At 73.0% G+C, this 910,451-nt stretch carries 821 protein-coding genes, 5 tRNA genes, 7 pseudogenes and 3 riboswitches (2 of these 836 running past the window's edge); of the genes and pseudogenes, 442 read left to right on the top strand and 391 right to left on the bottom strand.

Annotated elements, in window-relative coordinates:
• From ACQEVZ_RS14095 to ACQEVZ_RS14075, 5 genes are all read left to right on the top strand, one after another.
• A protein-coding gene (locus tag ACQEVZ_RS14095) for a DUF5682 family protein (RefSeq protein ID WP_433366281.1) crosses the window boundary here: on the top strand, positions 1–1,900 show its 3' portion. Its footprint begins 635 nt before the window's first position; 1,900 of the gene's 2,535 nt are visible here — the last part of the coding sequence; its start codon lies off the left edge, out of view; it ends in the stop codon at positions 1,898–1,900.
• A gap of 176 nt (positions 1,901–2,076) precedes the next feature.
• Positions 2,077–3,204, top strand: a complete 1,128-nt coding sequence (locus tag ACQEVZ_RS14090; RefSeq protein WP_354893513.1) for a VWA domain-containing protein — start codon at positions 2,077–2,079, stop codon at positions 3,202–3,204.
• Complete coding sequence (locus ACQEVZ_RS14085; RefSeq protein ID WP_433366278.1) at positions 3,201–5,207, top strand: hypothetical protein; 2,007 nt, start codon at positions 3,201–3,203, stop codon at positions 5,205–5,207. The genes ACQEVZ_RS14090 and ACQEVZ_RS14085 overlap by 4 nt, the downstream gene beginning before the upstream one ends.
• A 163-nt stretch (positions 5,208–5,370) precedes the next feature.
• On the top strand, positions 5,371–8,904 hold the full coding sequence (gene dnaE / locus ACQEVZ_RS14080; RefSeq protein WP_433366275.1) for a DNA polymerase III subunit alpha: 3,534 nt from the start codon (positions 5,371–5,373) through the stop codon (positions 8,902–8,904).
• A 23-nt stretch (positions 8,905–8,927) separates the two neighbouring features.
• Positions 8,928–10,283, top strand: a complete 1,356-nt coding sequence (locus ACQEVZ_RS14075) for a hypothetical protein (RefSeq protein WP_433366272.1) — start codon at positions 8,928–8,930, stop codon at positions 10,281–10,283.
• Here ACQEVZ_RS14075 and ACQEVZ_RS14070 read toward each other — a convergent pair.
• Positions 10,252–10,518 (bottom strand): CBU_0592 family membrane protein, encoded by a 267-nt coding sequence (locus ACQEVZ_RS14070; RefSeq protein WP_344502540.1) that lies wholly within the window; start codon positions 10,516–10,518, stop codon positions 10,252–10,254. The two genes, ACQEVZ_RS14075 and ACQEVZ_RS14070, sit on opposite strands and share 32 nt — an antisense overlap.
• Positions 10,515–11,186: a cyclase family protein gene (locus ACQEVZ_RS14065; protein WP_433366268.1), complete on the bottom strand. Its 672-nt coding sequence runs from the start codon at positions 11,184–11,186 to the stop codon at positions 10,515–10,517. Before ACQEVZ_RS14065 ends, ACQEVZ_RS14070 begins: the two co-directional genes overlap by 4 nt.
• 73 nt (positions 11,187–11,259) lie before the next feature.
• Here ACQEVZ_RS14065 and ACQEVZ_RS14060 point away from each other — a divergent pair, with 73 nt between their 5' ends.
• Complete coding sequence (locus ACQEVZ_RS14060) at positions 11,260–12,138, top strand: LysR family transcriptional regulator (protein ID WP_433366265.1); 879 nt, start codon at positions 11,260–11,262, stop codon at positions 12,136–12,138.
• Here the strand turns inward: ACQEVZ_RS14060 and ACQEVZ_RS14055 are convergent.
• Entirely contained in the window at positions 12,127–13,143 is a 1,017-nt protein-coding gene (locus ACQEVZ_RS14055) for a coiled-coil domain-containing protein (RefSeq protein ID WP_433366262.1), read from the bottom strand. The two genes, ACQEVZ_RS14060 and ACQEVZ_RS14055, sit on opposite strands and share 12 nt — an antisense overlap.
• Before the next feature lie 164 nt (positions 13,144–13,307).
• Between ACQEVZ_RS14055 and ACQEVZ_RS14050 the strand changes: the two genes are divergently transcribed.
• A complete protein-coding gene (locus ACQEVZ_RS14050; RefSeq protein WP_433366259.1) occupies positions 13,308–13,715 on the top strand; it encodes an HPF/RaiA family ribosome-associated protein in 408 nt (135 codons plus the stop codon).
• A 100-nt stretch (positions 13,716–13,815) separates the two neighbouring features.
• On the opposite strand, the gene ACQEVZ_RS14045 is transcribed toward ACQEVZ_RS14050, so the two are convergent.
• Positions 13,816–15,207, bottom strand: a complete 1,392-nt coding sequence (locus tag ACQEVZ_RS14045; RefSeq protein ID WP_433366256.1) for a condensation domain-containing protein — start codon at positions 15,205–15,207, stop codon at positions 13,816–13,818.
• A 139-nt stretch (positions 15,208–15,346) separates the two neighbouring features.
• Here ACQEVZ_RS14045 and ACQEVZ_RS14040 point away from each other — a divergent pair, with 139 nt between their 5' ends.
• From ACQEVZ_RS14040 to ACQEVZ_RS14030, 3 genes are all read left to right on the top strand, one after another.
• Positions 15,347–15,565 (top strand): ferredoxin, encoded by a 219-nt coding sequence (locus tag ACQEVZ_RS14040; protein WP_354893347.1) that lies wholly within the window; start codon positions 15,347–15,349, stop codon positions 15,563–15,565.
• A 48-nt stretch (positions 15,566–15,613) separates the two neighbouring features.
• Positions 15,614–18,397, top strand: coding sequence for an ATP-binding protein (locus ACQEVZ_RS14035; protein WP_433366253.1), 2,784 nt, complete (start codon positions 15,614–15,616; stop codon positions 18,395–18,397).
• Between the two features lie 61 nt (positions 18,398–18,458).
• Entirely contained in the window at positions 18,459–19,250 is a 792-nt protein-coding gene (locus ACQEVZ_RS14030) for an alpha/beta hydrolase (protein WP_433366250.1), read from the top strand.
• A 151-nt stretch (positions 19,251–19,401) separates the two neighbouring features.
• On the opposite strand, the gene meaB is transcribed toward ACQEVZ_RS14030, so the two are convergent.
• The 7 genes and pseudogenes from meaB to ACQEVZ_RS13995 all read right to left on the bottom strand — a co-directional run bounded on the left by meaB (position 19,402) and on the right by ACQEVZ_RS13995 (position 26,956).
• Positions 19,402–20,376 (bottom strand): methylmalonyl Co-A mutase-associated GTPase MeaB, encoded by a 975-nt coding sequence (meaB, locus tag ACQEVZ_RS14025; RefSeq protein WP_433366247.1) that lies wholly within the window; start codon positions 20,374–20,376, stop codon positions 19,402–19,404.
• Positions 20,373–22,454, bottom strand: a pseudogene (scpA, locus tag ACQEVZ_RS14020) (methylmalonyl-CoA mutase); the annotation flags it as partial. The gene meaB and the pseudogene scpA, both read right to left, overlap by 4 nt.
• 62 nt (positions 22,455–22,516) lie before the next feature.
• Positions 22,517–24,298: a methylmalonyl-CoA mutase subunit beta gene (locus ACQEVZ_RS14015; RefSeq protein WP_433366244.1), complete on the bottom strand. Its 1,782-nt coding sequence runs from the start codon at positions 24,296–24,298 to the stop codon at positions 22,517–22,519.
• Positions 24,299–24,504: 206 nt separating this feature from the next.
• Positions 24,505–25,791 carry an SLC13 family permease gene (locus ACQEVZ_RS14010; RefSeq protein WP_433366241.1) on the bottom strand — a complete coding sequence of 429 codons (1,287 nt, stop codon included), beginning with the start codon at positions 25,789–25,791 and terminating at the stop codon, positions 24,505–24,507.
• Between the two features lie 138 nt (positions 25,792–25,929).
• Positions 25,930–26,274 carry a hypothetical protein gene (locus tag ACQEVZ_RS14005; protein ID WP_433366238.1) on the bottom strand — a complete coding sequence of 115 codons (345 nt, stop codon included), beginning with the start codon at positions 26,272–26,274 and terminating at the stop codon, positions 25,930–25,932.
• A 56-nt stretch (positions 26,275–26,330) separates the two neighbouring features.
• The gene (locus tag ACQEVZ_RS14000; RefSeq protein WP_433366235.1) at positions 26,331–26,612 is read right to left on the bottom strand and encodes a hypothetical protein; all 282 of its coding nucleotides are present in this window, start codon (positions 26,610–26,612) and stop codon (positions 26,331–26,333) included.
• Entirely contained in the window at positions 26,609–26,956 is a 348-nt protein-coding gene (locus ACQEVZ_RS13995; RefSeq protein ID WP_433366232.1) for an MmcQ/YjbR family DNA-binding protein, read from the bottom strand. The genes ACQEVZ_RS14000 and ACQEVZ_RS13995 overlap by 4 nt, the downstream gene beginning before the upstream one ends.
• Positions 26,957–27,235: 279 nt before the next feature.
• On the opposite strand from ACQEVZ_RS13995, the gene ACQEVZ_RS13990 reads away from it, so the two are divergent.
• Positions 27,236–29,788 carry a putative bifunctional diguanylate cyclase/phosphodiesterase gene (locus ACQEVZ_RS13990; protein WP_433366229.1) on the top strand — a complete coding sequence of 851 codons (2,553 nt, stop codon included), beginning with the start codon at positions 27,236–27,238 and terminating at the stop codon, positions 29,786–29,788.
• Between the two features lie 9 nt (positions 29,789–29,797).
• On the opposite strand, the gene ACQEVZ_RS13985 is transcribed toward ACQEVZ_RS13990, so the two are convergent.
• Positions 29,798–30,298, bottom strand: coding sequence for a chemotaxis protein CheX (locus ACQEVZ_RS13985; RefSeq protein ID WP_344502523.1), 501 nt, complete (start codon positions 30,296–30,298; stop codon positions 29,798–29,800).
• A 137-nt stretch (positions 30,299–30,435) separates the two neighbouring features.
• Between ACQEVZ_RS13985 and ACQEVZ_RS13980 the strand changes: the two genes are divergently transcribed.
• From ACQEVZ_RS13980 to ACQEVZ_RS13970, 3 genes are read left to right on the top strand one after another with little or no spacing between them, the layout of a single operon-like run.
• The gene (locus ACQEVZ_RS13980; RefSeq protein WP_433366226.1) at positions 30,436–31,275 is read left to right on the top strand and encodes a tetratricopeptide repeat protein; all 840 of its coding nucleotides are present in this window, start codon (positions 30,436–30,438) and stop codon (positions 31,273–31,275) included.
• Position 31,276: 1 nt separating this feature from the next.
• A complete protein-coding gene (locus ACQEVZ_RS13975) occupies positions 31,277–32,074 on the top strand; it encodes a hypothetical protein (protein ID WP_433366223.1) in 798 nt (265 codons plus the stop codon).
• Positions 32,075–32,083: 9 nt separating this feature from the next.
• On the top strand, positions 32,084–32,680 hold the full coding sequence (locus tag ACQEVZ_RS13970) for an ATP-dependent Clp protease proteolytic subunit (protein WP_344502520.1): 597 nt from the start codon (positions 32,084–32,086) through the stop codon (positions 32,678–32,680).
• A gap of 172 nt (positions 32,681–32,852) precedes the next feature.
• On the opposite strand, the gene ACQEVZ_RS13965 is transcribed toward ACQEVZ_RS13970, so the two are convergent.
• Both ACQEVZ_RS13965 and ACQEVZ_RS13960 read right to left on the bottom strand, forming a co-directional pair.
• The gene (locus ACQEVZ_RS13965; RefSeq protein ID WP_344502519.1) at positions 32,853–33,509 is read right to left on the bottom strand and encodes a response regulator transcription factor; all 657 of its coding nucleotides are present in this window, start codon (positions 33,507–33,509) and stop codon (positions 32,853–32,855) included.
• The gene (locus tag ACQEVZ_RS13960) at positions 33,499–35,553 is read right to left on the bottom strand and encodes a sensor histidine kinase (protein ID WP_433366219.1); all 2,055 of its coding nucleotides are present in this window, start codon (positions 35,551–35,553) and stop codon (positions 33,499–33,501) included. Before ACQEVZ_RS13960 ends, ACQEVZ_RS13965 begins: the two co-directional genes overlap by 11 nt.
• A 176-nt stretch (positions 35,554–35,729) precedes the next feature.
• Here ACQEVZ_RS13960 and ACQEVZ_RS13955 point away from each other — a divergent pair, with 176 nt between their 5' ends.
• Entirely contained in the window at positions 35,730–36,365 is a 636-nt protein-coding gene (locus tag ACQEVZ_RS13955; protein ID WP_433366216.1) for a hypothetical protein, read from the top strand.
• A 47-nt stretch (positions 36,366–36,412) separates the two neighbouring features.
• Here ACQEVZ_RS13955 and ACQEVZ_RS13950 read toward each other — a convergent pair whose 3' ends face one another.
• Complete coding sequence (locus ACQEVZ_RS13950) at positions 36,413–36,994, bottom strand: TetR/AcrR family transcriptional regulator (RefSeq protein ID WP_433366213.1); 582 nt, start codon at positions 36,992–36,994, stop codon at positions 36,413–36,415.
• 93 nt (positions 36,995–37,087) lie between these two features.
• Here ACQEVZ_RS13950 and ACQEVZ_RS13945 point away from each other — a divergent pair, with 93 nt between their 5' ends.
• On the top strand, positions 37,088–37,507 hold the full coding sequence (locus ACQEVZ_RS13945) for a MarR family winged helix-turn-helix transcriptional regulator (RefSeq protein ID WP_433366210.1): 420 nt from the start codon (positions 37,088–37,090) through the stop codon (positions 37,505–37,507).
• Between the two features lie 14 nt (positions 37,508–37,521).
• Positions 37,522–39,081: an MDR family MFS transporter gene (locus tag ACQEVZ_RS13940; RefSeq protein WP_433366207.1), complete on the top strand. Its 1,560-nt coding sequence runs from the start codon at positions 37,522–37,524 to the stop codon at positions 39,079–39,081.
• Between the two features lie 60 nt (positions 39,082–39,141).
• Here the strand turns inward: ACQEVZ_RS13940 and ACQEVZ_RS13935 are convergent, their stop codons facing one another.
• Positions 39,142–39,882 (bottom strand): glyoxalase, encoded by a 741-nt coding sequence (locus ACQEVZ_RS13935; protein WP_433366204.1) that lies wholly within the window; start codon positions 39,880–39,882, stop codon positions 39,142–39,144.
• 307 nt (positions 39,883–40,189) lie between these two features.
• On the opposite strand from ACQEVZ_RS13935, the gene ACQEVZ_RS13930 reads away from it, so the two are divergent.
• Positions 40,190–40,600 (top strand): hypothetical protein, encoded by a 411-nt coding sequence (locus tag ACQEVZ_RS13930; RefSeq protein WP_344502512.1) that lies wholly within the window; start codon positions 40,190–40,192, stop codon positions 40,598–40,600.
• A gap of 100 nt (positions 40,601–40,700) precedes the next feature.
• Here ACQEVZ_RS13930 and ACQEVZ_RS13925 read toward each other — a convergent pair whose 3' ends face one another.
• Complete coding sequence (locus tag ACQEVZ_RS13925) at positions 40,701–41,486, bottom strand: hypothetical protein (protein ID WP_433366201.1); 786 nt, start codon at positions 41,484–41,486, stop codon at positions 40,701–40,703.
• 88 nt (positions 41,487–41,574) lie between these two features.
• Here ACQEVZ_RS13925 and ACQEVZ_RS13920 point away from each other — a divergent pair, with 88 nt between their 5' ends.
• A complete protein-coding gene (locus tag ACQEVZ_RS13920) occupies positions 41,575–42,822 on the top strand; it encodes an MFS transporter (RefSeq protein ID WP_433366198.1) in 1,248 nt (415 codons plus the stop codon).
• A gap of 263 nt (positions 42,823–43,085) precedes the next feature.
• Here the strand turns inward: ACQEVZ_RS13920 and ACQEVZ_RS13915 are convergent, their stop codons facing one another.
• Together ACQEVZ_RS13915 and ACQEVZ_RS13910 are read right to left on the bottom strand one after the other, a co-directional pair.
• Positions 43,086–44,333, bottom strand: a complete 1,248-nt coding sequence (locus tag ACQEVZ_RS13915; protein ID WP_433366195.1) for a hypothetical protein — start codon at positions 44,331–44,333, stop codon at positions 43,086–43,088.
• Positions 44,330–44,779 (bottom strand): hypothetical protein, encoded by a 450-nt coding sequence (locus ACQEVZ_RS13910; RefSeq protein ID WP_344502508.1) that lies wholly within the window; start codon positions 44,777–44,779, stop codon positions 44,330–44,332. The genes ACQEVZ_RS13915 and ACQEVZ_RS13910 overlap by 4 nt, the downstream gene beginning before the upstream one ends.
• Positions 44,780–44,866: 87 nt before the next feature.
• On the opposite strand from ACQEVZ_RS13910, the gene ACQEVZ_RS13905 reads away from it, so the two are divergent.
• Positions 44,867–45,613, top strand: a complete 747-nt coding sequence (locus tag ACQEVZ_RS13905) for a copper resistance CopC family protein (protein ID WP_344502507.1) — start codon at positions 44,867–44,869, stop codon at positions 45,611–45,613.
• A 24-nt stretch (positions 45,614–45,637) separates the two neighbouring features.
• Here ACQEVZ_RS13905 and ACQEVZ_RS13900 read toward each other — a convergent pair whose 3' ends face one another.
• The 3 genes from ACQEVZ_RS13900 to ACQEVZ_RS13890 all read right to left on the bottom strand — a co-directional run bounded on the left by ACQEVZ_RS13900 (position 45,638) and on the right by ACQEVZ_RS13890 (position 47,745).
• A complete protein-coding gene (locus ACQEVZ_RS13900; RefSeq protein ID WP_344502505.1) occupies positions 45,638–46,018 on the bottom strand; it encodes a hypothetical protein in 381 nt (126 codons plus the stop codon).
• A gap of 13 nt (positions 46,019–46,031) precedes the next feature.
• The gene (locus tag ACQEVZ_RS13895; RefSeq protein ID WP_344502504.1) at positions 46,032–46,817 is read right to left on the bottom strand and encodes a hypothetical protein; all 786 of its coding nucleotides are present in this window, start codon (positions 46,815–46,817) and stop codon (positions 46,032–46,034) included.
• A 76-nt stretch (positions 46,818–46,893) separates the two neighbouring features.
• Positions 46,894–47,745, bottom strand: coding sequence for a hypothetical protein (locus ACQEVZ_RS13890; RefSeq protein ID WP_433366190.1), 852 nt, complete (start codon positions 47,743–47,745; stop codon positions 46,894–46,896).
• A 70-nt stretch (positions 47,746–47,815) separates the two neighbouring features.
• Positions 47,816–47,988: riboswitch (cobalamin riboswitch) on the top strand.
• Positions 47,989–48,023: 35 nt separating this feature from the next.
• Here ACQEVZ_RS13890 and ACQEVZ_RS13885 point away from each other — a divergent pair.
• The 7 genes from ACQEVZ_RS13885 to ACQEVZ_RS13855 all read left to right on the top strand — a co-directional run bounded on the left by ACQEVZ_RS13885 (position 48,024) and on the right by ACQEVZ_RS13855 (position 55,380).
• Entirely contained in the window at positions 48,024–50,129 is a 2,106-nt protein-coding gene (locus ACQEVZ_RS13885; protein ID WP_433366187.1) for a VWA domain-containing protein, read from the top strand.
• Positions 50,130–50,131: 2 nt separating this feature from the next.
• Positions 50,132–50,734, top strand: coding sequence for a cob(I)yrinic acid a,c-diamide adenosyltransferase (gene cobO, locus ACQEVZ_RS13880; protein WP_344502501.1), 603 nt, complete (start codon positions 50,132–50,134; stop codon positions 50,732–50,734).
• On the top strand, positions 50,728–52,068 hold the full coding sequence (locus ACQEVZ_RS13875) for a cobyrinate a,c-diamide synthase (RefSeq protein WP_433366183.1): 1,341 nt from the start codon (positions 50,728–50,730) through the stop codon (positions 52,066–52,068). The genes cobO and ACQEVZ_RS13875 overlap by 7 nt, the downstream gene beginning before the upstream one ends.
• Positions 52,059–53,786: a precorrin-6y C5,15-methyltransferase (decarboxylating) subunit CbiE gene (gene cbiE / locus ACQEVZ_RS13870; RefSeq protein WP_433366180.1), complete on the top strand. Its 1,728-nt coding sequence runs from the start codon at positions 52,059–52,061 to the stop codon at positions 53,784–53,786. The genes ACQEVZ_RS13875 and cbiE overlap by 10 nt, the downstream gene beginning before the upstream one ends.
• Positions 53,783–54,526, top strand: coding sequence for a precorrin-4 C(11)-methyltransferase (gene cobM / locus ACQEVZ_RS13865; protein ID WP_344502499.1), 744 nt, complete (start codon positions 53,783–53,785; stop codon positions 54,524–54,526). The genes cbiE and cobM overlap by 4 nt, the downstream gene beginning before the upstream one ends.
• Positions 54,523–55,101: a transglutaminase-like domain-containing protein gene (locus ACQEVZ_RS13860; RefSeq protein WP_433366176.1), complete on the top strand. Its 579-nt coding sequence runs from the start codon at positions 54,523–54,525 to the stop codon at positions 55,099–55,101. Before cobM ends, ACQEVZ_RS13860 begins: the two co-directional genes overlap by 4 nt.
• An 84-nt stretch (positions 55,102–55,185) precedes the next feature.
• Entirely contained in the window at positions 55,186–55,380 is a 195-nt protein-coding gene (locus ACQEVZ_RS13855; RefSeq protein ID WP_344502497.1) for a hypothetical protein, read from the top strand.
• A 7-nt stretch (positions 55,381–55,387) separates the two neighbouring features.
• Here the strand turns inward: ACQEVZ_RS13855 and ACQEVZ_RS13850 are convergent, their stop codons facing one another.
• On the bottom strand, positions 55,388–56,584 hold the full coding sequence (locus tag ACQEVZ_RS13850; RefSeq protein WP_433366173.1) for an MFS transporter: 1,197 nt from the start codon (positions 56,582–56,584) through the stop codon (positions 55,388–55,390).
• 54 nt (positions 56,585–56,638) lie between these two features.
• Between ACQEVZ_RS13850 and ACQEVZ_RS13845 the strand changes: the two genes are divergently transcribed.
• Positions 56,639–57,394 carry an AraC family transcriptional regulator gene (locus ACQEVZ_RS13845; protein WP_354893428.1) on the top strand — a complete coding sequence of 252 codons (756 nt, stop codon included), beginning with the start codon at positions 56,639–56,641 and terminating at the stop codon, positions 57,392–57,394.
• Between the two features lie 40 nt (positions 57,395–57,434).
• On the opposite strand, the gene ACQEVZ_RS13840 is transcribed toward ACQEVZ_RS13845, so the two are convergent.
• The 3 genes from ACQEVZ_RS13840 to ACQEVZ_RS13830 form a co-directional block, all read right to left on the bottom strand.
• Positions 57,435–57,896 carry a hypothetical protein gene (locus ACQEVZ_RS13840; protein WP_344502493.1) on the bottom strand — a complete coding sequence of 154 codons (462 nt, stop codon included), beginning with the start codon at positions 57,894–57,896 and terminating at the stop codon, positions 57,435–57,437.
• Between the two features lie 78 nt (positions 57,897–57,974).
• Positions 57,975–58,760 carry an SMI1/KNR4 family protein gene (locus ACQEVZ_RS13835; RefSeq protein WP_433366168.1) on the bottom strand — a complete coding sequence of 262 codons (786 nt, stop codon included), beginning with the start codon at positions 58,758–58,760 and terminating at the stop codon, positions 57,975–57,977.
• Between the two features lie 65 nt (positions 58,761–58,825).
• Positions 58,826–59,386, bottom strand: a complete 561-nt coding sequence (locus tag ACQEVZ_RS13830; protein WP_360561841.1) for a TetR/AcrR family transcriptional regulator — start codon at positions 59,384–59,386, stop codon at positions 58,826–58,828.
• A gap of 112 nt (positions 59,387–59,498) precedes the next feature.
• Here ACQEVZ_RS13830 and ACQEVZ_RS13825 point away from each other — a divergent pair, with 112 nt between their 5' ends.
• Complete coding sequence (locus ACQEVZ_RS13825; protein ID WP_433366164.1) at positions 59,499–60,926, top strand: MFS transporter; 1,428 nt, start codon at positions 59,499–59,501, stop codon at positions 60,924–60,926.
• A gap of 16 nt (positions 60,927–60,942) precedes the next feature.
• Here the strand turns inward: ACQEVZ_RS13825 and ACQEVZ_RS13820 are convergent, their stop codons facing one another.
• A complete protein-coding gene (locus ACQEVZ_RS13820) occupies positions 60,943–61,764 on the bottom strand; it encodes a LamG-like jellyroll fold domain-containing protein (RefSeq protein ID WP_433366161.1) in 822 nt (273 codons plus the stop codon).
• A 167-nt stretch (positions 61,765–61,931) separates the two neighbouring features.
• On the opposite strand from ACQEVZ_RS13820, the gene ACQEVZ_RS13815 reads away from it, so the two are divergent.
• The 6 genes from ACQEVZ_RS13815 to ACQEVZ_RS13790 all read left to right on the top strand — a co-directional run bounded on the left by ACQEVZ_RS13815 (position 61,932) and on the right by ACQEVZ_RS13790 (position 67,647).
• On the top strand, positions 61,932–62,975 hold the full coding sequence (locus tag ACQEVZ_RS13815) for a hypothetical protein (protein WP_433366158.1): 1,044 nt from the start codon (positions 61,932–61,934) through the stop codon (positions 62,973–62,975).
• A gap of 31 nt (positions 62,976–63,006) precedes the next feature.
• Positions 63,007–64,251: an ROK family protein gene (locus ACQEVZ_RS13810; RefSeq protein ID WP_344502487.1), complete on the top strand. Its 1,245-nt coding sequence runs from the start codon at positions 63,007–63,009 to the stop codon at positions 64,249–64,251.
• A gap of 98 nt (positions 64,252–64,349) precedes the next feature.
• Positions 64,350–65,099, top strand: a complete 750-nt coding sequence (locus ACQEVZ_RS13805; RefSeq protein ID WP_433366155.1) for a hypothetical protein — start codon at positions 64,350–64,352, stop codon at positions 65,097–65,099.
• Between the two features lie 290 nt (positions 65,100–65,389).
• Positions 65,390–66,214, top strand: a complete 825-nt coding sequence (locus ACQEVZ_RS13800; protein WP_433366152.1) for a hypothetical protein — start codon at positions 65,390–65,392, stop codon at positions 66,212–66,214.
• A gap of 339 nt (positions 66,215–66,553) precedes the next feature.
• Positions 66,554–67,030, top strand: a complete 477-nt coding sequence (locus tag ACQEVZ_RS13795) for a hypothetical protein (RefSeq protein ID WP_433366149.1) — start codon at positions 66,554–66,556, stop codon at positions 67,028–67,030.
• A gap of 29 nt (positions 67,031–67,059) precedes the next feature.
• Positions 67,060–67,647 carry a hypothetical protein gene (locus ACQEVZ_RS13790; RefSeq protein WP_433366146.1) on the top strand — a complete coding sequence of 196 codons (588 nt, stop codon included), beginning with the start codon at positions 67,060–67,062 and terminating at the stop codon, positions 67,645–67,647.
• A 9-nt stretch (positions 67,648–67,656) separates the two neighbouring features.
• Here the strand turns inward: ACQEVZ_RS13790 and ACQEVZ_RS13785 are convergent, their stop codons facing one another.
• From ACQEVZ_RS13785 to ACQEVZ_RS13750, 8 genes are all read right to left on the bottom strand, one after another.
• Complete coding sequence (locus tag ACQEVZ_RS13785; RefSeq protein ID WP_344502482.1) at positions 67,657–68,133, bottom strand: hypothetical protein; 477 nt, start codon at positions 68,131–68,133, stop codon at positions 67,657–67,659.
• 9 nt (positions 68,134–68,142) lie between these two features.
• On the bottom strand, positions 68,143–68,961 hold the full coding sequence (locus ACQEVZ_RS13780; protein ID WP_433366143.1) for a PHP domain-containing protein: 819 nt from the start codon (positions 68,959–68,961) through the stop codon (positions 68,143–68,145).
• Between the two features lie 13 nt (positions 68,962–68,974).
• Positions 68,975–69,706 carry a cobalt-precorrin-6A reductase gene (locus ACQEVZ_RS13775; protein WP_354893468.1) on the bottom strand — a complete coding sequence of 244 codons (732 nt, stop codon included), beginning with the start codon at positions 69,704–69,706 and terminating at the stop codon, positions 68,975–68,977.
• 13 nt (positions 69,707–69,719) lie between these two features.
• On the bottom strand, positions 69,720–70,400 hold the full coding sequence (locus tag ACQEVZ_RS13770; protein ID WP_433366139.1) for a diguanylate cyclase domain-containing protein: 681 nt from the start codon (positions 70,398–70,400) through the stop codon (positions 69,720–69,722).
• 107 nt (positions 70,401–70,507) lie between these two features.
• Positions 70,508–72,682 carry a ricin-type beta-trefoil lectin domain protein gene (locus tag ACQEVZ_RS13765; protein WP_433366136.1) on the bottom strand — a complete coding sequence of 725 codons (2,175 nt, stop codon included), beginning with the start codon at positions 72,680–72,682 and terminating at the stop codon, positions 70,508–70,510.
• A gap of 203 nt (positions 72,683–72,885) precedes the next feature.
• Positions 72,886–73,473 (bottom strand): hypothetical protein, encoded by a 588-nt coding sequence (locus ACQEVZ_RS13760; RefSeq protein WP_344502477.1) that lies wholly within the window; start codon positions 73,471–73,473, stop codon positions 72,886–72,888.
• Positions 73,474–74,045: 572 nt separating this feature from the next.
• A complete protein-coding gene (locus tag ACQEVZ_RS13755) occupies positions 74,046–75,407 on the bottom strand; it encodes a pyridoxal phosphate-dependent decarboxylase family protein (protein WP_433366133.1) in 1,362 nt (453 codons plus the stop codon).
• A gap of 122 nt (positions 75,408–75,529) precedes the next feature.
• Positions 75,530–76,465 (bottom strand): AraC family transcriptional regulator, encoded by a 936-nt coding sequence (locus ACQEVZ_RS13750; protein WP_433366130.1) that lies wholly within the window; start codon positions 76,463–76,465, stop codon positions 75,530–75,532.
• A gap of 99 nt (positions 76,466–76,564) precedes the next feature.
• On the opposite strand from ACQEVZ_RS13750, the gene ACQEVZ_RS13745 reads away from it, so the two are divergent.
• A complete protein-coding gene (locus tag ACQEVZ_RS13745; RefSeq protein WP_433366127.1) occupies positions 76,565–77,482 on the top strand; it encodes an NADP-dependent oxidoreductase in 918 nt (305 codons plus the stop codon).
• A 252-nt stretch (positions 77,483–77,734) separates the two neighbouring features.
• On the opposite strand, the gene cobN is transcribed toward ACQEVZ_RS13745, so the two are convergent.
• Positions 77,735–81,286, bottom strand: coding sequence for a cobaltochelatase subunit CobN (gene cobN, locus ACQEVZ_RS13740; RefSeq protein WP_433366124.1), 3,552 nt, complete (start codon positions 81,284–81,286; stop codon positions 77,735–77,737).
• A gap of 40 nt (positions 81,287–81,326) precedes the next feature.
• Positions 81,327–81,548: riboswitch (cobalamin riboswitch) on the bottom strand.
• A 114-nt stretch (positions 81,549–81,662) separates the two neighbouring features.
• Here cobN and ACQEVZ_RS13735 point away from each other — a divergent pair.
• From ACQEVZ_RS13735 to ACQEVZ_RS13725, 3 genes are read left to right on the top strand one after another with little or no spacing between them, the layout of a single operon-like run.
• On the top strand, positions 81,663–82,802 hold the full coding sequence (locus ACQEVZ_RS13735) for a precorrin-3B synthase (RefSeq protein WP_433366121.1): 1,140 nt from the start codon (positions 81,663–81,665) through the stop codon (positions 82,800–82,802).
• Complete coding sequence (locus ACQEVZ_RS13730; RefSeq protein ID WP_344502470.1) at positions 82,799–83,473, top strand: precorrin-8X methylmutase; 675 nt, start codon at positions 82,799–82,801, stop codon at positions 83,471–83,473. Before ACQEVZ_RS13735 ends, ACQEVZ_RS13730 begins: the two co-directional genes overlap by 4 nt.
• Positions 83,470–84,978 (top strand): precorrin-2 C(20)-methyltransferase, encoded by a 1,509-nt coding sequence (locus ACQEVZ_RS13725; protein WP_433366118.1) that lies wholly within the window; start codon positions 83,470–83,472, stop codon positions 84,976–84,978. The genes ACQEVZ_RS13730 and ACQEVZ_RS13725 overlap by 4 nt, the downstream gene beginning before the upstream one ends.
• Here the strand turns inward: ACQEVZ_RS13725 and ACQEVZ_RS13720 are convergent.
• Both ACQEVZ_RS13720 and ACQEVZ_RS13715 read right to left on the bottom strand, forming a co-directional pair.
• Positions 84,969–85,319, bottom strand: coding sequence for a hypothetical protein (locus tag ACQEVZ_RS13720; RefSeq protein WP_433366115.1), 351 nt, complete (start codon positions 85,317–85,319; stop codon positions 84,969–84,971). The genes ACQEVZ_RS13725 and ACQEVZ_RS13720 overlap by 10 nt on opposite strands.
• A gap of 9 nt (positions 85,320–85,328) precedes the next feature.
• The gene (locus tag ACQEVZ_RS13715) at positions 85,329–86,114 is read right to left on the bottom strand and encodes a class I SAM-dependent methyltransferase (protein ID WP_344502467.1); all 786 of its coding nucleotides are present in this window, start codon (positions 86,112–86,114) and stop codon (positions 85,329–85,331) included.
• 75 nt (positions 86,115–86,189) lie between these two features.
• Here ACQEVZ_RS13715 and ACQEVZ_RS13710 point away from each other — a divergent pair, with 75 nt between their 5' ends.
• Genes ACQEVZ_RS13710 through ACQEVZ_RS13700 form a run of 3 tightly spaced genes read left to right on the top strand, consistent with a single transcriptional unit; the run spans position 86,190 to position 88,914 of the window.
• Complete coding sequence (locus tag ACQEVZ_RS13710) at positions 86,190–87,443, top strand: MFS transporter (protein ID WP_344502465.1); 1,254 nt, start codon at positions 86,190–86,192, stop codon at positions 87,441–87,443.
• On the top strand, positions 87,440–88,012 hold the full coding sequence (locus ACQEVZ_RS13705) for an isochorismatase family protein (RefSeq protein WP_344502464.1): 573 nt from the start codon (positions 87,440–87,442) through the stop codon (positions 88,010–88,012). The genes ACQEVZ_RS13710 and ACQEVZ_RS13705 overlap by 4 nt, the downstream gene beginning before the upstream one ends.
• A complete protein-coding gene (locus ACQEVZ_RS13700; RefSeq protein ID WP_433366110.1) occupies positions 88,012–88,914 on the top strand; it encodes a GlxA family transcriptional regulator in 903 nt (300 codons plus the stop codon). Before ACQEVZ_RS13705 ends, ACQEVZ_RS13700 begins: the two co-directional genes overlap by 1 nt.
• 675 nt (positions 88,915–89,589) lie before the next feature.
• On the opposite strand, the gene ACQEVZ_RS13695 is transcribed toward ACQEVZ_RS13700, so the two are convergent.
• The 5 genes from ACQEVZ_RS13695 to ACQEVZ_RS13675 form a co-directional block, all read right to left on the bottom strand.
• A complete protein-coding gene (locus ACQEVZ_RS13695; RefSeq protein ID WP_433366107.1) occupies positions 89,590–91,083 on the bottom strand; it encodes a dolichyl-phosphate-mannose--protein mannosyltransferase in 1,494 nt (497 codons plus the stop codon).
• A 49-nt stretch (positions 91,084–91,132) separates the two neighbouring features.
• A complete protein-coding gene (locus tag ACQEVZ_RS13690; RefSeq protein ID WP_344502461.1) occupies positions 91,133–91,975 on the bottom strand; it encodes a carbohydrate ABC transporter permease in 843 nt (280 codons plus the stop codon).
• Positions 91,972–92,880 carry a carbohydrate ABC transporter permease gene (locus ACQEVZ_RS13685; RefSeq protein ID WP_433366103.1) on the bottom strand — a complete coding sequence of 303 codons (909 nt, stop codon included), beginning with the start codon at positions 92,878–92,880 and terminating at the stop codon, positions 91,972–91,974. Before ACQEVZ_RS13685 ends, ACQEVZ_RS13690 begins: the two co-directional genes overlap by 4 nt.
• A gap of 3 nt (positions 92,881–92,883) precedes the next feature.
• Positions 92,884–94,296 carry an N-acetylglucosamine/diacetylchitobiose ABC transporter substrate-binding protein gene (gene ngcE / locus ACQEVZ_RS13680; protein ID WP_344502459.1) on the bottom strand — a complete coding sequence of 471 codons (1,413 nt, stop codon included), beginning with the start codon at positions 94,294–94,296 and terminating at the stop codon, positions 92,884–92,886.
• A 105-nt stretch (positions 94,297–94,401) separates the two neighbouring features.
• Positions 94,402–95,397 (bottom strand): N-acetylglucosamine kinase, encoded by a 996-nt coding sequence (locus tag ACQEVZ_RS13675; protein WP_433366099.1) that lies wholly within the window; start codon positions 95,395–95,397, stop codon positions 94,402–94,404.
• 53 nt (positions 95,398–95,450) lie between these two features.
• Here ACQEVZ_RS13675 and ACQEVZ_RS13670 point away from each other — a divergent pair, with 53 nt between their 5' ends.
• The 7 genes from ACQEVZ_RS13670 (at position 95,451) to ACQEVZ_RS13640 (ending at position 98,077) form a co-directional block, all read left to right on the top strand.
• Positions 95,451–96,365 carry a MurR/RpiR family transcriptional regulator gene (locus ACQEVZ_RS13670; protein ID WP_344502457.1) on the top strand — a complete coding sequence of 305 codons (915 nt, stop codon included), beginning with the start codon at positions 95,451–95,453 and terminating at the stop codon, positions 96,363–96,365.
• Positions 96,362–97,261, top strand: a complete 900-nt coding sequence (gene murQ, locus ACQEVZ_RS13665; RefSeq protein ID WP_433366096.1) for an N-acetylmuramic acid 6-phosphate etherase — start codon at positions 96,362–96,364, stop codon at positions 97,259–97,261. Before ACQEVZ_RS13670 ends, murQ begins: the two co-directional genes overlap by 4 nt.
• Positions 97,262–97,517: 256 nt before the next feature.
• Positions 97,518–97,590, top strand: a tRNA-Trp gene (locus tag ACQEVZ_RS13660).
• 40 nt (positions 97,591–97,630) lie between these two features.
• Positions 97,631–97,703, top strand: a tRNA-Pro gene (locus ACQEVZ_RS13655).
• Positions 97,704–97,714: 11 nt separating this feature from the next.
• Positions 97,715–97,785 (top strand) — tRNA-Gln (locus ACQEVZ_RS13650).
• A 57-nt stretch (positions 97,786–97,842) separates the two neighbouring features.
• Positions 97,843–97,917, top strand: a tRNA-Asp gene (locus tag ACQEVZ_RS13645).
• Positions 97,918–98,005: 88 nt separating this feature from the next.
• Positions 98,006–98,077 (top strand) — tRNA-Val (locus ACQEVZ_RS13640).
• Between the two features lie 446 nt (positions 98,078–98,523).
• Here ACQEVZ_RS13640 and ACQEVZ_RS13635 read toward each other — a convergent pair.
• The gene (locus tag ACQEVZ_RS13635; protein WP_344502455.1) at positions 98,524–98,889 is read right to left on the bottom strand and encodes an STAS domain-containing protein; all 366 of its coding nucleotides are present in this window, start codon (positions 98,887–98,889) and stop codon (positions 98,524–98,526) included.
• A 97-nt stretch (positions 98,890–98,986) separates the two neighbouring features.
• Positions 98,987–99,613, bottom strand: a complete 627-nt coding sequence (locus tag ACQEVZ_RS13630; protein WP_344502800.1) for an alpha-ketoglutarate-dependent dioxygenase AlkB — start codon at positions 99,611–99,613, stop codon at positions 98,987–98,989.
• An 82-nt stretch (positions 99,614–99,695) separates the two neighbouring features.
• On the opposite strand from ACQEVZ_RS13630, the gene ACQEVZ_RS13625 reads away from it, so the two are divergent.
• The gene (locus ACQEVZ_RS13625; RefSeq protein WP_433366092.1) at positions 99,696–100,775 is read left to right on the top strand and encodes a cytochrome P450; all 1,080 of its coding nucleotides are present in this window, start codon (positions 99,696–99,698) and stop codon (positions 100,773–100,775) included.
• Here the strand turns inward: ACQEVZ_RS13625 and ACQEVZ_RS13620 are convergent.
• Entirely contained in the window at positions 100,753–102,030 is a 1,278-nt protein-coding gene (locus tag ACQEVZ_RS13620) for an ROK family protein (protein WP_433366089.1), read from the bottom strand. The genes ACQEVZ_RS13625 and ACQEVZ_RS13620 overlap by 23 nt on opposite strands.
• 504 nt (positions 102,031–102,534) lie before the next feature.
• On the opposite strand from ACQEVZ_RS13620, the gene ACQEVZ_RS13615 reads away from it, so the two are divergent.
• Positions 102,535–106,815 carry a discoidin domain-containing protein gene (locus tag ACQEVZ_RS13615; protein WP_433366086.1) on the top strand — a complete coding sequence of 1,427 codons (4,281 nt, stop codon included), beginning with the start codon at positions 102,535–102,537 and terminating at the stop codon, positions 106,813–106,815.
• 25 nt (positions 106,816–106,840) lie between these two features.
• On the opposite strand, the gene ACQEVZ_RS13610 is transcribed toward ACQEVZ_RS13615, so the two are convergent.
• Entirely contained in the window at positions 106,841–108,229 is a 1,389-nt protein-coding gene (locus ACQEVZ_RS13610) for a PLP-dependent aminotransferase family protein (protein ID WP_433366083.1), read from the bottom strand.
• On the opposite strand from ACQEVZ_RS13610, the gene ACQEVZ_RS13605 reads away from it, so the two are divergent.
• From ACQEVZ_RS13605 to ACQEVZ_RS13590, 4 genes are all read left to right on the top strand, one after another.
• Positions 108,228–109,172: a DMT family transporter gene (locus ACQEVZ_RS13605; RefSeq protein ID WP_433366080.1), complete on the top strand. Its 945-nt coding sequence runs from the start codon at positions 108,228–108,230 to the stop codon at positions 109,170–109,172. The genes ACQEVZ_RS13610 and ACQEVZ_RS13605 overlap by 2 nt on opposite strands.
• Before the next feature lie 21 nt (positions 109,173–109,193).
• Complete coding sequence (locus ACQEVZ_RS13600; protein WP_433366077.1) at positions 109,194–109,784, top strand: hypothetical protein; 591 nt, start codon at positions 109,194–109,196, stop codon at positions 109,782–109,784.
• A 17-nt stretch (positions 109,785–109,801) separates the two neighbouring features.
• Positions 109,802–110,212, top strand: a complete 411-nt coding sequence (locus ACQEVZ_RS13595) for an RpiB/LacA/LacB family sugar-phosphate isomerase (protein ID WP_344502448.1) — start codon at positions 109,802–109,804, stop codon at positions 110,210–110,212.
• 281 nt (positions 110,213–110,493) lie between these two features.
• Entirely contained in the window at positions 110,494–112,263 is a 1,770-nt protein-coding gene (locus ACQEVZ_RS13590) for an ABC transporter substrate-binding protein (protein ID WP_433366074.1), read from the top strand.
• Positions 112,264–112,614: 351 nt separating this feature from the next.
• Here the strand turns inward: ACQEVZ_RS13590 and ACQEVZ_RS13585 are convergent, their stop codons facing one another.
• On the bottom strand, positions 112,615–113,232 hold the full coding sequence (locus ACQEVZ_RS13585; protein ID WP_433366071.1) for an NAD(P)-dependent oxidoreductase: 618 nt from the start codon (positions 113,230–113,232) through the stop codon (positions 112,615–112,617).
• Positions 113,233–113,312: 80 nt separating this feature from the next.
• Between ACQEVZ_RS13585 and ACQEVZ_RS13580 the strand changes: the two genes are divergently transcribed.
• Entirely contained in the window at positions 113,313–113,879 is a 567-nt protein-coding gene (locus tag ACQEVZ_RS13580; RefSeq protein ID WP_344502445.1) for a TetR/AcrR family transcriptional regulator, read from the top strand.
• 16 nt (positions 113,880–113,895) lie between these two features.
• Here the strand turns inward: ACQEVZ_RS13580 and ACQEVZ_RS13575 are convergent, their stop codons facing one another.
• Complete coding sequence (locus ACQEVZ_RS13575) at positions 113,896–114,984, bottom strand: hypothetical protein (RefSeq protein WP_344502444.1); 1,089 nt, start codon at positions 114,982–114,984, stop codon at positions 113,896–113,898.
• Positions 114,985–115,156: 172 nt separating this feature from the next.
• On the opposite strand from ACQEVZ_RS13575, the gene ACQEVZ_RS13570 reads away from it, so the two are divergent.
• Positions 115,157–115,858, top strand: coding sequence for an SRPBCC family protein (locus tag ACQEVZ_RS13570; RefSeq protein WP_433366067.1), 702 nt, complete (start codon positions 115,157–115,159; stop codon positions 115,856–115,858).
• Here ACQEVZ_RS13570 and ACQEVZ_RS13565 read toward each other — a convergent pair.
• Positions 115,845–116,516, bottom strand: a complete 672-nt coding sequence (locus ACQEVZ_RS13565; protein WP_354904055.1) for a class I SAM-dependent methyltransferase family protein — start codon at positions 116,514–116,516, stop codon at positions 115,845–115,847. The two genes, ACQEVZ_RS13570 and ACQEVZ_RS13565, sit on opposite strands and share 14 nt — an antisense overlap.
• Positions 116,517–116,528: 12 nt before the next feature.
• On the bottom strand, positions 116,529–117,794 hold the full coding sequence (locus ACQEVZ_RS13560; RefSeq protein ID WP_433366063.1) for an aldo/keto reductase: 1,266 nt from the start codon (positions 117,792–117,794) through the stop codon (positions 116,529–116,531).
• 82 nt (positions 117,795–117,876) lie between these two features.
• Between ACQEVZ_RS13560 and ACQEVZ_RS13555 the strand changes: the two genes are divergently transcribed.
• The 6 genes from ACQEVZ_RS13555 to ACQEVZ_RS13530 all read left to right on the top strand — a co-directional run bounded on the left by ACQEVZ_RS13555 (position 117,877) and on the right by ACQEVZ_RS13530 (position 124,228).
• Entirely contained in the window at positions 117,877–118,431 is a 555-nt protein-coding gene (locus ACQEVZ_RS13555) for a TetR/AcrR family transcriptional regulator (protein ID WP_433366060.1), read from the top strand.
• Positions 118,432–118,485: 54 nt separating this feature from the next.
• A complete protein-coding gene (locus ACQEVZ_RS13550; RefSeq protein ID WP_433366057.1) occupies positions 118,486–119,826 on the top strand; it encodes a condensation domain-containing protein in 1,341 nt (446 codons plus the stop codon).
• 160 nt (positions 119,827–119,986) lie between these two features.
• Complete coding sequence (locus tag ACQEVZ_RS13545) at positions 119,987–121,354, top strand: FAD-binding oxidoreductase (RefSeq protein ID WP_433376745.1); 1,368 nt, start codon at positions 119,987–119,989, stop codon at positions 121,352–121,354.
• A 44-nt stretch (positions 121,355–121,398) separates the two neighbouring features.
• Positions 121,399–122,670, top strand: a complete 1,272-nt coding sequence (locus tag ACQEVZ_RS13540) for a class I SAM-dependent methyltransferase (RefSeq protein ID WP_433366054.1) — start codon at positions 121,399–121,401, stop codon at positions 122,668–122,670.
• A gap of 113 nt (positions 122,671–122,783) precedes the next feature.
• On the top strand, positions 122,784–123,320 hold the full coding sequence (locus ACQEVZ_RS13535; protein ID WP_344502437.1) for a PadR family transcriptional regulator: 537 nt from the start codon (positions 122,784–122,786) through the stop codon (positions 123,318–123,320).
• Between the two features lie 11 nt (positions 123,321–123,331).
• Positions 123,332–124,228 carry a lysostaphin resistance A-like protein gene (locus ACQEVZ_RS13530; protein WP_433366050.1) on the top strand — a complete coding sequence of 299 codons (897 nt, stop codon included), beginning with the start codon at positions 123,332–123,334 and terminating at the stop codon, positions 124,226–124,228.
• Between the two features lie 67 nt (positions 124,229–124,295).
• Here the strand turns inward: ACQEVZ_RS13530 and tsaA are convergent, their stop codons facing one another.
• Positions 124,296–124,706 carry a tRNA (N6-threonylcarbamoyladenosine(37)-N6)-methyltransferase TrmO gene (tsaA, locus tag ACQEVZ_RS13525; RefSeq protein WP_433366047.1) on the bottom strand — a complete coding sequence of 137 codons (411 nt, stop codon included), beginning with the start codon at positions 124,704–124,706 and terminating at the stop codon, positions 124,296–124,298.
• A gap of 92 nt (positions 124,707–124,798) precedes the next feature.
• Between tsaA and ACQEVZ_RS13520 the strand changes: the two genes are divergently transcribed.
• Complete coding sequence (locus tag ACQEVZ_RS13520; RefSeq protein ID WP_433366044.1) at positions 124,799–126,499, top strand: trypsin-like peptidase domain-containing protein; 1,701 nt, start codon at positions 124,799–124,801, stop codon at positions 126,497–126,499.
• Here the strand turns inward: ACQEVZ_RS13520 and ACQEVZ_RS13515 are convergent.
• Entirely contained in the window at positions 126,477–127,433 is a 957-nt protein-coding gene (locus ACQEVZ_RS13515) for a hypothetical protein (RefSeq protein WP_433366041.1), read from the bottom strand. The two genes, ACQEVZ_RS13520 and ACQEVZ_RS13515, sit on opposite strands and share 23 nt — an antisense overlap.
• Before the next feature lie 63 nt (positions 127,434–127,496).
• Between ACQEVZ_RS13515 and ACQEVZ_RS13510 the strand changes: the two genes are divergently transcribed.
• The gene (locus ACQEVZ_RS13510) at positions 127,497–128,087 is read left to right on the top strand and encodes a TetR/AcrR family transcriptional regulator (protein WP_433366038.1); all 591 of its coding nucleotides are present in this window, start codon (positions 127,497–127,499) and stop codon (positions 128,085–128,087) included.
• Positions 128,088–128,105: 18 nt separating this feature from the next.
• Here ACQEVZ_RS13510 and ACQEVZ_RS13505 read toward each other — a convergent pair whose 3' ends face one another.
• The gene (locus ACQEVZ_RS13505) at positions 128,106–129,065 is read right to left on the bottom strand and encodes an RNA polymerase subunit sigma-70 (RefSeq protein WP_433366035.1); all 960 of its coding nucleotides are present in this window, start codon (positions 129,063–129,065) and stop codon (positions 128,106–128,108) included.
• On the bottom strand, positions 129,062–129,844 hold the full coding sequence (locus ACQEVZ_RS13500; RefSeq protein ID WP_344502429.1) for an SAM-dependent methyltransferase: 783 nt from the start codon (positions 129,842–129,844) through the stop codon (positions 129,062–129,064). Before ACQEVZ_RS13500 ends, ACQEVZ_RS13505 begins: the two co-directional genes overlap by 4 nt.
• An 82-nt stretch (positions 129,845–129,926) precedes the next feature.
• Between ACQEVZ_RS13500 and ACQEVZ_RS13495 the strand changes: the two genes are divergently transcribed.
• Both ACQEVZ_RS13495 and ACQEVZ_RS13490 read left to right on the top strand, forming a co-directional pair.
• On the top strand, positions 129,927–132,143 hold the full coding sequence (locus ACQEVZ_RS13495) for a PAS domain S-box protein (RefSeq protein ID WP_433366031.1): 2,217 nt from the start codon (positions 129,927–129,929) through the stop codon (positions 132,141–132,143).
• An 89-nt stretch (positions 132,144–132,232) separates the two neighbouring features.
• Positions 132,233–132,646 (top strand): DUF6069 family protein, encoded by a 414-nt coding sequence (locus ACQEVZ_RS13490; protein ID WP_433366028.1) that lies wholly within the window; start codon positions 132,233–132,235, stop codon positions 132,644–132,646.
• Between the two features lie 43 nt (positions 132,647–132,689).
• On the opposite strand, the gene ACQEVZ_RS13485 is transcribed toward ACQEVZ_RS13490, so the two are convergent.
• Together ACQEVZ_RS13485 and ACQEVZ_RS13480 are read right to left on the bottom strand one after the other, a co-directional pair.
• Positions 132,690–133,181, bottom strand: a complete 492-nt coding sequence (locus tag ACQEVZ_RS13485; protein WP_433366025.1) for a hypothetical protein — start codon at positions 133,179–133,181, stop codon at positions 132,690–132,692.
• 84 nt (positions 133,182–133,265) lie between these two features.
• The gene (locus tag ACQEVZ_RS13480) at positions 133,266–134,507 is read right to left on the bottom strand and encodes an MFS transporter (RefSeq protein ID WP_433366022.1); all 1,242 of its coding nucleotides are present in this window, start codon (positions 134,505–134,507) and stop codon (positions 133,266–133,268) included.
• 41 nt (positions 134,508–134,548) lie between these two features.
• On the opposite strand from ACQEVZ_RS13480, the gene ACQEVZ_RS13475 reads away from it, so the two are divergent.
• From ACQEVZ_RS13475 to ACQEVZ_RS13460, 4 genes are read left to right on the top strand one after another with little or no spacing between them, the layout of a single operon-like run.
• On the top strand, positions 134,549–135,637 hold the full coding sequence (locus ACQEVZ_RS13475; RefSeq protein WP_354904074.1) for an ROK family transcriptional regulator: 1,089 nt from the start codon (positions 134,549–134,551) through the stop codon (positions 135,635–135,637).
• A 4-nt stretch (positions 135,638–135,641) separates the two neighbouring features.
• On the top strand, positions 135,642–136,511 hold the full coding sequence (locus ACQEVZ_RS13470; RefSeq protein ID WP_433366018.1) for a class I SAM-dependent methyltransferase: 870 nt from the start codon (positions 135,642–135,644) through the stop codon (positions 136,509–136,511).
• Complete coding sequence (locus tag ACQEVZ_RS13465) at positions 136,511–137,107, top strand: TetR/AcrR family transcriptional regulator (RefSeq protein ID WP_433366015.1); 597 nt, start codon at positions 136,511–136,513, stop codon at positions 137,105–137,107. Before ACQEVZ_RS13470 ends, ACQEVZ_RS13465 begins: the two co-directional genes overlap by 1 nt.
• The gene (locus ACQEVZ_RS13460) at positions 137,104–137,790 is read left to right on the top strand and encodes a TVP38/TMEM64 family protein (protein ID WP_433366012.1); all 687 of its coding nucleotides are present in this window, start codon (positions 137,104–137,106) and stop codon (positions 137,788–137,790) included. Before ACQEVZ_RS13465 ends, ACQEVZ_RS13460 begins: the two co-directional genes overlap by 4 nt.
• 184 nt (positions 137,791–137,974) lie before the next feature.
• Here ACQEVZ_RS13460 and ACQEVZ_RS13455 read toward each other — a convergent pair whose 3' ends face one another.
• Together ACQEVZ_RS13455 and ACQEVZ_RS13450 are read right to left on the bottom strand one after the other, a co-directional pair.
• A complete protein-coding gene (locus tag ACQEVZ_RS13455; RefSeq protein WP_433366009.1) occupies positions 137,975–138,568 on the bottom strand; it encodes a hypothetical protein in 594 nt (197 codons plus the stop codon).
• 46 nt (positions 138,569–138,614) lie between these two features.
• Entirely contained in the window at positions 138,615–139,610 is a 996-nt protein-coding gene (locus ACQEVZ_RS13450; RefSeq protein WP_360561302.1) for an EamA family transporter, read from the bottom strand.
• A 47-nt stretch (positions 139,611–139,657) separates the two neighbouring features.
• Between ACQEVZ_RS13450 and ACQEVZ_RS13445 the strand changes: the two genes are divergently transcribed.
• From ACQEVZ_RS13445 to ACQEVZ_RS13430, 4 genes are all read left to right on the top strand, one after another.
• The gene (locus ACQEVZ_RS13445) at positions 139,658–140,158 is read left to right on the top strand and encodes a MarR family winged helix-turn-helix transcriptional regulator (RefSeq protein ID WP_433366006.1); all 501 of its coding nucleotides are present in this window, start codon (positions 139,658–139,660) and stop codon (positions 140,156–140,158) included.
• Between the two features lie 310 nt (positions 140,159–140,468).
• Positions 140,469–143,408, top strand: coding sequence for an FtsX-like permease family protein (locus ACQEVZ_RS13440; protein WP_433366003.1), 2,940 nt, complete (start codon positions 140,469–140,471; stop codon positions 143,406–143,408).
• Between the two features lie 577 nt (positions 143,409–143,985).
• The gene (locus ACQEVZ_RS13435) at positions 143,986–147,021 is read left to right on the top strand and encodes an FtsX-like permease family protein (protein ID WP_433366000.1); all 3,036 of its coding nucleotides are present in this window, start codon (positions 143,986–143,988) and stop codon (positions 147,019–147,021) included.
• Positions 147,022–147,665: 644 nt separating this feature from the next.
• A complete protein-coding gene (locus ACQEVZ_RS13430; RefSeq protein ID WP_433365997.1) occupies positions 147,666–149,969 on the top strand; it encodes an ATP-binding protein in 2,304 nt (767 codons plus the stop codon).
• A 102-nt stretch (positions 149,970–150,071) separates the two neighbouring features.
• On the opposite strand, the gene ACQEVZ_RS13425 is transcribed toward ACQEVZ_RS13430, so the two are convergent.
• The 3 genes from ACQEVZ_RS13425 to ACQEVZ_RS13415 are packed head-to-tail and all read right to left on the bottom strand — an operon-like array spanning position 150,072 to position 153,122.
• Positions 150,072–150,722 carry a 4'-phosphopantetheinyl transferase family protein gene (locus ACQEVZ_RS13425; protein ID WP_344502413.1) on the bottom strand — a complete coding sequence of 217 codons (651 nt, stop codon included), beginning with the start codon at positions 150,720–150,722 and terminating at the stop codon, positions 150,072–150,074.
• A gap of 12 nt (positions 150,723–150,734) precedes the next feature.
• Entirely contained in the window at positions 150,735–152,009 is a 1,275-nt protein-coding gene (locus ACQEVZ_RS13420; RefSeq protein WP_433365993.1) for a PLP-dependent aminotransferase family protein, read from the bottom strand.
• Complete coding sequence (locus ACQEVZ_RS13415) at positions 152,010–153,122, bottom strand: alpha-hydroxy acid oxidase (protein WP_433365990.1); 1,113 nt, start codon at positions 153,120–153,122, stop codon at positions 152,010–152,012.
• 64 nt (positions 153,123–153,186) lie between these two features.
• Between ACQEVZ_RS13415 and ACQEVZ_RS13410 the strand changes: the two genes are divergently transcribed.
• The 3 genes from ACQEVZ_RS13410 to ACQEVZ_RS13400 all read left to right on the top strand — a co-directional run bounded on the left by ACQEVZ_RS13410 (position 153,187) and on the right by ACQEVZ_RS13400 (position 155,684).
• The gene (locus ACQEVZ_RS13410; protein WP_433365987.1) at positions 153,187–153,885 is read left to right on the top strand and encodes an SGNH/GDSL hydrolase family protein; all 699 of its coding nucleotides are present in this window, start codon (positions 153,187–153,189) and stop codon (positions 153,883–153,885) included.
• Between the two features lie 2 nt (positions 153,886–153,887).
• Entirely contained in the window at positions 153,888–154,823 is a 936-nt protein-coding gene (locus ACQEVZ_RS13405) for an alpha/beta hydrolase (RefSeq protein WP_360561320.1), read from the top strand.
• 297 nt (positions 154,824–155,120) lie between these two features.
• Positions 155,121–155,684, top strand: a complete 564-nt coding sequence (locus ACQEVZ_RS13400) for an aminoglycoside phosphotransferase family protein (RefSeq protein ID WP_433365983.1) — start codon at positions 155,121–155,123, stop codon at positions 155,682–155,684.
• Positions 155,685–156,854: 1,170 nt separating this feature from the next.
• Here the strand turns inward: ACQEVZ_RS13400 and ACQEVZ_RS13395 are convergent.
• The 16 genes from ACQEVZ_RS13395 to ACQEVZ_RS13320 all read right to left on the bottom strand — a co-directional run bounded on the left by ACQEVZ_RS13395 (position 156,855) and on the right by ACQEVZ_RS13320 (position 171,881).
• Positions 156,855–157,643, bottom strand: coding sequence for a 2-hydroxy-acid oxidase (locus ACQEVZ_RS13395; protein WP_433365980.1), 789 nt, complete (start codon positions 157,641–157,643; stop codon positions 156,855–156,857).
• Between the two features lie 2 nt (positions 157,644–157,645).
• A complete protein-coding gene (locus tag ACQEVZ_RS13390; protein ID WP_344502406.1) occupies positions 157,646–157,930 on the bottom strand; it encodes an acyl carrier protein in 285 nt (94 codons plus the stop codon).
• A gap of 27 nt (positions 157,931–157,957) precedes the next feature.
• The gene (locus ACQEVZ_RS13385; RefSeq protein ID WP_354902048.1) at positions 157,958–158,884 is read right to left on the bottom strand and encodes a 3-oxoacyl-[acyl-carrier-protein] synthase III C-terminal domain-containing protein; all 927 of its coding nucleotides are present in this window, start codon (positions 158,882–158,884) and stop codon (positions 157,958–157,960) included.
• Entirely contained in the window at positions 158,881–160,263 is a 1,383-nt protein-coding gene (locus ACQEVZ_RS13380; protein ID WP_433365976.1) for a condensation domain-containing protein, read from the bottom strand. Before ACQEVZ_RS13380 ends, ACQEVZ_RS13385 begins: the two co-directional genes overlap by 4 nt.
• On the bottom strand, positions 160,256–161,896 hold the full coding sequence (locus ACQEVZ_RS13375) for an AMP-binding protein (protein ID WP_433365973.1): 1,641 nt from the start codon (positions 161,894–161,896) through the stop codon (positions 160,256–160,258). The genes ACQEVZ_RS13380 and ACQEVZ_RS13375 overlap by 8 nt, the downstream gene beginning before the upstream one ends.
• A 4-nt stretch (positions 161,897–161,900) precedes the next feature.
• The gene (locus ACQEVZ_RS13370; RefSeq protein ID WP_344502402.1) at positions 161,901–162,893 is read right to left on the bottom strand and encodes an alpha-ketoacid dehydrogenase subunit beta; all 993 of its coding nucleotides are present in this window, start codon (positions 162,891–162,893) and stop codon (positions 161,901–161,903) included.
• A complete protein-coding gene (locus tag ACQEVZ_RS13365; RefSeq protein ID WP_344502401.1) occupies positions 162,893–163,858 on the bottom strand; it encodes a thiamine pyrophosphate-dependent dehydrogenase E1 component subunit alpha in 966 nt (321 codons plus the stop codon). The genes ACQEVZ_RS13370 and ACQEVZ_RS13365 overlap by 1 nt, the downstream gene beginning before the upstream one ends.
• A gap of 31 nt (positions 163,859–163,889) precedes the next feature.
• Entirely contained in the window at positions 163,890–164,690 is an 801-nt protein-coding gene (locus ACQEVZ_RS13360; protein WP_344502399.1) for a DUF3050 domain-containing protein, read from the bottom strand.
• Between the two features lie 20 nt (positions 164,691–164,710).
• Positions 164,711–165,622 (bottom strand): phytanoyl-CoA dioxygenase family protein, encoded by a 912-nt coding sequence (locus tag ACQEVZ_RS13355; RefSeq protein ID WP_425552212.1) that lies wholly within the window; start codon positions 165,620–165,622, stop codon positions 164,711–164,713.
• Between the two features lie 43 nt (positions 165,623–165,665).
• Positions 165,666–166,760, bottom strand: a complete 1,095-nt coding sequence (gene hppD, locus ACQEVZ_RS13350) for a 4-hydroxyphenylpyruvate dioxygenase (RefSeq protein WP_433365968.1) — start codon at positions 166,758–166,760, stop codon at positions 165,666–165,668.
• A gap of 59 nt (positions 166,761–166,819) precedes the next feature.
• Positions 166,820–168,070 carry a beta-ketoacyl-[acyl-carrier-protein] synthase family protein gene (locus tag ACQEVZ_RS13345; protein ID WP_344502396.1) on the bottom strand — a complete coding sequence of 417 codons (1,251 nt, stop codon included), beginning with the start codon at positions 168,068–168,070 and terminating at the stop codon, positions 166,820–166,822.
• A complete protein-coding gene (locus ACQEVZ_RS13340; RefSeq protein WP_344502798.1) occupies positions 168,067–168,579 on the bottom strand; it encodes a beta-ketoacyl synthase N-terminal-like domain-containing protein in 513 nt (170 codons plus the stop codon). Before ACQEVZ_RS13340 ends, ACQEVZ_RS13345 begins: the two co-directional genes overlap by 4 nt.
• 86 nt (positions 168,580–168,665) lie before the next feature.
• Positions 168,666–169,826 (bottom strand): beta-ketoacyl synthase N-terminal-like domain-containing protein, encoded by a 1,161-nt coding sequence (locus ACQEVZ_RS13335; RefSeq protein ID WP_354902062.1) that lies wholly within the window; start codon positions 169,824–169,826, stop codon positions 168,666–168,668.
• A gap of 8 nt (positions 169,827–169,834) precedes the next feature.
• On the bottom strand, positions 169,835–170,038 hold the full coding sequence (locus ACQEVZ_RS13330) for a phosphopantetheine-binding protein (RefSeq protein WP_344502797.1): 204 nt from the start codon (positions 170,036–170,038) through the stop codon (positions 169,835–169,837).
• 38 nt (positions 170,039–170,076) lie between these two features.
• A complete protein-coding gene (locus ACQEVZ_RS13325) occupies positions 170,077–170,355 on the bottom strand; it encodes an acyl carrier protein (protein ID WP_344502394.1) in 279 nt (92 codons plus the stop codon).
• On the bottom strand, positions 170,352–171,881 hold the full coding sequence (locus ACQEVZ_RS13320) for a class I adenylate-forming enzyme family protein (RefSeq protein ID WP_344502392.1): 1,530 nt from the start codon (positions 171,879–171,881) through the stop codon (positions 170,352–170,354). Before ACQEVZ_RS13320 ends, ACQEVZ_RS13325 begins: the two co-directional genes overlap by 4 nt.
• Positions 171,882–172,584: 703 nt before the next feature.
• On the opposite strand from ACQEVZ_RS13320, the gene ACQEVZ_RS13315 reads away from it, so the two are divergent.
• From ACQEVZ_RS13315 to ACQEVZ_RS13295, 5 genes are read left to right on the top strand one after another with little or no spacing between them, the layout of a single operon-like run.
• Positions 172,585–173,493: a methyltransferase domain-containing protein gene (locus tag ACQEVZ_RS13315; RefSeq protein WP_433365963.1), complete on the top strand. Its 909-nt coding sequence runs from the start codon at positions 172,585–172,587 to the stop codon at positions 173,491–173,493.
• 5 nt (positions 173,494–173,498) lie between these two features.
• The gene (locus ACQEVZ_RS13310; protein WP_433365960.1) at positions 173,499–173,753 is read left to right on the top strand and encodes an acyl carrier protein; all 255 of its coding nucleotides are present in this window, start codon (positions 173,499–173,501) and stop codon (positions 173,751–173,753) included.
• Positions 173,750–174,943 carry a glycosyltransferase gene (locus ACQEVZ_RS13305; protein WP_433365957.1) on the top strand — a complete coding sequence of 398 codons (1,194 nt, stop codon included), beginning with the start codon at positions 173,750–173,752 and terminating at the stop codon, positions 174,941–174,943. The genes ACQEVZ_RS13310 and ACQEVZ_RS13305 overlap by 4 nt, the downstream gene beginning before the upstream one ends.
• 14 nt (positions 174,944–174,957) lie before the next feature.
• Positions 174,958–175,722 carry an ABC transporter permease gene (locus ACQEVZ_RS13300; RefSeq protein ID WP_344502388.1) on the top strand — a complete coding sequence of 255 codons (765 nt, stop codon included), beginning with the start codon at positions 174,958–174,960 and terminating at the stop codon, positions 175,720–175,722.
• Between the two features lie 12 nt (positions 175,723–175,734).
• Positions 175,735–176,688, top strand: coding sequence for an ATP-binding cassette domain-containing protein (locus tag ACQEVZ_RS13295; RefSeq protein WP_433365953.1), 954 nt, complete (start codon positions 175,735–175,737; stop codon positions 176,686–176,688).
• A 56-nt stretch (positions 176,689–176,744) separates the two neighbouring features.
• On the opposite strand, the gene ACQEVZ_RS13290 is transcribed toward ACQEVZ_RS13295, so the two are convergent.
• Positions 176,745–178,001: a condensation domain-containing protein gene (locus ACQEVZ_RS13290; RefSeq protein ID WP_433365950.1), complete on the bottom strand. Its 1,257-nt coding sequence runs from the start codon at positions 177,999–178,001 to the stop codon at positions 176,745–176,747.
• Positions 178,002–178,906: 905 nt separating this feature from the next.
• On the opposite strand from ACQEVZ_RS13290, the gene ACQEVZ_RS13285 reads away from it, so the two are divergent.
• Positions 178,907–180,313, top strand: coding sequence for a condensation domain-containing protein (locus tag ACQEVZ_RS13285; protein ID WP_433365947.1), 1,407 nt, complete (start codon positions 178,907–178,909; stop codon positions 180,311–180,313).
• A 3-nt stretch (positions 180,314–180,316) separates the two neighbouring features.
• Entirely contained in the window at positions 180,317–181,660 is a 1,344-nt protein-coding gene (locus ACQEVZ_RS13280) for a condensation domain-containing protein (RefSeq protein ID WP_433365944.1), read from the top strand.
• Here the strand turns inward: ACQEVZ_RS13280 and ACQEVZ_RS13275 are convergent.
• The 3 genes from ACQEVZ_RS13275 to ACQEVZ_RS13265 all read right to left on the bottom strand — a co-directional run bounded on the left by ACQEVZ_RS13275 (position 181,647) and on the right by ACQEVZ_RS13265 (position 185,539).
• Positions 181,647–183,047, bottom strand: a complete 1,401-nt coding sequence (locus ACQEVZ_RS13275; RefSeq protein ID WP_433365941.1) for an FAD-binding oxidoreductase — start codon at positions 183,045–183,047, stop codon at positions 181,647–181,649. The two genes, ACQEVZ_RS13280 and ACQEVZ_RS13275, sit on opposite strands and share 14 nt — an antisense overlap.
• A gap of 12 nt (positions 183,048–183,059) precedes the next feature.
• The gene (locus ACQEVZ_RS13270; protein WP_433365938.1) at positions 183,060–183,881 is read right to left on the bottom strand and encodes a DNA topoisomerase IB; all 822 of its coding nucleotides are present in this window, start codon (positions 183,879–183,881) and stop codon (positions 183,060–183,062) included.
• Positions 183,882–183,994: 113 nt separating this feature from the next.
• Positions 183,995–185,539 carry a CHAD domain-containing protein gene (locus tag ACQEVZ_RS13265; protein WP_433365935.1) on the bottom strand — a complete coding sequence of 515 codons (1,545 nt, stop codon included), beginning with the start codon at positions 185,537–185,539 and terminating at the stop codon, positions 183,995–183,997.
• 440 nt (positions 185,540–185,979) lie between these two features.
• On the opposite strand from ACQEVZ_RS13265, the gene ACQEVZ_RS13260 reads away from it, so the two are divergent.
• Positions 185,980–188,181 carry an alkaline phosphatase family protein gene (locus tag ACQEVZ_RS13260; protein ID WP_433365932.1) on the top strand — a complete coding sequence of 734 codons (2,202 nt, stop codon included), beginning with the start codon at positions 185,980–185,982 and terminating at the stop codon, positions 188,179–188,181.
• 342 nt (positions 188,182–188,523) lie between these two features.
• On the opposite strand, the gene ACQEVZ_RS13255 is transcribed toward ACQEVZ_RS13260, so the two are convergent.
• Complete coding sequence (locus ACQEVZ_RS13255) at positions 188,524–189,114, bottom strand: DedA family protein (protein WP_433365929.1); 591 nt, start codon at positions 189,112–189,114, stop codon at positions 188,524–188,526.
• The gene (locus ACQEVZ_RS13250) at positions 189,111–189,857 is read right to left on the bottom strand and encodes an MBL fold metallo-hydrolase (protein WP_433365926.1); all 747 of its coding nucleotides are present in this window, start codon (positions 189,855–189,857) and stop codon (positions 189,111–189,113) included. Before ACQEVZ_RS13250 ends, ACQEVZ_RS13255 begins: the two co-directional genes overlap by 4 nt.
• Positions 189,858–189,958: 101 nt before the next feature.
• Between ACQEVZ_RS13250 and ACQEVZ_RS13245 the strand changes: the two genes are divergently transcribed.
• On the top strand, positions 189,959–190,738 hold the full coding sequence (locus tag ACQEVZ_RS13245) for a class I SAM-dependent methyltransferase (protein WP_433365923.1): 780 nt from the start codon (positions 189,959–189,961) through the stop codon (positions 190,736–190,738).
• Here the strand turns inward: ACQEVZ_RS13245 and ACQEVZ_RS13240 are convergent.
• From ACQEVZ_RS13240 to ACQEVZ_RS13230, 3 genes are read right to left on the bottom strand one after another with little or no spacing between them, the layout of a single operon-like run.
• The gene (locus tag ACQEVZ_RS13240) at positions 190,717–192,129 is read right to left on the bottom strand and encodes a condensation domain-containing protein (RefSeq protein WP_433365920.1); all 1,413 of its coding nucleotides are present in this window, start codon (positions 192,127–192,129) and stop codon (positions 190,717–190,719) included. The two genes, ACQEVZ_RS13245 and ACQEVZ_RS13240, sit on opposite strands and share 22 nt — an antisense overlap.
• A 28-nt stretch (positions 192,130–192,157) precedes the next feature.
• Positions 192,158–193,993: a putative bifunctional diguanylate cyclase/phosphodiesterase gene (locus tag ACQEVZ_RS13235; protein WP_433365918.1), complete on the bottom strand. Its 1,836-nt coding sequence runs from the start codon at positions 193,991–193,993 to the stop codon at positions 192,158–192,160.
• Positions 193,936–194,463, bottom strand: a complete 528-nt coding sequence (locus tag ACQEVZ_RS13230) for a hypothetical protein (protein WP_433365915.1) — start codon at positions 194,461–194,463, stop codon at positions 193,936–193,938. Before ACQEVZ_RS13230 ends, ACQEVZ_RS13235 begins: the two co-directional genes overlap by 58 nt.
• Positions 194,464–194,548: 85 nt before the next feature.
• On the opposite strand from ACQEVZ_RS13230, the gene ileS reads away from it, so the two are divergent.
• From ileS to ACQEVZ_RS13185, 9 genes are all read left to right on the top strand, one after another.
• Positions 194,549–197,671: an isoleucine--tRNA ligase gene (gene ileS / locus ACQEVZ_RS13225; RefSeq protein ID WP_433365912.1), complete on the top strand. Its 3,123-nt coding sequence runs from the start codon at positions 194,549–194,551 to the stop codon at positions 197,669–197,671.
• Positions 197,672–197,859: 188 nt separating this feature from the next.
• The gene (locus tag ACQEVZ_RS13220; protein ID WP_344502370.1) at positions 197,860–198,096 is read left to right on the top strand and encodes a hypothetical protein; all 237 of its coding nucleotides are present in this window, start codon (positions 197,860–197,862) and stop codon (positions 198,094–198,096) included.
• Between the two features lie 11 nt (positions 198,097–198,107).
• Complete coding sequence (locus ACQEVZ_RS13215; RefSeq protein WP_344502369.1) at positions 198,108–199,247, top strand: flotillin family protein; 1,140 nt, start codon at positions 198,108–198,110, stop codon at positions 199,245–199,247.
• Between the two features lie 62 nt (positions 199,248–199,309).
• Positions 199,310–199,966: a response regulator transcription factor gene (locus ACQEVZ_RS13210; protein WP_425552195.1), complete on the top strand. Its 657-nt coding sequence runs from the start codon at positions 199,310–199,312 to the stop codon at positions 199,964–199,966.
• Positions 199,966–201,306 (top strand): sensor histidine kinase, encoded by a 1,341-nt coding sequence (locus tag ACQEVZ_RS13205; RefSeq protein ID WP_433365907.1) that lies wholly within the window; start codon positions 199,966–199,968, stop codon positions 201,304–201,306. Before ACQEVZ_RS13210 ends, ACQEVZ_RS13205 begins: the two co-directional genes overlap by 1 nt.
• 45 nt (positions 201,307–201,351) lie before the next feature.
• Positions 201,352–201,696, top strand: coding sequence for a hypothetical protein (locus ACQEVZ_RS13200; protein ID WP_360561379.1), 345 nt, complete (start codon positions 201,352–201,354; stop codon positions 201,694–201,696).
• Positions 201,689–202,699 (top strand): hypothetical protein, encoded by a 1,011-nt coding sequence (locus tag ACQEVZ_RS13195; protein ID WP_433365904.1) that lies wholly within the window; start codon positions 201,689–201,691, stop codon positions 202,697–202,699. The genes ACQEVZ_RS13200 and ACQEVZ_RS13195 overlap by 8 nt, the downstream gene beginning before the upstream one ends.
• Before the next feature lie 27 nt (positions 202,700–202,726).
• Positions 202,727–203,143 carry a MarR family winged helix-turn-helix transcriptional regulator gene (locus ACQEVZ_RS13190; protein WP_433365901.1) on the top strand — a complete coding sequence of 139 codons (417 nt, stop codon included), beginning with the start codon at positions 202,727–202,729 and terminating at the stop codon, positions 203,141–203,143.
• A complete protein-coding gene (locus tag ACQEVZ_RS13185) occupies positions 203,140–203,562 on the top strand; it encodes a hypothetical protein (RefSeq protein WP_433365898.1) in 423 nt (140 codons plus the stop codon). The genes ACQEVZ_RS13190 and ACQEVZ_RS13185 overlap by 4 nt, the downstream gene beginning before the upstream one ends.
• Positions 203,563–203,719: 157 nt before the next feature.
• Here ACQEVZ_RS13185 and ACQEVZ_RS13180 read toward each other — a convergent pair whose 3' ends face one another.
• Positions 203,720–205,159, bottom strand: coding sequence for an MFS transporter (locus ACQEVZ_RS13180; protein ID WP_433365895.1), 1,440 nt, complete (start codon positions 205,157–205,159; stop codon positions 203,720–203,722).
• Between the two features lie 85 nt (positions 205,160–205,244).
• Here ACQEVZ_RS13180 and ACQEVZ_RS13175 point away from each other — a divergent pair, with 85 nt between their 5' ends.
• Positions 205,245–206,192: an Lrp/AsnC family transcriptional regulator gene (locus ACQEVZ_RS13175; RefSeq protein WP_433365892.1), complete on the top strand. Its 948-nt coding sequence runs from the start codon at positions 205,245–205,247 to the stop codon at positions 206,190–206,192.
• A gap of 26 nt (positions 206,193–206,218) precedes the next feature.
• Here ACQEVZ_RS13175 and ACQEVZ_RS13170 read toward each other — a convergent pair whose 3' ends face one another.
• The 4 genes from ACQEVZ_RS13170 to ACQEVZ_RS13155 form a co-directional block, all read right to left on the bottom strand.
• Positions 206,219–208,552 (bottom strand): Hsp70 family protein, encoded by a 2,334-nt coding sequence (locus ACQEVZ_RS13170; RefSeq protein WP_433365889.1) that lies wholly within the window; start codon positions 208,550–208,552, stop codon positions 206,219–206,221.
• On the bottom strand, positions 208,549–209,661 hold the full coding sequence (locus ACQEVZ_RS13165; protein ID WP_433365886.1) for a glycoside hydrolase family 26 protein: 1,113 nt from the start codon (positions 209,659–209,661) through the stop codon (positions 208,549–208,551). The genes ACQEVZ_RS13170 and ACQEVZ_RS13165 overlap by 4 nt, the downstream gene beginning before the upstream one ends.
• Positions 209,658–211,565 carry a glycosyltransferase family 2 protein gene (locus ACQEVZ_RS13160; RefSeq protein WP_433365883.1) on the bottom strand — a complete coding sequence of 636 codons (1,908 nt, stop codon included), beginning with the start codon at positions 211,563–211,565 and terminating at the stop codon, positions 209,658–209,660. Before ACQEVZ_RS13160 ends, ACQEVZ_RS13165 begins: the two co-directional genes overlap by 4 nt.
• Before the next feature lie 216 nt (positions 211,566–211,781).
• Positions 211,782–213,020 carry an MFS transporter gene (locus ACQEVZ_RS13155; RefSeq protein WP_433365880.1) on the bottom strand — a complete coding sequence of 413 codons (1,239 nt, stop codon included), beginning with the start codon at positions 213,018–213,020 and terminating at the stop codon, positions 211,782–211,784.
• Positions 213,021–213,054: 34 nt separating this feature from the next.
• On the opposite strand from ACQEVZ_RS13155, the gene ACQEVZ_RS13150 reads away from it, so the two are divergent.
• The 5 genes from ACQEVZ_RS13150 (at position 213,055) to ACQEVZ_RS13130 (ending at position 218,109) form a co-directional block, all read left to right on the top strand.
• Positions 213,055–213,822: an alpha/beta hydrolase gene (locus ACQEVZ_RS13150; protein WP_344502356.1), complete on the top strand. Its 768-nt coding sequence runs from the start codon at positions 213,055–213,057 to the stop codon at positions 213,820–213,822.
• 175 nt (positions 213,823–213,997) lie between these two features.
• The gene (locus ACQEVZ_RS13145; protein ID WP_433365876.1) at positions 213,998–214,981 is read left to right on the top strand and encodes an amino acid ABC transporter permease; all 984 of its coding nucleotides are present in this window, start codon (positions 213,998–214,000) and stop codon (positions 214,979–214,981) included.
• Positions 214,982–215,761, top strand: coding sequence for an amino acid ABC transporter ATP-binding protein (locus ACQEVZ_RS13140; protein WP_344502354.1), 780 nt, complete (start codon positions 214,982–214,984; stop codon positions 215,759–215,761). It begins immediately after the preceding gene.
• Between the two features lie 20 nt (positions 215,762–215,781).
• Complete coding sequence (locus tag ACQEVZ_RS13135) at positions 215,782–216,798, top strand: ABC transporter substrate-binding protein (RefSeq protein WP_433365871.1); 1,017 nt, start codon at positions 215,782–215,784, stop codon at positions 216,796–216,798.
• A gap of 144 nt (positions 216,799–216,942) precedes the next feature.
• The gene (locus tag ACQEVZ_RS13130; RefSeq protein ID WP_433365868.1) at positions 216,943–218,109 is read left to right on the top strand and encodes a GH12 family glycosyl hydrolase domain-containing protein; all 1,167 of its coding nucleotides are present in this window, start codon (positions 216,943–216,945) and stop codon (positions 218,107–218,109) included.
• Between the two features lie 40 nt (positions 218,110–218,149).
• On the opposite strand, the gene ACQEVZ_RS13125 is transcribed toward ACQEVZ_RS13130, so the two are convergent.
• The 3 genes from ACQEVZ_RS13125 to ACQEVZ_RS13115 are packed head-to-tail and all read right to left on the bottom strand — an operon-like array spanning position 218,150 to position 220,453.
• The gene (locus ACQEVZ_RS13125) at positions 218,150–218,635 is read right to left on the bottom strand and encodes a hypothetical protein (RefSeq protein ID WP_433365865.1); all 486 of its coding nucleotides are present in this window, start codon (positions 218,633–218,635) and stop codon (positions 218,150–218,152) included.
• Complete coding sequence (locus ACQEVZ_RS13120; protein ID WP_433365863.1) at positions 218,613–219,272, bottom strand: RNA polymerase sigma factor; 660 nt, start codon at positions 219,270–219,272, stop codon at positions 218,613–218,615. The genes ACQEVZ_RS13125 and ACQEVZ_RS13120 overlap by 23 nt, the downstream gene beginning before the upstream one ends.
• Entirely contained in the window at positions 219,269–220,453 is a 1,185-nt protein-coding gene (locus tag ACQEVZ_RS13115; protein ID WP_433365860.1) for a S8 family peptidase, read from the bottom strand. The genes ACQEVZ_RS13120 and ACQEVZ_RS13115 overlap by 4 nt, the downstream gene beginning before the upstream one ends.
• Before the next feature lie 128 nt (positions 220,454–220,581).
• Between ACQEVZ_RS13115 and ACQEVZ_RS13110 the strand changes: the two genes are divergently transcribed.
• A complete protein-coding gene (locus ACQEVZ_RS13110; protein WP_433365857.1) occupies positions 220,582–223,182 on the top strand; it encodes a CHAT domain-containing protein in 2,601 nt (866 codons plus the stop codon).
• 758 nt (positions 223,183–223,940) lie between these two features.
• Here ACQEVZ_RS13110 and ACQEVZ_RS13105 read toward each other — a convergent pair.
• Genes ACQEVZ_RS13105 through ACQEVZ_RS13045 form a run of 13 tightly spaced genes read right to left on the bottom strand, consistent with a single transcriptional unit; the run spans position 223,941 to position 235,727 of the window.
• Positions 223,941–224,720: a hypothetical protein gene (locus ACQEVZ_RS13105; RefSeq protein ID WP_433365854.1), complete on the bottom strand. Its 780-nt coding sequence runs from the start codon at positions 224,718–224,720 to the stop codon at positions 223,941–223,943.
• Between the two features lie 3 nt (positions 224,721–224,723).
• Positions 224,724–225,167, bottom strand: coding sequence for a hypothetical protein (locus ACQEVZ_RS13100; protein ID WP_344504044.1), 444 nt, complete (start codon positions 225,165–225,167; stop codon positions 224,724–224,726).
• Positions 225,167–226,225, bottom strand: coding sequence for a PASTA domain-containing protein (locus ACQEVZ_RS13095; protein WP_433365851.1), 1,059 nt, complete (start codon positions 226,223–226,225; stop codon positions 225,167–225,169). Before ACQEVZ_RS13095 ends, ACQEVZ_RS13100 begins: the two co-directional genes overlap by 1 nt.
• 12 nt (positions 226,226–226,237) lie before the next feature.
• Entirely contained in the window at positions 226,238–226,705 is a 468-nt protein-coding gene (locus tag ACQEVZ_RS13090; protein ID WP_433365848.1) for a phage tail protein, read from the bottom strand.
• Positions 226,695–229,262 (bottom strand): putative baseplate assembly protein, encoded by a 2,568-nt coding sequence (locus ACQEVZ_RS13085; protein WP_433365845.1) that lies wholly within the window; start codon positions 229,260–229,262, stop codon positions 226,695–226,697. Before ACQEVZ_RS13085 ends, ACQEVZ_RS13090 begins: the two co-directional genes overlap by 11 nt.
• Positions 229,259–229,651 (bottom strand): GPW/gp25 family protein, encoded by a 393-nt coding sequence (locus tag ACQEVZ_RS13080; RefSeq protein ID WP_344504048.1) that lies wholly within the window; start codon positions 229,649–229,651, stop codon positions 229,259–229,261. The genes ACQEVZ_RS13085 and ACQEVZ_RS13080 overlap by 4 nt, the downstream gene beginning before the upstream one ends.
• A complete protein-coding gene (locus ACQEVZ_RS13075) occupies positions 229,648–229,986 on the bottom strand; it encodes a hypothetical protein (protein WP_433365842.1) in 339 nt (112 codons plus the stop codon). Before ACQEVZ_RS13075 ends, ACQEVZ_RS13080 begins: the two co-directional genes overlap by 4 nt.
• Positions 229,983–231,467, bottom strand: coding sequence for a phage baseplate assembly protein V (locus tag ACQEVZ_RS13070; RefSeq protein ID WP_433365839.1), 1,485 nt, complete (start codon positions 231,465–231,467; stop codon positions 229,983–229,985). The genes ACQEVZ_RS13075 and ACQEVZ_RS13070 overlap by 4 nt, the downstream gene beginning before the upstream one ends.
• 8 nt (positions 231,468–231,475) lie before the next feature.
• The gene (locus ACQEVZ_RS13065; RefSeq protein ID WP_433365836.1) at positions 231,476–232,201 is read right to left on the bottom strand and encodes a hypothetical protein; all 726 of its coding nucleotides are present in this window, start codon (positions 232,199–232,201) and stop codon (positions 231,476–231,478) included.
• Positions 232,189–233,325, bottom strand: coding sequence for a hypothetical protein (locus ACQEVZ_RS13060; protein ID WP_433365833.1), 1,137 nt, complete (start codon positions 233,323–233,325; stop codon positions 232,189–232,191). The genes ACQEVZ_RS13065 and ACQEVZ_RS13060 overlap by 13 nt, the downstream gene beginning before the upstream one ends.
• Positions 233,306–233,794: a phage tail protein gene (locus ACQEVZ_RS13055; RefSeq protein ID WP_344504053.1), complete on the bottom strand. Its 489-nt coding sequence runs from the start codon at positions 233,792–233,794 to the stop codon at positions 233,306–233,308. Before ACQEVZ_RS13055 ends, ACQEVZ_RS13060 begins: the two co-directional genes overlap by 20 nt.
• 12 nt (positions 233,795–233,806) lie before the next feature.
• Positions 233,807–235,030: a phage tail sheath family protein gene (locus ACQEVZ_RS13050; RefSeq protein WP_354902144.1), complete on the bottom strand. Its 1,224-nt coding sequence runs from the start codon at positions 235,028–235,030 to the stop codon at positions 233,807–233,809.
• Between the two features lies 1 nt (position 235,031).
• Positions 235,032–235,727, bottom strand: a complete 696-nt coding sequence (locus ACQEVZ_RS13045; protein WP_433365830.1) for a carboxypeptidase-like regulatory domain-containing protein — start codon at positions 235,725–235,727, stop codon at positions 235,032–235,034.
• Between the two features lie 216 nt (positions 235,728–235,943).
• Between ACQEVZ_RS13045 and ACQEVZ_RS13040 the strand changes: the two genes are divergently transcribed.
• A complete protein-coding gene (locus tag ACQEVZ_RS13040) occupies positions 235,944–236,321 on the top strand; it encodes a YybH family protein (RefSeq protein WP_433365827.1) in 378 nt (125 codons plus the stop codon).
• Between the two features lie 208 nt (positions 236,322–236,529).
• On the opposite strand, the gene ACQEVZ_RS13035 is transcribed toward ACQEVZ_RS13040, so the two are convergent.
• From ACQEVZ_RS13035 to ACQEVZ_RS13010, 6 genes are all read right to left on the bottom strand, one after another.
• The gene (locus tag ACQEVZ_RS13035) at positions 236,530–236,892 is read right to left on the bottom strand and encodes a VOC family protein (RefSeq protein ID WP_433365824.1); all 363 of its coding nucleotides are present in this window, start codon (positions 236,890–236,892) and stop codon (positions 236,530–236,532) included.
• Positions 236,893–236,923: 31 nt separating this feature from the next.
• The gene (locus ACQEVZ_RS13030) at positions 236,924–237,445 is read right to left on the bottom strand and encodes an adenylyl-sulfate kinase (RefSeq protein ID WP_433365821.1); all 522 of its coding nucleotides are present in this window, start codon (positions 237,443–237,445) and stop codon (positions 236,924–236,926) included.
• Complete coding sequence (locus tag ACQEVZ_RS13025; protein ID WP_344504059.1) at positions 237,445–237,723, bottom strand: hypothetical protein; 279 nt, start codon at positions 237,721–237,723, stop codon at positions 237,445–237,447. Before ACQEVZ_RS13025 ends, ACQEVZ_RS13030 begins: the two co-directional genes overlap by 1 nt.
• 53 nt (positions 237,724–237,776) lie before the next feature.
• On the bottom strand, positions 237,777–240,587 hold the full coding sequence (locus ACQEVZ_RS13020) for a glycoside hydrolase family 9 protein (RefSeq protein WP_433365818.1): 2,811 nt from the start codon (positions 240,585–240,587) through the stop codon (positions 237,777–237,779).
• A 66-nt stretch (positions 240,588–240,653) separates the two neighbouring features.
• The gene (locus ACQEVZ_RS13015) at positions 240,654–241,061 is read right to left on the bottom strand and encodes a DUF2809 domain-containing protein (RefSeq protein WP_344504061.1); all 408 of its coding nucleotides are present in this window, start codon (positions 241,059–241,061) and stop codon (positions 240,654–240,656) included.
• Entirely contained in the window at positions 241,054–241,626 is a 573-nt protein-coding gene (locus ACQEVZ_RS13010; protein WP_433365814.1) for a hypothetical protein, read from the bottom strand. Before ACQEVZ_RS13010 ends, ACQEVZ_RS13015 begins: the two co-directional genes overlap by 8 nt.
• 58 nt (positions 241,627–241,684) lie before the next feature.
• On the opposite strand from ACQEVZ_RS13010, the gene ACQEVZ_RS13005 reads away from it, so the two are divergent.
• Entirely contained in the window at positions 241,685–242,563 is an 879-nt protein-coding gene (locus tag ACQEVZ_RS13005; RefSeq protein ID WP_433365811.1) for a bifunctional helix-turn-helix transcriptional regulator/GNAT family N-acetyltransferase, read from the top strand.
• On the opposite strand, the gene ACQEVZ_RS13000 is transcribed toward ACQEVZ_RS13005, so the two are convergent.
• Entirely contained in the window at positions 242,564–242,872 is a 309-nt protein-coding gene (locus ACQEVZ_RS13000) for a barstar family protein (protein WP_433365808.1), read from the bottom strand.
• Between the two features lie 38 nt (positions 242,873–242,910).
• Between ACQEVZ_RS13000 and ACQEVZ_RS12995 the strand changes: the two genes are divergently transcribed.
• Entirely contained in the window at positions 242,911–243,663 is a 753-nt protein-coding gene (locus ACQEVZ_RS12995; RefSeq protein WP_433365805.1) for a tRNA(His) guanylyltransferase Thg1 family protein, read from the top strand.
• 52 nt (positions 243,664–243,715) lie between these two features.
• Positions 243,716–244,018, top strand: coding sequence for a hypothetical protein (locus ACQEVZ_RS12990; RefSeq protein ID WP_433365802.1), 303 nt, complete (start codon positions 243,716–243,718; stop codon positions 244,016–244,018).
• Between the two features lie 60 nt (positions 244,019–244,078).
• Here ACQEVZ_RS12990 and ACQEVZ_RS12985 read toward each other — a convergent pair whose 3' ends face one another.
• Entirely contained in the window at positions 244,079–244,705 is a 627-nt protein-coding gene (locus ACQEVZ_RS12985; RefSeq protein ID WP_344504066.1) for an FMN-dependent NADH-azoreductase, read from the bottom strand.
• 94 nt (positions 244,706–244,799) lie between these two features.
• On the opposite strand from ACQEVZ_RS12985, the gene ACQEVZ_RS12980 reads away from it, so the two are divergent.
• Both ACQEVZ_RS12980 and ACQEVZ_RS12975 read left to right on the top strand, forming a co-directional pair.
• Positions 244,800–245,222, top strand: coding sequence for a MarR family winged helix-turn-helix transcriptional regulator (locus tag ACQEVZ_RS12980; RefSeq protein ID WP_344504067.1), 423 nt, complete (start codon positions 244,800–244,802; stop codon positions 245,220–245,222).
• A 13-nt stretch (positions 245,223–245,235) separates the two neighbouring features.
• Positions 245,236–246,159, top strand: a complete 924-nt coding sequence (locus tag ACQEVZ_RS12975; RefSeq protein ID WP_344504068.1) for a hypothetical protein — start codon at positions 245,236–245,238, stop codon at positions 246,157–246,159.
• A 69-nt stretch (positions 246,160–246,228) separates the two neighbouring features.
• Here the strand turns inward: ACQEVZ_RS12975 and ACQEVZ_RS12970 are convergent, their stop codons facing one another.
• The gene (locus ACQEVZ_RS12970) at positions 246,229–248,160 is read right to left on the bottom strand and encodes a S8 family serine peptidase (protein ID WP_433365797.1); all 1,932 of its coding nucleotides are present in this window, start codon (positions 248,158–248,160) and stop codon (positions 246,229–246,231) included.
• Between the two features lie 340 nt (positions 248,161–248,500).
• Here ACQEVZ_RS12970 and ACQEVZ_RS12965 point away from each other — a divergent pair, with 340 nt between their 5' ends.
• A complete protein-coding gene (locus ACQEVZ_RS12965) occupies positions 248,501–248,839 on the top strand; it encodes a hypothetical protein (RefSeq protein WP_344504439.1) in 339 nt (112 codons plus the stop codon).
• Entirely contained in the window at positions 248,836–249,342 is a 507-nt protein-coding gene (locus ACQEVZ_RS12960) for a roadblock/LC7 domain-containing protein (RefSeq protein WP_433365794.1), read from the top strand. The genes ACQEVZ_RS12965 and ACQEVZ_RS12960 overlap by 4 nt, the downstream gene beginning before the upstream one ends.
• 55 nt (positions 249,343–249,397) lie before the next feature.
• On the opposite strand, the gene bluB is transcribed toward ACQEVZ_RS12960, so the two are convergent.
• From bluB to ACQEVZ_RS12945, 3 genes are all read right to left on the bottom strand, one after another.
• Positions 249,398–250,018 (bottom strand): 5,6-dimethylbenzimidazole synthase, encoded by a 621-nt coding sequence (gene bluB / locus ACQEVZ_RS12955; RefSeq protein WP_344504071.1) that lies wholly within the window; start codon positions 250,016–250,018, stop codon positions 249,398–249,400.
• A 38-nt stretch (positions 250,019–250,056) separates the two neighbouring features.
• Positions 250,057–250,259, bottom strand: a riboswitch (cobalamin riboswitch).
• 88 nt (positions 250,260–250,347) lie between these two features.
• Positions 250,348–251,034 (bottom strand): metallophosphoesterase, encoded by a 687-nt coding sequence (locus tag ACQEVZ_RS12950; RefSeq protein WP_344504072.1) that lies wholly within the window; start codon positions 251,032–251,034, stop codon positions 250,348–250,350.
• Positions 251,035–251,122: 88 nt separating this feature from the next.
• Complete coding sequence (locus ACQEVZ_RS12945; RefSeq protein ID WP_433365791.1) at positions 251,123–251,863, bottom strand: MBL fold metallo-hydrolase; 741 nt, start codon at positions 251,861–251,863, stop codon at positions 251,123–251,125.
• Positions 251,864–251,934: 71 nt separating this feature from the next.
• Between ACQEVZ_RS12945 and ACQEVZ_RS12940 the strand changes: the two genes are divergently transcribed.
• Complete coding sequence (locus ACQEVZ_RS12940) at positions 251,935–252,291, top strand: DJ-1/PfpI family protein (protein WP_433365788.1); 357 nt, start codon at positions 251,935–251,937, stop codon at positions 252,289–252,291.
• Between the two features lie 66 nt (positions 252,292–252,357).
• Here the strand turns inward: ACQEVZ_RS12940 and ACQEVZ_RS12935 are convergent, their stop codons facing one another.
• On the bottom strand, positions 252,358–253,050 hold the full coding sequence (locus ACQEVZ_RS12935; RefSeq protein ID WP_433365785.1) for an HAD family hydrolase: 693 nt from the start codon (positions 253,048–253,050) through the stop codon (positions 252,358–252,360).
• Positions 253,051–253,119: 69 nt separating this feature from the next.
• Between ACQEVZ_RS12935 and ACQEVZ_RS12930 the strand changes: the two genes are divergently transcribed.
• Genes ACQEVZ_RS12930 through ACQEVZ_RS12920 form a run of 3 tightly spaced genes read left to right on the top strand, consistent with a single transcriptional unit; the run spans position 253,120 to position 256,284 of the window.
• Positions 253,120–254,553 carry an MFS transporter gene (locus tag ACQEVZ_RS12930; protein WP_433365782.1) on the top strand — a complete coding sequence of 478 codons (1,434 nt, stop codon included), beginning with the start codon at positions 253,120–253,122 and terminating at the stop codon, positions 254,551–254,553.
• Between the two features lie 41 nt (positions 254,554–254,594).
• On the top strand, positions 254,595–255,281 hold the full coding sequence (locus ACQEVZ_RS12925) for a dienelactone hydrolase family protein (RefSeq protein ID WP_433365779.1): 687 nt from the start codon (positions 254,595–254,597) through the stop codon (positions 255,279–255,281).
• A gap of 10 nt (positions 255,282–255,291) precedes the next feature.
• Entirely contained in the window at positions 255,292–256,284 is a 993-nt protein-coding gene (locus ACQEVZ_RS12920) for a quinone oxidoreductase family protein (protein WP_433365776.1), read from the top strand.
• Positions 256,285–256,368: 84 nt separating this feature from the next.
• Here ACQEVZ_RS12920 and ACQEVZ_RS12915 read toward each other — a convergent pair whose 3' ends face one another.
• Positions 256,369–257,181: an alpha/beta hydrolase family protein gene (locus ACQEVZ_RS12915; RefSeq protein WP_433365773.1), complete on the bottom strand. Its 813-nt coding sequence runs from the start codon at positions 257,179–257,181 to the stop codon at positions 256,369–256,371.
• 98 nt (positions 257,182–257,279) lie between these two features.
• Here ACQEVZ_RS12915 and ACQEVZ_RS12910 point away from each other — a divergent pair, with 98 nt between their 5' ends.
• Both ACQEVZ_RS12910 and ACQEVZ_RS12905 read left to right on the top strand, forming a co-directional pair.
• On the top strand, positions 257,280–257,681 hold the full coding sequence (locus ACQEVZ_RS12910; protein ID WP_344504080.1) for a hypothetical protein: 402 nt from the start codon (positions 257,280–257,282) through the stop codon (positions 257,679–257,681).
• Between the two features lie 345 nt (positions 257,682–258,026).
• Positions 258,027–258,527 (top strand): hypothetical protein, encoded by a 501-nt coding sequence (locus ACQEVZ_RS12905; RefSeq protein ID WP_433365770.1) that lies wholly within the window; start codon positions 258,027–258,029, stop codon positions 258,525–258,527.
• A 261-nt stretch (positions 258,528–258,788) separates the two neighbouring features.
• Here the strand turns inward: ACQEVZ_RS12905 and ACQEVZ_RS12900 are convergent, their stop codons facing one another.
• On the bottom strand, positions 258,789–259,736 hold the full coding sequence (locus tag ACQEVZ_RS12900) for an NADP-dependent oxidoreductase (protein WP_433365767.1): 948 nt from the start codon (positions 259,734–259,736) through the stop codon (positions 258,789–258,791).
• A gap of 89 nt (positions 259,737–259,825) precedes the next feature.
• Here ACQEVZ_RS12900 and ACQEVZ_RS12895 point away from each other — a divergent pair, with 89 nt between their 5' ends.
• Positions 259,826–260,791 (top strand): GlxA family transcriptional regulator, encoded by a 966-nt coding sequence (locus tag ACQEVZ_RS12895; protein WP_433365764.1) that lies wholly within the window; start codon positions 259,826–259,828, stop codon positions 260,789–260,791.
• Here the strand turns inward: ACQEVZ_RS12895 and ACQEVZ_RS12890 are convergent.
• Both ACQEVZ_RS12890 and ACQEVZ_RS12885 read right to left on the bottom strand, forming a co-directional pair.
• Positions 260,755–262,140, bottom strand: a complete 1,386-nt coding sequence (locus ACQEVZ_RS12890; RefSeq protein WP_433365761.1) for a hypothetical protein — start codon at positions 262,138–262,140, stop codon at positions 260,755–260,757. The genes ACQEVZ_RS12895 and ACQEVZ_RS12890 overlap by 37 nt on opposite strands.
• Positions 262,141–262,142: 2 nt before the next feature.
• Entirely contained in the window at positions 262,143–263,549 is a 1,407-nt protein-coding gene (locus ACQEVZ_RS12885) for an ROK family transcriptional regulator (RefSeq protein WP_433365758.1), read from the bottom strand.
• 297 nt (positions 263,550–263,846) lie between these two features.
• On the opposite strand from ACQEVZ_RS12885, the gene mmsA (ACQEVZ_RS12880) reads away from it, so the two are divergent.
• From mmsA (ACQEVZ_RS12880) to ACQEVZ_RS12865, 4 genes are all read left to right on the top strand, one after another.
• Positions 263,847–265,415 carry a multiple monosaccharide ABC transporter ATP-binding protein gene (gene mmsA, locus ACQEVZ_RS12880; protein WP_344504087.1) on the top strand — a complete coding sequence of 523 codons (1,569 nt, stop codon included), beginning with the start codon at positions 263,847–263,849 and terminating at the stop codon, positions 265,413–265,415.
• Entirely contained in the window at positions 265,412–266,710 is a 1,299-nt protein-coding gene (mmsB, locus tag ACQEVZ_RS12875) for a multiple monosaccharide ABC transporter permease (protein WP_344504088.1), read from the top strand. Before mmsA (ACQEVZ_RS12880) ends, mmsB (ACQEVZ_RS12875) begins: the two co-directional genes overlap by 4 nt.
• A gap of 56 nt (positions 266,711–266,766) precedes the next feature.
• Positions 266,767–267,879 carry a sugar-binding protein gene (locus ACQEVZ_RS12870; protein ID WP_344504089.1) on the top strand — a complete coding sequence of 371 codons (1,113 nt, stop codon included), beginning with the start codon at positions 266,767–266,769 and terminating at the stop codon, positions 267,877–267,879.
• A 114-nt stretch (positions 267,880–267,993) separates the two neighbouring features.
• Complete coding sequence (locus ACQEVZ_RS12865; protein ID WP_433365753.1) at positions 267,994–269,175, top strand: ROK family protein; 1,182 nt, start codon at positions 267,994–267,996, stop codon at positions 269,173–269,175.
• Between the two features lie 824 nt (positions 269,176–269,999).
• On the opposite strand, the gene ACQEVZ_RS12860 is transcribed toward ACQEVZ_RS12865, so the two are convergent.
• Both ACQEVZ_RS12860 and ACQEVZ_RS12855 read right to left on the bottom strand, forming a co-directional pair.
• The gene (locus ACQEVZ_RS12860) at positions 270,000–270,884 is read right to left on the bottom strand and encodes a hypothetical protein (RefSeq protein ID WP_433365750.1); all 885 of its coding nucleotides are present in this window, start codon (positions 270,882–270,884) and stop codon (positions 270,000–270,002) included.
• Entirely contained in the window at positions 270,881–271,273 is a 393-nt protein-coding gene (locus ACQEVZ_RS12855; RefSeq protein WP_433365748.1) for a hypothetical protein, read from the bottom strand. Before ACQEVZ_RS12855 ends, ACQEVZ_RS12860 begins: the two co-directional genes overlap by 4 nt.
• 158 nt (positions 271,274–271,431) lie before the next feature.
• Here ACQEVZ_RS12855 and ACQEVZ_RS12850 point away from each other — a divergent pair, with 158 nt between their 5' ends.
• Together ACQEVZ_RS12850 and ACQEVZ_RS12845 are read left to right on the top strand one after the other, a co-directional pair.
• Complete coding sequence (locus ACQEVZ_RS12850; RefSeq protein ID WP_433365745.1) at positions 271,432–271,788, top strand: YciI family protein; 357 nt, start codon at positions 271,432–271,434, stop codon at positions 271,786–271,788.
• Complete coding sequence (locus ACQEVZ_RS12845) at positions 271,785–272,999, top strand: RNA polymerase sigma factor (RefSeq protein WP_433365742.1); 1,215 nt, start codon at positions 271,785–271,787, stop codon at positions 272,997–272,999. The genes ACQEVZ_RS12850 and ACQEVZ_RS12845 overlap by 4 nt, the downstream gene beginning before the upstream one ends.
• Here the strand turns inward: ACQEVZ_RS12845 and ACQEVZ_RS12840 are convergent.
• The 9 genes from ACQEVZ_RS12840 to ACQEVZ_RS12800 form a co-directional block, all read right to left on the bottom strand.
• Complete coding sequence (locus tag ACQEVZ_RS12840; protein ID WP_433365739.1) at positions 272,989–275,424, bottom strand: glycoside hydrolase family 2 protein; 2,436 nt, start codon at positions 275,422–275,424, stop codon at positions 272,989–272,991. The two genes, ACQEVZ_RS12845 and ACQEVZ_RS12840, sit on opposite strands and share 11 nt — an antisense overlap.
• 114 nt (positions 275,425–275,538) lie before the next feature.
• Positions 275,539–276,615 carry a LacI family DNA-binding transcriptional regulator gene (locus ACQEVZ_RS12835; protein WP_344504098.1) on the bottom strand — a complete coding sequence of 359 codons (1,077 nt, stop codon included), beginning with the start codon at positions 276,613–276,615 and terminating at the stop codon, positions 275,539–275,541.
• An 84-nt stretch (positions 276,616–276,699) separates the two neighbouring features.
• The gene (locus ACQEVZ_RS12830; RefSeq protein ID WP_433365735.1) at positions 276,700–277,998 is read right to left on the bottom strand and encodes an LLM class flavin-dependent oxidoreductase; all 1,299 of its coding nucleotides are present in this window, start codon (positions 277,996–277,998) and stop codon (positions 276,700–276,702) included.
• The gene (locus ACQEVZ_RS12825; protein ID WP_433365732.1) at positions 277,995–278,816 is read right to left on the bottom strand and encodes an LLM class flavin-dependent oxidoreductase; all 822 of its coding nucleotides are present in this window, start codon (positions 278,814–278,816) and stop codon (positions 277,995–277,997) included. Before ACQEVZ_RS12825 ends, ACQEVZ_RS12830 begins: the two co-directional genes overlap by 4 nt.
• Positions 278,816–279,508, bottom strand: a complete 693-nt coding sequence (locus tag ACQEVZ_RS12820; RefSeq protein WP_344504101.1) for a GNAT family N-acetyltransferase — start codon at positions 279,506–279,508, stop codon at positions 278,816–278,818. Before ACQEVZ_RS12820 ends, ACQEVZ_RS12825 begins: the two co-directional genes overlap by 1 nt.
• A gap of 22 nt (positions 279,509–279,530) precedes the next feature.
• Complete coding sequence (locus ACQEVZ_RS12815) at positions 279,531–281,135, bottom strand: dipeptide ABC transporter ATP-binding protein (protein WP_433365729.1); 1,605 nt, start codon at positions 281,133–281,135, stop codon at positions 279,531–279,533.
• A gap of 1 nt (position 281,136) precedes the next feature.
• Complete coding sequence (locus ACQEVZ_RS12810; RefSeq protein WP_433365727.1) at positions 281,137–281,994, bottom strand: ABC transporter permease; 858 nt, start codon at positions 281,992–281,994, stop codon at positions 281,137–281,139.
• 5 nt (positions 281,995–281,999) lie between these two features.
• Complete coding sequence (locus ACQEVZ_RS12805; protein WP_433365725.1) at positions 282,000–282,920, bottom strand: ABC transporter permease; 921 nt, start codon at positions 282,918–282,920, stop codon at positions 282,000–282,002.
• Positions 282,921–282,931: 11 nt separating this feature from the next.
• Entirely contained in the window at positions 282,932–284,554 is a 1,623-nt protein-coding gene (locus ACQEVZ_RS12800) for an ABC transporter substrate-binding protein (RefSeq protein ID WP_433365722.1), read from the bottom strand.
• Between the two features lie 231 nt (positions 284,555–284,785).
• Between ACQEVZ_RS12800 and ACQEVZ_RS12795 the strand changes: the two genes are divergently transcribed.
• From ACQEVZ_RS12795 to ACQEVZ_RS12770, 6 genes are read left to right on the top strand one after another with little or no spacing between them, the layout of a single operon-like run.
• Positions 284,786–285,628, top strand: coding sequence for a glutathione S-transferase C-terminal domain-containing protein (locus ACQEVZ_RS12795; RefSeq protein WP_433365719.1), 843 nt, complete (start codon positions 284,786–284,788; stop codon positions 285,626–285,628).
• Entirely contained in the window at positions 285,625–286,773 is a 1,149-nt protein-coding gene (locus tag ACQEVZ_RS12790; RefSeq protein ID WP_433365716.1) for an LLM class flavin-dependent oxidoreductase, read from the top strand. The genes ACQEVZ_RS12795 and ACQEVZ_RS12790 overlap by 4 nt, the downstream gene beginning before the upstream one ends.
• Entirely contained in the window at positions 286,770–288,095 is a 1,326-nt protein-coding gene (locus ACQEVZ_RS12785; RefSeq protein WP_433365713.1) for an NtaA/DmoA family FMN-dependent monooxygenase, read from the top strand. The genes ACQEVZ_RS12790 and ACQEVZ_RS12785 overlap by 4 nt, the downstream gene beginning before the upstream one ends.
• On the top strand, positions 288,088–289,206 hold the full coding sequence (locus ACQEVZ_RS12780) for an LLM class flavin-dependent oxidoreductase (RefSeq protein WP_433365710.1): 1,119 nt from the start codon (positions 288,088–288,090) through the stop codon (positions 289,204–289,206). Before ACQEVZ_RS12785 ends, ACQEVZ_RS12780 begins: the two co-directional genes overlap by 8 nt.
• On the top strand, positions 289,203–290,243 hold the full coding sequence (locus tag ACQEVZ_RS12775) for an LLM class flavin-dependent oxidoreductase (RefSeq protein ID WP_433365707.1): 1,041 nt from the start codon (positions 289,203–289,205) through the stop codon (positions 290,241–290,243). The genes ACQEVZ_RS12780 and ACQEVZ_RS12775 overlap by 4 nt, the downstream gene beginning before the upstream one ends.
• Complete coding sequence (locus tag ACQEVZ_RS12770) at positions 290,240–291,364, top strand: LLM class flavin-dependent oxidoreductase (protein WP_433365704.1); 1,125 nt, start codon at positions 290,240–290,242, stop codon at positions 291,362–291,364. Before ACQEVZ_RS12775 ends, ACQEVZ_RS12770 begins: the two co-directional genes overlap by 4 nt.
• Before the next feature lie 127 nt (positions 291,365–291,491).
• On the opposite strand, the gene ACQEVZ_RS12765 is transcribed toward ACQEVZ_RS12770, so the two are convergent.
• Positions 291,492–292,241: a sulfite exporter TauE/SafE family protein gene (locus ACQEVZ_RS12765; protein ID WP_433365701.1), complete on the bottom strand. Its 750-nt coding sequence runs from the start codon at positions 292,239–292,241 to the stop codon at positions 291,492–291,494.
• Positions 292,242–292,271: 30 nt separating this feature from the next.
• Here ACQEVZ_RS12765 and ACQEVZ_RS12760 point away from each other — a divergent pair, with 30 nt between their 5' ends.
• Positions 292,272–292,595 (top strand): PadR family transcriptional regulator, encoded by a 324-nt coding sequence (locus tag ACQEVZ_RS12760; protein ID WP_344504114.1) that lies wholly within the window; start codon positions 292,272–292,274, stop codon positions 292,593–292,595.
• Positions 292,596–292,604: 9 nt separating this feature from the next.
• Positions 292,605–293,309 (top strand): hypothetical protein, encoded by a 705-nt coding sequence (locus ACQEVZ_RS12755; protein WP_433365697.1) that lies wholly within the window; start codon positions 292,605–292,607, stop codon positions 293,307–293,309.
• Positions 293,310–293,332: 23 nt separating this feature from the next.
• On the opposite strand, the gene ACQEVZ_RS12750 is transcribed toward ACQEVZ_RS12755, so the two are convergent.
• From ACQEVZ_RS12750 to ACQEVZ_RS12710, 9 genes are all read right to left on the bottom strand, one after another.
• The gene (locus ACQEVZ_RS12750) at positions 293,333–294,091 is read right to left on the bottom strand and encodes an SDR family NAD(P)-dependent oxidoreductase (protein WP_433365694.1); all 759 of its coding nucleotides are present in this window, start codon (positions 294,089–294,091) and stop codon (positions 293,333–293,335) included.
• Positions 294,092–294,166: 75 nt separating this feature from the next.
• On the bottom strand, positions 294,167–295,018 hold the full coding sequence (locus ACQEVZ_RS12745) for an RNA polymerase subunit sigma-70 (RefSeq protein ID WP_433365691.1): 852 nt from the start codon (positions 295,016–295,018) through the stop codon (positions 294,167–294,169).
• A gap of 11 nt (positions 295,019–295,029) precedes the next feature.
• Positions 295,030–295,452, bottom strand: coding sequence for a glutaredoxin domain-containing protein (locus ACQEVZ_RS12740; RefSeq protein WP_344504118.1), 423 nt, complete (start codon positions 295,450–295,452; stop codon positions 295,030–295,032).
• 18 nt (positions 295,453–295,470) lie between these two features.
• Positions 295,471–295,740, bottom strand: coding sequence for an SCO0607 family lipoprotein (locus tag ACQEVZ_RS12735; RefSeq protein WP_354897553.1), 270 nt, complete (start codon positions 295,738–295,740; stop codon positions 295,471–295,473).
• A gap of 4 nt (positions 295,741–295,744) precedes the next feature.
• On the bottom strand, positions 295,745–296,581 hold the full coding sequence (locus tag ACQEVZ_RS12730) for a TauD/TfdA dioxygenase family protein (RefSeq protein ID WP_344504120.1): 837 nt from the start codon (positions 296,579–296,581) through the stop codon (positions 295,745–295,747).
• The gene (locus ACQEVZ_RS12725; protein WP_433365686.1) at positions 296,578–297,384 is read right to left on the bottom strand and encodes an ABC transporter ATP-binding protein; all 807 of its coding nucleotides are present in this window, start codon (positions 297,382–297,384) and stop codon (positions 296,578–296,580) included. The genes ACQEVZ_RS12730 and ACQEVZ_RS12725 overlap by 4 nt, the downstream gene beginning before the upstream one ends.
• A complete protein-coding gene (locus ACQEVZ_RS12720; RefSeq protein ID WP_433365683.1) occupies positions 297,371–298,399 on the bottom strand; it encodes a taurine ABC transporter substrate-binding protein in 1,029 nt (342 codons plus the stop codon). Before ACQEVZ_RS12720 ends, ACQEVZ_RS12725 begins: the two co-directional genes overlap by 14 nt.
• 89 nt (positions 298,400–298,488) lie before the next feature.
• Positions 298,489–299,253, bottom strand: coding sequence for an ABC transporter permease (locus ACQEVZ_RS12715; RefSeq protein ID WP_344504123.1), 765 nt, complete (start codon positions 299,251–299,253; stop codon positions 298,489–298,491).
• 2,504 nt (positions 299,254–301,757) lie between these two features.
• Complete coding sequence (locus tag ACQEVZ_RS12710; protein WP_433365679.1) at positions 301,758–304,364, bottom strand: Hsp70 family protein; 2,607 nt, start codon at positions 304,362–304,364, stop codon at positions 301,758–301,760.
• 95 nt (positions 304,365–304,459) lie between these two features.
• Here ACQEVZ_RS12710 and ACQEVZ_RS12705 point away from each other — a divergent pair, with 95 nt between their 5' ends.
• The 4 genes from ACQEVZ_RS12705 (at position 304,460) to ACQEVZ_RS12690 (ending at position 307,592) form a co-directional block, all read left to right on the top strand.
• A complete protein-coding gene (locus tag ACQEVZ_RS12705; protein ID WP_344504126.1) occupies positions 304,460–304,990 on the top strand; it encodes a flavoprotein in 531 nt (176 codons plus the stop codon).
• On the top strand, positions 304,987–305,589 hold the full coding sequence (locus ACQEVZ_RS12700) for an adenylate kinase family protein (protein ID WP_433365676.1): 603 nt from the start codon (positions 304,987–304,989) through the stop codon (positions 305,587–305,589). The genes ACQEVZ_RS12705 and ACQEVZ_RS12700 overlap by 4 nt, the downstream gene beginning before the upstream one ends.
• Complete coding sequence (locus tag ACQEVZ_RS12695) at positions 305,583–306,362, top strand: alpha/beta fold hydrolase (protein ID WP_433365673.1); 780 nt, start codon at positions 305,583–305,585, stop codon at positions 306,360–306,362. The genes ACQEVZ_RS12700 and ACQEVZ_RS12695 overlap by 7 nt, the downstream gene beginning before the upstream one ends.
• A gap of 78 nt (positions 306,363–306,440) precedes the next feature.
• Complete coding sequence (locus ACQEVZ_RS12690) at positions 306,441–307,592, top strand: serine hydrolase domain-containing protein (protein WP_433365670.1); 1,152 nt, start codon at positions 306,441–306,443, stop codon at positions 307,590–307,592.
• A 401-nt stretch (positions 307,593–307,993) separates the two neighbouring features.
• On the opposite strand, the gene ACQEVZ_RS12685 is transcribed toward ACQEVZ_RS12690, so the two are convergent.
• The 4 genes from ACQEVZ_RS12685 to ACQEVZ_RS12670 all read right to left on the bottom strand — a co-directional run bounded on the left by ACQEVZ_RS12685 (position 307,994) and on the right by ACQEVZ_RS12670 (position 315,722).
• Entirely contained in the window at positions 307,994–308,761 is a 768-nt protein-coding gene (locus tag ACQEVZ_RS12685; protein ID WP_433365667.1) for a class I SAM-dependent methyltransferase, read from the bottom strand.
• A gap of 150 nt (positions 308,762–308,911) precedes the next feature.
• Positions 308,912–313,384, bottom strand: a complete 4,473-nt coding sequence (locus ACQEVZ_RS12680) for a hypothetical protein (protein WP_433365664.1) — start codon at positions 313,382–313,384, stop codon at positions 308,912–308,914.
• Positions 313,385–313,410: 26 nt separating this feature from the next.
• Positions 313,411–314,193: a hypothetical protein gene (locus ACQEVZ_RS12675; protein WP_433365661.1), complete on the bottom strand. Its 783-nt coding sequence runs from the start codon at positions 314,191–314,193 to the stop codon at positions 313,411–313,413.
• Positions 314,190–315,722, bottom strand: a complete 1,533-nt coding sequence (locus tag ACQEVZ_RS12670) for a hypothetical protein (RefSeq protein WP_433365658.1) — start codon at positions 315,720–315,722, stop codon at positions 314,190–314,192. The genes ACQEVZ_RS12675 and ACQEVZ_RS12670 overlap by 4 nt, the downstream gene beginning before the upstream one ends.
• 122 nt (positions 315,723–315,844) lie before the next feature.
• Between ACQEVZ_RS12670 and ACQEVZ_RS12665 the strand changes: the two genes are divergently transcribed.
• Positions 315,845–316,141 carry a hypothetical protein gene (locus ACQEVZ_RS12665; RefSeq protein WP_344504134.1) on the top strand — a complete coding sequence of 99 codons (297 nt, stop codon included), beginning with the start codon at positions 315,845–315,847 and terminating at the stop codon, positions 316,139–316,141.
• On the opposite strand, the gene ACQEVZ_RS12660 is transcribed toward ACQEVZ_RS12665, so the two are convergent.
• The 3 genes from ACQEVZ_RS12660 to ACQEVZ_RS12650 all read right to left on the bottom strand — a co-directional run bounded on the left by ACQEVZ_RS12660 (position 316,138) and on the right by ACQEVZ_RS12650 (position 318,663).
• Positions 316,138–317,190, bottom strand: a complete 1,053-nt coding sequence (locus tag ACQEVZ_RS12660; protein ID WP_433365655.1) for a hypothetical protein — start codon at positions 317,188–317,190, stop codon at positions 316,138–316,140. The genes ACQEVZ_RS12665 and ACQEVZ_RS12660 overlap by 4 nt on opposite strands.
• Positions 317,190–317,702 carry a SigE family RNA polymerase sigma factor gene (locus tag ACQEVZ_RS12655; protein ID WP_344504137.1) on the bottom strand — a complete coding sequence of 171 codons (513 nt, stop codon included), beginning with the start codon at positions 317,700–317,702 and terminating at the stop codon, positions 317,190–317,192. Before ACQEVZ_RS12655 ends, ACQEVZ_RS12660 begins: the two co-directional genes overlap by 1 nt.
• Before the next feature lie 61 nt (positions 317,703–317,763).
• Positions 317,764–318,663, bottom strand: a complete 900-nt coding sequence (locus ACQEVZ_RS12650; protein WP_433365651.1) for an ADP-ribosylglycohydrolase family protein — start codon at positions 318,661–318,663, stop codon at positions 317,764–317,766.
• 115 nt (positions 318,664–318,778) lie between these two features.
• On the opposite strand from ACQEVZ_RS12650, the gene ACQEVZ_RS12645 reads away from it, so the two are divergent.
• Positions 318,779–319,444 carry a class I SAM-dependent methyltransferase gene (locus ACQEVZ_RS12645; protein WP_433365648.1) on the top strand — a complete coding sequence of 222 codons (666 nt, stop codon included), beginning with the start codon at positions 318,779–318,781 and terminating at the stop codon, positions 319,442–319,444.
• A gap of 545 nt (positions 319,445–319,989) precedes the next feature.
• Here ACQEVZ_RS12645 and ACQEVZ_RS12640 read toward each other — a convergent pair.
• Together ACQEVZ_RS12640 and ACQEVZ_RS12635 are read right to left on the bottom strand one after the other, a co-directional pair.
• Positions 319,990–323,295, bottom strand: coding sequence for a family 16 glycoside hydrolase (locus ACQEVZ_RS12640; protein ID WP_433365645.1), 3,306 nt, complete (start codon positions 323,293–323,295; stop codon positions 319,990–319,992).
• A gap of 194 nt (positions 323,296–323,489) precedes the next feature.
• Positions 323,490–325,544, bottom strand: a complete 2,055-nt coding sequence (locus ACQEVZ_RS12635; RefSeq protein ID WP_433365643.1) for a carbohydrate-binding module family 20 domain-containing protein — start codon at positions 325,542–325,544, stop codon at positions 323,490–323,492.
• Positions 325,545–325,830: 286 nt separating this feature from the next.
• Here ACQEVZ_RS12635 and ACQEVZ_RS12630 point away from each other — a divergent pair, with 286 nt between their 5' ends.
• Positions 325,831–328,773, top strand: coding sequence for a carbohydrate binding domain-containing protein (locus ACQEVZ_RS12630; protein WP_433365641.1), 2,943 nt, complete (start codon positions 325,831–325,833; stop codon positions 328,771–328,773).
• Between the two features lie 17 nt (positions 328,774–328,790).
• The gene (locus tag ACQEVZ_RS12625) at positions 328,791–330,890 is read left to right on the top strand and encodes a carbohydrate-binding module family 20 domain-containing protein (RefSeq protein WP_433365638.1); all 2,100 of its coding nucleotides are present in this window, start codon (positions 328,791–328,793) and stop codon (positions 330,888–330,890) included.
• Between the two features lie 57 nt (positions 330,891–330,947).
• On the opposite strand, the gene ACQEVZ_RS12620 is transcribed toward ACQEVZ_RS12625, so the two are convergent.
• The 4 genes from ACQEVZ_RS12620 to ACQEVZ_RS12605 are packed head-to-tail and all read right to left on the bottom strand — an operon-like array spanning position 330,948 to position 336,178.
• Positions 330,948–332,558: a M16 family metallopeptidase gene (locus ACQEVZ_RS12620; protein WP_433365635.1), complete on the bottom strand. Its 1,611-nt coding sequence runs from the start codon at positions 332,556–332,558 to the stop codon at positions 330,948–330,950.
• Between the two features lie 4 nt (positions 332,559–332,562).
• Positions 332,563–333,504, bottom strand: coding sequence for a hypothetical protein (locus ACQEVZ_RS12615; protein ID WP_433365632.1), 942 nt, complete (start codon positions 333,502–333,504; stop codon positions 332,563–332,565).
• 54 nt (positions 333,505–333,558) lie between these two features.
• Positions 333,559–335,097, bottom strand: a complete 1,539-nt coding sequence (locus ACQEVZ_RS12610; RefSeq protein WP_433365629.1) for a glycoside hydrolase family 13 protein — start codon at positions 335,095–335,097, stop codon at positions 333,559–333,561.
• Between the two features lie 49 nt (positions 335,098–335,146).
• Complete coding sequence (locus tag ACQEVZ_RS12605; protein ID WP_425552276.1) at positions 335,147–336,178, bottom strand: LacI family DNA-binding transcriptional regulator; 1,032 nt, start codon at positions 336,176–336,178, stop codon at positions 335,147–335,149.
• 212 nt (positions 336,179–336,390) lie between these two features.
• Here ACQEVZ_RS12605 and ACQEVZ_RS12600 point away from each other — a divergent pair, with 212 nt between their 5' ends.
• The 6 genes from ACQEVZ_RS12600 to ACQEVZ_RS12575 all read left to right on the top strand — a co-directional run bounded on the left by ACQEVZ_RS12600 (position 336,391) and on the right by ACQEVZ_RS12575 (position 344,698).
• Complete coding sequence (locus ACQEVZ_RS12600; protein WP_354897632.1) at positions 336,391–337,644, top strand: sugar ABC transporter substrate-binding protein; 1,254 nt, start codon at positions 336,391–336,393, stop codon at positions 337,642–337,644.
• Between the two features lie 2 nt (positions 337,645–337,646).
• On the top strand, positions 337,647–339,176 hold the full coding sequence (locus ACQEVZ_RS12595; RefSeq protein ID WP_354897635.1) for an ABC transporter permease subunit: 1,530 nt from the start codon (positions 337,647–337,649) through the stop codon (positions 339,174–339,176).
• Entirely contained in the window at positions 339,173–340,018 is an 846-nt protein-coding gene (locus ACQEVZ_RS12590) for a sugar ABC transporter permease (RefSeq protein WP_354897637.1), read from the top strand. Before ACQEVZ_RS12595 ends, ACQEVZ_RS12590 begins: the two co-directional genes overlap by 4 nt.
• On the top strand, positions 340,015–341,748 hold the full coding sequence (locus ACQEVZ_RS12585; RefSeq protein ID WP_433365623.1) for a glycoside hydrolase family 13 protein: 1,734 nt from the start codon (positions 340,015–340,017) through the stop codon (positions 341,746–341,748). Before ACQEVZ_RS12590 ends, ACQEVZ_RS12585 begins: the two co-directional genes overlap by 4 nt.
• 22 nt (positions 341,749–341,770) lie before the next feature.
• Positions 341,771–342,718, top strand: a complete 948-nt coding sequence (locus tag ACQEVZ_RS12580; protein WP_344504154.1) for a hypothetical protein — start codon at positions 341,771–341,773, stop codon at positions 342,716–342,718.
• 93 nt (positions 342,719–342,811) lie between these two features.
• Positions 342,812–344,698, top strand: coding sequence for a ricin-type beta-trefoil lectin domain protein (locus tag ACQEVZ_RS12575; protein ID WP_433365620.1), 1,887 nt, complete (start codon positions 342,812–342,814; stop codon positions 344,696–344,698).
• A 25-nt stretch (positions 344,699–344,723) separates the two neighbouring features.
• Here ACQEVZ_RS12575 and ACQEVZ_RS12570 read toward each other — a convergent pair whose 3' ends face one another.
• From ACQEVZ_RS12570 to ACQEVZ_RS12560, 3 genes are all read right to left on the bottom strand, one after another.
• Complete coding sequence (locus ACQEVZ_RS12570; protein ID WP_344504156.1) at positions 344,724–345,029, bottom strand: DUF3817 domain-containing protein; 306 nt, start codon at positions 345,027–345,029, stop codon at positions 344,724–344,726.
• Between the two features lie 104 nt (positions 345,030–345,133).
• Positions 345,134–345,658 carry a DUF6886 family protein gene (locus ACQEVZ_RS12565; RefSeq protein WP_433365617.1) on the bottom strand — a complete coding sequence of 175 codons (525 nt, stop codon included), beginning with the start codon at positions 345,656–345,658 and terminating at the stop codon, positions 345,134–345,136.
• A complete protein-coding gene (locus tag ACQEVZ_RS12560) occupies positions 345,658–346,281 on the bottom strand; it encodes a CGNR zinc finger domain-containing protein (RefSeq protein WP_433365614.1) in 624 nt (207 codons plus the stop codon). Before ACQEVZ_RS12560 ends, ACQEVZ_RS12565 begins: the two co-directional genes overlap by 1 nt.
• Positions 346,282–346,366: 85 nt before the next feature.
• Between ACQEVZ_RS12560 and ACQEVZ_RS12555 the strand changes: the two genes are divergently transcribed.
• Together ACQEVZ_RS12555 and ACQEVZ_RS12550 are read left to right on the top strand one after the other, a co-directional pair.
• Entirely contained in the window at positions 346,367–346,549 is a 183-nt protein-coding gene (locus ACQEVZ_RS12555; protein ID WP_433365611.1) for a hypothetical protein, read from the top strand.
• Positions 346,480–347,292, top strand: coding sequence for a pyridoxamine 5'-phosphate oxidase family protein (locus ACQEVZ_RS12550; protein ID WP_433376741.1), 813 nt, complete (start codon positions 346,480–346,482; stop codon positions 347,290–347,292). Before ACQEVZ_RS12555 ends, ACQEVZ_RS12550 begins: the two co-directional genes overlap by 70 nt.
• On the opposite strand, the gene ACQEVZ_RS12545 is transcribed toward ACQEVZ_RS12550, so the two are convergent.
• Complete coding sequence (locus ACQEVZ_RS12545; RefSeq protein ID WP_344504161.1) at positions 347,282–347,428, bottom strand: hypothetical protein; 147 nt, start codon at positions 347,426–347,428, stop codon at positions 347,282–347,284. The two genes, ACQEVZ_RS12550 and ACQEVZ_RS12545, sit on opposite strands and share 11 nt — an antisense overlap.
• Positions 347,429–347,588: 160 nt before the next feature.
• Between ACQEVZ_RS12545 and ACQEVZ_RS12540 the strand changes: the two genes are divergently transcribed.
• Complete coding sequence (locus ACQEVZ_RS12540; protein WP_344504162.1) at positions 347,589–348,026, top strand: hypothetical protein; 438 nt, start codon at positions 347,589–347,591, stop codon at positions 348,024–348,026.
• A gap of 58 nt (positions 348,027–348,084) precedes the next feature.
• On the opposite strand, the gene ACQEVZ_RS12535 is transcribed toward ACQEVZ_RS12540, so the two are convergent.
• The 3 genes from ACQEVZ_RS12535 to ACQEVZ_RS12525 are packed head-to-tail and all read right to left on the bottom strand — an operon-like array spanning position 348,085 to position 351,172.
• Positions 348,085–349,323 (bottom strand): cysteine desulfurase-like protein, encoded by a 1,239-nt coding sequence (locus ACQEVZ_RS12535; protein ID WP_433365607.1) that lies wholly within the window; start codon positions 349,321–349,323, stop codon positions 348,085–348,087.
• Positions 349,308–350,294, bottom strand: coding sequence for an RNA ligase family protein (locus ACQEVZ_RS12530; RefSeq protein WP_433365605.1), 987 nt, complete (start codon positions 350,292–350,294; stop codon positions 349,308–349,310). The genes ACQEVZ_RS12535 and ACQEVZ_RS12530 overlap by 16 nt, the downstream gene beginning before the upstream one ends.
• Positions 350,295–350,335: 41 nt before the next feature.
• Complete coding sequence (locus ACQEVZ_RS12525) at positions 350,336–351,172, bottom strand: undecaprenyl-diphosphate phosphatase (RefSeq protein WP_344504165.1); 837 nt, start codon at positions 351,170–351,172, stop codon at positions 350,336–350,338.
• A 195-nt stretch (positions 351,173–351,367) separates the two neighbouring features.
• Here ACQEVZ_RS12525 and ACQEVZ_RS12520 point away from each other — a divergent pair, with 195 nt between their 5' ends.
• Positions 351,368–352,918: a diguanylate cyclase gene (locus tag ACQEVZ_RS12520; protein ID WP_433365601.1), complete on the top strand. Its 1,551-nt coding sequence runs from the start codon at positions 351,368–351,370 to the stop codon at positions 352,916–352,918.
• Between the two features lie 47 nt (positions 352,919–352,965).
• Here ACQEVZ_RS12520 and ACQEVZ_RS12515 read toward each other — a convergent pair whose 3' ends face one another.
• The 3 genes from ACQEVZ_RS12515 to ACQEVZ_RS12505 are packed head-to-tail and all read right to left on the bottom strand — an operon-like array spanning position 352,966 to position 356,323.
• The gene (locus ACQEVZ_RS12515) at positions 352,966–353,712 is read right to left on the bottom strand and encodes a succinate dehydrogenase/fumarate reductase iron-sulfur subunit (RefSeq protein ID WP_354897666.1); all 747 of its coding nucleotides are present in this window, start codon (positions 353,710–353,712) and stop codon (positions 352,966–352,968) included.
• Positions 353,712–355,649, bottom strand: coding sequence for a fumarate reductase/succinate dehydrogenase flavoprotein subunit (locus ACQEVZ_RS12510; RefSeq protein WP_433365599.1), 1,938 nt, complete (start codon positions 355,647–355,649; stop codon positions 353,712–353,714). The genes ACQEVZ_RS12515 and ACQEVZ_RS12510 overlap by 1 nt, the downstream gene beginning before the upstream one ends.
• A complete protein-coding gene (locus tag ACQEVZ_RS12505; protein WP_344504441.1) occupies positions 355,646–356,323 on the bottom strand; it encodes a succinate dehydrogenase cytochrome b subunit in 678 nt (225 codons plus the stop codon). The genes ACQEVZ_RS12510 and ACQEVZ_RS12505 overlap by 4 nt, the downstream gene beginning before the upstream one ends.
• 111 nt (positions 356,324–356,434) lie before the next feature.
• Between ACQEVZ_RS12505 and ACQEVZ_RS12500 the strand changes: the two genes are divergently transcribed.
• Genes ACQEVZ_RS12500 through ACQEVZ_RS12490 form a run of 3 tightly spaced genes read left to right on the top strand, consistent with a single transcriptional unit; the run spans position 356,435 to position 358,697 of the window.
• Entirely contained in the window at positions 356,435–357,379 is a 945-nt protein-coding gene (locus ACQEVZ_RS12500) for a LysR substrate-binding domain-containing protein (RefSeq protein ID WP_354897672.1), read from the top strand.
• Positions 357,376–358,464 carry a type VII secretion target gene (locus tag ACQEVZ_RS12495; protein WP_433365595.1) on the top strand — a complete coding sequence of 363 codons (1,089 nt, stop codon included), beginning with the start codon at positions 357,376–357,378 and terminating at the stop codon, positions 358,462–358,464. The genes ACQEVZ_RS12500 and ACQEVZ_RS12495 overlap by 4 nt, the downstream gene beginning before the upstream one ends.
• Positions 358,461–358,697 carry a hypothetical protein gene (locus ACQEVZ_RS12490; protein ID WP_433365592.1) on the top strand — a complete coding sequence of 79 codons (237 nt, stop codon included), beginning with the start codon at positions 358,461–358,463 and terminating at the stop codon, positions 358,695–358,697. Before ACQEVZ_RS12495 ends, ACQEVZ_RS12490 begins: the two co-directional genes overlap by 4 nt.
• 49 nt (positions 358,698–358,746) lie before the next feature.
• On the opposite strand, the gene ACQEVZ_RS12485 is transcribed toward ACQEVZ_RS12490, so the two are convergent.
• From ACQEVZ_RS12485 to eccB, 4 genes are all read right to left on the bottom strand, one after another.
• Positions 358,747–359,415: a hypothetical protein gene (locus tag ACQEVZ_RS12485; protein WP_433365589.1), complete on the bottom strand. Its 669-nt coding sequence runs from the start codon at positions 359,413–359,415 to the stop codon at positions 358,747–358,749.
• A 529-nt stretch (positions 359,416–359,944) separates the two neighbouring features.
• On the bottom strand, positions 359,945–361,180 hold the full coding sequence (locus ACQEVZ_RS12480) for a hypothetical protein (protein WP_433365586.1): 1,236 nt from the start codon (positions 361,178–361,180) through the stop codon (positions 359,945–359,947).
• A complete protein-coding gene (locus ACQEVZ_RS12475) occupies positions 361,170–361,529 on the bottom strand; it encodes a hypothetical protein (protein ID WP_354897684.1) in 360 nt (119 codons plus the stop codon). Before ACQEVZ_RS12475 ends, ACQEVZ_RS12480 begins: the two co-directional genes overlap by 11 nt.
• 45 nt (positions 361,530–361,574) lie before the next feature.
• Positions 361,575–363,170, bottom strand: a complete 1,596-nt coding sequence (gene eccB / locus ACQEVZ_RS12470; RefSeq protein ID WP_433365582.1) for a type VII secretion protein EccB — start codon at positions 363,168–363,170, stop codon at positions 361,575–361,577.
• 425 nt (positions 363,171–363,595) lie between these two features.
• Here eccB and ACQEVZ_RS12465 point away from each other — a divergent pair, with 425 nt between their 5' ends.
• Genes ACQEVZ_RS12465 through ACQEVZ_RS12455 form a run of 3 tightly spaced genes read left to right on the top strand, consistent with a single transcriptional unit; the run spans position 363,596 to position 366,620 of the window.
• The gene (locus tag ACQEVZ_RS12465; protein ID WP_433365579.1) at positions 363,596–364,834 is read left to right on the top strand and encodes a type VII secretion protein EccE; all 1,239 of its coding nucleotides are present in this window, start codon (positions 363,596–363,598) and stop codon (positions 364,832–364,834) included.
• On the top strand, positions 364,831–365,502 hold the full coding sequence (locus ACQEVZ_RS12460; RefSeq protein ID WP_344504178.1) for a hypothetical protein: 672 nt from the start codon (positions 364,831–364,833) through the stop codon (positions 365,500–365,502). The genes ACQEVZ_RS12465 and ACQEVZ_RS12460 overlap by 4 nt, the downstream gene beginning before the upstream one ends.
• A complete protein-coding gene (locus tag ACQEVZ_RS12455) occupies positions 365,499–366,620 on the top strand; it encodes a S8 family serine peptidase (RefSeq protein ID WP_433365576.1) in 1,122 nt (373 codons plus the stop codon). Before ACQEVZ_RS12460 ends, ACQEVZ_RS12455 begins: the two co-directional genes overlap by 4 nt.
• A 64-nt stretch (positions 366,621–366,684) precedes the next feature.
• Here the strand turns inward: ACQEVZ_RS12455 and eccD are convergent, their stop codons facing one another.
• Entirely contained in the window at positions 366,685–368,082 is a 1,398-nt protein-coding gene (gene eccD / locus ACQEVZ_RS12450; protein WP_344504180.1) for a type VII secretion integral membrane protein EccD, read from the bottom strand.
• Between the two features lie 156 nt (positions 368,083–368,238).
• On the opposite strand from eccD, the gene eccCa reads away from it, so the two are divergent.
• The 7 genes from eccCa (at position 368,239) to ACQEVZ_RS12415 (ending at position 377,505) form a co-directional block, all read left to right on the top strand.
• Entirely contained in the window at positions 368,239–372,204 is a 3,966-nt protein-coding gene (eccCa, locus tag ACQEVZ_RS12445; protein ID WP_433365572.1) for a type VII secretion protein EccCa, read from the top strand.
• Positions 372,205–372,348: 144 nt separating this feature from the next.
• Positions 372,349–372,663, top strand: coding sequence for a WXG100 family type VII secretion target (locus ACQEVZ_RS12440; protein WP_344504182.1), 315 nt, complete (start codon positions 372,349–372,351; stop codon positions 372,661–372,663).
• 24 nt (positions 372,664–372,687) lie between these two features.
• On the top strand, positions 372,688–372,966 hold the full coding sequence (locus tag ACQEVZ_RS12435) for a WXG100 family type VII secretion target (protein ID WP_344504183.1): 279 nt from the start codon (positions 372,688–372,690) through the stop codon (positions 372,964–372,966).
• 118 nt (positions 372,967–373,084) lie between these two features.
• Positions 373,085–373,645: a hypothetical protein gene (locus ACQEVZ_RS12430; protein WP_433365567.1), complete on the top strand. Its 561-nt coding sequence runs from the start codon at positions 373,085–373,087 to the stop codon at positions 373,643–373,645.
• Between the two features lie 5 nt (positions 373,646–373,650).
• The gene (locus tag ACQEVZ_RS12425; protein WP_433365564.1) at positions 373,651–375,000 is read left to right on the top strand and encodes a hypothetical protein; all 1,350 of its coding nucleotides are present in this window, start codon (positions 373,651–373,653) and stop codon (positions 374,998–375,000) included.
• Positions 375,001–375,005: 5 nt separating this feature from the next.
• Entirely contained in the window at positions 375,006–376,661 is a 1,656-nt protein-coding gene (locus ACQEVZ_RS12420) for a S8 family serine peptidase (protein WP_433365561.1), read from the top strand.
• An 82-nt stretch (positions 376,662–376,743) separates the two neighbouring features.
• The gene (locus ACQEVZ_RS12415) at positions 376,744–377,505 is read left to right on the top strand and encodes a hypothetical protein (protein ID WP_433365558.1); all 762 of its coding nucleotides are present in this window, start codon (positions 376,744–376,746) and stop codon (positions 377,503–377,505) included.
• A gap of 385 nt (positions 377,506–377,890) precedes the next feature.
• On the opposite strand, the gene mycP is transcribed toward ACQEVZ_RS12415, so the two are convergent.
• Entirely contained in the window at positions 377,891–379,258 is a 1,368-nt protein-coding gene (gene mycP, locus ACQEVZ_RS12410) for a type VII secretion-associated serine protease mycosin (RefSeq protein WP_433365555.1), read from the bottom strand.
• A gap of 85 nt (positions 379,259–379,343) precedes the next feature.
• Positions 379,344–380,366: a zinc-dependent alcohol dehydrogenase gene (locus tag ACQEVZ_RS12405; protein WP_433365552.1), complete on the bottom strand. Its 1,023-nt coding sequence runs from the start codon at positions 380,364–380,366 to the stop codon at positions 379,344–379,346.
• A 20-nt stretch (positions 380,367–380,386) separates the two neighbouring features.
• Here ACQEVZ_RS12405 and ACQEVZ_RS12400 point away from each other — a divergent pair, with 20 nt between their 5' ends.
• The gene (locus ACQEVZ_RS12400) at positions 380,387–382,105 is read left to right on the top strand and encodes a dihydroxy-acid dehydratase (protein ID WP_433365549.1); all 1,719 of its coding nucleotides are present in this window, start codon (positions 380,387–380,389) and stop codon (positions 382,103–382,105) included.
• Positions 382,106–382,222: 117 nt separating this feature from the next.
• On the top strand, positions 382,223–382,603 hold the full coding sequence (locus tag ACQEVZ_RS12395; RefSeq protein ID WP_433365546.1) for a hypothetical protein: 381 nt from the start codon (positions 382,223–382,225) through the stop codon (positions 382,601–382,603).
• 912 nt (positions 382,604–383,515) lie between these two features.
• Here the strand turns inward: ACQEVZ_RS12395 and ACQEVZ_RS12390 are convergent.
• Positions 383,516–384,229: a hypothetical protein gene (locus ACQEVZ_RS12390; RefSeq protein ID WP_433365543.1), complete on the bottom strand. Its 714-nt coding sequence runs from the start codon at positions 384,227–384,229 to the stop codon at positions 383,516–383,518.
• A 61-nt stretch (positions 384,230–384,290) separates the two neighbouring features.
• Between ACQEVZ_RS12390 and ACQEVZ_RS12385 the strand changes: the two genes are divergently transcribed.
• From ACQEVZ_RS12385 to ACQEVZ_RS12355, 7 genes are all read left to right on the top strand, one after another.
• On the top strand, positions 384,291–384,776 hold the full coding sequence (locus tag ACQEVZ_RS12385; RefSeq protein WP_354897730.1) for a MarR family winged helix-turn-helix transcriptional regulator: 486 nt from the start codon (positions 384,291–384,293) through the stop codon (positions 384,774–384,776).
• A gap of 33 nt (positions 384,777–384,809) precedes the next feature.
• The gene (locus tag ACQEVZ_RS12380) at positions 384,810–385,343 is read left to right on the top strand and encodes a hypothetical protein (RefSeq protein ID WP_433365540.1); all 534 of its coding nucleotides are present in this window, start codon (positions 384,810–384,812) and stop codon (positions 385,341–385,343) included.
• A gap of 149 nt (positions 385,344–385,492) precedes the next feature.
• The gene (locus ACQEVZ_RS12375; protein ID WP_433365537.1) at positions 385,493–385,633 is read left to right on the top strand and encodes a hypothetical protein; all 141 of its coding nucleotides are present in this window, start codon (positions 385,493–385,495) and stop codon (positions 385,631–385,633) included.
• Positions 385,634–386,768: 1,135 nt separating this feature from the next.
• Entirely contained in the window at positions 386,769–387,026 is a 258-nt protein-coding gene (locus ACQEVZ_RS12370; RefSeq protein WP_344504197.1) for a hypothetical protein, read from the top strand.
• Between the two features lie 51 nt (positions 387,027–387,077).
• Entirely contained in the window at positions 387,078–388,943 is a 1,866-nt protein-coding gene (locus ACQEVZ_RS12365) for a hypothetical protein (protein ID WP_433365534.1), read from the top strand.
• Between the two features lie 196 nt (positions 388,944–389,139).
• On the top strand, positions 389,140–391,572 hold the full coding sequence (locus ACQEVZ_RS12360) for a DUF2334 domain-containing protein (protein WP_433365531.1): 2,433 nt from the start codon (positions 389,140–389,142) through the stop codon (positions 391,570–391,572).
• 138 nt (positions 391,573–391,710) lie between these two features.
• On the top strand, positions 391,711–392,232 hold the full coding sequence (locus tag ACQEVZ_RS12355) for a hypothetical protein (protein ID WP_354897745.1): 522 nt from the start codon (positions 391,711–391,713) through the stop codon (positions 392,230–392,232).
• Here ACQEVZ_RS12355 and ACQEVZ_RS12350 read toward each other — a convergent pair.
• The 3 genes from ACQEVZ_RS12350 to ACQEVZ_RS12340 form a co-directional block, all read right to left on the bottom strand.
• Positions 392,210–393,415, bottom strand: coding sequence for an FAD-dependent oxidoreductase (locus ACQEVZ_RS12350; protein ID WP_433365528.1), 1,206 nt, complete (start codon positions 393,413–393,415; stop codon positions 392,210–392,212). The two genes, ACQEVZ_RS12355 and ACQEVZ_RS12350, sit on opposite strands and share 23 nt — an antisense overlap.
• 63 nt (positions 393,416–393,478) lie before the next feature.
• The gene (locus ACQEVZ_RS12345) at positions 393,479–394,060 is read right to left on the bottom strand and encodes a PadR family transcriptional regulator (RefSeq protein WP_433365525.1); all 582 of its coding nucleotides are present in this window, start codon (positions 394,058–394,060) and stop codon (positions 393,479–393,481) included.
• A complete protein-coding gene (locus tag ACQEVZ_RS12340) occupies positions 394,057–394,890 on the bottom strand; it encodes an oxidoreductase (protein WP_433365522.1) in 834 nt (277 codons plus the stop codon). Before ACQEVZ_RS12340 ends, ACQEVZ_RS12345 begins: the two co-directional genes overlap by 4 nt.
• Before the next feature lie 86 nt (positions 394,891–394,976).
• Here ACQEVZ_RS12340 and ACQEVZ_RS12335 point away from each other — a divergent pair, with 86 nt between their 5' ends.
• The 4 genes from ACQEVZ_RS12335 (at position 394,977) to ACQEVZ_RS12320 (ending at position 400,125) form a co-directional block, all read left to right on the top strand.
• On the top strand, positions 394,977–396,491 hold the full coding sequence (locus ACQEVZ_RS12335; protein ID WP_433365519.1) for a B12-binding domain-containing radical SAM protein: 1,515 nt from the start codon (positions 394,977–394,979) through the stop codon (positions 396,489–396,491).
• Positions 396,391–397,242 carry an NAD(P)-dependent oxidoreductase gene (locus ACQEVZ_RS12330; protein ID WP_433365516.1) on the top strand — a complete coding sequence of 284 codons (852 nt, stop codon included), beginning with the start codon at positions 396,391–396,393 and terminating at the stop codon, positions 397,240–397,242. Before ACQEVZ_RS12335 ends, ACQEVZ_RS12330 begins: the two co-directional genes overlap by 101 nt.
• Before the next feature lie 101 nt (positions 397,243–397,343).
• On the top strand, positions 397,344–398,423 hold the full coding sequence (locus ACQEVZ_RS12325; protein ID WP_433365513.1) for a serine hydrolase domain-containing protein: 1,080 nt from the start codon (positions 397,344–397,346) through the stop codon (positions 398,421–398,423).
• Positions 398,424–398,556: 133 nt separating this feature from the next.
• Positions 398,557–400,125, top strand: a complete 1,569-nt coding sequence (locus ACQEVZ_RS12320) for an ABC-F family ATP-binding cassette domain-containing protein (RefSeq protein WP_433365510.1) — start codon at positions 398,557–398,559, stop codon at positions 400,123–400,125.
• A 52-nt stretch (positions 400,126–400,177) separates the two neighbouring features.
• Here the strand turns inward: ACQEVZ_RS12320 and ACQEVZ_RS12315 are convergent, their stop codons facing one another.
• From ACQEVZ_RS12315 to ACQEVZ_RS12300, 4 genes are all read right to left on the bottom strand, one after another.
• Positions 400,178–400,426: a hypothetical protein gene (locus tag ACQEVZ_RS12315; RefSeq protein WP_433365507.1), complete on the bottom strand. Its 249-nt coding sequence runs from the start codon at positions 400,424–400,426 to the stop codon at positions 400,178–400,180.
• Between the two features lie 55 nt (positions 400,427–400,481).
• Positions 400,482–401,528, bottom strand: coding sequence for a 3-deoxy-7-phosphoheptulonate synthase (locus ACQEVZ_RS12310; RefSeq protein ID WP_433365504.1), 1,047 nt, complete (start codon positions 401,526–401,528; stop codon positions 400,482–400,484).
• A gap of 211 nt (positions 401,529–401,739) precedes the next feature.
• Complete coding sequence (locus ACQEVZ_RS12305) at positions 401,740–402,903, bottom strand: metallophosphoesterase (protein ID WP_433365501.1); 1,164 nt, start codon at positions 402,901–402,903, stop codon at positions 401,740–401,742.
• Positions 402,904–402,931: 28 nt separating this feature from the next.
• Positions 402,932–403,189 (bottom strand): DUF3303 domain-containing protein, encoded by a 258-nt coding sequence (locus ACQEVZ_RS12300; RefSeq protein ID WP_363415563.1) that lies wholly within the window; start codon positions 403,187–403,189, stop codon positions 402,932–402,934.
• Between the two features lie 247 nt (positions 403,190–403,436).
• Between ACQEVZ_RS12300 and ACQEVZ_RS12295 the strand changes: the two genes are divergently transcribed.
• Complete coding sequence (locus ACQEVZ_RS12295) at positions 403,437–404,417, top strand: LacI family DNA-binding transcriptional regulator (RefSeq protein ID WP_433365498.1); 981 nt, start codon at positions 403,437–403,439, stop codon at positions 404,415–404,417.
• A gap of 11 nt (positions 404,418–404,428) precedes the next feature.
• Positions 404,429–405,286, top strand: a complete 858-nt coding sequence (locus tag ACQEVZ_RS12290) for an AAA family ATPase (protein WP_433365495.1) — start codon at positions 404,429–404,431, stop codon at positions 405,284–405,286.
• A 108-nt stretch (positions 405,287–405,394) separates the two neighbouring features.
• On the opposite strand, the gene ACQEVZ_RS12285 is transcribed toward ACQEVZ_RS12290, so the two are convergent.
• Entirely contained in the window at positions 405,395–405,964 is a 570-nt protein-coding gene (locus ACQEVZ_RS12285) for a hypothetical protein (protein ID WP_433365492.1), read from the bottom strand.
• A gap of 78 nt (positions 405,965–406,042) precedes the next feature.
• On the opposite strand from ACQEVZ_RS12285, the gene ACQEVZ_RS12280 reads away from it, so the two are divergent.
• The 6 genes from ACQEVZ_RS12280 to ACQEVZ_RS12255 all read left to right on the top strand — a co-directional run bounded on the left by ACQEVZ_RS12280 (position 406,043) and on the right by ACQEVZ_RS12255 (position 420,479).
• Positions 406,043–407,365 (top strand): ATP-dependent 6-phosphofructokinase, encoded by a 1,323-nt coding sequence (locus tag ACQEVZ_RS12280; RefSeq protein WP_433365489.1) that lies wholly within the window; start codon positions 406,043–406,045, stop codon positions 407,363–407,365.
• A 179-nt stretch (positions 407,366–407,544) separates the two neighbouring features.
• Positions 407,545–411,423 (top strand): DUF4132 domain-containing protein, encoded by a 3,879-nt coding sequence (locus ACQEVZ_RS12275; protein ID WP_433365486.1) that lies wholly within the window; start codon positions 407,545–407,547, stop codon positions 411,421–411,423.
• A 119-nt stretch (positions 411,424–411,542) separates the two neighbouring features.
• The gene (locus ACQEVZ_RS12270) at positions 411,543–412,100 is read left to right on the top strand and encodes a DUF4291 domain-containing protein (RefSeq protein WP_433365483.1); all 558 of its coding nucleotides are present in this window, start codon (positions 411,543–411,545) and stop codon (positions 412,098–412,100) included.
• 137 nt (positions 412,101–412,237) lie between these two features.
• Complete coding sequence (locus ACQEVZ_RS12265; RefSeq protein ID WP_433365480.1) at positions 412,238–414,541, top strand: putative bifunctional diguanylate cyclase/phosphodiesterase; 2,304 nt, start codon at positions 412,238–412,240, stop codon at positions 414,539–414,541.
• Positions 414,542–414,556: 15 nt separating this feature from the next.
• Positions 414,557–417,436, top strand: a complete 2,880-nt coding sequence (locus ACQEVZ_RS12260) for a hypothetical protein (RefSeq protein WP_433365477.1) — start codon at positions 414,557–414,559, stop codon at positions 417,434–417,436.
• A 148-nt stretch (positions 417,437–417,584) separates the two neighbouring features.
• The gene (locus ACQEVZ_RS12255; RefSeq protein ID WP_433365474.1) at positions 417,585–420,479 is read left to right on the top strand and encodes a hypothetical protein; all 2,895 of its coding nucleotides are present in this window, start codon (positions 417,585–417,587) and stop codon (positions 420,477–420,479) included.
• 44 nt (positions 420,480–420,523) lie between these two features.
• On the opposite strand, the gene ACQEVZ_RS12250 is transcribed toward ACQEVZ_RS12255, so the two are convergent.
• Complete coding sequence (locus ACQEVZ_RS12250; RefSeq protein WP_433365471.1) at positions 420,524–421,435, bottom strand: carbohydrate kinase family protein; 912 nt, start codon at positions 421,433–421,435, stop codon at positions 420,524–420,526.
• Positions 421,436–421,547: 112 nt separating this feature from the next.
• Between ACQEVZ_RS12250 and ACQEVZ_RS12245 the strand changes: the two genes are divergently transcribed.
• The 4 genes from ACQEVZ_RS12245 (at position 421,548) to ACQEVZ_RS12230 (ending at position 425,250) form a co-directional block, all read left to right on the top strand.
• Positions 421,548–422,105, top strand: a complete 558-nt coding sequence (locus tag ACQEVZ_RS12245) for a carboxymuconolactone decarboxylase family protein (protein WP_433365468.1) — start codon at positions 421,548–421,550, stop codon at positions 422,103–422,105.
• Between the two features lie 47 nt (positions 422,106–422,152).
• Positions 422,153–423,316, top strand: coding sequence for a M20/M25/M40 family metallo-hydrolase (locus ACQEVZ_RS12240; RefSeq protein ID WP_354897794.1), 1,164 nt, complete (start codon positions 422,153–422,155; stop codon positions 423,314–423,316).
• A gap of 11 nt (positions 423,317–423,327) precedes the next feature.
• Positions 423,328–424,503, top strand: a complete 1,176-nt coding sequence (locus tag ACQEVZ_RS12235; RefSeq protein ID WP_433365464.1) for a carboxylate-amine ligase — start codon at positions 423,328–423,330, stop codon at positions 424,501–424,503.
• A 147-nt stretch (positions 424,504–424,650) separates the two neighbouring features.
• Complete coding sequence (locus ACQEVZ_RS12230; protein ID WP_344504443.1) at positions 424,651–425,250, top strand: nitroreductase family protein; 600 nt, start codon at positions 424,651–424,653, stop codon at positions 425,248–425,250.
• On the opposite strand, the gene ACQEVZ_RS12225 is transcribed toward ACQEVZ_RS12230, so the two are convergent.
• From ACQEVZ_RS12225 to ACQEVZ_RS12215, 3 genes are all read right to left on the bottom strand, one after another.
• Positions 425,234–426,778 carry an NAD(P)-binding domain-containing protein gene (locus tag ACQEVZ_RS12225; protein WP_433365461.1) on the bottom strand — a complete coding sequence of 515 codons (1,545 nt, stop codon included), beginning with the start codon at positions 426,776–426,778 and terminating at the stop codon, positions 425,234–425,236. The two genes, ACQEVZ_RS12230 and ACQEVZ_RS12225, sit on opposite strands and share 17 nt — an antisense overlap.
• Before the next feature lie 73 nt (positions 426,779–426,851).
• The gene (locus tag ACQEVZ_RS12220; protein ID WP_433365458.1) at positions 426,852–427,781 is read right to left on the bottom strand and encodes a hypothetical protein; all 930 of its coding nucleotides are present in this window, start codon (positions 427,779–427,781) and stop codon (positions 426,852–426,854) included.
• Between the two features lie 200 nt (positions 427,782–427,981).
• Positions 427,982–429,799 carry a discoidin domain-containing protein gene (locus ACQEVZ_RS12215; protein WP_433365455.1) on the bottom strand — a complete coding sequence of 606 codons (1,818 nt, stop codon included), beginning with the start codon at positions 429,797–429,799 and terminating at the stop codon, positions 427,982–427,984.
• A 236-nt stretch (positions 429,800–430,035) separates the two neighbouring features.
• On the opposite strand from ACQEVZ_RS12215, the gene ACQEVZ_RS12210 reads away from it, so the two are divergent.
• On the top strand, positions 430,036–433,170 hold the full coding sequence (locus ACQEVZ_RS12210; RefSeq protein WP_433365452.1) for a BTAD domain-containing putative transcriptional regulator: 3,135 nt from the start codon (positions 430,036–430,038) through the stop codon (positions 433,168–433,170).
• Between the two features lie 69 nt (positions 433,171–433,239).
• Positions 433,240–436,698, top strand: a complete 3,459-nt coding sequence (locus ACQEVZ_RS12205) for an ATP-binding cassette domain-containing protein (RefSeq protein WP_433365449.1) — start codon at positions 433,240–433,242, stop codon at positions 436,696–436,698.
• 66 nt (positions 436,699–436,764) lie between these two features.
• On the opposite strand, the gene ACQEVZ_RS12200 is transcribed toward ACQEVZ_RS12205, so the two are convergent.
• On the bottom strand, positions 436,765–437,703 hold the full coding sequence (locus ACQEVZ_RS12200) for a hypothetical protein (RefSeq protein ID WP_433365446.1): 939 nt from the start codon (positions 437,701–437,703) through the stop codon (positions 436,765–436,767).
• A 111-nt stretch (positions 437,704–437,814) separates the two neighbouring features.
• On the opposite strand from ACQEVZ_RS12200, the gene ACQEVZ_RS12195 reads away from it, so the two are divergent.
• The 3 genes and pseudogenes from ACQEVZ_RS12195 to ACQEVZ_RS12185 form a co-directional block, all read left to right on the top strand.
• On the top strand, positions 437,815–438,153 hold the full coding sequence (locus tag ACQEVZ_RS12195; RefSeq protein ID WP_344504232.1) for a MerR family transcriptional regulator: 339 nt from the start codon (positions 437,815–437,817) through the stop codon (positions 438,151–438,153).
• A 3-nt stretch (positions 438,154–438,156) separates the two neighbouring features.
• Positions 438,157–438,471, top strand: coding sequence for a thioredoxin (gene trxA / locus ACQEVZ_RS12190; protein ID WP_354904753.1), 315 nt, complete (start codon positions 438,157–438,159; stop codon positions 438,469–438,471).
• A 59-nt stretch (positions 438,472–438,530) separates the two neighbouring features.
• Positions 438,531–440,627: pseudogene (locus ACQEVZ_RS12185) on the top strand (putative bifunctional diguanylate cyclase/phosphodiesterase); the annotation flags it as partial.
• A 105-nt stretch (positions 440,628–440,732) separates the two neighbouring features.
• On the opposite strand, the gene ACQEVZ_RS12180 reads toward ACQEVZ_RS12185, so the two are convergent.
• A complete protein-coding gene (locus tag ACQEVZ_RS12180) occupies positions 440,733–441,611 on the bottom strand; it encodes an NADP-dependent oxidoreductase (protein ID WP_433365441.1) in 879 nt (292 codons plus the stop codon).
• A gap of 106 nt (positions 441,612–441,717) precedes the next feature.
• Between ACQEVZ_RS12180 and ACQEVZ_RS12175 the strand changes: the two genes are divergently transcribed.
• From ACQEVZ_RS12175 to ACQEVZ_RS12165, 3 genes are all read left to right on the top strand, one after another.
• Positions 441,718–442,110 (top strand): winged helix-turn-helix transcriptional regulator, encoded by a 393-nt coding sequence (locus tag ACQEVZ_RS12175; protein ID WP_433365438.1) that lies wholly within the window; start codon positions 441,718–441,720, stop codon positions 442,108–442,110.
• Positions 442,111–442,166: 56 nt separating this feature from the next.
• Positions 442,167–443,792, top strand: coding sequence for a diguanylate cyclase (locus ACQEVZ_RS12170; RefSeq protein ID WP_433365435.1), 1,626 nt, complete (start codon positions 442,167–442,169; stop codon positions 443,790–443,792).
• Between the two features lie 63 nt (positions 443,793–443,855).
• Positions 443,856–444,953 (top strand): hypothetical protein, encoded by a 1,098-nt coding sequence (locus ACQEVZ_RS12165; RefSeq protein WP_433365432.1) that lies wholly within the window; start codon positions 443,856–443,858, stop codon positions 444,951–444,953.
• Here ACQEVZ_RS12165 and ACQEVZ_RS12160 read toward each other — a convergent pair.
• The 5 genes from ACQEVZ_RS12160 to ACQEVZ_RS12140 form a co-directional block, all read right to left on the bottom strand.
• Positions 444,950–445,597 (bottom strand): class I SAM-dependent methyltransferase, encoded by a 648-nt coding sequence (locus tag ACQEVZ_RS12160; RefSeq protein ID WP_433365429.1) that lies wholly within the window; start codon positions 445,595–445,597, stop codon positions 444,950–444,952. The two genes, ACQEVZ_RS12165 and ACQEVZ_RS12160, sit on opposite strands and share 4 nt — an antisense overlap.
• 45 nt (positions 445,598–445,642) lie before the next feature.
• The gene (locus tag ACQEVZ_RS12155; RefSeq protein WP_344504242.1) at positions 445,643–445,909 is read right to left on the bottom strand and encodes an acylphosphatase; all 267 of its coding nucleotides are present in this window, start codon (positions 445,907–445,909) and stop codon (positions 445,643–445,645) included.
• Positions 445,910–445,923: 14 nt separating this feature from the next.
• Entirely contained in the window at positions 445,924–447,564 is a 1,641-nt protein-coding gene (locus tag ACQEVZ_RS12150; RefSeq protein WP_433365426.1) for a cation:proton antiporter, read from the bottom strand.
• Between the two features lie 17 nt (positions 447,565–447,581).
• Positions 447,582–448,772: an LCP family protein gene (locus tag ACQEVZ_RS12145; protein ID WP_433365423.1), complete on the bottom strand. Its 1,191-nt coding sequence runs from the start codon at positions 448,770–448,772 to the stop codon at positions 447,582–447,584.
• A gap of 160 nt (positions 448,773–448,932) precedes the next feature.
• On the bottom strand, positions 448,933–449,949 hold the full coding sequence (locus ACQEVZ_RS12140; RefSeq protein ID WP_433365420.1) for an Acg family FMN-binding oxidoreductase: 1,017 nt from the start codon (positions 449,947–449,949) through the stop codon (positions 448,933–448,935).
• Between the two features lie 168 nt (positions 449,950–450,117).
• Here ACQEVZ_RS12140 and ACQEVZ_RS12135 point away from each other — a divergent pair, with 168 nt between their 5' ends.
• Positions 450,118–450,351, top strand: coding sequence for a hypothetical protein (locus ACQEVZ_RS12135; RefSeq protein WP_433365417.1), 234 nt, complete (start codon positions 450,118–450,120; stop codon positions 450,349–450,351).
• A 46-nt stretch (positions 450,352–450,397) separates the two neighbouring features.
• On the opposite strand, the gene ACQEVZ_RS12130 is transcribed toward ACQEVZ_RS12135, so the two are convergent.
• A complete protein-coding gene (locus ACQEVZ_RS12130) occupies positions 450,398–451,399 on the bottom strand; it encodes a hypothetical protein (protein ID WP_433365414.1) in 1,002 nt (333 codons plus the stop codon).
• Positions 451,400–451,556: 157 nt separating this feature from the next.
• Positions 451,557–452,216 carry a hypothetical protein gene (locus ACQEVZ_RS12125; RefSeq protein WP_433365411.1) on the bottom strand — a complete coding sequence of 220 codons (660 nt, stop codon included), beginning with the start codon at positions 452,214–452,216 and terminating at the stop codon, positions 451,557–451,559.
• A 26-nt stretch (positions 452,217–452,242) separates the two neighbouring features.
• Between ACQEVZ_RS12125 and ACQEVZ_RS12120 the strand changes: the two genes are divergently transcribed.
• Positions 452,243–453,055 (top strand): SDR family NAD(P)-dependent oxidoreductase, encoded by an 813-nt coding sequence (locus ACQEVZ_RS12120; RefSeq protein ID WP_433365408.1) that lies wholly within the window; start codon positions 452,243–452,245, stop codon positions 453,053–453,055.
• A gap of 25 nt (positions 453,056–453,080) precedes the next feature.
• Here ACQEVZ_RS12120 and ACQEVZ_RS12115 read toward each other — a convergent pair whose 3' ends face one another.
• From ACQEVZ_RS12115 to ACQEVZ_RS12105, 3 genes are all read right to left on the bottom strand, one after another.
• Positions 453,081–453,578 carry a SigE family RNA polymerase sigma factor gene (locus tag ACQEVZ_RS12115; RefSeq protein WP_433365405.1) on the bottom strand — a complete coding sequence of 166 codons (498 nt, stop codon included), beginning with the start codon at positions 453,576–453,578 and terminating at the stop codon, positions 453,081–453,083.
• A gap of 263 nt (positions 453,579–453,841) precedes the next feature.
• Positions 453,842–454,588, bottom strand: a complete 747-nt coding sequence (locus ACQEVZ_RS12110; RefSeq protein WP_433365402.1) for a hypothetical protein — start codon at positions 454,586–454,588, stop codon at positions 453,842–453,844.
• A 92-nt stretch (positions 454,589–454,680) separates the two neighbouring features.
• The gene (locus ACQEVZ_RS12105) at positions 454,681–455,703 is read right to left on the bottom strand and encodes a PucR family transcriptional regulator (protein ID WP_433365399.1); all 1,023 of its coding nucleotides are present in this window, start codon (positions 455,701–455,703) and stop codon (positions 454,681–454,683) included.
• A gap of 184 nt (positions 455,704–455,887) precedes the next feature.
• On the opposite strand from ACQEVZ_RS12105, the gene ACQEVZ_RS12100 reads away from it, so the two are divergent.
• A complete protein-coding gene (locus tag ACQEVZ_RS12100) occupies positions 455,888–457,528 on the top strand; it encodes an FAD-binding dehydrogenase (RefSeq protein WP_433365396.1) in 1,641 nt (546 codons plus the stop codon).
• A 155-nt stretch (positions 457,529–457,683) separates the two neighbouring features.
• Here ACQEVZ_RS12100 and ACQEVZ_RS12095 read toward each other — a convergent pair whose 3' ends face one another.
• On the bottom strand, positions 457,684–459,024 hold the full coding sequence (locus ACQEVZ_RS12095; RefSeq protein WP_433365393.1) for a DNA polymerase ligase N-terminal domain-containing protein: 1,341 nt from the start codon (positions 459,022–459,024) through the stop codon (positions 457,684–457,686).
• A gap of 221 nt (positions 459,025–459,245) precedes the next feature.
• Here ACQEVZ_RS12095 and ACQEVZ_RS12090 point away from each other — a divergent pair, with 221 nt between their 5' ends.
• Complete coding sequence (locus ACQEVZ_RS12090; RefSeq protein WP_433365390.1) at positions 459,246–460,361, top strand: DUF4872 domain-containing protein; 1,116 nt, start codon at positions 459,246–459,248, stop codon at positions 460,359–460,361.
• A gap of 1,250 nt (positions 460,362–461,611) precedes the next feature.
• Here ACQEVZ_RS12090 and ACQEVZ_RS12085 read toward each other — a convergent pair.
• Both ACQEVZ_RS12085 and ACQEVZ_RS12080 read right to left on the bottom strand, forming a co-directional pair.
• Positions 461,612–463,813, bottom strand: a complete 2,202-nt coding sequence (locus tag ACQEVZ_RS12085) for a hypothetical protein (RefSeq protein WP_433365387.1) — start codon at positions 463,811–463,813, stop codon at positions 461,612–461,614.
• Entirely contained in the window at positions 463,810–464,139 is a 330-nt protein-coding gene (locus ACQEVZ_RS12080; RefSeq protein ID WP_433365384.1) for a PadR family transcriptional regulator, read from the bottom strand. The genes ACQEVZ_RS12085 and ACQEVZ_RS12080 overlap by 4 nt, the downstream gene beginning before the upstream one ends.
• Before the next feature lie 108 nt (positions 464,140–464,247).
• Between ACQEVZ_RS12080 and ACQEVZ_RS12075 the strand changes: the two genes are divergently transcribed.
• Entirely contained in the window at positions 464,248–465,012 is a 765-nt protein-coding gene (locus ACQEVZ_RS12075) for a hypothetical protein (RefSeq protein WP_433365381.1), read from the top strand.
• Between the two features lie 32 nt (positions 465,013–465,044).
• On the opposite strand, the gene ACQEVZ_RS12070 is transcribed toward ACQEVZ_RS12075, so the two are convergent.
• The 3 genes from ACQEVZ_RS12070 to ACQEVZ_RS12060 all read right to left on the bottom strand — a co-directional run bounded on the left by ACQEVZ_RS12070 (position 465,045) and on the right by ACQEVZ_RS12060 (position 467,068).
• Positions 465,045–465,953 (bottom strand): sugar phosphate isomerase/epimerase family protein, encoded by a 909-nt coding sequence (locus ACQEVZ_RS12070; RefSeq protein ID WP_433365378.1) that lies wholly within the window; start codon positions 465,951–465,953, stop codon positions 465,045–465,047.
• A gap of 78 nt (positions 465,954–466,031) precedes the next feature.
• The gene (locus ACQEVZ_RS12065) at positions 466,032–466,715 is read right to left on the bottom strand and encodes an STAS domain-containing protein (protein WP_433365375.1); all 684 of its coding nucleotides are present in this window, start codon (positions 466,713–466,715) and stop codon (positions 466,032–466,034) included.
• A 14-nt stretch (positions 466,716–466,729) separates the two neighbouring features.
• Positions 466,730–467,068: an STAS domain-containing protein gene (locus tag ACQEVZ_RS12060; protein WP_344504260.1), complete on the bottom strand. Its 339-nt coding sequence runs from the start codon at positions 467,066–467,068 to the stop codon at positions 466,730–466,732.
• Between the two features lie 88 nt (positions 467,069–467,156).
• On the opposite strand from ACQEVZ_RS12060, the gene ACQEVZ_RS12055 reads away from it, so the two are divergent.
• Genes ACQEVZ_RS12055 through ACQEVZ_RS12045 form a run of 3 tightly spaced genes read left to right on the top strand, consistent with a single transcriptional unit; the run spans position 467,157 to position 469,755 of the window.
• A complete protein-coding gene (locus ACQEVZ_RS12055) occupies positions 467,157–467,831 on the top strand; it encodes a response regulator transcription factor (RefSeq protein ID WP_344504261.1) in 675 nt (224 codons plus the stop codon).
• Entirely contained in the window at positions 467,828–469,186 is a 1,359-nt protein-coding gene (locus tag ACQEVZ_RS12050) for an ATP-binding protein (protein WP_433365371.1), read from the top strand. The genes ACQEVZ_RS12055 and ACQEVZ_RS12050 overlap by 4 nt, the downstream gene beginning before the upstream one ends.
• Positions 469,183–469,755, top strand: coding sequence for a GerMN domain-containing protein (locus ACQEVZ_RS12045; RefSeq protein ID WP_433365368.1), 573 nt, complete (start codon positions 469,183–469,185; stop codon positions 469,753–469,755). Before ACQEVZ_RS12050 ends, ACQEVZ_RS12045 begins: the two co-directional genes overlap by 4 nt.
• Here ACQEVZ_RS12045 and ACQEVZ_RS12040 read toward each other — a convergent pair.
• Positions 469,742–470,188 carry a response regulator gene (locus ACQEVZ_RS12040; RefSeq protein WP_344504264.1) on the bottom strand — a complete coding sequence of 149 codons (447 nt, stop codon included), beginning with the start codon at positions 470,186–470,188 and terminating at the stop codon, positions 469,742–469,744. The two genes, ACQEVZ_RS12045 and ACQEVZ_RS12040, sit on opposite strands and share 14 nt — an antisense overlap.
• Before the next feature lie 184 nt (positions 470,189–470,372).
• Between ACQEVZ_RS12040 and ACQEVZ_RS12035 the strand changes: the two genes are divergently transcribed.
• Together ACQEVZ_RS12035 and ACQEVZ_RS12030 are read left to right on the top strand one after the other, a co-directional pair.
• Positions 470,373–470,786, top strand: coding sequence for a MarR family winged helix-turn-helix transcriptional regulator (locus ACQEVZ_RS12035; RefSeq protein WP_433365364.1), 414 nt, complete (start codon positions 470,373–470,375; stop codon positions 470,784–470,786).
• Complete coding sequence (locus tag ACQEVZ_RS12030; RefSeq protein WP_344504267.1) at positions 470,783–471,361, top strand: GNAT family N-acetyltransferase; 579 nt, start codon at positions 470,783–470,785, stop codon at positions 471,359–471,361. Before ACQEVZ_RS12035 ends, ACQEVZ_RS12030 begins: the two co-directional genes overlap by 4 nt.
• A gap of 237 nt (positions 471,362–471,598) precedes the next feature.
• On the opposite strand, the gene ACQEVZ_RS12025 is transcribed toward ACQEVZ_RS12030, so the two are convergent.
• Both ACQEVZ_RS12025 and ACQEVZ_RS12020 read right to left on the bottom strand, forming a co-directional pair.
• Positions 471,599–472,426 carry an aminoglycoside phosphotransferase family protein gene (locus ACQEVZ_RS12025; RefSeq protein WP_433365361.1) on the bottom strand — a complete coding sequence of 276 codons (828 nt, stop codon included), beginning with the start codon at positions 472,424–472,426 and terminating at the stop codon, positions 471,599–471,601.
• A gap of 17 nt (positions 472,427–472,443) precedes the next feature.
• The gene (locus tag ACQEVZ_RS12020; protein ID WP_354904812.1) at positions 472,444–472,986 is read right to left on the bottom strand and encodes an AAA family ATPase; all 543 of its coding nucleotides are present in this window, start codon (positions 472,984–472,986) and stop codon (positions 472,444–472,446) included.
• Positions 472,987–473,032: 46 nt separating this feature from the next.
• On the opposite strand from ACQEVZ_RS12020, the gene ACQEVZ_RS12015 reads away from it, so the two are divergent.
• Complete coding sequence (locus ACQEVZ_RS12015; RefSeq protein ID WP_433365357.1) at positions 473,033–473,794, top strand: D-Ala-D-Ala carboxypeptidase family metallohydrolase; 762 nt, start codon at positions 473,033–473,035, stop codon at positions 473,792–473,794.
• A gap of 176 nt (positions 473,795–473,970) precedes the next feature.
• On the top strand, positions 473,971–474,366 hold the full coding sequence (locus ACQEVZ_RS12010) for a CBS domain-containing protein (RefSeq protein WP_344504271.1): 396 nt from the start codon (positions 473,971–473,973) through the stop codon (positions 474,364–474,366).
• Between the two features lie 1,580 nt (positions 474,367–475,946).
• Here the strand turns inward: ACQEVZ_RS12010 and ACQEVZ_RS12005 are convergent.
• Positions 475,947–477,095, bottom strand: a complete 1,149-nt coding sequence (locus ACQEVZ_RS12005; RefSeq protein WP_433365353.1) for a DNA polymerase III subunit beta — start codon at positions 477,093–477,095, stop codon at positions 475,947–475,949.
• Positions 477,096–477,208: 113 nt separating this feature from the next.
• Between ACQEVZ_RS12005 and ACQEVZ_RS12000 the strand changes: the two genes are divergently transcribed.
• The 10 genes from ACQEVZ_RS12000 to ACQEVZ_RS11955 are packed head-to-tail and all read left to right on the top strand — an operon-like array spanning position 477,209 to position 488,250.
• Positions 477,209–477,814, top strand: coding sequence for a chemotaxis protein CheW (locus tag ACQEVZ_RS12000; RefSeq protein ID WP_433376736.1), 606 nt, complete (start codon positions 477,209–477,211; stop codon positions 477,812–477,814).
• Positions 477,804–479,150, top strand: coding sequence for a CheR family methyltransferase (locus tag ACQEVZ_RS11995; RefSeq protein ID WP_433365350.1), 1,347 nt, complete (start codon positions 477,804–477,806; stop codon positions 479,148–479,150). Before ACQEVZ_RS12000 ends, ACQEVZ_RS11995 begins: the two co-directional genes overlap by 11 nt.
• Positions 479,151–479,208: 58 nt before the next feature.
• Complete coding sequence (locus ACQEVZ_RS11990; RefSeq protein ID WP_433365347.1) at positions 479,209–479,766, top strand: chemotaxis protein CheW; 558 nt, start codon at positions 479,209–479,211, stop codon at positions 479,764–479,766.
• A complete protein-coding gene (locus ACQEVZ_RS11985; RefSeq protein ID WP_433365344.1) occupies positions 479,763–481,238 on the top strand; it encodes a methyl-accepting chemotaxis protein in 1,476 nt (491 codons plus the stop codon). The genes ACQEVZ_RS11990 and ACQEVZ_RS11985 overlap by 4 nt, the downstream gene beginning before the upstream one ends.
• Before the next feature lie 35 nt (positions 481,239–481,273).
• Complete coding sequence (locus ACQEVZ_RS11980; RefSeq protein ID WP_433365341.1) at positions 481,274–483,358, top strand: hybrid sensor histidine kinase/response regulator; 2,085 nt, start codon at positions 481,274–481,276, stop codon at positions 483,356–483,358.
• The gene (gene cheB, locus ACQEVZ_RS11975) at positions 483,355–484,398 is read left to right on the top strand and encodes a chemotaxis-specific protein-glutamate methyltransferase CheB (RefSeq protein WP_433365338.1); all 1,044 of its coding nucleotides are present in this window, start codon (positions 483,355–483,357) and stop codon (positions 484,396–484,398) included. Before ACQEVZ_RS11980 ends, cheB begins: the two co-directional genes overlap by 4 nt.
• Positions 484,380–486,311, top strand: a complete 1,932-nt coding sequence (locus ACQEVZ_RS11970; protein ID WP_433365335.1) for a response regulator — start codon at positions 484,380–484,382, stop codon at positions 486,309–486,311. The genes cheB and ACQEVZ_RS11970 overlap by 19 nt, the downstream gene beginning before the upstream one ends.
• Before the next feature lie 52 nt (positions 486,312–486,363).
• The gene (locus ACQEVZ_RS11965) at positions 486,364–486,885 is read left to right on the top strand and encodes a SigE family RNA polymerase sigma factor (RefSeq protein WP_433365332.1); all 522 of its coding nucleotides are present in this window, start codon (positions 486,364–486,366) and stop codon (positions 486,883–486,885) included.
• On the top strand, positions 486,885–488,087 hold the full coding sequence (locus ACQEVZ_RS11960) for a hypothetical protein (protein WP_433365329.1): 1,203 nt from the start codon (positions 486,885–486,887) through the stop codon (positions 488,085–488,087). The genes ACQEVZ_RS11965 and ACQEVZ_RS11960 overlap by 1 nt, the downstream gene beginning before the upstream one ends.
• Before the next feature lie 31 nt (positions 488,088–488,118).
• A complete protein-coding gene (locus ACQEVZ_RS11955; protein ID WP_433365326.1) occupies positions 488,119–488,250 on the top strand; it encodes a hypothetical protein in 132 nt (43 codons plus the stop codon).
• A 113-nt stretch (positions 488,251–488,363) separates the two neighbouring features.
• On the opposite strand, the gene ACQEVZ_RS11950 is transcribed toward ACQEVZ_RS11955, so the two are convergent.
• The gene (locus ACQEVZ_RS11950) at positions 488,364–488,855 is read right to left on the bottom strand and encodes an FBP domain-containing protein (RefSeq protein WP_344504285.1); all 492 of its coding nucleotides are present in this window, start codon (positions 488,853–488,855) and stop codon (positions 488,364–488,366) included.
• A gap of 55 nt (positions 488,856–488,910) precedes the next feature.
• On the opposite strand from ACQEVZ_RS11950, the gene ACQEVZ_RS11945 reads away from it, so the two are divergent.
• Complete coding sequence (locus ACQEVZ_RS11945) at positions 488,911–489,483, top strand: TetR/AcrR family transcriptional regulator (RefSeq protein ID WP_433365323.1); 573 nt, start codon at positions 488,911–488,913, stop codon at positions 489,481–489,483.
• Between the two features lie 125 nt (positions 489,484–489,608).
• Positions 489,609–492,539, top strand: a complete 2,931-nt coding sequence (locus ACQEVZ_RS11940) for a glycosyl hydrolase (RefSeq protein ID WP_433365320.1) — start codon at positions 489,609–489,611, stop codon at positions 492,537–492,539.
• Positions 492,540–492,668: 129 nt separating this feature from the next.
• Here ACQEVZ_RS11940 and ACQEVZ_RS11935 read toward each other — a convergent pair whose 3' ends face one another.
• The gene (locus ACQEVZ_RS11935) at positions 492,669–495,434 is read right to left on the bottom strand and encodes a hypothetical protein (protein WP_433365318.1); all 2,766 of its coding nucleotides are present in this window, start codon (positions 495,432–495,434) and stop codon (positions 492,669–492,671) included.
• Between the two features lie 190 nt (positions 495,435–495,624).
• On the opposite strand from ACQEVZ_RS11935, the pseudogene ACQEVZ_RS11930 reads away from it, so the two are divergent.
• Both ACQEVZ_RS11930 and ACQEVZ_RS11925 read left to right on the top strand, forming a co-directional pair.
• Positions 495,625–496,713, top strand: a pseudogene (locus tag ACQEVZ_RS11930) (lytic polysaccharide monooxygenase auxiliary activity family 9 protein); the annotation flags it as partial.
• A gap of 138 nt (positions 496,714–496,851) precedes the next feature.
• Positions 496,852–497,490, top strand: coding sequence for a hypothetical protein (locus ACQEVZ_RS11925; protein WP_360562243.1), 639 nt, complete (start codon positions 496,852–496,854; stop codon positions 497,488–497,490).
• Here the strand turns inward: ACQEVZ_RS11925 and ACQEVZ_RS11920 are convergent.
• Positions 497,412–498,659 (bottom strand): sensor domain-containing phosphodiesterase, encoded by a 1,248-nt coding sequence (locus tag ACQEVZ_RS11920; RefSeq protein ID WP_433365315.1) that lies wholly within the window; start codon positions 498,657–498,659, stop codon positions 497,412–497,414. The two genes, ACQEVZ_RS11925 and ACQEVZ_RS11920, sit on opposite strands and share 79 nt — an antisense overlap.
• A gap of 153 nt (positions 498,660–498,812) precedes the next feature.
• On the opposite strand from ACQEVZ_RS11920, the gene ACQEVZ_RS11915 reads away from it, so the two are divergent.
• On the top strand, positions 498,813–499,229 hold the full coding sequence (locus tag ACQEVZ_RS11915) for a hypothetical protein (RefSeq protein ID WP_354898506.1): 417 nt from the start codon (positions 498,813–498,815) through the stop codon (positions 499,227–499,229).
• Between the two features lie 5 nt (positions 499,230–499,234).
• A complete protein-coding gene (locus tag ACQEVZ_RS11910; RefSeq protein ID WP_433365311.1) occupies positions 499,235–499,636 on the top strand; it encodes a hypothetical protein in 402 nt (133 codons plus the stop codon).
• Between the two features lie 702 nt (positions 499,637–500,338).
• Here the strand turns inward: ACQEVZ_RS11910 and ACQEVZ_RS11905 are convergent.
• A pseudogene (locus ACQEVZ_RS11905) lies at positions 500,339–501,700 on the bottom strand (DEAD/DEAH box helicase); the annotation flags it as partial.
• Positions 501,701–501,923: 223 nt separating this feature from the next.
• Here ACQEVZ_RS11905 and ACQEVZ_RS11900 point away from each other — a divergent pair.
• Positions 501,924–502,345 (top strand): annotated as a pseudogene (locus ACQEVZ_RS11900) (DUF1360 domain-containing protein).
• A gap of 7 nt (positions 502,346–502,352) precedes the next feature.
• Here the strand turns inward: ACQEVZ_RS11900 and ACQEVZ_RS11895 are convergent.
• Together ACQEVZ_RS11895 and ACQEVZ_RS11890 are read right to left on the bottom strand one after the other, a co-directional pair.
• On the bottom strand, positions 502,353–502,538 hold the full coding sequence (locus ACQEVZ_RS11895) for an antitoxin (protein WP_344504295.1): 186 nt from the start codon (positions 502,536–502,538) through the stop codon (positions 502,353–502,355).
• Between the two features lie 414 nt (positions 502,539–502,952).
• Positions 502,953–503,561, bottom strand: coding sequence for a TetR/AcrR family transcriptional regulator (locus ACQEVZ_RS11890; protein WP_433365307.1), 609 nt, complete (start codon positions 503,559–503,561; stop codon positions 502,953–502,955).
• Positions 503,562–503,635: 74 nt separating this feature from the next.
• On the opposite strand from ACQEVZ_RS11890, the gene ACQEVZ_RS11885 reads away from it, so the two are divergent.
• Positions 503,636–504,757, top strand: coding sequence for an FAD-dependent monooxygenase (locus ACQEVZ_RS11885; RefSeq protein WP_433365304.1), 1,122 nt, complete (start codon positions 503,636–503,638; stop codon positions 504,755–504,757).
• Positions 504,758–504,830: 73 nt separating this feature from the next.
• Here ACQEVZ_RS11885 and ACQEVZ_RS11880 read toward each other — a convergent pair whose 3' ends face one another.
• The 4 genes from ACQEVZ_RS11880 to ACQEVZ_RS11865 form a co-directional block, all read right to left on the bottom strand.
• Complete coding sequence (locus ACQEVZ_RS11880) at positions 504,831–505,766, bottom strand: aminoglycoside phosphotransferase family protein (protein ID WP_433365301.1); 936 nt, start codon at positions 505,764–505,766, stop codon at positions 504,831–504,833.
• Between the two features lie 274 nt (positions 505,767–506,040).
• Positions 506,041–507,222, bottom strand: coding sequence for a sensor histidine kinase (locus ACQEVZ_RS11875; protein ID WP_433365298.1), 1,182 nt, complete (start codon positions 507,220–507,222; stop codon positions 506,041–506,043).
• A 21-nt stretch (positions 507,223–507,243) separates the two neighbouring features.
• On the bottom strand, positions 507,244–507,966 hold the full coding sequence (locus ACQEVZ_RS11870; RefSeq protein ID WP_433365295.1) for an ABC transporter permease: 723 nt from the start codon (positions 507,964–507,966) through the stop codon (positions 507,244–507,246).
• Entirely contained in the window at positions 507,963–508,856 is an 894-nt protein-coding gene (locus tag ACQEVZ_RS11865; protein WP_344504301.1) for an ABC transporter ATP-binding protein, read from the bottom strand. Before ACQEVZ_RS11865 ends, ACQEVZ_RS11870 begins: the two co-directional genes overlap by 4 nt.
• Before the next feature lie 306 nt (positions 508,857–509,162).
• Between ACQEVZ_RS11865 and ACQEVZ_RS11860 the strand changes: the two genes are divergently transcribed.
• The 3 genes from ACQEVZ_RS11860 to ACQEVZ_RS11850 all read left to right on the top strand — a co-directional run bounded on the left by ACQEVZ_RS11860 (position 509,163) and on the right by ACQEVZ_RS11850 (position 510,585).
• On the top strand, positions 509,163–509,564 hold the full coding sequence (locus ACQEVZ_RS11860; protein ID WP_433365291.1) for a DUF2752 domain-containing protein: 402 nt from the start codon (positions 509,163–509,165) through the stop codon (positions 509,562–509,564).
• A 47-nt stretch (positions 509,565–509,611) separates the two neighbouring features.
• Complete coding sequence (locus ACQEVZ_RS11855; RefSeq protein ID WP_363416734.1) at positions 509,612–510,010, top strand: RDD family protein; 399 nt, start codon at positions 509,612–509,614, stop codon at positions 510,008–510,010.
• A gap of 65 nt (positions 510,011–510,075) precedes the next feature.
• Positions 510,076–510,585, top strand: a complete 510-nt coding sequence (locus tag ACQEVZ_RS11850) for a metallophosphoesterase family protein (protein ID WP_344504304.1) — start codon at positions 510,076–510,078, stop codon at positions 510,583–510,585.
• Here the strand turns inward: ACQEVZ_RS11850 and ACQEVZ_RS11845 are convergent.
• Positions 510,566–511,450 carry a polysaccharide deacetylase family protein gene (locus ACQEVZ_RS11845; RefSeq protein ID WP_344504305.1) on the bottom strand — a complete coding sequence of 295 codons (885 nt, stop codon included), beginning with the start codon at positions 511,448–511,450 and terminating at the stop codon, positions 510,566–510,568. The two genes, ACQEVZ_RS11850 and ACQEVZ_RS11845, sit on opposite strands and share 20 nt — an antisense overlap.
• Positions 511,451–511,595: 145 nt before the next feature.
• On the opposite strand from ACQEVZ_RS11845, the gene ACQEVZ_RS11840 reads away from it, so the two are divergent.
• From ACQEVZ_RS11840 to ACQEVZ_RS11830, 3 genes and pseudogenes are all read left to right on the top strand, one after another.
• On the top strand, positions 511,596–512,030 hold the full coding sequence (locus tag ACQEVZ_RS11840) for a helix-turn-helix domain-containing protein (RefSeq protein ID WP_433365286.1): 435 nt from the start codon (positions 511,596–511,598) through the stop codon (positions 512,028–512,030).
• A gap of 20 nt (positions 512,031–512,050) precedes the next feature.
• Entirely contained in the window at positions 512,051–512,479 is a 429-nt protein-coding gene (locus ACQEVZ_RS11835; protein ID WP_344504307.1) for a VOC family protein, read from the top strand.
• A gap of 113 nt (positions 512,480–512,592) precedes the next feature.
• Positions 512,593–512,733, top strand: a pseudogene (locus tag ACQEVZ_RS11830) (ATP-dependent DNA ligase); the annotation flags it as partial.
• A 160-nt stretch (positions 512,734–512,893) separates the two neighbouring features.
• Here ACQEVZ_RS11830 and ACQEVZ_RS11825 read toward each other — a convergent pair.
• The 5 genes from ACQEVZ_RS11825 to ACQEVZ_RS11805 form a co-directional block, all read right to left on the bottom strand.
• On the bottom strand, positions 512,894–513,463 hold the full coding sequence (locus ACQEVZ_RS11825; protein ID WP_433365282.1) for a GrpB family protein: 570 nt from the start codon (positions 513,461–513,463) through the stop codon (positions 512,894–512,896).
• Entirely contained in the window at positions 513,463–514,431 is a 969-nt protein-coding gene (locus ACQEVZ_RS11820) for a DNA polymerase domain-containing protein (protein WP_433365279.1), read from the bottom strand. The genes ACQEVZ_RS11825 and ACQEVZ_RS11820 overlap by 1 nt, the downstream gene beginning before the upstream one ends.
• A 117-nt stretch (positions 514,432–514,548) precedes the next feature.
• Positions 514,549–515,460 (bottom strand): NAD(P)/FAD-dependent oxidoreductase, encoded by a 912-nt coding sequence (locus ACQEVZ_RS11815; protein WP_433365276.1) that lies wholly within the window; start codon positions 515,458–515,460, stop codon positions 514,549–514,551.
• 121 nt (positions 515,461–515,581) lie between these two features.
• Positions 515,582–516,241 (bottom strand): response regulator, encoded by a 660-nt coding sequence (locus ACQEVZ_RS11810; RefSeq protein WP_433365273.1) that lies wholly within the window; start codon positions 516,239–516,241, stop codon positions 515,582–515,584.
• Positions 516,238–517,485 (bottom strand): sensor histidine kinase, encoded by a 1,248-nt coding sequence (locus tag ACQEVZ_RS11805; protein ID WP_433365270.1) that lies wholly within the window; start codon positions 517,483–517,485, stop codon positions 516,238–516,240. Before ACQEVZ_RS11805 ends, ACQEVZ_RS11810 begins: the two co-directional genes overlap by 4 nt.
• A 144-nt stretch (positions 517,486–517,629) precedes the next feature.
• Here ACQEVZ_RS11805 and ACQEVZ_RS11800 point away from each other — a divergent pair, with 144 nt between their 5' ends.
• The 6 genes from ACQEVZ_RS11800 to erm all read left to right on the top strand — a co-directional run bounded on the left by ACQEVZ_RS11800 (position 517,630) and on the right by erm (position 523,543).
• A complete protein-coding gene (locus tag ACQEVZ_RS11800) occupies positions 517,630–518,307 on the top strand; it encodes a hypothetical protein (RefSeq protein ID WP_433365267.1) in 678 nt (225 codons plus the stop codon).
• Positions 518,308–518,382: 75 nt separating this feature from the next.
• Positions 518,383–519,894 carry an MDR family MFS transporter gene (locus ACQEVZ_RS11795; RefSeq protein WP_344504318.1) on the top strand — a complete coding sequence of 504 codons (1,512 nt, stop codon included), beginning with the start codon at positions 518,383–518,385 and terminating at the stop codon, positions 519,892–519,894.
• A 53-nt stretch (positions 519,895–519,947) separates the two neighbouring features.
• A complete protein-coding gene (locus tag ACQEVZ_RS11790; protein WP_433365263.1) occupies positions 519,948–520,829 on the top strand; it encodes an ABC transporter substrate-binding protein in 882 nt (293 codons plus the stop codon).
• Positions 520,829–521,674, top strand: a complete 846-nt coding sequence (locus ACQEVZ_RS11785) for an amino acid ABC transporter permease (protein ID WP_344504320.1) — start codon at positions 520,829–520,831, stop codon at positions 521,672–521,674. The genes ACQEVZ_RS11790 and ACQEVZ_RS11785 overlap by 1 nt, the downstream gene beginning before the upstream one ends.
• Complete coding sequence (locus ACQEVZ_RS11780) at positions 521,671–522,414, top strand: amino acid ABC transporter ATP-binding protein (protein ID WP_433365259.1); 744 nt, start codon at positions 521,671–521,673, stop codon at positions 522,412–522,414. Before ACQEVZ_RS11785 ends, ACQEVZ_RS11780 begins: the two co-directional genes overlap by 4 nt.
• 337 nt (positions 522,415–522,751) lie before the next feature.
• A complete protein-coding gene (gene erm / locus ACQEVZ_RS11775) occupies positions 522,752–523,543 on the top strand; it encodes an ErmE/ErmH/ErmO/ErmR family 23S rRNA (adenine(2058)-N(6))-methyltransferase (RefSeq protein ID WP_433365256.1) in 792 nt (263 codons plus the stop codon).
• Positions 523,544–523,570: 27 nt separating this feature from the next.
• On the opposite strand, the gene crcB is transcribed toward erm, so the two are convergent.
• The 7 genes from crcB to ACQEVZ_RS11740 all read right to left on the bottom strand — a co-directional run bounded on the left by crcB (position 523,571) and on the right by ACQEVZ_RS11740 (position 528,555).
• Positions 523,571–523,924 carry a fluoride efflux transporter CrcB gene (gene crcB, locus ACQEVZ_RS11770; protein WP_344504322.1) on the bottom strand — a complete coding sequence of 118 codons (354 nt, stop codon included), beginning with the start codon at positions 523,922–523,924 and terminating at the stop codon, positions 523,571–523,573.
• Positions 523,921–524,316, bottom strand: a complete 396-nt coding sequence (locus ACQEVZ_RS11765; protein ID WP_433365252.1) for a fluoride efflux transporter FluC — start codon at positions 524,314–524,316, stop codon at positions 523,921–523,923. Before ACQEVZ_RS11765 ends, crcB begins: the two co-directional genes overlap by 4 nt.
• Before the next feature lie 153 nt (positions 524,317–524,469).
• Positions 524,470–526,149 carry a hypothetical protein gene (locus ACQEVZ_RS11760; RefSeq protein WP_433365249.1) on the bottom strand — a complete coding sequence of 560 codons (1,680 nt, stop codon included), beginning with the start codon at positions 526,147–526,149 and terminating at the stop codon, positions 524,470–524,472.
• Positions 526,150–526,185: 36 nt separating this feature from the next.
• Complete coding sequence (locus tag ACQEVZ_RS11755; protein WP_433365246.1) at positions 526,186–526,512, bottom strand: putative quinol monooxygenase; 327 nt, start codon at positions 526,510–526,512, stop codon at positions 526,186–526,188.
• Between the two features lie 108 nt (positions 526,513–526,620).
• Complete coding sequence (locus ACQEVZ_RS11750; RefSeq protein ID WP_354898569.1) at positions 526,621–527,232, bottom strand: hypothetical protein; 612 nt, start codon at positions 527,230–527,232, stop codon at positions 526,621–526,623.
• 49 nt (positions 527,233–527,281) lie between these two features.
• Positions 527,282–528,028, bottom strand: coding sequence for a class I SAM-dependent DNA methyltransferase (locus tag ACQEVZ_RS11745; protein WP_344504327.1), 747 nt, complete (start codon positions 528,026–528,028; stop codon positions 527,282–527,284).
• Between the two features lie 107 nt (positions 528,029–528,135).
• Entirely contained in the window at positions 528,136–528,555 is a 420-nt protein-coding gene (locus tag ACQEVZ_RS11740; protein WP_433365241.1) for a YciI family protein, read from the bottom strand.
• Positions 528,556–528,786: 231 nt separating this feature from the next.
• Here ACQEVZ_RS11740 and ACQEVZ_RS11735 point away from each other — a divergent pair, with 231 nt between their 5' ends.
• A complete protein-coding gene (locus ACQEVZ_RS11735; protein WP_433365238.1) occupies positions 528,787–529,506 on the top strand; it encodes a VOC family protein in 720 nt (239 codons plus the stop codon).
• A gap of 1,152 nt (positions 529,507–530,658) precedes the next feature.
• On the opposite strand, the gene ACQEVZ_RS11730 is transcribed toward ACQEVZ_RS11735, so the two are convergent.
• The 3 genes from ACQEVZ_RS11730 to ACQEVZ_RS11720 form a co-directional block, all read right to left on the bottom strand.
• A complete protein-coding gene (locus tag ACQEVZ_RS11730) occupies positions 530,659–532,644 on the bottom strand; it encodes an ABC transporter ATP-binding protein (protein WP_433365235.1) in 1,986 nt (661 codons plus the stop codon).
• A 168-nt stretch (positions 532,645–532,812) separates the two neighbouring features.
• Complete coding sequence (locus ACQEVZ_RS11725) at positions 532,813–534,549, bottom strand: ABC transporter ATP-binding protein (protein WP_433365232.1); 1,737 nt, start codon at positions 534,547–534,549, stop codon at positions 532,813–532,815.
• Between the two features lie 2 nt (positions 534,550–534,551).
• On the bottom strand, positions 534,552–535,181 hold the full coding sequence (locus ACQEVZ_RS11720; protein ID WP_344504333.1) for a TetR/AcrR family transcriptional regulator: 630 nt from the start codon (positions 535,179–535,181) through the stop codon (positions 534,552–534,554).
• Positions 535,182–535,397: 216 nt separating this feature from the next.
• Here ACQEVZ_RS11720 and ACQEVZ_RS11715 point away from each other — a divergent pair, with 216 nt between their 5' ends.
• The 6 genes from ACQEVZ_RS11715 (at position 535,398) to ACQEVZ_RS11690 (ending at position 541,479) form a co-directional block, all read left to right on the top strand.
• Positions 535,398–536,591, top strand: a complete 1,194-nt coding sequence (locus tag ACQEVZ_RS11715; protein WP_433365227.1) for a GAF domain-containing sensor histidine kinase — start codon at positions 535,398–535,400, stop codon at positions 536,589–536,591.
• A gap of 127 nt (positions 536,592–536,718) precedes the next feature.
• Positions 536,719–537,837: a lytic polysaccharide monooxygenase gene (locus ACQEVZ_RS11710; RefSeq protein ID WP_354898584.1), complete on the top strand. Its 1,119-nt coding sequence runs from the start codon at positions 536,719–536,721 to the stop codon at positions 537,835–537,837.
• Positions 537,834–538,568, top strand: coding sequence for a hypothetical protein (locus ACQEVZ_RS11705; protein WP_344504336.1), 735 nt, complete (start codon positions 537,834–537,836; stop codon positions 538,566–538,568). The genes ACQEVZ_RS11710 and ACQEVZ_RS11705 overlap by 4 nt, the downstream gene beginning before the upstream one ends.
• A 242-nt stretch (positions 538,569–538,810) precedes the next feature.
• A complete protein-coding gene (locus tag ACQEVZ_RS11700; protein WP_433365222.1) occupies positions 538,811–539,230 on the top strand; it encodes a YciI family protein in 420 nt (139 codons plus the stop codon).
• Between the two features lie 5 nt (positions 539,231–539,235).
• Positions 539,236–540,534 carry an RNA polymerase sigma factor gene (locus ACQEVZ_RS11695; RefSeq protein ID WP_433365219.1) on the top strand — a complete coding sequence of 433 codons (1,299 nt, stop codon included), beginning with the start codon at positions 539,236–539,238 and terminating at the stop codon, positions 540,532–540,534.
• A gap of 111 nt (positions 540,535–540,645) precedes the next feature.
• The gene (locus ACQEVZ_RS11690; protein ID WP_344504339.1) at positions 540,646–541,479 is read left to right on the top strand and encodes an NAD-dependent epimerase/dehydratase family protein; all 834 of its coding nucleotides are present in this window, start codon (positions 540,646–540,648) and stop codon (positions 541,477–541,479) included.
• On the opposite strand, the gene ACQEVZ_RS11685 is transcribed toward ACQEVZ_RS11690, so the two are convergent.
• Genes ACQEVZ_RS11685 through ACQEVZ_RS11670 form a run of 4 tightly spaced genes read right to left on the bottom strand, consistent with a single transcriptional unit; the run spans position 541,476 to position 545,052 of the window.
• Positions 541,476–541,829 (bottom strand): VOC family protein, encoded by a 354-nt coding sequence (locus tag ACQEVZ_RS11685; RefSeq protein WP_433365215.1) that lies wholly within the window; start codon positions 541,827–541,829, stop codon positions 541,476–541,478. The genes ACQEVZ_RS11690 and ACQEVZ_RS11685 overlap by 4 nt on opposite strands.
• 27 nt (positions 541,830–541,856) lie before the next feature.
• The gene (locus ACQEVZ_RS11680) at positions 541,857–542,390 is read right to left on the bottom strand and encodes a hypothetical protein (protein ID WP_433365212.1); all 534 of its coding nucleotides are present in this window, start codon (positions 542,388–542,390) and stop codon (positions 541,857–541,859) included.
• 30 nt (positions 542,391–542,420) lie between these two features.
• Positions 542,421–544,061 carry a glucose-6-phosphate isomerase gene (pgi, locus tag ACQEVZ_RS11675; protein WP_433365209.1) on the bottom strand — a complete coding sequence of 547 codons (1,641 nt, stop codon included), beginning with the start codon at positions 544,059–544,061 and terminating at the stop codon, positions 542,421–542,423.
• Positions 544,062–544,089: 28 nt separating this feature from the next.
• Positions 544,090–545,052: a sulfite exporter TauE/SafE family protein gene (locus ACQEVZ_RS11670; protein ID WP_433365206.1), complete on the bottom strand. Its 963-nt coding sequence runs from the start codon at positions 545,050–545,052 to the stop codon at positions 544,090–544,092.
• A gap of 84 nt (positions 545,053–545,136) precedes the next feature.
• Here ACQEVZ_RS11670 and ACQEVZ_RS11665 point away from each other — a divergent pair, with 84 nt between their 5' ends.
• From ACQEVZ_RS11665 to ACQEVZ_RS11650, 4 genes are all read left to right on the top strand, one after another.
• A complete protein-coding gene (locus ACQEVZ_RS11665; protein ID WP_433365203.1) occupies positions 545,137–545,685 on the top strand; it encodes a hypothetical protein in 549 nt (182 codons plus the stop codon).
• Positions 545,682–546,170, top strand: coding sequence for a hypothetical protein (locus tag ACQEVZ_RS11660; RefSeq protein ID WP_354898610.1), 489 nt, complete (start codon positions 545,682–545,684; stop codon positions 546,168–546,170). The genes ACQEVZ_RS11665 and ACQEVZ_RS11660 overlap by 4 nt, the downstream gene beginning before the upstream one ends.
• 252 nt (positions 546,171–546,422) lie before the next feature.
• Positions 546,423–548,543, top strand: a complete 2,121-nt coding sequence (locus ACQEVZ_RS11655; RefSeq protein ID WP_433365199.1) for a DNA gyrase/topoisomerase IV subunit B — start codon at positions 546,423–546,425, stop codon at positions 548,541–548,543.
• 23 nt (positions 548,544–548,566) lie between these two features.
• Complete coding sequence (locus ACQEVZ_RS11650; protein WP_433365196.1) at positions 548,567–551,053, top strand: DNA gyrase/topoisomerase IV subunit A; 2,487 nt, start codon at positions 548,567–548,569, stop codon at positions 551,051–551,053.
• A 661-nt stretch (positions 551,054–551,714) separates the two neighbouring features.
• Here the strand turns inward: ACQEVZ_RS11650 and ACQEVZ_RS11645 are convergent.
• The 4 genes from ACQEVZ_RS11645 to ACQEVZ_RS11630 all read right to left on the bottom strand — a co-directional run bounded on the left by ACQEVZ_RS11645 (position 551,715) and on the right by ACQEVZ_RS11630 (position 554,527).
• A complete protein-coding gene (locus ACQEVZ_RS11645; RefSeq protein WP_433365193.1) occupies positions 551,715–552,107 on the bottom strand; it encodes a hypothetical protein in 393 nt (130 codons plus the stop codon).
• A gap of 206 nt (positions 552,108–552,313) precedes the next feature.
• Positions 552,314–552,865 carry a hypothetical protein gene (locus tag ACQEVZ_RS11640; RefSeq protein WP_433365190.1) on the bottom strand — a complete coding sequence of 184 codons (552 nt, stop codon included), beginning with the start codon at positions 552,863–552,865 and terminating at the stop codon, positions 552,314–552,316.
• Positions 552,866–552,909: 44 nt separating this feature from the next.
• A complete protein-coding gene (locus ACQEVZ_RS11635; protein ID WP_433365187.1) occupies positions 552,910–553,965 on the bottom strand; it encodes a magnesium and cobalt transport protein CorA in 1,056 nt (351 codons plus the stop codon).
• Between the two features lie 112 nt (positions 553,966–554,077).
• Positions 554,078–554,527: a hypothetical protein gene (locus ACQEVZ_RS11630; RefSeq protein ID WP_433365184.1), complete on the bottom strand. Its 450-nt coding sequence runs from the start codon at positions 554,525–554,527 to the stop codon at positions 554,078–554,080.
• Between the two features lie 68 nt (positions 554,528–554,595).
• On the opposite strand from ACQEVZ_RS11630, the gene ACQEVZ_RS11625 reads away from it, so the two are divergent.
• The 3 genes from ACQEVZ_RS11625 to ACQEVZ_RS11615 all read left to right on the top strand — a co-directional run bounded on the left by ACQEVZ_RS11625 (position 554,596) and on the right by ACQEVZ_RS11615 (position 558,185).
• On the top strand, positions 554,596–555,303 hold the full coding sequence (locus ACQEVZ_RS11625) for an HAD family hydrolase (RefSeq protein WP_433365181.1): 708 nt from the start codon (positions 554,596–554,598) through the stop codon (positions 555,301–555,303).
• 138 nt (positions 555,304–555,441) lie between these two features.
• Positions 555,442–557,664 (top strand): M4 family metallopeptidase, encoded by a 2,223-nt coding sequence (locus ACQEVZ_RS11620; protein ID WP_433365178.1) that lies wholly within the window; start codon positions 555,442–555,444, stop codon positions 557,662–557,664.
• A gap of 188 nt (positions 557,665–557,852) precedes the next feature.
• The gene (locus ACQEVZ_RS11615; RefSeq protein ID WP_433365175.1) at positions 557,853–558,185 is read left to right on the top strand and encodes an LppU/SCO3897 family protein; all 333 of its coding nucleotides are present in this window, start codon (positions 557,853–557,855) and stop codon (positions 558,183–558,185) included.
• Between the two features lie 150 nt (positions 558,186–558,335).
• Here ACQEVZ_RS11615 and ACQEVZ_RS11610 read toward each other — a convergent pair whose 3' ends face one another.
• Entirely contained in the window at positions 558,336–559,127 is a 792-nt protein-coding gene (locus ACQEVZ_RS11610) for a maleylpyruvate isomerase family mycothiol-dependent enzyme (protein WP_433365172.1), read from the bottom strand.
• A gap of 128 nt (positions 559,128–559,255) precedes the next feature.
• Here ACQEVZ_RS11610 and ACQEVZ_RS11605 point away from each other — a divergent pair, with 128 nt between their 5' ends.
• Together ACQEVZ_RS11605 and ACQEVZ_RS11600 are read left to right on the top strand one after the other, a co-directional pair.
• Positions 559,256–560,176 (top strand): phosphatase PAP2 family protein, encoded by a 921-nt coding sequence (locus tag ACQEVZ_RS11605; RefSeq protein WP_433365169.1) that lies wholly within the window; start codon positions 559,256–559,258, stop codon positions 560,174–560,176.
• A gap of 38 nt (positions 560,177–560,214) precedes the next feature.
• Positions 560,215–561,069, top strand: coding sequence for a DUF2127 domain-containing protein (locus ACQEVZ_RS11600; RefSeq protein ID WP_433365166.1), 855 nt, complete (start codon positions 560,215–560,217; stop codon positions 561,067–561,069).
• Between the two features lie 42 nt (positions 561,070–561,111).
• On the opposite strand, the gene ACQEVZ_RS11595 is transcribed toward ACQEVZ_RS11600, so the two are convergent.
• Positions 561,112–561,807 carry a GntR family transcriptional regulator gene (locus ACQEVZ_RS11595; protein WP_433365163.1) on the bottom strand — a complete coding sequence of 232 codons (696 nt, stop codon included), beginning with the start codon at positions 561,805–561,807 and terminating at the stop codon, positions 561,112–561,114.
• Between the two features lie 194 nt (positions 561,808–562,001).
• On the opposite strand from ACQEVZ_RS11595, the gene ACQEVZ_RS11590 reads away from it, so the two are divergent.
• Positions 562,002–565,793 carry a SpoIIE family protein phosphatase gene (locus tag ACQEVZ_RS11590; protein ID WP_433365160.1) on the top strand — a complete coding sequence of 1,264 codons (3,792 nt, stop codon included), beginning with the start codon at positions 562,002–562,004 and terminating at the stop codon, positions 565,791–565,793.
• A gap of 84 nt (positions 565,794–565,877) precedes the next feature.
• Here the strand turns inward: ACQEVZ_RS11590 and ACQEVZ_RS11585 are convergent, their stop codons facing one another.
• Positions 565,878–566,261, bottom strand: coding sequence for a hypothetical protein (locus ACQEVZ_RS11585; protein WP_433365157.1), 384 nt, complete (start codon positions 566,259–566,261; stop codon positions 565,878–565,880).
• The gene (locus ACQEVZ_RS11580; protein ID WP_344504361.1) at positions 566,262–566,525 is read right to left on the bottom strand and encodes a hypothetical protein; all 264 of its coding nucleotides are present in this window, start codon (positions 566,523–566,525) and stop codon (positions 566,262–566,264) included.
• A gap of 32 nt (positions 566,526–566,557) precedes the next feature.
• Between ACQEVZ_RS11580 and ACQEVZ_RS11575 the strand changes: the two genes are divergently transcribed.
• On the top strand, positions 566,558–567,007 hold the full coding sequence (locus tag ACQEVZ_RS11575) for a DUF309 domain-containing protein (protein WP_344504362.1): 450 nt from the start codon (positions 566,558–566,560) through the stop codon (positions 567,005–567,007).
• Positions 567,008–567,045: 38 nt separating this feature from the next.
• On the opposite strand, the gene ACQEVZ_RS11570 is transcribed toward ACQEVZ_RS11575, so the two are convergent.
• The 4 genes from ACQEVZ_RS11570 to ACQEVZ_RS11555 form a co-directional block, all read right to left on the bottom strand.
• Positions 567,046–567,609 carry a DUF4865 family protein gene (locus ACQEVZ_RS11570; RefSeq protein WP_433365153.1) on the bottom strand — a complete coding sequence of 188 codons (564 nt, stop codon included), beginning with the start codon at positions 567,607–567,609 and terminating at the stop codon, positions 567,046–567,048.
• Between the two features lie 189 nt (positions 567,610–567,798).
• Entirely contained in the window at positions 567,799–568,044 is a 246-nt protein-coding gene (locus ACQEVZ_RS11565; protein WP_344504365.1) for a hypothetical protein, read from the bottom strand.
• 151 nt (positions 568,045–568,195) lie between these two features.
• Positions 568,196–569,050: a zf-HC2 domain-containing protein gene (locus ACQEVZ_RS11560; RefSeq protein WP_433365150.1), complete on the bottom strand. Its 855-nt coding sequence runs from the start codon at positions 569,048–569,050 to the stop codon at positions 568,196–568,198.
• A 34-nt stretch (positions 569,051–569,084) separates the two neighbouring features.
• Positions 569,085–569,423 (bottom strand): STAS domain-containing protein, encoded by a 339-nt coding sequence (locus tag ACQEVZ_RS11555; protein ID WP_433365147.1) that lies wholly within the window; start codon positions 569,421–569,423, stop codon positions 569,085–569,087.
• A 94-nt stretch (positions 569,424–569,517) separates the two neighbouring features.
• Here ACQEVZ_RS11555 and ACQEVZ_RS11550 point away from each other — a divergent pair, with 94 nt between their 5' ends.
• Entirely contained in the window at positions 569,518–569,964 is a 447-nt protein-coding gene (locus ACQEVZ_RS11550) for a response regulator (protein ID WP_433365144.1), read from the top strand.
• Between the two features lie 51 nt (positions 569,965–570,015).
• On the opposite strand, the gene ACQEVZ_RS11545 is transcribed toward ACQEVZ_RS11550, so the two are convergent.
• The gene (locus ACQEVZ_RS11545) at positions 570,016–571,419 is read right to left on the bottom strand and encodes a GH1 family beta-glucosidase (protein ID WP_433365141.1); all 1,404 of its coding nucleotides are present in this window, start codon (positions 571,417–571,419) and stop codon (positions 570,016–570,018) included.
• 255 nt (positions 571,420–571,674) lie between these two features.
• Here ACQEVZ_RS11545 and ACQEVZ_RS11540 point away from each other — a divergent pair, with 255 nt between their 5' ends.
• The 4 genes from ACQEVZ_RS11540 (at position 571,675) to ACQEVZ_RS11525 (ending at position 578,406) form a co-directional block, all read left to right on the top strand.
• Positions 571,675–575,142, top strand: coding sequence for a discoidin domain-containing protein (locus tag ACQEVZ_RS11540; RefSeq protein WP_433365138.1), 3,468 nt, complete (start codon positions 571,675–571,677; stop codon positions 575,140–575,142).
• 115 nt (positions 575,143–575,257) lie between these two features.
• On the top strand, positions 575,258–576,301 hold the full coding sequence (locus ACQEVZ_RS11535) for a LacI family DNA-binding transcriptional regulator (RefSeq protein WP_344504372.1): 1,044 nt from the start codon (positions 575,258–575,260) through the stop codon (positions 576,299–576,301).
• A complete protein-coding gene (locus ACQEVZ_RS11530) occupies positions 576,298–577,200 on the top strand; it encodes an aminoglycoside phosphotransferase family protein (protein WP_433365135.1) in 903 nt (300 codons plus the stop codon). The genes ACQEVZ_RS11535 and ACQEVZ_RS11530 overlap by 4 nt, the downstream gene beginning before the upstream one ends.
• A gap of 615 nt (positions 577,201–577,815) precedes the next feature.
• Positions 577,816–578,406: a DUF305 domain-containing protein gene (locus ACQEVZ_RS11525; protein WP_433365132.1), complete on the top strand. Its 591-nt coding sequence runs from the start codon at positions 577,816–577,818 to the stop codon at positions 578,404–578,406.
• 136 nt (positions 578,407–578,542) lie between these two features.
• Here the strand turns inward: ACQEVZ_RS11525 and ACQEVZ_RS11520 are convergent, their stop codons facing one another.
• Positions 578,543–579,751 carry an MFS transporter gene (locus ACQEVZ_RS11520; RefSeq protein WP_433365129.1) on the bottom strand — a complete coding sequence of 403 codons (1,209 nt, stop codon included), beginning with the start codon at positions 579,749–579,751 and terminating at the stop codon, positions 578,543–578,545.
• 71 nt (positions 579,752–579,822) lie between these two features.
• Here ACQEVZ_RS11520 and ACQEVZ_RS11515 point away from each other — a divergent pair, with 71 nt between their 5' ends.
• The 6 genes from ACQEVZ_RS11515 to ACQEVZ_RS11490 all read left to right on the top strand — a co-directional run bounded on the left by ACQEVZ_RS11515 (position 579,823) and on the right by ACQEVZ_RS11490 (position 587,458).
• Positions 579,823–580,785 carry a LysR family transcriptional regulator gene (locus ACQEVZ_RS11515; protein ID WP_433365126.1) on the top strand — a complete coding sequence of 321 codons (963 nt, stop codon included), beginning with the start codon at positions 579,823–579,825 and terminating at the stop codon, positions 580,783–580,785.
• A gap of 65 nt (positions 580,786–580,850) precedes the next feature.
• A complete protein-coding gene (locus ACQEVZ_RS11510; RefSeq protein WP_433365123.1) occupies positions 580,851–582,476 on the top strand; it encodes a methyl-accepting chemotaxis protein in 1,626 nt (541 codons plus the stop codon).
• Positions 582,477–582,555: 79 nt separating this feature from the next.
• Positions 582,556–583,137 (top strand): ATP-binding cassette domain-containing protein, encoded by a 582-nt coding sequence (locus tag ACQEVZ_RS11505; protein ID WP_433365120.1) that lies wholly within the window; start codon positions 582,556–582,558, stop codon positions 583,135–583,137.
• On the top strand, positions 583,134–585,281 hold the full coding sequence (locus tag ACQEVZ_RS11500) for a YhgE/Pip family protein (RefSeq protein ID WP_433365117.1): 2,148 nt from the start codon (positions 583,134–583,136) through the stop codon (positions 585,279–585,281). The genes ACQEVZ_RS11505 and ACQEVZ_RS11500 overlap by 4 nt, the downstream gene beginning before the upstream one ends.
• Before the next feature lie 12 nt (positions 585,282–585,293).
• On the top strand, positions 585,294–585,890 hold the full coding sequence (locus ACQEVZ_RS11495) for a TetR/AcrR family transcriptional regulator (protein ID WP_433365114.1): 597 nt from the start codon (positions 585,294–585,296) through the stop codon (positions 585,888–585,890).
• 89 nt (positions 585,891–585,979) lie between these two features.
• Positions 585,980–587,458: a protein kinase domain-containing protein gene (locus ACQEVZ_RS11490; protein WP_433365111.1), complete on the top strand. Its 1,479-nt coding sequence runs from the start codon at positions 585,980–585,982 to the stop codon at positions 587,456–587,458.
• 34 nt (positions 587,459–587,492) lie between these two features.
• Here ACQEVZ_RS11490 and ACQEVZ_RS11485 read toward each other — a convergent pair whose 3' ends face one another.
• Both ACQEVZ_RS11485 and ACQEVZ_RS11480 read right to left on the bottom strand, forming a co-directional pair.
• Positions 587,493–588,812 (bottom strand): HAMP domain-containing protein, encoded by a 1,320-nt coding sequence (locus ACQEVZ_RS11485; protein ID WP_433365108.1) that lies wholly within the window; start codon positions 588,810–588,812, stop codon positions 587,493–587,495.
• A complete protein-coding gene (locus tag ACQEVZ_RS11480) occupies positions 588,809–589,522 on the bottom strand; it encodes a response regulator transcription factor (RefSeq protein WP_360560893.1) in 714 nt (237 codons plus the stop codon). Before ACQEVZ_RS11480 ends, ACQEVZ_RS11485 begins: the two co-directional genes overlap by 4 nt.
• Positions 589,523–589,581: 59 nt before the next feature.
• Here ACQEVZ_RS11480 and ACQEVZ_RS11475 point away from each other — a divergent pair, with 59 nt between their 5' ends.
• The 5 genes from ACQEVZ_RS11475 to ACQEVZ_RS11455 all read left to right on the top strand — a co-directional run bounded on the left by ACQEVZ_RS11475 (position 589,582) and on the right by ACQEVZ_RS11455 (position 593,286).
• A complete protein-coding gene (locus tag ACQEVZ_RS11475; protein WP_433365104.1) occupies positions 589,582–590,175 on the top strand; it encodes a DNA mismatch repair protein MutL in 594 nt (197 codons plus the stop codon).
• Positions 590,176–590,234: 59 nt separating this feature from the next.
• Entirely contained in the window at positions 590,235–590,489 is a 255-nt protein-coding gene (locus ACQEVZ_RS11470; protein ID WP_433365101.1) for an RIP homotypic interaction motif-containing protein, read from the top strand.
• A 108-nt stretch (positions 590,490–590,597) separates the two neighbouring features.
• Complete coding sequence (locus ACQEVZ_RS11465; protein WP_344504385.1) at positions 590,598–590,759, top strand: hypothetical protein; 162 nt, start codon at positions 590,598–590,600, stop codon at positions 590,757–590,759.
• Positions 590,759–591,532 carry a DUF305 domain-containing protein gene (locus ACQEVZ_RS11460; protein WP_433365098.1) on the top strand — a complete coding sequence of 258 codons (774 nt, stop codon included), beginning with the start codon at positions 590,759–590,761 and terminating at the stop codon, positions 591,530–591,532. Before ACQEVZ_RS11465 ends, ACQEVZ_RS11460 begins: the two co-directional genes overlap by 1 nt.
• A 140-nt stretch (positions 591,533–591,672) precedes the next feature.
• A complete protein-coding gene (locus ACQEVZ_RS11455) occupies positions 591,673–593,286 on the top strand; it encodes a cellulase family glycosylhydrolase (RefSeq protein WP_433365095.1) in 1,614 nt (537 codons plus the stop codon).
• 52 nt (positions 593,287–593,338) lie between these two features.
• Here ACQEVZ_RS11455 and ACQEVZ_RS11450 read toward each other — a convergent pair whose 3' ends face one another.
• The 5 genes from ACQEVZ_RS11450 to ACQEVZ_RS11430 form a co-directional block, all read right to left on the bottom strand.
• The gene (locus tag ACQEVZ_RS11450) at positions 593,339–593,878 is read right to left on the bottom strand and encodes a hypothetical protein (protein WP_433365092.1); all 540 of its coding nucleotides are present in this window, start codon (positions 593,876–593,878) and stop codon (positions 593,339–593,341) included.
• Positions 593,879–593,899: 21 nt separating this feature from the next.
• The gene (locus tag ACQEVZ_RS11445; RefSeq protein ID WP_433365089.1) at positions 593,900–594,319 is read right to left on the bottom strand and encodes a hypothetical protein; all 420 of its coding nucleotides are present in this window, start codon (positions 594,317–594,319) and stop codon (positions 593,900–593,902) included.
• An 83-nt stretch (positions 594,320–594,402) separates the two neighbouring features.
• A complete protein-coding gene (locus tag ACQEVZ_RS11440) occupies positions 594,403–595,389 on the bottom strand; it encodes an SDR family oxidoreductase (RefSeq protein ID WP_433365086.1) in 987 nt (328 codons plus the stop codon).
• A 2-nt stretch (positions 595,390–595,391) separates the two neighbouring features.
• The gene (locus ACQEVZ_RS11435; protein ID WP_344504391.1) at positions 595,392–595,829 is read right to left on the bottom strand and encodes a cold shock domain-containing protein; all 438 of its coding nucleotides are present in this window, start codon (positions 595,827–595,829) and stop codon (positions 595,392–595,394) included.
• 48 nt (positions 595,830–595,877) lie between these two features.
• Positions 595,878–597,218, bottom strand: a complete 1,341-nt coding sequence (locus ACQEVZ_RS11430; RefSeq protein ID WP_344504392.1) for an AMP-binding protein — start codon at positions 597,216–597,218, stop codon at positions 595,878–595,880.
• 224 nt (positions 597,219–597,442) lie between these two features.
• Between ACQEVZ_RS11430 and chvE the strand changes: the two genes are divergently transcribed.
• Genes chvE through mmsB (ACQEVZ_RS11415) form a run of 3 tightly spaced genes read left to right on the top strand, consistent with a single transcriptional unit; the run spans position 597,443 to position 601,364 of the window.
• Positions 597,443–598,573, top strand: a complete 1,131-nt coding sequence (chvE, locus tag ACQEVZ_RS11425; protein ID WP_344504393.1) for a multiple monosaccharide ABC transporter substrate-binding protein — start codon at positions 597,443–597,445, stop codon at positions 598,571–598,573.
• Between the two features lie 35 nt (positions 598,574–598,608).
• Positions 598,609–600,150 (top strand): multiple monosaccharide ABC transporter ATP-binding protein, encoded by a 1,542-nt coding sequence (gene mmsA, locus ACQEVZ_RS11420; RefSeq protein ID WP_433365081.1) that lies wholly within the window; start codon positions 598,609–598,611, stop codon positions 600,148–600,150.
• Positions 600,147–601,364 (top strand): multiple monosaccharide ABC transporter permease, encoded by a 1,218-nt coding sequence (gene mmsB, locus ACQEVZ_RS11415; protein ID WP_354898693.1) that lies wholly within the window; start codon positions 600,147–600,149, stop codon positions 601,362–601,364. The genes mmsA (ACQEVZ_RS11420) and mmsB (ACQEVZ_RS11415) overlap by 4 nt, the downstream gene beginning before the upstream one ends.
• A gap of 186 nt (positions 601,365–601,550) precedes the next feature.
• Here the strand turns inward: mmsB (ACQEVZ_RS11415) and ACQEVZ_RS11410 are convergent, their stop codons facing one another.
• The 4 genes from ACQEVZ_RS11410 to ACQEVZ_RS11395 are packed head-to-tail and all read right to left on the bottom strand — an operon-like array spanning position 601,551 to position 602,848.
• On the bottom strand, positions 601,551–601,988 hold the full coding sequence (locus ACQEVZ_RS11410) for a DUF5990 family protein (RefSeq protein WP_433365077.1): 438 nt from the start codon (positions 601,986–601,988) through the stop codon (positions 601,551–601,553).
• Positions 601,989–602,013: 25 nt separating this feature from the next.
• On the bottom strand, positions 602,014–602,331 hold the full coding sequence (locus ACQEVZ_RS11405; protein ID WP_433376733.1) for a hypothetical protein: 318 nt from the start codon (positions 602,329–602,331) through the stop codon (positions 602,014–602,016).
• Positions 602,332–602,345: 14 nt separating this feature from the next.
• The gene (locus ACQEVZ_RS11400) at positions 602,346–602,636 is read right to left on the bottom strand and encodes a maleylpyruvate isomerase N-terminal domain-containing protein (protein ID WP_433376730.1); all 291 of its coding nucleotides are present in this window, start codon (positions 602,634–602,636) and stop codon (positions 602,346–602,348) included.
• The gene (locus tag ACQEVZ_RS11395) at positions 602,636–602,848 is read right to left on the bottom strand and encodes a hypothetical protein (protein ID WP_433365075.1); all 213 of its coding nucleotides are present in this window, start codon (positions 602,846–602,848) and stop codon (positions 602,636–602,638) included. The genes ACQEVZ_RS11400 and ACQEVZ_RS11395 overlap by 1 nt, the downstream gene beginning before the upstream one ends.
• A 74-nt stretch (positions 602,849–602,922) precedes the next feature.
• Here ACQEVZ_RS11395 and ACQEVZ_RS11390 point away from each other — a divergent pair, with 74 nt between their 5' ends.
• The 3 genes from ACQEVZ_RS11390 to ACQEVZ_RS11380 all read left to right on the top strand — a co-directional run bounded on the left by ACQEVZ_RS11390 (position 602,923) and on the right by ACQEVZ_RS11380 (position 604,177).
• Positions 602,923–603,216, top strand: coding sequence for a DUF2316 family protein (locus ACQEVZ_RS11390; protein WP_433365072.1), 294 nt, complete (start codon positions 602,923–602,925; stop codon positions 603,214–603,216).
• A gap of 74 nt (positions 603,217–603,290) precedes the next feature.
• Positions 603,291–603,686 carry a DUF6915 family protein gene (locus tag ACQEVZ_RS11385; RefSeq protein ID WP_433365069.1) on the top strand — a complete coding sequence of 132 codons (396 nt, stop codon included), beginning with the start codon at positions 603,291–603,293 and terminating at the stop codon, positions 603,684–603,686.
• Positions 603,683–604,177, top strand: a complete 495-nt coding sequence (locus ACQEVZ_RS11380; RefSeq protein WP_344504401.1) for a hypothetical protein — start codon at positions 603,683–603,685, stop codon at positions 604,175–604,177. The genes ACQEVZ_RS11385 and ACQEVZ_RS11380 overlap by 4 nt, the downstream gene beginning before the upstream one ends.
• Before the next feature lie 641 nt (positions 604,178–604,818).
• Here ACQEVZ_RS11380 and ACQEVZ_RS11375 read toward each other — a convergent pair.
• The 3 genes from ACQEVZ_RS11375 to ACQEVZ_RS11365 form a co-directional block, all read right to left on the bottom strand.
• Positions 604,819–606,894 carry a discoidin domain-containing protein gene (locus ACQEVZ_RS11375; RefSeq protein ID WP_433365065.1) on the bottom strand — a complete coding sequence of 692 codons (2,076 nt, stop codon included), beginning with the start codon at positions 606,892–606,894 and terminating at the stop codon, positions 604,819–604,821.
• Between the two features lie 34 nt (positions 606,895–606,928).
• Positions 606,929–609,154: a cellulose binding domain-containing protein gene (locus ACQEVZ_RS11370; RefSeq protein ID WP_433365062.1), complete on the bottom strand. Its 2,226-nt coding sequence runs from the start codon at positions 609,152–609,154 to the stop codon at positions 606,929–606,931.
• A gap of 137 nt (positions 609,155–609,291) precedes the next feature.
• Entirely contained in the window at positions 609,292–610,590 is a 1,299-nt protein-coding gene (locus tag ACQEVZ_RS11365) for a ThuA domain-containing protein (protein WP_344504404.1), read from the bottom strand.
• Between the two features lie 169 nt (positions 610,591–610,759).
• On the opposite strand from ACQEVZ_RS11365, the gene ACQEVZ_RS11360 reads away from it, so the two are divergent.
• Positions 610,760–611,173: a hypothetical protein gene (locus ACQEVZ_RS11360; protein WP_433365058.1), complete on the top strand. Its 414-nt coding sequence runs from the start codon at positions 610,760–610,762 to the stop codon at positions 611,171–611,173.
• Positions 611,174–611,232: 59 nt separating this feature from the next.
• Here the strand turns inward: ACQEVZ_RS11360 and ACQEVZ_RS11355 are convergent, their stop codons facing one another.
• Positions 611,233–611,616, bottom strand: coding sequence for a winged helix-turn-helix transcriptional regulator (locus ACQEVZ_RS11355; RefSeq protein WP_433365055.1), 384 nt, complete (start codon positions 611,614–611,616; stop codon positions 611,233–611,235).
• Between the two features lie 77 nt (positions 611,617–611,693).
• Here ACQEVZ_RS11355 and ACQEVZ_RS11350 point away from each other — a divergent pair, with 77 nt between their 5' ends.
• The gene (locus tag ACQEVZ_RS11350) at positions 611,694–612,509 is read left to right on the top strand and encodes an SDR family NAD(P)-dependent oxidoreductase (RefSeq protein ID WP_344504408.1); all 816 of its coding nucleotides are present in this window, start codon (positions 611,694–611,696) and stop codon (positions 612,507–612,509) included.
• Here ACQEVZ_RS11350 and ACQEVZ_RS11345 read toward each other — a convergent pair.
• The gene (locus tag ACQEVZ_RS11345) at positions 612,497–613,039 is read right to left on the bottom strand and encodes a hypothetical protein (RefSeq protein ID WP_433365051.1); all 543 of its coding nucleotides are present in this window, start codon (positions 613,037–613,039) and stop codon (positions 612,497–612,499) included. The genes ACQEVZ_RS11350 and ACQEVZ_RS11345 overlap by 13 nt on opposite strands.
• A 436-nt stretch (positions 613,040–613,475) precedes the next feature.
• Here ACQEVZ_RS11345 and ACQEVZ_RS11340 point away from each other — a divergent pair, with 436 nt between their 5' ends.
• Genes ACQEVZ_RS11340 through ACQEVZ_RS11315 form a run of 6 tightly spaced genes read left to right on the top strand, consistent with a single transcriptional unit; the run spans position 613,476 to position 619,571 of the window.
• A complete protein-coding gene (locus ACQEVZ_RS11340) occupies positions 613,476–614,441 on the top strand; it encodes an NAD-dependent epimerase/dehydratase family protein (protein WP_433365048.1) in 966 nt (321 codons plus the stop codon).
• Positions 614,442–614,454: 13 nt separating this feature from the next.
• Positions 614,455–615,429 (top strand): glycosyltransferase family 2 protein, encoded by a 975-nt coding sequence (locus tag ACQEVZ_RS11335; RefSeq protein WP_433365045.1) that lies wholly within the window; start codon positions 614,455–614,457, stop codon positions 615,427–615,429.
• On the top strand, positions 615,426–616,610 hold the full coding sequence (locus ACQEVZ_RS11330; protein ID WP_433365042.1) for an ATP-grasp domain-containing protein: 1,185 nt from the start codon (positions 615,426–615,428) through the stop codon (positions 616,608–616,610). Before ACQEVZ_RS11335 ends, ACQEVZ_RS11330 begins: the two co-directional genes overlap by 4 nt.
• Positions 616,607–617,272, top strand: a complete 666-nt coding sequence (locus ACQEVZ_RS11325) for a hypothetical protein (protein WP_433365039.1) — start codon at positions 616,607–616,609, stop codon at positions 617,270–617,272. Before ACQEVZ_RS11330 ends, ACQEVZ_RS11325 begins: the two co-directional genes overlap by 4 nt.
• A complete protein-coding gene (locus ACQEVZ_RS11320; protein WP_433365036.1) occupies positions 617,269–618,534 on the top strand; it encodes a hypothetical protein in 1,266 nt (421 codons plus the stop codon). Before ACQEVZ_RS11325 ends, ACQEVZ_RS11320 begins: the two co-directional genes overlap by 4 nt.
• 8 nt (positions 618,535–618,542) lie before the next feature.
• The gene (locus ACQEVZ_RS11315; RefSeq protein ID WP_433365033.1) at positions 618,543–619,571 is read left to right on the top strand and encodes a hypothetical protein; all 1,029 of its coding nucleotides are present in this window, start codon (positions 618,543–618,545) and stop codon (positions 619,569–619,571) included.
• Positions 619,572–619,638: 67 nt separating this feature from the next.
• On the opposite strand, the gene ACQEVZ_RS11310 is transcribed toward ACQEVZ_RS11315, so the two are convergent.
• Genes ACQEVZ_RS11310 through ACQEVZ_RS11300 form a run of 3 tightly spaced genes read right to left on the bottom strand, consistent with a single transcriptional unit; the run spans position 619,639 to position 622,106 of the window.
• Entirely contained in the window at positions 619,639–620,184 is a 546-nt protein-coding gene (locus ACQEVZ_RS11310; protein WP_433365030.1) for a GNAT family N-acetyltransferase, read from the bottom strand.
• Complete coding sequence (locus ACQEVZ_RS11305) at positions 620,181–621,461, bottom strand: phenylacetate--CoA ligase family protein (RefSeq protein ID WP_433365027.1); 1,281 nt, start codon at positions 621,459–621,461, stop codon at positions 620,181–620,183. The genes ACQEVZ_RS11310 and ACQEVZ_RS11305 overlap by 4 nt, the downstream gene beginning before the upstream one ends.
• 36 nt (positions 621,462–621,497) lie before the next feature.
• Entirely contained in the window at positions 621,498–622,106 is a 609-nt protein-coding gene (locus ACQEVZ_RS11300; protein ID WP_433365024.1) for a DinB family protein, read from the bottom strand.
• 193 nt (positions 622,107–622,299) lie between these two features.
• Between ACQEVZ_RS11300 and ACQEVZ_RS11295 the strand changes: the two genes are divergently transcribed.
• Positions 622,300–622,653 carry a histone-like nucleoid-structuring protein Lsr2 gene (locus ACQEVZ_RS11295; protein WP_344504420.1) on the top strand — a complete coding sequence of 118 codons (354 nt, stop codon included), beginning with the start codon at positions 622,300–622,302 and terminating at the stop codon, positions 622,651–622,653.
• 97 nt (positions 622,654–622,750) lie between these two features.
• On the opposite strand, the gene ACQEVZ_RS11290 is transcribed toward ACQEVZ_RS11295, so the two are convergent.
• Entirely contained in the window at positions 622,751–623,995 is a 1,245-nt protein-coding gene (locus tag ACQEVZ_RS11290) for a multidrug effflux MFS transporter (RefSeq protein ID WP_433365020.1), read from the bottom strand.
• A gap of 2 nt (positions 623,996–623,997) precedes the next feature.
• A complete protein-coding gene (locus ACQEVZ_RS11285) occupies positions 623,998–625,911 on the bottom strand; it encodes an ABC transporter ATP-binding protein (protein WP_433365017.1) in 1,914 nt (637 codons plus the stop codon).
• A gap of 79 nt (positions 625,912–625,990) precedes the next feature.
• On the opposite strand from ACQEVZ_RS11285, the gene ACQEVZ_RS11280 reads away from it, so the two are divergent.
• The 5 genes from ACQEVZ_RS11280 to ACQEVZ_RS11260 are packed head-to-tail and all read left to right on the top strand — an operon-like array spanning position 625,991 to position 629,661.
• Complete coding sequence (locus tag ACQEVZ_RS11280) at positions 625,991–627,091, top strand: glycosyltransferase (RefSeq protein WP_344504423.1); 1,101 nt, start codon at positions 625,991–625,993, stop codon at positions 627,089–627,091.
• A 43-nt stretch (positions 627,092–627,134) separates the two neighbouring features.
• Positions 627,135–628,073, top strand: coding sequence for a TIGR03557 family F420-dependent LLM class oxidoreductase (locus ACQEVZ_RS11275; protein WP_433365012.1), 939 nt, complete (start codon positions 627,135–627,137; stop codon positions 628,071–628,073).
• A gap of 13 nt (positions 628,074–628,086) precedes the next feature.
• Positions 628,087–628,413: a plasmid stabilization protein gene (locus ACQEVZ_RS11270; RefSeq protein ID WP_433365009.1), complete on the top strand. Its 327-nt coding sequence runs from the start codon at positions 628,087–628,089 to the stop codon at positions 628,411–628,413.
• A gap of 4 nt (positions 628,414–628,417) precedes the next feature.
• Positions 628,418–629,263, top strand: coding sequence for a helix-turn-helix domain-containing protein (locus ACQEVZ_RS11265; protein WP_433365006.1), 846 nt, complete (start codon positions 628,418–628,420; stop codon positions 629,261–629,263).
• Complete coding sequence (locus tag ACQEVZ_RS11260; protein ID WP_433365003.1) at positions 629,260–629,661, top strand: VOC family protein; 402 nt, start codon at positions 629,260–629,262, stop codon at positions 629,659–629,661. Before ACQEVZ_RS11265 ends, ACQEVZ_RS11260 begins: the two co-directional genes overlap by 4 nt.
• Positions 629,662–629,702: 41 nt before the next feature.
• On the opposite strand, the gene ACQEVZ_RS11255 is transcribed toward ACQEVZ_RS11260, so the two are convergent.
• Positions 629,703–630,131, bottom strand: coding sequence for an STAS domain-containing protein (locus tag ACQEVZ_RS11255; RefSeq protein WP_433365000.1), 429 nt, complete (start codon positions 630,129–630,131; stop codon positions 629,703–629,705).
• 215 nt (positions 630,132–630,346) lie between these two features.
• Here ACQEVZ_RS11255 and corA point away from each other — a divergent pair, with 215 nt between their 5' ends.
• Positions 630,347–631,363: a magnesium/cobalt transporter CorA gene (gene corA / locus ACQEVZ_RS11250; protein ID WP_344504429.1), complete on the top strand. Its 1,017-nt coding sequence runs from the start codon at positions 630,347–630,349 to the stop codon at positions 631,361–631,363.
• Positions 631,364–631,422: 59 nt separating this feature from the next.
• On the opposite strand, the gene ACQEVZ_RS11245 is transcribed toward corA, so the two are convergent.
• The 6 genes from ACQEVZ_RS11245 to ACQEVZ_RS11220 form a co-directional block, all read right to left on the bottom strand.
• Positions 631,423–631,713 (bottom strand): peptidoglycan-binding protein, encoded by a 291-nt coding sequence (locus ACQEVZ_RS11245; RefSeq protein WP_433364996.1) that lies wholly within the window; start codon positions 631,711–631,713, stop codon positions 631,423–631,425.
• Positions 631,714–631,794: 81 nt separating this feature from the next.
• Complete coding sequence (locus ACQEVZ_RS11240) at positions 631,795–632,538, bottom strand: DUF5995 family protein (RefSeq protein WP_433364993.1); 744 nt, start codon at positions 632,536–632,538, stop codon at positions 631,795–631,797.
• A 2-nt stretch (positions 632,539–632,540) separates the two neighbouring features.
• Positions 632,541–633,221: a hypothetical protein gene (locus ACQEVZ_RS11235; RefSeq protein WP_433364990.1), complete on the bottom strand. Its 681-nt coding sequence runs from the start codon at positions 633,219–633,221 to the stop codon at positions 632,541–632,543.
• Positions 633,222–633,264: 43 nt separating this feature from the next.
• Entirely contained in the window at positions 633,265–633,954 is a 690-nt protein-coding gene (locus ACQEVZ_RS11230) for a hypothetical protein (RefSeq protein ID WP_433364987.1), read from the bottom strand.
• A 43-nt stretch (positions 633,955–633,997) separates the two neighbouring features.
• Positions 633,998–634,768, bottom strand: a complete 771-nt coding sequence (locus ACQEVZ_RS11225) for a hypothetical protein (RefSeq protein ID WP_433364984.1) — start codon at positions 634,766–634,768, stop codon at positions 633,998–634,000.
• A 43-nt stretch (positions 634,769–634,811) separates the two neighbouring features.
• Positions 634,812–635,582, bottom strand: a complete 771-nt coding sequence (locus ACQEVZ_RS11220) for a hypothetical protein (protein WP_433364981.1) — start codon at positions 635,580–635,582, stop codon at positions 634,812–634,814.
• A 120-nt stretch (positions 635,583–635,702) separates the two neighbouring features.
• On the opposite strand from ACQEVZ_RS11220, the gene ACQEVZ_RS11215 reads away from it, so the two are divergent.
• Positions 635,703–636,665 carry an aliphatic sulfonate ABC transporter substrate-binding protein gene (locus tag ACQEVZ_RS11215; RefSeq protein WP_433364978.1) on the top strand — a complete coding sequence of 321 codons (963 nt, stop codon included), beginning with the start codon at positions 635,703–635,705 and terminating at the stop codon, positions 636,663–636,665.
• 14 nt (positions 636,666–636,679) lie between these two features.
• Here the strand turns inward: ACQEVZ_RS11215 and ACQEVZ_RS11210 are convergent, their stop codons facing one another.
• On the bottom strand, positions 636,680–637,474 hold the full coding sequence (locus ACQEVZ_RS11210; protein ID WP_433364975.1) for an RNA-guided endonuclease InsQ/TnpB family protein: 795 nt from the start codon (positions 637,472–637,474) through the stop codon (positions 636,680–636,682).
• A gap of 73 nt (positions 637,475–637,547) precedes the next feature.
• Here ACQEVZ_RS11210 and ACQEVZ_RS11205 point away from each other — a divergent pair, with 73 nt between their 5' ends.
• Together ACQEVZ_RS11205 and ACQEVZ_RS11200 are read left to right on the top strand one after the other, a co-directional pair.
• On the top strand, positions 637,548–638,363 hold the full coding sequence (locus ACQEVZ_RS11205; RefSeq protein WP_344515265.1) for an ABC transporter permease: 816 nt from the start codon (positions 637,548–637,550) through the stop codon (positions 638,361–638,363).
• A complete protein-coding gene (locus ACQEVZ_RS11200) occupies positions 638,336–639,046 on the top strand; it encodes an ABC transporter ATP-binding protein (protein ID WP_433364971.1) in 711 nt (236 codons plus the stop codon). The genes ACQEVZ_RS11205 and ACQEVZ_RS11200 overlap by 28 nt, the downstream gene beginning before the upstream one ends.
• On the opposite strand, the gene ACQEVZ_RS11195 is transcribed toward ACQEVZ_RS11200, so the two are convergent.
• Positions 639,027–639,614, bottom strand: a complete 588-nt coding sequence (locus tag ACQEVZ_RS11195; RefSeq protein ID WP_344515268.1) for a dihydrofolate reductase family protein — start codon at positions 639,612–639,614, stop codon at positions 639,027–639,029. The two genes, ACQEVZ_RS11200 and ACQEVZ_RS11195, sit on opposite strands and share 20 nt — an antisense overlap.
• Before the next feature lie 81 nt (positions 639,615–639,695).
• On the opposite strand from ACQEVZ_RS11195, the gene ACQEVZ_RS11190 reads away from it, so the two are divergent.
• Complete coding sequence (locus tag ACQEVZ_RS11190) at positions 639,696–640,250, top strand: dihydrofolate reductase family protein (protein ID WP_354905115.1); 555 nt, start codon at positions 639,696–639,698, stop codon at positions 640,248–640,250.
• Positions 640,251–640,269: 19 nt separating this feature from the next.
• On the opposite strand, the gene ACQEVZ_RS11185 is transcribed toward ACQEVZ_RS11190, so the two are convergent.
• A complete protein-coding gene (locus ACQEVZ_RS11185) occupies positions 640,270–641,082 on the bottom strand; it encodes a helix-turn-helix transcriptional regulator (protein ID WP_433364966.1) in 813 nt (270 codons plus the stop codon).
• Positions 641,083–641,184: 102 nt separating this feature from the next.
• Between ACQEVZ_RS11185 and ACQEVZ_RS11180 the strand changes: the two genes are divergently transcribed.
• Entirely contained in the window at positions 641,185–641,895 is a 711-nt protein-coding gene (locus tag ACQEVZ_RS11180; RefSeq protein ID WP_433364963.1) for an SDR family oxidoreductase, read from the top strand.
• A gap of 729 nt (positions 641,896–642,624) precedes the next feature.
• On the opposite strand, the gene ACQEVZ_RS11175 is transcribed toward ACQEVZ_RS11180, so the two are convergent.
• The 3 genes from ACQEVZ_RS11175 to ACQEVZ_RS11165 form a co-directional block, all read right to left on the bottom strand.
• On the bottom strand, positions 642,625–642,759 hold the full coding sequence (locus ACQEVZ_RS11175) for a hypothetical protein (RefSeq protein ID WP_433364960.1): 135 nt from the start codon (positions 642,757–642,759) through the stop codon (positions 642,625–642,627).
• 575 nt (positions 642,760–643,334) lie between these two features.
• Positions 643,335–643,700 carry a VOC family protein gene (locus ACQEVZ_RS11170; protein ID WP_433364957.1) on the bottom strand — a complete coding sequence of 122 codons (366 nt, stop codon included), beginning with the start codon at positions 643,698–643,700 and terminating at the stop codon, positions 643,335–643,337.
• A gap of 55 nt (positions 643,701–643,755) precedes the next feature.
• Positions 643,756–644,250: a DinB family protein gene (locus ACQEVZ_RS11165; protein WP_344515276.1), complete on the bottom strand. Its 495-nt coding sequence runs from the start codon at positions 644,248–644,250 to the stop codon at positions 643,756–643,758.
• A 22-nt stretch (positions 644,251–644,272) separates the two neighbouring features.
• On the opposite strand from ACQEVZ_RS11165, the gene ACQEVZ_RS11160 reads away from it, so the two are divergent.
• Complete coding sequence (locus ACQEVZ_RS11160; protein ID WP_433364953.1) at positions 644,273–645,094, top strand: hypothetical protein; 822 nt, start codon at positions 644,273–644,275, stop codon at positions 645,092–645,094.
• Here the strand turns inward: ACQEVZ_RS11160 and ACQEVZ_RS11155 are convergent.
• Positions 645,091–645,594 (bottom strand): MarR family winged helix-turn-helix transcriptional regulator, encoded by a 504-nt coding sequence (locus ACQEVZ_RS11155; protein WP_354905130.1) that lies wholly within the window; start codon positions 645,592–645,594, stop codon positions 645,091–645,093. The genes ACQEVZ_RS11160 and ACQEVZ_RS11155 overlap by 4 nt on opposite strands.
• A 65-nt stretch (positions 645,595–645,659) precedes the next feature.
• On the opposite strand from ACQEVZ_RS11155, the gene ACQEVZ_RS11150 reads away from it, so the two are divergent.
• Positions 645,660–646,613, top strand: a complete 954-nt coding sequence (locus ACQEVZ_RS11150; protein WP_433364949.1) for a hypothetical protein — start codon at positions 645,660–645,662, stop codon at positions 646,611–646,613.
• A 123-nt stretch (positions 646,614–646,736) separates the two neighbouring features.
• Here the strand turns inward: ACQEVZ_RS11150 and ACQEVZ_RS11145 are convergent, their stop codons facing one another.
• Positions 646,737–647,210 carry a macro domain-containing protein gene (locus ACQEVZ_RS11145; RefSeq protein ID WP_433364946.1) on the bottom strand — a complete coding sequence of 158 codons (474 nt, stop codon included), beginning with the start codon at positions 647,208–647,210 and terminating at the stop codon, positions 646,737–646,739.
• A gap of 79 nt (positions 647,211–647,289) precedes the next feature.
• On the opposite strand from ACQEVZ_RS11145, the gene rnhA reads away from it, so the two are divergent.
• Complete coding sequence (rnhA, locus tag ACQEVZ_RS11140) at positions 647,290–648,006, top strand: ribonuclease HI (RefSeq protein ID WP_433364943.1); 717 nt, start codon at positions 647,290–647,292, stop codon at positions 648,004–648,006.
• A 93-nt stretch (positions 648,007–648,099) separates the two neighbouring features.
• Here the strand turns inward: rnhA and ACQEVZ_RS11135 are convergent, their stop codons facing one another.
• Entirely contained in the window at positions 648,100–648,729 is a 630-nt protein-coding gene (locus ACQEVZ_RS11135; RefSeq protein WP_433364940.1) for a LysR substrate-binding domain-containing protein, read from the bottom strand.
• On the opposite strand from ACQEVZ_RS11135, the gene ACQEVZ_RS11130 reads away from it, so the two are divergent.
• From ACQEVZ_RS11130 to ACQEVZ_RS11120, 3 genes are all read left to right on the top strand, one after another.
• Positions 648,713–648,958: a hypothetical protein gene (locus ACQEVZ_RS11130; RefSeq protein WP_433364937.1), complete on the top strand. Its 246-nt coding sequence runs from the start codon at positions 648,713–648,715 to the stop codon at positions 648,956–648,958. The genes ACQEVZ_RS11135 and ACQEVZ_RS11130 overlap by 17 nt on opposite strands.
• An 18-nt stretch (positions 648,959–648,976) precedes the next feature.
• Positions 648,977–649,219: a hypothetical protein gene (locus ACQEVZ_RS11125; RefSeq protein WP_433364934.1), complete on the top strand. Its 243-nt coding sequence runs from the start codon at positions 648,977–648,979 to the stop codon at positions 649,217–649,219.
• Positions 649,220–649,281: 62 nt separating this feature from the next.
• On the top strand, positions 649,282–650,508 hold the full coding sequence (locus ACQEVZ_RS11120; protein ID WP_433364931.1) for a HEAT repeat domain-containing protein: 1,227 nt from the start codon (positions 649,282–649,284) through the stop codon (positions 650,506–650,508).
• 9 nt (positions 650,509–650,517) lie between these two features.
• Here the strand turns inward: ACQEVZ_RS11120 and ACQEVZ_RS11115 are convergent, their stop codons facing one another.
• Complete coding sequence (locus tag ACQEVZ_RS11115; RefSeq protein ID WP_433364928.1) at positions 650,518–651,111, bottom strand: hypothetical protein; 594 nt, start codon at positions 651,109–651,111, stop codon at positions 650,518–650,520.
• 214 nt (positions 651,112–651,325) lie between these two features.
• On the opposite strand from ACQEVZ_RS11115, the gene ACQEVZ_RS11110 reads away from it, so the two are divergent.
• Complete coding sequence (locus tag ACQEVZ_RS11110) at positions 651,326–652,183, top strand: polysaccharide deacetylase family protein (protein WP_433364925.1); 858 nt, start codon at positions 651,326–651,328, stop codon at positions 652,181–652,183.
• Between the two features lie 96 nt (positions 652,184–652,279).
• Here ACQEVZ_RS11110 and ACQEVZ_RS11105 read toward each other — a convergent pair whose 3' ends face one another.
• Positions 652,280–653,404 carry a hypothetical protein gene (locus ACQEVZ_RS11105; protein ID WP_433364922.1) on the bottom strand — a complete coding sequence of 375 codons (1,125 nt, stop codon included), beginning with the start codon at positions 653,402–653,404 and terminating at the stop codon, positions 652,280–652,282.
• A gap of 785 nt (positions 653,405–654,189) precedes the next feature.
• Positions 654,190–654,729 carry a TetR/AcrR family transcriptional regulator gene (locus ACQEVZ_RS11100; protein WP_344515311.1) on the bottom strand — a complete coding sequence of 180 codons (540 nt, stop codon included), beginning with the start codon at positions 654,727–654,729 and terminating at the stop codon, positions 654,190–654,192.
• 177 nt (positions 654,730–654,906) lie between these two features.
• Here ACQEVZ_RS11100 and ACQEVZ_RS11095 point away from each other — a divergent pair, with 177 nt between their 5' ends.
• Positions 654,907–655,338, top strand: coding sequence for a hypothetical protein (locus tag ACQEVZ_RS11095; protein ID WP_354905172.1), 432 nt, complete (start codon positions 654,907–654,909; stop codon positions 655,336–655,338).
• A 45-nt stretch (positions 655,339–655,383) separates the two neighbouring features.
• Here ACQEVZ_RS11095 and ACQEVZ_RS11090 read toward each other — a convergent pair whose 3' ends face one another.
• The 3 genes from ACQEVZ_RS11090 to ACQEVZ_RS11080 form a co-directional block, all read right to left on the bottom strand.
• Positions 655,384–655,605, bottom strand: a complete 222-nt coding sequence (locus ACQEVZ_RS11090; RefSeq protein ID WP_433364917.1) for a hypothetical protein — start codon at positions 655,603–655,605, stop codon at positions 655,384–655,386.
• 117 nt (positions 655,606–655,722) lie between these two features.
• Complete coding sequence (locus tag ACQEVZ_RS11085; protein ID WP_433376727.1) at positions 655,723–655,869, bottom strand: diguanylate cyclase domain-containing protein; 147 nt, start codon at positions 655,867–655,869, stop codon at positions 655,723–655,725.
• Entirely contained in the window at positions 655,845–656,474 is a 630-nt protein-coding gene (locus tag ACQEVZ_RS11080; RefSeq protein WP_433364914.1) for a chondroitinase family protein, read from the bottom strand. The genes ACQEVZ_RS11085 and ACQEVZ_RS11080 overlap by 25 nt, the downstream gene beginning before the upstream one ends.
• Before the next feature lie 104 nt (positions 656,475–656,578).
• On the opposite strand from ACQEVZ_RS11080, the pseudogene ACQEVZ_RS11075 reads away from it, so the two are divergent.
• Positions 656,579–656,842, top strand: a pseudogene (locus ACQEVZ_RS11075) (winged helix-turn-helix domain-containing protein); the annotation flags it as partial.
• Positions 656,843–657,047: 205 nt separating this feature from the next.
• On the opposite strand, the gene ACQEVZ_RS11070 reads toward ACQEVZ_RS11075, so the two are convergent.
• The gene (locus ACQEVZ_RS11070; protein ID WP_433377289.1) at positions 657,048–657,353 is read right to left on the bottom strand and encodes a hypothetical protein; all 306 of its coding nucleotides are present in this window, start codon (positions 657,351–657,353) and stop codon (positions 657,048–657,050) included.
• A 146-nt stretch (positions 657,354–657,499) separates the two neighbouring features.
• Positions 657,500–658,303, bottom strand: coding sequence for an SGNH/GDSL hydrolase family protein (locus ACQEVZ_RS11065; RefSeq protein ID WP_433364911.1), 804 nt, complete (start codon positions 658,301–658,303; stop codon positions 657,500–657,502).
• Between the two features lie 431 nt (positions 658,304–658,734).
• On the opposite strand from ACQEVZ_RS11065, the gene ACQEVZ_RS11060 reads away from it, so the two are divergent.
• Entirely contained in the window at positions 658,735–659,829 is a 1,095-nt protein-coding gene (locus ACQEVZ_RS11060) for a DUF3103 family protein (RefSeq protein WP_433364908.1), read from the top strand.
• 531 nt (positions 659,830–660,360) lie between these two features.
• Here the strand turns inward: ACQEVZ_RS11060 and ACQEVZ_RS11055 are convergent.
• On the bottom strand, positions 660,361–660,996 hold the full coding sequence (locus ACQEVZ_RS11055) for a response regulator (RefSeq protein ID WP_433364905.1): 636 nt from the start codon (positions 660,994–660,996) through the stop codon (positions 660,361–660,363).
• Positions 660,993–662,195 carry a sensor histidine kinase gene (locus ACQEVZ_RS11050; RefSeq protein ID WP_433364902.1) on the bottom strand — a complete coding sequence of 401 codons (1,203 nt, stop codon included), beginning with the start codon at positions 662,193–662,195 and terminating at the stop codon, positions 660,993–660,995. Before ACQEVZ_RS11050 ends, ACQEVZ_RS11055 begins: the two co-directional genes overlap by 4 nt.
• 148 nt (positions 662,196–662,343) lie before the next feature.
• Between ACQEVZ_RS11050 and ACQEVZ_RS11045 the strand changes: the two genes are divergently transcribed.
• From ACQEVZ_RS11045 to ACQEVZ_RS11035, 3 genes are all read left to right on the top strand, one after another.
• The gene (locus ACQEVZ_RS11045) at positions 662,344–663,432 is read left to right on the top strand and encodes an ABC transporter permease (RefSeq protein ID WP_433364899.1); all 1,089 of its coding nucleotides are present in this window, start codon (positions 662,344–662,346) and stop codon (positions 663,430–663,432) included.
• Positions 663,429–664,112, top strand: a complete 684-nt coding sequence (locus ACQEVZ_RS11040; protein ID WP_433364896.1) for an ABC transporter ATP-binding protein — start codon at positions 663,429–663,431, stop codon at positions 664,110–664,112. The genes ACQEVZ_RS11045 and ACQEVZ_RS11040 overlap by 4 nt, the downstream gene beginning before the upstream one ends.
• Before the next feature lie 204 nt (positions 664,113–664,316).
• On the top strand, positions 664,317–665,012 hold the full coding sequence (locus ACQEVZ_RS11035; RefSeq protein ID WP_433364893.1) for an amidohydrolase family protein: 696 nt from the start codon (positions 664,317–664,319) through the stop codon (positions 665,010–665,012).
• A 3-nt stretch (positions 665,013–665,015) separates the two neighbouring features.
• Here the strand turns inward: ACQEVZ_RS11035 and ACQEVZ_RS11030 are convergent, their stop codons facing one another.
• Genes ACQEVZ_RS11030 through ACQEVZ_RS11020 form a run of 3 tightly spaced genes read right to left on the bottom strand, consistent with a single transcriptional unit; the run spans position 665,016 to position 671,181 of the window.
• On the bottom strand, positions 665,016–668,117 hold the full coding sequence (locus ACQEVZ_RS11030) for an AAA family ATPase (RefSeq protein ID WP_433364890.1): 3,102 nt from the start codon (positions 668,115–668,117) through the stop codon (positions 665,016–665,018).
• Complete coding sequence (locus ACQEVZ_RS11025) at positions 668,114–670,012, bottom strand: trypsin-like serine peptidase (RefSeq protein ID WP_433364887.1); 1,899 nt, start codon at positions 670,010–670,012, stop codon at positions 668,114–668,116. Before ACQEVZ_RS11025 ends, ACQEVZ_RS11030 begins: the two co-directional genes overlap by 4 nt.
• Positions 670,009–671,181 carry a trypsin-like serine peptidase gene (locus ACQEVZ_RS11020; protein WP_433364884.1) on the bottom strand — a complete coding sequence of 391 codons (1,173 nt, stop codon included), beginning with the start codon at positions 671,179–671,181 and terminating at the stop codon, positions 670,009–670,011. The genes ACQEVZ_RS11025 and ACQEVZ_RS11020 overlap by 4 nt, the downstream gene beginning before the upstream one ends.
• Positions 671,182–671,282: 101 nt before the next feature.
• Here ACQEVZ_RS11020 and ACQEVZ_RS11015 point away from each other — a divergent pair, with 101 nt between their 5' ends.
• Both ACQEVZ_RS11015 and ACQEVZ_RS11010 read left to right on the top strand, forming a co-directional pair.
• A complete protein-coding gene (locus tag ACQEVZ_RS11015; RefSeq protein ID WP_433364881.1) occupies positions 671,283–671,741 on the top strand; it encodes a hypothetical protein in 459 nt (152 codons plus the stop codon).
• A gap of 58 nt (positions 671,742–671,799) precedes the next feature.
• Positions 671,800–672,579: a hypothetical protein gene (locus tag ACQEVZ_RS11010; protein ID WP_433364878.1), complete on the top strand. Its 780-nt coding sequence runs from the start codon at positions 671,800–671,802 to the stop codon at positions 672,577–672,579.
• Positions 672,580–672,779: 200 nt separating this feature from the next.
• Here the strand turns inward: ACQEVZ_RS11010 and ACQEVZ_RS11005 are convergent, their stop codons facing one another.
• Positions 672,780–673,148 carry a hypothetical protein gene (locus ACQEVZ_RS11005; protein ID WP_433364876.1) on the bottom strand — a complete coding sequence of 123 codons (369 nt, stop codon included), beginning with the start codon at positions 673,146–673,148 and terminating at the stop codon, positions 672,780–672,782.
• A gap of 189 nt (positions 673,149–673,337) precedes the next feature.
• On the opposite strand from ACQEVZ_RS11005, the gene ACQEVZ_RS11000 reads away from it, so the two are divergent.
• The 3 genes from ACQEVZ_RS11000 to ACQEVZ_RS10990 all read left to right on the top strand — a co-directional run bounded on the left by ACQEVZ_RS11000 (position 673,338) and on the right by ACQEVZ_RS10990 (position 675,387).
• Positions 673,338–673,523: a hypothetical protein gene (locus ACQEVZ_RS11000; protein ID WP_433364873.1), complete on the top strand. Its 186-nt coding sequence runs from the start codon at positions 673,338–673,340 to the stop codon at positions 673,521–673,523.
• Positions 673,524–674,078: 555 nt separating this feature from the next.
• The gene (locus ACQEVZ_RS10995; RefSeq protein ID WP_433364870.1) at positions 674,079–674,642 is read left to right on the top strand and encodes a DUF4303 domain-containing protein; all 564 of its coding nucleotides are present in this window, start codon (positions 674,079–674,081) and stop codon (positions 674,640–674,642) included.
• 40 nt (positions 674,643–674,682) lie between these two features.
• Complete coding sequence (locus ACQEVZ_RS10990) at positions 674,683–675,387, top strand: hypothetical protein (protein ID WP_433364867.1); 705 nt, start codon at positions 674,683–674,685, stop codon at positions 675,385–675,387.
• A gap of 46 nt (positions 675,388–675,433) precedes the next feature.
• On the opposite strand, the gene ACQEVZ_RS10985 is transcribed toward ACQEVZ_RS10990, so the two are convergent.
• The 4 genes from ACQEVZ_RS10985 to ACQEVZ_RS10970 form a co-directional block, all read right to left on the bottom strand.
• Positions 675,434–675,898, bottom strand: a complete 465-nt coding sequence (locus tag ACQEVZ_RS10985) for a hypothetical protein (RefSeq protein WP_433364864.1) — start codon at positions 675,896–675,898, stop codon at positions 675,434–675,436.
• Positions 675,895–676,326, bottom strand: coding sequence for a hypothetical protein (locus ACQEVZ_RS10980; protein ID WP_433364861.1), 432 nt, complete (start codon positions 676,324–676,326; stop codon positions 675,895–675,897). The genes ACQEVZ_RS10985 and ACQEVZ_RS10980 overlap by 4 nt, the downstream gene beginning before the upstream one ends.
• A gap of 153 nt (positions 676,327–676,479) precedes the next feature.
• On the bottom strand, positions 676,480–677,481 hold the full coding sequence (locus tag ACQEVZ_RS10975; RefSeq protein ID WP_433364858.1) for a glycerophosphodiester phosphodiesterase family protein: 1,002 nt from the start codon (positions 677,479–677,481) through the stop codon (positions 676,480–676,482).
• A 68-nt stretch (positions 677,482–677,549) separates the two neighbouring features.
• Positions 677,550–678,182, bottom strand: coding sequence for a response regulator (locus tag ACQEVZ_RS10970; RefSeq protein ID WP_433364855.1), 633 nt, complete (start codon positions 678,180–678,182; stop codon positions 677,550–677,552).
• Between the two features lie 41 nt (positions 678,183–678,223).
• Between ACQEVZ_RS10970 and ACQEVZ_RS10965 the strand changes: the two genes are divergently transcribed.
• The 4 genes from ACQEVZ_RS10965 to ACQEVZ_RS10950 all read left to right on the top strand — a co-directional run bounded on the left by ACQEVZ_RS10965 (position 678,224) and on the right by ACQEVZ_RS10950 (position 681,668).
• Entirely contained in the window at positions 678,224–679,315 is a 1,092-nt protein-coding gene (locus ACQEVZ_RS10965) for a sensor histidine kinase (protein WP_433364852.1), read from the top strand.
• Between the two features lie 22 nt (positions 679,316–679,337).
• Positions 679,338–679,661, top strand: coding sequence for a hypothetical protein (locus ACQEVZ_RS10960; protein WP_363394925.1), 324 nt, complete (start codon positions 679,338–679,340; stop codon positions 679,659–679,661).
• A gap of 81 nt (positions 679,662–679,742) precedes the next feature.
• Positions 679,743–680,375, top strand: coding sequence for an acVLRF1 family peptidyl-tRNA hydrolase (locus tag ACQEVZ_RS10955; RefSeq protein ID WP_344509386.1), 633 nt, complete (start codon positions 679,743–679,745; stop codon positions 680,373–680,375).
• 54 nt (positions 680,376–680,429) lie between these two features.
• A complete protein-coding gene (locus ACQEVZ_RS10950) occupies positions 680,430–681,668 on the top strand; it encodes a condensation domain-containing protein (RefSeq protein WP_433364847.1) in 1,239 nt (412 codons plus the stop codon).
• On the opposite strand, the gene ACQEVZ_RS10945 is transcribed toward ACQEVZ_RS10950, so the two are convergent.
• Both ACQEVZ_RS10945 and ACQEVZ_RS10940 read right to left on the bottom strand, forming a co-directional pair.
• Positions 681,669–682,031: a hypothetical protein gene (locus ACQEVZ_RS10945; RefSeq protein WP_354904654.1), complete on the bottom strand. Its 363-nt coding sequence runs from the start codon at positions 682,029–682,031 to the stop codon at positions 681,669–681,671.
• The gene (locus tag ACQEVZ_RS10940; protein WP_344509391.1) at positions 682,028–682,549 is read right to left on the bottom strand and encodes a MarR family winged helix-turn-helix transcriptional regulator; all 522 of its coding nucleotides are present in this window, start codon (positions 682,547–682,549) and stop codon (positions 682,028–682,030) included. Before ACQEVZ_RS10940 ends, ACQEVZ_RS10945 begins: the two co-directional genes overlap by 4 nt.
• 141 nt (positions 682,550–682,690) lie before the next feature.
• On the opposite strand from ACQEVZ_RS10940, the gene ACQEVZ_RS10935 reads away from it, so the two are divergent.
• Together ACQEVZ_RS10935 and ACQEVZ_RS10930 are read left to right on the top strand one after the other, a co-directional pair.
• Positions 682,691–683,836, top strand: a complete 1,146-nt coding sequence (locus ACQEVZ_RS10935; protein ID WP_433364842.1) for a sensor histidine kinase — start codon at positions 682,691–682,693, stop codon at positions 683,834–683,836.
• A 79-nt stretch (positions 683,837–683,915) separates the two neighbouring features.
• Complete coding sequence (locus tag ACQEVZ_RS10930; RefSeq protein WP_433364839.1) at positions 683,916–684,581, top strand: response regulator transcription factor; 666 nt, start codon at positions 683,916–683,918, stop codon at positions 684,579–684,581.
• Positions 684,582–684,586: 5 nt separating this feature from the next.
• Here the strand turns inward: ACQEVZ_RS10930 and ACQEVZ_RS10925 are convergent, their stop codons facing one another.
• Both ACQEVZ_RS10925 and ACQEVZ_RS10920 read right to left on the bottom strand, forming a co-directional pair.
• A complete protein-coding gene (locus ACQEVZ_RS10925) occupies positions 684,587–685,309 on the bottom strand; it encodes an ABC transporter permease (RefSeq protein ID WP_433364836.1) in 723 nt (240 codons plus the stop codon).
• Positions 685,306–686,034, bottom strand: coding sequence for an ABC transporter ATP-binding protein (locus tag ACQEVZ_RS10920; protein ID WP_433364828.1), 729 nt, complete (start codon positions 686,032–686,034; stop codon positions 685,306–685,308). The genes ACQEVZ_RS10925 and ACQEVZ_RS10920 overlap by 4 nt, the downstream gene beginning before the upstream one ends.
• 202 nt (positions 686,035–686,236) lie before the next feature.
• Here ACQEVZ_RS10920 and ACQEVZ_RS10915 point away from each other — a divergent pair, with 202 nt between their 5' ends.
• Positions 686,237–686,833, top strand: a complete 597-nt coding sequence (locus ACQEVZ_RS10915; RefSeq protein WP_433364825.1) for a hypothetical protein — start codon at positions 686,237–686,239, stop codon at positions 686,831–686,833.
• Positions 686,834–687,009: 176 nt separating this feature from the next.
• Positions 687,010–687,372: a hypothetical protein gene (locus ACQEVZ_RS10910; protein WP_433364822.1), complete on the top strand. Its 363-nt coding sequence runs from the start codon at positions 687,010–687,012 to the stop codon at positions 687,370–687,372.
• 55 nt (positions 687,373–687,427) lie between these two features.
• Here the strand turns inward: ACQEVZ_RS10910 and ACQEVZ_RS10905 are convergent, their stop codons facing one another.
• A complete protein-coding gene (locus ACQEVZ_RS10905; protein ID WP_433364819.1) occupies positions 687,428–688,498 on the bottom strand; it encodes a hypothetical protein in 1,071 nt (356 codons plus the stop codon).
• The gene (locus ACQEVZ_RS10900) at positions 688,495–689,019 is read right to left on the bottom strand and encodes a SigE family RNA polymerase sigma factor (protein WP_433364816.1); all 525 of its coding nucleotides are present in this window, start codon (positions 689,017–689,019) and stop codon (positions 688,495–688,497) included. Before ACQEVZ_RS10900 ends, ACQEVZ_RS10905 begins: the two co-directional genes overlap by 4 nt.
• Positions 689,020–689,183: 164 nt before the next feature.
• On the opposite strand from ACQEVZ_RS10900, the gene ACQEVZ_RS10895 reads away from it, so the two are divergent.
• A complete protein-coding gene (locus tag ACQEVZ_RS10895; protein WP_433376724.1) occupies positions 689,184–689,825 on the top strand; it encodes an RNA-guided endonuclease InsQ/TnpB family protein in 642 nt (213 codons plus the stop codon).
• 83 nt (positions 689,826–689,908) lie between these two features.
• Here the strand turns inward: ACQEVZ_RS10895 and ACQEVZ_RS10890 are convergent, their stop codons facing one another.
• Positions 689,909–691,090, bottom strand: a complete 1,182-nt coding sequence (locus tag ACQEVZ_RS10890) for an MFS transporter (protein WP_433364813.1) — start codon at positions 691,088–691,090, stop codon at positions 689,909–689,911.
• A gap of 48 nt (positions 691,091–691,138) precedes the next feature.
• On the opposite strand from ACQEVZ_RS10890, the gene ACQEVZ_RS10885 reads away from it, so the two are divergent.
• Positions 691,139–691,582 (top strand): N-acetyltransferase family protein, encoded by a 444-nt coding sequence (locus ACQEVZ_RS10885; protein ID WP_433364810.1) that lies wholly within the window; start codon positions 691,139–691,141, stop codon positions 691,580–691,582.
• A gap of 57 nt (positions 691,583–691,639) precedes the next feature.
• Here ACQEVZ_RS10885 and ACQEVZ_RS10880 read toward each other — a convergent pair whose 3' ends face one another.
• Positions 691,640–692,071, bottom strand: a complete 432-nt coding sequence (locus tag ACQEVZ_RS10880) for a Rieske (2Fe-2S) protein (protein ID WP_344509748.1) — start codon at positions 692,069–692,071, stop codon at positions 691,640–691,642.
• A 153-nt stretch (positions 692,072–692,224) separates the two neighbouring features.
• Positions 692,225–695,770: a ThuA domain-containing protein gene (locus tag ACQEVZ_RS10875; RefSeq protein WP_433364807.1), complete on the bottom strand. Its 3,546-nt coding sequence runs from the start codon at positions 695,768–695,770 to the stop codon at positions 692,225–692,227.
• A 612-nt stretch (positions 695,771–696,382) separates the two neighbouring features.
• Between ACQEVZ_RS10875 and ACQEVZ_RS10870 the strand changes: the two genes are divergently transcribed.
• Positions 696,383–697,579, top strand: a complete 1,197-nt coding sequence (locus ACQEVZ_RS10870) for an ABC transporter substrate-binding protein (RefSeq protein WP_433364804.1) — start codon at positions 696,383–696,385, stop codon at positions 697,577–697,579.
• 19 nt (positions 697,580–697,598) lie between these two features.
• Here the strand turns inward: ACQEVZ_RS10870 and ACQEVZ_RS10865 are convergent, their stop codons facing one another.
• Positions 697,599–699,296: a sigma-70 family RNA polymerase sigma factor gene (locus tag ACQEVZ_RS10865; RefSeq protein ID WP_433364801.1), complete on the bottom strand. Its 1,698-nt coding sequence runs from the start codon at positions 699,294–699,296 to the stop codon at positions 697,599–697,601.
• A gap of 679 nt (positions 699,297–699,975) precedes the next feature.
• On the opposite strand from ACQEVZ_RS10865, the gene ACQEVZ_RS10860 reads away from it, so the two are divergent.
• The 7 genes from ACQEVZ_RS10860 to ACQEVZ_RS10830 all read left to right on the top strand — a co-directional run bounded on the left by ACQEVZ_RS10860 (position 699,976) and on the right by ACQEVZ_RS10830 (position 706,973).
• Positions 699,976–701,487, top strand: coding sequence for a sugar ABC transporter ATP-binding protein (locus ACQEVZ_RS10860; RefSeq protein WP_344509417.1), 1,512 nt, complete (start codon positions 699,976–699,978; stop codon positions 701,485–701,487).
• Positions 701,484–702,509 carry an ABC transporter permease gene (locus ACQEVZ_RS10855; protein WP_344509419.1) on the top strand — a complete coding sequence of 342 codons (1,026 nt, stop codon included), beginning with the start codon at positions 701,484–701,486 and terminating at the stop codon, positions 702,507–702,509. The genes ACQEVZ_RS10860 and ACQEVZ_RS10855 overlap by 4 nt, the downstream gene beginning before the upstream one ends.
• A complete protein-coding gene (locus ACQEVZ_RS10850) occupies positions 702,506–703,477 on the top strand; it encodes an ABC transporter permease (RefSeq protein WP_354905647.1) in 972 nt (323 codons plus the stop codon). Before ACQEVZ_RS10855 ends, ACQEVZ_RS10850 begins: the two co-directional genes overlap by 4 nt.
• Before the next feature lie 68 nt (positions 703,478–703,545).
• A complete protein-coding gene (locus ACQEVZ_RS10845) occupies positions 703,546–704,742 on the top strand; it encodes an ABC transporter substrate-binding protein (protein ID WP_433364796.1) in 1,197 nt (398 codons plus the stop codon).
• Positions 704,743–704,754: 12 nt separating this feature from the next.
• The gene (locus ACQEVZ_RS10840) at positions 704,755–705,612 is read left to right on the top strand and encodes a sugar phosphate isomerase/epimerase family protein (RefSeq protein ID WP_433364793.1); all 858 of its coding nucleotides are present in this window, start codon (positions 704,755–704,757) and stop codon (positions 705,610–705,612) included.
• On the top strand, positions 705,609–705,980 hold the full coding sequence (locus tag ACQEVZ_RS10835) for a MerR family transcriptional regulator (protein WP_433364790.1): 372 nt from the start codon (positions 705,609–705,611) through the stop codon (positions 705,978–705,980). The genes ACQEVZ_RS10840 and ACQEVZ_RS10835 overlap by 4 nt, the downstream gene beginning before the upstream one ends.
• An 18-nt stretch (positions 705,981–705,998) precedes the next feature.
• The gene (locus ACQEVZ_RS10830) at positions 705,999–706,973 is read left to right on the top strand and encodes a zinc-binding dehydrogenase (protein ID WP_433364787.1); all 975 of its coding nucleotides are present in this window, start codon (positions 705,999–706,001) and stop codon (positions 706,971–706,973) included.
• A 4-nt stretch (positions 706,974–706,977) separates the two neighbouring features.
• Here ACQEVZ_RS10830 and ACQEVZ_RS10825 read toward each other — a convergent pair whose 3' ends face one another.
• Positions 706,978–707,541, bottom strand: coding sequence for a hypothetical protein (locus ACQEVZ_RS10825; RefSeq protein ID WP_433364784.1), 564 nt, complete (start codon positions 707,539–707,541; stop codon positions 706,978–706,980).
• A 12-nt stretch (positions 707,542–707,553) separates the two neighbouring features.
• Positions 707,554–708,819, bottom strand: coding sequence for a hypothetical protein (locus ACQEVZ_RS10820; protein WP_433364781.1), 1,266 nt, complete (start codon positions 708,817–708,819; stop codon positions 707,554–707,556).
• 135 nt (positions 708,820–708,954) lie between these two features.
• Here ACQEVZ_RS10820 and ACQEVZ_RS10815 point away from each other — a divergent pair, with 135 nt between their 5' ends.
• Positions 708,955–709,416, top strand: coding sequence for a peroxiredoxin (locus ACQEVZ_RS10815; RefSeq protein ID WP_344509434.1), 462 nt, complete (start codon positions 708,955–708,957; stop codon positions 709,414–709,416).
• A 9-nt stretch (positions 709,417–709,425) separates the two neighbouring features.
• Here the strand turns inward: ACQEVZ_RS10815 and ACQEVZ_RS10810 are convergent, their stop codons facing one another.
• From ACQEVZ_RS10810 to ACQEVZ_RS10795, 4 genes are all read right to left on the bottom strand, one after another.
• On the bottom strand, positions 709,426–710,415 hold the full coding sequence (locus tag ACQEVZ_RS10810) for a hypothetical protein (RefSeq protein ID WP_433364778.1): 990 nt from the start codon (positions 710,413–710,415) through the stop codon (positions 709,426–709,428).
• Between the two features lie 53 nt (positions 710,416–710,468).
• Entirely contained in the window at positions 710,469–711,395 is a 927-nt protein-coding gene (locus tag ACQEVZ_RS10805) for a DUF3488 domain-containing protein (protein ID WP_433364775.1), read from the bottom strand.
• Positions 711,392–714,205, bottom strand: a complete 2,814-nt coding sequence (locus ACQEVZ_RS10800; RefSeq protein ID WP_433364772.1) for a BTAD domain-containing putative transcriptional regulator — start codon at positions 714,203–714,205, stop codon at positions 711,392–711,394. Before ACQEVZ_RS10800 ends, ACQEVZ_RS10805 begins: the two co-directional genes overlap by 4 nt.
• Positions 714,206–714,509: 304 nt before the next feature.
• Positions 714,510–716,321, bottom strand: coding sequence for a BTAD domain-containing putative transcriptional regulator (locus ACQEVZ_RS10795; RefSeq protein ID WP_433364769.1), 1,812 nt, complete (start codon positions 716,319–716,321; stop codon positions 714,510–714,512).
• A 242-nt stretch (positions 716,322–716,563) separates the two neighbouring features.
• Here ACQEVZ_RS10795 and chrA point away from each other — a divergent pair, with 242 nt between their 5' ends.
• From chrA to ACQEVZ_RS10780, 3 genes are read left to right on the top strand one after another with little or no spacing between them, the layout of a single operon-like run.
• Positions 716,564–717,691 carry a chromate efflux transporter gene (chrA, locus tag ACQEVZ_RS10790; RefSeq protein WP_344509445.1) on the top strand — a complete coding sequence of 376 codons (1,128 nt, stop codon included), beginning with the start codon at positions 716,564–716,566 and terminating at the stop codon, positions 717,689–717,691.
• Positions 717,692–717,705: 14 nt separating this feature from the next.
• Complete coding sequence (locus ACQEVZ_RS10785; RefSeq protein WP_433364765.1) at positions 717,706–718,449, top strand: ArsR family transcriptional regulator; 744 nt, start codon at positions 717,706–717,708, stop codon at positions 718,447–718,449.
• Positions 718,449–718,838, top strand: coding sequence for a VOC family protein (locus ACQEVZ_RS10780; RefSeq protein ID WP_433364762.1), 390 nt, complete (start codon positions 718,449–718,451; stop codon positions 718,836–718,838). Before ACQEVZ_RS10785 ends, ACQEVZ_RS10780 begins: the two co-directional genes overlap by 1 nt.
• Before the next feature lie 128 nt (positions 718,839–718,966).
• Here ACQEVZ_RS10780 and ACQEVZ_RS10775 read toward each other — a convergent pair whose 3' ends face one another.
• Positions 718,967–719,284, bottom strand: coding sequence for a hypothetical protein (locus ACQEVZ_RS10775; protein WP_344509451.1), 318 nt, complete (start codon positions 719,282–719,284; stop codon positions 718,967–718,969).
• 354 nt (positions 719,285–719,638) lie between these two features.
• On the opposite strand from ACQEVZ_RS10775, the gene rox reads away from it, so the two are divergent.
• Entirely contained in the window at positions 719,639–721,105 is a 1,467-nt protein-coding gene (gene rox / locus ACQEVZ_RS10770) for a rifampin monooxygenase (protein ID WP_433364757.1), read from the top strand.
• A gap of 86 nt (positions 721,106–721,191) precedes the next feature.
• Here the strand turns inward: rox and ACQEVZ_RS10765 are convergent, their stop codons facing one another.
• From ACQEVZ_RS10765 to ACQEVZ_RS10755, 3 genes are read right to left on the bottom strand one after another with little or no spacing between them, the layout of a single operon-like run.
• The gene (locus tag ACQEVZ_RS10765; protein ID WP_433364754.1) at positions 721,192–722,034 is read right to left on the bottom strand and encodes an isocitrate lyase/PEP mutase family protein; all 843 of its coding nucleotides are present in this window, start codon (positions 722,032–722,034) and stop codon (positions 721,192–721,194) included.
• 20 nt (positions 722,035–722,054) lie between these two features.
• Positions 722,055–722,408: a VOC family protein gene (locus tag ACQEVZ_RS10760; RefSeq protein ID WP_433364751.1), complete on the bottom strand. Its 354-nt coding sequence runs from the start codon at positions 722,406–722,408 to the stop codon at positions 722,055–722,057.
• Positions 722,409–722,435: 27 nt separating this feature from the next.
• Positions 722,436–723,254 carry a MerR family transcriptional regulator gene (locus ACQEVZ_RS10755; RefSeq protein ID WP_433364748.1) on the bottom strand — a complete coding sequence of 273 codons (819 nt, stop codon included), beginning with the start codon at positions 723,252–723,254 and terminating at the stop codon, positions 722,436–722,438.
• An 84-nt stretch (positions 723,255–723,338) separates the two neighbouring features.
• Between ACQEVZ_RS10755 and ACQEVZ_RS10750 the strand changes: the two genes are divergently transcribed.
• From ACQEVZ_RS10750 to ACQEVZ_RS10715, 8 genes are all read left to right on the top strand, one after another.
• Positions 723,339–725,870 carry an AAA family ATPase gene (locus ACQEVZ_RS10750; RefSeq protein WP_433364745.1) on the top strand — a complete coding sequence of 844 codons (2,532 nt, stop codon included), beginning with the start codon at positions 723,339–723,341 and terminating at the stop codon, positions 725,868–725,870.
• A 74-nt stretch (positions 725,871–725,944) separates the two neighbouring features.
• A complete protein-coding gene (locus tag ACQEVZ_RS10745; protein WP_433376720.1) occupies positions 725,945–727,795 on the top strand; it encodes an ABC transporter ATP-binding protein in 1,851 nt (616 codons plus the stop codon).
• Positions 727,796–728,690: 895 nt separating this feature from the next.
• On the top strand, positions 728,691–729,668 hold the full coding sequence (locus ACQEVZ_RS10740; protein ID WP_433364742.1) for a glycoside hydrolase family 5 protein: 978 nt from the start codon (positions 728,691–728,693) through the stop codon (positions 729,666–729,668).
• Between the two features lie 64 nt (positions 729,669–729,732).
• The gene (locus ACQEVZ_RS10735) at positions 729,733–731,013 is read left to right on the top strand and encodes an ABC transporter substrate-binding protein (RefSeq protein WP_433376717.1); all 1,281 of its coding nucleotides are present in this window, start codon (positions 729,733–729,735) and stop codon (positions 731,011–731,013) included.
• Positions 731,014–731,075: 62 nt separating this feature from the next.
• Positions 731,076–731,939, top strand: a complete 864-nt coding sequence (locus tag ACQEVZ_RS10730) for a carbohydrate ABC transporter permease (RefSeq protein WP_433364739.1) — start codon at positions 731,076–731,078, stop codon at positions 731,937–731,939.
• Positions 731,936–732,751 (top strand): carbohydrate ABC transporter permease, encoded by an 816-nt coding sequence (locus ACQEVZ_RS10725; protein ID WP_354891510.1) that lies wholly within the window; start codon positions 731,936–731,938, stop codon positions 732,749–732,751. The genes ACQEVZ_RS10730 and ACQEVZ_RS10725 overlap by 4 nt, the downstream gene beginning before the upstream one ends.
• Complete coding sequence (locus ACQEVZ_RS10720) at positions 732,748–733,632, top strand: ROK family protein (RefSeq protein ID WP_433364735.1); 885 nt, start codon at positions 732,748–732,750, stop codon at positions 733,630–733,632. The genes ACQEVZ_RS10725 and ACQEVZ_RS10720 overlap by 4 nt, the downstream gene beginning before the upstream one ends.
• A 114-nt stretch (positions 733,633–733,746) precedes the next feature.
• On the top strand, positions 733,747–734,418 hold the full coding sequence (locus tag ACQEVZ_RS10715) for a cellulase family glycosylhydrolase (RefSeq protein WP_433364732.1): 672 nt from the start codon (positions 733,747–733,749) through the stop codon (positions 734,416–734,418).
• A gap of 26 nt (positions 734,419–734,444) precedes the next feature.
• On the opposite strand, the gene ACQEVZ_RS10710 is transcribed toward ACQEVZ_RS10715, so the two are convergent.
• The gene (locus ACQEVZ_RS10710; protein ID WP_433364729.1) at positions 734,445–736,412 is read right to left on the bottom strand and encodes a cellulase family glycosylhydrolase; all 1,968 of its coding nucleotides are present in this window, start codon (positions 736,410–736,412) and stop codon (positions 734,445–734,447) included.
• A gap of 110 nt (positions 736,413–736,522) precedes the next feature.
• On the opposite strand from ACQEVZ_RS10710, the gene ACQEVZ_RS10705 reads away from it, so the two are divergent.
• The 6 genes from ACQEVZ_RS10705 to ACQEVZ_RS10680 all read left to right on the top strand — a co-directional run bounded on the left by ACQEVZ_RS10705 (position 736,523) and on the right by ACQEVZ_RS10680 (position 743,183).
• Positions 736,523–737,557: a LacI family DNA-binding transcriptional regulator gene (locus ACQEVZ_RS10705; RefSeq protein WP_433364726.1), complete on the top strand. Its 1,035-nt coding sequence runs from the start codon at positions 736,523–736,525 to the stop codon at positions 737,555–737,557.
• A 58-nt stretch (positions 737,558–737,615) separates the two neighbouring features.
• Positions 737,616–738,569 (top strand): NAD-dependent epimerase/dehydratase family protein, encoded by a 954-nt coding sequence (locus tag ACQEVZ_RS10700; RefSeq protein WP_433364723.1) that lies wholly within the window; start codon positions 737,616–737,618, stop codon positions 738,567–738,569.
• A gap of 201 nt (positions 738,570–738,770) precedes the next feature.
• Complete coding sequence (locus tag ACQEVZ_RS10695; protein WP_433364720.1) at positions 738,771–739,937, top strand: sensor histidine kinase; 1,167 nt, start codon at positions 738,771–738,773, stop codon at positions 739,935–739,937.
• Positions 739,938–741,001: 1,064 nt separating this feature from the next.
• Positions 741,002–741,259: a hypothetical protein gene (locus ACQEVZ_RS10690; RefSeq protein ID WP_433364717.1), complete on the top strand. Its 258-nt coding sequence runs from the start codon at positions 741,002–741,004 to the stop codon at positions 741,257–741,259.
• Between the two features lie 617 nt (positions 741,260–741,876).
• A complete protein-coding gene (locus tag ACQEVZ_RS10685; protein WP_344509481.1) occupies positions 741,877–742,548 on the top strand; it encodes a response regulator transcription factor in 672 nt (223 codons plus the stop codon).
• The gene (locus tag ACQEVZ_RS10680; protein WP_433364714.1) at positions 742,545–743,183 is read left to right on the top strand and encodes a hypothetical protein; all 639 of its coding nucleotides are present in this window, start codon (positions 742,545–742,547) and stop codon (positions 743,181–743,183) included. The genes ACQEVZ_RS10685 and ACQEVZ_RS10680 overlap by 4 nt, the downstream gene beginning before the upstream one ends.
• Here ACQEVZ_RS10680 and ACQEVZ_RS10675 read toward each other — a convergent pair.
• Positions 743,163–744,638 (bottom strand): DUF4419 domain-containing protein, encoded by a 1,476-nt coding sequence (locus ACQEVZ_RS10675; RefSeq protein ID WP_433364711.1) that lies wholly within the window; start codon positions 744,636–744,638, stop codon positions 743,163–743,165. The two genes, ACQEVZ_RS10680 and ACQEVZ_RS10675, sit on opposite strands and share 21 nt — an antisense overlap.
• A 45-nt stretch (positions 744,639–744,683) precedes the next feature.
• The gene (locus ACQEVZ_RS10670; protein WP_344509486.1) at positions 744,684–745,049 is read right to left on the bottom strand and encodes a nuclear transport factor 2 family protein; all 366 of its coding nucleotides are present in this window, start codon (positions 745,047–745,049) and stop codon (positions 744,684–744,686) included.
• Between the two features lie 57 nt (positions 745,050–745,106).
• Between ACQEVZ_RS10670 and ACQEVZ_RS10665 the strand changes: the two genes are divergently transcribed.
• Positions 745,107–745,733, top strand: coding sequence for a CGNR zinc finger domain-containing protein (locus tag ACQEVZ_RS10665; protein ID WP_433364707.1), 627 nt, complete (start codon positions 745,107–745,109; stop codon positions 745,731–745,733).
• A 51-nt stretch (positions 745,734–745,784) separates the two neighbouring features.
• On the opposite strand, the gene ACQEVZ_RS10660 is transcribed toward ACQEVZ_RS10665, so the two are convergent.
• The 9 genes from ACQEVZ_RS10660 to ACQEVZ_RS10620 all read right to left on the bottom strand — a co-directional run bounded on the left by ACQEVZ_RS10660 (position 745,785) and on the right by ACQEVZ_RS10620 (position 760,685).
• Positions 745,785–746,330, bottom strand: coding sequence for a CGNR zinc finger domain-containing protein (locus ACQEVZ_RS10660; protein WP_433364704.1), 546 nt, complete (start codon positions 746,328–746,330; stop codon positions 745,785–745,787).
• Positions 746,331–746,463: 133 nt separating this feature from the next.
• Positions 746,464–750,003, bottom strand: a complete 3,540-nt coding sequence (locus tag ACQEVZ_RS10655) for an SDR family NAD(P)-dependent oxidoreductase (protein WP_433364701.1) — start codon at positions 750,001–750,003, stop codon at positions 746,464–746,466.
• Entirely contained in the window at positions 750,000–750,770 is a 771-nt protein-coding gene (locus ACQEVZ_RS10650) for a thioesterase II family protein (protein ID WP_433364698.1), read from the bottom strand. Before ACQEVZ_RS10650 ends, ACQEVZ_RS10655 begins: the two co-directional genes overlap by 4 nt.
• Positions 750,767–754,075, bottom strand: a complete 3,309-nt coding sequence (locus ACQEVZ_RS10645; protein WP_433364695.1) for a non-ribosomal peptide synthetase — start codon at positions 754,073–754,075, stop codon at positions 750,767–750,769. The genes ACQEVZ_RS10650 and ACQEVZ_RS10645 overlap by 4 nt, the downstream gene beginning before the upstream one ends.
• A 134-nt stretch (positions 754,076–754,209) precedes the next feature.
• Entirely contained in the window at positions 754,210–754,947 is a 738-nt protein-coding gene (locus tag ACQEVZ_RS10640; protein ID WP_344509497.1) for a thioesterase II family protein, read from the bottom strand.
• Positions 754,947–755,966: a methyltransferase gene (locus ACQEVZ_RS10635; protein ID WP_344509499.1), complete on the bottom strand. Its 1,020-nt coding sequence runs from the start codon at positions 755,964–755,966 to the stop codon at positions 754,947–754,949. The genes ACQEVZ_RS10640 and ACQEVZ_RS10635 overlap by 1 nt, the downstream gene beginning before the upstream one ends.
• Before the next feature lies 1 nt (position 755,967).
• Entirely contained in the window at positions 755,968–757,185 is a 1,218-nt protein-coding gene (locus ACQEVZ_RS10630; RefSeq protein WP_433364691.1) for a cytochrome P450, read from the bottom strand.
• A gap of 117 nt (positions 757,186–757,302) precedes the next feature.
• Complete coding sequence (locus ACQEVZ_RS10625; protein ID WP_354891551.1) at positions 757,303–759,228, bottom strand: non-ribosomal peptide synthetase; 1,926 nt, start codon at positions 759,226–759,228, stop codon at positions 757,303–757,305.
• A 41-nt stretch (positions 759,229–759,269) separates the two neighbouring features.
• On the bottom strand, positions 759,270–760,685 hold the full coding sequence (locus tag ACQEVZ_RS10620; protein ID WP_433364687.1) for an MFS transporter: 1,416 nt from the start codon (positions 760,683–760,685) through the stop codon (positions 759,270–759,272).
• Positions 760,686–760,899: 214 nt separating this feature from the next.
• Here ACQEVZ_RS10620 and ACQEVZ_RS10615 point away from each other — a divergent pair, with 214 nt between their 5' ends.
• The 4 genes from ACQEVZ_RS10615 (at position 760,900) to ACQEVZ_RS10600 (ending at position 765,988) form a co-directional block, all read left to right on the top strand.
• Positions 760,900–764,178: a condensation domain-containing protein gene (locus tag ACQEVZ_RS10615; protein ID WP_433364684.1), complete on the top strand. Its 3,279-nt coding sequence runs from the start codon at positions 760,900–760,902 to the stop codon at positions 764,176–764,178.
• A gap of 289 nt (positions 764,179–764,467) precedes the next feature.
• A complete protein-coding gene (locus tag ACQEVZ_RS10610) occupies positions 764,468–764,890 on the top strand; it encodes a hypothetical protein (RefSeq protein WP_344509509.1) in 423 nt (140 codons plus the stop codon).
• Positions 764,891–764,934: 44 nt separating this feature from the next.
• Positions 764,935–765,339, top strand: a complete 405-nt coding sequence (locus tag ACQEVZ_RS10605; RefSeq protein ID WP_344509510.1) for a PaaI family thioesterase — start codon at positions 764,935–764,937, stop codon at positions 765,337–765,339.
• A gap of 121 nt (positions 765,340–765,460) precedes the next feature.
• The gene (locus ACQEVZ_RS10600) at positions 765,461–765,988 is read left to right on the top strand and encodes a DinB family protein (RefSeq protein WP_433364679.1); all 528 of its coding nucleotides are present in this window, start codon (positions 765,461–765,463) and stop codon (positions 765,986–765,988) included.
• A gap of 479 nt (positions 765,989–766,467) precedes the next feature.
• On the opposite strand, the gene ACQEVZ_RS10595 is transcribed toward ACQEVZ_RS10600, so the two are convergent.
• The 6 genes from ACQEVZ_RS10595 to ACQEVZ_RS10570 form a co-directional block, all read right to left on the bottom strand.
• The gene (locus tag ACQEVZ_RS10595) at positions 766,468–767,583 is read right to left on the bottom strand and encodes a winged helix DNA-binding domain-containing protein (RefSeq protein ID WP_433364676.1); all 1,116 of its coding nucleotides are present in this window, start codon (positions 767,581–767,583) and stop codon (positions 766,468–766,470) included.
• Positions 767,584–767,689: 106 nt separating this feature from the next.
• Positions 767,690–768,958: an acyltransferase family protein gene (locus ACQEVZ_RS10590; RefSeq protein ID WP_433364673.1), complete on the bottom strand. Its 1,269-nt coding sequence runs from the start codon at positions 768,956–768,958 to the stop codon at positions 767,690–767,692.
• Positions 768,955–769,227: an acyl carrier protein gene (locus ACQEVZ_RS10585; RefSeq protein ID WP_344509517.1), complete on the bottom strand. Its 273-nt coding sequence runs from the start codon at positions 769,225–769,227 to the stop codon at positions 768,955–768,957. The genes ACQEVZ_RS10590 and ACQEVZ_RS10585 overlap by 4 nt, the downstream gene beginning before the upstream one ends.
• Before the next feature lie 5 nt (positions 769,228–769,232).
• Complete coding sequence (locus tag ACQEVZ_RS10580; protein WP_433364670.1) at positions 769,233–770,225, bottom strand: transketolase family protein; 993 nt, start codon at positions 770,223–770,225, stop codon at positions 769,233–769,235.
• Positions 770,222–771,121, bottom strand: coding sequence for a transketolase (locus tag ACQEVZ_RS10575; RefSeq protein WP_433364667.1), 900 nt, complete (start codon positions 771,119–771,121; stop codon positions 770,222–770,224). The genes ACQEVZ_RS10580 and ACQEVZ_RS10575 overlap by 4 nt, the downstream gene beginning before the upstream one ends.
• A gap of 38 nt (positions 771,122–771,159) precedes the next feature.
• A complete protein-coding gene (locus ACQEVZ_RS10570; RefSeq protein ID WP_433364664.1) occupies positions 771,160–772,500 on the bottom strand; it encodes a DegT/DnrJ/EryC1/StrS family aminotransferase in 1,341 nt (446 codons plus the stop codon).
• Between the two features lie 372 nt (positions 772,501–772,872).
• Here ACQEVZ_RS10570 and lysW point away from each other — a divergent pair, with 372 nt between their 5' ends.
• The 24 genes from lysW (at position 772,873) to ACQEVZ_RS10450 (ending at position 805,200) form a co-directional block, all read left to right on the top strand.
• Positions 772,873–773,052, top strand: coding sequence for a lysine biosynthesis protein LysW (gene lysW, locus ACQEVZ_RS10565; RefSeq protein ID WP_344509524.1), 180 nt, complete (start codon positions 772,873–772,875; stop codon positions 773,050–773,052).
• A gap of 98 nt (positions 773,053–773,150) precedes the next feature.
• The gene (argC, locus tag ACQEVZ_RS10560) at positions 773,151–774,131 is read left to right on the top strand and encodes an N-acetyl-gamma-glutamyl-phosphate reductase (RefSeq protein WP_344509526.1); all 981 of its coding nucleotides are present in this window, start codon (positions 773,151–773,153) and stop codon (positions 774,129–774,131) included.
• 62 nt (positions 774,132–774,193) lie between these two features.
• The gene (argB, locus tag ACQEVZ_RS10555) at positions 774,194–775,057 is read left to right on the top strand and encodes an acetylglutamate kinase (protein WP_433364659.1); all 864 of its coding nucleotides are present in this window, start codon (positions 774,194–774,196) and stop codon (positions 775,055–775,057) included.
• On the top strand, positions 775,054–776,169 hold the full coding sequence (locus tag ACQEVZ_RS10550) for a M20/M25/M40 family metallo-hydrolase (RefSeq protein WP_433364656.1): 1,116 nt from the start codon (positions 775,054–775,056) through the stop codon (positions 776,167–776,169). The genes argB and ACQEVZ_RS10550 overlap by 4 nt, the downstream gene beginning before the upstream one ends.
• Positions 776,166–776,990 (top strand): SDR family oxidoreductase, encoded by an 825-nt coding sequence (locus ACQEVZ_RS10545; RefSeq protein ID WP_433364654.1) that lies wholly within the window; start codon positions 776,166–776,168, stop codon positions 776,988–776,990. Before ACQEVZ_RS10550 ends, ACQEVZ_RS10545 begins: the two co-directional genes overlap by 4 nt.
• 47 nt (positions 776,991–777,037) lie before the next feature.
• Positions 777,038–781,570, top strand: coding sequence for an amino acid adenylation domain-containing protein (locus tag ACQEVZ_RS10540; protein WP_433364651.1), 4,533 nt, complete (start codon positions 777,038–777,040; stop codon positions 781,568–781,570).
• A gap of 104 nt (positions 781,571–781,674) precedes the next feature.
• Positions 781,675–781,899 (top strand): MbtH family protein, encoded by a 225-nt coding sequence (locus ACQEVZ_RS10535; RefSeq protein ID WP_344509536.1) that lies wholly within the window; start codon positions 781,675–781,677, stop codon positions 781,897–781,899.
• A gap of 1 nt (position 781,900) precedes the next feature.
• Positions 781,901–787,336, top strand: a complete 5,436-nt coding sequence (locus ACQEVZ_RS10530; RefSeq protein ID WP_433376713.1) for a type I polyketide synthase — start codon at positions 781,901–781,903, stop codon at positions 787,334–787,336.
• A 209-nt stretch (positions 787,337–787,545) separates the two neighbouring features.
• Positions 787,546–788,304 (top strand): 2OG-Fe dioxygenase family protein, encoded by a 759-nt coding sequence (locus ACQEVZ_RS10525; protein ID WP_433364648.1) that lies wholly within the window; start codon positions 787,546–787,548, stop codon positions 788,302–788,304.
• A gap of 12 nt (positions 788,305–788,316) precedes the next feature.
• Positions 788,317–788,964, top strand: coding sequence for a hypothetical protein (locus ACQEVZ_RS10520; RefSeq protein WP_433364645.1), 648 nt, complete (start codon positions 788,317–788,319; stop codon positions 788,962–788,964).
• Positions 788,961–789,983, top strand: coding sequence for a BtrH N-terminal domain-containing protein (locus tag ACQEVZ_RS10515; RefSeq protein WP_433364642.1), 1,023 nt, complete (start codon positions 788,961–788,963; stop codon positions 789,981–789,983). Before ACQEVZ_RS10520 ends, ACQEVZ_RS10515 begins: the two co-directional genes overlap by 4 nt.
• A 39-nt stretch (positions 789,984–790,022) precedes the next feature.
• A complete protein-coding gene (gene lysX, locus ACQEVZ_RS10510; RefSeq protein WP_433364639.1) occupies positions 790,023–790,895 on the top strand; it encodes a lysine biosynthesis protein LysX in 873 nt (290 codons plus the stop codon).
• On the top strand, positions 790,892–791,608 hold the full coding sequence (locus ACQEVZ_RS10505) for a hypothetical protein (protein WP_433364636.1): 717 nt from the start codon (positions 790,892–790,894) through the stop codon (positions 791,606–791,608). The genes lysX and ACQEVZ_RS10505 overlap by 4 nt, the downstream gene beginning before the upstream one ends.
• An 89-nt stretch (positions 791,609–791,697) precedes the next feature.
• Complete coding sequence (locus tag ACQEVZ_RS10500; protein ID WP_433364633.1) at positions 791,698–792,960, top strand: cytochrome P450; 1,263 nt, start codon at positions 791,698–791,700, stop codon at positions 792,958–792,960.
• A complete protein-coding gene (locus ACQEVZ_RS10495) occupies positions 792,957–793,706 on the top strand; it encodes a thioesterase II family protein (RefSeq protein WP_344509551.1) in 750 nt (249 codons plus the stop codon). Before ACQEVZ_RS10500 ends, ACQEVZ_RS10495 begins: the two co-directional genes overlap by 4 nt.
• Positions 793,707–793,737: 31 nt before the next feature.
• Positions 793,738–795,885 (top strand): acyl-CoA dehydrogenase family protein, encoded by a 2,148-nt coding sequence (locus ACQEVZ_RS10490; RefSeq protein ID WP_433364629.1) that lies wholly within the window; start codon positions 793,738–793,740, stop codon positions 795,883–795,885.
• A gap of 44 nt (positions 795,886–795,929) precedes the next feature.
• On the top strand, positions 795,930–796,511 hold the full coding sequence (locus tag ACQEVZ_RS10485) for a TetR/AcrR family transcriptional regulator (RefSeq protein WP_344509555.1): 582 nt from the start codon (positions 795,930–795,932) through the stop codon (positions 796,509–796,511).
• Between the two features lie 18 nt (positions 796,512–796,529).
• Complete coding sequence (locus ACQEVZ_RS10480; protein WP_433364626.1) at positions 796,530–797,420, top strand: alpha/beta fold hydrolase; 891 nt, start codon at positions 796,530–796,532, stop codon at positions 797,418–797,420.
• A gap of 68 nt (positions 797,421–797,488) precedes the next feature.
• Entirely contained in the window at positions 797,489–798,772 is a 1,284-nt protein-coding gene (locus tag ACQEVZ_RS10475; protein WP_433364623.1) for a YqgE/AlgH family protein, read from the top strand.
• A gap of 4 nt (positions 798,773–798,776) precedes the next feature.
• Complete coding sequence (locus ACQEVZ_RS10470) at positions 798,777–800,798, top strand: hypothetical protein (protein ID WP_433364620.1); 2,022 nt, start codon at positions 798,777–798,779, stop codon at positions 800,796–800,798.
• An 81-nt stretch (positions 800,799–800,879) separates the two neighbouring features.
• A complete protein-coding gene (locus ACQEVZ_RS10465; RefSeq protein WP_344509561.1) occupies positions 800,880–801,227 on the top strand; it encodes a hypothetical protein in 348 nt (115 codons plus the stop codon).
• A 46-nt stretch (positions 801,228–801,273) separates the two neighbouring features.
• Complete coding sequence (locus ACQEVZ_RS10460; RefSeq protein WP_433364617.1) at positions 801,274–802,344, top strand: radical SAM protein; 1,071 nt, start codon at positions 801,274–801,276, stop codon at positions 802,342–802,344.
• A 274-nt stretch (positions 802,345–802,618) separates the two neighbouring features.
• Positions 802,619–804,307 carry an Hsp70 family protein gene (locus ACQEVZ_RS10455; RefSeq protein WP_433364614.1) on the top strand — a complete coding sequence of 563 codons (1,689 nt, stop codon included), beginning with the start codon at positions 802,619–802,621 and terminating at the stop codon, positions 804,305–804,307.
• Positions 804,308–804,336: 29 nt separating this feature from the next.
• Positions 804,337–805,200 carry a hypothetical protein gene (locus tag ACQEVZ_RS10450; RefSeq protein WP_433364611.1) on the top strand — a complete coding sequence of 288 codons (864 nt, stop codon included), beginning with the start codon at positions 804,337–804,339 and terminating at the stop codon, positions 805,198–805,200.
• Here the strand turns inward: ACQEVZ_RS10450 and ACQEVZ_RS10445 are convergent.
• Entirely contained in the window at positions 805,090–805,374 is a 285-nt protein-coding gene (locus ACQEVZ_RS10445; protein ID WP_433364608.1) for a VOC family protein, read from the bottom strand. The two genes, ACQEVZ_RS10450 and ACQEVZ_RS10445, sit on opposite strands and share 111 nt — an antisense overlap.
• 55 nt (positions 805,375–805,429) lie before the next feature.
• Here ACQEVZ_RS10445 and ACQEVZ_RS10440 point away from each other — a divergent pair, with 55 nt between their 5' ends.
• A complete protein-coding gene (locus ACQEVZ_RS10440) occupies positions 805,430–806,365 on the top strand; it encodes a GNAT family N-acetyltransferase (protein ID WP_433364605.1) in 936 nt (311 codons plus the stop codon).
• Here ACQEVZ_RS10440 and ACQEVZ_RS10435 read toward each other — a convergent pair.
• The gene (locus ACQEVZ_RS10435) at positions 806,362–807,558 is read right to left on the bottom strand and encodes an FAD-dependent monooxygenase (protein WP_433364602.1); all 1,197 of its coding nucleotides are present in this window, start codon (positions 807,556–807,558) and stop codon (positions 806,362–806,364) included. The genes ACQEVZ_RS10440 and ACQEVZ_RS10435 overlap by 4 nt on opposite strands.
• Before the next feature lie 128 nt (positions 807,559–807,686).
• Between ACQEVZ_RS10435 and ACQEVZ_RS10430 the strand changes: the two genes are divergently transcribed.
• Positions 807,687–808,622: a TetR/AcrR family transcriptional regulator C-terminal domain-containing protein gene (locus ACQEVZ_RS10430; protein ID WP_344509573.1), complete on the top strand. Its 936-nt coding sequence runs from the start codon at positions 807,687–807,689 to the stop codon at positions 808,620–808,622.
• A gap of 25 nt (positions 808,623–808,647) precedes the next feature.
• Here ACQEVZ_RS10430 and ACQEVZ_RS10425 read toward each other — a convergent pair whose 3' ends face one another.
• Positions 808,648–810,318 (bottom strand): insulinase family protein, encoded by a 1,671-nt coding sequence (locus ACQEVZ_RS10425; protein WP_433364598.1) that lies wholly within the window; start codon positions 810,316–810,318, stop codon positions 808,648–808,650.
• A complete protein-coding gene (locus tag ACQEVZ_RS10420; protein ID WP_433364595.1) occupies positions 810,315–811,265 on the bottom strand; it encodes a hypothetical protein in 951 nt (316 codons plus the stop codon). Before ACQEVZ_RS10420 ends, ACQEVZ_RS10425 begins: the two co-directional genes overlap by 4 nt.
• Positions 811,266–811,480: 215 nt before the next feature.
• Here ACQEVZ_RS10420 and ACQEVZ_RS10415 point away from each other — a divergent pair, with 215 nt between their 5' ends.
• The 3 genes from ACQEVZ_RS10415 to ACQEVZ_RS10405 all read left to right on the top strand — a co-directional run bounded on the left by ACQEVZ_RS10415 (position 811,481) and on the right by ACQEVZ_RS10405 (position 814,785).
• On the top strand, positions 811,481–813,871 hold the full coding sequence (locus ACQEVZ_RS10415; RefSeq protein WP_433364592.1) for an Hsp70 family protein: 2,391 nt from the start codon (positions 811,481–811,483) through the stop codon (positions 813,869–813,871).
• Entirely contained in the window at positions 813,868–814,293 is a 426-nt protein-coding gene (locus ACQEVZ_RS10410; protein ID WP_433364590.1) for a hypothetical protein, read from the top strand. The genes ACQEVZ_RS10415 and ACQEVZ_RS10410 overlap by 4 nt, the downstream gene beginning before the upstream one ends.
• Before the next feature lie 234 nt (positions 814,294–814,527).
• Positions 814,528–814,785 carry a hypothetical protein gene (locus tag ACQEVZ_RS10405; protein ID WP_344509583.1) on the top strand — a complete coding sequence of 86 codons (258 nt, stop codon included), beginning with the start codon at positions 814,528–814,530 and terminating at the stop codon, positions 814,783–814,785.
• A gap of 49 nt (positions 814,786–814,834) precedes the next feature.
• Here the strand turns inward: ACQEVZ_RS10405 and ACQEVZ_RS10400 are convergent, their stop codons facing one another.
• The 3 genes from ACQEVZ_RS10400 to ACQEVZ_RS10390 form a co-directional block, all read right to left on the bottom strand.
• The gene (locus tag ACQEVZ_RS10400) at positions 814,835–816,004 is read right to left on the bottom strand and encodes a rhomboid family intramembrane serine protease (RefSeq protein WP_433364587.1); all 1,170 of its coding nucleotides are present in this window, start codon (positions 816,002–816,004) and stop codon (positions 814,835–814,837) included.
• 135 nt (positions 816,005–816,139) lie between these two features.
• Positions 816,140–816,868, bottom strand: coding sequence for a hypothetical protein (locus ACQEVZ_RS10395; RefSeq protein ID WP_433364584.1), 729 nt, complete (start codon positions 816,866–816,868; stop codon positions 816,140–816,142).
• A gap of 65 nt (positions 816,869–816,933) precedes the next feature.
• Entirely contained in the window at positions 816,934–817,221 is a 288-nt protein-coding gene (locus tag ACQEVZ_RS10390; RefSeq protein ID WP_433364581.1) for a hypothetical protein, read from the bottom strand.
• Positions 817,222–817,333: 112 nt separating this feature from the next.
• Here ACQEVZ_RS10390 and ACQEVZ_RS10385 point away from each other — a divergent pair, with 112 nt between their 5' ends.
• The 4 genes from ACQEVZ_RS10385 to ACQEVZ_RS10370 all read left to right on the top strand — a co-directional run bounded on the left by ACQEVZ_RS10385 (position 817,334) and on the right by ACQEVZ_RS10370 (position 822,345).
• A complete protein-coding gene (locus ACQEVZ_RS10385) occupies positions 817,334–817,879 on the top strand; it encodes a class IV adenylate cyclase (protein WP_433364578.1) in 546 nt (181 codons plus the stop codon).
• A gap of 82 nt (positions 817,880–817,961) precedes the next feature.
• Entirely contained in the window at positions 817,962–820,973 is a 3,012-nt protein-coding gene (eccCb, locus tag ACQEVZ_RS10380) for a type VII secretion protein EccCb (RefSeq protein WP_433364575.1), read from the top strand.
• A gap of 59 nt (positions 820,974–821,032) precedes the next feature.
• Entirely contained in the window at positions 821,033–821,560 is a 528-nt protein-coding gene (locus tag ACQEVZ_RS10375) for a sigma-70 family RNA polymerase sigma factor (protein WP_433364572.1), read from the top strand.
• Positions 821,560–822,345, top strand: coding sequence for a hypothetical protein (locus tag ACQEVZ_RS10370; protein WP_433364569.1), 786 nt, complete (start codon positions 821,560–821,562; stop codon positions 822,343–822,345). Before ACQEVZ_RS10375 ends, ACQEVZ_RS10370 begins: the two co-directional genes overlap by 1 nt.
• Before the next feature lie 18 nt (positions 822,346–822,363).
• Here ACQEVZ_RS10370 and ACQEVZ_RS10365 read toward each other — a convergent pair whose 3' ends face one another.
• Entirely contained in the window at positions 822,364–823,458 is a 1,095-nt protein-coding gene (locus ACQEVZ_RS10365; RefSeq protein ID WP_433364566.1) for a tetratricopeptide repeat protein, read from the bottom strand.
• A 28-nt stretch (positions 823,459–823,486) separates the two neighbouring features.
• Positions 823,487–823,648 (bottom strand): hypothetical protein, encoded by a 162-nt coding sequence (locus ACQEVZ_RS10360; protein WP_433364563.1) that lies wholly within the window; start codon positions 823,646–823,648, stop codon positions 823,487–823,489.
• A 184-nt stretch (positions 823,649–823,832) separates the two neighbouring features.
• Here ACQEVZ_RS10360 and ACQEVZ_RS10355 point away from each other — a divergent pair, with 184 nt between their 5' ends.
• Positions 823,833–824,996, top strand: coding sequence for an MFS transporter (locus tag ACQEVZ_RS10355; protein WP_433364560.1), 1,164 nt, complete (start codon positions 823,833–823,835; stop codon positions 824,994–824,996).
• Between the two features lie 43 nt (positions 824,997–825,039).
• On the opposite strand, the gene ACQEVZ_RS10350 is transcribed toward ACQEVZ_RS10355, so the two are convergent.
• Positions 825,040–825,651, bottom strand: a complete 612-nt coding sequence (locus ACQEVZ_RS10350; RefSeq protein ID WP_433364557.1) for an HAD-IA family hydrolase — start codon at positions 825,649–825,651, stop codon at positions 825,040–825,042.
• A 79-nt stretch (positions 825,652–825,730) separates the two neighbouring features.
• Positions 825,731–826,615: a GNAT family N-acetyltransferase gene (locus tag ACQEVZ_RS10345; RefSeq protein ID WP_433364554.1), complete on the bottom strand. Its 885-nt coding sequence runs from the start codon at positions 826,613–826,615 to the stop codon at positions 825,731–825,733.
• A 193-nt stretch (positions 826,616–826,808) separates the two neighbouring features.
• Here ACQEVZ_RS10345 and ACQEVZ_RS10340 point away from each other — a divergent pair, with 193 nt between their 5' ends.
• The 7 genes from ACQEVZ_RS10340 (at position 826,809) to ACQEVZ_RS10310 (ending at position 834,796) form a co-directional block, all read left to right on the top strand.
• Positions 826,809–828,209, top strand: coding sequence for a hypothetical protein (locus ACQEVZ_RS10340; RefSeq protein WP_433364551.1), 1,401 nt, complete (start codon positions 826,809–826,811; stop codon positions 828,207–828,209).
• 99 nt (positions 828,210–828,308) lie between these two features.
• On the top strand, positions 828,309–829,517 hold the full coding sequence (locus tag ACQEVZ_RS10335; RefSeq protein ID WP_433364548.1) for an AAA family ATPase: 1,209 nt from the start codon (positions 828,309–828,311) through the stop codon (positions 829,515–829,517).
• Positions 829,517–830,773, top strand: coding sequence for a vWA domain-containing protein (locus ACQEVZ_RS10330; protein ID WP_433364545.1), 1,257 nt, complete (start codon positions 829,517–829,519; stop codon positions 830,771–830,773). The genes ACQEVZ_RS10335 and ACQEVZ_RS10330 overlap by 1 nt, the downstream gene beginning before the upstream one ends.
• Before the next feature lie 98 nt (positions 830,774–830,871).
• Positions 830,872–831,975 carry a GntR family transcriptional regulator gene (locus ACQEVZ_RS10325; protein ID WP_433364542.1) on the top strand — a complete coding sequence of 368 codons (1,104 nt, stop codon included), beginning with the start codon at positions 830,872–830,874 and terminating at the stop codon, positions 831,973–831,975.
• Positions 831,975–832,964, top strand: a complete 990-nt coding sequence (locus tag ACQEVZ_RS10320; protein WP_433364539.1) for a Gfo/Idh/MocA family protein — start codon at positions 831,975–831,977, stop codon at positions 832,962–832,964. The genes ACQEVZ_RS10325 and ACQEVZ_RS10320 overlap by 1 nt, the downstream gene beginning before the upstream one ends.
• A complete protein-coding gene (locus tag ACQEVZ_RS10315; RefSeq protein ID WP_433364536.1) occupies positions 832,961–833,518 on the top strand; it encodes a GNAT family N-acetyltransferase in 558 nt (185 codons plus the stop codon). Before ACQEVZ_RS10320 ends, ACQEVZ_RS10315 begins: the two co-directional genes overlap by 4 nt.
• Positions 833,519–833,533: 15 nt before the next feature.
• Positions 833,534–834,796, top strand: coding sequence for a carbohydrate-binding protein (locus ACQEVZ_RS10310; protein WP_433364533.1), 1,263 nt, complete (start codon positions 833,534–833,536; stop codon positions 834,794–834,796).
• A gap of 561 nt (positions 834,797–835,357) precedes the next feature.
• Here ACQEVZ_RS10310 and ACQEVZ_RS10305 read toward each other — a convergent pair.
• Positions 835,358–836,914: a hypothetical protein gene (locus ACQEVZ_RS10305; RefSeq protein WP_433364530.1), complete on the bottom strand. Its 1,557-nt coding sequence runs from the start codon at positions 836,912–836,914 to the stop codon at positions 835,358–835,360.
• Between the two features lie 169 nt (positions 836,915–837,083).
• Between ACQEVZ_RS10305 and ACQEVZ_RS10300 the strand changes: the two genes are divergently transcribed.
• The 11 genes from ACQEVZ_RS10300 to ACQEVZ_RS10250 all read left to right on the top strand — a co-directional run bounded on the left by ACQEVZ_RS10300 (position 837,084) and on the right by ACQEVZ_RS10250 (position 843,946).
• The gene (locus ACQEVZ_RS10300) at positions 837,084–838,202 is read left to right on the top strand and encodes an RICIN domain-containing protein (RefSeq protein ID WP_433364527.1); all 1,119 of its coding nucleotides are present in this window, start codon (positions 837,084–837,086) and stop codon (positions 838,200–838,202) included.
• A 224-nt stretch (positions 838,203–838,426) separates the two neighbouring features.
• Positions 838,427–838,978 (top strand): hypothetical protein, encoded by a 552-nt coding sequence (locus ACQEVZ_RS10295; RefSeq protein ID WP_344509635.1) that lies wholly within the window; start codon positions 838,427–838,429, stop codon positions 838,976–838,978.
• Positions 838,975–840,204 (top strand): SRPBCC family protein, encoded by a 1,230-nt coding sequence (locus tag ACQEVZ_RS10290; protein ID WP_433364523.1) that lies wholly within the window; start codon positions 838,975–838,977, stop codon positions 840,202–840,204. The genes ACQEVZ_RS10295 and ACQEVZ_RS10290 overlap by 4 nt, the downstream gene beginning before the upstream one ends.
• 6 nt (positions 840,205–840,210) lie before the next feature.
• Positions 840,211–840,612, top strand: coding sequence for a gas vesicle protein GvpJ (gvpJ, locus tag ACQEVZ_RS10285; protein ID WP_433364520.1), 402 nt, complete (start codon positions 840,211–840,213; stop codon positions 840,610–840,612).
• Between the two features lies 1 nt (position 840,613).
• On the top strand, positions 840,614–841,390 hold the full coding sequence (locus ACQEVZ_RS10280; protein WP_433364517.1) for a GvpL/GvpF family gas vesicle protein: 777 nt from the start codon (positions 840,614–840,616) through the stop codon (positions 841,388–841,390).
• 3 nt (positions 841,391–841,393) lie between these two features.
• On the top strand, positions 841,394–841,627 hold the full coding sequence (locus tag ACQEVZ_RS10275; RefSeq protein ID WP_344509641.1) for a gas vesicle protein GvpG: 234 nt from the start codon (positions 841,394–841,396) through the stop codon (positions 841,625–841,627).
• Positions 841,628–841,646: 19 nt separating this feature from the next.
• Positions 841,647–841,967 carry a gas vesicle protein GvpO gene (gene gvpO, locus ACQEVZ_RS10270; protein ID WP_433364513.1) on the top strand — a complete coding sequence of 107 codons (321 nt, stop codon included), beginning with the start codon at positions 841,647–841,649 and terminating at the stop codon, positions 841,965–841,967.
• A 1-nt stretch (position 841,968) separates the two neighbouring features.
• Positions 841,969–842,454: a gas vesicle protein gene (locus ACQEVZ_RS10265; RefSeq protein ID WP_433364510.1), complete on the top strand. Its 486-nt coding sequence runs from the start codon at positions 841,969–841,971 to the stop codon at positions 842,452–842,454.
• Positions 842,455–842,523: 69 nt separating this feature from the next.
• A complete protein-coding gene (locus ACQEVZ_RS10260) occupies positions 842,524–843,342 on the top strand; it encodes a GvpL/GvpF family gas vesicle protein (RefSeq protein WP_433364507.1) in 819 nt (272 codons plus the stop codon).
• On the top strand, positions 843,339–843,659 hold the full coding sequence (locus ACQEVZ_RS10255; protein WP_433364504.1) for a gas vesicle protein: 321 nt from the start codon (positions 843,339–843,341) through the stop codon (positions 843,657–843,659). Before ACQEVZ_RS10260 ends, ACQEVZ_RS10255 begins: the two co-directional genes overlap by 4 nt.
• A complete protein-coding gene (locus ACQEVZ_RS10250) occupies positions 843,656–843,946 on the top strand; it encodes a gas vesicle protein K (protein WP_344509651.1) in 291 nt (96 codons plus the stop codon). The genes ACQEVZ_RS10255 and ACQEVZ_RS10250 overlap by 4 nt, the downstream gene beginning before the upstream one ends.
• Positions 843,947–843,958: 12 nt before the next feature.
• Here the strand turns inward: ACQEVZ_RS10250 and ACQEVZ_RS10245 are convergent, their stop codons facing one another.
• A complete protein-coding gene (locus tag ACQEVZ_RS10245) occupies positions 843,959–844,582 on the bottom strand; it encodes a TetR/AcrR family transcriptional regulator (protein WP_433376710.1) in 624 nt (207 codons plus the stop codon).
• Between the two features lie 92 nt (positions 844,583–844,674).
• On the opposite strand from ACQEVZ_RS10245, the gene ACQEVZ_RS10240 reads away from it, so the two are divergent.
• Entirely contained in the window at positions 844,675–845,733 is a 1,059-nt protein-coding gene (locus ACQEVZ_RS10240) for an NAD-dependent epimerase/dehydratase family protein (RefSeq protein ID WP_433364501.1), read from the top strand.
• Here ACQEVZ_RS10240 and ACQEVZ_RS10235 read toward each other — a convergent pair.
• The gene (locus ACQEVZ_RS10235; protein ID WP_433364499.1) at positions 845,726–850,009 is read right to left on the bottom strand and encodes a fibronectin type III domain-containing protein; all 4,284 of its coding nucleotides are present in this window, start codon (positions 850,007–850,009) and stop codon (positions 845,726–845,728) included. The genes ACQEVZ_RS10240 and ACQEVZ_RS10235 overlap by 8 nt on opposite strands.
• Before the next feature lie 69 nt (positions 850,010–850,078).
• Positions 850,079–850,597: an O-acetyl-ADP-ribose deacetylase gene (locus ACQEVZ_RS10230; protein WP_433364496.1), complete on the bottom strand. Its 519-nt coding sequence runs from the start codon at positions 850,595–850,597 to the stop codon at positions 850,079–850,081.
• 28 nt (positions 850,598–850,625) lie between these two features.
• Here ACQEVZ_RS10230 and ACQEVZ_RS10225 point away from each other — a divergent pair, with 28 nt between their 5' ends.
• A complete protein-coding gene (locus ACQEVZ_RS10225) occupies positions 850,626–851,060 on the top strand; it encodes an HIT family protein (protein WP_433364493.1) in 435 nt (144 codons plus the stop codon).
• On the opposite strand, the gene ACQEVZ_RS10220 is transcribed toward ACQEVZ_RS10225, so the two are convergent.
• Positions 851,057–852,970: an Hsp70 family protein gene (locus tag ACQEVZ_RS10220; RefSeq protein ID WP_433364490.1), complete on the bottom strand. Its 1,914-nt coding sequence runs from the start codon at positions 852,968–852,970 to the stop codon at positions 851,057–851,059. The genes ACQEVZ_RS10225 and ACQEVZ_RS10220 overlap by 4 nt on opposite strands.
• A gap of 165 nt (positions 852,971–853,135) precedes the next feature.
• On the opposite strand from ACQEVZ_RS10220, the gene ACQEVZ_RS10215 reads away from it, so the two are divergent.
• The 3 genes from ACQEVZ_RS10215 (at position 853,136) to ACQEVZ_RS10205 (ending at position 856,276) form a co-directional block, all read left to right on the top strand.
• Entirely contained in the window at positions 853,136–853,867 is a 732-nt protein-coding gene (locus ACQEVZ_RS10215; protein ID WP_433364487.1) for an SAM-dependent methyltransferase, read from the top strand.
• 476 nt (positions 853,868–854,343) lie between these two features.
• The gene (locus tag ACQEVZ_RS10210) at positions 854,344–855,636 is read left to right on the top strand and encodes a condensation domain-containing protein (protein WP_433364484.1); all 1,293 of its coding nucleotides are present in this window, start codon (positions 854,344–854,346) and stop codon (positions 855,634–855,636) included.
• 85 nt (positions 855,637–855,721) lie between these two features.
• Positions 855,722–856,276, top strand: coding sequence for a hypothetical protein (locus tag ACQEVZ_RS10205; protein WP_433364481.1), 555 nt, complete (start codon positions 855,722–855,724; stop codon positions 856,274–856,276).
• 185 nt (positions 856,277–856,461) lie between these two features.
• Here ACQEVZ_RS10205 and ACQEVZ_RS10200 read toward each other — a convergent pair whose 3' ends face one another.
• Together ACQEVZ_RS10200 and ACQEVZ_RS10195 are read right to left on the bottom strand one after the other, a co-directional pair.
• Complete coding sequence (locus tag ACQEVZ_RS10200; protein WP_433364474.1) at positions 856,462–857,832, bottom strand: FAD-dependent oxidoreductase; 1,371 nt, start codon at positions 857,830–857,832, stop codon at positions 856,462–856,464.
• A gap of 61 nt (positions 857,833–857,893) precedes the next feature.
• Positions 857,894–858,808 carry a GH25 family lysozyme gene (locus tag ACQEVZ_RS10195; RefSeq protein WP_433364471.1) on the bottom strand — a complete coding sequence of 305 codons (915 nt, stop codon included), beginning with the start codon at positions 858,806–858,808 and terminating at the stop codon, positions 857,894–857,896.
• A 111-nt stretch (positions 858,809–858,919) separates the two neighbouring features.
• Between ACQEVZ_RS10195 and ACQEVZ_RS10190 the strand changes: the two genes are divergently transcribed.
• Complete coding sequence (locus tag ACQEVZ_RS10190; RefSeq protein WP_433364468.1) at positions 858,920–859,111, top strand: hypothetical protein; 192 nt, start codon at positions 858,920–858,922, stop codon at positions 859,109–859,111.
• 281 nt (positions 859,112–859,392) lie between these two features.
• On the opposite strand, the gene ACQEVZ_RS10185 is transcribed toward ACQEVZ_RS10190, so the two are convergent.
• Positions 859,393–860,208 (bottom strand): OmpA family protein, encoded by an 816-nt coding sequence (locus ACQEVZ_RS10185; protein ID WP_433364465.1) that lies wholly within the window; start codon positions 860,206–860,208, stop codon positions 859,393–859,395.
• A 69-nt stretch (positions 860,209–860,277) separates the two neighbouring features.
• A complete protein-coding gene (locus tag ACQEVZ_RS10180) occupies positions 860,278–860,544 on the bottom strand; it encodes a hypothetical protein (RefSeq protein ID WP_433364462.1) in 267 nt (88 codons plus the stop codon).
• 231 nt (positions 860,545–860,775) lie between these two features.
• On the opposite strand from ACQEVZ_RS10180, the gene ACQEVZ_RS10175 reads away from it, so the two are divergent.
• Complete coding sequence (locus tag ACQEVZ_RS10175) at positions 860,776–861,663, top strand: polyphosphate kinase 2 family protein (RefSeq protein ID WP_433364459.1); 888 nt, start codon at positions 860,776–860,778, stop codon at positions 861,661–861,663.
• 2 nt (positions 861,664–861,665) lie between these two features.
• Here the strand turns inward: ACQEVZ_RS10175 and ACQEVZ_RS10170 are convergent, their stop codons facing one another.
• Together ACQEVZ_RS10170 and ACQEVZ_RS10165 are read right to left on the bottom strand one after the other, a co-directional pair.
• Positions 861,666–862,100 carry a PLDc N-terminal domain-containing protein gene (locus ACQEVZ_RS10170; RefSeq protein WP_433364456.1) on the bottom strand — a complete coding sequence of 145 codons (435 nt, stop codon included), beginning with the start codon at positions 862,098–862,100 and terminating at the stop codon, positions 861,666–861,668.
• Positions 862,101–862,228: 128 nt separating this feature from the next.
• Complete coding sequence (locus ACQEVZ_RS10165; protein WP_433364453.1) at positions 862,229–865,012, bottom strand: ricin-type beta-trefoil lectin domain protein; 2,784 nt, start codon at positions 865,010–865,012, stop codon at positions 862,229–862,231.
• Between the two features lie 261 nt (positions 865,013–865,273).
• Between ACQEVZ_RS10165 and ACQEVZ_RS10160 the strand changes: the two genes are divergently transcribed.
• A complete protein-coding gene (locus ACQEVZ_RS10160) occupies positions 865,274–866,089 on the top strand; it encodes a DUF4142 domain-containing protein (protein ID WP_433364450.1) in 816 nt (271 codons plus the stop codon).
• Positions 866,090–866,199: 110 nt separating this feature from the next.
• Positions 866,200–867,912 (top strand): MOSC domain-containing protein, encoded by a 1,713-nt coding sequence (locus ACQEVZ_RS10155; RefSeq protein ID WP_433364447.1) that lies wholly within the window; start codon positions 866,200–866,202, stop codon positions 867,910–867,912.
• Positions 867,913–867,920: 8 nt separating this feature from the next.
• Here the strand turns inward: ACQEVZ_RS10155 and ACQEVZ_RS10150 are convergent, their stop codons facing one another.
• Positions 867,921–868,451 (bottom strand): N-acetyltransferase family protein, encoded by a 531-nt coding sequence (locus tag ACQEVZ_RS10150; protein ID WP_433364444.1) that lies wholly within the window; start codon positions 868,449–868,451, stop codon positions 867,921–867,923.
• A 157-nt stretch (positions 868,452–868,608) separates the two neighbouring features.
• Entirely contained in the window at positions 868,609–869,556 is a 948-nt protein-coding gene (locus ACQEVZ_RS10145) for an NADP-dependent oxidoreductase (protein WP_433364441.1), read from the bottom strand.
• A gap of 50 nt (positions 869,557–869,606) precedes the next feature.
• On the opposite strand from ACQEVZ_RS10145, the gene ACQEVZ_RS10140 reads away from it, so the two are divergent.
• Together ACQEVZ_RS10140 and ACQEVZ_RS10135 are read left to right on the top strand one after the other, a co-directional pair.
• Positions 869,607–870,227: a TetR/AcrR family transcriptional regulator gene (locus ACQEVZ_RS10140; protein WP_344509695.1), complete on the top strand. Its 621-nt coding sequence runs from the start codon at positions 869,607–869,609 to the stop codon at positions 870,225–870,227.
• Between the two features lie 7 nt (positions 870,228–870,234).
• Positions 870,235–870,894 (top strand): DUF6518 family protein, encoded by a 660-nt coding sequence (locus ACQEVZ_RS10135; RefSeq protein ID WP_433364438.1) that lies wholly within the window; start codon positions 870,235–870,237, stop codon positions 870,892–870,894.
• 80 nt (positions 870,895–870,974) lie between these two features.
• Here the strand turns inward: ACQEVZ_RS10135 and ACQEVZ_RS10130 are convergent, their stop codons facing one another.
• Complete coding sequence (locus tag ACQEVZ_RS10130) at positions 870,975–873,230, bottom strand: glycoside hydrolase family 3 N-terminal domain-containing protein (protein ID WP_433364435.1); 2,256 nt, start codon at positions 873,228–873,230, stop codon at positions 870,975–870,977.
• 135 nt (positions 873,231–873,365) lie between these two features.
• Between ACQEVZ_RS10130 and ACQEVZ_RS10125 the strand changes: the two genes are divergently transcribed.
• Together ACQEVZ_RS10125 and ACQEVZ_RS10120 are read left to right on the top strand one after the other, a co-directional pair.
• The gene (locus ACQEVZ_RS10125) at positions 873,366–875,462 is read left to right on the top strand and encodes an MMPL family transporter (protein ID WP_433364432.1); all 2,097 of its coding nucleotides are present in this window, start codon (positions 873,366–873,368) and stop codon (positions 875,460–875,462) included.
• 492 nt (positions 875,463–875,954) lie between these two features.
• Entirely contained in the window at positions 875,955–876,323 is a 369-nt protein-coding gene (locus ACQEVZ_RS10120) for a hypothetical protein (RefSeq protein WP_433364429.1), read from the top strand.
• A 269-nt stretch (positions 876,324–876,592) separates the two neighbouring features.
• Here ACQEVZ_RS10120 and ACQEVZ_RS10115 read toward each other — a convergent pair whose 3' ends face one another.
• Positions 876,593–877,180, bottom strand: coding sequence for a dihydrofolate reductase family protein (locus ACQEVZ_RS10115; RefSeq protein WP_344509705.1), 588 nt, complete (start codon positions 877,178–877,180; stop codon positions 876,593–876,595).
• Positions 877,177–878,001 carry a metalloregulator ArsR/SmtB family transcription factor gene (locus tag ACQEVZ_RS10110; protein WP_433364425.1) on the bottom strand — a complete coding sequence of 275 codons (825 nt, stop codon included), beginning with the start codon at positions 877,999–878,001 and terminating at the stop codon, positions 877,177–877,179. The genes ACQEVZ_RS10115 and ACQEVZ_RS10110 overlap by 4 nt, the downstream gene beginning before the upstream one ends.
• 67 nt (positions 878,002–878,068) lie before the next feature.
• Between ACQEVZ_RS10110 and ACQEVZ_RS10105 the strand changes: the two genes are divergently transcribed.
• Positions 878,069–878,410 (top strand): DUF1905 domain-containing protein, encoded by a 342-nt coding sequence (locus ACQEVZ_RS10105; protein ID WP_433364422.1) that lies wholly within the window; start codon positions 878,069–878,071, stop codon positions 878,408–878,410.
• 561 nt (positions 878,411–878,971) lie between these two features.
• Here ACQEVZ_RS10105 and ACQEVZ_RS10100 read toward each other — a convergent pair.
• Positions 878,972–879,535, bottom strand: a complete 564-nt coding sequence (locus ACQEVZ_RS10100) for a dihydrofolate reductase family protein (protein WP_433364419.1) — start codon at positions 879,533–879,535, stop codon at positions 878,972–878,974.
• Between ACQEVZ_RS10100 and ACQEVZ_RS10095 the strand changes: the two genes are divergently transcribed.
• Positions 879,522–880,175 (top strand): AAA family ATPase, encoded by a 654-nt coding sequence (locus tag ACQEVZ_RS10095; protein ID WP_433364416.1) that lies wholly within the window; start codon positions 879,522–879,524, stop codon positions 880,173–880,175. The genes ACQEVZ_RS10100 and ACQEVZ_RS10095 overlap by 14 nt on opposite strands.
• Here the strand turns inward: ACQEVZ_RS10095 and ACQEVZ_RS10090 are convergent.
• Positions 880,162–880,971 (bottom strand): polysaccharide deacetylase family protein, encoded by an 810-nt coding sequence (locus ACQEVZ_RS10090; protein ID WP_433364413.1) that lies wholly within the window; start codon positions 880,969–880,971, stop codon positions 880,162–880,164. The two genes, ACQEVZ_RS10095 and ACQEVZ_RS10090, sit on opposite strands and share 14 nt — an antisense overlap.
• A gap of 95 nt (positions 880,972–881,066) precedes the next feature.
• Positions 881,067–882,359 carry an MFS transporter gene (locus ACQEVZ_RS10085; RefSeq protein ID WP_433364410.1) on the bottom strand — a complete coding sequence of 431 codons (1,293 nt, stop codon included), beginning with the start codon at positions 882,357–882,359 and terminating at the stop codon, positions 881,067–881,069.
• A gap of 45 nt (positions 882,360–882,404) precedes the next feature.
• Here ACQEVZ_RS10085 and ACQEVZ_RS10080 point away from each other — a divergent pair, with 45 nt between their 5' ends.
• From ACQEVZ_RS10080 to ACQEVZ_RS10065, 4 genes are read left to right on the top strand one after another with little or no spacing between them, the layout of a single operon-like run.
• Positions 882,405–883,028, top strand: a complete 624-nt coding sequence (locus tag ACQEVZ_RS10080) for a TetR/AcrR family transcriptional regulator (protein ID WP_344509720.1) — start codon at positions 882,405–882,407, stop codon at positions 883,026–883,028.
• A gap of 33 nt (positions 883,029–883,061) precedes the next feature.
• Entirely contained in the window at positions 883,062–884,489 is a 1,428-nt protein-coding gene (locus tag ACQEVZ_RS10075; RefSeq protein ID WP_433364405.1) for a flavin-containing monooxygenase, read from the top strand.
• Positions 884,486–885,298 carry an SDR family NAD(P)-dependent oxidoreductase gene (locus tag ACQEVZ_RS10070; protein WP_433364402.1) on the top strand — a complete coding sequence of 271 codons (813 nt, stop codon included), beginning with the start codon at positions 884,486–884,488 and terminating at the stop codon, positions 885,296–885,298. The genes ACQEVZ_RS10075 and ACQEVZ_RS10070 overlap by 4 nt, the downstream gene beginning before the upstream one ends.
• Positions 885,299–885,347: 49 nt before the next feature.
• The gene (locus ACQEVZ_RS10065) at positions 885,348–885,983 is read left to right on the top strand and encodes a hypothetical protein (RefSeq protein ID WP_433364399.1); all 636 of its coding nucleotides are present in this window, start codon (positions 885,348–885,350) and stop codon (positions 885,981–885,983) included.
• A 119-nt stretch (positions 885,984–886,102) separates the two neighbouring features.
• Here ACQEVZ_RS10065 and ACQEVZ_RS10060 read toward each other — a convergent pair whose 3' ends face one another.
• Both ACQEVZ_RS10060 and ACQEVZ_RS10055 read right to left on the bottom strand, forming a co-directional pair.
• On the bottom strand, positions 886,103–886,573 hold the full coding sequence (locus ACQEVZ_RS10060) for a hypothetical protein (RefSeq protein WP_433376707.1): 471 nt from the start codon (positions 886,571–886,573) through the stop codon (positions 886,103–886,105).
• Positions 886,573–887,214, bottom strand: a complete 642-nt coding sequence (locus ACQEVZ_RS10055; protein ID WP_433364396.1) for a hypothetical protein — start codon at positions 887,212–887,214, stop codon at positions 886,573–886,575. Before ACQEVZ_RS10055 ends, ACQEVZ_RS10060 begins: the two co-directional genes overlap by 1 nt.
• Positions 887,215–887,232: 18 nt before the next feature.
• Here ACQEVZ_RS10055 and ACQEVZ_RS10050 point away from each other — a divergent pair, with 18 nt between their 5' ends.
• Positions 887,233–887,616: a hypothetical protein gene (locus ACQEVZ_RS10050; RefSeq protein ID WP_433364393.1), complete on the top strand. Its 384-nt coding sequence runs from the start codon at positions 887,233–887,235 to the stop codon at positions 887,614–887,616.
• On the opposite strand, the gene ACQEVZ_RS10045 is transcribed toward ACQEVZ_RS10050, so the two are convergent.
• The 3 genes from ACQEVZ_RS10045 to ACQEVZ_RS10035 are packed head-to-tail and all read right to left on the bottom strand — an operon-like array spanning position 887,607 to position 888,988.
• A complete protein-coding gene (locus tag ACQEVZ_RS10045) occupies positions 887,607–887,870 on the bottom strand; it encodes a hypothetical protein (RefSeq protein ID WP_433364390.1) in 264 nt (87 codons plus the stop codon). The genes ACQEVZ_RS10050 and ACQEVZ_RS10045 overlap by 10 nt on opposite strands.
• 39 nt (positions 887,871–887,909) lie before the next feature.
• Entirely contained in the window at positions 887,910–888,134 is a 225-nt protein-coding gene (locus ACQEVZ_RS10040; RefSeq protein ID WP_433364387.1) for a Rid family hydrolase, read from the bottom strand.
• An 11-nt stretch (positions 888,135–888,145) separates the two neighbouring features.
• Positions 888,146–888,988 carry a helix-turn-helix transcriptional regulator gene (locus tag ACQEVZ_RS10035; protein WP_344509734.1) on the bottom strand — a complete coding sequence of 281 codons (843 nt, stop codon included), beginning with the start codon at positions 888,986–888,988 and terminating at the stop codon, positions 888,146–888,148.
• 100 nt (positions 888,989–889,088) lie between these two features.
• On the opposite strand from ACQEVZ_RS10035, the gene ACQEVZ_RS10030 reads away from it, so the two are divergent.
• The 4 genes from ACQEVZ_RS10030 to ACQEVZ_RS10015 all read left to right on the top strand — a co-directional run bounded on the left by ACQEVZ_RS10030 (position 889,089) and on the right by ACQEVZ_RS10015 (position 892,660).
• A complete protein-coding gene (locus ACQEVZ_RS10030; RefSeq protein WP_433364382.1) occupies positions 889,089–889,832 on the top strand; it encodes an SDR family oxidoreductase in 744 nt (247 codons plus the stop codon).
• A gap of 68 nt (positions 889,833–889,900) precedes the next feature.
• On the top strand, positions 889,901–891,286 hold the full coding sequence (locus ACQEVZ_RS10025) for a serine hydrolase domain-containing protein (RefSeq protein WP_433364379.1): 1,386 nt from the start codon (positions 889,901–889,903) through the stop codon (positions 891,284–891,286).
• Positions 891,287–891,405: 119 nt separating this feature from the next.
• Complete coding sequence (locus ACQEVZ_RS10020) at positions 891,406–892,143, top strand: MerR family transcriptional regulator (protein WP_433364376.1); 738 nt, start codon at positions 891,406–891,408, stop codon at positions 892,141–892,143.
• Between the two features lie 31 nt (positions 892,144–892,174).
• Positions 892,175–892,660 carry a TIGR00725 family protein gene (locus tag ACQEVZ_RS10015; protein ID WP_433364373.1) on the top strand — a complete coding sequence of 162 codons (486 nt, stop codon included), beginning with the start codon at positions 892,175–892,177 and terminating at the stop codon, positions 892,658–892,660.
• Between the two features lie 310 nt (positions 892,661–892,970).
• Here the strand turns inward: ACQEVZ_RS10015 and ACQEVZ_RS10010 are convergent, their stop codons facing one another.
• The 4 genes from ACQEVZ_RS10010 to ACQEVZ_RS09995 are packed head-to-tail and all read right to left on the bottom strand — an operon-like array spanning position 892,971 to position 896,060.
• Entirely contained in the window at positions 892,971–893,435 is a 465-nt protein-coding gene (locus tag ACQEVZ_RS10010; RefSeq protein ID WP_433364370.1) for a DIP1984 family protein, read from the bottom strand.
• 24 nt (positions 893,436–893,459) lie between these two features.
• The gene (gene wrbA / locus ACQEVZ_RS10005; RefSeq protein WP_354891811.1) at positions 893,460–894,086 is read right to left on the bottom strand and encodes an NAD(P)H:quinone oxidoreductase; all 627 of its coding nucleotides are present in this window, start codon (positions 894,084–894,086) and stop codon (positions 893,460–893,462) included.
• A 19-nt stretch (positions 894,087–894,105) separates the two neighbouring features.
• Positions 894,106–895,485, bottom strand: coding sequence for an IS607 family element RNA-guided endonuclease TnpB (gene tnpB, locus ACQEVZ_RS10000; RefSeq protein ID WP_433363918.1), 1,380 nt, complete (start codon positions 895,483–895,485; stop codon positions 894,106–894,108).
• Entirely contained in the window at positions 895,482–896,060 is a 579-nt protein-coding gene (locus tag ACQEVZ_RS09995; RefSeq protein WP_433363915.1) for an IS607 family transposase, read from the bottom strand. The genes tnpB and ACQEVZ_RS09995 overlap by 4 nt, the downstream gene beginning before the upstream one ends.
• A 179-nt stretch (positions 896,061–896,239) precedes the next feature.
• Here ACQEVZ_RS09995 and sigJ point away from each other — a divergent pair, with 179 nt between their 5' ends.
• The 3 genes from sigJ (at position 896,240) to ACQEVZ_RS09980 (ending at position 900,808) form a co-directional block, all read left to right on the top strand.
• Positions 896,240–897,112, top strand: a complete 873-nt coding sequence (sigJ, locus tag ACQEVZ_RS09990; protein ID WP_344510789.1) for an RNA polymerase sigma factor SigJ — start codon at positions 896,240–896,242, stop codon at positions 897,110–897,112.
• A gap of 79 nt (positions 897,113–897,191) precedes the next feature.
• Entirely contained in the window at positions 897,192–899,201 is a 2,010-nt protein-coding gene (locus ACQEVZ_RS09985) for a glycerophosphodiester phosphodiesterase family protein (protein WP_433364366.1), read from the top strand.
• A 233-nt stretch (positions 899,202–899,434) separates the two neighbouring features.
• Positions 899,435–900,808 (top strand): ricin-type beta-trefoil lectin domain protein, encoded by a 1,374-nt coding sequence (locus tag ACQEVZ_RS09980; protein WP_433364363.1) that lies wholly within the window; start codon positions 899,435–899,437, stop codon positions 900,806–900,808.
• 84 nt (positions 900,809–900,892) lie between these two features.
• Here ACQEVZ_RS09980 and ACQEVZ_RS09975 read toward each other — a convergent pair whose 3' ends face one another.
• The 3 genes from ACQEVZ_RS09975 to ACQEVZ_RS09965 all read right to left on the bottom strand — a co-directional run bounded on the left by ACQEVZ_RS09975 (position 900,893) and on the right by ACQEVZ_RS09965 (position 903,292).
• On the bottom strand, positions 900,893–901,117 hold the full coding sequence (locus ACQEVZ_RS09975; RefSeq protein ID WP_433364360.1) for a hypothetical protein: 225 nt from the start codon (positions 901,115–901,117) through the stop codon (positions 900,893–900,895).
• A 442-nt stretch (positions 901,118–901,559) separates the two neighbouring features.
• The gene (locus ACQEVZ_RS09970) at positions 901,560–902,633 is read right to left on the bottom strand and encodes a sensor histidine kinase (protein ID WP_433364357.1); all 1,074 of its coding nucleotides are present in this window, start codon (positions 902,631–902,633) and stop codon (positions 901,560–901,562) included.
• Positions 902,630–903,292, bottom strand: a complete 663-nt coding sequence (locus ACQEVZ_RS09965) for a response regulator transcription factor (protein ID WP_433364354.1) — start codon at positions 903,290–903,292, stop codon at positions 902,630–902,632. The genes ACQEVZ_RS09970 and ACQEVZ_RS09965 overlap by 4 nt, the downstream gene beginning before the upstream one ends.
• A gap of 115 nt (positions 903,293–903,407) precedes the next feature.
• Between ACQEVZ_RS09965 and ACQEVZ_RS09960 the strand changes: the two genes are divergently transcribed.
• Positions 903,408–904,838, top strand: a complete 1,431-nt coding sequence (locus ACQEVZ_RS09960; protein WP_433364351.1) for an ABC transporter permease subunit — start codon at positions 903,408–903,410, stop codon at positions 904,836–904,838.
• A 93-nt stretch (positions 904,839–904,931) separates the two neighbouring features.
• On the opposite strand, the gene ACQEVZ_RS09955 is transcribed toward ACQEVZ_RS09960, so the two are convergent.
• A complete protein-coding gene (locus ACQEVZ_RS09955; RefSeq protein WP_433364348.1) occupies positions 904,932–906,125 on the bottom strand; it encodes a CaiB/BaiF CoA transferase family protein in 1,194 nt (397 codons plus the stop codon).
• Between the two features lie 225 nt (positions 906,126–906,350).
• Between ACQEVZ_RS09955 and ACQEVZ_RS09950 the strand changes: the two genes are divergently transcribed.
• The 4 genes in view from ACQEVZ_RS09950 to ACQEVZ_RS09935 are tightly spaced (at most 43 nt apart) and all read left to right on the top strand, a layout consistent with a single transcriptional unit that may run on beyond the window.
• Positions 906,351–907,226 (top strand): cyclase family protein, encoded by an 876-nt coding sequence (locus tag ACQEVZ_RS09950; protein ID WP_433364345.1) that lies wholly within the window; start codon positions 906,351–906,353, stop codon positions 907,224–907,226.
• Positions 907,219–908,679 (top strand): MmgE/PrpD family protein, encoded by a 1,461-nt coding sequence (locus ACQEVZ_RS09945; protein ID WP_433364342.1) that lies wholly within the window; start codon positions 907,219–907,221, stop codon positions 908,677–908,679. The genes ACQEVZ_RS09950 and ACQEVZ_RS09945 overlap by 8 nt, the downstream gene beginning before the upstream one ends.
• Positions 908,676–910,142, top strand: a complete 1,467-nt coding sequence (locus ACQEVZ_RS09940) for a dihydroorotase (RefSeq protein ID WP_433364339.1) — start codon at positions 908,676–908,678, stop codon at positions 910,140–910,142. The genes ACQEVZ_RS09945 and ACQEVZ_RS09940 overlap by 4 nt, the downstream gene beginning before the upstream one ends.
• A gap of 43 nt (positions 910,143–910,185) precedes the next feature.
• Positions 910,186–910,451 carry the 5' portion of an HpcH/HpaI aldolase/citrate lyase family protein gene (locus tag ACQEVZ_RS09935; protein WP_433364336.1) on the top strand. Its footprint extends 640 nt past the window's final position, so 266 of the gene's 906 nt are visible here — the first part of the coding sequence; the start codon lies at positions 910,186–910,188; the stop codon falls past the right edge of the window.

The following is a 910,451-nucleotide window of genomic DNA, read 5'->3' as shown; positions in this document are numbered from 1 at the left end:
CGGGGGCGTCACACCGGTGCCACCGCTAGACGCGGACGAGGGTGGCGCGTCCCCCGGAGTGTCGGTGGGTGCCGGGGACGGGAACGCTGGGCGGTCCGTTGTGCCGGCGCCGCGAGCAGGTGCGGACGAGAGTGGGGCGTCGCCTGAGGAGCCGGTGGGTGCTGAGGGCGCGGATGCGGACAAGGGCGCCACGCGGTTCGGCGTGCCAGTGCCGCGTGAAGGTGCCGACGGGGGTGGCGCGTCGGTGGGGGGCGTGGGCGGGGACACGGGGTGGCCTGAGGTGCCGGTGTTGCCTGAGGGGGCGGTCGGGGGCAGTTTTCTGGTGCCGTACTCGTTCCGGCGGTTGGACTCGTTCGACGGGTACCAGTCGGGGATGCCGTCGCCGGAGTACTACCAGCAGCTGTGGGACGGGGGGCCGCGGCAGGCCGCCGATCACCTGGCCGGGGCTGTCGTCGGGCGGCTGCGGGAGCGCAAGCAGCGGGCGTCGACGGCGGACCTGATCGCGGCGCGGGCGTCCGCAGCGGGGCTGGCGCTCGTGCGGGGACATCAGTACCCGGGCAGGACCGACATCCTCGACGGGCTTGCCGGGGCGCTCGTGCACGACGCGCTCGACGAGCCGTTGCCGTGGGCGACCCGTGGGCGGCTGCGGGCCGGCACCCACCCGGTCGTCGTCGAGATGGTCGCGGCGCTCAGCGGCACCCGCGTCGGCCGGCTGCATCCATCGACGCCGCTGCCGCCGCTCGTGCACCACGCGGATGTCGAGCTGGAACGGGAAGGGTTCGGCGTCGACGGTACGGTCACCGTCGCGCTCACCGAGGACGACGGCCTGCGGCGCAGCCGGCTGCTGCACCGGCTGCGGGTGCTGCGGATCCCGGGGTTCGAGCGGCGGCGGGGGCCGCGGACCGGGGTTGATCCGGTGCTGGAGGAGCAGTGGGACGTCACCGTCCATGAGCATCGGCTGGTCGCGTTGATCGAGGCCGGGGCGTACGGGGCGACCCTCGACGAAGCCGCCGCGGCCGTCCTCGCCGAACGGATCCGCGGGGCGGACGTCGCCGGTCTCGCCGACGCGTTGTTCGACGCGGCGCTGTGCGGCACGGTCCGCCTGTCGGACCAGGTGCTGCACGACCTGGGCGCGGCCGTCGGCACCGCCGGGGACCTCGGCGACCTCGGCCGGCTCCTCGCGGTCGTGCTGACCCTGTGGCGGCACGACCGGCTCCTCGGCACCGCCGGCAGCGTCCCCCTCGGCACGGTGATCGCCGCCGCCCACCAGCGGGCGTTGTGGCTCGCGGAAGGTGTACGGGGCAGCGCCTCCCCGGCCGACCCCGCCCGCATCGCGGCGGTCGTCGCGGTCCGGGACACCACGGTGCACGCCGGGCCGCGCCTCGCCCTCGACCGCGACGCCGCACTCGCCGTGATGCGCCGGGTCGCCGAGGACCGGGAGTCCCCGCCCGACCTCCGCGGCGCCGCGTTCGGCTTCTGCTGGTCCGTGGACACCACCGACCCGGAGGAACAGGGCAGCGGCTGGGAGGACCCGGTGCGGGCGGTGCGCGGCGCGGCGGCCCCGGGCACGGCCGGCGACTGGCTGGCAGGGCTGTTCGCGGTGGCGCGCGAAGAGGTGCTGCACGCGCCGCGGGTGCTCGACGTGCTCGACGACCTGATCAGCGGGATGGGCGAGGCGGAGTTCCTGATCGCGCTGCCGGCGTTGCGGCAGGCGTTCACGTACTTCCCGCCCCGGGAACGGGAGACCGTCGCCGGGCACCTGCTCGCGAGGCGCGGGCTCGGCGGGAGCCCCCGGTCGCTGCTGCGCAGGCGGAGCACCGACCCGGCGTTCGTCGCCGCCGCCCTGGAGCTCGAGGCCCGGGTCGACGCGGCACTCACCCGTGAAGGACTCCTGACATGAGCCCGCCCGACCACGACAGCCCCGGCCCGGACAGCGCTGCGCAGGTCAGCGCCGACCAGGACAGCGCTGCGCAGGTCAGCGCCGACCAGGACCGTGCCGTGCCGGACAGCGTGGCGCAGGACAGCGCCGCTCAGGTCAGCGCAGAGCGGGACAGTGTCGACCAGGAGCGTGCCGCGATGGAGCTGGAGCGGTGGCGGCTGGTGCTCGGCGAGGCCGGCCAGTCGGTGCTGGACGGCGGGCAGCTCAGCGAAGACGGGCTGGGGCGCGACGCGGCCCTCGACTGGCTGTACGGACGCGACGACGACCTCGAACGGCGAGGCATCCGGCGCCCGCAGACACGGCACGGCGGCGACGGCGAGTCGGTGGTCACCACGGTCGACTGGCTCGACGACATCACGACGCTGTTCCCGAAGGAGACGATCGAGCGGCTGCAGCGCGACGCCGTGGAGCGGTACGAGATCCACGACGTCGTCACCGACCCCGCGGTCCTCGCCCGGGTCGAGCCCAACCCGACGCTGCTGAGAGCCGTCCTGCGCACCAAGCACCTGATGAACCCCGACGTGCTGGTGCTGGCGCGCAGGATCGTCGACAAGGTCGTGCGGCAGCTGGTGGAGAAGCTCGCGACGGAGGTGCGGCACGCGTTCTCCGGTGCACGGTCCCGCAGCGCGAGCCGGTTCAAGGTCGCCAGGAACTTCGACGTGAAGCGCACCCTGAGGGCGAACCTCGGGCGGTACCGGCCGCAGGAGCGGAAGGTGTACGTCGAGTCCGCGTACTTCATCGCGCGGACGCGCCGGCACCTGGACCGGTGGCAGGTGATCCTGCTGGTCGACCAGTCGGGGTCGATGACGGGCAGCGTCATCCACTCGGCCGTCACCGCGGCGTGCCTGTGGGGGCTGCCGGGCGTGAAGACGCACCTCGTCGCGTTCGACACGGCGGTGGTGGACCTGACCGCGGACGTCGACGACCCGGTGGAGCTGCTGATGAAGGTCCAGCTCGGCGGCGGTACTGACATCGCGCGGGCGGTCGACTACGGCGCCGGGCTGATCGAGCAGCCGCGCCGGGCGATCCTGGTCGTGATCAGCGACCTGTACGAGGGGCCCACCGGCGGCGAGCGGCTCGTCCGTCTCGTCAGGGACGTCACGGCCCAGGGGACGAAGGTGCTGTGCCTGGCGGCGCTGGACGAGGACGCCGACCCGGCGTTCGACCGGGACATGGGCGCCCGCCTCGCCGACGCCGGCGCGTCCGTCGGTGCCATGACCCCCGGCGAGCTGGCGGCGTACGTCGCGGAGCAGGTGGCCCGATGAGAGCGGACCTGCTCGCGCTGACCCAGGAGTCGCTCGCCGCGCTCACCAACCGGGGACTGGTCAAGCGCGCGACGAGGGAGGTCGAGCAGGCGCCCCCGGCGATCAGTGAGGACCCCGATGGCACGGTCCGCGGCACCTACCCGGACGGCCCCGAGACCGCGCTCCCGCAGGGCGGTCTCGAGAAGGGCAGCTGCACCTGCGGCGCGACCGGGATCTGCCGGCACATCGTGGGCCTCGTCATCGCGTACCAGAGCGGCAACGAGACAACCGAAGACGTCACGCGATGGTCGCCGGGGGTGTTCACCGACGAGCAGCTCGAGGCGCGGATCGGGGCGCGGCAGCTCAACGCCGCGCGGCGGGCGCACCGGGCCGGGTACGTCGCCCGCGTCCACCGGCCCTCCGCGGCGGACCCGGCGCCGCGGGTGGAGCTCGGCTCGGCGACGGTCCGGTTCCTGGTCCCCGGCGATCTCGGGTTCGTGCACACGGACGCGGTCGCCGGGGTCCGCGACGACGTCATCGCGCTCGCCGTATGGGCGTTCCAAGCCGCCGACGCGAAAGCCGCCGACGCGAAAGCCGCCGATACAGAAGACGCGAAAGTCGCCGCAGAAGCAGCTGACACAGAAGCCGCGAAAGGTGCGAACGCCGACGGGCAGGACGTGCAGGTCGACGTCGGAGGGCCCGCCACCGCCGACACCGGGACCGACGCGTCCCTCGACGCCGCGGTACACCTCGCCGGCGAGATCCTGCTCACCGGCGCGACCCACGTCGGCCCCGGGCTGGCGGCCACGGTCGCCGAGGTGCGGCAGCGCCTGGACCGGGCCGGGCTGCGCTGGCCGCTGCTCGCCGTCGGCGACCTCGAGGAGCAGCTCGCGGCGTACGGGCAGCGCGCCACCTCCTACAGCCACGAACGGCTCGCCGGGCTGGTCGCCGAGCTGCACGCCAGGCACCGCGCGGTCACCAACCGGTGTCACGCCCTTCCGGCAGCTCCCGGCGCCGGCCTGCGGGCCAGGATCCTCGGCACGCGGGAGGCCGCGGAGACCCCGATGCGCCGCGCCCGGCTCGACGGGCTCGGCTGCCGGCTCAGGACCGTCGGCGACGAGACGCAGGTCGAGATCTACTTCGCCCACGCGGACAGCGCCACCGTGCTGGTGCTGCGCCGGCCGTACCGGGAAGGCGGCCGGGTCGCCGGAGCCACCGCCGCCCAGCTCGCCGGCGGCACCGTCGTGACCGAGTCGGCGGTCCGCAGCGCCAGCCGCACCGTGCGCCTCGCCACCAGCCGCGTCGCGAAGACCACCGTCACCCCGTCGCAGGGCGTGTGGACGGCCCTGCCGGACGCGCTCGTCGTGCGGGACCTGCGGGAGCTCGCCGCGCACCTCGACGGGCTCCCGCCGCGGGTCGTGCGGCCCAGGGTCGAGGCGGAGCTGGTGCGCGTCGTGGAGGTCGCGGAGGTCCGGTCCGTGCATTACTCCCCGGGCGCCCAGCGGCTCGACGCCGTCGTCGCGGCTCCGGCCGGCGGGGTGGCGACGATCACCGCGACCCACACCGCGGCCGCGCCCGGCGCCCTCGACGCGATCGCCGCGGCGCTGCGGGGTCCGGTCCGGGCCGTCGCCGGCATCGTCGGCAGGACCCGCGGCGTGATCACCGTCGAGCCGCTCGGGTTCGCGGTCGGCGACGACGCCGTCGTGGTCCCCGACCTGGCGCCGGCGGGCGGGTTCCGGGTCGACGGCGGGCCGGTGCTCGACGAGGACCCGCTCCGGCACGCGGTCGGCGCGGCCTCGGCGCTGCTCGCCGAGGTGCCCCACCGGGGCCTGCGGATGCTGCCGCCGACGTTCGCCGGCCGGCTGCGCGACGCGGAGCAGACGTTGCTGCGGGTCGGGCTGCGCCGCGCGGCAGCCTCGGTCGGCGCCCTGCGGGAAGGGCTGGGACCCGACCCGGACGACGCGACCGTGCGCCTCTGGGTCGACGCGTACGTACGGCTGCTGGTCACCGCCGAGCTACAGTGACCCGGCCGTGACGGACCGTCGAGGCGGCGGCGGTTTTGTCCGGTCTGCGTGTGCCGATTCCGGGCCGCAAGAGGGATCACATCCGCCCGACGGCGTGTCGATCATGAACCGTGGCTAGGCTGACGCGCCGGAAGTGAAGGACAGCTGAACAGGGGGGCGCAGCATGGCCGACTCGTTCGTGCATCTCCATGTGCACACCGAGTACTCCATGCTCGACGGAGCGGCGCGACTGAAGGACATGTTCAAGGAGGCGAACCGTCTCGGCATGCCCGCCGTCGCGATCACCGACCACGGCAACATGCACGGCGCGTACGACTTCTACAAGCAGGCGACCGCCGCCGGCGTCACCCCGATCCTCGGCGTCGAGGCCTACGTCGCGCCCGAGTCGCGGCTGCACAAGCAGCGCGTCAAGTGGGGCCGCCCCGACCAGAAGGACGACGACGTGTCCGGCTCCGGCGGGTACACGCACAAGACCATCTGGGCGAAGAACAGGACCGGCCTGCACAACCTGTTCCGGCTCAACTCGCGGGCGTCGATCGAGGGGCACTTCGTGAAGTGGCCCCGGATGGACATGGAGATCATCGCCGAGCACGCCGAGGGCCTGATGGCCACGACCGGCTGCCCGTCCGGCGAGGTCCAGACGCGGCTGCGGCTCGACCAGTTCGACGAGGCGCTGAAGGCCGCCGCCAAGTACCAGGAGATCTTCGGCAAGGACAACTACTTCCTCGAGGTCATGGACCACGGCCTCGACATCGAGCGGCGCGTCCGCGAGGGCCTGACCGAGATCAGCAAGCGGCTCAACATCCCGCCGGTCGTCACCAACGACTCGCACTACACGCACCAGGCCCAGGCCGAGGCGCACGACGTGCTGCTGTGCGTGCAGACGGCGGCCAACATCAACGACCCGAACCGGTTCCGGTTCGGCGGGTCGGGCTACTACCTGAAGTCCGCCGACGAGATGCGCGCCGTCGACGGCTCCGACCTGTGGCAGCAGGGCTGCCGCAACACGCTGCTGGTGGCCGAGAAGGTCGACACCGACGGCATGTTCAAGGAGCGCAACCTGATGCCGCGCTTCCCGGTGCCGGAGGGGGAGACCGAGGAGTCGTTCTTCCGGGCCGAGGTCGCCCGCGGGATGGCGCGCCGGTTCCCCGAGGGCATCGACGAGGAGCACCAGCGGCAGGCCGACTACGAGACCGACATGATCGTGAAGATGGGCTTCCCGGCCTACTTCCTCGTCGTGTCCGACTTCATCCTGTGGGCGAAGAACCAGGGCATCGCCGTCGGCCCGGGGCGTGGCTCGGCCGCCGGCAGCCTGGTGGCGTACGCGATGGGCATCACCGACCTCGACCCGCTGCCGCACGGCCTGATCTTCGAACGGTTCCTGAACCCCGACCGTATCTCGATGCCCGACATCGACATCGACTTCGACGAGCGCCGGCGCGGCGACGTCATCCGGTACGTGACGGACAAGTGGGGCGAGGACCGGGTCGCGCAGATCGCCACCTTCGGCACGATCAAGGCCAAGGCCGCCATCAAGGACTCGGCGCGGGTCCTGGGCTACCCGTTCGCGGTCGGCGACCGGATCACCAAGGCGATGCCGCCCGCGGTGATGGGCAAGGACATCCCGCTCACCGGCATCTTCGACCCGAACCACCCGCGCTACTCCGAGGCGGTCGAGTTCCGCGCGCTGTACGAGAGCGACCCCGACGTCAAGAAGGTCGTCGACACGGCGAAGGGCATCGAGGGGCTGATCCGCCAGACGGGTGTCCACGCCGCCGGCGTCATCATGTCCGCCGAGCCGCTGATCGAGCACGTGCCGCTGATGCGCCGCGACGCCGACGGCGCGATCATCACGCAGTTCGACTACCCGACGTGCGAGACGCTCGGGCTGCTGAAGATGGACTTCCTCGGCCTGCGCAACCTGACGATCATCGACGACGCGGTCAAGAACATCGAGCGCAACCACGGCATCAAGCTCGACCTGCTCAGCCTGTCGCTGGACGACAAGGCCGCCTACGAGCTGCTCGCCCGCGGCGACACCCTCGGCGTGTTCCAGCTCGACGGCGGGCCGATGCGCTCGCTGCTGCGGCTGATGAAGCCCGACAACTTCGAGGACATCTCCGCGGTCCTGGCGCTGTACCGGCCGGGCCCGATGGGTGCGAACTCGCACACCAACTACGCGCTGCGCAAGAACGGGCAGCAGGAGATGACGCCGATCCACCCGGAGCTGGAGGAGCCGCTCCAGGAGATCCTGGGCCCCACGTACGGGCTGATCGTCTACCAGGAGCAGGTGCAGCGCGCCGCGCAGAAGCTCGCCGGCTACACCCTCGGCCAGGCCGACCTGCTGCGCCGGGCCATGGGCAAGAAGAAGAAAGAGGTCCTGGAGAAGGAGTTCGTGCCGTTCAGCGACGGCATGAAGGCCAACGGCTACAGCGCCGACGCGATCAAGAAGCTGTGGGACGTGCTCGTCCCGTTCGCCGACTACGCGTTCAACAAGGCGCACACGGCCGGCTACGGGCTCGTCTCGTACTGGACGGCGTACCTCAAGGCGAACTACCCGGCGGAGTACATGGCCGGGCTGCTGACCAGCGTCGGCGACGACAAGGACAAGATGGCCCTGTACCTGTCGGAGTGCCGGCGGATGGGCATCGACGTGCTGCCGCCGGACGTCAACACGTCCGCGGGGCCGTTCACGCCGGTCGGCAAGGACATCCGCTTCGGCCTCGCCGCCGTGCGCAACGTCGGCCACAACGTCGTCGACGCGATCGTGCGCTGCCGGCAGGCCGCGCCGTACAAGGACTTCCACGACTTCCTGTCGAAGGTCGACGCCGTCGCCTGCAACAAGAAGACGATCGAGTCGCTGATCAAGGCCGGCGCGTTCGACTCGATGGACCACCCGCGCCGCGGACTCCTGGCGATCCACGCCGACGCGATCGACGCGTACGCCGACATCAAGAAGAACGAGGCGATCGGCCAGTTCGACCTCTTCGGCGACGCGTTCGGCAGCGACGACACCGGCGGCGGCGCCCCCGCCATGACCGCCGCGATCCCGCAGATCGAGTGGGACAAGCGGGAGCTGCTCACGTTCGAGCGGGAGATGCTCGGCCTGTACGTGTCCGACCACCCCCTGTTCGGCCTCGAGTCGGTGCTCGCCAAGGCCGCGGACACGGCGATCAGCAGCCTGTCGGAGGAGGGCTCGGTGCCGGACGGCGCCGTCATCACCCTCGCCGGGATGCTGACCGGCGTGCAGCGGCGCATCACCAAGCAGGGCAAGCCGTGGGCGTCGGCGAGCCTGGAGGACCTCGGCGGCGCCGTCGAGGCGTTGTTCTTCCCCAACACGTACGAGCTCGTCGGCCAGTACATCGCCGAGGACGCGATCGTCGTGGTCAAGGGCCGCGTCGACCGGCGGGACGAGACGCCGCGGCTCATGGCGATGGACCTGTCGATGCCCGACGTCACCACCGCGGACGAGAACCGGCCGGTGGTGCTGTCGCTGCCGGCGAACCGGTGCACGCCGCCGCTGGTCGACCGGCTCAAGGAGATCCTGCTCAACCACCCCGGCAAGGCCGAGGTGCACGTGAAGCTCAGCCACGGCTCGCGGATCACCCTGCTGCGCCTCGGCCCGTACCGGGTCGAGCCGACCACCGCTCTGAAGGGCGACCTGAAAGCGCTGCTCGGCCCCAACAGCTTCTCGTAGAACGGTCGCGATAAGGTCGGCGGGTGCAGACGTCGCGTCGGTCGCTGTGGCTCTCGCGGCGCGCCCGCTGGTCCGCCGCGGTCGTCGCGGTCCTCGTCGCCGCCGTGCTCGCCGGCGCGTTCGTCTACCGGCTCAACCAGCGGCCGTATGCGTTCGACCGGCTGACCCGCACCGGCGAGGCCGCCTTCCCGGGCGCCGTCGAGGGGCCCGGCCTGCGCGCGTTCCTGGACAGCGGCCGGGCGTTCGTCGGCTACCAGGCCGGTCCGGGAGCCACTGGGCGCTTCCACCTGCGCGCGGTCGACGTCGACAAGCCCGGCGAGCCCCCGATCTGGACCAACTCGGCCCTCACCGCAGTCGAGTCGTTCAGCTTCGCCCGCGGCTCCGTGATCGTCACCGGCGCTCCGGACACCGCCGGACACCGCACGATCACCCTGCTCAACGCGAACAACGGGGTGCCGTTCATCAGGTTCGACGTCGTCGCCGGGGACCGCTGGGAGCTCGTCGGCAAGTACTTCGTGCGGTACCGCGGCGCCGACCACAAGCTCGTCGTCACCGACGTCGGCACGCAGAAGGAGATCGCGACCCTCGACCAGCCGGGTGGCGCCGGCAGCTTCTGGCTGACCGACAACTGGAGCCACCAGCAGGTCCCGACGTCGCCGGACGGCGCCGCCCTCGACGAGCCGCTGACCGTCGACCCGCACCTGGTCCGCGCCGTCGCCGGCGGTGGCATCGAGGTGATCAGCCTGTCCAGCGGCAAGCCGGACGACGCCGCGCCGGCCGTCGCCGCGCCCGAGGACCTCGTGTACCCGTACGAGGAGCAGGTCTTCGTCGCCGGATCCGGCCCCGGGTACCGGATCCAGGCCCGCGACCGGTTGAAGCTCGACAAGGTGCAGTGGACGTGGACGTCACCGGACCCGCAGGTGCGGGTGCGGTCGCTCGCCGCCTGCGGGGAGCGGCGGGTCTGCGCGGTCGAGGGGCACCGGGTGACCGCGCTGGACATCCGCACCGGCGAGGTCGCGTTCCGCGTCGACGTCGACGCGCCCCGCACCCTGCTGCCCGTCGGCGAGCGGCTGATGCTCCGCGACGCCGATGGCGCGGTGCTGCTCGACGACGCGGGGCAGGTCGTGCGGCGCTGGCCCGGCCGGCGCGCCGCCCGCCTCGACGACGGCAGCTACCTGCTGCTGCCGGTCGACGTGCCGGCCGGCCCGTACACCTGGCTCGGCGTGCAGGCAGACAACGGCGCGACCCGCGACCTCGGCGCCCTGGACGTGCCGGTCGACACGTGCACGTGGAGCCACACGTACCTGGCCTGCGCGGCGGCGCCCGGACGGTTCGTCTTCTACCGGGTCAGGACGCCCTGGTACTCGGGGCGGCTCTGACGGCCCGGCGCCGCGCCAGCCGGAAGATCGCGACCGCGCCGATCGCCACCCACACGACGTTGAGCACCGCGGACGGCCACGCGCCGTTGACGGCCGAGTTGAGCGCGAGGGCCGCGCCGCCGGTGATGTTGAGGCCCTGGAACACGGCACCGTCGCCGGTGATCCGTTTCGTGGAGACGAGGGCGTACGCGGCGAGCAGCCCGGCCGCGCCCGCCCAGCCGATCAGGGCGATCACGACAGAACCGCGTAGGCGCGGACGGTGAACGTGCCCATGCCGGCGATCCGCGGCGGCACCGCCGTGAACCGGAACCCGTCGACCGGCAACCGGTCCAGGTCGTTGAGGTGCTCCACGACGTAGATGCCGGCGTCGAGCAGGCCGGTGTGCGCGGGGCGGGTCAGGTCGGCGACGTCGTCGATGTTGACCGAGTCGATGCCGACCAGCGCCGGGCCGCTGCGCACCAGCCACTCGACGGCGTCGCGGGTCAGGAACGGCGCGTCCGGGTCGCCGTAGGCGGGCTTCCCGAAGTGCTTCGACCAGCCGGTGCACACGAGGACGGCGCAGTCCGTGACGCCGCCGTACGTGCCGGCCTGCCGCTCCAGCAGCGCCGCGTCGACCGCGCGGACACCGGTCGCGTCGACGAGGACGCCGGGCAGGTCCGCGACCCGTTCGAGGGGGACGTCGGTGAGGTCGCCGCGGCCCTCGAAGCGGTGCGCGGGCGTGTCCAGGTAGGTGCCGGTGTTGGCGATCAGGTCGATGCGGCCGATCTGGAAGTCGGTCCCGGGCGCGTACCTGCCGCGGGCGTCCTCGCGGGACAGGTAGTCGCTGATCACGGGCCCGGGCATGCCCGGATAGGTGACCAGGCCGGCGTGGACGGGGTGGCTCAGTTCGATGAAGCGTCGCACACCTGCGATCGTGGCAGACAGCGCAGCTAACGTGTGAGCGAGAATTCCTACAGTTGCACTGAAGCAGGACTGCATGAACCTGGACCCGCGCCGCCTCGCGGTGCTCGCCGCGATCGCCCGCCGCGGCACCCTCGCCGGCGCCGCCACGGCGCTGCACGTCACCCCGTCGGCGGTGTCGCAGCAGCTCGCGCAGCTGGAGCACACCGTCGGCCGGCCGCTGGTGGACCGGTCCGGGCGGCGCGCCGTGCTCACCGCCGCCGGCCGGGTCCTCGCCGTCCGCGCCGAGGCGATCGAGCGGGAGCTGGCCGAGGCGGAGCGGGAGCTGGTCGCCATGTCGGGCCGCGCCGCCGGGCTCGTGCGCGTCGGCGCGTTCGCGACCGTGATCCGGCACCTGCTGATCCCCGCGATGGCCCGCCTCGCCCGCGACCACCCCGACGTGACCTGCTCGATCACCGAGCTCGACGGCCCGCCCGCGCTGCGCGAGCTGCGCCTCGGCGGCCTCGACGTGACCATCACCGAGCGCGACGCCTCGCTGGGCCTGGAGTCGCGGCGGCAGGTGAGCGTGGTGCCGCTCGGCGAGGACCCGTACCGGGTCGTGGTGCCCGCGGGCTGGCCGCCCGTGCTCTCCTACGGCGACCTCGCCGACTGCCCGTGGATCGCCGGGCCGCCGACGTCGACGACCGGGCAGGTCCTGGACCGGCTCGGCCGCGAGCGCGGCTTCACCCCGCGGCGGGTGCACGCGTGCGTCGACTACCCGGTCGTGCTCGCGCTCGTCGCCGCGGGGCACGGCGCCACCATCGTGCCGGACCTGGCGCTCCGTGACGCGTTGGCGGCGGGTGTACGGGTGACCGACCTGCCCGTCGCGGGCGCCCGGCGGCTGGACGCGCTGGTCACGGCGGGCAGAGCGGCGCTGCCGGCGGTGACGGCGCTGCTGTCGGTGCTAGTAGATTGACATGTGCACGTGGTTGGTGTGGTCGCTGCTCGGGTCGCCCTGGCCGCTGTTGTAGGCGTGCCAGCCGCCCGCCGGCGTCCAGATCTGCTTGAACCAGATCACGTACATCACGCCCAGTGCCTGCGCGTTCTTGATCAGCCACGCGGCGAGCTGGGTGCCGTACTCCTTCGACGCGCCCGCCGCCACCCCGCCGAAGCCCTTCACGTCGGAGGCGAAGTCGCAGGCCCGGCCCTTCGGGTGCTCGTAGGGCTCGCCCGGTGCCCGCCAGCACGACACGAAGTGCAGGAACCCGGCCCTGCGCACCTCCTGCAGCGCGTGCAGGGTCCGCGGCGTGAGGCAGCCGCCGGTCGTCGGGTCGTCGGTGCCGCACGACTCCGCCGCCCAGGAGCCGTCGGCCAGGCGCGGCGCGGGCTCGGCCACCTTGGTCGTGGTCCTGCCGCTCCACGTGGTGGACACGTCGACGGCGGCCATCGACTGGGCGAGCGCCTCCTCCAGGTCGGCCTTCTGCTTCGCCATCACCGCCATGCTCGCCTGCTGCGTGCCGACCTCGGCGTCGATCGTCGCCTTCGTCCTGATCAGCTCGGTCCGCATCGCCGTCAGCCGGGTGAGCCGGGCGGCGTTGCGCCGGGCGATGACCTCCAGGGTGCTCACCCGGTCGGCGAAGACCCCCGGCGTCCGGCTGTCCAGCAGCGTCGCCGCGCTGCGCAGCCCGCCGCCGTTCTGGTACGCGGCGACCGTCATCGTCTGGGTCTCGTCGCGCAGTTTCGCGTACTCCGGCTCCAGCTTCTGCTGCTGCTCCTCAAGGGCTTTCTGCCGTTGCAGGGACGCCGTCAGGGCGTTCTGCGCGTCGATGTACGCGCGGTTCGCCTCGTCGAGCTTCCGCATCAGGGCAGGGTCGCCCCCCTCGCCGGCGTTCGCGGGCGAGGCCGTGCCGAGCACCACGGTCGGGGTGAGCAGGATCGCGAGCGCTGTCACGACGGCGACGATCCACGGAGGTCTGGACATACTGTCCCCTCCATCGGCCGCAGACCGGGCGAGCTGACGGATTCGGGCCGGAATCATCGTCCAGGGTGGTGGACTAGCCTCCTAGGAAGGATTGGGGGACATGAACCGGGTCATTGAGGGGTAAGCGGTCAAAGTCAAGGCAAGCAACGGAAGGGGTCTCGGACATGTCGAGAAGTGCTACGAGCACACCGGCCACCGTCGAGGACTGCCTGCGCGTCGGCGCCGGCTTCTCCCAGGGCGACAGGGTCTGGATCGTCGAGCAGTTCGCCACGCTCGACACCCATCTGGCCGCGTTCCCGGTCGACGCGACGGAGATCGAGGTGTCGGTGAAGGACCGCAACGCCCGCGGCCAGAAGGTCACCCTCGAGTGCTGGACCCCCGGCCACCCGAAGGCGGTGACCACATCGACGGAGGAGGACCTGCACGCCGCCATCCTGGAGGTCCGCGACGACCTGCGCCGGCGCCTGGCCGAAGCCAAGACCCGGCAGGTGCCGCGCCACAACCGTCACCTCCGCGAGAGCACGATCGCTGACGTCATCTCCCCCGAGCTGATCCCGCGCCCCAGCACCTGAGCGCGCGGTGTCTCGCGGCCCGGCCACCGGCCTTTCCGGTGACCGGGCCGCCGCCGTCATCGTCGCGTCACGGGCCTTTGAGCATGGTGGTGCGGGGCCGTCACGGGCAGGCGGCGTCGCGGTACAGCGCGCCGGTCGTGACGTGCTCGTCGAGCGCGGCCTTCACGACGAGGCGCTCCAGGCCGTCGAGGAAGCCGAGGGGGCCGCGCTCGCCGAGGAACCCGTGCTCGGCGCACAGCATCAGCTCGGCGGTGTCGCTCAGGTCGGTGAGGAACATGAAGAAGTTGGCGCCCTTGGGCAGGCGGTCGATGACGGGGGCGCGCAGCTTCGTCGCCGGCAGCGCCGCGTGGATCGCGTCGGCGAGGTCGGCCGGCGGCGCCGGCGGTGGCTGGTCCTGCGCGACGAAGCGGGTGTCGTTGAAGAAGCAGTAGCCGTCGGGTGTGATCCCACTGTGGGCGGCGATCTCGGCGAACAGCGACTCGAGCCGGCGTGGGTCGTACTCGCAGTGGGCGTACGCCAGCAGCGCGGCGTCCGAGGCGCGGTGCAGCAGGTCGCCGACGGTCTCGGCGGGCCGGCCGGTGAAGTCGAGCCGGAAGAGCGCGTTCTGGTTGAAGGCGCCGACCAGCGCGCGGCTCGCCGGCCGGAAGCGGGTCGCCACGATCATGCGGAGCAGGGCCTCGGTCTCGCCGGTGTACGCCGCGAGCTGCAGCGCCGTCCCGGCCAGGAGCACCGTCGCCGGTGGGACGCCGGCCCGGGCGGCGAGCCCGTTCGCGGCGAGCGCCAGAGCGGGGGACTGGATCAGCCCCCAGTCGAGGTTGGGCGGCCGGCCGTCGCGGACGCTCTCGATCATGCGGGTGGGGACGCCGGTGAGGTGTTTCGCCCAGTAGGCGAGCGCCTTCGCCTCCCTGCGCAGGCCGACGGCGGACGTCTCGTACTCGACGCGCTGCAACGGCTGCTGGCCCGGCTCGACCGCGACCGGCGGGTCCCGCAGCAGGTTGAGCAGGTCGCCGCGCACGATCGCGAAGCTCCCGCCGTCGACGGCCATGTGGCTGGCGGCGAGCAGGACGGTGACCGGGGCGTCGTCGCGGACCAGGATCGCGACCCGGAGCGGCAGGTCGGCGCCGATGTCGAACCACGGGGCGCGCAGCGCCTCCCCGAGCTCCGCGGCGGCCTCGTCGGTGCCGCGGTCGCCGATGTCGTGGACCCGCAGCGGGATGTCGCCCTCGCCGACGACCCGCTGCCGGGGGCCTTCGGGAGTGTCGGCGTACAGGGTGTGCAGCGAGTCGTGCCGCTCGACGAGCCGCCGGAGGGCCGCGAGCACGCCGCCGAGGTCGTTGTGCGGCGGGACGGGGCACCGGGTGAGCAGGTTGAGGGTCGAGTCGCGCGGTGGCAGCCAGCGCAGCACGTCCCAGATCGCTGTCTGCGCCCAGATGAGCGGTCCTTCGGCGGTGCGTCCGGAGCTGAAGTGCACGCTGGCGGGGTATGCAGACATGGAGCCACCTTCCGACCGGGTCAGGGGGTGAGCGCCTCAAAAGCTACGACCGGTGTTGAACTTTTTCAATCGTCCGTACGAATCTTGCCAACCTGGCTCGGGTCGGCAAACAATGGCGCAGTTCGATAGGTTGGTGTGTATGTGGCGGATCACCGTGGACCACACGTGCATCGGCTCGGGCAGCTGTCAGGGCATCGCCCCGGACCGCTTCGAGCTGGACGACGTCGAGGGCCGGGCCCACCCGGTCGACCAGGACGTGGCCCCCGACGACGAGGCCGTCCTCGACGCGATGGCCTCCTGCCCCATGGAGGCGATCAGCGTCGTTGACCTCACCACCGGGAAACCCGTCGACATCTGAGTGTCGGCGAGGGCCGGCCCGGTTGGACACGGGGGCGGCGGAGGTTGAATGCTCGTCGGTGTGAGCAGGTCGACCGGTCAGCGTCTTCTCGGGCGTGACGATGAGGTGCGCACACTGTCCGGGCATCTGGACGCGGTCGACGTCCGGGGGTGTGCGGTCGGGTTGCTCGGCGAGCCCGGAGTGGGCAAGAGCGCGCTGCAGGCGGAGGTCGTGGGGCACGCGCGGACCCGTGGGTTCACGGTGCTGGCGGCGCGGGGGAGCCAGTCGGAGACGCATCTGCCGTTCGCGAGCCTGCACCAGGTGCTGCGGCCGCTGCTGCCGCGGGCCGAGCGGCTGCCGGCCATGCAGCGCGACGCCCTGCTCGCCTGCTTCGCCATGGGCGACTCGGCCGAGGTGAACCCGTTCTTCGCGTTCCTGGCCGTGCTGGAGCTGCTCGTCGACCTGGCGCGGCGGACGCCGGTGCTGGTGTGCCTGGACGACCTGCACTGGATGGACCGGCCGTCGATCGACGCGCTCGCCTTCGTCGCCCGCCGGATCGACAGTGAGCGGGTGGTCGTGCTGTGCACGTCGCGGACCGGGCCGCTGCCGTTCGCCGACCCCGGCACGGTCGAGTGGATGGAGCTCGGCGGCATCGACGAGGCCGCCGCGGCGGCGTTGCTGGAGGCGCGGGCGCCGCGGCTCGCCCCGGCGGTGCGTGACCGGGTGCTGCGGCAGGCCGGCGGCAACCCGCTCGCCCTGATCGAGTTCGCGACCACGCTGGAGTCGGGGGAGCACGCGTGGACCGAGCTCGACGACGACCTGCCCATGACCACCCGCCTGGAGCGGGCCTTCGCCGCGCGGGCCGAGCACCTGGGCCCGGCCGTGCGCGCGGTGCTGACCGTGGCCGCGGTCGACGACGGTGACGACGTCAGCGACGTGCTCGCGGCGGCGCGGATCCTCCACGGTGCGCCGGTCGACCGGGTCGCGGCGCAGCCGGCGTTCGAGCACGGGCTGCTGACGGTGGCCGGGGACCGGTACCGCATCACCCACCCTCTGGTCGGCTCGGCGCTGCGGCAGGCCATGTCGCCGGCGACGCGCCAGCAGGCGCACGAGGCGCTCGCCCGGGTGCTGGCCGCGCAGCCGGACCGGGCGGTGTGGCACCGGGCCGCCGCGGTCTCCGGGCGCGACGAACGGATCGCGGCCGAGCTGGAGCAGGCGGCCGGGAACGCCCAGCGCCGCGGCGCGATCGCGTCCGCGGCGGCGTGGCTGGAGCGGGCGGCGGCGCTGAGCCCGGACCCGCAGGCGCAGGCCGCGCGCCTGCTCAGCGCCGCGGAGCTCGGCTACCAGCTGGGCCGCTTCGACCAGGTCGAGCAGATCAAGGCGCAGGTCGCGGGGGTGACGCTGCGGCCCCGGGACCGGTCGCGGCTGATCTGGCTCGAGGGCGTCTTCCACGACGGGTCCACGGGCGAGCCGGCGGAGGTGCGGCACCTCGTCGACGAGGCCCGGCACGCCACCGCCGGCGGGGACGTCGAGCTCGCCATGCAGCTGCTGGTCGGCGCGGCCCGCCGGGTCTGGTGGCGCGACCCGGGGGAGCGGCTCCGGCACGCGATCGTCGAGGCCGCCGGGGAGGCGGACGTGCCGGCCGGCGACCCGCGGCTGCTGGCCATCCACGCGCTGTCGGAGTCGCACGAGCAGGGACCGGCGGTCATCGAGCAGCTCGCGCGGTGGCCTGCGGACGCCGGCGGCCGCCCCGACCTGGCGGGCCTGCTGGGCATCGCGGCGTTCTGCACCGGTGACTTCCCCCGGGCCGTGACGTTCCTGTCCACCCCCGTGCACGAGCTGCGCGCGCAGGGCCGCATGAGCCTGCTCGCCGAGGCGCTCGCGATCCGGGCGTGGGCCGAGATCTACCTGGGCACGTTCGACGCGGCGAGCTCGGCGGACGAGGCGATGCGGCTCGCGGACGAGACGGGCCAGTCGCTGTGGGCCGCGACCGCCCGCATCGCCGTGGCCCTGATCGACGGCGTGGGCCGCGGCTGGGACACGCACCACGTCCTGCTCGCGGAGGCCGAGCACACGGCGCTGCGGACCCCGAACGCGGCGTCGTCGCTGCTCGCCGGCGCGCAGCTGGCCCGCGGGATCGCCGAGCTGGGCGCGAACCGGCCCGAGCCGGCGTACCGCGAGCTGCTCCGCGTGTTCGAGCCCGCGGATCAGGCCTTCCAGCGGGTGCAGCAGGTGTGGACGCTGGGCTATCTGGCCGACGCGGCCGTCCACACCGGCCGGCACGCCGAGGCGAGGTCGGCGCTGGCCGCGATGGAGCGGATCGCGGGGTCGTCGCCGGCGACCGGATCGACGATCGCCCTGGAGTACGCCAGGGCGGTGCTGGCGGATCACGGGTCGGCCGAGACGCTGTTCCAGCTCGCCGTGGACGGTGCGAGCCGCCGGCTGCCCTGGCACCGGGCCCGCGCCGAGCTGGCCTACGGCTCGTGGCTGCGCCGGCAGCGGCGGGTCGTCGAGTCCCGCGAGCCGCTGCGCGCGGCGCGGGCTGCCTTCGAGGCCGTCGGCGCCCGCGCGTGGGCGCAGCGGGCCGACCAGGAGCTGCGGGCGACCGGCGAGCGCGGGTGGCAGCCGACCCCGCACCCGCGGGACCGGCTGTCGCCGCAGGAGACCCAGATCGCCGAGCTGGCCGCGCAGGGCCTGTCGAACCGCGAGATCGGCCAGCGGCTGTTCCTGTCGCACCGCACGGTCAGCTCACACCTGTACCGCATCTTCCCGAAGCTCGGCGTCGGCTCCCGCGGCCAGCTCGCCGCCGCGCTGTCCCACCAGGTTCAGTCGCTTGACGCTAGCCGGGACTGAAGCCCGCCGGCGTACCGTGCTCACGACCGCTGCACCTGCCCGCGTCGAGTGGAGACGAACCGTGACCACGCCCGTGCTCTTCATCCATGGCCTCTGGCTGCACGCCTCGTCGTGGGACCCGTGGATCCAGCTGTTCCGGGACGCCGGCTACGACCCGCACGCCCCCGGCTGGCCCGGTGACGGCGCCACGGTCGAGGCGTCGCGGCAGCACCCCGACGCGATCGGCGACCACGGCATCGACGACGTCGTCGAGCACTTCGCCGGCGTCATCGAGCGGCTGCCCTCGCCGCCGATCCTGATCGGGCACTCGTTCGGCGGGATGATCGCCCAGAAGCTGCTGGGCCAGGACCGTGCCCTCGCCGCCATCGCGATCGACGCCGCCCAGATCAAGGGTGTGCTGCCGGTGCCGCTGTCGGCGCTGCGGGCCACGCTGCCGGTCTTCAGGAACCCGGCGAACCTGCACCGGGCCGTCTCCCTGACCGCGGAGCAGTTCCGGTTCGCCTTCGCCAACACCGTCTCCGAGCAGGAGTCCGACGAGCTCCACGAGCGCTGGACGATCCCCGCGCCGGGCAAGCCGCTGTTCGAGGCGGCCACCGCGAACTTCGACCCGCACTCCCCGGCGAAGGTCGCCACCGACAACCAGACCCGCGGCCCGCTGCTGCTGATCGCCAGCGGCAAGGACCACACCGTCCCCGAGTCGGTGACCCGGGCGACCCTCAAGCAGTACCGCCACTCCGAGGCCGTCACCGACCTTGTCACGTTCCCGGACCGGGCGCACTCGCTGACCATCGACTCCGGCTGGCGCGAGGTGGCGGACACCTGCCTGACCTGGCTGAAGCAGCAGTCCCTGTGAACCTCGGCCGCACCGACCGGCGAGCCGTCGTGACCGGCGCGAGCAAGGGCATCGGCCTGGCGGTCGCCCGGGCGCCCGGGTCGCCGCCGGCGCCCGCCACGGCTCCGCCGAGCTGAGCGCGCTTCCCGACCAGGGCGCCGCCTGAGGTTCGCTACGCCGAGCGGTGGAAGGCGGCGAGGATGGCGTCGGCGGCCTGGCCGGGGGTCATGGTGCCGGCGCGGACCTGGGCCTCCAGGTCGGGGGCGAGGGCCCGCACGTCGGTGTCGGCGCGCAGCCGGTCCAGGAGGGTCGCGCGGGCGGTCTCCCAGATCCACGCGACCCGCTGGGCCTCGCGGTGGCGGTCGAGGGCGCCCGACGACGACAGGTGGTCGTGGTGGGCCTCGAGGCGGGACCAGAGGTCGGGCAGGCCGGCGCCGGTGAGGCCGCTGCAGGTGACGACCGGCACCTGCCAGTCTCGGGCGCCGGACGTGTGCAGCAGGCGCAGCGCGCCGGCCAGCTCGCGGGCGGCCTTGCGGGCGTCGGGCTCGTGCGGGCCGTCGGCCTTGTTGACGGCGATGACGTCGGCGAGCTCCAGGACGCCCTTCTTGATGCCCTGCAGTTGGTCGCCGGTGCGGGCGAGCGCCAGCAACAGGAACGTGTCGACCATCCCGGCCACGGCGGTCTCGGACTGGCCGACGCCGACGGTCTCGACGAGGACGACGTCGTAGCCCGCCGCCTCGACGACGGTCATCGCCTCGCGGGTCGCGCGGGCCACGCCGCCGAGGGTGCCCGACGTGGGCGACGGCCGTACAAAGGCGGCGTCGTCGACGGCGAGGCGGGCCATCCTGGTCTTGTCGCCGAGGATGCTGCCGCCGGTGCGGGTCGAGGACGGGTCGACGGCGAGGACCGCGACCCGGTGCCCGGCGCCGGTGAGGAACGTGCCGAGCGTGTCGATGAACGTGGACTTGCCGACGCCGGGGACGCCCGTGACGCCGACGCGGCGGGCCCGGCCCGCGTGCGGGGTCAGCGCGACGAGCAGCTCCTGCGCCTGGGTGCGGTGGTCGGGACGGGTCGACTCCACGAGGGTGATCGCCCGCCCGATCGACGCGCGGTGCCCGGCGAGCACCCCCTCCAGGAGAGCGGTCACCGGCGCAGCCGGGAGCTGCCGGGAGGGCGTGACAGTTGCGCGAGCAGGTCCAGGGCCGCGGAGGCGATCACCGTGCCCGGCGGGAAGATCGCGGCGGCGCCGGCGGCGCGCAGCTCGTCGAAGTCCTGCTGGGGGATGACGCCGCCGACGATGACGAGGATGTCGTCGCGGCCGAGGGCGGCGAGGGCGTCGCGCAGCGCGGGGACGAGGGTGAGGTGCCCGGCGGCGAGGGAGTTGACGCCGACGATGTGCACGTCGGCCTCGACCGCCTGGCGGGCCACCTCGTCCGGCGTCTGGAAGAGCGGGCCGACGTCGACGTCGAAGCCGAGGTCGGCGAACGCGGTCGCGACGACCTTCTGGCCGCGGTCGTGGCCGTCCTGGCCCATCTTCGCGACGAGGATGCGGGGGCGGCGCCCCTCCTCCTCGGCGAACTCGGCGGTGGCGGCGCGGACCCGGTCGATGAGCTCGTCGTTGCCGGCTTCGTCGCGGTACACCCCGGAGATGGTACGGATCTGCGCCGTGTGCCGCCCGAACACCTTCTCCAGGGCGTCGGAGATCTCCCCGACGGTGGCGTGCGCGCGGGCCGCCGCGACCGACAGCTCCAGGAGGTTGCCGTCCGACGCGGCGCCGGCCGACAACGCGTCCAGGGCGGCCTGCGTCGCGGCGGAGTCGCGGGAGGCGCGCAGGCGCGCGAGCTTCGCCAGCTGCTGGGCGCGGACGGAGGAGTTGTCGACCTTCAGGACCTCGATCGGCTCGTCGGCGTCGGGCCGGTACTTGTTGACCCCGATCACCGGCTGCCGGCCGGAGTCGATGCGGGCCTGGGTGCGGGCCGCCGCCTCCTCGATGCGCAGCTTCGGGATGCCCTCGTCGATGGCGCGGGCCATGCCGCCGGCCGCCTCGACCTCCTGGATGTGCTGCCAGGCGCGGGCCGCGAGGTCGTGGGTGAGGCGCTCCACGTATGCGCTGCCGCCCCACGGGTCGATGACCCGGTTCGTGCCGGACTCCTGCTGCAGCAGCAGCTGCGTGTTGCGGGCGATGCGGGCGGAGAAGTCGGTCGGCAGCGCCAGGGCCTCGTCGAGGGCGTTGGTGTGCAGCGACTGGGTGTGGCCCTGGGTGGCGGCCATCGCCTCGACGCAGGTGCGGACCACGTTGTTGAACACGTCCTGCGCGGTCAGCGACCAGCCGGACGTCTGGCAGTGCGTGCGCAGGCTCAGCGACTTGGGGTTCTTCGCGCCGAACTCGCGCACGAGCTTCGCCCACAGCAGCCGGCCGGCGCGCAGCTTCGCGACCTCCATGAAGAAGTTCATGCCGATGGCCCAGAAGAACGACAGCCGCGGCGCGAACACGTCGACGTCGAGGCCGGCGTCGCGGCCGGCCCGCAGGTATTCGACGCCGTCGGCCAGGGTGTAGGCGAGCTCCAGGTCGGCGGTCGCGCCGGCCTCCTGGATGTGGTAGCCGGAGATGGAGATCGAGTTGAACTTCGGCATCTTCTCCGAGGTGTACCGGAAGATGTCGCTGATGATCCGCATCGACGGCGCGGGCGGGTAGATGTAGGTGTTGCGGACCATGAACTCTTTGAGGATGTCGTTCTGGATCGTGCCGGACAGCTGCTCCGGCGCGACGCCCTGCTCCTCGGCGGCGACGATGTAGAGGGCGAGCACGGGGAGCACCGCCCCGTTCATCGTCATCGACACGCTCATCTTGTCCAGCGGGATGCCGTCGAAGAGCTGCCGCATGTCGAGGATGGAGTCGATCGCGACGCCGGCCATGCCGACGTCGCCGGCGACCCGCGGGTGGTCGGAGTCGTAGCCGCGGTGGGTGGCGAGGTCGAAGGCGACGGACAGGCCCTTCTGCCCGCCGGCGAGGTTGCGGCGGTAGAAGGCGTTGGACTCCTCGGCGGTGGAGAACCCGGCGTACTGGCGGACCGTCCACGGCTGCGTGGTGTACATCGTCGGGTAGGGCCCGCGCAGGAACGGGGCGATCCCCGGGTACGTGTCGAGGAAGTCGAGCCCGTCGAGGTCGGGTGCGCCGTGCACGCCGGCGACGTCGATGCCCTCCGGGGTCGGCCACGCCTCGGCGGGCTCCGGCGGGGTGGCGTCGACGCGGGGGGTGCCGAGGGCGACCTCGGTGAAGTCGGGGATCACGGCGCCACCAGTCCCAGGTCCAGATGTGTGCGGCGGAGCACGGCGAGTGCGTCGCAGCCGGTGTACAGGTAGTCGTCGACGTGCTCGTAGCCGGCGGGTTTCCCCGCCAGCCAGACGGTCTTGACGCCCTCGGCCTTCAACCGGCGGGCGGTGTCCTCGGCCTCCTCGGCGTAGGAACGGTCGGAGCCGCAGATGCACGCCACGGTCGGGGACGGTCCATTGTGGACGGCTCCGCCGCGGCCCGAGTCAACGACTGTGGTCCGGATGCCGCCGGCGGCGAACAGGTTGGCCGCGAACGACGCCCGCGCGGTGTGCGCCGCGACCGGGCCGAGCGTGACCAGGCTGACGACCTGGTCCGAGCCGTCGGCGGCGTCGCGCAGGGATTCGAACGCCTCGGCGTACCGGTGCCGCGGCAACCCACCCGAAGGTGCCTGCGGGGCGGGGGAGCGGACCGGCCGCCGCTCCTCCAGGGACGCGAACTCGCTGACGCCGGTGATCGGGTCGAGGCGGTGCGCGATCCGGTCGGCGCGGCGCTGCCAGGTCGCGGCGACCCGGTCGGCGACGAGCCCGCCGCCGAGCGCGGCGCCCATCCCGCCGGCCCGCTCCACCTCGACGAACACGTCCCAGGCGGCGTGCGCGAGCGCGTCGGTCAGCGACTCCACGAACCATGAGCCGCCGGCCGGGTCGAGGACCCGCGCCACGTGCGCCTCCTCGACCAGCAGCGTCGAGGTGTTGCGCGCGATCCGCCGGGCGAAGCCGTCGGGCAGCCCGAGCCGCGCGTCGAACGGCAGCACCGTCACCGCGTCGGCGCCGCCGACCCCGGCGGCGAAGCAGGCGACGGTGGTGCGCAGCAGGTTCACCCACGGGTCGCGGGCCGTCATCATCGCCGCGCTCGTCACCGCGTGCTGCACCTGCGCGCCGAGGTGCGGCACGTCGCAGACCGTCGCGATCCTCGACCAGATCCGCCGCGCCGCCCGCAGCTTCGCGATCGTCGCGAACTGGTCCTGGCCGGCCGCGTAGCGGAACTCCAGCTGGCGCAGCGCCATGCCGGCGCTCATCCCCGCGTCGACGAACGCCCGCAGGTACGCGACCCCGGTCGCGGCGGCGAAGCCGAGCTCCTCGGCGTCGCTGCCGCCGGCCTCGTGGTAGGGCGTCGCGTCGACCGTCGCCACCGGCACGTGCCGCGGGGCCTGCTTCGCGAGCCGGCCCAGCATGCCGAGGTCGGCGGGCTCCCCGGTCTTCGCCTGCCACCCGAGCGGGTCGGCGCCGAGGTTGCCGCGCTTGTCGTCACCCGGCAGCCCGAGGAACACGCGCGCGGCGTCCTCCGTCGCGGCGCCGCAGTCGAGCACGACGGGGGCGAGGTCGAGGTACACGCCGTCGAGGACGTCTGGGATGCTGCTGGGCGCGATCCCGTCGAGCCAGATCGAGGTCGCCCCGTTCTCCAGGTCGGCGAGGATCGCCTCGCGGGTCGCCTTCGCGTCGGGGTCCGAGTGCCGTTGCCGCACGTCCCACGGCCGCGGCTGCGCGCTGCCGCCGCGGATGAACGGCGCCTGACCCGGCCACCCGGCCGCCGGCAACCCGGCCGCGTCGGCGGCGGTGTACAGCGGCGCGACCGCGATCCCGTCATAGGTGGCGCTGCCCAGCAGCTCCGCGACCGCCTCCGGCGGCGTGCCGTCGTCGGCGGCACCGGTCTTGCGCAGCACCGCCAGGGCCAGCCGCTGCCACTGCTCCAGGTCACCGTCGGCGAAGTCGGCGCCGAGGCGCACAGCCTCACTCATGACCGGATGTTAAGGGCCCGCGACGGCGACCCCGCAGCCGTTGTGAAATGGTCCACCCGTCGAATATCTCATCGTTTCGTCCGCTTCGCCGCTCCGACAAACCCCAGAAATGTGAAGCGTGGTGAACCGGACCAGGCCTGGTCGCGCCGCGGGTGACCGCCCCGGTGGCTGGGGCGGTCACCCTGTGTGGGCCGGTGGGGCGTGGGTCAGGAGAAGTAGCGCAACCAGACGTAACCCCAGGCGATGACGGTGGTCATCACGGTGGTGACGATGCCGTAGCGGGTGAACTGCCAGAAGCTGATCGGCTCGCCGGAGCGGGCGGCGATGCCCAGCACGACGACGTTGGCGCTGGCGGCGACGGCGGTGCCGTTGCCGCCGAAGTCGGCGCCGAGGGCGAACGCCCACCACAGCGACTGGCCGGTGGCCGGGTCGGGGGTGGTCGCCACGATGTCCTCCACGATCGGGGCCATCGTCGCCACGTACGGGATGTTGTCGAAGAACGCGCCGAGCACGGCGGATCCGAACAGCAGCCCGGTCGCGGCGAGGAACCAGTCGTCGCCGACCTGGCCGGTCGCCCAGGTGCCGATGCGGTGGATGACGCCGGTCTCGACGAGGCCGCCGACCATCACGAACAGGCCCATGAAGAACACCAGCGTCGACCACTCCACCTCCTCCAGGTAGGCGGCGGTGGGGACCTGGGACACGAGCACCATCAGCCCGGCGCCGAGCAGCGCGATGATGGCCGGCTCGACGTGGATGACGGCGTGCAGCGCGAAGCCGGTGACGACCAGCCCGAGGACCGCCAGGCACCGGATCAGCAGCCGCCGGTCGGTGATCGACGCGCGCTCGTCCATGGCCATGACCTCGGCGACGCGCTCCGGGTGGTACTCGAAGCGCTTGCGGAACATGACCCACGCCAGCAGCACGAACAGCACGAACAGGACGACGACGATCGGTGCCATGTGCACGACGAAGTCGTTGAACGTCAGGCCGGCGCGGCTGCCGATGATGATGTTCGGCGGGTCGCCGATGAGCGTGGCGGCGCCGCCGATGTTGGAGGCGAGGGCCTCCGCGATCAGGTACGGCGCGGCCGGGATGCCCAGCTTGCGGCACACCAGCACGGTCACCGGCGCGACCAGCATGATCGTGGTGACGTTGTCGAGGAACGGCGACGCGACCGCGGTGATGACCATGAGCATCACGAGGAGTTTGTACGGCCGGCCGCCGGAGCGCTTCGCCGCCCAGATGGCGAGGAACTCGAAGACGCCGGTCTGCTTGATGACCCCGACGATGATCATCATGCCGAGCAGCAGGAAGATGACGTTCCAGTCGATGCCGGCGTGCTCGGAGAAGAACACGTCCTTGCCGGGCACCAGGCCCAGCAGGGCCATCATGCCGGCGGCGAACAGGGCGACGGCGACCCGGTGGACCTTCTCGGTGGCGATGAGGGCGAACGCGACCGTGAAGATGACGATCGCGGCGACGGCGCTCACCGGCGGCCCGGCGGGCCGTGCGGCGTGACGAGCTGACGCGGGCGTTGCGGTATGCGGTACATGACGGAAACCTCCTGAAGGACAACGCGACGAAACCGTCGACCCCGGTGGGGTCACGGCTGTGGAAGACGTCGAACCTCAGGAAGTGGGCGGGCCCCGGCACCCCGGGGTGGCACCGCATCGTCCACTGTGGACGTGGGATGGGCCGGCCGCCGCGGACCAGCGGGCCGCCGGCGGCGTGACGTCGACGGTGGCGGGCAGCACCACGAGCCAGTGCGCCCCGTCGGTGCCGGTGTCGCCGGTGCGGGGGAGCTTGCGCCCCTGGGGCGCCTCCGCGCCCGGTGCCGCCGACGCGACGCTCGCCGTCCGCGCGACCTGGAACGTGTCGCCGGGCAGCGCGTGGTGGGCCTGGGTCAGGCCGAGCAGCATGGCGCAGATGCTCAGCGCGAGGCTGACCGCGGTCGTGCGCAGTGCGGTCCTCACGCCTCACCTCCACCCCGCTCGCCGAATCCGCAAGGCTACCAGCTGTCCGGCACCCGTCAGTGTGGAAAAGGCCGCGCGGGCCGCGGCGTGATGCCGGCGCGGAACTGCCCGATGCGGGCCACCACCTGCTCCATGCTGACCGTGTCCTCGAGCGCGGTGAACGACAGGTTCGCCAGGTGCACGACCTTCCCCTGGGCGCGCAGCGCGAGCGCCAGCGGCAGCCCGGCGTACACGTCGAAGCCGCCACCCGCCCCGGCGACCAGGACGCTGCGCGCGCCGGCGAGCGCCGCGAACAACGGCGGCACGGCCAGGCTCATGACCGGCTCTGGTGCGCTCAAGACAGGCTCTGGTGCCAGGCGGCGTAGACGCGCTTCGGGACCACCATCCGCCACGCGTCGACGATCAGGTCGCGCAGCTCCTCGCCGCCGAGCTCGGCGAGGTGGCCGCAGGCCCAGTTGAACCGCAGGTCCGACAGCTGCGGCAGGAAGAACCGGCCGGGGTCGGTCGCCACGAGGGCGTCGCGCTCCTCCTTCGGGAACGCGAACCCCAGCGTCGTCTCGTCCTGCGACAGCGCCAGATAGACGATGCTGCCCACCCGGAACTTGACCCGGTCGCGGATCAGGTGCTCCGTCGTCCGCGGCAGGCTCAGCGCCACCGCGCGTACCTCGTCGACGCTCCCCATCGGCTCATCCTGGCATGCCGGACCCGCCCCGCAGGGCCCCTGCGAGCGGCGGGCAAACCCGCCCTGTTACCCGTCCTGGCGCGCCGCTCACATCGCCCCCGAGGCGTATGCCATCAAAGCACCGCAAAACGGGCGAAGTTTCGTCCGATCGGGTGACCTTGACGTCACCCCGGGCCGTGCTCGTCGTTGCTGGGGGCAACTAGGACCCCCTGCCGAGCGAGCGAACGGACCGACGCGATGAAACCGGGTATCGGTGGCGCGCACAGATCACGAGGCCGGATGCTCATGGCCTCGGCACCGCTCACGCTGACCGTCGCGGCGGCCGTCCTCGTCGGCGGGCCGCCGCTCGGGCTGCCGGCCGAGGTCGCAGTCCTCGTCGCCGCCGCGGCCGCGGTGACCCTGCACGCCGCCTGGCTGCTGCGCCTCGCGATCGGTGCCGGCCGGCAGCACCCGCACGCGGACGAGGCCGTCGCCGCCGCGCCGAAGGCGCTGCCGCGCGGCACCGTGTTCAGTCTCGTGGCGCTCGCTCTGGGAGTCTTCGGCGCCGGGGTCTCCGCCGTGGCCACGCCCGTCGCCGGGTACGTCGCGCCGGTCGCGGGGGCGGCGCTCGTGGCCGGCCTGCTGAAGCTGCCCGGGGTCACCGTCGACACGCCCGGCGCGTTCCGGCGGGCGCTCGACGGGATCTGCGTCGCACTGTGGAAGTTCCTGACCCTGCTCGTCCTCGTGCTCGAACAGCACGGCGACCCCAGCCCCACCGTCTTCACCACCTGCCTGCTCGCGATCGTCGGCATCACGGTCGCGGTCGTCAGCGGCGTACGGGCGCCGTTCCCGCGCTGGGCCGCCGTCACCGCCGCCGGGGGCGTCGCGCTCCTGGTCCTCGGCCTGGCGGTGCTGCCGCTGCGGCCCGCCGGCGGCGGCACCTGGCTGCTCGTCGCGGGCGGCCTGCTCGTCCTCGGGTCGGTGCTGGTCTGGGCCGGGGCGTGCCGGTCGGTGTACGTCGACCGCCAGCCCGTCCGGCCCGCCACCGACGGCACGCTGATCGGCGACCCGCTGCTCGTCGCGCCCGTCCTCGCCGGCGCCGCCGCGGTGCTGTACGCGCTCGTCAGCCGCGGGCAGCTCGGCACGCCCGCGATGGTCATCGGCACGCTCGCCGTGCTGGCCGTCGCGGTACGCGAGCTGCTCGAGGCGGTCGCGCTACGCCGGTACAGCGGCCAGCTCGACGCGCAGGAGGCGACCTTCCGCACGCTGGTCGCCGGATCCTCCGACGTCATCGTGGTGCTGGACCGGGACCTGTCGGTGCGGTGGCAGTCGGCGGCCGCGGCGCGCCGGTTCGGGCTGTCGGACCAGGACGTGGTCGGCCGGCCGTTCCTGCAGCTGGTACATCCCGACGACGCCGATGAGCTGGCCCTGGACCGGACGTCGCCGCAGCCGGTGCGGGCCAGGATCCAGGACGGGTTCGGGGCGTGGCGGCCGGTCGAGGTCAGCGTCACCGACGAACGCGGCAACCCCGAGGTCGACGGCGTCGTCGTGCACCTGCGCGACGTCACCGCCGAACAGGACCTGGAGCGCAGCCTGCAGCGCACGCAGCGGACCGACCCGCTGACCGGGCTGGCCAACCGCGGGACGCTGCTGGCCCACCTCGAAGACAAGACCGGCCACCTGATGATGATCGGCCTGGACGGCTTCGCGGGCGTCAACGACCTGCACGGCTCCGACGTCGGCGACGCGATGCTGGTCGAGGCCGCCGCCCGCATCCGCGCCGCGATCGGCAAGGGCGACGTCGCGGCGCGGCTCAACGGCGACGAGTTCGCGGTGTACACCGGGGTCGACAAGGTCCACGCGTTCACGCTCGCGACGCGGCTGCTCGGCGACCTCGGCGAGCCGTACCCGCTGCCCGGCGCCGACCTGCAGCTGTCCGCCGGGATCGGGCTCGCCCCGGCTGGCGGCGGCGCCGAGGAGTCGCTGCGCCGGGCCGGGCTGGCGCTGCGCCGGGCGAAACGCGGCGGGCGCGGCAAGGTCGAGTGGCACGACGCCGCCGTCGAGGACGCCTTCGTGCGGCGGGCCACGCTCGAGCAGCACCTGCCGCAGGCGGCCGAGCGCGGCGAGCTCGACCTCGCGTACCACCCGGTCTACGACCTCGTCGAAGGCCACCCGATCGGCGTGGAGGCGCTGCTGCGCTGGCGGCACCCCACCCTCGGCACGGTCCCGCCGCGGGAGACCCTGGAGGTGGCGCGGGAGCTCGGGATCACCGGCGAGATCCACGACTGGGTGCTCAACCAGGCGTGCCGGCAGCTGTCGTCGTGGCAGCACGAGGGGTACCAGCTGTGGATGTCGGTCAACGTGGCGATCGACGACCTCGTCGCCGAAGGGTTCGCCGGCCGGCTCAGCCTCGCCCTCGACAGCCACCAGATCGACCCGCCGGACCTGGTCGTGGAGCTGTCGGAGCGGGAGCTCGGGGTGGACCTCGACCGGGCCGTCGAGCCCCTGGCCACGGTGCGGGCCATCGGGGTGCGGACCGCGCTGGACGGCTTCGGCGCGGGCGCCACGTCACTGGCGCACCTGCGGCGGCTGCCGACGGACGTGCTGAAGGTCGACGGCGCCCTCTTCGCGGCGCAGCCGGCCGGCGGCGGGGCCGCGCCGCCGATCATCGACGTCGTCGTGAGCCTCGCGCAGCGGCTCAACGTGACGGTCGTCGCCCACGGTCTGGAGGCGGAGCGGCACCTGCAGGTCGTGCGGACCGCGGGTTGCCGCTACGGCCAGGGCCACTACTACGGCCCGCCGGCACCGGCGGAACGCATCGAGGCCGCGCTGGTGCGGCAGCGAACCTGGTGACCGCCACAGTCACGCCATGCGGCTGGTGACCGGCCGGTCCCGGTGCACGTGCAGCACGCTGAACGTGATCGGCTCGTCCGGCTTGCCCTGCCAGCCGACGGCGAGCCGGTGCGTCTCGCGGGTCGACGGGAACAGCATCTTGCCGGTCGCGACGACGGGCAGCCCCAGCTTCGCCGGCTGCGCGCCGCGGTTCTTCAGGTTGCCGCCGACGACGTTGATCAGCTCACCCATCGCGTCGGTGACGTCCTGGTCCGTGACCTCGTCGGGCTCCATGGCGAGCATCAGGCCGGTGATGTCGTTCGCCGCCGCCGCCGGTACGAGCACCCGCACGTGACCCTCCCAGGCACCGGTGATCGAGACGGCGGCGGTGATCGGACGCATGTCCAGCACCGGCTCGTGATCGGTCGCCTGGGCGTCCGGCTGCTGCAGGTACGCGTCCCAGACCTCGTTGACGATCTCGACGAGGTCTGTGTCGGCGAGGCCGGACTCGTTGAGCGAGGCGTCCACCATGCGCACTCCAGAGGTCATCGGAAGCTGTACCCGTTACCCGCATGGTGACAGCCGGAAGTAGCAGCCCCGGGGAAACGGGAAAATCACTCTGGGACGATCGCGGACGGTCACGGGCCGGCGGCTGCTAGGTTGCGCGGGTGGAGTTCGACGAGTCACGCTGCATCGACCTCGCGGGCCGTATCAACCGCGGCGACATGATGATCGGGATCCTGCCGCTCACGGCGGCCGAGGAGGTCGTCGCGGGGCTCAGCGCCGCCGGCCGGTCGGGCAGCGCCCGCGCCTGGACCGAGCTCGGCCACTGCTACCTCGGCGTGAGCGGTGCCGTGCTCGCCCCCGCCTTCCCCTCCGGCGGGACCACGCTGGACCAGGCCCGGCAGTGCTTCGCCGAGGCCGCCGCGCTCGGCGACCGCGACGGGGCGCTGCTCTTCGCCCGTTCGTGCGCCGACGGCCCGGCCGACGCGCAGCGGGCGGCCCGCGAGCACCTGCGCCCGCACGCCGCCACCGACCCCGCCGCCCGCTACCGGCTGGGCCTGCTGGAGCAGTGGCTCGGCGACCCGGCCGCCGCCGTGCCGCACCACGAGTGGGCCGCCGCGCAGGGCGACGCCGACGCCGCCTTCGAGCTGTACGTGCTGCACGCGACCGGCGAAGGCGTCCCCCGCGACGAGGACCTCGGCTGCCGCTGGCTGCTGCGCGCCGCCGACCTCGGCCAGCCACGGGCGCTGTACAACCTCGGCGCCGCCCACGCCACCGGCGACGGCTTCCCCGCCGACCTGACCCTCGCCGCCGCCTACTACCGCCGCGCCGCCGACGCCGGCAACCCGCGCGCCGCCGCCATGCTCGGCTACATGCACCTGACCGGCGAGGGCGTCCCCGAGGACGCCGCCACCGCCGCCCACTGGTTCGACACCGCCGAGGACCTCGGCCACCCCGTCGACGACTGGCTCGACCACCTCGGCCTCGACCGCCCCCACTCGTGACATGACCGACCCTGCGCACCCGGCTCCGACCTCGGTTGCGGCTTTGGTTTCGGCGCGGCGGCCGGCGGACGTCGTCACCGCGGCGGGCCACCATCTGGGTGACCTGCTGACCGGCACCGGTTTCGCATGGTCGACCCGCCGGCGCAACCTCACCCGTACCGTCGAAAGCGTCACGCACGAGGTCTCCCTCCAGCCGTCGTCGATGAACCGCGCGGCCGGCACCATCACCGTGCAGACGGTCCTGATCCTGCACGACGCGGCCCTGACCACCTGGCGGCGGGCCAACCCCGGCCGCTGCCTGGTGCCGGACCAGGGCAGCTGGGCGATCGGTCACCCGCTCGGGTACGCGGCCGGTCGCGCCAACGGCTACGTGTACGGCGACTTCCCCGACGGCGAGATCGACCTGACCGACCCCGCCCGCCGCCCCGCGGCACTCGCCACCTTCGCGGCCGTGGTGCACGACGCGGTGCTGCCGTGGTTCGACGAGGCGGGCGACCCGGACCGGGCCGTGGTCACGGTGCCCGGCGACCGCACCAACTCGCCGTCGTCGCTGGTCGAGTGGCTGGCCGCCCGCGACCGGCCCGACCTCGTCGAGCCGTACCTGGAGCGCTGTCTGCGGAGAAACCCCACCTGGGGCGACCGCCTCCGCCTGGGCCACGAGCTCGCCGCCGCGGACCGGCACCCGTTCCCCACCCACGGCGGGGATCTCGCGGTCTGCCTGGGCTGGTCGGCGAGCCCGGCTTCCGCCCGCAGCGGAATGGGGACACGGGGTGCGGCGGGTGGGGGCGAGGTCGCCTAGGGTCGGCGTATGGAGCACAGTTTGCGGTTCCGGCCCGAGTGGCGGCCCGACGAAGACCCGCAGCCGCCGCAGGCGCAGCACGCGCCGTGGCTCGACGAGCAGCTGTTCGGTCGGCGCATGGTGTTTCTGCGCGGGGTGATCGAGCCCGAGATGGCGGGCAGGGCGGCGGCGACGCTCCTCGCACTCGACGCGATCGGCGCCGATCCGATCACGCTGCACCTGTCGGCGGAGGAGGGACAGCTGGCGGCGGTGTTCACGCTCGTCGACGCGCTCGACGCCGTGCACGCCCCGGTCCACGCGACCGCCGTCGGCCAGGTCGGCGGCGCCGCCCTCGGGGTGTTCTGCGCCGCGGCGACCCGCACGGCGTTCGCGCACGCCAGGTTCCGCCTGTCGGAGCCGAAGGTGACCAGCCCGGGCGGCACCGCCGACCAGGTCGTCGCCGAGGCCGGGCGCTACCTGCGCGACCTGGAGGACCTGGTCCTGCGCATCGCCGCCGCGACCGGCCAGCCCCGCTCCCGCATCGAGGACGACCTGTCCACCGGCCGCGTCCTGTCCGCCGAGGACGCCGTCGAGTACGGCCTGATCTCCTCCATCACCTCCCGCTGACCCACCCGTCCCGCCCGAGGCGTGCTCGCCTCAGACGCTCCATCGCGAAGTGCTCCCGGGTGGCGCTGGTCCCCGGGTCTTCCGTGGCTGCTCCCGCATGGCTGCTCCCGCGCGGCCCGGGACAGGCGTTGGTCAATGCTCGGCTTGCGGCATTCGTGCTGATGGAGTGTGGCTACTGGGGCCGGCCGAGGCCGGCCTCGCGGGCGCGGACGATGGCCTCGGAACGGTCGGCGACCTGGAGCTTGGCGAAGACGTTGGAGACGTTGTTGCGGACCGTCTTCTGGGACAGGTAGAGGGTCTGGGCGATCTGGGCGTTGGAGCGGCCCGCGGCGAGGAGCTCGAGGATCTCGCGCTCGCGGGCGGTGAGCTCGGGGAAGGCCGTCGTCGCGGTCGGGGGGCCGGCGGCGAAGAACTCGGCGATGCGGCGGGCGAGGGTGGCGCCGAAGACCGCGCCGCCGGAGGCGACCGTGTTGATGGCGCGGACGATCTCCTCCTGTTCGGCGCCCTTCACGAGGTACCCGCGGGCGCCGGCCCGGACGGCGCTGAAGACCGTGCCGTCGTCCTCGGACATGGTGAGCACGACGACGCCGACGGACGGGGCCTCGGCGGAGAGGCGGCGGGTGGCCTCGATGCCGTTCAGGTCGGGCATCTGCACGTCCATGACGACCACGTCGGGGAGCAGGTCGACGGCGAGGGCGACGGCCTCCGCGCCGGTGGCGGCGGTGCCGACGACGTCGATGCCGTCGACGGAGCCGAGGAGGACGGCGAGGCCGTCGCGGAAGATCGGGTGGTCGTCGGCGACCAGGACCCGGACCGGTTCATCGGCCATCGGCCACCTCCTGACGTGAAGATCCTAGAGGCAGTGTGGCGCGCACGGTCGTGCCGCCGTCCGGCGGGCACTCGATCTCGCAGTTGCCGCCGAGCTCCGAGGCGCGTTCCCGCAGTGAGATGAGCCCGACCCCGGACGGCGTGCCGGCGGCGATCCCGGCGCCGTCGTCGGTCACCGTCACCACCAACCTGTCCGAAACAACGGAGAAATCAGCGGAAACCGACGACGCCCGCGCGTGCTTCGACACGTTCGTCAAGGCCTCCGAGGCGATCCGGTAAGCGGCCACCTCCACCGCCGCGGGCAGCCCCGAGGGCAGGGCGCCCTCGACGCGGATCGCGAGGGCGGGCGTGCGGAGGCGGTCGGCGATCTGGTCGACGGCGCCGATCAGGCCCACGTCGTCGAGGGCCGGTGGGCGCAGGTCGTGCACGAGGCGTCGTACGTCGGCGAGCGCGGTCGACACGTCCTCCCGGGCCTGCCGCAGGATGTCGTCGGCCCTGGACGGCGAGGACTTGAGCAGGTTGCGGGCGGTGTCGATGCGCAGCGCCACCCCGCCGAGCGCCGGGCCGAGCCCGTCGTGCAGGTCGCGGCGCACCCGGCGGCGCTCCTCCTCGCGGGCCCCGACCAGGCGTTCCCGGCTCAGCTGCAGCTCGGCGGCGAGGTGGCTGGAGCGCGCCGCGGCCGCCGCCTGCCGGACCACGTCGGCGAGGAGCCGCTCGTCGCGCGGGGAGAGGTCGGTGCGGGGTCCGCCGGCGGGCAGGATCAGCCTGCCGACGGTTTCGCCACGGTACGTGATGGGCAGCGTAGAACAGTCCGGGACCGGCTGCCCGTGCTCGGCGAGCAGGGTCGAGTCGCCGCCGCGGTGGACCTCGACGGCGACGTAGGGGGCGTTGAACGCCTCGGCGACGCTGCGCGCGACGGCGAGCAGCTGGTCCTCGGGGCTGTCGGTGCGTTCGAGCTGTTCGGCGAGGCCGGAGACGACACGGTACGGGTCGTGCCGCCGCCCGAGCACCACGCGCTGGACCAGCTGCCAGAGGCGGTGCCGCAGCGGGCCGTACACGAGCATCACGACGAGCAGGCCGGCGAGGGCGGCACCCTGCTCGCCGAGGAGGGTCGTCGCCGCGGCGAGCAGGATCGCGTCGACGGCGACGACGAGCGTGGCCAGGGCGCCGTAGAGCACGGTGCCGCCGAGGAGCCGGTCGATGTCCACGAGACGCGGGCGCAGGATGCCGACCGCGATCGCGCCGCCGGTGACGACGATCGCCACGAACAGGCCGAGCGACAGCGCCGACTGGGGCAGCAGCAGCGCGGAGAGCATGACCAGCACGTCGACGACGCCGGCCCAGACCAGCCAGCGCATGCGGGTCTTGGCGAGGCCCTCCGCCTGCCGGTACCGGCGGAACACCACCGCGAAGGGCACCAGCAGGCTCAACGGCAGCGCCGCATAGCCGAGGCGGAGCAGGACGACCCAGACGCCGTCGGGCAGCGGGAGCGTGAGCAGGTCGATCGAGAGCTTCAGCGCCGACGAGGGGTCGCCGCCGCCCTGCGCCTCGGCGATGCGGGTCGGGACGAACAGCAGCGTGACCGGCAGGACCGCGGTGAACCCGAGGCTGACGAACGAGGCCCAGCGCCAGCGCCCCTCCGGCGGACGGCCGTCCGGATAGAAGATCAGCAGCAGCGGCAGCGAGAACAGCAGCGCCGCGCCGAGCCGCTGGTAGAGCCACCAGGAGATGGTGACGCCGGGCAGCCAGGGGTCGTGGGCGGTGGCGTACGCGACCCACGACGCGAACGTGCCGTCGCTGGACCAGTGCAGGCCGGTGACGCACAGGATCCAGGCGACCGCGTTGCGCGGGACCTTACGGGCCAGCAGCGCGCCCGGCACGGCGAGGGCCAGGCCGGCGAGGCCGGAGATCCAGCCCGCCTCGATGCCGTCGGTGGCGCGGCGCTCGGCGCCGATCGCGGTCTCCAGGACGATCGAGATGACCGTCGAGGCGAGTGCCAGCAGGACGAAGAGCCCGCCGGCGATGGTGGGGAGCCGCGTGCGCATGCGGCCATCGTGTCAGCCTGGCAGTCCCGCGGTCCCGGGGACCGGAGTCCCGTCCGGGCCGGGACACGGGAAGGGACGCCATCGGGGGCGCGCGGCCCTGCCGCCCGGGTCGCGGTGGGACGCAGGATTCTCGGCATACCCGGCGAGCCCCGCCGCCTCACATAAAGGAACCTGCCATGACGATCCGCACCGAGCCCGTCCCCGCCCGCACCGACGTCCTCACCGGCCAGCAGCCCGTCGCCGCCATCACCGTGGGTGGCGTCCGCAAGCTGGGCCTGGCCCTGACCGCCGGCACGGCGGCGTGGGCGGCCAGCATGTTCACCGTCGGCAACAACCCGACCGACTCCCTCGGCCTGACCATCACCGACGCCACCGGCGGACTGTTCCAGCTGGGGCTGTTCGCGCTGCTCGCCGTCCAGGTCCGGACCCGCGCGACGGGCCTCACGAAGGTGGCCCGCGGCATGCTCGTGGTCGAGCACGTGCTGCTGGCGATCGCCACGCTGTGGAGCGTCCTGCACGCCGTCCCGGCGCTGCGCGACGCGGCGTGGCTCGTCCCGATGGACATCTTCTGGCCGCTGTCGATGCTCGGTATGGCCGTCATCGGCGTGAAGCTGGCGATCACCGGCCGGTGGAAGGGCGTCGTGCGGATCTGGCCGGTGGTCGCGGAGAGCTGGGCCGTCGTCACCGTCCCGGTCTTCGCCATCTTCGGCTCGCCGCTCGCGGACTACGTCGGCGGCGGCCACCTGCTCATCGGCTACATGACGCTCGGCGTCCTGCTGATGCTCCGCCCGCAGCTGACCGGCGCCCGCTGACCCCCGCCACCCAGCTGCCGCATCGGAGCCGCTGACCCCGATTCCCCCTACCCGCGGAAGCCCTCGCCCGTCACGGCGAGGGCTTCTCGCATGACGTCGATCAGTGCGGCGCCCTCGGTGCGGTCCGGGTAGGCCTGGATCGCGACCCGCACCGACGCCATGAACGCCGCGGCCATCAGACGGGCGCGGATCAGCCCTTCGACCCCGCGCGCGACCAGCTCGGCGGTGAGGCCGTCCTCCATCGAGGTGTACGTGGTGACCTGCTGCGCCGCGAGCGCCGGGTGCCGGCGGACGAGCCGCACCTGGGCGATCCAGCGCGGGTCCCGGGCGCCGAGCACCTGGAACACCTCGACGGCGGCGGCGGTCAGCACCTGCCACGGCGCCTCGCCGGCGGGCCGGGCCCGCACCGCGTCGATGAGCACGCACATGCGGGCGTGGTCGCCGTAGAGGAACGCCTCCTCCTTGCTGGCGAAGTAGTTGGAGAACGTCCGCCTGGACACGTCCGCCGCGTCGGCGATCGCCTCGACGGTGACCCGGTCGAGGCCGTGCTCGATCGCCAGCCGGACGGCGGCCTCGTGCAGGGCCTGCCGGGTGGCGGATTTCTTGCGTTCCCGCAGCCCGGTGCTCACGTTCCGAATGTTACCCACTTCTCACTGAGAAAACTTGCGCACTGGGCAACTTTTTCTGATGCTTGTAGAAGGCAAGTAATTGGGGAGGTGTCCATGCTGCGCGACGATCTGTACGAGCTGATGAAGGTCCTTCGCGTGCTCAAGCACCGCCGCCGGCATCCGGTCCTGCCGTCGGGCACGGTCGGGCTGCTGCAGGCGATCGACCGCTCGGACGGCGGCCGGCACCTGAAGGAGGTCGCCGCGCGGTGCGCCCTCGACCAGTCCACGACCAGCCGGGCGGTCAGTGCCGTCTCGCAGGCCGGCCTCGTCCGGCGCGTCCCCGACCCGCACGACGGGCGGGCCACCCTCCTCGAGCTCACGCCCGCCGGCCGGCAGACCCTCGCCGACGCGGTCGCCTGGTACGACGACCTGCTCGCCGACGCGCTGCGCGACTGGAGCCCAGAAGACCTCGAGCACTTCAGCGGCTACCTGTGCCGCTTCGCGAACGACCTGCACCTGGAGGCAACACGATGAGTCACGCCAAGCCGATGTCGCATCGGCAGATTCTCGAAGCGTTGAGCGGGCTGCTGCTCGTGCTGTTCGTGGCGCTGGTGAGCTCCACCATCGTCTCCACCGCCCTGCCGAAGATCATCGGGGCGCTCAACGGCACCCAGGGCCAGTACACGTGGGTCGTCACCGCCACCCTGCTCACCGCGACCGCCTCCACCCCGATCTGGGGCAAGCTGTCCGACCTGTACAGCAAGAAGCTGCTCGTCCAGATCTCCATCGTCATCTTCGTCGTGGGCTCGATCCTGTCCGGCCTGTCGCAGAACGCCGGTGAGCTGATCGCCGCGCGCGCCTTCCAGGGCATCGGCGTGGGCGGCCTGCAGGCGCTCGTCCAGGTCGTCATCGCGGCGATGATCCCGCCGCGGGAGCGCGGACGGTACAACGGCTACCTCGGCGGCGTGATGGCCGTCGCGACCGTCGGCGGCCCCCTCCTCGGCGGCGTCATCGTGGACACGTCGTGGCTCGGCTGGCGCTGGTGCTTCTTCGTCGGCGTGCCGATCGCCGTGATCGCGCTGTTCGTGCTGCAGAAGACCCTGCACCTGGTCACGGTCAAGCGCTCTGTCAAGATCGACTACCTGGGCGCCTCGCTCATCGCCGCGGGCGTCAGCGTCCTGCTCATCTGGGTCTCGTTCGTCGACGGCTCGTTCGCGTGGCTGTCGTGGCAGACCTTCGCGATGGTCGGCGCCGGACTCGTCCTTCTCGCCGCCGCGGTACTGGTGGAGGCCCGCGCGGCCGAGCCGGTCGTGCCGCTGCAGATCGTCCGGCAGCGCACCACCGCCCTGTCGATCGTCGCGAGCCTCTCCGTCGGCATGGCCATGTTCGGCGGCGCCGTCTTCCTCGGCCAGTACTTCCAGATCGGCCGGGGCTACACCCCGACCGAGGCCGGCCTGCTCACCATCCCGATGATGGCCGGCGTCCTGGGCGCCTCGATCATCGTCGGCCGGCTGATCACCCGCTCGGGCAACATCAAGCCGTACATCGTGGCCGGCACCGTCATCCTCGTGCTCGGGTTCGCAGCCCTGGCCACCATCGACCACGAGACGTCGCTCGTCTTCGTCGGCGCGGCCATGCTGCTGGTCGGCGTCGGCGTCGGCTCCTCCATGCAGAACCTCGTCCTCGCCGTGCAGAACACCGTGCCCCTGAAGGACATCGGTGCGGCGAGCTCGACGATCGCCTTCTTTCGCTCGCTCGGCGGCACCATCGGCGTCTCCGTCCTCGGCGCCGTCCTCGCCCGCCGTGTCACCGACAACATCACGCACTCCCTGGCCGCGGCGGGTGTCCCCGCCGGCTCCGGCGGCGGCACCAGCAACCTCAACCTCGGCGCCCTCCCGCCCGCCCTGCAGCACATCGTCCGGGCCGCTTACGGCGACGCGACCGGCCACATCTTCCTCATCTCGGCCGGCATCGCGCTCGTCGGCGTGGCCGCCGCGGCCCTGATGCGCCCGACCGCGCTGCGCACCACCCTGGACCTGGACACTCCCGCCCCCGAGACTTCGCCTTCGACGCAGCCTTCGGGGAAGGTGACCGCCCCGACGCACTGACCCGTCCGCTCGACAACCCGGTGGATCCGTCGATCCACCGGGTTGTCCGCGCTTCACGCGTCAGTCCGCGGGCAGCCAGGGCTCGAGCACGGCGGGGGCGGCGACGGCGGCCCGCACCGTGGCGCGTTCCTCGGCGGTGAGCGGGAGGCTGTGCAGCTGGGCACCCCACTCCGGGACGCGGCCGGGGTCGTCGAGGGCCACCGCCAGCTCGATGAGCGAGGCCAGGGCCACCGCGCGTTCGAGGGTGGTGGCGCCGTCGGCGTGGCGGCGGAGGCCGGAGTTCAGGGCGCGGAACGCGGCCAGGTCGTCGTGCTTGAACTCGCGCAGGATGCGGGCGTTGTCGAGGACCTTGGCCAGGCCCTGCAGGCGCTTGGAGCCGCCGTACTCCACCTCGGCCGGCTCGTCGCGCTGGATGAAGATGATCGAGTTGCCGGACGGGTCCACGACCGTGAAGCGCGACGCGCCGGGCCGGAAGCGGGTGATCCGGGGCAGACCCTTCGCGAGGATCTTGCCGTACGAGCGCCGCATCGCTTCCGTGAACGCCGCGTGATACGGCGCGACCAGGTCGACCATCACCAGGCAGCCGCCGATGTCCTCCCGTGCCGCGTCGATGCCGCCCGGCGGCTGCTTGTAGTGCAGCCCGACCCCGCGCCACTGGAAGGCCAGGTACAGGTAGGGCCGGCGCTGCTCGTACGTGACCGCGAACCCCAGCGAACGCCAGAACGCCACGGTCTCCTCGGGGGCCACGCACGGCAGCAGCGGCACGGTGGTCTCGTTCGGCTGCACCAGTTCCTCCAGCATGGTGCGGCAGTGTGCCAGAACCCGGACGAACTCGCACATGCAAGAAATAATTGGTGAAATGCAAGAAAGTGACACCGGCAGGTTGATGCCGTGGAGCCGGTGGACATCGACACCCCCCCGCGGCGCCCCCGAGGTGTTCGCGAAGCTGACCCTGGAGCGCCACCTCCACGCGACGTCGTCTGAAGAACGGGCCGATCCGGGGATGTGCGGGTGGCACGTTTCCGGGATTTTGGGTCTGGCGGACGCCCGTACCGTTAGGTCCAACAGCGCAACACCGAGATGACGCATCCGAGAGGACCACCCCCCCATGAGCGAGTACGGCGAGATCGAGACCAGCGAAGGCCACAGCGGCCTCGCGGAGGCGCACGAGGCGAGTGTCGGCGAGCAGGACTACAACTCGCAGTACGGCATCCTCGAGACCGACCACCAGAGCATCGAGCACACCGAGTACGAGAACGTCAAGCACATCGAGTACACGGACGCCGCGGGCAACCACTACGAGGTGACCGAGTACACGCGGTACGAGCACACCGAGATCGAGCAGGAGCACACCTTCGCCGCGTACGGCCAGGAGGGCTCCGCCGGGTTCGGTGCGGCCGAGATCGAGGGTGCCGAGGCGTCGGACGCGCACGTCATGTCGCTCACGGAGCGCTTCGAGAGCTTCCTCGGGAACGTCATGGACGGCCCGAACTACGAGATCTCCGACAGCAGCGCCTGACCACCCGCCGGGTGCGTCTCGACTGCGCTAGGAACGCCGGTCGGCCTTCGGGCCGGCCGGCGTTCCGCGGTTCCGGGAGCCCACAGGGCAGGACCGGGCGTCAGGAGTACGTGGCGATGGCCGGCAGCATCTCCGCCATCCGGTCCCACGCCACCGGCGCCGGCACCCGCACGAACACGAACTCGACCACCACGCCGTCGGACGCCCACGCGCACCAGGCCTCGGGCGTGGGGAGCCCGACGGAGTCCCGGCACAGCGCGACGCCGCCGATCGAGAGCGGGCCGCGCCGCACCATCTCCTCGGCCCACAGCGTGGTCTGCGCGCGGGCCGGGTCCTGCGCGGCGAGCCACGCGTCGACCGCCGCCTGCGGGCCGTCCTGTGTGAAGCGCGCGCCGACCTGCCCGGTCAGCATCACCATGTACTGAGGGTCGAGCGGATCCTCGTAGGTCGCCGAGTACGGATCCGGGACCGGTGGGGGATCGTCCGACCGCCGCATCGTGCCCGCCTTCGCCGGTGCCTTGAGCGCCCACACCCGCGGCGGACCCGCCGGAGCGCCGCTGGGCGGCCGCGACGACAGCGACGGGGCGGCCGGCGCGGCGGGCCGGGAATAGGTGGGCGCGGTGGACCGGGGCAGCTCCGGCTTGTCGTTCAGGTAGGCGGACACACAGACGCACGCGACCAGGCTGACCACGCCGGCGAGGACGAGGGCAATGACGGCGGGCCGCCGGGCCCCCTGGGCGAAGGACGGCGCGGGTGCCGGCTGCGGCGGTGGCCCGTACACCGGCGGCGTCGGGAACCCGTCGCCCGGCGTGCCCCGCTCGTCCGGGTCGCCCGGCGGCGGCCCGTCGGGCAGGTGCCAGCCGTGCCCGGACTCCGGTACCACCACAGCGACCCCCCGTCACCACCCTTGAACCCGCGAAGGATACGGGATCAGGGGCCGTCCCGTCGGATGCGGCGGCGGTACGGTGGCGGACATGGCGACCATGAGGACCGTCGATGCGGGGCGCGGGCGTGCGGACCTCGGGATCCTCACGGCCGGGCTCGCCGTGTCGGTCGCCGGCGACGCCGCCGCGTTCATCGCGCTGCTGCTGCGCCTCCAGCCGCACGGCAGCGGGTGGGTCGCCGCGCTCCTCGCCGCGGAGCTGGTGCCGGTCGTGGTGCTGGCCCCGGTGGTGGGCCGCGTCGTCGACCGGCTCGAGACGCGTGGCGTGCTGATCGTCGCGCTGCTCGGCCAGGCGGTGGTCGCGGTGCCGCTCGCGCTGCTGGACGGCCCGCTGCCGACGGTGCTGCTGTTCGCGGCGCTCGCGGCGCTGGCGGCGTTCGTCCGGCCGGCGACGAGCTCGCTGGTGCCGGCCATCACCGGGCCCAGTGGGCGGGAGCGCGGCTACGCCCGGCTGTCGCTGGGCTTCGGCCTCGGCTGGATCTTCGGCCCCGCCGTCGGCGGGCTGTTCACCGGCTGGTTCGGCGTGCGGGCCGCGGTGCTCGCCGACGCGGCCACGTTCGCGCTGCTCGCCGGCGCGTGCGCGCTGCTCACCGTCCGCCGCCGCCCCGACCCCTCGGCCGCGGCCGACGACCGGTCCGGCGGGCTGCGGCTGCTGCTCGCCGACCGGGTCCTGACCGTCGCGGTCCTCGGCGTCGCGATCAGCGTCGGCGCCGCCATCGTCGACAACGTCGCGGCGCCGTTCCGGTTCGTCGACCAGCTCGGCGCCTCCTCCGCGCAGTACGGCCTCTACCTCACCGTCTGGGGCGCCGGCGTCCTCGTGGGCTCGCAGCTGCTGCCCCTGCTGCACCTCAGCCACCGGGTCGCGGTCGCCGTCGCGTGCCTCGCCATGGGCGCCGGCATCGCGGGCATCGGCCTCGCCCCCGGCCTGCTGCTCGCCTACGCCGCCGCGGCCCTCGGCGGCGCCGGCAACGGCATCCTCAACGTCGCCCAGAACGCCCTGATCACCGCCCGCACCCCACCCGAACGCCACGGCCGCCTCTTCGCCACCGTCAGCGCCGTCAACCAGACCGCGATCGGCGGCGGCACCGCGGCCGCGGCCCCGCTGGTCGCCTGGCTCGGCGGCGGCGGCGCCCTCATCACCGCCGGCCTGACCACGATGGCCGCCGCCGCGGCCCTCCTCCTCGTCACCGCCGGCGCCACCAAGTCCACCGAGCCCATCGAGCCCGGTGATCCCGCCGTCGGCGCCAAGGAGCCCACCAGCGAGCAGGCCCCCGCCTGAACACCTCCGCGGAGGGGTGGATCAAGGTGGGAGATACCGGGCAACGGTGTCGGGTGGGTGACAGGTCAGCGCAAGTGTTCGCCAAGTCCGCGCCAAGTGGCGACCTGCATGCTCTTCTCAGCGGCAACCGAAAGGGTCTCAACCCCCCCCGGGACCCTCGCACGGACTAGCTCGAAGGCCCCCCTTCGATACACATATATCGCTGGACCGGTAGAGCGGCGCTCCTCCCTCGCGCCGCTCTACCAAGCATTCCGGCGCGGGGTTCAGCCGGTGAAGAGCAGCAGCAGGCCCGCGACGGTGTAGGCGACCATCAATCCCAGCAGCGGCACCTGGCCGGTCATGGCCTGGGCGCGGGGGAAGACCTTCAGGGCCCGGTCGTGGGCGAGGACGGTGCCGACGAGGTGGCCGAGGATGATCGCGGTGATCTGGACGTTGGCGACGCCCGTCGGGGTGATCACGCCGGTCCACGGGTCGAAGTCCGGCCGGTCGAACAGGAGCGCGACGGTGCGCTGGCCCTCCAGGACGAACAGCGAGTAGTAGTGCGCCACGACGTAGCCGACGACGATCGGCACGATCGAGTGGGCCAGCTCGCCCGGCATGCGCTCCGCCGACGTGTGGCCGCGCCGGCCCGAGGTGCGGGTCGCCACGGTGTACGCGAGCGCCACCGCACCGATGACCGCCAGCAGGCCGAGGGTGCCGGTGACGGGGGCGGGCAGCCCGTTCTCCTGGGTGAACCGCAGCCAGAAGAGCGCGCCGGACATCGCGTCGTAGAAGGTGGCGCCGAGCAGCACGACGGCGACGGCGACGAGCCCGGGCGCGGGGCGCAGGCCGGCGATGCCGTCGAGGGGGTTGCGCCAGGCGAGCGTGCCGTCGGGGCGGCGGCCGATGACGGCGAGCCGGCCGGCGAGGTCGCTGAGCACCTCGAACGCGTCGCCGCGGGTGTGCCAGTCGGGGCCGTAGACGAAGGCGCCGGCGAGCATGGCCACGGCGTACACGGCCAGCCAGGTGCCGATGACGGGCAGGGTCGCCCGGTCGGGGGCGACGAGCTCCAGCCACGCGAACGCGAAGAGCCCCGCGGCGGCGGGCCAGTAGCCGAGGCCCTCGGGCAGCGCCCGGCGGGGCTTGAAGCCCAGCGACAGCGTGCGCAGCGGGTTCAGGGCCCGCCAGACGGGGCCGAGCAGGAGCGACAGCGGCACCAGCCCGACCCAGAACAGCACGTACACGATGCCGGCCGCCGGGTTGTCGGCCGTGTCGGGCAGCGTGAACGTCCACGCCAGGACGGCCAGCAGCAGGATGCCCACGAGCCGGGGGATGACGGCGGGCACCGGGATGGTCCGCACGGGGCGGCCGGCGGCGGGGTCGAGCCGCGGGGCGCGCCACGCGACGCCGAGCACCACGAACGACACGATCAACGCGGCGGCGGCGCCGACCAGCAGCTGGCCCAGCGTGAGCGGCAGGTCCTGGCGGCCGCCGACACCGTGGGCCAGGACCGGCGCGAGGTCGGTGTTCAACGGACCACGAGCTGGAAGAGCACCAGGTGCGACGCGTGCGTCTCCACCTCGAACAGCCCGGTCCGGTCGACCCGCAGCTCGAGCGACGCGGGCGCCCCGGCCGGCAGCGCCAGGCTCTTGTCGTAGCCGTGGACGTGCAGCTCGTCGGCGACGTCGGAGGTGACGGTGATCCGCACCAGGTTGCCCTTGGCGACCTCGACCCGGCCGGTCGGCGGCGTCACCTTCTTCTTCGCGACGGTGACGACGATCTCCTTGTCGAAGGTCGCGACCGGCGACGGCGGTGCCGAGGAGGTTCCCGCCGTTGGTGACGGCGCGTCGGTACCGGCGGCGGCGGCCGTCGCGGTCGTGGTGGACGGCGCCGGCGCAGGTGTTGCAGGGTCGGCGGAGCACCCCGTGAGGGCCAGGACGAGCGCGGCGGCGAGGACGGTGGCACGAGCTGCAGGCACGGAAAGGCTCCCGAGGCGACGGGGGGTTTGTCAGGGCTGTGAATTTAGCGTCTTGTCGCTCATGGGGGAACCCGGCATCATGTGCCGATGCGATCGGTCCGTGTCGGTGCGTCGAAGATCGCGGTGCTGGCGCTCGTCGCCGTGCTCGGCGTCGTGCTGCCCGCACATCCTGCCTCGGCCCACGGCCAGCTGGCCATGTCCGACCCGGTGCAGGACAGCACCGTCGACAAGCCGCGCGCCGAGGTGGCGCTGTACTTCACCGAGCAGCCCGCCTCGTTCGCCTGGTTCACGGTCACCGCGCCGTCCGGGCTGCGGGTCGAGGGCGGCTGGCGGACCGGGGAGCCGAAGCGGCTCGACAAGCCCGTCCAGGAGTACTTCATGGTCGACGGGAAGTTCGAGCCCAGGTCGTACAACACCGGTTTCCCGGCGCTCGTCCCGGTGTCGCACTGGCCTGAGCAGGGCCTTTACACGGCCGCCTACCAGACGGTCGCCTCCGACGGGGAGGCCGTGAAGGGGCAGCTGCGGTTCACCTACAGCGGCCCGGTGACGCCGGCGCCGGCGGGCTGGACCGCGCCGACCGCCGGCCCGTCCGAGGCGCTGACCCGCGCGCTCAACAAGGAGGGCACCCCGCCGGCGGCGGTCGGGCCGACCCAGGGCCCGCAGCAGGCGCAGCCGCCGGTGTCGGCGCCGGCGCCGGTGAAGACGCCGTTCGTGCTCACCGACTGGCTGATCCCGGCGCTGCTCATCGTGGGTGTCGGCCTCATGATCGGGCTCGCGGCCCGGCGTGCGCCGGTGCAGCCGGAGAAGAAACGCCGCAAGGCCGCCCTCCGCTGAGGAGGACGGCCGCGACGGCACCGGTCAGCCGGTGGTGGTGCCGCAGGTCGCCTGGATCTGCGCGGTGAGCCGCTCGGCGAAGGCCGGGTCGGCGATGACCCGCTGCTGGTACTGCTCGACCTGCGCGTCGGCCAGCCCCGTGTACAGGGGTTTGCTGGCGTACGCGTCGGCCATCGCCGCCGGGTCGGTGTAGACCCGCGACTGGACCGAGCACAGGTGCGCCGCGGTCGTGTCCAGGAAGATCGTCTCCATCCGTTCGGGTGTCAACGACGCACTGGCGGACGGTCCGGCCGTCGACGGTGCGGAGATCTTCGCCGGGGTCTTCGAGCCCTCGTCGCCGCAGCCCGCCAGGCCGGCGGTGACCGCGAGGGCGGCGATGGTGAGCAGCACACGCGAGCGGATCATGTCAGCGTCCTCCTTAGACGACGACCAGCGTGAGGTCGTTGGTGTCGGTGATGCCGCCGTACGTCTGCTTGACCGTCAGCTTGTAGGTGCCCACCGCCACGTTCGTGGCGTCGAACTTCACGGCGGCGAAGTCGTCGGTGCCGACGGCCAGCGCCGCGGCCTGGTTGGGCTGGGTGTACGCGCGCTCCTGCGGGTAGCTGACGACCAGGCCGGTCGGGCCGCCGGAGACGGTGATGCGCAGGTCGTCGACGCCGCCCTTGCGCGCCTGGAACACCAGCTGCGACCAGACCGGGGTCTTCTTCGGCACCGTCACCGTCGAGGTCTTCTGGGTGACGGCGTCCCCGGTGACCGACACGACCGGCAGGGTCGCGACCTGCGAGCCGGTGCGCTTCGTGCCGGTGCAGGTGGTCGCGCCGTCGGCCTTCTCGGTGTACGAGTAGTTCAGCGTCACCGGGTTCAGCGACACGAGCTTGTTCGTGGCGACGCTGATGTTGAACGCGATGTAGTCCACGCGCCCGGCGGCGAGCGAGTCACCCTTCGACAGCGACGAGTAGCTCTGCGTGTTCGACGGGTACGTGATGGTGAGGCCCGCCCCGGAGGCGGTGACCCGCACGTCGCAGACGTCGTCGGCCGCACCCCACAGTGTGCCCACCCAGCCCGACTGCCCCGGCAGCATCGGCGCGAGCAGCGGCACCACCAGGCCCAGGTCCGGGGTCGCGGCGCTGGCCGGCGCCGCGGCGGGAACGATGGCGGCCGCGCCCGCGGCGCAGGCGAGGGCGATCGAGGCTGAACGGCGCATCGGTAGAGGTCCTTCTCTGTTGATGATGGCTGCCTGATGACGAATTCCAGATCGGCCGGGCCGGCGGCCGGTTGAGCTAGCCGGTGAGCGCTATCCAGGTGTCGTACTGGTGCACCGCGATTCCCTCGAACGCGGCGTAGCGCTGCGCGGCCCGGTCGACGTCGCTGAGCGTGGCTCGCATGGCGCTGTCCGTGCCGCCGTGGAACGTGCAGTACGCGCAGTCACCGAGCGCCTGCGTCTCCGCGCCCAGCCGGGCCGGTTTCGCCGCCTTCCCGGCCCGCCGCAGCAGGTCGTCGGCGACGCCGAGCATCGAGTTGCCGCCGGTCGCGGTGTTGCGGTAGCTCATCACCGTGACGCCGTCGACCCGGGCGAGCACGGCGTCAGCCAGGTTCTCCCCGCCGACCTGGACCGTCGGCAGCCAGAAGGGCACGTCGAGCTCGACCGGCGGGCCGATCAGCACCAGCTCGTCCAGCAGCCGCAGCAGCTGCGGTACGAGCGCCGCCTGCCGCTCCTCCCAGGCCGGCAGCAGGTAGGGCTCGACGTCGACGTGCAGCCCCCGGAACAGGCCGGACGCCGCGGCGGCCCGCGCCCAGGCGAGCGCGGTCGCGTGGTCGGTCGTCCAGGCCGGTTCGCCGCCGAGCGCGTCGAGGGCGATCCCGGCGTCGTCACACAGCGCACGCAACCGGGTCAGCTCCGTCACGTCGGCGCGCGGGTCGTAGTACGCGAAGATCGTCGTCACCGAGCGTGCCTGCGCCCAGTCGACGACGGCCTCCGGCCGCTCCCGCTCCCACAGCCACATGGCCCGGGTGCCCGGCGGCGCCACGCTCGTCTCGGGCGCCAGGGGCGGCAGGCGCGGCCGTACCGACGCGACGAGCAGACCCATGGTCAACACGACGCACAGGACGGCGTGCGCGACGCTCCTCCACATGTCATCTGTTCGGCCGGTCGTGCCCGGCCCGAAGGATTTGGGTCACGTTGACGTCACTGGGAGCCGTGGGACACGATGAACCCCGAGCGGTCAAGGGAGGAACCCAGTGCGAATCTGGGACGGTCCCGCCACTGTGACCGGGGAGCCACCCTCCAGCGCAAGGGCCACGGCCGAAAGCCGGAAGGTCGGGGGATGGCGGCGATCCGGGAGTCAGGAGACTCCAGCCGCTCGTGCTCCATGACCCAGCGGGCGCGGACCCGCTCGAGGAGGATGTGCCCGTGACGTCGCCGTATCCGTTCTCGGCCGTGGTCGGCCTGCCCGACCTGCGCCTGGCCCTGCTGCTCACCGCCGTGTCACCGGCGATCGGTGGGGTCCTCGTCCGGGGTGAGAAGGGCACCGCCAAGTCGACCGTCGTGCGTGGCCTCGCCGCGCTCCTGCCGGAGGTCGACGTCGTCGCCGGCTGCCGCTTCGCCTGCGACCCTCTGGCTGCCGACCCTTCGTGCCCCGACGGCCCGCACACCGCCGGCACGCCCGCCGCCCGGCGCCGCTCCGCGCTGGTCGAGCTGCCCGTCGGCGCCACCGAGGACCGGGTCGTCGGCACCCTCGACCTGCAGCGGGCCCTCGGCGAGGGCGTGAAGGCCTATGAGCCCGGCCTGCTCGCCGCCGCGCACCGGGGCGTCCTCTACGTCGACGAGGTCAACCTGCTGCCCGACCACCTCGTCGACCTGCTCCTCGACGCCGCCGCGATGGGCCGCGCCCACGTCGAGCGCGACGGGGTCTCCGTCAAGCACGCCGCCCGCTTCCTGCTCGTCGGCACCATGAACCCGGAGGAGGGCGAGCCGCGGCCGCAGCTCGTCGACCGGTTCGGCCTGGTCGTCGGCGTGGCCGCGCCCGCCACGGTCGAGCCGCGGGCCGAGGTGGTGCGGCGGCGGCTGCAGTACGAGAACGACCCGGCCGGGTTCGCCGCCCGCTACGTCGAGCAGGACGCGGCCCTGGCGGGCAGGATCGCCGCCGCCAGGCAGATCCTGCCCCGGGTCACGCTGCCGGACGCGCAGCTGGACCGGATCGCGCGGATCTGCATCGCGTACCGGGTGGACGGCCTGCGCGCCGACATCGTCGTGGCCCGCACGGCGGTCGCCGTCGCCGCCTGGCACGGCCGGACCGTCGTGACGAAGGACGACCTGCGGGACGCGGCCCGGCTCGCGCTGCCGCACCGGCGCCGCCGCGACCCTCTGGACCCGCCGGGCGCGGACCAGGAGCGCCTGGAGGAGATCCTCGACCAGGAGCTCAACGGCCCCGACGACGCTTCCGACGACGGCGGCTCCGACACCGACGGCCCTGACGACGGCCCTGACGACGGCCCTGACGACGGCCCTGACGACGGCCCTGACGACGGCCCTGACACCGACGGCCCCGATGGCGGCGGCCCGGACAGCGGCGGTCCTGACGGCGGCGGTCCCGACGGCGGTGGCCCGCCTCCGCCGAGCGCTTCTACCGGCTCGTCCGACAATTCCGGCTCGTCGGGTCCGGTCGACGATCCGGGTGGCCGCCCGACCCCCGAACAAACGATGGTCAATACGTCGGACGTCGATGGGGGCACCGGTCCCGCCACGGGCCCGGCCGGGGACCTCGCGTTCGCGCAGGCCCCGTACAAGACGCGGCTCTTGAAGATCGGTGGGAGGGCCAACCGGCAGCAGGGCTCCCACGCCGGGCGGCGCTCACCCGCGCACGGCCGGCACGGCCGCGTCGTGCGGTCCCGGCAGCCCAGCGGCAAGCTCGTCAGCCTGCACCTGCCCGACACCGTGCGCGCCGCCGCGCTGCGCGGGTCCCGCCGCGTCCACGCCCGCGACCTGCGCGAGGCGGTCAAGGTGGGCCGGGAGGCCAACCTCGTGCTGTTCGTCGTCGACGCGTCCGGGTCGATGGCGGCCCGGCAGCGGATGACCGTCGTGAAGACGGCCGTGCTGTCGCTGCTGCGCGACGCGTACCAGCGCCGGGACAAGGTCGGCATGATCACCTTCCGCGGCGCGGAGGCCACCACGGTCCTCGAGCCGACCGCCAGCCACGAGGTCGGCGTGCTGCGCCTCGCCGAGCTGCGCACCGGCGGCCGGACCCCCCTCGCCGCGGGACTGCGCCAGGCCGCCCGCACGCTGCACGGCGAGAAGCGCCGCGACGCCCGCCGCCGCCCGCTGCTCGTCGTCGTCACCGACGGCCGCGCGACCAGCGGGCCCGACCCGATGACCGTCGTGCCCGCGCTCGCCGGCATCCCCGCGGTCGTCGTCGACTGCGAGTCCGGCCCCGTGCGGCTCGGCCTCGCCGGCCGCCTCGCCCGGGCCCTGTCCGCCGACTGCCTGCCGCTGTCGGCACTGTCCACCGTGGGGAGCTGAACATGCCGCAGGGCAAGGTCGAGAGCGTGCCGGACGACGGGCTCACCACCCGCCAGCGCCGCCGGCAGCACATCCTGGCCGTCCACACCGGACAGGGCAAGGGCAAGTCGACGGCCGCGTTCGGGATGGCGCTGCGCGCCTGGAGCGCCGGCTGGCCGATCGCCGTCTACCAGTTCGTGAAGAGCCCCAAGTGGCGCGTCGGCGAGGAGACCGCCCTCAAGGCCCTCGGTGAGACCGGCAAGGGCGGCCCCGTCGTGTGGCAGAAGATGGGCGAGGGCTGGTCCTGGATCCAGCGCCCCGGCACCGAACGCGACCACGCCGCCGAGGCCGCCGAAGGCTGGGAGCAGATCAAGCGCGACCTGGCCGCGGAGGCGCACCGGTTCTACGTGCTCGACGAGTTCACGTACCCGATGAAGTGGGGCTGGGTCGACGTCGCCGACGTCGTCGCCACCCTGCGGGACCGGCCCGGCAACCAGCACGTCGTCATCACCGGGCGCGACGCGCACCCCGACCTCGTCGCGATCGCCGACCTCGTCACCGACATGACGAAGGTCAAGCACCCCATGGACGCGGGGCGTAAAGGCCAGCAGGGCATCGAGTGGTAGCCCGCATCGTCGTCGCGGCGCCGGCCTCCGGCCACGGCAAGACGACCGTGGCGACCGGGCTCCTCGCCGCGTTCGCGGCCCGCGGCCTGCGCGTGGCGCCGTTCAAGGTCGGCCCGGACTACATCGACCCCGGCTACCACGCGCTCGCCGCCGGCCGCCCCGGCCGCAACCTCGACCCGGTCCTCGTCGGCGAGGAACGGATCGGTCCGCTGTTCGCGCACGGCTCATCCGGCGCCGACGTCGCGGTCGTCGAGGGGGTCATGGGCCTGTTCGACGGGCGCACCGGCGCGGGCGAGCTCGGCTCCACCGCGCACGTCGCGAAGCTGCTCGACGCGCCCGTCGTCCTCGTGGTCGACGCGACCGCGCAGGCCCGGTCGATCGCCGCGGTCGTGCACGGGTTCCGGTCGTTCGGGTCCGGCGTGCGCATCGCCGGGGTGGTGCTCAACCGGGTCGGCTCCGACCGGCACGAGCAGATCCTCCGCGACGCGTGCGCCGAGGTCGGCACGCCCGTCCTCGGGGTGCTGCGCCGCCATGACGCGGTCGCCGCCCCGTCCCGGCACCTCGGCCTCGTCCCCGTCGTCGAACGCCACGCCGAGGCTCTCGAGTCCGTGCGGGCCCTCGCCGCCGTGGTCGCCTCCGGCGTGGACCTGGACGCGGTCCTCGCCGTCGCCCGCTCGGCGCCCTCGTTCGCCGCTGCGCCGTGGACGCCGTCGGTGGGTGAGCCCGTCGCCGGGCGGCCCGTGGTCGCGGTCGCCGGCGGGCCCGCGTTCTCCTTCAGCTACGCCGAGACGGTCGAGCTGCTCACCGCCGCCGGCGCCGAGGTGTCCACCGTGGACCCGTTGCGGGACGAGGCGCTGCCGCCCGGCACGCGCGGGCTCGTCGTCGGTGGCGGTTTCCCCGAGGTGTACGCCCAGCAGCTGTCCGACAACACGCCGCTCCGCGAGGCGGTCGCCGCGCTGGCCGCCCGCGGCGCCCCGATCGCGGCCGAGTGCGCCGGGCTGCTGTGGCTGGCGCGGACCCTGGACGGCCGGCCGATGTGCGGGGTGCTGCCCGTCGACGCCGCCATGACCCCGAAGCTGACCCTCGGCTACCGCGACGCCGTCGCCGTCGCGGACAGCGTCCTCGCCGCCGCCGGCACCCGGGTCAGCGGCCACGAGTTCCACCGCACCGCCGTCAGCCCGTCCTCCGGCGCCACGCCCGCGTGGGCCTGGCACGGCGAGCGCGGGGCGGTCCGCGAGGGGTTCGCGGCTGGGTCGGTGCACGCGTCGTACCTGCACCTGCACTGGGCCGGCGCCCCGCACCTCGCGCACAGGCTGGTCTCGGCATGCGCGTAGTGCTCGGGTTCGGCGCCCGCTCCACCGCCACCGCCGCCGACGTCGAGGCCCTCCTGCCCGCCTTCACCGGCGACGTGGTGGTCGCCCTGTCCACTGTGGACACCCGGGCGGGCCTGGCGGAGGAGCTGGCGTCCCGGCACGGCTGGGAGGTCGTCACCCACCCGGCGTCCGCGCTCGCCGCCGTCGAGGTGCCGAACCCGTCGCCGCGGGTCGCCGCCCACACCGGCACCCCGAGCGTCGCCGAGGCCGCCGCACTGCTCACCGCCCGCACCGCCGCGTCCAAGCCCCTCCCCGGCCGGTCCACCGCGCCGCCGCCGGCTGGGTCCGCCGCACTGTCTTCGGCTGGGTCTGCCGCGTCGCCCTCGGCTGGGTCTGCCGCGCCGTCTTCGGCGGGGTCGGCTGCGACGGTCCCCGGCCGGCCTGACGTGCCACCCCCCGCACAGACGTTGGTCACTACGACCTCGCTCGATGGACCGGCGGTGCTCGTCGTCGCCAGGCGGTCGTCCGCGGTCGCGACCCTCGCCGTCGCGGCGGTCGCGCCCGAGGTGACCGTCGTCGGGATCGGCGCCGACGGCCTGGAGTCCGTGTCGCCGGCCGGGCGTGCCGCGATCGCCGAGGCCACCGTCGTGTTCGGCAGCGGCCGGCAGCTCGACCTCGCCGCCGTCACCGCGAAGCGGGTCGAGTGGCCGTCGCCGCTCGTACCCGCCCTGCCGCGGCTGCTCGCCGAGCACCACGCCGACCGGGTCGTGGTCCTCGCCAGCGGCGACCCCACGTACTACGGCATCGGCAGCACCCTCGTCAGGCTGCTCGGCGCGGCGCACGTGCACGTGGTGCCGCACCCGTCGTCGGTGTCCCTCGCGTGCGCGCGGCTCGGCTGGGCCCAGGACGACGTCGAGGTCGTCAGCGCCGTCGGCCGGTCCGTCGACGCGCTGCGCCGCGTCCTCCACAATGGACGCCGGGTGCTCGTCCTCAGCTCCGGCACCGCCACCCCGCCGTCGGTGGCCGCGATCCTCGCCGAGACCGGGTTCGGCGACAGCACCGTCACCGTCCTGGAGTCGCTCGGCGGCCCGGACGAGCGGATCCACCACGACGTCACGGCCGCCGGCCCGCTGAACGTCGTCGCCGTCGACTGCCGCGGCAGCGGTGCCGCCCTGACGCCGGGACTCGCAGACGACACGTACAGCAGCGACGGCCAGCTCACCAAGCGCGAGATCCGCGCCGTCACCCTCGCCGCCCTCGGCCCCCGCCCCGGCGAGCTGCTGTGGGACGTCGGCGCCGGCTCGGGCAGCATCGCGATCGAGTGGCTGCGCGCGCACCGCTCATGCCGCGCCGTCGCCGTCGAACGCGACCCCGTCCGGGCCGAGCGGGTCACCGCCAACGCCCGTGCCCTCGGCGTCCCGCACCTGTCCACAGTGGTCGGTGCCGCGCCCGGCGCGCTCGACGGCCTCGCCCCGTCCGAAGCGGCACCGGACGCCGTCTTCATCGGCGGCGGCTTCACCGCGGCAGGGGTGTTCGAGCGCTGCTGGTCGGCGCTGCGCCCCGGCGGCCGGCTCGTCGTCAACGCGGTCACCGTCGCCTCGGAGCGGCTCGTCGCCGAGCTCCACGAGACGCACGGCGGCTCCCTGACCCGGATCGCGGTCCAGCGTGCCGCACCCGTCGGCGGGTTCCTCGCCTGGCGGCCGATGATGCCGGTGACGCAATGGGTGGTGTGGAAATGACGGTGTACTTCATCGGTGCCGGACCGGGCGCCGCGGACCTCATCACGGTCCGCGGCCGCGACGTCCTCGCCCGGACCCCGGTCTGCCTGTACGCGGGCAGCCTCGTGCCGGTCGAGCTCCTCGACGTGTGCCCGCCCGGCGCCCGGCTCGTCGACACCGCGAACCTCGACCTCGACCAGATCCTCGCCGAGCTGACCACCGCGCACGCCGCCGGCCTCGACGTCGCCCGGCTGCACTCCGGCGACCCGTCGGTCTTCAGCGCGATGGCCGAGCAGCTGCGCCGCCTCGACGCCGCGGGCGTGCCCTACGAGATCGTGCCGGGCGTCCCCGCGTTCGCCGCCGCGGCCGCGTCCCTGGGCCGCGAGCTGACCGTGCCGGGCGTCGCGCAGACCCTCATCCTCACCCGCACCGCCGCCCGCGCCACCCCGATGCCCCCGGGCGAGGAACTGTCCACACTGGCCGCCAGCCGCGCCACGATCGTGCTCCACCTGGCCGTGCAGCGCATCGCCGTCCTCGTCGAGGAGCTGGTCCCCTGGTACGGCGAGGACTGCCCCGCCGCCGTCGTCGCCCGCGCCAGCCGCCCCGACGAGGTCATCCTCCGCGGCACCCTCGCCGACATCGCCCAGCAGGTCCAGGAGGCGGGCATCCTGCGCACCGCCGTCATCGTCGTCGGCCGCGTCCTCACCGCCGAGGAGTTCCCCGACAGCCACCTGTACTCCACCACCCGCCACCGCTCATGAGCCTCGACCCGTACCTCGCCGGCGACGAGGTCGTGCAGGCGGACCACCCGGCCGTCCGTGCGGCCGCGACGGCGCTGCGGGAAGGGCGCGACGACACCGGCTTCGCGCGGTCGGCGTTCGAGTTCGTACGGGACGAGGTGCGGCACCCGGTCGATGCCGGGGATCCGCGGGTGACAATCACCGCGGCGGAGGTGCTCGAGCAGCGCGTCGGGCTGTGCTACGCCAAGTCGCACCTGCTCGCCGCCCTGCTGCGGGCCGAGGGCGTGCCGGCCGGCCTCTGCTACCAGCGCCTCGCGACCGGCGACGGCGGCTTCGTGCTGCACGGCCTCGTCGCCGTGCACCTCGACGGCCGGTGGCACCGGCAGGACCCGCGCGGCAACAAGCCGGGCGTCGACGCGCAGTTCTCGCTCGCCGGCCCGCGGCTGGCCTTCACCGTCGACCCGTCGGCGGGGGAGTGCGACTACGAGCCCGTGTTCGCGACCCCCGACCCGGGCGTCCTGGCCGCCCTGCGCTCCACCACCGACGTCCTCGCCCTGTGCGCCGTGGGCCTGCCCGCCTCCCTGAGCGGCCACTGACCTACGGCACCTCGATGGCGCGGACCACCGCCATTCTCCCGGCTTCCGCCGCGGGGTGGCCGGGCGCTCGACGGCACCGGTGCCGTGGTCGGCTTCGACTTCGGCAACGGCAACGGGTTCGTGGTGACGGCACCGGAGGCCGCGGCGATCGCCGACGGGCTGGCGGAGGAAGGCTGGTGGAGGCCGGGCCAGGCGGTCACGCTCGTCTCCCACGCGATCGCCGCGTTCTACCGCGCCGCCGCCGACGAGGGTCGCACCGTCATCGGCGGCGTCGCCTGACGGGCCGTCAGACGCGCGGCTCCTGCAAGACCGCCGCCGGGCGCGGTTCCGGCGCGGGAACGGGTTCGCGCAGGGCGGCGGACAGGGCGGCCGCCAGCACGGGCACGACGGCGAGGGCGATGAAGGCGCCGCGGGGCCCGTGGTGGTCGGCGATGAGGCCGAGCAGCGGCATCGCCAGGCCGCCGGCGCTGACGGCCAGGCCCAGGGTGACGCCGGCCGCGGTGCCGGGGCGGGTCGGCAGGTAGTCCTGGCCCAGCTTGACCAGCACGGCGAACGGGATGTTCGTGACCAGGCCGACCAGCAGCACCAGCGGCAGCGCCAGGTAGGGCGACGGGCACAGGAGCATGACGGCGATCGCCGGGCCGAGCAGCAGGTTCCCCAGGCGAACGGTGCGCACGAGGCCGATCCGGTCGGCGATCCGGCCGCCGGCGAGGGTGCCCAGGACGCCGCCGCCGAGCTGCAGGGCGAGGGCGGCGCCGCCGAGGGTGGGCGAGGCGCCGAGGGTGTCGATCCAGTAGAGGGCGACGAACGTGTTGACGCCGAACGACACCGCCGAGCGGACGATCTCCACCGACGCGAGGACGGCGAACTGCGCGGGCCGGTCCCGCCCCTCGGCGGCGGCCCGCGCGGCGACGGCGCCCGTGGTGCGGCGCTGGTGGCGGAGCAGGACGAAGCCCATGAGCACGGCCGGCGGGATGAACAGGGCGGTGGCGCCCACGCCCCACGCGTCCAGCGCCGGGGTCGCCAGGGCGGGGGCGACGAAGAAGCCGACGCTGCCGCCCGCGGCGAAGTAGCTCATCGCGGTCGCGCTCGACCCCGCCGCGAGCCGCGCGTCGCGCCCCGCCGCCGGGTGGAACATCGCCACGCCGAGGCCGGACAGCAGCAGGAGGGTCCAGACCATGGGGTACGACGGCGCCACCCCGGCGAGGCCCGCGCCGGTGCCGGCCAGGGCCACCCCCACCGGCGACATCCACGGCAGGCGGCGCCGGTCGGCGAGCACGCCGAAGACGAGCTGCGGCAGGGAGCTGCCGAGCGCGGCGGCCATGGCGAGCCCCGCGGCGGCGACGTAGCCGTAGTGGCGGTCGAGGACGAAGTACGGCACCGCGGCGGGCACGAGCCCCTGGTAGAAGTCGTCGACGGCGTGCGCCGCCGCCCACACCCGCATGCGCCGCCACGGGGAGGCGATCGCAGTTGCAACAGTCACCCGTTCAAGATCGCAGCGGGTGTACGGTGCGGGCTTCCGGTATTCTGCCGATCGATGTCGAACATCCGCCACATGCCGGTCGCTCCGACGAAAGCCACCGAGCACGGCTCCGGCTTCCACATCGACCGGCACCGCCACGACCAGCATCAGCTGGTGTACGTGAGCCGCGGGGTCATCGCCGTGCAGACGGAGGCCGGCGGGTGGGTCGCGGCGGCGGACCGGGCCGTGTGGATTCCCGCCGGCTGCTGGCACGAGCACCGGTTCCACGGCGCGAGCGCGTTCCACACCGTCGGGTTCGCCGACGAGGACGACCCGCCGCTGCCGGCCGGCGCGCCGACCGTCGTCGCGGTCGGCCCGCTCCTTCGAGAACTGCTCGTCGCCTGTACCGACGCGGACCTGCCGGCCGATGAGGAGACGCGGCTGAGGGCGGTGATCCGGGACCGGCTGCACCGCGCGCCGCAGGAGCCGGTCGCGCTGCCCACCGCCCGCGACGGGAGGCTCGCCGCCGCGTGCGCGGCCGCCGCGGACCGCCTCGACGAGCCGCGGACCCTCGCCTCGCTGGCCCGGGAGGCCGGCGCGAGCGAGCGGACCCTGGCAAGGCTGTTCCGCGCCGAGTTCGGGATGACGTATCCGCAGTGGCGCACCAACGTCCGCGTGTACCGCGCGATGATCCTCCTCGCGGGTGGGCTGCCGGTCACGGCGGTCGCGCACCGGTGCGGGTTCGCGACGCCGAGCAGCTTCGTCGACACGTTCCGCCGCGCGACCGGCCAGACCCCGGGCGTCTACGCGGCCCGCGAACGGGCCGGCTGAGGCGCGGCCGGCCCGTCGCCCTGCGCGTCCCGGAATGGAATCAGGTGCAGTGCTTGAGCTTCGGGCGGATCGACGCCGGCACCGTGTCCTGGCAGACGTTGTCGGTGCCGCCGATGAGCGCCTTCCAGACCTTGTTCGTGCCGTCGTACTTGAACACGACGACGGCCGTGTCCATCGCCTCCGGCTGCGTCAGGGCCGTCGCGTACCCCTGGTAGCAGCTGATGTCCTTGAAGCCCTTGCCGAGGATGATCGCCCCGGCGACCTCGGCGTTGGCCTGGAACGCCTTCTGCAGCGTGGCCGCGTCGACGGGGCAGCCCCCGCCGGTCGCCGCCGAGCCGGACGCGGCCGGTGCCGCGCTGGACGGTGCCGCCGCGCTGGACGTGCCGGCGGCCGGAGCGGTGCTGGTGGATGCGGGTGCCGCGGTGGTGTCGGCCGGGTCCTCGGAGGAGCAGCCGGCGAGGGCGATCGCCGCGACGGCGATCGGGAGCAACGCTCGTGTCATCACACGCGGAATCCTGTCGTCTCCGAGGGCCGCGTGGTTGTCGGCTAGCGGACATCTACATTGGACAGTCGGCGGATGTCAGGCGTCGATGCGCATGAGCTTCCGGAAGTCGTACTGGTAGCCGTACCTGAGGCCGGTGAGCTGCTCGTCGACGGCGCGGACGCGGTCGGCGGGCACCGCCCGGCGCAGCTCGGCGCGCAGCACGACGCGGGCCAGGCAGTCGCCGGTCAGGTCGAGGAAGTCCGGGCCGCCGACGGGCTCCTCGGCGGCCGGGAACCACGGCTCGTCGCGCAGCGGCTCCCACCATTGCTCGGGGACGAACTCCTGCAGCATGTCCACCGCCGGGGCGAGCCAGCCGTCCGGCGCATAGCCGGTGCTGTCGACCCAGACCGTGCCCGCGAACGGGCCGTTGAGGACCAGCCACGCGTACAGCTGGCTGCGGGTGCCGCCGAGGTGCAGCATCCCGTCGCGGGGGTCGCCGTCGATGTCGTAGAAGTCGTCCGGGTCCAGATGGTCCGCGTCCTCGCCCATCTCCTCCTGGTACTCCTCCAGCTGCTCCGGCGTGCCGGCCCAGGCACGGTCCAGCGGGAACGGCTCCGTGTTGCACCGGAAGTAGTCCTCGGCCTCGTCCTGCTTGGACAGTGGCGTGCCGTACGCGGCCAGGGCCAGCAGCCCCGTGTCGGCGTCGCCGAACTCGAGCAGGTAACGGCGGTAGTTCTCCGGCAGGCGGATCCCGTGCCGGGACTCGAAACCCTCCACTGTGGACGGGTCCAGCGGGGCGGGTGCGGCCTCGGTCCAGCCGAGGTCGTGCAGGCGGGCGAACAGCCGCCGGATCCTGGCGAGGCGCGGCTCGATGTCGGTCACGGGGTCGACCCTAGCGGCCGCGTCTCCACCCGTGGGTTGAGCCCCGGAGTCCATCTCCGCGCCGGTCAGCGGGGGCGCAGGCCGTCCAGGGCGATCTGCAGCACCCGGTCGCGCTGGGCGTCGTCGCGGAAGCCGGCCGAGGTGAGGCCGCTGAGCATGCGGACGGTGTCGTCGAACGTGACGTCGGGCCGGACGGCGCCGGCGGACTGGGCGTGGGTCATCAGGGGCTCGCCGACGCGGTAGATCTCCTCGCGGCAGCTGCGGAACATCGCCGAGTCGCGGTTGAGCGCCTCGTAGATGGCGCGCTTCGTCGCCGCGTACGACACGAACCTGCGCAACCAGGACTCCAGGGCGTCCCACGGCGGGAGGCCGGCGACGTCCTCGGCGGTCTGGCACAGCTGCTCGATCTCGCCGAGATAGACGGTCTCGAAGAGGTCCTGGCGGGTGGGGAAGTTGCGGTACAGCGTCCCGATCCCGACGCCGGCGCGCCGGGCGATGTCCTCCAGGGACGCGTCGGTGCCGTGCTCGGCGAACGCGTCACGGGCCGCGGCGAGGAGCGCGTCGAAGTTGCGCCGGGCGTCGGCGCGCTGCGGGCGCCGGACGGCGACAGGGGACTCGGCCGACATGGGTGATCTCCAGCACGCAACGAAACAGTGGAACCAGGTGGAAGCGGAGGCACCCCTCCGCTAATGTGGAGGCGTACCTCCACTACTGTACCGCGTCCGGGGGAAAGATCCGATGACACGCGCACTCACCCTCAGCCCGCCGTCGCTCGCCACCGTCCAGCCGCGGGCGAGCCGGTTCCTCTTCGTCGCGCTCGCCACCGCGGCCGCGTCGTTCTCCCTGTTGCAGTCGCTGGTCACGCCGGTGCTGCCGAAGATCCAGCACGACCTGCACACCAGTCAGGGCACGGTCACCTGGGTGCTCACCGCGTGGCTGCTGTCCGCCGCCGTGGCGACGCCGATCATGGGGCGCATCGGCGACATGTACGGCAAACGCCGCACCCTCCTCGTCGCGCTCGCCGCCATCGCGGTCGGGTGCCTGATCGCCGCCGCGGCGCCCAACGTCGGCGTCCTGATCATCGGGCGGGTCGTGCAGGGCCTCGGCGGGGCGGTGTTCCCGATCTCGTTCGGCATCCTCCGCGACGAGCTGCCACCGGCCCGGGTCCCGTCCGCGATCGGCGGGCTGTCCGCGGTGATCGCCGTCGGCGGCGGCCTCGGCGTGGTCCTCGCCGGCCCGGTCGTCGGCGCGCTGGACTGGCGGGCGCTGTTCTGGATCCCCGCCGTCGTCGTGGCGGGCACCGCGCTGCTGACGCTGCGGTTCGTCCGCGAGTCGCCGGTCGGCGACCCGGGTCAGGGCCGGGGCCGGATCAACTGGCCGGCCGGGGTGCTGCTGTCCGCGTGGCTGGTCGCCCTGATCCTGCCGCTGAGCAAGGCCCCGGTGTGGGGGTGGACGTCCGCGCGGGTCGTCGGGCCGCTGCTGCTCGCCCTCGTCCTCGCCGCCGCATGGGTACTGGTGGAGCTGCGCTCGGCGGAGCCGCTGATCGACATGCAGATGATGCGGCTGCCCGCGGTGTGGACGACGAACCTGGTGTCGCTGCTGTTCGGTGCCGGGATGTTCGCGACCTACGCGTTCCTGCCCCAGTTCCTGCAGACGCCGCGGTCGACCGGCTACGGGTTCGGCACCACGGTCACCGGCGCCGGTCTCGCCATGCTGCCGATGCTGGTCACGATGGCCGTGGCCGGGTCCGCGAGCGGCCCGCTGACCGCGTACGTGCCGACGAAGGTCCAGCTGCTGATCGGCACCGCGACCGCGGCGGTGTCGTGCGCGGGGCTGACGCTGTTCCACGACGCGTACTGGCAGGTCGCCGTCGCGACGGGTGCGTTCGGGGTGGGGCTCGGGCTGACGTTCACGGCGATGGTCAACCTCATCGTGGCGACCGTCCCCGCCGGGCAGACGGCCGTGGCCAGCGGGATGAACGCCAACATCCGCACCATCGGCGGCTCGCTCGGCGCGGCCGTGGCCAGCGCCGTGATCACGGCCCACACGACGCCCGCGGGCCTGCCGCTGGAGTCGGGCTACACGTACGCCTTCGCCGTGCTGACCGCGATGCTCGCCGCCGCCGCGGTGATCGCGACCGTGGTCCCTCGGGCCCGGAAGGCCTGAGGGACCCGGGAGCCGCTCAGCCGCGGGCGATCCAGACGTCGTCGAGCATGCCGTGGAACTGGTCGTTGTCCTTGCCGTTGCCCTTGCCGCCGATGCTGAGCGGCACGGTGTTGACGACCGACAGCGTCGCCGGCAGAGTGGCCGTGCCGTGGACCACGTCGTCGACGAGCAGGGTGAGGGAGGTGCCGTCGCGGCGGCACTCCAGGCGGTGCCAGGCGCCGTCGGACACCGACACGTCCGACAGGGCCACGTGGATCGCGGGCCCGGCCGCGTCGGCGAAGACGCAGCTCGGCCGGCCCGCCGCGCCGTCGATCTGCAGCTTGTACTGGGTGCCGGAGGCCGAGTAGCCCTTCTGCACGATGTTCTGCCCGGAGCCGGTCTCCTTCTTCGGCAGGCGCACGGTCGCGCCGTAGCGGATCGGGCCGGTGCCGGGGTTCAGCTCCGGCGAGTCGGGCGTCTGCAGCACCGCGTGCGGGCACTTCTTGCCGGCGCACCGGGTCGGGAAGTCCGCCGCCAGGCCGGTGGTGATCTTCCCGGGCAGCTCGGCGAGCCGGACCTTGCCGCCGTGCCCGGCCGACGAGGTGAGCGTGTGCCCGTGCCCGGAGTCGTCCTCGACGACGGCGCCCCCGGCTCCCTTGCTCGCGGTGTCGAAGGTGTACCGGGCGACGATGACCGGTGCGGCTGTCTCGGCTGTGGCGGCGGCCGGCTCGGGTGCGGGCCGGCTCGGGGCGGCGGACGCGGGGCCGGCGCCGCCGAGCGCGCAGATTGCCGCGGCCGCCAGCACCGCCGGCCGGATGGCGCTCATCCGTCCGCCATACGTGTTCCCCCATGTGTTCATGCCCGAAATGTGTCATATTGACGCCGTAACCTCCGAGCATTTCCCCCAACGTGTCGGCCGCATTCCGTAACCGAAGGGTTGACGCAGGGTCACCCAAACCGGATGTCCGGACATGATCGTCAGGGTTCTGGGAAACTCGAACCATGCGGTGGGCGGCGGTGGTTGCTGTGCTGATCGTGCTGATGCCCTCCGCCGGTCACGCCGCCGTGCCGGCGAGGGCGCCGGCGGCACCCGTCGAGATGTGCCGGATCACCGACCCGGCCGTGACCGAGGTGTCCGGGCTCGCCGTCACCCCCACGGGCTACCTCGTGGAGAACGACAGCAACCCCGACCCCGCCAAGACCCGCGTCTTCATGCTCGACAAGGCGTGCAGGGTGACCGGCGACGTCCAGTACCCCACGACCGCCCGGGACCCCGAGGACCTCGCCGTCGACCGGAAGGGCACGCTGTGGATCGCCGACATCGGCGACAACAGCCCCTTGACCGGCGGCTCCGGCAACCGCCGCAGCACGATCGCGCTGTGGACCATGGCCGCCGGCTCGAAGCAGCTGAAGATCCACCGCCTGGTGTATCCGGACGGGGTGCCCCGCGACGCCGAGGCGCTGCTCATCGACGGGCAGGGCCGGCCGGTGATCGTCACCAAGGACCCAAACGGTGAGGTGTTCCGCCTCGACACGCCGCTGCCGACCGACAACACCGTGGGCGCGAGGCTCACCAAGGTCGGCGCGTTCGAGCCGCGGCGCACCGGCACGTCCAACCCGTTGGGGTTCCTCGGCATCGCCTGGGTCACCGGCGCCGCCGTGTCCGCCGACGGCACCAAGGCGGTGGTGCGCACCTACGCCGACGCCTACGAGTTCGAGGTCAAGGGCGGCGACGTCGCCGCGGCGATCACCTCCGGCAAGGCCACCGTGACCGCGCTGCCCGACGAGCCGCAGGGGGAGGCGATCGCCTACACCGCCGACGGCGCAAGCCTGCTGACCGTCTCCGACCAGGACGGTCCGGCCGTGATCCTGCGGTACCCGAGCGGCCTGAAACCGGCCCCGCCGAGCAGCGCCGCACCGCCCCCGCCCGCCCAGGCCCAGGCACAGGCGCAGGCCCGGACGGCGCCCGACCCGCAGCGGTCCACCCGCGCCCCGCTGCTGCTGGGCGCCTTCACGGTGGTCGCGTTGATGCTGGTCGCGGCCGTAGCACGACGCGCCAGGCGACGATGAGCACCCACGGTGTCGACGCGGGAGCGCTCACATGACACGATTCACCGACAAACAGCAGTCGGGGGAGGGACACGCGGCGGTGGTGCGCATCGAGGTCGAGCGGGCCACGACCCGTGACATGCGCCGGCGCAACCGGTCAACGCTGCTCTCGGAGCTGTTCTTCCGGGGGCCGCTCAGCCGCCACGACCTGAGCCGCATCACCGGCCTGAGCGCCGCGACCGCCAGCAGCGTCACCGGCGAGCTGCTCCAGGAGCACCTCATCGTCGAGGCCGGCCAGATCGAGTCCGACGGCGGCCGCCCGCGCGTGCTGCTGCGCGTCAACCCCGACTTCGGCCGGCTCGTCGGCGCCGACGTTGGCGAGACCGGCGTCAAGGTCGAGCTGTTCGACCTGTCCATGACCCGCCTCGCGGCCGTCGACGAGCCGCTGCCGTCGTCGCGGCCCGCCCCGGAGGCCGTCGCCGGGCAGCTGCTCGCCGGCATCCGCGAGGTCCTCGGCGACACCGACCCGGCCGACGTCATCGGCGTCGGCATCGGCGTGCCCGGCACCGTCGAGCAGTCCGACCCCGTGCGGGTGCACGCCCCGACCATCGGCTGGCGCGGCACGTCCCTCGACGGGCTGCTGCGCGACGGCGGCGTCACCGCCCCGCTCTTCTTCGAGAACGGCGCGAAGTCCCTCGGCCAGGCCGAGATGTGGTTCGGCGCGGGCCGCGGCGCCGCCAACGCCGTCATCGTCCTCGTCGGCTCCGGCGTCGGCGCCGCCGTCATCACCAACGGCACCCTCTACCGCGGCGCGAGCAGCAGCGCCGGCGAGTGGGGCCACACCACGGTCGTCTACCGCGGCAGGCAGTGCCGGTGCGGCGCCCGCGGCTGCCTGGAGGCCTATGTCGGCGCCGAGGGCATCCTCGACCGGTACCAGCAGGTCAACCCCGGCCTGGTCCGCAGCGCCGACGAGCTCGCCGACGTCGCCGCCCTCATCGCGGCCGGCACGCCCGAGGCCGAGGGCATCCTCGCCGAGACCGCCGGCATGCTCGGCGCCGGCATCGGCAACCTGGTCAACCTGTTCAACCCCGAGCGCGTCGTCCTCGGCGGCTGGGCCGGCCTCGCCCTCGGCGCCCGCTTCCTGCCGCAGATCCGCGCGGCGGCGGGGGAGCAGGCCCTGGAGCACCCGTTCGGCCAGGTGTCGATCGAGCTGTGCGAGCTCGGCCCCGACGCCGTCGCGTTCGGCGCGGCCACCCTGCCGATGGCCGAGCTGCTGCGCCGCGCGTCCCGCCCCTGACCTGTGTCGCACTTCTGACCGCCGTTTGCCGAAATTCGCGTCGCGACCTGCGAAGATCGATACAGTTCGCCTCGCGCCCCCTTGCCATCATGTCCCGCATGAAGGCACTGGCAGGCGGATGGGCGCTCACCGGCACGGGCGCCCTGCTCGGACTCGGCACCACGCTCACGCTCTGGGCCATCGGCCCGTCCAAGTTCGACCCGGCGCGCTCGTGCCACTACCGCTTCGACGAGAGCCGCACGTTCACGGCCGTCGAGCGCTCCTTCCCGCCCCGCGTCACGTGCGTCCGCGACGACGGCCAGACCTTCGAATACCTCTCCTCGACCACGACCCTCACCTCAACGGTCCTCCTCGCCGTGTCGGCGGCGCTGGTCCTGGCAGGCGCCGCCCTCCTCGCCGCGACCTGGCTGCGCCGCGACGCCGTCCCCGCCCCACCCCCGTCCGGCAGCCGCGCCGTGCACCTGTGGCTCGCCCTGCTGCTCGGCCTCGCCCTCACGTTGGTCGTGACCGGCCTGGGCCTGGCGCTGTACCTCTTCCTCGGCCCCCTCGCCGCGCTCTTCCTCGCCACCCCGGCCCTCCTCGGCGCCGCCGCCCTCGCCGCCGCCCTGGACCGCCACGCCGGCCCACCCCGCCCCGGCCCCCGCCGCCGCGGCACGACCGTCACCCTCGGCGGCGCCCTCCTCGGCACGGCCCTGGTCCTCGCCACCTTCACCATCGACGCCCTCGCCGGCTGGACCCCGCTGACCTTCCTGCTCGCCGTCCTCCTGTACCCCGCGATCGCCGCCGCCCAGCACTTCCTGCCCAGCCCAGCCCCGTCCACCCAGCCCACTCAACCGGCCCGCCCCTGAACCACTCGCCCCCACCCGCGCTGCGACCGCCCGTCCCGCACCCGCCGCTCCGCCGCCACTCGACCGACCTGGCCGGCTCAACCGGCACGCCCCCGCGCGGACCGGCTCACCACCAGTGCCGCCCACCTCACGGCAGCGGCAATGCCTTTCCTCCGCGAGGACCTGCTGTACAACGGTCCGCCCGGCTGCGCGACGTCACCTCGGTCCCATCAGGGCTCCCGTCGTGGGGTTGAGGGAGCGGTCTGGATGATCACAGAGTGTTACGCTCCGTGCATGCCTGAGGACTCCAGGTGAGGGTCTGGGCGGTGGTGCTCGCGGTGGTGCTGGTGGGTGTGCCGGCGCCGGCGAGGGCGGGGTTCACCGGGGCAGGGTTCGTGGCGACGGCGCTCGACAGTGCGGCGGTGAAGGCGCGGGACCACCACTGTTCGTCGTCGGACGTCATCGGGGCGGGGGCGGCGATCACCGGGGGTGGGGACGACGTGTTCCTGACGGCGGTCGGGCCCAAGGCCGACCTGAGTGGGGTCGACACCGCCGCGGTCGAGGACCAGGACGGGTTTGCCGGGCAGTGGCGCCTGTACGCGTCGGTCATCTGTGGGGTCGCGCCCGTCGACCGGAAGGTCGTCACCGGCCAGTCGGCGCTGAGCTCCAGCAGTACACAGGCGGCGACGGCGACCTGTCCGGGCAGCAGCCGGGTGATGAGCGGCGGTGCCGTGATCGTCGGCGGGAAGGCCCAGGTGGGGCTCGACGACCTGAGGATCACCGCGGATCTGAAGGCTGTCAGCGTCACGGCGGTGGAGGACGAGGACGGCTTCGGCGGCGGCTGGCGGGTCGTCGCCAGAGCGGTGTGCACCGCGACGCTGAGCGGGCTCGAGCTGGTCACCGCGACCGTCCCCGCCAGCTCCAGCATGATGAAGGCGCTCGGCGTGCGGTGCCCGGAGGGCAAGCACCTGCAGGGCATGGGCGCGGCGATCACCGGTGGGGGTGGGCAGGCCCGGCTGACCACCATCATGGCGGCCACCGATCAGGGGCCGGCGATGCTGGTCACCGCGACCGAGGACGGCAACGGTTACGGCGGCAGCTGGACCCTGGCGGGGCAGGCGGTGTGCGCGAAGTGAAGGCGGCCTGGACAACGGTCGCGGTCGCGGCGGCGGTGACCCTCGTCGCCGGGCCGGGGCACGCGGACACGCCGTCGCACTTCGCCCGCACGTCCGACACCAACAGCCTGAACAAGGCGCAGCCGGGCGGCTGCAACAGCCCGGACGAATACCCGCTCGCGGTGAGCGCCGAGGTCAAGGACGGCGGGGCCCAGGTCGGCCTCACCAACCTGATCTTCTCGCCGTTCGGGGAGGTGACGGTCGTGGCGACCGAGGACGACACCGGGTTCGCCGGCGGCTGGCGGGTCACCACCAGCTCGGCCTGCCACCTGCCACCTGCCGCCGGTCGGCTGGGAGGTCGTGGCGAACTCCTCGGCGCAGCGGTCCGCGACCGCCACCTGCCGGCCCGGCAAGAAGGTCTACACCGCCGGCGGCGGCGTCTCCGGCGGGCTGGGCAACGTCATGCTGGAGCGGCTGCGCATCGCGCCGGACCTCGGCTCCGTGACCGTCGCCGGGTCCGAGGACGACGACGGGTTCGCCGGACCGTGGGCGGTCACCGCGCAGGCGATCTGCGGCACGCCGCACGCCGGGCAGACCCGCAGGTCCGCCACGACCGCCGTCGACTCGGCGGCCACGAAGACGGTCGTCGCGTCGTGCCAGGGGGCCGGGCGGGTCCACGGCGTCGGCGGCGAGATCACCGGCGGCGGCGGTCAGGTGCGCATCGTCGCGGTCAAGGAGGACGACAAGGTCAGCGGGGTCCGCATCACCGCGACCGAGGACGAGGACGGCTACGCCGGCGCCTGGTCCGCGACCGCCCACGCGGTCTGCGCCCCCTGACCGCGTCCCGGGGGTGCGAGACTCGCGGCGTGACGGGACAGCTGCCTGACGAGGTGCTGCACGACGGCGAGTGGCACGCCGTGACCGCGGTCGACGGTGCGGGGCTGTTCGACCCGGCCGGCCACGGCATCGAGGTCACCGCGATGAGCACGGCGTGCTGGCGCGGGTTCGTGTGCCGGTACCGGGTGGACGCCGGCCGCCTGCTGCTCCAGGACGCCGAGCTCGGCGCGCCCGCGACAGCGCCGCCGGTGCCGCTGTTCGGGGTCCTGCCGGGGCATTCGGCGCTTCCGAAGGGGCTGCGCGGCCGGTGGTCCTATTCGGACGTCGGCGCCCCGGTCGCGTTCACCGGGCGGCTGCTGATCGGCGCCGGGATCGCCGGCATCGGGTTTCTCCACATGGGGTTCCGGCCGGCGTACGGGTTCGAACGGGTCGCCGAGCTGCGCTTCGACGGCGGGGTGTGCACTGCCGCGCACGACCGCTCCGCCGAGCTCGCCGAGGTCCGCCGGCGGCTGAGCGAGGCGGGCGGCCGCCCGGGGCCGGCGCCGGGGGAGACGAGCGGCGACTGGATCGACCGGACGTTCTCGCTGTCGTTCGAGTACAGCTGGCCGGCGGACTGAAGAAAGGCCTCAGCCGTGCCGGTACGGCTGGAACTCCAGCGACGCCGGGTAGCCGGTGCCGGTCACGGCCTCGATGACGGCCCACAGGAAGTCCTCGTCGGGCCCCCAGGACGGGATCTCCACGGTCGCCTCCACGGGCAGCGGCGCGCCCACGTCGACGACCGCCTCCCCGTCGGCGTGGACGAGCTGCCGCACGACCTCGCCGCCGCTGGAGAGCGTGAACGCGTAGGTGCTGGCGACGCTGGAGAAGATGACGCTCAGCGCGTCGCCGGGCGGGTCGCAGGCCGGGGCGAGCGCCATCGACGGGTCCCACACCTGCGCCCAGCCGCCCGTCTCCGCGGCGAACAGCACCCCGTCGGCGAGCCCGCTCGTGGCCTCGTCGGCGGGGACCGGGGCGCCTTCCGCGACCGCTGGGGACGCGAGCAGCCCGACGGCGTCCGCCGCCGAGGCGCCCCGCACGAACAGCGCCGACGTGTTCCAACCCATCCCGAAACCCTAGAGCAGCCAGTGGTCGTACGGATGGCGGCCCGGCCGGAAGCCGGCGGCCTCCACCATCGCGGCCGCCTCGGCGAAGCCGGTCGCGACCAGGTCGGGCCGGTGCGCGTCGCTGCCGAAGCACACGGCGCGCCCGCCGCAGTCGCGCCACCAGGTGACGAACTCGGGTTCGGGGCCGCGGCGGGTGTTGACCTCCAGGGCGCGGCCGGTGCCGGCGAGGGCGCGCAGCACCGCGCGGATCTCCTCCTCGAAGTCCGCGATCGTGAACGTGGTGCCGGCCGGCAGGTAGCGGACCGGGTAGTCGAGGTGGGTCAGGGCCGAGAACGGCGGGCCCGTCTCGATCATGAGGATCGCCTCGGTGAAGTAGTCGCGCAGCACGTCCGCGACGCCCCGCAGCGGGTACTCGTCCTCGACGAGGCGGAACCGGCCGTCCACCCGCAGCGAGTGCAGCGACCCGATGACCCGCTCGAACGGCGCCGAGGTCAGCAGCGAGGACGCCTGCGCCGGGAACCAGTGCGGCTCGCCCAGCTCGACCCCGGTGATGATCTTCAACGTCGGGAACTTCGACCGGCACCGGTCGATCGCCGCCAGGTAGCCGGGCACGTCCAGCGGCGGCGGTGCGAGGTTCCTGTCGTCGGCCATGTGCGAGAACCGGCGGCCCGGGACTTCGTCGACGTCCCAGACGACGAAGTCGGTGTGCTCGGTGAACGCGATCGCCGGCAGCCCGAGCTCCACGGCCCGCGCGCAGGAGCCCTCCATGTCGCCGGTCGCGGTGTCCCAGGAGAACTCGGTGTGCGTGTGCAGGTCCGCGGGGAGCATGCCGGTGATCGTGTCAGGAGATGCCGAGGCCCCGCAGGTGTGTGAGGGCGTCGGTGACGCTCGCCACCACGGGCACGCCGGGCGTGACGGGGGGCCGGTCGACCATGAGCACCGGCAGCCGCAGCGACCGTGCCGCGTCAAGCTTCGCGGCCGTCATCGGGCCGCCGCTGTCCTTCGTCACGAGGAGCTGGATGTCGTACGAGGTGAGCAGCGCCGTCTCCCCGTCGACGGTGAACGGCCCCCGGTCGAGGATCGACTCCAGCCGCGGCGGGTGCGGCGGCGCCACCGGGTCGACGCTGCGCACGAGAAACCAGCGGTCCGTCAGGGCGGCGAACGCGCCGAGGCCCTGCCTGCCGGTGGTGAGGAACACCCGCTCGTAGGGGGATGCCGCGATGAACGCCGCCGCGGCATCGAGGTCCTGTACCCGGTGCCACTCGTCGCCCTCGCCGGCGATCCAACCCGGGCGTCGCAGCACCACCAGCGGTACACCTGCCGCCGCCGCCGACGCGCTCATCCCCGCCGCGAACGGATGGGTCGCGTCGACGACCACGTCGACCGCCTCGGCCCGCACGTAGGAGGCCAGCCCCGCGGGGCCGCCGAACCCGCCGACGCGGACCTCGCCGGGCGGCAGGGCAGGGTCCGCGACCCGCCCGGCGAGGGAGCTGATCACCCGGCAGCCGCCGGTCAGCGCCTCCGCGAGCCGCCTCGCCTCACCGGTCCCGCCGAGGATGAGCACAGTGCGCACGCCGGCAAGGATGTCATGCGGCGACGTGCAGCTCGACGCGTCCCTTCCCGGCCGCCTTCGAGCGGTACAGCGCGGCGTCGGCGAGGCGGAACATCGTCTCGTCGTCCAGTCCCGGCGTGCGGACCACCACCCCGGCGCTCGCACCGACCCGCACCGGGCAGCCCGACGACGCCACCCGCGCCACGATCCCGGCGATGATCCGGTCGGCGACCGCGACCGCCTCCCGCTCGTCGCGCACGTCGGCGAGCAGTACCGCGAACTCGTCGCCGCCGAGCCGGGCGGGCAGGTCGCCGGCGCGGACCGCGGCCCGCAGCGCGGCGGCCGCCTCGACGAGCACCCGGTCGCCGGCCGGGTGCCCGAGCGTGTCGTTGACCTGCTTGAACCCGTCGAGGTCCAGCAGCACCAGCCCGCCGTGCAGCGACGGCAGCGTCGCGTGGAGCAGCGCCCGGTTCGGCAGGCCGGTGAGGTCGTCGTGGGTCGCCTGGTGCGCCAGCTCGGCCCGCTGCCGGTCGACCTCGGCGAGCAGGTGCGCATTGGTACGAAGCACCAGGTACTGCAGGCAGGCCAGGGTCCAGCCGCTGGACGCGAGCCCGGCGAAGAACCAGGCGACCCTGGCCCTGCCGGTGCCGGCGGCGAAACGGCGGAAGAGCCGCACGTTCGTGGCGAGGGCGAGGAGCGTCGTGGCGGCGCCCACGGTCGCGATCGTGCCGGCCGTGGGCGCCAGGATGACCGCGACCTGGGCCGCGGCGCAGACCGCGAGCAGACCGGCGACGACAGCATCGCCGGTCTGATCGGCAGTGGTTACGGGTAGTTGACCCAGTTCGCGACGTTCGTCGAGGAGTTCGACGGCCCGCCGGTGTTGTTGATGATGTGCGCGATGGTGCCGGTGCCGCCGAGGGAGACGGTGACCATGTTGTGGAACTTCACGTTCGGGGTCTGCGGGACCTCGAACGAGTGGCCCAGCACGACGCTCGGGTTGGTGCTGAAGAAGCAGTAGCTGCCCAGCCCCCACGCCTCGTGACTGGTGACGTTCGCGCCGACCTTGTACGCGGCCCAGCCCTGCGCCCCGCCGCCGCTGGACCAGCTGGACTGGTTCGGCACGTCGTACGGGATCTCGTTCTGGTAGAAGTACGTCCGGCCGCCGTTGCCGTTCCAGATCGTCTGGTACTGCTGGTAGTGCTCGACGAACAGGCCGTACATGGTGACGTTGTTGCCGTTGACGACGAGGCCGTTCGCGCCGGTGTTGATGTTCCAGCCGACGGTGCCGCCGTTGCCGTGGTCGGCGCGCCAGATCCACATGTGGTCGCCGATCACGTTGTTGCTGTTGACCCGCAGGCTGACGGTCGCCTTGCCGGCGATCGAGCCGCCGACGCGGAAGAACACGTCGTGCAGCGAGGTCGGGTTCGCCGAGTGGTCCGCGGTCGAGCCGTTCGGGCCGACCTCCATGAGGACCTGCGAGTTGGTGGTGCCGGCGTCGAAGAGGACCCCGGCGACCTTCACGCCGTCGACGTCGGCGACGGTCATCGCGGTCACGCCGTTGTCGGGCACGATCGTGGCCAGGCCCAGGCCGAGCACGACCGTGTTGGCGCGGGTGATCCGGATGGTGTCGTTCACGTGGTACACGCCGGGGGTGAACAGCAGGTTCTGCCCGGCGGCGAGGGCCGCGTTGATGCTGGCCGCGGTCGCGCCGGCCTTCACGATGTAGAACTGGCTGATCGGCAGGCTCGACCCGGCGGTGCTGCCGGAGGACCAGCTGTTGCCGCTGGCGTTGGTCCGCAGCGACGGCACGAACACCTGGTAGGCGCCGGCGCCGTCGACGTACAGGAACGGCTTCTCCCGCACGACCGGCGCGGTGCCGACCGTGGTGTACGGCGGGTTGGGGAAGCTGTTGCCGGGCGCTCCGGCGGTACCGACGAAGACCTGGTTCCAGTTGGAGCCGGACCAGCTGCCGATCTGCGAGTTACGGGTGATCCACTGCTGCTGGCTGCCGGACTGGATCTGGCCGTCGATCTTGCTGTCGGAGATCCAGCCACCGCTGGACCAGCCGCCGTCGGACAGCGCCAGGTTCCCGCGCACGTGCATCCGCCGGTACGGCGCGGCCTGCGACACCGCCCACCGGTCGAGCCCGCCGGTCGGGGTGACCGACAGGTTCTCCGCGGAGCGCCAGAAGTTCTGCGTCGCGTTCTGCGAGCCGTCCGGCCACCAGTCGGCCTCGGCGTGCACGGCGCCGTTGATGACCACCGAGTCCGGGCTCAGCCCGAGGCCGGCGACCTGGGTGAAGAACCCGACGTTGGCGTTGACGTTGTACGTGCCGGGCTTGAACAGCAGCGCGAACCGGGCGTCGCCGAACTGGTTCGTCACCTGCTGGTTGAACACGGTGTTGAGCCGGTTCTGGATCGTCGCCTGCGACATCGAGGAGTCGAACACCGACACGTTCGGGCCGAGGTCGGGGTTGTTCGGGTTGTTCGGGGGCGTGCTGGTCGGCGGGTTCGTGGTGCCTCCCGGGAGCGTCCACTGCTGGTTGGCGCTCGCGAAGCAGTCCCACAGCTGGAGCTTGGTCCCGTCGGCGGAGCTGGGGCCGGTCGCGTCCAGGCACTTGCCGAGCGACCGCAGCGTGCCGTCGCTCTGCTTGGACCACTGCTGCGCGGTGGTCCCGTTGCAGTCCCAGATCTGGATCTTCGTGCCGTTGGCGGTGCTGGCGGCGTTGACGTCGAGGCACTTGCCGAGGGCGCGGATCGTGCCGTCGTCGCCGACCGTCCACTGCTGGGCGCCGGTGCCGTTGCAGGTGTACAGCTGGACCTGGGTGCCGTTGGCGGTGCTGGCGGCGGCGACGTCGACGCACTTGCCGCCGTAGCCGGTGATCTGGCCGGTGGCGGCGGCCGAGGCGGTGGTCATGGCGACCACGGTGGTGCCGGTGACGGCTAGGACGGTCGCGCCGATGGCGAGACCGATCCTGCGTCGTGAGATGCGGGTCACGGGGGTCCCTTCTGGGCGGTTCGCCCGCCCTCGGGACCCATGTCGGGGGTAGGTCCGGGGCGGGCGGGGAGCCGCCCTCCGGCGCCGGTGGGTGACGACGGAGGCCGAGATCTGTGAAGTTGCCTTACAGATCCATCGGAGGCTATTCCCGCCCCGGTGCCTTAGTCAATACGCGACCTGAATTAAGGGGCTGGCCTGCGGATTTAGGCCTTCGCCAGGATCTCGCCCGCGCCGCCGACCGTCTCGTTCACGGCCTCCAGGTAGGCCTTCATGTCCGTGTTCTCCAGGCCTGTGCCCGCCACGACGACCGTGTTGCCGACGATGAGCGTCGGGTACATCTTCGCCTCGTCCTGCGCGTACGCCTTGGCCGCGTTGGCCGCCTTGAACTCCACGAAGATCGCCTGCTGCCCCCGCGACGGCATGAAGTCGCCCTTCTTCTTGTAGCAGTCGAACTGCTTGAAGTTCGCGACCGCGGACCGGTACTTCGAGGGCACCCCCGTCGAGTTCGTGTCCCACTGGCCGACCGGGCACAGCGGGTCCTTGGTGAACAGGTCACCGGTCAGCTTCGCCACCGTCTGGTACTGCAGCCCCTTTCCGGCCGCACCGCTCGCCTTCGCGCTGGCACTTCCGGACGGCTGCCCACTCCCGGCGGGTGCGCCGCTGGCAACGGTCGAGGCCGCGGCGGCCGGCGCGTCCTTCTTGTCGTCGGCCTTCTTGTCATCACCCCCGCAGGCGGCGGTCAGCAGCAGGGTGGCACCGGCGACAACGGACGCGATCAGCAGACGCTTCATGGGGATTCGTTTCCTTATATATGTGGTGGTGCGGGGAAGGTGTTCGGGGGGTTGTTTTCCTTGCGACGCCCATGAACCTACGCACCCCGCCCGCCCGTTGAATCCCGGATGTATGCCACCCGACAACCACCGTGTCCCACCTCACTGTGCTGTGTTTCCGCCCCACCGCTTCGCGGCGGGTCCCGGCGGGGATTCTCACCCGCACCCCAATGCGCCGCTCCGCGGCGCACTGCCTGCGCTCGCGCGGCAGGATGCCGCTCGCGCGGGCATCCGCGGCCCGTCCAACTCCGGTTGGAACGCCCACTTGTCCGCCGCCGGGCAAGATCGAAGGACGAATCCGGCCCATGACGACCACTGCGATCCTTCGATCAAGCCCTGACGTTCCCCGCACTACCGCCCGCGACCGCGCTACCCGCGGCAAGGTGCTCGATCCGGGTCCCGCGGCGTGATGCGACCGCTACGTGCGTCCTGACACGGGGAAAGGCCGTACCTCCCCCGAACCGCATGATCCAAGGATGGATCTGGTTGTCGGGGGACGGCCGCTTCCGTCCTTCGATCAAGGCGGCGGCTGGTCAGGAGGTGGCGAGGCGGAGGATGACCTCGGCGGCGCGGTCGATGTCTGACTCGTCGGTGGTGTGGTTGCTGACGGAGAAGCGCATGGCGGGACTGCCCTGCCAGGTGGTGCCGCTGACCCAGCAGGTGCCTTCCTCGCGGACGCGGGTGATGAGGTCGAAGGTCTGCGGGCCGAAGGTGAGCAGGACCTGGTTGAGGACGACCTCGTTGAGGACCGCGTCGCCCATGTGGGTGGCGAAGCGGGTGGCGAGCTCGCAGGTGCGGTCGATGAGGGCCTCGACGCCGTCCCGGCCGAGGGTGCGCAGGGCCGCGTACACGGGGAAACCGCGCGCGCGGCGGGAGAACTCCGGGTTGTGGTCGAGGGCGTCGCGTTCGTTGCCGCCCGCGTGGACGAGGTAGGCGGCGCGGACGCCCATGGCGGCGCGGTGGGCCTGCGGGTGGGCGCAGAAGACGAGGCCGGAGTCGTACGGGACGTTGAGCCACTTGTGGGCGTCGGTGGTCCAGGAGTCGGCCCGGTCGACGCCCGTCACGAGGTGGCGGTGGCGGGAGCTGGCCGCGGCCCACAGGCCGAAGGCGCCGTCGACGTGGACCCAGGCGCCGGACGCGTGCGCGATGTCGCAGATGGCGGCGATCGGGTCGCACGCGCCGGTGTTGACGTTGCCCAGCTGGGCGCAGACGATGACCGGGCCGTCGATGTCGTCGAGCGCGGTGCGCAGCGCGTCCGGCTGCATGCGGCCCTGGTCGTCGACGTCCACCGGCACCAGCGCGGCGGTGCCGATGCCGAGGAACCGCAGCGCGCGGTCGATGGTCGAGTGCCGGTCGGCGCCGGCGACGACCGTGATGCGCGGGGCGCCGTGCAGGCCGCCGGCCTCGACGTCCCAGCCGGCGCGGCGCAGGACCTCGTGGCGGGCGGCGGCGAGCGCGGTCACGTGGCTCATCTGCGCGCCGGTGACGAAGCCGACCGAGGTGTGCGCCGGCAGGCCGAACAGGTCGCGGAGCCAGCCGCCGGCGACCTCCTCGACGACCGCGGCGGACGGGCCGGCGGCGTAGAGGCCCGCGTTCTGGTCCCAGGTCGCGGTGAGCCAGTCGGCGGCGAGCGCGGCCGGTGTCGCGCCGCCGATGACGAACCCGAAGAACCGGCCGCTCGGCGACGCGACGATCCCGGCGTCGGCCGCGGCGGCGAGCCGGGCGATCACCTCACGCGCGTCGGTGCCCTTGTCGGGCAGCGGCCCGCCGAGCGCCGCCCGCAGCTCGTCCGGGCCGGCGCCGCTGCCGACCGGGCGGGACGGGAGACCGGTCAGGAAGCGGGTCGCCTGCTCGTACGCCTCGGTGAGCGGGCCGTGCCAGTCGGGTTGCTCCATGCGTCCCATACTGTCCCGGCCGCCCTGGGAGAGCCAGAGAATGCCGAGGATCGAGCACGCCGTCGCGGATGAGGGCGGGGCAGCCCGGCCGACGCCGTCGACATGTCACCCGTTCAGTGCGCTCATGCACGATTTCTGCGGTACCGGCCGGGGGCGGCGCCGTGCTGCCGTTTGAACGCGGCGGCGAAGGCGAACTCCGACGAGTAGCCGACGCGGGCCGCGACGGCGCTCAGCGGCTCGCCGGACTCCTGCAGCAGCCGCGCGGCGGTGGTCATCCGCCACCACGTCAGGTACGTCAGCGGCGGCTGGCCGAGAAGCTGGGTGAACCGGCGGGCGAACGGGGTCCGGGACAGCCCGGCCTCGGCGGCCAGGGTGGCGACGGTCCACGGGCGGCCCGGGTCGCGGTGCATGGCCTGCAGGGCAGCGGCGACGGCCGGGTCGTTGAGGGCCGCCGCCCACCCGGCGGCGGCCTCACGGAGGGGCTGCCGCTCGATCCAGGCCCGCAGGACGTGCAGCAGCAGCGTGTCGAGCAGGGCGGGGACGATCGCGGCGGTGCCGAGGCGGGGGCGCTCCAGCTCACCGGCGAGCAGGTCCACGGTCGCGCGCAGCTCGGGGTGCCGGCCCAGGTGCGCGGGCAGGTGGATGAGCTCCGGCAGGTCCCGCAGCAGCGGGTGGACGCGGGTCCCGTCCAGCTGGTACCCGCCGCACAGCGTGACCGTGGCGGGGCCGTCACCGCCGGCGGTGTCGGCGGTGTCGGCGACGTACGGCTGGAGCGCCCTGGGGTCGGCCGGGTCGCAGGCGGGCGCCGGCGGTGTCCGCGGGTCGTCCGCGAGCGTGTGGCCGTGCCCGTGCGGGCGCAGCACCACATCCCCGGGCGCGAGGGCGACCGGCTCGCCCTGCGGTCTTATGAGCCAGCACGATCCCTGCAGGATCACCTGGAAGCCCGCGGACCCCGGCACCGGCGCGAACTCCTGCGCCCACGGCGCGCGCCACGCCACCCGCGCCGACCGCGGCTGCCCCGTCCGCATCACCGCGATCACGTCGCTGAGCACGTCCATCCCGCCGATCGTACCGGCGCGGGACGATCACGCATGAAACAAGGCCTTCCAAGCATGGCTCGTCCCGCGTCCTCGCCATAGGTTCGACCGGTGAGAGCCATGCGAATCCATGTGTACGGCGACGCTTCCGTCATCCGCGCCGAGGACGTGCCCCGCCCGTCCGCCGGTCCGGGTGAGGTCCTGCTGCGGGTCGCCGCGACGTCGTTCAACCCGTCGGACGTGGGCCTGCGCCGCGGGCTGCTGCGGTCCGTCCTGCCGGTCGACCTGCCGCTCACGCTCGGCAGTGAGGTCGCCGGCACCGTCGTCGAGGTAGGCCACGGCGTGCACACCCTCGCCCCCGGCGCCCCGGTGATCGGCCGGGTCGACAGCGGCGGCACGGCAGCGGAGTTCGTCACCGCCGCGGCGGACACGCTCGTCGCCGCGCCCGCCGCCGTCCCGCTCGCCCACGCGGCCGCCGTCCCCGTCGCCGGCCTGACCGCCTGGCAGGCCGTGTTCGACCACGCGAACGTCACGCCCGGCCAGCGGGTCCTGGTCAACGGCGCGGGCGGCGGCGTCGGCGGGTTCGCGGTCCAGCTCGCCAGGCACGCCGGCGCGCACGTGATCGCCACGGCCGGGCCACGCAGCGCGGCCACCGTCCGCCGCCTCGGCGCCCACCAGGTCATCGACTACACGACCACCCCGCTCGCCGCCGCCCTCGACGAACCCGTCGACGCCGTCCTCAACCTCGTCGCCCTCGACCCCCAGCACGCCGCCGCGACGCTCCTGCCCCTCCTTCGCCCCGGCGGCGTCGCGGTGTCCGCCACGGTGCCGATCCCCGTCCCCGCCGGCTCCTCGCTGACCACCGTGCAGTTCGTCGCACGCAACGACACCACGCAGCTCGCCGCGCTGGTCGCCCTCATCGACACCGGCGCGGTCCACCTGGACGTCACCGCCACCCGCCCGCTCACCGACCTGCCCGCCGTCCACGTCGCCGCCGAGTCCGGCCTGATCCGCGGCAAGACCGTCCTCGTGCCCTGACGGCCCTGCTCTGGTGGCTCCAGAACCGCCGACCATCGGGCGCCACGATCGAAGGACGGGAACGGTCACCCGAACGACCTGATTCGTCCTTGGATCAATGAAGGGGTCGGGTGGCCGCGGGATGCACGCGTGAGCGGCATCCTGCCACGCGTGAGCGCGGGCAGTGCGCCGCGGAGCGGCGCATTGGGGTGCGGGTGAGAATCCCCGCCGGGACCCGCCGCGGCAGCGGTGGGGCGGAAGCACAGTGCCGGCCTACTTGTCGTCCTCGAGGTCGCCTTCGGTTTCGAGGTACACCTGGCGCAAGGCGTCCAGGGTGGACTGTTTCGGGTGTTCCCAGAGGTTGCGGTCGGCGGCTTCCAGGAGGCGTTCGGTGATGCCGTGCAGGGCCCACGGGTTGGACTCGTCGAGGAACTTGCGGTTCTCGGGGTCGAAGACGTAGGACTCGGCGAGTTTCTCGTACATCCAGTCTGCGACGACGCCGGCGGTGGCGTCGAAGCCGAACAGGTAGTCGACGGTGGCGGCGAGCTCGAAGGCGCCCTTGTAGCCGTGGCGGCGCATGGCGGCGAGCCAGCGGGGGTTGACGACGCGGGCGCGGAAGACGCGGGCGGTCTCCTCGCTCAGGGTGCGGGTGCGCACGGCGTCGGGGTTGGTGCTGTCGCCGACGTACGCGGCCGGGGCGCGGCCCGTCAGCGCGCGGACGGTGGCGATCATGCCGCCGTGGTACTGGAAGTAGTCGTCGGAGTCGGCGATGTCGTGCTCGCGGGTGTCGGTGTTCTTGACCGCGACGCTGATCCGCTTGTACGCGCCTTCCATGTCGCCCCGGGCGGGCAGGCCGTCCAGGTCGCGGCCGTACGCGTAGCCGCCCCACACCGCGTACACCTCGGCCAGGTCGGCGTCGTCGCGCCAGTTGCGGCTGTCGATGAGGGGGAGGATGCCGGCGCCGTACGCGCCCGGCTTGGACCCGAAGACGCGCAGCGTGGCGCGCCGCTCGTCGCCGTGCGTGGCCACGTCGGCGGCGACGTGGGCGCGGACGTAGTTGTCGTCGGGGGACTCGTCCAGCGCGGCGACCAGCTGCACCGCGTCGTCCAGCAGCGCGACCACGTGCGGGAACGCGTCGCGGAAGAAGCCGCTGATGCGCATCGTGACGTCGATGCGGGGGCGGCCCAGCTCGGCGAGGTCGACGGGGGCGAGGCTGACCACCCGGCGGGACGCGTCGTCCCAGACGGGCCGGACACCGAGCAGCGCGAGCGCCTCGGCGATGTCGTCGCCGGCGGTGCGCATGGCGCTGGTGCCCCACATCGACAGGCCGACGGAGCGCGGCCACGCACCGTGGTCGGCCTTGTAGCGGGCGAGCAGCGAGTCGGCCATCGCCTGACCCGTCTCCCACGCGAGCCGGCTCGGGATCGCCTTCGGGTCGACGGAGTAGAAGTTGCGCCCGGTCGGCAGCACGTTGATCAGCCCGCGCAGCGGCGACCCGCTCGGCCCCGCCGGGACATACCCTCCGTCCAGCGCATGCAGGACCATCGTCAGTTCGTCGCCGGTACGGGACAGCCGCGGCACGATCTCCCGTGCGGCGAACTCCAGCACCCGTACCACATCCGGCAAATCCGAAATGTCGGAGATGTCGGTGGTGGGCCAGCCCCGTGACTCCATCTCCGCCACAAGGGCGCGGGCCTGCGACTCGGCCTCGTCGACCGACACGCGCGCGGTCGAGCCCTCGGTCAGGCCGAGGGCCTCGCGCAGGCCGGGCAGCGCGACCGTGCCGCCCCACAGCTGCCGCGCCCGCAGCATGGCGAGGACCAGGTCGACCCGGGCCTCGCCGGCCGGCGCGACGCCGAGCACGTGCAGCCCGTCGCGGATCTGGACGTCCTTGATCTCGCAGAGCCAGCCGTCGATGTGCAGGATCAGCTCGTCGAACCCGTCGTCACCGGGCCGGTCGGCCAGGCCCAGGTCGTGGTCGAGCCGCGCCGCCTGCAGCAGCGTCCAGATCTGCCCGCGGATCGCCGGCAGCTTCGCCGGGTCGAGGGCCGCGATCGTCGAGTGCTCGTCCAGGAGCTGCTCGAGGCGGGCGATGTCACCGTACGACTCGGCGCGCGCCATCGGCGGGATCAGGTGGTCGACCAGGGTGGCGTGCGCCCGCCGCTTCGCCTGGGTGCCCTCGCCGGGGTCGTTGACCAGGAACGGGTAGATCAGCGGCAGGTTTCCGAGGGCCGCGTCGGCACCGCACGAGGCGGACATCCCGACCGTCTTGCCCGGCAGCCACTCGAGGTTGCCGTGCTTGCCGACGTGCACGACCGCGTGCGCGCCGAACTCGTCGGCGAGCCACCGGTACGCGGCCAGGTAGTGGTGGCTCGGCGGCAGGTCGGGGTCGTGGTAGATCGCGACGGGGTTCTCCCCGAAGCCGCGCGGCGGCTGCACCATCACCACGACGTTGCCCTCGCGCAGCGCGGCGAGGACGATCTCGCCGCCGGGGTCGCGGGACGTGTCGACGAACAGCTCACCGGGCGCCGGCCCCCAGTGCCGCTCCATGTCCTCCCGCAGGTCGGCGGGGAGCGTGTCGAACCAGCTCCGGTACCGGGCGGCGGAGATCCGGATTGGGTTGCCGCGCAGCTGGTCCTCGGTGAGCCAGTTCACGTCCTGCCCGCCGGCGGCGATGAGCGTGTGCATCAGCGCGTCGCCGTCCTTCGGGAAGCCGTCGGCGCCGACGTACCCCTGCGCGTGCATCGCATCGAGCAGCCGCACGACGCTCGCGGGCGTGTCGAGGCCGACCGCGTTGCCGATCCGCGCGTGCTTCGTCGGGTACGCGCTGAGCATCAGCACGATCTTGCGGTCCTCGGGCCGCAGGTGCCGCAGCCGGGCGTGCGCGACCGCGGTCCCGGCGACCCGGCCGGCCCGCTCCCGGTCGGCGACGTACACGGTGAGGCCGTCGGCGTCGATCTCCTTGAACGAGAACGGCACCGTGATGATCCGGCCGTCGAACTCGGGGATCGCGACCTGCGTCGCGGTGTCCAGCGGCGACAGCCCGTCGTCGTTGGCGTCCCAGGTGTCGCGGGAGCTCGTGAGGCACAGCCCCTGCAGGATCGGCACGTCGAGCGCGGCCAGGGCGCCGACGTCCCACGCCCCGTCCTCGCCGCCGGCCTGCGCGTCGGCGGGCCGGGTGCCGCCCGCGGCGAGGACCGTGACGACCAGCGCGTCCGCCTGCCGCAGCGTGTCGAGCAGCTCCGCCGGGGCGGCCCGCAGCGACGAGGCGAACACCGGCAGGGCCCGCCCGCCCGCGTCCTCGACGGCCTCGCAGAGCGTCTCCACGAACGCGGTGTTTCCCGCCAGGTGGTGCGCCCGGTAGTAGATGATCCCGACGGTCGGACCGTCGGCCGTGGAGTCCCGGTCCAGCACTCCCCACGCGGGGGTCTGCACCGGCGGCGCGAACCCGTGGCCGGTCAGCAGGACCGTGTCGGAGAGGAAGTTGTGCAGCTCGGCGAGGTTGGCGGGGCCGCCCTCGGTGAAGTAGGCGTGGGCCTCCGCGGCGACGCCGGCGGGCACCGTCGAGTGGCGCATCAGCTCCGCGTCGGGCAGCGACTCACCGCCGAGCAGCACCACCGGCGCCGGCAGGCGCAGCAGCGTGTCGAACCCCTCCTGCCAGTCGCGGTAGCCGCCCAGGAACCGCACCACGACCAGGTCGGCGCCGTCGGCCAGGGCCGGCAGCTCCTCCACGGTGAGGCGGGACGGGTTGGCCAGCCGGAACGCCGCGCCGCTCGCACGGGCGCTGAGCAGGTCGGTGTCGGACGTCGACAGCAGCAGGATCACGCCGGGGTCCTCCCTCGGGGTCCGCGCCCCAAGTCGGTCGGGAAAGGTTCCGGCGGCGGAGAGTCTCCTGGCTCCCGGATCGGCGCTCGCCTCCGGCCTTCCCGGGCTCGCACCCGGTGGCCGTCGTCTCCGGCCTCCGGGGCGCTGGGCCCGGTGGCCGTCGTCGGAGGTCCACTCCCCGGTCACAGTGGCGGGACCGCGCCGGATTCACACCGGCTTCCTCCACACGTCGCCGTACAGCACCGCCAACTCTGCCGGTCACGGCTTCCTTGCGTCAAGCTCGCCCGGGCCGGCCGCCGCCGGTCGGCCCGCTTGGCCGGGTCGCTTGGTCGGCTTCCTTGGGTCGGGGGCGGCGCTGCGCAGTAGTATCCGGCGCGTGCAGGCTGCCAGTGGACGTGACGCTCCGGACCGGTGCCCGGGTGCCGTGCAGGTCCACGCGGCGGCCGACGGCGGTCTTGCCCGCGTCCGGCTGCCCGGCGGGCGGCTGACCGTCCCAGCCCTCGCGGTCCTCCGCGCCGCCGCCGCGGACCTCGGCGACCCCGCCCTGGAGCTCACCTCGCGCGGAAACGTGCAGATCAGAGGGCTGCGGCCGGACGCGTCGCCGGAGCTGGCGGCCAGGCTCACCGCCGCGGGACTGCTGCCGTCGGACACCCACGAGCGGGTCCGCAACATCATCGCCAGCCCGCTCAGCGGCCGCGACGGCCTCGGCGAGCTGGACGTGCGGCCGGTGGTGGCCGCGTTCGACGCCGGGCTGTGCGCCGACCCCGCGCTGGCGGCGCTGCCCGGCCGGTTCCTGGTGACCGTCGACGACGGGCGCGGCGACGTGTCCCCGCTCGGCGGCGACGTCGGCCTGCACGGCGACCGCCTCCTCCTCGCCGGGCTCCCGACCGCGGGCCGGGGCGGTGACAACCCCGCTGAGCTGCTGCTCCGGGCGTCCCGGGCGTTCCTGGACGAGCGCGCTGCGCAGGGCGGCACCGCGTGGCGGCTGGCCGAGCTGACCGACGGCCCGGCCCGGGTGGCGGCCCGCCTGGGGTTCGCCCCCGGTACAGACGTTGACCAATTCGTAGGCTCGCCTGGGCCGGCGGTCGGACGGGCCCCGCAGGTCGGGGGACTGGTCGCGCTGACGGTGGTCGTACCACTCGGGCTGCTGACACCGGAGCAGTCGGCCGCGCTCGTCGCGGCGGCGCCGGGGGAGATCATCGTCACGCCGTGGCGGACCGTCGTCGTGCCCGACGTGCCGGTCGAAGAAGCTGGACGTCTCGAGTCACTGCTGACGACCGCCGGCCTCGGCACCGACCCCGCGACGCCGTGGGCCGGGGTCACGGCGTGCGCCGGCCGGCCCGGCTGCGCGAAGGCCCTCGCCGACGTGCGCGCCGACGCCCGCGCGGCCGTCCTCAGCGGTCTCGACCATGCGTTGCCGGTGCACTGGGTCGGCTGCGAACGGCGCTGCGGCGCACCGAAGGGAAGGCACGTGGAGATGCTCGCGACCGCCGACGGCTACCGGGTGCTGTCATGACGGCTCAGGAGACCGTCGCTGATGGCGCCTCCGGTTCCGTCCAGGACGGTGGTTTCGACTACGTCAAGGACGGCGCGGAGATCTACCGGCGGTCGTTCGCGACGATCCGCGCCGAGGCCGACCTGTCCGCGCTGCCCGCCGACGTCGCCCAGGTCACCGTCCGCATGATCCATGCGTGCGGCATGGTCGACCTCGCCGGTGACGTCGGGTACAGCGCGGACGTCGTGCGCCTCGCCCGCGCCGCCCTGCGCGACGGCGCCCCGATCCTGTGCGACGCGGAGATGGTCGCCTCCGGCGTGACCCGCGCCAGGCTGCCCCGCGACAACGAGGTCCTGTGCACGCTGCGCGACCCGCGGGTCCCGGCGCTCGCCCACGAGCTGGGCACCACCCGCAGCGCCGCCGCCCTCGACCTGTGGGGTCCGCGCCTCGACGGCGCGGTCGTCGCCATCGGCAACGCGCCGACGGCGCTGTTCCGGCTCCTGGAGATGATCGCGGCCGGCGCGCCCCGGCCCGCGGCCGTGCTGGGCATCCCCGTCGGGTTCATCGGCGCGGCCGAGTCGAAGGTCGCGCTCGCGGCGTCGGACCTGCCGCATCTGGTCGTGCACGGCCGCCGGGGCGGCAGCGCGATGACGGCCGCCGCCGTCAACGCCATCGCGGACGAGAAGGAATGACCACAGTGGACACCGGTCGGTTGTACGGCGTAGGACTCGGCCCCGGCGACCCGGAGCTCGTGACGGTCAGGGCGGCCCGGCTCATCGCCGCGGCACCCGTCGTCGCGTTCCACAGCGCCCGCCACGGGCGCAGCATCGCCCGTTCGATCGCCGCGCCGTACCTGCGCGACGGCCAGATCGAAGAGGCGCTCGTCTACCCGGTCACCACCGAAGAGGTCCGCGACTACCGGGCCCTCATCGAGGAGCACTACGACGCGTGGGCGGCCCGGCTCGCCGCGCACCTCGACGCCGGCCGCGACGTGGTCGTGCTCTGCGAGGGCGACCCGTTCTTCTACGGCTCGTACATGCACATGCACAAGCGTCTCTCGCACGCCTACGCGACGGAGGTCGTGCCGGGCGTCACCTCCGTCTCGGGCGCGTCAGCGGTGCTCGGGCGCCCCCTCGTCGAGCGCGACGAGGTGCTCACCGTGCTGCCCGGCACGCTGCCCGTCGAGGACCTGGCCGCGCGGCTCGCCAGCACCGACTCCGCCGCCGTCATGAAGCTCGGCCGCACGTTCGGGGCCGTCCGGGACGCCCTGGAGCGCGCCGGCCGCCTCGACGACGCCTGGTACGTCGAGCGCGCCACCACCGCCAACGAGCGCGTCGCCCCTCTGTCCACTGTGGACCCGGCGGAGGTCCCGTACTTCTCCCTCGCCCTGCTGCCGAGCCGCATGCACGAGGAGACGGCGTCGGCGCTGCGGTCCACGCCGCCCGCGGTCGCCGCCGGCGAGGTCGTCGTCGTCGGGCTCGGCCCGGCCGGCCGGGACTGGCTCACCCCCGAGGCCCTGGCCGCGGTCGAGGCCGCCTCCGACCTCGTCGGCTACGCCCCGTACCTGGCCCGGATCCCGTCCAACCCCCGCCAGCGCCGGCACGCCTCCGACAACAAGGTCGAGTCGGAGCGCGCCGAGTTCGCCCTGTCCCTCGCGAAGGACGGCCGCCGCGTCGCCGTCGTGTCGTCAGGCGATCCGGGCGTGTTCGCGATGGCGGCAGCGGTACTGGAGATCGCCGCCGAACCCCGCTGGAAGGACGTCCCGGTGCGCGTCCTGCCCGGCCTGACCGCCGCCCAGGCGGTGGCGAGCCGCGCGGGCGCCCCCCTCGGCCACGACTTCTGCGTGCTGTCGCTGTCCGACCGCCTGAAGCCGTGGGACGTCATCGCCGCCCGCCTCGAGGCCGCGGCCGGCGCCGACCTCGTCATCGCCATCTACAACCCGGGCTCGAAGAGCCGCACCTGGCAGGTCGAGGCCGCCCGCGACCTGCTGCTGCGCCACCGCTCCCCGGAAACCCCGGTCGTCCTGGGCCGCGACGTCGGCGGCCCGCAGGAGCGCGTCCGCGTGGTGCGCCTCGCCGACCTGGACCCGTCCGAGGTGGACATGCGAACCCTGCTCATCGTCGGCTCGTCCCAGACCCGCACCCTGACCCGCGGCGACGGCGCCCCTGTCGTCTTCACCCCCCGCCGCTACCCCTGACCCGCGGGTGCCTTCGTCAGGTACAGCTCCAGGATCGCGGGCAGCGGGGCGACCCCCGGGCCGCCGGCGTCGACCCAGGCGGTCAGGTCGTCGATGACGGCGTCGTCGAGCAGGTAGCCGAGCCACACCGGCCGGGCACCCGCCCGCCGGGCGGACGGGGTGGGGTGCACGACGACGATGTTGGAGCGGGCGCACGCGTCCAGGCAGCCGCTGACCCGGACCCCCGCCGCCCCGAGTGCCTGGCGGAGCCGCGCCACCTGGCCGGCGTGGTCGACGTCCGGGTGCTTGCGCGGCGAGCCGCAGCAGCAGTCGCGGCACACGGTGACGAGGGGTCGATCCACCCGTAGAGCTTACGGCCGGGCCAGGATCTCGCCGTGCAGGATGGAGAGCCAGCCGTCGGGGGAGGCGGCCCAGGTGCGCCAGCCGTCCGAGAGCCGCTGCAGGTCTGATGGGGTCGAGCCGCTGGCCAGGGCCTGCGTCGCCATCGCCGAGGCGCGGACCCGGTCCGCCCACATGCCGCCCCACCACGAGCGGTCCTCGTCGTCGGCGAAGCACCACGTCGAAGCTGTCGCCGTCACGTCGGTGAAGCCCGCCGCGCGCGCCCATGACAGCAGGCGGCGGCCGGCGTCGGGCTCGCCGCTGTTGGCGCGGGCCATCCGCTGGTACAGCGCCATCCACTCGTCCAGCTCCGGCAGCTGCGGAAACCAGGTGAACGCCGCGTAGTCGCTGTCCCGGGCGGCCACGTAACCGCCGGGCTTGCACACCCGGCGCATCTCGCGCAGTGCCTGCACGGGGTCCGCGACGTGCTGCAGCACCTGGTGGGCGTGCACCACGTCGAAGCTGTCGTCGGGGAAGTCCAGCGCGTGGACGTCGCCGACCACGTACGAGACGCCCCGCACCCCCGCCTTCGTGACCTCCAGTGCCTCCGCGGTCGCCTCCAGCGCGGTCACCGCTCCGGGCGCCACCGCCAAAGCCAGGTCGGCGGTGATCGTGCCGGGGCCGGCGCCGACGTCCAGCAGGGTCATGCCCGGCCGGAGCACCGGCAGCAGGTACGCGGCGGAGTTCGCGGCGGTGCGCCAGCGGTGGGAGCGCAGGACCGACTCGTGATGTCCATGGGTGTAGACGTTGTTGGCCATGTCCCAGACTCTAATATTCTCGTCTCTAATAATGGGAGACGATTCCCATTCAGTGGACACCGTAAGATCGCCGGAGTGAGAACGTCGCTGCTCGTGCTGGCCTACTTCGCGTTCATCAGCCTCGGGCTCCCCGACGGCCTCCTCGGCGTCGGCTGGCCGTTCATGGCCGGCACCTTCCACGTGTCGACCGAGTCCGTCGGCTACCTGCTCGTCGCCGCGACCACCGGCTACCTCACCTCCAGCGTCGCCGCCGGGTTCCTGCTCGGGCGGGTCGGCGTCGGCTGGCTGCTCGCCGGCAGCACCGCCGCGACGAGCCTCGCCCTCGCCGGGTACGCCCTCGCCCCCAGCCTCTGGTTCGTCGTGCCGTGCGCGCTGCTCGGCGGGTTCGGCGGCGGCGCGATCGACGCCGGGCTCAACGCCTACGCGGCCGCGAACTTCAACGCCCGCCACATGAACTGGCTGCACGCCTGCTTCGGCCTCGGTGTCGCGATCGGACCGCTCATCATGACGTCCGTGATCAGCGGCGGCTCGCCGTGGCGCCTCGGGTACGCACTGGTCGCCACCGCCCAGCTGGCACTGTCGGTCTCGTTCGTCGTCAAGGCCCGCAGCTGGGGGAGGGCCCCGGTGCCGGTACACGAGACGCCACAACGCGGCCGGGACACCCTCAGGATGCCAGTGGTGTGGGTGCAGGTGGTCGCGTTCGGGGTCTACGTCGCGGTCGAGGCCGGCGCCGGCCTGTGGGCGTTCCTGCTGCTCACCGAGGGCCGCGGCGTGAGCGACGCGGTCGCCGGCGTGTGCGTGTCGGGCTACTGGGCCATGCTCTTCCTCGGCCGCGTCGTGCAGGGCGCCGTCGCCGACCGGATCGGCGTCAACCGCGTCATCGTGGGGTGCATGGCCGGCATGGCGGCCGGTGCGTTCCTGGTCGCGCTGCCCGGCCCCGGCTGGCTCGCCGCGACCGGCCTCGGCATCATCGGCTTCGCCGCCGCGCCCGTGTTCCCGCTGCTCACGCTCACCACCGCCGACCGCGTCGGGGCCGCGCACGCCGACCGGGCGATCGGGCTGCAGATCGCCGGCGCCGGGCTCGGTGGCGCCCTCGTCCCGACCGCGATCGGCGTCCTGCTCGCGCGTGCCGGGGTCAACGTCCTCGGGTCGGCGCTGCTGGCCCTCGCGTTGCTGTTGCTGCTCCTGTACTGGCTGACCCTGCGACTCTCGTCGCCCGGAGCGTCCGGTGCCGTTCCGCGCGGTTCCTCGCGTGACCAGATCGTTCCGGTTGCCGGCGTGGCCGTGCCTGTCGCGGAGCCGCCCGGCGGCGCAGGATCGTCGTCATGAGAAGCGCGCTGCTCGTCATCGACATCCAGGAGTCCTTCCGCCAGCGCCCCAGCTGGGCCGCCGTCTCCAACCCCGACATCGTCGCGACGGTCAACCCGTTGATCGACGCCGCCCGTACCCGCGGCGACCTCGTCATCTGGATCCTGCACCACGAGGTCGGCAACGTGTTCGACCCGCGCAACGGCCACGTCCGCCCGATCGAGGGCCTGCAGCCGCTGCCGGACGAGCCGGTCCTCACCAAGACGTCCGCGAACGCGTTCACCACCACCGGCCTGCAGCAGCTGCTCACCACCGAAGGCATCCGCCACCTCGTCGTCACCGGCATCCAGACCGAGCTGTGCTGCGAGACCACCACCCGCGTCGCCGGCGACCTGGGCTACGACGTCACGTTCGTCACCGAGGCCACCGCCACGTTCCCGATCCCGCACCGCGACGAGCGCGACCTGCCCTACGACGAGATCCTCGCCAGCCCCCGCACCCTGCGGACCGACGAGGTCATCGCCCGCACCGAGTACGCCCTCGCCGGCCGCTTCGCCACCATCGCGACGGTGAAGGAGCTCATCGGCTGATGAAGGTCGTGTTCCTGCTCGTGCCGCAGCTGCACCTGCTCGACCTGGCGGGCCCCGCGCAGGTCTTCTCCACGGCCCGCGACCTCGGCCTGGACTACGAGCTGGACTACGCGGCCGAGCAGGACGACGTCCCCTCCGCCCAGGGCCTGCCGGTCCGCCGGACCACGGGCCTGCCGTCGCTGGCACCGTCCGACCTGGTCGTGGTGCCCGGCTGGCGCAGCCACGGCTTCCCGCAGAACGGCCGTCTCAGCGTCTCCGTCCGTACCTGGCTCGCCGCCCACCACGCTTCCGGCGGCACCTGCGCCAGCGTCTGCTCCGGCGCCGACGCCCTCGGCCAGGCCGGTCTCCTGGACGGCCGCCGGTGCACCACGCACCATCTGCTGCAGGACCGGCTGGCTACGCGGTACCCACGCGCCAAGGTCCTCAAGGACGTCCTCTTCGTCATCGACGACCGCGTCGTCACCTCCGCCGGCATCGCGAGCGGCATCGACCTCGCGCTCCACCTCGTCGCCACGCGCCACGGCCCGGGCACCGCCGCCCAGATCGCCCGCGAGATGGTCGTGTACGCCCGGCGCAACGGCGACGACCCGCAGGACAGCGCCATGCTCCGCCACCGCGCCCACCTCTCCGACGTCGTCCACCGCGTCCAGGACGTCATCGACGCCCGCTTCACCGACCGCCTCCCGCTCCGCGACCTCGCCTCCACGGCCGGCGTCAGCGAACGCACCCTCACCCGCCTCTTCGGCGACGCCACCGGCCTGACCCCGCTGCGCTACCAGCAGCTCCTGCGGGTCGAACGCGCCGAACACCTCATCGGCCACGGCGCCACCGTCGAGTCCGCCGCCCGCGCCGCCGGCTTCGAGGACGCCCGCATGCTCCTCCGCCTCCGCTCCCGCCTCTGACGGTCGGTGCTTCGACCGTCACAACACGTGCATGGTGGCGGTGGGCGCTGGACGCCGGGTTGGGCGGCCGGGAGAATTGAGGCAAGCGTCGGCCAGGGGAGGCCGCCAATGCCACGCCCGTACTTCTCGTTGTCCGCGCCAGATCCACGTCCACCTTTGCCCATCGCCGAGCTGGACGGCACCGCCCGCCGCGCCGCCACCGCAGCCGAGTTCGCCCGCCGCCGCGAGGCCCGCTCCCGCGCCAGGTCGGAGTTCGCCGAAGCCCGCGCCCACGGCCTGACCACCCGCCACGCCACGAACCTGACCCGCCTCCGCAACGCCCGCATCCTCGCCGCCGCCCCCACCTCCAGTGGTGGTAGCGCAGCAGGCCGGTGGCGGTGCGCGCGTACAGGGCCGCCCGAGTCGGGTTGCGCCGCCGGCTGCACCTGGGGCTGTGCCGCCAGCTGCGGCAGGGACGCCTACCCCCGTCTCTGCTCGGATCGCGGTCCCCGCAGCCGGTGTGCACGCGTGCCGGGTCGGATGCCGAGCCGGATGCACGGCACGTAGGCCGGGGCTAGGCCTCCTCTGCCTCCCAGGTCAGCGTCCGCCCCAGATCAGCGTCCGCCCCCAGGCCAGCGTCCGTCCCCAGGTCAGCCGCTGTTGGAGGGCCGGCCACTGCCCCTCGCAGGGGGTGGGTCATATCCAGCGGGAGCCTAGCCACATGCGGGAGAGCCATTCGGCGTTGGTGATCACGGTGGCGCTGTAGATGGGGTAGAAGTAGGCGAAGCAGATGGCGACCAGGGTGACGTAAGCGCCGGCGACGATCGAGCCGATCAGGCGGTGGTCGCTGGCGGGGTTGACGTGGCGGGGCGGGCCGATGATGGCACCCAGGACGTACACGACGGCGAGGATCAGAAAAGGCTCGGCGGGCAGGGCGTAGAAGTAGAACATCGTGCGGTGGGCCGGCATGGACTGGAACCAGGGGACGATGCCGGCGAGGGAGCAGGCCAGGATGAGCCAGGCGCGGCCGTCGCGGCGGGCGATCGCGAGCCAGGTGAGAGCGGCCAGCGCGGGCAGGAACGACCACCACAGGACCGGGGTGCCGAGCAGCAGCACCTGGGAGACGCAGCTGGCGGCGTCGCAGGGGCCGTCGGTGTTGACGTACATGCTGACGGGGCGGCCCAGCAGCAGCCACATCCACGGCCAGGACTGGTAGGGGTGCGCGGTGTCCAGGCGGGTGTGGAAGCCGTACGCCTCCTGGTGGTAGTGCCACAGGTTGACCAGCGGGTCGATGAGGCGGTCGCTGCCGAGGCCGTGCGCCTGCGCGTACCAGTGCCGGAAGTAGCCGTCGTCGGAGGCGAACCAGCCGGTCCAGGTGGCGAGGTAGGTGACGAGGATGAGCGCGCCGAACACGAGGAGCCACCGGCCGTCGCGCAGCAGCGCGGTGCTCACGTAGTTGGAGACGCCGGCGGTGCGGCGGGTTCCGGCGTCGAAGACGACGATCGCGGCGGCGAAGAGCAGGATGTACCACAGCGCGCTCCACTTGACGCCCGCCGCGAGCCCGAGCGAGACGGCGCAGGCCAGCCGGTACCACGGAACGCCGAGCCGCACCTGGGAGGAGCCGGACTCCAGGTGGGCCAGCCACCGGGCGCGCCGCTGCTCGCGGTCCAGGACCAGGAAGTAGAAGGCGACCACGATCCAGAACATGAGGAAGATGTCCAGCAGCGCGGCCCGCGAGAGGACGAAGTGCATGCCGTCCAGGGACATCAGCAGGCCGGCGGTGGCGGCGAGGATCGTGGAGCGGAAGAGCTTCCGGGCGGCGAGGACGATCAGCAGGATCGACACGACGCCGACCGTGACGGCGGCGATGCGCCAGCCGAAGGAGTTGTACCCGAAGATCTGCTCGCCGAGCCCGATCATCCACTTGCCGAGCGGCGGGTGGACCACGTACTGCGGGGTGTTGTCCTCGGGGTTCCACTCGACGCCGTGCTGGAGCAGGTCCCACGCCTCGTTGGCGTAGTAGACCTCGTCGAAGATCGTCTCCTTTGGATGTGCGAGGTTCACCATCCGGAGGAGCAGCCCGATCGCGGTGACCAGGATCGCCGCCAGCCAGAACCCTGGGGTGGCAGGTCCGGGCGGGGTGAGCCGGCGGCGTACGACGTCGGGCACTGTCCGCGCTTGCGAGGTCATCCGGTGATCGTAGGTGTATCGCCTCTCACGGGATGCCCCGGCGGGGGAGTCACTTCAGGTGGCCGGCGGTCAGCCCGGACTGCACCTGGCGCTGGAACACGAGGTACAGGATGAGCACGGGCAGCATCGCGATGGCCATGCCGGCGAAGAGGGCGCTGTAGTCGCCGGCGTAGCCCTGGTTGATGGCGAGCGCGGTGAGGCCCTGCGTGAGCACCCAGTGCTTCTCCGCGTCCTCGCCCTGCATGAGGACGATCGGCAGCACGTACTGGTTCCAGTGCCCGAGCAGGTTGAAGATGCCGACGCTGATCAGGCCGGGGCGGGCCATCGGCAGCATGACGCGGAAGAACAGCCCGTAGTGCGTGCAGCCGTCCATCATCGCGGCCTCGGCGACCTCGCTCGGCAGGGTCCGGAAGAACGCGGTGAGGAAGAAGACGGTGAAGGGCAGCGAGTAGGCGCTGTACACCAGGATCAGGCCGAGATGGGTGGAGAGCAGGCCGAGGTTCTTCACCACGAAGAACAGCGGGACGAGCGACAGGAAGACGGGGAACATCATGCCGCCGACGAACAGGAAGTACACCAGGCGGCTGCCCCGGAAGGTGTACCGCGCCAGTACATAGGCGGCCATCGCACCGAGGAGCATGGTGACCACCAGGGCGCCGGCGACGACGATCGCCGTGTTGAGGAAGTACCGGCCGATGCTGGCCTCGGTCCAGGCCCGGCTCCAGTTCTCGAAGCGCAGCTTGGCCGGCAGGCTCCAGGCGCTGGTGAGGATCTCGTTGTCGTCCTTGAACGCGCTGAGGATCGCCCAGATGAGCGGGAACGTGGTGAGCACGGCCCAGCCGACGAGGAAGGTGTGCGAGAAAGCGTTGACGACACGGAAGCGGCTTTTCACAGTTCGATCCGATCCCGGCGGGAGAGGCGCAGCGCGACGACCGCGATGGACAGCGTCAGGAAGAACATCGCGACCCCGATCGCGGAGGCGTAGCCGAACTTGTACTCGCCCATCGCCGTGTCGTACAGGCGCAGGCCGATGACGTCGGAGCTGTTGCCCGGGCCGCCCAGGGTGATGATCTGCACCAGGGCGAAGCCGTCGATGGCGAGGATCGCGAGGTACACCCACGCCACCTGGATCGTGTCCCACAGCAGCGGCACTGTGATCTTGCGCAGGGTCTCGCCGCGCTCGGCGCCGTCGAGCATCGCCGCCTCGTAGATCTCGCGGGGGATCGACTGCATGGCGGCGTTGAAGAGCACGACGTAGAAGCCGACGTTGCTCCACACCATGACCGCCAGCACGCACCAGAACGCGAGGTCCGGGTCGCCGAGCCAGGGTTTCGCGAGGCCGTCGAGCCCGATGGCGCGCAGGAACCCGTTGAGGATGCCGCTGCGCGGCGCGTACACCTCCTTCCACAGCACGCCGATGATCGCCACCGACAGCACCTGGGGGAAGAAGTAGACGACGCGGTAGAAGGCGGCGCCGCGCACGCCCCGCACGCCGGCCTTGCCGGACCGGCCGCCGACGCTGAGCATCGAGGCGAAGAACAACGCCAGCACGATCGTGACGACCGGCAGTGCCACGAGGATGATGGCGTTGTTCTTCAGCGCGTTCCACACGTAGTGGTCCTGCAGGAGCCGGCTGAAGTTCTCCGGCCCCACGTACTCGTACTCCGGCGACAGTCCCCGCCAGTTGGTCAGCGAGATCTGGAACGCCTGCAGGTAGGGCGAGATGACGAACACGGCGTACAGCGCCAGTGGCGGTAGCAGGAACGTGAGCACGAACAGGCGCCGACCGTGCCGCATGGGTCAGCTCCGCTTGTACTTCGTGATCGAGGTGTCCTTGGCGATCTCGTCGGCGCCCTTCTGGCACGCCTCCACGAACTGCTGGGCGTTGATCCGATTGGTGAACAGGTCGCCGCAGGCCGCGTCGACGAGGTTGCGCTCCAGCTTGCGGTAGAAGGAGTTGTACACCCAGTTGAAGCCCTTGTCGCCGGACGCCTTGAGCGCCTTCGTGACGCTGGTGAGGCCGGGCGGCAGCTCGACGCCCTCCTCGGCGCCCGCGACGCAGGTCAGGCTCGAGGTCTTGCGGGTGAAGTCCGCGGCGCCCTTCTTCGACAGCATGATGCGCATCAGCTCCATGCCGCCGTTGGCGTTCTTGGCCTTCGCGGGCACGATGTACGGCTCGCCGGCGGTCCCCCGCAGCGCCTCGAACGGCAGCTTGTCGCCGCTGCTCAGGCTCGGCGTCGGCGCGATCGCCATCTTGAACGCGGGCGGCGTGACCTTCTTCTGCTCGCTCTCCAGCCACGAGCCGCAGGAGATGAAGACGGCGTTGCCCTTCGACCACTCGGTCTGCGACTGGATGTGGTCCAGGCCCTCGGAGCCCGGCAGGATGAAGCCGTCGCGGGCGAGCTGCGAGTACGCGTCGGCGGCGGTCTTGATCGCCTCGTGCTTCCACGCGTTGGGCTCGAGGTTGTCGATGGCGAGCAGGACCTCCGGGCCGGCCAGCTTCGCCGCCGCGGACAGGATGGGCCAGCTCATGTACCGCGGGTGCTTGCCCTGGTACGTCCACGGCGCGATGCCGGCCGCCTTGATGGTCTTGCAGAGGGCGATCATCTCGTCCCACGTCTTCGGGTACTGCCAGCCCTTGTCGGCGAGGAGCTTCTCGTCGTACCAGATGCCGTAGGCGGTGTAGGCGTAGTTGAGCGCGAACACCTTGCCGTTGTAGGTGCCCGGCAGCAGCGCGCCCGGCAGCAGCGTGTCGCGGACCTTCTTGCCGGCGATGTCGAGGCTCGGCGCGTCGAGCAGCGGGGCGAGGTCGGTGAGCGCGTTCTGCGAGACGAGCCCGTTGAAGTCGATCTGGGCGGCGCCGGAGTTGTTGATCATGTCGGGCGGGCTGCCGTCGACGAACCGCGGCTGCAGCGTCTTGCCGATCTCCTGGGTGGCGGAGTGCTTGATCTCCGCCTTCGGGTATTTCTCCTTGTACATGGCCTCGTGGGCCTTGGCGTAGTCCTCGCCGAAGCCGCCGTTGAAGATGACGACCTCGAGCGGGGCGTCCTCCTTCACGCCGAGCGGGTTGACGTTGCTCTTGTCACCCTGGGCGGCCTTGGAGTCCCCGCCGCCATCGCTCGTGGCACAGGCGCTCAGCGCGGCCGGGGCGGTGGCCAGCAGACCGGCTGTGGCCGCAGTCTGCAGGACGCCCCTGCGGGTCAGCGTGTTCATCCGTCGTGCTCCTTCGTTGGGGGTCGAGGGGGCGCTCGTTGGATCGAGAATGAAGGTTTCCAACGGAAGTTTCAAGAGTAGGAAGGTTCCTGCCAGGGGTTCGGCTCAAATATTGACGAAATCGTTGCCCGGTGCCGTCAGCCGCGTGTGTACGGCGGGAGCCACCGGCGCCCCGGTGAGGGCGGCGATCGCGAGGGCGGCCGCGCCGGCTGCGCCGTCGCGGGCCTCGGCGGGCTCGACCCGGAACCGCAGCCGGACCCCTTCCCGTACCAGGTTCGCGACCGGGCCCTCGGTGAGCAGCACGGAGCCCGCGAGCACGACCGGCCGCGCCCGCTCCCCGGGTGCGCCGGCGGCCGTGTCGAGGGCGTGCAGCAGGTGCCCGGCGGCCTCGTACACGACCTCGCACGCGACCGCGTCGTCGTCCAGCGCGGCCCGCCCGACGAGGGGCGCCAGGAGACCGAGCGCGGCGGGCGGCTGCCGGTACGCCACCCTGATCAACGCCTGCGCGTGCTCCTCAGGGTCCGCGGCGGCGTCCGCCCCGAGGGCCACCGTCACGGGTCCGGTGAGCCTGGTCGCGGGGCCGCGGCCGTCCAGGGCGCGCAGCACCGCCCGCAGCGCCTGGCGGCCCTGCCACACCGCCGACCCCTCGTCGCCGAGCAGCCATCCGTAACCGTCGCAGCGCCTGTACGGCGTGCCGTCGCGGAACGCCACCGCCGCGGCGCCGGTGCCGCACAGCAGCAGCAGGCCGTCGCGGTCCGGGGTGCCGGCGGCGAACGCGACCTCGAGGTCCGTGACGCTGTGGAGCGTCCCGGCCGCGCCGGCCGCCCGCCAGGCCTCCTCGGCCGCCTCCCGGGCGTCGGCCCGCCCGGCGGCCGCGGCGCCGGCCGCGCCGACCACCCCGGACGCCACCGCGGCCGGGTCGATACCGTTGAGTGCCTGGCGGAGTGCCTGCTCCAGGGCCTGCGCCGGGCGGCCTCCGCTGGAGTTCCGGTTGGCGCCGGCCGCGCGACCACGGCCGAGGACCTCGCCGTCGAGGGTGGCGACGACGCAACGGGTGCTGGTGGCGCCCGCGTCCACGCCGACTACCAGGGGTGCTCGCACCGGAACACCGTACTGCATTGACGAAAAGCGCGTGAGAACGGAAACTTTCCCACATGAAGGTGAGCCGGCAGTCCGCCGAGGGCGGCGCCACGTCCACCGCGGTGAAGATCCGGGGGCTGCTGCCCTCGCTTTCCCCGGCGGAGCAGCGAGTCGGACGGATCGTCGCCGACGAATCCGCCACCGCCGCCCAGTTGACCATCACGGAGCTGTCGAAGCGGGCCGAGACGTCGGAGACGACCGTCATCCGGTTCTGCCGCGCGATCGGCTTCTCCGGCTATCCGGAGCTGCGGCTGCGGCTCGCGGCGGAGGCGGGGCGGGCGCAGGACGACGGAGCCCCGGGCGAGGCGCCCGGCAGCGACATCAGCCAGACCGACGACCTCGCCACCGTCGTCAAGACGATCGCGTTCGCCGACGCCCGCGCCGTCGAGGACACCGCCGCCCAGCTCGACCTGGAGATCCTGCAGCGGGTCATCGACGCGGTCGCCGCCGCCCGCCGGGTCGACATCTACGGCGTCGGCGCCAGCGCGTTCGTCGCCCGCGACTTCCAGATGAAGCTGCACCGCGTCGGGCTCGTCGCCTACACCTGGTCGGACCTGCATCTGGCGCTCACCAGCGCGGCACTGCTCGACGAGCGCGACGTGGCCATCGGGATCTCCCACACCGGCACGACCGTCGACACCATCGAGGCCTTCGGCGAGGCCGGCCGGCGCGGCGCCACGACCGTCGCGCTCACCAACTTCCCCAAGTCGCCGATCACCCGCATCGCCGACCTGACCCTCACCACCGCGGCCCGCGAGACCACGTTCCGGTCCGGGGCGATGGCGAGCCGGCTCGCGCAGCTCACCGTCGTCGACTGCGTGTTCGTCGGCGTCGCGCAGAAGACGTACGCACAGACGAAGGCGGCCGTGGAGAAAACCCGAGAAGCGGTCCGCAGCCGCCGGGTGCGACCGGAGCGGGGACCCTGGTGACCGTCTCGCCGCCGATCGCCCCGACGGAGGAACGCAACGCGCGGTCCCACCAGATCGACCAGCTGCCCACCCTGCGGATCCTCGAGCTGATCAACGCCGAGGACGCGACCGTCGCCGCCGCGGTCGCCGCCGTGCTCCCCGACCTCGCCGAGGCCGTCGACGACTGCGTCGACGCGCTGCGCTCCGGGCACCGGCTGCACTACTTCGGCGCCGGCACGTCCGGCCGGATGGCCGTCCTCGACGCGACGGAGCTGCGCCCCACGTACGGTGTGGAGCCCGGCCACGTGGTCGCCCACCTCGCCGGCGGCACCCGTGCCCTCACCGACGCGGTCGAGGCGGCCGAGGACGACGCGGAGACCGGCTTCTCGACCGCCGGCGGCGTGCTCACGGCCGGCGACGTCGCGCTCGGCGTCACCGCCAGCGGCGGCACCCCGTTCGTCGGCGGCGCGCTGCGGGCCGCCCGCGACCGCGGCGCGCGCACCGTCCTGCTCTCCGCCAACCCCAACGCCGCCCTCGCCGAGTACGCCGACATCCACCTCGCCGTCGACACCGGCCCCGAGGTCGTCACCGGCTCCACCCGCATGAAGGCCGGCACCGCGCAGAAGCTCGTCCTCAACGCGCTGTCGACCGCCGTGATGGTGCGCCTCGGCCGCACGTACAGCAACCTCATGACCGACATGGTCGCCAGCAACGCCAAGCTGCGGGTGCGGCAGGTCCGCATGCTGGTCCAGGCCACCGGTCTGCCCGCCGACGCCTGCCAGGCCGCGCTCACCGCCGCCGGCGACGAGGCCAAGGTGGCACTGGTGACCCTGCTCGCCCGCGTCGACGTCGACTCGGCCCGCCGCGCCCTGCGCGCCGCCGGCGGCATCGTCCACCGTGCCCTGGACGCGCTGTAATCCGCCTTTTTAATCGATTGGCAGCGCGTCGGCGCGCGCCTATCGTTGTCCATGTCAACAACGACAGATCCCGGGAGTCACGATGATGAGCCACTGGACCGCACCGCAAGCGCCGGCGCGCGCTGCCGCGCTGCCCATGGCCCCCGTCGCGCACTGGGCCGACATGCCGCACACCGCGGGATGGTGCCGAGGCTAGATTCTTCAGCCTCCCCACCGCCCGCCCCCTCCAGGGACCGGGCGGTTTTCTTTTTCTCATAGGGGCGTAGCTCAACTGGTTGAGCACCGGTCTCCAAAACCGACGGCTGCAGGTTCGAATCCTGTCGCCCCTGCGTTGTGCTTTGACAACTCCACAGTGGATGGCATTCGCTTCGGGAGCGACCGGCTTGGTGACCGGACCTGGTTTGGGACCAGGAAGCGCGGGGTTCGATTCCCCGGCTCCCGACTCTGCGTTTTTGGGAGCTCGGCTAACGGCAGGCCACGAGGTTTTGGTCCTCGCTGTGGGGGTTCGAATCCTCCGCTCCCAGCGTTCGTACGACATGCCCGGACAGCCCAACGGAAGAGGCGTCGCGCCGGGTACGCAAGCCCTGTCGGTCCAGTCAGGAGTGGACGCCGCCCTGTCAATGCGGAAATCGCCGGTTCGAATCCGGTACGGGGCGCAATTCTATGGGCTGAGCACTGGTGTGCAGCGTCGATTTGCAATCCTCGCCTGCTCGGTTCGATCCCGAGTCGGTCCACGCGTTTCAGGCCCGTGTAGCTCAACGGAAGAGCATCTGCCCTACAAGCAGACTGTTGGGGGTTCGAATCCCTCCGCGGGTACGCAAGCGGTTCCACATTTCCATGGCGTTCGTGGTGTACCGGCTGTGCACTCCAGGTCGTGGCCCTGGTGGTTCGGGTTCGACTCCCGACGATCGCCCTTCGAATGCCGTCCACTGTGGACCCACCGTGGGTACGGACGCTGGCTGTCCGGCCGCCCCTCATAAGGGCGGTGTGCCCGGATCGACACCGGGACCCACGACCCTGCCCGCCGGCATCCTTGCCGTGAACCGAGGTCTGCCCTTCATCGCGGCAGGTGCGGACGGCCCGATGATCGATGAAGACGAGGCAGGCGTGGCTGTGCGCGGGCCGGCCGGGCGCACCGTCAACGGCCTCCCGGCGCCGGCAACGTCCGCACCATCACTCCGGTCGCGGCCTGCCACTCCACAGCGACGGACGCCCAGCTTCAATCCGGGCAACGCCGATCTTTCAAAGGAGGCGGGACGCCGTCAGGCGGCGGTGCCTGTGGTGTCGGGGGCGCTCAGGATCTCCAGGAGGCCCAGCAGGCTGAGCACGCGGCGGACGCCGGGGCTGGGGTGGACGATGTACAGGTCGCTGTGGTTGCCGCGGGCGTGGGCGCGGGCGGCGACCAGCTTGCCGATGCCGGTCGAGTCGATGAAGGACACGAGGCTCAGGTCGACCTCGACGGCGGTGGCGTGGACGTCGTCGATGGCGCGGTGGAGGATGGTGCGCAGCTGGGCGACGTTCTCCATGGTGACCTCGCCCGCAACCCTGACGCGGAGCGCCTGGTTGGGCATCGGGTCGACCGTGATGTGCAACTCCGGGAATACCGCGAAACGATCGACCTCGTTCATCTGGCTCACCTTCTCACAATCAGAGCCGCTCTCACGATACGGGATGCGCGCCGCTCCCGCATCCATCGAAAGATCGAATCCGGCGAGAAAGCCTCGGTCAGGCGACGCCGGTGGGGCGGAACTGGACGCTGACGCGGGGGCCGACGGGGCGGGCGGTCTTGGGGATCGCGTGCTCCCAGGTGCGCTGGCAGGAGCCGCCCATGACGATCAGGTCGCCGTGGCCGAGCGGGAAGCGGATGCTGTCGCCGCCGCCGCGGGGGCGCAGCAGGAGAGTGCGGGGCGAGCCGAAGGAGACGATCGCGACCATCGTGTCGAAGCGGGCGCCGCGGCCGATGGTGTCGCCGTGCCAGGCGACGCTGTCGCGGCCGTCGCGGTAGAGGCACATGCCGGCGGTGACGAAGGGCTCGCCGAGCTCCTCGACATAGTGCCGGGTCAGGTCGCGGCGGGCCTCGGTGAGCAGTGGGTGCGGCAGCTCGTCGCGCTCGCCATACCACCGCAGGAGGCGCGGGACGTCGACGACGCCGTCATACATCTTGCGCCGCTCGGCGCGCCAGTCCACCTCGTGCAGCAGCGTCGACAGGACCGCGTCGGAGCCGAGGACCCAGCCCGGAAGGTGGTCGACCCAGGCGCCGCGGCTGAGCTCGTGGCGCACCATGCCGCCGGTGAGTGGCCCCACCGCGGGCATGACCGTGTCCAGCATCGAAGGCTGGTACGCGACGTCCATCATGCGATCAATGCTACACCCGCATTCGTACAGACGTACGAGCAACACGCGAACCCCGCGAACCCGTATCGTATGGGTCACCATGAGTAGCCGGAAGATCGATCGCAGCTACGAACCCGACGCCGGCGCCGTCCGGGTGACGGGGTATGCGCGGGCCCGGGCGGTGCTGCGCAGCACGGACACGGTCCAGGCGGGCCTCGGCGTGGAGACGGTCGAGAAGCTGCCGCCGAGCATCCGCCGCCCGGTGCTGTACCGCGACGGCGAGGAGCACCGGGAGCACCGCAGGCAGACCGCGCGGTACTTCACCCCGCGGCGGGTCGACGAGCACTACCGCGACCTCATGGAGCGGGCGGCGGACCAGCAGATCGAGACGCTCCGGCAGCAGGGGACGGCCGACCTCGCCAAGCTGAGCTTCCGCATGGCGATCGAGGTCGTGTGCGCGGTGATCGGCCTGACGGAGAGCCGTCCCGGCCTGGACCGGCGGCTCGACCGGTTCTTCCCGGAGAAGTTCGGCAAGCCCGGGTTCACCAGCCTCAACGGCATCTACTGGGTGTTCAAGCAGAACATCCAGTTCCTCGGCATCTACCTCGCCGACGTGCGGCCGGCGGTCAAGGTCAGGCGCCGGCAGCGCAGGGACGACCTGATCTCGCACCTGATCGACGAGGGCTGCCGCGACGGCGAGATCCTCGGCGAGTGCCTGACCTTCGCCGCGGCCGGCATGGTCACCACCCGCGAGTTCGTCAACGTCGTCGCCTGGCATCTGTTCACCGACGACGCCCTTCGCGACCGGTACACCGGCGGCGACGACACCACGAGGGTGGCGCTGCTGCACGAGCTGCTGCGGCTGGAGCCCGTCGTGGGCAACCTCAAGCGGCGCACGACCAGCCCCGTGGGGGACATCCCGCACGGCAGGCTGGTCGACATCGACGTCAGCACCGCGAACCTGGAACGCGTGGACGAAGGTCCGGGGCTGTCCTTCGGCGACGGCCCGCACAAGTGCCCGGGCGCCTACGTGGCCGTCCAGGAGGCCGACATCTTCCTCAGCAAGCTCTTCGCGCAGCCGCGGCTCACCATGCTCAAACCGCCGCGGGTCACGAAGAAGCCGGACATCTCGAGCTACGAGCTCAGGGACTTCATGATCACCGTGCGACCGCAAGGGTAGGCGCGGGCGCCAGCGACACGGCCGTCGGATCCTCGATCATCCGCTCGACGATCACCCCGGCCCCGCCGCGGGCGGCCGCCGTGAAGCCCAGGTGCGACGCGACGAAGTGGCAGCGCGCCGCCGTGCTGGCGACCGCCATCTGGGCCAGGTTCGCCTGCGCGGACGGGATCAGGTGGTCGGCGAGCTCCGCGAAGTAGCCGCCGAGCACGATCACCCGCGGGTTGAAGAGGTTGACCAGGATCGCGCCGCCGTGCCCGAGCCAGTGCCCGACCTCCGCGACCGCCGCCGCCACCGCCTTGTCCCCGCGCGCGAGCCGCCGCAGCACCTCGGCGACCCGCTCCTCGGGGTCCGGGATGGGCCCCTGCTCCAGGCCGTAGGCGACGTCCGGGGTGGCGCGGCGGACCAGCTCGGCGAGGCCGACCTTGGTCTCCCAGCAGCCGGTGCGACCGCAGCCGCACTTCGACCCGCCCGGCTCGACCGGCAGGTGGCCGACCTCGCCGGAGAAGCCGTCGGCGCCGCGCAGCAGCCGGCCGTTGACGATGACGCCGCCGCCGACGCCCACCTCTCCGGTGAGGTAGACGAGGTCGTCGGTGCCGGCGGCGACCCCCCACGTGTATTCGGCCTGCGCGGCCAGGTTGGCGTCGTTGTCGACCATGATCCAGAGGTCCGGGTCGAGGCCGTGCGCGAGGCGGGTGGCGACCGGGACGTCGCGCCAGCCGAGGTTGGGGGCGAGCACGACCACGCCGCGGCCCACGTCGACGAGGCCGGGCACGGCGACGGTGAGCCCGACCGGGGTCACGCCGCGGCGGACCAGCTCCGCCAGGGTCCGCTGGGCGGCCTGGGTCAGGTCGTCGAGGCAGCGCTCCACGTCGCGGCCCTTGGCGTCGAAGCTGACCCGCTTCTCGATGACGGTGCGCCCGGTGAGGTCGCTGCCGTGCACCGCGAGGTAGTCGACGTTGATCTCGATGCCGACGGCGCCGACGTCGGGGGAGAGGGCGATGCCGCGGCCGGGGCGCCCGGCGCTGCCGGAGTGCTCGGTGCCGATCTCGCGCACGAGCCGCCGGCTCAGCAGCTCGTCGACGAGGCTCGACACGGTCGCCTTGTGCAAGCCGGTTGCGGCGGCGATCGCGGCCCGGGACCGCGGTCCGTTGATGCGGATGTGCCGCAGGGTCCGGCTCAGATTGGCGCGGCGCAGGGCGAGTTGGTCCGTGGGCTCGTCGACGGAACCGGCGCCGGCCCGCTCCTTGCTAGCCATCGAACGACCCCCATCCAAACACCATCGACGCAGCTCATTCGTCGGTCAGTCCGACGAATCAACCACGAAACATCCCGGCAACACCAGACCTGCGGGCAACGAATCCAGAACGTTTCGAAACTCCGTTCAGGCCGTGTGTCGAGGTGCCCACGATCCAACGTGGGAACCCCACGGGATGCCACAGAACCGCGCGCTTGCCGATTCCAGTGACACCCGTTGACTTATCGGTAGCATGTCTGCAACATTTGGGCCAACCCGATGCAAGATTCCAACAAGACGCCGTCAGAGTCGCGCCGTGACCCGTCCGCCAACAGGTCCACCGCGCATCCCCCGTCTCCGGAGGCACCGCTGTGCCCGTTCGCGCCCCACCACACACCCGGTCCGAAGACCGGGTCAGCCGCCGTTGACTGAAGACCGCACCGCCACTGCACGAGGGATCCACAACGTCCCTCGCGGAGCCGCCAACTCCCCGCACCGCACCACACCCCTGAACGAAGGATCGCGATGAGTAAGAGGCACGTGACGCGAAGGGTGCTCTCGGCGTTCGCCGTGGCAGCCCTGGTCGCGGTTACGGCTCACATGCTGCCGGCGCAGGCCGCCGGTGGAACCAACCTCGCCAGCGGCCGACCCGCCACGTCGAGCAGCACGAACGGCGCCAACGGCATCGGCAACATCAACGACGGCAACCAGGCCTCCTACTGGGAGAGCGCCAACAACGCCTTCCCGCAGTGGGCGCAGATCGACCTGGGCAGCGCGAAGAACATCGACCAGATCAAGCTGAAGCTGCCCAACGACACCGCCTGGGCGACGCGGACGCAGACGCTGTCGGTGACCGGCAGCCAGGACGGCACCTCGTTCAGCACGATCGTCGGCTCCGTCGGGTACAGCTTCAACCCCGCGCAGCAGAACACCGTCACCATCGACTTCACGGCGTCGAACGCGCGCTACGTGCGGCTGAACCTCACCGCCAACACCGGCTGGCCGGCCGCGCAGATCTCCGAGTTCGAGATCTACGGCGTCGCGTCGTCGAGCACCAACCTCGCCGCCGGCAAGACGTTCTCCTCCAGCAGCACCAACGGCCAGTACACGGCCGCCAACGCCGGCGACGGCAACCAGGCGTCCTACTGGGAGAGCACCGGCGCGCTGCCGCAGTGGGTGCAGGTCGACCTCGGCTCGGCCGTGCCGGTCAGCTCCGTCGTGCTCAAGCTGCCCACCAACTGGGGCACCCGCACCCAGACGCTGACCCTGCAGGGCAGCACCACCGGCAGCACGTTCACCAACATCCTCGGCTCCGCGGCGTACGAGTTCAACCAGGGCACCGGCAACACGGTGACCATCCCGTTCACCCAGCTGACCACCCGCTACATCCGGGTGAGCATCTCGGCGAACACGGGCTGGACCGCCGCGCAGCTGTCCGAGCTCGAGGTGTACGGGCCGTCCACCGGTGACACGCAGGCGCCGACCGCGCCGTCGAACCTCGCGTACACCCAGCCGGCCAGCGGCCAGATCAAGCTGACCTGGTCCGCCTCCACCGACAACAGCGGCTCGATCGCGGGCTACGACGTCTACGCCAACGGCGCGCTGCGCACCAGCGTCGCGGGCACCGTCCTGACCTACACCGACACGCAGCCCGACACCGCCACCGTGCAGTACTTCGTGAAGGCGCGGGACGCGGCCGGCAACCAGTCGGCGCAGAGCAACACGGTCACCCGTACCGGCACCGTGGTCGACACGCAGGCGCCGACCGCGCCGACCAACCTCGCGTACACCCAGCCGGCCAGCGGCCAGATCAAGCTGACCTGGGGCGCGTCGACGGACAACAGCGGCTCGATCGCCCGCTACGACATCTACGCCAACGGCTCCTACCGGGCGAACGTGGCCGGCACGGTCCTCACGTACACCGACAACCAGCCCGACACGGCGACGGTGTCCTACCAGGTGAAGGCGGTCGACGGCGCCGGCAACAACTCCGCCGCCAGCAACACCGTCACCCGCACCGGCACCGGCAACCCGCCGACCGGCACCAACCTGTCGGTGAACAAGCCGGTCACGGCCAACGGTTCGGTCTTCACGTTCGTCCCGGCCAACGCCGTCGACAACAGCGTGACCACCTACTGGGAGGGTGCGGGCGGCTTCCCGGCCACCCTGACGTCCAACCTGGGTGCGAACGCCGACATCAGCAAGATCACGCTGAAGCTCGACCCCAGCACCGCGTGGGGCGCCCGGACCCAGAACATCGAGGTCCTCGGCCGTGAGCAGAGCGCGTCCGGGCTCACCAGCCTGGTGCCGGCCCGCGACTACCGCTTCGACCCGGCGTCGGGCAACAGCGTCGACATCACGCTGACCGCCCGTGTCGCGGACGTTCAGCTGAAGATCAACTCCAACACCGGCGCCCCGAGCGGGCAGATCGCCGAGTTCCAGGTCTTCGGCGTCGCGGCGCCGAACCCGGACCTGGTCGTCACCGCCATCTCCAGCTCGCCGGCGAACCCGATCGAGACCGACGCGGTCAGCCTCACGGCCACGGTGAAGAACCAGGGCACGGCCGGCTCCGCGGCGACGAACGTCAAGTTCTACTTCGGCACCACGCTCGTCGGCACGGCCAACGTCGGCGCCCTCGCCGCCGGTGCCAGCACCAACGTGACGGCCAGCATCGGCGCCCGCGACGCGGGCTCCTACACGCCGATCGCGAAGGTCGACGAGAGCAACACGGTCGTCGAGCAGGACGACACGAACAACACGTTCACCGGGTCGGCGTTCACCGTCGCGCCCGTGCAGACGTCCGACCTGCTCGCGTCGCCGTCGGGCTGGTCGCCGAGCAACCCGTCGGCCGGCAACACCGTCACGTTCACCGTCGCCATCAAGAACCAGGGCACCCAGGCCTCCGCCGGCGGCGCCCACGGCATTACGGTGACCATCAAGGACGCCACCAGCGGCGCGACCGTCAAGACGCTGACCGGCTCCTACACCGGCGTCATCAACGCCGGCGCCACCACCGCCCCGGTCAACCTGGGCACGTGGACCGCGGCGAACGGCAAGTACACGGTGACCACGGTGATCGCCGCGGACACCAACGAGCTGTCGGTCAAGCAGGCCAACAACACCTCCACCACCTCGTTCTTCGTCGGCCGCGGCGCGAACATGCCGTACGACATGTACGAGGCCGAGGACGGCACCGTCGGCGGCGGCGCGACCGTCGTCGGCCCGAACCGCACCGTCGGCGACATCGCCGGCGAGGCCTCGGGCCGCCGGGCGGTCAACCTGAACAGCACCGGCAACTACGTCCAGTGGACCACCAAGGCGCAGACCAACACCCTGGTCGTGCGGTTCTCGATCCCGGACAACACCAACACCACGCTCAACATCTACGTCAACGGCACGTACCTGAAGAACATCGCCCTGACGTCGAAGTACGCCTGGCTGTACGGCAACGAGACGGCGCCGCAGAACTCCGGCACCGGCCCGCGCCACATCTACGACGAGGCGAACGTCCTGCTCGGCACCACGGTCGCGGCCGGTGCCACGATCAAGCTGCAGAAGGACGCCGCCAACTCGGGCCCGATCGCGGTCGACTTCATCAACCTCGAGCAGGCCACGGTCATCCCGAACCCGGACCCGACGAAGTACATCGTCCCGGCCGGCTTCACCCACCAGGACGTGGACAACGCCCTGAGCCAGGCCCGGCAGAGCACCACCGCGCTCGGTGTCTACCTGCCGCCCGGTGACTACCAGACGGCCAGCAAGTTCCAGGTCTACGGCAAGGCGATCAAGGTCATCGGCGCCGGCCCGTGGTTCACCCGGTTCTACGCACCGTCCACCCAGGACAACACCGACGTGGGCTTCCGGGCCGACTCGACCGCCAACGGTTCGACGTTCTCCGGCTTCGCGTACTTCGGTAACTACATCATCCGCAACGACGGTCCCGGCAAGGTCTTCGACTGGTCCAACGTGGCCAACATGACGATCGACAACATCTGGACCGAGCACATGGTCTGCATGTACTGGGGTGCCAACACGGACTTCGTGACGATCAAGAACTCGCGGATCCGGGACACCTTCGCCGACGGCATCAACATGACCAACGGCAGCACGAACAACCTGGTGACCAACAACGACGCCCGCTCGACCGGTGACGACGCCTTCGCGCTGTTCTCCGCGATCGACGCGGGTGGCTCGGACGAGAAGGACAACGTCTACGAGAACCTGTCCACGACCCTGACCTGGCGTGCCGCCGGGCTCGCGGTCTACGGCGGGTACGCGAACACGTTCCGGAACATCTACATCGCGGACACCCTGGTCTACAGCGGCATCACCATCAGCTCGCTCGACTTCGGCTACCCGATGAACGGCTTCGGTGCGAGCCCGCCCACCCAATTCTCGAACATCTCCATCGTCCGCGCCGGCGGCCACTTCTGGGGCAGCCAGGTCTTCGGAGCCATCTGGGTGTTCTCCGCATCCAAGGTGTTCCAGGGCATCCGGGTCAACGACGTGGACATCATCGACCCGACCTACTCCGGCATCATGTTCCAGACGAACTACGTCGGCAGCTCCCCGCAGAACCCGATCACGGACACCATCTTCACGAACGTGTCGATCTCCGGCGCCCAGCGCTCCGGTGACGCGTTCGACGCGAAGTCCGGCTACGCGATCTGGGCGAACGAGCTGCCGGAGGCCGGCCAGGGTCCCGCCCGGGGCGCGGTCACGTTCAACAACCTGACGCTGACGAACAACTACATCAACGTCAGGAACCTGAACCCGACCCTGCTCGTCATCACCATCAACCCGTAACTGGTTCCACCAAGGGGCCGTCGGTTCATCCGACGGCCCCTTGCAGTCTCCGGACACCTTCCCGCAGCTGGTCCGGCGGCGCCGCGGCGAACGTCAGCCGCAGGTAGGCGCCGTCGGGCTCGGCCGCGAACCACGGCCGCCCGGGGAACACCACCACCTGCCGGGCCGCCGCCTCGTTGGTGACCGCCACGTCGTCCATGCCCTGCGGGAGCCGTGCCCAGACGTGCAGGCCACCGGCCGGCACGAGGGGCGTCCGCAGCGTCGGTACGTGCACCGCGAGGGCCTCCGTCAGCGCTTCGCGCCTCGCCCGCAGCTCCGTGCGCAGCGCCTTCAGGTGCCGCGGCCACGCCGGCGACGTCACCAGGTCCAGGGCCGCCTGCTGCAGCGGGCCGGCGACGAAGAAGTCGTCGAGGACCCGCGCCGCCCGCAGCCGCGCGCCGGCCGCCCCGCGGGCACCGATCGCCGCCACCCGCAGCCCGGGCGCCGCGGACTTCGTCAGCGACCGCAGGTACACCACGTGCCCGTGCGGGTCGTCGGCGACGAGTGGGCGCGGCGGGTCGCCGTCGATCGCGAGGTCCCGGGCGTAGTCGTCCTCCAGCAGGAACGCGCCGGCCCGGCGGACCGCCGCCATCACGTCCGGGCGGCGGTCCGCCGCGAGGGTGGCGCCGTGCGGGTTCGCGTACAGCGGCTGGCAGTAGAAGAGCCGCGCGCCCGTGCGCCGGAAGGCGGCCTCGAGCAGGTCGGGGCGCACGCCCTCGGCGTCGGCCGGCACCGGCACGACCCGCAGCCCGGCGGCCCGCGCGGCGGCGAGCGCACCGAGATACGTCGGCGCCTCCACCAGGATCGGGTCGCCGGGCGCGCACAGCGCGCGGAACGCGGTCGACAGCGCCGACTGCCCGCCGGGGCAGATGTTCATGTCGTCGGCCCGCAGCTCGCCGCCGGCCGTCCGGGCGAACCAGGCCCGCAGGTCCTCCCGGCCCTCGACCGGCCCGCGCTGCCACGCCGCCGGCTGCCGGGCCGCCCGGGCGAGGGCCGCGCCGAGCGCCGCCACCGGCTGCAGGTCCGCGTCGAGGTAGCCGCTGGACAGCGGGATCATGCCGGGGCGCGGCACGGCCAGCAGCGCCTGCATCGCGTCCTCGCCGGGCGGCCGGGCGCCGAGCGCGATCGACTGCCAGCCGAGGTCCTGCTCCTGCGCGGCGCGCGGGCGGCGCGCGACGAACGTGCCGCGGCCCGGCTGCGCGTCCAGGACGCCCTCGGCGGTCAGCGCGCGGATCGCCCGGGTCACGGTCACCGGCGACGCCTGGTGACGGGCGCTGAGCTCGCGCACCGTCGGCAGCCGCGACCCCGGGGCCTGCGCGGCCGCCTGCACCCGGAGATCTTGGATAACGCGGATGGCTGCGTTATCGTCATTCATGAGAGACAAGAGTATCGTTACTCCCGCCGGGACGGTAACGGGCGTGATCCTGGGGCTGCTGGGCGTTCTGTCGTTCAGCATGTCGCTGCCCGCCACCAGGGTCGCCGTCGGCGATCTCGACCCGTGGTTCGTCGCGTTCGGCCGGGCCGTCGGCGCCGGGCTCCTGGCCCTGGCGTACCTGGCTGTCACCCGCGCGCCACGCCCCACCGCCGCGCAGTGGCGGCGGCTCGCCGTGGTCGCGCTCGGGGTCGTCGTCGGGTTCCCGCTCTTCACGTCCCTCGCCCTGGTCACCAGCACCGCCTCGCACGGCGCCGTGGTCATCGCCCTCCTGTCCGCGATCACCGCCGGCTTCGCCGTCCTCCGCAGCGGCGAACGTCCCACGCCCGCGTTCTGGGTCGCCGGCGGCGCCGGGCTGGCCGCCGTGCTCGTGTTCCTCGTCGCCAGCGGCGCGGTGCGCGGCTCGGTCGGCCCCGCCGACCTGTTCCTCCTCGCCGCCGTCACCCTGTGCGGGCTCGGCTACGCCGAGGGCGGCGCCCTCGCCCGCGACCTCGGCGGCGCCCGCACGATCTGCTGGGCGCTCGTGCTGTCGCTGCCATGCACGGTCGCCGTGACCGCGGTCTCGGCCTGGCGGCAGCCGCCGCACGCGTCCGCGGGCGCCTGGGCCGGCTTCGCGTACCTCACCGTGATCTCGATGTTCCTGGGCTTCTTCGCCTGGTACTCGGGGCTCGCCCGGGGCGGGGTCGCGAAGATCGGCCAGCTGCAGCTGTCGCAGCCGGTGCTGACGCTCGCGTGGTCGGCGCTGCTGCTGCATGAGGCCGTGCCGCCGGGCGCGGTCGCCGCCGCGGTGGTGGTGCTGGTGTGCGTCGCCCTCACGCAGCGGCTGCGCGCCGGCTCCCAGAGGCGGGTTGACGACATTGGCCGCTACGCGACTGATCTTCGCTGAGCCGTACACCAGCATCACCGCGTGAAGAAAGTCTTCCTCATCCTCGGAATCATCGCGGGCTCGCTGCTGCTGCTGTGTTGCGGCGGCGGCGTGGCCCTGTACTTCTTTGCCGACTCCACCTCCTACGCCAAGCCCGCCGACGCCTGCGCGACCGTCTCCGCCGCCCAGGGCCTGTCCTCGTTCGGCACCGTCAAGGACCAGAAACCGAAGGAGACCAAGGCGTTCGGCCGCACCTACCCGGGCTGCGTCGTCACGTACGAGGCGGCCGGCACCCTGACCGTCATGATCGACGTGCCGTCGACGGAGTCGGACGTGCGCACCCACTACGACTCGGTGAAGAAGGCCGCCGACGCCAGCGTCGCGGCTGGCGCGACCGTCGCGGACGTGTCCGGCATCGGCACCAAGGCGTTCGCGATGTACACCACCGCCGACAAGGCCCTGCTGTACGAGCTCGACCTGTACGACGGCAACCTCTACCTCAGCCTGAACATCACCGCGCCGGCCGGCACCACGCTCACCCCCGACAAGGTCCGCGCCGACTTCGTCACCGCGGCCAAGTCGATGATGTCGTCCCTGGAAGCCGGCTCATCGGGCGGCGACCTGGACGACTGACGGTTAGGTTTGAAGGCGTGCGTATCGCCTTCGCCGCAGACGACTCCAACGAGACCACCACGGCGGTCGTCCAGCACCTCGCCCAGCAGCACGAGGTGCTGGACGTCGCCGTGCCCGGCGCACCCTGGCCCGACCTCGGCACCGCCGTCGGCCGCGCCGTCGTCGAGGGCCGCGCCGACCTCGGCGTCGTCATGTGCTGGACCGGCACCGGCACGGCGATCGCCGCCAACAAGGTGCCCGGCGTCCGCGCCGCGCTCGCCTGGGACCCGTGGATCGCCCGGGGCGCCCGGCTCTGGAACGACGCCAACGTCCTCGCGATGAGCCTCAAGCGGCTCGCGCCCGACGTCGCGGTCGAGGTCCTCGCCGCGTTTCTCGCCGTCGAGGACCCCGACCCGGAGGAGTCGGCGAACATCGCGCTCCTCGACTGAGCGGACGCGGCGCTGCTTGACCAAAGCGTGACCTGGCCCACCGCAACCGCTTCGCCGTGCCCGAGGTCTTTGCTCAATGAACGGCGACGCACATCGCCGTTACGCGAGCAGGTTCGTAACCCCGTACAGACGACTCGACGACCCACATGGTGGGCGCGGTGCATGCCCGTGCCCGTCCACAGTAGAGGGTCCATCGTGGACGCCTGGCGATGCGTGCTGCCCGTGTGCCGAAACACCCTCCACGACCGCACAGTCGTGGCATCCGGGAAGGTTCAACACACGTGAATATCAGAACAGGTGCGCTGGTGGCCGGAGCGGTCACCGCGTCGCTCGTGCTGTCCGCCTGCGGAGGCGGTCCAAGCAGCGACGATACCAGCAAGGGCGCCGGTCAGAAAGGTGCCGCGGGCTTCAACGCCGCATTGACCGGGGTGGTCAACCCCTCGGACAAGAAGGGCGGCACGCTCAAGGTCACCAACCACGACAGCCCCGACTCGTACGATCCGGTGCGGACGTACTACGCGAACGTCTGGAACTTCATGAAGGGGTTCTTCGTCCGGACCCTGCTGACCAACCAGGCCAAGCCCGGTGAGGACGGCCTCGTGCTCACCCCCGACCTGGCCACGGAACTGCCGAAGATCGAGGACGGCGGCAAGAAGTACACCTTCACCCTGCGCGACGGGCTGAAGTTCGAGGACGGCACGCCGATCACGTCGAAGGACGTCAAGTACGGCGTCGAGCGCGTCTTCGCGCAGGACGTCCTGTCCGGCGGCCCGACCTACCTGGTCGACGTGCTCGACCAGGGCCAGAAGTACCCCGGCCCGTACAAGGACACCGACCCCGACAAGCTGGGCCTGAAGTCGGTGCAGACCCCCGACGACAAGACCATCGTGTTCACGCTCAAGGAGCCGCTGAGCGACTTCCCGTACCTGCTCGCGATGCCGGGCGCCGCCCCCGTGCCGAAGGCCAAGGACAACGGCGAGCAGTACGGCAACCGTCCCGTCTCCTCGGGCCCGTACAAGTTCGAGTCGTACGACCAGGGCAAGAAGGCCGTCCTCGTCCGCAACGACCAGTGGGACCCGAAGACCGACTCGGTCCGCAAGGCGCTGCCGGACCGCATCGAGGTCACCTTCGGCATCGCCGTCGAGGAGATCGACAACCAGCTGATCGCCGGTGACATCGACCTCGACCTCGCGCAGACCGGCGTCCAGCAGGGCTCGCAGCCGAAGATCCTGCTCAACCCCGAGGTGAAGAAGAACGCGGACGCGCCGACCACCGGCTTCATCCGCTACTTCGCCATCAACACGAAGGTCCCGCCCTTCGACAACATCCACTGCCGCAAGGCCGTGCAGTACGCCACCGACAAGATCAGCATGCAGACCGCCCGCGGCGGCGCGGACGCCGGCGGCGACATCGCGACCAACATGCTCCCGCCGAACATCGCGGGTCACGACGCGGCGCTGGACCCGTTCAACACCAAGTCGGGCAAGCCGCAGGTCGACAAGGCCAAGGAAGAGCTGGCCGCGTGTGGCAAGCCGACCGGCTTCGACACGGTCATCGCCACCCGTAACGCCGGCAAGGAGCCGAAGACGGCCGAGGCGCTGCAGGCCGCGCTGAAGAACGTCGGCATCAACGCCCGTCTCGACCCGACCGACGCCTCGCTGTACTTCCGCTCCACCATTGGCGCGCCGTCCAACACGCACGCCAAGGGCTACGGCCTCATGATGGCCGGCTGGGGCGCCGACTTCCCGACCGCCTCCGGCTTCCTCGCGGTGCTCGTCGACGGCCGCCTGATCCTGCCCAGCGGCAACAACAACTACCCCGAGCTCAACAACCCCGAGGTCAACAGCCTCATCGACCAGGCCAAGGCCGAGCCCGACGCGAAGAAGGCCGCCCAGATCTGGTCCCAGATCAACAAGATCGTCATGGACGAGGCCGTCCTGGTCCCGTTCACCTACGACAAGGCCCTCAACTACCGCAACCCGCGCCTCACGAACGTCTACATCAGCCAGTACTACGGCCAGGTCGACTTCGGCAGCCTCGGCGTCTCCTGACCGACCCGGCCGGAACCGGGTGCGGCACTCCAGCCGCACCCGGCTCCGCGACCGGCACTGCGAGCTGCCCAGGTTGACGAGGGACTCCTGGGCATGCGGGACACCCGACGCCTCCTGGCCTTCTTGGGGGCGACCGTAGGTGTCCGGCCCGGATCCGGTGCGCGCCTGATCCGGGATGCACGACCTCCGTGTCCGGGTCGACGAGGGACTTCCCGGTTGAGCGGTGACGTTCGCGGTCGCCTTGCCTCCTTGGGGCGGCCGCGGGTGTCCGGCCCGGTTCCGGTGCGCGCCGGGTCCGGGCCGCAGGTCGTGTTTCCGCACTCCGGAAGGCGTTGCGCGCCGCGGCGCGGTTCAGTAGGCGACGCTGACCCGGTGGTGGACGTGGGTGGGGTCGGCGGCGGACCTGAGCACGGCGTCGGCGACGTCGGCGCGGGAGATGGTCCGGCCGCCGCGGAGGCTGCGGTCCAGCGCGGTCCTGTATGGACGGTGGCCGCCGTCCGTGAGGCGGGGCGGGCTGATCAGGGTCCAGTCGAGGTCGCCGGCGCGCAGGACGCGCTCCGCCTCGGCGAGGTCGGCGAAGTTGTCCCGCAGGACGCGCTGGACGACCCGCTTGGCCACCGCGCGCATGAGGAAGCTGTCGCCGGAGCCGGTGAAGCGGCCGTCGGCGTCGACGGACACGATCCGGCGCACGCCCGTGGCGCGCATCGCGGCGACCGCGGCCCGGGCTCCGTCGGCCTGGACGGTGACGGGGCCGCCCTTGCGGTGGCCGAGCGCGGAGAGCACCGCGTCGCGCCCGGCGACCGCCGCCTCGAGAGCCGGCGCGTCGTCGAGTGATGCCCTGACCACGGTCACGCCCGGCAGGTCGAGCTCGCGGCGGACGACGGCGGTCATCTCGTGCCCCTGGCGCAGCCCCTGCTCGAGAAGCTGTCGCCCGATCCCGCCCGTCGCGCCGAACACGGTCAGCTTCATGGCTGCCCTCCCTGGTAAGTGAGCACTCACTAACCTCTATCATGGTGGGTGAGTGCTCACGAACTTGTCAAGGAGCGGGATTGGCCACGCGAGACGTGATCCTGGACGCGGCGGCGTCGGTGCTGCGGAGCCGGGGGCTGGCCAACGCCACCACCAAGGAGATCGCCCGCGCGGCCGGCTACTCCGAGGCGACGCTCTACAAGCACTTCCGCGACAAGGTCGACCTGATGGTCGCGGTGCTGCACGAGCGCGGGCCGCAGTTCATCCCGATGCTGCTCACGCTGCCCGAGCGGGCGGGCACGGGCACGGTCCGCGACACGCTCACGGAGCTCGCCACCGTCGCGATCGGGTTCTACCGCGACGGCCTGCCGATGTTCACGTCGATATTCTCCGACCCGGCGATCCTCAACGCGCACCGCGACCAGCTCCGCGCCCAGAACCTCGGCCCGCACCGCGCCAACGACGGGCTCGTCGACTACCTGCGCGCCGAGCAGCGGCTCGGCCGGGTCTCCGCGGACGCGGACCTGGAGGCGGTCGCCGGCCTGCTCCTCGGCGCCTGCTTCCAGCTCGCCTTCATCGGCTTCTTCGCCGAGCGCCGCGGCGACCTCGAGTCCGCCGCGGCGTTCGTCGCCCAGCTCCGGCTGTGACGCGGGCGGGGCCCTGTCAGTAGCGCAGGATCAGGGCGATGCGCCCGTCGGTGGCGAGGCTGCCGTCGCCGACGAAGGTGACCTCGCCGGACTGGCGGGCGACGAGCTCGACCACGTCGTCGACGGCGTCGTCGACGAGGGTGCCGGCCGGGCCCTGGCTCGGCTGCTGCTCGGCGGGGTGCAGGTGGTCGCCGTGAATCCAGGCGGGGCTGTGGTAGCTCTCCTCGACGAGCAGGTGCGCGCCGCGGCCCTGGCGGGCCAGCTGCCACACCTCGGGCAGGCCGGCGGCGACGCGGTGCGCGCCGCGGGCGACGTCGAGGTGCTCCAGCGCCGCGATCTGCTCGAAGGCGTGGTAGGCGGCGAGGTGCGAGGCGAGCACCTTGTGCAGCTCGTGCGGGCCGGAGCGGTCGTAGTTGCCGGGGACGGTGCCGGCGATCTGGGCGTGCCACTCCTCGGCGAAGAACGCCAGGTAGCGGTCCACGCCCAGGACGAACACGGGCCGCGTGTCGAGGGCGTCGACCTGGGTGAGGGCGGTGGCGATGTCGCGGAAGAACTGCCGGTGCCGCTCGTCGCGGTGCGCGCTGGGCCGCTGGCCGTAGTCGCGGGGCAGGCCGAGCGCGCCGCCTGGGCCCTCGTGCGTGAACGGGAAGCCGTGCGTCGTCACCTCCACCAGGTTGGCGCCGTCGCCGCTCCACAGGCGGGTCGGCTGCTCGGACAGGACCAGCGCCCAGTACCGGTGGCGGCGGGCCGCGTCGGCGACGACGTCGCGGATCTCGTAGGTCTCGGCGACGACGACGCGCTCGTTGACGGGGGTGTCGAGGAGGCGGACGTGCACCTGTCCCGGCGAGGCGAACAGCGCCAGCCCCTCACCGACCTGCCGCAGGTCGACGTGCGCGGCGGCCTCCGCGATCTCGTCGTACACGGCGGTGGCGACGTCGTGCGGGACCGCCTCGTCGGCCTCCAGGCGGCGGCGGGTCTCCGTGAGGAGGTTGCGCAGCCGGATCGGGTCCTGCTGGTTGGCGGGCGGCGTGCGGTGGGTCGGCATCAGCAGGGACACCGCCGGGTAGCCGCTCGGCGTGAGGGTGGCCAGATCCTTCACCGTCATGCGCCCACCGTCGCCCGCCGCGACCGCGCGCCGACTCGCCCGGCCCAGGTGAAAGCCCCACGCCAGGCGGGACCGCACCAGGTGAAACCGCACGGTGCGGGGCCGCGTCCGGTGAAGGGCCGGACCGGGCGAGTCCGCACCGGGTGAATGCCCGGAAACCTAGGATCGGGGGATGGGCAGGGAGTTCGAGATCGTGCGCGAGGGTGCGCTGCCGGTGGACCAGGTCGCGGTGTTCGACGGGTTCGCCGACGGCACCGCGGGCTGGCTGTGGCCGATGCAGTACGAGCACCGCGAAGGCGGCGCCGCGGCGTTCGGCGGCACGGTGACGGTCTGGGATCCGCCGCACCGGCTCGTGAGCCGCATGGACGGGCCCGACGGCTGGTTCAACCAGCTGGAGCACGTCGTGGCGGCGGCGCCCGGCGGCGGGTCGACGTGGCGCTACGTGCACAGCGGCATCTTCGTCGACGACTGGGAGCAGCAGTACGACGGCGCCAGCCAGCACACCGACTTCTACCTGCACACGTTCGGGCAGTTCATGCTCCACTTCCGCGGCCGGCCCGTCACCTACGTCACGGTCGACGCCCCCGCCGACGCCGGTTTCGCCACGGTGCGGGCGGCGCTCGGCACCGACGCGACCCCGGAGGGCGGCCCGGTCGACCTCAGCCTCCCGCACGTGGGGCGGGTCCAGGGCGTGCTGGACTACCGGCACCGGCACTTCGTCGGCATCCGCACCGGCGACGCGCTGATCCGCTGCTTCGGCCGGTCCGCGTTCGGCGGCGTCGACGCGGTCGCGGTCCACCACTTCGGCGGCGCCGACCCGGCCGCCCTCGAGAAGGCCTGGCGCGACTGGCTCACGGAGATCACCGGAACGTGAAGAGCCGCCCGGTGAGCGGGCCGGGGCGGACCGGGCCGGCGAGCCGGTGCATGCCGACCCGGAAGGGGGCGTCGTCGGGGGCGGTGAAGGACAGCTCCGTGAACCCGTGCTCGGCGAACAGCGACCGCAGCTCCAGGCTCGCGTCGCCGGCCCGGGTCCAGATGACGATGCCGCCGGGGACGAGCAGTGCGGGCAGCGCGGCGACGGTGCGCCGCGCGTCGGCCGCGTCGACGTTGCCGAAGACGCCGCAGGTCAGCAGGATGTGCGCGGGCTGGACGCCGGCGTAGGTCCGGGCGTCACCCGCGTCGGCCATGCGGACGTCCACATCGGACAGCAGCAGGTCGTCGGCGGTCTCGCGGGCCCGGGCGGCGAGCGTGGGGTCGAGCTCCACCAGCAGCGCGCTGACCCTGCGGTCGTGCTCGGCGATGACCGGCAGGACGTCGCGGCCGTCGCCGGCGCAGATGCTGACGATCCGCAGGGTCCCGTCCACGCTCTCGCCCGGTCCGGCCCGATGGGCTTCGCCGCTTCGGCCCGGACCGGGCGCCGGCGCGGCGCTCAGCGCCCGGCGCAGGTCCCGCCGGACCACCTCGAGGCGGCGGCCCAGCGACGATCCGGGCGTCGTGTAGAACTCATGCCACTCGACCCAGTCTCTGCTCACCGGGCCATTGAACTACAGACCGCGGTAGGTCCGCAGGGAGGCCAGCCGGCCGGCGTCCGTGCGGAAGACCCACGCGAGCGGGGTGTCGCCGACCCGGCCGGTGGCCGTGACGGTGGCGCCGTCGCTGAGGACCGTGTCGAGCTCGACGTCGATGGCGCGGCCGGTGGCGGCGACGGTGGCGGCGACGTCGGCGGGGGTGCGCACCGACGGGTGGCCGTGGTCGGTCCAGTCCGGCGCCAGCAGCGAGTCCACTGTGGACGCGTCGCCGGTGCGCCACATCTCGAAGTACCGCCGCACCAGGTCCGCCGGGTCGCCGGGATCGTCGAGGCGGGCCACCGCCGGCGCCGGCAGGTCCAGGTCGAAGCCGGCGAGGTTGTCCGCGAGCTGGGCGATGGTGCGCGGGCCGACGATGACCGACGTGACGCCGCGCTGGCGCCTCGCCCACGCCACGGCGACGGCGACCGGGGTGGTGCCGAGTCCGGTGGCCACGGCGGCGGCGAGGCCGGCCTGCCAGTCGTACCGTGGCCGCAGCATCGCCTCGGCCCAGCCGCGCGCCGCCGCGGTGCCCATGTCCCGCAGCCGTGCGACCCTCGAGCCGTCCTCGACGGTCCCGCCCCGGTAGCGGCCGGTGAGGACGCCGCCGCCGAGCGGCGACCACACGAGAGCCCCGACGCCGAGCCCGGCGGCGGCCGGCAGGAGCTCCGCGAGGGCGTCGCGGGCGATCAGCGACAGCTCCGGCTGCACGCTGACGAACGGCGTCACGCGCAGCGCCCGGGCGGTCCAGTGCGCCTCGGTGAGCTGCGCGGCGGTGACGTTCGAGCAGCCGAGGTACCGCACCTTCCCGGCCCGCACGAAGCCGTCCAACGTGGACAGTGTCTCCTCGACCGGCGTGCCGGCGTCCCACTGGTGGCACTGGTAGAGGTCGACGTGGTCGGTGCCGAGGCGGCGCAGGCTCGCCTCCAGGGCGCGGGTCAGGTGCCGCCGGGACAGTCCGCGGTCGTTCGGGCCCGGACCTTGTGGCATGCCGGCCTTGGTGGCGAGCACGACCTCGTCGCGGCGGCCGCGGATCGCCCGGCCGACGATCCGCTCGGACTCGCCGCCCGCGTAGGCGTCGGCGGTGTCGATCAGGTTGTGCCCGGCGTCGAGGAACGCGCCGACGATCCGGGCGGCCTCCGGCTCGTCACAGCTCCGGACGCCGCCGCCGGTGCCGAAGTTCATCGTGCCGAGCGCGGCCGCGGACACCCGCAGCCCGGAGGTGCCCAACGTTGCGTGACCCATGCCGGACCCCCGTATGATCGCAGATTCGGAACGCGCGTTCCGAAAGATACGGAACAGTGGTTCCGTTTGTCAACGACGGGTGGTGTACGTGCGAGCCGACGCCGAGCGCAACCGGGTGCGGGTCCTGGAGGCGGCCGAGGAGGTCCTGGCCAGGGACGGCCTCGCCGTGTCGATGCGGGCCGTCGCCGAGCGGGCCGGGGTCGGCCTCGGCACGATCTACCGGCACTTCCCGACCCGCGAGGCCCTGCTGCAGGCCATCGTCGTGGAGCGGGTGCGCCGCCTCGCCGAGTCCGCCGGCCCGCTGCTCGCCGCCGCCGACCCGGTCGAGGCGTTCTTCGCGTTCCTCACCCGCATCGTCGACGTGTCCGCCCGCAAGAAGGCCCTGGCGGACGCGGTCTCCGGCGCCGGCCTCGACCCGAAGGAGGGGCTCGGCGGCATCGGCGGCGACATGCGCGCCGCGATCGAGGCGCTGCTGCGGCGGGCGCAGGCGGCCGGTGGCGTACGGGCGGACCTGCGGATGCCCGAGCTGCTCGCCCTGCTGAGCGCGGCCTGCCTCGGTGCCGAGCGCAACCAGTGGGACGACGCCCTGCGGGACCGGACCCTCGACCTGATCTTCGACGGGCTGCGCGCGCGATAGTCGGGACGGCCATGTATTGACGTCAATGGAATCGTCGCGCTTGAATTCCGACGCATGACAGCAACGCTGGTCGAGTTCAGCGGCAGCCGGGGCGGGATCTGCGGGCTGAGCTGGGGACAGGTCGCGATCTGGCGGGCCATCCAGCGGATGGTCCCCGACGACGCGGTGCTCAACATGAGCTGGGTGACCGACCTCGAGGGCGAGGGCATCTCCGTCGGCACGCCGCTGTCGCGGATCACCGACACCGTCCGCACCGTCATGGAGCGGCACGAGTCGCTGCGCACCCGGGTCCGCGCCGGTGACGACGGCACGCCGGTGCAGGACCTCGCCGCTGCCGGCACGATCGAGGTCCACGTCGTCGACGCCACCGCGGACACCGCGCCCGCCGCGGCGAAGGCGCTGCAGGAGCGGCTGACCGCGCCCGCGTACGACTACCCGCACGAATGGCCGCTGCGGGCCGGCGCGGTGCGGGTCGGCGACGTCGTCACCCACGCGGTGTTCGGCATCTGCCACCTCGTCACCGACCGCGGCGGGCTCACCGCGCTCGTCCGCGACGTCGTGCTGTGCCTGCGCGGAGAGCCTCTCGCGGACGCCGACGACCGGCAGCCCTACGACCAGGCCCTGCACCAGCAGTCGGCGGCCGGCCGCCGGCAGAGCCAGAAGGCGCTGCGGTACTGGAGCCGGCACCTGGAAAGCGTGCCGCTGCAACGGTTCCCCGCCGAGCGCGAGCGGCCCGCGGACGAGCCGCCGTTCTGGGCCGCCACGCTCAGCTCGCCCGCAGGCGACCTCGCCGTCCCTCTCCTCGCGGGCCGGCACCAGGTCAGCACCTCCGCGGTCATCCTCGCCGCGGCCGCCGTCCAGCTCGCCCGGCAGACCGGCGCCCGGGAGGCGGTGCTGCAGGTGATCGTCAGCAACCGGTTCCGCCCCGGGCTCGCCGACGCCGTCGGCCCCGCGTCGCAGGACGGGCTCTGCGTCATCGACGTCGGCGACGACGACCTGGCGCCGGTGATCGGACGGGCGATGCAGGCGTCGCTACAGGCCTACCTGCACGCCCAGTACGACCCGGCCGCCCTCGACGACCTGCTCGCCACGGTCGGTGCGGCGCGCGGCGGCGAGGTGGACCTGTCGGTGTCGTTCAACGACCGCCGGTTCGACGCGCAGACCCCGGTCGCCGCCGGCGGGGCCGTGACCGCCGAGGCGATCGAGGCGCTGCGACCGGCGACCACCCTGAAGTGGGAGCGGGTCGAGCACTACGGCGCCCGCTACTTCCTGCACGTGAACGCCGTCCCCGGCACCCTCGACCTCACCCTCTTCGCCGACACGACGGTGCTGCCCGCCGCCGCCGTCGAGGTCCACCTGCGCGGCATCGAGGAGCTGCTGCTGCGGTCCGTCTGAGCGGATGAGTACCGCTGCGTCAAGTTACCGGCGCGTGCCGTGAGGTTGATCACCTGCTGTTTGATGATCTTGCCGAATGTGCAAGTTTCAACTCTTGAGCACCTGGAATGTGCAAGGTCACGGGGACCTTCACAGGAAAGGAGGTGATCGAGTGAGACGGATCAACCCGAAGGGGAGACCGGAGCACGAGCGGGCGGTGGCCGTGCTGCGCGCCTCGTACGCTGCGGTCCCGGACGGCAGCCCGGTCCGCCTGGCGAAGAAGACATCGAACCTGTTCCGACCGAGATCCGCGGCCGGCCCGGCCGGCCTGGACGTCAGCGGCCTCGACGGGGTCATCGAGATCGACCCGGCCGCCCGCACCGCCGACGTGCAGGGCATGTGCACCTACGAGGACCTCGTCGACGCCACCCTGCCGCACGGCCTGATGCCACTGGTCGTGCCGCAGCTGCGCACCATCACGCTCGGCGGCGCCGTCACCGGCCTCGGCATCGAGGCCACGTCCTGGCGGCACGGGCTGCCGCACGAGTCGGTGATCGAGCTCGACATCCTCACCGGCACCGGTGAGATCGTCACCGCCCGACCCGACAACGAGCACGCCGAGCTGTTCGCGGCGTTTCCCAACTCGCTGGGCAGCCTGGGCTACGCCACCCGGCTGCGCATCGAGCTGCAGCCCATCGCGCCGCAGGTCGAGCTGCGCAACGTCCGCTTCGACGACGTCGAGGAGCTCCTCGAGGCCGTCGGCGTGGTCATGCGCACCGGGAGCTGGGACGGCGTGGACGTCGACGTCATGGACGGCGTCGTGTTCCGGCCCGGGGAGTCCTACCTCGTCCTCGGCCGGTTCGGCGGCACCGGACCGACCAGCGACTACACCGGCCAGTCGATCTACTACCAGTCGCTGCGCGCCAAGGCGACCGACAACCTCACCGCCTACGACTACCTGTGGCGGTGGGACACCGACTGGTTCTGGTGCTCGTCCGCGTTCGGCGCGCAGCAGCCCCTGCTGCGCCGGCTCTGGCCCACCAGGCTGCGCCGCAGCGACGTCTACCACCGCATCGTGCGGCTGGAGAACCGCTACGGCGTCGCGGCCAGGATCGACCGGCTGCGGGGCAACCCGGACCGGGAGCGGGTCGTGCAGGACGTCGAGCTGCCCCTGGCGCTCACCGGCAAGTTCCTGGACTGGTTCGCCGGCAACGTGCCGATGGCACCGATCTGGCTGTGCCCGCTGCGGCTGCGCTCCGGGACGGCCTGGCCCCTGTACCCGATGCACGCGGGCGAGGCGTACGTGAACGTCGGCTTCTGGGGAACAGTGCCCATCGTGCCCGGCGCCGCCGACGGCGATGTCAACCGGGCCATCGAGGACAAGGTGTCCGAGCTCGGCGGCCACAAGTCGCTGTACTCCGACGCGTACTACGACCGCGAGACCTTCGACCGGCTCTACGGTGCCGATGCGTACCGCGCCGTCAAGGACCGCTACGACCCCGGCCACAGACTGACCGACCTCTACGACAAGGTAGTAGGACGACGATGACCATCACCAACAAGCGTTCATCGGCGCCGCGGCAGCGTCCGCCGATGCCCACCGTCGCGGAGATCGTCCGCGCCGTCACCAGCGGCGAGCCGGCCGTGCGCATCACCGCCTACGACGGCAGCGCCGTCGGGCCCGACACGGCGCCGATCGGCCTGCACGTCGCCTCCGAACGCGGCCTCACCTACCTGCTCACTGCCCCCGGTGACCTCGGCATGGCGCGCGCCTACGTGTCCGGCGACCTCGAGCTGCGCGGCGTGCACCCCGGCGACCCGTACGAGGCGCTCAAGGCCCTCGAGGGCGGCCTCCAGCTGCGGATGCCGTCACCCGCCGACGCGCTGCGGCTCGTGCGCGGCCTCGGCTGGGACCGGCTGCGCCCGGTGCCGCCCCCGCCGCAGGAGCACGTGCCGAACTGGAAGCGCACCCTGCAGGGGCTGCGCCACGGCCGCGGCCGCGACGCCGAGGCCATCCACCACCACTACGACGTCTCCAACGCCTTCTACGAGAAGGTCCTCGGCCCGTCGATGACCTACACCTGCGCGGTGTACCGCTCGCCGAGCGACACCCTGGAGCAGGCCCAGTCCAACAAGTACGACCTGGTCGCCGGCAAGCTCTCGCTCAAACCCGGGATGCGCCTGCTCGACGTCGGCTGCGGCTGGGGCGGCATGGTCCGTCACGCCGCCCGCGAGTACGGCGTCAAGGCCCTCGGCGTGACCCTGTCGCGCGAGCAGGCCGCGTGGGCGCAGGCGGCGATCGAGCGCGAGGGCCTGTCCCACCTCGCCGAGGTCCGCCACCTGGACTACCGCGACGCGCCGCTGGAGCACTTCGACGCGGTCAGCTCCATCGGCCTCACCGAGCACATCGGCCTGCGCAACTACCCGGTGTACTTCAAGACGCTGCGCGACCGGCTCAAGCCCGGCGGCCGGCTGCTCAACCACTGCATCACCCGCTCCGACAACCGCACCTCGCACCGGCCGGGCGCGTTCATCGACCGGTACGTCTTCCCCGACGGCGAGCTGGCCAGCCCCGGCAAGCTCGTCAGCGCCGTCCACGACGCGGCCTTCGAGGTGCAGCACGAGGAGAACCTCCGGGTGCACTACGCCCACACGCTCGCGGGCTGGAACCGCAACCTCGTGGAGCACTGGGACGCCTGCGTCGACGAGGTCGGCATCGGCACCGCCCGCGTCTGGGGCCTGTACATGGCGGGCTCCCGGTTCGCCTTCGAGCGCAACCAGATCCAGCTGCACCAGATCCTCGGCACGAAGACCACCCGCCTGGGCGAGTCCTCCTACCCGCTGCGGCCCGACTGGACCGCCTGACCGTCCGCACCGCACCGCATCGCACCTGAGCGGCACGTCTCCCCGGAGGCGTGCCGCTTGTCTTCGGCTCAATGTATCTGTTAGAAATATCTGGCAGATACAAGAGGGTGGTCATGAGCAGATCCAGTCAGACGCAGGTGGCGGTGCTGGGGGCGCTGAGCGTCGAGCCGATGACGGCGTATGCGCTGCGGGAAGCGATCCGGGACGTGCTGGGGCACTTCTGGAGCGAGAGCTTCGGGCAGATCTATCCGACGCTGCAGGCCCTCGAGGAGGCGGGACACGTGCAGCGCCGGGGCGGCACCCGGGCTCGCTCGTCGGTGTTCGTCATCACCGATTCCGGGACGGCGCGGCTGATCGAGCTGCTGAACGAGCCCGTGCAGGAGAACCCGCCGCGAAACGGGCTGCTGCTGCGGCTCTTCTTCGGGCGCGTCCTCGGCCGGGAGCGGTGCCGGGAGCTGCTGCGAGGGGCCCGCGACGCCGCCGAGGCGCAGCGCGCCGAGTATGAGCAGCTGCTCGCCCGGCTCACCGCCGAGGAGGGCGACACACCCGACTTCCCGTACATCCGGATGACCATCCTCGCCGGGATCCACCACTCCCGGGCGGCCGCCGCCTGGGCCGGCGAATGCCTCGAAACTCTCCAGGATCCGTAGCAGGGGGACCCATGACTCGTGTCCGGCTCAACTTCGTCCTCTTCGCCGCAGCCGTGGTCGGCGCCGGGTGGCTCGGCGTCGCCGCCGACCGCGCGAGCGGGACCCCGCTCACCAACGAGGCCGCGTTCAGCGACAGCGGCGGCACGACCGGCATGCTGCTGTTCATCCTCGGCCCGGTCGTGACGGCGCTCGTGCTGTACTTCGCCTCCCGCGACGGCGCCGGCGGCCTCGGCCTCACGCTGCGCTTCCCGCACCGGGCCCGCTGGTTCGGCGCGGCGACCGCGCTCTACCCCGTGGTCACCGTCGTCACGGTCGGCGCCGGGCTCGCCGCCGGCGGGGTGACGCTGTCGCTGACCGGCGGCGATCCGCTCCTGGCCGCGTTCCTGACCGTGCTCGCCGTCCAGGTGGTGAAGAACCCGATCGAGGAGTTCATCTTCCGGGGGTACGGCACCCGCACGGCCATGGCGCTGGGCCTGCCCGGCCGGGTCACCCCGCACCTGCTCGTCGGCGTCGTGTGGGCCGCCTGGCACCTGCCGCTCTACCTGGTGTGGACCTCGGACGCCGACATGCGCCTGGTGACGTCCCTGTCGATGCCGCTCTTCGTCGCGCTGATGTTCGCCGGTCTGACCGCCGCTTCCCTGGTGTACGGGGAGCTGCGCGTCCGGACTGGCTCCATCTGGCCCGGCGTCGTCCTGCACAGCATGACCAACGCGATCGCGACCCCGCTCCTGGTCGACGGCCACCTGAAGTTCACCGGCCACGCCGACGCCTGGTTCTCCCCGGTCGCGAGCTCGATCGTGGTGACGGTGCTGTTCGCCGCGCTCGGCCTGCTGTTCGTCGCCCGCCGCCCGGCCCCGCCGGCGCCGTCGGAGCCCACCCCGGCCACGCTCGCCACGGCGCGGCCGTAGCCCCCACACGCGACGATCCGGTGGGCCCGCCGGGCGCGCCGGGCCGGCCACGGGTCTCCGGGCGGGGTCAGCGGTCGCCGACGGCGTCCAGGATCGGCTTGACGTCGAGGATCGGGGTGCCGTCGAGGGCCTCCAGGGCGTCGACGTGGACGCGGGTGCCGTCGACGGCGAGGATCGTGACGCGGTGCAGGCCGATCGGGTTGGGGCGGTCGGGGGAGCGGGTGCTGAAGACGCCGGTCTCCGGGCGGGTCAGGTCGCCGCGCGGGTGGACGGTCAGGGTGGCGCGGTCGGCGCGGTCGAGCCAGGTGAGCAGGAGGACCTCGGTGCCGGGGGTCAGGTCGCGCAGGCCCGGCGCGGCGGCGTCGGTGAAGCGGAGCCAGGCGTCCGGGGCTCCCTCGTCGCCCTGCCTCGGGGCGGCGGCGCGGTCGCGCAGCGGCGACTCCACCCAGCCGATCGGGTGGACGACGAAACCGGTCATGGCGGTCGACCGTACACGAGTGGGGACGGCTCACGGCGAGTTCCCAGCCGAAGTCCAGTTTGGGCGGAGGTGTGGTGTGCAAGGTGGACATCATGAGTGACGAGGACCGCCAGTGGAGCGCACCGCCCACCGCAGCACGCCCTGCGACGCCCGGCCAGCCGCCGGGCGCGGACGGCTCCCCGGGCGCCTCCGACGTCCCACCGCCCGGCGGGGCCGCTGAGCCGCTGTCGTCGCCGCCCGCCGGGTCCTCGCAGGCGTCACCGCCGGAGCCGATCTGGGCCAGGCCGGTCGGGGGCGAGCCGCGCACGGGGGCGTCCGGGCAGGTGCCGGCGGGTCCCTTCCCGCCGTCGGTCGGCCAGCCCGCCGCGGGGGCACACACGACACCGCTGCCGAGCCACCCGCAGCACGCCGCCGGAGCGCACGCGGCGCCGTTGCCGGGGCACTCGCAGCACGCGGCGCCATTGCCGGGTTACCCGCAGCAGACGGCGCCGTTGCCGGGGCATCCGCAGCAGACGGCGCCGTTGCAGAGTCACCCGGCGCCGGGCGCGCAGACGTGGCCGGCGCAGCAGACGGGCGCGTTCCCGGCCGGTGGGTCGCCCGGGATCGGCTCGTCCACGGCGGCGTTCCCCGCGGTCACCGCGCCCGGCCAGCAGCCCCACAACGGCCATCCCGGGTACGGCAGCCAGCCGGTCTCCGGCTACCCGGTCTCGGGCTACCCGGTGTCCGGTCATCCCGCCTCGGGTCAGCCCGCGTACGGGCCGCAGCAGCCGGTGCGCGGGGGACGGGTCGCCGGCCTGATCGTGGCGGGCGTGGTCATCGCGGTCGTGTCGGCGTTCGGCGGCGGGCTGGTCGCGACCAAGTTCGCCGGCGACAGCGCCGAGCCCACCACCGTCATCACCCGCAACGCCGCCCCCAACCTCGAGCGCGGCTCCGTCGGTGCCGTCGCCGAGGCGGTCCTGCCCAGCGTCGTGGACATCACGACCGGCGAGGGCGAGGGGTCCGGCGTCATCATGAGCACCGACGGCACCATCATCACCAACAACCACGTGGTGGCCGGCGCGACCAAGCTGACCGTCACGTTCAGCACGGGCAAGACCGCCACCGCCACCGTCGTCGGCACGGACCCGGCCGGCGACATCGCGGTCATCAAGGCGCAGAACGTGTCGGGGCTGACGGCCGCGAAGTTCGGCGACAGCGACGCCCTCCGGGTCGGTGACACGGTCCTCGCCGTCGGCAGCCCGCTCGGCCTGCAGGGGTCGGTGACCGCCGGCATCGTCAGCGCGCTGCACCGCACGATCAGCTCGGGCGAGCAGGGCGCGAAGTCGATCGCCGACGCGATCCAGACCGACGCGGCGATCAACCCCGGCAACTCCGGCGGCGCGCTGGTCAACCTGGCCGGCGAGGTCGTCGGCATCAACACCGCGATCCTCACCGCCGGCGAGAACAGCAACGGCAACATCGGCGTCGGCTTCGCGATCTCCGTCAACCGGGCCCGCTCCGCCGCCGACCAGCTCGCGAAGGGCGGGAAGGTCAGCCACCCTTACCTCGGCGTGCAGCTCGGCGACGGCGACGGCGGCGCCCTGATCGGTGGCGTCGTGGCCGCGGGCCCGGCGGACAAGGCCGGCATGAAGACCGGCGACATCGTGACGAAGATCGGCAGCACGCAGATCAAGGACGCGACCGACCTCATCAACGCCATCCAGGCCGCCAAGGCCGGCGATCAGCTCAAGATGACCGTCAAGCGCGACGGCGCCGAGCAGCAGCTCACCGTCACCCTGGGCGAGTCGCCGTGACCGTCCGCCCGGCGATCAGCGCCCGGAACCGCTCGAAGGCGGGCTTCGGCGTGTAGTCCGAGCGCACGAGCCCGAACTGGAACATCATGGAGGGGTTGGCCGAGTCGGCGTCGCGCAGCGAGAAGTGCTCGTATGTCGTGATGTTCAGCGGCACGGCCAGCCCCTCCACGGTTCGCACGACGGTCTCCAGCACGTCGGCCTGGCGCTCGTACGACCGGCCGGCGCCCGTCGCCCAGCCGTGCTCCGTCACGTGGACCGGGACCGTGGCCGGGATGCCCGCGGCGGCGAGGCTGACGTCCCGGAACCCCCGCAGCACGGCCGTCACCGCGTCGGTGAAGGCGTCCGCCGGTACAGGACGGAACACGTCAGGAAAGAAGTCCAGGCCCACGTAGCCGAGCGCGTCGCGGAACTCGCCGCCGCCGAGCCGCCCCAGGCCGGTCCAGAACTCCTGCGCGGGGTCGAAGACCGGCGTGGAGTTGCAGCCGACCAGCACGTCGAGCCCGAGCCGGTCCACCTCGTCGCGGGCGGCGAGGACGCCCTCCACGACCGCCCGCTGCGCGTGCGGGGACCCGCCGTCGCCGCCCGGGCCGTCGTGGTTGGCCTCCTCGCCGACCTGCAGCGTCGCGAGGACGTCGCCGTGCGCGCGGACCAGCCCGCGCAGGAACGCCAGCCAGCCGCCGAGGTCGTCGCCGGGCTCGCGGAAGCAGGCGACCAGGTCGAGCCGCCGCCCGCCGGTCGCGTGCCGGGCGGGGCGCGGCGGCGCCTCCTGGTGGCCGCCGAGGGCGTCGCTGTAGTGCACGTAGCCGCGGACGAGGTGCGGGCGCAGCTCGTCGAGCCGCTCGTCGATGCGCGCCGCGTCCTCCGGCGGGCCGGGGGTGACGACGCCGTCCATGTCGGCGCCGAGGCCGCCCGGGTAGATCCCGAAGTTCAACATGCCGCCACCGTACGGCGAAAATTGGTGTCACACCAAATTTGAAGTGACGCTAGAATTCCGGTCATGGCGTTGCGGGCGGAGAAGAAGGCGGCGACCAGGACCGCGATCGCGGACGCGGCTCTCGCGTTGTTCCTGGCCAGGGGGTTCGACCGGGTGACGGTCGCGGAGGTGGCCGAGGCGGCCCGCGTGTCGGTGAACACCGCCTTCAACTACTTCCCGACCAAGGAGGACCTCTTCTTCGACCGGCAGGAGCAGGTCGTGCAGCGGTTGGCGGCGGCGGTGCGGGACCGCGCCCCGCACGAGTCGCCGGTCGGCGCCGTCCGGCGGCTGTTCCTGGAGGAGCTCGACCGGGGCGAGCCGACGCTCGGCCTGTCGCCGGACGCGGGGGCGTTCTGGCAGGTCGTCGAGGACTCGCCGGCGCTGCAGGCCCGGGCGCGGCTGCTGGCGCAGCTGGCGGAGGAGGCCCTGGCCGAGGCGCTGGGTGGGGCGCTGGGCGGATCGCGCTGGCGGGCGGCCGTGCTCGCCGGCGTCGACCGGGCCCTGCACGCCCAGATCCGCGACCGGATCCGGGCCGGCGCCGACCCTGAGGCGGTGCGCGCCGAGGTGCGGGCCGAGGCGGAGACCGCCTACGAGGCCCTGTCGAAGCTTGCGTGAGTGGCCCGCAGCGCTTGGCTAGTGCCGTTGCCGCGGGGCAGCGGAGGCGACGGCGCCGGCCGGCAGGTCGAAGAGCGGGAACAGGTCCGCGCGGCCGAGGAACGCGACCGACGACGTGATCAGCGGGCCGCCGGTGAGCAGCAGCAGGGCGAAGGGGCGGCCGTCGCGGTACTGGCCGAACGCCGGCCCGCCGTTGGCCCGCACCTGGATCAGCACGTCGCCGCGGCACGCGTCGGAGGCGCGCATCGTCGCCGCGATCGCGTCCCGGCCCGACAGCCACCACGAGAACGGCGGCATCGACATCGTCGCGTCCTCGTGCAGCAGCGACACGAGCGCGTCGACGTCGTGGTTGGTGAACGCGTGCACGTACCGGTCCAGCAGCCGCTGATCCAGCTGCCCCGCCGGCTGCCGCTGGTGCGGGACGGACGGCAGCGCGGCCCGCGCGCGCTGCAGGGCGCTGTTCACCGCCGGCACCGTCGAGTCCAGCAACGTCGCGACCTCCGCCGCGGACCAGGCCAGAACGTCGCGCAGGATGAGCACCGCGCGCTGCTTCGGCGGCAGGACCTGCAGGGCCGCCACGAACGCGAGCCGGATCGTCTCGCGCCGCACGGCGAGCTCGGCGGGGTCGGCGGCGGGCAGCACCCTGGCGTCCGGGACGGGGGAGACGAACGCGGACTCCGGCAGCGGCGCGCCGAACCCGGAGCCGGGCGCGGCCGCGGGCGCCAGGTCGGCGGCGAGCGCGCGGCGGCCGGCGGCGCGCAGCACGTCCAGGCACACGTTGGTGGCGATCGAGTACAGCCACGTCCGCAGGGTCGCCCGCCGCTCGTCGAACCTGCCGGCGGCGCGCCAGGCCCGCAGCATGGTCTCCTGCACCGCGTCCTCCGCGTCGAAGGGCGAGCCCAGCATGCGGTAGCAGTACCCGGTGAGCTCCACCCGGTGCGCGTCGAGGTCCGCGCCCGTGATGTGGCCGGTGATCACGTCCGGACGCCGACGGCGCCGAGGCCGGCATACGCCTCCGGGTCCGCGACCGGCGGGTCGCCCGGGTCGGGGCGCCACGCCGGCAGGTGGACCAGGCCGGGCTCGACCAGCTCCCAGCCCTCGAACAGGGCGAGGATCGCGGCGCGGTCGCGCAGCACCAGCGGTGTGCCGGTCCGCACGTACAGGTCGGCGAGGGCCTCGAGCCGGTCGGTGCGCGACCCGGCGGTGCCGTGCGTGATCGCGAGGAGGCTGCCCGGGGCGGCGGCGTCCCGGTAGCGGCGCAGCGCCGCGTGCAGGTCCGCCGAGTCCGGGATGAAGTGCAGCATCGCGACCAACAATAGGCAGACCGGCTCGCCGAAGTCGACCAGCGCCCGCACCGCCGGGTCGTCGAGGATCCGGCCGGCCTGGTGCAGGTCGGCCTGCAGCACCACGGTCAGCGGGTCGTCGCCGAGGATCTGCCGGGAGTGGATCACCGCGGTCGGGTCGGCGTCGACGTAGACGACCCGGGCGCCGGGGTCGGCGGCGCGGGCGGCCTCGTGCACGTTGCCTTCGGTCGGGATGCCGGAGCCGATGTCGATGAACTGCCGCACCCCGCGGGCCGCGGCGAGCCGCACCACCCGGCGCAGGAACGCCCGGTTGTCCCGCGCGACCTGCGGCAGGTCCGGGACCAGCGCGTACGCCCGCTCGGCGACCTCCCGATCGACGGCGAAGTTGTGCGTCCCACCGAGAAAGTGGTCATAGATGCGGGCCGCGCTAGGCCGGTTCGGGTCTACGCTCATGTCGCTGCTTTCCGAATCTCGCCTACTGTCTGTTTTGATCACCTTACTCTGAGTGGATACGCGGAGGTGCGGGGGCGGTCAGGTGCGATGGACGGAAACGCTCGCCAGCGGCCTGCTCGAAGTGGCGCCCGACGCGATCGTGGTGGCCGACGGCGACGGCTGGATCGTGTTCGCCAACGCCGCCGCCCGGGCGATGTTCGGCACCGACGACCTGGTCGGTGCCTCCGTCGACGTGCTCGTGCCGCCCGCCACGCCGACGATGACCGAGCGGGTCCGCGCGTACCTCGGGGCCGTCCAACCCGACCGCCGCCAGGGGCAGCCGCTGCGGGCGGTCCGTCACGACGGCACCCAGTTCTCGGCCGAGGTCGTCCTCTCCGTCGTCGAGGGCCACATCTTCGCCGTCCTGCACGATCTCAGCGCCGCGACCGGCGTGGACCGGGCCCGGTCGCTGCTCGCCTCGATCGTCCAGTCGTCGCACGACGCGATCGTCTCCACCAACCTCGACGGCATCATCCTGTCCTGGAACCCGGGCGCCGAGCGGCTCTACGGCTACACCGCCGGGCAGATGCTCGGCCGGTCGAAGGACCTCATCATCCCGCCGGCGCGCCAGGCCGACGAGGCCGAGATCCGCTCGATCGTCGCCGCCGGCGGGCGCGTCGACCCGTACCGGACGCTGCGGCTGCGCGCCGACGGCTCGCTCTTCACCGTGTCGATGCTCGTGTCGCCCCTCGAGGCGGGCGACGGCCGCACCATCGGCGTCACCACCACCACCCGCGACATCAGCGAGCGCGAACGCGCCGAGGCCCAGATGCAGGCGGTCATCGACGCGGGCCCCGACGCGCTCATCGGCGTCGACGAGCGCGACCGGGTCGCCCTGGTCAACACCCAGGCGGAGCGGTTGTTCGGCCAGCCCCGCTACGACATGCTCGACGTGCCGGTCACCCGCCTGCTGCCGGAGGGGGAGCGCGCCGACGGCTGGGCCGGCCCGGTCGCCCGCCGCCGCGACGGCACCCTCGTGCCCGTCGACATCACCCGCAGCGTCCTGCCCACCGACGAGGGCGTCATCACGCTCGCCGGCATCCGCGACGTCACCGAGCAGATCGCCGCCCGCGCCGAGCAGGAGCGCCTCCGGGCCGAGGCCGACCGGCAGATGGACGAGGTCCGCCTGCAGCGCACCCAGCGCCTGGAGAGCCTCGGGCAGCTCGCCGGCGGTGTCGCGCACGACTTCAACAACCTGCTCGCCGTCATCCTCAACTACGCCGAGTTCATCGTCGAGGACGGCGCCGGCACTCCGTTCGAGGAGGACGCGAAGCAGATCCTGCGGGCCGGCCAGCGCGGCAGCGAGCTCACCCACCAGCTGCTGGCCTTCGCCCGGCGGGAGGTGATCCGGCCGGTGCCGCTGGACGTCAACCGGGTCATCGCCGAGATCGAGCAGATGCTGACCCGCTCCATCGGCGAGCACATCGAGCTCGGCACCGCCCTGTCCGACCACCTCCCCGCCGTCGTCGCCGACCCCGGCCAGCTGGAGCAGGTCCTGGTCAACCTCGCCGTCAACGCCCGCGACGCCATGCCCGAGGGCGGCCGGCTCACCATCGACACCGGCACCGTCACCGTCGACGGCGATCACTCGCTGACCCGCGACGGCTTCAAGCCCGGCCTGTACGTGCGGCTCCGCGTCTCCGACACCGGCACCGGCATGCCCCGCGACGTGCAGGACAAGGCGTTCGAGCCCTTCTTCACGACCAAGCCCAGCGGCGCCGGGACCGGCCTGGGCCTGGCCACCGTCTACGGGATCGTCGTGCAGGCCGGCGGCACCGTCCGCCTGTACTCCGAACCGGGCCTCGGCACGACCATCACCATCCTGCTGCCCGCCAGCGACGCCGAGCCGCTCGACGCCGGCGAGCAGCCCTGCGCCGGCAGTCCCGCCGGCCAGGGCCAGACGGTGCTCGTCGCCGAGGACGAGGAGGCGCTGCGCGAGGTGACCACCCGCATCCTCGGCCGCGGCGGGTACACCGTGCTCGCCGCCTCCGACGGCGCCGACGCGCTCGAGGTCGCCGCCGCCCACGAGGGCCCCATCCATCTCCTGCTCAGCGACGTCGTCATGCCCGGCATGCTCGGCCGCGTCCTCGCCGAACGCCTCCGCCGGCAGCGCCCCGAGACCAGGGTGCTGTTCATGTCCGGCTACGCCCAGCCCGTCCTCACCAGCAACGGCATCCTCGACCCCGGCGTCCACCTGGTCGAGAAGCCCTTCACCGGCGCCGACCTCCTCGCCGCCGTGGCCGGACAACTCACTCCATGATTTTCGGCCGGCCTGTCGATTCGTGGTGGGCGCCGTTCGACCTGTGGTCAGGAACCGGCACCGGGCCGGTCCGCACACCGGAGGTCATCATGTCCGCGACGTTCACCACCACCGCCCGCCCCCGCACCACCACCGCCCTCGTCGTCACCGGCCTCGCCGCCACCGCCGTGGCCGGCGCCGCCACCTCGGCCGTCGCCGCCGCCGGCAACGCCGCGGGCATCAGCCTGAACGTCAGCGGCGCCCCGATCCCCGTGCCCGGCTTCGCCACCCTCACCGCGGTGTTCTCGCTGGTCGGCGTGGTCCTCGCGGTCGCCCTGTCGTACAAGGCCCGCCACCCGCGCCGCACCTTCGTCCGCACCACCGTCGTGCTCACCGTGCTGTCGCTGGTCCCGGACGCCATCGCCGACGCCACCACGGCCACGAAGGCCCTCCTGATGCTCACCCATCTCGTCGCCGCCGCCATCGTCATCCCCGCCATCGCCCGCCGCCTCTCCGCGGCGTGACCGGTCAACGCCCCACCGGAGCCGTGGCCGCGCGGCGGGCCTTTCAGCGGCCCGCCGCGGCGGCGGCCGTCCGGCGCAGGGTGGCGATCCCGACGACCATCGCGGAGCCACGCTCCGCCCCCAACCGGCGGAGCGCGGCGACGGCGACCAGCAGCGACACGGCGTACAGCGCGAACGGCACCGCGAGCTGCCCCCACCCCGGCATCAGCGCAACGCAGGCCGCGGCGGCGATCGCGTTGAGGGCGACGTAGAACCACGCCAGTCCCCGCCCCAGCCGGAACGCCCACGCCCGGTCGGCATGCAGCCCGTGACAGGCGACGCCCGTCGCGACGGCGCACAGCACCGAGGCCACGATGTCGCCGGCCCAGACCGCCGTCCCGGCGGCACGCCCGACCGTCTCACCGGCGAGGACGGCGACCGGCCCCAGCAACGGCCCCACGGCGGACACCGTGAGCACCCACAGCGCCCCGCGCAGCACCACCGACCCGACCAGTCCGGCCAGCAGTATCGACCCGCCCCGCACCTTTTTGAACACGTTCAGATCGTACCGGTCGGCCGTGGATCCGCGGGGGTGCGCAGGATCTCACCGCCGCCGATGCCCGGTCGGGCGGCCGGCGGGTCAGCGGGCGGTCAGGGCGGGCTCGGGAGCGGGGGCGGAGCGGCGGGTGGCGCGGTCCTCGACCAGGAAGCTGACCGCGGCGAGGCCCAGGCCGACCACGCCCAGGGCGATGCCCACCCAGGCGGGGGCGAGGTAGCCCCAGCCGCGGGCGATGACGAGGCCGCCGAGGGCGGCGCCGAGGCTGTTGGCGACGTTCATGGCGGACTGGTTGACCGCGGCGCCCATCAGCTGGGCGGTGGGGGCGACGCTGATCAGCCGCGACTGCATCGCCGGGCCGAGGAAGAGGCCGGTGGCGCCGATGAGGAAGGCGCCGGCGAACAGGCCCGCGGTGGAGCCGGCGACCAGGGCGAAGACCACCATCGCGGCGATGAACATGACGAACCCGCCGAGGATACTGCGGCGCAGGTCGCGGTCGGAGAAGTAGCCGCCGGCGGCGTTGCCGACGGTCATGCCGAGGCCGACGGCGACGAGGACCCACGGGACGGTGCCGGTGGGCAGGCCGGCGACGTGGGTGGTCACCGGGGCGATGTAGCTGTCGATGGCGAAGAAGCCGGCGAAGCCCAGCGCCGCGACCGCGGCGACGAGCCACACCTGCGGCGCCCGGAACGCGGCCAGCTCGGCGCGCGGCGAGCCGTCGACGGCGGCGGCGACCGCGGGCACGGTGGCGAGGACCGCGAGGAGCGTCAGGACGAACATGAGGGCGATCACCATGTACGCGGTGCGCCAGCTCGCCGTCTGGCCGAGCCTGGTGATGGCGGGGACGCCGACGAGGTTGGCCGCGGTGAGGCCGCCGAGGACGACCGCGAAGCCCTTCGCCTGGTTGCCCGGGCCCATGATGGCGGCGGCGAGCAGGCCGGCGGCGCCGAAGTAGGCGCCGTGGGGCAGTGCCGCGACGAACCGGGCGGCCAGCACCAGCTCGAACGTCGGGGCGAGCGCCGAGGCGACCGTCCCGGCCGCGAACAGCGCCAGGAGCCCCATGACGAGCCGCTTGCGTGGCACCCGCGCCGTCAGCGCCGCGATGGTGGGCGCGCCGACGACCACGCCCAAGGCGTACACGGTGATCATCCAACCGCCGTGCGCGACGGCCTTCGCGCTGGACTGCGCATAGAGCGACGGCAGCAGGTTGCGGGCGATGTCCGGCAGGAGCCCCATCGCGACGAACTCGGTGAGCCCGATGGCGAAGCCGCCGAGCGCGAGGGCGAGCAGCGCCGTCCAGCGTCGGGACGCGGTGAGGTGGTCCATGCGGGCAGTTTAGCAACGCTGTTGCGTAATAGACTGTGGTGATGGACACGCCCGGCGCGACACCCAATCGCGTGCACCTCGAGCACCTGCGGGACTACAACGAGTCGCTCGTCGTCGCGCTCGCGAGGACGCGGGCCGAGTTCGACCGGGCCGGCGTCGCCGAGGCGACCGGGCTGACCCCGCAGGCCGTGTCGAAGGTCCTCGGCCGGCTCACCGAGCAGGGCCTCGTCGAGGTGTGCGGGGTCCGCCGGCAGGGCGTCGGCAAGCCGGCCAGCATCTACCGGCTCGTGCCCGGCAGCCGCCACGCGGTCGGCGTGCACGTCGCCCGCACCACGCTGCGCACCGTGCTGACCGACCTCGCCGGCACGGTCCTCGCCTCGCGGGTCGTGCCGCTTCCCCCCGACTTCACGCCGGGCCAGCTCCTGGACGCGCTCCGGTCCTCCATGCCGGCCGGGCAGGACCTGGTCGGGGTCGGCATCGGGATGGTCGGGCCGCTCGACCACGCCGCCGGCATCGTCCGCGGCGCGCACCGGCTGCGGCACTGGCACGACGTGCCGCTGCGCCGGCTCGCGCAGGAGGCGCTCGCGCTGCCCGTACACCTGGACAAGGACGTCACCGCGGGCGTGACCGCCGAAGCGTGGCGGCGCGGACCCGCGTTCCGCGACGGCGCGCTGATCATGGTCGAGTCCGGTGTCGGCGCGGGCCTGTGGCTCGGCGGCGCCGCCTACCGGGGCGCGCACACCAACGCGGGCGAGTTCGGGCACACCGTCGTCCAGCTCGACGGGCCGCGCTGCGTCTGCGGGCGGTCGGGCTGCCTGGAGATCCTGCACGACACGGCCTTCGCGGACGGGCGCGTGGACGACGCCGCGCGGGTGCTCGCGGCGGGCATCGTCAACCTGCTGCAGACCACCGACGTCGACCACATCGTGCTCGCCGGTGCCGACCTGCTGCGGTTTCCCGAGGTGTACCGCGCCGCCACGCGCGCCGCGATCCCCGGCTCCCACTGGATGGACGTCTCGGTCACGCTCGCCGACCTCGGCGCCGACGTCATCGCGGCCGGCGCGGCCATGCAGGTCCTCGACGCCGCCTACGGCATCCCTTCAAAAATGGGTGTTCGTTCATTATTCTGAGGGCGTGATCGACCGCAGCAGCCGCACCGCCGAGCACGTCGCCGGGTTCCGGGCCCTGGAGTCGGCACGCCCGGGCGGGAGCCTGTTCCACGACCCTCTCGCGTGGCGGCTCCTCGCCCCGCGGCACCGTCCCGTCGTCGGGCTGTGCCGCCTGCCGGGGGTCCACGCGGCGCTGGTGCGCTACATCGACCGGCGCTGGTCCGGCGGCCCGCGCGCCTCGGCGGTGGTCCGCACCGCGCTCATCGACCGCTGGCTGGCGTCCGCCCTGTCCGGCGGCGCCCACCAGGTCGTGCTGCTCGGCGCGGGGTTCGACAGCCGCGCCCACCGCTTCCCCGGCGGCGCCACGTGGTTCGAGGTCGACCACCCCGCGACCCAGACCACGAAGCGGCGCCGCCTCGGCCGCCACGCCCGGCCGGGTGTCGTGTTCGCCCCGGCCGACCTCATCACCGACGACCTCGCCACGGTCCTGCGCGCCGCCGGCCTCGACCCGTCGAAGCGCACCGTGGTGATCTGGGAGGGCGTCACCAACTACCTGTCCGCCGAGGCCGTCGACGCGACCCTGCGGGCCCTCGCCACGCTGTGCCCCGCCGGCAGCACCGTCATCTTCACGTACGTCGACCGCGGCGTCCTGGACGGCACCGCACAGTTCCCGGGCGCCGCCGAGTGGCACGCCGCGGTGCGCCGGCAGGGCGAACCCTGGACGTTCGGCCTCGACCCCGCCGCCGTCCACGCCTACCTGGCCGCGCGCGGGCTCCGGCTCGAGGAGGACCTGTCGACCCGCGCGGCCGCGGCGCTGCTGCTGCCCGCGCCCCGCCGGGCCGCCGAGCCGACCGCCGAGTTCTACCGCGTCGCCCGCGCGCTGGTGGCCGGCTGATGCCGAAGGTCGACGACGCCCACTTCGCCGCCCGCCGCCGGCAGATCCTCGACGCGGCCGCCGCCTGCTTCGCCCGCGAAGGCTTCCACCGCACCTCCGTGCAGGACATCGTCCGCGAGTCGGGCGTGAGCGCCGGCCTGGTCTACCGGTACTTCACCAGCAAGGACGACATGATCGCCGCCATCGTCACCGAACGCCACGAGCAGCGCGAACGCCGTCTCCGCGAGGAGGATCCGGTCGCCGCGTACACCGACCTGCTCCGCGACCTCGGCGACCCCGCCACCCGCGACGCCCTCCGCCTCTCCCTGCAGGTCTGGGCCGAGACCGTCCGCTCCGACCGCATCCGCGACCTCGTCCGCTCCGGCGTCGACCGCCCCGCCCGCCTCCTCGCCGGCGCCGCGCTGCCGCCGGACCTCGACGCCGACTCGGTCATCAGGATCTTCATCGCCATCTATCAGGGCCTCCTCCTGCAGACCGTCCTCGACGACACCCTCGACCACGCCGCCCTGGCCGCGACCGCCGAACACCTCCTCCGCACCGCCCTCACCCCGCCACCGGAGCGCGGACCGGCAGGTGAAGGCATGATGGGATCATGACCGTTCGTGCCGCGCTGCTGCACGTCGCCGGGCTGCTCTCGCTGGTGGCGTTGGTGGTGGCGGCGGCGGTCCTCATCGGGGTGCCCGACCAGCAGCGGCTGCGAGAGGACGTCCTCGGGCTCGGATGGTGGGCGCCGGTCGCGTTCAGCATGTTGTACGCCGTGGTGTCGCTCTCGCCGTTGCCGAAGACGGTCTTCACGCTGGCCGCCGGGGCGCTCTTCGGGGTGCCGGCCGGGGTCGCGGTCGTCGTCAGCGGCGCGATGCTCGGGGCGGTGGCGGCGTTTCACCTCGGGCGGTTGCTGGGCCGCGACTCCGTGCGGTGGCTGACCGGCGGCCGCATCGACCGCCTGGACAACCTGCTGGCGGGCAACGGGCTGCGGACCATCGTGGTCGCCAGGCTGATCCCGATCGTGCCGTTCACCGCCGTCAACTACGTCGCCGGGCTGACGTCGGTGCGGCTGCGCGACTTCGTCCTCGGCACCCTCGTCGGCATCCTGCCGGCGACCACCGCGTACGTCACCGTCGGCGCCTACGGATCGCAGCCGGGCCACTGGCCGATGTGGGCGGCCCTCGCGACGCTGCTGGTGCTCACCGTCGGCGGGCTCGCCGTCGAACGCCACCGCCGCCGTCGCGCCGGCCGGGACGGCGACCGGACGCCGGTGGAGTCGCACGGCCAGGCGTGAACGCCGGCGGCGTCGCGAAGCATCGCGGGTGAGGCCGGCTGGTCAGCGCCTGCCGGCTCGTGGGGGTGGCGGATGGTTGCCGGTGGTCAGGGTCGGCCAGCCCGTGGGCCAGCGGGTCGCCACCCGGTGGTCAGGCGGTGGCGGGTCCGCGCGGTGGCGGGTGGCTGCTGGTGGCCGCCGGTGGTCAGGTGTCGGTGGGCTCGCGCAGCAGCGGGTGGGCCGCCGCGGCGACGAGGTACACCACCAGCGCGGCCGTGGTCCAGCCGGCGAGGGGCGTGCCGTGGACCTCGAAGTCCGAGGCCACGCCGGGCGCGAACGCGGCCAGCGCCGCGAGGGTCTCGAAGCGCAGCACCGCCACCGCCACGAGCGCGCCCGCGGCGACCGCGCAGGCGACCGTCCACAGGTGCGCCGGCAGCCGCCGGACGGTGCCGACGAGCGCCAGCAGCCCGATCGCGACCACGCAGGCGATGGCGAACCCGTCCAGCAGGCCGGGGATCGCATGGCCGAGCGCCGAGCGGACGGCGGCGTGCGCCCCGTCGTCGTACGTCCGCAGCATCGAGGACTCGCCGTGGGCCGCGACCCGGCCGTCGGGGAACAGGTCGACGTCGAGGCGCCGGGCCGGGTCGGTGCCGTGGTCGCCCCGGGCGGTGCTCAGGCCGTGCAGCGTGCAGGTGGCCCAGGCGCCGGTGGTGAGGCCGACCAGCGCCACGGCCGCGCCCACGACCGCGACGGCGGCGAGCGCCCGCCCGGCCCAGGCGCGCCAGATCTCCTCGGACACGATCCCCCCCCCGTACGCACGGCTCGAACCCATCGGAGGGGCCAGGTTACCGGTACATCAGCGATCGCCGCTGCCCGAGCACCGCTCGATCGGTCCGGGTGACGGGCGTGGCGGGGCTCGCCGGCGAGCTGTCCGGACCGGTCGGGGTGGCGGCCGCACCGGAGGAGGGCGCCGAGCGGGTGCCCACGACGACGGCGGCGAGGACGGCGACGGCGCCGAGCAGCTGGCCGGGGGAGAGCGACTGGTCCAGCGCGAGCCAGCCGACCACCGCCGCGACGACCGGGCTGAGCAGGCCGAGCAGCGTGACCCTGGCGGGCGCGAGGGACGTCACGCCGCGGAACCACAGGAAGTAGGCGCCCGCGGTGCCGACCAGCGAGAGGTAGCCGAAGCCTGCCGCGTTGGTCCACGTCAGTACCGGCGGAAACCCCTCGACGGCGAGCATCACCGGGGCGAGCAGGAGGCCGCCGACGGTCAGCTGCCAGCCGGTCAGCGCCAGCAGCGCCGTGCGGCGGTCCGGCAGCCCGGGCGGCGTGCCCCAGCGGCGGCCCAGCACCGTGCCCAGGGACATCGACACCATGCCGGCGGCCGCGGCGGCCAGGCCGATCGGGTCGAGGGCGGCGTCGGAGCGCAGCACCAGCAGCCCCACGCCGGCCACGCCCGCGGCGCCGGCGAGCAGGACGCGCACCGCGGGACGCTGGCCGAGCAGCCCGAACGCGAGCGCCGCCACGACGAACGGGCCGAGCGCGCCGAGCACGGCCGCGATCCCGCCGGGCAGCCGGTAGGCGGCGACGAACAGCAGGGCGAAGAACAGGCCGATGTTCAGGAACCCGAGCACGGCCGCGCGCCACCACCAGGCGCCGGACGGCAGGCCGCGGCGCCCGGCGGCGGTGGCCGCGGCCCCGACCAGCAGCAGCCCGGCGGGCAGGGCACGCAGCGTCCCGGCGAGCAGCGGACGGCCGTCGGGCAGGAACTCCGTGGTGACGAGGTAGGTGGTGCCCCACAGCGCGGGGGCGATGGCGGTCGTCGCGGCTAGGTTCCTCATGACTAAGTAGCTTAGCAGTAAGCTACTTAGAAGCAAGATGTGCGAGGATGGTGGACGTGGCAGACGACGTCGACCGGATCGTGGAGCAGTGGGCCCGCGAGCGACCGGACCTGGAGACCGAGGCGATGGCGGCGTTCGGTCGCGTGTACCGCCTGGCGAAGATCGTCGGTGACCGGCAGGAGCGGGTGTACGGAGCGCTCGGCCTCAACCGCGGCGAGTTCGACGTGCTCGCGACGCTGCGCCGGTCGGGCGAGCCGTTCCAGCTGTCGCCGAAGGCGCTGACCTCGTCGCTCATGCTGACCTCGGGCGGGATGACCGGCCGCCTCGACCGCCTCGAGCGGGCCGGGCTCGTCGCCCGCTCGCCCGACCCCGCCGACCGTCGCGGCCTCGTGGTCACGCTGACCGGCGCCGGCCGGGTGCTCGTCGACGAGGCCGTCGCCGTCGGCCTGGCCGAGCAGCGGGAGGTCTTCGAGCGGCTGCCCGAGCCGCGCCGCCGGCAGCTCTCCGCGCTGCTGCGCGAGCTTCTCTCCGCCGCCGAGGAGGGCTGACCGTCCATAAAGGACGCGATGTTTGAGCGCGTCGCGGACCGGCAACCAAGACAGTACAAGCCCTCAGTCTCCGTACTGCCCTATCGACTGCGGAGGCGAGCGGCGCCACGAACGGTGGGTCCCGGCACACGACGCCGGGGCCCACCGTCGTTTCCGTCCCACCAGGCACGCGGTGTTCTGCCGTTCCTCTGCCGTTCCGCGGCACGTGGTCTTCTGCCGCTCCGCGGCGCGTGGTTTTCTGTCGTACCCGGCACGTAGGTTCATTCGTGCCCGGTGCGTAGGCTCCGGGCGCCGGGTCGAGGAGGGTGCCGTGCTCCGGTTGGTGCTGGGTGCGCTGCGGGCGCGCACCGCGCAGGCGTGGACCGTGTTCGCGCTCGCGGTCCTGCTCGTCACCGCCGCGGCCGCCGGTCCCTGGTATGCGGCCGCCGCCGAGCGCCGCGCCGTCGCCGCCGACGTCGCGGTCGCGCCCGCTACCCAGCGCATGCTGTCGGTGCGCAGGCAGAGCGACACGGACGGCGACGCGACCGTCGCGCTCACCACGTTCCGCGCCGGTGTGGAGCGGCTCCTGACCGTCCGCGACGCCGCGCCGGTCCTCGGCATCGCCGTGTCCATGTCGTATGGCAGCGGCGGGGCGAGCGTCGTCGCCGCATACCGCGACGGCGCGTGCGAGCACATGCGCGTCGAGGGCAGCTGCCCGCAGGCGGCCGGTGAGACCGTCGTCAGCGGGGCTACCGCCGCGGCGTACAACCTCCGCATCGGCGACACGGTGCTGCTGAGCACCCAGCCCGGTGCGCCGCAGGAGCGGCTGCGCGTCGTCGGCCGCTACGAGCTCGCGGACCCCGCCGGCCTCTACTGGGCCAACCCGCTCTTCCGCCGCGACCGGTCCGTCGCCGCCGACCCGTTCTTCGTCGCCGCAGACACGTTCGCCAGCAGCCGGTTCGCCGACCCGACGTTCGACTACACGACGACCGTCCCGGCGCAGGCACTCGCCGGCGGCGACCTCGACGAGCGGCTGCGGCGCGCCGAATACACCCTGCGCTCCGGCGGCTACTACCTGGTCGCGCCGACCCAGGACCTGCTCGCCCGCATCGCCGCCGACCGGGCCGCGATCCGCCGCGGCGTGCTCACCGGCGTCCTGCAGGCGGTGATCCTGTGCTGGTTCGCGCTCGGGCTCGCCGGTCGCCACACCGCCGGTGACCGGCGCGGCGACGTCGCCCTGCTGAAGCTGCGCGGCAGCACCCGCCGCCGGACGCTGCGGCTGGCCGCCGGGCAGCACCTGGTGCCGCTGCTGGCCGCCGCACCCGCGGGACTCGGGCTGGGGCTGCTGCTGGGGCACGTTCTGGCAGGCGCCCCGCCGTCCGCGGAGACCGGCTCGGTGCTGCGCGCGAGCGGCGTCGCCGCCGGCCTGGCCCTGCTCGGGGGCGCCGCCGCCGTGCTCAGCGCCGAGCTGCCCGTGCTGCGGGCGCCGGTCGCGGCGCTGCTGCGGGAGGTGCCGGGCCGCCGGCGCGGCTGGCGGCGCGGCGCGGCCGACGCGGTGCTCGTGGTCCTCGCCGCCGTCGGCGCGTTCCAGCTGGGGCGCAACGGTTTCGCCGCCGCCGTCCCCGTGCTCGTCGCGGTGCTGCTCGCCGTGCCCCTCGCCCGGCTGCTCGGCGCCGTCGCCGATCGGGCCGGCGCGGGCGCGCTGCGCGGCGGGCGGCTGCGGCTCGGGCTCACCGCCGTGCAGGTGTCCCGCCGGCCCGGCGCCGACCGGGTCTTCGCGCTCGTCGCCGTCGCCGTCGCGGGCCTCACCGCCGCGACCGCCGCGCAGGTCTTCGGCGACACCGCCCGGGCCGACCGCAGCGGCCAGGAGCTCGGCGCCGACCGGGTGCTCACCGTGCAGGCCGCCAACCCGACGCTGCTGCTGCGGGCGGTCCGGGAGGCCGACCCGACCGGCCGGTATGCGATGGCCGCCGTCGTCGACGACACCAGCCGCCCCCGGATCCTCGCCGTGGACGCGTCCCGGCTCGCCGCCGTCGCCCGGTGGCGCACCGCGTATGGTCCGCTTCCGGCGCTTGCCGCACCGCCCGCCGGCTCCCCCGTGGCCGTGACCGCCGGACCGCTCGTCCTGCGCGCCCGCAACACCGGGGAGCGGCCGGCGGCGCTGGCCGTGCACCTCCAGGACACCGCGACCGGGGCACTGGGCACGGTCACGTTCGAGGCCGTCCCGGCCGGCGAGCACGAGGTCACCGCCGCCGTCGAAGGCTGCGCCGGGGGCTGCCGCGTCACCCGCCTCGACCTGGTCCGCGCGGCCGCCGGCGACGCGCTCACCGTCGAGGCGCTGCGGCAGGCGGACCGGGCCGTGTTCGATAGCGCCGCGCTCGGCGACCCCAGGCTGTGGCGGGCGGCGGCGAAGGGACCAGCGATGTCCGTCGTCGCCCGGCAGGGCACCCTGACGCTCGCGCAGGCGCCGGCGCCGTACCGGGGCGACAGCAGCGCCTACCCGATCGCCGCCGGCCTGCCGCTGCCCGTCGTCGTCGCCGGCGAGGCACCCGAGGCGTGGCGGCTCGGCGACCCGGCCGTCGACGTGTTCGGCAGCGGCGCCGTCCCGGTCCGCGTCGCCGGCACCACCGGCGTCCTGCCCGCCGTCGGCACCGCCGGCATCCTGCTCGACCTCGACGCCGCCCAGCGGCTCGGCACCGGCGGCACCGGCGGCCGCACCGAGGTGTGGCTCACCGCCGGCGCGCCCGCGTCGGTCGTCGCCGCCCTCACCACCGCCGGCCTCGTCGTCCTCGCCGACGACACCGTCACCGCCCGCGCCGACCGGCTGGCCGGCCAGGGCCCCGCCGTCGCCGCCCGGCTGCAGCTGGTCACCGCCGCGCTCGGCCTCCTCGCCGCCGCGACCGCGCTCGCCGTCGCGGTCGCCGTCGAACGGCGCCGGCGCCTCACCGAGCTGCGCGCCCTGCGCCGGCAGGGCCTGCCCGCCGGCATCGCCGTCACCGCCGGCCGCGCGGGCTACGCCGCCGTCCTCGTCCTCGGCGCCGCCACCGGCCTGCTCGCCGCCGTCGCCGCCCGGCTCGCCACCGGCCCGCCCCGCCGCCCGTTCGTCGACGACTGGCAGGTCATGCCGGCGCCTTCCGCCCTGCCGCCGCCGGCCCTGGCCGCCGCCGCGGCGGTCGCCCTGTGCGTCCTCGGCCTGTCCTGGTGGCTGACCGCACTCCCGCTCACCCGCCACCTCAACGCCCCCGACACCGCCCAAGGCCCGTCCCGATGACACCACCGTCGCCATCCGCCCCCCACCCCCGCCGTGCACAACCGGCGCCCGTCCCACTGCCGGCGATGTCCGCGTCTGTCGCCGGCGCGCGGCAGGGTCGTCGGGTCGGTGCCATCGGCGCTGCCATCCGTGGCCGGCATCGACGTGGTGGTGGCTTCGGCGGGTGTGGCCGGCGCGGTTCGATGGTCGCCGGTGCTGCGGGTCGTCCGCCGGTTCGGTGTTTGCCGCGGTCGATCGGGGTTTGTCGCGATGATGCCGTTGCCGCTGGGCAGGTCGCGTGCTCGCCTCGGGCGGTCGGCGACCTTCAGGCAGTTGGTGGCCCTCGCGTTGCCGGTGACCGTTGCGCTGTCGGTGGCTGGTGGCCGGTGGCGTCCGAGGTCGTGTCCGCTGCGGTGGCGTCCGCGGTGTTCGCCGTTGTGGCGGCGTCCGTGGTCTTCTCCGCTGTGGTGGCGGTCGTGGGTTTCGTTGCCGTGGCGGCTGTTGTGGGGGTGGGTGGGGTCGGGTTGGTCTGGTGGGTGGCGGGGTTGCCGGTCGGTCGTCGGGTTGATGCGTGGCACGTTGATCGGGGTTGGTCGCGATGATGTCGTTGTTGCTCGGCATGTTGCGTGCCCGTCGGGGGCAGGCGGTCACGCTCGCGCTGCTGGCGATGTTCGCGGTCGCGGCGGCCGTCGCCGCGCCCGCCTACCTCCAGGCGGTCGACCGTGCCGTGGTGGCCGGGCAGGTTGCCACGGCCAGCCCCGCCGAGCTGTCGCTGACGGTCCAGGCCACCGTCAACGAGCAGCGGGAGCCCGGCGGGGTCTCGTTCGCGGACGTCGGTGGGGCGCTGGTCGCGGTGCCCGGGTTCACGCAGGTATACGCCGAGGAGTTCGCCGCCATCGGGATCGAACCGGACCCTCGGGTGGCGTCGCGGCTGCTGTACCGGCAGGGCGTCTGCGCCCACCTGACGATCGTCACCGGCCGGTGCCTCGCCGCGGCGGGTGAGGTCGTCGTGGGGGAGCAGACCGCCCAGCGGCTGCACCTCGCCGCCGGTGATCTGATCACCCTCACGTATGCGGTGATCAGCACCGACCCGACCCGGCCCATCTACGTCGCGGACGGCGACGCCACGCCGCTGACCGTCGCCGGGACGTACCGCACGCCCGAGCCCGACGGGCAGTACTGGGGCGCCCACGGGTACTTCCGGCTCGACCACACCGCCCGCCCCGGCGAGCCGGTCTTCACCGGCGCCGAGACGATCCGCACCATGTCGCACGGGCCCAGCGACGTCTCGATCGACGCGACCGCCATCCCCGGCACGATCACCGAGGCGAGGCTGCCCGCCCTGCGCCGCGACCTCGCCGGGCTCGACGCCCGCGGGGAGAACCTCGGCCGGGCGCTCACCCTCACCACCGCGATCCCGCAGCTGCTCGACAGGATCGACCGCAGCCGCGACCTCGCCCGCCGCAGCATTCCCGTCGGTGCGGCGCCGCTGCTGCTGCTCGCGTACGCCGTCATCTTCATCGCCGCCGGGTACGGCACCGAAGGCCGGCGGCCCGAGCTCGCCGTCATCGCGCTGCGCGGCGCCCGCTGGTGGACGCGGTGGTGGCTGACCAGCGGTGAGAGCCTCGCCGCGCTCCTCGCCGGTGGGGTCGCCGGTTGCGTCGCCGGGCAACTGCTCGTCGCCGCCGTCGTCGCGTGGCGGTTCCCCGGCGTCGACACGCCGGTCCTCGGGCTCGACGCGCTGCGGTGGGCGCCGTGGGCGCTGCTCGGCGCGGTCGTGGCGATGCTGGCCGCCCAGCGCCGGCACCTCGTCAGCGGCGTCGCGGACCTGATGCGGCGGGTCCGGGCGCAGCTGACCGGGTGGCGGCTCGTCACCGCCGAGATCGTCGTCGGGCTGCTCGCCGTGACCGCCACCGCGCAGCTGTTCCTCACCGGCGGCTCGCTGTCCGGGGTCGCCCTCGCCGCGCCCGCGCTCGTGATCATCGCGCTGGCGGTCGGTGCCGCCCGTGGCGTCGTCCCGCTCGCGCGGGTCGCCGGTGACCGGGCGTTGCGCAGGGGTCGGCTCGGTGCCGCGCTCGCCGCGTTTCAGCTGGCCCGCCGCCCGGGCGCGCAGCGGCTGCTCCTGCTGCTCGTCGCGGCCGTCGGCGTGCTCGGTTACGCGGTCACCGCCGCCGACGTCGCCGCCCGCGACCGGGACCTCGCCGCGCAGATCGGCACCGGCGCGCCCCGCGTGCTCAGCGTCGCCCCGCTCACCCGCCAGCAGCTGCTGCACGCCGTCCGCGCCGCGGACCCGGCCGGTGACTACGCGATGGCCGTCGCCGAGCTGCCCGCCGGCGGCCCGGGGGAGGCACCGAAGCTCGCCGTCGACGCGACCCGCCTCGCGACCGTCGCCACCTGGCGCGACGAGTACGGCGACCTCGACGCGGCCGGTGCCGGCCGGCTGCTGCGGCCCGCCGCCCCGGCACCCGTCGTCGTCGCCGGGCAGGACGTGTCCGTCGACGTCACCGTCAAGGGCGCCGACGCGGCGAAACCGGTCGGCTTCAGCGTCGTGCTGTCGTCGGTCACCGGCCGCGGCACCGCTGTCGTCGGTTTCGGGGTGCTGCACGACGGCCCGTACACCTTCCAGCAACGCTCGGCCGTCTGCGTCGACGGGTGCCGGGTCGCGGGCCTGCACCTCACCCCCGACACGACCGCCACCGGCGTGAAGCTCACCGTCGTGCTGCGCGCCATCGGCAGCATCAACCCGGTCGCCGTCGCCGCGGGCCGGGCCGACCTCGCCGACCCGTCCCGCTGGCGCTCCGACGGTGCCACGCTCACCGCCGCGCCCGACGGGCTCCGGGTCACCCTCGACGCGCCCGAAGGCCTGCCGCGCGGCGCCTGGGTGCAGGCCGCCGACGTCCCCGCGCCGCTGCCCGTGGTGACGACCGCCGCCCTGCCCGACGGCACCGGCGTCGCGGGCCTCGACGGCCTGCCCGTCGCGGTGCGTGCCGCCGCCCGCCTCACCGCCGTGCCGCGGCTGGGCACGCGGGGGACGCTGGTCGACCTCGAGTACGCGGACCGCGCCGCAACCGACGCCGGCGAGGCGAAACGCCCCGAGGTGTGGCTCGGCGCCGCCGCCCCGCCCGACGCCGTCGCCCGGCTCACCGCGCAGGGGCTCGTCGTCACCGGCGACAACGGCGTCTCCGCGGCCCAGGCGCGGCTCGCCGCGCAGGGTCCCGCGCTCGCCGTCTGGTTCCACGTGCTGGCCGGCATCCTGGCCGTCGTCCTCGGCGCCGGTGGCCTCGCCCTCGTCATCGCCGTCGACCGCCGCGAACGCCTCGCCGACCTCGCCGCCCTGCGCGCCCAGGGCCTGAGCCGGAGGGCGGCCGCGCGGACCCAGCTGTGGACGTACCCGGTGCTGGTCGCCACCTCCGGCGTCCTCGGCCTGGCCACCGCCCTCATCGCGTGGCGGCTGACGGGCTGGGCGATGCCCGTGTTCGGGGAGGACATGCCGGGCTTACCCCTGCCGCACTGGCCGGGCCTCGTCCTCGTCCCGTCGACGTGGCTGCTCGCGGTGGCGCTGCTGACGACGGTCGCCGTCACCGCCGCCCGCCCCCGGCCCGCCGCACCCACGGTCGCCGCGTCCCGCCCCTGACCGCCCCCCTGCGCGGTCCGGGCCGCCCGCCCGCGGCCGCGTGCGTTGCCGGCTTGTCCGCGTCATGGGATGGAGTGTGCTGCCAGGACGGCCGCAGTGGCTGGTGTGTCGGTTGCTGGTCGCGCGCGTCGCAGGGTGGTCCGGTCCGCATTGTTGAGGCGGAGTGCGGTGTCAGGGCGGGTTGCCGTGGCGGGTTGCCGGATGGCCCGCGCTGTGGGGTTGGAGCGTGGTGGTGGGCGGGTTGCCGCGGCCGGTGTGTTGGTTGATGGTCGCGCGCTTCGTCGGATGTGGTGGTAGGGCTGGTCGCTGGTCGCTGGTCGCTGGCCGCTGGCCGCCGAGTGCTGGGTGCCGATCGCTTGCGTCGCCGGGTGGTCCGCATTGTGGGGTGGAGTGTGGTGGCGGGCTGCTATGGGTGGTTGCTGATCGCTGGCGTCGCCGGGTGGTCCGTGTTGTGGGGTGGAGTGTGGTGGCGGGCTGCTATGGGTGGTTGCTGATCGCTGGCGTCGCCGGGTGGTCCGCATTGTGGGGTGAGGTGCCAGGGGCGGTTGTCGTGGCCAGGTGTGTCGGTGGTGGTCGCGTGCATTGATGGGCCGCCGCGCCGGGGCGGGTTGGTGGCGCGGCGGCGTATCGGCGAAGATCCCTGCATGCGGAGTCGGGTGGGCATCCTGCTGGCGGTCGTGTCCGGCCTGTTCTCGGTCCTCCTCGCCGTCGCCGTCAACGTGGCGACCGGTGGGACCCTGCCGGCACCGATCGACGCGGTGGCCTGGCTGGCGTGGCCGGCCGTCGGGGTGCTCGGGGTCGCCGGGGCGGGTCTGGCGTTCTGGCAGCAGTCGGCCCAGACGCCACCGCCACCGCCGTTGCCGGCGCCCGAGCCGCCGCCGGTCCCGGTGCCCGACCCGGTTCCGGCCGAGCTGCCCGCGGCGACCCCGCTCTTCGGGCGTGACGCCGAGGTCGCCGAGATCGTGCGGGTCCTGAGTGGCGGGTCGGCGGTCGTGACGCTCGCCGCCGCGCCGGGCACCGGCAAGACGTCGCTGGCGCTCGGGGCCGCGCACGCGCTGCGGCCGAGCTTCCCGGACGGGCAGCTGTTCGCGACGCTGCGCGGTGCGTCGGCGGAGCCGGTCGCGCCCGAGGCGGTCCTCGGCCGGTTCCTGGCCGCGCTCGGCGTGCCCGAGGACGAGCGGCGCGGCGGGGTGGAGGAGCTCGCCGCGCGGTTCCGGTCCGCGGTGGCCGACCGGGCGGTGCTGGTCCTGCTCGACGACGCCCGCGACTCCGCCCACGTCGCCGCGCTCCTGCCCGGCGGTGCGCGGTGCGCGACCATCGTCACCAGCCGGCGGCAGCTGACCGGGGTCGCCAACGCGCACTCGGTGCCCCTTGCCGCGCTGCCCGAGGACGCGGCGATCGAGCTGCTCGCACGGGTCGCCGGCGCCGACACCGTCCACAGCGACCCCGACGGCGCGCGGGCCCTCGTCGAGGCGTGCGCCGGGCTGCCCCTCGCGGTCCTCATCGTCGCCGGCCGGCTCCGGGCACGTCCACAGTGGACACCGTCGGCGCTGGCCGAGCGGCTCGCCGGGGAGCACCGCCGGCTCGACGAGCTCCGCCAGGGCGACCTCGCCGTCCGGTCGACGTTTCAGGCCGCGTACGCCGAACTGTCCGAAGTGGACCGTCTGGTGTTCCGCCGGGCCGGATCGCACCCGGGGCAGGTGTTCACCCTCGAGGCGGCGGCCGCCCGGGCGGGTGTCGACGTGCCGCGGGCGGAGGCGTCGCTGGAGCGGCTCGTCGACGCGTTCCTCGTCGAGTCGCCCGGGCCCGAACGGTTTCACCTGCACGACCTGCTGCGCCTGTTCGCCACCGAGACCCTGACCGGCGACGAGCACGCGGACGCGTCGGAGCGGCTGCTGCGGTGGCTGGCGACCGGCCGGTCCGCGGCGGACAGCGCGAGCCTCCCCGCGGTCCTCGCCGAGGGGGTCGGCACCAGCCGTCACGGCGCCGTCAGTGCGCTGGTCGACGTCGTACACCAGGAAATCATCGACCCGTTCGACCGGCTCGCCGTGTGGACCGCCGCCGCGGACGCCGCCGGTGACCCGGTGGCCCGGGCCCGGGCGCTGCGCGGGGTGTCGCACGCGTGGGCGACCGCGGGAGAGGTGCAGCGGGCGCTGCCACCCGCCGACGAAGCCCTGGCACTGGCCGCCGGCGACCAGCGGGAGACCGCACAGGCCTTCCGCCGGCGCGGCGAGGCGCTGCGCGACCTGCACCGCTTCGCCGAGTCGGAGGCGGCGCTGCTGCAGTCCCTGGACCTGTTCGTAGAGCTGGGCCGCGTCGAGGATGAGGTCGAGGTGCGAACGGCGCTCGGCACCCTGTACAACAACTTCCGCCGCCACGACCTGAGCCTGCCGATGATGGAACGCGCCCGCGAACTGCTTCCCCCGGGTGAGTCGGTCCAGGGCGGCTGGGTGCGGCTGGCGCTCGGCCTCGCCTACCGGTTCGCCGGGCGCCGCGAGGAGGCCGACGCGATCACCGCCGAGGTCCCCGGCATCGCCGCCCGCGCCGGCGACGACTACCTCCTGGCGTACTACCACCAGGAGGTCGCGTGGGCCGCCGAGCAGAACGACCGCCTGGACGACGCCGAACGCGACTTCGAGCAGATGCGCGTCCTCGCCGAGCGCGTCGGTAACGGGGCCGCGGTCGCGGGCGCGCTGCAGGGCCTCGCCCAGGTCGCCGAGCGACGCGACCAGCCCGACACCGCCGTCGCCCGCTACCGGGAGAGCGCCGACCGGTACCACCGCCTCGGCGACCGGATCCGCGAGGGCGAGGCGAGGCTCAGGGCCGCCGCCGTCCTCAACGCGCAGGGCCTGGTCGACGACGCCGTCCGCGAACGCGCCACCGCCGACGCCCTGATCGGCGACATCGACTTCCCGTGGGGCGAGGGCCTGCTGTCCCGCCTGCCGTGACCCGGACTCAGCCGCCCGCGTGCCGTGCGACGGCGAACGGCGCCGCCGTCCGCGAGGGCGCTCAGCCGTCCGTGTGCTGTGTGACGGCGTCCGCGAGGGCGCTCAGCCGTCCGCGTGCTGTGTGACGGCGAACGGCGCCGCGCCAGCGAGGGCGACCGCCGCCCGGAACCCGTCCGGAGCGACGAGGTCCGCGATCCGGAACGGCCCGTCGTGGTCGACCACCACCGGGGCGGGCCCGGCGACCGGCGTGGCCAGCCCCCGGGTCAGCCGCGCGCCGGCCGCCTTGACGAGGGACTCCTTGCGGGCCCACAGCTCGGCGAAGCGTTCGTGCCCGTCGGCGCCCGTCACCAGGGCGGCCTCCGCGGGCGGGTAGAAGCGCCGGGCCATCGCGGCGCAGTCGAGGGCCGGCACGACCCGCTGCAGGTCGACCCCGACGGGGCGGTGCGGCGACACGGCGACCATGACGAGGTCGCCGGAGTGCGACAGGTTGACCTCGACGCCGGTGTACGGGCCGCTCAGCGACGGCTTGCCGTTGGGGTTGTGGGACCAGCGCAGCTCGGACGGCGGGGCGTCCAGGACCGCGCCGACGAGACGGCGGGTGACGGCGTGCGCGACGATGAACCGGCGGCGGTCGATGGCGTGCACGATCGACGCGTGGCGGCGCCGCTCGTCGGGGTCGAGCAGCGCGAGCATGGCCGGCAGCGCCGACTCCGGCACCCGCGCGTCGGCCAGCCAGACGTCGACGGCGTCCACGATCGGGGCGGGTCAGACCGAGGCGAGGAAGCCGGCGAAGCGCCGCACACCCTCGTCGACCTGCGCCGGTTCGAGGGCGCTGCACGACAGCCGGATCGCGTGGCTGCCGCCGTCGCCCAGGTAGAAGAAGCGCATCGGGGTCCACAGCACGCCGTGCTCGCGGGCCGAGACCTCCAGCAGCTCCTCGGTGGCGTCCACCGGCACGTCGACGACGACGAAGAAGCCGCCGCTCGGGCTGTTCCAGCGCACGGGGCCGCCGGTGAAGTGCCGCTCAAGCGCGGCGAGGAGGGTCCGCAGGTTCTGCCGGTAGAACTGGATCTTCGCCTGGTTGGCGCCGCGGAGGCTGAAGCCGCTGTCCAGCAGCATGCCGCCGACGACAGCCTGGGAGAGGGCGGAGGTGTTGACGGTGAGCATGCTCTTCACCGTCGACAGCTCCTCGGCGAGGACGGTGCGGCGCCCGGCGGCGTCGACGACCGGCTGGTCCGCGACGAGGAACCCGACCCGCACGCCCGGGAAGTACGACTTGGCGAACGAGCCGAGGTAGATGACCCGCTGGTCGGTGTCCAGCGACTTCAGCGTGGGCCGGGGCTCGTCGTCGAGGCCGAAGAGGCCGTACGGGTCGTCCTCCAGGATCAGCAGGTCGGCCTCGGCGGCGACGTCGAGCAGCGCCCGGCGGGTCGCCACCGGCAGCGACACACCCGACGGGTTGGCGAAGTTCGGCACCAGGTACAGGGCCTTCGGGGTGCGGCCGCCGGCCCGTACCGCAGCGGCGACCTCACGGACCGTCGAAGGTCGCAGCCCGTCGGGCGACTCCGGCACCGGCACCACGTCGATGCCGAGGATCCGGGCGGCGCCGGTGAAGCCGACGTAGCAGGGCTCGGCGGCGAGCACGACGTCGCCGGGGCCCGCGCACAGGCCGCGCAGCGCGATGACCATCGCCTCCTGGCAGCCGGCGGTCACCATGACGGCCTCGTCCGGGACCCGGATGTCCTCGTCGACGTCGAGCATGCGGGCGATGAGACCGCCGATGTGGCCGTTGGTCCGCCCGTACATGGTGAGCAGCACCCTGCTCTGCGCGTCGCTGATGCCGCTCTCGCGCAGGTGCGTCAGGTACGCCTGCAGGTGCTTGTCGACGTCGGCGGCGGAGTGGAACTCGTCGAACGGGCGGCCCGCGGCGAGCGAGATCGCGTCGGGGAACCGGCCGGCGACCTCGTTGAGGAAGTTCATCGAGGTGGACACCGGGTCGGAGACCGACACGTGCAACGCCTCGCGGGACAGCTCCACCATCTACAGTTCGCCTCCAGGTCGGGCCCGCAGCACCGACCGGTCCAGGTCGGCGAGGCGCGGGCGGCCGGCGAGCGCCATCGCGTGCGCCAGCTCATCGGTCGTCGTGCGCAGCAGTCCTTCGACCCCGTCGGCGCCGCCGGCCGCGAGCCCCCACAGCGGCGGCCGGCCGAGCAGCACCATGCGGGCGCCGAGCGCGAGCGCGACGAGCGCGTCGGTGCCGCGGCGGACCCCACCGTCGAACAGCACCGGAATCGCGCCGGCGACCGCGTCGACGACCTCGGGCAGCGCATCGAGGCTGGCGACGGCGCCGTCGAGCTGGCGGCCGCCGTGGTTGGACACCACGACCCCGTCCGCGCCGTGCTCGACGGCCAGGGCCGCGTCCTCCGCGGTCAGGATGCCCTTGAGCACGATCGGCAGCCTGGTCTGCGACCGCAGCCAGGCCAGGTCGGCCCAGGTGACGGCGGCGTCGAAGGACTGGGCGGCGTGGTCGGCGATCGCGGAGTGGCCGACGTCGCTGTGGTGGGTGAGCGCCATGACCGCCGCGTCGATGTTGACGGCGGCGACGTCACCGCCGATCGCGAACCCGTTGCGCATGTCGCGCCAGCGCCGGCCGATGCGGGGCGCGTCGACGGTGAGCACCAGCGCCGTGTAGCCGGCGTCCTCGGCCCGCCGGATCAGGCCCGTCATCACCTCGCGGCGGCGGAACCAGTACAGGTGCAGCCACAGCCGACCGTCGGACGCCGCCGCGATGTCCTCGAGGGACCTGCTGGCGAAGACGCTCACCACGAACAGCGCGCCCACGGCGCTCGCACCCCGCGCGGTGGCGACCTCGCCCTCGGGGTTGACGAGCCGGTGATACGCCGTGGGCCCGACGCCGATCGGGGTCAGGTGGCCGGCGCCGAACAGCGACACGGCGGTGTCGACTGTGGACACGTCGGTCATGACCCGGGGCCGCAGCCGCAGCCGGTCGAACGCGCTGACGTTGGCGCGCAGGGTGCGCTCGGACTCGGCGCCGCCCTCGATGAAGTCCCACACGTCCGCGTCGACGAGCTCCCGGGCGAGGTGCTGATAGTCGGAGGCGGTCAACACCGGCCCGGTCTTCGATCGTGTCACCGGCGCTCCATAGGCGGTAGCCTATCGGAACCACGCCACGACCGACAGGAGCCGAAAGGCTTGCATGGGCACCGACAGCATGCTGACCGCCGAAGTTTCCGACCCGTTCTGCCTCGCCGCAGGGGAGGCCACCGCGCTCCTCGCGGGGCACCCGTGGCACCGGTTCGCGATCCTCGGTGACAGCGTCGCGGAGGGCCTCATCGACCCCGTCGACGGCTACCATCCGCTCGCGTTCCCCGACCGGGTGCGGGCGGAGCTGCTGCACGGGCGCCCCGGCCTCGCGTCCCTGAACCTGGGCCGGCGCAACCTGCGCGCCGCCGAGGTCCTCGACACCCAGCTCGGCCCGGCGCTGGAGTTCCGGCCGGACCTGGCGCTGGTCATCTGCGGCGCCAACGACGCGATGCGCCCCGGCTACGAGTCGCGCGCCGACGCCGTCGACGCGACGCTGACCGCGATCGTCCGCCCGCTGCAGGACGCCGGCGCCCAGGTCATGACCGTGTCGTTGTTCGTGATGCCGCAGTACCCGTCGATGCCGGCGTGGCTCGGCCCCGCGTTCTCCCGCAGGATGACGCTGCTCGGCCGCCGCACCGCCGCGCTCGCCGCGACGCTCGGCACCATCCACGTCGACCTCGCCACGCACCCGGCGATCGCCCTCGGTGAGGTCCTCACCGGCGCGGACGGGCTGCACGGCAACGGTCGCAGCCACGCCATCGCCGCGGCGGAGATGATCCGCCGCCTGTCCCGTGAGATCCAGGGAGCGTAGAGATGCCACTCGACCCGCAGCTGCAGGCGATGCGTGACCGGCGCGAGCGCGACGGCGCCACACCGCTGTACAAGATGACCCTCGAGGACGCGCGCGCCGACGACCTGGCGTCCATCAAGGCCGGCGGCGGCGACCCCGAGCCCGTCCACGAGGTCACCGACCACTGGATCGACGGGCCCGGCGGCCGGATGCAGGTCCGCGTGTACCGGCCGTCCGCAGACCGCCCGCTGCCCGTCCTGATGTACTTCTACGGCGGCGGCTGGGTCCTCGGCACGATCGACACCGCCGACGGGATCAGCCGCACCCTGGCCAACAGCGCCGGCTGCCTGGTCGTGGTCCCCGAATACCGGCTCGCGCCCGAGCACCCGTTCCCGGCGGCGATCGAGGACTGCTGGGCCGCCGTGCAGTGGGTCGCCGGCAACGCCGAGACGCTCGGCGCGGACCCGGCCCGGATCGCGGTCGGTGGCGACAGCGCCGGCGGCAACCTGGCCGCGGCGGCGACCCTCATCGCGCAGGAGGCCGGCGACCTCACCCTCGCCGGGCAGTTGCTCGTCTACCCGAACACCGACCAGCTCGCCGACGACGACTCCATGCGGGACAACGCCGACCCGTACCAGTTCAACCACCACTCCGTCGCCTGGTACCGCAAGCACTACCTCATCGACCCCGACGACGCCGAGAACCCGCTCGCGTCGCCGCTGCGGGCCGAGACGCTGAAGGGCCTGCCGCCCGCGCTCGTCATCACCGCCGAGTTCGACCCCCTGCGCGACCAGGGCGAGCGCTACGCGAAGCGGCTCGCCGACGACGCGGTCCCCGTCACGCTCGCCCGCTACGACGGCATGTCCCACGGCTTCTTCACGATGGCCGGCGTCGTCGACGGCGCCCGCGTCGCGCTGGCCCAGGCCGCCGCGCAGCTGAGGGCATGGTTCGGATCCTGACGACCCTGTCCCGCAACGTCACCGGCGTCTGGGGCGCCGAGGGCGAGCGCTGGCTCGCCGGCCTGCCCGCCCTGCTCGACGGCCTCGCCGCCGACTGGGACCTCGTCCTCGAAGCCCCCTACGACCTCACGTTCCATTACGTCGCGCCGGTACGGCAGGCCGACGGCACGCCCGCCGTCCTGAAGGTCGGCTTCGAGCTGGAGGTCGAGGCGGCCGCCCTGGGGGCGTTCGACGGCCGCGGCGCCGTCCGGCCGCTGCGGTTCGACGCGACCCGGGGCCGCCATACTGCTGGAGCAGGTGACCCCCGGCCACCGCCTCCGCGACCTGGTCCCCGCCGACGACCCCGCGGCGATGGCCGTCCTCGCGGACCTGATGCGGCAGCTGCACGTCCCGCCGCCGGCGTCGCACGGCCTGCCGCCGGTGCTGTCGCAGGTGGGTGCCCTGGACCGGCACCGCGGCCCGGTCCCCGCCGACCTCGTCTCACAGGCCGCGGCCCTCATGCGCTCCCTGTGCGCGTCGGCGTCCCGGGAGGCGGTCCTGCACGGCGACCTGCACCACGACAACGTCCTCGCCGGCACCCGCGCCCCCTGGCTGGCGATCGACCCGCACGGCCTGGTCGGCGACCCCGGCTACGAGGTCGGCTCGATCCTGTTCAACCCGCACCCCGACGACCGTGACCCGGCCCTGACCGCCCTCGTCCCGGCCCGCCTGCGTCAGCTGTCGGCGGCGCTCGGCGAACCCGAGGACCGCCTGGCCGCGTGGGGCTTCGTCAAGGCCGTCCTGTCCTCGGTCTGGACCGCCGACACGGGCGGCCAGTTGTCCCGAGCCCTCGACGTCGCCCACCTCCTGCGCCCCACCTGACCTGCGCTTTGGCCCGCAGGCTCAGCGGCCGGGTACAGTTCGTCATCGCCTGGTGACGACCTTAGAGATCAATTAGGTCGCCTCAGGTACGGTGGAGTGAAGCGGCCAGCCCGACACCAGGACCCGCCTATCGAGCCCTGTACGGGCCGACCCGACGACGACGCCTGCCCCGAACCTCAGCTGCCGCCAGCGTCCGCGCGTGTGACGCACCAACCCGCGGTCGCGCGCGTGTGCCACACCAATCCACGGTCGCGTCCGCGTGGCGCACCGGCCGTGCGTGTGTGGTGCGCGTGGTGCGACGACACGGTGCCGCGCTCCCACGTGGCGTGCGTTCCTGGCCGACAGCGGCCGCACGCCTGGGTGGCCGCACGCCTGGGTGGCCGCACGCCTGGGTGGCCGTACGTGGCGCAACGACGCTCGGGTGGCGTGCCGCCGGCACAACGGCACGTTGCCGCACGCTTGCGAGGCGCGTTGCCGGCCGGCAGCGGTCGTGCCTGGGTGGCGCACGTGCCGCGACCACATGGGGCTGTGCGCGTGCGGCGCAGCGCAAGCGTCGCGTACGCGCGGTGGAAGCACGATGTGGCCCGGGACGACGCGCCACATCGTTCGAGGCAGGACGGTCGCGGCGACCGGCGCCGCCGAATGGGCATGGTCAGGTTCTGGAGGTTCGCTGAAGGCCGGCGTGTCCGGCTGCGGCTGTGCATGCGCGGCGGGCGACGTCGGCCGGTGGCAGCGCGGTCTCAGCCGAAGGCCACCGCGTACTGCCTCAGGCGGTAGGTGTCGCGCCCGTGTGACGCGAGACCGGCTGTCGCCGCGCCTGACCATGCCAATTCGGCGGCGTCGCCCGTGGCACGACCTGTCGCCGCGCCCGTGTGGCACGACATGGGGCCGCGGTCGCCGCCCGGTGCGCAGCAGCGCAGCCCTGGATGGGACGGGCGACGCCGGTGCGCAGTGTGGCCGCGGCCGTTGGCGGAGCGACCGGACGGGACTGGCGGCGGCGGGCCGCGAAAGGCCGCGCTGGCCGAGCGCGACGATGCGCTGCCGTTGGCGGAGCGCGGCGGTTCGGGTGGCGGGCGGGGTCGGTCGGAAACGGCGAGTGGCTCAGTCGGAGGTCGCTCTCCGAAGGCCGCCGCCGCGCACAGGTTCAGCCGAAAGGTCGCCGTGCAGGTTTCAGCCGAAGGTCGCCGCGCACAGGTAGTGCAGGGTGGGGTCGTGGTCGGCGACCGCGATCCGGCCGGCCGTCGCCAGGTCGAGCCCCGCCAGGGCCTCCCACACGCCGGTCATCGGTTGGGCGGGGTCGGCGAGGATCACCCGGTCGGCCTTCACGTCGTCGGCGAGCGCCGCCAGACCGCCGCCGAGGATCACGGTCGTCGCGGACAGGCCGTCGAGCACGCTCAGCGAGGGTGCCGCGTCGGGAAGGGTGGTGACCGTCGTGAGCGGGGCGGGGGAGGCGGCCGACAGGTGCAGGGCGATGCCCGCGTGGGCGGCGGGCAGCGACAGCGGCACGCCGGGGTCGTAGGGCAGGTCGGCCTGCTCGACGGCGATGAGCAGCGCCCTGGGGTGGGTGGCGGCGTACGTCCGCATCAGCGACAGCGCGGTGAAGGCCGCCGCGCGGCCCTGGTCCGAGACGGCGAACGACATCGGTTTGCCGGGGCACACGTGGGTCAGGTAGGTGCTGACGGCGCGGCCGGGGGAGACGTCCGGCACGTCGTAGGCGAGCACCAGCAGGTCGACCGGTGAGGCGGGTGACGTCGGCAGCAGCTCGACGGCCATCTCGCCGTAGGACTGGGCGGACGACGAGTCGCGGGCCAGGGTGAGGTCGTACGGGGCGAGCAGGTCGGTCAGGTACGTCGACAGCCGGGCGGCGTGCCCGGGGTCGGCGGCGAGCGCGGCCGGCGACGGGTACCGGCGCGACACTGCGCGCCGGAGACCCCAGCGGTCGTCGTGGAGAGCGGGCATGCTCACTCTTCCGGCAGCAGGTTTCCGGCGACGTAGTCGGCGAGGCTGCCGACCGTCTCGAAGTTGTCGCGGCCCATGTCCTCGACGCTGATCTCGCGCTCCAGCTTGTCCTCCAGCTCGAGGACCAGCTCCAGGCCGGTGGTGGAGCTCATGCCCAGGTCGTCCATGAGCGTGGTGGTCTCCGACGCGCCGGTGACCTCCCGCTTCAGCACGCGGGGCAGCAGCTCGCAGATCGTGTCGACGACCTGCTGGCGCAGGTCCGGGTCGATGGTCGTGGTGTCGCTCATGACAAACCCCTTCAAGAAAGCCAGAACCTAGTGCGTGAAGACCATTGCGGAGAAGGTCGCGCCGCGGCCGGCGCCCGCGGCGGCGATGACGTAGTGGTCGCCGGGGCGCAGCAGCGAGCGCTGCACGGCGGTGCGGTGGTTGAGGAACGCGTCGGCGCAGAAGACGTGGCCGTAGTCGGCGACGTGGTCGAGCAGCACCTGGTCGAGCGGGTAGCCGATCCGCTTGCACACCCGCTGCCAGGCCACCACGTTCACGTTGTGCGGCAGGATCAGCGCGATGTCCGGCAGGGTCAGCCCCGCGCGCTCGACGGCGGACGTCACGGCGGCGCCCAGCGCGTCGTGGTAGATCCGCTGGAACTCGCCCGCGACCTCCTCCAGCTCGCCGTCGAACTCGCCGCGCAGGTCCGCCACGTAGGACAGCTGCCGGTCCCGAGGGCCGGCGGCGGAGACCAGGCAGGCCGCCGCCCCCTCGCCGAACATCGACGTCTCCGGCACGAACCGCGCCTCCCCGGTGAAGGCCTTCTCCCCGGTGAGGACGAGCGCGAGCGCGGACGGGTCGGCCGATGCGAGCAGCCGCCCGGCGAGGTCGACGGCGAGCAGCCCGGAGGCGCACGCGTGGTGCCCGACGGCGAAGGCGGTGGCGTGCTGGAGCCCGAACGTCCGGCACACCTCGTGCAGCGGGTTGAACGGGTAGGGCGCCACGCCGGGGAACGTCCGCGCGTAGAGCACGTACCGGATCCGCGCCGTCTGCTCGGTGGTGAGCCGCAGGTCGGCGACCGCCAGGCCGAGCAGCTCGGTGAGGGACAGGTCCGGCGCCTGCGCGGCGGAGCCGAGCTTGTGGTAGCGGCGGAACACCCGCAGCTGCATGGGCGTGAGCTCGAACTCGTCGGCGAGCGACTCGATCGGCACGCGGTCCGGGGGCACATAGGTGCCGATGGCGGCGAGAGCGGTCACGGCGTCTCCGTTCCGGCGAAGTTTTCCAGTGCCGTCAGCGCCTCTTGTACGGCGAGCGCCTCGACCGCCCGGGCGAGCGCCTCCACGCGGGCCGGCGGCGTCCGCCACGTGTCGGTGAACCAGGTGAGCTGGAACTCGCCGGGGGAGTCGTCGACGTCGATGCTCAGCGGGTCGTAGGGGTCGTCCTGCGCGACGGTCCAGGTGAACACGCCCGGTGCGGCGTCGCGGACCTGCTCGGCGGTGGGCACGGAGCCGGGGAACATCTGCCTGCTGATCGTCCGCCGGTCGTTGAACCAGACACCCGCGTCGAGGTCGACGTCCAGGGAGGCGGACAGGGTCGCGGACACGGCAGCGACCGCCGCCGGGTCGTGGTAGGCCCACTTGTACGCCAGCATCGCCGCGATCCCGGTCCTGCGCATGGCCTCCTCGTAGGACAGCCCGGCGACGTCCGCGACGCAGATCCCGCGCTGCGCCACCATCGCCACGACGTCGCCGAGCCCGCGGCGGAACCGGTTGTCCACCATGGGCCGGATGATCGCGGGCCGCCCGTCACCAGCCTGGGCGGTGACGGCGAGCGCCAGGAACGTCATGAGGACCTGCGACGTGTCGATGTCGAAGACGACGGACACCGCGTGGGTCGCCCGGTACAGGGCCGCCGAGACGAACGTGCCCCGGTGGAACCGCGGCCCGGGCCGGGAGGCCGGCGGCGTCACCGGTGGCAGCTGCCGCAGCATCTTGTCCCAGTGCCGCAGCGCCTTCTCCGACTGCTTGCGCCCCTCCGGCGACGCCTGCCACTGCGCCTGCGCCAGCGGCTGCAGGCCGCTGGTAGGCCCGGGCGGGTCGGTGCGCAGGGCGGCGACCTCGCGGAGCATGAGCAGGCCGCCGAACCCGTCGGTGACCAGGTGGCAGGTGACCGTCGACAGGTAGGCGGGCACGCCGTCCACACGCACGACCCCCATCCGCACCGGCCACTCCTCGACGAAGTCGTAGGGCCGTGCCCGGTACTGCGCGTCGACCGACGCCGTGAACGCGGCCGGGTCGGCGCCCGGCGGCACGTCGAACACGTCCAGCCCGATCGTGCCCCACCCGGCCACCGCCTGCAGCGGGGCGCCGTCGTCGGTGAAGCGCAGCCGGGTGCGGAACGTCGGGTACCGCCGCATCGCCCAGCGCAGGTCGTCGGCGAGGTCCTCGACGGTCGCCCCCTCGGCCACCGGGGCCCAGCCGCCGATGGGCAGCCAGGAGCGCTGGCGGACCATGTCCTGCCAGATCCCGAGCTGCCCCCACGACAGCGGACCGGTCCCGGCCCCCTCGCCGTCGAACCGCACCGGGATCCGGGTGGTCGCGACCAGCGGTGGGGCCGGCAGGAACGTGTCAGGCATTCGCCAGCTCGGCGAGATGCCGCTGCCGCATCAGGAACTTGCGGACCTTGCCGGTGGGGCCGGTGACGATGTTCTCGTCGGGGAACACGACGACCTTCCGCAGCGTCGCCGCGGCGGCCGGGGTGAGCGCGGCGGTCACGGCGGCGGTGTGGTCGACCGTCGGGTCGGCGCTCTCGTGCAGCGACAGCAGCACGTCCGACACGACGCCGGCGCCGGTCTTGAACGACACGATGGTGCAGTCGCGCACGTCGGGCACCGCGCGCAGGATCTGCTCCTCCGACATGGCGGTGTAGAGCCAGTTGCCGCCGCCGAGGTCGACGGAGTCGACGGCCCGGTCGACGTGGTAGTAGTAGCCCTCCGCGTCGCGGAACATCAGGTCGCCGGTGAGGTAGTAGCCGTTGAGCCGGTGCTTGTACGTGTTGGCGTGGTCGTTCCAGTAGCCGGGTGCGAGCGTCGGGGACTTGAGGCCGAAGTGGCCGACCTGCCCGACCGGCACCTCCTCGCCGGTCGTGGTGTCCAGCAGCGCCACGTCGGCGAAGACGTGCGGCACGCCGACGCACCGGCCGTAGCGCTCGGTGTCGGGGCTGTGGGTGATGTGGAACGCGGAGTGCCCCATCTCGGTCGAGCCGAGCCCGTCGACGAAGCTGGAGCCCTTGACCCGCTGGACGACCGGACGGCCTTCGGCGGAGCGGGTGACGGTGTTGTGGCTGCCGACGTTCACGAGGTTGCGGATGTGCGGCTCGTGCGCGCAGTCGCCGGTGTTGAACCACAGCGACACCGAGTCCATCTCGTGCTGGGTCAGGTCGAAGCGGGCGAGCTCCGACCAGGTGACCGCGAAGCCGAAGACGCCGGTCGGCTTCCACCGCTCGATCGCGTCCAGCACCGCGCCGCCGTCGCTCTGCTGCGACAGGAACAGCAGGTCCGACCGGTTGCTCAGGGCGTGGTTGATGGTCATGATGCCGGCCGCGTGCGGGGCTGGCAGGGCACTGAGGATCCGCTCGGTGCCCTGGGCCCTCGGGCCGCTCAGCCGGATCTTGCGGGTGGCGTGGAACAGGCTGGCGTGCGAGTGCACGACGGCGGTCGGCATGCGGGTGGTGCCGGAGGAATGGGTGATGGCGATCGGGTCGTCGGCGTGGTGCCGGAACGGCGCGGGCGCCTGCGCCGGGTCGCCGGTGCCGGTGTCGGCGGCGTCGATGACGGGGATGCCGACGTCGGCGCCGGCGAGCCGCTCGAGGTGGGCGGCGTCGGTGACGAGCGCGGTCGCGCGCAGTTTGGCGATGTACTGGACGGCGATGTCACCGGCGATGTTCGGGTTCATCAGCGCGGGGATCGCGCCGAGCCAGACCAGTCCCATCCAGTTGAGGAAGCAGTCGGCGCTGCTGGTCACGTAGACGGCGACGGGGTCGCGCCGGGTGATGCCGTTGGCCTGGAACCAGGCGGCCCTGGCCGCGGCGCGGTCGCGCAGATCGCCGAGGGTGAGGCCCTGCCAGGCGGGGAAGCCGTCGACGTCGACGTCGAACGCGATGCCCGGCCCGTCCAGCGCCGCGCCGTGCTCGATGAGCTTGTGCAGCACGTTGCCGGCACCGACGTCGGGGTCGGCGGCGAGCGCCGCCCGGATGCTCGTGGACGCCATGGGTCTACTCCTCGGTCTGCGTGGGGAACGAAAGCTTCGCCACCTGCTCGACGGCGGTGCGGATCTGCGCGCGGGTCGGCTGCAGCGCCAGGTCCAGCTCCCGGGCGAACGGCAGCACCGCGCCGTCGGGTCGGGTGATCCGTTTCGGTGGCGCGATGAGGCGCATCTGTTCCGCGGCGGTCGCCAGGATCTCCCCGCCGATGCCGCAGGAGCGGTTGGAGTCGTCGACGACGACGAGCCGGCCGGTGCGCTCCAGCGACGCGGCGAGCCCGGCCCAGTCGAACGGGTGCAGCGTCCGCGGGTCGAACACCTCCACCGACACGGTCCCGGCGAGCTCCTCGGCGACGGCGAGCGCGTCGTGCACGAGGTGGCCGACCGCGACGACCGTCACGTCGTCGCCGGGGCGGTGGACGCGGCCGACGCCGAGCGGCACCGGCGCGAGGGTGGCGAAGTCGACGTCGTCGCGGACCCCGATGGCGCCCGCGGGGGCGAACATGATGACGGGGTCGTCGTCGCGGATCGCGGTCAGCAGCAGGCCGTAGGCGTCGGCGGGGGTCGCGGGCACGACCGTCTTCACGCCGACGTGGGCGAAGAGGCTGTACGGGTGGTCGGAGTGCTGCCCGGCCCAGCCGCCGCGGGAGCCGGAGCTCGGCAGCAGGTAGGTGACCGGGATGTTGATCTGCCCGCCGGTCATCAGCGAGAACTTGTGGGCCTGGTTGGCGATCTGCTCGAACGCGAGGAACAGCAGCGCCGGGATCTGGAACTCGATCACGGGGCGCTGGCCGGCCATCGCGGCGCCGGTCGCGAAGCTGGTGAACCCCTGCTCCGAGATCGGCATGTCGACGACCCGTTCGGGGCCGAACTTCTTGAGCAGGCCGGTGGTGACGTTGCTGACCGCGACGCCGACGTCCTCGCCGAACACGACCACGCTCGGGTCGGCGGCCATCTCGGTCGTCAGCGCCCGGTTCAGCGCCTTCAGGTACGACAGGTTCGGCATCAGGAGACCCCCGCCCTGGCCCGCAGGCCGTCCGCGTACAGGTGGTCGAGCGCGCCGGCCGGGTCCGGCAGCGGGCTGTCGACGGCGAACCGGACCGCCTCGTCGAGCAGCGCCTCGATCTCCGCGTCGATCCGGTCCCGGTCCGCTTCCGGGATGCGGGAGCCCTGCAGCGCCACCGGGTCGCGCTGGACACCGAGCGCGACCTCGTCGTCGGTGCGGTACCGCGGCCGCGCCGCGTGCTCCCAGGTGTGGTGGGCGTCGAAGCGGTAGGCGACGCACTCGATGAACGAGGGGCCGCCGCCGGCGCGGGCCCGCTCGACGGCCTCGGTGGCCGCGGCGAGCACTGCCTCCGGGTCGCTGCCGTCCACTGTGGACGCCGGGATGCCGAACGCCTCGGCCCGGCCGGTGATCGAGCCGGCCACCGCCTGCTCGACCCGGGTGGTGGTGGCGAAGCCGTTGTTCTCGCAGACGAGCACCACCGGCACCTTCCACAGCGACGCGAGGTTCATCGTCTCCAGGACGACGCCCTGGCTGACCGCACCGTCGCCGAAGTATGTGACGGCGACGAGGTCCTTGCCGGCCCGCCGCGCCGCCCACGCCGCGCCCGTCGCGATCGGCACGGCGGCGCCGACGATCGCGTTGGCGCCGAGGATGCCGAGGCCGAAGTCGGCGGCGTGCATGGAGCCGCCCCGGCCGGCGTTGAGGCCGGTCGCCCGGCCCGCCAGCTCGGCCAGGGTCCGGGCCGGGTCGGCGCCCTTGGCCAGGACGTGCCCGTGGCCGCGGTGCGTGCTGGTGATGACGTCGCCGGGGCGCAGCGCGGCGCAGGTGCCGGCCGCGATCGCCTCCTGCCCGATGTACGGGTGGATCCCTCCGACGATCGTGCCGTCCCGGACGAGCTCGATCGCGCGTTCCTCGAACCGTCGGATGAGGCGGACCGTCCGGTACAGCCCGGCGGCGTCAGTCACGTGGTACTCCTTCAGGACAAAGAGCCGCGGACTAGGCCGCGAGGACCTTCTCGTCGATCTTGGCGAGGATGCCGCTCCAGAGCTTGGCGCGGGCGACGAGGGCGAGGTTGATCGTCTCCACGCACTCGTTCCACTTGTTCTCGTCGTCGCCGCAGAGGTCGGTGACCATCTGCATGGCCATCGGCGTGTGGAACTCGCCGTCGACCTCGATGTGCCGCTCCAGGTAGTCGACGAACGTGCCGAGCTGCCCGCCCTGCTCGTTGACCTTCACCACCTGCTGGAACATGTCGGGGATCAGGTCCTCGCGGCCGAACGCGAACGCCGCCGCCTGGCAGTGGATCGGCGCGGTGTCGATGAGGTGCCAGGTGAGCCCGACGAACTCCGCCGACGCCTCGGGCACGCCCGCGGCCGCCATCGCCGCCGGCACCGGGGTCTTGTCCCGCAGCAGCTGGATGAAGGTGTCGATGACGGTGGTGTCGGCGCCGGCCTCCTGCATGCCGAGCAGGTACAGCTCGAAGTGGCTGATGAAGCCGCCGCGCAGCTCGTCGCTCTCCTCGACCAGGACGATGTCGTTGATGAGCCGCCGGCTGCCGGTCGGCCCGGTCGGGATCCACGGCACCTCGACGCAGGTGAGGTTGCGCTGCAGCGACTTCAGCAGCGACATGAAGTCCCACACGGCGAAGACGTGGTGCTCCAGGAACGTCTGGATCGCCGGCAGGCTGTCCAGGCGGGCGTAGATGGGGTGGGTGACGACGTCGGTCCGGGCGTCGGCGATCAGCGCCTCGAGCCGGTCGATGCCGGGGTGCCGCTGACCCCAGTCGTATCGGGACATGTGAGCCTCCTGAAAGTGTGTTAGGCCGTACGCCACAGCACGGGGCAGTACTCGGGGTCGGAGTAGTCGGGACGGCCGTCCTCGGTCCGTCGCACCAGCACGTCGTGGTTGTAGGCCACGAGATCCCCCGTGCTGAGCTGGAACGGGCGGAACGCGTTGGCGCCGTCCTGCAGGTGGAAGGAGATCGCCCGCCGCGGCCGGTCGCTGCGGTTGGCGCCGCTGCCGTGGTACGTGCGGCAGTGGTGGAAGCTCATGTGACCCTTGGGGATGATCATCGGGACCTTGGTGACCGTGGCGTTGTTGTACGCGGCGTTGTCCGAGAGCATCACCTCCAGGTCGTCGTTGTCGCGCTCGGCGAAGTGCCGGGTGGTGGTGTCGTCGGCGCCGATCTCCTCCCAGCGGTGGGAGCCGTCGACCATCGTGATGGTCCCCATCTCCTCGTCGCAGTCGTGGAAGGGGATGAACGCGGTGAGCATGCTCTCCGACGTGCACGAGGCCCAGTAGTGCCGGTCGAAGTGCCACGGCACGACGTTGCTGGGCTCGCCCGCGATCGGTGGCTTGTAGATCAGCGTCGACTGGAAGACGCGGATCTCGTCGGCCTTCGCCAGCCGCGCGGCGACCGCGCCGAGCAGCGGCTTGCGCAGGATCCGCGCGAGCGCGTCGCTCTCGTAGTGCACGTAGTCGTTGTGCCGTTGCACGTCGCCCTTGGACGGTTCCCAGTAGGCGAGGCGCGGCGGGCGGGTCGGTAACGAACGGGACCGCTCACCGGCGTAGTACCGCTCGCTCGCCGCGACGAGCTCGTCGACCTCGTCGTCGGTGAAGATCTTCTTGGACAGGTACCAGCCGTGCTGGGCGTAGTGCTCGACGTCGTCGTCCGACGGCAGCAGCGCGAGCTCGTCGTCGGTCAGCGCGAACGTCTGCGTGGGCGAGATGGTCAAGGTCTATGTCCTTTCAGGAGTAGGACTGGGGGAGGGGTCAGCTGCGCAGGCCGTCTGTGGTGTCGCGTACCGCGGCGAGCTCGCGCTCCTTGGCCGCGTACAGCGCGGGGATGTTGCTGGTGCCGAACGTCCGGGCGCCGTGCCGGTCGATGAGCTCGAGGAAGTAGGTGCGGCGGATGTGCGTCGACTTGGCGAAGATCTGGTACATCTGCCCCCAGTGGTCCCGGTCGACGAGGATGCCGAGCGGCCGCAGCTGGTCCACGGGCACGTCGACGGCGCCGAGGCGGGACTCGAGCACGTCGTAGTAGCTCGCCGGCGTCTGCGCGAACTCGACGCCCTTGGCGCTGTACGCGCGCACCGCGTGCACGATGTCGTTGGTGCTGTAGGCGATGTGCTGCACGCCGGCGCCCTCGTGCCACGACAGGAAGTCGTCGATCTGGCCGGCGCGGCGGCTCAGGTCCGGCTGGATCAGCGTGAACGTGACGCCGCCCGACGGGCTCTGCACCACCTTCGACTGCATGCCCTGCTCGCCGACCTCGATGTACTCCTGGAAGATCATGGTGAAGCCGAAGACGCGCTCGTAGTACTGGACCGTCTCGTCGAGCTCGCCGGCCTGCAGGCAGATCGCGGCGTGGTCGATGGTGTACAGCAGGTCCTCGTCCGTCGGCGCCGAGGGCGCGCCGGTCATGTCGATCGCCCCGGGCAGGAAGGCGCCGTCGCCGGGGGTGCGCTGCACGAGCCGGTGCGTCACGTCGCCGAAGCCGGACACCTCCGCGGTCACGACCGTCGAACCGTCCTGCTCGAGCCGCTGCGGCGGCTGGATCGGGGTGGCGCCGGCGGCGACCGCCTCGGCGAACGCCGTCTCCACGTCGGCGCAGCCGAACGCGATCACGGCGACACCGTCGCCGTGGCGGGCCACGTACCGGCTCGCCCGGTGTTCGCCGCTGAGGCCGGAGGTGAGCAGGATCCGGATGTCGCGCTGCCCCAGCAGCACGCTGCGCTGACCCGTGAGGCCGGTTTCGGGGCCGCCGTGGCCGTAGACGTGGAAGCCGTACGTCTCGCACAGCTGATGCGCCGCCTGGCGCGCGTCGCCGACGAACATCTCGATGTGGTCGGTGTCGAGGATCTGCATGGCCTGCTTCCCTTTCGGGTTCTGATCGGTCGTTCCCAGGGGTCTGTGACGCGCTGGCGTCACGCCGTGCGTGTCCAGGCGGACTCCGGCCGGCCGAAGATGAGGCTCACGTTGTGGCCACCGAAGCCGAAGGAGTTGGACAGGACGTGGGTCACCTGCGCGGGGCGGGGTTCGCGGAGGTGGTCCAGGTCGCAGGCGGGATCCGGCTCGTCCAGGTTGTGCGTCGGCGGGAGCAGCCCGCGGAGCATGGCGTGGACCGACACCGCGGCCTCCACCACCCCGGAGGCGCCGAGCATGTGGCCGGTCACGCCCTTCGTCGAGCTGACCGGCGGGGCATCGGCACCGAAGACCGCGCGGATCGCGGTCGACTCGGCCACGTCGCCGAGCTTGGTGCTGGTGCCGTGCGCGTTGACGTAGCCGACGTCCCCGGGTGAGATCCCGGCGTCGGCGACGGCCCGGCTCATGCAGGCGGCGGCGGCCGACCCGTCGGGGCGCGGGGTGGTGGGGTGGTGCGCGTCGTTGGTGGCGCCCCAGCCGACGATGTCGGCGTACCGGCGGGCCCGGCGCGCCTCGGCGTGCTCGGCGCGTTCGACGACGAAGACCCCGGCGCCCTCGCCGAGGACGAGCCCGTTGCGCCGCCGGTCGAACGGGCGGCTCGCGGCGGTCGGGTCGTCCCAGCCCCGGGCGAGCGCCCGGGCGTTGCCGAACGTGTCGGCGAGGGTCGGGAAGAGCGGCGCCTCGCTGCAGCCGGCGACGACGACGTCGGCCTCGCCGGCGCGCAGCAGCCGCACCGCCTCGCCGATCGACTGGGCGCCGGCGGCGCACGCGGTGCCGATGGATGAGCTGTATCCCTGGATGCCGTGGCGCATCGCGACCCGGGCCGCGCCCATGTTCGGCAGCATCCCGGGCAGCAGGTAGGGGCTGACGCCGAGGCGGCCCTTCTGCGAGCGCAGCACCGCCTGCGCGTCGAGGGTCGCCAGGCCGCCGGTGCCGGACAGGATGATGGCGATCCGGAACGGGTCGACGTCGCGCCCCACCTCGATGCCGGCGTCCGCGAGGGCCTGCTCGGCGGCGGCCATCGCCATGATGATGTACCGGTCGACGACGCGGGTCTCCGGCGCCGGCAGGACCGATGTCGGGTCGATCGGCGGCGAGAACGCGGCGACGTCGGCGGACCCGGCGAGGGGATGGTCGGCGGGGGGCCGCACGAGCCCGGACCGGCCCTCGCACATCGCGTCGAAGACCTCGGCGCCCGTGCGCCCGACGGGGGTGACGAGCCCGATCCCGGTCACCGCAACGGATCTGCTCATGCTGTACCCCTTTCGACCACGACGACCGCGGACGCGGTGTCGTGGCTGGTTCCGGTGATGGCCTCGGGCACGGTGGCCTGTTCGAGGAGGACGACGAGGACCTCGCCGGCGTCGCCGTCGGCGAGCAGCAGCCGGGCCACGTCCAGCCCGGCGTCGGTGCTGTCGACGCACACGACCGGGCCGGTCAGGCCCCACTTCGCGGCGACGTGCCCGGCGACGGCGTTGGGCACCGACTGGAAGAAGAACAGCGGCCCGATCCGGCCGCCGGCGTCGACCGCGCCCGCGACGTGGGCCGCGCTGGCCGCGTCGCCGGTCGAGGTGACGAGCACGATCGCCGTCACCGCCGGTGGAGCGCTCTCCGCACGGCGCTGCAGGCAGCGGCCGGCGGTGGCGGCGACCAGCGGGTTGAACGACGAGTGGACGAACCCGGCGAGCTTCGGCAGCTCCTCGTCGCCCGGCTCCGGCCAGTCGGCGGCGGCGACGACGTCCAGCCCGGCTCGGGTGGCCAGGGCGGTCAGCGGCGGGATCTCCTCGACGAACAGCTCCGCCGTACCGAGCCCGTGCTCGTGCTCGGTCGGATCCAGAATCAGTTCGCTCATGCCGATCCGACCAGGAGCGCGGTGTTGGCGCCGCCGAACGCGGCGTTCAGCGACAGGGCGTAGGACGGGGTCGCCGCGGTGAACCCGTCGAGGACCAGGTTCAGCGGGCAGTGCTCGTCGGCGGCGAGGAACCCCGCGTTGACCGGCAGCCGGCCGGTGCGCAGCGCGTGCAGGGTGACGATCAGTTCGAGGACCCCGGAGGCCTCCAGGGCCTGGCCGTGCAGCGACTTCGTCGAGGAGACCGGCACGGTCGCGGCGTGCTCGCCGAGCGCGGTGCGCAGCGCCGTGGCCTCCGCGGCGTCGCTCTGCGCGGTGCCCGAGCCGTGCGCGTTGACGTAGCCGAGGTCCCCCGCGCCGATCCCGGCCCGCTGCAGCGCGGCGGTGATCGCACGGGCGAGCCCGTGGCCCTCAGGGTGCGGCTGGCACGGGTGGTACGCGTCGCCGGCCCGTCCCCAGCCGGCGAGGCGGGCGAGCGCCGGCACGCCACGCTCGCGGGCCGCCGCGGCGGACTCCACGACGACCGCGCCGGCACCGTCGCCGAGCAGCAGGCCCCGGCGCCCGTCGCTGAACGGGCGGACCTGTCCGTCAGTGGACAGTGCACGGCCCGCGTCGAAGAGGGAGAACTGATCGGCGTCCACGAGGTACCCACCGGCCACCACGATGCGGTCGAGCTCGCCGCGGGCGATCGCCGCCGCCGCGTCCGCGACCGCCGTGCTCGCCGCGACGCACGCCGAGGTGTACGCCCGGATCCCCGCTCCCAGCGGCAGGTCCCCGGCGAGCCCGGTGCCGCCGGCGAGCGCGGCGGTGAACGCGGTGCTGCTGTGCCGGCGGCGGTCGGCCTCGGCCACCCTGGCGAGGGCCGGATCGCCGTGCAGGGCGAGGAAGAGCGGTGCGCCCGCCCGCTCGGCCGTGCTGAGCTTGGCCTCGTCACAGGCCTCGTCGACGACGCGCACCAGCTCGTCGGTGAGGACGGGGGAGCCGGGCATGGCCGCGGCCACCCCGACCCGCCGTCCCGTCACGTCGAAGCGGTCGACCGGCTGGAACGCCGGCGTGCCGGCGTCCAGGCCGTCGGCCAGGGCGGTCATGCCCCGGCCGAACGCGCTGAGCACGGCCGCACCGGTCAGCACCACCTCACCCGGACCGCGCCGAACGGTCATGGTGGCGGTCATCGTGAACCCGTCTCGACCTTCAGTTCCTGGAGGACCTCGAGCGTCCCGCTCACCGTCGACATGCGGGCGAGGGCGTCGTCATCGAGGTCGAGCGGCACGCCGTAGTGCTGTTCGAGCTGGTGGACGAGCCAGGCGAGCTCCAGGGAGTCGATCCCCTCGGCGACGTCAGCGGGCGACCGGTCGCCGTACGTGGCGAGCATCGCCACGACGTCGTCGCGGGTTGGTGCAGCGGCCACGCTCAGCTGCCCGCCGTGGCAGCGGCGGACCGGCGCTCGGCGACGGCGGCGATGAACTCGCCGACGGTCATCCCGGCCAGCTTCTCCGCCTCGTCGTCGTCGAAGCGCACGCCGAAGCGGTCCTCGACGCGGACGGCGAGCTCGGCGAGCGACAGCGACTCGAGGTCGGCGCCGGCCGGGCCGAGCGCGGTGTCGTCGTCGATGTCCTCGACGCTGTAGTTCATCTCGGTCAACGAGTCCAGCAGGAACTGGCGGATCTCCTGGTCGGTCGTCTCGCTCATCGTGCGTGGTTCCCTTCCTTGACAGGTGCCGGCGCGACCGGGTCGGTCGCGCCATCGGTCACGTCTGTTCCCACCCGCTGCGCCGGGATGGCGCCCGCGGTCGAGCCCGGTGCGGCGGCCGCCGCCGGGGCCGAGGCGGCCAGCAGCGCGGCACGGTCCCGGACGAGCTTGCCGGTGGCGGTCCGGGGCAGCTGCTCCACGACCTTCAGCACGCGCGGGCGCTTGAAGCCGGCGAGGCGCTCGGCGAGCCGGTCCTGGACCTGCGCCGCGGTGACGCCGTCGCGCAGCATCACGTACGCCTCGATCGCCTTGTCGTGGGTCACGACGGCGCTGGCGACGCCGGGCAGCGCGGCAAGCGTGTGCTCGACCTCGGTCAGGTCGACCTTGAGGCCGCCGACGGAGACCTGGGAGTCGCGCCGGCCGTGGATGCGCAGCCTGCCGGTGGCCTCGTCGACGCTGCCGGCGTCCTTGGTGTGCAGCCAGCCGTCGGCCCAGCGGGCGGGGTCGACGAGGCCGAGGTACGGCGACGCGGGCAGCGACACGAGCAGCTCGCCGGCCTCTTCACGGACGGTGAGACCGGGTGCGGGGGTGAGGGAAGGGCGGTGCTCGCCGAACAGGTCGGTGGCGATGACCCCGACCTCGGTCATGCCGTACATGTTGCCGAGCCGGATGTCGTAGCGGTCGACGAAGCCGGCGTAGACCTCGGCACGGACCAGTTCCCCGCCGGTGGTCATGCCGGTCAGCTGGGGGAGCCTGGGCGGTGTCTGCACCGAGGAGAGCAGCTCGATGTGGAAGGGGACGCCGAGCAGGGTGGTGGGCTCGGGCCCGGCGGCGACGGCGGACAGGATGCCGTCGGCGGTCATCCGCGCCGGCACCACGAGCTGAGCGCCGGCGTGCAGGCCGTAGAGCAGGCCGCCGACCAGACCGAGCACGTGCACCATGGACGCGAGCGAGACGATCCGCTCGCCGCCCTGCGGCACCCCCGCGCCGATCTTCACATAGCGTTCGATCTCCTCGACGAGGTTCGCCGCGGTGCGGGCGATGACCTTCGACGGGCCGGTCGAGCCGGAGCTGAGCTGGATGAGCGCGTGCGTGGTGTCGGCGGGCCGCCCGGGGTAGGTGGCGACCCGCTCCTCGATCTCGACGAAGCCGCGCAGCGGTCCGCCGGTGACGTGCTTGGCGCTGACGACGACCTGCGGTGCCAGCCGCTGCAGGGCGTTGTCCGTCTCGTACGGGGTGAGCCGGTGGTCCAGCAGGGCGGCCCGGGCGCCGAGACGCCAGGCGGCGAGGAGGTTCGTGACGAACGCGAGCGACGGGGCGAGGGACAGCGCGACGGACCCGCCGGCGCCGAGGCCGGCGGCGGCGAGCACGGACTGCTTGGCGGCGACCAGCGCGCGCAGGTCCGCGCGGGTGACAGGGGTGTCGAAGACCAACGCGACCTGGTCGGCGGGGCCGGCCAGCAGCACCTCGTCGACCCACGACGGGTCGAGCGGGGCGGGCTGGGTTTCGAGCACGGCGTCGGTCACCGGCGAACCCCTTTCTCCGCGCGCGGCCGCGCCGCCGACCGGTCGGCCCGCGTTGGCCGGCGATCAGCGTGTGCAGCCCCCGATTGAACACACTGGCGAGAGCCGGGAGCAGGCCTGCGGTCACCGGCACGAATCACGCCCGGACACAATGCGCAGGAAATAGTCACCCCGACTAGCCATAGACCTTACGCAATCAAAGCCGTTTTACAAGAGTGCACAACCCGACTGTGCCGCTGTTTGTCCGTTCTGCCACGCCTACGTCCACTAAGAATCGTTTGCTTCGATACGTTCTTCATTCGGGCAGGTCATGGACGCGTTTTACGGAACTCCCAGGTCAATCTGGGTTCGGGGGACACCCAGCCGGTGCCAAAAAGGGCATTACACGCAACTGGCAGCGCACCGGATACAACCGGTATCTAACCTGAGAACACTCGCCTCCCGCCCATTGCAGTGCGCTACGGTGCGTAAACGCCACGATTGACCCGCGTCCACGTCTGGTCGGGCCGATATACCGATTCCCCATGTATGGCGGCATGATGAGGCTCCTCCTGCGCGATCTCCGACAGGCCAGGCCACGGCCCGTCCCGGACGATGTAACGTGCATTGACAAGCGTCGGCGCGCCGCCCATACAATGGCCGGGCTCCGTGCGTGCCTATCCAGGAACGCCCCATAGCTGGTGATCCCATTCGGAGATTTGCGACTGTGAAAGCAAATGCCAGTTCCGCATACCCGTCCGCACCGGCCGGGCCCGGGCTGAACGCCGCCGTCGAGCGGTATTACGACACCACCCTGGACCTGTACGAGGACCTGTGGGGCCAGCACGTGCACCACGGCTTCTGGGACATCGGCGAGCGCCCCGGCAACGACGACGACCGGCACACCGCGACCGACCGCCTGGTGCGGGAGCTGGTCGACTTCGCCGGCATCCCGGCCGGCGCCCGCGTCCTGGACGTCGGCTGCGGCATCGGCGGGCCGGCGATGCACCTGGCCGGGCCCCTGGGCTGCACCGTCGAGGGGGTCACCCTCAGCGCCGCGCAGGCCGCCCGCGCCAACGAGAAGGCCGCGGAGCTGGGCCTCGGTGAGCGGACCAACTTCCGCCAGTGCGACTTCATGGCCAACGACTATCCGGACGCGTCGTTCGACGTGGTCTGGGCCGTCGAGAGCCTCATGCACATCGCGGACCGGGAGGCGTTCTTCGCCGAGGTCCGGCGGGTGCTGAAGCCCGGCGGCCTCGTCGCGATCGCCACCTGGTCGGTCCGCGACGGCGAGCTCACCGCCGAGGAGGCGCGGGTCGTCGACCAGATCCTGCGCCACCAGGTCATGCCCAGCTTCTCCTCCCTTGAGGAGCACGAGCGGCTGGCCGCCGCGGCCGGGTTCGCCGACATCGCGATCGTCGACTGGAGCGCCAACGTCGCCAACTCCTGGGAGCCCGGGTTCGCCCAGGTCAAGGAGCTCGACAACGGCCGGTCGATGATGCGTGACCTGGCCCGGGACCGGGGCGTCGACGTGCTCGGCTTCTTCTATGCCGGGCCGCTGATGCTCAAGGGCTTCGAGACCGGCGCGGTGACCTACGGCGCCGTGCGCGCCACGAAGCCGGCGGCAGAGGACTGATCGTCGTGGCCGCGTCCCACCAGGAGATCGTCGAGCTGCTGCGCCAGGTGACCGGCGAGGACGACGACTGGGCGGCTGGCGTGACCCCGTCCACCCGCGTGGACACGGACCTGTTCATCGACAGCCTGGAGATCGTTGAGCTCGGTGCGCGGATGCGCGACGTGTACGGCGTGGACCTCCCCTCGTACATCGGCGGCCTCGACCTGCAACAGCTCATCGACCTCACCGTCGCGGACCTCGCGGAGCTGACTGCCGCATGAGCCGGTTCCTGTTCCTGAGCCTGCCGCTGACCGGCCATGTGAACCCGATGGTCGCGGTGGCGAAGGTGCTGCTCAGCCGGGGGCACGAGGTGCTGTGGGCGGGGTCGGAGTCGTTCCTGCGGCCCCTCGCCGGGCCCGACGCGGTGATCCACCCGATCCCGCTGCGGGCCCACCGCGGCCAGGCCGAGCGCGGCCTCGACGCGACCCGCTCGCGGTGGGAGGGCTACATCCTGCCGCACACCAAGTACACCCGCAAAGGCGTCGAGGCGGCCGTCGAGGCGTTCCGTCCGGACCTGCTGGTCGTCGACCAGCACGCGATCGCCGGGCCGATCGTCGCGCACCGCTTCGGCCTGCCGTGGGCCACCGTCGCGTCCAGCGCGATGGAGCTGACCAGGCCGTTCGCCCGCGGGCTGCCGCAGGTCGAGGCGTGGATCCAGGAGCGGATGCGGGAGGCGTGGACCGTCGCCGGCCACGACGGCGACCCGCCGTGGGACCTGCGGTTCTCCCCGGACCTGCTGATCAGCTTCCTCGGCGAGGACCTCCTCGACGACCCGTCGCAGCTGCCGCCGAACACCGTCACCGTCGGCCCGTCCCTCGCGGAGCGCGCGCCCGACCCGGACTTCCCTTTCGACTGGCTCGACCCGGACCGCCAGCACGTGCTGGTCACCATGGGCACGCTCAACATGGACCAGGCCGCGCACTTCTACCCGCGCATCCTGGCCGCGATCGAGCCGCTCGGCGAGCGGCTGCAGGCGGTCGTCGTGGCCCCGCAGGGGACCATCACCGGTGAGCCGGACCACGTGCTGGTACGCCGGCCCGTGCCGGTGCTGGACCTGCTGCCGCACCTGCACGCGGTGGTCAGCCACGGCGGCGCCAACACCGTCAACGAGTCCCTCGTGCACGGCGTGCCGCTGCTCGTCGCCCCGATCAAGGGCGACCAGGCGCTCATGGCCTCGGCGGTGGCGCGGGCCGGCGCCGGGCTGCGGGTCTCCATCGACCACGCCCGGCCCGAAGCGCTGCGCACCGCGCTGCTCGACCTGCTCGACGACCCCCGGTACGCAGAGGCGGCGCGGGTGACGGGCAAGCGACTGCTCGCGGGCGGTGGCGCCGAGGCCGCCGCGACGGCTCTGACCCAGTTGTTACGCCCTCCCGGCAGCTCCGGGCTCATCCCCTCAAAGCACCACGTCTGAAAGCGAGCAAGGCTGTGAAACTCCTGCGTGACACCTGGTTGATCTTCCAGCGGCACATGCTGCTGATGCTCCGTTCGCCGTTGTGGGTCGTCCTCGGCGTGGCCCAGCCGGCGGTCTACCTGATCCTGTTCGCGCCGCTGCTCAAGCCGGCGCTCGCGTCGGTCGGCGCCAACTCGATGAGCGACGCGTACAAGATCTACGTGCCCGGCATGCTGATCGCCCTGGCCCTGGCCGGTGGCCTGTACGTCGGCTTCGGGCTGCTCGGCGACCTCGCCAACGGCGTCATCGAGCGGTCTCGGGTGACCACGGTCAGCCGGGTCGCGCTGCTGCTGGGCCGGTCGCTGCGCGACGTCGTCACCGTCATCGTCCAGTCGATGATCATCACGATCCTGTCCCTGCCGTTCGGTGTGTTCGTCAACATCGGCAGCCTGCTGCTCGGCTACGCGATCCTCGCCCTGTGCGCGCTGTCGTCGGCGTCGATCTCCTACGGCATCGCGATCCGCGTCGCCAACCCCAGCGTGCTCGGCCAGGTCGTCAACAACATCGCCCAGCCGCTGATGCTGCTGTCCGGCACCCTGCTGCCCCTCGCGCTCGCGCCGCTGTGGCTGCGCACGGTCGCCGACTTCAACCCGTTCAACTGGGCCGCCAAGGGGCTGCGGGCGCTGTTCATCGGGCACACCAGCGACCCGGCCATCTGGCAGAGCATCGCCATCACCGCCGGCCTCATGGTGATCGCCGTGATCTGGTCGGCCCGCACATTCTCGCGCTCGGTCCGGTAAGGGAGCACTCTCATGATCAAGATCAAAGGGTTGAAGAAGGTCTACAAGTCCGGCCGGGGCAAGAAGGCGACCAGCGTCGAGGCGGTCAAGGGCATCGACCTGGACGTCGCGCAGGGCGAGATCTTCGGCTTCCTCGGCCCGAACGGCGCCGGCAAGACCACCACGCTGCGGATGCTCGCGACCCTGATCTCCCCCGACGACGGCGAGGCGACGATCGCCGGGGCGAACCTGCGCGCCGAGCCCGAGGCCGTGCGGCGCGTCATCGGCTTCGTGGCCCAGGGCGGCGGCACCACCGACGACGTCAGCGGCCGCGAGGAGATCGTGCTCCAGGCCCGCATGTACGGCATCAGCAAGGCCGAGGCGGAGAAGCGCGCGGAGGCGGCCCTGGCCGCGTTCGAGCTCACCGAGTTCGCCGACCGCAAGTGCAAGACCTACTCCGGTGGCCAGCGCCGCCGCGTCGACATCGCGATGGGCATCATCCACCAGCCGCAGGTGCTGTTCCTGGACGAGCCCACGTCGGGCCTCGACCCGCAGAGCCGCGCGCACATGTGGGACGAGATCCGCCGGCTGCGGGCCGAGGGCATGACGGTCTTCATCACCACGCACTACCTCGACGAGGCCGACGCGCTGTGCGACCGCATCGCGATCATCGACCACGGCGAGATCGTCGCCGAGGGTACCCCCGCGGACCTGAAGCGGGAGATCTCCGGCGACGTCGTGACCGTGGTCGTCGGTGACGAGGCCGAGCGGGCCGGTGAGCTGCTCGGCAAGCAGCCGTTCGCCAACGGTGTCGAGGTCCGCGAGGACAACGAGCTGCGGCTCAACGTCGAGTCCGGCGACTCGGCGATCCCGCAGATCATGCGGACCCTGGAGGGCGCCGGCATCAAGCTCGAGACGATCGAGCTGCACCGGCCGACCCTCGACGACGTCTTCCTCACCAAGACCGGACGGTCGCTGCGCGACTGATCCGCCGGGCACGAGAAGGGGGCGCGACCTTCAGGTCGCGCCCCCTTTCGGCGTTCTCAGAACCGGTCGCCGCCGAGCGTCTGCGCGAAGCAGTCCTGCATGGTGGTCATCACGGTGTTCACCGAGTCGCGGTCGAAGCCGGACCGGTTCACCCGGAACATCAGGTTGAGCGAGGTCAGGCCCCGCACGATGAGGTAGAAGCCGGGTCCGGTGGTGCGGCCGTGGTCGAAGAAGTCGATCTTCGGCGCGACGAGGTGGTCGTCGGACGGGAAGCCGGGCGGGGCGAGCATCGGGTTGTAGTAGAACCCGCGGTCCGCCGGCGGGTCGAGCTTGGCGTGCTCGTCGCGGATCTGCCAGATCGCGTCCGGTGAGCAGACGCCGTTCTTCAGCGCGTTGAACGCCTTCCAGTGCACCTTCGGCAGGATCTCGGTGAACGGCTCGGCCGCGTCGAGGTCCAGCAGCAGCGGCGCCCACTGGTTGAGGCTGGTCACGACCCTGGCGTGCTGCTCGTCGAAGCGGTTGGCCGACATCGGGAAGAGCAGCACCTCCTGCTCGCCGGTCGCGGCCTGGATGCCGCGGTAGTACGCGGCGAGGATCAGGCTGGCGAGGGTGACCTCGAACTTCGCCATCGCCTCGTGCGCCTGCGGCATCGGGATGCCGGTCTGCAGCACCGCGCCGACGGGGTCGAGCTCGCCGGTCTCGTGCCGCCGGGGCGCCGCGGCGAGGGTGCGCCGCCAGTACCGCTCGGCGTTGCGCAGCCGGCCGCTGCCCTCGCCGGTCTGGTTGAGGGCCAGCTCGAGGGGGCCGGGCGCCGGCGGCAGGTCGGTGCCGCCGAGGATGGTCTCGAAGTCCTCGCGCAGCACGACCGAGGCGACGCCGTCGGCGGCCATGTGGTTGACCACGACCAGCACCTGCCGCGGCGCGTCCCCCTCCAGGAGGATCCACGCCCGCCAGGGCAGTTCGGAGAGCGCGTCGATGGCGCGGCGGATCTCCGCGGCGTCCTTCTCCTCGCGCTCGGCGACGTCGGCGGTGCCCTGCCTGACCTGCGCGAGGACCTCCTCGGCGGTGTGCGCGACGATCCGCTGCCGGGGGAAGCCCTCGGGGTCGACGACGTAGGTGGTGCGCATCGAGGCGTGGCGCATGGCGACCGCGCCGAGCGCGGCCCAGACCTGCTCCTGCGTCCAGTCGCCCTCGGGCAGGTCCCAGACGAAGGACAGGTTGGCCTCCCACAGCCGGTCGGGTGGGAACCGCTCGATGTCGCGCCAGACGGACAGCTGCCCGACGGTTGCTGGGTACGTCTCGTCGCCGGACACGATGTGCCTCCAGATGGTGCTCGTTGCGGTGGTCGATCGCTTTCGTGGGGGGAGCCCGCCCGGTGGGGCCGGGGCGGCGCCCATGCCCGTCGGGTGCCGTCCCGCCCTGACCGGCGCGGGCTCCCTTTCCTCATTCGGTGCTGTGGTGCTGTGTCATCTGATGCGGAGGGCTGGATCAGCCACCCGACACGACGCGGCTGGAGACGACCCGGCTGGAGACGACCCGGCTGGAGACAACCCGGCTGGAGACGACGCGGCTGGAGACGACGCGGCTGGAGACAACGCGCATGAAGTTCACCTCCTCATATCGTTTGGCACATCACAGTGCGATATGGAATGGCAGGGCACACCACCTCCGTCGCCTTCACGACGAATCAGCGGAAGTGCCTGCGGTCATTTTGAACGACCGAAGTCTATGACCGTCAGAAGCATCACCCCGACTGTGGATCGTGTCAACCGTTCACGTTACCGCTTTGGAAATTTTCAATGCGTTTCGTATCTCCCGGGCGCTTCCGCGAAAATCGGACATAACGATCGTTAAAATTCGGACCTTCAGGCATTGATTGGATGAGATCAATATTCGCCTCTTTCGTCAGGTAGAAGACAGCCGATAGGCTTCGAAGCAGTGCTTGCAGGGTGGGCCCGCGGGATCGTGCGGGTCCGAACAGGTCGGGATCCTGACAACGTGCAGGTGGTCCCTTTCGAGCACTCTCCAGTGACCTGGCGAGGGAGGTGCGAAATGAAGGCTGCTCAGCTGCGTGGCAACAGTGCCCAGCTCCGGAACGCTCGGCTCTAATCCTGTTGTGGCGGCCGGTCGGCACGGCGCAGGCGTCGCCGGCCGGCCGCCACGCAGTCAGGGGCCGATGTGGCCTGCGCGTACATCGACGATCGCGAGGCGAGAGATCATGGCGGAGACTGCAACGGCGCAGCGGATTCCCGTGCACTTCGAGGGTGCGGGATCGGGTGTCGAGGAATTGACCTGGGGTCAATGGGCTGCATGGCGATCCATGGAGCTCGGCGGTGGCCGGGTCGACTGGGCCGGCGGCACGATGCCGTTGCTCGACGGCCAGACGATCGATCAGATCGTCATGGAGATCGCGTTCCTCATGAGCCGGCATCAATCCCTGCGCACCCGCTACCACATCGGCGAGGACGGCCTGCCCCGGCAGGTGCTGGCGGACACCGGCGAGCTGTTCATGGAGATCGTCGACGCGGGGCAGGACGACCCGGCCGACGTCGCCGAGGCCCTCGACGCCGCGTACCGCGACGCGCCGTTCGACAACGCCGAGGACTGGCCGGTGCGCGTCGGGGTCGTGTGCCGCGACGGGACCCCGGCCTGGTTCGTCGCGCTGTACTCCCACATGGCGATCGACGCCTACGGCATCGAGGCCATCATCAACGACCTGCCGAACCTGGACCGGGCCACCGGCGAGCACCTCGTCCCGGTCGCCGGCGTCCAGCCCGCCGACCTGGCCCGCCAGCAGCGGGCGGGCTCGGCCCGGCGGCAGCACACCGCGTCGCTGCGGCACTGGGAGAAGCAGCTGCGCGAGATCGCGGCCCAACGCTTCCCGGCGGTCGAGGAGCCGCCGTCGCCGCGGTACTGGGAGGCCAGCTACTCCTCGCCCGCCGCCTACCTCGCGCTGGGCCGCATCGCCGAGCGGACCAAGGCGCACAGCAGCACGATCCTGCTCGCCGCGTACATCCTCATGCTGGCGCGGGTGTCGGGCGACCCGACCACCGTGGTGCGGATGCTGGTGAGCAACCGCTTCCGGCCCGGCTTCAAGGAGTCCGTCGCCGGCCTGGCGCAGAGCGCCCTGTGCGTCGTGGACACCGCGGATGTAAGTTTCGACGACCTCGTCGCCCGCGTCTGGAAGGCGCAGCTGACCGCCGGCATGCACGCCTACTACGACCCCCGCGACCTGTGGGACATGATCGCTCGGGTGGGGCAGGAGCGCGGCGAGGCCCTCGACCTGCAGTCCTACTTCAACGACCGGCGGCGGACCATGGCCGTCGCCGAGGTCCTGCCGCAGGCGAGCCCGCAAGACATCAACGAGGCGCTGTCCAGAAGCCGACTGCGGTGGGGCTCGAACAACGACGATCCCGCGGCGACGGTGTTCTTCCTGATCAATCCCGTGCCCGACACGGTCGACATCGGCCTGCGCGTTGACACCCGGCGGGTGGCGCCGGACGATCTGGTGGCGATTCTGCGGGGGATCGAGGAACTGGTGGTCGCCGCCGCGCTCCAGGACGAGCGTCAGGACGAGCAACAGGACGAGTCTCGGGACGAGCCTCAGGACGAGCCTCAGGAGTAGCCGATGCACGTCGCCACATCGCGGACCGCCGTCGCCTTCCACGGCGCCGGCGCCGGCACCGGGCCACTGACCTGGGGCCAGCAGGAGATCTGGCAGACGATGCGGCGCACCGGCCGGACGTTGAACATCGGCGGCACCGTCGCCCTCGCCCCGGACACCACCGTGGACGGGCTCGCCGCCACCCTGGGCCGCCTCGTCGGCCGTCACCAGGCGCTGCGCACCCTGTTCGACCTCGACCTCGACGGCGACGAGCCGCGGCAGACCGTCCACGCATCGGGCACGGTCGACCTGGAGGTCGTCGCGTCGCCACCCGATGACGCGGAGGCGACGGCCGAGGCGTTGCGCAGCCGGTACGAGTTCACCCCGTTCGACCTCGCGCGCGAGTTCCCCGTCCGGTGGGGTGTGGTGACGACCGGCGGCGTGCCGAGTCACCTCGTCGTGCAGTACTCCCACCTCGCCGTCGACGGGTTCGGCATCGACGCCCTGGTCCGCGACCTGCCGAACCTGGACGAGCCCGTCACCGGGGTGCGCGCGCTCGAGCTCGCGCACCGCCAGGCGCTGCCCGCCGAGCGCCGGCACAGCGCGAAGTCCCTGCGGCACTGGGAGGCGTCGCTGCGGGACCTGCCGGCGGAACGCTTCGGCTGGTCCGACGACCCGCGCACGCCCCGCTTCTGGGAGCTGGTCTGCCACTCACCGGCGCTGCACCTGGCGCTGCAGGTCGTCGCGTGCCGTACCGGCGTCGAAACGGGACACGTCCTGCTCGCCGCCTACGGCGTCGCCCTGGCGGAGGTCACCGGCCGCACGCCGAGCGTCGCGCAGGTGCTCGTCAGCAACCGCTTCCGCCCCGGCTTCGCCGACGCCGTCTGCCACCTCACCCAGCCCGGCATCTGCGTCATCGAGACCGGCGGCGACCTGGACACGGTGGCGCGGCGGGTGTGGCGGTCCGCGACGAGCGCCTACCTGCACGGCTACTTCGACCCCGCCGAGCACCGGGCGATGCTCGACCGGATCGCCACCGCCCGCGGCGAGCCGGTCGACGTCTCGTGCTTCGTCAACGACCGCCGCGGCCCGGCCGGCGCGGTGCCGGAGGTCCCCCCGACGGCCGAGCGGATCCGGGCCGCGCTGCCGCGCACCACGCTGCGCTGGGACCGCCGGCTGCCGACCTACGACGGCACCTTCTACCTGCAGGTCGACCTGCAGGTAGAAGAGGAGCAGGACGCGATCGGCCTCGCGATCTGGGCCGACACGCACCGGCTCTCCCCGGCGCAGGTCGAGGCCTGCGCCCGCGGCATCGAGGCCGCCGCCGTCGGCGCGGCGCTCAACCCGCCACCCGTCACGGCAGCTTGATCGACTGCGGCGTCGAGAACACGTCCTCGGGGTCGTAGCGCAGCTTCACCTGCTGCAGGCGCGGGTAGTTCGCACCGTAGTAGGCGTCGGCCCAGTCGGTCAGGTCCCGGCTGGCGTAGTTCTGGTACACCTCGCCGGTCAGGTGCGGGGAGAGCCGCTCGAGGAACCCGTCGATCCACGCCACGTTGCGGTCCGTGTCCTCGTCGCGCTGCCACTGCGCGATGACGGAGATGTAGTGCAGCGGCGCCCGGTGCACGAACGCGGTCGCGTCCGGGGTGACCCGGCCGATCTCGCCGCCGCCGAGCAGGTCGAAGCGGACCATCGAGTAGCCCGACGGCATCCGCCGGAAGTTGTCCAGGATCGTCGCGAACGCCGGCTCGTCGAACCCGTCGGCCGTGAAGTAGCCGCCGAGCCACTTCGACTGCAGCCCGTACACGATCTCCTCGCCCATGCCCTGCATGAGGTCGAAGTACGAGGTCTCGCCGATGGAGCTGAACAGCGGCTCGCCGAGCGCCTCGATCGGCTTGAGCGCCTCCGCCGCCTCCGCGGGCGGCCCGACATACAGGCCGTACATGACGACGACCTGCTCACCGTCCGGGTACGGCTCGGTGGTCAGCAGCAGGCAGAACGCGAGCCGGTCGTCGTTGCGTTCGGCGTACAGGTCGCGGTAGGCGCGGAACACCTCCTCGGCCCGGTCGACCGGCCACGCCACGACACCGCCGACGACCGTCTTCGGCAGCGGGTTCAGCCGGTACGTCAGCGACGTCACCACCCCGAAGCCCGCGCCGCCGGCGCCCCGCAGGGCCCAGAACAGGTCCGGGTGCTCGTCCTCGGTGACCCGCAGGACCGTCCCGGACGCGTCGACGACCTCCGCGGCGACGATGTGGTCGCAGCCCAGCCCGTACGTGCGGCCGAGCGGGCCGTAGCCGCCGCCGAGGCTGTAGCCGGCGTTGCTGACGGTCGGGCACTCGCCGCCGGGCCCGGCGAGCCCGTACTCGAGGCCGTCGTCGCCGGTGAACGAGTGCTCGACGTAGGTGACCTTGTCGATGTCGCGCCAGCCCACGCCGGGGCCGACCGTCACCGTGCGCGCCTCCGCGTCGAGGCTGACCGACCGCAGGCCGCCGACGTCGACGACGACACCGCCCTCGACCAGCGACAGCCCCGTGGCGTGGTGCCCGCCGCCGCGGACGGCCAGGGGCAGCCCCTGCTCCCGGGCGAACGCGATCGCGGCGGCGACGTCGCCGGCGTCCGCGCACTGCGCGATCAGCGCCGGTCGGGTCCGCACACGGGTGTTGAACAGGACCCGCGCGGCCTCGTAGCCGTGGTCGTAGGGGGTCACCAGGGTGCCGTGGAAGCTGTCGCGAAGTCGCGCAAGATCGAGCCGCACCCGCAGATCTTGTCATCGACCCGATTCGTCGGCAAGCAGCCGCAGGACGGCCACCTCGCCGAGTGCCTGGTCGCTCGCCGCCCGCCCCGGGATCGTGATGCCGTCGCCGTACAGGTCCACGACCCGCGGGTCCACATAGGACGCCCTGGCGACGGCCGGTGTGTTGCGGAGGAACTCCGACACCTCCCGCATCACCCTCGGCACGGCCCGCCCGGTGACCTTCGGCTCCCGCGCGAGCAGCCGCGCCGCGAGGACCGTGCCGTGCCAGGTCCGGAAGTCCTTCGCCGAGATCTCGGTCCTGCCGATGTCGCGCAGGTAGTCGTTGATGTCGCCGCTGCGCACGCCGACCCATCGCCGCCCGTCGCGGTAGGCCAGCAGCCCGCCGTCGTCCGGCTCGCGCTCGCACTCGCGCTCGCACTCGCACTCGCAGTCGCGCTCCATGAGCTTCTTGACGACGGCCCGGACGTCCGCGTCGGCGACGTCGACGGACCGTTCGATGCCGCCCTTCGCCGGGTAGCGGAACCGGACCGACCCGCGGGGCAGCGCGACGTGCTCGCGCAGCAGGGTCGCCAGCCCGAACGTGCCAGCCTCGCCGGCCGCGTACGCCTCCCCGCCGATCCGGAAGCGGCCGACGTCCAGCAGCCGCACCGCGGCGGCGAGCACCTTCTCCCGGCCGAGCCCCCGCCCGCGCAGGTCCGCAGCGACCCGGTCACGGATCGCCGGCAGGCGCGCGCCGACCTCGAGGACGTGGTCGGCGCGGTGGTAGGTGAAGCCGCGGCCCCGGCCCTTCCTCTGGTAGCCGCCCTTGCCGGGTGTGGTGCGCCGCAGCCGCATGCCTCACCCTGGTTCCCCGCTGCCGCTCGTTTCCGGCCGTCGCTCGTTCCGGCCGTCGCTTGCTTCCGGCCGCTGCGGTTCGTTCCGGTCGCTGCGGTTCGTTTCGGTCGCTGTTACGAGAGCCAGTCGCGCACCTTCCGGCGGGTGGCGCGGCGGCGGGCGCGGGGGAGCTGGGCGAGGGCGATCCGGCCGTGCTCGGCCTGACGGGCGTGCAGCAGCCCGTACGTGAACGCGTTCTCCCGCTCGCCGAAGGCGTGCATGCCGTACTCGCGGAGGAGGTCGGCGGTCACGTTGGCGTCCTGGTGGGCGCCGAGCACGTCCTGCAGGTCGGTGAGCCGGTCGGCCAGCTTCGCCGCGGGCTTGCCGGCGACAGGGGTGGCGAGCTCGGCGGCGTACCGGGCGCGCTTGTACGCCTTCCGCGCCTCGTGCAGCCGTTCGTCGCGGAGGCGCCCCGGCGGGGGTGCGGTGCCGCCCACGGCCCCGGCGGTGGTCTCGGGCGTGTTCACGGCGGCGGTCAGGCGGCGGTCGGCGCGGCGGACCGCCCGGCGCGCGAGGTGCCGCAGCTCCCGCTTCGCGACCCTGCCGGGGCCGCCGACGGCCGCGACCAGCGCGTCCAGGTCGTTGAGGAGGGTGATGTACCGCTGGCTGTCCAGCCCGGCGATCAGCCGCCGGCGTGCCTGCGCGGTCCGGGCCGCGAGCAGCTGGGCGATCCGCGCCGCCACCGGCCCGATGACCAGCTCCGGCGGCTCGGCGGCGAGCAGCTCGGCGAGACGCTGCGCCATGACGTCACTGTCGCGGACCTCGCCGAGCAGCCCGGTCAGCCACTTGATCTCGTCGTGCAGCCGGTCCAGGTCGCCCTCCGAGGCGTCCATCAGCGGCGCGAACGTGCGCAGCGTCGAGCGCAGCCGCCGCGTCGCGACCCGCATCTTGTGCACCGCTTCGGCGTCGCCGGCGCGGGCCTCCGGGTCGAGGGCGACGACGGCGTCGCGCTGGGCGCGGACGTAGTCGACGACCGCGCGCCGTCCGGCGCTCTTCACGCGGGACCCGGTGGCGGGCGCCGGGTGGTCGGGGCCGAGCGCGCGGGACAGCTTCGACGGCGACGCCGACGGGCGGGCGCCGGCCGCGCGCAGCGCCTCGTCGATGCGGGCGAGGTCCTCGGGTGAGCCGTCGACCAGCTCGACCTCCAGCTCCCGCCAGCGCTGCGCGACCCCGGCACCGACGAGCGACTCGGTGGCGACGGTGTCGTCGGCGACGAGCGCGATCGTGGTGCCGTCCGCGGTCCGCAGGCCCTGCTCGACGCGGTGCGTGCGGATGCGCGCGACCGGGCGCAGCGGCTCGCCCCTCGTCAGCGCCCGGATCTGCGCCGCGACCTCGGCCGGAGGCGTGCGCTGCTTGGCCGTCGCGGGCACCTGGAGCTCGCTGCGCTCCCCGCCGGACGGCCGTTTGAGGTGCCAGCCGGCGTCGTTACCACCACTGCGGCGGCGCAGCGTCACCTTGCTGGAAGTGAGGCGCAGCCCCGCGGTGTCGTAGTAGGTCGCGTCCAGACGTTGGTCATCGGGAGCTGTAACCGTGGCCACATCAGCGATTCCGATCATCGAGGGCATCGCGAAGTCGTCGGGCAGCTCGTACTTCCGTTCCACCTCAAGCTTTTCGGCCATGTTCCAAGCCTATCGACAGAACTCCGTGTGGCGAAAACGTAAACAGGAAGCCAAGAAAAGATGGCGCAGACCCTGTCGGTTCGCAGGTTTGGCCGCTACGGTGTTGGCAGCGCAAGGTTTTCGGGCCGCTCCGGTCCGCGGACGCGCTTCCCACGGAGAGGAGTGCACCCATGGCGAAGAAGTCGAAGAAGGACAAGAAGAAGGACAAGAAGGGCAAGAAGAAGTAACTCGCCCGCTCTGTGTCGCCCTCGCACCGTCACCCGGTGTGGGGGCGACAGTGCGTTGTGGGCCCGGGTCGGTGCGGTGTGGGCGCGGGTGTGTCGTGGGTCAGGTACGTGGTGGCGCAGGTCACCCGGCCTTCACCCGCCGGCATGAGCCTACCCGGCCTGAGGTGTTTCGTTGCGAATTCCGCGCAATCGACGGGACGTAACCTAGGTCAGGTGAGCTGGCTGGTGCGCGCCGTGACGTCGTCCGTGATCGGGCAGCGGGTCCGTTTCGCCGGGCGGATGCTGCGCGACTGGCGGCTCACCGTCGCGTGGGGCAAGTCGCTGCTGCGCAGCGGCGTGACCTCCGTCGTCGTCCTCGCCGTCACGTTCTGGCTGCTGCCCGGCGTCACCGCGACCGGCGGCCCCTGGGCGCTGGTGGAGCTCGCCGTGCTGCTCGCCCTCATCGGCACCCTCATGCGGCTCGTGCTCTTCGGCGTCGCCGTCGTCGTCGGCGGGCTCGGCGTCCTGCTCGTCGGGGTGCTGCTGCAGACCGCGGTGATGTTCACCGCGCTGCAGGTCGCCGAGGGCGTCTCCGTCGGCAGCGTCATCGACGCGTGGGTCGCCAGCTGGACCGCCGCCGTCCTCACCGCCCTCGTGAACTGGCTCGCCGACGCCGGCAGCGACGACGTGTTCCTCGGCCAGACGCTGCGCCAGATGGTGCGGCGCAACCAGGACCACCGCGCCACCGAGCCCGGGGTGCTGTTCGTGCAGCTCGACGGCCTGTCCGCGCCCCTGCTGTCGTGGGCCGTGAAGGCCGGCAACCTGCCCAACCTCGGCAAGTGGCTGCGCACCGGCACCCACGCCCTCGTCCCCTGGCACACCGGCCTGCCCGCGACGACCCCGGCGAGCCAGGCCGGCATCCTGCACGGCAGCGAATCCGAGGTGCCGGCGTTCCGCTGGTACGAGAAAGCCACCGGACGGCTGGTCGTCACCAACCGCCCCAAGGACGCCGCGGACGTCGAGGCCCGCATCTCGACCGGCCGCGGCCTGCTCGCCGACGGCGGCGCCAGCATCAGCAACGTCTTCTCCGGCGACGCCCCGACCAGCCTGCTCACCTTCAGCAACGCGGGCCTGCCGGGCCGCACCGCCCGCGGCTACCTGGCGTTCGTCGCCAGCCCGTACGGCTTCGCCCGCGCGATCGTCCTGTCCGTCGGCGAGATGCTCAAGGAGATCCAGCAGGCCCGCCGGCAGCGTTTCCGCAACGTCTACCCCCGCGTGCCGCGCACGGGCGCCTACGTGGCGCTCAGGGCCGTCACGAACGTCCTGCTCCGCGACCTCAACGTCTCCCTCATCGCCGAGCAGATGACCCGCGGCGCCCCCGCCATCTTCTGCGACTTCGTCGACTACGACGAGGTCGCCCACCACGCCGGCCCGCTGCGCCCCGAAGCGATGCAGACCCTGGAAGGCCTCGACCGGGTCCTGGGCACCCTGCACCGCCTCGCCCAGGTCGCCGGCCGCCGCTACGAGATCGTCGTCCTCTCCGACCACGGCCAGAGCCAGGGCGCGACCTTCTCCCAGCGGTACGGCCAAACCCTCGAACAGGTCGTCGCCTCCATCGCCGGCCACGTGGCCGCCTCCACCCCGGACCCGAACGACGACGAGCGTGCCCGCGCGCACAACCTGCTGCTCGCCGTCGCCGGCAAGCCCGACCGCAGGACCCCTCCGCCACCGCCCGCCCCGGTCGTCACCGTCGCCTCCGGCAACCTGGCCATGCTCTACCTCACCGAACACCCCGGCCGCGCCACCGTCGAGGACATCGGCGTGGCCCGCCCCGCCCTCATCCAGGGCCTCGCCACGCACCCCGGCATCGGCCTCGTCGTCGGCCTGTCAGCGGTCGACGGCCCGGTCGCCTTCGGCCCCGCCGGCCGTCACCGCCTCCGCGACAGCCACGTCGACGGCACCGACCCCCTCCTGCCGTACGGCCCCCACGCCGCCCGCGACCTCCTCACCCACCAGGCCATGACCAACGTCGGCGACCTGGTCCTGATCAGCCGCGTCGACCACGGCACAGACGAGGTCGCCGCCTTCGAGGAGCTCGTCGGCTCCCACGGCGGCATCGGCGGCTGGCAGACGGAGGCCGTCCTCGTCCACCCGGCCGGCTGGTCCACCCCTGCCTCCACCCCGACCGGCCCCGCCGCAGTCCACCGCCAGCTGGTCCAGTGGCTCACCGACCTCGGCCTGCGCACAACCCCCGCTCCCGACGCCTCCACTCACGCCGCCGCTACCACCGGCCCTGCCAACGAGGCCACTACCGGAGCCCCTGCCAACGAGGCCGCGGAAAACAAGGCTGCGACTCACGCCGCCGACGGCGGGCACCCGCTTCCCGAGACCCGCGACACCGGCCGCTCGTTACACGCTGCCGAGATCTCGGACTGAAGGGCCGCGGCTGGGCAGGGCTCCCCGGCTCGACAAGACTCCGGCCCGCATGTGTCGCCTCGTCGGGCTTGCCTGCATCGCGCCCTGGGCGCTGCACCGCGCGCAGGCCGTGAGCTCCATCGCGCATGCGGGCCGTAGGCTCCATCGCGCGCAGGTCATCGCGCACGCGGGTCGTGGGGCGTCGCTGGTTGCGCTCGGGTCGGTTCGCTGAACGGCAGGTCGGGGTGGGCGGGGCTGGTTCGTGGTGGAGGTCGGCGGTGGTGCCGGGCCGCTTGCTGCACCTTACCCCACCGATAGAAATCGATCTTCGGCTTCTCGCTGTCCGTAGTCTACCGCCTTCGCTCAGGCGTCAAGGTGCCTCTGGTGGCGGTCGCGGCGGTGGCGGAGCCAGCTGGCGAGCTGGGTGGCGCCGAGGGCGATGACCAGGGCGGCCACCACGCCCTGCCAGGGTTGCGGGAAGACGCTGCGGCCGAGGAGGCCGATCGCGGCGTACGTGGCGGACCACAGGGCGCAGGCGGCCACGTTCGCTGTGGCGAAGCGGCGCCAGGAGAGGCCGACGATGGCGGCGGTGAGCAGGACCGGGATGCGGCCGCCGGGGACCAGGCGGGAGACGAGGAGCGCGCTCACCGGGCTTGCGGTGAGCCGCTGCTTGACGGTTTCGGCGAGGTGCAGCGGCTGGCGCAGGATGCGCAGCCGGCGGGTCAGTGCCTCGCCGCCGGCGCGGCAGATGGCGTAGGTGCCGGCGTCGCCGCAGTAGGCGCCGGCGGCCCCCGCGCAGACGACGAGCAGCACCGCCAGGGGGCTACGGTGCGCGGCGACGACGGCGGTCGCGCTGACGGCGGCGCCCGTCGGCAGGATCGGGACCGTCGAGCCGGCGGCGACGACCGCGAAGAGGCCGGCGAGGGCCGCGAGCAGCGCCCCGAAGGTGGTCACGCGGTCACCGTGAGGGACTCGCCGGGGGCCAGGACGTGCACGTCGGTCTTCGGGGCGGCGGTGGCGGTCAGCGCGGCGAACTCGTCGCCGGGGCGGTGGAAGCGGTCGGGGCGGACGCGGCCGCAGCCGACGGGCCAGAGGGTGCCCCAGTGGATCGGGACGGCCTGCGCCGGTTTGATGATGCGCATCGCCTCGGCCGCGCCCGCCGGGTCGAGGTGGCCGGCGCCGAGGGTCCAGCCCCAGCCCCACACCGGTACCAGCGCCAGATCCAGCGGACCGAAGGACTTCATGTCGTCGAACAGCCCGGTGTCGCCGCCGAACCAGGCGGTGCGGGTGCCTTCGAAGACGTAGCCGAGGGCGGCCGCCCGGATGCGGGACGAAGGGTTACGGCGGCCGTCGTGCGCGGCCGGCACCGCGCGGACGCGCAGGGAGCCGACCTCGACGGACTCGCCGTCGGCGATCTCAAGGATCTCCCGCCGCAGGCGGGAGCGCAGGAAGGCGCCGGCGCCGCGCGGGGCAACGATGCGCGTGGAGCGCGGCAGCATGCGCAGGGACGGCAGGTCGCAGTGGTCGCCGTGCAGGTGGGAGATGACGACCGCGTCCGGCGCCGTGTCGAGGACGGGCCGGGGGCCGCGCCGGCGCTGCAGGTGTGCCAGCCGGTTGCGCAGCACCGGGTCGGTCAGGATCGTGGTGCCGTGGTCGGCCACCGCCACCGTCGCATGCCCCCACCAGGTGATGTTCATGGTGCCAATCTTGCCCGACGGGGTGTCACGCTCCGCTGCTTGTAGGCCACAGCACGACATGTTTAGATCAATCAACTTTTCTGTGGAGGGACCACGAGACGATGTCAACCGATGCAGCGGCCTTAGCCTGGGACTGGGAAGACCCGCAGGGGATCGAGGCGGTGGTCGACTCGTTCACCGCCGATCTCGGCAAGTGCGAGAAGCTGGAGCTGCTGCTCAGAACGGACCTCATCACCCGGGAGCAGCTGGACCAGCTGGGCATCACGGGCATCGAGTTCGCCGCGTTCAAGACGGACCACCCGCAGGCGCTCGGCACCGATCTGGTGGCGGTCAGCAGCCCGGAGCTCACCTCCGAGCGGGGGAACATCTACCGGGTCGACGGCTCGGCGTACTTCGCGGAGATGGACATCTCCCAGCCGCTGCCCATCGTCGACGACGCCGTGGACTGGGTGTACGCGGAGCACCTCATCGAGCACGTGTCGATGAAGGTCGGCATCGCGTGGCTGAAGGAGGTCAAGCGGGTGCTCAAGCCGGGCGGGTTCGTCCGGATCACCACGCCCGACCTGAAGATCTACGCGCAGAGCTACGTCAACGGCGACGGCTTCTTCGGCAAGCACCGCCGCCGGGTCGACCGGGCGCTGACCGGGGTCGCGCCGAAGATGCCGCCGCGCGGCGCGTTCATGTTCAACCAGCTGTTCTACGTGTACGGGCACCGCTGGATCTACGACCTCGAAGAGCTCCAGTACGTGCTGACCACGGCCGGCTTCGACCCGGAGGGCATCGCGGTGCGTGCCTACCGCGAGGGCGCCCGCCAGGACGTCGCCGACCTCGACCAGGTCCTGCGCAACGACGAGAGCATCTACGTCGAGGCCACCGCCTGACCGAGCGCGCCGGCCTGATCGAGCGCGCCGGCCTGATCCAGTGCCGCCGTCTCATCCGGCGCGGCGGCCTGGTCCAGCGCGGCGGCGACGGCGAAGGCCTCCATCGCCAGCAGGAGCCTGTGCAGGTCCGCCATCGCCAGGTGGTGGGTGTCGACCTCGACGGTGAGCTGCACCGTGTCCACGACGTCGTCGACGTTCACCATCAGCTGCTCGTTGAAGAACGGCAGCGGCCGCTCCGACACCAGCGCGGTGAGCGGCCGCGCCGCCTCGACGTCCGCCGCGGCCGGCACCTCGGCCAGGGGGCCTTGTGCCTCGAGGATGCCGACCCGCCGGTCGTTGTAGAAGACCGCGAGGTCGACGCCGCCGAGCCGGTCGAAGAGGGCCAGCCGGGCGGCGGGGTCGTAGTAGGCGTGTTTCGACGCGTTGAGGAAGGCGCGCCGGGCCTGGTCCACCACCTCGCGCGGGGCCAGGCCGGCGACGTCGAGCACCGCGAGCCCGTTCTGGGCGAGCGGGCTGATGACGTCGGCCAGGCCGGGCCGGAAGCGGTTGCTGACGATGACCTGCGTGGCGAACGGCGCGCGCTGGCCGGTGACCTCGTTGCACGCCACCGCGTAGGCGGCCAGCAGCACCGAGCCGGTGTCGGTGCCGAGCAGCGCGGCGGCCCGCTGCGAGGCCAGCAGCAGCGCGGTCGAACGCCACACGACCTGCCGCCACCGGGGCTCCCCACGGTCCACGGCGGCCGGTAGGCGCCTCGGCGGGAGCTGGCGCAGGGCCGCCTCCCAGTAGCGCATCGCGGTGTCGGTCGTCCGGGACGACGAGCGCTGCGCCGCGACGAGGTCGAGGGGCTGCATCGCCGTGTACGGCGACTCCCGCGAGAACAGTGAGCGGATCATCGTCCCGAGCGCGCTGCCGTCGGCGACGAGGTGGCTGATCTGCACGACCACGTGCGTGACGGCGCCGTCCTGGCGCACCACGGCCTCCCGGATCGGCCACTCGTGCGCGTAGTCGAAGTTGCGGGCCTTCCACTCGGCGAACAGCGCGCCGGCGATCTCGGCGGGGTCCTCGTCCGGTCCGGCGTCGTGCACCTCCAGCGCCGCCGTGCCCTCCGCCGCGATCTCCTGCTGGACCAGGTGGCAGGCGTCGACCGAGGTGGCGTGCCACGGCTCGGTGAAGACCAGCCGGGAGCGCAGCGCCGCGTAGCGGCTCATGAGGAACCGCAGCTCGGCGGCGATGTCCTCGACGGTGCGGCCGTCGGTGACCGGCACGGCACCGCCCATGCTCATGGAGGCGCCGACCTCGACGATCGCCCGCCACACCTGCTGCTGCCCCCAGGCGAGCCCGCCGGTGCCGGCACCGGCACCCTCGAAGGAGACCTGGATGTAGGAAACCACGACCGCCCCCAATCAAGATTGACGGTGATCATATCGATGGATTGCGGCCGGCAAGGGCTGGAGCGGACATTGCGGCCACCTCGTCCGGCGGGAGTGGCCGCGCGTACAGATAACCCTGACCGAACCGGTAGCCGAGGTGCCGCAGCATCCGCGCCTGCGCCTGCGTCTCGATCCCCTCGGCGACCGCGGCCAGGTCCAGGGCCTGCGCCATGCGGATCACGGCGGTCGCGACGGCCTCCTGCCGGGCGACGGTGGTGATCCCGGCGACGAACGTGCGGTCCAGCTTGAGCGAAGTGACCGGGCACGTCAGCAGCAGCCCGAGTGAGGAGGCGGCGGTGCCGAAGTCGTCGAGGGCCAGCTTCACGCGCAGGCCGCGCAGCGCCTCCAGGGTCGCGACCGCCTCGGCGCTGTCCAGCACCGCCGTCTCGGTCACCTCCAGGGTGAGGTGCCGCGCGTCGAGGCCCGCGTCGTCGAGGGCGGCGACGACGTCGGCGACGAACTGCGGGTCGGTCAGCTGCCGGCCGGCGACGTTGACGCTCACCGACCGCGGCGCGGCTGCGCCGAGGTCCCGCAGCCAGGTCGCCTGCTGCCGGCAGGCCTCCCGCAGCACCCAGCGGCCCAGCGGCACGATCAGGCCGGTCTGCTCGGCGGCGGGGATGAACTCCAGCGGTGGCACGACGCCGCGGGACGGGTGCCGCCACCGTACGAGGGCCTCCGTGGCGGCCGTCCGCCCGTCGTCGAGTCGCACGATCGGCTGGTACAGCAGGAACAGCTGGCGGGAGCTGCCGGAAGGGCGTGACAGCTCCGCGTCGATCGCGTCGCGCAGCTGGGCGCCGAGCTCGGCGTGCGCGACGATCCGGGTCGTCATGCCCGGCACGTACACGAAGTGGCCGCCCTTGCCGCGCTCCTTCGCCGAGTACATGGCGAGGTCCGCGTTGCGCAGCAGCGTCTCGAGCACGTCGCCGGGCGTGGACGTCGCGATGCCGACGGAGGCGTGCACGAGCAGCTCGTGCCCGGTCGTGTGGATCGGGGTGCCGAGCGCGTCGTGGATGCGGCCGGCGACGTCGACGGCGGGCACGGCGTCCACGTCGCGCAGCAGCATCGCGAACTCGTCGCCGCCGAGCCGGGCGACCACGTCGTCGTGGCGGACCGCCCGCCGCAGCCGCTCCGCGACCGTGACGAGGACCTCGTCGCCGACGCCGTGGCCGAGCGTGTCGTTGATGCCCTTGAAGTCGTCGAGGTCGATCAGGAGCACCGCCACAGGCCCCTGGTCGAGCAGCGCCGAGGTGAGCAGCTCGGCGAAGCGGGCGCGGTTCACCAGGCCGGTCAGCGCGTCGTGGCTGGCCTGGTACCGCATCCGCTGCTCGTGCCGGCGGACGGAGCTGAGCAGCAGCGCGTTGTCGCGCAGCGCGACCAGCTGCCGCAGCCCGACGGCGGCGCTGACGGCGATGGCGCCGGTCGCCACCGGGCCGACGTCCGTGTGGTCGCCGTAGGCGACGGCGGCCAGCAGCAGCGACGTCGCCGCGACCGCGAAGTACGGCAGCTTGCTGTACGCGGCCGCCCGGGTCGCCGGCGCGGCGCCCGCGGACACAGCGACGGACCCCGCGCACGCCACCAGCAGCGCCTCGACGAGGGTGATCATCGGCTGGAGACCGACCCACCGGGGCGACGCGATCAGCGGCGACACCGCCGACCCGAGCCCGCCCACGAGCACCGCCGCGGCCATGAGCCGCATCGAGCGCGGGCTGACCGGTCCGCTGCCGAGCAGCACGACCTTCATCACCGCGACCAGGGCCACCAGGCAGGTCATGGACAGCAGGAGCAGGCCCAGCGCGAGCCGCACGTCGGTGTGCCGCTCCAGCATCGCCGCAGCGCCAGGTGCCACAGGAACGTGGCGGTGCTGATGAGGACCGTCAGCCCGTCCAGCCCGAGCCTGATCCACTCGCCCCGGGTCATGCTGCGGGTGGGTAGCCGCAGCAGCGCGTACAGCGCCAGCCCGACGCCCGCGACGAGCGCCGGCGCCGAGGCCTGGACGGTCCGCAGCGCGTCAGGATCTTCGGGGTGCAGCCTGGCGTGGCCCATGATCGTCGCCCCGACGCCGATGAGCGCGATCGAGGCGGTCATGAGCCGCCAGAACCGGCGGCCCGCCGCGGGGAGTCCCGGTGCGCGGGCGGCGGCGCGGGCGATGAGCGCGGCCAGGCCGAGCGCCAGGGGGACCGTCAGCAACGCCAGCACCTTGGGCACCGGCACCCCGGACGCGAACAGCGCCGTCCACAGCATCTCGGCGAGCAGGCAGGCGGCGACCGCCGCGACGAGGCGCCGCGACGATGACACCGGTGACTTCTGCTCGATCATTCCGCTTGCACATCGGCAGCGCCCGCCCGGAGCTGAGCCGACCCGGCCGGTAGGATGCCCTGACATGTACCGGCCCGTGCCCGCGCAGGTGGACCTGCCCGCCCTCGACCATGACGTGCTGCGGTTCTGGCAGCGTGAAGGCATTTTCGCCCGCAGCCTGGAGCAGTCCCGCGGCCGTCCCGAATGGGTGTTCTACGAGGGGCCGCCGACCGCCAACGGGATGCCCGGCGCCCACCACATCGAGGCGCGGGTCTTCAAGGACGTGTTCCCGCGGTACCGGACGATGAAGGGCTACCACGTCGAGCGCAAGGCCGGCTGGGACTGTCACGGCCTGCCGGTCGAGCTGGCGGTGGAGAAGGAGCTCGGCTTCAGCGGCAAGCAGGACATCGAGGACTACGGCATCGCCGCGTTCAACGCGAAGTGCCGCGAGTCGGTGACCCGGCACACCGACGCGTTCGCCGAGCTGACCCACCGCATGGGCTACTGGGTCGACATGGACGACGCGTACCGCACCATGGACCCGCCGTACATCGAGTCGGTCTGGTGGTCGCTCAAGCAGATCTTCGACAAGGGGCTGCTCGTCGAGGACTTCCGGGTCGCGCCGTGGTGCCCGCGCGACCAGACCGCGCTGTCGGACCACGAGCTGGCCCAGGGGTACGAGACCGACGTCGACCCGTCGGTGTTCGTGCGGTTCCCGCTCACCTCCGGCCCCCTCGCGGGCCGCGTGTCGCTGCTGGTGTGGACGACGACGCCGTGGACCCTCGTGTCCAACACCGCGGTCGCGGTCAACCCGGACGTCACGTACGTGGTCGCGACCGACGGCGCCGAGCAGCTCCTGCTCGCCGAGCCTCTCGTCGGGGCCGTCCTCGGGGAGGAGTGGACGCTCACCGGCGAGTCGTTCAGCGGCAAGGACCTCGAACGGTGGGCCTACCGGCCGCCGTTCGACCTGGTCGAGGTGCCCGACGCGCACATCGTGATCCTCGCGTCGTACGTGACCACCGACAGCGGCACGGGCCTCGTGCACCAGTCGCCGGCGTTCGGCGCCGACGACCTCGCCTCCTGCCGCGCGTACGGGCTGCCCATGGTCAACCCGGTGCGCCGCGACGGCACGTTCGAGCCGCAGCTGGACCTGGTCGGCGGCATGTTCTTCCGCACCGCGAACGGCCCGCTCGTCGACGACCTCCGCGAGCGGGGGCTGCTGTTCCGGCACGTGCCGTACGAGCACAGCTACCCGCACTGCTGGCGCTGCCACACGGCACTCATCTACTACGCGCAGCCCTCCTGGTACGTGCGGACCACCGCCGTCCGCGACGACCTGCTGCGGGAGAACGAGCGCACCAACTGGCAGCCGGCGAGCGTCAAGCATGGCCGCTACGGCGACTGGCTCGTCAACAACGTCGACTGGGCGCTGTCCCGGCAGCGGTACTGGGGGACGCCGCTGCCCATCTGGCGCTGCCCCGAGGACCACCTGACCTGCGTCGGCTCCCTGGCTTCATTGAGTGAGCTGGCGGGTCGTGAGCTGGCGGACCTCGACCCGCACCGGCCGTTCATCGACGAGGTCACGTTCGCCTGCCACTGCGGCGCGACCGCGACCCGCGTCCCGGACGTCATCGACGCCTGGTACGACTCGGGGGCGATGCCGTTCGCGCAGTTCGGCTACCCGTACCGCAACGCCGACGTCTTCGAGCGGCGCTTCCCGGCGCAGTTCATCTCCGAGGCGATCGACCAGACCCGCGGCTGGTTCTACACGCTGATGGCCGTCAGCACGCTCGTCTTCGGCCGCTCCTCCTACGAGAACGTCGTCTGTCTCGGCCACATCCTCGCCGAGGACGGCCGGAAGATGTCCAAGCACCTCGGCAACATCCTGGAGCCGATCCCGCTGCTGGACCTGCACGGCGCCGACGCGGTGCGCTGGTTCATGGCCGCGGTCGGCTCGCCGTGGTCCGCGCGGCGGGTGGGGCACACGACGCTGCAGGAGGTCGTGCGCAAGACCCTGCTGACGTACTGGAACACGGTCGCGTTCCAGGCGCTGTACGGGCGCACCGCCGGCTGGACCCCGTCGCCGTCGGACCCGGCGCCCGCCGACCGGCCGGTCATGGACCGCTGGGTGCTGTCCGAGCTGCACACCCTGGTCGGCCGGGTCGACGCCGCGATGGACGCGTTCGACACCCACGAGACCGGCAAGCTCCTCGCCGCGTTCGTCGACGACCTCTCCAACTGGTACGTGCGCCGCAACCGCCGCCGGTTCTGGCGCGGCGACCCCGCGGCGCTCGCCACCCTGCACGAGGTCGTGACGACGGTGACGCTGCTGCTCGCCCCGATCGTCCCGTTCATCACCGAGCGGGTCTGGCAGGACGTCGTCGTGCCCGCGTCCCCCGAGGCGCCGCCGTCGGTGCACCTCGCCGCGTTCCCGCCGGTCGCCGCGGACCTGATCGACCCCGCGCTGTCGGGGCAGATGGCGCTCGCCCGCCGGCTCGTCGAGCTGGGCCGCGCCGCCCGCGCCGACTCCGGCATCCGCGTCCGCCAGCCGCTGTCGCGGGCCCTCGCCTCCGCGGCCGGCTTCGACCAGCTGCCCGCCGAGCTTCTCGCGGAGATCGCGGCGGAGCTCAACGTCGGCTCGATCGTGCCGGTCGACGCGGCCGGCTCGTCGCTCGTCGACGCCACCGCCAAGGCCAACTTCCGGGCCCTCGGCAAGCGCTTCGGCAAGGGCGTCCAGGACGTCGCGAAGGCGATCGCCGCCGCGGACGCCCTGGTGCTGCGGGATGCGCTGCGGTCCGCCGGTACAGCCACCGTGGTCGTCGACGGCGCGCCCGTCGAGCTGACGCCGGACGAGGTCTTCATCACCGAGACGCCGCGGGAGGGCTGGACCGTCGCCGCCGACTCCGGCGCGACCCTCGCCCTGGACCTGCGGCTCACCCCGGAGCTTGAGCGGGCCGGCCTGGCCCGCGACGTCGTCCGGCAGGTCCAGGAGGCCCGCAAGTCCAGCGGCCTCGAGGTCGTCGACCGCATCGAGCTGGCCTGGACCAGCACCCGCGACGACACCGCCCTCGCCCTCGCCGAGCACCGCGACCTCGTGACCGACGACGTCCTGGCCACGGCGTGCGCCGAGGGCGAGCCGTCCTGGCCCGGTGCCGTGCCCTTCACCGACGACTCGCTCGGCCTCACCTTCTGGCTCCGCAAGGCCTGACCGGCCGAACAGGGGTGGCACCTGCCGTGGGCGGGGTGCCACCCGGGGGGTGTTCCGGGTGTTCCGGGGTGTCTCGCAGGACACACCTCGCCGGGTCACACGGGTTGGTGCGACAGGAGCAGAATCTGGATCGCACACGTCACGGCACGCGATGGGCGCGGAGCGGTCGACGGGGTCGGGAGCAGCCGGTGCGTGGTCAGTCGCTGGTCGGCAAGGTCGGCGTGGTGGTCACCGCGGTCCGCGGGGGAGACCGGCCCGGGGAGATCCGGGTCGTGGTCCAGGGCGTGCCGCACCACTATCTGGCCTACGCCGCCGAGTCGCTGCCGGCCGGCGCTCACGTGCTCGTCATCCACTTCCGCGGCGCGCGTCAGGTCGACGTCGAACCGTGGCCGCCGATGCCCGGTGACCACACCACCCCTGGCTGAGAGAGGCCACCATGCTCGGTTACCGTGTGCCCGCCCCCAACGAAGCGCTGCTGATCAGCGGCCGGCGGCAGCGGGGAGTCGATGCCCTGCCGTTCAAGATCGTCACCGGGCACGGCGCGTTCGTCGTCCCGATCTTCTCCAAGGCGTCCCGGCTGACCCTGGCCATGCAGGAGGCCGAGGTCGAGGAGGACTGTTACACCCAGCAGGGCCTCACCCTGCACGTCCAGGCCGTCATCGCCTTCAAGGTCGGCGACGACCACGAGTCGATCGCGGCCGCGGCCCGCCGCTTCCAGGGCGACCAGTCGCAGATGCCCGTCCTGGTCGGCCGGATCTTCAGCGGGCACCTGCGCAGCATCATCGGCAGCATGACCGTCGAGGCGATCATCCGCGAGCAGCAGACCCTCGCCGACGCGATCGTCGACGCCAGCAAGACCGAGATGGCCCGCATCGGCCTGGACATCGACTCGCTGCAGATCAGCAGCATCCACGACAAGGGCGTCGGCTACATCAAGGCCCTGGCCGCCCCGCACCAGGCGCGGGTCAACCAGGAGGCCAACGTCGCCCAGGCCGTCGCCGACCAGGCCAGCGCGATGGCGCAGCAGGAGAGCAAGCGCAACCAGGCCGAGTACGCCCGGCAGACCGCCATCGCCCAGGCCCGCTACCAGGCCGAGATCGACCAGGCCCAGCAGACCGCCGCGCAGGCCGGCCCGCTCGCCGCCGCCCAGGCCCAGCAGCACGTCCTCGTCGAGCAGGCGATCGTCGCGGCGAAGCGCGCCGAGCTGCGCCAGGCCGAGCTCGTCGCCGAGGTCATCCGCCCGGCGGAGGCCGAGGCCGAGCGGATCCGCACCCTGGCCCGCGCCGACGCCGACGCCACGAAGCTGTCCGCGGAGGCCGCCGCCGCGCAGGGCCGCATCGCCCTCGACCAGATGATGATCGAGCAGCTGCCGGACCTGCTCCGCGCCGCCGCGGAGGGCCTGCAGGGCGCCAACCTCACCGTCCTGGACGGCGCCGAGGGCCTCAACAGCGTCGTGGCGTCCCTCGCCGCCCAGGGCACCGCCCTGCTGGAGGCCGTGCGCAAGGGCATGACCGCCGTCCCCGCCGCCGAGCCCGCCGCCCCGTCGACCGCGCTCGCCCGCCGCGAAGCCGCCTGACCTCCCGCCGCGTACTTCTGCTGAGCCAGGTGCACCGTGCACCGCGGAACTACGATGCTGCCGTGGTGCACGTCCTGGTGGTCGACGACGACCCGCCGCTCGCGGACTCGCTGCGGCGGGCGCTCGTCTACAGCGGCTACCGCGTCACCGTCGCCGGCAGCGGGCCGGCGGCGCTCGACGCGGTAGCGCACGAACGGCCCGACCTCGTGGTCCTCGACAGGATGCTGCCGGGGCTCGACGGTGTCGGGGTGTGCCGGCGGCTGCGGGCCACCGACCGGGACCTGCCCGTGCTCATGCTCACCGCCCGCGACACGACCGCCGACCGCGTGGAAGGGCTCGACGCCGGCGCCGACGACTACCTCGTCAAGCCGTTCGAGCCCGACGAGCTCCTCGCGCGGGTCCGCGCGCTGCTGCGCCGGACCAGGCAGGACGGCCTCGAGTTCCACGACCTGTGGCTCGACCCGGGCGCCCACGAGTGCCGGCGCGGCGGCACGCCGCTGGAGCTGACGGCCCTGGAGTTCCGGCTCCTCGAACACTTCCTCACCCACCCGCGGCAGGTGCTCAGCCGGGGGCAGCTGCTCGACGCCGTGTGGGGCATGGGGTTCGCCAGCGCCAGCAACGTCGTCGACGTCTACGTCGGCTACCTGCGGGCCAAGCTCGGCGAGCCGCGCCTGCTGCACACGGTCCGCGGCGTCGGCTACGTGCTCAAGGCGCCGTGATGTCGATCCGCCTGCGCATCACCCTGTTCGGGCTCGGCGTCGCCGGTGCCGTGCTCGGGCTGTTCTGCGCCGCCGTGTACCTGCTGCTCGCCGCCGGCGCCGCGACCGGCCAGGACTCCGCCCTGGGCAAGCGGGCCGACGAGGTCGCGCGCTCCCTGACCCGCCTGCCGGCCGCCGCCGACGGCCCGGCGCCCGCGGCGGTCGACGTGCGCACCAGCCCGGACGTCTTCGTCATGGTGCTCGACGCGCAGGGGCGGGTGCTCGTCAGCACCGGCGCGCTGGACGGCCGGCTGCCGCCCGTACCGGCGACGGCGACGCTGACCCCGAGGTCCACCGTGGACATCGGGGTGCCCGTGCGGGTCGCGGTGCGCGAGGCCGCCGGCGGGCACGTCGTCGCCGCGCAGACGACCCGGAAGGTCACCGACGACCGGCGCGGGCTGTTCGTGCTGGTCTGCGTCTACGCGGTGCTGTCGCTCGCCGCGGCGGCCGGCGCCACCTGGCTCGTCTCCGGCCGCGCCCTCAAACCCCTGCGGCAGCTCACGGGCCACGTGGAGGAGATCGGGCGGGAGCAGGACTTCACCCGCCGGCTGCCGCCCGCCCCGGCCCGCGACGACGTCGGCCGGCTCACCGCCGCGTTCAACACGATGATGGAGCGGCTGCAGGGCAGCTACGCCGCGCAGCGCAGGTTCGTCGCCGACGCGTCGCACGAGCTGCGCACGCCGCTGACCACGATCCGCAACAACGCGGGGTTCCTGCGGCGGCACCCGGACGCGGCGCCCGAGGACGTGGCCGCGGCGGTGCGGGACATCGCCGGGGAGAGCGCGCGGATGAGCCGCCTCGTCGAGCACCTGCTGACCCTCGCCCGGTCCGACGCGTCGGGTCTCGAGCTGCAGCCGGTCGACCTCGGCACGCTCGTGTCCGACGTGTGCCGGCAGGCCGAGGCGCAGCACCCCGACCGGCACTTCCACCGCGCGATCACCCCCGCGCCGCCGGTGCACGGCTCGCCCGACGCGCTCACCCAGCTGGTGTGGATCCTGCTCGACAACGCCGTGAAGTACTCGGCCACCGGCGGCAACGTGTGGGTCACCGTCACCCAGCGCGGCGACCGGGCGCAGCTCAACGTCACCGACGACGGCACCGGCATCCCGCCCGGCGCCGAACGCCAGATCTTCGAACGGTTCCACCGCGGCGACGAGGCCCGCACCGGCCCCGGCGCCGGCCTCGGCCTCGCCATCGCACTGTCCATCGTGGATGCCCACGGCGGCACGATCGTCGCCGCCAACAACGCCACCGGCGGGGCGTCGTTCGTCGCGGACCTGCCGCTCTCATCGTCTTCTTAGCTTCCGCTCATCCGCGGCTCATCGCCGGGGCCGAGCATGGCCGGCATGGCTGTGCTGCGGGGTCTGCTCCTGCTGCAGGGCGCGCTGGGGCTGACCGGCACCCTGGGCATGCTGACGCTGATGGGGTTCAACCCGGTGTACGCGGTCGCGCCGGTCGCGCACGCCGCGCTGCTCATGACCCTCGGCGCGCTGCTGGAGCGCCGCCGCTGGGCGCTCGTCGCGACGCTGGTCGCGGAGGTCCTGGCGGTGGCCGGCTGGGAGGGGCAGCTGCTGCTCGGGCTGCTGCCGCAGCTGGACTTCACCGTCAACCTCACCGGCCTGCTCACCACCCTCGCCCTGCCGCTGACGGTGCTCGTGCTGTGCGCGCGGCGGGTGACCGCCCGTGCGTGACTTCTGGCTCGGCATCGCCCCCGCACACCGCGTCGCACTGCTGCTGCTGGTCGCGTCGCCGCTGCTGCTCGTCCAGCTCCCCGCCTGGCGCCGGACCGGCTCCGAGGTCCGCTGGTGCTCCGGCCTGCTCGCCACCCTCGCCGTCGTCCACATCGGACTGCCGTGGCCGCTCGGCTCGGTGCTGTCCGCCGGGCTCTTCGGGTGGCTCGCCGTGCGCTGCCTCGCCGGCCGCTCGTGGCGGGTCCAGGCCGGGTTCCTCGTGCCGGCGCAGCTGCTCCTGTTCGTCGCGGCGTCTGGTGTACGGGCGGTCGCCCCCGACCAGGTCGCCCTGACGGTGGCGTGCCTGGAGCTCGCGCTGCTCGCCGTCTCCTGCCGGCGCTTCCTGGCGCGGGTGGGCACGGTGGCGCTGGTGCTGGTGTTCGGCACCGCGATGTGGGCCGTGTCCCTCGCCGCCCACGACCACGACGGCCCCGACCGCATCCAGGCCGGCACGGTGCGGCGCCCGGCCGGCCCGCCGCCGAGCGCCGTCGAGCGGGCCGCCGCAAGGGACCTCGCCGCGCGGGTTCGCGCGTCGACCGCCCGCTACGGCGACCTGGCCGCCGCCGAGGCCGACGGATACCACGCGACCGGCCCGCGCACCGGGACGCAGGTGCACTTCGAGCACAAGGGCCACCAGAACGACGGCCGGGTCCTCGACCCCGCCGCGCCGGAGCAGCTCGTCTACGCCGTCCGCCCGGACCGCGCGATCCTGCTGGGCGTGGTGTTCCAGGTGCCCGTCGCCGGCGCGGCCGGGCCCTCGATCGGCGGCGCCCGCTGGCACGCGCACGACGTGTGCGTGGGGCTGCTCCCGCCGGGCTTCGGCGTGGTGTCGCCGTTCGGCTCGTGCCCCGGCCTCACCTTCGCCACGACCCTGCCGGAGATGATCCACGTGTGGACCGTGGACCCGCCGGGCGGCCCGTACGCCGACCACCTCGACGACGCCTGGGTCGACGCGTTGCCCTGATACTACGGATCCGTATAATCCGAAACCGTGATACTTGAGCTGCAGCGTGCCACCCACGCGACCCTGCAGGTGCTGTCGGCCCGCCTGGCCGACCTGGACCTGACCCCGTCGGAGCTCAACGCCCTGGGCAACCTCGGCCTCACCGCCTCCGGGGACCGGCCGGAGGAGGGCGCCGGCCGCACCGTCTCGGAGCTCGGCGCCGCCACCGGCACCCGCCCCACCACGCTCACCGGCGTCCTGGACCGCCTGGAGCGGCGCGGCCTCATCACCCGCGCCGCGCACCCCGGCGACCGCCGGGCCGTCCTCGTCACCCTCACCGCGGAGGGCGCCGCCACCGCGGCCGTCATCACCCGGGCCATCGCCGATCTGGAGCGCGAGGCCCTGGCGGACCTGCCCGCCGGGACCGTCGAGGCCGCCCTCACCGTCCTGCGGGCCCTGACATGAGCCCCGCGCAGGAGCCGCGGGCGGATGCCGGGCCGTTCGAGGCGCTGTTCGCCGAGGTCGTCGGGGCCGCCGGCCGGTTCGGCCACCGGGAGCACGTCCACGTCACCTGGCTCGCGGTCCGGCGCCACGGCACCGCGGCGGCCGTCGAGCTGATCAGCGACGGGATCCGCCGCACCGCCAGGTACGCCGGCGTGCCGCAGAAGTACCACGCCACCGTCAGCCGCGCCTGGGTCGAGCTGGTCGCCTGCCACGACGAGCCCGGCGGGGACGACTTCGACGCGTTCCTGGCCAGGTTCCCCGACCTGCTCGACAAGCGCCTCCTGACCCGCTTCTACCGCTCCGCCACCCTGGCGTCGGAGGCCGCCAGGACCGGCTGGGTCGAGCCCGACCTCCGCCCGATCCCCGCCGGCGCGCACTGACCCCGGTCGTCCGTTCGTAGGGGCGCGCCCGCCGCCGGACGCGCCCCGCACGGTTCAGTAGGTGTAGTTGATGTCCCACCACTGGTCGTACGAGGAGTTCCACCGCCACAGCAGGACCGGCGCGGCCCGTGCGGGTCAGTCGCCGGACGTGGCCGGGTCAGTGACCGCCGGATGTGGCCGCGGCCGTGACCCCGGACGTGGCCGGCGCGACCGGCCGGCCGGCCGACGGCGCGGCGGCGGCGTGGCGGACCAGGAGCAGGACCAGCACGCCCGCGAGCAGGGCCAGGCCGCCCGCGACGAGCAGGGTCTGGTTGAGCGCGTCCGCCACCCCGGCGCGGGGGTCCTGGTGGGCGGCGAGCCGGTGGCTGAACACGGCGCCGAAGACGGCCACGCCGAGGGCGAACCCGAGCTGGCGGAACGTGTTCACCGCGCCGCTGGCCATGCCGCTGCGTTCGGGCGGGGCGGCGGAGAGGGCGGCCGAGGACAGGACCGGCAGCACGGCCGCGACGCCGACGCCCGCCACCACGAGGCCCGGGATGAGCGCCGTCGCCGGGCTCGAGGCGGTGAGGCGCGCCTGCAACAGGTCGCCGGCCGCGATGAGCAGCAGGCCGATGCCGACCGTCCAGCGCGGCGCGATCCGCTGCAGCAGCCGGCCGCCCAGCGCGGCGACCACGAACGACGCGATGCTCATCGGCAGCGCGCCCAGCAGGCCCGCGTCGACCGGGCCCTTGTGGAGGAACTCCTGCAGCCACACCGTCACGAACGGCAGGTACGCGAACGCCGCCGCCTGCACCAGGACCGCCGCCACCATCAGCGTGCCGAACGACGCGCTGCGGAACAGCCGCAGGTCCAGCATCGGCTGCTCGGTCGCGCGCTCGATCAGTACAAAGGCCACCAGCGCCGCCGCCGAGATCCCGAACGCGGCCAACGTCGACGGCGCGGTCCACCCCGCCTCGCCGCCGCGGATGAGCGCGAACGTCACCGCCGCGGCGCTGACCGTGAACGCGATGGTGCCGGGCAGGTCGAAGCGGGTGCCGGGGCGGCCCTTCGACTCGGTGACGCCGCGGACGGTGAACCACACGGCAAGGAGGCTGACGGGCAGGTTGACCAGGAAGATCCAGCGCCAGCCGAGGTGCTCGGTGAGCAGGCCGCCGACGATCGGCCCGGCCGCCGCGGCGGCGCCGTTGACCGCGCCCCACACGCCGAAGGCGACGCCGCGGTCCTTGCCGCTGTACGTCACGCTGAGCAGCGCCACGGTGGTCGCGAACATCGCGGCACCGCCGGCGCCCTGCAGGAACCGCGCGGCGATGAGCAGCCCGGCGCTGTTCGCGACCGCGCACAGCAGCGACGCGGCGGCGAAGACGACCGTGCCCGCCAGGTACATCCGGCGCCGGCCGTGCCGGTCCGCGAGGGCGCCCGCGCCGAGCAGCAGGGCCGCGAGGGCGAGCGCGTAGCCGTCGAGGACCCACTGCAGCCCGTCGAGCGAGGCGTGCAGGTCGCCGGCGACGGCCGGCAGCGCCACGGTCACGATCGTGACGTCGACCAGCAGCATGAACGTGCCGATGCACACGGCAAGCAAGGGGGACCATTTTCGCATGCCGACGACTCTGCGGCTTCCCTGACGCTGTCGCGAAGCGAATGGGTCAGATCCTGCGGATTTCGACACGACGTACGCTTGGGTGGTGGAAATCGACACGCTGGACCGGCAGATCGTGGACGCGTTGCGGGTCGACGGCAGGGCCGGCTTCAGCCGCATCGCCGAGGTGCTCGGCGTCTCCGACCAGACGGTCGCCCGCCGGTTCCGGCGGCTGCGTGCGGAGGCCGGGGTGCGGGTCGTCGGCCTGCCCAACGGGGTCCGGCTCGGCTACGACAAGTGGATGATCCGCGTGCAGAGCACCCCGGGCGGCGCGTCGGCGATCGCGGAGGCCCTCGCCCGCCGGCCCGACACGACGTGGGTGACGATCGCGTCCGGCGGCACCGAGGTGACCTGCATCGTGCAGAACCCCGGCACCGCCGACCGGGAGGCGCTGCTGCTGCAGAAGCTGCCGAGCACCCCGCGGATCGTGTCGGTCCGCGCGCACTGCCTGATCCACGACTTCGCCGGCGGGGCGGTCGACGCCGCCGGACCCACCGCCCTCACCCAGGCGCAGACCGCGGCGGTCCAGCCGCACCCGCCCGCGGGCGAGGCCGTCCTGCTCGACACCGACCGACCGCTCGTCGCCGCCCTCGCCCGCGACGGCCGCACCGGCCTGCCCGAGCTCGCCGCCGCCACCGGCTGGTCCGAGTCCACGGTGCGGCGCCGCCTCGAGCACCTCCTGCGCACCGGCGCCCTGTTCTTCGACGTGGAGGTCAACCCGGCCCTCTTCGGCTTCAGGGCCCGCATCCTGCTCTGGATGGCCGTGGCGCCCGCCCACCTGGAGGCCGCCGGCCGCGCCCTGGCCACCCACCCGGAGGTCGTCTTCGCCGCGGCCACCACCGGCGCCACCAACCTCGTCGCCACCGTCATCTGCCCCGACATGGCCGGCCTGTACGACTACCTCACCCGCCGGATCGGCCCGCTGCCCGGCATCGAGCGCGTCGAGACCGCCCCGGCCCTGCGCCACGTGAAGCAGGTCGGCGCCGTGCTCTAGGCGTGTCGGTCCGTGTTCCGGGAGCCTTACGACTCGTGGGCGGTGAAGCGCGCCGCGGCGGTGGTGCCGTGGGAGTTCTTCGCGGTGTTGTACCCGCCGACGGCGTAGACGGTGTTGCCGCTGGTGGTGACCGCCATGCCGGCGCGCGGGACGGCGAGCTCCGGCAGCCGCTCCGCGACCCCGTCCTGCTGGCACCACCACTGGAAGACCTTCTCGTCGTTGTTGCCGCCGAGCACGCACAGCCCGAGGCCTTCGAGGCGCACGGCGGAGGCGCCCTGCCGCGGCTCGGGCAGCTTCGGATGGTCGTCGGCGAGCTTGCGCTCGACGAGGACGTCGATGTCGCTGGTCGTGCCCCCGGTGCCGTTGCCGCCGATGAACCAGGAGGTGCCGGCGCCGTCGCTGGCCCCGGCCAGCTTCTCCCGCGGCTGGCGCAGCGAGGCGTCCGCCACGCCCCAGCCGTCGCCGGTGGGTTGCTGCACGAAGATCGTGGCCGTGGGCTGCCCGTTGCTGTCCTTGCCGCCGGCGTAGACGATGCCCTTGCCGTCGAAGACCGCGGCACCCGCCTGCCGGGGCACCGGCAGCGCGCCGGCCCCGACCCATTTCCCGGCGGCCGGGTCGAGGCGGTAGACGTTCGGGATCGCGCCGTCCTTCGCCCAGCCGCCGATGATGAACAGCTCGCCCGAGGACGTCACCACGGCCGCCGTCTGGCTCACCGCCTGCTGCAGCCGCGGCCCCTCCGTCCACGTCTTCGTCGCGGTGTCGAGCACCCAGACCGAGTCGAGCCGGGTGCGCGGGTCGACCGCGGTGAAGCCGCCGATGACGTACAGCTTGCCGCCCAGGACCGCCGCGGCGGCGCCCTCGATGCCGACGGGACCGCCGCCGGTCGTGGTCGGCACGTCCGGCAGGGTCTCCCACGAGCCGAGCGGATCCGGTCTGGTCAGCCACCACGCGGTGCCGCCGGCGACGAGCAGCAGCACCACGGCGGCCGCGACGAGCGCGAGGCGCCGCCGGCCGGGAGCGGGGACAGGCACCGGCGGTGCGGACACCGGCGGGCCCGAGACGGGAGCGCCGGACATGGGGGCGCCCGAGACCGGCATTCCTGAGACCGGCACGCCCGAGACCGGCACGCCCGACACGGGGGCGTCGGGTGGGGACACCGGCGAGACCGGGGTGCCGTAGACGCCGGTGGTGGCGCCGGTCAGCTGCTGCGCCGGGTAGCCCTGGGTCTGGTAGGTGGTCTGCTGGGGGAGCGTGCGGGCGACGGAGGCGGTGCCGGTGGCCGGGGCGGCGGACAGCTCCGACGGGTGGACGACGGCGCCCTCGGCGACCGGGAGCTCCGGCTGCTCGAGGACGGTCGGCACCACGCCGAGCGAGCGGTGCAGCATCCGGGCGACCAGCGGCACCCGCGACGAGCCGCCGGTGAGCATGATGCCGGCGAGCTGGTCCGGGGCGAGCCGGCACGACGCGACGACCCGGGCCGTCTCCGCGACGGTCTGGCGCAGCATCGGCTCGACGAGCGCCTCCAGCTCGTCGCGGGTGAGGTGCAGCGCCGCCTCGACGCCGGGCACGGAGACCGGCGCGGCCGCGGTCCGCGACAGCATCTCCTTCGCGCCGCGGACGTCCTCCCAGAAGAGGCGGCGGTCGCGGCGGTCCTGGGCGGTGTGCGGCTGGTGCAGGCGCTGCCACGCCATCGGGTCGGAGCGGCGCAGCAGGCCGCCGACGTGCTCGACCAGGGTCGCGTCGAGGTCGAGGCCGCCGACGTCCTCCAGGCCGCCCGCGCCGATGACGGTGAAGCCTTCGGGGGAGTGGCGGACGACGGCGATGTCGACGGTGCCGCCGCCGAAGTCGTAGACGACCATGGCCGCGCCGAGGGGGAGCGGGTGGTTGAGGGCGCTGATGAAGTAGCGGGCCGCGGCGACCGGCTCCGGCACCAGGCTGACCTGCCGCCAGCCCGCGAGGGCCGCGGCCTCCTGCAGCAGCGAGCGGCGGGTGTGCGCCCACGACGCCGGGTACGTGAGCACGGCCGGCGGCGGGGTGCGGGTGATCTCGGCGACGCCGGCGGCGACGGCCCGCAGCACCGCGGCGAGCATCTCCCGGGTCGGGACCTCCGTGCCGCCGAGCAGGACCGTCGTCTCGTCGATGCGGCGCTTCGGGTTGGGCTCGTAGCGGGCCGGGTCGAGCTGGGCGAGGCGCTGCGCGTCGCGGCCGACCGCGAGCTGCCCGTTGTCCTGGAGGTACACCGCGGACGGCAGGATCGGCGCGCCGTCGAAGAGGACGGGGCGGCGCCGGCCGTCGGGGGAGCGGATCACCGCGACGGTGTTGGAGGTGCCCAGGTCGATGCCGACGACGTGACCCGTCATGAGGTGCCCCCTGAGCGACGAACGACGGACGGCGTCATGTCGGGTGACCAGGACGCGGTGAAGTACGGCTGCGCGATCCCGGCCGCGAACGCCTTCGCCGCCGCCGGGGTCGCCGCGATGCGCCAGTCGGTCTCCTTGACCGCCTCGTACCAGAGGAACCCGATGATCTCCGGGTGCTTCGGCAGCGACCGGAGCAGGTCGGTGATCCACTCCGCCTTGCGCCCGGCGGCGTCGGTGGCGGCGACCTCCGTGACGACGACCGGCCGCTTCGAGATCGCCGTGACCGAGGCGAGCGTCTTGCGGTAGATCTGGTCGAAGGTCTGGTACTGCTCGAGCCCGCCGGTGCCGTAGTAGCCGGACAGGCCGACCCAGTCGACGTAGTCGTCGCCGGGGTACAGCTGCTGCAGCGGCGTCGAGCCGTCGTAGGCGACGTTGGGGCTCCACACCCAGATGACGTTGCCGGCGCCGGCGGCCTCGAAGAGGTCGTGCACGTGCCGCCACGCCGCGACGTAGTCGCCCTTGCGGTTGCCGTTGGCGGACTCGCACCACGGGTACCAGTAGCCGTTCATCTCGTGCGCGAACCGGATCGCGACCGGGTAGCCGAGCCCCTTGATCCCGGCGGCCCACGCCCTGATCAGGGAGTCGTACGCGCCGCCGGTGATCCTCGCCAGCCGGTAGTCGGGCTGGTCGCCGCGGGAGGCGTCCTGCTTGGGCGCGGAGCGGAAGTTCCACGGCTCCCACGCGAGCATCGGCAGCATGCCCCGGTTCACGATCCGGTCGAACGGCTGCCGGTCGAACGTCTTCGCCCCCGCCCAGCCCTGCGCGAACATCATCACCTGCGGCTGCCGGCCGGCGGCGGCGACGAACCCGTCGTACTCGGTGAGGTCGGCCGGGCCGCGCGAGGTGAACACGCCGAAGAACGCCTTCCCGGCCGGCGGGAAGGCGACCGGCCGACCGGGTGCGGGCGTGAAGGTCGGGCGCGGCTCGCTCCGCTTCGTCTCCCAGCGCACGGCCGGGCCGGACGAGGCGGCGACGGCGGGCGCGACCACGAACGTGTAGCCGCCGACGAGCAGCAGCACGGCGAGCATGACCCGGGGCAGCGTGATCACACCGGCCCCCGGGTGACGGAGAGGCCCGGCACCTGCGGCAGGTCCGACAGCCGGATCGTCGAGGTGGTGGTGAGCGACTCGCGGACCACGGCGGCCTTGCCGCGCACCGTCATGACCAGCGGACCGGTCTGCGTGGTGAGATCGACCTCCTGCGCGACGAGACGCCGGTTGCGCAGCCCGGTGACCCACGCGATCAGCGGCGGGCAGAGCCCGGCGACGATGCTGAGCCCCGACCAGAACCGCAGCGCGTCGGAGTGGTGGCCGAGCCAAACGCTCACCCCGAGCAGCGCCGCCGACACCCCCGCCCACGCCATGTGCAGCCGGAACGACTTCAGCCCGTCCGCGGACGCGAGGCGCCCCTTCGCGGTCACCGCGTACGCCAGGGGGCGGCGCAGCAGCGCGGCGACGCCGGCCACGACGTACACCGGGACCGCGAACAACGCGAGCAGCATCCCGTGCACGCCCAGCTCGCGACGCTCGTGCTCGGCCAGGTTGAACCGGCGCAGCCACAGCCACAGCAGCGCCCAGCTGCCCATGCTCGCCGACCACAGGACCAGCCACAGCTGCCACTCGACCCGCATCGCGCCGATGCCGAACGCGAGGTACGCGGCGGTCGCGACGGTGCCGGACACCGCGGACAGCGCGACGCTCGGGTAGTACGACTGCACGAGGCCGTAGCAGAGCCGCTGGGTGAGGCTCAGCGGTTTCAGGAACCGCTTGGAGCGCAGCAGGATCTCCCACACGCCGTACGCCCAGCGCTTCTGCTGGTTGAAGTAGTCGGTCCAGGTCGTCGGGCCCTCGCCGACCGCGATCACGTCGGGGGTGTAGACGCCCTTCCAGCGCCGGTCGGTCAGCGGGTTCTTCGCGCCCATCACGACCATCGAGGTGAGATGGTCCTCGATGATGCTGTCCTGGTAGCCGTCGATCAGCGCCCAGGCCAGGGGCCGGTAGAGATGGTTGGTGCCGATGAGCAGCGGCGCGCCGAGCCCGTTGCCGCCGCGCTCGATCAGGCCGCTGAAGAGGTACTGCTGCACCGACGCGCCGTGCACGACCCAGCCGCCGTACATGTTGCCGTAGACCTGCGGGGCGACGACGAACGCGACGTCGGGGTCGCGGAAGTAGCCGACGGTGCGCTCCAGGAAGCTCGGCAGCGGCACGTGGTCGGGGTCCATCTGCGCGACCACGTCGTAGACGTGCTCGTGGGTGAAGCGCCACGCGTTGTGGTTGCCGGCCTTGGTCTTCGCGCGGAACGGCCCGTCGGGCTGGTTGAACTCCGGCTTCCCGCGGCGGCTGAAGTGCTTGACGCCGAGCTTCTTCGCCATCGCCTTCACCCGCGGGTCGTTGCCCTCGTCCAGGATCCAGATGTCGACGTGTCCCGGGTACCGCACCCGCTGCATCGCCTTGAGGGACCGCTCGACGACGTCGATCGGCTCCTTCGCCGGCACGATCGTGGTGAGCATCGCGATGCGCAGCCCGGGCTCCGGCACCATCGGCACCGGGTCGGCGGCCTTCCACGCGAACACCCACACGGCCAGGTTCTGCAGCAGGCGCACCAGCTCCACGAGGAGCACGAAGCAGAACGCGACCCGCGCCACGACCACGGTCCCCGACAGCTCGCCGGTCATCGCGCCCGGGACGTGCCGCGGCAGCGCGAGCCAGCCGATGAACACGATCGCGGTCAGGAAGTTGAGCGAGATGAGGACGCTGAGCATGAACCGCTGCGCCGGCCGGGCCGTGTTCCTGTACACGACCGGCAGATGGGGACCGGCGGGGGTGGTGAGCGGACCGGTGAGGGTGTTGCAGGCGGCGTAGGCGCGGTGGGTGTCGGCGTCGCGGAGCCGGCGCGCCAGCGCCCGCTTCTCGGCGGGTGTGGTGCGGACGGTCGCGGCATGCTCGTCCGCCACGCCCCTGCCCCCCTCACCGGTCCCGAAGAAACTGCCTGAACCAGCCCGATCGTAGGGGAGCACAGCCATCCGGCGGTGCTGTCTTTTCGCCGTTTCCGCATTGGTACACGTGGATTCCAGTGCCGCTGTTTGCGCTGCTGGCGGCGGTGCTCACGATTCAAAAAGATGTATTCGCCGGTGGGTTCCCGGGGTGAATGTAGGAGATCCGACAGCGGGTCACGCGTTCGGATTGCCGGACTTTTCGCCCCATGCGGCGGCGTGCCGCTGAGGGTCGCGCTGCTCCGGCACGGGGTGCCCGGACGGCGGCGGCCCGGCCGCGGACAGCAGCGGGTCGAGCAGGAGCGCCGCGAGGGCGGTGGCGATGAGGACGGCCGCGGCGAGCGCGACGGCCCGCGGGCCGGCACCCTCGATGATCAGGCCGCCGACGAACGACCCGGCGGAGATGCCGATGTTGAACGCGGAGCTGCCGCCGGCCGACGCCATGTCGGTGCTGCCGGGGGCGACCTGCAGCGCCCGGTTCTGCACCGCGGCCGCGAACGCCGCGTACGCGCCGCCGGACGTGGCGAGCGCGACGACCACGAGGGCCCGCACGGTGCCGCCGGCGTACAGCACGACCGACGCCGCGCACAGCAGCGACATCGGCACGGCCAGGGCCGGCCACGGGTAACGGTCGAGGAAGCGGCCGACGGCGAGGGTGCCGACGACGCCGCCGACGCCGGAGACCAGCAGCAGCGGGCCGAGCGACGACGCGTCGAAGTGCGTCACGTCCAGCAGGAACGGCGTGACGTAGGTCTGCGCGGTCATCGCCCCCGCGACCCCGAGCGACGTGACGAGCAGCAGCAACAGGTAGCGCCGCAGGTCGGGGGCCGCGCCGCGGGCCGAGGCGGCGCCCGAGGGCAGCGCGCCGGGCAGCAGCGCCACGACGGCCACGCAGGTCGCCGCGCCGATGACGGCCATCACCCCGAATGCGGCCCGCCAGCCGAGCTGCTGGCCGAGCCACGTGCCCAGCGGCACCCCGAGCACCGGCGCGAGGGATGCCCCGATCGACAGCCGGGCGACGGTGCGCCCCCGCCGCGACGGCGGGAACATGGCGGTCGCCGTCGACGCCACGATCGACCAGAACAGCGCCTGCGTCAGGCCGACGACGAGCCGCGCGCCGAGCAGCATCGCGTACCCCTGCGCGAGCCCGGACACCGCCGTCGCCGCCGCCGACACCCCGAGCGCCGCACCCAGCAGCAGCCGGCGCGGGAGCCGCCGGGTCAGCACCGCCATCGGCACCGACAGCACCAGCACGACCGCCGCATACCCGGTCAGCAGCAGGCCGGCCTCGGCCCGGGTGCGCCCCAGGTCGTCGGCGATCACCGTGAGCAGCCCTATCGGCATCACCTCGACGGTGACGAACGTGAATGTCGCCACCGACAACGCGGCGAGGGCGGCGTTGGCGCGGCGGTCCACCTGACCACCATAAGTGCTGTTTAGGGTAAGGGGCATGGCCCTTGTGCGGTGTGATTTCTTCTCCGATGTCCTCGGCTTCAGTACATCGATGACGGTCGTGCTTCCGCAGCGCACGTCCGGGCAGGTCGGCATGGGTGGCAGCGGGCGCGACGGCGACGTGCCGACCCTCTACCTGTTGCACGGTCTCAGCGACGACGACACCATCTGGGCCCGGCGGACCTCGATCGAGCGGTATGTGGCGGAGCTCGGCATCGCCGTCGTCATGCCGCAGGTGCAGCGCAGCTTCTACACCGACGAGGTGTGGGGCCGGCCGTACTGGACGTTCGTCGCCGAGGAGCTGCCCGCGATCGCGCGGCAGTTCTTCCGGCTGTCGGCGCGGCCCGAGGAGACGTTCGTGGCAGGCCTGTCGATGGGCGGCTACGGCGCGTTCAAGCTCGCCCTGCGCCACCCCGACCGGTTCGGCGCCGCGGCCAGCCTCTCCGGGGTCCTGGACCTCGGCGACCGGATGCGGACCATGACCTCCGAGGTGGACCCGCTCATGTGGCGGCGGGTCTTCGGCGACGCCCCGTTCGACGGCGGCGACAACGACCTGTTCGCCCTGCTGGACAAGGTCAGCGACCCGCCGCCGCTGTTCCAGTGGTGCGGCACCGAGGACGCCCTGTACCCCGGCAACGTGCGCTTCCGCGACGCCTGCGCCTCCCGCGGTGTCCCGCTCACGTCGCAGTTCAGCGCCGGGACGCACGAGTGGTCCCACTGGGACGACAAGATCCGCGACGTCCTGGCCTGGCTGCCCCTGCCGTAGCGGCGCTCCCGCGCGCCGCGGACGTGTCCTGCGCCATGTGTAAATACTAGTTTTCCGATAGGGATTGACAACTTATTCGCGTCTCTTTAGGTTGCTGGCAAGCCCGATCCGCAACCCGATCCGCCCACGCCCCCTCGTCGTGGGTGGATTCGTCGCACCCTGATGGAGCGCGCGCATGAGCGAGCCCGCAACCCTCGAAGCCGCACCCGCCGGTCCACCGATCAACACCCCGCCCGTCCGGTTCGACCCGCAGGCGGCGCAGCGCAGGGTCACCCCACGGCCGCGCCCCTGGCGCTGGTTCGTCAGCGCCGTCGTGCTGGTGGTGCTCACCCAGGTCGTCGTCGGCGTCTTCACCAACCCCCGCTACGAGTGGCACAAGTTCTGGGCGTACTTCACCCGCGAGTCGATCGTCGACGGCGTCGTGGTCACCCTGAAGGTCGTGGCGCTCAGCGCGCTGGTCGGACTGGTCCTCGGCGTGCTCGTCGCGCTCGGCCGGCTGTCGACGAACCCACTGGTCAACGGCCTGTCGTGGGCGTACGTGTGGTTCTTCCGCGCGCTGCCCCTGCCGCTGCTGCTGATCATCACCTTCAACTTCTCGTACTTCTACCCGCGGCTGGGCGTCGGTGTGCCCTTCGGGCCGGTGTTCGCCGAGGTGCGGACCGCCAGCCTCACACCGCTCGTGATCGGCGTCATCGCGCTGAGCCTCAACGAGGCGGCGTATGCGGCCGAGGTGATCCGCGGCGGCATCCTGTCGGTCGAGCCCGGTCAGATCGAGGCCGCCAACGCGCTCGGCCTCTCCAAGGCCCGGCAGCTGCGCCGGATCGTGCTGCCCCAGGCGCTGCGTTCGATCGTGCCGGCCTACGGCAACCAGCTCGTCGGCCTGGTGAAGGCCAGCTCGCTGGTCTACTACGTCTCGCTGCTGGACCTGTTCGGCGCGGTGTTCGTGCTGGAGTCGCGGCACCCCGAGTCGCTCGTGCCGATTCTCATCGTCGGTGCCGTCTGGTACCTCGTCATCACCGCCGCCCTGTCGGTCGTGCAGTTCTACGTCGAGCGGTTCTACGGCCGCGGCACCGTCCGGGTACTGCCGCCGACCCCGCTGCAGCGGCTGCGCCGCCTCATCGTCTCGTCCTACGTCCGCCTGACCCTGAGAGGCCTGTAGATGACCGCGACCCTGGACACGGCGGCTGCGCTGGAGATCCGCAATGTGCACAAGTCGTTCGGCACCCGGGAGGTGCTGCGCGGCGTCGACCTGACCGTCCGGCCCGGCGGGGTCGTGGCGATCCTCGGCCCATCCGGGTCGGGCAAGTCGACGCTGTTGCGCACCATCAACCACCTCGAGCAGCCCGACCACGGCTATGTCGCGGTGCACGGCGAGCTGATCGGGGTCGAGGCCCGCGGCGCCCGGCTGCACGAGCTGTCCCCGCGTGCCGTGCGGCGGCAGCGCACCCGGATCGGCTTCGTGGCGCAGAGCTTCAACCTGTTCCCCAACCTCACCGCGCGGGACAACGTCGCCGAGCCGCTCATCGCGCACAAGCGGCTGGCCAGGCCCGCCGCGTACGAGCGGGCCACGGAGCTGCTGGCGAAGGTCGGCCTCGGCGACCGCGGCGACGCGTACCCCCGGAGGCTGTCCGGCGGGCAGCAGCAGCGCGTCGCGATCGCCCGGTCACTGGCCCTCGAACCGAATCTGCTGCTCTTCGACGAGCCGACCTCCGCGCTCGACCCCGAGCTGGTCGGCGAGGTGCTCTCGGTCATCCGGCAGCTCGCCGACAGCGGCACCACGCTGATCATCGTCACCCACGAGATCGGATTCGCCCGCGAAGTCGCCGACACCGTGGTGTTCATCGACGACGGCGTGATCGTCGAGCAGGGGCCGCCGGCCCAGGTGCTCACCGCCCCGCAGCAGCCCCGCACCCGCGAGTTCCTTTCCAAAGTCCTCTGAAAATGCATCGAAGGAGAACCATGCGCACCGTCAGACCATCCCGCCGGGCGTTCGCGGCCGCGGCCATCGCCGTCACCCTCACCGCGAGCCTGGCCGCCTGCGGCAGCGACGACGAGGCCGAGGCCGGCACCGCGGCCGCCGCGAGCGGCACGGTGACGATCGGCGCGCAGGCGAACGGCATCGGCAAGCAGACCGAGCTGAAGGTCGAGAAGCAGCAGGCGATCGCCGACCTGGTCCCGGACGCGATCAAGGCCGACGGCAAGCTGACCATCGGGCTCGGCGCGCTGCCGACCGGCTTCCCGCCGCTCGCCTTCGTCGGCGACGACGACAAGACCCTCACCGGCGCCGAGCCGGACCTCGGCCGCCTCGTCGCCGCCGTGTTCGGCCTCACACCCGAGATCAACAACGCCACGTGGGACAACCTGTTCGTCGGCATCGACTCCGGCAAGACCGAGGTCGGCTTCTCGAACATCACCGACACCGAGCAACGCAAGGAGAAGTACGACTTCGCCTCATACCGGCAGGACAACCTGGGCTTCGCGGTGAAGGACGGCAACGCCTGGAACTTCGACAAGGACCACAAGAAGCTGGCCGGCCTCAAGGTCGCCGTCGGCGCGGGCACCAACCAGGAGAAGATCCTGGTCGCGTGGCAGGAGAAGCTGAAGGCCGAAGGCAAGACCCTCGACATCAAGTACTTCGCCGACACACCCACCACCTTCAAGGCGCTCGTCTCCGGCCAGATCGACGCCTACTTCGGCCCGAACCCGGGCATCGCCTACCAGATCAGCCGGACCAAAGGCACCGCCGACGCCGTGCGGAACGCGGGCGTGTACTCCGGCGCCGGCGAGACCCTCCAGGGGCTGATCGCGGCCACCACGAAGAAGGACAACCAGCTCGCCAGGGCGCTCGCCGAGGCGATCAACTACCTCATCGCCAACGGCCAGTACAAGCAGTGGCTCGCCGCCTACAACCTGGACACGGAGGCCGTGCCGACCTCCCAGGTGAACCCGCCGGGCCTGCCGAAGTCCAACGCCTGACGCTGTCGCGTGCCCCGGTCGTCCCGGGGCGGCGTGAAAGTTTCACGGAATCGGGCCGCGCCGCAGGGACAAACTCCCGGGCGGCGTGGCCCCGGCCGCACCCTGCCTTCCGGAATGTCCGCCAACCTTCCGAAAGGCAGTACCATGCCCCGCTTGTTGCAATCGCTCGGCGCCCTCGCGCTGCTGCTGACCGCCGCCGTCGCGGTCAGCCCGCAGGCGGCGAGCGCCGACACCCAGATCTGCGCGACCTTCGGCTCGGCGAGCGTCGCCGGCGGGAAGTACATCGTGCAGAACAACGTCTGGGGCGCCAGCACGCCGCAGGGCATCAACGCCACCGACCGCGGCTTCACGATCACCCAGTCCGGGCACAACGTGCCCACGAACGGCGCCCCCGCCTCCTACCCCTCGATCTACGCCGGCTGCCACTACGGCAACTGCACCACCGGCAGCGGCCTGCCGATGCAGGTCTCCAGCAGCGCGTTCCAGAACGTGACGACCAGCGTGTCGATGACGTACGCCGGTGGGCAGTGGGACGCCGCGTACGACGTCTGGTTCGACCCCACCCCGCGGACCAACGGCCAGAACACCGGCGCGGAGCTCATGGTGTGGCTCAACCACGCGGGCGCGCCGCAGCCCGTCGGCTCGCCCGTCGGCACCGTGAACATCGCCGGCGGCACCTGGACCGTGTGGTTCGGCAACATCGGCTGGAACGTCGTGTCGTACGTGCGCACCGCCGGGACCGGCTCGATCAACTTCGCGGTCCGTGACTTCTACAACGACATGATGGCCCGCGGGTACGCGCAGAACAGCTGGTACCTGACCAGCGTGCAGGCCGGGTTCGAGCCGTGGCAGGGCGGCGCCGGGCTCGCCGTCACCGACTTCAACTACAGCACCACCGGCGGCACCACCGGCGGCGGGCAGACGATCGTCGGTCAGGGCTCGGGCCGGTGCGTCGACGTCGACGCGCAGGGCACGGCCGACGGCACCAAGGTCCAGCTGTGGGACTGCAACGGCAGCGGCGCGCAGAAGTGGACCCGCAGCGGCAACACGTTCGTCAACCCGCAGTCGGGCAAGTGCCTCGACGTCCGGGGCGCCAGCACCGCCAACGGCGCGCAGGTGTGGCTGTGGACGTGCCTGAACAACTCCGCCCAGCAGTGGGTGGTCAACGGCAACGGCACGTTCGTCAACCCCGCGTCGGGCAAGTGCCTCGACGCGTCCGGCCGCGGCACCGCCAACGGCACCGGCCTGCAGATCTGGGACTGCTACGGCGGCGGAGGCACCCAGTCCAACCAGGTCTGGTCGCTGCGCTGACCAGGTAGCGACCGCGGATGCGGCGGCACCGCCGCGTTCCTCAGGTGAGGAACGTGGCGGTGCCGACCTGGGTCGTCTCGGGGCCGGCCGGGCCCCACCAGATGCGCAGCGGGCCGACCGGCAGGTCCGGCACCGAGAAGCGGCCGAGCCGGTCGGTCGTGCCGGTCCACTCGCCGCCGGAGTGCCGGACCCGCACCGGCGCCTCGACCGGGTGGCTGACCTGCCCGACGAGCCGCACCCGGCCGCCATCGACGACGACCTCGACGTCGATGACGGTGCCGCCGCTGTCGAAGCTCAGCAGCCGGGGGTCGTCCGCGTCACCGTCCGGTCCCGGGCCGGCGCGGATCCCGGCGGGCGCGCCCGCGACGGCACTGTCCAGCAGCAGGGCGGCCAGCGCCGCGTCCGGGTCGCGCCAGGCCAGGCCGGCCGACGCCGCCTGCAGCAGCCTCGCCGGGACGGGGTCGGTGTCGACGTACAGTCGAGCCACCGCCTCGCCCAGATCCTCACCCGCGGGTGGTTGCGTCATGTGTGCCTCCCTTCACCGTCGGTCCGTGCTGTCCGTGTTGTTGCCTGGGCGCGGCCGCCTGTTGCCTGTGCGCGGCCGCTCCGGGGTACGGCTCGCCCGTGAGCAGGCCGCGTAACATCTCCAGGCAGCGGGCCCGGGTCGGGCCGATGCTGCCGACCGGCATGTCCAGCGCGGCACCCAGCTCCGCGTAGCTCGGTGCCGGGTGCGCGCCCATCGCCCGCAGCAGCCGCGCGCACCGGTCCGGCATCCGGTCGACCGCCTGCCACAGCAGCCGCTGCTCCTCCGCGCGCAGAGCCTCCTCCTCCGGCAGGTCCGTCGTCGACGGCGCCCGGCCGAGGTGCTCCGCGACGTCGGCCGGGGACTCCCGGCCGCGCCTGCGGATCATGTCGATCGCCTCGTTGCGGGCGGTCGTGGCCAGCCACGACCCGAGACCGTCGCCGTCGCGGATCTGACCGAGCTTCTCGACCAGGCGGAACCAGGTCGCCTGGAACACGTCGCTCGCGTCGGCCTCGTTGAACCGGAAGCCGCGCGCGACCGCCCATACAAGCCCCGAGTAGCGGGCCACGAGTGCGTCCCAGGCCCGCTGATCGCCGTCCGCGGCCTCGATCAGGGCGATGGTCGGATCGAATGCCGTCACAGCACAGCAGCGTACCCGCCGACTGATCGTGTCGATTCCGACGTCACCTCCTTGGTCGCCGAAAGCACGCTTCCGGTCGACGCGGCGCGCTCCACGATCAGCGCGACCACGTGCGGGGTGGCGAACGACGTGCCGCTCCAGGTGGCCCAGCCGGTGCCGAAGTCCGGGTGGTGGATGTACGTGCTGACCACGTCGGCGCCCGGCGCGGCCACGGTCACCCACGGCCCGCTGTTGCTCCACTCGCACAGCGCCTCGCCGTTGTGCGCGGCGACCGCGACGACCTGCTGCCGCCACGGCACGTCCGCGCCGGCGAACCCGGCGGGCCAGAACGGCCGGTCGGTGACGCCGTCGTTGCCGGCGGCGGCGACCACGACCCGGTCCCGGCCGAGCAGGAAGCGGTTGAGCGCCCAGCGCAGCAGCACCGGCGGCTGGCCGTCCACGGTGTACGAGCCGAGCGACAGGTTGAGCACGTCGGTGTCGGTGAGCGCGGCGATCCGCAGCGCCAGCTGCAGCTCGGTGCCCACGCCGAACGTGTCGAGCACCTTGACGATGCGGACCTGCGCCCGCCGGGTGCCCTGCAGGATCACCCCGGCGATGAAGTTGGCGTGCCCGACGTCGGAGTCGATGACGTTGTCCCGGTCGACGTCGATCTCGGTCTCGTAGTCGCTCTCGCCGACCCGGTACCGGCTGGCCGGCAGCGGGCTGTCCGCCCACACACCGGTGTCCATGACCACGACCCGGGCGGCGCCGGCGGCCGCGGGTGCGGCGTCGATCGAGGCGGCCGCCGCCGCGATCGGCCGGCCGAAGGGGCCGCCCTGCTCGAACGGCGAGGCGAGCAGCACGTGGTTCGGGCCGGCGACGGTCCCGTCGGACGCGCGCTCGCGGGTCCGGCGGGTCGCCTTGATCGCGTCGAGACCGGGGGCCCGTAGCCGGCGCACGCCGGGCAGCGGCTCGTCGGTCGCCACGTCGGCGGCGCGGTGCCCGAGGCCCTCCACGACCCGCCGGGCGTCGTCGTAGTGCTCGTCGACGACCAGCAGCTCGCCGCTGACGTACCGCACCGGCTGCCCACCGGTGGTCTCCGTGCCCAGCCAGCGCAGGCCGGCCAGGTGCGCCGCGCGCCGCTGCCGCCACCGCTCGAGTCGCCGGGTCGGGTCCACGGGGCCGTCTTCGAAGTCAGTCATGTTCAACGTGACGTTCGAGCGAGTCCGCCGATACGTCGGGTACCCGACAGTTCCCGGCGGTGGAAGGATCGTCGGTTGTGAAGCCGCCGCTTTCCGGCCCGACGCCGGCGCCGCCGTCTGCCTTGACCTTGGCGACGCGTGCCGTCGAGGCGGTTGCCGCCGACCCCGACGAGGCCCGCGCCCTGGCCGTGGCGGCCCTCGCCGCGACCCGCCGGGCGAAGGACCCCGACGCGACGTCGGTGGCGCACCGGGCGCTGGGACTGGCCGCCCGCGTCGGCGACGACGCGCACACCGCGGCCCGGCACCTGCGCGCCGCGCTGCGGGTCGCGGAGCGGCACGAGCGGATGACCCTCGCCGCGGAGGCGCGGATGAGCCTCGCGCTGGTGCTCGACGACCTCGGCCGGCCGGCCGCCGCGGTCCGCGAGATCGACGTCGCCCTGCGCAGCCTGCGCGGGCTGCGCCGGGGCCGGGCCGTGATGCAGCGGGCGCTGATCCTGCGCCGGCTCGGCCACGACGAGGAGGCGATGGCCGGCTACCGGTCGGCGTTGCGGGTCTTCCGGCGCGAAGGCGACCGGCTCTGGGAGGCCCGCGCCCTGAACAACCGGGCCATCCTGCACGGCTACCACGGCAGCCACCGCCTCGCCGCCGCCGACCTCGGCGCCGCCGCCGCCATCTACGCCGACCTGGACCTGCCCACGGCGGCCGCCCAGGTGCACCACAACCTCGGGTTCGTCGCCGCGCAGGCCGGCGACGTCCCGCTCGCCCTGGCCCGCTACGAGCAGGCCCGCGCCGTGCTGACCCGCGAGGCCGGGGTGCCCGCCGACGCCCTGCTCGACCTCGCGGAGCTGCTGCGATCGGCCCGGCTGCTCCCGGAGGCGCAACAGGCGGCCCAGGACGCCGTCGACACCTGCCGCCGCGGCCGCCTCGACACCGCCCGCGGCGAGGCGGCGCTCCTGCTCGCCCGGGTCGCGCTGGCCCGCGGCAACGCCGAGGAGGCCCGCGACGCGGCCCGCTCCGCGCGGCGCGCCTTCACCGCGCAGCGCCGCCACCTGCCCGCCGCCCGCGCCCGCGCCGTCGAGCTGGGTGCGGTCATCGCCGCCGGCCGGGCACACCGCGGCACGCTGCGCGCGGTCCAGGAGGTGGCGGCGGAGCTCACCACCGCCGGCTGGCTGCTGCCCGGCTGCGAGTCGTGGCTCGACGCCGCCCAGCTCGCCCTCGCGCTCGGCTCTCTCGGCGACCGCGCCAGCGCCGCCGCCTGCCTGGACCGGGCCGCCGTCGTCGCCCGGCGCGGCCCGGCCGTGCTGCGCGCCCGCTGGTGGCACCTGCGGGCGGTCGCGCACCTCGCCGACGGCGACGTCCCCGCCGCCGCGCGCTGCGCCGACGCCGGGCTGCGCGAGTTCGAGGCGCACCGGGCCAGCCTCGGCGCCACCGAGCTGCGCGTCCGCAGCGGCGGCACGGTCGCCGACCTCGCCGCGTTCCGGCTGCGCCTGGCCGTGGAGCACGAGCCCGCGGAGCAGATCCTGCAGTGGTCGCAGCGGTGCCGGGCCGCGGCGCTCTGGCTGCCGCCCGCCCGGCCCAGCGGCGACCCCGTGATCGCCCGCGACCTGGCCCGCCTGCGCAGCGTCCACGCCGACCTGGCCGCCGCCCCGATCGGCGCCGCGCACACCGGCCGCCTGCTGCAGCGCCAGCGCGACCTGGAGGAGCAGGTGCGCCGCCGCTCCTGGCAGGCGCACGGCACCGAGGAGGCGACCGCCGCCGGCCCGCCCCTCGACGTGCTGGCCGCGGCCCTCGGCGACCTCGCGTTCGTCGACCTGCTCGCCGTCGACGCCTGCCTGCACGCGCTGGTCCTCGTCGGCGGCCGGGTCACGCACCGCCCCCTGGGTCCGGCCCAGCCGGTCCTCGACGAGCTGCACGCCCTGCGCTTCGCCCAGCGCCGCCTCGTCGCCCGCCGCGGCCACCGCGGCGCCGCGACCCTCGCCGCCGACCACGCCGCCGCCGACCTCGACCGCATGCTGCTCGCCCCGCTCGACGACCTCATCGGCGACCGCGACCTGGTCCTCGCCCCGACCGGCCAGCTGCAGGCGCTGTCCTGGTCCCTGCTGCCCCGCTGCCGCGGGCGCGCCGTCCGCGTCACCCCCTCCGCCGCGACCTGGTGGCGGGCGCAGCGGACCCCCCGCCCCGAGGGCCCCTCGGTCTTCGTCGGCGCCGCCGACCCGCCGCAGGCGCTGCGCGAGGTCACGGGGATCGCCGCCGGTACACCCGGCGCGACGCTGCTCGCCGGCGCCCGCGCCCTCGTCGGCGACGTGCTGCACGCCCTGGACGGCGCCTCGCTGGGCCACATCGCCTGCCACGGCCAGTTCCGCACCGACAACGCCCTCTTCTCGGCGCTCCTGCTCGCCGACGGCCCCTTGACGATGTACGACCTCTCGGCCCTCAACCGCCCGCCCGGCACCCTGGTGCTGTCCGGCTGCGACACCGGCCTGTCCGCCGTGCACCCCGGCGAGGAGCTGCTCGGCCTGACCAGCACCCTGCTCCAGCTCGGCACCCGCACCGTGGTCGCGAGCACCGGCCCGGTCGACGACGAGGCCACCCGCACCCTGATGACCGACTTCCACAAGCGCCTGGGCACCGGCTGCACCGAGGCCGCCGCCCTCGCCGCCGCCCTGCTCGCCACCGACGGCGACGCCCGCTACAGCAGCGCCGGCTTCGTCTGCTACGGCGCCGGCTGACCTGCTGCTGTACTGCCGCCCCACCGCTTCGCGGCGGGTCCCGGCGGGGATTCTCACCCGCACCCCAATGCGCCGCTGCGCGGCGCACTGCCAGCGCTTGCGCGCGGCAGCTTCGGACGCGTGCGCGCGGCGTCCGGTGGACGGCCTGCGACGAGTTGTGCTCCCGACGCCCGGCCACCACGCGCGCAACGCCGATCCTCGCGCCGCGGCATGATCGAAGGACAGTTCTGGCCGCCAGCACGACCGGATCCGTCCTTTGATCACCAGGCGGGGGATCCAGCAGCGACGCGCTTGGCGACCGGATCGATCCCTGACCCGAGCCGGTCCTGGCCGCGGCCTGCCTGCCGCAGGATTCGTCCGCTACGGCGCCGGCCGAGCTGAGCTTCCGGCCCACCGCTGGCACGGCGGGCACCGGCGGAGATCCTCACCCGTCTGCGCGCTACATCCCTGGGACCGGTCGCCGTGCAATGTCACACGCCAGCCGAACTGCGCGGGATCTCGATCATGAGACCGGTGATCCAAAAACGAATCTGGCTGTCGGGACGACCAGATCCGCGATCTGATCACGGTGGGGACTGGTTCGAGGCATGGAGCGCGCTCGTGGTCCGGTTCCTCCGCGCTTTTGGCGCAAATACGAAATGTCGGATAAGTCCGGGCGCTTGCGCCTGGACTTATCCGGGGACGTCGCGCCCGGGGATGTGTTGCCCGCGGGGTTGTCGCCAATGGAGGCGGAGAGGGAGCTGTGGCGTGCGTCGTGGTCAGGTGGCGGGGAGGGCCGTGGCGGTGGTGCGGGCGGTGTCGGCGGTGGTGCGGGCCGCGGTCACGATGCCGACGACAGCGCCGACGAGCAGGACCACGGACCAGATCAGGGCGACGATCGCCACGACGATGCCGGCCACGGCGTCGGTGATGCTGACCAGGATGCCTGGCACCAGGCCGTGCAGGAACGCCACCACCACGTTGCACAGCAGGGAGCACAGGGTCAGCAGGACCAGGCCCTTGTTCTGCAGGAAGCGGGGCTGGGCGGCGACCAGCGAGCCGGCGAAGACGAGTTTCAGGAACATGAGCAGCGAGAGGATCACGGTGGCGGTACCGCGGGGGAACGAGGCGAAGAGAATCAGGTAGGCGATCGTGCCGAACGGGAACGCCAGCAGCAGGGCGACCATCAGGACCAGCTTCGCCACGGCCAGGAGGATGAGGCCGATGGACGCCAGGAGCAGCAGGATCGCCACGATCAGCGTGACGACGCCCTGGAGGCGGCCGTGCAGGCGCTGGGGGACCACGAGGCCGGCCGCCATCAGGGCGACGGTGAAGAGGGCCGCGAAGTCCAGCAGCGCCAGGTACGGGATGCCGACGCCGGAAGGGCGTTCGACGTGGCCGCCGGCCGGGACCTGGGCGCCGAGGGCGGCGGCGTTGTCGGTGAGGGCGGTGCCCGCGTCGACGCCGCCGATCAGCAGCTGCTCGCCGAGCTCGACGCAGACGACGAGGGCCATCGCGACGAGCGCGACGATGAAGAACGGGGTGCGGAGGCGCTCCACGGCTCAGCCCTTCTTCGCGATGGTGAGGACGCAGGTGCGTTCGCCGGCGCAGATGAGGTCGATGTCGGTGGCGGCGTCGCCGACGGTGACCGAGACGGTGTCGCCGGCCTTGGCGTCGCTGCGCACGAGCGTGTCCTGGCCGGGGGCCGGGGCCTGCACGCCGACGTCGCTGTCGGCGCGCAGGCGGACCGTGCGGCGGCCCTGACGGGCGGCGACCCGCAGCACGCAGCTGCCGTCGCGCACGACGAACGTGTCGCCGGAGCGGCAGGGGGCGCTGAGGTCGGCCGGGTCGGCGTCCGGGGTCTTCGCGAACTTCGCCCCGAACCATTCGACGAGCGCCCCGGGCTCCTTGAGCGAGCCGCCGCCCGGGCGTTGCGCGGCGGAGCCGGCGAACATCGCCGTGATCACGACGAGCGCCGCGATCACGATCTTCGTCTGCCTGGTCATCACGGCACCATCTGGGCGGGCAGGACGGCGGCGGCGGGGCCGATGCCGCCGAAGTCGTCGACGGCCTGGACGGTCCACACGAAGGTGCCGTTGAAGGTCAGGACCGTGCCGCCGAGGCCCATGTTCTGCGCGGGGCGCAGCGACGGCGCGTAGTTCTTCGCGTCGGTGCGGGCCGTCACCATCGGCACGGTGTTGCACGCCTGCGGGGTCAGGGGGCCCTGCGCGCACACCGAGATCGACAGGCTGACGACCCAGTGGGTCACGTACGCCTCCGGCTGGTCCCAGACGAGCCTGCCGTCGGCCTGCTTCAGCTGCGCGTTGGCCGGGGTCTTCAGCACGGGCGGCGCCAGCCGCACCGCGACGACCAGGTCGACGGCCGTGCCCGCCGCGACGGTCTTCGCCGCCGGGACGCCCTGCTCCACGACCGTGTCGGCCCTGGTCGGGTCGTTGCGGTGCTTGATGGTGCCGGCGACGAGGCCCGCCTGCTTCAGCGCGAAGACGGCCTGGGTCTCGTTGAGGCGGGCCAGGTCCGGCACGGGGATCGACCCGGACGGCGGCGCGGTGACGACCGGTGCGGCCGACACCGACGCCGAGGGCGCCGGCGAGGAGCCGCCGAGCGTCAGCACCAGGGTGACCGTGACGGCGGTGATGACGACGAGCCCGGCGGCGATCGCGATGATCCACCACGGGATCCGGCGCTCCGGCGGCGCCGGCGGGGCCGCGACGTCGAAGACGACCCGGCCGCTGAGCACCGACGACTCCTCGGGCGCGGAGTCCGCCGAGTAGGCGCGGCCCTGCACCTCGTACGAGCCGGGCTTCGCCTGCGCCGGGACGTGGACCTTCAGCAGGAACGACGCGGACGCGGCCGGCAGGACCCGGCGCTGCGGGTCGTCGACGGTGAACCAGGACGGGTCCGCGTCGCCGCCGGCGACCGGCTCGAACACGACCCGGTCGGCGGCCTTGCCGGGGTTGGTGACGGTGAAGGTGGTGCCGCCCTGGTGCGCGTCGTCCAGGACGATGCGCTCGGCGGCGGTCGTGACGACCCACTTCGTGGACATGACACACAGCTCCTAGGGAATCGAGACGGTGACGGCCGCGGGCTTCTCCTGCTGCACCACGAGCCGGATCAGGGACAGCTGGTCGCGGGCGGGATCGGGCACCCGCACCACGACGTGGAAGGGGCGGGGCTCCTCGACGGTGAAGCCGGGCACCCCGGTCACCGTCTCCAGCAGCGCGCACAGGCCGCCCGCGGTGCCCCGGCGGCGGGCCAGGTCGCCGGCGCGGGCGACGAGGTCGCGCTGCCGGCCGGACGGCAGCGACCGTCCGATGTGGTCCATCGCCACGCACCGCAGCAGGAACGGCAGGAAGGCGTCGGGTGTCCGGTACGCGGCGAAGAGCTCGTCCACGGCCGTGAGCCGCCGCTCGGCCGGCGCGTGCATCGCCTCCATGACGTCCAGCAGCGCCGTCAGGACACTGCCGGGCTGCGCCGCCGACTGGTACACGGCCGGGAGCAGCCGCACGATGTCGTCATGCCGCATTGAGACGCACCACCTCGACGTCGTGCTCGCCGGAGCACAGCAGCCAGGTCGGCGGGATCGTCACCGGCTGCCGGGTCTCCCGGTCGGCGGTGAAGGACCACGTCCTGGCGTCGTCGCTGCGGTACGCGCCGCGGGGCCCACCCGCGAGGACCCGCCCCACGCCGCCGGCCACAGTGCTGGTCGCAAGGGCCGCCACCGGCTCGAACCGGGTCCGGTCCCGCAGCGGCAGGCCACCGTTGACGTTGGCCGCCTCCCACTGCGGGGTCTTGCTCGCCAGGTCCAGCCGCAGCACCCCGGCGCTCTGCGTGGCGGCGACGACGGCCTGGCCGGTGAAGTCGAGGTCCCAGCAGGTGCCGCCGGTCCAGCCGGCGTTGAGCTGCTCCCACCGCACGTCCGCCTCGAACAGGCGGGCCCGGTGGCAGCCCTGCCCGGGGCGGTTCGGGTCCGACTCGCCGGCGCCGACCCACACCACGGTGGACGGGCCGTCGTACTGGATCTCGATGGCGCGCGCGTCGGTGCCGCGCAGCCCGACGTGGGCGAACGTGCCGGCGGTGCCGCCCTCGGTGGACAGGTAGACGCCGTACTTCGCCTGGGCCGCGAGGACGACGCCGTGGGTGCCGCGTTCGGAGACGAACGACCGGACGCCGGAGAAGCCGCGGCCCGGGTCGGTGTTGTCGACGAGCACCTGCAGCGGCACCGCGCCGGGCTCGGCGGCGACCTCGTACAGGCCGGCGTCGGTCGCGCACAGCAGCGTCGCCACGCCTTCCCGGTCGATCCAGGCGACGTCGGCGATCGCCGGCTCCAGGGCGGCGACCAGCGCCCACGTCTCGCCGAGGTCCCTCGACACGTGCACGGCGCTGGTCCCGTCGGCGGTGTGGGTGACCGCGGCCAGCAGCCCCGGGCGGGCGGTGATCCCGGGCCGGTTCGGCGCGGGCGCCGCGACGACCCGGCGGACCTCCTCGCCCGGGAACCGCCCGGCGGGCTCCCAGCCGGCGCCGCCGTTGGTGGAGCGGAACACGACCTCGCCGCTGCCGGCGTACCAGGTGTCGTCCTGGAACCGGTCGGCGACGACGGACCGGACGGCCTTGTCGGGCGCCTCGTCGACCACGAACCGCACGTCGTCGACGTACCGGACGCCGGGCTCAGCGGACTCGAGCATCCGGTACACGTTGGACGCGCGCAGCGGCTCGCCGAACGCCCAGCCGGTGGGGGTCATCGGGGTCGGCAGGGGGCTGATCGTCGCGTACAGCCGGTCGTTGATCCGCCGGCGGACCGCGTCGACGTCCTCGTGGTCGCCGACCACGACCCGGGCCCGCACGGCGACCGCCTTGTAGCGGGCCCAGCCGGCGACGACCCGGGTGCCGAGCGCCCGCCGCGCCTCGAGGTCCTGCTGCGTGTGCAGGCGCACGTCCTCGCCCTGCACCTCCAGCAGCCTCGCCACCGGCAGCCGCCAGTCGGGCCGGGACTCCGTCCCGACGTGCGGCACGAGGACGACCTCGACCTCGCCGGGCTGCGCGAAGGACCACATGGTGGCGCGGGTGAACGCGGTCGCCCGGGCCACCGCCGCCGACGCGGCCGTGGCGAGCAGCTCGAAGTCGCGGGCGGTGACGGCCCGGCGCAGCGCGAAGAACTCGTACGGGCCGCGGGTCAGCGCGGCGTCGACGGGCTCCAGGTCCCGGCCGCCGAACGCGGGCCGCTCGTTGGTGACCCGCACGCCCGGCACCGGGTCCCGCAGCGCCGTCACGGTGTGCGCGGCCACGTTGCCGGCCGAGCCGCCGCCGACGCGGTACCAGATCCGCACCTCGCGGCCCGCCGGCGGGACCGCCGCGACGGGTGCGCCACCGGCGTCGACGGCCGGCGCGAACGTGACCGTGCCGGTGCCGCGGTCCAGCTGGTAGACGAGGGCGTCCGCCGGTACACCGGCGAAACCCGCGACGGGCTGCCAGATGACGAACGAGCGGCCGTCGTGCTCCCGCGCCGGGACCCCGTCGGCGACCTCCTCGGCGGGCGTCTGCACGCCCAGCATCACGTCGAGGTGTTCGGTGGTGGTCACGATCGGCGCCCGCGCCGTGCGCAGCACCTGCCCCGGCATGCCGGTGCCGAGACCGAGCAGCTCGGCCGCGACGGGCTCGCAGTGGTGCGCCCGTACGGTGACCGCGGCCTGCCCCTCGGCGAGCACCGCGGACTCGGTGGTGACGAACAGGACCGGCTGCGGGTCGGCGCCCTGCGCGGCCGCCTTCGTCCCGGCGGGCACCGTGATCCTGGTGGTGGTGTCGTCGCCGGTACGGGTGAACATCAGCTCCGTCCACGCCGCGGCGGGCGCGTGCCGGGTGATGCCGAGCAGGTTGAGGTACTCGATGTAGGCCTTGTCGGGCAGCCGGTTCAGCCGGTACAGCATGACCTCCGTCAGGTGCGCGAACACCTCGACGAGGGCGATGCCGGGGTCGTGCACCGACAGGTCGGTCCAGCCGGGGCAGGACCGGGCGATGCGGTCGCGGGCCTCGCGGACGAGGTCGGTGAAGCTGCGGTCGTCGAGGTTGGGGATCGGCAGGGTCATGACGGGCTCCCGTCGGACGCCGGACCGAGGTCCAGCGGGATGTCGAGGTCGGCGAGGGTGAGGGTGGCGAGGACCCGGTACCGCAGGTGGATGGTCAGCCGGGTCGGCACGTCGGGGTCGGCGGCGGCGTCCAGCGACACGATCTCCGCGCGCGGCTCCCACCGCTGGACCGCCTGCCGGACGTAGTGCACGGCGAGGCCGGCGGTCGTGTGGTCGTTGGGGGCGAACAGCAGCCGGTTGAGATGGCACCCGTACTGCGGCCGCATCAGCCGCTCGCCGGGCGTCGTCGCCAGGAGGAGCAGCAGCGCCTGCCGTACCGCGGCGTCTCCGTCCACCATGGACAGCGACCCCGTGGCGGTGAGGGCGGGCGCGAACCTGATCGCCTTCATGCGTCGGCCCCCACGAAGGACTGGCCGGGGTCGCGGACCGTGTAGTGGACGGTGCCGGGGACCGTGCCGTCGGTGAGACCGTCCAGGTTGGACAGTGCGACCCGCTCGCCGTCGACGCGGATCCAGTCGCTGTACCCCGCCTGCACCGCCAGGGTGAGGGCGCAGGGCTTCATGGTCGGGCCGATGTTGGGACAGCCGGCGATCGCGCGGCCCTGCGGGTCGTCGTCGACGAGGACGTCGGCGCCGCCGACGGTGACCCAGTGCTGCGAGGCGTTGTTGCGCACCCGGCCGTCGTGGCCGCAGCGCACGACCGCCTGCACCGTCACGAGTTTCATGCCGGACCTCCCGGGAGCGTCGGGACCGCGATGAGGGCGTGCTCGAAGTCGACCGTGCGGGCCTTGACCGTGACGCCGTGCCCGGGCGCCTCCAGGACCAGGTCGGTGGCGGCGTGCAGCCGCACCACGTCGGGCGCGAGCTGGAGGTAGCTGCCGTCGGCGGTCTCCACCCGCAGCGACTTCTCGGCGTCGTCGACGACGATCGACTGGCCGTGCGCGGTCCGCATCGACCAGCGCTTCACGCCGCCGCCCGTGACCCCGGCGCCGTCGGGCGCCTTGGCGGTGCCGAACAGGGAGCCGAGGACGACCGCGTCGCCGGACGCGTCGTGCGGCAGCGCGACCAGCACCGAGTCGCCGACGTCGGGCAGCAGCACCAGGCCCTTGCCGTCGCCGGCGCCGGGCACCAGCAACGCCACCCAGCCGGCGTCGAGCCCGCCGTGCGCCTGCAGCGCCACCCGCACCCGCCCGCAGCCGTCGGGGTCGTCGACCGCGGTCACCCGCCCGAGCGTCAGCGACGCGCCGGGCCGGGCCACGTCGCGCGCCGGCGGCCGGGTCGACACCGCCGCCAGGTACCCGTCGGCGTCCACGGTGGACACGACCTCGGTGAGCACGTAGGTGCCGTCCAGGGCGTCGGCGACGCCGCGCACCGCGATCCGGCGCCCGGCCCGCAGCGCGGCGCTGCCGGCGGCGACGCCGTCGAGGGTGACCGCCCGGGCCGCGCTCGCGTCGAGGGCGCCCTGGGCGACGGCGCGCAGCTCGTCGCCGGTCCGCGCGGACTCGTCGACCAGCGTCAGCGGCGCCGGGCTGTCCGGCCGCAGCGCGATGTCGCGGCCCTGCCGGGGCTGCCCGGCGGTCTCGGTGAACGCCTTCGCCCGCTGCGGGTGCCAGCCGACCGCCTCGCAGCGGGCCGCGAGCCGGTCGACGCCGGCGGCCACCTCGACGTGGTGCAGGTCCAGGCCGTACCGGAGCGGGACCGGGTCGCCGTGCCCCTGCAGGGTCAGCACCCGCAGGTCGGTGCCGTCGAGGACGACGTACATCCCGATCCTGCCGAGGGTCTCCGTCAGCAGCTGGAGGTCGCGCTGCCGGTGCTGCACCACCCGCTCGAACCGGGGGCCGTCGCCGCCGCCGTGCACGTGCACCCCCAGGTCGCCGGCGACCGCCTCGACCAGGTCCTTCGGGCCGACGCGGTCGAAGGAGCGGACGGTCTGCCGGGCGCGGAGCCGGTGCAGCAGGTCGTAGCCGGTCAGCCGGGTCTCCGCAGTGCCGTCCGCGGCCCGGGTGAGGCCGACCCCGGTCACCTCGCCGGTGAACAGGGGCCCGTCGTCGCCGGCGACGCGCACGACGAGGCTCGCGCCGAGCAGGTGCAGGGCCTCGCCGCGCGGGTCGTCGAGGGTCAGCTCGCACTGCGCGGGCTGCGAGAGCCGGCTGGTGACCCGCACCCCGGTGACCGGGAGCTCCCGGTCGCCCGCCGTCGCGTGCACCGCCGGCATCATGGCCGGCCGCCCGTCGCCGGCACCGACAGCACCCGGCCCGGCGCGACCGCGAACGGGTCGTCGACGCCGTTGTGCTCGGCGAGCTCCCGCCAGCGCATCGGGCTGCCGAGGGCCTCCATGGCGAGCAGGTCGATCCTGCCGGTGCCGCCCGGGCCAGTGCTGCCGTCGCCGAGCGCCTGCACCGCCGTGGGTGCCGTGCCCGGTGCGGTGCCGGCGCCCGAGCGGGCCAGCTCCCCGTCGAAGTCGCGGGCGCCGGCCTGCTTCGGCTCGTCGACCCGCACCAGCTTCAGCCGCATCCACGACCGTCCCGGCGCGCCCGTGGGGCCGAACGCGTCGAAGCGCTCCGCGATGGCGGCGATGACGCCCGGCACGTTCCACGACCGGCCCCACACGAGCCGGACCAGCGGCGGGCGGGCGGAGCCGAGCTCCTCGGCGGTGTTCTCGGCCAGGTTCCACAGCTTCGCGGTCAGCTGCCGCACGTCCTGCGGCGCGGACCGCGACTCGACCAGCGCGACGTCGAACACCATGTCCAGCAGCAGCTCGGTGCGCCCGCCGCCGGTGAACCGCACCGGGTCGTCGGCCCGGCCCCGCCCGACGAGCCGGCTCTCACCGGTGGCGGGCGTGCGGATGCCGGCGAGCCGTTTGACCTCGAACGTCTCCGGGTTGAGCAGGCAGTCGATCCGCTCGCCGGTCTCGTCGACGACGAACGCTACGCGTTCCATGGCAGTCCTCGCTGTTCCTCGTCGAGCCGGCGGATCCGGTCGCCGCCGGGCCGCGGGGTGACCTCCCACTGGGCGCTGTCGTCGGGCAGCTCCGGCCACCGGCGGTGCGTCTCGTCGCCGAGCCGCGGCCACGGCCCGCTCCTCACCACGTGCTCCGCGACCTCGGGCAGCCGCGCCGGCCGCGCGCCCGGAAGCTCGGACCACGTCCCGGCGGTCCCGTGCCGTCGCGGCGGAGCGTCGGTGTGGTGCGGCGGGACCTTGTCGGGTGGTGTCTCGTCGGTCCATGCGGCGCGGGCCGAGTCCGGCAGGTCCGGCCACCGCAGCACCACCGGGCCGCGGCCGGGCGTCCCGGGCTTCTGGAGCTTCCGGAGCTTCTGGGGCTTCTGGGGCCGGTCCGCGGGACGCCGCGCGGGCTGCTCCCGACGCGTCTGGGGCGGCGCCGGCTTCTCGCGATGGGGGCTTGATGGCATGGCTTCCTCGGCCGGTGCCGTGAAGACCGCCCGGGTTGGGTGGGTGTCCGCCTCGACCCGCAGGGCCGGCTTCGTCCGCGGTGCGGTGTCGTCCTCTGGTACTGGTCTGGCCCGCGGGGCGAGGTCCTCCTGCGACGCCGGCGCGGGGCGTGCGGCCGGCGCCTCGGCAGGTTCGGGAAGTCGCCGCGGTGCGGGGGAGCGGACCGGCTCCGGGACCGCCGGGCGCAGGCGGACCGCCGGCCGTGACGGCCCGGTGTCCTCAGTGGACGCCCGGCGGACCGCCCGCCGTGACGGCTCGGTGTCCTCAGTGGACGTTCGATGAACCGCCGGTCTTGGCTCGCCGTCCTCGGTGGACGCCCGGCGGGCCGGGGGCGGGGCGGCCGCGGAGACCGCGACCGCCACACCCGTCCATCGCACCTGAGTCTCGACGGCCGGCGGGGGAGCGGGCGCTGCCCGTACCGACGCCGCCGCCGCGACGGAGAGCACCTTCGCCGGCCGCAGCAGGTGCGGTGCACGGTCCCGGACCAGGCTGAGCCAGTGCTCCGGCGCTCCGGGCAGCGACCGCTCCTCGACGACGGTCTCAGCAGTGGGCACGAGCCGGTCGGCCGCCCACCGCAGCCACCCGGCGAGGGTGTCACGCAGCCGCGCGGCCACCGCCGGCCTCCCGCTGCAGCCCTTCGTGCGCGAGCACCAGGGTCTCGATGGCCAGTTCCCGGCTCATGGCGTCCAGCGGCGCGCCGCTCCACTCCTGCGGCCAGGCGTTGATGAGGTTCCACCGCAGCGCCTCGGCGGTGCCGGCGGGGTCGAGCATGACGATGGAGACGTTGCGGCGGCTGACCTTGCCCTCGACGGCGGTCATCAGCCAGTTCCACAGCTCGGCGGAGTTGGTCAGGCCGAAGCGCAGCGTCACCGGCGGGTACGTGACCCGGCCGGGGATCGCGCGCACCACGCTGCCGTTGCCGGCCTCGCGGTAGGAGATCCGCTCGACCTTGACGCCGAGCCCCTGCACCTCCGTGAAGTGGCCCTCGTTGACGTTGTTGATGAGGAGTTTGAAGTTGTACGCGCGGTACGGGTCGACCCAGTTGCCGGGCTGAGCGGACGGGGCCGGGACGGGTGCGGTCATCGAGCTGCTCCCTTACTGGGCTTCGGTGCCGATGGCGGACTGGCTGAGCTTGAACACGACGAACTCGGCGGGCTTGACCGGCGCGACGCCGATCAGCGCGACGACCTGGCCCGCGTCGCGGACCTCCGCGGGGTTGGTCTCGGCGTCGCACTTGACGAAGAACGCCTCCTGCGGCGTCGCGCCGAGCAGCGCGCCGTCGCGCCAGACGCGGGTCAGGAACGCGCTGATGTCCCGGCGGATCGAGCGCCACAGCTGCTCGTCGTTGGGCTCGAACACGATCCAGCGGGTGCCGTCGCCGATGGACTCCTTCAGCATCGAGAAGAGCCGGCGGACGTTGAGGTAGCGCCACTCCGACGCCTCGGCCGCGAGGGTGCGGGCACCCCAGACGCGGATCCCCTCGGACGGGAAGTAGCGGATGCAGTTGACGCCGGCCGGGTTCAGCAGGTCCTGTTCGGCGCGGGTCACCCGGTACGTGAGGTCGACGGCGCCCCGGACGGGCTCGTTCGCCGGCGCCTTGTGCACGCCGCGGATGCTGTCGTTGCGCGCCCACAGGCCGGCGACGTGCCCGCTCGGCGGGGTGGTGACGACGTCGCCGCTCATCGGGTCGCGGACGACCAGCCACGGCAGGTAGAAGGTGCCGTAGTCGCTGTTGCGGGGCCGCAGGCCGCCGTCGTCCGTCGCGGGGGCCGGCTGCGCGGGCTGCTGGCCGTCCTGCGCGGGGGTCTTCGCCTTCTTGGGCGCGGGCGCGGTCTCGACCCGCACGAGCCGCTCGACGTCGGTGATCTCCTCCGGCGGGTCGAGGATCGCCATCCGGTCGCCGAGGTTCTCGCAGTGCTTCAGCAGGTCCTCGTGCGACAGCACGTCGGTGTACCCGGGTGCGGCGACGATCGCGATCTCGTCGATCGCCTCCAGCAGGCCGAGGCCGGAGCGGGTGCGGCCGGCGCCGGCGATCGGCTCGCCCGGCGCGATGTTGACGATGTAGCACCGCCCGCCGCCGTTGTCGAAGAACCCGTACACGGCGCGGGACAGCGGCGTGCCGGCGCCCGGCTCGGTGCCGCCGGCGTAGATCCGCAGGAACTCCGACCAGCTGCCGACGGCGACCGCCTCGTTGCGGCGGGCGTCGCGGTCCGGCGCGGTGCCGACGAAGCCGGCGGTGCTGGTGCCGACGGCGCCGATGGGCCGGGCGCCGCCGCTGACCTCCTCGACGTACACGCCGGGAGACGCGTAGTAGGGCATGTCATGCCTCCTTGATCTCGCACCGGATGACCGCCGGGGAGGCGGCATCGGCGGTGACGGTGTGGTGGAACCGCAGGCCGCGACCGGACAGCCGCAACCTGGCCGGCCGGTCCGCGGGCAGCCCGTCCAGGACGAACGTGCCGTCGGCGCCGGTGTAGGTGACCTCGGTCCGGTCGGCGCTCTCGACCCGCATGCCGGCCAGCGGCGTGTCGCGGGGCCCGAGCACCACCCCCGACAGTGGCCGCAGCGGCACCGTCTCGATCCGCAGCGGCGCGGTGACCCGCGGCGTGGCGGGCGCGGGCCGGTCGAGCCGCCCCGGGACGTCGACGTAGAACGCGGGTCTCGCCGGTACCCCCGACGACTGCCACACGTGCGCCGGCACCTCGTCGAAGACGGGCCGGTGCGGGCCGGTGGTCGTCGCGCTCAGCAGCCGGTCGAGCGCCGCGACGTCGTCGGCGCGGGCGGTGGCGAGCAGGAACCGCATCCTGAACCGGACCGGCTCCAGCCCGGTGGTGGGCCGCATGCCCTGCTCAGGCAGCAGCGCGGTGAGCCACACGTGCACGTCCGCGGGCTTGGCACCCTTGCCGTCGCTCTTGGTGTCGCCGCTCGGCGGCCCCTGCCTCGCGCTGAGGCCCGCGCCGCCGACCCAGCGCAGCAGGGCGGTGGTGGCGGTCTCGACGATGCCCGGTTCAGGCATGACGGTGTCCCCTCGTTCATGGGCTCGGGGTTTCGGTTCGGTGCAAGCAGGACGTCCGGCGGCCCCGGTTGATACGGGGAGCCGTGTCGCCTACCTGACTGGGTGAACCGGTATCAGCGGCACCCGCGGCCGCCTCTGCCGGCGCCCCGCCTGAGCACCCGCACCGGGCTACGATGCTCGGGCGGACAGTGACAGGTGTCGAAGGGAGACCGGCCGGTGGCGGACAGCGGGCTGGAGCGGGCGCTCGAGGAGCACCTAGGGGCGCTGGAGCGCAAGGACCTCGCGGCGTACGCGGCGACGCTCGCCGAGGAGGTGGTGCTGATCCTGCCCAACGGCACGGTCGTCGACGGCAGGGCGGCCATGGTCGAGTTCCACCGCGAGATGTTCGCCGACGACACCTGGACGCAGGAGCGCACCGTCCGGAAGGTCACCCTGGCCGGCAGCACCGGGTGGGTGCTGATCGAGTACCTGTGGACCACCGTCGACGCCGCCGGCGCGGTCGAGTCGCAGACCCGGGCGTACTTCACCCTCACCTACGCGCTCGTCGACGGCAGGTGGCTCGTCGTGGCCGACCAGAACACCCGCCTGCCGTAGCGGGCGGGTGCGGCGGGCCCAGGCGGCGGCGCGGGTGACGGCGGCGCCGAGGGCGGGAGAGTTCCAACGGCATCGGCCGCGCCCCCGAAGGGGTTCGGCACGGCGGCGGCGCAGCTGCAGCAGGCGGGCGTGACGTCGGAGACGCGGGTCGCGGTGCTGCCGCACGATGCGGACGCGGCCGCCCGGTGGTGCTGCGGCAACCAACAGGTCAGCGGGAGCGGGGATCGACGTGCAGGAGGCAGAACTCGTTGCCTTCGGGGTCGGCGAGGACGGTGAAGGGTTCGGTGCCGGTCTGGCCGGCGTCGGTGGGGCGGGCGCCCAGGCCGACGAGCCGGACCACCTCCGCCTCCACGTCGCCGTCGAGGATGAGGTCCAGGTGGACGCGGTTTTTCGGAGAGTGTGGGGTCGCCGCGCGCTGCAGGAAGACCGACGGCGCGCCGGGCGGGCCGAACAGGTGCGTGCCGCCCTCCTCCGCGGGGCCGGCGGTGTAACCGAGGGCGCCGGACCAGAAGCCGGTCATCAGGTCGAGGTCGGTGACGTCGATGGTGCACTGCGCGATGTGAGGGGGCATACACCGTCTGCTACCCGTTCCGGGACAGACCCTAACGAGTGGCCCAGCCGGTGAGCGCCAGGACCGAGGCGGCGACGTCGGCGACGGTCCGGTCGTCGGTGGGGATCCGGTGGACCGACGGGGGCACCGACGCGGCGAGGGATCTGGCGGCGGCGTCGCTGCGCTGCACGTGCAGGTCGTAGGCGGTGCCGATCTCGCGGCGGGCCAGCCGGGTGCGGGCGGTCGCGTCGGAGGAGGTGAGCAGGACGGCGGTGACGCGTGGGGCGTCGCCCATCGCGGCCGTGAGCGCGGAGACCTGCTGGACGCTGACGGTGTTGGTGTAGATCAGGCGGCGGTAGCCGAGGGCGCGGTAGTTGGCCCACATGGCGGCGAGGTTGCGCTCCGCGAGGTGGTGCTCCCACGGCGGCGGGTACGCGAGGTCGAGGTTGTCCCCTTCGACGACGCAGTGCCGTACACCGGCCGCCGACAGTTGCGCGTGCAACTCCGCCGCCACGCTGCTCTTGCCGACCCCTGACCTGCCGCCGAGGAACAGCACCTCGCTCGCGTCGGTCATCAGCGGGGGCAGCGGCCGGTGCTCAGGACCACGCCGGTCTGGCCGTCGAGGAGGATGTACACGTGGTCCTCGACGATGTTGAGGCGGCCGCCCGGCAGCGGGTCGCCGGTGCAGTAGCTCGGGACCGGCAGCCGCTGCCCCACCGACACCGGCACGGGCGCGGCGGCCGGGACGGCGGCCGTCACGACGCACGCGGCCAGCACGGCGACGCGCGGCAGCACGCCGCGGCGGTGCCGGGGTGGCACCGTGGCGGCGGCGGGCACATCGAGGTCGATCATCCCTGCCAATGGTACGGCCCCGGCGCGCGATGCGCCGGGGCCGACCGGATGACTCAGCTCGCGGTACAGGTGAGCGTGGCAGGAGCGGTGTTGGTGCCGCTGACGGAGGCGTTGAACCCGGCCGCCGTCGACGCGGTGGGTGCCAGGGCGCCGTTCCAGTCGGCGTTGCGGACCGTGACGGCGGCGCCGGTCTGCGTCCAGACGCCGGACCAGCCGTTGGTGACCCGCTGGTTGCCCGGGAACGTGAACGTGACCGTCCAGCCGGTGATCGCCTGGCCGCCGGAGTTGCGCACGGTCACCTCGCCGTTGAAGCCGTCGCCCCACTGGTTCGTGACGCGGTAGGTGGCCTCGCAGGACTTGCCGGTGGTGGTGCCGGTGGTCGTGACCGTGACCGGGTCGGACAGCACCGACAGGTTGCCGGCGGCGTCCTTCGCCCGGATCGCGAACTGGTACGCCGTCGACGCCGTCAGGCCGGTGACCGTGGCGGTCGTGCCGGTGGCGGTGGCGACGACGACCGGTCCGGCGGTGCCGCCGAGGCGCAGGACGTCGTAGCCGGTGACGCCGACGGCGTCGGTCGACGCGGCCCAGGTGAGGGTCGCGCCGCTGCTGGTGACCGCCGACGCGACGGGCGTGCCGGGCTTCGACGGCGGGGTGACGTCACCGGTCGCGGGTGCGGTGGTGACGGTGCCGACCGGCGAGGCCGCCGACGTGTTGCCGGAGGTGTCGACCGCGACGACCAGGAAGCTGTACGCGGTCGCCGGCGACAGCCCGGTGATGGCCAGGGACGTGCCGGTCGTGGTGCCGACGACCCCGGCCGCCGAGGACACCCGGTAGGACGCGACGCCCACGTTGTCGGTGGACGCCGCCCACGAGGCGGTGACCGACGTCGAGGTCACGTTGGTGAAGGTCGGCGCGCCGGGCGTGGACGGCGGCGTGGTGTCCGCCGGACCGGTGCCGGGAGCCTCGCCCCAGACCTTGGTGGCCCCGTCGTACAGCGTGATGTGGTTGTTCGGGCTCTGCGTGGCGCCGGCCGGGAACGACCAGTCGTTCGTCGGGTCCCAGGTGCCGGCGGACGAGATGCGGAACTGCACCTCGCGCCGCCACGCGGACTGGCCGGCCGGGGCGATCTTCTGCCCGGCGCAGCTGACGGTGACGTAGTACGTGCTGCCGCTGACCAGCGTCGGGCCGGTGGGCGCGGAGCACTGGTTGTAGGCGCTGCTGAGCGAGATCTGCGCGGGCGTGGTGGTGCCGTCGAGGGTGAAGTAGTAGCGGAACGAGCCCTGGTCGAGGGTCCGCGCCGGCCACGCCGACTTGTTGTAGACCATCGCCTTGACCTCGGTGAACGTGGTCCCCGGGGTGTTGATGGAGGACTCGACGTACATCTCCGGCCCGTCCGGGGTCTCCACCGCCGGGAAGCTGGACAGGGCCGTGCCGCCGTACTCGCCGTACATGCGGGCCAGGGCGGAGGTGAGCCCGGAGTTGTAGTCGGTGGCGACCTCGTTCATCACGTAGTCGGACCGGCTGTCGGTGTAGGCGTCGTTCGGCGACGACGGCCCGCCGACGAGCGCGCCGTACAGCGTGTGCCGCGAGACCTCCGGGTTGGTGATCTGGTCCGTCCAGGACCCGTGCGCGGTGCGGTGGTGCGGGTTCTTCGGCGGGTTCGCCCCGAAGCCGATCATGTAGCTGGACTTGCGGGGGTTGTCGCCCAGGATGTAGTTGATCTGCCGGGCGCCGAAGTCGTGGTAGCGGGCCTTGCGGGTGGCGTCGGTGAGCCAGTCGCTGTAGAGCAGCGCCACGAAGGACGTGTTCGCGGCGTACCGCAGCGAGCCCCAGCTGTCGAGCACCGCCTGCCCGCCGGGTGACGTGGGCACCTTCTGGCCGTTGACGCCGACGGTCCAGTAGTCCAGCCAGCGGTTGGCGTCGTCGACGTACCGCTGCTTGCCGGTGAGCTTGGCGAGGAGCACGTAGCAGCCGTACGACTTGTCGTCCCACGCGATCGTCCACCGGTAGGACTTCGTCGTGGTCTGGTTCTCGTTGCTGAGGTTGTCGTAGCCGGCCTCGGCCTTCGCGAGGTAGGTCGCGTCGTTGGTGGCGCGGTAGAGCCAGATCGCGCCCCACACGAGCTCGTCGTTGAAGCCGCTCCACGAGTTGTAGTAGCTGGCCGCGTCGGTGATGCAGTCGCTGTACTTGCGGCGCACGGTGTCGGCGAACGTGTACAGCTGCTTCGCGTGCGTGACGAGCTTGTCGGCGTAAGCGGCGTCGGTCGGGCGGATCACGATCGACGAGGCGGCCATGGCGGCGGCCGTCTCACCGGCGAGGTCCGAGCCGCCGCAGGTGGCGTCGATCTTGTACGAGGGTCGTGCCATCGGCATCACCTCGGCCGGGCCCCACCAGGCGTGGTCGGGGTTGCCGGAGCCGATCTGTCCATAGAGGACGTTCGGGGACGGGTGCGCCTTGATGAAGTAGTCGTTGACGAACTTCAGGTTGTTCACCAGATTGGTCAGCTGCCCCGACTGCACGTACGCGTCGCGGTACTCCACCGCGCCCCACGCGAGCATGGTGGTCGAGAACGCCATCGGGAAGCCGAACTTCACGTGGTCGCCGGCGTCGAACCAGCCGCCGGTCAGGTCGAGGCCGACGTCGGCGCCGTCGGTCGTGGCGGCGTTGCCGCGCCACCCGACCCGGCTCCACGCGGGCTTCGGCCCGGCCTGCTGGGCCTCGTAGAACCAGATGGACTTCTGCAGTGCCTCCGCGTAGTTGTACGCGGGGGCGGCTGTCGCCGGGGTCGAGGCTGCCACGGCGATGACCGTCGTGGCGGCGGCGACCCCGAGCGCCGCGACTGCGCCGAGAATCCTCCTGCGCATGGGTGGTGCTCCTCTCCGGGTGGCGGTGCGCGGATTGAACCGCGTCACCGCCCCGGCGCGGGCATATCACCGTCCGGCGAGGGTGTCCTGCCTGGTCACGGCGTGAAACTTTCTTCTTCGGAAGAGCAGGTGCGCGACCACCAGCGGCACGACGCCGACCGGGTACCAGGCCAGGTCGGCGGGGTCGAACTTCACGCCGAGCGCGTACCGCGCCAGGAGGCTCCGCGCGGACAGCTCGGCGGGAACGCCGGTCAGCTGCGCCAGCTCCACCGCCCAGCACCAGGCGATCGCGACGGCGCCCGCGACGAGCGGGGTCGTCCGGGGCCGGAGGACGAAGACCCCGGCGTAGATCATGGAGGCGTACAGCGCGGTCCCGGAGTACTGGCGCAGCGCGCCGTCGTCGACGGCCCGGATCGCGAACGCGACCGCCAGCGCCGCCGCGACGCCGGCGAGGGCGAGCAGGCGGCTACGCATCGGCGGGGAACTTCACGGCGCGGCCGGTGCGCAGGTCGACCGCGGGGTCGCCCGGGGCGGGGTCCTCGGCGGTGAGCAGGACCGTCTGCCCGGCAGGGACCCGCACGGCGAGGATCACCGAGCTGATGCGGCTGCCGTCGGACGGGTCGACGAGCGGCGTGGACTCGTAGGTGGCGGTCCCCTTCCCGACGGTGATCACCGTCTGCGGATACGACTTGTCGGCGCGCGGCACGCCGGCGACGAGGGCGAGCACGTAGTCGTGGGCGTCGTCCGGCGCGATCAGCCCGTCGCCGTCCTTCTCCCAGGTCACCTTCTTCTCGGTGGCGGCGTCGAACTGGTGCGTCGTGACGACGGCGTCGACCCGGAACCCGGGGAAGTCCGGGGCGGTCACCACCGTGATCGGGGTGCCGGCGAGCTTGCCGAGCAGCGGCCGCTCGGCGTTCATGCAGCACTCGTCGTAGTCACCGGGGGTGTCCTGGAGCGCCTCGTCGACCGTGTCGGCGAACGGCCCGATGCAGCCCATCAGCGTTGTCGCGACCACCGCGAGCAACCAGCCTCGTTTCACGCGTCGAGTATGCCTGGCGGATACCACTGCGGAGCGTTACCTGACTATAGTCAGACATGTGGAACTGCTGGAGACCGTCCGCCGCTTCAACCGGACCGTGACGCAGCGCGTCGGCGCGCTCGACGACGAGTACCTGTCCCGCGGCCGCCCGCTCGGCCAGGCCCGCCTGCTGTGGGAGATCGGCCCCGCCGGCGCCGAGGTGGCCGCCCTGCGCGCCCGCCTCGGCCTCGACGCCGGCTACCTGAGCCGCCTGCTGCGGGCCCTCGAGGCCGACGGCCTTGTCGTCGTCGGCGTCGGTACGAGCGGCGACGCGCGCGTCCGCGAAGCCTCGCTGACGGATGCCGGGCGGGCCGAGTGGGCGATCCTCGACAGCGCCTCCGACGACCTGGCCCACTCCATCCTCGGGCCGCTCAGCGACACCCAGCGGTCCCGCCTGGCGACCGCGATGGCGGAGGTCGAGCGCCTGCTCCTGGCGTCGATGGTCGAGCTCACGGTCTGCCCGCCGGCCGACCCACGGGCCCGCGCCTGCCTGCGCGCCTACGCCCGCGAGCTGTCCCAACGCTTCGACGACGGCTTCGACACGGGCGTCAGCCGGCCGGTCGACGACGAGGACCTGACCCCTCCCCGGGGCGTGTTCCTCCTCGCCACCCTGTCCGGCGAGCCCGTCGGCTGCGGCGCCCTGAAGCTCCACCGCGACGCCCCCGCCGAGATCAAGCGCGTCTGGGTCTCCGGCACCGTCCGCGGCCTGGGCCTCGGCCGCCGCATCCTGAGCGACCTCGAGCACCGGGCCGCCACCGCAGGCCACCGCTCCGTCCGCCTCGACACCAACCGGAACCTCACCGAAGCGATCGCGCTGTACCGCAGCACCGGCTACAAGGAGGTGCCCGCCTTCAACGACGAGCCCTACGCCCACCACTGGTTCGAGAAGCACCTCTAGTCACCGCAGGTGCACCTCGACGCCGCGTTCGTGCAGGACCGCGAGCACGTCGTCCATCGTTGTCGCCGTGAGCCGCAGATGCCGGTCGAACCCCGCGACGAGATGCCGCCGGGCGACGTGGGCATGCCGCCAGACGAGGGTGAACGGCGCCCGCGCGCCCCACCCGCCGCGGAGGCAGTCGTCAAGGGCGTCGAGGTTCCAGCCGAAGTACCCGCCAGGCCCGTTGACCGCCTCGCCGAGCGCGCAGTAGAAGCCTTCGATGTCGCCGGCGGAAAAGCGCGTGCGCGTGTGGGAGCGGCGTGGTGGCATCTGGCATGCGGATCGACCGGGATGATCTGGGTGACCGGATGAAGAGTTACGAGCGGGTGACGAAGGCGGTGCTGCCGCGGCGGACCCACACGCTGCTGCGGGTCGACGGGCGGGCGTTCCACGGGTACCTGCGGGGGGCGGCGAAGCCGTTCGACCACGGGTTCATGGCGGACATGGACGCCGTGGCGGAGGCGTTGTGCGCGGAGATCTCCGGCAGCGTGTTCGCCTACGTGCAGTCCGACGAGGTGTCGGTGCTCGTGGTCGACTTCGCGGGGGCCGGGACGCAGGCGTGGTTCGGGGGCGAGGTGCAGAAGTGGTGCTCGGTCGCGGCGTCGGTGGCGACGGCGACGCTGAACGCGCGGCGGCCCGGGAAGCTCGCGCTCTTCGACGCGCGGGTCTTCACCGTCGCCGACCCGGCGGAGGTCGCCAACTACTTCATCTGGCGGCAGCGCGACGCCGTCCGCAACAGCATCACCATGGCGGCACAGGCGGTGTTCCCGCACAGCCGTCTCCAGGGTGTGCACTCCGGGCAGGCCCAGGACATGCTCCACACCGAGCACGGCATCAACTGGAACGACTACCCCGACGGCTGCAAGCGTGGCCGCGTGGCCGTCAAGGCGTCCGGCGAGCGCACGGTCACCTTCGTGCACAAGCGCACCGGTGAGCCGGAGACGGTGACCGCGCTGCGCTCGTGGTGGGAGACCAGGCCGGCGCCGCACTTCACCGCGGCCCCGGACGGCTTCCTGGCGACCACGATCCCCGCGCTGCCGCGGCTCGCCACGCCGGCCTGACGGGGTCGGAAAACCGCGTGCGCGGGGCGGCGGCACGTGTTGCGATCAAAGCATGACGATCGACCACGGGGTGCTTCGGTTCGAGCGGGTGTTCGCGATGGCGGACTCGGTGGTTGTCGCCGGCTACGTGGCCCGGCGGCACCGGGAGTGCGTCTCGGTGGCGGTCCGGGCACTGCTGCCGGGCCGCCGGCCGCTGCGGGATCCGGGCGGGCCGGCGCGGGAGACGCTGTTCGCCAGGCACGGCGCCGGCCGGGGCGGCCACCTCGGCGGCCGCCGGCAGGCATGGTCGTCGCGCCGCCGGGGCAGCGGCCGGTCGCCCCTCTGCGTGGACGGCGCGGGCGCGCGCGGACGGTGACGGTCGTGCGCCCGTGAAGTGGCGGCCCCGGGACGGTTCCCGGGGCCGCACGCACGCCGGTCAGAAGCGCTTCGCGGCCTCGACGGCGTCGGCCGTGGCCAGGGCGCGGCCAGCGTCGGCGTCGGCGGTGGCGAGGTTGGGGCGGAAGGTGACCGGCGTGATGTCGGTGATGCCTGCCCAGCGCAGCCACCCCTCGAAGAACGGCCGCTGGAAGTCGGCGCCGAAGGCCGGGCCGCGGCCCTCGCCGTAGACGGCGCTGGTGTAGACGACCGCGGCCTTGCGGCCGGTGAGCAGGCCGCTGTACCCCTCGGCGGGGTCGAAGCCGAAGACCAGGCCCGGCTGGCTGACCACGTCGATGAACTGCTTGAGGATGTACGGGACCCCGGCGTTCCACATGGGGACCGAGAAGAGCAGCTTGTCGGCGGCGGCGAAGCGGTCGAACGCGGCGCGCGCGGCGGCCCAGGCGGCGGCGCCCTCGCCGGTGGGCTCGACCCCCGCGAACACGTCCATCTTCGCGCCGGCGGCGGCCGGGCCGAACGCCGGCAGCGTGCCGTCCCACAGGTCCCACTCGGCGATCTCATGGTCGGGGTGCTGCTCGCCGTACACCTGCAGGAAACGCGACGCGAGCGCGAGTGACTCGGAGCGGGTGCCGCGCGGGGACGCCGAGATGTGCAGCAGCTTGGTCATCGTGAACCTCCGGAAGAAAGTGTGTGCGCACGCACCTAACAACGCAAAGCTAGCCACTTGCGTGCGCACGCACAAGAGTTGGTACGGTGTGACGATGGACAACACGGCCGCCTGGGCGGGCCTGCTGCGGGTGCACGCCGCGCTGGTCCCGGTGCTGGACCAGGAGCTGCAGGCGGCCCACGGCCTGCCGCTGACCTGGTATGACGTGCTGCTGGAGCTCAACTCGGCGAAGGACCGCCAGCTCACGATGGGGGAGCTGGGCGCGAAGGCGGTGGTCAGCCGCAGCCGCAGCAGCCGCGTCGTCGACGAGCTCACCAGGGCCGGCCTCGTCGAGCGGGTCGCCAACCCGGCCGACGGGCGCTCGGCGTTCGCGCGGATCACGGCCGCGGGCCGGGCCAGGCTCCGGGCCGCCGCGCCGACCTACCTCGCCGGCATCGAGGCGCACTTCACCAGCAGGATGACCGCGGCCGAGGCGCGCACGGTCGCGACGGCATTGGAAAAAGTGCTCAAGGGGTAGATACTCACCGGGCATGGAGAAGGGCCCGGGTCGTGACCTCGCGCACGCGCTGCGCACCGGCCCGTTCTCCGCGGCGCTGCACCTCGCCATCGAGGACCGTGGCATCCGCCTCGACGAGATCCAGCAGCAGCTCGCCAGCAAGGGCGTCAGCGTCAGCATCACCACGCTGAGCTACTGGCGGCGGGGGCGCAGCCGCCCCGAGCGGCCCGAGTCGCTCAAGGCCGTCCGGCTGCTCGAGCAGATCCTGGCGCTGCCCGAGGAGTCGCTGATCGTGCAGCTCGGGCCGCGCCGCCCGCGGGGGCGCTGGCTGAGCCAGCCGCCGGGCACCATCGACGTCGACCGGTTGTTCAGCGACGGCACCAGCGTGGCGAAGATGGTCGGCGAGCTCGACCGGTGGATGTACCACGAGCTGACCAGGCTGAGCCTGCACGACCTGTACGTCGTCGGGCCCCATCGGCAGGAGCTGGGCCTGACCTGCCGGCAGGTGCTGCGGGCCAACATCGACCGGGTCTCCCGCACCGTCGCGGTCTTCCTCACCGACGACCCGGCCGCGAAGGTGACCATCAGCGCGATCCGCAACTGCCGCATCGGCCGGGTCCGGTCCGACGCCGGCGGGCTCGTCGCGGCGGAGATCATCTTCGACCGGATGCTGGCGCAGGGGGAGACGGTGGTGTTGGAGTACCAGTACCGCAGCGACTCGCTCTCCGCGACCGACAACTACTACCGGGGCTTCTCGACCCCGGTCACCGAGTACGTGCTGCAGGTGCAGTTCGACCACGACGCGGTGCCGGCGCGCTGCCGGCGGTTCGAACGCCGCGCGCTCAACGCGCCGGACCAGGGCGTGTGGGAGACGTGGATCGGCTCGACCCACGGCGCCCACGTCGTCGCGTCCGACGTACCCCCCGGCATCGTCGGCATGCGATGGGAGTGGGAGTGAGCCTCGTTGATCACTCCCACCCCCGGTCGGTGACCGGGCGCCCGATGTCGGCGGGCGCCCGGCCGGCTATCAGGAGGCGCTGATCGACACGTCGTCGAGGACGAAACTGGTCTGCAGCGACCAGTCCTCGACGCCGTTGAACTTCAGCGTGACCGTCTGCCCCGCGAACGCGCTCGCGTCGATGACCTTCTCCACGTACCCGTTGGTCTTGTCCAGGTTCGTGTACGTGGCCACGGTGGTGCTGCCGAGGGTGACGGTCAGCTTGTCGTAGGCCAGGTTCTCGGTCTCCGCGGTGGTGATGCGGATCCAGAAGCGCAGCTGCACGGTCGTGCAGCCGGACGGGACCGCCACGGGCTGCGAGACCGTGTCGGTCTGCACCTGCCCGCCGCCGTTGAGCCACGCGTTGCGGGTGCCGCTGCGCGCCGGGTACTGCGACCACGTGCCGATCACGTTCGCGGTCGCGGTCCACGGCGACGTGCCGCTCTCGAAGCCACCGTTGCCGACGGGCTGCGAGGGTGTGCAGCCGCCGCCACCGGTGGTGACCGTCCAGGTGAACTGGGCCGACGCGGTCTTGTTCGCCGCGTCCTTCAGCGTCACCGTGACGTTCGAGGTGCCCGCCGTCGTCGCGCTGCCGGTGATCCGACCGGTCGACGCGCCGATGGACAGCCCGGCCGGGAGGCCGGACGCGCTCCAGGTGTACGGCGTGGTGCCGCCGCTGCCCTGGACCTGAACGTCGACCTGCTGGCCGACGACGGAGCTCTTGTTGCCCGGGTTGGTCACGGCCGGGTCGGTCGGCGTGCCGCCGCCGATGAACGCCGTGTACAGCAGCACGTTGGGCGAGCCGCTCCCGGCGCTGGTGATCTTCCCGGTGGTGCCGTTGTTCACGAGCGCGTCGCGGACCTGCGCCGGCGTCGCGTTCGGGTTCGCGCCCAGGTACAGCGCGGCGGCGCCGGCCACGTGCGGCGACGCCATCGAGGTGCCCGTCATCGTCGCGCTGCCGGTGTTGCTGGAGTACGACGCCGACACGATGCTCGTCCCCGGCGCGAACAGGTCCAGGCACGAGCCGTAGTTGCTGGTGCTGTTGCGGGCGTCGGAGCTGTTGCTGTTGCCGACGGTGATCGCCGCGCCGACGCCCTGCGGGCTGTAGTAGCAGGCGTCGTCGCCGTTGTTGCCGGCCGCCTGCACGAACTGCACGCCCGAGCTGATCAGGCTCGACACGGCGCTGTCCATGGCCTGGCTGCTGCAGCGGCTGCCGCAGCCGATGGAGTAGTTCGCGACCGCCGGCTTCTGGGCGTTGGTGCGCACCCAGTTGATGCCCGCGATCAGGTCGTCGTTGGTGCCGGAGCCCTGGCAGTTCAGGACGCGGACCGAGACGAGGTTCGCCTTCTTCGCGATGCCGTACGTGGTGCCGACGGCGGTGCCCGCGACGTGCGTGCCGTGGCCGTGGCAGTCGGCGGGGTTGCTGTCCCCGTCGACGATGTCGGTGCCCTGCTTCACCCGGCCGCTGAACTCGGTGTGGCTCGCGTTGAGGCCGGTGTCCAGCACGTACACGGTGACGCCCTGCCCGGGGTCGGCCGGGTAGGTGAACGCCTGGTTCAGGGGCAGGCTCCGCTGGTCGATGCGGTCGTCGCCCCAGTTCGGCGGGTTGTTCTGGGTGTCGAGGACGGTGATGCGCTGGACCGCCTCGACCGACGCGACGGCCGGGTCTGCGGCCAGCCGCTGCGCCTGCTGCACGGACATGTTCGCCGAGAAGCCCCGCTGCACGCTGTCGAACACGTGCCGGGTCTGCCCGCCGAACCTGCCGGTGAGCCGCTGGGCCTGGGTGGCGATCGCGGTGGAGCCGTCCTTCAGCGTGACGATGTAGCGGCCTGCCACCGCGTCGGGACTGTCCGCGTACAGGATCGCGCCCTGCGCGACGGCCGCCGCCGGCGCGGCCGCCGCGAAGGCACCGGCCAGCCCCGCCACGAGCGCGACGCCGGCCGCCGTAATTCGGTGGAACACGGTGAGACCTCCTCCGAGGGATGCCAGCTCCGTGGCCGGGTCCGGTTGACGCCGACCCCGGAGGGCTGGAGCAGAAGGTAGGAGGACGCGACCGGCGAAGGTCACCCCGGTGAACAGACGGCGACGATCTGCGCCGTCAAAACTGTTTATGAGTTGCGTGCGCTCACCGGCAGTGACCGGTGGATCGGTTGAGAAGCCAGCTGGCTATGAGCCGTCTGGCTAAAAGCTGCGTCGAAGGGTGCAGCGAAAGATCGCTCCGTGCGAGGCTGGCCGCGGCACCCGCACCAGCTCAGGAGGCACGGATTTGAGCAACAACCTGGATGTCGCGCTGAAGAGCGCGATGAACATCGAGGGGGCGTTCGCGGTCGCGCTCGTCGACTACACCAGCGGCATGACGCTGGGCACCCTCGGCGGCGGCGCCGACTTCGACATCACGGTGGCCGCGGCCGGCAACACCGACGTCGTGCGGGCGAAGCTGCGCACCATCGAGATGCTCGGTCTCGGCGAGCCGATCGAGGACATCCTCATCACGCTCGACAGCCAGTACCACATCATCCGGCCGCTGCACTCCCGCAACGGCCACGGGCTGTTCCTGTACGTCGCGCTCGCGAAGGCACGCGCCAACCTCGCGCTGGCCCGCCACCAGCTGCGCGCGATCGAGGAGGGCCTCGAACTGTGACGTCCGGCTTCTTCGGCGGCGCCCCCGACGAGGACGGCCTGCCGCGCAGGGAGGGCCTCGAGCCCGGGGGCGGCGTCGGTCAGCTGCAGTCGCCGCAGTTCGGCACGCGGCCCGAGCCGCTCGACGCCGCCCTGTCCCCGGTGCGCGCCGCGATGGCGGACCTGCGCCTGCGCGTGCCGGGGGTCCGCGGCAGCGTGCTCGCCGGCGTCGACGGCCTGCTGGTCACCTACGACCTGGGCGCGTACGACGCCGGCGGGGGCACCGAGCCGCACGACGCGGCCGCGCTGGCGGCGACGACGTTCGGCCTGGGCCGGCAGGTGGCGCTGGTGCTGGGGCAGTCACCGTTCCGGGACGCGACCATGCGCAACGACGGCGGCTACTTCACCGTGTACGCCGTGGACGGCAGCACGCTGCTCGCGGTGCTCGGCAGCGACGGGCTCAACGTCGCCCGCCTGCACCTGGAGGCCCGCCCGACCTGCCAGCAGCTCGCCGCGCTGCTCTGAGCCCCGCCCCGGCTCCGGTCCCGCCCGGCGCCGTGCCCGCCCCGCGCGGCGCCGGCTACCAGCGGTCGTGATGCACGGCGTCGGCGAGCGGTGCCCTGCGGCGCCAGCCGTGCCGCTCCAGGTCGGGGACGGACTCCAGGTGGGTCACCGGGCCCAGGCACAGCCAGGCGACCGGGCGGATGCCGGCCGGGACGCCCAGCAGCTCACGGACGAACGGCTCGCGGTAGAACGACACCCAGCCGACGCCGAGCCCCTCCGCGGTCGCGGCCAGCCACAGGTTCTGGATGGCGAGGCAGACGGAGTAGAGGCCGGCGTCGGCGATCGCGTGCCGGCCGAGGACCGCCGGGCCGCCGCGGCCGGGGTCGTACGTGACGACCACGGACAGGGTCGACTCCAGCACCCCGTCGATCTTGATGCGGGCGAAGGCCGCGGCCCGGTCGGCGTCGAGCGTCGCGGCGAACGTGTCGCGTTCGGTGCGGACGTGGTCGTGGAAGGCGCCGCGCAGGGCGGGGTCGCGGACGAGGACGAAGTCCCACGGCTGGGACAGGCCGACGCTCGGCGCGGCGTGGGCGGCGCCCAGCACGCGGTCGAGGACGTCGGCGGGGATCGGCGCGCCATTGAACTGGCCGCGCACGTCGCGGCGGCGGTGCACGACGTCGTACAGGTCGGTGCTCATCAGGGCAGGCTCCCGCTGCTCGTGGCCGCCCGTCACGGACGGCCGGTGACCGCGAGGCCGGTCTTCGGACTCTCGGATCAACGCCTGCACCGTCCGCCTTCCCAGCCCTGAGGCCAGTGACCGCGCACCGTCGGTGCGCATGGACGGCAGCTCCCCGATCACCGCGGCGGGCCCGTGCCGGATTCACACCGGCTTCCCGATTCTCCCCGGTCGCCCGGGGCACCTCGCTTCAGTTCGTGCCGTCCGGCAGCATACGCGGCGGCCCGGCCGGGCCGCGGCATTCGCGGACCGCAGGGGCTCAGTCCGCGCCATTCGCGGACCGTCAGGGCTCAGGGCACGCAGAGCCGGTAGTGAGTGGTGAGCCGGCCGTCCTCGACGAGGTGGAACGCGAGCGCCGGCGGCGGCTCGGGCCGGTCCTCGGGCTCCCACGGCAGCACCATCGTCGACTCGACGCCCGGCGCGGCGAGCACGGGCACGCCCGCGAACGTGCCGACGGCGGCGCTGTGGACGTGCCCGCACAGGACGGCGAGCACGTCCGGGTGGCGGCGGAGGACCTCGGCGAGCCGCCCGGCGCCGAGCTGGCGGACCTGGTCCGCGGCGGGCTTGCCGACCGGTACCGGCGGATGATGGCAGCACACGAGCGCGGGCGTGCCCGTCGCCGCCGCGAGGGTGCCGTCGAGCCACCGGAGGGTGCCGTCGTCGAGCCAGCCCTCGGCGTGCCCGGGCACCGACGAGTCGCACAGCGCGAACAGCACCCCCGCCACGGTCTCGGCGCGGTCGGTCCGGAACGCGGCCGGGTCGTCGTGATTGCCGGGCACCGCGAGGACGGGCACACCGAGCGTCCGGAGCCGGCCGAACGCCGCGTATTCGGCGTCGAGTCCGTGGTCGGCGACGTCGCCGGTGACGAGCACGGCGTCCACCGGTTCGCGGAGGCTGCCGATGTACGCGATGACGCGGTCGAACCGGTCGGGCGGCTGCGCGCCGAGGTGGAGGTCGCTGAGGTGGGCGATGAGCACCCCTGCCGGTTACCCCGGCCGGCGCGCGGCTACCGCGGCGGGTGCGCGTCGCCCGCGGTCCCGTGGCGGTCCCGTGGCGGTCCCGTGGTTATCGCAGCAGGTGTGCGCTGCCCGCGGTTTCGAACGCGGCGCGGACGTCGGCGATGCCCTCGGTGAAGTGGGCCCAGCTGTCGACGTGGACCGGCACCACGGTCTTCGCGTCCAGGAGCCTGGCCGCCGCCAGCATCCCGGCCGCGCCGAGGGTGAGGTCGGCGTCGCCGAGCAGCGCGGTGCGGGCCCGGCCGCCGAACAGGATCGCCACGTCGACGGACGGGAAGCGCTCCGCGACGGCGGCGACGACGTCCAGCGACGCGTTGTCGCCGCTGACGTAGACGGTCGGCAGGCCGTCGCCGTGCAGGACGAACCCGGTGACCGGGCCGGTGAGGTGTTCGGTGCCGTCGGGGCCGTGCTGCGCGGGGACGGCGGTGACCCGCACGTGGCCGTCGCCGCCGGGCCGGGGCAGGTCGGTGTGGGACCACGGCTCCAGGCCGGTGACCTGGCCGCCCAGGCGGGCGGCCGCCGCCGGGGTGCTGAGCACCACCGGTACCGACGCCGCGAACGCACGACCGAGGGTGTCGAGGTTGTCGGGGTGCTGGTCGTGAGAGAGCAGCACGACGTCGACGGCGCCGGCGTCGTCGGGGGTGCCGGCGGCGGGCTCGGTCTTGGTCAGCATGCGGCTGCCGAGCGGGTACTGCCCGGGCGGGTCGAACGTGGGGTCGGTGATGAACGTGACGCCACCGACGCCGAACACCACCGTCGGGCCGCCGAACCGCTGGAACTGCATCGTCATGGGCATCACCTTCGCCGGTCCCGGCGCCCGCCGGCAGTGGCTGGAACGCCATCCTCCGATACGATCAAGCCATGACGCGCTCGGCGACGACGGTCGGGGTGCTCATCGGCGACGGCGCGCCGATGCTGGAGGTCGCAGTGGCGCCCCGGGTGTTCGGCGTCGCGGCCGCCTTCGACGTGCGGACCGCGGGGGAGCACCCAGGCCCGCTGACGACGACGGCCGGCATCGCCCTCACCGCCCCGCACGACCTCGACGACCTCGACACCGCCGGCGTCGTCGTCGTGCCCGGCTGGCGGGTGCCCGGCGGCGCGCCGGTCGCGCCCGGCATCCTCGACCGGCTCCGCCGCGCGCACGACGAGGGCGCCACCGTGGTCGGGCTGTGCCTGGGCGCGTTCGTGCTCGCCGAGGCCGGCTTCCGCACCCCCTGACGCCGCCCGCTCCGCCCGGCTTCACGGCCGCCGCTTCCGGCTTGGCGGTGCGGCGGTTCCGGCGGCTCAGTGGGGGAGCAGGAGGGCGGGCAGGTCGCGCAGTGAGCCGATCCGGTGCGCCTCGCCGGGTGGGGCGGTGCCGGGGCGGTCGAGGTGGACGGCGTGCAGGCCGGCGGCGCGGGCCGGGAGGACGTCCAGGTCGTGGCGGTCGCCGACGCTCACGACGGTCTCCGGGGCGAGGCCCCAGCGGCGGCACGCCTCCGTGAAGACGGCGGGGTCGGGCTTGAACAGGCCGAGGGTCTCGGCGGTGTAGACGGGGCCGGCGAGGTCGCGCAGGCCGATGCGGGCGAGCTTGGCGGTCTGCTGCTCCTCGATGCCGTTGGTGAGGACGGCCGTGCGCAGTCCCGCCCGCCGGATCGCCGCCAGCGCCGGGCGGGCGTCGGGGTAGGCGGCCCACGACTGCTCGTACATCAGCAGAAAGCCGGAGAAGAGGGTGTCGAGCCGCCCGTCGTCCTCGCAGGGGGTGCCGAGCGCGGCGAGGAAGTCGCGGAGCCTGCCGCGGCGCTGCTGCTGGAACGTGACCAGCCCGGCGCGCCACGCCTCGAGGTGCCGCTCCTGGACCGTCGCCCACAGGGTCCGGGTGCCGGCGTCCGGCTCGACCCCGATCGTGGGCAGCCAGCGCAGGAGGGCCGCGCTGACGGCGGCCTCGTGGTCGAGCAGGGTGCCGTCGAGGTCGAGCAGGACGCCGCACAGCTTCACGCCGCGCACTCTACGGGGTGACGTTCATAACCCTATTTCCGATCGGAAAAGCAGGTATACGATCGCCCGGTGGAGGGGGTCAGGGCGCGGTGGGTCGTCGCGGTCTGCCTCGGCGCCGGGTTCACCACGCTCCTGGACCAGTCGGTGCTGAACGTGGTCGTGCCCGCGCTGCGTGGCTCGCTGCACGCCGGCACCGCGTCGCTGCAGTGGATCCTCGCCGGGTACTCGCTGACGTTCGGGCTGGCGCTGGTGCCCGCGGGGCGGCTCGGCGACCTGTACGGCAGGCGGCTGCTCTTCGTCGGCGGCCTCACCGTGTTCGCCGCGGGTGCGATCGCGGCCGCCACCGCCCGGCACGGCTGGGTCGTCGCCGCGGCCAGGCTCGTGCAGGGCTTCGGCGCCGGCACCGTCAACCCGCAGATCATCGGGCTGTTCCAGGACCTGTTCCGCGGGCGTGCCCGCGCCCGCGCGCTCGGGGCCTACGCCTTCGTCGGCGGGGTCGCCGGCATGCTGGGGCCGCTGCTCGGCGGGGCGGTGCTGCAGGCGGCCGGACCCGGGTCCGGCTGGCGGCTCGTCCTGGTGGCGAACCTGCCGTTCGCGGTCGTGACGATCCCCCTCGCGCTGCGCTTCCTGCCCCCCGGCCGGCCCGCGGGCCACACCGGCGACCTCGACCTCGGCGGCCTGCTGCTGCTCGGCGGCACCACCCTCGCCGCGCTGCCGCCGCTCGCCGGCACCGGCGGCGGCGCGTGGTGGCTGCTCGCCGCCGGCGCGGGGCTGGTGGCGTTCCTCGCGTGGGAGCGCCGGTGGACCGCGCTCGGCCGCACCGCGATCCTGCTGCCGGCGCTGACCCGCAACCGGGGCTACGTCCTCGGCGTGCTCGTGGCCATGTGCTACTTCGGCGCCACGCTCGCCCTCAACCTGGTGCTGTCGCTGTACCTGCAGGACGGCCTGCACCACCCGCCGCTCGCCGCCGCGGCGATCGCACTGCCGAGCGCGGTCGGCTTCACACTGACGTCGGCGCTCGCCTCGGGGCTGCGGCGGCGGGGGACCACGGTCGCGCTCGGCGTCGCGGTGGCCGGCATCGCGGCCTCGATCGCCTCGGTCGAGCTCCTTCCGGAGGGGCAGGTGGTGTGGGCCCTCGCGGTGGGACAGTTCGTGACGGGGGCGGCGGGTGGCTTCGTCAACTCGCCGAACCAGGCGCTGACCCTGTCCCACGCGCCGCCGGGCGCCAACGGGCTCAGCGCCGCGCTGCTGCAGCTGTCGCAGCGGCTCGCCGCGAGCGTCAGCATCGCGGCCGTCAGCGGCATCTTCCTGGCGACGGCGGCCGCGCCCGGCGGTCACACCGCCGCGATGGTCCACGGTGCGGCGCTGTGCCTGGGACTCGCCGCGCTCGGCCTGCTCTTCGCCGCCCTCGACCGAGACCGCCGCCGAGACCGCCGCCGGGACGCGCCCGGCCCATCGCCCGTCGCGGCCGGACGCCCGTCGCGGGTGCCATCCGAGGACTGATCGCCGGCATCGGCCTCGCTATTGGTCGCCGTGGATGGGCGATGGCTAGCGTGGCCGGCGTGTACATCGCCCGGCCGGCGTCGACCGGTCCGCAGCACCGGGTCGTCGTCGGCCATCAGCTCTTCGGGATCGATGCGTCGGTCCGCGCGTTCGCCGACCGGCTCGCCGCCGAGGGGTGCCTGGTCGCCGTGCCCGACCTGTACCACCGCAGCGCACCCGGCGTCGAGCTCCCGCAGGACGACGAGGGGCGGGCCCGCGGCTTCGAGCTGCTGCACGGCCTCGACCGCGACGAGGTCGTCGCCGACGTCGCGGCGGCGGTCGACGTCCTCGGCGGCGACCCCGCCGGCGTCGGCATGGTCGGGCTGAGCATCGGCGGGCACGCCGCCTATCTCGCCGCCGCGCGGCTCGGGCTGGCGGCGGCCGCGGTGCTCTACCCGGGCTGGCTCACCGGCACCCAGATCCCCATGAGCCGCCCCGAGCCGACGGTGACGCTGACCCCCGCCATCACGGGCCGCCTGCTGTTCCTCGTCGGCGGCGCCGACCACGTCGTGCCACCCGGGGACGTCGCCACCGTCGCCGCGGCGCTGCGGGACTCGGGCGTGCGGCACGAGGTCGTCGTCTACCCGGACACGCCGCACGCCTTCCTGCTGCCCGGTCCTCCCACGTACCGCCCGGAGCCCGCCGCCGACGCGTGGCGGCGGGTCCTGGAGCTGATCACGGCCTCGTAGGGTTGGACGCATGCGCGCCATCCGCTGCGACCGCTTCGGCGGCCCCGAGGTCCTCTCGCTCACCGATGTCCCCGACCCGGAGCCCGGCCCCGGCCAGCTGCTCGTCGACGTCAGCGCCGCCGGCGTCAACTACGCCGACACGTATCGCACGCTCGGCACGTACAGCGGCGGCCAGACCCTGCCGTTCATCCCCGGCACCGAGGTCGTGGGGCGCACCACCGGCGGCAGGAGGGTCGCGGCGCTCACCTTCGCCGGCGGCGGCTACGCGGAGCGCGCCGTCGTGTCCACTGTGGACGCCGTGGACGTGCCGGACGCCGTCGCCGACGGCGCCGCGCTCGCGCTGCTGGTGCAGGGCCTCACCGCGTGGCACCTGCTGCACGGCAGCGCCGCCCTGCGCCCCGGCGAGACGGTCGTCGTCAACGCCGCCGCCGGCGGCGTCGGCACCCTCGCGGTGCAGCTGGCCCGGCACCTCGGCGCGGGCCGGATCATCGCCGCCGCGTCCAGCCCCGCGAAGCGCGACCTCGCCGTGTCCCTCGGCGCCGACACGGCCGTCGACAGCGACCCCGGCGGCTACCCGGCCCGCGTCCTGGCCGCCAACGGCGGCGCACCGGTCGACGTCGTGCTGGAGTCGACCGGCGGGCCCGCGTTCACGGCCGCGCTGGAGGTCCTCGCGCCGCTCGGCCGGCTGGTCACCTACGGCGACTCGTCCCGCCTCGGCCGCCCGCCCGTCGACCCTTCGCTCCTCGCCGACCGCAGCGTCGCCGTCGCGGGCTTCTGGCTGCGTCCCGTCCTCACCCGCCCGGACGCGTTCGCCGGGCCCCTCGGGCAGCTGCTGGGCCTGACCGCGTCCGGGGTCCTGCGGCCGCAGGTGGGGCCCGCGTACCCGCTGCAGGACGCCCGCCGCGCCCACGAGGACCTGCTCGCCCGCCGCACCACCGGCAAGCTCGTCCTCACCGTCGACCGCCCCGCTCATAGCTTCACGCCACGCGACCGGTCTTGCTGACGGCCTTTCACGCCACGCGACCGCGTCGCTGACGGCTTTCACGCCACGCTGCTGGCCTTGCTGACGGCGTTCGCGCAACGACTGTCATCGGGCCGGCGGGGCGAGGTGGCGGTCGAGGAAGGCGGTGACGGTGCCGGCGAGCTCCAGGCGGTGGTCGGAGAGCGCGTGGTCGGTCGGGAAGAGCGTGTGCTCGAGGAGGATGTGCGGCCGCTGCTCGTACGCGCGAACCAACGGCACATGGTGCACCTCGTGCGGGGTGACGGGGTCGCGGCCGGTGCCGATCAGCAGGACCGGGCGGCCCTCGAACGCGGGGGCGAGGCCGGCCAGGCGCCAGGCGGGTCCGGCGGCGGTCATCTCGCGCACGAGGGCCTCGCCGCTGGTGCCGCGCAGCGGGAGCAGGTCGCTGCCGAGCGCCTCCACGCACTCGGCCCGCGCCACCGGATCCGCGCACAGCTGCGCCGCGGTGCCGACGTCGAACCCGGCGACGGACACGGTCGCGCGGACGGCGGGGTCGGCGGCGGCAGTCATCAGCGCCGCGAACCCGCCGAGGCTGTGGCCGGCGACCGCGACCCGCAACGGATCCAGGCGGTGTGTGGCCGCGAACGCCTCCTCGCGGACGGCGGCCACGACCGCGGCGGAGTCCTCCAGGACGTGCCGCCACGAGTAGTCGCCGCCCATGCCCCACGAGCCGCGGTAGTGGAAGACGAGCGCCGCGTAGCCCGCCCGGCGCAGCGCCTGCGCGAGGTCGAAGTTGCGCTCGTTGCCCGGGAAGCCGTGCAGGAGCACGACGACCGGGTGCGGACCGTCCCCGGCGGGTTGGTGCAGGACGCCGGCGAGGCGCTCGCCGCCGCTGGTGAAGCTGACCGCGGGCGTGCCGGCGTACGGTGGCGTCGTCATCGTCCGGACGCTAGCACCCGGCGACCGTCGCGCAGCGAGTTGTCCAACGGTGTCCAACGACGGGCGATAGACAGATGTCACATCGACACAATGCACGCATGGCGGCGTCGCAACTCGTACACGATGAAGCGTTCTGGAACTATCGGGAGCAGACCCGGCAGAACGGCACGCACCAGCACACCGGACGGTTACGGGCCTGGCGGGAGGACGGCGGGCGGCTGTTGGCGATGCTGACCGTGCAGCCGTACTTCGAGGACTACGGCTGCACGATCCCGCAGCAGGTGCGGGCGAGGTTCCCGTTCTCGGGGCGGCTCGTCGACGTCGTGTCGTATGAGCCGGGCTGGTGGGGCGGCAGCTGCCGGTACCACATCGCGGACCCGGCGCATGTGAGCATGCAGCGGTGGATGTCGGTGGACGCACGTGCGGTCGCCAGGCGTCTGGGGCCCGGGTTCCTGATCGACGACGAGGCGGACACGACGTTCGGCCAGCTCGGGGCGTGAGGTCGTTGCTGCTCGGCCCTGGTGGCGTAAATATCGGGTAAAACCGCATATATGCGGTTTGGCGTCCGTAGCGTCGGGTTGATGAGGATGGTTCACAGGCTGGTGGGCGCTCTTGCCGCCCTCGCGGTGACCGGTGCCCCGGCACTCTCCGCGCCCGCCACCGCACTCGTTCCTGTTCCCCCTGCGGCTTCCCCGTCTCCGGCTGTGCCTCCGGCGGTTTCGCCTTCGTCGGGTTCGGCGCCCTCGTCTCCTTCGCCTTCGTCTCCTTCAGTTTCGGCTTCGGCCGCCGCTTCGGAGGATCTTCGGCCCGCGCTGCTGACCGCGGCGGACCTGCCCGACGGGTTCGTGCCGATCGCCGCGGCCACCGACGACAACGGCGCGGTCACGCTCGGCGGCAACTTTCCCGGCTGCCCCTCGCTGGACCCGGTGACCGGCGACGGCACGACGGCCGCCGCCGTCACGTACAGCAAGGGCGCCGTCGGCCCGTACCTGACGCACGCGCTCGTGCACTTCCCGACCGGCGGCGCCGCGACGGCGATGGACCGGCTCGCCGCCGCGGTCACCACGTGCAAGTCGTTCAGCCAGGAGCTCGCCGGGATCACGGTCCGCTTCACGCTCGCGCCCACCGAGGTGCCGACGACACTCGGCCAGAGCGCCTTCGGGGTACGCATGACCGGCGACACCGACTTCGGCATCGCGGTCACCGCCGACATCGTCGCCGTCCGCCGCGGCGAGTTCGTGCTGTGGCTCAACGACATGACCGTCGGCACCACACCCGCCGGCATGGTCACAACCCTCGCAAAGGCTGCCGCCGACCGCTGCGTCTCCCGCATCAAGGGCTGCTGACCTGCGTTTCGCCAACACCACGACCACGTACTACGATGCGTAGCGAGCCAGCTCCGCGCCGAAACCACGATTTGGTGGCCGGTGTTACCGTGTGAGGGTCGGAACACGTCACGGGCATCGGTCTCCTCAACGAGCCGCGGCCGACGAGTCCGCGGCCCAGAAGTGGCTCAGGAACCGCTGCCAGCGAGGACGCCCCAACGGCCGACTGCGACGTATCGGGCGCAGGCGCGCGGCCTGCCGCGCGACGCAGCCGGCGCCGGCCTAAGGGGCGACGGTGAGGACGACCTTTCCGGCTGAGCGGCCGGTCGCGACGAGTTCGTGGGCGCGGGCGACCTCCTCCAGCGGCAGGACGGTGTCGACCACGACCCGCAGCTCGCCCTTGTCGACCAGGTCCGCGAGTGACCGCAGCCCAGCGTGGTCGGGCTGCACGAGCAGGAATCCGGCCCGGCGGCCCTGCTGCCGGGCCTCGTCCGCCAGGTACGCCTCGGCGGGCGAGGCGAGGGACACCAGGATGCCGCCGGGGCGCAGGGTGCTGAGGGAGCGGGGGCCGTACTCGCCGCCGATCGGGTCGATCACGGCGTCCAGGTCGGTGGCGGCGTCGTCGAACTTGACCGCGGTGTAGTCGATCACCTCGTCCGCGCCGAGGTCGCGGAGCAGGTCGTGCTTGGCGGGGCTGGCGGTGCCGATGACGTGCGCGCCGCGGGACTTCGCGATCTGCACCGCGAGGTGGCCGACGCCGCCGGCGGCCGCGTGGATCAGGACCCGCTGGCCCGGCTGGACGTCTGCGGTGTCGACGACCGCCTGCCACGCGGTCAGGCCGGCCAGGCCGAGGCCCGCGGCCTCCACATGGGACAGTCGGGCCGGCTTACGGGCCAGGTGCCGCGCCGGTGACGTCACGAAGTCCGCGTACGTGCCTGCCGCCTCCGGCAGGCGTGGCATGCCGAACACCTCGTCGCCCGGGCGCAGCCAGGTCACGCCGAGGCCGGTCTCCTCGACGACGCCGGACACGTCCCAGCCGAGCCGGACCGTGGTGCCGAGCAGGCCGCCGGTCGTGCGGTGCCACAGGTCGGTGGGGTTCACCGCGGTCGCGTGGACGCGGACGAGGACCTCCGAGATCCCCGGCTGGGGGCGGTCCACGTCCACGACCCGCAGCACCTCGGGACCGCCGAACCCGTCTTGACCGATCGCGCGCATCTTGTTGCTTCCCATCTGTTCGAACGACGTGTGTGCGTTCAGCGTCGCCGTGACGGGGGCCGCTTTCGAGTGGCCACATTGCCAGTATGTGCAAAGATCTGGCCATGGCAGCCACCGTGCATCGGGTCGTCGTCCTTGCCCTGGACGGGGTGTATCCGTTCGAGCTGAGCATTCCGAGCAGGATCTTCGGCACTGCCGGGCCGCTGCTGTACGAGGTGGTGACGTGCAGCCTCGACGGCGCCCCGGTCCGCACGGGCTACGACTTCGACGTCGCCGTCCAGCACGACGCGTCCGCGATCGACACCGCCGACACGCTGGTCGTGCCGCCGTTCGTGTGCGCGCCCGACGGGCCCCGCGACTGGCTGCCCGCTCCACTGGCCGCGGCGCTGCGACGGCGGCGTCCCGGGGCGAGGATCGTGTCGATCTGCACCGCCTCCTATGTGCTGGCCGCGGCGGGGCTGCTCGACGGCCGCCGGGCCACCACGCACTGGAACGACGCCGAGCACTTCCAGCGCACGTTCCCTCAGATCGACGTCGACGCGTCGGTACTGTTCATCGACGACGGCGACGTGTTGACGGCGGCCGGTGCCGCCTCGGGGATCGACGTGTGCCTGCACCTGATCCGGCGGGACCACGGCAGCGCGGTCGCCAACCGGGTCGCCCGGCTCTGCGTCGTGCCACCGTGGCGGGAGGGCGGGCAGGCGCAGTACATCGACCGGCCGGTCCCGGCTCCGTCCACGGCGACGACGGCGGCGACCCGGCAGTGGGCCCTCGGCCGCCTCGACCGCCCGATCTCCCTGGCCGAGATGGCGGCGCACGCGAGGATGAGCGTGCGGACGTTCTCCCGCCGGTTCCGCGAGGAGGTCGGCATGACGTCGGGGCAGTGGCTGACCCGCCAGCGGGTGGAGCACGCCAGGCGCCTGCTGGAGACGACCGACCTGCCGGTCGACCGGGTCGCCGCGGAGTCGGGCTTCGGCACCGCCGCCTCCATGCGCCAGCACCTCGCCGGCGCCATCGGCGTCCCGCCCATGGCCTACCGCAACACGTTCCGCGCTTCCGCACCGGCCTGACCCAACGCATCGGCCGCAGAAGCCGCAGCCTCGGAAGCCGCGACCGAGGGAGCCGCCGCCTCCGACGCGATGGCATCGGCGGCGGCGGTACGGAACTGCTGCGTCTCGACGACCCACCGGATGCGCTCCCGGTCACGTGGTGGCATCCGGGTCAGCAGATCGGCGACGTAGCCGGCGGGGAGAACGGTAACGAGGCCGTCGTCCGGCCCTCCGTTGGGCAGGGCCGCGAGCACCAGCGCCGCGGCGTCCGGAGCCAGCGCGGTCAGGAACCGGGCGGTGACGTCAGGCGGTCGCCACCGCAATTGCTGGGCGGCCCGCAGGGGTGTCATCGCCGCGAGCCGCGCCACGGCGTCCCCGAAATCCATCAGCAGCAGGATTTCCGTCCGTTTCGGGCGGGGGAACCTGGCGGCGGCCGCCGCAGGTGGCATGGCGGCGAGCAGGCGGGCGGCAAGCGGCTCCGGCATCGCGTTGAACATCCAGGCAGCCGACCGCGGATCCATGGCGGCGATCGCACCGGCCAGCGCGGCGACATCCGGCACGGCAGCATCGGCCCCGGCAGCATCGGCCTCCGCCGGCGCCGGGGGAGGGGCGGACAGCAAGGCCGCGGCGATCCGAGCGGCCGGGGCCGGTTCGAGGGCCTCGAACACCGCGGTCAGCCGTGCCGTGCCCAGGCCGGCGAGCTCCGCCGCAGCGACGGCCGGCGGCAGCGCGGCGAGCTCGGCGGCGGGCCGTGGATGACTGACCGGCACGCCGTGCGTGCGGCGCCAGCGGCGCCACGAGCGGGTCGTCAGGCTCTCGCGGGGGTGGTCGATCAGCCACAGCAGATAGCCGGCGCGGAGCCGGACGGCCTGGTCGGGCGAGCCGGCCGCGATCCGCAGCCGGTCCCGCAGCGACGGGCCGTCGAGGAACCGGGCCAGCCTGACGGGATGGCGTCCGGATCTGGGTTGGCGCGATCCGGTGCCGGCGTGGACGGCGTCGAGCACCAGATCCTCCAGCACGGCCCGGGCCCGCTCGGACACGCCGTGGCGGATGAACGCGTCGTCGGGCCAGCTGCCGCGCGGCAAGCGGGGCACCACCCGGCGCCACTCGGCCGGGAACTGCCGCCGCCACTGTACGAACAGCAGCGCGTACGGCTCGAGCGCGCGCAGCTCGCCGGCGGTCAGGTCGGTCGGATACGCGGCGTACGCGGCGACCGGGTCGGCGAGGGTGCCGGTCGGGCGGGACTCGTAGCGCCGCCAGAGCAGCGCGACATGGCGCTCCACCGCGGCGGCCCGGACGGCGGGGTCGGCGGAGACGAGGTCGAAGACCCACGCGTACGCGGGCAGGGTGCGCAGGTCGAACCAGCCCACGGTCACTCCGAAAGCAGGGCGGAGACCTGCGGGGAGAAGGTCGCGTGCAGGACCAGCGCCGCACCGCCCACGACGGCGGAGTCGACGCCGAGGGGGGACAGCGCGACGTCGACGACGCGGATGTGACGGGCCAGGGGACGGGTGGCGAGGGCGCGGACGACGGCGTCGCGGAAGCGGTCCTCGACGTGGCGGATGCCGTGGCCGCCGAGGATGACCAGGTCGACGTCGATGATGTTGACGACGTTGATGACGACGGTGGCGAGGTGCTCGGCGGCGGCGTCGATGACGGAGACGGCCAGGGGGTCGCCCGCGGCGGCGGCGAGGCAGATCGCCGGATGGTCGACGGTTGACGGATCAGCGCGGAACGCGGCGGCGAGCGACGACTCAGGCACCCCGGCGAAGGCGGGCTCAGGCGCCCCGGCAACCGGCGGCGGCTCGACCACCGCAGCGGCAACGGACGACGCCCCGGCGACCGCAGCGGCAGTGAGCGAAGCCTCGCCAACCGGCGGCGCCCCGGCGGCCGCAGCGGCAGTGCGCGATGGCTCGGCAACAGGGGCGGCGGCAGCGACCGGCGAAGCAGTGCCGACCGGCAAAGAGGCAGCGGCGGCGGCCGGGGAAGCGGCGAGGAGGCGGTGGGCGGCGGCGACGATCGCGGGCGGGTTGACCAGGCTCTCCAGGCAGCCGCGGTTACCGCAGTAACAGCCGGGCCCGTCGTCGGCGACGGTCGTGTGGCCGAACTCGGCGGCGTTCATCGAACCGCCGCGGAAGACCTGGTGGCCGAGGACGAGGCCGCCGCCGACGCCGGTGCCGAGGTGGAAGTAGGCGAAGTTGGCGACGCCGCGGCCCGCGCCGGCCCAGCGCTCGCCGACGGCGGCGGCGGTCGCGTCGTTGTCGAGCGTGACGTCGAGGCCGGTGGCGGTCGCGAGCATCTCCTTGATGGGCACGCGGGTCCAGTTGGCCAGCTGCGGCGGTGAGATGACCATGCCGACGTGCTGGTCGATGGGGCCGGGGGCGGCGAGGCCGAGGCCGAGGACCCGGTCGCGCTCGACGCCGGCCTCCCGCAGGACCTCGTCGACGAGCTCGGCCATCGCGGCGGTCACCACGGCCGGGTCGGCCGGGCGCGGGGTGGGGCGACGGGCGGTGACCAGGGGGCGGCCGAGGAGGTCGACGACGACCGCGGCGAGCTCGACCGGGTCGAAGTGCAGGCCGACGGCGCGGCCGGCGTCGGCGTTGATGCGCAGGACGGTGCGGGGCTTGCCACCGCTGGAGCTGCGGGCGCCGTCCTCGTGGACGATGCCCTCGTCGATCAGCCGGCGGACGATGCCGGAGACGGTCTGCGGGGTCAGGCCGGTGTGCTGCGCGATCTCCACACGGCTGACGCCGTCGGCTAACTGAATCTGATCCAGCACCACAGCTCGGTTGTATTGCCCTACTTTAGGGAGGTTGGTCCCTACCTGTCGCACCCGTTACCGCCTTCGCACCCGTTGCTCATCACATCCTCTCCCAGGACGTTGACTTTGTAAAACAATTTGATTTACGCTCGGACACACGCAGCTCACCGCCCAGACACGAGACCGTGCCTCGCGAGGCAGCGTCATTACCGGATTGTTACCAACCAGTCCAGCTGGCGGCTTTGCAAAGTCTGCGATCTGAAATAAGTTGGTCGCCACAACAAATGTGCCAACTGGCGTTCCCCCGGAGGCAACATGACGAGCAGCGCTCCGGTCTTGCTGGAGATGCGGTCGATCACCAAGGAGTTCCCCGGCGTCAAGGCGTTGTCGGACGTCAACCTGGTGGTCCGGTCCGGCGAGATCCACGCCATCTGCGGCGAGAACGGTGCCGGCAAGTCCACTCTGATGAAGGTGCTCAGCGGCGTCTACCCGTATGGGTCCTACGACGGCGACATCTTCTACCAGGGCAACCAGGTCCGCTTCCCGGACATCCGGTCCAGCGAGCACGCCGGCATCGTGATCATCCACCAGGAGCTCGCCCTCGTCCCGGGCATGTCGATCACCGAGAACCTGTTCCTGGGTAACGAGCCGAAGAAGTTCGGTGCGATCGACTGGCAGGCCGCCAACAAGAAGGCCTACGAGCTGATGGCGCTGGTCGGCCTCAAGGAAGACCCCGACACCCTCATCAAGGACATCGGCGTCGGCAAGCAGCAGCTCGTGGAGATCGCGAAGGCGTTCGCCAAGGAGGTGCGGCTGCTGATCCTCGACGAGCCGACCGCCGCGCTCAACCAGAACGACTCCCAGCACCTGCTGGACCTGCTCACAGGGTTCAAGGAGCGGGGGATCACCTCGATCATGATCTCGCACAAGCTCAACGAGATCGAGGCGATCGCCGACACCATCACGATCCTGCGCGACGGCAAGACCATCGAGAGCCTCGACGTCAAGGGCGACGGGGTCAACGAGGACCGGATCGTGCGGGGGATGGTGGGCCGCGACCTCAACAGCCGCTTCCCCGACCACACGCCGAAGATCGGCGAGGTGTTCTTCGAGGTCCGCGACTGGACGGTCCGGCACCCGATCTCCGCCGAGCGCCTCGTGTGCAAGAACTCGGCCTTCAACGTCCGGCGCGGCGAGATCGTCGGCTTCGCCGGCCTGATGGGTGCCGGCCGCACGGAGCTCGCGATGAGCATCTTCGGCCGGTCCTATGGGACCTGGCTGTCGGGGCACATCTTCAAGGACGGCAAGGAGATCGAGCTCAAGTCGGTCTCCGAGGCCATCAAGGCGGGCCTTGCGTATGTCAGCGAGGACCGCAAGGCGGTCGGGCTCAACCTCCTCGACGACATCAAGACGTCGATGGTCGCGGCCAAGTTGTCGAAGATCTCCCGCAACGGCGTGCTCGACCCGATCAAGGAGCACTCCGCCGCCGAGGCCTACCGCAAGAGCCTGCGGGTCAAGACCCCGACGGTCGACGAGGGCGTCACCAAGCTCTCCGGCGGCAACCAGCAGAAGGTCGTCCTGGCGAAGTGGATGTTCACCGACCCGGACCTGCTGATCCTCGACGAGCCGACCCGCGGCATCGACGTGGGCGCCAAGTACGAGATCTACGGGATCATCCAGCAGCTCGCCGACCAGGGTAAGGGCGTCATCGTCATCTCGTCCGAGCTGCCCGAGCTGATCGGCCTGTGCGACCGCATCTACACCGTGTTCGAGGGCACCATCACCGGCAACATCGAACGCCGCGACGCCAACCCGGAACTCCTCATGAAGCAGATGACCTCCGCGAAGACCGCGCCGACCATGAAGAAGATGCCGACGTCATGAGCCGATTCAAAGACCTGCAGAAGAACCTCTTCGGAGGCTCGACCTCCAACGCCCGGCAGTTCGGGATGATCTTCGCGCTCCTGGCGACCATCCTGTTCTTCCAGTTCAAGACCGACGGCCTGACCCTCACGTCCGGCAACCTGATCAACGTCGTCCTCCAGGGCTCGTACATCCTGATCCTGGCCATCGGCATGCTGATGGTCATCGTGGCCGGTCACATCGACCTGTCCGTCGGATCGGTCGCCGCCTTCGTCGGCATCATCGTGGCGAAGGTCATGAAGGAGTGGGACCTGCCCTGGTGGGCGGCGATCCTCTTCGGCCTCGGCGTCGGCGCGATCGTCGGGGCGTGGCACGGCTTCTGGGTCGCCTACATCGGCGTGCCGGCCTTCATCGTCACGCTCGCCGGCATGCTGCTGTTCCGCGGCGGCAACCAGTACATCGGCAACGCCGACTCGGTGCCGGTGCCGGCGGCCTTCAAGGAGATCGGCGCGGGCTACCTGCCCGAGGTCGGGCCCGACACCGGGTACAACAACCTGACATTGCTGCTCGGCCTGGCCGCCTGCCTCGCCGTGGTCTACCGGGAGTACCGGGCCCGGCAGGTGCGCTTCGCGATGAACGCGGACCCGACCCCGATCTGGGTGTCGGCCATCCGCCTGGCGGTCATGCTCGGCGTGATCATCTTCGCCACGCTGCGCTTCGCCGGCGGCCGGGTGGGCACCAGCTTCCCGATCTCCGGCATCATCCTGGCGGTCCTGATCCTCTGGTACTCCTTCTACACCCGCAACACGGCCGGCGGCCGCTACATCTACGCGGTGGGCGGCAACTCCCGCGCCGCGGAGCTGTCGGGCGTGAAGCTCAAGCGGGTCAACTTCTTTGTCATGTTCAACATGTCGGTCCTCGCCGCACTGGCCGGCATGATCTTCGTGGCCCGTTCCGGCGCCTCCGGCCCGCAGGACGGCCTCAGCTGGGAGCTGGACGCCATCGCGGCCGTCTTCATCGGCGGCGCGGCGGTCTCCGGCGGCCTCGGCACCATCAGCGGTTCGATCGTCGGCGGTCTGGTCATGGCCTTCCTCACCAACGGCCTCCAGCTGCTCGGCACCGGCGCCGACAAGACCCAGATCATCAAGGGTCTGTTCCTGCTCGCCGCCGTCGCGTTCGACGTCTACAACAAGAGCCAGGGTCGCTTCTCGATCATCGGATCGTTGAGCAAACCCTTCCGCCGGGAGTCAACCGGAGGTCCGTCCGCACCATCCGGAACCGGACAAGAGGCCGCCAAGACCCCGGTGGCCGGCTGACGCCCTGTCCCGCCCCAACACCCGCACCTCCCATCCGAAGAAAGGCAATCCGAAACATGCGCAAGTTCCTCACCAGGAGCCTCGCCGTCAGCGCGGTCGCTCTGCTCGCACTCGGCACCGCCGCCTGTGGCGACTCGGAGCGCGAGGGCAGCAGCAGCCCGAGCGGTGCCGCCGCCAAGGGCTTCGCCGCCGACTCGCTGATCGGTGTCGCGCTGCCGTCGAAGACGTCGGAGAACTGGGTGCTCGCCGGTGACCTGTTCACCAACGGCCTCAAGGACGCCGGCTTCAAGTCCGACGTGCAGTACGCCGGTGCCTCGACCACGGTCGCGGACCAGCAGGCGCAGATCTCCGCCATGGTCACCAAGGGCGCGAAGGTCATCGTCATCGGCGCGACCGACGCCGCGCAGCTGTCGACCCAGGTCAAGGCCGCCCACGACGCCGGCATCAAGGTCGTCGCGTACGACCGCCTCATCACCCAGACGCCGGACCTGGACTACTACATCGCGTTCGACAACTTCAAGGTCGGCCAGCTCCAGGGCCAGGCCCTGCTGGACGGCATGAAGGCCAAGAAGGCGACCGGCCCGTGGACCGTCGAGCTGTTCTCCGGCTCGCCGGACGACAACAACGCCGGTGTGTTCTTCAACGGCGCGATGGACGTGCTCAAGCCGCTCATCGACAAGGGTGACGTCATCGTCGGCTCCGGCCAGAAGGACGTCAAGCAGACCGCGATCCAGGGCTGGAAGGCCGAGGGTGCGCAGCAGCGGATGGACTCCCTGCTGACCTCGACCTACACCGCCGGCAAGACCCTCGACGGCGTGCTCTCCCCGAACGACACCCTGGCCCGCGCGATCATCACCTCGGTGAAGGCCGCCAACAAGCCGATCCCGGTCGTCACCGGCCAGGACTCCGAGGTCGAGTCGGTCAAGTCGATCATGGCTGGCGAGCAGTACTCCACGATCAACAAGGACACCCGCAAGCTGGTCGCCGAGACGATCAACATGGTCAAGGCGCTGCAGGCCGGTAACGAGCCGACCATCAACGACACCAAGTCCTACAACAACGGCGTCAAGGTCGTCCCGTCCTACCTGCTCCCGCCGGTGATCGTGACCAAGGCCAACGCCGCCGAGGCGTACGCCAACGACCCGAAGCTGTCCCCGCTCACCAAGTAGTCCGAGCGATCCGGTAACACAGCGATCAAGTAGTACGAGGCAACTCACCGTCGTGGGCCCCCGGAACCGTGTTCCGGGGGCCCACGGCCGCTCTAGGGAGCGAAGGAGCGATCCGTGTCCACGAGCCCCCAGCGGAGCACCCCGACCCAGGACTCGGTCCGCCGCCAGAACCTGGGCGCGCTGCTGCGATACGTGCACGTCAGCGGCGACACGTCCCGCGCCGAGCTGACCAACCAGCTCGGTCTCAACCGCAGCACCATCGGCGCCCTCACCGCGGACCTCGCCGGCGCCGGGCTCATCGACGAGGGCGTGCCGCAGGAGACCGGCCGGGCCGGTCGGCCGTCGCTGGTCGTGCGGCCGAGGTCGTCGTGGGTGTACGGCTACGCGATGAGCATCGAGGTCGACCGGCTGCGCGCGGCGCGGGTCGGGCTCGGCGGCAAGGTCCTCGACAGCCGGGAGCTGCCCCGCCCGCACGGCACGGCGGTCCGCGACACCGTCGCGACGCTCGCCGGGTTCGTCCGCGACATGCAGCGCACGGTGTCGGCGTCAGGACCCGGCGGCGCCGTCTTCGTCGGCAGCGGCATCGCCGTGTCCCGCATGATGCGCCACGCCGACGGCACCGTCCGCATGCTGCCCGCCGGGGCGCGGCTCGGGTCCGACCTCGACGGGTGGTCGGAGCTGGGTCTGGACAAGGAGCCGCTCGTCGGCAACGTGGCCGACCTCGCCGCGCTCGCCGAGCACACCCGGGGCGCCGCTGTCGGCCTCGACAACGTCGTCTACCTGCACGGCGACGCCGGCATCAGCGCCGGGATCATCGCCGGCGGGCGGCGCGTCACCGGCCATGGCGGTCACGGCGGCGAGGTCGGGCACATGGTCGTCAACCCGCAGGGCCGCGACTGCGGCTGCGGCTCGCGGGGCTGCTGGGAGACCGAGATCGCCCGGCACGTGCCGCTGGACCGCGCCGGCGTCCTCGCGGCCGTCGAGGCGGCCCGGCGCGGCGACCCGCCCGCGCGCGCCGCGGTGCGCCAGGCCGCGGACTGGCTCGGCTTCGGGGTCGCCAACCTGGTCAACGTCTTCAACCCGACGGCGGTCGTCTTCGGCGGCGCGCTGCGGGAGCTGTACCTGACGGGCGCCGCCCACGTCCGGAGCCGCCTCTCGACGATGTCGCTGCCGGCCTGCCGGGAGCACGTGCGGCTGCGGACGCCGCTGCTCGGGGACGACGCCCCGCTGGTCGGCGCGGCCGAGCTCGCCTTCGAGCGCCTCCTCGCCGACCCTCTGGAAACCGCCGAGACCTGACCTCCGGAAACCGCCGGGCGCCGCGGACGTGGGGGCTGCGGGCCGCACGAGGTGCGACTGGACCACGACATCAACGCGTACGTCACCGTGTGCGGACTCCGCCGGCGCCGGACGCTGTCTGTCGGGCTGCCGCTGTGGGTTTCCCTCGAGCCGCAGGAGCGGATCGGGCTGCTCGCGCACGAGCTCGGGCACTTCGTGAACCACGACCCCGCCGCGGCGTCGTCGTCCGCACCGCCATCGGGGTCCTGCGGAACCTGCTCGACATGCTCGGTTCCACGCTCCGGATGGGCATCTGGATGCTGCCGCTGGTGGTCGTCGTGAGCCCGGTGCTGTGGCTGCTGTCCACGGCGCTGCTGGTCCTGTCCGGCCGGGACAGCCAGCGCGCCGAGTACCTCGCCGACCAGATCGCCACCCGGGTCGCCGGCTCCGCGGCCATGGAGGGCCTGTTCGACGGCCTGGTCGTCGCCGGCGGCCTGCCGGCGGCGATGTCGGCCGGTCACCGCCGCCACGCCGACCCCCACGCCTGGCGGTCCGCCGCCGGCTGGCTGCGCGGCGCGGCGACCCTGGACGCCGAGCGGACGCTCACCCTCAGGCACCAGGCGGCGCTGCTGGACTCGCATCCGCCGACCGGGCTGCGCCGGCGGATGGGTCCGGTCGTGGGCCGTCCAGGAGCCGCGGGTCGCGCCGTCCGAACAGGAGTGGACGGCGATCGAGCACGACCTGAGCCCGTGGTACGCGAAGCTGGCCGCCCGCCTCCGCCGCTGACGCCCCGCGCGCCCGGTCCCGCGGACCCGGACGCAAGAACTGGATTCAGGAGCAGGAACTCAACGGACCACCGCGGTCAGGGCGTCGGGATCGTCGAAGTCGTCGGTGCCGGCGCCGGTGGCGTCCGGGTCCGCCGGTTCGGTGGCGAAGAGGGTGAGGGTGGCGCCCGGCGGCAGCGACTCGCGCAGCGCCGTCAGGTCCTCGCCGGGCCCGACCCGGTGCCAGCGGCGCTCCCCGCCGGACCGCTCCAGCAGCGGCAGCGCGGTGCCCGCCGCGGCCACCCGACCGGCCACCTCCGACCACCACGCGTCGCCCGCGACCGGCAGCGGCGGCACGACGGGGACGGCGCGCTTCGACAGCTCGAGCAGGCTCGCCCGCTCCTGCGACCGGCTCCGCCGCGGCGCCAGCCGCGAGCGCAGCAGCGCGGCGTACACCCGGCGGCGGACCCCGAACACGGCGACGCCGAGCAGCACCGCCAGCGCCAGCCGGGCCACCAGGATCGGGATCATCCACCGCAGGCGCACCTCGAAGCCGTGCGCGGCCAGCAGATCCGCGTGGGGCAGCGTCGCCCCGGCCACGAGGGTGGCCGCGGCGCCGACCTGGAACACCGTCAGCGCGGTGGTGCGCAGGACCGTGGCGGGCTCCTCGCCGAGCTCTCGCACGGCGGCGGCGCCCAGCAGGTACCAGCCGAAGACCGCGGCGAGCAGGACGAAGAACAGCACCATCTGGGCCGTGCCGAGCCCCTGCCCGGCCACCAGGACGTGCAGGTCGGGCGACGGCAGCGCGGCGCGGACCCGCAGCACGTACGCCAGGTCGTCCGCGGCCACGGCGGCGAAGACCCCCGCCACGGCGAGCAGGCCCCACGTGGCCCACTCGACCCGCGCGCCCGCGCCGCCCGCGGCGAGCCGGAACGGCGGCCGGACCGCCGCGACGTCCTGCGTCATACCCGCCACCCGCCCGCCACCGCGTGGAGCCGGTCGGCCGCGGGCACGTCGCCGGTCGTGACCGCCCAGCGGTCACCGGCGACCAGCGCCGCGGGCAGGCCCGCGAAGCCGCTGGCGATCACGGTCAACCGCTCCGACTCGACCCAGGCGTCGCGCTGCGCGTTGTCGTCGAACGTCACCACCGTGACGTCGAAGCCGCCCTCCTCGCAGGCGACGGTCTCCCGCGTCCCGGTGGCGTGCTTCGGCTCCGCCGGCGGGCAGCCGAGGAACGCGGCGAGCGCGGTAGCCGACGGCGCGTCGGCCGCGTCGGACTCACGGCCGGACGCGATGCCGTAGGCCGCGATGACCGCGACGGCGACCAGCGTCCACAGGTAGCGTTGGAAAGACACGCGCGCACTGTACCGGTGCAAGGTCCACTGCGGTGACCGTCCGCGACCAGGATGTGTGCGTCGGGCGGGACGCCGCTGAAATTCCCTGGGGCCGCCTGTCGATTTCGGTGCCGCCCGCATCGTCGTACAGGTAAACGGCCGCTTGGAAGGGACAGCACGTGGCGAAGTACCTGATTCTCATCTACGGCGACGAGCAGCGCTGGGACGCCGCGACCCCGCAGGAGCTGCGGGCCAAGGACGAAGGGCACCGGGCGTTCGCCGCCACCGGCGGTGCCCGCGTCCTCGCCGGGCACGAGCTGGAGTCGTCCTCGACGGCGACGACGCTGCGCGGCAACGACGGCGAGGGGCTGCTGACGACCGACGGGCCGTTCCTGGAGGCGAAGGAGGCCCTCGGCGGCTTCTACGTCATCGAGGCCGCCGACCTCGACGCGGCGATCTCCCTGGCGGCGCTGCTGCCGGAGCTCGCGTCCGGCCACGGCGGCGTCGAGATCCGGCCGATCGTGGACCACGGGTGAGCGAGGCCGTCACCGACGCCGTCACCGACGCGCACCGTCGCGAGTGGGCCCGCGTGCTCGCCGCGACGGTGCGGGTCACCCGCGACCTCGACCTCGCCGAGGAGTGCGTCCAGGAGGCGTACGCGCAGGCCCTGCGCTCCTGGCCCACCGACGGCGTCCCGGCCCGTCCCGGCGCGTGGCTCACGACCGTCGCCCGCAACCGCGCCCTTGACGCGCTGCGCCGCGACTCGGCCCTGCGCCGCGCGCTGCCGCTGCTGGTGCCGGTGCCCGAGGCCGGGGAGCCCGCGCCCGACGGCCGGCTGGAGCTCATCTTCACCTGCTGCCACCCGGCCCTGTCCCGGGAGGCGCAGGTCGCGCTGACGCTGCGGCTCGTCTGCGGGCTGACGACCGCGGAGGTGGCGCGGGCGTTCCTCGTGCCGGAGGCGACGATGGCCGCCCGGGTGACCCGCGCCAAGCGGAAGATCAGCGCCGCCCGCATCCCGTTCCGGGTGCCGTCGCCGGACGAGCTGCCCGTGCGGGTCGGTGCCGTGCTCGAGGTCGTCCACCTCGTCTTCACCACCGGCCACACCGCGCCCGTCGGCGAGCAGCTGGTCCGGCAGGACCTGGTCGACGCCGCGATCGGCCTGGCCCGGGTGCTGCGGCTGCTGGTGCCGGGCGACGTCTCGGTCGCCGCCCTGCTGGCGCTGATGCTGCTGATCGACGCCCGCCGCGCCACCCGCGACGCCGGCGGCCGGCTGCTCCTGCTGTCCGAGCAGGACCGCACCCGCTGGGACGCCCGCCTGATCCGCGAGGGCACCGACCTGCTGACCTTCGCGCTGCGCCGCAGCCCCCCGACCCGCTATGCCGTCGAGGCCGCGATCGCCGCCGTCCACGCCGAGGCGCCCTCGTGGGAGGCGACCGACTGGCAGGAGATCGTCGCGCTGTACGACGTCCTCCTGCGCCTCTGGCCGTCGCCGGTCGTCGCGCTGAACCGCGCGGTCGCCGTCGGCCTGCGCGACGGTCCGGCGGCGGGGCTGTCCGCGCTCGCCCCGCTGCTCGACTCGCCGTCGCTGTCGACGTACGCCTACCTCAGCGCGGCCCGCGCCGACTTCCTCCGGCGGCTCGGCCGCCTGCCCGAGGCCGCCGAGGCGTACGCGGAAGCCCTGGCCCTGACCGGCAACGACGTGGAGCGCGCCTTCCTCGCGGCACGCCTCGCATCGCTCACGCCGTGACGAGGTCGTTCGCGGTGCGCAGGACGGGGGCGGTGCGCCAGGCGGGGGAGTCCGGTGCGGGCAGGTCGGAGCCGGTGACGCGCAGGGTCACCGAGGCGCCCGGCAGCAGCGTCACGAGCTGGTCGTCGACCGTCGCAGAGGGGGAGAGACGGTCGGCGAACAGGGTCAGGTCGCGCACGAGCGTGCGGGCGGTGATCTCCACGTCGGCGCCGCCGTCGAACGGCCGGACGGTCACGTCGACCGAGGCGGCCGGGTAGGCCAGGTCGACGTCCTCGGCGAAGAACCACACCGCGCGGTCGGCGGTGATGAGCTCCGCCGACGGCGAGTCCGGCGTGACCACGTCCGCGGGCAGCGGCAGGGTCACCGACCCGAACGCCGGCACGTCGAGCGTGACCGTGGTCTTCGCCCTGATGTCGCCGGTGAAGGAGACCCGCTGCACGTCCAGCTGGGCCTGCCAGGGCAGCGCCGAGTCGTTGACGGCGACCAGCGCCGGTGCGCCGTCGCGCGGCTGGAAGGTGAGGAGGCGGTCGGCGTACACCCGCCGCAATGCGAACCAGAGCGGCTTGCGGCGGCCGTCGCCGTCCACGGCGGACCACGACGTGACGGGCCAGTTGTCGTTGAGCTGCCACAGGATCGTGCCCATGCACAGGGGGCGCAGCGAGCGGAAGTGTTCGATCCCGAACGTGATGGCGCGGGCCTGGTTGAGCTGCGTCGCCCAGTGCCAGTCATCGAAGTCCGGGAAGGCGAGGTCCGAGGGCACGGGGAAGTGGCCGGCGAGGCCGCGGGCGAGCTTGCCGTTGCCGTCGGCGGCCTTCTGGTGGTGCAGGACGCCCGGCGACGTCGGGGTCAGCGGGTCGTCGGACACGGCGCGGCGGAGGGTGGCGTAGGACGGCGGCGCCTGGAACCCGAACTCGGCCACGAACCGCGGCCGGTAGGTGCCGTAGTGCCGGTAGTCGTGGGTGTTCCACACGTCCCAGATGTGGGTGGTGCCGTGCGCGGGGTCGTTCGGGTGCACGTCCGGGGTCCCGGAGTAGGGGCTGCCCGGCCAGTACGGGCGGGACGGGTCCAGCTCGCGCACGATCCCCGGCAGCACGTCCAGGTAGTAGCCCTCGCCCCAGGTGCGGCCGTCGAGGGCGGCCTGCCAGTCCCAGTCGTGCCAGCCCCAGATGTTCTCGTTGTTGCCGACCCACATGACCAGGCTCGGGTGCGGCATCAGGCGGACCACCTGCTCGCGTGCCTCCGCGGCGACCTCCGACGCCAGCGGCTCCTCCTCCGGGTAGGCGGCGCACGCGAACAGGAAGTCCTGCCCGACGAGCAGCCCGAGGGAGTCGGCGAGGTCGTAGAAGTCCTCGCTCTCGTACCGGCCGCCGCCCCACACCCGCAGGTAGTTCACCCCGGCGTCGACGGCCTGGGTGAACCGTGCCTCGTAGCGGGCCCGGTCGACGCGGGTGACGAACGCGTCGTCGGGAATCCAGTTCACGCCCCGCACGAACACCGGCATCCCGTTGACGACCAGGGTGAACGCGGTCCCGTCGGCGTCGGCGGCGGTGTCCACCTCCACCGTGCGGAAGCCGATGCGGCGCTGCCACGCGTCGAGCGGATCCGGGCCGGCGGACAGGGTCACCGACAGGTCGTACCGCGCGGGGTCACCGTAGCCGCGGGGCCACCACAGCCGCACGTCCGGCACCCGCACCCGCACCGACGCCTCGGTGGCCCCGGCCGGGACGGTCGCGGACGCCGTGACGCCGGCGACCGAGGCGGTCACGGACAGCGGGTCGTCGGCGGCGCGTTCGACGGTCACGTGCACGTCCACGATGCCGTCGGCACCGTCAACGCTCACGACCGGCCGCACCGAGTCCAGGCGCGCCACCGACCACGACGAGAGGCCGATCGGCTGCCAGATGCCGGCGGTGACGAGGGTCGGACCCCAGTCCCAGCCGAAGTTCGAGGCCATCTTGCGGATGTACTGGAAGGGCTCGTCATACGCGTTGGGGCGGGCTCCGAGCGCGTCCCGGACGCCCAGCGCGTACTCGTACGCCGAGTCGAAGTGCACCTCGAGCACGTTGCCGACGGGTCGCAGCAGCGAGCGCACGTCGAACCGGTAGCCGCGGTGCATGTTCGCCGTCCGGCCCAGCCGCACGCCGTTGAGCGTCACCGTCGCCACCGTGTCCAGGCCGTCGGCGACCAGGTCGACCCGGTCGGCCTGGTCGGCCTCTGTGGCAGCGTCGAACGACGTCGAGTACACCCACGACGACCGGCCGATCCACGCCAGGTCGAGCTCGTTCGCGTCCAGGTACGGGTCGGGGATCAGCCCGGCGGCGAGCAGGTCCGTGTGCACGCAGCCCGGCACGGTCGCCGGCACGGGGCCGTCGATGGAGGGTGCGCGCAGGGTCCATCCCGAGTGGAGGGGACGCAGGACAAGCATGTGGTGTGCTCCCGTGGTCACTGCCGGACTGAACCGGATAAGTACGCGAAGCATGACCTTAAGTTGGTGGTGTAAGGAGTGTCAACAGTAGCGCGCTGAACCGGTTGCGAACGGTCAGGCGGTGCGGCCGGGGCGCAGCGGCCGGGTCGACTGGCGGGCGGTGAGGGTGCCCGGGGGCAGCGTGACGTGGCTGATGCCGCCGCCGTTGATGGTCGTGAGCAGGGCGCGGGCGGCGAGCTCCGCCTGCTCCGCCGGGGTCTGCTGCACGGCGGTGATCGCCGGGACGGTGATCTGGCACAGGTCGGAGTCGTCCCAGGCGACGACCGAAACGTCCTCCGGCACGGACAGGCCCATCTCGTGCGCCACCTTCAGCGACGCGGCGGCCATCACGTCGTTGTCGAACACGACGGCGGTCGGCGGCTCCGCGCCGCTCATCAGCTCGCGCATCGCCCGCATGCCGTCGACGGCGCTGTAGTTGGTGTAGACGACCCGGTACCGGTCGGTGTCGAGCCCGGAGTCGGTGAGCGCCGCCAGGTACGCGGCGTCGCGCTGGCCGGTGTGGAAGAGCTCCTCGGTGCCGGCGACGCGGGCGATCGTGCGGTGCCCGAGGGCCCGCAGGTAGCCGACGATGGCGCGGGCGGTGCCGGCCGTGTCGGCGTCGACGGTGCTGCACCCGTCGAGCCCGGGCTTGCCGCCGATCACCGCGGCGGGCAGGCCGATCTCGACGAGCGCGTCGAGCCGCGGGTCGTCCTTGCGCAGGTCGGTCAGGATGACCCCGTCGACGTGCCGGCCCGCCCACCACTTGCGGTACACCTCGATGGTGTCCTCGATCCGGTCGACGAGGTGCAGCACCAGCGCGATGTCGTTGCGGTTGAGCTCGGCCTCGACGCCGCTGAGCATCTGCGTGAACCAGGAGTCGACGATCATCACCCGCGGCGGCCGGACGAGGACCAGCCCGACCGCGTTGGCACGGGCGGTGCCCAGCGAGCGGGCGGCGATGTTGGGCGCCCAGCCGAGGTCCCGGGCGGCGGCGAGCACCCGCGCCCGGGTCTGCTCCGAGACGCCGGGCCGGTTGTTGAGCGCGTAGGACACGGCCGCCTCGGACACCCCGGCGTGGACGGCGACCTGGCGGATCGTGACCCGCGCCTGCCCGGCCGCCTCGCCGCCGGTGTCCTTCGCTGCTGCGGCCACCTGTGCTCCCGCCTGCTCGCCCTGCACTGTCCGTGAGGGTACATCCCCACAGGGCGGTCACACCGGCGGCGGCACCGCAAGCCGTCATGCCGGCGGCAGCCCCAGGTGGGAACGCAGCGTGGTGCCCTCGTACGCGGTGCGGTACACGCCGCGCTCCTGCAGCTGCGGCACGAGCCGGTCGACGATGTCCTCGACGGTGCCCGGCAGCAGCCGGGAGCTGCCGGAAGGGCGTAACAGCTGCGGCAGCAGGTTGAACCCGTCGACGACCCGGTCCCGCACGTAGCGGGCCCACTCGTCGGCGACCTGCCCGGGCGTGCCGACGAACGTGTTGTGCCGCGGCGTCACCTCGATCACCAGGTCCCGGATCGACAGCCCGCGCTCCGCCGCGAGGGCCCGCCACCCGGCGACCCGTCGCAACTTGCCGGTGCGCAGCTCGATCGGGATCGTGCCGCGCGACGGGTCCAGCTCGCCGTCGGCCGGGTCGATGTCCGGCAGCGGACCGTCGGGGTCGTAGCCGGAGAGGTCCTTGCCCCAGTACTGCTCCAGGAACGCGATCGCGCGCGGCCCGGTGGTCTGCTCCCGGGTGATCCAGTCGGCCCGCTCCCGCGCCTCGCCGGGGGTGTCGCCGAGCACGACCGACGCGCCGGGCAGGATCCGCAGGGAGTCCGCGGACCGGCCGTGCCGGGCGAGCCGGGCCCGCAGGTCCGCGGCGTAGGCGGCGGCCTTGTCGTAGTCGGTGTTGGCGGAGAAGACCACGTCGGCGTGGCGGGCGGCGAGCTCACGGCCGCCGTCGGAGTCGCCGGCCTGGAAGAGCACCGGCCGCCCCTGCGGGCTCGGCGGGACCGCGCCGGTCGCGTCGAGCGTGACGAGGTCGGTGTCACGGACGACGTGCTCGTTGCGCCACAACGCCTTCGCGGTCTCGACGAACTCGGTCGCCCGCTCGTAGCGGCGCTCGTGCGGCAGCCAGCCGCCGCGCCGGAAGTTCGCGCCGGTCCACGCGTTGTCGGTGGTGACGATGTTCCAGCCGGCCCGGCCGCCGGACACGGCGTCGAGCGAGGCCAGGCGCCGGGCCAGGTCCGCCGGGTAGTTGTAGGTGGTGTTCTGCGTGGCGACGAGCCCGATGTGGGTCGTCTCCGCGGCCAGCGCGGCCAGCTGGGTGATCGCGTCGGGCCGCCCGGCGACGTCGAGGTCGTACACGGTGCCGCGGTTCTCCCGCACCCGCAGGCCCTCGCCGAGGAAGAACGCGTCGAACAGGCCGCGCTCCAGGGTCCGCACGACGTCGACGAACGTGTCGATGTGGGTGTGCTCGGCGAAGTCCGGCTCGGTCCACAGCAGGTTGGGCCCGACACCCGTGAAGAACACGCCGAGATGCAACTGGGTCATGCGACGCTCCTCGCGACGGCGTAGCGGTTCGTGGGGCGGGGGAGGCCGAGCGTCTCCCGCAGGGTCGCGCCGTGCGCACCTGCGGCGATGGCGGGTGGTGTACCGCCGTGGAAGTGCACCCCGTCGACCACACCTTCCAACGCGGCGGCGTCGAAGCCGGCGGGCACGTCGGCGAAGACCAGCGGCACCCCGGTCGCGCGGGCCGCGGCGGCGCGCTCGGCGATGCCGGCCACGCCGGAACCCCGCACCAGCGCGACGTCGAGCTCCGCCGCGATCGAGGCGGAGCCGATGACGACGACCTGCCCCTGCGGCGGGCGGGGCGTGATGAGCGGGCCGACGACGGAGAACCCGGGGCCCTCGAAGTCGACGTGGTGGACCTTGCGGGAGTCGAGGAACCGGCCGGTCTGCACATCCCGGATGACCGCGTCGTCCTCCCACGAGTCCCACAGCCGGCGGGCGACCTCGACCACGTCGGCGACCTCGCCGGCGTCGACATGGAGGCGGCCGACGGTGGCGAGGTCCCCGGCGGCCGTGGTGGCGCCGACGACCCAGCCGGCCCGCCCCAGCGACGCGTGGTCGAGGCCGGCGAGCTGGGTGGCGAGGTGGAACGGCTCGGTGGTGGTGACGTGCAGCGTCGGCGCGAGCCCGATCCGGGTGGTGCGCCGCGCCAGGTAGGCGGCCAGGACCCCGGCCTCGACCCCGGCCCGCCGCGGCGCGTCGGGGAACGTCACGAACGCGTAGCCGGCCCGCTCTGCGTCGAGCACGGCCCGCTCCAGGGCCGCGAGCGAAGGCGCCTGGACCTCGGCGGCGTAGAGCATCAGGCCGGCCCTCCCACGAGCGACGGGACCCGCACCGCCCGGAACGTGGTGCGGCGGCGCAGCCGGAAGCCGATCGACTCGTACAGGCGGATCGCGTCGGTGTTCGTCGCCGCGGCATGCAGGAACGGCTGCTCGCCGCGGGCGCGGATGCCGTGCGCGACGGCCCGCACGAGCCTGGTCGCGAGGCCCTGCCCGCGGTGCGCCGGGTCGGTGCAGACGGCGGAGATCTCGGTCCAGCCGGGCGGGTGCAGGCGCTCCCCGGCGAGCGCGACCAGCTTCCCGTCGCGGTGGATGCCGAGGTACGTGCCGAGCTCGATCGTGCGCTGCCGGAACGGCCCCGGCTGGGTCCGTTCGACGAGGTCGAGGATCTCGGGCACGTCGGCGGCGGTCAGGACGGCGGACTCGGGGTCGGGCCGCGCCTCGAGGGCGACGTCGATCAGCTGCACGCCGCCGGCCTCGAGGACGACCTCCCAGTGCGCCGGCGGGGGCGGCGCCGTGCCGGTGATCGTGACGACCTCGCCGGCGCCGGCGAGCGCGGCCACGTCGTCCCAGACGTCCGGGCCGGAGCCGGGCGCGACGGTGATGAAGGGGGTGACGTCGGTCTGGTAGCGGATGGCGTCGCCGCTGCGCTCGGCGAAGCGGGCGTGCGGGCCGGTGAGCGCGGCCCAGGCTGGGTTGTCCAGAATATGCATGATTGTCCCTGGTGGAGAGCGGTCAGCTGGCCAGTGCCGGCAGGGCCGGCAGCGCGGCGAGCAGGGTCCGGGTGTAGGCATGGTCGGGCCGGGTGAAGACGTCCTCGACCGGGCCGTGCTCGACGACGCGGCCGTCGTGCATGACGAGCACGCGGTCGGCCAGGTGGTGGATGACGCCGAGGTCGTGGGAGATGAACAGCAGCGCCGTGCCGTCGGCGGCGCGCAGGTCCGCGAGCAGGTCGAGGACCTGCGCCTGGACCGACACGTCGAGCGCCGACACGGGCTCGTCGCAGACGAGGACGTCGGGGCGGGGGCCGACGGCGCGGGCGATCGCGACCCGCTGCCGCTGCCCGCCGGACAGGGCCCTCGGGTGGCGGCCCAGGTGCGCGGCGCTCAGGCCGACCCGTTCCAGGAGCTCCACGACCCGGTCCCGGCGGGCCGCGCCACGCAGCCCGAGGGGCTCCGCGATGAGTTTCTCCACGGTGTACCGCGGGTCGAACGAGCTGAGCGGGTCCTGCGACACGACCTGCAGCCGGCGGCGGTCGGGACGGCGCCGCCGCTCGGGCACCCCCGTCCAGGGCCGGTCGCCCAGGTGCACGGTGCCGCCGTCGGGCTCCAGGAGCCCGAGCGCGATCCGCGCCACGGTGGTCTTGCCGGAGCCGGACTCGCCGACGACGCCGAGGATCTCGCCGCGGGCGAGCGTGAAGCTGACGTCGTCGACGGCGTGCCGGGCGCCGTAGTGCTTGTGCAGTCCCTCGGCGCGCAGCACGACCCGGTCCGGCTCGACCGCCGCCGGCGGCAGCGGCTCGCGGGCGGCCGAGGACAGCCGGTGCCCGCGCGAGGCGGCGGTCGGCACGGCGGCGAGGAGCATGCGGGTGTAGTCGTGCTCGGGTGCGGTCAGGATCCGCCCGGTCGGGCCCTGCTCGACGATGACGCCGTCGTGCATGACGAGGACCCGGTCGGCGATGCCGGCGACGACGGCGAGGTCGTGGCTGACGAGCAGCAGCGTCGAGCCGGCCGCGCGGCGCTCCGCGAGCAGTCGCAGCAGCTGCGCCTGCACGGTGACGTCCAGTGCCGTGGTCGGCTCGTCGGCGATGAGCAGCGGCGGGTCGGCGGCGATCGCCGAGGCGATCAGCGCGCGCTGGCGCAGCCCGCCGGACAGCTGGTGCGGGTACTGCTTCGCGCGGACCGCGGGCTCCGGCACGTGCACCGCGTCGAGCAGCGCGGTGATCCGCGCGTCGCGGGTGGCGGCGGTGCCGACGCCGTGGGTGCGCAGCACCTCGCCGATCTCCTGGCCGACGGTGTTGAGCGGGTCGAGCGAGACGAGCGCGTCCTGCAGCACGAGCCCGGCGACCCGGCCGCGCAGCCGGCGCCAGTCCCGGTCGGTGAACCGGGTCGTGTCGCTCCCTCCGACGTCCAATGTGGACGCCCGCACCTCGGCGCCGGGCCCGGCGAGCCCGACGAGGCTGCGCGCGGTGACGCTCTTGCCGGAGCCGCTCTCACCGACGATCGCGACACACTCGCCCCGCTCGACGGTGAAGCTGACGCCGCGCACGGCGGGCACGGGTCCCGCGCCGTGCCCGGGAAACGTGACCCGCAGATCGGCCACGGTGACCAGCGGCGCCATGTCAGCGCCTCCCTTCGAAGCGGCGCTGGAGCCGGCGGCCCACGGCGGTGAGCGAGATGACGGTGATCGTGAGGGTCGCGCCGGGCAGGATCGCCGCCCACCACGCGACGCGCAGGTAGTTGCGGCTCTCGGCGAGCATCGCGCCCCACTCCGGGGACGGTGGTTGCGGGCCCATACCGAGGAACGACAGCGCGGACGCGTTGACGATCGCGGTGCCCAGCCCGATGGTGGCGATGACCGGCAGCGGCCCGAGGGCGTTGGGCAGCACGTGCCGCCACACGAGACGGGCCCGGGACAGGCCGAACGTGACGGCCTGCTCCACGTAGCCCGACCGCCGGACCAGCAGCGTCTGGGCGCGGACGATGCGGCCGTACCGTGGCGCGAACGCCAGGGCGATGGCCATGACCAGGCTCGGGGTGCCCGGCTCGGTGAGCGCGATGAACAGCAGCGCGAGCAGCACCTCCGGAAACGCGGACAGCACGTCCAGCGCGCGGCTGAGCACCTCGTCGACGGCGCGCGGCGCCAGCCCGGCGAGCAGCCCGGCGATCCCGCCGGCGAGCACCGACAGCAGCGTCGAAACGAGGCCGATGCTCAGCGAGTAGCGGGCGCCGTGCACGACCCGGGTGAAGACGTCGCGCCCGAGCTGGTCGGTGCCGAACCAGTGCGCCCCGCCCGGCGGCTCCAGCGCGTGGAACGGGTCCGCCGCCAGGGGGTCGGCGCCGGTGATGAGCCTCGGAGCGACGGCCGCGACGGCGACGAGCAGCAGCACGACGCCGGCGGCCACCGCGCCGGGCGCCCACCGCAGGGACCGGCCGCGCGGCCTCTCGACGGCGGGGACGGCGGGCAGGGCGATCGACATGACGGTCAGCCTTTCCGCAGGCGCGGGTCGATGAGCAGGTACGCCAGGTCAGCGAGGGTGCTGAGCACCACGTAGATGGCGGCGGCGAGCATGACGACGGCGAGGACCACGGGGATGTCCTTGTTGCTGACGGCCTCGGTGGCGACCTCGCCGAGGCCGGGCCGGCCGAAGACCCGCTCGACGACGACGGCGGCGCTGAGCAGGAAGCCGATCAGCGTCCCGGCGAGCGTCACCGCGGGCAGCAGCGCGTGCCGCAGGGCGTGCCGCCACAGCAGGGCGAGCCGGGTCAGGCCGCGGGCGCGGGCGGTCACCGCGAACGGCTCCTCCAGCGCGCGTTCGAGGCCTTCGCGGATGACCTGGCTGAGCAGCCCGCCGATCGGCAGCGCGAGCGACACGGCCGGCAGGACGAGCGCGGACGCGTCCCGGTCGCCGGAGACGGGGAACCAGCCGAGCTGGAAGGAGAACACGCTCAGCAGCAGGATGCCGATGAGGAAGCCGGGCGCGGACACGACGGACAGCTCGAGGCCGGAGACGAGGCCGCGCAGCCACCGGGCCCGGCCGGTGGTGACGATCGCGAGGCCGACCGCGATGACGGCGCTGAACGCGGTGGCGAGCAGCGTGAGCTTCACCGTGGGCCAGACCTGGCTGCCGATGACGTCGGCGACCGGCCGTTGCAGCACGTACGAGCGGCCGAGGTCGCCGTGCAGGAGCCGCCACAGGTAGCCGAGGTACTGCACCACCGCCGGCCGGTCGAGGCCGAGGTCGCGGGCGATCTGGGCGCGGATCTGTGGCGTGTCGGGGCCGTCGCCGACGAGGGTGTCGACGGTGTCGCCCGGGGCGAGGCGCAGCGCGAGGTAGGCCGCGGAGGCGGCGGCCCAGAGGACCACCGCCCCGCTGCCGAGCCGCCGCAGGACCGGCTTCAGCATCGGCGGCATCGCTACCTGCCGATCCATACGTTGTAGGCGCTGCCGGGTACGCCGGCCGTCGGCTCGAAGCCCACCCCGCCGACCTTCCGCTGCGCGGCGACCTGGTCCGCCGGCGCGTACAGGGGCAGCAGCACGGCCTTGTCGTTGAGGGTCTTCTGGACGGTGGAGTAGGCCGCCTTGCGCCTGGCCGTGTCGCTGGTCGCCGCCGCCTCGCTGATCAGCTTCTCCAGCTCCGGGTCGACGTAGCCGTGCCGGTTGATCGGGGCGCCCTTCGGCACGATCAGGCCGATCGCGGCGCCGGCGTCGGTGTCGGCGCGGGAGTTGTCGAAGACCTCGAACTCGCCCTTGGCGATCGCGTCGGCGGCGGTGCCCTGGTCGACGACCTTGACCTGCAGGTCGATGCCCGCGCTCTGCTTCACCGCGGCCTGCACGGCCTGGGCGAGGATGTCGCGCTTGTCCCGCACGAACGGCGCCGACAGCACGATCCGCGCGGTGAGCCGCTTGCCGTCCCTGGTGCGGAAGCCGTCGCCGTCCCTGGTGCCCCAGCCGGCCTCGTCGAGCAGGCTGTTGGCCTTCGTGGGATTGTTGCCGTACGTCTTCTCCACCGAGGGCTCGTAGAACGGGCTGGACGGGCTCAGCAGGCTCCACGCCCGGGTCGCGGTGCCGCGGTAGACGCCCTGCAGGACGGCGTCGACGTCGACCGCGTCGCGGAACGCCTGCCGGACCCGGATGTCGTCGAACGGCGCGTGGGTCAGGTTGAAGTAGAGGTTGTACGCCGTGCCGCTGTTGAGCTGCTTGGCGAAGCGGAGGTTCGGGTCGCTCTTGACCAGTTCCTGCTCCGTGGCGGGCACGCCCTCGATCACGTCGACCTGGCCGGAGGTCAGGGCGCCGACGCGGACGCTGGACTCCTTGAGGAACCGGTAGGTGACCTCGTCGAGGTAGGCGGGTCCCTGATGGCCGGCGTTGGCGGGCGCCCACGCGTAGGCCGGGTTCTTCGTGTAGTGGACCTCCTGGCCCTTGGTGTAGCGGTCGAGGATGAACGGCCCGGTGCCGACGACGGACGGGCCGCCGGCCTTCAGGTCGGGGCTCTTCAGCGACTTCGGCGACACCTGCGCGCCCTGCGGGGAGGCGAAGAAGTCGAGGATGAGCACGTCGGGCTGCTTGAGGTGGACGGCCAGCGTCCTGCTGTCGACGACCTCGGCGTCCTTGAAGTACTTCAGCTGGGTCGCGGCGACGCTCGGGGCGTAGCCGGGCGCGAGGAGCTGGTCGAGGTTCGCCTTGACCGCGGCCGCGTCGAACTTCTCGCCGTCGTGGAAGGTGACGCCGTCGCGCAGCTTGAACGTGTAGGTGAGCCCGTCGGCGGACGCCTCCCACGAGGTCGCCAGCCACGGCAGGTAGCCGCCCTTGTCGTCGTGGGTGAGCAGCGCCTCGAAGCTGTTCCACACCAGCAGGCGGGCCTTGGCCTGGGCGTACTGGTGCGGGTTGAAGGTGACGGGCTCGGTCTCGATCGCCCAGGTGAGTTTGCCGCCCTGGACGGGCGCGCCGGTGGCCTCGGCGGCGGGGTCCCCGGCGGCGCCGTCGCAGCCACCGAGCAGTAGGGCCGCGACGGCAAGGGACGCAAGGAATCTACGCATGGGACATCCTCAATGGGGGGTTCGCGACGGGTTCGAGGTGCGCGACGAAGCGACGGGCCGGCACCGCGGGTGGGTCAGCGGCCTCTCGCCGGGCCAGTGCAGCAGTGGCTGTGCGTGACTGTCAACGGTCGATGGGCGGTCCTGTCGGCCATGTCACGTACCCCTGGATTAACTCCTAGTATCCACGTAGGATTGGTTGGCTATGCTGCTCCGGATCAACGGAGGACCACCATGTCGAAACTGCCCCGCTCAAGCCGTCTGGCCAGCCCGGTCGACACGACGGCCCACGGCGTGTACCGCATTCCCCAGGACCCGGACGACCCCCGTCCGCTGTACCGGTTCGCCGGTCGCGTGGACCCTGGCGCCCCGCCGGGCCGCTACCACCTCTACGCGGGCTGGTTCTGCCCGTGGTCGCAGCGCGTGACGATCGCGCACGCGCTCGCCGGCCTGCGGGACGTCGTCAGCGTGTCCTATATGGACAACGCCCGCGACGGCCGCGGCTGGGCCTTCCGGGAGCGTTACGGCCCCGACCCGGTCAACGGGTTCACGCTGCTGCGGCAGGCGTACGACGCGACCGAGCCGGACTTCGACGGGCACGTCTCCGTCCCGACGCTGTGGGACCGCACGGACGGCGTGGTGCTCAGCAACGACTGCAAGGGCATCGGCATCGACCTCGCGACCCGGTTCCGGCACCTGGCGGCACCGGTGATCGACACCTACCCGGCGGCGCACCGCAAGGAGATCGAGCAGCTCGACGCGTGGCTCAACCCGGCCGTGAACCGCGGGGCCCGGGACAGCACCGAGCTGCTGGACGCCTTCGGCACCCTCGACGAGCGGCTCGCCACCCGGCGCTACCTGCTCGGCCCTGAGATCACCGAGGCCGACATCCGGCTGTACGTGACGCTCGCGCGCCACGGCGCCGGGCTCGCCGACTTCCCGCACCTGTGGGCCTACGCCCGCGACCTCTACACGGTGCCCGCCTTCCGTGACACCACCGACTTCACCACGTACGCCGAACCCGTCGTCCTGGACTGGGACGAGCCGGTGCACCGCGCGGAAGGGATCCCCGCGTGACTTCGCAGCTCCATCTGGCAGTCGCGCTGGACGGTGCCGGCTGGCACCCCGCCGCCTGGCGCGACCCGTCCACGCACCCGGATTCGTTGTTCGCGCCGGAGTACTGGCTGGACCTGGTCCGCATCGCCGAGCGCGGCAAGCTCGACTTCGTCACCATCGAGGACTCCCTCGGCCTGCAGTCCGGCCGGCACGACGGCCTCGACGGTCGGGCCGACCACGTCAAGGGCCGCCTCGACGCGCTGCTCATCGCGGCCAGGCTCGCACCGGTCACCACCCACATCGGGCTGGTGCCGACCGTGACCACGACCCACACAGAGCCGTTCCACGTCTCCACCCAGCTCGCCACCCTCGACCACCTGAGCACCGGCCGGGCCGGCTGGCGGGCGCAGGTGTCCGGGCGGGCCGGCGAGGCCGCGCACTTCGGCCGCCGGGAGTTCCCGGAGCTCGACCCGGCCGCGTACGCCGAGCCGGCGGCGCAGGCGTTCATCGCGGAGCTGTTCGCCGAGGCCGCCGACCACGTCGAGGTGGTCCGCCGGCTGTGGGACAGCTGGGAGGACGACGCCGAGATCCGCGACGTCGCCACCGGCCGGTTCATCGACCGGGACAAGCTGCACCACATCGACTTCAGCGGCCGGCACTTCAGCGTCAAGGGCCCCTCGATCACGCCGCGCCCGCCGCAGGGCCAGCCGGTCGTCACCGCCCTCACCCACACGCCGCTCGGCTACGGGCTCGGCGCCGACATCCTCTACGTGACCCCGAAATCCGTCGAGGACGCCGCCGCGCTGGCCGCCGCCGCCCGCCCGGCGCGGGTCTTCGCCGACGTCGTCGTGTTCCTCGACCCGGACCGCAAGGCCCGCCTCGACGAGCTCGACGGCGGCCCGTACACCAGCGACGCCCACATCCACGTCGGTGACGCCGCCGGGCTGGCCGCGCTGCTGCTGTCGTGGCGGGACGCCGGCATCGACGGCTTCCGGTTGCGCCCCGGGGTGCTGCCCGCCGACCTGACGGCCATCGTCGACGAGGTGTTGCCGCTGCTGCGGGCCGAGGGCGCGTTCCGCACCGGCTACACGAGCACCACCCTGCGCGGGCACCTCGGCCTGCCCGCCGCGCGGAACCGGTACGCCCGCACGGAGGTCACCGCATGAAACAGGTCATCCTCGCGGCGCACTTCCCGGGCGTGAACAACACGACCGTGTGGAGCGACCCGGCCGCCGGCAGCCAGATCGCGTTCGAGTCGTTCCGCCGCTTCGCGCAGACCGCGGAGCGCGGCAGGTTCGACTTCTTCTTCCTCGCCGAGGGCCTGCGGCTGCGCGAGCAGCGCGGCCGCATCCACGACCTCGACGTCGTCGGCCGGCCCGACGCGCTCACCGTCCTCGCCGGGCTCGCCGCCGTCACCACCCACCTCGGGCTGACCGGCACCGTCAACGCCACCTTCAACGAGCCCTACGAGCTGGCCCGCAAGCTCGCGTCCCTGGACCACCTGTCCGGCGGCCGGGCCGGGTGGAACGTCGTCACCTCCTCCGACGCGTTCACCGGCGAGAACTTCCGCCGCGGCGGCTACCTCGACCGCGCCGACCGCTACACCCGCGCCGCCGAGGTCCTGCACACCGCGCGCGAGCTGTGGGACACCTGGCCCGCCGGCGAGGTCGTCGCCGACCGCGTGTCGGGGGCCTTCACCCGTACCGGCGACCCGGGCGCATTCGTCCACAGTGGACAGCACGTCGACATCCGCGGCCACTTCACGGTGCCGCGCACGCCGCAGGGGCGGCCGCTCATCATCCAGGCCGGCGACTCGGACCCCGGCCGCGAGTTCGCCGCCCGCGACGCCGACGCCATCTTCTCCCGGCACGGCACCCTCGAGGCCGGCAAGGCGTTCTACGCCGACGTGAAGGGCCGCATGGCGAAGTTCGGCCGGCGCCCCGACGAGCTGAAGATCCTGCCGGCCAGCACGTTCGTGCTGGGTGCCACCGAGTCGGAGGCCGCGGAGAAGGCGCACCACATCCGGCGGCAGCAGGTCAGCCCGCAGACCGCGATCCTGCTGCTGGAACAGCTGTGGAACAAGGACCTCAGCGACCACGACCCCGACGGCCCGCTGCCCGTCTTCGACCCGGTCCTGGACGACGACTCCATCATCAAGGGCCGCGCCCGCCTCTTCGACGACCCCCTCGCCACCGCCCGGCAGTGGCGTTCCCTGGCGGAGGAGAAGGGGCTCGGCATCCGTGACCTCATCATCGAGGTGACCGGCCGGCAGACCTTCATCGGCACCCCGTCCACGGTCGCGGCCACCATCGACGAGTTCGTGCAGAGCGACGCGGCCGACGGGTTCATCCTCGTGCCGCACCTCGTGCCGGGCGGCCTCGACGAGTTCGTCGACGGCGTCGTGCCGCTGCTGCAGGAGCGCGGCGTGTTCCGCACCGACTACACCACCACGACGCTGCGCGGGCACCTCGGACTGCGGCATGAGTGACCCCGTGACCGGCCCCGTGACCGGCCCCGTGACCGGCCCGGTGTTCCACTGGTTCCTGCCGACGGGCGGCGACGACCACGCCGTCGGCGCCGGCACCCACGGCGGCATCATCGGCGCGCAGGACACCGCCCCGCTGCCGCGCTCCGCGACGTTCCGCGCCCCGACCCTGGACTACCTGACCCAGATCGCCCGCGCCGCCGACCAGCTCGGCTACGCCGGCGTGCTCACCCCGACCGGGGCGCACTGCGAGGACGCGTGGCTCACCACGGCCGCGCTGATCGCGCAGACCCGGCGGCTCAAGTTCCTCGTCGCGTTCCGGCCCGGGCTCATCACCCCGGTCCTCGCCGCGCAGATGGCCGCCACGTTCCAGCGGCTGTCCGAGGGGCGGCTGCTGCTCAACGTCGTCATCGGCGGCAGCGCCGCCGAGCAGCGCGGCTACGGCGACCCGCTCGACCACGACGCCCGCTACGAGCGCGCCGGCGAGTTCCTCGACGTGGTCCGCGCCGCCTGGTCCGGGTCCCGCTTCGACCATCACGGCGTGCACTACGACATCGACGGCGGGCTGCTGCGCGAGCCGCCGCCGGTCACGCCGACGGTGTATCTCGGCGGGTCGTCGTCGGCCGCGGTCAAACTCGCCGCCCGGCACGCCGACGTGTACCTCACCTGGGGCGAACCCGTCGCGCTCGTGGCGGAGAAGATCGCCGCGGTCCGCGCCGCCGCCGAACGGCCGGTGCGCTTCGGGATCCGGCTGCACGTCATTACCCGGGCCACCGCCGGCGAGGCCTGGTCCGCGGCGGAGCGGCTCATCGCCGGCCTGTCCGACGAGACGATCCGCGAGCGGCAGGAGAGCCTGCGCGGCCTCGACTCCGTCGGCCAGCGCCGGATGCTCGACCTGCACGGCGGCGACCGCGACCGGCTCGTCGTCGCCCCCAACCTGTGGGCCGGCATCGGCCTGGTTCGCGGCGGCGCCGGCACCGCCCTCGTCGGCAGCCACGCGGAGGTCGCCGCCCGCATCGCCGAATACCGGGCGGCCGGGATCGACGAGTTCATCCTCTCCGGCTATCCGCACCTGGAAGAGGCGTACACGTTCGCCGAAGGAGTGCTGCGGTGAAGTTCCTCGCCATCACGCTCATCGTCACCGACGGCAGGAAGCCGGCCCGCGAGCGGCTGCGCGAGGTCGTCGACAACGCGGTCCTCGCCGAGCAGCTCGGCTTCGACGGCTTCGGCGTCGGCGAACGCCACGAGCGTCCCTTCATCTCCTCCTCGCCGCCGGTCGTGCTCAGCCACATCGCCGCCCGCACCAGCGTCATCCGGCTCTTCACCGCCGTGACGACGCTGAGCCTCCTCGACCCGGTCCGCGCGTTCGAGGACTACTCCACCCTGGACAACCTCTCCGGCGGCCGCCTGGAGCTCATCGTCGGCAAGGGCAACGGCGCCGCGCAGGCCCGCCTGTTCCACGTCACGGCGGACGACCAGTGGGACCGCAACCGCGAAGGGTACGAGCTCTTCACCCGGCTGTGGCGGGAGGACAAGGTCACCTGGTCCGGCCGATTCCGGCCACCGCTTTCGGAGGCCGAGGCCTGGCCGCGGCCCCTGCAGCAGCCGATCCGCATCTGGCACGGCAGCGCCACCAGCAAGGCGTCCGTCGAGCTGGCCGCCCTGCACGGCGACCCGCTCTTCTCCGCCAACGTCACCAACCCCGTCGAGCCCTACGCCGACCTGGTCGCCCACTACCGTTCACGGCTGGCATTCCACGGGCACGACCCGTCGAAGGCGCTCGTCGGCGCCGGGTCCGCCGGGATGTACGTGGCCGAACGGTCCCAGGACGCCGTCGACACCTACCGGCCGATCTTCAACGCCCGCCTGGAGACCTTCCGGCGCGTCGGCGTCGAGCCGGTGTTCCACACCATCGAGGACGCGATCGAACGCAGCTCGCTCCTCGTCGGCAGCCCGCAGCAGATCATCGACAAGGTCCACCGGTACCACGTCCACCTCGGCCACGAGGTCATGCACGTCCAGGCCGACGCCGACGGGCTCACCGACAAGCAACACCGCGGCTCCCTGGAACTCTTCCAGGCCGAGGTCGCTCCTGTACTGCGACGCGAGATCCCGAGTCGCCCGTTCCCCACCCCGGCGGTGCCGTCATGACCGTGCCCCTGTCCATCCTCGACCTGTCCCCGATCAGCTCCGGCAGCGACGCGGGCGCCGCGCTGCGCAACACGATCGACCTCGCCCGGCGCGCCGAGTCCTTCGGCTACCACCGGTTCTGGGTCGCCGAGCACCACTTCGCGCCCGGCGTCGCCAGCGCCGCGCCGGCCGTGCTCATCGGCCTCATCGCCGCCGCCACCGACCGGATCCGGGTCGGCTCGGGCGCCGTGCAGGTCGGCCACCAGACCGCGCTTTCCGTGGTGGAGCAGTTCGGCCTCCTCGACGCCGTGCACCCCGGCCGGCTCGACCTCGGCCTGGGCCGCTCCGGCCAGCGCGGCTCCTTCGCACCCATGCCGGTCGCCGCCCAGCCCGCACGTGTCGTGGACGGGCTGCTCATCCCGCCGGCGTTCGACTTCTCCCGGCTGGTCACCCAGCCGCGGTTCGCGCTCTTCGCGCGGCTGCTGCAGCAGCCGGGTGCGCAGTCGCCGGACTTCGCCGAGGTGGTCGACGACATCCGGGCCCTCATCGCCGGCACGTACACCCGCGACGGCCTCGACGTGCACGCAACCCCCGGCGAGGGTGCGAAGGTCGAGCTGTGGATCCTCGGCTCCAGCGGCGGCCAGAGCGCCACGGTGGCGGGGGAGCGGGGGCTGCCGTTCGCCGCCAACTACCACGTCGCCCCGGCGGCCGTCCTCGAGGCGGTGGCGGCCTACCGCGCCGCCTTCCGTCCCGGGGTCCTCGACCGGCCCTACGTCGTGGTCTCCGCGGACGTGGTCGTCGCCCCCTCGGCGGCGGTGGCGAAGCAGCTGGCGTCGCCGTACCGGCACTGGGTCCGCAGCATCCGCACCGGCGCCGGCGCGATCCCGTTCCCGACCCCGGCGGAGGCGGCCGCGACCCCCTGGACCGACGGGGACCAGGCGCTGGTCCAGGACCGCCTGGACACGCAGTTCGTGGGGGACCCTGCCTCGGTCGCGGCCCAGCTCCGCACGCTGCGGCGGGCCACCGGCGCCGACGAGCTCCTCGTCACCACGATCACCCACGACCACGCGGACCGGGTCCGCTCCTTCGAGCTCCTCGCCCGCGAGTGGCACGGCGAGGGCTCCGAGGGCTCCGAGGGCTGACCCGCCGCGTGGCGTCCCGCCGTCCGGCGCCCGGTCGGCGTGCCGTCCTCAGGGCCGGCCCGCGGGCGGACTTCGTGAGGGCATCGACCCGCAGGGTCGCCGTGCGGGCGGACCTCATGCGGCCCCGTCAGCGTGCCGCCCGCACGGCCAGCCACGCGGCGAGGGCGAACCCCATGAGGGCCGCGGCGGCGCGCAGGATCCTCGGGTCCAGGCGGCGGGTGACGGCGGGGCCGATCGCCCCGCCGATCGTCGTGCCGGCCGCCAGGGGCACCACCGTCCACCAGGCGACGTCGGCGGCGAGCACGAACACCACGGCGGGCAGCACGCCGGCGCAGGCGGTCAGCGCGTTCTTCACCGCGTTGGCGCGGACCAGGTCGGCGTCGACCAGGTGCAGCACGGCGGCGAGCGTGAGGATGCCCGCGCCGGCGCCGAAGTATCCGCTGTAGACGCCGACCGCGAAGACCGCCACCGGCCACGTCCTGTCGCCGGGCCGTGCCGGCCGCCCGCCGTGGGGCGGCGACCCGGCGACGGGGCGGACGAGGATCAGCACGGCGGCGAACGCGACCAGCACCGGCACGATCCACGCGAACACGTCCGCCGGCGTCACCAGCAGCAGCACCGCCCCGGCGGTGCCACCGGCCGCCGCGAGCGCGGCCCACCCGGGCAGCCCGCGCCGGTGCGCCCGCAGCTCCTGCCGTGACGCCGCCGACGCCGCGACCGCCCCGCTGATCAGCGCCACCGTGTTCGCGACGTTGGCCTGCACCGGCGCCAGCCCGGCGGCGAGCAGCGCGGGGAACGCGACCAGCGACGCGATCCCGCCCGCGGTGCCGATCACCCCGCCGATCACCCCGGCGAGGAGGAGGAACACCGTTGACATCCACCGATCTTATACCTAGCCTATCTAGGTATGGATGTGCGGGGGCACCTCGACCTTTTGCTGCTGACCGTGCTGGCCGACGCCGGCCCAGTGCACGGCTATGCGCTGATCGCCACCCTCCGGGAGCGGTCGGGCGGCGCGTTCGACCTGCCGGAGGGCACCGTCTACCCGGCTCTGCACCGCTTGGAACGTGACGGTCTCGTCGTCAGCCACTGGGAGCACGCCGTCCCCCGCCGCCGCCGCGTCTACTCCCTCACCCCCGACGGCCACCGCGCCCGGGTGACGAAGCAGGCCGAGTGGCACACCTTCCTCACCGGCGTCGAGTCCGTCCTCGCCGGCACCGCGGCACCGTAGGCCGGCGGCGTGGGCTTCGACGTCGGCGTCGGGCTGTTCCTCTGCGCCGAGACCGTCCGGCCGCTGGAGGAGCGGCGGCGGTTCCTGGACGCCGTCAACGCCACGCTGGAGCGGCACGGCCTGCCCCCGCACCGGGAGCCGCGGTCCGTCGCCGAGATCGATCCGCCGCTGCCGCCGGGGACGGACCCGTGCCTGCTCGGCGCGTCGATGGGCGCCTACTCGTCGCACGCCCGGCGGTCCGACCGGCTCGACTGGCTCGCCCGGCACGTCGCGGTCCGCGGCACCGCGCCGGCCGCCGGCCCGCCGTACGGGCCGGAGCTGTACCAGGCGTATGACCGCCTGCCGGACCGCGCGGCGACGTTCGACCACCTGCTCGCCGCGTGCGGCGAAGGGGTCGTCGTGCTGCCGCGGCCGCTGGACCGGGTCCTCGCCGGCGACCACTGCTGGCTGATCTCGGCGGACCGGCTGCGCGCCGAGGCCGTGGCGCTCGGGTACGTCCTGCGCACCGCCGACCCGGCCGTCAGCGACTCGCCCGTCGTGGACTGGATCACCGGGACGGCCGTGCCGGACCGCTCGTTCGAGCGCCTCCGCGCCCGGATCCCCGACGATGCCGACGTCTGGCAGGGCTGGGCCGAGGAGTCCGACCTGTGCCACCGCCTGCTACAGAGCGCGGACGACGTGCTGCGGACCGGCGCGCTGGGCATCACCGGCTGACGCCGCCCCTGGGCCGCAGGGTGTCAGTCCAGCATTGCGCCGCAGGTGACATTGACGGCGGTGCCGGTCATCGTGCGGGCCAGGTTCGAGGCGGCGAACACCGCGACGTCGCCGACGTCCGCCAGGGTCGCGGCGCGGCCGAGGAGGGTCTGGCCGGTGATGGACTTCTCGATGGCCTCGCGGGCCGGGGCGTCGGCGGGGATCGAGTCGGGCAGGCCGCCGGTGCGCAGCGTCAGGACCCGGACGCCGTGCGGGCCGAGCTCCGTGGCGAGCTGGCGGCGCATGTGCTCGACGGCCTGGAAGCCCGCCTGCAGGCCGCCGAGGTGGAAGTCGCGTGGGGGGTCGCCGGCGCCGCCGAAGAACAGCAGGACGCCGCCGCGGTCGTCGCGGACCATGTGACGGGCGGTGGCGCGGGACGTGATGAACTTCGAGCGGACCGTCTGCACGACCGGGGCCAGGTAGTCCTCGACGGTCATGTCGATCATCGGGGTGCCCTGGACGTCGGCGTCGGCGATGACGTTCACGGCGATGTCGATCCGGCCCGCCGCGGCCACGACCGCTGCCGCGTGGGCGTCGACGGCGTGCTCGTCGAGCGCGTCGACGACGGCGGTGTCCGCCGCCCCGCCCGAGGCGCGGACGTCGGCGGCGACCGCGTCCAGGGTGGCGAGGGTGCGGCCGGTGAGGAACACCCGGGCGCCCGCCCGGCCGAACGCCCGCGCGATAGCGCCGCCGACCGAGCCTCCGCCGCCGTAGATGATCGCGTTCCTGCCTGCGAGGAGCATGCTGGTTCCTTCCCGTGGGTGTACCTGTCACCGGTACAACCCCGCGGGCCGGCGAAACTCATCGGCCGGCGCCGCTCATCGGACGGCGAGCGTGGCCGGCAGCTCGAAGGCGGGGAACAGCGTCGGGTCGAGGAACGACACCACGTCGGTCAGTTGGCCGCCGCGCACCGTGACCACGTCGATGCTCGCCGCGACGAAGGCGTCGTCGCGCAGCAGGTACGTCCCGAAGGCCGGCCGCCCGTTGGCCCGGGCCGGCAGGAACCGCCACCGGTGGAGCGCCGGACCGGCGAGGAGGAACGTGCGGATGGCCGCGGCGCCGCGGTACACCTCGGGCAACGGCGGCATCGAATACTTCGCGTCGCCGGCGAGCATGCTCACGATCGCGTCCACGTCGCCGCGCTCCCAGGCCGTGCGGTACGCCCCGGCGACCGCCGCCACGTCCCCGGCGGCCACCGGCTCAGGCGCGGGCAGGGCCGCCCGCGCCCGCTGGACGGCGCTGTTGACGGCGGCGACCGTGGTGCCGAGCAGGCCGGCGGTCTCCGCGGCGGAGAAGCCGAGCACGTCGCGCAGCAGGACCGCGGCCCGCGGGCGCGGCGGCAGGTGCTGCAGGGCGGCCACGAACGCCAGCTCCACCGAGATCCCGGTCAGCGCGTCGGGCAGCGGCTGCAACCACAGCGGCTCACCCTCGGCGTCGGCGGGCAGTTCGCGGCGGCCGCGCCGCTGCAGCGCGGTGAGGCAGCGGTTGGTGGCGATGCGGAACAGCCAGGGCCGCACCCCGTCGTGGTCGGCGAGCCGATCGAACGCCTTCCACGCCCGCAGGTACGTCTCCTGCACCGCGTCCTCGGCGTCGTGCAGCGAGCCCAGCATGCGGTAGCAGTGCGCGAGCACCTCACCACGCAGCGGGCCGGCCAGCGCCTCGAACGTCACCCGCCCATCGCTCACCGTGGCTGGAGACGCTGCCGCACCGTGGCGGGGGACGGGTTCACCTGCGCGTAGCCGTTGATGACGACGGTCGGCACGGTCTCGTTGCCGTCGGCGACCGCCCGCACCGCCGCCGCGCCGTCCGGGTCCCGCCAGATGTTGACCCACGCCGCGTGCCGCGCCCGGCCCAGCAGGCTCAGCCGCAGGCGCAGGCAGTACTGGCAGCCGGGCCGCCAGTAGACGACCGGCCTCCCCGACGCCTGCGCCTCGGCCGCGGGCGTGTGCCGCGGGAACGCGAGCGGCGAGAACGCGAGGCCGATCGCGGCGAAGAGCAGCCCGAAGACCACCGCGCCGGTCGGGGAGCCGCTCCGGAGCTGGTTGGCGACGACCACGGCGCCGATGGCCACGAACGCGAGGGGCACCAGCCATACACGGGTCACGGCACACACCCTAACCCGTCACGACACGATGGCCCCGTGCTCGTCGACGACCTTGTCGCGCCAGTAGCGGTCCCACTCGTCGTCGACGTACTTGGGGACCTTGCCTGCGGGATAGTCGACGTAGCCGGCCGGTGGGCCGGTGCCGTCGCGGACGCAGGTGCGGCCGGTGGCGTTGCCGACGGCCTTCACCGGGTGCTCGCCGGAGCCGCAGACGCGCTCCTTGAACGAGCACCCGCCTCCGGCGAGCAGGACCGCGGCCAGCAGGGGGACGAGCACGCGCTGGGGCATGCTCTCAGTGTGGCCCCACCGGGGCGTCGCCGCGCAGCGTGATGCGGTGCATGACGCGGTGGGCGGTGCCGTAGTCGCGGTTGGCGTAGTGGGCGGTGCTGCGGTTGTCCCACATGGCGACGTCGCCGGGCCGCCAGCGGTGCCGCACGATGTGCTCCGGCTTCGTCAGGTGCGCGTAGAGCAGGTCGAGGATGCCGCGGCTCTCCGCCTCCGAGACGCCGACGATGTGCGACGTGAACCCGGGATTGACGAACAGGCCCTTCCGGCCGGTCTCCGGGTGGACCCGCACCACCGGGTGCTCGACCGGGTCGAGGCGGGTGACGACCTCGCCGTCCCACACGCTGCCCTTGCCGCCGCGGCGCTGCGCCAGGTAGTACCCGAACTCCCGGTTGCCGTCGTGCACGGCGGTCAGCTGGTCGGCGAGGGCTCGTACAGGAGCGGACAACGACGCATAGGCCAGCTGGCTGTCCGCCCAGTTGGTGTCGCCACCCGACGGCGGCAGCACGACCGCCCGCAGGATAGAGCCTAGCGGCGGGCGGGGCATGAACGTGACGTCGGTGTGCCACACGTCGGCGAAGCCGTTGTCGGCGCTGTCGAGCGCGTACACCTCGGGGTGGGCCTCGTCGACGCCACCCACGACGGGGTGCGACGCGGTCAGCTCGCCGAGCCGCCGGCCGAGCCGCACCTGGCCGTCGTCGTCGAGCTGCTGCCCTTCGAAGAACAGCACCTTGTGCTCGACGAGCGCGGCCCGCACCTCGGCGAGCTCGTCGTCGGTGGCCCGGTCCAGGTCGATGTCGTGCACGTCGGCGCCGAAGTGCGGGCCGAGGTGGTCGAGCTTCACAGGGTGCTCCTCTCGATTGCCTTGCCCTGGGCCGCTTCGCGTTCATGGGCCGCTTCGCGGACGGCGTGGCCGATGGTGGTCCGCAGCGCCGCGTACTCCGGCAGGCCCCGCAGCTCGTCCGGCTCGACGCCGGTGCGGGGCAGGTCGATGTCCAGGTCCAGGGCGACCCGGCCGGGGCGGCTCGTCAGCACCACCACGCGGCTGCCGAGGAACACCGCCTCGTCGACGCTGTGGGTCACGAAGACACAGGTCCGTCCGGTCTCCGCGGTGACCCGCCGCAGGTCCTCCTGCAGCCGCTCCCTGGTCAGCGCGTCGAGCGCCGCGAAGGGCTCGTCCAGAAGGAGCAGCGGATTCGGTACGGCCAGGGCCCGGGCGATCGCGACGCGCTGCTGCTGCCCGCCTGAGATCTGCCAGACCCTGCGCCCGGCCACGTCGTGCAGGCCTACGCGTTCCAGCAGCTCGGGCACCCTTTGTCGGCGTTCCTTCTGCGGTACACCGGCATAACGGAGCGCCAGCTCGACATTGCCGCCGACCGTCTTCCACGGCAGCAGCCGCGGCTGCTGGAACACGAGGCCCGCACCGCGGCCGGGCTCCGGGGCCCGGCCGACGGTGCGCACGGTGCCGGTCGTCGGCTGCTCGAAGCCCGCGATCAGCCGCAGCAGGGTGCTCTTGCCGCAGCCGGACGCGCCGACCAGCACCAGGAAGGCGCCGGTCGGCACGTGCAGGTCGATCGGGCCGACGGCCGTGACCGCGCTGTAGCGGTGCTCGACGTTCGCGATGGTGATCGCGTCAGGCGAGGACACCTGGGAGACCCTTGGTGTAGATGGCCTTCTCCACCGTGGCGAGGTCCGGCACGGCGTCGATCTTCTTCTGGCCCTTGAGGAACTCGGCCGCGGCGAGCAGGTTCTTCGCCAGGTCACCGACCTTCTCGGGGGTGCCGAGCCAGGTGCCGCTGGCGATGTCGGCGGGCTTGAGGAACACGCCCTGGCTCAGCTGGTGCTTGGCGTCCTCGGCGCTGATGTTGAGCTCCTTGCCGACGGCCGTGGCCGCCGCGGCCGGGTCGTTGGCGATGATGTCGAGCGCCTTCGCCTCGGCCTTGCGCCACGCGTCGACGGCGTCGGGGTGCGCGGCCGCGAACGCGGTCGACACAACGCCGAGGTCTAGGGTCGGCTTGCCGCAGGCAGCCAGCTCGCGGCTGGTGATGAGGACCTTGCCGGTCTTCTTCAGCTCGTCGAGGGACGGCAGCCAGGTGTACGCGGCGTCGAGGTCCCCGCGGGTCCACGCGGCCTGGATGTCCTGCGGCTCCAGGTCGACGATGGTCAGTTCGGACTCCTTGATGCCGGCCTTGTCCAGCGCGGCGAGCAGGCTGTAGTGCGCGGTCGACGCGAACGGCGTGCCGACCTTCCTGCCCTTGAGATCCGCGATCGCGTTGACGTTGGATCCGTTGCGGGCGACGAGCGCCTCGTTGTCGCCGGCCACGTCGAGGACGAACGCGACCTGGTACGGGATGTTCAGCGGCGCCGACAGCCCACGGGCGACGGGGCTGGACCCGATGGCGGCGATGTCGACGCTCTTGGCGACGAACGCGGTGTTGATGCTCGCCCCGGAGTCGAACTTCGTCCAGGTGATCTTGTAGTCGGGCAGCGCCTTCTCCAGCAGCCCCTGGTTCTTGACGATGAGGTCGCCGCTGGGGAACGCCTGGTACGCGATCCGGATGGTCTTCTGCTCAGCGCTGGTGTTGCCGCCGGCGGCACCGTCGCCGCAGGCGGCCAGGGACAGCGCGACGGCAGCGGTGGCGATCAGGCTTCGGATTCTCAAGGGGTTGGTCCTATCGTTTGTTCGGCTTGTTCGGCTTGTTCGGCTTGTTCGGCTTGTTCGGCTTGTTCGGCTTGTTGTTCGGCTTGCTTTCAGGCGCGTCCGCGCCAGGGGATGAGGCGGTTCTCGGCCTGACGCAGCACCGCGTCGATGGCCAGTCCGGACAGTCCGATGGCGAAGAGGCCGAGCACGACGACGTCGGTCTGGGAGTACCGCTGCGCGTCGCGGACCATGCCGCCGATGCCGGGCACGCCGTTGATGGTCTCGGCGGCCACGACGGATGAGTACGCGATGCCGACCGCGAGCCGGATTCCCGTGAAGATCTCGGGCAGCGCGCTGGGCAGCACCACGTCACGGGTCACCTGCCAGCGCTTCGCCCCCAGCGCCCGGGTCGCCTCGACCAGCGCGGCCGGCGCACCATGCACGGCCGCGGCGGTCGCCACCGCGACGGGCGGCATGGCAGCGATCGACAGCAGCCACAGCTTGGGCGTCTCATCGATGCCGAACCAGATGATGAAGAGGCTGAAGTACGCCAGCGGCGGCAGCGCCCGCACGAACGTCACGACCGGCTCGGCGACGACCCGGACCCAGCCGACGGTCCCCATCACCACACCGGCGACAAGCCCCCCGGCCACCCCGATCACCGACCCGATGAGGATGCGTCGCAGGCTCACCCCGAGGTGCTCGATGAGCAGGTGCCCGCTGTACCCCCGGCTCCCGTCATGCGTGCCCGACGTCTGCACCAGCCGGTCCCACACCGCACCGGGCGAGGGAATGAACGTCGGGTTGTCCATGACCACCGCCGTCACCTGCCACAACACCCCGAGCACAACCACGGCGAGCACCCGCAACCCCACCCGCCGCCCATACCCGCCAGCCACGGCACTCCCCACTCAACCCTCGCTCCAGCAAAGTAGGCAATTCCTATCGTATAAGTAGAGAAGAATCAAGCGCCCTCCTTCCGCCCAACAGCAATCACAACCCCCGCCGCCGCTCAGGAAGCCCGCGACGCCGCCAGCCCTCCCCGCACCAGCCGCGACAGTGATCGCAACGCCCCCGCCGCCGGTCGGGAGGCCCACACCGACGCCTGGCGGCCCTCCCCACGCCAGCCCACCCGCCACCGGACCCACCGCAGCACCCTCACGCCCGCCACCCAGCCCACCGCTGACGGAGCGCCCCACCTCGACCGACCGCGCCCTCGGACTTTCTGCCCCCACACCCTCACACCCCACGACCACCAGCCGCCTCGGCCCGCAACGACCCCCGCCCCAACCGACTTCGCCCCGACCAGCCCTGCTCCAATCGGCTCCGCGCAATCGGCTCCGCGCAACCCCCTGCCCAACCGGCCCCGCCTCGACCGACCACGCCCCAATCGACTCCGCACAACCGACGGCGCCCAGCCGACCTCGCCTCAATCGGCTCCGTGAACCGGCCTTGCGTTCCCGGCCTTGCGTTCCCGGCCTTGCGTTCCCGGCCTTGCGTTCCCGGCCTTGCGTTCCCGGCCTTGCGTTCCCGGCCTTGCGTAACCGGCCTTGCGTAACCGATCCCGCGCCCGGCCGACTCCGCACCCAGCCTGCGCAGCCCCTCGTCCCCGGCGATCACGGTCGGCCCAGCCGGCGCCGAGCCGACGACGGCGACGCGCTTGGAGCAGACGACGTGCCCAGCGAAACCACAACGACGGCGCCCGGCTCAATCGCGCGGTGATCGACGAGCGCCAGTCCATCGCCGACGAACGAACACCAACGCAGGCCGGCAATCCATGCGGAGGTGGACGGCCCACCTGGTCGGCCCGACGGACTGCTGCCGCCAGCCCCCGATGTGGCGGAGGCCCTTCCGGTGGTGGCCGGCACCAATGCCGCCGGTCCGAGCCGAAGATGTGACGTCGGCAGCCCGCGGCGCCGAGCGGAAACCGGCAAGCGGAAGTGTCGTGGTCGTAGCTCCTTTGTCGATGGTGGCTGCCGGTCGCAGCTGTCTGGGCGCGATCGCGCCGCGGTGGAGATGGTGGTGGCGGGCGTGACGACGGTGGGGCATGGTTCGCCGCTGCGCAAGACCATCGCGGCGGTGGCTCGCCCGGCCGGAGGCGCCAGACCGACGAGGGCAATCCGACGAGACCACGCCGAGCGAACGACGCCGCCCGATGAGGTGGCGGCGAGTCAGCGGACTCCGGCGGATGAGACGACGGTGAACCAGCAGCGATGCCCGGACCAGCAACAGTGACGGCCGACCCGAGCACCCGTGGACTGCCGGTTGCGGCAGGCGCAGGTGAACGCTGACAGTCGTCGACGACCGGTAGGGCCGAGGTCGAACCCGCGACTGTCACTGGTGGACATGTTTCGGCCGCCGGGCTGGGCGGATGTGGACGGATGCTGGCACCGGGTCGAGCCGGTGGCGGTCCGATGGTCGGTGCCACCGTGGGTGGCGATGACGGCGGCGATGACAGCGGAGATGGTGCGGCAGTTGGTCTGAGCGCCTGCGCGCCAGCCTTGGTCCGTGGCCGCGACGCCGAACGCGCGCCCACGGCCGTAGCGGCTGGCGGTTGGCCTGTTGCGGTGACTGGTGCAGGTGCCTGCGGATCAGTGGTGGCTGGTGCAGGTGCCTGCGAACTGGTGGTGGTTGGTGGTCGGGGTGGTGAGTCGACCACTGAGGCCCGGCTGGGTGGTGACAGGCGCGTTTCAGCCGGTGGGTTGGGTGATGAGCCAACTGCTGACGTCCGATGGGGTGGTGATGGGCGCGTTGTCGCCGGTGGTCTGGGTGCCTGTGGGCCGGCGGTCGCGACCGGTCCGGGCCTTGGTGTGCCGGCGGCCGGCCCGGGTGGAGGTGGTGTGGTGGTTGGTCTTGGTGGTGGTGTGTCAGCGGCTGGTCTGGGTGGCAGTGGGGCGGTAGTTGGTCTGGGTGGTGTGCTGGCGGCTGGTCTGGGCCGGGGTGGGTATGCAGCGGGGCCGCCCGGAGCCCGTCCTCCTGCTCCCGTACCTTCTCCGCCTCGGCCGGCGGGTGGTCCAGATGGGCGCGGCTGTGGTGGGGTGGGATGGTCGAGCTCGCGCAGGATCTTGGCGTTGCGGAGGCGGGTCAGTTTGGTCGCGTGGCGGGCGGCGAGGCCGTGCGCGCGGGCTTCCGCGAACTCCGCCCTGGCTCGCTGCTTCGCATCGCGGCAGCGTTGCCACTCGGCGGCGGACGTGGCACGGCGGGCTTCCGCACTGACAGGGTCCAGTGTCGCCAGTGGGCTGGAATCTGGTGCTGACAAAGAAAAGTACGGTCGTGGCATGCGCCGCCTCCCCCGATAGGCGCTGCCCCACCATTCTCCCAACCCCCACACCCCACCGTCCAGTTCGATGACGCACAGCGAGCGTCACCGCACCGTGAGTCAGGCTGTGATTTCGAGGGTGGCTTTTGTGGGACGCTTGGAGCGGGAGCCGGTCAGTTCGACGGTGGTCTTGCCCTCGGTGAGGGCTGCCGTCGGCATGGTCCATTCGACGGTGCCTGTGGAGGTGGCGGTCTTGACGGTCTTCTGGGTGCCGTTGACCTTGATGGTGACCTGTTCGCCCTTGTCGAAGCCAGTGCCGGTGACCTTGACCGAGGCGGTGCCGACCTTGACGGAGCCGGGGGTGAGCTTGGCGGCCGGGCCGGGGGCGGCGGCAGTGGTGGAGGGGGCAGCGGAAGCGGCGGCCTTCGTCGGGGTGGTCGAGGCGGGCGCGCTCGCCTGCGGATTACCGGTCCACTGCTCGATCTTGTCGCGGCCGGCGCTGAGCAGGCCGCGGCCCCACGGGGTCAGGGCGAGGACGATGATGAGCGGCACGGCCATGAGACGGAGGCGCCAGAAGAAGCGGGAGATGGAGAAGCCTGAGCCGCTCCGGCGGGGACGGGCGGGCGGCGGTGCCGGCGGTGGGTCCGCGGGACGCTCCGGCGGGTCTTCGCGGGCGTACTGCGGCATCAGGTCCTCGTCGCCGTAGATCGCGACGTTGCCCTGCATCGTGACGCCCGGGCCGATGATGACCGAGGGTCGCTGTGGGCGTTGTTGCTGCGGTACGACCGGAGCCTGCTGGACCACCGGAGCCTGCAGGGCGGCCGGAGCCTGCGGGGGTGCGCCGTGCGTGGGCGGGTAGGTCGGTGCGGGGGATGCGTACGCCCCGGGACCGGAGGTCTGATACGCCGCAGGCGGTGTGGATGCAGGGAAGCTCGCCGAGGGGGGATAGCCGGCCGGTTGCCCAGCACCCGGATGGGCCCCGGACGTACCGGAGGCCGGGTAGCCCGCAGGCGGCGTAGAAGTCTGGTAACCCGCAGGCGGTGAGGAAGCCGGGTAACCAGAAGACGGTGAAGAAGCTGGGAAACCAGAAGACGGTGAGGAGGCCGGGTAGCCGGCAGGCGACGCGGAAGTCTGGTAACCCGTGGGCGGCCCGGAAGCTGGGTAACCAGACGACGGGGTGGAACCCGTGTAGCCGGCAGGCGGTGAGGAAGCCGCGTAGCCAGGCGACGGTGAGGAAGCCGCGTAGCCAGACGACGGTGAGGAAGCCGCGTAGCCAGACGACGGTGAGGAAGCCGCGTAGCCAGACGACGGTGAGGAAGCCGCATAGCCAGACGACGGGGTGGAAGCCGCGTAGTCAGAAGGCGGGGCAGAAGCCGGGTAGCCAGGCGACGGTGACGAGGCCGGGTATGCAGAAGCCGGGTAGCCAGAAGATGGGGCAGAAGCCGGGTAGCCGGCAGGCGGGGCGGAAGTCTGGTAACCCGTGGGCGGCCCGGAAGCTGGGTAACCAGAAGGCGGGGTGGAAGCCGGGTAGCCCGCGGCGGGTGTGGAAGTCGTGTACCCGGGCGGCGAAGAGAGGGGATAGCCCGGCGGCGGGTCGGTGGGTGGTGGGGCGGAAGGGTATGCCGCAGGGGCGCCCTGAGTGACGGTGTTGCCGAGGAGGAGGGCGCCGAAGGCGACCGGCAGCTCAGGCTGCTCCGGCACGATGGGGGCCATGCCGAAGCGGGCGTGCAGGCGGCTCGCCACCAGGGGCAGCCGGCTGGAGCCGCCGACCAGGAGGATCGCGTCCAGCTGGGAGGCGGGGACGCCGGAGCGTTGCAGGACGCGGCGGGTCTCGTCGACGGCGCGGTCGACCAAGGGGCCCGCGACCCGGTCCAGCTCCTCCCGCGTCAGGTGGGTGGCCTGGTCGACGCCCGGCACGTGCACCGGCGCGGAGGCGGCCCTGGAGAGCATCTCCTTCGCCGCGCGTACCTCCGACCAGAGCGCCATCCTGTCGCGGAAGTCGGCACCTGTACGCGGCTGCTGCAGGCGGCGCCACAGGTCGGGGTCGTGGGCGGCGATCTGCTGGCCGAGGTGGCCGACCAGGGCGGCGTCGATGTCGGTGCCGCCCAGGTCGTCGAGGCCGCCGGTGGCCAGGACGCGCAGGGCGTCTGGCGAACCCGGAGCAGCCGCGGCGGCCACGGTGACGTCCAGCGTGCCGCCGCCGAAGTCGAACACGGCGACCGCGCGGCCGGGAGCGACACGGGCGCCGAGGACCCGCATGCAGTACGTGGCCGCGGCCACCGGCTCGTCCAGCAGCGTCACCCGGCCCAGCCCGGCGACGTCGGCCGCCGAGGACAGCACGGCGCGGCGGCGCGGGCCCCAGTCGGCGGGGCAGGTGAGCACCGTGGTGCCGCCGGCCAGGACGCCGGTCTGCGCGGCCTCGCCCGCGACGCGGCGCAGGATCGCGGCGAGCAGCTCGACGACGGGCACCTCGCGGTCGCCCAGCAGGATGAGGCCCTCGTCGATGTGACCCTTGGGGTTCGGCTCGTAGCGCGCCGCGTCGGTGGCCATGTGCCGCTCGGCGTCGCGCCCCACGAACACGGTGCCGGAGGCGTCGGCGAACACGGCCGACGGCAGCAGCGGGTTGCCGTCGAAGAGCAGCGGGCGCGGCGTGCCGTCGCCCCGGTCGACGACCGCGACCGTGTTGGAGGTGCCGAGGTCGACGGCGAAGCGGACCTGACCCTGCACGAAGCACCCCCACACGCGGACCGGACGCCGAATGGTACGCCACCACGGAAGGTACGCAGCCCGCAACTGAGACGAACGGAGGTTAGGGTTGGCGGATGCCGGTGCTGTACGTCGTGGCCTGCGGCGGGCGCCCCGCCGCCGACCTGCCCGACTTCGTCGCCTCCGCCCAGCGCGACGGGTGGACGGTCTGCGTGGTCGCGACCCCCGACGGCCTCAAGTTCATCGACGCCGCCGCCCTCCGGGAGCAGACCGGATACCCGGTGCGCTCGCAGTACAAGAACCCTGACGAGCCTGACGTCCTGCCGCCCGCCGACGCGTTCGTGGTCGCCCCGGCCACCTTCAACACGGTCAACAAGCTCGCCGCCGGGATCAGCGACACCCTCGCCCTCGGCCTGCTCAACGAGGGCATCGGCCTGGGCCGCCCGGTCATCGCCGTCCCCACCCCCAACGCGGGCCTGTCCCGCCACCCCGCGTTCCTGGCGAGCGTGCGCACCCTGCGCGACTGGGGCGTCACGGTCCTGTTCGACCCCGCCGCCGTCCCGCCCCTGGACAGCGACCCGACCACCCCGGTGCCCCCGTTCCCGTGGCCCGCCGCCACCGCCGCGCTCCACGCCCTGCCCCGATGAGACGCCTCGCCGTCATCGGGGCTCCCGGCACGGACCCGTGGGCCATCGCCGACATGATCGCCGCGCGCCTCGGCGTCGCTGCCGTCAGCATCCGAGATGCCTTGCAGGCGGAGTTCCGCGCCGGCACCGCCCTCGCGGCCGAGGCGGACCGGTTCATGCGCGCCGGTGAGATCGTGCCGACCGAGCTGCATCTGTCGATCCTGCTGCCGCACCTGCACCGCGACGGCTTCGTCCTGGCCAACTTCCCGAGGGACCCCGCCCATGCCGCCGGGCTCGCCGAGCGGGGCGTCGCCCTCGACCGCGTCGTCGATCTGGTGCTGCCGGACGCGGAGGTCGTCCGCAGGCTCGACGGCCAGCGGATCTGCCGCGGCTGTGGCCGGGTGTGGCAGGTCGACGATGCCCCGCCGGACCGTTGCGACCGCTGCGCCGGAGAGCTGTTCCGGCCCGGTGCCAACGCTCCCGGACTCGCCGTGATGAGAGTGCGGAACTACCGGTCCATGGTCGCGCCGGCGCTGGAGCACTACCGGGCGCTGGGGATCCTGCACCCGGTCGACGCGACCCTGCCGCCGGAGCGGATCGTCGAGGCGGCGCTGTGCTGACCCGGGACGGGTGTCGACTGTGGACGGAGGTCGGCGGGGACGGGCCGCCGTTGGTGTTCTGTCACGGCGGGCCGGGGCTGTGGGACATGGCCGGCGACCTTGCCACGATGTTCGCCGGGCACCACCGGACCGTCCGCTGGGACCAGCGGGGCTGCGGGCGGTCGGAGCGGCGCGGGCCGTACACCCTGGACCAGAGCCTCCAGGATCTCGATGACGTCATCGAGGAGCACGCGGGCGGCGGGGGCACGCTGCTCGGGCATTCGTGGGGTGCGCACCTCGCCCTCGAATACGCGCTGCGGCATCCGGATCGCGTGAAGCGGCTGGTGTACGTCGCCGGCACGGGCATCGACGACGAGGACACGTGGAAGCCGGCGTTCCGGCGCAACCTCGGCGGCGTGCTGGGCGGCTGGGACCGGGCGTCGGTGGTGCGGCTGTGGACCGCGGAGTTCCCCGATCGGGAGCGGGCCGCCGAGCACGCCGAGGCGATGGCGACGCCGTGGTTCGACATCAACCGGGAGTGCAGCGCCACCATCAACGCCGAGGTCGCGCGGCGGCTGCGGGAGACGGACCTGGCCGCGCGGTGCCGGGAGCTGCGCGTGCCGGTGCTGGTCGTCGACGGCAGCGCGGACCTGCGGCCGCGGTCGGCGGTCGACTCCCTGGTGGCGGCGCTGCCCGACGTGCGCAGGGTGGTGCTGGAGGGGGCGAGCCACCTGCCGTGGGTGGAGGACCCTGACGGCTTCTCGGGGGCGGTTCTCGGGGACCCGCGGAGGTAAACCCCGGATGCCCATGCGGCAGCTGCGGCGAAAGGCTGGGAGGGACAGATTTCCACCTTTCGTTGGAGGTGACCGCGAATGCGCGCACTCGGTGCCGCACTCGTCGCGGCGGCGCTCGTCGTCGGGACGGCCGTGCCCGCCCAGGCACACGGCACGCACGGGGAGCGGTGCACGCCCGTGTCCGCCGGGACCCCGCTGGGGGAGGCCATCGCGGGGCTGCCGGACGCGGAGGCGTCCGGGGCGCTCCTGCTGCTGCACGACGCCGGCGGCTGCCGGCAGGGCACCGCCGGGATCGCCGACGTCCGCACCGGACGGACGGTGCCGGTGGACGGCAGGTTCCGGATCGGCAGCATGACGAAGACGTTCACGGCGGTCGTCACGCTGCAGCTGGTCGCCGAGGGGCGGCTCGACCTGGACGAGACCGTGCAGCGCTACCTGCCGGACCTCCTGCCCGCCGGCACGGCACCCGTGACGGTGCGGCAGGTCCTCACGTACACCAGCGGCATCAACCACGTCGAGGTCCCCAACAAGCAGTCGGCGTGGTTCCTGGAGCACCGCTACGACCGGTGGGCCAAGGGCAGCCAGATCGACACGGCGAAGCCCCTGGCGTTCACGCCCGGCACGAAGCAGCGGTACGGCAACGTCGACTACATCGTGGCCGGGCTGCTCATCGAGAAGGTCACCGGCCGCACCTGGGAGTCGCAGATCCAGCGCCGGATCGTCGAGCCGCTCGGCCTGCGCGGCACCACCGCGCCCGGCCGGGACGTCGAGGTCCGCGGCCCGCACGCCCACGGCTACGAGGCGACCGACGCCGGCTGGGTCGACGTGACCCGCGCCGACACGTCGCTGCAGTGGTCCGCCGCGTCGATCGTCTCGACCGCGCCGGACCTGGACAGGTTCATGGTGGCCCTGTTCAGCGGCCGGCTGGTGCCGGAGCCGCAGCTGTCGGAGATGTTCACCGTGCCCGCGGGGATCAAGCTGTACGACGGCAACGACGACCCGTCCGACGACAAGGACGCGGTGTACAGCGCCGGCCTGACGAAGCTGCCCGTCGGCCCGCTGACGCTGTGGGGCAAGAGCGGCGACCGCCCCGGCTACAACAATGGGATGGCCGCGACCCGGGACCTGTCCTCGCGCCTGGTCTTCTCCGTCAACACCCTGCACATGGGCGGCAGCGACCAGCCGGTCCGCTCCCAGCGCATCATCGCCGCCGCGCTCCTGGGACTCTGACCGCTTGCCCTTGAGTCTCCGCGAAGACAACCTACGCGGAGACCAAGGGGGGCGGTTCACCGACGAGATGGACGCCGAGCACCGCATCGAGCGGACCGCCGGCGGGACCCGGGTCGTGTACCGGACCGAGATCACCGGCGACTTCCCGGACGTCGTCGCGGCCCTCATCGCGCAGGCGCGGGTGGGGTGTAGAGGATGGCGTTGCGGCCGGACGAGAGCCGGGGTTCCTGCTGTGGCACGTCACGCTGCGCTGGCAGCGGGGCATCGCGGCGGCGCTCGGGCCGCTCGAGCTGACGCACGTGCAGTTCGTGCTGCTGGCCGGCGCCTGGTGGCTCAACCGGGCCGCCGAGGCGCCCAACCAGCCGGCGCTCACCAGGCACGCCGGCACCGACGTGAAGGGCTTAGGACTTCGTGCCGGTGATGAGGACCGAGTGCTTGCCCACGTGGAATGCACCCTCCGTGTCGATGCGGGCCTGCACGTAAGCGGCCGCGGCGGCGCGTTCGGACGGGGTCAGCGGGGTGTCGGCGAGGCTCTCCAGATAGGCCAGGACCGGCTCGACCCTGGTAATGCGCAGGTCACAGTGGTACCGCTCGACGCGCACCCCGGTACACCAGCGCTCGATCAGGGCCGGAGCTGACTCCGCGCTGAAGTCGCCGAGCCGGCCCGCCAGCTGCAGGTCGGGCCGGCCGATCGCGGGGCCGATGGCGTCGAGCTCGGCCAGGTGGGCGCGGCCGTTCGTCGTCGTGATCAGGCGACCGCCCGGGCGTAGGACTCGGACCAGCTCGCGGACGCCGGCGGGCGGCTCGTCGAGGTGGTACAGCATGTGGTTGGCCAGCACCGTGTCGAAGGTCCCATCGGCGAACGGCAGCCGGGTCACGTCGCCGCGCAGGACGCGGGCGGACGGGACCGCCGTCAGCCGCGCGCACATCGCGGCGGAGAAGTCGGCCAGGGTCAGGGTGCGCACCGCCTCGGTGCGGGCGTACGACCACAGCGCGCCGGTGCCGGCCCCGGCCTCCAGCACGTCGCCGGCGAGGCCGAGGCGCTCGGCCAGCCAGTCGAACCAGCTCTGCGGGTTGGTGCCGTGGTTCTGGTGCAGCGCGATCCGGGCGGCCAGGCGCCCGTCGCTTTCCGCGTACTGAATGACGGCGTGCGCGGCGGCGGCGGTCATGCGCCTCAACCTACCGTGTCGCGTAGCCCCCGGTAGGCCGCGAGCGCGCCGGGCAGCGTCACCGCGCCGCCGGCCCCGTTTACCGGAGACCTCGCTTTCTATCGATCACCGACACGCCGCCAACCAGCTCGACGACGTACCAAACACGGCTTAGAGCAGCGTCTCCTGGTGCGGGAACGTGAGCCGGGCGGTGGTGATCCCCTCGATCACCTGGTCGTCGTTCAGCTCGCGTTCCTGCACCTGGGCGTAGTTGCGGCCGCGGTGGTGGGTGTTGCGCATCCGGACCACGTTGGGGAAGCGGCCGACGGCGCGCATGTCGCCGAGGCCGGACAGGAAGACGAGCTGGATGCCGTTCGCCGCGGCGACCCGGCGCTGCAGGTCCAGGAACGCGACGTAGTTCGCCGTGCCGAGCGGGTTGTCCATCGGCAGTACGCCCAGGCCGGGCACGTCGCCGCCGCGGTTGGCGGCGCGCAGGCGGGCGAGCATGCAGAACAGCAGCAGGCTGATCGTGACCTTCTCCCCGCCGGACCACTTGCTCATCAGCTCGACCGGCTGGCGGTCCTCGCCGAGCTCGGTCGACGGCTTCAGCACGCGGGCGGTGAAGTTGCCGCGGCCGACGACGGCGGTGGTCGCCTCCCACACCAGGGTCAGCCCGTCGGGGATGTTCTCCTGGCGGGCGACGAGCCGCTCCACGAGGCGCTCGACCCGGCTGCGCAGCGTCGCGTCGGTGGTGTCCACAGTGGAGCGCGGACCGACGTCGAGGAAGCGGCGGTTGCGTAGGTGGTCGGCGAGGCCGGGCGGCAGCTGCGCGTGGTGCTGGGCCCGCTGCAGCGTCTTGAGCCCCTCGCGGACCTCGGCGCACAGCGCGGTCACCACGAGGTGTTTGTCCTTGTCGACGGCCTCGAGCTCGCCGGCGAGCGCGTGCCGGTAGGTGCGCAGCTCCCCCGCCAGCTCCGGCGGCAGGTCGGCGGTGCGCTCGCCGCGGAACCGGTCCCGCACCTCGGCGGTGACGGCGGCGAAGCGCTCCTCGCCGGCCCAGCGGTCGACGCGGTGCACCTCGGCGGCGAGCTGGTTGCGGGCGGCGGTGACCGCCTTCTCGGCCGCCTGCAGCGCCCGCCGCGCGCCGCGTCCCGCCTCCCGCGCCGCGTCGACGTCGCCGTCGAACGGTGGCGCGGCAACGGGGTCGTGCTCGCCGAGGTCGGCCTCCAGGTCCCCGGCGAACCCCTGGAAGTCGGCGGCGCGGCGGTGCTGCGCCTCGGCCGCCCGCACGGCCGCCGCCTGCCGTTCGCGGGCCACCCGCACGGTCTCACCGGCGGCGTCGAGGTGCTCCTGCAGGTTCTGCGGCGTCGGTACGGCCGGCGACAGCTCCTCCGGCGCCGGGCGGCTCGCGCCGCGGTCGGCGAGGTCCCGGCGGGCGGCGTCGCGCTCGGCCTCGGCCCGGGTCGCGGCCGCCCGCGCCGCGAAGTGCTCCTGCTCCGCGAGCTCGGTGTCGCGGGCGACGAGCGCCGGGTCGGCGGCCTCGGGCGTGGCGGCGAGCCGGGCGGCGGTCTCGTGCTCCTCGGCGCTGAACTGCCGCGCCTGCCGGTCGAGCGCGTCGAGCCGCCGGCCGATCTCGCTGATCGTGGCCTCGAGGGCGTCGCCGGACGAGCGGCGCGTGTACGCCTCGTCGGCCGCCTGGTATGCGCTCATCGCCGCCGCGAGGCTCACCGGCTTTCCGATGCCTGCCGCCGCGCCGGCGCCTTCGCGGGCCGGCCCGGCTCCGGGCGCCGGTTCGGCGACCCGGCGGAGCTCGTCCATCCTGGCGCGGTGGCCCCTGGCGGTGCTCCGGTGCTGTTCGGCGTCCGAGGTGCAGCGGGCGGCGACGGTGGCGTGCCCGCGCTCCTGCTCCTCCGCCTGCTCCAGCTGCCCCTCCAGGTCGGTCCGGGCGGCGGGCAGCCCGCGCAGCTCGGCGCGCTGCCGGTCGGCCTCGGGCGCCCGGCGGGCCAGGTCCTGCAGCACGCCGAGGCGGGTGGCCAGGATCCGGCGCCGCTCGGCGAGCAGCTGCTGGGCCTGGCGCAGCCGGCCGGCGCGGGCGTCCAGCTCCCCGCGGGCGCCGTCCAGCTCGACCGCCCGGCTCCGGGCGCCGCGCAGCAGCTCGCCGATCCGCTGGTGCTCGGCGTCGAGGTGCTCGCGATGCCCCGGCGGGCACCGGTCGGCGAGCTGGCGCAGCTGGTCCTTGAGCCGCAGGTCGTGGTCGCGGGCGTCGAGCAGCTCCTGGACCCGCTCGCCCCGGTCCCGGCGGCTCTCGGCCCGGCGGTCCGCCTCCCGTGCCGCCGCGGTCCGGTCGTACATGGCGGGCGCCGGCTCCAGGACGAACCCCGGCCCCGGCTCCCCTGACTCCCCTATGGCGGCGTCGAGGTGCGCGGTGGTGGAGACCTGGACGGCGCTGGTGGGGAAGAGCCGGGCGGCGTGCAGGGCCGCGCGGGCGCGGCCGAGGTCGGCCTCGTCGTGCAGGAGGAGGCCGCCGACGAGGTGCGGGACCCGGTCGACGAGCGCGGCCCAGCGGTCCTGCGGGACCCGGTCGGCGAGGTGGTGCCAGCCGGTGCTGGCGGGGATGCGCTCGGCGGCCATGACGTCGGCGGCGCGGGCCAGGTCGAGGGCGGCGGGCAGCAGCCCGCGCGGCGAGGCGAGCGCCTGCACGGCCCGGTCGTCCTCGGCGTCGGCGACGGCGAGCTGGATGCGCTGCCGGTCGGCGCCGACGATCGCCTCCGACAGCTGGTCGACGAGGAGCCGCTGCTCGCCGACGGGGTCGACGGTGTCGCGTTCGGTGAGCGCGGTGAGCCGCGGGTCCGTGGCCAGGGCGTCGATCTCGGCGAGCAGCGGCGTGCGGACGCTGTCGAGCGTGGCCAGCTGCCGGGTCAGCTCGGTGACGGCGGCGTGCACCGAGGCGCGTTCCCGCTCGTGTGTGGCCCGGTCCGCGTCGAGCCGCTCCGCTTCGGCCGGCAGCTCCTCCGCCAGCCGCCGCGCCGCCTCCTCGTCGGTGGCACGGGCCGCGGCCAGCGCCGCCCCCAGCCGCTCGACGGTCCCCACCGCTTCCGCGTCCTCCGCGGCGGCACCGACGTGACCGGCAACGCCGAGGTGGCCGGCGGCGGCCGGGTCTGTGGCGGGGTCGGCGGTGATCGGGGCGTCGGCGGTCGGGTCGGTGGTCGTGGTGAGGTGGCCGGCGGTGGCGGCGGCGCGCACGTCGTGGTCGAAGGTGGCGAGGTACTGCTCGATCGCGCGCTGCCGGCCGGTGAGTCCGCCCAGGTCGGCGCGGAGGCCGTCGGCGAGGGCGCGGGACTTCGCCTGCTGCTCGGCGGCGTCGGCGGCCTGCGTGGTGAGCGTCGCGACGGTGTCGTCGAGCTCCGCGCACGCGTCACGCAGGGCCGACAGGTATCCGGCGGCGGCCTCCGACCTGGCCTGCCGCAGCGGGGCGGCGCCCGCCTCCGCCTCCCGCTGCCGGCCCCGGGCGGCGGTGAGGCGGGAGGTGAGCTGGTCGCGGTCGACGAGGAGCGGGACGAGCTGCCAGGCCCGGTGCACGCGGCGCCGGGCGAGGACGGTGGCGGCGGCGTCCTCGACGGCGGTGCGGGCGTCGGCGTGCCGGCGGGAAGCGGCCTGCCACTGCTCCTCGCGCAGCAGCACGTCGAGGGTCGCCGCCCTGGTCTCCGCGTCGGTGGCGGCATGCGCGGCGGCGCCGGCCACTGCCTCGTGCTCGCCGGCGGCGGCAGCGGCGAGGGCGGCGGCGCCGGTGAACGACGCGGCGAGGCGCACCGCCGCCTGCCGGTTGGCGGCGGCCTCGGTGGTGGCGGTGGTGACGGCGGCGCGGGACCGGTCGAGGACGTCGAGGAGGTCGACGGCCTCGTCGCAGAAGGCGACCTCGGCGCGCAGGCGCGGCTGGCGGGCGAGCCGTTCGCGGGTGCCGCGCAGGATCGTGGCGACCTTCGTCGCCGAGGTGGGCTCGGTGACGAGGCTCAGCAGGTACTGCACGAAGTCGTCGGACGTCCTGAACTTGAAGTGGTGCTCGATGCCGCCCTCGGAGGCGTTGATCCGCAGGATGGCGGTGAACAGGCCCGGGTCGAGGCCGCGGTCGTGCAGCGCCTGCGCCCACCGGTCCTGCTTGGTGGTGACGACGGCCTCGGCGGCGGCCGGCAGCGCCTCCACGGCCCGCACGAACTCCTTGAAGTCGGCGGTCGCGAACGGCAGGGACTCGATCTCGACCTCGGGCGTGAAGGCGTACCAGGTCTGCTTCAGCCGGTCGTGCCCGGCGTTGGGGTCGGCGGGCTGGACGCGGTCGGTCCACTCGTAGACGGCGCCGGTGACGAGCCGCCGGCCGGTCGGGTCGGTCCACTCGACGACGACGTGGCCGGTGTCGGCGCCGAGGATGCAGTCCTCCAGGTGCCGGCCGGTCGTGGCGGTGGCGAGGAAGTCCCGCCGGTCGGGCCGGATCAGGGCGCAGATGAGGGCGATCAGCGTCGACTTGCCGCCGCCGTTGCGCATCCACAGGATGGTGTCCAGCGGCGTGCCGTCCTTGCCGGTCAGGTCGAGCCACACGTCGCGGAAGCGCGCCGCCGGTGAGCCCACCCGGTCGAGGTACACCCGCCGCATCTGCCACAGTCTCGCCGGCGCCGCCATCACACACCCTCCACAGTGGACCCGCCGGTAGCGCCGACCGCGTCCGAAGCGGCCGGGCCCGGCGCGGTCGCGGTGCGGCGCACCGAACGGAGCGCCTCCAGGGCCTCGCCGCCGGCCACGTCCGCGACGAGCAGCCGGAAGCGGTCGGTCAGCTGAAACGAGCCGGCGCCCATCTGCGGCACCTGCCGCGCGGCGCCCCGCTCGACGAGCCAGCCCAGGACCTCGAGGACCGCGAACTGTGTGCACCCCCGCGCCGGCCCCGGCAGCCGGTCCTTCGGCTTGAACGCGGCGGTCCGCCGGTACACCTCGGCCGCCCTGCGAGCCTGCCCGTCGACGGTGTCGGGGTCGCCGGTCAGGGCGAGGACCCGGTCGGCGGCGTCTCGGACGAACCGGTCCAGCGCCGCGACCTCCACGATCTTCACGTCGGTGGTGTCGAGGTCGACGTCGTGCGGGAACGCATACGCGGCGATGCCCAGCACGACGAGTCCGGCGATGAGCTTGTCGTCGGCGCTCATGCTGCCGCCGCGCAGGTCGGCCATGCGCAGCGCGAACACGCTGCCCGGCTGGGTGCTCAGGACCAGGCCGGTGCGGGCGGGCGCGCCGAGCACGACGAGGCCGAGGCCCCCGGCGACGGTGTCGACCGCGTCACGGAAGGCGGTGTTGGTGCGGTACCGCTCCAGCAGCTGACCGTAGGTGTTGCCGTCGGTGGGCCGGGCGCCGGTGCGCAGGCCGAACGCGACGAGCTCGGCCGCCGACCACACGTCCTCGATCGGGACCGTCACGAGTCCAGGCCTCCTTCGTAGCGCACCAGCAGGTCGTCGCCCCAGGCGAGGGGATGGTCGAGGCGGTTGCCGGAGCGCTCCGCGGACAGCGCCTCGGTGAGGGCCGTGAGGTCGGACTTGGCGTCGGGGTCCCCGACGTCGGGCGCGTAGGACCACAGCGCCGTCAGTAGCACCAGCTCCCGCAGGTCGTCGCCGCCGTCGGTGGCCTCGGTGGCCTCGGTGGCCTCGGTGGCGCCGTCCAGCAGCGCCGACAGCGGGACCGGCTCGTCCGCGGCGCGGCGCAGGATGCGGGCGGCCTCGGCGACGACCGCCGGCGGGTAGGCCTGCAGGTCGACGCCCTCGACGTCGCCGGGCGTCTCGGTCTCCTGGTCGGCGGGTTCGGCCGCGCGGGGCGGGGCGAGCAGCATGTCGACGAGCCCGTCGAGGTGCAGCAGCCGCGGCACGCGCAGGCCGAGCACCCGGTCCCCGAACGTCTCGGCCACGACCCGGGCCTGCTCCGCCGGCGCGTCGAGCACGGGATGGAACAGCTCCGGCTCGATGTTGAGCAGCCGCAGGTGGACCCGGCGGGCGAAGACCTGGCTCAGCTGGGCCTGCAGGAACACGCCCCGCGCGCCGGCGACCCGCTCCGCGAGGTCCAGGTGCACCCGGCGGATGCGGCGCAGGGTCTCCACGAGGTCGCCGGACGCCTGCCGCACGGCGCTGTCGGTCTCGGTGTCGATGCCCGCCGCGACGTGGTTGAGGACCTCGGCGTCGGCGGCGATGCGGGCCTCGACGTGCTCGCGGGCCCGCGCGAGGCGGTGCGGCACGTCGGTGATCCAGTCGAACGCGCGCACGTCGCGGCGGGTCGCGTCGAGCACGTCGGCGAGGGACGCGGACATGGCCACCGACACGCGCTCGGCCTGCGTGGCGGTGCGGGCGGCGGCCTCGAAGCGCCGGTCCCGCAGCTGGCGCTGCAGCACGACGGAGAACGCGGCCTCGGCGTCGTCGACGTCCAGGTCGAGGCCGTTGAGGTACAGCATGACCGCCTGGTGGGAGGCGAGCACGACCGCGCCGTCGGGGCCGTCCTGCAGCTGCAGGAGCTTGAACGCGTACTCCTCGCGGCGCGGCGGGAACGCGTGCGCGTCGACGAACGAGTAGACGAACGCGCCCTGGTTGTCGGCGTCGTTGAGCAGGCCTTTCACGACCCAGCGAGCGGCGTCCTGGTGGTCGCCGGCCGCGCCGCCGGGGTGCATGACGGCGGCGAGCTCGGCGGTCGACTCGATCAGCTCGGCGAGGGTGATCTGCCTGGCGAACCCCATCGACGCGACCGCGATGTCGACGGCGGCGAGGGCGAGCTGGCGCAGGTCGTAGGCCTGGTGGACGCTGGCGTGGGCGGCGTTGCGGACGAGCCGGGCGACCGGGTCGGTGAGGATCAGCGCCCGCCAGCGGGCCCGCATCGACGCGTCGGCGGCCGGTGAACGGACCTCGGGCTGGTCGGAGCTGGTGACCGGGCCGCTGTCGAAGAGGTCCGGCTGCCACTCCTGCACCACGCGGTCCCGCTCCTCCCCTGTGCGCTGTCGCCACTCTTTTGCTGCGGTCCGCAACACTATCGGCGGATTCGAGCGGCGGCCAATTCACCGGCCCCGCACGTCGGGGGGATACCCTGCTCGGTGTGCTCGTCGTGCTGTTCGTCGCCGTGGCGTACGCGGTACTGATCGCCCTCCACGCGTGGATGATCCGGCACCACCGGCTCGAGGGCGCGTACGAGCCGCGGGCGGCCAGGTGGCTCGCCGCCCGCTTCGGCCCGCTTCCCCCGCCCCGCCCGGCCGGCCCCGTCCTGGCCCGCCGCGAGGCGAAGGCGTTCGACCGGCTGCTGACCGGCGACCTGGACCCGGCCGCGTACCGCGACCTGATGGCGTTGCTGGCGGCCCAGGACGCCGTCGAGCGGCCGCTGCGGGTGCCCCGCTAGCCCGGCGGTCCGATGCTGATCGCGGTGCCCGGCTCGGCGCCGGGGACGTCGAGCGTGGCGGTGACGGTGCCGTCCGGGGTCACCACGAGCACCTTGCCGTCCCGCACGGCCAGCAGCACGTCGGCGGTCACCCACACCGCGGGCCCCGGGAAGGGCACGCTCTGCCCGGTGGTGGTGTCGAAGCGTCGCCAGCCCGCCGACGCCTCGGGCACCGGGGGGCCGGCCACGACGTACCGGCCACCCGGAGACCACGAGAACGGGCCGGACGGCATCGCCGGCACCTGCGCGAAGCTTCTGGCCTCGCCGGACGTGGCGTCGAAGTACTGGAGGTGGTCGACACGTTCCTCCGCCTCACCGCCGGAGCGGTCGGCGATGGGCAGCGTGACGCCGCCGCCGTCGCGCGTCCAGGTGAAGGTGCACTCGCTGCAGTCGTACCGGTCGTGGTCGATCCAGTGCCGGCGCACCTCACCGGTCCCGGCGTCGATGACGGCGAACCCGACCTGGAACGGCTCCTTCTGGCTGATCCCGCCGACGAGGCGGTCACCGATCGCGTTCCAGCTGTAGTCGCCGACGAAGCCGGCGGTGTCGACGGTGACCGGGTTCGCGCCGCGGACGTCGCTGATCCGTACCTTCTCGGGGGCGACGACGGTGAGGACCCGCTTGCCGGCCGGCGCCGGCCACACCACGCCGGACGTGGCGACGAGCTCGCCGGTCGCCCGGTCGAGGACCCGGTCGCCGATCTTGGTCACGACCCAGCCACCGGGGAGTCCCGACCCCCACGCGAGTGTCGCCGCGGGTGACGCCTGTCGGGACGCCGTCACCGACGCGGCCGGCACCACGGGCGCCGCGCCGTCCCGGTGCGGCAGGGCCAGCCACGGCACGGCGACGGCGGCGACCGCCACGGCCGCGGCGGCGCCGACGGCCAGGCGGCGGGTCCGGCGGATGCGCCGGCCCTTGGCCATGCTGCGGGCGGCGAGGCCGGCGCCGGGGGCGTGGACCTCGCCGGCCATCTCGTCGATCGTCTCGTGGAGCAGCCGCTCGAAGCGCATCAGTGCCGACCTCCCACTTCCACCCAGTCGAGCTGCGGCACGAGCTCGCGCAGTTTCGCCAGGCCGCGGGACGCCTGGCTGGCGACCGTGCCCACCCGGCAGGACAGGATCTCGGCGGTCTCCTCGACGCTCATGTCCTCGAAGTACCGAAGGATCAGCACCGCCCGCTGCCGGGGCGGCAGCGCCCGCAGGGCGTCGCGCAGCAGCAGCCGCAGCGCGGTGTCGGAGTCGAGGTGCCGGGTGCCGGCGCGGTCCGGCGGCTCGGCGACCGTCACCTCCGCCTGCCGGCGCCGGCTGCGCCACCCCGACGCGAACTCGTTGTAGATCATCCGCCGGAGGTACGGCTCAGGCTCGTCGATGCGCCGCCACCGGGCGAACGCCTTCGCCAGGGCGTTCTGCACGAGGTCCTCGGCGGCGTGCCGGTCCCCGGTCAGCGCGTACGCCGTCTTCAGCAGCGCGTGCGCGCGCTGCTCGACGAAGGCCGAGAACTCGGCCTCCTCGGGTGTCTCCACGACGTGGCACCTCCTTCACCGCCATTGACGCCGGCGGTGCCGGAAAGTTTGCATCGCGGTCTCAGGGTGCCGCGACCCAGCCCGGCAGCTGCTCGCGGTGGGTGAGCCAGTCCTTCGGGATGCCGTCGCGGCCGACCGCCGCGGCGACGACACCGCCGGTGATCGCGGCCGTCGTGTCGACGTCGCCGCCGGCCTCCACGCACGCCAGGATCGCCGCGCGGTAGTCGGCGAGGTGGGTCGCGGCGGCCCACAGCGCGAACGGCACCGTGTCCTGCGCGAGCACCTGCGAGCCGTTGCCCAGGACGTACGCGGCCTCCGCCACGCCCGCGCCCTCGTCGACGAGCCGGCGGGCCCGCTCCAGGCCGCTCTTGACCTGGCTGTCCACCTGGTACGCGAGCACCGCGTCGAACAGCTCATCGGGCTCCAGCGGCGCGTCGACGAGCCGCCCCCAGCCCGCCTCGGCGGCCGCGACGGCGACGGCGACCGCGCCGAGGATGCCTTCGCTGTGCGCGTGGGTGACCTCGGCGCTGCGCATCGCGTCGAGCGCGGCGCTGCGCGAGTCCCCGGCGTGGAACGCCCCGAGCGGCGCGACCCGCATCGCGGCGCCGTTGCCCATCGAACCGAGGCCGTCGAACGCGTCCCGGGCCGCCTCCCGCCACGGCACGCCGTCGCGGATCCGGTGCAGGACGACGACGGCGCCGCCGCCGTAGCCGCGGTACGGCTCGTACCGGCGGGAGAACGCCGACGCGAGCCTGTCCCGGTCGATGCGCCCGTGCACCGCGAGCTCGTCGACGATCGAGCAGGCCATCTCCGTGTCGTCGGTCCACGGCCAGGCGCCGGGCGGCTCGGCGGCCTCGGTGATGTGGGACAGCGTGGTGCCCGGCACGAAGAACTGGGCGCCGACCGCGTCGCCGACGGACAACCCGTCGAGGCTTTCGTAACAGAGGTCGAGTGAGGTCATGTCGCCGGCAATCATGCTGTCACCAGCTGCCCCACCGCAAGCGGCGGGTCCCGCGCGCCCCCCATGCGCCGCAAGCGGCGCACGACAAGCGTCTTGCGGATGGCATGGTTGCCTGATGTCCGAGTTCACCGCCGACGGCCGACCCGTCGGTCTCTACGCGGTCCTGCCCGACGGCGGCGAGCCCGCCTTCGTCCACGCCAAGGTCCCGCCGGGCGCGGCGGTCCTGGACCTCAGCCACGCCGGCGGGCGCTTCGCGAACGGCCTCACCGGACTGGGTCACGAGGTGGTGGTCGTCGACGACTCCCCGGCGATGCTGGCCCAGGTCCGCCATGGTCGGACGGTCCAGGCCGACCTCGCGACCCTGGACCTCGGCGAGCGCTTCCCCGTGGTGCTGGCGGCGACCACCCGCGTCAACGCCGCCGACGTCACGCTGCGCGACGAGCTGCTCGCCGCGTGCCGCCGGCACGTCACCCCCGATGGCCTGGTCGTGCTGCGCTGGCTGCCGCCGTCGTGGTTCGACACGGCGGTGCGGTTCACCGGCCGGCTCGGCCCGCTCGAGGTCACGTTCGAGATCGAGTCCTTCGACGGCACGGTCCTGGACGGTCACAACACCTACCGCCGCGGCGGCACCACCTGGGAGCTGCGCAACTCGGTCCGCCGCCTCAGCAACGCCGACATGCGCGCCGCCCTCCTCGCCACCGGGCTGCGCTTCGACCGGCACCTGCGCGGCGGCCGCCAGTTCTTCTCCGCCGTGCCCGTCAGCGGCCCGCCAGGGGCTTGAGCGTCCAGATGACGGCGGCTGCGTCCGTACCGGCGAAGAACGCGGCATCGGCGGCCTCGACGACCTCGATCGTGCGCTGGGCGAGCTCGGCGCCCGGTCCGTGACCCGCAGCCGCCTGGCCCGCGTGTCTGCGGGGTCGACGGCCCGCTCGATGAGGCCCTTCTCCTCCAGCTTGTAGCGCTCGGGGTCGAAGGCTGGTGGACGGCCGCCCTTCGACCCGAGCTTGCGCCGGTTCGCGGCGTGGTCAGCCTTGATCGGGATCGTCGCACGAATTCCGAGCCGTCGCAGGTACGCCCGGTTGCCTTTGCCATGACAACGCCTTACGTCCCTGCCGGCCTCGCACCGACACGACAGGCAGCGCCACGGCCAGGACCGCCCACTCCGCGTCGGTGGGATCGTGCCGCCTCGTCACCGCCAAGCTGGCCACGAGGTCTCCGGTAGTCAGGTTTTGCCTGGTCGCTGACCCACCTACCGGAGACCTCGTTTCCTATCTATCACCGACACGCAGCCAACCAGGTCGACGACTTACCAGACACGCCTTTGCCCTACGCGGGCTCGATCCAGATGTTGCGGTAGCGGACGTTGGCGCCGGGGTCGTTGTGGTCCTGCAGGCGGATCGGCAGCGCGGCCGCGGACTCGGCGGCCCCGTTGCCGGTCGGGCCGTCGATCGCCACGTCGTTGTGGACGACGACGCCGTTCCACACGACGGTGACGCGGGCGTTCTCCGTCTTCGTCGCGCCGTTCCAGCGGGCGGCGCGGAACGTGACGTCGTAGGTCTGCCACGTCTCCGGCGCCGTCGCCGGGTTGCTGTCCGGTGCCCGCTTCAGGTAGATCGCGCCGCACTCGTTGGTGGCGAGGGTGGCCTTGCCGTACGTGTCGAGCACCTGCAGCTCGTAGCGGTCCTGCAGGTAGATGCCGCTGTTGCCGCGGGCCTGGCCGGTGACCTCGGGCGGCAGGTTCGGCAGCCAGAACTCCACGTGCAGCTTGAAGTCGCCGAAGGTCTGCTTGGTGCGCAGGTCACCGCCGAGCACCTCCACCGACCCGCCGGACACGGGCCAGGTCGCCGCGCTGCCGTCGGACGCGGCGAACGCGTTGAGGTTGCCGCCGTCGAACAGCTGCACCCGGCTGACCCCGTTGTGCGTCCACACCTGCCGCGCGTCGCCGATCTGCAGGGCGGCGCCGCTGGCGTTGAGGAACCGGCCCGACTGCGGGTTGAGCAGTGCGCCGTCGGGCTGGGCCTGCCACACCTGGGCGCCGCTGCCGTTGCAGTTCCACAGCTGCACCGGGGTGCCGGCCGCGGTGTTGCCGCCGCTGACGTCCAGGCACTTGCCGAGGGCGCGCAGGGTGTCGCCGGTGCGGGTCCAGCTCTGCGCGGTCGTGCCGTTGCAGCCCCACAGCTGGACCTTGGTGCCGTTGGCGGTGTCGGCGTTGCTGACGTCGACGCACCGGCCGTCCGCGCCGGTGATGGTGCCGGTGCGGTCGCCGGGCGGCAGGCCGACGGTGAGGCTGTCGAGGTTCACGTGGCCGATGTCGCCGCTGTCCACCTTGTACGCGATGGTGTTGCCGCCGGCCCGCAGCGTCACCCGGTCCACCGCGTTGGCCCAGGTCTCCCAGTCGCCGGTGCTGGCGAGGCTGACCTGGCGGACCTTCGCGCCGTTGACGTAGAGGCTCACCGTCTTCGTCCCCGGCGACGGGTTGGGGCCGTTGCTGTAGCGCAGGTTGACGTCGTACGCGCCGGCCGTCTGCGTCGTGACGCTGAACGTGGTCGCCGCGCCGGCCGTACCGTAGCCGGCGACGAAACCCGACCCGGTGTATCCACTGTGGTCGGTCGCGACGTGCGCGCTGCCGCTCAGGCCGGCGTGCTCCGCCTCGAGCCGGCCCGGTTGCGCCAGGGTGCCGTCGACGAGGCTGTTCAGCGTGTACCACGCCTCCGTGCTCCACAGCGACGCCCCGGTGGTGGACGTGAAGGGGCGCGGGGAGCGCAGGTAGACGACCCGGCCGGGCTTGAGGCCGGCCAGCTGGAGCGTCACCTTGAGCCGGTCCGCGGACAGCGTGGCGGACGTGACCTGCAGCGTCTCCTCGTCGACCTTCGGGCCGCCGTACGCGGGGGTCGGCACGTAGCGCCACTGCTTGGCCACGTAGGAGGCCGCGGTCGCCGAGGACACCGGCTGGGTGTATTCGAGCTCGAAGCCGCCGGCGATCGCCCGCATCGCCTTGATCTCGAAGGCCGAGGCGCCGTTCGGGGTGAGCTTCTGCAGGCCGTAGGTGAGCTTGCCCTCCTGACCCCAGTTGCCGCCCGCGCCGAGCCCGCCGGCGTACAGCGCGCCGTCGGGGCCCTGGCTGAGCCGCAGCACGCCCATCTCCAGGCCCTGCGTGAGCCGGAAGACCGCGCCCTGGTACTCGCCGTTGACCTTCTCCAGGTACGCCCGCTGGATGCCGCCGTAGGTGACGTCGCCGAACAGCAGCTGGCCGGCGAACGGGCCGCTGGACAGCAGCAGCGGGGTGCTCGGGGAGTTGGCGATCTCGTTCTGCGGCAGCCACAGCACCGGGGCGGTCACCGGCTGGTTGTCGAACGGCCCGTCCGGGTTGGTGTAGTGGCCGAAGAACCGGTCCTGCTTGATGCGCACCAGCTTCGAGGCCGGCAGCCAGCCGCCCTGGTTGTCGGTGACGAGGATGTCGCCCTCCGGGCCCCAGCCGATGCCGTCGGGGGTGCGCAGGCCGCCGGCGACGTACTGCACCGCGCCCGTGCTGCGGTTGATCTTCAGGCTGGTGCCGCGGTTCGGTGAGCCCTGCGGGTCGGTGGTCGCGCCGCCCTGGTTGATGGACACCGACAGGTTCAGGTAGAAGTAGCCGTCCTTGTACAGCAGCCCGAACGCGAACTCGTGGAAGTTGCCGTCGAACGGCCACGTCGCGACGGTGCGGTACTGGTCGATCTGGCCGTCGCCGTTGGTGTCGTTGAGCTCGGTCAGCTCGTGCTTCTGCGACACATACAGCTTGCCGTCGACGTACTTGATGCCCATCGGCTCCCGCAGGCCGGTCGCGATCCTGGTGTAGGTCACCTGCGCGGGCGATGTGGCGCCGGTGACGCCGCTGAGCAGGTAGACCTCACCGACGGTGGTGTTGCTGCCGCCCCAGGTCGTGATCGCCAGGCGCCCGTCGGGCAGCCAGTCCATGGCGCTCACCTGCGGCTGGAAGCCGTTCGGGCGGAGGCTGGTCAAGGTGTACCCGGGATGCACGGCGTTCAGCGGCAGCCCGTCGCCGGGGCTGTCGGCGGCCCCCTCGCACTCCTTGCGCCCGGGCGCGGTCACCCGCACGACCCCGGCGTCGGTGCTCAGCGCCGAGTTCGGCACGACCGTGAACCCGGACGCGCCCGGCGGCCGCCACTCGAGGGTCAGCTGCTGCCCGCCGGTCCGCTCGAAGTAGTCGATCCGGATCGCGTGGTAGCCGGCGCTGAGGGTGACGGTGCCGTCCATGGCGGTCGCCCCGTGCAGCCCGTCGTGGTTGATGACGGTCGCGCCGTCGACGAGCAGCCGGGAGCCGTCGTCGCTGGTGAGCCGGAAGATGTACGACCCGGCGGTGGTGACGTTGACGTTGCCCGTCACCTGCGCCTGGAACAGGTCCTCGAGACCGAAGTCGGCGGCCGTGCTCCAGTTGACCGTCGGCATGAGCTTGTCGATGTTCGGCGTCTGCCCGGTCTTGAGGGTGCAGATCGAGCTCAGCGGCGTCTGCACGTCGAAGACGCGCAGCGTGACGCCGGGTTCCTGCGGCGGGACGGCGGCGCGGGCCTGCGTCGCGGGCAGCAGGCCCGCGATCAGGACGGCGGCCGCCGCGCCGAGGACGGTTCTCCTCATCGAGCGCTCCAGAGGGTAGGAGTTGTCCGGCGGCACGGTGCGCCGCCCTGAGAACTCCCGCGCGCTCGCCGAAGGGCGACACGGGCACCGCGAGCCGCCACCTCGCGGTGACGGCCCTCGATGTGTCAGCCACGCTAGAAGACTTTTGCTCGAATGTCCATGACTTCTGTCGATTGGATCGAAAGTGCTGCCGGTCAGCGCCAGGTGTCGTTCAGGGCGATGCTGCCTCCCGACGGGGTGGCGACCGTGCGGTTCGGGTCGCTCTCCCAGGTGACGGTGCCGGCGGCGTCCTTGCGGATGTACTTGTACTCGACGACCGCCGAGCCCGGCAGGGTCACCTGGCCGGTCCACGTCGCGTCCGCCGCCTTCGTCAGCGGCACGGCGTTCGCCGGGTTCCACGAGCCGATGGACGGCGCGGCGCCGACGAGGAACAGCTGCTGCCCCGGCTCCTCGGCGACGTGCAGCGTCACGTCGCCTTGGACGGTGGCGCCGGCCTCCCAGCCGTCCGAGGTGGACAGCCAGCCGTCGGCGGGCACGGTCTCCGTGCGGTTGGGGCGGCTCTCCCAGGTGACCGTGCCGTCGGCGGCGAGCTTCACGTACTTGTACTCCAGCGCGGTGCCGGCCGGGACCTGGACCCGCGCGGTCCACTGTGGATAGCCGCTCGACGACAGCCGCACGCCGTTCGCGGGGTTCCAGGCGCCGAGGGCGGGGGCGTTGCCGACGAGGACGAGGCGCTCGCCCGGGGCGACCACCGCGTACGCGGAGAACGACACCGCCGCCGCGGGAGCCGCGACGGGCCGGGAGACGCGGTGCCGCACGTCGATCGCGAGGGTGCTCAGCCCGGGCACCGTCGTGGTCAGCGCGCCGCCCTTGCCGACGGTGACGGTCGGGCCCGTGCATCGGTCGCCGCGCACGGTGCCGCGGGTGACGTCGCAGTAGACGCCGGCCGGCAGGCCCGTGTCGAACGTGCGGGTGACGGCGGTGCTCTCCCGGTTGAGCACGATGTAGCCGCGGCCCTCGCGGGCGAAGGCGATCGCGTTGTCGCCGTCGCTCCACCAGTGGCTGACCGGCGCGGTGCCGGCGGCGTTGCGGAAGCCGACCAGGCCGGTGGTCGCGGTGTCCCGCTGCTGGCAGAGCCAGCCGCCGGGGCCGCTGGTGACCCCGCCGCAGCGCACGGCGCCCAGGTCGCCGGTGGCCGACGATCCCGGCGGCCCGGCGTCGGTGCTGGTGAACCCATAGCTGGACAGCACGAGCGGGTGCCCGTAGGGCCACGCGAGGGAGAAGGCGTTGCCGAGCGCGAAGAGCGGCCCGTCCTTGTACGTGAGGGTCGCGCCGCTCTGGTCGCGCTCGGTGTCGTGGCTGTCGACGTAGACGACGGCGGTGGCGGACGGGGAGAAGCCCCACGCCTCGCCGAACTGGTCGAGCCAGCTGAGCTTGCCGGTCTTCACGACGCGGCTGATCTGCTGGCCGTACGCGTCCTCGATGACGTCGCCGACCGGCAGGTAGTCGGACTTCGGGATCGGGGCGTTGCCGAGGACCTCCTGGTAGAGGTACGCGGGCCGCTTCAGCTTGGCCTTGATGGCGGCGAGGTCGGCCGCCGGGACGTGCTTGGCGGCGTCGATGCGGAAGCCGTCGACGCCGAGGCGCAGCAGGCCGTTGAGGTAGCCGGCGATGTCGGTGCGCACGTCCTCCTGCTCGGTCGCGAGGTCGGACAGGCCGAGCAGCTCGCAGTGCTGGATCTCCCACGCGTCGTTCCAGTCGTGGATCCAGTCGTCGCCGTTGCGGCCGCAGTGGTGGAAGTCCGTGCTGTCGTACAGGCCGGGGTAGTCGTACTTGCCGAACCGGGTGCCGCCGCTGCCCACGCCGCCGGTGGTCTGGCCCGACATGTGGTTGATGACGGCGTCGACGTACACCTTGACCCCGGCGCGGTGGCAGGCCTCGACCATGCCGGCGAACTCGCGGGGGTTGCCGTAGCGGCTGTCGAGCTTGTAGCTGACCGGCTGGTACGCCTGCCACCACGGATACCCCTGCGCGGGCAACTCGACGTGCTCCTGGGGTGGGGTGACCTGCACGGCGGCGTAGCCGGCCGGGCCGAGGGTGGTGCGGCACTCGTGGGCGACGTCGCGCCACGGCCATTGGAAGAGATGTGCGGTGACGTCGCCGCGGTCCGGGGACGCCGCCGCGGGCGGGGCACTGAGCCCGACGGCGGTCAGGGCGAGGACCGCCGCGAGCATGAGGGGACGCTTCACGAATACGCTCCACTGTAGGCGGCTTGCAGGGATTGCAAGGTCTTGCAAGAGCGCACTGATGCTAGCTTCCCGTAACGCGCCGGTAAAGACCTGTTGATCTTTGCAAGGTGGCGTCGACGTTTCAGCAGCTCAGCCCGGATCTGTCCGGTGAGGAGTTGGTGATTTTTGCAAGAAGCTTGACATGTGTCAATCGGCCAGATCAGTCTTCCTCCACGCGCTGCCATGCCCCGCCAGGCTGTCACGTCGGTCGGTCCGCCGCCGCATCGATGCACGCAAGGAGCACCCCGTGTCCCGAAGAAGAGCCCTGTTGCTCGCCGTCCTGACGCTGCTGGCGTCCCTCCTCGTCGTCCCCGCCCTCGCCGCCGCGGGCACCACCGTCACCGTCTACTACAAGCCCGCCGCCGCCTGGACCACCATCAACATCCACTACGCGCCCAACGGCGGCGCGTGGACGGCCGTGCCGGGCGTGGCGATGACGCCGGCCTGCACCGGCTGGTACAGCAAGACCATCGACCTCGGGTCCGCCAACGGCCTGCAGGTCGTCTTCAACAACGGCGCCGGCACCTGGGACAACAACTCGGGCCGCAACTACGCCCTCGGCACCGGCGACGTCACGGTCGCCGGCGGCGTCGCGGGCACCGGCAACCCGTGCGGCGGCCAGCCGACGCCGACGACCCCGCCGCCGACCGGCAACACCGCCACCGTCTTCTACTCCACCGCCGGCAGGAACTGGCCGGTGGTGAACATCCACTACGCGCCGAACGGCGAGGCGTGGACCGCGGTGCCGGGCGTCGCGATGAACGAGGTCGCCTGCGCCGGCTGGGTGAAGAAGACCGTCGCGCTGGGCGCCGCCACCGGCATGCAGGCGGTGTTCAACAACGGATCCGGCACGTGGGACAACAACAACGGCGCCAACTACCGCATCGACGCCGGCACGTCGAAGGTCGCCGGCGGGGTCGTCACCGGCGGCGCGACCGACCCGTGCGCGGCCGTTCCGCCCGACACGACCCCGCCGAGCGTCCCCGGCGGCGTCACCGCGACCGCCGACCACGTCACCGTCACGCTGTCGTGGACCGCCTCGACCGACGACCGCGGTGTCACCGGCTACCAGGTGACCCGCAACCCCGGCGCGACCGTGCTCACCACCGCCACCAACGGATACATCGACGGCGGGCTCGCGCCGAGGACCAGCTACTCGTACACCGTGAAGGCCGTCGACGCGGCCGGCAACCTCTCCGGCGCGTCCAGCACCGTCACCGTCACGACCGGCGACGCGCCGCCGCTGCCCGCCGGCGGATCCATGCTCGGCGGCGACCCGCGCAAGGAGAGCATCTACTTCGTGCTCACCGCCCGCTTCTACGACGGGGACGCCTCCAACGACAGGGGCGGCAGCCAGCACGTGAAGTCGGGCAACGCGGCCAACAACGACCCGATGTTCCGCGGCGACTTCAAGGGCCTCGTCGACAAGCTCGACTACATCAAGGGCCTCGGCTTCTCCGCGATCTGGATCACGCCGGTCGTGCTCAACCGGTCCGACTACGACTACCACGGCTACCACGGCTGGGACTTCTTCCGCGTCGACCCACGCCTCGAGTCGCCCGGCGCCAGCTACCAGAACCTCATCGACGCCGCGCACGCCAAGGGCCTGAAGATCTACCAGGACGTGGTCTACAACCACAGCTCCCGCTGGGGCGCCAAGGGCCTGTACGTGCCGACCGTGTGGGGCGCCCGGGACGGGCAGTGGGACTGGATGTACAGCGAGAAGGTCCCCGGCAAGACGTACAACCCGCTGGAGGAGAACGCGCTCGGCCGCGCCTACAACGGCGACCTGTGGTCCACCACCGCACCGGCCGGCAACACCTGCCCGAACTACGGGCAGACGAACGGCACGTTCAGCCCCGAAGGCTACGCCAACCACCACTGCCAGTGGCCGAGCCCGACGGCGAAGATGTTCCCCGCCGACCTGTACCACCAGTGCTGGATCGGCAACTGGGAAGGCGAGGACGCCCGCTCCTGCTGGCTGCACGACGACCTCGCCGACTTCAACACCGAGAACCCGGTCGTGCAGCAGTACCTCATCGACGCGTACAGCTCCTACATCGACATGGGCGTCGACGGGTTCCGCATCGACACGGCCGTGCACATCCCGCGGGTCACCTGGAACCGGCGCTTCCTGCCGGCCCTCCAGCAGCACCTGGTCCAGAAGTACGGTGCCGCGAAGGCGAACGACTTCTACGTCTTCGGCGAGGTCGCCGCGTTCGTCAACGACAAGTGGAACCGCGGCTCCGTCAACCACTCCGCGCAGTTCTACACGTGGAAGGAGCGGCGCACCTACAGCGCGGACGACGCGACCGCGGCCCTGGAGCAGTTCAACTACGAGAACCTGCAGGGCACCGGCAACCAGCCGACGTCGACGAACGCGTTCCTGAACGGCAACCTCTACCACGCGCCGGACCACAGCCAGTTCTCCGGCATGAACATCATCGACATGCGGATGCACATGAACTTCGGTGACGCCGCCAACGCCTTCAACAACGGCAAGGACTCCGACGACAGCGTCAACGACGCCACGTACAACGCCGTGTACGTGGACTCGCACGACTACGGCCCCAACAAGTCCAGCACCCGTTACGCCGGCGGGACGGACGCGTGGGCCGAGAACATGGATCTCATGTGGACGTTCCGCGGCGTCCCGGTCCTCTACTACGGCTCGGAGGTCGAGTTCCAGGCCGGCAAGCAGATCGACTGCGGCCCGACGTGCCCCCTGGCGAACACCGGCCGGGCCTACTTCGGGTCCTATGTGGAGGGCACGGTCGTCGCCTCCGGCTACGGCACCGTCGCCAGCGCCAGCGGCCCGGTCGCCACGACGCTGAGCAAGCCGCTCGTCCAGCACGTCCAGCGACTCAACCAGATCCGCCGCGCGGTGCCGGCACTGCAGATGGGGCAGTACTCCACCGCGGGCGTCTCCGGCGGCATCGCGTACAAGCGCCGCTACACCGCCGGCAGCGTGGACAGCTTCGTCCTCGTCGCCATCTCCAGCACCGCCACCTTCACCGGCATCCCCAACGGCACCTACACCGACGCCGTCACCGGTGACGTGCAGACCGTCACCGGCGGCACCCTCACCGCCACCGTGACCGCCAAGGGTGCCATGCGCGTCTACGTGCTGTCGCTGCCCGGCAACCCCGCGCCGGGCCGGGTCGGCACCGCCGGCCCATACCTCCGCTGAGCATTGGAGACACCCCTGTGAAGAAACGTGTCCTGAGTATCGGCGCGGTCGCGCTCGCCATGACCGGCGCGCTCGCCTACCCGCTGCTGTCCGCCGACCGTCAGGCCGACGCGTCCGTCGCCTCCGACGACGTCATCGCCAACCTGTGGCTGTGGCCGTGGACGTCCATCGCCACCGAGTGTACCAACGTCCTCGGCCCCGCCGGCTACGGCGCCGTGCAGGTCGCGCCGCCGGAGGACTCGATCAGCGTCGCCGGCCACCCGTGGTGGGACATCTACCAGCCGGCCGCCTACGACCTCAACAGCCGCATGGGCACCCGGGCCCAGTTCACGGCGATGGTCAACGCCTGCCACGCCGCGGGTGTCAAGGTGTACGTCGACGCCGTCATCAACCACATGACCGGCGCCAACCAGTCCTCGACGACCGCGTACGGGCCGGCGTCCTTCACCAACAACTACAGCTACCCGAGCGCCGGCTACGGGTACAACGACTTCCACCACAACCCGGGCGCCTGCCCCCAGTCGGACAACCAGATCCACGACTGGAACAACCAGACCGAGGTCTGGAACTGCCAGCTCGTCGGCCTCTCCGACCTCGCCACCGAGACCGACTACGTCCGCACGAAGATCGCCGGCTACCTCAACGACCTGATCAGCGTCGGCGTCGACGGGTTCCGCGTCGACGCGGCCAAGCACATGGCGCAGGCCGACCTCGCCGCCATCAAGGGCAAGCTGACGAACCAGAACGTGTACTGGGCGCAGGAGGTCATGCCCGGCGGCAGCGGCAACCTGTCGATGGCCGCCTACGAGGGCATCGGCGGGGTCCTGGAGTTCAACTACGCCACCAACCTGAAGAACCAGTTCACCGGCAGCATCGCGAACCTGCAGACGTTCGGGACCAGCTGGGGCCTGCGCCCGTCGGACAAGGCGACCGCGTTCGTGTCCAACCACGACACCGAACGCAACGGCTCCACCCTCAGCTACAAGAACGGCAGCACCGACACCCTCGCCACGGTCTTCATGCTGGCGTGGAACTACGGCACCCCGAACGTGATGAGCTCGTTCAGCTTCACCAACAACGACGCGTCCCCGCCCGCCGACGCCAACGGCTACGTCACCGGCGTCACCTGCGGCAGCGGCTGGGAGTGCCAGCACCGGCAGCGTTCCGTGCGCAACATGGTCGGCTTCCACAACGCCACCAAGGCCAGCACCACCGTCGGCAACTGGTGGAGCGACGGCTCCAACGCGATCGCCTTCTCCCGCGGCGCGCTCGGCTGGACGCTCATCAACAACGGCGGCGGGTCGGTCGCGTCCCGCACGTTCAGCACCGGCCTGCCGGCGGGCGTCTACTGCGACGTCATCCACGGCGACTACACCGCCTCCTCCGGCACGTGCAGCGGCCCGACGGTGACCGTCAACGGCTCCGGCCAGGCCACGGTCGGCGCGAACGCGAAGGACGCCGTGGCGCTGCACGTCAACGCCCGCGTCACCGGCGGCACCCCGTCGCCGACGCCGTCCACCTCGTCGCCGGTGCCGGCGGGCGTCGCGTTCACGGTGACCGGCGCGCCCACGGGCAACCCCGTCTACCTGGTCGGCTCCGTCGCGGAGCTCGGCTCCTGGAACACCGCCAACGCCATCCCCATGACCGCCTCGGGCTCCGCCTGGACGAAGACCGTGACGCTCCCGGCGGGCGCCGCGGTCGAGTACAAGTTCATCACCAAGACCAGCGCCGGCGCCGTCACCTGGGAGCCGGGCAGCAACCACACGTACACCGTGCCCGCGAACGGCACGGGCACCGTCAGCACCACCTGGAGCGGCTCCACGGCCACGAACCCGGCGGTCACCTTCAACGCGACCGTCACCACCGTCCTCGGCCAGAACGTGTACGTGGTCGGCTCGATCCCCGCGCTGGGCTCGTGGAACACGGCGAACGCGATCGCCCTGTCGTCGGCGAACTACCCGGTCTGGTCCGGCACCGTCACGCTGCCGTCGAACACGGCGGTGGAGTACAAGTTCATCAAGAAGGACGGCGCCGGCAACGTCACCTGGGAGAGCGGCGCCAACCGCACCCTGAACACGGGCACCGCCAACCAGACCGTCAACGCCACCTGGAAGTAGTTCACCCCGCCGCAGCCCGGGTCCGCTGTTCAGCGGACCCGGGCCCGCCTCCACGGGTCAGCATGAAGCCGGCGAGAACCTGCCGGTCGCCGGCGGGAGCACCCCGTCGGGCGGGAGCATCGTGATGGTCCGCGGGATGACGCCGGTCGCCGGTGGGCGCCCGCCGGTGGGGGCCGGGAACGTGCCGGTGGACGGCGGGAACGTGCCGGTGGCAGGTGCCGGCGACGGGCGCGGGATGTCGTCCGGCTTGCGGGCCGGCATGGGCAGGATGATCGACGGGTCCACGGACCGGTCGATGCGGGCGGTGGTGTCCGCGGGCGCGGCGAACAGCGCCGGCTCGACCAGCACCGCGATCCCGTCCAGGCCGATCAGCTGCCGCGCGCCGTCCGGCCACGCGTGCACCACCGCGCAGGAGCGGTAGCGGACCGTCGCCCGGCACTCGCCCTCGACGATGCTGACCCCGTCCGCGCCGAGGACGAGCGAAGCGCCGGAGCCGTCGAGCGCCCGGTACGTGTGCCCGGGGACCGCGTCCGTGGACGTCGTCGGCGCCGCCGCGAACCCGGCCCAGTCGGCGCGGCTGCCCGGCGGCACCTGCAGCAGCCCCGAGCCGAGGACCTGCAGGGCGGCGTCGTGCACGTCGGCGAGGGTGACGGCGTACAACTGGCCGCGCAGCTGGTCGAGGGTGCGCAGCCGCGCGCCGGTGAGCAGGTCGGCGGCCAGGCCCGGCAGCCGGCCGGCGTGCGCGTCGGGGTGGCGCAGCGCCTCGTCGCGTTTCGCGCGGACCGCGTCGAGGTCGGTCTGGGAGATCCGGCCGACCCGGAACCCGGCGAGGACGTCGACGAAACCGCCGACGACCGCGCCCTGCTTCTCCGGCAGCGCGTCGGCGAACGCGGTGACCACCGCCATGCCGTCGCCGCGCGGGTCGTAGGAGGCGCTCGCCGCGTACGACAGGCCGCTCTCCTGCCGCAGCGACCGGAACAGCTCCCGCTCCAGCATCAGGGCGAACATCGAACCGGCCACGTGCCGGCGCATGACGCCGTCGAAGACGACACCGCCGCCGGCGCCGGTGAAGTACGCCGGTGTCGCCGGCAGGATCGTCGTGGCGACCGGCACCGGGCGGAGCGTCCCGGCCGGCAGGCGCAGCCGCAGGCCCGGCGGGATCCGGTCGCCGGAGATCCACAGCACGGCGTTCGCCTGGGTGAACCAGGCGTTCGCCCAGGCCCGCACGTCGTCGGGGCCGAGCCGGTCGATGCCCCACTCGGGGTAGCTGACCAGGCCGTAGTGCTGGGCGCCGTACCGCCACATCGGCAGCATCCGGTTGACGCCGCCGCGCCCGGCCGCCTCGGTGCGCAGGATCGCCTTCTCGGTCTCCAGCCGCTGCACCGGCAGGTCGGCGAGGGAGTCGCAGACCATCTCCAGGTACGTGACGATGTCGCGCTCGCTGCCCTGCATGTGGAAGTGCGTGACGACGCTGCCGGTGGCGCCGTTGTAGTGGTAGTCGGCGACGCCGTGCCGGTGCAGCGCGAGATGCTCGACGAGGTGCGTGATGCCGATGCGGGCGGCGCCCTCGTCGGCCAGGCCGACCCGGAAGGTCAGCCCGGCGGTCATCGGGCCGGAGCTCGGCGCGAGCAGCGTCGGGACGCCGTCGACGTCGGTGCGGTGCAGCACGGGATCAGCCTCTCGCCAGCGCGCGGTCACGGAGGTCGGCGTACGCGGTCCCGGGGTTGTCGAAGTACGACGCCCAGAGCGGGGTGCGCCGCCCGGCCAGGGCCCGGAAGTGCGGCGCCGCGGCGGCGTGGTCGCCGATGAGGGAGAACAGCATCGCGAAGTAGTCGTGCGCGGTGTGGAACCGGTAGCCGCCCTGGAACGCGGGGTGCCGGACGGTCTGGTCGGCGACCTGGTGGATCTGCGCGACGACGGCCGGGGCGCGCAGGAGCGCGGTGCCCTCGGCGTCGGAGTCGGAGGCATGGAACCGCTCCATGTGCCCGGCGAGGACCGTCAGCGGCCCGAGCGACCCGGCCGGGGCGGTGCGCAGCAGCTCGGCGCCGAACTCGGACACCTTCTCCCACGAGCCGCCCCACTTCGGCTGCAGCTGCTGCACGAGGTGGTATCCGGCGATGTACGCGAACGGGTGGTGCGCGCTCAGCCGGTCGTAGCGCCGGCGGGCCTCGTCGTGGCCGAGCGAGATGCCCCGGCAGATGATCATCCGCTCCAGCCACGCGTAGCCCGCCCGCGGCTCGCGGGCGGTGACCTCGATGAGGATCTGCTCGGCCCGGTTGAGGTGCTCGTGGAAGCCCGCCCACTGCTGTCGCGTGACGCTGCGGGCCCAGCCGGTCCCGCGGATCTTCCACCCGCGCAGCACGGTGCGGACCCCGAGGATCGTGTGTGCCAGCGCCCAGGCCGGGTCGCCGTACGGCACCCGCTCGAGGACCTGGTCGTCGAGCTTGTCCTCGATCTGGCCGCACGCCACCGCGAGGTCGTCGAGCGACCGCAGCCCGCCGAGGAACGCCGCCACGGCGGGCCAGTCACCCCGGCCGGCGTCGGTGGCGAGACGGCGCAGCTCGGTGAAGAGGTCGACCGGCTGGCTCTCCGGCACCGGCATGTGAAACGGCACGGCGGGCAGCATATGCGACCCGCCGTGCCCTGGATGCCCCCTGACGGGACGGTTCTACCGCAGCCAGACCGCCGTGTCGGGCGGCAGTGTCCCGTCCGGCAGGTCGCCGCTGGCAAGGACGACGGAGCCGGCCGGGACCGCGACGGCGGCGCCGGACAGGTTGACCACGCAGCGGACGCCGTCGCGGCTGAAGTCCAGGACGTCGGCGGGGGAGTCGTGCCAGGTCAGCGGGCCGGTGAAGGTGCGGCGCAGGCGCAGGGCCGTGCGGTACAGCTCCAGGAACGACGACGGCACGCCCTGCTGGGACGAGGCGGCCAGGGACGCCCAGTCGGGCTGCGGCAGCCACGAGCGGCCGGTCGTCGAGAAGCCGTACGCCGGCAGGGAAGCGTCCCACGGCAGCGGGACGCGGCAGCCGTCGCGGCCGGGGTCGGTGCCGCCGGAGCGGTGCCACACGGGGTCCTGGCGGGCGTCGTCGGGCAGGTCCAGGACCTCCGGCAGGCCGAGCTCCTCGCCGTGGTACAGGTAGGCCGCGCCCGGCAGGGCCAGCATGAGCAGCGCCGCGGCGCGGGCGATGCCGGGCGAGCCGAAGCGGGTCACGTGGCGGGCCTTGTCGTGGTTGGACAGGACCCACGTGGTGGGGGCGCCGACGCTGTCCGCGGCCTCGATGCAGGCGTCGATCGTGGCGCGCAGCTGCGCGGCGGACCACGGCGCGGCGAGGAAGTCGAAGTTGAAGGCCTGGTGCAGCTCGTCGGGGGCGACGTAGCGGGCCAGCCGCAGCGGGGTGGACGCCCACGCCTCGGCGACGGCCATCCGGTCGCCGGGGTAGGAGTCGAGGATCTTCCGCCAGGCGCGGTAGATCTCGTGCACGCCGTCCTGGTCGAAGTACGGCAGCGGCTCCCGGCCGAGCAGCCCGATCTGCTGCGGGTGCCCGACGGACGGCAGGCCGGCCGCCTTCACCATGCCGTGGGCGACGTCGATGCGGAAGCCGTCGACGCCGCGGTCCAGCCAGAACCGCAGTACCGACTCGAACTCCGCGCGGACGTCGGCGTTGTCCCAGTTGAGGTCGGGCTGGCCGGGGTCGAACAGGTGCAGGTACCACTCGCCGTCGGCGGTGCGGGTCCAGGCCCGGCCGCCGAAGATGGACTCCCAGTCGTTCGGGGGCTCTTCCGGCGACGAGGCGGAGGACGGCCGGAAGATGTACCGGTCGCGCTCCAGCGACCCGGGTCCGGCGGCGAGCGCCGAGGTGAACCACGGGTGCTGCGACGACGTGTGGTTGGGCACGATGTCGACGATGACGCGGATGTCCAGGGCGTGCGCCGCGGCGAGCATCGCGTCGAAGTCCGCCAGGGAGCCGAAGAGCGGGTCCACGTCGCGGTAGTCGGCGACGTCGTAGCCGCCGTCGACCATCGGCGAGCGGTAGAACGGCGTCAGCCAGATCGCGTCGACGCCGAGGTCGCGCAGGTACGGCAGGCGCTCCCGCAGCCCGATGAGGTCGCCCTCGCCGTCGCCGTTGCCGTCGGCGAAGCTGCGGACGTAGATCTCGTAGATGACGGCGGTGCGCCACCAGTTGGAAGGCACGTCGGAAGAAGGCACGGTGAAGGGTCCCTTGCGATGAAAGGCGAAAGAGGGGGAGGAGAGACCGTCAGCGGGCGACGATGCCCGTCGAGCCGCGGACCACGAGCTCCGGGTTGAAGAGGAACTCCGAGTGCGGGGTCGGCTGCCCGTTGATGGTGTCGACGAGGGCGCGCACGGCGGCGTTGGACATCGCCCGGACCGGCTGCCGCAGGGTCGTCAGCGGCGGGTCGGTGAAGGCGATGAGCAGCGAGTCGTCGTAGCCGACGACGGAGACGTCCTTCGGCACCGACAGGCCGCGGGCGCGGGCGGCACGGATCGCGCCGAGCGCCATGAGGTCCGAGCCGCAGACGAGGCCGGTCGCGCCGCGCGCGATGAGCCGGTCGGCGGCCGCGGCGCCGCCCTCGACGCCGAAGAGGGACAGCTCGACCATCTCGTCGAGGCCGTGGCGCTGCATCGCCGTGCGGTATCCGGTGAGCTTGCGCTGCACCGGCGAGAACCGGTCGGGGCCCGAGATGAGGCCGATGCGGGTGTGGCCGAGTGATGCGAGGTGGTCGACCGCCGTCTGGCTGGCGAGCCGGTCGTCGCAGGAGATGCAGGGCGCGTCGAGGCCCGCGACGTGCCCGGTGATCATCACGATCGGCAGGGGCCGGTCGATCAGCTTGCGGTAGCGGTCGTGGTCCGCGGTGGTGTCGGCGTGCAGGCCGGAGATGAAGATGATCCCGGCGACGGACCGGTCCAGCAGCATCTCGACGTACTCGTCCTCGGTCACGCCGCCCGGGGTCTGCGTGCACAGCACGGGTGTGAAGCCGTGCTGCGCGAGGGCCGACTCGATGATCTGGGCGAAGAGCGGGAAGATGGGGTTCTCCAGCTCCGGCGTGACCAGCCCGACGAGGCCCGCGCTGCGCTTGCGCAACCGCTCCGGGCGCTCGTAGCCGAGCACGTCGAGCGCGGTGAGGACGGCCTGCCGCGTGTCCGCGCTGACGCCGGCGCGGTTGTTGAGCACGCGGGACACCGTCGCCTCGCTGACCTCCGCCTGCCGGGCGATGTCAGCGAGCCGGGCACGGGGTGGCTCGGTGGACATAGGCCGACTGTAAAGCATCGAACCGGTGTTTGTGAAAGGTCGATGCAAGGTCTTTCATTCGACGCAAGCTCTTGCTAGCGTTCGGCCACGACGCGCGGGTGCTGTTGGAATCGCGACCCGGCACCCGCCCGTCACACCCCGCTCAGGCGCATTCCCCGTGGCTCCTTCCAGGAGACCGCGCACCACACCCTGCACACCCCGCTTTCCCTGTCCGAACAGGAGATTCCCCCATGCGCATCCGCATCACGGGTGTCGTCACCCTTGCGGCTCTGTCGTTGGCACTTACCGGCTGCGGCAAGAGCGACGGCGACAAGGCCGGCTCCGCAAACGCTTCCAAGGCGGCCGGCGGCACCCTCACCATCTGGGCCGACGACCAGCGGTCCGCGGCCCTGAAGCCGTTCGCCGAGAAGTTCGGCAAGGACAACGGCGTCACCGTCCAGGTCCAGGCGGTCTCCAAGGACCTGCAGACCAACTTCGTGACCGCGTCGCAGTCGGGCAAGGGCCCGGACATCGTCGTCGGCGCGCACGACTGGATCGGCAACCTGGTCCAGAACGGCGCGATCGATCCGGTGCAGCTGCCGGACGCGCAGAAGTCGGCGTTCGCCGAGGTCGCGGTCAAGGCCGTCACGTTCAACGGCCAGCTGTACGGCGTCCCCTACGCGATCGAGAACCTCGCCCTGATCCGCAACACCGACCTGGCGCCGACCGCGCCCGCGTCGATCGAGGACCTCGTCAAGGCCGGCCAGACGCTGAAGACGGCCGGCAAGGTCACCAACATCATGTCGCTGCAGGTCGGCACCAACGGCGACGCGTACCACGCGTACCCGCTGTACGCGTCCGCCGGCGGCTACCTGTTCGGGCAGAAGGCGAACGGCGACTACGACCCCGCCGACCTGGGCGTGGACAAGCCGGCCTCGATCGAGGCGTTCAAGAAGATCGCCGCGCTCGGCGAGAAGGGCAGCGGCGCGCTGACCCGCTCCATCACCGGTGACAACGCCATCCCCACGTTCACCGGCGGCAAGACCGCGTTCCTCATCTCCGGCCCGTGGGCGGTCGCCGACATCAAGAAGGCCGGCGTCAAGTACGACATCACCCCGATCCCGGCGTTCGCCGGCGGCAAGCCCGCCCAGCCGTTCGTCGGCGTGCAGGCGTTCTACGTCGCCAGCAAGGGCAAGAGCAAGGCTCTGGCGAACGAGTTCATCACCAACTACCTGACCAAGCCCGACCTGCAGGTCGCGCTGTACCAGGCCAACCCGCGCCCGCCGGCGCTCGTCGCCGCGCTCGACCAGGTCAAGGGCAGCGACCCCGACATCCAGAAGTGGCTCGACGCCGGCAAGGGCGGCGCCGTGCTCCCCGCGATCCCGGCCATGGCCGCGGTGTGGGACCCGTTCGGCAAGGCCGAGGCCGCGATCGTCGGCGGCGCCGACGTGCAGTCGACGCTGACCGCCGCGGGCAAGGCCATCGCCGAAGCGATCAACAAGTAACCATGACGACGACCCAGCGGGGAGGCGGCTCGCTCGCCGGCCCCACCATCAAGATCGCCCTGCTCGGCGCCGGGCTGGCGTTGGCGATCGCGGCCGCCCTCCCGCTGGTCGACGCCCACGCCTGGGGCTGGCTCGCGGTGCTCGCCGCGACCACCGCGCTGCTGTTCTACGTCTACCTGACCCCGCGGCACATCGCCGCCAAGTACCTGGTCCCCGGCACGATCTTCCTGCTCGCGTTCCAGGCGCTGCCGGTGCTCTACACCGCGAGCACGGCGTTCACCAACTACGGCGACGGGCACCGCGGCAGCAAGGCCGACGCGATCGCCGCCGTGCAGGGTGCGTCGGTGAAGCAGGTCCCGGGCTCCATGGAGTACGACCTCGCCGTCGCCACCCGGGAGGGCGCCATCGTCTTCCTGCTGGTCGACAAGACCGGCGCGACGTTCGTCGGCGACGGCACCGGCCTGCACCCGGCGCGGTTCACCGTCGAGGGCGGCCGCATCGTCGAGGCCGACGGCTACACGCTGCTGACGCTCGGCGAGGCCAACCTCCGCAACGACGACATCCTCGCGTTCAGCGTGCCGACCGGCGAGGGCGCCGTCCGCGCGTCCGGCCTGACCCGCGCGTACAACGGCCAGGCGACCCAGTTCTACGACGGCGGCTGCGACTGCGTCACCGACCGCGGCAGCGGCAAGCAGTGGAAGGCCGACGGCGCGTCCGGCAGCTTCGTCGCCGCCGACGGCGAGCGGCTCCCGCAGGGCTGGAAGGTGTCGGTCGGGTTCAGCAACTTCACCCGGGTCCTCACCGACTCCCGCATCTCCGGCCACTTCCTCGGCACCCTGCTGTGGAACTTCGCGTTCGCGATCGGGTCCGTGCTCGTCACGTTCGGGCTCGGCCTCGGCTGCGCCCTGGCGCTCAACGCCGACCGGCTGCGCGGCCGCAGCGTGTACCGCGTGCTGCTGGTGCTGCCGTACGCGATGCCCGGGTTCGCGATGCTGCTCGTCTGGCGGGACATGTTCAACCAGCAGTTCGGGCTCATCAACCGGTTCTTCGGCCTCGACGTCGACTGGTTCGGCCAGCCGTGGACGGCCCGGATGGCGGTCATCCTCGTGCAGCTGTGGATGGGGTACCCGTACATGTTCCTCGTCGCCACCGGCGCGCTGCAGGCCATCCCGAAGGAGATGACGGAGGCCGCCACCATCGACGGCGCCTCGGTGCTGCAACGCTTCCGCCAGGTCACCCTGCCGCTGCTGCTGGTCGCGCTGACGCCGCTGCTGATCGCCTCGTTCGCGTTCAACTTCAACAACTTCAACGCGATCTACCTGACCACCGAGGGCGGCCCGTTCCCGCCCGACGACTCCACCGTGGGCGCGACCGACCTGCTCATCACCTACACGTACCGGCTGGCGTTCGGCGGCTCCGGCGCGCAGTTCGGCTTCGCCGCGGCGATCTCGGTCTACATCTTCGCCATCGTGGCCGTCGTGTCGCTGATCGGCTTCCGGCGCAGCCGCAAGCAGGAAGAGGTCTACTCATGACCAAGTGGATGCGCAGGATCGGCTGGCGGCACGCCGTCGGGATCGCCGCCCTGGTGTTCTCGCTCTTCCCGATCGTGTTCGTGGTGTCCGCGGCGTTCAACCCGGTCGGGTCGCTGAGCTCCACCGAGCTGTACCCGACCGGGGCCAGCACGGCGAACTTCACGGACCTGTTCGGCAAGACCGCCTTCGGCCGCTGGTACGTCAACTCCGTCGTCATCGCCAGCATCGCCGCCGCGACGGCCGTGTTCCTGTCGGTCCTCGCCGCCTACGCGTTCTCCCGCATGCGCTTCGCCGGCCGGCGGGTCGGGCTGATGGCGCTGCTGCTCATCCAGATGTTCCCGCAGTTCCTCGCGGTGGTCACCATCTACCTGATCTTCGCCGAGATCGGTGACTTCTACCCGGCGTTCGGCCTGGACACCCCGTGGGGGCTGATGCTGCTGTACCTCGGCGGCGCGCTCGGCGTGAACACCTGGCTGATGAAGGGGTTCCTCGACACCGTCCCGCGGGAGCTGGACGAGTCGGCGGTCATGGACGGCGCCACCCACGCGCAGACGTTCTTCCGCATCACGCTGCCGCTGATCGCGCCGATCCTCGCGGTCACCGCGCTGCTCGGCTTCATCGGCACCATCAACGAGGTCCTCCTCGCCAACACCTTCCTGCGCTCCGACGACTCCAAGACCCTCGCCGTCGGCCTGTACGGGCTGATCGCCGGGCAGCGCAACGCGAACTTCGGCATGTTCTGCGCCGGGTCGCTGCTGACCGCGATCCCGACGGTGCTCGTCTTCCAGTCGTTGCAGCGGTACATCGTGTCGGGCCTGACCGCGGGTGCGGTGAAAGGATGACGATGATCCACCACGACGGCTCCGAGCTGCACGTCCCGGACCAGTCCCCGGCGCCCGGCAGCGACGTCGAGGTCTTCCTGCGCACGTCGCCCGGCGTGCAGCAGGTGCACGTCCGGTCCGTCCTGGACGGCGAGCCGCGCTTCAGCGACGCCGTCGCCGAGCGCCGCGGCGACGAGCTGTGGTGGCGGGCCACGATCCCCGTGCACAACCCCGTCACGCCCTACCGGTTCCTGGTCGACGGAAACTGGTTCACCGCGACCGGTCCTGCGGGCCACGAGGTCGCGGACACGACGGACTTCAGGCTGGTGGCGCACCCCGCGCCGCCGGCCTGGATCCGCGACGCCGTCATCTACCAGATCTTCCCGGACCGGTTCGCCCGCTCGGCCGCGTACGCCGAGCGCGCCCTGCCCCCGTGGGCGGTGCCGTGCGGCTGGGACGCTCCGGTCGTCGGCCGCGGCGAGCTCACCAGCCGGCAGATCTACGGCGGCGACCTCGACGGCATCGCCGGCCGCCTGGACCACATCCAGTCTCTCGGCGCCGACACCGTCTACCTGACCCCGTTCTTCCCGGCCGGCTCCAACCACCGCTACGACGCGTCGACGTTCGACACCGTCGACCCGCTGCTCGGCGGCGACGCGGCGCTCGCCCGGCTCGCCGACGCGCTGCACGCCCGCGGGATGCGGCTCGTCGGCGACATCACCACCAACCACACCGGCGACGCCCACGAGTGGTTCCACGACCCGGCGGCCCGGGACCGCTACTACCACGCTGACGACGGCACCTACGCCGCGTGGTACGGGGTGCCGAGCCTGCCGAAGCTCAACTGGAACTCCACCGGGCTGCGCAAGGCGTTCGTCGACCCGTTGCAGCGCTGGCTGGAGCACCTCGACGGCTGGCGGGTGGACGTGGCCAACATGACCGGCCGGCACGGCACCGACGACCTCACCCACGAGGTGTCGCGGCTCGTCGCCCGCGCGGTGCGCGACGTGCGGCCCGACGCGATGCTCGTCGCGGAGCACGCCCACGGCGCGGGCGGCGACCTCGACCTCGGCGGCTGGCAGGGCACCATGAACTACGCCGGCTTCACCCGTCCACTGTGGACCTGGCTGCGCGGGCCGGACCTGGCGCTGCCGGACTTCCTCGGCGTCCCGGGCGGCGTGCCGACCCGCGGCGGCGACGCCGTCGTCACGGCGATGCGCGCCGTCTCGGCGAGCATGTCGTGGCGGTCGTGGACGCACTCCTGGACGGCGCTGAGCACCCATGACACGCCGCGCGTGCGGACCGTCGTCGGCGACGCCGGCCGGGTCGAGGTGGCCGCCGGTCTCCTCGCGACCCTGCCGGGCGTGCCGATGCTCTTCGCCGGCGACGAGATCGGCCTCACCGGCGCGTGGGGCGAGGAGTCCCGGCAGCCGATGCCGTGGCACGACGAGGCGGGCTGGGACCACACCACCCTGGCCCGCTACCGGGCGCTGCTCGGGCTGCGCCGCGCCCACCCCGCGCTGCGGCACGGCGGGATGCGGGTCGAGCACGCCGACGCCGACGCCATCGCGTTCTGGCGGGAGACCGCGTCGGAGCGCCTGCTGGTCTTCGCCCGCCGGGCGTCCGGCCCGCCGGTGGACCTGCCCCTCGCCGGTGCGGTCAACGTCTACGGCGGCGCCGCCGAGGCCCCGGCCGACGGGCCGACCTTCCAGGTATGGCAATTCATGGCAACACCGATTGACCGAACGTGATGCCTTCCCTTCACTGACTGTCATGTCTCTGCGTCGTCTCGCGCTGCCCGCCGCAGCCCTGCTCGCGATCTGCCTGATCCAGTGCTCGTCCCCAGGCACCGCGGCGGCCTACACCACCGTCCACACCGGCTCGGGGCGGCCCGCGCTCGCCCTGGCCGGCGGCCGCCTCTACGCCTCGTGGGCCGGCTCCACCTCCGGCACCTACGGCAAGCAGCTCATCATCGGCACGTCGGTGGACGGCGGCCGCACGTTCACCAAGGACAACAGCGTCGTCGAGCGCACCCCGGAGGGGGAGGGGCCCGCCCTGAGCGCCGACGGTCCCGGCGTCCGGCTCGCCTGGTCCGCCGCCAACAACGGCAACACGCTGACGGTGGCGTACACCGGCGGCACCGGCCTGCAGTGCCGGACCGCGCTGACCGGGGTGCGTACCGACCGCTCGCCGGCCCTCGCCGCCGACGGCGCCGGCATCCGCTGGATCGCCTGGACCGGCACCGACAGCCGGATCAACATCGCCCGGCTGTCCGGTGGATGCCCCGGCGGCTTCTCCCTGCAGGACCGGGTGACCCTCGCCGAGACCACGCCCTACGGCCCGGCGCTCGTGTTCGACGACTCCGGCGCGGAGAACGGCCTGCTCCTCGGGTGGACCGGCGCGGACGGGAGCATCAACCTCGGCACCGTCACGACCGGCTCGGCCGTGCTGACCAACCGCTCGACCGTGATCCAGCCCGGGCAGCAGCTGGCCACGGGCGGGCTCGGGCTCACGTCGCACCCGGCGGACCTCTACGTCTGGTTCCGCGCGACCGACGGGTCCGTGCGCCGCGGCTACTCCCAGGGCTGCCGGCCGACCTGCTTCTACGTGTACAGCTCGGAGCTGCAGTCGGCGTCCGCGGTCGGCGTGGGCACCGACGGGTTCCACGACACCATCGGCTACTTCGACGCTCGCGGGAAGCTCAACGTGGCCACCTATTGACAGGTTGGCTGCCTATTGCGGAGAGTTCGGTCAGGACTTTTTTCAGGTCCTGAAGTTTCCGGCTCTTCCCGCCCCCCGCCAGGAGCACCCTTCATGGTCCCAACCCGACCGCTGCTCGCCCTGTCCGTCTTGTCCGTCCTCGCGGCCGCTGCCACCGCCGTCGGCCTGAGCGTGCCCAGCGCCCAGGCCGCCGCCACCAGCGTCCAGGTCTACTGGAGCTCCGAGTCCCGCACCGCCGGCTACGAACCGAAGAACGGCAACTGGTACACCAGCCCCGCCACGGGCCTCGCCGGGACGCCCTACCAGCTGTCCCGCCAGGCCGACGTGCCCGTCGTGGCGGCCGCCGGTACACCCACCATCACCGCGGACACCAACAGCCGCTTCCAGACGATCCTCGGCGTCGGCTCCTCCCTCGAGGAGTCGACGGTCTACAACCTGTCCAGGATGAGCGCCGGCGCCCGCGACCGGGCCCTGCGCGCGCTCGTCGACCCGGCCACCGGCGCCGGCTTCAACGTCATCCGGATCACCTTCGGCACCAGCGACTTCACGTCGCACGACTTCTACACCTACGACGACGGCGCGGCCGACCCGTCGCTGTCGCGCTTCTCCATCCAGCGCGACATCGACTACGGCATCATCGCCACCGTCCGGCAGGCCCTCGCCATCAACCCCGACATCAAGGTGTTCGCGAGCGCGTGGTCGGCGCCGGGCTGGATGAAGACCAACAACGCCATCATCGGCGGCAGCCTCGTCACCGCCCAGATCCCGACCCTCGCGGCGTACTACCGGCGGGCGGTGCAGGCGTACACCGCGCAGGGCATCCCGATCCACGCGCTCACCCTGCAGAACGAGCCGCTGTTCTCCCCGCCGGACTACCCCGGCATGCTCGTCTCCGCGGACCAGGAGCGGCAGCTCGCCAAGGCGCTGCGCACCGAGCTGTCCGCCAACGGGCTCAGCACCCGCATCTGGGCCTTCGACCACAACTTCTCCGAGTCGGTCTCCTACGCCGCCGGCGTCCTGGGCTCGGCCGGTGCCCACTCCGACGCCTACTCCTCCGTGGACGGCATCGCGTTCCACGACTACGCGGGCGACCCGTCCGCGATGAGCACCGTGAAGGCGTCCTACCCCGACAAGGACATGCTGATGACCGAGCGCTCCGTGTGGGGCACCTCGGGCGCGGACCGGATCGTGCAGTACTTCCGCAACAACGCCACCCTGTATGAGGGCTGGGTCAGCATGCTCGACCAGAACCGCGCACCCGAGCGCTGGTCCGGCTCGCCCGACCCGACGATGCTCGTGCAGAGCACCAGCAAATGCGACACGTTCTGGGCGCTGCCCGACTACAACATGGTCGCCCAGTTCTCGAAGTTCGTGAAGCCCGGCGCGCGGCGCGTCGCCACCGGCTACGGCAGCACCGGCACCGTCACGAACGTCGCGTTCCTCAACCCCGACGGCACCCTCGTCACCGTCGTGGTCAACCAGACCGGCGCCTCGCAGGCCTTCACGCTGAAGGTCGGCACCCAGCAGATCGCCAGCACCCTGCCGGCGAAGACCGTCGGCACGTACCTGTGGGCCGGCGCCGACAGCGGCACCCCGTCCACGCGGGTCGGGCCCATCACCGGCTACGGCGCCAAGTGCGTCGACGTCGCCGGCGCGGCCACCGCCAACGGCACGAAGATCCAGCTGTGGACCTGCAACGGCACCACCGCGCAGTCCTGGACCGTCGGCACGGACGGCACCCTGCGCGCCCTCGGCAAGTGCCTCGACGTGGCCGCCGCCAACTCCGCGAACGGCACCAAGGTCCAGCTGTACGACTGCAACGGCAGCGCGGCCCAGACCTGGTCCGCTCCCGGCGACGGCACGCTCCGGGCGCTCGGCAAGTGCCTGGACGCCACCGGGCCCAGCTCCGCGGACGGCACCCAGCTGCAGATCTGGGCGTGCGGGACGGGCCAGAACCAGCGCTGGACTCTGCCTTCCTGACAGCCGTCCTGACGGGTTTCCCGGGTCAGGCGCGGGCCACGGCCGGCGTGCGCCTGACCCACCATTCGAACAGCAGCGTCGTGAACGGCGGGATCGACGCCGCCGCACCGACCGCGAGCCGCGCGAAGCCCCACCGCTCCTTGACGGTCACCCACGCCAGCGCGGCCAGGTAGGCGACGAACATCGCGCCGTGGATCGGCCCGAACACCTTCACGCCGATCTCGTTCTCCACGACGACGTACTTGAAGAACATCCCAACCAGCAGGCCGAGCCAGGAGCAGGCCTCCCCGATCGCGGCGTACCGGAACACCCGCGCGGCATTGTTGTCCACCGCGACAGCCTGCACCCCGCCGCGGACCCGGGTCGCGGCCGGTCACCTCCGCGGTGACCGGCCTCACGCCGCCGCTGTCGCCGGTCTTGGCGTGCGCCCGGACGTCAGCGGGGCGTCGCGTTGTGCATCCGGATGGCGCTGAACCGCAGTGTGCTGGCCACGACCGCGTCCCAGAACGGCCACAGGACCGGCAGCACCCTGAGCTGGATTCCGGCGGCGGCGTGCAGGGCGAAGAGGTCACCGACCGGCTCGGGCGGGCCGAGCGGCACCACCGGCTCGACGGCGACGTGCGCATGCTCCCCCAGCGGCCGGAACGGCGCCGCCGGCAGCCGGTACGCGTACAGGCGCACGGTCCGGATCGCCTCGAGCCAGCCGTACTCGACGGCGTGCACCCGCTCGCCGCAGCCCGGGCCGAGGATGCGGTCGCGGTCGTCGCCGGTCGTCTCCGGCCCGGCCCACGCCATCGCCCGCGGGCACTGCCGCGGGAACCAGTAGTCCGGCGACCGCCCGTCGTCGACGGCCCACACGTAGGGCTCGGACTCTTGCGCGGTCGCCGCCACGTGCGGCACGAACCTGGTGATCGTCGGGTCCTCGGAGAAGTGCAGCACCTGCCCGGGCTCGGGCCGCATCAGCCGTCCTCCTTCGATCCGCCGTGGTGGCGCTGGTAGTGCCGGGCGACGCGGGCGCGGTTGCCGCACCCGTCGGAGCACCACTCCCGGCGGGGATGGTTGCGGATGAAGTACAGCACACAACCCGGCGCGTGGCAGGCCCGCAGCAGCGCCCGGTCCGGGCCGGCGAACAGCGCCACCGCCTCCTCCGCGATCGCGGCCACCGCGGCGAGCGCCGGGGCGTGCGCCGTCCGCACCGCCCGCTCCGGACCGGCGTCTTTGCCATCGGGGTCGGGCCAGTGCAGCTCGGACCACGAGGGGGCGCGGGCGCAGGCGCGGTTGACGACGGTGACCGCGGTGGCGAGGTCCCCGGCGGACGGCCCGGCCGGCTCCCGGTTGTCGCCGGTGGCCGCGGCGGCCAGCACCCGCAGGGCGTCGCGGAGGTCGCGCAGCTCGGCGACGGCCTCCCACCCGGCGATGCCGACCTCGATGCCGCTGCCGGCTCCCGCCCTCGCTGCGTCGGCGGCATGGGGGGGCGCCTCCCGCAGCCAGCGTGCGGCGGCGGCCGGGTCGGCGATCGTGTCGTGCACGCCGTCACGGTCCGCCCGGACGGTGTTCATCAGCTCGACCGGCAACGGCTCCACGTCCTAATGGTAAGGCATTGCGGAAACCATTTGGTCGTGTACTAATGGATGGTGGAGTGGTCAGCCGTTAGGAAGGTGGTCGGCGGTGTTCCATGAAGGGGAGCTCAGCGTCCAGGAGCGGGCCGGCGTGCGGTTCGAGGCGGCCCGGCTGAGCGGCATGCTCGCGCCCGGCGGGCTGAGCCGGGGGCGGGCGGGTGGCTGGCGGAGCGGACCCTCGCCGCGCTCACCGGCCGCGACCACGACGGCAGGCTCTGGGTCTCGGCGCTGACCGGCCCGCCCGGGTTCCTGGCCGGGCTCGGGCAGACGCTGCGGGTGGCGGCGGTGCCCGCGCCCGGCGACCCGCTCCACGACCTCCCCGCCGGCCAGCGGGTGGGCCTGATCGCGATCGACTTCGCGACCCGCCGCCGGATGCGGGTCAACGGTGTCCTGAGCGGCACCCTGAGCGGCACTCTGACCGGCACTCTGACCGGCACTGGAGGCGGCCTGACCGTCGACGTCGCCGAGGCGTTCGGCAACTGCCCCCAGTACATCCACCCACGCCTCACGAGTGCGCCGATGCCGGCCGGGGGAGTGCCCGGGACGTTCACGGTGGCGGAGGCGCTCACGGCGGACGGCGAGGCCACGATCCGCGGCGCCGACACGTTCTTCCTCGGCACCACGCACCCCGACCGCGGCGCCGACGCCTCGCACCGGGGCGGGCCGCGCGGGTTCCTGCGGGCCGGCGACGGCGGGCTGTGGTGGCCGGACTATCCGGGCAACAACATGTTCAACAGCCTCGGCAACCTCGCCACCGACCCGTCCGCGGCGCTGCTGGTGCCCGACTTCGCGACCGGCCGCACGCTGCAGCTGTCAGGCACCGCGGCCGTCGAGTGGACCGACCCGGGCGCCGGCGCACCCGACGAGGTGACCGGCCGCCGGGTCCGCTTCCACCCGGCGGCCGTCGTCACCGGCGAGCACCCCGCGCTCGTCGCCGCGGCGGACGTTCCCGACCCTCGCGGGGTCAGGCACTGATCACGGGCCACGCGTAGGCGAGGAGCGCGAACGCGGCACCGAGGATCGCCAGGTTGAAGCCGCGGGACGGCACCGGCAGCGCCGCGACGGCGAGCAGGATGATGGCGATGAGATAGAGGACGGCCTGTGTCGACATGGGGAACCTCCGTGGGGGGAACGGTTGAGCAAGCGGGTTCCCGAGGCCGCCGGAGCCGAAACACCCGCTGGCACGTATCCGGGATTCGCGCCGCTCCCCGCGGACCTACCGTCTATCTCAACAACGCGGCACGCCAACACAGCAACCAGGGGAGATGGACATGAGCGACTACGAGACCGGCGACACGGGCTACGACGGCGGCGACTCCTACGGCAACTACGAGGCCGGGCAGGACCACCAGTCCCTCGACCAGCTGCACCAGGTCGACGCCAGCCAGAGCAACTACGACAACCAGTTCAACGTGTACGAGCAGGACCACGCGGCCGCCGAGTCGACCTCGTTCGACCAGGGCCACCAGGTGTCGTACACCGACGCGAGCGGCGCGCAGTACCAGGAGTCGGACTTCACGTCCTACGACCACTCCGCCGCCGAGACCGACCACGTCTTCGCCGCCGAGGGCTCCGAGTCGGCGTCCTCCAGCGAGTTCCACCAGCTCGACGCCATCCAGGCCCGCCTCGACTCCGCCTTCACCTCGATGACCGAGATCAACGGCGGCAACGGCGGCGGCACCGCCGAGCTCGGCGTCGCCTCGAACTGACAGCACCGCAACCCCCTGGCGTGCGGCCGGCCACCGACGGTGGCCGGCCGTAGCCATGTCAGAGGGCGGCGAGCAGGCGGTCGACCTCGTCGGCCGTCGTGTAGTGGTAGATCCCGGCGCGCACCGCGCCGCCGGACTCGCGCAGGCCCATCGCGGTGAAGTACTCGGCGGCGTAGTAGTCGCCGGAGAAGACGCAGATGCCCTGGTCGCCCAGGCGGGCCGCGGTCGTCGCCGGGTCCTCGCCGGCGATCCGGAAGGACACCGTCGGGCAGCCGCCGGCCGGCGCGGGCAGCACCCGCACCGCGGGCATCGACCGCAGGCCGTCGAGGAGCCGTTCGAAGAGCCGCGTCTCGTACGAGTGGACCGCCGCCATCGAGCGCAGCACGCGCTCCCGCCGCGACGCGGCGCCGTTGAGCACCCCAGAGCCGTTGAGCACCCCAGCGTCGTCGGGTGTCCCGGCGTCGTCGAGGGTCGCGAGGAAGTCGACCGCCGCAGTGAAGCCGGCGAGGAGCTCGAAGCTCGGCGTGCCCAGCTCGAACCGCTCCGGCACCGCGTCGGACGACGGCAGCAGCTTCAGCATCGCCGTCCGCTCCCACTGCGCCGGCGCCGCCACGCAGGCGGCCAGGTGCGGCCCGGACCACTTGTAGGCGCTGGTGACGTAGTAGTCGGCGCCGAGCGCGGCCACGTCGACCGGCAGGTGCGCGGTGGCGTGCACCCCGTCGACGTGGACGACGGCGCCGAAGCCGTGCGCGAGCGCGGCGATCGCGGGCACGTCGGGGACGGTGCCGATGGCGTTGCTGGCCGCGGTCACCGCCACGACCCGGGTCCGCGCGTCGACGAGCGGCTCGAACGCGGCGACGGGCAGCGCGCCGGTGGCCGGGTCGAACGCCGCCCACCGCACCTCCACGCCCATCGCCGACGCCAGCTGCACCCACGGCCGCACGTTGGCGTCGTGGTCGAGGCGGGTCACGACGACGTTGTCGCCGGGCTCCCAGGTCCCGGCGAGCCCGCGGGCGACGGTGTAGACCAGCGCGGTGGCGCTCTGCCCGAACACGACCCCCGCGGGGTCGGCGCCGAGGAGGTCACCGGCGGCGGCGCGGGCCGCGTCGACGATCGCGAGGGCGCGCCGGCCCGGCGCGAACGCGGTCGTCCGGTTGCTCACCGCACCGCCGAGGACGCCGGCGACGGCCCGCGCCACCGGCTCCGCGACCAGCGTGCCGGCGGCACCGTCGAAATGGGCGTACCCCTCGGCGAGCGCCGGGTGGGCCTGTCGGATCCGTGCTACGTCGAACGGCATACGGCGACGATAGCGGCCTCGCGGACGGTGTCCTCGATCGCCGCCTGCCCGTCCGCGTCGAGCGCCGCCACCGCCGCCGGGTACGCCTCCGACAGGTCGACGAGCACGTCCAGCACGATCTCGTCGACGAGCGGGCCGGCGCCGACCTCCGACTCGCGGCCCGCCGCCCGCGGCGCCGGACCGGCGCCGACCTTCGACCGGGCGCTCGCCACCCGCGGCGCATTGACCAGCCCGGCGGCGACCCGCGCGAGGTCGGCGCCCGGGATCCGGGCGTGCGGGTCCCACGGCAGGCTCTCGCCGAACCGTTGCTCGTCGAACTCGGCGATCTTCACCTTGACGACGGTCCGATCCTGCGGGCCGAGCGCCGCGTCGGGCCGCAGCACGACCCCTTCGGCGAGGTTCCCTTCCAGCGGCGGCAGGTGGTGTACGAGCGGCAGCCGCGTCTGGAACCTGGTCGGCACGGCGTCGACGGACGCCCGGGTGCCGCGCCCGAGCAGCGGCACCACGTCGAGACCGGCCTCGGCGGCGACCCGGGCGGCCCCGGCGTACGCCCGGTAGACGCCGGCGTCGTCGGGACGCTCGTGGTCGAGGACGTCGAAGACGGCGAACCGCACGTCGGGGGCGTACCAGACGCCGGTCTGCACCGCTGCCGTGCCGGGCGCCGGCGGCACGTCCGGGTGCGGGTAGTGGCCGCCGTAGAGCTCGCCGTACACCCGTACCGTGGCCGCACCCTCGGCAAGAGCGGACCGGGCCGCCTGCTCGAACGCGGGGCGCAGCAGCTGCCAGCCGAAGAACGGCTCGTCGCCGTCCAGCCACGCCTTGCGCTTGCCGACCTTCGTCACGTGGCCGTCCGACACGATCACCAGCTGCGCGCCGTGGACCTTCTCGGTGGCGATCCACGGCCCGCCGGCGGACCGGCCGCTGCCGAGTTGTCTCGCCGTCGGGATCTTCGGGTACGCCACGTGCCGCATGCGCAGCAGTATCGCCACCGGCGCGCGGCGCGTCCCCGGATTTACGTGGCGCTGATGACGCCGCCCCACAGGAGGGCGACGATGATGCCGCCGACCGCGGCGCGGTAGTAGACGAACGTGGCGATGGAGTTGCTGGCGACGAACTTCAGCAGCCAGGCGATCGACGCGTACGCGACCACGAAGCTGACGACCGTGCCGACCGCGGCCGGCCCCCAGCCGACGGTCTCGCTGATCTCGCCGGCGCGCTGCACGCCCTCCAGGGTGCCGGCGGCGGCGAGGGCAGGGATGCCGAGGAAGAACGACATGCGGGTGGCGGTGACCCGGTCGAGGTGCCGCAGCAGGCCGACGCTGATCGTCGCGCCGGACCGGGACACGCCGGGGATCAGGGCGATGCACTGCGCCAGCCCGATGATCAGCGAGTCCTTCCAGGTGACGTCCGCCTCGCCGACCTTCTGCGTGGCGAGGTGCTCGGCGAGGACCATGACGAGGCTCCACACGACCAGCGCCCCGGCGACGAACCACAGGCTGCGCAGCTCGCCCTCGATGAGATCCTTGAACAGCAGGCCGACGACCGCGATCGGCAGCGACCCGATGATCACGTTGATCGCCATCTTCCAGCCGGTCTCCTTGCGCGCCTCGGCGCTGCGCAGACCCTTCACGAACCCGGTGATGAACCGGACGATGTCGGTGCGGAAGTAGATGATCGCGGCGATGATCGCGCCGACCTGGATGACCGCGGTGAACGCGGTGACGCCCTTGTCGTCGATCGGGATGCCCATCAGCTTCTCGGTGATGGTCAGGTGTCCCGTGGAGGAGACCGGGAGGAACTCGGTCACGCCCTCCACGACGCCGAGCACGACCGCTTGCCAGATCTCCACGGGGACCCTCCTTCGTGCCACCGACGTCCGCACGATCCTAGGCGGACCCGCTCGGCCGTCGCGCTCAGGTCCCGGGCGTGGCGTCCTTGCGTGGCGTCTTTGCGCGGTGCGGCGTGGCGCCGCGTGGCGTTGCGCTCCGGTGGCGGGCGAGGTGCCGCGCTCAGGTGCCGGCGCGGAGTGCCGATCGTGGCGGTCATGACTGGCACAGCAGTGATCAGCGCCGACCGGGTCGCCGCCGTCGTGCTCGGCATGGAGGTCGACCGGCGCACCGCCGACCGGGAGCAGGCCGAGGCCGCCGAGCGCGCCGCGGTCGAGCTCGGTCGCGACGACCTCGCCGCCCGCGCCCGGCTCGTCATCGCCGACGCCCTCGCCCGCGGCGGGGAGCTGACCGCGTCCGCGCCGCTGCTGCACGAGGTCCACCGGTGGGCGGTCCTCGAGAACGACCAGTACGTCCTCGCGCGCACCCACTTCCTGCTGTCGATCCTGCACACCTGCCTCGGCGACAACGCGCAGGCGCGGCGGCACGCGCTGATGTCGGTGGACCACCTGCCGGACCACGTGCCGCCGCTGATCCGGGGCGCGCACCTGGTCATCCTCGCCCTGTCCGTCGACGTGGTGTCGCGGGCCGACGCCGCTCCCTACCACGCGGAGGCGCTCGACATCGCCGCCGCGGCCGGCGACCACGAGCTGAGCCGTTCGGTGCTCAACAACATGGCGTACGCGGCGTACCAGGCGGGCGACGCGGACGCCGCGGGCGAGCTGGTCGAGCGGATGCGCCGCCTGGTCGAACGGACCGGCGTGCAGCTGCGCCCGCCGGACCTGGACACGGTCGCCCGCGTACAGCTGCTGCAGGGCCGGTTCGAGGAGGCCGAGCGCACCCTCCTGCCCCTGGTCGACCCCGCCTCCACCCGCCGCGACGCGGAAGGCAACATGCTGCCCGAGGTGCTGCTGACCCTCGCCGAGGCGCAGCGGCTCGCCGGCGCGCTCGACCGCGCCGGGGCCACCGTCGACCGGTGCCGGGCGCTGAGCGAGCAGCGCGGCATGGTCGACGTCGGCGCGAGGGCCCGTCGCGAGCTCGCCCGCCTGCACGCCGCGAGCGGGCGTTTCCGGGAGGCGTACGAGGAGCAGTGCCGCTACGACGAGGAGTCCCAGGCACTCCGCTCCGCCGAACGCGAGGAGCAGGCCCGCCTCGCGCAGCTGGTGTTCGAGAGCCGCGAGGGCCAGCGCGAGACGGTCCGCTTCCGCGAGATGGCGCTGCGTGACGCGCTGACCGGCCTGTACAACCGGCGGTTCGTCGACGCGCAGCTGCCCGCCCTGCTCAGCCGTGCCGAGCAGCGCGGCGAGGCCGTGTCCGCGGCCCTGGTCGACATCGACTTCTTCAAGCGGATCAACGACACCCTGTCGCACGAGGTCGGCGACCTGGTCCTGCAGCGCGTCGCGTCCGTCATGGCCGGCGCCGTCGACGAGCCCGCCACGGTGGCCCGGCTCGGCGGCGAGGAGTTCGTGATCGTGCTGCCCGGCGCCGGCGCGGAGGAGGCGGTCGCCCGCTGCGAACGGGTCAGGTCCGCCATCCAGCGCCACCCGTGGCCCGAGCTGACCGGCGACCTGCCGGTGACGGTGAGCATCGGCGTGTCCAGCACCCCCGACGGCCGCATCACTTCGGCTGCCCTGCTCAGCCAGGCCGACCGCAACCTGTACGCGGCGAAACGTTCCGGCCGCAACCGCGTCCTCGCCGACCCCTCCTGACCCGGCACCGACCGGGCCCGCCGCCCCGCCGAGCGGCGAGGCGGGAGTCAGCCGCGCTTGGTGACGGCCTTGCGGTAGTCGGAGTTGAGGCGGCCGATGAGGGTGAGCGGGATGCCCTTGGGGCAGACGGTGGTGCACTCGCCGGCGTTGGTGCAGCCGCCGAAGCCCGCCTCGTCGTGGGCCGCCAGCATGCCGACGACGCGGGTGTCGCGCTCGGGCTGGCCCTGGGGGAGCAGGCCGAGGTGGCCGACCTTCGCGGCGGTGAAGAGCATCGCGGAGCCGTTGGGGCACGCGGCGACGCACGCGCCGCAGCCGATGCAGGTCGCGGCCTCGAAGGCGGCGTCGGCGTCGGCCTTCGGCACCGGGGTGGCGTGGGCGTCGGGGGCGGCGCCCGTGGGGGCGCTGATGTAGCCGCCGGCCTGGATGATGCTGTCGAAGGCGCCGCGGTCGACGACGAGGTCCTTCACGACGGGGAACGCGGCGGCACGCCACGGCTCGACGTCGATGGTCTCGCCGTCCTTGAAGTGGCGCATGTGCAGCTGGCACGTGGTGGTGGCGCGCGACGGGCCGTGCGCCACGCCGTTGATCATCATGCCGCACATGCCGCAGATGCCCTCGCGGCAGTCGTGGTCGAACGCGATGGGCTCCTCGCCTTCGAGGATGAGGCGCTCGTTCAGAACGTCCAACATCTCCAAAAATGAGGCGTCGGGCGAAATGTCCGTAACGTCGTAGGTGACCATGCGGCCTCGGGAGGTGGGGCCGGTCTGGCGCCAGACGCGCAGCTTGAGGTTCATTACTTGTAGCTCCGCTGGCTCGGGTGGACGTATTCGAAGTCGAGCGTTTCCCGGCGTAGCACCGGCGGCTCCCCGGTCCCGGCGAACTGCCACGCCGCGACGTACGAGAACTCGTCGTCGTGCCGCAGCGCCTCGCCGTCGGGGGTCTGGCTCTCGGCGCGGAAGTGCCCGCCGCACGACTCCGCACGGTGCAGCGCGTCGACGCACATGAGCTCCGCGAGCTCGAAGAAGTCCGCGACCCGGCCGGCCCGCTCCAGGTTCTGGTTCAGCGTCTCGCCGGTCCCCGGCACCTTCACCCGCGTCCAGAACTCCTCGCGCAGCGACCGGATGAGGCTGATCGCCTTGGTGAGGCCCTCCTCGGTGCGCTCCATGCCGCAGTACTCCCACATGATGTGGCCGAGCTCGCGGTGGAAGGAGTCGACGGTACGGTCGCCATCGACGGCAAGCAGTGCAGAGATGCGCTCCGAAACGGCGGCACGGGCCGCGGCCACGTCCAGGTGGGATGCGGAGAGCGCGGGGAACGGGCCGGAGGCCAGGTAGTCGTTGATGGTGTTCGGCAGGACGAAGTAGCCGTCGGCGAGGCCCTGCATGAGCGCGGACGCGCCGAGCCGGTTCGCGCCGTGGTCGGAGAAGTTGGCCTCACCCACCACGAACAGGCCGGGGATCGTCGACTGCAGGTCGTAGTCGACCCACAGCCCGCCCATCGTGTAGTGCACAGCCGGATAGATGCGCATCGGGGTGATGTACGGGTCGTCGCCGGTGATCCGCTCGTACATCTCGAACAGGTTGCCGTACTTGGCCTCCACGGCGTCGCGGCCGAGCCGGGCGATCGCGTCGGCGAAGTCGAGGTAGACGCCGAGGCCGCCGGGGCCGACGCCACGCCCCTCGTCGCAGACGTTCTTCGCGGCGCGGGAGGCGATGTCGCGCGGGACGAGGTTGCCGAACGACGGGTAGATCCGCTCGAGGTAGTAGTCGCGCTCGTCCTCGGGGATGTCGGCGGGGACGCGGTCGTCGCCGGCGCGGACCGGCACCCACACCCGGCCGTCGTTGCGCAGCGACTCGCTCATCAGCGTGAGCTTGCTCTGGTGCGTGCCGGACTCGGGGATGCACGTCGGGTGGATCTGCGTGTAGCAGGGGTTGGCGAACAGCGCGCCCTTGCGGTGCGCCCGCCACGACGCGGTGACGTTGCAGCCCTTGGCGTTGGTGGAGAGGAAGAAGACGTTGCCGTAGCCGCCGGACGCGAGGACCACGGCGTCGGCGAACTCCGTCGAGATCTCGCCGGTGACCAGGTCGCGCACGACGATGCCGCGGGCCTTGCCGTCCACGACGATGAGCTCGAGCATCTCGTGGCGGGTGTGCATCTCGACGTTGCCGAGCGCGACCTGCCGCTCCAGGGCCTGGTAGGCGCCGAGCAGCAGCTGCTGGCCCGTCTGGCCGCGGGCGTAGAAGGTCCGTGACACCTGGGTGCCGCCGAAGGAGCGGTTGTCCAGCAGGCCGCCGTACTCGCGGGCGAAGGGCACGCCCTGCGCGACGCACTGGTCGATGATGTTCACCGAGACCTGCGCCAGCCTGTACACATTGGACTCACGGGCGCGGAAGTCGCCGCCCTTCACCGTGTCGTAGAACAGCCGGTAGACGGAGTCGCCGTCGTTGCGGTAGTTCTTCGCGGCGTTGATGCCGCCCTGCGCGGCGATCGAGTGGGCGCGGCGCGGGCTGTCCTGGTAGCAGTACGACCGGACCTTGTAGCCGGCCTCGGCGAGCGTCGCGGCCGCGGAGCCGCCGGCGAGGCCGGTGCCCACGACGATGACGGTCAGCTTGCGGCGGTTGGCCGGGTTGACCAGCTTGGCCGCGAACTGGCGGCGCTCCCAGCGGGTCTCGATCGGCCCGTCGGGCGCCGCGGTGTCGGCGATCGGGTCGCCCTCGCTCCAGTAGTTCACTTGACCGCTCCGATCAGCACGGCGAACGGCACCGACAGGTAGCCGACGACGAGGACGACGGACAGGACGAGGGCGATCGCGCGGGCCCGGCGCTCACCGCGGGGCGTCTGCTGGCCGAGGGTGCGCAGCGCGCTGAAGATGCCGTGCCGCAAATGGAAGCCGACGGCGACGATCGCCAGGGTGTAGAAGAGCGTCACGTACCAGCGCGCCGGCGCGAAGTCCGCGACCACGTTGCCGTAGGGGTGCTGGGCGTCGCCGACCGGGTTCACCGTGCCGGTGGTGAGGTCGAGGATGTGGAACACGACGAACAGCAGGATGATGACGCCGCCCCACCGCATCGTGCGGGCCGCGTAGCTGCCCTGCACCTTGGGGCGGTGCGCGTAGCGGACGGGGCGGGCGAGCCTGGCCCGCCGGGCGAGGACCACCGCCGCCGCGATGTGGCCCACGACGGCGAGGGTGAGCCCGCCGCGCTGGATCCACAGGTACCAGGTGTGCGGCAGCAGTGGGGTGCCGATGTCGCGCAGCCAGTGGGCGTAGTGGTCGAACGCGTCCGCGCCGACGAAGATCTTCAGGTTGCCGGCCATGTGCGCGAACAGGAACAGCACGAGCAGCAGGCCGGTGCCCGCCATGAGGAGCTTCAGGCCGACGGACGACCTGCGCTTCTTCGGTTTCATGGGCGCCGCGATGGGCTTGACCGCTGTATCTACCGCCACGGGTTCGACGGTAAGGACCGCCATTTTCATTCGTCCAATGCATGAAGCGCTCAGTCTCGATAGCCGTAGGCTATGAGAGTGCAGCTGCAACAGCTCCGATACTTCGTGTCAGTGGCCGAATCAGGACATTTCACGCGTTCGGCCGAGGCGCTGGGAGTGAGCCAGCCGACACTGAGTAAACAAATTCACACGCTTGAGGCGACGCTCGGCGCGCCCCTGTTCGACCGCTCCCGGGGCGGCGTCATGCTCACCACCGCCGGCGAGACCCTGCTGCCGCTCGCCCGCCGGATGGTCGCCGACGCCGACGCCGCCCGCGACGCCGTGCAGGAGGTCGTCGGGCTGCGCCGCGGCCGGGTCCGCCTCGGCGCCACGCCCAGCCTGTGCACGTCCCTCGTCCCGGCGGTGCTGCGCCGCTTCCACGCCGCCCACCCTGACATCGCCCTGCACGTCGACGAGGGCGGCTCCCAGGACCTCGTCGCCGGGCTCGTCGCGCACCAGCTCGACCTGGCCCTCATCGTCGCCTCCGCGCACGGCACCGACCCCGCCCTCGACGTCGTGCCGTTCCTGCGCGAGGACCTCGTGGTCGCCTCCGTCCACCCGCTGCCGACGATGCTCACCCTCCGCGAGCTGCGCGACACCCCGATGGTGATGTTCCGCATCGGGTACGACCTGCGCGACGTCACCATCGAGGCCTGCCGGCGGGCCGGGTTCACCCCGCGGTACGCGGTCGAGGGCGGCGAGCTCGACGCGGTCCTCGCGTTCGTCGAGGCGGGCCTCGGCGTCGCGCTCGTGCCCAGCATGGCCCTGGTGAACCGGCCGCTGCTGCGCGCCACACCCCTCGCCGCGCCCGGCGTGCACCGCACCATCGCCCTCGCCAACCCGCGCGGCGCCGTGCTGTCCCACGCGGCGCGAGCACTGCGCGCGATGCTGCTGGAACAGACCGTGCAGACCCCCGGGGTGCGGCGCGTGCAAGCGCTAGAGTCCCCGTCAACCGAGGTCAGGGGGAGGCCGGGGTGAACGATTTCCACGTCGATCCGAGCGGGATGAGAGCACTGGGCGGGATGCTCGCGGGGGCGGGCGGCGACGCCCGGGACACGCTGGACTACACGCGACGGCACTGCTCGCTCAGCTGGGACCGCCGCGGGCTGCTGATGCTCGTCGCCGACCCGCACGGCAAGGCCTACGACCGGGTCACCACCGCCCTCGGCCGGCTGCGGGACCTCAGCGACGGCGCCGCCGACCAGGTCGCGCGGGCCGCCGGCGGCTATGCGGCGGCCGACCACACCGCCGCGGCCGCCCTCGACGCCACCTATGCCGGCGCCACCGACCCGCAAGGGCTGCGCGGCACACTGCACCAGTCACGGCCCGACCTGCTGCCGTCGCGGACCCCGTTCGCCCATGCCGCTCCTGTACTGGCAGCGCCCGTCTACGAGCCGCAGACCGACGCGTTCACGCTCAACCCGCTCACCGACCTGCTCAGCCCCGCCGCGTGGATCCGGCAGGTGGCGGTGTGGCTGTTCGGGGTCGACCCGTTCGAGCCGTGGCTCACCGCGTACAGCGGCGACTGGCGGGCCTATGAGCACTGCATGCACGCGTGGCCGCACATCGGCGCCGCCGCCGGCACGATCGGCGGCAACCTCGTCACCGGCGCCGCCGACGTCACCGCCGTGTGGCGCGGCAACGCCGCCGAGGCAGAGCAGGAGTTCCAGCTGCTCCTCGGCGCCGCCGCGACCGCCCTCGGCCCGGCCTGCGCCGAGTATGCGCGGCTCTACCCGCTCGCCGTCGACGCGTGCCGGCAGCTGTACGAGGCGACCGGCGGCCTCGTCGAGCAGCTCATCGACGCGCTCATCATCGTCAGTGTCGCCGGCGTTGTCGGCACCGCCACGATCGAGACCGGCATCGGCGCCCTCACCGGCTACGCCACCGTCGGGTTCTACACGTGGCAGGCCATCCGTCTCTATCAGGAGATCTCCCGGCTGTATGGCGCTGCCGAGACCACGTTCCGCCTGATCGCGGCCCAGATCGAGGCGGTGCGGGCGGGCGCCGAGGTGACCCGCCTGCCGTCCCTGCCGCCGTACCACCACCCGGCGGTCCCCCGATGACCGCCGACCCGGTGGCCCGGGCGGTCCTGCGCCGCCTGGCCGAGCTGCGCCCGCCGGACGACCCGTTGCACGCCTTCGCCACGACCGTCCTGACGGGCGAGGCGACCCTGCGCGCCGCCGCCACCCACCCCGCCTTCACCGAAGCCTTGCAAGCGACGCTAGAGGCCACGCTGGAAGCCGCCCTTCACGAGGCCGCCCTTGACGACGCCCGGCAGCGGACCGTCCCCGGGTGAGGTGAGGCGCGAGGCTGAGCGGGCCGTGATCCGGCGGGCGCCCCACGGGTCAGGTGTGGTGGACGACGGCGTGGCCGGTGTCGACGTTGACGGTGATGGTGCGCGGCGACGACTCGTCGCGGACGACGTCCACATCGGACAGACCACGGTCGCTGCGGACCGCGTACGTGGCGCCGGACGGCACCCGCACGTCGACCTCGCCGGTGTCGACGGTGGCCACGACGTCGGTGGGGGAGGTGGCGTGGGCGAGCTCGATCCGGCCTGAGTCGACGACCACGCGGTACGTGGCGCCGCGCAGCCCCGACCCGGTGACCTCGCCGGTGTCGACCACCGCGGACGCGTCACCGGCCAGGTCACGCAGCGTCACCTCGCCGGCGTCGATACGGATCTCGGTGCGGGTTGCGGCCGGCACCGTCACCGTCAGCGTGACCTCACAGCGCCGGCAGCCCGTGGACGTCAGCTCCAGCCGGCCCGCCTCCATGCGATGCGCCGCCTGCGGCGCCGCGCCACCACTCGGCCACCGCCGCCGCTCGACCACGGTCACCGGCCCGTCACCGGTCTTGACGGTGACGTTCATCGCGTCACCGGTGACGACGAGCGCCGCGACGGGCTCCTCGACGCGGTACTGCCGCGACGCCGTCTCCCGAGGTCCGAACCCGCACCCGGCGACCGAGGCCAGCAGCAACACCGCGACCGCAGCGGTGGGAACAGCACGCATCGTCGTCCTCCAGGATCCCGGACACCAGGATGTCGAGGCCCACAGCCTCCCCCGGATCCCCCGGCAACACATGCGGGTTCCTCACTGAACCTGCCCCTAAGGGTCGACCGACCCCGCCCGGCACGGTCGGTCGTGAACCACGACGGCGACCGCGCCGCCGGCGGCCGGTGTGATGTGGGTGGGTTGTGAGGCCAGCGACGGTGTGGAAGCACCGGATGACGCCCTCGACGGCAAATCGCAACGCCGATCTCCAAGCCGCCGGCTTGATCAACGGACGGCTGCGGCTGCCATCACGACCGCTACCGTCCTTCGATCATCGCGCCGCTGGGCGCCGCTGTCAGCGCATGGTGCGGGGGAGGCATCGCTCGGACAAATACGAAATGTCGGATAAATTCGGGCGCTTGCGCCTGGATTTATCCGGGGGGAGCTCCGAAGAGAAGCTCTGGGTAAGGTCCGGGGGCTGCCGTGGAAAAGTGCTGTGCGGCGCCCGGAAAGACCGGGCGCCGCAGCAGGACAGGAGCAGAACCGGTCAGTTGGCCGGTGGGGGAGGCGGGACGGAGCCGCCGAGGACCGAGGGCGGGGCGTTCTCGTCGTCGCTCCACACCATGTCGTCCTCGGTGAGCCAGGTGTCGTACGTGTCTTCCTCGTCGCCGTCGCCGTTGCGGGCGGCGCCGCGCTGGCCGAACATGCCGTCGCGGCCGGGGACGCCCATGCGGTTGGTGCGGCCCGCGCCGGGGCCGCGCTCGCCGCCGGGGCGGGCGCCCGCGGTGCGGCCCGTCTCCCGCATGTTGCCGGGCGTGGTGCGCTGGCCGCTCGTCGGGCCGCCGTCGTTGCGGCCCGCGCCCGGCTGGCCGAGGAGGCCGCCGGCGGGGACGGTGCTGGCGAGGCTGGTGCCGATGCTGAGGCCGGGCACGCCGCCGGAGCCGCCGACCGAGACGATCTGGCCGGCGAGGGCGGTGCCACCGAGGAGAGCGCCGGCGCCGATGACGCCGGTCTCGACGCCGAGCAGCGACGTGCCGGTCTGCGGGTCCGCGGTCTGCGTCTGCGACGGGTCGGTGCCGGGGCCGCCGCCGGGACCGGTCGACACGGGGACGACGGTGTCGGTGGTGTTGGTCTTGCCGCTGCCGGGCGCGTGCACGCCGGGGCCGCCGGACGGGGAGTGGACGCCTGGGCCGCCCTTCGGGTCGACCTCGGTGTGCGGGTCGCCGCCCGGCAGGCCGATCGGCGGCGGCAGCGGGTCCATGACCGCGTTGTTGTTGACGGCGTAGTCGGCGGCGAGGTTGGACATCAGCGTCACCATCCGCTGCTGCGCTTCCTTCTTCTGCTGCTCGTCGCGCTGGTGCCCCAGGTACCCGCCGATGAGCGCGCCGGGCAGGCCGGCGATGGCGCCACCGCCCGCGGCGCCGCCCCACATGCTGTCGTTGTCGTCGGTGTCCTCGGGGTTGTCCGCGTTCTTCTGCGCGACCCGCAGCGCGCCGCCGATCGAGCTCAGCGCGGTCTTCACGGTGCCGTGGTCGTCGGCGAGGCCGGTGGAGAAGGCACTCACCACGCCGAGGCGCTGGCGGTACTCGGTGCCCGCTTCGCCGGCCCAGTCGAGCTTCAGCAGGTCCTTGTCGATCTCGCCGGCGATGTGCCGGGCCGTCGTCTCGGCGGAGTGCCAGTCGGCGGACACGCCCTCGACCTGCCCGGGGTCGCCCGCCATGAGCTGGTCGTAGAGCTCACGGTGGCTCTTGCCCGCATAGTGCGCCGTGTACTCATTGCTCATTGGTCGGGCCCTCCAGGGTGAGGGTCACGTCGCCCAGCGCCCGGCGGATCTCGGCCTGCGTGGCCGCGTTGCGCGACTCGGTGGTCTTGTAGTTGCGGATGATGCTGTCCGTGGCGCTCTGCGCCGCCTCGATGGCGGAGACCAGCCGGTTGGCCCGGGCCACGTGCTGACGGTGCACGCGGTCGTAGTCGCCCCGGGTGGCGTGCGCGTCCTGGAACGTCCCCAGCGCGGGCTTGCTCATGCCGTTGAGCTTCTGCACCAGCGCCTTGGCGTCGGTCAACCGGCTGTCGAGCCGGCTCCGGAACTCCTCAAGGGTGAGGAGGTCGACTCTGTTCGTGCCGTCGCCCATCAGATCCCCGTCTCGGTCCTCGTCCTTGTCTTCGGTGCCGTGAAGTCAGGCTACTGGGTCGATACCAGTGAAATCGACCCTATCCGATCGCCGTCGCCGCCGCGCGCCCCGCGTGGCCTGCGGCGCGCGCCTGCCCGACCGCGTGGTGGACGGGCTCGCCGGCGTCTTCGGCGTGGTCGCCGACGGGGACGACTGAGCCTTCGACGTGCTGCTCGGCGACGGTGTCCTCGTCGAGCTCGACGTCGGCGCCGGGCTCGCCGGCACGACGAACTTGCGGGCCACCTCCGGGTCGAGCACCGGGCCGCGCGGGATCAGCGACAGCAGGCTCGACGGCACCCCGACCGGTGTGACGCCCTCGTACCCGAGTGCCTTCATCGCCTGCACGTCGCCGCTGTTCTGCAGCGGGTAGCGGATGCCCTGGTCGGTGATGAGGTACACGGTGCCGGTCGCCGTCCCGTCCGCCCCGGGCAGCGCCTGCGCGAGCGTGCCGCGGCCCTCAGGCAGCGTGACCTGGTCGGCGATCGTGCCGGTGCGCTGCTTGGACAGGTCGGGGTCCAGGGCCAGTTGCTCGGAGCCGGGCCCGAACAGCGACAGCCCGAGGGTCTGCCGCCCGCTGCCCACGGCCGCGCCGAACTGCGCGCACACCGTGGTCTCCGACGTGTCGTCCTTGATCGTCGGCTTCGCCTGCGGGAAGCCCTCCGGCTCCACCGGCGAGCCGAGCGCCTGCGCCGCCTGCGCGGCGGTGATGTCCGTGGCGGGCTTGCCGCTGGCCAGCAGCAGCGCCGCGGACACCTCGCCGATCGTCGCCAGCCCGGTCTTGGTCAGGACGTAGTACTGCTGGCCCTGCTTGTAGACGGTGCCGACGTCGGCGGTCGAGCCGGCGACCTTCTTCGCGCTCGGCTGGCCGTTGCCGGGCAGCTTCAGCGGCGCCAGGTCGGGGCCGGACGTGATCGCGTCCAGCAGCGCCCGGTCGATCTGCATCGGCCGCACCGACGCGAGCTCCAGCGCGGTCAGCGTCGTGCGCTCGGCGATGCGCAGCCGGTGGTCGTGCCACAGCAGGTACAGCGGCAGATCCCCGCTCGCGGACGTCGTCACCAGCAGCGCCTCGTCGCCGAGGGGGACGCCGCCGGACGGCGTGCGGCCGATCACGAGCTGGGTCCCGGCGGTGCCGGCGACGGAGACCTTCACGCCGCACACGTTCCACGGCAGGCCGACGAGCGCGTTCTTCGGCGGCGGCGGGTCGGGGGCGTCGCGGATGCCCACCGGCGGGCCGACGGGCAGGCTCACCAGCGACTTGTGCGACATGGTCCGCACCTTGGGGCTGGGGTTGCCGACGATCAGCCGGGCCGACGTGAAGTTGAGCACGGGGTGCAGGCGGCCCTCGATGAAGACGTACCGGGCGCCGCTCTCCCGTTCGATGACGATGTCGTTCTCCTCCGGCTTGCCGCCGGACGGGTTGATGAAGCCGTAGACGCCGACGACGGCGAGCACGATCATGCCCACGAGCAGGCTGCCGAACAGTGACATCCCGAGCCGCCGCACCGGCAGTTCGTTGCTCTCGGGCTCGCCGGACAGCATCGCCGAGACGATCCGGCGCGTGACGAACCGGTACGCCCGCACCTGTTCGTATCGCGCGACCATGCCTGGCGCCTCCCGCCTTGCCGCCGTGCCCCGTGCGCGGCCGCGCACCAGCGGCGCCCGGCTGCCCCATCACCGAGTGGCGATCGTAGCCGGTCCTGCTCCGCGCCGTTGACCGCGCCGGTGCCGCACGCCGGCGACCTGACCAAGGACCGCCCGGCCCGCGCCCGCGCGACCTGACCAAGGACCGCCCGGCCCGCGCCCGTGCGACCTGGCCAAGACCGCGCGGCGCGGCCTGACCGCACCTGGCCCGCGCCGGAATCCCGCGGAACCAAGGACCGTGGACCGCGCGGCTCGCGCCGTGCGGGCGCCAGGCGTGCGAGCTGACCGCGGACCGCGCGGCGGGGGCTCCGCCCGTACACTGTGGGCGCCTCGGCTCGGACCGGATCCTCGGCGGGCGCGTCGCAGCGGAGGGAGCACGGGAACAGGTGACATCGGCAACGGCTCAGGGCAGGCCACCCGCGGGCGGCCCCAGTCCGGCCCCCCAGCCCATCCCCGGCGGCCGTCCACCGGAGCGCAACGCCCCGGCGCAGCGGCTGCGTCCGGCCTCCGGCAGGCCCGGCGAGTTCGGCACCGTCCAGCTCGTCGCGATCGAGGTCTCGGCCGTCGCGGTCGGCGCGGCCGTGTTCTCCGGCAACCCCGTCGCGATCGGTGTGGGCGCCGCCGTCGCCGTCGGTGCGCTCGCGGTCGGGCTGAGCCGGTCCGGCGGGCGCTGGGTGTATCAGAGCCTCGGCCTGCGCGCGGCCGTGCGCCGCCGCCGCAAGGCCGGTGCCGCGGCCCTGCCCGCGCCCGCGTTCGAGGTGTATGGCTACGACGACCGCGGCACCGAGCTCGGCATCGGGCAGGACCGCGACGGCTGGTTCATCGCCATCGCCGTCGGCGGCGCCGACGAGATCCTCGGCCGGCGGCGCCCGGCGCTGCGCCTCGACCGCCTGTTGCGGCTGCTCGACGAGGGCACCGCCCGCCCATCCGCGCTGCAGCTGGCGAGCCTGCGCACGCTCGCGCCGGCCACCGGCCCCGCGCCCAACAGCGCCGCCGCCAACTCCTACCGCGAGCTGCTCGCGCTCACCACCGGCCGGCAGACCGGCCCCGCCGCGCACCTGACGTGGGTCGCGGCGCGGCTCGACGCGGCCGACGCGATCGAGGCGGCCGCCGACCGGGGCGGCGGCGTCGACGGCGTCCACCGGGCGCTCGCCGCGATGGCCGGCCGGCTCGGCAAGGCGCTCAACACCGCCGGCGTCCCGTACCAGATCCTCGACGCCGCCGCCCTCACCGCCGCCGTGCACGCCTCCTGCGGCCTCGACGGGCTGCCCGACGGCGCCCCCGTCACCGCCCGCGAGCGCTGGCAGGGCTGGCACGCCGCGGGCCGGGAGCACATCGCGTTCGAGGTCGAGCAGTGGCCGGCGTCGTTCGACCCGGCCGCCGTGCAGGCGCTGATGAACGTCCCGGCCGAGCACCTCGCCGTGTCCGTCGTCGCAGCCCGCCGCGGCGCCGCCGTCGGGCTGCGGACCGTGGTGCGGGTCATGGCCGCCCCGGACCGGCTCGCCGCGGCGGTGGGCACCGTCCGCGAGTACACCAAGACTCTCGGTATCAAGCTTCGCCCGATGCACGGCCAGCACCAGCCGGCCGTCTACGCGTCGGCACCGACCGGCGGAGGCACCCCGTGAGGCGGCGACCCGGCAGCGGAGGGCTGGAGCTCACCGGCGACCAGAGCGTCGTCGGCGGCGTCTCCCTCGCCACCGACCCGGGCGGCATCGTCCTCGGCTTCGACCAGCACCAGAACCCGGTGACGCTGCAGCTCTTCCGGGCCGAGCCGACCCGGGTGCTGCTCATCGACCGCGGCTGGGTCGAGCGGCTGCTGATGCTGCGGGCGCTCGCCATCGGCGCGCGGGTCGTGGTCCACACGCCCGACGAGCCGCTGTGGGCCGGCTTCGGCGAGTCCGTCACCGGACGCACCGACCTGTTCCACGCCGCGCCGCCGTACCAGAAGGTCGAGCTGCCCGGGACCGTCGCCGCGCCGGTACTCTTCGTCGCCGAGCGGCACCCGCTGAGCGTGCCGGACCTCGGCCCCTGGCAGGCGCTGCTGACCGTCGCCGGCTGGTTCGGCGAGTACGTGGCGCAGTCCCTGTTCGAGGCCGACGTGGTGATCCTGCGCCGGCTCACGGAGCGGCAGCTGGCGGCCGCGGCGACCCTGATGCGCCTCGACGCGATGCAGGCCGCGACGCTGCAGGCCACCCCACCGGACGGCCTCGTCGTCTACGAGGCTGGCTCGTGGCAGTACCTGCGGCTCGCGACCACCCAGATCGAGCAGCAGCTCTTCGGGGCGCCGCAGTGAGGGCGCGGGTGTTCGCGGCCCTGGCCGTCGTCGCCGCGGGTGTCGCTCCGGTACTGGTGCCGCCCACGCCGGCGTCCGCCGAGACGATGCGTGACCGGGAGTGGTACCTGAAGACCCTCGACGTCGCCGCCGCGCACCAGGTCACGGCGGGAGACGGGGTCGTCGTCGCGGTCCTGGACACCGGCGTCGGCAGCCATCCCGACCTCGACGGCCAGGTGCTGGACGGCACGTCGTTCATCGGTGAGGCGGGCTCCTTCCGCACCGACAATGACGGCCACGGCTCGGGCATGGCCGGCGTCATCGCGGCCAAGGGCGGCAGCGCCGACCACCTGCTCGGCATCGCGCCGAAGTCGAAGATCCTGCCGGTCCGCATCGCGTCGCGGTCCTCCGCGATGGGCCCGACGAACATCCCCGAAGGCATCCGCTGGGCGGTCGACCGCGGCGCGAAGGTGATCAATCTCTCAACCGGCGGCACCGTGATCGACCGCACCGCCGAGGACGCCGTCCGCTACGCCCTCGACCATGACGTCGTCGTGGTCGCCGCCACCGGCAACGTCGCGGAGTTCCCGTCCGGCAGTGGCGTGATCGCCCCCGCCCGCTTCCCGGGTGTCGTGGCCGTCTCCGCCGTCGACCAGAGCGGCAACGCCTGGTCCGGCGCCATCCGCGGCCCCGAGGTCGTCCTGACCGCCCCGGGGGTGGCGATCCCGCTGGTCTCCGCGTCCGGCGGCGGCCGCGTCGTCGGCTACTACCCGGCCGCCGACGGCACCAGCGCCGCCACCGCGATCGTCTCGGGCGCCGCCGCGCTGATCCGCGCCAAGTACCCGCAGCTGCCGGCGAAGGACGTGATCCAGCGCCTGATCGCCACCGCCGACGACGCGGGCCCGCCCGGGCGCGACCCCGACTACGGGTACGGCCGCCTCAACCTGGTGAAGGCCCTCACCGCCGACGTCCCGGCCGTCCCGGCGAACCCCCTGGCCGCGCAGTCCGCCGCCGCCGGCGATGCCGGCAAGGAGACGGGCAGCGGTCCCAGCCTGCTCCTCGTGGCCGGCGGCGCGGGCGTCCTCGTCCTGCTCGTGGCCGGCATCGGCGGCTGGCTCCTCCTGCGCCGCAGGGCCTGACGCAGCATCCGAGGCCGATGTACTGACGGGCGGCGCCGCACGGGGCGGTGCGGCCCGGCGGCGGTCAGCCCTCGCGGATGGTGCGGATCCAGCCGTACAGGCCGCTGACCCAGAAGGCGAGCGGGATGATGCCCAGGATCAGGATCGTCTCGAAGATGTCCAGGGTGCGGCCCCACATCGGGGACCGGCGCTTCTCGGCGCCGACCACCGCGTAGGCGATGACCGCCGCCGCCACCGCGAGTGTCGCCGTCACCCCCACGGCCAGGCGGAGCACCTGGTCGGCGGCGGCGTAGGCGCCGACGGCGACGACCGCGAGGGCGACCAGGCCGGAGACGAGCAGCGGGATGCGCTGGCGGCGGCTGATGAACCAGCGGGCCCGGGCGACCATGACCAGGCCGAACACGGCGGCCAGGGACGCGCCGGGCACACCGCCGTCCCAGGCGAGGGTCAGCGACGCCAGGCCGCCGATGACGGCGAGGGCGCCGAGCATCCCGGCGAGGATCTCGTCGGCGCGCTCGCTGAGGGCGAGGACCTGCCGGCTGGAGACCATCTCGGTGTCGGTGCGGATGTCCGCGGCGTCGGTCGGCACGGACGGGATGGGCAGGCCGGCCAGCCGGTAGGAGAGCATCGGCATCAGCGGCAGCGTCGAGAAGGTCAGGGCGGCGACGACGGCGGCCGCCGCGGCCGGGGACGCGTCCCAGATCATGCAGACGAGGGCGGCGGCGCACAGGGCGACGGCCGCCATGCTGGTGCCGAGGAAGACGGCGACGGCGGAGGCCACGCCGACGGTGGCGACGGCGGAGGCGAGCAGGATCGCGGTGCCCGCGACGAGGACGTTGGCGGCGCTGAGGTCGGTGAGGCTGTGGTCGCCGGCGAGCAGGAGCAGGCCGCCGACGCCGGCGTACGCGAGCGCGACGATCCCGAAGACGACGCCGGTCCGGCTGTTGCGCAGGGCCCGGGACAGCACCGCGGCGGTGGCCAGGAGCAGGGCCGCGACCCCGACGCCGACGATGCCGGCGGGCAGCTGCGGCGGGCCGGAGAACAGGACCATGACGGCGCCGACGACGAGGGTGGCGACGCCGACGGTGAGGCCGAAGCGGCGGGTCGAGGCGGGCCGCCAGCGCCCGGCGCGGTCCTGCGTGGAGGTCGCGACGGCGTCGACGACGTCGTCGAAGATGGGTTCGGTGAACTCGTCGCCGCGGGGTCGCAGGTACAGCATCTCGCCGTCCTCGACGTCCAGCTGGATCGGCGTGCGGTCGATGGGCATCGGCGCGCCGCCGAGCCGCGACAGCACCCAGCCGTCCCGTCCGGCGGGGTCGTCGGCGAGGCCGTCACCGGCGTACCGCAGCACGGTCGGCAACAGATCGGCGAGCGGCACGTCCGAGGGCAGCGCGAGGTCGACCCGGGTCTTCGGTGCGACGATCGTCACCCGGCTCATCCCGCCGCCGGTCGTAGTGGCCACGTCACAGATCCCTTCGATCGGAGCCGCCCCGACGCCCGCAATGCAACTGCGGGTCATCGCGTCCTGGGCAGACTACATACGATGGCCGCATCACGCGGTGCCCCGCCCTGCCCCTCCGGGTGCGATCACGGCGCCGCGCCGTACAGGAGGAGACACGTGAGCACCGTCGTCTTCCGCAGGCCACCCCGCCGTCCAGGGCCTCAGCTGCCCCGCGGCGAGCTGCTGCTGGAGTCGCCGCCGGAGCTTCCGGAGCGGCTGCCAAAGGGCTTCGGGCAACTGCTGATGATCCTGCCGATGGTCTGCGGCGTGGGCGCGATGGCCTTCCTGTACACCGGCGGCGGTCGCGGCTCGGGCCCCATGATGTGGATCGTCGGCGGGCTCTTCGGCGTGTCGATGATCGGCATGGCGATCGGGTCGATGAACTCCGGCGGCGGCGACTCGAAGGCCGAGCTGGACGCGGAGCGCCGCGACTACATGCGCTACCTCGCCCAGGTGCGGCGGCAGGCCCGGCGGGCCGCGGCGCAGCAGCGGGCGGCGCTGCTGTGGCAGCACCCGGCGCCGGACGTGCTGTGGTCGGTGGCGGCGTCGAAGCGCCGGTGGGAGCGGCGCGCGACCGACGACGACTTCGGGCAGGTGCGGATCGCGCTCGGCGCGCAGCGGCTCGCGGTCTCGATCATCCCGCCGGAGACGAAGCCGGTCGAGGACCTCGAGCCGATGACGGCGATCGCGCTGCGGCGGTTCATCCGCGCCCGGCAGACGGTGCCGGACCTGCCGATCGCGGTGTCGGCGCGCTCGTTCAGCCGGGTCGTGCCCCGCGGCGACCGGCAGGTCGTGACGGATCTCGTCCGGTCGATGCTGTGCCAGCTCGCGACGCTGCACTCGCCCGACGACGTGAAGATCGCGGTCGTCGCGGCGCCGGAGCGGCGCGGGGAGTGGGAGTGGGTCAAGTGGCTGCCGCACGCCCAGCACGACCGGCAGACCGACGCGGCCGGCGCGGTGCGGCTCATGTTCGACTCGATGACGGACCTCGAGGAGGTGCTCGAGGACGAGCTGCACAGCCGGTCGAGGTTCGCGCCCGAGCTGCGCCCGCTGACCACCGCGCCGCACCTGGTCGTGGTCGTCGACGGCGGCGAGGTCGCACCCACCTGCCAGCTGCTCGGCATCGGCCTGCAGGGCACCACGGTCGTCGACCTGTCCGGCACGGTGCCGCGTGACTCGGGCCGCTGGCTGCTGTCACTGCAGGTGACCGCCGAGCAGATCGCCGCCGACCAGGGCAAGAAGGTCACGCCGCTGGGCCGGCCGGACCGGCTCAGCGTGGTCGCCGCCGAGGGCCTCGCCCGGCAGCTGGCACCGTTCCGGCTGTCGCAGCAGACGACGTCGGAGGAGCCGCTGGCGCGCAGCATCGAGCTGCCGGACCTGCTCGGCATCGGCGACGCCGCCGCCGTCGACCCGCTGCTCACCTGGCGCCCCCGGCCCAACCGGGAGAAGCTGCGGGTGCCGATCGGCGTCGGCCCCGACGGGCAGCCCGTCGACCTGGACTTCAAGGAGTCCGCGCAGGACGGCATGGGGCCGCACGGCCTGATCATCGGCGCGACCGGCTCCGGCAAGAGCGAGCTGCTGCGCACCATCGTCGTGTCCCTGGCGATCACGCACTCGTCGGAGGAGCTCAACTTCGTCCTCGTCGACTTCAAGGGTGGCGCGACGTTCGCGTCGCTGGACGTGCTGCCGCACACCAGCGCCGTCATCACGAACCTGTCCGACGAGCTGCCGCTGGTCGACCGCATGCAGGCCGCGCTCAACGGCGAGATGGTCCGCCGGCAGGAGCTGCTGCGCGCCGCCGGCAACTACGTGTCACGGTTCGAGTACGAGAAGGCGCGCCTCGCCGGCGAGCAGCTGGCGCCGCTGCCGAGCCTGCTCATCATCTGCGACGAGTTCAGCGAGCTGCTCGCGGCGAAGTCGGAGTTCATCGACCTGTTCGTGATGATCGGCCGCCTCGGCCGGTCCCTCGGCGTGCACCTGCTGCTGGCCAGCCAGCGCCTCGAGGAGGGCCGCCTGCGCGGCCTGGACACCCACCTCTCCTACCGCGTCGGCCTGCGCACGTTCTCGGCCGTGGAGAGCCGCGTCGTCCTCGGCGTCCCCGACGCGTACGAGCTGCCGAGCGCCCCCGGCCACGGCTACCTGAAGACCGACACGACGACGATGACCCGCTTCCGGGCCGCGTACGTGTCCGGCACCTACCGCCAGGCGGGCCTGGTCCCCAGGTCGCAGGCGACGGTGCGGATGCAGATCGTGCCGTACGGCACCCAGCACATCCCCGTGCCGGTGCTGCCCGCGGACGAGCCGGAGGAGGAGCCGGAGGCCGAGTCCGGCCGTGGCGAGAGCATGCTCGACGTCATCGTCGGCAAGCTGCGCGGCCGCGGCGCCCCCGCGCACCAGGTGTGGCTGCCGCCGCTCGGCGAGCCGGCGACCCTCGGCGAGCTGCTCGGCGCGCTGACCGTCGACGAGCGCCGTGGCCTCGTCGCTACCGGCTGGCCCGGCACCGGCCGGCTGTCCGCCCCGGTCGGCCTGGTCGACCGGCCGTTCGAGCAGCGCCGGGACCCGCTCGTCGTGGAGCTGGACGGCGCCGCCGGCAACGTCGTGTTCGTCGGCGGCCCCCAGTCGGGCAAGAGCACCGCGCTGCGCACGCTGATCAGCTCGCTCGCGCTCACCCACAGCCCGTGGCAGGTCCAGTTCTTCTGCCTCGACTTCGGTGGCGGCGCCCTGCGGTCCCTGGCCGGCCTGCCGCACGTCAGCGGCGTCGCCGGCCGGCGGGAAGGCGAGGCGGTGCGGCGCACCGTCGCCGAGGTGACCGCGCTGCTCGACGAGCGGGAGGCCCGCTTCACCGAGCTCGCCGTCGACTCGATCGCCTCGTACCGGCGGGCCCGCAACGCCGGCGAGGTCACCGACGACCCGTTCGGCGACGTGTTCCTGGTCGTCGACGGCTGGAGCGCGATCCGCGAGCACTACGAGGAGCTCGAGGCCCGCATCACCTCGGTCGCGGCCCGCGGCCTCGGCTTCGGCATCCACGTCGTCCTCGCCGCGAACCGCTGGGGCGAGGTCCGCACCAACCTCCGCGACCTGCTCGGCACCCGCATCGAGCTGCGGCTCGGTGACCCGACCGAGTCCGAGATCGACCGGCGCTCCGCGGTCAACGTGCCGGAGCGCACCCCCGGCCGCGGCCTCACCCACGACAAGCTGCACTTCCTCGCCGCGCTGCCCCGCATCGAGGGCGGCGAGGGCGTCGACGACCTGGCCGCGGGCGCCGCGGAGCTGGTCCGGCGGGTCCGTGAGGGCTGGCCGTTCCAGCCCGCGCCGCCGGTGCGGCTGCTGCCCAAGATGCTGCCGCGGGTGGAGCTCGCGAAGCTGGTCGAGCAGCGACCCGCGGTGCCCGGCGTGGCGATCGGCATCAACGAGACGCATCTCGCGCCGGTGCACCTCGACTTCGCCGCCGAGCCGCACCTGCTGATCCTCGGCGACGCCGAGTCCGGCAAGACCTCGCTGATGCGGCTCATCGCCCGCAGCATCATCGAGACGAAGACACCGCACGAGGCGCGGCTGTTCGTCGCCGACTTCCGCCGTGGCCTGCTCGGCGTCGTCGACCGCGAGTACCTGCTGGACTACGCGCCGTCGCACTCGGCGCTCAACGAGATGATGCCCAACATCCGGGGCGCCATCAACGACCGCCTCCCGGGGCCGGACGTCACCGCCGAACAGCTGCGCAACCGCAGCTGGTGGCGGGGGCCCGACCTGTACGTCCTGGTCGACGACTACGACCTGGTGGCGCTGCCCGGCAACAACCCGCTCACCCAGCTCATGGAGCTGCTGCCGCAGGCGCGGGACGTGGGCCTGCACGTGATCCTCACCAGGCGGGTCGGCGGTGCGTCACGCGCCCTGTACGAGCCGGTCATCCAGCGCCTGCGCGAGCTGGACGCGCCCGGTTTCCTGATGTCCGGCAGCCGCGAGGAAGGCCCGCTGTTCGGTGACCTGCGGCCCAGCCCGCAGCCGCCGGGGCGCGGTACCCTCGTGCGCAGAAGCGACGGCAGGCAGCTCGTCCAGACCGCTTGGGTCGATCCTGTGCCATGATGTTGGCGGTTCAGGGCTGCGCAATCTTGCGGGTCTCCGATACCGTCGCAGGGGAAACACCATCGTCGATGACCGCGGTGCCACCGTACGGGGGCTTTCCAAGTGCCTTGTCCCGCGGGACGGACTGAGAAGGGGTGAATTGGCGTGACGCAGCCGACGAGAGTCGATGCAGCGACCATGCACGCTGCCGCGAAGGACGTTCGTGCCACGCACGACACCGTCAACGGCAAGCTGAACGACCTGCGGGGCGCGATCGATGATCTCGTCGCCGCGTGGAAGGGTGAGGCCTCGTCCGGCTTCGCGCAGGTGATGACCCGCTGGGACCAGGACTCGGTGAAGCTGCTCACCGCCCTCAGCGACATCGCCGACCTCCTCGACAAGGGTGCCAACACGCACCAGGCAAACGAGGAGCAGCAGGCGGCGATGATGAACAAGTACGGCAACTCACTCAACTACTGACGGCCTGAGAGGCAGGGACTAGGGATGTCGTACTTCCAGACGAACTACGCCCAGATGGAGACTGCTTCGCAGACCATCCAGGGCATCTCCAAGACGATCGACACCGAGCTGGACACGCTGCGCCAGCGGCTGCAGAACATGACCTGGGACGGTAAGGACCGCGAGGCCTACAACGCCCACCAGGCGAAGTGGGACTCGGCCGTCCAGGACATGAACAACCTGCTCAACGAGATCGGTGGCGCCGTGGGGATCGCCCGCGCCAACTACATCACGACCGAGATGAACAACGCTCAGGTCTGGTAATCGTAGCCACGACCGCTGCATCTGGTCGGATCGGCGTGGCACCGCGGGTGCCACGCCGATCCTGTCTCATGACCTGTTTCATGACCAAGCACGGTCCGCAGTTCGAGAGGAAGGCGCCATGGGGGAACCGTCCCTGCCCAAGGACTCCGATGTCAACGTCGAACAGATCGACAAGCTGCCCGCGCTGCTGAAGGAACTGCAGGGCTACGTCGAGACGCACTGCATCGGGCAGATGACCAACATCCGCGAGCACCTGGACATGTCCGGCCTCAACATGGAGGACGTCGACATGAAGCTCAACGGGCAGGCGACACCCTTCGGCGGCTTCTACAGCGCGTTCGGCATCCAGGCCAAGGCCGACGGGGCGTACAAGTCGGTGAACAAGTCGCTGCACGAGCTCGCGAAGCACCTCGGCAAGATGATCGGCCCGACGGAGCAGATCGCGAAGAACTACCGCACCACCGAGGACCGCAACCACGCCAACATGGCGGACATCAAGAAGCTCCTCGACGCCGGCACATACACGCCGATCGACCAGACCGCGGTGGACAACCGCAACGAGACGGCCCCGGCCGCGCAGGACCCGCGCACGATCACGTCCCACACGACGACCCTGGCGCCGGGCTCGTTCGACGGGCAGCAGCACGGCGGCTCCGGCACCGGGACCACGGAGGTCTAGGGCACATGGGCGATGAGACCAACGTCGACGTCACCAGCTCGACGTACTCGAAACCCGCGGCGGCCAACGACGGCGGCTGGTTCGGCGACTCGTACGCCAACGAGGGCGACCCCTCCTGGGAGGACGTCATCGCGATGGTCGTCATCCCCGGCAGCCCCGCGCGTGTCAGGCAGGCGGCCGACGAGTGGACCGCGCTGCTGACCCGCCTCGGCGAGGTCGAGCGCGTGCTGAAGGCGGTTCAGGCGGACCTGGAGACCTGGAAGGGCCCGGGTGGCGAGGAATACCGCAACCACCTGACCACGATGATCACCAGCGTCCAGACCGTCCGCGACGACCACAGTAACCTGCCGCACTACCTGCACCTCGCCGCCGGCGACCTGGAAGGCGCCATCGCGAAGATCCCGATTCCCGACGACATGATCCACGAGGTCATGGCGGCGAAGCAGGGCTACATCGACAGCGGCATGATCTCCGACGCGTTCGGCCCCAACTCGATCTATCAGCATCTGCTGCCGGTGTACGGCAACAAGTGGTTCGACGAGGCGCGCGAGTTCTTCACCTGGGACTGGGCGTCCAACAAGCTGCGCGACTGGATCTCCTCCCAGGACGACAAGGCCAAGCAGGCCTACCACGAGCTGGCGGGCAAGCACGTCCGTACGATGGACTCGATCCCGGGCACCAACCCGGTTGACTACACCGAGCCGCGCACGCCCTTCACCCCGACCAACTTCGGCGGTGGCGGCGGAGGCGGCGGCGGGGGCGGCATGCCGAGCGCCAAGATGCCCGGCACCGGCAGCGGCATCCCCGGCGGCCCTGTCCCCGGCGTCGACGACATGACCGGGCCCGGCAGCATCGGCGACCCCAACCTGACCAACCCCGGCGACGGCACCGGCTACGACCCCGGCGACCTGCCCGGCAGCGGCCTGGCCGGCGTCGGCGGCGGCGGCATCACGGGCGCCGGCCCCGGCGCGGGCGGTCTCGGCCCCGGCATCGGCGGCATCGGCCCCGGCGGCGGCGGGCTCGGCGCCGGTGGTCTCGGCGCGGGCGGCCTCGGCCGTGGCCCGGGCGCGGGCGGCGGCATCGGCGGCATGGGCATGATGCCGGGTATGGCCGGCGCGGGTGCCGGCCGTGGCGCGGGGCGTAACGTCACCGGAGCGGGCGCGGGCAAGGGCGGCGTCCGTGGCGCCGGTGCCGGCGCGGGCCGTGGCGGCGCTGGAGGCTTCCGCGGAGGAATGATGCCCGGTGCCGCAGGCGGCGCCGGCCATGGAGAGGGCGAGGACCACACGACGTGGCTCCAAGAGGACGACGACCCGTGGGGCTCCGACAGCGAAGCGCCACCCTCGGTGCTGGGCTGACCCCTGTGCCGACGTTTTCCCGGACCGCCCCGGTGCGGCGGGTCGTGCGGCGGATGGCGGCCGTGGTCGCCGCAGGGGTCCTGCTCGGCGTGTCCGGCGGCGTCGGCGCGGGGATCGTCGCGCCGCAGGCGGCCCACGCCGACTCGGTGCGGGAGCGGGAGTGGTGGATCAGCTCGCTGAAGCTGACCCAGGCGCAGAAGGTCGCGCAGGGCGACGGGGTCGTCGTCGCCGTCATCGACTCCGGGGTCGAGGCCAGCCACCCCGACCTCAACGGCGCCGTCCTGCCCGGGACCGGCATGCTCGGCAGCACCAGCGAGAAGGGCTGGGACGACCCGAACGGTCACGGCACGCTCATCGCAGGCATCATCGCGGCGCGGGGCGGCAACAGCAACATGCAGATGCTCGGCATCGCGCCCAAGGCGAAGATCCTTCCGGTCGCGCTGCCGGTGCCCTTCACGGGCAGCGTCAACGAGCCCATCCGGTATGCGGTCGACCACGGCGCGAAAATCATCAACATGTCCTTCGGCGGCAAGGGCGCGCAGCTGAAGGCCGACGAGGACGCCATCGCCTACGCCCGCTCCAAGGGCGCCATCCTCGTCGCCGCCGGCGGCAACACCACCCAGGGCGACGACCACGTGCCGCACCCCGGCAGCTACCCGGGCGTCATCACGGTCAACGGCACCGACCGCGACGGCAACCTGTGGAGCGGCGCGCTGCACGACGACACCATGGAGATCGCGGCGCCGGCCCAGGACATCATCAGCACCCTCCCGAAGAAGGTCGCCCCGTCCGGCTACGGCACCGGCTCCGGCACGAGCAGCGCCACCGCCATGGTCTCCGGCGCGCTCGCCCTGATCTGGTCGAAGTACCCGAAGCTCGACGCGGCCAACGTCGTCAACCGCCTCTTCAAGACCGCCGTCGACAAGGGCCCCGCAGGCCGCGACGACCGGTTCGGCTTCGGTCTCATCGACCCTCTTGCCGCGCTTTCGGCCGATGTACCGGCAGTGACCGCCGACCCCCTCGGCCCCATCTCCGCCGGCACGGCGAGCGCGGCCCCGGGCGCCACCGGCGGCTCCGGCGACATCGACGACGGCCCCGGCACCCCGGCGACCCGAGCGGCCATCGTGGCCGGCGTGGCCCTCGTCGGCCTCACCATCCTCGTCCTCGCCATCGTCCTGCCCCTCCGCGCCATGAACCGCCGCCGCGAACGCACCGCCGCCGCAGCCCGCGGCTACCCCCCACCCGGCGCCACGGGCCCCTTCGGCCCACCCGGTCCACCTGGCGCTCCAGGCCAGTTCGGTGCGCGGGGTCCGTCCGGTCCCCCCGGCGCCCCTGGGCAGTTCGGCCGGCCCGGTCACCCGCCGCAGACGTATCCACCGACCGGCTCCATCACCGGCCAGTACCCAGGCGGACCCGCGACAGGCCAGCACCCGCCGGCCGGTTACCAGACCGGCCCCGTGACCCCGGCCGGCTACCAAACCGAGGCGATCACAGGTCACCAGCCACCAGCCGGTCAAACCCACGACCCGAACCGCCCGCCCACCGCACAGTTCCCCGCCCCCGGCGACCAGTCGAACGGCACCACCGAGTTCCCGACAACCGGCCAGCCCCCACAGCCACCCCGCCCACCCCGCTGGGACCCACCGCAAGACCAACGCTGACCGCCAACCCAACCCCCGGCGGGTGAGATCCCACCGGATCCACCCGCCGCCCACGTTCGGGCGTGACACCTATGCTCCGCTCGTGAGCACCCACCACTCGATCGTCGTCGCCAGGTCCACGACCCCGTTGCCGTTGCTGCCGGAGGTTTGTAGCGCGTTCGGCTCGGGCTGCTTCAATCTCGTGCTGTTCGGGGACGGTTGGCAGATGGCCGAGATGACCGTCTGGCCCCACCAGTGGCCCACCGTCGGGGCCGGTCCAGGGCCGATCGCCGCCGCGACCGGCGCGCCGGTCCTGGCCGCCTGGATCTCCGACACCGCCTGTGCGCAGATGGCGGCCGATGTCCCCGGCGGCCCTTCGTGGACCGCGCATCTGGTCGGCGGAGACCGGCAGGACTGCGGCTTCGACCACGAGATCTTCAACACCCTGCGGTCGCCCGGCCCCGAGCAGCCGCCGGCCGATCACCACCGGCTCGCCGCCGATCTGGCCGCGTGGTCCGCCGCGGCCGGCCGTACCACCACGGCGGAACGTATCGAGGCGGTGCTCCGTAACGAGAACATGCTGCTGGAGCACCGGTACCGCGCGATGGTCGACGAGTTGAGTCTCGGCGCCGGTGTCGCGTTCGAACGCTCGTCCCGGACCGATGACCGCATTCGCACGGCGTGGTCGGAGGGGTTCGCCGCCAGTTACGAGATCCCGACGCCGTGGAACCGGCGATCCAAGGCGTCACCACGCTCCACCGCACTGGTCGCGTTCCTGGAACTGCACGACGCGGCCGAGTTCGATCCGGCCATCACCGAGGCCGACCTCGTCACGCATGCCGAGAAGGCGCTCGCTTCGGGCTAGCGACGTGGTGGTACGGCCTCCACATCACCAACGACCACACGCGTGGCCGATACCCGGCTGACCGCAGACCCTGCGCAGGCCGACAAGACAACGGTGCACCGGGCGGCCAACAACGCCAAGTTTGCAGGTGGGTGGGGCGGCGATCGTGGCCTGGGCGGCAGCGGCCGGGTCTCGTGCCGATGTCTGAAGACCAACGCGGGCACGGGAATGCTGCTTGAGTGGGTGGCACGTCGATCGCGGCCGGACGTAGCTCACGCCCTCACGCGGGGTCGGGCGACCCGGACCTGTACCAGCGGACATGAACCGACGGGCGTGTGGGTGGCGGCGGGTAGTAGGGGTGCCGCACAAACGGTGGCGAGGGGTTGTGGGTGTCCGTGGGGGAGGGTCAGCGGCCGCCGCTGGAGGAGGTTGGCATGCTCAGGGAGCGGGAGGCGTTGGCCAGGCCGCGGGAGGATTGGGTGCGGTGGACGGTCGGGGGGCGGACGTTCATCGGGCCGATCGTCGGCTCGAACCGGTCCTGTCCGGCGCGGCGGGGCTCCTGGCGACCGGCCGCTGCCGCGGGGGCGCCGTGGAGCCTGCGGCGGGCGCGTTGCACGAGCAGGCCGGACCAGATCAGCGCGGTCGTGACCACCGCGGCGAACGCGACCCAGATCGCCGGCAGCGACGACTCCGCGGCCGACCGGGCGCTCTCGGGGCCGAGGCCGGCGCCGCCCTGACGGGTGGTCTCGGGTGGGGCGGCGCCGTCGAGGAGGGCGGCGACGGCACGGTACGGGTTCACGGTGCCGAACCCGACCTGCGGGTCGCGGCCGCCGGGCGGCTGGTCGGCGGTGGCGGTGATCCGGTCCGCGATCTGCTGCGGCGTCATCTCGGGGTAGTAGGCGCGCAGGAGGGCCGCGGTGCCGGCGACATACGGCGCGGCGAAGCTCGTCCCGCCGCCGGTCCGCATGCCGAACCCGCCGCCCTGCGGTGCCGGGCCTTCGATGTTCACGCCGGGCGCGGCGACGTCGACGTAGTCACCGGACGTGGACGTGGACACGTGCTTGTCCTGCTCGTCGACGCCGGCGACCGCGATCACGCCGTCATACGCCGCCGGATACGCCGGCTGGTTGGCGTTGGTGTTGGCGCCGTCGTTGCCGGCGGCGGCGACCACGATGACGTTGCGGCTCAGGGCGCGGGCGACGGACGCGGCGAGCTTCGGCGTCGGCTGCGTCACCAGCGACAGGTTGATCACGCCGGCGCCGTGGTCGACGGCATAGTCGATGGCGTCGGCGATGGTGTTGGGCAGCTCCTGGTCGAAGCTCCGCCGGTCGTCCTCCAGGACGCGGATCGGCAGGATCTTCGAGGCGGGCGCGACACCGTAGAACCCGTTGCCGGGCAGGCGGAGTCCGGCGATGATCCCCGCCACGAACGTGCCGTGCGCGGCCTGGTCGCAGTCGCCGACCCCGCCGGGCTGCACGTAGTCCTTGCCGGGCAGGACCTGGTCCTTCAGCGACGGGTGCGTGGTCGACACGCCGGAGTCGATGACGGCGACGATGACCCCCTCACCCTTCGTCATCGGCCAGGCCAGCTCGGGGTGCAGGCGCTTGAGGGGCCACGGGGTCTCGGTGAGCTTGTTGGGGAACGTCGCCCCGCACGCCGACGGCGCCGCGACGGCCATCTGGGGCGCCGCGAACGGGACCGGGGTCACGACCAGCGCACAGGTCGCGAGCAGCCCGGCGACCGCCCGAACGCCGATCCGTCGAAGTTGCCGCACGTGCCACAGGTTAGCGGTTCCCCGCCGCCCGATGCTGCCCTGGCCGGTGTGCCCTGTGGACAACGGGGTGCTTGTGGACGACGCGTCACAGGGAAGGGTCGATGTGGACCTTCGGGGCGGCGCCCCACGCGGCCGGCCGGGCGGGGGACAGGGCGGCCGCCGCCTCCGACAGGCCGATCGTCGCCGCGACCAGGGGGCGCGGGTCGACGGCCTCGGAGGCGTACAGCTCGACGGTGCCGGCCAGCCCGCCGGACGCGCTGAGCACGCCGACCGCGGTCACGTCCTTCAACGCGAGGGTCCGCGAGTCGAGCAGGCTCGGTGTGCCGGACAGCCCGATGTACACGACCCGGCCGCCCGGCTCCACGAGGTCGAGCGCGGCCGCCGGCGACGTCGCCGCGTTGGAGGCGTCGACGACCGCGTCCCAGCGCAGCGCCGGCAGCGTGGCGGCGGTCCACACCGCGCCGCAGCCGAGCCCGCGGGCGAACTCGACCGACGCGGCCGTCACGCCCAGCAGGTGCACCTCGACGCCCTGCGCGGCGGCGATCTGCGCGACGAGCAGCCCGATGGTGCCGGGCCCGAGGACGAGCAGCCGCTCACCGGCCCGGACGCCGGCGCCGCGGACCGCGCGCAGGGCGTTGCCGCCGGGCTCGACGAGCGCGCCGAGCGTCGGCCCGACCTGCGGCGGCAGCGCCTGCAGCGCCCGGGCCGGGACGAGGAGCCGCTCGGCGAGGGCACCGGGCCACCCGTGGCGGATGCCGATCTCGTGCCTGTGCGCGCAGAGATGCTGGCGCCCGCTCGTACACCTGAAGCAGCCGCCACAACCGAGCATGGTGTCTCCCGTGACACGCCGGCCGACCCAGGCCGCGTCGACGCCGGGGCCGGCCTCGCGGACCACGCCGGACCACTCGTGCCCGATCCGGATGGGGTATTCGGCCTGGCCGTCGTGCAGGTACGACATCTCGCCGGTGAAGAACTCGACGTCGGTGCCGCACACGCCGGCGCGCTCCACGTCGACGACGACCTGTCCCGCCCCGGCGACCGGTTCCGGGACGTCCTGGACCTCGGCCCGGCCGGGACCGATGATGACGAATGCGCGCACGTTCCCCATCTTCCGCCGAAGCAGGTGCCATGACACGACTGCGCAGCGCCGACTGGTACGCCGGCGACGACCGCAACGCGTACATCCACCGCGCCTGGATGCGGCGCGGCCTGCCAGCCGACGCGCTCGACGGCAGCCGGCCCCAGATCGCGATCGCCAACACCGCCTCCGACCTGACGCCGTGCAACCGTCACCTCGACGAGGTCGCCGAGCACGTCGCCCGCGGCGTCTGGGAGGCCGGCGGCGTCCCGCACAACCTGCCCGTCGTCTCCCTCGGCGAGACCCAGGTCCGCCCGACCGCGATGCTGTGGCGCAACATGGCGGCGATGGCGATCGAGGAGATGCTGCGCGCCAACCCCATCGACGGCGTGGTCCTGCTCGGCGGCTGCGACAAGACGATCCCGGCGCTGCTCATGGCGGCCGCCTCGGTCGACCTGCCGGCCCTGGTCGTCCCCGGCGGCCCGATGCTCACCGGCACCTTCCGGGGCGCGCCGCTCGGCTGCGGCACCGATGTCTGGCGGCTGTCGGAGGAGGTACGGGCGGGGACGCTCACCTCGCAAGGCTTCCTGGACTCCGAGTCGTCGATGATCCGCAGCCGCGGGCACTGCAACACGATGGGGACCGCGTCGACGATGGGCCTGCTCGCCGAGGCGCTCGGCATGACACTGCCCGGCACCGCCGGCATCCCCGCCGCCGACAGCCGCCTGCTCGCCCGCGCGCACGCGTCGGGGCGGCTCGCCGTCGACCTCGTGCACGCCGAGCGCCGCCCGTCGACCGTCATGACCGCCGAGTCCTTCCACAACGCGATCGTCACGCTCGCGGCGACCGGCGGGTCCACCAACGCCGTGGTGCATCTGCTCGCGATCGCCGGTCGTCTGGGTGTACCGCTGTGCCTCGACGACTTCGACCGCATCGGCGCCGGCGTGCCGCTGCTGGTGGACCTGCAGCCGGCGGGGCGGTTCCTCATGGAGGACCTCCATCGGGCCGGCGGCCTCGCCGCGGTCCTGTCCGAGGTGCTGGACCTGCTGTCGCCCGCTGCGCTCTCCGTCACCGGCGCGCCGTTCGTGTCGTCGCTGGAGGGCGCGTCCATCTGGGACAACTCGGTCATCCGGTCGCGAATGGATCCTGTACTGCCTGCCGCCGGGATCGCTGTGCTGCGCGGCAACCTGGCCCCCACCGGCGCGATCATCAAGCCCGCCGCCGCGACGCCCGCCCTGCTCCAGCACCGCGGCCCGGCGCTCGTCTTCGACTCCATCGAGGACTTCCACGCCCGCATCGACGACCCGCTGCTGGACGTGGATGCGTCGACCGTTCTTGTACTGCGTGGCTGCGGCCCGAAGGGCTACCCGGGTATGCCGGAGGTGTCCAACATGCCGCTGCCCGAGAAGCTCCTGCGCGCCGGCGTCCGCGACATGGTCCGCATCTGCGACGGCCGGATGAGCGGCACCGCGTACGGCACCGTCGTCCTCCACGTCGCCCCCGAGGCCGCGGCCGGCGGCCCCCTCAACCGCATCCGCACCGGCGACATGATCGTCCTGGACGTCCCCGGCCGCACACTCACCGTCGATGTGCCTCAGGCCGAACTCGACGCCCGCCCGCCGTCCCAGGCGCTCCTCGACGCCCTGGCTCGCCCCGCCCGCGGCTGGGAACGCCTCTACGTCGACACCGTCCTCGGCGCGGACACGGGCGCCGACTGCTCGTTCCTGCTCGGCTCCTCCGGCCCTCAGGTCAGCCGCGAATCCCACTGACCCGGACCCGGCGGCGCTGGCACGTTTCCGTGATTCGGCGAGGTCAGCGGCTCCGTAATGTTTGGTGCATCGCAAGGAACACTTCGCGAACCACCGACATACATAAAGGGATTTGAGATGAGCGAGTACGGCGAGATCGAGACGGGCGAGCAGCACGAGGCGTTGGACCAGCTGCACCAGGTCGACGCGAGTGAGAGCAACTATGACTCGCAGTTCGGGGTGTACGAGCAGGACCACGCGGCGGCTGAGTCGACGTCGTTCGATCAGGGTCACCAGGTGTCGTACACGGACCCGAGCGGTGCGCGGTACGAGGAGTCGGACTTCACCTCCTACGATCACTCGTCGGCCGAGACGGACCACGTGTTCGCCGCCGAGGGTTCGGAGTCGGCGTCCTCGAGCGAGTTCCACCAGCTCGAGGCGCTGCGTGCCCAGCTGGACTCGGCGTTCGCCCAGGCGACCGTGGTCCAGGACGGCCCGGCCGGGATCGCCGCCTCCTGAACAACAGCAACAACAGATGCGTGAATCCCAGCAGCGGTGCCGGTCAGCCTGAAACACGGCGGGCCGGCACTGACTCGTTCCTGGCCAGCCACGCAGGCCGAACTCACCTCAGGACGAACTCACCCGGTGTACGGATCCACAGCGTCGACTGGCTGCTGTTTGGCGGCGGACACGTCGATCCGGACCGTGGTCGCAGCGTTCCAGACCTCCATGCGGACCCAGGCGTTGCTCATCAACCCGAGGCTGTCGGAGGAGAACGCCCTGCAGCTCGTTGGGGGTGGAACACCTGCACGAGGAGTCCACCGCCTGCGTGTACGTCTCCGTCCCCGCCACCGGTTTCGGTGACGAAGCACTGGTACATCTCCACGGATTCCCTGTACATCTCCACGAGTCCCCGGCCTGCCGCGAGACGCATGCTGCCCAGCACCGCGCGAGCGTTCCCCGGCGTGACGATCGACTCGGTCAGTGCGCTCGGATGGCCCGTCGCGAGACGCACACTGGGTGGTGCCGCGCGAGCGTTCCCCGGCGTGACGATCGGCTTCGGTCAGTGCGCTCGAATGGCTCGTCGCGAGGTGCATGTTGGCCCGGCACCGTGTGAGCATGCCCGGCGTGACGACCGGCTTCGGTCGTCGCGCTCGGATGCGGTGAGGCGCCGGGGCGGATCGTCGGTCGTCACCTGGTGGTGCTGGAGCGGCGGTGGAGCGGGAGCTTGGAGCCCGCGGTCGCGAGGTGCATGTTGGTCCGGCACCGCGTGAGTGTTCCCCGGGGTAACGATCGGCTTCGGTCAGTGCGTTCGGATGGCTCGTCGCGAGGCGCATGCCGGCCGGTGCCGCGCGAACGTTCCTCGGCGTGACGAATCGCTTCGGTCGGCGCGCTTGGACGCGGTGAGGCGCCGGGGTGGACCGTCGGTTGTCACGTGGTGGTGCCGGAGCGGCGGTGAAGCGGGAGCTTGAAGCCTGCGGTGATCAGCCAGGCGAGGGCGGTGAACCTAGCGACCGGCAGCAGGTACGTGGCGGGCTCGAGTAAGAGGCCCAGCGTGGCGAGCTCGGCGACGGCGGCGATGGCCAGGCCGGCCCAGGCGAGCCAGCGGGGCAGCAGGCCCGCGAGGAGGCCCGGGACCGCGATCCCGGCGAGCAGCAGCCCCAGCGGCACCACGTGGCCGGGGCCGCCGGTGGCGAAGGCGAGCAGCTGCAGGAGGCGGATGACCTCGGGGTCGGTTGTCGCGGCCGGCTGGGAGAGGGTCCAGCTGACGAGGCCGGAGAAGGCCATGAAGGCGGCGGCGAGCAGGCCGCCGGCGAGGGCGATGGTGGCGCCCGGGGCGCGGATGCCGAGGCGGTGCAGGCGGGCCGAGGCGGTCGCCGCGTAGATGGCGAGGGGGATGGCGGCGGCGAACTGGAGCGTGCCGCCGACACGCACAGCGAACTCGTGGTCCTGGAAATACGCGACGATCTGCGCCGCGTCGCCGAACGGTGACGGGAACGGGGTCCCGTCGGCCAGCACGGTGCCGAGCACCAGGCCGGCGATGAACAGAGCGGTGACGACGACGCCGAGAACGCCGAGCGGTGGGCCGCCTTGGCCAGGTCGGGAAACCGGCCCGGCGGCAGCCTGGACAGCAGGCGTGGCCATGATGTGATCCCTTCACGAGATGAATGGTTCAGTCGAGTGAATTATTCAGTACACTAGCGCTGTGACTAGTCCTGGGCAACCCCCGCAGGGTGCGGCGTTTCTCGTCGCGCAGGTCGGTGCGCACGCTGCCGGCAGGTTCGCCGAGCGTGTCGAAGCGCTGGGGCTGACGCCGCCCGAGGTCGGGCTGTTGCGCATGATCGCCGGGGCGCCGGGGCGGAGTCAGCAGTCGGTGGCGGCCGACATGGGTGTGGTGCCGAGCCGTGTGGTGGCGATCCTCGACACGCTCGACCACAAGGGGCTCGTCGAGCGGCGGCCCGGCGTGAGCGACCGACGGCATCACGCGCTGCACCTCACGGACGACGGCCGGCAGGTGCTCATGGAGATGCGACAGCTCGCCCGCGCGCACGACGAGGATCTCTGTGCCGCACTCGACCCTGACGAGCGGGCGCAGCTCGCCGGGTTACTGCAGCGCATCGCCGACCAGCAGGGTCTCACTCCAGGTGTACATCCCGGCTACCGTCAGCTGAGCGCGAAGCGCAGGCGCTGACGTGAGCCAGTGCATCCACTACGGTCTACGACCATGACGGCACCACAGCGCGCTGAGTTCACGGCGGCAGGCATGGGGGCCCGGGTCGTGGCGCTCGTCGGCGCCCTGGCCGCGGTGCTCGCCATGAGCATGCCGTGGGCCAGCGAGGACAACACGGGCGTCGCCGAGACCGGCGAGGTCCTGTTGATGCGCGGCGGTGTCGAGTGGACCGGCTGGGGCATCTACGGCGCGAGCCGCCTGGACGGGCACCGTCCCGTGTCGCTGACCGTGGCGATGATTCTCATCGCGGGCACGGCGGTGCTCGCGCTCGCGGCGTGGGTGGCGTTCGAGCGGACGCGCCGACGGTGGTTACCCCCGGCGACGGCCGCCGCTGCCGTGATCATGCTGGTCGTCAGCTTCCCCGGCCTGGAGGGCGTCAACGGGCGGTTCGGCACCGGCCACATCACGACGACCGAGTTCGGCATCGTCGTCTGGCGCCTCGCCGTGGCCGCGGTGGCCCTCGGCTCGACCCGCCTCGCGCTGTTGCAGGAGGAGGCCGCGCAGCCGCTGCGCCACGACGCCGCCTGATACCTCGGCACCAATACCTGTCCTGCGACGGCTCCATCGCTGACGGGTGCCGCACCCCGAGCGGTGGACGACGGGCTGTGTTGGCCGGTGGGCTGGGCCGCGGCAGTGTCCGTGTTGGGGTCGGATGGCGGTGGCACCGCGGTGTCAGGATGCCGGCGGCGCTGAAGGTCCTCCCCGACGCCGCGGTCGGCGACGAACCCGAACTCGTCGCGAAGGTCGTGCTGCCGGTGGATCGGGTTGGGTGGTGCGGGTTCTTCGTGGGTGGTGCGGGTTGTGGTGGTCGGCGGTAGTGGTGGTGGTCGGGGTGGATGGCGGGTGTGGTGGTGTCGGCCAGCGGTGATGTAGGCCCGCGGTGATGTAGGCCTGCGGTGGTGTGGGCCTGCGGTGGTGTGGGCCTGCGGTGGTGTGGGCCTGCGGTGGTGTGGGCTCGCGGTGGTGTGGGCCTGCGGTGGTGAATTGGTGCGGTGGTGTGGGAACGGCAGGCGTGTGAACGGGCTGGACTTGTGTTGCGCTGCTGCGGTGGCGTTGCGGTCTTGCGGAGCGGGGGCGGCGGCCGGGGTGCTGGCAATCCCGTGGTTCGGTGCTTCTGGGGTGGCGACCGCTGAAGGGTCTGGTGCCGAGCTCCGCGCCGTCGTCCTGCGCCCCGTCGTCCTGCGCCCCCGACCTGACCGGGTGAGGCCGGCTGGGGCTGAGGTATCTGAGGTGGGCGAACGCTGTCGTGTCCGGCGCTCGTGGGTTTGTCGGAGCGGGGTCGGGCGGTGTGGTGATCGAAGGATGGGGTTGGTCGTGGTGGCGGCCAGGACTGTCCTTCGATCGAGGCGGTGGTGGGAAGGGCGGTGTCGGTGCTGGGTGGCTCTTGTCGTTGTGCGCCGGTGCGGGCGAAGTGGCTGTGCGGCAGGGGCGGTGTTCGAGGCGGGTGGCGGTGGGGGTTGTCGGTGGCGTCGGTATTGAGGGCGTGGTGAGGGCCGATGTTGCTGGTGGTGGTTGACGAAGCCGCGCCGGGCTGGATGTCGTCGCGGCGGTCGGTGCGGGATGTGCTGCGGTGCTGTGGTGGCGGTGGGTGTTGGGTGGGGGGTTGCTGTGGGCCGTTTTGTGAAGGTTTGGCTGGGTGGTGTCACTCTCTGTGGTTGGGTTTGCGCGGTGGGGGAGGGGTTGTCATCTGACTGGGGTGGTGGGGTGCCACTCGGTTGCTGACAACCTCGTCGCACCCGGGCGGCTACCTTAGGTGGACCAGCCGCACAGGCTGGCGGGAAGCAGAGATCCGCCGGGCGTCTTTGGTCGCCAGTTTGGTCCGGTGGGGAGCGAGTGGCGAAACCGGGCCCGTGTTCAGGTGAGTATTCACGGGGGAACCGGTGTGCGTATTTTTGCGCCCTCATGAGCAGCAGTGAATCGCTGACGTAAACGCATTCCACATTCTTGCCCTCGGTGATTCGAGGGTTTCTCAAGCGTGCCGTGCTGCGGCGGGAGCGGGGGTTTTCCGTGCTGAAGAAAGCTGTGATGGGCTTCGGGGCCGCTGTTGCCGCGGTGGCGCTGGGGGCCGTGATCTACCTGGCGGCGGCGCATCAGACGCCGGCGGCGGATGCCGGTGTTGTTTCCCGGCCCGCTAGTCGGAGCGAGTTGCAGCCGCCGCCGAAACCGGAGCTGCTGAAGCCGTCCGAGCGCGTCGTCGTCACCAGTAAATAGCGAAGCAAGTCGTCACCGATAAACGTACCGCCCCCAGATTAGGAGAACTGCGTGTTCCGCTCGAAGAAGCAGAAGATCGCCGCCATCGGTGCGACCGCCGCGGCTGTGCTCGTCGGTGTCGGCGCTGCCGCTTACGGTGCTGTGCCGGCCAGCAACACCGGTGTCATCACCGGGTGCCGGGACAAGAACACCAGCGCACTGCGTGTCATCGACTACCAGGCCGGCTCGCGGTGCCGGAGCAGCGAGCAGATGGTGCAGTGGAACCAGACCGGGCCCAAGGGTGCTACCGGCGCGACGGGTGCCACCGGCGCCGTCGGCGCGACCGGCGCCACCGGCCCGAAGGGTGCTACCGGCGCGACCGGTGCCACCGGCGCGAAGGGTGCCACAGGTGCGACGGGCGCGACGGGTGCCGCCGGCGCGAAGGGTGCCACAGGTGCCACGGGTGCGACGGGTGCCACCGGCGCGACTGGCGCCCAGGGGGCGGCCGGCGCGACTGGCGCACAGGGTGCCAAGGGCGAGACGGGTGCGACCGGCGCGACCGGCGCTCAGGGCGCCAAGGGCGAGAACGGTGCCACTGGCGCCACCGGTGCCCAGGGTGCGCAGGGCGCTCAGGGCGAGAAGGGCGAGGCGGGCGCCCAGGGTGCCCAGGGTGCCCAGGGTGCCCAGGGTGCCCAGGGCGAGAAGGGTGAGACCGGCGCGCAGGGTGCTCAGGGCGAGACTGGCGCCCAGGGAGCCCAGGGAGCCCAGGGAGCCCAGGGAGCCCAGGGAGCCCAGGGAGCCCAGGGAGCCCAGGGTGAGAAGGGCGAGACCGGTGCCACCGGTGCCCAGGGTGCTCAGGGCGAGAAGGGTGAAACCGGTGCGGCCGGCGCCCAGGGTGCTCAGGGCGAGACCGGTGCGACCGGTGCCCAGGGCGCGCAGGGTGAGAAGGGCGAAACCGGTGCGACCGGCGCCCAGGGTGCTCAGGGTGCTCAGGGGGAGAAGGGCGAGACCGGTGCGACCGGTGCGACCGGTGCCCAGGGTGAGAAGGGCGAGACCGGCGCCCAGGGTCTCCAGGGCATCCCCGGCATCAACGGCAAGGACGGCGACCCGGGTCCCAAGGGCGAGCAGGGTGAGAAGGGCGAGACCGGCGCCGCCGGTGCGGCCGGCGCGCAGGGTGAGAAGGGCGAGCAGGGCATCCAGGGTCTTCAGGGCATCCAGGGCATGCCCGGCCTGAGCGCGTACGACCTGGCCCTCGCCAACGACCCCACCATCGGCACGGTGCAGGAGTGGCTCGCCTCGCTGGTGGGCGTGAACGGTGTCGACGGCAAGGACGCGTACCAGCTCGCGGTCGACATGAACGCGTTCACCGGCACGCCGGAGGAGTGGCTGGCCTCCCTCAAGGGCAAGGACGGCGCCGCCGGTGCCGCGGGTGCGACCGGCGCCCAGGGTGCCGCGGGTGCGGCCGGCGCGACCGGTGCCACCGGCGCCGCGGGTGCCACCGGCGCACAGGGTCCCGCGGGTGCGGCCGGCGCGAACGGCTCGGTCTGGCTGACCGGCACGGGTGCCCCGGCGGGTGCGAACGGCGCGGTCGGCGACATGTACCTCGACACCGCGACGTACAACCTCTACAAGAAGACCGCCGCGACCACCTGGACGCCGAGCGGCAACATCAAGGGCGCGGCGCCCACGGCGACGTCCTCGACGAAGCCCGGCACGCTCAACATCGGCAGCGGCACGTCGACGAACAACGTCCTGAACGTCACGTGCGACAACGCGGGCATCGCGATGGTCGGCACGTGGAGCGAGACCGGCTCGGGCAACGTGACGCAGTCCAGCAGCAAGCAGTCGACGGACGGCAAGACCTGGCAGTTCACCTTCACGCACAGCGGCAGCTCCAACTCCGTGAGCGCGCTGGTCACCTGCGTCAGCTTCGGCTGAATCGCCAAGGCTTAACCGCCAAGGCTTAGCCGCCAAGGCTGAATCGCCAAGGCTTAACCGCCAAGGCTTAACCGCCAAGGCTTAACCGCCAAGAGCAAAGAGCAAGAACCACGGTGTGGGCCCCGGTGAAAACGCTGGGGCCCACACGCACAAAGCCCAAGCCGTACACACGAAACCCAAGCGAAAGCGAGCACCTGTGCGCACTGTGGTGAAGCTGGTGGCGTCGACGATCGTCGGCTCCATCGCCGCCGGTGGCCTGAGCACGGCGGCCCATGCCGCGGGGCCGGCGGTCAGCGGGGTCACGCCGAAGAACGGGACGACCGGCGTCGCCGTCGGCGTCCGCCCGACGATCAGCTACGGCGACGCGGTCGACCCGACGGCGATGCGGTACTCGTTCGTCAAGACCAGCGGCGGCGCATCGGTCGCGAGCTATTACGCATACGACGCGCCGACGCACACGTTCACGTTCACCCCGCGCGCCGCGCTCGCCGAGCAGACGAAGTACACGATGACGGTGAAGGTCAGCACGTCGACCTACACGTGGTCGTTCACCACCGGGGTCACGGACAGGACGGCGCCGAGCGTGCCGGGCGCGCCGAGCGTCGCGGACGTCACCACGACGGGCGCGACCGTCAGCTGGGGCGCCTCCACGGACGCCGTCGGCGTGACGGGCTACCAGGTGTTCGACAACGGCACGCTGAAGGCGACCGTCACCGGCACCTCCACGACCCTCGCCGGCCTGGAGCCGGGCACCGCGCACAGCGTGACCGTCAAGGCGCTCGACGCCGCCGGGAACGCGTCCGCGGCGTCGGCACCGGTGGCGTTCACGACCCTGACGCCGCCGCCGGCGCCGGACACGGCCGCACCGACCGCCCCGGGCGCCCCGGTCGCGAGCGCGCTCACGTCGACCGGCGTGACGCTGACATGGCCCGCGTCGACCGACAACGTGGGCGTCACCAAGTACACGGTCACCGGCGGCCCGGAGGTCGTGACCAGCACCGTCAACAGCGCCACGCTGACCGGCCTGTCGCCGCTGACCGCGTACTCATTGAAAATCACCGCTGAAGACGCGGCGGGCAACACGTCCCCGGCGTCGCCGAGCACGGTCGTGACGACCCCGGCCACGCCGGTCGCGAACGGCGTCAACGGCGCCGGCATCCCCGGCTCGACCGGCAAGACGCTGGTGCTGTACGACACCACCGGCCCGTACGGCTTCCTCGGCGAGCTGTACGCGACCGCCGCCGCGAACCTCAGCTCCCACTTCGGCGACTGGACCGCGCAGCCGGTGACCAGCTACGCCGCCGGTGAGCTGGAGCAGTTCCAGGCCGTGGTGTACCTGGGCAGCACGTACGACGAGCCGCTGCCGCTCGCGTTCCTCGACGACGTGACCGCGACCACCAAGCCGGTCGTGTGGATCTACGACAACATCTGGCAGCTGACGGCCCGCGACCCGAACTTCGTGGCCAACCGCGGCTTCACGTGGACCGGCTTCGACGTGTCGTCGGTGTCGACGGTGAACTACAAGGCGAAGACGTTCACCCGGGACCCGCAGAACGGCGCCGGCATCATGAACACCACGATCAGCGACGCCACCAAGGCGACGCCGGTCGCGACCGCGGTCCGCGCCGACGGCACGACGCTGCCGTGGGGCGTGCGGTCCGGCAACTTCACGTACCTCGGCGAGATCCCGTTCTCGTACATCAGCGCCGACGACCGGTACGTCGCCTTCTCCGACTTCCTGTTCGACGTGCTCGCGCCGTCGACCGCGGAGCGGCACCGCGCCCTGGTGCGCATCGAGGACGTCGGCCCGGACGCGGAGCCGAGCGAGCTGCGGGCGATCACCAACTACCTGTACGGCAAGAACATCCCGTTCTCGGTGGCCGTCTACTCCCGCTACCGTGACCCGCTGGGCTCCGGCACGGGCGGCAGGGCCGAGGACTACACCCTCGCCGACCGGCCCCAGGTCGTCGCCGAGCTCAAGTACATGCAGTCGCACGGCGGCACGCTGCTGATGCACGGCTACACGCACCAGTACGAGAGCATGATCAACCCGTACAACGGCGCCAGCGCGGACGACTTCGAGTTCTACACCGCGCACGTCGACCCGGTCACCAACTACGTGATCTACGACGGCCCGGTGCCGGCGGACTCGCAGGCCTGGGCGCAGGGCCGCATCGACGGCGCGTTCGCGGCGTTCAAGGCGGCCGGCCTGGCCGCGCCGACCATCTTCGAGTTCCCGCACTACGCCGGCTCCGACGCGTCCAACAGGGCGGTCGCGGCGACGTTCAAGACGCGGTACGACCGCGGCCTGTACACCTCCGGCGCGCTGCGCGGCGGGGCGCTGGACAACAGCCGCATCTTCGGCCAGTTCTTCCCGTACACGGTGAGCGACATCTACGGGGTGCTGACGGTGCCGGAGAACATCGGCAACATCGAGCTGGAGCCGTTCAACAACCACCCGGCCCACCTGTCGGCGGACATCGTGAAGTCCGCGCAGCTGAACACGGTCGTGCGGGACGGTGTGGCGAGCTTCTTCTTCCACCCGTACGTGCCGCTGAGCTACCTGCAGGAGACCGTCACGGGCATCCAGGCGGCGGGCTACACGTTCGTCGCGGCGGGGTCCATGTAGTCACCACGGCAACACCCAGGAAGGCCGGTGCCCCCAGCGCCGGCCTTTCTGGCTGCCCGGGGGACAGATCCGCACCCCGATTGCACCTAAATTCGACATGTCAGCAAAATTCAGCGCTTGTACCGCAGGAGGCCCGCGTTGGTAGCGTCCCTGGAGATCTCCGAGGAGCCGGCGACGGCGACGGCTGAGGAGACGAAGCCGCGTCGCAACCCGAAGCTCGCCGCCGGTGCGGCCCTGCTCGCCGTCGCGGCCGGCGTCATCGGCTGGCAGGCCCCGCGGGTCGTCGACATGCTGACGAAGCCCGCGTACCTGGGGGAGCCCGCCGCCAAGGTCGCCGCCGACCTCGGCTGCGACAACTACACCCAGGCGACCACCCACGACGAGTCGGTGTACCGCTTCCACGACCAGGGCACCTGCTCCCTGGAGGGCACCGTCGTCACGATCACCACGTTCGACCGGGCGAGCGACGCGCAGGCGTTCGAGTCGGTGATGAAGGCGCTCATCCCCGTCGTCCACCCGACCTGGCAGGGCGCCACCTACGCGGCCGGCGAGGGCTGGAACGTCGCCGACGCCCGCAACCTCACCCCCGAGACCGCCACCCTCGTGGTGCAGCGCCTCGGCACCGGCGCCACGAAGGTCATCCCCTTCCCGAAGGGCTGAGCGCCGTCCCCGTGGTGACCGGCGCCGCGAAGTCGATCGGGTGGTCGAACTGCCACCGCCACTTCGCGGGGTCGGCGAACAGGCGCATCATCGGCGGCATCAGCAGGTCGCGCAGGACCCGCGCGACCGGACCGGCGGCCTTGTCGCTGTTCGTGCGGGCCGCGGTCGCGATCACCCGCTCGACCCGGGCGCGCCGTAGTCGCTCGTACGCCGTGAACGCCGCCGGCACGGGAAGGTCGCGCAGGCAGCGGGCGAGCTGCACGGCGCTCTCGATGGCGAGGGACGCGCCCTGCCCGGAGCTGGGCGAGGTGGGGTGCGCGGCGTCGCCGATGAGGACGGCCCGGTCGCGGTGCCACACAGGCACCGACGGGATGTCCTCCAGGCCGCCGGTGACGACGAGAGCCACCGGGTCGGTGCCGCGGATCAGCGCCACGGCGGGGATCCGGTCGCCGGCGAACGCGTCCGCGAGGATCGGCAGCCACTCCTCGCGGCTGAAGGTCGCACCGTACGACGGATCCTTCGACGGCAGGTTGACGAACCAGCCGCTGTCCCCACCGGCGGTCACCTGGTAGCCGAAGAACGCGCGCCGGCCGAAGACCAGGTGCATCTTGTCGCCGGTCGGGGCCACCCCGGCCGGGCCGCAGCGGGCGCCGAAGCCGAGCAGCCCGACGTAGCGGGGCGAGGGCGCGGACGGGTCGATGAGCCGGCGCACCGTGGAGCGGATCCCGTCGGCGCCGATGACGACGTCGGCCTCGGCGGTGCTGCCGTCGGCGAAGCCGGCGACGCCGCCGCGCACCGAGACCAGGCGCTTGCCGTGCACGATGCGGACGCCGCGGGCGACGGCCTCGTCGTAGAGGGCGCGGTAGAGCTCGTGCCGCCAGACCAGCTGCATCGGCGGCAGGTCGTCGAACGAGCCGAACTCGGCGAGCCGCTTGCCGGTCCAGCTCTGCATGACCATCCCGGACATCGGTGTGCCGACCCGCTCCACGACGTGGTCGGCGTCGACGGCGGCGAGGGCGGTGCGCCCGTTCGGCGCGATGCTCAGCGCCCCGCCGACACCGTCGGCGAAGCCGTCGTGCCCCTCGTACACGGTGGCGGCGATGCCCGCCTTCCGCAGGGCGAGCGCGGCGACCGGGCCGGCGATGCCGCCGCCGACGACGATCGCGGACGTGACAGTTCCCATGACGAACCCCCGACGAGACGATTGGTTGACACCAACTATCCGTCGCTGACTAGTCAGAGTCAACTATTTCGCGTCGTGGTACGCGGCCCACATGGGACGCCAGCCGTCGGCCGGGTCGGTGATCTGTTCGATGAACCGCTCGACGAAGGCGATCTCCGCGTCGAGCAGGCCCAGCCGGTACACCTCCTCGATCAGGAACAACGGGTGCGGCTCGGTGCCCCCGGCCAGCTCCGCGGCGGTCGCGCGGTCGGTCCGCAGCCGGGACAGGCGCTCGCGCAGCAGCTCGACGACGACGTCCGGGTGCAGGGCGCTGACCAGGGACAGGGCGGACCCGAACGCCGGGTACTCGTGCCGCGGCACGCCGACCAGGTCGCGCAGCCACCCTTGCAGCTCGGCCCGCCCTTCGGGGGTGATGCCGTAGACGGTCCGCTCGGGACGCTGCCCTTCGCGGGTCGTCTCCTGCTCCGCGACCAGGCCGGCCTTCAGCAGCTGCTCGACCACCATGTACACCGAGCCGTGGGTGAACTTGATGCTGCGGTCGTCGCCGTGGTTGCGCAGGGTCTTGGACAGCTCGTACGGGTGCATCGGCCGCTGGCTCAGGTACGCCAGCACGGCCAGGGCCAGCAGGTTCCTCCTGGTACTCATCCGATTTCTGCAAGCGCCTCGTCGTCCAGGACGACCCGCCCGGCGCCGACGTTCTCCTCCAGGTGCTCCAGCGAGGCGGTGCCGGGGATGAGCAGCGTGTTCGGCGCGATCGCGAGGATCCAGGCCAGGGCGATCTGCGCCGGGGTGGCGTCGAGGCGCAGCGCCGCGGACTTCACCGCCGGGTGGCCGAGGACCCGCTCCCGGCCGAACGCCGCGCCCAGCGGGAAGAACGGCACGAAGGCGATCCCGCGGTCCGTGCACGCGCGCAGCACGTCCTCGCCGCCGCGGTCGACCAGGTTGTACGGATTCTGCACGCACGCGACCGCGGTCCGGGTCAGCGCGTGCTCGAGCTGGGCGAGGGTGATGTTGCTGAGCCCGACGGCGCCGATCAGCCCCTCGTCGCGCATGGCGATCATCGCGTCGAGCTGGGCGTCGAAGTCGCCGTCCGGGCCCGTCACCCGCAGGTTCACCACGTCGAGCCGCTCCACGTCGAGGGAGCGCAGGTTGTCCAGGACCCCGGCGCGCAGCTGCTCGGGCTCCTGCGCCGGCAGCCAGCCGCCCTTGTCGTCCCGCGCCGCGCCGACCTTGCTCACCAGCACGAGGCGGGAGTCGTACGGGTGCAGCGCCGAGCGCAGCAGCTCGTTGGCCACGTCGGGGCCGTAGTACTGCGCGGTGTCGATGTGGTCGACGCCGAGCTCGACCGCGCGCCGCACCACGGCGAGGGCCTCGGCACGGTCCCGGGGCGGCCCGAAGGCACCCCGGCCGGGCAGCTGCATCGCCCCGAAGCCGATGCGGTGGACGGTCCGGTCACCGAGCTGGAATGTCTTCACGCAGCCAGCCTACGACGGCGGTCGCGCACGACATCTGCACATCTCGCACACCTGCTCGCCCCCGGTCGATGCCTACCGTCGGTGCCATGCGGGTGCTGATGATTCTTCCGGCCCTGACCGAGGCGACCAGCCCACTGTTCCGGCCGATCAAGTACAGCCTCTTCCCACCGCTCGGCCTCGCGACCCTCGCGGGCTACCTACCCGGGGACGACGAGGTGCGCATCGTCGACGAGCACGTCGAGCGCTTCGACCCGGCCTTCGCCGACCTGCCCGACCTCGTCGTCATCCAGGTCTACATCACCTCCGCGCGGCGCTCCTACGAGCTGGCGGACTGGTACCGGGCCCGCGGCGTGTTCGTCGCGCTCGGCGGGCTGCACGTCACGTCGTTGCCGGACGAGGCCGCCGCGCATGCCGACAGCGTCTTCTGCGGGCCGGGCGAGGACACGTGGCCCGCCTTCCTGGCCGACCTGCGACAGGGGACCACGACCAAGCGGTACACCTCGAAACAACGCACCCTCGCGGGACTGCCGCCGATCCGGCGTGACCTCATCAAACGCCACCGCTACCTGGTGCCCAACTCCATCGTCGTGTCGCGGGGCTGCCCGCACCACTGCGACTTCTGCTACAAGGACGCGTTCTTCGAGGGCGGGAAGTCGTTCTACACGCAGGCGGTCGACGACGCGCTCGCCGAGATCGACCGGCTGCCGGGGCGCCACCTGTACTTCCTCGACGACCACCTGTTCGGCAACGCGCGCTTCGCCACCGAACTGTTCGAGGGGATGCGCGGCGCGGGCCGGGTGTGGCAGGCGGCCGGCACCGTCGACTCGATCCTGCGGCCGGGCCTGCTGGAGCGGGCCGTCGACGCGGGCCTGCGCAGCCTCTTCGTCGGCTTCGAGACCATCAACGCCGGGAACCTCGCCGAGCAGCGCAAGCGGCAGAACGTCGGTCGCGACTACGGCCAGGTCGTGCGCCGGCTGCGCGACGCGGGCGTGATGGTGAACGCCAGCTTCGTGTTCGGCATGGACTCCGACGGGCCCGACGTGTTCGACCGCACCGTGGACTGGGCGGTGCGGCAGGGGATCGAGACCGCCACGTTCCACATCATGACCCCCTACCCGGGCACCGGCCTCTTCCGCCGCATCGAGGCCGAGGGACGGATCGTGCACCGTGACTGGGAGTTGTACGACACCCGGCACGTCGTCCACGAGCCGCGCGGCATGACCGCCCGGCAGCTCGAGGACGGCTACTGGCGGGCCTACAAGGACTTCTACCGCTGGTCCAACCTCTGGCGCGGCGCCTCCGCGAAGCCGCGGCCCGGCGACCGGCTGCGGCATCTGGCGTACGCGGGCGGGTGGAAGAAGTTCGAGCGGGTGTGGGACGTGCTCATCTGGTCCGGCCAGGTGCTGCACGCGCTGCCGCTGCTGGAGACGGCGCTGTCCAGCTTCGGCACCCGGTCCCCGGGTGGGACAATGCGCGGGGACCTCCTGGAAGGGGCAGTGGATGACCGTCGCGGTGCTGGGGACCGGGATCATGGGCGCGGCCGTCGCGCGGAACTGGCTGCGGGCCGGCGTCGCGGTGCGGGTGTGGAACCGCACGGCTGAGACCGCGGAGGCCCTGGCGCCGGACGGCGCGGTCGTCTGCGACACGCCCGCCGCGTGCGTCGACGGCGCCGACGTGGTCGTGACCGTCCTGTTCGACGCCGCGTCGGTGGCGACGGTCATGACCGCGGCGGCGCCCGCGCCCGGCACCCTGTGGCTCCAGCTGAGCACCGTCGGCGTGCCCGGCGCCGACGACCTCGCCGCCCTGGCCGCCGAGCTCGGCCTGGTGTATGTCGACGCGCCGGTCCTCGGCACCCGGCAGCCCGCGGAGCAGGGCAAGCTCAACGTCCTCGCGTCCGGCCCCGCGGAGGTGCGGGAGCGGGTCGAGGCGCTGTGCGCGCCGATCGCGGCCAAGGTCACCTGGCTCGGCGACGCCGGCGCCGGCAGCCGGATCAAGCTCGTCGTCAACAGCTGGGTGCTGACCGCCGTCGCCGGGCTCGCGCAGAGCGTCGCGCTCGCCGACGGCCTGGGCCTCGACCCGAAGCTGTTCCTGTCCCTGGTCTCCGGCGGGGCCCTGGACATGCCGTATCTGCACGCGAAGGCACCGTCCATGATGGAGCGTTCCTACCCGGTGGCGTTCCCGGTGAGCGGCGGGGTGAAGGACGCGGAGCTGGTCGGCGACCTCGCGTCGGCCGTCGGCGTCGACCGGTCCGTCGTGGACGCGGCGGCGGCGCTGCTGCGGACCGCCTCGGACCGGGGGTTCGCCGACGACGACCTGGCCGCGCTGTACGAGGCCGTGCGGTCGCCGTCGTAGTGCGCCGCCGTGCCCTGCTCGGCGTCGGTCTGGGGGCTCTGGCGGGCTGCACCGCCCGCCCGGCCCGCGGGACGCCTCGCGCCCCTGCCAGCCCTTCGCCGGTGTCGCCCTGGACGCTGCCGGTCGCCACGCCGTCGCCGTGGCGGACCGGGAAGTCGCGCGCCGACCGGCTGCGGGACGCCGTCACGCCGTTCCTGTCCTCGCTGATGTTCCCGGGCGGCGTGGTGTTCGCGGCCGTCGACGGGGCGGTGGTCGCGCACTTCGCGTTCGGCGACGCCGTCCGGTACGACGCCGCGAAGGCCGAGCTGCCCGCGGACCGGCGGGTCCCGGCGACCACGGAGACGCTCTACGACCTCGCCTCGCTGACGAAGACGTTCACCGCGGTGCTGGCGCTGCGCCTCGTCGAGCAGGGCCTGCTCGCGCTGGACGCCCCGGTGGCCGGGTATCTGCCGTCCTTTGTGGACAAGCCGGCGATCACCGTACAGATGCTGCTGACGCACACGTCGGGGCTGTCGAAGGACGTCCCGCTGGCCGGATCGACGCCCGCCGAACGGGTCGAGCACGTGCTGCGGGAGCCGCCGGTCGGACCGGCCGGCGGCGGCTACCTGTACGCCGACCAGAACTTCATCGCCCTCGGCGCGATCGTCTCCCGGCTGAGCGGCAAGCCGCTCGACCTGCTCGTCCGGGAGCAGATCGCCGGGCCGCTCGGCCTGGCCCGCACCGGCTACAACCCACCTTCGTCGCTGCCCACCGCCGCCACCGAGGGCGGGATCCGGGGGACGGTGCACGACCCGTCGGCGGCCGCGTTCGGCGGTGTGGCCGGGCACGCCGGGCTCTTCGCCACCGCCTCCGACGTCGCGCTGCTGGGCCGGGCGCTGCTGACCGGTGGTGGCCCGCTGCTGCGACCGTCCACAGTGGACCTGATGCGCGCCGACGCCAACCGGCGCTTCGGCCCGGCCGCCGCCCACGGGCTCGGCGTCGACGTCGACCAGGCCTGGTACATGGGGAAGCTCGCCGGCCGGGGCGCCTTCGGTCACACCGGCTTCACCGGCACGTCGCTGGTCTGCGACCCGGGCCGCCGCATCGTCCTCGTCCTGCTCACCAACCGCGTCCACCCCGATGCCAGCAGGGGCAGCAACAACCCCGCCCGCCGGGCTGTGGCCGACGCCATGCTTCCGTAGCGCCGCTTCGCTTCCGTAGCGCTGCTTCGTGGGGTACGTTGGAGGGGATGTGATCCACTGACACCTCCCCGACCCGCGCCCGAGGCCACTTGCCCGGCGGGTTTCCGTTTACCCAAACGTCGGTGGTGTCCGCATGTCCTCTTCCGCCCTGCTCGCGTATGACCTCGTCCGCACGTACGGCACCCGCCGCGTGCTCGACGGCGTCTCCCTGACCGCATCGCCAGGCCACCGCATCGGCCTCATCGGCGAGAACGGCGCCGGCAAGTCCACCCTGCTGCGGCTGCTGGCCGGCGCCGAGGAGCCCGAGACCGGCACCGTCGTGCGCCCGGAGGACCTGGGGTACCTGCACCAGGAGATGCCGTTCGACGCGGACGCCACCATCGCCGACGTCCTCGACGACGCGCTGCGCTCGTCCCACGCGGACGTCGCGGCGCTCGAGTCCCCCTCCTCGATGACGCTCGAGGAGTACGGCGTGGTGCTGGAGCGCGCCCAGCTGCACGACGCGTGGGACGCCGACCGGCGCGCCGAGCTCGTCCTCGACGGCCTCGGCCTGGGCGCGCTGGCGCACGACCGTCCGCTCGGCTCGCTCTCCGGCGGGCAGCGCGGCCGGCTCGCCCTCGCCGCCGTGCTCATCCGCCGCCCGGCGGCGCTGCTGCTGGACGAGCCCACCAACCACCTCGACGACGACGCGGCCGCGTTCCTGGAGGCGCAGCTGCGCGACCTGCCCGGCGCGGTCGTCCTCGCCAGCCACGACCGCGCCTTCCTCGACGCCGTCTGCACCGACCTGATCGACCTCGACCCCGCCGTCGACGGCCCCACCCGCTTCGGCGGCAACTACACCGGCTACCAGGCTTTCCGTCTCGCGGAACGGGACCGCTGGCAGCGCCGCTTCGAGGAGGAGCAGGAGCAGCTCGACGAGCTGCGCCGGGCCGTCGCCGTCACGGCGCACCAGGTCGCCCCCGGCCGCGAACGCCGCGACAGCGAGAAGATGGGCTACGGCCACACCGCCGGCCGAGTCCAGCAGCAGATCTCCCGCCGCGTCCGCAACGCCGGCCGCCGCCTCGACGACCTCACCCGCACCCAGGTCCGCAAACCCCCTGCCCCGCTGCGCTTCAACGCCACAGCGCTCGCTTCGGCGTCGGCGGATGGTGTACTGGTGGCCGCCCGCTCCCTGACGGTGCCGGGCCGCCTCACCGTCGACCGCCTGGACATCCTCGCCACCGACCGGATCCTCGTCACCGGCCCCAACGGCGCCGGCAAGTCCACCCTCCTGGCCGTCCTCGCCGGCCGGCTCCCGTCCACGGGCACCGTCGAGCGCCGCGGCGGCCTCACCGTCGGCCTCCTCACCCAGGACACCGTCTTCCCCGACCCGGACCGTACGGTGGCCGCCGTCTATGACCAGACCGTCGGCCCGGACCGCGCCGCGTCAGTGCCGCTGCGGTCGCTGGGCCTGATCGCCCCGCGCGACGTCGCCCGGCCCGTGGGGGAGCTGTCGGTCGGCCAGCGCCGCCGGCTCGCCCTCGCCCTGCTCATCGCCGACCCGCCGGAGCTGCTGCTCCTCGACGAGCCGACGAACCACCTGTCCCCGACCCTCGCCGACGAGCTGGAGGACGCCCTGGGCCCCGGCCCCGGCGCGATCGTCGTCGCCAGCCACGACCGCTGGCTCCGCTCCCGCTGGCCCGGCCAGGAGCTGCGCCTGTGAACCGGGCTGCGCCTTGACCAGCGCTCGACCCGGCCGCCGCGCCGGCCGCGGGTCATGCCGGTGAACCGCGCTCGACCCAGATCTGGGTCCGGCTGCCGCGCACGGTGACGGCGCCGCCGGCGAAGAACTGCGCCAGGTCGTCCGCCGCGCCGAGCCGCTGCACCTCGCCGACCGGCGGGCCCAGGTCGGCGCTCACCGCCGCCCGGTACAGGTCCGTCGGGACGGCGGTCGGCTCGCCGTCCGCACCGGCGACGATCACCCCGCCCTCGAACTGGAACGGGTCGTGCCGCTTGTCGATCACCCAGCGGGTGTAGCTGCGCCGGCCACCTTTGGAAGATGGCCGGCGGCGGGGTGGCTCAGGCGGCGCGGCGGGCGCGGACGGCGGCGGCCAGGTCGGCCAGGAGGGTCTCCGTCGTGTCCCACGACATGCAGGCGTCGGTGACGCTCTTGCCGTAGACGAGCTCGCCGCCGAGGTCCTGCCGGCCCTCGACCAGGAAGCTCTCCAGCATGACGCCGGCGATGCCGGCCTGGCCCGCGGCGACCTGCTCGGCGATCTCCCGTGCCACCGCCCCCTGGCGGACGTGGTCCTTGCCGCTGTTGCCGTGGCTGGCGTCGACCACGAGCCGCTGCGGCATGCCGGCCTTCTCCAGGCGCGCCAGGGCGTCGCTGACGTCCGCCGGGCCGTAGTTCGGGCCGGAGCGGGCGCCGCGGAGGATGATGTGGCAGTCGGGGTTGCCGGCGGTCTCCACGACGGCGGCGCGGCCGTCCTCGTCGACGCCGAAGAACACGTGGCGGCTCGCGGCGGTGTGGCAGCCGTCGATCGCGACCTGCACGTCGCCGTCCGTGGCGTTCTTGAAGCCGACCGGCATCGACAGGCCCGACGCCAGCTGGCGGTGGACCTGGCTCTCCGGGGTCCGCGCGCCGATCGCGCCCCAGGAGACGGCGTCGGCGATGTACTGCGGGCTCGTCGGCTCCAGGAACTCGCAGCCGACCGGCAGCCCGAGGCCGAGCACGTCCAGCAGGAGCCGGCGGGCCAGCCGCAGGCCCGTGGGCACGTCGAACGTCTCGTCGAGGCCGGGGTCGTTGATGAGCCCCTTCCAGCCGACGGTGGTGCGGGGCTTCTCGAAGTACACCCGCATCACGACGCACAGGTCGGCGCTGTGCTCGGCGGCGACGGCGGCGAGGCGGCGCGCGTAGTCGACGGCGGCGACCGGGTCGTGCACCGAGCACGGGCCGACGACGACGAGCAGCCGGTCGTCGCCGCCGGTCACGATCGCGTGGACCTCGTCCCGGGATCGTCGGACGACCTCGGCGCGGGCGTCGTCCATCGGCAGCTCGGCCTGCAGCTCGCGCGGCGTGACGAGTGGCCGGTAGCCGGTGACGCGCAGGTTGCTGGTGTTCATGTCCCGTCCTCTTCTCAGGTGTGAGGCGGGTCCGGTGCTCCAGCCCGCCGTGTGACACGACAAAGGGCAGAGACGTTGGTCTCTGCCCTTGCTGGCTCCGGGTGATGTCAGGTCAGCGCAAACGCCCGCCGGCTCCACCCGGAGCCACGGTAAAGCGCCAATACGCCGTCATCACGCGGCTATCGTACGCCAAGAACACCGCGATGCACCCTCAGGCGGACCGCAGTTCGATCAACGTCACATCTGGCGGCGCGCCGACCCGCACCGGCGGGCCCCAGAAGCCCGCCCCGTTGGTGACATAGACGGGCATACCGTCCACGGCGCCCAGGCCGCTGATCACCGGCTGGGACATGCGGGTCACATGGTGGAACGGCCACAGCTGCCCGCCGTGCGTGTGCCCGGACAGCTGCAGGTCGACGCCGCGGCGGGCCGCCTCGTGCGCCTGGACCGGTTGGTGGGCGAGCAGGACGACGGGCCGGGCCGGGTCGCGGCCGGCGAGCGCCAGGTCGTAGTCGGGCGGGTCGCCGACGGTGCCGCCGGTCGCGTCGTTGACCCCGGCGAGGTCGAGCCCGCCGAGCTCCACCCGCGCGTTGCGCAGCACCCGCAGCCCCAGCGTGCCGAGGTGCTCGACCCAGTCCTCGTGCCCGGAGAAGTACTCGTGGTTGCCCGTCACGAAGTACGCGTTGCGCAGCGCCCGCAGTGGGGCGACGGCGTCGGCGAGGTCACCGACGGTACCGTCGACGAGATCACCGACCATGGCGACGATGTCCGCGTCGAGGGCCTCGACGGCCGCGACCACCCGCTCCGTGCGCGCCCGGCCGAGCAGCGCGCCGAGGTGGACGTCGGACACGAGCGCGATCCGGGTGCCGTCCATGCCGCGCGGCAGCTTCGCGAGGGGGATCTGGACCCGGCGGGTCCGCGGCGGGCCGAGCGCGGTGACCATGCCGGCGGCGGTGACGCCGGTCGCGGCGAGCCCGGCGGCGATCGCGGCACCGCGCGCCACCAGCAACCGCCGGCTCCGGTCCGCATCCTCACTCGTCGTTGCGTTTTCCGCTGATGTACGGCGTAAGCCGCGGACCCACGTCGCCAACCGGACCGGCAGCTCGAGGACGAGGAGCGCGAGGGACAGGTAGGCCGCTGCTGCGATCCACACGTAACCGGGCCAGCCGACGACGCGCTCGAACGTCATCTCGAACCGGCGCGGGAGCGCCCGGTTCCCGACGGCGGTGACGGCGAAGAGCAGCGCCAGCGCGCCCACCACCCAGGCGCCGATCCGCCGGGCCCGGGGGTGGCGGGTCGTGTCGCGCACCAGCCGCAGCCACAGGTACCCGTGCGACGCGGCGACGGCGACGAGGACCAGTCCGGCGAACAGCATCCGGCGATCGTGCCAGCCGCCCGCAACCTCAGCCGGTGACCGCGGCCGCCGCCTCCGCGCTGGTGACCACCGGCACGACCTCGAAGTCGACCAGGTCGGACCACTGGGCGATCCACGTCATGAGCAGCGTGAGGTCGTCGCACTCCATGAGCTGGAAGCAGCGGGCGAAGCTCGCCTCGACCCAGCTGTCGACGTAGCGCAGGCCGTCGGGCATGAGGCGGCCGCGCTCGCGGGCCCGCTCGTACACGGGCCGGGGCTGACCGTCCTTGAACCGCTCGATCACCATGAACAGCACCGGGACGAGCGTAGTGGACGGGGCGGCCGGCCCCGACCGTCCGCCCCGTCCGCCAGGCCCGGACGACCACCCCACCGTCGCCGTCCTCGCCCGGACACCCCTGCCGGGGAGCTGTAACAAATGAAACATCGGCGTGTAACATCGCCTGGAACCAGGAAACAGCCCTGGTCGGTCTACTGTCAAGTGTCCTTCCCAAAGACGCCGGAAACGGGGACCGCAACGGATGCGCAAGGTCACGGTGAGAGAGATCGCGGCGGCGACCGGAATGTCGATCGCCACGGTGTCGCGAGCGCTCAACGACCACGGCACGGTCGCCCCGCACACCCGCGACCTGGTGCGCCAGGCGGCGGAGCGGCTCAGCGCGCAGGGGCCCGCCCGGGAGCCGCGACCGGCCGGCGACCGGGTGTACCTGCGCTGCCCGTATGTGCTGACGGACTACTTCGGGCTGATCGTGTCGTCGATCGCCGAGACCGTCCAGCTGCACGGCCGCCAGCTGGTCCTCACCGCGGGGGAGGCGGCCCAGCGCACCCCGCTGCTGCGCGACCTGGAGCGGCACGACGGGATCGGCGGCATCATCGTCATCCTGCCGCCCGAGCCGGGCGCGGACCTGGTCGAGCTGCAACGGCGGCGGATCCCGTTCGTCGTCGTCGACCCGCGCACCACGCTGCCGCCCGACATCGTGTCGGTGTCGGCGGCGCACTTCGCCGGCGCCCGCAAGGTCACCGCGCACCTCGTCGGCCTCGGCCACCGCCGCATCGGCGTCATCGGCGGCCCGACCGAGTGGCTGGCCAGCGACGCCCGCCTGGCCGGGCACAACGCCGCGCTCGCCGACGTCGGGGTCCTGCCGGCCGTCGAACTCCTGCGGGCCATCGAGCCGACCACGGAGCACGGCCGGCGGGCCGCGGGCGCGCTGCTGGACCTGCCGCAGCCGCCGACGGCGCTCGTCGCGTTCAACGACAAGGCCGCCGTCGGGGCGATGCAGGCGGCCGCCGAGCGGGGCCTGCGGGTGCCGGACGACCTGTCGGTGACCGGCTTCGACGACATCGACCTGGCCGAGGCCACCAGCCTGACCACGGTCCGCCAGCCGCTGCCGGAGATGGGGCGGATGGCGGTGTCGCTGCTCGTGCGCCTGCTGGAGCGCCACCAGCTGGACGCCCTGCACGTGGAGCTCGCCACGCACCTCGTGGTGCGGTCGTCGACGGCGCCGCCGCGGGCTTAGGATCGTCGTCGATGTCGTTGCCTGTACGCGGCCCGTGGGTCGTGACCCCCACCTCGTCGTCCGTCGACTGGGTGGTGGCCGCGGCCGCCCTCGCCGCGACCACCGACGGGAGCGCCGCCGCGGTGGTGCTCGGCGGCCCTCCGGCCCCTTCGCAGTTCACGCCCCCGTCTTCGGAGGTCGTGCCCCCGTCTTCGGAGGTCGTGGCGCCGTCTTCGGAGGTCGTGGCGCCGTCTTCGGAGGTCGTGGCGCCGTCTTCGGAGGTCGCGGGGTCGGATTCGCAGTTCGCGGTGCTGGCTTCGCACGTGGCGGCGCTTGTCGAACTGCCGGCCGGGACCGGGCTCGACGCCGTGACCGCGGTCGTGAGGGACCTGGGTGCGAAGCACGACCGGGTCGTGATCCTCGTCGGCGACGGGGTCGTCACGCCGACCGGCGGTGACTGGACGGTGGCCGACCTCGCTTCCGCCGTCCGCGCTCCCGTCGCCGTGGTGACCGGCACCGACGCGGACGCCGTCGGCCACACCCTCCTGGCGCTGGAGGCCCTCGACCGCCGGCGGGTCCCCGCGTCGGTGATCGTCGTCGGCGACGGCGGCGACTTCGACGCCCTGCCGGTCCGCCTGGCCGGACGCATCCCCGCCGACCACGCCGCGTTCGCCGGTGACTTCACGGTCGCGGCCGCCGGCTGGGTCGACCCCCTCGACGGCAGCCGCCCCGCTTCCGTGCAGCCGCCCGTCGTGACCCCCGCCCGCCCACGCGACCTGCAGACGCGGGTGGCGATCCGCGCGGCGTGGACCCTCGGGATCGCGTTCCTCCTCGCGATCGTGCTGCTGTGCCTCTGCGGTGGACTGCGTTACCCCGGTTCGTACACCTAGGAAACCGGCCGCGACGTCTGCCGTGCCGCCCCGGTTCGTACACCGGGAAATCCCGCCGCAGCGTCTGCTGTGCCTCTGCGGTGGGCGGCGCTACCTCGGTTCGTACACCTAGGAAGCCCGCCGCAACGTCTGCTGCCGCCGCCGCACCTTGCGCTCCAGCGGGGCCAGCCGCCGGTGCCGCGGCCACGTCAACGTCAGCTCGGCACCCACCTCAAGGCCCGCCCACGTCCGCTGCGCGGCCCGCAGCGCGGCGACCGCGCGCACCACGGCCGCCTTGTCGCTCACGGCGAGCGGGTCCGCGCCCTGCTGGGCGGCGAGCCGGTCCAGGTCCAGGTCCCCGTCCGGGACGGCGGCGGCCCGCTCGACGAACCCGCCGATCAGCTCGGCCCGCTGCAGCCGGTCGCGGTTGGCCCGGATCAGCTCCGCCGAACGCTCCGCCGCGTGCGGCGGCCGGCGCCCCGACACGTGCGTCATGCTGCGGAACACGACCCCGCCCGCGATCGCGCCCCAGATCCCGTCGGGCATGCCGAGGGCGTCCTCGACGGTGAAGTGCACCAGGTCGTGCGGCGCGTGCGCGGTCACCGGACCCGCGTGCATCCGGTAGACCACACCGTCGTCGCGCGCGATGAGCACATCGGCCCACTGGTGGTCGGCAAGCCGGTGGAAGGTGACCCGCATCGCTCCACCATCCCCGCCGGCGGCAAAGCGCTCAACCGAATTCACCGGCACGAAACGCGCGTCCACCAGCATGGGCACATGGTGGACGAACGGGCCAGGCTCGAGGTCAGGACGCTCGGTGAGGGCCGCATCGACTCACCCCTGGCGGCGCTGCTGCGCACCGGGCGCACCACCCAGCACTACGTCGACGAGTCCGACCGGGTCCTGCTCGACGACACCGTGTCCCTCGTCGCGGCGCGCGGGGTGCCCGTCGACGAGCTGCCCGGCTTCGAGCCCGGCGGCCCCCGCCGCAAGATCTTCTTCGACCCGTCGAAGACCCGCGTCGGGATCGTCACCTGCGGCGGGCTGTGCCCCGGGCTCAACGACGTGATCCGCGCGCTGGTCCTGGAGCTCACCAACCACTACGGCGTGCGGCGCATCTTCGGCTTCCGCAACGGCTACCAGGGTATGACCGCCCGCTACGGCCGGTCCGTGGTCGACCTCGACGCCGACGTCGTGGCCGGCATCAACGAGTACGGCGGCACGATCCTCGGCACCTCCCGCGGCAACCAGGACCCGGACGAGATCGTCGACTGCCTCGAGCAGCTGTCCGTCAACGTCCTGTTCGTCATCGGCGGCGACGGCTCCATGCGCGGCGCGCTGAAGATCGCCGAGGTCGTCGCCGAGCGCGGCCGCCGCATCGCCGTGGTCGGCGTGCCGAAGACGATCGACAACGACATCCCGTACATCGAACGCTCCTTCGGCTTCCAGACGGCCTTCGCCAAGGCCACGGAGGCGATCCGGGCCGCACACGTGGAGGCGACCGCGTTCCCGAACGGGATCGGGCTCGTCCAGCTGATGGGGCGGCACTCCGGGTTCATCGCGTGCTACGCGGCGCTCGCCAACAACGACGCCGACTACGTCCTCATCCCGGAGGTGCCCTTCTCCCTCGACGGCCCCGGCGGCTTCCTCGCCCACCTGCGCGCCCGCGTCGTCGACCGCGGACACGCCATGATCGTCGTCGCCGAGGGCGCCGGCCAGGAGCTGTTCGACGCGGCCTCCTCACTCGACGCGTCCGGCAACGTGCGCCTGCAGGACTTCGGCCGGTACCTGCGGCACCGCATCGCCGAGGACTTCGCCGCGGCGGGCGTCGAGGCCAACCTGAAGTACATCGACCCGAGCTACACGATCCGCAGCGTGCCCGCGAACCCGTACGACAGCGTGTACTGCATCCGCCTCGCACACGCCGCCGTGCACGCGGCGATGGCGGGGCGGACGGAGATGGTGGTGGGCAGGTGGCGGGGACGGTTCGTGCACGTGCCGATCTCCCTCGCGATCAGCTCCCGCAACCTCGTCGATCCCGACGGCGACCTGTGGTTGTCGGTCCTGGAGGCGACTGGGCAGCCGCCGGTGTTCGCCTGAGCCCCGCGCTCCTGTCCTCGCCCCGGCCGCGGCCCGAAATTGTCGGTGGGTCTGGTTAGGGTGACTGCGTGACTGAGAAGGCGGTGGCCGGGGGCGCTCTGCCTGCGGCGGCGCCTGCACGGCTGGTGGTGCCGGCGTCGTGGCGGCGCAGCATCCACCCGCGGCGAGGTGGGACGCGCGTGGCGTACACCCCCGTGACGGATGCGGTGCCCGACTGGCCCGACACGTCAGCCGTCCTGCGCCTCTCCCCGGCCGCGGCACTGGCCGACGCGCCCTCCGACAGCCCACCCGGCGCGGCGGCCGCGGCCGCGATCCTGCTCTGGACACCGCGGGTGCCGACGTTCGACCCCCGGGCGATCGCCGACCGCTGGATCGCCAACGGGGGCCTGGCGTTCGCCGCGGCCGCGGGCATCGAGCTCGCCGGTCTCCGACCACTCACCGTGCACTGCGACGCCCCCGCCTGCCCTGGCCGGCACGCGACGGTCACCCACCGTGCCGACGAGGCCGACGCACACAACGGCACCACCGGCGTCGAGACGATCCTCGCCCAGCTCCGGGTCGCCCTCACCGCCGCCTCCGACGACCTCCACGCGACGGTCATCGAGTCCTTGTCGGACCTGCGGACCAGGACGCCATCCGGTCAGCTCGCCACGCCGGCGGTTGAGTCCGTGTCGGAGTTGCTGGCCGGGGCGCGGTCCGGCCAGGTGGCCGTGTCGGGTGGTCTCGACGTGCCGGCGGTTGAGTCCGTGTCGGAGTTGCTGGCCAGGGCGCGGTCCGGCCAGGTGGCCGTGTCCGGTGGCCTTGACGTGTCGGCGGTCGAGCTGTTGCGGGAGCCTCGGGCCGGGACGCTTGCCCGGCGGATCGCGGCGTCGTTCCTCGCCCCCGACCAGACGGCCTGGGTCGACGAGGACGCCAGGGAGCTGGCCGCCGACGGGCGGCGGCATCCGTACGCACCGCTGCTCATGGCGGCCGCGCACACCCTGGCGCAGGCGGCTCTCATCCGTCCCCAGATCCACTCCGTCGGCTGGCGGCTGCTGCGCGGCACCGCCATGATCCACACGGTTGCCGAAGGGCTCGGCGACGGAGTCCTCGACGTCTACGCCGGCTGGCACCGGTCGGACTGGGGCACCGCCGACGAGCAGCGCGTCCTGATGGCGACCCTGGCCGCTGTCCCGACCGACCGCGCGTTCCAGGCACTGCTCGACGCGCTCGACGTCCGCGGCGCCCAGCCGGCCGTCGAGACCGCCGCCGAGCGCTTCCCGGAGCGGGCGATGCGCCTCCTGTCGTCCGCGTCCGAGCCCGGCGCCGGCCATCCGGCGACGGCACCGGCGGTCTCGAGCCATCCGGCCGCAGCCGCGACGGTTTCGGGCGGTTCAGCTATTGCCGCGGTGGTTTCGGGAAGTTCGGCCGCGGCGGGTTCGGGGAGTCCGGCTGCGGCCGCGGTGGTTTCGGGTGGTTCGGCTATTGCCGCGGTGGTTTCGGGAAGTTCGGCCGCGGCGGGTTCGGGGAGTCCGGCTGCGGCCGCGGTGGTTTCGGGTGGTTCGGCTATTGCCGCGGTGGTTTCGGGAAGTTCGGCCGCGGCGGGTTCGGGGAGTCCGGCTGCGGCCGCGGTGGTTTCGGGTGGTTCGGCTATTGCCGCGGTGGTTTCGGGAAGTTCGGCCGCGGTGGTTTCGGGGAGTCCGGCTGCGGTGGGTCATCTGGCGGCCGACGCGGCGCAGCGTGGGGCGAGGATCGCCGAGCTGCTGCGGCGGCATGCCGTGCGGCATCCGGGGCTGGTGCCGGCCGTGGCCGACGGTGCGCGGGCGGCAGGCGGGGGCTTGGCCGAGGCCGGGCGAATCGCGTTGCCGGCAGTGCTGGTCACGCCGCCGTGGGAGGTGCGGCGGGCGGTGGTGAAGCCGGTCGTGGTGCCCGGTCTCCGGTGCGACGACGAGCCGGCCATGGTGTGGCCGCCCGGTGAGCGGGAGCAGCTGGTCGCCCGGCTCAAGCGCGGCGTGGACCGCGACGACCCCGAGCAGCTCGCCTCGCAGCTGCGGGCCGGGTCGCTGGAGGACTGGCTCGCCGTCGACCTGTTCGAGGCGGGGCCCGAGGACCTCGTCAGGCCGCTGCTGGCGACGTGGGAGCCGAAGCGCCTGTGGGGTGCGCATTACTGGCTTCGGCTGATCGCCGCGCGGTTCGGGGTCGCGGCCCTGCCGCTGGTGTTGCGGGTCGCGCGGCGGAGTCCGGCGGACGGAGGGCCGGCGTTGCTGGCGTACGCGGGGCCGGAGGTCGCCGTGCTCGTCGCCGGGTGGCACGGGCGGCTGAAGGCGGCGCGGGCGGTCGCTCTCGAATGGCTGCGGCGGCATCCGCGGGCCGCGGCGCGGGCGCTGGTGCCGCCCGCCCTCGGCAGGCAGGGGGCCGGCCGCCGGCACGCGGAGCAGGCGCTGCTCGCGCTGGCCGCCGCGGGGCACCGGGACACGGTCCTCGACGTCGCCGGTGGGCACGGGCTGCGGGCCGGCGCCGCGATCCGCGACCTGCTCGACACCGACCCGCTCGACGTCCTGCCCGCGCGGATACCGTTCGCGCCGGCGTGGGCCGACCCGGCGACGCTGCCGCCGGTCAGGCTGCGGGGCGGCGCGCACGTCCTGCCGGCCGACGCCGCCGGCCACCTGGTGACGATGCCGCCGGTCAGGCTGCGGGGCGGTGCGCACGTCCTGCCAGCCGACGCCGCCGGGCACCTGGTGACGATGCTGATGGTGTCGAGGAGCGGCGACCCGTACGCCGGAATCCCCATCGTCAGGGACGCCTGCGAGCCGGCCGATCTGGCCCGGTTCGCCTGGGCGCTGCTGGAGCGCTGGGAGCGGGCCGACGCGCCCACGGCGGACAGCTGGGTGCTGGACGCGCAGGCGCTGCTCGGCGACGACGAGACCGCGGTCCGGCTCGCCGCGGCCGTACGGGATTGGCCGTACCAGGGCGCCCACCAGCGGGCGGCGGCCGGCCTGGACGTGCTCGCCCAGCTCGGCACCGACGCGGCGCTGACCCAGCTGCAGGACATCGCCGCGAAGGTGAAGGCCAAGGCGGTGAGGGCGCGTGCCGAGCTGAAGCTCCGCGAGGTCGCCGAAGCTCTCGACCTGACCCCGGACCAGCTCGCCGACCGGCTCGTCCCGCACCTGGACCTGACGCCCGACGCGACCCTCACCCTCGACTACGGCCCGCGCGGGTTCGTGGGCGGGTTCGACGAGCAGCTCCGGCCGTACGTGATCGACGAGGCCGGGGCCAGGCGCAAGGACCTGCCCGCGCCCGCGGCGGGCGACGACCCGCGCCTCGCCCCGGCAGCCCAGCAACGCTTCGCCGCCGCGAAGAAGGCCGTCCGGAAGGTCGCCGGCGAGCAGGCGCAGCGGCTGGAGCGGGCCATGGTGATGCGGCGGGAGTGGACCGGGGCCGAGTTCCGCCGGACGTTCCTGCAGCACCCGCTGCTGTGGCGGCTCGCCCGGCGGCTGGTTTGGCTCGTCACGCACGGCGGCGTGGACGTCGCGGTGCGGCTGGCGGAGGACCGGACGCTCGCGGACGCCGGCGACGGGCCCGTCCTGCTCGCCGACGACGCCGTCGTGTCGGTGGCGCATCCGGTACACCTCGACGTGCCGAAGTGGTCGGAGGTGTTCGCCGACTACGAGATCCTGCAGCCGTTCCGCCAACTGGCCCGCGACACCCACGCGTTGACGGCCCAGGAGGGCACGGCGACGCGGCTGGACCGGTTCGACGGCAGGAAGGCGCTGACGGTCAAGCTGCTCGGCCTGGAGCGGCGCGGCTGGCGCCGGACCGGGCAGGACGGCGGTCACCAGGGCCGGATCGAGCGCGACCTGCCCGCGGGTCCGGGCCTGCCGGGCGGCGGCACCCTGATCGCCGACCTCGATCCCGGCATCATGATGGGCGTGCCGGGCGAGCACCCCGAGCAGTCCCTGGAGATCTGGATCTGCCCAGCCGGCGGCGACCAGTGGTCGAGCGAGCGCACCGTCCCGTTCTCGGCACTGGACCCGGTCTCGGCCTCGGAAATCCTCCGCGACCTCGGCGGATGCCACTGAAGAGGATGCCACTGAACCCGGTCCCAATGCAGCCGCCGGCGTCGCGAGGAGCAGGGCGGGGCGGGAATCGGGTTGCTGGGGTGGGGGTGGTGGGTCGATCGTCGGGGGCGGAGGTGGTGATGACCGGGCAGCGGCAGATCCGGGCCGACTTCGACGCCAGCACGATCGTGGTCTATCAGGCGTACCCGCGGGCGGTCGCCGACGCGGCGCTGGCGGCGGGGAGGTTCGTGGCGCCGTTCTCGTTCGGGAGGATGACGTGGATCAAGCCGTCGCTGCTGTGGCTGATGCACCGCAGCAACTGGGCGCGCAAAGCCGGCCAGGAGCGGATCCTCGCGGTGCGGATCAGCCGGGCGGGATGGGAGCGGGCCCTGGCAGAGGCGGTGCTGACGAGCGACCCTGAGCTGGCGCGGGCGCGGGTCCACGTGCAGTGGGATCCGGAGCGGTCGCTGCGCGGTGCGGCGCTCAACCACTACAGCATCCAGGTGGGGGTCGGGCGGGAGCTGATCCGCACGTACGCGGAGGAGTGGGTCACCGGGCTCACCGACCTCACCCCGGCCGTGCACAAGATCGCCGTGCTGGTGCGCGGGGGCAGGACCGCCGAGGCGCAGCGGCTGCTGCCGGCGGAGCGGCCGTTTCCGCTGGAGCCGGCCCTCGCCCGCCGGATAGGGGCGGACTGAGGGCCCGTCATGCATTGCGGCAATGCAGGAAGGCCCGATGCGTTTCGTGACCTCAGCGATGGACGGTTGAGGTAGCGTACGGAGGCGTGTTGTCGTGATCACCTCCGGTGAGGATGCGTTCATTGTCGCGCAGACCTGTGTCCGTTCCGCTCGCCGTCGCCGTGGCCGGGGTGTTCGGGGCCGTCGGTCTGGGTGGCTCGGGCCTGCTCGGCCCGTGGTGGTCGCAGTTCGTCGACGACCTGGCGCAGTTCGGTGCCGGGCTGGCCGCGACCCTCACCTGCTGGCTCACCGCCCGGCGGCACACCGGAGCCCAGCGCAGCTGGCGGCTGTGGATGGGCGCGGGCGCCTGCGGCTGGTCGATCGGACAGTTCATCTGGTCCTGGCACCAGCTGTTCGGTGACGACGCGCTGCCCTCGCCGTCGCTCGCCGACGCCGGCTACCTGACCCTGCCGGTCTTCGCGCTGCCGGCCCTGGTCGCGCTCGCCGTGGACCGGCCCGGCGGCGGTGGGCCCCGGCGGCTCGCCGCGCAGCTGGTGATGGTCCTGGACGGGCTCATCGTCGTCGGCGCGCTGTTCGTGCTGACCTGGGCCACGTCGCTCGGCGCGGTCGTGCGGGCCGGCGCCGCGACCCCGTTCGCCTACACGGTGGCGATCGCCTACCCGGTCACCGACCTGCTGCTCACCGTCATCGTGATCCTGCTGCTGGCCAGGTCCGCGGCCGCCAACCGGCGGCAGCTGTCGTTCCTCGGCATCGGGCTGTTCTGCCTGTCGTTCTCCGACAGCGTGTTCGCCTATCTGGTCGCCGCCGGCGCGGAGCGCATGCCGCCGCTCGCGGACGCGGGGTTCATCGCCGGCCAGGCCTTCGTCGCCGTGGCCGCGCTGACCCCGACGAAGAGCGCGAGCCCGGACCAGGCGACGGCCACAGGCAGGCCGCACCACCGCTGGGGGCACCTGCTGCTGCCGTACGTGCCGGTCGCCGGCACGGGCGTCCTCTTCATGATCCAGCTGGTGCAGGGCCGGCCGATGGACGCCTTCGAGATCGCCGTCGAGACGGCGGTCATCTCGCTGCTGATCATCCGGCAGGCGGTGACCCTGGTCGAGAACGCGGTGCTGCTCGACCGCCTCTCCGACAGCCAGGCCAGGCTCAGCCACCAGGCGTTCCACGACGGCCTCACCGGGCTGTCCAACCGGGTGCTGTTCCACGACCGGCTCGACCACGCCCTCGCCCTGCACCACCGCGACGACCGCCCCCTCGCCGTGCTCTTCCTGGACCTCGACGACTTCAAGGCCGTCAACGACCGCTACGGCCACCACGCCGGCGACCGGCTGCTGCGGCAGGTCGCCGAGCGGCTCCGCGGTGCGGTGCGCGACGGGGACACCATCGCCCGCGTCGGCGGCGACGAGTTCGCGGTGCTCCTGGAGGGCGGTGGCGACCCGGGCGTCCCCGCGCAGCGGATCATGGCCGCGCTGCGGGAGCCGTTCGACCTCGACGGTGCCGTGGTCGGCGTCGCCGCGTCGGTCGGGCTCGTCGAGGCGGGCACCCACGGGCCGGTGCACAGCGCCGACATGCTGCTGCGCCGCGCCGACGCCGCCATGTACGCCGGCAAGCGCCAGGGCAAGGGCACCCTCGTGCGTTACCGCGTCGACCTCCCCGACGGCACCGGCAGCTCCGACCTCGCCGAGATGCTCGCCGACACGCTGCGCGACGGGCGCGGCCTCGACGTGCACTACCAGCCGATCGTGCGGCTCAACGACGGCACGGTCGTCGCCGTGGAGGCACTCGCCCGCTGGACCCATCCGAGCCTGGGGCCGGTGAGCGCCGACATGTTCATCGCCACCGCCGAGGAGATCGGCCTGATCCGCCTCGTCGACGACTTCGTGCTCGACCGCGCCTGCCGCGACGCCGCCGCGTTCCGGGGGCCGTGGGCGAGCATCGCCGTGCACGTCAACACCTCCGCGGCCCGCCTCGGCCGGCCCGAGCACGAGGAGACCGTCCGCGCCGCGGTGCTGCGCCACGGGCTCGCCCCGCACCGGCTGCTGCTGGAGCTCACCGAGACCGCGCCGCTGCCCGACCTGTCCGCCGCCGCGGGGGCGGTGCGGCGGCTCGGCCGCTTCGGCGTGCGCTTCGCCCTCGACGACTTCGGCACCGGATACAACGCCCTCGCCCAGCTGCACGCGATCCCCGTCGACGAGGTCAAGCTCGACCGCAGCTTCACCCTCGCCGACGGCGGCCGCAGCGAGGCGATCTGCCGGTCCATCGTGTCGATCTGCGCCGGCATGGGCGTGACCGTCGTCGCCGAAGGCATCGAGACCGACCGTCAGGCCGCGACGATGGCCGCGCTGGGCTGCCGGTACGGCCAAGGCCACCGCTACGGGCTCGCCGGCCCGCTGCACGAGGTGGCGCCCCCGGGCGCACAGGACCCCGAAAACAGCCTCGTGTGACGTAAGGTCCTCTACGTGTTGGGCCTGATTCTCGCCGCGCTGCGGGCCCGGCGCGCCACCGCGGTCGTCATGTTCGTCCTCGCCGCGGTCACCATGGGCGCGGCCGTGGGCGCCGACGCCGTGTCCGGGCGCCTGGAGCGCAGCGCCGCCACCGCCAGGGTCGAAGCCGCCACGCCCGTCGAGCGCACCCTGTCCGTCCATGCGTCCGTCGCCCTCGGCACCGCACCCGACGACATCGTCAGCCGGTTCCGGGCGACGATCACCCGGGTCCCCGCGGACCGGACCCTGATCGGCGTGCGGTACTCCGGCGTCCTGCGCACCGACACCTCGCGCCTGCCGCTGGAGCTGCGGGCCGTGGACGGGTTCTGCGACAACATCACCCTGGTGCAGGGGCGCTGTGTCGAGCAGGACGGCGAGATCGTCCTGGCCCCCGACGTCGCCCGGCAGCTCGACCTCGCCGTCGGCGGCACGCTCAAGCAGGACGGCGGCTCCGGCACCGCCGTGGTCCCGCTGACCCTCGTCGGGCTCTACGCGCCCAGCGACCCGCTCGGCTGGTACTGGTCCGGGCTCGACGGGATCGCCGCGTACACCACGCGCAACACCGTCGCGAAGCCCGGCGGCGCGGCGGTCGCCACCTACGACGCCCTGCTGCCCGCCGAGGCCTTCGACGACCCGGCCGGGATCGAGGCCATGATCACCCGCCTGCGCAACGGGTCCGTGGACGTCTCCTCGGCCGCGGGCACGCTCGCCGCGACCGTCGCCGCCGACCGCCGCGGGGTCCGGCGCGGGCTGCTGCTCGTCGAGCTGCAGCTGCTGCTGTGCGGCGGCCTCGCGATCGCGGTCGCGGCCGGCTACGCGGCACAGGAACGCCGCGCCGACGCCGCCCGCATGGCGATCCGGGGCATGCCGCCGTGGCGCATCCTCGCCGGCACCGCCGGGCAGAGCCTCGTGCCGCTGCTGGCCGGCGCCGCGTGGGCGGTCGCGCTGCGCCCCGCGCTGTGGCCGGCCCTGGTCGCCGGGGTCGTCATCGTCGTCGCCGCCGAGTGGCCGGCGACGCGGGCGAGCGTGCCGGCGCTGCTGCGGGTCGTGCAGCCCCGCCGCCCGCTGATCGCCGCGACCCTCGAGATCTGCGTCCTCGCGGTCGGCGCCGCCGCCGTCTTCCAGCTCGCCGCGGAGCCGGCCGCCAACGTGCGGCGCGACACCGGGTTCGGCCTCGGTCAGGCCGCGGTGCTCCTGATCGCGTTGGCGGCAGGTGTACTGGCGACGCGCGCGCTGCTGTCCCTCGCCGGGTTCGCCGGCCGGACCGCCCTCGCCGGCGGGCACGTCGGCGGTGCCCTCGCGGGCCTGACCCTGGGCCGACGGCGGACCGCGTACCGGATCGTGCCCGTGCTCGCGGCCGCCACCTGCGTCCTCGCCGTCGCCGCCCAGGACTGGGTCGGGGCCGCGGGCGCCCGCGCCGACCGGGCCGCCGTCGAGGTCGGCGCCGACCGCGTGCTGCGGATCGCGCCGATGGACCGGGAGCGGCTCCTCGCCACGGTCCGCGCCACCGACCCCGGCGGCCGGGACGCGATGGCGGTCGCGATCGGCACCGGCATCGGCGCCCCGGTCATCGCCGTCGACGGCACCCGCCTGCGCGCGGTCACCGGCGTCGACCTGCCGTCGCTGCGCGCCGAGGCGCCCGCGCCGCTGACGCTGACCGGCACCAGGCTCTCGCTGCGTTTCGTCTCGGCGGGCTCGCCGGTGACCATGCTGCTGGCCGGCGACGCGGAGCGCGTGACGGCGGTCTTCCGGCCGCCGGGTGGCGAGCCCGCCGCCGTGCCTGTCGACCCGGCCGAGCCGCCACCGCCGGCGGTGGAGTCCACTGTGGAGGTCGCCGTGCCGCAGTGTGCGGCCGGCTGCCGGATCGTCTCCGTCGAGATCAAGCGCGGCCCCGTCGACCTGCTCGAGCTGCGCGCCGACGGCAAGGTGGTGGTCGACGGGGCCACGTTCGCCGACCCGACCCGCTGGCGGACGACGCTGGGCCGGGCCATCAGCACCGTGCAGGCCGCCCAGCGCGACGGCCGGCTCCGCCTGCTGGACACCGACCCGCCCAGCGAACGCCCCCGCGACAACCGCCTGTACGTCGTCGACACCCCGGTCCCGCTGCCCGCCCTCGTCGCGGGCGACCCGGACCTGTCCGACGACAACGACCTGGCCCGCGTGAAGATCTTCGGCGCCGACATCCCCGTGGCACCGCACGGCGTCACGTCGATCCCGCGCGGCGGTGCCAGGGGCGCGCTCGTCGACCTCGAGTACGCCGCCCACATCGCCGGCCCGGCCGGCGGCGCCACCTCCGGCGCCCGCGAACGCCTGGAGGTGTGGCTCGGCCCGTCCGCCCCCGCCGACCTGTCCGACCGGCTGCGGGCCGCCGGGCTCACCATCATCGGCGGCGACAGCGCCGCCGCGGCCGCGGCCCGCGCCGACCGGCTCTCCCCGGCCGTCACCCTGCTCGCCGGTCTCGTCGGGGGCGCCGTCGCGCTGCTGCTCGCCGCCGTCACCGCCGCGGTCGTCGCCGCCGTCGACCGCCGCCGGCGCGGCGCCGAGCTCACCGCCCTGCGCCGCCAGGGCCTGCCGGCCCCGACCGCCCGCACCGTCGGCCGATGGACCGCCGCCGCCCCGGTCCTCGTCGCGGTCCCCGTCGGTCTCGCCGCCGCGGTCCTGCTCCGCCTGCTCACCCCGGCACCGGTCCGGCCGTTCGCCGACCGGTGGCCGGTGCCGGTCGCGCCGGTCCAGTGGCTCGCGCTGCTGGCCACGGCCGTCGTCGTCTTCGCGGTCCTGCTGCCGCCCGCGCTGTGGTCCCGTTCGGGCGACCGGGCACGACGAGCCGCGCCGGCGGCGGGGAGGGGGTCGCGGTGATCGGGCTCGTCCCGGTGTTGCTGCCGCGGTCGCTCGGGCGGTCGTCGGTCCGGCCGTTCGCCGACCGGTGGCTGTTGCCGCCCGCGCTGTGGTCCCGTTCGGGCGACCGGGCACGACGAGCCGCGCCGGCGGCGGGGAGGGGGTCGCGGTGATCGGGCTCGTGCTGGCGATGCTGTGGTCGCGGCGGGGGCGGGCCGCGACCGTCATGCTGCTGACCGCGCTCGCCACCGCCGGGGCGCTCGCCGCGCCCGCGTACCTCACCGCCGCCGACGACCGGATCGTCCGCTCCGAGGTGGCCGCCGCCGCGCCCAGCGAGCGGACCGTGCTCATCACCGGCGAGGTGCTGTCCTCCGGTGGCGGCAGCATGGCCAAGACGTTCCAGAGCCTCGCCGGCGGCTGGCTCGACGCCCCCGGCTACGCGACCGTGTTCTCCGCCCAGTTCCCCGCGCAGCCCGAGGACCTGGCGATGGCGACCGCGTCGCAGCTCACCACCGTCGTGTTCCGCGAGAACATCTGCGCGCACGTCCGCGTCGTCGCCGGCCGCTGCCTGATGGGCACCGGCGACACGATCCTCTCCGGGCGCACCGCCGACCGGCTCGGCCTGCACCCCGGCGACACCATGTCGCTGACCGGCTCCAGGTACGACCAGCTGTCCAGCCGGTACGTGCCCGCCGGGCCGCCGACCGCGCTCACGATCGTCGGTGTCGTCGAGCCCCGCGACGCCGGGGAACCCTACTGGGGCCGCACCGGCGGCATGCGCGACGCGTTCCAGGTCGACCGGCGCACCCTGGACACGTTCTCGCGGCCGGCGGAGCTGGAGTCCTACGACGCGTACCCGCTGCCCGGCGCCATCACCGTCGACACCCTTCCCGCGCTGCGCGAGTGGACCGGGAAGGCGCAGCAGCGCAGCACCGAGGAGGCGCGGCTCAACACCGACCTCGACGTGCTGCTCGACCGCATCGACGAGCGCCGCGCCGAGGTCCGCGCCGCCGTCCCGTTCGCGGTCGCGCCCGTGCTGCTGCTCGCCTGGGCCGTCATCACGCTCGCCGTGTCCACCGTCATCCGGGCCCGCCGCTTCGAGCACGGCATCATCGCGCTGCGCGGCGTGGCCCGTCCCGGCCGGTGGTGGCTGGCGACGGGGGAGACGCTGCTGTCGGTGCTCACCGGGGCGGCGCTCGGGTTCACCGCCGCCGGCGGCTGGCAGATCCGCGGCGCCTGGCCGTACGCGGCCGTCGCCGTCCTCGGCGCGCTCGCCGTCGCCCTCACGGTCGCGCTGCGCACCGTGTCCGCGCCGGTGTCCGCGCTGCTGCGGCAGGTCGACCGGCACACCGCCCGCTGGCGCGGCCTCGCACTGGAAGGCGTCCTCGTCGTGGCCGCCGCCGTCGCCGTCGCGCAGGTCCGCGGCCGGCCCGGCGGTGTCGCCCTGCTCGCGCCGGCCCTCGTCCTGGTCGCGGTCGCGGTCCTCGCCGGCCGTGTCGGGCCGATCCTGAGCGGGCTGGCCGCCGCCAGGGTGCTGCGCCGCCCCTCCGCCGGCCGGTTCCGGCTCGCCGGGGCCCTCGCCGGGTTCCGGCTGGCGCGGCGGCCCGTCGGCGCGCGGCTCCTCGCGCTGCTCACCCTCGCCGTCGGGTCGCTCGCGTTCGCCGCGGGCACGACGTCCGCCGTCGACCAGCGGCAGCGCGACCAGGCCGCCCTCGCCACCGGCGCCCCCGTCGTTCTCAACGTCGACGCGACCAGCCGCACCCAGCTGCTGCGGGCCGTCCGCGCCGCCGACCCCGAGGGGCGGTCCGCGATGGCGGTGGTGCCGATCCGCGACTCCGACGACAACTCCGGTGCCGTCGCCGTCGACGCGGCCCGCCTGCCGGCCGTCGCGCTGTGGCCCGCCGGCGCGCCACCCGTCGCCGACGTGGCCGCGCGGCTGCACCCGCCGGCACCCGCCGAGGCGGTCACGCACACCGGCGCCAAGATCGCCCTGGACGTCACCGTCTCCGTGCTCGACCGGCCCGACGTGGTCCTCACCGCCACCCTCGCCCCGCTCGACGGCCAGCCCACCGCCACCGCCGACCTGGGCAAGCTGGTGCTGGGGCGGCGGACGTACACCGGCGAAACCCCCATGTGCGTGCGCGGCTGCCGCCTCGTGGAGATCGCCGCGAAGCTGCCGCCGTACGTCGGGCCGACCATCGTGGTGACCCTGCACTCGCCGCCGCCGACCGAGTGGCGCACCGCACCGGGCGCGACCGCCGTGCGCGGCGCCGACGGGATCACCTTCAGCCTGCCGATGACCTCCCAGCCGGGCGCCGGCGTGCTGCGCCCCGCCTTCGGCCCGGCCGAGCTGCCGGTCGCGACCACCGCCCCGCTGCCCGACGCCGAGTTCAAGACCTTCGGCAGCAAGGCCGTCCCGGTCGCCGAGTTCAGCGCCACCCGCCTGCCCCGCGTCGGCACCGCCGGTGCCCTCGTCGACCTGGAGTACGCCGACCTCACCGCCGAGGACGACGGCCGCGCCACCGGCGCCGAGGTGTGGCTGTCGGCGACCGCGCCGCCGGGCATCGTCGACGCCCTGCGCGCGCAGGGTCTCACGGTCACCGGCCGCCGCACCGTCGCCGACACCCGCGCCGCCCTCGCCGCCGGCGGCACCGCGCTCGGCCTGCGCTTCTACCTCATGGCCGGCTGGCTGTCGGCGGCCCTCGGCGCGGCCGGCCTCGCGGTGGCCGCGATCGGCACCAGCACCCACGACCTGCGCGCCCTGCGCGTCCAGGGCCTGCGCCGCTCGACCGGCACGCTGGTCGAGCCGTTCGTGGTGCTGGTCCTCGTCGCGGCGGCCGGTGTCGCGGGGGTGCTGGGGGCGGGGCTCGCGTGGTTCGCCGTCGGCGGCACGCTGCCCGGGCTGAAGGGCACCGGCCTGCCGCCGCTCGGCGTGCCCGCGGCGACGGTCGGGGTGACGCTGGCGGCGCTGGCCGTGGCGGGCCTCACCGCCCAGGCGGCGGCTTCCCGCACCCGTACGCCGCGCCGCTCACCCCGCTCCGGCAGGCCCCCGCGTACCTCGTGATCCGGTAGACCTTGTGCACCCAGGGCTACACGAAGTCTTCCGGATCACGAGGAAGTGGGGGAGAGGGTGGACAGGCGGCTGGTCAGGCCGGTGGCGGTGATGAGGTCCTCGTGGGTGCCGGGAGCGCCGCAGGCGTACGCGCCCGAGACCGCGCCGGCCAGGGCGCACTCGGCGACGGGACGGCCGGCGAACCAGCGGCTCATGAAGGCGGTGCTGAAGGCGTCGCCCGCGCCGTTGCTGTCGACGACCGGGCGGTCCGGGGTGACGGCGGGGTAGCGGACGATGCGGCGGTCGGCGCGGTCGAGCACCTGGCAGCCGGCGGCGCCGCGGGTCGCCACGACGAGCGTCGCCCGGCCCGCGTCGAGGACGGTGTGCATGAGGTCGTCGATCCGGTCCGGGGCGGCCTCGGCGCTGAGGAACACCAGGTCGGCCTCGCGGGACAGGGTCAGGCCCCACTCCGACGTGCCGTCCCAGGCGTGGATGTCGGTCGAGGTCGTGATGCCCAGCCGGTGCGCCTCGCCGAACGCGGCGGCGGCCCGGCCCGCGGCGATGTGCACGTGCCGCGACTGCGCCAGGGCCGGCAGGTACGCGTCCGGCGGCAGGACGAGGTCGGCCGGGTGGCGCGGGTCGAAGAACGAGAACCGGCGGCCGGTGGCGTCGACCAGGTTGACGCTGCGGGGCGTGCCGTTCGGGGCGGGCAGGTGCGCGAAGTCGAGGCCGGCGGCCGCGTAGCGGGCCAGGATCTGCGCGCCCTGCGGGTCGTCGCCCAGGAAGTCGATGAACTTCGTCCGCAGCCCGAGCGCGTGGAACCCCAGCGCGACACCGTTGCCGGAGTGGGCGACGTAGTCGCGGACGGGGTCGACATGCAGGTTGTCGCCGGGCGGGATGGCCAGGTCGGGGACGCGGACGATGGTGTCCACCCCCACGCCGCAGAGCACCAGGACGTCATAGGTCACGTGTCATTCAACCATGTCCACAGTGGACAGAAGCACCGCACGAACGGAGAAACACGGACGCCGGAAGAAGTGGCATCGTGACAGCGACGGCGGGTACCGGAAGGGGAGCGACATGGCACACATCGATCTCGGGGTCGACGAGAAGCAGTTCCCGGGCATCACGGGACCGATGCGGTTCCGCCCGGAGACCGCGAAGCCGCTCAACGAGCTGGCCGAGGTGCTGCTGCGCGCACCGCACTCGCTGCCGGCGGGAGAGCGGGAGCTGATCGCCGCGTACGTGTCCGGGCGCAACGACTGCAACTTCTGCTGCGCGTCGCACTCGGCGTTCGCCGCGGTGCAGCTCGACGAGGGCTACACGCTCGTCGACCAGGTGCGCGCGGACCTCGACACCGCCCCGGTCTCGGCCAAGCTGCGGGCGCTGCTGCGCATCGCCGGCGCGGTGCAGGTCAGCGGCCGCCAGGTGACCACCGAGCTGGTCGAGGCCGCCCGCGCGGAGGGCGCGACCGACGTGGAGATCCACGACACGGTGCTCATCGCCGCCGCGTTCTGCATGTTCAACCGGTACGTGGACGGGCTCGGCACGTTCGCGCCCGAGGGCCGCGACGCCTACGCCGAGTCCGCCCGCCGCGTCGTCGAGGTCGGCTATGGCAACGCCATTCCGATCGACTGAGCAAACACAAGGGTGACCGGGTCCGATCCAACTGCGATCGTCGATGAATGGATCGTGAACGCCGCCTGCTCCAATCCGCGCAGCAACTCCTGGCAGACATGGTCGACCGGCTGGCCACGCTCGTCGCGTGCGAGTCGGCGCCGGGCTCGCTGCCCCATCTCGAATCCTGTGCCGACCTGCTCGCCCGCTGGGGCTCGCAGGTGCTCGGCCGGCCCGCCCGGCGGGTCGTGATCGACGGCCTGCCGCACCTGCTGTGGCCGGCCGCCGATCAGCGGGTCCTGCTCCTCGGCCACTTCGACACGGTCTTCCCGGTCGGCACGACCAGGTCCAGGCCCTTCACCGTACAAGGGGACATCGCGACGGGTCCCGGCGTGCTCGACATGAAGGGCGGCATCGTGCAGATGCTCGCGGCGCTGCGCCTGGTCGAGGACACCTCGGCGGTCGGCGTGCTGCTCACCTGCGACGAGGAGACCGGGTCGGTGACGTCGCGGCCGCTGATCGAGGCCGAGGCGCGGCGCTCCGCCGCGGTGCTCGTCTGCGAGGCGGCCACGCCGGAGGGGCACGTGAAGGTGGCGAGGAAGGGCGGCTCGGTGTACAGCCTCACCATCCAGGGCCGCGCCGCGCACGCCGGCGTCGAGCCGCAGCGCGGGATCAACGCGACGGTCGAGGTGGCCCACCAGGTGCTCGCGCTGGGCCGGCTCGGCGTGGCCGACAGCGGCGGCACGTCCGTCACGCCCACCCTGCTGTCGGCCGGCACGACGACGAACACCGTGCCCGAGAGCGCCAGCCTGGCCGTCGACGTGCGGGCCTGGACGAGGGACGAGCTGGAGCGCGTCGACCACGCCATCCGCGGGCTGGTGCCGGTCCTGTCGGACGCGACCCTGGCGGTGGGCGGCGGGATCAACCGGTACCCGATGCCGGCGGAGCTCGCCCGCCCGCTGCTGGCCCTGGCCCGGTCGACCGCACGCCGGCTCGGCATCGCGGACCTCGCCGGGGCGTACGCGGCCGGCGCGTCCGACGGCAACTTCACCGCCGCGCTCGGCGTGCCGACCCTCGACGGCCTCGGCGCGGTCGGCGGTGGCGCGCACGCCGCCGACGAGTACATCCGCCTGGACCGCATGCCGGAGCGGGCCGCGCTGCTCGCCGGTCTCGTCGAAACGCTCGCCGCGGCCAGGCGTGCCGAGGCCGCGAAGGCGGGCGGGATCCCGTAACGTGCGTCGGCATGACCTCGGCGCAGCGCCCGGCATCGTCAGTCCCTCTGGTCGGCGTCGAGGAGGAGTTCCTCGTCGTCGACGCGTCCAGGGGTGAGGTGGTCCCGGAGGCCGCGACGGTCGTCGACGCGGCCCGTTCCGTTCTCGGCGCCAGGGTCGGCGGTGAGATCACCAAGCTGCAGGTCGAGACCCGCACCGACCCGTGCCGTAGCGTCGATGACCTCGCCGCGCAGCTCGCCGGTGGGCGCGCCGCCGTGCAGGCCGCGGCCGTGCGAGCGGGCCTGCGGGTGATCGCGAGCGGCTCGCCCGTGCTCGGACGGGCCGTGCCGCCGCCCATCACCGAGGGTCCCCGGCAGGACCGCGGCAACGCCACCTTCCGCGGGCTGCACGACGAGCTCGCGATCTGCGCCGTCCACGTCCACGTGGAGGAGCCCGACCGGGACCGCGCCGTGCTGATCGGCAACCACCTGCGCCCGCACCTGCCGGTGCTGATCGCGCTCACGGCCAACTCGCCGTACTGGGCCGAGCGGGACACCGGCTACGCGAGCTGGCGCAGCGTGACGTGGGGGCGCTGGCCCGTGGCCGGCCCGCCGCCGTTCCTGACCTCCGCGCGCCAGTACGACGACCACGTGGACATGCTGCTCGACGCCGGCGCGCTGGTCGACCGGGGCACGATCTTCTGGGACCTGCGGCTGTCGGCGAACCACCCGACCCTGGAGGTCCGGGTGGCCGACGTGCCCGTCACCGCCGACGAGTCCGCGGCGCTCGCGGCGCTGGTGCGGGCGCTCGTCGTCGTCGCCGGCGACGCCGTGGACAAGGGCGACGAGGGGCCGAGGCCGCTCGCTGAGCTGATGCGGCTGTCGTACTGGCGGGCCGCCCGCGACGGGATGGGCGGCCACGGCGTCGACGTCGCCACCGGGCGGCTGCTGCCCGCGGCGGCGCTGGCCGAGCGCCTCGTTGCGCTCGCCCGGCCGGCGCTGGACGAGGCGGGCGACCGCGCGCGGGTCGAGGACTGGCTGGCGCGGCTCGCCACCGGCGGCGACGGCGCCACCCGCCAGCGCGCCGCCGCGGCACGGCGCGACCGGCTCACCGACGTCGTCGACGAGCTCGCCGTCCACACCGCCCCCGGCGTGCCCGCAGGTCAAGTGATGGCATCGATGACAGTCGAAGAGAGCACGTCCGCATAGCGACGAACCGCACCGGTCTCCGCGACGCTGGAGGAGCCGGGCGCCGCCTGGGCGACCGGCCGACCCTCGCAGGGAGGCCACAAGGTGTCCGACGCAGAGCTGCTCGCCACCGTCCCGATCCGGCACGACCGCAGGCCGCCGGCGGACATGGTCCGCGCGGCGGAGGTGTTCGCGGAGCGGATGGCGCAGCGCCGTTCCGTGCGGGACTTCGCCGCCGACCCGGTGCCGGACGGGGTGATCGAGGCCGCGATCCGCGCCGCCTCGACCGCGCCCAGCGGCGCGAACGTGCAGCCGTGGCGGTTCGTCGTGCTGACCGACCCGGCCCGCAAGCGCCGGCTGCGTGAGGCGGCGGAGGCGGAGGAGCGCGAGTTCTACGAGCGGCGCGCCCCACAGGAGTGGCTGGGTGCGCTCTCCGCGCTCGGCACCGACTGGCACAAGCCGTTCCTGGAGACCGCACCCGCCGTCATCGTCGTGTTCGAGGTGCACCGGGGACCGCACAGCCCGAAGCCGTACTACGTCAAGGAGTCCGTCGGCATCGCGGTCGGCCTGCTGATCACCGCGCTGCACCACGCCGGCCTGGTCACCCTGACGCACACGCCCAGCCCGATGCGGTTCCTCAACGAGGTGTGCGAGCGTCCGCCGGAGGAGCGCCCGTACGTGGTGATGCCCGTCGGCTACCCCGCGCCGGACGCCCGCGTCCCGGACCTGACCCGCAAACCCCTCGAGGAGGTCATGGTTCGCTGGTGAAGTCCTTGGCCAGGAAGTCCACGAGCGGCTCGACGTGCCGGTCGGGGCGCCGCCACTCCGCGAGGAGGTCCTCCAGCAGGTGCTGCTCGGCGACCAGCTCCGTGCCGCGGTACCGGCGGATCACCGGGTGGATGAAGGCGCTCTCCCTGGCCCGGTCGGGGGTGGGGTGGCGCTCTATGGCGAAGACGTCGCCGTAGTCGTCCCGCCCCCAGCGCAGCGCGAGCGTGTACCAGTGCCGGGCGTCCGCGAACCGGTCCACGGCGTAGTCCTCGGGCAGGTCCTCGTAGTGGTGGAAGTCGCCGGTGTCCTCGTCGCGGACGAAGGCGTCGCACAGGTACTCGAACTGGGTCCACAGCGCCGAGCTCCAGTTGACCCGGTCGAGCATCAGCTCCGCCAGCGACCCGGGGTCGGCCGGCGTCGCCGCGCGGGGCAGCGGCACGCCCTCGTAGCGCTCCCGCAGGATCCGGGTGAAGGTCCGCAGGTTGTACCGGAAGCCGTCGATGAACGGCGACGACGCGTGCTTCACGTCCCGCGCCTGCGCGATGGTGCCGGCGAAGTACAGGCCGTTGACGTTGCTGGACTGCCAGTCGGGGCGCAGCCCGGGCATCCGCCCGTCGCGGATCAACTGCGGGCTCGTGGTCTCGTCGAAGATGCCGGTGTCCATCTGGAAGCCGGTGCAGCGCAGCACCGTGTGGTAGTCGAGGACGGCGGTCTCGCCCTCGGCGTGCGTGTACGTGATCGACACCTGGAAGCGCCCGTCGACGGGACGGATCTCGTCGATCGTGCAGTCCAGCACCGAGTGCAGCGTCTTGAACTGGTAGCTGTCGAGGATCGCGCCGTACTGCCCGCGGACGTCCCCGGGGTGCTTGGTGTTCCACGCGAGCCGCAGCGGCTGCCGGCTGGCGAGGTGCACCATCGACGCGCGCCCGAGGATCGCCGACGCGGTCTCGAACGCCGAGTTGCCCTTGCCGATGATCAGCACCCGCTGGTTGTCGTATGCCTTCGGGTCGATGTCCATGTCCTCGTACCCGACGGCGTGCTCGATGCCCTTGATGGCGGGCACGAACGGCGCTCCCCAGCCGGCCGCGACGATCACGCACGCCGCGCGCACGTCGCCCTGCGCCGTGCGCACCGTGAAGCCGTCATCCGTCTTGGTGATCCGCTCGACCGTCGTGCCGAACCGGATGTTGAGTCGGTGCACCCGCTGGAACTCCGCGAGGTAGCCGACCAGGTCGTCGGCCGCCGGCAGGTACTCCTCGCTGAACTTCGGGAACAGCAGCTCCGGGTCGTCGTTGAGCAGGGAGTTCCAGTCCCACCGCAGCCGGATCTCCGGGTCGGTGCTGTCGGTGTGCACCTTGTTCAGCGAGATGAGCCGCCGGTGCCGGGGGAACTTCGTGAAGAACCCGCCCGGTGCGTCCCCGCTCTCGAGTGTCAGGTAGTCGGCACCGTGCTGCTGCAGGTAGTAGCTCAGTTGAACTCCGGCGGGTCCCGCCCCGACGATGACGTACCTGTGCTCGCTGCTGGCCATCCGTAGCCCTTCCGCAGATCGACGGCGATGCGTTGCACCGACCTTGGCGGCGGAGGGCGACACGTGTCAAGGCTCATGCGGCCATGCTCGACCAGCTGTCGTAGTCATGGATCGCGATGCCGTTGAAGGAGGTGTACCGCGCCGCCTCTGTGTCCACTGTGGACAGTGCGGTGGACAGGGCGGACCGGGTGCCCGAGGCGAACGTGCAGTAGGCGCAGTCGGCCAGGGGCTGGGTCTCCGCGGCGAGGCGCACCGGGCGGCCGGCGCTCTGCCCGCGGGCGAGCAGGTCCGCGCCGACGCCGACGACGCCCGTCGCGCTGTCGCGGTACGACATGACCGTGATCGCGTGCACCCTCGCGATGACGGCGTCGGCGAGGTTGCCCTTGCCCGCGGGCACGGTCGCGAGCCAGAAGGGCACGTCCGCGTCGAGCGGCTCCGGGCCGGCGGTGCGGACCGCGTCGAGCATCGCCAGGTAACCGGCGGCGATCCGCGGCTGGTCGGTGGTCCAGCCGGGCAGCAGGTACGGCTCGACGTCCAGGTGGATCCCGTCGAAGAGGCCGGTCGCCGTGGCTCGCTTGCGCCAGGCGACGGCCGACGCGGGGTCGAGGGCCCAGGACGGGTCGCCGCCGAGGGCGGAGAGCCGGATGCCGGCGGCGCGCGTGCGGGTCCGCAGGTCCTTCAGCCGGGCGAGCTGCGCGGCGGTCGGCTGCCACGGCACCGCCACGAAGATCTCCGTGATGCGCTGGCCGGTGGCCCACGGCACGACGGCCGCCGGATCGGCCTGCGACCACAACCACATCGCCCGGGAGCCGGCCATGGTCTTCGCCTTCGAGTCGGTCGTGCTCTTCGTGACCGGCGTTGCGGCGGCCGGTTTCGTCGCGGCCGGTTTCGCGGTGGCCGGTTTCGTCGCGGCGGGCTTGTTCGTGGCGGCGGACGCCGCGGTCGGGGCGAGGGTCAGCCCGACCGTCAGCGCCGTGGCCACCGCCCACAACTTCCGTGCCATGCCCGACCTCCGTGCCCGCCGTTGTGCGTGAGGGGCAAGCGTCACGGCCGGTCGTTGCGGGCAGGTGGCGGGCACGGTCGCGGACCGGTTCGATCCGGTTGCCGTGCCACGGGTCGGGCACATCCCGTGATACCGCGCCGTCCGCGACGTGCGGCCGGCCGGATCCCGGTGACCGGCCGGCCGGCACGCGCGGGGTGTTGTTACGGGGTGCAGCAGGTCATGGCGTACACCTGGAACTCGAACAACGAGTAGCCGTAGGTCGTCGCGCGCTGGGTGCCGAGGACGCGGACATAGCGGCCCGACCCGCTCGCGTTGAGCGTCTGCACGCCGCCAGTGCCCGTCGTCGTGGAGTAGATCGTCGTCCAGGTGGTGCCGTCGGTGGACGTCTGCACCTGGAACGCCTTCGCGTAGGCGGCCTCCCAGTTCAGCACGACCTTGTTGACGTTCATGACGGCGCCGAGGTCGACCTGCAGCCACTGCGGATCGCTGAACGCGCTCGACCAGCGGGTGCTGCCGCTGCCGTCGGTGGCGTTCGCCGCGGCGGTGCCGGCGTTCTCCGTCGACGAGGCGGTCGTCGGCCTGCCCTGCGAGACCAGGGTCCCGCCGGTGTTGCTGCCCGGCGTGCCGTTGACCGACATCTCCCACAGCGAGTAGCCGTACGCGGTGCCGCGCTGTGTGCCGTACATGCGCACGTACCGGCCGGAGCCGTTCACGTTCCAGACGTCGGTGCCGCCGTCGCCCGTCGTGGTCGCGGCGATGTCGACCCACGTCAGCTGGTCGTTGGAGGTCTGGATCCTGTACGCCTTGCCGTACGCCGCCTCCCAGTTGAGGGTGACGTTGGTGATGTTGTACGTCTGGCCCAGGTCCACCTGAAGCCACTGCGGGTCGCTGAACGCGCTCGACCAGCGGGTGTTCAGGTTGCCGTCGGTGGCGCAGGCCGGGCAGCCCGCCCCGCCCTCGTTCGACGACGCCGTGGTCGGCTTGCCCAGCGCGACGTTGCCGGTCGGCTGGCTGCCGGGGCCCTTGTTGTACACGGCGACCCAGTCGATGTTCAGCTGCCCGCCGGAGACCGTGGCGGCGTTGGGCCCGCCGCCGAACGCGTCGGGGAAGCCGCCGCCGATCGCCAGGTCGTAGATGATGAAGAACGGGTGGTGCACCGCGTTGGCCCAGGTGGTGGCGTCGACCCGGGTCGCCGGCAGGGTGAAGTACAGCGCGCCGTCCAGGTACCAGCGGATCTCCTCCGGCGACTTCGACCGGTCGATCTCCACCGCGTACGTGTGGTAGCCGGTCTGGCAGCCGGCGCACGGCCGCTCGCCGCTGCCGAGCCCGGTCGACTCGTTGCACGGCCCGCCCGGGTTGACCCCGCAGTGCAGCGTGCCGAACGTCGAGCTGCGCCCGTTGATGTCCTCCATGATGTCGATCTCGCCGCTGGTCGGCCAGCTGGTCCCGGTCCGCAGCGTGGAGCCGAGCATCCAGAACGCGGGCCAGTACCCGGCGCCGTTCGCGGTCGTCACGTCCGGCTGCTGGAGCGAGGACTCCATCCGCACGACGCCGCCGGGCTCGGCGCCGAACGTCGCGGCCTGCGTCTCGATCCGGCCCGACGTCCAGCCGGCCTGCGGGTCGGTCCCCGAGTGCAGCGCCCGCAGCGCCAGGTGACCGTTGCCGTCGTGGAACACGTTGGCGGTGCTGCTGGTCATCGTCTCGATCTCGCCGGTGCCGAAGCTGCTGCCCGGCCCGGTGTCGTACTTCCAGTTGGCGGTGTTGACGCCGGTGCCGGCGGCGGCGCCGAAGTCGTCGCTCCAGGTCAGCGTGAAGCCTGCCGGTGGCGCGGGCACGGCGGCCGCCGCGGCCTGCACCGTGCCGGCGGTGGTCGCGGCGTTCGCGACGGCGGTGATCGCCACCAGGGCGACTGTGGCGGCGACTGTGGCGGCGGCGGTGCCGGCGGCGACCCACCCGCGGAAGCGGCGCTTCGGGGCGGACGCGTGCGGTGGTGTGTGCACTTCGTGCGGGTCGTTCATGCGGAATCTCCTCAGGCGGGGGTGTCCACGAGCGGCGGAGTCCTGCCGATGGGCGCGACGATGCGGCCGATGGCGGGTCGGCGGGCGGTGCCGGGACGTCCGGGCGGGTGGACGCGGACCGTGTGATTGGCCACGGTCGATGCGGTGAAGCTGAGAGAGCGCTCTCCCGGCACCGTACAACGCGCGGCGCCGGGTGGAAACCCTCGTTCTGCGCGCGGCGGGGCACAATCGGGGACGTGCGGATCGGGGTGCTGGGGCCGCTCGAGGTGCGGGCCACGTCCGGCGCGCCCGTCGAGATCGGCGGTGCGCGGCTGCGGGTGCTGGTCACGCTGCTCGCGCTGGACGCCGGGCGGCCGGTCACCGGCGCCCGCCTCGCCGACGGCATCTGGGGCGGCACCCCGCCGGGCGACGCCACCAACGCCCTGCAGTCCCTCGTGTCCCGGCTGCGCCGGATCCTGCCTGACGGGATGCTGCTCGCCCGCCCTTCCGGCTACCAGCTCGATGTCGACCCCCGCGAGGTCGACCACCTCCTGTTCGCCGACCTGGTCGAGCGCGCCAGGACGCTGCTGGCCGAGGACCCGGCCGCCGCGGTGCGCGTGTTCCGCGACGCGGAGGCGCTGTGGCGGGGCCCGGCGCTCGAGGACGCGGGGGAGGCGCCGCTCGTGCTCGCCCGGCGGGCCACGCTCGACGAGCTGCGCCTGGCCGCGACGGAGGACCGGACCGCCGCCGAGCTGTCCCTCGGCCGCCGCGTCGTGGCCGACCTGGAGGCCGCCGTCGCCGCCCACCCGCTCCGGGAGCGCCTCGTCGACCTGCTGATGCGCGCCCTGCACGCCGAGGGCCGCACCGCCGACGCGCTGCGCGCCTACACCCGCTGCCGCGAGACCCTCGCCGAGGAGCTGGGCGCCGACCCGTCCCCGGCGCTGACCTCCACCTACCTGACGATCCTCCGCAGCGCCCCACCCGGCCACCACGCGGCGGAGCCGCCGCAGATGCCGGGGGAGGCCGCGCCGGAGGAGTCCGCGGCGAACGGGGTGGGGAACCTGCGGGCGCCGCTGACCAGCTTCGTCGGGCGGGCGGAGGAGCTGCGGGCGCTGCGGGGCACGCTCGCCACGGCGCGGCTGGTGACGTTGGTCGGGCCCGGGGGAGCGGGCAAGACGCGGCTGGCGACCGAGGCAGGGCGGGCCGCCGCGCCGCGGGACGGGGTGTGGATCGTCGAGCTGGCCAACGTCACGGACCCCGCGGACGTCGTGCAGGCGGTGTGGACCGGGCTGGGCATGCGGGACCCGTCGGCGGCGGCCGGGCCCGTCCGGCGGGCGACGGTGGCATTGCCAAGGATCGCGGAGGCTCTGTCGTACCGGCGGATCCTCCTCATCCTCGACAACTGTGAGCACGTCGTCGAGGCCGCCGCGGCGCTCGCGGACCGGCTCCTCGGCGACTGCCCGGACCTGCGCGTGCTCGCCACCAGCAGGGAGCCGCTCGGCATCACCGGGGAGGTGCTGCTGCCGGTCGGGCCGCTGCCCGCGGACGCGCTGGACTCGGCGGCGGTGCGGCTGCTGTCGGACCGGGCGGCCGCGGTACGGCCGGGCTTCCGGCTGGACGGATCCGCCCTCCGGATCTGCCGGGCCCTGGACGGGATGCCCCTGGCGATCGAGCTGGCGGCGGCGCGCTGCCGGTCGATGACCGCGGCGCAGGTCGCGGACCGGCTCGACGACCGGTTCCGGCTGCTGACCCGGGGGAGCCGCACCGCGCTGCCGCGCCACCAGACGCTGCGGGCCGCCGTCGACTGGAGCTGGGACCTGCTCACCGAGCCCGAGCGGGCGATGCTGCGCCGGCTCGCCGTCTTCCCCGGCGGGGCGACCCTGGAGGCGGCCGCGGCCGTCTGCGACCCGGACGGCGCGCTCGGCGACCCGGTCGAGCTGGTCGCCGCGCTGGTCGACAAGTCGCTGCTGGTGGAGACCGGCGGGCGGTACGGGATGCTGGAGACCATCCGCGCCTACGGCCTGCAGCGCCTCGACGAGCAGGGCGAGACCGCGCGGCTGCGGCACCGGCACGCGATCTGGTTCCTGGCGCTCGCCGACCGGCTCGAGCCGACGCTGCGCACCGCCGGGCAGCTGGAGTCCCTCGCCGTGCTGTCCGCCGAGCACGACAACCTGCACGGCGCGCTGCGCCGCGCGATCGCCGACGGGGACGCCGACCTCGCCGTCCGGTTCGTGCTGGTCCTCAGCTGGTACTGGTGGATGCGCGGGCACCGGGTCGAGGGCGGCGCCCTGGCCGTCGCCGCCCTCGCGCTCGACGGGCCGTGCGACCCCGGGGCACGCGCGATGGCGTGCGGGGTCGCCGCCGTCAACGGGTTCGACGGCGTCGGCGAGGCCTCGCAGGTGAACGAGTGGTTCGACGAGGCGTTCGCCCATCAGGGCGACCACCCGATGTTCCGGCTGTTCCAGGCCGTCGCGACGCTGTTCCGTCAGGGGTCGAGCGAGGCCACCCTCGACCGCATCGGCGCGCTCCTCGACGACCCCGACCCGTGGCTGTCGAGCCTCGGGCAGCTGCTGCTGTGCCACGCCGAGATGAACGTCGGCATCCCGTACGACGCCGCGGTCGAGCGCTTCGACCGCGCGCTCGCCGGGTTCCGGGCGATCGGGGAGCGGTGGGGGATGGCGGCGTCGCTGCAGTCCCTCGGCGAGATCCACGCCCGGCGCGGCGACTATGCGACCGCCGCCGGGCACATCGAGGAGGGGCTGCGCCTGTTCGACGTGCTCGGCGCCACCGAGGACCGGCCGCCCGCCGAGGTGCGGCTCGCCCAGCTGTACGAGCTGCTCGGCCGCGCGGACGAGGCGGAGGCGATGCTGGACCGGGCGCGGCACACGGCGCTCAAGGTCGGGCTGCCCGACGGGATCGCCTACGTCGAGTACGTGCACGCCGACCGGGCGCTGCGGGCCGGCCGGCTCGCCGACGCCCGGCAGCGGTTCGACCGCGCGGCCGAGGTGCTCGGCGCCGACCGTGCCTCGCCGCAGCTGCTCGCGGCCGTCCACGGTGGACTGGCGGTGGTGCGCGCCCGGGAAGGTGCGACGGCGGCCGCCCGTACCATGGCCGCGGTGGCTCTTGAACACGCCCGCGACGCGTTCGACGGGCCCGTCGCCGGAGCCGTGCTCGAGGACGCGGCGGAGGTCCTGCTGCTCGGCGGGGACCCGGCCACGGCCGTGACGCTGCTCACGGCGGCACGGAAGACCCGCGGCGGCCCCGACCGCACCCGCCCACACGTCGCCACGCTCACGACGGACGCCGAGGCCGCCCTGCCGGTCGCGGAGCGTGCCGCGGCGGTCGCCAGAGGTCACGCCCTGTCGATCGAGACGGCGGTTGATCTCCTGTAAATGGTTTGAAAATGCCCCGCGTCGCGGCGCAGGCTGAGAGGCCGCCAACACGATCCGGGGGGATCCACCATGCGCCTGCTCCGTGACCTCTGGGCCACGTCGCCGCGCCGCACCGGTTTCGTGGTGTTCCTGGTCGTCCTCGGCGCCGCCGGTCAGGCCCTCGCCGCCGGCGTCGCCGGATCGGTCCTGATCCATCGATCATGGACCATGTTCGTGGTCCTCGCGGTGGCGCTCTTCGCCGCCGTGGCCACCGACCTCCTCGTCGGGCTCATCATGGCCAGGGTCACCGCCGACTGGTCCGCCGACGTGCGCCGGAGGCTGTGCCGGGTCGCGTTCGGCCAGGACCTGCCGACCCTGGAGACCACGCCGGTCGGCGAGCTGCTCGACCGCATCGACGGCGACGTCTACCAGGTCGGCTCCGAGCTGCGCGGCAGCGGCGTGCGGATCGCCCAGTCGATCGCGTTCGGCGTGCTGTCGATCGGCACCACCATGTACGTCTGGTGGCCCGCCGGCGTCGGCATGATCGTGCTCGTCGCCGGCCTCACCGCCGTGCTGCGCAAGCCGACGTCGAAGATCGGCACCGCCCGCATGGGCGAGGAGGAGGCCTGGTCCGACCTCGCCGCCTTGATGGAGGAGTCCATCCACGGCCAGGACGACGTGCGCACCAGCCTCGCCCGTCCCTATGTCCTGCGCCTGTACGCCCGGCGCGCCAGCGTCGTGCTCGAGCGCGGCCGCCAGGTCTGGACCCGCTCCGGCGCGGTCACGGCCGTCGCCGCCGGGACCGTCCGGGCCGGCATCGCGGTCATCGTCGTCGCCGGGCTGTGGGCAATGACCTCCGGCCACATCGACGGCGCTCGCCTCACCGCCGTGTGGCTGCTCGCCCTCGGCTTCGGCGCGACCGTCGAGCACACCAGCCGGATGGTGCCGGAGCTGCAGTACGCGCTGGGCGCCTGGGGCCGGGTGCTCCTGCTGCGCGACTCGCGGCAGGAGCCGCTCGGGGGTGCCGCGCCCGCGCCCGGCGACCTCGTCGTGCGGGACCTGACCTTCCGGTACGGGGCGGACACCACGGCGCGGGCCGCGCTGCGCGACGTCAGCCTCACGTTCGCGCGGGGGCGTTCGTACGCCCTCATCGGCCGGACCGGATCGGGCAAGTCGACCCTGGCGAAGGTGCTGACCCGCGCCGTCGACCTGCCCCGCGGCACCGTCTTCCTCGGCGGCACCGACCTGCTCGACCTCGACATCGAGGCGCTGCGCCGCTGGATCGCCGTCGTGCCGCAGCGCACCGAGATCCTCGCCGGCACCCTCGCGGAGAACATCGCCCTCTTCGACCCCGCGCTGCTTCCCCGGGCCGCCTCCGCGCTGGAGGAGCTCGGTCTCACGTCGTGGGTCGCCGAGCTGCCGGACGGGATCGACACGAAGCTCGGCGAGGGCGGCCACGCGCTGTCCGCCGGGCAGGAGCAGCTCGTCGCGTTCGCCCGCATCGTCGTGCGCGACCCGCAGGTCGTCATCCTCGACGAGGCCACCGCGCGGCTCGACCCGGTCACCGAGGCGCAGGTCCAGCGGGCCACCGACCGGCTGCTCGTCGGGCGCATCGGCATCATCGTCGCGCACCGGCTGTCCTCCGTACGCCGCTGCGACGAGGTCGTGGTCCTCGCCGACGGCGCCGTCGTGGAGGCCGGCCCCATGTCGTCCTCGACCCGGTTCGCCTCGCTGCTGGCTTCTTCTGAGGTCCGTGTCACCGTGCCCGCGTCTTCCTCGTCGGTCGCGGTGCTCGATGCGCCGCCGCCGTTGGAAGGTTCGCTGGTCTCCGCCGTCACGGACAAAACGGACCCGCCGCCGCTGCCGAAGCTGCCGCGCGCCCGCACGCTGTGGAACATCTACAAGCTCGCCACCAACGACGCCCGGTTCGGCCTGGTCTCCGTCGCCATGTTCTCCCTCATGGTGTTCCTCGGCCTCGACGGCTCGGTGCTGCCGTGGCTGTGGGCCGACCTCGTCGACGGCACCGGCGACCTGCTGTGGCCCGCCGTCGGGATCGTCGCCGGCCTCCTGCTGCCGTTGCCGCTGCCGTACTACACCGGCAAGTGGTTCCCCGAGTGGTGGGTCAGGCAGCTGCTGCGCATCAGCCTGCGGCTCGTGCACGGCCAGACCGGCCCGCGCCGGGTCAGCAGCCACACGCCCGCCGAGGTCGTCGCGCAGGGCGGCGACACCGAACGCGTCGTCGTGCTCGCCGACAACCTCATCGACCAGTGGATCTGCGCCTTCGTCCTGGTCTCGATGACCCTCGTCTCGGGCTCCCTGGTGCCGGCCGCGTTCATGGCCGCCACGATCGTCGTCTCGGGCCTCACCGCCACCCTCTTCGGCCCCGTGCTGAAACGCTCGGCGACCTTCACGGTGGCGGCGCGCGCCGCGTTCGCCACCGCGCTCGTCTCGTCGCTGTCCGCCGCCCGCACGGTGAAGCTCGCCGGCGCCACCAGCCCCGTCCTGGACCACCTCGCCAAGCTCGACGAGGTCCGCAGCGCCCGGCAGCGCTGGGAGATCTCGATGCAGGTCTGGGCCCGCTCCACCCCCGCCATCGCCAGCGGCCTGCTGCCGATCGGGGCCTGGGCGCTGCTGCTCACCGGCCACCTCACGCCGGGCGCCACCCTCGTCGCCGTGTCCACGCTGGGCTCGGCCCGCTGGTTCGCGTGGACGACCGCGTCGCTGGTCTCGCAGCTGCCCTCCGCCCGCGTCTGGACCCGCCGCACCGTCGCGATGACCGGCGAGGGGGAGTATGCGGCGCAGGTCCCCGGCGTCGACCTGTCGCTGGGCACCGCACCCGCCCCGGTCGCGCCGCCGCGCCGCCCGCTGCGCCGCCTCGACCTCGACGGCTTCACCGCCGTCCACGAGGACGGCACCGTCGCCGTGCGCGACCTCGACCTCACCGTCTCCCGCGGCGAGCTCGTCCTCGTCGTGGGCCCCGTCGGCTCCGGCAAGTCCTCGCTCCTGCGCGCCCTGGCCGGCATCGTCCACCACACCGGCGCCCTGCGCTGGAACGGTGAGCCCGTCACCGAACCCGAGATGTTCCTGCGCCCCAACCAGATCGGCTACGTCGCCCAGCTCCCGCGCGTGCTGTCCGGCACCGTCGCCGACAACATCAGCCTCGGCCACGAGGTCGACCCCGACGACGCCGTCTCCACCGCCCAGCTCACCCACGACCTCGCCGCCGCCGGCGCCGGCCTGGGCCTGCTCATCGGCCACAAGGGCACCCGCCTGTCCGGCGGCCAGCTCCAGCGCCTCGCCCTCGCCCGCGCCCTGGCCCCCCGCACCGAGCTCCTCATCGCCGACGACGTGTCCTCCGCCCTCGACGTCACGACGGAGCTCGCCCTCTGGCGCGCTCTGCGCGCCCACGGCGTCACCGTGATCGGCTCCACCTCCAAGCGCGCCGCCCTCACCCAGGCCGACCGCGTCGTCGTCCTCCTCGACGGCACCGCCGCCGCCCAGGGCACCTGGCACGACCTGGAACCCCGCTGGGGCCACCTGGCCGGCTGAGCCTTCGGGTCCCTTCATGATCATGTAGCGGATCCGGTCGTGATGGCGACCGGATCCGCTACATGATCATGGACGGTGCGGGAGGGGTGGGTGGGTGCGGATGCGGGGCTGGTGGCCGGCGGCGAGACGGGTCAGGTAGGCACGCTCGACCGACCGCACGAATGCCGCCGGCGACTCCCGGATCTGCCGCGGCGAGAAGTGCAGCACCAGGGCGCCCGCCTCGGTCAGCCGCCGGTGCCGGCGCATGGTCCGCTCCCAGTCCTGCGGGGACAGGTGGTACTCGCGGGAGTCGACCTCCACGGCCAGGTCGGCCTCGGCGATCCAGCCGTCCGGAGTGGGCAGCTCGCCGCCGCCGGGCGTCGTGAGCCGGGGGTTCCACAGCGATCGGGGCAGCACCCGGGATCTGGCCAGGTGCGCCCGCGCGTCGCCCTCGGCGACCGACCTGATCCCGGCGACCATCTCGTCGACCGCCCGGCGCAGCAGCGCGGTCCCGGCGCGCGGTGCGGCAGCCAGCTCGCGGACCAGGTCCTCGACCGTGCACCGCCCGTCCTGCACCGCCTCGGCAACCATCGCCCGCACCTGCCGGGGGTCGCCGCACCGGCGGGCCGCCTCGGCGACCGAGCGCTCCGGTGACGTCACCCGCAACGGGCCGATGCGACGCGTGAACGGGTCCGGCCGGTGGGTGTGCTGGACCAGGACGAACCCCACCGACGGTGTGTTGCGGGTGGGTGGCACGAGCACCTGCAGCATCGGGTCCCTCGGCACGTTGCGGAATCCGTGCGCGGTGAGCGCGGCGGCCCCGGTGAGCAGGGCATCCGGGCCACCGTGCAGCAGGGCGGCGATGCACCGCTGCCGGTGGTCGAGCTCGCCGCTGAACACCGCGAACACGTTCGGCAGCACCCGCTGCCAGCGGCCGGTGTGCAGGCGCCAACGCAGCTGCGATCTGGTCACGCCGGCGGCGGTGAGCTGTGAACGGGCGATGAGGCCGTGCTGAGTGTCCCCCATGAGGCCCGACAGTGCCGCAGCTTCCGCCGGACCGGAAGCGGCGGGCAAGAGCTGTGGACAACGCGAAAGCGGCTGGCGTTGACGCTGGTGGCAAGGTTTACGGTTGGCGGCATGCGGATCGGTGAGCTGGCGGAGCAGGCCGGGACGAGTGCGCGGGCGCTGCGGTACTACGAGCAGCAGGGGTTGCTCAGCGCCAGGCGGACGTCGAACGGGTACCGGGAGTACGACGAGGAGGACCTGCGGCTGGTGCGGGAGATCCGTGCCCTGCTGGAGATCGGGTTCAACCTCGAGGACACCCGGCCGTTCGTGGAGTGCATCCGCGAGGGGCACAGCTCGGGGGCGGAGTGCCCCGGGTCGGTCGAGGTGCTCACCCGCCGGCTCGCCGAGATCGACGACTACATCGTGCGGCTGCGGCGGATCCGGGCCACGATCGTGAAGGAGCTGGGCTGAGTCATGCAGGACATCACGGATGCCACGTTCGCCGAGGAGGTGCTCGGCAGCGAGCTGCCGGTGCTGGTGGACTTCTGGGCGGAATGGTGCCCGCCGTGCCACCGGTTGTCGCCGGTGCTGGAGGAGCTGGCCAAGGAGTACGAGGGCCGGGCGAGGATCGTGAAGATCGATTCGGATGCGAACCCTGAGACGGTGCGGGCATACGGGGTGCTGTCGATGCCGACGCTCAGCCTGTTCCGCAACGGGGAGCTGGTGTCGCAGGTGGTCGGGGCGCGGCCCAAGTCACAGCTGCGGGCGCAGCTCGACACCGTGAGCTGAAGCACCCTCAACCAGGCGGCGAACCCGCCGAGATAGCACAGGTGCGGGCGGAGCTGTGGATGTGGTGGACGGTCGCCGGCGTGCTGGCGACCGTCGGCTACTTCCTGCTCCCCACCGGGTCGCTCGCCGCCGGCCTGGTCTACGACGGGCTCGGCGCCGCCGCCGCGACGGTGCTGCTCGCCGTGGCCCCGAGGCAGGCCGCGAAGGAACGGCCCGCGTGGTGGCTGTTCGCGGCCGGAATGCTGCTGTGGTCGAGCGGTGACGCCGTCTACACCTACTACGCGCACGTGCTGCACCAGGACCCGTTCCCGTCGATGGCGGACGCGCTCTACCTGGCCGCGTACCCCCTGCTCGCCTCCGGCGTGTTCGTGCTGGTCCGGCAGCGGGCCGGCCGCAGCCGCGCGGCGGTCCTGGACGCCTCGATCGTGGCGACGGGCGCGGGGCTGGTGCTGTGGACGTTCCTCATGCAGCCGATCGCGCACGACGGCACCGCGATCGGCACACGGGTGGTGGCGCTCGCGTACCCGGCGTCCGACGCGCTGCTGCTGGCCATGCTCGCCAGGCTGTTCGTCTCCGGCGCCGTGCGCGACGCCGGGATCGGCCTGCTCGCCACGTCGCTCGCCCTGCTGAACTGCGCCGACGTCATGTACTCGATCGTCACGTCGTACACCTCCTATGGCGGCGGGCTGTTCGACGCCGGCTGGATGCTGTCCTACGTGCTGTGGGCGGCCGCCGGGCTGCACCCGTCGTCGAGAGCGCCCCGGGCGAAGGCACGGGAGGCGCGGGCGACGGTCGGGTGGGTGCGCCTGCTGACCCTGGCCAGCTCGTCGCTGCTGGCCCCGGGCGTGCTCCTGGTCCAGGGCGTCACCCGGCCGCACGACATCGACTGGCTGCCGGTCGGCGCCTGCGCCGTCGTGTTGTTCCTGCTGGTGGGTGTACGCATGGCGGGGCTGGTCCGGCAGGTGCACCGGCTCGCCATGCTCGACGACCTGACCGGCCTGGCCAACCGGCGGGAGCTGGAGGCGCGCATCCGGGCGGCGCTCGACACCCCCGCGACGGTTGCGCTGATCGACCTCGACGACTTCAAGGGCATCAACGACCGGCTCGGCCACGGCGTCGGCGACCGGCTCCTCATCGCCGTCGCCGAGCGGCTGCGGTCGGTGGCCCGCCCGGGCGACACCGTGGCGAGGCTCGGCGGCGACGAGTTCGCGCTGCTGCTGCCCGGCGGCGACGTGGCCGCCTACGCCGAGGCCCTGGAGCGGCCGTTCCAGGCGGGTTCGCACCGGCTGCTGGTGCGCGCCAGCGTCGGCGTCGCGGACTGCCTGGGCACCGGCGAGGAGTTCGAGCCGCTGCGCCGTGCCGACGTCGCCATGTACGCGGCGAAGAAGACCGGCGGGCGGGTGCTGCGCTACGACACGGCCCTCGACCGGCAGGCGTCGGAGCACGCCGAGCTCGGCGCCGAGCTGCGCACCGCCCTCGACGAGTCGCAGTTCTTCATGGCGTACCAGCCGATCGTCGCCCTCCCGTCGGGGGAGACCGTCTCGGTGGAGGCGCTGGTGCGCTGGCGGCACCCGCTGCGCGGGCTCGTCAGCCCGGCCGACTTCGTGCCGGTCGCCGAGCACAACGGCCTGATCGTCGAGCTCGGCGCCTGGATCCTGCGCGAGTCGTGCGCCCGGATGGCGCACTGGCGGGCCACCCTCGGCGCCGACGCGCCGCAGCGGGTGAGCGTCAACGTCTCGGCCCGGCAGCTGTCGGAGCCCGGCTTCGCCGAGTCGGTCGCCGCCGTGCTCGCCGACACCGGCCTGCCGCCGCGGCACCTGGTCGTCGAGGTGACCGAGACCGCGGTCTTCGACAGCGACACCGCCCTGGACACGCTGCGTGCGGTGCGCGCGCTCGGCGTGCGGATCGCCCTCGACGACTTCGGCACCGGGCACTCGTCGCTCGGCCTGCTGCAGACGGCGCCGGTCGACATCCTGAAGGTGGACAAGTCGTTCGTGGATCACGTCGGTACGCCCGGGCGGCAGGCCGTGATCGCGCGGGCACTCATCGACGTGAGCAACCATCTCCAGCTGACCGCGATCGCCGAGGGGGTCGAGACCGCGGCGCAGGCCGAGGAGCTGTACCGGCTGGGTTACCGCTTCGTCCAGGGGTACCTCTACGGCCGGCCCGCGCCGGACCTCGTCAGGTCGAGCGGCCAGCACCAGCTGACCGCCTGGACCACCACCATCAGGAGGCGGCCGGCACCGCCTGGACCACCGCCGTCAGGAGGCGGTCAGCACCAGCTTGCCGCGCAGGCCGCCGGCCTCCAGCCGCCGGTGCGCCTCCGCCGCCTCGTCGAGGGGCAGGGTGCCGGCGACCCGGGTGACCAGGCCCGCGCCGAGCAGCTCGGCGAGCAGCGCCCGGTCCGGGGTCACGTGCACCGTGCCGACCCGCACGCCGCGCTCGGCAGCCGGGGCGGCCGGGTCGGTGACGGCCACGTGCACGCCCCCGTCGCGGACCGCGCCGATCGCCCCCGGCACCGACGCCGCGTCCAGCACCGCGTCGAACGCCTTCGGCGGCAGCGGGTCGGTGCGCGACAGCACCGCCTTCGCGCCGAGCCCCGCGACGAACGGCTCGTCGCCGGTGGACGCGACCGCCGTCACCTCGACGCCCGCGGCCGCCGCCAGCTGCACCGCGAACCCGCCGACGCCGCCGCTCGCCCCCGTGACGAGCAGTGACTGGCCGGCGCTGAGCCCGGCGATGCGCAGCGCCTGCGCCGCCGTGACCGCGTTCAGCGGCAGCGTCGCCGCCGTGACGAGATCCGTGCCGGCGGGCACCGGCGCGAACCACGCCGGGTCCGCGAACAGCACCGAGGCCTGGGCGCCGACGGTGCCGCCCTGCTCGAACCACGGCACGAACCCGGCGACCCGCTGCCCGTCGTCGGTGACCCCGGCGAAGTCCCAGCCCAGGACGAACGGCCCGGTCAGGTCCGGCAGCAGCGCGGCCAGCCAGCCGGCCCGCGTCGCCACGTCGACCGGGTTGACCGCGGCCGCCTCGACCCGCACCCGCACCCGCCCGGCGGTGTCAGGGGCCGGCAAAGTCCGCTCCACGACCCGCAGCGCGTCGATCCCGCCGTACCGCTGCACCTCAACAACTCGCATGACGATCCCCCTCTGGTGTCGCTCTGACAGGGACCAGCCTGAATCGAGGCAGGTACTGTTGGAAACCAGGCACCTGAAAGTGCCCTAGGGACGCGAAGGGACCGTCATGACGAAGACCGCGGAGCAGCAGCGCCTCGAGGCGAAGGTCCTCTACGACGCCTACATGGCCGCCTGCCCGACCCGCGAGGTGTTCTCCACGATCGCCGACAAGTGGGCCGGCCTGCTGGTCAACGCGCTCGCCGACGGCCCGCGCCGGCACAGCGAGCTGCGGCGCCGCATCGCCGGCGCCAGCCAGAAGATGCTGACCCAGACGCTGCGCACCCTGGAGCGCGACGGCCTCGTCAAGCGCACCGTCACCGCCGCGGTCCCGGTCCGCGTCGACTACGAGCTGACCCCGCTCGGCCAGTCCCTGGCCCCGGTCCTCGGCGCCCTGAAAGCCTGGGCCGAGACCAACATCGAGCACATCATGGCCGCCCGGGACGCCTACGAGACCGTTTGAGCATCGGCGGCGTCACAAGCCCTTCAGCGGGCGGCCGCCCGGCCGATGACGCGGGCATGCCGGGACCGACGATGGACGCCGCCGCCCGCGACGCGGTGTTCGCCACTGTACTGGCGGAGCACCCCGACGCGTTCGTCAGCGCTGTCACGGTGCAGGGGCTGTTCGCGCCGCTGCCGGACGAGCTGCGCCGCAGCGGCCTGCGCCCGCTCGAGGGTCCGTCGTCCGCGCTCGGCCTCATCGTCGGCGAGGACCACCCGGCGGTCGTCGACGCGTGGCACCGGACGGTGACGGAGGGCGCCGCCGAGTGCCTGGTCCGCCCGAGGGCCGCGCCCGGCGTCGTCGCCCGCATGCTCCTGGTCGACACGACGCACCGCTTCGGCCTGTACACCTGCTGCATCACGGGACTGGAAGGGCCGCTCGGCGCGCTCGGCGCCGATCCGGTGCGGCCGCGGATGGTCACCGTGCGCAAGGACCAGACGGCGGTCATCACCGCCGCCGATCCGGGCATCGAGCGGCTGCTCGGCTGGACCGCGGAGGAGCTCGTCGGCCGCCGCGCCATCGACCTCGTCCACCCTGACGACCACCAGCGGGCCATCACCGGCTGGATGGACCTGCTCACCGTCCCGGACGGCGGCGCCCGCCGGGTCCGGCTGCGGCACCTGCACCGCGACGGCCGCGCCGTCTGGTTCGAGATCACCAACCACAGCTTCCTCGGCACGCCCGGGGACCCGCACGTCGTCGGCGAGATGCTCGACATCAGCGACGAGATGGCCGCCGAGGAGGCGCTGCGGGCCAGCGAGCAGCGGCTGCGCCGGCTCACCGAGGCGCTGCCGATGAGCATCCTGCAGATCGACGCCGACCGGGTCATCGTGTATCAGAACGCGCGGGTCGCCCGCACCGTCGGCACCGCGGAAGGCGACGTGCTCGACGGCGCCCGCCTCGCCGGCGGCGTCACCCCCGGCGACCTGCCCAAGGTCTCCGCCGCCCTCGACGCGGTCCTGCGCGACGGCGCCGACGCCGACCTCGAGTACGGCTTCCGCCACCCGGACACCGGCCTGCGCCGCGTCGACGCGAAGGTCCGCGCGCTCGCCGGCGACGACGGCCGGGTGACCGGCGCCATCATCTGCCTCACCGACGTCACCGACGCGGTCCGGATGCGCGAGGAGCTGCACCGGCAGGCGACGTACGACGCCCTCACCGGCTGCCGCAGCCGCGCCGCGACCCTCACCGCCCTCGAAGAGGCCCTGGCCCTGCCGGCGGGCGGCCGGGGTGTCGCCGTCGTCTTCGTCGACCTCAACGAGTTCAAGCAGGTCAACGACCGGCACGGGCACGCCGCCGGCGACCGCCTCCTCACCCACGTCGGCGACCTGCTGCGCGGCGCGGTCCGCGACGGCGACGTGGTCGGCCGCTTCGGCGGCGACGAGTTCGTGGTCGTCTGCCGCGACGTCGCCGGCCGGCCGCAGGCCCGCCGGATCGCCGAGGCCCTCGCCACCGCCGTCGCCGCCGACAGCGCCGCCCTGCGGTTCGACGGCATGCGGATCCTGCCGCGGGCCAGCATCGGCGTCAGCTGGGCGCGCCCCGGCACGGTCGACGCCGACGCCCTCGTCGCCCGCGCCGACGCCGCCATGTACCGCGCGAAGAAGTCCCGGGCCGGCCGCGTCGCCCTGCAGGAAGCCGCCTAGCACGGGGCCTCCTGCCGCCGCCGGGTCCTCTAGGATCGGCGGTCGACTCGGGGGAGGCGCCGCATGGATGACCTGGCACCGTCGGACACGGAGGCCACCGTCGTCACCGTGCTGACAGGAGCGGGGGTGCTGCTGGCGCTCGCGCTGCTGGCCACCCTGGCGGTGCTGCGCCGCAGGCGCCGCCCGGTCGCGCCGCCGCCGGGCCGGCCGGCGCTCGGCCTGGCGTTCCTCACGGTGATCGCGACCGTGCTGCTGTTCTTCGGCGGCCGGATCCCGTTCGTCGACGCCCACCCGGGCGACTCCGCGACCCTCTTCGAGCTGCACGGCCGGCAGGCGCCGGTGTACTGGATCGCGTACCTGATCGGCGGCGGCCTCCTCGTCGTCCTCGTCACCGCGCTGCTGAAGTCGCCGGCCACCCTGCGCTGGGTCGTGGGCCCGCCGGCGGCGCTGGTCGCGGCCCTGATGATCCTGCTGATGGCCGCGCTGCGGGTGAAGATCAGCCAGCTCGACGAGCGCCTCGCCGCGGCCCACCTGCCGGAGATCCGGCCGACCCCGGAGGCCAGCGACGGTGCCGCCGGCGCGTACGCGATGGGCGGCTGGATCCTGGGCGTCCTCGGCGTCGCGCTCCTGGCGATGGTCCTCGTGCTGCTGCTCGCCCGGCCGCACGACCTGGTGGTGCTCGTCGCGGTGACCGCCGGCGTCACGATGCTCAGCGCCCCGCACCTCGGCGCCGACTACTGGGGCCTGCGCGACGGCAGGGCCGAGCGCGTCAGCTACTCCGCGTTCGAGCTCGGCGACCGCGCCCTCGCCTGGCCCGCCGTCATCACCCTCCTGGCCGCGCTCGTCGTCGCGATCCCGTTCCTGCCGAAGTGGTTCCGCGGCGTGGCCACGTCCGCCGCGGTGCTCGCCCCCGTCTGGATCGGCCTCGCCCTCGCCTTCGCGGCCGACCTCCTGGACGGCGCCCAGCGCCTCGACGCCGACGGCTACACCGTCGCCGTCAGCCGCGGGGGCAGCGCCGGCGCGTTCCTGTACGTCGCCACGCCGGCGCTCGTCGTCCCGATCGTGGCGCTGCGCGCCTGGTCCGTCTCCCGCCGCCGCACGGCACCAACCGTGGCGGGCCCGGTCGCGCCCGCGGCCGCCCCGGTGGAACTGGCCGGCTAGCGGCGGCCGCCGCTGCCCCAGTAGAACGGGCCGGTCGCGTGGACGGTGACGGCCCAGCCGAGCTCGTCGAGCCGCCGCTCGAGGTCGGCGGGCCGGTGCGGGATCTTGAGGATCCGGTAGGGCGTCCCGTCGGTGAGCCGGCGCTGGATCACCGGGGAGTCCGCGCCCTCGATGAGCTCCTCCTCCGTGCGGTAGGCGTCGTCGACGAAGAGCACCCGCCCGTCCGGTTCGAGGCAGTCGGACACCATGGACCAGAACGGCGCGAAGCGCTCCGCGGGGACGTGGGACAGCCAGAAGCCGAAGAACACCACGTCGTAGCGGCGATCCGGCCGCCAGCTGAACAGGTCGGCCCGCTCGAAGCGCACGGGCGCCGCACCCACGCGCGCCGCGGCGATGCGGAGCATCTCGGCGGACGCGTCGACGGCGGTGAGGTCGGTGGCGTGCCGCAGCAGCTGCCGGGTCCAGGTGGCCGGGCCGCAGGCGAGCTCCAGGACCCGGCCGGTCGGCCGGAAGTCGTCGATGGCTCTGGTGAGTTCGTCGCCGCCGTCGAAGTGCAGCGCGTGGTCGTCGTACTCGGACGCGACCGCCTGGTAGAAGGCGGCCTGTTCGTCGAGCAGCGTCGTCAGCCGGTCCCCGTCACCCATCCGCCGACTATCCCGGAACCCTCCGCCGGGGCGCAACGCCGTCGGTCAGCGGATGGCGAAGACCGCCAGGCCCTCCGGGGCCTCCGCGTGGATCTCGACGCCGGAGACGGACGCCTCCGCGGGGCCCTGGCGGGTCCACGCGACCAGCCGCTCGACCGCCTCCAGGGGGCCCTCGAAGACCGCCTCGACGCGGCCGTCGTCGAGGTTGCGGACCCAGCCGCCGACGCCGGCGCCGACGGCGACCCGCCGGCACGTGTCGCGGTAGTAGACGCCCTGGACTCGTCCCGACACCAGCACCCGCCTGCGCTCCATGCTGCGACGCTACGTCATCGGGACGGCCGTTCGGGCAGGAGCCGCTCCTCGTGGTCGAGCTCCCGCTCCAGGACCCGCAGGCCCTCGTCGGGCAGGGTGCCGGCGTCCCGCCAGCGCAGCAGTTCCTCCCGCTGGGCGTCCATCGCGGCGCGCCGGACCCGCAGCGCCGCCTCGTACCGCGGCGACACCGGCATCTCGGGCGACTCGGCGTTCTGCAGGAGGTCGATGCGGCCCTGGTAGCGGGCGAGGCGCTGGTTGAGCAGGCCGCGCATGACCTGGATCGCCTCCATCTCGGCGGCGGCGTCCTCCGCGGACCGCCGGCCGGGCTTCTCACCGATGACGACGGCGAGGTCGTCGAGGCGTTCGAGGGCGGCGCGGACCGACGCGGAGCGGGCCTCGTTGCGCAGGCGGGCCTCGTCGACGGCGTCGGCGCGCAGGCCGAGGCGGCGCACGAGGGGGCCGAACGTGAGGCCCTGCCCGACGAGCGTCACGAGGACGACGGTGAGGGTGCAGAACAGCAGCAGGTCGCGGTCGGGGGTGACGCGGGGGAGGGTGAACACGGCGGCGAGGCTGATGACGCCGCGGGTGCCGGCCCAGCTCAGGGCGGTGACCTCCCGGCCGGTGAGCTTGCCGGCGTGCTGCCCGGTGCCGAGGCGGGAGTGCAGCGACCTGGGCAGCGACTGGGTGAGCAGGAGCCACACGGGCCGGATGAGCAGCACCGACCCGACCGACACGAGGACCGCCGTGACGATGGTGGAGGTCTCGTACCGGCGCAGCCCCTGGAGCACGTCCGGCAGCTGCTGGCCGATGTACAGGAACACGAAGCCCTCGAGCAGGAAGTCGACGAGCCGCCAGACGGCGCTGGTCTGCAGGCGGCTGGCGCCCGACGCGGCGCGGGGCGCGTGGTGGCCGACGACGAGACCGGCGACGACGACGGCGAGGACACCGGAGACGTGCAGGTGCTCGCCGAGCAGGTACGCGGCGAACGGGGTGGCGAGGGAGATCGCGTTGGCCGTGAGCGGGTCCCGGTTGAGGGGCCGCAGCATCCCGACGCCCACGGCGACGACCGCGCCGACGGCGGCACCGCCGACGGCCGCGACGACGAACCGGACGACGGCCGCGGTCGCGGAGAACTTGTCGCCGAGGATCGCCGCGGACGCGAAGCTCAGAATCGTCAGGGCGGTGGCGTCGTTGAGCAGGCCCTCGCCCTGGATGATCGTGACGAGCCGCTGCGGCAGGCCGACCCTGCGCCCGACGGCGAGGGCGGCGACCGGGTCGGGCGGGGCGACGGCGGCGCCGACCGCGATCCCGGCGGCGAGGGACGCGCCCGCGACGAGGTGGTGGAAGCCGGCGCCGATGGCGAGCGCGGTGATGAGCACCAGGATGACCGACAGGCTGACGACGATCCGCACGTTGCGCCGGATCGCCATCAGCGACGCGTCGAGCGCCGTGCTGTACAGCAGCGGCGGCAGCACGAAGGTCAGCAGGATCTCCGGCTCGAGGGTGATGTCCGGGGCGGGCAGCAGACCGTACACGATGCCGAGGACCGGCAGGATCGCGGCGGCGGGCAGCCCGGTGCGCCCTGCGAACCAGCGCACCGCGACGACGACGGCTACCGCGGCGAGGGCGAACAGCAGCAGCGTCTCGGCACCCACCACCCCATTGTCGGTGCCTAACGGGTGGAAGGCTTCCCAGACGGCGACTTCGCCGTCGTCGCGCCGGGCGTCACGGCCGGCTGGTCGGCGTTGTTGTTGATCATTTCGGGGTGACTGGCGAGGAACGGGCCGACCTCGTCCCGGGCGATCGCGGTGAGGAGCGCCTTCGCGTTGTCGTCGAGGATCTCGTACGACTGCCCGCCGATCGTCTCGGAGTGGAAGTCGCCGTTGTTGACCTTCAACGTCACCATCTGGTCGGGTTTGATGCCCTTGAGGGTGAAGATCCAGTCGGTGAGGTCGATCTTGTTGTTGTAGAACGAGACCGCGTCGCCCATCCGGTTCAGTATCTCGGTGATCTTGATCGGGTTGAGCATGACGCCGGAGCTGGTGGCCTTCTTCAGCATCGCCTTGATGAACTGCTGCTGGTGGCGCTGCCGGCCGTAGTCGCCGTCGTTGTTGGCGAGCTTGTCGCGCTGCCGCACGTAGTCCAGGGCCTCCCAGGCCGCCATGTCGTAGCAGCCGACCTCGTAGGTCTGGGCACGCATGTTGGGCTTGAGGGTGGTGGGGAGGTCGTTGACGAAGTTGTAGGGCACGCCCTCCTTGCCGGTCTTGGTGTTCCAGCCGGTGTGGATGGAGATGACCCGCTCGTCGACGCACATGTGCACGCCGCCCATCGCGTCGACCAGGCCCTTGAACCCGTCGAAGTTGACGATGGCGGCGCCGTTGAACCGCAGGCCGCCGGTCAGCTCCTTGACGGTCTCGGCGAGCAGCTCCAGGCCGCCTTCGCGGCCGCCGCCGTTCTCCGAGCCGGCCTGGAACGCGGCGTTGATCTTGCCGGTGCCGCCGGTGTACTTCGTCTTCGGAAACGCCGGGATCCTGACCCGGGTGTCCCGGGGGATCGAGGTCAGGTAGACCGCGTCGTGGCTGGCCGGGATGTGCGCGATGATGATCGAGTCGGCGCGGGCGCCCATCTCGGCGTTGCCGGCGCGCTCGTCGACGCCGACGAGCAGCAGGTTGATCGGGCCGTCGATGATGTTGCCCTCGGCGGCGGCCTGGCCGAGACCGCCCTCATGGGTGATCTGGTCGCTGTAGTGGTCCAGCAGCAGCTTGCCGCCGATCAGCCCGCCGCCGCTGGCGACGAGCAGCAACGCGCCCAGTACGAGGAGCAGCTTCGCCCACAGCGGGTCCTTGCGTTTCTTCTTCGCCACCGCACGCCCTTCCAACCGTCGATCTCATGCTGAAGACGGAACCGGGGCGTGCAACGTTGCGTCTCGCTACTCGGGTCGGCCGTCTTTGACGATAGCGCCGACGAGTTTCCACTGGTCGTCCCGTGTTCACCCGATGTACGGGTGGCAAGTGTGGCGATGCTCACCCGGTCAGGTCGACCGCCGAGCCCGACGGACGGCGCGGGGAGGCGGGGGCGGGCTGGATCCGGCCGGGGACGCCGATGCGCACCACCATCGCCGGGTGGCCGACGTCACCGAGCATCCGGCGCAGCATCGTGCGGGCCGGCAGGACCTCGACGAGGTCGCTCATCGGCGAGGCGGCCAGGCCGTCACCGGCGGCGGTGAGCAGCACCGCCGACAGCGCCTCGCCCGCCGCGATCCAGTCGCGGGCCAGGTCGCCGCCGGTGACCAGCACCGCGTAGCGGGCGTGCCGGTCGGCGACGTCGCCGCCGGCGTACACGCTGGGAAGGGCATCCGGCGTACCAGTGAAGTCACGGACCGGCACCGGCCGTGGCCCGCCCTCCGCGGCGGTCGCCGGCGGGACCCCGTCCTCGGCGCCGTCGCACACCCAGGTCGCCAGCTCGGCGCGGTACGCCGGGTCGGCCCGCTCGACGTCGGCCGCATGGCCGGCGGCCACCACGACGTCGACCAGGTCCCGCGGGCGGACCACGTGCAGGTCGGCGCCGGCGGTCGCGGCCGCCCGGCGGAGCCCGTCGAGGGCAGCCTCGGGCACGTCCCGCTCGGCGAACGGCCGCCGGTCGGTGCGCCGGATGCCGATCGCCCGGCGCAGCCGCTGCGCCGCCGCGGTGCGTTCCCCGGCGCCGGTGACCCGCACGGTGGCGAGCAGGTCCGGGTCGCCGGCGTCCGGCAGGTACGTCACCTCCGCGGCGAACCCGTCCGCGGCGAGCGCGACCCGGGCGTGGTGCAGGGCGGCGCCGCAGCTGAGCGTCAGCAGCCGGCCGTCGGGGTCGATCACCGGCAGCTGCCGCGACCGGTCGGCGCGCAGCTGCGCGGTGTCGCCGTCGATGCGCCAGTGCCACGGCTGCGTGTTGAGGATCGACGGGGCGCCGAGGGCGGCGAGGACGGCGTCGGTCAGCGCCCGGCCGGCCGGGCTGACCCGCACGGCGGCGCCGCGATCGGTGTACAGGATGGCGGCCATGACGGGCTCCTTCGGATGCTTCGGAGAGTGACGCTTCCAGCCTCGCCGCCGGCGGCGGGTGGCGGGCAGGGCGCAGATGCCCGCACCCGCGGGACCTTGGTCCCAGCCTTCTCAGGACCGCGGCGTAACCCGGTGTACGCCGGCCGTCGCGGGTGTCACGCTGCTCGCATGCACCTGGACCTGGTCGACGGCCGGATGGTCGCTCCGCGGATGCTGACCGTCACCGAGTACATGATCGACAACACCTGCTGGTGGGTGCGGCTGCCGCGGCCGTTGTTCGTGCGGGCCGGCGAGCGGCTGTGGCTGGACGGCCCGCAGGTCGTCGTGGAGCGCCTGGACGGCAGCGAGGACCGGCCGGAGATCCAGCCGGCCCTCGTGAAGTGGGCTTACAAGCTGCTGTGAGCGGAGCCCGCCTGCGACGGCCGGCGGGCTCCTCCGAGCGGGCTGCTCAGGCGGTGGCGGGCTGCGGGGCGGGGGTGCGGCGCAGGCGGGGCAGCCAGCGGACGTCGCCCGCGGTGGCCGGGTCCGAGCCGTAGGCGAGCAGGGTCAGGAAGACGCCGTAGACGGGCAGGTGGCCGAGCAGTTCCGGGGCGCCGAAGATGAGCAGCGTCGCGTTGAACGGGACCGCCGCGACCAGCATCGCCAGCTGCGGCATCGCGCCCGAGAGGACCAGCAGGCCGAAGAGCAGCTCGGTGGCGCCGGCGACGAGGATGAACGTGTCGGCGGGGACGTGCAGGCCGAGGTAGGCGAAGACGTCCAGCTGCGGGTAGTGCTCCAGGGTGGCGCGGGCCATCGCCGGGTTGGCGAGCTTCTCCGAGAACGCGAGCGTGACCAGGGCGGTCGCGACGCCGACCCGCAGCGCGAGCAGCGCCCGGCGCAGGGCCTTCGGGTCGGGGGTGACGGCGCCGTGCCGGTCGCCGGACGGCGGCAGGAACGCGAGGAACCCGGCGATGCCGAGCAGGTCCGCGGCCTCCAGGAGGCTGACCGGGCCGGTCGCGGCGAGCGCCACCGGCCCGACGACGACCAGCAGCAGGGCGGCGGGGCGCAGCCGGTACCCGGTGATGAACCAGACGCCGAGCGCACCCTCCACGACGCCCAGCAGCGCCGGGGCGGGCAGCTCGTGCAGCTCCAGGTCGGCGGCGAGGAAGTAGCCGCGGGCGGCGAGGGTGAGCAGGCTGACCCCGAGGTGGATCGCCAGCAGGCGCGGCAGGTAGGGGGTGATCCGGCCGAGCGGGCGCAGGATCCCCAGCTCCGGGGTGCCGACCCGCCGGCCGACGGCCCGCCAGGCCACGGTCACCGCGACGACGAGCGCGAGCACCGCGAGCGTGGTCGGCCGCGTCGCGAACGACCAGTCCGGCGTGTAGGCCGACGGGTCCTTGAGGAACCACTTCTCGTGGGCCAGCACGATGTCGTCGCGTTGCATCGGGTCGCCTCCAGCGTCCGCCGTCATCCTTGCCATCTCAGGATCGGCGGGCACGGCACCGGTCCTCAGGGCCGAAGGTCCTGAGTCGGCGGGACACGTGGCATCACGACAGCACGGCGTCACCGCATCGGCACCACGGCGGCACCACGGCGGCACCACGGCGGCACCACGGCGGGCACCGGGGTCAGCGGTCGACGGCGATCCAGGTCGCGTGGGCGACGGCGAGGACGTCGCCGCCGGGGCCGTACAGCGTGGACAGCACCGACGCCTTGCGCCCCTCGGAGCCGACGTGCCGGCCGGTGATCACGCACTCGGTCCCCGGCGGCGGGACGGCGTCGACGTGGGCGGTCATGCGGCCCAGGACGTACGGGCGGCCCTCCGTCAGCACGGACCAGCCGCCGGGGCAGTCCAGCGCCGCCCAGACCAGGACCGGCGACACGTCCGCCGGGACGCGCCAGGGCGTGGCGGTGCGGCCGTCGGGCAGCGGTCCGGGGAACAGGCCCAGGCCGTCGGTGCGCTCCGGCCCGCACACGAAACAGGTCGGGAACGGGTGCGCGGCGAACCCGAGGTAGCCCGCCGACGCCTCGACGGCCGCCGCGAACGGGACCGACGGGACCGCGTCGGGCCGCTCCCCGCTGTCGGCCCGCGCGGAGGCGACGAGCGCGTCGCCGTCGTGCACCTGCACCGAACCGGCCGTGGTACTGACGGCGAGCGGCGTGTCCAGCGGCGGCGGCCTCCGCAACGTCACCTCGGCCGGCCCCTCGAGGTGCGCCGCGACCAGCCCGGCGGTGTAGCCGCCGTTGCCGGAGCCGGGTGGACCGTTGTACCGCGCCTCGATGATCATCGTGCCCCTTCACGTACGCTGCCGGCATGGACGGCTCTGACGCGCCCTCGCCCCGCTCCGCCGTGCCCCCGTTCGAGGCGCCCCGGTTCGACGTGCCCGGGCAGGTGGCCCTGGTGACCGGGGCCGCGCGGGGGCTCGGCCGCGCGATCGCTCTCACCCTCGCACACGCGGGCGCCGACGTCGCGCTCGGGCTGCGCGACGCGGGCGCCGACGCGGGTCTCGCCGCCGAGGTCGCCGCGCTCGGCCGGCGGGTGCTGCCGCTGCAGATGGACGTCACCGACGTCGGCCAGGTCCGCGCCGCCGTCGACGCGACCGTCGCGCACTTCGGCCGCCTCGACATCCTCGTCAACAACGCCGGCATCGCCCCGGAGAACCTTGCCGAGGACGTCGTCGAGGACGACTTCGACCGCACCCTCGCGGTCAACCTCAAGGGCACCTTCTTCGCCAGCCAGGCCGCCGGCCGCGTCATGATCGGGCAGGGTTACGGCCGCATCGTCAACATCGGCTCCCAGGCCGGCGCCGTCGCCCTGCCCGGCGAGGCCGTCTACTGCATGACGAAGGCCGCGATCGCGCACCTGACCCGCTGCCTCGCCGTCGAGTGGGGCGGGCACGGCATCACGGTCAACGCGGTCGCCCCGACGTTCATCCACACCCCCGGCACCGAGGAGTACCTCGCCGACCCCGCCCACCGCCGCGACGTCGTCGAGCGGATCGCCGCTCTGCACCGCATCGGCGAACCCGTCGAGGTGGCCGGCGCCGTGCTGTTCCTCGTCTCGCCCGCCGCGTCCCTCATCACCGGCGAGACCCTCCTCATCGACGGCGGCTGGACCGCCCGCTGAGCCCCTGACCCCACCGCCCCGCGGGTCAGTCGCGCAGGGCCAGCTCCGTGGTGCCCAGCAGGCGGCGGAGGCGGGTCAGGGCGCGGGCGCTCTGGGCCTTCACCGTGCCGGTGGGGATGCCGAGGAGGTCGGCGACCGTGTCGACGCTCTGGTCCTCCCAGTAGCGCAGCACCAGGATCGCGCGGTCGCGGGCGGGGATGTGGGCCATCGCCTCCAGCAGGGTCAGCCGGAGCTCGGGCTGGTCCGGGCGGGCCTCCGGCTCGGCGATGTGCGGCACGACCAGCTCGCGGCTGCTGCTGCGGCGCTGGTGGTCCAGGAAGACGCGGAGGAGGACCTTCCGCGCGTACGCGTCGGGGGCGTCCCGCCGCTGGATGCGCCGCCAGTGCACGAACAGCTTCGCCAGCGTCGTCTGCGTGAAGTCCTGCGCCAGATGCCAGTCGTGGCAGAGCAGGTACGCGGTGCGCCGCAACCTCGGCGCCGCCGCCCGCGCGTAGTCGACGAAGTCCGCCTCCGCGTCGCTCACGCCGCCACCTCCGCTGCGCTCCGGCGTCGGCCTGAGCCACACCTGTCATGCTGGTTCGCGGCTCCTCCGCTGCGCTCCGGCCCGCTCACGCCGCCACCTCCGCTGCGCTCCGGCGTCGGCCTGAGCCACACCTGTCATGCTGGTTCGCGGCTCCTCCGCTGCGCTCCGGCCCGCTCACGCCGCCACCTCCGCTGCGCTCCGGCGTCGGCCTGAGCCACACCTGTCATGCTGGTTCGCGGCTCCTCCGCTGCGCTCCGGCCCGCTCACGCGAGCTCCGGCAGCGTCGGATGGCGGGCGGCGCCGGCGTCCACGAGGGAGCGGGGGATCATGACGCCCCAGCGGGGGTCGGCGGCGACCGCCTCGGCCTGCACGGCGGTGAGCACCTGCGGCGCCTCCGCGTTGGCGGTGCCGTCCCAGGCGAGACACGCGGCGATGTTGACCTGCACGACGACCCGGTCCGGGCGGTGCAGCACGACGACGGTGCGCTGCACGCAGTTGTCGGGCAGGTATGCGACGGTCACCTCGGCGCCGTCGGGCCGGCGGAACGGGCCGGTGACCGCGCCCTGGCTCAGCTTCGCCCGCTCGTCCGCGCCGAGCGGGCCGTTGGTGTCCCGGCCGACCGCCACGCGCAGCATGCCCGGGCCCCGGCCGGTGTCGAGGTACACCTGGACCATCAGACCGCCGTCGGCGGAGCCGGCGTAGCCGCTGGTCACGCCCTCCGGCAGGAGCGACTCCAGCAGCACCAGCAGGCCCGCCGGGGTGGCCGGGACCAGCGGGCCGGCGAGCGCGGGGGCACCGACCTGCGCGGCCCCCGGACGCAGCACGGCCCACCCGCCCACCAGGCCGGTCGTCACCAGCACGGCCAGCAGCGCGGCCGCCCCGTGCCGCAGCCGCCGGGTCACCCGCAGCCGCCGCCCCTGCAGGATCGACGCCGCGACCAGGTCGCCGATGGGCGGCTCCGGCCCCGCCGACAGCTCGTCGGCCAGCCGCGACCGCAGCTCCAGCTCCACCGGCGCCTCCCCACCTGCCCGTCCACCCTTCCCGACGGGCCGGGCCGAGCTTCCGGTTCAGTGGCGTGCGTCACATCTTGGTCGGCCGCGCTTCAGGACAGGCCGAGTTGCAGCGCCAGCCGCTCGTCGGGGTCGTCGAGCCGGTCGCCGTACGCCGCGCGGAGCTTCCGCAGCCGGTACCGGACGGTCTGCGGATGGGTGTGCAACGCCTCGGCGGTCGCGATGACCTGCCCCTGGCAGCGCAGCCACTGCAGGAGCGTCTCCGCGAGCACCTCCCGTGACGCCGGGGTCGCGTCCGCGAGCGGGGCGAGGGCGCGGGCGGCGAGCCGGTCGGCCACGCCCGGCTCCCACGCGCGCAGCAGCGTCACCAGATGCTCGTCGCAGGCGACGACGCCGTCGGGGAGCGTGCCCGCCTGCTGCAGCTGCAGCGCCCGCCGCGACAGCCGGTGCGACGTCCGCGCCCGCCGCAGCTCCACCTCCGGCCCGACCGCCGCCCGCCGCCCGGTGAGCCCGCGGACGGTCCTGCCGGGCAGCACGACGCTGGTCGCGCCGTCGATGACGGTGGCGATCGCGTTGCCGCCGACCGCGCGGGCCACGTGCTCGGCGTCGGTGCCCTCGACGCTGACGACGGTCACCGTCGCCGGCAGCGGCCAGCGGGCCGCCTCCGCGGCGGCGTGCAGTGCGGCGTCGCCGGGCGGGTCCGGCTGCACCAGCAGGGTGATCAGGCGGCGCCGGACGAGCGCCCAGTCGAGCGCGGCGTCCTGCTGCTCGTCGAGGTACCCCTCGGCGGCGGCGCCGGCGAGCACGTCGACGTAGCCGAACAGGGCGTGCGCCACGGCGGACAGGTCGGCGCGGTCGAGCGCCTCGCCGTCGTCGCCGGGATCGCTGACGGCGGACCAGATCGCCCGGCCGCCGACGGTCAGCACCGAGCGCAGCGCGTCGATGCGGTGGCCTTCGCGGTACTCCGTCCGGCCGAGCTCGTGGAACACCGCACGGGTGCGGGTCAGGTCGCCGCCGGCGACGAACGTGTCGACGAACGCGTCCACGGCCGTCTCGACGCCCATGGTGAGCCCGCGCCCCTGCCCGCCGGACAGCGACCGGCCCTGGGCGAGCATCGCCGCGCTGACCGTCGCCAGGGTCCGGTCGTGCAGCCGCTCGCGCAGGCCGCGGAGCCGCTCGCGGACGGCGGCGCTGAGATCGACCGTACACCTCCCGAAATTGTCACCGGAGTGACAAAACGACGCCGAGATTCTGCTCCCGGCGCCACGATTCTCGCACGCCGGTGCCTAGTCTGAGGGCGTGGATGCAGATGTGATCGTGGTCGGCGCGGGGCTCGCGGGGCTGGTCGCCGCGGCCGAGGTCGCCGACGCCGGCAAGCGGGTGATCCTGCTGGAACAGGAGCCGCCGCAGAGCCTCGGCGGGCAGGCGTGGTGGTCGTTCGGCGGGCTGTTCCTGGTCGACACGCCGGAGCAGCGCCGGATGGGGATCAAGGACTCGGCCGACCTCGCGTGGCAGGACTGGCTCGGCAGCGCCGCGTTCGACCGGGACGAGGACCTGTGGCCGCGCCGCTGGGCGGAGGCCTACGTCCAGTTCGCCGCCGGCGAGAAGCGCTCCTGGCTGCGGGCGATGGGGCACCGCGTGTTCCCCGTCGTCGGCTGGGCCGAGCGCGGCGGCGGCCCCGCCGACGGCCACGGCAACTCCGTGCCCCGCTTCCACATCACCTGGGGCACCGGGCCCGGCGTCGTCGAGCCCTTCGCCCGCCGGGTCCAGGCCAGCCCCCTGGTCGAGATCCGCTTCCGGCACCGCGTCGACGCCCTGGTGAAGACCGGCGGCACCGTCACCGGCGTCAGCGGCGCCGTCCTGGCCGACAGCTCCGTGGCGCGCGGGCAGACGAGCTCCCGCGAGGTCACCGGCGAGTTCACGCTGTCGGCCCAGGCCGTCATCGTCACCTCGGGCGGCATCGGCGGCGACCACGACCTCGTCCGCAAGGCATGGCCGGCCCGGCTCGGCACGCCTCCGAAGCGCATGGTCGCCGGCGTCCCGGCGCACGTCGACGGCCGGATGCTCGGCATCACCGAGGCCGCCGGCGGGCAGATCATCAACCCCGACCGGATGTGGCACTACACCGAGGGCCTGCAGAACTGGGACCCCGTCTGGCCCAACCACGGCATCCGCATCCTGCCGGGCCCGTCGTCGCTGTGGCTCGACGCCACCGGCAAGCGCCTGCCGGCGCCGTGCTACCCCGGCTTCGACACCCTCGGCACCCTCAAGCACCTGATGGCGACGGGGCACGACTACAGCTGGTTCGTCCTGACCCAGAAGATCATCGAGAAGGAGTTCGCGCTGTCCGGGTCCGAGCAGAACCCGGACCTCACCAACCGCAGCGTCCGGCAGGTGCTGCAACGGGTCCGCCCCGGCGCGCCCGCCCCCGTGGAGGCCTTCAAGCAGAAGGGCGCCGACTTCGTGGTGGCGCCCACGGTGGAGGAGCTCGTCGCCGGCATGAACACCCTGGCCGGCTCCTCCCTGCTCTCCGCTCCCGCCGTGAAGGCCGTCATCGAGGCCCGCGACCGCCAGCTCACGAACCCGTTCGCCAAGGACGCGCAGATCACCGCGATCCGCGGCGCCAGGGCCTACCGCGGGGACAAGCTCATCCGCGTCGCGACCCCGCACCGCCTCCTCGACCCGAAGGCCGGCCCGCTCATCGCCGTCCGCCTCAACATCCTGACCCGCAAGACCCTCGGCGGCCTGCACACCGACCTCTCCGCCCGGGTCCTGCAGCCCGACGGTTCGCCTTTGCCGGGTGTGTACGCCGCGGGCGAGGCCGCCGGCTTCGGGGGCGGCGGCATGCACGGCTACAACTCGCTCGAGGGCACGTTCCTCGGCGGCTGCCTGTTCTCCGGCCGCGTGGCCGGCCGGGCCGTGGCCGCCGCGATCGCCTGACCCCGGCGACCCACAGGCCCGTCCGGCGGTGGTCCGTCCGGCGGTGGCCCGTCTGGCGGTGGCCGTTCTGCGGTGGCCGTCTGGCGGTGATCGGCTGGCGGTGGCCGGCGGTCCGTGGCGTGCCGTCCTGCTGCCCGGCGGTGGGGGGCGGGACTTCAGACCAGCGGCGGCAGGGCGCGCGGTGGGGCGAGGGCGGCCGCGAACAGGTCGCCGCGCTCGGCGACGCGGTCCGCGACCGTGCGGACCGTGAACGCCGCCGGGGTCAGCGCCGGGTCGTCGAGCTCGTCCCAGCCGATCGGCGCCGACACCGGCGCGCCCGGCGCGGCGAGCGGGCTGTACGGCGCGACCGCCGCCGGCCCGCCCGCCACGCCGTGGTGCTCGAAGCCGGGCGCCACCGCCGCGATGGAGCGCGCGAGCGACTCGACCCAGGCGGTGGCGTCGCCGGCCGCCGGCACCCAGAGCTCGATGCCGGGCCCGACCTTCACGCCGGCGGAGACCTTCAGGTGGTCGAACGCCGTCCGGTACAGGCCGGCGAGCGCCACCTGATCCGCCCACGCGTTGCCGGCGCCCAGGTCGATCACGGCCAGGCCCGTCGTGTCGACGTGCCATTCGAGGGCACCGGCGGCGGCCGCCCACACCACCGCGGCCGGCTCGTCCGCGTTCAGGGCGGTCAGCCACGGCGGCGCGTGCCGCGGCGGCCTGCGCTGCCAGGTCGCGCGGCCGCCGGCACCGTCCGGGTAGCGGCGCAGGGCGAGCGTCCGGCCGGCGAGGTGGGGGAGAAGCGTCGGCGCCGTCCGGGTGACGTACCGCAGCAGCTCCCGCCTCGTGACCGGCGCCTCCCCGGCCCGTGAGGGTGGGAACAGGACCGTGCCCGGATCGCCGACGCGCACCGCGCGCCCGAACACGTGCCAGTCGTCGCCGTCGCGCAGCCGGTCGAGCGCCCGCAGCTCCGGCTCGCTCGCCCGCAGCGCCCGGGCGCCGGTGTGCGGGTCCCACAGCCGGTCGGGGTCGGCGAGCACCTCCTCGCTCGTGCGTCCACTGAGGACGGAGCGCGGATGGTCCTCCGGGTCCCAGCCGTCGACCGCGTGCTCGTCGCGCTTGTGCAGCAGCAGCCAGTCGTCCTTGCCGTTCTGCTGCCGCCCCGTCCGGATCAGGACGAACGCCCCGCGCAGCTTCTCGCCGTGCAGCCGCGCGTGCAGCTGGCCGGCGGCCACCGCGGCGGCGGGGTCCGGGTCCTTGTACGGCTCCCACGTCCCGGCGTCCCACACGATGACGTCGCCGCCACCGTACCCGCCGGCGGGGATGACCCCTTCGAAGTCGACGTAGTCCATCGGGTGGTCCTCGACGTGGAACGCGGCCCGCCGCACCTTCGGGTCGAGCGTCGGCCCCTTCGGCACCGCCCAGCTGGCGAGCACCCCGTCGATCTCCAGCCGGAAGTCGTAGTGCAGCCGCGTCGCGCGGTGCCGCTGCACCACGAACCGCCGCTCGCCCGCCATGGCTCCAGTCAAGCACGGGGTGGGGTACAGTGCCTGGTGGCGCCGTCCGCGCGCCGTACCCTCTGACCGGTGGCCCACGCCCGCCGGCCGCGCGGGGGAGAAGGTGGTCCGTTGCCATCGCGGTCGCCGCTCGTCTTGTTGAGGCCCGGTCCCGCACGACGGTCGCCGACTTCGCCGCGTGGGCATGCGAAAGCGGCCCGACCGTCGGTGAGGCAGCCGCGATGACCGACCACAAGCATCTCAAGCGACTCGTCCGTGAGCGCAGCACGCGCACCGGGGAGTCCTACACCACCGCCCGCAGGCACGTCGTCGCCGCGCGCGTCGCCACGCGCCCGCCTGCCGGCCCGCCGCAACATCAGCCCAGCGACCTCGTTCGCCGCCTCCTGCACGCCGCCGGCACCGACCTCAGCGAGCCGATGATCTGCGGCCTCGGCGGCGGCATCGGCTTCATGGCCGCCGTCTTCGGCTACCGCGACATGCCCCCGATGCTCACCGTCGTCGCCCAGCACCACCCCGCCCCCTGGACCCCCACGGTGCTGACCCGCCTCGGCGTCCCGTTCACCGAGTCGCACAGCACCACCCCGGCGGCCGCCCTCAAGGCGCTGCGGCTCTCCCTTACCGCCGGGCGTCCGGTGTACTGCACCGTGACCGCGAGCCGGTTGCCATGGCGTACCGTCACCGTCCCCATCGACGCGGACCCCCACGGCATCCTCGTCCTGGACGAACACCCCGGCGGTTTCACCGTCCACGACGCCGCCCCGCACCAGCTGCCCGTGGACGCCTTCATGGAGGCCTGGTCCGCCCACCGCAAGGGCCGCCACCACCGCCTCGTCGTCACCGGCACCCCCACCGTCCCCCTGCCCACCGCGATCCCCGCCGCCCTCGCCGAAACCACCGCCCACCTCACCGGCCCCGTCCTCGGCAACGCCTTCGACACCAACTTCGGCTTCTCCGGCATGACCCGCCTGGCGTCCCAGCTCCGCGACACCCGCACGAAGACCGGCTTCCCCCGCCGCTTCGCCGAACCCGCCGCATTCACGTTCGCGCTCCGGCGGCTCCACGAGTGCCTGGAGGAGCAGTACACCGCCCCCGCCGCCACTCGCCCGCTCTACGCCGAGTTCCTCGACGAGGCCGCCACCCTGACCGGCAATCCCCACCTCACCGAAGCGGCGTCGGCCTTCCGCTCCTCCGCCACCGTCTGGTCAGCGATGTCCACCACCGCCCGCCACCCCACAACCACTGACCCCACCACCGTCTTCACCACCCTGGCCGACCTCCTGGACCAGGCCCGCACCATCGAGGAGTCCGCGATCCCCCTCCTCCAACCACCCACCTGACCACCGCAGCCCGCGGCGGCTCGACTCCGGACGCGGCTCAGGTCCGCTGGTACTCCGATACACCGCCGGACCACAACGCTCCGGCATTGATCCAAGGACGGATCTGGCCGCCCCCACGACCGGATCCGTCCTTGGATCAACCGGCAGCCAGTACACCGCCGGTCAACTCATTCCCCCGCCGCCCCACGTTTGCCAATTGGGCGATGCAGGACGGGACGAGCGCCGCGGGTGGATCACCGCGGCTGGTAGGCGGTCAGGCGGGGCCGGAAGATCGGTGCGGCTGACCGGCGATGGCCAGCGTTGCGGGTGTGGTGCCAGCGGTCGGATCGGGCGGCGCTGGTCGCCGGGCCGGCAGGGCCGGGTGGAGCGTCGACGGCTGCAGCGGTGCGTGCGTTACCCCCAGCAGCCGCGGCGAGGCGGAGTGCCGGTGGCCGAAGTGATGCGGGTGGTTGCCAGCTGGCGAGTCGAGTCGGACTCCAGCAGCTACTTCGCGCGGCCGGGTCGGCCAGCCGGCGGGCCGGTTGGCGCGTCGGTCGTTGGAAACGCCCGTGATCGGAGCGTTGGCTGTCGGAAAGCCGGTGGGTAGGGCGGCCAAGGCGGTTGCTGGCCCACCTGGCGTGGCGCGCTGGGTGCTGGCGACCAGAGCTGTGCGGCTGTTCGGCCGGCTGGCGGGGGCGGTTGCCCAGCTGGCGAGGCGCGGCGAGTTCGAGATCCAGCGGCTGCCTCCGTGTGGCTGGGCAGCCGGTTGGACTGTCGATCGAAGCGCCCGTGGTTGGAGTGTTGGCCGCTGGAGGATCGGTGGGTCGGGCGGCAAGGCGGTTGTTGGCCCAGACGGCAGGGCGTGTCGGGGTGCTGGTGGTCAGCGCCGCGCGCCCGGTTGGCCGAAGGCAGGTCCGGTTGCAGAGATGGCGGGTGGAGGGCCGGCGGGTGGTTGCCCGGTTGGCGAGGCGGGGCGAGTTCGGGCTTCAGCAATTGCTTCCGTGCGGCTGGACGGCCAGCCAGCGGGACCGGTGGTGAAGGCGGTGTTGGTCCCACGGGCGGTTGCTGGCCCGGGTGGCCGTGGCGTGTTGGGTGCTGGCGGTCAGATTCGTGCGGCTGGTTGGCCGGCTGGCGGGGCGTTGGAGAGACGGCCGTTGAAGGGCCGGTGGGTCGAGGCCAGTGGGTGGGGTGCTTGACGGGTGGGTGTCGGCGGGTGGGGGCGAGCGGGCGGTTGCCGGCCCGGGTGGCGTGGCGGTGCTGGGTGTTGGTGGTTAGAGCCGTGCGGCTGGTTGGCCGGCTGGTGGGGCTGGTTGGAGCGACGCTGGGTGGAGGGCCGGCGGTTGTGGGGAAGGCCGGTGGAGGGCTGGCGGGTGGAGGGCTGGCGGGTGGAGGGCTGGGGCGTGGGTCGGTACGGCTGGCTGGCTGGGCGGCGGGGTGGGGTGAGGGGCGGGCAGGGCGGGATGGCCGGGGGGTGGCTCCGGGGTGCGGATCAGCTTCCTGGCGGTGAGGACGCCGATGGTGAGGGTGAGGATGACGGCGCCGGGGAGGAGGGACATGCCGTCGGCGGCCCAGCTGCTGCCGGCGACGGTGAACAGGACGTTGGCGGCGAACATCGACAGCAGCAGGGACGCGGCGACGAGCAGGAAGCTCAGCACGGGGCTGGTGAGGACGAGGACGGTCCACAGGGTTGGTCTGGCCCAGCCGCCGGCGGGGCGGCGGGTGCGCATGACGGCGATGACCGTGAGCAGCATCGGGGCGGACAGGAGCAGGCCGGTGATCGTGATGTCGCTCGGCACGCCGGCGCCGGTGGTGAGGCCCAGAGCGCCGAGGAGCAGCACCGGGGTGGCGGTCACGGCGGCGGACCAGGCCGGGTGCAGGGGGACGGGGCGGGCCGCGGCGGCGGACCGGGCGGCGACGAGGGCGAGGCCCGCGGCGACGAGCGCGGTCGTGACGGACAGGCCGGTGGGCAGGAACGGGTGGTTGACCGCCGGGGTGCCCTGGCCCAACATGATCGGCCCGCAGCAGGCGGCGATGACCGCCGTCCAGGCGAGGCGGCGGCGGGCGGCCAGGCCGTCCCTGCCGAGGGTGGGGCCGGCGACGGCCCAGGCGACGGTGGCGGTGATCGCGCCCGCGGTCAGGGCGGTGCGCAGGGTGGGGGACTCGGTCCGGGCGAGGACGCCGTCGGTGACCAGCAGCGCGACGGTCTGCGTGGCGGCGGCGAGCGGGCCGGCCCTGCGGTCCGCGGTGGCGAGCAGCAGGCCGAGGGCGGCGAGGGTCACGCCGCCCCAGCGCAGCTCGGCGACCCACATGTACAGCTCGCCGTCGCCGCCCGGCATCGGAGCCGTCTCGCCGACCCTGGGCATGGCGGGGGTCAGGACGGTCAGCGTGTAGGCCCACGAGATCAGGCCCACGAGGAGCGCCACCACGCCGGCCGTGACGGTGGACGGGCGCAGGCGCATCGGGGCGGCGGTGGGCACCGGGACCGGCGCCGGCCTCGGCGGGCGGGGGTGGGCCGCGCCCACACCGTAGCCGAGGGCGACGCCGGTGAGGATGAGCAGGTGCACCGGGTATGCGCTGGTGGCGTTGAACAGGCTGATGGCCTCGGGGGACTGGTGCCACGAGTCGGCGCCGCCGCCCAGGACGGCGCCGGAGACGAGGTCGGGCGCCCAGGCGAAGGCGGCCGACAGGTCCGCGCCGGAGGCGGCGATCGACGGCAGGACGGCGGCGGTCACCGCCAGCTCCACGACCAACGGCGTCCCCACGAGGGCGAGCAGCACGGCGACCGGCCACCAGCGGCGGCGCGTGGATGTGAGCCGGGCGACCGCCGCCGCCAGCGCCGCGGTGAGCGCCGCCCAGACCGGCGCGCCGACGACCAGGCAGACGGCGAACGCCTCGCCGTCGATGCCGATCGAGCTCTGGGTGCCCACGACGAGCACCGCGAACGCCAGCGCCAGGGGCAGCGGCGCCGCGGCGGCGGAGCCGGCCCGGCCGAGGCGGGGCAGGCCCAGCGGCATGCGGCGGCCGAGCCACCACGCGACGATGGTGAGGACGAGCAGCGCGGGCACCGACGTCAGCGCGGTGATCGTGGCGCCCGAGGGCCAGCCGATCTTCACGCCGGCCAGGCCGAGGAGCCATTCGTTGACGGCGCGGAGGACGCCGGCGGCGGGGCCGATAGCGATCAGGCCGAAGAACACCAGCACGGCGAACGGCTGCAGGGCGCGGCCCGCCGCCGGCAGGGCGTCGCGCCAGCCGCGGGGCACCCCGTCCTCGTCGTCGACGGGCGCGGCGGCGGCGAGGCTGAACGCGAACCGCAGCTGCCCGAACGCCCGCCGCCCGGCACCCGCGCCGGGCTCGGTGCGCAGCGCGTGCAGCTCGGCGGACCACTCCTGCAGCTGCACCTCGCGGACCGAGGCCGGCCACCGCCGGGCCGCCAGCCGCAGCAGGGCCTCGGCGAGGCGGTCGAGCGCGGTCATGCCAGCCCCTCGGTGGTCCGCGGCGCGACGACGGGCGCCAGCCGGGCATAGAGCTCCGCCACCGCGGTCCGTGCGGCGACGACGCCGTCGGGGGTCAGCCGGTAGTAACGGCGGGCGGGGCGGCCGGCGGCCACCGGGTCGATGTCCTCCCAGTGCGCGTCGACCCAGCCGGCCCGTTGCAGGCGCAGCAGGATCGGATACAGCGTGCCGCTCGGATGACCGGTCGCCCGCATCAGATCCAGGCCATATCGATCCACGGCGGGATCGGCGAGGAAAGCGGACACCACCTTCGCCACCGCCGCGGTCATTCGAACATCCGACGCCATGCACCGACTCTACATAGCCCTCAGCCGTTTTTCTACATAGCCCCTCAGTGCTATGACAAATCAGTACATGAGCGAAAAATCGGAAAGGATGGACCTAGGCTCGGCAGCGTGAAGCGCAGAGCACTCCTCGTGGCCGGTGGGGCCTTCGCCAGCTCGGTCCTGGGCGGAAAGGGTGGAAGAACGGCACAGGCGAAGCAGACGGTCGTGCAGTGGCCGATGTTCGAGTGGGAGAAGCAGCGCGGGTTCTTCCCGCCCGGCGTCGGCGTGCTGGTGCCCCCGCCGCTGGCCGTCTACGGCGACGGCGAGGCCTACGCCGACGCGGCGGCGCACCAGTACCTGCCGGCCGGGGAGGCGGAGGCGCTGCGGACCCACGCGGTCCAGGTCCTCGGCAAGCGGGCGGACCTGCGCCGCCGGCCCGGTTTCGAACCGCCGAAGGACGCCCCGTCGGAGCGGGTGCGGGTCCGGACCGCCGACGGGCACTACCTGACCGCGCATCTCGACGGGTGGGGCGACGGCGATCCGCGGCATGCGTTTCCTGTCGCGCTGCACGAGTTGTACGACCACGTGCAGGCCCTCCGGCGACGGGTGCGCGCGGACGGGACGCCGTGGGCCGCCGACGCGCTGCTCCTGGTCGCCGTGCACCTCGACGCCGAGCCCGACGGCCCCGAGCCGTGGCCCGCGAGCGTGCCGGTGCCCGACGTGCGGCACGACCGGCCCTACCGCGAGACGAAGCTGGCGGGCGCGAAGGCCAGAAAGGTCCGCCGCGACCTGCCGAGGTCCGATGAAGATGAAGGGGTGTGGCCGTCCTACCGGACCCCGGCGGGCACGTTCATCGCGGCGAACTGGCGCTACAGCCTGCCGCACGAGTGGTGAGTCAGAAGCGGGCCTGCCGCGCGAGTGGTGAGTCAGAAGCGCAGGTCGGACAGGAACTTGAAGCCGTTCCGGGCGGTGGTCAGCGCGTCCGCCGGCGTGCGCGGCGGCGTCCCGGCGTCGTCGCGCTCCACGATGTACTCCACCAGTCCGGCCTCACGGGCGTGCTCGAAGATCCGGCCGAAGTCGATGAGGCCGACGCCCGGATCGGTGAACGCCGCCGCCGTGTCCATGTCCTTCACGTGCACCTGACGGATCCGGCCGCGGTGCCGCTGGACGAGGTCGACCGGGTCGGCGGCGCCCCGCCACGCCCAGAAGAGGTCGACCTCCAGGTGGACGAGGTCGGGATCGGTCTCGGCGGTGAGGATGTCGTACCCGGTGCGGGACCCCCCGTCCTGGCGGACGAACTCCAGCTGGTGGTTGTGGTACCCGAAGTCGAGGCCGGACCGCCTGGCCAGGGCGCCCGCGCGGTTGAGGTCGCGGGCGAGCGCGTGATACTTCGCGCCGTCGCGGATCGGCTGGCCGGTGGCGGGGTCGATGCCGAAGAACGGGTGGACGATGAAGCGGTTGCCGACGACGTTGGCGTCGTCGAGGGCCCGCTGCCACGCGGTCGCGTCCCACGGCTGCGGGATGGCGACGTGCCCCGAGGTGGCCTTCAGGCCGGCGGCGTCCAGGGCGGCGCGGAACTGGGCGGCGGTCCGGCCGACGAACCCGGCGTGCTCGACCCGGGTGTACCCGATGGCGCGCAGCTCGGCGAGGCTCGCGGCGAGGTCCAGGCCGAGCTGGTCGCGCAGCGTGTAGAGCTGCACGCTGATCCGGTCGAGCGGCACCCGCGACTGGCGGTGCGCGGGCGCGGCGCTCGCGGCCGGGGTCCCCAACAGCGAGGCGCCACCGAGAGCGGCCGCGCCGAGGAGACCGCGCCGGCTGACAGAGGAGCTGGGCATGCTGCACTTCCCTCCGAGATGTCAGGAACTTCCGTTCATCCTGACATTTCTATAGTTCGATGCAGCGTTTGTCACGGCTCAGGCCGGCGTCGTCTCACCCCGCAGGTCACGCTGCCGGGGCAGCTCCGTGTCGTCGCCGCGCAGCCAGCTCAGCGCGGCGTCCCGGTCGGGCAGCACGACGAACAGGTGCAGCAGGCACAGGGTGTGCATCATCCGGCGCATGAACGGCGCGATCCCCACCAGGCACGTGTGGCCGCCGGCCTGCGCGGCCCGGTGCCGGGCGGCGACGAGCAGCCCCAGCACCGACGAGTCGAGGGTGGTGACCTGGCTCAGGTCGAGCACCAGGTGCCCGGGCCGGTAGCCGGCGGGCGACAGCGCGTCGCGCAGCGCCGGCCCGACCTCGATGTCCAGGTCGCCGCTGAGTGACACCACCAATGCCTCGTCGACCACCGCCGCGCTCACCCGGGCGTCGGTGACGACCACGGGGGCGGGCGCCGCCTCGACGACCGCCTCCGAAGGCGGTGCGTCGCCGGCGAGCCAGCCGACCGGGTCGGCGTCCGCGGACGCGAGGGGCACCCGGGAGCAGCGCCCGCAGCTGTGCGGGCCGGTCGCGAGCCGTGCGCCGGTCCAGCCGTGCCGGCGGAACAGGCTCCAGACGAGATCCCAGTTGTGCATCGTCGCGCCCAGCCCGGTGACGCTCTGGCCACAGGCGTCGCAGATCAACGTGAAGTCGGTGCCGTCAGGTGTCGTCGCCGCGGTCACGGTCGCCGCTCCTCTCAAGAGGCCGCTCTGGTCTCCGTCATCATGTCGTGTCCGTCGTCCTCGGGGACCATTCGTAACACGTGATTTACGTGCGCGATTTGCAACGTTCTCCTGACGCGGGGTGACGGGGCGCGCAAGGTGAGTCTGCCACCCGAGGTCCAGACCTGCCGGTGGACGTCCAGCAGCATGCCGATCGCGGTCGCGTCGATGAACGGGCATGCGGAGAGGTCGAGGACGAGCTGCTCGGGGTGCATGGTGAGCGCGTCCTCGAGCAGCGCCCGGACCCGTGGCTCCGAGGCGGCGTCGAGCTCCTCGGTGACGACGATTTCGACCAAGGGGGTGCCGGTGTGCATACGACGAGCCTCCGCCGCGCATGTGGCGGGAGTTCCGCGGAAGTATGACAGTTCGATGACAACGCATCCGACCTGGCATGATGCAGTGGTGTCGGGCGTACTGGTCATCGAGGACGACGATCGGATCCGGTTGTCACTGGTGCTGGCGCTGGAGGATGAAGGCTACTCGGTGCGGGGCGTGTCCACCGCCGAGGACGGCCTCGTCGCGCAGCGGGCCGAGCCCGCGGACACCGTCCTGGTCGACCTGATGCTGCCCGGCGTCGACGGCTTCGAGTGCATCCGCCAGCTGCGCCGCGACGACGACGTGCCGATCGTGGTGGTCAGCGCCCGTGACGACACCCACGACATCGTGGCCGCGCTCGAGGCCGGCGCCGACGACTACCTGGTGAAGCCGGTCGCGGTGAAGGAGCTGTCGGCCCGGCTGCGCGCCCTGCGCCGGCGCGGCCGGGCGGTGCTGGCCACCGTGTCGACGCTCGTCTTCGGCGACCTGGAGATCCTGCCCGAGGCGGGCGAGGTGCGGGTCGCGGGCGAGCCGGTCGCGCTGACGCGGACCGAGTTCCGGCTGCTGTGCGAGCTCGCCGAGCACCCCGGCCTGGTCCTGTCCCGCCAGCAGCTGCTGCAGCGGGTGTGGGAGTACGACGTCGGCGACGAACGCCTCGTCGACGTGCACGTCGGCCGGCTGCGACAGAAGATCGAGGACGACTCCCGGGCGCCCCGGCGCCTGGTGACGGTCCGCGGCATGGGCTACAAGCTGCAGCGATGAGGCGGGCCGGGCTGCGCACACGGGTCATCGCGGGGTTCGCCGCGGGGGCCCTGGCGCTGTCCGCGTCGATGGCGTTCATCTCGTACGAGCTGACCCGCAGCGCCCTGCTCGCCGGGCGGGAACGGGCCACGGTCCGGGCCACCGCGTACGACGCGAGGATCATCACCGCGAGTCTGCGCGACGAGGACCCCGACGTCGTGGACATCCTCAGGTCGCTGGACACCGGCGGCAACCGGCGCACTCTGCTGCGCCGCGCGGACGGCTGGTACACGCGCAACAACGACCCGGGCGCCGCCGCCGCCGTCCCGGCGGGGCTGCAACGGCTCGTCGAGGAGGGCGGCCAGGGCGCCCAGTGGGTCCGCGTCGACGGGGTCCCGGCGCTGGTCATCGGGGTGCCGCTGTCGCCGACGACGGCGCTGTTCGAGATCGACTACCTGCGCGAGCTCGACCAGACGCTGCGGACCCTCGCCTGGGTGCTCGGGCTCGTCGCGGCCGCGGTCGCGGCGGCCGGCGCGGGCCTGGGCTGGTACGCGACCCGGTACGTGCTGCGCCCGCTGCGCTCGGTCGCCGACGCCGCCCAGGGCATCACCGACGGCGACCTGAGCGCCCGCCTCGACCCGGCCGCCGAGCCGGACCTGGCGCGGCTGACGACGTCGTTCAACGGCATGGTCGACCAGCTGGCCCGCCGGCACGAGCGGGACCGCCGGTTCGCCGCCGACGTCAGCCACGAGCTGCGCTCCCCGCTGCAGACCCTCGCGGCGTCGGCGAGCGTCCTGCACCGGCGGCGGGAGCACCTCGACGAGCGGACCGCGCTCGCCGCCGGCCTCGTCGTCGAGGAGATCGAACGGTTCCAGTCGCTCGTCGACGACCTGCTCGAGCTGGCCCGCAGCGACCGGCCGGCGCAGCGCGCCCCGGTCGACCCGCACGCCCTGGCCCGGCGGGTGGCCGAGGCGCAGGGCCTGCCGGCGGACCTGGTGGAGCCGCCCGGCGCCGGCGACGCGCCGCAGTGGCTGGTCGACCGGCGCCGCCTTGAGCAGATCCTGGCCAACCTGCTGGACAACGCGGTCCGGCACGGCGGCGGGCCGGTCGCCGTCCGGCTCACCTGCGTCGCCGGGGCCGGCCGGGTCGAGGTCGACGACGAGGGTCCCGGCGTCCGCCCCGCCGACCGCGAGGTGATCTTCGACCGGTTCGTCCGCGGCCGGTCGGCGGGCGCCCGTGGCGGCGGCGACGGCACCGGCCTGGGCCTCTCGCTGGTCGCGCAGCACGCGAGCGCGCACGGCGGGCGGGTCGAGGTGCTCGACCGTCCGGGCGGCGGCGCGCGCTTCCGGGTGGATCTGCCGGGTGTCGTACGGTGAGCCGCCGCGCGCTTCTCGTCGCCGCCGCCCTGCTCGTGCTCTCGGCGCAGGCCTGCGGGGTGCCCGACGAGCACGCGCCACGGCCGATCGAGCCGTCGCTGGTGATCCCCAACCCGTCGCAGAAGGCGCCGGGCAACTCGGCGGGCAACTCCGTGGGGGCCGTCGTCGAGCGGCTCTACCTGGTCCGCGACGACCAGCTCGTGGCGGTGGAGCGGCGGGTCGCCTCGACCAGCGACGTGGCCGCGCTGCTCGCCGACCTGGCCGCCGGCCCGACCGACGCCGAGCGCGCAGCCGGGCTGACCAGCGCGCTCACCGGCACGGACCTCATCGCGGGGGTGCGGCTGGTCGCCGGGACCGCGGAGGTGACGTTCCGTCCGCAGGCGGGTGGCCGTACCGACGACATCCTCGCGATCGGACAGATCGTGTGCACCCTGGACGCCCGCACCGACGTGGACACGGTCCGCTTCCTGCAGGACGGTCAGGTGCTGAAGGTGCCCGGCGCCGACGGCGCGCTCACGGACCGGCCGCTGACCGTCGCCGACTACCACACGCTGATCACCGACCGGTGAGGCGGCCGATCACCAGGTAGTAGCGGTCGATGCCGTGGATGAGCTTCGCCAGCTGCGCGAAGTCGACGGGCTTGCGGAAGAAGTGCTCGCTGGGGACGCCGAAGTCGCGCAGCATCTGCTCCTCCGCGGGCGAGCCGGTGAGCACCACGACGGTCAGGTCGGCGAGGCGGGGGTTGCCGAGGATCCGGTCGAGCACGACCCGGCCGTCGACACCGGGGAGGTTGAGGTCGAGCAGGACGATGTCGGGCGTCGCGGCGTCCACGTGCGCACCGCGGTGCTCGAGGAAGTCGATCGCCTCGAGGCCGTCGCCGATCACGGTGACCTCGTTGCTGAGCCGGTGTTCGCGGAACTCGTCGAGGGTGAACGCGACGTCGCCGGCGTCGTCCTCGACGATGAGGATCCGGGCCAGCTCCGGCGTGCCGTCGCCGTTCATTTGCCTCCTTCTAGAATGTTGCCGTACTGCAATCATCAAAGCACACGATAGTGCACCCGGAACGACGTATCCACCATGCAACGATGTCCGGATGACCACCCTGGGGGGAAACGAGGCGTTGGTTCGTGCGTTGCTGGCAGTCAGCCGTTGCATGGTTGCACTGGCGGATCGGAATCTGGCGGCGATGGACTCGGACGTGACGCTGGCCCAGTACCGCACGCTGGTGGAGCTGGCGACCGGCGGCCCGCAGCGCAGCGCGGACCTGGCCAGGGAGCTGGACGTGGCGCCGTCGACCTTGACGCGCATGTGCGACCGGCTGGAGCGCAAGCACCTCGTGCGGCGCTTCCACCGCGTCGACGACCGCCGCTCGACGTGGCTGGCGCTGACGCCCGCCGGGCGCGACCTGGTCGGGGTGGTGATGCGGGAGCGGCTGCGGGAGCTGTCGGCGATCGTCCACGACGCCAAGGTCGACGCGTCGCAGGAGAGCGTGGACCTGCTGGACCGCATCGTCGAGGCGTCCGGTGAGCTGCCGGACGCGCAGTGGTGGCAGCGGTGGGAGACGTCCGCCGACCCCGTCGACAGCGTGACGCTGCCGTGACCGCCGAGCCCGTGCTGCCGTCCGTCACGCTGACCACGCCACGCCTGGTGCTGCGCCCGTTCGTGCCCGGCGACGCGCAGGACGTCCACGCCGTCTGGCACGACGCCCGCTTCGTCGACGCGTCGCCGCTCGGCTACGCGTACGCCGGCGCGGGTCTCGACACGGCGCTGGCCTGGTGCACGAGCGGCATCGAGGAGCGCCGCCGCGCCGGCAAGGGCATCGGCTTCGCCGTGGCGCCCCGCGAGGGCGGGCGGCTGGTCGGGCACGTCTCGCTGTTCAGCGCCGACTGGACGGCCATGTCGGCGGAGATGCACTACTGGACGGCGCCATGGGCGCGCGGGCGGGGCGTCGCCGCCGAGGCGGCCGCGGCGGTGGCCCGGTGGGCGCTGACGGAGCAGGGCTTCCACCGCATCGCGCTGCAGGCGGCACCGGCGAACGCCGCGTCCCGGCACGTCGCGGAGCGGGCCGGCTTCCGGGCCGAGGGCGTGCTGCGCAACGTTGCCGTCTCCCGCTCCGGCCGGCACGACCTGGTCATGTACAGCATGATCCCGTCGGACCTGTCAGCCGCCGGCTGACGCCTCGTCTCCCGGCGGCGCCTCGTCTCCCATTAGCGCCTCGTCTTCCGATGGCGCTTCGGCTTATGGCGGCGCTTCGGCTTATGGCGGCGCTTCGGCTTATGGCGGCGCTTCGGCTTACGGCGGCGCTTCGGCTTACGGCGGCGCTTCGGCTTACGGCGGCGCTTCGGCTTACGGCGGCGCTTCGGCTTACGGCGGCGCTTCGGCTTACGGCGGCGTCTCGGCCTACGGCGGCGCTCAGTCTCGCGGGAGTGCCTCGCCGAGCATGCGTCTGGCGATCGCGGCGAAGGCGGGGTTGCGGTCGCGGTAGTACGGCAGGGCGACCAGGCCCATGCACAGCACCCAGCCGCGCGCCCGCTCCCACATCGCGTCGTCGGCGCCGACCGCGTCGCGGAACGTGTCGCGGTGCTCGGCGGTCAGCAGCGTCCAGGCGGGCATGACGTCGCAGGCCGGGTCGCCGACGCCGGCGCAGCCGAAGTCGATGACCGCGCTGACCCGCCCGCCGGCGGCCAGGACGTTGCCGGCGTGCAGGTCGCCGTGGCTCCACGTCGGCGGGCCGTCCCACGGGGCCGCGGCCAGGGCCTTCTCCCACGCGGCGGTGGCGGCGTCCAGGTCGAGCTCGCCGTCCAGCTGGGCGATCGCGTCGCGTACCGACGCATCGTTGCGGGCGAGGGAGCCGCCGCGATACCCCGTGGGGGCGCCGGCCGGGTCGACGGCGCGCAGCGCGCTGACGAACGCGGCGAGGTCGAGCGCGTCGCGCCGCTCGGTGAACGCCTCGACCGTGTCGCCGGGCAGCCACCTGCCGACCGTCCACGGGAACGGGAAACCGAGCGCGGGCCGGCCGGTCGCCAGGGGCTCGGGGATCGGGAGCGGCAGCCGGGGCGCGAGCAGGGGCAGCCAGTGCGCGTCGCGCTCGACCTGGGCGGCGCCGCTCGCCTGCCGGGGCAAGCGGACGGCGAGCTCGTCGCCGAGGCGGTACATCGCGTTGTCGGTGCCGGGCCTGGGCACCGCCGCCACCGGCAGGTCTGTCCACTGTGGAAACTGGTCGGCGACGAGCCGCCGCACCAGGTCCTCCGCCGTGTCTATGGCAGCCGCTCCTCGATCATCGCGACCCGCTCCTGCACCGTGCCGGGCGGGATCTCGAGCAGATCGTAGCCGTGCTCCCGGTACACCTCCTCGTGAATTCCGGCGAAGACCAGCGACTGCTGGTAGGTGATGCGCCGGGCCGCGGTCGGGGTCACGAACCCGATCGGCTGGATGAGGAACACCAGCCGCTGGTACACCTGCTGCTCCTGGACCCGCCGCACCTCCGCGACGAGCGCCGGGGTGGGCTCGACGACGGCGAACCTCGCGAGATACCTCGCGAGGGCGAGCGTGCACAGCGGCGAGCGGTCGAAGAGCTGCACCGGTGTGCCGCCGGCCTGCTCCTGCCGGTGCCGCTGCAGGTGTACGACCAGGTCGAGGAACTCCTCGTGGCGCTCGTGCGGCCGCTCATGCGGTGACGCGGCGATCACGTCGGTCGCCGCCTCGTCGACGACGTGGTGCCCCCGGGCGCGCAACGCCAGCGCCACGGTGGTCTTCCCGGCGCCCGGCGCCCCGGTCAGAATGTATCGGCGGACATCCATTGACTTCACTCCATTCGTACACTTATATGCGTCTATGCAAAGACTGATGCGCCTGCTCAGTGCGGCGCTACTGATGGTGTTCTCGACGGCCGGAGCACTGATCGTCACGGCCGTACCGGCACACGCCGACGCCTGCTACACGTGGAGCGGCACGCTGGCCCAGGGATCGTCGGGAGAAGGGGTCCGGCAGCTGCAGATCCGCGTCGCCGGTTACCCCGGCTCGGGCGCGGTCCTCGGACTCGACGGCGTCTACGGGCCCGCGACGAAGTCAGCGGTGGCCCGGTTCCAAGCAGCATACGGCCTCACCGCCGACGGCATCGCCGGACCCGCCACGTTCGCCAAGCTGTACGCCCTCCAGGACGACGACTGCACGCCCGTGAGCTTCAGCTATGCCGAGCTGAACAACTGCAACAGCACCTGGGCCGGCGGCAACGTCTCCGCCGCGACCGCCAAGGCCAACGCCCTGGTCACGATGTGGAAGCTCCAGGCACTGCGGCACGCCCTCGGCGACCAGCCGATCCGCGTCACCAGCGGCTTCCGCAGCGCCGCGTGCAACAACGCCGTCGGCGGCGCCTCGTCCAGCCGCCACCTCTACGGCGACGCCGCCGACCTCGGCGCCGGCCCGCACTCCCTGTGCACCCTCGCCCAGGCCGCCCGCAACCACGGTTTCGCCGGCATCCTCGGCCCCGGGTACCCCGACCACAACGACCACACCCACGTCGACGGCCGCCCGAGCCGCTTCTGGTCCGCCCCCAACTGCGGCGTCGCCAGCCTCACCGGCGGCCTCGACCCACTGCGCGACAACTGACTCACTGCCCCCTGCCCACTGCCAGGCCTGACCGCCCGCCGGCACACACCACCGGCGGGCGGTCACCGTCAGCTGCTGCTCCCGCCCCACCCGCTGTCGCGGCGGGTCCCGGCGGGGGATTCCCACCGGCGGAAGTGGGTAGTCGTCCAGCCATGGGCCAGCAGGTGAAGAACATCATGACCAGCGCACCACTCACCATCGACGTCGACGCCCCGATCACCGCCGCCGCGGAGCTCATGCGCGACGCTGACATCGGCGCCCTCGTCGTCACCGCCACCAGCGGCGTCCGCGGCGTCCTGACCGACCGCGACGTCACCGTCCGCGTGGTCGCCACCGGCGCCGACCCGGCCACCACCGCCGTCGGCGACGTCGTCGCCCCCGACCTGGTCGCCGTCTCCCCACACGACGACGTGGACACCGCCACGGAGCTCATGCGCACCAACGCCCTCCGCCGCCTCCCAGTCCTCGACGGCGACAACCTCGTCGGCATCGTCTCCCTCGGCGACCTCGCCATCGACCGCGACCCCACCTCACCCCTGGCCGACATCAGCTCCGAGGCCCCCAACAACTGACCCCCCGCCCCCACCGCTCGCCGGCGACGGGTTCCCACCCACCCCCCGAAGTGCTGCCACACGTCCCAGACGCGCCGCGTTGTCAGTCGTGCCGCGTTGTCAGTCGTGCCGCGTTGCGGGGGGTGCCGCGTTGCGGGGTGTGCCGCGCTGCTGGGCGTGCCGCGCTGCACAGGGAGACGCTGCGCTGCCGGAGATGCGGCGCTGCTGGCGTGCTGTGCCGCCGGGGCGAGCCGCGTTGCCATGTGTGACGTGCTGCCGGGGTGCTGGGCTGCTGGGTGCGCAGCGCTGCCATGTGTGACGCGCTGTCACGCTGACAGGGTGGGCCCCTGCACGGCGGCCGGCGGTCGGGCCGCCGCTCCACCGGCGTGCGACGGCGAGAGCGTCGCGATCGCCGCGGCGCCGCCGTGCCAGCCGTCGGACGTGACGGCCGGGAAGTTGCCGGGGCTCGCCGCATTCGTTCGTCAGCCTCTGCAACGTGAACCAAGCGCGGCGACCACGTGTCGCCGTGGAACCGTCCGAGCCGGCAGCACCTGTCGGTTGCGGTGGCGAGCGCCCACGCCAGCCGATCGGGCACGGGCACGGCTCGGACAACGATCGCGGCGGCCGCCGAAGGCCGGGGAGCCCTCGGCGTGGCGGTGAACGACGCGGAGTTCTGCGGCGAGGTGGAGAGGTCGTGGAGGCCGGCGGCAGGTGTGAAGTGCAGGTGGAGCGCGTGCCGAGGGGCGCGTTGAAGGTCGTCGAGTCAGGCGGCGGGATGTGAAGGTCGTGGCGGCCTGTGGCGGGCTGGTGAACGACGTGGAGGCGAAGGTTGTGGAGGCTCACGGTGCCTGGGTGTTGAAGGGCGGGGGATCTGCAGCGAGGTGAAGGTCGTTGGGGTCTGTGGCCGGGTGGGCGAACGACGTGGGGATGAAGGTCGGGGAGATCCTCGGCGTGGCGGTGAACGGCGCGGAGTTCTGCGGCGAGGTGGAGAGGTCGTGGAGGCCGGCGGCAGGTGTGAAGTGCAGGTGGGGCGCATGCCGAGGGGCGCGTTGAAGGTTGTCGGGTCAGGCGGCGGGATGTGAAGGTCGTGGAGGCCTGTGGCGGGCTGCTGAATCTGCAGCGAGGTGAAGGTCGTCGAGGCAGGCGGCGGGATGTGAAGGTCGTGGGGGTCTGTGGCGGGGTGGCGAACGACGTGGGGATGAAGGTCGTGGATGCGTGCGGTGGCCGGGCGTTGGAGGACGTGGGGATCTGCGGCGGGTAGTGAAGGACACGGAGACCCCGCGGGGCTGAAGGCGGTGGGATGTCCGTTGACGAAACCAGTGCAGCCGCGCCGCAGCGGGCCACCGGTCGGGGCCGGCAGTGGTTGTGGCTGTCTGGGGTGTCGGACGGGGCTGAGGGGGCCCGGGCGGTCTCAGGTGGTCGGTGATCGCCTGCGTCGCCAGGTGCAGCGCCCTGGACCTGAACTCGCCCCGCCAGCGGCGTGGGGTGCGGAGGGGACGACGAGGTAGTCGAGGGTGGTGGTGGGCAGGGAGGTGGTGAACGTGGTTGCGCGTAGGTCGGGCTGGAACTGGAGCCGGATGGGGCTGAGGGGACGGTCGGTGTCAGGTGGTCGGTGGGGTGCGGAGGGGGACGACTAGGTAGTTGAGGGTGGTGGTGGGCAGGGCGGCGGTGAACGCGGTTGCGCGCAGGTCGGGCTGGAACTGGAGCCGCACGGGGTGGTGGGGGAACGCGCGCAGGGCGTCCAGGAGGAGGCGGGCCTGGAACGAGCGGACGACGTGGGTGCCGTCGGTGGTGGCCTTGAGGGTTTGCTCGGACTCGCCGGTGAGGGGGTCGTCGGCGTGGACCAGGAGGGCGCCCTCGATCGGTTGGAGAGTGACGCGGCCGTGGGGGCCACCGAAGGCAGTGGCGCGGTCGACCGCCTGGGCGAGGGTGTCGGCGTCGGTCTCGACGGTGCAGATGGCGGAGATGTCGAGGAGGCGGGACATCTGAGCGTCGGGGTAACCGGTGCCGAGGGTCGGGGTGGTGAGGCTGCCGCCGTCCCAGGACAGGGCGAACAGGTCGTCGTCCGCGTGGACGTGGATGGTCTCCTCGCGGGACAGGTGCTGGGCGGCGCGGGCCAGCACGGCTGCGGGCACGAGTGCTTCGACCCCGGCGTGGACGGTCGCAGTCTCGCGGGCGACGGCGTCGCTTGCCGGCGTGGAGGTGGGGTGCCAGGGGATCGCGGCGGCGGCCAGGCGGAAGCGGTCGGTGGCCAGGAGCGACAGGGTGCTGGTGTGGGCGCGGAGACGGACGCCGGTGAAGAGGGGGAGGGCGTGCTCGCGGGAGGCGGCGCCGGCCACCGGGACGGCGGCGGTGCGGAGGTCGTCGCCGGCGACGGTGCCGTGGGCAGGGGGCAGGTGGACCGGCGGGGGTGTGGCGTCGGGGAGGCTGGGCAGCGCGAACCGGGCGCCCGGGACGCGGATCGACAGGCGGCCGCCCTGGACGGTGAGGCGGGCGTCGGCGGCGTCGAGGGACGTGAGGGTGTCGGCGACGGCCCGGCGGGGGACGACGACCTCGCCGGGGGTGTGGACGGTCGCGGGGGTGTGCAGGTGGACGACGACCTCGCCGTCGGTGGCGACCAGGTGCAGGCCGGCGTCGTCGGCGCGCAGCAGCACGCCCGCGTGGGACGGCTGCAGGGAGCGGCCGGTCAGCATGCGCAGCAGAAACGACGCGGCTGCGGCGAGCCGGGAAACAGATGCGGTCACGTCCATGCCTGCGAACCTACGCCGAGGGTATGACAAAAACCGGAGCCGGCGAGAGCACGCAGCCCTCACCCGATCGCGGTATAAAACCGACCAATGCCGCATATCATGATCGCGTGGCGATGACCGCTGTCACGGAAGCGCCGCCGGGGCTGTCGCTGGTCTTCGGCGTCGGTGACCTGTTGTGCGCACTGCCCCTGCGTGAGGTGGTGGAGACGATCCGGCCGCTGCCGGTGCAGCCGCTGGCGGGCACGGCCGACGTGCTGCTCGGGGTCAGCGTGATCCGCGGGCTCGCGGTGCCCGTCGTCGACACGGCGCGGCTCCTCGGCGCGGCGGCGGAGCGGCCCAGCAGGTTCGTGACGACGCGCACCGCAGGCGGGCCGCTCGCGTACGCCACCGGGCCGGTCCGAGGCGTGCTGCCGGTGGAGCCGGACGCCGACCGGCCGCCACCGCCGGTGCTCGCCGCCTCGGCGACCAGGATCGTCGCGGCCGTCGGCGTCCTGGATGCCCGCCCCCTGCTGTTCCTGAGCAGCGAATGGCCACTGCCGAGCGCGCCCCGCGACGAATGGCCGTTGACAAGCCCAAGCCCAAGCACAAGCCCAAGCCCAAGCCCAAGCCCAAGCCCAAGCCCAAGCCCAAGCCCAAGCCCAAGCCCAAGCCCAAGCCCAAGCCCAAGCCCAAGCCCAAGCACGGAACACGACGAGTGGCCGGTGCACGATGGAACGTGACGAGGACGTCGCGCGGCTGCGCGAGCTGCTGTCGGTCCGGCTCGGGCTGACGTTCGACGACAAGCGGGACCCCCAGCTCGCCGCGACCCTGCGGGCGCGCGCCGGCCAGCACGGACTGTCCGGCCGGGGCTACCTCGACCGCCTCGGCACCGCCTGGAACAACGAGCTCGCCGCCCTCGCCGAGGCCGTGACCGTCAACGAGACCTACTTCTTCCGCAACATCGAGCAGTTCAACGTCCTGGCGGAGGTGGTACTGCCCGCGCGCGTCCGGGCCAGGGCCACCCAGCGATGCCTGCGGCTGCTGTCGGTGGGCTGCTCGACGGGCGAGGAGGCGTACACGCTCGCGATGGTCGCGGCCCAGCGCGTCGAGCCGTCGTGGGACGTGTCGATCGTCGGGCTCGACGTCAACCGGGCCGCCCTGCGCGTCGCCGCCGCCGGGCGGTACTCGCAGTGGTCGCTGCGGGAGACCCCGGACGCCGTGCAGCAGCGATGGTTCCGGGCCGCCGCCGACGGGGTCGAGATCGACGAGCGGCTCCGCGGGCGCGTGCGGTTCCTGGAGTACAACGCCGTCAACGACGACCCGGTGCTGTTCGCGCCCGACACGTACGACGTCGTCTTCTGCCGCAACCTGCTGATGTACCTGACGCCGAGGACGGTCGCGGCCGCGGTCGCCCGGATCACGCGGGCCCTGGCGCCGGGTGGCTACCTCTTCCTGGGACACACCGACACGCTCGGCAGCAAGCCGCCCGCCCTCGCGGTGCAGCACACCCACAACACGTTCTACTACCAGAAGGTCGTACAGCAGGCGCAGAACGCACACCGGGTGCGGCCGGCACCTCAGGAGGACGGCAAGGCGAAGGCGCTGCATCTCGTGCAGCAGGAGCGGTTCGGTGAGGCCCTCGCGGCGCTCGACGCGATCGACACCGCCGCGGCCGACCGGCCCGACGTGCTGCTCCTGCGCGGCGCCGTCCTCGCCCATCTCGGGCACACCGGGCGGGCCGCCGCGGTCTGCCACCGACTGCTGGACCGTGACGCACTCAACCCCGACGCGCACCACCTGCTCGGCGAGTGCCGGGAGGGCGACGGCGACACGGACGGGGCGCTGGAACACCACCGGATGGCGGCCCACCTCGACGCCGAGTTCGCGATGCCGCGGCTGCGGATGGGGCTGCTCGCCCGGCGCGGCGGCGACCGGGCGACCGCCGAACGCGAGCTGGGCCAGGCCGCGGCCCTGCTGCGGCACGAGAAGGAGGAGCGCGTCCTGCTCTTCGGCGGCGGGTTCGGCCGCGGCGCCCTGATCGCCCTCTGCCACGCCGAACTGGCAGCACCACGATGACGCCCGCGGAACACGCCATGACAGCCACGGACCGACGCCGGCCGCCGCGGGACACGCGATGAAGACGAAGACCCTCGACCTGATGCAGCGCCTCGCCGAGTTGCGCGAGTCGTTCGACCGCTCCTTCACCGAGCCGCACCGCGAGCAGGTCACCGGCTTCGACGACCTCCTCGCGATCCGGGTCGGCGGCCACCGGTACGCGCTGCGCCTCACCCAGGCCGCCGGCCTCTTCCCGGACCGCCCGGTGACGCGTCTGCCCGGCCCCCAGCCGTCGCTGCTCGGCGTCGCCAGCTTCCGGGGCTCGATCGTGCCGGTCTACGACCTCGGGGCCGTGTTCGGCCACCCGGCCACCGCCGACCGGCGCTGGCTGGTCCTGGTCGCCGGCGAGCCGACGGTGGCGCTCGCGTTCGAGGGCCTCGACGGCCACCTGCGCGTCCCGCGCGACCTGATCGTGGAGGAGTCGACGGGCCACGGCCCGCGCGGCTGCCTGCGCGGGATCGTGCCGATGGACGGCGGCGCCCGGCCGATCGTCGATGTCCCGGCGGTACGGGCGGCGATCCAGACACTGACGGGAGCCGTATGGGACGCGGTGACAGCGGGGGACGGGGAACGATGAACCGGAGATGGACGTTCGGCCGCAGGCTCGCCGCGGGCTTCGCGGTCGTCGTGCTGCTGACGATGATCACCGGCGGGGTCACGGTCGCCGCGCTGGACACGGTCGTCGAGGGCAAGGACCACGTGATCGACATCGGCGTGCAGGGCCTGGTGGAGGCGCAGCAGCTGCGGGTGTCGGTGGAGGCGAAGAGCAGCGCGTCCCGCGGGTACCTGCTGACCGGCGACGAACGGTTCCGCACCCAGATCACCGAGGCCCGCGCCGAGTTCGCCCAGGCGGTCCAGCGGCTGCGCGGGGTGACGGACTCGCAGCGCGAGCGGGACCTGCTCGACGCCTCCGTCCAGGCCGAGCAGAACCACCAGGCGGCGCTGGAGGCGGTGATCGCGCTGCGGCGGGACGCCGCCCCGGCAGAGCGGATCGCCAAGGAGTTCGACGACACGGTGGCGCCGCAGCGCGCGGCGCTCAACCAGCACATCGACGCGCTCGGCGGGCTGCTGCGCCAGGACCTGACGGACCAGCGGGACGCCGCGTCGAGCAAGGCGCGGGTGGCGACCCTCGTCGTGATCGGCATCGCGCTGCTCGCGCTGGTGTTCGGCGTGCTGGTGGCGGTGCTGCTGATCCGGGCGCTGGGCAAGCAGGTCGCCAGCACGGTCGGGCACATCCAGAGCTCCTCGGCCCAGCTGGAGGCCGCCGCCAGCCAGCAGGCGAACGGCGCCCGCGAGCAGGCGACCGCGATGAGCGAGATCAACACGACGATCGAGGAGCTGCTGATCACGTCGCGGCAGATCGCCGAGGGCTCGCAGCGGGTGGCGAAGATCGCCGAGGAGACCGCGGGCGCGGCCAGCTCCGGCGACGCGACCATCGAGCAGGCCCGCGAGTCGATCACCGCGATCCGCCGCCAGGTCGACCTGATCGTGCAGCACATGCTGGAGCTCGGGCAGCGCTCGCAGCAGATCGGCGGCGTCGTCGACCTGGTGTCGGAGCTCGCCGAGCAGACCAACATCCTGGCCATCAACGCGACCATCGAGGCGTCCGGGGCGGGGGAGTGGGGCCGCCGGTTCGCGGTCGTCGCCGACGAGATCCGCAAGCTCGCCGACCGCACCGCCGGCTCCGCCAAGGAGATCCGCGCGCTCATCGAGGACGTCCGTGGCGCGGTGAACACGACGGTCATGGCGACCGAGACCGGCGCGAAGGCCGTCGACGCCGGCACCCGGCAGTTCGGCGCGGTCACCGCGTCGTTCCAGCAGATCGCCGACCTGGTCGCGACGACGACCGAGTCGGCGCGGGAGATCGAGCTGTCCACCAAGCAGCAGACGACCGCGGTCGAGCAGGTCAACGTCGCGGTCACCGACACCGCCCGGGTCACCCAGGAGAGCGAGTCCAGCGCCGTGCAGACCAGACAGACCGCCACCCATCTCGCCGGTCTCTCCACCGAGCTGCTGCGGCTGGTCGCCGCGGGCGCCGACCGGCATTGAGCGCCCCGTCGCCCGCGGTGCCGGGAGCTGCCGGAATGGCGCGACAGGCCAAGGACCCGCTGCGGTACTTCCGGATCGAGGCGCAGGAGCTCGTCGGGCAGCTCGCCCAGGGGGTCCTGGAGCTCACCCGCGACAGCGCGGACCGGGAGCCCGTCGCGAGGCTGCTGCGGCACGCGCACACGCTCAAGGGCGCGGCGCGGGTGGTGCGGCAGAAGGAGATCGCCGACGCCGCGCACGCCCTCGAGGAGCTGCTCGTCCCGCACCGCGACGGCGCCGCGCCGGTCCCGCCGGAGACGGTCGGCGCGCTGCTCACCCTGACCGACCGGATGACCGTCCTGGCCGACGTTCTGCAACAGCCGGACAAGAAGGAAGAAAAGCCCGAAAAGCCAGAAAAGCCAGAGCCTCAAGCCGCTCCTGTACGCCGTGACAGCGCCGACATCGATGAGCTGCTCGACGCGGTCGGCGAAGCCCATGCCCGGTTCGCGCCGCTACGCCGCCAGGTCGCGACCGTCGAGCGGGCGCGCCGGGCCGCCGAGGCGATCACGGAGCAGCTGCGGATCCGCGCCGCGCAGCACGACGGCGCCGACGGCCGGACGGGCGCCATGGCGACCCGCCTGGCCGCCGACCTGACGGCGCTCGGCCGGCAGCTCACCGAGACCGTCGAGCAGGTGGAGCGCGAGCTCGACGACATCCGCGGCCGCGCCGAACGGCTCCGCCTGGTGCCGGTCGCGGCGGTGCTGACCACGCTGCACCGGGCCGCGTACGACGCCGCCGCCGCCGAGGGCAAGAAGGTCGTATTCGACAGCCGCGGCGGCGACCTGCGGCTCGACCCGCACGTGCTGAGCCTGGCGTCCGGCGCGCTGCTGCACGTGGTCCGCAACGCCGTGTCGCACGGGGTGGAGACCGAGGCGGAGCGGCGCACCGCCGGCAAGCCGCCCGCCGGGCACGTCACCGTGGAGGTCCGCCGCCGCGGCACGAACGCCGCGTTCCGCTGCACCGACGACGGCCGCGGCTTCGACCTGGCCGCCGTGCGGCGCCAGGCGGAGGCGCAGGGCTTCGTGGCCGGCGGCTCCGGGACGGCCGAGCAGGACGTGCGGGAGCTGATGCGGCTGCTCATGCACGGCGGGATCAGCACCGCCGGCGAGGTCACCGGCATCTCCGGGCGCGGCATCGGCCTCGACGCCGTCCGTGACGTCGCCGAGCAGCTCGGCGGCGAGATCGACGTCAGCACCGAGCCGGGCCGCGGCACCACCGTGGAGCTGGTCGTGCCGCTGTCGCTGGTGTCGCTGTCGGGGCTCGTCGTCGAGGCGGCCGGGACCCTCGCGTCACTGCCGCTGGACGCGGTGCGCACCTGCGTCCTGCTGAGCGCCGTCGAGGTCGCCGCCGCCGCGGCGGCCGGCGCGATGGCCCACGAGGGGCAGGTCATCGCGTTCCTGCCCCTCGCGCGCGTGCTGACCCCGGGCGGAGATCCACCGGCGCAGCCGCAGGGCGACGGCGGCGCGGTCGGCGTCATCATCGCCGCCGGCGGCCGGGTCCTCGCGGTGGGCGTCGACCGGCTGCTCGGCACGTCGGCGCTGGTCGTGCGGCCACTGCCGGAGCTCGCGCCGGCCGGCGCGGTCGTCAACGGCCTGTCCATCGACGCCGAGGGCAACCCACGGATCGTGCTCGACCCGCACGGCCTCGTCGCCGCGGCCGACGGCGAGAAGCCCGCCGACCCGCTCACCCGGGAGGCCGGCGCCGCCGGGCGCACCGACCCGGTCCTCGTCGTCGACGACTCCCTCACCACCAGGATGCTGGAGCGCAGCATCCTCGAGTCGGCGGGCTACGAGGTCGAGCTCGCCGCCTCCGCCGAGGAGGCCCTCGAGCGGGTCAAGCTGCGGCGGTACGCCCTGTTCCTCGTCGACATCGACATGCCGGGCATGGACGGGTTCACGTTCGTCGCCCTGACCCGCGAGGACCCGGTGCTGCGCGAGACGCCCGCGATCCTCGTCAGCTCGCGCGCGTCCGCGGAGGACCGCCGCCGCGGCGCCGAGGCCGGCGCCAGCGCGTACATGGTGAAGTCGGAGTTCAACCAGGAGGAGCTGCTCGGCCACATCCGCGACCTGGTGGGGAACCCATGATCAAGGTACTGGTGGTCGAGGACTCCGCGACGGTGCGGCAGTGCCTGCGCGAGGCGCTCACCGAGCGGCACGGCTTCGACATCGTCGGGGAGGCCGTCGACGGCGCGCAGGCCGTCGAGCTGTGCCGGCGGCTGCGGCCCGACGTCATCACGATGGACGTGGTCCTGCCCGTGATGAGCGGCCTCGCCGCCACCGAGCGGATCATGGCGAGCCAGCCGACGCCGATCCTCGTGGTGTGCTCGGCGTCCCGGCAGGAGCTGTTCACCACGTACGACGCGCTCGCCGCCGGAGCGGTCGACGTGCTGGAGAAGCCGCGCGGCGACGCCTCCGACGACACGTGGGGCGCGCGGCTGCGCACCGCGGTCAAGGTCGTGTCGCGCATCCGGGTCGTGACGCGGCACCGGCCCCCGGGAGCGGCCGCACCCGTGCAGGCGGCCATCCGTACACCTCGGATGCCCAGGAGACTCGTCGCGGTCGGCGCCTCGACGGGCGGCCCCGGCGCCATCGTCACGTTGCTGCGCGGCGTCCCGAGAGGCTTGTCGGTGCCGGTGCTGTACGTGCAGCACCTCGCCACCAACGAGACGTTCGCGCAGGCCTTCACCGGGTGGCTCGCCGAGCAGACCGGCCATGTCGTGCGGTACGCCCGCGGAGGGGAGAGCCTCGAGTCCGTCGCCGGGCAGGTCGTGATGGCGCCGCCGGACCGGCACCTGATCGTCCGCGGTGGGCACCTGCACCTGAACTCCGGGCCGCCCCGGCACTCGTGCCGCCCGTCCGTCGACGTGCTCTTCGAGTCCGTCGCCGCCGAGGTCGGCGCGGGCGCCACCGGCGTGCTGCTCACCGGCATGGGCCGCGACGGCGCCGAAGGCCTGCTCGCGATGCGCCGCTCCGGCGCGCACACCTACGCGCAGGACCAGGGCAGCTGCGTCGTCTACGGCATGCCGAAGGAGGCCGCGGCGCTGCACGCCGCGGTGGAGATCCTGCCGCCGGACCTGATCGCGGCCGGGCTGACGGAGAAGGTCGGATGGCGAGCACCGTCCTGATCGTCGACGACAGCCTGACCGTCCGGATGGACCTCCACGAGGCGTTCGAGGAGGGCGGCTTCCGCACCGTGCTGTGCGCCAACGGCGCCGACGCGCTCGCCGCGTTCGAGGCCGAGCAGTTCGACGTCGCGCTCTTCGACGTGCTGCTGCCGGACGCCGACGGGGTCGAGCTGCTGCGGGCGCTGCGCGCCCATCCCGGCCACGCCGGGGTGGTGGCGCTGCTGCTGTCCAGCGAGGCGGAGGTCAGCGACCGGCTCCGCGGCCTGCGCCACGGCGCCGACGACTACGTCGGCAAGCCCTACGACGCGCACGCGGTCGTGGCCCGCAGCCGGGAGCTGCTGCGGCGCGGTGCCGAGCCACCCGCCCAGCCGTCGGTGCTGGTCATCGACGACAGCCTCACGTTCCGCGAGGAGCTGCGGCACCTGCTCGCCGGCGCCGGCTACGAGGTCCTCGCCGCCGCCAGCGGCGAGGAGGGGCTGCGGGTCGCGGCGGCCAGCCCGCCGAGCGCGATCATCGTCGACGGGGTGCTGCCCGGGATCGACGGCGCGACCGTCATCCGCCGGGTCCGGCTCGACGCGACGCTGCGCAACGTGCCGTGCCTGCTGCTGACCGCCGCCGACGACTACGCGACCGAGCTGCAGATCCTCGACGCCGGCGCGGACGCGTTCGTGCGCAAGCAGGAGAGCCTGGCGGTGGTCCTCGCCAAGCTGGCCGCCGTGCTGCGCAAGAGCACCGTCACCCCGCTGCCGCCGGACGGCCCGTTCCACGGCCAGGTCAAGGTGCTGCTCGTCGACCCCGACCGCGGGTTCCTGGACCACGCCGCGGACCTGCTGCGGGAGGAGGGCTACGAGCCGGTCGCCGCGCCCGACGCCGACGACGCCCTCGCCATGCTCGCCGTGCAACCGGCCGGGTGCGTGGTCCTGGCGGTCGACGGGCAGGGCGACACGACCGCGGGCCTGGAGCTGTGCACCCGGATCCGGTCGGTGCCGGGGCTGCGTGACATGCCGGTCATCGGCCTGGGCGCCGGCGACGCGCTGCTGGACTGCCTCGCCGCCGGCGCCGACGACTACGTGCGCCGCGTCGACGGCCCCAACACGCTGCGTGCCCACATCCGCGCGCACATCCGCCGGCAGCAGCTGCACGAGCAGAACCGGCGGATCCGCGACGAGCTGGTGCGCCGGGAGCTGGAGGCGGCGCACGAGCGGGCCGCCCGGCAGGTCGCGGAGGCCCGCGCCGAGCTCGTCGAGGAGCTCGAGTGGCGCAACCGGGAGCTGGAGGCCTTCAGCGGCTCCGTCTCGCACGACCTGCGCTCGCCGCTGCAGACGATCATCAGCTTCAGCGAGCTGCTGCTGGAGGAGCAGACCGGCGGGGAGCCCACCGACCTCGCCCTGCGCATCCACAGGGCGGCCCAGCGGATGAACGCGCTCATCGACGCGCTGCTGCAGCTCGCCTCCGCCAACCGCGGCCAGATCCAGCGCGCCGCGGTCGACCTGACCGCGCTCGCCACCGACGTCGTGGACGAGCTGCGCCAGCGCGACCCGGACCGGGAGGTGGAGGTGACCGTCGCGCCCGGGATGCGGGCCTCCTGCGACGGCGAGCTGGTCCGCGCCGTCCTGATCAACCTGGTCGGCAACGCGTGGAAGTTCACCGGCCGCACCGCGTCCCCGCGGATCGAGATCGGCTGCTCGCCGCCGGCGTTCTACGTCCGCGACAACGGCGCCGGCTTCCCCGCCGAACGCGCCGACCAGCTCTTCCGCCCCTTCGGCCGGCTGCACGACAGCAGCGACTTCCCCGGCACCGGCATCGGCCTGACCACCGTCCAGCGCATCGTCGACCGCCACGGCGGCCGGGTCTGGGCGCAGAGCGAGCCGGGCCGCGGCGCGACGTTCTCCTTCACGCTCCCCGACGCCTGAGCTTCGTGGCGTCGCCGCAGAACCTTCCGGGCGGCTGCCGAGTATTGAGTGCATGCAGCGGCCCGAGAACGACGACGACCGGTTCGTCAGCTTCATGCATGCCAGCGCGGCCCGGCTGTACCGGGTCGCGTACCTGCTCGCCGGGGACGCCGCGCAGGCGGAGGAGCTGACCCAGCAGGCCCTCGTGCGCACGTACACCGCCTGGTCCCGCGTCGACGGCGACGACGCCTACGGCTACGCCCGCCGGATCCTGGTGAACCTGCACAACGACTGGTGGCGGAGGCGGTTCCTGCGGGAACGGCCGACGCCGGACGTGCCGGAGCCCCGCCGCGCGGAGCAGGACCCGGCCGACGGGGTGGTCGTCAGGGACGGCGTGGCCCGGGCCCTGCAGACGCTGTCGCGACGGGAGCGGGCGGTGATCGTCTGCCGCTACTACCTGGACCTCACCGAGCAGCAGACCGCCGACGAGCTCGGCGTGGCCCTCGGCACCGTCAAGAGCACCAACGCGCGGGCACTGCGCAAGCTGCGGATCGCGGCAGACGAGACGACGTACGAGATGAAGGAGGCGCGGTGATGCGCAGCATCGAGGAGCTCCGCCGGGCGATGCGCGACGAGACCGCCGACCTCGCGCCCCGGGTGACGTTCGCCCAGGTCCGGCAGCGGGCCCGCCGGCGCCGCTTCACCGGACTGTTCACGTTCGCGGCCGCTGTACTGGTGTCCGTCGCCGCGACGATGACCGCCCTGGCGGGCGCGCCGGCCGGACCCGCCCCGCTGCCCGCGCCCTCGCTGAGCGCCGCCGCACCCACGCTGAGCGCCGCCGCGGCGGCACCGACGCAGCTGGCCGGCGACACCGAGCTGCGGGGCACCGGGCCGGTCGTGCGCACCGGCGTCGCCTACGGCACCGGCGAGGAGCTCGTCCTGCGCTACAGCGGCGACGACATGAACGGCCTGTACTCGGCGCTGCACGACCCGGCCAAGGGGACGTACCGCAGGCTCGGCGGCGGCATCACCGTGCCGCCGGTCGGCGGGTTCTCCACGATCCTGGAGCTCGACGACCGGCACGGTGGCGTCGTCGACTACGGCGTGGTCCACGGCGCCGGCCTGCGGGTCGAGCTCACCGCGGACGGGCAGCGCACGCAGGCGAGCACCGCCGAACTGCCCGGGATGCCGGACGCGACGATCTTCTGGGTCCGGCGCGCCGGGGTCGCGGTCCAGCCGACCGGCGCGGTCGGCGGGCCCACACCGGATCTCGGGTTCACCGCCCGCGACGCCGCCGGGGTCGTCGTCGCCACCGGCGGCCAGGTCCAGCGCAGCGACGGCGAGGTCGTCATCGCCGACACCTCCGTCCAGATCGGCGACCTCATGCGGACCGGTGTGACGCTCGCCGACGGCGGCCGGCTCGTGCTGTGGTTCAGCGGCGACGAGCGCGGCGCCGGGCTCGTCGCCGGCAGCGACCACGGCACCGGCGCCCCCACCGAGGTGCGCGGCCTCGGCCGCTTCGCCCGCCCGCCTTTCGACATCGGCTTCTACGGCGGCCGCCACGAGTTCGACGAGGCCGGTGGCACCAAGGTCGTCGTGGCCGTCTACGTCGGCCCGGCCGACGCGGTGACCCTGGGCGCGCCCGGGGCGACGGGCCGCGGCTCCGCGCGCTGGAGCGCCCACCCGCAGCTGCGCGTCGCGTGGGTCAACGGGGTCCCGGCGGGGGACGGGTGGAAGGTCAACGGCGTCGCCACCGACGCGCAGGGGGCGGTCGTCGCCGCCTACGACGGCCGGTGACGGCGCCGGCGGGGTGTGCGATCGTGCCCGCATGGATATCCGGGTCATCCGGTCAGGCACGGTGCACACCCACGCCGTCGAGGAACTGCCGGCGCTCGCCGCCATCAGCCGCCGGCAGGAGAGCCTGGTGGAGGACATGACCACACGCGGTGGCCGCACCTGATCGCGGTCCTCGTCATCATGGTCGTCATGTCCGGCACCCTGCTCGGCTGGGCCAAACGGCAGGGCTGGTTCTAATCAGCCACAGGCCGGCTCTCGCTACAGGGCTGGTGCTCGCTACAGGATGCGGGCGAGGAAGGCGTCGAGCTTGCCGCGGGTCCGCTCGACCTTCTCGTCCACCGAGAGCGTCTCCCTCGGCCCGCCGGCGTCCGGGGTGCGCAGCCCGCGCACGTAGAGCGAGCAGGCCAGGTCGCTGCAGATGTACGAGCCGACCGAGTCGCCCTTGCGGCCCGCCTCGCCCGCGCGGCGGCCGGTCATCAGCGACACCCCGTTGCCCGGGTGGGTGGTCAGGCACAGCGAGCACATGTTGCGGTGCAGGAAGCCGCGCTGCTGGGCCGCGATGCGCAGCGTGACGCCGACGAGGGCGTCGCCGCCGCCCGGGGCGACCAGGTAGGCACGGTCCAGCGCGCCCGGGTCGCGCCAGCCGAGGAAGTCGAGGTCGGGCCAGGGCCGGTCGGCCAGGTCGCGGGGGAGCGCGATGCGTTTCGCCTCGCCCTTGGAGCAGTTGACGAACGACGCGCGGATGTCGGTCTCGGTCAGTGGTCTCACGCAGCCGACGGTACCGACGCCTAATGACCCTAGGCAACTGACTATTGTGGCTAGGATGAGACGCGCAGGCCTCACCACCGACCTCGTGACCCGGGCCGCCGCGGACCTCGCCGACCAGGCCGGGCTCGACGGCGTGACCGTGTCGGCGGTCGCGCGGCACTTCGGGGTCAAGGACGCCAGCCTCTACTCGCACGTGCGCGGGCTGCGGGACCTGCGCTCGCGGGTGGCGCTCCTCGCCGCGGCGGAGTTCGCCGACCTGCTCGCCCCGGCGGTCGCCGGCAGGTCCGGCCGGGACGCGCTCGTCGCGTTCGCCGACGCCTACCGCGGCTACGCCCGCGCCCACCCGGGTCGCTACGCGGCGCTGCAGGCGCCGGTCGACCCGGCGGCGGACGTCTCGGCCGCGCGGCGGGGGATCGAGCTGACCTACGGGATGCTGCGCGGCTACGGCCTGGAGGAGCCCGACGCCACCGACGCCGTGCGCCTGCTGCGCAGCACCCTGCACGGCTTCGTCGACCTGGAGGCCCGCGGCGGCTTCAACGACCCGCGCGACGTCGACGCCTCCTGGCGCCGCACCGTCGCCGCGCTGCACGTCCTGCTGACCCATTGGCGGGAAGCGCTCTCAGAATGAATTAGCAGCTCAGAGCGCTGTTTGAGAGCGCTCTCAGAAGTTGACCATTGACATTGGTCAGATCGATTGCCCAAAATCACCAGGGACCCCAGGAAGCCGCCCACTTCTGATCGGAGTCCCACCCGATGCGCCTTACCCGAGGCCGACCCTTGTTCACCGGCGCCGCCGCACTCGCGCTCGTCGCCTCCGCCGTCACCTTCGTCGCCCTGCAGAGCGCCGCCGCCGACACGCTCGGCTCCGGCAGCTACGCCACCACCCGCCCCGCCGGTCAGGCACCGCCCGCCGGCTGCGGATCGATCGGCACCAACCCGCGCCAGTGGGTCACCGCCAACGCCCCAGCCGGCGCCGTCCCCACCAACGACTGGTGGTCGTCGCTGCTGTTCAAGAAGTTCAACTGCAGCTACTCCGAGCCGCTCAACGCGCACCCGATGGCGTTCAAGCCCGCCAACAACGGGCTCGGCGTCAGCTACACCACCGACGCCGCGATCTCCGGCACCGCCACCGGCGTCGGGGAGTACCACTACCCGTACACGACCGACTTCACCCTCGGCGTGGCCGGCCTCAACTCCCCGGACACCAAGGTCGACGGCTGGACCGACTGGACGGTGACGCCCTACTGGTCCGACGGCGCCCGCACCCTGCGCGCCACGATCGGCCACGGCCTGCCCTTCGTCTACGCCCGCACCAGCGGCGGCAGCGCCCAGCTGACCTTCGGCGGCCCGCCCGCCGTGTGGAGCAACAGCGGCGCCCGGATCGGCTTCACCGTCCGCGGCCACGACTTCGTCGCCTACGCGCCGACCGGGGCCACCTGGACCGTCAGCGGCAGCACCATCACCTCGACCCTCGCCGGCAAGGACTACTACTCGGTGGCGCTGCTGCCGACGACCACGTCCACCCCGGCGGCCGACCGGACGGCGCTCGCCAACACGTACGGCACCTACGCGCACAACCACGTGACCGGCACGCGGGTCAGCTGGGCGTACAACGCCGGCGCGAGCACGGTCAACGCGACCTACGCGTTCACCACCACCGCCCGTGAGGGCAGCGGCAGCGGCACCGTCGTGTCGCTCTACCCGCACCAGTGGAAGAACCTCACCGGCGCCACGCCCATCGCGCAGACCTACGTCTCGGCGCGCGGGCCGATGAAGACGCTCACCGGCGTCTCGTCGTTCACCACCGGCACGAAGTACCAGGGTGTCCTGCCGGAGATCCCCGCGGTCGCCGACAGCAGCGGGGCCGACCTGGCCACGCTCGGCGGCTACCTCGACCAGGCCGCCTCCGGCGACCCCCTGGCGGGCTTCGGCGACGACACCTACTGGACCGGCAAGGGCGTCGGCCGCGCCGCCCGCCTCGCCGAGATCGCCGACCAGCTCGGCCGCACCGCCCAGCGCGACGCGCTGCTCAACGCGATCCGCACCCGCCTCACCAACTGGTTCACCGCCAGCCCCGGCGAGGCGACCCGGCTGTTCGTCTACGACGCCAACTGGGGCACGCTGATCGGCTACCCCGCGTCGTACGGCTCCGACAGCGAGCTCAACGACCACCACTTCCACTACGGCTACTACATCGCCGCGGCCGCGACCCTGGCGAAGTTCGACCCGGCGTGGGCGGCGAGCAACGCCTACGGCAGCATGGTCAACCTGCTCATCCGGGACGCCAACAACCCCGACCGCAACGACACGATGTTCCCGTTCCTGCGGGACTTCGACATCTACGCAGGCCACGACTGGGCCTCCGGGCACGGTGCGTTCGGCGCCGGCAACAACCAGGAGTCGTCCTCGGAGGGCATGAACTTCGCCAACGCCCTCATCCAGTGGGGCCAGGCGACCGGCAACACCGCCGTGCGCGACGCCGGCCTGTACATCTACACCACCCAGGCGCAGGCGATCCAGGAGTACTGGTTCGACTCGTCCAACCAGAACTTCCCGTCGACGTTCGCGCACAACACCGTCGGCATGGTCTGGGGCGACGGCGGCGCGTACGCCACCTGGTTCTCCGCCGAGCCGGAGATGATCCAGGGCATCAACATGCTGCCCATCACCGGCGGCTCGCTGTACATGGGCTACAAGCCGGCCTACAACAGCGTCAACTGGAACGAGATGGTCACCAACAACGGCGGCCCGCCGACCGTCTGGCAGGACGTGCTGTGGTCCTTCCAGGCCCTCGGCAACGGCGACACCGCCCTGGCGAACTTCCGGGCCAACTCCGGCTACACCCCGGAGGAGGGCGAGAGCAAGGCGCACACGTTCCACTGGCTGCGCAACCTCGCCGCGCTCGGCCAGGTCGACACGTCCGTCACCGCCAACACGCCGCTCTACGCGGTGTTCACCAAGAACGGCGCGAAGACCTACGTGGCGTCGAACCTGACCGGCTCGCCGCTCACCGTGACGTTCTCCGACGGCCGGACGCTGACCGTGCCCGCCGGCAAGACCGCCACGACCGGTGCGTTCACGTGGGTCGGCGGCGGCGGGACCAGCAACCCGCCGACGTCGCAGCCGCCCACCTCGCAGCCGCCGTCGTCCCAGCCCCCGTCGTCCCAGCCCCCGTCGTCCCAGCCGCCGGTCGGGTCGAACCTGTTCTACCTGCGCAGCGGGCCGGCGCTCAACACGACCGCCGGGACCGCCGCGGGCACCCAGACGGTCAGCGCCGCCAACGGCAACTGGGACGGCACGCCGCACAACCCGGTGACCTACACCAAGTGCGGCATCACCGGCAGCACGAACGGCCAGGCGACCGCGTTCACGCTGTACGTCGACGCCGGGAACACCGTCGGGCAGGGCATCCAGGTCCGGGTGTCGTACGACCTCACCAACAACGGCAGCTACGAGCGGGTGGAGACCTACCGGTACTTCGCCACCGACCCGGTGCCCGGGACGGAGACGTACACGCAGGCGGTGGGCCTGTCGTCCTCCTCCGGCAGCCTCGGCGCGATGAGCAACGGCTGTGTCCGCATGGAGGTCTGGAACGCGATCGGCAACGCCGCGACCACGGTCCGGATCGACGCTTCCGCCGCCAACGGCAACCAGTCGACGCTGCGGATCCCGTACACCGTGTGAGTTCTTCCTGAAAGTGGCGGGCCGGCACGAGTCAGTGCCGGCCCGCCATGTTTCAGGCTGACCGGCACCGCTGCTGGGGTCGCACGTATGTCGGTGGTTCGCGAAGTGTTCCTTGCGATGCACCAAACATTACGGAGCCGCTGACCTCGCCGAATCACGGAAACGTGCCAGCGCCTCGGGCCGCTCCTCGACGGGCGCCTGACCCTGGCCCAGCACCGCCAGGACCGTGCCGAGCTTCTCCCGCAGCGTCGGGTCGAGGTGCAGCAGGACGTACAGCAGCGCCCACGCCAACCCGATCACCTTCGCCCAGTCGTGCACCGCTCCGGAGAAGCTGAGCCACGGCTGCGCCGCGTAGACCGCCGCGAGCGGCAGGCCGGCGAACAGCGCGACCCGCAGGACCTCCGCCGCGACCGCCCGCCGGCTGCGCTGCACCGGTGCCGTCACCGCGGCCGGTGCAACCCGTCGCAGCCTGCCCAGCTCGCCGGTGGCGAGGGCGCCCGCGTTGTGCCGCAGCACCTCCTCGACCCGCCGCCACGCGTCGGCGGACGCGGGCGCGGCGACGAGGAACTTCAACTGCCGCACCGCCCTGGCCGCACCCCGCCCGCCGTCGGCGAGCTGCCGGTGCGTGTCCGGGTCGACGAGCCCGAACGACGCCGGGAGGTCGTGCTCGACGGCGTACGCGATCCGCTCCAGCCGCTCCACCCAGAACCGCCGCCATTGCAGGTCGTTGCGCCGCCCGTGCTGCCGCAGCTCGCCGAGCATCGCGAGGGTCTCCGCCAGCGCGACGGCCCGCGGCGTGCCCCGCCGGTGCCGGCGCATCGCCCACGCCGCGACGAGCCGGCACGCGGCCGCCACGGCGAGCCGGACGGTGCCCATCGCCGCGACGGCGCCGAGCGTGGCACCGGCGACCGCCGTCCAGCCGTCGTGGCCCCGGTACAGCACGGTCCCGGCCAGCGCGAACCCGGCGATCAGCGGCACCGCCCGGGTGAGGACGACCCGGCGGTCGTCGGCCCGGGTGAAGCGGAACAGGATCCGGTTCAGCATCAGGTACGCCGCGGCCGCGGCGACAGCACCGACGACCTTGCTGTCCGCGGCCGCGGAGAGGACGAGGAACGCGGCCGCGGTCGCCAGGTAGCCGGCGGTGAGCCGGGCCACGATGTTGACACGGTTCCACAGCAACGTGGCGGTCTCGACGTCCAGGGCGTAACTGTCGAGGATGGACCGTGCGGCCGGGTCGGCCGCAGGGACCGAGGCGTCCAGTGTGGACAGCAGCGGGACGGTGCCGGTCCGCCAGGCGGCGAGGGCGGCCCGGTCCCCGCCGCGCATGCGCCGCCGGGCCATCCACAATGGACCACCGGTGCGCCACCAGAGCGCGCGGCGCCTGGCGCGCAGCCGCTGTGGTGCGGTCGCCGCCGGTCCGATCGCGTCCAGCGCGAGGGCCCACAGCCGGTACTGCTCGAAGAGCGTCGACTCCTGCTCCCGGACGGGGAACGTGGCACGGACGGCCGGCGCCGTCGCCTCCAGGAGCTCGACGGCCGTCCGCGGGCGGCCCAGCCAGGCGAGCGCGGCGACCCGCCCGTCGACCACGTCGATGTCGTCGGGGTCCGCCGCCACGATGTCGTCGAGGCGGGCGAGGGTCTCCTCCTCGCGGTCGTCGAGGAACAGCCGCACCGCAAGCTCCTTGACGAGCTGCGGATCCTGCCCGCCGGCGGCGAGCACGTCGATCGCGGCCGGCTGACCCGCCCGCGCCTCGGCCCGCTGGGCCCGGTCCAGGACGCCGGCGGCGTGGGCGGCCGCGTCCATGAGCTCCGCGGCGGGGACGCTCGCCAGCGGGCCCAGCACCTCCTCGACGGACCGCGGCGCCCAGGCCGCGACGACGTCCTCGTCGCGGCGGTGCAGCCGGCGCCGCAGGGTCGGCAGCGGGCCACCGGTCCGCCACCACAGGAGCCGGTGCGGGTCCTCCGCGTCGAAGGCGCCGCACGCGGCGGCAGGCAGCCCCGCGTCGTGGTATGCCTGCGCCACGACCCGCCGCAGCGGCCGGGCGCGCGCGGTCTCGGCCGGAAGGCTGTCGGCGAACCGCACCGCCTCCGGCAGCCGGCGCATCCTGATGAGCAGCGCGCACTGGCGGACCAGCACCTGGATCGGGCTCGGGTCGACGGCGAGCCTGCGGTGCAGCGCGAGCGCCGGCCCGGGCCGGTCGAGCCGCTCGGCGACCAGCGCGGCGCGGCGCAGCAGCAGCGGGTGCGTGGAGTCGCGGCGCAGCGCCTCGGCGAGGGCGGCCGCGGCCTCGGCCCGCCGGCCGCCGTCGAGGTGCGCGGTGGCGGCGTCGCAGGCGGCGAGCGCGTCGCGATCCTGTGCCGTGCCGTTCACGATCCGGGTCAGCAGCGCGCACATGTCCACCGCGGCGCGGGCGGGCGGGCCGGCCGCCTCGACGAGCCCGGCGAGGACGCGCTCCTCCTCGCGCCGCCGCCGCCGGAACTTCAGCAGGCCGCCGGTGCGCTCCCAGTGGCTGCGCAGACCGGCCGGGTGGGTGTCGACCGCCAGCACCGGCAGGTTCATCGCCTCGTACGTCTCCGCGCGCAGCGCCCGGCGGGGTGCGGTGCCGAGCACGGCGAGGGCCTGGACGAACCGTCCGTGGTCGCGCAGAGCGATGTTGCGGTCGGTGATCACGGCCTCGTCGTCGGGGGCGACCCGGTGGGCCTCGGCGAGCAGGGCGAGCGCGCATCCGTCCCAGCCGATCGCGAACTGCGCCGCGGCGAGCGCGCGCAGCAGATCGGGGTCTGAGGGGCCCGTGATCAGGGCCTCCGCCAGCAGGTGGGCGGCATCGGCGTGGTCGCCGGCAACAGAGCAGAGCTCCGCCGCTTCAAGGACCGCTGCCGGTCCAGTGCTCGACATGGCGGTAAGCATCGAGGGTCGCACGTGTTCAACGCGAGCGGTTCACCTGAAGTATCGAAATATCCGACCATCCGGTGAATGTTTCACGGCCGTCCAGCGTCGATACGTCCTCCGGTCGCCGGTTCGTTGCCATGCGCCGCTCACACACCGTGCAATCCAGGGCAGTGAATGCCTTCTGGAGAGAGGTTCCATGAATCGACGACGAAGACTGGCGCTCTGGCTCGCCGCGGCGGTCGCCGGAACGGGCACGGTGGTCATCGCGGCGGACCCGGCGGCCGCGCACGGCGCGATGATGGTGCCCGGCAGCCGGACCTATCTGTGCTGGAAGGACGGCCTGAACGCCACCGGCGCGATCCAGCCGAAGAACCCGGCGTGCGCGGCGGCGGTCGCGCAGAGCGGGCCGAACTCGCTCTACAACTGGTTCGCGATGCTGCGCTCCGACGGCGCCGGCCGCACGAGCGGGTTCATCCCCGACGGGAAGCTGTGCAGCGGCGCCGCGACCGTCTACGACTTCTCCGGCTTCGACCTGAACCGGTCCGACTGGCCGCTGACCCACCTCACGTCAGGCTCCACAATGGAGTTCGACTACAGTAACTGGGCTGCGCACCCGGGCACGTTCTCGTTGTACGTTACCAAGGACGGCTTCGACCCGACGCGGCAGTTCAACTGGTCGGACCTGGAGTCCACGCCGTTCCTGCAGGCGACCAACCCGCAGCAGGTCGGCTCGCCCGGCACCAACGACGGGCACTACTACTGGACGGGGCGCCTGCCGTCCAACAAGTCGGGCCGGCACATCATCTACTCGGTGTGGTCCCGCTCCGACAGCACCGAGACGTTCTACGGCTGCTCCGACGTCATGTTCGACGGCGGCAACGGCGAGGTGACCGGCGTCGGCACCACCGGCCCCGGCCCGTCGACCTCGGCATCGGCGTCCACCTCTCCCAAGCCTTCCACGTCCAGCTCACCGCCGCCGGCCGGCAACGCCGGGTGCACCGCCACGTACCAGGTGACCAACAGCTGGCAGGGCGGCTTCCAGGCCGACGTCAAGGTGACCAACTCCGGCACCGCACCGGTCAACGGCTGGCGCGTCGGGTGGAGCTGGACCGGCGGGCAGCAGGTGAGCCAGGGCTGGAACGCGACGGTGACCCAGTCGGGCACCGCCGTCACGGCGACCAACGTGAGCTGGAACGGCACCGTCCCGGCGGGTGGCAGCACCAGCTTCGGCATGCTGGTGAACGGCGCCACGGGCAGCGCGCCGCAGCTCAGCTGCAGCGCCAACGGGCAGAACCCGCCGCCCACGTCGCCGTCCGCCTCGGCGTCGGTCTCGCCGTCGGCGTCCACGTCGTCGGGTCCGCCGCCCGCCGGCTGCACCGGCGCCGCCTTCTGCGACGGCTTCGAGAGCCAGACCAGCGGCGGGGTGTCCGGCGCGTGGAGCGTCTCCAACGCCAACTGCTCCGGCACCGGCACGGCCACCGTCGACACCGCGGTCGTGCACAGCGGCAGCAAGTCGGTCCGCATCGACGGGAAGGCGGGCTACTGCAACCACGTCTACGTGCGGCCCACCAAGGACCTCAGCGGGCTGGGCTCGGTGTGGTACGGGCGGATGTACGTCCGGCACACGACGGCCCTGCCGGCCGCGCACGTGGCGTTCGCGGCGCTGAAGGACAACGCCGACGGTGGCAAGGACCTGCGCCTCGGCGGGCAGAACAGCGCCCTGCAGTGGAACCGTGAGTCCGACGACGCGACCCTGCCGGCGCAGAGCCCGTCGGGTGTCGCGCAGAGCCGCCCGCTGCCGACCGGGCAGTGGAACTGCGTGGAGTTCATGGTCGACGGCCGCGGGCTGCTCACGACGTGGCTCAACGGCACCGCCGTGCCCGGCCTGCAGGTCGACGGGGTGCCGACCGCCGACATCGACCAGCAGTGGCTGTCGAAGGCGTGGGCGCCGCGGGTCAGCGACCTGCGGCTCGGCTGGGAGAGCTACGGCGTCGGCGACGACACCCTCTGGTTCGACGACGTGGCCGTCGGCGCGTCCAGGATCGGCTGCCTCAGCGCATAGCTGGGCCGCAGCGCGGCGGGGACCCCGGGGCGCCCGAAGAACCAGCCCTGACCGTAGTGGACCCCGAGGCCGGCGAGCGCGAGCGCGTCGGCCTCGGTCTCCACCCCCTCCGCGACGACCGTGGCGCCGCACCCGGCGGCCAGGTCGACCAGCGACCGGGTGAGCACGCGCAGCACCTGGTCGGTGCCGACGCCGGTGACGAGGCTGCGGTCGAGCTTGATGACGTCGGGCTGGGTCAGCACGATGTGCCGCAGCGATGAGAACCCGGCACCGACGTCGTCGACGGCGAGCCGCATCCCGCCGCCGCGCAGCGGGGCGAGCGCCTGCTTCAGCAGGTCGTAGTCCTCGACCGGCTGGTGCTCCGACAGCTCCAGCACGATCCGGTCCAGCGGCAGGCAGCCCAGCAGGTCCAGGCACTCCGGCGTCAGCAGCGTGCCCGGTGAGATGTTCATGGCGACGTACCCGTGCACGCCGGCCAGGTGTTCCGCAGCCTTCCGCAGCGCGAGGACCTCCAGCCGGTCGCCGACGCCGATCTCGTGCGCCTCGGCGAAACACACGTCCGGCGGGCGCTGCCACGCCTGCGGGAAGCGGCTCAACGCCTCCGCCCCGATCCGCCGGCCCGTCGCCACGTCCACGATCGGCTGCAGCACGACCTGCGGCCCGCCCGCCTCGATGACCGGCCCGAGCCGGCCGCCGATCTCCGCGTGCAGCTCGCGGCGGCGGAAGTCCGGCTCGACGATCAGCGCGGCCGCCTGCGACAGCACCTCCATCAGCGCCCTGTCACGCTTCGACAGCTGCTTGTCGGCCCCGAACCCGGCCGCGCAGAACGTGCCGTAGACCGTGCCGTCGCTGAGCACCACCGGCACCGACACGTAGCTGCGCAGGCGGGGCATCCTCGCCGCCGGCAGCTTCATCGCCTCCGGGAACTTGGTGACGTCCGGGATCACCGCCGGCAGCCGGCCGTCCATGATGCTCTGGCAGAACGAGTTGGCCCGGGGGCGGGTCGTGCCGTCGCGGAACAGCATCGGCAGCGCCGACTCCACGACCTCCAGGTGCTGGGTCGTCTCGTCCAGGCGGGTCATGAACGCCAGGCTCAGCCCGAGCGCCTCGCGGGCGGTCTTGAGCAGCTCGGCGATCTGCCGGGCGGACTCGGAGCGGGCTCGTGCCATGTCCTGCACCGTCGGCGCCCGCCTCGGGGTCCTGAGTTTCTGTGGTGCAGGGCACGGTGCGGTTTGGTGACAGAGAGTCGATCGCTTTCCTGACGCCGGGCGCCGAACCGGATCCCTACCGTCATGCGGGACACCGATGCAGATGAGGGAATCATGGGACTTTTCAAGCAGTTCAAGGACATGCGGAACGTGGCCGCCGCCGCGCCGGGCATGGTCGCCCAGGCCCAGCAGACCAGCGCCGCCGCGCAGGCCTACGCGGCCCAGCAGCAGGCCACCTACGGCATGCAGGGCTACGGCGCCGCCAACGCCTACGGTGCCCCGGTCGCGACCGGTATCGCCGCCGACGACCCGCGGCTCGCGCCGATCGCCGGCGTCGACCTGGTGATGTACGCCCGCATCTCGAAGGCCGCCTCGCAGGAGGGCCTCAACGCCGACGGCGTGGTGCTGAAGGCGCAGTCCTTCGGCGTGCCCGCTTCCTCGTGGGACGAGGCCGCGGCCGGCTGGCCGGCCCGCATGCGTGGCGACACCCAGCTCGCCGTGCACTACGGCAACCTGTTCGGTCAGGTCTGACAGCCGTGGGCCTCTTCGGTGACCTGCGCCGGCTGAACCAGCAGGCACGGGCGGTCGACGCGACCTACGACCCGGCCGCCCAGATGCGCGCCGGCATGGCGCAGATGCAGCAGGCCCAGCTCAGCATGCAGGCGCAGACCGCGAACCTGGAGCTGGAGCAGATCGGTACACCCGGCGCGGCGACGATCCTCGGGCTGGTCGACACCGGCACGCGGATCAACATGGTGCCGCTGGTGCGCCTGAACCTGCTGGTCGAGCCCGCCGGCAAGCCGCCCTACCCGGTGACCGTCGAGACGATGCTGCCGTTGCACGCGTCGGCGCAGGCGGGGATCGGGCAGCGGGTGTCCGTGAAGGTCGACCCGTCACGCGCGGAGCGGGTGCTGGTCCGCTGGGGCCTGCCCGTCTGAGTCCGCTGTTCCGCCGGTGTACCGGTTGTGCCGTTCCACCGGAGTTGCTGGTTTGCGCTGATCCGCCGGCGTTTCCTGGTTGCGCCGTTCCGCCGGCGATTTTGGTTTGCGCTGTTCCGCCGGTGTACCGGTTGCGCTGTTCGCCGTTTCGCTGGTGCTTGTGTACCGCTTTGCTTGTGTAACGTTTGGGCCCCCGGCACGTCGGCCGGGGGCTGCTCAGCGTCCGCTTCTGCGGCCGACCCTGGTCTGCGCGGAGAACGCCGCGGCGCCGGACGGCCGTGCGGTCGCCGCGGTGCCTCCGGTCTTCGGGGCGCCTCCGCCGGCCGCGGTCTCCCGCTGGCCCTCTCGCTGCCCTTCGCGGTGGGTGGCGGGGCGCCGTCCGCGCCGGCGACCGCTGCCCGCGTCACCGGCCTCGCCCCCGGCGCGGCGTGCCGTGGTGTCGCCACCCCGGTTTGCCGTGGCGTCCCCGCTCCGGCGGCCGGTGCCGTCTCCGGCTCGGCGTGCCGTGGTGTCCCCACCCCGGGTCGCCGTGGCTTCCCCGCTCCGGCGCGCCGTCGCGGCTCCGCCGCGGGCCGTCGCTTCCTCGCCGCCGCGTGCCTTCGGCTCGCCGCCGCGCGCGCTTCCGCCCCGGCGTCCGGTCCGGCCGGGGCCTTCCGCGGCGGGCGCGGTGCCGCGGCGGGTGGGGGAGGCGGGGGCTGTGATCGTACCGGCGACGCTTGGGCTTGTGGCACTTTCTGCCGCGCTGCCCGCTCCACGGCGGCGACCCGAGCGGCGGCGCCCGGCGGTGCGCGGGGTGTCGGTGCCGTCCTCGGCCCTGGCGCGACCCTGCTGCCGGGGGACGGCGACCGGCTCGGCGGGCGGCTCGTGGAACGTGCGCACGCCCGGGGCCAGCTCGGTCAGCAGCGAGTCGCCGGGGCGCAGCCTGGTGATCGTCGGCTTGATCCCGGCCTCGCGGGCCAGCTGCCGCACGTCACCGGTCTGCTTGTCGGTCATCAGCGTGACCACGGTGCCGCTGGCACCCGCCCGGGCCGTGCGACCCGACCGGTGCAGGTAGGCCTTGTGCTCCGCCGGCGGGTCGGCGTGGATGACCAGCGCGACGTCGTCGACGTGGATGCCCCGCGCGGCGATGTCGGTCGCGACCAGCGTGCGGGCGCTGCCGTCGGAGAACGCGGTCAGGTTCCGGTCGCGGGCATTCTGCGCCAGGTTGCCGTGCAGCTCCACGGCCGGCACACCCGCGGCGACCAGCTTGCGCGCGAGGGTCTTCGCGCCGCGCTTCGTGCGCGTGAACACCACGGTCCGCCCGGGCGCGGCGGTCAGCTCGACCAGCACCGGGAACCGGTCCTCGTCCCGCAGGTGCAGCACGTGATGGGTCATGTCCACCGGCGGCGCCGCCACCGGGTCGACACTGTGCGTGACCGGGTCGCTCAGGTAGCGGCGGACGAGCACGTCGACGCCGGCGTCGAGCGTCGCCGAGAACAGCAGGCGCTGCGCGTCGGCGGGCGTCGCGTCCAGCAGCCGGCGGACCACCGGCAGGAAGCCCAGGTCGGCCATGTGGTCGGCCTCGTCCAGGACGGTGACCTCGATGTCGTCGAGGCGCGCGTGACCGGACCGCACGTGGTCGTCGAGCCGCCCGGGGCAGGCGACGAGCACGTCGACCCCGGCACGCAACGCGGCGATCTGCGGGTTGGCCCCCACGCCGCCGAACACGACCTGCGTGCGCAGCGACAGTGCCTGCGCGAGCGGGGCCATCGCGGCCTCGACCTGCGTCGCGAGCTCTCTGGTCGGCACGAGCACCAGCGCCCGGGGGCGTCCGGGGCGTCGCGGTGCCCGGCTCGCGGCGAGCCGGATCAGCACCGGCAGCACGAACGCATACGTCTTCCCGGAGCCGGTGCGACCCCGCCCGAGCACGTCACGACCGGCGATCGCGTCCGGCAGCGTGGCCGTCTGGATCGGGAACGGCTCGGTCACGCCGCTGGCGGCGAGCGCGGCGACGAGCGGTGCCGGGACGCCGAGATCGGCGAAGGTCGCCGACGAGGATGCAGGGATGAGGCGGCGGACCGCCATGAAGTCTCCGAACGTCTGAGGGGTCGTCCTGCCCGGCGCTGACAGTGGTGGTCGCGGCGCGGGGGCCGACGGTGCGGACCCATCGTACCCGAGACGATCACCTGGTTTGCGGCTCGGACGGTCCGGGTAGCTGCCAATCCATTGCAGACATCGATGTCCGGACCGCGGCCACCTACGCGCGGAAGGCGCCCGATGAGCGTCCGCTGCGGGGTACGCCACCGTCATGGCCGTCTTCGGCGCCGCCGTCGCCACGGCCGCCGGTGTTGCCAAACTCACGGGAAAGCGGCTCCCCGAGCGCCCCGGCCCGGCCGACGTGGCCCTGCCGCCCGTCGCCACCCACAAGCTGTCCCGGCTCATCACCAAGGACGCCGTCACCAGCCCGCTGCGCGCCCCCGTCACCCAGTTCGAGAGCGCCGCGGGCTCCGCGGAGGTCAACGAGACCCCCGCGGCCGCGGCGTCCAGCACGCCCTCGACGAGCTCCTGACCTGCCCGTTCTGCACCGCGGTCTGGGTCGCGTCAGGCCTCGGCGCCGGGCTCGTGTTCGCCCCCCGCGCGACCCGCTTCGGCATGGCCGTGGCGTCCGCGATCGCCGGCGCCGACTTCCTGCACCTGGCCTACTCCGCCGCGAAGAAGGCCGCCGGCTGACCTCCGCTCACTGCTTGGTGGAGTCCCCGCCCCCGGTGTGCTGCTGCGCGGCGTCGACGGCCTTCTCGATGTGCTCCGTGTGCTTGCCGCCGGTCTTGTCGTCGACGATGTCGCCCACCTTCTCCAGCGCGGCGTCAACCTTGTCGTCGTGCTGGTCGGCGAGGTCCTTCACCCTGTCGAAGAAGCTGTTCATCGCTCGTCCCCCTTGTCCGTTTTCCGTGCTGTTCCCGTACTCGTGCCACTGTGCCACGATCATGCCCGACCGCCCTCCCCAGGTCACCCGTCCGGCGCGGTTCGCTTCCACCCGGCTGCCTCGACGCGCTGCCTCGACGCGCTGGCCCGGGGTGCTGGCCCGGGGTGCTGGCCCGGGGTGTTGCCTCGACCTGCTAGCTCGACGTGCTGGCCTCGGTGTGCTGGCTCGACGTGCTGGCCCAGCGCGCTGCCTCGACCTGCTAGCCCGACGCGCTGCCTCGACCTGCTAGCCCGACGCGCTGCCTCGACGTGCTGGCCCGGCGTGCTGCGTCGGCGTGCTGGCCCGGCGTGCTGTCTCGGCGTGCTGGCCCGGCGGCGTGCGAGGCGACGATGTTGCCCACACCCCCATCGGCGCCTAGTGAGGCCGCGTCGTCATCCAAGGCCGCAGCGCCACGCCGGTCGCCTCCTCCACCGCCGCCCGCATCTCCTTCGGGTCGTGATGCGCCGGCAGGTCCTCCATCGCCACCTGCACCGCCCCAGTCACCGCCCCGACGAAGGCCCCGACCAACGCCCCCGCCCCGACCCGGTCCAGCTGCTCCGGGAACGCCTCGGCCAGATGCGCCGCGATCTGCTGCTGGGCGTCCAACTGGATCTGCAGCGCCCGCCCCCGCACCGCCGGCACCTCCCGGATCAGCCGCAGCCGTAACGCCGCCAGCCGGTCGGTCAGGTCGTCACTGTCGACGCCGGTCAGATACAGAGCGCGGATCAGCACCTCGACCGGCGTGTCCTCCGGGTCGCGGGCGGCTATCGCGTCGACCGTCGCCTGGACCCGGCGGTCGCTCTCGGGGAACAGCAGCTCCTCCTTGCTCGCGAAGTAGCTGAAGAACGTGCGCGTGCCGATGTCCGCCGCCGCGGCGATGTCGGCCACGGTCGTGCGCTCGTAACCGTCCCGCTCGAACAGCTCGGTCGCGGCGTCGACGAGGGACTGCCGGACTCGGGCGCGTTTGCGGTCACGCAAGCTCATGCCGACATCGTACCGCATCAACTGCCGACTCGCACTCATTGCAATCCTGCACTGGGTGCAGCTATCGTGGTGGCATGACTCCTCCCACCGTCCTCATCTCTGGCGCCGGCGTGGCCGGCCCGACGCTCGCCCACTTCCTGGCCCGCGGCGGGTTCCGGCCCACGATCGTCGAGCGCGCGAGCGGCTTGCGCTCCAGCGGCAATCCGGTCGACGTGCGAGGCCCGGCGCTGCCCGTGGCCGAGCAGCTGGGCATCATGCCCCAGCTGCGGGCCGCAGCCACCCACGCCACCTCGATGCTCGTCATCGACGCCAAGGGCCGTCCCGCCGGCCGCGTTCCCATGCCGAGCTCCAAGAGCGCGGCGGGCAACAGCGAGGTCGAGCTTCCCCGTGGCGCCCTCGCCGCGATCCTGCAGGAGGCCGCCTGCGGCGACGCCGAGCTGCTGTGGGACGACACCATCACGTCGGTGTCGCAGGACGCGAGCGGCGTCGACGTCACGTTCGAGCAGGCGGCTCCGCGCCGCTTCGATCTCCTCGTCGGCGCCGACGGCCTGCACTCCGTGGTGCGCCGGCTCGTCTTCGGTCCCGAGCGCGAGTTCGTGCGGCACATGGGCGTCTGGGTGGCGACGATGCCGCTGGACGAGCCGGCCGACCATCCGCACGACGTGCTGATGCACAACACGCCCGGCAGGCTCGTGTCGATCCATCCGTCCACGGGCCGGGCGATGGTCGCGTTCATCTTCCGCGGTCCGATGGTCGACGGCTTCGACCACCGCGACACCGCCCAGCACAAGCGCATCGTCACAGACGCCTATGCGGGCGCCGGCTGGCGGGTCCCCGAGCTCCTCGCCAGGCTGCAGGCGACACCCGACCTCTATTTCGACTCCGTCAGCCAGGTCCGCCTGCCGTCCTGGTCACGGGGGCGGGTGACGCTGCTCGGCGATGCGGCGTCCTGTGTCTCCCTGTTCGGCGACGGCTCGAGCCTCGCCATGGCCGGCGCGCACACCCTCGCGACCGCGCTCGCGGCGAGTCCGTCCGACCATGCGTCGGCGTTCTTGGCGTACGAGGCAGCTCACCGCACCCGCACCGACGCCAAGCAGCGCGCCGCCGGCCTCGCCGCGACGATGCTGATCCCGAAGACGCGGCTCGGCATCGCCACCCGCAACGTCGCCGCCCGCGTCCTGCTCTCGCACGCCTGATCAACCGGCGGGCGGCCGCCGGCGGACCCACCAGGCTGCGGCCCAAACGATCTCACCACTGCTCTTGGAGGTGTCAGGTGCGCATCGCGGCGATCGTGTCGGCGGCGGCGAGCATCTGGGCGGCCAGCGGCTGGAGGCCGACCTGGACCAGGACGAGGCCCGTCGAGACGCGTTCGACGACACCCCACTCCCAGATCGCCGTCTCGTCGAGGCCGGTGCGGGCCGCGAGCCAGCGCGAGCGGTCACGGGGGTCGGCCGCCATCAGCTCCACCGGGTCTTCGCGCATGATGACACCGAGGTCGTATTCCGCCTCGACGAGCAACCCGTCAGGGTCGACGAGGCGGAAGCCGTCGGGGGCGCGCAGCGTGTTCCACTCGTGGACGTCGCCGTGGACGAGGACGGCCCGTTCGTCGTCGTGGGCGGCGACGCGACGCTCGGCGCAGGCGAGTGCGTGCGCGACGGTGCGTTCGGCGCAGGGCCTGTCCAGCCGCTCCCACGCCCCGGTGATGAAGGTCGTGAGCCACGCGCCCTTCGCCGCCCCGGTCGGCAGCCCGGCGTCCGGCGCCGGCCGCCACACCCGGCTCGCGACGTCGCAGAGGATCTCGTGGCGCGTGGTGACCGGCAGCCCCAGCTCGAAGAGGCTCGGTCCGAGCTTCTCCAGCAGCAGCGCGTCCCGGGCGACGTCGTGCCGCAGCAGCCGCGCGCACCCGTCGCCGCCCGCGAGCCGCAGCACTGTCACCTCGTGGGCCGCGGCGTTGCCCGCCCGCGGCACGATCAGCTTCAGGACCGCGGGCGTGCCGTCGGTCATGGTGGCGTCGGCGACGAAGGCCTCGGTGGCGTCGGTGTACACCCGCCCGACGCGGATGGCCCAGTCCGCCTCGATGTCGGCGACGAGCTCGGGCAACAGTCGCAGCCAGGCGTGTGCCCCGGCAGCTTCCGCCTTCGCCCGTACCGTCGCCGGCAACGCCTCGTCGACCCACCTCGGCGGCCTGTTGTCCGTGCTCGTCACGGTCCGGTCCTTCCTGTGCCGTCCGCACCTGGCACCACCGGCGTCAGTCGCCGACCGGCGTCGGTCGCGGCCGGTGTCGCGGCAGCGGGCGCGGCTCCGGGCGGCTCGTCCGTGCCGGCCGCCTGAGCTGCTCGGTCGACGCGGCCCGGCCGCTGCGATCCGTTCGGGACGGGAGGTGCCTCCATCGGTCGGAGCCTGCCCGCCGGCCGGGCCGCGGGCAACCGCAATACGGCGCCGCTGTGACGAGGGCCCGGCGCTTGGCGGGGTGGCACGGTCAGGTGGTGGCTCGCAGGACGAACCCGCCGCCGTCGCGGTTGCCGATGGTCAGGGTGCCGCCGGCGGAGTCGACGCGTTCGCGGAGGCCGGCGAGGCCGTGGCCCGGCGAGTCAAGGTCCGCGTGGCCGGCCGGGTCCCGGGTGGCAGCGGCCCGGGTGGAGGCGTCCGTCGCGGACGCCGATGCGGCGGACGGGCGGGTGGTGGGGCCGCGGCCGTCGTCGCTGATCTCGACGGCGTTGTGCTCCAGGCGGATCCAGCAGTGTTTCGCGTCGCTGTGACGGATGACGTTGGTGACGCCCTCGCGGACGACCCAGGCGAAGAGCTGCTGCCGGGCAGGGTCGGCGGCCTCGGCGGTGAGCGGCACCTCGGCCTCGATGCCGGCGGCGTCCAGGGCGCTGCGCGCCGAGGCGAGCTCCGTGGCCAGGGACATCTCGCGGTAGCCGGAGACGGCGGCGCGCACGTCGACGAGGGCCTCGCGGACGAGGCGTTGGATGTCGGTGAGCTCGGCCTCCGCGCGGTCGGGGGCGATGCGGACCAGCCGGGCGGCGAGCTCGCTCTTCACGGAGACGACGGTGAGGGAGTGGCCGAGGAGGTCGTGCAGGTCGCGGGCGAAGCGGTTGCGTTCGGCGGCGACGGCCAGCTGGGTGATCTCCTCGCGGGCCTCGGCGAGCTGGGCGTTGCGCTGCACGACGCGGGTGACGCCCCAGACGGCGAGGGCGGCGACCAGGACGGCGAAGGTGAGGTCGATGCCGCCGTCCCAGCCGGGCACGAGCTTCGGCAGGGCGGCGGCGCACACGGCGGCGCTGAGGACGACGGTCCAGGCGAGGCGCGGGCCGAGCGAGAACACGGCCATCACGCCGACGTAGACCAGCGCCGTGAGGCCCGATTCGCCGACGATGAGCGTGAGCGCCGCGGTGAGGGCGATCATGACCCCGAGCCGCCACGCCGCGGAGGGAAGGACCATGGGGGCGCCGGTGCGTCGCATCGCGGCGCGGGCGGCGACGAAGGACATCAGGTAGAGCACGCAGAAGGCGAGCGCCGCGGTGAGGCCGGCGACGCGCTCCCAGACCTCCGGGCGGCGCCAGGCGTCGCCGATGGGGCCGGCCATGTAGAACAGCCAGACCGCGGCCCACAGCCAGAAGAACCTGGGTGCGGACCGGCGGCTGGTTGGGTCACTCATGACGGACACGGTACCGACGACTCAGGCGCGGGCGGTGTCGACGCGGAACCGGCGCAGCGCGACGAGCGCCAGCACGAGCGTCCAGCCGCCGAGGACGAGGATGGCCTGGACGTCGATGTGGCCGTGGTCGAGCGGGCTGCGGGCGACCTGCCCGGTCCAGTAGGACGGGGTCAGCTTCGCGATCTGCTGCATGAAGCCCGGCATGAGCGAGACCGGCACCCAGAGCCCGCCGAATGCGGCGAGGGTCAGGTTGAGCAGCGCGGTGACCTGCTGGACGCCGTCGGGCTTCGCGAGGTAGCCGATGACGACGCCGAGCGCGGCGAAGGGCAGCGCGGACAGCCAGGCGCCGACGAAGCACAGCACCCACTCGGTCGCGGTGAGCCTGATGTGCAGGCCCAGGGCGCCGACGAGGAACGTGACGAGGGCCGGTGGGATGGCGACGAGCAGCGCGACGATGACCTTGTTGGTGACGTACCCGCCGGGGGACAGGGGCGTGAGGCGCAGGGTGCGGTTCCAGCCGAGGCCGCGCTCGACGGCGATGGTGCTGCCGCTGGTGAGGGCGGCCGTCATGGCGCCGAAGAGGGCCATGCTGACCATGACGTACTTCTTGGCGTCGGCGTCGCCGCCGACGGAGACGCCGCCGATGATGAGCAGGAGCAGGGCCGGCATGAGCATCGAGAAGATGACGACGCGCTTGTTACGGACGAGACGGACGATCTCCATGCGGAGGTAGGTCGTGTTCACTTGCTGCTCCCGGCGGCGGTGAGGGCGATGAAGGCGTCTTCGAGGTTGCGCGCGGTGACTTCGACGTCGCGCGCGTCGGTGGAGTTGAGCAGGGACCGCAGGGCGGTGTCGGAGTCGTCGCAGTGCAGCATGACGACGTCGCCGCGGGTCTCGACCCGGTCGACGCCCGGCAGGGCGGCGAGGCCGACGAGGTCGGCGCCGGGGAGGGTGGCGCGGATCGTCCGGCCGGTCACGGCCGCCTTGATCTGTGCGGCGGTGCCGTCGGCGATGACCTGGCCGGAGCGCAGGAGCACGATGCGGTCGGCGTAGGCGTCGGCCTCGTCGAGGTAGTGGGTCGCGAAGAGCACCGTGCGCCCCTGTGCTGTCTCCTGCCGCATCGTCGTCCAGAACCCGCGACGGGTCTCGACGTCCATGCCGGTCGTCGGCTCGTCGAGGACCAGCAGGTCGGGGTCGGCGACGAGGGCCATCGCGAAGCGGATGCGCTGCTGCTGCCCGCCGGAGAGGCCGCCGACGCGCTGGTTGGCGAACTCGGCGACCCCCGCGCGTTCGAGGACCTCCGGCACCGGACGCGACCGCTGCTGCAGGGCGGCGGTGAGGCGCACCGTCTCGCCCGCGGTGAGGTCCGGCAGCAGGCCGCCGCTCTGCAGCAGCGCGCCGACGGTGCCCTTCGCGATCGCCTTCGCCGGGGACTGCCCGTCGAGCAGGACCGTGCCCTCGTCGGGGCGCAGGAGGCCGAGCAGCATGTCGATCGTCGTGGACTTGCCCGCACCGTTCGGGCCGAGGAGCGCGACGACCTCGCCGCGTCGGATCGTGAGATCCAGCCCGTCCACGGCGGTGAGGGCACCGAACCGTTTCGTGAGGCCGGTCAACTGGACTGCTGCGTTCGTCATGCCAGAAGCATCGCCGGGCATCCACCCCGGCGGATCTGTCCGGCGTCACCCGCGACCCCATGACGGATGTCATGCCGGGGTGCATGCCGGATCACCCGAGCACCCTGACACGCGTCCATCGGGCAAATATTTCGTATCGTTATCATTGCGTCTCCGCCCGTTACATCCGCTTATGTACTGATATCTGACGACTCATGTAGCCGCCTTCGGCGTAGATGTCGGTCGTTCGGATGAGCTAACGGGGTGGTGATGGCCTGATCCCGTGCCATACGATCGCGGTCCTATACCGTCGATCGAGCAGGTCACGTGCGCAAGCAGCTGTCCGTCCCCGAACGTATCGGCGCCCTCGGCGCCGGTATCGCGGTGGCCGCGGCATTGTGGCCGATGTTCACGGCATCCACCGGTCTCGGTGCGCCGTGTCTGCTGCGGACCTTCACCGGCGTCCCGTGCCCGGCCTGCGGTCTGACCACCGCCGCGGTCGAGCTGGTGCACGGACACGTCGTGGCCTCGGCGGCGGCGAACCCGGCCATCCTGGGCGTAGCGGCGGTGACCGCCGTGACGGCACCGCTGCTGCTGCTGCGCCAGTTCGGCGTGGTCGGCGCCCCGGTGCCGTGGTCCGGCAGGGCCCGATCGCGCATGGGCTGGGTCATGCTCGTGGCGGCAGCCATGAGCTGGGCCTTCCAGTTGCACCGGCTCGGGTTCTCCTGAGCCGGAACGTGTTGCAGTACCCCCACATTTCTCGTCCAAGGAGTTCCATGAACCTCGCAACGTGGCCCGTGCGGGTCGGCGCCTTCATCGTCGACTACATCCCCGCCTGGCTCCTGTTCGGCATCGGCGCCGGCGTCGGCCGCAACGACGACGGCACGCTCGGCCCGATCTACTTCGTGTTCGCGCTGCTCGGCTTCGGCTACATCGTGTACAACCGCTGGATCCTCGGCGGCAAGGGCCAGAGCCTCGGCAAGAAGGCGCTGGGCCTGTACCTGGTCAAGGAGCAGACCGGCCAGCCGATCGGTGCGGGCATGGCGTTCCTGCGGGACATCGCCCACGTCGTCGACAGCATCATCTGCTACATCGGCTGGCTCTTCCCGCTCTGGGACGCCAAGAAGCAGACGCTGGGCGACAAGATCGTCGGAACGGTCGTCACCAAGGCGTAAGTCCGTCATGGGAAGCACCCCGGACCTCCGGGGTGCTTTTTCATGCGCCCGGTAGCGTCGGCGTGATGAGGCTCGTGCTGGTCGCCGACACCCATGTACCGCAGCGGGCGCGTGACCTGCCGGCCCAGCTGTGGGCGGCGGTCGAGGCCGCCGACGTCGTCATCCACGCCGGCGACTGGGTCGACGAGCCGTTCCTGGACCGGTTCGAGGCCCGGTGCGCGCGGCTGATCGGTGTGTACGGCAACAACGACGGCCCGGCGCTGCGGGCCAGGCTGCCCGAGGTCGCCGACGTCGACCTCGACGGGCTCCGGGTCGCCGTCGTGCACGAGACCGGCCCGGCGACCGGCCGCGAGCAGCGCTGCGACGCCCGCTTCCCGGGCCGGGACCTGCTCGTCTTCGGCCACTCGCACATCCCGTGGGACACCGTCACACCCGCCGGCCTGCGACTGCTCAACCCGGGCTCACCGACGGACCGCAGGCGCCAGCCGTACGCCACCTACATGACCGCGACCGTGACCGGCGGGGCGCTCGTCGACACGGTGCTGCATCAGGTGCTCAGAGCGCCTCGAGCGTGAAGTACTGCTTCAGGAACGGCAGCAGCGTCTGGTACGCGATGATCGTGTCGGGCTGCTTGTTGTCGTGGGACAGCACGATCGAGCCCTGCCGGACGTGCTGCTTCACGTCGGCGATGACCCGCCTGATGTGGGCGGCGTCGTCGGAGTCCTTCGTGTGGTTCCAGTCCGCGGGGTCGACGTCCCAGTAGATCGACGCCATCCCGAGGTCCTTCGCCTTCGCGATCAGGCCGGGGGTGAAGTTGCCGCCGGGCGCACGGAAGTACTTGATCGGGGCGCCGGGGGCGGCGGCGTGGATGGCCTCGTTGGTGCGCTTGAGGTCCCAGTCGATGTAGCCGGGATCCTTCTTCGCGAGATTGGTCAGGTGCTGCCACGAGTGGTTGCACAGGGTGTGCCCCTCGTCGGCGATCCGCCGCACCAGGGCCGGGTTGTCCCGGGCGCGGAAGCCGACCAGGCAGAAGGTGGCCTTGACGCCGTTGTCCCGCAGCAGGTCGAGGATCTTCGGGGTGTTCACCGGGTCGGGCCCGTCGTCGAACGTCAACGCGACCGCGGTCGTCCCGGTGCGGCTCTGCGAGCCGGCGGCGCCGTGACCGGAGCCCGGCGGGCGGATCACGAATGTGCCCTCGGGCCCCTTCACCGTCGACGCGCTCGCCTTCGGCGACGGCTTCCCGGCCGGTGACTTCGAGGCGGACGGGCCCGCCGACGGCGACACGTCGGCCGTCGGGGAGGGGTCTGCGGACGCCGTCGCGGAAGGGGCGCCGGTGGCGGGCCGGGCGGCCTGGTGGTCCTGCTTCTTGTCCGACCCGCACGCCGTGAGGGCGAGCATCGAGGCGATCAGCAGCGTGACCACGGACCTGCGTCGGGGCACGTTGAACGCTCCTTACAACAAACGGCAAAACGCGTTGCCCGGCCAACGTAGCCGAATCCGGGCATGATTCACATCCCCTCTAACGGAACGGAGGCATGTGAATACGTAGGGTCATGGGACTCGATGCTGCCGTTATGGTGCTGGCATGACGACCGCCAGGGTGGTGCCCGTGCAGCTCCTACCGCATCTACGCCGTGCCCGGGACCATCTCGACCGGCACTATCGCGAGCCCCTCGACCTCGACGCCGTCGCCGCTGTCGCGTGCGTCTCCAAGTACCACTTCGTGCGCAGCTTCGAGTCGGCGTATGGCGAGACGCCCATGCGTTACCTGACCCGCCGCCGGATCGAGCGCGCCCAGGACCTGCTGCGCTCCGCCAACCTGACCGTCACCGAGATCTGCATGCTGGTCGGCTTCAGCAGCCTCGGCTCGTTCTCGTCCAAGTTCACCGCGATCGTGGGCGAGAGCCCGACCGCCTATCGGGACCGCTGGGCGGCGCTCGGCAAACCCCACGTCCCGGGATGCTTCCTGTTCATGAACGGCGTGCTGACGCGCAATTCTGGAGAAGCACCCCGAAGCTGACGGTCAGTAACGTTGTCCGCATGATCTCGAACGTTTCGCTTGTCACGCTGTACTGCCTCGACCAGGACAAAGCCCGCGACTTCTACGTCGACGTGCTCGGTTTCGAGGTCCGCACCGACGTCACGTTGGGTGAAGGTTACCGCTGGCTGACGATCGGCCACCCGAGCCAGCCGGAGCTGGAGGTGACCCTCATGCTCCCCGGCCCGCCGCTCGACGAGGAGGCCGCCGCATTCGTCCGCCGCCAGCTGGAGAAGGGTCAGATGGGCGCGCTCGGCCTTCGCGTCGACGACTGTCACAAGACGTTCGAGGAGCTGTCCGCGAAGGGGGTCACGTTCCTGCAGGAGCCCTCCGACCGCCCGTATGGCGTAGAGGCCGTCATGCGCGACATCACCGGCAACTGGCTGGTCTTAGTCGAGCCCCGCGCCTTCACACCGTCAGACTTCAGCTGACGGACACCAGCCCGCCAGGGTGAGCCCTGACCTTCGCCCCGAGTCCCGCAATGTACGTGGAGGGTTGCTGACGACAACGCTCGACAACTGGTCTGCCCGGGCACGACGGTCATCGCGACCTGGTCGACGACCTCGACGCCGTCCGTTCGCAGGTCATCCCGGCGCTGACAGGGCGTCCGCTGGCAGTGGTGCGGGTGCTGCGGGGCCGGCCGCCATTCATGCAGAAGAACCTGCCGAAGTGCACGCCCGACTTCGGCCAGCCCGCCCCGACCTGACGCTCGGAGTGGCCGGTTCCGCAGCGGCGTGCCCGGCTCAGCGATCCGAGCCCTCAGCAATACGCGGATGGCGTCGTGTCGGGTTGGCTGGTGGGCATGGGCGCGCGGAGAGGGTCGGCTCAGGGCCGCGGGGCTGGGCTCATGGCTGGTGGGTGTTGTGTGCTGACCAGCCGGTGGCGGCGGCCCACTCCTCCGCTGCGACGATGACGAGGTCGACGACCGGGTCCTTGACGTCGCTGTAGACGCCGAGGGCGTCGGGGATGCCGGAGAGGGCGTCGGCGAGGGCGGACTTGAAGGCGCCGTAGGCCGGGACGGCGGCGGGGTGGGCGCGGAACCAGTCGCGGAAGAGCAGGGCCAGGCGTTCGTTCGGGGAGCCGGTGCGCCGGACGTGCAGGTTGATGCCGGGGCCGGACCACATCCGCTTGGTCCATCGGGCCGGGTCGTCGGTCAGGCCGGCGGGCACGTGGTCGCGCTCGAACGGCATGCGGGACAGGCCCAGGGCCTGCAGCGGGGCGTCCAGCGGCGCGTCGAGGTCGGCCACGCTGACCTGCAGGTCGAGGACCGGCTTGGCGGGCATGCCCGGGATCGACGTGCTGCCGATGTGCTCGACGGCGGCGGCGTGCGGGGCCAGGTCGTGCAGGAGGCGGGCGGCGAGCGCGAGGCCCTGGGCCGCCCAGTCCTCGCGCGGCGCGTCGACGACGATCGGCATCAGGGCTCCACCGTGGCTTCGCGCTTGGCCTTGGCGCGGCGTTTTCCTTCGTGCATCGCCTGCACGCGTGGCACGGGGATCGTGTGGCCTTCCTCGATCAGGGCGGCGTCGAGTCGTTGCGGGGGTGGCATCCGCTCGGCCCACGGGTCGGCGCCGGCGAGGAGGGCGGGCACGGTGTGGACGGTGAAGTCGGCCGGCGAGACGTCGTCGAGGTCGTCCCAGGCGACCGGGAAGGAGACCGGCGTGCCGGGGCGCAGCCGTGGACTGTATGCGGCGGCGACCGTCGCGCCGCCGACCCTCGTCGGGTCGAGGAAGACCTTGCCCTCGCGGTCCTCGCGGATGAAGGCGGTCGTGGCGAGGGACGGGTCGAGCCGGGCGGCGCGGGCGGCGACCGCGCGGGTGGCGGCGGCGATGTCCTCCATCGGCGCGTGGGCGTCGATGGGCACGAACACGTGCAGGCCCTTGGCGCCGCTCGTCTTCACCACGCTGTCCATGCCGAGGTCGGTGAGCACGGCCCGGATCAGCCTGGCCGCGCCGACCGCGAGCCCGAACGCGTCCGGCGCCGGCGGGTCCAGGTCGAGGATCATGTGGGTGGTGTGCGCGAAGTCGGGTGCCTTCGACAGCAGCGGGTGGAACTCGATGGAGCGCTGGTTGGCGAACCACAGCAGGGTCCGCCGGTCCTCGCACAGCCCGTAGGTGACGTTGCGCTTGGACGACTCGGCCCAGACGGTCACCCGGGGCACCCAGTCGGGCGTGTACTTCGGCAGGTTCTTCTGCATGAAGGGCGCCTGGCCGCGCAGCACCCGCACCACCGACAGCGGACGCCCCGTCAGCGCCGGGATGATCTGCGAACGGACGGCGTCGAGATAGTCGACCAGGTCGCGCTTGGTCGCTCCCGCCTCGTCGAACAGGGTCTGGTCGAGGTTCGTCAGCGCGACGCCGTCGCGCTCCTCATTCGCAGCGGTCACCGCCACACCGTAACCCCCGTCCGATGCCAGACACTGGAACCTAGTGTCCTAGGAAGCGTAACGCGACGTGACCCCGGCCGCCAGTCGCAGCCGGGGCAGACCCTCAACGAGCGCGGATCACGCCGCGTCCTCCAGTACCAGATCCATGTTGATCAGACCGGCGGTGCTGACGCCGGCGGCGGCCGAGGCGATGACCGTGGCCATCGGCTCGGTGACGTTGCCCGCCAGGTAGACCCCGGGGACGCTGGTGGTTCCGGCGGGACCGGAGGGGAGGTGCGTGCCCAGCGGCACGCCGTGCGCCTCGAAGGCGGCAGGTGCCAGTCCCAGCGGCTCGAGGAACGCGGCGCGTGCCGTGACCCGTCCCATCGCGACCAGGGCCTCGACCGGCACGATGGTGCCGTCCGCCAGGTGGGCGCCGTCCGCGCCGTACGAGACGACCTCGCCCTCGACGATCCGGATCCCGCGCCGGTCCAGCCGCGCGACCTCGTCCGGGGTCGGGGCGGGGGCGGTGTGCCGCAGCAGCGTGACCTGCGGGGTCCACTGCCGCCACAGCAGCGCCTGGTGAGCCGCCATGCCGGTGGTGGCGAGGACGGCGACCGGCCGGTCCCTGACCTCCCAGCCGTGGCAGTACGGGCAGTGCAGCACCCGGCTGCCCCAGTGCTCGGCGAGGCCCGGGATGTCCGGCAGCTCGTCGACGAGGCCGGTCGTGGCAAGGATCCGCCGCGCCGACACGGTCCGGCCGTCCGCCGTTTCGACGGCGAACTTCGGCGACGCACCGGTGACGGCGGTGACGACGCCGTCGCGGATTTCGCCACCGTACTGGTGAACCTCGGCCCGTCCGATCGACAACAGCTCCGCCGGCGGCGTGCTCTCCCGGCCGAGGTAGTTGTGCACGTGGCCGGCGGGGGCGTTACGGGGTTCGCCGGCGTCGATGACCAGCACCCGGCGGCGGGCCCGGGACAGGGTGAGCGCGGCGCTCAGGCCGGCCGCGCCGCCGCCGATGATCACTACGTCGTAGTCGTTGTCCATGCCACGAGCGTCCGTCGCTCTGGCGCGATCCGCAATGGTGCTTGCTGAAACAGCAAGGCTGCGGGATCGCGTGCAGATCGTCGTGTTCGCGTACGAGGCGGGGGTGGTGCGCCGGGGTGGGTCATGAGGCGGCGCCGGGGCGGATCAGGCCGCTTTCGTAGGCGAACGCCACGGCCTGGACGCGGTCGCGGAGGTCGAGCTTGGTGAGCATGCGGGAGACGTACGTCTTCACGGTCGCCTCGCCGAGGAACAGCGATGCGGCGATCTCCGCGTTGGAGCGGCCGCGGGCGACGAGCCGCAGCACGTCGACCTCGCGTTCGGTGAGCGTGGCGAGCTGCGCGGCGGCGCGTGGGTCGGCGACGGGGGAGGCGGCGTAGGAGGCGATGACCCGCAGCGTCACGGCGGGGTCGAGCAGCGCCTGGCCGGCGGCGACGGTCCGGACGGCGTGGACGAGCTGCTCGGGTGGGGCGACCTTGAGCAGGAAGCCGCTGACCCCGAGCCGCAGCGCCCGGCGGACGGCCTCGTCGTCGTCGAAGGTGGTCAGGATGATCACCTTGGTCGGGCCGGCGGCGAGGATGTGGCCGGCGGCCTCGATGCCGTCGCCGTGGGGCATGCGGACGTCGAGGAGGACGACGTCGGGGTTGGTGCGGCGGACCTCGTCGAGGGCGCGGACCCCGTCGGCGGCCTCGCCGACGACCTCGATGTCGGGCTGGTGGTCCAGGAGCATGCGCAGCCCGGCGCGGATCATCGCTTCGTCGTCGACGACCACGACGCGGATCATGACGCGGTACCGAGGGGGAACGACGCCCGGACGGTGAACCCGCCGGGTCGCGCGCCGACGGTGAGGGTGCCGGAGAAGACGGCGATCCGTTCGCGCATCCCGATGAGTCCGTGCCCGCCGCCGTCCGAGGCGGGGGAGGAAGGGGCAGGGGAGGTAAGGGCGGGGGCGGAAGGGGCGGTGGAGGGCAGGACGTTGTCGACCGTGAGCGTGAGGCGGTCCGTTGCGCGGTGCAGGTGGACGCTGGTCGCGGCGGTGCCGGCGTGGCGCAGGACGTTGGTCAGCGCCTCCTGCAGGACCCGGTAGGCGGAGATGTCCTGGGCGCGGGGGACGCCGGTGAGGTCGCCGTCGACGGTCAGCTCGACGGGCAGCCCGGCGGCGCGCAGCTGCGCGACCAGTTCCTCGGCGCGGGCGATGGACGGCTGGGCGACGAGCAGGTCGGGTGTGTCGCGGAGGATGCCGACGAGGGTGTGCAGCTCGCGGACGGATTCGCGGCCGAGCCGTTCGACGCCCTGCAGCATCTCCGCCTGTGGTGTGCCGGCCGGGAGGGTGGCGCGGACGGCGCCGAGCTGCAGGACCATGACGCTGATCGAGTGGGCGACGGCGTCGTGCATGTCGCGGGCGATCCGTTGCCGTTCCTCGGCGACGATCGCGTGCTCGCGGGCGTCGCGTTCGGCGTCGAGGGCGGTGGTGAGCCGGGCGAGGAGTTCGGCGCGGTCCTGTAGCCGGCGGGCGAGCAGGCCGACGCCCCAGGCGCCCCAGCAGAGCAGGCCGAAGAACAGGTTCTCCCAGGCCATGGCGGCGAGCCCGCCGACCGTGGATCCGGCGGCGCGGCCGGCGATCCACGTGCCGAGGCTCGCCATGAGCTGCGCGGCGAGGGGCGCGGGCCAGGAGCCGGCCGACCAGAACCGGGACGGCCGCGAAGTATCTGGTGGCCAGGAGACCGCCCGCTGGTAGCCGGCCCAGCCGGGGGCGAGGAAGAACCCGAGGACGGCGGCGCCGGTGGGGCCGTTGAGCCCGCCGGCGACCGCGACCGGGAACGCGGCGGCGACGACGGCGGAGCCTGCGATCGGGAACCGGCCGGCGAGGGCGGTGCCGGCGACGACGGTGGCGAGCGCGGCGGCGGGCACGGCCGGCGCTGCGGAGAACGCGCTGTCGAGGAGGATCTCGGCGACGCCGATGACCGCGAGGGTGACGGCGGCGGCCCAGGGGAGGAGGGCGGCCCGGCGCGCGAGCGTGCGGTGCATGGGTTGATCCTATTGCCGCAGTTCAGGGCCCCGGGTCGGCCGTGCGGCGGACAGGTTGACGGTGTCGTGTCCGTCGCGCGGCGGACGCGGGTCGAGACGCCGGACAGCAGACCGTGGGGAGGGTCGGACCATAGCGTTTGCGGCATGAACGAACACGCAACCACGGCCCACCGGGTCCTTCCATACGCCGCCGGCACGTCGCTGATCGCCGGTGCTGTCCTCTTCTTCGCCGGCCTTGCCACGTCCCCGCCGAGCACCGGCGACGACAAGGCCTCCTACCTGCAGTCGTTGGCCGCCGACCCGTTCCAGACGCAGCTGTCGGCGCTGCTGCTGCACTACGGCAACCTGCTGATGGGCGTCGGGCTGCTGGCGCTGCCGCTGCTCGTGCGGGGCCGTCGCGGCAACGTCATGACGCTCGTCGGGGCGCTGCTCGGGGCGCTGTTCCTGACCGAGATGTCCGGGGCGCTGCTGTCGGACTGGTTCCACATGGAGATCGGCCGGAACCTGCCGGTCGAGCAGGCGGTGGCGCTGTCGGACAAGGTGCTGGCGCACCCCGCGCAGCAGCTGGCGTTCAGCCCGGGCCCGCTGGTGTCGCTGGCGCTGCTGCTGACGTTCGTCGGGTTGGCGCGGGCCGGTGTGATCGGCTGGTGGTCCCTCGCCGGGATCGTCCTGGGTTACGCCGGGCTGCTGCTCATGCCGTACGACACGCCGATCCTCCCGGCGGTGGGGACCCTGCCGATGCTGGCGGTGATGGCGTTCGCCGGTCTGCGGGTCATCGAGCGGGCCAGGATCACCGCACCGGAGCCAGTGAGCGTCGCATAGAGACGGACCTTGTGACCGGCGGGCCACGCGACGGCATACAGCGCCGGAGCCGCCCGCCGGTCGTAAGGTGTGTGCATGGTCGACGCCACTTTCACGCCCCGGACGGCGGTGGGCCTGCGCTCGGAGCGTGGACCGGTCCTGGCCTCGGTGATGCTGACCACCGGGCTCGTCGCGCTCGACAGCACGATCATCGCGACCGCCGTGCCGTCCGTCGTCCGGGACCTCGGCGGGTTCTCGCAGTTCCCGTGGCTGTTCTCGGTGTACCTGTTGACCGCGGCGGTGACGACGCCGCTGTACGGGAAGCTGGCGGACGTCGTCGGCCGCCGCCCGGTGATGTTCGCCGGGATCGCCGCGTTCCTGGTCGGGTCGGTGCTGTGCGGGTTCGCGTGGAGCATGCTGACGCTGATCGTGTTCCGGGCGGTGCAGGGTGTCGGCGCCGGCGCGATCCAGCCGATGAGCATGACGATCATCGGTGACCTGTACACGGTGGAGGAGCGGGCCAGGGTCCAGGGGTACGTCGCCGGGGTGTGGGGCGTGTCGTCGGTGATCGGTCCGGCGATCGGTGGGGTGTTCGCGGACTACCTGTCGTGGCGGTGGATCTTCTTCGTGAACATCCCGGTCGGGCTGGCCGCCGTGTGGATGCTCGTGCGCAACCTCAAGGAGCGCGTCGAGCGGCGCCAGCACCGCATCGACTACCTGGGCGCGTCGCTGCTGGTCGCGGGCTGCACGCTGCTGATCCTCGGCACGCTGGAGGGCGGCATCACGTGGGCGTGGACGTCGGTGCCGAGCGTGGCGATCTTCTCCGGTGGTGCCGTGCTCATGGTCGCGTTCTGGTTCGTGGAGCGCCGGGCCGCCGAGCCGGTCCTGCCGCTGTGGGTGTTCCGGCACCGGATCCTCGTCGGCGGCAACCTCGTCGCGCTGGTCGTCGGCGCGTTGCTGATCGGGCTCACGTCGTTCGTGCCGAGCTTCGCGCAGGGTGTGCTGGGGGCGAGCGCCGTCGGCGCCGGGTTCGTCGTCGCGGCGATGTCGCTGGGCTGGCCGATCGCCGCGACCCTCTCCGGCCAGGTCTACCTGCGTATCGGGTTCCGTGACACGTCCCTGGCGGGTGGCGCGGTCATCGTCGCCGGGAGCGTCATGTGTGCGGTGCTCGGCCGGTACACCGGCATCGGCTGGCTGACGGTCGCCTGTTTCGTCATCGGCGTCGGGCTCGGGCTGACGTCGAGCCCGACGCTCGTCGCGCTGCAGTCGGTGGTCGGCTGGGACCGGCGGGGTGTGGTCACCGGCACGAACATGTTCTTCCGGTCGATCGGCAGCGCCGTCGGCGGGGCGGTGTTCGGCGCGATCGCCAACACGACCCTCGACCGCCGGTTCGCGGCCGCGCCGCCCGGTGTGCGGGAGCGGCTCGGCGGCGCCGACGCGACCGACGTGGTGCTGAAGGGGAAGGACACCCAGCCGGCGGTCCTGGAGTACGCGCGGGGCAGCCTGTATGCGGCGACACACCACGTGTTCATCGCCCTGGCCTGCGTCGCGGTCCTCGGTGCCGGCGCGGTGCTGCTGATGCCGCGCCGGGCCACGCCGTTGCCGTGATCCGACACACGGTAGATCCATTTCCTACCGGTCAGGTGGGTACGATCGCCGCCATGCGCTCCAGGACCCTCCTCCTCGCCGCGGGTCTCACCGCGGCCCTCGCCGCCGCTGCCGGCTGCGCACCGGCCGACGACGACACTGCATCCCCGGCCGCCTCGAGCGGCGCCAGCCCCGGCACAGCGACCTGTGACCCGGCGAACCTCAAGACGGTCGCCGCGGGCAAGCTCACGATCGCGACCGACGAACCCGTCTACGAGCCGTGGTTCAAGGACAACAAGCCCGAGTCCGGTGAGGGCTTCGAGTCCGCGGTCGCGTACGCCGTCGCCACCAAGCTCGGCTACAGCAAGGACCAGGTCGTGTGGACCCGGGTCACGTTCAACAACGCGATCGCCCCAGGCAAGAAGACGTTCGACTTCGACGTCAACGAGTTCTCCATCACCGACGAGCGCAAGCAGGCCGTCGACTTCTCCGCCCCGTACTACGACGTGACGCAGACCGTCATCGCGTTGAAGACCTCGAAGATCGCCGGTGCGAAGAGCGTCGCTGACCTGAAGGGTGCCAAGCTCGGCGCGCAGGTCGGCACCACCAGCTACCGTTCGATCACCGAGGTGGTGCAGCCGTCGGCGCAGCCGCAGGTGTACAACAACAACGACGACGCGAAGAAGGCCCTGCAGAACGGGCAGATCGACGGGCTCGTCGTGGACCTGCCGACGGCGTTCTACATCACCGGCGCCGAGATCACCGACGCGCAGATCGTCGGGCAGCTGCCGCAGCCGTCGGGCACCCCGGAGCAGTTCGGTCTCGTGCTCGACAAGGGTTCGTCGCTGACCGGCTGCGTCAGCCAGGCCGTCGACGCGTTGCGCGGCGACGGCACCCTCAAGACGCTGACCGACAAGTGGTTGTCGTCGGTGCAGGGCGCGCCGAAGCTCGGCTGATGACGTTCAAGCCCAGCCCGTTGCAGCTGGAACGGGACGCGTACCGCCGCCGGCAGACGATCCTGTCGGTGGCGGTCGCGGCCGTGTCCACGCTGGTCGTCGGGGTTCTGCTGTACGCGGCGGTCACCGGCGCGCCCGGCTGGGACCGGTTCCGTGCCAGCTTCCTGTCGGTGGACGCCGCCCGCGACTCGTTGCCGGCGGTGCTGCGTGGCCTGTGGCTCAACGTGCGGCTGCTCGTCGTCTGCGCGGTCGCGGCGGTGCTGCTCGGCCTCGGTATCGCCACCCTGCGCACCGTCCGGCCCGCGGTGTTCTTCCCGTTGCGGGCGCTCGCCGCCGGCTACACGTACACGTTCCGCGGGCTGCCGCTGATCGTGACGCTGTACCTGTTCGCGTTCGGGGTGCCGGGGCTGCGGCTGAGCGGCACCCCGTCGGTGCTCGTGCTCGGCGGGATCGCGATCGTGCTCACGTACGGCGGCTACATCGCCGAGGTGTTCCGCGCCGGCATCGAGTCGGTGCACCCGTCGCAGCGGGCCGCGGCCCGGTCCCTCGGCCTCAACTACCGGCAGACGATGCGGCACGTGGTGCTGCCGCAGGCGGTGCGGCGGGTCGCGCCGCCGCTGCTCAACGACCTGGTTGCGATGCAGAAGGACGTCGGGCTGATCTCCCTGGCGGGGCCGATCGACGCGATCCGGGCCGCGCAGATCGAGACCGCCGGGTCCTACAACTACACCCCGTACGTCGTCGCCGGGGTCCTGTTCGTGCTGCTGGCGATCCCCGTCGTCGCGGTCACCGACTGGGTCACGCTGCGTGCCGCCCGCCGCCAGTCAGGAGACAACCGGCTGTGACCCTGCTGTCCATCAACGGCGTGCACAAGTTGTTCAACGGCAATCCGGTGCTGCGCGGGGTGTCCCTCGACGTCGCCGAGCACGAGGTCGTCGCGCTCATCGGCGCCTCCGGCTCCGGCAAGTCGACGCTGCTGCGCTGCGTCAACCTCCTCGAACAGGTCGACGACGGCACCATCCACCTCGACGGTGCCGACATCACCGACCCGCGCGCCGACCCGGACAAGGTCCGCCGCCGCATCGGCATCGTCTTCCAGGCGTTCAACCTGTTCCCGCACCTGAGCGTCCTGGACAACGTGACGCTCGCCCCGCGGCACGTCCACAAGCTGCCGGCGCGGGAAGCCGAGGCGAAGGCCCTCGCGCTGCTGGAGCGGGTCGGTCTCGCCGGCAAGGCCCGCGCCTACCCCGACCGGCTCTCCGGCGGCCAGCAGCAGCGGGTCGCGATCGTCCGTGCCCTCGTCAACGACCCGCGGCTGCTGCTGCTCGACGAGGTCACCTCCGCCCTCGACCCGGAGCTGGTGGGGGAGGTCCTCGCCCTCATCCGCGACCTGAAGACCGACGGCGTCACGATGGTGATCGCCACCCACGAGATGAGCTTCGCCCGGCAGGTCGCCGACCGGGTCTGCTTCCTCGACGGCGGTGTCGTCGTCGAGGAAGGCCCGCCGGAGCAGGTGTTCGGCGCCCCGCGCGAACCCCGCACCCGCCAGTTCCTGCAGCGCATCACCGAAGCGGGCCGCCTGTAACCGCCGGCACCTGCTGCGTGCGCTGCCGGGGCCGGCTGCATGTGCGCTGCCGGTGCCGGCGAAAACCGCGTGCACCGGGGTGGGCGGCTCGGATATGTTGCGGCGATGACCATGACGCATGCTCTCCTCGCGGCGGCCGCGATGTCGGCCGTGCCGGCCATGCGCCTGCGCGCCCGGCGTCGCGCCCTGGTCCGCCAGGTGTGACGCACACCTTGTAGAGCGTCGCCACCCGAGTCGCGCCAGGGCCCTCCGAGTCCATCTTCGGAAACGGACGGGCCGCGATGCCGCCTGTCCGTGTTCGCCGCCCTTCGTCGGGGCGGCAGACGGGACCACGGTCATGGCGCCATCCGCTCATTCTCGCAGCCGTCGCGTGTACGGCCAGAACCTGCTCACCGCACCCACCGCGATCCACCGGCTCGTCGACGCCGCCGGGCTCGACCCGTCCACGCTCGTCGTCGAGGTCGGGGCGGGCCGCGGGCACCTCACCGTCGCGCTCGCCGAACGGTGCCGCCGGGTGATCGCCTACGAGGTCGACCCGGACCTGGCGGCGGCCCTGACGGCGGCCCTGACGGCGGCCCTGCCGGCCCGCGACGGCGTCACCGTCCGGGTCGCGGACTTCCTCGCCGCGCGGCCGCCGGCGGCACCGTTCGCGGTCGTCGGCAACATCCCGTACGCGCTGACGTCCGCCGTCGTCGACTGGTGCCTGCACGCTCCCGGGCTGACCGGCGCGACGCTGCTCACCCAGCTGGAGTACGCCCGCAAACGCACCGGCGACTACGGCCGCTGGAGCCGCCTCACGATCGCGACCTGGCCGTGGTGGGACTGGCGGCTCGTGGGGCGGGTGCCTCGTGGGGCGTTCCGGCCCGTGCCCCGGGTCGACGGCGGCATCCTGCGGCTGACCCGCCGTCCTTCGCCGCTCGCGCCGGCCCGCGGCTACGCGGGGTTCGTGGAGCTCGGGTTCAGCGGGGTCGGCGGCTCGCTGCATGCGTCGCTGTGTCGCCGGTACGACCCGCGCCGCGTCTCGGGTGCGTTCCGGGCGCTGCGGCTCGACCCGGACACGCCCGTCGGGCTGGTCTGGCCCGAGCAGTGGCTGACCCTGTTCCGCCTGCTCCAGCACCGTCCGCGGTAGCTTTACGAGCGCCGGCGCGGCCGGCTGCTACCGCAGCGTCTGCGTCAGTGTGTAGCCGGCCGTCGCGGCGGCGAGTCCCAGCACCAGGCTCGCCGTCACGTACGCGGCCGCCCGCCGCGGCCGGCCCTCCTCGACGAGGCGCAGCGTCTCCAGGCTGAACGTGCTGTACGTCGTCAACGCGCCGCAGAACCCCGTGCCCACCAGGGTCCTCACGGTGGCGGGCAGCGCGTCGCCGGCGCCGATCAACGCCCCGAGCAGCGCGCTGCCGAAGACGTTGACGATCAGCGTCCCCAGGGGTGAGCGGTCCTTGAGCGCCCGTTCGGTGAGGTACCGGGCGGGCGCCCCGACCGCCCCGCCGATCAGCACCAGCAGCAGCGTCATGCGGGACGCCTCGTCAGGCGGCGGGCGGACCACACACCGAGGGACACGGCCGCCATCGCGGTGACCAGCGTCCCGGCGACGTAGGCGGCCGCGGTCCAGGCGGCACCCCGGGAGGCGAGGACGACGGCGTCGACGGTGTAGGTGGAGAACGTCGTGAACCCGCCCAGCACCCCCACCCCGAGCAGCGGCCGCAGCAGCGGGTGCCGGCCCTCGACGACGACTACCAAAACCCCGATGAGCAGGCATCCTGTCGCGTTCACGGCGATGGTCGCCCATGGCACGCCCGCCTGGGCGTCGTGCGGCAGCAGCTGCGCCACCCCGTACCGGGCGGCGCTGCCCGCGGACCCGCCCACGGCGACGGCGCCGAGGACGTGCGAGGGGCGTGCGGACATCGGGTCAGGGTACCGGTTTACCCGATCCGTACCCGTCGCTGACCACGGCCACGCCCACGCACCGGACGCTGTCCGGCATGCAGCGCTCGATGCGGTTGATGATCGTGCCCGCCGGCTCCGTGCGGGCGGCCGTCCTCACCTGGGATGTGTGCGTCAGCCCGCTTCCGGCAGCCGGGAGATGATGGTGAAGCCGCCGGCGGGGACGAGGGCGCGGATACGGCCCGCGGTCGTCGTGTAGTGCTCCAGCTCCTCGCCGCCGGGGTCGTTGACGGTCACGGTCGCGGCGCCCTCAACGGCGCCGCCGGCCCCGCCGGACCTGGCCGCCATGTCGACGTCGCAGACGCGGGTGCTCGTCGCGACGCTGCGCAGCAGCGTCACCCGCGCCCGGTGCAGCGGGTCGCGCAGCGTCAGGCAGCGGATCTCCCCGTCGTCGCGGCAGCCGCCGCCCGTCGTCGACGTGTCCGGGTCCGCCTCGGCGATCCGCGCGACCGCCGCCGCGTGCGGGTCCGCGTCCAGGGCCAGCATCGCCAGGAGCCCGTGGATCGTCGACTCCGCGCCCGCGTCGCGGTGCACCACCCCGCGCCGGCCCAGCTGCCGCGGCGACCCGTCGACGATGTCGACACCGTCGTAGGTGCGGCCGGTCGCCGGGTCGTACATGGGCGCGCCGGCCGGGTTGTTGCCGAAGAACCACGAGCCGGCGATCCCCGCGAGGGTCGACAGCGCCGGGCGGCCTGTCACCCGCGCCGTGGTCAGCAGCGACTCGACGCGGGACTGCGCGCCGTACGACAGCTGCACCCCGTCGATCGTCAGCGCCTCCCGCGCTCCCGGCACCGCGACCCGCAGGTTGTCCGGTCCGCCCTCGACCAGCAGGTGCGGGGTGAACGACGCCGCGTCGGCCAGGGCGGCGTCGCGTGCGGCGAGGTCACCGGCGACCTCGTACACGCGGGCGAGCCCGGCCGGTGCGAGCCCGGCCCACGCGTGCCAGGCGCTGCGGGACAGCGCCGACGGCAGCACCGCCCCGAACGGCCACGTCCACGGGGTGCCGGTCCGCATCGCCGTGACGCCCTCGGCGAGCTGCTCGATGAGCTTGCGGGCGTCGTCGTCGCCGGTGCAGCCGGTGTACGCGCAGAGCCCCAGCAGCGCCTCGCCGGTGAGGTCGGCGCCGTCGCCGATCAGCCACGCGGGGGTGGCGGACTCCTCGACGACGCGCCACTGGCCGTACCGTGGCAGCACCTGCCGCCGGATGGCGCTCATCGCCAGCCGGAGCCGGCGGCGCAGGAACGCCGGGAACTCCGGCTCGCCGCCGTCGTCGGCGCTGAACGCGGCGAAGCCCTCGCCGAGCGCCCACACGGTGCGGGCCAGCCACGCCGACTCACCCTCGTCGGACGGGTCGGGGCTCTCCGCGGGGATGCCGCTGCGGTTCAGGGTGCCGTCCGGCTGCTGCCACAGCACGACGTTGCCGTGGGCAAGGTCGCCGGGGTCGTCGTCGGTCTCGTCGTCGTGGACGGTCTGCAGGAAGCACAGGCCGCGCAGCAGCTGCCGGGCGGCGTCACGGCTGGTGCCGTCGCCGGTCGCCCGCCAGTGCCGCACGTAGACGACGGCGGCGCGGGCGATGTCGTCGGCGTTGAACGCGCCCTGGGTGTAGTAGCCGTTGTCGGGGTCGACGGGCCCGCCGCCGACCGGGAGGTAGGTGTCGTCCGGGAGCCGCTCGGCGTAGGTCCAGACGACCTCGACCGCCGGCTCCTCGGCCAGGCGGAACGTCGTGTGCCCCGGCTGCGGCGGCGGGGTGAGGCGGACCCGCAACGAGTCCAGATGCGCAAGATTCGTCAGCACCGGACCGGGATACCCGACAAGTCCGAATTTATGCCACTATCGGTTGACTGTGAGCTCGCCGAGCTCGGACCAGTCGTCCTGGTCGACGGTCGCGTTGACGATCCGCGGGGTCGCGGCGAGGTACTGCGGCAGCGTCCGCTGCGCGTCCTTGAAGTGCGCCGACTGGACGTGCGCGCCGCCGGCGTCACCGTCGCGGAACGCCTCGACCAGCACGTATTCGTTCGGGTCGTCGAGGCTGCGGGACCAGTCGAACCACAGGCAGCCCGGCTCGGCCCGCGTCGCCCGGGTGAAGTCCGCGGCGATCTCCGGCCACCGCTCCGCGTGCTCCGGCAGGACCTGGAACTTCGCCGTAATGAAGATCATGACGTCTTCCTCCGTGGGATCAGCGGAACATCTGTGGTCAGCGGAACATCTGTGGTCAGCGGAACATCTGTGGTCAGCGGAACATCTGTGGTCAGCGGAACTTTGTGATCAGCGGAAGGCCAGCCGCGCCTGGCGGCTCGGCTCCAGGACCATCACCTTGTAGGGGCAGGCCCGGTCGGTGATCGCCTCGTACGCCTTGACCGCCCGGTCGGCCGCGTCCAGGGCCTGAGCGAGGGGCGTCTGCCCCTTGCCCTTGTTGCGGAACAGCGCGCCGTAGAACGCCGAGGCGAACACGGTGCCCTCGTGCCAGCCCACCCGCGTGGACGTGCCGATGTAGACGATCTCACCGTGCAGGCAGTCGCGCAGCGCCTTCTGCCAGGCGCCGATCCCGGTCTTGCAGCCGTCGGCGAGCACCGCGCTCGCGTTGAGCCCGTGCCCGCGCTCGGCCGCGTAGTCGCCGAACTCCTGCAACGCCAGCATCGTCTTGCCGTCGGTACTGCTGAACGTCGGCGTCTCCGCGTGGTCCCCGTGCGCCATCACGTGCAGCACGTCGCACGCCGCCGTGAACGCGGCGAAGATCGTGTCGGGGTCACGGGACCGCACGAAGTCGATGTCGACGATCGGGACGGGTAACCCGGCGTTGATGCTCTGCAACGTCGACTGCACGAACGCCATCGACGCGTCGAACGACTGGTCCAGCCCGATGTCGAGCAGGCTCACCCGCCGGTTCCGCATACCGCAGCCCCCCTCGCTCCGGTCACATTGTGCGTCAGTCCGGCAGGACGGGCTTCTCCCACACCGAGACGTGCTGGACGCTCTCACTCGTGAAGGGCTCCTGCTGCCAGTTCGCCCAGCGCGCGAGCGGCCGCAGCCCCGCGATCTGCGCCATCAGGTCCAGCTCGGCCGGCCACACGTACCGGAACGGGATCGACCGGAAGCCGCCGCGGCCCCCGGAGATCTCGACGTAGTTCGAGCTCATCGACTGGGTCGCGACGTCGTAGAGGTCGTACGCCCAGCGGGTCTCGCTCACCAGGAACGGCACCACGTCCTGCCCCGGCGGCAGCCGCCGCAGGTCGGGCATCATCACCTCGACCGCGAACCGCCCACCGGGCTGCAGGTGCGCGGCCACGTTGCGGAAGCACGCGACCTGCGCCGCCTGCGTCGTCAGGTTCATGATCGTGTTGAAGACGAGGTACGCGACGGCGAACGACTGGTCCACCCGCGCCGTCGCGAAGTCCCCGATCGTCACGCCGATCGCGTCGCCGCCGGGCTTCTCCCGCAGCCGGGCCACCATCGCCCGGGACATGTCGATCCCGTGCACGGGCACCCCACGGGCCGCGAGTGGCAGCGCGATCCGCCCCGTGCCGATGCCCAGCTCCAGCGCGGGCCCGCCGTCGGCGAGCTCGACAAGGGTGTCGACGGCCGGCTTCACGACCGCGGGGTCAGCCATCTCCCTCGACGACTCGTCGTACCGGGCCGCGACCCGCTCCCCGAAGTAGCCGTCCTCATCGATCATCGCCGGACCCTATCGCGACCGTCCGTTTTCGGTACGTCAGGGGCACGGTTTCCGGTTCCGGCCGGGGGGTCCGCCGACGCGGCCCCCCGGTGCCGGTGCCGCGGTGGTCAGAGCTGGCCGGTCCGCTCCCGCCAGACCCGCTCCTTGGCGATCCACTCGTTGTCCTGCGGGAACTCGTCGATGCTCGGCACCCGCCGGACCTCGACCTTGCTGCCGGGGAACTGGGGGAGCCGCTTGGCCCACTCGACCGCCTCGTCCTTCGAGGCGACCTCGAGGAGGTAGAAGCCGCCGAACAGCTCCTTCGTCTCCCCGTACGGCCCGTCGGTGACAACCGGCGTCTCCCCGTCGAAGTGCACCACGACCCCCTGCGCCGGGTCGTCGAGCCCCTCCGCCGCCACCAGCACCCCGGCCCGCATCAGCTCCTCATTGAACTTGCCGACCGTCTCCAGCATCTCCTCGAACGGCGTCTCCATCATCTTCGCCGTCGACTCATCGCTGCCGCGCATGATCAGCATGTACTTCGCCATCGTGGTTCTCCTCACGGTGAAGGTCGCTCCTCGACCTTCTCACCCCAAGGTCGAACGACCCACCCGAGGATCGACACGCCACCCAAACGAATTTCCGACTACGTTCCGCCGCAGCTCAGCCGGTGCCCCACCACCCTCCGCCGGCGGTCGCATCGGCCGATCGGATGGGGTCAGGCGATGATCGGCCATTTCCATGTGCGAAGGACTGTCCGCAGCGCCTAGGAAAGAGCCATGGCCAACGAGGTAACCGTCCCCCTGCTGCCCTGCGCATCGATTGACGACATCGTCACCTTCTACGGGGTTCTCGGCTTCAGCACGACGTACAAGCAGCGCAAACCCAACCCCTGCGTGGGACTGCAACGTGAAGACCTGCACCTGCAATTCTTCGAAATCGCCGGGTTCGACCCAGAGCAGTCCTACGGCTCCTGTCTCGTGCTCACCTCGGACATCGCGGAACTGCACCGGGCTTTCGCCGCCGGCATGCGGGCCGCATACGGCAAAGTCCTGGTGTCCGGAATGCCGAGGATGACCCGACCCAGGGCTCGAAAGAACGCCGACGGGCTGGGCGGATTCAGCGTCATCGACCCGGGCGGCAACTGGATCCGCGTCTTCCAGAACGCCGCCACGATGCCCACGCCAGCACCGGCACCCGCCGGACGACTCGCCAAAGCGCTGGCGAACGCCATCGTGCTGGCCGACTCCAAGGGTGACGTCGGCCAGGCAGTCCGCATCCTCGACAGCGCGTTGGCTCGCCCGCAGGCCGACGATGACCCCGTCACACAGGTAGAGGTTCTGGTGTACCGCGCAGAACTGGCGATGGCGCTCCATGACCGGGAAACCGCAACGGAGATGCTGGCCCGCATCGAGCACATCGCGCTGAGCGCAGACCAGACCGGAAGGGCGGCACCGACCTTCGAGATCGCTGCCGACCTCGCAGCGGCGCTGCGATGAGTTCGGGGTGCAGCGGAGCTGCAGGCGACGCCCTCTCATCGGCCAGAAGCGCGCGTCGACGTTTTGGTCCAACATCGCGATCGGCGTCTACGCAGGGTGACAAGGCGGCCCTGTGCCAATCTGGCCGCTGACTCCCGATGGTCAACAAGTGGCGCTCGTTCTGACGAACATCCGCGGGGACCGCGAGCGCGAGGTGGCGCCGAGAGTCGATGTGGACCGGGACCCCGGCGGTGACGGTGCACTTGTCGGGGCCGGTCCGGCGGCAGGAGGTGCTCCTGCCGGATGGGGCGGCGTGGTGCGGGTCGCCGGACGGCCCGGCCGCGCTGCCTTCCAACGAGACGGTCGTGGACTGGGCTGGTCCGGGCGGGGGCGGTCGCCGTCCAGTCGTGCTCTGGTCCCGCTGGGGTGGTCGTGGCGCTGCCGGTCCGGCGGGAGGTGGTGCTCCTGCCGGACGGGACGGGGAGGGGCGGGTCGTCGGGCGGCCGGGCTGGGCCGCCGCGGTATTCCGCGCGTCACGCGGAGGCGCCGCCGTCTTCCGGCAGGGCGCTCGCGGTCGTCGTCCGGTCGCAGTCGGGTTGTGCTCCGGTCGGTTGTGGTTCGGTCCCGGTGGGGCGGTCTCGGCGGCGTCGGACTGGTCCGGCGGGAGGCGGTGATCCTGCCGGACTGAAACGGTGAGGTGTGGGTCGCCGGACGGCCGGGTCGCGCCGCCCTCCGGCGGTCCGGGCGCGGTCCGGTCCGGTCGCGGTCCGGTCCGGTGGCCCGGTGGGTTGTGGTTCGGTCCGGTGGGGCGGTTGTGGCGAGGCCGGTCCGGCGGGAGGCATTGCTCCTGTCGGACCGGCCTGGAGAAGTGCGGGTGAGTGGGCGGGGTCAGTCGACCTCGACCGCGGCGGCGGCGAATTGGACTGGGTACAGCCTGGCGTAGGCGCCGTCGGAGGCGAGCAGGGAGGTGTAAGTGCTCTGCTCGACGATGGTGCAGTGCTTTCCATGTCGTTCCGCCGCGGCTCACGCCGAGGCCCGCCCTCTAGCGGGGCGGTCGCGGCCCGGGCCGGGTCCGGCGGGGTGGACGCGGCGGTGCCGGGCCGGTCCGGCGGGAGGCGGGGCTCCTGCCGGACCGGGCGGCGAGGTCCGGGGCTCCGGACGGGTGGGTCGGGGTCAGTCGACCTCGACCGCGGCGGCGGCGAACTGGGCTGAGTACAGCCTGGCGTAGGCGCCGCCGGAGGCGAGCAGGGAGGTGTGGGTGCCCTGCTCGACGATGGTGCCGTGCTCCATCACGAGGATGAGGTCGGCGTCGCGGATGGTGGACAGGCGGTGGGCGATGACGAAGCTGGTCCGGCCGGCGCGCAGGGTGGTCATCGCGCGCTGGATCAGGACCTCGGTGCGGGTGTCGACGGAGCTGGTCGCCTCGTCGAGGATGAGGATCGTCGGCTCGGCGAGGAACGCCCGGGCGATCGTGATGAGCTGCTTCTCGCCCGCCGAGACGCCGGCGCCCTCCTCGTCGATGACGGTGTCGTAGCCGTCGGGGAGGGTGCGGACGAAGCGGTCCGCGTGGGCGGTCTCGGCGGCCGCGACGATCTTGTCGTGGGTCGGGTGGTCGGCGCCATACGCGAGGTTCTCCGCGATGGTGCCCTGGAAGAGCCACGTGTCCTGCAGGACCATGCCGATCTGTTCGCGGAGGTCGTCGCGGGACATGGTGGCGATGTCGACGTCGTCGAGGAGGATGCGCCCGGCGGTCAGGTCATAGAAGCGCATGACCAGGTTGACGAGCGTGGTCTTGCCGGCGCCGGTCGGGCCGACGATCGCGACCGTCTGGCCCGGCTCCACGGTGAGGGAGAGGTCCTCGATCAGGGGTTCGTCCGCCTTGTACCGGAAGGAGACGCCCTCGAACGTCACCTTCCCCCGCACCTGGGCGGGGCGCGCCGGCTTGACCGGGTCCGGCGACTGCTCGTCGGCGTCGAGCAGCTGGAACACCCGCTCGGCGGAGGCGACACCCGACTGCACCAGGTTGGCCATGCTCGCGACCTGGGTCAGCGGCTGGCTGAACTGGCGGGAGTACTGGATGAACGCCTGCACGTCGCCGAGCGACAGCGACCCCGACGCGACCCGCAGGCCGCCGACGACGGCGACGAGCACGTAGTTGAGGTTGCCGATGAACATCATCGCCGGCTGGATGAGCCCGGAGATGAACTGCGCCCGGAACGACGCGGTGAACAGGGCCTCGTTGTGCTCCTCGAACGTCTTCGCGGCCTCGGCCTGCCGGCCGAAGATCTTCACCACGGAGTGCCCGGTGAACATCTCCTCGATGTGCCCGTTGAGCTTGCCGGTGCTGGCCCACTGCTTCACGAACTGCGGCTGCGACCGCTTGCCGATGCGCATGGTGACCAGCACCGACACCGGCACCGTGACCAGCGCGATGATCGCGAGCACCGGCGAGATCCAGAACATCATGCCGAGGACACCGAAGATCGTCAGCAGCGACGTGAGCAGCATGCTCAGCGACTGCTGCAGGGTCATCGCGATGTTGTCGGTGTCGTTGGTGGCGCGGCTGAGGACCTCGCCGCGCGGCTGCTGGTCGAAGTAGCTCAGCGGCAGCCGGGACAGCTTCGCCGACACCTGCTCGCGGAGCCGGTAGACGGTGCGCTGCACGACGACGGTGGTGAGCCGGGCCTGGAGCAGGCCGAGGATCCAGGCGCCGAGGTACACGACGGCGACCCACAACAGGACCCGCTCGAGCCGGTCGAAGTCGATGCCCCGGCCGGGCACGACGTGGTCCATGGCGGCGAGCAGGTCGGCGAAGCGGTCCTGCCCGCGCTCCCGCGCACCCGCGACCGCGTCGGCCTTGCTGATGCCCGCGGGCAGCTGCCGGCCGACGATGCCCTCGAAGATGACGTCGGTGGCGTGGCCGAGCAGCCGCGGCCCGATGACGGAGAGCACGACGCTGCCGATGCCGAAGACCAGCACGGCCGCGATGAGCATCCGGTCTGGCGCGAGCATCCGCAGCAGCCGCTTGGACGAGCCCTTGAAGTCCTCCAGCTTCGCCGGCGGCCCGCCGGCGCCCATCATCATCCGCCCAGGCCCGAACGCGGGCGGCGAAGGCCGCGACCCACCACCCGGCCCACCAGGGCGCCCCGGTCCGGTCATGCCGCCACCTCCGCTTCGCTCCGGCGTCGGCCTGAGCCGAACCTGTCACATGATGAGCGGCCCGAGCCGCTTCGCTGGCCGCTCATGCCGCCACCTCCGCTTCGCTCCGGCGTCGGCCTGAGCCGAACCTGTCACATGATGAGCGGCCCGAGCCGCTTCGCTGGCCGCTCATGCTGCGGCCTCCTGTTCGGTGAGCTGGGAGAGGACGATCTCGCGGTAGGTGGCGTTGCCGTCCATCAGCTCGGTGTGGGTGCCCGTGCCGACCACGCGGCCCTCGTCGAGCACGACGATGGTGTGCGCGTCGCGGATCGTGCTGACCCGCTGCGCGACGATGACGACCGTCGCGTCGACGATCTCGGCGCGCAGCGCGTCGCGCAGCGCGGCGTCGGTCGCGTAGTCCAGGGCGGAGAAGGAGTCGTCGAAGAGGTAGATCTCGGGCCGGGCGACGAGCGTCCGGGCGATCGCGAGCCGCTGCCGCTGCCCGCCGGAGACGTTGGTGCCGCCCTGCGCGATCGGCGCGTCGAGCGCCTCGGGCATCGCCCGGACGAAGTCGGCGGCCTGCGCGACCTCCAGGGCCCGCCACAGCTCGGCGTCGGTCGCGTCGGGCCGGCCGTAGCGGAGGTTGGACGCGACGGTGCCGGAGAAGAGGTACGGCTTCTGCGGCACCATGCTCACCGTCGCCGACAGCAGCGCCGGGTCGATGTCGCGCACGTCGACGCCGTCCACCAGGACGGTGCCGCCGGTCGCGTCCATCAGGCGGGGGACCAGGTTGAGCAGGGTGGTCTTGCCGGCGCCGGTGCTGCCGATGATGGCCGTGGTCTGCCCGGGCCGGGCGGCGAGGCCGATGCCGCTGAGGACCGGCGACTCCGCGCCGGGATAGCGGAACTCGACGCCGCGCAGCTCCAGCTCGCCGTGGCGGGGCAGCGCGGTGACCGGCTTCGCCGGCACCACGACGCTGGACTCGGTGGTGAGGACCTCCTGGATGCGCTCCGCGCACACCTCGGCCCTCGGGATCATGACGAACATGAACGTCGCCATCATGACCGCCATGAGGATCTGCATCAGGTAACTGAGGAACGCGGTCAGCGCCCCGACCTGCATGCCGCCGGTGTCGATGCGGTGCGCGCCGAACCAGAGCACGAGGATGCTGGAGGCGTTGACGACCAGCATCACGGTGGGGAACATCAGCGACATCAGCCGGCCCACGGCGAGGGACACGTCGCGCAGGTCGCCGTTGGTCTTGGCGAACCGGACCCGCTCGTGCTCGTCGCGGACGAAGGCGCGGATCACCCGGATGCCGGTGATCTGCTCGCGGATGACCCGGTTGACCAGGTCGATGCGCACCTGCATGAGGCGGAACAGCGGCCGCATCCGCACCACGATGACGGCGATGATCCCGATCAGGATCGGGACCACGACCAGCAGCAGCGCCGACAGCGGCACGTCCTGCACGAGGGCGAGGATGATGCCGCCGACGCACATGATCGGTGCGGTGACCATGAGTGTGAAGGTCATCAGCACCAGCATCTGGACCTGCTGGATGTCGTTGGTCGTGCGGGTGATCAGCGACGGCGCGCCGAACTGCCCCACCTCCCGCGCCGACAGCTCCTGCACCTTGTCGAAGATGCCGGCGCGCACGTCCCGGCCGAGGGCCATCGCGGTGCGGGCGCCGTAGTAGACGGCGGCGGCGGAGCAGACGATCTGCACGAGCGTGACGGCGAGCATCCAGCCGCCGATGCGCATGATGTAGCCGGTGTCGCCGGTGACGACACCGCCGTCGATGATGTCGGCGTTGAGCGTCGGCAGGTACAGCGTCGCCGTGGTCTGCACCAGCTGCAGCAGCACGATGAGCCAGATCGTCCTGCGATACGGGCTCAGATAGGTTTTGAGCAGTCGGATCAACATCGTCAGGCGTCTCCCCCGGTGGTGTCGGTCGGGCGGACCAGCAGGCCGTCGAGCAGGACGGCGACCACGCCGTCGGCGTCGAGCTCGCCGGGCTCGGCCAACTCCGGCCGGACCGACGCGATCACGAGCAGCACGAGCATGCCGGCGGTGGTGGCGGGGCTGCGCCGCAGCAGCTCCCGGTCGGGCTCGATGAGGGCCTCGACCGCCTCGGTCAGCACCCGGCGGCCCTCCATCAGCTGCTCGACCTGGCGTCGCCCGGTCTCCATCGGCAGCGTCCGGGCGACCATCATGAGCTGGACATTGGACTCGAACCGGCGCAGCAGGACCGCCGCCGCGTCGCGCATGCGCTTGCGCAGCGGTGCCTGCCGGTCGATCGCGTCGAGGTCGCGCAGCACCGTCTCCTGGTCGAAGGCGGTGCCGAGCGCGGCGAGGATCAGCGACGCCTTGTCGGGGAAGACGCCGAAGATGGTGCCTTCGGCGACGCCCGCGGCCTCGGCGATCTGCTTCGTGGTGACCGCCGCCCCGTGGGTGCGCAGCAGCGGGATGGTCGCGGCGACGATCGCCGCCCGCCGCTCGTCCGGCGACAGCGCGGGGACGCGCCGGCGTCGGGCTCGGACAGGCTGCTGGTTCACGACGGCCACCTTACTGAGCGAGCACTCACTCGGACAAGCGGATAATGCTGTGAGCGGAAAAGACGAAAACGGAAACCCGAGTACGACGAGAACCACACCCTAACCACAACCACCGACAGTTCCGGCGGACAGCTACCGCATGGCAACCGGCCGTGATCGCGGCGGGCACCCCGGCGTCCCGAACCTGATGGGGCACAACCGAGCCTGGGAGACGAGATGACGACACATGCTCACGACGAGGAGGCCCGCCTCGCCGCGTTGCACAGTTACGGCGTCCTCGACGGTCCCCGCCCCGCGGCCCTCGACGAGCTGACCCGCCTCGCGTCGTCGATCTTCGACACGCCGATGTCCTCGGTCTCGCTCATCGACCGGGACCGGCAGTGGTTCGCCGGCAGCACCGGCCTCGCCGACGCCGAGACGCCCCGCGACGTCTCGTTCTGCGCGCACACCCTGCCCGAGCGGCGGCAGCTCGTCGTGCCCGACGCCCGGCTCGACCCGCACTTCCGCACGTACCCCAACGTCATCGGCGACCCGCACATCCGCTTCTACGCCGGCTCCCCGCTCGTCGCCGAGGACGGCCACGCCCTCGGCGCCCTGTGCGTCATCGACGACCGCCCCGGCGACCTCGGCCCCCGCCAGCGCGAGGCCCTGGACACCCTGGCCGCGCAGGCGGTCGGGCACCTGTCGCTGCTACGCAACCGGCTCCTGCTCGCCGAGCTCGGCGACGAGCTGGCCCGCGCCACGCAGCGCGAGGAGGACCTGATCGCGACCGTCTCGCACGAGCTGCGCACCCCGGTCGCGGCGATCCAGGGGTACCTGGAGCTCCTCGCGGAGGAGGAGCAGCTCGCCGCGTACGCCCGCCTCGTGGAGCCGATCCAGCGCAACGGCGAGCGGCTCGTCCGCATGGTCGACCACCTGCTGACCGGCACCCGCCCCGCGCACGCCCCGACCGAGCTGCACCGCACCCGGGTCGACCTGGCCATGGTCGTCGAGGCCGCCTGGCGGGCCTGCCGCACCCTCGCCGAGCAGCGCGGGGTGACCCTGTCGGTGGTTCCTTCGCCGGTACGGGTGGACGTCCGCGCCGACGTGACCCAGCTGACGCATGCGGTGCAGCAGCTGGTGCGCAACGCGGTGCTCTTCACCCCCGCGGGCGGCGACGTCACCGTCGCGGTGTCCGGCGGCCCGGTGCCGACCGTCGAGGTCGCGGACACCGGCGTCGGCGTCCCGGCCGACGAGCTGCCCTACGTCTTCCAGCGCTTCTACCGCGGCCGCCACGCCCGCCAGCAGGCCGTCCCCGGCGTCGGGCTGGGCCTGCACATCGCCCGCCAGGCCGCCACCGCGCACGGTGGCACCGTCACGCTGAGCTCGGCCGGCAAGGGCACCACCGCGAGGCTGTCGATCACGGCGTGACGGCCGCGGTGGAACTTTCAAGCGAAAGCCGAAGTCCCGCCGTACCGGAGACGTCGATGCTTGCCAATGGCGGGAGGCCGTGGGAACACTGCGCTCACCTCATGTGAGGAGGAGCACATTGCGCCCAGTGTGGAGCGTCTTGGCGGCCCTCGCCGTCGGCGCTGTCGCGGTCCTCGTGGTGCCCGCCCCGGCGAGCGCCCACGGTGTCGCGATGGTGCCCGGCAGCCGCACCTATCTGTGCTATGTGGACGGACTCAAGGCCACCGGCCAGATCATCCCGTCCAACCCCGCCTGCGCCGACGCCGTCGCGCAGGGCGGTCAGCAGCCGCTGTACGACTGGTTCGGCGTGCTGCGCTCAGACGCCGGCGGACGTACCACCGGCTTCATCCCCGACGGCCAGATCTGCGGTGCGGGCACGACGAAGTACGCCGCGTACAACGCCGCCCGGACCGACTGGCCCACCACCCACCTGACCGCCGGCGCCACGATCCAGATGCGGTACAGCAACTGGGCCGCGCACCCCGGCACGTTCCACCTGTACGTCACCCGCAACGGCTGGAGCCCCACCACCCCCCTGGCGTGGGGTGACCTGGAGCCGTTCTGGAGCGCGACCGACCCGCCGCAGTCCGGCCCGCCCGGCGCGCTGAACTACTACTCGTTCAACGCGACGCTGCCGTCGGGCAAGACCGGCAAGCACATGCTGTTCATCCAGTGGGTCCGCTCGGACAGCCAGGAGAACTTCTTCAGCTGCTCCGACATCGTCTTCGACGGCGGCAACGGCGAGGTGACCGGCATCGGCGGCGCGCCGTCGTCGCCCTCACCCTCGGTCTCCCCGTCGAGGAGCACGTCGCCGTCGGCGTCCGCCTCCCCGTCCAGGAGCACGTCACCGTCCAGGAGCACGTCCCCGTCGCGGTCGAACTCGCCGTCCACGGGATCGGGCGCCTGCACCGCCACCTGGAGCATCGTCCCCAGTTCGTGGGCCGGGCACTTCCAGGCCGAGGTCACGGTCCGCAACAACGGGACCGGCAGCCTCAACGGATGGACGGTGCGCTGGTCGTACACCGGCGGGCAAGGCTTCGAGGGATCGCCGTGGAACGGCACACTCGTCGCACAGCCCCCGAATCCGGCCGTCAGCAACGTCGACTGGAACAGGGTGCTCGCCGCCGGCGCCACCACGTCGTTCGGCTTCAACGCCACCGGCACCGCCCCGGCGACCGCCCCGACCCTGAGCTGCACCAGCCCATGATCAAGTCACCCCTGTTGCGGCTGCTGACCGGTGTGGTGGCGGTGGCGTTGGTACTGGCAGGCCTCGTCATCGCCACCACCCGGAGCTCCAAGCCGGACGCGCCGGCGGAGAAGGAGACGGTGCACACCGTCACCGGCGCGCACGACGGCCGGCAGGCGGCGACGCTGGAGGTGGTCACCGGCGCGGAGTCGGTGATCATCCACAGCGAGCCGATGGACGGTTACCTGTACCGCGCCTCGACCCTGCCCGGCAGCCGCGTCGAACCCGCCGCGGCCGTCGACGGCGAGGTCGTCCGGCTCAGCCTGAACGGCACGGAGGTCGCGGGCCAGGCGACGGTCCACGTGTACCTGAACTCGACCGTCCGCTGGACGCTCAAGCTCGCCGGCGGCGGCCTGCGGCAGGTCGTGGACTTCGGCTCCGGCCGGCTCGCCGCCGTCGACGTGGTCGCCGGCGTGCAGGAGCTCGACGTCACCGTCCCGAAGCCGGAGGGTGAGCTGCCGATCCGGGTCGGCGGCGTCGGCAAGCTCCTCGTCCACGCCCCGGCGGGCCCGCCGGCCCAGCTGACGCTCGGCCAGACCAGCACCGTGGGCAAGGCGACCCTGGACACCTCGGCCAAGCAGAACCTGGCCGGCGGCGCCGTCATCGCCCTGCCCGGCTGGCAGCAGGCAGCCGACCGCTACGCCCTGCACGTCGACGGCGGCGCCGCCGAGGTCCTCCTCGACCGCCGCTGAGCAGCACCGCCGCACGACGGTGAAGGCGCGGGCCCAACCCCGCGCCTTCACCACGCCGGTCAGCAGGGCTCGTCGGCCACCGCCGGCTGCGCGGCGCTCCTTCGGTCGGCGGCCCGAACTGTATCGACCGGACGCACGCGGGAAAGATTCTCCTGGGCGCGTGTCGATCGTCGGGTGGGCCCGTTCGACCTCGGGGTGAGAGGGTCGGGACGCGACCCCCACTGAAGGCGAGGAGCACGGCGATGGCGAAGTACATGCTGATCCTGCGGGCCACCGACGAGGCGATGGCGAAGGCGGCGGACATCCCGTTCGAGGAGATCCTGGACCTGATGGGCCGGTACAACGACGAGCTGATCCGGGCCGGGGTCCTGGTCGCGGCCGAGGGGCTCGACGACGCGGGCCAGGGCGTGGTGGTGGAGTTCGACGGCGAGACGCCAGTGGTCACCGATGGGCCGTACGGGGAGACCAAGGAGCTGTTCGGCGGCTTCTACATCCTCGACGTCGCCTCGAAGGAGGAGGCCGTCGAGTGGGCGCGGCGCCTGCCGGGCGGGCCGGGCACCAAGGTCGAGGTGCGGCGGGTGTCGGACATCGACGACTTCCCGCAGGACAACGAGTGGATCGCCAAGGAGCGGGCGTGGCGTGAGCGGACCGGGCAGCTGTGACCTCCATGGACTCCGCAGACCCCGACGGCCCGCCGGGCACCGAGACGGCGCGGCGGGCCGTCGAGACCGTGTGGCGGATCGAGTCGGCGAGGATCGTGGCGGCGCTCAGCCGGTACACCGGCGACTTCGGCCTCGCGGAGGACGTCGCGCAGGAAGCGGTGGCGGAGGCGCTCGTCAGCTGGTCCCGCGACGGCACGCCGGACAACCCCGTCGGGTGGCTGCTGGCGACCGCGCGGCGGCGCGCCATCGACAGCTTCCGGCGCAGGTCCGCGCGCGACGAGCGGTACGCCGCCATCGCCGGCCAGCTCGGCGAGGGTGAGGCCGCGGCCGGGGCGCTGGTGCCGCAGCAGCAGGACGACCTGCCGTGGGACCCGGACCGCATCGACGACGACATCCTCGCGCTGATGTTCGTGGCCTGCCATCCGGTGCTCGCGCCGGAGGCGAGGGTCGCCCTGACGCTGCGCACCGTCGGCGGCCTGTCCAGCGAGGAGATCGCCCGGGCGTTCCTGGTGCCGGTGCCGACGGTACAGGCGAGGATCACCCGGGCGAAGAAGACGATCGCGGCGGCGAAGGTGCCGTTCGAGCTGCCGCCCGCGCAGGACCGCAGGCAGCGGCTCGGCGGGGTCCTCAGCGTCCTCTACGTGATCTTCACGGAGGGTTCGACGGCGACCGCCGGCGACAACCTGCTGCGCCCCGACCTCGCGTACGAGGCGATCCGCCTGACCCGGATGCTGTCCGCGGTGCTGCCCGGCGAGCCCGAGGTGCACGGGCTGCTCGCGCTGTGCGAGCTGACCGCGGCCCGCTTCCCGGCGCGCACCGGCCCCGACGGCGAGGCGGTGCTCCTGGAGGACCAGGACCGGCGGCTGTGGGACCGGTCCGCGATCCGGCGGGGGCTCGCGGCGTTCACGGCCGCGTCGAAGAAGGGGCTCGGCCCGTACGGGCTGCAGGCCGGCATCGCCGCGTGCCACGCCGCCGCGCCGTCGGTGGAGGAGACCGACTGGGAGCGCATCGTGCTGCTCTACGAGGCGCTCGGCCGGATCGCGCCGTCGCCGGTCGTCGAGCTCAACCGGGCCGTCGCCGTCGCGATGGCGAGCGGGCCGCTGCGGGGGCTCGCGATCGTCGACGAGCTCGTCGCGGCCGACCGGCTGCCCGGCTCGCACCTGCTGCCCGGGGTCCGCGGCGAGCTGCTCCGGCGGCTCGGGCGCACCAGGGAGGCGCGGACGGAGCTGGAGCGCGCCGCCCGCCTGTGCACCAACGCCCGCGAGCGGGCGGTCCTGCTGCGCAAGGCGGAGGCGCTGCCGTAGGTCAGGCGTCACCGGCCAGCCGGGAATAGCCTCGTCGGAGGCGTATTCCCGGCCGGGGCGCCGGCTGCGTCACGCTGCGCCGGAGGTCGTGACGCTCCTAGGCTCGGTGGCATGAACATCGCATTGACCGGTGGGACCGGGTACATCGGATCCGTGGTGCTGGAGCAGCTCGTCGCGGCGGGGCACGCCGTCACGGCCCTGGTGCGCAGCGACGAGGCGGCCGAGAAGGTCCGCAAGGCCGGGGCGGAGGCCGCCGTCGGGGACCTGTACGACACCGCGTGGACGGCGCGGCTGTTCGCGGCCGCCGACGCCGTGGTGCACACCGCGGCGCCCGGCGACGGCAGCAGCGAGCAGTTCGACCGGGCGGTCGTCGCGGCGGCGGTCGAGGCGCTCGGCGGGACCGGGAAGCCCTACGTGCACACCAGCGGCGTCTGGCTGTACGGCAGCAACGCCGACATCACCGAGGACTCGCCGCTCGCGCCGCCGGCGCTGACCGCGTGGCGGCCCGCGGTGGAGCGGTCGGTGCTCGACGCGGACCTGGTGGCCACGATCGTCACGCCCGGCGTCGTGTACGGCCACGGCGGCGGCATCCCCGCCGGCGTGCTCACGCCCGCCGACGGCAAGGTCCGGCTGGTCGGCGACGGCTCGCAGCACTGGACGACGGTGCACGTCGAGGACGTGGCCGCGCTGTACGTCACCGTCGTCGAGCGCGGCGAGCGTCTCGGGCACGTGCTCGGGGTGTCCGGCGCCGGCCCGACCGTCCGCGAGATCGCCGAGGCCACCGGCGCCGAGGTCGTGCCGGAGACCGTCGAGGAGTCCCGGGCCAGGCTCGGCGCCCTCTTCGCCGACGCGCTGCTGCTGGACCAGCGGGCCACCGGCGCGAAGGCCCGTTCGCTCGGCTGGTCGCCGACCCGCCCGACCCTGCTGGAGGAGATCAGAGGTTAGGCGACGCAGGACTCGTTGCCCTCCGGGTCGAGCATGACGATGTGGCCGAGCCGGTCGCCGTAGCGCTCCTCGCGCACCAGCGTGGCGCCCGCGGCGACCAGCTCGGCGGCCTTGTCGCGGATCGCCGCCGGGCCGGCCACCCGGATGTCGATGTGCACCCGGTTCTTCGCGGTCTTCCCCTCCGGCACGCGCAGGAAGCCGATCGCGGGGCCGGCACCGGCGGGGTCGACGATCGAGGCGCCGTCGGGCTCGTCGTAGCCGGGCTCCGGCACGTAGCCGAGCGCCGCCGCCCAGAACGCGGCGAGGGCGTGCGGGTCCGACGCGTCACAGCCCAGGGTCCAGTGGGTCATGCGGCCACGGTACCGACGAAGCCGGCGCTAACGGCGATGGCGGGGCGGGACGCCGAAGAGGGGCATCCGCCACAGCGGCAGGTCGGTGAACGACTGGCCCGACAGGGTCAGCATGCGGCGCAGGCTGAGCCGGATCAGGTGGTGCGCGACGTAGAGCAGCCACGCTGCCAGCGGCAGCTCGACCAGCAGCGCGGTGCCGAGGCTGACCCAGCGGTCGGGGCCCGCCGCCGTCATCAGGTCGAACCACGCGTCGCACACCAGCAGGGTCGCGCTGACGACCGCGGTCAGCAGGAGGACCTGGCGGCGCCGCGCCGCCGCCCACGCGGTGGCGGCGAGGGCGGCGGCGAGCACCAGGTCGAAGCCGACCCACGTGGCGCGCCAGTGGCCGGCGAGGTACCGCGGCGGCAACGTCCACGCGAGCACCGCCACCCACGGGATCAGGAACAGGGCGGCGGTGACGACCACGACGACGAACCGGCGCCGGGTCCGCTCACCCGCACGCGGTGCGGGGATGAGGACGGCCAGGCGCCGGGCCAGGTCGGCCCGCTCGGACGGGGACATCCGAGCGAGCTCGTCGTCGGTGATCGGCACTCAGCGGCCGCGCTGCGCCCGGTAACGGTTGACCAGGGCGGCGGTCGAGGAGTCCAGCGCGGACGTGTCGCCGGCCCCGGCGGTGAGCGCCGGCTCGATCCGCTTGGCGAGGACCTTGCCGAGCTCCACGCCCCACTGGTCGAACGAGTCGATGTCCCAGATCGCGCCCTGGACGAAGACCTTGTGCTCGTAGAGGGCGATGAGCTGCCCGAGCACCGACGGGGTGAGCTTGTCGGCGAGGATCGTCGTGGTGGGGCGGTCACCGCGGAACGTGCGGTGCGGCACCTCCTCGGCGGGCACGCCCTCGGCCGCGACCTCCTCCGACGTCTTGCCGAAGGCGAGAGCCTGCCCCTGCGCGAACAGGTTGGCCATCAGCAGGTCGTGCTGGTCGGCGAAGACGCCGAGGCCGGGCGCGGGCTGGGCGAAGCCGATGAGGTCGGCCGGGACGAGCATCGTGCCCTGGTGGATCAGCTGGTAGTAGGCGTGCTGGCCGTTGGTGCCCGGGGTGCCCCAGACGACCGGGCCGGTCTGCCAGTCGACCGGGCGGCCGTCGTGGTCGACGTACTTGCCGTTGGACTCCATGTCCAGCTGCTGCAGGTACGCGGTGAACCGGGACAGGTAGTGGCTGTAGGGGAGCACCGCGTGCGTCTGGGCGTCGTGGAAGTTGCGGTACCAGATGCCGAGCAGCCCGAGCAGCAGCGGCGCGTTCTGCTCCGGCGGCGCGGTCCGGAAGTGCTCGTCCATCGCGTGGAACCCGTCGAGCATCTCCCGGAAGCCGTCCGGCCCGAGCGCGATCATCAGCGAGAGGCCGATCGCGCTGTCGTACGAGTAACGCCCGCCGACCCAGTCCCAGAACTCGAACATGTTGGTCGTGTCGATGCCGAACTTCGCGACCTCGCCGGCGTTGGTCGACACGGCGACGAAGTGCTTCGCGACCGCGGCGTCGTCGCCGAACGCGTCGAGGATCCACTGGCGGGCGGCGGTCGCGTTGGTGATCGTCTCGATCGTCGTGAACGTCTTCGACGACACGATGAACAGCGTCGTCGCCGGGTCCGCGGCCCGGACCGCCTCGTAGAGGTCGGCGCCGTCGACGTTGGAGACGAAGTGCATCTCCAGCCCCCGGTCGGTGTAGCCGCGCAGCACCTCGTAGGCCATCGCGGGGCCGAGGTCGGAGCCGCCGATGCCGATGTTGACGATGGTGGTGATCCGCTCGCCGGTGAAGCCGGTCCACTCGCCGGAGCGGATCCGGTCGGCGAACGCGGCCATCCGGTCCAGCACGGCGTGCACCTTCGGCACGACGTTCTCGCCGTCGACCTCGACGACCGCGTCGCGCGGCGCGCGGAGCGCGGTGTGCAGCACCGCCCGGTGCTCGGTGAAGTTGATCTTGTCGCCGTGGAACATGGCGTCGCGCAGCTGGGCGACCCCGCGCGCGGCGGCGAGGTCGCGCAGCAGGCCGAGGGTCTCGCCGGTGACCAGGTGCTTGCCGTAGTCGAGGTAGAGGTCGCCGACCTGCAGGGAGTACTTCGTCCCGCGCTCCGGGTCTTCGGCGAACAGGTCCCGCAGGTGCACCTCACCAAGCTCGGCGCGGTGTTTCGCCAGCGCGGCCCATTCGGGCAGTTGGTTGAGTCGGCCCTGAGACATCAAGCACTCCTTCAGCGAGGTCACACTCTCACAGGGATTGTGCCCCTTTCGGGTGCGTCTCGTCCTCCGTGCGCCGATCTTGCGGTTGGTCCCGCCCGCTGACCAGCGCCTCCTCCGGTGCGCCGGCGGCCGCCCGTACATCTGCCGCAATCGCCTGACGTCGGCGCAGGCCCAGCACGACGGCCCCGGCGGTCGCCACCGCGACCACGATGCCGACCGTGGCCGTCGGCACCTCGAACAGTTTCAGCGCGCTCGCGATGAGCACGATGACCAGCGCGGCGCGGACCACGCCGGCGGGCGCCCGGGACGACAGGCGGGCGCCGATGAGCACGCCGGGGATCGAGCCGATGAGGACCGCGGCGGCCAGGTCGAGCTTCAGGTCGCCGAAGATCGCGTGGCCGAGGGCGGCCGCGGCGACGAGGGGGATGGCCTGGACGAGGTCGGTGCCGACCAGGTCGTTCGGGCGCAGCATGGGGTACAGGGCGAGCAGGATGACGATGATCAGCGAGCCTGAGCCGACGGAGGTCATCCCGACCACCAGCCCGCCGACGGCGCCGAGCAGGGCCGTGGGGACCGGCTTGACCTTCAGCGGCACATCCGACTTTTCGCTTTTTCCGCTTTTGTACGACTTAAGGAGCAGTCCGACGACGGCCAGCAGGAGCGCGATGCCGAGCGCGACGCGGACGATGTCCTGGACCTGCTCGCCGTCGCCCAGCGCGCGCATGAGGAGGACCCCGGCGAACGCCGACGGCACGCTGCCCAGGCACAGCCAGCGCACGAGCGACCAGTTGACGGTGCCGCGGCGGGCGTGCACCCAGCCGCCGAACGGCTTCATCACCGCGCTCGCGGCCAGGTCGCTGGAGACCGCGGCCAGGGGAGGGATGCCGAAGAACAGCACCAGGATGGGGGTCATCAGCGCGCCGCCGCCCATGCCGGTCAGTCCGACGACGATGCCGACGCCGAGCCCCGCCAGGGCCATCACAGGATCCACCGGCGAATTGTGCACTATCTCGGTCGTCTTTGTCGGTACGAAACGGGGCTGCGGCGGCGGATGTCACGTCGATAGCGTGTGGCGATGCAGGTTGGCACCCAGGTCCGGCTGGTGTTCTGGTCGGTGGCGGCGGCCGCGGCGCTGCTCGCCGTCGATGCCGCCGTCACGGCGGTCGTGACGCGCGACCTCGCCGCGCTCGACACCGTGCTCATGTCGCCCCGGTCACTGCAGCAGGTCGAGGCCGACTACCACAACAACCTGGCGGTCGCCTCGGTCGGCGCGGTCGTCCTGGGCGCGCTGCTGTTCTTCGTGCGGTGGCGCACCCCCAAGATCAGGGCCATCCTGTGGGTCGCCGGCCCGCTGCTGGCCCTCGCTCTGCTGTGCGGGCTGGTCGGCGGCCCCGAGTGGGCGGTCGCCCCGACTGGTGAGGAGCCGGAGCTGCTGCGCCAGGAGTACGCCCGCGCCGTGCCGGAGTGGTACCTGTGGGTGCACGGCGTGGCCGGCCTCATCGCGGCCGGCCTGCTGTTCTTCGTCGCCGGCTTCCTGGTCCGCACCGACCTGCGCGAGTACTACCTGGAAGGCCAGGGCACGGGGGACAGCTACCGCTCCTGGATCGACCGGACCTCGGCGTGAAGCGGATCCCGGGCGACCTGTCGTTCGTCGTGCGGCGCGGCACCGGGCGGTGGACCGTGCTGATCGGCGGCATCTCCGCGGCGGCCTGGGTCCTGCTGATGATCCTGGTGTCGGCCGGCCTGCTGGCTGGTGACTCGCCCGACCGGACCAACGGCGACGCCGTCGCGGTCGTGGCCATCGGGCTGTGCGCCCTGGTGGTCCTCGGCGCGCTGGCCGTCGCCGCCGTGCGGATCGCGGTGTCCGGCGGTCCGGTGCTCGCGCTCGACTCCGTCGGCCTGTGGGTCCGCAACTCGCGCGGGCCCTGGGGCACCCCGGTCTGGGTACCGTGGGCGGGGGTCTCGCAGCTGACCCGGGCCCGCCGGCTGACCGTCCTCACCACCGACGGGGTCCGCTATTCCGTGCCGCTGCGGTTCAACGACCGGACCCCGGCGGAGATCGTCGGCGCGGTCGGCCGGTTCAGCGGGCGGCCGGTCCTGGAGGCGTGACCCGCGTCCCTGGACTGCGTCCCGGGGGTGGTCGTGCTTCACTGAACGGGACGCGGGGCCACCTCGCCGTCCCCGCATGAACCCCGCGACCGTCCGGCCGGCCCGGCGTCGTGTCGTGCTTCTGCGGTCGGCCGTTTGCCGTGGTGTCGTCGTCGCTGGTTTCGTTTTCCGTGGTGTGGTCGTCTTTTCCGTGGTGTCGTCGTCGCTGGTTGCGGCGCGTCGGGCGCCACATCCGGCGAGGGTGCCACGGAAATGTCAGACCCTGCGGCTACGCTCGCGGGCAGCAGCGCACCAGGATCATTGGAGAGCATCGAGTTGACCGCACAACCCGAGACCTTGTACGGGGCTGACGACCTCACGCTCCTCGAAGGGCTGGACGCTGTCCGCAAGCGGCCCGGCATGTACATCGGCTCGACCGACAGCCGCGGCGTCGCTCACCTGTTCAACGAGATCGTCGACAACTCCACCGACGAGGGCATCGCCGGCCACGCGACCCGCGTCGAGGTGACCCTGCACGCCGACGGTTCCGTCCAGGTCGACGACGACGGCCGCGGCATCCCCGTCGGCGTCCACGCGAAGTCGGGCATGTCCGGCGTGGAGCTCGTGCTGACCCGGCTGCACGCCGGCGGCAAGTTCGGCGGCTCCGGCTACAAGACCTCCGGCGGCCTGCACGGCGTCGGCGCCTCCGCGGTCAACGCGCTGTCCCACCGGTTCGACGTCACCGTGCGCCACACCGGCAAGGTCCACCACATGGCCTTCCAGCACGGCGTCCCCGGCGACTTCGACGGCGCCGGCCCGGGCGCGGCGTTCACCCGCCGCTCTGGGCTCAATGTCACGGGGCGGATGAAGCGGGGCCAGTCCACCGGCACCTCGATCCGCTACTGGCACGACTCGCGCTACTTCGAGACCGGCGCCGCGCTCGACGTCGAGGCGGTCCGCGCCAAGCTGCGCAACACGGCCTTCCTCGTCCCCGGCGTGACCTATGTGCTCAAGGACGCCACCGGCGGGCAGATCTCGACGGAGACGTACCACTACCCCAACGGGCTCGCCGACATGGTGGAGTTCCTCGCGCCGTCCGGCGACCGCGCCGTGTGCGGGCTGCTGCACATCACCGGCGAGGGCACCTACAAGGAGAATGCCGCCGACGAGAACGGCGTCATGAAGGCCAATGTCGAGCGCCGCGCCGAGGTCGAGATCGCGCTGCGCTGGGGCACCGGCTATGAGCGGGTCGTGGAGTCGTTCACCAACACGATCCGCAACGTGCACGGCGGCACGCACCGGCGCGGCTTCGAGCGCGGCGCGTTGCGGGCGCTCGGCGACGCGATCCGCAACACCCGCGGCCTGCTGCGGCCGAAGGAGGACCTGCCGACCCTCGACGATGTGCTCGAAGGCATGACGGCGATCATCCACGTGCGGATCCCCGAGCCGCAGTTCACGTCGCAGACCAAGGACGAGCTGTCCACCGCGCCGGTGACCCGGGTCGTGCAGGGGATCGTCGAGCAGCACATCAAGGCGTGGGTCGAGGCGCGCAAGACCAAGGTCGAGGCCCGCACCGTCCTGCAGAAGATCGTCGACGCGGCGCGGGTCCGCCTGACCCAGAAGCAGCAGAAGGACGCCGCCCGGCGCAAGACCGCCCTGGAAGGCGCGTCGATGCCGGCGAAGCTCGTCGACTGCCGCTCCACCGGCGTGCAGCGCAGCGAGCTGTTCATCGTCGAGGGCGACAGCGCCCTCGGCACCGCGCGCATGGCCCGCTCCTCGGAGTATCAGGCGCTGCTGCCGATCCGCGGCAAGATCCTCAACGTGCAGAAGGCCAACATCCAGCAGGTCCTGGACAATGCCGAGTGCTCCGCGATCGTGCAGGTCCTCGGCGCCGGCTCCGGCCGCACGTTCGACCTGGAGTCGATGCGCTACGGGCGAATTCTGATCATGGCCGACGCCGACGTCGACGGCTCGCACATCCGCACCCTGCTCATCACGCTGTTCGCCAAGTACATGCGGCCCGCCATCGCCGACGGCCGGCTCTACGCCGCCGTCCCGCCCCTGCACAAGATCGTCACGAAGGGGCGCAACTCGGAGACGATCTACACGTACACGCAGCAGGAGATGGTCAGCACGGTCAGCCGCCTCGAGAAGGCCGGCAAGCAGGTCGTCACGCCGATCCCGCGGTTCAAGGGTCTCGGCGAGATGGACGCCGACGAGCTGTGGGACACCACGATGAACCCGGCGACCAGGGCCGTGCGGCGCATCACCCTCGACGACATCGAGAAGGCCGAGGAGGTCCTCGAGCTGCTCATGGGTGAGCGGGTCGAGCCCCGGCGAAACTGGCTGATCGACGCCGCGCCGCGGGTCGACCAAGAGAACATCGACGCCTGAGTCAGGAAGGGTAGTCCGGCGACATGGCACGCAAGGCCAAACCAATGAAGGCCGACCTGTCCGCCTTCGACCAGGCGGGCGCGCGGGTGCTCAACAACCCGCTCATCACCGAGGTCGAGGACTCCTACCTGGAGTATGCGTATTCGGTCATCCACTCCCGCGCGCTGCCCGACGCGCGCGACGGCCTCAAGCCGGTGCACCGCCGCATCCTGTTCTCGATGCAGGAGCAGGGGCACCGCCCCGACCGCGGCCACGTCAAGTCGTCCCGCGTCGTCGGTGACGTCATGGGTAAGTACCACCCGCACGGCGACAGCGCGATCTACGACGCGATGGTCCGCATGGCGCAGGACTTCTCGCTCAACGTGCCGCTGATCGACGGCCACGGCAACTTCGGATCCCCCGACGACGGTCCGGCCGCCTCCCGGTACACCGAGGCGAGGATGTCGCGCGAGGCGATGCTGCTCGTCGGCGAGCTCGACGAGGGCACCGTCGACTTCCGGCCCAACTACGACGGCTCCCTCGACGAGCCCTCGGTGCTGCCCGCCGCGTTCCCCAACCTGCTGGTCAACGGCTCCTCGGGCATCGCGGTCGGCATGGCCACCAACATGATCCCGCACAACCTCGGTGAGGTCGTCGCCGCGGCCCGCTGGCTGATCAACCACCCGACCGCCACGCTCGACAAGCTCATGGAGTTCGTCCCCGGCCCCGACCTGCCGACCGGCGGGCTGCTGCTCGGCCTCGACGAGGTCCGCCGCGCCTACGAGACCGGCCGCGGCGTCGTGCGCATGCGCGGCCGGATCGAGATCGGCCTGCTCGAAGGCAGTCGCGGCCGGCAGGCCATCACCGTCACCGAGCTGCCTTACGGCATCGGCGCCGAGAAGGTCATCGAGAAGATCACCGACGAGGTCAACAAGACCAAGCGCCTGCAGGGCATCGCCGACGTCAAGGACCTCACCGACCGGGAGAACGGCACCCGCCTCGTCATCGAGTGCAAGGTCGGCGTCAACCCGCAGGCGCTGCTCGCCGACCTGTACCGGCTGACCCCGCTGGAGCAGTCCTTCGGCGTCAACAACCTCGTCCTCGTCGACGGCCAGCCGCAGACCCTCGGCCTCAAGCCGCTGCTGGAGGTCTTCCTCGCGCACCGCTACGAGGTCGTGACCCGGCGCACCGAGTTCCGCCGCAAGAAGCGCCAGGACCGGCTGCACCTCGTCGACGGCCTGCTCATCGCGTTGCTGGACATCGACCGGGTCGTCGCCCTCATCCGCGCCAGCGAGAACGCGGCCGCCGCCAAGGCGTCGCTCATGAGCGAGTTCGGCCTCACCGACATCCAGGCCACCTACATCCTCGACACGCCGCTGCGCCGCCTCACCCGCTACGACCGCATCGAGCTGGAGGCCGAGCAGGCCCGGCTCAACGAGGAGATCGCCGCGCTCAGCCAGATCCTCGACGACGAGAAGGTCCTGAAGAAGGTCGTCTCCGACGAGCTGGCCGCCGTCGTCAAGGAGTTCGCCCAGCCGCGCCGCACCACGCTCATCGACGGCGACCTCAAGGAGGTCCTCGCCGCGTCCATCCCCGCCGGCCCCCTCGAGGTGTCCGACGACCCGTGCCAGGTCCTGCTGTCCACGACCGGCCTGGTCGCCCGCACCGCCGCCGAGTCGGAGGAGGCCCCCGAGGGCAGCCGCAAGGCCGGCCGCGACAAGCACGACACCGTCCGCGCCGTCGTGCACACCACCGCCCGCGGCCAGGTGCTGCTCGTGACCAGCCTCGGCCGGGCGTTCAAGGTCGACGTCCTGCCCCTGCCCGTCCTGCCCGAGCAGCCCGGCACCGTCTCCCTGCGCGGCGGCATGTCCACCGCCGAGCTCGTCTCCCTCCAGCCCGGCGAGACGGTCGTCGCCCTCGCCCCGCTCGGCGGCCCCGGCGCCGAGGGCTCACCCGGCCTCGCCCTCGGCACCCGCAACGGCATGGTGAAGATCTGCGCCCCCGAGTGGCCCGTCCGCGCCGACGAGTTCGAGGTCATCGGCCTCCGCGACGGCGACGAGGTCGTCGGCGCCACCTGGCTCACCGACGGCGCCGAGACCCTCGCGTTCGTCACCTCCGACGCGTCGCTGCTCCGCTTCCCGGCCAAGCTCGTCCGCCCACAGGGCCTGAAGGGCGGCGGCATGGCCGGCATCGCCCTGTCCGAAGGCGCCCAGGTCCTCTACTTCGGCGCCGTCAACACCCAGGACCCCCAGCACGGCGAGCCCATGGTTGTCACCGCCACCATCGGCAACGCCAAGATGACCCCGCTGCGCCTCTACCCGGCGAAGGGCCGCGCCACCGGCGGCGTGCGCGCCCAGCGCTTCCTGAAGGGCGAGAGCCGCCTGGTGCTCGCCTGGGTCGGCCCGCGCCCGGCCGCCTCCTCCACCAAGGGCGAGCCCCGCGACCTGCCCGCCCCCGACCAGCGCCGCGACGGCTCAGGCGCCCAGCTCCGAGCCCCCGAAATCGTCGGCCACCTGGTCGAACGCGGCTGACCCCTCACTCGCACCCACCAACCTGCCCACCGGCCCGATCCCGCAACCCGCTCCAGTCCCCGCCGGCGCTGCCCACCCCAGCGCCGGCGCCCTGACCCACCGCCGCGTGCTGCCTCCTAAGGGCCTGCGCGCAGCACCGGTGCGCTCACCCGACGCAACAGCACCTGCACCCAGCGCCGGGTGTGGGTTCACCAGCGCCAACGGCGGTGCCTCCTCGGCCTCGGCAAGGGCACCCGGCGCGCCGCGGTGCTGCCCCCCTCAGCGTTGACATGCTCGCCCGACGCGGCACCAACAGCACCCAAGGCCGCAACCTGGGACGTTGAGGTCACCCTCGACGTCCCAGGTTGTCGGGCGCTGGGAGTCGGGCGTGAGTGTCTCTGGCCGCCGGGCCTGGGCGCCAGGTTCGCAAAGGTGCATTGTCGTGGCGGTTGATCCAAGTCGTGGGGTGGTCGTTCCCGCGGCCGGTGCTGTCCTTTGATCACAGGCGCCGCCGTGTTGCTGCGTCGCCGCGGCAGGGCGCGGGTGTGAGTGTTGCCAGCTGCCGGGTTCGTGAGGCTGCTTCTCATGCCGGGCTTGATCCAAGGACCGGGGTGGCTGTCGGCACGACCCGGTCCGTCCTTCGATCATTCGTGTCGTTGGGGGTGCTGGGTGTCTGGTGGGGTCAGGGCTGGTAGGTGAGGTCCAGGGTGTCCGTGTGGGCCGGCCAGGTGAGGGTGAGATGCCAGCAGCCGGGTTGGGGGAGGTCGATGACCGACGGGCCGGGGCCGCCGGGGACGGTGCGCCGGACCACGTCTTGAGTGCCGGTGCGGGTGGCGTCGATCTGGAGGTCGCCGGGTGGGGTGGGGTCCTTGGCGACCCAGAGGATCTTGTTGGAGGAGCCGGCGGGTCTGGTGACGGCGAGCGGGTGGCCGAACATCGCGGCGACGATGGTGCCGTGGTCGCTCAGGACGTGCGGCATGCTCGAGTCGCCGGTGAAGCCGGCGCGGGCCCATTCGGGCAGCGGGCCGGTGTCGACCGGGGAGCCGCATCCTGAGCGGGCGGGGGTGGCAGGCACGGTCTGAGTCGGTGTGCTCAGAGACGGTGCGCCTGGAGAGGGTGCGCCCAGTGCGGGGGCGGTCTGGGACGGCGGTTGCGGGCGGTTGGCGGTACAGCCGCCGGACACCACGACGACGGCCGGCAGCAGCACGGCGCACCACGAAGAAAGTCTCACGCGTCCGTGAGTCGCGGCGGCGGCGTGAGGTTCCCGGGCGGGGCGCGAGCCTAGTCGTCGTGGGACTCGGCGAGCTCGGCGAAGGCCTCCTCGACCGGGGCAAGGCGGGTGAGCAGGTCGGCCAGCGGGCGCCGGCCGACGAAGCGGGCGCTGTCGCGGCCGACGGCCAGCAGGGAGATCAGCGCCGACTCGTCGCGGGTCGGGAGGGTGCCGGCGGCGTCCTCCCAGAACAGGACGTGGTCCTCGGTGTCGTCGGTCTTGACGGCGGCCGCCCCGGCCAGCATGAGCAGCAGCTGCTGGGCGGGTGGCTCCCAGAAGCCGGAGTGGCCGACCGTCCACAGGTACGCCTCCAGGGCGCCGTCGTGGTGGCGCAGCACGGTCAGCGTCTGCGGGTCGTCGGCGCGTTCGGCGAGCACGGAGCGAGGGGTCTCGGCGTCGGCGTCGGTGGACCACTGCGGCGTGCGGTCGGACCACCACCAGCCGGCGAACATCGCCGAAGGGTTCTCGATGCGCGAGGCCGGCGGCACCGGCGCGTCCATCCAGGTGTCGAAGCCCTCCCGGGACATGGTGATCCTGGCGGCGGTGATGAAGGTGTACGACACGGCGACGATCTTAGGTCAGCCGGCGAGGAGGATCACCGCCAGCTTCACAGCCAGCCCGAGCGCCGGAACAGGCGGTAGAGGACCACCGACCCGACGGCCATGATCAGCAGGATGAGGTAGAAGCCGTAGTCCCACCGCAGTCCGGGGATGTGTTCGAAGTTCATCCCGTAGATGCCCGCGATCGCGGTCTGCAGCGCGGCGATCGCGGCCCAGGAGGCGATCTTGCGCATGTCGTTGTTCTGGTCCAGGCCGACCTGGGCGAGGCGGGCCTGCAGGATCGAGTCGAGCAGCTCGTTGTCGGAGGCGACCCGGTCGACGACCTGGGTGAGCCGGCCGAGCAGGTCCGCGAAGTACTGCCGTAGCTGCGGCGGCAGCTCCACCACGGCTGGGTCGTTCATCCGGCGCAGCGGCGCCTGCAGCGGCACGACCGCCCGCTTGAACTCGACCAGCTCGCGCTTCAGCTGGTAGATCTGCTGCACGTCGCAGCCGCCGACGCGCAGGAACGCGGTCTGCTCCAGCTGCTCCACGTCCTGCTCCACGCCGGTGGAGACGTCGTGGTAGACCTCGATCATGCGGTCGCACACCGCGTAGGCGACCGCCCACGGACCGTGCCCGAGCATGGCGGGGCGTTGCTCCAGCTGATGGCGGACGTCGGCGAGCGCGCCCGCGCCGCCGTGCCGGACCGACACGACGAAGTGCGGGCCGATGAGCAGGGTCACCGCGCCGGTGTCGACGACCTCGGAGGTGGCGGTGAGCTCGGCGTGCTCGACGTAGCGGGCGGTGCGGATCACCAGCATCGTCACGTCGCCGCGGCGCTCGACGGCGGGCCGGCGCTCCCGTGCGACGGCCTTCTCGGCGGTGTGGTCGTCGATGCCGATCTCCTCGGCGACGGCCGCGAACTGGGCCCACGTCGGCTCGAACAGCCCCAGCCAGACGAACCCGTTGCGCCGCCGGCGGGCCGCCGCGTACGCCTCTCGGAACGTGTGCCCGTCCGGCTGCCGGACGCCGCGGACGTAGAGCGCGCAGTCGACGATCGAGTCCCGCCCGTCGTCGGCGAGCAGGTGCGGCAGTGGCTCGCCGGGCTGCAGGTGGCGCATCATCCGGCCGATCATCCGGCCGACCCGCCGGCCGACTCGTGGACTGGCCCAGCCCTGCTGCACTTCCGACCCCCTTGACGCCGAACGCGGTAGCGCCACGCTACCTCGTTGATCGTCAGCGGGTATCGGCCGTGCGGGGCAGCGGCGAGTCCTCGTCGAGCCGCACGTAGAGCAGCGCGCCGAGCACGAGCAGCGTGCCGGCGAAGACCTCCCAGCCGAGCGCGATCCCGGCGACCGTGACGACCACGCACTGCACGACCAGCGCGACCATCGTCAAGCGGCCGGCGGCCCGGGGTCCGAGACGGCCGGCGGCGCCATGTCCAGGACGACCGGCGGCGCGGCGCCGCAACGCGGCAGCGAGCAGCACCGCGCCGAGCGCGACCAGCAACGCACCCAGGATGACGGCGGCGACCCGGATCCCGACCTGGGCATGGCCTGGATCGGCGCCGTTGAGCGACATCGAGTACGCCCCGATCACCCCACCGACGACGAACAGCGCGGCGCCGACGACCACGCCCTCGACGATGATCCCGACCGCCGCGGCCAGCAGCGCCACCATTCGCATCCGGTCAAGTTACTCCCGGGTAGCCGAGGCTTCAAGACCTGTCGATGAGTCTCGTTAAGGTTGCCCGGATGTACTCGCACATCCTGTTCGACTTCTTCGGCACGCTCGTCGACTACGACGCCGGCCGCACCAGTCAGGGGTACCCGCGCGCACATGCCGAGCTGGGCAGGCTCGGCGCCACGGTCTCCTACGCCGAGTTCCTCCAGGGCTGGGACGGCGCATTCGCGGCGTTCGACCGGGGCAGCGACGCCGATGACCACGAGTTCTCGATGGCGCAGGTCGGCGCCGCCTACCTCACCGAGGTGCTCGGCCGGGTGCCCGCCGTCGGCGAGGTCGACGCGTTCACCCGGGCCTACCTGGCCGAGTGGAGCGCCGGCGTCAGGTATCCCGATGGGGTCGTGCCGCTCGTCCGGTCGTTGTCGCGGGTGTACCGGCTGGCCGTCGTCACCAACACGCGCCAGCCGGACCTGGTGCCGGGCCACCTCGCGGCGATGGGCATCGCCGACCTGATGGACGTGGTGATCACATCGGTGGAGGTCGGCCACCGCAAGCCGCACCCGGCGATCTACACCGCGACCATGGAGGTGCTCGGCATCGAGCCGTCCGCGGCCGTCTTCGTCGGCGACACCCACCTCGCGGACTTCGTGGGGCCCGAGAAGTTCGGCATGACCGCGTTCCTCATCGACCCGGCGCGCCGCGCCGACGTGCCCGAGGCGCGGCGCCTCGCCTCGGTGCTCGACCTGCCGGCGCGGATCTCTCCAGGCGAAGCGGCATAAGCCGGTCGCGTCCGGACCCACCCCGACGAGTGACGGCCGGGCGGTATGAGGGAAGTGATATGGATGGGTCATCCCTAGGCATTGCTATATGTACATACGTGACTACCGTCACGGCACATCCGCTGCCAGGGAGGCCGAGTGAAACGAAAGATCGCCGCAGCCGGTGCACTGCTCCTGACCGGGGGCATGCTGGCCGCTCTCGCGTCACCAGCTGACGCGTCGCCCAGCACCCCAGCCCCCTCGGCCCTGCAGGCCCACCGGGCGGACATCCGGGCCGCCGACAGTGAGGCCTACACGATCGCCAGGAGTCAGAAGGACGCCAGCGGCGCGTCCCATACCCGTTATACCCGCACCTACCACGGCCTGCGGGTCTACGGCGGCGACTTCGTCGTGCACGCCGCGCCGGACGGCACGTTCAGCAGCGCGTCCGTCGGGCTGCACGCCCCGCTCACCCTCGGCACCAGCGCCGCGGTGTCCAAGACGGCCGGTGCCGCCAAGGCGAAGTCGGCGTTCAGCGGCACGATCACCGCGGTCGGCAGCCCCGAGCTGTTCGTCGACGCGAGCGACGGCACCGGCGTGCTCGCCTACGAGACCGTGGTCAGTGGCTGGCTCGCCGACGGACAGACCCCGTCGAAGCTGCACGTCATCACCGACGCGAACACCAACGCGGTGCGCGGGGCCTTCGACGAGATCGAGACCGTCCAGGGCACCGGTAACAGCATCTACTCGGGTTCGGTCCCGATCGACACGACGCTGTCGGGCACGACCTACCAGATGATCGACCCGTCGCACGGCAACGGCCGGACCTGCGACATGAACAACGGCACCAGCACCTGCACCACGTTCACCGACGCGGACAACGTGTGGGGCACCGGCGCCAACTCCAACCGGCAGTCGGCCGGCGTCGACGCGCACTTCGGCGCGGCGGTCACGTTCGACTACTACAAGAACGTGCACGGCCGGAACGGCATCTTCGGCAACGGCGCCGGCGTGCCGTCGCGGGTGCACTACGGCAACGCGTACGTGAACGCGTTCTGGGACGGCGCGCAGATGACCTACGGCGACGGCTCCGGCAACAGCCGGCCGCTCGTCGCGCTGGACGTCGCGGGCCACGAGATGAGCCACGGCGTCACGGAGGCGCTCGCCGGCCTGGTGTACTCCGGTGAGTCCGGCGGTCTCAACGAGGCCACCAGCGACATCTTCGGCTCGATGGTCGAGTTCTACGCGAACAACGCCAGCGACGCGGGCGACTACCAGATCGGTGAGAAGATCAACATCAACGGCAACAACACGCCGTTGCGCTACATGTACAACCCGACCCTGGACGGCTCGTCGCACGGCTGCTGGTCCACCAGCACCAAGAACGTGGACGTGCACTACTCGTCGGGCCCGGCGAACCACTTCTTCTTCAACCTCGCCGAGGGCACCGGGGCCACCGCCTACGGCACCTCGCCGGTCTGCGGCTCCGCGCCCGCCGTCGTCGGCATCGGCCGCGCCAAGGCCGAGAAGATCTGGTACCGCGCGCTCGACGTCTACTTCACGTCGAACACGACCTACGTGAACACCAGCAACCCGGCCAACACGGCCCGGGCACACACGCTGAGCGCCGCGACCGACCTGTACGGCACCTGCTCCGCGGAGTACAAGGCCGTCCAGGCCGCGTGGACCGCGGTGAACGTGGCCGGCAACGACGCCGTCTGCCCGACCGGCAACGACTTCTCCCTCGCCGCCGCGCCGGCGAGCGGCTCGGTCAACCCGGGCAGCTCGGCGACCAGCACGATCACCGCGACGCTCACCAACGGCTCGGCGCAGACGGTGGCACTGACCGCGTCGGGCCTGCCGTCGGGTGCGACCGCCAGCTTCAGCCCGGCCTCGATCAACTCGGCCGGCGGCACGTCCACGCTGACGATCGCCACCTCCGCGTCGACCCCGTCCGGCACCTACGCGGTGACCATCACGGGCACGGGCGCCAGCTCGACCCGGACCACCACGTTCAGCCTGACCGTCAACGGTGCGCCCGGCTGCACCGGCACCAACGGCAACGACGTCGCGATCCCGGACAACACCACGGTGACCAGCACGATCACCATCAGTGGCTGCAACCGCAACGCCTCGGCCACCAGCTCGGTGAACGTGGCGATCTACCACACCTACCGCGGTGACCTGGTCGTCGACGTCGTCGCCCCCGACGGCTCGGTCTACAACCTGTCGAACCGGTCCGGTGGCAGCGCCGACAACATCATCCAGAACTTCACCGTCAACCTGTCGACCGAGGCCGCGAACGGCACCTGGACCCTGCGGGTCCGCGACGCCGCGAGCCTCGACACCGGCCGGATCGACACCTGGACGCTCACCCTCTGACGTCCTCGGGGACATTAGGCCCCGAACGTCTGTGGCCGACGACACAGCGTCGACACATGGCATAACGCCCACAACGGCGCAGGCAGGCACCGACCGGTCCTGCCTGCGCCAATGTGAGACCTGGCCGTGATGCATTCGATATGAGAGCGGGGCAGCGCTAACGCTCCGTGACCTGTAGAAAATTCCGCATGTCCAAGGTTGTTAGATTCGGCGTCTCCATCGTTGTGCTGGTCGTCCTGGCCGGGATCGGTTGGTACCTCAACCGCGACTCCGCCGAGAAGGCCAACGTCGGTGACTGCATGCACAAGGTCGCGGCCAACGAGCTGAAGATCGTCAAGTGCGGCGGCGCCGACGCGGACTTCAGTGTCGTCGGCAAGGTCGGCGACAAGAAGGAGTCGGACGCGATGTCCGACGAAAAGAACGTCTGCGAGGCATTCTCGGAGGCCACCACCCTGTACTGGTGGGGCGAGTCCGGCAAGAACGGCGACGTGCTCTGCCTGAAGGACCTCAAGGCCGCCTGAGCCGCGGATCCGCTGCTGCGGCAACGTCCGGCACGACCGCGTCGCAGTATGGCTCGACACTCAGCTTGCCGCTCGTCCCCCCACCCCTCGCGACCCCGGCCCGGAACTCCGGTGCCGGGGTCGCTCTGTGTCCGGGGGACGGCAGTGAACTCAGTAGCCGGGGAAGACGGCGCGGAGGTCGTCGAGGGTGATCGGGCCGGTGATCTTCACGTCGGACGGGGTGTACCGGGCACCGAGGCGGCCGGCGGCCAGGCGCAGGAACGCGTCCAGGGTCAGGCTCAGCTCGCCGTCCGGCGACGCCGGGGCGGCGCCCAGGGTCACCGGGTCGGCCAGGCGCAGGCCGCGCTGCTCGCCGATGTCGGTGAGCGTGACGATCAGGTCGGCCGTGCGCCCGTCGAGGTAGGCCGGCTTCGCGATCCAGCCGAACAGCCCCTCCACCCGCTCGTCGATGAGCACCGCCGCCTCCGGCGCCAGGGTCGCCGACGGGTCGAGCGCGACCCGGACGTCCCAGTCGTGGTAGCCGAACTCGGTCAGCCGCAGCACCGCCGACGTCGCGACGTCGACGGGCTCGGGCATCCAGCCCACGTCGATGCGGTGCGAGGCGCGCTGCTCGGCGTCGAGGGCCTCGTATGCCTCGACCAGGCGCTGGTTCGCAACCGGGAACTCGACAGCCCGCTCGGCCGGGGCCATCCCGTCCCACCGGGCCCACACGCCCTTGTTGAACTCGAACTCCGGGGCGGGGCGGCCCTCGAGCGAGGCGCGCACCACCTCCAGGTTGATCTCGGCTCCGCTGCCCAGGTGGCTGATCACCTGGGAGATGTCCCACTCGCTCGCCGCCGAAGGGCTGGTGAGCTGCTCAGACGTGAGCCTGCGAACGACGGTGGTGAGATCCTCGTGCCCCTTGCGCAGGGCGGCGATCGCCTGGTCGGCTCGGCTGCTCATCGTGCTCCTTCAACGCTTGAACATCGACAATTTCCTTGAAGCATAAACAAGTTTGTGACGCAGGACATGACGAGGACTGCCCGATCGGCAATATTGCCGGGTTGGCAACATCAGGTACGTTGTCGATCGTGAACACGGGGCCCGGGTTGCGTGAACGGGACGACGCCGCCACGCGAACCACGTCCCAGCAAGGGACGCGGATACGTCCCCGTGCCTGGGCCGAGCTGCTGCTCATCGTCGGACTCTTCCTCGCGTACAAGATGGGCCGGCTGCTCGTCGACGGGCGGGTCGGGGAGTCCTACGCCAACGCGAAGCTGGTGTGGCAGGCCGAGCGGGCGCTGTGGCTACCGGGCGAGGCGGACCTGCAGCACCTGCTGCTGACCTCCGACGTCGTCATCCGCACCGCCAACGTCTACTACGCCGTCGTGCACTTCCCGGCGACCGTCGCGTTCCTGCTGTTCATGTACGTCTTCCGCCCCGCACACTACCTGCGTTTCCGGCGGATCCTCGCCTGGTTGACCGCGGCGGGGCTGGTCATGCACCTCGGGTTCCCGCTCGCGCCGCCGCGGATGCTGGCCGGCATCGGGATGATCGACACCGCCGCGAAGTTCGGTCCGTCGGTGTACGGGCCGCCGCAGACCGACACGCTCAGCAACCAGTACGCGGCGATGCCGTCGCTGCACGTCGGCTGGGCGCTGGTCATCGCGCTCGGGCTCATCACGGCGACCAGCAGCCGGTGGCGCTGGCTGTGGCTGGCCCACCCGGTGATCACGATGCTGGTCGTCGTCGGCACCGCCAACCACTACTGGCTCGACGGGATCATCGCCTCGATCCTGGTCGGCGCGCTGATGCTGGTCGTGGGGCGCACCAGGAAGCGCTCCCGGGGGCGGACCGGGACGCAGGCCGACGCGCCCGCGCCGGCCGAGATCCCCGCGCAGCTGCGGCGCAACCTGGACTACCTGGCCGTCGGCGAGGCCGCCTACCTGGCCACCTTCGGCGACACGATCACCGACGCCGGGCATCCGCAGACCGTTGGAAAGCCGACCTGACCGACGCGGGGCCGGCGCGTCTGCGGTACGAATAGCGCGTGGACTGGAACCTACGCACCTGCGCGCGGCGCGGGCACGTCACCTACGCCCCGGACGAGGCGCCCTTCCGGGAGCGGCTGCACGCCACGACCCCCGTCGGCGCGGCGTGGCGCTGCCTGCGGTGCGGCGACTTCGTCATCGGCGAGCCGCAGGCGCAGGGCCCCGCCGAGGACGCCCCGATCGTGCTGCGGGGCAGGGCGCTGCGCGACGCGCTCGTGCTGCGGCTGCTGTCGATCGAGCGGTTCGCCAAGGGCATCGCCGTGCTGCTCGCCGGCTACGGGGTGTTCCGCTTCCGCACCCACCGCGACGGCGTCGAGCGGGCGTTCAACGAGGACCTGCCGCTGCTGCGCCCGTTCGCGGACCGGATCGGCTGGAAGTTCGAGGACTCCGCGATGATCCACACGATCCGGACGGTCATCGAGGCGGAGTCCAAGACGCTGCTGTGGGTCGCGATCGGCCTGATGGTCTACGGCGTCCTGCAGGTCGTCGAGGGCGTCGGCCTGTGGATGCTGAAGCGCTGGGGTGAGTACTTCGCCGTCGTCGCCACGTCGCTCGGCCTGCCGGTGGAGATCTACGAGCTGTCGGAGAAGGTCACCTGGCTGCGCATCGGCGCGCTCGTGGTGAACATCGTCGCCGTGCTCTACATCCTGCTGTCGAAGCGGCTCTTCGGGCTGCGTGGCGGGCATGCCGCGTACGCCGCCGAGCGGCACGAGACCAGCCTGATCGAGGTGGAGATCGCCGCCAGCGAACCGACCCTGCCGAAGGGCCTGCGCAACCCGAAGGCGCCGGTCGCCCACGGTGACGACCGTCCGACGGAATTGACCTCTGGCGGGAAACGTGCGGGCGTCGTATAGTTGAACGCGAGACCGGCATCTTCCCCCGTGGATGCCGGTCTTCTACCTTTCCCGGGCGGACCTGATCGCCCGGATGGTGTTGAGGTTGTGTTCGCGGGCGCAGGCCTCGAGCGTGCCCGGGTCGTCCTCGCCCCGCTCCAGCCGGTCCAGCAGCTCGTCGTGCTCGTCGACCGCGGCCCGCACCCGCAGCCGGGGGTAGAGCGACGCCAGGACCCGCGACGCGTCGATGCGGTCCCAGATCCATTCGAGGGCCTCGATCACGTGCCGGTTGCCGCAGCAGCCGTAGATCGTGCGGTGGAACTCCCGGTGCAACGCCATGACCCGCTCGTTGGTCTGCTCCAGGCGCAGCTGGGCGTTGAGCCCCCGGGCGGTCCCGATCCGCTCGGCGGACATCTGCGGCGCCGCGGCCGCGAACGCGAATCCGTCCAGCAGCGCCAGCATCTCGACCAGCTGCACCCAGTCGTCGTCGCCGAGCGTGGCGACCCGGGCGCCGACGTTGCGCTCGAAGCTGACGAGGCCTTCCGCCTCCAGCCGCCGGATCGCCTCCCGCACCGGCACGGGGCTGACGTCCAGCTCCCTGGCCAGGGTGCTGAGCACGAGGCGATGTCCCGGCCGGTACCGGCCGTCGAGGATCCGCTGGCGGATGCGGCTGTAGGCGAGCTCGTGCTTCGACGGCGCGGGCGGCCCGTCACGGTCCGCGGGCCCGGACGGCCCGGTACTGCTGTGCTCATGCTGCACGTGCGAGTTCCGCTCTTGACAGGGGCCGGGCGCCCGCACGATCATATACGATCGGATGGAGGGCAGAGTCATCCTCACATTCCCGCAGCTGGTTCGCCATCGGCGGTGCGGCTGTTGCGAGACGGGGGCGGCCGCACCCGCCGATGGCGCACTGGCGCGGTGTGCGAGCCCCGTTCTCTGCGTACGCTGGTCGGGTGGGTGAGGCGGCCTGGTCGACGTCCGACGATTCCGAGGTGAGCCGCGACCTCGGCGCGGTCGACTGGGCGGCGACCCCGCTGGGTGAGCCCGCGAGCTGGCCGCAGAGCCTGCGCTCGGTCATGCGGATCCTGCTCGGCTCCCGGTTCTCGATGTGGATGGCGTGGGGCCCCGAGCTCACGTTCTTCTGCAACGACGCCTACCGGCGCGACACGCTCGGCAAGAAGTACCCGTGGGCCCTGGGCAAGCCGGCCCGCGATGTGTGGGCCGAGATCTGGCCCGAGATCGGCCCGCGGATCGCCGCCGTCATGCAGACCGGCGACGCCACCTGGGACGAGGCGCTGCGCCTGTTCCTCAGCCGCAGCGGCTACACCGAGGAGACCTACCACACCTTCTCCTACAGCCCGCTCACCGACGACGACGGGGTCATCGCCGGGATGCTCTGCGTGGTCAGCGAGGACACCGACCGCGTCATCAGCGAGCGCCGCATGACGACCCTGCGCGACCTCGGCGCCGGCACCGCCGGCGACAGCGAGGAGGACCTCTTCCGCGCCGTGGTCCGGCACCTCGGGGCCCGCGCCGACGATCTGCCCTTCACCCTCACGTACCTCTTCGACGAGGACGCCGACACCGCCCACCTCGCCTGCAGCACCGGCGTACAGCCCGGCGCGCCGGCGGCGCCCGCGGTGCTCGACCCTGACGCCGGGCCGTTCTGGCCAGTGGCGGAGCTCGCCCGGGGCGCCCCGCTGACCCTCGGCGGCTACACCGAGCTGCCGGCCGGCGCGTGGGAGGAGCCGCCGACCGAGGCGCGTCTCGTCCCGCTGCCGAAGCCCGGCGGCGGCCGCCCGTATGGCTTCCTGGTCGTCGGGCTCAACCGCTACCGCCCGTTCGACTCCGCGTACGCCGGCTTCGTCGACCTCATCGCCGGGCAGCTCGCGGCGAGGATCGGCACCGCCCGCTCCTACGCGGCCGAGCGCCGCCGCGCCGAGTCCCTCGCCGAGCTGGACCGGGCGAAGACGGCGTTCTTCACCAACGTCAGCCACGAGTTCCGCACGCCGCTGACGCTGCTGCTCGGCCCGACCGAGGACGCCCTCACCGACCAGGCCAGGCCGCTGCCGCCGGGCCAGCGTGACCGGGTCGAGGTCGTGCACCGCAATGCCGAGCGGCTGCTGAAGCTCGTCAACACCCTGCTGGACTTCTCGCAGCTGGAGTCGGGCCGGGTCGAGCCGCGCTTCGAGCCGCTCGACCTGGCCACCGCCACCGCCGAGCTGGCCGGCATGTTCGACACCGCCACCCAGCGCGCCGGCCTGCACCTCGTCATCGACTGTCCGCCGCTGCGCCGGCCCGTCCTCGCCGACCCGGAGATGTGGGCGAAGATCACGCTGAACCTGCTGTCCAACGCGCTGAAGTTCACGTTCGACGGCTCGATCACCATCCGCGTCGCCGAGGTCGGCGGCGCCGCCGAGCTCAGCGTCACCGACACGGGCGTCGGCATCGACCCCGCCGACCAGGCCAACCTCTTCGACCGCTTCCACCGCATCATGGGCACCCCCTCGCGCACCCACGAGGGCTCCGGCATCGGCCTCGCCCTGGTCGCGGAGCTGGCCGCCCTGCACGGCGGCACCGCGGGCGTCCACAGCGCGCCCGGCGCCGGCAGCACGTTCACCGTCAGGCTCCCGTTCGCCCCCGAGCCTGCCGCCGGCACCGCGCAGGACACCGCTTCCGGTACCGCTGCCGACGCCGCCTTTGAGAGCGCCGCCGCCGGTGCCGCCGGTGGTGCGCACGACGCGGCCGACCGGAAGTCGGCGGCGGACCGGGTCGTGCCCGGGTTCCTGGCGGAGGTCGAGCGGTGGATGGTCCCCGCGCCGCCGTCCGCCACGCCGGTGCACTCGACGGCGCCGACGGTCATGGTCGTCGACGACAACAGCGACATGCGGGACTACATCCGCACCATCCTCGAGGCCGACTACCAGATCGTCGAGGCGTCCGACGGCATGGCGGCGCTGCGCCTGCTGCGCGACACCCGGCCGGACCTCATCCTCACCGACGTCATGATGCCCGAGCTCGACGGCTTCGGCCTCGTCGCCGCCCTGCGCGCCGACAGCACCGCGGCGCTCCTGCCGGTCGTCATGCTGTCGGCGCGGGCCGGCGACGAGGCGACCGTCGAAGGCCTCGACGCGGGCGCCGACGACTACCTCATCAAGCCGTTCTCGCCGCGGGAGCTGCGCGCCAGGGTCCGGGCCAACCTCGAGTTCGACCGGGTCCGGCGGGCCCGCGACGAGCTCCAGCGCAGCCGCGAGCTGCTGGACCAGGCGCAGCGCCTCGCATCCGTCGGCAGCTGGGAGCTCGACCTCGCCACCGGCGACATCCACGGCTCGGAGGAGTTCCAGCGGCAGATGGGCATGACCGCCGCCGAGCTGCTCGACCCCGCCGCCCGCGATGCGACCAACGCCCTCCTGCACCCCGACGACCGCGCGCTCGTCGACGCGGCGATGGCCGCCGCGATCGCCGGCGAGCCGCTGGACTACGAGGCCCGGGTGTGGCAGCCCGACGGCTCGCTGCGCGTCTTCCGCACCATCGGCGAGCTCGAGCTCGACGCCGCCGGCGCTCCGGTCCGGCTGCGCGGCTCCAACCAGGACGTCACCGAGCAGCGCCGCGCCGAGCAGGCCCTGGCCGCCGCCAGCGGCCTGCAGGAGGCCGCCGCCCGCGAGCACCGCATCGCCGACGAGCTGCAGCGCAGCCTCATGCCACCGCTCACGTTCGACCCCGAGCACCTCGAGGTCGCCACCTACTACCGGCCCGGCGTCGCCGGCACGCAGGTCGGCGGCGACTGGTACGACGTCATCGAGCTCGGCGCCGACCGCACCGCCCTCGTCATGGGCGACGTCATGGGCCGCGGGGTCCCGGCGGCCGCGGTGATGGGCCAGCTGCGGGCCGCGGTCCGTGCCTACGCCCGGCTCGACCTGCCGCCCGCGGACGTCCTGGAGTTCCTCGACGGCGTCGTGCGCGACCTGCGCGAGGACCAGATCGTCACGGTGGTCTACGCGGTGTACGACCCGGGCGAGCGCAGCCTCACGTATGCCAACGCCGGCCACCTGCCGCCGCTGCTCCTGCTGCCCGGCGGCACCGTGCGCCCGCTCACCGTCTCGGGCCCGCCGCTGGGCACCGGCCCGCTGACCCTGAGCGAGGAGCGCGTCGAGCTGCCCGTCGGGGCGCTGCTGACCCTCTACACCGACGGTCTCGTCGAGCACCGCGACCGCGACCTCGACACGGGCATCGACGCGCTCGCCGCCCACGTCTGCACCCTGACCGGCCCGCTCGCCGACGTCCCGGACCGGCTCGTCGACGCGCTGCTGCCCGACGGCCCGGACGACGACATCACCGTCCTGCTGGCCCGGGTCGTCGCCGAGCCCGGCGAGGAGCGGTCCGTCGTCCAGGACATCCCCGCCGAGGAGCGGGCCGTGCGCACCGCCCGCCAGTTCGTCGCCACGACCCTGCGCCGCTGGGATGCTCCGTCCCGCGTCGTCGACGACCTCGTCCTCGTCGTCAGCGAGCTCGCCGCCAACGCCGTGCTGCACGGCCGCCCGCCCATCCAGCTCCGCCTGCGCAACGGCGGCACCCACGTGGTCCTCGAGCTGCACGACACCGCGACCTACCTGCCCCGCAAGCAGCGCCCGACCCCGGACGACGAGCACGGCCGCGGCCTCCAGCTGGTCTCCTCGCTGTGCGACCGCTGGGGCACCCGGCCCACCGCCGACGGCAAGGCCGTCTGGTGCATGCGCATGATCTGACGTTCTCACGCGCGTTTGGTAAGGGCGTCGACACATTCGTGGCGTGGCGGTGATCGATAACTGAAGAGGTCTCCGGTACGTGGTTCAACGGCCAAGCAAGACCGAGATACCAGACCGGAGACCCTCGTGCCGAGCGTCAGTGGCAGCGAGGCGCCATGACCTGCCTGACGCGCAGTGGCCGTCGACGAACGCGAGCAGCGCCGGCCTGTCGCCGGGCGCGACGTCTGACGTCGCCGGAATGGTCAGCCGGCCGTCGGTGGTCCTGACCGGGGCGCCGCTGGCGAAGCCCCGCCGCGCGAGCGCGTCTGCGACCGCGATCCCGCCGGGGAACCAGTCACCGGCGGCGGACTTCGCGACGTACCGGTTGCCGCCCGCCGTCACGAACCACGTGCGTGAGTTCATCCCGCCGTGGTGGTCGACGACCTCGGCGCGGGTCAGGCCCCAGTGCGCCGCGAGGAGTGCCCGCACTCAGCGCTGGATCGGCCGGCGGAGCGAGTAGGTGACGGCGTGGAGCCGGTGCGGCTGCCCGACGACGAGCGCGGCGCGGTCATACGCCTGCCAACCCTCCGCACCAGCCCGGTTGAGGTGGCGCAGGTCGTTGTACCGCTCGTCGGTGCCCCACCGCTGCACCCCACCCGGGTGGTGGAACACCGCGTCCCAGTCCTCGAACTTGTCCGTGCCCAGCGTCCCAGCCGCCCGATACTCAAGCCGCGCATACTCCCATTGCGTCACGCCATCCATCATGCACCACTACGTTGGTGGATATGGATCGTGATCGCGACGATGCCGGCCGGGCCCGCAGCGCCCGCCCGCGCGACGGCCTCGGCCGCCCCCTTCCGCGCGGCGCGGAGGGCATCCCGACGATGCCCGACGACGTCGACGCCACCCCCGACGCCGCGCTGACCCTGGCGCAGGAGCTGCTCGACGCGGGCCGCCCGTTTCACGCCCACGAGGTCCTCGAGGCCGCCTGGAAGAGCGCCCCCGCCGAGGATCGCGAGCTGTGGCGCGGGCTGGCGCAGCTCGCCGTCGGCCTGACGCACCTGTACCGCGGCAACCCCACCGGCGGCCACCGCCTGCTGACCCGCGCCGCCGACCGCATCGAGGCCCAGATCCCCGCCCCGCACGGCATCGACGCGCCCGGCCTCGTCGCCTGGGCCCGCGGCGTCGTCGCCGGCACCGTCCCACCCGACGCCCCGGCGCCGCGACTGCGGTGAGCGGCGCGGCTGCGGCGAGCGCCGCGAACCCCCAGCCGTCACAGCGCCGCGGCCGGCTCCGGCGCCGACAGGTGCAGGACCTCATAGCGCTCGCCGGCCTGGTCGGGCGGGACCTCGGTGCGCCACAGGGTGAAGCGCACCAGGTGCCACGAGCGCGGGTCGTACGCCAGGGCCGCGGTGTGCAGGTCCGGGCGGGCGGCCAGGGACCGCAGGTCCGCGACGGCGGATTCGATCGAGGTGTCGGCGGTCAGCGGGGTGAGTTGGCGGGAGGCCGCCAGCGGCGGGGTCGTCGCGGCGGCGCCCTGGGTGGCGGCGACAGCCGTCCAGTGGGAGACGGGTGGCCGGCCGAAGTCGCGGACGATGTTCTGGAACCCGCCGCCGCCGAGGAGGAAGTGGGTCATGGCGGTGGGGGAGTTCCAGAGATAGAACGGGGCGTACTGGTTGACGGGGGAGTCGTCGACGCCGCGGGTGCGGATCAGGTAGGCCTTCAGCGCCAGGCCGCGGCGGTCGTCCAGGACCGGGCCGGCCAGACGGACGCGGGTGCGGATGATCCGCATGTCGTAGTCGGCGGGCAGCGTCAGCTCGTACTGCATGGCCTGCATCAGGGGGTCGCCGCCTTCAGGAGGGACAGGGCGCCCTGGACGGCACGGTCGAACGGGTCTCTGGAGCCGGCCGCCCGGGCCAGGACGTAGCCGCCCTGGAGGGTGGCGACGATGGTGGCGGCGGTGTCGTCGGGGTCCAGGGCCGGGGAGAGCGGGAGCGGCGTGGTGCCGCTCCCGCTCGTGGTGGCGTTAGGTGCGGTCGACCGGCATGGCTTGGAACGTCGAGCGCTCGGCGGCGGCCTGGGCGCGGAGGATCTCGTCGATCTCGCGGGTCTCGTCGGCGGTGTGGCGGCCGAGGATCAGGTCGAGCTCGAGGCGCTCGGCGGGCGTGCGGTAGGCGGCGATCTCCCGGGCGAGGGCCCTGCGGGCGCGGCGCGCCTCGAAGCGGCTGGTGACGGCGTTGCGGACGCGGCTGGCCGTGGTCTGTGCGGGCATCTGGCTTCTCCTCTGGCCTGGTCTGGTCTCTCTGACGTCTACTGTATCGATTCAGAAAGATCATCACAGCTGGATGGGCGGTGAGCCTCGACACGCGTCGGATGGGCGTCAGGCGCCGCGAGCGGCGCCCAGGTGAAGTGTCAGGTGAGGGTCAGGCGGCTTCGCGGTCGGTGACGTGCGCGGTCGCCTGCCCGGGCACGATCCGCAACGGCCGCCGCGGCGCAGCGCCGCCACGAGCGCCGCCGGGGCCGCCGGAAGCGCCGCCGGAGCCGCCCGAAGCGCCGCCGGAGCCCGAGGTCGAGGAGCCGCCGTCGAAGAAGCCCGGGTCGAGGGCGGGACGGGTCAGGGCGATCACGATCGCGTACCCCGCCAGGACGAACGCGTGGCTCAGCAGCCGCTCCGTCTCGACCCGTCCGGCGAGCAGGTCGTTGACGCTGAGCAGCGCGAGCAGCCCGACGAACGCCGTCAGCATCGGCAGCGCGCCGGCGGGGCGGCCGCGGCGGCTGGCGATCCAGCCGAAGCCGGCGCCGATCGCGACGTTCCAGGCGGCCGACTCGTGCCACAGGTGGCCCGCGCCGTCGCCGTGCAGGTCGGAGGCGGTGGCGGCGGTCGTCACCTGGGCGATGCCGAGCATGAACTGGGCCGCCCCGAAGCCCCCGAGCAGCACGCGCAGCGCCAGGACGACGTGGGCCCGGCTGATCCGGCCACGAATCCAGGAAGCGGGCAGGGCGAGCCGACGGAGACCGGAGGCGGGCGCAGGGGGTACATCGGCCGCCGGAAGCACTCCGTGGGCGTCGAGGGCGGCGAGGAGGTCGTCCACGCCGGCCGGCTGTGCGGGCACCTGCTGGACCCGGAAGAGCCGGGTGGCCGTCACCGCGTCGGCGTGCCAGGCCCGGCAGTCGGCGCAGCGGCGCAGGTGCGCGTCGGTGAGGGCGGCCTCGATCGGCTCGTCCTCACCGTCGAGGCGGGCCGACAGCGCCTCGCGGAAGGCAGCGCAACGTTCCACGACCCGATGGTGCCAGACGGAGGCGCCCCGCAGGTCATCCGGCGGCGTTCACCGCGTCCGGGACGGTGTCGAAGAGCGGGAAGACGTTGTCCAGCCCGGTGATCCGGAAGACCCGGCGGATCCGTTCCTCGGGGCAGACCAGGCGCAGCGAGCCGGAGCCGCTCTCGCGGACCCGGTTGTGGGCGCCGATCAGCACGCCGAGGGTGGTGGAGTCCATGAACGTGACGGTCGTCAGGTCGACGATCACCATGCCGGAGCCCTCGTCGAGCGCGGTCGTGATCGCCTCGCGCAGCCGCGGCGCGGTGCTGACGTCGAGTTCGCCGTCCGCCCGGACCACGGTGTGCCCATCGAACGTCGAGATCGGGAACGTCATCAGGCAATCTCCGCATCGTTGAGTGGCGGTATGACGGTAGCCGGTCTTGCGCCGGACGCTATCGTTGGGCCGGAACATGCTGTTGGGAGGACCCGTGGACGACTCGCCCGTCGGCGTGCCGATCGAGATCCTGCTCGTGGAGGACGACCCGGGCGACGTGCTCATCACGCGCGAGGCGTTCGCCGACCACAAGGTGTCCAACCGGTTGACGGTCTGCGCCGACGGTGCCGACGCGCTGCGGTTCCTGCGCCGCGAGGGCGCCTATGCCACGGCGCCACGCCCCGACATCGTGCTGCTGGACCTCAACCTGCCGGGCGTCGACGGCCGCGCGGTGCTGGCCGCGATCCACGCCGACCCGGCGCTCAACGACATCCCGGTCGTGGTGCTGACCAGCTCCCGCGCGGAGGAGGACTTCCTGCGCAGCCACGAGCTGAGGGTCGACACGTACATCGCCAAGCCCGTCGACTTCGCCAGCCTCATGCACGTCGTGCGCCGGATCGAGACGTTCTACATCAGCGTCCGCCGCAACGCGACCGCCTGATCCGGAACACCTCGCGCGCCTATGACCGCACGAGATGTTCACGGAGCCGGGTCAGGGGGCGTCGATGGCGTTGCGGGTGATGGACTCGGCGAGCCAGCGGCCCGAGGACTTCACGGTGCGGGCGAGCGTGTCGTAGTCGACGTGGATGAGGCCGAACCGGCGGCTGAAGCCGAACGCCCACTCGAAGTTGTCCAGCAGGGACCACGCGAAGTAGCCGCGGAGGTCGACGCCGGCGGTGATGGCCTCATGGACGGCGGCGAGGTGGCCGCGCAGGTAGGCGATGCGCTCGGGGTCGTGGACCGCGCCGTCGGCGGTGGGGCGGTCGTCGTAGGCGGCGCCGTTCTCCGTCACGTAGATCGGGCGGTCGCCGTAGTCACGGCGGATCCGCAGGAGCAGGTCGCGCAGGCCGGTCGGGTCGACGGACCAGCCCATGTGCGTGACCGGGCCCGGCGTCGGGTGGAATCGGACGTGCTGCGCCGTCGGGTAGGGCGTGCCCTCGTCGAGCGTCCCGTCGGTGGCGGCGCTGACCAGGTCCGGCTGGTAGTAGTTGACGCACACCGCGTCGACCGGCTGCGACACGACCTCCAGGTCCCCGGGCCGCACGTACGACATGTCGGTGATGTCCGCGATGTCGGCGATGGTGTCCGTCGGGTACGCGCCGCGCAGGATCGGGTCGAAGAAGATGCGGTTCAGCAGGCCGTCGATGCGCCGCGCGGCGTCCACGTCCGCCGGTGCGTCGGTGAAGGGGCGCACCGCGCCGGCGTTCAGCGCCACCGACACCTGCCCGGTGACCCCCGCCGACCGTAGCGCCGCGACCCCCAGCCCGTGCGCCAGCAGCAGGTGGTGCGTGGCGACCAGCGCGTTGAGGTGTCCCCGCCGGCCGGGCGCGTGCCCGCCGGTGCCGTATCCGAGGAACGCCGAGCACCACGGCTCGTTCAGCGTGTTCCACAGCGCGACCCGGTCGCCGAGCCGCGCGGCGACGGCCGCCGCGTAGTCGCCGAAGCGCAGCGCGGTGTCCCGGTTCGTCCAGCCGCCGGTGTCTTCCAGCTCCTGCGGCAGGTCCCAGTGATACAGCGTCGCGGCCGGCCGGACGCCGGCGGCGAGCAGCTCGTCGATGAGCCGGTCGTAGAAGCCGAGGCCGGCCTCGTTGACGCCGGACCCGCCGGCCGGGCGGATCCGTGGCCACGCGATCGAGAACCGGTACGCGGACAGCCCGAGGTCCTGCATCAGCACGACGTCGCCCCGGTAGCGCTCGTAGTGCCCGGTGGCGCGGGCGCCGGTGTCGCCGTTGTCGATGCGGCCCGGCTGGGCGGCGAAGGTGTCCCAGATCGACGGGGTGCGGCCGTCGGCGTCCACGGAGCCCTCGATCTGGTAGGCGGCGGTCGCCGCGCCCCACCAGAAGTTCGACGGGAACGTCAGGACCTCTGTCGCGGTCCGCACCGCTGTCGTGCTCACACCCACCACCACTTTCCCCGTGCGACAAGTTGGAGGCTTGGAGAGCGCTCTCCAAGCCATGTGACCAGACTGCGACGTCGCGTGTACGGGTGTCAAGGTGCGGCGTGGCGCGCTTCTTCGCAAAACGGGCAAATTGCTCGCAAAGAAGTCCGCCACTCTTGACACGCGGGAAACCACGGGGCAACACTGCGACCTATCGGAGAGCGCTCTCCAAACCGCCCGCCGCGCCTCCACACCCCTCAGCAAGGAGCTCACGTGCATCCGGCACACGCTTCCGCCCCCGCCTGGCGGAGACTGCTCAGTTCGCGATGGCGCATCATCCTGGTGGCCGCCGTCGTCGCAGCCATCGCTGTCGTGGTCGCGCCCTTCGCGCGCGCCGCGGACAGCCTGATCTCGCAGGGCAAGCCCGTCACGTCGTCGTCGGACCAGGCTCCCGACGTGGCCGCCAGCTTCGTCAACGACGGCAACGCCGGCACCCGCTGGAGCAGCCAGTGGAGCGACCCGCAGTGGATCCGCATCGACCTCGGCGGCACCGCCACCATCAGCCAGGTCGTGCTGCAGTGGGAAGGCGCCTACGGCAAGTCGTTCAAGATCCAGACGTCGGCGAACGACAGCACCTGGACCGACATCTACACCACCACGACGGGCGCCGGCGGCACGCAGACGCTCAACGTCTCCGGCACCGGCCGGTACATCCGCATGAGCGGCACCGAGCGCGGCACCGGCTACGGCTACTCGCTGTACGAGTTCAAGGTGTACGGCTCCCTGGACGGCACCACCAACCCGGGCACGTGCAACACCGGGACCAACGCCGCGCAGGGCAAGACCGCCACCGCCTCCAGCGTCGAGGGCGCCGGCAACCCGGCCTCCGCCGCGGTCGACGGTGACGCCGGCACGCGCTGGAGCAGCCAGTTCAGCGACCCGCAGTGGCTGCAGGTCGACCTCGGCAGCAAGCAGAACATCTGCCAGGTCGTGCTGCAGTGGGAGGGCGCCTACGGCAAGGCCTTCCAGATCCAGGTCTCCGACAACGCCACCAGCTGGACGGACGTCTACACCACCAGCACCGGCACCGGCGGCACCCAGACGATCCCGGTGACCGGCGCCGGCCGGTACGTGCGGATGTACGGCACCGCCCGCCCGGGCGGCTACGGGTACTCGCTGTGGGAGTTCAAGATCTCCACCGGCGGCGGCACCACGACCACCCCGCCGACCAGCACCAGCCCGTCGCCGAGCACCCCGCCGTCGCAGGACCCCAACTGGACCCCGGTGTGGAGCGACAACTTCGACGGTGCCGCCAACACCTCGCCCAACGCGGCCAACTGGCTGCTGCGCACCGGCACCCAGTTCCCCGGCGGCGCCGCGAACTGGGGCACCGGTGAGGTCGAGACCGCCAGCGCCTCCACCGCCAACGTGTACCTCGACGGCGCCGGCAAGCTGAACATCAAGGCGATCCGCGACGGCGGCGGCGCATGGACCTCGGGCCGCCTGGAGACCCAGCGGACCGACTTCCAGGCCGCGGCCGGCGAGCAGGTCAAGTTCACCGCCGTGCTCAAGCAGCCCGACGTCGCCAACGCGGCCGGCTACTGGCCGGCGTTCCGGGCGACCGGCGCCGCCTACCGCGGCAACTACACCAACTGGCCGTCCGTCGGCGAGACCGACATCATGATGGACGTCAACGGCCGCAGCCAGCTGTCGCAGACCCTGCACTGCGGCACCGCCCCCGACGGGCCGTGCGGCGAGTACAACGGCCGCACCTCGGGCCTGGCCAGCTGCACCGGCTGCCAGACCGGCTACCACGAGTACACCCAGGTCATCGACCGGACCAAGACCGACGAGGAGATCCGCTTCTACCTCGACGGCAAGCAGTCCTGGATCGTGCGCAAGAGCCAGGTCGGCGTCACCGCGTGGAACGCGGCCGTCAACCACGGCTTCTACCTGCGCCTCGACCTGTCCATCGGCGGCTCGCTGCCCAACGCGATCGCCGGCTTCACCACCCCGACCCCGGACACCACCTCCGGCGGCGTGCTGTCCGTGGACTCCGTCTCCGTGTCCAAGCAGACCGGCACCGTGCCGACCGCGATGACCGACCCGGCGACCCCGGCCGGCCCGAGCGTCGTCAAGGTCACCGGCTCGCAGGGCAACTGGCAGCTGCAGGTCAACGGCCAGCCGTACGAGGTCAAGGGCCTCACCTACGGCCCGCCGCAGGCCGCCGCCGACGGTTACATGCGGGACCTGAAGAACATGGGCGTCAACACGATCCGCACCTGGGGCGTGGACGACGCGAACACCCCGACCCTGCTCAACCGGGCCGCGCAGCAGGGCATCAAGGTGATCGTCGGGCACTGGCTCAACCAGGGCGCCGACTACGTCAACGACACCGCGTACAAGAACGCCACCAAGACCGAGGTCGTGAACCGGGTCAACGCACTCAAGAACAACCCGGGCGTGCTGATGTGGGACGTCGGCAACGAGGTCATCCTCACGATGCAGGACCACGGCCTGGACGCCGCGACGGTCGAGGCCCGCCGCGTGGCCTACGCGAAGTTCGTCAACGAGCTGGCGGTCGCGATCCACGCCGCCGACCCGAACCACCCGGTCACCTCGACCGACGCGTACACCGGCGCGTGGCCGTACTACAAGAACAACTCCCCGGCGCTGGACCTGCTCGCGGTCAACTCCTACGGCGCGATCAACAACATCAAGCCGGACTGGATCGCCGGCGGCTACACCAAGCCGTACGTCGTGACCGAGGCCGGCCCGTCCGGTGAGTGGGAGGTCCCGAACGACGTCAACGGCGTGCCGAGCGAGCCGACCGACCTGCAGAAGCGGGCGGGCTACACGGCCAGCTGGAACGCGATCAAGGGGCACCCCGGCGTGGCGCTCGGCGCGACCGAGTTCCACTACGGCCTGGAGAACGACTTCGGTGGCGTCTGGCTCAACACCTACGGCGGCGGCTGGCGCCGGCTCGGGTACGGCGCGCTGAAGCAGGCGTACACCGGCACCCCGCTGGCCAACACGGCGCCGGAGATCACCAGCATGACGGTCGGCAACCAGACCGCCGTGCCGGCCGGTGGCACGTTCACCGTCAACGTCGCCGCGACCGACCCGAACAACGACACCATCCGGTACAACGTGATGATCAGCGACAAGCACATCACCGGGAACACCGGCTTCCGCAACGTCAACTTCACCCAGAACGGCTCCACCTTCACGGTGACCGCTCCGGAGACCCTCGGCGTGTGGAAGGTGTACGTCTACGCGTTCGACGGCCAGGGCAACGTGGGCATCGAGACGAAGTCGTTCAAGGTCGTCCCGCCGGTCATCGCCGGCACCAACATCGCCCAGGGCAAGACGGTGACCGCGTCGACCTACCAGCCGACCGGCACCAACGGCCCGCAGCTGCCGTCCTACGCGACCGACAACAACTACGGCACCCGCTGGGCGTCGGAGTGGGTCGCCACCGCGTGGTGCACGGTCGACCTGGGCAGCAAGCAGACCTTCAACAAGGTCTTCCTGGCCTGGGAGGCGGCGTACGCGACCGGCTACCAGATCCAGACGTCCGACGACAACAACAACTGGACGACGATCTACTCGACGACCACCGGCAACGGCGGCTTCGACGAGATCAACGTCAACGGCAACGCCCGCTACGTGCGCATGAACGGCACCGCCCGGGCCACCACCTACGGGTACTCGCTCTGGGAGTTCGGCGTGTACCGGTAAGTCACGCGATTCGGGCGGGCGGCGTCTGCCGCCCGCCCTTTCGTCTGTATTTTTCAGCGAATTTCATGCTATGTAGTGGAGAGCGTTCTCCATGCTCCGTGCTATAAAACCGGCCATGAGCGATCCACGTTCGGCCCGCAAGCCCACCCTTGAAGACGTCGCGGAAGCCGCCGGCGTCTCCCGGGCGACGGTCTCGCGCGTCATCAACGGTGTTCGCAACGTCGACCCGAAGCTGCACGAGATCGTGTGGCAGGCCGTCGACGCCACCGGCTACGTGCCCAACCGCGCGGCCCGGTCGCTCGTCACCCGCCGCAGCGGGACCGTCGCCCTCGTCGTCTCCGACTCGGTCAGCCACGACGACGACCCCTTCATGCGCCGGTTCTTCGCCGACCCGTTCTTCGGCCGGATCGTCGGCGGCGTCATGTCGGTCCTGCGCCCCCGCGGCATCCAGCTCGCGCTGCAGATCGTCGGCACCGACGAGGCCCGCGGCCGGCTCGTCGGCGACCTCGGGCAGGGCCAGGCCGACGGCGCGGTCGTGCTGTCGCTGCACCCCGACGACACGCTGCCCCGCCAGCTCTACGAGGCCGGGATCGCCGCGGCCCTAGTCGGCCGCCCCGCCCAGCCGGTGCCGATCAGCTACGTGGACCTCGCCAACGACGCCGGCGGCGTCCTGGCCGCCGAGCACCTCATCGGCCGCGGCTGCACCCGCCTCGGCATGATCACCGGCCCGGCGCACGTCCCCGCCAGCCAGGACCGGCTCACCGGCTTCCGGCAGGCCCTCGCCCGGCACGGGCACGCCTGGTTCCCCACCGTCGAGGGCGGCTTCACCTACGAGTCGGGGGAGACCGCCCTGCTGGAGCTGCTCGACCAGCAGCCCGAGCTGGACGGCGTGTTCGTCGCCAACGACGTCATGGCTCAGGCGGCCGTGATGGCGCTGCGCGGCCGCGAGCTGCGGGTCCCCGACGACGTGGCGGTCGTCGGCTTCGACGACAGCAGCGCCGCGCTCGACGCCCGGCCGCAGCTCACCACCGTCCGGCACCCCCTGGAGGACATGGCGGCGGAGAGCGCCCGGCTGGTCCTCGCCCGCATCGACGACCCCTCCCTGCGCGTCGAGTCGGTCATCTTCGACCCGAAGCTCGTCGTGCGCCAGTCCGCATGACGGCCGGCACTCCTGCGGCCGAGGTGGCGGTCTCCGAGTCGTTGGTGGCGGCGTTGGTACGGACGCAGCACCCGGACTTCGACGGCCCGCTGCGACTGGTCGCCAACGGCTGGGACAACGCCGTCTACCGGCTCGGCACCGCCTGGTCGGTGCGGCTGCCGCGGCGCGCCGTCGCGGTGCCGCTGCTGGTCAACGAGCAGCGCTGGCTGCCGCGCCTGGCACCGCGGCTGCCGGTGCCGGTCCCCGTCCCGGCGGCGGTGGGGGAGCCGGCCGGGTCGTATCCGTGGCCGTGGAGCATCAACCCGTGGCTGCCCGGCCACCCCGCCACCGCGGTGCCCGTGGCGGAGCGGGTCGCGTTCGCCGCGGACCTCGCCCACACCTTCGCCGCGCTGCACGTCCCCGCGCCCGCGGACGCGCCGCCGAACGCCTTCCGCGGCGTGCCGCTGAGCGACCGGACCGAACCCGTGCGGGAGCGCCTCGCCGGCGGCGGCTTCCCGGCCGGGCTCGCGGCGGCCTGGGAGGAGGCCCTGGCCGCGCCGCCGTGGACGGGCCCGCCGGTGTGGCTGCACGCCGACCCGCACCCGGCGAACCTGCTCGCCGGCGACGACGGCCGGCTCGCCGCGCTCATCGACTTCGGCGACCTGACCTCCGGCGACCCCGCCACCGACCTCGCCGCCGCATGGATGGTGTTCGACGCCGCCGGGCGGGCCGTGTTCCGGGAGACCTACGCCGCGCTGGCGCCGCTTGAGGACGCGACGGACGATGCGACCTGGCGGCGGGCGCGGGGCTGGGCGCTGAGCATCGGCTCGGCCATCGCGGCGAGCTCCGCCGACAACCCGGCCATGGCGGCGATCGGCGCGCACGCGCTGGACCAGGTGCTGCTCCCGGACGGGCGGTAACCGGGGCGCGCCACGACTCTGGTCAGTGACGCGCGCCGGGAGCTGCCGGAAGGGCGTGACGGGCAGGTATTCCACCTCTCGGAGAGCGCTCTCCGAGATGGTTCGAGTCTGCCCGTTCGGATCTTCTTCGTCAACCCGTCGCAAGCTGTTGACACCGTCCGGTACCAGCGGGAAACTTCCTTTACGGAGAGCGCTCTCCAGCCGGGTCGGGTGCCGGCGGGGAGCAGCGCCGAGGTGGCCGGCCACACGATCCGAACGGATCGACGGGGGTTGGCTGGGTCACCTGACCGACGCCGTAGGACAGGCTGTTCGGGTTGGTCGTCCAGGCGGGGGCTGCTCGAAGATCGTCCGACGGGCCCGCGGTGCCGTTTCCCGGCCCGCGCCGCGCCCACCGGTGCCGGCCAGGTGCGCCGTCCGGGCCGTGCCGTTCAGGCAGGCCGGAGGGTCCACCAGCACGTCACCGACGGCGACCGGGTTGGGGTCGCCGCCGGCGGGACGACCGCGCGAGCCGCCGTCCCGTTGCATCGATCCCGCGGTCGCGGCCGGTCGCTCCGGGCTCTGGGCGCCCTGACCGCCGCGACCGCGGGATCGGTCCCCGACGAAGGGAGCCCGCCCGTGCCACCCCGCCCCGCCGCTTCGCAGGTCGTGGTCCTGGCCCTCGTCCTGACCCTCGTCCTGGCCCTCGGGTCCGCGTGCGCGGGCGACCAGGTCGAGCCGCCACCGGCCGCGAAGGCCGCGCCGGCCAGCGCGCCGGCCACGACCGACTTCGGCGGCACCGACATCGCATGGGTGCAGCTGATGATCCCGATGGACGAGCAGCTGCTGCCGGTCCTCGACCTCGCGAAGGAGCGCGGCGCCGACCAGCGGCTGGTCCAGCTGGCCGGTGAGCTGCGCAGCCGGTACACCGGCGAGATCCAGCAGCTGAAGACGCTGCGCCGCGGCGCCGGGCTGGACGAGACCAACCCGCACGCCGGGCACAAGATGCCGGGCCTCGTCGACGCCGACAGCCTGGCCGCGATCGGCGGGGCCGGCGGCGCCGAGTTCGACCGGAAGGTCACCGCGTGCCTGCGGGAGCACCTGGATCAGCTGGCGAACCTGGCCCGCTCCGAGATCACCAACGGCACCAGCGCCGCCGTCAAGGACCTCGCCAGACAGGTGGAGGCGTCCAGGACGGCCGGCCTGACCCAGCTGCCCGGTGCCCCGTGATCCGGAAGACTTCGTGCAGTCAGGGGTGCTCAAAGTCTTCCGGATCACTGCGGGTGGGGCGGAGGCGGGTTTCTTGTGATCCGGAAGGCTTCTTGCCGCCAGAGCGACCAAAAGTCTTCCGGATCACGGAATGCGGTCAGCGGCGGAGAAGGCGGTGGCCGGCGAGGGCGGTGACCAGGACGGTGACCGCCGCGAAGCCGAGCAGCGCCACCCTTGCCGGCAGGAACTGCGTCGCCACGCCGAGGCCGAGGACGGGCACGGCGAGCCCGAGGTAGCCGCCGAGGAATACCGCGGCCAAAGCCTCGCCGCGAGTGGCCGGGGACGCCATGTCGACGACCGTGGAGACCGCGCCCTTGAGCAGCGCGCCCGCGCCGCCGCCGGCGACCGCGCCGCCGAGCAGGAACACCGGCAGGCTCGCCGCCCACACGCCGGCGGTCAGCGTCAGCAGGCCGGCGGCCATGAGCGCCACGCCGCCGGCGACCTGCCGGCGCACCGGCTCGCGGCGCAGCAGGATCTGCGTGGCGGCACCGCTGGCGAACACCATCGCCGCGACCAGGCCGGCGAGGGCCCGCGACGGGTGGTGCAGGGTGCCGGCGACGAAGGCCGGCGCCAGCGAGGTGAACAGGCCCAGCACCGACAGGGCCGCGAAGGCGCCACCGCCGGCGGCGAGGTAGCGGGGAGAGATCCGCTGCGGGCGGTACCGGCGCGGGCGCGGCGCGACCAGGACCGTCTCCGGGACGCGGGCGACCACGGCCGCCGCCGCGAGCAGGAGCACCAGGAAGACCGCGTAGGAGGTGCGCAGCGGCGCGGGGCCGAACTGGGCGAGCAGGCCGGCCAGCAGCGGGCCGGCCGCGAAGCCGCCGAGGTTCGCCACGGTCGCGACCAGGTCGGCCCGGGCCCGGCCGGCGGACGGGCGGGCCGCGGCGTGCAGCTCGGACAGGTGCGCGGTGGCGGTCGCGGTGAGCATGCCGACGCCGAGCCCGGACAGGACACGGGCGGCGACGACCACGCCGAGCGACGTCGAGGTCAGGAACAGCGCGGCGGCCGCCGCCTCGAGCAGGATCGCCGGCAGCAGGATCCGGCGCCGGCCCCACAGGTCCGACAGGTGGCCGGCGAGGAACAGGCTGACGATGACGCCGAACGCGTACGCGGCGAACGCGACCGTGACGTCGATCGTCGAGTAGCCGTCGTGCCGCTGGTAGATCGCCCACAGCGGGGTCGGCACGACGGTGAACGCCAGGGACACCGCGAACGCCGCCGCGACGGTCCAGAACCCCCGCTCGTGGCGGGACGTCGACGGAGCCGCCGGAGCCGGTCGGGCGGGGCGGGTCAGCACACTGGTCATGGGCCCGACTGTGCCGCGGCGGGTCGATCACCTGCGACGAATGTTCGTGCTCGCAGCTATCATCATCGGTGATGGAGCTGCGGCATCTGGTGTACTTCGTGACCGTCGCCGAGGAGCGCAACTTCTCCCGCGCGGCCCAGCGGCTGCGGGTGGTGCAGTCCGGGGTGTCCGCCGCGATCCGGGCGCTGGAGCGGGAGCTCGGCACGCCGCTGTTCGAGCGCACGTCGCAGCGCGTCGCGCTGACCGACGCCGGCACGGCGCTGTTGCCCGCGGCCCGGGCGACGATCGACGCGGCCCAGGCGGCCCGGGACGCCGTCGACGAGGTCCGCGGCGGGCTGCGCGGCACGGTGCGCATCGGCACCCTGATCTCGGTCGGCTTCGTCGACCTGCCGGGGCTGCTCGGCCAGTTCCGCGCCGAGCACCCGGGCGTCGACCTGCGGATGCGGGCGGCGCCGACCGGCTCGGCGGGGCTGGCCCGGGCGCTGCTGGACGGGGAGCTCGACGTCGCGTTCGTGTCGCTGGCCGGGCGCCCGCCGGCGGGCCTGTCGGTGCGCGTCCTCGTCGCCGAGCCGATCGTCGCGGTGCTGCCGGCCGGGCACAGGCTCGCCGGCGGGGCTGTACCGGGGCTCGCCGGCGCGGCTTCCGTGGCCCCTGTGGGTGCGGCTTCCGTGAGCCCTACCGGCAAGGCTTCCGTGAGCCTCGCCGATCTGGTCGACGAGCCGTTCGTGGACTCGCCGCCCGGCTACGGCAACCGGACCGAGGTCGACCGGGGCTTCGCCGCCGCGGGCCTGCAACGGCGGGTGGCGCTGGAGGTCGCCGACATCGCCACCGTCGCCGACTACGTGCGCAACGGCCTCGGGGTGGCGCTCATCCCGCGCTTCGCGGTGCGGTCCGGTGACGGGCTGGTGACGCTGCCGGTCACCGGGGCGGGGCTGCGCTGGACGTTCGGGGTGGCGACGGCCTCCGCGCGCGGTCCGAGCGCGGCGGTCCGCGCGCTGCTCGACATGGTCGACGCCCACCGTCTCGAGCGCTGAATTCGCTCAGGTGGGTGCGCCGCGGGCCGAACGGACGGCAAACGGGTTCTCTGCGATGAGGTGCCATGACGGACACGACGCCCCGCCGTGCGGGCGGGCCGCTCCGGTGGTTCGGCGACATCCGGATCGGTGTGAAGATCACGGCGGCGCTGGCCGTCGCGCTCCTCGCCGGCGGCCTGGTCGCCTGGGCCGGGCTGGCCGCGCTGGGCACCGCCAACGCCAACGCCAACGCGATCTACCGCGACAACCTGCTGCCGACCAGCATGCTCAACACCACCCAGGGCGCGCTCGACGACGAGATCAACAGCCTGGCGATGATGGCGATCGCCACGACGCCGGCGGCCACCGAGGCGCAGCGCCAGCGAGCCCTCGGCGCGGCGAAGGAGCTGCAGGACGGCATCGACGCCTACCAGGCGCTCGGGATGCACGGTCCCCAGGAGCAGCTGCTCGCCGCGCTGCGGCAGGCCGTCACCGGCCTGCACAAGGTCCGCGACGAGCGGCTCGTCCAGGCGGCCGCCGCCAGCGATGCCGCCGTGTACGAGCAGGCGTACCAGAGCACGGCCGCATCACTGGTCGACGCCGCCAACAAGGCCCTCGACGGGCTCGCCGCCTACGAGCGGACCTCCGCGGCGGCGGCCGCGAAGCACAACGCGGACCAGTACTCCAGCAGCCGCGGCGTCATCGTCGCCTGCCTCGTCGCCGGCTGCCTGATCGCCGCGGCCCTCGGCTGGGCCACGGTGCGCCGGATCGTCGGGCCGATCCGCCTCGTCGGCGGGGTGCTGGCGCAGATGGCCGACGGCGATCTCACCGGCCGGCTCGACCTCGACACCCGCGACGAGGTCGGCGCGATGGCCGGCGCGCTCAACCGGGCGACCCAGAGCATGGGCGCGGCGGTGCGGACGCTGGGGCGGACCTCGTCGACCCTCGCGGCCGCGGCCGAGCAGCTGTCGGGGGCCAGCACGCAGATCGCGACGAGCGCCGCGCAGACCAGCGACCAGGTCGCCGTCGTGGCGAGCGCCGCCGACGAGGTGACCCGCAACGTGCACACCGTGTCGGCGGGCTCGGAGCAGATGAGCCTGTCGATCCGGGAGATCTCGCAGAACGCCAACGAGGCCGCCCTCGTCGTCGGCGAGGCCGTGTCGGCGGCGCAGGCGACCGACGCCACCGTGTCGAAGCTCGGCGAGTCGTCGCACGAGATCGGCAACGTCGTCAAGACGATCGCGTCGATCGCCGGGCAGACCAACCTCCTGGCCCTGAACGCGACGATCGAGGCGGCCCGCGCCGGGGAGGCCGGCAAGGGCTTCGCCGTCGTGGCGACCGAGGTCAAGGAACTCGCCCAGGAGACGGCCCGGGCCACCGAGGACATCTCCCGCCGCGTCGCCGGCATCCAGGCCGACACCGACACCGCGGTCACCGCGATCCGCAACATCGGCGAGATCATCGCGAAGATCAACGACTATCAGCTGACCATCGCGTCCGCGGTCGAGCAGCAGACCGCGACCACCGGCGAGATGAACCGCGGGGTCGCCGAGGCGGCCGGAGGGATCACCGAGATCGCCTCCAGCATCGGCTCGGTCGCCGCCGCGGCCCAGGTCACGACCGAGGGCGTGGCCGAGTCGCAGCGCACCTCGGCGGAGCTCGCCCGCATGTCGCACGAGGTCAGGACCCTCGTGGCGGGCTTCCGGGTCTGAGACCTCCAGCACATTCATTTGCGTCACCGTGCGGCAATGTTTTTAGACTGACTGGTCAGTTCAAAGTCAGGAGGCCGCCATGAGCGTGGTGGAAGCGCGCGGGCTCGGCGCCCGGACCCGGCGCGGCTGGGTGTTCCGCGACGTCGACCTCGACGTCGCCGCGGGGGAGCGGGTCACCGTCACCGGCCCGGCCGGCAGCGGCCGTACGTCGCTGCTGCTCGCCCTCGCCGGCTGCTTCAGGACCAGCGCCGGCACCGTCCGGCGGGAGGGCGTCGTCGCCCTGGCGCACGTCCCCGGCGTGCACGAGCCGGAGCCCGCGCTGACCGTCGCCGAGCACGTCGAGGAGCGCCGGCTGCTGCTCGACGGTCCCTTCAGGAGGCGGCGTCCGGTCGCCATCGACCCGGCGATGGACCCCGGCACGCTGGGCCGCGACCTCGACGTCCTCGGCCGGCACCTGCTCGGCCTCACCCTGGCCAGGGTCGCCGCCCCGGCCGCGGTCGTCGTCGACGACGTCGACAGCGGCCTGTCCATCGAGGAGCGCGCGCTGCTGGACGAGGCCCTCGACGCCCTCACCGCCGACGGGATCGCCGTCATCGCCGCCGCCCGCGAGGTTGCCGCAGCCGGGACCGGAAGCGTGTTCGAGCTGGAGGGGCAGCGATGAGGCTGGCACGGTTCGAGTTGCGGCGGTTCACCCGCGCGCCGATCACCGTGGCGGCGCTGGTCGTGCTGGCGCTGATCCCGCTGCTGTACGGGGCGCTGTACCTCTGGGCGTTCTGGGACCCGTACGGCAACATGCGCCACATCCCGGTCGCCGTCGTCAACGCGGACCGGCCCGCGACCGCCGCCGACGGCAGCACCGTGCATGCCGGCGACGACCTCACCGCGAAGCTGCTGCGCCGGGACGTCTTCGGCTGGCAGCAGACCACCGAGGCCGCGGCCCGCAAGGGGCTCGCCGACGGGCGCTTCCAGCTCGTCTTCGAGATCCCGGCGGACTTCTCCGCGTCCCTGGTCACGCCACCGGACCCGGACCGCGACCCGGCGACCGGCCGGCTGCTCGTGGTCAACGACGACGCCACCAACTACCTCACCGGCCAGCTGTCGCGCAGCGTCTTCACCGAGGTCCGCGCCAGCGCCGCCGCGTCCGTCGCCGGCGGCTACTTCGACCGGATGCTGATCGGCTTCACCGACCTCAAGTCGCAGACCGCCCAGGCCGCCGACGCCGCCGGGCAGCTCTCCGCCGGTGCTACCCAGGCCGGTGCCGGTGCCGGCTCGCTGGTGAGCGGCCTCGACCGGGCCGCCGGCGGAGCCGGGGACCTCGCCGCCGGACTCGACGAGGCGACGAAGGGCTCGCAGCGGCTGTACGACGGGCTCGTCGCCCTCGACCAGGGCGCCGCGCAGCTCGCCGACGGCACCGCCCAGGCCGCCGCCGGTGGGCGCCTGCTCGCCAGCAAGGTCGGCGCCGCCGCCGACACGGTCGAGCCGGTGCTGCGCGACAACGCCGCCCTCATCGAGGCCGCCGCGACCAGCATCGCCGACGGCGCCGACCTGCTCCGCGAGCACCTCGACGCGCTGCCCGCCCTCGCCCGGACCGCGACGGAGCGGGCGACCGCGACCCGGGCCGCCCTGGACACGCTCGGGTCGCGGTATCCGCAGATCGCCGGCACCGCCGAGTACAAGACGGCCGTCGCCGCCGCGGACGCCGCCGTCACCGCGGCCCGCTCCGTGGAGACCCGGCTCGAGACCGGCGACCTCGGCGCGGTCCGCGCCGACCTGGACCGCGCGTCGAAGCTCGCCCGGCAGGTCGCGGCCGCGGCCCCGCACCTCGCCGACGACGTCGCCGCCGCCCGCGCCCAGGTCGACCAGCTCGCCGACGGCCTCGACCGGCTCGCCGGCGGCGCCGCCCAGCTGCACGCCGGCACCGGCGAGGCCCGCGACGGCGCCCGCGACCTGTCCGGCGGCATCTTCCGGCTCGCCACCGGCGCCCAGCAGCTCGACGACGGTCTCGGCGCCCTCTCCGACGGCGGGCGCCGCCTCGCCGGCGGCCTCGGCGAGCTGTCCGACGGCGCCAGCCGGCTCGCCCGCGGCCTGTCCGACGGCGCGGCGAAGATCCCCGGCTACGACCCGGACACCCGCGCCGAGCGGGCCGGCGTCCTCGGCGACCCCGTCGCGCTGGACCGCTCCACCGAGCACCCGTCCGCGACGTACGGGGCCGGGTTCGCGCCGTACTTCCTGGGCCTCGCCCTCTGGGTCGGCGCCATGATCAGCTACATGGTGCTGCGTCCCCTGACCCGCCGGCATCTCGTGTCGGGCGCGCCCGCCCACCGCGCGGCCCTGGCCGGCTGGCTGCCGGGCCTGGCCGTCGGCGTCGCCCAGGCGACCGCGCTGTTCCTGGTGGTGCGGTTCGCGCTCGGCCTGCACCCCGCGCACCCGCTGGCCATGTACGGGTTCCTGTGCCTGACGGCGGTCGCGTTCACCGCGATCGTGCAGTGGCTCGGCGCCCGGCTCGGCGCGGCCGGCCGGCTCGTCGCCCTCGCGGTGCTGATGCTGCAGCTCACGTCGTCCGGCGGCACGTACCCGATCGAGACGACCCCCGGTGTGCTGCAGGCGATCCATCCGTTCCTGCCGATGACGTACGTCGTGTCGGGGGTCCGGCATCTCGTCAACGGCGGCCCGGGCGGTACGGTCGTCACGGGTGCCTTGGTCCTGGCCGGGTTCGCCGCCGCGGCGTTCGCGCTGACGACCCTGGCGGCGTGGCGCGGCCGCCGCCTGACGACGTCCAAACTGCACCCGGATCTCGTGATGTAGGGGGTTTCGTACGTGGCGGAGGACGGCCGGACCAGGCGGCGCACCGACACCCGGCAGCGGCTGTACGACGCGGCGATGGAGCTCATCGCCGAGCACGGGTTCTCCGCCACGACCGTCGACGACATCGCCCTGCGCGCCGGTGTCGCCAAGGGCACCGTCTACTACAACTTCCCCTCCAAGAACGCCCTCTTCGAGGAGCTGCTGCGGCACGGCGTCGGCCTGCTCACCGCCGACTTCCGGGCCGCCGTCGCGGGCGTGTCGCCGCCCGAGGCGGTCCTGGCGCTGATCCGGGCGGAGCTGGCGTACATCGAGCGGCACCGCTCCTTCGCGCAGCTGCTGCTCTCGGAGATGTGGCGGACCAACCGCGAGTGGCATCAGACGCTGCAGCTCCTGCGCGGCGAGGCCGTCGACGTCATCGCCGGCGCCCTGCGCCGCGGCGTCGACGAGGGTCACTTCGACGCCGCGCTGGACGTCCGGATGGCGGCGGCGGCGCTGTTCGGCGTCTGCCTCGTCGTCGCCGTCGACTGGCTCGTCTTCGAGCCCGACCGCTCCCTGGCTGATGTCCAGGAGGCGCTGATCACCGTGATCCGGGCCCGGGTGGGCGTGTGACGCCGTCCGGCGGTCCTGCGGGACCGGCCGGTGACCGGCGGCCCGGCCGCCGGCTGTGCGATGCGGGCCGGACTGTGTCAGGGTAGGCCGTGGTCGAGGTTGTGCTGAGCGGTCGGTATGAGCTTCGGCGTGTGCTGGGCCGGGGCGGTATGGCCGAGGTGTGGCTGGGTTTCGACCGCCGGCTGGGCCGTGCGGTGGCGGTCAAGGTCCTGCCCGATGCCGGCGCGGTGGACCGGATGGCGCGGGAGCGGTTCGACCGGGAGGCGCGCACCGTCGCCCGGCTGTCGCACCCGAACATCGTCGCGATCCACGACGTCGGCGTCGGCGCCGACGCGCACTTCGGCGGTGCGGTGTCGTTCCTGGTGATGGAGCTGGTGGAGGGCGGGAGCCTCGCCGACCGGCTCGTCGCCGGCCCGCTGCCGCCGGCCGCTGCCGCCGCCGTCGCGGTGCAGGTCTGTGACGCGCTCGAGGCCGCGCACGCCGCCGGGGTGATCCACCGGGACGTCAAGCCGGCCAACATCCTCTTCACCGGCGCCGGCGCCGACCGGGTGAAGGTCTGCGACTTCGGCATCGCCCGCGTCGCCGGCGCCGGGCAGGCCGAGCTCACCGCGTCGGCGCAGGTGCTCGGGACCACCGCGTTCATGGCGCCCGAACAGATCACCGGCGGGCCGGTCGACGCCCGCAGCGACGTGTACGCGCTCGGGTGCGTGGTGTACACGATGCTGACCGGGCAGCCACCGTTCGCCGGCGAGACGCCGATGCGGATCGCGTGGCAGCACGTGAACCAGCCGGTCGTGCCGGCCTCCACGGTCCGGCCCGGCCTGCCGCCGCGGGTGGACGGGATTCTCGCGAGGCTGCTGGCCAAGCGACCGGACGACCGGCCGGCGACGGCGGCCGAGGCCCGGGCCCTGCTGCAGCACCTCGGTGACGGCACGGCACCGGCCGCCACCGCAGCCTTCCCGGCCGTTCCCACCGCCGCCGTCCCCGCCGCGCGGCAGCCGGTCCGGGCCACCGCGGCCGTCGTCGCGCCGACCCAGTCGATACCGGTGACGCCGGCCGCGGAGGTGGCTCCCGCGGGCCGCCGCACCGGGATCGGACCGATCGGCGTCGCGCTCGCCGCGGTCGTCGTCCTCGTGGCGGTCGTCGCCATCACGGCCGCGATCATGGCCGGCCGTGACGACCCGCAGTCGTCAGGTGCCGGCCCGACGAGCTCGGCGGCGGCCGCCGCGCCCCCGACGTCCGCTGCCGCGCCGACCAGCGCTGCCCCGTCCCTGAGCCTGCCCGGTGACGCCCTCGACGCGGCGCGTGCCACCGTCGGCGAGCAGGCGGGGGCCGGGCAGCTCTCCGCCGAGTCGGCGCGGGAGCTGAACAAGCGGCTCGGCGAGATCGAGCGGTACATCACCAAGGGCGATGAGGAGAAGGCGGCGGAGAAGGTCGCCGAGCTGCGCAGGAAGCTCGGCGAGCAGCGCAAGGACGGCAAGACGCAGCAGGCCGGGTACACCGCCGTGCTCGCCAGCCTGGACCGGCTCGCGGCGAGCCTGCCACCGCCCCGCAACGAGGACGACTGAGGCGCTCATCGCGGCCGGGTCCGCCGACGGGGCGTCAGCGGACGACGCGGCGCTGGGGGCGGGGCGGCGGGGCCGTGAGGGCGACCGGCTCCAGGACGACCGCGACGCGGGCCCCGCGGAGCGGGCTGCGCTCGACGACGAGGCGGCCGCCGGCGGTTTCCGCGACGCGGCGGACGATGTCCAGGCCCAGCCCGGTGGAGCCGGCGCCGCTGGAGCCGCGGCGGAGGGCACGCGCGGGGTCGGTGATGCCGGGGCCGGCGTCGTCGACGATGAGGCCGTGCGGGGAGACGTGGACCTCGAAGCCGGTGCCTTCCGGGGTGTGCTGGAAGACGTTGCCGAGCATGCAGTCGACCGCGGAGACAAGGTCGGACTCGGCGACCGGCACCCACACGGGCTCCTGACCGCCGACGACCCGCCAGGGGCGCTGCTGGTCCTCGGCGAGCACCGACCAGAACGCGAGGCGGTCGGCGACGACCTCGACCAGGTCGGTGCTCTCGGGCACGCGGTCGGCGGCGGACCGGCGGGCGGTCGTGATGATCTGCTCGATCTCGTCGTCGAGGGCGTCGAACGCCTGGCGCATGCGTTCGCCGATCGGGCCCGGCGGCATCGCGTCGGCGTCCAGGCGCAGCGCCGTCAGCGGGGTGCGGAGGCGGTGGGAGAGGTCGGCGGCGAGCTCGCGTTCGGCGTCGGCGAAGGCGACCATCTGGTCCGCCATGCGGTTGAAGCTGCGCGCCGCGTCCCGCAGCTCGGGCGGGCCGTCCGGCTCGACGCGGGCGTGCAGGTCGCCGTCGCCGAAGGCCCGTGCGCCGTCCGCGAGGCGCTTCGTGGAGCGCACGATCTGCGCGCCGAGCCGGTCCGCGACCAGGATCGAGCCGCCGATGAGGACGACCGCGAGGCCGGCGAGGGCCAGCCAGGCGGCGCCGACACCGCGGCCGAGGTCGGCGTCGGACACGTACACCTCGACGACCGCGGTCCGGTCGCCGTCCAGGACGACCGTCTGGAGGTACGCGACGCCGCCGGGCGCGTCGACGGTCAGCGACCTGCCCTGCGTGGCGGCGCGGTCCACCTCCACGGCGGCGGCGTGGCTGGTGCCGACCGTCGGCTCCCCGAGCAGATGCACGGCGAGCCGCCCGCTCTGCCCGGCCGGCACCGTGGCGACGGCGCGGTCGAGGGCGCCGGATCCGTTGCCGGACGTGGACGCGAGGGCGGCGACCATCGCGTCGGCCTGGTAGCGGGCCTCGGCCAGGGCACGATCGTGGGCGATCTCCTTGGTGACGTAGGCGAGCGGCACCAGGAAGGCCAGCGCGATCATCGAGGTGATCGCGAACGAGAGGCGCATGAGCGCGTTTCTCATGGCTGTGCGGGTGCCTGGTCCGGGTCGACGAGCATGACCCCGACCCCGCGGAACGTGCGCAGATACCGCGGCTGGGTCGCGCTCTCGCCGAGCTTGCGGCGCAGCCAGGACACGTGGACGTCGATCGTCTGGTCCTCGCCGGAGCTGTCGGGGCGCTGCCACACCTCGGTCAGCAGCTCCCGCCGGCTCACCACCCGGCCGGACCGCTGGGCGAGGTACGCCAGCAGATCGAACTCCTTCTTCGTCAGCTGCAGCGGCTGGCCGCCGATCGACGCGAACCGCTGCTGCGGGTTGACGTGCAGCGCGCCGATCGTCACACCGGCCGGCACGGCTGCGGGTCCGGGGGTGCCCTGCCCGCGGCGCAGGACCGCGTTGATCCGCGCCGACATCTGGGCGCTGGAGAACGGCTTCGTCACGTAGTCGTCGGCGCCGGCGTCGAGCAGCCGGATGATGTCGCGCTCCGAGCGCCGGGCGGTGGCGACGATGACCGGCGCGTTGGAGATGCCGCGCAGCATCCGCAGCACGTCGAGCCCGTCCATGTCCGGCAGCCCGAGGTCGAGGATGACCAGGTCGGGCGGGTCGGTCGCGATGACCCGCAGCGCGGACCCGGCGTTGCCGACCGGACGCACCACGTGACCGGCGTCGGTCAACGCCCTGGACAGGGCGCCGGACACGGCGACGTCGTCCTCGACGAGCAGGATCAGCGGCATGGCAACACGGTAACCGCCGGGTTTGCCATGTGGAGCGGGGTGGGTGAGAAGATCTGCCGGTGCGGGTCAGACGTGCGGCGGTGCCGGTGCTGCTGTGGTGCCTGGCGACCACGGCGAGTATCGGCGTCGCGTCGCTGGCGCTGCGCCCCGTGCTGCGCACGGCCGTGCCGTCCGACTCGCTGCCCGTGCCGGCCGCGGAGGCGCGCGGGCCGGGCGACCTGATCCCGCAGCCCGGACTGCCGCCGCCCACCACGCCGATGTCCCCGCCCGCGGCCGCCGGGACCACGCCGCAGGCGCCGACCTCGGCGGCGCCGCGCACGTCGGCGGCCGCCACCCCGACCGCGAAGGTCACCACCGCCGCGCCCGCCCGCGTCGTCGACGGCTGGACCGTGACGACCGGTGCCGACGGCGTCGACACGTACCTGCGCTCGTTCCGGTCCGAGGGCGGCGACGCGGTCATCCGCATCCGCGACGGTGCCGTCTCCGTCGTCACGGCCACGCCCCGCGACGGGTATTCCGTGTCGCGGGCGCAGACCGAACCGAGCCGGCTGGTCGTGCAGTTCATCTCCGCCGGTGGCGACGCCGCGTACCTCGTCGACGCGATGTGGTGGCAGGGCGCCCCGCACGGCACCGTCACCCGCATCGGGACCTGACCGCCTCGACCGGGCGTGCTACACAGGCGGTGACGTTTCCCGGGAGGTTGTCATGATCGATGTCGGCGCGGCTCTTCCGGTCCGGCCGCGGCGCGCAGATCGAGGGGGCGGTCGTCGATCTCGCCGGGTCGCCCGCCGACGAGGACCTTGCCGAGATCGTGCGGGCCCAGGTGCGCGCCGCGCTCGCGCAGGACCCGGAGCTCGCGGCCGAGATCGCCCGGCTGCTGCCGGCCCGGCCCGGCGTCACCATCACCAACTCCAATGGCGTCCAGGTCGGCGACAACAATACGCAGACCAACCACTTCGGTGCGTGACCTGCGGAAAAACTGTTATCCGCGGCGCCGGAGAACGTCGGGGCGACCAGGACAAATCTTAAAGTTCAGCTAATGCGCTCCGCAGGTTCCGGCGCTTACCGTCGATGCGTGACCACCGCCCGGATCGTGTCCACAGGTCTGCCGGGGCTGCGCCTGCACCCCGCGGACCGGACCGCGGCTGCGCACAGCACCGCGGCACCGTCGGTCGGGGCCGCCACCCCGACCGCGGTGGACCTCCCTCCCCGCCGCGGCGGGGGTGGCGGCCGGTGATGTCGAACCAACCGGCCGAGGCCCCGGAAGCAGAGACCTCGGACGCGCCCGCCGCCGAGGCCACCGAGGCGCCGGTCGAGGAGGCCGCGGCGACGGAGGCATCGGAAGCCCCGAAGGCTTCTGAAAGCGCGGACTCCACCGGTACCGCGGAAGCAGCGGAAGTCGAGGCGGTCGATGAGGCGGGGGAGCGCGGGCGGGACGGCTGGCGCAGGGTCGGGGCGGTCCTGATCGTGCTGGTCGCCGCGTTCGCCGTCGTGGTCCTCTGGGCGAGGCCCGCCCACGAGCCGACGGCCCCCACGGCGCAGCGCAGCACCGCACCGGTCGCGGTGACGTCGCTGAACCCGACGGACATCGCGTACCTGCAGCTGATGATCTCCCTGAACACCAGCGCCGGGCAGCTGTTCGACCTCATCGTCACCGGCGGCGACCCGGCGCTCACGCCGATCGCCCGCTCCGCCGCCGACGGTCACCGGGCCGAGCTCGCCGCGTTGCGCAAGGCCCTCGCGGACGGTGGCGCCGTCGAGGACTCCAGCATCCACGCCGGGCACGACCTGCCCGGGATGGTCGTCGACGCCGACATGGCGGCGATCCGCGCCGTGCCCGCCGCGCAGCAGCCGGCGAAGGCCCTCGAGGTGCTCCGCGACCACCTGACCGGCACCACCGCGCTGTGCGGGTCGGAGGCGAAGAACGGCGCCGACCCCGCCACCAAGGCCGCCGCCCAGCAGGTCCTGGACGCGCACAGCAAGCTGCTGGCGCAGCTTCCCACGATGTAACTTTCGCCCTTCACGCCCGGCTGACCTGCGGTTTTGCTCGTACCGTGGCGGCGGCGACGACACGTGCGATCGCCCGCTCCTAGCGTCGGCCTGCCACTGCCACGACTCCCGTCCCGGTGGCAGTTTCGACTGAGGAGGGTGTGGTGAGAAGACTCTGGGCCGCCGTCGCGGCCAGCAGCCTGGCCGTTGTCGGCGCGGTCGCCGTCATCGGGCTCAACAGCACGGCGTCGGCGGCCGTGGGCGGCACCGGCACGGGCTACCTGAGCACGCGCGGCAACCAGATCATCGACGCCGGCGGCAACCCGGTGCGCCTGACCGGCATCAACTGGTTCGGCATGGAGACCGACAACAAGACGTTCCACGGCCTGTGGGCCCGCCCGTGGCGCGACCACATCGACCAGATGGCGAGCCTCGGCTACAACACGCTGCGCGTGCCGTTCTCCGAGGACGCCCTGAAGCCCGGCGCGACCGCCAACAGCGTCGACGGCTACACCAACCCCGACCTGCAGGGCCTGACCCCGCTGCAGATCCTCGACAAGGTCGTCGCCTACGCCGGCACGAAGGGCATGCGCATCCTGCTGGACCGGCACCGCCCGACCAGCGCCGGTCAGAGCGCCCTCTGGTACGTGTCGGCGACGCCGGAGTCGACCTGGATCAGCAACTGGCGTTCGCTCGCCCAGCACTACGCCAACAACCCGACCGTCATCGGCGCGGACCTGCACAACGAGCCGCACGCGGACGGTACGGACCCGAACGGCACCGGGTCGTGCTGGGGCTGCGGCGACGTGAACCGGGACTGGCGCCTGGCCGCCGAGCGCGCCGGCAACGCCATCCTGGAGGTCAACCCCAACTGGCTCATCGTCGTGGAGGGCGTCAGCTGCCCCAGCGGCGGCAACGCCAACGCGTGGGACAACATCCCCGACGAGCCGTGCGGCTGGTGGGGCGGCAACCTGTCGAAGGCCGGCCAGTTCCCGGTCCGGCTCAACAAGGCCAACAAGCTCGTCTACTCCGCGCACGAGTACGGCAACTCCGTCTACCACCAGGCGTGGTTCGACGACCCGGCGTTCCCGAACAACCTCCCCGCCATCTGGGACCAGTTCTGGGGCTACCTGGAGAAGCAGAACATCGCGCCGGTGCTCGTCGGCGAGTTCGGCTCGACGTTGCAGAGCCCGCAGGACGTGCTGTGGCTGAAGAAGCTCATGGAGTACATGGGCACCGGCGTCACCGGCATGGACTTCACCTACTGGTCCTGGAACCCCAACTCCGGCGACACGGGCGGCATCGTCGGCGACGACTGGAAGACGGTCAACCAGCAGAAGCAGTCGATCCTGCAGCCGTACCTCATCCCGCCCGTCGGCGGCACGAACCCGACCGGCTCGGTCTCGCCGTCGCGCTCGGTCTCGCCGTCGGTCTCGACGTCGCCGTCCGGCAACACGGGCACCGGCTCCTGCACCGCCACCGTCCGCATCGACAACGCGTGGCAGGGCGGCTACCAGGCGGCCGTCACGGTGAAGAACACCGGCAGCGCCGCGGTCAACCCGTTCTCGATCACGTGGACGGTCCCGTCGGGCGTGACCCTCGCCAGCGGCTGGAACGCCACGGTGACCCAGTCGGGCACCACGTTCACCGCCGCCGGCCCCTCCTGGGCCCCGTCCCTCGCCGCGGGCGCGTCGGTGTCGGTCGGCTTCACCGCCAACGGCCCCTCCACCCCCGCCCCGAGCAACGTCAAGCTCAACGGCGTGACCTGCTCCTGACGCTGTACTGACCCCGCCGCGCCGGTCTTGGTCCCAGGACCGGCGCGGCGGCTCAGCACGCGCAGTCGAACGCGAGCCCGCTGCCGACGGGCTTCGCCCGCCACGCCGCCCGCACCGGCGGCAACCGCTCGATCTGGTCGCGCACGGCCGCGAGGGCCGCTTCCCGGCCCGCTCCCACCGGCGTGAAGTCGAACCCGCTGTCACTCGGGCGCAGCTCGCCGATGCCCGCGAGCTCAGGCCCGTCGGCGAACCACAGCCGGAGACTCACCTGCCACAGCTCCGGCCCGACCTCCACGTCGTCCGAGCCTTCCGTACCTTCCGTGCCGCCCGCATCGTGAACGTCGACGACGGCGAGCTGCCGCGTGAAGTCGAGCGACGGCAGCCCGCCGTTCCACGAGTACCGCCCCCACTGCACGATGAACCCATCCGCGTCGGAGTCGGGTTCGGGGTCGATCCCGTCGATCTCGACCTGCAGAAACGCGCAGAACGCCCGCCACGCCGCTTCGACGTTGTCGACACCGGCCGGATCGAGCCCGTGCTCCCGCAGAGACTGGTCGAGCGACTCCCCGGCGGCCCGCCACAAGACTCCCATCTCGGAGATCCTCCAGGGTGGTCAGGAATGGTGCCGGGTCCGGCGCCACAGGGATCTGGTGGCGGACACGAGGGACAGGACGAGGGCGGCGTTCGCCGCGGCGATCACGCCGAACGACAGTCCGAAGAGCACGGCCGGGAGGCGGTCGACGGTGTTGACGACGTCGAGGACGAGCGGGAGCCACGCGTGCCACAGCAGGCCCAGCGGCACGGTCAGGGCGATCGCCGTCCAGAACAGCGGCGTGGCGAAGTCGGCCGACGGGAACTCGTGGTCGAGCCGGCCGAGCTCGGTCATGGCGCCGCAAGCGACCGCGCTGACCGCCGCGACGTAGACCGCGACGGCCTTCCGGACCCGGCCCGGGTGCGTCGCGGGCGGGTGCGGGGCGCGGGCGAACCGCGTCCACCGCTCCGCTTCGTCGTCCCCGGTCGGGTCCCGGCTCATGACCTGTCCTCGCGCTGATCTCCCGACCCCAGTGTGCCGCCCCGACCCCGGCACCGTCCGCGGTTCGAGCGCGGAGCCGCGAGTCAGGACTGGACGCGGTAGCGGGCGGCCAGGTCGTCCATGAGCTTGTCGAGGTGGTTGTCGACGGTCTGGCGGGACGGGTCCTCGTCGAACCAGGCCACGATCTCGCGGGCGCCCACGTGGAAGGGGACGGTGGCGACGTAGTCGGGGACGAGGGCGCGCAGCTTGCTGTTGTCGAAGACCATCGAGTGGGCCTTGTCGCCGAGGAGGCCGGCGCCCCAGTCCGGGTCGGCGGCGGCGATCGCGTCCGACGGGACGTGGACGAGCTTGGCGGTGACGCCGAGCGCGGCGGCCATGTGTTCGGCGATCTGGTTCCAGGTGAGGACGTCGTCGCTGGTGATGTGGAAGACGTCGCCGATGGCGCGGGGGTGGCCGAGCAGCGGGACGAAGCCCCGGGCGAAGTCGGTGTGGTGCGTGAGGGTCCACAGGGACGTGCCGTCGCCGTGGATGACGACCTCGCGGCCGGCGCGCATGCGGGCGGGTGCGGTCCAGCCGCCGTCGAAGGGCACGAGGGTGCGGTCGTACGTGTGTGAGGGGCGCACGATGGTCGCGGGGAACCCGGACTCCCGGTACTCCCGCACGAGGAGGTCCTCGCAGGCGATCTTGTCCCGGCTGTACTGCCAGAAGGGGTTGCGCAGCGGGGACGACTCGACGACGGGCAGCCGGGCCGGCGGGGTCTGGTAGGCCGACGCGGAGCTGATGAAGACGTACTGACCGGTCCGGCCGCGGAACAGCTCGACGTCGGTGCGCACGTGCTCCGGCGTGAAGGCGACCCAGTCCACCACCGCGTCGAAGGTCAGGCCGTCGAGCGCGGCGTGGGCGGACAGCGGGTCCCGGATGTCGCCGCGCAGGACCGTGACGCCCGGCGGGAGCGGCCGGGTCGTGCTGGTGCCACGGTTCAGCACGTACAGGTCGATGCCGCGGGAGACGGCCAGGTCGGTGCAGGCGGAGCTGATGATGCCGCTGCCGCCGATGAAGAGGACCCTCATCCTCAGCTCTCCACCCAGCCGTGGGTGCGCGCGAAGCTGACCAGATGCTGGCGCGCCTGCGAGATCTGGCTGCCGGTGAGCGACGGGACGTGCTGGATGAGCAGCTCGGTCACCTCGGCGGAGAACTCGCGGCTGCTGAGCACGTCGCACAGGCCGTCGTCGTCGCCGGGCTCGGCGTCCTCGTCGTCGTGGTGCACGGGCCGCGACGGCCGGGCGTGCTCGCGGCGCGCGGGCGCGTCGAGGATGCGCACGGTGGCGACCTTCAGGCCCCGCTCGCCCTCCTCGACCTCATATTCGACGCGCATCCCCGGATGCACGAGGTGCCGCTGCTCGCCGAAGTCGTTGGCGTGGACGAACACGTCCTCGCCGCCCGCGTTGGGGGCGATGAACCCGTAACCACGCACCTCGTCGAACCGCAGAATTCTGCCTGTCTCCACCACGACCACCACCAGCCATCGGGCCGGCCCGCGTCCGCTGGGTCCGGCACATCAGAGCATAGGACCACCGAGGCGCTTCTTCTGCACCTTGCCCATGGCGTTGCGTGGTAGCGCCTCGACCAGGTGCACCACGCGCGGCCGCTTGTGCACGGAGAGTTGCCTGGCGACGAAGTCGACGAGGTCATCCGCGCCCAGCGCCGCGCCGGGGGAGACGACGACGTACGCGGTGACCGCCTCGCCGAGGTCGGCGTGCGGGGTGCCGATCACGGCCGCCTCGCGGACCGCGGGGTGCGCCAGCAGGGCGTCCTCGACCTCGCCGGCGCCGATGCGGTAGCCGCCGGACTTGATGAGGTCGGTGGAGGCGCGGCCGACGATCCGGTGCCGGCCGTCGGGGGTCTTGCGGGCGATGTCGCCGGTGCGGAACCAGCCGTCCACCAGGTCGGCGGGCTGGTGGACGTACCGCCGCAGCAGCATGGGTCCGCGCACCCACAGCTCCCCGATGTCGCCGTCGGACGCCTCGACGCGGGTCTCGACGCCGCGCACGGGGACGCCGACGTCCCCCGGGAAGCGGGCGCCGTCGAAGCGGCTGCTGATCGTGATCAGGGTTTCGGTCATGCCGTACCGCTCGACGGGTGTGTGGCCGGTCAGCGCGCGCAGGCGCTCGAAGACCGGCACGGGGAGGGCGGCGCTGCCGGAGACGAGCAGCCGCGCGCGGGACAGCGCCCTGGCCGCGGCGGGCTGCGCGCAGATCCGCGACCACACGGTCGGCACGCCGAAGTAGAGGGTCCCACCGGCGGCGGCATACCGCTCAGGTTGCGGTTTCCGCGTGTGTACGAGCGGAGAACCGGCCCGCAGCGCACCGAGCACCCCGAGCACCAGACCGTGCACGTGAAACAGCGGCAGGCCGTGCACGAGCCGGTCGTCCGGCGTCCAGTCCCACGCGTCGGCGACGGCGTCCACGCCGGCCTCGAGCGACGCGTGCGTGTGCACGACGCCCTTGGGTGCGCCGGTGGTGCCGGAGGTGTACATGATGAGCGCCGGGGACTCGGGCGCCGGGGTGGGCAGGCTGATCGACGAGCGCCGGGTGACGTCGACGGTGTCCAGGACGACCGATGCCCCGGAGTCGTCGAGGATGTGTGAGCGCTCGGCCGGGCCGGCGTCGGACGGCACGGGCACGACGGCGGCGCCGGCGAGGAGCCCGCCGACGACGGCGACGACCGTCTCCAGGGACGGGGTCGCGTCGACGGCGACGGTGGCCGCGCCGTGCACGTCCGCGGCGACCGCGAGGGCCGCGCCGAGCAGGGCCTCGGAGGACAGGGTCCGGCCGTCGACGGTCACCGCGTCGGGCCGGTCGGCGGATCCCGGGCCGGTGGTGCCGGCGAGCAGGCGCATGACGACCATCCTCCCATTTCGTGATCCGATGGTGTCTTGACACCTTCATTTGTGAGCGTTAACACTGTGCCGAGCAACACCCCCGCCACGGACTTGAAACGTTTACCGGCTTTCAAGTCCTCAATGACCAAGACACCCACAGATTTCTGCCGGCACCGTTGATAGCGCTCACATGGGCCGTCACCGGGCGCTGCACCCTGCGTACACCGTGGAGGACACCCCAGATGAAGTTCACCAGAGCACTGGCCGCCGCGGGCCTCAGCCTCGCCGTCGCGATCGGCGTCACGGGCTGCGGCTCCGCCGAGAAGACCGCCGACAAGGAGGCGGGCGCCGCCGCCGGCGCGGGCAGCCTCATCGGCGTCACGATGCCGACGAAGTCCTCCGAGCGGTGGATCGCCGACGGCAACAACGTCAAGGCGGCGCTGGAGAAGCTCGGCTACAAGGTCGACCTGCAGTACGCGGAGAACGACATCCCGACCCAGGTCAACCAGATCGAGAACCAGATCACCAAGGGCGCCAAGCTGCTCATCATCGCCTCGATCGACGGCACCGCCATCACGACCCAGCTGCAGCAGGCCGCGGACAAGAAGATCCCGGTCATCGCGTACGACCGGCTCATCCGCAAGTCCCCGAACGTCGACTACTACGCCACCTTCGACAACTACAAGGTCGGCGTGCAGCAGGCGACGTCGCTGCTGGTCGGCCTCGGCCTGAAGAAGGAGGACGGCAGCGACGGCACCGCGACCGGGCCGTTCAACATCGAGCTGTTCGCGGGCTCGCCCGACGACAACAACGCCACCTTCTTCTTCAACGGCGCGATGGACACGCTCAAGCCGTACATCGACAAGGGCACCCTCGTGGTGAAGTCCGGGCAGACCGACTTCAAGACCGTCGCCATCCTCCGGTGGGACCCCGCCACGGCGCAGAAGCGCATGGAGGACATCATCACCAAGACCTACGTCGGCGGCACCAAGGTCCAGGGCGTGCTGTCCCCGTACGACGGCCTCTCGATCGGCATCCTGTCGGCGCTGAAGAGCAGCGGCTACGGCACCGCCGGCCAGCCCTACCCGATCGTCACCGGCCAGGACGCGGAGAAGGCGTCGGTCAAGTCCATCATCGCCGGTGAGCAGTACGCGACGATCTACAAGGACACCCGCAAGCTCGCCGACGTCACCGTGAAGATGGCCGACGCGGTCCTCAAGGGCGGCAAGCCGGAGACCAACAACACCAAGGACTACGACAACGGCGTGAAGGTCGTCCCGTCGTACCTCCTGGAGCCGGTCATCGTCTACAAGTCGAACTACAAGACGGTCCTCATCGACTCGGGCTACTACACCGAGAGCGACCTCAAGTAGCCATGTCCCAGGCTCAGTCCGACGTAATCCTGCGGATGCGCGGCATCACCAAGACGTTTCCCGGCGTTGCCGCGCTGCAGGATGTGAACCTCGAGGTCCGCCGCGGGGAGATCCACGCGATCTGCGGTGAGAACGGCGCCGGGAAGTCGACCCTCATGAAGGTGCTGTCCGGCGTGTACCCGCACGGCTCGTACACCGGCGACATCGACTTCGACGGGGAGCCCTGCCACTTCGGCGGGATCCGCGACAGTGAGCGGCGCGGCATCGTCATCATCCACCAGGAGTTGGCGCTCATCCCGCACCTGTCGATCGCGGAGAACATCTTCCTCGGCAACGAGCGGGTACCTCGTGGCGGGCGCTGGGGCCTCATCGACTGGAACCGCACGAATGCCGACGCCGGCGCGCTCCTGCGCCGGGTCGGCCTCCGTGACAACCCGGTCACCCCGGCGATGGACCTCGGCGTCGGCAAGCAGCAGCTCGTCGAGATCGCCAAGGCGCTGTCCAAGGAAGTCCGCCTGCTGATCCTCGACGAGCCGACCGCGGCGCTCAACGAGTCGGACTCCCGGCACCTGCTGGACCTGCTCCTCGAATTCCGCGAGCGCGGCATCACCTGCGTGATCATCTCGCACAAGCTCAACGAGATCGAGGCGGTCGCCGACACCACCACGATCCTGCGCGACGGCCGCACCATCGAGACCCTCGACATGCGCGGCAAGGGCGTGACGGAGGACCGCATCATCTCCGGCATGGTCGGCCGGGACCTGTCGCACCGCTTCCCGCCGCGGTCGCCGTCCCCGGATCTTCCGGGCTTCGGCGCCGAGGCGCTGCGGATCGAGGACTGGACCGTGCACAGCCCCACCCAGCACGGGCGGGTCGTCGTCGACCGGGCGTCGTTGTCGGTGCGCCGCGGCGAGATCGTCGGGCTCGCCGGACTCATGGGCGCCGGGCGCACCGAGCTCGCGATGAGCGTCTTCGGGCGCAGCTACGGCACCGGCATCAGCGGCCAGGTGTACAAGGACGGCGTCCCGGTCGAGCTGCGGACCGTCGGCGACGCGATCGCGCACGGCATCGCGTACGCCACCGAGGACCGCAAACGGTACGGCCTCAACCTCATCGAGGACATCCAGCGCAACGTCTCCGGCGCCGCGCTGCCCCGCATCGCCAAGGGCGGCTGGGTCGACGAGAACCGCGAGTTCCGGGTCGCCGAGGACTACCGGCACAGCCTCAACATCAAGGCGCCCGGCGTCGGCGCCGTCACCGGGACACTCAGCGGCGGCAACCAGCAGAAGGTCGTGCTCGCCAAGTGGATCTTCACGGACCCTGACGTGCTGATCCTCGACGAGCCGACCCGCGGCATCGACATCGGCGCCAAGTACGAGATCTACACGATCATCAACCGGCTCGCCGACGAGGGCAAGGCGATCCTGGTCATCTCCTCCGAGCTGCCGGAGCTGCTCGGCATCTGCGACCGCATCTACGCCCTGTCGGCGGGCCGGGTCACCGGCGAACTGTCCCGCGCCGACGCGACCCCCGAGCGGCTCATGCAGCTCATGACCAGCTTTAAGGAACGCTCATGACGACCATCGTGGAGGCCGACACGGAGACCGTGGCGCCGACCCGCTTCTCGGTCAACCTGCGCCAGAGCGGCATCTACATCGCGTTCGCCGCGATCGTGGTCCTGTTCGAGGTCCTGACGTCCGGCTCGCTGCTGGAGCCGCAGAACATCTCGAACATCGTCGTGCAGAACTCGTACATCCTGATCCTCGCCATCGGCATGATCCTGATCATCATCGCCGGGCACATCGACCTGTCCGCGGGCTCCGTCGTCGCGGTCACCGGCGCCGTCGCCGCGGTGCTCATGGTCGACCTGGACGTGCCGTGGCCCGTCGCGATCCTGGCCACCCTCGCCGTCGGGGCGCTCATCGGCGCCTGGCAGGGGTTCTGGATCGCGTACTTCGGGATCCCGGCGTTCATCGTCACGCTCGCCGGCATGCTCGTCTTCCGGGCGCTCACCATGACCGTCCTGGGCAACCAGGGCATCGGCCCGTTCCCCGACGACGTACGGACCCTCGCCAACGGCTTCACGCCGGGCTTCCTGAACAACATCGGCCTCGGCGTCCTCGGCGGCGCGGACCTCTTCACGCTCCTCGTCGGCCTGGCGGCGGTCGCCGGGATCGTGGTCGTGCAGTGGCGGGCCCGCAGCGGCCGCATCGGCTACGGGCAGGCCGTCGACAGCCTTCCCGTGTTCGTCGCGAAGATCGCCGGCGCGTCGCTCGTGCTGATGTTCATCATCGTCCAGCTGGCCCGCTTCAAGAACCTGCCATGGGTGCTGGTCCTGCTCGCCGCGCTCGTCCTGCTGTACACGCTGATCTCCCAGCGCACCGTCTTCGGCCGGCACATCTACGCCGTCGGCGGCAACCTGCAGGCCGCCGGGCTCTCCGGCGTCAAGGTCAAGTCGGTGACCTTCTGGATCTTCGTGAACATGGGGCTGCTCGCCTCGATCGCCGGCATCATCTTCGCCGGCCGGCTCAACCAGGCCGGCCCGACCGCCGGCAACGCGTTCGAGCTGGACGCGATCGCCGCGGCGTTCATCGGGGGCGCGGCGGTGCAGGGCGGTGTCGGGAAGGTCGTCGGCGCCATCACCGGCGGCCTCATCATGGCCGTCATCAACAACGGCATGTCCCTCATCGGCTCCCCGAGCGAGCGGGTCATGCTCGTGAAGGGCCTGGTCCTGCTGGCGGCGGTCGCGTTCGACGTCTGGGCGAAGCGCCGGGCGGGCCGCTCCCGCTGAGGTCTCGCCGGTACGTGACCTGGGCGGGACGCGAACCGGTGGATGATGGAGGCCCAGGGGATGCTGACGGTCCCCTGGGCCTCCTGGTCGTTGCGGGGCCGCACGTCGTGGCCCGGTCAGCTTCGTTGCGGGGCCGCTCGTCGTGGTCCGCTCAGCTTCGTTGCGGGGCCGCTCGTCGTGGCCCGGTCAGCGCACCGTCCACGCGATCGCGGGCGGGCGGACCCGCGCGCACACCGGGTCGCCCGCCGCGTCGGTCAGGCCGAGCCGGCCGTGCAGCGTGCCGGCCCCGTCGTGCGCCGCGCGCAGCACCTCGGTCGGGATGTCGCCGAACATGAGCTTCGCCCGGCGGAACATCGCGAACTCGTCGCCCGTCACAGCGCCCCAGCTCAGGTAGAGGAACCGCGCCCCGGGCCGCCCGTGCACCCACGGGCCGCCGACGTCGAGCAGCCCGTCGACCTCCCGGCTGGCCACCTCCAGGTCCCAGGTCACGTCCGGCCCGTCGGCCCGGACCCTGTCCACCACCTCGGCCTTGCGCTGCACGCCGACGTGTACGTTGTGCAGCCGCAACGCCTCGGCGCCGGGGCGCCGCCCCGGCAGGTCGGTGCCCTCGATCCGGATTCGCACACCCCTGACCCTATGCCGCTCGGATTTACAGCGCCGCTATGGACGCGGGGGCTCGCTCCTGCCGGGCGAGTGCCCTGACCACCGGCAGCGCCCCGTGCCGCCACACCGCCAGCCTGCCGAGCAGCTCCACGGTCGCCGCGACGGCTTCCGGCGGCAGCTGCGGCGTCGGTACGTCGAGGCTCACCGCCAGGTCGTCCACGTGCACGACGAGCTCCAGCACCCGGGTCAGCAGGAAGTCGTCGGCCGTCAGCCCCCACTTCCCGACGTCCACGATCCGCTCCGGATGCTGCGCCGGCACGGTCGTGCGCAGCTCGTGCAGCGCCGCGTCGACCTCGGCGGCCAGCTCGGCGGCGCTGGTCAGCGCGGCGGCCTCCTCGCCCCGCGAACGATCAAGACGTTGTCGTCGCTGTCCCTGCCCGACCCGACCCAGCCCGCGCCGGTGAAGTGGTCCAGAACGGGGACGGCGGCCTCACCCGGCGGCCCCGCGAGCAGCGTCACGGTCCTGGTGACCTGATTGGCGAGGTGCCGGGCCAGCCCGCCGACGGTGAACCCGGGCAGCGCACTCGGCTCGCCCCACCTCGCCGTCACGGCCGGGTCCCGCAGCAGCCCCGCGACGGTGTCACTGGCATCGAGAAACGCTGATCGCATCACCCGTCGATCCTATTCGGTTTTTTGTTGAGGGCCTGTCCCGCGACGGCCTGGTCCAGCGCACCGACGACCCACGCGACCGCCGCGCCCGCCTGGTCCGCCTCACCCCCGCCGGCGAACACGCCAACATCCTGGCCACCGCGACCCGGCACGAGTTCCTGGCCGAGCTCTTCGCCGACCTGACGACCGAGGAACGCGCCGCCCTGGCGCACACCCTCGCCACCCTGCGCACCCGCGCCACCGCACTGACCTGAACCGGCCCGGAGAACCCAGCACGGAGGACTCCATGTCACTCAACCTCGCCGAGAAGGCCCAGACCGCCGCCGAACTCCAGGCAAACCAGCGCCTGACCGGCCGCACACCCGACGCCCTGGCGGCCGACCTCGGCTTCACCACCGCCTACCTCGACGACCTCCTGCACCTGCGCCCCGCCATCGACCCCGCCGACGTCTGGCTCCTGCGCGACCACCTCGAACGCGAGGTCCTCACCCACGGCGGCACCCCCGTCCCCTACACCGTCCTCACCGAACCCGCCCGCGTCGCCGCCACCACCTGGTTCAACCTCCGCCGCCTGCCGTGACGCCGCCGTTGCCCGCCGCCCAGCGATGATCTACATTCCCTACCGGCGTGGCGTCGCCGGGAGCGGGAGAGCGCGTGAACAGTTGGCACCATGCGGTCTCGGCGGCGCGCAAGTGGGGCGGCACCCCTGAGGACTACATCGAGTTGGAGGAGTTCCTCGATTCCTCCAAGAAGATCATCGGCGACGTCCGGCACCGGTCGCTCTACCACCACACCGAGGGCGTCTGGCTGTGCCAACGCGTCTTCGGCCGCACCATCGAAGTCTCCCGGAGCGCCGGTGGGACGGTCCAGGTCCCCGTCCGGCTGATCGCGGAGCGGCACGTCCTGGAAGATCTCGGCTGGCTTCCTTCACCGGCCGACTACATCGCCGGCATGCCGATCGCGCCGTGGATGTCCGGCGCGCAACGCAAGCAACTTCCGCTGTCCCACCTTCTGCAGAGCGAACCCCGGACCGAGGAGCCAGCCGAATGAGCCACTTCAACTTTCTCGGCATCCCGGTCGACGGGACCATCATCCGCCCCGCCCCCACAGTGCAGCAGCGCCCGCTGTCGGACCTCGAACCCCTGATCCGCGCACTCCTCGCCGACGACGCGATCGTCGAGTTCGGCTGGACGCAGTACACGCCCTACTACAACGACGGGGACCCGTGCGTGTTCAGTGTCGACACGCCATGGTTCCGGACTCCCGAGGACCCGGCCCTCGAGCCGCAGTTGACCCACCAGCTCCGGCTCGAGGATGGACAACACCCGTCGCTGGGCCGCCGGCAGGGCAAGTGGGTCAACGGGCAGAGGTACAGCGCATACACCGGCCCGGACGAGGAGCGGTACGACCGGGCCCGCGCACTCACCGACGCCTTCGAGAGCGAAGCGTTCAACCAGGTGCTGCTCGACGCATTCGGCGACCACGCACACATCACCGTCCGCCGCGACGGCATCACCGTCGACAGCTACTCGCACGACTGACACCTGCCCTCACCGGCCCGGCACGACGATCGGACTCCGCGGCCCGCGGCGCACCTGTGGCGGCGACGGTGCTGCTCGACGGTCCCGGCGAACGTCCGCACGCCCCGGTCCGGCCTGCCGGGTTCGCCAGCGCCCCGCTGTGATCCAAGGATGGTTCTGGTCGCGCGGGCGGCCGGAATCGTCCTTGGATCATGTGGTGTGTGGGCGGGCCGTGCGGGGTGTGGTGGCCGGGGTTGCGTGAGTGGGTGACCGGGGTGTGCCGAGGGGTTCAGCGGCTGCGATGTTCGTCGTCGAGGCCCTGACCGGGGTGGCTTCGCTGGCGATGCGGGGGTGCTGCTGATTGATCGCTGTGTCCGGTCAGCGGTGATGGAGGTTCGCCAGGCTTTGGGATGCATGTCGCGGGCCGGGACGACGGGCTGGCTCGCGGTCGCACGGATCAGCCGCGGTGCAGCTCGATCGCGGAGAGCTGGCCGGCGGGCTGGACGGTGTCGGAGGAGATGTGGATGCGGATGCAGCGGTGGTTGCCTGAGGGGACGGTGAGTGTGGCGTGCTGGCCGGTGGTGGGGTCGAAGTCGCTGCTCCGGGGGTCGCGCGGGGACGTACTGACGGGGCACGAGTGGGCTGGGCGCGGTCGTGAGGGGTCAGCCGCGGTACAGCTCGATCGCGGAGAGCTGGCCGGCGGGCTGGACTGTGTTGGAGGAGATGAGGATGCGGACGTAGCGGTGGTTGCCTGAGTTGACGGCGAGTGTGGCCTGCTGGCCGCTGTTGGGGTCGAAGCGGCAGGCGGCGCCCGGGATGAGGACGGAGAAGGCGGCGCCGTCGGGGCTGCCGAGGACGGTCACGGTCTGGGTGCGGGCGGGCCAGGCGGACGACGGGGGCAGGCGCAGGACGATGCGGCGGACCGCGACCGGGGCGCCGAGGTCGACCTGGATCCACTGCGGGAAGGCGTTGTTGCGGCTCTCCCAGTAGCTCATCGGGTCGCCGTCGGTGGTGCGGCTCGCGACATACGAGTCGGTGTGGCTGCTCTCCGTGGCCGGCCGGCCGCGTGCGACGTCGGTGCCGGTGTCCAGCGGCTGCGGGGGCGCGCCCGTGGCCGAGGTCGTGAGGCTGGGGCCGGCGGATGCGGATGCCGACGCCTGGGTGGAGCCGCGGGGCGAGGCGGACGTGCTGGCCCGAGGGGAGGCGCTGCCGCTCGCCGATGCCGCCGCGGACGGGGTGCCGGGCGCGGCGTCGGGGGTCGTCGCCGTCTGCGGCCCGACGTCGCCGGCGAGGTCGGCGCCGTCGCCGCCGCGCGGCCAGAACGCGACCAGGCCCGCGACGGCGAGCAGCACCGCGACGACCGCCGCGGCGGCCAGCAGCGCCAGGCCGTTGCGGCCGCGGCGGGCCGCGGCCGATGGGTCGGGCGGCAGCGGCGCGGGCGGCATGGGCAGCAGGTCGGCGCGCTGGAACTCGCGCGCCTGCCCGTTGGTCACGCCGCAGCCCGGGTGCCGCTCGGCGAGCTCCCGCTCGGCGGCCTCGCCCCACGTCGAGGACGTGCCTTCCACGACGAGGTCGACGGCGGCGGGGATGTCGGACAGGAGCGCGGTGAACATCGCCGACAGCGGCGGCCACACCAGGTCGTCGATCGGCTCCCCGGCGCTGCCGACGACGACCCGGTAAGCACCCGGCCGATCAGCGAACGAAGCCGGGACCGAGAGACCACCGGGGAGACCCGCATCCACAGCGGCGAACGACTCAGTGACGGCCGCGGTGGCAGGCAATGAGGCGCGGCCCTTCGCGGGTGGTGGGGGAGGGCCGGGGAACGCATGGATCCCGCCGCCGCTCAACCGCACCTGCCAGCCCATGTCCATCGCATATGTGGCGGGGGAGAGCTCGCGCAGCGAGGTGTGCGGCGGGGACGACGCCACGACTTCCTCGCCGCCGTCGGGGGTGAGGCGCAGCAGCCACGCGGGCTCCGCCCAGACGGGCCGGCGGTGGGCGTCGAGGGCGAACACCACGATCGACCCGGCGGGCGTGTGCAGGGGCACCCCGTTGACCAGGTGGATGGGCTCGCCGAGGCGGGCGGCGGCGGTCGCGGCGACCGCGCGGCCGGCGCCCTGGCCCGCGCCCAGCGGCACGAGGTCGGCGACGCGCCGCACGCGGGTCGGCAGGGCGGTCATGGCCAGTGCGAGCTGCTCGCCGGTGAGGGCCGGGTCGAGCAGCAGCCGCGGCCGGGACGGGTCCACGGCGACGGCGAACTCGACCCCGTCGAAGGCGGCCGCCGAGCCCACCGGGCCGGGGGACAGCAGCCAGCCGGCGGGGACGGGCTGGGCGATGACCGTGGAGGGCCACAGCGGCGCGGACCCCTGCCAGTCGGGTGCGGGCCAGCGCGGGCCGAGCGGCTCGGCGGGCCGGCCAGGCCGGTGCCGCCACCAGCCGCCGCCGGCGTCGGTGGTGACCATCACCCCGCCGGGCGTCTGCACGACCGGGCCGTCGGGCGCGACGACGGGCCGGTCCAGCGCCGCGGCGAGGTCGGGGCCGAGCGGGCCGTCCGCGAGCAGCACGACGCGCTCGGCGTCGGGCGGCACCGCCGCGGCGAGGTCCGAGGCTGTGACGGAGACGGCGGGGGCGACCGCTACGGCCAGCCACCCGTCGGGCACCACGGGGAATCCCGGCACGTCGCCGGCGAGCACGCACCGATCCACCCTGCGGATCAGGTCCGAGCTCGCCGACGTCATGCCAACAAGCTACCGCCCAGGTATGACAGGAACGCTAACGCACGTAGATGACGGGCGCCGGCGGCGTCGACATGCCGCTGCCGATGAAGTACGACGGGTGCGGCGGCTGGTTGTACGCCGTGTTCTGCCAGGCGATCGCGCACCGGTACTGCGGGTCGTGCATCAGCGTGAAGAGCCGCGTCGACGTCGGGTCGGGCGTGCTGTAGATGCGCAGCGCGGTGTTGTCCGACGTGGGCCAGATCACCTCCTCGCGCCAGTCGCCGAGGATGTCGCCGGACAGCGACGGCGTCGACTTCGTGCCGTTGTTGGAGTGCACGCCGGAGGCGGTCAGCAGCCGGGTGTCGCCGGAGGTGCCGTACTTGTCGATGTGGGTGCCGTCGAGGAGCTCCCGGGTCGTGTCGCCGTCCCACCAGGCGAGGAAGTTGGTCGAGCTCGGCTTGCGGGTGGAGACGACCGTGCCCTTGGGGTTGCGGACGCCGTCGGCGGCGGAGGACCACGACTCGGCGCCGGCGCTGCCGGCCCAGATGTCGCCGGACACGCCGCGGCCGTTGTCGCCGTTGGCCGGGGTGGTCCACAGGATCTGGCCGGTGCGCGCGTCGGCCATCCACGAGGAGGGCTTGCTGCCGTCCTCGTCGACCTTGAACTCCTCCAGGCCGGGGCGGGACGGGTCGAGGTCGCCGACGTGCAGGGTGTCGCCGTGGCCGTTGCCGGTGTTCCAGAGGCGGGCGCCGTTGTCGTCGACGGCCATCGACCCGTACACGATCTCGTCGCGGCCGTCCTGGTCGACGTCGGCGACGGAGAGCTGGTGGTTGCCCTGCCCGGCGTAGGCGCTGTTGCCGGAGCTGTTGCTGTCGAACGTCCAGCGCCGGGTCAGCGAGCCGTTGCGGAAGTCCCAGGCGACGATGACCGACCGGGTGTAGTACCCACGGGCCATGATCAGCGATGGGCGCTGCCCGTCGAGGTAGGCGGTGCCGGCCAGGAACCGGTCGACCCGGTTGCCGTAGCTGTCGCCCCACGACGAGACGGTGCCGCGCGGCACCACGTAGTCCACTGTGGACATGGCGGCGCCGGTGAGGCCGTTGAACATGGTGAGGAACTCGGGGCCGCTGAGCACGTAGCCGGAGCTGTTGCGGTAGTCGGCGGAGGCGTTGCCGATGACGCGGCCGGTGCCGTCGACCGTGGCGTCCGCGGTCTTCATGGCGACCTCGGCGCGGCCGTCGCCGTCGTAGTCGTACACCTGGAACTGCGTGTAGTGGGCGCCGGCCCGGATGTTGCGTCCGAGGTTGATCCGCCACAGGCGCTGCCCGTCCAGCCGGTACGCGTCGACGTACACGACGCCGGTGACACCGGACTGCGAGTTGTCCTTGGCGTCGGCGGGGTCCCACTTCAGCACGATCTCGTAGTCGCCGTCGCCGTCGAGGTCACCGACGGAGGCGTCGTTGGCGGTGTAGCCGGAGCCGGGCGAGGAGATCGGCACGTCGAGGTAGCCGTTGGCGAAGCGCAGCGACGCGGCCGACGCGGCCTGCTCGGTGCCGCCGACCACCGCGCGCACCGTGTAGGAGGCGTCCGCGGCGGCGCCGGCGTCGAGGTAGTCGGTGCCGGTGGTGACCGTCGCGATGCGGGTGCCGCCGCGGTACAGGTTGAACGCCGTCGACAGGGCCTCGGTGCCGAGCAGCCGCCAGGAGACGAGGTTGCCGCTGCCGGACCGCACGGAGATGAGGCCGCGGTCGAGATCCTCCATCTGCTTGGCGTTCCCCGCGGGCGGAGGCGGCGTGGAGGACGAGGGGGACGGCGATGAGGGGGACGGCGACGTCGCAGAGCCGGTGCACGTGACGCCGTTCAGCGAAAATCCAACAGGCGATGGATTGCTGCCCGTCCACGTGCCGTTGAAGCCGAACGACACGGTCGCCCCGGTCGCGATCGGCGCGTTGTAGCCGGCGTCCGTCGCGCGGGCCTGGCCGCCGCTGGTCGTGACGGTCGCGTTCCACGCCTGGGTGACGGTCTGTCCGGCCGGGAACGTCCACGCCAGGGTCCAGCCGTTCACGGCGTCGCCGAGGTTGGTGATGTCGACGTTCGCGCCGAAGCCGCCCTGCCAGGAGTTGGTCACGGTGTACGTGACGCGGCAGCCGGACGCGGCGGCCGAAGCCACGGTCACGGTGACGGCGGCCGCGGCGACGGCCACCGCGCCGGCCGCGACGATGGCGACGGCCCGCCGCCGATGGGGGATGAACCGCACGATCCGCTCCTCGCTGTACAACATGCGAACGGCGGTCGGGCGAGTGTCACAATGTCACAATTGCCCGACCCGGGACGGCGAGACCGTAGTCCCGGTGTCCAGGGCCGGGCAATGCATCACCACGCGTCAATGCTCGGAGCGGTCCGTGGAAGCCGAAACTTTCAGGACAGCCGGAAGGACTGCGCCGCCGTGCCGTTGCAGGTGTACTGCACGAGCTGCACACTGTCGGCGGTCGACGCGGCCGGGACATCCAGGCACTTGCCCGAGAGCCGGCTCACGAAGTGGTACCAGCCGCCGCCCTCGGCCACGGGCTGCCACTGCTGGTTGTTGCCGCCGCCGTAGGTCCACGTCTGGATCAGCGCGTTGTCGGCACTCGACACGTTGGTGACGTCCAGGGCCTGTGCGCTGTTGCCGCGGTTGTTGATGCGCACGAACCCACCGCTGGTCGGCTGGAACTGGAACTGCTGCGCGGTGGAGCCGTTGCACGTGTACTGCTGGATCGCCGTGCCGTTGGTGGTGCCGGCGGCCCGCGCGTCGACGCACTTCGACGAGTTCTTGTTGGTGACGCTGTACCAGGCGGTCGGCGAGATCGGTCCCGTGCTGGACGAAGGGGAAGCGGACGGCGTGGGCGACGACGACGGCGGGGTGGTGGAGGCGCCGGCGAGCCACAGGATGCCGTCGATGATCCAGCGGTTCTGGTCGGCGCTGGCGAACGTCGAGGACGTGCGGGTGTTGGTGGAGTAGTTCATGCCGTTGTGGCCGAAGTTGGCGTACAGCATCTTGTAGTTACGGTTCGTCCACAGGATCGGGTAGTAGCCGCTGTACCACGACTGGTTGGGGTCGGTGCCGACCGGGAAGCTGCTGGGGTCCACCGAGGCGAGGATGTCGATCGCGGGGTTCTGGCGCAGGTCGTTGCTCCACGAGTACCACTCGCTGACCGCGGACCGGAACGTGGCCGGCAGTCGTACCGTCGACGGGTGTGCCCGGTCCTCGACCTTCAGCGTGACCGCGGTCGGCCCCCACGTGTTGGTCCGGAACGCGCCCGAGCCGAGGAATGTGTTGTAGTACCAGCTCCACGAGCCGGGGTCGGTGGTGAACGCGCTGACGTGGAAGCCCATCCAGGCGCCGCCGTTGTTCATGTACTGCTGGAACGCGGCCCGCTGTCCCGACGGCGGCGCGTCGTCGAGGAACATGATGACTTTGTACTGGGCCAGGTTGCCGGTGTTGAGCCGGCTCCAGTCGGTGGTCGCCTCCCAGGTGAAGCCGTTCTGCGCGGCCTGCGCCGGGAACCAGTCCCGGGCCTCCTTGTCGAAGTCGATGTGGGCCGCGTCCCAGGTGCCGTTGTAGAAGGCGAGCACCTTGAACGGGGCGGCGGCGGCCAGGGCGGGCCTGATGACCAGGCCCACCCCCAGCGCGGTCACCAGGGCGAGCGCGGCGAGCACGAGGCGTCGCGCGCTCAAGGGGAGCTTCTTGAGCACGGGTGGTCCTTCGGTAGGCGGGAGGGGATGGGCGGATCCGCTCCCCTCGCATCATCAGCCATCGATGACGCCATCACAAGGTAAAGAGTCCTAATAGTTAAAGTAAGTCTCCAATTAAGTCGTCCGCGCAGGTGGCACTAGGGTGTGGGGCATGGACGCTGCCGCGCGCATCCGGACTGACAACGTGATGACGCTCTGGTTCGTGGGGCTCGGCCTGGCCGTGACCGCGGGGTTCGCCGCCTACGCCTTCGGCCCCTGGACGTGGGCGCTGTGCGGCGGCACGTGGTGCGGCCAGCGCGACATCCAGTTCCTTACTGCGTTCTTCCTGGCTGTGATCGTGGTGCCGCTGTTCGCCGCCGGCGTGGGGATCTCGCTCCTGGTGCGGGGCCTGCTCGTCCGCCGGCCCATGTCGCCGGCGGTGGCCGGCACCGTCGCCGCGCCGACTGGACCGTTGATGGTCGGTCTGGTGGCCGCCACCTACCCCACGCCCTGGTTCCCTTACGCCATCGTCGTTGCCGTCGGCGCCGTGCTGGTCGCGGTGATGACGCGGATCGCGCGGAGCTAGGCCGCCGGCTGCGGCCGCCGTAAGGGCGTGACCGCGAATTCGGCGAGTAGCGGGCGTCGCTAGCCGACGCGGCGTGGATTCGCGACCGCCCAGGCCGCCAGGGCCGACAACGGCTCCAGGAGGCTGACGCCGAGCGGGGTCAGCCGGTATTCGACGCTGGGCGGCAGGGTCGCGAACACCTCGCGCTCGACCAGCCCGTCGGCCTCGAGGGTGCGCAGGGTCCGGGTCAGCATCCGCTGGCTGATGCCCTCGACCGCGCGGTGCAGCTCGTTGAAGCGGAACGGCCGCCGCGCCAGCAACGACAGCGTCACCAGCGTCCACTTGTCGCCGAGCCGTCGCAGCAGCTCGGTGACCGGGCACTGCTCGTATTCGCCGGCCGGCACCGGCACCGGCAGGGCGTGCTCCCGGAGCGAGGTGGGCACACCGGTGTGCGCAGTGGACATCACAGTGCCTTCTTCCGCCGCCCCGGCCGTCGCGCCGAGGATGAGCCCGTCGGCAACCAACGGTAGTGGGGGCGCAGATGGGCGTGGTCGTGGTCAGTGGCGGCACGAACGGCATGGGGCGCGCGTTCGCCCTCGGGCGCGCCGAGCGCGGCGACCGGGTCGTCGTCGTGGGGCGCGACCGCGGCCGGGGCGAGGCGATGGCGGGCGGCGCGATCACGTTCCTGCCCGCGGACCTGAGCAGCGTCGCGGAGAACCGGCGGGTGGTCGAGGAGGTCCTCGCCGCGCACCCGGTGGTCGACGCCCTCGCGCTGTTCGCCAACGCCGTGTCGGCGCGGCGCGAGGTGACCGCCGACGGCCTCGAACGCACCTTCGCGCTGTACTACGTCAGCCGGTACCTGCTGAGCTTCGGTCTGCGGCCGGCCCTGGACCGCGCCGAGCACCCGGTGATCGTCAACGTCGCCGGCGTGGGGGTCACCAAGGGTGCCGTGCAATGGGCCGACCCGCAGCTGTCGACCGGCTATTCCACGGTACGGGCGCAGCTGCAGGCCGGGCGCGCCAACGACCTGCTCGGCGCGGGCTTCGCGCAACGGTCCGGCAGCCGCGCCCGGTACGTGCTCTACCACCCGGGCTTCACCCGCAGCGGCGACCGTTCGGGTCTGCCGCCGGTGGTCCGGGGGCTGCTCGCGGTCGCGTCGCTGGCGGCCCGGCCGGTGGCCGCCTCGGTGGGGCCGATCCACGGGTTCGTGGACGAGCCGCCGGCGGACGCGCTGACCGCGGTCGACCGGGACCGGCGCCTCCCGCCGGACTTCCCGACCCTGGACGCCGCGGCAGCCGCCCGGCTGATGGAGCTCACCGAGCGGCTGCTTGTCGGGGGCGAGGGTCAGGCGGCGTAGTCGACCAGGTCGCCGCTGTCGAGGACCGAGCGGAGCCGGGACAGGTCGATGCCCTTGTCCTGCATGCGTTTCACGACCTCGGTGGCGCTGCTGCCGCGCAGGGAACCGCTGTCGGTCTCCAGCAGGGTGCTGAGCTGTTGCAGCTTCGACTCGTCCGACAGGCCGGCGGCGCCGCCGCGGGGTGCGCCGGGCGGCGGGCCGGGCGTGCCCTTCTGCGCCGCGATCCGCTCGGCGACGGCGTCGTCGTCCTCCTCGACGGACGCGGAGACCGGGGTGGCCGCGCTCGCCGGCTTGCCGGCCTTGATCGCGGCGATCAGGTCGTCGTGCGAGACGCCCTGCTCCTCCGCGACCTTGGTGAGGCTCTGTCCGCTGTCCAGCTTGGACTTCAGCTGGTCGCCCGACAGGCCGAGCGCCTTGGACACCGCGCTCGTCGGGTCCTGGCCGTCCTTCGGTGGCGGTGGGGGTCGCAGCGCCGTCCGCTGGCTGGCGAACGAGCCCGAGATGCCGCTGATGCCGCTGATCGAGGTCACATGTGCTCCATCCGTGGTGCCGTGCAGCCGGGCACCGCTCGGCCCGACGGGGTCAACTTCGACCACCTCCGTGTGGGGCGGAGCGTTTGCCAGGGTTTTGCCAGGGATCACAGCGTTCCGGGAGGTGTCGCCGTCCGTGAGAGGCGCCAAAACCATCGCTTCACGTAAATTCCGCCGGATCGGGGGCAACGTCGGCAAAACGATGCCTCACATACGACTGAGTCAATAAATCTTTCCCCTCGGACTGTGATCACTGGCGCCTGGACGGTAGATTGCGACCGCGGCGTGAGGATTCGATCACTCGTGGCGAAGATCGCTGTCCGCATCGTGTTTGTGCTGTTCAACGGCGTTCCAGCGCGGGGCACCACTCCGTGGAGGGAGCCGCCGAAGCCTGCCGTGGGCGAGGACCCGCCCATCGAGTGATAGGAAACGGCCAATGAAGATCGGCGTGACCGGGGGTAATGGTTTCATCGGGCGGTACGTCTGCGAGGAGATCGAGGCACGAGGACATGAGGCGTTGGTATTCGATCACCACGCGCACGCCCGGCGCCGTGCGGAGGCGCCCGAGCGCGAGGTGATGCTCGGCGACATCCGCGACGCGACCGCCATGGTCGAGCTCGCCGCCCACTGTGACGGCATCATCCACCTCGCCGCCGTGCTCGGCACCCAGGAGACGATCCTGAACCCGCGCCCGGCCGCCGAGACGAACCTCGTCGGCGGGCTGAACTTCCTCGAGGCCGTCACCCAGTACCAGCTGCCGGGCGTCTACATCGGGGTCGGCAACCACTGGATGAACAACAGCTACTCCATCTCCAAGACCGCCGTCGAGCGGTTCGTGTCGATGTTCAACGCCGACCGCGGCAGCCGGGTCAACGTGGTGCGCGCCGTCAACGCGTACGGGCCGCGCCAGCTCGCCGCCGCGCCGTTCGGACCCGGCAAGGTCCGCAAGATCACCCCGGCGGTCGTCTGCCGCGCCCTGTGCGGGATGCCGGTCGAGCTCTACGGCGGCGGCCACCAGGTCTCCGACATGGTCTGGGTCGGCGACGTCGCCAAGGCGCTCGTCTCGGCGTTCGAGGCCGCCGAGGCCGGCACCGTCCTGGACCACGTGGTGGAGTGCGGCCCCGTCTCGTCGACCACGATCCGCCACGTCGCCGAGATCGTCATCGACCAGTGCGAGCGCAAGGGCTACCCGCGGGTCGAGATCGTGGACCTGCCGATGCGCCCCGGCGAGCAGGCCGGCGCCGTCGTCAGCGCGAACGCCGAGACGCTGCGCGCCGTCGGCATCGACCCCGCCGGTCTCGTGTCGCTCGAGACGGGCCTGGAGCGCACCGTCGACTGGTTCATCGCCACCCAGGGCGAGCACTGGACGGCCCCCGAGCCGCTCGCGCTCGCCGCCCGCTGAACCCGCCGGTCCCATGCACCCGTTAGGCCTCACCGCCGTCGTGCCCTGCTACGACGAGGCGGACAGCGTCGCGCAGACCCACGCCGAGATCGTGGCCGCGCTCGGCGGCTACGACCTGGAGATCCTCTTCGTCGACGACGGCAGCGGCGACGGCACGCTCGCGGAGATCCAGCGGCTCGCCGCCGCCGACGACCGCGTCCAGTACCTGTCGTTCAGCCGCAACTTCGGCTTCGAGGCGGCGTTCTCGGCCGGGTACAAGTACGCGCGGAAACCGTGGCTCGTGCACCTCGACGCCGACCTGCAGTTCCCGCCGACCGAGGTGCACCTGCTGGTGGAGCGGGCCCTGGAGGGCTTCGACGCCGTGTTCGGGGTGCGGCGCACCCGGCACGACCCGTGGCACCGCAGGTGGGGTGCCGCCTGCTACCACTGGCTCGGCCGGCGGCTGCGCATCCGTATCCCACCCGGCGCGACCACGTTCCGGGTGCTGCGCACCGAGCTCGCCCGGCGGGTCGTCGGGCTGCGCCTCGGCACGCCGTACTTCCTGGCCACCGTGCCGCTGCTCACGTCGAGGATCGCGACCGTGCCGGTCGAACACCGGGAACGCACCCGCGGCACGTCGAAGTTCCGCCTCGGGCGGCTCATCGGGCACGCGCTGGAGCTGTACGTCGCCTTCTCCCGCCGCGCCGTGCACTGGGTCGCGATCGTGCTGCTGCTCGCCGCGCTCCTGACGGCCGGGCTGGCGGCCACCGCGTTCGCCGGCTGGGTCGGCGTCGCGCCCGCGATCGGCGGCGCGCTGCTCGCGGAGTGCGTCGCGCTCGCCGGCGCCGCCGTCATGCTCCGCTACACGGTGCTCGTCGCCGACGCGCAGCCGCGCCCCGCCATGTTCTACATCCGCGAGGCGTCGATCCCGGTCGACGCCTCCGACGAGCTGTTCCCCGGCGCCAGAGCGGTGCCGCACATCCCCGTACAGCGTGGAGACGCCGCATGAAAAGCCTGCTGATCCTGGGCGCCGCCGACGGTGCGATGGCGACCTACCGCACCGCCCGGGCCCTCGGGTTCCGGACGATCGCCGTCGACCTGCGCGACACCGCGCCGGCCGTCGCGCTCGCCGACGAGCTGCTGCCCGTCAGCACCCGCGACGTCGCCGCCCTCAGCGAGATCCTGCGCCGGCGCACCGACGTCGCCGGGATCCTCGCCCCCAGCAGCGACATCGCACTGCCGACGCAGCTCGCGCTCGCCGAACGGTTCGGGCTGCCGTGCGGCCTCACCGAGGAGACCGTCGCGGCGTCGGTGGACAAGCGCCGCTTCCGCGCCGTCTGCGACGAGCTCGGCCTGCCCGGCTACCGCTGGATCGACGGCGCCGACTGGCGCGGCGCGGGCCTCACGTTCCCGCTCGTGGTCAAGCCCGCCGACGCGCAGAGCAGCCGCGGCGTGACCCGCTGCCCGGACGAGTCCACAGTGGACGCCGCGATCGCCGAGGCGGAACGCTTCTCGTACGGCGCCGGGATCGTCATCGAGGAAGAGGTCCAGGGGCAGCACTGCGGCTGCGAATGCGTCATCGACGGCGGACGGGTCGTCTTCATGGCCCTCACCGAACGCCGACTCACCCCGCCGCCGCAGGCGACCACCACCGCGCACCTGCTGCCCGCCGGCGTCCCCGACGGCACCCACGACGCGATCATCGCCGACGTCGACGCGATCTGCGCCCGGCTCGGCTACCGCCGCGGCCCGCTCAACCTCGACCTCGTCGTCGACGCCGACGGCCGGCCCCGGCTCATCGAGATGGGCGCCCGCACCGGCGGCGACCCCCTCGGCGAGCTCGCCAAGCACTGCTACGGCGTCGACCCGATCGAGGCGTCGATCAGCGTCGCCGTCGGCGCGCCGCTGCCACCGGTCCCGCCCGCCACGGTGCCGCACCCGGTGATGGTGCAGCTGCTGAACGCGGCGGACACCGGTACCCTCGCCGCGATCCACGGCGTCGAGGAGGCGCGCACCTGGCCGGAGGTGCTCAGGATCGCGCTGCTGGCCGAGCCGGGCCGGGCCGTCACCTCCACGATCGACCTCACCAGCAAGCTCGGCTACGCCCTGCTGACCGCCGACACCCCCGAACAGTTACGCGCCGCCGCCGACCGGCTGCTGTCGACGGTGCGCTTCGAGGTGCGGCCGTGAAGCGCTTCTTCGGCCTCGTCGCCGCCACGCTGGTCTCCGGGGTGCTGCTGGTGGCGCTCGCCCCGGACGGCAAGCAGCTCGACTCGCTGTGGCTGTTCCTGGCGTACCTGCTGCCGTTCGTCCTCGCCACGGAGACCATCGCCGCGCTGGACCCGGTGTGGCTGCGCCGGTGGCGGCTGCCCGAGGTCGTCGGGGTCCTCACGTTCACGGCCGTGTTCTGCGGCTTCGTCCCGCGCATGTTCGACCGGGTCATCGCGGACGACTTCGAGGGCTTCTACTCGCTGGTCCGGGTGCTCGCGCCGCTGCTGATCCTCGCGTTCGCGCTGCACCAGCGGCTGGGCGGCTCGGCGGCGGCGACCGTGCGCCGGATCTGCTACGCGAGCATCCTCGTCATGCTGTCAGGGCTGGAGGACCTGTCGTTCTGGCTGTGGCGCGGGCAGCCGGTGCCGCAACGGTGGGACTGGGCCGACCACATGACGGTCCGGCTCGGCCACGTCGCGAGTCGTACGGAGGCGTACGTCTTCATCGCCGCCCATCTCGTCGCCGCCGTCGCTGTGCTGTGCTGGCCGTCCCCGCCGCGCCTGGTGGGCCCGCCCGCGGGTGCCGGGCCGGCCCGCCGTGACACCGCCCGCGGCGGTGACTTCCTCGCCGACCGCTCATGACCCTGCTCGCACCGGAGGCCGAGCCGCGCACCACCGCCCCGGGCGGCGGGATGATGCTGGCGCTGTTCGCCGGCCGCGGCGCGTTCCGGGCGACCAGCCAGCTCGCGCCGCTGGTGCTCGCCGTGCCGTGGGGCGCGGCCCGCTTCGCCGACTACGCCGGCGCCGTCGGCGTGTCGGCGTGGACGGTGTTCGTCGCCTCCAGTGGCGAGAAGGCCGCCCTCAAGCTGGTGCCCCGCACCCGCCGCCTCGGCGGGTACATCGCCCGGGTCGTGCTGCGGGTCGCCGCGGTGCCGGTCACGGTGGCGGCGCTCGCGTTCACCGCCGCGTTCCTGTCGGGGCGCGACCAGCTCCGGGTGGTCGCCGCCGCGCTGCTGTGGTCCGCCGCGCTCGGCCTGCTCCAGCTCGCCGTCGGCCTGCACCGGGTCCGCGGCCACCCCCGCACCGACGCGGTCACGTTCGCCGCGATGACCGGCGCGCTGCTGACCCTGTCCGCCGTCACGTTCCACTTCGCGTGGCCGCCGCTGTGGCAGCTCACCATGCTGGCGGCGGCGGCCCTCACCGCCTCCGCGGTCCTGCTGTGGCGCCTCCCGGCCGGCTGGTCGGTGGCGGGCCGCGGCACCCGGGGTGTCGGGACCGCCGTGCGCCGCCGCCGGGTCGCCTGGCTGGTGCTGCGGACCTGCGTCCTGCTCGGCCTGCCCGAGCTGATCGCCAGCCTGAGCCTCGCCGTGTGCTACCTGATCCTGCGCATCGCCGGCCACGGCACCGAGAGCGGCCCCTTCTACGTCGCCGTGACCGCGTCGGGCTTCTGTTCGGCGGCGCTCACGTACCTGCTGCGCCTGCGCCAACCGGTGACGTCGCTACGGTTGCGCGGCCCCGCCGGCCGGGCGGGACGGGCGAAGGCGCGGCGGATCCTGCGGTTCGCGGTGCTGCTCTGCCTGCCGGGCGTGCCGCTGGTCGTGTTCCTGGCGCCGGGCACGCTGCTGCTCACCCTGCTGACCTGCCTGGAGACGCCGCTCTTCGCGCTCGTCGCCTACGCCGGCTACCTGGTGGAGAACACCGACGGCCGCTCGCCCCGCCTCACCGCGGCCGCCGCGGCCGTGGGGCTGGTCGTCGTCACGGTTTCGGCGGCGGTACTGGTCCCGCACGCCGCCTCGTCCGGCGCGATGGCGGCGCTGCTGCTGTCGGCCGGAGCGAGTGCCCTGAGTCTCGACGCCGGCCTCAGTGGAAGGTGGCGTCGCACAGTTCCACACGGGGGATCATGATGGTAGATGTGACAGCTGTCAGGGAGGGTCTGACGGTCGGACTGCACGACCCGGTCACCGACCCGGAGCCGGCCGACTGGGAGGCCCTGCGCGCCCGCGCCGGCCTGCGCGCCAACTGGGCCTGGCCGGTCATGCGGGCCGGGGTGCTGTCCGGCGCCGACCCGGTGCTGCTCGCGGTGCTGTCCGATGTGGAGGGCCCGGTGGGGCTGGTCGCCGCGTCGGTGGTGGCGCCGCGCCGCCGTGCCGCCGGAGCCTCCGCACCCGGGTTTCCCCGGGTTGGATATCTGCACGTGCAGGCGCCGCAGAGCAGTGCCGTGCCGGGATTCTGGTTCGCGTCGCCCGCGGTGGCGGAGCGGGCGTCGCTGGTGCGGGCGTTCCGGCGCGCGGCCCGGCGGACCCTCGGGCCGGGCGTCCGGGGGGCGCTGTGGCGGCAGCTCGGCGACGGCGACGACGCGTGGCTGCCGTGGCCGCGGTACACCAGAGACACCGAACCACTCGCTGTGCTGGACGCACCGGAGTCGGTCGACGCGTGGCTGGCCGGCCTGGGCCAGAAGCGCCGGGCGAGCGTGCGCCGCACCCAGCGGCTCGTCGCCGCCGACCCGGACCTTCAGGTGCGCACGGGCAGGGTCGGCGAGGTCGTCACCCCGGCGGAGCTCGCCCACCTGACCCGGCTCAACTTCGCCAAGCACGCGGCCGGCAGCGTCGAGCTGCGCAGTGGCCCCCGCTCGGAGGTGTGGCAGGCGGCGGTGGCCGGCCGTGCCGACGTGTGCGTCGTGGCGTACCGCGACGCCGCCGGCCGGCTCCTCGGCGCCGCGACGGTCCTGGACGACCCGGTCTGGCCGGTCTGGCTGTCGTGGGGCGCGCTGCCCGTGGAGGACGGCGGCCGGCGGCACCTGTACTTCGACCTGTTCCGCCGCCTCGTGGAGCGCGTCGTCGACCGCGGGGCGCGCGGCATGATCCTGGGTAAGGGCATGTCCGAGCTGAAGTCCGACCTCGGCGCGCACCTCGTCCCCCAGCACGGTGCCGTGACGGCCTGATCCCCACCTCGCCCGGCGCGGACCGGCTGGGTGGTGCGCGCCGGGCGAAGGTGGTGGGGGTTGAGCGTCACGCCGGGCTGAGTGCGTGGGTGGCCTGGTAGAGCAGGTCGGGGCCGTCCTCGCCGCCGTGGTCCAGGTGTGGGGCGCGGTGCAGGCCGATGCGGGTGGCGACGCGCTGGGACGCCACATTGGCCGGGCGGACGCGGGCCACCAAGGGGAGGTCCGGGCGGTGCTGGGCGGCCCAGGCGACGGCGGCCGCCGCGGCCTCGGCGGCGTAGCCCTGATGCCATGCGGTGGGTGCGAGGCGGTAGAACAGGTTCAGCGCCGGTTCGCCCCGCAGTGGCATGAACTTGAGGCCGCAGAAGCCGACCAGTGCCGGGGGTGCGGCGGCCGGCGCGGTCAGCATGGTCCAGTAGCCGAAACCGTGGCGGTCCCAGTGGGTCGTCCAGTGGTGCAGGCGTTCGAGCGCCTCGGAGCGGGTCCGCAGCCGGTCGCCCGGGTTGTGCAGGCAGGCGAGCGGGTCGCGGTGGACGTCGAGGATGGCGTCGACGTCACCGACCGCGGGGCGGCGCAGCAGGAGGCGCCCCGTCAGGATGTCGCCGGCGGGGGTCACCGCTGGAACTCTGAGACGACGAAGCGGCCCTTGCCGCCGGCGGTGAGCTCCAGCGCGTCGGCGTGGCGGACGTCGAGGTCGAAGGGCCGGCCGGCGGTGGTGTGCAGCCAGGCGCGGGCCTCGCGGGCGAGGTCGTCGAAGCCGCGGTCGGCGCGGCCGTCGGGGACGAGGAAGATGGTGATGTTGCCGGCGGAGTCCTGACGGACCATGCACTCGGCGACGCCGGGGGTGCTGATGGCCATGCCGATGAAGGTGCCGGCGTAGATGCGCTCGCCGTCGGGGAGGACGACGTAGTCGTCGGCGCGGCCCTTGGTCAGGTGCAGGCGGGCGAAGGTCCTGCCGCACGCGCAGTGGCCGGTGTGGCGGGTGGCGCGGTCGCCGAGCCAGTACCGCAGCAGCGGCATCGCGCGCTCGCGCCAGCCGGTGACGACCACGTGGCCTTCGGTGCCGTCGGGGACGGGGTGGCCGTCGGGGTCGACGATCTCGACGTGGACGCGGTCCTCGGCGACGTGGAGCTGGCCTTCGGCGCAGTCGTACGCGATGTGCATGAGCTCGTAGGCGGAGTACTCGTTGAAGATCGGCACGCCGAAGCCCTCGGTGAGCTGGTGGCGGACCTCGGGGGTCAGCAGCTCCGACTCGGTGAAGACGGCGCGCAGCGTGCGGCGCAGCGTCGTGAGCTCGGTGGGGCGCATGCCGCGCAGCAGGTCGCGGAGCAGCACCGGATATCCGATGACCGCGTGCGGGCGCTCGCGCAGCAGGTGCTCGACCCTGGTGCGGACGGGCAGCGCGCTGAGCACGACGGCGCGGCGGAAGATGCCGAGTTTCTGGTACCAGGCGGTGTCGAGCGGGAACGGCTTGAAGTGCACCAGGCGTGACCAGGGCCGGTAGCGCCCGCCGGCGGCGGCGAAGCGGCGGATGTTGCAGGCGCGGTCGTGGGCGTAGTTGGCGGGGTCGTGCCACGCCTCGAGGATCTGCCCGCTGGTGCCGCTGGTGGTGTAGACGGTGACGGCGTCGCGGGTGTAGGCCGGGTCGCGGAACCGGTCCTCACCGAGCGCGAGCACGTCGGCCTTGCGGAGCATGGGCAGGCGCGCGAAGTCGGCGAAGTCGTGTGGGGTTCCGATGTCGTACCGGTCGCCGCCGTAGGCCGGGACGCGGGTGCGCGCGTGGTCGAGCGCGTCCCGCAGCCCGGCCAGGGTCAACCGGTCGAGCGTGCCCCGGTCATGGTGCTGCGCGCGCAGCACGGACCGAACGGAAAGAAGGCCATCGATCGTCGACATGCCCGGAAGTCTTCCAGACCGGGCCCTGGATCGATGTCACGAACTCGTCGCGGCGAGCCGGTCGGTGCGTTGTGCCGCGCCGGTCGCCCGGAACAGGTCCCGCAGCACTCCGATCTCGCCGCCGTGGTGCATCGTCTCGCGGTTGACGTGCGCGATCAGGGCCGCCATCGGGTCCGCGGAGAAATAGGCGCCCTTCGGTCCCAATGGCGCGCTCAGTGCGGCCTCGTCGAGTGCGGAAACGTGCCCGTGCCACTCGCGGTAACTGGCGTCCAGGAACGCGACGGCGTCCTCCGCGGTGTGCGGCAGATCCGCCGGCACGTGCCGCGGGTCGAACATGTCGGCGCCGTCGCCGGCACTTCCGTCCCTGAAGAACGTGCTGCTCCGGATCACGAAACAACCGACGGCGATGTGCATCATGCGCCATGCGATGGTCGTGACCGGCGCTGGGTCCGCGTCGCGGCTGCCGGGCTCGACGCGGTAATTCCCGTCGGCGTCCGGGCGGACCGACAGGCAGCCCGCCACCGGTTCCCAGAAGTATTCCTCGTCGGTGAGGCCGTCCAGCCTGGGTCGCAGATGCGCGTCCCAGTAGAACGCCAACTGGCCCGTGAGCAGGTCGCCCCAATCGGGTGTGGAAGTGTTCGTCATGGGTAGAGTCTCGCCGATGCCGGGATCAGGCGCAGCGACCCACCCGGGTCGTAATTGGACCGACACGATCGGTGATCGTGCCTATTTGAAACCGAGCGGACTTCAAATCCGCAGAATGGGCGATACTATTTTCTGCGATGGCAGCCGTTCGGTCGCCGCCGTCACCCGTTTCCGTTGCCGAGGAGGCGCCGTCATGGCCAAGCGCGTCATTCAAGAACTGATCGACGACTTGGACGGCAAGCCGGCCGACGAGAGCGTGCAGTTCGGCCTCGACGGCGTGCAGTATGCGATCGACCTGTCGAAGAAGAACGCCGAGAAACTGCGCGCCGCGTTGAAGCCCTACATTTCCGCTGGCACGAAGGTCGGGCGTGGCGGGGCGCCCGCGGCCCGGTCCGGTTCGGGCCGCGGGCGGGGTGCCAGCCGGGGTGACCGCGACCAGAACCGGGCCATCCGCGAGTGGGCGCTGGGCGCCGGCTACCAGGTCTCCGACCGGGGCCGGATCAAGCAGGAGATCGTCGACCAGTACCACGCCGCCGCCGGCCGCTGACCACCGTCGTCGCCGGCCGCTGCCACGAGCCGTGCATGATCGAACAACGGATCCGGCCGTCATCACGACCGGATCCGTCATTCGATCAACGGCTTGATCAGTGGGCGGCGGCAAGGGCCGGCTCCGCGGCGTCGTCCGTGGTCACCGGCAGGGAGCCGGGGCGGACGACCAGCAACAGGGTCACGGTCGCGGTGAGCATGCCGCCGGCGATCACCACCGCCATCGCCGTCGCGCCGGTGCCGAGCACGCCGACCAGCGGGGCCGCGACCGCGCCGACCCCGAACTGGACCGCCCCGAGCAGCGCCGCCGCCGTCCCCGCCGCCTCGCCGTGGCGGGACATGGCGAGCGCCGGGGCGTTGGGCAGGGCCAGGCCCGCCGCGGTGAGGACCGCCCACAGCGCCGCCAGCAGGGCGGGCAGCCCGCCGAGGCCGGTGGCGGCCAGGAGGACCATGACCGCTCCGGCGAGCGTGCCACCCGCCAGGGCCGACACGAGGATGCGCTGCGGCGAGTACCGGCGCAACAGCCGCACGTTGTACTGCGTGCCGCCGATCAGTCCGACGGCGCCGGCGCCGAAGGCCAGCCCGAACTGCGCTTCGCTCAGTCCGTACACCTGCTGCAGGACGAACGAGGAGCCGCCGACGTAGGCGAAGAGCGCCGCCATCGCGAACCCCGCCACGAGCACCAGGCCGACGAAGATCCGGTCGCGCAGCAGGGAGCCGTAGACGCGCAGGACGCCGGTGACGCGGCCGGAGCGGCGGCGGGCCGGCGGGAGGGTCTCGGGCAGGGCGAGCGCCGCCAGGGTGCTGAGCAGGACCCCGAACACGGCGAGCACCACGAAGACCCCGCGCCACTCGGTCCAGCGCAGCACGGCGCTGCCGAGGGTGGGCGCGAGGATCGGGGCGGCGCCCATGACCAGCATCAGGCGGGAGAACAGGCGGGCGAACGCGGCGCCGCTGAACAGGTCGCGCACGATCGCCATCGCGACGACCGACGACGCGGCGACGCCGAGGCCCTGCAGCACCCGCAGGCCGCCGAGGACGCCGACGTTGGGGGCGAACACGCAGGCGACCGACGCGAGCACGTGCAGGACGAGGCCGGCGAGCAGCGGCAGCCGGCGGCCGGCCGCGTCGGACCAGGGGCCGATGGCGAGCTGGCCGAGCGCCAGGCCCGCGAGGGTGCCGGTGAGGGTGAGCTGCACCGCCGTCGAGGTGGTGTGCAGGTCGCCGGTGATGCTCGGCAGCGCCGGCAGGTACATGTCGATGGTCAGCGGGCCGATCGCGATGAGCGAGCCGAGGACGAGCACAAGTCTGAGTTCATGAGCGGCAGCTCGGGCGGGGTTCACGGTCACATCCTGTGGTCAAGCGTTTGGACAGACGTTTCATTCCCCTGATACGCGGTCGCCTGGAGCGCGTACAGCTGGGCGTAGAGGCCGCCGGTGGCGGTCAGCTCGTCGTGCGTGCCCTCCTCGACCAGGGTGCCGTGGTCGAGGACGAAGATCCGGTCGACCTCCCGGACGCTCGCCATGCGGTGCGTGATCAGCACCACGGTCCGCCCGGCGGCGAGCTCCCGCAGCCGGCCGTAGACGGCGTGCTCGGCGCGGGCGTCGAGGTTCGCGGTCGGCTCGTCGCAGATCAGCAGCGGCGCGTCGCGGAAGAACGCGCGGGCGATCGCGAGGCGCTGCCACTGGCCGCCGGACAGCTCCGCACCGTCGTTGAAGTGCCTGGACAGCAGCGTCTGGTACTGGCGGGGCAGCTCCACGATGAAGTCGTGGGCGTCGCCGCGGCCGGCGGCGGCCTCGATCTCGGCCTGGGTCGTGACCCGGTCGTGCCGGCCGGCCGTGATGTTCTCCGCCGCGGACAGCGGCCAGTTGGTCGGGTCCTGCATGACGACCGCGACGTGCTCCCGGACGCTGTCGGGGTCGCGCCCGGCCAGGTCGGCGCCGTCCCACGCGATGACGCCGCTGTCCGGCCGGTACAGCGCGGCGAGCAGCTTCGCGAGGGTGGACTTGCCGGACCCGTTCTCGCCGACGAGCGCGATCGTCTGCCCGCGGCGGATGGTCAGGCTCACGCCGGACACCGCGGGCCGCTGCGCGCCGGGGTAGGTGAAGGTGACGCCGTCCAGGGTCAGCGTCTCGAAGCCGGCCGGCGCGGGCGGCAGGTCGAGGGGCTCGGAGCGGGCGGTGGCGAGCGCGCGGAAGGACTCGTAGTCGCCGAAGTAGAGGCCCTGCTCGTAGAGGTGGTTCACCGCGAACGCGACCTGGGTGAGCGCGTTGATGCCGGTGCTGATCGCGTACGCCGCGGCGCCGCCGACGGCGATGTCCATCCGGCCGGTCAGCAGCAGCCCGAGGAGGGCGGCGTACGCGGCGCCGGTCGCGAGCGCGCCGAGCGCGTGACCGATGAGGTTGGTGCGGACCTGCGCGGACGACACCTTGATCTGTTCGCGGGTCACCGCGTCGAGGAGGCGCCGGACCTCGGCCAGCAGGTACCGCTGCAGGGTGAACGCGCGCAGCTCGCCGGCCTGGTCCCGCTCGGCGAGCAGCTCCGACAGCATCCACTTGCGCCGCCACACGGCGATGAGGCGCAGCTGCTGGCGGTACCCGAGGCGGGCGGAGCGCACGGCGGCCCAGAAGTTCGGCACGACGGCGAGCACCAGCAGCGGCAGCAGGATCGGGTGGAGCACGGCGAGGACCCCGGCGGCCGCGGCGAGCGACACGACGTTGGTGCCGAGCTCGATGGCGTGGTCGACGACCCGTTGCGCGGCGTCGATGCCGCGGTCGCGGGCCCGCTGCATCCGGTCGCGCCAGTCCGCGTCGTCGAACGTCGCCAGGTCGACCCGGGTGGTCAGCTCCAGCAGCCGCAGCTCGGCGGCCTCGTACACCTGCGGCGACAGCCTGCCCTGTGCCGCGGTCGCCGCCGCGGCCAGCAGCGTGCGGGCGGCGCCGGCGGCGACCATGACCAGCAGCGACGGCACGGCGGCGCGGATCCGGTCGGGGGTGGGGCCCTCGCGCAGCAGCCCGTCGAGGACGCCGACGACGTTGACGAGGCCGACGCCGGAGGCGACCCCGGCGGCGAGGTTGCCCACCACGACGACGGCGGTGGTGCGCCGGTCGGTCCGCCACGCCAGGCGCCACGCCTGCAGCAGCAGCCCCGGCAGCCGGCGCACCATCCGGCCGAACGACGCCGACGCCGCCTCGGCCGTGGCCGTCAACCAGTAGGGGACCGCGAGATCGTCCGCCGGGTCGGCACTTTCGATCGCCATCCATCTATGGTGCCTCGCGCAGGTAAACGCTCAGGTCGGCCGGACGGCCGCCGATCGGGCGGAGGTGAACCTTGCCGCGGTGCTGATCGTGCGTGACTCGGCCGCCATGCTGGACCGGTGCCTGACGTCGCTGCGTGGGGTCGTCGACCTCATCCACGTGCACGACACCGGCTCGAAGGACGACACCCCGGCCATCGCGGCCGCGCTCGACGCCGTCGTCAGCCACGGCACCTGGACCGGCGACTTCGCCGCCGCCCGCAACACCGCGCTCGCCGAGGCGGCCGCCGCCCGCGGCGCCCCGTGGACGCCGGCGGACTGGGTGCTCAGCATCGACGCCGACGACCGGGCCGTCGCCGTGCCGGGCAAGCTCCGCGAGGTCCTGGCCGCGACGACCGCCGACGCGCTGCTGGTCGACATCGACAACGCCCACGACGAGCTGCCCTACACGTTCCGCACGGCCCGGCTCTTCCGCCCGGCGCAGCTGCGGTGGCAGGGGCGGGTGCACGAGCACCTGGTCCGCATCGCGGGCGGCGCCGCGCCGGACGTGTTCGTCGACCGCGGGCACGGCACCGGCGTCGGCACCGGCCACCTGCAGGCGACGGGCACAGTGCAGGGGATCGGGATCGCGGAGTGGCCGTCGGCGCCACGCGATGCGATCCGCCTGGAGCATCAGGGGTACGCGGACCCGGACGAACGGCGCAGCAAGGCCGAACGCAATGTCGAGCTGGCCCAGGCGATGCTGGACGGGATCGCCGACGGCTCCGCGGACGGCGCCCGGGACCCGGTGCGGGTCGCGGACATCCTGCTGGACCTGGGGCGCAGCCTCGTCGGGGCGGGCCGCACCCAGGACGCCGTCGACGCGTTCGAGACGCTGCGGGAGCTGGCGCCCGGCACCCGGCAGTGGGTCCTCGGCACCGACGCGCTCGCCCGGCTGCTGCTCGGCGCCGGCATGGACGAGGCGGTGCTGGTGCTGACCGCGCAGCTGCGCGGCGCCGGCGTCGCCCGCGACTACTGCGACTGGCTCGACGCGCAGGCCCTGGCCCAGCTCGGCGACGTCGCCGAGGCGTGGCGGCTGCTGCAGCCGGTGCAGCGGGTCGTGGACCCCGCCGGCCGGGTGTACCCGCCGGAGCACCTGGCGGAGCTCAAGCGCCTGGTGGACCGGCTGCACGCCATGTCCTGACGCTCGGTGCGTCGATCGTGGCGGGCTGGGTATGGGTGAGGGCATGCGAATCGGCTACTTCCTGTCCTGCGAGGAGTACACCCCGGCGCAGCTGGTCGAGCAGGCGAAGCTCGCCCAGGACGCCGGCTTCACCGGGCTGTGGATCTCCGACCACTACCATCCGTGGAACGACGCGCAGGGGCAGAGCCCGTTCGTCTGGTCGTTGATCGGCGCCCTGAGCCAGGTCGTCACGATCCCGGTCACGACGGCGGTCACCTGCCCGATCATGCGCATCCACCCGGCGGTCGTCGCGCAGGCCGCGGCGACGAGCGCGGTCCTGCACGAGGGCCGGTTCGTCCTCGGCGTCGGCACCGGCGAGGCGCTCAACGAGCACATCCACGGCGACGCGTGGCCGGGCGCGGCCGAGCGCCTGGAGATGCTCGACGAGGCCGTCGCCGTGATGCGGGAGCTGTGGGAGGGCGGGTTCGTCAGCCACCGCGGCACCCACTACACCGTCGAGCAGGCCCAGGTGTACACGCGCCCGGAGACCCCGCCGAAGGTGTACATGTCGGCGTTCGGGCCGAAGGCCCTGGAGCTCGCCGGACGGATCGCGGACGGGTTCATGTCCGTGGCGCCCGTCGCGGAGCACGTCGAGGCGTTCCGCAAGGGCGGCGGCGGTGACAAGCCGGTGCAGGGCGGCTTCAAGGCCTGCTACGCGCCGAGCGAGGACGCCGCGGTGCGGATCGCGCACGAACTGTGGGCCAACGCGAGCGTCCCCGGCGAGCTGTCGCAGGTGCTGCCGTCGCCGAAGCACTTCGAGCAGGCATCGCAACTGGTCACGCCGGACATGACCCGTGAGGCGATCGCCTGCGGGCCGGACCCGGCGAAGCAGGCGGCGCGGCTCAAGCAGTACGAGGACGCCGGCTTCGACGAGGTGTACGTGGCGAACGTCGGACCGCACTACGCCGAGCTCATCGACCTGTACAAGCGCGAATTCCTGTGATTGGGGGACCGTCATGCCGCAGCAGGTGTGGAGCGCCAAGCGGGAACGGCAGTACGGACACGTCAAGCGCCAGCAGCTGGCCCAGGGCCGGCCGGAGGAGGTCGCCGAGGAGATCGCGGCCCGGGTGGTGAACAAGGAGCGGGCCCGCGCCGGCGAGTCGCGCACGGCGAGCCGCACGTCGACGCAGGACATGTCGTCGGCACAGCGCGGCGCGCTGCGCGCCCGGACCACCGGCCCCGCCGGCCGCACCCGGGACCAGCTCTACGAGGAGGCCAGGCGCAAGAACGTCAAGGGCCGTTCCCGGATGACGAAGGCGGAGCTGGAGAAGGCGCTACGGTGACGGGGTGCTGTCGGAGTACGTGCGCCGCCCCGCCGGGCCGCGGGTGCGACCGTTCGCGACCTGGTACAGCGGCTATCGCGAGACCGGGGCCGCGCCCGCCGTGCACCGGGGGCTGCCGTCACCGACCCTGACGCTCATCGTCACCCTCGACGACCCGTTGCAGGTCGCGGCGCACCCCTCGGCGCAGACGCCGCCGGGGGTGTACGACACGCTGCTCGGCGGGCTGCACACGACGCCGGCGACGATCGTGCACGACGGCCGGCAGTCCGGCATCCAGATCGGGCTGTCGCCGCTCGGCGCCCGCGCACTGCTCGGCCTGCCCGCCGGTGAGCTGGCGTCCCTGGACGTCGCCGCCACGGACGTCTTCGGCCCGTTCATCGACCTGCTGCGCGACCGGGTGCGTGCGGTGGGCACCTGGGCCGAGCGGTTCCGGATCGTCGACGAGATGCTGGCGATGAGACTCACCGACCCGGTGCTGCCCGCGCCGGAGGTCGTGCACGCGTGGCGGCTGCTGCGCGGCGGCACCGTCACCGCCGCGGCGGTGGCCCGGGAGGTCGGGTGGAGCGGGCGGTACCTCAGCAGACGGTTCAACGAGGAGATCGGCCTGGCACCGAAGGCGGCGGCCAGGGTCGCCCGCTTCGACGCCGCCCGCCGCCGCATGCAGGAGGGCGCGGACTCCCTCGCCGCGGTCGCGGCCGGCTGCGGCTACTACGACCAGGCGCACCTGACCCGGGAGTTCAGCGCCCTGGCCGGGCTGCCGCCGGCGCGGTGGCTCGCCGAGGAGCGGCTGCCGCCGTTCCGAAACGTCCAAGACCCGGACGTGCCGTGGTCGGCAGACTGGGCCGCATGACAACGACACCAGCACCGCAGGTGTGGCCGACCCTGCGCGCCACCGACGCCCGCGCCCTCATCCGGTTCCTCGTCGACGCCTTCGGCTTCCGGGAGGTCGTGGTGCACGGCGACGGCGACCGGGTCGACCACGCCCAGCTCGCCTGGCCGCCGGGTGGCGGCATCATGCTCGGCAGCGTCCGCGACGCCGACGGCGACAGGTGGCCGCTGCGGCCCGGCACGTTCGGCGCCTACGTGGTCACCGACGACCCCGACGCCCTCTACAAGCGCGCGGTCGACGCCGGCGCCGAGGTCGTCATGGAGCTCACCGACACCGACTACGGCTCCCGCGACTTCATCGTCCGCGACCCCGAGGGCAACCGCTGGTCGTTCGGCACCTACCGCGGCGAGCCCGGCTGAGCCGCATTTTCGATCGCGGTTTTTGTCGCTGCCGTGGTGCGTCAGGCGCTGCGGCGGCGGTCCGAGTTCATCGGCCACGGGGTGGCGGTCGCCTGGGCGGCGGCGTCCGCGTCGGTGACCAGGCCGCGCGGGTCGGCGGCGAGAGCGCTTTCCAGCGTCCGGTACGTCTGGATCGTGGACAGCGTCCCGCCTTCACGCAGCGTGTGGACGACCGCCGGCGCCGGCACCGCCAGGACCAGCGATCCGCCCTGCTCAAGGGCGATACCCGCGGTGACGCGCAGCATCATCACGCCGGTGCAGTCGATGGCGGTGACCTGCGCCAGGTCGATCACGATCCTGGGCTCGGGGCGCAGCAGCAGCTGGGAGAGTGCGGTCTCCAGCTGCATCGCGCTGGCCGCGACCAGCGCGCCGTGACACGTCAGCACCGTCGCGGCAGCGAGTCGGTCCACCGCGAAGGTGAGAGCTGCCATGCTGCCGACGATACGGTCCGCCGTGACGGTCCGTGAACCTCTGTCCAGGTGGAGGGACCACCCGACTGGCCGGTGACTGGACAGCCGGACGTCGCTTCGGGTGATCCGAGCAGCGGCCGGTCATTGGTCGGGCGGGTGTTCATGGACGAACCGGGGTGGGTACGCAACCAGTAGCCCCCGCGAACCGTCACGCCCGGACGAAAGGTGCTTCTGCGGTGAAACTGGACACTCGGCCGGCGGTCGTGGACTGCGCGCTGTACGTCGGCGGCGTCCGGCAGCCTGACGAGCTGCCGCTCGCCGAACTGTACGAGCGGGCCTGCGACCGACCGGACGCGTTCGTCTGGATCGGTCTGCACGAACCGGATCCGGACCAGTTCGCCGAGGCCGAGAAGGTGTTCGGGCTGCACCCCCTGGCCGTCGAGGACGCGCTGAACCCGATGCCGCAGCGGCCGAAGGTCGAGCGGTACGAGGACGTGACGTTCTTCGTCGCCCGGACCGCCCGGTACGTGCCGCACGAGGAGCTGACCGAGACCAGCGAGGTGATCGACACGGGGTCCGTCAGGGTGTTCCTCGGCCGCCAGTTCGTGGTCACGGTGCGTCACGGCGAGGCCGGTGAGCTGCGCGCCGCCAGGCACGACCTGGAGGCCAACCCGGCGCAGCTGGCCGCGGGTCCGTGGGCGGTGCTGCACGCGATCCTCGACCGGATCGTCGACGCCTACCTGGCCATCGTCACCGCCATCGACAGCGACGTGCAGGCCCTGGAGATGGCCGTGTTCCGCCGGGACAGCGGCATCAGCATCGAACGCGTCTACCAGCTGAAACGGGAGCTGATGGAGTTCCGCACGGCGGCGGTCCCGCTGCAGCGACCGCTGGTGACGCTGCTGGACAAGCAGACGTTCGCCCTGGCCAAGGAGATCCGCCGGTACTTCCGCGACGTCAACGACCACCAGACCCGGGTCGTGGAGCAGATCGTCAACTACGACGACATCCTCAACTCGATCCTGCAGGCCCGCCTGGCCCAGGTCACCATCGACCAGAACGACGACATGCGCAAGATCGCGTCGTGGGCGGCGCTCGCCGCGCTGCAGACCGCGATCGCCGGCATCTACGGGATGAACTTCGTCTTCATGCCGGAGCTGCACTGGCACTACGGCTACTTCTTCGCCCTGGCGCTGATGTTCGGCAGCGGGCTGCTGCTCTACCGGGCGCTGCGCCGCAACGGCTGGCTGTGACGCCGTCCGGCTGCGGGTTCGTCTGGCTGCGGGTTCGTCTGGCTGCGGCTTCGGCTTGCTTACGCGGCCAGGCCGAGGGAGCGCATGTGGCGGGTCTCGCGGGCGGCCCGGGTCAGCGCCTGCACGGTCCGCGGACCGGCGACGCCGTCGATGGTGAGCCCGGCCCTGGCCTGGAACCGGCACAGCGTGAGCGGCACGTCGGACACGGGGGAGCGCGGGTGCAGCAGGCCGATCTCGGCGAGGAGGTCACGGACCTCGCGCGGGTCGGCGGGCGGTGCGGCGGCCTTGGGAGCGCTGACGGCACCGGCGAGCGCGGCGCCGACGGCCTGCAGGGTGCGGCGGACTGTCATGCCCTCAAGTGTGGTGCGCCGGGCCGCCCGCCGCGTCAGGGCTTTCGGCCACTCCGACCCTGAGTTTGCCCTGAGGCGCACCTAAGCACCTGGAATGACGACGCCGAATCCGGTGCGGGCGAGGCGCAGCAGGACCTGCCCCGGCGCGGTGAGCGTGGCCAGCTTCGCCGCCGAGGCGTCCTCGAGTTGGCGGACGCGGGTGTCGTACGACTCCCGCCCCTGCCTCCTGGCGGCGTCGAGCACGGCGGTGTTGCGCCACACCTTGGCCCGCGCCTCGGTGAGCAGCCGGCGGGTCGCGGCCCGGTTCGCCGGCGCCAGCACCCGGTCCAGCAGGCTCGGCCTGGCGGCGGTGCGCCCTTCCACCTCCTCCGCCCGGACCCGAGCGAGCAGCACCTTGTCGACGTGCGTGTGGTCGCGTTCCCGGGCGGCCCGCAGCTCGCCGTCGTCGAACTCGGCCGGCCCGATCACCGCGATCAGCGACTGCGGCAGGTCGTAGTTGATGTGCGCGTTCATGCCGAGCAGCACGTGCCGCAGCGCCGGCAGCCCCGGCCGCTCCCGCGCCGTGTCGAACGCGATCCGCCACGGCCGCGACACCTCCTCGCCCGCGAGGTCCGCGTCGAGCGCGTCCAGGTACAGCTCGGCGAACGCGACGTCCCACCGGTTCAGCCACGCCGCATCCAGGAACCCGCCCCGCTCGATCTCCTCGGCGACGGCATAGGTGGTGCGCAGGTAGGTCCCGTGGAAGTGCCGCCGCGCGTCGGCGGGTGCGAGCCGGGCGAGCCCGTCCTCCATCCGCCGGATGACCCCAGCGACCGCGTCGTCCATGCTCACCTCGCCCGGAGCTGTTCGTATCCTGCAGCGGTCCCGGTCGCCTGCCGGGCGGCCGGGTTGCCGATGTAGTGGTTGACCGCACCGGCCAGGAACTCGGGCCGGACCCAGGTGTCGTTGGGCGTGTGCGTCGGCTGGCCGTACCGTGCCGCCTCGACCGTCTCCCAGGGCAGCTCACGGACCCTGAAGAGGGAGGTGACCCGCAGTCCTTCGGGCCGCAGTTCGATCCGCCCGGAGCGGCGGGCGAGCCGGGCGACCCGCACCAGGAACAGGACCGCCATGAGCGGAATGCCGACCCGCGAGACCACGAGGTCGATGTAGTTACCGGGCTCCTGCCACCCGTATGTGCAAACCAGGCCGGTCGCGTGGGAGAGCGTGGTCGTGGCGTTGACCGCCTGCCACTTCGTGGCCACTGGTGCCACGAAGGCACCGCCGTCGACCTCGAACGCGGCCGGGCGCCGTTGCGGCTGCAGCCGCCACCCGATGAACGGCATGGCGATGACGAACACGGTCGGCGGCAGGAAGAAGACGCCGATGCCGAGCACCATGTCGTGGAGGAGGGCCTCGTGCCAGCGCACGGCCGCCGCGATCCAGGCCGCCGCCAGCGCGGCTGCCATCCAGACGGCGACCATGGCACCCCGGATGGACCGCGGAGCGACGGGTGCGCTCGGTGCGGTCATGATCGCAGTGTGCGGCAACCGCGCCAGCATCGACAAGCGCTCGTCAGCCGCACAGGACGCGGCGCAGGTGCTCATGCCCCGCGGCGGTGCCGATGGTCTCCCGCGCGTCGGGATCGGCCAGGTAGTGGTTGATCGCGTCGACCAGGAACTCGCGGCGGACCCACGCATCGTCCGCCAACTGGGTGTAAGGCCGCTCCACCAGCTGCTCCCAGGACGCGTCGCGGACGCCGAAGAAGAACCTGACGCGCACGCCCGCGGGGCGCAGCTCGATCCGCCCGGACTGCCGGGCCAGCGCGGCGACCTGCACCAGGAAGCCAGCCACGAGGCACGCGAGGATGACACGGTGGATCGGCTCCGGGGTGGACGACCGCCAGCCGTCGGGGGTCGGCCACAGGGACCACGTGGCCGACCCGGCCGCCACGGTGAGCGTCAACGCCGCGCTCGCCGCCGCCACCTGGGTGGCCGCCGGTGCGACGAAGGCGCCCCTGGTGACCTCGAACGCGGCCGGCCGCGGCCGCACCTTCAGGACCCATACGACGATCAGCGCGCCGATGATGAGCGCCAGTGCTGGTAGGAGGAAGCCGGCGAAGCCGGCCACGCCGTGGTCGTGCCAGGCGTTGTGCCAGCGCCGGGCGGCGGCGTACCACACCAGTACCGACGCCGACAGCACCGCAAGGGCGACCGCCGCTGACCGGAGAGGGCGCGGGGTGACGGATGCCGTCGGTGAGGTCACGGTCGCAGTGTGCGGCAATCGCGCAAGCATCGACAAGCGGTCGTCAACCGCACAAGGCGCGGCGCAGGTGCTCATACCCCTCGGCGGTGCCGATGTTCTGCCGCGCGGCGGGATCGGTCAGGTAGTGGTTGATCGCGTCGGCCAGGAACTCGCGCAGGACCCAGGCATCGGCCGTGGGCAGGGACGCCTTCACCGCGCCGCGGCGGGCGAGGCCGGTGGCGCGCACGAGGTCCGGCCGGCCGATGCGCAGTTTCGGCGCCATGATCCCGGTCCGTGGCGGCCCCGCCGACACTGCTTCCCATGGGACCTCGCGGGTGCCGTAGGCGTACGTGATCAGCAGCCCTTCGGGGCGCAGGAGTATCCGGCCGGCACCGCGGGCGCGCATGTAGAGCCGTCGCAGGAAGGCCGCCACCATGAGCGCGATGATGGCGCACCAGCCGGCGATGGCGCTGCCGGGCATGTTCTCCCCCCAGTGGTACAGCAGCATGCCCGCGCCGACGGTGCTGCCGGCGAGCGCCGCGACCGCGGCCGCCGCCGACAGCCGGTCGGCCGGCGGGGCGATGAAGGCGCCGTCGCGGACCTCGAAGGCCACCGGGCCGCGGTGCCGGCGACACGACGTGAGGTAGGCGAACGTGACGGTGGTGAACAGCAGCGGCGGCAGCAGCAGAGCGTCGTCCCGCGCCGGCTCGCTCCAGCCGCCGCGCCAGAGGAGAACGGCGGTGAGCCAGGCCAGCACCAGCGTCACCGCCGCCACCAGGACGGCGGTGCCCGCGCGCCGGGGGCGGCCGACGGCGGGTGCGGTCAGCGAGGTCACGGTCGCAGTGTGCGGCAATCGTGCGAGCATCGACAAGCGTTCGTCAGGCGCGCAGGACGCGGTGCAGGTGCTCGTACCCGTCGGCGGTGCCGATGCTGACCCGGGCGGCGGGGACGGCCAGGTAGTAGTTGATCGCGTCGGTCAGGAACTCGCGCCGGACCCAGGCGTCGGACACGGGCAGGAACGCCTTCACCGCGCCGCGGCGGGCGAGGCCGGTGGCGCGCACCAGGTCCGGCCGGCTGATGCGCAGCCTCGGCTCCGTGAGCCCGGTCCGTGACGGGCCACCCGACACCGCTTCCCACGGGATCTCGCGGCTGCCGTAGGCGTACGTGATCAGCAGTCCTTCGGAGCGCAGCAGCATCCGGCCGGTGCCGCGGGCGCGAATGAGGAGCCGCAGCACGAAGGTCGCCGCCGTGAGCGCGAGGCTGATGTACCAGACGGCAACGAGCCCGCCGAGCGTGTCCTGCGATCGGTGGAACAGCAGCATCCCGGCGCAGACGGTGGTGCCGGCGAGCACGGACGTCGCGAACGCCGCCGACAGCCGGTCGGCCGGCGGGACGGCGAAGGCCCCGTCGCGGACCTCGAAGGCCACCGGGCGGGAGCGCGCGAGACTCCACGTGAGGTAGCCGAGCGTGGAGGTGGTGAAGAACAGCGGCGGCAGCATCAATGCCCCGGCCCGCATCGTGGTGCTCCAGCCGTCGCCCCAGATGAGGGCGGCGGTGAGCCAGGCCAGCACCAGCGCCGTCATCACGGCGAGCGGGACGGTGCCCGCGCGCCAGGGCTGGGTGACGGCGGGTGAGGTCAGCGAGGTCACGGTCGCAGTCTGCGGCACCTCAGCGCCGCCGGCAATCAATCCCTAGTCAACCGGTAGGTGTTGTGGGTATAGTGCCGCTCGAATGTTGCTGTACACGTCTGTCAATGAGGAGTGTCATCGATGCGTCGGCTCTCGGTCGTTCTGGCCGGTGTCATGGTCCTGCTCGGCACCACCCTGACCGGGTGTGCCGCGGACAAGGGGCCGGCCGCCGCGCAGCCGGGTGCGGCTGAGGAGCCGTTGCGCGTCGGGTACCAGCGCTTCGGCGGGCTCAGCCTGGTCAAGGCGCGCAAGGCGGAGGCCGCCGGGACGACCTGGTCGCTGTTCGAGAGCGGGCCGGCGCTCACCGAGGGCATCAAGGCCGGCGCGATCGACATCGGCCAGGTGGGTGAGGCGCCGCCGATCTTCGCGGCGGCCGGCAAGATCGACTTCAGGATCATCGGTACGTCGAAGCCGGTGCCGAAGGGCGAAGCCGTCCTCGTCAAGGCCGCGAAGGGGTACACCTCCTTCAAGGACCTCAAGGGCAAGAAGGTCGCGCTCAACAAGGGGTCCAACGTCAACTGGCTGCTCGTGCGCCTCCTCGAGGCCAACGGCATGACCATCAAGGACATCGACGTGCACTACCTCAAGCCCGCCGACGCCCGGCCCGCGTTCGACAACGACCAGGTCGACGCGTGGATCATCTGGGACCCGTACTTCTCCCTCGCCGAAACGCCGGGCGTGAAGGTGCTCGCCGACGCGACCGGCCTGGCCAACAACCGCGAGTACATCCTCGTGTCGCCGCAGGCGCTGAAGTCGAAGCCCGGGAAGATCCGCGAGTTCCTCAAGACCTACCGCGAGGTCACCGACTGGGGCATCGGCAACCCCGACGAGCGGGTCAAGATCCTCGCGCCCGAGCTGAACATCCCCGAGGACGTCGCCCGCCGCGCTCTGGACCGCAGCGCCCAGCCGCTCGCCGCGATCGACGCGGCCATCGGCGCCGAGCTGCAGGAGATCGCCGACGGGTTCACCGAGCTGCAGCTCATCCCCGGCAAGGTCGACATCAAGGGCCGCATCGACGAGCAGTTCTCGGACATCCTGCGTTGACAGTCCTCCCCGCCCTAAAGGGCGGGGATTCCCTGGGTCACCCCAGGGGGTTCCTGCTTCACCGGCGACTGCCCCGTCCGAGAGGACTCTCGTTGAGGTCTTACACCGCCTCCACAGGCGATCACGGAGAGCCCCTCCGCGAGGGTGTTGCGGGCCGCGTTGACGTCGCGGTCGTGGACGGTGCCGCACCGGCAGGTCCACGACCGCACGTGCAGCGGCATCCGCTCAGCGAGCGCACCACAGGTCGAGCACAGTTTGGACGACGGGAACCAGCGGTCCACGGCGACCAGGGTGCGGCCGTGCCATCCGGCCTTGTATTCGAGCATGGTGCGGAACTGCCGCCAGGCCGCGTCGCCGATGGCGCGGGCGAGGCGGTGGTTTCGGAGCATGTTGCGCACCGTCAGGTCCTCGATCACGATCGTTTGGTTTTCACGAACGAGTCGAGTGGTCAGTTTGTGCAGGTGGTCACGCCTGCGGTCGGTGATCCGGGCGTGGACGCGGGCGACCTTCAGCCGTGCCTTGGCCCGGTTCGCGGAGCCCTTCTCCTTGCGGGCGAGGTTGCGTTGGGCTCGGGCGAGCGCGGCCCGGTCCCGGCGCTCATGCTTGGGGTTGGTGACCTTCTCCCCGGTGGACAGGCAGAGCAGGCTGTTGAGCCCTGCGTCGACACCGACCGCACCCGTGGCCGCAACGTCGGGGATCACATCGTCGCAGAGCAGGGACACGAACCAGCGGCCAGCGGTGTCCTGGGACACGGTCACCGTGGACGGCGAAGCCCCCTCGGGCAGCGGCCGGGACCACACGATGTCCATTTCCCTGCCCTGCTCCGCCGGAGTTCCGTTTCCTCCCCGGCCTGAAGGCCGGAGTATCCACGGAAGGAATCCGATGACGACACTCGTCGAACGTCCGGCCGCGGTCAAGGCGCCGCCTCGGCGCCGACCCGCGGCCCGGCGCTGGCTGCGAGCGGTGACCCCGCTGGCCCTGCTTGCCGGGTGGGAGGGCGGGGTCCGCGGCGGGCTGCTGGACCCCGACAAGCTGCCCGCCCCGAGCGCGGTGCTGGAGACCGGCTGGCGGCTCGCGCTCGAAGGCACCCTCGGCGACTACCTGCTCGACTCCGTCCAGCGGGCCGTCCTCGGGCTGCTCGTCGGCGGCCTGCTCGGCCTGGCGCTGGGCACGCTGGCCGGGCTTGTCCGGCTCGGCGACGACCTCGTCGACCCGACCGTGCAGATGGCCCGCATGCTGCCGCACCTGGGGCTGGTGCCGCTGCTCATCATCTGGGTCGGCATCGGCGAGTCCCTGAAGGTGACGCTCGTGGCGCTCGGCGCGTTCTTCCCCATCTACCTCAACACGTACTCCGGCATCCGCAACATCGACGAACGCCTCGTGGAGGCCGCTCGCACCTGCGGACTCTCGAGCCTCGAGCGCGTCTGGCACGTCGTGGTGCCCGGCGCGCTGCCGTCGCTGTTCCTCGGGGTGCGGCTCGCCTTCGCCGCGGGCTGGCTCAGCCTCGTCGTCGGCGAGCAGGTCAACGGGCAGGGCGGGCTCGGGTTCATGATGATGGAGGCCCGCGAGTTCAGCCAGACCGACGTCGTCGTGCTGGGTCTCGTCGCGTACGCGCTGCTCGGCCTGGTCTCCGACCTGCTGCTGCGCCTCGGTGAGAGGAGGTTGCTGGCATGGCGGCACGGACTGCGGGCCCGGTGACCGCGACCGGGGTCCGGCGGGCCTTCGGCGACACCGTCGTCCTCGACGGGGTCGACATCAACATCGCCGCCGGCGAGGTCGTCGCGCTGCTGGGCGGCAGCGGCTCCGGCAAGAGCACGCTGCTGCGCATCCTCGCGGGCCTGGACGGCGAGGCGACCGGCGACGTGTCCACCACCGGCGCCACCGCCGTCGTGTTTCAGGAGCACCGGCTGCTGCCGTGGAAGCGGGTCGCGGCCAACGTCGCCCTCGGCGTGCGCGGCCCCTCCCTCAGGGAGCGGGTCGATGCCGCCCTTGAGGAGGTCGGCCTCGCCGATCGTCGCGACGCCTGGCCCGCGGAGCTGTCCGGCGGGCAGGCGCAGCGGGTGGCGTTCGCCCGGGCGCTCGTACGGGAACCCGACCTCCTCCTGCTCGACGAGCCGTTCGGTGCGCTCGACGCCCTCACCCGCCTGCGGATGCAGACCCTCTTCGGCCGCCTGCGGGCGACGCATGGCTTCGCCGCGCTGTTCGTGACGCACGACGTGGACGAGGCGCTGCTGCTCGCCGACCGGGTCCTGGTCCTGGACGGCGGCCGGATCGCCGAGGACCGGCCGGTGCCGCTGCCCCGCCCGCGGGCGGTGGACACGCCGGGGTTCGGCGCTTCCCGCCGGTCGCTGCTCGATCTGCTCAACGTGCCGGTTGGTTGAGCTTCTCCACGCGATAGGTCAGATGGGTGGCCACGGCGGTGTGGTGCTGCTCCAGCGGGATGAGCGTCACCGGGCACGCCTCGGCGATCTGTGCGAACAGCGGCGTGCCGCTGCCGAGCAGCACGGGGGCAACGTGGATGGCGAGCCGGTCGACCAGGCCGGCTCGCAGCGCCTGCTGGATGATGCTCGCGCCGCCCATGATGTGCACCATCCGCTCCTGGGCGACGGTGGCCGCCGCGCGGATCGCCGCCTCGACCCCCTCGACGAACGTGAACTCCGTCTCGCCTCTGGTCACCGGCTCCTGCGGGCGGTGGGTGACGACGAAGACCGGCATGCCGTAGAGGCCGTTCTCGCTCGCCCAGCCGTCGGTCATGTCGTACACCTGCCGGCTCGTCACCACGGCACCTGACGCGCCGAACGTGTCCTTGAGCAGGCGCCTGCCGTCGTCAGTCCAGACCCATGCGTGCAGCGCGTCGCCGCCCGCGCCGAGCCCCGGGTGCTGCTCCAGGTCCGGCCCGGTGACGTAACCGTCCACCGACATCGAGATGTTCGCCTCGACCAAAGCCATGTTTTTGCGTCCTTCCGATGAGTTGCGGGTGTCGCCGTCGTCAGTATTGGAGTGTCCCTGCATCCGGAAGGACGAACCCTCGTGAACAAGATTATCTTCATGATGTCGATGTCGCTGGACGGCTACTTCGAGACGACCGAGCACAGTCTTGCCTGGCAGGACATCTCCGACGAGCTGCACATCCACTTCAACGAGGAGATCGCCGCCGCCGGCGGCATGCTCAACGGCCGGCGCACGTACTCGCTGATGGCCGGCTTCTGGCCGACGGCCGACGAGGACCCCGACGCGCCGAAGTTCGTCGCCGACTACGCCCGCATCTGGCGCGACCTGCCGAAGGTCGTCTACTCCCGCACCCTGCAGTCCGCGTCGTGGAACACCACGATCGTGCGGGAGGTGGTGCCCGCCGAGGTCGAGGCGCTCAGGGCGGCCGCGTCCGGCGACCTCTTCGTCGGCGGACCTGACCTGCTGACCACGTTCCAGCGGCATGGCCTCGTCGACGAGTACCGCATCTACGTGCACCCGGCCGTGATCGGCGCCGGCAACCCGCTGTTCCACCCCGGCACCTCGCTGCGCCTGCGCCTGACCGAGTCCCGCCCGTTCACCAACGGCGTCGTCCTGCTGCGGTACGCGTCGTAGCCCCTGTGTTGAACGGTTTCTACGTATGCTGCCCGGTGGCGCTGTGCGTGGCGCCGCCGGGTGGCATCAGCAGCTCGAGCGCGGCGTGGTCGGGGCTGCCCGGATCGGCCCGGAACATGACGAAACGCTGCCCGTCCACGGCCGTCAGGATCTCCGACGTCAGCTCCAGGCGCCCCGCCCGTACATGCTGAAACGCCCGCCGCGAGCCGCTCTTCACCCGCACGTCATAGGTCGCCCACAGGTCCGCGAAATCGTCGCTGCGGTGCTGCAGGTCGGCGACCAGCGCGGCACGCTCCGGCCCGTCGGCGACCGTGCGCAGGTGCGCCACGCAGTCCTCCGCCATCCGCCGCCACGACACGAACACCTCCCGGGCCGCCGGGTGCGTGAACACGTACGTCACCAGGTTCCCCGGCACCGTCAGGCCTGGGAGCAGCGACCCGCCCTCCTCGTTGGCGGCGAGCAGATCGCTGGTCTGCGTCAGCACGTACGCCGGAGTCGGCCGCACCGTCTCCAGCAACTCCCGCAGCGCCGGCCTGACCTCCTTTCCCGACTCCTTGACGTCGTCCGCCGGACCGGCCAGGCGGTGCAGGTGCGCCCGCTCGTCGTTGTCGAGCCGCAGCACGCTCGCCAGCGCGTCGAGCACCGACCGGCCCGGGTTTGTGTCCCGCCCCCGCTCCAGCCGCGTGTAGTAGTCGACGCTCACCCCCGCGAGCGCGGCCAGCTCCTCCCGCCGCAGCCCCGGCGTCTGCCGCCGACCGGTCCCAGCGGGCAGCCCCGCCTCGGCCGGACTGACCCTGCCGCGCCGGTTGCGCAGGAACTCCCCGAGACTCACGGTCTGATTCTGCCGGTTGTCTGCTTCCCGGGAGGGGCCCTGCGAGGGCCCGGCCTGACCTGGTCCTCCCGCCCTTGTACGAACGGCGGCAGGCTGCTGGTCATGACACAGCAGCACGTCCTGGTGATCGGCGGCAGCTCCGGCATGGGCCTCGCCCTCGCCGCCCGACTCCTGTCCACTGGCCGCCGCGTGACGATCGCGGGCCGTTCCCCCGACCGCCTCGCCGCCGCGGCCGCCCGCCTCGCGTCCCCCGTCACCTGCGTCCAGGCCGACATCAGCGTCGAATCGCAGGTCGCCGCCCTCACGGACGACACCCTCGACCACGTGGTCGTGACGGCCGCCGATGCGGTGGGCGCCTACGCGCCGCTGCCCTCCTTCACGCTCACCGCGGCCACCGCGGTCCTCGCCACGAAGGTCCTCGGCCCCTGGCTGGTCGCCAAACACCTCGCTCCCGCCCTGCGCCCCGGCGGCTCGCTCACGTTCACGTCGGGCATCGCCGCGTACCGCCCAGGCCCCGGCGCCTCGATGATCGCCACCGCCAACGGCGCCCTGGAATCCCTGGCCCGCTCACTCGCCCTGGAACTCGCCCCCATCCGCGTCAACGTCGTCTCACCCGGCTGGGTCGACACCCCCATCTGGGACACCCTCGCCGGCCCAGCGAAACACGACCGCCTGTCCGCCATGGCCGCCAAACTCCCCACCGGCCGCGTAGGCACCCCCGACGACATCGCCCAGGCCTTCCTGTCCCTCCTCGACAACCCCTTCATCACCGGCACCGTCCTCCACGCCGACGGCGGCCACCGCCTCGTCTGACGCTGTACTTGCTCCACGGGCGAGCCCGCGGGGCGGCTTCGGTCATGGGTGGGGCGGCTTCGGCTACGTGCGGGGCGGCTTCGGCCGGATGCGCGTGACGGCGGTTGCCGCGTGGCGGGCGGTTGCCGTGTGACGACGGTGTTGGTGTGGCAGCGGCGGTGGCGTGACGGATTCCGGGCGGGCCGTACGGCACGCCTGCAGTCAGCGTTCGCGATTACGGAACGCACCGAGCGCCAACGGGACACCGATGATCCCGGCGAGCAGAGCGACCGCCACCCCGATCCAAAGTCCTGCACTCATGCGAGCCCTCGTGCCGCCACGCCTTCACGGCAAACCCACCCGAACCACCCGCACTCGCTCGACGCCCCGCTACCCGCCTCCGGTGCCGGGCCTCCTCCCGCCCCTGGCGCTCGCACCCTCCGGCATCCAGGGCGCTACCCGCCCGCCACAGACGCTGGTCAATGCCCCTGAATGCGGCATTTGCTCCAGAGACGTTGCGCGATCTACACCCAATTTGATCTCCAAAATGTAGGTGGATTGCGCAACGTCGATGGCGAAATGAGGACAATTCGGGGCATTGATCAACGTCTGCATGTGGGGGTGGAAGTGGAGGTTCCTCACCGTCGCCGTATTCGCTCGCGCGGCCGAATCGCAAGCGTCGCCGTGGTGGTGCTTGCTGCGGCGACGTAATGGACCAGCGGCGTGTTCATCGCGAGGATGGGCGGCGCGTCATTGGCGAGGGTTGCGGCGCTGGTGTTGAAGACGCTCCACGCCGTCGGCGGCTGCGCTGAGCGGCACCGGCGCGGGGTGCGGCGCCTTGCCGGGGTCAGCGTCGGCGGGCCGGTCGTACTCGCCGGAGTTCACACCCGCGCGTCCTTGCCTGCCACGCTCCCACGGCGTACTCGCGCCGGACCCTGATGCTAGGAAGGCCGCGCCTCGCGGCATGGCGGCAACTTCGGGCGGAGTCCACGCCCGCGGCAGCCAGCCTTGCGGCTCGGCGGTGAGCTCGCGCCGGACCCTGATGCTAGGAAGGCCGCGCCTCGCGGCATGGCGGCAACTTCGGGCGGAGTCCACGCCCGCGGCAGCCAGCCTCGCGGCTCGGCGGTGAACTCGCGCCGGGAGTCCGCGCCAGCACGCTCCTGCCCGCCGCGCCCCTGCCGCCACGCCCCTGCTCGTCGCGGCCTTGCGGCGCGCCCGCCCGGCAGGGGCCGTGCCCGCGGAAGGCTGCCGATCGCTTCTGTGCTACCGGCGACCTCCTGGCCCGTCGCATGGGTGCCTGCTGAGCGGACGCCTGTTGCCAAGCGGCCCGCGCGAACAGACCTCCGCAGTCCAAGCGCTCTGCGAGTTAGAATTCCGCAGCCCAAGCGCTCTGCGAGTTAGGACTCCGCGATTGGAGCCTTCTGCGAATCAAAGGTCCCGTGCGTGGAGCCTGCTGCGGATCAGGACTCCTCAGGGGCGGGGGTCTCCTGCGGGCCGCCGCCGAAGCTGAGCTCGTTGCCGTCGGGGTCGGCGAAGATGGCTTTCCTCACGCCATTGTCGTACGTCTCCGTTCTTGTCGGGGCGAGGCCGCGTTCGGCGGCTCGGGCAACGCGCTCGTCGAAGTCGGCGACGAACACCGTGTGCATCGCGTGGCCGGCGCGTTCTGGAAGGAGCTCGATGTACAGATACCGGTGCTCGGCCAGCGCCCACACGGCCTCGGTGTCGTTGGGCAGGAACTCGGGCGGCTCGCCGAGCAGCTGCTCGTAGAACCGTCGCGCCGCTGTCAGGTCGCGCACCGCGATGCCCGCGAACAGGTCAACCGTCATGTCCACCATCCTCTCAATCGGCCCGCAGCGCGCGGGTCGGCTCGGTGATACGGGGTCATCCATCGAAGCCCGTGGCGCCGTCGGTCTGCTCGCGGAGGATGTCGGCGTGGCCCGCGTGCCGTGCGGTCTCCTCGATGAGATGGACATACAGCCAGCGCAGCGAAACCCGGCCCAGGCGCGGTGACGGCACCGTGTCGTCGAGCGCGAAACCGGCGCAGATCTCCCGCGACGTGGCGCACGCCGCCCGGTAGTCGGCGACGAGCGACTCGACGCTCGCGTCGCCGGGCACGTCCCAGTTGTCGCTCGGCGCCGCGCGGTCCCCGCCGAGCACGCCGTGGAACCACTCGCGCTCCACATCGGTGAGGTGCAGCACCAGCCCCGCTAGGGTGGTCCGGGACGGCACGAGCCGCCGTGAAGCGTCCACTGTGGACAGGCCTGAGACCTTGCGGACGACGATGTCGCGATACAGGTCGAGGAACGTTTCCAGTACATCACGCTCGCCGGCGGCGCTGACGAGCTCGTCGGGAGCGAGCGGTGGCGCAGGGCTCATAGGTCAACCATAGGATCTGGGTATGACACTTTCGCGGCTCCAGGACTCGCTCGACCTGATGTGCGCGACGGCGGCTCCCGATGCCGCCGCCGTGGCCGCGGTCGACGCATGGAGCCGGCGGACCGGGCTGGCGCTGCCGGCGGCCGTCCGCGAGTTCTACACCACCGACGTCTCCCTCGAGCTGTCCGACGGCGGCACCTGGACGCTGCCCTTCACCGACCTGTGGCGCGAGTTCGGCGGCGACGCCACGCTGTGGACGCTCGACGAGGTCCTCGCCGGGATGGGAGAGGAGAAGGTGTGCTTCGAGGCCGACGTCATGCGGATGCATCACGTGTACTTCCAGCCGGCGGGCGACGATCCCGTGCTGCACCACCACACGCGCGGTGAGGGCTGGAGCGTCGAGGAGGAGCCGTTCAGCGGCTGGTTGTTCGACTGGTTCGTGTCGTTCCACAACGACTCCGGCAGCCCGACATCGTTCTGGGGTCCGGACGCCGACCACGACGCGTCCGAGGAGCGCCAGCCGGTCCTGCCGTTCGGCAACGAACTGTGGCTGCGCGCCCGCGACCTGCCCGTGCCGGACGCGGTCGGGCAGGAGCTGACCCGCCGCCACGGCGAGCCGACGTCGGCCGGCGCGACGAGGTACTGGGGCATGCCCGACGGCCTCATCCAGGTCACCGGCGACGCCGGCGGGTCCGCCTGGTGGTTGCACGGCGACGACCCGGCGGCGTTGCAGCGGATCGCCGAGTCGGTGTGGTCGTTCGGCGACCTCGCGCGGACGCTCCGCAGCTCCACGATGTGCCACGACGAGACGGCCCGGAAACTCCTCGCGACGCTGCGCGCCTAGTGCTGTGACTGGCGGGTTTCGGCGGCGAGGACGAGGCGGCGGAGGAGCTCGGCGAGGGTCTGCCGCTCGTCGGCGGTGAGTGCCTCCAACAGGATCGACTCGCCGTGGTCCTCGCGCCCGGCCTGCTGCTCGAACGCGGCGCTGCCGGCCTCGGTCAGCCGTACGTGCACCCGCCGCCGATCCGCCGTGTCGCTCGTGCGGTCGATCAGCCCCGCCTCTTCCATCGGCGCGAGCCGCGCGGACAGCGCGCCCCGGGTCAGCCCGAGCACGTCGGCGAGCTGTGACGGGCTCGTCGCGTACGGCGGACCCAGCCTTCGCAGTTTCATAAGAATCTTGAACTGCCAGTGCGGCAGCCCGTCCGCCGCTAGGGTGTCCCGGCGTAACTGCTGCGTGTGCCGGGCGAGGATCGAGAGCCGCACGAAGATCGCCTCTTTGACCGGATCGAGCCACGGCAGCTCCCGCTCCCACGCCTCGATGTGCTCTTCGACGTCGTCCTTCATCGCCGCTCCCGTCGCGCGAAGTAGTTTTCTTGAGGATAGTTTTTTCGATTACTACTGTCGCCGTCATGACCGAGATCGCAGTTCCCCGGCAGGTCCTCGCGTCGGCCGCCCGTGCACTCGCCCACGCCGGCCGGTGGCAGGACGCGGCGGCCCTGCTCGACGCGGCGCCGCCCGGAGACCCGCTGCTGGCCCTCACCTCGGCGCAGGTGGCCGTCGAGTCGGATTGGTTCGCCGGTACGACCACCGCCCCCCACCGGCTCGCCATCGCCACCCGGCACGCTTCTTCACTCGACGACGAGGGACGGTGGGACCTCGCGTTCGCCGGCGTGCGGACCGAGTACCGGACCGTGCTGATGGCCGAACAGGCCGAGCGCGAGCCGGCCACGGCGCTCCTCCACCGCGCCGCCACCCTCGCCACCACCGCGCCGGACGCGGTCCGCAACGGCTGGGCCGAGATGTACCAGGGCCTCATCTGCGACAACCTCCTCGACAAGCCGGACAACGCACCCGCCCACTACCGCGCCGCGCTGGAGGCAGGAGCCGCCGACCCGCTCCTCGCCCGCGAGGCGCTGCGCCACCTCGGCGGCCACGACCACGACCACGGCGACACCGAGACCGCCCTCACCCGCTGGCGCCTCGCCACGGAACTGGGCGCCGCCGCCGGCAACGTCCCGGGCACGCTGTCGCAGCAACTCCTCCTCGCCGTCGCGACCCGAGCCACCGGCAACGAAGCCGGCGCCCTCACCCTCGCCACCGAGATCGCCCGCTGGGCAACGGCCATCGGCGCCCCGGCCCTCGCCGCTCAGGCGACCGCCTTCCTCGACGGCACCGACCCATTCGCTCCACCTCCTCCGCTGGCAACAGCACCAACGCCCGCCCCGATCACGTCACAGCCGACCCCGAGGGGAACCTCGACAGCCGCCGCAACCGAAGCCGCCATCACCGGCCAGATGCACACCGCGCCGGTGGTGGTCGTGCCGTTCATGACCGCGCCGCTGGCGACCACACCGCGGCAATGACGGGCGGGCGTCGCCACGCACACACCCAAAGCCACGGCGACCAGCCGCCCTCGCCGTCGGACGAAGCGCGGTGCCGTCGGTCAGGAGCGCCGAGCGGGCTCGTACATCAGCCGCCGACGCAGATCAGAAGTCATAGACCGTCACAGGAACATCGCGCTCGCACAGCGCCGACACGACCAGCGGCTCGACCTTGTCCCACCGGCCGCCGGCCAGGCCGCAGCCGATCCTCGGCATGTGGACGGACGCGCCGAGGTCCAGCGCACGGTCACCGACCGCCGTCAGTGCCCGCCCGATCGCCTCATAACGAACCGGCGGACCGGAGCTGCCCGTCTTGATGCCGTGCTGCCCGATCATGTTGGCCACGAACACCGACGGCTGCACCTCCAGGACCCGGACGGCACCGAGGGTGAAGTCGTTGCCGGCGCGTTCGCGATGCCAGCGGCGGTAGTCGCGCTCGGGCTCGGGCCAGCGGCGGGACACGGCGAGGACGAATCCCGCGCCCCAGTGCCCCTGGTCGTTGCAGACGTGGGCGATGATCTTCGGGCCGCTCGCCTGCGGGCTGGTCGCGTCGCCTTTGAGGATTCGCAGTGGTGTCATGCCACGAAGCATGCCAGCGGGGTACGACAAGAATCAGGGCTGCGCGTGCCGGACCGGGTTCGTGACGTAGGTTCTCTTGGTGGCTGAGCGGGTGGAGATCTGGACCGATGGGGCCTGCAGCGGCAACCCGGGCCCCGGCGGGTGGGGAGCGCTGCTGCGGTACGGCTCGGTGGAGAAGGAGCTGTGCGGTGGCGAGGCCACGCCGACGACGAACAACCGGATGGAGCTGACCGCGCCGATCCGGGCGCTGACGGCGCTGACCCGCGCGTCGGCCGTCGACCTGCACACCGACAGCACGTATGTCCGCAACGGCATCATGTCGTGGGTCGCGAAGTGGAAGCGCAACGGCTGGCGGACCGCCGCCGGCGAGCCGGTGAAGAACGAGGACCTGTGGCGGCAGCTCGACGACGCCGTCGCCCGGCACGAGGTCGCCTGGCACTGGGTCAAGGGCCACGCCGGCCACGTGGAGAACGAGCGCGCGGACCGGCTCGCTGCCCGCGGGCAGCGGGAGGCCCTGGAGGCGGCCGGAATGCCGGTGCCGGCGGCCGCTCCGGCGCCAGCGTCCCGCCCCGCACGCGCCACCGCCGCTCCCACCAGGGCCACCGCTGCCCCGGCCAGGACCGACGGCGTCCTCTGCCGGGCGCGGACGAAGTCGGGCAAGCCGTGCCCGATCGCGGCCCGCCCGTCCGGCCTGTGCCACGTCCACGACCCGGCGGTGCTCTGCGGCGCACCCACCAAGCGCGGTACACCCTGCGGCGTGGCGACCGGCGGCGGCCGCTGTCAGGCCCACGGCTAGGGCGACCTGACCACCCCCACGCGCCTGGCGAGCCGGACGGTGCGGAGATTTCCGCCAACGGGGATCATGCCGCAGCAGGCAACCACGAGGCGCTCAGGGCAGGGCGTCGATGTCCGCGCGGTCGCGGGCGATGCCGGCGGCCGAGGCGCGCAGCGCCTGCTGCACCGCGAGGACCGCCGGGGCGTCGGCGGCCGTGGCGCGGGTCGCGGTGAAGATGGTCCGCTGGAGGCGTTCCTCGCGGAGCGGGTGGGCGGCGATCTGCGGGAGCGCCGCGGTCAGCAGCGCCGGCAGGAGGGCGACGGCCCGCTGGGAGGCGACCAGGGCGCCGAGGACGAGCCCGTCGTCGCTGCGGTGCTGAATGCGGGGTTCGAAGCCGGCAAGCCGGTTGCAGACGTTGCGCAGGACCGCGTCCAGGCCGGTGCCGCGGTGACCGGTGGCCCACGCGGCGTCCTCACAGGCGGCGAGGGCGACCGGCGGGCGCGCGGCCAGCGGATGCGCCGGGTGCACGGCGAGGAGGACGTCCTCACGCAGCAGGTCGCGCCGGTCGATGTCGCGCTGGCGGGCGACCGGGACCGGGTCGTATTCGATGCCGACGACGAGGTCGACGGCGCGGGAACGCAGCTCGGCGGTCGTTGTGGGGGTCGCGGTGCTCGGCAGCCGGCTCGCCGGGCCCGACGTCGCCGGCGCGATCGCGGCCTTCCCGACGATGTGCGCGACGCTCACCGTGGTCGCCGCGACCCGTGACGACGCGGCGGCGGGCGTACACACGCTCGGGGGTCTGGTCCGCAGCCTGCCGTGCTACTTCACGTTCTGCCTCGTCGTCGCGCTCGCCACGCCGGTGATGGGTCTCGCCGCCGTGGGGTTGGGGCTGCTCGCGTGCTTGGCCGCGGCGGCGTTCACCTGGAGGTGGGTGCCTCTGGCGCCGAAGGCGGTGGCGGCGGGCGAGGGTTGACGGTGTCTGGCCGCGGTGGTGCGCAGCCAGGAGGAGTATCTCACCCTGATCAGCACCGGGGAGATCGTCACGCTCTTCCCGAGCCACGTGACCCGCTACTGGACGCGGCCGGACATCGCGTTCGTGCCGATGCGCGACATGAGCGCACTGGAATACGCACTGGTGTGGCACACCGAGTCAGAGACCGACCCCATCCGGGCCCTCGCCCGGACCGCGCGTGATCTCGGCCCTGTCAGCACATCAGACCTGACCGTGCGCTGACGCAACCGGATCGGACCAGGCACCATCCGCACCGCCGGGGCAACCATGACAGTTCGTAGTGGATGGCACACGATCGGGCGAGACCACAGTCGGATTCGAACCGGCGTCGACCGCATTTGCAGGCGGGCCCGGCTGCGGCAGCGATGCGTCCCGCCGTCGGCGCGGTTCGCGGCTGTGGCGCGGCCATTACCCTCATGTACGTGGGCGATGCGGACGAGGCTGCGCACGCGCGGCGGGATGCCCTGCTCGAGGAGGCGTTCCTGGCCGAGGAGCCGTGGGATCGCCGTCGGGCGCTGAGCATCCTGGCTCGCGACTGGCTCGCCGACCCCGACGTCCGCGAGTTGCTGCGCGAGTGCGCCCTTGGCGATCCGGACGGGGACGTCCGGGACGCGATGCTCGAAACCATCGCCCACCGCGGTCGTGCGGAGCCGGAGACGGTCGAGTGGCTGTTCGCGCTGGCGACCGGTGCCGATGAGTGGCGGCTGCGGCGTACCGCGCTCGTCCAGCTCGCGCAGTTGCGTCCCGCTGATCCGCGGGTCAGGCCCCTGGTGCGGGTCCGGGCGGTCGACGACCCGGAGGGTTGCGTTCGCCGCCAGGCCGTCGCCGCGTACGCGAGCGGCTGGCGCGACGAACCGGGCACCGTTGCGTGGCTGCTGGAGCGCGGCGTGGCCGACCCCGACCACAACGTGCGCCGGCAGGTGGTCAACTCGCTGGCCCGGCTGTGGCCGGGCCATCCGCGGGCGGGCGCGCACGTGCGCGGGCGCGTGCGCGAGGACGGACACAGCGCGGTGCGGTACGAGGCGGCGTACTGGCTGGCCCACGGCTGGCCCGACGCGCCCGGCACCGAAGCGGTGCTGCGCCGGTGCGCCGTCGCGGACCCGGCCGATAAGGTCCGCCGGTGCGCGATCGACGTGCTTGCCGGGTCGGCCCCGCATTCGCCGCTGTACGAGTACCGTCCCGGCCTGTGGCGTGACCGCCCCGGCGTGGTGGCGCTGGTTCGCGAGCGCGCGCTCGACGATCCGTCGCCGCTGGTGCGCCGCGCGTGCCTGGAGACCCTCGCCGCCGGTTGGACGGCTGACCCGCAAGTGCGCTCGATGCTGCGCGAGCGGGCCGTCGCCGACCCGGACTGTGCCGTGCGGATCGGCGTGTGGGAGGCACTGGTCCGCCGGTGGCCCGCCGATCCGTCCACAGTGGACCTCCTGCGGGAGCGGGCCGCCGCCGAACCCACCGACCTGGGGCGCCGCAACGCGCTGCGCGTTCTTGCCGAGGCGTCCGGTTGCGCCGAGTAGGCGCCGGCGTCACAGATCCAGGCGGTACCCCAGCCGCAGGCGCAGTTCCACGCACACCTCGTCGGCCGGGATCGTGTAGACCGCCGGGCCGCCCCAGTCGGCGTACTCCCGGTCGTGGTCGGCGATGTCGTTCTCGGACAGGTCGAGCAGGGCGAGCCTGTCGAGGGCCGCCGCGCGCAACAGTGCGCCCAGCCCGCCGCAGCGTACGTTGCGCAGCACCAGTTCCCGCAGGGCGGGCATCGACGCGTCAGCCAGTGCATCGAAGCCTTCCGGCGTCACCGGGTTGCCGCTGAGGTCGAGCCGGGTCACGGTGGTGCGCAGCGGGCTGTTGGTGAGTGCGTGGATGCCGTCGTGGCCGACCGCGTTGCCGACCAGCTCCAGGTGCGTCACGGCGGTCAACGCGGGGTTGGCCGCCAATGCCGCGGTCCCGCTGTCGCCGAGCTGGTTGTGGTGCAGCGCGAGCCGCTCCACGTCGGCGAACCGGGTGTCGGTGCGCAGCAGATCGTACGAGTCGGGCTCCAGCCCGACGTCGCGCAACGTCACCGACCGGGTCTGCGCGGCCCGGCTCAGCTGCTCGGCCAGCTCTCGATGCCCATCGCTCATGCGGTCTGCGCCTCTCCGTAGGAAGTACCGGTCATCGACCGTAGCGACCCATCGCTACGGTGCGGGGATGCCGGTTCGGCAGCATGGACCACACGCATCATCAGCGTTTCCGGCCGCACCGACCGGAAACCTCGGCAACCGAAGAGCTCCGGCATCCGTCTGTTCTGTAGCATCGTCGAGCCTTGACGGGTCCGGACCGAGTTGGAGTGCCTCCGTGCCGTTGCGCCGCATCGCCGTGCTCGGGTTGACCATCCTGATGCTGACCTTGACGCTCGGTGGCAGCCGCGGCAACAGCGGCCCGCCCGCGCCTGCTGTGGTCGCGCCGGTCGCGGCGGTGCCGGTGGTCGCCGAGCACCGGGAGCCGACGGTCCAACCGAGCGTGCCGAGCCCCGTGGCCTCGCCGTCCGTGTCGTCGCCGGTTGTCGCGACGGGCGACGGCCCGGCTGGGACGGTGCGCAAGACCGGGTCGGATGCGGTCGCGCTGACCTTCGACGACGGCCCGTGGGACGACACCCCTGCCGTGTTGGACCTGCTGGCCCAGTACCGCGTCAAGGCGACGTTCTGCATGGTCGGCCGGCAGGTCGCTGCGCGCGCTGAGATGGTCCGGCGGATGGTCGCCGAGGGGCACACCTTGTGCAACCACTCGTGGAGCCACGACGAGATGCTGCGCACCCGTACGCCTGATCAGATCAGATCCGACATGCAACGCACCATCGACGCGATCCGGGCGGTCGCGCCCGGCGCGGTGATCGGCTACTTCCGCGCCCCTGGCGGCAACTGGTCGCCCGGCATCGTGAGCATCGCGGCCGGTCTGGGCATGACGTCGATCTCGTGGACCGTCGACCCGCGGGACTGGAGCGGCCCGGGAGTCCAGTCGGTCGTGAATACCGTGCTGACGAAGACTTGTCCTGGTGGGATCGTGCTCCTGCACGACGGCGCGGGGCCGCAGACGGTCGCCGCGCTGCGAACGATCCTGCCCGACCTGGCGGGCCGGTTCACCCTGATCGCCCTCCCGGTGCCGACCAGCGTGGCCCAACTACCACCACGCCGCATGAGCAGGGCGGATGAGTAATCGGCAACCTGCGGTGCCTGGTGGCGCTCGTTTGTGCGGCACGTGCGCACCGGCCACGGTGGTCGGTGCGCACGTGTTCGTGGTCGCTCCCAGGGCTCAGTGGAGCAGGTCGAGCCTGTTGTTGGTGTCGTCGACGAAGTAGACGCCGCGGTTCTCCGGTGCGATGGCGAGGCCGAACAGGGCGCCCGCGCCGAGGTCGTCGAGGGTGCGGAACGCGACCTGCGTCTTCTGGCACGGGTTGGTTTCGACGATGTTCCCGTCTCCGCTGTTGACGGTGAGCACGTTGCCGTTGGGCGCGATCGCCAGCCCGAGCGGGCCGGACAGGTGTCCGTTCTGGGTGATGGTGCGTCCGGTGCCGGCGCTCGTCTTGCGGTCGTCCGCATCCGGAATGGCGGCGATGCGGTTGGCGACGGTGTCGGCGACGTACAGCGTGCCGTCCTTACCCAGGCCGACTCCGGTCGGGCCGATGATCAGCGCATCCGGGTCGGTCTTCTCCGTGAATCCGGAACCGATGGTCGTGATCTTGCGCAGCGCCGGCGGTTTGCTTCCCTCGATCTTCAACTCGAGGCGCAGCACGGTTCCCTGGTTGGTGGTGGCGGGTACGCCGCCGACGATCCCGTTGAGGACATTCGTGAGGAACAGGTCGACCGATTCCCCGTCATCGTCCGCGGTCATGTCCCACGGGCCGTTGATGCCGTGTCCGGAGAACGTCTCGCGCACCTTGCCCTTGCTGTCGAGGACGATCAGGCAGCCCGCCTGGGCCGTCGCGGAGGTGCCGTCCGCGGTGGGCAGGCTGCCCACGATGACCCAGCCGGTACGCAGGACCACGAGCGCGGTGGTCAACCCGACGCCGCCAGGGCACGCGCCCGGCAGTTTGTCGGCGTCGATCCGGGCGAACAGGCGGACTTTGCCATCGCGGCTGATCTGCACGATCGTGGTGCCGGTGCCCTGCTGATTGTTGGCGTTGTTGAAGTTGCTGACCAGTACCTCGCCCTTGCGCAGATTGTCCTTGCTGCGTGGCACCACCGCGACGCCGTACGGGTTGACGTCGCCGTTGGCCGGCACCGTCGACGCGATGACGGAGGTCTTGTTGAACTGGTTGATGAACGGTGTCCTGGAGCGCCATTCGTCGGTCGAATGGGCCGAGGCGCTCGGGGCGAACGTTCCAGCCGCCAGCGCGGCAGCTGCCGCGCAAATGCCAGCCTTGAGTGCGAATTTCACGACCGTGCTTGCCTTCCTGTGTGTGGATCGTCTGACTCGGACGGCCGGAGTCTGCGACGGCCCGGGTTTCCGATCGTCGGGTCAGACAGGTATGCGCTCCGCCATCGCCGCATCTCGCCGTGTCCGTCGCGGCAGTTCGTGGGTCGGCGGTGCCGAGTGCTTCCCCGATTCGTTCGGCGGAAACTTCGTACTCCCCGCCGCGGATACGAAATAGGTAGAAGAGTAGGAATAATTCCCAATTGGAAACCATTTTAAATATGTTCTATATGTACGTTTTATAACTAAATTCGAGCGGGCGTGTCCGGACGCTCGCGGCTCGTGCCTGGTGCGTGCCGACCGGACACGTCGCAGCGCGACCCTGTGCTTGCCGAAACCTCATCCGGGCAGGTCAAGCGGCATGTTCGTACTCGTGGAGGATGCCGCATCGGGACCACGACGTATCGGATCTTGAGCGTGAAGGTCCTGGCGGGTGCGGAGTTGGATGAGTGATGGAGTGGTCTTCCCGGCGGCTGACGGGCCGATGGCACTGATGGCGCTGTTGCGTTTGCCGATCGGGGGCGCGTTCGAGTGCGTGCCGGCTCGGTCCTCGGGCGGCGGTGGCGAGTTCAATGAACGCTGCGGCGACGCGGAGCCCGCGCGGGGCGTCGGCACCGAGTTCGTAATGTCCGCGGCGGAGGTTCTGCATGAACGCGTGCCGACCGCCCCTCGGCACCGGCCTGCCAACAATTCCTACGTCGTCATTGCCGTGGTCGCGGGTCCGGGTCGGTGGGTGGCGGCGCCGCGTATCAGGGCGTGCCGCGGAACGCGTCGACTCCGTTGCGCCATGTGGTGTCGACATCGGCGTGGGGTGGGAATCGATGGTTCAGCTCGAGGATGACCATCCCGTGCGCGAAGGCCCAGATTGCCCGCGCTCGTTCGAGATCGCCGCCTGTTGCGTTGACCAGCGGCATCGCGGCTGCCTCCTCGACGCCGGGAGTGATCAGGTCGCGACGCAGGGGCCTTTCGGTCATCAGCCGGTACAGGTTCGGCTGGCGGCAGGCGAAGTCGCGGTACGCGGCGGTGAGGGAGGCGATCGGATCGTCGGACCGTTCGACGGCCCGGGTGAACAGTTCGGCTTGTTCCTCGAAGCCCACTGAGATCAGCGCGGCCTCCAGCGCCTGCTTGTCGCGGACGTGTTCGTAGATCGACGAGGCGCGGATCCCGAGGTGGGCGCCGAGGCGACGCATCGACAGCGCGTCAGGGCCTTCCCGCTCGAGAAGCTCGCGCGCGGTCCGCACAATCTCCCGGGCCCGCGGAGTGAGCTGACTCAGCGCTTGGGACGTCATCGGCCGTCCATGGTCCAAGACCCGAACATTTCGGAGCCAACCAATTCGAGGCCAACACGTGGAGCACGCATCTCACATCGCCCTTTCCGTGCCACCCTAACGGTGTTAGGTTAACAGCCTAACACCGTTAGGGTCAGGATTTTTCGGCAGTGATCCTAGCCGAGAAAAGGAGTACCGATGACTGTTCGTACCTCATCCGTAGCAGTCGGTGCCGTCGCCGGCTCCAGGCGGGTCCGTGGCCGCGTTGCGCAGGCCCTGCTCGTCCTCGCCGCATTGGGCGCCGTCGTCGCAGTGGTCAGCGCGGTCAGCACCGTCGCGGACGCCGGACCGGCCACGCGCATGGTCGAGACGTGGCGCATGCTCGGCTTCGGCGTCTTCGCCGGCGTGTTCCTGCTGCTGGCCTACCGGCCCCGGCTCTACGCCGGGATCTGGGAGCTTTCCATCCTCAACAAGCTCGGACTGAGCCTCGCCGCGCTGTCCTTCGGAAGCGAGACCGCCGACGCTCGCGCGGCCCTGATCGCCGACGGCGCGGTCACGCTCATGCTGCTGGCCGCATACATCCTCGCCCGGGGCTGGACGGCATGGTCAGCCGCACGGGCCATGGCGTGACGCAGGTTGATGGGCACCGACATGAGCAATGAATACGGCCGCAGGCTACGCAGCCTGCGAGTATTCGTTGATCAGGCCGCCGAGGATCGGACGCCGTTGGACCCGGGCGGCGGTGAGGTCGACGACCTGCGGTGGCGGGTTCGGTGGTCGCTGGCCGATCGACCGGCGTGGCCCCGCCAGCTTGACGCGGTCACCGGCCCGGACCCGCCGGAGCCAGGCGCTCGCCGGCCCGTCACTGTGCAGATAGGCGAGCAGGCTGGTCCGCACTTCGGCGACCCCTCATCTCGTCTTCCCGAGGTGTGTGCTCCGAGCGGCGGCTGGCATTGGATTTTTGCAAGGTCTATCCGCCGTGGCCCCTGTCGCCAACCTCCGTGGTCAGTACGCCTAGGCCTCGACGAAGCGGGATTTCCCGCTCGTCTTCGCGGTGTACATCGCCGCATCGGCCTCGCGCAGCACGTCGTCCGCTGTCATGCCGGGACTGTGGACGGCGATGCCGACACTCGCCGTCACACCGGCGTGCTCCTGGTCGATAGCGATGGGACGCCGGCCCGCCGCGGGGCGACGATCCGCAGCGTGTTCATGTCCGGGTGCGCCCGGCCGTGCATGTCGTAGTCGTACCGGACCCACGCGGTGCGCCAGCCCGTGAAGTTGAGGTGGAAGTCGAACCAGGCATCGGTCCGGCCGTCACGGCCGAACTTGAACCGCACCACGTCGTCCATGGCGGTTTCGTTGTAGATCCATATGGAGAAGGTGTCGACGGTGCCCTGCCACGCCTGGTCGGACAGCGGGGTCGGCCGGTAGGGGTCGCGTTCCCAGCGCAGGTGGGCGCGGACGGTGATGTCCGACCGAGCCGCGAAGTCCCACCGCATCGAGCGGGTGCCGCAGACGGCGGCACGGTCGCTGATGGCCAGCATGGAGCCCGCACTGGCCGTGATGTGCGCAGGGACGGCGGTCTCCAGCAAGAAGGCTGGTGGGTCAAGCTCCAGCGCACGCCGCTCCAGATCGGGCAGTTCCGCGCCGACGGCGAAGGCTGGTGCTGGCAGGAGGCCCGGGGCGGCGGGCAGGATCGACAGGGCGGCAGCGCCGTAGTACAGGAACCGACGCCGGGACAGGGCGGGGGAGCGACGCACGTCCATGGGCCTTCCTTCGGGGAGGTCCGGGCAGGTTGTGCGTGGACGCTAAGAAGCGCCGAGGGAAGGAATCAAGGCGTACTCGTTCCCGTATCGAAGACAGTGATGCAATGATTGCGCCCGTACTTGGGAGGGAACCGATGGAAGGGCTGTGGCCGCGCGCAGCCGGGACGGCGGACGGCGACGGGACCAGGCAGCCACAGACCTCCCGGGAGCTCAAGTTCCGGCGGCTCGCGGGGGAGTTGCGGCGCGGGATCATCGACGGCACCTGGCCGGCCGGAAGCAAGCTGCCGACCGAACAGTCCCTGGCCACGGAGACCAGCTTGTCCATCAACACCGTCCGCCAGGCGTACCAGGAGCTGGCCACGAGTGGCCTGGTGGTGAGTACGGCGAGGCCTTTCCGGTCCATCAGCTCCGCCTGCGTCCGCGTCTGGTGGTGCGGGCATCGTGCGGCGGACGGGGCGGTTCGAGCCCCGCCGCAAGGGGCACGGCACCGGCCTCCAGGGCGGGCTGACCGGGCGACGGCCCTTGCAGCACCGCCGGAACGTCCACACCCGCCGCTGCGGCGAACCGGCCAGCTCAGCGGATCCCGGCGCCGCCCTGATCCGCGCGGATCGCGTCACCCGGGCCGCCTTGCGTCGCCGCCGCGCGCAGCGCGGCACGGATCTGCTCACCGGTCGGCAGGCGCAGCACACACGCGGCCGGGCCGTGCGGGTCGGCGCCGGTGACGTCACGCCCGTCGACGAGCACTGACGGCGACGGGTAGTCCCCGACCCGCTCGAGCACCGTCACCGGCAGGCCGGCCTCCACCAGGCACTCGCGCAACAGGTCCCGCGTGGCGTCCAGGTTCGGGCAGTCCGGCACCGCGCGCAGCTCCACGATCACCCCACAAGTGTCAACCCTGTACCAAAGATCGCCCAACTCGACACTGCCCCTCCTCGCCGCCGAGTCGACCACTGTGGCGGCGGGGAGGGGCAGTGCAGGACCTGCGCGCGTTCGGACGGGTGGGCCTACCCGGACGTGAGCGCCGGTCAGCCGGTGGCGGAGCGGAAGACCGGGTAGTAGCCACCGGACTGGCCGGCGGCGGTCGGGTGGTAGGAGATGCCGAGGTTGGCGTAGTTGAGCGCGTGCAACCACTTCTCGCCGTAGCTGCACAGCTGGTGGCCGACGAATATCGAGCGCACGTCGGCAAATGTGAACCCGGCCTTGGCGGCGGCCGTCTTGGTGACGTCGTCGAGCAGGTTGATGCCCTCGTTGATCTTCGCGCGGGAGTTCGCGCTCAGCCCGACGCAGAACGTGCCGAGCTGGTAGAAGACCGGATAGCCGACGACCACGACGCGGGCCGAGGGCGACCGGCCCTTGATGCCGTTGTAGACACTGGCGAGCTTTGCCGGCAGTTGGCTGCGCACCTTGTCCTCGGCGGCTTGCACGGCCGCGATGCAGTCGGTCTCGCCGTACAGCACGCAGGCGGTCATGATGCTGGAGAACCCGATGTCGTTGCCGCCGACGGTGACGCTGACCAGGGTGGTGGTCGACGACAGGGCGGAGAGCTGGGTGTTGATGACATCGGTGGTCGTGGCGCCAGAGCAGGCGACTGAGCGGTACGACGCGGGCTTGACGTTGGTGTTGTACAGGGCGGGGTAGGCGTTGGTGCTGCGCTGGCACGAGCCGCTCTCGGCGGTGTAGTTGTCGGCGCCGACACCGGAGGCGTACGAGTCGCCGAGGGCGACGTAGCGACTGGTGACGGCGGCGCTGGCGGGCGTCGCAGCCGCGAACGTGGCGCCGAGGGCGGCCGCCAGGCTCAGGGTGAGGGTAACGAGTCGGGATCTCCGCACGTCGCACTCCTGTTGTAGGGGGCGTGTCCGGAGATTGATATCAAGCTATGAATGCGACAAGATAGACCCATTCGCGCCAATTGACCAGACTGATCTATCGGTACGAATCGTCCGAACCGAACTTCCGACGGCTGGGTAGGCTCCAGCCAGGTGGGTTGGGGTCCGGAGCAGAGTGCGGCCTGGCCGCCGCCATCGCGGGGCCCGCTGCCCGCGGTCGGCGTTGAGGGGCCGACCGGGCCCACCGAGTGTCATGCGCCGCTGGCCGGCCCCATCGGCCAGGCGCTAACGTCGCCGCCCGATGGCACTCGCGGGCCGCCTCGCGAGGCACCCGCGGCGGCACGCAGGAAGGTTTATTGTCATCTATGGACGAATGTATCACTCTATTGAGGAACGTCGATCACGAGTCGGCGTCCGGAGATGGAGGAGTCTGCGTGAACCCATCCACGTTCCGCCGCGGCGGGGTCCCGGTGCTGATCGCTGCGACGACCGTGCTCGCCCTGCTCGGCGTGCCGCCGTCATCCGCCGTTGCCGCGCCTGCCGCACCTGCTGAGCCGGCGGGGACCGTCCAGGCCGTCACCGCTCGGCTCGCCGGGCAGCTCGCGGTGTCGCTGCGCGACTCGGGCCAGCGGGATCGCGTCGTGGCCGCCGCGGCGGCCGGGCCGGTCGACCTCGCGACGGTCCGGCTCGGCGCGTCGTTCGCCGCGTCGGTGCGGGCCGCCAACGCCGCGGTACACGCGGCCAAAGGACTGCCCGGCGATGTGTCGCTGCTGCAGGTGCGCCTGGCGCACCCGGACATGCTGCCGGCGCTGCGGCGCGGCGCGGTCCCGGTCGTGGCGGCGACCCCGACCGACGACGCGCCGGCCAACCTGATCGGCTACGACCCCGCCGGGCGGACAGTGCACATCGCTGCGGCACACGTGCCGCAGCGACCGGTGCTGCTCGTCGAGGTCGACACCGCCAAGGCCATGGCCCTGGGTATCGAGGTCGTCCGGCAGCGGCTCGGCGGTGCGGGCACGGACGCCGTGGCGGCGGCCACCGGATACTGGGCCACCAAGGTCACCGCGATCCGGCTGAGCAACGACCAGGAGCCGTGGTTCAAGGGCGGCGCCGAGATCTACAGCATCGTCGGCGGGTTCGGCCTCGACGGCGCGGCGAAGGTCGACATCGTGCAGATGCCGTACCTCGACAACGACGGCACCACCTACACGCCGAACCAACTGCTGGTGCACTTCAACGGATACAAGTACAACCTCGCCGACGTGGTGATGATGGAGGACGACGGCGACACCAACTACCAGCAGCTGGCCCAGGCGATCGCTACCGCGCTGCTGACCATCGTCGACGGCGGCGCGTACGCACCGCTCGTCGACGCCATCCTCGCCGCGCTGCCGAGCTCGTGGTACACCGACGATCCTGACTACGTCGACTCCTGGTACACGCTGTCCACCGCCAGCAGCGGCCGCCTCACCGGCGCGGCCGGCAACGGCTGGATGGACGTCACGCCGTACTTTGTGCAGCCGCTGTAACCACCTGCGCTGCGGTGCAGAACCTTCAGCGACCCCAGTCGCAGCCGACATGAGGCCACGTGATCTCGGGTCGCGGCACTCATCGGCAACCGCAGGACGAGTCCGACATGCAGCGAGGACATGCCTCGCCGCATGTCGGGCGAACCGTCGGTGCGCGCCTCGGCGCGCGGCGCGCCTGCGGCGCTGTTGCGTATGCCGATCGGAGGACGCGTTGGGAGCACCACCAGCGGCCGCCGTCGAGTTCGCGGGCCCACACCCGCGCCACCGACAGGTCGGCGTAGTCGGGATGGTTGAGCAGCCGCAGGATCTGTTCACGTTCCACATCGGACAGTGCCGACGGTGGCGGCTTCCGCGGGCCCGCGGCTTCGGTGGTGATGGTGGGGTGTGGTGGCGGTAGAGGGTGGGGCGGGACAGGCCGGTCAGCCGGCACGCGGCCGCGATACCCCACATGCCGGTCAGCGCCTGCTGCGCCTCGGCGAGAACGGGTTCGGCGACGGCGCGTCCGGCGCGCCGTCTTCTTGCAGTCCCCGGTCAGCGGCGGATGAGACCGAGGTTGGTGGCCGTGGCGACCGCGGAGGTGCGGGAGTCGACGCCGAGTTTGAGATAGATGCGAGCCAGGTGCGACTTGACGGTGCCTTCGGTCAGGTGCAGGCGGGCGCCGATCGCCTGGTTGGACAGTCCCTCGGCGACCAGGGTGAGGACTTCGGTTTCGCGGCGGGTCAGTGCGGTGTCGGGTTGGCGCAGGCGGTTCATCAGCCGGTCCGCGATGGCGGGCGCGAGGGTGGTGCGGCCGGCCGAGGCGGTGCGCACGGCGGCGGCCAGTTCCTCGGGAGGGGCGTCTTTGAGCAGGTAGGCGGTGGCGCCGGCGGCGATGGCAGGCAGGGTGTCGGCGTCGGTGTCATAGGTCGTCACGATCACCACGCGGGGCGCGCCCGGTCGTGCCGTGATCGCAGCGGTGGCTTCGGCGCCGGTCATCCCGCCTCTGAATTGCAGGTCCATGAGGACGACGTCGATGTCACCGTCCGCGGCCCGGGTGACGGCTTGCTCGGCGGTGGCGGCTTCGGCCACCACGGCCAGATCGGGTTCGGTTTCCAGGACAGCGCGCAGTCCGGCTCGCACGACAGGGTGATCATCGGCGATCAGCAGGCGAATCGTCGATCCGGTCATGAGTTGGTCCCGGTGCCGGTGGGGACCTGGATGGCCAGCGCGGTGCCGGCTCCGGTGGTGGCCTCGACGGTGAAGGTGCCGCCGAGCGCGTCGGCGCGGGCGCGCATCGCCGCGAGCCCGAATCCGCCGCCGTTCGGCTCAATGGCAGCGAGCTGGGTGGGGTCGAAGCCGGTGCCGTCGTCGACGATGTCCAGGGCGACCTGGTCGCCCAGGTAGCTGAGGGTGACGTCCACGGTGTCGGCGTCGGCGTGCCGGACGACGTTGGACAGGGCGGACTGGGCGATGCGCAGCAGCGCGATCTCGGTCGCGGCGGACAGCTGTACCGGGTCGCCGGTGCGGTGCAGGCGGGCGGTGATCCGGTGCCGTGCGGTCGTGGTGGCGCACAGCCGCTCGAGGGCTTCGACCAGGCCGGCGTCCTCCAGCGCGGGTGGGGTGAGCGCAGCGACGAAGCGACGGGCCTCGGCGAGGTTGTCCACCGCGGCCTGCCGGGCCTGCGCGACGTGACGAGCGGCCGTCTGCGCGGTGTCGGGCAGCGCGCGTTCAGCGGCGCGCAGCAGCAGCTGGATGCTGGACAGCCCTTGGGCCAGGGTGTCGTGGATCTCCCGGGCCAGCCGTTGCCGCTCGGCCAGCACCCCGGCGGAATGCTGGGCCGCGGCCAGATCCGCACGGGTGGCGGTCAGCTCCTCGATCAGCTGCCGCCGACGCTCACTCTCCCGATACAGGGCCTGGTAGCCCCGCACCCCGACGATCGCGACGGCCGCGCCGAGCAGCGGCCCAACCGTGATGGCCAACGTGAGCGCCCCGGCGTGAGCCGCGAAACCGGTGACCGCCACGAGCGCAGTGGCCAGCACCGCGACGACACCAGCTCGGCGCGGTAGCAGGTGCAGCTGCAGGAAATACAGCGGGAACGCCACCCACACGCCGTCCGCGGACAGGGCCAGCAGGACCAGCCACCCTGCGACGACCGCGGCCAGCCACACCCTGGCCGCCCGGCGCGACGCGCGGACACGCGCGAACCGGACCCCGGCGCCATAGGTCAACGCGAGCGCGCCCGCCACCGCGACCACGAGCCATGCGTGCGCGCCGCCGTCGGCGACCGCCCGAGCGGCGGCCACCACCAGCAGCCCGGCGAGGAGCAGATGCAGGCACCACAGCAGGCCACGGGCCGTGCGGGGCAGGTGGGAGGCGGTCGAAGACATGATCTGTTCAGCGTACGGACAGCCACGCCAGGCCGGCCTCTATCAAAAGATGCAAGCCGCATCTGGTCTTGCGGCAGATGCCCGAACCCCTGCTCGACGGAGACCGTAGACACAGCCGCATCACGTCAAAGTAGAGGGGCGGAACACCGTGTTCGTCGCATGGCGCGACCTGCAGTTCGCCAGAGGCCGATTCGCCCTGATGGGCGCCGTCATCGTGCTGATCACCCTGCTCGTCGGGCTGCTGTCCGGCCTGACCGCCGGCCTCGGCCAGCAGAACATCTCCGCGATCACCGGCCTACCCGCCGATCGCATCGCGTTCAACGCCCCTGACCGGGGGCAGGACCTGTCGTACGCCAACTCGACCGTTACCGCCGAGCAATGGCAGCACTGGGCCCGCACGCCCGGCGTCACCAGCGCCGAACCGCTCGGCATCGGCACCACCCGGGCCAGCGCCGGCACCACGACCGTCGCCGTGTCCGTGTTCGGCGTCCAGCCCGGCTCCCCGCTCGCCCCGGCCGCCGACCGCATCGATGACCGATCCGTGGTGCTGTCCACCACCGCCGCGGACGACCTCGGACTCCACACGGGCGACACCCTCACTCTCGCCGGCCGGAGTCTGACCGTCGGCGCTGTCCGTGGCGACGCCTCCTTCAGCCATACCCCCGTCGTCTGGACGAGCCTGGCCACCTGGCGCCTGACCACCCCACCGACCAGCGAGCCGGATCGGGTGAGCGCAACCGTGATCGCCCTGACCACCACGAACGGAGCCGATGTCGCCGCCGGCGACCAAGCCGCCGGCACCCGCACCGTCACCCGCGACGACTCACTGTCCGCGATCGGCTCCTACACCTCCGAGAACGGCTCCCTGCAACTGATGCGCGGCTTCCTGTTCGCCATCTCCGCCCTGGTCATCGGCGCATTCTTCACCGTCTGGACCATCCAGCGCAGCGGCGACGTCGCCGTCCTCAAAGCCCTCGGCGCCTCCACCGCCGGTCTGCTGCGCGACGCCCTCGGCCAAGCCGCCGTCCTGCTCACCATCGGCACGCTCACCGGCACCGCTCTCGCCGCCGCGGCCGGCGCGTTCGTCGCCGGCACCGCCGTGCCGTTCCTGCTCACCCCGGCCACCATGCTCATCCCCGCCGCGGTCATGATCGCGCTCGGCGTGCTCGGCGCGGCCCTGTCCATTCGCCGGATCACCTCCGTCGATCCGCTGACCGCCCTCGGGAGCGCCCGATGACCCTGACCCTGACCGACGTCACCCTCACCTACCCCGACGGCGACACCCGCCTGACCGCACTCGACCACATCAGCCTCGACGTGCCCCGCGGCAACCTCACCGCCGTCGTCGGCCCCTCCGGCTCCGGCAAATCCAGCCTGCTCGCCGTCGCCGCCACCCTCATCACCCCGGACAGCGGCACCGTCACCATCGACGGCACCACCGTCACCGACCTCAGCCGCAACGACCAGGCCGCCATACGCCGCCGCAGCATCGGCATCGTCTTCCAGCAACCCAACCTGCTGCCCTCCCTCACCGCCGCCGAACAGCTCCAGGTCATGGCCGTCATCGACGGCCGCCGACCCGCCGCCGCACGCCGACGCGTCCTCGACCTGCTCGACGCCGTCGGCATGGCCGCACAAGCCGACCGCCGACCGCACCAGCTCTCCGGCGGTCAACGCCAACGCGTCAACATCGCCCGCGCGCTCATGAACGACCCCACCGTTCTCCTCGTCGACGAACCCACCAGCGCCCTCGACCACGAACGCGGCGCCACCATCATCGACCTGATCACCCAGCTCACCCACCAGCGAGCCACCGCCACGATCCTCGTCACCCACGACCGCACCCACCTGACCGCCGCCGACCAGATCACCGAGGTCCGCGACGGCCGCCTCCTTGGCATGGCACGCTCGGAATAGCTCGCCGTGTCGCACATCGTCACCGGCCACGTGGGTCTGGACGGCGTCGACGGCGCGGTCACCGCACTGGCCGACCCAGAGGTCCACATCGACCCGGCGGCCCTGTCCATTTGATGGCGGAGTCGGACCGGAAGGGCGCAGTCCGCCGGCGGTGACGGTGCGAGGCTGAGATGGTCACTCAGCGTGCGCACCCGGGAGGGCTCCATGAGCACGGTCGTCGACGTGTACTGTCACGTGTTCAACGCGGCGGACCTGCCGGTGAAGGGGTTCGTCCACCGGCTGCACCTGCGCAACGCCGCGCTCGGCGGGCTGCTCTCCGGGCTGGTCGACACGCTCATCCAAGGCGCCGCGCCGTCGTTCGAGGCGGACCTCGGCCGGCTCAACACGCTCCTTGGCGGCGGCTACGGCGGTCCAGACGACTGGCTGCCGGTGCTCGCCGCGCACCCGCGGCTGCGGCTGAACCTCGGGCACTTCGGCGGCGCCCAGCAGACCGAGCCCGCCGACGGCTGGCCGTGGCGGATGGCCCAGGCGATGGCCGACCACCCCGGGCTTTTCGCCGACGTCGGCAACCACCGCATCCACGATCCCGCGATCCGCGTCGGCTACGCCGAGACCCTGCGGAGCATGCGCGCCGGCGCGGCGACCCGATCCGTCGCGGAGCGGGTGATGTACGGCAGCGACTGGTACATGCTCGCCCTGTACCCCGACGACGACCTCTTCCTGGAGCGCTACCTGACGCTGTTCGCCGGCTTCGGCGACGAGGCCCGCGACGCGTTCTCCGGCCGCAACGCGCTGCGCTTCCTCGGCTTCGACGACCCGCAGAACCGCAACGCGCAGCGGTTGTCGCAGCGGTACGAGCGGTACGCCCCCGCCAACGTCGCGGCCTGGCTCGCTCGTTGACGGCTACCCGCCGCGCAGCTGCTCCGCGAGCGCGTCCAGCAGGCGCCGGTGCAGGACCTCCCAGCGATGCACCGCGGTGATGATGCGGCCCAGCACGGGGTAGTTCGGCAGGTGAGCACGGAGCAGCTCCAGGAACGGCAGCAGGACGCCGGACCGGTCGACGTACACGACGAGCGTCTTGATCGTCCGCCGGATCGCGCTGGGGTCGGCGGCGGCGAGCACGTCGGGCCGCAGGTCGGCGACCGGCACCTGGAGCGCGAGCTCGGCACATCGGCCGAGGACAGCCATGCCGGCCTGTTCGACCACGACTTCGAGCGCTCTGCAGACCGCCGGCCGCAGCTCGAGATTGTCACCGCGGAGGGCGTCGACCAGCGTGGGTTCGAACCGTAACGCGTCGCGGCTGAGGGTGATCGAGGCGCCGGCCGCCCGGCTGAACTGCGACGCCCATGTCTCCAGCACGTCGTCGCTGCGGAGCGTCTCGTCGATCACGAATGGTGCCGGCCTCAACGGCGGGTCGGCAAGCCGCGTGATCGCGTCGATCCACGTCGGATCCGGCCGGAAGATCGTGCCGGGATTCGGCTCGATGCGGACCGGCTGGCCGTCGCCCACTGCGAGCAGGATCAACGCGCGGCGCAGCTGGTCCACCGGAAACAGCTCGCCGCCGGGCTTCTCCGTCGCGAACCGTTGCAGCAGCGGGCGGCGGCGAGCCGCCCACCGCGCGGGTGGCTCGCCGCTCTCCACCGTCAGCAGGAGGTCCGGGAACAGCTGGTCGACCCCTGAGCGGTCCGGGAGCCGCGCTTCCAGCAGAGCCGTCGAGCGACCGGCCAGCAGGGCGTCGAGCATCGCGTACCGGCTGGTGCGGAACTCCGGCCCGGGCCGGTACTCGCCCCACCGCAGCGTGTCGCAGTACGCCTGGGCCAGCCACGGTGGCTCCCGCCGCTCCCGGCCCGCCGCCCAGCCCGCGTGCAGCAGGTCCAGGGCTTCGACCGGCGCCTCCTCGCGGACCAGGTCGTCCCCCTTGTGCTTGACCCACTCCCACCAGATGCCGTCCGGCAGCGTCAGCGCGTCCGCGGCGGGGAGGTCCTCGCCGCGCAGCGCCCGCACCTGCGCCGCGACCCTCGTCGGCAGGTCGTCGACGGTCTCGCCGAGCGCCAGCGCCAGCCGGTCCCATGCGGGCTCGGCGCGCCGTAGCTTGTCCACGGAACCGTCCTCGGGCACCAGCATCAGCGCGTGGTACAGCGCCTCGACCGATGCCTGCTCGGGCGGCAGCGGCTGCCAGTCGCCGGCGCCGAACTCGTCCTCGCCGCCGTCGCGGTACCAGCGCACCGCCGCCTCATGGATGCGCCGCACGGTGTCGCCGTACCGCGGATCCGCCGACATCATCCGCAGCATGCCGCGCCGCACGTCCGGCTGGTGGCGCAGCCCGTCCGGGGCGTCCTTGACCAGCCACACCTCGCCGGAGAGCTGGTCGGTGAGCCGCCGCGCGGTGTCGTCGTCGACCGGGCCGAGGCCGCACGCGACGGCCAGGACGTGCTGCACCAGCGGTGGGGTGACCCGCCGCAGCGCCAGCCCCGGGTGCGCCAGCTGCCGCACCCGCGCGTCGGCGATGTGGTTGAGGAACCGGTCGTAGAGCACCGCGCGGCGCACCCGCGCGTCGAGCTGCCCGGTCACCGCGTCGTCGCCGGCCAGGAAGTCGGCGCGGGCGGCGACGGTCAGCCGCCTGTAGAAGCGCGCGGCGACCTGCAGCGTCAGCGGGTTGCCGCCGACGATGTCCGCCAGGGCGCACGCCGCCGGTTGGTCGATGCGGTGCGCGTGCAGCACGGCGGCGGCGTCCGACCGGCCCAGGTCGCCGAGCGGGACGATCGACTGCACCATGTTGCCCACTGTGGACAGTGCGGCCCGCCCGGAGACCACGACGCGCAGGCCGGCCAGGCCCATCCCGGACCGGAGCCGGTGCAACCAGTCGAGGATGCGGCTCTCGGCGTCGCTCCAGCGGGAGGTGTACCGGTGTTCGCGTTGCCATTCCTCGAACGTGTCCAACACCAGCAGCACCGGACGCTGGTCGAGCCGGTGCAGCCTGACGATCTCGGACGCGTCGTATTCGAACGTGCTGACCGAGTGGGACAGGCCCTCGGCGTACAGGTGGCCGCTGTCGCGGTAGCGGTCGAAGCCGGCCTCGCGGCGGGCGACCCGGTGTTGGAACCGCAGGGCGGAGAAGTCCGCGGACGCGACCGGTGCGGCGGCACCGAGCTGGCGGGTCACCTCGTAGGACAGCTCCAGCTCCGCGTCGGCGCGGAACAGCACCCGGTCGAAGTCGATGACGACCACGGCCGGGCCGCGCTCGTCGCCGCGGGCCATCCGGTCGAGGTACGGCGCGATGAACGAGGCCAGCAGCGTCGACTTCCCACTACCGCCGACGCCGACGATCGACAGCAGCGGCAGCTGATACTGGTCCTCGGTGGGGGCGGCGGCGAAGGCCCGGAGCCGGGCGAGGTAGGCGTCGCGGCCGAAGACGCCGTGCCGCACCAGCACCTGGTAGCCGTCGGCGATGGCGCGCAGACGGGCCTGCCGCCGCGCCTCGGCCAGATGCCCGGACAGGCCGCCGAGCGGGAGCGCCCAGGCGAGCGCCTGCACGGCCGTGCCCGGCGCCGCCCCGGCGAGCACCGCGGCCCGCCCGGCGTGGTCCTGGCGGGCGATGGCGCGCAGCAGCTCACCGGCGGCGTCCGTCGGGACGTCCGCGACGTCGTCGGCCGCGTCGCGGACGGTGCCGTCGGCGGCGAGACGGGCCAGGACCTCCTGCCGCGGCCCGCTGCGCAGCGTCCACCGCCAGCCCTGGCTCAGCGACGCCCGGTCGAACTGCGGCGCGAGCAGGTCGAGCAGGCGGTCCCCGTCGGCCTCGGCGACGCCGCGGAGGAGGTCGCGGGGCGCGACCGTGCCCGACAGCGCGGCCCGCTGCCGCAGCAGCCGGACCGCGTCGGCCGGCGGCGGCGCCGGGGCCGGCATGCCGCCGGGGAGCCGGTCCAGGAACGCCGACCGCTCGGCGGCGGACCGCGACGACCACTCCCGGGCGACCAGCTCGGCCAGTGCGTCCAGGTTCTCCGTCATGCCGGACCCTCCGCAGCGGCGCGCAGCCTGTGCCCGAGACGCTCAAGGACCCGGAGCGCGGCGGCGTACCCGAGCACGCCCTGGAATTGTTCGAGGCTCAGCTCCGCCTCCGCCATCTGCGTCGCCACCGGCAGCAGGGCACTGCCCACGGGCAGGATCTGCGCGGCGATGTCCGCCGCGGACGGGTCGGTCAGCTCGTCGACGAACGCCTCGACGCCGGGCGGCGGCTCCTCCAGCCAGCCGATCACGACCAGCCGCAGCGACGGGTACGCGGACAGGTTGCGGATCAGGTCCATGAGCAGGTCCCGCACGTCGACCGGGACGTCCAGCGCGGCACCGCCGAAGCCTTCCAGCACCAGCCAGGTCGGGCGCGAGCCCGCGCCGTACAGCACCCCGGTGACCTGCCGGCGGATGTCGCGCTGGGTCGTGGTCAGGCCGCTGGCGGCGACCTTCGCGCGGGCCGGTGCCGACCGGGCGGCGGCGACCTTCCCGGCGAACGCGGCGGCGTCGTCGTCGAGGGCGTTGGCCAGGTCCAGGCTCACCATGACCCCGCCGGCGTCCTCCACCATCTCCCGCACCAGGAACTTGGTGAAGTGCAACCCGGTGCCGGGCGCCCCGCGCACGATCAGCAGCCGCTGCGCGGCGGTGGCGGCCGGCTCCAGCGACAACCGCACCCAGTCCTGCGTCGCCTGCCGGCCGACGACGGGGTGCGGCCCGGCGCCGAGCTCCGGCGAGCGGCGCAGTTCGCTGAGGTACGTGAGTTCCACGAGATCCAGCTCGTCCAGTCGCTCGCACCAGTCCCGGACCGGCACGGCCCGGTTGCGGGAAGCGGCCGGCAGCCCCGCCGCGTCGTCGGCGCAGTCCACCACGCGCGACCCGCCCTGGTGCAGCGCGACGATCCGCCAGTACCGGTCGAAGACGGGCGCCCCGGATGAGCCGGCGAGCGTGTTCGCGTCGTGCAGCCAGCGCACCGGCGGCGTCCCGAGCTGCTGGTCGAGCTTGCCGATCGACCACAGCAGCGGCTGGCCGAGCAGCCCGCCGCCCTGCGGGTGGTGCAGCACGTGGATCTGGAACGGCTGCCGCGACGCCCGGCCGCGCAGCACCGGCCGCGGCATCGGGCGCCGCTGCGCCAGCCGGATCAGCGCCAGGTCCCAGGGCCCCTCAGGCGCCTCGATGCCGCTGATGTCGCTCACGTCGGCGAGCGCCTTCGACCGCTCCAGCGAGGTCGGCGGGCTGGACCTGGCCAGCCACTGCGGGTGCAGGGCGGCGACGGTGCCGGCCAGCCGCACCGTGGTGCCGGGGTCGTCGGGCAGGTTGTCCTCGACGTCGCCGAACGTCAGCGTGAGCAGCGCGAGGCTGCCCTCGGCGGCCTGCGGCGACCCGTCCGGGCCGAGCACGAGCGACCCGTCCGGATGCTTGGCGAACAGGTCCCACAGCACGTGCGCGGCGGTGGCGACCAGCTGCGGCCGCACCAGCACCCCGGTGCCGATGTGCTGCTCGCCGATGTCGATGCGGCACACCAGGTCGCACGCCCGCAGCATCCCCTGCGCCGCGATCCTGGCGCTGGCCGGGCTGAACACGCCGTTCTGGAAGGCGTGCAGGCCCGCCGCCGACTCCCCGAGCAGCGCCACCAGATGCTCGTCGAACCCGTCCCCGACCAGGTCGTCCTTGACCAGCTGGAAGGCGAACGCGCGCAGGAAACCGTGCTGCTGCGCCACGGCGATCGCCTCACAGAGGAAGCCGACCGCGTCCCCGTCCGTGTCACGGCGCAGGTGCAGGCCGTGCGCGGTCTTCAACGGCCCCCAGATCGCGTCGATGCGTGCCCACTGGGGCCGTACGGCGGCCGCGAGGTCCCGGACCTGCGGACTCCACGAGCCGTCCTCCTCCGGGCTCACCTCGGACCCCCGTGCGACAACCGGTCCAGGTCGGCGGTGATCCGCTCGAGGGCGTGCGCCCAGTTCTGCCGGTCGGGCTGCCCGGCGAAGTGCAGCCCGAGCGCGGTCCGGCCGTCGGCGTCGAGGTCCACCAGCACCGAGCCGGAGTTGCCGCCGAGCGTGCTGGCGTCGTGCGTGAGGACCCACCCACGCGGGTCGAGCGGCACACCGCCGGCCGCCGCCATGATCTGCCCCGGCGCCAGCCGCTTGTAGCTGCGCACCCCGGCGAACAGCCGGACGAACAGGTCCGGCGTCGTGCTGGTCGGGTCGCCCGGATAGCCGACGAGGTAGATCGTCCGGCCGGCGCTGGCCAGCCCGCCGCGGGTCAGCGGGTCGTCGCCCCGGGCCACCCGAACCGGCTCCGGAAACGACCGGCCCGGCACCGGCTCCAGCTCCAGCAGCGCCAGGTCCAGCCCGTCGAAGTTGATCCCGCGCAGGTCCGGGTGCTCGAACCGCGGCTCACCCTGCCGCCCCACCCCGACCACCCGCCGGATCGGAAACCGCAGCTCCGGCCTCACCTCGCCGACCTCATGCCCGAAGTGGACGGCGACGGCCGTGTTGAGCCGCCCCTCGAACCGGCCGTCGCGCCGCTCCCCGCCGCGGGCGATCGCCCGCAGCACGTGGAAGTTCGTGACCACGAGCCCTTCGCCGACCACCCACGCGGTGCCGCAGTACCCGACCCCACGCGCGGCGGGGTCGTCGACCCGGCCGACCGCGGCGCAGACGGAACGCACCTGGTCCTCGAAGCGAGCGAGCACCGCGGCCCACAACCCGGCCGACGGCGCCGTCAGGTCCACGAAGTCGTCCTCGACGAAGAGCACCGGCCGCGACCCGTCGGCGCGGACCACCGCCTCCAACCCCAGGACGTCGGCCGGGCCGAGCTGCGCGTCCGCGCCGCCGCCGAGGACCTTGCGCAGCGCCTCGCCGGTCCCGCTCATCAGCCGCCGTACCTCGTCCGGGTCGGCACGCACACCGACCTTGCGCTCGACGTAGGCGATCTCCTCCCGCAGCCGGTCCAGCAGCGCCTGCCGATCGGGCAGCGCCCCACCGCCGGACCCGGCGCCTTCCAGCGGCCCGCCGGCCGTGGCGCCCCGGGCGAGCAGCTCCAGATAGGTGCGCGAGTCCGTCATCGGCTTCACTATGACACTCGGCGATCGACCGGTCACTCGCCCGGCGGTGGCGCGATCCGGCCGGAACGGTCGCCGCCCTCCACCGATCAGCCGGTACGCCCGTGCCGCTCGGCGCGCTTGATGACCCCACGCTGCTGGGCAAGACGCTCGGTGGGCTGAAGACGGCTGCGGCCGGCTGGCCGGCGGGCGATCGAGCTGTCGTCGAGTCCTACCGGTTCGCGCTCTGGCAGGACTTCTTGGCCACCTGGCCCACCGCGATGGCCGCGGATGACATGGTCGAGGCGTTGAGTGAGTTCGCCGAGGATCTACAGCCGTACCTCGACATCTGGTCCGCCGCACCCTGTGTGACGGCCGCACGGCACTTGGCCTCGTTCGTCGCGTGCTACGTGGTACCTGTGCACGATGAGTACGGACGCATCGAGGCGTGGATAGCCGGCGGCACACCACTGCGCCTGCTCGACAGTGCTCGCGCCGCGACAGCCGAAGCGGACCTCATCGCCGAGCTCGATTCGGCGATCGCCAGGATCCGCGAGCACCTGGCATGTCGCGAACGGCGATGATTTCCGTCCTTGCTGATGCGCGGACGGCGCCTGGTGGTCGCGTGGCAGCATGGCGTGCATGGTGACGAGCACGCCGATGTTCTGGGTTGGTGGCACACCGGGATCCGGTAAGTCGACGATAGTCCGCCGGGTCGCCCGCGAGCTTGACCTCGCGCTGCACCCAGTGGACGCCTACACCTACGCTCACCTGGAGCGCCTCGGCCCCCTCGGGCCGGCACTCGATGACGTGCTCGCCTTGGGCTCGGTGGCCGCGGCGGACGAGTTCGACCGCACGTCTGCACTCAGACTTCCTGCCGTGATGGACGATGTCCGAGCTGCACAGGTTCCGGGGGTACCGACGCTCGTCGAGGGGCCGCAACTCCGCCCGGGGGCGGAGGCGACGTGGTCGCCCATCGGCTCGATCTGGCTGATCACCACCGCCGAGCGTACGCGCACGGCGAGATTGAAACGCCTCGTAGCAGGGGAAGACGCGGCCCGCCTTCGGGTCGAGGCCCTGGTCGAGCGTGACCAGCTGATCGGCGCACGGCTTCGATCCGCGGCCTTGGATGCCGGGAGTGCCGTCGTCGAGGTTCCGACCGACGTTGATTGGGATTGTGTACTGGCAGCGGTGCGTGAAGCCGTCAACACGGCCACGGCGTCATTCGCGCGGCTTCGGCCAGGGCAGGAACTGTCGTCACGACGACGCCATGAGAACGCCGTCGTCCATCGTCAGATCGTGGCGCACGAGCGGCACATCGGAGCGAACCTCCCGGCGTTCCCCTACGCATGTGTGTGCGGGCGAGGCGGTTGCACCGACACGACCCCGGCCACGTCGGCCGAATTCGAGGCGTGCGCCTGACCACCTTGGTCTTGCGCGGTGGCCGGCTCGAAGATCGTCACGTTTCGTGGTGAGCGACCGGCGCGTCGAACTGTGCGCCTGTGCACGCTCGGAGCCGATGAGCGGATGTCACCGCTTCATCCGGGCAGGCCGGGGCGTACCCGAGACGGCCTGGCAGAGAGGGCGGCCTGCGGACCAATTGCCACACAGCCGCCGAGTGGTCAGTGAAGCTTGATCACGGTTGGCTCAATTTCACCGTTCTCCACCGCGATCAGGTACGCGTTGTCGTAGCGGAAGCCGGGCGAGAAGAAGACTCCTTCAGCGAGACTTCTCGGTCTGGTGCAGTCCTGCGGCTGGCAGTACCAGAGGCCCGTCGTGTCGCCGTAACGGGCGCTGATCACCAGCGCGCCGTCGTCAGCGACTGCCAGGTCGTAAGGGCGGCGGAACGGGTGGGGCGATGCTGCGCTGTGCCCGGTGATCCGGTCGTGGACCACCACGAACCATTCGCGTTGCCACTCCTGTTCGGTGCCGGCGCATTGGTCGGGACACGGGTGCAGGAAAAAGGCGGTGTAGCGCTCGTTCGTGGACACGGCGGGAGCTCGGGAGCAGTACAGTCGGTCGCGTCAGGCGGAGGCAGGGACGTCGTCAGCGGCACCGAGGTGGTCGGCAGGAGCACGGTCAGGTGCAGGGGGCGGATGACCCCGTCGGTGTCCACCTCTCCGACGCCAAGGCATCGGTCGTCGTTGCTGCTGCGGTTGGTGCGGTACTGCACGACGCCGATGCCCGACCGTGGCAGCCAGACGCCGGAATCGATCCGCGGCGCAGTGGTCAACGGTGTGACCAGTCCCGTCGGCAAATCCAGGGCGACGAGCCGGAACTCCGGCGACTCGTGGCACCACACGGTGAGCCCGATGCGTTCGGCCGACATCGAGAAGATCGACAGGACCATGATCGGGCTGCAGTAGTCGAACGGCAGCGAGCGTGGCTCCTCACCTGGTTGCGCGGTCCAGAGACTGGCCGGCCGCTCATACCCTGCAGCTGCCACGAGGACCCGGCCGTCCGGCAGGTAACCGACAGCCGTCGTGCGGTCCTGTGACCCCATCGGGCCGCCGCAGGCGCTGCCAAGCGCGCACAGCACCATACAGACCAGCGCGATCAACGGGGTCCGGTTGGATGCTCGACCCCCACCCACTCGGTCGCCGACCGCTCCTGCCGTTGCGTGACCCACGGCGTCAGCCTGCCAGCCCACGCCCGGATCACGCGACGGCCTGCCCAGTACCTTCACAAGGCCATCACCTGATCGAGCGCTGTCCACGCGCCTGGGGGCGAGCCGGGCTATCACCCGAAGCATTGGGCTCGTCCGGGTGACCGCTTCGATCGTGCCTGCCGCGAGCACGGCCGGATGGAGCGAGTTGTGGACCTGGTCGTCGTCGAGCTCACTGGGTCATACGCCGTTGTCGCCGGTGCCGGTGGTGATCAGCTATCGAAGCCCGGTGGTTCCGGCGCGGTAACGTGCGGTGGTGGTTTGGCAGGGCTTCGAGACGGCGTGGCACGACAGTGGATGCCAGGCTCTCGCCGGTCTGGCCGCGGCCTGTCCGGGCGAGCGGTTGTACGCCGCGGCGTTCCACCTCTTCTACGCCGACGGCACCGTGATCCTCCCGCCCGCGCTTGCGGCTAACACCGAGGCGGCGGTGCGTCACGACGACGGATACTCGACGCGGTTCACGCCGCCGGAGTGGCGGTGGGACGTCCTGGACGCCGCGAGCGATGCGATGCGGCCGTGGTACCAGCGCCTCACCGAGGAGTACCTGACCCCCGCCACCGATGATGCCGGACGCGACGCGGCGTTGGACTCGCTCTGGACGGCTCATGACGCCGCCATGGCCCGGGTCTGCAAGGCGATGACCACGACGGCGCGTCTGGGCGGCATCCACAGCTCGCTCCCGGCCACGTTCGTCATCGTCATTCTTGACGGCCAGCGGGGAGACGAGGAGGCGGACCTGACCCGCGCGAGCGTCGACCCCCTCGTGCTCACGACCGTTCCCGGACTCGCCGAGCACCTGCGAGAGACCGAAGAGGCGTGACCCTACTGCCGGCTGGCGGTGGTGTGGCAGTGTCGCGGGGGTGAGCGACCGTATCCTCTTTCCGGGCAATCCCTGGCCGGCCGGGCATGCCGTCGAGGAGCTGGCGTGGCGGGGGCGGCTCGACCCTGCTGGCCGGCTCTGGTTCGACCTGCATGTCGAGAGCGCCGAGTATTACGCCGAGGACCCCACGTACTGGGACGATGACGGTGACAGTGGCTGCGACGACTGGAGCTCGAAGGTCGTGTGGGGCAACTACCACGCCTGCACGATCTCGTCGACCCACTGGGGGCATCGGGGGTTCGTCGCGGCCACGGACGCCGAGCCGTTGGCATTGGACGCTCTTGCGGGGCGGACGTTCCACGTCGACCGGGATCCGGACCGGCCGGACGGGGTGCCGGACGGCGTGGCCGACGAGGACATCGAAGACGAGGACGCCGCGTTCGGGATCTACCTGCTGGGGCATGACGCAGTTGGAGACCACCGGATCAGCTTCGGTGCGCGGCAGGGCCGGACGGTGTTCGCCCTCGACTGGCAGGGGCGGATCGCGCTGCGTTATGCCAACAGCATGGCGCCGTTCCAGTACACCTTCCAGGCGACGATCGGCGCAGTCGCCCTGGACCACATCGCCGCACCGTCCTCATTGGACGACGGTGCGGCCGAGGCCCTCCTGCGCCGCGTGCTCGTCGACGCCGCGATGTTCGAGCTGGTCGGAGAGGGCGGCACCAGGCGGTTCGTGGCGCGCTGACACGCACGCCGGTGAGGCGGACGGCGCGCCTCGATCCTGTGCGAATTCAGGGCAGGCGCTGGAACCAGTCGTGGGTGGTCGTCAGGATCAGGACGTGGTCGGGGGCGTCCGTCGGCGTCGCGGCGTTGAGGTGGACGTCGCCGCGCCGCTCGATCCGCGAGTTGTCGGCGTCGAGCAGTTCGTCGAAGTCGAGCACGGCGTCGCGGGACGTCTGCGGTGAGGACTGTGCCATGGTGCCGAGCCTCCAGTGGCCGTGGCCGTGGAACGGACCCAACCGGCCGCTGTCCTCGAAGAAGGTGCCCAGCTGGCTGACCGGCACACCGGTCGCCTCGAAGGTGCCGTCGGCGCGCAGGTCGTAGCGGGCGGAGCTCTCGTAGCCGGCCCACACACCCACCAGGTCGGCGGTGCCCACCTCGACCGGCTCCGTCGGGTAGTCGGCCAGCGCTTCACCGAGCCCGCAGGCCGCGGACAGCAGCAGCGCCGGCACGGCCAACACGAGGCGCCGCTTCACTTCTCGGTCATCCGGTCAGCGCCGAGCTCCAGCGTGAGCGGCTTCACCGGATCGTCCGGCGGGTCGCTGACCCACTGCGTCGCACTGAACGTGACGCTGCGCGGTTGCGCGTACGGCTGGCCGTCGCGCTCGTCGCGGATCGAGGTCACGTCGAGCACGAGCAGATGGCGGTCCTGTGCGATACGCCACGAGCCCTGGCAACGGTACGGCCCGATCGGTCCCCCGATGCGAAACGGCGTGTCATCGAAGGTCGCGGTCGGGACGCCGACCGCCTCGAACGTGCCGTCGGCAGCAAACGTATAGGTGGCGCCGCTGACGTGGCCGACCCAGACACCGACGACGATGTCGTCGGTGAGGTCGACATGCTGCTGCTCCGAGTAGCGCGAGCCCGGCGAGGGACTCCAGAAACATGCGGCACCGAGCATCACGACCGTGACCCACGCCGCCGCCCGCATTCCCCGCCGCATGCGAGCAACATAGGCGCCCGTCGTCGTGCCCCGCCACACCCTGCGCCAAATCTTCACACGCGGCGAGCAGGGGGTTGCGGCGTGGGCGGGGGAGCCGAGGACGTTGCGAGACGGTCAGCGGGATGGCGTGACGAGTGGGGCGATGACGTCGGTGCGGTTGGTCCAGATGCCGCCGGACCAGTCGTCGGGGAGGTCGGCGAGGTCGGCCTGGGTGTCGAAGCCGGCGGACCAGTCGCCCACCGAGCGGACCAGGACGACGCGCGTGTCGGCGGCGCGCATGCGGGCGACGAAGAGGTGGGGCCAGCCCCATAACCACTGGCCGTAGCGGGCGGGGAGGGGGAGCTCGCGGTGGTGGCAGCTGGACGGGACGTGGCCGGTCCAGCCGGTGGCGGCGTAGGCGAGCAGGCAGTCCTTGATGATGGCGCGGGAGGTGGCGCGCACCTGGGGCAGGCGGCGCACGACGGCGGCGACCGCGGTGTCGCCGCCGGTGACGGTGACCGTGGCGAGGCGGGCGGCGGGGAGCGTGGCGAGGAACGTGGCGAGCGCGTCGCCGTCGGCCGGGTCGTCGCGCTTCAGGTCGAGCTTGAACGCGCGGTCCGGCAGTGCGGCGAACACCTCCGGGACCGTGGGGAGCAGGCCGACGCCGGTGCCGCGCAGCGGGAACGTGGTGCCTTTGTCGGCGGTGTACCCGTACCCGACGTCCAACTTCCGGAGCTCGTCCAGCGTGTGCTCGCCGACGGTGCCGTGGCCGTCGGTGCGGCAGTCGAGGGTGGCGTCGTGGAACACCGCGAGCTGGCCGTCGCGGGTCACCTGCACGTCGATCTCGGCCTGGTCGGCGCCCGCCTCGAACGCGGCCCGCAGCGACGGCAGCGTGTTCTCCAGCAGCGGCACCTGCGGCGGGTGGATGATCCGCGCCGTGCAGGTGTCGGCGGTGACGCCGGTGAGGTCGAAGGTCTGCGCGATCCCGCGGTGTGCGAGCAGGAACGGTCGCTCGCCCTTCGACGGGCCGGCGAGCGTCGAGCTGTTGCGCAGGTACAGGCCGCCGACGACGACGAGCAGCACCGCGAGGGTGATGGTGATGCGGCGACGCCATCGGCGCGGAACGGTCAGCACCATTGCAGCCTCGCGCAGTCCACCGCCGGCCGGAACGGGCAAAGGTACGTGGTCCGACCGCGACTTTGGTCCTACGACCCGCGCAGCCCCCGGGCCAGCAGCGCGGCCTGGGTGCGGCTCGCCACGTCGAGCTTCGCCAGGACGTTGCTGACGTGGGCCTTGACGGTCCGCTCGGCGAGGGAGAGGGCGCCGGCGATCTCGCGGTTGCCCAGGCCCTGGCCGAGCAGCTCCAGCACCTCCCGCTCGCGCGGGGTGAGCGAGCTGAGATCTGCGGCAGGAGACGAAGGGCGGGGCGGAGCGGCCCGCGGCCACAGCAGGTCGGCGGCCGACGCGCTCAACGGCCGCACCCCGGCGTGCGCGCCCCGCACCGCCGCGGCCAGCTCCGCGCCGGTGGCGTCCTTGAGCACGAACCCGTCGGCGCCGGCCGCCAGGGCACGCTGGATGTCCGCGGCGCTGCCGACGGTCGTCAGCATCAGCACCTTGACCGAGGGCCGCTCGGCCCGCAGCCGCAGCATCGTCGCGACCCCGTCGGCGCCCGGCAGGTACAGGTCCAGCAGGATGAGGTCGGCGGGGACGAAGTCGCGCAGCAGCGCCGCGCCGTCCGGGAACTCGGCGACCACCTCGATGCCGGGCTCGGCGCCGAGGATGAGGGCCAGCCCTTCGCGGACGAGCGCCTGGTCGTCGACGATGGCGAGCCGGATCACCCGGCCGATGATATGCCAGTGATCTGGAAGGGGGGGCGCCGATGAGCCGGCACTGGCGGATCGCGATCGACCTGACGCTGTACGCCACCCTCATCGTGCTCTACGCCCTGTCGGGCACGGTGATCTCCGTGCCGCTCGCGGTGGCGCAGCTGGTGCCGCTCGTGTGGCGGAACCGGGCGCCCGGGACGGTTCTCGCGGTGATCAGCGTGGCGACGGCGGCGCACTCACTGCTCGGGATGGGTCGCGCCGTCGGGTACCTGCCGGTGTCCCTCGCCATGTACACGGCGGCGACGCAACGGTCACCGGTGGTGCGGTGGGGCGTCTGCGCCGCCGCAACGGTCCTCGTCACGGTCGCCGGCGCGGCCCGGCGCGGCCCGGTCGAGGGCGGCCTGCTCGCGGCCGTCGCGCTGACCGTCACCTGGCTGGCCGGCGTCGAGCGCGGCGAGCATCTGCGGGAGCGGGCCGAGCACCTGCGCGAACGCGGCGAGCGGCGCCTCGCCGAGCAGGCGGCGGAGACGGCCCGCGCGCGGGAGCGGCTCGCCCGCCGGCTGCACGACAGCCTCGCCCACACAATGACCGTCATGCTGGTGCAGGGCGAGGCGCTGCGGGCGACCGCCGAGCTCGCACCCGCCGACCGGCGGCGCCTCGACACCGTGCTGCAGGCGGGCCGGGACGCCCTCGCCGAGGTGCGGCAGGCCCTGGCTGAGGAGGCTGGGGACGCTGAGGGGGCGACGCTGACCGGGCGGCTCGCCGCGCTGCGCGAGGCCGGCCTGTCGGTGCCGGGCGACCCGGCCGCCGGCCTGACCCGCCTGCCGGTCGCCGTCCGCGACGTGGCCGCCCGGCTGGTCGCGGAGGCCGCCACCAACGCGCTGCGCCACGACGGTCCGGGCACCACGCTGACCGTCACCGCCGACGAGGCGGCCGTGCGGGTCACGACCCGGCGCCCATCCGGAGCAGGTCCTTCCGGGGAAGCGGGCGGCGGTGGGTACGGCCTGCGCAGCCTCGACACCGACGTGCGCGCCGCCGGCGGGACGCTGACCTACGGCCCCACCGCGACCGGCTGGCGGGTGACGGCCGAGTTCACGCCGGCGGGTGAAGCACCTGCCCGCGTGGAGCGGCAGGACCTAGGCTGAGGACCGACACGAGGAGGTGGCGGTGCAGGGACGGTTGCGTGCCGTCGCGCAGCTCGCCGTCGCCGTGCTGGTCGCCGCGGTGACCGCCGTCGTCGTCAACCACATGCCGCCGCTGACCGGGGTCCGCCTGGCCGTCGTGGCGGTCGCGTCGCCGATCGCGCTGCTCGGCGGGCTCTGGCTGGAGATCTTCGCGGTCACCGGCGACGACCCCAGCCCACGGCCGCGTCGGGGTGGCCTGCGGCGGCGGATCCGGCGGTTCCTGCGCACCTGGCGCGGCGTGCTGTCCTCCGTCGCGATCGTCAGCGTCGTCGTGCTGGTCCCGCTGCTGTTCGTGCACGGCACCTGACAGCGCCGCCACCAGAGGCGCGGGACAGACCGGAGCGGCCCGCTGCTGTTCGTACATGCGACACAACGGCAAAATGGGAACATGGTGAAGGCAAGGCCCGCCGCCGGCGGGGGACGCTGGGTCGAGATCTCCCCCGAGCGGTTGAAGGGCTGGCTGGACGGGTTCTACGGCCGGCACGACGGTGCGACCGAGGACGCGCTCACCCTGACCGGCGCCAGCAACGGCGACACCGCGACGCTGCACCCGCCGCCGGGCCTGGACGGGGTCGCCGACATCGACGCGCTGCTGCAGGGGATCGCCCGGCCGCCGAGGATCGGGCTGCTGCTCGTGCGCAGGGGCGCCGCGGCCGTCGGGGTCGCCGAGGGCACGACCCTGGAGACGTCGAAGGTCGAGCGGTTCTACGTGCAGGGGCGCACCGCTGCCGGTGGGTGGTCGCAGCAGCGGTACGCCAGACGCCGCGGCAACCAGACGGACGCCGCCGTCGAGGAGACCGCGGACATCGCGGTGCGCGTCCTGTCCGGCGGTGAGGGCCTCGCCTCGGTCGTCTGCGGCGGCGACCGCGCGATGATCGACCACGTCCTGGAGGATCCGCGGCTGGCGCCCGTCGCCGCGCTGCGCCACCCCCACCTGCTGGAGGTCCCGGAGCCACGGCTCAACGTCCTGGAGGACGCGGTGGTCACCGCGAGAAAGATCCGCATCCATCTGGTGCCGTGAGCGCGGGGCGCTAGGCTGTCTCTGGTCGCGAGCCGGACGAGAATGGATCCGTCGATGGTTGACGTGGTGGATCGGGTCGACGTCGCGTTCCGCGGCGAGGGCAGTGGCGTGGCCGAGCTGACCTGGGGCCAGCAGTCGATGCTGCTGACGATGGACCGCGAGCGGTCGTGGCTGCCGATGGGCGGGCACCAGCCGGTGGCGCCTGGCACGACCGTCGCGGACGTGCTCGACGAGCTGCGCTACTCGCTGGAGCGCTACCAGTCCTTCCGGACGCGGCTGCGCGCGGGCACCCTGCAGGAGGTGCATGCCGAGGGGACGCTGGCCGTCGAGGTGTACGAGACGGCCGACCCCCTCGGGCTCGCCGCCGAGGTCGAGCACGGCTACCGGATCGCGGCGCCGGACCTGGCGGCGGACTGGCCGCTGCGCGCGGCGATCGTGTGCCGCGATGGGCGGCCGGAGCGGCTCGTCGCGATCATGCCGCACCTGGTGACCGATGCGATCGGCGCCGGGGTGATGGTGGCCGAGGCGAGCGCCCGCGTCGCCACGCCCGTCACCGGCCCGCAGCCGCTCGAACTGGCCGAGTGGCAGCGCTCGCCGTCCGGGGTCCGGCAGAGCGCCGCCGCGGTCCGCCACTGGGAGCGGCACCTGCCGTCGGTGACGGTGCTGCCGCCGGCACGGACGCCGGAGCCGGTGCGGTATCCGAAGGCGCGGTTCACCTCGCCGGCGATGGCGGGTGCGCTGCCGCTGGTCGCCGCGCGCACCGGGGTCGACCCGGCGACGATCCTGTCGACCGCGTTCATGGTGGCCGTCGGCCGGGTCGCCGGCACCGACCAGGTCGCGGTGCGGCACCTGGTGGGCAACCGGTTCCGCTCGGGGCTGGCCGAGGTCGTCACGCCGCTGGCGCAGCTGGGGCTGTGCGTCGCGGACGTGTCCGTGCCGTTCGACGAGGCCCTCGGCCGGGTCGCGCGGGCGTCGCTCGCCGCGCACAAGCACGCCTACTACGACCCGATGCGGCTCGCCGAGGTGCTCGCCGGCGCGGACATCGACGTCACCCGCACCGTCTGCTACAACGACCGCCGCATGCAGCGGGCCTCCACAGTGGAGGCGACGACCGCCGACGGCGTGCTGGAGTGGGTCGGCGCGTCGAGCGGGCCGACCGAGCCGCTGTTCCTGCACATCGACGACGAGCCGGGCGCGCTGGTGCTCACCGTCGACGTGGACACCGCGTTCCTGTCCCGTGCGGACGCGGAGGCGATCGCCCGCACCATGGAGTCGGTCGTCGTCGCGGGATGATCATCCCGTGACCGCCGCGTGCAGCGCCTGCCACGGGGTCGCGTCGAAGATCAGCCTGATCGACGTGATCCGGCCGCCGGTGAGGCGGAAGTGCTCGGCCGTGCGCTGCGTGCCGACCGGCGTCGCCGTGTGGACGTCGTAGACGAGGGTGGCCTCGTCCGCGCCGTACAGCTCGCTGAGCAGGTCGACACCGGTGACGATCCGCAGGAAGTCCGGCAGGCCGGCCAGGTGCGCGGCGGGGTCGTCGAACCGCAGCATCGGGCTCTCGAACCGGAACGGCGTGCCGGTCAGCGCCACGGCCGCCGGGACGTCCCCGCGGAACCGGGCCTCGTGATACGCCCGCACCACATCGACAGTGTTCATCGTGATCGCACCCTTCGAACGCCTTGGACGAGCCGGAGACACAGGTCGCGTAACTGATCGGCCTCGGCGGCGCTGAAGCCGGCGAACACGGCCTCCATCGCCATCCGCGTCGGCGCCCGGAACGTCGCCAGCCACGCCAGCCCGTCGTCGGTCGCGACGGCCCGCACCGAACGCCGGTCCGCCGGGTCCGGCACGCGCCGCAGCAGGCCCTTGTGCTCGAGGGTGTCGACGAGGCCGGTGACGTTGCGCGGAGTGACGCCGAGCGCCTGCGCCAGCTCGCCGAGCGGCAGGCCGGCCTCGCCGCTCAGGCTCAGCCGCACCAGCAGGTCGAACGCGCCGGCGCTGAGCCCGCGCCCCTCCGCGCCGGCCGAGCGGAGGTGCTCGATCGCTCCCGCCGCCGACCGCACCGCCGCGGCGGCCTCGAGCAGCGGCAGCGCCTCCTCGCCCGCGAACGCGGTGAGTGCGGCCCGGGTGCCCTCGTCGTACAGCAGGCCGTCGTCATCAGTTCCGTACTGCATAATGAAGTACTACACGAATCGGTCCTGGCGTGCAATGCGACTTGAGTCGTAGCCGGGCGCTTGCCGGTACTCCTGGGGTCGTAGGTGACGAGCAGTCCCGAGGATGACGACCGGCGCGCTGGGCGCCCCTAGCGTGGAGCCGTGGACGGGGGCGGGAGCAGCGCGGCGTGGGAGCGGTGGTGCCGGCGGCCGTGGATGCCCGTGCTGGTCGGGGCCCTGCAGATCGCCACGACCGTCGCGGCGGCACAACGGGTCACCGAGCGGCGGCCCGTCGACGCACTCGCGATCGCGCTGCTCGCGGTAGGGCCGGCGCTGCTGTGGCTGTGGCACCGCGCGCCGGTCCTCGTCCTCGCCGGCAACTTCGCGGCGACCGCCGCCTACTGCACGCTCGGCTACCGCTTCGGGCCCGCCGCGCTGAGCCTCGCGGTCGCGATGGTCGTCGCCGTCGCCACCGGGCGGCGGAGCGCGGCGTGGGTGGTGACGGCGGCCGGGCTGCCCACATATCTGCTGGTGAGCGCCGCCGTCGGGCGGCAGGCGGCGCCGGGGCCGGTCGCGGTCGTGGCGATCGCCGCCGTGCTGGGGCTCGTGCTCGCCGTGGGCGAGGCAGTCCGGGTCGCGGGGGAGCGCCGCGCCGACGCCGAGCGGGCCAGGGTCGCCGAGCAGCGGCGGCGGGTCAGCGACGAGCGGCTGCGGGTGGCGCGGGACCTGCACGACGTCCTCGCCCACCACGTGTCGCTGGTCAACATGCAGGCCAACGTGGCGCTGCGGCTCTTCGACCGCGACCCCGAGCAGGCGCGGGCGTCGGTCGCGGCGATCAAGGAGGTCAGCCGGGAGACCCTCGACGACCTGCGGGCCGCGCTCGCCGTCCTGCGCCGCGACACCGACGCGCCGCGGCGGCCGAGCGCCGGCCTCTCCCAGGTCGACGAGCTGTTGGCCCGCTCCGGCGAGGCGGGCCTGCGCGTCACGAAGACCGTCGAGGGCGAGCCGCGGCAGCTGGCGACGGCGGTGGACCTGGCGGCGTTCCGCATCGTCCAGGAGGCCGTGACCAACGTCCGCCGGCACAGCGCCGCCGTCGCCGCGACGCTGCGGATCGCGTTCACCGACGACGCCGTGACGGTCACGGTCCACGACCACGGCCCCGCCGCCACCCTGCCCAACCCCGACGGCGACGGCATCACCGGCATGCGCGAGCGCGCCGTCGGCCTCGCCGGCACGTTCGAGTCCGGCCCGACGCCGAGCGGTGGTTTCCGTGTGTACGCCGAGCTGCCCTACCGGACACCGTCATGACCCGGGCCGGACGGCGAAGCGCTGTACATGGGCACGGCTCCCGTCCCGCCTTGAGAGGCCCGTCTGTTCGGGGGACCGCGTGATCAGACTGGTGCTTGCCGACGATCAGGCGTTGATGCGGGCCGGGCTCCGGGCGCTGCTGCAGGACGGCGGGGGCGTCGACGTCGTGGCGGAGGCCGGTGATGGCCGGGTCGCGGTCGAGAAGGCCACTGAGCTGGTGCCGCACGTCGTGCTCATGGACGTGCGCATGCCGGTGATGGACGGCATCGAGGCGACCCGCCGCATCGCCGCCGACCCCAGACTCGACGAGGTCAAGGTGCTCATCCTGACGACGTTCGAGCTGGACGAGTACGTGTTCGACGCGCTGCGGGCCGGGGCCAGCGGCTTCGTGCTCAAGGACAACGAGCCCGACGACCTGATCCGGGCGATCCAGGTGGTGGCCGCCGGCGACTCGATGCTCGCGCCGAGCGTCACCCGGCGGCTGGTGCGGGAGTTCGCGTCGCGGGCCAAGGAGGCCAGGCCCGCCGAGCGGCTCGCCGGGCTCACCGAACGCGAGCGGCAGGTGATGGTGCTGGCCGCGCAGGGCCTCACCAACGACGAGATCGCCGCGCGGTTGTTCGTCAGCCTGGCGACGGCGAAGACGCACATCAGCCGGGCGATGACCAAGCTGCACGTCAGGGATCGCGCGCAGCTGGTCATCATGGCGTACGAGACTGGCCTGATCCGCCCCGGCTGGATGACGTGACCGGTTCAGGCGGTGACGTCCCGCCGGGCGAAGGTGACGAAGGCGGCGGTCAGCGCGAGTGCGCCGTACACCAGCACCCCGGCGAGACCGTGACTGTAGGGGACGCTGCCCGGTGCGCCGGTGACCACGCCCGCGAGCAGGCCGGGCAGCCAGTGGCCGGCGGCGGGGACCGTGTTGCGCGCGATGTTCTCCACCATGATGAACCAGAACAGCGCCACCCCGACCGCGATCGGCGTCGAGCGCAGCAGCACCCCGAGCGCCAGCCCGACGGTGCCGTACAGGATGGCGGCGAGCACCGTGTTCAGGTAGCCGGTCGCGGCGTCCGCCGGCCACGGCTCGGTGGGCGTGCCGCGGACGCCGGTGACGACCGCGGCCGCCGCGAGGCTCACCACCAGCGCGACGAGCAGCGCACCGGCCGTGCAGGCGGCGAGGGCGAGCAGCTTGCCGGCGAGGAGCCGGTCCCGCGACGGCTGGCGCAGCAGCAGCGTCCGCAGGGTGCCGAGGCCGTGCTCGGTGGTGACGCTGGTGAGGAACACCACGAGCACCACCACGCCGACGAGCCGCGACGCGTTCGTGAACCCCGCCGTCAGCCGAGCCGGCGGCACCGGCGCGGTCGCGAAGGTCAGCACCGTCACGAGGATCGTGAAGCCGAACAGGCCGCCGAGCGCCCCGTACAACACCCGCGGCCGGCGCAGCTTCAGCAGCTCCGACCTGAACGCGCGCATCATGACGACCGCCCTTCCGTGGCAGTGAACGTGGCAGTGAACATGGACAGGTAGCGCTCCTCGAGGTCGCCGCCGCCGGCGAGCAGCTCGCTCGTCGGGCCCTGGAACAGCCGCCGGCCGTCGCCGATGACGATCAGCCAGTCGCAGACCTGCTGGACCTCGGACAGCAGGTGCGAGGAGACCAGCACCGTGCGCCCGTCGTCGTTGATGGACCGCACGATCCCGCGCATGTCCCGGATCCCGGCCGGGTCGAGGCCGTTGGCCGGCTCGTCGAGGATGACCAGCGCCGGGTCGCCGAGCAGCGCCGCCGCGATCCCGAGCCGCTGCTTCATGCCGAGCGAGTAGCGCTGGAACGGCTTGTCACCGGTCAGCCCGACCCGCGCGAGCAGCGCCGGGATCCCGGTCGGGTCGAGACCGCCGAGGGCCGCCTGGACGGCGAGGTTCCGCGCGCCCGACAGGCCCGGGTAGAACGCCGGGCCCTCGATCATCGCGCCGACCCACGGCAGGTACGCGGCCGGCCGGCCGAGCGGCGCGCCGTTCACGCTGCCGTCGCCGGCGTCCGGCCGTACCAGCCCAAGCAGCATCCGCAGCGTGGTCGTCTTGCCGGCGCCGTTGGGCCCGATGAGCCCCGCGACCACGCCCGCCGGGACGTCCAGATCGAGCCCGTCCACGACGGCCCGGCCGCCGTACCGCTTCGTCAGCCCGCGTGTCCTGATGGCATTCGTCATGCCCCGCATCGTGGCCCGCACGCCCCCGCGGGGTCGTCAGGCCTGGGGACCGTCCACCCGCTGCCACCACGGTCGCAGCCGCAACCAGCCGCGTCCACCGTGCGATTGAGTCGGCGGCGGCAGGTGTACGACCAGCGCACGACCGTCCGGTGTGGACCACGGCACGACGCGCCCGACGGTCCCGGCCTCGAGCATGGGTCGCATGCATCGTCTCAACAACGGCCGGTGGGTCGGCCTGCTCGGCATCGGCTGGTTCGTCCTGTTCCTGCTCGGCGCCGCTGTCCTGCAGGGCGAGCCACCCCCGGCCGGCGCCCCGGTCGCCGAGGTCCGTGACTTCTTCCACGCCCACGGCACCCGCTACCTGGCCGGCGACTACGTCGCGGGCTGCGCCTTCATGCTGCTCCTCCTGCCCTTCGGCGCACTCCTGCCCCGCGCCCTGCACCTGCCCGACCGTCCACTGTGCTCATACGTCACCACCGGCGCCGTCGCCGCCCTCGTCACGGTCGGCGGCACGGCCACCTCGTTCCTGGACGCGGTGGCGATGGCCCACGGCGACACCCGCCTCGACGACTCGACGGTCACCGCTCTCCTGTACGCCAACAGCGCCGGCATCGCCCTCATCGGCCTCCCCGCCGCGGTGTTCGCCGCCGCCGCCGCCGCGACCCTGCTGCGCCACGCCCGCGCCCCGCTGGCCACCACCGCCCTCGGCTGGCTCGCCGCCGCCCTCCTGACCACCGGCGCCGTCTTCCCCCTCGCCGGCCCCGACCACGGTCCACTGTGGACCGTGGTCGGGGCGTGAGCTTCCTGACCCTGGGCCGCCTTCGTCCTGGAAACCTCGGCCCACCTCTTGACCCGCCAGCAGGACCGACAGCCGCACCGACACGCAATCGATTAGCCGGGCGACCGCAACCGCTCGGGAATTCGAAGAATCGCCTTCGCCGTCCCGTCTACTGGAGGTGCCACTAGGGTGGCGTGGTGGGCTACGACTTCGGCGGCTATGCGCTCGACGACTGGCAGATGGAATCCGTCCGGCTGGTCATGCTGGAGGCCGGTGCGATCGTCGGCGGCGGTCAGGAGCGGTTGTTCGGCAACGAGCGGTTCGCGCCGTCGCCCGAGTCGCTGCCGATCGCGCACTTCAGCTCCCCGGGCGGCTGGCAGGTGACCCCGGACCAGTGTGCGTTCATTGCCGGCCGGCTGCGGGCCGCCCTCGCCGCCGACCTGATCGGCGACATGGCCCTCTTCTACTCCGAGCAGCCGACGCAGCTGCGTGACTGGGTCGAGGAGTTCGCCGGCTTCAACGAGTCGGCCGCCACCACAGGCGGCTACCAGGTCCATTGACGCCCGCCCCGTCCGCAACGGGCCGGCCCGCAGCGCGGGCCGGCCCGCAGCGGCGTCAGAAACTGAGTTCGGCCGCCGCGCCGGTGAGGCCGGCCGACGGGCCGAGCTGCACGGCGGTCACGTCGGCGGAGCCGGGCAGGCGCACGCTGCGGCTGACCGCGCCGGTGGTGATGTCCAGCAGTTCGATGACGGCGTTGCGGTCCGCCCCGCGGCCGAGCACGGCGACGGTGGTCTCGTCGTACCAGCCGACGGGCGTCGAGCGGGGCGGCACGGTCGCGACGACCTTCCCGGACATCGCGTCGTACACCGGCGACGCGTGGGGCTGCGCCGACATGATGGTCGAGGCGTCCGTCAGCACGTACCGGCGAGACGGCGAATAACACGTGGCGCCCTCGACCGACCCGCCCGTGCCGTCGAGGCGCGCGCCGGGGGTGCCGTCGGGAGACAGGTACTGCAGCGGGCCCGGCTCGACCGTGTTGTCGGTCTGCGTGCCGCGCACGAGGACCAGGTAACGGCGCGAGTCGGCGGCCCAGCCGACCGTCGCGCCGAGGAGGTCCAGCGGGACCGGGGTGTTCGTGACGTGCCGGTCGGCCACGTCGACGCGGTGGGCGGTGAAGTGCACCGTGGGGTCCTTCTCGATCGAGGTCCACAGCACCGCGGTGCCGTCCGGCGACCACGACGGGCCGTTGCCGGCGGGGACGTCGACCCATTCGACGGCATCGCGGCCGCGGTCCAGCAACGCGGCCCGGTCGGCGAGGCCCAGCCGGCCGTTGTCGTTCACCGCCGCGCGGGTCAGGTCGGGGGACAGGACCACGGTGAACGGCAGCTCGCGGTACTTGCCGAGGGCCGGGTCGAGGATGCTGGAGCGCTCCTCGCGGGTGTAGACGTGCGCTACCTGAGGGCCGCCGCCGGGCGCGCCGGGCGCGGGTGCGCCGGGGTCCATCGGCGTGCCCGGCCCGCGCAGCAGCAGCGCGGGGACCGCCAGGGCGGCGGTGACCGCGACGGCCGCCGCGATCGCCACGGCACGGGTGCGCCGGCGCCAGCGGGCGGTGTCGAGGACGGTGTCCGCCAGACCCGGCGGCGGCACGAGGTCGGCGGGGAACGGAACGTCTCGCAGGTGCATCATGGCGCGGTCCTCACCATCGGGGTGGTCGCGAGGTCGGGGTACGCGGCCCGCAGCTTCGCCAGGGCCTTGGACGCCTGGCTGCGCACGGTGCCGAGGGAGATGTCGAGCAGCTGGGCGACCTCGGCCTCGGAGCGGTCCTCGTAGTACCGCAGCACCACGACCGCCCGTTGCCGCGCCGGGAGCGTGCGCAGCGCGTCGAAGACGCCGTGCCGGACCACGGTCTCGGCGGCGTGGTCGTCGCCCGTGGCGCGGTCCGGCGTGGCCGGCACCAGCGTCTCGGGCCGCCGGGAGCGCAGCCGCCAGCGGTTGATCTGATGGCGGTACATCGCCGTGCGCACGTACGCCTCGGGATGCTCCCGCCGGCGGATCGCGGCCCACCGCCGGACGGTGCCCAGCAGGGCCGTCTGCAGCAGGTCTTGCGCGAGATGGGTGTCGCCGGTCAGCAGGTACGCCGTGCGCAGCAGCGCGGCCGACCGGGTGGCCACGAACTCGCGGAATTCCCGCTCGTCCTCCGGGCTCATCGGAAACCTCCGTGGAAACCCTCGGCTTCAGCCGTGGGGAGGAAACAGAACCCCCGCGGAGCAGGGCAGGGAACGCCGGTCCGCCGCCTGAGCGGACCGGCGTATGGCCGCCTGTCACCGCGAGGTTCACTGATGCGTGTGCTAGCTCGCGAGCCGTGGCCAGGATGGTGAAGCGGGCGTTCAAGTACCGCTTCTACCCAACCGCTGGGCAGGCGGTCGAGCTTGCCAGGACGTTCGGGTGTGTCCGGTTGGTGTACAACATGGCGTTGCAGGCTCGCTCTGAGGCGTGGATCCTGCGCCAGGAGCGGGTGAACTACAACGCCACCAGCGCGCTGCTGACCGGCTGGAAGCGCACCGAGGAGCTGGCGTTTCTCAACGAGGTGTCCTCGGTGCCGTTGCAGCAGGCGCTGCGCCACCTGCAGGTGGCGTTCACCAGCTTCTTCGCGAAGCGGGCGAGGTATCCGACGTTCAAGTCCAGGAAGCGGTCGCGGCGGTCGGCGGAGTACACCACCAGCGCGTTCCGCTACCGGGAAGGTCGACTCATCCTGGCGAAGATGGCCGAACCCCTCGACATCGTGTGGTCGCGTCCGCTGCCCGAGGGCGCATCGCCATCCACGGTCACCGTGTCGCAGTGCGGGCAGGCCCACGACTGTGACGTGAACGCGGCCCGCAACATTCTCGCGGAGGGGCTCTCCGCGATTGCCTGTGGAGGCGGTGTAAGGCCTCAACGAGAGTCCTCTCGGACGGGGCGGTCGTCGGTGAAGCAGGAAACCCAGCGGGCGACCGCTGGAATCCCCCGCCTGTAGGCGTGGGGAGGATGTCAACCAGGGTCCTCTCCGTCGTGGCGGTGCCTCACCCTTCCAGACACCGCGACGCCCGGGAGCAATGCCTACGCCGGCGGGCGCAGTGCCGGAACGGTGGCGGCGGCGGGCCGCAGTGCGGGCGCGGTGGCGGCGACGAACAGCGCCAGCAGCACCGGGATAGCGAGCGCGCCCGGCAGGCCCGTGACGGTGCTGGCCGCGCCGATGAGCACCGGGCCGAGCAGGAAGCCGAGGTAGCCCAGGCCCACGACCCGGGCCAGGGCCCGGCCGGCGGCGTCGGGGTTGCGGTCGCCCGCGGCCGAGTACACCTGCGGCGCGATGAGCGCCATCCCGGCTCCCAGGCAGGCGAACCCGGCGACGCCCGCGGCCGGCGCGCCGACGAGCAGGGCGGCACCGAGCCCGCCGGCGGCGAGCAGCCCGCTGGCGCGGACCACGACGACCGGCCCGAACCGGGCGGTGAGCCGGTCGCCGACGAGCCGGGTGATCGTCATGGCGACCGAGAACGCGGCGAACGCCGCCGCGGCGAACCCGGCCGAGCTGTCCAGCTCGTCGCGCAGGTAGACGGCGCTCCAGTCGGCGGCGGCGCCCTCACCGACGAGCGCGCAGCAGACGAGGACGCCGAGGAACAGCACGCCCCGCACCGGACCGCCCCGCTCGGCCGGCGTCGCGGCGGTCGCCGGCACCGTGACCGTGCTCGGCATGGCCCACCACGCGGACCACGCGGCGAGGGCCACCATCGCGACGCCCACCGCGGCGAACGTGACGCGGGGGCCGGCGCCGGCGTGGGCGAACAGGCCGCCGGCGCTCGCGCCGATGAAGCCGCCGATGCTGTACACGGCGTGGAACGAGGACATGATGGGTGCGCCCCAGGCCCGTTGCACGTCGATCGCGTTGGCGTTCATGGCGATGTTCAGGGTGCCGTGCACGGCCCCGAACGCGAACAGTGCGGCGGCGAGCGTCACCAGCCCCGGCGCGTACGCGGGCGGGATGAGCACCAGGCCTTCGGCGAACGCGACCGGCAACATCACCCGCCGGCTGCCGAACCGGTCGACCAGGCGCCCGGTGGCCTGCATGCCGGTGATCGCCCCGGCGGCGAACGCCAGCAGCGCCACGGCGAGGGCGCCGTCGTTCAGCGCCAGATCCCGCTTGATCGCCGGGATGCGGGCGGTCCACACGCCGAGCGTGACGCCGAAGAGCAGGAACAACAGCGCGGTCGCGACCCGCGCCCGCACGAGGACACCGGCTTGCACGCGCCGATTCTGCCGCATTACCGGCGGCGTGCTGAATACCATCGACTGATGGATTTCCGCGAAGCCGTCCACGACGACCTGCCCGCCATCGTCGCGCTGCTGGGCGACGACGTGTTGGGCAAGGACCGGGAGGCGGCGGCGGTCGACGAGGTGTACGAGCGGGCGTTCGCGGCCGTGACCGAGGACCCGCGCAACGAACTGGTCGTCGCCGACGACGGCGGCGAGATCGTGGCGGCGCTGCAGGTGACGTACATCCCAGGGCTGGGCAGGCACGGTGCGGAGCGGGCGCTCGTCGAGTCGGTCCGGGTCCGCGCCGACCGGCGGGGGCAGGGGCTCGGTGCGGAGCTCATGACGTGGGTCGTGACGCGGGCCGGCGAGCGTGGCTGCGCGCTGGTGCAGCTGACCACCGACAAGCGCCGCGCCGACGCGCGCCGGTTCTACGAGCGGCTCGGCTTCGTCGCCAGTCACGAGGGCATGAAGCGGGACCTGTGACTGCCGTGCTGGCCGGCGCCGACGACGACCAGAACGACATCACTGGGGTCCCGCCGGTCAGGCCTGGGTGATCCGGCCGGCGTCGACCTTGATGGCGATCTCCTTCAACCCCGTGGTCGCCGGCCCGCTCATCCGGGCTCCGTCGGCGATCGCGAACGTCGAGTTGTGCGCGGGGCAGGTGGCGACGCCGTCCTTCGGCGCCGTGACCTTCACGCCCTTGTGGGGGCAGGCCGCGTTGTACGCCTTGAACGTGCCGGCGACCGGCTGGACGATCAGGACGTCGCCGACGACCTCCCCGCCGCCGACCGGGATCTCGGCGGTGCTCGCCAGGCTGGCCGCGGGCGCGGGCGCCGTGCTCTCGGCGGGAGGGGCGGACGTCGCCGGGGCGGCCGCCGCCCCGGACGAGGCAGGCTCGGAGCCGCAGGCCGCGAGCAGGGCCGTGGCGCCCGCCCCGGCGAGCAGCGCCCGGCGGCCCGCACACCATCGCATCGACACAGTTGAGCTCCTTCCGTGGGTTACCGATCCCGCACGGTACGCATCAACGGCATCGACCGCAATAAATTGCATGGTTCTTTCATGCCCCGTTAAGGCACGACGCCGGCCCCCGCGTCGTTACGGGGGCCGGCGCCGGGATCAGCGGGGTCAGGCCAGGGTGAACCTCCACTGCTGGTTGGTGGCGCCGTGGCAGGTCCACTGGAGCAGGCGGGCGCCGTCGTCGACGGAGTTGCCGTTCACGTCAACACAGAGTCCACTTTGGACGTTCTTCACCGTGTACACGCCGGAGGTGCCGGTCGGGGTCACGATGAACTTCTGGTTGTTGCCGTTGTTGCAGGTGAACTGCTGCAGGAAGGCGCCCGCGGCGGTGGAGCCCCCGACCACGTCGAGGCACTTGCCGCTGTGCACCGCCTTGAGGTAGACGGCGCCGCCACCGGCGTCGACCGCCTGCCACTTCTGGTTGTTGCCGCCGGTCGGGGCCCACTGGATGATCTGGGCCTCGTCGGCGGTGGAGACGCCGTTGACGTCGACGCTCTTGCCGCTGTGCTGGGCCGTCATCGTCCACGTCTTCCCGGCCACGCCGCCGGTGCCGGGCGTGCCCACGCCGGCCCCGCCGAAGGTGAACGAGTCGAGGTCGAAGCCGTTGTTCGCGCTGTTCTTGAACACCATGTAGAGCGTGTGGGTGCCGGACAGCGCGGCGGTGTTGACCGTCGCGGTGTTCTGGTAGTTGTCCCACCCGGTGGTGTTCGGGATCGCCGTCGTCGCCAGCAGGGTGCCGGTCGGCGAGTCGGCGCGCAGCTCGATGGAGCCGCCGCCGGTCGGCGAGGAGACCCGGTAGGTGACGTTGGTGATGCCCTGCAGGCTCATCGGGTTGAACGAGATCCAGTCGTTGTTGGAGATGTCGCCGATGCGCTTCGTGCTCTCCGCGCCGGCCTGGTCGATGACCCGGATGCCGGACTGTGCGGTGAAGTACTCCGCCTGCTTGTGCTTCGGCTGCAGGATGGCCTGGCCGTAGCCGGTCAGCGGGGCCGCGCCGCCCGCGCCGCCGTTGTCGGTGTACTTGGCGATGAGGGCGTAGAAGAGGTTCGCGCCGTCGGGGTGCCCGCCGAGCAGGTCGGTGGAGATGGTCCCGGAGCAGCCGGGGTACTCCGTGGTCTCGTGCAGGTGGTCGTCGTGGCCGAGGGCCGGGTTGACGTACACCTTGGAGCAGTCGATCGCGGCGCCGCCGGGGTCGGTGACCGTGACGGTGTAGGCGACCTGGTCACCGAAGTTGAGCATGCCGCCGTTCACCGGGGTGCTGACCGTGACGGTCGGCGCGGTGTTGCCGACGGTGATCTGCACGTTGGCGAAGCCGGTCTTGCCGGTGTTGTCGGTGACCTTCAGCTGTGCGGTGAAGTTGCCGTTGCTGCTGTACGTCTTGGCGGGGTTCGCCGCCGTCGACGTGGTGCCGTCGCCGAACGTCCACAGGTAGCTGATCGTGTCGCCCGGGTCCGGGTCCATCGATCCAGCGCTGGAGAACTGCACGCTCAGCGGGGCGTTGCCGTTGGTCACGTTGGCCGAGGCCTTGGCGATCGGTGACCGTCCACCTTGGACGTAGTCGATGCGGTAGAGGCCGGAGTCGTTGTTGCCGCCGCCGAAGTTGGAGCCCCATTCGAGCAGGTACAGCGAGCCGTCGGGGCCGAACTCCATGTCCATCGGCTTGTTGAAGTTGCCGCCGGGCAGGAACGTGTTGGTCCGGGTGACGGCGGTGTTGCCGTCGAAGTGGACCTCCTTGACGAAGTTGCGGGCCCACTCGTAGAAGAAGTGGACGCCGTCGTAGTACTGCGGGAACTTCGTCGAGGACGGGTTCGCCGCGTTGTACCGGTAGACCGGCCCGCCCATCGGCGCGGAGCCTCCGGCGCCGAGCTCCGGGAAGTTCGTCGAGGCCGGGTAGCCGTACCACATGTTCGGCGCGACGATCGGCTTCAGGTTGACCAGGCCGGTGTTGTTGGGGGAGTTGTTGACCGGCGCGGCGCAGTTGAACTTCGCGCCGACGACGCCGGTGTCGGGGTTGTACGGCGCGTAGGGCTGGTTGTCGCCGTGGCAGAAGGGCCAGCCGTAGTTGCCCGCCGTCTTGATGACGTTGAGCTCGACCAGGCCTTCCGGGCCGCGGTTGGTGGTCGGCGGGTTGCGGTCCGGGCCGTAGTCGGCCAGGTACACCCAGCCGTTGGCCGGGTCGATCGAGAAGCGGAACGGGTTACGGAAGCCCATCGCGTAGACCTCGGCCCGCGTCTGGGCGGTGCCCTGCGGGTACAGGTTGCCCGACGGGATCGTGTAGCCGCCGGAGGCTGCGGGCCGGATGCGCAGCAGCTTGCCGCGCAGGTCGTTGGTGTTGCCGGCGGTGCGGGCGGCGTCCAGGTTGGCCTTGCCGGACCGCCAGTCGAGGGGGGCGTAGCCCTGCCAGTTGGGGTCCAGGTTCGGTGGGGTGTCGTCGCCGGTACCGATGTACAGGTTGCCGTCCGGGCCGAAGGCGATGTAGCCACCGGTATGGCCGGGCTCGGGGAACGTGCGGTCGCGGTAGGCCGGGATGTCGATGATCGTGACGCCGCTGGACATGTTCAGCGTGTCGCCGCTCAGCGTGTACCGCGAGACCCGGTTGATGTCCGTCGTGCTGCTGGCCGGTGAGTGGTACAGGTACACGTAGCCGTTGCTGGCGAAGTTCGGGTCCAGCGCAAGGCCGGTGAGGCCGTCCTCGCCACCGGTGTAGACGCTCAGCGTCCCGGCGGTGACGGTGGAGTTGGTGCTCGGCTTGAAGATCTTCACCTGCCCAGCGCGCTGCACGTACAGGACGCGGCCGTCAGGCGCGACGGCGAGGGCCATCGGGTCGGCGGTGTTGTCGTCGAGGGTGCGCTTCTCGAAGTTGCCCCAGACGGTGCCGCCGCAGTCGCCCGCGAGGTTGCCCGCCGCCCACCGGATCCCGCCCAGGACGTGGTTGCGGAAGAACGTCTCGCTGTAGGACTCGATGGCGTGGCCCATGGCGGTGGTCCACACCCGGCCGCCGGAGGTGTTGCGGCACCAGGAGATCGGGTGGTCGCTGCCCATCGCGCGGGAGCCTGGGTTGTACGTGCGCTCGTCGGCGGTCACGAGCACGTGGACGTCGCCGCGCGGGTTCTTGTCGAAGTTGTACCACTCCTCGCTGCGGTTCCACCGGTCCGGCAGGCCCGCCGTGGACGGGTGGAACTTGTCGGCGACGATGGCCTGGCCGGCCAGGACGCCGGGGGAGTGTTCGGGCATGTGGGCGCCCGCGTTGACCGTCTGGTCCCACCACGGGTACTCGGTGTCGATGCCCATGTCGGTGGCGTTGTGGATGGCGACGATGCCCTTGCCGCTGGCCAGGTAGCCCTCGACGGCCGAGCGCTGGGCGGCGGTCGTGAACACCATGCCCGACGTCTGCAGCATGACGAGGACGTCGTAGGTGGCGAGGTTGGCCGGCGTGAAGACGGCCGAGTCCTCGCTGAACACCGCCTCGAAGTTGTTGGCGGCGGCCTGCTGCTGGATCATCTGGATGCCGGCCGGGATCGAGTCGTGCCGATACCCGACGGTCTTGGTGAACACCAGCGCGCGGAAGGCGGGCGCCGCCGACGCGGGCTGGACGAGCGCCATCGACAGCAACATGCCGACGATGGTGCCCAGGATCAACGTGCTTCTTCGCATGCCGTTTCCTCTCGGCGGGACAACGCGATGCGAGCCATGGGCGCACGACAGCACCCCCGTGGACAGGGTTGAGTGGCGCGTGAGTGATCCGGTCGATTCGACTGCCGTCCGCCGCGACGGACAGTGACATCGACTGGATGGAGACGCGCCAGCTGCCGTGACGAAGAGTCACATCGATGGGCTCTTCTGTCATGGCTCGCGGCGCCAAGCCTGCTCTGGCGAACCTTTTGAAGTCAATACGGACAACAAACGGGCAGCTCATAACGCTTTTTGCAGCTCAGTTCTGCGCCTCGGAGAGCACGGTTTCGTAGCTGTTTCGTCTTGATCGGGTTACGTCATTGCCAGCCGACGCTCAGACCTTTAACGTGACGGACACGATCTTTTGTCTTATCCAGCAGAAGTGCTGCACCGGTGACCGGAAGATCTAGCAACGTGAAGTTTGCTGCTTACGTTGAGTGCTGCACCGGGCTGTGAACGTCGACGCGATCGCGCCGGAGGTGACACGGCGTTAGGGGAAACCGCCGTGGCATCGCATTCGTTGCTCACGCTCCGAAGTGTTTTCCAAGGTCATCCATGGCAAGAGCTCCTGACACCCCATCCATAGGAGAACACGTGAGACGATCCACGTCCGTCGTCGCGGCGATGAGTGCCGCGTTGCTGATTCTGACCGGTTGTGCCACCGATGAGCCGACCACGACCGCCTCGGGCGCCGCGTCGTCGACCGCGGCGGCGGGGTCGGGGACCGGTGAGCAGTCGAAGTTCTTCGTGCAGGCCGATTACGACAACGAGCTGTCGCTGCTGCAGGCCACCGCCACCGGCCCCGCCGACAAGCCGTGGGAGCAGGTGCTCAACCCGAAGCTGGTCGACACGGCCAAGTACAAGAAGGCCGGCCCGTACAAGGTGTGCTTCTCCAACGCCGCGTTGAACAATCCGTGGCGGCAGGTCGGGTTCAAGGTGATGCAGGCCGAGGTCGAGGCGCAGAAGAGTCTCATCAAGGAGTTTGTGCACGTCGACGCGGAGGGCAAGGACAGCAAGCAGATCGCTGATATCAACGACCTGCTGGGCAAGGGTTGTGACGCGCTCATCGTCTCGCCCAACACCACCGCGACGTTGACTCCCGCTGTGGAGGCGGCCTGCGCCAAGGGTTTGCCGGTCATCGTGTTCGACCGTGGCGTGGACACGAAGTGTCCGGTCACGTTCATCAACCCGATCGGCGGTTACGGGTTCGGGCACGTGGGTGCGTCGTTCCTGTCGGAGAAGGTGAAGTCCGGCGGTAAGGTCCTCGCGCTGCGGATCCTGCCCGGCGTCGACGTCCTGGAGACCCGCTGGTCGGCGGCGAAGGTCCAGTTCGACAAGGCGAAGGTCAACGTCGTCGGCGTCGAGTTCACCGATGGTGACCCGGCGAAGACGAAGAAGATCGTCAACGACTACATCCAGCGGTACGGCACGATCGACGGCATCTGGATGGACGCCGGTGCCACCGCCGTCGCCGCGGTCGAGGCGTTCCAGGACGCGGGCAAGCCGGTCCCGCCGATCAACGGCGAGGACCAGCTGGACTTCCTGAAGCTGTGGAAGGACAAGAAGCTCACCGCGATCGCGCCCACCTACCCGACCTACCAGTGGCGCACCCCGATCATCGCCGCCCTGAAGATCCTCAACGGCGAGCAGGTGTCCAGCCCGTGGAAGCTGCCCCAGCCGACGATCACGCAGGACAACCTCGACAAGTACGTCGACGCCAACATGCCGCCGCTGCACTACGCCATGTGCGGCTGCACCGACCTGCCCGGCTACCCCCAACGCTGGAAGTAAGGTCGGGTCGGGACGCCGATCAGACCTGCGTGAATCGCCACTGCTGGTTGGTGCTGCCCTGGCAGGTCCATTGGACCAGCCGTGTGCCGTCGGTCGCCGCGTTGCCGAAGACGTCGACGCACAGTCCACTCAGGACGTTTCTGATGATGTAGACACCCGCGGTCGCCGTCGGGGTCGGTGCCGGCGTTGCGACAGGTACCGGTGTGATGGTGAACCTCTGGTTGTCGTCGTTGTTGCACCGGTACTGCTGCAGGTACGCCCCTGCGGTGGTGGAGCGGGCGTCGACGTCCAGGCACTTGCCGGAGTGGACGGCTTTGAGATTGACGGTGCCACCGCCGGCGTCGATGACCTGCCACCGCTGGTTGTCGGCGCCGGTCCCGGGCCATTGGACGACCGGGGCTCGATCGGTGCCGGACTGCGCCTCGACGTCCATGAGCTTGCCGCTGTGCTCCGCGGTCAGCGTCCACGTCCGCCCGGTGACCGGCATGGTGCCCGAAGGGCTTGGTCCCGATGTCGAGGATGCGGTGGGCCCGCGTGTGACCGGTGCCGGTCCTTTGCTCGTGGATCCGGCGGTGGCCGGTGGTCGCGGCGGTGTGGGCGGTGCCACCGCGACGCGGGTGGGCGCGGGTTCCGCCGGTGGCGTGGACACCGCGATCGGCGTGACGACGACACCGGCCACGATGACCGTGCCCGCGACGAGGGAGACGATGGGATGTGCCGCTACGGCAGCCGCGACCTTGCCGGTCAGCGAGAAGTGCACGGTGCCGGTCGCGGCGGCGCCGGAGGCGGCGTGCGCGAACGAGCTCGCCGCGCCCGTGGCGGCCGCCGGAAGCAGGCCTTTGGCTGTGAGGGCGGCGATGAGCGTGGCCGGGACGGGGAGCACGGCGAGGGCCGTGATGATCTTGTCGATCCTGATCAGGTCTGCCGTGGTCGCGGTGCAGACGGCGCAGTCGCGGATGTGCCGGGCGATCCGTTTGCGCCAGACGGTCGACGGCTGCCCGTCCCATTCGGACACGACGGTGTCCAGGCGGGCGCAGCGAGGCTCGGCGGACAGAGCGCTGACGATTCCCCGGCACCGCTCCAGCTGCTCGCGCATCCGCTGCAGACGGACACCGGCGTGCGCGACGTTCACCCCCATGGCTTCGGCCACCTCGGCGCGGCTCATGAGTTCCGCCGTTTCCTGCCACCACAACGACAGCAGCGTCCGGTCGTCCGGATCCAGCCATCGGCTCGCCTCGGCCAACCGGCGTCGCTGCTCCGCGAGCTGCATGTGCAGCACTGTCGTGCGCTCGATGTCCGGCGCGCTGTCCGCGACGTCGGCCGCCTCCTCGATCGCAGTGGTCCGCGCTGCCGCGGACTGCCAGCGATCCCTGTGTCGGCCGATCTGATGCATCGCCACGGCGGCCAGCCACGGCCGGAAGCTCTCAGGACTGCGCAGGCCCGGCAGGTCTCGCAGCACCAGCAACAATGTCTCCTGCACGACATCGTCCACGTCGGCGGGGCTGCCCACGGCCCGGCCGACGATGTTGTACAGCAGAGGCAGGCACGCCGAGATCAACTCGTCACGCGCGTCCCTGCTGCCGGCCTGCGCGGCGATGACCAGCGGCGCAAAGTCGCCCCGGAAGGTCAGGGGCGGTACAGATGACGGCTTCCGCAGCCGGGGTGCCGGTCCGCCCTGGTTCACGGCGCGGCGAGTGGGCCAGCTGTCGGTCTCCACACGGCGCGCCCACCGGCTCGCTGTCTGTGCATATCAGGTCCCACAATCGCTGTCATGAATGCGCAGGTCGTGCATCGGCCCACCACAGTGGCGACGGAAGACGATGATGTCAAGATCCCACCGAATGGCGGTCCATTGCGCGAATGGACATAACAATTTTTACGGGAGCGATTCGGCGACGTCTCGAACGTTCCTCTCGGCGGGCCAACGGGATGCGGTCACGGGCGCACGACACATCGACCCTGCGGCTGCGCAGGGTTGCGCGAAGCATGAGATTCCGGCCGGATCGACTGTCGCTCGCCGCGACGGACAGTCACACTCAGGGTTCCCGGGCCGTGTCTGCGACGCCAAGCGTGCTAGAACCATCTCCAGAAGTCAATATATGAGCAGGTAGGCGGCGCTTTCCAGCCAGCTCGGCCGGTAGAGCGCTCTCACTGACCTCGTCCGTTCGGCCGGTCGAACTCGGTCGATCAGTGGAGGTTGAGCAACGGCTTTGTTTCGGTGACGTTGCGCCGTTGCGGCTGAACATTGAAACATTTACTCTGCTCTCCGCGACCTTTAGTCGAAACTTGCAAAAGTTCCGGACTTCAACGGCGAAAGTCCCCACGCTACGTGCTCCACCGATGCTCGACCGCAATCACGGCCGTCTTCGATGGTTACGGTCAGTTAGGGGTTTGTGATGCCCGAAACTCCCCCGCTCCTCCGCTTGGGCGGGATCGGCAAGGCCTTCCTCGGCGTGCGCGTGCTGTCCGATGTGGACATCGACGTGCGCGCGGGCGAGGTGCACGCCGTCGTCGGCGAGAACGGCGCCGGCAAGTCGACCCTCATGAAGATCATCTCCGGGGTGTACACCCCCGACGGCGGCACGATCGAGCTCGACGGCCGCGCCGTGGGTTTCAAGGGGCCGCGCGACGCTCAGGCCGCCGGAATCGGGATCATCCACCAGGAGTTCAACCTGCTGCCCGAGCGCACCGTCGCCGAGAACGTGTTCCTCGGCCACGAGCCCGTCCGGCGCGGCCTGGTCGACCGCAAGGCCATGCACGCGCGGACCGCGGAGCTGCTCGCCGCCGCCGGCGAGACGTCCTTCGACCCGGGCGTGAAGGTCGGCCGGCTCGGTGTCGCCCAGCAACAGGTCGTCGAGATCGTCAAGGCGCTCGCCCTCGACGCGCGCCTGCTCATCATGGACGAGCCGACCGCCGCGCTCGCCGACCACGAGGTCGAGCTGCTCTACGCCCTCGTCCGCCGGCTGCAGGAGCGCGGCATCGGCCTGCTGTACGTGTCGCACCGCCTCACCGAGGTCTTCGACCTGTCCGACCGGATCACCGTGCTCAAGGACGGCCGCCGGGTCACCACCCTCGCCACCCGCGACACGACCGGCGACCAGCTCGTCAAGCACATGGTCGGCCGGGACCTGGCCAGCTACTACCCGCCGCGGGCCGAGCCCGGCGACATCGGCGCGGTCCGCCTCGCCGTCCACAGTGGAGCGAACCACAAGCTGCGCGGCGTCGACGTCGAGCTGCGCGCGGGGGAGATCCTCGGCATCGGCGGGCTGCAGGGCTCCGGCCGGTCCGCGCTCGCCCGCGCGATCTTCGGCGCCGACCCGTTCACCGCCGGCACGGTCGAGCTCGACGGCACGCGGATCCAGCTGCGCTCGCCCCGCGCGGCGATCCGGGCCGGCATCGCGTACGTGACCGAGGACCGCAAGGGCGAAGGCATCGTCGCCGGCCAGTCGGTGCTCGACAACGCCCTGCTCGCCGGCCGCGCCGTCTTCCCCAGCTGGCGCGGCCGGACCGACCGCACCGTCAAGGTGCGCGACCTGCTCGCCGCCGTCGAGGTCCACGCCGCCGGCGAGGATCAGGAGATCCGCTTCCTGTCCGGCGGCAACCAGCAGAAGGTCGTCCTCGCCCGCTGGCTCGCGCTCGGCCCGAAGATCCTGCTCTTCGACGAGCCGACCCGGGGCATCGACGTCGGCGCCAAGTCCGCCATCCACGACCTCGTCCGCCAGCTCGCCCGCGACGGCGCCGCCGTGCTGATGATCTCCTCCGAGCTGCCCGAGCTGCTCGGCATGAGCGACCGGATCGTCGTCATGCGCGACGGGGCCATCGCCGGACAGCTGCCCGCCGGCGCCAGTGAAGAGGACGTCGTCGGGCTCGCCACCGGCGCGTTGACCGTTGAAGAGGTGACTGCGTGACCGTCGCTCCGCCGGTACCGGCGAAAGCCCCCACGATCAAACTCAAGGTGTCCGCCGCCGGGCCCGCCCGCGGCGTCTACATCGCCCTCGCGCTGACGCTCGTGATCGGCTGGATCGTCGTCGCGATCGACGGCGGGTCGCTGTTCAACCAGTCCACAGTGGTCAGTCTGCTGCACGTCGCGACCGGCCTCGGGCTCGTCGCCGTCGGCCAGACCATCGTCATCCTGGCCGGCTCGCTCGACCTGTCCGTCGCGTACGTGATCAGCATCAGCACCCTCGTCGCGGCCGAGACGATGGCGGGAAGCGACGGCAACATCCTGCCGGCGCTCGGCCTCGTGCTGCTCGTCGCCGCCGCCATCGGACTGCTCAACGGGCTGCTGGTGACGAAGCTGCGGATCAACGCGTTCATCGCCACCGTCGGCGTCGGGCTGCTGCTCAAGGGGTACCTCGACAACGGCTACGACGGCCCGGCGGGCAAGACCGCGCCCGCGTTCGTGCAGAGCCTCGGCTACCAGCGGATCGGGCCCGTGCCGGTCGCGTTCCTGCTGCTGCTCGCCGTCGCCGCCGCGGCCTGGTTCGCGGTGCGCAACACCCGCTTCGGCCACCACCTCATCGCCGTCGGCGGCGACCCCGACGTGGCCCGGCTCTCCGGCGTCCGCAACGACCGCATCCTCATCGTCGCCCACGTGCTGTGCGCGCTGTGCTCCGGCCTCGCCGGGATCTACCTCGCCAGCCGGCTCGGCTCCGGCGCGCCCCGCGTCGGCGTCGAGGGCCTCTACGACCTGGAGTCGATCGCCGCCGTCGTGCTCGGCGGCACCGCCCTCGCCGGCGGCCGCGGCGGGGTCCTCGGCACCGTCGGCGGCGTGCTGCTGCTCGCCAGCATCGACAGCATCTTCAACCAGCTCGAGGTCGACGCGTTCTTCAAGCAGGTCATCCGCGGCGTGATCATCATCGCGGCGGTGGCCGTCTACGCCCGGCGGATGCACCGCCGCCGCACCACGTCCCGGAAGGCGGCAGCATGACGGCCACCGTGTTGGAGAAGCAGAAGGCCAACCTGCTGCGCCCCGGCGGGATCACGCCGATCATCGGGATCCTCACGATCCTGCTGGTGCTCGTCGCCATCCGGCAGCCCGACTTCTTCGCCCCGGCGTCGCTGCTGTCGTTCGTCGGCCGGTCCGCGCCCATCATCCTGCTCGCCGCCGGGCAGTACTTCGTCATCGTCTCCGGCGAGTTCGACCTCTCCGTCGGCTCGCTCGTCACCGCCCAGGTCGTCGTCGCGGCCCGGCTCATCGACAGCGACCCGTCCCGGACCTGGCCGGTGGTGCTCGTCGTGCTCGCCTTCGGCGTCGTGGTCGGGCTCGTCAACGGCCTCGTCACCACGCTGCTGAAGGTCCCGTCGTTTATCACGACCCTCGGCATGTACCTGATCCTCGTCGGCGCCGTCTACCTGTGGTCCGACGGCGCACCCAAGGGCGGCCTGTCCGAGGAGTTCCGCCGCTTCGGCCGGCGCGCGTTCGAGGACGTGCCGCTGCTCGGCCGGGTGCCCTACGCGCTGCTCATCCTCCTCGGCGTGGCCGCCGTCGCGGTCGCCGTCACCCGCTCCGACTTCGGCCGCACCCTCGTCGCCGTCGGCGGCAACCCGCGCACCGCCGAGCTCACCGGCGTCCGGGTGTGGCGCACCAAGACCATCGCGTTCGTGCTCAGCGGCGTCTTCGCCACCGTCGCCGCGATCCTGCTCGGCGGCTACAGCGGCGTGTCGTTCCAGGCAGGCGCCGGCCTCGAGTTCGGCGCGATCACCGCCGTCGTCCTCGGCGGGGTTGTCCTCGGCGGCGGCCGCGGGGCCGTCGCGGGCGCAATGCTCGGCGCCCTGACCCTCGAGACGCTTTTCGCGCTGCTCAACTTCTACGGCGTCTCCGGCGCCCTCAGGTCAACCGTCCAGGGCCTGATCATCCTCATCGCCGTCGCGGTCGGAGCACTGCGCCGCCGCTAAGGCGCCGCAACCGGATCGCCGCGCCGCCGCTGAGGCGCGCACCCCACACCCCATCCCGAGGAGAACACGTGAGACGAACCACGTCCGTCGCCGCGGCCATGACGGCTGCGTTGCTGATCCTGACCGGCTGTGCCACCGACGAGCCGACCACGACCGCCTCGGGCGCCGCGTCGTCGACCGCGGCCGCCGGATCCGGCACCGGTGAGCAGTCGAAGTTCTTCGTGCAGGCCGACTACGACAACGAGCTGTCGCTGCTGCAGGCCACCGCCACCGGCCCCGCCGACAAGCCGTGGGAGCAGGTGCTCAACCCGAAGCTGGTCGACACGGCCAAGTACAAGAAGGCCGGCCCGTACAAGGTGTGCTTCTCCAACGCCGCGTTGAACAATCCGTGGCGGCAGGTCGGGTTCAAGGTGATGCAGGCCGAGGTCGAGGCGCAGAAGAGTCTCATCAAGGAGTTTGTGCACGTCGACGCGGAGGGCAAGGACAGCAAGCAGATCGCTGATATCAACGACCTGCTGGGCAAGGGTTGTGACGCGCTCATCGTCTCGCCCAACACCACCGCGACGTTGACTCCCGCTGTGGAGGCGGCCTGCGCCAAGGGTTTGCCGGTCATCGTGTTCGACCGTGGCGTGGACACGAAGTGTCCGGTCACGTTCATCAACCCGATCGGCGGTTACGGGTTCGGGCACGTGGGTGCGTCGTTCCTGTCGGAGAAGGTGAAGTCCGGCGGTAAGGTCCTCGCGCTGCGGATCCTGCCCGGCGTCGACGTCCTGGAGACCCGCTGGTCGGCGGCGAAGGTCCAGTTCGACAAGGCGAAGGTCAACGTCGTCGGCGTCGAGTTCACCGATGGTGACCCGGCGAAGACGAAGAAGATCGTCAACGACTACATCCAGCGGTACGGCACGATCGACGGCATCTGGATGGACGCCGGTGCCACCGCCGTCGCCGCGGTCGAGGCGTTCCAGGACGCGGGCAAGCCGGTCCCGCCGATCAACGGCGAGGACCAGCTGGACTTCCTGAAGCTGTGGAAGGACAAGAAGCTCACCGCGATCGCGCCCACCTACCCGACCTACCAGTGGCGCACCCCGATCATCGCCGCCCTGAAGATCCTCAACGGCGAGCAGGTGTCCAGCCCGTGGAAGCTGCCCCAGCCGACGATCACGCAGGACAACCTCGACAAGTACGTCGACGCCAACATGCCGCCGCTGCACTACGCCATGTGCGGCTGCACCGACCTGCCCGGCTACCCCCAACGCTGGAAGTAGAAGGAGCCGCTCGTGCGCGCCATCGGTGCCAACCCCTGGATCTGGTCCTCGCCCGTCGACGACGCCGCCCTCGCTGCGCTCGTGCCACGCCTCGCCGAATGGGGCTTCGACGCGGTCGAGCTGCCGATCGAGCAGGTCGGTGACTGGGACCCGGCGCGCACGAGCGACCTTCTCGCCGCGCACGGCCTCCGCGCCGCCGGGGTCTGCGCGGTCACGCCGCCGGGCCGCGACCTGGTCTGCACCGACGACGCCACCGTCGCGTCGACCCGGGCCTATCTACGGGCCTGCGTCGACGCGGCGGCGGCCGTCGGCGCGCCCTGCGTCGGCGGGCCCGTCTACGCCGCCGTCGGCCGCACCTGGCGGATGACCCCGCCGGAGCGGCAGGCCTGCTACCGGGACTTCCGGGAAGGACTCGCGCCCGTCGCCGAGCACGCCGGGGAGCTCGGCGTCACCATCGGCGTCGAGGCCCTGAACCGCTACGAGACGAGCGTCGTCAACACGATGGAGCAGACCGTCGAGCTGATCGAAGGCCTGCCCGCCAACGTGGGGATCATGCTCGACACGTACCACATGAACATCGAAGAACGCGATCCCTATGCGGCCGTGGCGGTCGCCGGCCCGCACATCAAGCACGTCCAGGTCAGCGGCACCGACCGGGGCGCACCGGGCAGCGACCACCTCGACTGGCCACGCTTCCTGGCGGCGCTGGACAAGGCCGGCTACGCGGGCGCGCTGTGCATCGAGTCCTTCACGGCGGAGAACGAGACCATCGCCACCGCCGCGTCGATCTGGCGCCCGCTCGCCGAGACCCAGGACCGCCTCGCGCTGGACGGCCTCGCCTACCTGCGGAGCGTTATGTTCGAGGCATGAAGATCGGCGAGCTGTCGCGGCGGACGGGCGTCAGTGCCCGGGCGTTGCGGCACTACGAGGACGAGGGGCTGCTGCACCCCGGCCGGTGCAGCAACGGGTACCGGGACTTCGGTGAGGACGCCGTGGACGCGGTGGGGCAGATCCGGGCGCTGATCGACAGCGGCCTGCCGACCAGGATCATCCGCGACGTCCTGCCGTTCCTCGACGGCCCCTCGCAGGTGCTGCCCGCCACACCCTGCGCGTACTTCCTGGAGGAGGTCGCCCGGCAGGTGGAGCAGCTACAGCGCCGCATCGCGTGCCTGACCCGCAACCGCGACGCCCTCGACGCCTACCTGCGGGCCGCGCGCTTGACCCTCACGCAACCGTGAGGGTTCTACGGTCGCGCCATGCGAGCGCTTCTCCAGACCTCCCTGCACGGCCCCGCCGGCCTCCGGCTCGTCACCGACGCCCCCGTGCCCGTCCCCGGCCCCGGCGAGGTCCTGATCCGCGTCGGCGCGGCGGGCGTCAACTACGCCGACGTCATGCGGTCCCACGGCACCTACGAGGGCGGCCCGGCGGCACCGTTCGTCGCCGGGCTCGAGGCGGCGGGTGAGGTCGTCGCGGCCGGACCGCACGTCACCGCCGTCCATGTCGGCGATCACGTCGCCGGTACGGGCGCCGGCGCCTTCGCCGAGTACATGCTGCTGAACGCGGCCGCGCTGACGCCCGTGCCGGCCGGCTGGACCGACGAACAGGCCCTCGGGCTCGTGCTCAACTGGGCCACCGCCCTTGCCGCGCTGCGCCCCCTCGGCCGCGTCACCGCGGGCGAGACCGTGCTGATCACGGCCGCCGCGGGCGCCGTCGGCCAGGCCGCGACGCGCCTCGCCGTCCACTACGGCGCGACGGTCATCGCCGCCGCCTCCGCCGGCAAGCACGACCTGGTGCGAAAGCTGGGCGCGGCGCACGTCCTCGACGCCCGGACCGCCGACGTCGCCGCCGGCACGCTGCGCCTCACCGCCGGCCGCGGCGCCGACCTGGTGCTGGAGTCGGCCGGCGGCGCGTCATTCCGCGCCGCCCTCGCCGCGGCCCGCCGGGTCACCGGCCGGGTCGTCGTCTACGGCGTGGCCGGCGGCGACGCCACGGTCAGCAACCGCGAGCTGAACTTCACCCACCCCGTCCACGTCATCGGCCTGCACCTCGGCGTCCTCATCGACACCGCACCCGACCTTTACGCGGCGCTGCTCACCGAGCTCACCGCACTCCGCGCGGCCGGCGTCCTGACCCCCGGCACCCCGGCCGTGCACCCGCTGGCCGACGGGCCGGAGGTCCTCGCCGCCCTCCAGTCCCGCACCACGACCGGCAAGCTCGCCCTGCGCCCCTGACGGGCTACCCGGGCAGGTGGGCGACGACGAGCCGGGCGAGCTTCTCCGTGTCGGACCGGCTCCGGCCGGCCTTCGGCGCGTCCTTGACGCCCGTGGAGATGACGAGCAGGGCGTCGCCGGCAGCCAGGACGAGGACCTGGCCGTTGGGGGTGTCCCAGTACGCGTCGCTGCCGACGCCCGCGACGGCGACGGCGTCGGCGGTGCGCTGCCGGGTGAACTGCGAGCGGTTGTCGGCGGCGCCGGCCGGCGTGAGGGCGCGGCGGTAGCCGACGTTGGCGTAACGCTGGTCGTCGGCGGTCCAGTACACGCACGACGTGAACTTCGTGTCGGTCTTGCCGGGCTCGTTGTCGGTGAACTTCGGCGCGGGCTTGAGCTCGGCGCCGAGCACGGTCTTCGCGTCGGCCGCCTGATAGAACTCGCAGCCGGCGACCGGTGACGCCGCCGCTGCCGTCGCGCTGGAGGTGGCGGCGGCGGTCGTCCGCGGTGGGGCCGGTGCGGGGGTGGCGGTGCCTGAGCAGGCGGCGAGCGCGGTCACGGTGAGCAGGAGCGCGGGTGCGACGGATCGCATGGCGATGTCCCTTCAGTTCGCTGCGGCGCGGACGGATGCGGTGGCGTCGGTGGACACGGTCTGCCAGGGGGTGCCGAACACTGCCTGGGCGGCGGTGTCGACGGTGCGGCGCTTGCGGACGACCTCCGTGAAGAAGGCCAGCATCTTCGCCTCGCCGTAGCGCTGGGCGAGGTAGGTGACGGCGAGCAGGGCGATGCCGTAACGGGCGGCGGTCTCGTCGAACGTGGCGTCCGCCGGCGGGCGGGTGAGGACCAGCGAGCCGTCCCACTTGCCGGCCGCCAGGTACCGGCGGACCGACGGCAGGTCGTTGCGCAGCTCACCGCCCTCGCCGTTGGCGATGTACGCGGCGACGCCCTCGGTCAGCCACCACGCGGGGCCGGGCGGGGCGATCCCGCCGAGGGTCACGACGTGGGCGAACTCGTGGGTGATCAGGGTGGGCAGCCACGAGTCGGTCATCGTCTTGTGGTCGACGACGACGTCGGCCGCGCCGGGCTGCAGCGGGATCGTGTAGGCACCGGCGTTGGCGGCGCCGCCCGCGTACCAGTCCTTCCACTGCTCCTCGCCCGCGACGTAGACGAAGTACCGCTTCGGCGGGCCGTCGAACGAGGCGGCGAAGCGGTCGTCGGTGACGGTGGCCGCCTCCGCCGCGCGCAGCACCCGGTCCAGCACCACCGGGTCACCTGCGGCGTCGCCGGCCGGTCCGGCCACGGTGACCCGGCCGCCCTCCTTGACTGCGAGGGTCGTCGCGTCCCAGGGGCGGTGGGTCTGCTCGTGCCCGGAGAGCCGCAGCCGGCCGTGCACCACCGACCACTTCGTGGCGACCCGCAGCCGCACGGGCGTGCAGTCGTCGTCGGCGAAGCAGTAGCCGACGTCGACCGGCACCCGCCACGTGTCGTCGGTGCGGGACGGCAGGTCGGCGGTCTCCATCGTCCAGCGCCGCACGCGCAGCGCCGTGAGCGAGTCGAACCGCCGGCCGGCCTGCTCCCGCAGCGGCGCGTCGTCGGCGGCGATCGCCTGCAGGTAGCCGTCGCGGTCACCACGCAGCAGCGCCGCAGACTGCTGGGCCAGGACCTCCTGGATCGCGAACAGCGGGTTCTCGTCGGGCCGGACGACCGGCCCGGTGAGGGCGATTCCGGCACCGTACGCAGTGGGCGCCGGCGGCACCAGTAACGTGATGAGCACAGCGAACGCGGTCACCGCGGCGACGGACAGGACGAGCAGCGCGCCGTGGCGCGGGTCGGCCTGCCGTATCCGCTGCGTCCACTGGGATCGGGTCACGTCCGGACCGTAGCCGCGCGGCGCCCGCCCGCCGGCCCGCCGCCGCGGGTGTGGCATCTTTCCGGGAGCCGCCGGTTGCGCCCGCCCCGCGCGGCGAACAGGATGAGCGCGGATCTTGAATGAGGGGATGGTCGCATGAACGTCGGGGACGTCGTCGAGGACTTCGAGCTCGCGGACGAGCAGGGGGTGACCCGGTCACTCACCGGCCTGCTCGCGGACGGGCCGGTGGTCCTGTTCTTCTACCCGGCGGCGCTGACCGCCGGCTGCACCGCCGAGGCATGCCACTTCCGCGACGTGTACACCGAGCTCAAGGCCGTCGGCGGACATCCGGTCGGGATCAGCGGCGACGAGGTCGAGCGGCAGGCGGAGTTCGCGAAGAAGCACAGCCTCGGCTATCCGCTGCTGTCGGACCGCGACGGCGTCGTGCGGGCCCTGTTCGGCGTCGGGCGCGGCCCCCTCGGCCTCACCGCGACGAAGCGCATCACCTTCGTCATCGACACCGACCGCACGATCCTCGAGGTCATCAAGAGCGAGATCCGGATGGACGTGCACGCCGACAAGGCCGTCGCCGCGCTCCGCAAGCGGCAGGCCGCGTAAGGCCGACGCTCAGCCCGGGTCCTTCATGGAATGGTGCGGCACCGTTCCGCCGGACAGCTCACGGATGCGGGCGAGGAGCGCGACGACGAACCGGTCGGTCCCGAAGTCCCACGAGCCGCCGTCCCAGTAGTGCGACCGCTGCTGGAAGAACAGGCACGCGCGCAGCACGTCGAGGTCGCCGGGCAGGTCGCCGGTGCGCTCCCAGTCGCGGCGCGCCGGGGCGACCACCTCGGCCAGGCCTTCGGAGCCACCGTGCAGGTCGTAGCCGTTGTACGTGTGGGCGAACGTCACCAGCTCCGGGAACCCGGCACCCTCCCCGGGCACCGCGACGAGCGGCGGGTCGGGCCGCTCCCGCACGCGCACCTCCCGCGCGGTGACCTCGTGCCGCTCGGCGAACACGTCGACGATCAACCTGGTGTCCGGCCCGGCCGGGTCGAGGCGGAGCTCGAACCGCCCGTGCATGCCCGGCACCTGGAACGACATCCGCGGCTCGGCCAGCTCCAGCAACACCTCCAGCTCCGGCAGCCGCAGGGCGTGCTGGTCGACGAGGTGCTGCACGCGGGCCCGGATCACCGCGTGGACGAACACCTGGATGCGGCGCAGCGTCCCGGCGGGCACGTCGAAGCGCCGCGGCGGCTCGAGCACCGCGGCGAGGTGCGCGTGGTTCGCGCGCCGGGCGAGGTCGGCGGGGCGGTCCCCGGCGGCGGTGCGCAGCCCGCGCCAGGCGCCGAGCGCGACGAGCCGCTCCACGACCTCGACGGGCGCGCCGCCGTGCGCCGCCTGGTGCAGCGGTGCGAACCAGGACGCGCCGCCGGGGCGGGCCGAGTTCACCAGTCCGGGCTCGTCCGCCAGTACCGCGAAGACACCGGCCCAGTCGTAGCGCTTCGCGCAGTCGGCGAGCCGCTGCCGCCGCGCCATGCCTGCCTGCGTCGTGCCTGCGGTGGTGCCTGCCTTGGTGGTGCCTGCTTTGGTCGTGCCGTCCCATGCCTGCTCGCCCACGGACGCATCCTGCCGCACGCGCCCCTGGTGCCGCCGTCGTGCGGAAGAAACTGTTATCCGGCGGGCCCGGTTCCGGTCTGTTGTGCGCGAAGGGGGCGTCCGCGGGCGCCCGTGGCAGCGCGCGACGGACCGGGAGCAGGCAGTGGACACAGCGGCACGACACGACGACGAGCTCGCGGCGGCCCGCGACGGGGACCGGGCGGCGATGCGGGAGCTGGCCGCGCGGTTCCTGCCGCTGGTGTACAGCGTGGTCGGTCGAGGCCGATGCCGGGCAGCGCGAAGGGGACCAGCGGCACGAGGACGGCGAGACCCACCCCGGCGGCACCGAGCCGCCGCCCGGCCGCGGCCAGCGGCGACGGCGTCCGCGGGCCGACGCTGCCGAGCCGGCGGCCGAACCGGTGGATCCGGTCGACGCTGTCGGTGCCGAGCAGCCACAGGAAGCCCGCGGCGCCGAGGACGAACGGCAGCCAGCTGGTGCTCGCGCTGCTCGCGGTGACCGGCACGGCGTAGACGGCCAGCATCGGCAGCCCGGCGAGGGCGGGTTGGCGCTGCACGACCGCGAGCTGGTCGACGAGGAGCGCGACGGCGGCGACGCCGAGGACCGCCAGGAACATGAGGCCTTCGCGGTCGGTGACCGGCGGCGCGAACCTGGCCAGGTCGGCGGCGGCGGTCCGCAGCAGGTCGCGGAAGTGGGCGAAGGTGCCCGGTGAGGGGAGGATCCCCGCGTACTCGTGGCCGCTGCGGAACGACCAGGTCAGGACGAGCAGGCCGGCGAGCGCCATGGCCGGGGTCGGCGCCCAGGACGGCGCGCGGACGCTGCGCACGAGCAGCCCGGCGGCGCACATCGCGGCCACGACGAAGGCGGCGTGCAGCGCCCAGGTGGCGTTGTTGAAGAGCGTGCCGACCGGCAGCGCGGCCAGCAGCGTCGAGACGGCCGCGACCAGGGTGAGCCGCCGCGGCGCGCGGTGGTGCGTCGTCATCCGGTCACCCCCTGGGGCAGCCGCGCGGCCAGCTTGGCGCGGATCTTGTCGGCCGCCGGGTGGGTCAGCTCGTCGTAGATCTTCATCGCCTTGCGCCACTCGGCCTGCGCGGCCGGCAGGTCGCCCGAGTCGAAGAGGGCGTCGCCGAGCCGGTCGCCGATGCCCGCCTCGTTGGGGCTGTCGGCGAGGGCGTGGGTGAGGGCGACGGCGCGGCGGTAGCAGGCGACCGCGTCCGCGAACGCGCCCATGCGGTGGTGGGCGTAGGCGAGCGTGTCCAAGGTCGCGGCCTGCCCGTGCCGGTCGTCGATCTTCTGCTGCAGGGCGAGCGCCTGCCGGCAGTGCCCGACCGCCTGGCCCGGGTCGCCGAGCTCGATGTGGTACCAGGCGGACGCGTTCAACGCGTAGGCGAGGCTGGAGGGCCGGTCGGTCGTGCGGTACAGCGCGAGGGCCTGCTTGGCGTGGTCGAGCGCCGCCGCGTTGTCGCCCTGCGCCTCGTGCACCTCGCCGAGGTTCAGGTGGGTCGCGGCCCGGCCGACGGGGTCGTCGAGCCCGCGGAACAGCTCCAGCGACGCGGTGAGGGCGGCGTGCGCGTCGTCGTAGTTGGCCAGCGCGAGGTGGCCGCGGCCCAGGACCCGCTGCAGGTGCGCCTCGCCGTGCCGGTCGCCGCAGCGGTGCGCCGCCGCGAGCGCGACCCGCTGGGTGGCGATCCAGTCGTGGTGGCGGCCCTGCCGCTGGAAGAAGTTCGTGAGCGTCCAGGCGATCTGCCAGGCGAGCGAGTCGAACCCGGTCGTGGCGGCCGCGTGGACGGCGGCGGTGAGCACCGGATACTCGGCGGCGAACCACCGGCTCGCGGCCGCCTGGTCGGCGAGCGCGGGCGGCACGACACCGGCGGACGGCGGCGCCGGCTCGGGGACGCGCACCTGGAACGGGTGCTGGAGCGTGGTCGCGGCGAACGCGGTGTGCAGGTAGTACTCCAGCAGCCGCCGCGTCGCCGCGGTGCGCTCGCCGGCCGGGTCCTTGGCCGCCAGCTCGGCCGCGTACCGGCGCAGCAGGTCGTGCGCGGCGAACCGGCCGGCGGCCGGCTCGGTGAGCAGGTGCGCACGGACGAGGTCGGCGAGCAGCGTCCTCGCCTCCTTCACCGGCACGCCGAGCAGGCTCGCCGCGGCCGGCGCACTGATGTCCGGGCCGGGGTGCAGGCCGATCAGCCGGAACAGGCGGGCCGCCGCGTCGCTCAGGGTGCGGTACGACGAGGAGAACACGGCCCGCACGTCGCCGCGGGTGTCGCCGACGTCGAACTGGTCGAGGTCGTCGCGCAGCTCGGCGGCGAGGTCGGCGAGCGGCTGGTGCGGGCGCAGCGCGGCGCGCGCGGCGACGATCGCCAGGGCGAGCGGCAGGCCGGCGCAGGCGGCCACGATCTCGTCGACGGCGGAGGGCTCGGCGTCGAGGCGGGCGCGGCCGAGCCGCCGGGCGAGCAGGCGCGTCGCCTCCCCGTAGGTCAGCAGGTCGAGCGGGACCGGCTGGGCGCCCTCGGCGGCGATGAGCCCCGCGAGGTTGGTCCGGCTGGTGACGACGACGAGGCAGCCGGGGCCGCCGGGCAGCAGCGGCCGGGCGTGGTCGGCGTCGCGGGCGTTGTCGAGCACGATGAGGATGCGCCGGCCCGAGGTCAGGCTGCGGAACAGCGCGGTCTGCGCGGCCAGGTCGGCCGGGACGCGCCGCGGCGGCACGCCCAGCGCGTCGAGGAACCCGCGGACCGCCTGGGCGGGCGTGACGACGGTGTCGGCGCCGCCGAAGCCGTTGAGGTCGGCGTAGAGCTGCCCGTCGGGGAAGCGGCCGGCGACGCGGTGCGCCCAGTGGACGGTGAGGCTGGTCTTGCCGACGCCCGCGGTGCCGGTGACCGTGGCGAGGACGACGGCCTCCTCGAGGATCGCGTCGAGACGGTCGAGCTCGGCCGTGCGGCCCGTGAAACTGTGCAGGTCGAGGGGGAGCTGCGCGGCGGCCGGGACCGGCGCGGCGGGCTGCGGCGCCGGGGTTTCCGGGGCGCCGGCCTGCCGCAGCAGCCGGGCGTGCAGGTCGCGCAGCTCCGCGCCCGGCTCGGTGCCGAGGTCGTCGACGAGTTTGCGGCGGATTCTGGTGTACCGGTCGAGCGCCTCCGCCTGGTGCCCGCTCTCGTGCAGCGCCTCGATGAGGGCTGCGGCCAGGGACTCGGCGTAGGGGTGCTCCGCGGCCAGCTCGGTCAGCGGGCCGATGAGCGGCTCCACCGCGCCCGCGCCCCCGCCTCCACCTGCGCCGTCACCTCCGCCTTGGCCGAGTCGCAGCGCCGCCTGCGCCCAGGCGACCGCGGCGTCGAGGCGCTGCTGGCGCCAGCTCTCGCGCATGCGCTCGGCCCACGGGCCGGCCACGTCGGCGAGCGGCGCGCCCCGCCACAGGTCCAGGGCCTGCCGCAGCGCCGCGACCCGGGCGGTGTCGGAGGTTCGCGGGTCGCGGGCTTGCTCGGCGAGGGCCCGGAACCGGTGCAGGTCCACGGCCTCCGGGTCGACGTCGAGGACGTAGCCGCCGGAGCGGCGGACCAGCGGCGACGCGCCGCCGTCCTGCAGGGCGCCGCGGAGCCGGGCGACGTACACGTACAGCGCGTGCCTGGCCCGGTCGGGCGCGTCGTCGGCCCAGACCCGGTCGATGATGGTCTCGATCGGCACGAGCCGGCCGGCGTCGGCGGCCACCGCCGCGAGCACCAGGCGCTGGCGCGGCGGCCCGGCGTCCAGCCGCCGGGTGGCGGTCCACGCCTCGATCGGTCCGAGCAGCCGGAACTCCATGGACCTCCCCGTCCCCCGTTGTATCGACGATGCCGGTCCGGCGTATCGACGCATCCTACGGCAGCTGCCATCGGCGCGGAGACCGCCGGCGCGGCATCGGGGGAGGTGGACGGCTGTGCGTGCGGCCGCCGGCAGGATCGGCTGCCCGGGTCTCGCGGGGCGACGGCCCGACGACGGCGTCGTGCGTCTCCGGCTGCTCCGGCACCCGCCGCCTGACCGGCCAGGGCTGGATGTCCGGCGGCCGGTTCCGGCGGGGGCTTACGGACGGAGCGGGTCCAGGGCGGATACAACGTCCCCGGCACCGCTATACATCGGCCGGGGCCATCTGCGCGGCGAACAGGCGGACGAGGTCTCCGGCACGGTGGCCGCCGGTGCCGTCGGCGGTGACGAGCCGCGCGTCGACCAGCTCGTCGAGCGCGTCGCCGGCCCGGTCGGGGCTGAGCGTGGACGCGGCGGCGAGGTCGTGCGTCGTCACCGGCTGCGGCAGGCCGGCGAGGGTCCGCAGCGCGTCCATCGCGGCCGCGCTGACCGTGGCGCAGCGGGCGGCGAGGCTCTCCCGGATCGACAGGTCGTGCGCGCGCAGCTCGTCGAGGCGGCGCTCCGGCGCCCGCAGCCGCCGGGCGCACGCGGCCGCGGACCGGTCCGGGCGGCCCAGCAGCCGCGCCACGACGATGCGCAGCGCCGCCGGCAGGCCCTCGCAGTGGGCGGCGACCTCGTCGAGCGCCACCGGATCCTGCGCGGGGCCGAGCGAGCCGAGCAGCAGCGCGACGGCGTCGGACCGGGACAGGGGGTCCAGCGGCACCAGCGCGACACCGTCGATCGTCGGAAGCGGCCGGCTGGCGGCGATCACCGCGAGGCACCCCGGGGCGGCCGGCAGCAGCGGCCGGACCTGCGCCACGTCGTCGACGCCGTCGACGAGCAGCAGCACCCGGCGGCTCGCGAGCGCGGTCCGCAGGCGGGCGGTGCGGGCGGCGAGCCCGCGCGGGACCGTCTCGTCTGCGACGCCGAGCGAGTGCAGCAGGTGCGCCGCCGCCGCGGCCGGGTCGGCGGTGCCCAGCCGCACGAAGAGCTGCCCGTCCGGGTACCTGTCGGCGAGCAGGTGCGCGGCGTGCACGGCGAACGCGGACGCGCCGACGCCCGGCGGCCCGGAGACGCAGACGGCCCGGGCGCCGGTGGCGACCGCCGAGAGGACGGCGTCCACCGCCGGCTCGCGCCCGACCAGCACCGCGGGGCCGGGCGGCAGCTGCCGCGGCGGTTCCGGCCGCGGCCGGTGCGCGGGGACCGGGAGCGCCGCGAAGGCGGGCGTCCCGGGATGCGCCGCGAACGGCTGGCACGGCGCGGTCTCGTCGAGCGCCGGGTCGCGGGCCAGCATCGCCGCGTGCAGGCGCCGCAGCTCCGGGCCCGGGTCGACGCCCATCCGCTCGCGCAGCGCGGCCCGCGCCTCCAGGAAGCAGTGCAGCGCGCCGGAGACGTCGCCGGCGCGGTACAGGGCGCGCATCAGCTGCCCCCAGGTGCGTTCGCGCAGCGGGTGCTCCACGACGGTGCGCCGCAGCTCGCCGATGAGGACCTCGTGGTGCTGCAGGGCGAGCCGAGCGTCGACGAGGTCCTCGACGGTGCGCAGCCGCTCGTCGTCGACCGCGGCGAGGCGCTGCCCGAGCCCGCCGGGCCGGGGCAGGCCGACGCCCGCGTGGTCGTCGCGCCAGCACGCGAGGGCGGCGATGAGCCGCTCGACCGCCCGCGACGCGTCGCCGGCCCGCAGTGCCGCGCGGCCCTGCGCGGCCAGCTCCGTGAACTCGGCCAGGTCGAGCTCGCCGGGCTGGACCGCGATCCGGTAGGCCCGCTCCTGGCCGAGCAGCCGCGAGCCGGCGACCGTCTCCGGGTCGGCGAGCAGCTTGCGGACGCGGACCGCGTACGTGCGGACGTTCGCCACCGCCGAGCGGGGCGGTGCCTCGTCCCACAGCGCGGCGACGAGCCGGTCGACCGGGACGAGGCGGTTGGCGTTGAGCAGCAGCGCGGCGAGCAGCGCCTGCGGCTTGCCGGCGGGCAGCTCGACCGGGACCGCACCGGAACGAACCGTGAGCTGCCCGAGGATCTGGAACGAGAACGACATCGGCATCCCCGTGGTCGTAACGCGCGCCGGCCGGGACCGGCGCGCGTTCCCCCGATGACCCACTGGGACCAGTGGTCACCGGCGATGTTGCCGCGGGGACCCTGCCGAAACCCTGCGGGAACCTCAACGCCCTGGTCAGCCCGTTCTTTCGGGGCCTGACGACCTCGCCGCCGGGGGTGGCCAGCCGACCGCGGCCGGCGGCCGTCGGGGGCAAGTGCATCAAACTGGACTGGTGTATGGTGCTCGTCGTGGACCCTCAGGTCGGACTGCTCACCGTGCTCAAGGAGTGGGGGCGGATCGGCTGCGTCGGCTTCGGCGGCCCGCCCTCGCACATCGCGCTGCTGCGGCAGCTGTGCGTGGACCGCCGCCGGTGGCTGGACGCGACCGAGTTCGAGGACGCGGTCGCGGCCTGCAACCTGCTGCCCGGCCCGGCCTCGACCCAGCTCGCCATCTTCTGCGCGTGGCGGGTCCGCGGGCGGGTCGGCGCGCTCGTCGGCGGGGCCGCGTTCATCGTGCCGGGCCTCGTCCTGATCCTCGCCCTGTCCGTGCTGTTCCTGGCCGGGTCGCCGCCCGCATGGGTGCGCGGTGCCGGGGCCGGCGCCGGCGCGGCCGTCGCGGCGGTCGCGGTCCAGGCCGGCTGGAGCCTCCTCCCGGCGAGCCGGCAGCGGGCCTGGCAGTCGGGCAGCAAGGTGCGCTGGGTGCTGTACGTCGCCGTCGGGATCGTGGCCGCGGCGACCCTCGGCCCGTGGCTCGTCCTCGTCCTGCTCGCCTGCGGCGTGCTGGAGGCCGCGCTCACCGTCGCCGGCACCCGGCGCGCTCCCGGCCTGCCGCTGCTCGCCGCGGCCGGCGCGGGCGGGGGAGTGCTGCTGTCGATCGCCTGGGTGGCGCTGAAGGTCGGCGCGCTGTCGTACGGTGGCGGCTTCGTCATCATCCCGCTGATGCGGGCCGACGCCGTCGACCGCTTCCATTGGATGACCGACGCGCAGTTCCTCAACGCGGTCGCGCTCGGGCAGATCACGCCGGGCCCCGTCGTGCACACCGTCGCGGTGGTCGGCTACGCCGCGGCGGGCATCGGCGGTGGCGTGCTCGCCTCGGTCGTGGCGTTCAGCCCGTCGTTCGCGTTCATCCTGCTCGGCGCGCACCGCTTCGACCGCCTGCGGGGCGACGCGCGGGTCCGGGCGTTCCTCGACGGCGCCGGCCCCGCCGCCATCGGTGCGATCCTCGGCTCCGCGATCCTGCTCACCGCCGCGCTGCGCGAGCCGTGGCAGTTCGCCGTCCTCGCCGGCGCCGCGGTCCTGCTGCTGCCGCTGCGCCGGGGCGTGGTTCCCACCCTCCTCATCGCCGCTGCGATCGGCGTAACCATCAGTTTGATTTGATGTATTATGAGTTCATGGAGGATTCACCACCGGGCGTGCTGCGCCTGGCCGGGCATCCCGTGCGGTGGCAGCTGCTGCGGGAGCTGTCGCGCAGCGACCGGCAGGTCGGCGAGCTGGCGGCGCTGGTCGGCCAGCGGCAGAGCCTGACCTCCTACCACCTCGCCCAGCTGCGCTCCGGCGGGCTGGTCCGGACCCGGCGCAGCTCCGCCGACAAGCGCGACACGTATTACAGCCTCGACCTGGTCGAGTACCGCGCGCAGCTCGCCTCGGCCGGTCTCGCGTTGCACCCCGGCGTGCGCCTCACCCCCGCGGAGCCGCCGCCGTCCTTCCCCCGCACCCCCGTCCGCGTGTTGTTCCTGTGCACGGGCAACAGCTCCCGTTCCCAGATGGCCGAGGCGCTGCTGGAGCGGCTCGGCGGCGGCAGGGTCCGGGCCGCCAGCGCCGGCAGCGACCCCAAGCCCGTGCACCCCGAGGCGGTCCGCGTCATGCGCGCCGCCGGCATCGACATCGCCGGCCGCCACCCGAAGCACCTGAGCGTCTTCGCCGACGAGCCCTTCGACCACGTGATCAGCCTGTGCGACCGCGTCCGCGAGCTGCGCCCCGCGTTCGCCGGCGCGCCCGCCCTCGCCCACTGGAGCCTGCCCGACCCGGCGACCTCGACCGAGCCGTCGCCGTTCGCCCGCACCGCCGAAGACCTGACGACCCGCATCACGTTCCTGCTGCACGCCATCGACAGCACCCTCGAAAGGTCGCAGTGATGAGCCTCGAACTGAAGGATCTGGTCCACGTCCGGTACATGGTCGGCGACGTCCCGGCCGCCGCCGCGTTCTACACCACCCACCTGGGCTTCACGGTCAGGACCGACGCCGCGCCTGCCTTCGCCGACGTGGTCCGCGGCCGGCTCCGCCTCCTGCTGAGTGGCCCCGCCAGCTCCGCCGGCCGCCCCCTGCCCGACGGCGCGGTGCCCGGACCCGGCGGCTGGAACCGGATCCATCTCCTCGTCGACGACCTCCCCGCCGAGGTCGCCCGCCTGCGCGCCGCCGGCCTCACCTTCCGCAACGACATCGTGAGCGGCCCCGGCGGCCACCAGATCCTCCTGCAGGACCCGTCCGGCAACGTGATCGAGCTGTTCCAGCCCGCCGCCTGACCGGCCGGGCGGCCGGCACGCTCCTGCGCCACGACCGGGGCATCGTCACCACCGGCTCGGCCAGCGCGGGTCGCGTCGCGAGGGGTTTCCGCGTCGGTGCCCCCTCGCGACGCCATCTGACGTGCCGTCTACTCGGGTGCGGACCCCAGCGCCTCGACCAGCGGGTTGCCGTCCTCGATCGGCGCGTCCAGCTCGAGCCGCCGCAGCACGTCGATGTACGCGGCCGGCGGCGCCCCGTGCTGCAGCCCGAGCGTGATCGCCGTGGCGAGCGCGTCGGCCAGCCCGGCCAGCTCGGACCCGTGCACCCCCGCCCGCAGGTCCACCCGCCGCAGCGTGCCGTCCATCCCGTGCCCGGTCGTCATCGCCCCGGGCACCCCGCCGATCGTGAACTCCACCGTGCACCCGTCCGCCCGCCGCTCCCGCGGCCCCGGCACCACACCTGCCATGGCTCCACCCCGTCCGGATTCCGTGCCGGCCCCCGACGACCGGCGACGCCCCGAACCGTAGGACACCGCCCGCCCGGACGACAGCACCGACACGACCCGACTTCGAACACCAGATCGACACGCCGCGCGACACGCGGACGGCCCGCGGTCGGTCCGGGTGTCGCGGCCGGAATGGACTGGACGGGATGAGGATCGGGCTTGTACCTTGCTGCTGTCCGTGACGCCGCCCAAGGAGGTGAGACCCATGAACGCTGTATCGAAGTGGGTGCTCCCCCTTGCCGTCACGGCCGGGCGATTGACGTAGGTGTCGCCGGGAGCGCCCCGCCAACCAGGCACTCCCGAAAGGCAACACCTATGAACGCTGCACAGTTCCCCGACTCCACCCCCGGCCGCCCGCCGCTCACGTTCGACGTGATCATCGCCGGGTGCGGCCCGGCCGGCGCGATGCTCGCCGCCGAGCTGCGGCTGCACGACGTGCGGGTGCTCGTCCTGGAGAAGGAGACCGAGCCCACGTCGTTCGTCCGCATCGTCGGCCTGCATGTCCGCAGCATCGAGCTGATGGCGATGCGCGGGCTGCTGGAGCGCATCGCCGAACGCGCACGGCGGCGGCCGGCGGCCGGCTTCTTCGCCGCCATCGACAAGCCCGCGCCCGCGGACCTGGACACCGCGCACGCCTACCTGCTGGGCATCCCGCAGCCGGTCATCGTGCACCTGCTCGAAGCACACGCGGTCGATCTGGGCGCGCAGGTCCGGCGCGGCTGCGCGGTGACCGGCCTCGAGCAGGACGGCGAGGGCGTGACCGTCGAGCTGGCCGGCGGGGAACGGCTGCGGTCGCGCTACCTCGTCGGCTGCGACGGTGCGCGCAGCACCGTGCGCAAGCTGCTCGGCGTCGGCTTCCCCGGCGAACCCTCGCGGACCGACACGCTGATGGGCGAGATGGAGGCGGCCGCGCCGCCGGAGGAGATCGCCGCCAAGGTGGCCGAGGTCCGCAAGACCGATCAGCGGTTCACCTTCGGACCCTTCGGCGAGGTCTATCGCGTCGTGATCCCCGGCGCGGGAGTCAGCGAGCGTGCGGAGCCACCCACCCTCGAGGACTTCCAGCGCCAGCTGCACGCCATCGCCGGCACCGACTTCGGCGTGCACTCCCCGCGCTGGTTGTCCCGCTTCGGCGACGCCACCCGACTCGCCGAACGGTACCGGGTCGGGCGGGTGCTGCTGGCCGGCGACGCGGCACACATCCATCCACCCATCGGCGGGCAGGGCCTCAACCTGGGCGTTCAGGACGCCTTCAACCTCGGCTGGAAGCTGGCCGCGCAGATCCGCGGCTGGGCGCCCGACACGCTGCTGGACACCTACGAGACCGAGCGGCATCCGGTCGCCGCGGACGTGCTGGACAACACCCGCGCCCAGATGGAGCTGTTCTCCACCGAGCCGGGCCCCCAGGCACTGCGCAGGCTGCTCACCGAGCTGATGGACTTCGACGAGGTGAACCGCCACCTGATCGAGAAGATCACCGCGATCGGCGTCCGCTACGACTTCGGCCCGGGCCCCGACCTGCTCGGCCGCCGCCTGCCCGACCTCGACGTGCAACAGGGCCGCCTGTACGACCTGCTGCACCGCGGCCGCGGCCTGCTGCTGGACCGCACCGGCCGCCTGACCGCCGGCGGCTGGTCGGACCGGGTCGACCACCTCGGGGACCCCACCGCGGCGCTGGACGCCCCGTGTGTCCTGCTCCGCCCCGACGGCCACGTCGCCTGGGTCGGCGACGACCAGCAGGACCTGGACGACCACCTCGCCCGCTGGTTCGGCAAACCCGCCTGATCGCGCTGATCTGAATGCGGCGCGTTGCCGCGGCCCGTGCCTGCGGCGCTGCCGCGGGCGCGTCGCAGCGGCGCGCCCGCGGTGGCCTACGGACGGCGGAAGAGGTCGTTCAGGTCGGACTGGGAGAGCTGGGTGTCGGCATACGTGAAGGTGCCGTGCTCGGCCAGCTCGCGGGCGGCCCGACGCAGGTGGTGATACATGGCGCGGGCGACGCTGCCGCCGACGGTGACGCGGCGGACGCCGAGGTCGCGCAGGGCGGCCAGGGACAGGGTGCCGCCGGTCAGGCCCATGACCACGTTGAGCGGGCCGGTGAGCTCGCGGACCAGCGTGCCGATCGTGGCCGGGTCGGCGGCGCCCGGCACGAACGCGCAGTCCGCGCCGGCCGCCAGATAGGCATTGGCCCGGTCGACGGCGTCGGTGAGGGTGCCGCCGACGATGAGCGCGTCGGTGCGGCCGACGAGGACGAACGGCTCGCCGGAGGAGGAGACCGCGGCGCGGGCGGCGCGGATCCGCTCCACGGCGAGCGCCCGGTCGTGCAGGGGCCGGGCCCGCGAGCCGGTGAAGTCCTCGATGTTGCCGCCCGCGGTGCCGGCGGCGACTGCCATCGAGATGGTGGCCGCGACGTCCTCCGGGGAGGTGCCGAAGCCTTCCTCGAGGTCGGCGCTCACCGGCACGTCGACCGCGGCGACGATCTCGCGGACCCGGTCGAGCATCGTGGTGCGGTCGAGGCGGGCCCCCGGACCGTGGTCGGCGAAGAAGTCGTGGTCGGGCCGGCCGAGGGAGAACGCGATCCCGGCGCTGGTGGTCGCGATGGCGGGGAAGCCGGCGGACTCGAGGACCCGGGCGCTGCCCGCGTCCCACGCGTTGGGCAGCAGGAAGCAGCCCTCCCGGTGCAGGTCCACGAACCGCTGCCGCCGGTCCCCGTCCATCGCGAACCCCCTGAAGACGATCAGCTGGCGCCGATGTCGAAGAGGTTACCCTCGGGGTCCGACAACGTCGTCCAGACGGCGCCGTACTCGTTGAAGTCGCCGACCTGCTTCGCGCCGAGGCCGACGGCGCGGGCGACGGCGCCGGGCAGGTCGGCGGTGTGCAGGTCGAGGTGGATGCTGTTCTTGCCCGGGGTCTTGTCGGAAACCTGGATGAACATGAGGACGGGCTGGGCGCCGGTCGAGCGGCCCACGGTCGCGAAGAACGGGGTCGCCTCCGGGTCGACGGCGCGGTCCAGCAGCGCGGCGTAGAAGCCGGCGAGGGCGCCCGCGTCGGCGCAGTCGATGGTGACGTGGGCGATGGCGAGGTCGGTCATGTGCTCTCTCTCCTGAGGAAACGAAGGTCAGGCGGAAATCGGCCAGCAGATCTCGGTGCGGAACTCGGCCGGGTCGGTGGTCTCGTCGGGTCCGACCAGGTAGACCTCGACGATCGGGTCGGGCAGGGCGGTGTCGTGGGACGCGACGTGCAGGCCGAGCCGGCCGTACGTGATGTCGCAGTCGGCGAACGGGCCGTTGTGCACGGCGACGGCGTAGCGGGCGGGCGGCAGGGTCGCGAACCGGTCGTCGCCCGCCCGCACCACGTCCGCCGAAACAGGCACGAAGGCGACGACCTCCCCGATCTCGCCCTCGAAGAACTCCGCGGAGTAGGTCGCGCCGGCCGGGCCGGCCGGATCGGTGCCGAGCGCGGCGAGCGTCGCGTACAGCTCGGGGAAGACCCGCCCGCACCAGTCCGTCACCTCGGTGCGGGTGATCCGCGCCGACACCCGGAGCACGGGCGAACCCGCCGACAGCCGGTGCCGGACCGGCAGCTCGGGCTCGGGCCCCAGCAGGCGGCGCAGCGACAGGACCACGTCGCGGGTACGGGTGAGCTCGGCCTCCATCCGGTCCAGGTGCCGGGCCAGGGCCTCCTGCCGCGCGGACGGGTCGGGCTCGGCGAGCACCCCGCGGATCTGCGCGATCGGCATGTCGAGGTCCCGCAGCCGCCGGATGAGGTGCGCGTCGTCGACCTGCCCGGGCGCATACCGCCGGTAGCCGGTGTCCTCGTCGATGCCGTCCGGCACCAGCAGCTCGATATCGTGGTAGTACCGCAGCGTCTTCGCGCTGAGATGGCACAGCCGCGAGAACTCGCCGATGGTGACGCCCGGTGTCATGCCCCGTGTCATGCCATTGAGTGAACCTGTTCCAGTAGGTGGAAGGTCAAGCTTCTCCGCATATGCTGTCGGGTATCGATACAGATGGAGGCCTCCATGGAGGGAGCGCCACTGCTGTCCGCGAAGCTCACCAGGCCCGAGCCGGTGGACCGGGCGCTGCCGCGTGAGCAGCTCATCGACTTGTTGTGGAGCCTGACCGACCTGCCGGTCACCGTGGTCACGGGGCCGGCCGGATCCGGCAAGAGCCGCCTGGTCGCCGCGTGGGCCGACGACAGCCCGGGCTGGGACTCGATCGCGTGGCTCACCGTCGACCAGGACGACCGGGCCCAGCCGGCGCGCCTGTGGCAGCACCTGCTGGCGGCCCTGCGCGGCGCCGGGGTGCTGCTGCCCGCGGCGCTGCTGGACCTGACCACCGCGCCCGACCACGCGGCGGTCACCGAGCTGGCGGCCGTCCTCTCCCACCAGCAGCACTCGATCGTGCTCGTCCTCGACGACGCTTGCTGGCTCGACGCGGAGCAGCTGGGCGAGATCGAGTTCCTGCTGCGGCACGCGCAGAGCCACCTCCGCCTGGTGCTCGTCGGCCGGCACCGGCCACGCTTCCCGCTGCACCGCTACCGGCTGACCGACCAGCTCAGCGAGCTGCGCTGGTCCGAGCTGGCGCTGGACGCCGGCGAGGTGCGGGCGCTGTTCGCGCTGCACGGCGTCGACCTGACCCCGGACGCGCTCGCCGACGTGATGGAACAGACCCAGGGCTGGCTCGCCGGGGTGCGCCTGTGTGCGCTGGCGATGGCGGACGGCTCCGGGGTGCCGGCGCTGGCCGGGCACGACTACGTCGTCGACTACTTCACCGGGGAGATCCTTGACCGGTGCACCCCGCGACGGCGGCGCCTGCTGGCCGGGGTGGCCCGCCTGGACACGTTCACGGCCGAGCTCGCCGCGCTCGTGGGTGGCGTCGAGGAGGGCGACGTCATCGCCGACCTGGAGGAGGCCGGCGCGTTCCTGGAGACGGTGAGCGAGGCGCAGGGCACCTACCGCCTCCACCCGCTGTTCGGTGCCGTGCTGCGCGACCGGCTTCCGCTGCCGCCCGCCGCGGCCAGGACCGCCGGGCTCGTCGCGGCCCGCTGGTCCGCCCGGCACGGTGACCTCGCCGGCGCCGTCGGGCACGCGGCGGCCGTCGGCGCGTGGGAGGACGCGGCCCGGTTCGTCGTTGACGACCTGGCGGTCGGCGAGGTCATCGTGGACGGGCCCACGGGCCGGCTCACGGCGCTGCTCGCCGGGATGCCCGCCGAGCCCGACACGCCCGAGGGCGTGATCGTCGCCGCCGCCCACGCGATCTCCCACAGCGACCACCTGAGAGCCGAGCGGCTCCTCAGCGGCAACGCCTGGCTCCCCGGCCCCGACGCGCCGCTGCCGGTCCGGCTCGCCGCGTGCATGGTCCAGCAGTCCGTCGCCTACGAGACCGGCGACGCGGAGCGGCTCGACGCGGTCACCGGCGCCGCGGCGCGGCTGCTGCCGCAGGTCGACCCGGGCAGGATCGCCGTGCGGCCGGAGCTGTGGGTGTTCGTCCTGTCCGGCGTCGCGACGGCGCACCTGCGGGCCGGCAGGCTCGACGAGGCCGCCGGGAGTTTCGCCGCGGCGATCCGGGCGGCCCGCAGCGAACGGTGCGGCGGCCTTCTCGCGTACTGCACGCAGCATCTCGCCTTCACCGAGGCGCTGCTGGGGAGGCTGCGGTCGGCGTACGACACGGCCCATCGCGCATCCGACGTGGTCGCGCGCACCGAGGCGCTGAACCGGGGCCCGCGGCACATCGCCGACCTCGCGCTCGCGTGGGTGGCCGCCGAACGCTACGACACCACCGCCGCCTGGCGTCACCTGCGCACCGCCGAGGAGGGGCTGGCCACCGACATCATGCCGCGGGAGAGCGCCTACGCGGCCACCCTGACCATCGTGCGGTCCAGGCTCCTGCGCGCCCGCGGCGAGCTGCCCGCGGCGCTGTCGGTCCTGCGCGGCGCGCCGCCGGAGACCTCGGCCCGCCTCTGGGTGCGGCACGAGCTGGATCTCGCCGAGTCGCGGGTCCTGGTCGCGATGGGCCGCCACGAGGAGGCCCGCACCGCCCTGGCCCGCCTCGACCAGGAGCGGCCGGAGGCGACCCTGGCCCGCGGCTCGGCGCTGCTCGCCGCCGGCGGCCCGCAGCCCGCCGTCGAGTGCGCCCACCAGGTGCTGTGCCTGCCGGGCCTGCCGGTCGGCGTGCTCGTCGAGGCATGGCTGCTGCTCGCGGCCGGCACCGCCCGGCAGGGCGACCACGAGCGCGCCGCCGAGGCGCTGCGGACCGCCGTCGGGTTCACCGTCGACGACGGCGGCACCCGCGCCCTCCACGAGGCCGACGGCGTCGTGCGCCAGCTGCTGCGCCGGCACGCGACGGCGGCGGATCCCGTGCCCGGTTTCAGCCTCCGGCAGGCGGAGGTGCTGCGGCACCTCGCGGCGCTGACCCCGACCGAGGAGATCGCCGAGCTCATGGACGTGTCGGTGAAGACCGTGCGCACCCACATCCGGGAGGTGCTGCGCAAGGTCGACGCGTCCAGCCGCGCCGAGGCGGTTCGCCGCGCCCGCGACCTCGGCCTGTTGTAAACCGATTGGACCTGAACCCCACTCCAGGTCGTACGGTGGCGGACGTGAGCATGGAAGTCACCGCCTGGAACCAGATGTACCAAGCCATCCACGCGACCCAGGACCGGCGGCCGTTCTCGGTCGCCACGCTGCGCCGGATCGCCGCGTTCGCCCGCCCGCACAAGGCCCGGCTCGCCGGGTTCCTGTCGCTGAGCGTCGTGACGGCCCTTCTCGCGGTCGCCACGCCGGTGCTCGCCGGCCGGGTCGTCGACGCGATCGTCGGCGGCGGCTCCCGCGACACCGTCGTCACCCTCGCGGTGCTGATCGCGGCCATCGCGCTCGTCGAGGCCGGCGTCGGGCTGCTCGCCCGGCTGCTGTCGGCGCAGATCGGCGAGGGGCTGATCCTCGACCTGCGCACCACCGTCTTCGACCACGTGCAGCGGATGCCGGTCGCGTTCTTCACCCGCACCCGCACCGGCGCGCTCGTCAGCCGGCTCAACAACGACGTCATCGGCGCGCAGCGCGCCTTCAGCGGCACCCTGTCCGGCGTCGTCAGCAACGTCGTCACCCTGTCGCTGACGTTCGCGGTGATGGTGAGCCTGTCGTGGAAGATCACGCTGCTCGCGCTGCTGCTCCTGCCGGTGTTCGTGCTACCCGCCCGCCGGATGGGCACCCGGCTCGCCCGCCTGCAGCGCGAGGCAGCCACCCACAACTCGGCGATGAGCACCCAGATGACGGAGCGCTTCTCCGCACCCGGCGCCACCCTCATCAAGCTCTTCGGCCGGCCCTCCGACGAGTCGGTGGAGTTCGCCGCCCGGGCCGGCCGGGTCCGCGACATCGGCGTCCGCACCGCGATGAACCAGACCGTGTTCATCACCGCGCTGACCGTCGTGTCCTCGCTCGCCCTGGCCCTCGTCTACGGCATCGGCGGCGTCGCGGCCCTCGCCGGCCAGCTCGACGCGGGCGCGGTCGTGGCGCTCGCGCTGCTGCTCACCCGGCTGTACGCGCCGCTGACCGCCCTCGCGAGTGCCCGGGTGGAGGTGATGAGCGCCCTGGTCAGCTTCGAACGGGTCTTCGAGATCCTCGACCTGCGCCCGCTCGTCGCGGAGAAGCCCGACGCCCGCGAGGTCCCACCCGGCCCGGTGTCCGTCGAGTTCTCCTCAGTCCGCTTCGGCTACCCCTCCGCCGACAAGGTGTCCCTCGCCTCCCTGGAGGAGGTCGCCTCCCTGGACACCCGCGGCGGCGTGGAGGTCCTGCACGACGTCTCGTTCAAGGCCGAGCCGGGTCAGATGATCGCCCTGGTCGGCTCGTCCGGCGCCGGGAAGTCCACCATCGCGCAGCTCCTGCCGCGCCTGTACGACGTGGACAGCGGCACCGTCCGCCTCGGCGGGATCGACGTCCGGGACCTGTCCTTCGACGCGATCCGTGCCACCCTCGGCATGGTCACCCAGGACGGGCACCTCTTCCACGAGTCGGTGCGGGCCAACCTGCTGCTGGCCCGGCCGTCGGCGACCGAGGACGAGCTCTGGACGGTCCTGCGCCGGGCCCGCCTCGACGACCTGGTCGCCTCCCTGCCCGACGGCCTCGACACCGTCGTCGGCGAGCGCGGCTACCGCCTCTCCGGCGGCGAACGGCAGCGCCTCACCATCGCCCGCCTGCTCCTGGCCGGTCAGCAGGTCGTCGTCCTCGACGAGGCGACCGCGCACCTCGACTCGACGTCGGAGGCCGCGGTACAGGCCGCGCTCGCCGAGGCCCTCAGCGGCCGGACGGCGGTCGTCATCGCGCACCGCCTGTCCACCGTCCGCGCCGCCGACCTCATCCTCGTCGTCGAGGCCGGCCAGATCGTCGAACGCGGCACCCACACATCCCTGCTCGCCGCCGGCGGCCGTTACGCCGAGCTCTATTCCACCCAGTTCGCCGACACCGACGACCAGGTCCGCGTCTGACCCGACCCCCTGACGCCGGCCAGCACCTCGGGCGCCCTACCCGAGACACACCTGGCACCACGACCCGGCCCGCCTCCATCCGGCGCGCCGCCGGGGGCGTTGCTGGATGCGTAGCTGGCCGGGCTCGCCCGGGCACTCGACGACTACTGACGACGTGCCGCCCGCCCGGTATCGAGGCGGGCGTCGCGCCATGCCCCCGGCGGCCGATGAGGCCCTCACCCCTGCGGCTCCCATCCCGCGGGCGACGCACGCTCGACTGATCCCACGGCCAGGAGCAGTCCGGGGAATGGGTGTTCGATGCCCGGCATCGCCGCTTGACAGGCAACCCGTCCACCCAGACTGACGGTGATCAATGCCCGCGTTTGCGCCCTTTGTTCCATCGAGGTTGCGCGATCCACCCACAAGTTGATCTCTGATTTGTGGGTGGATCGCGCAATGTCTATCCCGAAAAGGGGCGTTTCAGGGCATTGACCAACGTCTGAATAGGACGGATCGGTCTGCATGGCGGGCGTGCTCCATCCGTGCGGGGGTCGGGTCAGGCAGGGGATGCGGGTCGGGTGGGGTGGTGTGGAAGGTTGGGGTGTTGGTGGTTCCCGGGGTGTTCAGCGCATCGCGAGGAAGGTGGCGGCTCCCTCTGTATATCGGCTTCGGGAGTGTGGGCGTCGCGGTGCGTGCTGGGTTGGAGGGGATCGACAGGGGGTGGTGGCGGGGCGTGGTGCGGTGTCGGTGCTGGCTCGCGGGGTTATGCGCTTCAGTCTTGGCGTGTGGCGGCGGAGTGGGATTGACAGCTTCAATGTGCGGGCCTAGGTTGATGGAACTTATCCGGTTCAGTGAGCGCGCGCCTCCACCCCAGGCGCGCGGCCGGGGCCGGCACCGCCTGAAGGGTCGATCCGCGATGCCCCACCACGGGTTCAACGTCCAGTGGATGTTCAACGCGCACGCCGGCGCGCCAGGGCCCGACGAGCGGGTCCTGGACGCCGTCGCGGCGTGGGGATTCGACTTCATCCGGCTGCCGACGGACTACCGGCTGTGGAGCGTCGGCGGCGACCCGCACCAGGCCGACGAGTCGGTGCTCGCCCGCGTCGACAAGATCCTCGACGCGTGCCGGCAGCGCGGCTTGCATCTTTCACTGAACCTGCACCGCGCGCCCGGCTACATCATCACCGGGTGGGAGACCGAGCCGTACAACCTGTGGACGGACCGCCCGGCCCGCGACGCGTTCGTCGCCACGTGGGAGCGGTTCGCCCAGCGGTACAGCGGCATCCCGGCGGAAGAGCTCAGCTTCGATCTCGTCAACGAGCCACCGGCGCTGGGGCTGCGCGGCTTCACCCGCGACGCCCATGAGGCCGTCATCCGGCACGCGGCCGCCGCGGTGCGGGCGATCTCGCCGGACCGGCCGCTGGTCATCGACGGTCTCGACGGCGGCAACCTCGCCATGCCCGAGCTGGCCGACCTCGGCGCCACGCAGAGCGTCCGCGGATACCAGCCGATGAGCGTCTCGCACTTCCGGGCGCCCTGGTGGCCCGGGCATCAGGGGCTCCCGGCGCCCGCCTACCCGTGCGACTACGACGGGCGCTGGTGGGACGGCGCCGGGCTGCGCGACTTCTACGCGCCGTGGCGCGAGCTCGAAGCGGCGGGCGTCCCCGTGCACGTGGGGGAGTTCGGCTGCTACGAGCACACCCCCGACGAGGTCGCCCGGGCCTGGTTCGCCGACCTGTTCGACGTCTTCGGCCAGTTCGGCTGGGGCTACGCCCTGTGGGAGTTCGAAGGCCCGTTCGGCATCGTCGGGCACCACCGGCCCGGCGCCCGGTTCGAGCGGCGCGACGGCTTCGACGTCGACGTCCGCCTGCTCGACCTCATGCGCTCGTTCTGACCCTGGCACCTGTGCGGCACAACCGATAACACCCCCCTCTGATCGGAAGGTGGTACCCGTGCATATGAAGAAGCACCTCGTCGCCTTGCTCGCAGTGACCTCCCTCGTCCTCACCGCCTGCGGGGACGACGCGGGCAGCGGCTCGGACGGCAAGATCGCCGGCGACATCACGGTACTGACGCAGCGGACCGACCTCGTCGACACCGTGCTGCCGGAGTACAAGAAGAAGTTCGAGGCGAAGTATCCCGGCACGAACGTCAAGTTCGAGGCGATCACCGACTACGAGGGTGAGGTGCGCGTCCGGATGAACACGAAGAACTACGGCGACGTGCTGCCGATCCCGAACTCCGTCACCGCCGACCAGCTGCCGCTGTTCTTCGAGCCGCTGGGCACCGTGGACGCGCTGAAGGACAAGTACCGGTTCGTGCGCTCCGAGCAGACGTTCGGCGGCAAGGTCTACGGCCTCGCCATCACCGGCAACGCCCAGGGCTACGTGTTCAACAAGAAGGTGTGGGCGCAGGCCGGCGTCACCGAGCCGCCGAAGACGCCCGAGGAGTTCCTGGCGGCGCTGAAGGCCATCAAGGACAAGACCGGCGTGATCCCGCTGTACACCAACTACAAGGACGGCTGGCCGCTCGGCCAGTGGGAGGGCGTGCGCGGCGCCGTCAGCGGCGACCCGGAGGCGGCCACCAAGCTCGCCAAGGACGACGCGCCGTGGAGCCCCGGCAAGGAGCAGTACATCATCGACTCGCTGCTCTTCGACGCGGTCAAGGGCGGCTACACCGAGCCGGACCCGACGACGACCAACTGGGAGCAGTCCAAGGGAATGCTCGGCACCGGCAAGATCGCCACGATGATGCTCGGCTCCTGGTCCGTGGTGCAGATGCAGGCGGCCGCCGCCAGCAAGGACGACATCGGCTACTGGCCGTTCCCCAACCAGGTCAACGGCAAGTTCCACACCGTCGTCGGCGGCGACTACAAGAACGGCATCAACGTCAACTCGAAGAACAAGGCGACCGCGCGGGCATGGGTCGACTGGTTCGCCGACGAGTCGAACTACGCCACCGACCAGGGCGGCGTCTCGGTGGTGACGAGCGCGCAGCTGCCGGCGTCCCTCGCCGACCTGCAGACGGCCAAGACGGAGTTCATCGAGCTGAACCCGGCGCCGAAGGGCGAGGAGGGGCTCGCCGACAAGATCGGCAACACCGCCGAGATCGCGCTGTTCGACGGCAAGTACCGCCAGCGGATCGTCGACGCGGCCCGCGGCGCGAAGAAGGAGACGAAGGAACAGATCTTCGCCGACCTGAACAAGAAGTGGGCCGACACCCGGGCGAAGCTCAAGTAGGTGTGCTGCTTGGCGTGCGGCCCTTCGCCGGGCCGCACGCCTCTGTCCTCGAAAGGTGAGACGTGGGCCGGAAGCTGACACCCTACGTGTTTCTCGTTGCGCCGCTGACGTTCCTGATCGTGTTCACCTACATCCCGGTGGTGAACATGTTCGGCTACAGCGTCACGTCCTGGGACGGGCTGAGCCCGAGCCGGGAGTTCGTCGGGATCGACAACTACGTCGAGATCGCCACCCGGCCGGAGCTCTTCGGCGTGCTCAAGGTCAGCCTGTACTACATCGGCGCGTCCGTGGTGCAAATCCTGCTCGCGTTGTATTTCGCCACGATCCTGAGCTTCAACACGCGCTTCCGGAACCTGTTCAAGGGCGTGCTGTTCTTCCCGTACCTCATCAACGGCGTCGCCATCGGCATGATCTTCCTGTTCTTCTTCCAGCCCGGCGGCACCCTCGACTCGGCGATGTCGGCGGTCGGCCTCGGCGGCGCGACCCAGCAGTGGCTCGGCGATCCCGAGGTGGTCAACTACTCGCTCGCCGGCACCTCGATCTGGCGCTACCTGGGCCTCAACTTCGTGCTGTTCCTCGGCGCCATCCAGTCGATCCCCGCGCACCTGTACGAGGCCGCCGAGCTGGACGGCGCGAACCGCTGGGACCAGTTCCTGCACATCATCCTGCCGGGCATCCGGCCGATCGTCGGGCTGTCGTTCATCCTCGCGATCTCCGGCTCGCTGTCCGTCTTCGAGATCCCGTTCATCATGACCCGCGGTGCCAACGACAGCGAGACCTTCGTCATCCAGACCGTGGACATGGCCTTCAAGTACTACAAGCTCGGCCTCGCCTCGGCGATGGCGGTCGTCCTGCTGCTGATCATCCTGCTGGTGACGTGGTTGCAGCGCCGCATCGCACCCGACGAGAAGGTGGACCTCTCGTGATCGCCCGTGTGCTGAAGTACCTGTCGCTGACCGGCGCGTGCCTGGTGGTGCTGCTGCCGCCCGTCGTGCTGGTGATGGCGTCGCTGAAAACCAACACCGAATACCTCAACAGCGGCCCCTTCGACCCGCCCGGCGACTGGTTCAACCTCGACAACTACGTCACGGCCTTCACCAAGGGGCACATGCTCCGCGGCTTCGTGAACACGTCCATCATCATGGCGGTCTCGCTGGCCGGCACGGTCCTCATCGGGTCGATGGCGGCCTACGCCATCGACCGCTTCCGGTTCCGCCTCCGCGGGGTGGTCGTCGCGCTCTTCCTGCTCGCGACCCTCGTGCCCGGCGTGACCACCCAGGTCGCCACGTTCAAGGTCGTCGACGCCCTCGACCTCTACGACAGCCGCTGGTCGGCGATCGTGCTCTTCCTCGGCACCGACATCATCTCCATCTACATCTTCCAGCAGTTCCTGCGCGGCGTGCCGCGCGAGCTCGACGAGGCCGCCGCGATGGAGGGTGCCTCCGCGTTCGGCATCTACTGGAGGATCATCCTGCCGCTGCTGAAACCCGCGATCGCCACGGTCGTCATCATCAAGGGCATCGCCATGTACAACGAGTTCTACATCCCGTTCCTGTACATGCCGTCGCAGGAGCTCGGGGTCATCTCCACGTCGCTGTACCGCTTCAAGGGGCCGTTCGGGGCGCAGTGGGAGGTCATCTCCGCCGGCGTCATCCTCGTCATCATTCCAACGCTCGTTGCATTTCTCGCCCTGCAGCGCTTCATCTACAACGGCTTCACCGCGGGGGCCGGCAAGTGAGCGTGCTGTTCGGTGGTGTCGAGGCCGGCGGCACGAAGGTGGTGTGCGCGGTGGGGGTCGGCCCCGACGCGGTCGTGGACCGCACCACCATCCCGACGACCTCGCCGGGGGAGACCCTCGACCGGGTCATCGCCTACTTCCGCGCCCAGCGCGCCGCCGGCCACGACATCGCCGCGCTGGGCGTCGCCTCGTTCGGCCCGCTCGACCTCGCCTCGGGCCGGATCACCACCACCCCGAAGCCCGGCTGGGGCGGCACCGACCTCGTGGGCGCGCTGCGGCGCGGGCTCGGCGTCCCGGTGGCGCTGGACACCGACGTCAACGGCGCCGCCTACGGCGAACACCGCTGGGGCGCGGGCCGCGGCCAGGGCACGGTCGTCTACGTGACCGTCGGCACGGGCATCGGCGGCGGCGCCGTCGTCGACGGCCGCCCGCTGCACGGCCTGCTGCACCCCGAGATGGGCCACCTGCACGTCCAGCGCCACCCCGGCGACGACTTCGCCGGCACCTGCCCGTTTCACGGCGACTGCGTCGAAGGCCTCGCCAGCGGCCCCGCCATCGCCCGCCGGGCCGGCCGCCCCGCCCACGACCTCGGCCCGCTGCTGTCCCGGACGGTGGCGCTCGAGGCGCACTACCTCTCGCAGCTCATGACGTCCATCCTGTACCTGTTGATGCCGCACCGCATCGTCGTCGGCGGCGGCGTCCTGAACATCCCCGGGCTCCTGGACGCCGTCCGCGCCGCCACGGCCGAGCGGCTCGGCAAGGCCCTCGACGCCGTCCCCGCCACCGCCGACCTGTCCACCTACATCGTCCCCCCGGGACTGGGTGGCCTCTCCGGCGTGCTCGGCGCGCTCGGTCTCGCCGAGCGAATGGTTGAACCTTAATCCGTTAAGTGCTCCACTGGGATGGCAGCGCCCGCCAGCGCTGCCATTCTCCGTCCCGACTGGCTCAGTGCTGCCTGCCGTTGCTTCATCGGTTCAGGACCGATTGGAGCTGTCATGGCACGACGGACACTGGCCGCAGTCGCCGCGGGGATGCTCGCCGCCGCCGGACTCGTCGTCGCGGGACCGGCGGCGCCGGCCGCCGCGGCGACCGGGTTCCGGGTCTCCGGCACCAGGCTGCTCGACGCGCGGGGCAACCAGTTCATCATGCGCGGGGCCAACCACGGCCATGCCTGGTACACCAGCCAGACCCAGGTGTGGGCGGACATGAAGAACTCCGGCGCCAACACCATCCGGGTCGTGCTTACCGGCGGCCGCTACGGCTACAGCAGCGCCGCGGACGTCTCCGCCGTCATCTCCCGCTGCAAGGCCTACAAGCTCGTCTGCGTCCTGGAGAACCACGACACGACGGGCTACGGCGACCAGGGCGGCGCCGTCACCCTCGACGCCGCCGCCGACTACTGGCTCGCCGTGAAGAGCGCGCTGCAGGGCCAGGAGGCGTACGCGATCATCAACATCGGCAACGAGCCGCTCGGCAACAACAGCGCCTCCCAGTGGGCGGGCGCGACGCGCGCCGCGGTGCAGAAGCTGCGCAACGGCGGCGGCGTGGAGTACCTGGACATGGTGTACGGCTTCATCGTCAACAACCGCTCCTGGTGGGGCGACCGCATCATCTGGGGCACCAACGGCTGGAAGCAGACCTCGGGGCAGGCCACCGTCTACAACTGACGGTGGCCTGCCCCGCGCTCATTGGTTCATTGGGCGCGGAGGTGGTCGATGTCGTGCGTGCCGTTGCCGTCGAACCAGAGGTAGACGGCCCGCACGTCTGCCAGCGCCGCGGCGTCGCAGGACATGGCGGTCGCGAGGTCGGCCTCGACGGTCGTGGTGCTGCCCGCGCTCGCGTAGCCCCACGTCGACTGGCACCAGGTGTAGGCGTCGCCGGTCTGCACGGCGATGCTGTAGGAGGTGCCGGTGGTGGTGTGCAGCTCGTACCGCAGGGCGGACTTGCCGGACAGGTCGACACCCGTCAGGCCGCCGACGCCGAACCAGCCGCCATCGGCGGTGGTGACCCGCAGGCCGGCGGAGCCCTCGGGATGGAACTCGGTCGTCTGCGCCACCGTGCCGGCGTTGGACTGCCAGCTCGCCGCGGCCCATCCCTCGGTGCCCGCCTCGAAGGACGCCAGGATCAGGGCGTCGCCGGGCCGGTTCTTCACCGTGACGCGCAGCTCCGCGACGTTGGAGGTGCGGCCCGCCTCGTCGCGGATGGTGTACGGCGCGGCGACCCGCCCCACGAAACCGGCGGCGGGCGTGAACATGACGACGCCGGTCTTCGCGTTCAGCCCGAACGAGCCGCCGGGCAGGGTCACCGTGGTCTGCTGGCCGGCGGCGGCCGGGTCCAGGTCGATGGTGGCGGCCTTGACCCTGGTGCGGTAGGCGATGTCGTTCACGGCCGGGGTGAGCGTCACCGGGTCGTCGCGCAGCGTCTGCGCGGTGTCGTGGTCGGCGACCGGCGGGTGGGAGCGCCGGCCGTGCCGCAGCTCGTCGCCGGCGTTGGCGACGGTGGTGCACACGGGGCTGGGGCAGTAGACGGTGAAGCCGTCGTAGTCGGGGTAGTCGGTGCCGTCGTCCTGCACGCCGGAGAGGATCCAGTACAGGAAACCGTCGAGGCGGGCGCTGACCGCGGCGTCGGTCCACTGCTGGTAGACGACGTTGCGGGACGCCTTGTCCAGCAGGCCGAACTCACCGAGCATCACCGGCTTGCGCAGCCGGTCGGCGAGGCGGGCGTGGGTGGTGATCCAGTCGCTGCCCCACGACGGGTCCTTCTTCCAGTGGTCCGGGTACAGGTGGAAGGACATGAAGTCGACCGCCGGCAGCGCGGCTAGGGCCACCGAGTCTACGCCGTCGGCGCAGTTGACGGTGAAGTCGGCGCTGGCCCTGTCGGTACACAGGAAACCCTCGTCACCGGAGTTGATGAGGTGCTTGCGGTCGACGCTGTCGAGGTGGGAGCTGATGTCGGCGGCCCATGCGGTGACCGTCGCGTCGGTGCACGCCGCCGAGCGCGGGTAGACGCCGGAGCCGACGCAGCGGGGCTCGTTGGCGAGCTCCCACGCCATGATGGTGGGATCGTCCTTGTACTTGACGCCGGTGAGGCTGTTGGTGCGGTTCAGCACGTGGCTGATCCAGTCCTTGTACCAGCCGCGGATCACCGGGTCGGTGTAGAAGTCGTCGTGGTGGGTGCCGCCGCGCCAGCGCACGTACTGGTCCATGCCGCCGAAGGCGCTCCAGTTGTTGGTCAGCGGGATGACCAGCCGGATGCCCTTGTCCCGGGCCGACTTCACCACCTGGTCGAGGTGCTGGAGGCCGTCGGGGCCGTCGTTGTAGGCGGGTCGCGTGCCGTCCCAGTACTGGAAGTAGACGCCGTTCTCCTTGTGGTGCACGGATCCCGTGTCGTCCTGGGCGCCGATGTCCAGGAAGCCCCAGGTGCGCAGCACGGTGAAGCCGGCGGCCTTCGCGTCGGCGAAGACGTCGTCGACCATCGCCGGTGAGCGGTACATCAGGTAGTAGTTGTTGGAGCCGGCGAACCGGAACTCCTTGCCGTTGAGGGTGAGGTCGTCGCCATGGCGGGTGACGAAGCCGGTGTCGCCGTGCGTGGTCGCGCTTGCTGGGCCTGCGGCCAGCACGAGGGCGAGTCCGGCGCATGCGGCGAGAAGGGGTCTGATCATCGGCTGCCTTCCGTAGACTTAACCGAATCAGTCCGGAGACTAGAGTTGGCGCCGCTGGCGTGTCAATGATGACGTTGACATGGCGCATTGATCGTCTTACGGTCTGCCTTATGCGCTTCAGTCGCCGGGTCACGATCCGTCAGGTCGCCACCCGCGCGGGCGTCTCCGAGGCGGCGGTGTCGTATGCGCTCAACGGGCGGTCGGGCGTCTCCGAGATGACCCGGGCGAAGGTCCTGGCGGCCGCCCGCGAGCTCGGCTGGGCGCCCAACCTCGCGGCACGCTCCCTCGGGCTGTCCCGCGCCAACGCGATCGGCCTCGTGCTGGTGCGCCCGCCGCGGGTGCTGATCGTCGACTCCTACCTGACGCAGATGCTCAGCGGCGTCGAGGCGGAGCTCAACCGCAACGGCATGAGCCTGCTGCTGCACCTGGTCGACGAGGTCGACGACACCGTGGACGTGTACCGCCGGTGGTTCGCCGGCCGGCACGTCGACGGCGTCATCGTGACCGACGTCCGCCCGCAGGACCCGCGCATCGACGCGCTCGTCGAGCTGGGCCTGCCCGCCGCCGTCATCGGCGGGCACACCGGACCGGACACCATCAGCAGCGTCGACGCCGACGCCGCCGGCACGGCCGCGCGCGTCGCCGACTACCTGCGGGCGCTGGGGCACCGCTCGTTCGCCCGCGTCGCCGGGGTCGCGGAGCTGCTGCACACCCGGCAGCGCGACGCGGCGTTCGCCGCCGCCGTGGACCGCGCCCGCCTGGACCGGCATCGCGTGCTGCACACCAACTACAGCGCGGTGGACGGCATGCGGGCGATGCTGGACCTGATGAGCGGCGCCGACCCGCCGACCGCGGTCGTCTTCGACAACGACGTCATGGCGGCCGCCGCCCTCAAGGTCGTGCACGACCTGGGCCGCTCCGTGCCGGGGGACGTGTCGGTGATCGCCTGGGACGACTCCGACCTGTGCCAGATCACGGTCCCGGCGATCACCGCCGTCGAGCAGACCCCCGCGCACCAGGCGGAGCTGACCGCCCGGGCCCTGCTGCGGACGCTGCACACCGGCGACGTCAGCCACATCACCCTGCCGCCGGGCATCCTGCACGTGCGGGAGTCGACCCGCCCGTTGCGCCCGCGACATCCGTGATCGATGTATTCGAAACGATCCCTTGACACGGGGGTGGGCACCGCGTGCATGATCCGGCGTGCGGATTCTTGTGGTGGGTGGCAGCGGGCTGATCGGGGCGCACGTCGTGGACGTGCTCCGCGAGCGGGGGCACGAGGTGACGACCGTGGCGCGCAGCGCGCAGCCGGGGGTCGACCACCTGCTCGACATGGAGGTCGCGTCGGCCGACGAGCTGCGCAAGGTGCTCACCGGGCATGACGGGGTGGTGTACGCGGCCCGTACCGACGAACAACGCGCACTGCGCAGGCCGATCCATCCGCAGTTCCGCCGCGACATCGTCGAGCCGGTGGTGCGGCTGTTCGCGGCGGCCCGGGAGGAAGGCCTGACCCGCGGCGTCGTCATGGGTTCGTACTACACGTACTGGGACCGGCTGCACCCTGAGCTGAGGCTGACCGAGCGGCACACGTACATCCGCTGCAGGGTCGAACAGGCGCGGGAGGCACGCGAGGCCGCCGGGCCGGGGCTGCCGGTCGCCGTGCTGGAGCTGCCGTTCGTGTTCGGGCGGGCCGGGGACCGGCTGCCGAACTGGGCGCCGGCGCTGGACGGGTGGGCCCGCTCCCGGTCGCCGCTGCTCGCCCCCACCGGCGGGACGGCCGTGACCTCGGCGCGCGCCGTGGCCGAGGTCGCCGCCGACGCCCTCGAACAGGGCAGCGGCGAGGACATTCCCGTCGCCGACGAGAACCTCCGCTGGGGCGAGATGCTGGAGCGCATCGCGACGGCGGCCGGGCGCCCCCGCAAGGCCCGCCGGCTGCCCGCCGCCGTGGTCCGCACCGCCCTGAAGCTCGGCGGCGGGCTGCAGGCTCTGGGGCGCAAGGAGTCCGGCGTCAACCCGTCCCACCTCGCGGACGTGCTGCTCGCCGACCTGTTCATCGAGCCGGCGTCCGGGAAACCGCTCGACGCGGCGATCCGGGAGACGTTCGAGGAGCGCCCGGCCTCCGCGGCGACCAGTTCGCCCGGCCGGGCAGCTGCATGACCGCGTCGTCGCCGAAGGCCCCCGACAGTCCGACGGCGGCGACGAGGAACGGGGTGCACGCCGACGATCGTCGCTGTGCCGCCCGCCCGGCGTCCTCGGGCGGGCGGCGGCCACCGGTACGCAGATCTGCGTAGGCGGTGCGGTGCCGGTCGCGCCTCTCGTCGTAGGTTTTCTGTCGTACCGGGCAACTAAGCTGCGGGTATGAGACGACCGGGGGCGCTGGTGCAGGATCTCCTGCTCGGCTGCTTCGTGGCGGTCATGCAGGTGCAGGGGACCCTCGCGAAGCCGCAGGACGTGGGGTCGCGCCCGCTGACCGAGCTGGGCCACCTCGGCATCGCCCTGCTGGTCGCGAGCGGGCTGGTCCTGGCCGTGCGGCGGCGCTGGCCGGTCGCGGTGTTCGTCGCGTCGGCGCTGATCAGCCTGGCGTATTTCGTCGCCGGGTTCTCCGACGGGCCGGGGTGGATCGGGCTGTTCGTCGCGCTGTACACGCTGACCGCCTATGGCGACGGCCGCCGCTCGCTGCTGATCGCGGGCGTCGGCATCGCCGTGCTGGCCACCGGCTGGCTGATCGTGGGCGCCGACGTGGAGCCGCGCGCGGCGATCGGGTGGGTGTTCTTCCGGATCGCGGCGTCCGTCATGGCGGCGGCCCTGGGCGAGTCGGTCCGGTCGCGGCGGGTCGCGGTGGCGGAGGCCCTGGAGCGGGCGGCGCAGGCCGAGCGGACCCGGGAGGAGGAGGCCCGGTCGCGCGTGGACGCGGAGCGGCTCCGGATCGCCCGGGAGGTGCACGACACGGTCGCGCACGCGATCGCCATCATCAACGTGCAGGCGGGCGTCACGGCGTACATGCTGGACCAGCGCCCAGACCGGGCCCGCGAGGCGCTGGTGACGATCGAGCAGACAAGCGCCCAGGCGCTGCAGGAGATGCGGACCGTCCTCGGCGTGCTCCGCAACGACGACGACGGCCGGGTGCCGCACCCGGGGCTGGGGCAGGTGCACGAGCTCGCCGTGGTCGCCCGCGACGCGGGCCTCGACCTGACCCTCGACGCGGACACGGCGGGCGAGGTGCCGAGCTCCGTCGGCACCACCGCGTACCGGATCGTGCAGGAGGCGCTCACCAACGTGATCCGCCACGTCGGCCCCACCCGGGTGACGGTCGCGCTCAGCCGGCGCGCCGACGTCCTGGAGGTCCTGGTCACGAACACAGGCCCGAAGGCCGCCGCTGCCACACAGCCCGGCCGCGGCATCACGGGCATGATCGAGCGTTGCGAACTCCTCGGCGGCGACCTCACCGCCGCCCCCTTGCCCGCGGGCGGCTTCGAGGTCCGCGCCAGACTCCCGCTCGTCACCAACGCAGCGGTGCCCGCATGACCACCCCTGTCGCGCAACGAAGTCCTGCCACCATGGGCCGGTGTTCAGACCTGTGCCGGACCGTGACGGAGGTGACGGCATGAGCGCCTCGTCGCGCGGCGGAGCCCACGGACCAGGGGCACAGGGTTCGGCTCACGCCGACGTCAAGAAGCGCGGCGGACGTGACGGACATGTGCGCCCCGAATGCAGCGGAGGCCAGCGAGCCATGGAGTGGTGCTCAGGCCAGCGCCGGACCGTGGCGGAGGTGACGGCATGAGTGGCGTGTCACGTAGTGGAGGCCCGCGAACCATGGGCTGGTGTTCAGACCTGCGCCGGACCGCGACGGAGGTGACGGCATGAGCGCTCTGTCGCGTGGTGGAGGCCCGCCAGGGGCACAGGGTTCAGCTCACGCCGACGTCAACGAAGCGCAGCGGACGTGACGGACATGTGCGCACCCGAATACAGCGGGCGCCCGCGAACGTGGGCTGGAACTCAGGCGGGCGCCGGAGCGCGGCGGGCGTGATGACGTGAGCGTCCCTGAGCGCGGCGAAGGCCTGCAGATTTGGGCGCACCGTTCAGCTCACGTTGAAGCGCAGCGAAGGTGACGGCATGAGCGCCCCGTCGCGCACCGGACGCCCGCGAACCATGGGCTGGTGCTCAGATCTGCGCCGGACCGCGACGGAGGTGACGGCATGGGCACCCCGTCGCGCAGCAGAGGCCCGCGGACCAGGGGCACAGGGTTCAGCTCATGCGGACGTCAAAGAAGCGCAGTGGACGTGACGGACATGTGTGCACCCGAATACAGCGGGCGCCCGCGAAATACGGGCTGCGACTCAGGCGGGTGCCGGAGCGCGGCGAAGGCCCGCAGATTTGGGTGCACCGTTCAGCTCACGTTGAAGCGCAGCGAGGTGAAGGCATGAGCGCCTTGTCGTGCAGCGGCCGCCCGCGAACCATGGGCACACGGTTGAGCCCAGGCCAGCGTCGGAGCGCTGCGGGCGTGACGGCATGACCGCCCCGATCGCAGCGAAGGACGCGAACCATGGGCACAGGGTTCAGTTCACGCCGATGTCAGAAACGCAGTGGACGTGACGGACATGAACGCCCCGAACACAGCGGAGGCCCGCGAACATGGGCTGGAACTCAGGCGGGTGCCGGAGCGCAGCGGGTGTGATGGCATGAGCGCCCTGAGCGCGGCGCAGGCCCGCAGCCGTGGGCGCACCGTTCAGCTCACGCTGAAGCGCAGCGAAGGTGATGGCATGAGCGCCCCGTCGTTCAGCGGACGTCCGCGAACCATGAGCTGGAACGCACGCTGGCGCCGGAACGAAGCTGACGTGACGGCATGAGCGTCTCCGAACGCAACGGAGGCCCGCGAACCATGGGCACACGTTTGAGCCCAGGCCAGCGTCAGAGCGCAGCGGGCGTGACGGCATGAGCGCCCTGAAGGTCGCCAAGGGACGCGAACCATGGGTCCGGGGGTTCAGCTCACGCCAGCACCGGAGCACGGCGAAGGGCGCCAAACAAGAACGCCCCGATCGCAGCAAAGGACGCGAACCATGGGCACAGGACTCAGCTCACGCCGACGTCAGAAACGCAGCGAGGTGACGGCATGAGCGTCCCGTCGTGCAGCGGAGGGCCGCGAAGCATGGGTTGGAGTTCACGCCGACGCCGGAGCGCAGCGAGCGGTCGCCTAACATGAGCACCCCGAAGGGGCAACGGAGGGCCGCGAACCACATGGGTGCACGGGTGAGCCCCGGCCGGCGCTGGAACGCAGCGAAGGTGACGGCATGAGCGGCCCCGGGCACGGCGGGGGCCCACGAAACATAGGCTGGAACTCACGCCGCGGTACCGGAGCGCAGCGGGCGCGACGGTGCGAGCGCGCATCCGGGCACAGCGGAGGGACGCGAAGCATGGGTGCGCGGCTCGGCTCAGGGCGGCGTCGGGGCGCGGTGGAGGTGATGGTGTGAGCGATGGTCCGGTGAAGGTGCTTCTTGCCGACGATCAGGCGTTGGTGCGGTCCGGTTTCAAGATGCTGCTCGACGCTGAGGACGACATCGTCGTGGTCGGGGAGGCGGCCGATGGTGCGGAGGCGGTGGAGCGGGCCCGGGCCACCCGGCCGGACGTCGTTCTGATGGACATCCGCATGCCCGAGCTCGACGGTATCCAGGCGACCGGGCGGATCACGGGCATGCGCGGGCTTGAGCACGTGCGGGTGCTGATCCTGACCACGTACGACACCGACGCCTACGTCTTCGAGGCGCTCCAGGCGGGGGCGAGCGGCTTCCTGCTCAAGGACGCGGGGCCGGCGGAGCTGCTGCACGCCGTGCGGGTGATCGCCGCTGGTGAGGCGTTGCTCGCCCCGAGGATCACCCGGCGGCTCATCGCGCAGTTCACCGCGGGGCGAGCAGCCGTGCGGGTGGCCGAGGACAGGCTCGCCGTGCTGACCCAACGGGAGAGGGAGGTCCTCACGCTCGTGGGGCAGGGTATGAGCAACGACGAGATCGGCGCGGCGCTGTTTCTCAGCCCGGCGACGGCGCGTACGCACGTCAGCCACGCGATGGTGAAGCTCGGCGCGCGGGACCGTGCGCAGCTCGTCGTCATCGCGTACCAGACCGGTCTGGTCACCGCCCGGTGAGCGCGTACGAGTGGGTGGCCCGGGTCGGCGGTGAGGGCGGGCCGCTGCTGGTCTGCGCCGAGGCGTCGTTCGCCGCGTGGGGCGGCGCGGTCCTGGACGACGAGTACGAGCTGGACCCAGCGTGTGACTACGCCCGCGCCCACGCTGTCCTGTACCCGGAGGACGACGACGAGCTCGAGGCGGGGCTGGTCCGGTTCGGTGCGGACCAGGTGGGGCTGGTGTGGGAGATGGACGGGCCGGGCGGGGCGGACGTCGCTGTCGGCGGTGACGGCCTGCTCGTCGTGCGGTCATGGGTGCGCAACAGTGACGCCCCGCACCGGTACGCCGCCGGGCCCGCCGCGCGCGAGCGGGAGCGGCCGGTCGCCGAGCTGGAGCTGAGCGGCGGGCAGGCCGCGGTGGTGTGGGCGCCGGTCGATGCTGGCGAGGCGACGCGCACCGACAACCGGCTCAACCTGGAGCACATGCTCGGCGTCGGCGCCGTCGTCCCGCTGGCGCCCGGCCGGTACCGGGCGACCTGCGGCTGGCTGGAGGGCCGGCGAGGGCGGTACGCGCCGGCCGAGGAGCAGCACGGCCCGCCGGTCGAGGGCAGCGACGACGACTGGAGCTGCCGCTGGCTACGCCTGACCCAGCTGTGAAAGCCGGCCGGTCTCCAGGTGCGCGACGTCACCGCCGGAGTCCAGGGCGGCGGAGAGCAGGATCGCGAGGGACGTGCCGAGCACCGGCACGTCCGTGGGGTCGTCGGCGAGCCACGGCAAGAGGTCGGGATCCTGTGGCTGCTCGATCCGGCACAGGACCCAGGACGCCGTCAGCGTCTCGGCCTGCACGACCATGGCGATGCTGCGTCCGTCCGCGAGTTCGAAGAGCGTGCTGGCCCACAGGCGCTCGTAGCTGGTCAGGAACGAGCGCCGCTCGCGCGCCGGTGGCAGCCGCCAGGCGCCGTCGAACAGGGTCGCGGTGCCGACCCGGTGGTAGAGCGCCACGACCTCCTCCGGCGCGTCGTCCGCCCCTTCGCCCGCGGGGGTGGTGTCGTGCTCGCGCACCATCCGGTCGATCACGTCGTCGATCTCGAGCGCCGCGGTTGCCAGGTGCCAGCCGGCGACCGGTCGCAGGGCGCCGTCCGGGTCCTGGGCGACCGCGACGAGCCCGGCGTGCAGTGCCACCACCTCGTTGTCGCCGCCGATCTGGTCGTTGAGGTGCACGACCACCCGCGAGAGCGTCGCCGGCACCGATGAGCTGCGGATGCCGGGCCCCTGGTTCCTGGGGACGTCCCGCGGTTCGCCGACGGGCAGGTCCAGCATCGGGTTCGGGCGGTCGACGGCGGAGTCGGCAAGGTACGGGTAGAAGCGGGTGACCCAGCCGGTGACGACCTCGCCGCCGTACGCGTCGACGGGGCTGTAGATCCGCTGCCAGAAGGCGACGTCCGGCGCGCCCGAAGCGGCCCCGACGAACTCGTCGAGGATCGGTGCGAGCGACCGGCACCAGGTGTCCAACCCGAAGCGCGGAAGCGCGTCGACCCGTCCGCGGATGCGCCGCCAGTCCTCGACGGTGCCGGTCAGGGTCACCGATGGGATGCCGCAGATCGCGACCAGCCACAGCGCGAAGTACGGCGAGTACGCGTCCAGCAGCACCACCCGCCCGGCGGTCCGCTCGACCGGCGTACTGGTGGAGAAGTCGCACTCGAACAGCTCGGCGTCCTCGATCTCCTTCGCGAGCAGGCCGGCGAACTGGTCGGTCAGCCGCGCCCACGAGGCGGCGTCCTGCGGCACGGGACCGTCGATGGAGACGGCGAGCTTCTTGCGGCCGGCGTGCCGGACCAGCAGCGGCCGCAGCTCCTCGGCGTGCAGGCGGATGTGCTGGGCGACGCCCTGCGCGATGGTGAGCCACACCGCGTCGGGCGACAGGACGAGCGGCCGGTGGTCGGCGAACGCCCGCGCGACGGCGCTCAGCAGCGGGTGCACCCCGTCGGGTTCGAGCACCGCCAGCCCGAGGTCGCCGCCGACGGCCAGCGCGTCCGGGAACAGCCCGCCCAGCGGGCGGGTCGGCAGCGGCGCGGCGGCGGGCGTGACGTCATCGACTCCGAACGTGACCACCCGCCGACTGTAAGGCCCCGGTCAATGGACCGGGGCCGACCCTGCTCAGACCTCGGTCTGCTGGTGGAACACCGAGCGCCATTCGTCGTCCTCGCGGGCGTACACGCTGGTCGCGAGGACCTGGAACTTCTGCTGCTCGTCGTCGATCAGCGCGGTCACCGTCGCCTTGTACGTCACCAGGGCGCTGTCCTCGCTGATCTGCACGACCTTCAGGTGGCTCAGGTCGGTCTTGAGGAACGGGTTCTCGTTCTTGGTGACGTTCGGGACGATGTCCGCCTTACCGGCGACGCCATGTTTACTGACGGTTAGCGCGTCCTCGCGTACGACCCGTTCGTAGAAGTCGCCGTCGCCCTCGCGGTTGGCCCGCCACATTTCCTTCTCGAGGTCCTTCAGCTCCGTTGCGATGGTCATGTCGACCCCCCTTCCGCACGTTGGATACCCGGGGTCCGCACCGGTTAAACTGGTTACATGCACCCTGGCATCCACGTGCTGACCAGTGCGTATGGGCAACAGTTCTCGTTCGATCCCGGCAGTCTCGGCGTCGAGTTGCTCGCCACGGGCGGGCCCGGCGCGGGCCGCCGGTGGGAGATCCTGCACCGGCCCGCCGACCTCGCGGACTGGCTGACCCGCACCCGGCTCGCCGCGCCCGCGCCGCTCACTGTGAGTGACCTCCGGATCGGGATGGCGGACCTGGAGCGGGTCCGGCACCTGCGGGACACGTTCTGGTTGATCGCGCCCGCCATCGCCCACGGCCGTCCGGTCGACGCGGCGGCCGTGGAGGTCCTAAACGGCTACGCGGACGCCCCGCCCCGCTTCCGCGTCGACGCCGCCGACCTGGTCCGGCGGTGGGTCACCCCGGTCACCGGGCGGCAGGTGCTCGCCGCGTTCGCCCGCGACGCGCTCACCGTGATCGGCACCCCTGCGCTGCGCGACCGGCTCCGCGAGTGCGCCGGCGACCCGTGCCAGCTGATCTTCCTCGACACGTCCCGCCCCGGGAACCGCCGCTGGTGCTCGATGGAGCGGTGCGGCAACCGCAACAAGGCCCGCAGCCACCGCAACCGGCGCGCCACGCCGACCGCCGCCGCGAAACCCTGATCCGGGACGCGCTACGCCGACCGCGGCCGTGGCACCCTGACCCCGGCCGCGCTACGCCGACCTTAACCGCGACACCCTGACCCGGCCCGCGCAGCGCCGAGGCGAACACCCGCCCGGCGACGGCTCGACGTACAGCAGCCCGCAGCCACCACACATCCGGACGTGTGCCGCGAGCGGCCCGCCGAACAGCTCGATCGCGTCCCGGGCGAGCAGCGACAACACCTCCGGCACCCGCACCACGCCCCGCACGGCGGCGGCGCCGTCGGCTCGCAGCTCCGGCACGGGAGGCGTGATCGCCGCGGCCGCGTTGAGCGCGAGCCGGTCCACGACACTTGTCGCCGTTTTCGCCATGGTACGAGCGGCGGCGCGACGCACCGCATGCCGCAGCGCGTGCACGGGATCGATGTCGACCCCGGTCGCCACGATCGGGTCGAGCCCGGTCACCACTCCGAGCCAGCGGCCCAGCTCGGCCGGCCCGCTCAGCAGCTCCACCCGCCCGTGCTCGCGGTCGCCGGCCGTGTGCACCAGATCGAGCGCCATGCGCCCGGTGCGGAACCGCCGCGCCTCACCCGCGCCCAACCCGTCCAGCCGCGCCATCCGCCCACCCTAGCCCGCCCCGCCCACCTCGGCGTTGGGCTCCCGACCGGCGCGCCGCCCTGCTGTGCCAGGCAGAGATGAGTGCAGGACGAAAGGACCCGGCGCGGGGCGCGCCGGGTCCAGGGTGGTGCGGTCAGGCGGCGATGGTGGCCGCCAGGGCGCGCACCGTCGGCGACTCGTAGAGCGAGCCGACCGTCACCGGCGCGCCGAGGCGGTCGCTGAGGGCCTGGGCGAGCTGCAGCGCGCGGACCGAGTCGCAGCCCAGGCTGAAGAACGAGTCCTCCCGGCCGATGCGGGGGACGGCCAGGACGTCGGCGGCGGCGTCCGCGACGAGCTGCTCCAGCCGGCCCTCGGGGGCCGTGTAGCCGGCGCCGCCGGTGCCGATCGCGGCGAGGATCGCGGCCGGGTCGGGGGCGCCGCTGCGGTCGCGTTCGATACGGGTCGTCACGCCGACGCGGGCGAAGATGCCCTCGCGCGCGAGGCGGGTGGCGACGGCGGAGCGGACGCGCTCCGGGTCCTCGCCGGGGGAGGGCACCACGGCGACCGCGATCGTGCCGCCGCGCAGCTGGTCCGCGGCCAGGAACGGCTTGATCTGCTCGTTCTCCGGGTCGGCGCCGATCAGCAGGTGCACGGCGCCGGTGTGCAGGGCGCCGAGAAGTGCCACGGTGCCGTGGGCGGGGTCGATCAGGGACAGGCCGCGGTGCCGGGCGGCGGCGACCAGGGGGCTGCCGTCGTTCATGCCGGGGCCGTCCCACATGCTCCAGCCGATGCTCTGCGCCCGGCGGCCGGCCGCCGCCCAGCGGTGCGCCCAGCCGTCCAGGACGGCGTTGGCGGCGGCGTACGCGCCGAAGCCGGTGCCGCCGAAGAGGCCGTTGACGGACGAGAAGAGCACGACGGCGGTGCCGGGGCGGGTCGCCAGGAGCCGGTCGATCGCGGCGCAGCCGCCGGCCTTCGGGCGCAGCATGCCGGCGAGCCAGTCGGGGGACTCGGCCCGCAGCTCGTGCCGCGACAGCTGCTCCCACTGCGGCGCGACCGGGGCGCCGGCGAGGTGCAGCACCAGGTCCAGGCCGCGACCCCAGGACGTCTCGGCGTCGGCGACCGCGGCCGACAGGGCGGTGGCGTCGGCGACGTCGGCGGCACGGTACATGACCTCGCCGATCGACGTGAGGATCTCCAGGGCCTCGCGGGAGCCGTCGTCGAGCCGCGACGCGGGGGTCCGGCCGACGATGAGCAGCCGCGCCCCGTGCCCGGCGACGAGGTGCTCGGCGACGGTGCGGCCCAGCCCGCCGAGGCCGCCGGTGATGAGGCAGGTGCCGCCGCGCGGCAGGACGTCGGCGGGGACGTCGAACGCCTCGGGCAGCGTCGTGGTGCGCAGCCGCTGCACGAGCGGCCGGCCGTCGCGCACGGCGACCACGGTCTCGTCGTGCCGCATGCCCGCCAGGGCGGCGAGGTCGGCGTCGGTCGCGTCGGCGGGCGCGTCGATGAGGGTGATCCTGGCCGCGAGGCGCTCCGAGGCGGCGGTCCGCACGAGGGCGGTCAGCCCGGCACGGTCCGGCTCGACCAGGTCGCCCTCGACGGCGTGGACGGCGCCGCGGGTGAGGACGGCGAGCTCGTCGTCAGGCCCGAGACCCCGGGCGACCTCGAGGAAGTCGGCGAGCACGGTGTCGCCGCCGGAGGTGGCGTCGAAGAGCACGCGGGCGGCGGCACCGGGCTCCAGCGGCGTCCCGGCGGGCTCCCAGACGACGGACAGCGCCGCGGTGCCGGTTGCCTCGGAAGAATCCAACAGCGGACTGGATTCCGCGTAGCAGCGGTCGTCGAAGTCTCCGGCGCGCCAGCCGGACAGGAGCCGCTCCCGCTGCACCTTCCCGCCGTTCTGCCGGGGGAACTCCTGCTCCGTCACCGGCACCAGGTACGTGGGGCGCAGCGCCAGGTCCCGCGACAGGGCGGTGCGGATGTCGTCGACGAGCGCCGGCACGTCGTCGGTGTCCGGGACGAAGAAGACGACCAGGGCGTCGGTGCCGGTGTCCTCGTCGGGCACGCCCGCGACGGCCGAGCACGCGGGTCGTACACCGGCGACCTGCTCCACGACGGCCTCGATCTCGTGCGCGGGGAAGTTGGCCCCGTTGACGATGACCATGTTCTTCTGGCGTCCGGTGAGGAACAGCCGGCCGGCGCGCAGGAAGCCGAGGTCGCCGGTGTCGAACCAGCCGTCGGCGGTGAAGCTCTCCGCGTTGGCCTTGTCGTTGTGGGCGTAGCCGTTCTGGACGGTCGTGCCGGAGATGTGCAGGCGGCCGACGCGCCCCTCGGGGAGCACCGCACCGTCCGGGCCGACGATCCGCAGCGCCACGCCGGGGATCGGGGCGCCGACCTCGGTGACGACGACCGCGCCGGGGGTGCCGGCGGGCAGCTCGCGCAGCGCGCCGTCCAGGGACGCGGGCACCAGCGCGATCGTGCCGGCGGCCGGGTCGTCGCGGTGCATGCGCGAGTACGTGACGCCGGACGACGTCTCCGACATGCCCCAGCAGGGCACCATGGCGTCGGCGGGCAGGCCGTGCGGGGCGAGCAGCTCCACGAACCGGCGGGCGGTGCGGGCGACGACCGCCTCGCCCGCGTTGCAGATGTTGGTGAGCGTGCCGAGCTTCCAGGAGCCGGCGGCGATCTCGTCGGCGCGCTGCGTGACGAGCGAGAACGCGAAGTTGGGCGCCCACGTGCAGGTGGCGCCGAAGCGGTCGACGCAGTCGAGCCACAGCAGCGGACGGCGGATGACGGACTCGGTGCGGACGTTGACGTGCTCGCAGGTGAGGAACACGTCCCGCAGGTTGAACATGATCATGCCGCCGACGTGGTCGAGCGGCATCCAGTTCAGCGAGACCTCGTCCTGCGTGAAGCCGTTCGCGGCGATGGTCGCGTAGGTGCGGGCGACGATCGTGCGGTGGCGGTGCTGCACGCACTTCGGGGTGCCGGTGCTGCCGGAGGTGAGCAGGTTGACGATGAGCGCCTCGGGGTCCGGCACAGCCCAGGAAGCCGGCTCCTGCGAAGGCAGCGTGTCCGCGGCGAGGACGCGCAGCGCGGGCAGCCGGTCGGCGAGGGATCGCACGCCGGACAGCAGCGCGGCGTCGGCGATGACCGGCGGCTTGCCGAGCAGCTCCCACGCGGAGGCGAGCTTGCGCACGGCGGCGTTGTCGGTGTTGTACTCCGGAGCCGGCGCGACCGCGGTCGGCATGAACCCGCCCAGTACGCACGCCCACCAGGCGGTGACGAAGGTGCGGCTGTCGGCGCACTGCAGCAGCACGGCGTCGCCGGGCGTCAGGTCGTGCCGGCGCAGGCCGCTCAGGACGCGGCGGGCCTCGTCGAAGAGCTCGGCGTAGGTCTGCCGGTCGGTGCTGCCGTCGGGGAGCACGTACGTGGTGCCGCGGCCGGGCGCGACGCGGGCGGCGCGTTCGAGGGCCTCGGGCAGCGTCGCCACCGCGTCGGGCGGCAGCACCGGCGAGGGGCCGTGCACGAGGGCGGGGCGGTCGGCGGGGATCTCCGCACCGGAGGGGAGGCCGGTGGTGGCCTGCCCTCCGGAGACGCGGGACGCGGCGGCGCGGAGCTTGCGGTCGTACACGGCGGCGGCGTCCTGCACACCGGCGGCTCCGGCGGCGATCCGGGCGATGGTGTCGGTGGTGCTCACGGGGGTGTCCTTCCGTCCAGGGCGGCGGCGATCCCCCCGGCGGCCGCCGCGGTCAGTCCGACGATGAAGTAGTGGCCGCCCTCGACGGTCACGCCGGTGCGCCCGGCGGTGGTCTGCTCGGCCCAGCCGGCCAGGGCGGTCTCGTCGACCGAGCCGGTCGTGCCGCGGACCGTGGTGATCGGGACCGGCAGCGGCGGGCGGGGGCGGTGCCGGTAGTTCTCCCAGAGTGCGAAGTCGTGGCGCAGCACGGGAAGCAGGAACTCCAGCAGTTGCGCGTTGCCGGCGACCGCCTCGGGCAGCCCGCCACGGTCGCGGATGGACGCCAGGAGGTCCTCGTCGGACCGCAGGTGCAGCGGCGCCGGGGGCGGCGGGGCCTGCGGTGCCGGCTGCTCGGCGGCGATCAGCCGCTGCGGCCAGGTCCCGAAGCGCCGGCCCATCTCGTGCGCGACCTCGTGGGCCAGGAGGGCGCCGGCGCAGTGGCCGTACAGGGCGTAGGGCATCGTCGTGTACGGCCGCAGCGCGATCGCGCACGCCGTGACGAGCCCCGGGATGCTGGCCGGCAGCGGCTCGCGGGACCGGTCCTCGTGCCCGGGCGGCTGCACCGCCAGGACCTCGATCCAGGGCGGCAGCAGTGCCGCCATGCCCTGGTAGACCGACGCGCCGCCGCCGGCGAACGGCAGGCACACCAGCCGGAGCCGGGCGCCCTCCCGGGGCACCCGGCGCACCCACTGCGAGTCCGCCGTGAAGGTCACAGTCGCTGTGGTCATCGGGCGTCCAGTTCGGCGGCGAGCTCGGCGAGCTCCTCGTCGCTGCGCCCCTCGACCGCCGCCAGGGCCTCGGCGAGGGCGTCGCGCTGCGAGCCCTGCGTGGCACCGGCGGCGTCGACGAGCGCGGACAGGCCGGACACGGTCGGGTTGGCGAAGAACTCCGCGATCGGCACCGCAACCCCGAACACCGAGCTGACCCGCGACGACAGCTGGATCGCCTGGAGGCTGGTGCCGCCGGCGGCGAAGAAGTTCACGTCGTTGCCGATGCGGGCGCCCAGCAGCGGGGCGAAGACCTCCTCGCGCATGGTGCGCTCGGTCGGCGTGCTGTTCTCCTCGTCGGCCTCGGTGAGCTCCTCGACCGCGGCGAACTCCACCGCGGGCAGCCGGCGCCGGTCGATCTTGCCGCTCGGGGTGAGCGGCACCGCCTCCAGGGGCACCAGCACGGAGGGCACCATCGCCGACGGCAGCCGGCCGGCCACGGCGGAGCGGACGGTGTCCAGTTGCAGCTCCCCAGCCCGCTCCGGCACCACGTACGCCATGAGCAGCGCACCGGTGCGAGGGTCGTTGGCGACCTCGGCGACCGCCTGGGCGACGCCGTCGACGGCCTGCAGCGCGGCCTCGACCTCGCCGAGCTCGATCCGCACGCCGCGGACCTTCACCTGCCGGTCGGCGCGGCCGACGAACTCCAGCTCGCCGTCGTCGTTCCACACGGCGAGGTCGCCGGTGAGGTAGCGGCGGGAGCCGGGCGGGCCGTCGGGGTCGGGGCGGAACCGGTCGGCGGTCAGGTCGGGCCGGCCGAGATAGCCGCGGGCGACGCCGAGGCCGGCGACGGCCAGCTCGCCGATCGCGCCGACCGGCAGGACACCGGCGCCGGCGGCGTCGACCACGTAGGCGCGGTGGTTGGCCATCGCCCGGCCGATCGGCGGCGACGACGTCCACTCGCCCTCGCACTGCTTGGCGACGACGGTCACGGTGGTCTCGGTCGGGCCGTAGCCGTTCCAGAAGCCGCGGCCGCGGGCCCACCGGGTGGTCAGCTCGCCGGTGAACGCCTCGCCGCCGACGAACGCGATCCGCAGGTCCGGGTAGTTCTCGGGGGCGAGCAGCTCCATGATGGCGGGCGGCAGGTCGACCACAGTGATCTTTTCGGACCGCAGCACCTGGTCCAGCGAGGAGACGTCGCGGCGCTGGTCCTCGTCCATGACGTACAGCTCTGCGCCGTTGAGCAGCGAGCCGAAGATCTCGAACACGGACACGTCGAAGCCGGGCGAGGCGAAGTGCAGCACCCGGTCTCCGGGGGTGAGGTCGAACATGCCCCGCACGGTCCGCACGAAGTTCGCGGCGTTGCGGTGCTCGACGATGACGCCCTTGGGGCGGCCGGTGGAGCCGGACGTGTAGATGACGTACGCGGCGGACGCGGGCGGCACGACCGCCGGTGCACACCGGTGGCACGCCTCCTCGTCATCCGGCACGCTCGCCGGGTCGGTGCCGACGACGATCCGCAGCGGCTCCGGGACCCGGCCGGCGGTGCCGGCGGAGACGACGACGGTGTCCGCGCCGGTGTCCTCCAGGATCATGGCGAGACGCTCGTCGGGCTGGCTGGTGTCGATCGGGACGTAGGCGGCGCCGGCGCGCATGATGCCGAGGACGGCGGCGATCAGCGCCGGGCCGCGCTCCATGACGACGGGCACCAGGTCGCCGAGGCCGACGCCGGCGGCGACGAGCTGGTCGGCGACCCGGCACGACCAGCTGTCGAGCGTGCGGTACGTGACGCTGCCGTCCTTCCACCGCAGCGCGGTCCGCGCGGGGCCGGCCGCGACGACGTCGGCGAAGAGCTCGTGCAGCGTCGTGTCGGCGGGCTCGCCGATCGGGGCGTTCCAGCGGTCCAGGACGTCCGCGCGCTCCTCGGCGGTGCCGAGCCGAACGTCGCCGAGGGGGCGGTCCGGCTGGGCGGACAGCACTTCCAGGGTCTGCAGGAAGCGGTCCAGGAGACGGGTGGCGGTGTCGCGGCTGTACAGGGAGGTCGCGTAACGGACGGCCGCGGTGGGCCGCTCGCCGCCGGAGACCTCCAGGGCGAGCTCGAACGTGCCGGCGCCGGCGTCGACCTGCTCGCAGCCGATGCGCACCCCGTCGGCCTCGACCGGGACGGCGGGCTCGCCGGCGTCGGCGAAGCCGATCTGGACGAGGGGCAGGCGCCCGGCGTCGGGCTCGACGCCGAGCGCGTCGAGGACCAGCTTGAAGGGCAGCGCCGCGTGCTCGGCGCCGGACTCGCGGGCGGCGCGGACCTCGGCGACGACGGCGGCGAAGCTGTCGGCCTCGTCGAGCTCGACCCGCAGCGGCACCAGGTTGCCGCAGTCGCCGACGAGCAGGTCGGGGTCGAACGGGCCGGGGACGTCGGTGGGCACGCCGATGGTGAGGTCGCTGCGGGCGGTGTGCCGGGCGACCACGATGAGGAACGCGGCGAGCAACGCGTCCCGGCCGGCGTCGCCGAGCGGTGCGGGGATCGGCGCCCGGACCACGTCGCTGGAGAGGTCCAGCAGGCGCGGGCGGGGGTGGTCGGTGGGCAGCTCGGTGCCCTCCCAGCCGGCGAGGGCGCCGCGCCAGTGGTCGCTCGCGTCGCGGACGCCGTCCTGCCGGCACCAGTCGCGCTGCCAGCTCGCGTAGGCGCCGAAGTCGGCCGCCGGCTCCTTCCACTGCGGTGCGGCGCCGGCGACCCGGGCCTCGTAGGCGACGCCGAGGTCGCGCTGCAGCACGCGTGCGGAGCGGGGGTCGAGCACGATGTAGTGGCTGGTGAGCACCAACAGGTGCCGCTCGTCGCCGGCGCGCAGCAGCTTGAACCGGACCATCGGGCCGGAGTTGAGGTCCAGGCCGCGGCGCAGCTCGTCCTTCACGACCTCGTCGGCGCGGGCGCGCAGCCGGTCGCCGGTGCCGTCAGTGCCGTCAGTGCTGCCAGTGACGTCTTCGACGTCGAGCCGGACGTCCTGCGGCGCCGGCTGCACGTGCTGGGTGCCCTGCTTGTCGTCGTCGGGGAACGTCGAGCGCAGCACCGTGTGCCGCTGCTGCAGGTCCGCCAGGGCCGCGCGCAGCGCCTCGGGCTTCAGCGGGCCCTCGATCGGGAAGGCGAAGCCGAGACCGTAGGCCCGGCTGCTGGGGGCGAACCGGTCGAACAGCCACAGCTGCTCCTGCCGGAACGACAGCGGGGCCGATCGGATCCCCGAGGAGACGCCCTCCAGGCGGGCCAGCAGCTCGTCCCGGCGGTCCCCGGGGAGCTGGCGCAGTCGACGAAGCAGTTCGCTCTGTTGAGGCATGCCACGGTCCTCCCAGTCGATTCATTACAGACTATACAGACTTCGCCGACTCTGCCATTTAGGCTGCATAGTCGGCAGACGGCGGGACCCCGGCACCGGGGGGCGTGCCGGGGTCCCGTCCTGCGGGAATTTGCTCAGCCGGCCGTGAGCCGGTCCGCCAGCACCTGGAGAAGCGACGGCGGAGCCTCCAGGAAGCTGTAGTGCGTCCCGGACAGCAGCACCTTCTCGTACGGCGCCCACTGCGGCCACCCGGTCATCAGGCCGTGCGGCACCTCGACGTCGGCGTCCCAGCCGATGCCCGTGATCGGGCACTGCACGGTGCCGGCCGGGCGCCAGTACACCCGGTTCGCCGCGACGTCGGCCTCCATGGTGTCGATGAACAGGTCGACGAGCTCCTCGGCCTGCGCGGCGCCGGCGCCCATCGCGGCCAGCAGCCCGGCGATCTCGGCGCGCAGCCCGTCCTCGTCGAGGCCGAGGAACCGGCCCCACGGGCCGTCCTGCGGTGCGACCTGACTCGACATGAAGCACTGGTGCGGCGGCGGCAGGCCGCGCTCGCCGGCCTGGACGACCGTCTCGAACGCCGGCAGCGCGCCGCCGCAGTGCCCGAACACGGCCCACGGGCGCGCGGTGACGAGGTCACCGATGTCGTCGAGCATCGCCTTCGTGACGTCCTGGTAGGTGCCGAAGTGCGGCTCCCGCATCCGGTTCTCCCGGAAGGGGTGCTGGATCGGCACCACCTCGGCGTCGCCGACGGTCAGGGGCCACGCCTTGTACATCGAGGCGCCGCAGCCGGAGTACGGCATGGCGAGCAGGAGCATCTTCGCGTCGGGGGAGGGCTCCCGCAGGAACCAGCGTCGCTGTTGCGCGTCCATCACACCTTCTCCCCGATCACCACGCCGTTCGCGCCGGGCGAGTCGAAGCGGACGGTCCGCACGTCGGCGCACCCCGCGTCGCGCAGCCAGCCGCTGTACTCGGCGGCGGTGTAGTTGCGGCCCCAGCAGCCGACCAGCATGTTCATGCTCATGAGGGCCGCGTCGGCGGGGCCGGTCTTGTCGTCGTCGACGAGCAGCTCGCTGATGAGCAGCGTGCCGCCGGACGGCAGCGCGTCCAGGCACGCGGCGATGATCTTCCGGTTCTGCGCCTCGTCCCAGTCGTGCAGGATCATCGACAGCAGCACCGCGTCGTGCCCGCCCGGCAGCGCGTCGTTGAAGAAGTCCGCCGCCGCGGTGCCGACCCGCCGCGACATGCCGGCCGCGTCGATGCGCCGCTGAGCGAGGCCGCACACGTGCGCCAGGTCCAGCACGGTGCCGTGCAGGTGCTGGTACTGGCGGCACAGCTCCAGCAGGGTGGCCCCGGCCCCGCCGCCGACGTCCAGCAGGCGCCGCACCCCGGACAGGTCCACGGCCCGGGCGAGGTGCCGCGCGGTGAGGGTGGAAAAGGCGAAGAGCCCGTCCCAGAAGGAGTCCGGCCGGTTGCCCTCCTCGAACATGTTGCGGTCGGGGTCCGGCACCGGCTTGGTCGGCGCGTCGGTGCGCACCGCCTCGGTCGCCTTGAGCCAGCCGGGCGCGGTGTACTTGGCGACCATCTGCACGTAGTCGGCGAAGTAGTCGGGGCGGCCCGGCACCAGGTACGTGTCCGCGACGGCGCTGTTGTGGTAGCGGCCGTCGCGCTGCTCCAGCAGCCCCAGCGCGGTGCACGCGGTCAGCAGGATCTCCGCCGGGCGGCCGGCGATGCCGGCGCGGCTCGCGAACTCGGCCGCGGTGGCGCCGCCGCCGGCGAGGATCTCGAACGTGCCGATCTCGATCGCCGCCGTCAGCGTCTGGGACCGCCACAGGCCGGTCGCCAGGTCGATCAGCAGGGTCGGCGGCGGTGCGGTGGTCACGTCGGTCATGTCAGCGCTCCTCCTCGGCACGGAACCGCACCGGCAGCCGGTCGTACATGATGTGCCGGCCGTTCTCGAAGTGCAGCTCGCTCGGGCCGGCGAGGTCGAAGACGGGTAGCTCGGCCAGCTCGTCCAGTACAGCGGCGAACTCCGCCCTGGCGAGATGCACACCCATGCAGTGATGGATGCCGTGGCCGAAGCTCAGATGGTGGTGGGAGTTGCCGCGGTCGGGGTCGAACGCGTCGGGGTCCGGGAACTTCTCCGGGTCCCGGTTGGCCGCGTCGAAGAGCAGCACCACGCGGGCGCCGGCCGGGATGACGGTGTCGGCGACCGTGACCTCGCGGGTCGTGACCCGGGTGAACCGGTCGGTGGGGCACCAGCGCCGCAGCGCCTCCTCGGCGACGGCCGCGCGCAGCTCCGGCTCGCGGCGCAGCCGCAGCTGCAGCCCCGGGTCCTGGCCGAGGGTGTGCACCAGGCGGGTGATCGAGTTCATCGTGTTGTCGTGCCCGGCGACGCAGAAGCTGACGATGATGGAGTACAGCTCCTCGTCCGGCAGCGGCTTCCCGTCGCGCTCCATCGCGGCCAGCTTCGCGATGTAGCCGCCGTCGGGCTCGCGCCGCACCCGCTCGATCTCCTCGGCGAGGATGTCGTGGAAGGCGGGCCAGAACTTGCTCGCGTCCTTGTCGGTGGAGATGTAGGTCCACATCGTCTTCGTCGCCGCCCGTACGCGGCTGCGGCAGGCGTCGGACAGCCCGAACGCCACGCTCAGCACCTCGATCGCGAACGGCTCGGCGAGCTCGGCCATCAGGTCGCCGTGCCCGCGCCCGGCCACCGGCGCCAGGAGCCGGTGCGCCATCTCGCGCAGCCGCGGCTCCAGGTCGGCGATCGTCTCGCGGGTCACCGGGGCGGCCATCCGGTCGCGGATCTCGCGCTGCTGCGGCGGGTCGAAGTCGATGGGGGAGAACATCGGCATGCCCTCGGCACGCGGGAAGTGCACCCCGCGGGCCGAGCTGTAGGTCTGCCAGTCGGTGAGGGCCGCGCGGACGTCCGCGTAGCGGGACAGGATCCACACGCCGCCGTAGGCGGGGGAGTAGGTGACACCGCGGTCGCGGATCCCACTGTTGACGCGCTGCGCGGTGTACGGGGTGTACTCGGGGTCGTGATGGTCGAACGCGGTCACCAGCCTGTCGGTGGCGACATCCGCTTCCATGGTCGTGCCGGCATCCATGCCTGCCTCCAAGCCGGGTCGGTGGGCCCATGGGGGTTCCCATGGGCCCTTGACGTTCTTGGGGTCTCGTGTACGGGCAGCCGCCGCGCTGGGCGCACTACTGGGGTCGATCGGCGTCTATCGGCGGCGCGGGGTGATCGGGGGGAGCGCGGGGGTCGCCGCGGCCTCTGGTGCGGCGCCGATCAGCCGCGCCAGGCCGCTGACGGTCGGGTCGGTCACCAGGTCGTTCATCTCGACGCGGGTGCCGAGGTCCTGCTCGATGAGGCCCTGCAGGCGGGCCAGCAGCAGCGAGTCGCCACCGAGCTCCAGGAAGTGGTCGTCGGCACCGACCTTCTCGACGTGCAGCAGGTCGGCGAACAGCCGCGCCAGCTCGGTCTCCGTGCCGGGGGCGGGCGCCCGCCAGGATCGCGCGGGTCGGCCGCGGGCCCAGTCCGCCGGGGGGAGCCGGCGGCGGTCGATCTTGTTCGACGTGTTCAAGGGCAGCTCGTCGAGCTGGACGAAGGCGACCGGGATCATGAAGTCAGGCAGCCGCTCCAGGGCGTAGTCGCGCAGCTCGAGGGGCGCGACGTCGGTCTCGCCGGCTTCGGCCGTGAAGCACGCGACGAGCCGGCGCTGGTCGCCGTCCATCGTCGCGACGACGGCGACCTGGCGGACGGCGGGGTGCCGGCCGAGGACCCATTCGACGTCACCGAGCTCGACGCGGTGCCCGCGGATCTTCACGATGTCGTCGATGCGGCCGTGGTGCTCCAGGATGCCGTCGGGGCGGAACCGGCCCGCGTCGCCGGAGCGGTAGATCCTGGTGCCCGGCGCGCCGAACGGGTTGGGGCGGAAGCGGTCCGCGGTCTGCGCCGGGTCTCCGAGGTAGCCGAGGCTCAGGCAGTCGGAGTCGATCCACACCTCGCCGATGCCGTCACCGACCGGGGTCAGGCCGTCCTCCTCCAGCAGGTGCACGGTGACGCCCTCGATCGGGCGGCCGACCGGCGGCGCGGACCGGCGGTCGGCGGCCGTCGCCGTGGACGGCGTGCACCGCAGCGGCCACGGGTGGACGGAGTTGGCGACCTGGAAGGCCTCGAGGCTGCCGTACGAGACGGCGACCTCGAACGGCAGGTCCGGCGGACCCCACTTGTTGAGCCGGTCGCCGCCGAGCGTGAGCAGCCGCAGCGGGGTCTGGTGCGGCCACGGGAGGTTCTGCAGCACCTCGCCGACCGGCGTGATGACGAAGCTGAGCGTGATCTCCTCCTGCAGGAGCCAGTCGCGCAGCGCGGGCGGCGACGCGATCACGTCGTGCTCGCCGATGACGATCTGCGCGCCCTGCCAGAGCAGGCCGCCGACCTCGTGGATCGCGATGCCGGCCCCGGCCGCGCCCAGCCACGAGCCGCGGTCGGCGGCGGTGGTGCCGTTGATTGTGGCGCTGCGGGCGGCGCTGAGCGCCAGCCACGAGTGCTGCGCGAGGACGATCTTCGCGGCTCCGGTGGAGCCCGAGGTGAACATGGCGTAGGCGAGCTCGTCCCGCCGCGCCGCCGGGCCGGGGTCCGGCAGGTGCTCGCGGGCCGGCACGCCGGCGTCGATGGTGACCACGGGCAGCCCGCCCGGGACCGGCGGCGTGGGGTTGCCGCCGCCCGGGCAGGGCGCCACGGGCACCCCGACCGGGACGGGCGGCACCTCGGCCGCGTCGGGGCAGTGCGCGGCCGCCACCACGGCGGCGGGGCGCCCCGCCGCGATGGCCCGGTTGAAGCGCTCGACCGGCACCGAAGGGTCCAGCGGCATGCAGACGCCGCCGGCCTTCAGGCAGCCGAGCATGCCGACCACCCACTCGATCGAGCGGCCCAGGTACATGGCGACCATGTCACCGCGCCGCACACCCAGGACCGACAGCTCGTGGGCGAGCTGGTTGGCCTGCTGGTTGAGCTCGCCGTAGGTCAGCTCCCGGTCGCCGTGCCGCACGGCCGGCGAGTCCGGGGCGCTGCGGGCGAACCCCTCGATCCGGGAGACCAGGGTCGTCGTGCTCGCTCCGACGACCGGGGCTTCCTGCTGGGTGATCATGTCTGCGCTTCCTCCCCTGCTTGTCAGCCGGCCCCTGCTTGTCAGGCGGCCGGGACGACCACTCGGTCCTGCTCCGGGACGTCGTCGACGAGCCTGTTCACCCGGCCCGCGAGGACCCAGAGCACGGCGACCACGGCCAGCCCGGCGGCCAGATAGAAGGCCGTCACGTTGGTGAACGCGACGGCGATCGCGCTGCCCAGCAGCGGACCGGCGGCGTTGGCGCCCCAGACGAACGGCAGGGCGACGCCACCGACGCGGCCCATCGCCTGCGGCGGCGTGGCCTTCTGGATCAGCGTCATCACACCGACGTTGCCGACCGGCGTGGTGAACGACGAGATGCCCTGCGAGATGATCAGGATCGTCACGGCCGTCGCGGTGTTGCCGAACTGGGCGAACGGCAGCAGCAGGAACGCGACCACCAGCATCGAGTGGGTCAGCAGCAGCGTGCGGCCCATGCCGAGACGCTCGTTGATCCGGCGGGACAGGATCGCGCCGAGGATGACCGGCGTGCCGCCGACACCGAGCACGAGACCGATCTGCGCGGCGCTGAGGTGCAGGTCCTGGTAGCCGAACACGATGATCATCGCGAGGACCATGGACACGGCCGTGTTGCCGAAGGTGGCCATCAGCGTCAGGTAGCGCAGCAGCCGGTTGCCGAAGGTCATCGACACGCCGCCGCGCAGGTCTTTCAGGGTCGCCTGCACGCCGCCCGGGCGGGGCTGCGGGGCCGGCTCCTTGAACTTCACGAGCATCAGCGAGAGCCCGGCGAACAGGTAGGTGATGGCGTCGGCGGTGATCGCCCGCGCCGCGCCGAGCGCGCCGACCAGCGCACCACCGGCGCTACGGCCGAAGATGAGCGCGACGGACCGGCTCAACTGGGTCTTGGCGTTGCCGTCGACCAGGTCCTCCCGCGGCAGCAGCTGCGGCAGGTACGCCTGGTAGGCGAGCTGGAAGACCACGTCGAAGATGCCCTTGAGCACCGCCGCCACGTACAGGTGGGTGATGGTCAACCCGTCGAGGGCCCACAGCAACGGCAGCGAGCCGAGGATGAGGAACCGGGCCAGGTTGGAGATCTGCATCATCATCCGCCGGTTCAGGCGGTCGGTGAGCACCCCCATCACCGGGGCGAGCAGCACGAACGGGATCCACTGCAGCGCGATCAGCAGACCGACGCCGAGTGCGCCCTCACCGAACACCAGCACGGCGAGGGACGGCAGCGCGATGACGCTGATCTCGCTGCCCAGCAGGCTGATCGACTCGCCGCCCCAGACAAGGGCGAAGTCGCGGTTGCGCAGCACCGAGGGGCGGCGACCGGCGGCGGGCGGCTTCCCGCCACCAGGGGCGGCGGGCGGCGCGGCGCCGGCCGGGCCTTGCGGCGTCCTGGGGGCGCCTTCCGGGCGTGCTCCGGCCCGCTCCGTCGGTGCGGATGTCCTGTTTTGCGCGTTGGTTGAGGTCATGCCCCATGACTCCTCTGCGGGAATTCGTGCGAGACGCTCGTATTCCGGTGCGCGGGTCTGCGCGGCTGTCGGCACGAGTCTTCACCCACACACCACAACTGCCGACGGCCCTCACCGTAACTCGACTCTGCAGACAGCGCATCTTGCGGGGCCAGAAGCCACCCGAACCGGTCACTTCGCGCGCGATTCTCACGCAGTGAGTTATCGTATCTTCATGAGAGACTGTGAAGACTTCATGCCCCTCGCGGTCATCCAGGAGCACTTCTGGTCCTCCGACGCGTCGGCGGCGGAGCAGGCCCCGCTGACCGAGTGCGTGGCGCTCGCCGTGCCCGGCCGCCTGGACCCGGACGCGTTGCGCGCCGCGGTCGGCGCGCTGCTGGCGCGGCACGAGGTCCTGCGCACCGCGCTGCGGCTGCACGACGGCGAGCCGGGCCAGGTCGTGCTCCCGGTGCCGGACCCGCTGCCCGTCACCGTGCTCGACGACCACACCTCGGGCGACGACGCGCTCGTCCGGTTCGCCGCCACCGGGATCGACCCCTCGTCCGGCTGCGGGATCGCGTTCCTGCTGCTGCCCGGCGGCGGTCCCGACGGGGAGGACGTGCTCGCGCTCGCGGTGCACCACATCGTCGCCGACGCCACGGCCGTCCGGTTGCTGCTGGCGGAGCTCGCCGCGGACTACACCGCCGCGCTCGCCGGGCGCCCCTCGACGGTGCCGGAGCCCGAACTCCAGTACGGCGACTTCGTCCTCTGGGAGCGCGAGGCGCTGCTGCCGGCCACCCAGGACGCCGACACCGCGTGGTGGAGCGAGACCCTCCGCGACGCGCCCACCAGCCTCGACGTGCGCCCCGACCGGCCGCGCCGGCGGATCCGCCGCGGCGTCGGCAGCCGCGTCGAGCTGGTCCTGCCGGGCGTCGGCGGCCCCGCGCTGCGCGCCGCCGCCCGGGACCTGCACAGCTCGCCGTACGCGCTGTGCCTCGCCGGCTGGGCCGCCACGATCGCCCGCTCCACCGGCCGCGACGACCTGATCCTCGGCGTGCTCGCGGCCAACCGCGGCGCGCCGCAGCTGGAGACGCTGGTCGGGCAGCTGTCCAACACCGTCCCGCTGCGCCTGGACCTCGGCGGCGCCCCCGACCTGCCCGAGACGGTGGCCCGCTGCACGAAGCGGGTCGCGGCGGCGATCGAGCACGTGCGGCTGCCGTTCAACCGGATCGTGCGGGCCGCCGCCGCGCCGCGGCCGACCGACCGGACGCCGCTGATCCAGCACCTGTTCCTGCCGCGCGTGGACGCGGTCGGCGACCTGCGCTTCGGCGGGCTGCCGGTGCGGGTCCTGGACGTCGAGCGCGGCCGGGGCCGGTTCGACACCGTCGTGGAGATCGAGTTCTCCGACGAGCGGGTCCGGCTGTGGCTGGAGTACGACGGCGACCTCTACACCTCCGAAGGCGTCCGGGCGCTCGTCGACGACTACGCCCGGGTGCTGCGGCAGTGGCTCGCGCGGCCGGAGCTGCGGCTGCCGGACCTCGACCTGCACGCGCCGGAGCCGGCGCCCCTGGATGGTTACGGCGACGGGGACGGCGACGAGCGGGTGCGCCTGGATCTGCCGGACGGCACGCCGGTGACGCTGACCCTCGACCGCTCCCGCGGCGCACAGGACTGGCCGGTCCTGACCGGCGTCGACACCGGCCAGGAGCTGCGGCTGGCCGACGGGCTGTCGCCGCACCAGCCCGCGGCGCTGCTGCTCGGCGGAGCGCCCACCGGGCTCACGGCCCGCCGGGACGTCGTCGGCCGCCTCGAGATCGTCGACGGCCTGCCCGCGGCTGCTTCAGTCGAATCCGGGCCGGCCCGCCCCGACGGCCCGGACCGGCTGCTCGACCTGATCGTCGAGATCTGGGCGCAGGCCCTGGAGAAGCCGGGCCTCGCGCCGGACGCGGACTTCTTCGAGAGCGGCGGGCACTCGCTGCTCGCCACCCGGCTCGTCGCCGACATCCAGGAGGCGCTCGGCGTGCGGGTGCGGGTGCGCACCCTGTTCGAGAACCCCACCCCGGTGGAGCTGACCGGCGCGCTGCGCGCCGCGAACCCTGAGCTGGACGGCATGCTGGAGCTGGTCGCCGACCTGCCCGCGGACCTGGACGAGGCTCCCGACTCATCGGACTCCTCCTTGGAGGATGACGTGGCCGTCGACGTGCCGCTGCTGTCCGGGCAGCGGCAGCTGTGGCTGGCCGAGCAGGCCGACCCGGGCTCGCTCACCCACACGATCCCCCTCGTGCTCGACCTCACCGGACCGATGCGCCCCGAGGCGTTCGCGGCCGCGGTCAACGACGTGGTCGCGCACCAGCCCGGGCTGCGGGGCACGTTCGTCGAGGTCGGCGGCCAGCCCGTACAGCGGATCCAGCCGCACACCGGGATCGACGTGCCGGTCCACGACCTGACCGGCCTCGACGACGCCGCGCGGGAGGCCGAGCGCGGACGGCTCGAGCACGACATCGCCTACACCGGCTTCGACATCACCCGCGGGCCGCTGCTGCGGGCGCGGATCATCCGCCTCGAACCCGAGCGGCACCAGGTGCAGCTGCTGTTCCACCACCTGGTCACCGACGAGGTGTCGATGACGCTGATCATGCGGGACCTCGGCATCGCGTATGAGGCGCGGGCCGCCGGACGCGCGCCGGCCCTGCCGCGTCACGAGGTCGGCTTCGCCGCCCTCGCCCGGGCCGAGCAGGAGCTGCTCGACGGCCCCGAGGGCGAGCGGCTGCGCCGGTTCTGGGCCCGCGAGCTCGCCGGCGCCCCGCCGCTGCGGCTGGACACCGACCGCCCGCGCGGCGACAAGGCGAGGTTCCGGGGCGAGTTCCTGGAGCGGCCCGTCTCCGCCGACGCGGCGCGGACGCTGCGGGACGTGGCCGCCGCCGCGCGCACCACGCCGTTCACGGTGTTCTGTGCGGCCGTCGGCGTGCTGCTGCACCGGCTCAGCGGCCAGGACGACATCGTCATCGGCATCCCCACGGCGAACCGGACCCAGCGTGGCGCCGACCAGCTCGTCGGCTGCTTCCTCAACGTGGTCCCGGTCCGGCTCGACCTGTCGGGCAACCCGCGCTTCGACGAGCTGGTGCGGCGGGTCGGCGCGGCGGTGCTGCGCGCCTACGAGCACCAGCAGGCGCCGTTCGCCGACATCGTGCAGACCGTGCAGCCCCGGCGGGTCACCGGCGTGCATCCGATCTACCAGGTCACGTGCGAGCTGCAGCTGGAGTCGTGGATGCCGGCCGACCTTGCCGGGCTGGGCTGCGAATACCGGTTCATCTCCCACGGCACGGCCCGCTACGACATGGCCTTCCACGGGCTGCTGCGCCCGGCCGGGCTGTCGGCGATGCTCGAGCTCAACACGGACCTGTGGGACCACGCGTCCGGCTATCAGCGCATCGACCAGGTGCTGGAGCTGCTGGCCGCCGTCGCCGAGTCACCCGCGGCTCCGATCGGGGAGATCGGTGGGGTGCGCCGGTGATGGCGTCACCCTATGGTGCATGTCCGTTGCAGAGAGTCAACAGGCTGTGGCGACTGCGAGCCGCCGACCTGTCGAAGGCTTTACCAGGTCAGGCGAGGGTTTGAGCCCCCGGGAGGGTGTCGCCTTTGGCGGGCTCTCAAGATTCGACCGCAGTATAGTATCGACAGGATCGCTGTGCCACTCGACATGCACCATTCCCTCGGCTCGCCCCGAGGTATTGCAAAGAATAAGGCGGACCACCATGGAATCCGATCAGGAGTACGTTGAAACGCACTACACAGTCAAGATCGTGGCCGAGAGCCCGGACGGCGACAAGCAGCCCGCCACCATCACGGCGCGGGTCCGGATCAACCAGAATCTCGAGGCGCAGGTCGTCGAGCTGTCGGTGATGGCGCCCGAAGGTGGGGCACTGCCGGTCAACGCCGCCCGTTCGATCGACTTCGACATGCTCGCCCGCTCGCTCAGCAGTGCCGTCGCCGCGACCGTGCTCAACGGCGCGACGCCGCCCGAGCCGGAGGAGCGGCAGGCCCGCCGCGCCAAGCCCGACCGGCCGTACCGGCGCATGCCCGACGCCGAGCTGGTCGCCGCGGAGCTGCGCCGCACCGGCAGCGTGGGGCAGCTCGCCCGGCACTTCGACGTCCCCCGCTACACGGCCCAGGCCTGGGTGGACCGGCTGCGGCGCAACGGGCAGCTCGAGTTCTTCGACAGCTGACTGTCGACTCTGCAGACTCCGGCGGACACTGGGATACTCGAGTCATGACCGTGGACAAGCTTTCGCTTTCGCAGCGACTCGGACCCTATGTCGAGCACCTCGGCCTGCAGTTCGAGGAGGTTGGCCCCGACCAGGTGGTCGCCGCCTGGTCGGCCCGCGGCGACCTGCTGCAGCCGCACGGCATCCTGCACGGCGGGGTGCACTGCGCGGTGGTCGAGTCCGTCGCGAGCGTGGCCGCCGACCGGTGGCTCGGCGACAAGGGCACCGTGGTCGGGGTCAGCAACACCACCGACTTCTTCGCGCCGGTCACCGCGGCCAACGGCCGGCTCACCTCGACGGCGGTGCCCATCCACCGCGGCGCCACGCAGCAGGTCTGGGCGGTGGAGACGGTCGACGCGGCCGGCGGGCTCGTCGCCCGGGGGCAGGTCAGGCTGCAGAATCTGCGCTGATCGGCAGGCCTTTCGGCGGGCTTCTCCCGAATGAGGGAACCCGCGCGGAACCCGGTCCGGCGGTCGTGGCGGCGGTCCTACGGTGCAGGCATCACCGCAACGACCGACGGGAGTCCGCCGCATGGACTGGCGCGCAGAGGTGCTCGACCAGCTCGACCTCTACTGGGAGCACAACCTGACGCCCGCGCTGACCGGCCTCACCGACGACGAGTACTTCTGGGAGCCGGTCAAGGACTGCTGGTCCGTCCGGACCGCGGCCGACGGCCGAGCCACGCTCGACGGCGGGCACGAGACCCCGGAGCCGCCGCCGGTGACGACGATCGCCTGGCGGATGACACACGTCTCGCTGCATGTACTGGGGCTCCGCACCAGCGCGCACTTCGGCGACGGCTCGCTGACGATGGCGACCGCGGAGCTGCCGGTGACCGCGGACGCTGCCGTCGCCGCGCTGGAGGGGCACTACCGTGACTGGCGCGACGCGGTGAGCGCGCTGGACGAGGCGGCCCTGGAGCGCCCGATCGGCGAGTCGGAGGGCCCCTGGGCCGACCGCCCGATGGCGACGCTGATGCTGCACGTCAACCGCGAGGTCATGCACCACGGCGCGGAGATCGCACTGCTGCGCGACCTCTACCGCACCCACTTCGCCTGACCCGTCCTCCGACCACCACCCCGGCACGGCGACCAGCAGTCCTCACCGCCACCTGACGACCGGACCGTGCCCCGGATTCTCCACGTGCGACACCGCCCGTGCACATGAGAGCCGCCAGCCGCGCTGCGACCCCTCCACTCTCGTGTGATCGAAGTACGCTCCGGGCCGTTCGGATGGCCAGTTCTGTCCTTGGATCACGGGTGGTGGGGCGGCGGGGTTGGACAGGCGGTGCCGGGTGCCGGGTGCCAGGTGCCGGTCCGGTGCCGGGCGGTGGCCGGTGCCTGGGGAGTGGGTCGCTGTTCCGTGGGCGCGCAAGGGCGGGGTTCGGGTCGCTATGACTGCTGTGGTGCTCGACTGTCCGTGATCGAAGGACGTTCCGGGCCGTCCGGACAACCAGATCCGTCCTTCGATCACCCGCGGCCGATCACCCGCGGCCGAGCGCCGAGCGCCGAGTGCGGGCGGCGGTGGCGGTCCGGGGGTCAGACGACGCGGACTGTCAGGCCGCTGACGCCGTTGGCCTTGCCCACGTGGGTGGCCTCCTTCTGGAGGTCCTTCTCGGGCAGGACGGCGCCGTCGAACGGGGTCACCACGAGGTCCTTGCCCTCGATCTCCCAGACTGCCTCGATCCGGCCGTCGACGACGACGATGGGGGAGATCCAGCCGGCGGTGCGGCTCACCTTGCTGCGGTGCTTGGCGTCCAGCAGCACGTCGTCCTTGGTGCCGGGGCCGAGGATGTACTGGTCGAAGTGGCCGAGCAGCTTGACGCCCTTGCAGTCGGCGGAGCCGGCGAGGTCGTCGGCGTGCTCGGTCAGGATCATCGCCTTGCGGCCCTCGACGTCGACCTCGGTGAGCTTGTCGCCCATGTCGGCGAACCACTTGCGCAGCTTCGGCTTGCTGGTGCTGTTGAGCGTCAGCCATCGGTCGAACGTGTCGGGGCTGGCCGGGCCGTACGCGCCGAGATACGCCTCGATCGCGATCGGGGCCGCCTCGTCGGGCTCGGGGACGCCCTTCCAGTCCTTGCCGAACTTCTTCGCCGGCGACGTGAACGTGATCTTGTTGCCCTGGTTGGGGCCGTGGCAGAGGGCGCCGCGCCAGGCGAGGGGCTTGAGCACCGAGCCCCACCCGGAGCGCAGCCGCTCCTCCATGCTCGCGAAGCGCTTGTCGGCGATGAGCTTCGTGACCAGCTGGTCGCGGGTGAGCTCCGCGCCGCCCTCGAGGATCTGCGACACCTCGTCGGTCAGCTCGTCCACCTGCTTGGGGCTGACGCCGGACGCCTTCGTCCAGGACGGCTTGAGCCAGCTGCCCGCGGCGGCCATGAGCGACAGGAAGGCGCCGGCGTCCTGCGGGCGCAGCAGGTGCAGCGTGCCGCGCATCGCCCAGGTCTTCAGCAGCGTCAGGTCGGCGACGTCCCGGTCGACGGCATCGCCGTCGGGTGTCGTCTGCCGCAAGGCGACGGCCAGCTCGGCGGCGCTCCACACCTGCGCCTGCACACCACACAGCCTGCCGACGATCTCGCTCGCGCTGGCCTTCGTGCGCGGGTGCACGAACTGCCGCTTCATCCGCCAGGTCGCGACCTGTTTCCAGGTGACGTTCACGGTGCCCCCTCTGCAGTCAGAAATCACCCTACCCCGGGCAGAAAGACACTGCACGAAAGGCGACAAGGCTCCCACCCGCCCGGGTGGGAGCCTTGGTCGAGGAATCTCAGCCCCGGTCCGCCTGTGCGGCCTCCAGGGTGTCGCGTTTCGCCTTCGGCCGGCTCCAGCGCCGCATGATCGGGCGTTCGACGAGCGTGTAGAGCAGCCACGCGAGCACGAGGCTCGTGACGATCGTCAGCCCCGAGTAGGTCAGCACGGTGCCCCACGTGGTGGGTGCGTCGGCCGGGTTCGCGCCCCACGTGGGGGAGTGCCTGCCGATCCAGCCGTAGACGACCACCAGCCAGTGCACCAGGTACAGGGCGAAGGAGATCTCCCCCAGGAACACCATGGTGCGGCTGCCGAACGAGCTGCCGCGGCCGTCGATGTCGCGGGTGGCGACGGCGCCGACGAGGAACGCGAGCGGCAGCGCGGAGACGGCGACGAAGCCCAGGATCGGCGGCGTGGCCCCACCGGCGGCGATGAGCCCGATCGTCGCCACGATGACGGCGACCGGCAGCGGCCAGCGCTTGAGCCAGCGGCCGTTGATGACGATCAGCGCGGTGAAGATGCCCAGCACGAACTCCAGCATCCGCACCGGCGGGAAGAACGTCATGAACCACATGTGCAGCCAGGGCAGCCCGGTGCCGCGGTGGGTCCCGCCGGCGGGCAGCAGCAGCGCCACGAACGGCACGGCGCAGATCGCGGCGAACGTGATCCAGAAGCCGCGCCACAGCCGCTCGGGGCGGACCTTGCGCAGCAGGCTCAGCACGAACGGGAAGGCGAGGTAGAACAGCAGCTCGCAGGACAGCGACCAGGTCGGCGTGTTGGACCACAGGTTGAACAGCAGCTGCTGGTCGGGGATCCAGGCGTGCACCAGGAACAGCGTGGCCAGGGTGTCGCGGGTCGACAGCGCGTGCGCGGCGGTGGCCGCGAGCAGGACCGCCGCGACCAGCGTCACCAGGTGGTTCGGGTAGATCTTGAAGAACCGGCGGCGCCAGAACTGCGGCACGGTGTCGATGTCGCGGGCGACCCACGTCAGCACGAACCCGCTGAGGATGAAGAAGAACGACACCCCGACGGAGCCGAAGCCGTAGAACACGTGGATCACGAAGACCTGGTCCTTGGCGACGAACGGCAGCAGGTTGATGCCGACGTGGCACAGCACGACCAGGAACGCGGCGATGAACCGCAGGCCCGTCAGCGAGTGCAGTTTCGCGCTCGACCGGCCGGGCGCGGGCCGGTCGGCGGCGGGGGACACGGACCGTGGCCCGCCACCTCCGGCCAGGTCCACCTCGGTGCTCGCCTCGGTGGCGAGTCCCGCTCTCGGTCGAATCATCGGGCACCTCCGTCTGAGTCGGTGGCGGGCGTCAGCTCGCCGGCGAGTTCGCGGACCACGGTCGCCTGGTAGAAGTTGCGCACCGGCAGGCGGCGGCCCTGTTCGGCCTCGATCAGGTCGATCACTTCCATTGCCGTCAGCGAGGTGCCGCCGAGGGCGAAGAACTCGTCGTCGGGCGTCACCCCCTTGTCGACCTTCAGCACGCGCTGGAACACGCTCTGCACGTAGCGGATCCGGTCCTCGTCGTGGATCAGGGCCGTCCCGGCCATCGTCATCACCTCGTCTTCCGGTCGGTGTTCTGGGTGTGGTCGAGCAGCCGGCCGGCGGCCTCCACGACCGCGTCGGCGCTCACTCCGTGCGCTTCGAGGGCGTCGCGCTGGCCGGCGACCCGCGCGCCGGGCCGGCCGCGCACGGCGATCCGGCGGATGGGCACGGCGAGCTCGGCGGACACCACCTCGGCGACCGCGTCGCCCGCGCCGCCCTGCGGCCGGTGCTCCTCGACGGTCACCACCCCCGCCCGGCCGCGGCAGCCGGCGAGCAGCCCGTCGCGGTCCAGCGGGTGCAGGGTGTGCAGCTCGAGCACCTCCGCATCGATCCCGTCGCCGGCGAGGAGCGAGGCCGCCTCCAGCGCGAACAGCAACGGCATCGCCCCGGTCGCCACGATCGTCACGTCGGTGCCCTCGCGCAGCGTCCGGGCCCGGCCGAGCCGGAAGTCGGGCGCACTGCCCTGTGGCATCGGCGGCACCGGTGTCGCCGACCGCCCGAGCCGCAGGTACGCGGGGCCGGGCAGCTCGTGCAGCTGCCGGGTGGCGGCGCCGATCTGCCGGCCGTCGCCGGGGACGACGACGGCGAGGTCCGCGAGCGCCCGGGCGACCGCGAGGTCCTCCAAGGCGAAGTGGGTGGTGCCGAAGTGCGCGGCGGACAGCCCGCCGTGCGTGGCGATCACCCGCACGGGCAGCCGGTTGCCGACCACGTCGACCTTGAGGAACTCAGCGGCCCGCATGGTGGCGAACGTGGCCATCGTGTGCACGTAGGGGATGAAGCCGCGGCGGGCGAGCCCGGCGGCGACGGTCATCAGGTTCGCCTCGGCGATCCCGACGTTGATGTAGCGGTCGGGGAACCGCTCCGCGAAGGTGTTCTCCAGGCCGCCGGTGTCGGAGTCCAGGCAGATGACCCGGGGGTCCTCGGCGGCGAGGTCGATCAGCGTGTCGCGGTACGCCGCGCGGGGATCCGGGCCGAGCTCCACCTCGGCGATCGTCTGCGTCACGACGGCTCCCCCTTCGCCGCCCGGGCGAGGGCCGCGAGGGCGCGCTGCACCAGGGCGGGCTTGAGCTTGGCGTAGTGCCCGGCGACCTTGCGCTCCAGGAACGGCACGCCGCGGCCCTTCACGGTCGTGGCGATCACCATGACCGGGCCGTCCGGCGACGGTTGCAGCGCCTCGTGCAGCGCCGCCAGGTCGTGCCCATCGACGGTGCGCACCTGCCAGCCGAACGCGGCGAACTTCGCGTCGAGCGGCTCGAGCGCGACGCAGCCCTCGGTGCCGCCGGTGATCTGCAGCCCGTTGCGGTCCACGGCCGCGACCAGGTTGGGCAGCTTGCGGTGGCCGGCCAGCAGCGCGGCCTCCCAGACGCTGCCCTCCTGCAGCTCGCCGTCGCCGAGGACGGTGTAGACCCGCCGGTCGCCGCCGTGCAGCAGCTCGGCGAGCGCGAGGCCGATCGACAGGCCGAGCCCGTGGCCGAGCGAGCCGGTGGCGAACTCGACGCCGGGCAGGTCGTGCGCGGGATGGCCGAAGAGCCTGCTGCCGGGCTGGGCGTAGCTGTCGAGCTCGTCGGCGGGGAGCCGGCCGAGCTGGACCAGTGCGCTGTAGAGCGCCGGCGCGGCGTGGCCCTTGCTGAGCACGAACGCGTCGCCGGGGCGCAGCAGCCGCGCGTGCAGCACGGCCATCAGGTCGGCGCAGGACAGGCTGCCGCCGGCGTGCGCGCCCTCGGGCCCGCCCGCCATCCGGATGACGTCCTGCCGGATCTGGTGCGCCATCGCCGCGACGGACGCCTCGTCAAAAGCCCCGTCAAGGGCGCTGTCAACAGCGCCGTCAACAGCGCCGTCAGAAGCGCCGTCCTGAACGGCGGGGGAGTGCGGCGGGCCGGTCGTGGTCGGCGCGGCCATGTCTGGCTCCCTTCGGTGGGTGTGAATGTGTGCGTGGGTCAGCCCTTGCGGAGCGCGTCGCGCCAGCCGGGCGCGGGGCGCGAGCGGGCCATCTGGCGGATCAGGTCGAGGTGCCGCCACACCTTCTCGAAGGCGTCGGCGTAGCCGGCCAGCAGCGGCCCGGCCGCCGGATCGAGGTGGCGGCGTTGCAGGCACAGGGATCCGTCCACGACCGCGGCGGTCACGGGGAAGCGCTCGGCCACCCAGTCGAGGGCGTCGGCCTCGGTCATGCCGGCGGGGCGGAACGCGGGGTGCGCGGGCAGCGGCGCGACCTGGTACTGGGAGACCGGCACGCCCTCGGCGCGCAGCGCCCGGTGCAGGGCGGCACGCAGCCCGGTGCGGTGCTCCGGCCCGAGGCCGAGCGCCTCCGGCTGCGGCATCAGGCGCAGGATGTGCCAGGCGTGCGTGCGGCCGGCGGGGATCCGCGGCACGCCCAGCCCGGGCAGCTGGGCCAGGCGGTCCAGGAACGCGCGGATGCCCGGCTCGCGCCGGCGGGCGTTGTCGTCGAAGCGGGCCAGTTGCGAGTGGGTGAATGCCGCCGCCACGGGTGCCATCCGGGCATTGAAGGCGGCGTGGTGGCTGATGTACGTGCGAGCCCCGACCGGCGCCCGCTCGCCGAAGTTGCGCAGGCTGACGAGCCGCTCGTGCAGCTCGTCGTCGTCGGTGGTGATGAGCCCGCCCTCGCCGCACGTCGGCAGGTTCTTGTGCGGGTGCAGGCTGAAGCAGCCGGCCGTGCCGAGCGCGCCGGCCCGGCGGCCCTCCAGCCGCGCGCCGTGGGCCTGCGCGGCGTCCTCGACGACCGGCACGTCCAGCCGCTCGGCGAGGCGGCGCAGCGCCGGCATGTCCGCGGGCAGCCCGTGCAGGTGGACGGGCAGCAGCGCCGCGGTGCGGGGACCGGTGGCCGCGGCGGCCGAGCGGGGGTCCAGGTTGTAGGTGCCGGGCTCGATGTCGCCGAACACGGCCGTGCCGCCTGCCGCGTGCACGGCGTGGGCGGTCGCGTTCATCGTCAGGGCCGGCACGACCACCTCGTCGCCGGGGCCGATCCCGCAGCCGCGCAGCGCGAGGTGCAGCGCGACGGTGCCGGAGGCGACGGCGACGCAGTGCCGCGTGCCGGTGGCCTCCGCCCACGCCGCCTCGAGGCGGCCGATCTCGGGCTCGCCGGGCGACGCGGCGTTCAGCGGACCGTCGCGCAGCACGCGGAGGACGGCCCGCTCGTCGTCCGCGGTGACGACCGGCCAGGTGCCGCCGCCGCTGTCCTTCGGCACGGTGCGGTCCCCGCCGAGCAGGGCCAGCTCCGCGGTTCGCAAGGTGCGGGTGGCGGTGTGGGTGGTCTCGGCCATGAACAGGCACCTCCGGACGGTGTGCTCGTCGGGTCGCCGCTCGGGAGGACACGCACGGAGCAGTCTTTGTTGCAGACTATTCGTCGCCTCATCATGCAGAGTCTGCAACAGTGTCGAGGGCCAGCATCACCCTGCACGCCGCGATCCGCAACTCGATCATCGGCGCCTGTCCGAAGTCCTGTTTGGCAAAACCCGATGTGGGAAAGGGTCAAAGAGTCGTCGACGTGGATACTCGAGCGATTTGCCGTGACCTGCGGGATGTCGCCTCGGTGTTGCTTCCAAGTCGTCTCTCGGGATGTGCGACCGTGAAGCATGTGTTAGCTTCTGCAGTGTTGGCCAAACAGTAGTCATACAATCTGCAGGAGGCAACTAATGACTGTTGCAACGACCGTGCAGTGCCCGCAGTGCGGTGGCGCGGTGGACGTCTCCGACGAACTCATGGTTGCCGAGATCGTGATCTGCCAGCACTGCTCCAGCGAGCTCGAGGTGGTCACGACCGACCCGGTCGTGCTGGCGCTCGCGCCCGAGGTGGAAGAGGACTGGGGCGAGTAGCCGCCCGCTCGCCGGAGTGGTGGGTGCCTGAGGCGGGTCCCACCCTACGGCGGGCACCGTACACGCGACAAAGACTGCAGACGGAAAGGGGCGGCAGGGTGAAGGTGAGCGTCGTCGGCGCGGCCGGCTACACGGGTGGGGAGCTGCTCCGGCTGGTGCACGCGCACCCGGAACTGGACCTGGTGCAGGCAGTCTCCCGCCGGCACGCCGGCCGGCCGGTCGCGGAGGTGCACCCCAACCTGCACCATCTCGGCCTGACGTTCCACCCGCCGCAGGAGCTGGCCCCGGTCGACACCGCCTTCCTGGCGCTGCCCTCGGGAGCCTCGGCGGAGCTGGAGGCCGGCGTCGCCGAGCTGGCCGGCACGATCGTCGACCTGAGCCCGGACTTCCGGGCCGGCGCCAGCTCCGCGTCCGGCGACGTCTACCGGACCGGGCTGCCCGAGCTGTACGCCGACGAGCTGCCCGGCGCCGAGCGGATCAGCGTGCCCGGCTGCATGGCGACCGCCGCGATCCTCGCCCTGGCACCGCTGAGCAAGGCGGGCCTGGTCGCCGGTGACGTGGTGGTCGACGCGCGGACCGGCTCGTCCGGCTCCGGCGCCGAACCGGGCCCGTCGTCGCATCACGCGGAGCGCGGCAACGCGTTCAGAGTCTACAAACCCGCCGGGCACCGGCACGAGAAGGAGATCGCGGCGCACGCCAAGGTCCGGGCCCGCATGACCGTGACGGCCGTGCCGTCGGTCCGCGGCGCGCAGGTCGTCTGCCACGTCACGCCGCCGGAGCCGGTCGAGCGCCGGGACGTGCTGCGGGTGCTGCAGCGGGAGTACCGCGACCGCCCGTTCGTCCGGGTGGTGGCCCGCAGCCGCGGGGTGCACCGGCTGCCGGACCCGCAGTTCCTGTCCGGCACCAACTTCGTCGACGTCGGCTGCGCGGTCGACGAGGACGGCGGCCGGATCGTCGTGGTCGCCGCCCTGGACAACCTGGTCAAGGGCGCCGCCGGCGGCGGCGTGCAGAGCCTGAACGTGGCGCGCGGCCTGCCGGAGGACGCCGGCCTGGAGTTCCCGGGCCTGCACCCGGCCTGATCCGGCACGGCACACGAAGCGCAGGGCAAGCGCAGGGCAAGCACAGAGGAGGTGAGCGGGGCATGGCACAGGATGCCGGACACACCCCCGGCGGGGTCATCGTGGTCAAGATCGGCGGCGGCTCCGACCCGGGACCGTTGCTCGACGAGGTCGCGGAGCTGGCCGCGGCCGGCACGCCCACCGTGCTGGTGCACGGCGGCGGCGCCGTAGCCGACCAGCTCGCCGACGAGCTCGGCATCGAACGCGAGGTCATCAGGTCACCCGACGGCACCCAGAGCCGGCGCACCGACCGCACCATGCTCTCGATCATCACCATGGCGCTGCTCGGGCGGGTCAAGCCCGAGCTGGTCAGCGGGCTGCGGGCACGCGGCGCGCGGGCGGTGGGCCTGAGCGGGGCGGACGGCGGGCTGGCGACCGCGTCCCGCAAGCCGGCCATCCGGTCGATCAAGGCCGGAAAGACCGTGCTGATCCGCGACGACCAGTCGGGGCGGATCGAGCACGTCGACCCCGCACCCGTGCGCGCGGTGCTGGAGCGCGGCGACGTCCCCGTGGTGTCCCCGCCGGCCAGCGACGCCGACGGCAATCTGCTCAACGTCGACGCCGACGAGATGGCGGCCCGGCTCGCGGTGGCGCTCGACGCCGACGCGCTGGTCCTGCTCACCGACGTCTCCGGGGTGTACGCCGACCCGGAAGACCCGGGCAGCAGGATCGCCGAGGTCGGCCCGCAGCACCTCGACGGCGACACCGTCCGCGGGCGGATGCGGCACAAGGTGCGGGCCGGGCTGCGCGCCAGCCTGACCGTCGCGCGCGTCGTCATCGGCGCCGCCGGGCAGCACCGGCCGATCCGCCAGGCCCTCGCCGGCGGCGGCAGCTCCCTGCGCGAAGCCGGCGGCGGCAACGTCCTGCGCGAAGGCAGCGCCGCATGACCGCCGGCTGGGCCGTGCGCCGCACCCGCCCCGGAGTCCTGCGCGAGGACTACCCGGCGTGGCTGCTGCGCGCCGCGCTGAGCATCCCGTCGGTGTCCGGGCAGGAGCTGCCGCTCGCGGGCTTCCTGGCGGAGCAGATGGACACGCTCGGCTTCGACGCGCACGTCGACGAGGTCGGCAACGTCCACGGCGTCATCGGCCCCGCCGACGCCCCGACCGTGATGCTGCTCGGGCACATCGACACCGTCCCCGGGCAGGTCCCGGTCTGTCAGGTCGGCGACCTGCTGTACGGGCGCGGCTCGGTGGACGCCAAGGGCGCCTTCGTCACGATGATCTGCGCCGCCGCGCGCAGCCGGGACGTGCGGGTGCACGCCGTCGGCGCGGTCGGCGAGGAGGTCGCCGGCTCGCGGGGGGCACGGCACGTGATGGAGACCGTCCCGCGCCCGGACGCCGTGGTCATCGGCGAGCCGAGCGGCTGGGACGGGGTCTGCCTGGGCTACAAGGGGCGCATCGGCCTCGGGTACGAGATGCACCAGCCGCCGCTGCACACCAGCAGCCCGGAGCCGACCGCGGTGGAGCGCGCCGCCCGCTGGGCCGGTGACGTGCAGGACTACCTGCGCGGGCTGTCGCCGGACCCCGATCCGGACCCGGTCGCGTTCGGCGTCGCCGCCGGCACGCTCATCCGCCTGTGCGGTGACCTCGCCGACGCCGAGGCGTTCCTGACCTGCCGCGTGCCGCCGGGCTTCGACTTCGCCGCCCTGGAGCGCTTCGCCCGCAGCCGCACGCACAGCCGGATCTGGGTCGACGAGCGGGTGCCCGGGGTGACCCGCACCCGGTCCGACCCGGTGGTGAGCCAGCTGCGCGCCGCGATCGCCGCGCAGGGCGCCCGGCCGACGTTCAAGCGCAAGGCCGGCACCTCCGACATGAACACCCTCGACCCGTGGGGCGTGCCGATGGCCGCCTACGGCCCGGGTGACGCGCACCTGGACCACACCACCGACGAGCACATCCCGATCAGCGAGCTGTACCGCGCGATCGACGTCCTGGCGCTCGCCCTGCCCCGGCTCGGCCGCCAGCTGGCCACGAGAACGCCCGAACTTCTGGAGGCATGATGCTGCTCGACGGGAACGTCGCCATGATCACCGGCGCGGCCCGTGCGTTGGGCCGTTCCCACGCGCTGACCTTCGCCCGGGAGGGCGCCGACCTCATCCTGGTCGACCACTGCGACCCGCAGGCCGGCCCGTACGAGATGTCCGGCCGCCGCGACCTGGAGGAGACCGCCGACAAGTGCCGCCGCTCCGGCAGCCGGGTGCTGACCGGCGTCGCCGACGTGCGCGACCAGGCCGGCGTGGACAAGGTCGTCGACGAGGCCATGGAGGAGTTCGGTCAGATCGACGTGCTGCTCAACAACGCCGGTGTGCTGGGTCCCGGCGGTGTACGGGCGCACGAGCTGACCGAGGAGCAGTGGCAGCTGTCCCTGGACGTGAACCTCAGCGGCACGTGGCGCTGCTGCCGGGCGGTGCTGCCGCACATGGTGGAGCGCGGCGGCGGACGGATCGTGAACACGGCGTCGACCGGCGGCCGGGTCGCGTTCGAGATGTACGCCAACTACGTCGCGTCCAAGCACGGCGTGGTCGGGCTGACCAAGTCGATCGCCATCGAGTACGGCCGGCACGGGATCCGCGCCAACGCGGTCAGCCCCAGCACGGTCGCCGACGACGCGGCGCTCGGCACCCGCAGCACCCGCGCGGTCGCCGAGTCGCTGGGCTCGGGCCTGGACGACTACGAGCGCCAGTCGGCGTCGCTGCACGCGCTCGGCCGCCTGGTGACCGCTTCGGAGGTGTCGGCTGCCTGCCTGTGGCTGGCGAGCCCCGACTCCGGCGGCGTCACCGGCACCGAACTGGTGGTCGACGGCGGCTTCACGGCCCGCTGACGTCCGACGTCCCTGAACGGAACCAGACGGACAAGGAGTTGCCTGCCATGGACCAGCAGACCGACGTGCAGACGCGGCCGGACGCCACCCCGGACGCCGCACCGGCCGACCTCGCCGCGCTGCGGTCGCGGCTGGCCGCGCTGCCCGCGCAGAAGCGGCGGCTGGTGGAGCGGATGCTGGCCCGGCAGGGCACCGACCTCGGCATCACCCGCCGCGCCGCCGGCTCAGACGAGGCGCCGTGCTCCTTCGAGCAGGAGCGGCTGTGGTTCATGTACGAGCTGCTCACCCGCCGCGAGATCTTCCACGTCCCGGTCGCGCTGCGGGTCGACGGCGACCTGCGCCCCGAGGCGCTGCGGGCGGCGCTGCAGCAGCTGGCCCTGCGGCACGAGTCGCTGCGCACGGTCTTCCGGCAGCGCGACGGCAAGCCCTACCAGCTGGTCCTGGACCGCATGACGCTGCCGCTGGACGAGGTCGACTGCACGGGCGAGGACGACCCGGCCGGCACCGCCCGGCGGCTCGCCTCCGGCCTGGTCGTGGAGGACTTCGACCTCGCCGAGGGGCCGCTGGTGCGGTGCACCCTGTACAAGATCGACGACAGCACCCACCTGCTGGCCCTGGTGCAGCACCACATCGTGTCGGACAACTGGTCGCTGGGCATCCTGCTGGACGACCTGGGCCGGCTCTACGCCCGCGAGTGCGGCGTGCCGGTGGAGCTCGCCCCGCTCGACGTGCACTACCCCGACTTCGCCGAGTGGCAGCGGGCCACCGTGGACGGTGCCTCGATGCAGCGCCTGCTGGAGCACTGGCGGGAGCGGCTCGACGGCGCCCCCGACGCCCTCGACCTGCCCACCGACCGGCCCCGCCCGGCGATCCGCGGCAGCCAGGGCCAGTTCCAGCACGTGCGCTTCGGCGCCGACCTCGTCCAGGGCCTGCGCGACCTGGCAAAGAAGCACGACACCACGCTGCTCGGCGCGTTCCTCGCCGGCTACATCGCGTTCCTGTCCCGGCTGGTGCGCACCGAGTCCCTCGTCGTCGGCGTGCCGGTCGCCGGCCGCCCCCGCGCCGAGACCCAGCGGATGATCGGCTACTTCCTCAACTGGCTGCCGATCCACGTCCAGGTCGGCGACCGGCCGGACCTGCACACCCTGGTGCGCCGCACCGGCGTGGCGCTGGGCGAGGCGCTCGGCCACCAGGAGATCCCGTTCGACATGCTCGTCCGGGAGCTGCAGACGTCGCGCCGCCCCGGCGTGACCCCGATCTTCCAGACCTCGTTCTCGCTGCGCGACGGCGCGCCGACCCCGCCGAGGATGCCCGGCGTCGAGGTGTCCTTCGCCGAGCTCGACGGCGGCGCGACGCACTACGACCTGATGGCCGAGCTGTGGTGCGAGGGCGACGAGGTCGTCGGCTACCTGCCCTTCGACGACGAGCTGCTCGACGCCTCGACGGTCGCGCGCTGGGCCCGCTGGCTGGAGACAATGCTGCGGGCCGGCCTGGCGAACCCGGACGTCCCGGTCGCCGACCTGGAGATCCTCGCCGACGGCGAGCCGGCCGTCATCCCGGCGAAGGGGCTCACCGCCGCTCCCTCGCAGCAGACCCTGCACGGCGCGTTCGCCGCCCAGGCCGCGGCGCGGACCGGCGCGGTCGCCGTCGCCGACGACCAGGACCGGCTGACCTACGCGGAGCTGGCCGGCCGGGCCAACCGGATCGCGGCCGCCCTGCGCGAGCGCGGCGAGGGGCCGGGCAGCATCGTCGGCCTCGTCCTCGACCGGAGCGTGGACCTGCCCGCCGCCGTCCTCGGCGTGCTCCAGGCGGGTGCGGCGTACCTGCCGATCGACCCGGACAACCCCGCCGACCGCACCGCCGACCAGTTCGCCGAGTGCCGGGTGAGCACCGTCCTCGTCACGCCCGCGACCGGCAAGGCGCCCGCGCTCGGCGACGACGGGCCACGCACCCTCGTGCTGGACTGGGCCGAGCTTCCCGAGGCGCCCGAGCCGGTCACCGTCGACGTGCCCGCGAGCGCGCCCGCGTACGTGATCTACACGTCCGGCTCCACCGGCAAGCCCAAGGGCGTCCTCGTCGCGCACGAGCACGTGCTGCGGCTGCTGTCCGCCTGCGACGAGCACATGCGCTTCGGACCGGACGACGTGTGGACGCTGTTCCACTCCTATGCGTTCGACTTCTCCGTCTGGGAGCTGTGGGGTGCGCTGCTGCACGGCGGCCGGCTGCTCGTCGTGCCGCAGTGGGCGACCCGCGCCCCGGACGTGTTCGCCGAGCTGGTGCAGACCGAGGGCGTCACCGTGCTGAGCCAGACGCCGTCCGCGTTCGGCCAGGTGAGCGCCGCGCTGCTGGAGCGCGGCGGTGAAACCGCCCTGCGGTACGTCGTGTTCGGCGGCGAGGCGCTCAACCACGCCGCGCTGCGCCCCTGGGTCGCCGCGCACGGCGACGCCCAGCCCGAGCTCATCAACATGTACGGCATCACCGAGACCACCGTGCACGTCACCTACCGGCGGGTGCGGGAGGCGGACCTGTCCGAGACCGCGTCGCTGATCGGCCCGCCGCTGCCGGACCTGTCGCTGTACCTCCTCGACGGCTCGCTGCACCCGGTCGGCCCCGGCGTCCCCGGCGAGATCTTCGTCGGCGGCGACGGCGTCACCCACGGTTACGTCGCCAACCCGGCACTGACCGCACAGCGCATGCTGCCCGACCCGTTCAGCGGGCGGTCCGGCGCCCGGATGTACCGCAGCGGCGACCTCGCCGTGCACCGCGACGACGGCGAGCTGCTGTACCTCGGCCGCGGCGACGACCAGGTGAAGGTGCGCGGCCACCGGATCGAGCTCGGCGAGGTGCAGGCCGCCCTGGCCGCCCTCGACGACGTCGCCCGGGCCGCAGTCGTCCTCGAACGCGACCGGGTCGGCGCCGCCACCCTCGCCGGGTACGTCGTGCCCGCCGGCGAGGCGAGCCCGAGCGGCTCCGCGATCCGCCGCGCGCTGCTGCGGACCCTGCCGGAGTGGATGGTGCCGGCGACGGTCACCGTGCTGGACGAGCTGCCGCTGACCCGCAACGGCAAGCTCGACCGGCAGGCGCTCGCCGGCCGCCGCGACCAGGGCACGAGCACCGGCCCGCGCGGCGAGACGCCGGCGGACGGGACCGCGAAGGAGCTCGCCGCGATCTGGCAGGACCTGCTCGGCGTGCCCGCGGTGGGCACCGACGACAACTTCTTCGAGCTCGGCGGGCACTCGCTGATGGTGATGCACATGGTCGCCCGGATCCGCACGTCGCTCGGCGTCGACATGCCGATGGAGACCCTGTTCCGCACGCCGCAGCTGCAGCCCCTCGCCGAGGCCGTCGACGAGGTCCGCGCCGGCACCACCGTGGCCCCCGCCGCCGGTGCCGGCGACGACATCGCCACCATGCGCGCCGAGATCGCCGGGCGGGTCGCCGGGATCCCGCGGCAGGGGGAGCGCCCCGCCGCCGACCGCGATGTCGTGCTGCTCACCGGCGCGACCGGGTTCGTCGGCCGGTTCGTCCTCGCCCGGCTGCTCGACGGCGGCGACTGCACGCGGGTCGTCTGCCTGGTGCGCGGCGGGGAGCGCCGCCGCGACGACCTGGTCGACGGGATGACCGCCCTCGGGCTGTGGCGCCCGGAGCACGCCGCCCGGGTGGAGCTCGTCGACGGCGACATCGCCGCGTCGCGGCTCGGGCTGTCCCGCGCCGACCACGACCGGCTCGCCGGCGAGGCGGGGCGCATCGTGCACACCGCCGCGTGGGTCAACCACGTCTACCCGTACGAGCAGCTGGCCGCCGCCAACACACACAGCCTGGCCGGCCTGCTCGAGCTGGCCGCCGCCGGCCGCCGCGCCGCGCTGACCGTGGTGTCGACCAGCTCGGTGTTCGACTCCGCCGGCTACCCGGCCGGCGGGACCGTGCCGCCCGGCCCGCTGCACACGCTGCCGTCGACGGCGAACGGCTACGTGCGGTCCAAGGCGGTCGCCGAGCTGTACCTCGAGCACGCCGCCGAGCTGGACGTGCCCGCCGCGGTGGTGCGGATCCCGAGCGTCTTCGGCGACCAGGAGCGCTTCCAGATCAACGCGGCCGACGCCGTGTGGAGCTGGTCGCGGGCGATGATCGAGACCGGTCAGCACCCGGAGAGCTTCGCCCTGGAGGGCAACGAGCTCTTCCAGGCGCTGCCCGCCGACGCCGCCGCGGAGGCGGTGCTGCTGGCCGGCGACGGCCACGTCACGGCGGGCGCCCGCTATGTCGACGCCGTCCCCGCGACCGTCGGCAGCACCCGAGACCTGGTGGACGCGATCCGCGCCGCCGGACACGAGCTGCGGTCCTGCCCGGACCGCGAATGGTACGAGCGGGTGGCGGGCCTGGACCCCGAGCGGGTCTGGGTGGCCGGCATCGCCGGCCCGGTCGCCGCCCAGCTGGCGGCGGACCCGTCCGCCGCCGCGCCCCGGACGCTGCGCCGCTGCACCGCCCCTTCCGGTGCGGGTGAGCTGAGCGAGCTGCTGCGGACCCGGGCGCTGCACACCCCGGCGCACCTGGCCGGGTACATCCGGACGCTTGACGCGTCCTGAACTGCCGGCCGGGACCTGTGTCCCGGAACCGGAACACGCAGGAACGGACCGGGAGGATGCCCAGCCCCTGCACGGCCGAAACGGACGAGACCGAAACGATGGGAGTGACAGTGAGCACGGACGAGCGCACGTATCTCGTGGTGCGCAACCACGAGGACCAGTACTCGATCTGGCCCGCCGGGCAGGACGTCCCGGACGGCTGGGCCACCGAGGGCTTCGACGGCCCGAAGGACGACTGCCTCGCGCACATCGCCGAGGTATGGACCGACCTGCGCCCGCTGAGCCTGCGCCGCGCGGTCGTCGCCGAAGGAGGTGTTCACGTTGGCTGAGATGGTGCACACGCCGGAGACCACGAACCCCGAAAACACCGAAGAGCCGCTCGCGGTGATCGGCATGAGCTGCCGCTTCGCCCCCGACCTCGACACACCCGGACAGCTGTGGGAGTTCCTGCGGGCCGGGCGCAGCGCCGTCGGCGAGATGCCCGCCCGGCGGTGGGACCCCTACGAGGCCGACCCGAAGAGCCGCGCGATCCTGCGCCAGACGACCCGCAAGGGCTCGTTCATGCAGGACATCGAGGGCTTCGACGCGGAGTTCTTCCAGATCACCCCGCGCGAGGCGGAGTACATCGACCCGCAGCAGCGGATCATGCTGGAGATGGCCTGGGAGGCGCTGTGCGACGCCGGGCTGCCGCCGACCTCGCTCGCCGGCACCGACGCCGGTGTCTACGTGGCCGCGAACACCAACGACTACGGCCGCCGGCTCCTGGAGGACCTGGACCGCACCGGCGCCTGGGCCGTGAACGGCACCACCTTCTACGGCATCGCCAACCGGATCTCGTACTTCCTCGACGCGCACGGGCCGAGCATGGCGGTCGACACCGCGTGCGCCGGGTCGCTGACCGCGCTGCACGTCGCGTGCCAGGCCCTGCGCACCGGCGAGACCAGCGTCGCGATCGTCGGCGGCATCAACATCATGTCGTCGCCGGCGCTCGTGGTGGCGCTCGACGCGGCGTCCGCGACGTCGCCGGACGGGCGCAGCAAGGCCTTCGACAAGGCCGCCGACGGCTACGGCCGCGGTGAGGGCGGCGGCGTCGTCGTCCTCAAGCGCCTGTCCGACGCGGTCCGCGACGACGACCCGATCTACGGGCTCGTCATGGGCAGCGGCGTGTTCCAGGACGGCCGCTCCGACGGCATGATGGCCCCCAACAGCGAGGCCCAGCAGCGGATGCTGCAGGAGACCTACGAGCGGGCCGGCATCGACCCCAACACGGTGCAGTACGTCGAGGCGCACGGCACCGGCACCCAGCTGGGCGACACGGCCGAGGCGAAGGCCATCGGCAGCGTCTTCGGCCCCAGCCGGGACAGCGACGACCCGCTGCTGATCGGCACCCTCAAGCCCAACGTCGGGCACGTCGAGGCCGCCTCCGGCATCGCCGGCGTCATCAAGGTGCTGCTCGGCATGCGGCACGGTGAGCTGCCGCCCAGCCCGCACGAGGAGGTCAACCCCGAGCTCGGCCTGGACGACAACCGGATGCGCCTTGTCGGCGAGCCGACCCCGTGGCGCGCCGGTGCGCACGGCCGCCGCGCCGGTGTCTCCAGTTACGGCGTGGGCGGCTCGATCGCGCACGCCATCCTGCAGCAGGCCCCGGCGACCCGCCCGTCCGCCAACGGCCACGGCGGCGACAGGACCGCCCGCCCGTGGGTCTTCCCGATCTCGGCCGCCTCGGAGCAGGGCGTGCGCGGGCTGGCCGGCGCGGTCGCCGACTGGGTCCGCACCAACCGCGGCGCCGACCTCGACTCGCTCGCCCACACGCTGACCGGGCGCCGCTCGCACCTGGCCCGCCGGGCCGCGGTGGTGGCCGCCGGCGCCGACGAGCTCATCGAGGCCCTCGACGCGCTCGCCGACGGCGAGCACTCGCCCGACGCCGTCACCGGCGCCGCGCGCGCGTTCGGTGACAGCGGCGCCGACGGACCCGTCTGGGTGTTCTCCGGGCATGGCGCGCAGTGGGCCGGGATGGGTCAGGAGCTGCTCACCACCGAGCCGGCGTTCGCCCGCGTGATCGACGAGCTGGGCCCGGTCTTCGCCGAGGAGCTGGGCTGGACCCCGCGCGAGGCGATCGACGCCGGCGGCCCGTGGACGGTGTCCCGCACCCAGGCGATGACCTACGCGATGCAGGTCGCGCTCGCCGAGGTGTGGTCGGAGCTGGGCCTGGTCCCCGGCGCGATCATCGGGCACTCCGTCGGCGAGATCGCCGCCGCGGTCGCCGCCGGCAGCCTCGACCGGATCGACGCGGCACGCTTCGCCTGCCGCCGGGCCAAGGCCCTCGAGCAGGTCGCCGGGCAGGGCGCGATGGCGATGGTGCCGATGGCATTCGCCGACGTCGCGCAGCGCCTCGCCGGCCGCGACGGGGTCGTCGCCGGCATCGCCGCCAGCCCACTGTCCACAGTGGTCTCCGGCGACATCGACGCGGTCGAGGCGTTCGTGGCGGAGCTGTCGGGCGAGGGCATCCAGGCCCGCAAGGTCAACACCGACGTCGCCTTCCACTCACCGCACGTGCGGGGCGAGGTCCTGGCGGAGGTCGGCCGGGCCGCGGCACAGCTGCACGCCCGCCCGCCGCAGGTGACGCTGTACAGCACGGCGATGGCGGACCCGCGCTCCGGCGCCGCCCGCGAGGGCGACTACTGGGCCACGAACCTGGCCGACCCGGTGCGCTTCCACCAGGCCGTGCGGGCCGCGCTCGACGACGGCGCCCGGGTGTTCCTGGAGGTGTCCTCGCACCCGGTCGTGGCGCACTCGATCAGCGAGACCGCGATCGACGCCGGCGTCTCCGACGCGCAGGTCGCCATCACGCTGCGCCGGGAGCAGCCGGAGCAGCGCACCGTCCTGACCAACCTGGCCCGCCTGCACTGCCTGGGCAGCCCGGTGCGCTGGTCGTACGCGGGCGAGCTCGTCGACGTGCCGGCCGTACGGTGGCAGCACAAGCCGTTCTGGATCTTCCCGGACACGCCGTCCGAGCACGCGGGCGTCGGCCACGACCCGGAGAAGCACACGCTGATCGGCGGGCACACCACCGTCGCCAGCGCCCCCGTGCAGCGGGTCTGGCAGACCGAGCTGAACATGGACAACCGGCCCTACGCGCAGTCGCACAAGGTCGTCGGCGTGGAGACGGTGCCGGCCTCGGTGGTGCTCAACTCGTTCATCGGTGCCGCCGCCGGTGACGGCGACGTGCCCTATGGCCTGCGCGACATCGTGTTCCGCATCCCCCTCGCCGCGCACCCGACCCGTATCGTGCAGGTCGTCATGGAGCAGGACAAGGTCCGGCTCGCCAGCCGCATCAAGCGCGAGGACGGCGCCGGCGGTGCCGGTGGCGGCGTCCGGGACGACGAGTGGCTGACCCACACGACCGCGACCGTCGTGCCGGAGCCCGAGGTCGGCACCACGCCGTTGGAGGACGTGGACACGATCCGTGCTCGCTGCCCGGTGTCGTGGACGTGGGCGAAGGTCGACGGCATCTTCCGCGCGATGGGTGTCGACGGCTACACGTTCCCGTGGGTCGTCGAGGAGCTGCTGCGCGGCGACGACGAGCAGATCGCGACGGTCACCGTCGACCACACGCCGAAGCTGCACCCGTCGAGCTGGACCGCGGTCGTCGACGCCGCCCTCACCGCCAGCGGCGTGCTGGTGATGACCGAGGACTCGACCGTGCTGCGGACCTGCTCGCACCTGGAGTCGCTGCAGTTCAAGGGCGCGCCGCCGCCGCGGATCTTCGTGCACACCACGCGGGACCCGCGCACGCCGGACACCATCAACATGCAGGTGGCCGACGAGACCGGCACCGTCGTCTGCGAGGCCCGCGGGCTGCGCTACGTCAAGGTGCAGGACATCGGCTCGGGTGCGGTCGGCCCGCGCGACCTGGTGCAGGAGCTGACCTGGGAGCCGGTCGAGGTGCGCGCCGACGCGCCGCAGCCGCGGCAGGCGCTGCTCCTCGGGCAGCCTGAAGGCGGTTCCGCGCTCGTCGACGCGCTCAACGCCCGCGGTGTCGAGACCCGCGCGACGACGGACCCGGCCGCGATCGGCGACGGCCTGCTGGCCGGCGGCGACGTGGTGATCGTGGCCCCGCCGGCGCTGCTGCCGGACGAGGCGCCCGAGCAGGCGGCCCGCCGCTGCGCGCAGGCGCTCGTCGACGCCGTCCAGCGGGTCGCCGCGATCGAGGACGAGCAGAAGCGGCCCACCATCTGGGCGCTGACCCGCGGGGTCCGGCAGGGCGGCACGGAAGGCGCGCTGGCGCACGCCCCGCTGTGGGGCGCGGGCCGGATCGTCGCCGGTGAGCGGCCCGACCTGTGGGGCGGCACCGTCGACGTGGACGGCGGCGTCGATCTGGCGTCGGTCGCCGGCGTCATCGGTGCGCTGCCGCCCAACGAGGACGTGCTGTCCAGCACGGCGGACGGGCTGTTCGCGGCCCGGCTGCGCCGGCTGGAGCGGCCCGCCGAGCGGGAGCCGGTGGACTGCCGTCCCGACGGCACCTACCTGGTCACCGGTGGTCTCGGCGCGCTCGGTCTGGAGGCCGCGCGGCACCTGGTCGAGCAGGGCGCCCGCCGCCTGGTGCTGGTCGGCCGCCGCGGGCTGCCGCCGCGCTCGGAGTGGGACGGCGTGACCGACCCGGCCGTGGCCGCACAGATCGCCGAGGTCGTCGCCCTGGAGGCGGCGGGTGCCACGGTACGGGTGCTGCGGCTGGACATCTCCGACCCGGAGGCGACCGCCAAGGCCCTCGACCCGGGCTCGCTGGACATGCCGGCCGTGCGCGGCATCGTGCACTGCGCCGGCGTGGTCTCCGACGCCCTGGTGGAGAAGACCAGGGCGGAGAACCTCGACACCACCATGGGACCGAAGGCCGACGGCGCGATGGTCCTGCACCGGCTGTACCCGGCCGGCACGCTGGACTTCTTCACGATGTTCTCCTCGTGCGGGCAGTTCGCCCGGCTCACCGGCCAGGTCAGCTACGCCTCGGCGAACTCGTTCCTGGACGCGCTCGCCGCGCTGCGGCGCTCGCAGGGCGAGATCGGCTCGACGAGCTTCGCGTGGGCGCAGTGGATCGGCCGCGGCATGGGCGAGACCACCGGCAAGGCCACGATCCTCGAGGCCGAGTCGCGCGGCCTGGGCGGCATCACCGTCAGCGAGGCGCTGCGCAGCTGGAGCTACGCGGACCGCTACGCGCTGCCGTACGTCACCGTCATGCGGGTCATGCCCGGCCACACCCTGCCCGTGTTCTCGCAGCTGTCGGTGACCGACGCCGCGGCGGAGAACACCGGCGGCGGCGCGGTGGACTGGGCGACGGTCCCCGCGGACGAGCTGGTGGAGAAGGTGACGGCGGAGACGCACGAGCAGGTCGCCGCCGAGCTGAACCTGGCGCCGGAGGACATCGCGATCGACCGGCCGCTGCTGGAGCTCGGGGTCGACTCGGTGCTCACCGTGGCGCTGCGGGTGCGGCTGCACCGCACGTTCGCGGTGGACCTGCCGCCGACGATCCTGTGGAGCAACCCGACGGTCCGCGCCCTCGCCGAGTTCCTCGCGGGCGAGGTCGGCGGCGCGGCGGAAGAGCCGGCTCAGGAGCCGGCACAGGAACAGGCAAAGGGGGAGGCCCAGGACGCGACTGCCGGGGGCGCCTCGGAGACGCCTCCTTCCGAGGGGCCCGGGACCGACGGGACGCCGAGCCTGACCAGGCAGGTGCCCCCGGTCCGGGCGGAGACCCCGGTAGCCGCCGCATGAGACGGGACCGGGACGGTGATGACCTCGCCGTCCCGGTCCCACCGGGCCCGGGACGGTGCGACCCACCAGTCCCGGGCCCGTCGTATCAGCGAAGATGCTCCGACAGTCAACAAGACACGATGTAGAGTTCATAGTATTCTCTAGGCATTGACTGTAGAGCCCCCGAGTGTGCGTACACGCCCACGTCGACCCATCGAGGGGAGCCACTGATGGACAGTTCCGAGGACCTCCGCGCCGGTGACGTCGCGCGTCACGGTTGGGCACACGGCCGGCTGCCGCTGCCCACCGAAGGAGACGACTGGCACCGCTTCACGGCCGCATGGGACGACCTGGTCCCGGACGCCTACCTCGGCCCCGCGCGGTGCCGCCGCAACCGCCGCTACGGCCGCGTGCTCGCCCACCGCGACGGCACGCTGGAGCCGCTGCTGGGCACCGAGTTCTTCCAGAGCAAGCAGATCAACCGGGCGTTCGGCGACCAGCTGCGCGTCTTCGAGCCGCTGACCGACAAGGCCCTCACCAGCTGCCGCTTCAGCGAGATCCTGCAGGAGTCGGTCGGCCTGGTGAACGAGGCGGCCGGCGACCGCGACTGGGAGCTCGGCGTCCACTTCATCCGGGTGATCGCCGAGCCCGACGAGGGTTCGGAGCCCGCGCCGGAGGGCCGGCACTCCGACGGGCACGAGTACGTGGCGATCCACCTGATCGGCCGGCACCACTGCGTCGGCGGCGAGAGCCAGGTCTTCCGCCGCGGCGAGGAGCGGGTCGAGCACAGCGTCACCATGACCGAGCCGCTCGAGGCGCTGGTGTTGTCCGACACGACGATGGAGCACGCCGTCAGCGAGATCCGCACCGAGGACCGGTCCGTGCCCGGCTGGCGCGACACGATGATCGTCGACTTCAACACCGTGCAGGACCTCGCCGAGGTGAACGGGCGCACGCACAGCTCCCTGCAGGCACTGTCGCTGTTCTGATTGGAGGGTTCGATGAGCAGCCAGGTTTCCAGCGCTCCCGGCCGTGTCGTGCAGCGGCTGCCGGCCTCGACGGCGCGCCCCGAGTTCTGCCTGATCGGCATCGACGATCTGCTCAACAACCGGGCGACGACGGGCGTCGAGGACCTCGGGCTCGGCCGGCTCAACGCGTGGGGCAACTCGTTCCCCGCCGGGGAGCTGCCCGCGCCGCGCACGGTGATCGAGGTCGCCGGCATCCCGTTCGTGTGGCCCGACGTCCACGCCGGCGGCGACAACGTCCGCGCCGAGGGGCAGGTCATCGAGGTCCCGCCGGGCCGCTACGACTGGATCTACCTGCTGGCTGCCTCCGAGCGGCGCAGCGAGGACATCCTCTGGGCGCACTACGAAGACGGATACGCCGACCCGCTGCGGGTGGGTGTCTCGGACTTCCTGGACGGCACGCCCGCGTTCGGCGAGGAGCCCGCGTTCAAGACCGGGAAGATGCACTACCCGCACCACGTACAGCAGGGGCTGCCGACGACGATGTGGCTGTCGCGGATCGGGATGCCGCGCCACGGCGTCGCCACCGCGCTGCGCCTGCCGCGCCTGGTCGCCCTGCACGTCTTCGCGGTCACGCTGGTGACCGGCGTCGACGTCCGGCTCGCGGGCGGTGTCGCCGCATGATGTCGACCCGCACCCTCGACGAGGTCCGGCTGTGGACCCGCGACCTCGGCAGCTGCCTGCACGGCACGCTCGCGACCGTGCTCCTGCACGACGGGCACGACCCGGTCACCGTGCTGGGCGCGCCGTGGGAGTTCCGCCGCAAGGCAGGCGCCTGGACCACCGAGGAGTACTACTACCACGCCGAGCCGGACTCCCTCGCCAAGCGGCTCGCGCTCTTCCACCCCTTCGAGTCGAGCTGGCACCGGAGCCCAGGCTTGGACGAGCTTCGGGACGCGCTCGCCGCCGGGGTGCTGCCGATCGCCGCGGTGGACAACTTCCACCTGCCGTTCCGGCCCGCCTTCCACGACGTGCACGCCGCGCACCTGCTGGTGGTGTGGCGGATCACGGACACCGAGGTGTTCGTGTCCGACGCCCAGCCGCCGGCGTTCCAGGGTCCGATCCCGATCGCGGACTTCATGGCGAGCTGGGGCTCGGCGAACCCCGCCGACGACGGCGACGTGTTCTTCAGCGCCAGCCCCAGCGACCGCCGGTGGCTGCACGCGAGCATGCGGGGACCCGTGCCGGAGCCGGACCGCGCATGGACCGCGGACGTCATCCGGGAGAACGTCGCCCGCTTCCGGCGGCCGTCGGAAGGCGACACCCTGTCCGGGGTGGACGGCCTGCGCGATTACCTCGACGAGCTGTGCGCGCTGCCGCCCGGGTCCGGCGCGGCCGAGGTCGCGCTCAGCGAGCTGTACGTGATCAGCTGGAACATCCAGGCGCAGGCGGGCCTGCACGCGGAGTTCCTGCGCCGGCAGGGCCTCGCCCTGCGGAGCCTCGACCTCACGGAGGCCGCCGCGCGGGTGAACGCCGTCGCGCACGGCTGGACCGGCGTGCGGATGACCGGCGCCCACTCACGGGTCTGGGACCGACACGGCCCCGCCGAGCTGCGCGCCCACAGCACCGAGCTGCTCCGCCGCCTCGAGGTCGCCATCGAGCAGCTGGACCGCACCGCGGACGCCCTGTCCCGGAGGGCCTGAACGCCGCAGAGCCGATCAGAGCCGATCAGAGAGGCCATCGTGGACACCACAGACATGCCGATCGCCGTCGTCGCCTCCCGGGTCCGCCGGGAGGAGCGGCTGATCCTGCAGACCCTGCAGGCGCGCGGGGTCAACCACGAGCACGTGGACCCCCGGAAGCTGACGGTCATGCTCGCCGACGGGCGCCCGCCGTTCCGTGCGGCGCTCATGCGCGAGGTCAGCCACAGCCGCGCCGCGTCGGTCGCCTCGACCCTGGACGCGCTCGGCGTCCCCACGCTCAACCGCCCGCCGGTGCTGGAGACGTGCGGTGACAAGCTGCGCACCACCCTGGCGTTCCACAACGCCGGCCTGCCGATCCCGCAGGCCGCCGTGGCGTGGGGCACCGGCGCCGCACTGGAGGTCATGCCGAAGCTCGGCTACCCCCTCGTGGCGAAGCCGGTGACCGGGTCGTGGGGCAACCTGACGGCGCGGGTCCACGACGAGGAGCAGGGCCAGTCGATCCTGGAGCACCGCGCCGCGCTGCCCAATCCGCAGCAGCACGTGTACTACCTGCAGGAGCACATCGACAAGCCGGGCAAGGACATCAAGTCCTACGTGGCCGGCGACGAGGTGGTCTGCGCGATCTACAAGAACGCCGTCGACGACTGGCGCACCAACACCGCGATCGGCGGCGCGCCGACGCCGTGCCCGATCACCGACGAGCTCAACGAGCTCGCCGTGGCCGCCGCGCACGCGGTCGGCGGCGGCTTCCTCGGCGTCGACATCCTCATCGACCAGGAAGGCCGCCTGTTCGCCAACGAGGTGAACCACACGCCGGAGTTCCACGGCGCCATCGACGCCACCGACGTGGACGTCGCGGGCTGCATCGTCGACTGGGCGCTCGGCACCATCGAGGAGGTCGAGTCGGTATGACCCAGTCGTTGCTGGCACTGTGGAGCGCGCCGCGCTCGCGGTCCACCGTGTTCTTCCGGATGATGCTGGAGCGCGACGACCTCCTCGCCGTGCACGAGCCGTTCTGCAACATCGCCAACGACGGCCGCACCGAGGCCGGCGACCGCGTCGCGCGGACCCCCGACGAGCTGATGGACGCGCTGCTGGACCTGTCGGCGGGCGCGACGGTCTTCTTCAAGGACACCACCGACTGCCGCTACGACGAGGTCTTCGCCCGCGAGGACTTCCTCAAGGGCGCGCGGCACGCGTTCCTGCTGCGGGACCCGCGCGAGATCATCCCGTCCTACGCGGCGATCCGCCCCGAGATGGCGCTGCACGAGGTCGGCGTCGAGTACCTGCACCGCATCCATCAGACGGTGCTCGACGCGGGCGGTGAGCCGATCGTCATCGACTCCGACGACCTCGTCGACCGTCCGGGGGCGACGGTGCGGGCGTACTGCGACGCCGTGGGCCTGCCGTTCAGCGAGGACGTCCTGCAATGGCAGCCGGGGGAGCGGCCCGAGTGGCGGCAGTCGGCGCGCTGGCACACCGACGTCAGCGAGAGCTCCACCGTCCGGCGCACCGAGCGCGCCTACGCGCGGACGGTCGAGACGGATCCGTTGCTGCGCCGCTACTACGAGCACCACCTGCCGTTCTACGAGCAGCTGTTTCACCGACGGATCCGGATTCCCTGAGTTGCCGCTCACATACTGTGCAGTTACCGTTGCCTTAGCCGACAATCGACACATACGACATGCACAGGCGATATCGAAAGGCCCGGTTGATGATTATCTCAACGCCGCCGTTCTGTCCGGTGCAGTTCGACGACCCCGATCTGCTCGACTCCGCATTCCACGCCGTGACGGACATGCATGCGCTGTGGGCGCACCTGCGTGAGGTGGCGCCGGTCTACAAGGCGGACCCCGGCGGCGGCCGGGAGCCGTTCTGGGTGGTGACCCGGCACGACGACGTCACCCGCGTGCTGCGCACCCCGACCGAGTTCTCCTCCCGGCGCGGCACGATCCTCAGCGTCCTGGACCTGAACACGCCCGACATCGCCACCGACGACATGCTCGCCGACACCGACCCGCCGCGCCACGGCGAGCTGCGCAAGCCGCTCAACCCGGCGTTCGCTCCGGAGCTGGTCGAGACGCACGACGAGCTGATCCGCGGGCTGGCCCGCGACGCGATCCGGCGGGCCATCGACAAGGACGTCCACGACATCGCCCACGACACGATGATGTTCGCGATGTCGATCACCGGCACGCTGATGGGGCTGCCCCCGCAGGACTGGGAGCACCTCATGCACGTGGTGATGATGACGATCGCGTACGAGGACCCGACCTACGCCTCCGGCAACGCGATGTCGACCGTCCGGCAGGCCCGGCACCAGATGTTCGAGGCGTTCCGCGAGCAGTTCGCGAAGCGCGAGCGCGGCGCCGAGAACCCCGACGCGATCGGCAGGATGCGCAACATGGACCTGACCGAGGGTCCGATGTCGGAGCAGCAGGCGATGGTCAACGGGTATGTGCTGCTCATCGGCGCCAACGTGACGACGCCGCACACGCTGTGCACCCTGTTCAACCAGTGGGCCGAGCACCCGGAGCAGTTCGAGCGGCTGCGGGAGAACCGCGACGACATCCAGATCGCACTCGCCGAGGTGCTGCGCTGGGCGTCGCCGGTGACCGCGCTCATGCGCTACGCCATCCAGGACGTGGAGCTGCAGGGGCAGACCATCAAGGCCGGCGACCCGGTCAGCGCGTGGCTCGGCTCCGCCAACCGCGACGAGCGGGTCTTCGAGGACCCGTACACCTTCGACCTGACCCGCCGGCCCAACCGGCACCTCGCGTTCGGCGTCGGCCCGCACTACTGCATCGGTGCCGGGATGGCGAAGGTGACGCTGCAGATCTTCATCGAGGAGATGCTCGACCTGGTCGACACCGTCGAGATCGCCGGCGAGGTCCAGCACGTCGCGTCGCACTTCGTGCCCGGGTACAAGAGCCTGCCGGTGCGCTTCACGCCGCGGAAGGTGGCGGCCGCGCTGTGAGCATCCCGCAGACCACCGCGCCGTGGTTCGACCAGCGGTTCCGGTCGGTCACCGCGACCCACAGCCTCTACTGCTTCCCGTTCGCGGGCGGCTCCGCCACCTACTACGCCGCCTGGGAGAAGTACTTCACCGGGCGGATCGAGCTGGTGCCGGTGCAGCTGCCGGGGCGCGGCGCCCGGATGGCCGAGCAGCCCGTCAGCGACCTGGCCGGCCTCGCCGACGACCTCGCCGAGGTGATCGCCGGCGAGCCGACCGAGACCGTGCTCTTCGGGCACAGCATGGGCGCCATCCTCGCCTTCGAGGTCGCCCGCCGGCTCAAGACCGCCGGGCGTCCCGTGCGGCACCTGTTCGTGACGGGCCGGCCCGCGCCGCCGATCGTGCGCCCGCGGGAGCCGGTCAGCGACCTGCCGCGGGCCGAGTTCATCGAGATGCTGCGCGACTACGGCGCCGCCGACAACGCGGTCTTCGAGCATGACGACCTGCTGGACCTGCTGATGCCGATGCTCCGGGCGGACTTCTCGATGATCGAGCGCTACCGGATGGCGCCCGGACCGCAGCTGTCGTGCCCGGTCACCGCCTGGTGTGGCGACAGCGACCCGGGCGTGCCGCCGTCGGCGATGGCCCCGTGGGGCGAGCAGACGTCGGGGGCGTTCGCGCTCTCGGTCCTGCCCGGCGGGCACTTCTTCCTCACCGAGCACCACGCCCGGATCGTGCGGGAGGCCCACGCCGCACTCCGTGGCGTCTGACGCGTTCTGACGTTGCTTAAGGAGCCTGAGCATGGATTTCGATGTTCCCCAGGAGACCGCCGACTTCGCCGCCGAGGTCGAGCGGGTGCTGAGGTCGCCGGAGACGGCGCGGCTGCTGCACGACGTCCATGCCCGCGCCGACGGGATGGACGGCGACGTCCGCCCGCTCTACCGGCACCTCGGCGCCGCCGGCATCCTCGCGCCCTCGTGGCCCGTCGAGTACGGCGGCCGCGGCCTCGACTACACCGCGACCGTGACGCTACTGGAGCAGCTCGTCGCGCACGGCATCCCGCAGAACCTGTACTGCATCTCGGTGCAGAACGTCGGCTCGCTGATCCTGGCGTCCGGCGACGAGCGGCAGCGCAAGACCCTGCTGCCGGCGATGGCGAGCGCCGAGACGACCGCCTGCATCCTCTTCACCGAGCCGACCAACGGCTCCGACCTCGCCGCGCTGCAGACGACCGCGGTCCGCGACGGTGACGGCTGGGTCATCAACGGGCGCAAGACGTACAACCTCAAGAGCGCCTACGCGGACTTCGCGCTGATCGCGGTGCGCACCGACCCGCAGAGCAGCCAGTACGAGGGCATCACCCTGTTCCTCGTCCCGCTCGACGCGCCGGGTGTGGTGATCCGCCCGATCCCCAGCCTCGCCAACGAGCAGTTCCACGACATCTGGTTCACCGACGTACGCGTCGGCGACGACGCGGTGTTCGGCAAGCCGGGCGCCGGCTGGTCGCTGATCACGCAGATGTTCGCCGCGGAGCGCACCGGCCTGGACTACTACGCGCGCGGCCGGCACTGGCTCAACATGATCGCCGAGCGGCTCGACGCCGACGGCCGCCGCCCCGGCGACGTCACCCGGGTCGGCCTCGCCAAGCACCGCACCCGCCTCGCGGCCAGCAAGCTGCTCAGCTGCCGGGTGATGCGGAACCTGCAGGACGGCAACGCCGACATCGCCGAGTCCTCGTTCGCGAAGTGGCACTGCAGCGAGACCGGCCAGCGGATCGCCTGGTGGGCCCTGGACGCGCTCGGCCCCGACGTGCTCGTGCCCGGCCCCGGCGCCGGTGACCGCATCCTCGAGGCGGCGCTGCGCGAGTCGCCCGGCGTCACCATCTCCGGCGGGGCGTCCGAGGTCATGATCGACATCTTGAGCAGCGCGCGGGTGTACGACGCGGGCGGTGCCGCCGCACCCGCGCCCGGACCGGCGCTCGACCCCGTGCAGGAGCGGCTGCGGGAGGCGGTCGACGCGGTGCTCACCCGCACCGGCGACCTGTCCGAGCAGCTCGGGACGATCGGCGTGCCAGCCCTCAGCGCGCCCGCGAGCCTCGGCGGCGCCGCGCTCGGCCTCGGCGCCGACATCGTCATCAACGACCGGCTCGGCCACGCGCTGCAGCCCCTCGCCTGCTACCGCGACACCGCGTTCGCCCTCGACCTGCTCGACGGCGCCGACGTGCCGGCCGACATCCCCGCCGACATCCTCAGCGGGCTGCTCGACGGCACCAGCCACGGCGTCGTGATCGGCGCCCGCGGCCCGTCCGGCGTGCGGGTGAAGGGCGACGGCACGCTGTGGGGCGAGTCGGAGCCGCTGCCGCGCGGCACCGCCGGGCTGTGCGTGGTGCGCACCGACGAAGGGTGGCACCTCGTCCTGCCGGACCCCGCCACCTGCCTCGTGGACGCGTTCGAGCACTTCGGCACGCCCGCCACCCGGATCCGCTTCGACGGCGCACCTGCCGAGCCGCTGCCGATCACCGAGGAGCGGTGGCGGCGGGCCCTCGACGCGGCCCGGCTCCGGCAGGCGGCGCTGCTGCTCGGCGTCGCCGACCGCATCCTCGAGGTGGCCCGCGCGCACGTCAACACCCGCGTCCAGTCCGGCCGGCCGCTGGTCGAGCGGCAGACGGTGGCGCACCGGCTGGCGACGCTGGTGGGGGAGGGCGACGGGTGGCGGCTCGTGCTGCACCGGGCCGCCTGGCAGTTCGACCGCGACGAGGACGCGTCGGCGGCGTCGGTACTGGCGGCGCTGGCCGAACACGCGCAGCTGGCCAGCCGCACGGCGCTCCAGCTCCACGGCGTGCGGGGCATGCTCGCCCATTCGACGACGGCCACCGCGTATCGGCAGGTGTCCGTGGAGTCGACCCGCCTCGGCAGCCCCGCCGACCTGTGGCTGGCCGCGGCCGCCTGAGCCGGCCGCTTGCGTGATCCGCACGGTCGTGCTTTTCTTAGCGCATGGGGAAGGGTGAGGAGACCCGGCTCGCGGTGCTGGACGAGGCCGCGAGCGTCGCGCGGGCCGTCGGTCTCGGTGGGCTGACCATCGGCACCCTCGCCGAGCGCACGGCCCTGTCCAAGAGCGGGCTCTTCGGGCACTTCAAGTCCAAGGAGTCGCTGCAGGTCCAGGTGCTGCAGCACGCGCGGACCCGGTTCGTCGACCACGTGGTGCGCCCCGCGCTGGGCGCGCCCCGCGGCGAGCCGCGCCTGCGCGTGCTGTTCGACGGCTGGCTGCGGTGGGAGGCGGCGCCCGGCGGCTGCCTGTTCGTCACCGCCGCCGCCGAGTTCCACCACCAGCCCGGCGTCGTGCGCGAGGAGGTCGTGCGCGGCGAGCGCGACATGATCGACATGATCTCCACCATGTTCCGGGCCGGGATCGCCGACGGCGCGTTCCGCGCGGACCTGGACCCCGGCCAGGCCGCGTACGAGTTCAACGGCATCCTGCTCGTCTTCCACCAGGCGTTCCATCTGCTCGAGGACGAGCATGCCGAGCCGCGCGCCCGGCTCGCCCTCGACACCCTGCTCGACCGCGCCCGTAGCTGACCTTCCCGAGGAGTCGTCATGACCGCTGTCCTGGCTGGGCAAAAAAGCACGAACGATCGGTTTTTTCGAGCGCCGCGCCCGCTGCGGCTCGCGTTCGGTTTCCTGGAGCGGGCCGCGCCGTCGGTCGGCGCGCGGTGGGCGGAGCGGATCTGGTTCCGCCTGCCCAGGCAGACCGCGCGGCTGTCGACCGCCGGCAGCCCGTTCACCGTCCACGTCGGCGGCGTCGCCGTCGAGGGCGCCACCTGGGGCGCGGGCCCCAACGTGTACCTGTTGCACGGCTGGGCCGGGCACCGCGGCCAGCTGGAGCCCTTCGTGCCGGGACTCGTCGAGCGCGGCTTCCGGGTGATCGCCTTCGACGCGCCCAGCCACGGCGCGTCGGCTCCTGGCAGGTTCGGGCCGCGGTCCTCGTCCATCCCGGAGTTCGCCGACGCCCTGGACGCCGTCGTCGCCGAGCACGGCCCCGCCGAGGCGATCGTCGCCCACTCGCTCGGCTCGGTCGCGGCCGCGGTCGCCCTGTGCGACGGGCTGCGCGCGGGGCGGGTCGCGATGATCGCCCCGATGGCGAGCCCCGCGTCCTACGCCCGCTACTTCGCCCGGGTCCTCGGCTTCGGCGACCGGACCCTGACCCGCCTGTCCCGGCGCGTCGAGCGGCGGGTCGGGGCCCCGATGCACCACTTCGACGTGCCGGCCATCGGCAGCGCCGTACAGATGCCGCAGACGCTGATCGTGCACGACCGTGCGGACCGGTCGATCCCCGTCACGGACGGGATCGCGATCGCCGAGGCGTGGCCGTCGGCGCGGCTGCACGTCACCACCGGACTCGGCCACCGGCGCCTGCTGCGGGAGCCCGCGGTCGTCGCCGCCGTCGTGGACTTCGTCGACGGCAAGGAGCCCGACCTGGCCGGGTGACGCGCACCCAGTGGCGCGGATCATATACTCTCGGTGCCGACGACGAGGGTCTATGAAGGGTCGGTGCCTTGACGCAGCTCTCCGACGCGCGGCGCTCGCGCGTGGTGCTCGTCGGGTCCAGCACCTACGACAACTTCCCGGCCATCCCCGCCGTCACCAACAACCTCACCGCCCTGCGGGACGTGCTGGTCGACCCGCACCGGTGGGGCCTGGACCCCGACGCGTGCCGCGTCGTGCACAACCCGGAGACCACCCGCGACGTCCACGCCGTGATGCGGCGCGCCGCCGCCGAGGTCGACGTGTCGGGCCTGCTGCTGCTCTACTTCGCCGGCCACGGCGTCATCGACCCCGACACCGGCGTGCTGCACCTCGCGGTCGGGCAGACCATGCCCGACTCCGCGTACTCCAGCGCGGTGCCGTTCGACTGGGTGCGGCGGCTCGTGCAGGGCAGCCGCAGCGCCCACCGGGTCGTCATCCTCGACTGCTGCTACGCCGGCCGCGCCATCCCCGGCCTCGGCGCCGACGACGACGCCGCGCTCGCCACCCAGGTCGAGATCGACCGCAGCTGCGTGCTCGTCGCCGCGTCCGGTAACCGGATCGCCCTCGCGCCGCCGGACGAGCCGCTGACCGCGTTCACCGGCGCGCTCGTCGAGCTGCTGCGCGACGGCGTCGCGGGCGGCCCGCCGCTGCTGGACCTCGGCACGCTGCACGACGAGATCCGGCGCGTGCAGCGGGCCCGCGGCCGCCCCATCCCCGAGCTGCGCGCCCGCAACGGCGGCGACCGCATCCCGATCGTCCACAACGCCGCCACGCAGCGCCTCCCCGCCGTACCGCCGGAGCCTCCCACCCCGGAGACGCCCCGTCTGGACAGCTCGCTCGTCGGGCGGGTCCTGCGCGGCGCGCCGGGCGCGCCTGGTGTCGCCGACCCGGAGCTGGCGGGGGACGTCGCGATCCTGGCCCACTCGCCGATCGAGGGCGCCATCGGCGTGCGCCTGGACCGGCCCGCGACGCGCTCCCCGGCGCACGTGCTCGGCGAGGAGCTCGCCGGGTCCCTGCACGTCCACGCGGTCCTCGACGGCGGCCCCGTCCGCGACGTGATCCTGCTGCTCGGGCTGCTGCGCCCCGGCTACACCGCGCCCGACGGCTGGCGGGTGCTCGGGCGAGAGCTCGTCGTCGTGCCCCTCGACGCGTACCCGGCGCTCGCCGAGGCCGTGGTCTCCGCCGCGTACCTCTTCGTCGGCTACCTCGGCTGGCGCCCCCAGCAGCTGGAGACCGAGCTCGCCGCGGGCCACCTGGTCGACACCGACACCGACCTCGCCACCTGGCTCGCCGACCCGCAGCACGCGCGGTGAGCAGATGACGGGAACTGAGCAGAGCCTCGTCAACCGGCTCGTCACCACCATCCGTAAGGGCCGCGACATCACCCTCGTCCTCGGCTCGGGTCTCACCGCGCGGGTGGTGCCCGGGGTGGACCGGATGGTCGACCTCGCCGACGAGTTCGTCGCGCAGGCGCTGCAGAACAGCGACCTGCAGGCCGCCCTCGCCGGACTGCGCGCCACCCGCCGCGACGCCGCCCTCTACGCCGCCTACCGCAGGACGTTCGCCGAGTGGCTGTCGCCGGTCGAGTTCGACATCGTCGTGCAGCGGGCCACCCTGGAGGCGTACCGGCCGGACCGCGCCACCGCGGCGAGCTGGGAGCGCGTCGGCTACCACCGCGGCGTGCAGCTGGAGGACGACCGCGACGCGTGGTCGCTGCCACCGGGGGTGATCGCCGTCGGCGAGCTCCTCGCCGGCCTGCCCGACCGCTTCCAGCGCCGGGTCATCACCACCAACTTCGACCCGCTGATCGAGATCGCCGTGCGCCGCGCCGGCGGCACCGCCCGCGCGCTGACCCTCAACCGCGACGGCACGTTCGCCGGACCGCTCGGCCCTGCCGACGGCATCGACGTGCTGCACCTGCACGGGTACTGGCGGCCGACCTCCGAGTCCGACGAACGCGCCCTGCTGCACGACCCCGAGCCGCTGCGCGCCGACGACCCCGTCATCCTGAGCGCGCTGCACGAGGCGCTGCGCGGCGACACGATCTGCGTCGCCGGCTACCCGCCCGGCCGCAACGACGCCCTCACCCGCGCCGTGCACGAGCAGGCCGACGTGCTGTGGGCCCGGCACGACGACGACGCGTCCCCGGCGGGCGCCGCCCTCATCTACACCGGCGTCGACGTCGACCGGCTCTTCCCGGCGGTACGCCGCGGCCTCGCCACCCTGCCGCCCACCCCACCCCCGTCCGCGGCGCCCGCCGCCCCCGCACCGCCGGGTGTCGCACCCGCCGGGACCGCGCTGCACCGGGTCCACCTGCCGACGCTCGAAGCGGTCCTCGGCACCCGCCCGTCGGCGGTGGAGCTGCTGCGCCAGCTCGACTACGAGTTCCGCTGGCGGCGCTTCGACGACACCCCCGACACCCCGCTCGACCTCGTCTTCTGGCCGGTACGCCTGCGCCAGCCCACCCTCATCTACGCCGTGCAGGCGACCGTCGCGGCGGCGCTGTCCGCGCGCGGCGTCCGGGTCGTGCTGTGCTTCGACGACCTCGCCGGCGACCAGCACACCCGCAGCTGGCGGGCCCGCTTCACCGACGAGGTCGAGCGCTGGTTCGCCCTCGTCGAGGGAGCCCGGTCGCCCGAGGTCGACTCGCTCATGTCGTTCTGCTCGCCCGGCCGGGTCGCCGAGCGCCTCCAGGACCCGGAGCTGCTGCGCCGCCCCACCCACCCGTGGGCGGTGCAGCTGGAGTACTACCGCGGCGACCGGATGATCCTCGACGTCGCCCGCGCCGCGAAGGTGTTTCCCGGCGCCGTCGACCTGGAGATCGACGACGCGATGGCCGGTGCGCAGATCCGCACCACCCGCGCCGAGCGGCTCATGAGCACCCCGGCGATCTGGGCGTACCTGCAGTACCTGCTGCGCGACACCCGTCCCGAGGCGGTCATGACCCTCGGCGGGGAGGACGAGTCGGTCATGTGGGACCAGTGGCACGACACGTTCCCCGACGCCGTCGGGCACCTCTTCCACCCCGTCATGGCCAACGTCCGCCAGGACGCCCGGATGCTCGGCGCCCGCAGCTTCCGCGAGGTCGAGGACCACCTGCGCAAGGCGATGCGGCTGGAGAGCTGGGACCGGGAGGACCACTACCTGCACTGGATCGTGCAGCACGCGGTCGTGCTCCACCGGTACCTGCGCAACCGCCCACCGCTGTCCTACGACGGCCGGCTGCTGGACTCGTGGGAGACCATCCGCGCCGCGCTGCTCGACCCCCGCCTGCGGGCCGGCACGGTCAGGCTGCTCGCCCGCGAGGTGGCGGCGTTGCTCATGCACGAGGCGGTCTGACCGCCCGGTTGGATGGCGCCTCGCGTGACTCGGTCTGATCGGCCCATGCGTCACGGCGCGGGCGAAGGTACCGTCGAGGACATGGGCGCTTCCCCCGCCGACGTCGACGACCTCGCCCTGCTCGACACCGCGGAGCAGGTCTGGGGGCCCGACCTGCTCGCCTACCTGCTCGGCGCCGGCCTCGCCGCGCCGCTGCCCGGCTGGTCCGCCGAGGCCGCCGTCCACGACCCCGCGACCCGCCGCCGGCTGCACTGCGTCCTGGAGGTGCAGCGGCTCTTCGACCTGGGCAGCGTCGCCCGGGCGTGGGCCCGCGACCTGCACCCGGCGCTGGGCTTCCGCAGCCCGGCGAGCGTGATCCGCACCGGCGACGACGACGAGCGCCGCGCGGTGCTCGAGCTCGCCGAGCGCGACTCGCTCAAGCCGCGCTGACCGGTTCGGCCACGGACGGCCCCGGGACGATGGCATGATTCGCCGCGTGACCCGGCTCTCCGCACCGGTGCCCGCCGCCCCTCCGGCGGCTTCCGCACCGGCCGCGCACGCTTCGGACCTCGGGCTCGCGGCGTCGGACCTCGCGCCCTCCGCCGCGGACCCCGGGCTGTCGGCGTCGGACTTCAAGCTCGACAGCATCGACCTGTACATCACCTCGCGGTGCAACCGGCGCTGCTCCTACTGCTTCCTGCCCGACGCGTACTTCGACCGGACCCAGCACATGACCCCGGCGGCCGTCGCCGCGATCGTCACCTGGGCGGCCGGCGCCGCCACCGAGATCACCGTCCTGGGCGGCGAGCCGGCCCTGCACCCGCAGTTCACCTCGATCGTCCGCGACACCGCCGCCACCCCGATCCGGGTCCGCACCGTCACCAACGGCAGCCGCCAGTTCCGGGCCGCGCTGCCCGAGGTCCGCTCGTCGCTGAGCCGGGTCGCCGTCAGCCTCGACGCGCCGTCCGCCGCCGTCGTCGACCGCCTGCGCGGCCGCGGCGCCTTCGCCGACGCCGTCGCCACCGTCGCCGACCTGCGCGCCGCCGGGGTGCCGTTCGACCTCAACTGCACCGTCCTGGCCGACACCGTGGACCTCGTGCCGGAGATGCTCGCTTACGCCGAGGACTCCGGCGCCGGCCGGCTCAACATGCACTGGTTCTCACCCGTCGGCCGCGGCGCGTCACACGCCGCCGACCAGTCCGTCCCGGCCGCCGCCTGGCGCCGCGAGGTCCTGGACGTCGTCGCCGCCTACCGCCCGGCCCGCCAGTCCTTCACCGTCGACTGCCAGATCGCCTTCGACTTCCCCGTCCCTGGCGCCGACCCCGGCGCGTGCGCCGTCCAGGACCGCACCAACCTGCAGTTCCTCCCCTCCGGCGCCGTCTTCGCGTGCGGCATGCTCCTGGAGGACGAGGCCCTGGCCGCATACCACTGGCAGGACGGCGTGCTCATGCGCCGCTCCGGCGACACCGAACTGTCCCGCACCGCTCCGGCGTGCGCCGGCTGCCCGCTGCGCCCGTCGGACGGCGACCACCACCCGACCTGCATCTACAACCGCCTCGCCGTCTGAGCCACCTCCGCCCGCTCGGCGGCCTTGCCGGCCGGTCGGGTGCATGCCGAGCGACCGGGGCGAGGCCGACCAGAGCCGCCGTGGTCAGTGCGGGTACCGCGGTGGGCGCAGAGCCGCTCCGGCGGTGTCCCGTCCATTCGCGCAACGTACGGCGCGCACCGGCTGAGGGCCGGCTGAGGGCCGACGGAGATCCGCGCCGGTAACCGTCTCGCGGTCGGGCAGAAACCGCCGTTCGTCGGAGGACGGGGCGCTGTGTGATCAATACGCTGCGCAGATGGGCGTGCACCTCTCGGTCGACTACGGCACATCGAGCACCGTCGCGCTGCTGGCGTGGCCCGATGGGCGGACCCAGCCGCTGCTGTTCGACTCGTCGCCGCTGCTGTCCTCCGCCGTGTACGCGGAGGCGGACGGGCGGCTGCTGACCGGGCGGGACGCCGTGCGGGCGGCCCGGCTCGACCCGAGCAGGTTCGAGCCCAACCCGAAGCGGCGCATCGACGAGCCGGAGGTGCTGCTCGGCGACCGTGAGGTGCCGGTGGCGGAGCTCGTCGCGGCGACCCTGCGCCGGGTGCTGGGTGAGGCCACCCGGGCCGCCGGTGGCCGCCCGGCGTCGGTCACCGTCACGCACCCGGTGACGTGGGGGCCGGCCCGGCGGGCGATCCTGACCGATGCGTGCTCGGAGGCGGGGCTCGGCGACGTCGACCTGGTCGCGGAGCCGGTCGCGGCCGCCACCAACTTCGCCGCGGGGACGCGGGTCGAGGCGGGTCAGGCCGTCGTCGTGTACGACCTGGGCGCCGGCACGTTCGACGTCAGCGTCGTGCGGCGCACCGGGTCGGCGTTCGAGGCGCTGGCGTACCGCGGCCTCGACGACCTCGGCGGGCTGGACCTCGACGCGCTGGTGGTCGAGCACGCCGCCGGCACCGTGACCGACGGCGAGGCGTCCGCGTGGCGGGGGGTGACCGAGCCGGGCGACGCCGACGGGCGCCGCCAGCACCGGGCGCTCTGGGACGACGCGCGGGAGACCAAGGAGGCGCTGTCGCGCCAGCCTTCGGCCGGGTTCCACGTCACCGCTCTGCGCCGTGACGTGCTGGTCACCCGCGACGAGTTCGAGCGGGCGGCGGGGCCGCTGCTGCAGCGCACGGTCGACCTGACGCTGGCCACGATCCGCGAGTCCCGCGCCAAGCCGGACCAGATCGCGGGGGTGTTCCTGGTCGGCGGGGGGAGCCGGACACCGCTGGTGGCGACATTGCTGCACCGGGCGACCGGGATCGCGCCGACGCTGCTCGAGCAGCCGGAGCTGGTCGTCGCCCAGGGCGCCCTGCCGGCCGCCGCCCCCGCCGCGGGACCGGCTGCCGGGCCGGCACCGTCGGACCTCGTCTCGGCGCCGCGTACAGACGCAGCCCCCGCCTCCGCGCCGGTCTCTGTGCCGCCGTTTGAGCCGGTCTCCGCTCCTGTCTCGGCGCCGCTGTCTGGGCCGCTGTCTGGGCCGGTTGCTGCCCCCGCGTCCGTGTCGTCCTCCGTGCCGCTGTCGGTGCTGGCGCCCTCGGCGGTGCCCGCCTCCGTGGACGACGACGGACAGGAGCGGCAGGAGCGGCCGGAACCGGGCGTGGGCGACGCCGGCCGGGACCGCACCGCGCCGGCCCCGGGCGCCCTGCGTGCGCTCAGCGTCGCCGCCGGCGTCGCGTCGATCATCGTGTGCTGGGTGATCGTCAACCAGTACTCGACGCTGAGCACCCCGACGACGATGCTGGTGTACACCGTCCCACTCCTGCTCGCGGCAGTCGCGGCGTTCACCTACGCGGCCCGGCTCATCGGCCCGGTGGCCGGCGCCGTCTGCTGCCTGGCGACGGCGATGGGCGTCGACACGAACTTCGGGCCCAGGTTCGACCCGGCGGTCACCGCGTACTACTCGCTGCTCGTCGTGCCGGCCGCGCTGCTCGCCATCGGCATCCGCAAGAAGGCGTGATCAGCAGCTGGGGGTATCTTTCACAGATCATGAAGACGGTGACGCGGCGGCTGGCGGTGCGGCGGGCGGACCTGGACGCCGGCGTCTTCGACGTGCCGGAGGAGTGCGTCGAGGCGCTGCGGCACATGGTCACCGTCCCTGTCGCGCTGGAGCACAAGGCCAAGGGGATCACGACCGCCAGGCAGGTGTTCTGCGCGACGCTCCAGCAGGACATCGGCTGGCAGTTCGGCGGGATCGAGTGGCCCGAGGACGTGCGGCCCGGGGTGTTCGTCACCCTGATCTGGCGGGCGGCGAAGGACGAGGTCGTCCTGCGCACTGCGCCGCTCGCCGAGCCGATGCGGGTCGACAACGCCGTCTACTACCACGAGTACGACCCGAAGGTCGTCACCCGCGACTACAAGCCCGGCGCCGCGAACTGGTCGAAGGTCCTGCACACCATCCGGCACCTCGGGCACGTCCTCGACGACGGCAGCGCCGTGTTCGCCGAGGCGGACCTGCCCAGGCGCAGCGGCCTCGGCAAGGGGTCGCGGGGCACGTTCCTGCTGCGCAACGCCGTCGACCAGCTGCTCCGCGAAGGCTACGTCACCAGGGTCGACGGCAGCGTCGACGCGACCGGCCACCCGTCCTACCCGGCCCTCGACGGCGACGAGCCGGCGGAGATGCTCCTGTACGCGCCGCTGGTCGAGCCCGCCCCGCACCCCGACGAGCCCGGCGAGCCCAGCGACCGCCGCGAGCACTGGGTCAACGGCTTCCTCCGCCGCCTCCCACCCGGCGCACACGCCTCAGAGCGGCAGCTCTCCCTGCACCAGCAGACCGTCGAGCAGGACGAGCTCGACGAGACGGAGCTGCCGCCGGGGTACACCTTCGTGAAGAAGCACCACCGCAACGGCTGAGCACGTCAGCGCGGGGGTGAGGACGCCCTCCGGGTCGGCGACGCCCTCGGGTTCCAGGTTGGTCACGCCGGGCGCCTCGCTGGAGACGCCCCACCCGAGGGCCTGCGCCCAGAACCGGCCCACCGCGGCGTCGTCGCGGGCGTCCATCGCAATCCGTACCAGTCGCGTCGCCATGCCCCCGACCCTGAGCCGGCGGCAATCCGGTTGCGGGGGTGCGTACGGTGGGGCAGTGACCGACTTCTCTGTGCGTCCGTACGCGGCCGACGACGCGGCAGCGGTCGCGGAGCTGATCAACCTGCTGTCGGAGGCCGGTGGCGGGCACGCCGGGCACGTCGCCGCCGAGATCGAGGACTGCGTCGACAACGAGGTCAGGGACGCCGCCCTGGACACCCGGGTGGTGACCGACGGCGCCGGGCGCCTCGTCGCGGTCGCGCTGGTGCCGCTGCCGCCGGAGGGCGGCGACCGGCTGGAGCTGATCGGCGGGGTGCACCCGGACCGGCGCGGCGCCGGCCTCGGCCGGGAGCTGCTCGCCTGGCAGCTGGAGCGGGCCGCGGCCCGGCACGCCGAGCTCGCGCCGGACGCGCCGTGGCAGGCGCAGGTCATCGCGGGCGACGGCGACCCGTCCCCGACCCGCCTCTACGAACGGTTCGGCTTCACCCCGTCCCGCTACTTCCTGGAGATGTCGGCGCCGACGTCAGAGGCGCCGGCCGTGTCGCCGCCGGCGGGGGTGGAGCTCGCGCCGTACGACGCCGCGAGAGACCACGAGCTGCACGCCGTGCACACTGCGGCGTTCCGCGACCTGTGGGGCTACCAGGAGCGCACCTTCGACACGTGGGCGCCGCTGACCGTGCGGTCCGAGGCGTTCCTGCCGGAACTGTCCAGGTTCGCGCTCGCCGGCGACGAGATCACGGGCTACGTCCTCGCGTACAGCAGCGAAACACCCGGCAGGATCTACATCGGGCAGGTCGGCACCGCCGTGTCGTGGCGCCGCAAGGGCGTCGCGGGCGCGCTGCTCGCCGGCGTGCTCGGCGACGCGGGCCGGGCCGGGCACACGACCGCCGGGCTCGACACCGACGCCGGCAACCCGACCGGCGCCGCCGGCGTCTACGCGAAGGTGGGGTTCGTCGTCGACCAGCGGGTCGTCGCGTTCCGGCGGCCGGTCTAGACCGGCACCGCCGAGCCGAACGCGGGGAGCTCGAACGCGCCGGCCTTCGCGAACTGCGCGGCGAGCATCTGCTTCATCGGCCAGCGGGTCATCATCCGCATCGACACGGCCCGCAGGCGGATCATCGTGGCGGAGTCCGGCGCGTACGCACGGATCCCGCCGGGCGGCAGCTCGGTGCCGGCGTCCACGTACCGCTGCAGCCGGCGCTGGTAGGCGAGGCACGCGGCCTGCGCGTCGCCGCCGGACGCCGCCAGCTCGCCGGCGAGGACGTAGGCGCCGACGAGGGCCATGCTGGTGCCCAGGCCGGCGAGGGGCGAGCCGCAGTAGCCGGCGTCGCCGAGCAGGACCACGCTGCCGCGCGACCACTGCTCCACGCGCACCTGGCACAGCGCGTCGAAGACGAAGTCCCGCGCCTGCGGCATCGCCTGGAGCAGCGCCGGCACCCGCCAGCCGACGTGCGCCAGCCGCTCGTTGAGCAGGCGCTGCTGGTCGGCGACCGGGAGCCGTTCGAGGCCGCGCTCGGCGGACCTGAAGCTCAGGTACGCCTTCGCCGTCCCGCCGTTCTCCGGGCGGATGCCGGCCGCGATGCCGCCGGGCGCGTTGTACATGAGGTACCAGTGCCGCAGGTCGCCCGGGTCGGGGATGCTGAAGAACGCGGTGTAGCCGCCGAGCGGCCGCACGAAGTCGGTCTCCGGGCCGAACGCGAGCGCCCGCACCCCGGAGCGCACCCCGTCGGCGCCGACGACCAGGTCGAACTCCTCGGCGCCGCCGCTCGCGAAGCCGACCTCGACCCGCGGCCCGTCCTGGCGCAGCGACGTGATCCGGTCGCCGAAGCGGTAGTCGACGTCGTCGCGGGTCGCCTCGTGCAGCACCCGGGCGAGGTCGCCGCGCGGCAGCTCGATCTCCGCGACCATGCCCTCGCCGCCGAACGCGTCCGCCGCCATCGTCGAGGTCCACCGGCCGGCGGCGTCGACGGTGGCGATGCCGCGCTCGTCGACCCGCTCGGCCCTCACCCTGGCCATCAGGCCCATCCGCGCGACGACGTCCTTCGCGGCGCCGCGGATGTCGACGGCCTGGCCACCCGGGCGTGGCGCCGCGGCCCGCTCGACGACGGTCGCGGCGATCCCGTGCCGGTGCAGCCAGAACGCCAGCGCCGGCCCCGCGATCCCGGCCCCGGAGATGAGCACACGCATTCTTCGCTCCGTTTCCGCTTGTGTACTGCGTACGCAGCGACGCTAAACGGACCGCTCGCCGTGCGGCAATCGCTACTAGTACACCTGCACTCCTCGGCGCGGTCCCGGCGTCTGGTGTACTAGTACCCGTGGCCGACCTGGAACCGCCGTATCGCCGCATCGCGGCCGACATCCGCCGCCGCATCGGCAGCGGGGAGCTCTCGCCCGGCGACCCCGTGCCGTCCGCCCGGCAGATCACCCGCGACTGGGGCGTCGCGATCGCCACCGCGACCAAGGCCCTCGCCGTGCTCCGGGAGGAGGGCCTCACCATGGTCAGGCCCGGCATCGGCACGGTCGTCACCGGCCGGACCGCGGGCGCCCGCCCCGGCCGGACCGCGCACCGGCGCGCCGCACCGGACCGTGGCGTCCCCGAGCTGACCCGGGCCAGGATCGTGGCGACCGCGATCGGCATCGCCGAGGCCGAGGGGATCGCGGAGGTGTCGATGCGCCGCGTCGCCGCCGAGCTCGGCGTGGCGACGATGGCGCTCTACCGGCACGTGCGCGGCAAGGACGAGCTCACCCTGTACATGATCGACGCCGCCTTCGGCGCCGTGCCGCTGCCCGCCGTGCCGCCCCCGGGCTGGCGGCCGCGCCTGGAGCTGGCCGCCAGGCTGCTGTGGCAGCTCTTCCGCCGGCACGTGTGGCTGGCGCCGACGATGTCCCTGACCCGCCCCCAGCCCGCGATGAACGGGCTCCGCTTCACCGAATGGGTCCTCGCCTCCCTCGACGGCACCCCGCTGTCGCTCACCGACCGGCTCCACGTCCACCTGCTGCTGTTCGGCTACGTCCGCGGCCTCGCCACCACCCTCGAACCAGAGGCCGAGGCCGAACGCGAGACCGGCATGACCGGCAACGAGTGGATGGACCTCGGCTTCGGCGGCGCCGCCGTCCCCTCCGGCGTCCCCGTCTTCGAGCGCCTCATCGAGATCGACGACTTCGACCTGGACCTGGACCGCCTGTTCGTCTTCGGCCTGGACCGCCTCCTCGACGGCCTCGCCGTCTTCATCGACACCCGCGGAGGCTGACGTGTCGCCGACCGCGTCGTGAGCGTCAGGGACGGTAGCGGCGCCACATGCGGACGCCGAGGACGACGGCGGCGGCCAGGAACGGCCAGGACTGCAGGGCGATGGCCAGGATGATCGCGGCGACGCCGGCGAGGCCCAGCAGGACGGTCACCACGACCCGGCCGGTGCCCCCGCTGGGCAGCAGGGTGAAGCCCGCCAGCCGGGCGCGCAGGCGCAGCCGGGCGCGGCGCCAGCGCAGTCGCAGGCCGGTGGTCCGGGACAGGCGCGGGATCTCGTCGGGGGCGCGGGCCGGCAGGTCGACGTGGCGCTCCGCGGGGACCGCCGACTCGATCGCGGCGGTGACGGACGGCGGCAGGGGGAACAGCGTCGGTTCGATGTGGACGCTCATGCCGTCGGCGCCGAGCAGGCGGCGGGCGCCGTCGGGCCAGCGCAGGAGGGCGACGCATTCGTCGTACAACACCGTGGATGCGCCGGGCGGGGTGGTGAAGCTGACCCCGTCGGCGGCGTGCACCAGCGCGACCTCCGGGTCCACTTTGGACCGCAGGCGCTTGCCGACGACGCTGAACCGCGACAGTTGCGGCGCCGCCTCGAACCCCGCGGGTGGCCGCTCGACGCCGCGCGGCAGCATGAGCAGTGCCGAGTCGTGCACGGCGCGGGCGACCTCGCGGACGTCGGCGGCGGTGACCCGGCGCAGCTCGTCGGCGATCTCGGCCATGCTGTTGGAGGGGAACCCGGTGAGCAGGTCGAGGGCCCGGCGGGGGAGGCGCTTCGCTTCCGCGTCCGGGGCGTCCGCGCCCTCCAGCGCGAGGGCGCGGATCGCGTCCAGCTCGCCGGCGTCGATGTCGACGTCCCGCAGGCGGCGCAGCTGCGCGGTGAAGTGCTCGGCGACGGCGGCGGCCTCGCCGTCGCGGGAGTCGGCGACGGCGGTGATGGTGGCGGTCGGGCGCCCGTCGACGCCGTAGTCGGTGGCCGTCGTGTACGACAGCCCGCGCTCCTGCCGCAGCTCCCGGAACAGGGCCCGGCCCAGCGCCTGCGTGTAGACGCCCGCGGCGGCGGTCCGCGGCGCCACGGCGTCCAGCACCATCGCGGCCGAGCCGCCGGCGAACGCCGCGGGCTGCAGCGGCAGCGCCGACGACGCGGCCGGCAGCGGGCGGCGCGGGCCGTCGGGCAGGTCGAGCCGCAGCCCTGCGGGCAGCTCGTCGGCGGTGAGCCACAGGACCGCGTTGCCGCGGGTGAAGTGCGCGGCGGCCCACTCGGTGACCCGCGCCGCGGTGGCGGTGTGGATGCCGTGTTCGGCGATGCCGACGAGACCGAAGTCGCGGGCGCCGTGCCGCCACAGCGGCATCAGCAGGTTGACCGGGTCGGAGCGCCCCGCCGCCTCGGTCTCGATGAGCTTGCACTCCACCGGCAGGCGGTCCACCGGCAGCGCGCGCAGCCCGGCGCACACCCCGTGCAGGAAGGCGACCACCGCCTCGGGCGTGCCCTGCGTGACGAACTGGGTCGTGGTCGAGCCGGTCATGCCGTTGTAGTGGTAGTCCGCGACGCCGAGGCGGTGCAGCGCCAGATGCTCGACGAGATGGGTGATCCCGGCGGTGGCCGCGGTCTCGTCGGCGACCCCGACGCGGAACATCAGCCCCGCCCGCAGCGGCCCGGGCGCCGCGCCGAGCAGCACCGGCACCCCGTCGACGTCCGTCATCGTGCGGCCGCCTTGCTCCGCGCGGCCCGGAAGTCGGCCTTCCAGCTGTCGCTCATCATGTCCCATCCGTACGGTCGCACGAGGTTGCCCAGCGCCGCGAAGTGCCGCGCGGACCGGGGAAGGTCGCCACCCTGGAACAGCGCGAAGGCGAACGCGCTGTGCGCCGCCACCCACCCGTGGCCGGGCTCGTGGTCGGTGTGCAGCACCGTCCGCGCCGCGGCGGCGCCGAGCTGGTCGCGGACCTTGCGCTGGCCGAGGTAGTCGCGGATCCGGCTGATCCGGTCACTGGTGAACGCGTGCTCGATGTGCGCGTCGGCCACCACCGCACCGGCGAGCGTGCCGGGCGGCCCGGCCTTCAGGCACTCCTGCGCGAAGTCGTGCATCGCCTTCGTCGACCCGCCCCACTTCGGCGCCAGGTTCTGGATGAGCCGTCCCTGCGCGCGGTACGGGACGTCGCAGTGCTCGGCCGCCTTGTCGTACCGGCGGCGCGCCTCGGCCGGCTCGAAGCCCAGCGCCCGGGCGGTGACGATCCGCTCCGTCCACGCCGCGGCGTTGCCGGGGTCGATGGCGACGGCGTCGGTGAGGAGCCGCTCGGCCCGGCCGAGGTGGTCGTAGAAGACCCGCCACTGCGCCTGGCTCACGTTCGCGGCCCGCGACGTGGTCCGGGCCTCCCAGCCCAGCACCACGCACCTGCTCCCCAGCAACGTCCGCGCGAGCGAGGAGTCCCGCTCGGTGTCGACGGCCCGCTGCAGGAACCGCTCGCTGCCCGGCACCTCGGCGGCGACCTCCACCGCCAGCGCGTGGTCGGCCCGCGGCGGCAGCCCGTCGAAGTACGCCACGACCGCCGCCCAGTCCGCCGCCCGCACCGCCCGGCGCACCACCCCCAGATCGGGCGAGTGCGCAAAGTCCCTGGTGCGCAACGGTTTCAGCGAATCGATCATCGACACGGCCGAGATCATACGGCCCGCGCTCAGACCTGTCCGCCCCTATTCGAGGCGGTGTCCGTGCCGTCTGACACCATGTGACGGCTTCGTACCCACTCGTCGACATACGGGCCGTGGAAACTCAATCATCGGCAGGACAGTGCGATGGTCCGCGCCGCCGATCTCCGTGAGCCGATCGGACGAGCCGCGCCGGGGCCCGGCTCATTAGCCTCGATGCCGTGACGGCACATCAGTCCCGGCTGAGCATCGACTTCGGCACCTCGCACACCGTCGGGATGCTCCGTCTGCCGGACGGGCGGCACGAATCGCTGCTGTTCGACGCGACGCCGCTGCTGCCGTCCGCCGTGTTCGTCGACGGTGACGGACGGCTGCAGACCGGCCGCGACGCCGAGCGCAGCGCCCGCCTCGACCCGACCGCGTACGAGCCGAACCCGAAGCGGCGGCTGGCCGACGGGACGCTGCTGCTCGGCACGCACGAGGTGCCGGTCGCCGACGCGGTGACGGCGGTCCTCGACCGGGTCCGGTCGGAGGCGGAGCGCACGCTGGGCGCCCCCGCCGGCGAGGTCGTGCTCACCCACCCGGCCAGCTGGGCGCCGATCCGCCGCACCCTGCTGGCCGATGCCGCCCGCGCCGCCGGGCTCGGCGAGCCTGTCCTCGTCCCCGAGCCGGTCGCGGCCGCCACCTGCTTCACCGCCGTGCTGTCACACCGCGTCGACCCCGGCGCGGCCGTCGTCGTGTACGACCTCGGCGGCGGCACCTTCGACGTCAGCGTCGTGCGCCGCACCGCGACCAGCTGGGAGGTGGTGGCCAGCGACGGGTTCGAGGACGTCGGCGGGGTCGACCTGGACGCGGCCGTCGTGGGGTGGGTCGGCCGCACCGCCGGCGGCGCCGACCCGCAGCGCTGGCAGCGGCTCGCCGCCCCGGAGACGACGGCCGACCGCCGGCTGCGCCGGCAGCTGCAGGAGGACGCCCGGATCGCCAAGGAGCAGCTGAGCCGGGCGAACCAGACGGGCCTGCCGGTGCCGCTGCTCGACGTCGACGTACACCTGACGCGAGGTGAGCTCGAGGACCTGGCGCGGCCCCTGCTCGACCGCACCGTCGCGCTGACCACGGCGACGCTCTTCGCCAGCGGTGTGACCCGCGACGGCCTGGCCGGCGTATTCCTCGTCGGCGGCGCGAGCCGGATGCCCCTGGTGGCGACCCTGCTGCACCGCGCCCTCGGCGTGGCGCCGGTCGCGTTGGAGCAGCCCGAGCTCGTCGTGGCCCGCGGCGCCCTCAGCCTGCTCGACCCGGCCCCCGCGGCGCCGGTCACCCAGCCTGAGATCCCGGCGTCGCCGGCCCCGGCGCCGGGGTTGCTTCCGTCCGCATCAGATCTTGCGGCGCCCGCGTCGCCGGCACCGGTGTCCCTCGCGCCGGCTGCGGTGCCGACCGAGCCCGCCGCGGCCGCTGTACCGCCGCCCGCCGCGGACCCGGCCGCATCCGACGCTGGACCCGCATCCGACGCTGGACCCGCATCCGGCGCCGCGCCCGCATCCGGCGCCGGATCCGCATTCGACGCCCCGCCCGCAGGAGATGTCACGCCCGCGGGCGGCGCCGGAGTTGCGGGGGACGGCAGGAGGCGGTCCTGGTTGCTCGGTGCCGGGGCGCTGGCCGCCGTGCTGGCCGTCGCCGCGCTGGCCGCCGCGGCCGGCCGGGACTCGCTGGTGTCGGGCACCCGGGTGCTCGCCGGGCCGACCGCGGTCCTGCCGATGGTCGGGCTGCTGGTGCTGCTCACCGCCGGGCGTCCCCTGCCGCTGCCCGGTTCGGCGCGGCCGCTGCTCGTGCGGGCGGCCTCCGCCGGTGCCGGGGCGGCACTGCTGTACCTGATGCCCGCGCTCGTGCTGTGGAGCCGCGCCGAACTGCCCGAGTTCCTGGACTTCCGCCGCATCCGTGGCTACGGCGAGACGCTGCTGCTGGCCACGGTCGCCGGCGGGGTGCTCCTGGCCGTCATCGGGCTGACGCTGCTGGGCCGAGGCCGGATCGGCGACCCCCTCGCGGGCCCGGCCGGAGCGCGTGGCCCACTGCTCTGGGTGTGCGTCGGCGGCGTCGTCGCGGTCGCCGCGCAGAGTTACGTCCACGACCGGGACGCGCACCTCATCGCCAGCGGCGGCTGGACCTGGACCGCCCGCGAGATCAACCCGGCGGTGCAGCTCGCCCGCGCGGTGCTCGGCGAGGGTCTCCCGGCCGGGCCGCTCAACCTGCTGCTGTTCTGGGCCGGGGCGACCCTCATGTTCCTGCTGGTCCTCGGCGGCGGCCTGCTCCTGCGCCGCGGCGGCGAACCGGGCGGCTCCACGCCGGTCGTGCCGGTCGCGCCGGTCCGGATCGCCGCGGTGCTGTTCACCGCCGGCGGGGTGCTCGCCGCCGTTCACGGCCTGCAGGAGAGCGACTACTGGGGGCGCAACAACATCAGCAGCTCGCCGACGCGCGGCATCCTGCCGGCGGTGCACGCGGTCTGGAACGCCACCATCGGCCTCCTGCCACCGGGCGTGTTCACCACCGTCGTGGCCGCCGCGGTCGCCGGCACCGCCGGGCTGCTCATCGCCCGCCGGCGCCGGACCCAGGGACTGTGAGCATCCTGCTCTACGTCATCGGCGTCCTCATCACCGTGACCACCGACTCGGAGGCCGGGGGCGCCGTCATCGGAGTGCCCGGGATGGCGCTGGTCCCGATCGGCATCGCAGGCTTCATCGTGCAGCTCACCGCCAGGTCGCTGCGCATCGACGCCGACGGGATCGCCTACCGCCGGGCGCACCGCCGCACGGCCTGCCCGTGGCACCACCTCGCCTCGATCGGCGTGCAGCAGCGCCACAACGCCGGGGCGTTCGTGGTCGGTAGACTGGTCGCGGACCCCCCGCTGCGGCACGACCCGAAATTCGCGCCGGCCATCGGCGCGGACGGATCGTTCGACCTCGCACCGCTCGCCGGCCTGCGCACCTCGGCCGACGCCGTCACGGCCGCCCTGGCCCAGCACGTCAGGACCACCGCCCGCTGAGCCACCGGGCTGGCGGCCGCCCCGCATTCCGCGACCTCCGGGCAGGCGACGGGCAGGCGACGGGCAGGCGGCGGGCGGGCAACGAACGGAGCGGGCCGGGTATACCTGCTAGCAGGTATACGGGGGTGCGGAAACCGGCAGTCGGATAGTCCCGCTGGCGCCGAGGCTGTCACACAGCGGTACGAGGAACGTGGGATGTAGACATTCCGCACCCCCCTTGAACAGGTGATCCCCATGACGACTTGCCCGGTCGACCCAGTCCTGAGCATGGCACTGTTCGTCTCCGACGCCTCCGCCTCCCGCGACCTGGACGACGCCACCGTCCGCGAGACCGTCCACCGCACGCTCGACCAGCTCGGGCCGGACGAGTGCTACGCACGGGCCGCTGAGGTGTTCGGCGACCGTCCCGAGGTCGCGCTCAGCCGTATCCAGTGGGCGCGCGAGCTGTGCGCCCGCGCGCTGACCCCGGTCCTCGCCGGCGCGGCCGCCTGACCATCCGGCCCGGCACCGCAGAGTCGATTCCCGACCACATGGCCGCTCCCTACCCGGCCGGATCGCGCGGTACACCACCGGCGCGGCTGAGCACGGCCGCGATGCGTGGCTGGTCCGCCGGGCTGGTGAGCAGCACGAGGACCGCCCCGCCCGCCGGGACACCGCGGGCCGCCTGCTCCACCACGGCGTCGGAGAGCCCGGCGTCGTGCACCCCGGCCACGGCTGCCGCCGCCACGGCACCGACGGCCATCCCCGCCGTCGGCCACCCGGCGAGCGTGCCGATCACGATGCCCCACGCGGCCCCGGCGAGCGCGCCGTCGAGGACCCCCAGGTCGCGGGTCTGCAACTCATGCATCCGGTAAGGACGGCCGCCACCGGCGCCGGGTGCGTCGGACCAGGCGACCACGGCGTCGTCGAGACGGATCAGCTGCTGCTCCCGCAGATGCAGCACGAAGACCAGCGCGTCCTGAGCCTGCTGCGCCGTGCCGAAGACGTAGCGCGCGGGCCGGTCGGTGCGCTGCGCGCCCGGCCGGCGCAGCCGTCCGGCGAGCGGGCGGTGCCGCAGCTGCCAGCCCGCCAGCAGCCCGATCAGGGTCGACAGCAGATGCCCGAGGCTGGTGAAGGTCCTGCTGTCGGCGAACGGCAGCACCACGAGGAGCAGCACCGCGGGCACCAGCACCCGCCGGGTGCGCCGCACCGGCAGGCTGCAGGCCAGGGCGGCGGCGACGGCGTGCGCGCCGTAGCTGGTCCCGACGTCGGCGGCCCGGGCCACCTCCTGGTCGAGCCAGCCGTGTTGCAGACCGACCCGCAGCACCGCGTAGACCAGGCAGCTCGCGATCACGTGGGTCAGCAGGAACACCTCGGCCAGCCGGCGTCGCCCCCACACCAGCTCCGCCGCCCCGGTGAGCAGCAGCAGCGCCACGACCTGCACCGGCTCGACCCCGCCACCCAGCACGAACGCGCTGGTGAACAGCGTCCACACCCGATGCTGCCCCAGGTTGGCCACGTTGGTGGAGTTCGCCGCGACGATCCCCGCCCGGCCCTGCGGTCCGGCGAACGCGTCGATGCCGAGGCTGACCCCTACCACCGCCGCCACGTACAGCGGCGCCAGCCGTAACCCCGCCGCCGCCACCAGCAGCACCCGCGCCTTCGCCGCCGGCCCCACGCTCGCGGCGAGCTCCGCGGCGAGGTCGCCGCCGGGCAGGTACCTAGCAGACACGAGGCCGGGCTGGTTCGTGTGCCGCCAGCTCCGGTGGAGCATGACCCGGCGGCGGGACCCGGCCGCCGGGCCGCCAACCACGCGCCCGGTTGCGGTCCGCCCGCCATCGGCGCCTGGGCCGCGGGGCATCGCCCGTCACCGCCAGCGCCGCCGCCGCGGTGGGGGGCGTGCCCCGGAGGGGCCCGGCGGGTCGCCCGCCGCGGCGAGGATGCCGGCGAACCACCGGTCCGGGACCAGCGCCAGCAGGACACCGGTCAGTGTGGCGACGAGATGTTCGCGGGAAGGCAGTCCGCCCACGACGACGACCTCGGTGGCGTGGTACGCCGGTAGCACCGCCGCCAGCCACCCGATGCGCAGGCGGACGGCGGCGTACGCCAGCACCGCCACCACCGCGGCCGACGGGCCGGCATCAGCGAGGTGGGCGTCCTGCATCCCGAGCCCCACCGGCGGCCTGGCGGCGATCCACAGCGCCGCGGACAGCGTTGCCGCGCTGTGCCCGGCGACCGCGACAAGGACGGCCCGCACGGTGCCCAACACCGCCTGGGTCAGGCTGAACACGAGCAGCACCTGCATCACCGCGAACCAGAACGGCAGCAGCGCCGCCGGCGCGAACAGTGACAGCGGCAGCCGCAGCAGGACGGCCGGAAGCGGATCGCCGGGATGCGTGACGGCATACCGGCTGATCACCGGATGTCCGGGCCTGGTCCGCGCCGCGATCGCCAGCGTCGTCACCAGCACCGCGACGGCCGGACCCAGCCACAACCGGTCGTACCGGCGCAGCCGGACCGCGTCGTACACCGGCTCGAACAGCGCCTGGCCCTGCGCGGTGAGCCTCCGCAGGATCGGCTGTGCGCCAGTCACCATCCGCGCGGCCTACCCGGCCCGCCCGGCGTGCAACCCTCTGCACCGCGGGCGCCGGCCGACAACGCTCAGCGGGCGGCCTGCTCCAGGCCTTCGACGAGCGCGGCGAGGGCCGGCCGGTTGGCGGCGGCGGTGATGAACCCGACGAACCCGCTGCCCTCGAACGCCAGCGTGACCTGGACGAGGTGCTCCTTCTCGCGCCCGAACAGGCTGACCCGCCGCTCGATGTCGTTCCACTGCGCCCCGCGGAACGTCGACGCCGGGTTGCGGGTGACGGGCCGCCCGCCGCGCTGCTTCTCGAACCACTCGCCGTCCAGGACGAGCCGCTCGTTGGACTGCCCTTCCACCACGATCATGCGCCGCAGGATAAGCGACACCGACGGCTGCGCACTGTTCGCCATCGGACAGCCGGCAGGGGCACCTGGCTGATGGGACGCTGAAACCGGCGCCGCCGGTACCATGGAGCGCGTGGCCGGCGGGGTGGACGAGGTCGAGAGCAAACACCCCGTGCCGGACCCCGGGGCGCTCATGACCCGGCTCGAAGCGCTCGGCTTCCGGGCCGCACCGCCGCAGGAGCAGCTCGACGAGTACTACGACACCCCCGACGGCCAGCTGCGCGCGCAGGACCTCGTCGCCCGGTTGCGGATCACCGGCGCCACCGCGACGGCCGGCTTCAAGGGCCCCCGCACGCAGGCCGGTGACGGCACCAACCACCGCATCGAGGTGGAGTTCCCGTCGCCGGATCCAGGTGGTGTACGGGCAGCCTTCGCCGACCAGGGCCTGATCCTCGTGTGGCGCCTCGCGAAGCGCCGCCGCGAGTTTCACCGTGCGGCGCTGGTCGTCGCGGTCGACGAGCTGCCCCGCCTGGGGACGTATGCGGAGTTCGAGGGCCCACCGCCCCAGATCGCGCCCGCCCGCGACCAGGTGGCGGACCTGATCGGCCCGGCGGAGCCCCGCAACTACGCGGAGCTGGCGGCGGCCGTCCACCCGGACGCCCGCGAGCTGCTCTTCTGAGCCCGCGCACCGGTGGGGCGGTGCCCGGCGGATCCGCGGGCTACGGTGACGCTGTGCCTGCGCCTCCCGCTGTGGTGACACGGTGACCGCCGCCTGGGCGGGTGCGCCGGCCGGGGCCGAGCTGCTCGCCGCCGCCCGGCTCGAGCTGCCGGCCGGGTCTCTGGAGCTGGCCTGCCACGCCGCCGTCCCGGTCGCCGTGGACGCCGGCCTGCTGCACCGCATCCGTGACGCGTTCCCCGCTCTGGCGCTGCCGCCCGGAGGTGAGGAGCGGCTGCTGCGGTCCGCGCTCTTCGCCGGCACCGGCGACGGCCGCCACGAGATCGACCCACGGCTGCGGGCGGCGCTGCAGTCGGCGCTGGCCGCCCGGTTCGGGCCCGACCGTCTCCGGCAGGTGGCGGCGCTGGCGGGGGCTTCGCTGATCGAGCCCGGGCCCGCGCCGGCGGACCGGCTCGCCACGGCGTGGGAGGCGCTCGACCTCCGGTACCCCGTGGAGGACGCGCTGTCGGCGGTCCACGAGCTGGGGGAGCTCGCGCTGCTGCCCGGCAGCGACCTGCGCGCCATCGCGCGGGCGCTGACCGGCGCCGCCGAGTTCGGGCCCGGCGAGGTGGTGGCCGCCGCGCGGTCCGTGCTGGACGCCGTCACCCGGCTGGTGCCCGCCCCGGCGGCCGCGGACGAGGACCGGAGCGGGCGGGTGCGGTTCGAGGAGCTGTTCGGCCTCGGCGACCCCGGCGCCTTCGACCCCGCGGCCACCTGGCGGGCTCGACCGGACGGCGACCGGCTCCGCGTGCCGATCGGCGTGGGGACCGACGGCGCATCGGTCGAGCTCGACTTCGCGTCGGGGCAGCACGGCATGATCGTTGGCGCCCCCGGGTCGGGCAAGTCGGAGCTGCTGCGCTCGGTCATCCTCGCCCTCGCCGTCACGCACTCCCCGGCGGACCTCAACTTCGTCTTCGTCGACCGGCACGGCGGCGGCACCTTCCGCCCGTTCGAGCACCTGCCGCACGTCGCGGCGATGATCACCGGCGTCGGCGAGTCACCGGACCTCGTCGAGCGCTTCTTCGACACCGTCGCCGGCGAGCTCGACCGGCGGGCGCGGGACCGGACCGTCCCGGCGCCGAGCCTGTTCGTCGTCATCGACGAGTTCACCGAGCTGCTCACCGGACGGCCCGACCTCATCGACCTGTTCGTGCAGGTCGGGCGGGTCGGCCGGTCGCTCGGCGTGCACCAGCTGCTGGCGGCGCAGCGGCTCGAGGAGGGCCGGCTGCGCGGCCTGGACAACTACCTGCCGGTGCGGGTCGCGATGCGCACGTTCAGCGGGCAGGAGAGCCGCGCCGTGATCGGCGTGCCCGACGCCTACGACCTGCCCATGACGCCCGGCGTCGGCTACCTGCGGGCCGGGTCCGGCACGCCGGTCCGGTTCCTCGCGCCGGTCACGTTCCACCGCTACCTGCCGCCCGGCGGGGGCTGGGACAGCGTCCTGCGCGGCCTCGACCCGTGGGCGCCGCCGAGCGTGGCGGAGGTGCTCACCGACCGGATGCGCGCCGCCGCCCCGCCCGCGACCCAGCTGTGGCTGCCGCCCCTCACCGCGTCGCCGGCGCTCGGGGAGCTGCTCGGCCCGCTCACGACGACCCCCGACCGCGGGCTGACGGCGCCGCGGCGGCCCGGCGGGGTGCCGGTCGCCCGCGTCGACCGGCCGTTCGAGCGGCGTTACGACGTCCTCGACGTCCCGCCGGACGGCGGCAACATCGTGATCGTCGGCGGGCCGCGCAGCGGGAAGTCGACCGCGCTGCAGACGCTCGCGCTCGGGCTGGCCCTGACGTACACGCCGGCCGAGACGCACCTGTACGCACTGGAGTCCGGCGGCGGCCGGGCCCTGGCCCCCGTGGCCGGCCTGCCGCACACCGCCGCCGTCGCGGACCACCACCGGCGCGACCTGGTGCCACGGATCCTCGGCGAGCTGCACGCCTGCCTCGACCGCGAGCCCACGTGCCGCCGGTTCCTGCTCGTCGACGACTGGGGCGCCGTCCGCGACGAGTTCGAGGACATCGAGTGGATGCTCCACGACCTCGCCCAGCGGGGGCCGGCCCACGGCATCCGTCTCGCGGTCACGGCCCGGCGCTGGGCGCAGCTGCGCCCGGCCTTCCGCGACACCTTCACCACCAGGATCGAGCTGCGCCTGGGCGACCCCGCCGAGTCGGAGATCGACCGGCGGGCCGCCGCCCGGATCCCGTACGACGTGCCCGGCCGCGGCATCACCGCCGACCGCCTGCAGCTGCTGGTGGCCCGGCCGCGGCTGACCGAGGACGGCGACCTGGACGCCGCGGTGGCGGACATCCGCGCGGCGTGGCCGTCCGAGCCGGCGCCGCCCGTCGAGCCGCTGCCCGAGCGGCTGCCACCCGAGTCGCTGCCCGAGCCGCGGCGCGGCCGGATCCCGATCGGCGTCGAGCAGATCGGCCTCGGTCCGGTCGTCGCCGACTTCGACGCCGACCCGCACCTGATCGTCCTGGGCGGCGAGGGGTCCGGCAAGACCGCGTTCCTGCGCGGCCTGGCCCGTTCGATCGAGCGCGCGTACCGGCCGGAGGAGGCCCGGACCGTCGTCGTCGACTACCGCCGCCAGCTCGCCGGCGCGGCCGGCCCGGCCCACCTGCTCGGGCACTGCACCGGCCCCCAGTCCGCCGACCACGTGCTGCGCGAGGTCGCCACCGCGCTCACCGAGCGGCTGCGCGACCCCGGCCGGTGGCGCGGCCCCGAGGTGTACCTCCTCGTCGACGACTACGACCTGGTCGCCACCGCCACCAACCCCCTCGCCGCCCTCGTGGACCTCCTGCCGCACGCCGCCGGCATCGGGCTGCACGTCGTCGTCGCCCGCCGGACCAGCGGCGCGGCGCGGGCGATGTACGAGCCGGTCCTGCTCCGCCTGCGGGACCTGTCCGCCCAGGCGGTCGTGCTGTCCGGCGCCCGCGAGGACGGGCCGCTGTTCGCCGGCATCACGCCGCGGCCCCTGCCGCCGGGCCGGGCCTGGCACGCGACCCGGCGGCACGGCCGGCGGCTCGTCCAGCTGGCCTGGCACCCACCGGCGCCCGGAAGTTTGTGAAGCTCGGGGCAACCCGCCCGCCCGCCGCACCTGTCCAGGTGTGGTGAAGGGAGGTACCCGTGACCCGAGACATCGAGTCCGACCTGCACGAGTACGTCGAAACCCGGTACGTGCACCTGCGCCGCACGGCGTTCCTGCTGTGCGGCGAGTGGCACCGCGCCGAGGACCTCGTGCAGACCGCGCTGGCCAAGGTGGTGACCGCGGCGCGGCGCGGGCGGGTCGAGCACCTCGACGCGTACGCCCGCCAGGTGCTGCTGCGGGTGTACCTGGACGACAACCAGCGCGGCTCGCGGCGCCGCGAGCGGGCCTGGGCGGACCCCGCCGGCGCGGCCGAGCCGCCCGCGGCGGCCGGCGACCGCGCCACCGCACTCACCGTGCTGGCGGCGCTGCGGGCCCTGCCCGCCAGGCAGCGCGCGACGGTCGTGCTGCGCTACTGGGAGGACCGCAGCGTCGAGGACACCGCGGCGGTGCTCGGGGTGAGCGAAGGAACGGTGAAGAGCCAGTCGGCGAAGGCGCTGGCGACGCTGCGCCAGCTGCTCGCCGGCAGCGTGGGGGAGCTCATGTTCAGCGATGGAGGGATGGTCTGATGCCGCTCGACGAACTGCGCACGGCGCTGCAGGCGGCCGTGGAGGCCGATGAGCCGCCGGCCGGCGCCGGACCGGCCGCGGTGTTCGCCCGCGCCGACCGGGCCCGGACCCGGCAACGGCTCACGATGCTGGTCGGCGGGGTCGCCGTGCTGGGCGTCGCGGTCGGGACCGCCGCGTTCGCGCTGGACCGGTCGGGCGGGGCGGCCACGACCGCCCAGCCGCCGGCGGTCGCGACGTCCGCCCCGGCCGCATCCGCGGCGCTGCCGGCCGCGTCCGGCGCGGGCTCCCCGCGGCCCGAGGTGCCGGCCGACGTCATGCTCGCCACCCTCCGGCGGCTGCTCCCGGCCGGGCTGGCGGCGTCGGAGCCGGACAGCCAGCCGGGCTTCGCGGAGCTGATCCTCACCGACCCGGCCGGGCGCGGCAAGGTGCAGGTCAACGTGCAACCCAACTACCGCCGCGCCGTCCCGCCCGGCCGCGTCTCCGGCGACGACCCGATGGACAAGTTCTCCTGCGCGAAGCGGAAGGACCCGCCCGGCACCCACTGCGTCGACTCGACGCTGCCCGACGGCACGCTGCTCGTGCTGACCGACGGCCCGTCGGAGGACGCCGGACACGACCGGATCACCCTCCGCATGGTCGACGTGTTCCGGCCGGACGGCGTCCGCATCGTGGTCGGCACCTGGAACGCCGTCGGGGAGAAGACCAACACCGCGACCCGCTCCGAGCCTCCCCTGACCGGCCAGCAGCTGGAGGCGATCGCCACCGACCCCACCTGGCCGGTCTGACCCCGGCCCGGCCGGCCGCTACGCCGCCGCCCTGGCCGGCTGGTCGGCGCCGCGCACCGTGAGGTACGCCGTCACCGACGCCAGGGCGGGGTGGGTGGCGGCGACCTGCGGGGCGAGGATCTGGTGCGCCTCCACGGCCAGGGCCCGGGCCGCGTCGTGGTCGTCCCGGGCGGCGGCGAGCGCGGCCAGGTTGGTCAGCGTCAGCGCGACCTCCGGATGCGACGCGCCGTACGTGCGGCGCTTCCCGGCCAGCACGACCGTGTACAGCGCCTCGGCGGCCGCCGGGTCGCGGGCGGCGAGGACGGCGGCGAGGTTGTGCCGGTTGGTGAGGACCTCGGGGTGGTCGGGGCCGTGCCGGGCGGTGAAGTACGCGATCGCCCGGCGCAGCAACGGCTCCGCCTCCGCCGGCTCGCCACGGGCCTGCAGGATCGCGGCGAGGTGGGCCTCGTCGGCGACGACGGCCGGGTGGCCGGGCGGAAGGCACGCGCGGCGCAGGGCGAGGGAGCGCCGCGCGTACGCCTCGCCGGCCGCCAGGTCGCCGCGGCTGTGGGCGAGGCCGGCGAGGTTGTGCCAGACGGCGGCGAGCGCGGGATGGTCCGGGCCGTGGGCCGCCTCCAGCACCGTGCGGACCGCAACGTACTGGGCCTGGGCGTCGTCGTGGCGGCCCGCGAACTTGTACAGCACGCCGAGCTCGTTGCGCAGCGGCACCAGCTCCAGGTCGGTGAAGCGCGGCGCCGCGTCGTCGCACGCGGCCCGCAGCAGCCGCTCCGCCGCGGCGTAGCGGCCCTGGCGGCGCAGGTTGCCGGCCAGGGCCACGGTCGCCTGGACGCGCAGCCGCAGCAGGACCTCCGGCTGGGACGGCAGCGCGGCCATGACGGCGGTGGCGCGGCGGTGGTATGCCTCGGCGGCCGCGTGCTTGCCGAGCTCGTCGAGGGCGCTGCCGAGCAGGGTGAGCACGTTGGCGGTGTCGGGGCTGCCGGCGCCGGCGTGCGCCTCGAGGATGCCGAGGGCACGCCGGCACAGGTCGATGCTCCGCGGGTAGCGGTGCTCGTCCCAGGCGGACAGCGCCAGGTCGTGCAGGGCGACCGCCTCGTCGACGGGATCAGGTGTCATGGCCGGCTCCGTCACCCGCTGCCGTGGCTCAGACGATCCGGGCCACGGCCTGGCTGTGGTTGGTCGTCAGGCCCCGCGCCGGAAGCGCCGGGGCGGCGGGCGTGGCGACGGCCTGGCTGTGGTTGGTGGCGAGACCGCCGCCCCGGACCTGCGTGCGGACCACGGGCGTGGCGACGACAGAACGCTGCATGGGAGTGCTCCTTCGGATTCGTGGTTTCGTGTGCCCCGTGAGCGTGGCCGCCACCGCTTGGCCCGTACTTGTGGCGCACTTGGAGCGCCCGCGCCGCCCGCCGGAGCGCCAGCGCTCAAGTGGACGGCAAGCGCGCCCGCACACACTGTCGCCGACACCGGCCGCGACCGTACGGGAGCGAACCATGCAGGACACGAAGACGGACACCATGCCGGCGGCGCTGCGGCGGCTGCTGTTCGGCGACGTCGTGTCGGCCGCCGGGATCGGGCTCACCCAGCCGTACCTGGTGATCCTGCTGCACACCGGCAAAGGCATCCCGCTCGCGGCGGCCACCGCGATGACCGCGCTGCTCGCCCTCGCCAGCTTCCCCGGCAACTGGCTCAGCGGCGTCCTCACCGACCGGCACGGCGGGCGCCTCGCCATGACCGCCGGCCTCGCCACGACCGTCTGCGGCCTGGTCCTCGTCGCCACCGGCAGCCATCCGCTGCTGCTCGGGTGCGCCGTCGCGGCGGTCGGGTTCGGGTGGGCGGTGACGCTGCCCGCGTACGCGACGCTGATCGCCGGGCTCGTCCCGGAGGAGGCGCACGGCCGGACGTTCACGCTGCAGTTCGCCCTGTTCAACGCGGGCATGGGCGCGGGCTCCGCGGTGGCCGTCCTCGTCGCCGACCTCACCTGGCTGTGGTGGGCCGCCGCCGGCACGTGCCTGGTCGCGATCGTGGCCGTGCGCTGGTCGTACACCGGCGGACAAAGGGAAACGAGCACCCTGGCGGGTCCGGGCTACCGCGCGCTGCTCACGGACCGGCGGCTGCTGCTCGTGCTGTTCGTCGCCGTGCTGACCTCCGCCGCCGGATACGGCGTCTACACCGCGGGCCTGCCCGTCCTGGCGCTCCACAGTGGACGGCCGGACCTCATGTCGTGGGCGGGCGTCGCCAACTGCCTCACGATCGTCGCCGGACTCCCGTTGGCGTTGCGCGCCGGTGTACGACTGACGCCACCGCGACTCGTCGCCGCCGCTGCCGCGGTCTGGTCGGCCGGCTGGCTGCTGTGCGCCACCGTCACCACCCCGGCCTGGGCCGTGCTCCCGCTCGCCGCCGTGCTCATGGGCGCCGGCGAGCTGCTGCTGTCCGGCGCGCTGCCCGCGATGGTCAACGCCCTCGCCCCCGACGCCCTCCGCGGCCGCTACAACGCCGCCCTGACCTTCGCGATGACGGCCGGCATGTGGGCCGGCCCGCTGCTCGCCGCGGCGGCCACCGCCCTCGGCCTGCTGCGGCTGCTGTTCGCCGCCGCCGTCGTCCTGCTCGCCCTCGCCACCGCGCTGGTCCGCCGCGCCGCCCCCACGCCGCCGTGACACCCGCCGCGCCCGCCGGCAACGGTCACCCGCCCGCCGAGCGTCAACGGCGAAGCCACTCTTGAATGAGCGGCTTCGCGTCGGTGAGGCTGCTGACGACGTGATGGGCGTGGGTCAACTGATCGGCGGAATGGGTGGTGGTCAGCCCGATCACGGTCATTGCCGCGGTCCGGGCCGCTTCGACTCCGGCGGGAGCGTCCTCGATGACCAGGCACCGCTCGGCTGATGTCCGGAGCAGTCCGGCTGCGCGGAGGTAGCCCTCCGGGTGGGGTTTGCCGCGCGTGACGTGGGTGTTGTCCACCAGAACCGGAGGATCGGGCAGCCCGCCGGCGCGGAGCCGCTGCCGGACGGTCTGGGCACGGCCAGAGGTGACCACGCCCCACTGTTCAGCGTGAAGCACCTGCAGGACCGCTGCGGCATCAGGGTAGACCGGGAACGCGTCGCCTTCCTCGGCCACGAAGTCACGGACGAGTCGGTACTCAGCTTCGGGGTCGAGGCGGGGTGCGACGACGGCGATGGTGTCGACCGCCCGCTTGCCGTGGGTGTGAGACCAGACGGTCGTCGGGTCCAAGCCTCGGTGCAAGGCCCAGCGAGTCCAGATCCGCCGGTATGCGGCGTAGGAGTCGACCAGCACGCCGTCGGCGTCGAACAGCACGGCAGCGCCTTGCGCGGCTCCGTTCGTATGGTGGCTCACCATCAGGCGCTTCCTCACCCTTTCAACTGGGACGGCACGGTCAAATCGTGCGGCGGAAGTCGGTGACGTCCGGGAGCTTCTGAAAGCCGGCCGAAACGTACGTCGCCACGCCGCCGACGTTGCTGCTCGGGGTGCACACTGTCGCGCTGGACGACCCCATCTCCTGCAATGCGGCGGCCGCGGCCACGGTGATCGCGCGGCCGTATCCGCGGCCACGGTGATCCCGATGGACGCCCAGTGGTTCAAGCAGACCCGGTCGCCCTTCCCCGGCCGACCACACCGTCACCGTGGCCACCGCATCGCCGTCGCGGTCGTAACCGACCAGGCACCGAGCCCGGTGGTACGGCGGGGCGGCGGCCATCGCGCGCCAGCGCTCCAGGGTGAACGTCGAGCCGGCGAACGCTGCCCGCTGCACCGCGACCCGATCCTGAACGATCCGATCCCGAGTGTCGTGCGTGTCGATGACTTCGACCCGGAGTCCGCAGCTCTCCACCTGAACAGTCAGCTCCCGGGACAACGGGGTCCACGGTTCATCGGCCACCCAACCGCTGCGATGGAGGAGGCCTCGAAAGGCGTTGCCGAAGCGGGCCTCGACGGCCTCGGCGCCACCGGGCAGCACTCCCTGCCCCGGCTCCGACAGGTCCGTCAGCAGCTGAGCCGCGAATGCGGCGTCGTCGTCGACGCTCGGTGCGATGCCCATCCGGATCAGGCCCGCGGTGTCGTCCACCATGCCGACGGCCAAGATCTGCCCGTCACGGGTCCACACCCGGACGGCCCCGGCCAACTCCTGCGCGCCGAACCTCCAGTGCCACCCGAGGTCACCTGGATGCAGCTGGACCGGCCCGCCGGCGTGCTGCCAGCCCGCCACCGCCTCGACGATCTCGCCCAACGAGTCCGGCGTCGAACGCTGCACGGTGATCGACATGCGTCGACCCAAACACCACCGCACCGAAGACGCAACGGCTTATTGGGATTCAAGCTCGTCGACGAACGGGTCCGACGTCACCGGCGAAGCCACGGGGCGAGGACTGACACGGGTGCGGGGATCGTTGTATGCTCGCGCCGATGACTACCTCACGTCGTAGATTGGGGGTCCCATCCGCGCAAGGTGAGTGCTGATGCACTTCCATGACGCGATGGGGGACACCCGCCGAACGTTCTGGCAGCGCGTGCGCGAGTTCGCCGTGCCGCAATCAATGATCGAGTCAGCGACCGCCCGCCGGCACGCCGGTGACTGGGCCGGGGCGTGCGCCGCGGCACGGGTCGACGTCGATCTCGACCTCAAGGCAGTGGCTCGGACCGGTGGTGCGGCGCTGGCCGCGTCGATCCGGGCCGACCTGCGCCATCTCGCCCCCGACCTGCTGCGCTGGCACATGCCGCGGATCGCGCCGGACGGCCTGCTGCGGCCGGGGCTGACCATCTCCCTCGCCCGGCACGGCCCGGTGCACCTGGTGGTCCGGACGCCGCCGGCGTGGGCGGGCGCGGGGCAGCGGATCAGCCTCGCACTGTGGGAGGGGGTGCGGCGGACCGGCGCGCCGCATCCGCATCCGCATCCGGATCCGCGGTTCCGGCTCGACCTGCACCGGCACCTGTGGGACGCGCGCCGGGCGGGGGAGCTGCGGACCAGGGCCGGCCACGGCGCCACCGGTCCGGCGCCGCCTCCGGAGCCCGCCGAGGCTGTGGCTTCGGCCGCGGCCGCGGCTTCGGCTGATCGGTGGGCTGCTGCGGCTTTGGCTGCGGCTTCGGCCGATCGGTGGGCTGCTTCGGCTGCGGCTGCGGCTGCGGAGGGCGTGGCCGCGGGAGGTGCGGCGACCGACCGGTGGGCCGACGAGGCCGGGATCCTGCTGAGGGCGGACGCGTGTGCCGGCGGTGCGGTGACCGTGCGGCTCGGGGCGCGGCACCGGTTCGTCGTCACCGTCGCGGACGGCGCCGAGCCCCGCATCGCGCGGGCCCGCGGGCGCGGCGGCGGGGGACCTGTGCTGCCCGACGCCGCGACGTGGGTCCTGCCCGACGTGGAGCTGCTGCGCGAAGGGCTCATCGGCGCGGACGGGCTGCACCCGCTCGTCGCGGCGGCGCTCACGCCCGGCCGGCCGGCGTCGTACACCCGCCGCGACGACGACCCGAGCACGCCGCGGGTCGTCGAGTGCAGGGGCGAGCGGCACCGGATCGGGCTCGTGGGCGGCACGCTCGTCGCGCTCGACCACGACCCCGCCGAGGTGCGCCGGGAAGAACTGCTCGCCGCGCTCGGCGGGACCCCGCTGGCGTGCCTGCAAGCGATCGACGAGGCGCACCGCCGGCCGGAGTGCCTCCCCGACGTGCGGGCGCGGCTCGACCACGGCGACACCGAAGGCGCGCTCGCCGTCGTGGAAGGGCTGCTCGGCCCCGATGCGCTGCTGCGGCACGGCGCGCTGCGGGAAACCCTCGACGACGCGGCGCTGCGCAAGGTCGCGCACGGGCTGTTCCGCGCCGGCCTGTCCCGCACCCGCCCCGCACCCGAACGCCGCGCCGCGCGCCGCTGACCCATCGCACGTCTCCAGCCCTGCGACGGGCTGCTCCGGTGCACCGCCGGCCTTCATCCGGAGGCCGGATCACGACTTCTCCCCGAATGGTGATGCCTCATGTCCTCGTTCAGTTCTCCGGTCACCGCTTCGTTCACCGACCAGCTCGACGTCGCCGCCGAGCTGCTCGCGCTGCTGCACGACACCGGGACGGAGCCGCGCACCGATACGCAGCTGGAAGCGCTGACCCTCGCCGTCGCCGCCGACCTGCCGGTCCTGCTGTGGGGCGAGCCCGGCATCGGCAAGACGGCCGCCCTCACCCAGCTCGCCGAGGCGCTCGACCTGCCACTGACCACCGTCATCGCCAGCGTGCACGAGCCGTCGGACTTCTCGGGGCTGCCCGTCGTCGGCGACGACCCGGCGGTGCAGGGCGTGCCGATGGCCCCGCCGGACTGGGCGGTGCGCCTGGTGCACGCCGGTCGCGGCCTGCTCTTCCTGGACGAGCTGTCCACCGCGCCGCCGGCCGTGCAGGCCGCGTTGCTGCGTCTGGTGCTGGAGCGCCGCGTCGGCGCCCTTCGCTTGCCGCCGGGTGTGCGGATCGTGGCGGCCGCCAACCCGCGGTCGTCCGCCGCCGACGGGTGGGAGCTGTCCGCGCCGCTCGCGAACCGCTTCGTGCACCTGCAGTGGGTGCACGACCACGACGTCGTCGTCCGCGGCCTCGGCGGCACCTGGCCGCGCGCGTCGCTGCCCCGGCTGGATCCGCGGAAGCTGACCGAGGCGGTGGCGTTCGCCCGCCGGGCCGTGTGCGGGCTGCTCACCGCCCGGCCCCGGCTGGTGCACCAGCTGCCCGGCAGCGAGGCGCGCCGCGGCGGTCCGTGGCCGTCGCCGCGCAGCTGGGACATGGCGCTGCGGCTGACCGCGTTCGCCGTCGCCGCCGGCACGTCCCGCGACGTGCTCTCGATGCTGGTCCGCGGCACCGTCGGCGACGGCCCGGGCCTGGAGCTCCTCGCGAGCCTCGACCGGATGGACCTGCCGGACCCGGAGACGCTGCTCGCCGACCCGGCCGCGGCGGTCCTGCCGGAGCGCGGCGACCTGCGGCAGGCGGCCCTCGACGGCGTCGTCGAAGCGGTCCGCCGGCAGCCGTCGAAGGACCGGTGGGACGCGGCGTGGGCGATCCTGGCCGCCGCCGTCGACACCGGCGCCCCGGACCTCGTGGTGGTGCCGGCGTCGACGCTCGCCGCACAGCGCCACGCCGACTGGGACGTGCCCGACCTGATCGAACGCCTCGCCGGCGCGGTGTCGCTGTCGCAGCGGGCGGTGGCCGCCTGATGGCGCGCGACACCGCCGAGGCGTCCGTCGCGGGCGGCCCGGTGGCGCTGGACACCGGGAAGCTGTACGCGGCGCGGCTGCTCGCCGCGCGGGTCCGGCCGTACCTCGCGACGGCGCTGTTCGCGCTGCACGTGGTCGAGTCGCGGCGGGTACCGACGATGGCCGTCGACCGGCAGTGGCGCTGCTACGCGTCGCCGGCGTTCGTGGCGCGGACCCCGGTCGAGGAGCTCGCCGGTGTGTGGGTCCACGAGGTCGCGCACCTGCTGCGGGACCACCACGGCCGCGGCGACCGGGTAGCCCGGGAGCGCGGCCTGTACGGCGCCGGCGACCGGCTGCGGATGAACATCGCCGCCGACTGCGAGATCAACGACGACGTGTACGGCGACGGCCTCGCCCGCCCGACCGGCGCCGTCGCCGCCGCCGACCTCGGGCTGCGCGACGGCGAGCTGATGGAGGACTACCTGCGGCGGTTCCGGCTCGGACCGCGTACGGGCGGCCTCGCGTGGCTGGACTGCGGCAGCGGCGCCGACGGCCTCGAACGGCCGTGGGACCTCGGCCCGGACGGCGCGCACGGGCTCAGCGGCCACGAGCTGGACGCGGTCCGGTTCCGGGTCGCGCAGGCGATCAGGGCCCGCCCCGGCGACGTGCCGAAGGGCTGGCAGCGCTGGGCGGAGGTGGCGTTCCACCCGCCGCAGCCGTGGCGGGAGCTGCTCGGCGCGGCGGTCCGCGCCGCGGCGGCCGGCGCGGCGGGTGGCGACGACTACACGTACGGGCGGCCCGCACGGCGCTCCGCGAGCCTGCCCGGCGTGGTGCTGCCGAGCCTGCGCCGCCGCCCGCCGCAGGTCAGCGTCATCATCGACACGTCGGGCTCGGTCAGCGACGCCGAGCTCGGCAGCGCGCTGCTGGAGGTCGCCGCGATCGGCCGGGCCGTCGGCGGCCGCCGCGACCTGGTCCGGGTGCTGTCCTGCGACGCGGCGGCCGGGCTCGCGCACGCGCTGTGCCGGGCCGAGGGGATCCCGCTGATCGGCGGCGGCGGGACGGACCTGCGGGCCGGGTTCGAGCGGGCACTGCGGACGGCACCCCGCCCGGACGTCGTGGTGGCGCTCACCGACGGGCAGACGCCGTGGCCCGAGGTGCGCCCGCCGTGCCGGACCGTGGTCGGCCTGTTCCCACGGGAGACGGGTTGGGACGAGGACGACCCGGACGTCGAGCCCATCGTGCCGCCGGCGTGGGCCAGGGTGGTGTCCATAGGTTGAATACATTCCACGAAGTGCCAGCTTGATTGACGTCCGTTCGCCCGCGGTCGCATCATTTCCGCATGACAACGACGGACGCCGATTCATTCCATGGTGGAATGTCTGCGCACCAGGGTCTCAAGACCGAGATGGTCGCCGACCGGCTGCGGCGCTGGATCGCCGACAGCGGCCAGCCCGTCGGCGCCAGGCTGCCGACCGAGGCCGAGCTCGCGACCCGCCACGGCGTCGGCATCAACACCGTCCGCCGGGCCGTGGGCCTGCTGGTCGCGGAGGGCGTCGTCGTGCGGCGGCAGGGGTCCGGCACGTACGTCGCGAGCGTCCCCACCGGATCCCGCCGGACCGTCGGGGTCGTGGTGCCGTCGACGTCGTACTACTACCCGAAGGTCATCGAGGGCATCGAACGGGCGCTGACCGCCGCCCGCACCGGCGTCATGCTCGCCAGCTCAGAGAACCGCCCCGACCTGGAACGCACCCAGATCCGGCGGATGCTGGGCAGCGGCGTGGAGGGGCTCATCCTCGTGCCCAACCTGCACGTCGCCGACGACCCGCAGGCACACGCCGATGCGCTGCGGCGGCTGCCGGTCCCGTACGTGCTGGTCGAGCGCCGCCCGCCGCGGCCGGACCCCGACGACCCGGTGTCGTTCGTGACCACGCACCACCTCGGCGGCGTACACACCGCGATCCGGCACCTGGTCAGCCTCGGTCACAGGCGTGTTGGATTTCTCGGCCGCATCCGCACCGGCAACTCCGCGGTCGTCACCGAGGGCTTCGACCGCGCCGCCGCCGCGCTCGGTGCCGTCGCCGTGCCGGAGGCGCGCGTGCTGCACGAGGAGTGGACGCCCGCGCAGATCGACGCCTACGCCGCGACCTGCCGCGCGGCCGGCGTCACCGCCGTCTTCTGCCACGGCGACCGCGACGCGGCGGCGCTGCTCGCGGCGGCCCGCCGGATCGGGCTGCGGGTGCCGTCGGAGCTGTCGCTCGTCGCGTACGACGACGACGTGGCCGAGCTCGTCGACCCGCCGCTGACCGCGGTCGCCCCGCCCCGCGCGGAGCTCGGCGCGCTCGCCGCGGACCTGCTGCTGCGCCTCGTCGACGACCCCACCACCCCGGCGCACCGCATCGAGCTCCAGCCCCGCCTCACCGTCCGCGGCTCCTGCGCCCCGTTGCGGGCGCGCCGCCCTCCCGCGAAATCCAACGCGTGATGGATTTCCGACTGGGAGTCATCGGCACCGGCATCGTCGCGGCGCTCCATCTGGAAGCGGCGCGCGCCGTGCCCGGAGTCCGGGTGACAGCGGTCTGCGACATCCACGAGGCGGCCGCGGTACAGGCGGCGGCGGGCACTGGCGCGACGGCCTACACCGACCACCGCCGGATGCTGACCCGCGAACCACTCGACGGCGTCGCCATCACCGCGCCGCACGCCCTGCACGCCGGCATGACCCTGGACGCGGCCGCCGCCGGCGTGCCCGTCCTCGTCGAGAAGCCCATGGCCACGACCGTCGCCGACTGCACCGCGATGATCGAGGCGTGCGCGGCCGCCGGCGTCGTCCTCGCCGTCGGGCACGTGGTCAGGTTCGACCCCGCCGCGCACCGCGTCGCCCGGCTCCTGCGCTCCGGCGATCTCGGCGACGTCCTGGCGATCCACCATCACCGCACCGCCCACTACCAGCGCGGCTCGCGCCCCGGCTGGTTCTTCGACCCGGTGATGGCCGGCGGCGGCATCGTGATGAACGTCGGCACCCACGGCCTCGACCGCATCCAGTGGGCCGGCGACGGCACCGCCGAGTCGGCGACCGCCCGCGTGTGGCACCGCGACGGCCACGCCGTCGAGACCGACGCGATGGGCTCCGTGACGCTGTCCAGCGGCGTCGCGGCCGGCTTCCTGCTCACCAGCGCCGCCGGCCGCTTCCACGACGAGACCACCGTCGTCTGCTCCCGCGGCGCGCTGCGCTGGTCGTCGACCGACGGCACCTGGGCGAGCCGCGACGGCGCCCCCGAGACCCAGGTCATGGCGCCGGGAGGCGGGACGGGGGAGGCGTTCGCCGCGCAGCTCGCGGACTTCGTCGCCGCCTGCCGCGGCCACCGCCCGCCCGAGGTCGGCGGCGACTACGGCCGCTCGGTCGTCGCCACCGTCCTGGCCATCTACGCCTCCGCCGCGAGCGGCCGGCCGGCTTCCCTGTGCCGGTCATGACCGCCCGGGTACGCGCGGGCCGCCGCGCCGACCTCGCCGCGGTGTACCGCATCTGCGCGACCACCGACGCGACCGGTCTCGGCACGCCGCCGCGACCGTTCGACGACAAGCTGCCCGGCCACGTGTACGCCGGGCCGTATCTCGCCGCCGACCCGGGCCTGACGTTCGTCGTCGAGGACGACGCGGGCGTCGGCGGCTACGTGTCCGCGACCGCCGACACGGTGCGCTTCAACCAGTGGCTGGACGCGCACTGGTGGCCCCGGCTCCGCCGCCGGTATCCACCGGGCACGTTCGCACCGGCGGGACCGCACCGGCCGTGGTTCGACACGCACCCCGCGCACCTGCACATCAAGGTGGCGCGGCGGCTGCAGGGGCAGGGCTGCGGCCGGCGGCTCATGGACACGGTGCTCGCGGCGCTCCAAGGGCGTGGCGTCGCGGGCGTGCACCTGGGCGTGGCGGAGGCGAACACCCGAGCGGTCGCCTTCTACACCGCGCTCGGCTTCACCGAGGCGCACCGCCACGCCTGGGGAAGCACCCTCGTCCGCAACCTTTGAGTCAAAGGAGCGACCATGCGAAGAACGGTTCTCGTGGCGTTGCTGCTGATCGCCGCCGCGGCGGTGCCCGCCGTCACCCCCGCCGCGTCGGCGGCGACGAGCAGCCTCCGGTACAACACCTTCGAACGCACCGAGCGGGGCACCGCCTACACGCTGGGCGCCTGGGCCCAGGACGGGTGGACGGCCCCGTGGGAGCAGGGCATGAGCACCCGCACCTGGATCGACGGCTACAACTTCAGCCACACCGGCGGCAAGTCCCTGCGGGTGTTCTACCCGAAGGGCAAGATCGGCCCGGCCGACTCCGGCGCGCAGGCACCGCTGCAGCTGACCCGCGGCCGCGAGTACTACCTGTCCTACTGGGTGCGTTTCAGCAGCGACTTCAGCTGGGGGACCACCGAGTTCGCCGGGAAGGTCGGCCTCGGGCTCGCCGGCGGCGGGTCGTGCTCCGGGGGGCAGGTGTGCGACGGCACCAACGGCTTCAGCTCGCGCATGATCTGGCGCTCCGGCGGGAAGGCCGCGATCTACTACTACCACATGGGCCACGCCGGCCAGTACGGCGACTTCGTCGACCTGACCCGCCCCGACGGTTCGCTCATCTACTACCCGCGCGGCCAATGGGTGAACCTGGTCCAGCGCCTGCGGGTCAACACGGTCACCGCCGGCTCCGCCAACGCCGACGGTGAGATCGACATCTGGTACAACGGCGTCCAGGCCGCCTCGATCCGTGGGCTGCGCTTCGTCACCAACGCCGACCAGGTCGACAAGGCGTACTTCTCCTCGTTCGCGGGCGGCGCCACCCCGTCGTTCGCCCCTGCCAACGACTCCTGGATCTGGTACGACGACCTGAAAGTATCCAACGCCCGTGGGGATATCTGCGAGCTGAGCGGCGGCTGCCACACCCGCAGCTTCCAGGCTGAGGCGTACACCTTGATGAACGGCGTGACGACCGCCGCCACCAGCGACACCGGCGGCGGCCAGGCGACGGCCTTCGACACCGGCGACTGGATCGCCTTCGGCAACGTGAACGTCCCCAAGCCGGCCCGCTACCTGGTGGAGTACCGGATCGCGACCGCTGCCAGCAACGCCCGGCTGTCGCTGGACATCAACGCCGGCGCCACCCCGCTCGGCGAGGTGACCCTGCCCAACACCGGCGGCACCACCCAGTGGCGCACGGTGTCCAGGGAGGTCGAGGTGCCCGCCGGCACCCACCAGTTCGGCCTTTATGCATCGACCGGTGGATTCAGCCTCAACTGGTGGAAGCTGACCCAGATCGCGTGAGTCAGGTGGGCCGCGGTGGACTGTCCCCCGCGGCCCACGCTCCACAGTCAGCGCCGGACGAGGCTCAGCAGCGCGTACAGCGGCCAGCGCCAGCCGGTGACGGTCCTGAGCCAGTCCTCATACCAGGCCCGTTGCTCCGCGACGGTGACCACGTCGGCGCAGTCTGCCGGATCGAGCGCCTTGACCAGCCTGCGTGCGGACTTCCGGTGACCGCGCCGAAGGCGATACGCAACGTCGCCGTCCGTCCTGGAATGGCCATGCGGGACGGGTAGACGTCGGGCCTGGCACCGTTGCAGCACAGCCGGACACCTTCGGGCTCGACCTGAAACCGCATCGCCTCCAGCGCGCGGAACGAGTCCACCCCGGTTACCGCCCACTCTCGCCCGTCGGGGGCCCGCAGGGTGAGCTCCAGGGCCTCGTCGGTCTCGGCGCGGTCGAGGGTCCACTCCTGGGTGCCGTCCGGGGTCAGCACCCCGATCGGGGACCGCGTGACGCTCATGCTTCCAGCATCGCATTGAGCTTCGTCGCGTTCAGCCCGCCGGGAAGCCTGTGGATCGCCGTTCAGGTGGTCGCGTAGACCCGCAGGGTGATCTCGTCGCTCAGGTGGGTCTCGCCGTTGACGGTCAGGGCCGCCTGCACGACCCACACCGTGGGCGGGGTGGCCTGGCCGTTGTCGGTGACCCTGATCCGCGCGTGGTTGCCCCGGCCGTGGAACGCGACCGGGCCGAGGACCGTTTCGGTCCGAACGGTCCACTGGAGAGCGTCCGCCAGCCGTGCCTCGTCGAAGCCGGCCGGCACGGACACCTCCAGCGGCAGCGTGAACGGCTGGATCGAGTAGCACGACCCGCCGAACGTCTGCCCCGGGCAACCGGGCGCCTTCACCGTCAGCGGCAGCACCTCGCGGAGCCGGTCCGCCGCGGGCACGAGCGGCATGCCACCGGCGGCGGGCACGGAGGCGGCCGGCGATGCCGACGCGGCCGTCGAAGGTTTCGCATGTCCCGATGCGGCAGGTGTACGACCGGCGCTGGGCGAGGGCGGCACCATCAAACCCGGTGCCGCGACGGCGGACGGCGGTGCTGCCGGGGTGGTGGCGTCGCTCGCCGAGGCCTGCCCCTTCGGTGTTCCGCTCCGCAGGCCGAAGATGCCGGCGACGGCGGCACCGGCGAGCAGGACGAGGACGACGGCCAAGAGTACGGGCGGCCGCCGCAGCAACGGCAACCGGGCCACCGGGGCGGCCGGCGTCACGTAGTAGACAGCCGGCTCAGGCTCGCGCTCCGGTGCCGCCGGGACTTGCGGCGGCAGTTCGACGGTGATGTCGTCCGCGCCGGGCTCCGATGCCGGCGCAGGGCCCGGCGCCGCGACCGACGCGGCAAGGTCGACGCGCTCCGTCGGGTCCGGCACGTCAGGTTCCACGAGCCCGGCCGGGTCCGGCACGTCGGACTCGGCGAGGCCGGCCGGATCCGGGGCATCGCCTGGTTCGGTGAGCTCGGCGGGCACCTCCGGGAGGGTGAGTTCGGCGGGCACCTCCGGGAGAGGGAACTCGCTCAGCACGGCGAGGGCGGTGGGCCGGGTCTGATGCGCCGAGGTGCACGTCGCGCACGTGGGAATGTGCGCGGCCACGGCCTTGCGGACGGCGGGGCGCAGGCGCTTCGCGCTGGCCCCGGCGATGACGGTGGGCAGGTCGGGGCAGCCGGTCGCAGGGTCCGCCGCGGCGGCGGCCGTGAACAGGGCGAGCTCCAGCAGGCCGCCGGGCTCCACCAACCGGTCGACCGCCTTCCGGGTGACGTCGACCTTCTTGCCCAGGACCGCGGCGACCCCCGCCAGATCGACCTGGCGATGGCGGGGCCGCCCCGCGTACTCCGGGACCACCAGCGCGAGCAGATTCCAGTGGTGCTCCTCGATCAGGGGCCGCGCCGAATACAGTACGGGAGCGGCGGCGTCACCCGTCGCGGCGGCCGGCGCCGGGCGCTGCCGCAGCCCCTCCCTGACCGCGTCGCGCGCGACCGTGAAGCCCGTCGCGCCGGCCGGCGCCGCCTCGGTCGCGGACCGCGCCAGGGGCTCGTCACCGCACGCGAGCACCACGCAGTAGCGGTACACGTCGGCGTGCTGCGGATCCATCGACCGCCTCCTTCGCGTCGGCTCCGCGGGCTCAACGAGTGGCCGCGTCGCAGGTCGCGGCATCGAAACCTTTGCGAAACCCCTTTGGAGCGTGCCGCGCGGAAGCCGATGCTGGCTGTCACCCGATCGGAGGTTGTCCATGCATCGAGCCCGACGCAGATCGACGCGAATGTTCCTCGCGGTCCTGAGTCTGCTGCTGGCGTACGGCGGTGCGGTGGCGATGCCGGCAGCGGAGGCCGCCGCGGCTCCCGCCGTCTCGCTCCGCTTCCTGATGATCATCAAGCCCGTGTCGCAGGTGCCCGGCCTGACCGCCACGCTGAGCCAGGCGCAGATCGACGCGGCCCGGACCGCGTTCCTCAGCACGTTCCCGCGGATGGTCGAGGACCTCACCGGCGGCACCGTCGACATGAACACGCAGGTCGTCGTGTCGCCCCGGCCGCTCACGTCGATCGGCTACCAGGGGCTGATGGTCGAGCCGGGCAACGTGCCCGACGACGTCGCGCAGTACGTCCACCCGCAGGAATGGGACGGCGTGTTCGTCTACAACGCGTTCCGCCCGCACGCGTACTTCTCCAGCGGCTCGCCCGGCCCGTACAACACCGGCTGGACGAGCATCAACGCCCGCGACGACCTCGGCTACAACCAGGACGCGCTCGCCGGCTGGGTGCACGAGATGCTGCACCAGCTGGGGGAGCAGTTCTACTTCCAGCAGCTGCACGTGCCCGGCGAGGTCGAGGTGCACGCCGGCGAGGCGCACGGCTACAACCAGAACAGCGGTGGGCTGCCGTACTGGCTCGGCTGGTACCGCGACTACCTCAACAGCACGATCCCCGGCAACCTCGGCCTCGGCCTGAAGGCGTGGAGCCGCGGCAACCGGCGCGGTGTCGTCGACACCCCCACCGGCCAGATGATCGTCGGCGCCGGCTCGAACCGCTGCGTCGACGTCTCCGGCGGTCGCGACGCCGACGGCACGAAGGTCCAGCTGTGGGACTGCCACGGCGGCCCGGAGGTGCGCTGGCGGTGGCAGGGCGGGACCCTGGTCAACAGCAGGACCGGCAAATGCCTCGACGTGGCCGGCGGGCGCACCGCCGCGGGCACCAAGGTGCAGCTGTGGACGTGCCTGAACAACGGCGCCCAGCAGTGGCAGTTCGTCAACGGCAATCTGCGCAACCCGCAGTCCGGCAAGTGCCTGGACGCGGACGCCTGGGGGACCGCGAACGGCACGCAGCTCATCATCTGGGACTGCGGCGCCGCCCAGTCGAACCAGACCTGGCGCTTCCAGCAGTAGCGGCGATGGCCCGGCCTCCGGGGAAGAGGCCGGGCCGTCACCGGGCGAGGGCAGGCGCCGCCGACGCCGAGCCAGGGAGACCATCGAGACCTGGCTGCCGGTCCGGCGGCGGCCATCCGGGGGCGATCCCGAGCGAATCGGTGCGGGCTGGTTTGCCGCCCGAGATCCGGGTAGGGCGGCCCAAGGGCGCTACCACCCGCGAACTGCGCCCGGAGGGTCGCATCATGAAACGAGCACTGCAGGTCACGCTGGCGATCATGGTCGGATACGTGCTCGGCCGGCGGCGCAAACTGCGCATGGCGATGCTGCTCGGTGCCGCCGCGGCGGCTGGGCGATTCAGCGGCAACCCGACCGAGCTGGTGGCTCGCGGACGGAAGCTCGTCGGCGGCTCCGCGGCACTCGGCCAGCTGTCCGGTCTCGCCCGCCCGCTCGTCGACGCCGGCCGGTCGGCCGCCCGCACCGCCGTGTCGCAGCGCATCGACTCCGTCAGCGACCGGCTCCGGGAGCGCAGCGATGCGCTGCGTTCGGCGGGCCGGAAGGGCGCTCGCCGTGACGAGGACCGCGGCCGTGACGAGGACTACGACGCCGAGTTCGAGGACGAGGAGTTCGAGGAGCTGGAGGAGCCTGAGGAGGCACCGCCGCCCCGGCCCGCCGCCCGCCGATCCCGTCCGCGACAGGCGCGTGACGAGGCCACCGAAGACGAGGGCACCGAAGAGGAGCCCGAGTCCGAACCCGAGCCGCCGGTCCGCCGCCGGCGCGCCACGGCACGACGATGACCAGCGAGACGCGCGGCGCCCCCGGCGGCGGGATCGGTGCCCATCTGTCCCGGCTGCTGGTGCAGGAGCTGCAGAACTTCGCCGGCGCGCTGGGCCGCCGGGCCCTCACGGCCGTGCAGGACCGGGTCGAGGGCAAGATCGGCGACCTCACCGGCCGGCTCAACGAGTACGCCGAGCAGAGCGGCAGCCCGAAGCTGGTGGCGGCGGCGAAAGGCGCCGAGGAGCTCGCCGGTGGCGGTTCGCCGATGAAGGCGGCGGCGAAAGGCGGCCTGGCCGGTGGCTGGGCGAAGATCAAGAAGCTGTTCGGTGGCGGCCGCAGCGCGACCCGCAAGCTCAAGGTCACCAGCATCCTCGAGTGGGCCGACGTCGGCGTGCCGATCCGGGTCGCCTACAACCAGTGGACGTCGTTCGAGGAGTTCCCGAAGTTCACGAAGAAGGTCGAGAAGGTCGAACGGCAGGACGAGGACAAGCTGCACTGGCGGGCGCAGATCTTCCTGTCGCACCGCGACTGGGAGTCCAACATCGTGCTGCAGGAGCCCGACGAGCGCATCGTCTGGCGGTCCAAGGGCGCCAAGGGCTACGTCAACGGCGCCGTGTCGTTCCACGCCCTCACGCCGACCCTGACCCGGATCGTGCTCGTCCTCGAGTACTACCCGAAGGGGCTCTTCGAACGCACCGGCAACCTGTGGCGCGCACAGGGACGGCGGGCCCGGCTGGAGTTCAAGCACTTCGTGCGGCACACGATGACGCAGACGATCCTGAACCCCGACGAGGTCGATGGCTGGCGCGGCATCATCCGCGACGGTGAGGTGGTCCTGGACCACGAGACCGCCATGCAGCAGGAGCGCGAACGCGAGGAGCAGGAGCAGCAAGAGGAGCCGGACTCCGGCAAGCAGGGCGAGCGCGCCGAGGACGAGACCGGCGAGGCTGAGACCGAAGAGGGCGAGACCGAAGAGGGCGAGACCGAAGAGGGCGAGACCGAAGAGGGCGAGACCGAAGAAGGCGAGACCGAAGAAGGCGAGACCGAAGAAGGCGAGACCGAAGAAGAGGGTGACGAGACCCGGGCCGAGGCGGAAGAAGGCGGCGAGGACGAGGGCGACGAGGAGGAGGCGCCGCAGGCGCGCCCCCGGCGCCGCGCCGTGCCGCGCCGGACCGGCGCCGAGACCCGCGACCGCCGCGGCCCCGAACCCGGCGACCGTCGCAAGCGCAGCACCGCGAGGGGGTGAGCGAGCATGTCGGTCGTGCAGGCCGGTGGCGGGGGCGGGCAGTCCTCGTCGCTCGCCGACGTGATTGACACCATTCTCGACAAAGGACTGGTGATCGACGCGCACGTCAGCGTCGCGGTGGTCGGCATCGAGATCCTGACCATCAACGCGCGTGTCGTCGTCGCCAGCGTCGACACATACCTCCGGTTCGCGGAGGCGGCCAACCGGCTGGACCTGAAGTCGCAGGAAGGCAGCGGCCTGTCCGACATGGTCGGCGGCGCCAAGGGCGCGATCGCCGGGCACGCCGGAAAGCGCGCGATCGAAGGCGCCGGCGAGAAGATCCTGTCCAAGGCGGGCGACATGTTGGAGCAGATCGCCGGCCCGGGCGAAGAGGACCGCGACCGGCCGCGGCGACGCAGAGGAGGCTGACGTGGCCACCGACACCACCGCACCGCGGGTCGGCATGATGCTCTACGGCGTGGTGCCGTCGGACGTCGAGCCGACCGGCAGCGCCCAGGGCGTGGGCAGCCCGCCGGCCGACGTCACCACGGTGACCGAGGACGACCTGGCCGCGCTGGTGAGCGACGTCCCGCTCGACCGCCCGCTCGGCCGGCCCGACGACCTGACCGCCTACCAGCGGCTGCTGGACGGCACAGCGGCCGTGGCGCCGGTGCTCCCGGTCCGCTTCGGCACGGTGCTGCGCGACGCGGAGGCGATACGGCAGCTGCTGGCCGACCAGCACGACATGATCGCCCCGCTGCTCGACCGGCTCGAGGGCCGCGTGGAGTACGTGGTGCGCGGCCGGTACATCGAGGACGCCGTGCTCGCCGAGATCCTCGACACCGACTCCGACGCGCGGCAGCTGCGCGAGTACATCCAGGGACGGCCGGAACAGGAGACCACGCAGCAGCGCATGGCCCTGGGCGAGCGCATCAACGGCGCGATCGAGGCGATGCGGCAGGCCGACACCCGGACCGCCGTCGACCGGATCGGCAAGGTCGTGGAGGACCTCGTCGTGGCGGAGCCGACCCACGACCTGGACGCCGTGCACCTGCCCGTGCTGGTCGAGCAGGCGCACCGCGCCGAGTTCGACGCGGTGCTCGCCGAGCTCGCCGACGGGTGGAGCGGGCGGGTCGAGATGCGCAGCCTCGGCCCGGCGGCACCCTATGACTTCGTCAACCGGCTGGCCCTGGCCCGGGACGACTGAGCCATGGGCCTGCTCTTGACGATCCTCACGCTGCCGTTGGCGCCCGTACGAGCGGTCACCGCCATCGCGGAGCTGCTGCTGGAGCAGGCGGAGCAGGAGCTGTACAGCCCGCAGGGGCTGCGCCGGCAGCTGGAGGCGCTGGACGAGGCGGTGGCCCGCGGCGAGCTGAGCGAGGACGAGCGGCGCGCCGCCGAGCAGGAGATCCTCGACCGGGTCACCTCCCGGTCGACCGGCTGAACGACCGGAAGGCAGAAGCATGACACCCTCCAGCACCGAACCGCGCGAACGGCGGGCGAAGGCCCGTCCCGACCCGCTCCCGGCCGGCGCCATCGCCCGTCTCGCGGTCGACGAGGTCGGCCAGCTGACCGGCAAGGAGACGCTGGGCGTCGTGTCTGTCGAACCGGCCGACGACGGCGGCTGGGTCGTCGGCGTCGAGGTCGTCGAGGAGCGTCGCATCCCGTCATCGGCCGACATGCTCGGGCTGTACCTCGTCGAGCTCGACGAGGACGGCGAACTGCTGGCGTGCCACCGCGACCGCCGGTACCTGCGCGGCAGCACCGATGCGAAGGTGAGCTGACATGGTGGCCTCACAGGGGATGGGCCCCGCCCCCGCGCTCGGCACCGGACACCAGCCGACGAACCTCGCCGACATCCTCGAGCGGGTCCTGGACCGGGGTCTGGTGATCGCCGGCGACATCCAGGTCAACCTGCTCGACATCGAGCTGCTCACCCTCAAGCTGCGGCTGGTCATCGCGTCCGTCGACACGGCGCGGCAGCTCGGCATCGACTGGTGGGAGACCGATCCGTGGCTGTCCTCGTCCAACCGCAGGGCGGTCGAGCGCGGTGACGCGCGCCGCGAGGCTCTCGGACGCGACGACCGAGAGCGTGATGACCTCGGGCACGACGACCTCGGGCAGTCTGCCCAGCCGGCGGTCGAACCGGGCGGTGACCGGCGTGCGGGCCGGCCCGCGGTGGAGCCCGCGCACCAGGCGGCCGAGCCCGACCGGTACCCGGCGGACGGTGAGGCTCGTCCCCGCAGCCGCCGGCGCGGCGACGAGCGATGAGCGAGGTGGAACTGCTGTGGCGATGAGCGAGGTGGGACTTGCTGTGGCGGTGAGTGAGGTGGAGCTGCTGTGGCGGTGAGCGAGGGAGGGCTGCTGTGGCTGTACGCCGTCGCCCGCGACAGCGTGCCTGTCGAGGTCGCCGGCATCGGTGACGCACCGGTCCGCGCGGTCCACGCCGCGGGCCTCTGCGCCTTCGTCAGCACCGCACCGGCCGGGCTGTCCGACGCCGGCGCCCTGCAGGCTCGCCTGGAGGACGCGGAATGGGTGGCGCGGACCGCGGTGGAGCACCACCGGGTCGTGGCGGCGCTCGCCTCGGCCGCCCCGGTCGTGCCCGCGGGGCTCGCCACGGTGTGCCGCGACGAGGCCCGCATCACCGCGACCCTCGTCCGGCACGCCGCCGGGCTCACCGGTGCGCTGGACCGCGTGACCGGGCGGACCGAGTGGGGCGTCAAGGGGTACGTGCGCGGCGGCCCGGCGCCCGTGCCCGAGACCAGGGCGGGCGGGGCGGGCACCGCATACCTGGAGCGCCGCCGCGCCGAACTGTCGGCCCGCGACCGGCGCCACGACGAGGCGGCCCGCGACGCGGACGCGGCCCACGCCGAGCTGGCCCGCCGGGCGGACGGGGCGCACCGGCACGCGCCGCAGGACCGGCGGCTGACCGGCGAACCGGAGGCGATGGTGCTCAACGGCGCATACCTGGTGCCCAACGAGCGGGCCGCGGCGTTCGCGACGGCCGTCGACGCCCTCGCCGCCCGGTACCCAACGATCACGCTGCGGCTCACGGGGCCGTGGCCGCCGTACTCGTTCGTCCCCGCGCTCGGCGCGGAACCGTCGGACCCGGACCGCGTGCCGGGTGACGCCCCCGTGCACGCCGGCGGACCCGCGTGAGCGACGCCGTCCACTCGCGCGAGGTCGCCCTCGTCGACCTGCTCGACCGGGTGCTGACCACCGGGGTCGTCGTCGCCGGCGACGTCACGATCGCCATCGCCGAGGTCGACCTGGTCCGCGTGTCGCTGCGCGCCCTGGTCTCGTCGGTCTCGACCGCGTCCGGCGGCACGGTCGGCGGCACGGTCGGCGGCACGGTCGGCGGCACGGTCGGCGGCGCGGTCGAAGGCACGGTCGAAGGCACGGTCGAAGGCACGGTCGAAGGCACGGTCGAAGGCACGGTCAGCGGCATGGTCCCAGAAGGGAGGGGGTCACGGTGAACGACCTTCCCCGGGACGGGCGGATCGACCTCGACCGCGACTCCGTCGAACGCGGATTCGCCTCGCTCGTGCTCACCGTCGTGGAGCTGCTGCGCCAGCTCGTCGAACGGCAGGCGCTGCGCCGGGTCGACGTGGGCGACCTCTCCGCGGAGCAGGTGGAGCGGATCGGGCTCACGCTCATGGCGCTCGAGGAACGCATGGCCGAGCTCCGCGAGCACTTCGGCCTGCGCCCCGAGGACCTCAACATCGACCTCGGCCCACTCGGCCCGCTGCTGCCCCGCGACTGACCGGTGCGCCTGCTACGCCGCGCTTCCGGCCAGGAGTGACTCCAGCAGGGCGGTGATGCGCGCGGTCAGCGCCTCGGGCGTGGTGCCGAGCTGCACGCACCGCCCCTCCAGGGGTCCGTCCAGCCACAGCGTCACGATGCCGATCGCGAGCGCCCAGACGGCGGCCACGAGGGGCTCCGGGTCGCCGGCCGGGGCCGAGCCCTCGCGCTGGCAGTCCTGCACGGTCTCGGTGAGCAGCTGGATCGCCGCCTCGCCGGCGTGGGCGGCCTCGGGCACCTGCGGCGAGGTGGACAGCTCGCTGCGCAGCATCAGGTGCAGGTGGCCGGGGTGCTCGCGGGCGAAGGCGACATACGCCTCCAGGGTCGCGCCGAGCCCGCGCACCGCGGTGGGCGCCGCCTCACGGGCCGCCCGCAGGCGCTCCAGCAGCAGCTGATGACCCTGCACCGCGATCGCGGCGAAGAGCGCGGAGCGGTCCGGGAAGTGGTGGTACGGCGCGCCCGGGCTCACCCCCGCGTCGCGGGCCACCCGGCGCAGGCTCACCGCGGCGATGCCCTCCGCCTCGATGAGCGCCACGCAGGCGGCGAGCAGCGCGTCACGAAGGCCGCCGTGGTGGTAGCTGGCTCGGGTCTGCGGCATCGGCACCCTCCGACTGTAGGCGGTTGACGCCGGCCACCGAAGCCGACTATACAGTGCTTAGATTCTAAACGGCGCTTAGATCGGGGTTCGTCGTGTCGAAGGGAACGGTGCTCGTCACCGGCGCCACCGGCTTCATCGCCGGGCACTGCATCGAGGAGCTGCTCACCCACGGGTACGCCGTGCGGGGGACGGTCCGCGACCCGGCCACCGCCGACGTCGCCCACCTGCGGGAGATCGCCGAGCGGACCGGCGGCGCGTTCGAGGTCGTCCGGGCGAGCCTCGACGCCGACGCCGGGTGGGCCGAGGCGGTCGCCGGCTGCACGGCCGTCTGGCACGTCGCCTCGCCCAACCCGCCGTCGGCGCCGCGCACCGAGGACGAGGTCGTCCGGCCGGCCGTCGACGGCACCGTGCGGGTGCTGCGCGCCACCGCCGCGTCGGGCACGGTCCGGCGGGTCGTGCTCACGTCGTCCATCGACGCCATCCGCCACGACCACGGCACCGCCGGCCAGGTGTTCACCGAGGAGGACTGGCCCGACGCATCCGGCGCAGGCGCCTACCCGAAGAGCAAGGTGCTCGCCGAACGGGCCGCGTGGGCGATCGCCCGCGAGCACGGCCTGGAGCTCGTCGCCGTCAACCCGGGGCTGGTCCTCGGCCCGCTCCAGCGGCCGATGCGCACCACGTCCGCCGAGGTGATCCGGCTGCTGCTCAGCCGCGGGATGCCGGCCGTGCCGCGGCTGGGCTTCGCCGTCGTCGACGTCCGCGACGTGGCGCGGGCGCACCGGCTGGCCATGGAGACGCCCGCGGCCGCCGGCAACCGGTACATCGTCGCCGGCGAGCACCGCTGGATGGAGGAGATCGCGGCGGTCCTCGCCGCCGAGTTCGGCCCGCAGGGCTACCGCGTGCCGACCGCCCGCATGCCGCGCTGGCTCATGTGGACGGTCGCCCGCTTCGACCGGACAATCCGTCTGGCGTTGGGTTACGTCGGCGTGCCGGCCCTCGTCAGCGCGGAGAAGGCCGCCGGCGAGCTCGGCTGGACTCCCCGCCCCGCGAAGGAATCCATCGTCGAGATGGCCGACAGCCTGATCCGGCACGGCATCGTCCGGCCGGGCCGGCCCGCGAGAAACGGCCCGGCCCGGCAGAGTGTCAGTTGACGAGCAGGAAGTTGTCCACGGAGGAGGCCGACACCCAGCGGCGGCCGTACGCCTCCGGGTTGTTGAAGTTGTACTCCTCCAGGAACACCATCCCACCGTCCACACCGGACACCCAGGCGACGTGCCCGTACTGGCCGCCGTTCCACTGCGCGATCGCGCCCGGCGCAGCGGTGTGGCTGATCGCGCCGCCGTACTTCGCCGTGGCCTCGTCCCAGTTCTTGGCGTTGTAGTAGTTGATGCCGTTGAAGTTCGGTGGCTTGCGGGAGTAGTACTTGTCGACCCGTGAGGCCACGAACGACGTGCACTGCTTCTTCACGAACTCGTACGGGTCCAGGTACGGGAACCAGTAGTCGGCCCACGGGTAGTCGTCGACCGGCCCGAACGCGATCACGGAGCCGCTGCGGCCGCCGTACTTGCCGAACCGGTCCGCCACGACGCGGTACTCGTAGCAGCCGGTCGTGTAGCTCACCGTCGACGTCGTGCCGGTGATCATCATCTTGATGGTCTGCCACCCGCCGCCGCGGCACGCCCGGGCCTCGATGGAGTACCCGGTCGCGTTCGCGGCCGCGCTCCAGGCGACCGTCACCGTCGACACCGAGGTGCTGGTCGACGTCGGGTACGCCCGCACGCCGCCGGGCGTGCCCGGCGTGATGATGGTGAGCGTCGCCGAAGACACGTTGGAGTTGCCGCTGAGCCCGGCGAGGTTCTCCGCCCGCAGCATGAACTCGTAGGTGCGGCCCGGCGTCAGCAGGCTCATCGTGAACGTGCAACAGGTGGTGACCGGGTACGCGGCACGGGTCCACGCCGAGGTCCCCGCATAGCGGTAGTAGATCCAGTAGTACACATTGGACGGACTCGACGCGGTCCAGCTGAGGCGCACCGCGGTGTCGCCCTGCGCCGCCGCGCTCAGGCTGCCCGGCGCGGTCGGCAGCGGCGGCATCGGCCGGGCACCCGCGGCCACCGACGGCGCCGAGTCACCGGCGAGGTTCGTGGCCCGCAGCCGGAACTCGTAGTACGTGCCGTTCGTCAGGTACGTCACCGTGAACGTGCAGCACGTCGACAGCGGGTACTCCAGGCGCTGCCAGGTGCCGCCGGCGGGGCGGTACTCGACCCAGTAGTAGACGTTCGGGGTGCTCGACGCCGTCCAGCGCAGTGTGATCCGCCCGTCGCCGACCGCCGCGGTCAGCCCGGTCGGTGCGGCGGGCAGCGGCGGCAGCGGCCGGGCACTGGCCACATTGGACGCCGGGCTGTCGCCGGAGACGTTGTTGGCCCGGACCCGGAACTCGTACGTGGTGCCGTTGGCGAGCAGCCCGACGGTGTACGCGCAGCACGTCGTCACCGGGTACTGCAGGCGCTGCCAGGTGCCGCCGGCGGGGCGGTACTCGACCCAGTAGTAGACGTTCGCGGTGCCCGAGGCCGTCCAGCGCAGCGTCACCTGCCCGTCCCCGGCGGTCGCGCTCAGCCCGCTCGGGGCCTTCGGTAGCCCGCCGGTCGACGTGGCCCGCGCGGTCGCGGACGCCGGGCCCTCGCCGCCCTGGTTCTCGCCGGTGACCTTGAACTCGTAGACGTGCCCGTTGACCAGCGGGCCCCACGACGCCGACGTCTTGTCGGTCGGCAGCCCCGACTTCGCGAACGCGGCGCCGGCGGTCACGTCCCGGTAGTACACCCAGTAGTACAGGCTCGGCGCGGGCGCGTCCCAGTCGAGGTCGATCGTGCCGTCACCGGCCGCGATCGCCGTCAACCCGGTCGGCGCCGGCGGCGGCGAGAACCGTGCCGTGGCGCGGGCCGTCGCCGACGCCGGGCCCTCGCCGGCGGAGTTCGCGGCGGTCACCGTGAACTCGTAGACGTGGTTGTGGGTGAGGTATCCGGCGGTGAACGACAGCGCGGTCGTCGGCAGCGACAGGCGGGTCATCGCGCCGCCGGCGGTCACGTCCCGCATCGCGATCCAGTAGTACAGGTCGGGTCCGGCCGACGCCCACGACAGGCCGATCTGGCCGTCGCTGCGGGTCGTCGCGGTCACCCCGGTCACCTGCGGCGGCAGCGGCAGGTTCGGCGTGGACCGCACCAGGTTCGTCGGCCCGGACTCGCCGCCGGCCGCCACCGAGGTCACCTTGAACTCGTACTGGTGCCCGTTGGCCAGATACCCGGCGGTCATCGTGCAGCACGTCGAGATCGGGATCGGCAGCTGCTGGAACGTGGCCTCACCGGCGGTCACGTCGCGCTGGTACACCCAGTACCACACGTCCGGCGTGGGGCTGGTGTCCCAGGTGAGCTGCACCTGCCCGTTGCCGGCGACCGCGCGCAGGTTCGCGGGCGCGGCCGGTGCCGGGTAGACGGCGGTCGCCTGGGCCAGGTTCGACGGCGGCGAGTCGCCGCCGAGGTTGTTCGCGACGATCTTGAACTCGTAGCGGTGGTTGTGCGCGAGGTACCCCGCGGTCAGGGTGAGCGCGGTCGTCGGCAGCGGCAGCTTCGTGAAGTCGGCCTCGCCGTTGGTCACGTCCCGCTGGTACACCCAGAAGTAGACGTTGCTCGCGGTGCTGGTCCAGTCGAGCTTGATGGTGCCGTCGCCCTGCGCCGTGGCGGTCAGGTTCGCCGGCGCGGGCGGCACGGTGTAGTGCACGGTCGCCGTGGCCGACGTGGAGTACGGGGACTTCCCGCCGCCGTGCGAGGCGGTGACCACGAACTCGTACTGGTGGTCGTTGGTCAGCCACGCGATGGTCGCCGTCGTGTCGGCCGGGGTCGGGTCGCTCACCTCGACGTAGTCGGTCTCGCCGGCGGTCAGGTCGCGGCGGGACACGTCGTAGCGCCACGCGTTCGGCACCGCCGACCACGCCAGGTTCACGGAGCCGTCGCTCTGCGGGACGGCGGTGAGCCCGGCCGGCGCGGCCGGTGGCGCGATCGTCATCAGCACGCTACGCACCGGCGACGCCGGCCCCTCGCCGTTGGCGTTGCGGGCGGCCACCTTGAACTCGTACGTGTGCGCGGTCTTGAACCCGCCGAGCGTCGCGCTCGCGGTGGTGGGCTGGCCGACCCGCGCGAAGTGGGTCTGCCCGGCGGTGACGTCCCGCTGATACACCACATAGGACGGACTGCTGCCGGGCCACGACAGCGCGACCGTGCCGGCGCTGGACGCGGTCGCCGTCAGCGACGCCGGCGCGGCCGGGACCGTCGCCGGGTCGGGCACCGGCCGCGGCCACGCGATGTCGGCGAAGCGCGGGCGGTAGATGCGGGCGTCGTCGTAGAGGTCCCCGTCGTTGAGGGAGTTCACGTTGTACGACACCAGCAGCTTCCCGGACGGCGCCAGCTCCGGGTGCACGTGGGCGTCGTAGACGATGACCCCCGACTGGTTCGCCGGCTCCGGCGCGGTCAGCAGGTCGACCGGGCCGCTGAACGGGCCCCATGGGTTGCTGGCCGTGTAGGCGACGACCTGGGCGTTGAACACCACATTGCTCTCGACCGTGACGAGGACCCACTGGCCGCCGAGCTTCTGCACGCCGTACGCGGTGCCGACACCGGACAGCGGCAGCCGTGCGGAGCTCGCCGCGCTCGCCGACCAGCCGGTGCCGTTCCAGAACTCCCACGGCCCGCTCAGGCCGCCGGCCGGGACCCGGGCGAGGCGGGCGAAGCGCATCGCGTCGGCGGGCACGTAGTCAGAGCCGTAGATGTACGTGAAGCCGCCGTCAGTCACCAGCTGCGCGCCCCAGGTGACGGCGCTGCCGACCGACGGGGTCAGGTCGGTGACCCCGGTCAGCGCGAGCGACGGCAGCGCGAACGTCGCCAGCACCGTGCCGCTGAGCGCCACGTCGAGGCTCCCCGTGCCGGTGCGGCGGTAGCGGTTGTAGACCACCCGCAGGTTCGATCCTTCGACCTCGCCGTCGCCGACCCAGTAGAACTGCCCGTCGGCCGTCTGCGGCAGCAGCGCCTGCGGCGCGCTCGCGGTGCCGCCGGTCAGGGTCGTGGTCAGCGCGCTGCCGTCCTGCACCACCATCGAGTTGTTGATGAACGGCGAGCTGCGCGGGCGGCTGTGGTCGGCGTTGACGGTGCCGAGCAGCGTGTCGGAGAACAGCCACACGATCCGGCCGTCGGGCAGCAGGACCGACGCCGTGCTGTCCGCCCCGCTCCACCTCCCGCTGGTGTCGCCGTAGGCGTTGAACGCGGTGGTCAGCTGGGTGCCCGTCATGCCGCCGACGGGCGGCGCGGCGGACGCGGGCGTGCGGTCGGGCAGCACGTAGAGCAGCGCTGCGACCAGCAGCAGGACAGTCAGGCGGGCGCGCATGGTGCATGTATAGCGTTACATGGATGAATGGGTTACCCCGTGGTAACAAAGCGGGGCAAACCGGCGGGGTCAGCGCTCCAACGTTTGGAGCACGCGCTCGGCCGTCTGCCGCGTCTCGTCGTCGAACAGGACGAGCCGGAGCAGCTCGACGCCGGCCGGCGCCGTGCGCATGCCCGCGAGGGCCTGCACGACGGCGTCCTCCTTCGGCCACCGGTACACGCCGGAAGAGATCAACGGGAAGGCCACCGACGCCGCGCCCAGCCCGCCGGCGACCTCCAGCGAGCGCTCGTAGCAGCCCCGCAGCAGCGCCGACCGGTCCTCGGTCGCGCTCCACACCGGCCCGACCGTGTGGATCACCCACCGGGCGGGGAGGCGCCCGGCGGTCGTCGCGACGGCCTGCCCGACCGGCAGCCCCCGCCCGTACCGGCTGGCCCGCAGCGCGCGGCACTCCTCGAGGATCGCGGGCCCGCCCTTGCGGTGGATCGCGCCGTCCACCCCGCCGCCGCCAAGCAGCGACGTGTTCGCCGCGTTGACGATGGCGTCCACCCGCTCGGCGGTGATGTCACCCGTGACCAGCTCGATCCGCATGCCGCCCATTGTCCACTAGGGTCGGTGGATGGACTGCTACTCGTGCCGCCAGGACGGACAGGCGGCCGCGCCGCCGCGCGAGCGCATCGCCGCCGACGAGCACTGGCGGGCCGCCCACTGCTTCGACACGAGCCTGCCGGGCTGGCTGGTGCTGGTGCCCCGCCGGCACGTGACGACGGTCGCCGACCTGACCGACGCGGAGGCGGCGGGACTCGGCCTCTGGCAGGTCCGGCTGTCGCGGGCGCTGACGGCGGTGACCGGATGCGTGAAGACCTACGTGGTGCAGTTCGCCGAGAAGGAGGGCTTCGCCCACGTGCACTTCCACATCGTGCCGCGGATGTCCGACCAGCCCGACGACCGCCGCGGCCCGCGCGTCTTCGGCTCCCTGGGCGTGCCCGAGGAGGAGCGGGTCAGCGAGCGGCGGCAGGACGAGCTGGCGTCGGCGCTGCGGGCCCACCTTTAGCCGATCCGCTCCAGCTCGTTGGTGTAGTCGCCGTCGGGGCCGTACTGGATGAGCTTCGTCGCCTCGCACACGTACCGTTCGGGCTTCACGGCGAGCGTGCCCTTGCCGCTGTTGTTGCGCTTGCCGTTGCGGTCGATGACCCAGCTGATCTCGCCCGAAAGTCCACTGAGGACGACCGCGCCGTCGAGGATGCGGTAGTTGCCGGTGACCACGCCGCGGAACGTCTCGGTCCAGCTCGCCCCGTCGAACGTGGCCTTGTAGGGCTGCGAGGCGTTGGCGTCGTAGGACATGCGCCCGGCGCCGTCGAACTCCTGCACGATGCCGGCGCCCCCACTGAACTGCTGCCGCTTCGAGCCGTTGTTGACGTGGATCTCGCTGCTCGTCTGCCGCCACCGCCCGACCAGGCACGGGTCCAGCCCGGCCGCCACGCTCACGGTCGGCGACGGCGACACCGACGGAGACGGGGACGCCGAGGGCGTTGGCAGGACCGCCGGAAGCGCGGCGGCCCGCACCCCGTCCGGCCGCTGCGACCACGCATAGGCACCGCCACCACCACCGGCGAGCAGGAGCAGCACCGCGGCGCCACCGGCCAGCAGCAGCCGCCCTTTGTCGCGTTTTCGCTGATGTACCGGCGGAGCCGGCTGGACACCCGTTACCCCCGCGACGCCGGAAGTCTGGATCGCGGCCTGCTCTGCCCACCCAGCAGCCGCTCCGGTCCCCGCGCCGCCGGCGCCACGTTCGACCGGTACGGGCGCTGCCGGCGTGACGGGTACGGGCGCTGCCGGCGTGACGGGTACGGGCGCTGCCGGCGTGACGGGTACGGGCGCTGGCGGTGTGACAGGTACGGGCGCTGTCGTGGCCGGTTGGTCGAAGCCGCGCAGGCTTCCCTCCGCCACCGCCAGCTCCGGCTGGTCCACCACCACCGGCGGGATCCCCAGCGCCTGGTCCAGGGCGGCCGCCACGGCCGGCATCCGGCTCGACCCGCCCGCCAGGAACACCGCCGCCAGCGACGAGATCGGCTGCCCCGCGACGGCGAGCACCTCCACGCTCGTGCCGACGGTCCGCCGCAGCACCGGCTCCGCCAGCCGCCCGAGGGTGTCCCGGTCCAGCGGCACCTCCACGTTGAACAGCGGCAGGTGCACCAGCGTCGACGGCAGCCGCGACAGCATCTCCTTCGCCGTCCGCACGTTGTCCCACACCTGCTGCGTCACGCGCCGGTCGAGGGCGTCCTTGGGGTTGGCGAGGCGCGGCCAGTACCCCTGCGGATCCGGCACGACGTCCCGCAGGTGCGCGAAGACCGCCGCGTCGACGTCGAGGCCGCCGGTGTCGTCCAGCCCGAGCGTCGCGAGCAGCTCGAACCCGCCCTCCGTGCGCCGCACCACCGACGCGTCGAACGTGCCGGCGCCGAAGTCGTACACGAGCGCCGTGCCGCCCACGGGCACCCGGTGCCCCGCCACGTCGGCGAAGTAGTGCGCCGCCGCGACGGGCTCAGCAACCAGCCGCGCCCCCGCCGGCGCCGCGCCGAGCAGCACCTGCCGCCGCCGCTCACCCCACGCCGCGGGGCACGTGACCACGACGTCGGTCAGCGGCCCGCCCGACATCCCCGCCGCCTCCGCGACCGCCCGGTCCAGCACCGCCTCGAACAGCCGCGGGACGGGCACCTCCGCGTCGCCGAGCAGCACCGCCGCCTCGTCGACGCGGCGCTTCGGGTTGGGCTCCAGCCTGCCCGGGCTCGCCATCCCGAGGTGCAGCGCGTCCCGCCCCACGACCAGCCCGCCGCCCTCGTCCAGGCACACCGCCGACGGCATCAGCGGCGATCCGTCGAAGAGCAGCGGCCGCGGCTCCCGACCGTCCACCGCCAGCACCGCCACCGTCGTCGACGTCCCGAAGTCGATCCCCAACCGCGTCACGCCCCACACGGTACTGATCGCCGTCACCGTCTCGGCAACGCCCGTGATCCCGTGCGGTTCCGGACAACGGTTCGGGATCACGGAAATCCGGCAACCGGCCCGCTTCGGCGTGGCGCCACGCCGGACGGTCGCGCGGGCCGGTCCGGGCGGGGCATGCTGGAGCGCATGACGGAGCCGGACGCCCCCAGTACCGCACGAATGATCGACTACTGGCTCGGCGGCAGCGACCACCTGCCGGTCGACGTCGCCGCCGCGCAGGCGTTCGAGTCGGCGTACGGGCCGTGCGCCGACATCTTCCGCTCGCTGCGCGTGTTCTCCGGCCGGGCGGTGCGCCACCTCGCCGCCGAAGGCATCGACCGGTTCCTCGTCTTCGGCGCCGGCATCCCCACCCGCGGCAACGTCCACGAGAACGCCCCCGGCGCCCGCGTCCTCTACACCGACATCGACCCGCACATCGTCGCCGCCGGCGGCAGCCTCGTCGCCGGGCTCCCGGACGTCGGCTACACGCTCGGCGACGCCACGGATCTCGACGGCATCGACCCCGACGCCCGCGCCCGGGTGCTCGACGGCAGCCCGGTCGCCCTGGTGTTCCTGGGCCTGGCCGCGTTCCTCGACGACGCGACCCTGGCCCGCGCCCTCGACGCGATGCACGACGCCGTCCCGGACGGCAGCCGCCTCGCGTTCGACTTCGACAGCACCGAGCTCGAGTCGTTCCCGCAGGCCCTGGCGATGATGGGCCCCGGCTTCCACATGCGCGCCCCCGCCCGCTTCGCCGACCTGCTGGGCCCCTGGAGCACCACATCCGACGGCATCGTGCCCGTCGCCCTGTGGCGCCCCGACGGCGACCCCGAGCAGGTCCCCGACGCCTTCTGGGGCGGCCTAGCCACCAAGCCCTGACGCCGCCTCCTCCGCCCCTTCGGTGGGGCTCTCGATACTGACGGCGGCCTCGGACCGCTCCCGCGTCCGGTGCGTCCGTCGTCCGTCGTCCCGCGCACGCACCGCTCCTCGCGTCCGGCGCCCCGTACTTGCGCCCCGCACCCGTACCCGTACCCCGTGCCTGTGCCCCCGCCGCCCGTGCCCGTGCCCCCGTGCCAGCGCCCGTGCCCCCGTGCCCGCACCCGTACCCCGCGCCCGCGCCCGTGCCCCGTGCCCCGTGCCTCGTGCCCCCGCGCCCGTACCCTGTGCCCGCGCCCACGCCCGTGCCCCTCGCCAGGCGCCGCTCTCTGCTCCCTGCTCCCTGCTCCCCGCTCCCCGCTCCGGGCGCTGCTCCCCGCTCCCAGTGCCAGGCGACGGCGACGGGCGCTGCAGGACTGCACACAACCTGCAAACGCGACAGCCGTACAAGCGGCGCCGGCTCCCTTAGAGTGACCGCCATGCATGCGGTGGTGGTGCCGTTCGCCGGGGAAGGATCCGGGAGCGGAGAACTGTCGTGGGGCCAGCTCGACGTGTGGCTGAAGATGCGCCGGCTCGGGCGGTCGTTCGCGATGGGTGGGGCGCGGCCGCTGCCGCCCGGCGCGACGGTCGAGGACGTCGCCGGTGAGCTCGCCTACCTCATGGGGCGCTACGAGTCGATGCGCACCCGCTTCATTCCAACCGCCGATGGATTGCCGCGGCAGGTGGTGCACGAAAGCGGCACGATCGACCTGGAGGTCGTCGACGGCGACGCGGAATCCGTCGCCCAGCGGTTCCGGACGACGCCCTTCGACTACGAGCACGGGTGGCCAGTGCGGATGGCGGCCGTCGTCGACGGGGACCGGTGCACCCACGCGGTCCTGGTCATGTCGCACCTGGTCTTCGACGGTGCGGGCGCGGTCGTGATGATGGCCGAGACCGCCGCCCGCACCCCGCTGCCCGTGCGGGGCGCCGCACCGCTCGAACAGGCACGCCAGCAGGCGCTCCCGGCGGCGCGCCGACACAACCAGGCCGCCCTACGCCACTGGGAGACGCGGCTGCGGGAGATCCCCGTGCCCGTCGTGGCGCCGTCGCGGGACGTGCGCAGCCACCGCTACCACCAGGGCGTCTACCGCACGACGGCGCTCCCGGCGGCGCTGCTCGCCGTGGCGGAGGAGCACGGCACCGACACGGCCGCCGTGCTGCTGGCCGTGTTCGCGACGGCGTTCGCGGCGGTGACCGGCGTGGTCGTGCTGCCGCTGCGGCTGATGGCGAGCAACCGCTTCCGCGCCGAGCTCGACGGCAGCGTCAGCCCCGTGTCGCAGAACGGCCTGTGCGTCCTCGACACGACCGGCGACCTCGGGACCGTCGTGCGCAGGGCCCGCGGCGCGGCGATGGCGGCGTACAAGTACGCGTACTACGACCGGCGCGACCTCGAGGCCCGCATCGCCGCCGTCGCCGCCGACCGGGGCGCCGGGGTGGACCTGGACGTGAACTTCAACGACCGCCGGTTCGGCGGCTCGCTGCGGCCCGTCACGCCGCCGGCCGGTCCGGACGGCGAGTTCGCGTGGGTCAGCGCGCACGACGACCCGCAGTCCGGCTTCTTCCTCAACGTCGACGGGTCCGACGAGGTGCTGGAGCTGACGGTGTACGTCGACAGCCACTTCCTCGCCCCGTCCGACGCCGCCAGAATCCTGCACGAGATGGAATCGGTGGCGTCCCGCGCCGGGGACCGGGCCGCGGGCGCTGTCGGCATTGCGGCAGTAGGGCCCTGACCTGGGCGTTGTGGTGCGGACACCACAATGCGCCTGGTCCTGCCACGACTGACCGGCCCCCGCCGCCGCCCGCATCCTGGTCCGCATGTCAAGCCTGAACTCCGGCGCCGGCCTCGCGCGGCTCACCGGTTGCATCCTGACGCTCGTCGCCTTCGTCACCGCGGGCGTCTCCGCCCTCCTCTTCGTCACGCTGCCCGCCGCACCCACCAGCGACGACCTGATCGCGGCCGCGGCGGTCGCCGGGGTCACCGTCGTGCTGTTCGCCGTCGGGGTGCCGCTGTTCGTCATCGGCGCGCGGCGCTTCGCCCGGCAGCGGCGCGTGCTGCGGACGGGCACGCCCTGCCTCGCCACCGTCACCGCCGCCCACAACGTGACCAACGCCGAGAACGACGACCCGGTCGCCCGCATCACTCTTGCCGTCCCGGTCCCCGGCGGCACCGCGACCGCCGTCGTCCGGCAGGTCGTCCCGCAGCGGCTGCGCCGGACCGTCAGGCCCGGCGCCGTGCTGCCCGTCCGCGTCGACCCGGCCGACCCGGCGTTCGCCGTCATCGACTGGGAGCACGCCCAGCAGCGACACCGCATCGCCGACGACGCCGCGGCCCACGTCGCCGTCGACGTCGCCGCGGGGCTGCTGTTCTAACGACGGCGGCGTACGACCGCGACCGCCTGTCGCTTTCCTGCCCGCCGTCGTCTCCGACACCGGCCAGCCCAAGCTATCGCCGGCCACGACGGCGGCGCACGACCAGGCGACCGGCAGCCACGCGCCACGGCCCCTCGTCAGCGGCAACGACTGCAGGGGTCGTGCGGACCGGCACCAGATGGACGTCAGGCGCGGACGGCGGGCTCCGCCGCGACCGGTGCCGGGGTGCGTGGCCGGCTGATCGTGCCGCGGGCGCCGAACACCACCCGCAGGATCGTGCCGGGGGTGAGCAGCGACGTCGGCGGCGCGACGAGGTTGAGCACCCGCAGGAACGCGGCACCGAGGTTCGCGTCGCGGGTCGCCGCCCGGTGCAGCCGGTGCACGAACGCGTTGACGAACCGGACCTTGAGCGTCCGCCGCCCCGGGACCTCGGCGAAGCGCAGATCGGTGCCGACCGCGATCGACCACGGTCCGTCGACGATGCGGGCGGCCTGCCGGAAGAACCGCCGCGCGAGCCCGGTGGTGCGGCCGCCGGAGGTGTTGAGCAGGCGCCGCAGCAGGAGCGCCTCCAGCGCCGCGACCGTCATGCCCTGGCCGTAGATCGGGTTGAAGCTGCACAGCGCGTCGGCGACGACGAGGTAGCCCTCCGGGAAGCGCCGCAGCCGCTCGTACCGGCGCCGGACGCTGGCCGGATAGCGCATCGTCACCGGATCGCCGGCCGGCACCGCGCACCGGATGATCGTCGCCAGGTGCGGCGCGGCGAGGCTGTCGGCGAACGCGGCCATCCCGGCGTCGTCGGTCGGCGGGCGCTCGCCGAGCATGCCGTTGAGCGCGACGGCGACGAGCCCGTCCTCCTGCGTCGCGGCGATGCCGGACCGCGGCGCGCCGGGCACCGCGTTGGTCAGCACCCCGGACATCCCGTCGAGGTGTTCGGGCCGGTACTCGTACCGCCGCGTCACGTACGTGACGTCGACCTGCACCCGCTCCTCGGCCGGCACCGGGAAGCCGGCCGCCGACAGCCACAGCGGCCCGCGCGACGCCCGTCCGCCTGCGTCGACGACGAGGTCCGCGGCCAGCGTGTCGCCGGTGCTCAGGTGGACCCCGGTCACGGCGCTGCCGTCGGCGGACAGCACCAGGCCGGTCACGTCGGTCCGCGCCACCAGCCGCACGCCGGGCAGCGCGAGGACCCGCTCGCGGATGGTGTGCTCCAGCAGCGGCCGGCCGACCCCGGCGGCGACCAGGTCCGAGGGTGCCCGCCGCATCAGGTATCCGTCGTTGTACCAGTGGACCTGCCCGTGCAGGTCGACCATCGGCGCCCCGGCGTCGCGCAGCTGCGCGGACAGGCCGGGAAACAGCTCCTCCAGCGCGGTGCGCCCGCGGGCCAGCAGGACGTGCAGCTGATGGTCCTGCGGCACGCAGCGGCGGTGCGCCGGCGCCGCGCCGAGCGTGTCGCGGTCGAGCACCACGACCCGGCCGAAGTGTTCGCGGAGCACCCGCGCGGCGAGCAGCCCGCCGATGCTGGCCCCGATGACGACCGCCGTCGTGTCCCCTGTCACGCCCAGCAGCCTATGGATCACACACGGTCGATGTCGTCTCCGTGGTTGCGGTCTGCGGCGCTCAGGCTCCCGGCGGGGGCGGCCAGGCGAGGGCCCGCAGCACCGAGGGCTCGCCGTTGACGACGTCACGGTCATGGCTGTGCCGCTCGCCCGGGTCCCCTGGCCGGTACTGCCACAGCGCGAACGTCGTCCAGCCGGCGGGCAGTTTCGGCGGCTTCGCGGTGTACCCGGCGATGTCCAGCGGATGGTCGCCGAACGACGCGTCGTTACCCGTGCACGGGTTCCACCAGTTGGTGTTCGTGTAGATCATCGGCTTGCGGCCGACGCCCCGCTCGATCCGGTCGACGAACGCGTGGATCCAGGCCCGCATCTGCGCCGGCGTGAGCCCGTAGCAGGCGTCGGTGCGCACCCCCGCGTACGGCCACTCCAGGTCGACGAACGGCACCAGCGTCCGCGCGTCGCGGGTGAACCGGGCGTGCCGCAGGAAGTGCTCGGCCTGCCCGACGGGGTCACCCCGGTCCGGCCGCGCGTACACGTAGGCGCCGACGTACCGCCCGGCCCGCCGCGCCGCCGTGTAGTCCGCCGCGAAGTGCGGGTTGACGTACGTGCTGCCCTCGGTCGCCTTGATGTACACGAACGCGCTGCCGGCCGCGACCTCGGTCGGCCAGTGGATGCCGAACTGCCGGTGGTCGTGGCTGGAGATGTCGATCCCGCCGACCGGGTACCCCACCGGCCGCTCCGCCTGGATCGCCGCGACCGCCGCCAGCACGGGCGGGTCCGCCGGCGGGAGCGGCAGCAACGGCGCCGATGCGACCGCCCACACCGGCGCGGTCACCAGCAGCGACCAGGCCGCCACGCCCCGCGGGTGCCGCCGGGTGAACCCGGCCGCGGCCCGCCACAGGCGCCGCGACGCCGGCACGAGGCCCGCGACGGTCGCACGGGTCAGACGCCACACCGTCCCCGGAGCCTTCGTCACCGCTCCAGTGTGCCCCGCCCCCGCCCACCCGGCCCGCCGCACCGATCCACGCCCGCCCCGCCACGCCGCGATGTGCTATTGAGTCGGAGTGACAACTGGCCGGTACACCCAATGATCACCGGGCACGACTCGCTGTTCGTGCAGGGCAAGGGGTACCGGTTCGATCCCTACCGGGCCACGCTGGTCACCGCCGGGCTGACCCTCGTCACCCTCGTCACCCCAGACCTCGACAGCGCGTTCTCCCAGAGCCTGCTCGCCATGCTGACCGAGGAACTGGCGCTCCAGGCCAACGCACGGATCTGACCGGCAAATGATCAGCATGTGCTTCGAGGTTCCCGGGCCGGCGTCGCCGGGGTCCGTGAGGTGGGAGCGGGCCGGTGGCCGTGATGCCGCGTCGCTCACGGACACCGACCTGCGGTACAGGCTCTTCCTGGTCCACGTCGAGTTCACGGTGGATGGCGTCGAGGTGCACCAGGTTCGTGGACACCGCGTACGCGCGCCTGGTCGCGGAGCACCCCGACCTGGCGCGCAACGCGGTGATGCGACGGTTCGCGCCCGGCTGGAACTGAAGCGGGCGGTCCGGGCTACTTCGGCAGGCGGATGACGAGCTCGACGCGGCGGTTGAAGGCGCGGCCGGCGACGCTCGCGGAGCCGTCGGTGTTCTTCTCCTCGACGAGGGGCTGGGTGCTGCCGAGGCCGACCGCCGTGACTGAGCTGGCCGTGACGCCGTGACTGGTGAGGTACGTGCGGACCGTCTCGGCGCGGCGCTGGGAGAGGGTCTGGTTGGCGGAGGCTGAGCCGGTGGCGTCGGTGTGGCCGCGGACCTGGATCGTGCCGTTCGGGTAGAGCTTGTTGATGACCTTGATGGTGTTGTCGAGGGTGTCGGTGCTGCCGATGTCGGCGCTGCCGGTCGCGAAGAGGGCGTCGCTGTTGAAGGTGACGATGTAGACGTGGACGCCTTCGGGGGTGCGGGCCTCCAGGATCGAGCCGGAGACGCCGGTGAGGTCGACGTCGGGGCCGGGCAGGCGGTACAGGGAGTCCTTCACGAGACGGGTGTCGTTCTCCGGGTCGTGGGCGTTGCCGATCTGGCACGGGATGCGCAGGACCAGGCCGGCGCCGAAGTCCTGGGTCGCGCAGGTCGGGTCCTTCTGGCCGTCGCCGTCGTAGTCGTCGAGGCCCGGCTGGGCGCCCGGCGGCAGCGACGCCTCCGGCTCATCCGAGGAGGACGTGGCCGCCGAGGAGGACGTGGCAGCGGGAGCGGCCGTGCCGGTGGCGGGGCTCGCGGCCGGCGAACTGGCGGAGTCGCAGCCGGCGAGCAGCACGGCGGCGAGCAGCAGCGCGCCGGCGACCGCGGCCGGAAAAAGCGGAGCGGCGGCGGTGTGACGCCGGGCAGGTCTCATGGCGCGGAGCGTAGGCAGCCGGGAGGGGCGACGCTTGTCACAGGCGGGTAGCCGACACCCGCGCGTCACTCAGTCGGGTGCCGGCAGGCATCCACCATCGGCGATGCCGCCACCGGCCTCGACCGTGGTGCGGGGCGGGCCGTGCTCGCCGAAGACGTACCCGATGCCGGAGTTGCCGCAGAACAGCAGCCCACCGCCGGCGTTGGTGTCCAGCCGGCCGGGCTTGCGGCTCTCCACCTCGGCGAGGCCGGCGCCGGTCAGCACCCCCTCGATCGACGGACCGTCGAAGCGGCCCTCGGCGCGCAGCCGGGCCAGTCCCGCCTTGACCTGCTCCACGCACGGTTGCAGCGCCGCCATGTACTGCGGAGGCAGCGCGCGGCGCTGCCGGAACGCGTTGTTGGCCTGGTCGTTGAGCCGGAACTGCTCCTCGGGATCCAGGGAAGCCGAAGCAGAAGGGACAGCAGACTATGCCACTTCCCGGGTGAGGCGCGCGGGCGATCGGCGTCGCCGGGTGGTTGGCGGGCTCGGCCATGGGTACGAACGGCGCTCTGACGAGAGGTGAGCACCATGCCGCACGACCGCATCGCCGAACTCATCGCCCCGCTGCGGGTCCGTCCCGGCTCGAAGGTGCGCCTGCCGAAGGACTTCGATCCGGGGTACACCGGCGACCTCATCGACAAGGCGGCCGGGACCGAACTGTTGCAGCGCGGCGTGGCCATGCTCGCCGACTTCCAGTCGCGGCTCGCCGCGCAGCACACCAACGGGCTGCTCGTGGTGCTGCAGGCGCTCGACGCGGCCGGCAAGGACGGCACGATCCGGCACGTGATGAGCGGCGTCAATCCGCAGGGCGTGCGGGTGCACAGTTTCAAGGTGCCGTCCGTGGAGGAGCTCGACCACGACTTCCTGTGGCGGTACGCGACCCGCCTCCCGGCCCGCGGCGAGATCGCCATCTTCAACCGGTCGCACTACGAGGAGGTCCTCGTGGTGCGGGTGCACCCCGAGCTGCTCGACCGCCAGCGGCTGCCGCCGCGAACCCGCAACGGCTCGGTGTGGCGGCGCCGGTTCCAGGCCATCAACAACTTCGAGCGGCACCTCACCGACAACGGCTTCCAGATCGTGAAGCTGTTCCTCAACGTGTCCAAGGAGGAGCAGCGCAAGCGGCTGCTCGCCCGCATCGACCGCCCCGAGAAGAACTGGAAGTTCTCCGCCGCCGACCTCCACGAGCGCGGGTTCTGGCGCCGGTACCAGCAGGCCTACGCCGACATGCTGACGCACACCAGCACCGAGCACGCGCCGTGGCACGTGATCCCGGCCGACCACAAGTGGTTCTCCCGCATCGCCGCCGCGGCGGTCATCGTCAACGCGCTGGACGGGATCGACCCGCAGTACCCGGTCCTGGACACGCGGGCGCGCCGCGAACTCCAGGAAGTCCGCGGCGCGTTGGAAGAGGGATGAGATCAGACCGTCTGGCGTGCGGTGGCGCCGTTGGAGCCGAGCAGCGACGCCTTGGCCCGCTCGTACTCGCGGTCGGTGAGTACGCCGCGCTGCCGCAGGTCGGCGAGCTTCGCGAGCTCGTCGGCGCTGGAGGCGACCCGTGGTGTCGTGGGGGTCTCAGCAGCGGCCTCGCGCACGTACTGCCGGAACTGGGCCTCGTGCTGCTGTGCGCGCTGCACGGCCCGCTCGTTCATCGACCGACCCCGGGCGATCAGGTAGGTCAGTGCGCCGATCCACGGCAGCACGATGAGGAACACTGTCCAGGCGGCCTTGCCCCAGCCGGACACGGTCGGATCCCGGAAGAGGTCGGTGATGATGCTGACCATCAGCCAGATCCAGGCGAAGACGAGCATGAACCACAGGGTCGACAGCACGACTTCGCCGAACGAGACGTCCATTGCCTACCTCCGAAGGCTTCTCACCCGGGTGAGTCCCGGTCTCCTTCAGCGTGAGCCGGTCGGGGGGAGAGTCCATCGCCCTCGGAGGGTGAACGGGGGCCGCGGCGCGACCGCGGCCCCCTGAGCTGTCAGGCCGGGACCACCCATCGCTGGCTGGCGACGTTCGCGTACTCCCAGATGTGGATCTGGGTGCCGTCGGCGGAGGCGCCGCCGAGGGCGTCGAGGACCTTGCCGGACTGCGGGTTCAGGATCGAGCCGTTCGCCTGCGGCATCCAGACCTGGGAGCCGGTGCCGTTGCAGGTCCACAGCTGGACCTTGGTGCCGTTGGCGGTGCCGGCGTTGTCGACGTCGAGGCACTTGCCGAGCGCCTGGTACGTGTTGCCGACCCGGCTCCAGCGCTGCGCGGCGGTGCCGTTGCAGGTCCACAGCTGGATCTTCGTGCCGTCGGCGGTGCCGGCGTTGTCGATGTCCAGGCACTTGCCGGCGATACCCGTGATCGGGCCGGCCGTCGTGCCGGTCTGCGAGTACACCTCCAGCTCGTACACGCGGGCGTAGGCGTCCGTGGTGGTGAACCGCACGTACCGGGCGGAGACCGCGGCGAAGTTGTGCGTCGTGATGTTCGCCGTGTTGCCGGTGACGGTCGCGCGGGTCGTCCACGTGGTGCCGTCCGTGCTGGTCAGCAGGTTGAAGTTGCTGCTGTTCGCGACGTTCTCCCGGCCCGCGCCGGCGTGCCGGACGACGATCTGGCCGACCGACCTGGCGGCGCCGAGGTCGACCTGCAGCCACTTGTTCGCGCTGTTGGAGCACCACTTGTCGGCGGTGCCGCCGGAGACGGTGCCGTTGACGGCCTTCGCCGGGCTCTCCGCCGCGATGCAGGAGCTGTCCGCGGTCGCGGCCGCGTTCAGCGCCAGGTTGGCGACGGTGGCGCCGCCCGGGATGGAGTTCAGCGTGTACCACGCCTCGGTGTTCCACAGCGACAGCCCGCTGCTCGAGCTGAACGGACGCGGCGACCGCATGTGCACGACCCGGCCCGGCTTGCGCCCCGACACGGTCAGGGAGACCTTCTTGCCGTCCGCGGACAGGGTCGCGGCGGTGACGGTCAGGTTCTCCTCGTCGACCTTCGGGCCGCCGTAGGCGGCGGTCGGCTCGTACCGCCACTGCTTGAACTTGTACTTCGAGACGAGATCCGTCGCGGTCGCCGCCGACAGCGGCTGGGTGTACTCGATCTCGAACCCGGCGGCGGTGGCCCGCATCGCGAGCATGTCGAACACGGCGGTGCCGTTCGGGGTCAGCTTCTGCAGGCCGAACAGGAGCTTGCCGGACTGGCCCCAGTTGCCTCCGGCGCCGAGCCCGCCGAGGTAGATCGCGCCGTCGGGGCCGATGTTCACCTCGGAGATGCCGGCCTCCAGGCCCTGCGTCATGCGGAAGAGCGCGCCCTGGTACTCGCCGTTGACCTTCTCCAGGTACGCGCGCTGCAGGCCGCCGTACGTGACGTCACCGATGAGCAGCTGGCCCGCGTACACGCCGGTGGGCATGACGATCGGGGTGCTTGGCGAGTTCGCGATCTCGTTCTGCGGCATGTACAGCACCGGCGGCGTGACGGCGTTGTAGTCGAACGGGCCGGCGGGGGTGTTGTAGTGGTTGAAGAAGCGGCCGGGCTTGATCTGCACCAGCTTCGACGAGGGCAGCCAGCCGCCCTGGTTGTCGGTGACGAACAGGCCGTTCTCCGGGCCCCAGCCGATGCCGTGCGGCGTGCGCAGGCCGCCGGCGACGTACTCCACGGCGCCGGTCGCCTTGTTCACCTTGATGGACGTGCCGCGGTTGGCCACGGGCTGCGGGACGGTGCTCGCGCCGCCGTAGTCGATCGGCACCGACAGGCTCAGGTAGAAGTAGCCGTCGCGGTACAGCAGGCCGAACGCGAACTCGTGGAACGCGCCGCTGAACGGCCAGGTGGCGACGGTGTTGTACTGGTCGGCGACCTCGTCGCCCGTGGTGTCGACGAGCGCGGTCAGCTTGCCCTTCTCGCTGACGTACACGATGCCGTCGACGACCTTGAGCCCCATCGGCTCCTTCAGGTTGCCGGCGATCTTCTTCCTGGTGACGTTGCCCGGGCTGGTCGAGCCGCCGGTGTTGCCGAGGATCCAGACCTCGCCGGCCTGCGACGTGCCGGACTGGTCGTTGCCGCCCCAGGTGCAGATGACGAGGCGCCCGTCGGGCAGCCAGTCCATGCCGGTGACCTTCGGCTCGAAGCCGCTCGGGCGCAGGTTCGTCAGCGTGAACCCGGGGTGCACCGAGGTCAGCGGCAGGCCGTCGCCGGGGGAGTCGCCGGCGCCCTCGCACTCCTTGCGGCCGGGCGCGGTCACCCGCACGACGCCGGCGTCGGTGCTGAGCACCGAGTTGGGCACGAGCACGAACGCCGACGAGCCGGGCGTCTTCCACTCGAGGGTGATCTGCTGCCCGCCGTCGCGCTCGAAGTGGTCGATGCGCAGCGCGTGGTAGCCGGTGGTGAGGGTGACGGTGCCTTCCTTCGGCGGCGTCGCGCCGTGCAGGCCGTCGTGGTTGATGACGGTGGCGCCGTCGATCGCCAGGCGCGAGCCGTCGTCGCTGCTGAGCCGGAACGTGTAGCTGCCGGCGGTGGCGATGTTGACGTTGGCGATGACCTGCGAGACGAAGAGGTTGTCGAATCCGAAGTCGGCCGGGGTGGTCCAGTTGATCGTCGGCATCAGCTTGTCGACGTTGGGGGTCTGGCCGGTCTTGAGGGTGCAGAGGGCGCTGAGCGGGGTCTGTACGTCGTAGACGCGCAGGGTCACCCCGGGCTCCTGCGCGGGGATCGCGCTGGCGGGCGCGGCCCAGACTCCGATGGCGGCAACGGTAGCGGCGACAGTGGCGGCGGTGAGGAACCTGCGCACCATGCTTCCTCCTGAGGGGGTTGGAAGCGTCTCGATGGCGGTCGGGACGCGAAGCAGGCGGGCCTATCGACGCCGACGACTGGACCACCTCGCCGGAAGATTAGGCAGTTCCCATCGACATGTCCATACCTTTCGACGTTCTCAGCAAAAGTTTGTGGCCTCGCTACAGAAGGCGACCGTTTTGCACCCGAAGCCCGCGTCAGCGGCCCGGGAGCGCTGGAAACCGTAGGCAGTGACAACCCCTCAAGATCCGGAGGTCGCGCCATGCGGTTCCGTCTTCGCGCCGCCCTGTCCCTCGCGGTCGGCACCGCGCTCGCCGGCGCCGGCGCCACCTCCTCCGCGTTCGCGGCCCCGCCGGCCGTCTCCGAGCAGGACCGCGCGTTCGCCACGGCGGCGGGGCGCGGCGGCGCGTTCGAGATCGCGGCCGGCCGGCACGCCAGCATCAACGCCCAGGACGCGACGATCCGGGCGTTCGGCAGCCGGATGATCGTCGACCACACCGCGGTCGGCAACTCGCTGCGCGGCCTCGCGGTCGGCCTGGGCCTGACCGTGCCTGAGCAGCTCGACGCGGAGCAGCGGGTCGTGTTCGCCGCGCTCTCGTCGATGACCGGGCCGGCGCTGGACTGCACGTACGCGATGGTGGAGTACTTCGACCACGTCGCGGCGGTCGGCGTGTTCGAGCGGGAGGCCCAGACCGGCACCAACCCGGAGCTGCGCTCGCTGGCCGGCACGATGCTGCCGACCGTGCGCGACCACCGGAAGGCGATCGCCGACGCCCTCACCGACCTGGACTGCGCCGCGACGTCCGCGACCCCGGCGCCGACGGTTCCCGCCGTGCCGTCCGTCCCGGCCGTGCCCACCGTGCCCGTTGTGCCGTCTGTTCCGGCGGTGCCGACTGTTCCCGCGGTGCCGACCGTGCCCGCTGTGCCGACGGTCCCCGTTCATCCAACAGTGCCGGTAATTCCTACGGTGCCCGTGGTGCCGACCGTGCCCGTTGGGCCTACGGTGCCTGCCGGGTCCGCGGTGCCGGTCGGGCCGGCAGTGCCCGGAGGGCCGGTGCTTCCCACGTCGGCGGGCTGAGCGGTCGAGGCTGAGCGGCCGAGGCTGAGCGGTCGAGGCTGAGCGGTCGAGGCTGAGCGTCACCCCCTTGGGAGGTGTCGCCGGGCGGTGGGGCCGCTAGCGTCGGTCCCGTGGCGACGCTGGTGTCCGTGAACGTCGGCCTGCCCAAGGACGTCGAGTGGCAGGGCAGGACCGTGCACACCGGCGTCTGGAAGGCGCCGGTCGACGGGCCCGTCATGCTGCGCCGGCTCAACCTCGACGGCGACGGCCAGGGCGACCTCGCGGGCCACGGCGGCGAGCAGCGGGCCGTCCTGGTCTACCAGCTCGCCTCCTACCGGTACTGGAGCGAACACCTCCGGCGCGACGACCTGACGCCCGGCATCTTCGGCGAGAACTTCACCGTCGACGGACTGCCCGACGACGAGGTGTGCGTGGGGGACAGGTTCCGCGTCGGGAGCGCCGTCGTCGAGGTGACCCAGCCGCGGGTCACCTGCTACCGGGTCGGGCTGCGCCTCGGCGAGCCCCAGCTGCCGGCCCTGCTCGTCGCGCATCACCGCCCCGGCTTCTACCTGCGGGTCATCGCCGAGGGCGAGGTCCGCGCCGGCGACGACATCGTGAAGGTCGCCGACGGCCCGGAGAGCATCACCGTCGCGGCGGCCGACGCGCTGCTCTACCTGCCCGGCCACGACCGGGCCACCGCCGCCCGGGCACTGCGGATCGAGGCGCTCAGCCCCGGCTGGAAGGACTCCCTGCGCGCCCTGCTCGACCAGCCCGGCGGCGAAGGCAACGCGGGCCTCGCCGCGGTCGCGCCGCCGCCGGCCTGGCCCGGGTTCCGCCCGCTGCGGCTCGTCGGCGTCGAGCGCGAGACCGCCGACGTCCTGTCGCTGCGGCTGGAGGCGCCCGACGGGAGCCCGCTGCCCGCCGCGGAAGCCGGCCAGTTCCTCACCCTGCGCCTGGCGCCCGGCCTGGTGCGCAGCTACTCGCTGTCCGGGGAGCCGGGCGGACCCTCGTACCGCGTCAGCGTGAAACTCGAGCCCGACGGCGCCGGCGGCCGCTACCTCCGCGACCACGCGCGGGCCGGTGCCACCGTCGACACAGCCGCACCCCGCGGCACGTTCACCCTCGACCGGTCGGACCGTCCGGTGCTGCTCGTCTCCGCGGGGATCGGCGCCACCCCGCTGCTCGCCATGCTCCACGACCTCGCCGCCCGCCGCGCCGACCGCCCCGTCTGGTGGCTGCACGGCAGCCGGGACGGCGCCGCCCACGCGTTCGCCGCCGAGGTCCACGCGCTGCTCGGCGCGCTGCCGTCGGCGCGCGAGGTGATCTGCTACAGCCGCCCCCGCCCGCAGGATCTGCTCGGCGGCGCACGGGAAGGCCGCCTCGACGCGACCGTCCTGCGCGGGCTGGACCTGCCGCCGTCGGCGGTCGCCTACGTCTGCGGGCCGGCCGGGTTCATGGACGACGTCACGACCGCCCTGACCGCCGCCGGCGTCGCCGACATCCACCGGGAGCAGTTCACCGCTCTTGCAGCGGTGACGCCAGGTGTACGCACATCCGTGGCCGGACCGCCCCGGTCACGCCCGGGCCCCGGCCCATCCGTCACGTTCGCGCGCAGCGGCGTCACCGCGGGCTGGACCGGCAGCGACGGCACCCTGCTGGACCTCGCCGAGACCTGCCGCGTCCCGGTCCGCTGGTCCTGCCGGACCGGCGTCTGCCACACGTGCGAGACCGGCCTGCTGTCCGGCGATTTCGCCTCGAATCCGGAGCCCGTCGACCCGCCCGCCGGCGGCATCGTGCTCATCTGCTGCGCCCGCCCGCTGACCGACGTGGCCCTCGACCTCTAGAGACGAGCTCAGGAAGTGGCCGGCCGCAGGTCCAGCATCAGCAGCACCTTGTCGAAGCGGCGCTCGCCCACCGCGACGAAGCGGGGCAGCCGCCCGTACACCTGGAAATCCAACGACTGATAGAGATGCAGCGCGTTGTGGTTGTCGCCGCGGGCGTCGAGCGTCAGGACCTCGATCCCGGCGCGGCGGGCGTCGTCGACCAGCGCCACGGTCAGCGCCCGGCCTATGCCCCGCCCGTGGACGTCGGCAGCGACCGCGATCTTCTGCAGGTCGGCGTTCGGTCGGTGGGTCGGCCGGGCGTACCGCAGCCAGTAGCCGAGCCCGACGAGCCGGTCGCCGTCGTACGCGGCCCGCAGCGCCCCGTCCCCGTCGGCCACCGCCGCCGCCACCCGCCCGAACAGCTCCGCGACCTCGCCCACGTCCGGCGGCTCGACCCACCCGAGCGCCGCTCCGCCGGCGACGAGCCCGGCGAGGATCCCGTGCGCCGCCATGACGAACGCGTCGTCGACGACCGCGGGCCGGGTGCTCGGCTCAGCCACAGGACGTCAGCAGCAGCACCTCGGCCGGCCCGGCACGGAACGCCCGGTTGGTCTCGTCGTGCCGGCCCGGCAGGGTCTTGATGAGCACGACGGCTCGCACTGGTGCAGACATGCGGCGGAGCCTAACCAGCCGCCCCACGGGGCGGCCAGCCGGTTTTCAGTGGACCAGGACGATCTTGCCGCGGGCGTGGCGGGTCTCGCTCAGCTCGTGGGCGGCCGCGACCTCGGCGAGCGGGAACGCCGCCGCGACCGGCACCCGCAGGCGGCCTTCTGCGGCGGCCAGGACCGCGATCGGCAGCGCGTGCACGGCCAGGGGATCGGCGGTGCCGACGGCGTCGCCGGTGGCGTCCGCCGGGGCGCCGTGCGACAGGTGGACGCCGTGGGCCGCCGCGGTGAAGTCGGCGATCGTGACCACGCGGGCGGGGTCCCCGGCGATGGCGACGAGGTCGGGCAGCGCCCCGCCCGCGCAGTCGAACACCGCGTCCACACCGCAGGGCGCCAGGGTCCGGACCCGGTCGGGCAGGCCCGGGCCGTACGTCACCGGCTCGGCGCCGAGGGTGCGCAGGAAGTCGTGGTTGTGCGCACTCGCGGTGCCGATGACGGTGGCGCCGCGGGCGGCGGCGAGCTGGACGGCGACGGTGCCCACCGCGCCCGCCGCGCCCTGCACGAGGAGCGTGTGGCCGGCGCCGACCGCGAGCCGGTCCAGGACCCGCACCGCCGTCTCGGCGCTGCCCGCCGCTCCGCCCGCCTCCTCCCAGCTCCACGCGGCCGGCTTCGGCGCCCAGGCGGTCAGGACGGCGTGGTCGGCGTTGGCGCCGCGGGTCGTCATGCTCACCATGCCGAAGACCTCGTCGCCGGCCCGCACGCCGGTGACGCCGGCCCCGACCTCGTCGACCACGCCCGCCGCGTCGAAGCCGGTCCGGCACGGGAACGTCGTCGGCACCAAGTCCCGCCAGCGCCCGGAGCGGATGGTCACCTCCCCGGGCGAGACCCCGGAGGCCCGCACAGCGATCCGGACCTCGCCTGGCCCCGCGTGTGGCGCCTCGACCTCGGTGACGTGGACGACGTGGGGCGGCCCGTACTGGGTGAACTGCACTGCTCGCATGGCGCCCGACCGTAACGGACCACCCCGTCCGTTTCGTTAAAGTGAGAGCGGTGACGGTACAAGTGAAAGCCCGGTTGCGGTCGGACGCCCGCGACAACCGGGGCCGCATCCTCGCCGTCGCCCGCCTCGCGTTCGCCGCCGACGGGCCCGACGTGCCGATCCGCGAGATCGCCCGGCGCGCCGAGGTCGGGCCCGCCACGGTCTACCGGCACTTCCAGACGAAGGAGGCGCTGCTGACCGAGGCGTTCGCGGAGCAGATGACGATGTGCTCCGCGGTCGTGGCGGAAGGGCTGGCGGCGGCCGACCCGTGGCGCGGCTTCTGCCACGTGATCGAGCGGCTCATGGAGCTGCACGCGCTCGACCGCGACTTCGCCCGGGCGTTCATGTCGGCGCTGCCCGCGTCGGCCGGCCTCGCCGCCGACCGCGACCGCACCCTGCGGCTGCTGCTGGACCTCGTCGCGCGGGCGAAGGCGGCGGGCCGGCTGCGCCGGGACTTCGTCCTCGAGGACGTCAGCCTCGCCCTGATGGCGAACGAGGGCATCCGGGCCGCCGCGCCCGAGCTGCGGCTCGCGGCGTCGCGCCGGTTCGCGGCCCTGATGCTCCAGTCGTTCCAGGCGGACCCGGTCGCGGCGCCGCTGCCGCCACCCGTCAGGTTGCCGCTGTCCCGATAATGGCTCCATGGGGGAGCGGTGGGGCGCGGCCGTCGGATGGGCGCCGGCGGTGGGTGGCGTGCTCGGGTTCGCCTCGTTCGCCGCGGACCTGCTCGACGGCGACCTGCGGACGGTGCTGCAGCTGACGGCCAGCACCGGGTTCGCGTGGGGCTACGCCGCGTTCGTCGCGGCCTTCCCCGCCCGGTCGATGCGCACCGCCGTCGCCGCGGCGGTCGTCGTCCTGGCCACGGCGACGGTCGGCTACTACGCCCTGAACCTCGCCTCGGACCGCTGGCGCGCGCAGGGCCTCCTGCCGGTGCTGACGGCGATGGCGTACTGGCTGCTGCTGTCCGTCGTGGGCGGGGCCGTGCTCGGCGCGCTCGCCCACCTGGTGCGGTCCGACCGGCCCCCGGTGGCCGCGACCGCCGCCGGGCTGGCCTGCGGCCTTCTCGCGGGCGCCGGCATCCAGATCGTCGCCGATCACTTCGTCACCGGCGACTTCGGCGGGATGGCCCTGGCCGAAGGCTTCGCGCAGGCCTTCGCCGGCGTCGCGGTCACGGTGTGGATGTTCGGCCGCCGCCGGGGCCCACGGGCATGGCCGAGGTTCGCCGTTGTCGCCGTCGTCGCCTGTACCGCCGCGGCCGCCGCCTGGGACGCCGTCGAGTCCGTCCAGGTCGCCGGCTTCTGACCCCTGCCTCGTGATCCGGAAGACTTCTTGTCGTCAGAGCGGCAAGAAGTCTTCCGGATCATGCCGGGCGGACGTGGGGCTCAGCCACGCACCGACGCGCTGACGTTGAACTCGGTGCGGAGCAGGTCCTCGTCCCTCGACGACGTCCCGACCAGCAGCTCGAAGGCGCCCGGCTCGACCACCCGTACACCCGCCGCGTTGACGAACGTGCAGGAGGCGACCGGCAGCTCGACGGTCACGTCACGCCGCTCGCCCGGGGCCACGTGCACCTGGGTGTAGGCCTTCAGCTCCTTGTCCGCCCAGGTCGCCGACGTGACGGTGTCGCTGACGTAGACCTGCACCGTCTCCAGCGCCGGGCGGGTGCCGGTGTTGTGGACGGTCACGGTGGCACGCAGCGTGTCGGCGGCGGTCACCTCGGTCTGCTCGATGCGCAGGTCGGTGTAGTCGACGGTGGTGTAGCTCAGGCCCTGCCCGAACGCGAACGCCGGGCGCTGCGACAGGTCGGCGTAGCGGCTGCCGTGCTGGCCGCGGACCTGGTTGTAGTACGTCGGCTGCTGCCCGGAGTGCTGGGCGAAGGAGATCGGCAGGCGGCCGGTCGGCTCGATGCCGCCGAGCAGCAGCTCCCCGATCGCCTGGCCGCCGCGCATGCCCGGGTTGGCCGCGAAGATGATCGCGGCCGCGTTGAGCGCCGACGGCGGCAGCACGAGCGGCTTCGAGCTCATGAGGACCACGATCAGCGGCGTGCCGGTGGCGGAGAGCGCGTCGAGCAGGGCGACCTGCCCGCCGATGAGCTCCAGGGTGGCGGTCGACTTGCCCTCGCCGACGAGCTCGATGTGGTCGCCGACGACCGCGACCACGTAGTCGGCCGTCTCGGCGAGCGCGACCGCCTCGGCGATCATGGCCGGGTCGGGCGCGCACGGGTGCACGACGTGCGGGCGGGGCTGGCCGTCGGGGAAGAACTCGCCCTCCGGGTCGGGGCCGACGGTGAGGATGTCGGCGCCGCGCGCGGTGGTGACGGTCCAGCCCTCGGGCACGGCGGCGCGCACGCCGTCGAGCACGGTCTGGGTCAGCTCGCGCGGGTGGCCGTCGGGCAGCCACTCGGTCTGCCCGGACGCGCCGGCCCAGTCGCCGAGCTGCGCGTGCTGGTCGTCGGCGTTGGGTCCGACCACGGCGACGGTCTTCCCCGAGCCGGCCATCGGCAGCGTGCCGTCGTTGCGCAGCAGCACCAGGCTGCGGCGGGCGATCTCCAGGTTGACCGCGGCGTGCGGGCCGCACCCGATCACGGCCGCCTGCCGGTCCGGGTCGGGGTGGCGCGGCTGCTCGAACAGGCCGAGCTCGAACTTCAGCGTCAGGATCCGGCGCACGGCCTGGTCGATGTCCGACTCGTCGAGCATGCCCTTGGTGACCGCGTCCTGGGCGCCCTCGAAGAAGCCCGGCGTGGTCATCACCATGTCGTTGCCGGCCTTGACGGCGGCGGCCGAAGCGGAGGCGTAGTCGACGTGGACCCGCTGCTCCCACACCATCCGGCCGACGTTGTCCCAGTCGGTGACGAGGGTGCCGGTGTAGCCCCACTCGCCGCGCAGGACGTCGTCGAGCAGCCAGCTGTTGACGGTGATCGGCACGCCGTCCATCGACTGGTACCCGAGCATGAACGTGCGGCAGCCCTCCCGGGCGACCCGCTCGAACGGCGGCAGGAACCACGAGCGCAGCTTGCGCGGCGACAGGTCGGCCTCGCTGGCGTCGCGGCCGCCCTGCGTCTCGGAGTAGCCGGCGAAGTGCTTCGCGGTGGCCAGGATCGCGGTCGGGTCGGCCAGGCCGTCGCCCTGGTAGCCGCGGACCATCGCGGAGGCGAACTCGCCGATGAGGAACGGGTCCTCGCCGAACGTCTCGCTGACCCGGCCCCACCGCAGGTCGCGGGCGATGCACAGGACGGGGGAGAAGGTCCAGTGGATGCCGGTGGCGGCGACCTCCACGGCGGTCACGCGGGCGACCCGCTCCACGAGCTCCGGGTCCCAGGACGCGGCCATGCCGAGCTGGGTCGGGAAGATCGTGGCGCCGATCCAGAACGAGTGGCCGTGGATGCAGTCCTCGGCGACCAGCAGCGGGATGCGCAGGCGGGTCTTCTCCACGAGCGCTGTCGCCTCCAGGACGCGCTCCGGGGAGGCGTGCAGGATCGAGCCGGCGTGCATGTCCTCGACGAGGTGGCGGACGCCGTCACGCGCGTTGAGCTGCAGCATCTGCCCTACCTTCTCGGGCAGCGTCATGCGGGCGAGCAGGTCGGCGACGCGCTCGGCGACGGCGAGGGAAGGGTCGAGGTAGGGCAGAGGGGCTGGCACGGAGTTCCTTTCACGCTGGTCCGCACAGAACGATACGCGGGAGAGCGCTCTCTGGAGAACCCCCAGGCTCGGGGCATTACAGAGCGTGTCCTGGGTCACAATGCGTAGCGCGACTACCTATGTAAGCATCGACGTATGGGGAAGTCTGTTGCCGGCGCCGTCGCGGGCCGCCGGATCAAGTACGTCTTCGTGATTTTCTGGCTGGCCGTCGCGGCCTTCGCCGGCCCGCTCGCCGGCAAGCTGACCGATGTCGAGCGCAACGACGCCAAGTCCTGGCTGCCCGGCGGAGCCGAGTCCGTGCAGGTCATCGACGTGCAGTCGAGCTTCGCCTCGCCGGACACGGTCCCGGCGATCGTGGTGTACGAGCGTGACTCCGGCCTGACTGACGGTGACCGGGCCAAGATGGCCACCGATGCGGCGGCGTTCGGCCGGGTCCCTTCGCTCGACGGCACCGTCACCGGACCGATCCCGACCAAGGACGGGCAGGCGGCCCAGATCATCGTGCCGCTCAACCTCGGGGCCGACGGCTGGTCGAAGGCCGGCGCGCTGGTCGACCAGCTGCGCGACACCGCCAAGCAGGGCGCCGACGGGCTGACCGTGCACGTGACCGGCCCCGCCGGCACCGCCGCCGACTCCAGCGCCGCGTTCGAGGGCATCGACAGCAGCCTGCTGCTCGGCACGATCGCCGTCGTGGTGGTCATCCTGCTCATCACGTACCGCAGCCCGCTGCTGTGGCTCCTGCCGGTGATCTCCTCCGGCGTGGCGCTCGTCGCCGCCCAGGCCGTCATCTACCTGCTCGCCAAGCACGCCGACCTGGTCGTGAACGCGCAGAGTGCCGGCATCCTCACCGTCCTGGTCTTCGGCGCCGGCACCGACTACGCGTTGCTGCTGATCGCGCGGTACCGCGAAGAGCTGCGCCGCCACGAGGACCGCCACGAGGCGATGGCGGAGGCGCTGCACCGCTCCGGACCGGCGATCATCGCCAGCGCCGCCACGGTCGTGCTCGGCATGCTGTGCCTGTTCTTCGCCGAGACCAACTCGACCAGCGGCCTCGGCCCGGTCGCCGCGATCGGCATCGCGGTCGGCCTCGCCGTCATGCTGACCCTGCTGCCCGTGCTCCTCACGATCTGCGGCCGGTGGATCTTCTGGCCGCTGCGCCCGAAGGCCGGCTCAGTCGAACCGACCGCGACCGGCCTGTGGGCCCGCGTCGGCGACCGCATCGCCCGCCGCCCGCGCGGCGTCTGGATCGTGACCGCGCTGGTACTGGCCGTCGCCACGATCGGCGTCGTGCAGCTGGACGCCACCGGGCTCACCAACAAGGAGTCGTTCCGCGGCACCCAGGACTCGATCGTCGGCGAGGAGGTCCTGGCCCGGCACAGCGCCGGCGCCGCGGGCAGCCCTGTCGTCGTCATCAGCACCGCGGGTGCCGCCGCGGCGACCAGGGCGGCGTTCTCGGGTGTACCCGGTATCGACCCCGCCTCGGTCAGCGAGCCGGCTGTCAAGGGCTCCTACGCGTACGTGACCGGCAACCTCGTCGACCAGGCCGACAGCCAGGCGGCCTACGACACCGTGGACCGGGTCCGTGCCGCGGTCCACGCCGTCCCCGGTGCCGAGGCGAAGGTCGGCGGCACCACCGCCGTCAACCTCGACGTGCAGCGCGCCGCCACGCACGACCGCAACCTGATCATCCCGATCGTCCTCGCGGTGGTGCTGCTCATTCTGATCCTGCTGCTGCGCTCGGTGCTCGCCCCGGTCGTCCTCATGGCGACCGTCGTGCTGTCGTTCGGCGCCGCCCTCGGCGTCAGCGCGCTGGTCTTCAAACACGTCTTCGGCTTCGGCGGCGCGGACTCGTCGCTCCCGCTGTTCGTCTTCGTGTTCCTGGTCGCGCTCGGGATCGACTACAACATCTTCCTGATGACCCGCGTCCGGGAGGAGGCCGTCAAGCACGGCACCCGCCGTGCGGCGCTGATCGGGCTCTCGGCCACCGGGGGCGTCATCACCTCGGCCGGCCTGGTCCTCGCCGGCACGTTCGCCGTCCTGGCCACGCTGCCGCTGACCGCCTTCGCCGAGATCGGCTTCGCGGTGGCGTTCGGAGTGCTCCTCGACACGACCGTCGTGCGGTCCGTGCTCGTCACCGCACTGAACCTCGACGTCGGCGAACGCATGTGGTGGCCCAGCGCCCTCGGCCGGACCACCAGACCCTCACTCGAGAAAGAGCGAGTGGCCGTCTAGAGGATGGGGCGCCCGTCCCGGTACGGACCGCTGACAGGCTCTTCCTCAGTCATCCAGAGGTCGTCGTCGTAATCGCGTTCGTCGTGCGACAGCATCCGTGCTCCCTCCTTTTGTGCAGGGATCGATGTACCCCTGACGGGTGAGCCCCAAACCCGTCAGGGGTAGATCCGTATGATCCGCTGCCGTGAGGTACGTCACGACCGTCTTCCTGCCCGCCCTCGGCGGCGCCCCCTTCGCACCCGCACTGTCGGCGGCGCTCGCCCCGTACGACCTGAACGACTACGCCCACGACCCGTTCGACCCGGCCGCCGGCTGGGACTCGTGGACGCTCCCGTCGAGCGACGCCCTGCCGCTGCGCCGCTGGCGGCGACGCGACCCGGCGGTCGTCCGCCTCGCACCCGTGGGTGTCGTCGTCGCCGCCCCCAAACGCCTCGTCGACTTCGACGAGATGCGCGCCGCCGCGGGCCGCGAGGCATCCGGTGCCTGGGACGCGTGGGCGAAGGTCGTCCGCAGCCACCCGCCGGCACTGCCCGCACCCACTTCACCGAGCAGTCCGAGTTCATGCTCCAACCGGCGATCCAGGAGGTCGCCCGGGCTGCGGTCACGCAGCGTCACCGCTACTTCACCTTCTCGGTCCTGCTGGCCGACCCGGTCACGCACTTCGGCGATGACCGCGCCGCCTTCATCGCTCGCGCCTCGACCCAGGCCTTCACCACCCACGCGTACCTGACCCTCGACGGGCAGTGGCTCACCCGGCACACCGAGGACCGCGGCTGGGGCACCCACGTCGCCGCGATGACCGCCTACCTCGACACCCTGCCGGACGACACGCTCATCGCCCGCGTCTCCTGCCACGCGTAGCCTGGCCTGCCCTGGCTGGCCTGCCCTGGCTGGCCTGCTCGCCCTGGCTTGCCCCGGCTTGCTCGCGCTGGGCTTGCTCGCGCTGGGCTTGCTCGCGCTGGGCTTGCTCGCGCTGGGCTTGCTCGCGCTGGGCTTGCTCGCGCTGGGCTTGCTCGCGCTGGGCTTGCTCGCGCTGGCCTGCCCACTCGCGCTGGCCTGGCGGTGGCCGGTGCTGCCCGCCGCGGGTTGCCCAGGCGCCGCGTGGTGGGCCCTGGTGGGGCGGGCGTCGGTCAGCGGGCCCGGTCGTAGACGAGGGCGAGGGTGCCGTGTTCGCCCGCCGCCTGGCTGGTCAGGGACCACTGACCGGCAGGGAGGCCGTCGTCGAACAGGCGCGGACCGCCGCCGAGGAACACCGGGAAGATGGTGAGCGCCAGGCGGTCGACCAGGTCGGCGGCGAGGAGGGCCTTGATGACGCTGGCGCTGGACAGCACGAGGATGTCGCCGCCGTCGGTGGCCTTCAGGTCCGCGGCCACCTCGGCGGTGGGCTTGTCGACGACCGTGGTGCGCTCCCAGGGAGCCTCGCGCAGCGTCGAGGACAGCACGACCTTGTCGGCGTCGACGAGCCACTTCGCGAAGCCCTCGTCGCGCGGGTCGGCGCCCTCCATGTCGATGACCGTGGGCCAGAAGCCGAGGAAGCCCTCCGCGTTGACCCGGCCGAGGAGCGCCGTCGTCGCCGGCTCCCACAGCTTCGTCAGGTGGTCACGGGCGACGTCGGTGATCGCATACGGCATCACCCAGCGCATGTCGATGGGGTTGTCGGGCGCGGCGTAGCGGCCGTCGAGGGACAGGCTCATGTTGGTGACGATCCGGCGGGTCATTCGGTGCTCCTCGTGTCGATGGCGGTGGTGAGTTTGTCGAGGCTTTGGCCATAGCCGAGCTCGATGCCGGCGATGAAGTCGGCGGAGTCGACGGTGCTGCCGGTGATGCGGTAGTGGACGTCGAGGTCGGTGCCGGTCTCGGACGGTCGTAAGTCCATGTCGACGTGCGAGGTGAACGCGACCCCACCGTCGGGCAGCAGCGGGGACAGCCGGTAGGAAAGGCGCTCGCCCGGACGCACGTCCTCCACGACGCCCTCGGCGCGGCCCACGACCGTGTCGGTGCCGTCGGTGTCCTCGGCGTCGCGGTATTCCAGGACGAGCCGCCCGCCCGGCCGCGCCTCGATGACGAGGCCGGAGACCCGCAGGCCGTCGGGTGCCAACCAGTCGCTGAGCAGCTCCGGGTCGGTCAGGTGGCTCCAGACGAGGTCGGGGCCGCCGCGCAGGGCCCGGGTGAACCGGAACGCGCGCCCGTCCGCCCACCCGGACGCGCCCGCGGCGTCCCGCTCGGCGAGCACGCTGCGCACGTGACGCTCGAACAGCGAGTCCACGCCGCTGACGAGATCCGCGGCATCGGCGAGGCCGCCCAGCACGACCGACAGGTCGCGCAGCGGGGTGCTCAGCAACGCGTACATGCGGCGCTGCCCGGACCGCAGCGAGGTCACGATGCCCGCCCGCTCGAGCGTCTGCAGGTGCTTCGTGGTCTGTGGCTGCCGCGCCCCGGTGAGCTGGGCGAGGACCCCGACGGACCGGGGGCGCTCAGCCAGCAGGCTGATCAGCCGCCAGCGCGCCGGGTCCGCGAGCGCGGCAAGGAGTGCTTCCATGCCGCAAAGTATGCTCCACGGAGAATATTCCTGTCAAGGAATAACTTGGTCGATCCTCGGGCGAGCGATGGGAGTTTTTGTCGTACCCCCGTGCGAGGGTGAGGGCGTGAAGGTGGAGTTCGAGGCGCAGTTGTGGGCATGGGACGCCCGGCGCATGGACACGTGGGTGTTCGTGACGCTGCCGGTCGACGAGTCGGAGGACATCCGTGACCTGACCGGTTCGGTGAAGCGGGGCTTCGGGTCGCTGCGGGTGCGGGTGAGCATCGGCGGCACGACCTGGAAGACGTCGATCTTCCCGGGCAGCGGCGGCGGCCCGTACGTCCTGCCGGTCAAGGGCCCGGTCCGCAAGGCCGAGTCCCTCGACGTCGGCGACACGGCCGCGGTGACCGTGGAGCTCCTCGATGTCTGATCTGCTGGACCCGGGCGTTGCTGCCCCTCGTTCTGCGCCGCGCCGCCGTCCTCGTGCGGTGTGTGACCAAGCTTCTGTGCTCCGGGTTGCGGTCCGATTAGCTTCGGCCGGCCGGAGCCCGGTCGCCGTCGATTTGCGGACCCGCGGGGTCACACCACGGGGGCGGCGCGTTCGGTGCGGTGGGCGCCGAGCCCTCGACCGGCGGTGAGGTGATCGAGGGCACGAAGCGACGACGATGATGCCGTCGAACTCCAGGCCCTCGGGCGAGCCGCGCCTGCCACGGTACGTGGAGACCCGGCCGAGCCGTTGTCGACAAAGCATCGCCCGGCCCGGCACGGCATCGCCCGGCCCGGCGGGGCACCGCCCGGCGGGGCGGGGCACCGCCCGGCGGGGCGGCGGCGACCGACGAGACAGTGGCGGCGGACTGCAGCTTGCAGGCGTTTCCGGTGGCCGCCTGGGTCTGTTCGCCCCCGCCGGCGTTGCGGCCGCGCTGGCCTTTCAGGGCGCGGTAGCCGCCGACCGCGGGACTTCCCATGGTCGACGGCGCGGGTCGGGCGTGGTTCAGACGGACGGCTCGTAGTGCGTCACGGTGACGGCGCCGTCCACAAGGGTGGAGGCGACGGTGCGCAGGTTGAGGCGCTGCTTCGGCTCGGCGAACAGTCGCCGGCCGCCGCCGAGGACGACCGGGTGCACCGCCACGTGGTATTCGTCGATGAGGCCGTGGTCCGTCAGGGCGGCGGCGAGCGACGCGCCGCCGGTCAGCAGGAGGTCGGCGCCGGGCTCCGCCTTGAGCGCGATCACCTCGTCGCGCAGGTTGTCGCTGATGACGCGGCTGGTCCACGCGTCGCCCTCGAACGTCCGGGAGAAGACGATCTTCGGGGTCGCGCGCCAGAACGGGGCGAAGGCGGTGACGTGCGGGTCGTCCGTCATCGACTCCGCGTCGGGCCAGAAGCCGACCATCATCTCCCACACGGGCCGTCCGAAGAGCAGCGTGTCGACCCGCTGGTCGAGGCTTTCGGAGTACGCCGACAGCCCCGGGCCCATGGTCGTCCAGTCGAACTCCCCGTTCGGCCCGTCGATGAACCCGTCGACCGACGTGTGCACCCAGTAAATGATCTTCCGCATGGCTCGCTCCTCCTTGTGGTACCGACGCTGTCACCTGGAGGTCGGGGCGCGCAGGCCAAGCTCGACATCACCATCATGTGACGCGCGACACGGGGTGCATCGAGCGAGCCGCCCGGCGGCAGTTCTGCGACGATGCGGTGTGCTGATCGTCGTATCTGGATTGCCGGGGACCGGGAAGAGTGCCGTGGCCGCGGATGTTGCCGGCGGGCTGGGTGCGGTGCAGCTGTCCATCGACGAGGCCGAGGACGCGATGCTCGGCGCCGGGCTGGCCTCGGGGTGGGAGACGGGCGTCGCGGCGTACGAGGTGACCAGGGCGTTCGCCGAGCAGAACCTGGCGCTGGGCCGGATCGTCGTGGTCGACGCCGTCAACGACAGCGAACCCGCCCGGCAGACGTGGCGCGGCGCTGCGGCGCGGGCCGGGTCGGGGTTGCGGTTCGTGGTGCTCACGTGCTCGGACCGGCAGGAGCACCGCCGGCGTCTGGAAGGCCGGCGGCGGGGGCTGCGGCACCTGCCGGAGCCGACGTGGGCGCACGTCGAGGCCCTCGCGTATGCGCCGTGGACCGATCCACACCTCGTGGTCGACACAGTCGCGCCGCTGGACACGGTGGTCGAGGCGGTGCTCGGGTTCAGTCGAGGATGACGAACTGGTAGCCGCGGGCCTGCAGCGCGGGGATGACGGTCTCCAGTGCGGCGCAGGTCTGGGCGCGGTCGCCGCCGCCGTCGTGGCAGAGCAGGATCTGGCCCGGGCGGGCGGCGAGGAGGTGGTCGGTGATGGAGCGGGTGCCGGGCTGGGTCCAGTCGCGGGGGTCGTTGGTCCAGTTGATGGGCAGCATCCGGGCCTGGGCCGCGGCGGCGAGGACGGCGGGGGAGACGGCACCGCCGGGGGATCGGAAGATCGTCGGCAGCTTGCCGGTGGTCGAGTAGATCTTGTCCTGCGCGCGGTCGATCTCCTGCTGTACGCGGCCCGGGTCGAACTGGGCGAGCTTCGCCGGATGGCTCCACGTGTGGTTGGCGACGTGGTGGCCCGCGGCGACGAGGTCCTTGGCGACGTTCTCGTGGCCGAGGACCTGGTTGCCGATGAGGCAGAAGAGGGCCGGCACGTGGTAGCGGTCCAGCAGCCGGAGCACCTTCGGCGTCCACCTGGGGTGCGGGCCGTCGTCGATGGTCAGGGCCACCGCGTTCGCCGGGAAGGGCGGGCCGGGCCTCAGCTTGCGGTACTCCTCCAGCGTGAACACCGGCCGGTCCAGCGGCGGCATCGGCGAGGGCGACGGCATCGGGGGCGAGGGTTGTGTGGAGGCGGCCGCCCCGGGGACGGGCTGAGGGCCGCGGTGCGGAGCCGGAGAGAGCGGCGGACCCGCCGAGCCGCCCGCGACGAGGGCCGTGCCGGTCGCGGCGAGCCCGGCGCCGAGCAGGCGCCTGCGGGACAGTCCGGTCACAGCGGTCACCTCCGGTGCATGATCACATCACGCCGACGCACTGTTCTTGACGCGATCGGCCCGCAAAGGGTTGCACACCCCAGACGCGGAGAGTGTCAGCGGTCCGCGTCGAGGCGGTAGCGGCGCTGGAGCAGGACGGCGACGGTCATGAGGGCGGCCGGGACGAGGGCGAAGCCGTAGCGGACCGCGGCGAGGGCCGACGGCGTCTGTGTGACGTGCTCGCCGGCGGCGCTGGCCGCGAAGCCGCCGAGGGCGAGGCAGGCCGCGTACACATAAGGCCCCAGCGCGCCGCCGGTCGCCTCCGCCGCGGTCCAGACGCCGGTGTAGCCGCCCGCGCGGGTCGTGCCGTCGGGGCCGGAGGCGGCGATGACGTCGGGGAGCATCGAGAAGGGCAGCAGCTGCATGGCGGCGAACGCGACGCCCAGGACCGCGACCGCCGCGACGATCAGGGGCAGGCCCGCGGCGCCGCCGAGGGCGAGCACGAGCGAGCCGGCGACGAACGCGACCTGGGCGACGAGCAGGCCGCGCTGCTTGCCGATCCGGCGGGCGACGGCCACCCAGACTGGCGTGGCGAGGATCGCCGGGGCGACGAACGCGGCGACGAGGACGGTGGTGAGCTTGGGGCGGCCCAGCTCGTACTCCGCGAAGTAGGGCACGGCGGCGAGGACCAGGTGCGTCGTGGTCGACATCGCCAGGTAGGACGCGACCAGGGTGCGGAACTGCCGGTCCCGCAGCGAGGCCAGCAACCCGTGCCGCGTGCCTGCGGCAGGCTGTACCGGAGCCGCTGCCGAAAGTCGTCGGACGCCGAGGATGCCGACCAGCATCGCGGCGAACATGGCGACACCGAGCAGCAGGCCCATCCAGGCGTACCCGAGCAGGGAAGCGAGCAGGGGGGCGGCCACGCCGCTGAGCAGGATGCCGACGGTGAGGACCACCATGCGGAAGCCCATCAGGCGGGTGCGCTCGTGGTAGTCGATGCGCAGATCCGCGGGAGTGGCAAGGTAGGGGACCTGGTACGCGGCGAAGAGGAGGTTGCCGGCGATGAACGCGACCGCGACCCACAGCCCCGCCGGAGCGCCGCGCAGGCCGGGGACCGCGAAGAGCGCGGCGAACGCGACGGCGAGCGCGCTGCCGGCCAGCATGAGCCGGCGCCGGTGGCCGCGGCGGGCCAGGTCGGCGTCGGAGAGCCGGCCGACCCACGGGTGCAGGACGACGTCGAGGATCTTCGGTGCGAGCAGGACGAACCCCGCGAGCAGCGGTGCGACGGCGAGGACGTCGGTGAGGAAGTACAGCAGGAGCAGGCCGGGCACGGTGACCCACACGCCCATGCCGACGGAGCCGGTCGCGAACGGGATGAGACCGCGCAGCGGCAGCCGGACGTTCGACATGAACCACGCTCCCGTAATCCAACGTGCGATGGATAATAGGCGACGATGGACGATCTGAACAGCACGCGCCGGCGCCCCGGGCGGCCCCGCGCGGCAGACATGGCAGGCACCCGTGAGGTGATCGTGCGGGCGGCGACCAAGCTGTTCGCGCGCCACGGTTTCGACGCGGTGAGCGTCCGGGCCGTGGCGGAGGCGGCGGGCGTCGACGTCGCCACGGTCCACCACCACGCCGGCAGCAAGGCCGCGCTCTACCAGGCCTGCTTCGCGGCGGTCTTCGAGGCCGAGCGCAGCGCCCTGGAGCCGGTCATCAAGGGCGCCTACGACATGCAGGGGCTGCACCGCGTCCTCGACGCGTTCGTCGACTTCCTGCAGGAGCGGCCCGAGACCACCGGCCTGTGGCTGCGCCGGTGGCTGGACCCCGACCGGCACGCGGGCGTCGACGAGCAGTATTCGACGCCGCTGTACGAGCAGGTGCAGGCGGTCCTGGCCGCCGCGCACCGGGCCGGGGTGCTGCACGAGCCGCAGCCGCACCTCGCGGTGCGCAGCCTCATCTGGGCCGTGCACGCCCACACGGTGACGGCGCTGCACGGCGAGGTCACCGAGGACTCCCGGTTCGCGCTGCGGGCGTTCGTGCACCGCTGGCTGGACCGCATGTACGGGCAGCCTTGACGCCCCCGGTGGCCGGCGCGCAGAATCCAACGCGTGTTGGAATACAGGGTGGTGGTCATCGGCGCCGGGCCGGCCGGGCTCGCCACGCTCAAGGCCCTCGCCGACGCGCGGGTGCCGGCGATCTGCTTCGACGCCGGTGACCGGCCCGGCGGGCTGTGGGTGCTCGGCGGCCCGCACTCGTCGGCGTACCGGACGCTGCACCTCAACACCAGCCGCACCCGCACCGAGTTCGCCGACTTCCCGATGCCGGCCGGCTGGCCCGACTACCCCGGTCACGCGAGCGTCGCGGCGTACCTCGCCGACTACGCCCGCACGTTCGGCCTCGACGAACGGATCCGCCACCGGCACGTCGTGACCCGCGTTCACCAGACGCGGCACGGCACCTGGGAGGTCACGGCGGAAGGTCCACAAGGGACGGTCGAGGTGACGGCCGGCGCCGTCGTCGTCGCCAGCGGGCACAACACCGTGCCCCGGCTGCCCGACCCGCCGCACCCGGGCGACCTCACCGCCACCCAGCTGCACAGCCACGACTACCGCGGCCCCGAGCAGCTGCAGGGCCGCCGGGTGCTCGTCGTCGGCGGCGGCAACTCCGCCATGGACATCGCCGTCGACGCCTCGCACGCCGCCACGCGCACCCTGCTGTCGGTGCGCCGCGGCGTCTGGATCGTGCCGAAGTACCTGTTCGGCCGCCCGTCCGACACCCTCAACGGCGCGCTCGCGAAGCGCCTCCCGTGGCGGGCGCGGCAGCGCATCAGCCAGACGATGCTGCGGCTCGCCGTCGGGCCGCCGCAACGGTACGGCCTGCCCGCCCCCGCCCACGGCTTCCTGCAGGACCACCCCACGCTGTCCGACGCCCTCCTGCCGCGCATCACCCACGGCGAGATCGAGGTGCGCCCGGCGATCGACCGTTTCGACGGCGATGACGTCATTTTTTCCAACGGCAACAGGGATTCCGTCGATGTCGTCGTCTGGTGTACCGGCTACCGCGTCGACGTGCCGTTCCTCGACTCGGCGCTGCTCGGCGAGGGCGCGGACCGGCTGCCGCTCTACCGGCACGTGTTCCACCTCGACGCGCCGGGCCTCATGTTCGTCGGGCTGATGCAGTCGACCGGCGCCGCGCTGCCGGTCGTGGAGGCTCAGGCCAGGCTGGTCGCGGGGCACCTCGCGGGCAGCTACGCGCTGCCACCGCTCGCCGCGCAGCGCAAGGACTGCGCCGCCGAGCTGCGCGCGGCACGGGACAGGTGGGGCGAGCGCCGCCCGGCGATGCGGATCGACTTCGACGCCTACCTCGACCTCGCCGCCCGCGAACTGGCCACCGGCCGCAAACGCGCGGCGGCCACCCAGAATCCAGCGCCCAGCGGTCCGATCCGAGCAGACGGTGGCGAGACGCGGGCAGAAGGCGGCGAGATGCGAGCAGACGGTGGCGCACGGCAGGCGCCCGGCGGCGGAGCCGGCACGTGAGCGCGCTGCGAGGGCGGCGGGTCGTCGTCACGGGCGCCAACGGCACGTTCGGAAAGCTGCTCGGCGAGCGGTTCACGGCGGCGGGCGCGGCCGTCGTCGGCATCGACCTCGTCGCCGTCGACGGGCCGGTGCCCGTCCTCGCCTGCGACCTCACCTCCGCCACCGCGGTCCCCGGCGCCGTCGCCGCGGCCGTCGACCGGCTCGGCGGCCTCGACCTGCTCGTCAACAACGCCGGCGTCGGCGGTCCCGCACCCGCCGAGCTGCCGCCGGACGAGGTCGTCGCGCGGCAGCTGGACGTCAACCTCCTCGCCGCGTGGCGCACGACCGCCGCCGCCATGCCGGCCCTCGAGGTGTCCCGCGGCAGGGTCGTGTTCGTCGCCAGCAGGATGGCCGTGCTGCCGCTGCCCCTCGCGGCCGCGTACGGCGTCAGCAAGCGGGCCCTCGTCGCGTACGCCGACGCGCTGCGCCTCGAGGTCGGCACCCACGTCGGGGTCAGCGTGGTCTACCCGAGCATGGTCGCGTCCCCGATCCACGACACGACCGCCGCCGCCGGCCTGTCGCTGCAGGGCGTGTCCAGGCTGGAGCCGGCCGACGGGGTCGTCACCGCGATCGTGCGCGCCGCCACCGCCCGCAAGGCGCCCCGCGCGGTCGCCACGACCCGCCGCGGCCGCTTCGAGATGGCCGTCGCCCGCCACTTCCCGTCCGTGGCGGACGCCATGGTCCGTCGTACCGTCGCCGCCAGACTCGCCGCGGGCGCCTTCGCCGACGCCCCTCTCGCCGCAGGCATGGTCCGCCGCTTTCTGTCATGATCGCGACTGAGGGCGGCGTGGCCGGACGGCACTGACGACGATCGCGCGCATGAGCTCGTTCACAACGCCTCGCGCACCTATAGCCCCGCTCAGCCCCACCCGCGTTCGCGCGGCCCTCGTGGCCATCGGCGTGGCCGCCGTCCTCATCGTCGTCTCCGCCTTGGCCGCCTGGAACCCGTGGAACTTCGTGCGGCTCGGCCACGGCGGGTACTGGTTCGCCGGTGCCCTCACGCTGACCCCGCTCACGGGTGGGGTCGTCGCCGTGCTGATCATCCGCAACCGGGCCGCCGCCATCACGGTCGGGGTCGTCAGCGCCGTGCTGACCCTGGTCGTCGCGGCTGGCGGCGCGTTCCTCGCCCTGTTCACCGACCCGGAGTGGGACCGCACCGTGCTCGCCAGCTCGCCGAGCGGCACGTACCAGGTCGTCAGCCTGGAGGACCTGAGCCTCACCTCGCGCTGGCGGATCCGGGTGTCCCGCCCCGCCGGCATCCTGACCCGCGACTCCGCCCGCCCCCTCGTGTGCATCGAGAGCGGCTTCGGCGACACCCCGAACATCAGGGTGCAGTCCGCCCGCTTCGTCACCGAGCATGAGGTCGAGGTCACCCTCCAGGACGGCAAGACCTGGCGGACCCAGTTCGACCCCGACGACCTGCAACCAGCGCAGACCCTCAAGGACGGCTGCTGACGCCACCGCCGGTCCGGCCCTTTCGAGCGCCGGACCGGCGGCCCTGTCATCGCCTTCGCCGAGCGCCGGACCGGCGGTGCTGCCAGCGCCTCGCCGGGCGCCGGACCGGCACCGCGGCGTCAGTGCAGGGCCGTCTTCAGGACGATCAGCGCGACACCGAAGCTGCCGGCGACGGCCGCCGACACCACCCGCTCGGCGCGGCTCAGCCGCCCGTGCCGGCCGATCTCCCAGCCCGCCAGGCACAGCAGCAGCGTGGAACAGACCAGTGCGGCGACCACGGACCACAGCTGCGAGTGGCCCGCCAGGTCGGCCGCGATGAGCACTGCCACCGGCAGCGCCGAGGCGGTCACCATCTCCCAGCCGCTCGCGAGCTGCCGGCGGACCACCGCCCAGGCCGGGCGGTGCCCCTCGTGGATCCGTTCGGCGACCAGCCGCGCGTAGCGCTCCGCGCTCCAGTACACGAGCAGCGTCACCGCGACCGCGACGGCGGTGGCGGCCGCGGTGTGGGCGTGCGACGCGGCCATGACGGCGGCGCTCACGATGACGCCGTAGATTCCGGCCGCAGTGCTCTCCTCGTCCGCCCGCGCCATCAGCACGCCCTAACGATCTTCGGCGGCTCCGGCCGGCACCTCCTCCTGGCTGGGTGAAGCCCGCCGAGGTGACTGGGTGAAGGCTCGCCGAGGACCGCGGCCAGGTGCGCCGCGGCCATCGTGTCCCGCGGCCGCAGCGCCAGCAGCGCCCGGAGCCGACGCGCCGCCTCCGCACGCCAGGCGGGGTCCTGCGCGTCGAGGTCCTCGGGCTCGTCCTCGCCGGTGTAGCAGACGAAGTCGTCGGTCGTGGACTCGTCCAGGACCAGCAGCGCCATCCCGTTCGCGGCGGCGGCGTGCGCCGGGTCGGCGTCCAGCGCCTGGCGGTACAGCTCGAACGCCTCGGCGCGGCGCCCCCACAGGCTGCGAAGCCAGGCCTGTCGGTCGCCGGTGCCGTCGTACAGTGGCGAAAATTCCAACACGGTGCGGAATTGCCGCAGCAACAGCCCCGCGAGCAGGGTCGCGGTCACCGGGTCGGCGGGCTCGGCCGCGAGCGCGCGCCGCAGCCACCCCTCCGCCTCCGGCACGTCGTCCGGCATCTCGAGCGACGACGCCCCTTCCAGCACGCACAGGCGGTGCCCGAGCTCCCGCGCCGCCCCCGCATCACCGGCCTCCGCCGCCTGCCGCAGTCCCTCGAGGTCCACGGCGCTACCGTACTGGCCATGTACAGCTGGTACGTCGTCCGCCGCACCTCGATGGTGAACAACAACGACACGGCCACCGACTGGTTCGTCCTCAGCGACCACGCCGACCTGCTGCGCGTCCTGGACACCCTGGACGTCAACCCGAGCTGGACCGATTCCTGCGCGCTGCAGGTGTACCGCGACAGCCGGCTCGACGTCAGCATCGACCTGCTCGCCACGATCTCCGACGACGACGACGAGGGCGACGACGAGGGCGACGACGGGGACGGGGACGGCTTCTGCCCGCCCGACCTCACCGGGATCACGATCCCCGCGCTCGACGGCCCCCCGCTCCCGCCCGGCCACCCCGTCATCCTCGACAGCACCCCACTGCACTACGGCAGCAGCACGTTCTACAACTGACCTCGCCACGGGAAGCCCCTACCGCAAATCCAATAGCCGCTGCCTTCGTGCCGGATGACGTCCCCGTCGGGCCGGCCGACGCAGACCGCGCCGCCGTCCACCCACACCTGCTCACCCTTGCGGAGGAAGACGGGTCCCGGGAGCTCGACGGCCCAGTCGCCGGCGTCGACCCTGTTCACGAGCGTCAACCGGTCCACCGGAGCCGGCGCCGTCCGGATCGGTCCCGCTACCCCGCCACCTGTCCCGAGATCCATGCCACGAGAATATCCACCCGGCCGGGGATTACGGCCGCGTCAGACGGTCGCGAGGGCGTCGACCTCCACGCAGAACGCGGGGTGCACCAGGAGGCTGGCGAACACCTGGCGGATCTGGGCCTCCGGGTCGCCGGGGGCGACGAGCCCGCCGGCGGAATCCAACGGCACCTGGCCGGAGACAGCGACGAACTCACTGGAGAAGTGGACCGCGTGGCTGTAGCCGTTGACCGGGGGCAGCCCGTCCGGGCGGGTGAAGTGTTCCACGCCAGCCCATCCTAGGCCGGGACGGTGGTGGGCAGGTCGGTGGTCATGGTGGTGAGCAGGCGCAGCGCCTGGGCGGACGGGGTGGCGGGCTCGGCGTGGTAGACGAGCAGCTGCTGGCCGGGGGCGCCGTTGACGGTGAAGGTCTCGAACGACAGGGTCAGCTCCCCGACCATCGGGTGCACGAAGCGCTTCGTGCCAGCGGTCTTCGCGGCCACGTCGTGGCGGGCCCACAGGCGGCGGAAGTCCTCGCTCTTCAGGGACAGCTCGCCGACGAGGTCGGTGAGGCGGGGGTCGTCGAGGTCGGCGCCCGCGGTGGCGCGCAGGCTGGCGACGGTCTCAGCGGCGACCTTCGGCCAGTCGGCGTAGATCCGGCGGGTGGCGGGGTCCAGGAAGACGGCGCGGACCTGGTTCTGACCCTTGACCGAGCAGTGGTTGAGGGCCGCGGCGAGGGCGTTGTTCGCGAGGACGTCCAGGTGGCGGCCGACCACCATGGCGGGCGTCTCGGTCCACAGGTCCAGCAGGCGCAGCAGGTGCGCGCTGACCCGCTCCGGCTGGCGCGGCCGGCGCCGCGGGCGGGATGCCGGGCGGGCCAGCTCCCGCAGGTGCGCGATGCCTTCGTCGTTCAGCGTGTACACGCGAGCCAGGGCATCGATCACCTGATCCGACGGGTGCTTCTCGCGGCCCTGCTCGAGCCGCACGTAGTAGTCGGCGCTGACCCCGGCGAGCAGGGCGACCTCCTCCCGGCGCAGGCCGGGGGTGCGGCGGCGGGCCGGCTCGGGCAGGCCGAAGTCCTCGGGCCGGGTCACCTCGCGGCGCGCCCGCAGGAACTCGCCGAGCCGGTTGTCGCTGTGCATCCGTCCAGCGTATGCGGCCCGGACGGCGGTTGCCTGGCCGTGGTACTCCCAGGTAAATCCCGTCCTGGATGGATTGTGCCGAGACGCCGACGGTGGAGGCATGACAAACACCAACAGGGTCGCCGTCGTCACCGGAGCGACCAGCGGCATCGGCGCGGCGACCGCGAAGCGTCTGGCGGACGGCGGCGCGGCCGTCGCGCTCGTCGGGCGGCGGGAGAGCCGCCTCAAGGACCTCGCCGCCGAGATCGGCGGCAGCGCGCTGCCGGTCGCCGCGGACGTCGGCGACCTCGACGCGATGCGGGCCGCCGCGGCCACGATCCGCGAGGCGCTCGGCCCGGTGGACCTCGTCGTCGCCAACGCGGGGGTCATGCTCGCCGCGCCGTTCGAGGCCGCGCAGACCGCCGAGTGGCAGGAGATGATCACGACGAACGTCAGCGGGCTGCTGCACACGGGCCGCGCGTTCATCGACGACCTGCTCGCGGCGGCCGCGGACGGCCGGCCGGCGGACCTCGTGCACGTCGGGTCCGTGGGCGGGCACATGGTCTTCCCGAACTACAGCGTCTACACGGCCACGAAGGCCGCCGTCGCGCACCTCACCCGCAACCTGCGGGCGGAGCTCGGCCCGCGCGGTGTCCGGGTCAAGAACGTCGAACCGGGCTTCGTGCTCACCGAGCTCGGCGACGGCATGCGCGACACCGCCCAGCGCGACCAGCTCGCCCAGTGGCGCGACTCGATCGAGGTGCTCACGCCGGAGGACGTCGCCGACGCGATCGCCTACGCGACGGCCGCACCGGCCCGCGTGAACCTGGCCGAGATCATCGTCGTGCCGACGCAACAAGGCTGAGTGCCGACGCAACAAGGCTGACCGCGGGCTTGACCTTGACCCTGGGGCAGGGTCCGACGATGGGCGGCATGACCGACATGGCGCACATCAGCGAGCGGGTCGCGGCCTTCTGCGACACCACGAACATCCCCGGCTACGTCGCCGGCGTCCACCACTCCGGCGGGCAGCACATCGTCGCGCACGGGGTGGCCAACGCCGCCACCGGCGCGCCGATGCGCGGCGACACCCGGTTCCTCTTCGGCTCCATCACGAAGGTGATGACGACCATGCTCGTGCTGCGGCAGGTCGAGCTCGGCGCCGTCGACCTGGACGCGCCGGTCGTGACGTACCTGCCGGAGTTCACGCTCACCACGCCCGGCGCGGCCGGCCGGATCCTCGTGCGGCACCTGCTGACACACACCAGTGGGATCGACGCCGACCTGTTCTTCCCGGCAGGGTGCGGCCCCGACGCGCTGCGGATCTACCTGGACGGGCTGGGGCGGCAGTGCGGGACCCTGTTCGAGCCGGGCGAGCTCGTCAGCTATTCCAACGGCGGCATGATTGTCGCCGGGCGGATGCTGGAGGTCGTCACCGGGACGCCGTATCACGAGCTGCTGCGGCGGGAGGTGTACGCGACGGCGGGCATGACCGACGCGTGCACGTCCGCGGAGGAGGCGATCCTGCGCGGCACCGCGGTCGGGCACTTCGCCGACCCGGTCACCGGCACGGTGCGGACCACCGGCATGTTCACGCTCCCCGCGACGTGGGCACCGGCCGGCGGCACGCCGATCGGGACCGTCGGGGACCTGCTCGCGCTGGGCCGGGCGCATCTCGCCGGCGGCGGTACACCGGCGATCTCGGCACGCTCGGCGGAGCTGATGCGCACGGTCGCCCACGACCTGGGCACGCCGAACGTGCCGCCGGTCGGGATGGGCTGGCTGGTGCGTGAGCTGGGCGGCACGACCGTGCTGACGATGTCCGGGGCGTCGCCGGGCGGGGTCGCGGTGCTCGCCGTCGCGCCCTCGGAGGGCCTGGTGTTCGCCGCGTACGGCAACGACGCGCGCGCCCTGTCGCTGCACGACGCGCTGCTGTCGTCGCTGCTGCCGGCCGCGCCGGTGGCCCTGAATCCAACAGGCGTTGCATTGTCGCGCTACGTGGGCACCTACCGGTCGGACCAGCTGCGCATCGAGGTCAGCGTCGTGGACGGGCAGCTGGAGGAGCGGATCACCTACGAACCCGCCGACGCCGTGCAGGAGGCCACGTTCACGGGGTTCGTCGGCGGCCCGTTCGTGGTTCCGCCGCTGCGGTACGAACCGGTCGGCGCCGACCTGTTCGCACCCGCCGGCCTGCCGCTCGGCGACCTCGATCTGACGTCGCGCCAGTACCTCGTGTCGTACCACGGCGACGGCCCGGACGGCCCCACCCACCGCTGCTCGGGCGGCCGCATGACCCGCCGCGTCCCGTCCGGGCGCTGACGGCCGGTCGGCGCTGACAGGATGCCGGGCGCTGACGGCCCGGTCCACGCTGACAGGATGCCGGGCACCGACGGCCCGGTCCACGCTGACAGGATGCGGGTGCTGACAGGATGCGGGACATGAGCGACGAACGGCACCTGCTCACCATCGGCCGGCTCGCCGACTACGCGGGCGTGACCATCAAGGCCGTCCGCCACTACCACGCGCGCGGCCTGCTGCCCGAGCCGTCCCGCGACGAGTCCGGGTACCGCCGCTACACCGCCGCCCACGCCATCCAGCTCGTGCAGATCAAGACCCTGGCCGACGCGGGCGTGCCGCTCGCCCGCGTCAAGGAGCTCCTCGCCGCGGCCCCCGCGGATTTCGCCGCGGCGATCGCCGAGATCGACCACGACCTGCGCCGCCAGGCCGAGAAAATCCAACGCAGCCGGGACCGCGTCGCCCAGCTGCGGACCGGCGACCGCCTGTTCGTCAGCGAGGAGGTCGCCGCCTACCTCGACCGGCTGCGCGCGCTCGGGGTGAGCGACCGCGCTGTCCTGCTGGAGCGCGACATCTGGGTGCTGCTGCACGCCGTCTCACCGCGGCCGGCGGACGGCTGGATCACCGACAAGCTCGACGCCCTCGACGACCCCGAGTTCCAGGCGATCTACCTCGCGTACGACGCCGCGTTCGACGCCCCACCCGACGACCCGTCCCTGCCGGCCCTCGCCGCCCGTGCCCGCCGCTGGCACGCCGAGCGGTACCCGTCCGGCGAGCCCTCCACCGGCGCCGACCCGGACATCACCCGCCTCGCCGCCCTCGCCGCCGGCGCGTCGTCACCCGCCTGGACCCGCCTCGCCGAGCTCGCGCGATCGGTGTGAACGGCGGCGAAAGGCGGGTAGCGTCGCCGACGTGCGGGGACCCTATGTGGCGGTGATCGGGGCAGGGCGGGCGACCGGGGAGCAGGAACGCGTCGCCGAGCAGGTCGGGGCGCTGCTCGCCGAGGCGGGCGCGGTGGTCCTCTCCGGCGGGCTGGGCGGGGTCATGCGGGCTTCGTGCCGCGGCGCGCACGAGCGGGGCGGCCTCACCGTCGGCCTCCTCCCCGGCGGGGACCGGAGCGAGGGCAACCAGTTCCTGACCGTGGCCCTGCCGACCGGCATGGGGGAGCTGCGCAACGGGCTCATCGCCAGGACCGCCGACGGGCTCATCGCGGTCGGCGGCGGGTGGGGGACACTGAGTGAGATCGGCTTCGCGATGCGGCTCGGGCGGCCGCTCGTCGCCGTCGGCAGCTGGGCGGTCACCGCTCCCGACGGCGGCCCGACATACCCGGTGATGGGCAGCCCCGACGAGGCCGTCGCCTGGCTGCTCCGGGAGATCGGCCACCCAACAGCGCACTAGCGCCGCGGGAAGCCACCCTGCAGCGCAGTAGCCGCCGCGGGAACCCGTTCAACAGCGCAATAGTCGCTGCCGGCAGCCTCCCGGAGACGCGAAGTGCCCCTTGCCCGCCCTCGCCGTCGTGGATCTGCACCCGGTGGTGTGCCGTGCTCCGTGCCTCGTCACCTGTGCGCTGTGCTGGGCGTGCGTTGTCTGCCGGGGAGTCGAACCCCCGCGCCTGCCCGCGGCGCGCCAGAAGAGGAGCCGAATTGCCCGTCGGCTCTCGGGTCGTGCACGCCTCCACGACGGCTACCTGCTTCGCGTCCAAACCCGGTCAGTCCAGGAGGTCGGCCTCCCAGTTCGTGCGCTGCACGGCGGTGTCGACCTCGCGCAGCTGCCGCGCCACGTCGTCGGCCTCGGCGCGCAGGTCGGCGACCGGCAGCGCGGACAGCATCTTCAGCTCCGAGCGCAGCTGCCGGTAGCCGCGCTGCCCCTCACCCGCGGCGGCGCTGGCCGCGGCCGTCACCACGCTGTGCCGCAGGCGCAGCACGTCCCGCCGGGCGAGGGCGTCGGTGAGCGTGCCGTCGCCGAGCGGCGTGGCGGCGTTGGTGCGGTTGATCCGCCGGATCAGCGACTCGAGCTCGTCGAGGACGGCGCCCGCCTCGGCGAGCAGCGCGGCCGCGTCCTCGGCGGGCGTCTCACCCTCCTGAAACCGGGCGCTGCCCGTGATGCGGGCGCGCAGCTGTTCGACCCGGCGCGCCGCGTCGGCGCGCAGCGCAAGCGCTTCAGCAAGCTTCACGCCCGCCAGTGTCCGCCACGACGATCATGCCCGCACGCCGTTTTCCGGCAACCGGCCCGCCTTGAGCGCGGCGGCGGTCTCCACGGCGCGGCGGGCCTGGTGCCGGGCCGCCTGCAGCACGACGTCGCCGGGCGGGCCGTCGCCGGTCACGTGCGAGGTGCCGTACGGGTTGCCCGACCTGAACTGGATCGGGTCCGTGTAGCCGGGCGGCACGATGATGCCGCCCCAGTGGTAGAACACGTTGGCGAGCGCGAGGAGGGTGGACTCCTGGCCGCCGTGGGCGGTGTTCGACGCGGTGAACGCCGTGTACACCTTCCCGGCGAGCCCGCCGCTGAACCACAACGGCCCGGTGCTGTCGATGAACGCCTTCAGCTGCGCGGACACGTTGCCGAAGCGGGTCGGCGTGCCGACGAGCACCACGTCGGCCCAGTCCAGGTCGTCCAGCGTCGCCCCGGCGACGTCGGCGCTCGCCGAAACGTGCGCGGCCCACGCCGGATTCCCTCCGATGATGGATTCCGGCACGGTCTCCGCGACCTTTCGGAGCCGAACGGTCGCGCCGGCCTTCTCGGCTCCCTCCGCCACGGCCGCCGCGAGGGCGTGCACGGTGCCGGTCGCGCTGTAGTAGACGACGGCGGCATTCACGGGCTGCATGTCGTTGCTCCGTTATCTTTCAGTGCGCTTTGGCGAGCACACGATCGATAGCCCCGCCTTGCGGTGGGACAGTCCCGGTCTTAACGGCGGATGCCGTGCCGGGTTGACGCTTCGCAGCCACCTGCCCGCGTGCGTGGGTCTTCTGGTCGGCTCCACGTCCAGCCACCGAGCCACTCCCGGCGGTGTCGAACTGAGCCGCTAGAGCGGCCAGATTCAGCGCGGCGTTATGGTCGCGGTCGACGACCAGACCGCACGCCTGGCAGACGAATTCACGCTCGTGCAGGGCGAGTTTGGTTTTCACCGCGCCGCAGCCCGAGCAGGTTTTCGAGGATGGATACCAGCGGTCGGCGACCAGCAGCCGGCCGCCGTTCCAGGTGGTCTTGTATGCCAGCTGGCGACGGATTTCGGCGAAGCCGGCGTCGGTGATGTGCCGGGCCAGGCGCCGGTTGGCCAGCATGCCGGTGACGTTGAGGTCTTCGACCACGACGGTGCCGTGCTCACGGGCGAGGCCGGTGGTGAGCTTGTGCAGCCCGTCGCGGCGCAGGTTCGCCACACGTGCGTGCACACGGCCGAGCCGGGTCGCTGCCCGCTGCCATCGTCTCGAGGCGTGCTGGCCGGTGCGCCGGTCCGGGCCGGTCTTGCGCGACAGCGCCCGGCCGAGCGCCCGCATCCGCTGCTGTGCAGCGACAAGGTGGCGCGGATTGTCGACCAGCTCACCGGTGGACAGCACCGCGAGGTGCTTGATGCCGACGTCCACGCCGACCACCGACTTCGGCCGCACCGGTTGCCGTTCGGCGCGCTGAACTTCGACGGTGAACGACGCATGCCAGCATCTACCGTCACGCCGCACGGTCGCCGACATGATCCGCGCGGTCTCGGCCTCGATGCGCCGAGCGAGCTTACGGGCGGACTCGTGCAGCTTCAACCGGCCCAGGCGAGGCAGAACAACGTGCATGCGGTCGGGCTCGATCCGGATCGCGCCGGTGGTGAACCGCACTGACGGTGTGGTGCGGCGGCGCGACTTGAACTTCGGAAACCCGACCCGCCGCCCGGCCCGTTTGCCGGTGCGGGAGTCGGCCCAGTTCTTCAACGCTCCGGCGAGGGCGTCCAGGCCGGTGTTGAACGCTTCCTTGGACACCTCGGGCCACCACGGCGCGACGTCGGGCTTGGCGGCGTTCCACGCCTTGCGCAGCCCGGCCAGGGTCCACGGCAGCGATGGCGTCAGCAGTTCGTCCGGCATGCCGTAGGTGCGTTCCGCGGCGCGCTGGTCCATCATCGCCTTCACCCGGGCCAGTGCCCAGTTGTGTGCGACACGAGCTGCCCCGGCGTGGGCGAGGACGGCGCGTTCCTGAGCCGGGGTGAGATCGAGCGCGAACCGGTACGCCTGGATCGTCTTCATGCCGGGTCCCTGGTCGCAGCCTCGACCGCGCGGCGGGCACGGTTCGCGGCGGCGCGGCGGCCGTACAGCCTGGCGCACAGCGACGTCAGGATCTCGGTGACGTCGCGGACCAAGTCGTCATCGACCTCGGCCGGGTCGACCACCAGCAGGCGGCGGCCCTGCGCGGACAGGGCGGCTTCGACGTATTCCGCGCCGAACCGGGCGAACCGGTCCCGGTGCTCGACCACGATCGTCGACACCTGCGGGTCGTACAGCAGTGCGAGGAACTTCTTGCGGTGCCCATTCAGCGCGGAACCGACCTCGGTTACCACGCGGTCAACGGCGAGGTGCTGCCCGGTGGCCCAGGTAGTGACCCGCGCGACCTGCCGGTCCAGATCGGACTTCTGGTCGGCCGACGACACCCGGGCGTACACCACGGTCTGCCCGGACGTTGAAGCCGAGCCGGTCAGCGGTTCACCAATCATGATCAGGCGCCCAAGCCGGTATGCGGGAACGGGTAGCGTCCCGGTCTCGTAACGCCGGCGCGCGGTCGCGTACGAGATGCCGGTGGCCGCTGCCCATTCCTTGAGGTTCACAATGCAAATTATAGCTAACTAGTGAGCACTATTGACCATTTGTTCGTCGGCAGTTGGCAACCCTTTGTCGTTGGCTGCTCATGTACGACGAAGCCCGCGGCCGACATGTGAGGCTCACAATCCGCGGGGCTGTCTCGTCGACACTGGAGGTGAACGGAAGGGGGCGCATGGAACCGGTGATGACCGAGCGGCGCAGGTTGACGGACCTCGCGTACCGCCTGCTGGGATCGCTCGCGGACGCCGAGGACGTGGTCCAGGAGACCTACGCACGCTGGTACACCCTGAGCGAACACCAACAGGAGTCCATCCAGAACCCGGCGGCGTGGCTCACGACCGTCGCCGGGCGGATCTGCCTGGACCTCCTCGGGTCGGCGCGGGTGCGGCGCGAGCGCTACGTCGGGGAGTGGATTCCCGAGCCGCTGCCCGGCCGTCCACAGTGGATCGGCGGGCGGCCCGACGGCGCCGCGCCCGACCCGGCCGAGCGGGTCACCCTCGACGAGTCGGTCAGCATGGCGTTCCTCGTGGTGCTGGAGGCGATGACGCCCGCGGAGCGGGTCGCGTTCGTGCTGCACGACGTGTTCCAGTACCCGTTCGCGGAGGTCGCCGGGATCGTCGGCCGCAGCCCGGCGGCGTGCCGGCAGCTCGCGTCGTCCGCCCGCCGGCGCATCCGCGAGCACCGCGAGGGCGCACCGCCGGCAGGCGACCGCGCCGGCGTGGTGCGGGCGTTCCGGCGGGCGTGGGAGGCCGCGGACGTCGACGCGCTCATCGGCCTGCTCGACCCGGCGGTCACCGCGACCGGCGACGGCGGCGGCCTCGTCAACGCGGCACCGCGTCCCGTCGTGGGCGCCGTGGAGGTGGCCCGGTTCTTCGCGGTCCGCACCGGGTTCCGGCTCGCCGAACGGACCGTCAACGGCCAGCCCGGCCTGGTCGCCGAGGTCGACGGCGCGGTCGCGGCGGTGCTGGCGTTCGACGTGGCGGGGGACCGGGTCCGGCACATCTGGGCGGTGCTCAACCCCGAGAAGCTCCGGCACTGGACTGCCCGGACGCCGTGAAAGCTTGTACGCCCGGCGTTCACGGGCCCGTCAACCTCCGCCCCGCCCCGCGCCGCCTGACGTTGGCAACGTGCCCGGCATGTCCATGTCTCGATGGTCGGCCGCCGCGATCGCGGCCGGCCTTCTCCTTCCACTGGCGGTGGCCACGCCCGCGGCGGCACACCGCAAGGCGTCCTTCGACATCCAGGCCCACCGCGGCGGCCTCGGCCTGCGCAGCGAGAGCACACTGAGCTCGTTCGGCAACGCGCTGCGGCTCGGCGTCACCACCCTCGAACTCGACATCCAGATCACCGCCGACGGCCAGGCCGTCGTCACCCACGACCGTCGCGTCAGCGGCGCCAAGTGCCTCGACACCGCGCCGGTCGCCGCGGGCGATCCCGTGTTCCCGTACGTCGGGAAATTCATCAAGGACCTGACCCTCGCGCAGGTCCGCACGCTCGACTGCGGCAGCAAGGGCCTGCCCGAGCACCCGGGTCAGCTGCTCACCCCCGGCTCGCGGATGCCGCTGCTGCACGAGGTGTTCGACCTCGTCGCCCGCTACGGCAACGACGACGTCAAGTTCAACCTCGAGACGAAGGTCGAGGCCGGCGCGCCGCAGGAGACCGCGCCGCGCGAGCAGTTCGTCCAGGTCGCCGCGCGCGAGATCCGCGCCGCCGGCCTGCTGCGCCGGGTCACGATCCAGAGCTTCGACTGGGGCGCGCTGCGCCGCTTCCGCGAGGTCGAGCCGCGCCTCGCGCTGGTCGCGCTGACCAACCGCGACTTCCTGCAGACCGGCCAGCCGGGCGCCTCGCCGTGGCTGGGCGGCCTCGACATCGACGACTTCGGCGGCGACCCCATCGCGGCCGTGAAATCCATCGGCGTGACGAGTTTCTCGCCGGTGCACGGTTTCCCGCAGAACGGCAAGGTCACCGACGCCGGCTACCAGCCGTACGTCACGGCGGCGATGGTGCGCCACGCGCACGCCAACGGCATCAAGGTGATCCCGTGGACCGTCGACGACCCGGCCACGATGAACAAGCTCATCGACGACGGGGTCGACGGCATCATCACCGACTACCCGGACCGCCTGCGGACCGTCGCCGCCCAGCGCGGCTTCACGCTGCCGCGCGGTACCAAGTCACCCTTCGACATCCAGGCGCACCGCGGCGGCAAGGCGACCCGGCCGGAGAACACCCTGGCCGCGTTCCGTAACTCGCTGGGCAACGCCGACATCTCCACCCTGGAACTCGACACCGGCGTCACGAAGGACGGCGTGCTCGTCGTCAGCCACGACCGCTCGCTGAACGGCTCCCACTGCCGCGACACCGCGCCGGTCCGTCCGGGTGACCCGCTGTTCCCGTACATCGGCAAGTCGATCCACGACCTCACCCTCGCCCAGGTGAAGACGGTCGACTGCGGCAACGCCTCGGCGCCCGGCGAGCGCATCCCGACGCTCGACGAGCTCTTCGCCGTCGTCAAGTCCAGCGGCCGCGACGACATCCGGCTCAACATCGAGACGAAGATCAGCCCGACCGTCGCCGACACCGAGCCGTATTGGATTTTCACCATCCGTCTCGTCACCGCGATCTCGAAGGCCGGCCTGGACCGCCGGGTCACCATCCAGTCCTTCGACTGGCGGACCATCCAGCTGTCGCGCGCGCTGAACCCGAGGATCGAGACCGTCGCGCTGGTCTGGCAGTACGGCCCCGCCGAGTGCGCCACCCTCGCCGACGAGTGCTCGCTGCAGGCGGTCTACGGCAACCCGTCGGTGAAGAGCCCGTGGACCGGCACGCTCGACTGGTGGAAGTACCGGGACCTGGGCAAACTGGTGAAGGCGAGCGGCGCGTCGACCGTCTCCGCCAACTGGCAGGTCCACGACCCGGCGCAGGGCACCGTCGTGTCCGACGACTGGTACCTGCGGCAGAACCCGGCCTACTTCCACGGCCCGACCGTCGACGTTCTGCACCGCCGGGACGGGCTGAAGGTCGTGCCGTACACCATCGACGACGAGCCGACGATGGACCGTGCCATCGCCCTCGGCGTCGACGGCATCATCTCCGACGACCCCGGGAAGCTGATCACCGTCGCCAGGCGCGCCGGTCTGCGCTGACGACTCCGTTCGCCGCACCCGTCGCCGGTACTGCCGGCGGCGGGTGCACTTTTTCGCCCCGCGGTGGTCTTTGAGCATGTCGCGTCGTGCGCGATCGCGTTGCCGGACCTGCAGTTATTGACAACAAGCTTTCCAGTAGCCCAGGATGCTGAGAGCGCTCTCACGTCCGCCAACGTGTGGCGTCCCGCCAATCGCACCGTCTCCGCTCCTGCTCGAGAAGGGCAACCCTCACCGTGGAGATCCAACAAGAACGCACACCCCGCAGGCTCCGCGGCCGCACCGCGCTGCTCGCCGCCGCCGGCGCAGCCGTGGTGGCCGCCGCATCGATCGCGGTGCTGCCCGACGCCGGCGCGTCGGTGCCACCCACCCCGTCCGGCTGGACCCAGATCTTCGCCGACGACTTCAACGGCGCCGCGAACACCGGTGTCAACACCGGCAACTGGCTCTACGACCTCGGCCACGGGTACCCCGGCGGCGCGGGCAACTGGGGCACCGGCGAGATCGAGAACATGACCAACAGCACCCAGAACGTCTACCTCGACGGTGCCGGCAACCTCGCCATCAGGCCGCTGCGCGACGGGTCAGGCAACTGGACCAGCGGCCGCATCGAGACGCAGCGCACCAACATCGCCGCGCCGGCGGGCGGCAAGCTGCGGGTCGAGGCGCGCATCGCGCAGCCAAACGTCAACACCGCCAACGGCGCCGGCTACTGGCCCGCGTTCTGGATGCTGGGCGCGGCGGCGCGCGGCACCGGCGCGACCGGCTGGCCCGGCATCGGCGAGATCGACATCCTGGAGAACATCAACGGCCGCCCGTCGGTGTTCGGCGCCCTGCACTGCGGCACCAACCCCGGCGGCCCGTGCAACGAGACCACCGGCATCGGCAGCGGCGAGCGCGCCTGCGGCGGCTGCAACGGCGGCTACCACACGTACGCCGTCGAGCAGGACCGCAGCACGTCGCCGGAGCAGATCCGCTGGTACCTGGACGGCAACAACTTCTTCACCATCAACGCCAACCAGGTCGACGCGACCACCTGGAACAACGCGACCCACCATGGCTTCTTCATCATCCTCAACGTGGCGATCGGCGGCGGCTTCCCGGCCGCGTTCGGCGGCGGTCCCTACGCCTCCACCGTGTCCGGCGCCCCGATGATGGTCGACTACGTCGCGGCGTACACGGCCGGTGGCGGCGGTGGCGGTGGCACCACGCCGCCCCCGACCAGCGGTAAGGCCGTGAAGGGCCCCGGCGGCCTCTGCCTGGACGTCCGCTCCTCCAACAGCGCCAACGGCACGCCTGTCCAGCTCTGGGGCTGCAACGGCACCGGCGCGCAGCAGTGGACCTACGTCGAGGCGGGCAGCACCCTCCGCGCCTTCGGCAAGTGCCTGGACATCCCGGGCGGCTCCACCGCCAACGGCGCCAAGCTCCAGATCTGGGACTGCAACAGCACGGGCGCCCAGGTCTTCATCCACCGCGCCGACAACACGTACTACAACCCGGCGTCCAACAAGTGCCTCGACGACCCGAACGGCTCGACGACCCAGGGCATCCAGATGCAGATCTGGGACTGCAACGGCAGCGGCGCCCAGAAGTTCAGCCTGCCGCAGTAACACCCGTACGACGACACACCCTTGGGCCGGCCCTGCCACAGGCGCCGGCCCAAGGCCGTTCTTCAGGGCGTCCCACGTCGACAGCTACCCGAGCCGGACACCCGCACACGCCACGGCACTCCGACCGTCCTCGCCGCTGTGCCCCTCCGGCGGCATCACCGCGAGCCCATGCCGGACCTTCCGGCACCACCCGACGCCGACGACGGCCCGCCCGTGCTGGACCTCCAGGCCCCAGCCACCCAGCACCACCGTGCGCACCGGTGCCGAATCCCCCAGGCCCCAGCCACCGGCGTCACCACGAGCGCCCATGCCGGACCTTGCGGCGCCACCGACCGCGGCCCGCCCCGCCACGCTGTCCGCGGTGCCGCCGCGGCCTGCCCACCGCGCTGCCCTCGGTGCCGCCGCGGCCGCACAGCTCCCGGCAGGGCGCCCCGACATCCTCGCCGCACTGCCTCGGTGCCGCGCCGTCCCGACCAGGACGGTCCCGCACCGTTCAACCAGGGCGGTCCCGCGCCGCCTCGACCAGGGCGGTTCCCGTGCCGCCTTGACCAGGTGGTTCTCGTGCCGCCTAAACCAGGCGGTCCCGCGCCAAGGGGTGCCCCGTCGTAGCAGCCGCGCTGCCACGAGCCGAGCCATCCGGTCACCGCTGTCCCGGCCTCCAACAGCGGCCCCTTCTGACGGCGCGCCCGGCTATTGCCGACACTGACCGCGTGAGGTCGGCGCGAGCGCTCGGCCCGATACCTGCGGTCTGTCAGGGCGCAGGTGGGAAATCGACGGTGATGTGGAGACCTCCTTCCGGCCCGGGGCACGCGGCGAGCGAAGCGTGATGCGCCTGCGCGATGGCGGCGACGATGGCCAGCCCGAGCCCGTGGCCATCCGTGTCGTCGGTGCGGTCGGTGCCGTGGCGCTGGAACGGCTGGAACAGTCGCCCGATCTCTGGGGCGGGGATCGGCGGCCCGGTGTTGCCGACGGTCAGTCGTCCCGTGGGGGACGTGGCGACCTCGACGGTCCCATCCGGGACGTTGTGCCGCAGCGCGTTGCCGACCAGGTTCGTCACGAGGCTCGCGGCCAGGCGCGGGTCGCCGAGCACCGGCGCGGCGGCGAGCACGGTGTGGACGCGCACGCCGCGCCGCTCGGCCTCCGCCCCATGGTCGAGGACGACGGTCCGCGTCACTTCGGCGAGGTCGAACCGCTCCCAGCGGTCGATCGGCTGATAGCCCGTCGCCAGAGTGAGCAGCGCGTCGATCAGGTGCTCCTGCTGCTCGCCGAGCTCCAGCAGCTCGTGGCAGGCCGATCGGAGCGTCTCGTCGGTGGCGTGCGGGTCGGTGAGCGTCAGTTGCAGCATGGTCCGCTGCACGGTGAGCGGCGTGCGCAGCTCGTGGGACGCGTTGGCGATGAACTGCCGCTGTGCCGTGAACGACGCGTGCAGCCGTCGCAGCAGATCGTCGAGCGTGTCGGCGAGCTCCGCGAACTCCTGGTACGCGGCGGGCACGCGCAGCCGCGCGGCGAGGGTGTCCGCGGACATCGCCCGGGCCGAAGACGTGATCAGCTGGAGGGGGCGCACCGCCCGCCCGGCGATCCACCAGCCCAGCACGACGGACAGCGCGGCGATGAAAACCAGCGCGACGGCGGAGTAGCGCAGCAGCTCACCGAGGTTGCTGGTGGCCTGGGCGCCGCTGCTTCCGTCGACGGGGGTGGTGTGGCCGGTGCTGATCAGCGGCAGGTTGACGAACGCCAGCAGCAGCACGCCGCAGCCGAAGGCGAACGCCGCGTGCAGCAGCGCGAGCCGGGTGCGCAACCGGCGACGCGGCGCTGGGCCGGTCATCGCTCGCCGATCCGATAGCCGCCCTCGCGGACGGTGTGGATGGCGGGTGGCTGGCCGAGCTTGCCGCGCAGCCGGGCGATCGTCGTCTTCACGGTGGTGGTGAACGGGTCGGTCGCGTCGTCCCAGACCCGCTCGAGAAGCTCCTCGGCGGACACGACGCGGCCGCCGGCGGCCAGCAGATGCGACAGCACCGCGAACTCCTTCGGGCTGAGATCCAGCCGCCGGCCGGCCCGCGACGCGACCCGCCGGTTGGGGTCGAGAGTCAGGTCACCGTTGTCCAGCACCGGAGGCAGCGCCGGTGTACTTCGGCGGCCCAAGGCCCGGACGCGCGCGACCAGCTCGGCGAAGTCGAACGGCTTGGGCAGATAGTCGTCGGCGCCCAGGCCGAGCCCTTCGACCCGGTCGCGGACGGTGCCGGCCGCGGTGAGCATGAGCACGCGGGTGCCCGCCCCGCCGGCCACCGTGCGCCGGCACACCTCGTCGCCGTGCAGGCCGGGCAGGTCGCGGTCCAGGACCATGACGTCATAACGGGTGGCGGCCAGCTGCTCCAGCGCGGCGTGACCGTCGAGGGCGGTGTCGACGGCCATCGCCTCGCGGCGCAGACCGGACGCGATCAACGCGCTCAGCGTCCGATGATCCTCGACCACCAGCACTCGCATGACCACACCTCCATGCAGCAAGAGCGACGCCGACCACGATGCCACGCGGGAGGTGACAGCCCGGTGACAGCGATCGACACCGTCCTGTCACCCCCGCCGGCGTACAACCGAAGCCATGACACAAGTCACCAGGCTGCTGCGGTCGGAATGGACCAAGTTCCGCACCGTGCCCGGCTGGGTGCGCGCCGCCGCGGCCGCCGCCCTGATGATCGTGCTGTTCCCGCTCACTGGCCTGGCCGGCGGGGCGCCCGAGCAGCGCACGACGGTGCCCATCGGGCCGCACGGCGAACCCGTCAGCGACGCCTACTTCTTCGTGCACCGACCGCTGGCCGGCGACGGCAGCGTCACCGTCGCGGTCACCGCCCCGTCCTCCACCAGCCCATGGGCGAAGGCAGGACTGATCGTCAGCGCGGGAGCCGAGCCCGGCGCCCGCTATGCGGCCATCATGATGACGGCTGCTCATGGTGTACGGATGCAGCACGACTACCTGCATGACCGCGCTGCTGCGGCAGGCGGCTGGCTGCGTCTGACCCGAGCCGGCGACACGGTCACCGGTGAGGTCTCCGCTGACGGCGCGAGCTGGAGCGAGGTCGACTCGGTGCGGCTGGCGGGACTGTCCGGCACCGTGCAGGTGGGCCTGTTCGTGGCCTGCCCGCCACTGGTCGACGGCATCGGCACCGCCGGCAACACGGCCACCGCCACGTTCAGCGACCTTCAACTGACGGGCGCCTGGTGGCCTGCCGTCGACTGGACCGGTGACCAGCGAGGAGCGGGCACGGCCACGTTCGCGGGTTATCCGTCCGGCACGTCCGGCGGGTTCACCGCGTCCGGCGACGGCTTCACCGTGACCGGCGCCGGCGACCTCGGCCCGGCGCCCCGCAACGAGGTGCCCGTCGGTGCCACCGCAGCCGATCTGCTCTTCGGCACGTTCCCGGCGCTGGTCGTCATCGTCGTGGTGGCCACCCAGATGATCACGACCGAGTTCCGGACCAGGCTGATCCGCACCACCTTCAGCGCGAGCCCACACCGGGTGCGTCTGCTGGCGGCCAAGGCGGCCGTGCTCGCCGGCGTCACGTTCACCGCCTGCCTCGCCGCGACGGTCATCGCGGTGCCACTGTGGCTGCGGGTGGTCCGCGGCCTCGGTCTCACAGTGTTCCCGGCAACGGACGGCACCCTGCTGCGGGCCGAGGCCGGCACCGCCGCGCTGCTCGCCGTCACCGCCGTCTTCGCGCTCGCCGTCGGCACGGTCGTGCGGCGCGGCGCCACCGCGGTGACCGCCGTCGTGGTCGCCACCGTGTTGCCCCACCTGCTGGCGCGGACGCCGTTCCTGCCGCCACCCATGGCCGAGTGGCTGGCGACGTTCACCCCGGCGGCGGCCATGGCCGTCCAGCAGACCCTGACCCGCTACCCCCAGGTCGACAGCGTGTACACCCCCGCCACCGGCTACTACCCGCTGTCCCCGTGGGCCGGCCTCGCTGTCCTGTGCACGTACACGGCGCTGACCTTCGCCTTAGCCGTCGTCCTCCTGCGCAGGAGAGACGCATGAGACGCCGCCGTAGGAGAGAGGCATGGGCGCCGCCGTAGGAGTGACGTATGAGGTGTCGCCGTAGACCGTTGCTGTGAGATGGGTGTCTTCGCGTCAGACGGCTCCGGCCGCGTGCAGGTCGGCGATCTCCTCCTGTGTGTAGCCGAGCTCGGTGAGCACCTCTTCCGTGTCGGCGCCCTTGGAACGGCCGGTGAAGCGGATGCGTCCGGGTGTGTGCGACATCCGCCACATGACGTTGTGCATGAGCATCGGGCCGAGCTCGGGGTCCTTGACCTGCGTGATCATCTCGGTCTCGCGCATGTGTGGGTCGTGGGCGATGTCGGCGGCGGAGTAAACAGCGGCGAGCGCGGCACCGGCCTGTTCGAAGGCCGCGAGGACCTCGTCGCGGTTGTACTTGCGGACCCAGGTGCCGACGTATTCGTCCAGTTCGTCGGCGTGTTCGGCGCGGGTGTGCCCGGCTGCGAACCACGGCTCGTCGACGACCTCCGGGTGGCCGACGAGGTGCATGACCCGCTCGGCGATCGCCTGTGCGGACGTCGAGACGGCCACCCAGTGGTCGTCCTTCGTGAGGTAGGTGTTGCGGGGGGCGTTGTTCGTCGAGCGGTTGCCGTGCCGTTGTTCGACGACGCCGAGCTGGTCGTAGACAGTGACACCGGGGCCGACCGCGGTGAGGATCGGCTCGATGAGGCTGAGGTCGATGACCTGGCCCGCGCCGTTGCGTGCGTCCCGGTGGTAGAGGGCCATGACGGCCGCGGAGGAGGCGGCGATGCCCGCGATGCTGTCGGCCAGGCCGAAGGCGGGCAGCATCGGGGGGCCGTCGGCCTCACCGGTGAGGTGGGCGAAGCCGCTCATCGCCTCCGCCAGGGTCCCGAAGCCGGGACGTGAGGCGTAGGGACCGTTCTGGCCGAAGCCGGTGATCCGCACGATGATGAGTCCGGGGTTGAGGGCGTGCAACGCCTCGGGCGACAGCCCCCAGCGTTCAAGCGTCCCCGGACGGAAGTTCTCGACGAGCACGTCCGACTCGCAGACGAGTCGTTTGAGCACCTCAGCCCCGGCGGGCACCTTCAGGTTCAACGTGACGGCCCGCTTGTTGCGGGACACTTCCTTCCACCACAGCGGGACCCCGTCCTTGGACGGTCCGTGACCTCGTAGCGCGTCGCCCTTGGTCGGATGTTCCAGCTTGATGACCTCGGCTCCGTAGTCGCCGAGGATCTGGCAGCACAGCGGGCCTGCCAGGATCGTGGACGCGTCGATGACCCTGACGCCACGCAACGAATCCTGAGACATGTCCCTCCTTGGTTCCGATCAGTGGAACATCGTTCCGAACCCAAGCTAGGTTCGATGTCGCCCGGAGTCAATCGCCCGAGTTTCACGGGTTGCCTGCGGATCGCCGGACGGGCAACGCTGGCGCGGGCGCCGTACCGCGAAAGAGATGCTTTCCGCAGAGCGCAATGGTGTTCCGCTCTGCGGGTTTCTCGGCTAGTCTCCGTGACTACATCAGCGGGACCGGAGGTGAAGGGCGCCTTCAATGCCCGACCGGAAACGGAGGACAGGGTTCACGTGCCGGATGACGTGTTGATCGAAGCCGTGGCGCAGGGCGTGCGCGTCTTCGACCTGGGGCGGGTCCTCTTCGTGGGGATGCCCCAGTCTCCCAACCACCCCCACTACTGGCACGCGTTGCCGCGCCGGCACGGCGACATGGTGCGGGCGGACGGCGGCTCGGCCTCGAACGACATCATCACCATGGGCACGCACGTCGGGACGCACATCGACGCCCTCTCCCACGTGTCGCAGGACGGTCGCCTCTTCGACGGCTCGGACGCCTATGAGGCTTCCTCAGGCGGTCGCTTCATCGAGCTCGGGGCGCACACCATCCCCGCCATGGTGCGTCGTGGCGTCCTCCTCGACGTGCCGGCGGCTCTCGGAACCCCTGAGGGATGTCCTCCCGGCTACGAGATCACGCCCGACGACCTCGAGGTCACCCTCGAACGTCAGGGCGGGTCCATCGCGGCCGGCGACGTGGTCCTGATCCGCAGCGGCTGGGGCAGGCACTTCGACAACCCCGACCGCTCGGTCTTCATCGGCGGCGAATCCGGCGTTCCCGGTGTCGGCGAGGCCGGCGCGCGCTGGCTCGCGGATCGGGGCGTCGTCGCCGCGGGCGCCGACACCATCGCCTTCGAGTGCCTCCCTCCGGGCGCGGGACACAGTGTGCTGCCTGCTCACCGTGTACTGCTCGTCAACGCCGGCATCTACATCATGGAAACCCTCGACCTCGAGGAGCTCGCTGCCCAGCGCGTGCACGAGTTCGTCTTCGTCGCCTCGCCGCTCAAGTTCTACGGCGCGACCGGATCGCCGGTCCGTCCCCTGGCGGTGACGAGCGGTGCATGACGCGACCCTCGCCCAGGCGATCGCGCGGTTCGCCGCCCGGGCCCGCTACGAGGACCTGCCCCCAGCGGTCACGGCCAGCGTGCGGCAGCGGGTCCTGGACACGCTCGGCATCTGCATCGCGGCGCAGAGCCTCGACAGCAGCCAGGCAGTCATCGACTACGTCGCCGAGCAGGGCGGTGCCCCCCAGGCGCGCGCGATCGGAGTGCCGCACCGGGTCCCCGCCGCGCTCGCCGCCTTCGGCAACGGGGTGCTCGCCCACTCCCTCGACTATGACGACACGCACCTGCCTTCGGTGCTCCATCCGAGCGCGACCATCGTGCCCAGCGTGCTCGCCGCCGCCGAGCGCGCGGGCACCGACGGTCGCACGGCGGTCACGGCGATCGCCGTGGGTCTCGAGGTCTGCGTCCGTATCGGCATGGCCGGCTACGACCGGCAGGCCGGCAACTCGGTGTTCTTCGAGCACGGGCAGCACGCGACCTCGATCTGCGGCGCCCTCGGTGCCGCGGTGGCCGTGGGGGTCGTGCTCGGCCAGGACGAGGCGCAGCTGACGAGCTCCCTCGGCGTCGCGGCGTCCATGGCCGCCGGCATCATCGAGGCCAACCGGACCGGTGGCAACGTCAAGCGGCTGCACTGTGGCTGGGCCGCGCACTCCGCCGTGACGGCGGCCGACCTCGTCAGCCGGGGCATCACGGGTCCGCCGACTGTGCTCGAAGGGCGTTTCGGGTTCTTCGAGGCGTTCCTGCGCGGCGAGTTCGACCCTGCCGCCATCCTTGATGGCCTGGGAACCGAGTGGGAGGTGCCCAGGATCTTCTTCAAGCCGTACCCCGCCAACCACTTCACCCACGCCGCCATCGACGCCGCCACCGCGCTGCGGCGCAGGGGCGTGGACCACCGTGCGGTGCGCAGCCTCACCCTCGGCGTCCCGGCGCCCGTCATCAGGACGATCGGCGAGCCGATCGACGGCAAGCGCCGCCCGGCCACGGGCTATCAGGCCCAGTTCTCCGGCCCGTACGCCGTCGCCGTCGGCCTGCTCGGCGGGGGAGGCGGCCTCGGGGTCGGCCTCGACGACTACACCGACGAACTCGCGGCCGCCCCCATGCGCCGGGAGATCATGGACAAGGTCAGCGTCGTCGCCGACGACGAGTGCACCCGGATCTTCCCGGAGCAGTTCCCCGCGGTCCTCACCGCCGAGCTCGCCGACGGCTCGGCCGTGACCGAGCGGGTCCTCGTCAACCGCGGAGGTCCGCAGCACCCGCTCTCCGACGACGAGGTCGAGCTCAAGTTCCGTGACAACGCGGGGCGGCACCTCCCCGAGACAGCGGTGGCGCTGATCGCGGCGCGCGTGCTGGCTTTCGACGAACTGAACGACGTCGGCGTCGCCCTCTCCGCCCTCGACGACGTGGCGGCCATCGAGTACTCCGTCACCACTACCGCGCAGGAAGGCGACCTATGAACTACGACCTCATCGTCCGCGACGTTCGCCTCGTCACCCATGAGTCGCCCCAGACCGTGCTCACCGACATCGCTGTGACGGACGGGCGGGTGGCCGCCATCGGCCACCTCGGCGACGCCACCGCCACGACGACGGTCGACGGTGGCGGCAAGCTCGCGCTGCCCGGCGTCGTCGACGCCCACCAGCACTGGGGCATCTACAACCCGCTCGAGATCGACACGGAGACCGAGTCGAAGGCGGCGGCCCAGGGCGGTGTGACGACAGGCCTCAACTACATGCGCACCGGGCAGTACTACCTCAACAAGGGCGGCGCGTACCGTGACGTGTTCCCCGAGGTGCTCGAGCGCAGCCAGGGCCGGGCGTACATCGACTACGCCTTCCACCTCGCGCCGATGTCCAAGGAGCAGATCGGCGAGATTCCCGAGCTCATCAAGGAGCACGGCGTCACGTCGTTCAAGATCTTCATGTTCTACGGTGGCCACGGCCTGCACGGCCGGTCCGCGGATCAGAGCTCGTTCCTCATGACCCCCGAGGGCGAGCGCTACGACCTCGCGCACTTCGAGTTCGTCATGCGCGGCATCCAGGCGGCCCGGGAGGCCGAGCCGCAGATCGCGGACTCCATCTCCCTCAGCATGCACTGCGAGACCGCCGAGATCATGTCGGCGTACACCGCCATGGTCGAGCAGGAGGGGCGGCTCACCGGGCTCGAGGCGTACTCCGCCTCCCGGCCTCCGCACTCCGAGGGCCTGGCCATCTCCATCGCCTCCTACCTCGCCCACGAGACGCGGCTGGCGAACATCAACCTGCTGCACCTGAGCGGACGCAAGGCCGTCGAGGCGGCCCTGCTCATGGCGAGAACCTTCCCGTACATCAACTTCCGCCGCGAGGTCACCATCGGCCACCTCATCGCCGACTACCACAGCGCGTCGGGGATCGGCGGCAAGGTCAACCCCCCGCTCCGCTCGCGTGACGATGTCGAGGGGCTGTGGGAGCACGTCCTGGCCGGCGAGATCGACTGGGTCGTCAGCGACCACGCGTGCTGCCGCGACGAGATGAAGTTCGGCGAGGAGCGCGACGACGTCTTCGTGGCCAAGTCCGGCTTCGGCGGAGCGGAGTACCTCCTGCCGGCGCTCATCACCGAAGGTCGCAAGCGGGGGCTCGGCCTGGACCGGATCGCCGCCCTGACCGCGTGGAACCCGGCACAGCGCTACGGGCTCTCCGGTCGCAAGGGTGTCGTCAAGGTGGGGTACGACGCCGACTTCTGTCTCGTCGACGACTCGCGGTCGTGGGTCGTGCGCGCCGAGGACTCCCTCTCGACGCAGGAGTACACGCCGTTCGAGGGGTTCGAGCTGTCCGCCGCCGTGACCGACACGTTCGTGCGCGGCCACCACGTCCTGGCCGATGGGGTGATCCAGGGTGAGCCCCGCGGTCAGTACCAGCGGCGTCCGTTGACCACCGAGTAAGGCAGCCAGCGACAACCGGCCGCCGACGCGAGAGGAGGACGGCGTGGATCCCTTCAAGGCACACAGTCCCGCACCCGAGCTCACCGCACTCTACGTGCCGGCGGACCGTCCGGACCGGCACGACAAGGCACTCGCGACGATCGCCGACGTCGTCATCGTCGACCTGGAGGACGCCGTCGCTCCCAGCCGCAAGGACGCGGCGCGGCGCGAGGTCGTCGACCTGCTGCGGCACCGGTCGTCGGGGTCCGGCACCGCGCGCCTCTGCGTCCGGGTCAACCCGGTGAGCAGTCCGTGGGGCCGGGCCGACCT

It is taken from the genome of Dactylosporangium sp. CA-152071 (assembly GCF_050936335.1).
Classification (GTDB): Bacteria; Actinomycetota; Actinomycetes; order Mycobacteriales; family Micromonosporaceae; genus Dactylosporangium; species Dactylosporangium maewongense.
The sequence above is the reverse complement of the archived record's forward strand: the minus strand, read 5'-3'. Positions and strand labels throughout refer to the sequence as shown.

Coding starts and splice junctions, on each gene's coding strand:
- ACQEVZ_RS14090 (WP_354893513.1), top strand. CDS start 2,077: ATGGAGCTGGAGCGGTGGCGGCTGGTGCTCGGCGAGGCCGGCCAGTCG.
- ACQEVZ_RS14085 (WP_433366278.1), top strand. CDS start 3,201: ATGAGAGCGGACCTGCTCGCGCTGACCCAGGAGTCGCTCGCCGCGCTC.
- dnaE (WP_433366275.1), top strand. CDS start 5,371: ATGGCCGACTCGTTCGTGCATCTCCATGTGCACACCGAGTACTCCATG.
- ACQEVZ_RS14060 (WP_433366265.1), top strand. CDS start 11,260: ATGAACCTGGACCCGCGCCGCCTCGCGGTGCTCGCCGCGATCGCCCGC.
- ACQEVZ_RS14055 (WP_433366262.1), bottom strand. CDS start 13,143: ATGTCCAGACCTCCGTGGATCGTCGCCGTCGTGACAGCGCTCGCGATC.
- ACQEVZ_RS14050 (WP_433366259.1), top strand. CDS start 13,308: ATGTCGAGAAGTGCTACGAGCACACCGGCCACCGTCGAGGACTGCCTG.
- ACQEVZ_RS14045 (WP_433366256.1), bottom strand. CDS start 15,207: ATGTCTGCATACCCCGCCAGCGTGCACTTCAGCTCCGGACGCACCGCC.
- ACQEVZ_RS14040 (WP_354893347.1), top strand. CDS start 15,347: ATGTGGCGGATCACCGTGGACCACACGTGCATCGGCTCGGGCAGCTGT.
- ACQEVZ_RS14035 (WP_433366253.1), top strand. CDS start 15,614: ATGCTCGTCGGTGTGAGCAGGTCGACCGGTCAGCGTCTTCTCGGGCGT.
- ACQEVZ_RS14015 (WP_433366244.1), bottom strand. CDS start 24,298: ATGAGTGAGGCTGTGCGCCTCGGCGCCGACTTCGCCGACGGTGACCTG.
- ACQEVZ_RS13995 (WP_433366232.1), bottom strand. CDS start 26,956: ATGGGGAGCGTCGACGAGGTACGCGCGGTGGCGCTGAGCCTGCCGCGG.
- ACQEVZ_RS13990 (WP_433366229.1), top strand. CDS start 27,236: ATGCTCATGGCCTCGGCACCGCTCACGCTGACCGTCGCGGCGGCCGTC.
- ACQEVZ_RS13985 (WP_344502523.1), bottom strand. CDS start 30,298: ATGGTGGACGCCTCGCTCAACGAGTCCGGCCTCGCCGACACAGACCTC.
- ACQEVZ_RS13975 (WP_433366223.1), top strand. CDS start 31,277: ATGACCGACCCTGCGCACCCGGCTCCGACCTCGGTTGCGGCTTTGGTT.
- ACQEVZ_RS13970 (WP_344502520.1), top strand. CDS start 32,084: ATGGAGCACAGTTTGCGGTTCCGGCCCGAGTGGCGGCCCGACGAAGAC.
- ACQEVZ_RS13965 (WP_344502519.1), bottom strand. CDS start 33,509: ATGGCCGATGAACCGGTCCGGGTCCTGGTCGCCGACGACCACCCGATC.
- ACQEVZ_RS13960 (WP_433366219.1), bottom strand. CDS start 35,553: ATGCGCACGCGGCTCCCCACCATCGCCGGCGGGCTCTTCGTCCTGCTG.
- ACQEVZ_RS13955 (WP_433366216.1), top strand. CDS start 35,730: ATGACGATCCGCACCGAGCCCGTCCCCGCCCGCACCGACGTCCTCACC.
- ACQEVZ_RS13945 (WP_433366210.1), top strand. CDS start 37,088: ATGCTGCGCGACGATCTGTACGAGCTGATGAAGGTCCTTCGCGTGCTC.
- ACQEVZ_RS13940 (WP_433366207.1), top strand. CDS start 37,522: ATGTCGCATCGGCAGATTCTCGAAGCGTTGAGCGGGCTGCTGCTCGTG.
- ACQEVZ_RS13935 (WP_433366204.1), bottom strand. CDS start 39,882: ATGCTGGAGGAACTGGTGCAGCCGAACGAGACCACCGTGCCGCTGCTG.
- ACQEVZ_RS13930 (WP_344502512.1), top strand. CDS start 40,190: ATGAGCGAGTACGGCGAGATCGAGACCAGCGAAGGCCACAGCGGCCTC.
- ACQEVZ_RS13920 (WP_433366198.1), top strand. CDS start 41,575: ATGGCGACCATGAGGACCGTCGATGCGGGGCGCGGGCGTGCGGACCTC.
- ACQEVZ_RS13905 (WP_344502507.1), top strand. CDS start 44,867: ATGCGATCGGTCCGTGTCGGTGCGTCGAAGATCGCGGTGCTGGCGCTC.
- ACQEVZ_RS13900 (WP_344502505.1), bottom strand. CDS start 46,018: ATGATCCGCTCGCGTGTGCTGCTCACCATCGCCGCCCTCGCGGTCACC.
- ACQEVZ_RS13895 (WP_344502504.1), bottom strand. CDS start 46,817: ATGCGCCGTTCAGCCTCGATCGCCCTCGCCTGCGCCGCGGGCGCGGCC.
- ACQEVZ_RS13890 (WP_433366190.1), bottom strand. CDS start 47,745: ATGTGGAGGAGCGTCGCGCACGCCGTCCTGTGCGTCGTGTTGACCATG.
- cobO (WP_344502501.1), top strand. CDS start 50,132: ATGCCGCAGGGCAAGGTCGAGAGCGTGCCGGACGACGGGCTCACCACC.
- cbiE (WP_433366180.1), top strand. CDS start 52,059: ATGCGCGTAGTGCTCGGGTTCGGCGCCCGCTCCACCGCCACCGCCGCC.
- cobM (WP_344502499.1), top strand. CDS start 53,783: ATGACGGTGTACTTCATCGGTGCCGGACCGGGCGCCGCGGACCTCATC.
- ACQEVZ_RS13860 (WP_433366176.1), top strand. CDS start 54,523: ATGAGCCTCGACCCGTACCTCGCCGGCGACGAGGTCGTGCAGGCGGAC.
- ACQEVZ_RS13845 (WP_354893428.1), top strand. CDS start 56,639: ATGTCGAACATCCGCCACATGCCGGTCGCTCCGACGAAAGCCACCGAG.
- ACQEVZ_RS13840 (WP_344502493.1), bottom strand. CDS start 57,896: ATGACACGAGCGTTGCTCCCGATCGCCGTCGCGGCGATCGCCCTCGCC.
- ACQEVZ_RS13830 (WP_360561841.1), bottom strand. CDS start 59,386: ATGTCGGCCGAGTCCCCTGTCGCCGTCCGGCGCCCGCAGCGCGCCGAC.
- ACQEVZ_RS13825 (WP_433366164.1), top strand. CDS start 59,499: ATGACACGCGCACTCACCCTCAGCCCGCCGTCGCTCGCCACCGTCCAG.
- ACQEVZ_RS13820 (WP_433366161.1), bottom strand. CDS start 61,764: ATGAACACATGGGGGAACACGTATGGCGGACGGATGAGCGCCATCCGG.
- ACQEVZ_RS13810 (WP_344502487.1), top strand. CDS start 63,007: ATGACACGATTCACCGACAAACAGCAGTCGGGGGAGGGACACGCGGCG.
- ACQEVZ_RS13805 (WP_433366155.1), top strand. CDS start 64,350: ATGAAGGCACTGGCAGGCGGATGGGCGCTCACCGGCACGGGCGCCCTG.
- ACQEVZ_RS13785 (WP_344502482.1), bottom strand. CDS start 68,133: ATGGGTTGGAACACGTCGGCGCTGTTCGTGCGGGGCGCCTCGGCGGCG.
- ACQEVZ_RS13780 (WP_433366143.1), bottom strand. CDS start 68,961: ATGCTCCCCGCGGACCTGCACACGCACACCGAGTTCTCCTGGGACACC.
- ACQEVZ_RS13760 (WP_344502477.1), bottom strand. CDS start 73,473: ATGAAGCGTCTGCTGATCGCGTCCGTTGTCGCCGGTGCCACCCTGCTG.
- ACQEVZ_RS13755 (WP_433366133.1), bottom strand. CDS start 75,407: ATGGAGCAACCCGACTGGCACGGCCCGCTCACCGAGGCGTACGAGCAG.
- ACQEVZ_RS13750 (WP_433366130.1), bottom strand. CDS start 76,465: ATGGACGTGCTCAGCGACGTGATCGCGGTGATGCGGACGGGGCAGCCG.
- ACQEVZ_RS13745 (WP_433366127.1), top strand. CDS start 76,565: ATGCGAATCCATGTGTACGGCGACGCTTCCGTCATCCGCGCCGAGGAC.
- ACQEVZ_RS13730 (WP_344502470.1), top strand. CDS start 82,799: ATGACGGCTCAGGAGACCGTCGCTGATGGCGCCTCCGGTTCCGTCCAG.
- ACQEVZ_RS13725 (WP_433366118.1), top strand. CDS start 83,470: ATGACCACAGTGGACACCGGTCGGTTGTACGGCGTAGGACTCGGCCCC.
- ACQEVZ_RS13715 (WP_344502467.1), bottom strand. CDS start 86,114: ATGGCCAACAACGTCTACACCCATGGACATCACGAGTCGGTCCTGCGC.
- ACQEVZ_RS13705 (WP_344502464.1), top strand. CDS start 87,440: ATGAGAAGCGCGCTGCTCGTCATCGACATCCAGGAGTCCTTCCGCCAG.
- ACQEVZ_RS13700 (WP_433366110.1), top strand. CDS start 88,012: ATGAAGGTCGTGTTCCTGCTCGTGCCGCAGCTGCACCTGCTCGACCTG.
- ACQEVZ_RS13695 (WP_433366107.1), bottom strand. CDS start 91,083: ATGACCTCGCAAGCGCGGACAGTGCCCGACGTCGTACGCCGCCGGCTC.
- ACQEVZ_RS13685 (WP_433366103.1), bottom strand. CDS start 92,880: ATGCGGCACGGTCGGCGCCTGTTCGTGCTCACGTTCCTGCTACCGCCA.
- ngcE (WP_344502459.1), bottom strand. CDS start 94,296: ATGAACACGCTGACCCGCAGGGGCGTCCTGCAGACTGCGGCCACAGCC.
- ACQEVZ_RS13670 (WP_344502457.1), top strand. CDS start 95,451: ATGAAGGTGAGCCGGCAGTCCGCCGAGGGCGGCGCCACGTCCACCGCG.
- ACQEVZ_RS13635 (WP_344502455.1), bottom strand. CDS start 98,889: ATGAACGAGGTCGATCGTTTCGCGGTATTCCCGGAGTTGCACATCACG.
- ACQEVZ_RS13630 (WP_344502800.1), bottom strand. CDS start 99,613: ATGGACGTCGCGTACCAGCCTTCGATGCTGGACACGGTCATGCCCGCG.
- ACQEVZ_RS13625 (WP_433366092.1), top strand. CDS start 99,696: ATGAGTAGCCGGAAGATCGATCGCAGCTACGAACCCGACGCCGGCGCC.
- ACQEVZ_RS13620 (WP_433366089.1), bottom strand. CDS start 102,030: ATGGCTAGCAAGGAGCGGGCCGGCGCCGGTTCCGTCGACGAGCCCACG.
- ACQEVZ_RS13615 (WP_433366086.1), top strand. CDS start 102,535: ATGAGTAAGAGGCACGTGACGCGAAGGGTGCTCTCGGCGTTCGCCGTG.
- ACQEVZ_RS13605 (WP_433366080.1), top strand. CDS start 108,228: ATGAGAGACAAGAGTATCGTTACTCCCGCCGGGACGGTAACGGGCGTG.
- ACQEVZ_RS13610 (WP_433366083.1), bottom strand. CDS start 108,229: ATGAATGACGATAACGCAGCCATCCGCGTTATCCAAGATCTCCGGGTG.
- ACQEVZ_RS13585 (WP_433366071.1), bottom strand. CDS start 113,232: ATGAAGCTGACCGTGTTCGGCGCGACGGGCGGGATCGGGCGACAGCTT.
- ACQEVZ_RS13575 (WP_344502444.1), bottom strand. CDS start 114,984: ATGACGGTGAAGGATCTGGCCACCCTCACGCCGAGCGGCTACCCGGCG.
- ACQEVZ_RS13570 (WP_433366067.1), top strand. CDS start 115,157: ATGGGCAGGGAGTTCGAGATCGTGCGCGAGGGTGCGCTGCCGGTGGAC.
- ACQEVZ_RS13560 (WP_433366063.1), bottom strand. CDS start 117,794: ATGGGTCACGCAACGTTGGGCACCTCCGGGCTGCGGGTGTCCGCGGCC.
- ACQEVZ_RS13550 (WP_433366057.1), top strand. CDS start 118,486: ATGACAGCAACGCTGGTCGAGTTCAGCGGCAGCCGGGGCGGGATCTGC.
- ACQEVZ_RS13540 (WP_433366054.1), top strand. CDS start 121,399: ATGCCCACCGTCGCGGAGATCGTCCGCGCCGTCACCAGCGGCGAGCCG.
- ACQEVZ_RS13535 (WP_344502437.1), top strand. CDS start 122,784: ATGAGCAGATCCAGTCAGACGCAGGTGGCGGTGCTGGGGGCGCTGAGC.
- ACQEVZ_RS13530 (WP_433366050.1), top strand. CDS start 123,332: ATGACTCGTGTCCGGCTCAACTTCGTCCTCTTCGCCGCAGCCGTGGTC.
- tsaA (WP_433366047.1), bottom strand. CDS start 124,706: ATGACCGGTTTCGTCGTCCACCCGATCGGCTGGGTGGAGTCGCCGCTG.
- ACQEVZ_RS13520 (WP_433366044.1), top strand. CDS start 124,799: ATGAGTGACGAGGACCGCCAGTGGAGCGCACCGCCCACCGCAGCACGC.
- ACQEVZ_RS13515 (WP_433366041.1), bottom strand. CDS start 127,433: ATGTTGAACTTCGGGATCTACCCGGGCGGCCTCGGCGCCGACATGGAC.
- ACQEVZ_RS13510 (WP_433366038.1), top strand. CDS start 127,497: ATGGCGTTGCGGGCGGAGAAGAAGGCGGCGACCAGGACCGCGATCGCG.
- ACQEVZ_RS13500 (WP_344502429.1), bottom strand. CDS start 129,844: ATGAGCGTAGACCCGAACCGGCCTAGCGCGGCCCGCATCTATGACCAC.
- ACQEVZ_RS13490 (WP_433366028.1), top strand. CDS start 132,233: ATGTCCGCGACGTTCACCACCACCGCCCGCCCCCGCACCACCACCGCC.
- ACQEVZ_RS13480 (WP_433366022.1), bottom strand. CDS start 134,507: ATGGACCACCTCACCGCGTCCCGACGCTGGACGGCGCTGCTCGCCCTC.
- ACQEVZ_RS13475 (WP_354904074.1), top strand. CDS start 134,549: ATGGACACGCCCGGCGCGACACCCAATCGCGTGCACCTCGAGCACCTG.
- ACQEVZ_RS13465 (WP_433366015.1), top strand. CDS start 136,511: ATGCCGAAGGTCGACGACGCCCACTTCGCCGCCCGCCGCCGGCAGATC.
- ACQEVZ_RS13460 (WP_433366012.1), top strand. CDS start 137,104: ATGACCGTTCGTGCCGCGCTGCTGCACGTCGCCGGGCTGCTCTCGCTG.
- ACQEVZ_RS13450 (WP_360561302.1), bottom strand. CDS start 139,610: ATGAGGAACCTAGCCGCGACGACCGCCATCGCCCCCGCGCTGTGGGGC.
- ACQEVZ_RS13445 (WP_433366006.1), top strand. CDS start 139,658: ATGGTGGACGTGGCAGACGACGTCGACCGGATCGTGGAGCAGTGGGCC.
- ACQEVZ_RS13435 (WP_433366000.1), top strand. CDS start 143,986: ATGATGTCGTTGTTGCTCGGCATGTTGCGTGCCCGTCGGGGGCAGGCG.
- ACQEVZ_RS13430 (WP_433365997.1), top strand. CDS start 147,666: ATGCGGAGTCGGGTGGGCATCCTGCTGGCGGTCGTGTCCGGCCTGTTC.
- ACQEVZ_RS13420 (WP_433365993.1), bottom strand. CDS start 152,009: ATGGTGGAGCTGTCCCGCGAGGCGTTGCACGTGTCGGTCTCCGACCCG.
- ACQEVZ_RS13410 (WP_433365987.1), top strand. CDS start 153,187: ATGGGCACCGACAGCATGCTGACCGCCGAAGTTTCCGACCCGTTCTGC.
- ACQEVZ_RS13405 (WP_360561320.1), top strand. CDS start 153,888: ATGCCACTCGACCCGCAGCTGCAGGCGATGCGTGACCGGCGCGAGCGC.
- ACQEVZ_RS13395 (WP_433365980.1), bottom strand. CDS start 157,643: ATGCCCGCTCTCCACGACGACCGCTGGGGTCTCCGGCGCGCAGTGTCG.
- ACQEVZ_RS13390 (WP_344502406.1), bottom strand. CDS start 157,930: ATGAGCGACACCACGACCATCGACCCGGACCTGCGCCAGCAGGTCGTC.
- ACQEVZ_RS13380 (WP_433365976.1), bottom strand. CDS start 160,263: ATGCCTGACACGTTCCTGCCGGCCCCACCGCTGGTCGCGACCACCCGG.
- ACQEVZ_RS13375 (WP_433365973.1), bottom strand. CDS start 161,896: ATGGCGTCCACGAGCATCCGGGCGGCGCTCGCCGCCGACCCCGACGTC.
- ACQEVZ_RS13370 (WP_344502402.1), bottom strand. CDS start 162,893: ATGCCGAACCTGTCGTACCTGAAGGCGCTGAACCGGGCGCTGACGACC.
- ACQEVZ_RS13360 (WP_344502399.1), bottom strand. CDS start 164,690: ATGTCCCGATACGACTGGGGTCAGCGGCACCCCGGCATCGACCGGCTC.
- hppD (WP_433365968.1), bottom strand. CDS start 166,760: ATGCAGATCCTCGACACCGACCACATCGAGATGTTCGTCGGCGACGCG.
- ACQEVZ_RS13345 (WP_344502396.1), bottom strand. CDS start 168,070: ATGAGCAGATCCGTTGCGGTGACCGGGATCGGGCTCGTCACCCCCGTC.
- ACQEVZ_RS13335 (WP_354902062.1), bottom strand. CDS start 169,826: ATGACCGTTCGGCGCGGTCCGGGTGAGGTGGTGCTGACCGGTGCGGCC.
- ACQEVZ_RS13330 (WP_344502797.1), bottom strand. CDS start 170,038: ATGCTCGCCACGTACGGCGACCGGTCGCCCGCTGACGTCGCCGAGGGG.
- ACQEVZ_RS13325 (WP_344502394.1), bottom strand. CDS start 170,355: ATGAGCGAGACGACCGACCAGGAGATCCGCCAGTTCCTGCTGGACTCG.
- ACQEVZ_RS13305 (WP_433365957.1), top strand. CDS start 173,750: ATGAGCCGGTTCCTGTTCCTGAGCCTGCCGCTGACCGGCCATGTGAAC.
- ACQEVZ_RS13295 (WP_433365953.1), top strand. CDS start 175,735: ATGATCAAGATCAAAGGGTTGAAGAAGGTCTACAAGTCCGGCCGGGGC.
- ACQEVZ_RS13285 (WP_433365947.1), top strand. CDS start 178,907: ATGGCGGAGACTGCAACGGCGCAGCGGATTCCCGTGCACTTCGAGGGT.
- ACQEVZ_RS13280 (WP_433365944.1), top strand. CDS start 180,317: ATGCACGTCGCCACATCGCGGACCGCCGTCGCCTTCCACGGCGCCGGC.
- ACQEVZ_RS13270 (WP_433365938.1), bottom strand. CDS start 183,881: ATGCGGCTGCGGCGCACCACACCCGGCAAGGGCGGCTACCAGAGGAAG.
- ACQEVZ_RS13265 (WP_433365935.1), bottom strand. CDS start 185,539: ATGGCCGAAAAGCTTGAGGTGGAACGGAAGTACGAGCTGCCCGACGAC.
- ACQEVZ_RS13250 (WP_433365926.1), bottom strand. CDS start 189,857: ATGAACATCACCTGGTGGGGGCATGCGACGGTGGCGGTGGCCGACCAC.
- ACQEVZ_RS13245 (WP_433365923.1), top strand. CDS start 189,959: ATGTCAACCGATGCAGCGGCCTTAGCCTGGGACTGGGAAGACCCGCAG.
- ACQEVZ_RS13235 (WP_433365918.1), bottom strand. CDS start 193,993: ATGCTGGAGCGGCACACCGACGTGCGGCTCGCGCTGGGCCTGCTCCTG.
- ileS (WP_433365912.1), top strand. CDS start 194,549: ATGTACCGGCCCGTGCCCGCGCAGGTGGACCTGCCCGCCCTCGACCAT.
- ACQEVZ_RS13215 (WP_344502369.1), top strand. CDS start 198,108: ATGCTCGGTTACCGTGTGCCCGCCCCCAACGAAGCGCTGCTGATCAGC.
- ACQEVZ_RS13205 (WP_433365907.1), top strand. CDS start 199,966: ATGTCGATCCGCCTGCGCATCACCCTGTTCGGGCTCGGCGTCGCCGGT.
- ACQEVZ_RS13200 (WP_360561379.1), top strand. CDS start 201,352: ATGGCTGTGCTGCGGGGTCTGCTCCTGCTGCAGGGCGCGCTGGGGCTG.
- ACQEVZ_RS13185 (WP_433365898.1), top strand. CDS start 203,140: ATGAGCCCCGCGCAGGAGCCGCGGGCGGATGCCGGGCCGTTCGAGGCG.
- ACQEVZ_RS13180 (WP_433365895.1), bottom strand. CDS start 205,159: ATGCGAAAATGGTCCCCCTTGCTTGCCGTGTGCATCGGCACGTTCATG.
- ACQEVZ_RS13170 (WP_433365889.1), bottom strand. CDS start 208,552: ATGACGGGTCACGTCGTCGGCATCGACCTGGGCACCTCCAACACCGTC.
- ACQEVZ_RS13150 (WP_344502356.1), top strand. CDS start 213,055: ATGGCCCTTGTGCGGTGTGATTTCTTCTCCGATGTCCTCGGCTTCAGT.
- ACQEVZ_RS13145 (WP_433365876.1), top strand. CDS start 213,998: ATGAGCGAGCCCGCAACCCTCGAAGCCGCACCCGCCGGTCCACCGATC.
- ACQEVZ_RS13140 (WP_344502354.1), top strand. CDS start 214,982: ATGACCGCGACCCTGGACACGGCGGCTGCGCTGGAGATCCGCAATGTG.
- ACQEVZ_RS13135 (WP_433365871.1), top strand. CDS start 215,782: ATGCGCACCGTCAGACCATCCCGCCGGGCGTTCGCGGCCGCGGCCATC.
- ACQEVZ_RS13130 (WP_433365868.1), top strand. CDS start 216,943: ATGCCCCGCTTGTTGCAATCGCTCGGCGCCCTCGCGCTGCTGCTGACC.
- ACQEVZ_RS13125 (WP_433365865.1), bottom strand. CDS start 218,635: ATGACGCAACCACCCGCGGGTGAGGATCTGGGCGAGGCGGTGGCTCGA.
- ACQEVZ_RS13115 (WP_433365860.1), bottom strand. CDS start 220,453: ATGACTGACTTCGAAGACGGCCCCGTGGACCCGACCCGGCGACTCGAG.
- ACQEVZ_RS13100 (WP_344504044.1), bottom strand. CDS start 225,167: ATGACCAGGCAGACGAAGATCGTGATCGCGGCGCTCGTCGTGATCACG.
- ACQEVZ_RS13095 (WP_433365851.1), bottom strand. CDS start 226,225: ATGTCCACGAAGTGGGTCGTCACGACCGCCGCCGAGCGCATCGTCCTG.
- ACQEVZ_RS13090 (WP_433365848.1), bottom strand. CDS start 226,705: ATGCGGCATGACGACATCGTGCGGCTGCTCCCGGCCGTGTACCAGTCG.
- ACQEVZ_RS13085 (WP_433365845.1), bottom strand. CDS start 229,262: ATGACCCTGCCGATCCCCAACCTCGACGACCGCAGCTTCACCGACCTC.
- ACQEVZ_RS13080 (WP_344504048.1), bottom strand. CDS start 229,651: ATGAAGGCGATCAGGTTCGCGCCCGCCCTCACCGCCACGGGGTCGCTG.
- ACQEVZ_RS13075 (WP_433365842.1), bottom strand. CDS start 229,986: ATGAAACTCGTGACGGTGCAGGCGGTCGTGCGCTGCGGCCACGACGGC.
- ACQEVZ_RS13065 (WP_433365836.1), bottom strand. CDS start 232,201: ATGGAACGCGTAGCGTTCGTCGTCGACGAGACCGGCGAGCGGATCGAC.
- ACQEVZ_RS13055 (WP_344504053.1), bottom strand. CDS start 233,794: ATGACCGCACCCGTCCCGGCCCCGTCCGCTCAGCCCGGCAACTGGGTC.
- ACQEVZ_RS13050 (WP_354902144.1), bottom strand. CDS start 235,030: ATGCCCTACTACGCGTCTCCCGGCGTGTACGTCGAGGAGGTCAGCGGC.
- ACQEVZ_RS13045 (WP_433365830.1), bottom strand. CDS start 235,727: ATGCCTGAACCGGGCATCGTCGAGACCGCCACCACCGCCCTGCTGCGC.
- ACQEVZ_RS13035 (WP_433365824.1), bottom strand. CDS start 236,892: ATGCCCCCTCACATCGCGCAGTGCACCATCGACGTCACCGACCTCGAC.
- ACQEVZ_RS13030 (WP_433365821.1), bottom strand. CDS start 237,445: ATGACCGACGCGAGCGAGGTGCTGTTCCTCGGCGGCAGGTCAGGGGTC.
- ACQEVZ_RS13025 (WP_344504059.1), bottom strand. CDS start 237,723: ATGATCGACCTCGATGTGCCCGCCGCCGCCACGGTGCCACCCCGGCAC.
- ACQEVZ_RS13020 (WP_433365818.1), bottom strand. CDS start 240,587: ATGCGCAGGAGGATTCTCGGCGCAGTCGCGGCGCTCGGGGTCGCCGCC.
- ACQEVZ_RS13015 (WP_344504061.1), bottom strand. CDS start 241,061: ATGCGTAGCCGCCTGCTCGCCCTCGCCGGCGTCGCGGCGGCGCTGGCG.
- ACQEVZ_RS13000 (WP_433365808.1), bottom strand. CDS start 242,872: ATGCCACCACGCCGCTCCCACACGCGCACGCGCTTTTCCGCCGGCGAC.
- ACQEVZ_RS12995 (WP_433365805.1), top strand. CDS start 242,911: ATGAAGAGTTACGAGCGGGTGACGAAGGCGGTGCTGCCGCGGCGGACC.
- ACQEVZ_RS12990 (WP_433365802.1), top strand. CDS start 243,716: ATGACGATCGACCACGGGGTGCTTCGGTTCGAGCGGGTGTTCGCGATG.
- ACQEVZ_RS12985 (WP_344504066.1), bottom strand. CDS start 244,705: ATGACCAAGCTGCTGCACATCTCGGCGTCCCCGCGCGGCACCCGCTCC.
- ACQEVZ_RS12980 (WP_344504067.1), top strand. CDS start 244,800: ATGGACAACACGGCCGCCTGGGCGGGCCTGCTGCGGGTGCACGCCGCG.
- ACQEVZ_RS12975 (WP_344504068.1), top strand. CDS start 245,236: ATGGAGAAGGGCCCGGGTCGTGACCTCGCGCACGCGCTGCGCACCGGC.
- ACQEVZ_RS12965 (WP_344504439.1), top strand. CDS start 248,501: ATGAACATCGAGGGGGCGTTCGCGGTCGCGCTCGTCGACTACACCAGC.
- bluB (WP_344504071.1), bottom strand. CDS start 250,018: ATGAGCACCGACCTGTACGACGTCGTGCACCGCCGCCGCGACGTGCGC.
- ACQEVZ_RS12945 (WP_433365791.1), bottom strand. CDS start 251,863: ATGACGATGCAGTTCCAGCGGTTCGGCGGCCCGACGGTGGTGTTCGGC.
- ACQEVZ_RS12940 (WP_433365788.1), top strand. CDS start 251,935: ATGACGCGCTCGGCGACGACGGTCGGGGTGCTCATCGGCGACGGCGCG.
- ACQEVZ_RS12925 (WP_433365779.1), top strand. CDS start 254,595: ATGGCTAGCGTGGCCGGCGTGTACATCGCCCGGCCGGCGTCGACCGGT.
- ACQEVZ_RS12920 (WP_433365776.1), top strand. CDS start 255,292: ATGCGCGCCATCCGCTGCGACCGCTTCGGCGGCCCCGAGGTCCTCTCG.
- ACQEVZ_RS12915 (WP_433365773.1), bottom strand. CDS start 257,181: ATGACGACGCCACCGTACGCCGGCACGCCCGCGGTCAGCTTCACCAGC.
- ACQEVZ_RS12910 (WP_344504080.1), top strand. CDS start 257,280: ATGGCGGCGTCGCAACTCGTACACGATGAAGCGTTCTGGAACTATCGG.
- ACQEVZ_RS12900 (WP_433365767.1), bottom strand. CDS start 259,736: ATGGGAAGCAACAAGATGCGCGCGATCGGTCAAGACGGGTTCGGCGGT.
- ACQEVZ_RS12895 (WP_433365764.1), top strand. CDS start 259,826: ATGGCAGCCACCGTGCATCGGGTCGTCGTCCTTGCCCTGGACGGGGTG.
- mmsA (WP_344504087.1), top strand. CDS start 263,847: ATGACGAGCAGCGCTCCGGTCTTGCTGGAGATGCGGTCGATCACCAAG.
- mmsB (WP_344504088.1), top strand. CDS start 265,412: ATGAGCCGATTCAAAGACCTGCAGAAGAACCTCTTCGGAGGCTCGACC.
- ACQEVZ_RS12870 (WP_344504089.1), top strand. CDS start 266,767: ATGCGCAAGTTCCTCACCAGGAGCCTCGCCGTCAGCGCGGTCGCTCTG.
- ACQEVZ_RS12860 (WP_433365750.1), bottom strand. CDS start 270,884: ATGACGCAGGACGTCGCGGCGGTCCGGCCGCCGTTCCGGCTCGCCGCG.
- ACQEVZ_RS12840 (WP_433365739.1), bottom strand. CDS start 275,424: ATGCTTGTCCTGCGTCCCCTCCACTCGGGATGGACCCTGCGCGCACCC.
- ACQEVZ_RS12830 (WP_433365735.1), bottom strand. CDS start 277,998: ATGACCCAGTTGCATCTCGGCGTGTTCTTCACGGGTGTCGGGCCCAAC.
- ACQEVZ_RS12825 (WP_433365732.1), bottom strand. CDS start 278,816: ATGCTCTACGCCGCCGAGGTCCAGGCGCCTTCGCTCGCGGCCCTGGAG.
- ACQEVZ_RS12820 (WP_344504101.1), bottom strand. CDS start 279,508: ATGCATATTCTGGACAACCCAGCCTGGGCCGCGCTCACCGGCCCGCAC.
- ACQEVZ_RS12815 (WP_433365729.1), bottom strand. CDS start 281,135: ATGGCGCCGCTGGTCACCGTGGCCGATCTGCGGGTCACGTTTCCCGGG.
- ACQEVZ_RS12810 (WP_433365727.1), bottom strand. CDS start 281,994: ATGTCGATCGCCCTGCCCGCCGTCCCCGCCGTCGAGAGGCCGCGCGGC.
- ACQEVZ_RS12805 (WP_433365725.1), bottom strand. CDS start 282,920: ATGCTGAAGCCGGTCCTGCGGCGGCTCGGCAGCGGGGCGGTGGTCCTC.
- ACQEVZ_RS12800 (WP_433365722.1), bottom strand. CDS start 284,554: ATGCGTAGATTCCTTGCGTCCCTTGCCGTCGCGGCCCTACTGCTCGGT.
- ACQEVZ_RS12795 (WP_433365719.1), top strand. CDS start 284,786: ATGTCGAAACTGCCCCGCTCAAGCCGTCTGGCCAGCCCGGTCGACACG.
- ACQEVZ_RS12785 (WP_433365713.1), top strand. CDS start 286,770: ATGAAACAGGTCATCCTCGCGGCGCACTTCCCGGGCGTGAACAACACG.
- ACQEVZ_RS12780 (WP_433365710.1), top strand. CDS start 288,088: ATGAGTGACCCCGTGACCGGCCCCGTGACCGGCCCCGTGACCGGCCCG.
- ACQEVZ_RS12770 (WP_433365704.1), top strand. CDS start 290,240: ATGACCGTGCCCCTGTCCATCCTCGACCTGTCCCCGATCAGCTCCGGC.
- ACQEVZ_RS12765 (WP_433365701.1), bottom strand. CDS start 292,241: ATGTCAACGGTGTTCCTCCTCCTCGCCGGGGTGATCGGCGGGGTGATC.
- ACQEVZ_RS12760 (WP_344504114.1), top strand. CDS start 292,272: ATGGATGTGCGGGGGCACCTCGACCTTTTGCTGCTGACCGTGCTGGCC.
- ACQEVZ_RS12750 (WP_433365694.1), bottom strand. CDS start 294,091: ATGCTCCTCGCAGGCAGGAACGCGATCATCTACGGCGGCGGAGGCTCG.
- ACQEVZ_RS12735 (WP_354897553.1), bottom strand. CDS start 295,740: ATGCCCCAGCGCGTGCTCGTCCCCCTGCTGGCCGCGGTCCTGCTCGCC.
- ACQEVZ_RS12705 (WP_344504126.1), top strand. CDS start 304,460: ATGCCGGTGCTGTACGTCGTGGCCTGCGGCGGGCGCCCCGCCGCCGAC.
- ACQEVZ_RS12700 (WP_433365676.1), top strand. CDS start 304,987: ATGAGACGCCTCGCCGTCATCGGGGCTCCCGGCACGGACCCGTGGGCC.
- ACQEVZ_RS12690 (WP_433365670.1), top strand. CDS start 306,441: ATGCGCGCACTCGGTGCCGCACTCGTCGCGGCGGCGCTCGTCGTCGGG.
- ACQEVZ_RS12685 (WP_433365667.1), bottom strand. CDS start 308,761: ATGACCGCCGCCGCCGCGCACGCCGTCATTCAGTACGCGGAAAGCGAC.
- ACQEVZ_RS12680 (WP_433365664.1), bottom strand. CDS start 313,384: ATGCGGCGGGTGTACCTCGACCGGGTGGGCTCACCGGCGGCGCGCTTC.
- ACQEVZ_RS12660 (WP_433365655.1), bottom strand. CDS start 317,190: ATGCGCTTCGAGCGGCTGCTCCACGAGACGATCGACGAGATGGCCGGC.
- ACQEVZ_RS12650 (WP_433365651.1), bottom strand. CDS start 318,663: ATGACCTCACTCGACCTCTGTTACGAAAGCCTCGACGGGTTGTCCGTC.
- ACQEVZ_RS12645 (WP_433365648.1), top strand. CDS start 318,779: ATGTCCGAGTTCACCGCCGACGGCCGACCCGTCGGTCTCTACGCGGTC.
- ACQEVZ_RS12640 (WP_433365645.1), bottom strand. CDS start 323,295: ATGAGGAGAACCGTCCTCGGCGCGGCGGCCGCCGTCCTGATCGCGGGC.
- ACQEVZ_RS12605 (WP_425552276.1), bottom strand. CDS start 336,178: ATGCTTTACAGTCGGCCTATGTCCACCGAGCCACCCCGTGCCCGGCTC.
- ACQEVZ_RS12600 (WP_354897632.1), top strand. CDS start 336,391: ATGCGCATCCGCATCACGGGTGTCGTCACCCTTGCGGCTCTGTCGTTG.
- ACQEVZ_RS12595 (WP_354897635.1), top strand. CDS start 337,647: ATGACGACGACCCAGCGGGGAGGCGGCTCGCTCGCCGGCCCCACCATC.
- ACQEVZ_RS12590 (WP_354897637.1), top strand. CDS start 339,173: ATGACCAAGTGGATGCGCAGGATCGGCTGGCGGCACGCCGTCGGGATC.
- ACQEVZ_RS12585 (WP_433365623.1), top strand. CDS start 340,015: ATGACGATGATCCACCACGACGGCTCCGAGCTGCACGTCCCGGACCAG.
- ACQEVZ_RS12580 (WP_344504154.1), top strand. CDS start 341,771: ATGTCTCTGCGTCGTCTCGCGCTGCCCGCCGCAGCCCTGCTCGCGATC.
- ACQEVZ_RS12575 (WP_433365620.1), top strand. CDS start 342,812: ATGGTCCCAACCCGACCGCTGCTCGCCCTGTCCGTCTTGTCCGTCCTC.
- ACQEVZ_RS12565 (WP_433365617.1), bottom strand. CDS start 345,658: ATGCGGCCCGAGCCCGGGCAGGTGCTGCACTTCTCCGAGGACCCGACG.
- ACQEVZ_RS12545 (WP_344504161.1), bottom strand. CDS start 347,428: ATGTCGACACAGGCCGTCCTCTATCTCATCGCCATCATCCTGCTCGCC.
- ACQEVZ_RS12540 (WP_344504162.1), top strand. CDS start 347,589: ATGAGCGACTACGAGACCGGCGACACGGGCTACGACGGCGGCGACTCC.
- ACQEVZ_RS12535 (WP_433365607.1), bottom strand. CDS start 349,323: ATGCCGTTCGACGTAGCACGGATCCGACAGGCCCACCCGGCGCTCGCC.
- ACQEVZ_RS12530 (WP_433365605.1), bottom strand. CDS start 350,294: ATGCGGCACGTGGCGTACCCGAAGATCCCGACGGCGAGACAACTCGGC.
- ACQEVZ_RS12520 (WP_433365601.1), top strand. CDS start 351,368: ATGACTGGCACAGCAGTGATCAGCGCCGACCGGGTCGCCGCCGTCGTG.
- ACQEVZ_RS12515 (WP_354897666.1), bottom strand. CDS start 353,712: ATGAACCTCAAGCTGCGCGTCTGGCGCCAGACCGGCCCCACCTCCCGA.
- ACQEVZ_RS12505 (WP_344504441.1), bottom strand. CDS start 356,323: ATGAAACCGAAGAAGCGCAGGTCGTCCGTCGGCCTGAAGCTCCTCATG.
- ACQEVZ_RS12500 (WP_354897672.1), top strand. CDS start 356,435: ATGAGAGTGCAGCTGCAACAGCTCCGATACTTCGTGTCAGTGGCCGAA.
- ACQEVZ_RS12490 (WP_433365592.1), top strand. CDS start 358,461: ATGACCGCCGACCCGGTGGCCCGGGCGGTCCTGCGCCGCCTGGCCGAG.
- ACQEVZ_RS12485 (WP_433365589.1), bottom strand. CDS start 359,415: ATGCGTGCTGTTCCCACCGCTGCGGTCGCGGTGTTGCTGCTGGCCTCG.
- ACQEVZ_RS12480 (WP_433365586.1), bottom strand. CDS start 361,180: ATGAGCAATGAGTACACGGCGCACTATGCGGGCAAGAGCCACCGTGAG.
- ACQEVZ_RS12475 (WP_354897684.1), bottom strand. CDS start 361,529: ATGGGCGACGGCACGAACAGAGTCGACCTCCTCACCCTTGAGGAGTTC.
- eccB (WP_433365582.1), bottom strand. CDS start 363,170: ATGGTCGCGCGATACGAACAGGTGCGGGCGTACCGGTTCGTCACGCGC.
- ACQEVZ_RS12435 (WP_344504183.1), top strand. CDS start 372,688: ATGTCGTACTTCCAGACGAACTACGCCCAGATGGAGACTGCTTCGCAG.
- ACQEVZ_RS12430 (WP_433365567.1), top strand. CDS start 373,085: ATGGGGGAACCGTCCCTGCCCAAGGACTCCGATGTCAACGTCGAACAG.
- ACQEVZ_RS12425 (WP_433365564.1), top strand. CDS start 373,651: ATGGGCGATGAGACCAACGTCGACGTCACCAGCTCGACGTACTCGAAA.
- ACQEVZ_RS12405 (WP_433365552.1), bottom strand. CDS start 380,366: ATGGGGAACGTGCGCGCATTCGTCATCATCGGTCCCGGCCGGGCCGAG.
- ACQEVZ_RS12400 (WP_433365549.1), top strand. CDS start 380,387: ATGACACGACTGCGCAGCGCCGACTGGTACGCCGGCGACGACCGCAAC.
- ACQEVZ_RS12395 (WP_433365546.1), top strand. CDS start 382,223: ATGAGCGAGTACGGCGAGATCGAGACGGGCGAGCAGCACGAGGCGTTG.
- ACQEVZ_RS12390 (WP_433365543.1), bottom strand. CDS start 384,229: ATGGCCACGCCTGCTGTCCAGGCTGCCGCCGGGCCGGTTTCCCGACCT.
- ACQEVZ_RS12380 (WP_433365540.1), top strand. CDS start 384,810: ATGACGGCACCACAGCGCGCTGAGTTCACGGCGGCAGGCATGGGGGCC.
- ACQEVZ_RS12375 (WP_433365537.1), top strand. CDS start 385,493: ATGCCGGCGGCGCTGAAGGTCCTCCCCGACGCCGCGGTCGGCGACGAA.
- ACQEVZ_RS12350 (WP_433365528.1), bottom strand. CDS start 393,415: ATGGGAACTGTCACGTCCGCGATCGTCGTCGGCGGCGGCATCGCCGGC.
- ACQEVZ_RS12345 (WP_433365525.1), bottom strand. CDS start 394,060: ATGAGTACCAGGAGGAACCTGCTGGCCCTGGCCGTGCTGGCGTACCTG.
- ACQEVZ_RS12335 (WP_433365519.1), top strand. CDS start 394,977: ATGCGGGTGCTGATGATTCTTCCGGCCCTGACCGAGGCGACCAGCCCA.
- ACQEVZ_RS12330 (WP_433365516.1), top strand. CDS start 396,391: ATGACCGTCGCGGTGCTGGGGACCGGGATCATGGGCGCGGCCGTCGCG.
- ACQEVZ_RS12320 (WP_433365510.1), top strand. CDS start 398,557: ATGTCCTCTTCCGCCCTGCTCGCGTATGACCTCGTCCGCACGTACGGC.
- ACQEVZ_RS12310 (WP_433365504.1), bottom strand. CDS start 401,528: ATGAACACCAGCAACCTGCGCGTCACCGGCTACCGGCCACTCGTCACG.
- ACQEVZ_RS12305 (WP_433365501.1), bottom strand. CDS start 402,903: ATGCTGTTCGCCGGACTGGTCCTCGTCGCCGTCGCCGCGTCGCACGGG.
- ACQEVZ_RS12300 (WP_363415563.1), bottom strand. CDS start 403,189: ATGGTGATCGAGCGGTTCAAGGACGGTCAGCCCCGGCCCGTGTACGAG.
- ACQEVZ_RS12290 (WP_433365495.1), top strand. CDS start 404,429: ATGTCGTTGCCTGTACGCGGCCCGTGGGTCGTGACCCCCACCTCGTCG.
- ACQEVZ_RS12285 (WP_433365492.1), bottom strand. CDS start 405,964: ATGCGGGTCACCTTCCACCGGCTTGCCGACCACCAGTGGGCCGATGTG.
- ACQEVZ_RS12280 (WP_433365489.1), top strand. CDS start 406,043: ATGGTGGACGAACGGGCCAGGCTCGAGGTCAGGACGCTCGGTGAGGGC.
- ACQEVZ_RS12270 (WP_433365483.1), top strand. CDS start 411,543: ATGACCGGGCAGCGGCAGATCCGGGCCGACTTCGACGCCAGCACGATC.
- ACQEVZ_RS12245 (WP_433365468.1), top strand. CDS start 421,548: ATGGCACACATCGATCTCGGGGTCGACGAGAAGCAGTTCCCGGGCATC.
- ACQEVZ_RS12240 (WP_354897794.1), top strand. CDS start 422,153: ATGGATCGTGAACGCCGCCTGCTCCAATCCGCGCAGCAACTCCTGGCA.
- ACQEVZ_RS12235 (WP_433365464.1), top strand. CDS start 423,328: ATGACCTCGGCGCAGCGCCCGGCATCGTCAGTCCCTCTGGTCGGCGTC.
- ACQEVZ_RS12230 (WP_344504443.1), top strand. CDS start 424,651: ATGGTCCGCGCGGCGGAGGTGTTCGCGGAGCGGATGGCGCAGCGCCGT.
- ACQEVZ_RS12225 (WP_433365461.1), bottom strand. CDS start 426,778: ATGGCCAGCAGCGAGCACAGGTACGTCATCGTCGGGGCGGGACCCGCC.
- ACQEVZ_RS12220 (WP_433365458.1), bottom strand. CDS start 427,781: ATGGCACGGAAGTTGTGGGCGGTGGCCACGGCGCTGACGGTCGGGCTG.
- ACQEVZ_RS12215 (WP_433365455.1), bottom strand. CDS start 429,799: ATGAACGACCCGCACGAAGTGCACACACCACCGCACGCGTCCGCCCCG.
- ACQEVZ_RS12205 (WP_433365449.1), top strand. CDS start 433,240: ATGCGCCTGCTCCGTGACCTCTGGGCCACGTCGCCGCGCCGCACCGGT.
- ACQEVZ_RS12200 (WP_433365446.1), bottom strand. CDS start 437,703: ATGGGGGACACTCAGCACGGCCTCATCGCCCGTTCACAGCTCACCGCC.
- ACQEVZ_RS12195 (WP_344504232.1), top strand. CDS start 437,815: ATGCGGATCGGTGAGCTGGCGGAGCAGGCCGGGACGAGTGCGCGGGCG.
- trxA (WP_354904753.1), top strand. CDS start 438,157: ATGCAGGACATCACGGATGCCACGTTCGCCGAGGAGGTGCTCGGCAGC.
- ACQEVZ_RS12180 (WP_433365441.1), bottom strand. CDS start 441,611: ATGCGAGTTGTTGAGGTGCAGCGGTACGGCGGGATCGACGCGCTGCGG.
- ACQEVZ_RS12175 (WP_433365438.1), top strand. CDS start 441,718: ATGACGAAGACCGCGGAGCAGCAGCGCCTCGAGGCGAAGGTCCTCTAC.
- ACQEVZ_RS12170 (WP_433365435.1), top strand. CDS start 442,167: ATGCCGGGACCGACGATGGACGCCGCCGCCCGCGACGCGGTGTTCGCC.
- ACQEVZ_RS12165 (WP_433365432.1), top strand. CDS start 443,856: ATGGATGACCTGGCACCGTCGGACACGGAGGCCACCGTCGTCACCGTG.
- ACQEVZ_RS12160 (WP_433365429.1), bottom strand. CDS start 445,597: ATGGGTGACGGGGACCGGCTGACGACGCTGCTCGACGAACAGGCCGCC.
- ACQEVZ_RS12155 (WP_344504242.1), bottom strand. CDS start 445,909: ATGGAGCGCAGGCGGGTGCTGGTGTCGGGACGAGTCCAGGGCGTCTAC.
- ACQEVZ_RS12140 (WP_433365420.1), bottom strand. CDS start 449,949: ATGGCCGCCATCCTGTACACCGATCGCGGCGCCGCCGTGCGGGTCAGC.
- ACQEVZ_RS12135 (WP_433365417.1), top strand. CDS start 450,118: ATGCACCTGGACCTGGTCGACGGCCGGATGGTCGCTCCGCGGATGCTG.
- ACQEVZ_RS12130 (WP_433365414.1), bottom strand. CDS start 451,399: ATGACGGCGGACGCTGGAGGCGACCCGATGCAACGCGACGACATCGTG.
- ACQEVZ_RS12125 (WP_433365411.1), bottom strand. CDS start 452,216: ATGATCATCGAGGCGCGGTACAACGGTCCACCCGGCTCCGGCAACGGC.
- ACQEVZ_RS12120 (WP_433365408.1), top strand. CDS start 452,243: ATGGACGGCTCTGACGCGCCCTCGCCCCGCTCCGCCGTGCCCCCGTTC.
- ACQEVZ_RS12105 (WP_433365399.1), bottom strand. CDS start 455,703: ATGCTCGCCCAGGGCCGGTCGCTGTCCGGCGGGCAGGGGCGCGGGCTC.
- ACQEVZ_RS12095 (WP_433365393.1), bottom strand. CDS start 459,024: ATGGCGGGCGAGCGGCGGTTCGTGGTGCAGCGGCACCGCGCGACGCGG.
- ACQEVZ_RS12090 (WP_433365390.1), top strand. CDS start 459,246: ATGACCGACCACAAGCATCTCAAGCGACTCGTCCGTGAGCGCAGCACG.
- ACQEVZ_RS12085 (WP_433365387.1), bottom strand. CDS start 463,813: ATGACCGCGCTCGACCGCCTCGCCGAGGCCCTGCTGCGGCTGGCGGCC.
- ACQEVZ_RS12080 (WP_433365384.1), bottom strand. CDS start 464,139: ATGGCGTCGGATGTTCGAATGACCGCGGCGGTGGCGAAGGTGGTGTCC.
- ACQEVZ_RS12070 (WP_433365378.1), bottom strand. CDS start 465,953: ATGCCCAGCTCCTCTGTCAGCCGGCGCGGTCTCCTCGGCGCGGCCGCT.
- ACQEVZ_RS12060 (WP_344504260.1), bottom strand. CDS start 467,068: ATGCACACCGGCACCCCCTTGGTCGAAATCGTCGTCACCGAGGAGCTC.
- ACQEVZ_RS12050 (WP_433365371.1), top strand. CDS start 467,828: ATGAGGCGGGCCGGGCTGCGCACACGGGTCATCGCGGGGTTCGCCGCG.
- ACQEVZ_RS12040 (WP_344504264.1), bottom strand. CDS start 470,188: ATGAACGGCGACGGCACGCCGGAGCTGGCCCGGATCCTCATCGTCGAG.
- ACQEVZ_RS12035 (WP_433365364.1), top strand. CDS start 470,373: ATGGACTCGGACGTGACGCTGGCCCAGTACCGCACGCTGGTGGAGCTG.
- ACQEVZ_RS12020 (WP_354904812.1), bottom strand. CDS start 472,986: ATGGATGTCCGCCGATACATTCTGACCGGGGCGCCGGGCGCCGGGAAG.
- ACQEVZ_RS12015 (WP_433365357.1), top strand. CDS start 473,033: ATGCGCCTGCTCAGTGCGGCGCTACTGATGGTGTTCTCGACGGCCGGA.
- ACQEVZ_RS12010 (WP_344504271.1), top strand. CDS start 473,971: ATGACCAGCGCACCACTCACCATCGACGTCGACGCCCCGATCACCGCC.
- ACQEVZ_RS12005 (WP_433365353.1), bottom strand. CDS start 477,095: ATGGACGTGACCGCATCTGTTTCCCGGCTCGCCGCAGCCGCGTCGTTT.
- ACQEVZ_RS12000 (WP_433376736.1), top strand. CDS start 477,209: ATGACCGCTGTCACGGAAGCGCCGCCGGGGCTGTCGCTGGTCTTCGGC.
- ACQEVZ_RS11995 (WP_433365350.1), top strand. CDS start 477,804: ATGGAACGTGACGAGGACGTCGCGCGGCTGCGCGAGCTGCTGTCGGTC.
- ACQEVZ_RS11990 (WP_433365347.1), top strand. CDS start 479,209: ATGAAGACGAAGACCCTCGACCTGATGCAGCGCCTCGCCGAGTTGCGC.
- ACQEVZ_RS11985 (WP_433365344.1), top strand. CDS start 479,763: ATGAACCGGAGATGGACGTTCGGCCGCAGGCTCGCCGCGGGCTTCGCG.
- ACQEVZ_RS11980 (WP_433365341.1), top strand. CDS start 481,274: ATGGCGCGACAGGCCAAGGACCCGCTGCGGTACTTCCGGATCGAGGCG.
- cheB (WP_433365338.1), top strand. CDS start 483,355: ATGATCAAGGTACTGGTGGTCGAGGACTCCGCGACGGTGCGGCAGTGC.
- ACQEVZ_RS11970 (WP_433365335.1), top strand. CDS start 484,380: ATGGCGAGCACCGTCCTGATCGTCGACGACAGCCTGACCGTCCGGATG.
- ACQEVZ_RS11965 (WP_433365332.1), top strand. CDS start 486,364: ATGCAGCGGCCCGAGAACGACGACGACCGGTTCGTCAGCTTCATGCAT.
- ACQEVZ_RS11960 (WP_433365329.1), top strand. CDS start 486,885: ATGCGCAGCATCGAGGAGCTCCGCCGGGCGATGCGCGACGAGACCGCC.
- ACQEVZ_RS11955 (WP_433365326.1), top strand. CDS start 488,119: ATGGATATCCGGGTCATCCGGTCAGGCACGGTGCACACCCACGCCGTC.
- ACQEVZ_RS11945 (WP_433365323.1), top strand. CDS start 488,911: ATGAGACGCGCAGGCCTCACCACCGACCTCGTGACCCGGGCCGCCGCG.
- ACQEVZ_RS11940 (WP_433365320.1), top strand. CDS start 489,609: ATGCGCCTTACCCGAGGCCGACCCTTGTTCACCGGCGCCGCCGCACTC.
- ACQEVZ_RS11935 (WP_433365318.1), bottom strand. CDS start 495,434: ATGTCGAGCACTGGACCGGCAGCGGTCCTTGAAGCGGCGGAGCTCTGC.
- ACQEVZ_RS11920 (WP_433365315.1), bottom strand. CDS start 498,659: ATGGCACGAGCCCGCTCCGAGTCCGCCCGGCAGATCGCCGAGCTGCTC.
- ACQEVZ_RS11915 (WP_354898506.1), top strand. CDS start 498,813: ATGGGACTTTTCAAGCAGTTCAAGGACATGCGGAACGTGGCCGCCGCC.
- ACQEVZ_RS11895 (WP_344504295.1), bottom strand. CDS start 502,538: ATGAACAGCTTCTTCGACAGGGTGAAGGACCTCGCCGACCAGCACGAC.
- ACQEVZ_RS11890 (WP_433365307.1), bottom strand. CDS start 503,561: ATGAGCTTGCGTGACCGCAAACGCGCCCGAGTCCGGCAGTCCCTCGTC.
- ACQEVZ_RS11885 (WP_433365304.1), top strand. CDS start 503,636: ATGACTCCTCCCACCGTCCTCATCTCTGGCGCCGGCGTGGCCGGCCCG.
- ACQEVZ_RS11875 (WP_433365298.1), bottom strand. CDS start 507,222: ATGAGTGACCCAACCAGCCGCCGGTCCGCACCCAGGTTCTTCTGGCTG.
- ACQEVZ_RS11865 (WP_344504301.1), bottom strand. CDS start 508,856: ATGACGAACGCAGCAGTCCAGTTGACCGGCCTCACGAAACGGTTCGGT.
- ACQEVZ_RS11855 (WP_363416734.1), top strand. CDS start 509,612: ATGAACCTCGCAACGTGGCCCGTGCGGGTCGGCGCCTTCATCGTCGAC.
- ACQEVZ_RS11850 (WP_344504304.1), top strand. CDS start 510,076: ATGAGGCTCGTGCTGGTCGCCGACACCCATGTACCGCAGCGGGCGCGT.
- ACQEVZ_RS11840 (WP_433365286.1), top strand. CDS start 511,596: ATGACGACCGCCAGGGTGGTGCCCGTGCAGCTCCTACCGCATCTACGC.
- ACQEVZ_RS11835 (WP_344504307.1), top strand. CDS start 512,051: ATGATCTCGAACGTTTCGCTTGTCACGCTGTACTGCCTCGACCAGGAC.
- ACQEVZ_RS11825 (WP_433365282.1), bottom strand. CDS start 513,463: ATGCCGATCGTCGTCGACGCGCCGCGCGAGGACTGGGCGGCCCAGGGC.
- ACQEVZ_RS11815 (WP_433365276.1), bottom strand. CDS start 515,460: ATGGACAACGACTACGACGTAGTGATCATCGGCGGCGGCGCGGCCGGC.
- ACQEVZ_RS11810 (WP_433365273.1), bottom strand. CDS start 516,241: ATGATCCGCGTCGTGGTCGTCGACGACGAAGCGATGATCCGCGCCGGG.
- ACQEVZ_RS11805 (WP_433365270.1), bottom strand. CDS start 517,485: ATGCACCGCACGCTCGCGCGCCGGGCCGCCCTCCTCCCCTGGGCCGCC.
- ACQEVZ_RS11800 (WP_433365267.1), top strand. CDS start 517,630: ATGAACGAACACGCAACCACGGCCCACCGGGTCCTTCCATACGCCGCC.
- ACQEVZ_RS11795 (WP_344504318.1), top strand. CDS start 518,383: ATGGTCGACGCCACTTTCACGCCCCGGACGGCGGTGGGCCTGCGCTCG.
- ACQEVZ_RS11790 (WP_433365263.1), top strand. CDS start 519,948: ATGCGCTCCAGGACCCTCCTCCTCGCCGCGGGTCTCACCGCGGCCCTC.
- ACQEVZ_RS11785 (WP_344504320.1), top strand. CDS start 520,829: ATGACGTTCAAGCCCAGCCCGTTGCAGCTGGAACGGGACGCGTACCGC.
- erm (WP_433365256.1), top strand. CDS start 522,752: ATGGCGCCATCCGCTCATTCTCGCAGCCGTCGCGTGTACGGCCAGAAC.
- crcB (WP_344504322.1), bottom strand. CDS start 523,924: ATGACGCTGCTGCTGGTGCTGATCGGCGGGGCGGTCGGGGCGCCCGCC.
- ACQEVZ_RS11765 (WP_433365252.1), bottom strand. CDS start 524,316: ATGTCCGCACGCCCCTCGCACGTCCTCGGCGCCGTCGCCGTGGGCGGG.
- ACQEVZ_RS11755 (WP_433365246.1), bottom strand. CDS start 526,512: ATGATCTTCATTACGGCGAAGTTCCAGGTCCTGCCGGAGCACGCGGAG.
- ACQEVZ_RS11745 (WP_344504327.1), bottom strand. CDS start 528,028: ATGATCGATGAGGACGGCTACTTCGGGGAGCGGGTCGCGGCCCGGTAC.
- ACQEVZ_RS11740 (WP_433365241.1), bottom strand. CDS start 528,555: ATGGCGAAGTACATGCTGATCATGCGCGGCAGCGATGAGTCGACGGCG.
- ACQEVZ_RS11735 (WP_433365238.1), top strand. CDS start 528,787: ATGGCCAACGAGGTAACCGTCCCCCTGCTGCCCTGCGCATCGATTGAC.
- ACQEVZ_RS11730 (WP_433365235.1), bottom strand. CDS start 532,644: ATGACCGGACCGGGGCGCCCTGGTGGGCCGGGTGGTGGGTCGCGGCCT.
- ACQEVZ_RS11725 (WP_433365232.1), bottom strand. CDS start 534,549: ATGTTGATCCGACTGCTCAAAACCTATCTGAGCCCGTATCGCAGGACG.
- ACQEVZ_RS11715 (WP_433365227.1), top strand. CDS start 535,398: ATGACGACACATGCTCACGACGAGGAGGCCCGCCTCGCCGCGTTGCAC.
- ACQEVZ_RS11705 (WP_344504336.1), top strand. CDS start 537,834: ATGATCAAGTCACCCCTGTTGCGGCTGCTGACCGGTGTGGTGGCGGTG.
- ACQEVZ_RS11700 (WP_433365222.1), top strand. CDS start 538,811: ATGGCGAAGTACATGCTGATCCTGCGGGCCACCGACGAGGCGATGGCG.
- ACQEVZ_RS11695 (WP_433365219.1), top strand. CDS start 539,236: ATGGACTCCGCAGACCCCGACGGCCCGCCGGGCACCGAGACGGCGCGG.
- ACQEVZ_RS11690 (WP_344504339.1), top strand. CDS start 540,646: ATGAACATCGCATTGACCGGTGGGACCGGGTACATCGGATCCGTGGTG.
- ACQEVZ_RS11685 (WP_433365215.1), bottom strand. CDS start 541,829: ATGACCCACTGGACCCTGGGCTGTGACGCGTCGGACCCGCACGCCCTC.
- ACQEVZ_RS11680 (WP_433365212.1), bottom strand. CDS start 542,390: ATGTCCCCGTCCGAGCGGGCCGACCTGGCCCGGCGCCTGGCCGTCCTC.
- pgi (WP_433365209.1), bottom strand. CDS start 544,061: ATGTCTCAGGGCCGACTCAACCAACTGCCCGAATGGGCCGCGCTGGCG.
- ACQEVZ_RS11665 (WP_433365203.1), top strand. CDS start 545,137: ATGCAGGTTGGCACCCAGGTCCGGCTGGTGTTCTGGTCGGTGGCGGCG.
- ACQEVZ_RS11655 (WP_433365199.1), top strand. CDS start 546,423: ATGTCAGACCCTGCGGCTACGCTCGCGGGCAGCAGCGCACCAGGATCA.
- ACQEVZ_RS11650 (WP_433365196.1), top strand. CDS start 548,567: ATGGCACGCAAGGCCAAACCAATGAAGGCCGACCTGTCCGCCTTCGAC.
- ACQEVZ_RS11635 (WP_433365187.1), bottom strand. CDS start 553,965: ATGATGCGCCACCTGCAGCCCGGCGAGCCACTGCCGCACCTGCTCGCC.
- ACQEVZ_RS11630 (WP_433365184.1), bottom strand. CDS start 554,527: ATGCGAATGGTGGCGCTGCTGGCCGCGGCGGTCGGGATCATCGTCGAG.
- ACQEVZ_RS11625 (WP_433365181.1), top strand. CDS start 554,596: ATGTACTCGCACATCCTGTTCGACTTCTTCGGCACGCTCGTCGACTAC.
- ACQEVZ_RS11615 (WP_433365175.1), top strand. CDS start 557,853: ATGTCCAAGGTTGTTAGATTCGGCGTCTCCATCGTTGTGCTGGTCGTC.
- ACQEVZ_RS11610 (WP_433365172.1), bottom strand. CDS start 559,127: ATGAGCAGCCGAGCCGACCAGGCGATCGCCGCCCTGCGCAAGGGGCAC.
- ACQEVZ_RS11575 (WP_344504362.1), top strand. CDS start 566,558: ATGGATCGTGATCGCGACGATGCCGGCCGGGCCCGCAGCGCCCGCCCG.
- ACQEVZ_RS11570 (WP_433365153.1), bottom strand. CDS start 567,609: ATGCAGGCCATGCAGTACGAGCTGACGCTGCCCGCCGACTACGACATG.
- ACQEVZ_RS11565 (WP_344504365.1), bottom strand. CDS start 568,044: ATGCCCGCACAGACCACGGCCAGCCGCGTCCGCAACGCCGTCACCAGC.
- ACQEVZ_RS11555 (WP_433365147.1), bottom strand. CDS start 569,423: ATGACGTTCCCGATCTCGACGTTCGATGGGCACACCGTGGTCCGGGCG.
- ACQEVZ_RS11535 (WP_344504372.1), top strand. CDS start 575,258: ATGAGCGATCCACGTTCGGCCCGCAAGCCCACCCTTGAAGACGTCGCG.
- ACQEVZ_RS11530 (WP_433365135.1), top strand. CDS start 576,298: ATGACGGCCGGCACTCCTGCGGCCGAGGTGGCGGTCTCCGAGTCGTTG.
- ACQEVZ_RS11520 (WP_433365129.1), bottom strand. CDS start 579,751: ATGACCAGTGTGCTGACCCGCCCCGCCCGACCGGCTCCGGCGGCTCCG.
- ACQEVZ_RS11515 (WP_433365126.1), top strand. CDS start 579,823: ATGGAGCTGCGGCATCTGGTGTACTTCGTGACCGTCGCCGAGGAGCGC.
- ACQEVZ_RS11510 (WP_433365123.1), top strand. CDS start 580,851: ATGACGGACACGACGCCCCGCCGTGCGGGCGGGCCGCTCCGGTGGTTC.
- ACQEVZ_RS11505 (WP_433365120.1), top strand. CDS start 582,556: ATGAGCGTGGTGGAAGCGCGCGGGCTCGGCGCCCGGACCCGGCGCGGC.
- ACQEVZ_RS11500 (WP_433365117.1), top strand. CDS start 583,134: ATGAGGCTGGCACGGTTCGAGTTGCGGCGGTTCACCCGCGCGCCGATC.
- ACQEVZ_RS11485 (WP_433365108.1), bottom strand. CDS start 588,812: ATGAGAAACGCGCTCATGCGCCTCTCGTTCGCGATCACCTCGATGATC.
- ACQEVZ_RS11480 (WP_360560893.1), bottom strand. CDS start 589,522: ATGCCGCTGATCCTGCTCGTCGAGGACGACGTCGCCGTGTCCGGCGCC.
- ACQEVZ_RS11470 (WP_433365101.1), top strand. CDS start 590,235: ATGTCGGCGCGGCTCTTCCGGTCCGGCCGCGGCGCGCAGATCGAGGGG.
- ACQEVZ_RS11460 (WP_433365098.1), top strand. CDS start 590,759: ATGTCGAACCAACCGGCCGAGGCCCCGGAAGCAGAGACCTCGGACGCG.
- ACQEVZ_RS11450 (WP_433365092.1), bottom strand. CDS start 593,878: ATGGGAGTCTTGTGGCGGGCCGCCGGGGAGTCGCTCGACCAGTCTCTG.
- ACQEVZ_RS11445 (WP_433365089.1), bottom strand. CDS start 594,319: ATGAGCCGGGACCCGACCGGGGACGACGAAGCGGAGCGGTGGACGCGG.
- ACQEVZ_RS11440 (WP_433365086.1), bottom strand. CDS start 595,389: ATGAGGGTCCTCTTCATCGGCGGCAGCGGCATCATCAGCTCCGCCTGC.
- ACQEVZ_RS11430 (WP_344504392.1), bottom strand. CDS start 597,218: ATGCGCCTGCTCGCCGGCACCACCGGCCCGGGATCCGCCGACCGGCCC.
- chvE (WP_344504393.1), top strand. CDS start 597,443: ATGAAGTTCACCAGAGCACTGGCCGCCGCGGGCCTCAGCCTCGCCGTC.
- mmsA (WP_433365081.1), top strand. CDS start 598,609: ATGCGCGGCATCACCAAGACGTTTCCCGGCGTTGCCGCGCTGCAGGAT.
- mmsB (WP_354898693.1), top strand. CDS start 600,147: ATGACGACCATCGTGGAGGCCGACACGGAGACCGTGGCGCCGACCCGC.
- ACQEVZ_RS11400 (WP_433376730.1), bottom strand. CDS start 602,636: ATGCGATCAGCGTTTCTCGATGCCAGTGACACCGTCGCGGGGCTGCTG.
- ACQEVZ_RS11390 (WP_433365072.1), top strand. CDS start 602,923: ATGTCACTCAACCTCGCCGAGAAGGCCCAGACCGCCGCCGAACTCCAG.
- ACQEVZ_RS11380 (WP_344504401.1), top strand. CDS start 603,683: ATGAGCCACTTCAACTTTCTCGGCATCCCGGTCGACGGGACCATCATC.
- ACQEVZ_RS11375 (WP_433365065.1), bottom strand. CDS start 606,894: ATGACGTCGGCGAGCTCGGACCTGATCCGCAGGGTGGATCGGTGCGTG.
- ACQEVZ_RS11370 (WP_433365062.1), bottom strand. CDS start 609,154: ATGTTGTACAGCGAGGAGCGGATCGTGCGGTTCATCCCCCATCGGCGG.
- ACQEVZ_RS11360 (WP_433365058.1), top strand. CDS start 610,760: ATGGACGCTGCCGCGCGCATCCGGACTGACAACGTGATGACGCTCTGG.
- ACQEVZ_RS11355 (WP_433365055.1), bottom strand. CDS start 611,616: ATGTCCACTGCGCACACCGGTGTGCCCACCTCGCTCCGGGAGCACGCC.
- ACQEVZ_RS11350 (WP_344504408.1), top strand. CDS start 611,694: ATGGGCGTGGTCGTGGTCAGTGGCGGCACGAACGGCATGGGGCGCGCG.
- ACQEVZ_RS11340 (WP_433365048.1), top strand. CDS start 613,476: ATGAAGATCGGCGTGACCGGGGGTAATGGTTTCATCGGGCGGTACGTC.
- ACQEVZ_RS11335 (WP_433365045.1), top strand. CDS start 614,455: ATGCACCCGTTAGGCCTCACCGCCGTCGTGCCCTGCTACGACGAGGCG.
- ACQEVZ_RS11330 (WP_433365042.1), top strand. CDS start 615,426: ATGAAAAGCCTGCTGATCCTGGGCGCCGCCGACGGTGCGATGGCGACC.
- ACQEVZ_RS11320 (WP_433365036.1), top strand. CDS start 617,269: ATGACCCTGCTCGCACCGGAGGCCGAGCCGCGCACCACCGCCCCGGGC.
- ACQEVZ_RS11305 (WP_433365027.1), bottom strand. CDS start 621,461: ATGTCGACGATCGATGGCCTTCTTTCCGTTCGGTCCGTGCTGCGCGCG.
- ACQEVZ_RS11300 (WP_433365024.1), bottom strand. CDS start 622,106: ATGACGAACACTTCCACACCCGATTGGGGCGACCTGCTCACGGGCCAG.
- ACQEVZ_RS11295 (WP_344504420.1), top strand. CDS start 622,300: ATGGCCAAGCGCGTCATTCAAGAACTGATCGACGACTTGGACGGCAAG.
- ACQEVZ_RS11285 (WP_433365017.1), bottom strand. CDS start 625,911: ATGGCGATCGAAAGTGCCGACCCGGCGGACGATCTCGCGGTCCCCTAC.
- ACQEVZ_RS11275 (WP_433365012.1), top strand. CDS start 627,135: ATGCGAATCGGCTACTTCCTGTCCTGCGAGGAGTACACCCCGGCGCAG.
- ACQEVZ_RS11270 (WP_433365009.1), top strand. CDS start 628,087: ATGCCGCAGCAGGTGTGGAGCGCCAAGCGGGAACGGCAGTACGGACAC.
- ACQEVZ_RS11260 (WP_433365003.1), top strand. CDS start 629,260: ATGACAACGACACCAGCACCGCAGGTGTGGCCGACCCTGCGCGCCACC.
- ACQEVZ_RS11255 (WP_433365000.1), bottom strand. CDS start 630,131: ATGGCAGCTCTCACCTTCGCGGTGGACCGACTCGCTGCCGCGACGGTG.
- ACQEVZ_RS11245 (WP_433364996.1), bottom strand. CDS start 631,713: ATGACAGTCCGCCGCACCCTGCAGGCCGTCGGCGCCGCGCTCGCCGGT.
- ACQEVZ_RS11240 (WP_433364993.1), bottom strand. CDS start 632,538: ATGGACGACGCGGTCGCTGGGGTCATCCGGCGGATGGAGGACGGGCTC.
- ACQEVZ_RS11235 (WP_433364990.1), bottom strand. CDS start 633,221: ATGACCGCACCGAGCGCACCCGTCGCTCCGCGGTCCATCCGGGGTGCC.
- ACQEVZ_RS11215 (WP_433364978.1), top strand. CDS start 635,703: ATGCGTCGGCTCTCGGTCGTTCTGGCCGGTGTCATGGTCCTGCTCGGC.
- ACQEVZ_RS11210 (WP_433364975.1), bottom strand. CDS start 637,474: ATGGACATCGTGTGGTCCCGGCCGCTGCCCGAGGGGGCTTCGCCGTCC.
- ACQEVZ_RS11205 (WP_344515265.1), top strand. CDS start 637,548: ATGACGACACTCGTCGAACGTCCGGCCGCGGTCAAGGCGCCGCCTCGG.
- ACQEVZ_RS11200 (WP_433364971.1), top strand. CDS start 638,336: ATGGCGGCACGGACTGCGGGCCCGGTGACCGCGACCGGGGTCCGGCGG.
- ACQEVZ_RS11195 (WP_344515268.1), bottom strand. CDS start 639,614: ATGGCTTTGGTCGAGGCGAACATCTCGATGTCGGTGGACGGTTACGTC.
- ACQEVZ_RS11180 (WP_433364963.1), top strand. CDS start 641,185: ATGACACAGCAGCACGTCCTGGTGATCGGCGGCAGCTCCGGCATGGGC.
- ACQEVZ_RS11170 (WP_433364957.1), bottom strand. CDS start 643,700: ATGACGGTTGACCTGTTCGCGGGCATCGCGGTGCGCGACCTGACAGCG.
- ACQEVZ_RS11165 (WP_344515276.1), bottom strand. CDS start 644,250: ATGAGCCCTGCGCCACCGCTCGCTCCCGACGAGCTCGTCAGCGCCGCC.
- ACQEVZ_RS11160 (WP_433364953.1), top strand. CDS start 644,273: ATGACACTTTCGCGGCTCCAGGACTCGCTCGACCTGATGTGCGCGACG.
- ACQEVZ_RS11155 (WP_354905130.1), bottom strand. CDS start 645,594: ATGAAGGACGACGTCGAAGAGCACATCGAGGCGTGGGAGCGGGAGCTG.
- ACQEVZ_RS11150 (WP_433364949.1), top strand. CDS start 645,660: ATGACCGAGATCGCAGTTCCCCGGCAGGTCCTCGCGTCGGCCGCCCGT.
- ACQEVZ_RS11145 (WP_433364946.1), bottom strand. CDS start 647,210: ATGACACCACTGCGAATCCTCAAAGGCGACGCGACCAGCCCGCAGGCG.
- ACQEVZ_RS11130 (WP_433364937.1), top strand. CDS start 648,713: ATGTGCGCGACGCTCACCGTGGTCGCCGCGACCCGTGACGACGCGGCG.
- ACQEVZ_RS11120 (WP_433364931.1), top strand. CDS start 649,282: ATGGCACACGATCGGGCGAGACCACAGTCGGATTCGAACCGGCGTCGA.
- ACQEVZ_RS11115 (WP_433364928.1), bottom strand. CDS start 651,111: ATGAGCGATGGGCATCGAGAGCTGGCCGAGCAGCTGAGCCGGGCCGCG.
- ACQEVZ_RS11100 (WP_344515311.1), bottom strand. CDS start 654,729: ATGACGTCCCAAGCGCTGAGTCAGCTCACTCCGCGGGCCCGGGAGATT.
- ACQEVZ_RS11095 (WP_354905172.1), top strand. CDS start 654,907: ATGACTGTTCGTACCTCATCCGTAGCAGTCGGTGCCGTCGCCGGCTCC.
- ACQEVZ_RS11080 (WP_433364914.1), bottom strand. CDS start 656,474: ATGGACGTGCGTCGCTCCCCCGCCCTGTCCCGGCGTCGGTTCCTGTAC.
- ACQEVZ_RS11055 (WP_433364905.1), bottom strand. CDS start 660,996: ATGACCGGATCGACGATTCGCCTGCTGATCGCCGATGATCACCCTGTC.
- ACQEVZ_RS11050 (WP_433364902.1), bottom strand. CDS start 662,195: ATGTCTTCGACCGCCTCCCACCTGCCCCGCACGGCCCGTGGCCTGCTG.
- ACQEVZ_RS11040 (WP_433364896.1), top strand. CDS start 663,429: ATGACCCTGACCCTGACCGACGTCACCCTCACCTACCCCGACGGCGAC.
- ACQEVZ_RS11035 (WP_433364893.1), top strand. CDS start 664,317: ATGAGCACGGTCGTCGACGTGTACTGTCACGTGTTCAACGCGGCGGAC.
- ACQEVZ_RS11030 (WP_433364890.1), bottom strand. CDS start 668,117: ATGACGGAGAACCTGGACGCACTGGCCGAGCTGGTCGCCCGGGAGTGG.
- ACQEVZ_RS11020 (WP_433364884.1), bottom strand. CDS start 671,181: ATGACGGACTCGCGCACCTATCTGGAGCTGCTCGCCCGGGGCGCCACG.
- ACQEVZ_RS11010 (WP_433364878.1), top strand. CDS start 671,800: ATGGTGACGAGCACGCCGATGTTCTGGGTTGGTGGCACACCGGGATCC.
- ACQEVZ_RS11000 (WP_433364873.1), top strand. CDS start 673,338: ATGCCCGACCGTGGCAGCCAGACGCCGGAATCGATCCGCGGCGCAGTG.
- ACQEVZ_RS10975 (WP_433364858.1), bottom strand. CDS start 677,481: ATGGTGCTGACCGTTCCGCGCCGATGGCGTCGCCGCATCACCATCACC.
- ACQEVZ_RS10965 (WP_433364852.1), top strand. CDS start 678,224: ATGAGCCGGCACTGGCGGATCGCGATCGACCTGACGCTGTACGCCACC.
- ACQEVZ_RS10955 (WP_344509386.1), top strand. CDS start 679,743: ATGGTGAAGGCAAGGCCCGCCGCCGGCGGGGGACGCTGGGTCGAGATC.
- ACQEVZ_RS10950 (WP_433364847.1), top strand. CDS start 680,430: ATGGTTGACGTGGTGGATCGGGTCGACGTCGCGTTCCGCGGCGAGGGC.
- ACQEVZ_RS10945 (WP_354904654.1), bottom strand. CDS start 682,031: ATGAACACTGTCGATGTGGTGCGGGCGTATCACGAGGCCCGGTTCCGC.
- ACQEVZ_RS10940 (WP_344509391.1), bottom strand. CDS start 682,549: ATGCAGTACGGAACTGATGACGACGGCCTGCTGTACGACGAGGGCACC.
- ACQEVZ_RS10925 (WP_433364836.1), bottom strand. CDS start 685,309: ATGATGCGCGCGTTCAGGTCGGAGCTGCTGAAGCTGCGCCGGCCGCGG.
- ACQEVZ_RS10920 (WP_433364828.1), bottom strand. CDS start 686,034: ATGACGAATGCCATCAGGACACGCGGGCTGACGAAGCGGTACGGCGGC.
- ACQEVZ_RS10915 (WP_433364825.1), top strand. CDS start 686,237: ATGCATCGTCTCAACAACGGCCGGTGGGTCGGCCTGCTCGGCATCGGC.
- ACQEVZ_RS10905 (WP_433364819.1), bottom strand. CDS start 688,498: ATGATGCACCTGCGAGACGTTCCGTTCCCCGCCGACCTCGTGCCGCCG.
- ACQEVZ_RS10900 (WP_433364816.1), bottom strand. CDS start 689,019: ATGAGCCCGGAGGACGAGCGGGAATTCCGCGAGTTCGTGGCCACCCGG.
- ACQEVZ_RS10895 (WP_433376724.1), top strand. CDS start 689,184: ATGGTGAAGCGGGCGTTCAAGTACCGCTTCTACCCAACCGCTGGGCAG.
- ACQEVZ_RS10885 (WP_433364810.1), top strand. CDS start 691,139: ATGGATTTCCGCGAAGCCGTCCACGACGACCTGCCCGCCATCGTCGCG.
- ACQEVZ_RS10880 (WP_344509748.1), bottom strand. CDS start 692,071: ATGCGATGGTGTGCGGGCCGCCGGGCGCTGCTCGCCGGGGCGGGCGCC.
- ACQEVZ_RS10875 (WP_433364807.1), bottom strand. CDS start 695,770: ATGCGAAGAAGCACGTTGATCCTGGGCACCATCGTCGGCATGTTGCTG.
- ACQEVZ_RS10860 (WP_344509417.1), top strand. CDS start 699,976: ATGCCCGAAACTCCCCCGCTCCTCCGCTTGGGCGGGATCGGCAAGGCC.
- ACQEVZ_RS10850 (WP_354905647.1), top strand. CDS start 702,506: ATGACGGCCACCGTGTTGGAGAAGCAGAAGGCCAACCTGCTGCGCCCC.
- ACQEVZ_RS10835 (WP_433364790.1), top strand. CDS start 705,609: ATGAAGATCGGCGAGCTGTCGCGGCGGACGGGCGTCAGTGCCCGGGCG.
- ACQEVZ_RS10830 (WP_433364787.1), top strand. CDS start 705,999: ATGCGAGCGCTTCTCCAGACCTCCCTGCACGGCCCCGCCGGCCTCCGG.
- ACQEVZ_RS10825 (WP_433364784.1), bottom strand. CDS start 707,541: ATGCGATCCGTCGCACCCGCGCTCCTGCTCACCGTGACCGCGCTCGCC.
- ACQEVZ_RS10815 (WP_344509434.1), top strand. CDS start 708,955: ATGAACGTCGGGGACGTCGTCGAGGACTTCGAGCTCGCGGACGAGCAG.
- ACQEVZ_RS10805 (WP_433364775.1), bottom strand. CDS start 711,395: ATGACGACGCACCACCGCGCGCCGCGGCGGCTCACCCTGGTCGCGGCC.
- ACQEVZ_RS10800 (WP_433364772.1), bottom strand. CDS start 714,205: ATGGAGTTCCGGCTGCTCGGACCGATCGAGGCGTGGACCGCCACCCGG.
- ACQEVZ_RS10795 (WP_433364769.1), bottom strand. CDS start 716,321: ATGCCGATGTCGTTCTCGTTCCAGATCCTCGGGCAGCTCACGGTTCGT.
- ACQEVZ_RS10785 (WP_433364765.1), top strand. CDS start 717,706: ATGGAGGATTCACCACCGGGCGTGCTGCGCCTGGCCGGGCATCCCGTG.
- ACQEVZ_RS10780 (WP_433364762.1), top strand. CDS start 718,449: ATGAGCCTCGAACTGAAGGATCTGGTCCACGTCCGGTACATGGTCGGC.
- ACQEVZ_RS10775 (WP_344509451.1), bottom strand. CDS start 719,284: ATGGCAGGTGTGGTGCCGGGGCCGCGGGAGCGGCGGGCGGACGGGTGC.
- rox (WP_433364757.1), top strand. CDS start 719,639: ATGAACGCTGCACAGTTCCCCGACTCCACCCCCGGCCGCCCGCCGCTC.
- ACQEVZ_RS10765 (WP_433364754.1), bottom strand. CDS start 722,034: ATGGACGGGGACCGGCGGCAGCGGTTCGTGGACCTGCACCGGGAGGGC.
- ACQEVZ_RS10760 (WP_433364751.1), bottom strand. CDS start 722,408: ATGACCGACCTCGCCATCGCCCACGTCACCATCGACTGCGCCGACGCG.
- ACQEVZ_RS10755 (WP_433364748.1), bottom strand. CDS start 723,254: ATGACACGGGGCATGACACCGGGCGTCACCATCGGCGAGTTCTCGCGG.
- ACQEVZ_RS10750 (WP_433364745.1), top strand. CDS start 723,339: ATGGAGGGAGCGCCACTGCTGTCCGCGAAGCTCACCAGGCCCGAGCCG.
- ACQEVZ_RS10745 (WP_433376720.1), top strand. CDS start 725,945: ATGTACCAAGCCATCCACGCGACCCAGGACCGGCGGCCGTTCTCGGTC.
- ACQEVZ_RS10740 (WP_433364742.1), top strand. CDS start 728,691: ATGCCCCACCACGGGTTCAACGTCCAGTGGATGTTCAACGCGCACGCC.
- ACQEVZ_RS10735 (WP_433376717.1), top strand. CDS start 729,733: ATGAAGAAGCACCTCGTCGCCTTGCTCGCAGTGACCTCCCTCGTCCTC.
- ACQEVZ_RS10715 (WP_433364732.1), top strand. CDS start 733,747: ATGGCACGACGGACACTGGCCGCAGTCGCCGCGGGGATGCTCGCCGCC.
- ACQEVZ_RS10710 (WP_433364729.1), bottom strand. CDS start 736,412: ATGATCAGACCCCTTCTCGCCGCATGCGCCGGACTCGCCCTCGTGCTG.
- ACQEVZ_RS10705 (WP_433364726.1), top strand. CDS start 736,523: ATGCGCTTCAGTCGCCGGGTCACGATCCGTCAGGTCGCCACCCGCGCG.
- ACQEVZ_RS10695 (WP_433364720.1), top strand. CDS start 738,771: ATGAGACGACCGGGGGCGCTGGTGCAGGATCTCCTGCTCGGCTGCTTC.
- ACQEVZ_RS10670 (WP_344509486.1), bottom strand. CDS start 745,049: ATGACCATCGCAACGGAGCTGAAGGACCTCGAGAAGGAAATGTGGCGG.
- ACQEVZ_RS10665 (WP_433364707.1), top strand. CDS start 745,107: ATGCACCCTGGCATCCACGTGCTGACCAGTGCGTATGGGCAACAGTTC.
- ACQEVZ_RS10660 (WP_433364704.1), bottom strand. CDS start 746,330: ATGGCGCGGCTGGACGGGTTGGGCGCGGGTGAGGCGCGGCGGTTCCGC.
- ACQEVZ_RS10650 (WP_433364698.1), bottom strand. CDS start 750,770: ATGACCACAGCGACTGTGACCTTCACGGCGGACTCGCAGTGGGTGCGC.
- ACQEVZ_RS10645 (WP_433364695.1), bottom strand. CDS start 754,075: ATGCCTCAACAGAGCGAACTGCTTCGTCGACTGCGCCAGCTCCCCGGG.
- ACQEVZ_RS10640 (WP_344509497.1), bottom strand. CDS start 754,947: ATGGACGCGCAACAGCGACGCTGGTTCCTGCGGGAGCCCTCCCCCGAC.
- ACQEVZ_RS10635 (WP_344509499.1), bottom strand. CDS start 755,966: ATGACCGACGTGACCACCGCACCGCCGCCGACCCTGCTGATCGACCTG.
- ACQEVZ_RS10630 (WP_433364691.1), bottom strand. CDS start 757,185: ATGGATGCCGGCACGACCATGGAAGCGGATGTCGCCACCGACAGGCTG.
- ACQEVZ_RS10625 (WP_354891551.1), bottom strand. CDS start 759,228: ATGATCACCCAGCAGGAAGCCCCGGTCGTCGGAGCGAGCACGACGACC.
- ACQEVZ_RS10620 (WP_433364687.1), bottom strand. CDS start 760,685: ATGACCTCAACCAACGCGCAAAACAGGACATCCGCACCGACGGAGCGG.
- ACQEVZ_RS10615 (WP_433364684.1), top strand. CDS start 760,900: ATGAGAGACTGTGAAGACTTCATGCCCCTCGCGGTCATCCAGGAGCAC.
- ACQEVZ_RS10605 (WP_344509510.1), top strand. CDS start 764,935: ATGACCGTGGACAAGCTTTCGCTTTCGCAGCGACTCGGACCCTATGTC.
- ACQEVZ_RS10600 (WP_433364679.1), top strand. CDS start 765,461: ATGGACTGGCGCGCAGAGGTGCTCGACCAGCTCGACCTCTACTGGGAG.
- ACQEVZ_RS10590 (WP_433364673.1), bottom strand. CDS start 768,958: ATGATTCGACCGAGAGCGGGACTCGCCACCGAGGCGAGCACCGAGGTG.
- ACQEVZ_RS10585 (WP_344509517.1), bottom strand. CDS start 769,227: ATGGCCGGGACGGCCCTGATCCACGACGAGGACCGGATCCGCTACGTG.
- ACQEVZ_RS10575 (WP_433364667.1), bottom strand. CDS start 771,121: ATGGCCGCGCCGACCACGACCGGCCCGCCGCACTCCCCCGCCGTTCAG.
- ACQEVZ_RS10570 (WP_433364664.1), bottom strand. CDS start 772,500: ATGGCCGAGACCACCCACACCGCCACCCGCACCTTGCGAACCGCGGAG.
- lysW (WP_344509524.1), top strand. CDS start 772,873: ATGACTGTTGCAACGACCGTGCAGTGCCCGCAGTGCGGTGGCGCGGTG.
- argB (WP_433364659.1), top strand. CDS start 774,194: ATGGCACAGGATGCCGGACACACCCCCGGCGGGGTCATCGTGGTCAAG.
- ACQEVZ_RS10550 (WP_433364656.1), top strand. CDS start 775,054: ATGACCGCCGGCTGGGCCGTGCGCCGCACCCGCCCCGGAGTCCTGCGC.
- ACQEVZ_RS10545 (WP_433364654.1), top strand. CDS start 776,166: ATGATGCTGCTCGACGGGAACGTCGCCATGATCACCGGCGCGGCCCGT.
- ACQEVZ_RS10540 (WP_433364651.1), top strand. CDS start 777,038: ATGGACCAGCAGACCGACGTGCAGACGCGGCCGGACGCCACCCCGGAC.
- ACQEVZ_RS10530 (WP_433376713.1), top strand. CDS start 781,901: ATGGTGCACACGCCGGAGACCACGAACCCCGAAAACACCGAAGAGCCG.
- ACQEVZ_RS10525 (WP_433364648.1), top strand. CDS start 787,546: ATGGACAGTTCCGAGGACCTCCGCGCCGGTGACGTCGCGCGTCACGGT.
- ACQEVZ_RS10520 (WP_433364645.1), top strand. CDS start 788,317: ATGAGCAGCCAGGTTTCCAGCGCTCCCGGCCGTGTCGTGCAGCGGCTG.
- ACQEVZ_RS10515 (WP_433364642.1), top strand. CDS start 788,961: ATGATGTCGACCCGCACCCTCGACGAGGTCCGGCTGTGGACCCGCGAC.
- ACQEVZ_RS10505 (WP_433364636.1), top strand. CDS start 790,892: ATGACCCAGTCGTTGCTGGCACTGTGGAGCGCGCCGCGCTCGCGGTCC.
- ACQEVZ_RS10500 (WP_433364633.1), top strand. CDS start 791,698: ATGATTATCTCAACGCCGCCGTTCTGTCCGGTGCAGTTCGACGACCCC.
- ACQEVZ_RS10490 (WP_433364629.1), top strand. CDS start 793,738: ATGGATTTCGATGTTCCCCAGGAGACCGCCGACTTCGCCGCCGAGGTC.
- ACQEVZ_RS10485 (WP_344509555.1), top strand. CDS start 795,930: ATGGGGAAGGGTGAGGAGACCCGGCTCGCGGTGCTGGACGAGGCCGCG.
- ACQEVZ_RS10480 (WP_433364626.1), top strand. CDS start 796,530: ATGACCGCTGTCCTGGCTGGGCAAAAAAGCACGAACGATCGGTTTTTT.
- ACQEVZ_RS10470 (WP_433364620.1), top strand. CDS start 798,777: ATGACGGGAACTGAGCAGAGCCTCGTCAACCGGCTCGTCACCACCATC.
- ACQEVZ_RS10465 (WP_344509561.1), top strand. CDS start 800,880: ATGGGCGCTTCCCCCGCCGACGTCGACGACCTCGCCCTGCTCGACACC.
- ACQEVZ_RS10455 (WP_433364614.1), top strand. CDS start 802,619: ATGGGCGTGCACCTCTCGGTCGACTACGGCACATCGAGCACCGTCGCG.
- ACQEVZ_RS10450 (WP_433364611.1), top strand. CDS start 804,337: ATGAAGACGGTGACGCGGCGGCTGGCGGTGCGGCGGGCGGACCTGGAC.
- ACQEVZ_RS10445 (WP_433364608.1), bottom strand. CDS start 805,374: ATGGCGACGCGACTGGTACGGATTGCGATGGACGCCCGCGACGACGCC.
- ACQEVZ_RS10435 (WP_433364602.1), bottom strand. CDS start 807,558: ATGCGTGTGCTCATCTCCGGGGCCGGGATCGCGGGGCCGGCGCTGGCG.
- ACQEVZ_RS10425 (WP_433364598.1), bottom strand. CDS start 810,318: ATGACGGACGTCGACGGGGTGCCGGTGCTGCTCGGCGCGGCGCCCGGG.
- ACQEVZ_RS10405 (WP_344509583.1), top strand. CDS start 814,528: ATGACGACTTGCCCGGTCGACCCAGTCCTGAGCATGGCACTGTTCGTC.
- ACQEVZ_RS10395 (WP_433364584.1), bottom strand. CDS start 816,868: ATGGTGACTGGCGCACAGCCGATCCTGCGGAGGCTCACCGCGCAGGGC.
- ACQEVZ_RS10390 (WP_433364581.1), bottom strand. CDS start 817,221: ATGATCGTGGTGGAAGGGCAGTCCAACGAGCGGCTCGTCCTGGACGGC.
- ACQEVZ_RS10370 (WP_433364569.1), top strand. CDS start 821,560: ATGCCGCTCGACGAACTGCGCACGGCGCTGCAGGCGGCCGTGGAGGCC.
- ACQEVZ_RS10365 (WP_433364566.1), bottom strand. CDS start 823,458: ATGACACCTGATCCCGTCGACGAGGCGGTCGCCCTGCACGACCTGGCG.
- ACQEVZ_RS10360 (WP_433364563.1), bottom strand. CDS start 823,648: ATGCAGCGTTCTGTCGTCGCCACGCCCGTGGTCCGCACGCAGGTCCGG.
- ACQEVZ_RS10355 (WP_433364560.1), top strand. CDS start 823,833: ATGCAGGACACGAAGACGGACACCATGCCGGCGGCGCTGCGGCGGCTG.
- ACQEVZ_RS10345 (WP_433364554.1), bottom strand. CDS start 826,615: ATGTCGATCACCGTGCAGCGTTCGACGCCGGACTCGTTGGGCGAGATC.
- ACQEVZ_RS10340 (WP_433364551.1), top strand. CDS start 826,809: ATGCACTTCCATGACGCGATGGGGGACACCCGCCGAACGTTCTGGCAG.
- ACQEVZ_RS10335 (WP_433364548.1), top strand. CDS start 828,309: ATGTCCTCGTTCAGTTCTCCGGTCACCGCTTCGTTCACCGACCAGCTC.
- ACQEVZ_RS10330 (WP_433364545.1), top strand. CDS start 829,517: ATGGCGCGCGACACCGCCGAGGCGTCCGTCGCGGGCGGCCCGGTGGCG.
- ACQEVZ_RS10325 (WP_433364542.1), top strand. CDS start 830,872: ATGTCTGCGCACCAGGGTCTCAAGACCGAGATGGTCGCCGACCGGCTG.
- ACQEVZ_RS10320 (WP_433364539.1), top strand. CDS start 831,975: ATGGATTTCCGACTGGGAGTCATCGGCACCGGCATCGTCGCGGCGCTC.
- ACQEVZ_RS10315 (WP_433364536.1), top strand. CDS start 832,961: ATGACCGCCCGGGTACGCGCGGGCCGCCGCGCCGACCTCGCCGCGGTG.
- ACQEVZ_RS10310 (WP_433364533.1), top strand. CDS start 833,534: ATGCGAAGAACGGTTCTCGTGGCGTTGCTGCTGATCGCCGCCGCGGCG.
- ACQEVZ_RS10305 (WP_433364530.1), bottom strand. CDS start 836,914: ATGGATCCGCAGCACGCCGACGTGTACCGCTACTGCGTGGTGCTCGCG.
- ACQEVZ_RS10300 (WP_433364527.1), top strand. CDS start 837,084: ATGTTCCTCGCGGTCCTGAGTCTGCTGCTGGCGTACGGCGGTGCGGTG.
- ACQEVZ_RS10295 (WP_344509635.1), top strand. CDS start 838,427: ATGAAACGAGCACTGCAGGTCACGCTGGCGATCATGGTCGGATACGTG.
- ACQEVZ_RS10290 (WP_433364523.1), top strand. CDS start 838,975: ATGACCAGCGAGACGCGCGGCGCCCCCGGCGGCGGGATCGGTGCCCAT.
- gvpJ (WP_433364520.1), top strand. CDS start 840,211: ATGTCGGTCGTGCAGGCCGGTGGCGGGGGCGGGCAGTCCTCGTCGCTC.
- ACQEVZ_RS10275 (WP_344509641.1), top strand. CDS start 841,394: ATGGGCCTGCTCTTGACGATCCTCACGCTGCCGTTGGCGCCCGTACGA.
- gvpO (WP_433364513.1), top strand. CDS start 841,647: ATGACACCCTCCAGCACCGAACCGCGCGAACGGCGGGCGAAGGCCCGT.
- ACQEVZ_RS10265 (WP_433364510.1), top strand. CDS start 841,969: ATGGTGGCCTCACAGGGGATGGGCCCCGCCCCCGCGCTCGGCACCGGA.
- ACQEVZ_RS10245 (WP_433376710.1), bottom strand. CDS start 844,582: ATGCCGCAGACCCGAGCCAGCTACCACCACGGCGGCCTTCGTGACGCG.
- ACQEVZ_RS10235 (WP_433364499.1), bottom strand. CDS start 850,009: ATGCGCGCCCGCCTGACTGTCCTGCTGCTGGTCGCAGCGCTGCTCTAC.
- ACQEVZ_RS10230 (WP_433364496.1), bottom strand. CDS start 850,597: ATGCGGATCGAGCTGGTCACGGGTGACATCACCGCCGAGCGGGTGGAC.
- ACQEVZ_RS10225 (WP_433364493.1), top strand. CDS start 850,626: ATGGACTGCTACTCGTGCCGCCAGGACGGACAGGCGGCCGCGCCGCCG.
- ACQEVZ_RS10215 (WP_433364487.1), top strand. CDS start 853,136: ATGACGGAGCCGGACGCCCCCAGTACCGCACGAATGATCGACTACTGG.
- ACQEVZ_RS10210 (WP_433364484.1), top strand. CDS start 854,344: ATGCATGCGGTGGTGGTGCCGTTCGCCGGGGAAGGATCCGGGAGCGGA.
- ACQEVZ_RS10205 (WP_433364481.1), top strand. CDS start 855,722: ATGTCAAGCCTGAACTCCGGCGCCGGCCTCGCGCGGCTCACCGGTTGC.
- ACQEVZ_RS10190 (WP_433364468.1), top strand. CDS start 858,920: ATGATCACCGGGCACGACTCGCTGTTCGTGCAGGGCAAGGGGTACCGG.
- ACQEVZ_RS10185 (WP_433364465.1), bottom strand. CDS start 860,208: ATGAGACCTGCCCGGCGTCACACCGCCGCCGCTCCGCTTTTTCCGGCC.
- ACQEVZ_RS10175 (WP_433364459.1), top strand. CDS start 860,776: ATGCCGCACGACCGCATCGCCGAACTCATCGCCCCGCTGCGGGTCCGT.
- ACQEVZ_RS10170 (WP_433364456.1), bottom strand. CDS start 862,100: ATGGACGTCTCGTTCGGCGAAGTCGTGCTGTCGACCCTGTGGTTCATG.
- ACQEVZ_RS10165 (WP_433364453.1), bottom strand. CDS start 865,012: ATGGTGCGCAGGTTCCTCACCGCCGCCACTGTCGCCGCTACCGTTGCC.
- ACQEVZ_RS10160 (WP_433364450.1), top strand. CDS start 865,274: ATGCGGTTCCGTCTTCGCGCCGCCCTGTCCCTCGCGGTCGGCACCGCG.
- ACQEVZ_RS10145 (WP_433364441.1), bottom strand. CDS start 869,556: ATGCGAGCAGTGCAGTTCACCCAGTACGGGCCGCCCCACGTCGTCCAC.
- ACQEVZ_RS10135 (WP_433364438.1), top strand. CDS start 870,235: ATGGGGGAGCGGTGGGGCGCGGCCGTCGGATGGGCGCCGGCGGTGGGT.
- ACQEVZ_RS10125 (WP_433364432.1), top strand. CDS start 873,366: ATGGGGAAGTCTGTTGCCGGCGCCGTCGCGGGCCGCCGGATCAAGTAC.
- ACQEVZ_RS10115 (WP_344509705.1), bottom strand. CDS start 877,180: ATGACCCGCCGGATCGTCACCAACATGAGCCTGTCCCTCGACGGCCGC.
- ACQEVZ_RS10110 (WP_433364425.1), bottom strand. CDS start 878,001: ATGGAAGCACTCCTTGCCGCGCTCGCGGACCCGGCGCGCTGGCGGCTG.
- ACQEVZ_RS10105 (WP_433364422.1), top strand. CDS start 878,069: ATGGGAGTTTTTGTCGTACCCCCGTGCGAGGGTGAGGGCGTGAAGGTG.
- ACQEVZ_RS10095 (WP_433364416.1), top strand. CDS start 879,522: ATGATCTTCCGCATGGCTCGCTCCTCCTTGTGGTACCGACGCTGTCAC.
- ACQEVZ_RS10100 (WP_433364419.1), bottom strand. CDS start 879,535: ATGCGGAAGATCATTTACTGGGTGCACACGTCGGTCGACGGGTTCATC.
- ACQEVZ_RS10085 (WP_433364410.1), bottom strand. CDS start 882,359: ATGTCGAACGTCCGGCTGCCGCTGCGCGGTCTCATCCCGTTCGCGACC.
- ACQEVZ_RS10080 (WP_344509720.1), top strand. CDS start 882,405: ATGGACGATCTGAACAGCACGCGCCGGCGCCCCGGGCGGCCCCGCGCG.
- ACQEVZ_RS10065 (WP_433364399.1), top strand. CDS start 885,348: ATGAGCTCGTTCACAACGCCTCGCGCACCTATAGCCCCGCTCAGCCCC.
- ACQEVZ_RS10060 (WP_433376707.1), bottom strand. CDS start 886,573: ATGGCGCGGGCGGACGAGGAGAGCACTGCGGCCGGAATCTACGGCGTC.
- ACQEVZ_RS10050 (WP_433364393.1), top strand. CDS start 887,233: ATGTACAGCTGGTACGTCGTCCGCCGCACCTCGATGGTGAACAACAAC.
- ACQEVZ_RS10045 (WP_433364390.1), bottom strand. CDS start 887,870: ATGGATCTCGGGACAGGTGGCGGGGTAGCGGGACCGATCCGGACGGCG.
- ACQEVZ_RS10035 (WP_344509734.1), bottom strand. CDS start 888,988: ATGCACAGCGACAACCGGCTCGGCGAGTTCCTGCGGGCGCGCCGCGAG.
- ACQEVZ_RS10030 (WP_433364382.1), top strand. CDS start 889,089: ATGACAAACACCAACAGGGTCGCCGTCGTCACCGGAGCGACCAGCGGC.
- ACQEVZ_RS10025 (WP_433364379.1), top strand. CDS start 889,901: ATGACCGACATGGCGCACATCAGCGAGCGGGTCGCGGCCTTCTGCGAC.
- ACQEVZ_RS10020 (WP_433364376.1), top strand. CDS start 891,406: ATGAGCGACGAACGGCACCTGCTCACCATCGGCCGGCTCGCCGACTAC.
- wrbA (WP_354891811.1), bottom strand. CDS start 894,086: ATGCAGCCCGTGAATGCCGCCGTCGTCTACTACAGCGCGACCGGCACC.
- tnpB (WP_433363918.1), bottom strand. CDS start 895,485: ATGAAGACGATCCAGGCGTACCGGTTCGCGCTCGATCTCACCCCGGCT.
- sigJ (WP_344510789.1), top strand. CDS start 896,240: ATGACCGAGCGGCGCAGGTTGACGGACCTCGCGTACCGCCTGCTGGGA.
- ACQEVZ_RS09985 (WP_433364366.1), top strand. CDS start 897,192: ATGTCCATGTCTCGATGGTCGGCCGCCGCGATCGCGGCCGGCCTTCTC.
- ACQEVZ_RS09975 (WP_433364360.1), bottom strand. CDS start 901,117: ATGGGCGCTCGTGGTGACGCCGGTGGCTGGGGCCTGGGGGATTCGGCA.
- ACQEVZ_RS09970 (WP_433364357.1), bottom strand. CDS start 902,633: ATGACCGGCCCAGCGCCGCGTCGCCGGTTGCGCACCCGGCTCGCGCTG.
- ACQEVZ_RS09965 (WP_433364354.1), bottom strand. CDS start 903,292: ATGCGAGTGCTGGTGGTCGAGGATCATCGGACGCTGAGCGCGTTGATC.
- ACQEVZ_RS09960 (WP_433364351.1), top strand. CDS start 903,408: ATGACACAAGTCACCAGGCTGCTGCGGTCGGAATGGACCAAGTTCCGC.
- ACQEVZ_RS09955 (WP_433364348.1), bottom strand. CDS start 906,125: ATGTCTCAGGATTCGTTGCGTGGCGTCAGGGTCATCGACGCGTCCACG.
- ACQEVZ_RS09940 (WP_433364339.1), top strand. CDS start 908,676: ATGAACTACGACCTCATCGTCCGCGACGTTCGCCTCGTCACCCATGAG.